Origin of the sequence: Halomonas sp. BDJS001 (assembly GCF_026104355.1) — a bacterium.
Lineage (GTDB): Bacteria > Pseudomonadota > Gammaproteobacteria > Pseudomonadales > Halomonadaceae > Vreelandella.
Genome location: NZ_CP110535.1, coordinates 2,016,391 through 2,939,136, shown reverse-complemented (window position 1 = coordinate 2,939,136; position 922,746 = coordinate 2,016,391). Strand labels below are relative to the sequence as shown.

Below are 922,746 nucleotides of genomic sequence, written 5' to 3'. Positions count from 1 at the left end.
TGGGTCGTTTTATGTTGGCTGAAGCCTCAGTCGCTGTGGGATATGGCTGACCGGGTTCACTGGACAACCCTAGCCGTGTTGACGGGGCTGATGGTGCTTAGCAGGGCGTTAGAGCTGAGTGGCTACTTAGCCTGCTGGGGGCGGCGGTTATTAGCCCACCTGTCTGGCGAGCGTCGCCTTGCGGTGGGGCTGGTCATGTTTTCAGGGCTGCTCTCAGCCGTCGTTACCAACGATGTGGCGCTGTTTATAGTAGTGCCGCTGACGCTTAGCCTGGCGGGCATGGCAACACTACCGATAGGGCGTTTGGTTGTATTCGAAGCGCTGGCGGTGAATGCAGGGTCGTCACTGAGTCCGATAGGTAATCCACAAAACCTCTATTTATGGCAGCGCTCTGGAGCTAGCTTTGGTGAGTTTCTGTTAGCCATGCTGCCACTTGGAGTGGGGTTGATGATACTGCTCTTGCTGCTCGTCCCCTTGGCGTTTCCTAAAGCATTTATACGTTTGGAAACAGTGGCAAAAGTGCCCAGCGAACGATTGCAAAAAACATTATGGGCAGCGCTAATCGGCTACCCACTGTTTTTGTTCTCAGTTGAAATGGGCTGGGCGGCTCAGGCAATGGCAGGTGTTTTGCTGGGCATGTTGTTCGTGGCCCGACGTGCGGTGTTCAGCATTGATTGGCTGCTGCTGGTCGTGTTTGTCCTCATGTTTGTAAATTTAAGCATGATCGGTGAACTGAGCGTCGTGCAGGAGGCGATTGGCGCGATGCAGCAGTGGCCAGGTGGCGATACCAGTGTCGGTGTGCTGCTTTCACAGGTTTTATCCAACGTGCCCGCGACGCTGCTGCTAGCCCAACAGAGTGAGTGGCAACCGCTTGCCTGGGGTGTCAGCGTGGGTGGTTTTGGTTTAGTGGTGGGCTCAATGGCTAACTTAATCGCGCTGCGATTGGCGCGCCAGCCAGGTCTGTTGATGGAGTTTCATCGTTGGTCGATCCCCATGCTGGGGCTTGGCTGGCTGTTTGCCGCAGTGTGGTTAAGTGCCCTGGCTCGGTGAGAGTGCCAGGGCGACTGCCAAAGAGGGTCTATTTTTACACACCGCGATTAGCCGATTAACTCCACGGCCACTGCCGTTGCTTCACCGCCGCCTATGCATAAGCTGGCAATACCGCGCTTGCCGCCTTTAGTGCGCAAGGCATGAATCAGTGTGGCAATAATGCGCGAGCCGGTAGAGCCAATCGGGTGGCCTTGGGCGCAGGCGCCGCCAAACACATTCACCTTGTCGTGGGGCAGGCCTAAATCATCCATAGCCATCAAGGTGACCACCGCAAAGGCTTCGTTAATCTCAAAGAGGTCGACGTCGTTGACGCCCCAATCGAGCTTTTTCATTAGCTTTTTAATCGCACCCACCGGAGCAATGGTGAACTCGCTAGGGTGTTGCGAGTGAGTCGTGTGACCCAGCATACGAGCCAGCGGCTCAATACCGTGCTGATCCGCTGCTTGCTGACTCGCCAGGATAAGTGCCGAAGCGCCGTCGGAAATTGAGCTGGCGTTGGCAGCGGTAATCGTACCGTCTTTGGCAAAAGCGGGGCGCAGCTGACGGATTTTGTCGAGTTTGGCTTGGAAGGGTTGCTCGTCGTGTTCGACCAGGGTTTCGCCCTGACGAGAGGAGACCATTACCGGTGCCATTTCTGCGTTTAGGTGGCCCGCGTTGGTGGCGGCCATGGCGCGCTCAAGGGAGGCAATGGCAAAATCATCCAGACGCTCCCGAGTGTAGCCACGCTGGGTCGCCACATCCTGGGCAAACACACCCATTAGTTTGCCCGTTTCGGCATCTTCCAGCCCATCCAAGAACATATGGTCTTTCAGCTCACCGTGGCCCAACCGGTAGCCGCCGCGTGCCTTGGTAAGCACATGAGGGGCGTTAGACATGGACTCCATGCCACCCGCCAGCAAAATATCGCCACTGCCTGCTTTGATTAAGTCGTGGGCAAGCATCGTGGCCTTCATTCCCGAGCCGCATAGCTTGTTAATCGTAGTGGCGCCATTGTCATCCGGAATGCCGGCTTGGCGCATGGCCTGGCGGGCAGGGCCCTGCTTCACACCGGCGGGCAGTACACAGCCCATAATGCCTTCGGTGATCAGGGCTGGGTCAATTCCTGCTTCTTCAATGGCCGCTTTGATGGCGACCGCGCCAAGCTGCGGGGCTGTCATGCTCGCAAGGCTGCCCATCATGCCGCCCATTGGGGTACGTTTAGCGGCGAGAAATACAACATCGGTTGGGTTGCTCATGGCCAATCTCCTTCAGGATTATTGTGATTATCATGCCAAGTAGTAGTTGATACGTTGACCCGTAGGCAGTGCTGTGGTTCTCTCCAGAGTAACCAAGCAAGCGCTAGTGTAAATGACATGAATGTAATGAATGCATCCCCCCGTCGCAAGGAATTGACGCGCCTCGCTGCTCAGCTATTTGTCCAAGAGGGCTTTGACCGCACGACGGTGCGTATGCTGGCGCAGGAAATGGGTATTAAGTCCGGTAGCTTGTTTCACCATTTTAAAGATAAGCAGGAAATCCTCGCCGCGGTCATTGAAGAGGGCACACAAAATGCGTTGATGATTGCGCGCAAGGCACTGGATCAGTGTGTCGCCGATCCTGAAGTGCGGTTGCGCGCCATGGCACGAGCCCATCTCGAAACCCTGTTTACCGACCGCAATGCCCATGTGGTGGCACTCTTTGAGTGGCGCCGACTCGACCCGGCGGCCAGTGCTCATTTGAGCCATTTGCGCGATGCTTATGAGGCGCTGTGGGTTGCCGTTATTGATGATGCTTTGGAAGCAGGCTTGATTCATGGTGACCGCTTTCTTGTCTCGCGCTTTGTGCTGGGGGCGCTGAACTGGACGGTGCGTTGGTACGATCCCAGCGGCCCCCGATCGCCTGATGAACTCGCTGACGAACTGGTTGCCATGATTATGCCCAATGCTGTCTGACGCCTTGATACTGGCAGCCTCGACCATGGTCTAACGCTACAACTTATATCTATGCTTGCTCTCTGCGTCGTTTACTTTTAGCGTTGCTATTATCTTTTAGCTTACGTTAACGTCAACGGATAAATATAACAACACTGCTTGCGCTTATTCTCACTCCGAGCTCATTTCCAATAACACAAGAGAGCCATTATGACAGCGACGTCACAATCACTGCCTGATTATCACCACTACCTGGATACCTTTTCCGTCGATAGCGTTACTGCCCGCCTGGATGACCACCAGGATGGCCAGCTGAACGCTTTTGAGGCCTGTTGCGGGCGTCATGTGCGCGCCGGGCGTGGCGATGTGCTGGCGCTGGTTCAAGAAGACACCGAAGGTAAAGTGCACACCCTGACCTACGCCGAGCTGGATGAGCAGAGCGCCAAGTTAGCGGGATGGTTTCAGTCCCAAGGGTTGAGTCAAGGTGACCGCATTGCCTGTATGTTGCCGCGGTCACCGCAGTTATTGATTGCAGTGCTCGCCACCTGGCGTATTGGTGCTGTTTATCAGCCGCTGTTTACCGCCTTTGGCCCTGATGCGGTGGACTATCGATTGGGGCGGGCGGATACCAAACTAGTGATTACCGATCATGCTAACCGCTATAAATTTGACGGTCTTAGTCAGTGCCCACCGGTTCTGGCCGTAGGTGGTGCGACCAGCGAACATGTTGACGATCATGATTGGCAAACGGCGTTGACGTATACGTCAATGAGCGGCAAGCCGCCAAGGCTTTCCCCTGGATCGCCGTTTCTGCAAATGTTCACCTCTGGCACCGTGGGCAAGCCGAAAGGCGTTGCCGTGCCGTTGGCGGGGATGACGGCTTTTGCGATCTATATGGAGCTGGCCATTGACCTGCGTGACGATGATCGCTTCTGGAATATGGCCGACCCCGGCTGGGCCTATGGTCTCTACTATGCGATTGCCGGGCCTTTGCTGCTTGGGGTGACGACGCATTTTTGCGAGGCAGGGTTTAGCGCCGAAGGGGCACTGGCGTTTATGAAGCGTCACCGCATTACTAATTTTGCCGCTGCGCCGACCGCTTACCGGCTAATGAAAGCGTCAGGGCTATTTGATGACGCCCATGAAGCGCTAGAGCTACGTGCGGCGAGCTCGGCGGGCGAGCCTCTCAATACTGAAGTAGTGACCTGGGTGGAGAAGTCGCTGGGCTGTCCGGTCATGGATCACTACGGCCAGACCGAAACCGGCATGACCTGTAATAATCACCATGCCCTTGACCATCTCAAGCATGTGGGCGCAATGGGCGTGCCGATGCCGGGTTATCGCCTGGCGATTTTGGACGCGGAGTATAAAGAGCTGCCCGCTGGGGAGCCCGGTGTCCTGGCTGTCGACATCAAGAACTCTCCAGCGCACTTCTTTCAGGGTTACACCTGGCAAGAGAAGCACCCTTTTGTAGAGGGCTATTACCTGACCGGCGACGTGGTTATCCGCAATGAAGACGGCACCTTCCAGTTTGCTGGCCGCGACGACGACATTATTACCACGGCGGGTTATCGCGTGGGGCCAACGGATGTTGAAAACAGCGTGATGACGCACCCTGCGGTTGCTGAGTCGGCGGCGGTCGGGCAGCCCGATGAGATTCGCGGCGAAGTGATTAAGTCGTATATCGTACTGCGCGAAGGCTATGAGGCAAGTGATGAGCTTGCAGATGAAATCAAGCAACGTGTACGTGAGCGACTATCAACCCACGCTTTCCCGCGCATTATTGAGTTTGTCGATGAACTGCCTAAAACCCCTAGCGGCAAGATCCAGCGCTTCAAATTACGTGCCCAGGCGATAGATGATGCCAAGACAGCCAAGTAAACAGAACCGCCATCAATAACAACCACAGGGAATACGGTTATGCAGGTTAAGGAGAGTACGTTTTTAATTACCGGTGCCGCTTCGGGGCTAGGAGCAGCAACCGCTGAATGGTTAGTTGCTGCAGGTGCTCGCGTCGTTTTATGCGACCTAGACGATAGTGTCAAAATCCATGCTCAGCAGTTGGGGGGGCAGGCTCAAGCGTGCCTGGCAGACATCACTTCAGCCGAACAAATGCAGCAGGTAGTTGAGGCAGCGGTAGCGCTGGGGGGAGAGCATGGGCTTTCGGGGGTGGTTCACTGTGCCGGCGTCGTTAGCGTGGCCAAGCTAGTGGATCGTGAAGGGAATCCGGCGGATTTAGACAGCTACACCAAAACGATCAATATCAACCTGGTCGGCACCTTTAACGTTATGCGTCTTGCGGCTGCCGCGATGGTTAAGAACGTGCCAAATGAGAGTGGTGAGCGTGGGGTAATTATTAATACCGCTTCTATCGCTGCTTTTGATGGACAGGTGGGGCAATGTGCTTACAGTGCTTCCAAGGCGGGTGTGGTTGGCATGAGTTTGCCTGCGGCGCGGGAGTTGTCGCGGCATGCTATTCGTGTCATGGCTATCGCCCCTGGCGTTTTTGAAACGCCGATGATGAGCGAAATTCCCGATGAAGCGGCTCAGGCGCTGGCAGCGGCGGTACCTTTTCCTAAGCGGTTGGGTAAGCCGGATGAGTTCGCTCGATTGGCCGAGCAAATTATCACCAACCCAATGCTTAACGGTGAGGTCATTCGCTTGGATGGCGGTATTCGCATGCAGTAATAAATGGCAAGTGGGCGAATGGGAAACGGCGCGACTCGTCGGCTTTTGGCTGGCGAGTTTTTTATTATTGGTGTTAAGGAGTTACGCCGTAGGCGACCAAAGTTCTAGCGTGTTTTAAGGCTAAATTCAAACGCTCGCTTGACTCTGCGGAGTGCTCGCGCTAGTTTTCAAACATGTGTTTGAAAGCCTTCTGTCAAAATCACTTGATTGGCTTCCAGGCCCCTTATTTCAGGAGAAGTGTGATGCCCAGTTATCAGGCCCCCATTCGTGATATGCGTTTCGTCATGGACGAAATGCTCGATTACCCCGCTCACTACGCGCGTCTACCCAGTGGTGAAGATGCATCGCCAGACGTGGTCAGCGCTATTTTGGAAGAGGGCGCACGTTTCGCCCGTGACGTGCTGCTACCGATTAATCAGAGCGGTGATGAAGAGGGCTGTCTGCTGGAAGGGGGTGAGGTCAAGGCGCCTAATGGCTTTAAAGAGGCCTACCAGCAGTACGTAGAAGGCGGCTGGCCGAGCCTGGCTGCTGATCCTGCCCATGGTGGCCAGGGCCTACCGCCTTCATTGGCGATGCTGCTTTCAGAAATGATTTGCTCCACTAACTTGGCATGGGGCATGTATCCCGGGCTCTCTCACGGTGCTGCTGATGCACTGCGCCACCATGGTACCGATGAGCAGAAAGCGACCTACTTAACAAAATTAGTAGAAGGCGTCTGGACGGGTACTATGTGTCTGACCGAACCCCACTGCGGTACTGACCTGGGTTTGATCAAGACCCGGGCAGTGCCTGCTGAAGGCGACGCCTACGCGATTACCGGCACCAAAATCTTTATATCTGCCGGTGAGCATAATCTGGCTGAAAATATCATTCATTTGGTGCTGGCAAAGCTGCCCGGTGCACCTGAAGGTTCCAAAGGTATTTCGCTATTTGTAGTGCCTAAGTTCTTGCCCGACGCTCAAGGTAATGTAGGTGAGCGGAACGGTGTCACCTGTGGTTCGCTCGAACATAAGATGGGCATTCATGGTAATGCCACCTGTGTGATGAACTTCGATGGCGCAACCGGTTACTTGGTAGGGCTGCCCAATAAAGGGCTGGCGTGCATGTTCACCATGATGAACGCTGCGCGTCTTGGGGTAGGTATTCAAGGGCTTGGATTGATTGAGGCCAGCTTCCAGAACTCCTTGAGCTACGCTCGCGATCGTTTACAGATGCGTGGTTTGTCGGGCAAGCAGGCGCCTGAAAAGCCGGCCGATCCGATTATTGTCCACCCCGATGTTCGCCGTATGCTGCTGACACAAAAAGCCTTTGCTGAAGGCGGGCGCATGTTGGTGCTGTACACCGCGCAAATGCTTGATGTGGTTGAACATGGCGAGCCGAGTGAAGAGCGTGATCACGCCGAAACGCTGCTTGGCTTGCTAACGCCTATTGTTAAAGCCTTCTTAACCGAAGTCGGTTTTGAAAGCACCAATGAAGGCGTCCAGATTTATGGCGGTCATGGCTTCATTAAAGAGTGGGGGATGGAGCAATTGGTTCGCGATGCGCGTATTACCCGGTTGTATGAAGGTACGACGGGTATTCAAGCCCTGGATTTACTGGGCCGCAAAGTGTTGATGAGCCAGGGGGAATCGCTAAAAGTATTCACCAAGGAGATCCACAAATTCTGTAAAACAGAAGCTGACAATCCAGCTCTTAAAGAGTTTGTCGAGCCACTGGCGAAGCTGAATGCAGAGTGGGGCGAGCTGACCATGGGCGTGGGTATGAAGGCGATGCAAGACCGCGAAGAAGTAGGGGCGGCGAGTGTTGATTACCTGATGTACTCAGGCTACGTCACCCTGGCGTATCTATTTGCACGCGCTGCCAAGCAGGCGTCAGCCTCTCTAGAAGGTGACGATAAGGCTTTCTACGCTGCTAAATTGAATACCGCTCGCTTCTATTATCAGCGCCTATTGCCGCGTACTAAAGCCCATGCGCAGATGATCCAAGCGGGTGCATCCAGCCTGATGGCGATTTCCAGTGAGGATTTTGGTTTGGGGTTTGAAATATGAAACATCGGCTACTGATGGCGTGAGGTGCTACTTTACGCCAACGAGCACTCTCTGATCAGGCGTTCTGATCGGTGGTTTTCGGCAGAAGGGCAACCTTCTGCCGCTTTTTTCATATGCAAGACTTCTTTTGCTTGCTATCTTGATAGTCAGGCCTTAAAGTACGCATCCGCTGCCGGGGACGCCAAGCGTTACCATCGGTGCATAAGGTGTAAAAGCCTTGGTTTGTCAGGAGGTTAGAGCAAGTTGTATCGCTCGCCTCAGTCGCTAAAAAACAGCGATTGACAACCATCAGGAAATGCGTAGAATACGCTTTCCTCGCTGAGGCAAGCCAGTTCAACGGCGGCCAGATTGCTTTCAAAGTGATCGTGACAGCGAAACAGCTCTTTAACAATTTGATCAGGTAATTCATGTGGGCGCTTGCTGATGTTGGTGACAAATCACCAAATATCAAGGCAAGCGGTCATGACAATGTAAATTGAAATGAATTCGTTTGAACCTTGAGCCAAGTTTGGTTCGCTTCTGTCACTTACGGGTGGCAGGTAAGAACCGCATAGATCTTAAACTGAAGAGTTTGATCATGGCTCAGATTGAACGCTGGCGGCAGGCCTAACACATGCAAGTCGAGCGGTAACAGGGGTAGCTTGCTACCCGCTGACGAGCGGCGGACGGGTGAGTAATGCATAGGAATCTGCCCGGTAGTGGGGGATAACCTGGGAAACCCAGGCTAATACCGCATACGTCCTACGGGAGAAAGGGGGCTCCGGCTCCCGCTATTGGATGAGCCTATGTCGGATTAGCTAGTTGGTAAGGTAATGGCTTACCAAGGCAACGATCCGTAGCTGGTCTGAGAGGATGATCAGCCACATCGGGACTGAGACACGGCCCGAACTCCTACGGGAGGCAGCAGTGGGGAATATTGGACAATGGGGGAACCCTGATCCAGCCATGCCGCGTGTGTGAAGAAGGCCCTCGGGTTGTAAAGCACTTTCAGCGAGGAAGAACGCCTAGTGGTTAATACCCATTAGGAAAGACATCACTCGCAGAAGAAGCACCGGCTAACTCCGTGCCAGCAGCCGCGGTAATACGGAGGGTGCAAGCGTTAATCGGAATTACTGGGCGTAAAGCGCGCGTAGGTGGCTTGATAAGCCGGTTGTGAAAGCCCCGGGCTCAACCTGGGAACGGCATCCGGAACTGTCAGGCTAGAGTGCAGGAGAGGAAGGTAGAATTCCCGGTGTAGCGGTGAAATGCGTAGAGATCGGGAGGAATACCAGTGGCGAAGGCGGCCTTCTGGACTGACACTGACACTGAGGTGCGAAAGCGTGGGTAGCAAACAGGATTAGATACCCTGGTAGTCCACGCCGTAAACGATGTCGACCAGCCGTTGGGTGCCTAGAGCACTTTGTGGCGAAGTTAACGCGATAAGTCGACCGCCTGGGGAGTACGGCCGCAAGGTTAAAACTCAAATGAATTGACGGGGCCCGCACAAGCGGTGGAGCATGTGGTTTAATTCGATGCAACGCGAAGAACCTTACCTACCCTTGACATCTACAGAAGCCGGAAGAGATTCTGGTGTGCCTTCGGGAACTGTAAGACAGGTGCTGCATGGCTGTCGTCAGCTCGTGTTGTGAAATGTTGGGTTAAGTCCCGTAACGAGCGCAACCCTTGTCCTTATTTGCCAGCACGCAATGGTGGGAACTCTAGGAGACTGCCGGTGACAAACCGGAGGAAGGTGGGGACGACGTCAAGTCATCATGGCCCTTACGGGTAGGGCTACACACGTGCTACAATGGCCGGTACAAAGGGCGGCGAGCTCGCGAGAGTCAGCGAATCCCTTAAAGCCGGTCTCAGTCCGGATCGGAGTCTGCAACTCGACTCCGTGAAGTCGGAATCGCTAGTAATCGTGAATCAGAATGTCACGGTGAATACGTTCCCGGGCCTTGTACACACCGCCCGTCACACCATGGGAGTGGACTGCACCAGAAGTGGTTAGCCTAACGCAAGAGGGCGATCACCACGGTGTGGTTCATGACTGGGGTGAAGTCGTAACAAGGTAGCCGTAGGGGAACCTGCGGCTGGATCACCTCCTTAAACGATGCGTCACAGTTAGTAAGCGTCCACAATGAATTACCTGATCAGAATGCTGTTGATACGCAGTGATAAGTGGCTCTGTCTTTTTTAATATGAAAGAACGCTTATCACTGCTTATAGCAGTCGCTCTTTAACAATGTATATCATGCTGACAAGAACACTTCTTAGGAAGTGCTTCTTAAATTGTGATACGTCTCAAGCGTATCCGGCAAAATAGAACGTTATCATTGCGACATCCAGACTCCTTCGGGTTATAGGGTCAAGCAATGAAGCGCACACGGTGGATGCCTAGGCAGCCAGAGGCGATGAAAGACGTGGTAGCCTGCGATAAGGTTCGGTGAGGTGGCAACAACCTGTGACCCGGACATCTCTGAATGGGGAACCCACTCATCATAAGATGAGTATCGTGCCCTGAATACATAGGGGTACGAGGCGAACCAGGGGAACTGAAACATCTAAGTACCCTGAGGAAAAGAAATCAACCGAGATTCCCCAGTAGCGGCGAGCGAACGGGGACCAGCCCTTAAGCATGAGACTGATTAGGCGAACACGCTGGGAAGCGTGGCCGTAGCGGGTGATAGCCCCGTAGTCGAAAATCTGATCATGTGAAATCGAGTAGGTCAGGGCACGAGAAACCTTGACTGAAGACAGGGAGATAATCCTCCAAGGCTAAATACTCCTGGCTGACCGATAGTGAACCAGTACCGTGAGGGAAAGGCGAAAAGAACCCCGGAGAGGGAGTGAAATAGATCCTGAAACCGTGTGCGTACAAGCAGTCGGAGCCCACTTGTTGGGTGACGGCGTACCTTTTGTATAATGGGTCAGCGACTTATATTCAGTGGCGAGGTTAACCGTATAGGGGAGCCGTAGGGAAACCGAGTCTTAACTGGGCGACACAGTCGCTGGATATAGACCCGAAACCGAGCGATCTATCCATGAGCAGGGTGAAGGTTGAGTAACATCAACTGGAGGCCCGAACCAGGATCTGTTGAAAAAGATTTGGATGACTTGTGGATCGGAGTGAAAGGCTAATCAAGCTCGGAGATAGCTGGTTCTCCTCGAAAGCTATTTAGGTAGCGCCTCACGTAGTACCGCCGGGGGTAGAGCACTGTTTCGGCTAGGGGTCATCCCGACTTACCAACCCGAGGCAAACTCCGAATACCGGTGAGTAACGCGTGGGAGACACACGGCGGGTGCTAACGTCCGTCGTGAAAGGGAAACAACCCAGACCGTCAGCTAAGGTCCCGAAATCCTGGTTAAGTGGGAAACGATGTGGGAAGGCTCAGACAGCTAGGAGGTTGGCTTAGAAGCAGCCATCCTTTAAAGAAAGCGTAATAGCTCACTAGTCGAGTCGGCCTGCGCGGAAGATGTAACGGGGCTAAACCAGGTACCGAAGCTACGGGTTCATCTTCGGATGAGCGGTAGAGGAGCGTCGTGTAAGCCGATGAAGGTGGATTGAGAAGTCTGCTGGAGGTATCACGAGTGCGAATGCTGACATGAGTAACGATAAAGGGAGTGAAAAACTCCCTCGCCGGAAGACCAAGGGTTTCTGTTCGACGCTAATCGGAGCAGAGTGAGTCGGCCCCTAAGGCGAGGCCGAAAGGCGTAGTCGATGGGAAACGGGTCAATATTCCCGTACCGGACATGGTTGCGATGGGGGGACGAAGAAGGCTAGGTGAGCCAGGCGTTGGTTGTCCTGGTGAAAGTGAGTAGGCTGAGAGTTTAGGTAAATCCGGACTCTTTTAAGGCCGAGACACGAGACGAACTGACCACGGTCAGGAAGTCACTGATGCCACGCTTCCAGGAAAAGCCTCTAAGCTTCAGATCATGTGCGACCGTACCCCAAACCGACACAGGTGGTCAGGGTGAGAATCCCAAGGCGCTTGAGAGAACTCGGGTGAAGGAACTAGGCAAAATGGTGCCGTAACTTCGGGAGAAGGCACGCTAAGCGTAGGGTGAAGAGACTTGCTCTCCTAGCCCGAACCGGTCGAAGATACCAGGTGGCTGCAACTGTTTATTAAAAACACAGCACTCTGCTAACGCGCAAGCGGACGTATAGGGTGTGACGCCTGCCCGGTGCCGGAAGGTTAAATGATGGTGTTAGCCGCAAGGCGAAGCTCTTGATTGAAGCCCCGGTAAACGGCGGCCGTAACTATAACGATCCTAAGGTAGCGAAATTCCTTGTCGGGTAAGTTCCGACCTGCACGAATGGCGTAATGATGGCCACGCTGTCTCCACCCGAGACTCAGTGAAATTGAAATCGCCGTGAAGATGCGGTGTACCCGCGGCTAGACGGAAAGACCCCGTGAACCTTTACTATAGCTTCACACTGGACGCTGATGTTGCCTGTGTAGGATAGCTGGGAGGCTTAGAAACCCGGACGCCAGTTCGGGCGGAGCCAACCTTGAAATACCAGCCTGGCATCATTGGCGTTCTCACTCACAGTCCGTTATCCGGATCGAGGACAGTGTGTGGTGGGTAGTTTGACTGGGGCGGTCTCCTCCTAAAGAGTAACGGAGGAGCACGAAGGTACCCTCAGCACGGTCGGACATCGTGCAATGAGTGCAAGAGCATAAGGGTGCTTGACTGCGAGACAGACACGTCGAGCAGGTGCGAAAGCAGGTTCTAGTGATCCGGTGGTTCTGTATGGAAGGGCCATCGCTCAACGGATAAAAGGTACTCCGGGGATAACAGGCTGATACCGCCCAAGAGTTCACATCGACGGCGGTGTTTGGCACCTCGATGTCGGCTCATCACATCCTGGGGCTGAAGTCGGTCCCAAGGGTATGGCTGTTCGCCATTTAAAGTGGTACGCGAGCTGGGTTTAGAACGTCGTGAGACAGTTCGATCCCTATCTGCCGTGGGCGTTGGATGTTTGAGAAGGGCTGCTCCTAGTACGAGAGGACCGGAGTGGACGACCCTCTGGTGTTCCGGTTGTCACGCCAGTGGCATTGCCGGGTAGCTATGGTCGGACGGGATAACCGCTGAAAGCATCTAAGCGGGAAGCCCCTTCAAGATGAGACATCCCTGAGGCCTAGAGCCTCCTGAAGGGCCCAGCGAGACCAGCTGGTTGATAGGCACGGTGTGGAAGCGCTGCAAGGCGTTGAGCTAACGTGTACTAATGGCCCGTGAGGCTTGACCCTATAACACCCAAGGGGTCTGGTCGTGATGATGACGTCAATGAAAGCCGGATATGCAGCGTGTGGCCCCAGCGACATAACGCCAGGGCGGCAAGCAATGAGACGAGCACAATTTAGCCCTAGTCAGTATGATATGCATTAACAGTTACGCCTGACGACCATAGCATGCGTGAACCACCTGATCCCTTGCCGAACTCAGAAGTGAAACCGCTTAGCGCCGATGGTAGTGTGGGGTCTCCCCATGCGAGAGTAGGTCATCGTCAGGCACTTATTATGAAAAATCCCCCGGGGCTTGCGCCTTGGGGGATTTTTTTGCCTCACGCCTCACGCCTCACGCCTCAGATGGATAAATGCTATGATACGCCCCAATTAATTAGCCAGCCCCCCCACCGTTTGTGATGGGCGGAATCGAGGTGAAGTGGTGAGTGAAACGGTACCTACGTCATGGTTGGTTTACTGCCGTCCTGGTTTTGAGAATGATGCGTTGGCAGAACTGCTGCATCATGCAGCATTACAGGGTATTGCCTGTGATCCATCTCATGGAGAAGGATGGGTAAGTTTAACGCGTGTCGATGGCGAAGCGGTGAATGATTTACACCGCCAGGCAGCGTTTAAAAAGCTGATTTTCGCGCGCCAGAGCTTAGCGGCATTGCCTGCGCTCACTCTTTCACGTGACGACCGTCTTACCGCTATCCTGGAGCAGGTAAAAGCCAGCCGCTGGAGCTTTGAAGAGATTTGGCATGAAACACCGGATACCAATGATGGCAAAGCGCTGGCCGGACTGATTAAGGTGCTTACCAAGCCGCTGGAAAGTATGCTGAAAAAACGTGGTGCGTTAAGGCGCAGCGCGGGCGCACGACGCCTGCATATTTTCTGGACTGACGGTGATCAAGTGCAGCTGGCGATGAGCTTCCCAGGCAACCGTAGCGATTTGATTAATGGTATTCGTCGGCTGCGCTTTCCCTCCCGTGCGCCTAGCCGCTCAACGCTGAAGTTGGAAGAGGCGTGGCACGAGTTTATTCCTAGGGATGAGTGGGATGTGCGGCTAGCACCGCATATGCAGGCGGCTGACTTAGGGGCCGCCCCAGGAGGTTGGACGTGGCAGTTGGTTCAGCGGGGCATGTACGTATACGCCATCGATAATGGCCCGATGGAATCACAGTTGATGAAGACAGGGCAGATTGATCATCTCAAAGAGGATGGCTTTACCTGGGAGCCACCACAGCGCCTGGACTGGCTGGTCTGCGACATCGTTGATAAACCTGTACGGGTATTAGCCATGGTGGAGCGCTGGTTGATTCGCAAATGGTGCAAAGAGGCGATCTTTAACCTCAAATTGCCCATGAAAAAGCGCTGGGAGGAGGTCACGCGCTGCCTGACAGCCTTGGAAGAGTCGCTTGAAAAAGCAGGTGTGCATGCCACCATATCGTGCCGCCACCTCTTCCATGATCGTGAAGAGGTGACTGTGCATGTGAGGCTTAGGGATTAACGTTGTTGAAACTTTTGGTTTAATAGCCAGCTTCGTAAATTCGGATAGTTTCATCTTCGGTTAACAGCGGTAAAATACGCTGCATGGCCATCGTCCGTGCTTCGCTTGAGTGCCACTCTTTCCAGGCGCGGATATCACGCCATTTGGTAATCATCAGTCGACGATCGGTGTGACCCAGTTCTACCAGTGTTTCACCGCCTATGAAGCCCCTTACGCCAAGGGAAACGCGCATTGCCTCCCGCGCTGCTTGCTCAAACTCTTCTTCAAGACCGGGCATGATTCGCCGTTCGATGATAACTTTAATCATACTTACTGTTTCCTACATCGAGGATATTAATGGCTGATAATACGGGTACGTTACCCAGCTTTGACGCGGTACTGGACACCACAGGACTCTACTGCCCAGAGCCTATTATGCTAATGCATAACAAAGTGCGCGACATGGCCTCAGGCCAAGTGCTCAAAGTGATCGCCACTGACCCAGCCACCACACGAGACGTGCCCAAGTTTTGTCAATTTTTAGGGCACGAACTGCTTAAGCAGGATACCTCCTCTGAGAGTAACTACCTCTACTTTATACGTTTAGCGTAGCCCTTTGTAATAGCCGACCCGCCCCATGCGAGGCTCGCATCACCCCATTGATGTTGGCCTCGCTCAAAAAGCAGCATTAGGCGCTCGGTTAATCACTTGCCACAACCATCATGGCTAGCGCATCAAGCGTTGCTGGATCTTCTTCCAGTATACGGTTGGCAATATGGCGCTGGAAAAAGTAGACGGTTTGATGGCGGGCGTGGGCGCTGTACAAACACGTATCCCCTAACAAAATCGGCGTCATTGCGGCTTTGCTCTCGTCGGCAAGCAATGCGTCCAGACTGCCATCGCTGTAAAGGCGCCAGCCGAAAACGGGTTTCATATGCCAGGGCGAGTTTGGGTGATTCATGCACAGTGCATGGGTGCCCAAAGTGTCGGGGATTTGCTGAATGAGGGTGACTTCGCCAGAAGCCTCATAATCAAAGTATTCAGCCGCCGCGACGAGCTCGTGGTATTTGTGATCCGGCGGTGTGTCAAAAATTTCTTCCGTTTCAGGATCACGATAACCTATGAAGTAGCCATTCTCTTGGCTATTCAAATCTTGGCAGGCTGCCAGGGTTTCCATCCACGGCACCAAGCCGATGACGCTACCGTCCTCTTTTAATCCCCAGGCCAAAATAGGCAAGCCATAGTAGGCATCTGGACTCGCAGCGAGTTGGTACACCATCTCTAAACCATCTAGCTCAGGGGCTAAACGGACTAGGCACTTTTGCGCCTGCTGACGCTGGCGCACAGTTTCCAGGTCGATGACCTGGGCAGAGCGGGGTGACAGGGATGCGCCCATTGTGTCCCTCCTTGTGCTGCGTGGTCATCACGTTGGTGAAGCAGATGTTTGGTGTGCGTCGTTATTCATCTTGCTTCATTATTCACCAATAGCACAAGTTGCTCATAAGGTTAAGGGTTCTACGCTTTTTAATTGTTTGAACAAAGTGAAAACTGTGCTCGTAGCGCTTGGTGCTCCAGAAGTGCTTGCTGGAACTGACGCCAGGGCGCTTGGCTATTTATCAGCGAAAGCCAACGTGCTTGATAGCGTTGAACCGCCTTTGGCTTGTCTACCTGCTGGGCATCGATTAAGCGATTAATCGCTGTTAACCACTGCCTGGCTACGCTTGCTAAACGCTCAAGCGGCTGCGACTCCCAATGAGTCAAGCAGCGATTGGTATCGCTGTGCCGAGCTAACAACGCGCTTGCTTCAGTTAAGCGTTGAGTGGCGAGTAGCAGGGCGCGCAACACTTCGGCGGTTAGGGGGCGCTCTTGCAGGGTTTTTAAATGGTTTTCAAGGGTTGAAGAGTCTTGCACCCAACTGCGGTCAAACTGGTGATCTGTCATTTGCTGTAAATAATCGATGGCGTCAAGCTGCTCCTTAATAGCAGTTTCATCGACGTTAGATAAAGGTTGGCTTGCTCGTGAGAAGCTCTTCACCCACTCGCTGGAATCAAAAATAGCGTTCCAGCTTACCGCCGGCAGTTGGCCTGTTTTAGTCACTGTTAATTGCTCTAGGCGGGTACGATCCTCATCGCTTAACTGATCGGGAACCTCGCTATTCAAACAGGTGCTCAGCCGTTGCCAGAGGGTGCGCTCATATAACCACTGTTGGCTGGGCGGCGCGACTCGGCCTAGCTGGTTATTCCGTGCGGCAACCAGGGAGGTTATTTGGCATTCACGCAAAGCGTATACATTCAGTAGGCTATCCCGAGTCTCAGGGATCGCTATAACCCGATCAGGGCGCTCGGGGAAGTCACCGATATTACCGGGATCCGTTCGTTTGATGTCCGTCACGGCAAGGTCATTGGCAAGCTGTTGATGATAGCTCTGCCATCGCTGCTCAGTGGGATTGTCGCCACAGCCAGCCAGGAGTGCACTTGAGATGATTGCGAGAGAATGGTTTCTCCACCGGCCCATTTTCACCCCCGAATGCTAATACGCTGTAAACGCCAGCCAAGTAGTAGGGCCGCAGTGCTTAGGCCCGCGATCAAGCCAATCCAGTAGCCATGCACCCCAAGTGGAGCAACCATGTCACCCACTCCATGAGAGCCCAGCCAGTGGCCGCCGCCGAGCCCTACGAACCAGTACGAGAGCACCGTAATCACCATCACAATGCGAGTATCTTTATAGCCGCGTAAGGCGCCTGCTAAATTGACCTGTAACGAGTCGGAGAGTTGGAAAATAACGGCCAAGGCAATGATCGAGAGCGCTAACGCCTGTATCTCACTATTGGAGGTGTAAAGTGCAATCACCGGTACGGCACTTACCCATAGCAGGACGCTGTTAATAGCTGCAACGATGACACTAATAACAATACCATTCCAGGCAACTTTACGGGCGTGTGCCAAGCGTTGCTGACCGAGGGTGTTACCGACTCTTACGGTCAGCGCCATACTAAGCGACAGGGGCAGCATAAACAGAATGGAGGTGAAACTTAGCGCTATTTGGTGGGCACCTACCGTGACCTCACCAAAGCTGGCAATGAAGAGTGCAATGAGCGTGAACAGGGTTACTTCAACAAAAATGGCCACGCCAATGGGAACGCCCACCACCACTAATTCACGTATACCTAGCCATTGGGGCGGTGTCAGTTTGTGCCAAATCGCAACGCTTTTATAAGTACTTCCTCTGCGCGTGTAGTAGGCCATCGCCAGCGCCATCGTCCACATGGAGAGTGCCGTCGCAATGCCACAGCCAAAAGCGCCCAAGGCAGGTAACTGTTGCAAACTAGTGGGAACCACGGGGCCAAATAGATCAACCAAGCCATCACCGCCGTAGATCAAGAGGTAGTTGGCAGGAATATTCACGCTTAAACCGACCAAGCTGATCCATAGCGCCGGGCGGGTATGATTCATGCCATCGGAGAACGCTCTAAGCGCCTGAAAGAGGGCGATCCCCGGCATGCCAAAAGCGATGGCTGACAAATAGGCGGCAGATTGGCTGGCGACCGCTGGTGGCACGCTCATCAATTCAAATATCGGCATGATGGCCGACCAAAGCAGCACTGCAGCTACGGCGCCTAGCACTAGCGCGACCCACAGCGCCTGGTGGACGGCCGGGCGGATAGCCGTATTGCGCTGCCCGCCTAGCAAATGAGCCACTATGGGTGTCAGCCCCATCAAAGTGCCGGTCATAAAGAGCATGAGCGGCATCCATAGACTCGAACCCACCGATACGGCGGCAAGGGACGTGGCATTATGTCGGCCGGTCATCATCACATCGACAACGCTCATCCCCGCCTGAGCCAGCTGGGCACCACAAATAGGCAGTGCCAAAAAGATTAAGGCTCGGGTTTCTGGCCAGTACACTGATCTAACGTTTTGAGTAAAACCGCCCACTTGTTGACTCCTAATGGGTAAAATTTGCTATGAAAGGCCGCTATATTAGCAGGAGCGACTGCCTTTGGGGCTAGCCGTTAGCTTGCGTTAACTGTGCAGGTATAATGTCTCAAAACCAATGACAAACGAGGTCAATGTGAGTGATACGCAGGATCGATGGACGCTAACCGATATTACCGCGCTTTTCGACGGGGTTTTTGCTGAGCGCTATCAAACCCGATTGGTTCGAGGCGGGGACGAGCCTCTCTATCGGCCCGCTAACAGTGAAACCCCTTATCATCAAGTTATCTTTGCGCGGGGCTACTATGCCAGTGCGCTGCACGAAATCAGTCATTGGTGTATTGCCGGTGAAAAGCGACGCCAGTTGGAGGATTACGGCTACTGGTATTGCCCAGATGGCCGTAATGCCGAACAGCAGAGGGCATTCGAGCAGGCTGAAATAGCCCCACAGGCGCTGGAGTCTATTTTTACCCGTGCCTGTGGTCGGGTGTTCCATGTCAGCGTGGATAATTTAGGCGGCGATATCGAGGTGGATATAGCGGCTTTTGCGGCGCGAGTAGAGGCCCGCGCCCAACGCTATTTGGAAAAGGGCTTGCCAGCTCGCGCCAACGCCTTTCAGGTGGCGCTTAGAGGTTACTACTCTGACCAGGCGACGTTAGCGGAAGCCGTGGCACAGGCTCATGCCACCTTGGATGAAAGGGATAAAGCGCTGTCGGCTTAATCCTCCTCGGTCAGGCGCTGATGCATCGATAGCATAACTTCAAGCTCATGTTCGGGGCGCATTGGCTCCAGCCCAAGCTCGCTGAACGTTTCGCGCCGTTGGCGGTGCCATTCGCCTGGGGCAAGTGAAGGGTAGAGCACCGACGCTGGGGCTAGCTCAACAAAAGGATCAAGCCCGTAGGTGTCAAAAAGGCGCGCTAGTGCCGCTTCGTCGTCGCCATTGTCGCTGGTATACAGCGTGGCGGAGAAGTGGTCGTTCTCAAGCTCGCGAATTACCTCAAGCGGACTAACCCCTAAGCTCTCCAGCTCTTCCATGCTGTAAGCGCCCATGGCATTGGTATCTTCTTTGATCCAGCTATCGTCCGGCTGAATCAATGTCTGTTTTACACGGCCATCGGGCAGCGACCAGGCAATGGCTAGCGGAAGGCCATCGTCTTCGCCTGTCTCTATGGCTATAAACCCTGGATAATCGACCACGCTAATACTCCTGTTAAGATTCCGTGGGAAGACGGAAAAAACGCTGGGCGGTCTGTGTGGTTGCCGCGCCTAGCTCAGTTTCGCTAATACCTTGCCACTGGGCGATCTCGCGAACAATCCACGGTAGCAACGCCGGTTCGTGCCGGCGACCCTTTAACTTCGCCGGTAGGTTGCGGGGTAACAGATAAGGGCAGTCGGTTTCCACCATTAATCGCTCAAGCGGTATATCGCTTACCAGAGGGCGCAAATGATGACCGCGCCGCTCGTCGCAAATCCAACCGGTCAGGCCTATATGCAAGTCTAGGTCGAGATAACCAAACAGCGTATCGCGGTCAGCGGTAAAACAGTGCACTACCGCGCGGCTGATGTCGTCTCGCCACGCATGCAGGATTTCGCGCATACGCTGGCCCGCATCCCGCTCGTGCAAAAACAGCGGCAAACCGCTTTCTGCTGCCAGTGCCAGCTGTGCTTCAAAGGCCCGCTCCTGCTCCTGGGGCGTTGAGAAGTTGCGATTAAAATCCAAGCCACACTCGCCTACGGCGACGACTTCCGGCATGGCATGCAGGGCCGCCATGGCGCGCTCAAGGTTGTCATCCCAGCGACTGGCGTCGTGAGGATGCACTCCCGCTGTGGCGTAGAGGCCCGGATACTGCTTGGCCAGCGCAACCGCTTGCTCGGCGTGGGTCAGGTCGGTGCCGGTGACGATCATGGTGGTTACCTGCGCCGCCCGGGCACGCTGGATAACCGCCTCAAGATCACGCCCGAAGCTTTCATGGGTCAAGTTAGCGCCGATATCCACCAAAGGGGCGCTAGGGCGAAACTGAAGCGCTTCGGGTAAAAAATCATCGGCATAAGCGGTGGCCAAAGGTGTCTCCCCGTTCAATATGCAAAAGCACCATTGTAACGGTATGCGCAAGCATCGACTAATGGTGTGTTAAAGATGATGGACGCAAGGAAATGGCACGAATTGCAAAAAATCTGGCTTGATAGGTAAACAGCTGGCGCTTATTAGCGCCTAAGATGAACGCAAGCTATGGCGTGCAACGTCGCTGTGCTTGATTCAATAACACCCTTTAATAACAACAAAAGAGAGCCACATAACAATGCAACTATCTTATCGTTCATCTCACCGGCCATCTCACCGTTTTGCTACTTCAACCCTCGCCGCTGCCGTTCTGATGGCCAGCTATGCGTCAGTTACTGTCGCTGCTGAGGGTATCTCTGATAACGAAATCCGTATTGGTTATTTAGCCGATATGTCGGGCGTTTACCGCGACCCCATTGGCCCGTTGGGTGAAGACGCTATCAATATGGCGATTGAAGATATGGGCGGCAGCGTCAACGGAGCCAATATTGTGGTGTTTAGCGCCGATGACCGTAATAGTCCGGATGTAGGCTCAAGCGTCGTCCGTGAGTGGATCGATGAGCGTAACGTCGATATGGTCACCGGGCTAGTGGCATCTTCTGTCACTCTGGCGGCGGTGAGCCTGCTGGAAGAGGCGGATAAACTTGGGTTGGTCAATGGTGCTGTCTCTTCAGCTATTACCAATGAGCACTGTTCGCCCAATCACATTCACTGGGTTTATGACACCTGGGCGATGTCCAACGGTACGGCAAAGGCGATCACCGATGAGGGTCACAAAAATTGGTATCTGTTAAGCGCTGACTACTCCTTTGGCCATGCACTGGAAGCCGACGTCACGAGAGTGGTGACTAAAAATGGCGGGACTATCGTGGGCAGCGCTCGCCACCCTTTCCCCAGCAGTGACTTCTCCTCCTTTATGCTCCAGGCCCAGGCTTCCGGCGCTGATGTCATTGCGCTGAATAACGCGGGTGGCGATACGATCAACGCGGTGCAGACAGCAGGGGAATTCGGCATTACCCAGGCAGGGCAGATTCTGGCGGGCATGGTGCTGTTTAGTACTGATATACGCAGCATTGGCTTGGAGAACGCGCAGGGTCTGCAGTTTACCAAAGCGTGGTACTACGATTTAAACGAAGAAACCCGGGCCTGGGCGGAGCGTTTCCGTGAGCGTACCGGCAGCATGCCTACCATGGTACACGCGGGTCTCTATTCCAGTACTCGCCACTACCTTGAAGCGATTGAAGCTACCGGCACCGATGACACCCAAACCGTCCGTCAGCAAATGGCTGATACCCCCATTAACGACATCTTCGCCACCGGTGGCTACATCCGCGCGGATGGCCGCATGGTTCACGATATGTATTTAGTCGAAGTGAAAACACCCGAAGAGTCGCAGGATGAGGATGATCTCTTTCATGTTATTCGCACCATTCCTGCAGATGAGGCCTTCCGTCCGCTTTCAGAGAGTGTCTGCCCGCTGGTAAACAGTTAAGTCTTTGCCAACTCACTACAACAACTCAGAGGATTTGGCATGCCGGAAACGTCGGTTATTCAGCAAAACAGTATCGGGGCTGCTCTAAACCGCAGCGCGCGAAAATATTCTCACCAGCTGGCGCTGGTATTTGGCGAGCGCCAATGGCGCTATCAAACGCTCAACCAGGCAGCCAACCGCGTAGCCAATGGCCTGCTGGCAGCCGGGCTTACGCCAGGTGATCGGCTGGCTGTGTATGGCAAAAACTCTGATGCCTATGTCATCGCCTGGCTTGCCGCTGCTAAAGCGGGGTTGGTGCATGTGCCGATCAATTTCGCTTTAAGCAGCGATGAGCTGCGCTATATTCTTGACCAGTCGGGAGCAACTGGCCTGCTCAGCGATATCAGCCTCGCCGACAAAGTAAGTGCCGCGACCGAAGGCTTGGATCTAACCATGATGGGCACCCTGCATGCGGATCAGGGGCGGGATGCGAAAAGCTTTGATGTACTCGCTCATGCAGTTTCAGGATCCAGTAGTGAAGCGCCCAATAGTGAAAAGAGTAGCGAAGAGCCCAACGTAACGGTCGACGGCATAAATCTTGCCCAACTGCTCTACACCTCAGGCACCACCGCCGCGCCTAAGGCCGCGATGATGACCCATCAGGCACTGATGGCCGAATATATGGCTTGTATGGTCGAGCTGGATATCAAAGGCAGCGAGGCAATGCTCGCCGCGCTGCCGCTCTACCACTCAGCGCAAATGCACGTCTTTCTCATGCCGGCGCTGTTGCTAGGCGCACCTGTCTATTTGCTAGAGGCGCCGCTTCCCGAGCTGTGCTTGAGCGCCATAGCTGAGCATCAGATTGCGTCATTTTTTGCCCCGCCCACGGTCTGGATCAGCCTGCTGCGCCACGCTGAATTTGATCGCTTTGATTTAAGCGCTCTCAATAAAGCCTATTACGGTGCTTCGATTATGCCGGTGCCGGTACTGGAGGAGCTTCAGCAGCGTATACCGGGCGTAGGGCTATACAACTGTTATGGACAGAGCGAAATTGCCCCCTTGGCTACCGTGTTGCGCCCTGAAGAGCACGCCGAGCGCCCAGCGTCTGCCGGGCGGCCCATTCTGACGGTGGAAACCCGCATCGTCGATCTCGATATGAATGACGTCCCACCCGGCGAGCATGGTGAAATCGTCCACCGCTCGCCGCAATTGATGAAAGGGTACTGGGATAAACCGGCGATGACTGAAGAAGCCTTCCAGGGTGGTTGGTTCCACTCCGGGGATATGGGCTACTTTGATGAAGCGGGCTACTTATACGTTGTTGACCGGATCAAGGACGTGATCAATACCGGCGGCGTGCTGGTGGCTAGCCGTGAAGTAGAGGAGGGGCTATTCAAGCACCCGGCGGTATCCGAAGTGGCGGTGATCGGCCAGCCGGATGAGAAGTGGATCGAAGCCATTACGGCAGTGGTGGTACTGAAAGAGGGCCAAGAGGCAAGCGAGGAGGAGCTGATCCATCATGCAAAAACGCTGATGGCGCCTTATAAAGTACCTAAGCGCATCCTCTTTGCCGATGCGCTACCCAAGAGTACCGCAGGCAAAATTCTCAAGCGCCATCTACGCCAAGAGCTCAAGGGGTGAGCATGGACGCGCAAACGACCGAACTGTTTCACGCCATGATCAAACGCTGCCTCCGTCAGGAGGTCGCCCCTTACTATGATGAGTGGGAGGCCTCAGGCGAAATACCCCGCTCGCTGTGGCATGCGCTGGGTGCTGCGGGCCTGCTCGGTATTGACCTGGACGAACAGCATGGCGGATCGGGCGCTGATATTGCCATCACCCAGCTGGCGCTGGAAGAGTTGTCCCGCCAAGGGTTTGGTGGCCTGGCCAGCGCTTATAATATTCACGCCAATATCGTGATGCCCTACCTACAAAATTTGGGAACAGCTGCTCAGCGGGAGCAGTGGCTGCCTGCCATGGCTCGTGGTGAATATCTTGGCGCCATCGCGATGACCGAACCCCATGCGGGGAGTGATCTTGCGTCAATGAGAACCCGCGCAAAGCGCACTGCCGAGGGCTGGGAGTTAAACGGCAGCAAAATCTTTATCACCAACGGCCAGTTTGCCGACTTAGTCATTGTGTGTGCCAAAACGGATCCCGTCGCCGGTGCCAAAGGGGTCTCGCTGTTTTTGGTCGATACCCACTTATCTGGCTTCTCGCGGGGTAAGCCGATTAAAAGATCGGTCAGCACGCCAGCGACACCGCCGAGCTTGCCTTTGATCGGATGCAGCTACCCCATGATGCGCTGCTGGGTGAAGAGGGTGCTGGGTTTCGCTACTTAATGCAGGAACTGCCCCGTGAGCGCCTGGGAGTCGGAGCTCAGGCGTTGGGCGCTGTAGAAGGAGCGTTGGCGCTGACGTTGGAGTACGTACAGCAGCGTCAAGCGTTTGGACAGCGGGTGGCGGATTTTCAAAATACCCGCTTTACCTTGGCAGAGATCAAAGCCCAGTTGGACGTAGCCCGCGCCTACTTTGAGCACTGCGTCGAAAAGTACCGCCAGGGCACCATGAGCAGCACGGATGCGGCGATTTTAAAACTTCAGCTCAGCGAGCTGCAGTGTCAAGCGGTGGATCGCTGCCTGCAGCTATTCGGCGGTTACGGCTACACCCACGAATATCCCATTTCACGCTTTTATCTGGATGCCCGAGTACAAACGATTTATGCCGGCAGCTCAGAGATCATGAAAGAAGTGGTCGCCCGCTCGCTGCTGGGCAAAGTGGCTTAGCTATGTGATTGAATGAAAAAGCAAGGCGTTTGAACACAGGAGAGAGCCATGCGGTTGGATGATGTAGTGATATTAGGCGGTGCACGAACCGCGATCGGGAGTTTTGGCGGGTCGCTCTCAACCAAGGCGCCGTTTGAACTGGGGGCGATCACCGCCAAAGAGGCGTTGCGCCGGGCAGGCGTTGAGGGCGGCGATATCGATCACTCGGTATACGGCCATATTATTACCACCGGCCCCCAGGATGCCTATCTGGCGCGCCATATTGCCCTCGAAGCTGGCGTGCCGAAAGAGGCCGGGGCGTTCAACATCAATCGGCTGTGTGGTTCAGGCGTACAGGCGGTGGTTTCAGCCGCCCAGCAGATTGCCATGGGGGATAGCCGCTTAGCGCTGGCAGGTGGCGCTGAGTCAATGTCGAGAGGGGCTTACCTGCTGCCGCCACAGGCGCGCAACGGCGTGCGTATGGGGGAGTTGAACGTTGAGGATTTAACCCTGGGCATCTTGAGTGACCCCTTTGGCAGCGGGCATATGGGCTGCACCGCCGAGAACATTGCCAAGCAGTATGGCTTAAGTCGAGAACAACTGGATCAGTTTGCCCTTGAGAGCCATCAAAAAGCGACGCGTGCCATCGCGGAAGGCCGCTTTGATGATCAAATCGTCGCGGTGGAGGTCAGCCGCGGTAAGCAAACAGTACCCTTCTTGCGCGATGAGCATGTACGCGAAGGTGTTGAGTTTAGCGACTTAGCGCGGCTTAAGCCTGCCTTCCAGAAAGATGGCGTGGTTACCGCAGGCAATGCCTCGGGAATTAACGACGGTGCGGCCACGTTGGTGCTGGCCCACGGCGATGAAGCCGCGCAGCGCGGCTTAGTGCCCAGGGCGCATCTACGCGTTGCCACTACTGCAGGCGTTGAGCCCGGGGTGATGGGGCTGGGGCCGATTCCTGCAGTGAAACGCTGCCTGCAGCAGGCGGGGCTAAACATCAACGATATTGATGTGATTGAGTCCAACGAAGCCTTTGCTGCCCAAGCCATGGCGGTGGCGGAAACGCTTGGTTTCCCGTTAGCGAAGCTCAATCCCAACGGCGGCGCGGTGGCCTTGGGGCATCCGGTGGGGGCCACCGGGGCTATTCTGATTCTCAAAGCGCTACACGAGCTGGAGCGTATCAATGGCCGCTACGGCTTGATCACCCTGTGTATTGGTGGGGGGCAGGGTATCGCCCTGCTAATCGAGCGCGGCTGATTTAACTTGATTGCCACAAGAACAAGTTTAAAGGAGTGTTTATGTTTTCGGTTACCCCAAAAATTTTACCCGCCGCGGCCTCTGCGACAAACCCCGCTTTAATGATTGGCGACCTGCTGGAGGCAGGCGTGCGCATGGCGGGCGATAATCAAATTGTCTACCGGGATCAGAGTCGTCACAACTACGAGCGCTTTCGTGAGAGGGTGCACCAACTGGCCCATACGCTGACATCCCAGGGCGTACAAGCCGGTGACGTAGTTGCGGTGCTGGATTGGGATAGCCACCGCTATCTGGAGTGCTTCTTCGCCATTCCAATGATCGGCGCGGTACTCCACACGGTGAACGTGCGCCTGGCTCCGGAGCAAATCCTCTACACCATGGATCACGCCGAAGACGTTTTCGTCATCGTGCATGAAGAGTTTGTGCCGCTGCTTGAGCCGCTGGCCGATAAACTGCCCCAAGTACGTGGCTACCTGCTGTGTCAGGAGGCTCCGCAAACAGTCGAAACCTCGCTGCCACTGGTGGGGGAGTTTGAAGCGCTATTAAGCCAGCAGCCCACCCACTACAATTTTCCCACCTTTGATGAAAACGCCGTTGCTACGCTGTTCTACACCACCGGCACCACGGGTAACCCCAAAGGGGTTTTCTTCACCCACCGCCAGTTGGTGCTGCATACCTTGAATGAGTCTAGCGCTTTCCAGGCGCCCGGTTTTGAGCTGCTCAACCGCGACAAGGTCTATATGCCAATTACCCCCATGTTTCACGTTCACGCCTGGGGAGTGCCGTATACCGCCACGCTGATGGGGGCTACCCAGGTCTACCCTGGCCGCTACGAGCCGGAAATGTTGGTCAAATTGCTGGTTAGCGAGAAGGTCGATTTCTCCCACTGCGTGCCAACGTTGCTCAACATGGTCGTTAGCGCCGAGGCGATTGCCTCAAAACAGGTCGACCTCTCCGGCTGGAAAGTATTGGTCGGCGGCAGTGCGTTAACCGAGTCGCTAGCGAGCAAGGCATGGGCGTTGGGGATCGACACTCGCAGTGCATATGGTATGTCGGAAACCTGCCCGCTACTCACTGCCGATATTCTACCGCAGGATATCGGCGAAGCCGATTTTGAGACCCAGCTACCCTGGCGCTGTAAAGCGGGCCTGCCGATACCATTGGTTAAACTGCAAGTGGTCGATGCGGACGGCGAGCCGCTACCCAGTGATGGTAAAAGCGTTGGCGAAGTCCGTGTTCAAGCGCCCTGGCTGACCCAGGCCTACTATAAAGAGGAGAAGCGCAGTGCGGAGCTATGGCGCAACGGCTGGCTGCATACCGGGGATGTGGGCTCGCTTGATGAGCGGGGCTTTCTGACCATTAGCGACCGCATTAAAGATGTGATTAAAACCGGCGGCGAGTGGCTCTCATCGTTGGAGCTGGAGAGTTATATCAGCCAGTGCCCAGGCATTGCCGAAGTGGCGGTGATCGGGGTGGCGGACGATAAATGGGGGGAGCGGCCGGCCGCATTAGCTGTCCCCGTGGATCTGAACAACCCGCCCACCACCGAAACCGTACAGGCGTTTTTAGAGCAGTTTGTGGCTCAAGGAAAGCTCAACCGCTGGGCGGTTCCCAGCATGATTCGCTTCGTCGATGAGATACCCAAAACCAGCGTGGGCAAGCTGGATAAGAAACGTATCCGCACCGAAATTTAGGCTATTCCCTCGGTAGATTAGCGAACATTCCCCGCCGTGCGTGCTTTGCGATACGCGGCGGGCGAATTCCCTGTCCAGGTTTTAAAGGCACGACTAAAGCAGGCTAGATCCTCAAAGCTCAACGCCTCCGCGATGCTGATCAGCGGCTTCTCACTGCAGGTAAGAGCCTGAATCGCTACATCGCGGCGGTACTCATCCTTGACCGCTTGAAAGTGAGTGCCCTCCCTTTTGAGATGCCGCGCCAGTGTACGTGGGGACATATGCAACGCATCAGCGACGCTATGCACTGTGCCGGAAGTGGTCAGGTGGCGTGCGAGGTGTTCGCGCACCCGGTGGGTGAGCAGGCGATCTGCAAACGACACATAGAACCAGTCTGCCGGGGCGCGCTTTAGAAAAGCGCCCAGGTGTTTCTTGGTCTGTCGAATAGGGTGATCAAGGAAATCGCGGTCTATATAGATCGCGGTTTGTGCCTGCTCAAAGCGCACCGTGCCGGGGTAAAAATAGAGATAATCAGCGCTGTATGGCGGCTGGGGGTAAGCGCACTCCATCAAAATGGGCGGTATTTTACGCGCAATCATCCACGACGCGATGCCGTGGAACAGCTTGAGCATCAGCTCATGAATCAGAGTGCGGCTGCCCAATAAGGGCGCATGCTCTATTAGCGCCATGCAAGCGAAGTCTCCTTCAAGCGTAAACACATAGCCAAAATCGTCGAGAAGAATACGGAAGAACTGCGTATAGCGGTGCAGCGCAACCTGTAAATTGGGCGCATCCAGCATGCTTAAACACAGCAGCTTCAGGGTGCCTCCCCGCAATGGGCGGGAAAAGAAGCCGGGCGTTTCATCGTCCAGTTCGTTCACCAGCCCGCGATACAGTTCGGCAAACTGCTCAACCGTGACGCGGCCATGGGGGGCCGAAAGTAAAAAGGGCGAAATACCCGCCCGTTCCAGGTAGCGTGTGGGCGATGTTGAGCTGCTGGGCAAGCCTTTAAACAGCTCATTTACAAAATGCATCGAGACGGTCACCGTCACTGTCAGCCCGCCTTTAAAAGTCGTTTTTTGATTGAGATATTGTCGTTGCTAGCAAAACCGTATCACGCTGGTGATTTCCGCTCTACGATTCACCTCTATATGGTTCCCCCTCCTGGGCCGCTCATGCGTTACACTGTGCGCCTTATGTTTAAGGAGGACACCGCGTGGCCCTGTTACGACTCGAACAGCTGCAACTCGCTTACGGCACCCATGTACTACTCAATCGCGCCGACCTGACGGTTGAAAAAGGCGAGCGGCTGGCGCTGGTCGGGCGCAATGGCACCGGCAAGTCCACTCTGCTGAAGCTGGTAGCGGGTGATATCCTGCCCGACGATGGCTCCATCTGGCGGGCACCTGGCCTGAAAATAGGCGTATTAGCCCAAGAGTTGCCCGAGTCATCTGGCTTGACCATTTTCGATATGGTCGCCCAAGGCCTGCCGGAAGCCGGGGAGCTACTCTCCGAGTATGACCACCTGATCAATGATCCCGACCCCGATATGGATCGCATGGCGACCCTGCAAACGCGCCTGGAAGCCATTGATGGCTGGTCTTTCCACCAGCGTATCGATACCGTGCTGACCCGATTGGGCCTTCCCCCTGCGGCTGAGATGAGCTCGCTCTCCGGTGGTTGGCGTCGCCGGGTAGCACTGGCTCGCGCGCTGGTGGCCGAGCCGGATCTGCTGCTGCTCGATGAGCCCACCAACCACTTGGACTTAGACACCATTGCCTGGTTGGAAGAGCAGCTGCTGGCCTTTAATGGCGCGGTGCTGCTGATTACCCACGATAGGGCGTTTCTCTCCAAACTAGCGACCAATATTCTGGAGTTAGACCGTGGCCAGCTAGGGCGCTATCCCGGCAAGTACGAAGAGTATCAGGCTCGCAAGCAGCATGAGCTTGAAGTAGAAGCGAGGGAGAACGCCGAGTTCGATAAAAAACTTGCCCAGGAAGAAGCCTGGATTCGTCAGGGCGTTAAAGCCCGGCGTACCCGTAACGAAGGGCGCGTACGAGCACTTGAAGCGATGCGCAACGAGCGCAGCCAGCGCCGTGAGCGTCAAGGTAATGCCAATTTAACGGTGGATCGCGGCGAGCGCACCGGCAAGCGCGTTGTGGAGTTGCAAGGCGTCACCCAGCGGTTTGGTGACGAGGTGATACTGCGCGATATCAACCTTGAAGTACTGCGCGGTGACCGAATCGGCTTCCTGGGGCGCAACGGCGCGGGCAAGACCACCCTGCTGAAAATCCTGCTGGGCGAGCTGGAGCCCACGGAAGGCAAGGTGCAGATGGGCACCAATCTCAAAGTGGCCTATTTCGATCAGCTGCGCGCCGGGTTGGAGCTCGAAAAAACCGTTTACGACAATGTTGCCCAAGGCAGCGACCGGGTCAGCGTGGGTGGTAAAGATCGCCATGTGATGAGCTACCTGCAGGACTTTCTGTTCACCCCCGAGCGAGTGCGCCAGCCGGTGAAAGCGCTCTCCGGTGGTGAGTCCAACCGCCTACTGCTGGCCAAGCTGTTCACCCAGCCAGCCAATGTGCTGGTGCTCGATGAGCCCACCAACGATCTCGATATGGAAACCCTGGAGCTGCTTGAAGAGCTGCTGCTCGATTTCGATGGCACGCTGCTGCTGGTTTCCCACGACCGAACCTTTATGGATAACGTGGTGACCAGCATGCTCGCCTTTGAAGGCGATGGCGTTGTGCGTGAGTACGTGGGTGGCTATACCGACTGGATTCGTCAGGGTGGCAAGCTACCACCTGCGCCTTGGGAAGGGGCGGCGCGTCAGCGTACCGAGCCCACTTCGGAAGCGCCTAAAAAGGTGGTCGAAGCACCCGTCGCAGCGGCCAAGAAGAGCGTCAAACTCTCCTACAATCTACAGCGTGAGTTAGATTCACTGCCCGCTGAAATCGAACGTCTTGAGGGGCAAGTAGAGGCGTTAGAGAGCGAAATTGGTGACCCTGCGTTTTATCAGCAGAATGCCGACGCCGTGACGGCTAAGCTGCAAACCCTTGAAAAGGTGCAGAAGGCATTAGAAGTCGCTATGGAACGCTGGATGGAGCTGGAGGCGATGGCGGCAGGAGAGTAGCTTTAGCAACTATAAAAGGCGCCGTCTGGGCGCCTTTTTTGTCGGACATACAAGCGGCTGTTACTTATTCGTCGCTTTTTTCACCTTTTTTGCCTACGCGAACCGCGAGTACATCGCACTGGGCGCCGTGCAGTACACCGGTAGAGGTGGAGCCGAGCAGCAAAGCAAAACCGTGACGGCCATGGGAACCCACCACAATCAGGTCGACATCGTGCTCTTCAGCAAAACGGTGGATTTCAGTGTCGGGCATGCCCACCACAACGTGCTGGTCAGCCTCGGCAATATGCGGGGTGGCAATTTCGGCTAAGCGTTTTTTGGCGTGCTCATCCAACTGGTCTTGAATGCTGGTCAAGTCCATGGGGATATCGCCACCGTAGGCAAACCCTAGCGGTTCCAGGGTATGCATAATGGAAATTTTAGCTTGATCGTTGCGCTCTGCAATCGCAACGGCACGCTCCAGAATCTTGTGGGAGTCTTTGGTTAAGTCAACGGCAACTAAAATGTGGTGATAGCTCATGGCGTATCTCCTTTGCAGGTAGGTAACAAAGAGGCTCTTTGTTCAATGACCGTTACTTTAGATGGCGTGTCCTGTTTTAACAATAGCAACCGTTTTAACAATGACTTGAGTCAAAACAACGACCTGAATCATGGTTTTTAGAGTAGTGTAATACAGTGTGGCTCATGTGGAGGAAAATGTAGAGATGGAATGGTTAATTATCGTGTTTATTATGCTGTTTGTAATTGCGCCGGTGATGTGGCTAAAGCCTAGCCCGCGTCAAAAGCGCCAGCAGGCGCTGCGCACTCAAATCGCTAAACAGGGCGTCAGCATCAAACTGGAAAAGCCGCCGTTACACCATTTTAGAGGTACCATGCCGGCTTATCGCTGGCACTATCCCCAGGAAGGGCCGGGGCCTGATTTTCTATTGGTGAGGGACAGCAATGCCAGTGAAGCCTTAACGCCATTTCATGCTGGCTGGCGCTGGCGGATAGCCCCCTTGCGGCCTTTACCCGATGCCGCCACAGCAGCGTTAAAAACACTGCTTGAACGCTTACCGCAAGACGCCTTGGTGGTGCAGTCGACCCCTTATGCATTGACGCTTTGGTGGTGGGAGTCGCAAACCGCGGAGCGTTTCGCGACCTACCTACCTGAATTTCAGCAACTGCGGGAGGCGCTGCGTGGTCGTGCCGACCAGCCTTTCAACCAGCCGTTAAAGGGCACTGAGAAATCGTCTTCCAAAGTAAGTGATCAAGATACTGGGCTATCCTGATCCCGTGCTTGTATCGCTAAGCCGTTGGATTCAATCACCGCCAACCATTCGTTGAGTTGTTCGAGGTTCTCTTCGCTTAAGCCAGCGAACATCTCTTTGCGCGCTTGTTGCGCAACGCTGTCGATCTGTTCCAGCAGCGGCATCGCGGCAGGGGTAAGATAAATCCGCTTGCTGCGACGGTCGTTGTCGCAGGCTCGGCGCTCCACTAAGCCTTGTTCTTCGAGCTGGCCCAGAGTGCGCACAAGAGAGGGCGCCTCAACGCCAATCGCACGGGCGAGATCGCACTGTGGATGGCCTTCGCCAAGACGCCACAGGTGATACAGCGTCACCCAGCGTGTTTGGGTTAATCCCAAGGGCGCCAAGCGGCGATCCAAGATGGAGCGCCATAAGTGGGGCAAGCGTGCGATGCGAAATCCAATCGTTGAAGCCATAGGTAACTAGCTGCCAATAAATGTGAGTAGTCGAATTGTCATAAGCTACGCCGCTGAATGCAAGGCGCTTGACCCTTCAATCTTCCGGTCGCGCCTCTTCATCGTTAGGTCGACCCGGCACGAACCGCCGTAAGTTTAATCCACTTAGACCACTGGCGCGTATCTCTCCATCTGCCAGCGTGGCTTGCTGAGCATCGTCTGAGACCTCAAAACGTATTAATCCCAAGCGCTGGCCAGTACCTGTCATGATATCAATGCGCCAATCGCCGGTAGGGTCTTCGGGAAAGTTTTGTTTGTGGCTCCATGCGCGGTAACCCTGCTCGCGTCCGCCATCGATATTAAGCTCTACGACATCCATTGGCACACCATTGTGATGCCAGGCATGGGTAATAGTTTCACTTAATCCACGCGGTGCCCGAATAGCGGTGTAAACATAAAGGCCATTTTCGCTGATGGCTTGCGGCGTTAACGCCATTGAGCCTTGGGGCAGGCGCTGCTCGATATCAAAGCCGGGAGACAGCGCGCTGCTGGTCATCCATAGGCTGGCGGGCGGCACCCAAATGCGTCCAAGCCACGCGCCATAGGCGAGCAGTAGGGTCAACACAAAAAAAGCGCACCAGCGCTTGAGGGAACGCTGCTTCAGCAAGTGCCAAAAACTGGGCAGAGCCACCAGAATGGTGATCCCCAGGGCCAGCAGCAAACTCTGGCCCGTAGTGAGGTGTACCATGATGGGCAGCGTCACCAGTAGAACAAGAAAAACGCACTGGGCGTGGAAGATGAAGTAGACACTCCGCCATCGCTCGGCAACTTTGAAGTAGAGTGGATCGATAATTGACAGAAGCGCCATGCCGCCCACCAGTAGCGCAAATAGCGTTTGCCCGCTATTCCATACGGTAGTGACTAAAATGAACGGCAGCGTGAAGAAAAGCGTCTCCTGGTGAATCATCTGGGCGATAAAGGTGGTCACGCCACGGGGTGGTGTAGGGTGGCCTCGCCGAGAGAGCCAGCGACTGATCAAGCCTTCAGAGAGCAGAAGTGTCCAGGCAAAGAGTAATCCCAGCGCCAGCGCTGCGCCGAGCCACTGCTGGCGATCCACCAGAAAGAAACTACCTAAACCGGCAGCGAACGCCATGGGTGGCCACATCCAGCTCCACGGTTTTAGCCGTTCGACAATGCTTTCAATACGCCGCTGAACGGCTTCAATGCGCGATGGCGTGAGCAGTGTGCCCATAACAAGGTAACCTACAAAATTAAAAGAAGCGTGATCCTAGCAGCATGAACGGATACAGGGGAGTGCTGGTCTCACTAGATGGGTAAATTAGGGTTTATACGAAAAGTCGGCGAGCGAAGACTAGACAAGGCAAAAATCAACGACAAAGCGGAGTTTACGGGTTGTAAATGAGCATTTTGAAGCGATTTTTAACGCCGTATAGTCGAGTGCAGGCAGTTTTCGTACAAACCCTAGCCAAAAGTCTGGGCTTGACGTTATCAGGCAACTCAACCAAGCTAAGGCAATCAAACGACCGTATGAAAGTCGTGTGGAAGCCGTATGAGAAACGTGGCGGGTTCTCTTTTCAGAGCCAGCCCGAAAATGTGGAGAGAGCGCGGATGATCTATCAAGGCAATGCCATCACGGTGACACGTCGTGACACCCCGAGTGGCAACAATATCGCAATGCTCACTTTCGATCTGAAAGATGAGTCCGTCAACAAGCTTTCCAGCGCGGTGGTCGCAGAGCTGAGCGAAGCAGTAAAAGCCATTCAAGCTGAAAATAGCTTAAAAGGTTTACTCATTGCGAGCGGGAAAGATGTGTTTATCGTGGGCGCCGATATCACCGAGTTTCACAGCCTATTTGATAAAGGCGAAGCCTACCTTGAGGAGATGAATCTTAAGGTTCACGCCATTTTTAACGCTATTGAAGATCTGCCGTTCCCTACCGTAACGGCGATCAATGGTCTGGCGCTGGGTGGTGGCTGCGAAGTATTGTTGACCACTGATTTTCGCGTGATGGGTGAAAAAGCCAAAATCGGTCTTCCGGAAACCAAGCTCGGCATCCTGCCCGGTTGGGGCGGCTGCGTGCGCCTGCCGCGCATTATTGGCGCCGATAACGCCATCGAGTGGATTGCCGGTGGTACCGAAAATCGTGCCGATGCCGCGCTAAAAGTAGGCGCCGTTGACGCGGTGGTGGCGGCAGAGCAGTTGGAAGAAGCCGCGTTGGACATTCTTGACCGTGCCAACGCCGGTGAGCTGGATTACCAGGCCCGTCGCGATGAAAAGACCAGCCCGCTGAAGCTTAACCCCATTGAGCAGATGATGGCGTTTGAAACAGCGAAAGGCTATGTCGCCGGTAAAGCGGGCCCCCATTACCCGGCGCCGGTAGAAGCGATTAAAGTGATTCAGAAAGGCGCGGGCGAAGAGCGTGGCCGTGCCCAGGCCATTGAAGCCAAAGCCTTTGCCAAGCTGGCGCTCAGCAGCGTGGCGTTTAACTTGGTGGGTCTGTTCTTGAACGACCAAGTGGTCAAGAAAAAAGCCAGCAAGTATGAGAAGCAGGCGCAGCCCGTTAAGCAAACGGCCGTGCTGGGTGCGGGCATTATGGGCGGCGGTATCGCTTATCAGAGTGCCTCTAAAGGCACGCCGATTCTGATGAAAGATATCAAGGATGACGCCATTGAACTGGGCCTGAAAGAAGCCCGTAAGCTATTTGCCAAACAGGTCGAGCGCAAAAAACTGACCACCGAGCAGATGGCGGAGAAGCTGAGCAATATTCGTCCCACGCTCTCCTACGGTGATTTTGGCAGCGTCGATCTGGTCGTCGAAGCGGTGGTTGAAAACCCCAAAGTCAAAGATGCCGTCCTCACCGAAGTGGAAGGCATGGTGAGCGAAAACACTATCCTCACTTCTAACACATCAACGATTTCCATCAACCGTTTGGCGCAAAACCTAAAGCGGCCTGAAAACTTCTGCGGCATGCACTTTTTTAACCCCGTGCATCGTATGCCGTTGGTGGAAGTCATCCGTGGCGAGAAAACCTCAGACGCCGCGGTTGGCGCTACTGTGGCCTACGCCCGGGCAATGGGTAAAACACCGATTGTGGTCAATGATTGCCCCGGCTTCTTGGTCAACCGCGTGCTCTTCCCTTACTTTGGCGGCTTCAGCTTCTTAATCGAGCAAGGCGCTGACTTCCAGCACGTTGATAAAGTGATGGAGAAGTTCGGCTGGCCCATGGGCCCGGCCTACTTGCTGGATGTGGTCGGCCTGGACACTGCGGTTCACGCCAATGAAGTAATGGCGGAAGGCTTCCCTGATCGTATGGCCCGCGAGGGTAAAACGGCCATTCAGGTCATGTACGACAATGACCGTTTAGGCCAGAAGAACGACAAGGGCTTCTACGCTTACGAAGAGGACAAAAAGGGTAAGCCGAAGAAAGTCACCGACGAAGCCGCTTACGCCTTGGTCAAAGAGGTGGTGAAAGAGCATAAAGAGTTTTCCGACGAGGATATTATCGCCCGCATGATGGTGCCGCTCTGTTTGGAAACCGTGCGCTGTTTGGAAGATGGCATCGTAGCCACGCCCGCCGAAGCCGATATGGCGTTGATCTATGGCATCGGCTTCCCGCCGTTCCGCGGTGGTGCGCTGCGCTACATCGACGCCATGGGCGTTGCAGAGTTCGTCAAGCTGGCAGAAGGCTTGGCCGACGAGCTGGGGCCGCTTTATGCACCCACTGACAAGCTACGTCAGATGGCTCAGAACAACGAGCAGTTCTACTCCAGCGGCAACTCTGCCAGCGCAAGCCAAGACTAACCACCACGCACAGGAGATATATGATGAGTTTGAATCCGAGAGATATTGTGGTGGTAGACGGTGTCCGTACCGCCATGGCGAAAGCTAAAAATGGTGCTTTCCGCAATGTTCGTGCAGAGAATCTCTCTGCGGCGGCAATGCAGGCGCTATTTACCCGCAATCCTAATCTAGACCCTTCTGAAGTGGATGATGTGATCTGGGGCTGCGTGAACCAGACGCTTGAGCAGTCGATGAACATTGCCCGTAACGCGGCGATCATGACCGGTATTCCCCGTTCGGTACCTGCGCAAACCGTTAACCGTTTGTGTGGTTCTTCGATGACGGCGCTACATATCGCTGCTGCCAATATCAAAGCGGGGATGGGCGACTTCTTTATCATCGGTGGCGTTGAGCACATGGAGCACGTACCCATGGCTCACGGCGTTGACGTTAACCCCGCCGCCAGCAAATACGCTGCTAAAGCGGCGATGATGATGGGCCTAACCGCGGAACTGCTGGGCAAAATGCACGGCGTTTCCCGGGAAGAGCAGGACAAATTCGGCGTACGCTCTCACCAGCGCGCCCAGGCGGCCATGGAGAAGGGCTACTTCGATAACGAAATCATCGGTGTTGAAGGCCATGACCAGCGTGGCTTTAGAGTCATGGTTCAGCGCGATGAGGTGATTCGTGCGGATGCCAGCCTGGAGTCCATGGCGAACCTGAAGCCAGTGTTTGATCCGCGCAACGGTACGGTCACGGCGGGTACTTCCTCGGCGCTTTCCGTGGGAGCCTCGGCAATGGCCGTAATGAGCTACGAGCGCGCTCAAGCGCTTGGCCTAGAGCCTATTGCGAAGGTGCTCTCTACCGGTGTCGCGGGTTGTGATGCGTCGATCATGGGCTATGGCCCGGTGCCTGCGTCTAAGAAAGCGCTGAAAATCGCTGGTCTCTCGGCGGCGGATATTCAAACCGTTGAGCTCAACGAAGCCTTCGCTGCTCAGGGTATTCCGGTGCTAAAAGATCTTGGTTTCCTGGATGCCATGGACGATAAGGTTAACCTCAATGGCGGTGCAATCGCTCTGGGGCACCCGCTGGGCTGCTCGGGCTCACGTATCTGCACCACGCTGTTGAACGTTATGCAGCAGCGCGATACTACTCTGGGCTTGGCGACTATGTGTATTGGTATGGGGCAGGGTGTTGCGACGGTCTTTGAACGCTTGAAATAATCATCAAGCTCTAGCGCGTTTTAAATCAGCACTAAAAACGGTACCTTGCGAGGTGCCGTTTTTTTTATTAAAGCCGCTACTCTTCGGGTTGAATAGCTATTCAGATTGAAACGCCGAGCGGTGGAAATCTGCCGCGGCTTGGACTTCCGCAACCCCGCAGGTGTCGGGTACAGGCGCGGTGTTGCCTGCCAGCACGGAGAGTACCGCTCTGGTACCGTTAGCCAGGGACTCTAGGTTGTAGCCCCCTTCTAATACGAATACCAAACGACCATCGCAATGCTGCTCAGCCAGTTGCTGCATGAAGCCGGTTAGCGCGCCAAAGCCGTCATAGGAAACATTGAGGGCTAGATCGTGCCAGTGGGAGTCAAATCCTGCTGAGACTAAAATGATGTCGGGCTTGAACCAGGCTGCGGCCGGGGCAAGAATGTCACGAAATGCCTTGAGGTACGCTTCGTCGCCAGCGCCAGCCGGTAACGGAACATTAATCGTGGTGCCTTCAGCTAAACCGGCGCCCACCTCTTCCAGGTGGCCTGAGCCGGGATAGAAGGGCGCGGCGCGGTGAATATCGAAAAACATTACGTCGGGCTCTGCCCAAAAAATATCCTGGGTGCCATTACCGTGATGGGCGTCCCAATCAACAATCAGTACTCGTTCACAACCCAGTGCGCTGCGCGCATGGGCTGCGGCGACCGCCACATTATTGAATAAACAAAAGCCCCGGGCGCGAACAGGCTCCGCGTGGTGCCCAGGCGGGCGCACAAGGGCAAAAGCACTTTTAGCGCGTTTCTCCATGACCGCTTCTACTGCGGCAATGGCTGTTCCCGCGGCGACTTCGGCGGCATCGACGCTACCCGGTGAGACCGCTGTGGTATCCACATCCAGCCAGGCATTTTTCCCGCGTAGGCTAAAAATATCGCTTAGGTAGGACGTGGTATGCACCCGGGCAAGCTGTTCATGGGTGGCCGCACTGCCCCCTTCAATGTGCAGGCCCGCAATGGGCGCTTTCTCCAGCAGGTGCTGAATGGCTTTCAAGCGGCCGGGGTGTTCGGGGTATTTCCATGGCACAGGAAGCCCTGCAAGCAGATGTCGAATGCGCTTATCGATTCGTTGAGGTAAAAAGTCGGCGTCAATATTGGGCTCGTGAGCGAGCACCCGATCATCATAGAAAGCAATGACTTTATGCATAATGGCTACCTAATGTGCGTGCGATAAGTCACAGCAGTAATTTCACGCAAAATACTGGAGCCTTTAATCGCACAATGGGCACTAAATGCTTATCTACAGTAAGGCAGGCTAGGCGAGGTTATACAATGCCACTCTCAACACTAAATGCTAAGGTCATGCTGAGTTCTTCTACCTGATCTGCAAATGAGGGCTGCCACTCGCCGCGTAAAATGAGCGGTGGCTGTACCCATCGCCAGCGTAAGCCAGTGGTGATGCTCTCTACTGCGCGTTGGGTGCCCGTGCCATCGTGCCCCGCGCGAATATAGAGCGCGCAGGGTAATCCCTGTTTCTTTTCAATGACAGAATAGTAGCTCCGATCAAAAAAATCCTTGAGCGCGCCGCTCATATAGCCCAGGTTTTCCGTGGTGCCGAGCAGAATCGCATCGCAGGCCAGCACATCCTCTGGGCCAGCCTCTAGGGGCGCTTTTACCACGCAGTGAACCTGCTCAAGATCAGGATGACTAGCACCTCGGAAGGCCGCATCACGCAGTAAGCGAGTATTCGCCGATGGGGCATGGGCAACAATCAATAGCTGTTTTTTGAACTCAGATGTCATAGCCGTAGCCTAAGTGAGCAGTAAATATCTAGAAGTTTGCGACCAGTGCTGGAAATGCCACACTGCTTCAGTGACGTTAAGTAGAGAGCCTATATGCCCAACAAGACCCCTATCAATGTCTTTTACGATGCGCAGTGCCCGCTGTGTCGTAAAGAGCGGCGTCGCTATGAGCGCTGGTCGGGGCAGCATGCCACTGATATCACTTGGCTTGATGTGAGTGAACATCGTCAACTGCTCCAGCAAAAGGGCGTCGATCCTGACATGGCGCTGCGCTCTCTACACATCGAAACGGCATCAGGGCAATTAGTAGAAGGTATCGATGCTTATCGTTTACTAATGCAGCGTATTCCCTTATTGGTGCCGGTTGGCTGGGTCATTGGTCTGCCGGGAATTAAATCGGGCTTGCGGTCGATTTATGATGCTTGGGTTAAGCGCCGCCTGAAGAAACAAGGGCGGTGGAGTTGCTAGACTGTGCACTAAAGACACATCGGATTAACCAAGGAGAGAAGCATGGCATTTGCACTTTCATCAATGAAGGTTACCAGCTCGGCGTTTGCTGACCATCAGGCGATCCCTTCTAAGCATACAGGAGAGGGCGAAGATGTTTCGCCAGCGCTTGCTTGGCAGGACGCGCCTGAAGGAACCAAGGGGTTTGCGGTGATCTGTCACGACCCGGACGCGCCGTTGGTCAAAGATGGCAGCTACGGTTTTGTCCACTGGGTACTCTATAACTTACCCGGCGATATTCAGGAATTGACGGAAAAGACGGCGGCGGGCACCGTCGGCGCAAATGACAAAGGCGATACTGGCTATTGTGGGCCGATGCCGCCAGAAGGGCATGGCAAGCACCTTTATTACTTCTGGGTGCTGGCGCTGGATCATCAAACCTCGCTCCCTGAAGGGCTCACGCTGGCAGAACTACTCAAAGAGGTAGAGCCCAATCTGCTGGGTATGAACCGCCTGGTCGGCACCTACCAGCGCGGTTGATCTAGCAAACTGGCTGGACATTTTGCGTAACCCGTGTAGGCTCCATCGCTTTCTTAGCCCTTTACCTAAGCCAAGTGATGGAGCCTTGTGATGAGCGATCTGCCTAACTGTCCTGCCTGTGCCTCTGAGTTTAGTTATGATGATGGCCTTCAATATGTCTGCCCAGAGTGTGGCCACGAGTGGTCAAAGGTAGTAGCAGAAGAAGAGGGTGCCGATGACACGTCAGGCGTACGCGATGCCAATGGCAATATGCTAGCCGACGGTGATAGCGTCACGGTGATCAAGGACTTGAAGGTTAAGGGCAGTTCCCTGGTGGTCAAAGTGGGCACCAAAGTGAAAAGCATCCGCTTGGTGGACGGCGATCACGATATCGACTGCAAAATTGATGGTATCGGTCCAATGAAGCTGAAATCAGAATTTGTCAAAAAAGCCTAAAGCCATTAGTAACAGACAAAAAAATAGCCTCCTGCTGCCAGGGGGCTATTTACTTTTTAACTATCCACGAGAGCTACGCAGTGGTGTTGATTTGCGTACCCACGCTGCCGCTTGTCGCCAACTGTGGCTGCGCAACGCTGTCCATTAGTGCCGTTATCTGCGCTGCCTGCCCGTCTAGAGCTTCTTTGAAAACGCTGAATTGAGCCTGTTGGATAGTTTGTGCCTGCCTCATATCCAGCGTTGCATTTACCATGTTGTTTACTGCTGCATCCATAGTTACCTCCTCCAATGATCGCGATGCCTCCTACAGTTGGGGCATCTAATACCTCTTTGACGCTAGCAGAGGCAGCTAATCAATGTAAAGCCGGGCAGGCCGCAGCGATAGCTTTTTTAAATGATAATGATTGTTGTTTTTGATGCGATTAGCGGCGAACGTGCCGTTATTATGCGTAAATTGCTATCCATTTTGCTCTAGGGCTTCACATCAAATTTATACAGGACTAAAATGGTACTCAATTGACGTGGCGACCATTTGATTTGCTGCGTACTAATGACATTCAGGGAGTCGACATGCTTAAGCTTTCTCGGCTAACAGACTATGCCGCGGTGGTCATGGCACAAATTGCCCGCCATCCCCAGGCATCTCATGCCGCGGCAGAGTTAGCAGAGGCCGTGCAGTTGCCCCATCCGACGGTGAGTAAAACGCTCAAAATGCTGGTAAGGGCCGGGCTGCTGGTTTCCCAGCGTGGTGCCCAAGGGGGCTATCGCCTTGCCCGGCCCGCATCGCAGATTACCGCCGCCGATATCATTGCGGCAATTGAAGGTCCTGTCGCCATGACCGAGTGTAGCCAAGCAGAAGGTGATTGTGAGCTTGTGGCTACCTGCGGTGTGGCAGATAACTGGCAGCGGGTCTCATTGGCCATGCGTACGCTGCTAGAGAGCGTAACGCTGGCGCATCTGGCCGATACAGCGCCGATTAAGCTGCCGGTACAGCTACCTATTCAAACGATCAGCCTGTCGGCGGCGTCGGCCTAACGGCGGCGCGAGTACAGCAGGCCTAACTTATTATTAAAGGCGATGACCTCGCCACCCAACTGCCCGGAGGGTATCACCATGGCAAGCGAAGAAATGGAACAGTTGGTTCGTCGCGAATACAAAGATGGCTTTGTAACCGATATTGAGAGCGACACCCTGCCACCTGGCCTGGATGAAAACACTATCGCCTTTATCTCCAAAAAGAAGGGCGAACCGGAGTGGATGCTGGAGTGGCGTCTGGATGCCTACCGCCAGTGGCTGAAGATGGAAGCTCCTTCCTGGGCGCACCTTGACTATCCGCCGATTGATTACCAATCGATCTCCTACTTTAGTGCGCCGAAGCGCCCGGAAGACCGCCCGCAAAGCCTGGATGAAGTGGATCCCAAGCTGCTGGAAACCTACGAGAAGCTGGGTATTCCGCTGCACGAGCGTGCGGCGTTAGCAGGCGTTGCGGTAGATGCGGTATTTGATTCCGTTTCTGTCGCCACCACCTTCAAAAAACAGCTAGGCGAAGCGGGCGTTATCTTCTGCTCGATCTCAGAAGCTATCCGTGACTACCCGGAGTTGATCAAACAGTATTTGGGCACCGTGGTACCCGTGGCGGACAACTACTTTGCCGCGCTGAACTCAGCGGTGTTTACCGATGGCTCCTTTGTGTTCGTGCCGGAAGGCGTGACTTGCCCCATGGAGCTGTCTACGTACTTCCGCATTAACGCGGCCAACACCGGCCAGTTTGAGCGCACGCTGATTATTTGCGAAAGCCGTGCCCAGGTCTCTTACCTGGAAGGCTGTACGGCTCCAATGCGCGATGAGAACCAGCTTCACGCCGCCGTGGTCGAGCTTGTCGCCCTGGATGATGCCTACATCAAATACTCCACCGTGCAGAACTGGTACCCCGGTGACGAGAATGGCGTCGGTGGTATCTACAACTTCGTGACCAAGCGTGGCGACTGCCGCGGCGACCGTTCACGGATTAGCTGGACCCAGGTTGAGACCGGCTCGGCGATTACCTGGAAATACCCCTCCTGCGTACTGCGCGGCAAAGACAGCATAGGCGAGTTCTACTCTGTCGCGGTCACGAACGGCCGTCAGCAGGCCGATACCGGCACCAAAATGATTCACATTGGTGAAGGCACGCGTTCCTATATCGTGGCTAAAGGTATCTCAGCGGGCAGAAGTGACCAATCCTATCGCGGCCTGGTGAAAATCGGCCCGCGGGCCAAAGGAGCGCGTAACTTCACCCAGTGCGACTCGTTGCTGATTGGTGATAAGTGCGGTGCACACACCTTCCCTTATCAGGAAATTGGCAATAGTACCGCGACCATTGAGCACGAAGCGACCACCTCGAAAATCGGTGAAGACCAGCTGTTCTACTGCCAGAGCCGCGGTATCTCGGAAGAGGATGCGGTCAGCATGATCGTTAATGGTTTCTGTAAGGACGTCTTCCAAGAGCTGCCCATGGAGTTCGCCGTTGAAGCCGAAGCGCTGCTCAATGTGACCCTGGAAGGCGCGGTCGGCTAACCGCTGCCCATTTATTCCACTTAATTATAGTAGTGTCGCCGTAGCGACTCGCCAGAATCAGAAGGTAATCAATATGTTGCAAGTGAATGATTTACACGTCTCCGTCGAAGGCAATGAAATTCTCAAAGGCCTGACCCTGACCATCAAGGCGGGTGAAGTGCACGCCATTATGGGGCCGAACGGCGCGGGTAAATCGACTCTATCCGCGGTGATTGCCGGTAAAGATGGCTACGAAGTCACCCAGGGCACGATTACCTTTGAAGGCAAAGACGTGCTTGAAATGGAGATCGAAGAGCGCGCCCAGGCCGGTTTGCTGCTGGGGTTCCAGTACCCGGTGGAGATTCCAGGGGTTAAAAACATCTACCTGCTGAAGTCGGCGCTTAATGCCCAGCGGGTAGCTCGCGGCGAAGGCGAAATGCCCGCTCCAGAGTTTATGAAGCTGGTTAAAGAGAAGTTGGGCTACATGAAAATGGACGCCAGCTTCCTTCAGCGCGCCGTTAACGAAGGCTTCTCCGGCGGTGAGAAAAAGCGCAACGAGATCCTGCAAATGCTGGTGCTGCAGCCAAAGCTCGCCATGCTGGATGAGATCGATTCGGGCCTCGATATCGACGCTATGAAAATTGTCGCCGACGGCGTTAATAGCCTGCGCGCTGAAGACCGCGCCATTCTGCTGGTCACTCACTACCAGCGCTTGCTGGATTACATCGTGCCAGATCAGGTTCACGTCCTGGTCGATGGCCGCATTGTCAAAACCGGCGACGCCGAGCTGGCTAAACAGCTGGAAGCCAATGGGTACGAAGGTATCGAGGAGTCTGTAGCATGAGCGATACGCAAACCTTTTTAGACACCCTGAAGGCGCGCAGCTCGAACTACACGGCGGAACCGACCTGGATCGCTGCGCGTCGTCAAGCCGGAGCCGCGCGTTTTGAAGCGCTGGGTTTCCCCACTCGCCGTGATGAAGAGTGGAAGTACACCGATGTGCGCTCGATCGCCCAAGGTAACTTTGCGATAGCCGACAACGCCGAGTTCTCACCGGCCACTGCCGCGGCGCTAACGCTGCCGATTGATGCCTACCGGCTGACGTTTGTGGATGGTGTGTTCTCATCGGCGCTCTCGGATGTGGATTCACTGCCGTCGAGTGTACAGGTGTTGCCGCTCTCCAAGGCCCTGGCAGAGAACCATGAAGCCGTGGGTGGCCCGCTGGGGCGCTTAACCGGGGTTGATTTCTCGCCTTTTGCCGCGCTCAACACGGCGTTTATGGAAGAGGGCGCCGTGGTGCGCATTGCACCGGGAACGGTGGTTGAGAAACCCATCCTACTGCAGTTTCTGTCCCGTGCGGGTCAGCCGGTGATGTGCCATCCGCGTGTATTGGTGGAAGCCGGTGGGCGTAGCGAAGCGACGCTGATTGAGCACTATACCGGCGAAAGCGAAGCGACTAACTTTACCAACGTGGTAGGCGAGTTGATGCTTGACCGTGGCGCGATCCTGGCCCACTACAAGCTGCAAGAAGCGCCGTTGGGGGATATGCATGTGGCGAGCATCCACGTGGAGCAGGGACGCGATACGCGCTATACCTCCTACAACCTGAGCCTGGGCGGCGCTCTGGTGCGCAACGACCTGATCAGCGATTTGAATGGCCAGGGTGCGGAAACCAACTTCCTGGGCCTGTTCTTTGGTCAGGGCCGCCAGCACGTCGACAACCACACCAAGGTCAACCACAATGCGCCGCTGACGTTCTCCAACGAGAACTACAAGGGCATTCTGGATGACCGCGCCCATGGGGTGTTTAACGGCAAGGTGTACGTCAAGCGCGATAGCCAGAAGATCGAAGGTTTTCAGAGCAACCAAAACCTGCTGCTATCGGATCGCGCCCACATCGATGCCAAGCCTGAGCTTGAGATCTACGCGGATGACGTCAAGTGCTCCCACGGCACCACCACGGGCCAGTTAGACGAAGAGGCGATCTACGCGCTGCGTACCCGCGGTATCGATGAAGCCACTGCCCGGGGTCTGCTAACGCTCGCTTTTGCTGGCGAAGTGTTGGAAAAAGTGACTCTGGATGAGATTGCCGAGCGTGTCGAATTAGCGGTTGCGGGCAAGCTGCCCGAGCGTTTCAATCTTGCCGGGTTGGTCGAAGCGGCGGTTTCACTTAACGACTAGCGCCATTAAACAATCAGGAGCGTCTGATGCCACATTCCGTTATTGAGCCAACGCTCAGCCCTTTGCAAGCGAGTGCTTTGCAAACAAGCCCAGCGTCAGCGACTTTTGATGTTATGCGCCTGCGCCAGGACTTTCCGGTGCTGGCCCGTGAGGTGCATGGCAAGCCGCTGATCTATTTAGACAACGCGGCCACCAGCCAGACGCCTCAGCAGGTGATTGACGTGTTTAGCGATTACTACTCGCGCTATAACGCCAATATTCACCGCGGGCTGCATACCCTTGCCGATGAGGCGACAGCGGCATTTGAAGACACGCGCCACCGGGTTAAGGCGTTCCTGAATGCGGAAGATGCACGCCAGATCATCTTTACCCGCGGCACCACGGAAGCGATTAACCTGGTTGTGAATAGCTGGGGACGTACAAACCTTGCGCCGGGCGATGAGGTGCTGATTTCGATGTTGGAGCACCACTCCAATATCGTGCCCTGGCAACTGTTGGCCGCCGAGGTAGGCTTCACCATCAAGGTGATACCCGTTGAGGCTACCGGCGCACTGGATATGGCCGCTTACCGTGAGCTATTGAGTGAGCGCACCAAGCTGGTAGCGGTTAACCACGTCTCTAACGCTCTGGGTACCGTTAACCCGGTGCAAGAGATGGCAACCCTGGCCCATCAGCAAGGCGCGCTGATTTTGATTGATGGTGCTCAGGCAACACCCCACCAAGTGGTCGATGTGCAGGCCATTGATGCCGACTTCTATGCCTTCTCAGGCCATAAAGTATACGGGCCGACCGGCGTAGGCGTGCTTTACGGCAAGCAAGCGCTGCTTGAAGCCATGCCACCCTGGCAGGGCGGTGGCGAGATGATCAGCACCGTCTCTTTTGACTCGGGCACCACTTTTGCCGCTATTCCACACAAGTTTGAAGCGGGCACGCCTGCTATTGCGGAGGTGATCGCTCTGGGCCGAGCCCTGGAGTGGATGGAGAGCACTGGTATAGCGGCGATCGGCGCTTGGGAAGGCCAACTGCTGAATCACGCGACCCAGGCGTTGGGTAATATTGATGGCCTGCGTATTCTAGGCACGGCGCCAAATAAAGCGGCAGTGCTCTCTTTTATCGTTGAGGGGGCCCACTCCCAGGATATTGGGCTACTGATTGATCAGCTTGGCGTCGCTATTCGTACCGGTCACCACTGCGCGCAGCCCTTGTTGCACCACTTCGGGGTAGACGCAACGTGCCGTGCTTCTTTTGCGGCGTATAATACCCTCGAAGAAGTGGATCGCTTTGTAGAAGCACTCCAACGTGTCATTGGTATGGTGCGTTAAGGTCGGTTCTTTAAGAATCGTCATAAGGACAGTTATGGATCTTGAGCAAGTTGCAAGTCTAGAGCGTGGCCAACAGTTACCCCTCCAGCGCGATGTAGACGCCATTGCCATTCCATTTGGTAGTACGGAAACACTGGCCGAAGACAGCGTTGTTAGCGTTATGCAGGCGAAAGGCAGTACGGTAAGCGTTGGTTTTGAGGGGCGGCTCTACTTAATCGAAGGGAGCAACCTGGATGCCCTGGGGCTTGAGCCTTTACCGCGTCCTACGCTGCCGGAAACGGCTTCTGAACAGGAGATAGAGCAGTTCGTGTGGGATCAGCTGCGTACCTGCTTTGACCCGGAAATTCCGGTCAATATTGTTGATCTTGGGCTGGTCTATGGTTGCCGAATTGAACGCCTGATCAGCGGCGAGCGGCTTGTTACCATTCGCATGACGCTGACGGCGCCCGGCTGTGGGATGGGCGATGTGATCGCGGCGGATGCGCGCAATAAGATTCTGGGTGCGCCGCAGATCAGCAAAGTGCACACCGAAATAGTCTTCAGCCCACCCTGGAGCCGTGACATGATGAGTGACGAGGCCAAACTTGAACTCGGCATGTTCTAATCCCGGCTGGGGAGCTGGATGCATAACGTTTTGTTAATATGGCTAAAGCGTTTATTAATGTCGCTAGGAGCACTATTGCTGCTGGCGACATTGCTGTTTATAGGTGGTAACTTTTGGGTGCTCGCGACGACTGCGGCTTATATTGAGCGTCAGCCACAGCAGTGTCGCCCGGCTGAGGTGGGGATTGTCTTCGGCACGTCTCACTGGACCCGTAGAGGAGGGCGAAACCCACACTTCCATGCGCGCATGCGAACGGCTGCTACCTTAATTGAGCATTCCCAGGTGGAGCATCTGTTGCTTTCCGGGGATAACCGTACCCAGGCGTATAATGAGCCAAGAGCCATGTGGCGTGAGCTGTATCGGCGGGGCGTGACGTCTGAGCAGTTGACCATGGATTTTGCGGGCTTTAGTACCTATGACACCCTGGCGCGTGCCCGGGATGTGTTTCAACTAGAGAAAGCCCTGCTGATCACCCAGAGCTGGCATCTTCCCCGCGCGGTCTATATTGGGCGTGAGCTAGGTATCGACGTGACTGGCTGCGTGGCAGATGACCCTAACGTAACGGTGGGATGGCGTTTAAAGCTGCGCGAATGGGCAGCGCGTGTGGCCACCCTGGGGGATCTCTATGTATGGGGGAGGAAGCCCTATTTTCTCGGTACGCCCGAGCCCATCGAGTTACCTAGGCGGGCGCCCATCGATCTTATCCTGCCTTCGCTAAACGAGCGCTTTGCAGCCCCTTAACGGTGCGTCTTGCGCTTTTGCAGCGCATACAGCTCGCGGATAAGTTTTCGGCATCCCTGCATGCACTCTTCGACCACCGGTTCGATCGGATCGGGTAACGGATGGGTATATAGCGAGGAGAGCGCCTGCATTAAGACACGCTCTTGCTCCAATAGCTCATTGATGAGTACTTGGCTATCGTTGCCGACAAAGCTTTTTAGCCGACTCCACAGCCATAAAAAATCATCGCGCTCAACGTCCGCATCCCGAGGCAGCATTTTCAAATGCGCACGGGCAAGCTCCTGCAACTTGCGCATCTGCTTAAGCCGCGTAGCGTAATGCGGCTTTAAAGCGTCACGCAGCGAGGGGCGCAGGCGTTCAATATTGTCTTGGAAATAATCAATGCTATCGGCCAGCGCTTCCAATACGCTGTCCATCGCCACTTGGCGATTATCGAGAAACATGAGCGTCTACCTCCTTCGGTGACGCAAATTGTGGGGGTGACAGCGACTATTTGCCACCCCCGAAGCGGATTATTTTAATATTTTACCTTAGCCTTTAGGCTTGGGTGGCGCTTTGCGGGCAGGCATGGCGTTTCTTTCAATGTGTTCAATAATCATTCCGGCAATATCTTTACCGGTTGCGTTCTCAATGCCCTGCAAACCTGGTGAGGAGTTTACCTCCATAATCACCGGGCCGTGATTGGAACGTAGTAAGTCGACACCAGCAACGCGTAGGCCCATGGCTTTGGCTGCACGGATCGCCGTTGAACGCTCTTCAGGGGTGATGCGGATCACGCTGGCGGTACCGCCGCGATGTAGATTCGAGCGAAACTCACCGTCAGCCGCCTGACGCTTCATTGAAGCCACCACTTTATCGCCGATCACGAAGCAGCGAATATCGGCGCCGCGTGCCTCTTTGATGTACTCCTGCACCATGATGTTAGCTTTCATGCCCATGAACGCTTGAATGACGGATTCAGCGGCCTGGTTGGTTTCCGCCAATACCACGCCAATCCCCTGGGTGCCTTCAAGCAGCTTGATGACCAGCGGTGCACCTTTAACCATGGTAATCAGATCGGGGATGTCATCTGGAGAGTGGGCAAAGCCGGTAATCGGCAGCCCCAGCCCTTTGCGTGACAGCAACTGCAGTGAGCGCAGCTTATCCCGTGAGCGGGTAATCGAGACGTTATCGTTGATAACGTAGGTGCCCATCATTTCAAATTGACGCAGCACCGCACAGCCATAAAAAGTCACCGATGAACCAATGCGCGGGATCACCGCATCGAAAGGCTCAATCTCTTGGCCTTTATAGTGAATCGATGGGTGGTGCGAGGTAATGCTCATATAGCAGCGCAGCGTATCCACCACGCGGGCGGTATGTCCTCGCTGCTCTGCGGCTTCAACCAAGCGGCGGGTAGAGTACAAATTGCGATTGCGTGACAGCAGAGCGATATGCATTTAAGAGACTCCGAGCCTAGGTTAAGGCGACTAAATAAGGGGTTAAGGCTCACCGTGCAAAAATGCCGCACCGGGTGCCACCATTAGACGGCGCATGGCGCGGCGTCCTAGTAGCATGGGGTGGCGCATATTGCTGCGGTCAGTAAGGGTCAGTTCAACAGGAAAATTCAAATCGCCCATCTGCATAGGGGTACGTATGACATAACGCCACTCGCTATGACCGTTGGAGCTGGTCACTCGGCGCCGATCATGCAAGTGTAAACTGTAGCGGTGGGCCGGTGTTTCGGGGCCGCCACTGTGGGTAATAAAACTGACCCATAGTTGACCATGTTCATCTTCGTGTGTCTCTATCTCTTCTGCATGCAGAGCAGATGTTCGTGCGCCAGTGTCAGCTTTACAGCATAGGTGAAGCCCAAGCTCAGGTAGCGTCACCATCTCACGGCGGCCAATGACCGCCTTGGCCTGATAGGGTAATTCCTTCACGGCTCACTCCTTGCAATTAAAAGTGACATCGAATCAAGCGTTCCTTTGGGACATCATCAGTGCCAGGCGGCGTTGAACAGAAGTGCCAGTAGGGGCATCCCGCAGCGCCATCATGACCGGTAAGCGTAACCTTGGAATTAACGCAATATCACGTATCACGGCGGCAAAATCGCTACGCTCATCTTCTGCTAAACGTTGCAGAAAAAGCGGCAGACGCTGTGCATCTTCCAAATAGCCCCAGCCACGACCGGCTATCGCCGCCAGAACATCAGGCCCGCAGGCCGCAGTGTCATTGAGTAAGGCCGTATACCAATCGCCCACCGCTGATGCGTCCGTATTACCCACTGCACGCAGACAGGCACACAGGGTTTCAATGTCGCCCGCTTGTGCGGCGGCTTCTCCACATCGTTGCAGGGCAACGACTAACGGCTCCGGCAACGGCTGGTGCTCTAAACAGTAGCACAATGAGTGAATAACGGGGGTGGGCAGTTCAGGCAGTTGCGCTGCTAGCGATTCGGCGTCAGATGTCTCCATCCGCACGACGTAATCGGCAATCCCCTGTAACCCCAGCGCCTGCCAATCAATCGTTTGCTGGCCGCTTAAGTAGGCCTCAACCGGCTCAAAATGTTGGCTGGCCGGCAGTCCCCGCTCGTCTGTTGCACGGGCATTGAGCATGGCTTGGAAAGTGACGCTAGGCGTGAAGGCGAGGGGATTATCCTTCATTAAGTGATCTACGTCCGCTGTTTCTTCACGACCCACGTTAGAAACCGCGCGCCCCAGTGTTTCCAGCAGCCGGTTTAAAAACGCATCGCGCTGGGCGGGGGCTATCATGCCCTGCTCATCCAGCGGCAAGGCTAAGAACCAGATAGCCGGTTCGGGCATATCACCAAGGCGAAACACAATGGCTAAGCGCGCTTGGCCCTGCCATGGTTCTGGCCAGGCTATTTCGCCACTTTCAAAGGCGGCGAGTGACTCCCGCGGGCAGGGGACGACATGGCGCCCCATATGGTAAAGGGAAACCTCGCCACCGCTGCGGATAAAAAACTCATCAAGGGTTTGAATCGGTTGCATGACATCCTTCCACGTTGCAAGCCTGCACTCTACCTTGCTGATGTGGCACTGTCAGCCGCAGTGACTGATAAAACATGGTGTTAATGACAGTGCCTTAAGGCATTAGCATTAATGACAATGCGGTTAAAAATTAATCAACTCTGCGAAAGCCCCATGAGAGCAAGCGTTGCGACACCTTTCCATAGTTTATCCACAGGCTCGTGCAGGTTTTCTGTGAGTCTATGGATAACTTCCCGCGAGCGTTGATAGGTGGCAAGGCGCCCGCTGAGTGGGGATAATGGGCAGACGATATACTTATTCATTTCCCAAGGTAGTGACAAGCGACTTTATGAGTACTTATCAACCGCTGCAGACAGCGCTCTTAGAGCTTGAAGCGTCGATGAAAGCCGCCGATCTATGGCGCATGTCCACACCCGATGCAGAAGCATTTGCCAGCCAGCAGCCGTTTTGCATCGACACCATGTCGCTGCCGCAATGGATACGCTTTGTGTTTATTGCCCGCTTGAACGCCCTGATGGATGCGCGTGCCGCCATGCCCGCTAAATGCGAGGTAGCGCCCGCCGTGGCAGCCTACTTGCAGCAGGAAAAAACACCCGCTCACCACCAGCTGCTGATTGTGCGTGCGGTAGAGAAGGTCGACCAGATCGTCACTGAAAGCACTTAAAACGGCATACCACTAAACGCACAAAGCCCGCCGTGAGGCAGGCTTTGTGGATAACATTCGCTAGCGGTTTTGCAGGCGGCTTAGAAACGGTAGCTGAGTCCCGCCATGACCACGAGAGGGTCGATCTCAACAGTACCTGCCGCCGCACCGTTAACGCTGGCATCGGTATCGATATCGATGTACCAAGCTGCGGCGTTCAGCGCCCAGTGATCATCAATCAGTAGATCAACGCCTACCTGGCCTGCTGCACCCCAGGAGTCATCCAGGTCTAAATCGCCAATCGTCAGCTCTTCATCGGAGAAGTGGGTGTAGTTAATGCCCGCGCCGACATAAGGCTGTACGCGTGACTGAGTGCCGCCCAGCGGGTAGTACTGCAGCGTTAGGGTCGGCGGCAGGTGCTTGGTGGAGGCGATGTTATCGCCGTTCAGATGGATATCGTGCTCGAACGGCAGCGCCGCCAGCAACTCCACGCCAACTTTATCGTGGAAACGATAGCCCAAGGTGAACGCGAAATCGGTTTTATCCTGTACATCCACAGACAACGCACCGTTGGCCAGTGAGCCGTTGTCGCTTTTAGGGGCGACTTTGGCCACACCGACGCGGGTGAAAAAGTCGCCAGCGCCATAGGCAAATGCCTGGCTGCTGGTCATTATTGCCGCAGCGGCAACAGTGGATACAAGTAGGGTAGGCAGGGCGGCTTTACGCATGGGATCACTCCTGGGGTCAATATTAGACGGCCTTTCGATAGCCGCTTAACGATGAAGCCAGTGTAACGAGACCCAGGGAGTGGATTATTGATCCAGGGCAAGAGTTATTCGACAGGCGTTATTGGGGAAGGGGGGCCAGGGAGGTCGAATTGAGCGGGCTGCTGGACATTTGGATAGCTCATGAGCTTGGGCGTATGCTCTATTAACTGTTAAATACCAGTGACCGCAAGATCCAGTGCGGCAATAATGCGATCTCTGAAGTGCGAGAGGGAGCCGACGGGATTCTTTAGGTGTTTTTCTGGCACCGAGGAAATCTGTGGAGTGAGTAAGAGCAACGTATGTTCGTTGAACGTTATCTCTGGCGTGAGGCCCCGCATGGCCTGTTCGTCAAAAGCAGTGCTCCTCGCCAAAGGGATAACGATACGAGTTGCCAAGTCGGTCAGAAGGGCGCTTTGAATATCTATCAGGTAAGGGTAGTGCGCTTTGCTGGTTTTACTTGGGTTAGGGTAAACGTCGAATTGTGCCATCAAAACTCCCGGAATTCGTCGCCAAAGCATCCATGTTGCTCAACGAATTCGTTATAGCTCTTGATCGCACTACGGTTTTCTTCGACCCATTGAGCGGCCTCCCGTTTCGCAAGCTCTTCCTTCAGCGCCCGCTCAAGGGTGGCTGAAAGGTTAATGTTCAGAGCGCGGGTTTTGTTTAGGAGGTCACTGTTCACCGACAGGTTCGCTGCCTTTCTGGGTGCGGCTGTATCGTAAAGTTCTGGCATTTTTCCCTCCACAGAGTTGTGACCAATCTCGTTACAGATTATGCGCACTGGAATGCGCATTCAAGTGAGCATTTAACAAATTGCAGGGTAATCCCCCGTAAATCCCGGCTGCCAGATACAAAAAAGCCACTAACGAGTAGTGGCTAATGATTGATCGCTCAGACAGTGATCAGTGTTTGCTGAGTGCGGGAGGAGGGCGAGCGACATCAATGAGCCGCTCGCCTCTTAAGCACCTACCATTTAGCGCCGACCTATTCAGCCGTTGCCAATAGGCTGGCGTTACCACCCGCGGCGGTGGTGTCGATACATAGATGGCGCTCCACCACGTAGCGATCCGGCGAGATGGTCTGGGTCTCGAGAGGGATGATGGCGCCGTCGCGCTTGGCCAGTGCAATGCGCAGTTCACGTGTCCAGTCGCTGTTGCCAGCGGCGGCGACTGCCGCAATCCCTTTGACCTCTTTCAGTGTCTCGGCTGAAACGCTGCCCTCAAGTCCGGCCACCGGCACGCCGGCATCGATCAATGGCTTCACGGCCTGTTCGGCGCCGGGTGCGACCACAACGGCCGCACAGCCTGTGCCTAGGGCCTGCGCTGCTTGCGCGATGGCGATATCCAGGGTTGGCCCTAGGCATAGCACCACGCCTTTGGGGTACATCGCCAGGCGGTTGCTTTCACCTGTCGGCCCCGGCAATGTCTGCGGCGTCATATCCAAGGCTGCTGTTTCGGCAAGCGCCTTGCGGATTACGCCGCCTTTGCCGGAGAGCGCCTTGCGCAGCACCTCGATTCGATTGGGTCGTACCGCCCAGTTGCGCGCATCCAGTTCATCAAGAGCTGTCTGGAGATCGCTAAGTGATACGGCTTTTTCTTCTGGCGCCTCGACGTGTTCAGCCTCCGCGGTGCGGCGGAAACGATTGACGTAGAGCGGGCCACCGGCCTTGGGCCCGGTGCCTGAAAGCCCTTCGCCACCGAACGGCTGGGAGCCAACGATGGCGCCGATCTGGTTACGGTTAACGTAGACGTTGCCGACATGAATGCGCTCGACGATCTGCTGCACGCGGTCGTCGATACGGGTATGCAGGCCGAAAGTTAGCCCGTAGCCCTTGCCATTGATGTCGTCGACCACCTTGTCGATATCCCGCGCCTTGAAGGTGGCGACGTGCAGCACCGGGCCGAAGATTTCACGGTCGAGATCTTCAATGCCGCCAACATTGATCACCGCAGGGGTCACGAAGGTACCGGTTTCCGGTGCGGGCAGCTTCTTGAGCACTTTGCCGGCTTTCTCTTGTGCTGCCACATAGTCGCTGATTTCGGTCTGGGCATCGGTGTCGATCACCGGTGACACGTCGGTGTCCGTATTCCAGGGATCACCAATGGTGAGCGCGTCCATGGCGCCGTAGAGCATGTTGAGCAGGCGGTCTCGGGCCTCTTCCTGAACATACAGCATGCGCAGCGCGGAACAGCGCTGACCAGCTGACTGGAAGGAAGAGATCAGGATATCGCGCACCGCCTGTTCGGTCAGCGCCGTGGAGTCCACGATCATGGAGTTTAGTCCGCCAGTTTCGGCGATCAGTATTGCATCGGGGCCCGCGTTCTCGGCCAGCGCCTTGTGGATGATTTGGGCTACTGGGGTCGAGCCGGTGAAGCAGACACCGGCGATACGAGGATCGCTGGTGAGCGGGCCACCCACCGTTGGGCCATCGCCAGGCAGTAGCTGTAGCGCCGCTTCCGGTAAGCCAGCCTCACGCATCAGCTCGACGGCGCGGGCGGCGATCAGCGGCGTCTGTTCGGCGGGCTTGGCGATTACCGCGTTACCGGCCACCAGAGCAGCAGCAATCTGCCCGGTGGTGATGGCCAGGGGGAAGTTCCACGGGCTGATGCAGACGAAAATGCCGCGGGCGCTGCCGGGCTCTTCGGCTTCCAACCGCTCGCCTTCGTTGGCGTAGTAGCGCAGGAAATCCACCGCTTCGCGCACTTCGGCGATGCCGTCGAACATCATCTTGCCCGCTTCACGGGTGGTGATCACGGTCAGCTCAGCGATATGTTCTTCGTAGAGGTCGGCGGTGCGGCGCAGTACCGCGGCGCGCTCGGCCGCTGGGCGTGCAGACCACTCTTTAAAACCTTGTTCGGCGGCATCAAGGGCAGTGGCGACCTCTTCCGGGGTGGCCTCATGCACCTTGCCAATTACCCGCGAGCCATCGGCAGGAGAGACGGCATCACGCGCCGGGCCCTTGGGGGCGGGGTTGCCCACCAGCATGGGGCCTGCTGTCCAGGTGGTGTCGGCAAACGCTTCTCGAGCATTGAGCAGTGGCAGGATTGAGGCGGGCTCATTGATCCGGTAGCCCTTGGAGTTTTTGCGCTCAGGCGCAAACAGCTCGCCGGGCTGGCGGATCAACGGGCTTGAAACGTCGTTACCGAGTTGCTTAAACGCTTCAATGGGATCCTTTGAAACGTCGCTTGGTGGAATCGAACTATCTACCACCTGGTTAACGAACGAGGAGTTGGCACCGTTCTCCAGCAGGCGGCGTACCAGATAGGCCAGCAGGTCGCGGTGGGCGCCAACCGGGGCATAAATACGGCAGTGGGTGCCTTCTGTCTCTTTGACGATGTGGTGGAGCGATTCGCCCATGCCGTGCAGGCGTTGGAACTCGTAGCTGTCCTTGTCGTCGCCCGCCATTTCTGCGACGGCGGCGCAAGTGTGGGCATTGTGGGTGGCGAACTGCGGATAGATGCGGTCGCGACGGTCGAGCAGCATCTGCGCGCAGGCCATGTAGCTGACATCGGTGTTGACCTTGCGGGTGAAGACCGGGAAGGTCTTGACGCCCATCTCCTGAGAAAGCTTGATCTCGGTATCCCAGTAAGCGCCTTTCACCAGGCGTACCATGATCTTGCGGTTAAACCGCTCGGCGAGTTCGTAGAGGGTTTCGATCATCGGCGCGGCGCGGCGCCCGTAAGCCTGCACGACGACCCCGAAGCCATCCCAACCGTCCAGACTGGGGTCGGCCATTAGCGCCTCGATCACGTCGAGGGAGAGATCCAAGCGATCCTGCTCTTCGGCGTCGATATTGAAACCGATATTGGCCTTGGCTGCCTGCTGTACCAGCTCTTTGGCCCGGGGTAGTAGCTCGGCCATCACCGTGTCGCGGTGGGTGTATTCATAGCGCGGATGCAGCGCCGAGAGTTTTACCGAAATACCGGGGCTGCCGCGCACATCACCTTTGGCCTGCTCGGCGATGGCGGAGATCGCCTTGGCATAAGCCTTGTGATAGCGGACGGCATCTTCGTCAGTGCGCGCCGCTTCGCCCAACATGTCGTAGGAGTAGGTGTAGCCCTGTTTCTCGAGCTCGCGGGCATTCTTCATGCCCTCTTCGATGGTCTGGCCAAGCACGAACTGGCGGCCGAGAATCTTCATCGATTGGCCAACCGCCTTACGTACCACCGGCTCGCCCATACGGCGAACCAGGCCGCGCAGCGCCCGCGTTGGGCCCTTGGGATCCTCTTCCAGTACTTTGCCGGTCAGTAGCAGTGCCCAGGTCGAAGCATTGACCATGGACGAAGACGACTTGCCCAGGTGGGCGCCCCAGTCGGAGGGCTCGATCTTGTCGTGGATCAGGTCGTCGATGGTTTCTGCATCGGGCACGCGCAGCAGCGCTTCTGCCAGACACATCAGGCCGACGCCCTCGGTGGTCGAGAGCCCGTACTCGGCCAGGAACGCCTCCATCATCGAGGGCGACCTTTCCTTACGCACACGCTCCACGTATTTGGCACCGACTGCAGCGACCTTCTTGCGGTCATCCTCCGACAGCTTGATACGCTCTAAAAGCCCATGCAGCACATCTGCCTCGTTGGCATCATAATGGCTGCGAATGCGTGAGCGTAGATCACTCACGTCGCTATGCAGATGATCGTTCATACAGGGTCTCTCCTTGCTAGCCGACAGTTTGGCGTTGCTGCGTCGGTTAGAATGTAGTCGTTCTCTAACCTGAAGAGGGCTCCCGCGGGAGCCCTCTTGATACGCTAATGTATCTTGAGCGCTTATTTGCGTTCGATATGCTGATATTCACCGGCATCGTCGGTGGCATTGCTGACTACGATGATGGCAATGAAGGAGGCGATAAAGCCAGGGATAATCTCGTAAACGCCCGGGCCACCCATAAAGGAGCCGTTCCAGCCGAGTGCAATCCAGACCATTACGGTGAGCGCGCCTACCACCATGCCTGCGATAGCACCATTGCCGTTGGTGCGTGACCACATCAGCGATAGGATAATCAGCGGACCAAAGGCCGCACCGAAGCCTGCCCAGGCGTTACTGACCAGCCCCAAAACCTGGGAGTTTTCGTCAGAGGCAATAAGCGCTGCGACAATGCCCACCAGTACGACACTGACACGGCCGACGGCCACACACTGCGCCTCCGAGGCTGTCTTGTGCAGGAACAGACGGTAGAAGTCCTCAGTCAGTGATGAAGAGGCTACTAACAGCTGACTGGAAACGGTACTCATGACTGCCGCAAGCAGTGCCGCATAGAGGAAGCCGGTAATCAGCGGATGGAACAGTAGGTTCGCCAGGACGATAAAGATGGTTTCTGGATCTTCGATATCCAGGCCATTACGGATGGCATAAGCGCGGCCAAAGATACCCAGAGACACGGCGCCGATCAGGGAGATCAGCATCCAGCCCATGCCGATGTTACGGGCAATCGGTACATCCTTGAGTGTCCGGATGGCCATGAAGCGCACAATGATGTGCGGCTGACCGAAGTAACCCAACCCCCAGGTGACGGCAGAAAGCCAGCCAATAAAAGTGAGCCCTGAGGTCCAGGAGAGCAGGGTGGGGTCGACCTCATTCAGCGTTTGTGAGGCCTGCGAAAAGCCGCCGCCACCTTCACCAAAGAGTACCACCGCCGGCATGATCACCAGGGCCAGCATCATGATGCAGCCCTGTACGAAGTCGGTCATGCTCACGGCCAGGAAACCACCGACAACGGTGTAAATAAGCACCACGCCCAGGGTGATCATGACGCCCATGGCGTAGTTGCTCATATCCCCGAAGTTGTAAATGCCTGAGAACGCGCTTTCAAACAGCTTGCCGCCAGCCACCAGGCCTGAGGCCGTGTAAACGGCGAAAAATACGACGATGACAATAGCCGACACGGTACGCAGTGACATGGATCGGGTCGGGAATCGGTTTGCCAGGAAGGCTGGGATGGTGATCGCATTGCCATAGTGAACGGTCTGTTCACGTAGGCGCGGAGCGACCAGAATCCAGTTGAATAACGCCCCAACGAGCAAACCAATGCCGATCCAGGCGGAGCCCAAGCCAGAGACAAACATTGCCCCAGGTAAACCCAGCAGCAACCAGCCACTCATATCCGAAGCACCGGCCGACAGAGCCGCTACTTTAGGGCTGAGGGTACGACCACCCAGCATGTAATCTTCAGAGGAAGAGGTGGATTTGCGCATCGCATAAATACCGATGGCGACCATGAGCGCAAAATACGCAATGAGACTGATCCAAACACCTATAGCCATGTAACTTCTCCAGTTCGTCAGGAAGGAACTAGGTCCGACCTATTGGCGCGGTCACCGGGTAGCGTCCGGTAGTTAACCGCGTTGTTTTTATTGCCCCTGTTGTTTATTCACGTCAGAAGGCCATACGAGCATCTGCCCATCATCAAGTCAGAGAGCTTGTTGGTACCTTTGTAAGCAGTGATCCCTATATTATTGTCGACCATAAGTTAGTTTCCTGTTCAGGAGTTCAGGTTAATGATGTTGATGAGTGGCTTACTCATCCCCTAGCGCCAGCAGCGACGCGTTCCCGCCTAATGCAGCGGTGTTATTGGTATTGGTTTTCTCAGTCACGTAACGTTTTAGATACAGAGCAAATGGGTAACAGGGCATGACGCCCAAGCAAATAAGCGAATGTAGAGTGCCGTCATCTCTGGTGTATGTTGATTCCACGGCAAAACGTGTCCATTCCGCGGTAAGATCAGCAATTATACGACTTTAGTAGAGCTTTTATTGGCTTGCTACTGTCCCTAGCGCAGCGTTCGATGGGTTAATGGCTACCGAGGTTGCATCCGCTTGGCGTAATTTGCGTGGCGATAATCCGTAACTGCGACGAAATGCATGGGAGAGTGCGCTTTGGTTGGCAAAGCCGGTTTGAATCGCAATATCAGTGAGGGGCAGACGGCTTTGCAGGATCAGCTGTCGGGCGGCATGCAGGCGTTGGCGTTTTACGTACTGCCAGGGCGAAAGCCCCGTTTGAGCGCGGAAGCAGTCAGAAAAGTGCGCTTCGCTTAGACAGGCAAGCCGGGCTAGATCGGCAACGCGCAGATCCTCAGCGAGGTGCTGGCGAATAAAGCGGTTAATGCGTGTCAAATCCAGGCGCCGCTGAGCACTGCTAGCGGCAGTACCCAAGCGCGCCTTAAGTGAGCCCAGCAGGGTGGCGGCTAAGCGGTCTTGCTGAAAGGAGTTAGTCGACGTATCAAACCCTTGAGCAAGCTCGCTTTGCATAAATTCCAGGTAGTGGCGCAGGGCGTTATCCAGCCCAAAAAAGCGTGGGGCATCGAATAGCGCTACCAGTTCGCGGTTCTCGCCGGTTAGCGCGGGAGCGTCTTCCGGAAGATCGAAAATTAACTGACGGTTATGCCCGTAACCTGAGTAGTAATGCTCGTGGTTTGCGGGAACGATACAGCCCGAAAAGGCATTGACACGGCCGCCTAAGCCTTCAATTTCAAATTCTGAAGAGCCGCAGAGCGTAATCACAATCTGATGAAAATCATGGGTGTGGTGATGGGTAGCGCTAGCTAGCGGTATTTGTCGAATAGTGCTGGGCATGCAGTTCTCCTGAATGGCATTAGGTCAATTGCAGTCGGTCTCATGAACCGCAAAACGCCTTTAAACCGCGTCAGCTACTGCTGGCGAAGAGCAGTGTGGGCGTGTAAGTGGTCGCGAAGGGCCTGCAGTTCTGCCTGACCTTCCTGATTGAGAAGTGGCTTACCTTGGGCAACCATCCACCGCCGTCCATGCTGTTCCATTAAGTGCGCAGCGCGACGTCTAATATTGTCCAAGTACTCGTTGTGTCGAATGGGGTAACCGATTATCGCATTCCACTCGGTTTCGCTCACCTGACTGTTTAACGCCTTATCAAACACCGCCAGTAAATCTTTGGGCTCAGTGCGGTAACGTGGGGTGCTTGATGTCATCAGCACCAGCATTACCGCACCAATTACGAGTAAGCAGACTCCAAACACTAATAAATACAGCGCCATTCGCTCTGCTCCTGGGCGTCATCCGTTAATAAATAGCTACGTTATTATACGCTTGACGCCACTAGGGTCGAAAATTTTACTTTTTTGCGAACTTTTACTTCACAGCGTGTCTGAGTATGTACAGGCAACATCGCGATAGCAGTCGCTAAAGTTGTTGTTCTGGCTCTATTGTTTTGATCCCTTGCTTCCGCTACTCCCTGAGTAGCGGTTTTTTTTTGGCTAAAGTTTTTTCTGTCAAAAGCTTGTCTTGAGCGTTAACAACCCTGCTAATGGCGGCGAATAGCTAATAGCGCTATCAGGATATCACGTCGTGTCACGATTCCTACCAGCCGCTGCTGCTCAACCACCGGGTAGACTTTAGGTTTTGAGCCAAGCATCTCCTGGGCCAAGTCGGTTATGCTTTTATTGGGAGAGACGCTGAGCACTTCGTGGCGCATCATCTCTTTTACCAAGGGTGCTTCGTCATCATGGTAAATACTGTCCAACACACGACCCATGACATCCTGTTCTGAAATAAAGCCAATTAAACGATCGGCATCATCCACGACCGGCGCGCCGGGCAGGCGGTGAAGTGCCAGCCCTTTAGCCAGGGTGGTGACCGAGGCGTTGGGTGAGACACGGTAGCAATCGCGGGACATGATATCGCGGACAATGCTGGGGGTTGCTCTATTCATCATGGACACTCCTTGCTCATCGTAGTAATCGCTATGGCAAGCAGGGCATCGCAAGCAAAGCGATCTGGTCTAAGTGCTAAAGTAGCAGCGACTCTTTCACTGTAGGTGATTTAAAACGCACTGTTCAGCCTGCTAGTCATCTTTATTCAACGCTGTAAGTACTGAATTTTCTAGGACGTTAATTTTCTAAACAGTTAAATGCACCACAAATTAACGCATTGAGGAGCCACCCATGGATGCACGTGAGTACTTAAATCGCAAAGGGGTGGGGCTTGACCGAGACCCTGATCGGCCGAATACCTTGGAAGAGAAAGCCTGGGAGCGCGCACGGGGGGCCGGGCACCAACGGCCAAAATCGGGGACGCCCCACGATTGGGAAGATTGGGAGCGTCACCACGATGATCTTGCTGAAGGGGCTGAAACCCTAGAGCAGAAAATTGATAAAGAGGCCCATCGGCTTGCCCAAGAGCGGGCCGCAAAAGCTTCTACTGAGACCGCTTCCAGCACTGTGGAGCACTTTACTCCGCCACCTAAAGCTGAATCAGCGGCTGTCCAGGTCGAACCACCCAAAGCGGCCCCAGGCCTACAAACAGAGCAAACGGCGCCGGAGCCTGGCGCGTTAAAGCTCGCCTATTATGCGCTGGCGATACTCCTGCCACCGCTGGCGGTGGGTTTAACCCTGGGGGGAGGCAAACGTATTGGCTTAGCCGTGCTGCTCACGTTAGCGGGATGGCTGCCAGGCGTGGTATATGCGGTTTGGTGGTTGCAGCAGCGTTAACTAACGCCTTCTAAAGGCGTTTACTGCTTGGCAGTCCCCTTCAAGTGCGTATAATCCGCGTAAACTAAATAATGAATTGAGGTTTACGATGGGTTATCTGATCGGCGTCACGGCGCTATGGGCGTTCTCCTTTTCGCTGATAGGTGTCTACTTGGCGGGCCAGGTCGACAGCTACTTTGCTGTGCTCCTGCGGGTAACGCTTGCCATGCTGGTGTTCTTGCCATTTCTACGTCCTGGCCTGCTGCGTGGTAAGCAGCGGCTGGCGCTAATGGGATTGGGCGCCATACAGCTGGGGGTAATGTACACCTTCTTCTACCAATCTTTTCTGCTGCTGTCGGTACCTGAAGTTCTGCTATTCACTATTTTTACGCCTATTTATATCGCACTGCTGGATGATCTGCTGTTTGGGCGCTTTACGCCGATCTATCTTGTCACCGCGCTACTCGCGGTAGTTGGGGCAGGGGTTATACGCTACGACGGTGTTGATAGTGGCTTCTGGGCAGGCTTTTTAGTTGTGCAGGGGGCCAACCTCTGTTTCGCGCTTGGCCAGGTAGGCTATCGCCGTTTAGCCGCTGATTTGCCACCTACCTTAGCGTGGCACAACGTGTTTGGCTGGTTCTTTATTGGCGCGATGGTCGTGGCTCTGCCCGCCTATTTGCTGTTTGGCAACAGCGCGGCACTGCCAACCACCTCACTGCAGTGGGGCGTCCTTGCATGGTTGGGGCTGGTCGCGTCTGGCGTCGGCTATTTTGCCTGGAACCAGGGGGCCACCAAAGTGGATGCCGGCACGCTGGCGATTATGAACAATGCCCTGATTCCGGCAGGCTTAATCGTCAATTTAGTGATCTGGAACCGCGATGCGGATATTCCGCGTTTGCTGTTGGGGGCCGTTATTATGGCCGCCTCTCTATGGCTCAACCATTGGTGGTGTAAGCGCCGTCAAGTGGCCGTTAGCTAAGCCTATTTGCCCGATAGCTGAGGTGTCCCCATAATGGCGGCTTACGTTAGCGAGAGTCGGCCCATGAGCAACACTTTATCAGCAGACGCTAAGCCAGGGAGTGTATCCCGCTCCAGCCATCAATCAGGTAGGCCCTTTAAAACGATCGGGCTGATTGGTCGGCTGGGGAGCGACAAAGTGATCGACTCCCTTCAGCGCCTGGTGACCTACCTGACTGCCCATGATTACTCTGTGTTGGTGGAAGACCGCACTGCCACAGCCTTGCCGCATCACGGCCAACCGGAAGCGAGCCGCCGGATGTTGGGTGAGCTGTGCGACTTGGTGATTGTGGTAGGCGGCGATGGCAGCTTGCTGGGTGCCGCACGTGCCCTATGTCGAAGCGGTACGCTAATTCTAGGCGTTAATCGGGGCCGTCTGGGGTTTCTTACCGATATTTCCCCAGATGAGCTGGAAACCCGTGTCAGCGAAGTGCTGGCGGGGGAGTTTGAGGTCGAACAGCGCTTTTTACTCGATACCGTACTCTACCGTCATGGCGTGGCCGTGGGTAATGGCGATGCCTTGAACGAAGTGGTGCTGCACCCTGGCAAAGCGGTGCGCATGATAGAGTTTGAGCTGTTTATTGATGGTCAGTTTGTCTATAGCCAGCGCAGCGATGGCTTGATCGTTGCTACGCCCACCGGCTCTACGGCCTACGCGCTCTCTGGTGGCGGGCCGATCATGCACCCCAAGCTGGATGTGGTGACGCTGGTGCCAATGTTCCCCCATACGTTGTCGAGTCGCCCCATTGTGATCGATGCTGCCAGCGAAATACGCATTCACATTGGCGAAACCAATCAATCCTATCCGCACATCAGCTGCGATGGACAGACCCGCGCGGTGGCCAAACCCAACGATGTGTTGGTGATTACCCGCAAGCCCGAGCGAATCCAACTGGTGCATCCCATCGGCCATAATTTCTACGAAGTGCTGCGCAGCAAATTAGGCTGGAGCAATCGGCTGGGGGATTGAGTATGGAGGGCTACGACCTTATTGGGGATGTCCACGGCTGCGGTGCTACGCTGGCCGCACTACTGGAAAAGCTGGGGTATCACCAGCGCAACGGTGTTTATCGCCACCCCCGGCGCAAAGTGATTTTCCTCGGTGATTTGATTGATCGCGGCCCGAGAATTCGCCTGGCAGTGACCATTGCCCGGCGAATGGTCGAGCAGGGCGAAGCGTATATCGTTATGGGTAATCACGAGTATAACGCTCTGGCGTATACCCATCCTGGGCCTGCAGGTAGCCACAAACGCTGGTTGCGTGAGCACACGCCGCGGCATAATCGGATTATTCAAGACACCCTAGAACAGTACCGCGACTATACCAACGAGTGGGAAGATACGTTGGCGTGGTTTAAAACCATCCCGCTGTGCTTGGAAATCGATGGTATCCGCGTGGTGCATGCCTGCTGGGATGAGGGGCTGATTGAGGAGCTCAAACAGCGCCGACCAGACGGCTGTATGGACACGCAGTTTCTGGTCGAGTCCACCGACTCTTCCACTCAGGCGTTTAGGATCCTGGATCGTCTCACTCGAGGCCCCCATGTCTCACTGCCTGAAGGTATTGCGATACACTCCGGTGATGGCTTTACACGGAAAAGTTTTCGTGCCCATTTTTGGGCCAAGGCGCCCCAGCAGTGGGGCGATGTGGTCTTCCAGCCGGATAATTTACCAGGTGATCTTGAATCCCGTGAATTGACTGACCAAGAGCGCCAGAAGCTTAGCTACTACGGGCCAGAACAGCCGCCGCTGTTTATCGGTCACTACTGGTGCGAGGGGATACCGGCACTGCCGGCCAATAATATCGCCTGTCTGGACTATAGCGCCGTCAAATATGGGCGTTTAGTGGCCTATCGTTGGAGCGGTGAGTCGGTCTTAAATGCCGATCATTTTGTCTGGATTAAAGTGCCAAAAGAGGAGCGGGCGCTACCTAAACCCTGGGAAATCGATTTTGATTAAATGCGCTGATAACAAATGTTTCTTTTTATTACATAAAATTACATATTTTTTTCAAAACAGCTGAACTAACCCTGCTGCTGGCTATCAGAGTAAGTGTTCCCTTGAATGATCCCTTGCTTTTATTCTCCGGCGGTTTACACCGCCGGTTTTTTTGCCTGTTTGTTGGCTGCCGTAGGGTTTGTCTCAGTCGTTATCTTCAATAGCTATCCGCTGCGGTTAGCATGCCGCAAGCGCTTCGATTAGGGGGATGTTATGCATCCAGTGATGCTTCTGCCCGATCATGTGGATACCAGCGAACTGCGTCAGGCGCTATGGCGCCATCGCATTGGTCACCGCATTACCGATGAGGCTGACGGCCAACTGTTATGGATCGCCGACCCGCGCCAAATGGATGCGCTTAAAGTCTTGGTCGAACGCTGGCAGCAGGGGGAGCACTTGGTACTTCAGCAGCCTAGTCAGCAACCACGTAGGATGGCCAACTCCTTGGTAGCGCTAAAACAAGTGCCGGTGACGGCGCTGATGATTTTGATTAGCCTAGTGATATTTGCACTGATTGCTGTTTTTGGCGACCAGTTGATCGTCACGTTAACCATCGTGCCGATAGGTATTTCGGGTGGCGAGCTGGTGTTCGGCAATCTGACCCAAACGCTGACCTCAGGCCAGGTATGGCGCTTGTTATCGCCCGCTTTTCTACACTTTGGCTGGATGCATTTAATCTTCAATTTGATGTGGGTGTGGTATTTCGGCCGCCAGGTCGAGGTTCTCCAGGGTAGCCGAACCATGTTACTGCTGCTTGTTGTGGCGGGCATTGGCGCCAATGTGGCGCAGTACGCAACCGGTACCGTCCTATTTGGTGGCATGTCAGGCGTTGTTTACGCCTTACTGGCGCATGTCTGGTTGATGTCTCGCCGGGTACCCCGGAGTGGTTTCTTCGTCCCCCAAATGCTGGTGGTCTTTATGCTCGGCTGGATGGTGTTCACCATGACCGATATGGCGGGCAGCGTTGGCTTTGGCAATGTCGCTAATGAAGCGCATTTGGGCGGTCTACTCGTGGGGCTTGTCACAGGCTGGTATTATTCATCCCGCCGTTTGAAAAACCGTTAAGAGGCCTGCAATGAGCGAAATGACGTTCGAAAAAATGATCAACCAGATGACCCCGGCGATTTACGAAAGCCTTAAACAGGCGGTATCTCTGCGCAAATGGCCCGACGGTCGCCGCTTGACGCCGGAACAGACCGAGCTCTGCCTGGAAGCTGTCATGCGTTTTGAGGTGGAGAACAACGTGCCAGAAGAGAACCGAGTAGGCTATCTGGAGCAGCGTACCTGTGGGGCGGCAGCGAGTGGTGCCGGGGTGACACCCGAGATGGCCGGCTTGGCACGGGATGCCACGCGTGATTGAAGCAGCAGTACCGGGCTTTTCAGTACAGGGCTGTTTAAGCAAAATGGCGGCGACGTTGCCTGGCTGCCAAGATCAACCGGTGATTTACCACTTGCGCGCGGGTGAACACCGTATCGCGCTTAACGAGCGGATTGGTGAGCCGCTCAGCCTGCGCTGGACGGGAGCAATTGCCTGTACCCACTGCGGGCGAGCAACCAAGAAGAGCTTTGCCCAGGGCCACTGCTACCCCTGCTTCAAGGGCTAGCCCAATGCGATACCTGCATCATGAAGCCGGAAACCTGCCACTATTTCCAAGGTACTTGCCGTGAGCCGGAGTGGGGCGAGCGACACTGCTTCCAGCCCCATATCGTCTATTTGGCTAACTCGTCGGGGCTCAAAGTGGGCATTACCCGCAAAACCCAAATGCCTACCCGTTGGTTGGATCAAGGCGCGATTCAGGCGCTGCCGATTCTTGAAGTGGATACCCGTCAGCAGTCCGGGTTTGTCGAAATGCTGTTTAAACAGCAGGTGGCTGACCGCACCAACTGGCGGGCGATGCTCAAAGGCGACGTCGAGACCATGGATTTAAGCGCCGAGCGCGACCGTTTGCTCAATCAGTTAGCCGATGGCTTGAACCAACTGCGTGGGATCCACGGCAGTGATTCGATTCGCACGCTGGAAGCGCCACCCCAGCATTTCCACTACCCCGTCAGTGTGTTCCCCAAAAAAGTGGTATCGCACAATTTTGACAAGCAGCCGCTGGTGGAAGGCGTGCTGCAAGGCGTCAAAGGGCAGTATTTGATCCTCGATAGCGGTGTGATAAATCTACGCAAATTCACGGGTTACGAGATACAAGTGTGTTAACCGGCTAGCCAGATGAGGGGGTTTTGACTAAGGTTAGGGGGTGATGTGATCCCGCCTTATGCAACGCAAGGAAGCCCCAATGCCCTGGCTAAAACTGCTTCACATTGCCGCGCTAGTGATCTGGTGCGGTTCCCTGCTTTATCTGCCTGCTTTGCTCAGTCAGGCGCTACAGCTGCGCAAAGACGCGGGCTTCGCCCAGGGCACGCCGCCCATGCCGCGTTTTTTTTATAACTCCATTGCTACCCCAGCTGCCCTGGTGGCGATTGCGTCAGGCACGCTGCTGTTTCTTATCCATGGCTTGCTGGGTGGTTGGCTGATCTTAAAGCTGGGCGCCGTGGTCGCCATGGTGGCTGCGCACGGCTGCTTTGGCTGGTTAATCCTGCGTCTTGAGATGGGCCACTATCGCTGGGTTAAACCCGCCAACTGGGCGGCGCTCTGCTTAGCCCTGGCAGGCATTCTCAGCGTGCTGGGGTTTGTGTTAGCAAAACCGCTGGACTGGAGCTAACACTATGACTTTTAACGTATTAGCGTTAATCCTCAACCTCGACACCCACCGCGTGTTCATACACCAGTTGGCCGCCCAGCCAGCCTGCCAGGGCGATCAGCGCGGCGGTGACCAGCGAGACGGCCAACCCCCAGGGCAGAATGGCGCTGGGGTCGTTGAAGCGCAGCAGCCAGTTCAGCGACGCCAACGAGAGCATAACCACCGCGACAATAGCGTGGCTCCAGCCGGTAATCAGACGGCGAATGCGCGGCACGGTAACCAGATCGATAATCCCCGCCGTGCTGGCAATCCAGCCCCCAAATGCGCCGACACCGGCCAGCCACAAGCTGGCGCGCAGCCAGAAGGGATCGCCGCTCAGCAGGAAACCTATATCGCTTGCTACCAGCGCCATCAGAGCCGCGACGGGAAAGTGGATCATCACGGGATGAAGCGGATGGCCGGCGAGGGAGGCGCGGCTTTTAATCGAGCGTTGACGAGGTTTTGCCATGGTCACTTCCTGTGGGCAGAAAAAGTCATTCAAGGGATGAGCCTATGTATTCAACGCTTAACGCTGCAGAGGGTCAAATCGCTTGGCACACCGCTAGCGATGTTAGCCAGCCTATTGCTAGCCGGTTGCGCAGGGGATAAGTCTATTCTAGACCCGGCAGGTCAGGCCGCGCGAGACGTGGCGATGATCTGGTGGGTAATGCTGAGTTTTAGCACCGTGGTTTTAGTGCTGGTCACGGCTTTTTGGCTGTATACCTTCAAGCGCAAAGACGTAACGCGCACCCCTGCGGAGGAGCGAAAAATAGCCCGCCGCTGGATTATTGGCGGGGGCATTGTGCTGCCGGTGGCGAGTATTACCGCGCTACTAGCCTTCGGGGTGCCCACGGGACAGCGACTTTTAGCGTTGCCACTGGGAGAGCCGCCGGAGGTGATTGAAGTGATTGGCCATCAGTGGTGGTGGGAAGTGCGCTACCCAGGCGCGGAAGGAGGCGAGGTGGTGACCGCTAATCAGCTCATTATGCCTGCGGGAGAACCGGTCGATTTTCACGTTACCGGTGCGGACGTTATTCACGCCTTCTGGGTGCCTCGCCTGGGCGGGAAGATCGATATGATTCCTGGGCGGGTTAATAAGATCCGCTTGGAAGCGGATGAACCGGCGGTATTTGGCGCTCAGTGTGCCGAGTTTTGCGGTGCCCAGCATGCCCAAATGCAGCTCTATGTAGAAGCCGTCGAGCGCGACGAGTACGAGGCTTGGCTGGCTGATCGTCAAATTGACGAGCTATCGGCGCTAGCGGAAAACGACCAACAGCATGAACCGGCCAGGGAGGCCTTTATGACCCATTGCGCGAGCTGCCATCGGGTAGCGGGACTCTCCTCGGGTGGGGAGGGGCCGGATCTGTCTGATCTTGGCAGCCGGACAAGTCTGGGGGCGGGGATTATGGCCATGGAGGAGGGGGCGGTAACCCGCTGGCTACAGCACCATCAAGTTTTAAAGCCGGGCAACAAAATGCCGCCCCACGATGATGTTGAGACGGCCACCTTGGAGAGCCTGGGTGCTTGGCTGGAGACGCTCACCCCATGACCACTATCAACCGTGAAGCGACACCCGAAGGTGATAACATCAAAGGCCCCCATCAACTGCACAGTGACTTGCACGAGATATGGGGTAACCCGCGTGGCTTGAAAGCCCTCACCATTGTTAACCACACCACGCTCGGCCTACGGTTTATGGTCACCGGGATGGTGTTCTTCTTGGTTGGTGGCCTGTTGGCCATGCTGGTGCGCACCCAGTTGGCGCTGCCTGATCAAGACTTTATGTCGCCGGATATCTATAGCCAGGTCACCACCATGCATGGCACGGTGATGATGTTCCTGTTCGCCATCCCCATGCTGGAAGGGTTGGCGATTTATATGATCCCCAAGATGATCGGCGCCCGGGATCTGGTCTGCCCCCGGTTAACGTCGCTGGGCTACTGGTGCTATCTGTTTGGCGGCATTATTTTGTCGTTTAGTTTGGTGCTGGAGATGGCGCCGAATAGCGGCTGGTTTATGTATACCCCGCTGAGCGGTAGCGAATACTCACCGGGGTTGGGCTCGGATTTCTGGCTGCTGGGGATTACGTTTGTTGAGATCTCCGCGCTCTCTGCCGGGGTTGAACTGGTGGTTTCAATACTGCGTACCCGCACCCAGGGTATGGCGCTGCACAAAATGCCGCTATTTGCCTGGTATATCCTCGCCATGGCGCTGATGATCGTGGTGGGCTTCCCGCCGCTGATTCTGGGCAGTATTTTGCTGGAGCTTGAGCGCGCGGTGGGGATGCCGTTTTTTGAAGTGACCGGTGGTGGCGACCCAATTCTTTGGCAGCACCTCTTTTGGCTATTTGGCCATCCCGAGGTGTACATCATCTTTCTGCCGCAGCGGGCATAGTCTCCACGCTGATACCGGTGTTTGCTGGCCGTCCGATTGTTGGCTATGGCTGGGTGGTGTTTGCCATTGCCGTGACAGGCTTTATCAGTTTTGGGCTTTGGGTTCACCACATGTTTACTGTGGGCATCCCTCAACTGGCCCAGGCGTTCTTCTCCGCCGCCAGTATGCTGGTGGCGGTGCCCACGGCGATTCAGGTGTTTGTGTGGCTGGCCACGCTATGGCTGGGTAAGCCCAAGATGAAACTGCCGATGCTGTGGATCATGGGCTTTCTGATTATCTTTGTGTGTGGCGGCTTAACCGGGGTGATGCTGGCGCTGGTGCCGTTTAACTGGCAGGTGCACGACACTCACTTTGTCGTAGCGCATATGCACTATGTGTTGGTGGGCGGAATGTTCTTCCCCCTGATTGCCGGGCTCTACTACTGGCTGCCGCTGTTTTCAGGGCGGATGCCGTCTGAAACCCTGGGCAAATGGGGCTTTTGGCTTACCTTTTTGGGCTTTAACGGCACCTTCTTAATCATGCACTGGACAGGCCTGCTGGGTATGCCGCGGCGGGTTTACTCCTATGAAACGGGCATGGGTTGGGATATTTTCAACCTGCTCTCATCCATGAGTAGCTTTATTATGTCGGCGGGGATTGCCATGGTGCTGCTCGATTTTGCGCTGCATTTCCGTTTTGGCAAACCCGCTAAGCATAACCCCTGGAATGCTGACACTCTTGAGTGGGCTAACAGCATGCCGCCTAGCGCCTATAACTTTGTCAGCCTACCCAACGTCGAGACGCGTCATCCGCTCTGGGATAATCCCGACCTGCCCCGCACCATGGCTGAAGGACAGCATAGCCTGGCAGTGGCGACTCACGGCCGCCGGGAAATGTGGGGCAGCGACCCGATAACCGGCAAAGTGCGTGAAATCATTCACCTGCCAGGTAACTCATGGTGGCCGCTGTTTGCTGCCATGGCGCTGGCGGTCGTCTGTATTAGCCTGCTAACGCGCCTTTATCCCTTGGCGGGCATTGCGGTGATTATCGCTGGGCTATTTCTGCTGCGCTGGTCGTGGGAGAACGGGGCGCATCCAAAAGCCGCCCCGGATGCCGAGGTTGCTCCCGGCGATCCACCGCTGCACTCGCGTACCATGGATGGCCCAGGCCTATGGGCGATGTCGATCACGCTACTCGCTAATGGCTCGTTCTTCCTCTCCTATCTCTTTGGATGGTTCTATTTATGGACGGTATCGCCAGAGTGGCAGATGCCCGAGTCTTCACCGCTCTCCTTGCTGGGAATGATCCTTGCCGGGGCAGTGCTAACCGCGGGCACGGGAATTTTCGAAAACTTATTCGCGGTTTGCGCCAGGGTAAGGATGCGGGGCTGGCAGTGGGCATGTATGGCATCAGTGCCCTAGGCTTTGTGCAGGTAGCGATAACGCTGTGGGTGCTGCTGAGTGCAAACCTGGCGGTGACCGAGACCTCCCATGATGCAGTTATTATGGTTGGGTTGGCCTATGCGCTGCTACACGGTGGTTTAGGCGCCGTTCTTACCCTGCTTCAGGGCCTGCGGGTGGGTTATGGCTATGTCGGTGCCCATGCGCCTTTCGAGCCCGCCGTGGTTGCCCAGTGGTGGCGCTATAACCTGGTGACGTTCTGGATACTGGTGGGCGCGCTCGCGGTACTGCCACGCATAATAGGGAGCTAAGCTGATGACGACTGCGAATAACGTAATGCAGCGCCTACATCTCACCCATCCTTTGCATTTCGTTATTGGTTTAACGCTATGGTGTATCTGGTTTGTGGCGGTTTATGGTGGGCATGCGGTCGCCTGTGCTGTCGCGCCGCCTGCTCCCGAGCAAGGGGTTTTTAACCTAGTGAATGCCATGCTGCTTCTAGTCAGTATCCTGGCAGTTGCGTTACTGGCGGCGTTAACAGTGGGCTGTTGCCGGATGGCCAAGCGCCATGTCGGGCGGCTGCGCTTCAATGCTTCGGTGTCCGCTGGGCTGTATCTTTTCTCTACCTTGGGTGTTGTGTTTGCGGCAATGCCGATTATCGGCATTCCGCCTTGTCTGTGAGTGGCATGGCTGGCGCCAACGCGGAAAAGCTCTATACCCTCCACGGTATGTGGTGCACCAGTTGCGCCCTAGCCGTGGAGGGCTCGCTGAAGCGGCTTGAAGGGGTGCATGAGGTTAGCGTGCACTACCCAAGCGCAACGCTTTGCATCAGCGGCACGTCTGCCGCTACCCAGCTCTCGAATCTCGCTGCAAAGGTTAAACGTCTGGGCTACCGACTGACGGAGCTTGAGCCGGTGGCGGACGCCCATGCGCGTTTAGAAGAGGAGAGCCGCTACTTAACGCTTAGACTAATGGTCGGCTCGTTGTTCGGCATGTGGACGATGCTGGCTTCCCTACTGATCTATGCCGGTGCGCTGCCAAGCGAGCAGGTTGAGCAGGTAGTCGCTTGGGTTTCAGGGGCGTTTTCACTGCCCGTTGTGCTGTTTGCTGGCGTGCCGTTTTACCGGGCTGGGTGGCGCACGCTGCACGCCAAGCGCCCCGGTATGGATGTGCTTGTCAGCCTTGGTGTTATTGGCGCGGTGACAGTGTCGGTATGGCTGCTATGGCGCGGCTCTGCAGAGGTCTACTTTGATACGGCGGTAATGCTGATCGTGCTTTTACTCGTTGGGCGGCTGGTGGAAACGCTGTGTCGCCATCGGGGGTTAAAAGCATTGGATGCCCTGACGCTGCCGGACGTGAAGATCACTGCTTGGCAAGAGGAAGCCTGGATATCGCTGCCCGTAGATGACGTGAACACGGGAATGCGCGTTGAGCTAGCGCCCGGTGCGATGGTGGCTCTCGACGGCTCCCTTGAAGAGCCCGGCTGGATCGACACCGCCTCACTGACTGGAGAAAGCGTGCCGCGACATTTTCAAGCAGGGCAGACGATATACGCGGGCTGCCGTTATCTGGGTACCACGCCTATTGTTATGCAGGTCAGTGCAGGGGTAGGCCAGCGGCGGTTGGATCGGCTGTGTGATGAAATGCGCCGCTATCAGGCCAAAAAAGGTAAACTGCAGAAGCTCGCTGATCGTTTTGCCGCTTGGCTAAGCCCGCTAGCACTAGGGCTCGCGTTACTGACACTGCCCACAGCGCTGTTATTCGGGTTGGGTTGGGAGGATGCCTTAGTGCGCGCGCTTTCCGTCTTAGTTATGGCATGCCCCTGCGCCGTCGGGCTTGCAGTACCGCTGGCAAGCCTGGCAGGGAGCGGTCAGGCTATGCAGCAAGGGATTGCACTGCGCGACCCCGCCGCGTTTGAAACCCTGGCATGTATTCGCTCGGTCGCACTGGATAAAACCGGTACCCTGACCACCGGTAGCCACGCAGTGCTTCACTGGCAAGCGCGTGAGGGTGTTGATGAACATATGTTACAACGCAAGTTCAGCGCCGCCGTTGCGGGCAGCGAACACCCCTTAGCACAGGCGCTCGCTCGCTGGGCGAGTCACCCAGGCGATCGGCCACCTGAACAGTTCATAGAGGTCAACGAAGCGCCTGGGAAAGGGCGCCGCGTGCAGTTAAGTAGCGGCGAATGGCTGATGGTAGGCAGTGCCCATTGGTTGGCTAGCCAGGGCATTGAGCTGCCTGATCAAGCGGAGGACACAGCATTGGCCTTTGCTTCTCAAGTGGTGATAGCCGATGGGGCGGGTTGGCTCGCCACGCTCTATCTCACTGATCAACCGGTGGGCGACGCCGAGCCCAGCGTGAAACATCTGTTAGCGTCAGGGTATCTGGTGGCGATGATTAGCGGTGACCGGCAGGGCGCGGTGAGTTGGTTAGGCGAGCGCGTGGGGCTTCCCCGTGAAGCTTGTTATGGCCAGCGCTCGCCGGAAGCCAAAGCGCGTTTATTGCAGGGGCTACCATCGCCAACGCTTTACGTGGGGGATGGCTTAAACGATACCTTGAGCCTGGCCGCAGCAGATGTGGGTATCGCGCCACTGAGTGCCAGCGAGGCCGCCCGGGAGGGGGCTGCTGCCCAGCTTATGGCGCCAGGAATTGGCGGAGTAGTGAAACTGCTTGGCATTGCCCAACGCACCCGGCGCATCATGGCTCAAAACCTGTTCTTTTCGGCGCTCTATAATACTCTGGCGCTCGGTTTGGTGGTCGTGATGGCAATACCCCCGCTAATCGCGGTGCTCGCCATGGCAGCAAGCTCGCTGACGGTTACCCTTAATGCTGCACGGCTGGCCTGGGCAGAGTCAGGCGATGATACTTAAATGGTCGGATTAAATCGCTCTTATTACGAATAGCCTAGCGCCTGCTTTAGCCGTTTGGCGTGTGTGGTCACCCAGCGAGGATCAATCGCGCCCCAATTACGTATCTGGTAGCGGCCAATGTTGTGTCGCTCGCCGTCATCTTTGCTAAAGACACACTCGATATCCAACTCTGCCAGGGAAGCGATCGTATCCTGGGCGGTGCGCCGGGGCATACCGGTGGCCTCAATTAACGCAGGCACGCTGGCGACACCTTGTTCGATCAAATGGGCGACGTATAAACGGCGGTAAAAACTCGATTTCGTTTTGCTAAGCGCGGGCATTTGGCTTCCTTCGCAGCTAATGTATGCATCTGCCGCTTAGCTTAAATGAATAAATCCTGTTGCGCTCGTGGCGGGCGAAAATCCTGGGTATTCAAGCCCTGCTCGGTGCGACCCTGCAACTTCCACTGGCGGCTGGCGCGTGCAAAGCGCTGGGCGATTAAATCGGCAAATACCCCTTCACCGCGAAAGCGTTTACCAAACTTGGCATCGTACGCCTTACCACCCCGGCACTGGCGCATTAGGCTCATCACTTTAGCCGCCCGCTCTGGGTAGTGGGCTTCTAACCAGGCTTCAAATAGCGGCGCCACTTCATAGGGTAAGCGCAGCAGCATCCATGTGGCGGTGCGCGCCCCTGCGCGGCTGGCGGCTTCCAAAAGCTTTTCGATTTCATGATCAGTTAGCCCCGGAATCACCGGTGAAATTAGCGTACCCACGGGAATGCCCGCGGTATTCAGTTCACGAATTGCTCGCAAGCGTGCTTGAGGCGATGCCGCCCGTGGCTCTAATGTGCGTTTCAAGTTGGCATCCAGGCTGGTCAAGCTGACAAATACGCGTACCAGTCGGTGCTCGGCCATTTCCGCCAGGAGTTCTAAATCGCGCAGCACTAAGGTGCTTTTAGTTACCAGCGTTACCGGATGGCGGCACTCCAGCAGCAATTCAAGTAGGCGGCGGGTGGTTTGGTAGGTGGCTTCTAACGGCTGATAGCAGTCGGTGTTGCCGGATAGGTTAATAGGACGGCAGACGTAGTTGGGGTTGCAAAGCTCTTCGGTTAACCGCTCCACTAAACCGCTGCGGGCAATCAACTTGGTTTCAAAATCCAGCCCTGGCGATAAATCCCAGTAGGCGTGAGAGGGACGGGCGTAGCAGTAAACGCAACCGTGCTCACAGCCGCGATAGGGATTCAGCGAGCGGTCAAAAGGTAAATCCGGTGATTTGTTCCAGGAGAGCGCGCTTTTGCTTACCTCTTCGCGTATTTCGGTGGCAATGGATGTTGACGTTTCCTCTCGCCACCAGCCGTCGTCTTCTGCCTCGCTGTGGGTAGGCGAAAAGCGATTGTGCGGGTCGTAGGTTGCCCCGCGACCTTTATAGGTAGCTGACTGAAAAGGCGAGCCAAGAGATGCCATCTGTTCACCTCCTTGGGTGGTTTTATATACAGTAGTTGTGAAAAGGCAAGAAAGCAATAGCCCGTAAATTATGGAAGACGGCAGGTGGCTCCGATGAAGCTACCCAAGTCCCTATGACGGGGTTAATCTGATAAATGGGTTTGTGAACACAGCACCAGCGAGGAGACATCATGACGAAAGTGGTTATCGTGACGGGAGGAAGCCGGGGTATAGGCGCTGCGACTGCAAAACTGCTGGCGACTAAAGGCTATGCAGTGTGCGTCAACTATCTTGCGAACAGGGATCGCGCGAATAGCGTGGTTGATACCATTGTACGTAATGGTGGCCGAGCGTTTGCCCATCAAGCGGATGTTAGCAGTGAAGCTGACGTGATCCGCCTGTTTGATGCAGCAGAGGAGCGCTTTGGCGAGGTGACGCATTTGGTTAATAATGCAGGGATACTGTTTACTCAATCCAAGCTGGTGGACATCGACCTTGAGCGCTTCAACCAAGTGCTTAATAGCAACGTGGTCAGCTGTTTTCTTTGCTCCAGAGAAGCCGCCAGGCGCTTTCCTACAGGTAGTGCCATCGTTAATGTCTCATCGCTTGCCTCACAAACAGGCTCGCCCTTCGAATATGTTGACTACGCTGCATCAAAAGGTGCCATGGACACCTTAACCAAGGGGTTGTCACGTGAAGTGGCGGGTTCGGGGATTCGTGTTAACGCCGTTCGTCCCGGTTTTATCTACACTGATATGCATGCCGATAGTGGAGAACCTGGGCGGGTTGATCGTTTAGCTCCCCAAATTCCTATGCAGCGTGGCGGTAGCGCTGAAGAAGTGGCTAATACCATCGCTTGGCTGCTGTCGGACGAAGCTTCTTATGTAACGGGATCATTTATTGATGTGGCAGGCGGGCGGTAATACTGCTCTTCGCCCAGATTCCAACGTTCTAAATGGATGCTGCTTTTGATAAGGAAAGGTCTTAACGCATGACACTTCAACTACACTTCGAACAGTTGGCCACTTATAACCAGTGGATGAACGCTAAACTCTATGATGCCGCCGGTAAGCTGGGCGCCTCTGAACTGACTGAAGAGCGTGGCGCCTTCTTCGGCTCGATTTTTGGCACACTGAATCACATCGCGGTAGCTGACACTATTTGGCTCAAACGGTTTGCCACACATGCCTCCTCTTCCGCAAGAACACTTGAGGTAATGGTGGCACTACCTGCGCCAAAGCGCCTTGATCAGTCTCTCTTTGATGACTTGGAGGGGTTGAAAGCGCATCGCCAATGGCTAGATACCGTGATTATTAACTGGGTAGCGGCGCTGACAGACGACGATTTGAGTACCACGCTGAGTTATCACAATACAAAAGGAGTGGCCTCAAAACGGCGCTACTCAAGCCTGATCGTTCATTTCTTCAATCACCAAACTCACCACCGGGGGCAGGCATCTACTTTATTCTCCCAAGCCGGTGTAGATATTGGCGTCACCGATCTGCTGGCGCTGATTCCGGAGGAGACTTCAATATGATGTTTAACCACTTTTATGGTAGGAAACGGTAAAGAGAGAAAGCCCAGACGTATTAGATATATGTATACTGAAGAGTCTTGATAGCGGTGACTTACATTGAAAGGTGTCACATTACTTACAATAGCTGCGAACACTAGATGATCAAGCTGGAAAAACTTAATGTATCGGAAATCACCGAGGTGCGCAGTATCGCAGTGCACGATGATCAGGTGAAGTTTGTGGGCACCGCTAAGGAGTTTCTCGCTGATAAAAACGAGGCGACGCACCTGCATGTGATTAAGCACGATGACCAAGTGATTGGATGCTTTAAAATCGATATAGCCTACGCTGAGAGCTATGATTTTTGTACGGCAGGCAGCATAGGCTTACGCACGTTTCTTATTGACGCCAAGCAGCAGGGTAGAGGGTTTGGAACGTTGGCGGTAAAAGCGCTGTTTCCCTACCTAAAAGAAAACTATGCGAATTACCCCCGAATCTACCTGACGGTGAACGCCAAGAACCCAGCGGCATACACCTGTTACCAAAAGGCGGGCTTTCATAAGACAGGTGAGCAGTACCTGGGTGGGGCCGCGGGGCCTCAACACATTATGTGTTGGGACATCCAATGATCTAACCATTCACTTCTAGCGATATACTGACTTAGTTGACTGAATAAGAGACACGGCCCCATGGCAACAGCACATGATAAACAGTGGAACATGAAGCCTAATGTTCGCTTGGCTAGGCAACTGGCGGTGCGGGATGTGCCTGCTTTGGTATACGACGCGGTGAACCTGGAAGGGGTAGCTATGACGCTGCCGGAGGTTCAGACGATCCTGGAGGGTATAACCGTTGGCGGCCATAAAATCAGTGATCAGAATATGGCGATCAACCAGGCAAAAGCTTGGGAGCATATATTCACGCTAGTCGATAAAGGCCAATTTCGCTTTGATAAGCACACCGCCCTAGACATCCATGCCATTGCAGGCAAGGAAGAGGCCTTGGAGTGGGGCAAATTTCGTTCTGGTTATGTAACGATCGCAGGTTCTGACTATGAGCCGCCCGCGCCTGACGAGCTTGATGCTAGATGGCAAGAGGTTCAGCGGCAGGTAGAGAGAGAAGAGGATAGTTACGATCAAGCCATCACTGCTTTTCTTCAGATGGCTAGGGCACAATTCTTTTGGGACGTTAATAAGCGCACCGGCCGATTTATGATGAACGGCATTTTGCTGGCATATGGATTCCCGATTATTAATGTGCCGGCCAAGCGCCAGCAAGAGTTCAATACCTTGATGATGGATTTTTACTCATCGAATGATATGGCGCCTATGAATGCGTTTCTACGCAGCTGCCTAGAGCCGAAAATCATCAAAAATTTTAAGTTCGACTTGCCAATTGGTTAATAAGTGGAATGGTGCACATAATAAAAAGCGCCTTGGTTCTCTCAAACCAAGGCGTTCGTTTTTCTACCGTTTACCGACCTAGCCTAACGCTTCTTCTTGACAGGCTTCTTATCGGCACTCCCTGAGGCGCTCTCTTTCTCGCCGCTGCTGCCATTGGGGAAGTGGGCGCGCACCAGTTCCAGCAGGCCTTGAGTGGAGGCGTCGAAATCGGCGGCGTTGGTGTCGATGCGTTCGCTGATTTCACCGGCGATGCGCTTGCCAAGCTGCACACCCCACTGGTCAAAGGAGTTGATGTTCCAGATGACGCCTTGGACAAACACCTTGTGCTCATAGAGCGCGATTAGTGCCCCCAGATTTTTCGGCGTTAGCTCGTCCAGTAGCAGGGTGCTGGAAGGGCGGTTGCCGGGGCAGCTGTAGGGGTCGTGCTGGCTGAGCTCTTTGCTGTCTCCCTGGCTGCCTTCCATAAAGGCGTTGGCTTGGGCGAGCATATTGGTCAGCAGGGCGAAGTGGTGGTCTTCCACGCCAGGCTCGGGCTTGAGCGAGGCGATAAAGTCGATGGGTACGTAGCGGGTGCCCTGATGCAGCAACTGGAAGAAGGCGTGCTGGCCGTTGGAGCCGGTTTGGCCCCACACAATCGGGCCGGTTTTATAGTTCACCGGGTGGCCGAAAATATCCACCGATTTGCCGTTAGACTCCATATCCAGCTGCTGCAGGAAAGAGGGCAGTTGGTTCAGCGCCTGGTCGTAGGGCACGATGGCTTGAGTTTCGGCACCAATAAAGTTGATGTACCAAATACCAATCAGCGCCATCAGCACCGGCATGTTTTGCGAGAAGGGCGCGTTAATGAAATGGTTATCCATCTCATGAGCGCCTTCCAGCAGCTCGATAAAGCCTTCGAAACCGATCGAAAGCGCAATCGGCAGCCCGATGGACGACCACATGGAGTAGCGCCCGCCCACCCAGGCCCAGAACTCGAAAACGTTTTCTTCACGAATGCCGAACTCCATGGCCGCTTTGCGGTTGGTCGATGCAGCAATAAAGTGTGCGCCCACGTCGGCGTCTTCCCCGGCATTCTCCAGAAACCAGCGCCGCGCAGTTTTAGCGTTGAGCAGCGTCTCTTGGGTAGAGAAGGTCTTAGTGGAAACGATAAACAGCGTAGTGGCAGGGTCTAGGCGCGAAAGCACTTTCTGTATATGGGTGCCGTCCACGTTGGAAACGAAGTGGAAGTGCAGCTCCGGGTGGCGGTATTTTAACAGGGCGCGCACCGCCATGTTGGGGCCAAGATCCGAGCCGCCAATACCGATATTGACCACGTCTTTAATGCGTTTGCCGCTGTAGCCTTTCCATTCACCGCTGCGCACCGCCTCGGAGAACAGCTTGATCTGCTCACGAGTGCGGGTGATCTCTGGCATCACGTCTTCACCATCTACATACACTGGCTCATCGCCTAAGTGACGCAGAGCCGTATGCAGTACCGGGCGGTTTTCCGTAACGTTGATAATATCCCCGGAGAACATCTGTGCCCGGCGCTGTACCAGGGCGGAGTGGTCGGCTAGCTCAATCAGCTTGGTAAGCACTTCATCGGAGACGTGGTGCTTGGAGTAGTCAAGAAACAGACCACCCACCCGTAAACTCATTTTCTCAAAGCGCTGCGGGTCATTGGTGAAATAGTCACGAATGCGGTCGTTGGCGGTTTTGTCGCGCAGGCGGTCAAGCGCCTGCCAGGTAACACTACGGGTGAGCTGAAACATAGGGCGATCCGTTTGTTATAGATGAATTAGGTGATCAAAATCGAAAAAGTAGGCTATGTAAAAATACTACATAAAAAATGACAAAGAGTAGAGGGTATAGGTGCTGTGAACAGAGATTAAATGCGTAAAGCGACGTATTTAAGAGAGCAGGCATGTTCGCCTGCCCTTCACTAATGGCTTAAAGCTTAAGTAGCGACGGCGACTTGTGCCGCGCCGCGCTTGATAAACGCATAGCTTAAACCCGTCACCAACGAGCCAGCTACAATCGCGCCAAGGTAGAGCAGTACCGGGGTAATGGCGTTGGGAATCAGCAGTACGAAGATGCCACCATGGGGCGCCATCAATTTGGCACCCACCAGCATAGAGAGCGCGCCGGTTAGCGCCCCACCAGCGATACAAGCCGGAATGACTCGCAGCGGGTCTTTGGCCGCGAAGGGGATCGCGCCTTCACTGATAAAGCAGAGGCCTAGTACAAAAGATGCTTTGCCTGCTTCGCGTTCCGGCGCAGAGAACTTGTTGCGCGCGACAAAGCTGGCAATCCCCATACCAATGGCAGGCACCATACCCGCGGCCATAATCGCCGCCATAGGGCCGTAGGTTTCAGAGGCCAGCAAGCCCACGCCAAAGGTGTACGCGGCCTTGTTGACCGGGCCGCCCAGGTCAAAGCACATCATCGCGCCCAGCAGAATGCCTAATAGCACCGCGTTGGTAGAGCCCATGGATTCCAGGAAGCTGGTCAGGGCACTAAGCAGTGCCGCAACGGGTTCGCCAATCACGTAGATCATGGTCAAGCCGGTAACCAAGCTAGCGACCAGCGGAATAATCAGAATCGGTTTGAGTGACTCAACGCTAGAGGGCAGTTTGACGTAGCGTGTCACCGCCAGCGCCACGTAGCCCGCCAGGAAACCGGCCAAAATACCGCCGATAAAGCCGGAGCCGATATTGGCTGCCAGCATGCCGCCAATCATACCCGGCGCGATGCCGGGGCGATCGGCGATGGAGTAGGCGATGTAGCCGGCCAGCACGGGAATCATCAGCGCAAAGGCGGTGCCGCCGCCGATCTGCATCAGCGCGGCGGCCAGGGTGCCTTCCTGCTCAAAGGCTTCAATGCCGAACACAAAGGAGAGTGCAATCAGCAGGCCGCCCGCCACCACCATCGGCAGCATAAAGGAAACACCGGTGAGCAGGTGCTTATAAATGCCTTTCTCTTTGACGCTCTTATTAGCGCTGCCCGCACTGCTGCTGCCACTCTCTATGGCGGCCTCGCTGAGCGCAGCTTCAAGGGTGGGGCGCGGCTTTTTCAGCGCGTTGCCCGTCGAGGTGCGGTAGATGCGCTTGCCGGCAAACCGCGTAGGGTCAACGTCGATATCGCAGGCCAGCACGACCACGTCGGCGTCGGCGATCTCGTCTTCGGTCAATTTATCTTGTGCACCCACCGAGCCTTGGGTTTCCACGCGAATGGCATGGCCCATGGCTTTGCCTGCCTCTGCTAGTGCTTCGGCGGCCATAAACGTATGCGCCACGCCGGTGGGGCAGGCGGTGACGGCAACGATTTTCTTGCCACCCGCGCTGCTTGCAGCGGTAGATGTGCTAGAGGCGGCAGGCGCGCTATAAATCGGCGCTTCACGCTTAGCCTGGGCTAGAAAAGCGCTGGGGTCGGGGAGTGCACTGGCAATCGGCGCTTGGAATAGCCGCTTACCTTCAAAGCGCTCTGGGGCAGGCACGTGATCGGCGGCGACCACGATCAAATCGGCATTGGCAATCTGCTCGGCAGTAGCGGCCTGGAGCGGCGCGACTTCGCCGTGCATTTCCACATGTGCCGACCAGCCTTGGCGCTGGGCGGCTTGTTCCAGGCGCTTGGCCGCGAGGAAGGTGGTCGCCATGCCGCTGGGGCAGGCGGTAATCAGAATAATATTCATAGCGTGGCTCCCTCGGTGATGGTGTCGTCAAGACGCCGTATCCGGGTGTGTTGTTGGAGTGAATCGAAATCGGCAGCGTGGGGGGTGCCCACGCCAACGTGGCGCACGGCCTCGGCCGAGAGCGCGGTAGCAAAGCGCAGCGTCTGTTCAGCGTCTTGCTGGTTAAGCAAGCCGTGGAGCATACCCGCAACAAAGGTATCGCCAGCGCAAACGGTATTCGTCGCGGTAACCTTAGGAGGTGTGGCGTGCCAGGCACCTTGAGCGTTAACCCACAAGACCCCTTCGGCACCCGCTGAAATCAGCGCATTGGCGATGCCGCTTTCATGCAAGCGCTTAGCAGCTTTCAAACGTGCATCGGAAGATGCCATGTCTTCGCCCGCCCACTCGGCCAGTTCATTTTCATTGGGCTTCACCCCTGCAGGGTGGGCCGCTATGGCCGCATTGAGTGCCGGGCCGCTGGTGTCCACCCACAAAGGCACGCCGCTGGCGTTTAAGTGGCTTAACAGCGCGCTAAAATCGTCCACGGAAAGCCCTGGGGGCAGGCTGCCCGCGACGACGACGGCTTGCGGTGGCATCGCGCTGGCAAGCTCGCCATCCAACGTGTCGATCAGCGCCTGCAAATGCTTGGCGTCAATGGGCATGCCGGGGCCGTTAATATCGGTAACTCGGCCGCTCTGTTCCGCAATTTTGGCGTTAATGCGGGTTTCCCCCGGTACGCGCACAAAGGCATCGGCTAAGGCATGCTTGGCAAAGGCCAATTGAAAGGGAGCATCGTTATCGCTACCTAAAAAACCGCTAACAGTGACGTCGTGGCCAAGGCCCGCCAATACGCGGGCAACGTTAACGCCTTTGCCCGCCGCTTCTAACTGCGCCCAGGTGGGGCGGTTGACACTGCCCAACACCAGTGCATCGAGGTTAAACGCCAAATCCAGCGCCGGATTCAGAGTAATGCACAGCACGCGGGCCATTAGCGCGCCTCCAGCGCATCGCGCACTTCATTGCTGGTCGCTTGGGAAAGCGCCAACTGAGCGCTGGCCTGGGCATCCGCAAAATCAAATTCGCGCAGGCGGGCCTTGACCAGCGGCACCTGTCGTGCGCTAACAGAAAGTTCGTCCACACCAAGTCCGACCAGCACTGGAATGGCTGCGGCATCCGAGGCCAGCTCGCCGCACACGCCCACCCATTTGCCCTGGGTATGAGCAGCCGCCACGGTCATTTGAATCAAACGCAGCACTGCGGGGTGCAAACCATCGGCTTGGGCAGAGAGTTCCGGGTGGCCACGGTCAATCGCCAGGGTGTACTGCGTCAAATCGTTGGTGCCTACCGAGAAGAAGTCCACCTCGGCAGCTAAGCTGGGCGCCAGCAGCGCGCTTGAGGGTATTTCTATCATTACCCCCAACTGCACATCGGTGGCGCGCTGGGAAGCAGGGATCTCTTGGAGTAGGCGGTCGTAGATGATTTTGACTACGCGGAATTCGGCGATATCTTTGACCATCGGCAGCATGATACGCAGAGGGCTGTCTTTGCCTGCCATCAACAGCGCGCGCAATTGGGTCTCGAGCACTTCGGGTTGTGTCAGCGCTAAGCGAATACCGCGTAGCCCCAGGAAAGGGTTGTCTTCTTGGGGTACCGGCCAGTAGGGCAGTGGCTTATCACCGCCGACATCTAATGTGCGCGCGACCAGCGGGCGGCCATCGAGTGCGTCAATTGCCTGACGATACTCGCCGATCTGAGTGGCTAAATCCGGGGCGCTGGCGTGGGCCATAAACAGGAATTCGGTACGCAGCAGACCAACGGCTTCAGCCCCGCGCTCCACCGCATCAGCGGCGTGGGCAGTGTTGCCCAGGTTGGCGGCGACTTCCACACGGTGGCCGTCGCGGGTTTGGGCAACTTCAAAGCGGCTCTCCCAGGCATCGGCTTCGCGTTGCTGGAGGTCGAGCAACTGCTGCTCGGCGCGCTGCAGGCGCTCCTCTGAAGGCTGCGGTGTGACACGGCCACGCTCGCCATCCAGAATCATCATGCTTCCGTTTTGCAGTGCCATCACCGCTTGCCCGGCGCCCACCACGGCGGGAATGCCCAGGGCGCGGGCCAGAATAGCGCTGTGCGCCGTAGCGCCTCCGCGAACGGTGAGCAGGCCGCGTACCCGGGAAGTGTCCAGACGGGCCACATCGGAAGGGCCGATATCATCCATCACCAAAATATAAGGGTGATCCGGCGGTTCGGGGAGCGTCACATCGCAGAGTACCCCCAGCACCCGCCGACCTACGTCACGCAGGTCGGCGGCGCGTTCGGCGAGCAGGCGATCGGCGAGCATCTCCTGGGCGTGGGCCGCGGTTTCAATCGCTTCCCACCAGCCTGCTTCCGCCGAGCGTCCTTCACGAATGGCATCAACTGCCGCGTGATGGAGCTCCGGGTCGTCAAGCATCTCTTCATGCATGGAGAGAATGTCGGCGACTTCACCACCGGGTGCCTTACGCACCAATGTTTCCAGTTGGGCAGCGCCCTCTTCCAGCGCACTGTTTAAGCGGCTGATTTCGTGTTCAGCGTCATTGGCATGCTCGGGGTAGTCGAACTGCATCGGACGAATAACAAACACCGGCGCAATGGCCAAGCCCGGTGAAGCGGCCACCCCAGCGTGGGGCGTATCGGCTGCCAGGGGCTCGACGCTTTGTTGAGCGCTGGTCGCTTGCTGCGCGCCATTAAAGCCGCCGTCAAAGGGCATGACTTTCTCTCCCAGCCCCGATTCGACGGCATCAGCGACGGCCTCTAGCGCTGCGCTTGCCTGCTCGCCCTCGGCTGAAAGCACCAGCCATTGACCGCGGCGGGCGCCCAGGCCGATCACTTTGGTCAGGCTGGCGGCGGAAACCGGAGTAGCGCTGCCTTCTTCCAATCGTGCCAGGATCGGCATGGCCTGGGCACGGGCAACTTGTACCAGCTGTTTTGCGGGGCGGGCGTGCAGGCCGTGGGGGTTAAGCACCCGAACCCGGCGGGTCTGGGTGCTGGCGGTTTCACCCGCCAGAGTGGCCAGCAGCTGGGCGCTGGTTTTGCCCACTAACCGTTGGCTTTCTCCATTCTCTAACACCGCCATCAGTTGCTCTAGCAGTGGGCGGTGGGCATCGCCATGGGCGGCCAGGCAGAACAGCGCATGCACCGGATGGCCCGAGCTTTCAAGGCTTTGTTCCGCTGGCGTGGCGACCCCAAGCGCGGGTTGGTTAACGCCCTGGGCGCTGCTGGCCAGCCAAATGCCTTTGCCAAGCCAGGTTGGCTGCTCTGCGGCAACGGCGGTAATAAAGCTGTTATCGACACAGCCACTTTGGCGTAACCGAGCAGCCGCCGCCAGGGCGAGTTCTTGTGTGTCGCGGGCGGGAAAGTTGACGCACAGGGTGTCGGCATCCAGGCGCGGCTCCAATGCCGGCTTGGAAAGTAGCCGAGCGACATCAGCCGCAGAGCTGGCGTTAGCCAACTGCCCAGCAACCCCTTCGCGATCCAGCACATGGGTGAGCTGGCGCAGAATATCCAGGTGCTCATCGTTTTGAGCGGCAATGGTCACCAGCACATGCACCTGCTGGCCGTCGTGCCACTCGACCCCGTGGGGAAACTGCAACACGCGCACGCCCGTTTGCTTTACATACTGGCGGCTTTCCGGCGTACCGTGGGGGATTGCAATGGCGTTGCCTAGGAATGTGGATGATTGCGCCTCCCGGGCGTGTAGGCCGTCGCGGTACTCGGCCTCAACCAATCCGGCGTCTACCAGCGCCTCGGCGGCACTGTCCAGCGCGGTTTGCCAGTTGCCAGCGTTGCGGCCTAGCAAGATGTCATCGGGGCCGAGTGTCAACATAGTATTCTCCTGTAAACGCGCACTGTCGGCATACTAATGGGGCAGCGTCGACGCAGCGTCGTGTACATAAAGTGATCGTCGTTAAATGATCATGGTAATGGCGTTGATGCCAATGAGATGAACCGTGCCGTTTCAGTCGGTTTATCCTTGCCATTAAATCTGGGTATGGTGCTTTTAAAGCTGAGCATAGTGCTATGCTGAATCGATTCACTGAATGACACAAGGTTTGGGCTTTTAGACTTTGGTCTGGTAGGCGCTAACTTGCTGATAAACTGCTTGGTTACATTAAGGGAGACCCCAATGACACTTGCCGATATTGCCCGGCTAGCCGGCGTCTCGCGCACGACCGCTAGCTACGTGATTAATGGTCAGGCCGAGCAGCGGCGTATCAGTGCAGCGACGATTGAAAAAGTGATGGCGGTGGTACGTCAACACCGCTATCACATTGACCCCCAGGCCGCGGCGCTACGCCGGGGCGCCAGCCGCCTGCTGGGGCTGATCGTGCCGGATCTGGAGAACATCAGTTATGCCCGGCTCGCCAAGCGTCTGGAGCGGGGCGCACGGGAGCAGGGTTACCAGCTGCTAATCGTAAGCTCGGATGACTGCGCAGAGAGTGAACGAACACTTGCGTTGGCGCTGCGTGCCCAGCGCTGTGAGGTGTTGATCACCGCTAGCTGCCTGCCCAGCGACGACACTTTTTATGCTGATCTGGTAGACGAGGGCTGGTGCGTGGTGGGCATGGATCGTGGCCTTAATCCGGCGCGCTTTGCCAGTGTGGTGAGTAACGATCAGGAGGCGGCGGAGACGTTGACGCGCTCGGTGATCCGCACAGCAACCAAGCGCGTTGCCTGGCTAGAGGCGATGCCAGATCTGTCGGTTAGCTGTGAGCGGCGGGCGGGCTTTCAGGCAGCGCTTAAAGGCACTGCTATAGCGCCGCTCTATCTAACTGGGTCACACTATGAGCGCAGCGAAGGGGCGCGTTTGGCGGTTCAACTGCTGGATGAGCAGGGCGGTGCCGATGCGCTGGTGACTGCGTCTTACACACTGCTTGAAGGCGTTTTTGATGTGTTCTTGGAGCGTGGCGGCCTACCGGACAATATTCGCCTGGCCACTTTTGGCGACCACCGGCTGCTGGATTTTCTTCCTCAGCCGGTGAACTCGGCGCTACAGGATTATGACCGCATTGCCGAGTTAACATTGCGCTGTGCTCTGGCCGCCATGAGCGGCCGCTATGAGAGTGGACTACAGGTGGTAGCGCGCCACCTGCACCGGCGTTAAACCGTGCGTGCCTGGGCCCAGGCGGCTGCATCCGGTATCGACATGTCGTAGCTCTCGCTCAAGTAGGGCGAGGAGAGCAGGAAGTCGGCGCTCGCCGCATTGCAGGCGACCGGTACATTCCAAAGTGCTGCTAAACGCAGCAGCGCTTTGACATCCGGGTCGTGGGGCTGAGGCGAGAAGGGATCCCAAAAGAAGATCAGCACATCCAGCCGCTGCTCCGCAATGCGTGCGCCAATCTGCTGGTCGCCGCCCAGGGGGCCGCTCATTAGACCCTCGACTTCTAACCCTAACGCGGTCGTAAGCCGCTCAGATGTGGTGCCCGTGCCAATCAGTTCGTGCTGGCTCAGCGTATCCTTCCAGCGGGTTGCCCACGCCAGCATCTCAGTTTTTTGCCATCATGGGCAATCAGCGCAATACGCTTGCGCGCTTGCAGCGTACGTATGGCTTGGCGGGGCGGTTGCGCGTCACTCATTTGGTCACTTCCCTCATGGTTCTCATGCCTTACGGCCGTGTGCCGAATGGCTTTTTTTATTAAGCTTGCTACCGAGGTTAGCCGATTACTCGCTTTCCAGGGCAAGGATTTTCATCGTATTGGTGCCCCCATGGGCATTCATATGGTCACCACGTGTCAAAATGACATGTTCGCCTGGGTGAATAAATCCCTGCGCCTGCAAGCATTTCAGCGCCTCTTGATTAAGGTTGCCCGGATCCATATCGGTGGTGTCGAAAGGAATCGAAACCACGCCACGGTAGAGCGCCATGCGCCGCTGGGCGATAGGGCTGTGGGCCAGGCCTACGATAGGCAGGCCGGAACGAATGCGCGACGCAATCAGTGGTGTATAGCCGGTGGAGGTCATACAGGCGATGGCGCTAACGCCGGATAAGTGGTTGGCTGCGTACATTGCCGACAGCGCGATGGTTTCATCGATGCGCTCAAAGCCTTCATGTATACGGTGGCCTGACTCCTGGGCAAGACGCTCGCGCTCGGCACCCAGGCAAACACGGTTCATCGCTTCGATAGTCTCTACTGGGTAATCGCCCGCCGCGGTTTCCGCTGAGAGCATCACCGCATCGGTGGCGTCGAGCACCGCGTTGGCGACGTCGAACACTTCAGCGCGAGTGGGCAGCGGTGACGCGATCATCGACTCCATCATTTGCGTGGCGGTAATCACCGCACGGTTCAATGATCGGGCGTGCTTGATGATGCGCTTTTGAGTGCCGATTAACGCGGCGTCGCCAATTTCAACCCCCAGGTCACCCCTGGCTACCATGACTGCCTCAGAGGCTTCAATGATGCCGTCCAGCGTGGCGTCGTCGGCAACCGCTTCGGCGCGCTCGAGCTTAGCCACCAGGCCAATCTCTTTACCGGCTTCGCCAAGCAGTTCGCGGGCTTCCTGCATATCCGCGGCGCTACGCGGGAAGGAGACGGCCAAGTAGTCAACGCCAATCTCAATAGCGGTTTTTAGGTCGGCCTTATCTTTCTCAGTAAGGGCAGGCGCTGAAAGTCCGCCGCCCTGTTTGTTAATGCCCTTGTTGTTGGAGAGCTTGCCACCCACGTGAACGCGGGTATGTACTTCCTGTCCAATCACTCGTGTGACATCGAGTACCAAACGGCCATCGTCCAGCAGTAGTCGATCGCCTTCTACGACATCATCCGGGAGGGTTTGGTAATCACATCCGACCCGCTCTGCAGTGCCACTGTTGGAATCCAACGCCATGTCCAAAACGAATGGCTGGCCGACATTGAGTTTGACGGCACCTTCAACAAAGCGGGCAATACGAATTTTCGGCCCCTGTAGATCGCCCAGTGCGGCGACGCTGCGGCCCAGGCGCTCGGCAATCTCGCGGACTTCGCCCAAGCGACGACGATGATCTTCCGCCGAGCCGTGGGAGAAGTTTAGCCGCACCACATCCACACCGGCTTTGAGCATCGCTTCCAGTACGCCGGGCCGATCACTGGCGGGTCCAAGGGTGGCGACGATCTTGGTGCGTCTCAAGGGTGTATGAGGGCCTGAGGGCGTATAAGGAAGGGAGGAAGTAGACGTCTGGGCCGTTGTGTTCGAAGTCGCATTCGTCATGGGCGCTCTCCTTGAGTAGAGGTATTGTTGGCAATTTAGTATTGGACTACGATAGCGTTTATATAGTAATTTTACTACATATTGGATATTTACTAGCCTTTTGGGGCGGTTAACACGCTATTTATCGGCCTCATGACGCTTAAATACGTATTTTTAGTAATTTTTTTACTAAAGATGCCACTCATTATTATTGGTTAATTGAGGAGCTATCATGACAATAAGAGTTGCGATTAACGGATTTGGCCGCATTGGCCGCAACGTACTGCGCGCCCTTTACGAAAACAGCTACCGTGACCGCGTACAGGTCGTCGCCATTAACGATCTCGGTGACCCCTCGCTAAACTCCCACCTACTGCGTCACGACACCGTACATGGCCACTTCCCTTTTAAGGTAGAACACGACGCCGAGAGCATCACGGTAGATGGTGATCGTATCGCTATTTCCTCAGAGCGCGACCCAGCGAAACTGCCGTGGGCATCGATGAATATTGATCTGGTGATGGAGTGCACTGGGTTATTCACCAAGCGCGAGGCGGCGGCCAAGCATATCGAAGCGGGTGCCAAGCGCGTGCTGATTTCCGCCCCCAGCCCCGACGCCGATGCAACGATTGTGTATGGCGTGAACGACCAAGTGCTGACCGCAGAGCACACGGTGGTGTCTAACGCTTCCTGCACCACCAACTGCTTAGCGCCGGTGGCCAAAGCGCTGAACGATGCCGTTGGTATCGAAAACGGTTTGATGACCACGGTGCACGCTTACACCAACGATCAGAATCTGTCGGATGTTTACCACTCTGACCCCTACCGGGCGCGTAGCGCGACACACTCAATGATCCCGACCAAAACTGGCGCTGCTGCAGCGGTGGGCTTGGTGCTGCCAGAGCTGGCGGGTAAGTTTGACGGCTTGGCCGTTCGCGTGCCGGTGATCAACGTTTCGCTGGTGGATCTCACTTTCACCGCTGGCCGCGATACCAGCAAAGAAGAGATCAACGCCATCGTTGAAAAGGCCGCGGCTAACTCGCCGGTATTGGCCGTTAACGCTGAGCCACTGGTCTCTATCGACTTTAACCACGACGCCAACTCGTCAACCTTTGATGCCAATCACACCCGCGTGAATGGCCGTCTGGTTAAAATCATGGCCTGGTACGACAACGAGTGGGGCTTCTCTAACCGCATGTTGGATACCGCGCTTGCCATGCAGGCGACTGCCAAGTAAACCCCACCTAAGGGCAGGTATCGCCCAGCAGTAACTCCGTTTGAAGGAGCTGCTGGGCGAGGGGGACGCGGCCAAGAATCATCTGCGCCGCGACCCTCCCTTTGCCCACGCTGTCCTGGCGCACCGTGGTTAAGCGCGGTGCCCGGTACTGCCCCTCGGCAATACCGTCAAAGCCAGTAATGCGCAGCTCTTCCGGTACACGAATACCGCGCTGTTCGGCGAGCGTTAGCGCCGTGAGCGCAATGCGGTCAGACATGCACAGCAGCAGGTCTGGCCGTTGTTCTGTGGGCTGGTCGAGAATCTCGGCAATCACCGGCGAGCAGACCTCAAAGGTATTCTCCTCGATATTCCATAGCGGCACTTGCTCCACATCGATGCCTTGCTCACTCAGCGCGCTATGAAAGCCTTCCAGGCGGGCGCGGCTGATGGTGCTGGTGTTGGGCAGCAGGGTGTGTTCAGACGTCACACGGCCGTTGCAGGCCTCTTTGGTTAAGCGCAGGTTGATAATCGCCGGGCGCTTGGGGGGATGGCTTAACGCATGCTGGGCAATTTTATAGCTGGCGGCGGTATCATCGATATGCACCGTCGGGCAGCCTTCAATATCAAAATCAACGGACACCAAGCTACGCTGGGCAGGCAGTTCATCTAGCAGTTTATTGTTGGGCATTAGCCCATAGACGATAAAGCCATCGGCGATATTGGCCGATCCCGGCGGCTGTGAGGCGTGGCCGCGGCCCGGCAAGAGCAGCAGTGTATGGCCGTGGGCATCGAGAACTTCGGCGACCCCGGAAAGGAACTCACTGGCCACGGCGTCGTTCAAACTGTAGGTCAGGCTTTCGGCAAGAATCACCGCAATGATCCGCGAGCGGCCCGTGCGCAGACTGCGCGCTTTGGCGTCAGGGCCGCTGTACCCGAGCCGTTTGGCCTGCTTAAGTATCCGCTCGCGCAGGGCTGGTGAGAGCTGATCCGGGCGGTTAAAGGCGTTGGAAATCGTCGCAGTGGAGACATTGAGTTCCTGCGCAAGATCCTTGAGTGTCATTCGGCGCTGATCAGTCACGGTACTTCCCTTACAGGCTTTTTTAATAATTGAAGACTTCGCTATTCAAAAGGCGCGCGTAATAAAATCGACCCGCTGGGTGTTGCCATTTCCCATGATAAGCGAAGGGGAGGTTAGGCACACACAGAGGGTCGCTGATCCGATCTCTTGAGCATCCGTGTGATTAAGCCGCTGCCTGCTGTTCAGCTAACGTTAGCGCTGTACCGCTCTCGTCAAACAAGTGCACTTTTTCCCAATCCGCTGCCAGCGACACCTGTTGGCCCTCCTGCCACTGGCTGGGCGCTTCGCTGCGATGGATCAGCAGCGTGTCGCCCTGTTTGGGCTCAAGGTAGACGTAAACCTCGTTGCCCAAATACTCGACATTGACGATATCAAAGCAGTTCTCATTGGTAGGTGCCGCCAAGCATAGATGCTCTGGGCGAATACCGAGCGTCAGCGCTTCACCGCTTTGCCGTTGCTGGGCATCCTGGGGAAGGGCGAGCTCACCAAGTCCTTTGGCCTGCACGCGGCAGCCGTTGGCGTCGCCAGCGAGTAGCTCAGCGGGCATAAAGTTCATGGTGGGTGAGCCAATAAAGCCCGCTACAAATTTCGTTGCCGGACGCTGATAAAGCTCGTGGGGGCTACCGACCTGTTCCACATGGCCGCCATTGAGCACCACGATCTTATCCGCCAGGGTCATGGCTTCGACCTGATCGTGGGTCACGTAGATCATGGTAGAGCCAAGACGGTTGTGCAGTCGGGCGATCTCGTTACGCATCTGCACACGCAGTGAGGCGTCCAGGTTGGAGAGCGGTTCGTCAAACAGCAGAATACGCGGTTCCCGGGCCATGGCACGGCCCATGGCCACCCGCTGGCGCTGGCCGCCGGAAAGTGCTTTGGGCTTGCGGTGCAGAAGCTCTTCAAGCTGCAAAATCTTTGCCGTGCTCATAACCCGCTCGTGAACCGTCTCTTTGGCGGTTTTGGCCAGTTTCAGGCCAAATGCCATATTGTCGTAAACGGTCATATGCGGGTAGAGCGCATAGGATTGAAATACCATGCCCACACCGCGTTCCCGTGGTGGCAAGTCATTGACCACGGTGTCGTCCATACTCAGGTCGCCATCGCTAATCGATTCCAAGCCGGCGATCAGGCGCAAAAGGGTCGACTTGCCGCAGCCGGAGGGGCCAACGAAAACCACAAATTCGCCGTCGCCAATATGTAGATCCACATTGTCAATAATGTGATCGCTGCCAAACACTTTGTTGATTTTGCTAAGCGTAACACTTGCCATGGGTGACTCCTTACCGACCTTTGTGCACTGCTTTTGTTGGGTCGGCTTGTTGTTGTACGGTTTTGGGCGATTAGCTGTTATGAGCGACTTGCATAAAGGCCGCTTGATATCCCGGTAGCGTCAGGCTGTCACCGTCGCGTTGAGAGGCAAAACCGTGGCCCTGCAAATCTCTTTCTATCGCTAACGACAGGTTAACCGTCTGCGTGTCAGCAGTGAGATTGAAAACACACAGCAGCGTCTGATTACCTTTTTGACGGGTAAAACCGAGCAGCGTTTCACCCACATCGACCAGCGTTAAGTCGCCATCGAACAGCGCCGGATGCTGGCGACGGAAGGCCAGCATGGTGCGCAGCGCGTTCAAGGTGGAGTTGGCATCATCCTGTTGGCGGCTGACCGCCAGGTCGCGGTGACTGGCCTCCATGGGAAGCCAGGGCTCAACGCTGGAGAACCCGCCATGTTCGCTGTCGTTCCAGGGCATCGGCGTGCGGCAGCCGTCGCGGCCTTTGAACTCCGGCCAAAGCACTTTGCCGTAGGGGTCTTGGATGCGCTCAAAAGGCACGTCGGCTTCCGGCAGGCCCAGCTCTTCGCCTTGATAAAGGCAAACGCTACCGCGCAGCGAGCAGAGCATGGCCAGCGCCACTTTAGGGTAGGCGGTGGGGTCTTCTCCCGCGCCCCAGCGGGTGGCGCTGCGAACGACATCATGGTTGGACGTTGCCCAGCAAGGCCAGGCGTCGCCCGCCAGGCGCTGAAAGCGTTCCAGCACTTCATGAATGTAGCGCGCCGAGTGGGGCGCATTGAGCAGGTCGAAGGTGTACGCCATATGCAGCTTGTCACCGCCTGCGGTGTACTCAGCCATGCGCTCCAGCGGGTTATCATCACCAATTTCACCCACGGTCGTGGCGCCAGGATACTCGTCCATCAACGCGCGCAGGTCTTTCAAGAAGTCGAGATTCTCCGGGCGGCTAAGGTCAAAAACGTGACGCTGCCAGGTGTAAGGGTTGGTTTCTGGAGCGCCAAGGGTTTTGGCTTCGCCTTTGGGAACCGGCGGATTGTCGCGCAGCTCGGCGTCGTGGAAGTAGAAATTAACCGTATCGAGGCGGAAACCATCGACGCCCAACTCCAGCCAGAAGCGCATATTATCCAACTGCGCCTGTCGCGCTTCCGGGTTATGGAAGTTTACGTCTGGCTGGCTGGTTAGAAAGTTATGCATATAGTACTGCTGGCGGCGTGAATCAAACGTCCACGCCGGGCCGCCGAAAATCGACAGCCAGTTGTTGGGTGGTGTGCCGTCCGGCTTGGGGTCGGCCCAAACAAACCAGTCGGCCTTTGGGTTACTGCGGTTTTGGCGACTCTCCTGGAACCAGGCGTGTTGATCTGAGGTGTGGCTAATCACCTGGTCGATCATCACCTTAAGTCCCAGCGAGTGGGCCTTTTCCAGCAGCGCTTTAAAGTCCTCCAGGGTGCCGAACATGGGATCGACGTCGCGGTAGTCGCTAATGTCGTAGCCAAAATCGAGCATTGGCGAGGTGAAAAACGGCGATAGCCAGATACCGTCCACGTTCAGAGACGCCACGTAATCGAGCTTTTGAGTAATGCCGTTAAGATCGCCAATACCGTCGCCGCGGCTATCCATAAAACTGCGCGGGTAGATCTGGTAGATAACCCCGCCGCGCCACCACAGAGTGTTGTCTTGCATCTTAAAATCCATCGTTGACATAAAAAATCCTTAGCCTTTAACGGCGCCTGCGGTAAGGCCTGACACAATGCGGCGCTGGAAGATAATCACTAATACGACCAGGGGCACCGTGACCACCACGGAAGCAGCCATAATCGGCCCCCAGGGCAGTTCGTAGGCGCTGCCGCCTGACAGCAGCGCAATAGCGACGGGCACCGTGCGCTGGGTATCGGTGAGTGTGAAGGTGAGGGCAAACAGAAACTCGTTCCAAGCGGCGATAAATGCCAACAATCCCGTGGTCGCCATGGCGGGCCACATGAGCGGCAGAAATACCTTGGTAATCGTTACCCAGGGCGTGGCGCCATCCATAATGGCGGCCTCTTCCAACTCCATGGGGAGCTGCTTCATAAAGGTGGTCAACACCCATACGGTGAAGGGCAGGGTGAAGATGGTGTAGCTCAAAATCAGCCCGGCGGGATTGTTGTAAAGGTTGAGCGCGCGGATCACCTCAAACAGCCCCGAAAGCACCGCCACCTGGGGAAACATTGACACCCCAAGAATCACCAGCAGTACCGTGGAGCGGCCCCGAAAGCGCACACGGCCCAGAGCATATGAAGCCGTAATACCCAGTAGCAGAGCAATAAACACCACGCTAAACGCGACGATGATGGAGTTGAAAATAGCGCGCAGAAAGCTGGTTTGGGTGAAGATGCTGATGTAGTTATCGAAGTTCCAGTTCGAAGGCCATAGCTCCACCCGGAATAGGTCGCTCGACGGTTTTAACGAGGTGACTACCGCGTAGTAAAACGGGAAAACGGCGTACACCATGATCAGCACTATCAGTGCCCAAAAACCGATGCGCTTGCCAATTTTGGCCAACTGACGCGTGTTCATTAATCACCTCCCAATTGGATTTGTTTACGCCCAGCGTAGAGGTAAGCCACGGTAGCCAGAGCAATGATTAGGAACAGCAGAGTAGAGGCCGCGCTGCCGTAACCGACATCCTGAAACTCGACCAGTTGTTGGCGGGCGTATACCGACATCGACATGGTGCTGGTGGAATTAGAGGTGAGTACGTAAATCACATCGAAAACCCGCAGTGCATCCAGCAAGCGGAAAATCACTGCCACCATGAGCGCAGGGGTAATCAGCGGTAGCGTGACTTTGAAGAACACCCGCAGTGGGTGAATGCCATCAACTTCAGCGGCCTCGTAGCAATCCTTGGGCAGCATTTGCAGGGCAGCAAGCACCAGTAGCGCTACGAAGGGGATGGTTTTCCACACATCGACCATAATCACCGCCCACATGGAGTAGGTGGCACTGGCCGTCCAGGCGATGGGAGCGTCAATCACGCCCAGGCCCATGAGCATATGGTTGATGATGCCGAACTGGTCGTTGAGCATCCATGCCCACATTTGCGCAGAAACGATGGTGGGGATTGCCCAGGGAATCAGCACCGCAGCGCGCACAATGACGCGACCTTTAAACTCGGCGTTCAAAATCAGCGCCACAATCACCCCGAAAACCACTTCCAGGGAGACCGACACCACCGAGAAGTAGACGGTGTTCCATACCGACTGCCACCACACCGAGTCGGCCAGTACCCCATACCAGCGTCCATCGTCATAAACGAGGTAGTTTTCAAAGCCAATCAGGTTGGCAGCGCCTAGATCTGACAGTGACGCATCGGTGAAGCTGAGAAAAAGTGCGCACCAACGGCCAGCCAGCCACCAGCGTTAGCGCAATCAGCATTGGGGCTAAAAACAGCCAGGCGGCTTTCACTCGCTGACGGCGAACTTTCGTACCCCGCCGCGGCTTGGTGGTGAAAGAACGCGCCCCGGCGGGCGCGTCATCATGCTTGATGGAGGTCGACATGGAAGGGCTCCAGGGTTACCAGTTACGACGCTTCAGGCGAGCCAATTCGTCTTCAAGATCAGCGACCGCTTGAGTGCCATCTTTAGTGCCGGAAAGCACATCGTGGGTGGTGCTGAAGAAGGCATTACTCACCCGGCCATAGGCATCGCCGGTGGGAGCGGAGGGGCGGGCAACAGCGTTAACAAAAGTTTCGTAAAGCGTGCCAAAGAAGGGCACCGCTTCGAGTACCTCGTCGTCCTGGTAGAGAGCGTCGATAGTGGGGTTGTAAGAGGCTTGAATGGCGCGACGCTTCTGCTCCTCTTCACCGGTCAAAAAGGCCACCAGCTCAGCGGCGAGTTCCGGGTGCTCGCTGTAGCGCGATACGGCTAAGTTCCAGCCACCCAGACCCGCGGCGCTTTGGCCATTTTCACCACCCGCGGGCAGTTGGGTAACCCCCACTTTGCCGCGAACGTCACTGTCTTCGCTTTGGGCCAGCGACCAGGCGTAGGGCCAGTTGCGCATAAACACCGCGCCGCCACTCTGGAAGACGCCACGCGCTTCCTCTTCAGTGTAATTGAGTACGCCGTTGGGCGAGATATCGCCAATCCAGGAGGCGGCAAGGTCAAGTGCCTCGGCAGCATGTTCGTTGTTAATACTAATTTCGCCATCAGTTTCCACGACGTTGCCGCCACCAAAGCTGGCTACCCACTCAAGGGCGTTAACGGTCAAACCTTCATAGGCGCGCCCCTGGAAGACATAGCCCTGCATACCGTCTTGGCCCTCGGCACGCTCGGCGTCTTTGATCTCGCGGGCAATTTCGGTGAGTTCTTGCCAGGTTTTTGGCACTTCATGGCCATATTTTTCCAGCAAGTCCTCGCGGTAGTAGAGTACGCCCGCATCGGTGAACCACGGCATGGCGACTAACCGATCATCGATGGTGTTGTTGGTGACGATGGTCTCAAAGTGCCCCGCGGCGGCGTCATCGCCAAGCACCTCACGTAGATCCAGCAGGTGATTGGCGAGCAGGCCGGGCCACACCACGTCGATCTGCATCACATCAATATCGCTGGAGTTGGCCGACAGTATCTGCTGATAAAGCGAAAGACGCTCGGTGGAGGAGTTGGGTGTAGAAACGACGTCGACGCTATGGCCGGTTTTCTCTTCCCAGGCGCGTACGCCTTCTTGGCAAAGCGTTAACTCTGCGCCTACCGCGCCACAGGAAATAGTGAGTTCTTCAGCCTGGGCCTGGCTTGTTGTGCTCAGCGTACTGGCTATGGCGATGGTAGTAGTGATTAAAGTCTTTTTCATAACGGCGTACCTCGACGTTTATTGTTGTGGATGGTGTTGCATGAAAATCAGCGTTGAACAGCTAACTAACCGCTACCTTAATCGTTTCTTAATCGATTAAGATTATGCCGCTCAGTTAGCCGCTTGGACTAGAAAAGTTCAATAGCGACTTTTGTCTAACGGGATTGTTCAGTTTTAACTAAATAAAATCGTTCCTTAGACATTAGTCGCTAATTAGCCACTAGCCGTTGGCAATAAGAGACTTAATCGATTAAGTTTTGGCTATCTTTCCTTAAGCACTATGGCGTTTAATGACCGCTATTACCCCGCTGGGCGAACTGTGCAAGGGAAGTGTTATCGATTTTGACTTAATCGATTTAGACGCAAGCTCTTAAAGATAGCTGCGTAAAAACAGCTGCTTACCAATAACAATAGGGTACTCAAAACAATGCATAAAATAACATTCAAAACGCCGTTAGCGATTGCGATTGCCGCCGCCAGCTTCGGAATGAGCGGTGTTGCTTCTGCACAAATGACCATGGAGCAGCGCTTTGCCGAACTGGAAGCCCGCATTGAAGCGGCGGAACAGCGCGCTGATGCCGCCGAACGCCGTGCCGAGATCGCTGAGCAATCACAATCGACCGCCGTGGCGACAGAGAGTGACGCGGAAATCGAAGAGCGCCTGGCCCGGGTGGAGCGTTACGCCGATGGCGAAGAGGGCTTCTCGTTTAACGTTTATGCGCGTTCAGGCTTGTTGATTGGCGAAGATGGTAAAAGCGAGAATGCTGGCCCTTACCTGACACCCGCGGGTGGAGAGGGCGGCGCCGTGGGCCGTTTAGGTAATGAACCGGACACCTACGCCGAAGCGATTTTCAACTACCGCATGCAGTTTGATAACGGCGCCAAAGCGCTTTACCGCACCATGATTGCCGACGGCACGACCTCCAGCAATGACTGGACCGGCGGCGAGTCCGATCTCAACGTGCGCCAGGTGTTTGCTGAATTCAGCGATCTTCCCAGTTTTACCGGTGTGTTTGAAAATGCCTCGATCTGGGCCGGTAAGCGCTTTGACCGTGATAACTTCGACATTCATTGGCTCGACAGTGACGTGGTTTTCCTGGCCGGTACCGGTGGCGGTATCTACGACATGCAGTTGGCAGAGAACTGGAAGTCCAACCTCTCGATTTATGGCCGTAGTTTTTCTGACTATCCGATCGTTGACCGCGAGAACCCCGGTCTTGAAGGCGACACCGACAACCTGATCCTGACCTCCAACAACTACTTCGGCAACTGGCAGTGGATGGTCAACGGTATGTCCGCTGCAGACAACGACGAGCGCGATATTGATGTCGGCCAAACCGCTGCCGATACCGGTTTCCACACCATGATTGCTTATCATGGCGACAGCTTCTTCGGCATGGGCGAGGGTAGTTTCAAAGCGGCCGTGTTGCATGGTCAGGGGTTAGGCGCCGAGACCAAAAGTATTGGTTCACGGGGTGATCTCACCGATGACGCTACCTCTACGCGCTTAGCGCTCTATGGCACCACTTATATTGCCCCGCAGTGGCGCGTTGCCCCCTCTATTCTGGCTGAAACCAGCGAAGACCGTTATGCCCAGGGCGATAAGTACAACTGGGCCGGGCTTAACGTTCGCTTGGCCAACGAGCTAACCCAAAACTTTGAAATGCAGTACGAAGCTGGCTATCAGTGGATGGATCTCGATCCCCAGGGTTATAGCGGTCGTAACGCCGTGGATGGTGGCTTCAGCAAGTTCACTATTGCCCCCACCTTCAAGCCTGAAGTCGGTGGTTTCTGGCAGCGTCCCGAGATCCGTCTATTCACTACCTTTAGCGATTGGGATGACGACCTCAACAACTACGGTGCCAGCTCACTGGGCAACGAAGGCTTTACCGGCGGCCAGTGGACCTTCGGCGTTCAGACCGAAGTGTGGTTTTAAACGATGCGAATTGCTTGATGTAACTGTTTCTTCTCCAATGCACTTTGCCCGCGATCCGTCGCGGGCTTTTTTGTAGCGCTTTAATCACATTGGTATTAATCGCATTGGTGAACGGCTAGCAGGGCTGCCCAGGGGAGAGCCTATGTCACTTCTACAAGAGAAACTAAAAGCGCCATTACTGCCGCTTAGTGTGGTCGCCCGGCCGCGCTTAAATCATCATTTTGGTTTAAATGAGCATGTGCGCTTACTGATGGTGCAGGCCCCTGCAGGCTATGGCAAAACCACGCTGCTGGCCGAGCGGCTACCGGCGCTGGAGCAGGAATCCGCCTGGCTACGCTTGGATCAGCGAGATAATCAGCCCGCGCGATTTTTAGCCTATTGGCAGGCAGCACTCAATGCGCTGCTGGATGAAAAAGCGCCGCTGTCACCTGTGGCCGAAGAGGCCGATTGCGTTGGGCAGTTAGAGCGCTGGCTTGGCGAGTTGCCCGAGCAGCGAACTCCGTGCCGGTTAGTGGTGGATGAGTTTGAATATCTGACGCATCCCGATATCTTAGCCGGGCTGGCCCACTGGCTGCGCCACCAGCCGCCCTGGCTAACCTTAACTCTGGCGAGTCGCTCGCGTCCCGCCCTTGGGCTAGCCAGCCTACGGTTACGTGGCGAGATTGAAGAGATCGACCTCAGCGCCCTTGCCTTTGATAGCGAAGAGGCGCAAACCCTGTGCGCAGAGCAGCTCAGCTTTCCCCCCACGCGAGTAAGCCTTGAGCGTGCGCTACGCAGAAGCGGCGGTTGGGTCATGGCGCTGAACTGGCTAGTGGAGCGCACCACCACCCGGGCCGGGTTTGATGCCCTGGTTGATCGATTAAGTGGCGCTCACCCTGACTTTGTCGCCTGGTTTGACGAACTGCTCTCCGCTGCCTTGCCTCTGGAGGAGCGTGAGTTAATGTTGCAACTGGGGGTGCTGGAGCGTTTTTCTCCTGAATTAATGGCGCGGCTATTAGAAGGTGAACGTTTAACCCAGCGGCTGGAGGCCTTTGAGCAGGCGGGGCTATTTATTGAACGGCCCGACCCTCACGCCCAGTGGTACCGCTTTCAGCGCTTGTTTGGTGAGTATCTTCGTCACCGTCGTCACGAGCTAAGCCTTGCCACCCAGCGCACCCTCCACCAGCGTGCCAGTCAAGCGTGGCTTGCGCTCAACGATCCGGTGATGGCGCTGCGCCAGGCAATTCTCGCCGAAGCCCCGGATGACGTGGCCAGTCTACTGACCGCAGAAGGGCCAGCCCTATTGGCAAGTGGTGTCTACGCACTGTTGGCCAAGGGCTTTGCTCTGCTTGGTGAACCGCGGCTAACCACCAGCCCAGAGCTTGCACTGCTGTATGGCTGGGTCTCTCATGCTCAGTTTCAGTTTGATATTACTGCCCGGGTGATTGGCTGGATTGAAGCGCAACTAAATACACCAGAGTGGCAACGGCTTAGCGCTGAATTCGCCACCCTGCGCGCGCAACTGGCGATTAACCAGGGCAATGCCGAGCGTGCCGCACCGCTGGCGGAACAGGCGCTGGCCGTGCCCGCCCGCTATTTAGCCTCAACGCCGCTCACCGCCACCGCCATATTGAGCGAGGCGCGATTTGTGCAGGGGTATTTAGATGAGTCGCTGCAGCGAGTTCGCGAGGTAGAGCGCCAGTCCCGCCAGTGTGAAGATCACCAACTGCTGCTGTGGTCGTTTTGTCATCAATCCGAAGTACTGGTTGCCCAAGGGCGCCTCCAGGCTGCCTACGATATTCAGGAGCGCGCCTTTGCCCACTTGGAGCGAGCTGAGCTTGAGCATCTCCCTGTGGCAGAATTTCTTTACCGGATTCGCAGCCAGGTGCTGTGGGAGTGGCACCGGTTGGATGAGGCCGAGCAGGCTGCCCTGAAGGGGATTGCCGTGCTGGATAGTCAGGGCGAGCGCTGGACGCTGCAGTGCCATATCCAGCTGGCAAAGATAGCCCAAAGCCGTGGCGACCAAGCTCAGTGTGCCGACCATATTCGTCGGTTGCGTAAAATTCTTGCCGAAGGGGAGTACCATATCGACTGGGTAGCGAACGCACATGCTACGCTGCTGGCCTGGTGGCACTCGACCCAAGATATGGATGCCGTAGAGCGCTGGCGCCAGGAAGCGCCGGCACCGCTTATCGATAGTGCCACCAACCACTTTTCCCAGTGCAATGTGCGCAACCACGCTCGGGCGCTTACGCTGTTGGGGGAGTACGACACCGCCCGCACGCTGCTGGAAGCCCTTGAAACGCATACCCAGCGCTTGGGGCTGGTGACGGATGCCAACCGCAACCAACTCTGCCTGGCGGCGGTTGCCTGGCATCAAGGTCAGTTTGTGCAAGCCAGCCAGCATATGCAGCAGGCGCTTAGCTTAGCTTCTCGTACCGCATTGGTCGGCAGCTTTTTACGCCTGGGTAAGCCGCTTGGAGAACTGCTGACCAGACTAACCGCCAGCGGCACGCTGGCTCCTTTAGAGCAGGCAAGGGCAGAACGACTGTTAACGCTTGCTGGTCGTCAAAAGGACTTTGGCAGTGCCCGACGCTTAATGCTGGATGAAACGGTAATCGCCGATATCGTCGCAAGGCCTGATGTGCCCGAGCTAATCCGCACTTCGCCACTGACTCGCCGGGAGTGGCAAATCCTGGGACTGATTCACGCTGGGCTTTCCAATGAGCAGATCGCCGAGCAGTTGTCGGTGGCGCCGACGACCATCAAAACACATATTCGCAGCCTCTATCAAAAGCAGAATATTCGACGCCGCGACGAAGCGATTGCCCTGGCGGGGCAGTTGCTGGCGCATATTCAGGGGGAATAAGCAGACAGCCTGGCTACTCCTAACGCCTACGCCCAGAGTTGCCCTGGGGGGAGGATTTTATCTGGTGAACAACCCTGCATCATGCCAACTAATCAGCAGAAACGCTGGCAAGAACAAAACGATAGCAAGGATAAAACCATGATGCAGACTCCCTCTACATCCCACTACGTTGGAAGCCAAGGTGCTGACTGGTGGCGAGGCGCCGTGATTTACCAAATTTATCCGCGTAGCTTTATGGACAGCAACGGCGACGGCATTGGCGACTTAAAAGGCGTGATTGACAAACTTGACTACATCGCCTCGCTTAACGTCGACGCTATTTGGCTGTCGCCGTTCTTCACCTCACCAATGAAAGACTTCGGTTACGATATCAGCAACTACCGCGATGTTGATCCGATGTTTGGCACCCTGGATGATTTCGACCGTTTGGTGGAGGGAGCCCATGCCAGGGGGCTGAAGGTAACGATCGATCAGGTGATGTCCCACACCTCCGACCAGCACGCCTGGTTTGAGGAGAGCCGCCAGAGCCGCAATAACCCCAAGGCCGATTGGTATGTATGGGCCGACCCCAAACCCGACGGCGCGCCGCCCACTAACTGGCAGTCGGTATTTGGTGGCAGCGCCTGGCAGTGGGATACCCGTCGCTGCCAGTATTACCTGCATAACTTCCTGGCTAGCAGCCGGATCTCAATTTCCGCACGCCTGCGGTGGTGGAGGCCATGCTTGAGGAAGTGCGCTTCTGGCTAGAGCGGGGCGTGGATGGCTTCCGGCTGGATGCGGTGAACTTCTGCACCCACGGCGAGCTAAAGGATAACCCGCCACGCCGGGAGATGACCGAAAGCTTTCTAGGCGTTCGTCCCGACAACCCCTACGGCTACCAGCTCCACCAGTACGACAAAACCCAGCCGGAGAACCTTGTATTTCTGGAGCGGCTACGCGCACTGCTGGATGAGTACCCTGGCACCACCAGCGTGGGCGAGGTGGGTGACGACGACGCGCTGGGCGTGATGGCGGAATACTCCCAGGGCGGTAAGCGGCTGCATATGTGTTACTCGTTCAATCTATTGACCGATAAAGCCGACCCCGGCTACCTGCATGATACGCTCACCGAAATGGAGGCGCGGATTGGTGATGGCTGGCCCTGCTGGGCGCTGGGTAATCATGATGTGACGCGGCTGGCGACCCGCTGGCAGGCGGAAGGGCAGCTGGATAAGCTGCGCCTCTATATGGTGTTTCTCCTTACTCAGCGCGGTAGCGTATGCCTTTATCAAGGCGAAGAGTTGGGCCTGCCCGAAGCGGAGCTGATCTTTGAGCAACTGGTTGATCCCGCCGGTATTACCTTCTGGCCAGCCTATAAAGGCCGCGATGGCTGCCGCACCCCGCATCCATGGCAGGCGGATGCTCGCCATGCAGGCTTCAGCAGCGCAACGCCCTGGCTGCCGGTGCCCGTGTCACACGCAAGTCTGGCGGTAGATCAACAAGATCAGGAGGCTGATTCACTGCTCAACGCTTACCGCGAGTTTTTAGCTTTCCGCCGTACCCAACCTGCATTGGTGAAGGGCGATGTGCGCTATCACCCTGTGCGTGACGATGTGCTCTGTCTTGAGCGCATCTACCAGCAAACACGGTTACTGATTGCATTGAATTTTAGCGGCCAAACGGTCATCCGTTCGTTACCTGAAGGCGCTGAAGCCATTGCCGATGCCTCCGCGTGGCTAACCGGTGAGTGGCAGGGCACTCAACTGTCCCTTCCGCAACTATCTCTTCCGCCCTATGGCGTGGCCATTGCCCGTTGTTCGAACACCCAGGAGGACGCGCCATGGGACGTTTAACCCTAAGCGGCATCGGTAAATCCTTTGACGGCGTGGAAATCTCCCGGGATATCGATCTCACCATTGAAGACGGCGAGTTTGTGGTGTTTGTCGGACCCTCCGGCTGCGGTAAGTCCACCCTGTTGCGTATGATTGCGGGTCTGGAGGATATCAGCGAAGGGGATATGCAGCTGGATGGCCAGCGGATCAACGAGATTCCGCCCCAGGAGCGGGACATCGGCATGGTGTTCCAATCTTACGCGCTCTACCCACATATGAGCGTGGCAGAGAACATGGCGTTTGGCCTGAAGCTGGCGCGAACTGACAAGGCAGAGATCCGCCGCCGCGTTCAACACGCCGCCGAGATGCTGCACCTCACCGAGCTCCTGGAGCGAAAGCCCAAAGACCTCTCCGGCGGTCAGCGCCAGCGGGTAGCCATTGGCCGCACCCTGGTCAAAGAGCCGGCGGTGTTTCTATTTGATGAACCGCTCTCCAACCTGGACGCTGCGCTGCGGGTGGATATGCGGGTGCAGATTGCTGCGCTACATAAACGCCTCAACGCCACCATGATCTACGTGACTCACGACCAAGTGGAGGCGATGACCCTGGCCGACCGCATTGTGCTGCTATCCAAGGGCCGTATTGCCCAGGTGGGTGCGCCGCTGTCGCTTTATCACTTTCCCCAAACCTTAGAAGTGGCTGAGTTTATCGGCTCACCGCGGATTAATACACTGCCAGTGGTGGTGATCGACCCCGGTGAGCGCCAAACGGTGGTGCGTCTGCACAGCGGTGAAACGCTGGCGGTGGCAGTCAATGGCCAGCAGCTTCAGGCGGGGGAAAACGCCACGCTAGGGCTGCGGGCCGAAGATTTCGTCGCCCCGGAACAGGCCGATACGACGCTTGACGCGACCCTGATGGTGGCCGAAAAATTAGGCTATGAAACCCTGGCCCACTGGCAGGTGGCGGATATTGCCGCTCCCTTGACCCAGCGCTTGGATGGCCTTACCCGTTTAGAAGAGGGGCAAGTCTCTCGTTTGGGCATCGCGGGCCAGCACTGTCATCTGTTCGACCAACAGGGCAATGCCTGCCCGCGTCAAGTCACGATAGATGGGGTTAGCCGATGAATTTTTAATTTTTAAAAATTTTTTAAAAGAGTGCATCCAAAACGTCTCCTCATGGGTATTCCCTATACAGCCGCTATTTAAGGCAGCTGATAATAAACCTTTAGGAGACTGAAAATGACCATCCACCACCTAACGCGCGCTACCCTGGCCGCCACTCTGATCGCATCCTTCAGCCATGCCGCACTGGCCGAGACGCCTACGGATGTCCAAGTACCGGACGGCAACACCGTTGCGCTCGAAACCGTTGGCGTTGGCGCGATCACTTATATGTGTGAAATGAACGACGAAGACACCATGGCTTGGGTTTTTAAAGGCCCCCACGCTGCGCTTAACGACAGCGAAGGCACACAAGTAGGAAGCTACTACGGCCCGCCTGCCACCTGGGAAGCGTTGGATGGTTCAAAAATTACCGGTACCCAGCTAGCCACAGCGGCCAATGGTAATGGCAATATTCCGCTCCAGCTGGTTGAAGCCAACCCCGCTGAAGGCGAAGGCGCCATGAGCGGTGTTAGCTATATTCAGCGCTTGAACACCCAGGGTGGCGTTGCTCCCGATGTGACCTGTGATGCTGACCACGATGGTGCCACGGCGGTTGTTACCTACCAGGCGGACTACATCTTCTGGACAGCTGAATAAGTCCAGAAAAGCGCTAATTCCGCTGGGGGCTCGTGTGTCGAGCCCCCAGCGGCTATGCTGTCTGTGAAAACGACGACTGGCGTCGGTGCCGTCACCAGGGGGCTAGGGTTTGACTGACGACTCTTCAGAATTTGATCATGCTGCGGCATTAGCCAGCTGTGCCCGTGGCGAGCATGACGCCTTGCATCAGCTCTACGTTCATGAGGGTGCCCGACTGTTAGGTGTTGTGGTAAGAATCGTTAAAGATCGTGGTATGGCCGAAGATATTGTCCACGATGCCTGTCTCAATATTTGGCAGCGCGCCGAAAGTTTTGACCCCGCTAAGGGCTCGGCAAGGGCGTGGATATTTAGTGTGGCCCGTCACTTGGCACTCAATGCTATCCGTTACCGTGATCGGGAAATTACCTTTGATAGTAATGATCCGACCGAATTGGATCATCCAGAACATTTCCAGCACGCGACGGTTGCCGAAGACACCTTCGATTGGCAGACCGGCCAGCGGATGGATAGGTGTTTAGAACAACTTGAACCAGAGCGGCGTAACTGTGTACTTCACGCCTATGTGGATGGTCTAAGTCACGCGGAAATTTCAGCGCATACAGGGGCCCCGCTGGGCACCGTTAAAGCCTGGATAAAACGCAGTTTGCTGCGCCTAAGGGAGTGTATGACATGACTCGCTCCAGTCAGCACGAACCAGAACACGACGATGACCATGCCTTGGCGGGTGAATACGTCCTAGGCACGCTGTCGCTAGCGCAGCGCAAAGCACTGGAAGCGAGGTTACCCAATGAGCCCGAGTTGCAAAAAGCGGTGATGGCCTGGGAAGAGCGTTTCTTGCCCTATACCGCTATCACCGACCCGGTAACGCCCTCCGACTATTTATGGCCGCGTATTGAGCGCAGCCTGGCGTCACGGGAAGCGCTTGGTAAGCGTGCTCGACCTGCCTCTGTCGTGTCGCCAAGACCCCGCCGCATGCTGCATAGCTTGCCGCTTTGGCGTGGCGCTGCCGGGTTTGGTTTAGCGGCGGCGTTAGTGCTTGGGGTGATGCTGGTTAATGAAATCACCGAGCCGACTGTCTCAAATACGCCTGAGTACATGGTGGTACTCCTTGCCCCGCAAACGCAGTCAGCGGGTTGGGTGGTGCAGGCTTCATCGCGGCAGGAAATCGAGTTGATCCCATTGGGTACCTTCGAAGTGCCTGAAGGTAAAGCGCTAGAGTTTTGGACCAAAGCAGATGGGTGGCAGGCCCCGGTATCGCTTGGCTTAGTAGAGCCAGGGCAGCCGATCAGTTTGCGCTTGGATGATCTGCCGCCCCTTGAGGATAACCAACTGTTTGAGTTAACGCTGGAAGACGAAACCGGCTCACCAACCGGCCTGCCCACCGGGCCTATTGAGTTTATTGGCCGTGCGGTAGAAATTTAGGGCCTCAAAAGCGCCTGTTAAACGTGTCTTTAAAAGAACGTTAAACCGACTTGGAACAGGCGCTCCACATCGCGAATGCGGCGCTTGTCGATCACAAACAGAATCACGTGGTCGCCACTCTCTACCATCACATCGCCGTGGGCGATGATGACCTCTTTGCCGCGCACAATCGCACCAATCGTGGTGCCATCGGGCAGGTCGATCTCACGAATAGTGCGGCCCACCACTTTCGATGACTGCTTATCGCCGTGGGCGATGGCTTCAATGGCCTCGGCGGCGCCGCGACGCAGGGAGTGGACGTTGACGATATCGCCCCGGCGCACGTGGGTGAGCAGGCTGCCGATGGTGGCCTGCTGGGGTGAGATGGCAATATCGATCTCGCCGCCCTGCACAAGGTCAACGTAAGCAGCGTTGTTAATCAGCGTCAGCACCTTCTTCGCCCCCAAGCGCTTGGCGAGCAGCGACGACATGATATTGACTTCGTCGTCGTTGGTCAGCGCGCAGAAGATATCGCACTCTTCGATATTCTCCTCTTCCAGTAGACGCTTGCTGGTGGCACTGCCGTGGAGCACCACGGTGCGATCCAAGCGCTCAGAGAGCGTTGTACAGCGCTCCAGGCTGTGTTCGATGATCTTGACCTGGTGACTATGCTCCAAATGCTCCGCCAGCCGCTCGCCGATATTGCCGCCCCCGGCAATCACGACGCGGCGGAAATCCCGCTCGACCCGGCGTAGCTCGCTCATCACTGCGCGGATATCACGACGGGCAGCGAGGAAGAAGACCTCATCGTCGGCTTCGATAACCGTATCGCCGCGGGGAATAATCGCTCGATTACGCCGGTAAATCGCCGCTACGCGGGTATCCACGTTGGGCATATGGCGGCGCAGAAAGGCCAAGTCCTGGCCTACCAGTGGGCCGCCGTAGAAGGCTTTCACCGCCACCAGCTGTACCAGCCCACCGGCAAACTCCAGCACCTGTAGGGCGCCGGGGTGCTCAATCAGGCGGCGTACGTGGTCGGTGACCACCTGCTCGGGGCTGATGAGTACATCAATGGGAATCGCTTCGTGAGCGAAGAGGCCTTTACGGGTTAGGTACGCCGTGGCGCGCACCCGGGCAATCTTGGTGGGGGTGCGAAACAGCGTATGGGCGACCTGACAGGCGATCATATTGATCTCGTCGCTGCTGGTCACGGCGATCAGCATATCGGCGTCTTCGCAGCCTGCCTGACGCAGCACAATAGGGTAGGAGCCCGCCCCGGTGACGGTGCGAATGTCGATTTTGGTGTGCAGCTCACGCAGTTTTTTGGCGTCAGTATCAACGACGGTGATGTCGTTCTCCTCGCGGGCGAGGTGCTCTGCCAGTGTGCCGCCGACCTGGCCGGCACCGAGAATGATGATTTTCATAGGGTCTTGTCCTCACTGTCGGGCTCAAGAAAGAGTCGGTAACCGATGCCGGGTTCAGTTTGTAATAGAGTCGGTGATTGGGGGTCGTCGCCTAGTTTTTGACGCAGCTTGCTCACCACGATGCGTAAATAGTGGGTATCTTCCTGGTGGGTTGGGCCCCATACCTGACGCAATAGCTGCGTTTGCGTGACCACACGCCCAGCGGAGGCTATAAGCTGGGCCAGAACGGCGAACTCTTTAGGCGTCAGATGAATAGCCTCGCCGTGCAAGCTCACTTGGTAAGCGGTCAGGTCGACTATCAAACCACCGTGCTGGAAACGCTGAACGCTTGGGCTGGCGCGCCGCCTTAATAGGGCTCGAATACGCGCCAGCAACTCTTGAATGCCGAAGGGCTTGGTGACGTAGTCGCTTGCACCATTATCCAGAGCACGCACTTTTTCAGTCTCATGACCGCGCACTGAGACAATGATCACGGGGATCTCGCTGTGCTGGCGGATCGCATCCAGCACCTGCTGACCATCCATATCCGGCAAGCCAAGATCCAGCAAAACAATGTCGGCATTGGGCGTAAGGGCTGTCGCATTGAGTTTTTCCAGCCCCTCGTGACCACTGGCCGCCTCAATCACCCGAAAGCCTTGAGAAGTGAGGCTGATACGTAAAAAGTGGCGAATATGTGGCTCGTCATCAATCACTAAGACGCGCGCTGGATCAGTGGTCATCCTCGGCCTCTTTGCTGGGTGCCAATAGTGGCAGCGTCATGGTAATCCTGGTGCCAACACTGTCAGGCCCCGGGCTTGCGTGAATTTGACCCGCGTGGGCGCCAAGCACTCCCCGACAAATCGCCAGCCCCAGGCCGCTGCCGTGCAGGCTGCGATCCCCTTCGTGACCGGTGACGAACATATCGAATACGCGCTCGCGTAATACTTCGGGTATGCCTGGGCCTTGATCGGTAACCGAAAACAGTAAGAAACGTTGATCTCCCGACCTTTTAGCGTCACAACATTGGGCTTCGATAGTGATATGGCCATTAGGGGGCGAGAAGCGCGCCGCATTTTCCAGCACGTTGACCAGCGCTTGTTCAATCAGGGCGGGGTGAACGTAAAGCAGTGGTAGCTCTTTTGGCCAGTGCTGCTCTACTTGGAAGCCTTCAAGGGCGCTGCCTAAGCGCTTTCGCGCGGAAGCGACTAAATCATCAAACGCCACCCAGTCGCGCTCAATTTTCATGTCGCCATGGCCTAATCGGGTCATATCCAACAAGTTCTGTATATAGCGGTTAAGGCGTTCACTTTCGCTCAATACGCCATCTAATAGCGCAAAGCGATCCTGCTGGCTGAGCTGGGCATCCAGGGTGCGCAGTGAGCTGGCCGCGCCAATAATCGACGCTAGTGGAGTACGCAGGTCGTGGGACACCGACGATAGCAGCGCTGAGCGCAATCTCTCCTGCTCTTCAGCCAGGCGAGCGGCGCTAAGCTCCAGCAGGCGTTGGCGGCTATCCCCAGCCAGCTTGCCAACCACTAGCGCCACTAATAGAAAGAACAGCAGGGTCAGCAACTGTTCCTGCTCCTCAACCGCTAACGAAAAGTGCGGAACGGTGAAGCAAAAATTAAATGTCAGAAAGCCCAGTACAGCACTGAGCAGCGCCGCGTAGCTTCCCGCTAACACGGCGCTGACAAGCACCGCGGTGAGAAAAATCAGGGAAAGATTGGCTAACGCTAACCAGGTGTAAAGGCCCCAGGCGATCAACAGCGCAACGAAGGTACTCGCCAGCGCGATCAGAATTTCTGAGAGGCGGGGTAAGCGTAGCCGGATCGCTAACTGCTCAACAGGTTTGAATATCGACTTTCTAAGTGTCATGACACGACTGCCCTTCAATATGATTGGCTAGCGCCGCCAGAACATTGGGGTTAGCAACACCACAACGGTGAGTATTTCTAACCGGCCCATTAGCATGCCAATGCATAACAGCCACTTCGCCGTGTCGGGTAGCGGGGCAAAGTTACCTGCAGGGCCGATGATGTCGCCTAACCCAGGCCCCACATTGGTGACCGCCGTTGCCGCCCCGGAAAGGGCGGTGACTAAGTCCAACCCCAGGGCTGAGAGGCTCAACGCGAGGGCTGCTATGGTGATAAAGAAGAAGAACGAGAAGGCCACTACGCTGCGCGAAATATCGCTGGTGACCGGCTGCTGGTTATAGCGGGTGGTAAACACGCCATTGGCATGGATGAGATAACGCAGTTGGTTAAGCAGCATTAAAGTGGCAATCTGAAACCGGAATATTTTCATCCCGCCACTGGTTGAGCCGCTACAACCGCCCACAAAGGTCAGGTAGAAAAAAGCGACCACGGGTAGCGCCCCCCACTGGGTGTAATCATCAGAGGCATAGCCTGTGGTGGTCACCACAGAAACGATGTTAAAGGTGACGTGGGTAAGCGATTCAAACCAGTTGTCGCCCTGAGTGATGCGCCAGACAGTGAGTAACAAAATCGCTGCCATCAGTAGCTTTAACAGCCCAAGTACCTGCTGATCTTGCCATAGGGCACTGTGCGACCCGCGTAAAAAACGGATATATAGCACAAAGGGCAGCGCGCCGCTGAGCATAAAAAAACTGGCCATCCAGAGTAGCCATGGTTGTTCGCTATAGGCGCCAAAGGAGGCATCAGAATTGGCAAAACCACCGGTAGAAAGCGACGTCATGCCGTGTACGGTGGCGTCCAGCAGCGTCATGCCGCCAAACCAATAGCTCCCAATGGCGACTAGCGTAAGGCTGACATAGATCGTTAGCGTCGCTTTGGCAATACCGCCAGTGCGGGGCATCACTTTATCCGACCAGTCGGATGACTCGGTGTGAAACAGCCGCATACCGCCCACTTTAAGAAAAGGCAAGATGGCAATACCCATCACGATAATGCCGATACCGCCCATCCACTGCATCAGCCCTCGCCATAGCTTCAAGCCATCGGAGAAGTGTTCAATGCCGACCAGAATGGTAGAGCCCGTGGTGGTAATCGCCGATACCGATTCAAACACCGCATTGGTAAACGTTAGCTGGGGCGCACCGAGCACTAGCGGCAAGCTGGCAAAACCGCTGATGGTGACCCAACTGGCGGCGGTAAGAATAAACATCTGCCATGGCTTGAGCTCCAGTGCTGCGCGATAGGTGAATAGCCAAGTCAGCGCCGCGGCACCAAGTATCATCAGAATGGAAGCACCGAAGGCGGGCGCGTCAGGGTCTTGTTCAATCAGCAGCACAATGAAAGGCACCAGCATAAACAGCGCAAGCACAATCCAGAGAATCGAAATGATTCTAAAAACAGGCGCCCAGTGCCGATACACATCTCTGCTGCGATAAAACCATGGTGTGAATGGAGTCATATGCCCAGCTCGCCATTGAGTATTCTTAATATCCGTTATGACACCATGAGCTTGTATAAAAAGTCTGTAAAAAAGCCGATTAAAATAAAAACTCCCAGCGAGTTGCTGGGAGCGGAGGAGCGCCTAGTAAGGCGCTATTAAGGTGAATTTGACTATTGGCAAACTTAACAGCGTTTATCCTTTAACGCCCCCTGCGGTTAAACCACCAATAATCCAGCGTTGGCAGATCAAAAACGCCACGGTAATCGGTAGCCCGGAAAGCACGGCAGCGGCGGCAAAGTTGCCCCAGCGCTGGTTGTGGTCGGCAAGATACTGCTGGGCGCCCACGGCCAGGGTTAGCTTGTGCTCATCCACCAGCAGCACCGAGGCCATGGGGTACTCCATAATGCTCATCACAAACGCCAGAATGAAGACGACCATCAATATCGGGATGGAAAGCGGCAGCAAAATATAGCGAAACGCCTGCCAGGTGCTGGCCCCGTCGACCATGGCAGCCTCTTCCAGCGATCCATCGATTGATTCGAAGTAGCCTTTGATTGTCCAGATATGCAGCGCCACTGCACCAAGCGAGGCGACAATCAGCGCGCCATGAGTATTTATGCCTAACCAGCCAACAAACTGCCCTAGTCGATCAAACAGCGCGTAGAGCGCTACCAGCGAGAGCACGGCTGGAAACATTTGGAAAATCAGCATGCCCTTTAACAGGGGCTCTTTGCCTTTAAAACGCATACGGGCAAAGGCGTAGGCGCTGGTAGTCGCCAGCATTAAAATCAACCCCGACGATACCACTGCCACTTTGATCGAATTCCATAGCCACAGCAGCACTGGGAAGGGCGGCTGGACAATACTGCCGTCCGGGCGTTCCCAGGGGATACCCAGCGCCAGCGACCAGTGCTCTAACGAGAAGCGCTCGGGTATCAAACTGCCCGAGGCAAAGTTGCCCTCGCGAAACGAAATAGAGATTACCAGCAGTAGCGGAAACACGATCAGCGACACAAAGCCGATCAGCGCCAAGTGTGCCCCCAGGCGGCGCGCGCCAATAGAGCGGGGTTGAACCATCGCCATGAGAAACCTCCTAAACCTTAACCTTGGAAAGGCGCAAATTAAGCAGCGACATGCCCGCCACCAGTAAGAAAATAAGCGTGGCGATAGCGGCTGCCAGCCCAAAGTTCTGCCCGGCATCCTGGAAGGCGATGCGGTAGGTGTAGCTCACCAGCAGGTCGGTGGTGCCCGCCGGCGTACTCGCGCCAAGAATATCCGGGTTGCCTCCCGTGAGTAGCGCAATTAGCACAAAATTATTGAAGTTAAACGCAAAGGCAGCAATCAGTAGCGGTGTAAGCGGCTTGATAATCAGTGGCAGGGTAATCTTGAACAGGTTGGTCAGTGGGCCGCCACCGTCCACGGCTGAGGCTTCGTAGAGATCCTGAGGTATTGCCTGAATGAGCCCCATACAGAGCAGCAACATATAGGGGTAGCCCAGCCAGGTGTTCACGATCAGCAGCATGGAACGCGCCAACCAGGGGTCAGTAAACCATTCAGGACGAATGCCAAACAGCGTATCTAAAATCATATTCACTTCGCCGAAGTGCTGATTAAACATGCCCTTGAAAATCAGTATCGAGATAAACGCAGGAACGGCGTAAGGCAGTATCAGCAGCGTCCGGTAAATGGCTTTGCCTTTGAGCTGGTTCCACTGCAGCAGCGACGCCAGCACAAAGCCGACGGCCAAGGTAAAGACCACCGTTAGCGCGGCAAACACAAAGGTCCATACAAAAATCTGCATAAACGGCCCGCGAATATCCGGATCAGTAAAGATCTTTGCGTAGTTGGTAAAGCCCACGTTGACCGGCCAGCCTGGGGTAATCTGCTCACCGTTATCGGCGACAAAGAAACCGGTGGTTTGATCAGGTATCAACACACGGTCGTCGCGGCGGTCATAGAGCGAGCCGTCGTCGCGGGCTTCATAGCGATTCACCATGGGCGCAAACTGGCGCAATCCCGCCATACGCAGCTCAGTACCCTCGGGTGTCAGCAGTCGAAGCCCTTGCAGCGAATCACGTGCCTGAATAATGGCACGCATACCCAGGGGCTGCTGAGTAGGTGGTACATCGACGGATTGAATACCGATTTGGCGGCTTTCCTGATTGGCCAGGTTGAGCGGGGAGGAAACAAAACGTTGAACCTTGTTTTCATGATCGTTTTCTCCACCGCTCTGCAAATAGACTCGTACCAGCTCTCCCTCCTGGTAGAGCGTAAGATCAAACGCCTTGCCTTCCGCCTGATAAGTTTGGCTTAACAGTTGACCGCGGACACGCTCTTCAGAGAGCAGGTTGCTAGAGCTGTAGTTACTAAAGCTAATGCCAATGGTGTAAAGCAGCGGGAAAATAACAAACACCCCAAGCCCCGCGACCGCAGGAAAAATATAGCGATGGCTCATTAACGTGCGTTTGGTAAATACAACGGCTAGCGAGCCGCCTAGTACTAAAAAGAGCAGCGCAAACATCCACTGGCCGTTAAGGTGAAAGGCTATCACCAGCCATAAAAGCGCAATCACCAGAACAGCGATCACGCAACGCAGAGCCCAGCGGGTGTAGCGTTCGGAGAGGTGGCGAGAACGGTGACGGGGAAGGCCGCGAGACGCGTTGGTGGTATACATGATGACTTCCTGAAAGCTGCTCGGCAGCCGGAGCCGCCAAGCAGTAAAGGCACAATAAAAGGGTGGCAAAGATGGCGTTATTGGCGCATACGCCGCGCTGCCGCATCCAGCGCTTCTTGAGGCGATTGCCGCCCGCTGCCGATGTTTTGCAGAGCCGGTTCCATGGCCGCCCAAAAGGCACCCATCTCAGGAATGTTGGGCATTGGCATACCTACTTCCGCATTCTCCAGCGTCGCGGCAATATTGGCATTGTCGGCAAGCTCAGTCTGGTAGTGAATATGGGCGACTGCACCTAGCGAGCCGTCGTTATTAAAGGTGCGCATGCCCGCTTCGCTGAGCAGGTAGTTCTCTAAAAACTCAACGGCGAGGAAGTCGTTCGGCGTGGCGGAGTTGATCATTGCCGTCATCACGCCAAACATCGGTTTGGCCCGTTCATCGCCCACCTTAGGCAGCAGCGCGACGCCGTAATCAATCCCGCTACGCTCCAGATTAGGCCACGCCCAAGGGCCGCTAATCATGGTGGCGACTTCGCCCTGGTTAAAGCGGGTATCCATCAGGTTGTAGTCGGTACCACGGGGCAGTACGTCGCTTTCGATCAATTCAACCAGCAGCTCTGCTCCCTGTAAGGCCCCGGCGTTGTTGACACCAATATCGCTCACGTTATAACCGCTTTCGGTCTGTTTGAACGGATAGCCGCCGTTGGCTGCCAGCAGTGTCCAGCCGTAGTACGGTTCGCTGTAGTCGAACAGGATGGCCTTTTTGCCCTCTTGGGAAAGCGCCTGGTCTAGCTCCATTAGCTCGGCAAAGCTATCCGGTGGCGTGTCCACCAGCGCTTTGTTGTAAATGAGCCCGAGGGATTCGACGGAAATGGGGTAGCCGTAAGTTTCGCCACTCCACAGGGCAGCGTCCCAGGTAAAGTCGTAAAATGCCTCGCGGAAAGTGTCACTAGGCGCTACCTGTTTTATTAGGCCGCTTTGTGCCCACTCGCCCATCCGGTCGTGGGCCCAGATTACGATATCTGGCCCCTGGCCACTGCCTGCCGCTTGCTGAAAACGGTCGGTTAGGTTGTCTGGAAAGACCACCTCAACTTCAATGCCCGTATCTTCAAGAAATTGCTCGGCCACGAGCTGAATGCCTTCCTGGCCTTTGTTATCACCCATCCAGATCGTCAGGCGATCATCTTCAAAGGCGAAGGCGGGCAGGGTGGCGCTGGCAGCCAGCGTGGCGGTAAGCAGGGGGCGTATAAAAGAGCGTAGTGGTGCCATGAAATAGTAACCTCGTTGTTGTTGTGATCATCTATTTATAAACATCGCCAGCGTGGCGAATTTTGCCTCATGCCACCTCATCCTCAAGGGGCGTAGCAGTGGCGTATATGAAGGGCGTAGAGTAAAAGTGGCAATGGGTGTCGTGAGGAGAGGATTAAACGCACCGAAAGAGCAGCGGTTATTGTAGTTTTGTAGTAAAATTACACGAATTATTGCGTACAATACCCGTGTTACGGTAAATTTTAGGTAATCTAACTACATTAGATGCCTAATTATAAATAGGAGTGACGATGAGCCAGTCCACTGCTTCCCAAAGTGCACCGCTGGGCGATCCGAATCACGCTATTGATTTAGCGCTGTTTGGGGCGCTGGGTGATCTTGCCATGCGCAAGCTATTTCCTGCCTTATACCATCTTGATCGCGAAGGCTTGATGCCTGAAAGCACGCGTATTATGGGGCTGGCCCGTCATGAGCACGACGTTGCGTCATTTCGCAAAATGGTCAACGACGCCCTGCAAAAACGGCTGAAGAGCAGCGAGCAGGATAAGCAGAGTATCGAGCGCTTTCTCGCCCGCTTGGATTACTTAAAACTCGATTTTTCAAGCGTTGAGGGTTACGACGCTATTCGTCAGTGGCGCAAAGGCTCACCGCGTCCCATGGTGGTCTATCTCTCCGTTGGTGCGTCTATTTATGGCGATATCTGCCGCCACCTGCAGGCCAGTAAAAGCCTGGACGATGAGGCCCGGGTAGTGGTTGAGAAACCCATCGGCTACGACCTGCACTCATCCATTGAAATTAACGACGCCATCGGTCAAGTATTCCCTGAATCGCGGATTTACCGTATTGACCACTATCTGGGTAAAGAGACCGTACAGAACCTGATCGCGCTGCGTTTTGCCAACCCGCTGTTTGGTACGCAGTGGAACCAGAATCATATCTCCCATGTGGAGATCACCGTTGCTGAAAAAGTGGGCATCGAAGGGCGCTGGGGGTATTTCGATCAAGCGGGTCAACTGCGGGACATGGTGCAAAACCACTTGCTGCAGTTGCTGTGCTTAATCGCCATGGATCCGCCCTCCAATCTGGATGCCGATGCCATTCGCGATGAGAAGGTGAAGGTGCTTAAAGCGCTCAAGCCGTTTGTGGGTGAAGCGCTGGGTCGCGATGTAGTACGCGGTCAATATATCGCCGGTACTAGTGACGGCCAGTCGGTGCCGGGGTATTTAGAAGAAGAGGGCGCCAACACCCAGAGCCAAACCGAAACCTTTGTGGCCATGAAAACCGAAGTGGCTAACTGGCGCTGGGCAGGAGTGCCGTTCTACCTGCGCACCGGTAAACGCATGCCGGAGAAGCTCTCGCAGATCGTCATTCACTTCCGTCAGCAGCCGCACTATATCTTCGACCCGGATCAGCGCGGCATCGCCTCTAATAAGTTGATTATTCGCCTGCAGCCGGAAGAGGGTATTGCCCTACAAGTGTTGACCAAAGATAGCGGCCTGGATAAAGGCATGCGCCTGCGTCCCGGCCCGCTGCATTTGGATTTTAACAGCGCATTTCCCAAGTCGCGGATACCCGATGCCTACGAACGACTGCTGCTTGAAGTCATGAAAGGCCAGCAGTACCTGTTCGTGCGCCGGGATGAAATTGAACACGCCTGGCGCTGGTGCGACCAACTCATAGAGGGCTGGAAAAAACGCGACACCCCGCCGCGTCGTTACCCGGCAGGCTCTTGGGGCCCGGTCGCTTCCATCGCCATGATTACCCAGGATGGCCGCAGCTGGTACGAGGATTATTAATATGAGCCAAGCACGCCAACAGTTGGCCGAGCAGCTTGCCGAAACCGTTTTTCAGGCGCTGCACGACGACCTAAACCATCAAGAGCGCGTCCTGTTGGTGGTTTCAGGCGGTTCCACCCCGGTGCCTTTCTTTAAGGCACTGGCAGCCAAACCGCTACCCTGGGAGCGCATTGACGTAACGCTTGCCGACGAGCGCTGGGTCGATGAGCAGAGCAGTGATAGCAACGCTAAGTTGGTGCGTGAGCATCTCCTTCAGGGCGACGCTGAAGCGGCTACTTTTATACCGTTAACTTGCGGTGCGGCGACCCCCGAAGAGGGCGTAGATGAAGTCGCCAAACAGGTAGAATCGCTGGGGTGGCCCGCCAGCGTGGTGATTTTGGGCATGGGGGGAGACGGCCACACCGCGTCACTGTTTCCCGATAGCCCGGAACTGACCCTGGCGCTTGCCACGGAAGAGCTGTTAGTGGCGGCAAGAACGCCTAGTCAGCCGCAGCCACGGATTACCTTTTCGGCCGACCGTCTGCATCAGGCGCGGCGGCATATTCTGCATATTACCGGTGACGATAAACGCGCCGTATTGGCCAAGGCATTAAGCGGCGACGATGTTCGTCAGTTGCCTATTCGTGCCTTTTTAACCTGCCCATTGGCCATTTATTGGGCGCCTTGATCGTTTGCTGGCTTAGCCAATAATAAGTTGCTTGGAGACTCACTAATGACTATCGACAAACAGTTACCCTCTACCCGTACCGCAGAGCTTGATAGCATCTGCTTAAAAGCCGAAGTGATTCCGGTGATTACCATTGAGCGCTTGGAAGATGCAGTACCGCTAGGACGCGCCCTGGTGGAAGGTGGCTTGACCGTGCTCGAAGTGACCCTGCGTACCGATTGCGCCCTGGACGCCATCAAGCGAATGAAAGCAGCGCTGCCGGGTGCCAGTATTGGTGTGGGTACCGTGCTCACGCCCGCGCAGTATCGCCAAGCCGAGCAGGTCGGCGCTGATTTCGTTGTCACGCCGGGCGCCACTGATGCGCTTTACCGCTATGGCGTGGAAAGCCCGGTGCCGATGCTACCAGGCGTATCGACCATTTCTGAGCTGATGACCGGCTGGCAGTACGGCTACCGTCGGTTTAAGTTCTTCCCCGCTGAATCCAGCGGTGGCGCCAAAGCGATCAAAGCGTTTGGCGCACCAATTCCAGAAGCGCGTTTCTGCCCCACCGGTGGTATTACCGTGGATAACGCAGACGACTACCTGTCACTGCCGAACGTGATGTGTGTCGGCGGCTCCTGGTTGACGCCGAAAGCGATGGTCGATGCTGAAGATTGGGACGGCATTCGCGAACTGGCCCGTCAATCAGCTGAGCGCTTTCATCACTAAGTAGGCATTCATAAGTAACCTGTCGCAGGTTACCTAAATGCTGACCCTAGTTATGGTTTTAACCATCGCTAGGGTTTTTTTATAGCGAAATTATGTCATTCGCGTATCGTAGCCGCCTGCGTACGACCAAAGACGTATAACGGGCTATATTCAGCTCCACTAAAATGGCGAAACGATTTGTCTGACATTTCGCTCTACGCGCATACAGTAACGTGCGTGCCACTTACAATGATCATGAGGTGAGTCAAAATGCACGCTTTGACCCTGGCGTCTTTCCTGTTTTTTACAGGGCTTGTCGCCTTTATCACTTGGCGAATCACCCGCCGAGATGACCACTCAAGCACCAGCGGTTACTTTCTAGCAGGACGTACGCTTACCTTCCCGCTGATCGCTGGCTCTCTATTAATGACCAATCTCTCTACCGAGCAGATGGTAGGATTGAACGGGGCTGCTTTTGCTGATGGTTTAAGTGTGATGGCCTGGGAAGTGGTGGCAGTTATCGCACTGGTGGCGTTGGCACTCTTCTTCCTGCCGCGGTTTTTGAAAAGTGGTATTGCTACGCTGCCACAACTGCTCGAAATACGCTTCGATAAGACCACCCAGCTAATCACCAATATCATCTTCCTGATTGCTTACGCGGTGATCCTGCTACCGATTATTCTCTATTCAGGTGCCATCGGACTGCAGGGAATGCTCGATCTACAGGGTTTAACCGGCATTGAGTCTTCGACGACGCTGCTTTGGCTAACGGTGTGGATCGTCGGTATTATCGGTTCGGTGTATGCCCTGTTTGGTGGCCTGCGTACGGTTGCTGTTTCTGACACGCTCAACGGCGTCGGACTGCTAATCGGCGGTTTCGTGATCGTCTATTTCGGCCTGCAGGCCGTAAGTGACGGCAGCGGCATTATGGAAGGTTGGAACATCCTCAAAGAGAGCGACCCGGATAAACTCAATTCGATCGGCGGCGCTGACCAGCAGGTGCCGTTCTTTACCCTGTTTACCGGCGTTTTCCTGATTAATTTGTTTTATTGGAGCACCAACCAGCAGATTATTCAGCGCACCTTTGCGGCGAAAAACCTGGCTGAAGGCCAGAAGGGTGTTCTGCTGACCGGTCTGTTTAAACTGCTGGGCCCGCTGTATCTGGTGCTGCCGGGGATCATTGCTTACCACCTTTATGCCGATCAGGGCGTGCGTGCTGACGAGGCCTACGGTCACTTGGTGTTTAACGTACTACCGCCGTATCTAACCGGGTTTTTCGCCGCGGTGATGGTCGGTGCGATTCTTTCGTCGTTTAACTCCGCGCTGAACAGTACCACGACGATTTTCAGCCTGGGCATCTATAAAGGTGTGCTGAACAAAGAGGCGACGGAAGAGCAGGTGGTGAAATCGGGTAAGGTCTTCGGCTGGATCATGGCCATCCTTACCATGATTATTGCGCCGCTACTGGCTGGCCAGGAGAGCCTGTTTGGTTACCTGCAGAAGATGAACGCGATCTACTTTATTCCGATTCTTGCCGTAGTGCTGGTCGGGCTGCTAACCAAACGTGTTCCGCCCATGGCGGCCAAAATCGCCCTGGTGGGTGGCTGCTTGCTGATTGCCGCCGGTTACTTTGTGCCACCCTTTACACTGCTGCCGCAGATCATGCACGAGTTCCACTTCGTGGCGCTGGTGTTTGTATTACTGGTGGCGGTGATGCTGATTATCGGCAAGCTGCGCCCGCGCGAAACCGACTGGATTCAGCAGCACAGCGGCGATGTGGATCTAACACCCTGGAAAGGCGCGGTACCCGCCGGTATCGTCCTGGTGGTGTTAGTGATCGTTATGTATATAAGCTTTGCTGGTTGAGTGCCTGCACTAGCCGCTAAGAGATGAAGTCAGAAAAGGCCCCGCTAGTATCCGCTAGCGGGGCCTTTTGCTGTGGGTTCGTAGGGGAGTTATGTCAGACGCAGCGGCAGTTCAGCCAATCCTGTGATGCCGCCGGTTTCGACTCTATACAGCGAGCCCGCGGTGGGCTCTTGGGCTAGCTGCTCCGCGCTAAATCCCTCTTGCGCAGTGGTGATATACAGCGTTTTTAGATCAGGGCCTGCAAACGCCGGGCAGGAGGGTTGGCTGACAGGTAGCTCAACGCGGCCTATTATCTCACCGTCATGATCGAGGCGCACCACTTGCCCTGCTCCCCACAGCGCTAGCCATAGGCAGCCTTCGCTATCCATGACTGCACCGTCGGGGTTGCCCTGGCTTGAGAAAAAGTCCGCCCAGGGCTGCGGCTCGCCCTGCGGCCAGCCGTCGCTATCGAGCGCCCAGCGCATCACTACACCCGTCACGGTATCGGTAAACCACGCGAATTCGCCATCTGCGGAGAAGCAGATGGCATTGGGGATCGTCAGCCCTGAACGCAGCCGCGACAGCTCGCCGCGGTGCAGGCGGTAAAGGCTGCCAGCGTTTCTTTCAGCGCTTTTGCCCATGCTGGAGAGCCACAGGCTGCCGTGGCGATCAACTCGGGCATCATTGCTGCGGGTGATGGGGTTGTCGGCCTCGAAATCACACAGCTTTTCGACCTTGCCGCTGCCTGGGTCGAAGCGGCTTAGGCGGTCTTCGCCAACTAGCAGTAGGCCCCCCTCATCAAGGGGCGCAGCCAGTGACACCCGATGATCAAACTGAAAGTGGCCGCCTTCTCCAGTGGTGGGGGAGAGCCAGTGCAACTGCTTTTCAAGAATATCGCACCAATAAAGGCGCTGATTTTTGGCGTCCCACTGTGGGCCTTCACCCAGGGTGCAGCGGCAATCGACCGCTAACTCGGCCTGCCACGTTGAAACACTCGCATCGGTATTCATTAGTACTTGTTCTCCTTATTATTCTCCTGCTAACCAGGCATCGACAAGGGCTTGAGCCTGTTGCCCTACCTGGGAAGCGCTTTGACCGGATTTGTATAACGCGCTGCCCAGTCCAGCACCATCGACACCTGCTGCGCGCCAAGCGGCGAAGTTATCGACCCCAACGCCGCCCACCGCATACAAAAGAGTGCCTGTAGGTAGTACTGAGCGCACTGCCTGCATACCCTCTAATCCTACCTGCACCGCGGGGAAGAGTTTAAGTCCGGTGGCACCTGCATCGAGTGCATCGAAGGCCTCAGAGGGGGTCACAATCCCCGGCCAGCTCGCCATGCCGAGTCTATGTGTCTCTTCAATGACCGCAGGCCGACAGTTGGGAGAAACGATTAAGCGCCCTCCAGCAGCGTGAACTTCACGCACCTGATCCGGCGTGAGCACCGTACCTGCACCGATGACCGCGCGTTCGCCAAAGGCTTCCACCAAGCGGCGAATACTCTCCAGCGGGTTGGGTGAGTTAAGCGGTACTTCAATCTGGGTGATACCCGCTGCCAGCACCGCTTCTGCGACATCTACGGCCTCATCAGGTGTTACACCGCGTAAAATACCAATCAGGGGCAGCGACATAGCCAATTTCTCCATGCTTAATTTATTTTAACGCGTGATGGGCGAGGCGCAGGCCTGCTAAAACGGCGGTGTCGCCATCCACATGCTGCGTCTGATAGCCGATCGCATTGAGCGCCAGCGTATAACGCTGACTCAGCGCCTGGTTACCAATCAGCATGATCGGCTTATCGGTGGGGCACTCACGGCAGGCGCCAGCAAGCTCAAGGCCAATGGCGAGCCCGGAGAGCCTGGCAGCCAATACGGCGCCACGCGTGTCGCCCGCAGGTAGCCGACCATCGAGTAAATCCTGCGCGCGCAGGCCGAACAGGCGGCTACTAAAGGTTTCGGGCGCCGCGTAGATCTCGCTAACTGCCGAAATAAACGCCTCACGGCAAGCGGGGTCTTGAAGCTCATCGTTGCCGATTGAGTGGCGCAAGACCGATTGGTTGGCCAGTAGCTGGTAAAGCTCGCCGGTTAAGTAGGTCGAAAATCCACTCACCGCACCCGCTTCAAGAGTGGCCCATTTGGCGTGGGTACCCGGCAGGCAGGCGAGCCCCGTAAAGTCAGGTGAGTCAGCGACGAGGCCTGCTAACTGGGTCTCTTCGCCACGCATCACATCAAAGTGGGTTGCAGCACTGCGGGTTTGGCTCAAACCGGGGAGGAGATAAGCCCGTAGCTGGTCGCCTGTAAGCGTTGGTGTTACTGCGCCCTGGCTAAGCTGGTCGAGCTGTGTCGGTACCGGCAAATAGGCGGCTTCCAACCAGCCCTGGCGAGCGCCTGCCATACCGCACACCATCACCTTAGTCGTGCCGGTGGCGGGTAGCCAATCACCCACCAGCCGCTCCAGCTCGGCTTCGTACTCATCGGCCTTTAGCGACAGCATGCCTTTGTCGCTACTGGCTTGGGCAATCACTTGGTCGTTTTGATCCAGCCCCCAGGCACGCAGATTGCTGGAGCCCCAGTCAACGGCAATCCAGGTTAATTGGTCTGCAATGTCGGGTGTTTCACTCATCACGGTTGCTCCCATGGCTTACCACTCCGCAATAGAGCCGTCTTCATGAGTCCAGACCGGGTTACGCCAGCGGTGGCCCACTTTGGCGCGCTCCTCAACGAATTCTTCGTTGATCTCTACACCAAGGCCTGGGCCTTGGGGAATGGCGCAGAAACCGTCGTCAATGGCGAGGGCGGATTTATCGACCAGGTAGTCGAGCACATCGTTACCCTGGTTGTAGTGAATACCCATGCTCTGCTCTTGAATAAAGGCGTTGTGGCTGACTGCATCCAGCTGTAGCGAAGCGGCTAAGGTCAACGGGCCGAGCGGGCAGTGGGGTGCCAGGGCAACATCGTAGGCGGAGGCCAGCGCGGCAATTTTGAGCCCTTCACTGATGCCGCCGCAGTGGGAAATATCCGGCTGGATAATATCGATCATGCCATCTGCCAGCAGGTCGCGGAACTGAAAACGGGTGTGCAAGCGCTCGCCGGTGGCTAAGGGATAGCCAAGCCCACCAGCAATATCTTTCAAGCAGGGCAGATGCTCCGGGGCAACCGGTTCTTCAACGAACATGGGATGGAAAGGTTCTAGCTCGCGCAGCAGTGCTTTGGCCATGGGGCGGTGCACGCGGCCGTGAAAGTCGATGCCGATGCCTACATCTGGCCCAACGGCGTTGCGGGCTTCTGCCACCCGGGCAACGGCTTCATCGACCTTGCGGTGTGAATCGACGATTTGCATTTCGGGGGTGCCGTTCATTTTAAAAGCTGTGAAGCCTTTTTCGACCAGTGCTTTAGCGCCAGCGCCTACGTCGCTTGGGCGGTCGCCACCCGTCCAGGCATACATGCGCATTTTGTCGCGCACCGCACCGCCTAACAGCTGGTGAACGGGCACACCCAGGTCGCGACCTTTTAGATCCCACAGCGCCTGGTCAATACCGGCAATCGCACTCATCAGAATAGGGCCACCACGATAAAAACCGGCGCGATACATGATGTTCCAAAGATGCTCTATGCGGTGCGGATCCTGGCCGATCAGATAGTCGGAAAGCTCGTGCACGGCGGCCTCAACGGTGGCGGCGCGGCCTTCTACCACTGGTTCTCCCCAGCCGTAGCAGCCTTCGTCGGTTTCGATTTTAAGAAACAGCCAGCGCGGAGGAACTTGCCAGGTCTTGAGTTTGGTGATTTTCATTGGATCAGATCCTTATTAATTGACGATGCCAAGATCAATGGCGGTGCGGCGCAGAACTTCTCTCGCGGCGGTTTCTGCGGCGCTGGTATCGTGGCTGCGGATAGCGTCAAGTACCTGGCGGTGGCGCGCGAGACTGTCGTCCAGGGTGTCAGTGTAGTGTTGCGAGCGATGTATCAGTGCCATGATCGAAGGGCGCAATAAATGGCCCATTTGCCGCCAGACTAAATTGTGGCTGGCCCGGTAGGTGGCGTCGTGAAAGGCGACGTCGTGCTCGGCATGCTCAGCACGGGCTTCAACGCTACCTGCACTGCTCTCCATACCGGCAAAGGCACTTTCCAAACGCTCTATGTCTTCAGCCTGGGCTGCCTGGGCAGCGAGCCCTGCGACCACCGGTTCAGCAGAAAAACGAAAGGCGTAAATGGCCCTTACCAACTGCGGGTCAAGGTTGACCAGCCCGGTCATCCACTCGCTCATCAGTGGGTCGAGTAGATGCCAATCGCCCATCTCGCGAACCAGCGTGCCTCGGCCCGCGGTGCGCTCTAATAGTCCTGCAGCAGTTAGGCTGGTGAGTGCGTTACGTACTTGGTTACGGCTAACGGCAAAGTGTTTGCCGATGTCCAACTCACGGGGGAAAACATCGCCTGGCTGCCAATGGCCTGTCAGCAGTGCTTGGGCGAGTAAACGGGCTAACTGTTCAGCGCCACCCTGGTGGGGCGGGAGAGCGTCCAGCGTCATCGACTGTCTCTTATTGTGTGTTCGATGACCGCTAGTCTAGTAAATGTCTGACATTTCTACAAGCGAACTGCTTTAGACAAAAGTCCGAGCTTAATTTGACGTCTAGGCACTCCAAATCAGGAACAAAAAAAGCACGCCTGGTTCAGGCGTGCCTTGTGCTAATAGTTTATAGGGCGACTTATTTAGCCAATATCTGCTCGTGTTGGCAGTGCGGCGTAAGCGCCTGGCCGGGTAACGGCATGGGCGCCGCAGCGGCAGGCGGTATCCACTGCGCGGTGTAAAAAGTCGGCATCGCTCTGCCAGTTTTCATTGATGCCGTGGGCCGAGAGCTCTGCCAACAGCCCGCCAATAAAGGCGTCGCCGCCGGCGGTGGTATCGACTGCTTCCACTTTGGGTGGCGCAATGCGTTGGTCGATGCCGACGCCTTTGAGTACCACATCATTGGGGCCGTCGGTAATCAAGATAACCTTCACCCCAGCCGCCAAGCGTTCAGAAAGCCACGACTCTGCAGGGTGGTCAGCACGCAGGTAGTCGAGCTCTTCCTGGGAGAGCTTGAGCAATTCGGCGCCGTCTAGCAGCTGCGTGACTAAGCTGGCGTCTGCTTCACCGCCCGGCCAAAGATTATGGCGTAGGTTGGCATCGACGCTGACCAGACAGCCTGCGCGCTTGGCCATGGTGGCCATTGCCAGGGTAACGTCGGCGATCTCAGGGTCGGTCAGGCTGTTACTGCACAGGTGCAAAATAGCAGGGTTCTCAAATACGCCCTGGGGTAAATGCTCAAGGCGGTAAAGCAGATCAGCAGCGGGTGGACGATAAAAATCAAAGGTTCGTTCGCCCATGGCATCCCGGGAAACAAACGCTAGCGCCGTACGGGATTGCTGGGTGTACACAATGCCGCTGGTGTCTACACCGTGGCTATTGAGCTCACGCACCAAAAAATGCCCAAAGGTATCGTCGCCCACCATGCCCAGAAACTTGCTGGGCACACCCAGGCGAGCGCAGGCGACCGCCACATTCGCGGGAGCGCCGCCGGCGTAGGGAGTAAAGGTTTCCTGGGCATCAGTGGCGGCACCCAAACGACTGGAGAGCATATCAACCAGTGCTTCCCCAAAGGCGATAACTGGTGTCATCTGTGGCTCCTTATGGTGATTAGTGTATTTGTTTTAAAACGAACCGTGTTTCATCCAGCTGTTTCATGCCACGCAGTGGCCACGAGCAGCTTCAAGCAGCTCATACCACGCTTCCCGGGGCAGCGTGGTGGGGGCATTCAGCATGTCGCTGATTCGTTCAGGTTTAACGCTGCCAATCACCGGAGTCGGCGAGTGAGGCAAGCTGCGCAGCCAAGCTAGCGCTAAGGCGCTAGACGAGCTATCAAGCTTAGTTGCCCACTTATCCAAACAGTCGCCAACGGCGCCCTGCATCAATTGCCCCCCGGCCAGCGGTGACCACGCCATGGGCGAGTGGCCGTCGGCGCATAGGTCATCGAAGCTACCGTCGAACAGCGGCGTGGTATGGGCGATTGAGAGCTCGATCTGATTGGCGCTTAAGCGATGATGCATGGCGCTTTGCAAGCGCCGCCACTGGCTGGGCAGGTGATTGGAAATTCCCGCGGCGCCAATTTTGCCCGCCTCAATGGCGTCGTCCAGCGCGCGGCCGGTCGCTTCAGCGTTCATTAGCAGGTCGGGGCGGTGAATCAAAAAATGGTCAAGACGTTCGACATTTAAACGCCCAAGCGAGGCGTCGATGGCGCTCTTCAGATAATCCGGGCTAGCGTTGTAGTGCTTGACCTTACCCGAACCGGGCGTGGGGTTGTCGTTAGCGATGCTCGCTTTGGTGACGATATGAACCCGCTGAGCCAGGGCAGGGCGTGCGTGTAGCGCGGCGCCAAACAGCGTTTCACCTTGGCCGCTGCCGTAGATGTCGGCATGGTCAAACCAGCTTAGGCCTTGCTCCAAGCGTGCTTCGATCCAGTCGGCTAACTGTTTAGGGTCGTGCATGGCAGGCGCTTCGTGCAAACGCATCATGCCGAGTATAAACGGCACATCAAAGGCGGCGGGCATAGCAGGTTCCGTATGAGTGTTATTAGAAAACTTCTTCGTTATGCAGCGCTTCAGCGGCGCCCAGCAGTCCCGTCCAGGGCGCGGTCACCACCCACACGGGGATGTCAGCGTTATAGGCACCCATGCGGCCTTTATTGGTAAACGCCGTACGCAGCTCGCTTTTCGGTAGCCACTCCAGCAGGCGCGGCAGAATACCGCCACATAGATAAACCCCACCCCTAGCGCCCATGGTTAAGGTGGTGTCGCCACATACATCGCCGAGGATTTTGAGAAAGCGCAGCAGGGCAGCGGTGGCGAGGCTATCGCCCTGGTTGGCCGCGCTGGTCACCTCTGCCGGGCTGGTAAGGCGTGGTTCAACTTCCTCAAGACTGCAGTGGGCCTGGTAAAGCTCCAGTAACCCCTGACCGCACAAAATGCGCTCTACGCTCACCCGCTTGTGACGCTGCAGAAAGACATCCAGCAGCGCTCGTTCGGTACTATCCGTGGGCGCGAAAGTGACGTGGCCGCCTTCGGTGGGTAGCGGTATCCAGGCGTGTTGGCCGGGAAAAACCCCGGCAACGCCCAGCCCGGTACCAGGGCCGATCACCAAGCGGGTCGAGTGTGCTTGGGTGTGGCCGGGCTGGATTTCCACTAAATCATTTTCAGCCACATGAGGCACGCCCAGCGCCTGAGCGGTAAAGTCATTGATGACTTTAAATAGCGATAGGTTGAGCACTTGCTGAACGTCGCTTTTTAAAAAGTCCCAGTGGTTATTGGTCATTTTGACCCGTTCAGCGTGAACGGGGCAGGCGAAGGCTAAACACGCCTCTTGAGGAGCGTTGTCACCGGTGGCGCCCACGCGATTCAAATAGTCCTGAACCGCTTCTACCACGCCGGGGTAGTCGGCGCAGGGTAGATTCAAAATGTCGCGAGGGGTGATTTCACCGGGAGAAACCAACGCCAAGCGTGCGTTGGTGCCCCCGATATCGCCGATGAGTGCCGGTCGCATCAGGCATCCTCTTCTGCGATTTGCCCCTGCTGGCGGGCGAGATCATCGGCTTCAAACCCACCAAACACGCCAGCGCCCTCTTCGCCGCGCATGGCTAGATGGCGGAAGCCGCCAAACAGCTCGCGACCTAAGCCCACATGGTAGTGATCCAGATTACCGATCGCCAAGTCACGTCCTGCCCAGGTGGCGGGGTCAACCTTGGCTTCCAGCGTACCTGCGTTGGCGTCCAGACGGACAATATCGCCATCACGTAGCTTAGCCAGCGGGCCGCCATCCAGGGCTTCAGGGCTCATGTGAATGGAGGCGGGCACTTTACCGGAAGCACCCGACATCCGCCCATCGGTGACCAATGCTACCTTAAAGCCGCGGTCTTGTAGCACGCCCAGAAACGGCGTTAGTTTGTGTAGTTCCGGCATGCCGTTAGCTTTGGGCCCCTGGAAGCGTACGACCACGATGACATCGCGGTCTAAATCGCCAGACTCAAAAGCCGCTTTCATTTCATTTTGATCTTCGAAGATTTTTACCGGCGCTTCAACAATGCGATGCTCTTCGGCGACGGCGGAGATTTTAATCACACCGCGTCCCAGGTTGCCCTTCATCACCGTTAAACCACCCGTTGCCGCGAAAGGGTTAGCGACAGGGCGGAGAACGTCTTCATCAAGGCTTTTTTCGGGGCCTTCATGCCAGACGACTTTGCCATCTTTCAGGAACGGTTCCTGGGTGTAAGCGGTTAGGTCGGTGCCGAAAACAGTCGGGATATCGCCGTGTAGCAAGCCTGCGCCCAGCAGCTCGCGGAACAGGTAGCTCATGCCGCCCGCCGCCTGGAAGTGGTTGATATCCGCCTGGCCGTTAGGGTAAACCTGCATCAGGCTGGGAGTCACCGCCGAAAGGTCGGTGAAGTCATCCCAGTTCAGGGTAATGCCCGCAGCGGCGGCCATGGCGATCAGGTGCATCGTGTGGTTGGTTGAACCACCGGAAGCCAGCAAACCCACCACGGCGTTGACAATCGCGCGCTCATCAATCTGTTTAAAGAACGGGCGATAGTCGCCGCCGGGTTCAGTGTTACGGATGGCCTGCTCGGTGGCGTAGCGGGTCAGTGCTTCGCGCATCTCGGTGCCGGGGTTTACAAACGAGGTGCCGGGCAGGTGTAGCCCCATCACCTCCATCATTAGCTGGTTGGAGTTGGCGGTGCCGTAGAAGGTGCAGGTGCCGGGGCTGTGGTAGGACTCCGACTCGGCTTCTAGCAGTTCAGCGCGGCCCACTTTACCTTCTGCGTAGAGTTGGCGAACGCGCGCCTTCTCTTTGTTAGGCAGGCCGCTGGGCATTGGGCCCGCGGGGACAAACATGGCGGGCAGATGACCAAAGCGTGCGGCAGCGATGAATAGGCCTGGAATTATCTTGTCGCATACACCCAGATAAAGGGCAGCATCAAACATATTGTGCGACAAGCCAACGGCCGCGGACATGGCAATCACATCGCGAGAAAACAGCGAAAGCTCCATCCCCGGCTGGCCTTGCGTCACACCGTCGCACATGGCGGGTACGCCACCGGCAAACTGGGCAGTGGAGCCCATGGCAGTGGCAGCTGCTTTAATCGTTTCAGGAAACGTCTCAAACGGCTGGTGCGCTGAGAGCATATCGTTGTAAGACGATATAATTCCTAAGTTGGCGCTGTTCATCAGCTTGAGTTCGTTCTTATCACGCGGGTTACAGGCCGCGAAACCGTGCGCCAGGTTGCCACAGCTTAGCTCGGCACGGTGTACACCACGTTTGTGCTGATCCGCCATGCGTCGCTCATAGAGGGCGCGACGCTCAGCAGAACGTTCACGGATGCGCTGGGTAACCTCAGCAACGGTGGGATTTAACGTAGCAGGTGTTGAGCTCGGCATAGTGACCTCTGCATGATAGAGACGGTGTGTGATAATTGTAGTTATTTTACATTTTTTGGTATCGATTTAAGAGACTTTACGGCAATAAAAACCATATTTGTAGTTTTATTACCCGAATGTAGGGTGGCTACCAGGCCACGCTCACAGCCTCAAAAAAGCCATAAGCCCCTGACAGGGTGGAAGACCTGTCGAGGAAATAGCAAGTATAGCACCCAGGCTTTTGCTACCATTTTGCGCTTTGCCTTTGAATGTTTGATGACCCCTAGTAAGCCGGAGCCTGCATGCACGCTATTGTTGACCACATTCAGCCCTTTGATCTCAATGCCGGTGAAGCGATGCGACGCTACCTGGATACGCTCACCAAGCCGCCGGGGAGTTTGGGGGCCTTGGAAGCGTTGGCGATACAGCTGAGTGCCATCACCGGTGAGCCCAAGCCCAGCGTAACGCCGCCTGCGGTGGTTGTGTTTGCTGCGGATCACGGCGTTGCCGTCGAAGGGGTATCCGCCTTTCCCCAAGAAGTGACCGCCCAGATGGTGGCTAACTTCGCCAACGGTGGGGCAGCCATTAATGTGTTTGCTCGGCAAATAGGGGCGCTGGTTGAGATAGTCGATGTTGGCGTGGCGGTGACGTTAACAATGGCCGGGGTCACCGCTGCTAAAGTGCGCCATGGCACTGCCAATATGGTGGAAGAAGACGCCATGCAATCGGCTGACGTCATTAAGGCAATTGATGCGGGCGTGGCGGCCGTTGAAAGGGCAAAAAAGGCCGGCGCAAAATGCCTCATTGTCGGTGAAATGGGCATTGCCAATACCACCGCCAGCAGCGCGATATTAGCAGTGCTAACAGGTGAGTCAGTCGCAAGCGTAGTGGGTGCGGGAACCGGCATTAATCCCCAGCAGCAGGCGCACAAAGTGGCGGTGATTGAACGCGCTATCGCTGCGCGCAGCGCTGACCCCCACGCCCCTTTGGCGGTGCTTGCCAAATTGGGTGGCCTGGAAATTGCTGCCATGACCGGCGCGTATTTGGCAGCAGCGGCCAATCGGATGCCAGCCATTGTGGATGGCTTTATTGCCACAGTGGCCGCGCTGACCGCCTGCCGACTCTGCCCCGCGGCGCGCGGCTACCTTGTTTTTGGTCATCGCTCCCAGGAGCCTGGGCATGAAGTCGCATTAAGTGCTTTAGGGGTTAAGCCGCTACTCGATATGGGCATGCGGCTAGGTGAGGGCAGTGGTGCTGCGCTGGCGTATCCGTTACTGAAGGCAGCGACAGCGATGGCGGCGGAGATGGCGACCTTTAACGATGCTGGCGTTAGCGATAAGGATAAGCTATGAGCGCAAGCGCTACAATAACGGGCGTAGCGCTGATCGCTTTAGCGATTATGATTGATTTAATCGTTGGTGACCCACGCTCAATACCGCATCCGGTGGTGCTGATAGGGCGCTTTATTAGCGCCTTTGAGCGGCTGTGGAATCGCGGCACGGCGCAGCAGCGCAGAGTTAGTGGCTTTCTGCTGACCATTATTGTCGTCGGCGGCGTATGGGGGATTAGCTGGCTGGTGCTGGCGCTGTTAGAACGAGTGCACCCTGGGGTAGCACTGATCGCCGAGCTGTGGCTGCTATCGACTACGCTGGCGATTAAAGGCTTGGGCGATGCGGCCCGCGCCGTAATCCAGCCGCTTACTCAAGGCGATTTGCCTGCCGCCCGCAAGGCACTGGGAATGATAGTCGGGCGCGATACGCAACGCTTGGATGAAGCGGAAATTACCCGGGGCACGGTGGAAACCGTGGCGGAAAACACTGTTGATGGCATTACCGCGCCGCTATTTTTTGCCCTGATTGGCGGAGCACCGCTGGCGCTGGCGTACAAGGCGGTGAATACTCTGGATTCGATGGTAGGCTACAAAAACCAACGCTATGCCGATTTTGGTTTTGCCTCCGCAAAGCTGGACGACATGGCCAACTGGATACCCGCACGTTTAACCGCGCTATGCCTGTGGCTCGCTGGCCTGCTACTGGATGTTTCAGGCGTTTTGAAGCTGCGCTGGAAAGGCGCACTGAGCAGTACTTGTCGCGATGCGCCGCGTCATCCAAGCCCCAATGCTGGCTGGCCGGAGGCCATGGTAGCAAGACTACTCGGTGTTCAGTTGGGTGGCACCAATGTCTATCAAGGTGTGGTGTCTCAGCGCGCTACCCTAGGTGAGCCGCTTGAAGTGCTGCAGGTCACGCATATCACGGCCACGGTGCGCTTAATGCACGGCGCCTGGATACTGTTTATGGTGCTGTCAGTGGTGGTCATAGCGAGCATATTATTCATATTTAAGGGGCTACTATGAGTCAACCTATGTGGCCCAGCTCTCCATGGCCCAGGCATGGCGGCCAAGCCGAGGCGCTATTAGCGCACTTTGGTTTGCCCGCCGATCACCGTCTGGAAGATTTTAGCGCCAACCTCAACCCTTTGGGGCCTCCGGCGTGGGTGAGCGATTGGCTGACTAAGCAACTGACAGGTCTTGAACGCTACCCCGCGCCGGACTATTCAACTGCGCGTCAGGCCATCGCCGCCCACCACCAGCTTCAGCCCGAACAAGTGCTGCTGACCAACGGCGGCGCTGAGGCGATTTTCCTGGCTGCCGCACTGCATGCAGGCAAGCGGGCGGCGATTATTACCCCAAGTTTTGGCGAGTATGCCCGCGCCTGTCGTGCCCATCGGCTCTCCGTCACTGAGATCGCACTGCCCGCGCCGCACTTTACGCTGGATATTGCTTCGCTGTTGGCAGGGCTTAACGGTATTGAGGTGCTGTTTTTATGCCGCCCCAATAATCCTACCGCTACGCTAATTGATATGTCCGCAATGGAAACTCTGTTAGATCACAGCGCAGCCATTGGCTGCCATGTGGTCGTCGATGAGGCCTTTATCGACATGGTAGGCGAGGCGCCCCAGCAGGCCTCTATGGCTCCGCTGTTGGCGCGCTATTCGCACCTGACGCTGCTGCACTCCATGACCAAGTTTTATACCCTGCCAGGGCTGCGGCTGGGCTATATGCTGGCGGAGGCGGCAACGATCAAGGCCGCAGAGACTTGCCAGCCAGCCTGGAGTGTTAATCACTTGGCGGCTGAGCTAGTGGCGCCGTTGCTGACGGATGATGCCTTTGCCCGGCGCACCCAGCGGTGGTTGGCCAGCGAACGGCCGCGTGTGGCGCAAGCGCTTACCGAGTTGGGCTTGGACGTTGTGCCCAGCCAGGCGTGTTTTTTTCTGATCCGCCCCAGTGCTACGCAGGAAATCACCACGGATGCGCTATTTGAGCAGCTACTGCGCCAGGGCATTTTAGTGCGTCATAGCCACAATTTTGCCGGGCTTAATGGCGAATGGCTGAGAGTGGCGCTGCGTGACGAACCTGCCAACCGACGGCTAGTTAATGTGCTGAAAAAGGTACTGCATGATTGTCTTCGTTAGCGGCGGCGCACGCTCCGGCAAAAGTGATATTGCCGAACAGCAAGTAGTGGAGGCGGCGGGTAGCTCACCGTGTTATTACTTAGCGACCGCAGCCGTATACGACGCAGAGATGGCTGAGCGAGTGGCACGACACCAGCAAGCTAGGAGCGGTCACGGGCAAGCCGTTCGCTGGGTAACGCTAGAGGCGCCTGTGGATATAGATCAAGCGCTGGCCGAGGTGCCCGATGGCAGCGCGGTGTTGCTGGACTGCTTAACGCTATGGGCCAGCCAAGTGCTGTATGGCAGTGAACTTAGCGACGACGGGGGTATGGAGCTGCTGATAAGGATGTTATCGGATGCTCGCACGCGCAGTATTTATCTAGTGATTGTCTCTAACGATATTAACGAAGCGCTGCCGCCCACTGATACGCAAACCTGGCGCTACCTGGCGTTTCTTCAGCGCGCTCACCGCTCGCTAGCGGCAGAAGCGGACTCGGTGCTAGAAGTGGTCGCAGGCTGCGCCATCGAATGGAAAAACCACGGGAAGCTGCTGTGAAAGAGAGTGCTGTGAAAGAGGGTGCTGTAAAGAATGCTCTGTTCGGTCTCCTGCTGGCGCTGCAGTTTCTGACCCGGATCCCAGTCCCAATAGCCGTTCCCTGGACGCCCGATACCCGCCGCTGGGCGGTGCGCGCCTACCCCTTGGTGGGCCTGTTGATCGGCAGCGTGCTGGTGCTGCTAGCATTTGCGATGCGCAACGTCCCCACGCCGATCACCGCGCTGGTGATATTAAGCGTGTGGGTGGCGCTCTCGGGTGGGCTGCATTTGGATGGCGTGATGGATATCGCCGATGCGCTGGGCAGCAATCAGCCGCTGGCGCGCCGCTGGGAGATTATGAAAGACCCACAAATCGGCAGTTTTGGAATGCTGGCGCTGCTGTTTCTGCTCGCCTGGAAGGGCGTGCTGCTATGGGCATTGCTCACCTATCAAGCGCCGCTCTGGTGGCTGCTGGTGGTGCCCGCGCTTGGGCGTTGGGGGGGCGTTGCCTTGCTGGTTCTGACCCCCTGCGCCCAGTCGAAGGGCCTGGCTTGGAGCTGGCAGCAGTCGCTTAGCGGCCAGGACGTGGCACTGGCGTTGGTTCCGTTGGCAGTTGTCGCGCTGTTAGCCCCGCCAGTCGTATTGATAGGGCTAACGGTCATTGTGTTTGTGGTACTTATGCGCTGGTTTATGTTGCGACTGTTTAACGGCATCAACGGCGATATGGTAGGCGCCACCATTGAAGGAGGGGAGCTTTGGCTATTGATCTTAGTGTGGAGCTGGTGGCAGTTCGCCACGGTATCACCGCTTGGAATTTAGAGCGTCGTTATCAAGGTCAGCAAGATATTCCGCTGCTGTTCCCCGATGCCGAAGCAGGATTGCTGGCACTGCGTGAGGCACTAGCGGATGAGCGTTTTGATGCTATTTACTCCAGCGATCTTAACCGCTGCCAGCAAACGTTGAAGTGGGCGGAAGTCGCCAAACCAGGCGTGCCCCTTACGCTTGAACCACGCCTGCGCGAGCTCGATTTTGGCGAGTACGAAGGCAAGGTTTACGACGAGCTAAAGAATTTACCCCATTATCGCGCCTGGATTGACAGCGTGGGCGAGCTGCAAATCCCTGGTGGAGAATCGGCTGCACAGTTACGCGAGCGCTTGGATGCTTGGCTGCACGATGTTGCGACTAATGCCCAAGCGGGTGACCATAAAAAGGTACTGACAGTGACCCACGGCGGCGTGATTCGCGAGCTGCGCCGTCGTTTTGAAACCATTCATTTCTGGGATGGCACGGTGAGTCAGGCCCAAGGCAGGCGCTGGAAACTCACTTATTACACCGGTGCGAATGGACAAGGAGAATGGCAATGCAGCTCTTCATCGGCGGTGCCTGCGCTGGCAAACGAGACGCTGTAGCCGCACGCTTTCCCACTGCAAACGGATGGCGGCTTGATGCTGCTAAGCCTTTCAGCGATAGCGAGCAAGCGCTTGTAGCCAATACGCCGCTGGTTATCACAGGTGTGCTTGAGTGGCTTAGGGCTGCGCTTGAACGTGACGATACCGATGCCCAGCGCCAGCAGTGGCAGAGCGATATGGCAGCACTCTGCCAGCGCGCCGAAGCGCTAAACGCACAGTTAATCATTATTGCCAACGAAGTTGGCCGTGGAATTGTGCCCATGCAGCCCGAACAGCGTCGCTTACGTGACCTCAATGGCTGGTTCGTTCAGGATGCCACTGCTCAGGCTGAACAGGTGTGGTACGTCCGGCATGGGTTGGTGATGGCAGTTAAATAGCTCGGTCAGTGCTATGCTGGGCGCGCTTTGCGCCGTACTTCAATTGACCTCCTTTGGGCAAGTTGCTAGCTTACGCCCACTCTCAGGTGCTGGCGGTGGATAACGCCGCTAGTGAAACGGGAAGTTGGTGAACGCTTTGCGTGATTCCAACGCTGCCCCCGCAACGGTGATCGAGATAAGAGCGGCCAAGACGCCACTGTGCCCACGCACGGGAAGGTGGTCGTTCGGAAAGGTGCATTGTTAGATGCTGCCTTTCGCTCGTCAGCCCGGAGACCGGCCCGAGAGTAACGGTTCAACCTGAACCGATACATGCCGAGACGCGGTGGGCGTTCCCAGGGCGATGAACGGTGGCGCAATACGATCATTCGGTGCGACCGTGACTCCCTTGTTGTGCCCTGCGCTTGGTCACAAAAACACGTTGTGCGGGTGAGCACGACGCGCAAGGGATCCCACCATGAATCACCGTTTCCACACGACCGCCAAACGGGCGGCGTTGAGCATGGCTGCTTTACCACTCGCCATCTCCTTTTCAGCCCAGGCCCAATACGCCGCCGCGACGACTGATTTAGCCACGCTTGATCCTGTCGTGGTAACCGCTGCGTTAGCGCCGCGCACTGCCAATGAAAGCCTTTCATCGGTTAGCGTGCTGGACACAGCCACTTTTCGCCGCCAAGACCCCACCAGCCTGACCGATCTTCTGCGCGGCCAGCCGGGCGTTGATATCACCAGCAACGGCAGCTTTGGCAAAAACAGCAGCGTTTATCTACGCGGTGCGCCCAGCGATGCCTCCGTGTTGATGATCGATGGTATTCGGCTGAGATCTGCCACGGCGGGCGGCGCCGCTTTTCAGTACCTAGACCCACGCATGTTTGACCGTGCAGAAATCGTGCGCGGCCCCCGCGGTAGCCTTTACGGTGCAGATGCCGTTGGCGGGGTAATACAGCTATTTACTCCTGATGGCGACGAAGAGGGCCCGCAGCCGAGAGTCTCAGTCGGCGGTGGTTCCTTTAATACCCAACGGCTAAGTGCAGGTGTTTCTGGCCGCGAAGGGGGCACGCGCTACAGCTTCGCCGCTAGCCATTTCAATACGGATGGCCAACCCATTCGTCGTGGCGGTGAAGACAAAGGGTATGACAACACCTCAGCGCTTGCCCGCGTTGCACATATTTTTGAGAGTGGTGCTGAGGTGGGGGTGCTGGCACTGCGCGCTCGCGGTAACAACGAATATGACGATGGAGAGAATGACTTCGTCCAGCAGGTGGCAGGTGTTTACGGCGAGGTGCCAGTTACCGATACCTGGCAGAGTCGCCTGACCCTTAGCGAAGCCCGCGATGAGCTGGATACGCTGGATAATTTCGGTGCCTCCGTCATTGATACCCGCACCCAAACTGCCCGCTGGCAGAACACTCTTCAGTTGGGTGCCCATGAGTTGATTGCTGGTGCTGAAATCAGCGAAGACCGCGTTTCAAGCACCAACGACTTTGATGTCACCAGCCGCGATAACACCGCTGTGTTTACCCAAGGGCTGCTCGACTTTTCGCCGTTTGCCATTCAGGCCAGCCTGCGTTACGACGACAACGAAGCCTATGGCGATGAAGTTACCGGCAGTTTGGCGCTGGGTTATCAAGTAGATAACTATCACACGCTGCGCGCCAGCATGGGGACTGCTTTTAAAGCGCCGAGCTTTAATGACCTCTATTGGCCGAATTCGGGGAATCCTGATCTCAATCCAGAAAAGTCTGAAAGCGTTGAGGTGGGCGTGCGCGGCCAATACAACCAGTGGTTCTGGGACTTGGCCGCGTTCCAAAACGACTACGATGACCTGATCGCCTGGGCGCCGACGTCGAGTGGTTTATGGGCGCCGCAGAACATCAACAGCGCGCGTATTCGTGGGGCGGAGTTTGCCAGTGGTGTAGAAGTGAATGATTGGACACTGCAAGCCGCCTTTACCTATCTGGATCCGGAAGACCGAGAGAGCGGTAATCGATTAGCCCGTCGGGCCACTCAAAGTGTGCGTCTGGATGCCGACCGTGAGCTTGGCGATTGGTCGCTGGGGGGCTCGTTAATCGCGCAGAATCACCGCTATGATAACGTCGCCAATACTCAGCGTTTAGGTGGCTATGGGCTGGTTAACCTGCGGGCGGGATGGCAGTTTGCGCCGCTCTGGACGGCCCGTGTTACGCTAGAAAATGCCTTTGATAAAGAGTATTCAACAAGTCGTAACTATATTAACGCTGGCCGAGCAGGATTTTTGAGTGTTCATTTTGGTCAATAAAAGCAGTTACTTAGTACGCGGGGCCTTAGGCCTCGCGCTGCTGCTACTGTCGTCGGTATCCCACGCCCATGACCACTCGCGCTGTGCAGTGGATGATCGTGACCGTGAGGTTTGCCTCTACAACGCTGCTCAGCGTATTGCCACGCTGTCGCCAGGTGCGACCGAATTGACCTTTGCTGCGGGTGCAGGGGATCAAGTGGTCGCCGTCGTTTCCTACAGCGACTACCCGCCGGAAGCCAAACAGGTGGCGTCGGTGGGTAGCCACACCCGAATTGATTTAGAAACGCTGGTGGGGTTGGCACCTGATCTAGTGATTGGCTGGGTAACCGGCAACCCCGCCGAACAGCTTGAAACCCTCGAAGCCTTGGGCATGCCGGTGTTCTATATCGAGCCCCGGGATATAGAGGGTGTAGCCAGCGCCATTGAACGATTGGCACGGCTGGCGGGTACTGAAACCGCCGGCCAGGCAGTGGCCGCCAATTTTCGGCAGACCATGGGTGAAATTGATGCGCGCTACCGTGATCGTGACCCGGTAAGCACATTCTACCAAGTGTGGGATGAGCCGCTAATGAGCGTTAATGACCAGCACCTGATCGGCCAGGTAGTCGAGATGTGCGGGGGCGAGAATGTGTTTGGCGAGCAGGCGCGGCTGGTGCCACGCATCGACGATGAAGCCGTGCTGGCAGCGAATCCTGAGGCGATTGTGGCTGGGGGGATGGGCGAAGAGAACCGCCACTGGCTGACCCACTGGGAGCAGTACCCCAGCCTGACGGCGGTGGCAGAAGATAACCTCTTCTTTGTACCGCCATCGCTGATCCAACGGCCAACGCCGCGGCTGATGGAGGGCACCCAGATCCTCTGTGAGAAGCTCGATATTGCGCGCCAAAAGCGTGGACGCCGTTAATGCTCGCACGCCTGGGGTTGCCGCTTAGCCTGCTATTACTAGCGGCGTTGGCTGCGCTGATTATCTCTCTTGGTGTTGGCAGTGCGCAGATTTCTCCGGCGCAAATTTGGCAAGTGGTGCTGGATAATCTTGGTTATATAGGGCAAGGCGAGAGCGATGCGTTGGCGCGTACTATGGTGATGGAGCTGCGCTTACCCAGGGCGCTCTCGGCGTTTGCCGTGGGCGGTTTGTTGGCGGTAGCCGGGGCGTTAATGCAGGTGCTGCTGCGCAATCCTCTTGCTGACCCTTACGTGCTTGGCCTTTCCGGTGGCGCCTCTATTGGTGCATTGGCAGCCATGCTGGGAGGGCTCGGCGGGCTGGCGATTTCGGGTTCGGCATTTGGCGGTGCGCTATTTTCGACGTTTTTAGTGTTTGGCTTGGCCCACGGCAGCGGCGGCTGGACGCCTTCGCGGTTGCTGTTAACGGGCGTGGTGGTAGCAGCAGGGTGGGGCGCGGTGATTACCCTAATGCTGGCGATGAGCCCCGCCGAACGCCTGCCGGGCATGCTCTACTGGTTGATGGGCGACCTCTCCTACGCGCGTACCCCTTGGCCGCCGCTGCTATTGTTGTTGGCTACCTGCGTGGTACTGATTCCGCTTGGGCGTAGCCTGAATGTGCTGGCCCGTGGCCCTCAGCAGGCCGCCGCGCTGGGCGTGGCGGTCAGGCCGCTTGAGTGGTGTATCTATATTGCCGCCAGCCTACTCACCGCAGCGGCAGTGACCACCGCAGGCAGCATTGGCTTTGTTGGTTTAGTGGTGCCCCACATGCTGCGCCTGCTGTTAGGCAACGACCAGCGGCTGATACTTCCCGCCTGCGCGTTGGCGGGGGGCACGCTGTTAGTGTTGGCCGATACACTAGCCCGCACCATGATCGCCCCGGAACAGCTTCCCGTTGGCGTGATCACTGCGCTGTTGGGCGTGCCCACCTTTCTGTTTCTGCTCTACCGGAGCCGCTGATGAGCGTACTTTCTACTCATGAACTCATCATCGATGTGCCCGGCCGCGAAGGCGATACGCCGCTTAATTTAACCATTGAGCCAGGGCAGGTGTGGGGCGTGTTAGGCCCTAACGGAGCGGGTAAAACCACGCTGCTACATACCTTGGCTGGGTTACAGGCTCCACGTTCAGGCAGCGTTCAACTCAACGACTCGGTGCTTGGTCAACTTCGCCGCCGACATGTCGCTCAGCGGTTGGGAGTGGTGTTTCAGGATCGCCAGGATGGCTTTCCCGCGACCGTGCTGGAAACCGCGCTGATTGGACGTCATCCCTACCTATCCCCATGGCAGATGGAGGGCGCCGATGACTACGCCCGTGCCGAAGCTGCCCTGGAGCGCCTGGATGTAGCGCATCTCCGTGACCGCTTGGTCAGTACACTTTCCGGCGGCGAACGCCAGCGCGTTGCGATTGCCACCGTGCTGACTCAGGCGCCCAATGTGTGGCTGGCCGATGAGCCGACTAATCATCTGGATCTGCACCACCAAAGTGCCGTGATGGTATTGATGGCCGAGCAGGCTGCCCAGGGGCAGGCGGTCATTATGTGCTTACACGACCTAAACCTGGCTGCCCGCTGGTGCGACCATATTTTACTGCTCTATCCCAATGGCGAGGCGTGCTGGGGCACGCGAGATAGCATGCTGGTGCCCTCTGCGTTGGAAAGCCTCTACCGCCAGCGGCTAGCGGTGGTAGAGGTGAATGGTGCGCCGGTGTTTGTACCGATAAATGAGTGATACCTAGTGCTCCAGCTCATCACGCCAGGAGTGGCGCGGCGCGAAGCCGACCAGACGGCGCGCTTTTTCATTACTGTAAAAAGTCTCAAATTCGCCCATCTCGCGCTTGATCGGTACCCCAGCGTAGAAGCGCTCAATGACTTGGGCGTTGGTCAGGCCCACTGATAGATCGTCATTGGCGACGTTGAACACCTGATAACCCAGGCCGTCTGTTTTCAAGCAGCAATCCACCATCTGGCCCAGATCCCGGGCGTCGATGTAGGCGAAAATATTGCGGCGGCGTCGGGCGGGGTCTTCCATATAGGCGGGAAAATTCTGGCGGTATTCGTGGGGCTCGATCACGTTATTGATGCGCAGGCCGTAGATGTCGATGCCCGAGCGTGCATGGAAAGAGCGCGCCGTTACCTCGTTAACTACCTTGCTCATGGCGTAGCTATCTTGAGGCACGGTGGGGTGCTCTTCATCAATGGGGAGGTATTCCGGCTTCTTTTCGCCATCGGCAAAGCAAACGCCATAAGTGGTCTCGCTGGAGGCGAAGATGACCTTGGGAATGCCTAGTTTGGTGGCAGCATCGAGAATATTGTAGGTACTTAGCGCATTGATGCGGTAAGTCTCGTTGTCCGGTCGATGCAGAATGGCGGGTATCGCCGCAAAGTGGACAATCGCATCATAACGCGGCACGCCAGTGCCCGGTTCCAGCTCGTCAAAACCGGCGTAGGCCTGGCAGGCATTAAACACTTGGCCTGCGTCGGTCAGGTCTGTTTTCAGGGTTGTAATGCCGGGTACATCAGAGACTACCCAATCCAGATTAGTGACTCGGTGACCTTGGTCGCGAAGATAAGCCGTCGCATGACGGCCAGCCTTGCCACTGCCGCCGGTGAACAGAATACGCATATTAATATCCCACCAGTTAATAGAATGAACCACTCCACCTTAGCAAAGAAAAATCCTCACCTCCGAAAATGATTTTGTGTTCTACACTAAAAATGATTCGGAATCTAATTGATCCAATCGATCATCGTCTGACCCTAACAATAGTGCATCTACAAAACCGGGAGGTCGTTATGATCCATCATGTTTGGGGGCTTCTCCACCATCCTGAAAGAGAGTGGCATTCGATCCGTGGCGAGCATGAATCTATCAGCCACCTGTATGCCCACCATGTCCTTTTACTCGCTGCTATTCCTGTGATCTGTGCGCTAATAGGCACTACCCAGGTCGGCTGGACCTATGGTGGCCCTGAAACCTATCGAGTCTCTCTTACCAATGGCATTGCATTGGGCGTGGCTTTTTATGCGTTGATCCTAATGGCTGTTGCTGTTGTGGGCACTTTGATCCATTGGTTAGCCCGTCGAATAGACACTCGTCCCAGCCGCCGCGACTGCCTTATTTTGCAGGGTACATTGCCACACCGATGTTCCTTTGTGGCGTTTTTGCCCTCTATCCGGCTTTTTGGTTTTGTATGCTGGGTATGGTGATCGGACTGCTCTACAGCGCCTATCTACTCTATAAGGGAACCCCCAGCTTTTTAGGCATCAGCCATGAGCGCGGGTTTATTCTGTCAACAACGACGTTGGGTGTTGGTGTCTTGGTGCTGGAAGCGCTGCTCGTGGTGATTGTACTGCTGTGGAGTATGGGCACGGATCACAGCGTGGTTTGGCATTTTTTCCGATAAATGGGCGCTATGGTGAACTAGCCCATCCAGCTAAACTGCACTGCGAAAACGCATGATCTGTTTGCCATCCATAGGGTCATCGATCACATGGGTGTACACTCCAAAGGTCTGTTGTAGCCTGCTGGTGGTGAGTACTTCATCAGGGTGGCCGCTGTCGATCAGGCGGCCACCATCCATCACGCCGATGCGGTCACACTCCATGGCTTGGTTAAGGTCGTGTAACGAGATTATCACTGTGATCGGCAACTGCCTGACCAATTCAAGAATCGACAGTTGATGGCGAATATCCAAGTGGTTGGTGGGTTCATCCAGTAGCAGGATTTTAGGCTGCTGAGCCAGCGCGCGGGCAATGTGCACCCGCTGGCGCTCGCCGCCAGAGAGAGTGTGCCACAGCCGATCCGCCATCTTCACCATATCGACATCGACCAGCGCCTGAACCACGATGGCATCATCTTCAGTAGACCAGGGGCGCAACGCGGTAAGAAAGGGCGTCCGGCCCAGCGCCACGACGTCACGCACGCTAATTCTATCGGTGGTATCGGCCTGCTGCTCGACTAAAGCAATAGACTGAGCAATCGCCCGCTGCTTCAGCGCGTGTAGAGGCTGGCTACCCATCAGCACCTGTCCTGCTTTGGGTTTGTTCAAGCCTGCCAACAGGCGAAGTAGCGACGTTTTGCCCGAGCCGTTCGGCCCCACCAGGCCAAAGGTTTGGCCTGGTTCGACGGTAAGGTTAATGTCAATCAGTAGCGGCGTGCCATGCACTGACCAAGCGAGTTTTTGAGCGGTTAACTGCATTACGACCTCTTGCCGCGCACGAGAATGAGCGCAAAGGCAGGTGCGCCAATCAGCGAAGTAATCACCCCAATGGGGAGTACCTGACCGGGCACCAGCACCCGGGAAAGAATATCCGAGCCGATTAAAAATACCGCGCCTGCTAAGGCGGTGGCCGGTACCAGCCGGGTATGACGGCTACCCACAATAAAACGCATAGCATGGGGAATCACCAGCCCTACGAAGCCAATCGCCCCTACAATAGACACCATCACCGCCGTGACCAGCGCCATGGCGATAATCAGCATGCCACGTACCGGGCGCACTGCGATGCCCATGGAGGCGGCGCTGTCGGCACCGAAGGTAAACGCATCCAGGGAGCGCCGGTGCCATAGGCAAACCAGTAGCCCGAAAAGGGCGGCAGGCACCGCCAAGGTCACATCGGCCCAGCGCACGCCAGAAAGATTACCCATCAGCCAAAACATAATGCCCCGGGCCTGCTCGGCGCTTGCCGACTTGGTAATGATAAAAGCGGTCAGCGCATTGAACAGCTGCGAGCCTGCGATGCCGGCCAGAATAATCGCCCCCGCTGCCTGAACGCCGCGCCCACCACCGACGCCGCTGTTGGCCGCATGGGCGAGTATCACCACGATACCAAAGGCGAGAAGGGCGCCCACAAAGGCACCCAGTGAGAGCGATAGCGCCCCCGCGCCAATGCCAGCGACGGCCACGGCAACCGCACCGGTAGAAGCCCCAGCGGAAATGCCCATTAGGTAGGGGTCGGCCAAGGGGTTGCGCAGCAGAGCTTGTAGCACCACCCCAGCCAGCGCCAAGCTAGTACCACAACAGGCAGCAACGACGGCGCGGCTAAGCCGGTAGTTCCAGATAATGCCTGCATCGATCCGGTCAACCGCATAATCCGCGCCCAGTAGCTGATTGGCGAGCACTTTGAGAATGGTATCAACGGGAATCGGTGTCTCGCCGATGGCGGTGCCCGCGATCAGCGCCGCCACGAGCACCAGCGGCGTGATCCATAGCCAGCGCAGTCCAAAATCCGCCGTAGATAGCCGCGTTATCGCGAGGCTCATTCGTCAAATGCCATCGTCGCTAGCGCCTCGGCCAGTGTTTCAAGGCCGTAAATAGTGCGCATGGTAGCGCTCATGGCATGGGCATCCATCTCGACGATGCGATTATTTTTCACCGCGCTCATCTCGCGGGTAACCGGGTCACTGCGCAGAAACTCACGCTTGGCTTCAATGTCGTCGGCGGGAAAGCGGCGGCGATCCATGCTGGCAATAACAAGTACATCGGGGTCAGCCCTGGCGATGCTCTCCCAGCCCACCGTTGGCCACTCCTCATCGGACTCGATCACATTGCGAATACCGAGCTTGTCCATCATATAGCCCGGCGCGCCGAGCTGACCCGCAACGAAGGGGCTAACCCCCAGGTCTGTCGAGGAGAACCAGAATGCCGCTGACAAGTCGTCCGGTAAGTCCAGGCTGCTCGCCAGGGCAATAGCACGCTCTTCGCTGTCGATCAGGTCGGCCACAAGGGTCTCGCCAGCGTCTTGCACATCATAAATTTGGGCTAGTTCGGTGATTCCCTTATAGATCGAATCCGTGGAGAAAGCGGCCGTGCGGGTACCGTCGCCGCCGGTAGAGTTATCCTTGGTATCGCAGTCGGCGGGCATAATATAGGTGTTAATACCCAGCTCATGAAACTGCTCACGGGTGGCGACACTGCCGGTGGGGCCTACGTGCCACTCATACTGTACCGCCACCAGGTCAGGCCGCTTATTGACCACGGCCTCAAAGCTTGGGTCGTCGTTGGCGATCCGCTCGATCGTTTCATTGGCCTCAGTAAACTGGGGAAGAACCGGGTTGAACCAAACCGAGGTGCCATTTACTCGATCAGTGAGCCCCAGCGAATAGAGAATCTCCGTGGCTGACTGGCCTACCGTCACCGTTCGCTCCGGGGGCGACGCCACGCTGATCTCTACGCCGCAGTTGGTTAGCGTAAGCGGGTAGTCGGTGGAGGCGTAAGCCGCCTGGGCAAGGCCAACAGCGCTCGCGGCGATGGCCGTGGTCAATCTCAACATCATGTACACTCCCGTGCATGATGAGCTCCGCATTCGGCCAGAAAATACCGACCGAGCCACTTCGCTCGAGGTAAGTAATATATCGGCAGTTCTCCTGACTGACGGGTCATGGCTAGCTCGCCTTCCCAGACGCTGTGTCCAGTGGCATTAAAGAGCATCGCTCGCCGCCTACAGTTGCGGGGGCAGTTCCGTTTCGCGGCAAGCCGCGGCGGATTCTCTATTAAGTTCCGTAGGGAACACCGACACTGGCCATTCTAGGTGGCAGGGGGAGAGCGAACAACACAAAGCCTTAAGGATCTTATAAGATCCCATAGTTAATGTAATGTTATATCATTTTATTTTGCGTGAGTATAAAAATCCAGCTGCATGCCTAGCGTAAATTTATATAAGTGCCCGTAAGGTGTTCAACGTGCAACAAATTGGCCTCGCCGCTCCCCCTTCCTCTATACTGACCGTTTTCTGCCGCTCATTTCTTTATGAATGGTTTTATCATTATTCAGCTATTTACCATGAACCAGGCTCACGTCCAGCGGACATCTAGCCGGTTAACAAAGGTTAGCGAGTTGGCTCTGCACGGGAGGTGCCGGTGAGTGAGTTTCCCTTTGCGGCGGTGGTCGGTCAGGAGGCGCTGAAAACCGCGCTGCTCCTTAACGCCATTAATCCGCGCATCGGCGGGGTATTGATTAGCGGGCCAAAAGGAAGCGCTAAATCGACCTTAGCCCGGGCGCTGGCCGCCATTCTGCCCAGCGATGGCGAAGGGCAGCGTGCCCCTTTTGTCACTCTGCCATTGGGCGCCAGTGAAGACCGCCTGGTCGGCAGTCTGGATCTGCAAAAGGTATTGGCGGAGCGTGAGGCGACTTTTCATCAAGGCTTACTCGCCAAAGCCCACGGCGGGGTGCTCTATGTAGATGAGGTCAACCTGCTGCCGGATACCCTGGTTGATTTGCTGCTGGACGTGGCCGCTAGCGGCACCAATATCGTTGAGCGCGATGGCATTAGCCACTCCCACCCAGCGCGTTTTAGCCTGATCGGCACCATGAACCCGGATGAAGGCGAGCTGCGCCCTCAGTTGCTCGACCGCTTTGGTCTCTGCCTGGAGCAGGCGGAGGGCGTGAGCATTGATGAGCGCATTGCCATTGTGCAACAGCGGGAAGCCTTTGACCGCGACCCCGCTGGCACCCTCGAGCGCGTTGAGGATGCCCAGGCCGCCCTGACCGAGCGTATTGCTAAAGCGCAGCGCTTACTCAAAGAGATCACCACCGACCCCTGGGTGTATCGGACGATTGCCACCCGCTGCGAAGCTGCCGGGGTTGAAGGCCTACGCGCCGACGTTACTTGGCACCGCGCCGCCCAGGCCCATGCCGCCTGGCGTGGCGTGGGTAGCGTAGAGCAGCAGGATATCGACACCGTTGAGCCCTGGGTGCTGGCGCATCGGCGTACTCAGCCGCCAGAACAGCACCCGCCGTCATCCCCGCCTAATCAAACGCCTTCAAATGGCGAGGGCGGTTCGTCGTCAGCCAATAACGCGCCCAGCGGCGGCTCATCCTATCCTGGTGGTGAGCAGGGCCAGTGGGGCGCCATGCCCCCTATGACGCAAGAGGCGATTAGCCAACCCGCGGTAAAACTGCCCGATAGCGACGGTTTTGCTCAGCGGAATAATCGCTCAGAAACCGCGGCTAGCGCGGGTAAAGGGGAAGAACCAGGGCGTGGCCGTTCCCAAGTAACGACCTCGCGGCTGGACGGGTTCGCGACGCTGATCGCCAATCGCGGCCAGTGGCCCTGGCAGCAGTTAAAAATGCGCAAGGCCCGGGCGGGGCAGACGACGGCGCACTTGGTGCTACTGGACACCTCCGGCTCGACCCTAGGCCAGCGCCTGTTGGGTCAAGCCAAAGGGCTGGTTGAATCGCTGGTAACCCAAGCCTACGCCGCGCGGGAGCAGGTAGCGGTGCTGGGGTTTGGTAATGGCGGGGTGGTGTCGATACTCTCCCGCCGTCGTGCGCCCAAAAATGCTCGGGGCACTCTTGATAACGCCAAGGGCGGCGGTGGAACCCCGCTGCGGGAAGCAATTATTGAAGCCAAGCGGCTTATCCTCCAGTGGCAGCGCCGCGAGCCCGGCCTGAAGGTGCGCACCTATCTGATTACCGATGGCCGCACCCGGGAAACCGTTGACGATCTCGCCCCGCTGGATGACTGCCTGGTGATCGATACCGAACAGTCCAAAGTCAAACGCGGGCAGGGCGCGCGAATCGCCCAGCAGCTGGGCGCACTTTACTGGCCGACCTCGTTTGGCAAACCCTCTATGGCGCATACTGTTTCTGCACATCAACTTGGGAACCTCTCATGAGCGACGCAAGCCATTTAGATCGCATGCAGCGTAAAAAAGACGTGGTCGATGAGCGCATCAGCAAGGCGACGGAAGAGCGTGGCGTGCTGATTCTGCTCAAAGGCAACGGTAAGGGCAAAAGCAGCTCCGCCTTCGGCACCATGGCACGCTCGTTGGGGCACGGCCAGCAGTGCGCGGTGATCCAGTTCATCAAGGGCCGCCGCGAAACCGGCGAGTATCTGTTCTTTCGCGATCATCCCAAGCTTGACTGGCACATCATGGGCCACGGCTTTACCTGGGAAACCCAGAATCGCGAGCGGGATATCGAAGCCGCCGAGGCCGCCTGGGCCGTCGCTAAAGGGCTGCTGGAGAACCCCGCCTATCACATGATCGTGCTGGATGAGATGAGCTATATGTTCAAGTACGGCTATCTCGATCCCGAGCCGGTGGTGGAAGCGCTTAAGCGCCGCCCGGCGCACCAGAACGTCATCATTACCGGGCGCACCATGGCCACGCCGCTGCAGGAAATCGCCGATACCATCAGCGTCGTTCAGGACGAGCGCCACGCCTTTCGCGGCGGCGTTAAAGCCCAGGCGGGGATCGAATATTGATGAGCAAACCGACTGTTAGCTGCCCCGCACTATTTATTGCTGCCCCGGCTTCCGGCCAGGGCAAAACCACCGTCACGGCGGGCCTTGCCCGCCTGCTGCGCAACCAGGGCAAGGTGGTGCGGGTGTTCAAGACCGGCCCGGACTACTTGGATCCGCAGATATTGGCCCAGGCCTCCGGCCAGCCGGTGGATCAGTTGGATCTATGGATGGCAGGCGAGGCCTACTGCCGTCAGCGCTTTTATGACGCCGCCTGTGAAGCGGACTTGATCCTGGTGGAAGGCGCCATGGGGCTGTTCGACGGCGAGCCCTCAAGTGCCGATCTGGCGGCCTTGTTTAATATTCCCATGGCGATCGTCATGGATGTAAAAGGCATGGCCCAGACCGCCGCCGCGCTGGTCTCTGGGCTGGCCAGCTTTCGCGATGACATTAATATCGCCGGGCTTATCGCCAATGCCTGCGGCTCGGCCCGCCACCGCGAGCTGATCGAAGGGGCGCTGCCGCCGACGATTCCTCTGCTGGCCGCCATGCCCCGCGACCCCGCGCTGTCGCTCCCCGAGCGCCACCTGGGCCTTGTGCAGGCCGCAGAAATTCGCGAGGATCTGGAAGCTCGCTTCGAGGCGGGTGCCAAAGCGTTGGAAGCCGCCGGGCTGTTGGACGCTCTCGCGGCGCTTTCACCCGTGACCTTTACCGCCCCCCAGGAACAACTTTCGGCTGTTAAGCCGTTGCTCAAAGGCCATACCATTGGCGTGGCCCAGGACGCCGCCTTTAGCTTTGTCTATCAGGCCAACCTCGATCTGCTGGAGCAGATGGGTGCGAAGCTGCGCTTCTTTTCACCGCTGACTGATAGCCACTTGCCCGAGTGCGACGCCCTCTGGCTGCCCGGTGGCTACCCGGAACTTCACGCCCAAACCTTGGCGGATAACAGCGCCATGCGCGGGGCCATTGAGGCGTTCTTTAACGCCGATAAACCGATCCTAGCCGAGTGCGGTGGGCTGCTCTACTGCCTGGAAACCCTGACCGACTACGACGATATTACCCATACCATGCTGGGCCTGCTGCCCGGGCAGGGAGCCATGCGCGGGCGCCGTGGCTGCCAGGGGATGCAAACCGCCGAGCTGCCGGAAGGCCCGGTTCGGGGTCATGCGCACCACCGCTCCATGGCGGAAGGCACCCCCGAGCCGATTGCTCACGGCCGCCGGCAGCGCCACCCCGCACCGGGAGAGGCGATTTACCGTCAAAAGCGCCTGACGGCGACCTATTTACATCTGTTTTTCCCTAATAATCCTGACGCTGTGGCAAGGCTCTTTTCTGCCAGCCCGGCGTACTGCGAACCGCAACACAGCGAGGCATTTACCCATGCAATTGAATAAGATTCCCGCCACGGTCGTGACCGGTTTTCTCGGCAGCGGTAAAACCACGCTGCTGGCCAACATTCTGCGTCAGGTGACCGGCAAGCGGATCGCCGTGATTGTTAATGAGTTCGGCGAGCAGGATATCGACTCCAGCCTGCTGCGCAGCTGCGCGCTGGGGTGTGAAGAGGGTAGCGAAGTCGGACAGCTAGACGGGGAAGACGGCAGCATCTATGAGCTGGCCAACGGCTGTATCTGCTGCACCGTGGAAGAAGAGTTTCTGCCGGTCATGAAAAAGCTGGTCGCCCGCCGCGACGATATCGACCACATCCTGATCGAAACCAGCGGCCTGGCGCTGCCCAAGCCGCTGGTGCAGGCGTTCAACTGGCCCGACGTGCGTCAGCACTGCACCGTGGATGCGATTATTACCGTGATCGATGGCCCCGCCGTGGCCGCCGGGCGCTATGCCAGCGATGTGGATAAAGTCGAAGCCCAGCGCCTCGCCGACGAGAGCCTGGATCACGACCCCAGCCTGCGCGAGCTGCTCGATGACCAGCTCAGTGCGGCGGATCTGGTGCTGGTCAGCAAGGCCGACCTGCTCAGCCCGGAAGAGCGCACAAAGGTGGAAGCGGTGATTCAGGCGCGGGTGAGTGCCTCGGTGAAAACGCTGTTTATCGATCAAACCCTGACGACCGACACTACCCAACTGGAAGCGCTGATGGGCATTGGCGCAGCAAGCGAAAAAAACATCGATAGCATTACCAATCACCATGACAAGCACCACGCCGAAGGCGCTCACCACGACCACGCCCACGATAACTTTGATTCCTGCGTGATTACCCTGGGCGAAGTCGATGGCGATGTGCTGGCCGACAAGCTCCAGCAGCTGCTGAAAAGCCACGAGATCTACCGCGCCAAAGGCTTTGCGGCGATCCCCGGCAAGCCCATGCGTCGGGTCATCCAGGCGGTGGGCGAGAGACTGGAAGGCTACTTCGACCGGCTATGGGCTCAGGACGAACTCCGCCAAACCCAATTAGTGATTATTGGCAAACACCTGGATAGCGCAGCGCTGCGTGACGCGCTGGCTGAAGCAGAGGTTCAAACGTCTTCTCAAACGGCTAGCTAATGCACTTATTTGCCGCTAAGCCCGGGGGCTTTGTCGATGATGAAGGCATCATCGACCTGCAACAGAGCCCCGCCGAGGTCGTGATACTCTCCGCCGCCGATAGCAACCTGTCGGCGCTGGCCCAGGCGGTCGACCGTCTGGGCGAGGCGTACCCCTCGGTGCGGCTGGCCAACTGGATGAACCTGGTCAAACCGGCTGCCTACGATCTCTACGAAGATCGGGTGCTGGAAAAAGCTCAGTTGGTCATCGTCTCACTGCTGGGCGGCAAGGCCTACTGGCAGTATGGCCACGAACGCCTGCTGGCCTGGGCGGCGGCCAAACCCGAGCGCCAGCTGATCCTGGTACCGGGCTGCGATGCCCCGGATGATGCCCTGCTGGAAGATTCCACCATCCCCTTCGATGACGCGTACCGCGTGTGGCGCTACCTGCGAGAGGGCGGCACTGATAACGCCGAGCAGCTGCTGCGCTTTGTTGCCAGCGAGTATATGAATAAGGCTCTGGGCGACTGGAATGAGCCCAAGGTCATCCCGCCAGCGGTGATTTATGCGTCGCAGGAGCAGCAGGCGTCCAGCCTAAGCGAGTGGCGCGATCGCCAGGTGCCGGGGCGGCCGGTGTGTCTGCTGCTGTTTTATCGCAGTCATTTGCAGGGGGCGAATACCGCCGTACCCGACGGATTGCTGGCGGCGCTGAAAGACCAGGGGCTTGAGCCGTTGGCAGTCGCCGTGGCGTCCCTGAAAGAAGGGCCGTGCATTGATTTTATCAATCACCTGATTGAGCAGACCGGCGCCATGCTGGTAATTAACACCACCAGCTTTGCGGTCAACCGCAACGCCGACGGGCTGGATGCCCTGGGTGAAGAGTTACCTGACAACCTGTTTGTGGGGCGTCCGGTAGTGCTCCAGGCGATTCTTGCCAGCAGCACCTCGGAAGACTGGCAGGGCATGGCCGCCGGGCTGCATAGCCGCGATGTGGCAATGCAAGTGGTACTCCCCGAGATGGACGGTCGCATCATCACCCGGGCGGTGGGCTTTAAAGCCGAAGCCCACTACAACCCGCGCTGCCAACTGGCGGTGACCCACCACGTCATCCACCCGGAACGGGCCGCCTTTGTGGCCGAGCTGGCGCGGCGGGTTTGTTCGCTGCGGCTGACCCCCAACGGGCAGAAGCGTGTTGCGCTGATCATGGCCAACTACCCCAATCGCGATGGCCGGATCGGCAACGGCGTCGGGCTTGATACTCCCGCGTCGACGCTGCAGATTCTAAACGCCCTGAAGGAGGCGGGTTACCCAATCAGCGAGCTGCCGGAAAATGGCGATGAATTGATCCGCCAGCTTCAGGGCGCGGTGACCAACGATCACGGAAGCCTCGACCAGCGCGCCTGCTGGCAGAGCATCAGCGTTGACGACTACCTGGCCTGGTTTCAAACCCTGCCCAGCGAGCTGCAGGAAACCGTATGGACGCGCTGGGGCGCGCCTCACGAAGACCCCAAGTGCCGCCAGGGACGCTTGATGATCGCGGGTGTGCGTTTAGGTGAGACCTTTGTGGGTATCCAGCCGGAGCGGGACTTTATCGATGATCTCACCCAGTCCTACCACGATATGGAGCTGGCGCCGCCGCACAGCTACCTGGCGTTTTATTTTTGGCTGCGCGCGCACTACCAGGTCGATGCGGTCATCCACGTGGGCAAGCACGGCAACCTGGAGTGGCTGCCGGGTAAAAGCATCGCCCTGAGCGCCGACTGCTGGCCGGATATTGCCCTGGGGCCGCTGCCGCATTTTTATCCGTTTATCGTCAACGATCCCGGGGAGGGTGCCCAGGCCAAGCGGCGCAGCCAGGCGGTGATCATCGACCACCTGATGCCGCCGCTGGCCCGGGCTGAACTCTACGGCGCCATGGCCGAGCTGGAAGCGCTCACCGACGAATATTATCAAGCGCTGGATATGGATCCCCGCCGGGAAGCGCTGATACGCAGCCAGATTCTCGCCCACCTGCGTGATACCGGTATCGACCAGGAGCTGGCCCACGGCGTTGATGAAAATAGCGCTGACGATTCAGAACTTCTCAACGAGCTGGATACCTTCCTGTGCGACATCAAGGAATCGCAGATACGTCACGGCCTGCACATACTCGGCACTTTGCCGCCTGAAGAGAAGCGAGCAGGTACCTTAGTGGCACTGTTGCGACTACCCCGTGGCGAAGCGGTGGCAAGCCGCGGCCTACTGCACAACCTGGCCAGCGATTTAGGCTTGGATTTTGATCCGCTAGCCGCGGGCAACGAGCCCTGGCAGGGGCCTGAACCGGCTATTTTAAGCCAGCAGCTCGATACCCCCTGGTGCACCGGGGCGGATGCCCGCGAGCGCCTGGAGCTTCTGGCCGAGCGCTGGGTGGCCGACTACGTATTGGCAAACGGCTGCCTGGATGACCTGGCCCAGGATTACCCCGCTACGGCAGCGCAACTGCGCTACGCCCGGGATCAGCTATGGGTCACCATGCAGCGCGGCGTGAAGATGGAGATTCAGTCGCTGCTCGACGGCCTTGAAGGCATCTTCGTGCCCGCCGGGCCCAGCGGTGCGCCCAGCCGGGGGAGACTGGATACGCTACCCACCGGGCGCAATTTTTTCAGCGTGGATAACCGCTCGATTCCGTCGCCGGCCGCCTGGACGCTGGGCGAAAAATCCGCCCAGGCGTTTGTCGAGCGCTATCTGCAGGATCATGGCGACTACCCGCGGCGGCTGGGGCTCTCCATCTGGGGTACCGCCACCATGCGCACCGGCGGCGATGACATCGCCCAGGCCTTTGCGCTGATGGGGGTGCGGCCCATCTGGTCGCTGGGTTCCCAACGGGTGAGCGACTTTGAGGTGATCCCCTCGATGCTGCTCAATCGCCCACGGGTCGACGTCACGCTGCGGGTGTCCGGGTTCTTCCGCGACGCCTTCCCCAACGTGATTCGCCTGTTTGATGCCGCGGTGCAGGCGGTGGCGAGCTATGCAGAGCCGGGCAACAGCAACACCATCCGCGAGGCGGTGCTTTCCCGCCAGCAGGAACTGGAAGACCAGGGGCTAAGCCCGGAGATGGCCGCCCAGGAGGCGAGCTACCGAATATTTGGCAGCAAGCCCGGCGAATACGGCGCGGGCCTCAACCGGCTGATTGAAAACCGCGCCTGGGACAGCGCCGACGATTTGGCCGAGGCCTACATGGATACAGGCGCCTACGCCTACGGTCAGTTCAAGGCCTCCGGCACCGCCGCGCGGGCGGCGTTCGAGCAGCAGCTCCAGGGGCTGGATGCGGTGATGCAGAACCAGGATAACCGCGAACACGATATCCTCGATTCCAACAGCTATTACGCCTTCCAGGGCGGCATGGCCAACGCCACCCGCTCGCTGAGCGGAACGGCACCGACCATTTATCACTCCGACCACGCCAACCCCGCAATGCCCAAGATCCGTACCTTGAAAGAGGAGCTGGCGAAGGTGATTCGCTCTCGGGTGTTAAACCCCAAGTGGATCAACGCCATGCGCGAGCACGGCTACAAAGGCGCCTTTGAGATGGCCGCCACGGTGGACTATTTGTTTGCCTACGACGCCACCACCGATTTAGTGGCCGACTATCAGTACGCCCAGGTGAGTGACGCCCTGGTGCTCGACGCCGCCAATCAGCAGTTTCTGCGCGAGCACAACCCAGCAGCCCTGGAAGAGATGGCCGAGCGCTTACTCGAAGCCGCCCAGCGGGGCATGTGGCAAGCCCCCGGCGAGCACGGCCAGGCGCTTCAGGATCTGCTGCTGGAAATGGACGAAGCCAAAGAGGCCAATGGTCATGCCGCCCAGCCCGCGCATTAAAGGCTGGTGCCCCGGCGCATGGCGACCTATGGCTACCGGCGATGGCCTGCTGGTGCGCGTGCGCCCACCGCTAGGAGAGCTTTCCCGCGAGCAGATGCTGGCACTATGCGAAGCCGCCGAGACCTTCGGCAGCGGTTTGATCGAGCTGACCAGCCGCGCTAATTTTCAGCTGCGCGGCGTGTCCGATACTAGCTGGCCGCCACTGATGGAGTTTCTGGTCGAGCATCAACTGGTGAGCGACGACCCGGACGCAGAACGCCAGCCACAGATGATGCTGGCGCCCGCCTGGCAAAAGGGCGATGACACCCCTACCATTGCCCGCTTGTTGCAGGCGCGGGGCAGCGAATTAGCCGCCATGCCCAGCAAGGTCGGTATAGCCATTGACGCGGGAAAAGCGCCGGTGCTTGGCAACAGCGCCGCTGATTTTCGAATCGAGCGCTCAATGGAAGGCGGCCTGCTGGTGCGTGCCGACGGTTACGCGCTAGGCATGGCGGTGAGCGATGCTGCGGCCGCCGTCGAGCAGCTGATACGCCTGACCCACTGGTTTGTAGATACCGGCGGCTGGGATGCCGGGCGTATGCGTCGGCATACCGCACCGCTGCCCGATTGGGCGCCCGCTGATACCGCCCCCGCATCCCCAGGCGAGAAGCTGGCGCTGGGCAAACATCGCGAGGGCATAGTGGTTGGCCTGCCTTTTGGCCGGGTAGCGGCTGATACGCTGCGCGAGGCGGTCACTCAAACAAGAATCAGCGTTGTGCAGGTCACCCCCTGGCGGCGCCTGTTGTTGAAGGATTGCGATACACTACCCGCGGTTGATGGCTTGATCCGTCATAATAGTGACCCGCGGCTAGCGATGGACGCCTGCCCGGGCGCGCCCTACTGCGAACAGGCGAGTGTCGCCACCCAGCCGCTTGCCGAGAAGCTAAGCGGTTTAGTGGAAGGAACCGTACATATATCCGGCTGCGCTAAAGGCTGCGCCCGTCGCACCCCAGCCGATGTATGCTTGGTCGGGCAAGCAGGTCGATTTAATGTTGTTGTTAACGGCGGTGCCGATAGCACGCCAGTTAAGACAGGCCTATCGGAGGGTGAGATGGTGGATTTTATGAGAAAGTTCAGCGAAACAGTTAGGTTGATCCTCGGTAGCTGAGTGCCAGGGCAGGTTGTAGCGAGGGTCTTTTCCAGGGATGGAAAAAGTAGCGCCCAGGGACGGGTTCACAGCGCCCTCGCGGAAACCTGCCCTGGCACGGAGGCCTTGCAGACCAGCAACTGCGAATTAGTTTATTTGGAGAGTTTGGGTGCCCTATAAGTACGAAACCAGCGGCCCGGCTATTTACCGGGAGTCGTTTGCGATTATTCGCAGTGAAGCCGAGCTTGGCCGCTTTTCAGTGGAAGAAGAAACCGTGGCGGTACGCATGATTCACGCCGCCGGGCTGGTGAAATTGGCCGCCTATATTCATTTTCAAAACGACGTGGTCAATAAGGCCCGTGCCGCGCTAGAGCAGGGCGCACCGATTCTCTGCGATGCCCGCATGGTCTCGGAAGGCATCACCCGCAAACGGCTGCCCGCTGACAACAAAGTCATCTGCACCCTCAACGATGAGCGCACCCCTGGCCTCGCCCAGGAAATGGCCAATACCCGCTCGGCGGCGGCGCTGGAACTCTGGCGGCCGCACCTGGAAGGCGCCGTGGTCGCCATTGGCAACGCGCCCACCGCGCTGTTTCACCTGCTCAATATGCTCGAAGACCCGGCGTGCCCACGCCCGGCGGCGATTATCGGCTGCCCGGTAGGTTTTGTCGGCGCTGCGGAATCCAAGGAAGCGCTTTTGGCTAATCCGGCGCTGCCCAGCTGTATCGTCCGCGGCCGTTTGGGCGGCAGCGCCGTGACGGTGGCGGCCATCAACGCCATGGCGGATCGCATCGAATGACCCAGGGAACGGTATACGGCGTTGGCCTGGGGCCAGGCAGCCAAGACTTGATGAGCGTGCGCGCCGACCGCCTGATACGCGGGGCGACCCACGTGGCCTATTTTCGTAAAAAGGGCCGCTGTGGCCATGCGCGCACTATCGTGGAGGGCATGATCCCGCCCGGCGCCATCGAGCTGCCCATGGAGTACCCGGTCACCACGGAAATTCCTTTCGACGACCCGCGCTACAATGAGCTGCTGGCGGCTTTCTATGAACGCAGCGTGGCCCAGCTGATCGAGATGGCCGAGGCCGGGTGCGATGTGGTGGTGCTGTGTGAAGGCGACCCGTTTTTCTATGGCTCCTTCATGCACCTCTACACGCGACTGCTGAATCGCGTGCCCATCTCGGTGGTGCCGGGGATTACCGGGATGTCAGCGGCTTGGACTGCTACCGATCAGCCGATTACCTGGGGCGATGACATCCTGACCGTGCTGATGGCCACCCTCCCCGAAGACGCGTTGGCCGAGCGCATCGCCCAAACCGATGCGCTGGTAGTGATGAAGATTGGCCGCAACCTGGCTAAGCTACGCCGCGCCTTGGTTCACGTGGGCCGCGAGGGCGAAGCATGGCTGATTGAGTATGCCGCCATGTCGCAACAAAGAGTGCTGCCATTGAGTGAGGTTGGCGAGAGCGTGCCGTACTTCTCGATTGTGCTGATCCATGGCAACGGGAGGCGGCCATGAGCGGCTGGCTGAAAATCGTCGGTCTGGGGCCGGGCTCAGAGGCCATGGTCACTCCCGAAGTAACGGCCGCACTGCAGGAAGCCACTGACGTGGTGGGCTATGTGCCCTACGTTAACCGGGTCGCGCCGCGTGCTGGATTAGTCCGCCACGGCTCGGACAACCGCGAAGAGATCCGCCGCGCGGAGCAGGCGCTACAGCTGGCGCTTGAGGGCCATAAGGTAGTGGTGGTGTCTTCCGGCGACCCCGGCGTCTTTGCCATGGCCGCTGCGGTGTTCGAGGCCCTGGAAGCGGGCGATGCCCAGTGGCGCGCGCTTGATATTCAGGTGCTGCCGGGCATTTCCGCCATGCTGGCCGCCAGCGCAAGCGTCGGCGCACCGCTGGGGCATGACTTCTGCTGCATTAATTTATCCGACAATTTGAAGCCCTGGGCGCTGATTGAAAAGCGCCTGCGTTTGGCTGCCGAGGCTGACTTCGCCATGGCATTCTACAACCCGCGCTCCAAGGCGCGCCCGGCTGGCTTTGAGCGCACGCTGGACGTACTGCGGGAAGCCTGCGGGCCGGATCGATTGATCATCTTCGCCCGGGCGGTTTCAACCCCGGAAGAGTCAATTCGAGTCACCACCCTAGGGCAAGCGACGCCGGAAATGGCCGATATGCGCACGCTGGTGATTGTCGGTTCTCAGCAGACGCGATTGATTGAGGGGGATGGAGCGCCGCTGGTGTATACGCCGCGTTTCTCCCAGTGAGTATGTACAGGGGCGAGGGCAGGTTGATGCGAGGGTCTTTTCCCATGGATGGGAAAAGTAGCGCCCAAGGACGGGTTTACAGCGCCCTCGCAGCAGCCTGCCCTCGCTACCAAGATGTGCCGCTGACTTCGGTAGCCTTGTAGGGTTAAGTTATCCAGTTGATAACCTCATCAACAGTATGAACTTCAAGACGAGATGGCAGGTGAGGCCGTTCTATCATCACCACGGGCAGGCCGAGCCTACGGGCAGCGGTCAGCTTTGAGGCTGCACCATCGCCGCCAGATTTTTTACACACAATGCGCTGGATACGCTGGTTTTCCAGCAGGGCTAAGTCGCCCTCCAAGGTAAACGGGCCTCTATCGATCACGGCGGTATAATCCGGCAGCGGCAACGGGCTGGTAGGCCGGTCAACCAAACGCAGCACGTAATGGTGCTGGGGCTGGCCGACAAAGGCCGCAAGGTGCATGCGGCCAATGGCGAGCAGCACCCGCTGGGGCGGGCCCGCCAGGGCACTGACGGCTTCATCGATACTTGCCACGCTTTGCCATTGGTCGCCGGTAACGGGTTGCCAGGCAGGTCGGGTAAGGGCAATGGCCTTTACGCCGCACTGGGCCGCGGCGGCTAACACATTCGTGCTCATCTGCGCGGCAAAGGGGTGAGTAGCATCGACGATATGGGTGATGCGCTCCCGGGCCACAAAGGCGGCAAGGCCGCTAACGCCGCCAAAGCCGCCAATACGGGTAGGCAGTGGCTGGGGTTTAGGCGTGGCAACACGTCCCGCATAGCTGAAAATGGCGAAAAGCCCGCGCTTGGCAACAGCGCTGGCCAGGGCGCTGGCCTCCGAGGTTCCCCCGAGAATTAGGATCTTGTTCATGGTTGAGGTTAACAACACTCCCTGGCTGACCCTGTTAGGCTGGGGGGAGGGTGGCACACAGGTGCTAACGGCGGCAAGCCGCGCCGCACTGGAAAGTGCCGAGGTAGTGTTCGGCGCGCGCCGCCACCTACGCCTTTTGCCGCCCCTAAAAGCCGAAGTGATTGAGTGGCCTGTGCCCTTTGCCGATGGCATCCCAGAACTGCTCAGTCAGCGCGGCCGCCGGGTGGTGATGCTGGTTTCAAACGACCCGTTCTGGTTTGGGGCGGGCAGCACCCTGGTGCAGCATCTCAGCGCTGACGAGTGGCTGGCACTGCCAGCGCCTTCCACCTTCAGCCTGGCGGCCGCACGCTTGGGCTGGCCGCTGGAGCGCTGCGCTTGCCTGGGCCTGCACGCCAAACCGCTGACCCGCATTCGACCTTACCTGCATACCGCTAGGCGGTTGCTGGTGCTGGTAAGAGACGGCGAAGCGATGGCCGAACTCGCCTCCCTGGTCAACCGATTCGGCTTTGGGGATTCCCAGCTAACGGTTCTGGAAGCCCTGGGCGGCGAAAAAGAGCGCATTCACCATTGTCGTGTAGATGCCGCCTTACCTAAGGATATCGCCCACCCGGTGGCGGTAGCGCTGGAAGTAGCAGGCAGTGGCCCCGCCTTGCCACTGACGCCCGGCCTACCGGATCATTTTTTTGACCACGACGGCCAAATCACCAAACAGGCCATCCGCGCCATTACACTGGCGGCGCTGGCCCCCATGCCCGGCGAGCGGCTATGGGATATCGGCACCGGTTCAGGCTCTATCGCCATTGAGTGGCTGCTCGCTCACCCGGATAATCAGGCGGTGGGCTTTGAGCAAAACGCAGAACGAGCAGCGCGAGCGTGCAGCAATGCAGGGAACCTGGGCGTTGATTGGCTTGAGGTCAAAGAGGGCCGCGCGCCGGAGGTGCTGAACGATACGCCGCTACCGGATGCGGTGTTTATCGGCGGTGGGTTATCTCAAGCGCTGTTAAACGATTTATGGCAGCGCCTGCCCGAGGGCGTGCGTGTCGTCGCCAATGCCGTAACACTGGAATCCGAAGCGCTGCTGGCGCACTGGCAGCACAAAGTTGGCGGCGAACTGATGCGCCTGGAGCTGGCCAACGCCGCCCCTATCGGCACCCGGCGAGGCTGGAAGGCCAGCTACCCGATCGTCCAGTGGCGGGGCGTTCGATGAAGCAATCGGCGTTGAGAATAGCGGGATTTGGTTTTCGCAGTGAGTCCACGCTCGAATCCCTCGCCCAGGCGCTGGATCAGCTTGTCGAACAGTACGGCGCTATCGATAAGCTGGCGGCTGCTTGCTCCATGCTGCCGTTAGTCGAAGAACTGGGCCGACTGCGCAACATTGAAGTCATCGCCGTAGCGGATGCCGAGCTACCGACGGTGACAACGCTGACTCACTCAACACAAAGTTTGCAGGCCCGCGGCACAGGCAGCGTGGCCGAGGCCGTAGCGCTATTAGCGGCAGGCCCAGGGGCAACGCTGCTAGGGCCAAGAATAATCTCAGCGGATCGCAAGGCCACCGCCGCGCTGGCGTTGGCAGAAGGAAATAGATAATGACCGTACACTTCATTGGCGCCGGCCCCGGCGCGCCGGATCTGCTCACACTACGCGGGCGCGACCTGATCGCCGCCTGCCCGGTGTGCCTGTACGCGGGTTCATTAGTGCCGGAGGAAATCCTCGAACACTGCCCGGCAGGGGCGCGGGTGATCAATACCGCGCCGCTATCGCTGGATGACATCATGCAGGAGATCAGCCGCGCCCATGCCGAAGGTCAGGATGTCGCCCGGCTGCACTCCGGGGATCTATCGGTATGGTCGGCCATGGGCGAGCAGCTGCGCCGCCTGCGCGAGCTGGATATCCCTTACAGCATTACCCCCGGCGTGCCTGCGTTTGCGGCAGCCTCGGCAACCTTGGGTCAGGAGCTGACGCTACCCGGTGTCGCCCAGTCGGTGGTGCTCACCCGCACGCCGGGTCGGGCCAGCGCCATGCCCAGCGACGAGACGCTTGCCAACTTCGCCCGCACCGGCGCCACGCTGGCCATCCATCTCTCCATCCATAACCTTTCCCAGGTTGTCGAGAGCCTGACGCCTTACTACGGCAAGCAGTGCCCGGTGGCGATTGTGTGGCGAGCAAGCTGGCCCGACGAGCGGGTAGTGCGAGGGCGGCTAGCCACCATAGAAACGCTGATCGATGATTCCATGCAGCGCACCGCGCTAATTCTGGTGGGGCCTGTGCTGGAGAGCGACGACTTCCAAGAGAGCAGCCTCTACGCCGTAGGCTACGACCGCCGCTTTCGCCCCCAGTCGGCGGATTCGCCTTTTGCCACGGCAAGCCAAGACCAAGAGAGCGAACCATGATCACGCTGTCGCTAATAGGCATCGGCACTGGCAATCTTGACCATGTCACCCTGGCCGCCGTGCGCGCCCTCAATAACGCCGACCTGATCCTGTTGCCCCGTAAAGGCGAGGCCAAGTCGGATCTTATCGACCTGCGCCGCTTGCTCTGCGAACGGCTGCTGGATGCGCCGGTGTCCGCCAAGATAGTCGAGTTCGACTTCCCCAGCCGGGATGGACGCAATGACTACCTGGGCGCGGTAGACGACTGGCACGCAGCCATCGCCAGCGTCTGGGCGCAGCTAATCGATGAACACCTCCCCAGCGGCGGGCGGGTAGGGATGCTGGTGTGGGGCGACCCCTCGCTTTACGACAGCAGCCTGCGCATTACCCAGCGCCTAAGCGCTGCGGGTCAGCAGGTGGATGTAGAGGTGGTGCCAGGCATCACCAGCCTCCAGGTGCTAACCGCTGAACATAAAATCCCGCTAAATGCGCTCGCAGAACCAGTTCAAATCACCACCGGTCGCCGCCTACGCGAGCGCGGCTGGCCAAGTGATGCCGCCACGGTAGCCGTGATGCTGGATAGCGGCGGGGCGTTTTTCACGCTGCCACAAGATGATACCTACATCTGGTGGGGCGCCTACCTGGGCATGGAGAAACAGTGCCTGATCAAAGGCTGGCTAAGCGACGTCGGCGACCAGATCAACCAGCGTCGGGCGGAGCTACGCGACACCCACGGCTGGATAATGGATATTTATCTGCTGGCCAAACAGCCTCTGCTATAACGCTGGTATTAATATGGAATATTTTTCCATAAAATGGCGCTACTGACCAACTAGTATTTGAGGAATAGCCATGAGCTTTTACGTTTATCTATCCGGCGAGATTCACACCGATTGGCGGGAAGAAATCCAGCGCGGCGCCGAAGCCGCGGGCCTGGATATCGTGTTTACCGCACCAGTCACCGACCACGCCGCCTCTGATGCCGCTGGCGACCACCTCAGCAAGCCGGAAAATGGCTTCTGGCGCGACCATCAGTCATCCAAGGTCAACGCCATCCGCACCCGCACGATGATCGAGCAGGCGGATCTGGTCGTTGTACGCTTCGGCGACCAGTACAAGCAGTGGAACGCCGCCTTCGACGCAGGCTACTGCGCAGCGCTGGCCAAGCCTTACATCACACTGCATAGCGAAGACATCGTCCACCCGCTGAAAGAAGTCGATGCTGGGGCACAAGCTTGGTGTACCACTACTGATCAAGTGGTTGAAACGCTGCGTTACGTCCTCAAAGCCTAAGCCAAAGCGCCTCCCACAAGCCCAACCACAGCATTAGTGCTGTAGCACCGGTGTTGTGGGAGGGCGCTTCAGCGCGCGACGGTTTCGCCACATAAGCAATCTAGCCACCCTGTAGCGTGACGTAACGCTTGTAAGGCACCCGCAGCGGCGGCTCGGCGCGAAGGCAGCGCCAGCTGCCTAAGCCCTTCTCCAGCTCAATTTATCGGCAAAGGCGCGTGACCTAAGCCAATTTTATGAATAGAGTATGACTAGATCAGCAAAGTGATAGCGTACGTGAATGTTGAATATACTACCAAAGTATTATTAATTTAATTCAATGTCATATAGTTAGGGCTATTTCGGCGCGCGTTATAAAAATGCTGAATATCCCAACGTGTTCATTCAATATCAGAAAATGCAGTCTAATCCCTGTTATATGCAACTAATAGAATGGAGAACCCTGCAAATGCTAGTTGAAAATCCAAACGCTCATACAGGGGCACATCAAAACCCAAGCGGAACTTGGGTTTGTGGTGGAGCGCATACTGGAGCGCACCAAAATCCGAATGGCACTTGGGTATGCGGTGGCGCCCATACGGGGGCACACAAAAATCCGAATGGCACTTGGGTTTGCGGTGGGGCGCATACTGGAGCACACAAAAATCCAGACGACACTTGGGTTTGTGGTGGCGCCCATACGGGAGCACACAAAAATCCAGATGGCACCTGGGTGGTTGGTGGAGCGCATACTGGTGCGCACAAAAACCCGGACGGTACTTGGGTGTGTGCATAAAGCACATAACAAGACAATTCCACGCGGACAAAAGCATCGTTCGTGCCTCACAATGCTTTTTTGCCGTCGCTGAATTGCGGCGTTAGGCCCTAGAGAAAGAGCATGTTCTCTCCGAAGATCCAACACTGTCTACGAGTTGCGCCGGAACTCGCCGAGAATCCCGTTCAGGGTGGCCAGGGTCAGAGAATGAATACCCCATGCTAGAGCGTTTTGTCTTCTGCTCCGTTTACCATAATAGCCCCTCGCACATATGCGCCTGCATCGCGCGAGAATGGGGGGCGACGAGTTTTTTTGTAAGGATGTCGCGATGCAAGACCAATCGGTGATGGACTTTCGCAAGTTCAAAATACTCGTTGTCGCTGCCGACCCAGAGGTACAGGGTGCGGATGCGCTTGATCTTGAGGTCGATGATATTAGGGCGGCTTTCCGGCCAGAGGCCTTAGGTCGTTTATCGATCAAGCCAGTTTCGACGCTTGACCCCGACACGCTAGCTGCTGAGATCCGTAAATTTGCGCCGGATGTTGTGCACTTCACCAGTCGTGGTACACCCGGCGGGTTTATTCGGTTGAGTGATCGCAGGGTGATAATTCGTAGCATTGTCGGAACGACGCTTCTGCATATTCTAAGGGCGTCCGACGACATAAGTTGCGTATTCATGAGCGGCTGCCGGATTTTCAGGAACGAACGCGTTTTGGCGGAAAATATTCCGCTTCTGGCCATCGCAGCGCCAGCCGATGCGGCGTGGGATATTTCCGCGATTGCGACCAATATCTTTTATCAAGCGCTTGGAGAGCAGGGTGAGCTCGAACAGGCGGTGCGCCATCTGGTGGACGGCTGGCCAGCGTGGGTGGAGGAAGAGACGGTCGTTCGCGGATACGTTTGCGGTCAGCGCGTCGGGTTGCCACGGCATGGGTTCGCTGGCCCGACTGAGTTCGACGACCTCGCATTCATGAGTAGCCTCGACTTCGGTGACGACCAGGTGGTGAATAGGAGTGTCGCGATTTACGATGGGAATACAACGGAGCCGATAGATGTGTTGTATAACGCTGAACCAGCGGCCACGCCGAAAGCCCGACCTCAGCGTGACGCGGGTCTCTACACAGTTTGGTTCGGTACCAACCGCCAGCTCGCTGACGACGCGGACTTTAGCAAGGGATTCACTGGCATGCGGGGCTCGCGGCTGATCAAAGGAACCTGCGAAGTTGTGATCCCTAAACACCATAAACTTGGCTCGGTCGAAGGCGAGCACTGGTGGCAGCGGCTGCCCATGATCCGTAACAACTACCGGCTCCGGGTGGACGCTATCCGGGTGCTTGAGGACGCGGTATATTGGGCAAAGCTGCGGGAGGCGTTAGAAATCGGCAGCGTCGGGGAAAAGCGGCTGCTGCTGTTCATCCACGGCTATAACACCACATTCGAAGAGGCAGCGATCCGCGCCGCACAACTAGGTGCTGACCTTGGCATCGGCGGCGCTACTGCGTTTTTTAGTTGGCCCTCGAAGGGCAGTTTTCACGGCTACTCGGCTGACGAGGCGTCAGTCGAAGCGAGTGAGGGGGCGCTGGTCGACTACGTGCGTGCACTCACCCATGAGGCGGGCGCCGACAGCATCCACGTAATTGCACACAGCATGGGCAATCGTGGCGTGCTGCGAGCGTTAGAGAAGCTGCTAGTCGACTTGGGCCGGGAGACAGGTGCGCCATTCAAGCAGTTTGTGCTGGCTGCGCCGGATATCGATGTTGACTTGTTCAAGCAATTGGCGAAGACCTACGCGAAGGTTGCGGAACGGACGACACTGTACGTGTCGTCACGCGACAAGGCGGTAATGGCCTCGAGTTTCCTTCACAACTACCCGCGCGTCGGTCTCTGCCCGCCAGTCACTATTGTTGACGGTGTCGATACTGTCGAGGTTTCGAAGATCGACCTCAGCTTCCTTGGACACGGCTATGTTGCTCAGGCGAGAGAGGTACTGAGCGACATGCACGAACTGATCATGCGCGGTGTTCCGCCGGACGAGCGGTTCTCACTGCAGCGAGTAATTATTGACGTCGGGACTTACTGGCGTATCCGCGAATGAGGGTGCTCGGGGCGATTCAGAAATTACAAAAGGTGGTTGAAAAAGTAAATTATGAAATGGGTGAAGCTCGTAAGGCTAGAGCATGACTTTCGCGATATACCTCGAGTTAATGATATTTAACAAACAGCTGCAGTGGATCAGTTTACATTGCGCTCCAATTGTTGCTCGTTGAGCTGGGCGTTAGAAAAAAAGGGAGGATTTAGGCTTGACACCATATGATTTTGGATTAGGAGTTTTAGCTAGCTGGTTAGCAAATAGGCTTGAAGTAGCGTCAATAAAGACGGAAAGTACCAGTGTGGAAGATCTATCATTAAATATTGAAGCAATCGCAGATTTGAAGCTGGAACGGAAAAAGCTTTTCCATTCTTTTGATGTGTTCACCCAGTTGCATGAAGTAAGTGAGGGTTTAGCATCTCCTGTCGCCCATTTGCTTATCGAAGCAGAACCCTCCACTCACTATCACCTGGTTAGCCTAGTACTAGAATCTTCCTTAACGGGTGAATGGTACTATTTTAGGCGTGGGCGTATGGCATTCCAAGGAACGGGTGGCGGGCACCAGCAAGCTGAACGGGTCGTATCAATCTTTAAGAGAGAAGACATTCCAATTTCAGTCTGGGTATTGGAACGAGAGCTTATGGATGATTTTGAATCAGGTTACATGCTATGGCCACAAGTTCGCGCAAAAGCTATTCCTTTCTTGGCTGCCAATTTGGACAGCGAAAAATGGTCTTGGATTAAGGCGCAAGCCTCTGAGATCCTACGAGACTCTTCCATTTTCTAAAAGTGCATCAACGGAACCAATCTTACGCTGGCGTTGAAGCTGAAGAAAACCCCCTTTGCCCTCTAAGCTTTGGTAGGATCGAGGAGGCAGACGCGTAGTGGTCAGCATGCCGCGCTTCAAGGCTTATCACTACGATCGGAACGCCATGGTTGGTAATCAATTACCAATATGAGCTGCAGCCAAGTACCTTTGAACATGCCGTACACTGCCTGATTGAGCACAATCTCGACTTATCCGTTTCCCATGCCAACTACCGCAACGATGCGACAGCTCGGCTGTCTATGATGCAACTATTCTATAAATTCATTACTCTATAAATTCAGGTTATTCAAGGCGATATACCAATATTATGGCGAGAAAAACACTAGGTCTAAAGGCGAAAAGAGAGATAGATGCCACGCCTGCCGAAGAAGTTGAAGATCAATTTCCTAATGATCCCGAAAACGTTTTTTAAATGGCGTCGCTATTCATCCTTCCCCACGCATTTATTTAGAACCCGGTTCTAACCAGCGTACTGTGCGAGCGATGGATTTGATTACGCCCATTGGGATGGGGCAACGTGGGTTGATTGTGGCGCCGCCAGGCTCTGGCAAAACGACGATGTTAAAACATATCTGTCAGGCCGTGGCAGAGGCTCATCCTGACATAAAGCTTTATGCCTTGCTGATTGATGAGCGCCCTGAAGAAGTGACTGATTTTAAGCGCAGTGTGTCGGCAGAAGTACATGCATCGTCTTCAGATGAAAGCTACACACACCATGTGCGTATGGCCGATAAGCTGCTTGAAACGGCGCGTAAGCAAGCAGGCGAAGGTCATAATGTGATGATTGTGATCGATTCTCTTACCAGGCTCTCGCGCGTTCATAACGCCGAGCAGCGAGGCAATGGTCGCACTATGTCGGGTGGGCTGGATTCTCGAGCGATGGAAATACCGCGAAAACTGTTTGGCGCCGCGAGGAAGATCGAAAACGGCGGATCGCTCACCATTCTGGCCACCGTGCTGGTGGATACGGGAAGCCGTATGGATCAGGTGATTTTCGAGGAGTTTAAGGGCACGGGCAATATGGAACTCGTGTTATCCCGGGAAGTGGCCAATCAACGGATTTTCCCTGCGATAGATATTGCCAAAAGTAGTACCCGTCGAGAAGAGCTTTTGATTGATGCAAAAGATATTGAAAAGGTAAGGACATTACGTAGAGGTTTGACAGCGCTGAAGCCAGTAGAAGGCGCGCAGAAGCTGCTTGCGTTATTGGATAAATATCCCACTAATGCCGAACTGTTAGATGCATTTTTACCGGATTCGTGAAATATCGATAATAAAGAAGCCCACCCTTTTAAAAGGTGAGCTTCTTGGGTAAGTTTTAACGATTACTTTATTTTCTGTAATTCAAGTTTGATTCAGGTACTGCTTTTCGAACCGGGAACCCTGCAATCTCTTTGCGCTCAATAATGCTTTTTAAGCGTCTTTCAATAGCGCAAAGATTTTTAAAGTCACTCATGTCGACTAAAGAGATGGCTTCACCTGAGGCGCCCGCGCGGCCAGTTCGACCAATGCGGTGGATGTACTCTTCTGGCTGAAAAGGTAAATCGTAATTCACCACACGACTCAATTCATCAATATCCAAACCACGCGCGGCAACGCCCGTGGCGACCAAGTACTTTAGCTCGCCAGATTTGAACTGAGCCAGAATCTCTTCGCGCATTGCTTGGCTTCTATCGCCATGGATAGAGTCCGCTGTGATGCCGCGTTTTTCTAGTTGAGCAACCAGCTTGGCCGCATTGTGTTTTTTCTCGGTAAAAATGAGCGCCTGATCCCACTGTTGCTCGTTGATCAAGTGGCTCAACAAGGCGGACTTAGTGTCTTTGTCGACGGTGATTAGCCATTGTTTGACATTAGCGGCGGCGCGGACGTTGGGAGAAATGGATATTTCAGCCGCCAGATCGGTCATCTGGCGATCCGAAAAATCGTAGGCGAGGGCGCGAACGTCGTCTGTGATGGTGGCCGAAAACAGTAGGTTCTGACGGTCTTCAGGCAGGCGATCTATGATTTTATGGATATCGTCGACAAAACCCATGTCGACCATTCTGTCCGCTTCGTCTAGCACCATGACTTTAAGTTCATCAAAGTGCAGCGCACGCTGATGAGCCAAATCAAGCAACCTGCCCGGCGTGGCGACCAGAATATCCACTCCTTTGATCAGGCGTTCTTTTTGAGCTTTGGTATCCACACCGCCATACACTGCCATCGAGGTTAGGTGCGTGTGTTTAGCGTATTGAGCCACATTGGCTTCGACCTGAACCGCTAGCTCACGGGTCGGCACGAGAATCAGCGCACGCATCCGCTTGCCACGTAACGTTCCCGCGTTACTGAAGCGCTCTAGTAGAGGAAGAACAAAGGCAGCGGTTTTACCTGTGCCTGTTTGTGCGGTGGCGATTAAGTCGTTACCCGAGAGAATGGCAGGAATCGCTTGTTCCTGAATGGGCGTTGGCGTGTTGTAACCTAGTTCGGTAATCGCTTGAACAAGAGGACTGGATAATCCTAGTTTTGAAAATGGCATTAGGAGCTCTGACCGATGGTCGTAAGGTGTGTCGAAAATGAAAAATGATGCAGTATAGCGTAAAAGCAGCCGCTCGTTGCTCGAACAGGGCAATTAGCTTCATAGTGCTGAACGGCGGCTTTTGTGATGAAATTAAAGGCATTCATTAAATGAATGGTAATGATGCTTTATAGTGCGCTAATATTGGTCAGAATTAGCTTTAAAATTGGAGAGATAACATGGGCGATATAGGATTCATTTTTGGAATTATGGGAATGTCGATGGGCATCTTGGGGTTTGTTTTTGGCATCATTTCATTTTCTAAAGTTGTTAAGCTAGAGAAGAAATTGGCGAAAGTGGAGTCTCAGGGTAATTGAAGTTAAATTGTGAGTGAGCGAAATAAAAAATCAATTAAATTCAATCGTTTAGGTCGTTTAACGTTTATTCCTCGCACCATTTATGGCAAACGTTAATCCATATGCAAATGAACCCTGTCATTCAAGAAGAAATATCTGGCTGTGGCATCGCATCATGTGCGGTACTTGCGGGCATTACCTATGCACAGGCGAAAGAGACAGCCAACGCCTTGGGTATCTATGCCGAAGACACAGCACTTTGGTCAGACACCGAGTACGTCCGTAAGCTCTTGCGTGCTTTGGGTATCACGCCTGCCCCTACGGAGACGCCCTTTGATACCTGGGAGAGCCTTCCAGATAAAGCACTGTTGGCGATCAAATGGCGCATGGAGCAGGGCAGACCTTTCTGGCATTGGGTGGTGTTTGCTAGAAGCGAGCGGGAAACCGTGGTGTTGGATTCCAAGAAAGCCTTGAAAACAAACACCCGTCGTGACTTCGGACGCATCAAACCCAAGTGGTTCATTCGTGTAGATTATGCTTGAGGGTTGCTAATAAGCGCTATGAGCTAGCGCTTGGTTCTTGCTGGGCTCTCGCTTTCTGTTCTGCCTGATCCAACAGCACCGGGCCGCTACCTGATTCAGCCAGCTTGTCGTCAGGGTTATAGAGCGGGCAACTGGTCATGCTCAGGCAGCCACAGCCTATACAGCCTGCCAGGTTACTACGTAGCTTTTGCAGATAAGCAATCCTGCCATCCAGCATCTGCTGCCAGTTTTTTGAAAGCTGTTGCCAGTCCTCAACCGTCGGGGTGCGGTTATTGGGCAGTGATTCAAAGGCCTGCTTAATCTCTTCCAGGCTAACGCCAACTTTCTGCGCGGCTTTGATCACTGAAATCCGCCTGAGCACCTCTGGCTTGTAGCGCCGCTGATTGCCCGCATTACGCCAGCTGTGGATCAGACCTTGCTGCTCGTAAAAGTGCAGGGTACTGACTTTAATGCCGCAACGCTTTGCCACCTTACCAACACTCCAAATTGCCTCTGCCATCACTCACCCCTGAATCTTTTTTGCCATTTTTTCCCAAAACACTTTACCTCAAGTGAAGTTGAGGTTTTATCCTGCTATTTCACTTAACGCAAGGAGACTCTTATGTACTTGGAACACGTGAATCTGGTCGTTGATGATATGGATGCCATGCTGGATTTTTACCGCGCCGTATTCCCTCACTGGCGGGTGCGGGATGAAGGCCATGGCGAGTGGTATGGCAAGCCACGCAAGTGGATACACTTTGGTGATGATGAACATTACTTGGCGTTAAGCGATCACGGCGAAGGGGAGAACCGTGATCTGAAAGGCCATAGCGTTGGGCTGGCCCATTTTGCTTATGTAACCGATAACCTTGACGCCGTTGTGGCCAGGTTAAATCACGCGGGTTTTGCCATTGCCAAACCAGGAGCAACAGAGCCGTTTCGTAAAAATGTCTACTTTGTCGATGCGGCTGGGTTTGAAGTGGAGTTTGTCGAGTATCTGAGTGATATACCGGCTGAACGGAATTTAAACCGCGATGCTCAGAAAACAGCAATGTAGGAGAGGTGGGCAACTGCGGGGTTGGTAATCAAGTCAGCACAGCGTGCTCTTGATAAGCAGGGGTATTTAAGCAATAACGAGCCAGGAAGCCTCTTTTGTAAAACTTAAAATCTGGGGTTTGACAATGAAAATAGATGTCGGCTTTACGCACATTGCGTTATCAGCAAGTAACTTAGATAAGAGTGTTGATTTTTATCAGCGCTACGCCAATATGGCTGTCATTCATGAGCGAACAGATAAGGAAATCGACAAGCGGGTCGTTTGGTTGTCGGATAAATCACGCCCATTTGTATTAGTGCTAGTACAAAACAGTAATCCGGTTCCTATATTAGGGCCTTTTGCCCACCTGGGTGTTGGTTGTAAAAGCAAGCGTGAAGTAGATGATTTATGTGACCAAGCTAGGCGCGAAGGCATATTGTCCCGGGAGGCGACGAATAGCGGCTATCCGGTAGGCTATTGGGCCTTTATAAATGATCCTGATGGCCATGTTTTAGAAATTTCGTATGGGCAGGAAATTGGTTTAACGGTTGAAAAGTCGGACACTTAGGAGCCGCACTGCCCACCTTTGTAGCCGAATCCTCTGTTAGTAGCTAGCACCCAAGTTCACCTGTGCATGGCGCTAAGCGATCATGGCGAAGGTGAGAGCCGTGATCTGAAAGGGCACAGAGTTGGGCTGGCCCCTTTTGCTCATGTGGCCGATAACCTTGACGCCTTTGTCAGCGGTGAACTGTGGTCAAAGCAGCCTTGGGCAAACAAGAGAGCTGGGTACGTAGGCTGGGCTTGCCGCTCATTCGGTAGACTGCTTATTAGATGAATGGGGTAGATTTACTTTTAATTAGAATAATATAATATAAAGCGTTAGCAGTAAAACCTCAGGAGCTTTCAGTGAGAATTGAAACCAAAAAAGGAATCTTGGAAGGCGAGTGGAACTACTTAACCCAATGGAAGGAGCAAGTTTTTCCTGCAAAGGGGCGTGGTAAAGAGTGGTCGCCTGTTTCTTGGCATAGCATCGTCTACTCCGAGGAGAAGAACCCTATTGGCCACATTGGCTTTGACAGCTTTGAAGTCCTCATCGATGCTGTGCCTCGTTTAGTGATTGGTATTGGCGAGGTTGTTGTGAGGCCAGAATATCAAGGGCAAGGCATTCCAGCTTTACTGTTTAACGAAGTTCATCATAAGGCGAGCAACCATTTTGGAACTGGAGTATTTACGCTTTTTTGCCCGTCTCGGCTAGTTTCTTATTACGAAAGACATGGTTACCAGCGGCATTCTGGTGCTGTTTATTTTCTGCAGCAAGGTGAGAAAGTGCTTTCTACCTTCGAGTTTATGCATCGTGGTGACTTGGCCCCAGTTGGAGAGGTAGTTTTACAAAGCGAACCTTGGTGATTCATGGTTTTTCGGAGGGGGATTTTTCAATCCCAAGTGGGTTTCTGATTCACTCCGTACTGTATTGCACAAAAACTTTTTATTAAATTATTGTTAGCAATAGGTTTTGCTGAGGTTGACCAACAGTAAGGAATAAATAGATGATTCGCGAATACCAGAAAGCGGATATGGATCAAATTTTAGATATCTGGCTTTCAGCATCGGTTAAAGCACACGCCTTTATTGAATCAGCGTTTTGGGAATCAAAAGTTAGAGAAATGCGTGATGTCTATCTCCCCGCCTCGGAGACCTTTGTATTTGAGTCTGGGGCTCAAATAGCTGGGTTTTATAGCCTGTATGAAAATACGTTGGCTGCTGTTTTTGTGGCACCAAGCTTGCAGGGTAAGGGCGTGGGCACAGCGCTGATTGATGATGCCAAGAGCAGAAGGGAGTGTTTGCAACTGACGGTCTACCGTGAGAACGATCCAAGTATCCATTTTTATAAGAAGCATGGATTTATTTCATTGGGGGAGCAGATGGATGAACGAACTGGTCATCCAGAGTTGGTTATGGAGTATTACGGTTAACAGCGGCTAATCAGAGGGTTGGGGCTGGCTTGGTATTGTATACCCAGGAGTGTTCGATGAAAGGTGAGTGTCTCTGTGGAGCGGTGGTGTTTGAAATTGAGGGTGAGTTACCCAACCTCTACCAATGTCACTGCTCCTTGTGTCGCAAAGCGACGGGGTCTAACGCTAACGCTGCCACTTTTGTGGAAGGCAAGAGCTTTCGCTGGATTTCAGGTCAGTCGAACATCTGCTCTTTTCAAAAGCCAACCGGCTATCGAAGTGACTTCTGTTCAGGCTGCGGTAGCCCGGTGCCCAACAGGTTGAGAGGCACTGATGTAATATGGGTTCCAGCCGGTTTACTGGAGGAGATGGCGGTTGCTCAAGTGGCTGTGCATCTCCATTTTTCTTCATCCGCCTTATGGGCGCAAGAATCCGATAACTGTATTCGGTTGGCCGGTGGCCCCGATAGTCTGGAGTCGCTTAACCAAGCACTGCAGCGCAAATGCGTTTAGTCTGTAGTGAGGAAGCGACCCGGTAACACTGGTGCATCAACTTCAGGTAATTAGTGGGTGATCGTAGCCATGTTTACGTGGTCGCTATAAGCTGGAATAGGTAAGAGAGATGGTTTTGGGAACAGAAATCTGGCTCTTGTATATCAGCACGATATTTATCTTGATGAACACTCCAGGGACTTCGCTTGACCCTGATCTCGGTGCGTTATAGACATGCTAGTATTGTTTTATTATGCAAGATGTGCCATGAACATGAGTAAAAGCTTTGCAAAAACGAACAGTGAGAGCGCGTGAGGGAGCCTCTGACGCTACCCAGAAAACGCGTAGTCATCTGGCATGGAACGACTTTGAAATTATTCTTGCCATTGCGAACGCAGGCTCTCTTTCTGGGGCATCGCGTGCCCTGGCGGTCAGTCATGCAACTGTTTTCCGGCGGCTGGGAGAGGTTGAGCAACGCTTGGGGGTTACGCTTTTTGAAAGAAGCCGTACTGGATACCAGCCCACGCTGGCAGGGGAGCAACTGGCCGAGACGGCTAAGATTATGGATGAGGCTGCGCTTGCCGCCGAACGTAAAGTTGCCGGACGGGATTTGGAACCGAGTGGGGAAATTTATGCCACCACAACGGACTCGTTGCTGATGGGATTGCTGGCGCCCCTGTTTACGCAATTTCGCGTTGAGTATCCAGCCATCGTGCTGGACGTTGCCGTTTCTAATCAATTGTTCAACCTGACGCGTAGGGAGGCCGACGTTGCTATCCGTCCTTCCAATCTTCCGCCTGAGAACCTGATTGGGCGACGGCTGGCCACGATTGGTCAAGCTATTTACGGGCATCGCAGTCTTGGTTTATCTCCAGAGGCATCCACTGATACCCTTGCAAAGCAGCCTTGGATTGGCGCTGGACCTCGGCTACAGGATTCAGCACTAGACCGGTGGATGGAGACGCATGAACTGAAAGCGGCCTGCGTCTACCGTGTTGATACCTTGGTTAACATATTTAGCGCTGTTCGCTCTCGCATGGGGTTGGCTGTGCTGCCATGTTATTTGGCGGATGAAGATCCGGACATTATCCAACTTAGCGACCCTATCCCTGAGCTGGAATATGGTTTGTGGTTTTTGATGCACCCTGACTTGAGAGGCGTGGTGAAGATTCATGCGCTAAAGGATTTTCTAACAGAAGCGATCCAAGCGCAGAAGCAACGACTGGCCGGGCGGCTATTGCGCCTGCCTGAGTCATAATTTCCTCATCAGGCATTTTACTGCGGACAAAAGCGGAAAAATGACCATCTGAAAGGGCATGATCCTGGGCTATAATGGCATGGTCTTGGTGGAGAAGCTGCTTCAAGCAGACTTCGAGATCTACCTTAAAATCGTATATCGCCAAATAAATAAATGTACTGACTTATTTATTAATGTTTATGGTTTATTTTCAGTAGGAAAAAGGCTGTTATTAATGATTAACACCAAAATATACAAGGCGGTTTACGAACTCGCTGAAAAACTCATGAAGGCTGCCGATAAAGAGGATAGAGAGGCTTTCTATGCGCTCTATGCGCAGTTGGAAGCGATCTGCACCGAGAACGAAAACAGCGATAAAGATCACCCGGAGCAGTGGGAAACCCTGGCTGATTTTACTGAAGAGCTAGATGAGGCGCTGGCTGTCTACGAAAAAGCCTTTGAGAAAGCCGTCGCGATTAATTCCACAGACCATATGTCATCGATAGCGTTCTCTATGGCAAAGCTGCAAGTTGAGCTAGGCCAGACCGACGCGGCGATCAGCAATCTTAAAAATGCCCAAATCACTGCCAACAAGATTGAAGATGGCGAGCTTAAAGAAGAAATTGATGAACTGCTTGAGAAGCTGACGGCAGGCTAGGCTTGCTAGGTTACTGATTTTCCGATTATTCATGATAGACGCAGATGCACATAAAGCCTGATTGTGCTGGGTTTGCCTAAGACTAGGGACACTATTTTGACCAATAACGATATTTTTCGCCGTATACGTTACACCTTTGATTTAAAAGACAGCACCATCGTGGATATCTTCGCCTTGGCAGAGGTCAGCGTGGCTCAAGAGCAGGTAACGGCCTGGCTGAAAAAGGATGATGACGACGCCTTCGTGCCGATGAAGAACCGAGAGTTGGCGGCGTTTTTTGAACGGCTTTATCAGCTTTAAGCGTGGCAAGCGTGAAGGGCCACAGCCCGTGCCAGAGTCGCAGTTGAACAACAATATGGTGTTCCAGAAGCTGCGCATCGCGCTGAACCTAAAAGCTGACGATATTTTGGCAGCGTTTGAACTGGCTGGCTTCAACCTAAGTAACCATGAATTAAGTGCGTTTTTCCGCAAGCCGAGCCATAAAAATTATCGCGAGTGCAAAGATCAGGTGCTGCGCAATTTTTTGCTCGGTATTCAGCTTCAATTGCGGCCAAATCAGGCTGCTTCTAGCTCTGAGTCCTGAGCTTAATCGCCTGAATTCATATAATAGCTGCAGCACTTTGTATCATACGGTATAAGCCAGCTGCGGCTTCGATGTGACGTTTTAACAGCTGTCGAATCGAGCGGTCATTGGCGGTCTAACAGGAGAGTGTAATGTCTATAGATCCAATGGCGGTATGGGCGAATATGACATTGAAAATCTGGCCTGAACGCTACTGGATGCTCGATCTTAGCGACACGTCCGCTCAAGATGTGGCTAACGTGTTCGTGGCAAGCTATGCTCGGTACAGCTGTTTAATTCGCGATCAGGCAGGTGTATCCGCGATAGTCGACGAGGCAGCCGTTGAGCGCTTAAAAACTGAGGTCTCTATAAGAGATAGCTTCGGCCCGTTTCAAGTTATATCAACGGATGGCGAGCTTCCCTTCGATGTAATTGGTTTTCTCGGCCCCGCTCTGCGGGCGCTAAATGAACAAGGCATCAAAGCTGGCCCGCAATGTGGTGCCGTATTCGATCACTTGTTTATTTACGAGCGGGATATCGAGCGAGCGATGGCCCTTCTAGAGGATTTCATTAGCCAGGCTAGGGCGTGTCAATAAGTTGCTTTGATAAGTCACTCTACAGGGCGTTTGATGGCTGTTAGCTACGCCGAAGGAATGACAAGTGAGTAGACTTCCCGATTTCGCTACCCACTATTATTTGCGAGAGACAGGCCCGTTTCGGAGTCTCTCAGAGCTTCCTGCTGGCTCGGAAGATCCTGTATTTCAAGATATCCTAACTCGTCATAAGCGTGATCCCGGTTACCGGCGGCGCTACGGTAGGAATTACATAGGAGTCCGACGTGAGGTTGAGGCTCGGCTGCGTGAACTCTTCGTTGCGCGTGGAGGTAAACCGCGCCGCGATCATCCCTTCTATCTAGTGCTTGGAGAATCCCCTTGGTTTCGTGACCTGAACGCAAACCAAGGTGAGCTTAGAATCCCTCTCTCTGAGCTCGATCCCGAAGTAACGTCTTTGACTTACCCGGATAGCTTTATTGCGCTAACCCGAGACGACAAGCCTTACTACAATCAAGTGTTTCTGCTTAGCGAAGTGAATAAGCTCGTTACACGCTTCGGTATTCCTGCCAATGATCACTTGATCCCTTACGAGCGTTATTGGGAAAATGATTTTGAGCTCTATATCGAGGTGCAGCTTTGGGACACTCCACCCAACTTCAAAGCCTAGAAGACAATTAATTCAATTTTTAGGGGAATGGAGGCAGCAAAATCTTCGTCCCATCAAAGCCTCTGGTCGCTTCGGTGTAAGGTAAGTATATATGATCCATCGCATTCACATATTCGGTGCGTTAGGTTTGGGCACCACGACGCTTGCGACTGAGTACTTACCATGGCCAGAAATATTGAGATCAAAGCACGTATCGACAACATCGAAGCGCTCGAATCCAAGGTGGCTAAGATCGCGGACAATGGGCCTACCGAGATAGTGCAAGACGATACCTTCTTCCAATGTGAGGCTGGTCGGCTGAAGCTTCGGGTGTTTTCAGAAAAGCGCGGCGAACTCATTTTTTACCGACGCGCAAATCAGGCTGGGCCGAAAGAATCGTTTTACGTTCGCTCGCAAACCGATGAGCCTGAGGCGTTGCGAGAGACGCTTTCGCTGGCTTATGGTGAAGTTGGTCGTGTTCGGAAACATCGTACGTTGTACCTTGTTGACAGGACTCGTGTACATCTCGATAGAGTGGAGGATCTTGGGCACTTTCTTGAACTCGAAGTGGTCATGTCCTCCAGTGAGTCATCACAGTCCGGTGTGGAAGTCGCGTACCGCCTATTGGATCGGCTCGGTATCGAGTTATCCCAGCTCATTGAAGGCGCTTATGTCGACTTGCTCAAGGGGAGCTAACCATTGATTCTATAGGCTCTAACCAAGGAGCCGCGAAGGTTTTCGAGTTCAGAAGTTGGGGTAATCAGCTATGGAAATCGAGGCGGATCTGATAGAAAAGGAAAGAGCCTTGCTTAGCTTCGAGGTGCGCAGGTCACCGGTGAAGCTGCGGTCTTTACTGTCCTCGGATTTCCTGGAGATCGGAGCATCAGGCGATTTTGTCGGGTTAGATAGTGTCCTTGATTGTTTGCCACAGGAATCCGCATGGTCGGCTATATCTCAGGACTTTGAGCACCGGAGATTGAGCTCTGATCTTATTCAGCTCTTTTATAGGGTTGCTATCAGTCGGCAAAACGGCTTAGGTACAAGCTATTCTCGGCGAACGTCAATATGGCGGAAAGAGGGAAGTGACTGGAAAATGGTTTACAACCAAGGTACGGCTATCTCTCCTTTTGAGGTTCAGTCTTAGATCGTTGATTCTGCGGGCGTTACACACTTTAATTTTGAAAAGTGAGGGGATATGGGAACGGAAATTTGGCTTCTGTATGTCAGCACCGTATTCATTTTGATGAGTACACCGGGCCCTAGCCAGCTTTTGATGCTTTCCAATAGCGTTAACAATGGTTTCCAACGGTCGCTATTTACCGCTGCTGGCGATTTGTCAGCCAATTTTTTACAAATGATTGTCGCCTCGATAGGTTTGGTGAGTATTGTTCAGCAATCCAGTGATTTCTTTATCGTTGTGAAGTGGGCGGGGGTAGCATATTTATCGTATTTAGGCCTAAGGTTGATCTTCGCAAAGAGTGGGAGCCATGTAGGTGTGGCGAATCAGGGGCGGTCGAAAAAAAGCTTGTTTTGGCAAGGTTTTATCACGTCAGCCGCAAACCCTAAAGCCGTTATTTTTTTCGCTGCTCTTTTTCCACAGTTCATTAATCCATCTGAGCCCCTTCTGCATCAGTTTGTGATACTGAGTGCCACGTATCTCATCATGGATGCGGTTTTCTTGTTTTCCTACGGTAAATCAGCTGAATGGGTTAGTACGAAACTAAAGTCATCAGCGCGCCAGTACTTAGGTAAGGTATCTGGATCGTTTTTGATTGGCGCAGCGGTGCTTCTAGGGCTGAAGGAAGTTGATGCTAATAACTTATAAAACGCCTCGCCAGCGATAGATACGGGAGAAGGCTGTGGTCAAGCAAGTGGGCGGAGTTAACATTCAACCTAGGCACAGGGCTACATGCCACTGCGGCATGGTGGAGCTCGAACTCGATCTGCCTGAGGGGCTTGTTGACCCGAAAAGGTGTAACTGCTCTATTTGCAGGCGCAAAGGCGCTGTTATGGCCTATGTACCATTGAACGGTCTTCGCATTCTCCGTGGCGCTGAGCATCTTAAGCTCTATCAGTTCAATTCAGGTGTCGCTAAGCACTACTTCTGTTCAAACTGCGGCGTTTACACTCACCACCAAACGCGCTCCAATCCCAATGTGTATGGATTCAATGTTGGGTGTTTGGAAGATATTAACCCCTTTGACTTGCACGATTTGCCGGTTAGCGACGGTATCAACCATGAATCTGATCAATAGCAGAGAGCTAGGAAGTGCTAGTGCAGTGTGCCTACCCGGTTGGTTAAATCCAGTTATCGAGGTTGCTTTGATATACCATCCATATTCATCGCCTGAAAGATGATATAAATTAAAGTCTTTTCGTAAGGAAGCAGTGGAACTGCATTGTTGTGGCGACGTAAAGGATCCAAACATGATTACGGACTCCAAAAGGCTAGTTTTGAGGTACTACTGGCCTGACGATATTGCCCCAATCTTTAAAAGCTATACGGGTGATTTAGGCTCAACAAAATACCTTGCACGGCGCCCTCACACTGAAATCGAACAAACCAAAAAAATGCTACAAACTCTTTCTGTTCCTGAGAGTATGGCGTTAACGGGTAAGTGTATTTGGATTGTAGATGCCATTACGGAGGGCATCGGTGCTATCGGAATGGTAACCGTTGTAAAGAGTGGTGAGTCAGAGGTCGTTCACTTTGGTATCGGGAGACCATATAGAGGTCGCGGGTACGCAGCAGAGGCGTTAGTACTTACCGCACAGCACTTGCTCGCAGCAGGTTACGCAACAAGCGTTAGCTCTTTTACTGACGTTGATAATGTTGCTGCTCAAATGGCTTTAGCCAAAGCAGGTTTTAGATTTACGACAAGAACCAAAAAGTTTTATCAAGCCCCTCAATTGAACGGACAGTATCGTGACGTTTTTCACTACGATTTTAAGACATAGTAGTCATTGTATAATGGGGAACTTGAGCACTTAACGAGAGCATCATCAACAAGGAGGAAATGGTGCAAACTTGCGAAACGGAAAGGCTGTTTATACGGACATTATCCCTGGATGATGTGTCTGAGTTGACCACTATCCTCAGCGATCCTGAGGTGATGAAATACTCGATTCGAGGCGTTTGCGATAAAGCGGCGACGCGGCGGTTTATTGAATGGTGCTTGGAGAACTATGCAACTCACCGTATCGGGCCGTGGGCGTTAGTAGAGAAGGGTTCCGGCAAGCTTGTCGGCTTTTGTGGTGTCAGCCCCGAAGAGGTAAATGGTATTGAGGAGATTGGTTTAGGCTACCGGCTGGCCAAACGGTACTGGGGCAAAGGACTTGCGACTGAGGCTGTGCACGCGGTACTCCATGATGCATTTAATCAAAAGCAGCTATCTTCAGTGGTTGCTATTATTGAGCCTGAGAATGTTGCGTCGCTTAAGGTTGCAGCAAAAGCAAGGTTTTCTACGTTCGGCATCCATGATTTCCATGGCCGCCCAGTGAGGTTGTATCGGTTAAATCAGCATCAGTGGGGCGCACTTCATACTAATGGCATGGATGCGACAATTGTGCGATGAGTAGCCCCTAGAGTTGAAGGTCGTCAGCTGACTCGATTATGCCAGTAACCCGGCTTTCTCGAATGATGGGCAAAGGCAACAATGGTGATTGTTTGGTTATTGACCACAGTCACAAGGGAAAAAGGAAACTGTTGAAGGATCAAACGCTTTGCGCCAAGTTTGCTTGACCAAGTACAGGAACTAATGGTGGGTTTGGTGCGCTGAGTTTTATGGTGGCTCGTTCAAAGGTATCGATAAGTTGCTCGCCCAGCCCAGGCGATTCAAGTTCATACCAAGCTGCGGCTTCCATCAGTTCTTCCGCAGCCTCTGGGCTTACCTACACCCTCAAAATTAGTTCCTTATCCGAGCTCGGGCACGTTCAATGGCTTCGCTGACTTCTAACGACTTGGTTTTGCCAGATTCCAGATTATTGATTCTGCGACATATCTCATCGTCCCAGGCTTCCGATACACTGATTTCAGCTATACCGTCCAAGCTTGCGACCAAATCATGAGCGAGTTTGGCCCGTTCCCTCTCCGATAGGGTCATTGCTTCGCTCGTGATAGTTTCAAGTTGCGCTGTATTCATTTATGCACCCAGCGTTGTGAAACGGCAATATCAAAATCATGCAGTAGATTACACCTAATGACAAGTCCATCAAGCGCGCCTATAGACTGCTGCGGCGGCCACATTAGGCAGAGTGAAAACTTCCGCCTGGGGGAAAGTCTCAGCCAATGTTGAAAGGCATTACAGCCAGTCAGCCGCTAGGTAGCTAAAACCCAGCGGCTATATCAACGTGCAGTGTTGAATCAATTAAGCACGCTTCTCACCAGTACTTTTCATGCTTATTACGTAAATAATAAACATGATCAGCGAGCCCATGACAAAGCACCATACGCCTACGGTTGCATAGCTCGCAAAAGCGGGAAGAAATAAAAGACTACCAAAGAAGAAAAATAGGCTTGATAAGAGACCGAGTAGGTTGGGTAGTTGTTGGCGCTGCGTTGTCTCACTGTTCATTTTATTTCCTTATCTGCAATATTAACTTCAATTGCTTCATCGGGCTTAAATAGTGATGTTGGGTGAAAACTGAAAGCCTACCGATATCCGATTCCAGCTGTTGATTTGAACAATGATGGCAGTGAGATCAATCAGCCCCTGCTCGCCAAACGCATCTAGTGCGTTTTGATAGTCGCTGTCACTTACCGCTTGCTGGCTGACATGGGTTAGTGCTTCGGCCCAGGCGAGTGCGGCGCGCTCTTGAGTGCTGAAGCAGGGAGCTTCACGCCAAGCAGGCAATACGTCCAGGCGCACCTGGTGCTCGCCGTCGTCTCTGGCCTCTTGCGAATGCATGTGCTGACAAAAGCAGCAGTGATTAATTTGCGAAACACGCAGGTTAACTAAGTGGATTATCGAGCGATTAACCGTTGAGTCTGGGGCAACGTCGCCTAGTGCAGTCAGGTGCTTAGCTAGGCGGGGGCAAAGGCGATACACAGACTGTTGAGACATACGAGTAGACATGTGGGTGACCTCGGTGAGTAAGTTGAGAGCTCAGCTTAACGTCGAGGTTTTTTTACGCCTTGTAAATTTGCGACAGTTTGCGCTTGCGATAGGCGGCGGGCGTTTCATAGGCGAGGGTTTGGAAGGCATGGGTGAAATGAGCTTGGTCATAGTAGCCGCATTGTAGGGCTATTTCCGTTAGGGGCAGCGCGGTTGCAAGCAACCCATGGCGGGCTCGGTTCAGTCGGGCATAGGCCACTAATTGGCCTGGGGTAACGCCCACTTCACGTTTTAATTTGCGCTCCAGAGTACGTCGAGTAAACCCTAGCGTGGCGCCTAACTGTTGGGGTGGGAGCTGAAGTTCTCCAATGGCTTGAACAATCGTAGTGATACGGCTATTGGCGGGTGGCTGGCGCTCTAGTCGATGTAACAACCATGTTTCCAGCAGGCGTAAGCCCTGTTGCGAGTCCAACTGGTAGAGGCGCTCTACCACAGGTATCAATCCTTGCAATCCTAGTGGTTCAAGCTCGTTATCCAAGCGGTAGTGTGTATCTGTGAATGCTTCAGGTAGCAAGCCTAACAAGCAGTGGGCGCCGGCTGCCTTAAAACGAATGCCCAGACAAGGTGCGGTGGTGTCGAGTGTCTCTATCAACGTGGTTTTGTTGAAACAGAGCGTGATGATGGGGTGGGGGCTGGTGAGCTTAATGCTAAGACTAGCACCGGCATCTGGGTAGAATTTTTCGGTTCTTGATTCAGTGAGATGCCCTGGGCGACCCATTGACCAAAGGCACTGAACCCATGGGGCTAAGCGTTTATCAGGCAGGCGATGCCGAAAATTCAGATAGTTAGCGTTGCTTGGCAAGATGAACTCGGTCATGGCGTCAACCAATGGTATGTTTTTTTAATGATGGCTCACATTAACTCAATCTCACAGAGTCTGGGAGCTGGCCCGGCGCCATACACTAGGCGGCGCTTTTTCCTGGCGAGCCCAGTTGCGCCTTAGCTGCCGCTCATCCCCGAATCCGGATGCTTCGGCGATACGCGCTAGCGTCCAGGTCGTTTCGGTCATTAACGCTTTGGCTCGCTGCAGGCGTAACCCCATAATATAGTCGCCCACCAGCATCCCGGTGAGGCTTTTGAATTGGCGTCGGAAATGGCGCTCGCTCATGGCGGCCTGAGCCGCCAGCGTTTCGATAGACCACTTTTGAGAGGGCGCGGCGCAGATGGCATCTTGAACGCGATGCAGCCGTTCATCCACATGATTGCGGCCCTCAAGCCAGGCGCCCAGCTGAGGCTCCTGACCACTGCGGCGAAGATACAGCACCATCTCCCGCGCTACCGCTAGAGCCAGCGAGTGGCCGCAAGCGCGGGTTAGCCAGTACAGAATGGTATCAATGCCGGTCGAAATTCCCGCGCTGGTTAAATAGCGCCCGTCCTCGGTAAAGATACAATCACGTTGTACCTTTGCTTGTGGGGCTTTGGACTGTAACTGCTCGATTAGCGTGTGGTGGGTGGTGCAGCGTCGCCCCTCTAACAGGCCAGCGTCCGCCAGTAACAGCGTGCCGGAGCAAACGGTCATCAGCGTATCCGCACAGTGGGCATTCGCCTTAAGCCAAGCGACACACTCTTGTTGTGCCATTGGCTCAAGACTATTGCGATACTGCCCCGGAATCAGCAGTAAATCTTGAGGTGAGAGCTGTTCAGGTAGTGGGTCAATGCCGCTAAGGGTTAGCGGCCCTAACCACTGCATGGCCGCTTTGGGGCCGATATAGTGCACCTGAACGTCTATCGAGAGCCTATCGGCGCACTGCAAAACCTGTAGTGGGCCAATCAAATCAAGCGGCACCTGGCCGGGCATCATCAGTACCGCCACCCGCAAAGTGGTGGCTCTTGGGGATGGCGGTTGGCTATGTGGTTGCTCTTCACTCACGCGTGCTTTGCCATTCGTTGACCATGTCTTGTGTATTGATAATACGCGCAAAACGGTTTTCAAGTACCAGTTCGGTGCGCGCCTTAATATCATCCGCTGACCAGGTGACACCTTGGCGCGTCATGGGGAACGTCAGGGTAGCGTCGCTGATAAAGTCGACACTAAACCCCAAATCCGACGCTACTCGGGCGGTGGTTTCACAGCACTGCTCGGTACGAATACCGCTTATCGCCAGCCGTTCAATGCCGCGCTCCCTTAACCAAGCCTCAAGCGAGGTGTCAGTGAAGGCATTATGGACACGTTTATGATAGGTCACCGCTACTTCATCATTAAAGCCATCAAGCGGACGAATCAGGCCATTCTTGGGGTCAAAAGCTCCTTGACTGCCAGGCTCTTCATGCAGAATGCGGATGACCGGAATGTTGTTTGCCTGGGCGGCGTTCAGTATTGCACGCTGCTTGGGACGCCATACCTGAGCCAGCGATTCTACCCAGTAGTCGCGGGCGGGAAAGGAGGCTTGAACGTCAATTAATAGCAAGGCGGTGTTAGGCTGGGTCATGGCTAATCTCATTGTGTTGAAGTGAGGTTTCAGATTAGCTTTTCCACATTCAGCCAACGATGCGTTGGCCGGTCACAAAGAGGGCAATTTCGGCCATGGGTGGCCAATGTATTCGAGCGGACAGCACGGCAGGGTGATTCGCAGATACAAGCAGGGTTTATTTCTTCACACAGACAAAAATAGCGTTCCCTGAGGTGTTCTCCCAAGGGATGATTTTTTCATAGTTGTGCTCAAACACATGAAGCTCGAAGTAGGGCTCTAAAAGTGTCACTAACTCTGCAAAGCTGACCGCCACCATAGGGTGTTCATCGTTCCACATCTGCGTTCCATCAGCGTCCGTCTTTTCAATACTAAGCCTGAGAGACTGCTTTTCACCCTGCCCGCTATAGTGCCATCCGGAGCGGAACGTGAATAATTCACTTCCCTGTTTGGCACTATGTTTAACGAATAGACTGTTATCAATTTTCTCTTTATCGACAGCGTTAAAACAGAAAACACCGCCAGACTTGAGTGCGCGGTGCACACTGGCCATGCACATTTTTAGCTTTTCAATACCAGCGTTGTAGTGGATTGAGTATAAAAAGCAGGTAATTAGGTCGAGGGGCGCGCTCACCTCGAAGCTGCCCATATCTTGCAGGGTGAACTGGGCTTCTGGACAACGTGTGGCGGCGATATCCAGCATCGGTTGGTTGATATCCAGTCCGCTACTGGCATAGCCGAAATCAATGAAATGGCGCACGTGGGGGCCGGTACCACAGGCTAAATCCAAGTGTGCGGTTTCTCCGTTACCGAAAATCTGCTGCAGCCTATGAATGGCGTTGCTTTGCGCTGGGTAGTCAATATCTACACACATTAAATCGTAGTAGCCAGAGAGGTCGGTATAGAGTGCGTTGAAGGACATGTTCGCCTAATGGTGGGAGCTAAAGAGGGTAGGGGCGCATAGTAAACGAAATACCGCTCGTGACCCTAAAGAACCCCTGGCGATGACCGATATATATCTAAGAGCATCGAGATTTCTCTGCTCGATCCTAGATGCCAAGAGTACCCGCTATGCCGAAAATGCTGTCCTTACTATTCGCCCCCTTGCTCCTGATGCTATCCACGCAAGCCCTCTCTCATAAAGATGATGCAGAGGCGGCGGCGTTGGCGTGGCTAGAAGCCATTGATAGTGGGCAGTATGAGCAGGCCTGGGAAGCGTCATCTCCACTACTCAAAAAGCCGCTTTCTCCTCACATGTTGGAGCGCACGATTGGAGCCGCGCGGCGTGATTTTGGCGCTGTTCAGTCGCGCCGACGAGTAAGCGTCGTCCGCGAAACCTCTATGCCAGGGGCGCCAAGAGGCGACTACGCGGTTTTGACGTTTCAAACACAATTTGAAAACAGGCCGCAGATTACCGAAACCATCACCCCTCACTTTGAGGAGGGCGCGTGGAGAGTTAGCGGTTATTATCTGAATTAACCGACTGCTCGAAAATAGTGTAATCATTGCTGGCTTTCAGAATCGCCACCTTGGTTCAGGCCTTTTTTTTGTCGTTAAATCCTGCCATCACGTTGTTCATGACGAAGCTCGATGTGGGTGCTACGTTGAGTAGGTAGCCTTGTGTATGTAGCTATGGTTAGGCGCCATACGGCACGTTAAGGCGTTGAACACGAGGAGCGGGTAATGCCATCCCTTTCTCTCAAATCGCACTGGCTCTGGTTGATAGTTGCCGGTTTGCTAATGGTTACCATGTCGTTGACGTGGCAAGCCATGGCGCAGTCCTCGTCGTCCAGCGTTCTGGTACTCAATATCGAAGGCGCCGTTGGCCCGGCGACCAAGGACTACTTTTCGCGGGGGCTGGATAAGGCTCGCGAGCAGGGCAGTGAAGTGGTAATCGTCGAGCTCGATACCCCTGGCGGGTTGGTCGACACCACCCGCGACATGATCCGCGAGATGCTCAACGCTGACACTCCCGTGGTGATGTACGTTTCCCCCAGCGGTGCGCGAGCGGCAAGCGCGGGCACTTATCTGCTTTATGGCAGCCACGTGGCTGCCATGGCGCCCTCTACACATCTTGGCTCGGCCACGCCGATACAAATGGGCGGCGGGTTGCCCGGCAGCGATGAAGGCGAGGAAGATAATTCGGCTGAGGAGTCGAATGGCGAGGGCAGTGCCATGGAACGCAAGGTGGTGGAAGATGCGGTGAGCTTTATCCGCAGCTTGGCGGAACGCCATAATCGCAATGCCGATTGGGCTGAAGAGGCCGTGCGCAATGCGGCCAACCTCACTGCCAGTGAGGCGCTGGAGCAGGGCGTCATTGATGTGGTGGCACGCGATCTCACCGATCTACTTGAGCAGATGGACGGCATGAGTGTGGTCTTGGAAAGCGGCGAAGCCACCCTCGATACCGCCGGACTCACCATTGAGCGCTTCGATCCTGATTGGCGCACCCAGGTGCTATCGCTGATCACTAATCCCAACATCGCCTTTTTCTTGATGATCATCGGCTTTTACGGACTGGTTTTCGAGCTGGCCAGTCCCGGCAGCCTGTTCCCCGGCACCATTGGCGTGATTTGTTTGCTGCTCGCCCTGTTTGCGTTTCAGGTGCTGCCGATTAACTACGCCGGGCTTGCGCTGATGGTGGTTGGATTGGCTTTGATGGTGGGCGAGGCTTTTATGCCTAGCTTCGGTGTGCTGGGGGTTGGCGGCATCATTGCTTTTGTACTTGGGTCGGTAATGCTGATGGACGCGGAGCATCTTGCCATTTCGCTGCCGCTAATCGGTGGTGTGGCACTGGTGTCTGGGGGGCTAATGCTATGGACGTTAACACGCTTTGCAACGCTGCGCCGTCGTCCGGCACACACTGGCGCGGAGCAGTTAATCGGCGCAGACGCGGTTGCGCTGGAGGATTTTGAGGTCAGCGGCCATGTAAGGCTGCATGGCGAGCGCTGGAACGCAGTGAGCGATGCGCCAGTCAAACGAGGTGAAAAGCTTGTGGTGATGGGTATTGAAGGCTTGACGGTATATGTGAAGGCTCAGTAATGCGCGCCGCCAGTGCTCACTCTCTTACATAACCGACCCACTGCTAAACGAGGTGTCCAATGATTATTTCGTACTTAGTACCTGTCGTGCTGGTGGTGATGTTGATCGCTGCCTCTATCCGCATACTGCCAGAATATAAACGCGGCGTAGTGTTCTTTCTTGGTCGTTACCAGACAGTGAAAGGGCCTGGGCTAGTCATTGTGATTCCCGCCATTCAAAAGATGGAGGTGGTGGATCTACGCGTGATCACCATGGATGTACCGGAACAGGACGTGATCTCTCAGGATAACGTCACCGTTAAAGTTAATGCGGTGCTTTATTTCCGCGTCGTCGATCCAGAAAAGGCGATCATTCAAGTCGAGAATTTTACCCAGGCGACTAGTCAACTGGCCCAGACCACTTTGCGTTCTGTGCTGGGTAAGCATGATTTGGATGAGATGCTTTCCGAGCGGGATAAGCTCAACGACGATATTCAGGAAATTATCGATACTCAAACCGAAGCGTGGGGTATCAAGGTCGCCAATGTTGAAATCAAGCATGTAGACTTGGATGAGAGCATGATCCGCGCCATTGCCCGCCAGGCCGAAGCGGAGCGTGAGCGTCGCGCCAAGGTGATTCACGCAGAAGGGGAGCTTCAGGCTTCCAAAAAGCTGGTTGAGGCCGCGAACGTAATGCAGGAAAACTCGGCTGCACTCCAGCTTCGCTATCTACAAACCATGAGTGATATGAGCAACAAAAACGCTTCGACGATTGTTTTCCCATTGCCGATGGACATCATGGAGGCCTTTAGGGATATGAAGACTAAGCATGTCTCGCCGGTACAAAACGCCGATAAACCTGACGAGTGACACTAACGTAAGCTATTAACCAACCTGGATCTCCAATGCCGCTGATTGCCGACACCCCCGCCCCCCCTTACTACGCGGTTATTTTTACCTCTCTTCGCACAGAGGTCGATGATGGCTATGACGAGATGGCGGCAAAAATGGTTGAGCTTGCAGCCCAGCAGCCGGGTTTTTTGGGCGTGGAGTCCGCCAGGAATGAAGTGGGGGTGACGGTTTCCTACTGGGCAGATTTGGCATCTATTAAAGCCTGGAAAGCCCATGCTGAGCATCAAGAGGCGCAGCGGTTGGGTCACCAACAGTGGTACCAGCACTTCAAAACGCGTATTGCCAAGGTCGAGCGGGATTACGCTATTTAACAATGAGCCCTCGGAGCAGTTGCTTACACTAACAGCCCTGCCAGTGCCTGCAGCCCCAGTGCTACCAACAGTACAGCGACCCCTGCTACCAAACTGGTTATCACTGCATGGCGTTTCCATAACACCAGCACGTCATGACCAAAGCGGTGAACCAACCAACCCAGGCCGAAATAGCGTAAGCCTCGGGCGATGAGCGCCGCCAGGGCGAAAAGCAGTATGGGGTAGCCTGACAGCCCGGCAGTAATCATCGCCACCTGAAAGGGGATAGGCAATATGCCTATGGCCAGAATCGCAGCAAAACCGTACTGGTCGAAGAAGCTCTGGAACGCCTGATAGCTCTGCTCCATCCCCATAAATTCGATAAACCAGGTGCCAACGGATTGGTAAAGCACCATACCCACGCCATAGCCGATGAGTGACGCCACTAAGCAACCCAGCGTGGTAGCCGTAGCAATTGCCCAGATACGCTGCTTGTTAACGGCCATTAGCGGTATCAATACCAGCTCGATGGGAATGGGCAGAATAATGGTCTCAAGAAAAGAGAGGGTTCCCAGTAGCCACAGCATGTTCTTGGAGCCGTTAATGCGCTCGAACCACTGTATAGTTCGCTTTGATGTTAGGGCCATGGTGGTGATTACATTTGGGGATTGATGCGCCGATAAATAGCCGCTAACACGCTGTAAAGGCCGAATGCGAATAGCCCCAAAGCAACAAACGCAAGCAGCCACTGACCGTAGGGCTGGCTTCGCAGGGTGCTAAACACTTCACCCATACCACCTGCTTCATTGGGGTCGATTTGATAAGCGGCGATGATAAAAAAGCTGCCCACGATCACAAACACAACGCCACGAATCACCAAGCCGAAACGACAGATAGGATAGGCCCACTGTTGCGTCTGTGTCGGCATAGAGAAGTGTTTGTCGAATTTGGCCTTATAACCTTTAAATGCGTGGGCGATGCCTACGCCAATCATGATGAGGCCAACCCCGCCTACCAGCCAGCGCCCGAAAGGCTGCTGCATCAGCCAGCTAGCCACTCCTTGCGAGCCGCCACCTGAACCACCAGAAGAGCCGGCATACTGGAAGATGAGCGTAGCGGCAAAAAATGCCAATAGCGTATGGGTAATGGCGCTCGCTAATAAGCCTGCGCGAATCGCTAAACCTTTGGCGCCGTTGCCGTGATGGTCGGCGTCTTTAACTGCTTGGATAGTTCGCCACATAGCGTAGCCCAACAAGCCAACGGCAATGAGGCCTAGCAACACGTTACCAAAGGGGGCCGTGAGCACGCGCTCTAAGGCGCCACGGCTGCCTTCGGTCTGGCCGCCTTGTCCAAACGCGGCCAGCGCCGCGAGGCCGCCCACTAATACATACACAATGCCGCGGGAAGCGTAACCCATGCGAGCATAAAGGGTAATTGCATCACGGTGGTCGGGGTTTTTCATACGACTGGCCATGGCGTCCTCCTGACGAATTTGGCGTTGCATATCCCTATGCAATTTAGTTTATATAGCGTTTATCAGCGGCCCATACTGTGCTTGTGCTGTACTATTGTCCAGCCCAAGCCAAGTGGCAGGAACAATTGCTATTTCCACTATTTTTGAATAACAAGAGCAGAGCATGAGTACAATTTCGTCACCTATCTTCTGGCGGGATGCGCGTATGCCCTATGTGGAGCTGCGCAAGATTAGCGACGCGCGACAAGTTTGCTATGCGCCGCACAGCCATACTCATTGGTCGCTGGGGGCCGTTACCGCAGGTCAAAGCACGTTTTGTTATCGTGATGCGACGCATCAGATTAGCGCGGGTGACATCGTGATGATGAACCCCCACTGGGTGCATGCCTGCAACCCCATCGCAAACCAGCCCTGGGCGTATTTGATGCTCTACGTCGATACCGAGTGGCTGAGTGAGCTGCGCTATCAATTGGGCCTACTCAATGCCCCTGACTGGCAAGATATCGCTACCGCGGTCATTACCCAGCCAGCGCTTTATGCCGGGTACTGCGATATGGCCGCTTGTTTGCTCGATGAACACCGCGAGATTAGCGATAAGCAAACGGCGTTAGTCGAGTACTTGTCTTCCATGCTGCAAGTGCTTGCTCAAGAATCCCCCGCGGCATTGCCCCCAGCGCCCGGTGCGCTAGAACAGGTCGCGGCCTATTTGCGTGCCAACTGTAGCGCTGATATATCGCTAGAACGCCTATGCCAGCAGTCCGGCTATAGCGCTGGGCATTTGATTCGCGCCTTCAAACAGCACTTTGGACTAACGCCCCATGCTTACCTGATTAATCAGCGAATTCAGATGGGGCAGAAAGCGTTAAAACAAGGGCAACCTATTGTTGAGGCGGCTTTGAACGCGGGCTTTAATGACCAGCCGCACTTTCAAAGAACATTCAAACGGCTGGTAGCCGCGACACCCAACCAGTATCGTTATCCGCTACTCAATCAGTAAGACAATAGCGCTAGCTGCCAAGCAGATAGCGAGTGCGCGGTTAATCGTTAGTAAGATGATAGGACGATGAACATAGCGTTTGAGAAAAGCGCCTGCCACCACCCAAGTGGAGAGCGATAGCCAGCAAATAGGTAGATAGAGGGCGGCGAATAGCCATAGCAGGTAAGGCTCATTACCGCTGGTGTAAGCCCCAATGCCAGCGGCAGACGCCAGCCATGCTTTGGGGTTAAGCCACTGCATCATAGCGCCTGTCCAAAATCCCGGTGCGTTATCGGCACCTCGTTCCTGCACCCGACCGTCGTGCTGAAACAGTTGATAGCTAAGGTAGAGTAAAAAAACAATGCCTGCCCAGCGTAAAAACGCTTCCAACAGCGGCGCTACCCTCAGCAGTGAGTAAAGCCCAACGCCGATGGCTAAAAACAGTGCAACAAACCCCAGCGTGGCGCCGGTGACAAAAATAAGCCCTCTAGCGATGGGGTAATGCGTGCCGCTACTCAAGCAAACGATGTTGACCGGCCCCGGCGAAATGGACGCGGCCAGAGCAAATGCAGACATGGGCAGAAGTGTTGGTAGCAGTAGGGTAGCGCTCATTGTCATCCTCCTTGGTAGTGCAAGAAGTTTGCAATGAAGACCGCAGGTGGTATTGAACAAAATTGATGTGGCAACTTAAGCGACGGCCTTTCAATCTTCGCTTTTAATGCCCAAACACCGACCAGCCGGTGCGCTGCACAAACATTTCAAGCGCCTGGGTGCCCAGTAAACTATTGCCGTAGGCGTCCAACCCCGGCGACCAAACGGCAATAGCGCCATGGCCTGGCGCAATCGCCAGAATACCACCACCCACACCGCTTTTGCCGGGCAGTCCGACCCGGAAGGCGAACTCCCCCGAGGCATCGTAGTGCCCGCACATCATCATTAATGAGTTGATCCGGCGGGCTCGCTGGGGCGCTACCACACGAATCCCGCTGGGTTTGTTGATACCATCGGAAGCCAAAAACAGTCCTGCATGGGCAAGTTGCTCGCAGCTCATGGCAATGGCGCACTGGTGGAAGTAGGTGCCCAGCACTTTATCGACATCGTGGCGTAGATGCCCAAAGGCTTTCATAAAGTGTGCCAGTGAAGCGTTGCGGTCGCGGTGGGCCATCTCTGAGGCAGCCACCGCGTGGTCGAAGTAAATGCTGTCATCATCGGCGATATAGCGCACAAAGCTAAGAATCTCGCCCAGTGTCTCTTTGGGCTCATGGCCCATCATGATCGCATCGACCACCGCAATGGCCCCGGCATTAATGAACGGGTTACGCGGCTTGCCGCTTTCATGCTCTAACTGAACGATAGAGTTGAACGGATCACCCGAGGGTTCGCGGCCCACTTTCGACCACAGCGAATCACCCACTTGCCCCAGCGCAATGGTCAGGGTAAATACTTTGGAGATACTCTGGATGGAGAAGGGGGTGGTGGCACAGCCTGCCGAGTACACTTTGCCATCCACGGTGGCCAGCGAAATGGCAAACTGCTGCGGGTCAACGTGTCCAAGCTCGGGGATATAGTCGGCGACCTTGCCACGCTGTTCAGCATTCGCCATGGCTGTTGCAATGTCATTGATCAAGTCTTGCATGGGCGTATCGTGTACCGTCAGTGGAGGCGGGGCATTACCCTAGCGGAAAAGTCGGGAACTGTCTGCTATGCCATTAGCAAGATTCGGGTCGGCAACTCGCTTGTGAGCACTTAGGCTGATGGTTAAATAAGTACCAAGGCACAGAGACTACACAATGAACGACTATGCGCGTATCGAAAAGCCATGGCTTATATGGTGGCCCACGCAGCGGAGCAACCCAACCTGGAAACGGTGGCCGCGCAGGTGCATTTAAGTCCCTTTCATTTCCAGCGGCTTTTTTGTCGTTACGCAGGTATCAGCCCCAAACGCTTTTTGCAGGCGCTGACGTTAGAGCGCAGTAAGCAACTGATTCGGGCATCGACCTCACTGCTGGATATTGCCCATACGCTGGGGCTGAGCGGCGGTTCGCGGCTTTACGATCACTTTGTGCAGCTAGAGGCTTTCACGCCGGGGGAGTATAAGCGCCAGGGTGAAGGCGTGGAGATCGCCTATGGGGTTCATAAAACGCCTCTAGGTAGCATGTTTGTGGCGGTAACCCCCCGGGGTATCTGCCGTATGGGTTTTGTCGATGCGACGAATTCTGAGGAGTTACTGGCACGGCTTGGCAAAGAGTGGCCACTTTCCACGCTTCATCACGACCCTGACGCCACGCGCTTTGCTGTGGAGGCGCTGTTCAACAGGGCAGACGATGCTTCTGCCACTTTGTCGCTGCATGTGACTGGTACCAACTTCCAAATCGCTGTATGGCGGGCGCTGCTGACCATTCCCGAAGGTCAGCTGGCCAGCTATTCGCACATTGCCCAGGCACTGGGCACCCCCAAGTCGTCGCGGGCGGTGGGCAATGCCGTGGGTGCCAACCCCATCGCGCTATGGATCCCCTGCCACCGAGTGATTCAACAAAGTGGCGCACTTGGTGGCTACCGCTGGGGGATAGAGAAAAAGCAGATAGTGCAAGCCTGGGAGCTGGCAAAGGTTGATAACGAATTGCTCTCTCCCATGGCCGCGTCTTAATCAATTAGCCCATTGGCATCATAAAACGGGAACGGGCCGGAGTAGGGGTCGATAAACCCTTGGTGAGTCACCATGCCATTAGCCGCCGACCACTGGTGTAGCAGGTAACCGGGTGGCTCTAGCTGAAAGTGGGCGGGGCCGTCTGGAGTGAGATCCAGGCTGACCTGGTGGGAAACCCCGGGGCAGCTTATCACCAGAGTGTTGGCAAAGCGCGCCTGAATCGAGCGGTGCAGATGCCCGCAGAGCACCCGCTCGATCTGGGGGTGCTTGCCAATGACGTCGGCGAGCGCCTCTGGTCGCTTCAGCGGCTGGCGATCCATATGGTCGATACCACTCACGAACGGGTGGTGATGCACCATGACCAGCGTCGGTTTATCGGGCTGCTCCGTCAGCGTTGTATCCAACCACTCCAGGCTCTCATCGCTTAGCTTCCCATGAGGTTTGTCCGGCACCGATGAGTCGAGACCTATGAGGCGTACCGGGTAGTCATCCACGACCCACTGCAGGTAGTCGCGGTGCTGAAACAGGTAGCGATGCTCCGGGAATGCATGACGCAGATGTTGGCGGTCGTCGTGATTGCCAGGGATCAAGTACACCGGAAGCGTCAGGTCGGCCAGGAGTTGCTTAAAGGTGGCGTACTCGTCGGGGTGGCCAAAATCAACCAAGTCACCGCTAATCAGCACCAGGTCGGGCCGCGGTGCTAGCTGGTTGAGCTTGCTGATCGCTTTGCGTAAAGCACTAGCGGTATCCACTTGGCGGTAGGAGAGCTTGCCGCCCGCCTTGATATGCGGATCGCTAATCTGGGCGATAAGGCATTGCTGGGCATGAGGATCTTTCTGAATATTCAAACCTTGATCAGCCATTGGCCATCTCCTTGGCATTAACAGGGGCAGTGGGCTTATCTGGATGAAAAAGCACGTTAGAAGGGAGGGACAAACCAATGGCGGTACCGTTTGGCAGCGCTGGCGAGAGGGTGCCTCAATCTGGAGTGGCGAAGCGCCGCCCGTATCCACCATCAGGCGTTGGCTCTGACCCAGGAAAATGCTTTGCACTACCGTGCCTGTTACATCGGCTTGGTCAAGTGGCACTACCTGAATATCTTCTGGTCGGCAGTAGACCGTGGGTACGCCCTGCAAGTGAGAGGCAGAGAGCTCACCGCCATGTACCAACAATCTTCCCTCTTTTTGGCTGCCGATAATGTCCAGGCAGTTAACCGCGCCAATAAAATCGGCCACAAAGGCATTGGCGGGCTGGTGATAAATCTCTTGAGGCGTGCCTAACTGGGCAATGCGCCCGGCTTGCATCACCGCGATGCGGTCACCCAGGGCCATGGCCTCGTCCTGGTCGTGGGTGACGTAGACCGCCGTGGTGCCTAGCTCCCGTAGAAGCTGGCCAATCTCGATGCGTAAGCGGTCGCGCAGTTTCGCGTCTAGAGCTGCCAACGGCTCATCAAACAGCAGTACCTTGGGGCGAACAGCAATCGCCCGGGCAAGCGCCACGCGCTGTTTTTGGCCGCCGGAGAGAGCGTCGATTCTCCGCTCACCAAAGCCCTGCAAGTCGACCATATGCATCACTTCGTCAAGCCTTTGGGAAATCTCAGCTCGTGGCAAACGCTGTATTTTTAGCCCGTAGGCAATGTTGTCAGCAACGCTCATATTGGGAAATAGCGCGTAGTTTTGAAACACCATGCCCACGTCGCGCTTCTCAATCGGCAGAGCGGTGACATCACGCTCGCCAAACAGCACCTGCCCGCCTTTGTCGGGGCTTTCCAGACCGCTAATAATGCGCAGGGTGGTGGTTTTACCGCAGCCGGAAGGGCCCAGCAGTACAAGGGTTTCGCCCGCGTTAACCTGTAAATCAAGCGGCTGTAGCGCGGTAGTGCCATCCGCAAAGGTGCGGCTGCACTGGTTTAGGGTAATGCTGACAGATGAACTCATAATGGATTCTCAACTAAAACAGTCAGGTGTCTTTCAGTAGGCGTTTATCGACGTTGCCCGGTGAGGTGGCCTGCCCACTGAATCGCCACCAGCAAGGGCACCACCATCGCCAGAAATATCAGCGTGTATGCCGAGCCCACTTCAAGGCGCATCGAGGCGTAGCTGTCGGCTAAGCCGACGGGCAGCGTTTTGGTCAATGGGGTATGCAGCATCCAGGTGATGTTGAATTCGCCGATGGATAAGGTAACCACCATCAGCGCGCCCGCTAGAATGCCGCTCATGCAGTTGGGAACGACTACGCCGAAAAAGCGCTGGTGGAAGCTGGCGCCCAGGCTGGCGGCGGCCTCTTCTAGCTGGGGAAGCTTGGCGGTTTGCATCACGGAGAGTACCGCGCGCACCATAAAGGGCAGCGTAAACAGCACGTGTCCGACAAGAATAAATAGCCAACTGCCGCGAAATTCACGGTAGCTACCGTAGGCGAGCAGTAGGGCAAGGGCGGTGGCCAGCCCAGGCACGGCAACCGGCAGCAGCAGGAGTTCTTCAATGGCGTTGGCCCAGCGGCGACGGCTGCGCAGCAGGCCATAGGCGGCGGGTACGCCAATCAGGGTCGTGATCAATAAACAGGCGAGCGCTAGTTTAATGGAGAGCCAAATGGTATCGGCGTAGAGCTGCCACACCTCATCCACCCAGCGCAGGGTCAGACCGCTTTCAAGACCCACAAAGTAGTTCTCTGTGAGCCCCGCCATCACCGACATGGCGACGGGCACTATCATAAATAAGCACACCAGCAGGGTGAAGCTGAGTTGCAGAACAAAGCGTAGGCGCGATTTCATACCGAAGCTCCCAGGTTGCCGCCTGCCAGCCTGCGGGCAAGGCTTAACGCCATCCAGGTGATCACACCCAGCACCACCGAAAGCGCAGCCGCCATGGCGAAGTTAGCGTAGTTGGTGAATTCGCCGTAGATATTGAGTGGCAGGATGCTTAGCCGCGTGCCCAGGGTAAACGCCGTTCCAAAGGCGCCCATGCTGGTCGCAAAGCAGATGGCACCGGTTGAGAGCAGCGCGGGTGCAATGCCGGGCACGATAACGTCCTTGGTGACCTGCCAAGTGTTAGCGCCTAACGAGCGAGCGGCCTCTTCAAGGCTTCTATCCAGGTTGTCGCAGGCAGCCATCACCGTGGTGATCACACGAGGAATGGAGAAGTAGAGGTAGCCAATAAAGAGTCCGGCCAGTGAATAGGCGAACATCCAGCGCTCGCCAAATAGCCACAGGCTGGTTTGCGCAAGGGCACCCTGGCGGCCGCCCAGCATAATGACCAGAAAGCCCACCACGACGCCTGGAAAAGCCAGCGGAAAGGTGAGGATGGCTACCAGCACCGCTTTTCCGAAAAAGCGCTGGCGGGCGAGAAAAAAGCCAGCAACACCGGCAATGGCCACCGCTACCAGTGACACTACCAGCGAGAGACCAACGGTGGTTGCTAGACTGATTAAGTACTGCCGATGGGTGAGAATGGTTAAATACGCGCTAATGCCGCTGCTTCGGTCAGCTTCTGCGCCCATCAATATTAGCCGTGAAAAAGGCAGTAACCAAAAGGCGCAGAAAATCACCAGGGCAGGCAGTAAGGTAAACATTACGATAAAGCGTTTACGCCGAGCTGGGCCTACCATCGTCACTGGTCGACGTAGATAAGAAGCAGCCCCGGAGGGCTGCTTGGATGCCGCTGTCATGATTAACGAACCTCCGACAGATACCGCTCAGAGAAGCTACGCTGGGCAGCCGCCATGGCGTTGTAGTCGACGGCTTCGGCGCGGGCATACTCGCTATCGGGCAGAAAGACTTCGCGCGCTTCAGGGGAAATGGCGCTGGCGCGCACGGGGCGCAGGTAAGCATCTGCCCATACCGCCTGGCCTTGATCAGAGAGCACGAAATCAAGCACTTGCTGACCGTTTTCGGGGTTAGGGCCATCTTTTACCAGGCTCATCACATAAGGCACTACTACGCTGCCCTCTGCGGGAATCACAAACTCTACATTGGCACCATCGCTATGGCGTGCGCGGTAAGCGTTGAAGTCGTAATCGAGGAGAATCGGGATCTCACCAGAAAGTACTCGAGCGTAGCTGGTTTGCTTGGGCACAATCGGGTCGTTTTCGGCGAGCTGGTTGAAGTAGTCGATCGCCGGGGTGAAGTCATTAAGATCGCCACCCATGGCTAGGTTGACCGCCACAGCACCAACGTAACCGACAAAGGCGCTGGCGGGGTCAAGGTAGCCCACCATGCCGCGATACTCGGGCTTGAGCAGATCTTCCCAGGAAGTGGGCACCGGCGCGCCATCCAGGGCATCGACGTTAACCATAAAACCGAGCGTGCCGGAGTGAATGGCAAACCAGTTGCCTTCGGGATCTTTCAAGCCTTCGGGGATCTCCTCCCAGTGGGCAGGCTGGTAGGGCGTTACCACACCCTCTTCCATGGCCTGAATGCCGAAGGTCACCCCGTAGTAGACGACATCCGCCACCGGGCTATCCGCTTCGGCGACCAGTTGGGCTAATGACTGGCCGGAGTTTTTGTTGTCTTGGGGCACTCGAATGCCAGTCTCCTGCTCAATCAAACGCAGCTGAGTGCCCCAGTCAGCCCACTCTGGTGGGCAGTTGTAGCAGATCGCGTTGTCGCTTGATTGCGCCAAAACACTTCCCGATGTGCTGATGACTGCCGTGGCCAATACTGCTTGGTAAAGACGCTTAAGGTTCATGCTGTGCTCCTCTCTAACGTACCGAACGTGGACTAGCGGGATGCCGGGGATCCGGCACTTTCGCCCTTACGCAGTGCGTGGGGCAGGGGGGCGGGCGCGCAGCGCTCTCCCCGAATCATGGCTAACAGGGTGTGCACGGCACTGCGCCCGATCTCGGCGCGAGGCTGCTCAATGGTGCATAGAGATGGGTAGAGGTGTTTGCCCAGGGCGATCCCATCGAAGCCCATGACGGAAAGGTCATCAGGCACCCTAAATCCGGCGCGCTGAAGTGCGCCCATCAGGCTGATGGCGAGCAGGTCGTTGGTGCAGATCACTCCCGTGAGAGCATCAGCGCCTTGTAACGCCGACATGAGGCGGGTCAGATCGGCTTGGGTATGGTGGGCCATCTCTATCAGCGAGCGCGGTATCAGCCCCGCTTCGTCCATCGCCTGGCAGTAGCCTTCAAAGCGTTGTTGTGCGCGGTCTGACTGCAGCAGCGGGCCAGCGACCATGCCGATTCGCTTATGGCCCAGGGTGATTAAGTGGCGGGTGGCATCAGCGCTGGCGGCACGGTTATCGACACCCACCGAGGGGAAGCCACTGCTGCCAGGCGGATTGTAGACCAGCAAGCAGGGGGTGCTTTCCAAGCGCAGTTTTTCCAGCACAGCGCTGTTATCTGCCTCTGCGACAGTAAGCACCAAGCCGTCGACGCGCTGGCGCAGCATCTCCTCGACAATGTCACCCTCGCGGCTGGGTGAGTATTTGCTGGTGGTAACGATCAGTGAGTATCCAGCCTCGCGAGCGGCCACTTCCATGGCTTGTAGCTGCTCGGCAAATACCGGGTTGTCGAGGCTGGGTACCATCACGCCAATCATTTGCGTCGCTTGAGAGCGAAGCTGTTGGGCGATTTTATTAGGCCTAAACGCCAACTGCCGGGCTGCGTTAAAGACGCGTTCTCGGGTAGCGGGGCGTACCAAGTCGGGGCTTGAAAAAGCCCGTGCCGCTGTTGCCCGAGAGACGCCAGCAAGTTTGGCCACGCTGAGTAAATCTGCCATGCGGATACCTGTTATCAGTGCAATGAGATCGATCTCATTTGTTAGGTATCAGCCTAGAGAGGGTATGTGACGGCTAAATGGCGGGAATATGTATTTTTAGCGTGATTATGATGACAAGGCGGTTAACACTTGGTTGAGCCCAAAAATATGAAGCCTGTTTGGCGGGAGCACATTGCGCCGATTTCCAGGGGCCGCTACAGTCTCGCTCTTGTTTACCTGGACGAGACCTCCTTATGGCCACACTGATGATTCAGGGCACCACCTCGGATGCGGGCAAAAGCACCGTGGTGGCCGCACTCTGCCGTGCGTTGGCCAGGCGTGGCATATCGGTGGCGCCATTCAAGCCTCAAAACATGGCGCTCAATAGCGCCGTTACCGAAGATGGTGGCGAAATTGGCCGCTCCACCGCGCTGCAGGCCCAGGCCGCTGGCGTTAAGCCACATAGCGATATGAACCCGGTGTTGCTCAAGCCGGAAACCGACCGCGGCGCCCAGGTGATCTTGTGTGGCAAGGTGCATGGCCATATGGACGCCATGGATTACCACGCTTTCAAGCGCACCGCTAAAGAGAGCGTAATGGCCGCGTGGCAGGCGTTAGAAAGCCGCTTTGATGTGATTATCGCCGAAGGTGCGGGCAGCCCGGCTGAAATCAATTTGCGTAAAGGCGATATCGCCAATATGGGATTTGCCGAAGCGGTAGATTGCCCGGTATTACTGGTGGGTGATATTGACCGCGGTGGTGTATTTGCCCAACTGGTAGGTACGCTGGCGCTGTTGAGCGAGAGCGAACAGGCGCGCACCAAGGGTTTTATTATCAACCGCTTTCGGGGTGATATTGCACTGCTCGATCCTGGGCTCGAATGGTTGGAGGAGCGCACTGGAAAACCCGTGTTTGGAACATTGCCTTATCTGCAGGGGCTGGTACTCGATGCAGAAGACAGTATTGGCTTAACCCAAGGCGAAAAAGCCAGCCAGACGCTTAAGGTGATCGTTCCCGCGCTACCGCGCATCAGTAATCACACTGACTTTGACCCCCTGCGGTTACATCCCCAGGTCTCGTTGTCTTTTATCCGGGCCGACCAGCCAATTCCTGCCGCCGATGTGATTATGTTGCCCGGCAGTAAAAGTACCGCTAGTGACCTTGAATGGCTGAAACGTCAGGGCTGGGATAGGGCAATTCAGCGCCATCTCCGCTATGGCGGCAAGGTGCTGGGTATTTGCGGTGGCTTTCAAATGCTGGGTGAATGGGTGGATGATCCTGAGGGCCTGGAGGGAAAGCCTGGAAAAGTGGCAGGATTGGGACTGCTGCCCCTCACCACGCGCATGGTGGCGGGTAAACAGCTGCGCAACGTGAAAGGCTTAACCGTAGCCGAAGGTGCAATCGTTACTGGCTATGAGATCCATAACGGCGTCAGCACTGGCTCAGCACTGAGTGCGCCGCTATTTGATATAGAGGGTCGACCAGAGGGCGCTATCAGTGAAGATGGCCAAATTATCGGCACCTATCTGCACGGCTTATTTGACCACCCAGAGGCGTGCCGAGCGCTGCTTACGCAATTGGGATTAAAGAGCGCCGAGCATATTGATTATCAAGCCCACCGTGAGCGTGAGCTCGATCGTTTAGCCGATATGCTGGAAGCCCATATCGATATCGAGGCGGTTATGGCGCTGATTGATGCTGGCGTGATGAAAGCCGTTAAATAGATTCTTTGACCCAGTGCTCCAGCAGTAAATCAATAAATAGCTGTGCGGTACTTGAGAGACTGTGGGTATTGCTGCGCACAAGACCAATGGAACGCTGAATGCGCGGCTCAGGCAGATCTCTTGAGCACAGTGTGTCGTGATCTGGCCCAGGCATGGTCATGCGCGGCAAAATAGCTACCCCTAAGCCTGACTCCACTAAACCCAAAGAGGTTGATAAGTGCTGAACCTCATAAAAGCTGTTTAAGTGGATACCCTCAGCAGAAAGTGCATTGTCTAACAAAGTGCGGTTTCCACTATCGCGGCTCACGGTGATGAGTCGCACATCTTCTAGATCGCTCCACTCAATCTGCTTTTTGCTGGCGAGCGGATGATCCGAGCGTAGTGCCAATACAAAGGGGTCTCGCAGCAGTGGGGTAAAGCGCACCTCCGAGCTTTGCGCGCTGATCATGTTGATACCGAAGTCTGCCTCGCCATTGATCACTTTTTCCAGCCCTTCGTTAGCGCTGACATCCAGAATTCGGATGCGAATGCCCGGCCAAGCCTCGCTAAACACGCGAATGACACTAGGCAAAAAGTAGAAGGCCGCCGTCGGCAAGCAAGCAATGGTCACGGTTCCTTTTTGGTGCGTGACCAGCTCCCGAATTCCCAAAATAGACGACTCGTACTCCTCAAGCATGCGCCTGGCCCGGGGCAAAAAATCTGCCCCAATAGGCGTCAGTCGAGTACGCCTGGTGGTTCTCTCAAGTAATTCAACTTCAAGAAGTTCTTCGAGTTTTTGTATGCGCCGAGTGAGGGCTGGCTGCGACAAATGCAGGCGCTGTGCCGCTTCATGAAAGGTGCCTAATTCAGCGACTAAGATAAACGCATGAAGGTCAAGAAATTCGAGTCTATGCAGCATGGGATTGTTGCGCAAAAAGGTGGATTAATAACCAAAACACATTAATGCAAAAAACGGATTTATAGCAATCTATATTTGCATTTGAGACATTAAATATTGGCTGACATTCTCCGTGCATACAGTCATCGCGGACTATGGCGGAACGATATGAACAGCATTCCTTGTGTCATTATGCGGGGCGGCACCTCTCGAGGCCCCTTTATTCGCATGAAAGACCTACCCAGTGACCAGGCCCAGCAGGCCGATATCCTGCTTAGCTTGATGGGCTCTGGGCATGCGCTACAGATTGATGGTATCGGGGGCGGCGACCCGCTTACCAGTAAAGTGGCTATTGTCGAGCGTTCATCACACCCTGGCGCCGATGTTGACTATCTATTTGCTCAAGTGGATGTAGTGAATAAGCGTGTCGACTTTAACCCTAACTGCGGCAACATGCTCTCTGCCGTCGGGCCATATGCCATAGAGACGGGGCTGGTAGAACCGCGAGACGGTACCACTGTGGTGAAGGTGCATAACTTAAACACCCAGCGGTTGATCGAATGCCATGTCCCTACACCGGGCAAGCAGGTGCAGTACGAAGGCAGTGTCACCATTAGCGGAGTTCCGGGCAGTGCTGCGGGCATCCAGCTTAGCTTTTTAGACATCATGGGCAGTAAAACAGGTCAGCTGTTACCTACGGGAAACGCATGCGATGAGATAGCAGGGATTGAGGTGAGCTGTATCGATGCGGCTACCCCAATTATGCTGCTGCGCGCTGAGTCGGTCGGATTAACCGGCCATGAATCGCCTGCTGAGCTGGATAATAACGCGACCTTGTTAACCCGCTTAGAAACCCTGCGTCGGGAAGCGGGGCGGCGGATGGGAATGGGCGATGTTAGTCAGAGCGTGCTGCCCAAGGTGGTGCTGATTTCAGCGGCTGAAGCGGCATCGCACACGCTGAATGTTCGCTATTTTGTGCCTCATCGTTGCCATAAATCGATCGCCGTGACAGGGGCGATGGCGGTGGCGGCGGCGATTAACGTGCCCGGCTCAGTGGCCAATCAAATGGCCACGTGCACTCAGAAGCTTTCCGCTGGGCAACTGCTATCACAGATTGTGTTAGAGCATCCTTCTGGTTCTATTGAGCTAACGGCCGAGTATCGCCAACAGAATGCGTTTGACCTGGCGCGTGTATCCCTTATAAGAACGGCTCGCAAAATTATGAGCGGGCAAATTTTCTACGCGAGCCCTTCGAAAGAAGCGGGTCATCACGCCATCGAAACTGTTGATTGAATCACGCTACCACTATTACCAACCGACAATAATCAATAACAGGAGTATCGCCATGACCACCATGAAGCACACATCGCTTAACACGTTTAAAAAAGCGCTAATTGTCGTTGCTTGTTCCACGCTGGGCGCTATCAGTGTGAATGCCCAAGCTAACGATGTGAACGTGCCCGATACTATCCATTGGACCATTCCGTTTGGTGTAGGCGGCGGAACCGATGTATGGGCACGCTTCTTCTCTACCTGGATGAGTGACCATATTAAAGGTAACCCTACGCTAGTTATCGATAACGTGCCCGGCGGTGGCTCTATTAATGGCAGTAATCTGTTCGCTATGCGGGCTGCCGCGGATGGCAGCCAATGGATAGGTACCTCTGCTTCCACCCAATACCCCGCCATGCTGCAAGACCGGCGTGTACGTTATAGCTACAACGATTGGACACCGATTTTAGCGACCCCCACAGGCGGCGTGGTGTATGCCCAACCTAGTCTGGGTGATAGCGCCGAGGAGGTGCTGAACGCGGTGACCAACCAGCGCGTTAAATTTGCCGTGCAAAGCCATACGGGGCTAGAGCTGCCGGTATTGATTGCGCTTGATTTACTGGGTGCTGATGTACAGGCCGTTTCGGGCATGCGCAGCCGTGGAGAAGGGCGGTTAGCCTTTGAGCGCGGCGAGGCGGATATCGACTTTCAAACTACTTCTGCCTATTTCAGCAGCGTAGAACCTCTGGTAGAGAGCGGCCGAGCGGTGCCGCTGTTTTCGCTAGGTGTGCTTAACGACAGCGGTGAGATCGTTCGTGATCCTGCCTTCTCTGACTTGCCGACCTTCAATGAAGTGTACGAAACCTTGCATGGTGAAGCGCCTAGCGGCCCTGCCGCTGAGGCGTATCGCAAGTTCTTTGCCTCCGGGTTCACACTTCAAAAGTTGATCCTGCTACCCAGTGACGCGCCAGATGAACTCATTCAAGAGTATCGCGAAGCGGCACAGCGTTTTGTGGATACAGAAGCGTTTAAAGACGAGGCGGAGGCCCAGCTTGGCCCCTACACGCCGGTGGTGGGTGAGGTCGTCGAGCAGCATCTACAGGAGGCCATGTCACTTGATGATGCCACGCGACAGTGGTTGGTCGAGTGGCTGCTAGAGCAGCACGGTGCCCGTATTTAACACGCCAGTTAACACAAAAAAGCACTGCTTAAGCGGTGCTTTTGGGCTCCCTTACACTAAACAACATAAGAGCCATGACAATGATAGATGTCTTATTTTCCAGTTTGGGGCAGTTGTTTACTGTTCCCCATATGCTGTACATGGTTATCGGTGTCCTGATTGGGCTGATTGTGGGCATCATCCCTGGGCTTGGCGGCATTGCCGGTATGTCGCTTCTGCTGCCTTTCCTCTATGGTATGGAGCCATCCGTCGCCCTGGGTATGCTGATGGGGTTAGTGGCGGTGATCCCCACTGGCGATACGTTTGCCTCTGTACTGCTTGGGATCCCAGGCTCTAGTGCTTCCCAGGCCACCGTGGTGGATGGCTTTGCGTTGGCTAAGAAAGGGCAGGCTGCACGAGCGCTCTCTAGCGCGTTTCTGTCGTCAATGATGGGCGGCCTGATCGGTGCGGTGGTACTCACGGCCTTTATTCTCATCGCCCGGCCTGTTGTGCTGTCATTTTCTTCGTCAGAGCTATTTATGTTGACGCTGCTGGGGCTGTCCATGGTGGCGGTGCTTTCTGGTAAGGATGTTTTTAAAGGCATTGCCGCCTGCGGCGTTGGCTTACTGGTCGGCACCATTGGCATGGCGCCAGCTACCGGCGAGTTCCGGCTGCCGTTTGAAATTGACTACCTCTATGACGGATTGCCGTTAGTGGTGGTGGGGTTAGGTATTTTCGCACTGCCTGAAATCATTGATCTATTGGTGAAGCGCGGCGCGATTGCCGAACAGCCTTGCCAATTGGGAAAAGGTTGGAAAGAGGGCGTAAAGGATGTTGCCAGGCGGCCTGGGTTGGTGGCCCGCTGTGCGGGTATAGGCAGCTTGATGGGTACGATTCCTGGCTTGGCGGGCTCGGTGGTGGATTGGCTCACCTACGGCCACGCGGTGCAGAGCGCCAAAGATAAATCCCAGTTTGGCAAAGGTGATATTCGCGGTGTGATTGCGCCGGAGTCCGCTAACAACGCCTGTGCCTGCGGGGCGATGGTGCCTACTTTACTGTTTGGTATTCCCGGTTCGGGGACGGCGGCGGTGTTTTTAGGTGGTTTGCTGCTGCTTGGCCTTCAGCCCGGTGTCAGTATGTTAGAGACGAACCTCGATCTGACGTACACCATTATTTGGTCGTTAGCGCTGGCGAATATTTTAGGCGCTGCTCTTTGTCTGGGATTAGCCAGGCCCGTGGCCAGCTTAACCCGGGTGCCATTCGTAATTTTAGCGCCGCTAATTACCATCTTGATCCTCTTCGCGGCCTATCAAGCGACGCGTTCACTGGGTGATCTATTTGCACTCGGTATTATTGGCGCGATTGGCGTACTGTTTAAGCAGGCAAACTGGTCTCGCCCCGCCTTTTTGATTGGCTTTGTGTTAGCGCCTGGTGCAGAAGCCTACTTCTATCAAGCCGCTCAGTTTCAAGGTGCAGAAGCCTTTATGCGGCCTGGGGTACTGATCATTGGTGCGCTGATTGCGGCATCACTGATTGTCCCCCCTTTATGCAGCTACCTGCAAAAGCGTCGCCCAACCGAGAACTCTGCTAAACATGCGCTTCAAGAAGAGGTGGCGCCGCTTTCGCTGGGTGTGATTGATGTGGCATTGCTGGGCAGCCTGTTAGCGGTGGCTGGATATATGTGGTGGGCGTTTGCTGACCTTTCCATGCTAGGGGGCATCATGCCGAGGCTGGCGATTGCTATTATCGTGGCGGCGTGCGTACTGGAAATTATCAGAACGGTCATCAAGCCGATGAAGTGGCAAATTCAGACATTAAGCCAACAGTTGCTCTGGGTAGCTGGTTTCTTCGCCTTGATCGCAAGCGTAATGGTGTTTGGCTTCCTATTTACTGCCGCACTATTTTGTCTTGGGTTCTTACTGGTGGTGGCGCGTATGAAGCCCGTGGCTGCCGTGGGGTTAGCGGCCAGTGTGACCCTCTTCTTAATGGGGATGGCGAACCTGTTAACGCTTACCTATCCCACAGGGGTGTTGGCTGGGTTATAAAATTGACTGCCTCCAAACAAACACAAAAAGCCAACTTAATGGCTTTTTGTGTTTAAAGAAATTAATAATTTGTGCGCTTCGCCATCACGGTAATTTCAATACTGCTTCCGCCGCAGAGGCTAGGGGATTCGGTGCAGGTGCGGGCAGGGTAGCGGCCAGGTTCAAAGTACTCAGCGTAAACAGTGTCCATGTCTTGGATAGCGTGTAGATCCGTGAGATGGATATCCACCCGCACTATATCCGCTAAGCTGCCGCCTTCCATTTCAAGCATGCGTGAGAGTGCGCGCATCACAAGGCGAGTCTCCTCTTTAACGTCGCCCCGGGCTGCGTGGCCGTTAGAGAGATCGCCAACGGTCAGTCCTGAAATAAACACGTAGTGATCATCAACTACCATGTGACTACCGGGGAAGCTTGGTGTGGGCATGGTAGGGTCGTTCATAAAGGTGGGCATGCTAGCTCCTTCTAGGTGATGTTCACGCTTACAGTTCATTTCGACAGGTTGTTCACCGTAGTGTTCAGTATCAGTAAAAATGAATAGAGGCGTTGCCAGGCACAAGTCACTGTCCAAAAGGTGATGTTTGCTCTAGGCTTGCGGGTTTTTAGTCGCTGAGGATGAGGCAAATGAAGATCGTACACGTTAACGCAGAGGCCCAGCGCAACGCCTGTCTGGCGCGATTATGCGCTGAGGTTTACGGACAAGAGGCGGGTCTTACGCCGCTGGTCGTGTTCACCGGCACCTGCAGTGTGTTTTTTCCGCAAGAAGCAGCGCGGCTGTTTGCTGCTGTTGATAGACAGGGTAAACCTCAAGCGCTGGCACTGCTAGTGCTGGACGAGGAGGGCGAGGGCATGACGGTGACCCACGCCTGTGCACTTGACCAGGCAGATGCCAAGCAGCGTTTGATCAGCGAACTTACTTTGAAAGCGCCGCTACGTGTCGAAGTGGATAACGCCGAACAAGAAGCGTTCTATCAAAAAAGTGGTATTAAGCGCTGGTTTGGCGGAGCTGATGGCAAACGCATAGGCCTAGGCGCACGCCACCCCGCCAAAAGCGTTGGCGAGCTGGCGCCTACCCTGGTGTTGGATGAAGCACTGATCCTGCGTCGATTTAAACACGATCCGAAAACCTTTGAAGAGGCTAAACAGGCGTTTTTGAAGGGCTTAACCGATTTTCCGCAGTCTATTTAAGTGCCCTAAGAAAACGCAGCGTTGCGGTTTGTGCAACTAAGTTGCACGTTGTTGCCATGTTATTGACGTGTTATCCCGATAAAATAAGCTTCATCACTAGCTTATCAGAAAAAGGGGGAAACCCATGGCACTACCGATAATGGATAATAGCCAACGATACGGTGCAATTAGCCGCTTTTTGCACTGGGGGATGGCGCTACTGTTTGCTTGGCAGTTTACGAGTGCCACGGCGCACTGGCTTTTTCCGGACACACCCTTTGAAGAGTTCTTCTGGGGAACCCATTACCCAGTGGGTGTATTGCTACTGGCCTTAGTCGTACTGAGAGCGATATGGGCGTTAGCCAATGCGTCGCGTCGCCCACCATCGGTGAGCGTTATGGCAAAGCTGGGCCATCTTGCACTCTACGGCTTGATGATCGCAATTCCGACGATTGCACTTATTCGCCAGTACGGTTCGGGCCGTTCGCTTGAGGTGTTTGGCATTAATCTGATGTCAGGTTTTGAGGGCGAGGAGATCACCTGGATGACGGATCTCGGCGGTTTGCTCCACGGTGAGCTGGGCTGGACACTGCTGGCGCTGATCGTAGGGCACATCGTGATGGCCATTTTGCATCGCAAGCTGACTCACCACGACGTGCTAACGCGCATGGCCAGATAATAGCCGGAAATTGGACTACTTCTTTGCTAGCTCGCGCATGGCGGTTTCCAGGCCCTCCATGGTCATGGGGTACATGCGGTCATCAATGATCTCGCGAATCAGTTGGGTCGAGTAAGTGTACTCCCAGGCCCGGGGCGGCATAGGGTTAAGCCACGCCAGGCGAGGAAACGTTTCGCATAATCGCTTAAGCCACACGCCGCCCGCTTCGTCGTTAAAGTGCTCTACGCTGCCGCCGGGGTGGGTCACCTCATAAGGCGACATGGCGGCATCGCCGACAATCACGACTTGGTAATCCGCGCCATAGGTGTGCAGAACATCCATTGTCGGGATCCGCTCGTTCCCCCGGCGCATATTGTTACGCCAAACGCCTTCATAAAGACAGTTGTGAAAGTAGTAGTGCTCCAGGTGCTTGAACTCGGAGCGGGCCGCCGAAAATAGCTCTTCACAGACGCGAATATGGTCATCCATTGAGCCGCCCACATCCAAAAACAGCAACACCTTCACCGCATTATGACGCTCTGGGCGCATCTGTACGTTGAGTAGTCCGGCGTCTTTGGCGGTTTCGCGGATGGTGCTATCCACATCGAACTCGTCAAGCGCCCCCTGGCGGGCAAACTTACGCAGGCGGCGCAGCGCCATTTTAATATTACGCGTGCCCAGCTCCAGCGAGTCGTCGTAGTCACGAAAACGCCGCTCGTCCCATACCTTGGTGGCACGGCGGTGGCGGGAGCCATCCTGGCCGATACGAATACCTTCCGGGTTGTAGCCGTAGGCGCCAAAGGGGCTGGTGCCGCCGGTACCAATCCATTTATTGCCGCCCGCGTGGCGCTCTTTTTGCTCCTCCAGACGTTTTTTAAACGTCTCAATAAGCTCTTCGAGGCCGCCAAGGGATTCGACTTTGGCTTTCTCTTCGTCTGTGAGCTGCTTCTCAAACTCGCGGCGCAGCCAGTCATCAGGTATCAGCGCCTCAATGGCGGCATCCATATCCTCCAGGCCTTTAAACCAAGCGGCAAAGGCACGATCGAAGCGGTCAAAGTGGCGCTCATCCTTGACCATCACCGTGCGCGCTACCTGATAGAAGGCCTCCATGTCGGCGAACACCACACCGCGTTCCAACACGGCGTGAAGATCTAACAGCTCGCGAAGCGATACTGGAACACCCGCTCGCTTTAGTGTTTCGAATAGGCCGATAAACATGGCTTAGCGGCCTGTGCCTTTCTGGCGACGGATCATAAACGCCAGGCGTTCCAGCAGTTGAGTGTCCTGCTCGTTTTTGACCAAGGCACCCGCCATGGGCGGCAGCGCTTTGGCCGGGTCGCGGTTGTAGAGCGCTTCTTGAGCAATATTGTCAGCCATCAGTAGCTTGAGCCAGTCGACTAATTCAGACGTAGACGGTTTTTTCTTCAGGCCTGGCGCTTTACGTAGCTCGAAAAATACCTCTAAGGCCTCGCTGACCAGCCGGGGGGCTATATCCGGGAAGTGGACATCGACAATCGCCTGCATGGTCTCCCGGTCAGGGAACTCGATATAGTGGAAAAAGCAGCGGCGCAGGAAGGCATCCGGTAGCTCTTTTTCGTTGTTCGAGGTGATTACGATGATCGGGCGCTGTTCGGCACGAATGGTTTCGCCGGTTTCGTAAACGTGAAACTCCATACGATCCAGCTCTTGGAGCAGATCGTTGGGAAATTCGATATCGGCCTTGTCGATCTCGTCGATCAGTAGCACCACCCGTTGATTGGCGGTAAACGCTTCCCACAGCTTGCCGGGCTTGATGTAGTTGGCGACGTTTTCCACGCCTTCAACGCCAAGCTGAGAGTCACGCAGACGGCTGACAGCATCGTACTCGTATAAACCCTGGGCCGCCTTGGTGCTGGATTTGATATGCCAGGTAATCAGCTGGGTATCGAGAGACTCGGCTAACTCTTCAGCCAGCAGGGTTTTGCCGGTACCCGGCTCGCCTTTGATCAATAGCGGCCGCTCAAGCACCACGGCAGCATTCACCGCCTGCTTGAGCGCATCGGTTGCGATGTAGGAAGAGGTGGATTCAAACGCCATGGGAGGGCCTCGGCTTGTCGAAAGCGGGTTTATAAAAGGATAAACGGATTCAAACAAGTGTACGTGAGGGTCACCCTCAAGGCCAAGAGGTAGTGATAGCTGGCATTCTGCACAACACTGTGCCGAGTGCAGGTTTCCGCGAGGGCGCTGTTAACCCATCCGTGGGCGCTACTTTCGCCATCCATGGCGAAAGACCCTCGCTTCAACCTGCCCTCGCACCGTGTTCTCAAGATATGTTGCAGTTATTTCCAAATCAACAGCCCTGAAGTAGCTTTTTATCACCCCTGCCAATTCGGCGGCACTATGCCCTGGCGCCGCATTTGCCGGTATATCGTGGGCCTTGAAACCCCGAGAGCGCGAGCCACGGCGCTAACGTTCCAGTGCTGCTCCTTGAGCATTTCCAACAGTGTGTGATCGCTGTCGCTACCAGCGTCTGCAGGCAGGGGAGTTGCCTGCCGCGTGATGCGTTGGCTTAGGCACTGCTCGGGTAAGTCATGAACGGTGATTTCTTCGTTTTCTGAGGTGGCCAGTGCAAAGGCCAGCGCATTCTTTAGCTGACGAATATTACCGGGCCAGGCGTAAGCGAGTAGGGCACTGATGGCATCGGCGCGCAGGCGCGGTGATTGGCTGGCGGCGCGCTCTTTAATGATGTCGTCAAATACGCGGCGGATAACGTAGAGCTTATCGGCGCGGTCGCGTAGCGCGGGCAGGCGCAGTTGGGCCCCGTTAAGGCGGTAATAGAGATCTTCGCGGAACTCACCTTGCTGGATCATCGCATCGATATTGCGATGAGTGGCGGTAATCACCCGGATATCAACCTTTTCAGGCTTATTGGCCCCAAGAGGCATCACTTCTCGTTCCGCCAGCACACGTAGCAGTCGGGTTTGCAGCGCCAGCGGCATATCGCCTATTTCATCCAGAAATAGCGTGCCGCCATGGGCTTGGGGGATTAGACCGCGCATGCCTTTGGCGCGCCCGCCGGTAAAGGCGCCGGGCTCGTAACCAAACAGCTCGCTTTCGATCAGCGCTTCGGGGATAGCGGCGCAGTTCACCGCGATAAAGGGCCCTTTGGAGCGGTGGCCGCTGTCATGTAGTGCTCGGGCAACCACCTCTTTGCCGGTGCCGGTTTCTCCACTAATCAGCACATTAACGCTGGCTTCGTTGCGCAGTCGTTCGGCCAGCTTCTGGACTTTGCGCATGGCGGGGTCGTCGGCGCCTAAACGTGCCAATGGCCCAGGGAGGCTGGAAGGGAGCGAATGCGCTTGCTGAGTAGCTCGAGGGCGGCGCGGCTCCAGCAGGCTAATAAAGTAAATGGTGTTGTCGACTCTGGCGCGAAAAGCACGCAGTTGATCGTCGGTGGCGCTGTTGATGCTAAGCACATCGGCGATATCGCACTCGAATAATTCTCCTAGCATGGGCGTAGGGTCTAGCGACCAGGGTGGCCAGCGTCGCTGGTGCTCGGCGATCAAGTCACGACCCACTGCGTTGGCAGCAATCACTTGTCCGTTCTCCTCAATGGCGATGAGCCCCCGTCCGTTAACGTGCACAAACTCCCGCGAGGTATCCAGGCGCACCATCAGGCAGTCGCGGTAGCGCTGCAGAAAATAAGCATCCTCAATCATGCGCGCGTAGAGCGTTACCAGCGAGAGGCTAAAATTTTGGCTCTCATGCTGAGTAGGTGATTGCAGCGCGGAGATATCCAGCACCGCTATGACATTGCCCTGAGGGTCAGCGATAGGTGCGGCGGTGCAGGTGAGCGAAATATGCGAGGCGTCGAAGTGCTCCTGGCGGTGGCAGATAATCGCCTGGCGATCGTATAGGCAAGTGCCCACGGCACAAGTACCCGCAAAGCGTTCATCCCAATCGGCCCCCAGGTAGAGGCCTGCTCTGCGCAGTTGCTGGTCTTGGTTAGGGTCGCCGCGAAACTCGACGGTAATGCCGCGGTGGTCGGTGAGCAGCAGTACATAGCCTAGTTGGGCGATTTGTTGATAGAGCTGGTCAACCCCTGCGCGTGCTACGTGCAAAAGCTCATCGACAGACTCACGGTGCTCAATCAGGGTCTGCTGCGGTACGACGCGGGCAGGGCGAGGCCGGGTGGGGTCGAGCTGGTACTCGTTTAGGCAGCGCAGCCAGGAGCGCCGGATGGTTGCTTGCGCCGGTAGCTGCGGAACGTCCAAGCCTTCGCCGAGCTGGAAAACATGTTCGATATGTTGACGCTGCACGGATTGCAGCCGTGCAGGTAGAGGCGATTGAGTGGGCATGGCGTGGTTCACCCTGGGGCTTGTTATTGTCCTTCCAGCCTATGCGCTCTGGCGTGGGTGTCAACGACGTGCCATTACGCCGTTAGTCGTGTGTTACACCTGTAACGCCAGAGTGTAAACAGTGTGACAGGTGTACGCTCTACATAACGCTCAATTGCTAACGTTTTTTTGTTTTTTTATTTATATTTATCAATATCTTGAGGTTTTTTTTAAGTGATTGGCATAGCGGGTGCTTAGGGTTGAGTGTCATACGACAGTCAACAATAACAAACCTGCATGGAGTACCCGCTATGTCAGAGACACAAGCCCAACAAACCGCCACAGCTGCTGTTCAAGGCTGGCTGAGTGATTTTGATCAGGCGCTACAGGCCCAGGATATCCAAGGGGTACTCGCCCTGTTTAATGACGAGTGCTACTGGCGCGACTTTCTTACCTTTACCTGGAATTTAAAGACCTGCGAGGGCAAAGACGCGATTCAAGCCATGCTCAATGCCACTTTGGAGAACGCACGCCCCTCTAACTGGCAGTTAGAGGGCGAAGCGACCCAAAATGGCGATGTTGCTGAGGCGTGGTTCACCTTCGAGACCGCGGTCGCCAGCGGCAAAGGCTATTTGCGCCTTAAAGACGGCAAATGCTGGACGCTGCTCACCACGATGCAGTCACTGCATGACTTCCCCGAACCGCGTAATCATCACCGTCCTAAAGGCGCTGAGCACGGCGCCAATAAGCAGCGTGAAACCTGGCTGGAAGCACGGCAGCGCGAAGAAGCGGAGCTTGGTTACGCGCAGCAGCCTTACTGCGTGATTATTGGCGGCGGCCAGGGCGGTATTGGTTTGGGCGCGCGACTAAAGCAGATGGGCGTGCCGACCATTATTATCGAGCGTAACGAGCGTGCAGGGGACTCCTGGCGCAAGCGCTATAAGTCGCTCTGCCTGCATGATCCAGTCTGGTACGACCACCTTCCCTATATTCCTTTCCCAGACAACTGGCCGGTGTTTGCCCCCAAGGACAAGGTGGGCGATTGGCTGGAGATGTACACAAAGGTGATGGAGCTCAATTATTGGAGCGCCACCGAGTGTCAGAATGCTCACTTCGACGAAGCCGCAGGGGAGTGGGTGGTGAACGTCAAGCGTAACGGCGAAGCGATCACTTTACGGCCCAAGCAACTGGTGATGGCCACCGGGATGTCGGGTATGCCCAATGTGCCGCAATTCCCAGGGGCGGAAAGCTTTGCAGGCGAGCAGCAGCACTCCAGCCAGCATCCGGGGCCGGATGCTTATGCTGGCAAGAAGTGTGTGATTGTAGGCTCCAATAACTCTGCGCACGATATTGCCGCGGCGCTCTGGGAGCACGATGCCGATGTGACCATGTTACAGCGCTCGTCGACGCATATTGTGAAGTCTGATTCGTTGATGGAAGAGGTGTTGGGGCCACTCTACTCCGAAGAGGCGGTGGCCAGTGGCTTGACCCATGACAAGGCTGATCTGATTTTTGCTTCGATCCCCTATAAGGTGCTGCCAGACTTCCAACGCCCGGCGTTTGAGACGATCAAACAGCGCGACGCCGAGTTCTATCAGAAACTCGAAGATGCGGGCTTTATGCTCGATTTTGGTGATGACGACTCTGGCCTGTTCTTGAAGTATCTGCGCCGGGGCTCGGGTTACTACATCGATGTGGGCGCCTGCGATCTGGTTGCCAATGGCGATATCAAGCTGCGCAGCGGCGTAGGGATCGAGCGTATCAACCCGCACTCCATCACACTCACCGATGGCAGTGAGCTGGATGCAGATTTGATCGTTTATGCCACTGGCTATGGCTCCATGAACGGCTGGGCGGCGCGGCTTATCTCCCAAGAGGTGGCAGATAAGGTCGGCAAGTGCTGGGGCCTGGGCTCCGACACCACCAAAGACCCCGGCCCTTGGGAGGGCGAGCTGCGCAATATGTGGAAACCCACCCAGCAAGAGGCGCTGTGGTTCCATGGCGGCAACCTTCACCAGTCGCGGCACTACTCACACTATTTGGCGCTGCAGTTGAAAGCACGAATGGAGGGGCTGGAAACGCCTGTCTACGGTCTGCAGCCGGTTCACCACACGTCGTAACAAGGAAGGGCAGCCCATGAATCAGTTAAGCATGCAGGCAGCGGTTTGGTACGCAGCAAGAGATATTCGCGTCGAGCAAGTGTCGGTTCCCACTATCAGCGACCCCCATGAAGTGAAGGTGAAAGTGGCTGCCTGTGGCATTTGCGGCAGTGATCTGCACGAGTATGCCGCCGGGCCTATTTTTATTCCTGTAGGTAAGCCGCACCCGATCAGCGGCGAGCAGGCGCCGATCATTATGGGCCACGAATTTGCCGGGGAGGTGGTCGAGGTCGGCGATAAGGTCACGCGAGTGAAAGTGGGTGACCGTGTGGCGATTGAACCGATTCTCTCGCCCAATAAGGATGGTGCCTACCAAATGGAGCGCTATAACCTAACGCCCTTGCTGGGTTTTCACGGCCTCTCCGGCGGTGGTGGTGGCTTCTCGGCGTTCACCGTGATGGGGGAACACATGGTGCATAAGCTGCCGGATGAGCTGAGCTACGAACAAGGCGCTTTGGTAGAGCCCGCGGCGGTCGCTCTGCATGCGGTGCGTCAAAGCTGCTTGAAAGCCGGTGATAGCGCAGCAGTATTCGGTGCAGGGCCCATTGGGCTGATGACTATTGAAGCGCTTAAGGCCGCCGGGGCTGCTAAAATTTATGCCGTCGAGGTCGCGCCTTCTCGCAAAGCCAAGGCCGAAGCATTGGGAGCCATGGCGGTTGATCCGCAGCAGGAGGACGCGGTGGCAAAGATTCAATCACTGAGCGGTGGCGGCGTGGACGTGGCGTTTGAAGTGACCGGCATTCCTGCTGTACTGAATCAGGCGCTACACAGCACCCACGAAGGCGGCGAAGTGGTGGTGGTGAGTATCTGGGAAGGCGAGGCCAGCTTTCAGCCTAACGACCTCGTCATCAAAGAACGCACCATGAAGGGCATTATCGCCTATCGCCATGTGTACCCAGCGGTGATGGCACTGATGCAGCGGGGCTATTTCCGCGCCGAAGATATGGTCACCCAGCGCATTCCATTGGCAGATATCGTGGAAGAGGGTTTTGAGGCGCTGCTAAGCGACAAAGCCCAGGTGAAAATCATCGTGACACCTAATCACTAATGTGAGGATTTCTAAGCGCTAACGAAGTCACATGATACTTTGTGATGCACAAAGGTTGAAAATTGCGCAATGGTGGTGCAGTTTATTTGCTGCAGTGCGAGAGAGATGAATGTGAATCCAACGATGTTTTATTAAGTTATTGTTTTTTGGTGTTTTTAAAAAAGGTGGCACGCAGATCGCAATATAGATGGCAAAGGGTGATTGAACAGAGAGGCCCAATTCACTATCTAGCTTCTCTTCCTTCGTCATCCACGTTGTTACCCTTGGTAGCAACACACTGAGTGAGCTGGCGTGCTCCACCTGGGTCCCTTCGGGGGACTTTTTTTTTGCCCAAATTTTATGTAAGTACTTTATAAAATAGAAAACTATCAGAGGCCGGTTTCTTATAACAATATTTTACAAGCAATTTGGAAACAGTGTTCGTATACTATGCTCTGTACAGGAAAGTTGGATAGCAAGTACCGCAATCCCCAAGCGCATGGAACTGCGCGCTGCATAGAGGATGACCCTGATGAGTAATATGAAACTGATTTCTGCCGCTGTTATCACCGCTAGCTTTGCTCTGGCAAGCCAGGCCGCTCTCGCCTACAACGCGGGGGACGTATTTGTTCGTGGTGGCGTAGCCCAAACGGATACGGGTTCAGGTAATGGTAATCTGAATGGTGATTCACTAAACGTGCAGAGTGCTCGCGGCTTCACCTTCGGTGCTGGTTACCTGTTTACTGATAAGGTTGGCGTTGAGCTCAACAGCTCTGAGAAATTCGAGCACGATCTGAATACCTCTGCTTTAGGCGATGTGGGCAGTGTAGATCGCCTGCCGATAAACCTTTTGGTGAACTACTACCCGATGGGTGGCTTGGATTCTAAAGTTCAGCCTTACGTGGGCGCTGGCCTTAACTACACACGCTTCTCTGGTGAGCCCAGTGGAGTGAACGTTGATGAAAGCTATGGCGCGATCGGCCAAGTGGGTGTTGATCTGGCCGTGACTGACAATATTATGCTTAACGGTTACGCCAGCTATGCTGACGTGAACGCAGACATCAATGTGGGCGGTGAAGTCGACATCGAACCTGTCACCATTGGCGGTGGTGTTACTTACCGCTTCTAAGCTCGACCTGATTTTTCCTGATAGCCAGACACAATTCAACGCCCGGCCATGTGCCGGGCGTTGTTTTTTTGCGTTTGAAAAAAAGGGCTTTTAGAGGCCCTAGGGCGTGAGATTCGCAAAACCACTTTCCGTCACCGCCACATTATCTTCAACACGAATACCGCCACAGGGCACAAGCTGGTCGACGAGTTGCCAGTTAATGGGTAGGTCAGTATTGCGCAGTGGGGCGAGCAGCATATTGATAAAATACAGCCCAGGCTCAATGGTGACGACCATGCCTGGGCGCAGCGTGCGTGTCAGCCGTAGCGCTGGGTGCTGCTCTGGAGCAGGGGCGGGAGTGCCATCCGGGTGGCGCAATCCGGCCACATCGTGCACTTGAAGGCCCAGCGAGTGACCCAGCCCATGAGGGCAGAATGCCCGCGTAACGCCTTCAGCGACCGCCTCTTCGGGGGTGCCTTTAAACAGATCATTAGCCACCAATATTTCACCCAGGTGGTGATGCATCTGCTCATGCAGTATCAAAAAGTTAACCCCCGGGGCTACGCCTTTGACTAACTCATCCTTCAATCCATGCATGGCGGTGACCAGTTCGCCAAATGCTGCTGGAGCATCGGGGCCTGCATAGGTACGCGTAATATCAGCACAGTAACCCCGAAAGCGGCGACCCGCATCGACTAGCAGGCTATAGCGCTGTTTAGGCGCAGTAAGGGCGTAGTGTTGATAATGCAGCACGCCAGCATGCTCATTTAAACCGATAATATTTTGGTAAGGCACATTTGATTCGCGCTGGCGACTCGCTGCTAAGTACGCCAGTTGAATATCCAACTCACCAGATGCGCCAATAAACGCTGCCTGGGATGCCTGATGTCCCGCTATCGCTAAGCGATTGGCTTCACGGAGACAGGCGATCTCATAGGGCGTCTTAAACATCCGTAATTCGTCAAGGGCATACACTATTCGTTCAGGGTGATGTTCAGCTTTTAGCGCCTTCTGGGTGCTGGTAGGCAGACGCTCTATATCGCCAATGACGGCAGCATTTTCCGTAAGCGGAGGGGAGATTTTCTCGCTACATAAGTGGATATCAAACGCTGCCACCCAGGGCTCTTCGGGCAGATGAGTAGGCAAGTGCCAAAAGTCGGCGGGCGCATACAAGTACAGCTGTGGGCGCTTTTCTGGCTGAATAATCAACCAGCTATGCTGCACATCGGCTAAACCCACCCAGTGCATAAAATGCCCGTAAGTTTGAAAAGGGGGCGCGTGGTCATCAGCAAAGTGTACGCTGGTATGGCCACTGTAAATCGCCAGACTATCAAACCCGTGGTCGGTCAAAATGTCCGAATAAGCACGCTGTAGGTGCGCTATATGATCATGCTGTAGGTTAAATAGGGTGGTTGACATACAAAGCTGTGCCCTCTCTTAAATAAGCTTTCGCAAATACGGATTCATCCACGTGGCGGCGCCAGTTCGCTCCACAGGCTATCCAGCTCCGCGTGGCGATGATTTTGATGACGGTATAGCCGTAGCTCCATAGGCACATCCCAGCGACTGTCGCCCGCTCTTACCAGCGTGCCTTGAGCAAGCTCTGCCGCGACGTTGCGCTCTGGGAGCCAGCTCATGCCGTAGCCAAGTAGCACCAGCTCTTTAATACCCGCCGCGTAGAGGTTTTCACTCTGCGCGGTTAAATAGGTGGTTTGGGGGAGCCTGGCTAGGTGTGCTTTTACTGCAGACCCCAACAACCCACGCTTGGGGTAGGCAAGCCACGGCAGTGGTTGATGGCGCGACCCAGGCAGCAGGGCGTGTGCTTCTCCCTCTGGGTTTAACCCCGTCACGGGAATCAGTCGTTCATGGCCAATCACACGATAATTGCAGGCGCTGGTATCGATTTCCAGATCGCAGCGACCAATCGGCCAGTAACAGATAGCCAGGTCGCACTCGGCCCGGGCCAAGGCTTGAAAGTAGTCATTGGCCACCCAGCCGGTCGCCCGCAAATAGGGCTGTACACGATCTTGCCAACCTGTCGCCGTTAACCATTCCGGTAAAAAGTGTGGTAACAAGCTCTGCGGTGCTGCCACCATGATACGTCGCTGCTGGCCAGCATTAATTTCGCGTACACGGTCACGGGTCAGGCGCACTCGTTCGGTGACCTGCTCGCACAGGGTCAGAAACTCCTCCCCGGCTGGAGTGAGCGAGAGCGGCAGCGTTTGACGATTAATCAGCGTCACGCCCATCTCCTCCTCAAGCAGTTTGATCCGCCGGGAGAAGGTGGGTTGCGTAACGTTTTGATCATCTGCTGCGCGTGAGAAGTGCCGCGTTCTGGCCAGGGCGATAAAATCTTCTAGCCAGCGAATTTCCATGCTCTACCTCTTAGCGCCTGGTTTCGCTGTATCAAACATGACGTCCAGTTCATAGGCGTCCCTCCTCAACAGCGTGGCACGCCACACGGGTTCCGTCATCCTGTGTTTGCAGCACTGGGATCTCTTGCTTACAGCGCGCATTGGCATGGGGGCAGCGGCCATGAAACACGCAGCCACTCGGTAGGTTAACCGGAGTCGGCACTTCGCCGGTGAGACGAATATGTTGGGGCCGGTCATCTTTCAAGCGTGGAATGGCCGAGAGCAACGCCTGGGTATAGGGGTGGCGCGGTTTCTCGAACAGCGTCGCGGTGGTAGCAACTTCACACACCGTGCCTAAGTACATCACCGCCACGCGGGTGCCAAAGTGCTCCACGACGGCGAGGTCGTGGGTAATGAACAGGTAGGTCAGATTGCGTTCTTGCTGAGCTTCCATCAGCAGGTTGAGTACCTGGGCTTGAATCGAGACATCCAGCGCAGAAATAGGCTCATCGGCAACGATAAACTCAGGGTCGACGGCCAAAGCGCGGGCAATGGCGATACGCTGACGCTGACCGCCTGAGAATTCGTGACCAAAGCGCTTGCCCCAGTCCGGGTCGATACCCACCGAGCGCATCACCTCTTCAACTTTTTGGAGAATCTGCGGCCGTTTCCAGTCAGGGTGGTGCAGACGCAGCGGCTCTTCCAGGGTTTGTTGAATGGTCATGCGTGGGTTGAGCGACGCATAGGGGTTCTGGAAGATCATCTGCATGCGTTTGCGATAGGGCAGCAGTTGGCGCGAGCTCAAGTTATCAATGCGGTTGCCGTCGTAGCGAATCTCACCCTCTGTTGGGGTTAGTAGCCCCATGACGGTACGCGCCACGGTGGACTTACCGCAGCCTGACTCGCCGACCACGCACAGTGCTTCACCGCGTTTGATATCCAGATTCACACCATTAATAGCGTGGACGTGCTCTTGGTGGCGAACCAGCTTGCCGCCCTTAAAGCGCAACTGATCGAGGAAGTCTCCAGAGAGCGAGAAGCGCTTTCTCAAGTCGCGAATCTGCAGCAGTGAATCAGCGCTCTCTTCATTCTGTCCTGGAGTCGGGTTATGAATATCCGTTATCGCCTCAGCGTGCGCAGTCATGAGGTTTCCTCCTTCAAACGGCGATCTTCGAGCATTTCAGCTACCATATGACACGCCACACGGCAGTTGCCGGATTCGACAAATTCAGGCACCTGCTGGGTGCAGGCGGGGCGGGGCTTGCCATCGGCACGATTGATAAAATCGCAGCGCGGATGAAACGCGCAGCCGCTGGGCAGGTTAGAGAGTGACGGCATGCTGCCGCGAATCTGATTGAGCTTTTCCCCCGGCGTTGCCATCTGAGGCAGGGCGTTGATTAACCCCTGCGTGTAAGGGTGCTGCGGGTCGTTGATAATCTCCCGGGTTGGCCCTTGCTCAATGACTCGGCCGGCGTACATGACCAGCATGCGCTGGGTGACCTGGCTGACCACACCCAGGTCGTGGGTGATTAGAATAAGCCCCACGTTGTGCTGCTCACAGAGTTCCAGTAGCAGCGCCATTATCTCGGCTTGAATGGTCACATCGAGCGCCGTGGTGGGCTCATCGGCAATGATAATGTCAGGGTCGAGGAGCAGCGCAATGGCGATAATAATGCGCTGGCGCATACCGCCTGAAAGCTCATGGGGGTACTGATCCAGGCGCTTATCAGGTGAGGGGATTTGCACCTGACGTAGTTTGTCCAGGGCAATCGCGCGGGCCTCCCGGGAGGAGATACGCCGGTGCGCTTTTAAACACTCGACCATCTGCTCACCAATGGAGAGCACCGGGTTCAGCGTCATCATTGGGTCTTGAAAGATCATCGAAACGCGGTTGCCGCGTACTTTACGCAGGCCACGCTCAGACATGCGGTTAAGCACCTGACCGTCAAACGTCACCGTGCCGCCGGCGATAAAGCCCGGTTTGGCGATCAAGTTGAGCAGCGAGAATGCCGCGACCGACTTACCTGCGCCGGACTCACCGACAATCCCCAGGCGCTCACCGCGCTCAAGGCTGAAACAGATATCGCGCAGGGCATGTACTTCGCCCTGACGCAGTGCAAAACGGACATCGAGGTTGTTGACTTCAAGTAGTGCCATGGTGTCCTCAGCCTTTGTAGAGTCGTGGGTTCATGACATCACGCAGCCAATCGCCGAGTAGATTGATCGACAGCACCAGCACCACCAGTACGGCACCTGGGATCAAGGTGATCCACCAAGAGCCTGACTGAATATAGTCAAAGCCTGATTTGATCAGTGAGCCAAGCGACGGATGCGTCTCCGGCATGCCCAGTCCCAGAAACGATAGCGCCGCTTCAGAGATAATCGCGTTGGCGATCTGTACGGTGGAAATAACGAAGATCGGTGACATGGTATTGGGCAGCACGTGACGGAACATAATCCGTTTGCTGCGCAGCCCCATCACCCGGGCAGCGTCAACGTACTCTTTGTTTTTCTCTGCCAGCACTGAGGCACGTACGGTGCGGGCATACTGGGGCCATTCAGCCAGGCCGATAATCAGGATCAGCATCATCACCGCGTATTGGCTATAGAAGGCGCTGCCCATGGTCGCTTTGACCAAGGCGCCCACCACGATAGCGACCATTAGCGTAGAGAATGACAGCTGAATATCCGCCAGTCGCATCAGGATCGAGTCAACGCGTCCGCCCAGGTAGCCTGCCATGAGGCCGAAGGTGACCCCTAGCAACGCCTGCAAAATAACTGCGCCGAAACCGATTAGCAGTGAAACACGGGTGCCATACAGTACGATCGACCACAGATCACGCCCCTGTGCGTCGGTGCCCAGGGTGTAACGCTCATCGGCGCCGTTGATCCAGAAGGGTGGTAGCTCAGATGACATAATGTCGATCTGCGAGAGGTCGTAAGGGTTCGTGGGCGCCAGTAGCGGTGAGGCAAAGGCGGCGATGACCATGCAGATAAACACGGCCAAGCAGAGTTGGGCGGTGCGATCACGCTTGAAGCTGTACCACATGTAGGAGTCGCGCAGGCGCTCCCAGCGGCTGGGTGAGGCACTCGCTGGGGAGGAATTGTTGGTGGTGCTCATGCGGGCTTCCCAGTCAGTTTTACGGTGGGGTTCACCATGCCGTAGATCAGATCCACAATCGTATTGGTGACCACAAAAATAACGCCGACAATCATCAGGTAGGTCACTATCAGCGGGATATCGGCGCGGTTGATCGCATCCAAAAACATCAACCCCATGCCGGGCCATTGGAAAACGGTTTCGGTCAAAATGGTGTAAGCCACCATGGTGCCAATCTGCACGCCGCCCACGGTAATTACGGGCAACATGGTGTTCTTGAGGGCATGGACAAAATAAACCCGGCGCATGGAGATACCTTTGGCACGGGCGTACTTGACGTACTCCGACTGCAGGACTTCCATCATTTCAGCACGAATGAGGCGGATAAACAGCGGTAGCATAATCGAGGCCAGAGAGACCGCCGGTAGCACCAAGTGCTTTAAACCATCCCAGGTGGCTAGGTTGGTATCCCAGTTACCCACTACATTGACCAAGTCATTGCCTCGGCCAAAGGAGGGCATATTGCCTTCGGTGGAGAAGAAGTCATTTAGCCAAGCGCCCCAACCGGTACTCTCAGGGAACAGGGTAACGGTAACGCCAATGGCGAAAATTTGAATCAGTACAATGGCGGTCAAGAACACCGGAATCGAAATGCCGATGATCGACACGCCCATAAACAAGCGTGAAATTGGCGAGCGCGGCTTAATGGCGCTATACACCCCAATGGGGACTGAAAAAAGCACAATAATCAGCGTTGCCGCAAATACCAGCTCCAGAGTGGCGGGTAAGTGGCGCGCAATCACTTCTAACGCTGGTTCGCGATAAAAGTACGAGTAGCCAAAATCACCTTGAACGGCGTTTTTAGCAAAACGGACGTACTGCACCAGGAAGGGGTCATTCAGGCCAAAACGCTCGCGAATTTCTGCACGCTCACTCTCCGGCACTGACTGGCCGACCATCTGCTGTATGGGGTCACCCAGGTTATCCTGAATGGCGAAGGCCAGCACGCTGATGACAAACATCACCAAAATCGCGTGCATCAGCCGCTTGATTAAAAAGGCAATCATGGCGTACGCCACCTATGTGAAGGGTTCATCAAAGGAAGTAGGGGCATGTTATGCAGAGTTCTCACAGCCGCGAACCGCCCAACAAAAGGCTTCGCTCCCTAAACGCTTAGGGAGCGAAGTATTCTTGTGGCTAACTCATTTACCGTTAACACTCAGGCGGTTAATGCTGTAGTGACTCTTTTGGTTTAATGCTCAGTCGTCGCTGCGATTAATCACCAGGTCACCCAGGTAAGGGAAGTCAAGGGCGTTGACCACAGGCTCAATCTCAACGCCATCAGCGGCGGCATAGGCAAGGTTCTGCCAGTGCAGCGTGATATAGCCAACGTCTTCGTAGAGCATAGCTTCGGCTTCACGCAGCATTTCGTTGCGTTTTTCCAAATCGGTTTCGCTATCGGCTGCGGTGACCAGCGCATCGATCTCTTCGTTGCAGTAGCCGCCGTAGTTGTACTGGCCCGCACCGGTCTCTTCATCGAAGCAGAAAGAGAGATACTGGAAGAAGTTCGCAGTATCTTCAGTATCCGCGTGCCAGCCGATCATCGCCATATCGGATTGGCGGGTATCGTACTCAGGCCAGTACTGCGCCAAGGGCATGGTACGCAGATCAACGTCAATGTTGATCTGTGCCAGCATGTTGGCCACCGCTTGGGCGATCTGCGCATCGTTCACATAGCGGTTATTGGGGGCGATCATCTCAACGCTGAAGCCCTCTTCATAGCCTGCTTCTGCCATCAGCTCCTTGGCGCGTTCGATATCGTAGCGAGGTGTTAAGTCCGGGTTATGGCCGGAGTAACCTTCAGGTGAGAATTGTCCCGCTGGGTTAGCAAATCCACGCATTAAGCGGTCGGCAATGCCCTCTTGATTGATTGCCAAATCAACCGCCTGGCGAACACGGGCATCCTGGAAGGCTTCAACGCGCTCTTCGTTCATTTGGAAACCAATGATGCGTGTACCGTCAACTTCTACCAGATTGACACCGTCGGCCTCGCGTACGCGATCCAGGTCATTGGGGGGTACGGCATCAATAAAGTCGACACCGCCGGAGAGCAGGGCGGCAACCCGTGAGGCGTTCTCGGCGATGGGTGTCAGCACGATGCTGGAGACATTGCCTTCGCTTTCGGTATCCCAGTAATCTTCGAAGCGCTCAAAATCTACCCGTACACCCTGGCGCCGGTCAGTGACCATGAAGGGGCCAGTGCCAGAAACATTACGTGAAGCAAAGGAGTTGCCTGCTTTAACGATCTCAGCTTTGTCGTTGCCACCCTCGGTTTCGCCGGTATAGAACTCGCTATCCATCGGGAAGATGTAGGTAGCCAGGTTAAGTAGCAGCGGGTAAGGTTCGGTAGTGACGATCTCAACGGTGTAGTCGTCAACGGCTTCGGCGCTGGCAACCGGCTCAAAAATGGCGCGATAGTCAGGGCTCTCTTTTAGACGCTCAATGGTCCATACCACGTCTTTGGCGGTGAATTCGTTACCTGAGTGGAAGGTAACGCCTTCGCGCAAGGTCATGCGCATGGTAGTTTCGTCAACCTGCTCCCACTCGGTGGCTAAGCGCGGCTCAAACTCAAAATCTTTTGTCCAGCGAACCAGTGGGTCGAATGCCATATGAGAAAAACGCAGCACGCCGCCAGATAGCTGCTCGTGGAGATCAAGAGTTTCGGGGTCAGCAGAGTAGCCAATGCGCAGGGTTTCAGCACTTGCGGTCATCGGCAGCAAGGTTGTACCTGCTACCACTGCACCAATTACGGAAGCCAGTAAGGTTTTCTTGAGCGTCATTATCGTTCCCTTAGGTCATTGTTTATTGTTCGTTTTGCCGCCATTTTCGAGGCAGGGAGCACTCCTAAAACCAGAAAGCGCCAGCAAAACAGACACGGTCGGTTCGTATACCTGTTTACAACGCAGGCGTACAACCTAGGCTTACAACATAGAGAGTGCCTATCACGTCATACAATCGAAATAATGACAGGCATCATTCGTCTACTGAATGATGGGGCTAATAGCGGTGCGCTGATGGCTTAATTTAAGACGAAAGTAGTAAGCGAAAAGCGACGCATAACAGGACGGAAAACCTTATGTGGAAAAAAATTGGGGTAGCGTTGATCGCTTCCTGGGTGCCTATCACTGGTTTTGCCACTGAGACGGTGGAGCAGCGTACCTCTGATGAAGGGGCAACCGGGCGCGCAGCGCCAGCAATATCAGGAACGCTAGATGAGGAATTACACGAGTGGTTCATCTTAAGCCATGGCAGTGACTCGAATGCCTCTTTCGTCGAATTAGGCGACGATATCAGCATTGACATCACTGGCTCTGTTGACGAGGAGACGTGGGAAGGCGAGGAGGCGCTCTCTATCAGCCTGACTGTGAACGAAGGGGAGTTGATCAATGCAGTGGCTATTTACTCAATAGGAAGTTCTATTTCCCCGCCGCTATTCACCTCTGAAGGCGGAGACGTGGCAGTAACGCTGACTCATTATGAGCGCTCCAGCCAAACGGTTCATGTGGCAGGGAAAATAGAGGGGGTGCTGCTACTGCAAGTCGAACTAGGTGAGCCGCCAAGCCAGGAAGAGGGCATTGAAATTGACGTGGCGTTCGATGTGGAAGCGCAAAAAGTAGAGTTCTAATATTACAGGCCGACGTTTGCCGACCTGGTGAAAATACCTCAGTGGCTATCCAGATCTATCCAAAGCGCTTAACCGAACTGCTGGTGCAGCCAGGCGTTAATAGTGTCAGATTCGTACATCCACTCCTCACGACCATCGTCATGGGTGATTTTCAAACAGGGCACTTTGACTTTGCCGCCCCCTTCCAAGAGCGCCTGCTTATGGGCAGGATCAAGTTGTGCATCACGTACTTCAATGTTTAAGCCCAGTCGTGCTATCTCTTTGCGCACCTTGATGCAAAAAGGACAGGTGCGGAATTGGTACAGCGCGAGGTTCTGGCATGCTAGATCCACTTTAGCTTGCTCTTCAGGCGTACGCACCACTGACTTAGGTGTAGATAGCTTCTCGGAAATCAGCATGACAGGGGCAAGCACCAAGCGAAGGCCGCGGAAAAAATAGCGAATTAAAATGCGCATTGAAAGGCTCCTTTGCTGATGCTGGCTCACATCAGCGTGACGAGTGGTACGAAAGTGATGATCATCATTAGTAAACAGTGGCCGCATCCTGCAACAACTAGAGGGATTTGTCACTTGAGAGGCGCATTGCCGCCGTTTTTAGCGATGAGGTGATGAGCAAATAGTTTCATCATGCTAGGCTAGTTAGCTATTTTTACGCCATTTTTTGGCTTTTATTGAATGAGTTTACTGGCGATTAACGGGGCGAGAGCCATGCATCTGCATATTATGGGTATCTGTGGCACCTTTATGGGGAGCCTGGCGCTGCTGGCGCGTGAAATGGGACACCAGGTGAGTGGCTCCGATCAGAACGTATACCCACCCATGAGCACCCAATTGGCTGATGCGGGCATCACCTTAATGCAGGGCTACCATGCCGAGCATCTGTCGCCATCGCCGGATCTTGTCGTGGTGGGCAATGCGCTGTCACGGGGCAATAACGAGGTTGAAGCGTTACTCAACAGCGGTTTGCCGTATACCTCGGGTGCGCAGTGGTTGGCGGAACACGTACTGCCTGGTCGTCGGGTGATTGCGGTGGCAGGTACTCATGGCAAAACTACCACCGCGAGCGTATTGGCTTGGCTGTTAGAAAGTGCAGGGCTAGCGCCTGGGTTTTTAATCGGCGGGGTGCCGCGTAATTTTGGCGTCTCGGCGCGTTTGGGTGACCCACAAGCGCCGTTCGTAGTAGAGGCTGATGAGTACGACACCGCCTTCTTCGATAAACGTTCCAAGTTTGTTCACTATCGCCCGGATATCGCGATCCTCAACAATCTTGAGTTTGACCACGCCGACATCTTTCCCGACCTGGCCGCTATCGAGCGCCAGTTCCACCATCTGGTGCGAACGGTGCCAAATCAGGGCCACCTGCTAGTCGCCGATGAGCAGCCCGCGCTTGAACGTGTATTAGAGCAGGGCGTTTGGACGCCGGTAGTCCACTTTGGTGATCAGGACACGTCCGAATGGCAGCTTAAGCTAGAGCGCGCCGACGCCAGTCGCTTCCAGGTCATTTATAGCGGTGATATGCAGGGCCAGGCGGTGAGTAGTCAAGAGCAAGATGGGGTCGTTGAGTGGTCGCTGACTGGCGAGCATAACGCCCGCAATGCCCTGGCAGCACTGGCGGCGGCGCATTTGTGTGGGGTTGATCTAGCCCGTGGCTGTGCGGCGCTGGCGCGTTTTGAAACGCCCAGAAGGCGCCAGGAAGTGCGTGGTGAGATTAATGGTATTCAGGTCATCGATGATTTCGCCCATCATCCCACGGCGATTGCCGCGACGCTTAAAGGGCTACGTGCGGCAACTACTAAAGGGCGTCTGCTGGCGGTGATTGAGCCGCGATCTAACACGATGCGTCTAGGCGCGCTGCGCGAGCGGTTAATTGAAAGCGTGGCTGACGCTGATGGCGTGTTTTGGTTTCAGCCCGCCGGGCTTGACTGGTCGATGGACGAGCTGGTCGCCACCCAGGGCGCGGATGCCCAGCTGTTTAACGATATCGATGCGCTGGTGGCCGCTGTGGTCACTCAAGCATCACCGTTGGATCGGATTGTGGTGATGTCCAACGGCGGCTTTGAGGGGGTGCATGAACGACTGCTCGCCGCATTGGCAGCAGCCAAGGAGGGGGAAGCGTGACAGCTAACGCCGATACCGCGTTCAAGAAACCGGTTACCGTGGCGCTCACCGGTGCGTCGGGGGCGCAATACGGTTTGCGCTTGATCGATGTATTGGTCGCCGCAGGGCATGAAGTGTGGGTCATGATTTCGAAAGCCGCACACATGGTCATTGCCACTGAAACCGATATTGAGCTGCCCGCCCAGCCCCAGCGCTTAGCCGAGGCGCTGAGTGAGCGCAGTGGGGCGCGGCCCGGTCAGATTCGCTGCTTTGGTCGCGAGGACTGGATGGCACCGGTGGCGTCAGGCTCTGGCGCCCCCTCTGCCATGGTGGTGTGCCCATGCTCTACCGGCACGCTTTCTGCCGTGGCAACGGGGGCCAGCAACAACCTGATTGAGCGGGCGGCAGATGTGGCGATTAAAGAGCGCCGAACGCTAGTGCTGGTGCCGCGAGAAAGCCCGTTTTCGCCGATTCACTTGGAGCACATGCTGACATTGAGCCGCTTGGGCGTGGTCATTTTGCCGGCCGCCCCAGGATTTTATCACTGCCCACAAAGCATTGATGATCTGATTGATTTTATTGTCGCGCGTATTCTCAATCAGCTAGGCATTGAGCACTCGCTGGTTCCTCGCTGGGGTGAGGTCGAAAACAAGGATGACTGATCTATGATGTCGTGGGCTACGCTGTCGGTTTTTGTGCCAACGTTTCTGTTTGTTTCGCTAACCCCCGGTATGTGCATGACCCTCGCCATGGTGCTGGGCATGACCCAAGGCGTTAAACGTACGCTGTGGATGATGATCGGTGAGTTACTGGGCGTTGGCTTGGTGGCGGCGGCCGCTGGCGCAGGGGTGGCGGCGTTAATGCTGCGACAGCCAGAGCTGTTTGTGCTGTTTAAGTGGGTGGGCGGCGCCTACCTGGGGTATTTGGGCATTATGATGTGGCGCTCCCGTGGGCGTATGGCGATCCCCAGTGAGCTGGATGCAGGGCCACCCGCAAGTCCTCTGCAGTTAGCCATGCAAGGATTTGTGACGGCAGTGGCAAACCCCAAAGGGTGGGCCTTTTTCATGGTGCTGCTACCCCCCTTTCTGGATAGTAGCCGCCCCTTGCCAGGGCAACTCAGCCTGCTCATTGCGGTCATCTTGACCATCGAGTTTGCCAGCATGTTGGTCTATGCCACAGGTGGTAAAACCTTGCGCAATGTATTGGGTAAAAGCGGCAATGTGCGTTTGCTTAACCGTATCGCCGGAACGCTGATGATTGGCGTTGGTTTATGGTTAGCGCTGGGGTAATAACCATTAAACGGGTGGCAACAACCCTACTCGGGCGCTAATAAGCACTAGCGATGCCGCGCTGAGCAGTAGCCACGGGCAGGGTCGCATAGGCGGGCGTGGCTGCTGCTGCCAGTGGAGCAGCGTGAGCGCGCAGACGACCAGGCCGAGTAAGGCACCGCCCACCAGGTCACTGAACCAGTGTACGCCGACCGCCAGCCTTGATAGCGCCATGGGCAGTGCAAGTGCGAGTGCTACCCAATATACCCAAAAGCGTTTTTGACGAGGTATCTCGGCCGCGACGAAGGCAGCTGCAAGGCCGACGAGCACCACGGTGGTTGACGTATGGGCGCTCGGATAGGAGAAAGAGCCCATCAAGTAGTCCGGCGTCTCTGGGCGAGCACGGCCAAACAGCCCTTTGCCCACTGTGTTTAAAAGGGCGACACCGGCAAACGCGCCACACCAGTGTAGTAAAGCCTCCCATCTCCTACTCAACAGCATCCACGCCGCCCAAGGTAGTATTAAGGCGATAATGCCCAGGGTGTCGCCAATTTGGGCAAATATGTTCCCCGCTAGGTAAGAAAAATCACTCTGCAACATGGCGAACAATTGCTGAACGAGCAGATCCATTTCCAGCGGGCCGTGGTGGGCAATGATCAACAATGTCCAGCCAGACAAGCTGCCCAACGCTATGACCAGCAGTAGTAGCGAGGCCAAGGGCACATCACCGGTTTGGCTCATCGCAAGCCATGGGCGACGCAGCAGCGGTACGCGACGAATGCTTCCGGCAATCGCCCGGTAAAGTCGCCCATGCCTTGTCGCCTGATGTCGGCCCCATGAGAAAATGACAGCAAGTGTGACAACTATGGCCGCAAATATGAGTAGTGCCGTCTCTAAACCCGGCGGTAGATTTAGATGGTGCTGCCAGGTGCGACCCAGCAAATAACCAGGCAGTACATAGGCTGGTGCCCACAGCGCCGCAGAGGTTAGGTTGGCCCAAACGAACGTCCTTGGTGCCATCTGCATCATACCTGCCACCAGTGGAATAATCGGCCTCACCGGGCCGACAAAGCGGCCAATAAACACCGACCAAATGCCATAGCGCTGAAAGAAGCGCGCTCCGCGACCTAACCATTCGGGATGCTGAGACAGTGGCCATCGCTGTGTGACCTGTTCTCGGTGCTTGAAACCTAGCGAAAAACTGATCCCATCGCCTAACACCGCGCCTATAAAGGCGGCGCCGATTAACCAGGCCAGGCCGATATCCTGGTGGCCCGCCAGGGAAGCTGCGGTGGTGATCAACACCACCCCTGGTACCAGCAGCCCCACTAGGGCCAGTGATTCTACTAATGAAATGACCAGCACCAGGCAGATGATAAGCGGCGGTGATGGCGTTAATGATTGGAGCATATCAGCTAGCGGCACAGCGTACTCCAGCGTCAGAAAAGAGAAATTGAAAAAAGCTAGGCGGTTAGACGTTGGCGAGAGCAGCGCCGCGTGCTTCCAGGCGCTTTACATAGTGCTCGAAGTATTCTGTACGACTAGGGAGGCAGGCCGCAATGCGTGCTTCCAATTGGCCGGTTTCTACTAAGACGCGCTGTGAAAGTGCTCTTTGCAAACGTTCGCGCACTAGCAGCGCACCGCTTTCGCTCGTGTCAGGAAGTACGAGCCAAAAAGTGGCACTGTCCGCGCGCCCAAGCACGTCATGATCACGGCAACGACTATTCACTTCACCACACAGCGCCCCCAGTAGTGCCGTTTTTGCCCGATGGCCAAACTGCTCTTCTGCCATATCCAACTGCGGTAAATGCAGCACCAGCACCGCGAGTTGCTGATTGAGCATTGCAGCGCGTTGGAACTCGCTATGTAAGCGCTCTTTTAGCGTATCAATGTGGTAGGCACTGCAATCGCTATCATTGGGGTCTGTTGCCCGCAGAAGCGCCCGACGCCGCGCATGTTCCCAGCGTGGGAGTGCGAGGAGCAGCGTCAAGGCTGCATAGCCAACGATAATGGCCGGGGGAGCCGAGGCGACCGAGGGAAGCAGCCACCACAATGGCCCGACCCCGATATTGACCAGTAATGCGGCCCAGAGTGGTAACAGTAAAAAAGCAGCGGTAATCGGCAGGCCTAGCCAGATAGGCGATACCTGAGGCTGATAATAAAAAGCGCCCAAGACGGCCGAATAGGTGCCGCAAAGTAGAATTATGCGGGGTAGGTAGCTTTTTACCCCATGCCCGATATGCATTAACAGGGCCGACATTAGCAGCAGCGTCATAAAGGTGGGGATCAACAGGTCGCGGTAATCTCCCATGGCGTATAGCCAGAACGCGTAGCCTGCCATGAGTGGGATGCTGGCCGCATAAGCGAGTGTCATCAATCGATTGGGGATATAGTGCTCGCTCATATTGTCTCTCGCACCCGTTCAGCCGGTAGTTTACTGATCTCATGCACCGAAAGCGTTGCCGGTTCGATATCAATTAACTCAAAGTGTTCGCTGGCGATATTGTCGGGTAAGTCGGCGAGCAGTAGGCTGCGTCGTTGCGAGGCTTCTTTAGGTGAGCTGGCGAGAATCACTGTCGCCAGCGTTGTGCTGCTTAAGCGATAAACATTTTCAAAATCGTAGGTTAACTCGCACAGTTTTTGCGCCGTTGGCCAGAGCTGGTGGCGTTTCACATGTAAAATAAACAGCTCTGCATGGACACCTTCCCGTTCACAGCGCGTTTGTTCCCGACTGATATCGCGCACCAACTGCTCACCTGCCCACAGGTTAAGACCTGGGATCAAGCGCAGGCGTTGACGAATCGAGCCATTCATATCGATAAGCTGCTGTGCTCTGGATAAAGCCAGCAGGCCCAGTACCAGCAGGGAGCAAATCAGTAGTATAAAGGCGGGCGCATTCAACAGCGGCGCTACCATTACAGAGCTGATCAGCCCAGCACTGAGATTGAAAGCAGCTACCCAATTATTTTGTGGCAGCATCAGCATTGCCGCCCACGCCCAGATTAAAATGCCGTGCCGCTCTGGGGCCGCCGCAATTAAACCCAGTAGCAGTGCACCAGGCACAATTTGCCACGGTAATCCCCGTGAGCGGCGATGGCTAAAATCAAGCATTAGCGCGGTGATAAATAACCAGCCGACAGATAGCCACAGCACGAGAGCCGCAGCGGGGGGCGTGGCAGGTGTCCATAATGCCAGGGCTACGGCCGCGGCTAGTAAATTGGCCCGTAGTAGGCGGATTTTGTACTTGCTTTGCATGGTGACTTATTATTCGTCCTGAATAACCAGATGTATCTCATCAAGTAAAGTAATTGTAGGATAATAAAGGTACGCGACACATTAGCGCCTTAATCGACCTCAGTATAACGGCGAAATGACGTACCATAAGCAAAACGTAGAAAACTGCTACATTCGGCTAATTAAAAAATTAAAGCACCCTTCGCACGGAGACACTATGAGCGCTTCAACACCGTTCCAAGACGAGGCCCTTCAGCATTTATCTGCCGAAAATGTGCCCGCCTATATGCAGGCCTTGGGGCAGGCGGCGCGGCGTGCCGCTAGTGAACTGCGCAAGGCGGATACGGGGGTAAAAAACCGTGCTCTGTTGGCCATGGCAAAACGCGTGGCTGAAGCGCGAGGCCAAATACTGGACGCCAACGCTGAAGATTTACAGCGTGGCCGCCAGAATGGTTTGGAGAGCGCGCTGTTAGATCGTTTAGCCCTGAACGACGCGCGTATAGATGCCATGATTGAAGGGTTGCAGCAGGTGGCGGGCTTACCTGACCCGGTGGGTGAAATTGGCGATATGCGCTATCGGCCTAGTGGTATCCAGGTGGGCAAAATGCGCGTGCCGCTGGGTGTCATCGGCATTATTTACGAGTCGCGGCCGAATGTGACCCTGGAAGCGGCAAGCCTGTGTTTGAAATCAGGCAATGCCTGTATTTTGCGCGGCGGATCGGAAGCCAGCCAGTCAAATGCTGCCATTAGCGCCTGTATCCAGCAGGGATTGGCGGATACAGGCCTGCCTGCCGGCAGCGTGCAGGTGGTAGCCACCACTGATCGTGCGGCGGTGGGGGAAATGATCAGTATGCCGAAATACGTTGATGTGATTATTCCCGCGGGGCAAGTCGTTGATTGAGCGTATTAGTCGTGATGCCCGCGTACCGGTCATTAAACATCTCGATGGCGTATGCCATGTGTATATCGATACTACTGCCGACCCCGCCAAGGCGTTAGCCATTGCTGTCAATGCAAAAACCCATCGCTACGGCACCTGCAATACCATGGAAACGCTGCTGGTGGATGCCCCGGTTGCGGATCTGCTACTGCCCGAGTTAGCCCGCGCTTATGCCGAGCATGAAGTCGAGCTGCGTGGCTGTGAGCGAACCCAGGCACTGTTGCCCCAGGCTGCAGCAGCCGAAGAGAGCGATTGGTATGCCGAATATTTGCTCCCGTACTGGCCATAAAAGTGGTTGATGGTATCGATGAAGCGATTGCCCATATCGAGCAGTACGGCTCTCACCATACGGATGCCATTGTTACTCAGGATTACTCGCTGGCACGTCGCTTTATGGCGGAAGTCGACTCCAGCTCGGTGATTGTTAACGCCTCGACCCGCTTTGCCGATGGTTTTGAGTACGGGCTGGGTGCCGAGATTGGCATTTCTACCGATAAGCTTCACGCCCGTGGCCCGGTTGGGTTAGAGGGACTAACTACGCAGAAGTACGTAGTATTCGGTGACGGCCAGGTGCGTGAATAGGGTGATGGTATGAATGGTGTTGGTATGGATAGGGAGCCTGCATGAGTCAAACGGCGCTACGTATCGGCATGCTAGGCGGTACCTTTGACCCTATTCATCTGGGGCATTTGCGCAGTGCCGTAGAGTTGTATGAGGCGCTGTCGCTTGATCGGCTGCACATGATACCCGCTCAACAACCGCCGCTTCGCGGGCGGCCCCAAGTCTCTGCGAAACAGAGGCTGGCGTTATTAACCGCAGGTATTGGTGATACCCCAGGGCTCATCGCTGATGACCGCGAACTACGCCGCGACGGTCCTTCATACAGTGCCGTTACCCTGGCCGAGCTGCGTGCTGAAGTGGGTGATCAAGCGCGACTGGTGATGGCGATTGGTTACGATGCCTTCTTACGACTCACCCAGTGGCACCAGCCGGAGCGCCTGTTCGAGCTTGCCCACTTGGTAGTGATTGCCAGGCCGGGTTATGGCGATCCGCTACCGGCACCATTACGGGAACTGGTCGAGCACCGCAGGGTCGATAGCATAGAGACATTGATGCAGCAGCCCTGTGGCGGCTATTTGTCGCTGGAATTGCCATCGCTGATGGCGATCTCTGCAACCTACGTTCGTGAGTGTTTAGAAGCGGGGAAAAGTGTCCGCTATTTGGTGCCAGATCCCGTTGAACGGGCCATTGAGCAGGGCGGTCTGTATCGTCGGCGCGAATAGCGCTGGCAGTCATCAAAGAAGCCGTTACAATGGCCGGCTTTATTGACCGATTAACCACTAAAGGTTGTCTTTAGAAGTCATGCACATCGATACATTGAAAAACCTAGTCGTTGACGCGCTAGAAGAACTGAAAGCACGTGACATCACGCAGTTGGATGTTGCCAAATTAACCGAGGTAACTGACCTCATGCTGATCGCCAGCGGCACTTCAACACGTCATGTGGCGGCGCTGGCACAAAATGTCGTGGAAAAAGCCAAGGCCGCAGGGCTAGGGCCGTTGGGCGTTGAAGGTGGCGATAACGCCGATTGGGTGCTGGTTGACCTGGGCGATGTTGTTGTCCATGTGATGATGCCCGAGGCGCGCACGCTGTATGACCTGGAGCGGCTGTGGGCCGATCTACCCAGCGATTCAGGGGCAATTGGCGAATCGCTTGAGCGCTTTCAAGAGCGAGCCAGCATGTCATGAGGATCCGGCTGTTAGCGGTGGGAAGCAAAATGCCCGGGTGGGTAGAAGAGGGCGTCGACACTTACCGCAAACGGCTGCCGAGAGATTTTAATCTCGAGATAGAAGAAATTGCCCTCGGCCAGCGTGGCAAGAATGCAGATATCGCGAAAGCGCGCGCCCAAGAGGCGCAGCGTATTCGCGATAAGCTGCGTGGCGACGAATACGTGGTAGCCCTGGAAGTCAAAGGTAAGCCATGGACCACCGAGCAGTTGGCACAGGAAGCCGGCACCTGGCGCATGGCCGGGCGCGATATTGTGCTGCTTGTGGGTGGCCCCGATGGCCTTGAGCCTTCGCTCTCGGCGATGGCTGATAAAAAGTGGTCGATCTCCCCGCTGACGCTGCCCCATCCGCTGGTGCGGATAATGCTTGCCGAGCAGCTCTACCGCGCCTGGACATTACTGATAGGTCACCCTTATCACCGTTAACGGTTGATTGAGATGGCCGGCGATCGCTGTTATGCCCTGCTGCGCCTTTTGTTTGATTTGATTGTTTGATTTGAGAGTCATCGTTGCCATGCTCAAGCGCCCCAACACGCTAAAAAACTCCGAGCAAGAACTGCGTATTTTCCGTGTTAGAGCGTTGCTGGCTGTATTAGTGGTATTGACGCTGGCAGGTTTGTTAACGGGGCGCTTAATTTATCTACAGATCGTTCAGCATGATATGTATAGCACGCGCTCCGAAAATAACCGGGTGCGTGTTGAGCCACTACCGCCTAACCGCGGCTTGATCTATGACCGCAATGGCGTGCTGCTGGCTGAAAACCGTCCTACCTACAACCTCACGCTGGTACGCGAGCGGGTCGATAACCTGGACGAAACCCTGGCGCTGCTGGTAGATCTGCTTGAGCTGCCTGAGGAGGAAATTGAGGCATTCAATGTGCGTTCACGCCAACGCCAGCGCCCCTTTCAGCCTGCGCTACTTACCAGTGACCTAAGCGAAGAGCAAATCGCGCGTCTGGCGGTTAACCGACACCGCTTGCCTGGTGTGGAGATAGAGGCCCAGCCACTGCGTTACTATCCCGATGCAGAAGTAATGGCGCATGCCTTGGGCTATGTTGGGCGTATTAACGCGGAAGAGATGGAAACACTGGATACGGGCCGCTACGCGGGTACCCACTTTATTGGTAAAACCGGTATTGAGCGTTTTTACGAAGGAGAACTGCACGGTCAGGCAGGTTTGCGCAAAGTTGAAACGAACGCCCGTGGCCGGGTATTGCGCGAACTTGGCCGCACCGATCCCGTGCCCGGGGCGAATCTAACGCTAACCATAGACAAGTCGATGCAGATGCTGGCTTATGAGCTGCTGGATGGCCGTCGCGGCTCTATTGTGGCCATTGTGCCGGCTACCGGCGAAATTTTGGCAATGGTATCGACCCCAGGGTTTGATAGTAATCAATTTGTCACTGGGATTGACGTTGCCTCTTATCGAGGTTTGCAGGAAGACCTCGACCTGCCGCTATTTAATCGCGCTATTCGTGGCCACTACCCGCCAGGCTCTACGATCAAACCTTTTCTTGCCCTGGCGGGCTTGGTTGAAGGAGTAATCACCCCAGACAGCACTATCAATGACCCCGGTTACTACCAATTGCCTAACGATTCCCGCCGCTATCGCAATTGGCTACGTTGGGGGCATGGTCGTGTCGATATGGAGCGCTCTATCGCCGTATCCAATAACACTTACTACTACACCTTGGCCCATGACTTGGGCATCGATAATTTGAATGAACAAATGAGTAATTTTGGTTTTGGCCAGCGGGTGGCCCATGACGTACAAGGAGAAAGCACCGCTTTGATGCCCTCGCGAGACTGGAAGCGTGCGCGCTTTAATCAGCCCTGGTACCCCGGCGAAACCCTCTCGGTAGGGATCGGGCAAGGCTATTGGCAGATCACTCCTCTCCAGCTCGCCAGTGCCACGGCAACCCTGGCCAATCGTGGCCACTGGGTAAAGCCGAGGCTGGCCCGCCAGATTGGTGATACCCCCGTTCCGCGTGATTTACCCAATACCTTGAATGATATACAGCTAGCCAATGATAGCTGGTGGGATCGCGTATTCAGCGGTATGGAGAAAGTGATGAGTGGCCGTGAAGGCACTGCCCGACGAACCGGTGTCGGCCTTGAGTACCGAATGGGCGGCAAATCTGGCACGGCACAGGTGTTTTCGCTAGGCCAGGATCAGCGCTACAACGCCGATCAGTTGGCCGAGCGGCTACGTGACCATGCGCTGTTTATGGCTTTTGCCCCGCTGGATGATCCTCAGATTGCCGTGTCCGTCATTGTCGAGAATGCCGGCGGCGGTAGTACCCACGCGGCCCACCTGGCGCGGGCCATGACGGATGCATGGTTGCTCAAAGATGATGCCCCCGATGTTGAGGAAGTGCGCGAAGTGCTGGAAGAAGATGATGCCAATGTGGAGGGTAACTAAACCATGCCTTGGCATTATATAGCGCGATCAATGCGTGGCCATCCTGTACGCCCACCCGAAAGTGGCATCGCCAGGCGCAAGAGTATCTGGGAGCGAATCCATCTCGATCCCTGGCTGCTGGGTTTGCTGCTGATTTTAATGGGCAGTGGCTTAATCGTTCTCTACAGCGCTTCAGGGCAATCCCTTGATGCGGTGATTGGTCAAAGCATGCGCTTTGGAATCGCGTTGGTTGGAATGGTGATTATTGCCCAATTTTCGCCGTCGACCTTTTTGCGCTGGGCGCCGCTGGCGTATGGCGTCGGGGTTGCCATGCTGGTGGCTGTGGATGTGGTGGGTGATGTGGGCATGGGGGCTAAGCGCTGGCTAGTGATTCCTGGCGTGATACGTTTTCAGCCATCGGAAATGATGAAGCTGGCGGCCCCGTTAATGGTCGCTGCCTACCTAAATCGTTGCGAGCTACCGCCGCGCCTGCGCGATATTGTGGTATGCGGGGTCATTATTGGCGTTCCTGTGGTGCTCACCGCGATCCAGCCAGATTTAGGCACCTCGCTACTGGTGTCCAGCGCTGCCCTGATCGTCGTGCTGTTGGCGGGTTTATCGTGGCGTTTAATCGGGTTTATTGCCGCCCTGGGGGCTGCGGGTGTGCCGCTACTCTGGATGAATATGCATAACTACCAGCGCCAGCGGGTATTGACGTTTCTCAACCCTGAAAGCGATCCATTGGGGTCAGGTTGGAATATTATTCAGTCGACCACCGCTATTGGCAGTGGCGGACTATGGGGAAAAGGTTGGCTGCAGGGCACCCAGTCCCAGTTAGAGTTTTTGCCTGAACGGCACACCGATTTCATTATTGCTGTCTTGGGTGAAGAGTTTGGTTTGGTCGGAATGCTGGCGCTGCTGCTCATGTACCTATTGATTGTGAGCCGTGGTTTGTGGATGGCAAGCTCAGCACAAGATACCTTTGGCCGCTTGGTGGCGGGGAGTATCATTTTAACATTTTTCATCTATGTGTTTGTCAATATGGGCATGGTAAGCGGCATTTTACCCGTGGTAGGGGTGCCGCTGCCGTTGGTGAGTTATGGCGGCACCTCAAGCGTGACCTTGCTAGCGGGTTTCGGTATTCTCATGTCGATACATGCTCATCGTCGGCTACTGTCACGGTAGGCAACGCTGCCCCACTCAAACAACGCCTTGTTGCTCGTCAATGAAAAGCTTAGGCATGGATGTTTCTGGAATGAATAGCTCAACAGTGGAGAACCAATGAACAAGGTTCAAGGGAAGACGAGCTGCTATGTGTTGGCCGCGCTGATGTGCTGGACAACGACCACGTTTGCCGATCAGCCTTCACAAGGATCTCAATTCGCTGTTCCACAGCATTTTGCACCCCAGCAGAATGCTAATAGCCAAGCGCTGATGGAAGAGCTGGTCGAACAAGGGCTTCCCCAGGCTTGGCTGGAAGAAGCGCTAGGGCAGGCTGAATACACGCAGAGTGTATTGGATGCCATGGAAGGAGCCGCGGAGCGCCGCCTTAAGTGGCATGAGTATCGCGATATTTTTCTGACCCAGCAGCGTATTGAAGAAGGGGTGGCGTTCATTGACGCGCACGCCGATGCCCTCTCGCGAGCCGAAAACACCTATGGCGTGCCTGCAGAGATTATTACTGCCATTATTGGCGTTGAAACCTACTATGGCCGTCATAAAGGCCAGCACCGAGTGCTGGACTCGCTTGCCACGCTGGCGTTTCACCACCCGACAAGGGGGGCTTTTTTTCGCGGTGAGCTAGCGGCTTTTTTACGCATTGCCTACGAGCAGGAAGTCGATCCCACCGAACTACGCGGCTCTTACGCAGGGGCGATGGGTTATCCGCAGTTTATTCCCACCAGTTACCAAGCGTATGCCGTTGATTTCGATGACGACGGGCGGCGGGATCTCTGGGAGAACCCGGTCGATGCGATTGGCAGTGTTGCCAATTACTTTGCTGAGCATAACTGGCAGCCAGGGGGCGATATTTACCACCAGGCCAGGGGCCCTGAGGTACTGCCCGTAGAGCTACTGCAGGAGCTCTCATTTAATCAAACGTCGCCTCCTTCGGTGAGTGTTGCGCAATTGACTGGCCATGGTATTGAGGCTGAAGAGTCTCTTGATGATAATTTGTTAGTCATACCCCTGGCGCTTGAATTCGCCGATGGGGAGACCCGATACCGGTTAGGTGAGTTTAATTTTTACGTCATTACCCGTTACAACCACAGCCACCTCTACGCCATGGCCGTCACCGAGTTGGCGGAAGCGATTGCTGAGCTGCATGAGGATGAGGCATGAAGAGCAAACTGACGATGGCCCGGCGGGCAGGAAGCACGATCGCTTTATTAGCCCTGGTTGCCGGCTGTGCCAGTAATGAAACCCAACGAGTAGACGCGCCTGGCTCCAGTAAACCATCGGCAGCCCCTGCGTCGTCGGCGGCCAGCAACAGCAGCGGTCGCTATGCAATGAGTGGCGATGCCTACCCCCTCGAGCCACCGGATGTTACTAAAGTGCCTGATGCCGAGCCGCGCATCGAACAGCCTTCTCGGTCAGGTAACCGTCCTAGCTATGAAGTATGGGGTAAAACCTACCATGTGCTGCCGGATGCGACGGGCTATGAGAAGCGCGGTACGGCCTCCTGGTACGGTGAAAAATTTCATGGTTATGCCACCTCAAACGGTGAAATCTACGACATGTATAAAATGTCGGCGGCGCACCGGTCGCTGCCTCTCCCCACCTTTGCTCGGGTCACCAGCCTGGATAACGGGCGGTCAGTGATTGTCCGTGTGAATGATCGTGGCCCCTTCCATAGTGACCGCGAGATTGATCTCTCCTATGCGGCAGCTGCCCGTCTAGGCTTCCTCGATAATGGTACCGGTTCCGTGAAAGTGGAAGCGATCAACCCTGAACAGTGGCTAGCTGAGCATGGCAGGGGCGGCAGCAGCGCTTCGCCCCAATCCCGTGTATCTGAGGCGCCGCAAGAGGTTGCTTCTGATGCTGCTTCTATGCCGGTTCAGCCGACAGCATCTGCATCATCGATGACTCCTTCTCCACAGGTGCAAACACCGCAGGCGCCCAGTGAAGGTGAAGCAGACGACGCGGTGTATTTGCAGATCGCGGCGCTGGGTAACCCCGAAGGTGCCCAGCAGTTACAGCAGCGTTTGCAGGGTGAACAGCCCCATGCAGTGCGTATAATGAGTGATGACGACGTCTATCGTGTCCAGGTTGGTCCCATTGCCCAGGGGCAGGAGCTTCAGGCGCGAGAAACTCTGCGCCAAGCAGGGTTCCCCCAGGTCTTTGTTGTGCGATAATTCATCCCCTCTAATTTATTTCTTGTGGCGCGTCTTACGCGCCGCCGTATTTTACAAATAAGCTTTTTCAAGCAAGCTTTCAAGTAAGTGAGACTGACGTTATGAACGTGTTTACATCCATTGGTCGCTCTGCCCGCCTGTGCCTTTTTGCTGTTGTGGTGACCGTTGCCGTACCCGCCGGTGCCCAGTCAACTCCTCAGCCGGTCATCCCACAACCGCAAACCATTATTCCTGCCGCTCCTCAGTTAGCGGCAAGCTCGTGGATACTCATGGATGCGAATAGTGGCCGCATACTGGCAGAGCATAACTCCGATGAACGTCTGCCTCCGGCGAGTTTGACCAAGCTGATGACCGCCTATTTAGTGGAGCGTGAACTCAACCGTGGCACCATTAACCTCACTGATATGGTTAATATTAGCGAGAATGCCTGGCGTACCGGCGGCTCGAAAATGTTTATTGAGGTGGGTGATCAGGTTTCGGTGGATGATCTGCTCCACGGTATTATCATTGTGTCGGGCAACGATGCCAGCGTCGCGATGGCAGAGCATTTAGCGGGTGGCGAAGTGCCCTTTGCCGATCTGATGAATCAGCATGCCACGCGGTTGGGCATGAATAACACCAACTTCCAGAACGCCACTGGCTTGCCCGCCGACAATCACTACTCAACGGCCCATGACTTGGCGCGTTTGTCCCAGCACATTATTAATGATTACCCTGATCATTACGAAATCTACTCCCATCGTACGTTCTCCTATGGTGGTATTGATCAGCCCAACCGCAACCGTTTGCTGTGGCGTGACCCTTCGGTGGATGGCCTGAAAACCGGTTGGACGACAGAAGCCGGCTTCTGTCTGGTATCTTCAGCGAAGCGTGATGACATGCGCTTGATTTCCGTAGTGATGGGCACCAACTCTGATGAAGCGCGTGCTCAGGAAACCCAAAAGCTGCTCAGCTACGGTTTCCGCTTTTTCGAAACCATGAAACTTTATGAACGTGGCGCCGTACTGGCAACGCCACGGGTTTGGGGTGGTGATATCAACGAGCTGCGCGTCGGTGTGGATGAAGAAGTGTTTATGACGTTACCGCGCAACCGTAATGAAGAGTTACGCGCGCGCCTTAACCTCAATCCAGACTTGCAGGCACCGATTGCTATTGGCGATGAGGTCGGCACGCTGGAAGTGCACTTGGGCGACGAAGTGGTCGGCGAGCGTCGCTTGGTAGCGCTGGAAAACATCGAAGAGGGTGGCCTGTTCAAGCGCCTGTTCGATCATGTGCAGCGCTTCTTTAGTAATTTGATTAGTAGCTTTACCGATTAAGCAACTCAACGACCTGTACGCTGAGTGGTTTTATTGTGCATCCGTAATGAACGTTGTCTTTACGAAATAGGCTTGTTATGAAAAAAGATGCTCCCCAGGGGCTGCGTGATTTGCGCCAACCGGCGGCTCAGGAGCCGCCGAAAATCACTTTTCCCTGTGATTACTCGTTAAAAGTGGTTGGTGATGCCGCCGAGGATTTTCCTGCCTGCGTGTGCCAGGTGATTGTGCGTCACGACCCCGACTTCGATGCAACTGCGATGCAGGTGGTCGACAGTCGCAATGGCCGCTTTCAATCGGTGCGAGTGGTGATTAGGGCGACCGGAGAGCAGCATATTAAGGAGCTGTTTGAGGATCTTAAGGCCACCGGCCGTGTGCATATGGTGGTGTGACTGTGGAGAGCCCCGCACCCATTGAGCTGCACGACTTGGGGCACCAAGCCTACCTGCCGGTGTGGGAGGCGATGCGCACGTTAACGGATACTCGGGATGAGCAAACGCCGGATCAGTTCTGGCTGGTTGAGCATGACCCGGTATTTACCCAGGGGCAGGCTGGTAAACCCGAACATCTGCTACTGCCCGGCGATATTCCGGTGGTGCACGTTGATCGAGGGGGGCAGGTCACCTATCACGGCCCAGGTCAGGTCGTGCTCTATCCGCTGCTGGATGTGCGGCGTGGCAAAATTGGTGTGCGGGATCTAGTCACTGCATTGGAAAATGCCGTGATTGATGTTTTAAGCGGCTATGGTGTGAGCGCCCGGGCAAGGCCGGATGCGCCCGGTGTGTATGTGATGACCGAGGCGGGGGAGGCGAAGATTGCTTCACTTGGTTTGCGTATTCGGCGCGGAGCAAGCTTTCACGGCGTGGCGTTAAATGTAGACGGAGACTTGGCGCCTTTTTTACGCATTAATCCCTGTGGCTACGCGGGAATGCCTATGGTGAAGCTGGCTGACTTGGTCGCTTTGCCAAGCGAGCACCGGGTGGGTGAACAATTGGCTAAAGCATTGGCCATAAGGTTAAACCGCGAATTGGTGAGTGTTGAACGTTCGCCGCTTTAAAAAGCGTGCCACCTTACCTCCGTCCAAGGTAGTTAGTCTGGTAGCCTGAAGTGGGGAATACTCAACTTCAGGTGGCAAAGCGCCATCTTGGGAATTCCCTGATGGCGCTAGGTTGAGGCCTACCCTACGTTGAGCGCTGGAATTATATTGGGGTTTGCTTCCTGCTCCTGGCCGGGGATCGCAGCAGGGGAGGCGAGCCCCAGGTTGTTTTTCTCGAACACCCGGTCGGCGCGGTAGCTAGAGCGTACCAGGGGGCCTGAAGGGACTTCCATAAAGCCTTTTTCCAGGCCAATCACACGATAGCGATCAAACTCTTCAGGCGTTACCCAGCGCTCCACCGAGAGGTGATTTTTGGTTGGGCGAAGGTACTGACCGAGAGTGACGATATCCACGCCGATTTCGCGAAGATCGTCAAAGGTTTGCAAAATCTCTTCGTCCGTTTCACCCAAACCCAGCATCAGGCTGGTTTTGGTAATGATATCAGGACGGTAGCGCTTGGCATGGGCAAGTACATCAAGGGTTTTACGGTAACCTGCCCGCCGGTCACGCACGCGAGCTGTCAAACGTTCCACGGTTTCAACATTCTGGGCAAATACCTGCAGACCTGAGTCGACGACGCGTTCGATAGCTTTGAGCTCGCCATCGAAGTCGGGGGTTAAGGCTTCCACGACCACTTCCGGCGTGCGCGCTTTTATCGCACGGATGCAGTTGGCGTAGTGGGCGGCGCCACCATCGTCGAGGTCGTCACGGTCTACTGAGGTCAGTACGATGTAGCGCAGCCCCATTAGCTCTACGGATTTGGCCGTGTTTTCTGGCTCTTCGTGATCCAGCCAGCCCTGGGGGTTGCCGGTATCCACCGCGCAGAACCGGCAGGCGCGGGTGCATACCGAGCCCATTAGCATGATCGTGGCAGTGCCGTTGCTCCAGCACTCGCCCATATTGGGGCAGTGGGATTCGGCACAAACGGTGCTTAAGCGATGGGTGGCGACGTTCTTTTTGACCGCCTCAAAACGCTCGCCCCCTGGGATCTGTGCCCGCAGCCACTTGGGCTTGCGCTCAAGCTCAACAGAAGAAGGCTCTGCCTGCGCTTTGCGTTGCTTCATGCCATCCTTGATCACCGACATGCCATGTTCGTTACGGTATTTTTCACCGCTGGACACGCGCTGCGAGGGGGTATTGCTCATAGGGACAGAGCCTCTCTTCTGTGCGGTAGGCCAAAGGCATAAAAGGGTGTCGCCCCTTCCAAAACCTGCCAATTGTTACCTAATTTATACCAAGTATGCGCGATACTTTATCGCCCTAGTGACCACTAATGTAACATATCTCGTCGTTGACAAGACACCGTAAGCCGTTACTCCTCTTCAGGGTGAATGTATTGGCAAACAGGCTACGCCATGGCTGGGCAGGGGGCTGGAGGGCGCCTGAAAGTGGCGACGGTAATCGGGTAAGTGTTCTCGAACAAAGCTTAAAAAGAGCTCGGCGACAGGTGTGGGTAAGCGCTCCCGGGTATAGACCGTGCACCAAGAGCGGTGGATGGGGAAGTCGGGCAGTCCCAGTTCAAAAAGTAACCCCTGCTCAAGCTCCAGCTGAACCGCTAAGCGTGGCAGCACGGCTACGCCCAAGTGAGCCATGACACCGCCTTTGATTGCCTCGTTGGTGCCCAGCTCAATACAGTGGGGAAGGGCAACTTGCTGACTGGCTGCCATCTGCTCAAAGGCGTTGCGTACGCCAGAGCCGGGTTCGCGCATCAGAACATAGTGGCGAGCGAAGTCCGCTAATGAGGGTTGTGGCATCGAAAGTAGCGGATGGTTCGGCCACACAACGGCGATCAGTTCGTTATCAATAATCGGCATCGCCACTAAGCGTTCGTCTTCAGGAACCATCGCCATGATGACGAGATCATCCTGCTGCTCCGTGAGTCGCTCGAGCGCCTGACGGCGGTTGCACACCTTTAAGCGAACGTGCACCTCCGGGTAGTGAGCACGGAAGCGGGCAAGTAAATAAGGGACTACATATTGGGCTGAAGAGACCGCTGCGATATTAAGTTCTCCGCTAATTTTGCCGTTAATATCCGATAGGTTCATTTCCAGCCGCGAAAGCTGACCAAAAATTTCTCGCGCTGAGTGGGCAAGTGTGTCGGCGGCAGGCAGCGAGTGGAGGGTTTTGCCCGCATAATTGAACAGAGGTTGACCCAATGCCAGCTCTAGTTGGCGTATTTGTGCGCTCACCGCGGGCTGGGTCAATCCCAACTGCTCAGCTGCGCGGGAGTATGAGCGCTGCCGATGCACCGCTTGGAAGACCTGAAGCTGCCGAAATGTCAGGCGATTGAGCAGATTGGGGGATGACATAGCTACCTCGTAGTGGGCACCCTTAAACGTTTAAGAGTAGTATCAACATCAGGCTCAATCGCCAGGGCAGAGCATGCTAACACTGAACCTTTAGCGCTGCCTAAACACGGCTTGATTAGTCGCGTAAGGGGTAATTATCAGGGTTAAAGATCGACGTAGTACACGTAGTGGACTAGACTATATTGCATTGCAGCATTATTGCTTTCGGGTCTGGTGCTTGTGCATCAACCCCACGGGAGACCCTATGAACTTTCTTGCTAATCCTCTGACCACCTCTTTATTCCCAGCTAGCGCTTTTACAAACGCGTGGTCGAAACAGAATAATGATGCCACTACGGTGCCCGCTAGCGAGGCGATCTCAGCTTTTTTCGACCCGTTCGGATTTGGCCGCGCCGCCTTTGGGTACTGGCGCGACAGCATGGAGCGCAGCGTTCTCTATCTGGATGTGATGCGCGAACGCGGTAATCAGTACCTTGAGCATATGGAGCAAACCAAGCCCAATGTGCTGGGGTTTGAGACTGAAGTGCTCATGGATGGCCGGACGCTACCACGGCCAACCAACTACGAGCTGTTGCGCGTGCTGCCTCATGAAGGGACGGAGATTGATCTACAAAAGCGCCCCTTTGTTGTAGTGGATCCCCGTGCAGGTCATGGGCCAGGGATTGGTGGGTTCAAGCCTGATAGTGAGTTGGGCGTGGCGCTTAAAGCAGGGCATCCTTGCTATTTTATTGGCTTTTTGCCGTTTCCCGAGCCGGGCCAAACTGTCGAAGACGTCGTTGAGTCGGAAATTGCCTTTCTTCGCCATGTGGTCGAGCTTCATCCCGAAACTACCGAAAAACCGATGGTGGTAGGCAATTGCCAGGCAGGCTGGCAAATCATGATGGCGGCAGCCTTGGAGCCGCACGTATTCGGCCCTATTCTGATTGCCGGTGCACCGCTCTCTTACTGGGCCGGCGAGCATGGCAAAGCGCCGATGCGTTACACCGGAGGTATGGCGGGTGGCAGCTGGATAACGGAGCTCACCAGCGACATAGGCAATGGTTTGTTCGACGGTGCCTGGCTAGTGCAGAATTTTGAGCGCCTCAATCCAGCCAACACCTATTGGAAAAAGCAGTATCACCTTTACGACAATATCGATACAGAAGCTGGCCGTTACCTCGATTTTGAGCGCTGGTGGGGTGGGCACGTCGTATTGGGCGGTGAAGAGATTCAGTATATTGTCGATAACCTGTTTATCGGCAATCGACTCTCTACCGCCCAACTGGTGACCCGCGATGGGCGTCGAATCGACCTGCGCAATGTGCGCTCGCCCGTGGTCGTGTTCTGCTCACGTGGTGACGATATTACTCCGCCCCCTCAAGCCCTGGGCTGGATTCGTGACTTGTATGAAAACGAAGACGACATCATCGCGAACGAACAAACCATCGTCTATTGCCAGCACGATACCACCGGCCACTTAGGGATTTTTGTGTCGGGTAGTGTATCGCGTAAAGAGCATACCGAATTCACTGCCAATATGGATTACATTGACGTCCTGCCGCCTGGCTTGTATGAAACGTCCATATCACCGGCCGAAAAGGGCGAAGATGCCGAATTGTTTGAGCGTGACTATCTGCTTGAATTTATGCCGCGCAACTTTGAAGAGTTGGATCAGGCGGTAATGCATAAGCCAGAGGATGACCGCCGTTTTGCCACTGTGGCGCGAATATCCGAGATCAACTTGGGCATGTACCGGCTCTTTATGCAGCCCTGGCTAAAAGCAATCATGACGCCGGAAGCAGCCCGCTTTATTCGTCGTATGCACCCGATTCGGTTAGGCTACAAGCTGCTCTCTGACCGTAACCCGCTTTCAGTACCGTTGCCGGTAATGGCGGAAGCCGTGCGCAAGAATCGTCACCCGGTAGCGCAAGACAACCTGTTTAAAGCGCTTGAAACCATGGGGTCTGACCAACTGGTCGCTGGTCTCAATGCTATGCGCGATTTACGCGATAGCAGCACCGAAAAAATGTTTATGGATATCTACGGTCAGCCGCTGCTACAGGCTGCCGTTGGCCTATATGGCGATGCCCATGTGCATCGTCGCCGCCCTGGCGCTGAACCCGAGCATCGCCGCTTCATTGAGCAGCGCCAGGAAGCGCTACGCGAGAAAATTGCCCATGGTGGCGCCCATGAAGCGGTCATGCGCTCGCTTATCTATGTACTCGGTGGCGCCCCAGCCACGGATGAGCGTAACTTTAAGCGGCTGCGTGCCTCCCGGGCAGAGCTAGAGCCAGGTATCAAGCTGAGCGATTTTAAAAACCTGGTGCGCGAGCAGTTCTTTATCTTGAAGCTGGATAGGGAGCAGGCGTTGAATTCGCTGCCTACTCTACTGGCAGGTAGCAGCGACGCCGATATCGATGGCTATATCAGCCACCTTGAGCATGTGTTTGCCGCCAGCGGGGAGCTTTCCGAGCATGCTGCTGAGCGTTTTGCTCAGATTAAAGCGCTGTTTGATAAGGCTAGGCCCCGCAAGTCGGTAGAGAATAAACCGGTCGAGAGCAAGCCAGCAGCGAGCAAGCCAGCAGCGAGCAAGCCAGCAGCGAGTAAGGCTGCAGCGAACAAAACTGCAGCGAGCAAGCCAGCAGCGAGTAAGGCTGCAGCGAGCAAACCGGCAGCGAGCAAGCCCGCAAAGAGTAGGGCGGCTGGGGCAGCCCAGCCTGCTGCTGCACAGAAGCCAACGAGTGCTGATAAGCCACAAGCCACTAAGGCAAAGCCTTCCGCGGCCCCGTCAGCCAAGCCTGCGCCAGCGGCTGTTGAGCAGCCTGTGGTTAACGAGTCAGCGCCTTCAAAGGAGTCTACGCCTGCACCGGCTGCGGCGAGGGATTCGGCAAGTGAGCCAACGGCTAAGCCGGCTAGGCCTGCTGGGCGAAAAAAGACGCCCCCTAAGCGCTAAAACAGTGCCTTAGATTGCCACGCCCCTGCCTATTTGGTGGGGGCGTTTTGTTTGTTTCCGTAGCTTTTGGGTTGCTGTAATGCCGGTGGCAGTCTAGTGTCTAGCTACTCTTTGTCTAAAACGATGTCTTTAGAAGCGCGTTTAAAAGTATGTCGAGAAACTACGTCTTAAAACTCCGGATTCCCCCTGCGGCTTGGTTGCTACTGGCGCTTCACCAAGGGCTGGGGTAGGGTAGGCGCATTTTTTTCATCCGTATCTTGTTTTATGGGCGGTTTCGTCCCGGCGATACGGCACCGAATTCAGAGCACGCGCTAGACAGCCCGTGCATTAGGAAAGTGGAGCACTATGGGCAAGTCACTGGTCATCGTCGAGTCGCCAGCGAAAGCGAAGACGATTAACAAATATCTCGGCAACGATTTCATCGTGAAGTCGAGCGTGGGTCACATTCGTGACCTGCCGACCAGCGGCTCAGGTAAGGCAGCCTCCGACCCCAAGGAGCGCGCACGCCAGGCCGCAGCGACACGCAAGATGTCGGCGGAAGAGAAAGAAGCGTATAAAAAGCGTAAAAACCAGGATCAATTGATTCGGCGTATGGGGATCGACCCTAACAACGGCTGGGAAGCCCGCTATGAGGTGCTGCCCGGAAAAGAGAAAGTCGTTGCCGAACTCAAAAAGCTGGCTGAGAAAGCCGACGCTGTCTATCTCGCAACGGATTTGGATCGCGAAGGGGAAGCCATTGCCTGGCACCTGCGCGAGACCATTGGTGGAGACGATAACCGCTATAAGCGAGTGGTGTTTAACGAAATCACCAAAAACGCTATTCAGGACGCCTTCAAGGCGCCTGGTGCGCTTAATATACCGCGGGTGGAGGCGCAGCAAGCCAGGCGCTTCCTGGATCGTGTGGTGGGCTTTATGCTCTCGCCGCTATTGTGGGCGAAGGTGGCGCGTGGGCTGTCGGCGGGTCGTGTGCAGTCAGTTGCGGTACGACTGATTGTCGAGCGTGAGCGTGAAATTCGCGCCTTTATACCTGAAGAGTTTTGGGACGTTCACGCGGATTTGGCCTCACCCGAGGGTGAACTGGTGCGTTTTGCCCTGGTACGTCAGGATGGCAAACCCTTTAAGCCCACCTCCGAAAAAGACACCCTGGCGCGTATTGAGCAGCTTCGCAAAGCCAAGCTGGCCATTACCTCCCGGGAAGATAAGCCGACTAGTTCAAAACCCACGGCGCCCTTTATTACCTCAACGCTGCAGCAAGCAGCGAGTGGTCGATTAGGCTTTTCAGTTAAAAAGACCATGACTATGGCCCAGCGCCTCTACGAGGCGGGTTACATCACCTATATGCGTACCGACTCCACCAACCTGTCAAAAGATGCGGTTGAGAGTGCGCGCAGCTATATCGGCTCAGAGTTTGGCGAGCGCTACCTGCCAGAAGCGCCTAATCGCTACAGTAGCAAAGAGAGCGCCCAAGAGGCCCACGAAGCGATTCGTCCCTCCAGCGTTGAGCGAAAGGCCTCCGACCTGGCCGGTATGGAGCGCGATGCGGAGCGTCTATACGAATTGATCTGGCGTCAGTTTGTGGCTTGCCAAATGACCCCCGCAGAGTACCTGTCCAGCACCCTGAGTGTGGAGGTCGATGGCTATGAGCTGCGCGCCAAAGGCCGCGTGCTGAAGTTTGATGGTTATACCCGGGTGATGAAGCCCAGTGGAAAAAATGAAGACCAGAGCCTGCCCGACTTGCCTAAGGGCACGCCCATGGCGCTGGAAGCCCTCGATCCTCAGCAGCACTTCACCAAACCCGCGCCACGCTACACCGAAGCAAGCCTGGTCAAGGAGCTTGAGAAGCAGGGCATTGGTCGGCCTTCGACTTATGCCTCGATTATCTCGACGATTCAGGATCGTGGCTATGTGAAGCTCGAAAACCGCCGTTTCTACGCTGAAAAACTAGGCGATATCGTCACCGAGCGGTTGAAAGAATCCTTCCCTGATTTGATGGACTTTTCGTTCACCGCCCGCATGGAGGATAGCCTGGATGAAGTTGCCGAAGGCGAACGTAACTGGCAGGCGCTGCTAGACGCCTTCTACAGTGAGTTTCGGGAAGAGCTTCTGAAGGCCGAGAGCGAAGATGGCATGCGGCCTAATCAGCCGGTGCCCACGGATATCGACTGCCCAAGCTGTGGACGTCATATGCAGATTCGTACAGCGTCTACCGGGGTTTTCCTGGGGTGCAGTGGTTACAATTTACCGCCCAAAGAGCGCTGCAAAACCACCATTGACCTGATTCCAGGTGAAGAGGCGGTGGCTGAAGATGCAGGGGAAGAGGCCGAAACCGATGCGCTGCGTGCCAAGCGACGCTGCCCCAAGTGCGGCACGGCGATGGACAATTACCTGCTCGACGAAACGCGCAAGCTACACATCTGCGGTAACAGCCCCGATTGCGACGGCTATGAAGTGGAGAGCGGAAAATTCAAGATCAAGGGCTACGATGGCCCGATTATCGAATGCGATAAGTGCGGCTCTGAGATGCAGTTGAAATCAGGCCGCTTTGGTAAGTATTTTGGCTGCACCAATAGTGAGTGTAAAAATACTCGTAAACTGTTGAAGAGTGGCGAAGTGGCGCCGCCAAAAATGGATCCTATCCCGATGCCGGAACTGGCCTGTCAAAAAGTTGACGACCACTACGTGCTACGTGACGGAGCAAGCGGACTGTTTCTGGCAGCCAGCAAGTTTCCGAAAAATCGCGAAACGCGGCCACCGCTAGTGAAAGAGCTGAAGGCGCATGCCGAAGAGCTGCCTGAGAAGTATCACTTTATTCTCAAAGCGCCCAGCGAAGATCCCGATGGCCGTCCGGCGCAAATCCGCTACTCGCGGAAGAGTAAAGAGCAGTATGTGATGACGGACGAAGAGGGCAAGGCCACTGGTTGGAAGGCGATGTTTGACGGCGGTAAATGGCATGTGGAGGACAAACGCAAGTGAATGCACGGTCACGCACCAATCAGCTACTTTACCAAGCGGAGCTACTGGTAATGTTGCCTGCGGGGGATGATGAGCATGCCCCCGCACGGCAGATGGCGTTGGAAGAGAGCGCTTTAGCGCTGTTTGAACTGGCGTTAGAGTCGCTATTGCGTGAAGTGACCGAACATGCCCGCCTGCCAGAGCATCGTTGGTCTGTGTTGTTGGCCCCTGAGGGGCCTGCGTTAGCCGAGTTACAGCGTCTGCGCGATTTAGCCGCTCAGCCGGAAAGCTGGCTAAATTGGCTGGAGGAGCAACTTGAGCGCCTACACAGTGATGAAGGTGCCGCGCGGCGCGCTACACACAACCCCGCTATGATTGCGGTGGGGAATCAAATCGGTTTGCGTCAACAGTTACTAGAGAATCTTCAGGCCGCTAAGCGTGAAATAGGTGCGCTGCGTGAAACTAGCCTGGAGTGGTAGTGTTTACTGTTATGTATCGCCCACGTCATCAAGGAAGGAGATCATGATGCGCTATAACCAAGTGAAAGATTTAGTCGAATGGGCCGCAGGTTTTCATGCCCGCATGGCGCGCCAGTATAGCGAAGCTGCTGACGAGGCAGAGAATGAGCGCCTGCAGATGGCATTGAATTACTTGGCCAGCCGCGAGCTGAAAATGAAAACTGGCCTTGAAGATCTCTTCCGCGAGGGCTCTGATCATTCAGAGGTGCTGGAGTTATGGTTCGATGACTCCAGCGATTTCCCCCAGCCGCCTGAGTTGGATCGCCTGGCCGAACAAACAATCACCGGTTCGATAGAGGATGCGATGAGAACTGCCACATCGGCTCACCAGCGTCTGCAAGCACTATACGAACATCGCGCTTCGCGTGCAAAAATTGAGCCTGAAGAGGAGTTTTTCAACGCTCTGGCTCAAGGGCATAATGCTGAAATACGCCATATAATGGCGAGTATGGAAGAGTTGCAGGGCGTTTAATGCGTTTTTATCAGTGGATTATGGGGCATGGCTTTTGGGGTGCGCTAGCTGCGTATATGACGAAATTACTAACGGCAGATGTGGGAATAAGGTATAACAGCCACCAGATGTACCTAGTCGGCCAACCACGGGCTAATTTGTTTCGAGAGCTGTCATGTTTTTAGTTAATCGCCGTCGATTTTTAGTCATGGCGCTGAGCCTCCCAGCCGTTGCCAGCGCTGCTGTCACTGCACCCGTCATTACCGAGCCTGGGCAAGCTGCATCCACTGACCTGGTGCAAACGCTGCTTAGTCGCGCCCATGTGCCGCGCCACAGTAATGAGGTGTGGGTGTTGGTGGACGATAAGGAGGCCTCTCTCAGTGTTTATCGGGGTAATGCGCTGATGGAGCGTTTTGCCCCTGTGTCGCTTGGCCGTGCCGGGGCTAAAACCCAGCGGGTTCGCGGTGATAATGTGACGCCTATGGGTGAGTTTCATATCAACCGTTTTAATTACGAGAGCCAGTGGCGTACTTTCATCGGCATTGATTACCCAACGCCTGTACACGCTAGAATGGCGCTGGAGAAAGGAATTTATTCCCAAGCTGACTATGATAATTACTTCGACTACTATCGACGTTACGGCCGCCCGCCGCAAGATACCGCACTGGGTGGGGCGATTGGGATCCATGGCCTGGGTAGCGCAGACCCAGACATTCATGGTCGCTATCACTGGACCCAGGGGTGTGTCGCCGTTACCAATGAGCAAATTGATCGCTTGGTTGCGCTAGTGGGTGTTGGCACTCGTGTAGTGATCCGTTAAGCTAACGCCGTTGATGGAAGTTCGAGGTTTTAAACAAGTGGCTATAGACAACCGCTGTGGTCTATTATAAAACAGCGTTTGACTTGCGTGCTTCGCAGCACCAGTCACTGAAAAGAACCTGCACCGCAGGTAGACAAATTTAAGCTAAGAACTTATTCTAATTTAAGTGACTAGCCTTATTTTTGTCATACCCTTAACGTAGTACCCAAGGACGACTCAAGGAGAACATTATGACTCTGAAAACTACTCTGAAGATGACTGCTGCTGCCGCTTCTCTGGCAATTCTTGCTGGTTGTGCTTCTACCAGCGCGCTGGAAGAAGTTCGCATGACTGCAGAATCTGCACAGGCTGACGCTGCAGAAGCACGCAGCATGGCTTCACAAGCTATGAACACTGCAAACCAAGCCCAGCGCGATGCGCAGGCCGCTCTGCAGATGTCTGAGCAGAACCGTGAAGAAATGAACCGTATGTTCCAGCGCTCCATGCAGAAGTAATTCTGCTTGGGCTGCTGAGGGAGTCACCAGACTCTCTCAGCAGCTGCTGGATGTAGTTAGTTAAGATATCGAAAGCAGGGCGTCGTAAGTGTAAGCGTCAAACAATTAGATTATTTTACTAGCTGCGCAAAAACCCGCCTTGGCGGGGTTTTTTGTTGCTGCCTGCTTCTGCCGTTAAGCGTCTTTTTCGCCGTCAGTGGCGGCGCTGATCTTGAGCTCGTCAATCAGCTCCACGGGTTCTGGTTCTGGCTCGGGGGCCTGAGGGCCAAAGAGGGCGATAAACTGGCCGTCAGGGGCTTCTACGGCGCGCTGAATCCGCTCGGCATCTATTTCCACGTCACTCTCGGTCAACGCTGTGACGCGCTCAAGGGCATTAAGAAGTGGCTCAAAGCCTTCTACATTCTCTTCCAGCTGCGGGAATGACTGCACAAATAGCGTGCCGTCGGCAGCAAAGCCTGCTTTGAACGGCGCGTCCATCAGGTTGACCTGGGTGCCGCTGGGTAAGCGTTCGTAGAGCGATTTAATGTCTTCCGGATACATGCGAATGCAGCCGCGGCTAACGCGCATGCCCACGCCATCCGGGCGGTTAGTGCCATGAATGAGATAGCTTGGCATCGCCAGCAGGATCGCGTGCTCGCCCAGGGGGTTGTCAGGTCCAGGTGGTACTACGGAAGGCGCTGGCTCGCCACGTTCGGCTGCTTCACGGCGCATGGAGGCCGGTGGGGCCCAAGCGGGATCTTTAACCTTAACCGTGGTACGTGTGATGCCTACAGGGGTGGCGAACTCTTCACGGCCAACGCTCACCGGGTAGGTTTCGACAATGCCGGGTTTATCGGCGGGATAGTAGTAGAGGCGCAGCTCAGAAAGGTTAACGACAACACCTTCCCGCGGCGCAGGCGGCAGAATGTACTGGGCCGGAATCACCACCTCAGTACCTACGCCTGGCACCCAGAGGCTGACACCCGGGTTGGCCATGCGAATCTCTTCATAGCCAATATTGTGGCGTCGGGCGATGTCTATCAGTGTCTGCTTGGGGTCTTCAACGACGACGGTATAGCGCTCCCCTATCACATCGCCTTCCTCAGGGAGGCGGAAGTGACCGCGGGGCAGCTCGTCTTGACTGGCCACTTGGGTAGCACTGTCGGCGGCGTCGAGGCTGACTTGCTGAGCCTGTTCTGGAGTCGCCTCTTCTGACTGTTCTTGCGTCTGCTGTTCTTGCACTTGCTCTTGGGCTGGGCTCTCGGCCTGCTCGTCGTCGGCCGATTGCGCAAAAGCAGGGCTTGCCAGGCTGGCCGCGAGTAGTACGGCCAAACTGGTGGGCCCCAGAGAGTAAAGGTATTGCGAATGTTCATGGTCGTTCCTAATGTGTTAATTCACTGCTGTTGCGCGTTATGGGGCCACAGTTGCTGTTGCTGGTTTATGGCTGCCAGCCAGCGGCTGTTGACCAACCGGGCATGGCTACTGGTAAGTTTGCCCCAAGCGTCACGCCGCCGCTACTTTTTGATTAAGGGTGCTAAGCAGGTTTTCAAGCTGCTGGAAGCGCTTGTCGACACTTTCCATTGGTAATTCAAATCGTAAGGTGTCAGATCCATCTAAACGGTAGTGCTTTGGTGACGTCTGAATCAGGTTCACCAGGGTTAAAGGATCCACCTGGGTACTGCTATCAAACAGCACTCTGCCGCGGCTATCCCCAGCCTCGATCTTGCTGATGCCGAGCTGCTCTGCACGGTGGCGAAGCTTGGTTTGGCGAATCAGGTTTTTCAGCGGGTTGGGTAGTAAGCCAAAGCGATCGATCAGCTCAACCTGTAACTCTTTAAGCTCGCTATCGCTCTGAGTATTGGCGATCCGTTTGTACATCACCAGGCGTTGCTGCACATCGTGAATATAATCACTCGGGATCAGTGCAGGAAGGTTGAGACTAATTTCCACGCCGGTATTGAAGGGCGCATTGATATTGGGCGTTTTGCCCGCTCGAATGGCCTTCACGGCGCGATCCAGCATCTCCATATAGAGCGTGTAGCCGATGGTTTCCATCTGGCCGCTCTGCTCATCCCCCAGCAGTTCCCCTGCGCCACGGATCTCCATATCGTGACTGGCCAGGGTAAAGCCTGCGCCTAGATCATCGGACGCGCTAATCGCTTCCAATCGCTTGATAGCATCACGGGTCATTGCTTTGGGCGGTGGCGTTAACAGGTAAGCGTAAGCCTGGTGATGGCTGCGCCCAACCCGGCCCCGCAGTTGGTGAAGTTGAGCCAGCCCAAACTTGTCAGCGCGTTCGATAATAATGGTGTTGGCGCTGGGCACATCAATGCCGGTTTCAATGATGGTCGAACACACCAGCACGTTAAAGCGCCGGTGATAGAAGTCCGACATGATCCGTTCCAGGCTGCGCTCGGGGAGTTGGCCGTGGGCAACCGCTACTCGCGCTTCGGGAATCAACTCGCGGATTTTTTCGGCGCTGTTCTCAATGGTTTTGACTTCGTTGTGCAGCACATACACCTGCCCCCCACGCAGTATCTCGCGCAGCAGAGCTTCCTTGATGATGCTGGTGTCGTGCTGTTGGACAAAGGTTTTGACTGACAGGCGCCGAGCGGGTGGCGTGGCAATGATCGACAGATCGCGGATACCGCTCATGGCCATATTGAGCGTGCGCGGGATCGGAGTGGCGGTTAGAGTCAAAATATCGACTTCGGCGCGTAGCGTTTTGAGCTTCTCTTTTTGCGCGACACCAAAGCGGTGCTCCTCATCGATAATCAGCAAACCCATTTTGGGTAGCTCAACGCTTTTGGCGAGCAGCTTATGGGTGCCAATGACGATGTCGGTTTGGCCGCTCTTGATGCTTTCCAGCGTCTGAGTGACCTCTTTGCCGCTGGTAAAGCGGGAGATTAGGCCAATATTGACGGCCGTGTCGGCAAAACGGTCACGGAAATTCTCAAAGTGCTGGCGAGCCAACAGGGTGGTGGGAACCAGTACCACTACCTGGCGTCCAGACTGCACGGCCAGAAATGCGGCGCGCATGGCCACTTCGGTTTTGCCGAAGCCAACGTCGCCACACACCACACGATCCATGGGCTGCGGGGAGGTCATATCGCTGATGACCGCTTCAATCGCCGCGTGCTGGTCGGCGGTCTCCTCAAACGGGAAGTTGCTGGCAAAGCGAACATACTCTTCGCCAGGGGCTTCGTAGACCACTCCTTGCTGGGCTTCCCGGCGGGCATAGACATCCAGCAGCTCCGCGGCGGTATCGCGAATCTTCTCAGCCGCTTTACGGCGGGCTTTCTCCCACTGATCCGAGCCGAGTTTATGCAGCGGGGCCAGTTCGTCGCCGGCACCGCTGTAGCGGGAGATCATATGCAGGCTGTCGACGGGTACATAAAGCTTGGCGCCATCGGCATAGGAAAGCGCCAGGAACTCATTCGCCTGGCCACCGGCCTCTAAGGTTTCCAGCCCTAGATAGCGGCCCACGCCGTGGGCCTGGTGAACCACTGGCGCGCCTTCGCGCAGTTCCGACAGGTGGCGTACCGCGAGTTCGTTATCATCCGTGGCTTTTTCGCGCCGACGGCTTTGGCGCACCACGTCACCAAACAGCTCCGTTTCGCTTATCACCGCAACGCTAGGGTTGTTCAGCCATAGGCCGCTGTCCACCAAGCCTTCGGTAATGGCATAGGGGGGCGCGCTGGCGATAAAGTCGTGGAAGCTATCGGCGTGGGGCAGCGAGAGCTTTAGCGGTGCGAGTATTTCTTCTAACGCTTCCCGGCGACCCCGCGACTCCGCTACAAACAGCACCCGGGTTTGGGCGTGGGTTTGCAAAAATGCCGACAGCTCGGCTAAAGGCTGCTTGGCGCGGGCGTTGATAGAGAGAGTAGGCAGCGGCGCAGCGTCAGGCTGCTGCGCGTGGCGCTGCTCACTATCTTCAGTAAGTTCGATGCGTGGGCGGGCTTTAATCGCCGAGAACACGTCGTTGACCGGAAAAAACGCCCGATGCGGAGGCAGCAGTGGTCGTGTGGGGTCAACGCCCAAATTGACATAGCGTGCGTCGATCGACTGCCAGTGCTGCTCAGCCGCCTCAAAAACCCCAGGCAGCAGCGCTACCCGGGTGTCGTCGGTCAGGTGGTCAAACAGCGAAGCGGTCTGCTCGAAAAACAGCGGCAGGTAGTGCTCAAGCCCCGGTGACGGAATGCCTTTTAACGCGTCGTTGTAAAGCGGACATTGGCGCGGGTCGACGTCGAACAGGGTTTCAAACTGCTCGCGAAAGCAGGCAATGGCGCTGCGGCTTAACGAGTATTCGTGAGCGGGGAGCAGCTCAAGCGATTCCAGTTTGTCAGTCGAGCGCTGGCTGCCAGGGTCGAAGTGGCGCAGCGTATCGATCTCATCATCGAATAGATCAATGCGGATCGGTTCGTCCATGCCCATGGCAAACAGGTCAATCAGCGCACCGCGCATGGCGTATTCGCCGGGTTCGTAAACCGTTTCAACGGCACGATAGCCTGCCCGGGAGAGGGACTCACGAAACCCTTCGCGATTTAAACGTTCACCGGTTTTGAGCGTCATCACCCGTCCGGCAATGTACTCAACCGGTGGCAGGCGCTGCATCAACGTGTTGATCGGCACCAGTACAATGCCGCGCACGCCATCTTGCAGTTGGCGCAGGGTGCGTAGCCGGGCCGAGACAATATCCTGATGGGGTGAAAAGCTATCGTAGGGCAGTGTTTCCCAGTCGGGGAAGGGCAGTACCGGTACATCGCTATAAAAATAGAGATCTTGTTCAAGGCGCTGCGCGCTGGCCGTATTGGGAGTGATCACCAATAGCGGGGCTTCAACAGCAACGCGTGAGAGTGCCAGCGCAGTCGCGCTACCCGGCGGCGATGTCCAGTAGAGCGTATCGCGAGTCCCTTGGGGCTGGGGCGGTTCGAGCAGTGAGAATGTCGGCATAAGCAAGATATCGTTTTGCGCTGAAACGGAAAAGAGATCATACACGATCACCGGTTTCAGTCAGAGTGCCGCGGCTTAAGGTAGCGGGTGAATCTGTTCTGAACGGCGTTTTGTAGTGAGATTGGCATTTATGTAATACCCCTACATGTTGTGCGACTATCCTTTCATTGCGGTCCCGAAGCTTGCCCCGGATAATGCACTCTTCGTTCCCACTACCTGATGAGGCCGCACGTGAGTCAGCAAGCGCTCGAAAACGTTTTTCAAGAATGGCAAGGCAACGAAGCCTTGGCGGAGCAGATGATCCCGTTAGTAGGGCAGCTCTATCGTCAGAATAACGTCGTTGCCACCATGTTCGGGCGTTCGCTTATTAAACGGTCGGTCATTCGTATTCTGAAAGACCACCGCTTCGTGCGCAAAATAGAAGGAACCGAGCTCTCTGTTGAGGACACTTACCCTATCGTCAAAGGGATGGTCGCTTTAAATCTTGGCCCTGCCCATGTAGATGTGGGGAAACTGGCGGTAATGTTCAAGAATCTGGGCGGTGGGGATGTCGACGCCTTCCTGCGTAAAGAGCTGCACGAGATTATTGATGGTTACCAGCCGGGCGCTAGCACCGGGGAGCCGCAAGATGTGGTGCTCTACGGTTTTGGACGTATTGGTCGTTTGCTGGCGCGAGTAATGGTGGAGAAAGCTGGGGGCGGTAATCTACTGCGTTTGCGCGCTATTGTGGTGCGAGGCCGTGGCGATGTCGCTAAAGACCTTGAGAAGCGTGCCAGCCTGCTGCGCCGAGACTCTGTGCATGGGCCCTTTGACGGCACTATCATGGTCGATGCAGAGGCTCGCACACTGACGGTCAACGGCAATGTTATTCAGGTGATTTACGCTGATTCGCCCAGTGAGATTGACTACACCAAGTATGATATCGATAACGCGGTGATTGTTGATAATACCGGTATCTGGCGCGATGAAGAGGGCCTGGGCCAGCACCTGAAGTGTAAGGGCGCTGCCAAAGCGCTGCTGACGGCACCAGGTAAAGGCGATATCAAGAATATTGTTTATGGTATTAACCACGAGTCGATCGGCGACGGCGACCTTATTGTCTCCGCCGCGTCCTGTACCACTAATGCGATCGTTCCGGTGCTGAAAGTACTTAACGATGAGTACGGTGTGGTCAATGGTCACGTGGAAACTGTGCATGCTTACACCAATGACCAGAACCTGATCGATAACTACCATAAAGGTGACCGTCGTGGCCGTAGTGCAGCGCTGAACATGGTCTTGACCGAGACAGGTGCTGCCAAGGCGGTATCCAAGGCGCTGCCTGAACTCGAGGGCAAGCTGACCGGCAACGCTATCCGCGTGCCGATTCCCAATGTCTCTATGGCTATTCTCAACCTGACACTGGATAAAACGACTGACTCTGTGGCGCTCAACGATTATCTGCGCCGGATGTCGATTGAGTCGGCCTATCAGAAGCAAATTGACTTTGTTGACTCTGCAGAAGTGGTGTCGTCGGACTTTGTGGGCAACCGCCATGCCGGTATCGTGGATGCTAAAGCTACCATCGCCAACGGTCATCACGCGGTCATTTATGTGTGGTATGACAACGAGTTTGGTTATAGCTGCCAGGTCGTGCGTATCCTCCAGCAGATGTCTAATGTGCGGTTCTTAAAGCTGCCGCGCTAATTAAGAGCGTATTGGAAGCCACGCATAAAGGCCTACCGCTCCAAGCAAACGTTCCACGCCACCTTCGGGTGGCGTTTTCTTTTCCGTTTTCAAGCCTTTTATTAATGTCTATAGCACTTTTGGTGGTCATCAGGGATGTGGTCATTGGACGCGCTTGTCTTTATAATACGAGGGATTTTTCGGGGTGGTTCAAGTGCTGCTTGGGCCGGACTGGTAACAATCTGAGCAGAACATAACAATTCGCTGAGCAGAAAATAAGCATTCGAACCCCATACCTTCGTATATCCGATCCAACAACTGGGCGAGACTATGATCGAAGTCAAAAAAGGCCTGGATCTCCCCATCACGGGAGCGCCCGAGCAGCGTATTGAAGATGCGCGGCCTGTGCGTCACGTGGCAATCCTGGGTACTGACTACGTTGGCATGAAGCCAACCATGGAAGTTCAGGAAGGGGATAAGGTCAAACTGGGCCAATTGCTCTTCACCGATAAGAAAATTGATGGTGTGCGCTATACCGCGCCCGCTGCCGGTGAAGTGCTTGCAATAAACCGTGGCGAAAAACGTCGTTTACTGTCTGTCGTGATCAAAGTCGACGAAACTGAGGAAGCGGTCGAATTCGCTGCTCATGATCGTAATGCCTTAGCGCAACTTGAACGTCAGGTCGTGGTCGACCAACTGGTAGAGTCGGGACTCTGGACTGCTTTACGCACCCGTCCCTTCTCGCGCACACCGGCCATTGATAGCACCCCGGCCGATATTTTTGTAACTGCCGTGGATACTCATCCACTTAGCCCTGATCCTGCACTGATCATCAATGAACAGGCACAGGCATTCGAAGATGGCCTCAAGGTGTTAGCGCGCCTGACCGAGGGCAACGTCTTCTTATGTACGGGCGAAAATGCTTCCATTCCGGGCGGCGATGTTGACGGTGTTAAAGCGGAAAGCTTTGCTGGCCCTCATCCAGCCGGGCTTGTCGGTACCCATATCCATTACCTATCTCCGGTCGCACTGCATAAAAAAGTGTGGCACATCGGCTATCAGGACGTTATCGCGTTCGGTAAGTTTTTTGTAGAAGGGAAACTGGATATGACCCGCGTGGTCGCCATTGGTGGCCCGCGTGCTGAAAATCCGCGTCTGATCCGTACCCGTATTGGCGCTAGTACAGATGAACTCCTGGTCAATGAAATCATCAAACCCGAAGACACCCGGGTAATTTCAGGCTCTGTTTTCTCTGGCTTTGCCGCCGAGGGTAAGTTGACCTACCTTGGCCGCTTCAGCAATCAGCTAAGCTTGCTGGAGGAAGGCAATAAGCGCACCTTTATGGGGTGGCTCTCTCCCGGTGCTAATCGTCACTCTGTATTAGGCATCTACATCTCTAAGATTAAGGGCCTGAGCAACTATGCACCGACCACATCTACCAATGGCTCCGAGCGTGCTATGGTGCCGGTAGGTGCCTATGAGACGGTGATGCCGCTGGATATCATGCCGACTCAGCTACTGCGTTCGCTGATCGTGGGCGACATTGAGGTTGCCATGCAGCTTGGGTGTTTGGAGCTGGACGAAGAGGATCTGGCGCTGTGCACGTATGTTTGCCCTGGCAAATACGAATATGGCCCTATCCTGCGTGACAATCTCACCATGATCGAGAAAGAGGCCTGATGATGGGTATTCAACAGACACTCCAAAATATCGAGCCGCATTTCCACAAAGGCGGAAAGTACGAAAAGTTCTATCCGCTGTTTGAAGCGGTCGATACAATTTTCTACACACCGCCGAGCGTGGCCAAAACCACTGCTCACGTGCGCGATGGTGTCGATCTTAAGCGCATCATGATTACCGTCTGGCTGTGCACCTTCCCAGCGATGCTGTTCGGTATGTGGAACGCCGGCTGGCAGGCTAACACCGCCATCGATGCGGGCTACGCCTCTATGGGAGGCTGGCGCGAAGCGATTATGATGACGCTGTCGTCAGGACATGATGCAAATAGTCTTTGGGCTAATTTTGTTCTCGGCGCCACCTACTTCCTCCCCATCTATCTGGTCACCTTTGTGGTCGGTGGTTTTTGGGAGGTGTTGTTTGCTATCAAGCGTGGACACGAAGTTAACGAAGGCTTCTTCGTTACCTCGGTGCTGTTTGCCTTGATTCTACCGGCGACTATTCCGCTTTGGCAGGTTGCCCTGGGCATCACCTTTGGTGTGGTGATTGGTAAAGAGATCTTCGGTGGCACGGGTAAGAATTTCTTGAACCCCGCGCTAACAGGCCGTGCCTTTCTTTACTTTGCCTACCCAGCGCAAATCTCAGGTGACTCTGTGTGGGTAGCCGCCGATGGCTACACCGGTGCCACGGCACTCTCTATGGCGTTCCAGGACGGTATGTCTGCGCTGACCGATGCCTTCAGCTGGTGGGATGCCTTCCTTGGCTTTATGCCCGGTTCAGTGGGCGAGGTCTCAACGCTGGCGATCTTTATCGGCGCGGCTGTATTGCTGTGGACAGGAATTGCCTCTTGGCGAATCATGCTGGGTGTGTTCCTGGGCATGGTGGTTACCAGTACCCTGTTTAACCTGATCGGCTCTGACACCAACCCGATGTTTGCCATGCCATGGTACTGGCACCTGGTGATCGGCGGTTTCGCCTTCGGTATGGTGTTCATGGCCACCGACCCCGTCTCAGCCTCGATGACCAATCAAGGTCGCCTGCTGTTTGGCGCGCTGATTGGTGTGATGACCGTCCTGATTCGCGTTGTGAACCCGGCTTTCCCGGAAGGCATCATGCTGGCGATCTTATTCGCTAACCTGTTTGCGCCGTTGATTGACCATTTCTTCGTCCAGGCCAACATTAAGCGTCGCGTTAAGCGTACCGGCGTACCGGCTGAGGAGACTGCCTAATGGCACAAGGTAACAACTCCATCAAGAAAGTCCTGATAGTGGCGTTCTCGCTTTGTATTGTGTGCTCCGTCATTGTCTCGACAGCAGCGGTCGCTTTGCGGCCCATGCAGCAGCTTAACCAGGAGCTGGATCGTAAAACGAATATCTTAAACGTTGCCAAGCTTTACGAACCCGGCATGGACGTTGAAAAGGTATTTAGCGAAGAGATCACCGCTCGGGTTGTTGAGCTCGACACGGGTGAGTACTCCGATGAGTATGATCCGGATACTTACGACAGCTTTGAAGCCGCTCGTGACCCGGCTTCGGGGCGCACGCTCTCTGGCGATACCGATATTGCTGGCCTATCGCGGGTCGAAAACTATGCCACGGTTTACCTGATTGGTGATGAAGAGGATCCGGAGCAGATCGTGCTACCGATTCGTGGACAGGGGCTCTGGGGGTTAATGCGTGGTTTCCTGGCCGTAGAGGGTGATGGCAATACCATTGTCAGTATCACCTATTACGAGCACAGTGAAACACCTGGCCTGGGCGCTGAAGTTAACAACCCGCGCTGGCAAGCTCAGTGGGAAGGCAAGAAGATTTACGATGAAGAGGGCGACCTCTCACCGGAAATTCACCTGACCAAAGGCGGCGCCAGTGACGAATACGAAGTCGATGCGCTATCTGGCGCTACGCTAACCAGTAACGGCGTAACGAATATGCTGCAATTCTGGCTGAGCGAAGAAGCATTCGGTCCCTATTTGGCTAAATTCCGCAGCGGCACGGAGCCGGAAGACGCCGAAGAGACCGATACCAACTTCGAAGACGTTGAGGGGGCCTGATCATGGCGGACGTAAATGCAAAAGGCGTTTTAACGGCGCCGATTTTCAAGAACAACCCCATTGCGCTGCAAATTCTGGGGATCTGTTCGGCACTTGCGGTAACCACCAGTATGAGCGTATCGCTCGTTATGGCGTTGGCGGTTATTTTCGTAACGGCATTCTCAAATCTGTTCGTATCGTTGATCAGGAATCATATTCCTTCTTCGATTCGTATCATCGTGCAGATGACGATTATTGCCTCACTGGTTATCGTGGTTGATCAGATTCTCAAAGCGTATGCCTATGAGATGTCCAAGCAGCTCTCGGTCTTTGTGGGTTTGATCATCACTAACTGTATCGTCATGGGTCGCGCTGAAGGCTTTGCGATGTCCAATACGCCGGGTATGTCGTTTCTTGACGGTATCGGCAATGGTCTGGGCTATGGCTTTGTTCTCATGGTGGTAGGTTTCTTCCGTGAACTGCTAGGTGCAGGTAGCGTATTTGGTATCACCATCCTGCAAACCGTACAAAACGGTGGTTGGTACGTTCCCAACGGCTTGCTGTTACTGCCACCTTCGGCGTTCTTTATTATCGGTCTACTGATTTGGGTTCTGCGTTCCGTCAACCCCGAGCAGGTAGAAGATAATGAGTTCAAAATGAAGGAAAACACCAAGCCCAAGGAGGCCGTGTAACATGGAACATTATCTGAGTCTTTTTGTTGCCTCGGTGTTTGTTGAGAACATGGCACTGGCCTTCTTCCTGGGGATGTGTACTTTCTTGGCGGTGTCCAAAAAAGTCTCCTCAGCGATTGGCCTGGGTATCGCTGTTATTGTGGTGCTGACTGTCACCGTACCGGTTAACAACCTCGTCTATACCTTCTTGCTGCAGGAAGGTGCGTTGACCTGGACTGGTATCAGCGGTGCTGAAAATATTGATTTGTCCTTCCTTGGTTTGCTCTCCTATATCGGCGTTATCGCTGCGCTGGTACAAATCATGGAGATGTTCCTTGATAAGTACGTGCCAGCGCTTTACAACGCGCTAGGGGTATTCCTGCCGCTGATTACCGTTAACTGCGCCATTCTTGGTGGTGTGCTGTTTATGGTAGAGCGTAGCTATAACTTCGGTGAAGCCGTGGTCTATGGCTTTGGTGCGGGTACCGGTTGGGCACTGGCCATTGCGGCCCTGGCGGGTATTCGTGAAAAGCTGAAGTACAGCGATGTGCCGGGTGGCCTGCAAGGGCTGGGCATTACTTTCATCACCGTGGGGCTGATGTCGTTGGGCTTTATGTCCTTCTCGGGCATTCAGCTTTAAACGGCGCCGGTTTTTCCCAGCGGTGCGGAACACCGCTGGGTAATAGAAAACCTCCAGCAATAGGAAACCGACATGGTTGATACAACAGTCATCTTGCTCGGTGTTGTCATGTTCACGGTCATCGTTATTAGCTTAACGGCGATCATTCTGGCAGCGCGAAGCAAGCTTGTGAGTAGCGGGGACGTGACCATTGAAGTCAACGGCGACCCCGAACACACTTTGAAGACCCAGGCCGGTGGTAAGCTGCTCAACACGCTTGCCGCTAACGGCATTTTTCTCTCTTCCGCCTGTGGCGGCGGTGGTTCTTGTGCTCAGTGTAAGTGCCGGGTAGAAGAGGGCGGCGGCTCTATTTTGCCGACCGAAGAATCGCACTTCACCATGCGTGAGAAGAAAGAGGGCTGGCGCCTCTCCTGTCAGGTACCTGTAAAACAGGACATGAAGGTAGAAGTGCCTGAAGAAGTCTTCGGGGTGAAGAAGTGGGAATGCGAGGTTATCGCTAACCCCAACGTTGCCACCTTTATCAAAGAGCTGAACCTGAAACTACCTGAAGGCGAAGAAGTTGCCTTCCGCGCCGGTGGCTACGTCCAGCTGGTTGCGCCCCCTTATGATGTCAAATTCTCTGATTTTGATATTGAAGAGGAGTACCGGGGTGACTGGGAAAAATTTGATATGTTCAAAATTTCCCATAAGAACAACGAGGAAGTGATTCGCGCCTACTCCATGGCGAATTACCCGGATGAGAAGGGTATCCTCAAGTTCAATATTCGTATCGCTACGCCGCCTCCCGGCACTGACCACCCCCCCGGCTTGATGTCGACTTACGTCTTCAGCCTTAAAGAGGGCGATAAGGTCACTGTGATGGGGCCGTTCGGCGAGTTCTTTGCCCGTGATACTGATGCTGAGATGATCTTTATCGGTGGTGGTGCGGGTATGGCGCCGATGCGCAGTCACATCTTCGATCAACTGAAGCGCTTGAAGACTGATCGTAAGATTACCTTCTGGTACGGCGCTCGCTCCTGGCGTGAAACCTTCTACAACGAAGAGTATGACCAGTTAGCCGAAGAGTTCCCCAACTTTGAGTGGCACTTAGCACTATCCGATCCCCAGCCGGAAGATAACTGGGAAGGGCCGACAGGCTTTATCCATAACGTGCTGTACGAAAACTATCTGAAGGATCACCCAGCGCCTGAAGATTGTGAATACTACATGTGTGGGCCGCCAATGATGAACGCCTCGGTTATCAAGCTGCTGCTTGATATGGGCGTTGAGCCGGAAAATATCCTGTTGGATGATTTCGGTGGCTAAGCACTTGATGTAAATCGAGCGCAAACGTTAAACGGGGCTGGCCTTTTGGGCTGGCCCTGTTTTTTATACGCATGGGCGAACAAGTGGGTGCTTGACGATAGACAGCGTTAATGACTCATCACTGCGCTGATAAGTAAGGCTCGGCTAAGGTATAATGGTGGTAATGAGGAATGACCGTGAGGCACTTATCACGACAACTGTTGTCGTCAGGTGAGGCCAATAATTTAAAGCTAAGCAATGTGATGCTGGGAGGTTGATATGACGATTTGGCTGCTGGTACTCGGCTTTATGGCGCTGATAATGGGGGCGATGGCCGTGGGCGTCATTATGGGCCGCAAACCGATTGCCGGTTCATGCGGTGGTTTGAATCAAATCGGCATGAAAGATGGCTGCGATATTTGCGGTGGCAAAGACGAGGTTTGTGAAGAAGAGAATCGTAAGCGTGGTGGCGTGCGCCGCCGTAGCGACGAGAGCCGCGGTGCCGATTTGGGCTACGATGCCACACGCCGGTAACGCGTGAGTTGAGATAAAGGCATGCAGGTCTACGTACCCATCCATTTGTAGTGAATCTATGCGTAAATCATGCGTGTGGAAGGGCGTATTTTTTAACGGGGAACAGGGGACGCAGTGAGTATGGCGGTTCACAATTACGATGTTGTGGTGATCGGTACGGGGCCTGCAGGGGAGAGTGCTGCCATCAACGCTGCCAAGCATGGCAAGCGTGTTGCGATTATTGAGAAGCAGGCGCAGGTAGGGGGTAACTGCACTCACTGGGGGACGATCCCGTCCAAAGCGTTGCGCCATCAGGTTAAACAGATCATGGCGTTCAACACCAACCGTATGTTCCGCGATATTGGTGAGCCACGCTGGTTCTCTTTTCCCAAAGTGATGGAGCGCTCGCGGGGTACCATCGATAAGCAGGTAGAGATGCGCACGACTTTTTATGCGCGTAACCGTATTGATCTTTTCCACGGTGTTGCTCGTTTTAAAGATGAGCATACCCTGTTGGTTCGTGACCGTCAGGAAGGTATGGAAGAATTAGTGGCTAAGAAGTTTGTGATTGCCACTGGTTCACGCCCCTATCGTCCAGCGGATATCAACTTCCGCCACCCACGTATTTACTGCTCTGACACCATATTAAGCCTCTTGCATACCCCGCGAACCCTTATCATTTTTGGGGCCGGGGTGATTGGCTGTGAATACGCATCGATCTTTTCGGGCCTGGGTGTCAAAGTTGATCTCATTAATAACCGAGATAGCTTGCTATCGTTTCTGGACGACGAGATTAGTGATGCGCTCTCTTACCATTTGCGCAAGCACGGGGTGTTGGTTCGACATAACGAAGAGTATGAAAGTGTTGAGGGCGATGAGTCAGGCGTCGTTGTGCGTCTCAAGTCGGGCAAGAAAATTCGCGCCGACGCTTTTTTGTGGGCCAATGGGCGAACCGGTAATACCGACAGTTTAGGCCTTGAGAATATTGGCTTAACGGCTAATGGGCGTGGTCAATTAAGCGTTGATGAGCACTACCGTACCGCGGTTTCCCATATCTACGCAGCCGGCGATGTGATTGGCTGGCCGAGTTTGGCGAGCGCGGCTTACGATCAGGGTTTGAATTCGTGCAATGAGTTGCTCGATAAAGAGTATCGCTTTGTGAGTGATGTGCCCACCGGGATTTATACCATCCCCGAGATCAGCTCGTTTGGGCCCAATGAACGGGAGCTTACGGAAGCAAAAGTGCCTTACGAGGTAGGCAAAGCGTTCTTTAAAGATACCGCCAGGGCGCAGATTACGGGTGATACCGTGGGCATGTTGAAAATTCTTTTCCATCAGGACACATTGGAAATACTCGGCATTCACTGTTTTGGCGATCAGGCCTCCGAGATTCTGCATATCGGCCAAGCCATAATGCAGCAAGAGGGCGCTGCCAATACGCTGAAGTATTTTGTAAATACCACCTTTAACTACCCCACGATGGCAGAAGCCTACCGCGTGGCGGCTCAGAACGGTTTAAATCGGGTTTTCTAATGCTTACCGTTTATTCTAATAGTTGCCGTTTAAGAGTCGCTAGATTCGCGGATGAGAATATGAGTGCAAGCTTGTGCCTCGGTATAGGTTGGGGGTTCCCCAGGGGGTAGCAGGCTTTCAACCCTGTTACGCCCCAACGCTTTAGCCTGGTAGAGCGCTTTATCGGCAAACGAGTAAAGCTGTTCAAACGACAGCGAACCGCTTTGGCATGTCGTCACGCCGATACTAACGGTCGGGTGGGCATGTAGGTCGATCCCCCTAAAGGTATTAACTTCAACCTCCCGGCGTAGCCGATCCGCCGCCTGTAGCGCATCATGGGTCGTCGTGCTGGGCATCAATAAACAGAACTCCTCTCCACCGATTCTCGCTAATGTATCCGCAGGGCGGCTAAGCTGACGAAGCAGTTGACTGATCTGGCGAAGCACCTCATCGCCGGTTGGGTGGCCGTAGTTATCATTAATCTGCTTAAAGTGGTCAAGATCTAATAGCAGCAGGCTAAGTGGTACTTGATCGCGCTGTGCCTGGATGAGCGCTGCTGAGGCTACATTAACCAAATGTCGCCGGTTATAGAGCCCCGTCAACTCATCGGTTAGCATTAAACGATGCATAATGTTGCGCTGATGTTGTAGGTAAATGACGGCCAGGCAGAGCGTGATTGCAGCGCTGACCATCAACACCAGTAGCGCACTTACAGCGATCGAGAGTCGCTGCATGACTAAGCGCTGTTGAACGGATATGGCCCGAACCTTTTCCAGCAGTTGGTTATACAGCCAAGACTGAGCGCCGCCGACTTCAATGGCCATGCGCTGTAACGGGTCACGAAGCTCTGGGCGCTGCTGGGCTTCTTGTGCTTGCTGTTTTAGGTTTGAAAGGCGGCTATTAAGCTCGCTGAAATGCGTATTGAGATATTCAACATCCGCGATGAGATATCGATGGCGCTCAATACTGCGCTGTATGTTATTTAAATGCTGCTTGGAGAGTGAAATAAAATAATCGATGTATTGAATATGTTCGCTGTCAGGTAAGCGGCTGCTTTCCTCCAGGGCGGCACGTAACTGAGGTGTGGCTTGCTGGGCCAAGACTATGTCACTCATCAGCGTGGTGTAGTCAGCACTGGCTTTTTGGCACGCACTGTAGAGGTAGCTACCCATCACAGCCGACATCGCGAAGAGGAGGGCAGTAAAAATGGATGCTAAGCGTCCGCCAGGCTGACGAAGAAAGCGACGCATCATCACAGGATAATCAGCAAGCAGCCAGTGATGCCGCCTCTCTCTGCATACTGCTGAGCAGGCGAGAGTACGTTTGATAAAAAAGCGTAGTGACAGTGATCAAAAGAGAGCTTCCGTTGCACAGGGCAGTTCCACATGGCACCTCTCCCGTTAATGGTTAGGTAATCCAATGAACAGCTAACATCATCCTTGTGCAACTTAAGCACTCACTCGCCGTATCGGCTATCCCACAACTTTACTAATCGCAGCATCATAGTTATGCTCGTTATTATTAATATCGAGTTTAGTAATTGATTTTAATTGCTTTTTAAGGAGTCCAGGGCTAAGCGCGCTTTTTCTTGCCAGCTACCCTCAAGAGATGCGGCCTGGGTTAACGCTTCACGGGCCGCGTCTGGGGACTCGCTTTGCAGCAGTACAAGACCCAGATTTAGCCATGCAGCACCCATCGCTTCATCCAGTTCGGTTGCTCGCTCAAACGCTTTGCGGGCGTTGTCGGGTTGCTGGTCAGCATAAAAGGCGTTGCCCAGCGCAAACTGCCCTATTGCGTTAGCCGGGTGACGTGCCACAAACGCTTGCCAGCTTGAGAGCGTTGCACGTGGCCCGTGGGTCTCTTCGTAGGCGCTAATTGCTTCTAAGGCATTACGGGCGCTAATACCCGCCGGTAGCGTACCAGGCTCTGCCACTACAAATCCCCAGCGCTCAGTACGTGCCCAGGTGGCATCGAAACGGCTAAACGACAGTGTATGCCGCTCAATTTCTCCGCTACGCAGAATAAGCGTTTCATTGGGTAGGTCGTAGCCAATGGCGACGGCGTAGTGCCACATTGGGTAAATTGGCAACGACAAATTTTGCATGACCACCACCGGGTCGCCCGCTGCCAAATGGTTTAACAAGGCATCCATGGTGCCGCGAATAGGAAACGCAAGCCGCTCATGGCGCCGCACCGTGGCCAGCATTTCAGGCTGCACACTGCCATCGCGCCCAGGCAGAAATACCTGAGGAATCAGCTCGTCAACGCCAGTGTCGACACCCTGATGGTTGAGCACCATTGCCAGCGTGGCAGGGCCACACTGATATTCCGTTTGGGCATAAAACGGCACGCTGGTGATTTCTGTATGAGGCGGTAGCGCTTGATAGGTGCTTTGCAGTAATACCGGGTTTCGCGCACAGCCGCTGAGCAGTAACAGCATAATAAAAACGCCCGCAAAGCGGGCGTTGGAAAACAGATAGGTCATGAGCGGCCTATATTAGCGAGTAAACGGATAAACGTCGGTTAGGCCGAGAATATCGGTGACCAGCAAAATAATGAAAACAGCGAATAACGCGCCTACAACGCCAGCACCGGCTGGCAACTGTTCAAGCTGTTCCGCCATCTGCTGTGCTTCTGCATCGCTTAGAGCGGCAACACGGGCTTCGACTTCATCTAGATCAACACCCTGTTTTACCAGTTGATCTTGCACATCGGCGCGGGCCAGAATCTCGTTAATCCGTTCGCGATCAGCGCCAGCACGGTCAGCTGACAAAACAGATTGGGTAGAGACCAAATCCATGGATTGAGTTGCAGCGGGGGCAGCAGCAACGGGTAAGCTGGTAATAACGAGCACTGCAATCAGCAGGGTAGAGAGGTAAGCACGCAATGTTTTCATCGTCTTCTTCCTTATAGACTAGTCGGGGTGGTAAGGAATGAGTATAGAAACAAATGGTTTGATTTTTAAGCGTAATATGCAAAGTGCTAATTATTTGCACTAATGCGATAAGTCCAGGCGGACTCTGAGAGCAGTCCGCGGCCCCCGGCCATGGTCATGGCCAGATCGTGTAGACCGGGCCATAACGGTACCGTTGCCGCACCCTTAACGGCTAAATCGAGGCGTTGAGCCATTAAAAGCAATTTATGCAGTCGCTTCATGGGCAGGCGGCCAATGGCTTTCTGGTAAGCGGGGCGGCGCTTATCGAAAATCATTGGCTTTTGGGTTTTGCAGGCGTGCTCAAAGCTCTGGCCTTGATCCAGGTGCTGATGCAGCGACAGCAGCGTGCGTAGCTCACGGCTAAGCGCCCACAGCACTATAGGTGCCTCAACGCCTTCACTGCGCAGTCCATTCACAATGCGCGAAGCGCGGCTGGGTTCGCCTTTCAAGCAGGCATCGGCCAGATTGAAGACATCAAAGCGGGTGCTGTCTTCCACGCCCTGGGCGATGCTCTCGACGTTCAAGCGGGTGCCCTGGGGATGAATCAGCGCCAGTTTTTGCAGCTCCTGATCGGCGGCCAACAAATTGCCTTCGGTGCGCTCACCCAGCAGGCGAGCGGCTTCCAGATCAATTTGTAAACCGTGCAGCGAAGCACGATCCCGCAGCCAATAGCCTAAGCGGGAAGCGTCCACTGGCCATACCGGTACAAACAGGCCGTGCTTATCCAGCGCTTTAAACCAGGCGCTTTTCTGCTGCTTGGCATCCAGCTTGCCCATGCCAATAAGCAAAACGTCATCGCTGTTATCCAGGGTTTCGGCGTACTGCGCTAACGCTTTACTGCCTTCCTGGCCCAACTTGTGATTGCCTAAGCGCAACTCCAGCAGCTTGCTGGTCGCAAACAGCGAGAGATTGCTCGACATCTCCATCAAGCGACCCCAGGCGAAATTGGGCTCCACGTCGAGCACTTCGCGCTCTTCAACGCCTGCTTGACGCGCGGCGGCTCTCACCGCATCGCAGGCGTCGCGATGCTGCAAGGGCTCGTCCCCCGCTACGATCACTACGCGGGGAAGCTTTTTTGCCAACGCAGCGGGCAGCTGATCAGCAAATACCTTCACTGCATACCCTCAACGTAAGCCAGGCGTTCGATAATGCGATCAGCGAGCTGACGTGAAAGCGTTTGCTCAGCTTCCATCATCAGCGTTTCACGGTTGAGCAGGTCGTCATCGCTGACCCGAATACGCGTATCTGTCGACAGGGTCTGGTTATTGATGTGATAGGCATTGGAAGCTCGCTCCTGTACCGAGAGGCGAATGCTGAGCACTAACTCGTGCTCGCGGCTTGCCCGACCATCACCCCCCAAGCGGCGTTCGCTTAAGGCAGGCGTGCCCAGCGTAACCCGCCAGGGCGCATCAGCGGCTACCTGAGTGCCTAACTGTTGAAGCCGCGAAGCGACCTGCTGGGCGACGGCACTATTGTTGTCGCCTTCTAAGGCAAGAGTGGGCAGCGTAGGCAGCGACTCAGTGCCGCGTAGCCGAAACCCACAGCCGCTAAGCAGCATCGCCGCCGAGGCGGCGATGCTAGCGGTTAAAAATGTGCGTCGGTTCATCCACTCACCACGATGTTAACCAGTTTTCCGGGCACCACGATCACTTTACGTACGGTGTTGCCCTCGAGGAAGCGCTGCACGTTTTCGTGTTCCATGGCGAGTTTTTCGATTGATGCTTTATCCGCGCTTGAAGGGGCTTCAATGCGGGCGCGCAGCTTACCGTTAACCTGCACTACCAGCTCGATGCTATCGCGGGTAAGGGCGCTCTCATCAAGAGCTGGCCAAGGTGCTTCAATGGCTGGGCCAGCGTGGCCAAGCGCTTCCCACAGGCTGTGGCACAGGTGTGGGGTAATCGGCGAGAGCAACAATACGCAGGCTTCCAGCGCCTCGCGACTCACCGCCAGACCAAGTTCAGAGCTATCTTCGAACTTGCCGATGGCGTTAGACAACTCCATCACCGCGGCAATGGCTGTATTGAAAGTGGTGCGGCGGCCAATGTCGTCGCTGGCTTTCTTGATAGTCTCGTGGGTTTTCCGGCGCAGCGCCTTTTGATCGTCGTTAAGTGCATTGACGTCCAGCGTGCCGGGCGTGCCCGATGCCAAGTGCTCATTGACTTGACGCCATAGGCGCTTCAAGAAGCGGTGCGCGCCCTCTACACCTGAATCCGACCACTCCAGGGACTGCTCGGGGGGTGCGGCAAACATCATAAACAGGCGTACGGTATCGGCACCAAACTTGTCGATCATCGACTGCGGATCAACGCCGTTGTTTTTCGACTTGGACATCTTCTCGATGCCACCCATTTCCACCGGCTCGCCGTCGCTCATAAGGATAGCGCTCAGCGGGCGGCCTTTCTCATCGCGCTTCACTTCCACGTCAGCGGGGTTAAACCACTGCTTGCCTCCGTTATCAGTGGAGCGGTAGAAGGTTTCCGCAATGACCATGCCCTGGGTCAGAAGCTGCTGGAACGGCTCGTCGGAATCCACCAAGCCAAAGTCACGCATCAGTTTGTGGAAGAAACGCGCATACAGCAGGTGCAGAATGGCGTGCTCGATACCGCCAATGTAGAGATCCACCGGCAGCCAGTAGTTGGCGCGCTCGTCCAGCATTGCTTCGGTGTTATCCGCACAGCAGAAGCGCGCGTAGTACCAAGACGACTCCATAAAGGTGTCGAAGGTGTCGGTTTCGCGCGTCCAGCCATCGCCCAGGTCAGAAAACGCCGGCATCTTTTTCAGCGGCGAGCCCGAGGCATCTACGGTGACTTCCATAGGCAAAGAGACTGGCAGCTCGTCATCGGTGAGCGGCACGGTTTGACCTTCCGGGCCGTATTTAACCGGAATCGGCGCGCCCCAGTAGCGCTGACGGGCAACGCCCCAATCGCGCAGGCGGTAGTTGGTTTTGACTTCGCCACGACCAAGCTCCGCCAGTTTGGCGGCAATGGCGTCAAAGGCTTGTTCAAAATCAAGGCCATCAAATTGACCTGAATTGACCAGCGTGCCGTATTCGGCGTAGGCCGCCTCAGAAACGTCGGCAGGCTGGCCGCTTTCATCGGCGATGACCGGTTTGATGTCAATGCCGTACTTGGTGGCAAACTCCCAGTCGCGCTGGTCGTGGCCGGGTACCGCCATGACGGCACCGGTACCAAACTCCATCAGCACGAAATTAGCCACGTAGACGGGCACTTCATCGCCCGTTAGCGGGTGAACCGCCATATGGCCGGTGAGCATGCCTTTCTTCTCTTTGGTGGCCATCTCGGCTTCGGAAGTTCCGCCCCTGGCGCACTCATCACAGAAAGCTGCAAGCTCACTGTTCTGCTCGGCCGCCTGCTTGGCTAGCGGGTGGCCAGCGGCAACGGCCACATAAGTAACGCCCAGCAGCGTATCCGGGCGAGTGGTATAGACCGCTAGCGCCTCATTGGCTTGGCCATCAGCGCCTTTAACATCGAAGGTCAGCTCGATACCGCGGGACTTACCAATCCAGTTGCGCTGCATGGTTTTGACCTGCTCGGGCCATTCGACTTTATCCAGGTCGGCCAGCAGCTCATCGGCGTAGTCGGTAATCTTCAAGAACCACAGCGGTATCTCTTTACGCTCAACCAGCGCACCGGAGCGCCAGCCGCGGCCTTCGATGACCTGCTCATTGGCGAGGACGGTTTGATCAACCGGATCCCAGTTCACCGTCGACATTTTCTTATATACCAAGCCTTTTTCCACCAGCTTGGTGAAGAACCACTGCTCCCAGCGGTAGTAGCTGGTATCGCAGGTGGCGAACTCGCGGCTCCAGTCGTAGGCAAATCCCAATGCCTTCAACTGATTGCGCATGTAGTCGATATTTTGGTAGGTCCACTTGGCGGGCGGCACCTGGTTCTGAATGGCGGCGTTTTCCGCAGGCATGCCGAAAGCGTCCCAGCCCATGGGCTGCATGACATTTTTACCCTGCATGCGCTGGAAACGGGACACAACGTCGCCGATAGTATAGTTACGCACGTGGCCCATGTGCAGCTTGCCGCTGGGGTAGGGGAACATGGAGAGGCAGTAGAACTTCTCCTTGTTAGCATCCTCTACGGCTTTGAAGCACTGATGTTTGTCCCAGTACTGCTGGGCGTCGCGTTCGATATCACGAGGGCTGTAGTGTGCGTCCATCGGTTTATTAATGCCTTGGCGTATTCGCCCAAAAGGGGCGCAAAGTGAATGTTAGATGACGTGTGTCAGATAAGTGAGGTCGATTGTATCCTATGCGGGTGTATCCTTGAACGGTAAGCCGATGATAGGTAACTGCACGCGTCGACAAAAGGAGAGGCACCATGAGTGAACAGCAGAATGACAATCGCTTACGCGAAGGCTACGAACGCTTGCTAGAGCGGATGCAGGGGGGCGCTAACGAGCTAACCTGGGAAAATCTGCAGAAGGATCTGGACGACGCGGTCGAGTTTGAAGCGGAGCTGGAAGAGTACACCAAAGACGAGCTAGCCCTGCTGCGCGCCTGGGTAGAGCGTGACCTGAAAGATATGCGCTACTACATGGCCGACACTGGCAAGCAGGTGGCCAGCTGGCTGGGTATCGATATTGACGGTCTTTCTCGCCGCGTGGCGGAGTCGCTACTGTCGATTGCCGACCGTAGCGTGGTCGAACGCGAGCGCTTTGAGGAAGATTTAGAGGCCGCCCGCGCCGACTACTGCGAAGGCGAGATGGCCGCGCCCGGCCTAATGGCTTGCACCCATTGCGATGCTCAGGTGATGCTGCCCACCGTGGCGCGCCTGGAACCCTGCCACCAGTGCGGACATCGCTACTTCTACCGCTTCCCTAGCAAAATCGTTGAGACCTGATCGATTAGGTGACCAATAAACTGACGCCTGCAATCGCCCCCAGCGAGAGCAGGCTCATTACCGCTGCGTAGAGGAGGTTATTTTTCATCATGCGGTAACCGCTCACCCCGTAGCGACCCTGCAGTGACAGGTTGATCCCCGAAAGCGGGCCAACGCTGGTGCCCACTGCCCATGACGTTAACGCCACAAACGCAAACACAGTTTGCTCACCGTTCTGCAGACTCAGTATTGAGGCCAACACCGACACCCCAATAATGGGGTGTAAGCCTGCCAGTGCACTCAACGTAATCGCTACAAAGCTAACCATCGCCTGTGGCGCACCAAAGCGGGTGAACAATGTCCAGTCGCTGCCAGCTGCTGCTGTTACCAGTGTCGAAAGGCCAATGGTTAATAACCCCGCTGCTAAAAACAGCGAAATCTCGCCGCGCATGGCGGGTAAGCGCGTAGTGGTGTGCTGACGAATCCGCCGCAGGGTAAATTTGGGCCCATGGGGCAGGTTACTTAGCAGCGCAACGCTAGGTAGCAGAAAGGTGATAATGCTGACGATGGTCAGGGCAGGGGTAAGCACAAAGTGAAACAGCATCACCAACGCCGCCATACCCACCGGCATCAACAGGCTGCGCGGCGCCAGTGAGTAGCCATCCACCTCGCTGAGATCAAACCGTCGCCGCAACTCCAGCGTGGTTAGCAGCCCCGACAGCATCGCCATGGGAAAGCCCACTACGGCAATTTGCGCGTACTCAACGTCGGGTACGAGCGCAATCACCACGCCCATAGAGGCAAAAAAAGGCGACCACAGCGCCGCGCTGCTCAGCCCACGGTTAAGCGCCAACAACTGCGGCGTAGTGAGTGGCCCACGCCGGGCCAGCTTATCGCCCACCATAAACACGGTAGAGAGATTTAAAATTGTCCCCAGGAAGTGAACGCCCAACCAGGTACGCAGCACGCCACCCGCTCCGGTCACTCGACTCCCCGTCGCGCCCTTATTACCTTGCTTGCCAATCAGCGAGATAAAACTAACGCCCACCAGCATCGCCGCCACAAACGAATTGCCCTGCAACATAGCGGGCCAATCCACCTCGGCGCCATAAACAAACCGCGCCACCAGCAGCATGCCCGCTCCCAGTGCTATCAGCACACCCGCCTGTATGCGCGAACGGCGGGGAATATCCCGCCACAGCAACACAACCGCCGCCCATAGCAAATAGCTCACCGCATGGGCAGTGCTGAGCCAGCCGGTAAAACCAATAATCTGTGCGATCAATCCAAGCAAAATCAGCACGCCCGCCAAGCGTTGCCGAGAAGTTGTCTCTTGCATGCCAAACCCTTAATAGTGAATTAGCAGGCTAATCGGATTTGCGGAGGAAGGCCAGCGGTAAGCCGGTAATGATCGAGGGGTTTTCGTAGCGCGTGGTAACGAGCGAAGCGAGGCACCCGCGAAAGTACCGCGCAGCGGTACCAGATCAATGCAACCAACTAATTGTCGGCCCCAAAAGACATTACTTTATTGTATTGGCATGTGACCTAAGCCAAATTTATCAATAAGGTATGGTTAATGAGTCAAACACGGTTGCAACTGGAGCGTTTTACGTAACCTGGTTGTGCCGTGGCGGTAGCGTGGTTTCGTTTTAGCTTTTTAGCCTAAAAGGCTGCGCACACCGGCAAATTCCTTCCTCAGGTCAGGGGATGTCCATCAAATTCATAGGCCCACACACTCAATTTAACATGCGCATGACCTCTTCGTGAGAAAGCACGACAGATAATCGACGCGGGCGTTTAGCTCGTGAAAAGGTGCCAATATCACCCAATGGCATATCAAGGATATGACGATACAGAAATACTAAAGCATTAAGCGCTTGGTTTTGTGTAGCCGCAGCCACATATCGCTCTACGGCAAGGTGCTCAAGAAAAGCTTGGACTTCAGAAGAGCCCATACTGGCTGGGTGTCGCAGCCCATGATAGCGAATGAAGTAACGTATCCAGTAACAGTATGTTTTTTCAGTGCGTGGGCTGTAGCGCTTTACTCGCATATCAGCTTTCACACGATCCATTAGTTTCGGAGACCTGCTTTGCATATCCATTTGGTTGCCTGTCCCCTGGTGGTGGATATGCATACAGTATTATTGGGCTTGGCAAAACGCGCAAGCATGCGAATTCTGCAAGCGTAGCCTAATTAATATTAATTTATTTTAAAATCATGTGGTTATGCACGAAAAGGGAAGCTACATGTATTAAGTAAACATGCTGACGCGTTCATCCAATCATAGGACGCGCCGTCTAATACCTGTTAGAGGTTAAAGTGCCTTTTATAGACTCCCTGCCGGCGAAACGCGAAGTTTTTGAACACTGGCGCCATCGAATTGGTGAACTAGGCTTTTTTATCGATTGGGGAGAGCCTAGCTGTTGGGCGTGCGGATTTCACTATAGTGACAAATACGACATTCGAAAACCTGATGCGAGCTTGGAGGAGATATATAGATGCTGGGATAAGATTCCATTGCAGCGATGCCACATAGTTCCCAAGTCCTTGGGTGGCACAGATGAATGCGATAACCTTTTTCTCATGTGCCGGGAATGCCACGATCTGGCGCCAAATACCAGCATTCCAGAAATATTCTACGAGTGGGCGCGTGCCCAAAGCTCCTATGTTCGTGAGGCTCAAAAGATCAAGACGGCTCTTCGTTCATTTGGCGTCGAAGAGCAAGATCATGATAAATACTGTGCCTTCATGAATGCCGAGAGCTTTCGGGGTTGGTTAGACGGCAAAATGGGATTGCACCGCCCCCAATCTAACTACGCCCCAACATCCGCAAGGCTGACGCCAGCAACAATGGTTGGGCTTCTTATCTATTATGCTCGCAATAATGGAGTTGAACTCTAACAAATCGCTGCAGTTGACCGCCCAAAGCGCTGCCGCGCTTCAGCCGACAACTGAGCTTAGGCGTTATGCGAATAAATTCGATCCTGTCGTAGATTCTATTTATGGTTTCGCACTTACGAGCGGTCAACTAGAAAGGCCAAATCAAAATGGGTAAAAAGCTTTCAGGTAGAGATGGCGCGACACTTGGTTTTGTATCAAGTACAGACTATTACAGAAAGCTCTTGCGGGATGCGGAAGGTCTGCGTGGAAGCTGGGATGCGCATGAAGCTACCGATTTTCTGATAACTTCCTGGCATCTTTTTCAGGATTGGTCGAAGAGTGATCCTAAGACATCGCTAAGTAGATCAAAACGGAACCGTGCAAAGTTGCCCGCGCAGATGAATCTTGTACTGGATATTACTAGAGATCTGGCGAATGGAAGTAAGCACTTTCAGTTGGATCAAAGCTCCGCAGATAAGCGGAAAATTAGCGAAGTACACGATGGACTTGAAGCCAACTGGTTTTCATACTTCTTCCATGAGAATGTTCCGGCTGTCACAGTTGAAGGAGGGTGGTATTTCAGTGTAAGGGTTCTGCACAATATCTTGCTGGCATACTACCATTAGGTGTTTGACGATAATCAGCCACTACAAAATTTCCCGGTAGAAATCCTAGAAACAATCGATTACTGCAATATTCAGACTAGAAAGACAGGAAGTGTCCCACGGATCTGGGCAGAAAATGGGTAGTCTAGTCATTGAGAATCGCATAACCAGGCCAAGCACGGCGATGGTTTTTCCGTTGCGGCTTCGCCTCCACTTCAAAGTCACGCGTGCTGGCAACGTTATGCTCCGAGGAGTGAATGCAATGTATGTGTTTGAGATCATAACTCCTGGAACATGGCTCGAAAGTGAAGATCGGGATTGGTCGTGGAAAATCGGAAATCTGTTGCAATCACTGAAATCACAGTACTTTGAGGCAAATCTTGCACTGAACTTGTTCACGGAAGCCAGATCTGCCCGCCCCTCATTTGCTGACCGTGAAAACTGGGAACGAGACGCCCAACGAAGGAGCGAGATTAGGCAGGAGGTAGAGCAAGAGTATGGTGGGTTTCCTGGGCACGAGCATTGGGACGAGCTCCACTTTGAAACAGAAGTCCGGTTCAAGAGAGAGAAATGGTCGAATGGATTTCAACCACGGGAGTTCGAACACAATTTACCTTTCGTATACGCCCGAGTCTTTCTATACGCTATTGATTCATTTGATAAGTTCTTTGGGGTGCTATCAAGAGAAGAGGGTACGCCGCAAATCCTTGCAGAGCTGCACGCTCAGTTAGGCGAAGCATTTCCCGATCTTCGAGGAGTGAGGAACACCGCTCAGCATTTAGAGGATAGATCTCGTGGTCTCGGTACGGGGAGAAACCCGAAGCCACTGGACCTGAAACCAGTCGAAAACAATATGGTAAGTGCCCCCAACGGAGGTGTGCTCATCCTTAACTCCCTTAATGGGTCGAAATATGGCTCAACAATGGCTGACGGCCATTATGGGGAGGTTGATGTATCACCGGAATCAATGGAGAGACTACAAAAAATCCTGCAACAGACATTGGAAGTATTCGAGTGGCATGGGCCAAAACAGCACGGTCCAAATGCCTGAGCATAACCAATGCGTCAACGGAACCGCTTTGTTCCGCTGCCGCTCCACAAATCGGCCCGTTACGCTGGCGTTATGCAAGGAAGTAAACCATGGAATTAAGTCAGGCGATTATAAGTGGAGCATTCGGTATTGGCGTAGCCATTGTGACATGGCTTTTGGCTGGGCTTCGTGAGCTAGGTGTCAGTAAACGGGAGGCACGAAAGCAAAAGCAGGAAAAACTAGAGTCTCTTTATGCCAAAACGATATCCCAATTGGAGATGCTGATCAGACTGACAGAGTCTCGTGATAGCTACGACCAGATCAAGCGGGAACTGTCAGATAATAACGGTATGCTGAGGCTTCTGGCCAGTGCGGAAGTGAACAGCCAATTGGAAAAGACGTCTGTGCTCATTTATCGCTGGTCAACCCTATACCGGAAGGGCGCACCCAAGAAGACGGGTGGGGGCATGGCGATGATTACGAGCGAGGACTCAAAGTACAGCCAGGAAGCGAAGGATCTTTATCCTGAGGTGAACAAAGCAATAGTCGAGCTTATCGATCTCATGAAAATTCATATTGCTGAGTTCGATAAGGCATAACCATGCCAGTCACGGCGACGTCTACTGCATTGTGGCTTCGCCTCCATTCCGTAGCCGCGCATGCTGGCTGGCGTTATCTGTAAGGGAACCCAAAATTAAAGGGGGGCAGATCGAGTTTATTGTGATCAATGTAAATGAGGCAGGTTGATTTGTTTTTAACCAAGCTGTCTGATCTAAAATCTATCTGACCCCTTTGGGTTCATTGCCTCCCGTTCTCCGCCTAGCCCTTAAACCTGCGCGTAGCCCCCGTCAACGAATACCTCGCTCCCTGTCATAAAGCTGCTATCGTCGGACGCCAGGAACGCCACCGCGCCTGCGGTTTCTTGGGGATCGCCCAGACGCTCAAGGGGTACGCTCCGTTTCATCTCGCTCAGGGCGTCGGATGGGAGCAATTCGATCAACTTGTCTGTTTTGGTCGGGCCAGGAGACATGACGTTCACGCGGATGCCGGTGCCCCTGAGATCATAGGCCCAACTGCGCACCAGATTTCGGACGGCCGCCTTGGAGGCGCTGTAGATACTCATCGCGGGGGTGCCCATGCTGCCGACCGTGGAACCGGTGAGGATGATGGAGCCGCCGTTCGTCATCAGGGGGAGGGCCTTCTGGACGGTGAAGAGGGTGCCTTTGACGTTGATGTCGAAGATGTAGTCGTAGTGCTCCTCAGTGATCTCTCCCAGGCTAGCGAATTCGCCGACGCCCGCGTTGGCCACCAGTACGTCCAGGCGTCCTTTCTCTTTCTGGACTGTATCGAATACGCGTTCGAGATCCTCCGGCTTCGTTACATCCGCCTGGATGCCCCGGGCGTTGGATCCCAATGCCTCAGCTGCGTTGTCGAGGGCCTCCTGGCGCCGTCCGACCATGAAGACGAAGGCGCCTTCGTCGATGAGGCGTTGGGCCGAGGCCAGGCCGATGCCGCTGGCTCCGCCAGTGATTAGTGCAATTTTACCGTTTAGTCGATTCATGGTTGGGTCTCCGTGTGTGTTGACTCGATGCGCTTTCACAATATATAAACCACTTACAAATGTTCAAGTATGCACCTTTTGGTAAGTACCTTTATGGCGAAAGTAAACTCTGAAAACCCACGTTTCATTTGTGGCCTGCATGCGACGCTGCACGTGATCTCCGGCAAGTGGAAGCCATTGATTCTGTTCTTTTTAAGCAAGGGCCCGATGCGTTACGGCGAGCTCAAGCGAAGCGTCCGAGGCGTGAGCGACAAAATGTTGATCCAGCAGTTGAAGGAGCTGGAGTCCGACGGCATCGTCCAGCGCACCGACTATGGCGAGATTCCGCTGCGCGTCGACTACTCGCTGACGCCCTTTGGGGTAAGTCTGGTGCAGGCCATGGAGCCACTTTGCGGCTGGGGAGAAGAGCATGAAAAGGACATTGCCGCGGCGATGGATCGCCGGAAAACCTGCCGGTAGGAAGCGAGCCGACCTAAGACCAATCTGTGAGAGTTACCGTATGGATGCACCGTGAATTTCGAGACGATTCTGATCATCGCCTGTGCCTATCTTGTGGCTGCCTTCGTCAAAGGGGCGACCGGTTTGGGGTTCTCAACATCCGCGCTACCCATCTTAGCGCTTGGGCTGGGCCTCAAATCCGCCATGCCGCTGGTCATCATTCCCTCGCTGGTGAGTAACGCCATCGTGATGATGCAGGCAGGGCACTTTGGAGAGACGGTGCGGCGCTTCTGGCCGATGTTTCTCGCCACCATTCCCGGCCTGCTGATCGGCCTCACCGTACTGGATCTGATCGATAGCCTGGTCGCTGGCGCGATACTGGGCCTGGTGCTTATCGGCTACGGCGCTTTCACGCTGTTTCGCCCTGGCCAACCGATGTCGGAGAGCCTGGGCCGCAAACTTGCGCCGGTTTCCGGCTTTCTTACCGGTGTGGTGAATGGCATGACCGGATCGCAAGTCATGCCGGTCTTGCCTTTCCTGCTGGCGCTTCAACTCGATCCCAAACGGTTTATCCAGGCGATCAACATCTCCTTTACCCTTTCGAGCCTGATCATGGCCGTGGGCCTAGCGAAGTTGGGGCTCATGACGGCCGAAACGATCTGGATCTCGTTGCTGGGGCTGATACCCGTGTACGTCGGCACCAAGGTCGGCGGTATCGTGCGCCAGAGGATGGATGCCGACACCTTCCGCAAGGTAGTGTTGCTGATGCTGATCGCCTTCGGTGTCGTGTTGGTTAGCAAAACTGCTCTGGCGTAGGGCGGGTAGCGCCTTCGTGGCGGCATGGCTGCCTATTCCTGAGCTAGCGCCCACAGCGTCACGGTAGGCTTCCATAATCATGCGCCATCTCGGTAACGGCTCACATAAATGTCCAGGCCAATATCCGCGTGATCTTATTTCCCTGTTTCATCTCTAAAATCGATGGAGAGTTCGCCATAAGCGTTCGGCTTCACGTAGGGGGCTAGCGCTGGGTTGCTCTTTACGAGCGCTGTGAAGTCATAGCCTTGGCTGTGTAGATTCTTTGGGTGCAGACCTTTGCGAACAGGCTTGGCTCGGCTATTTTTAGTTGATGGAGGGTGTTCACAGTAGTTGGCCTGAGGTTTGGCATTCAGTAATAGAGTGGGGTTGGCTTAGCCAGTGATTATAACCTTAATGGCTGTGTTGAGCTTACTCAGCAGTTCGAGGGTGGCGAGAGGAACTCCCTGAAATATGGTAAACCCAGAGATACCAGATGAAGCAACGCAGGCACAGTCAATCATTGAAGATGTGCTTGGTGATTCAATCGTCGGCATTTATCTTTTCGGCTCTGCCGTTGTTGGTGGTTTAAAGCCTAACAGCGATGTAGATATCCTGGTTGCAACCTCTAATCCGCCTACTTTTATGCAAAGGAAGACCTTGGTTGCTCAATTGATGAGCGTATCTGGCGTGATTGGGAATTCACAGGCCAAAAGGCCGATAGAGCTTACGGTGATAACGGTCTCTGATGTTGTCCCTTGGCAGTTTCCTCCGCGGGCTGAGTTTGTATACGGTGAGTGGTTGCGAGAGGAATTCGAGGCCGGAAACGTCCCGGAGCCAGTCCGCGACCCTGATCTTGCGATTGTTCTGAAAAAGGTAATTGATAACAGTCTGCCGCTGTATGGAACTGATGCTGCTAGCCTTTTCGAGCCTGTGCCACTGACTGATATCCGAATGGCAATTCGTGACTCATTACCCAATCTCCTGGTGGAGGCAACTGGTGATGAGCGTAACGTGGTTCTAACCTTGTCCCGTATGTGGCTTACCGCTGCAACTGGTGATATCGCCCCAAAGGATATAGCGGCGCAGTGGGCGGAAAAGCAAGCGCCTCCTGATCACGCAGTGCTGTTACAGTACGCTCGTGAAGGTTACCTCGGCAAGATTGAAGACCAGTGGGAAAAGAGTCGTCAGGACTTCGAAGCGCTTGTCTCGTATATGAAAAAAAGATTGAGGCGTGCCTTGATGCATAGCGGCGGGAGAAGCCCTAACAACCACAGTCACAGGGGAAAACTTTTGCTGCCCTCCTAATGTGGCTTCGACTCCATTACAAGGGCGCTAAACCAGCGTTATACGTATCAATTGGAACGGAGGCATACATGAAGTCCATTACGACCTCGCTAATGTTTGTCGGCGAGCAAGCCGGGAAGGCCGAAGAGGCAATCAGGTTCTATACCTCACTATTTCCTGGTTCAGAGATCCTCGATATTCAGCGCTACCAAGCGGGTGAGAATGAACCAGAGGGTTCCACCAAGATGGCTCGATTTACGATAAACGGTACTGAGTTTCTGGCGCTAGATAGCCACCTTGATCACCAATTTACTTTCACGCCATCGATGTCGTTGTATGTTGAGTGTGAATCAACGAGCGAAATTGAAAAGGCTTTTCATGCCCTAGTTGAGGATGGCGCTGAACTAATGCCTTTGGATAACTACGGTTTCAGTGAACAGTTTGGGTGGTTAAAGGATAGGTATGGCGTTTCCTGGCAGCTCAATCTTTCGAACTAGGGCCGCGATGCATTAATACTTCACCAAGCGCATCGTCATTAATTGCGGCGGTGTTGTCGATTTTGGTCAGTGGCGAACGACTACTCTATGCAAAACGCATTATTCCGGTGCTGCAAGCCGGAGCAACGCTGAATTTACGCGAGGTAGTCCGTCATGAGTCAGATTGAATCACCGAGAGTTGTATCCAAAGAGGAGTGGCTTCAGGCACGCAAAGCCCACCTAAAGAACGAGAAGGCGCTCACGCGTATGCGCGACCTGGTCGCCCGTGAGCGGCGCGATCTGCCATGGGTCAAGATAGAGAAGGAATACGTTTTCGACACGCTGGAAGGGAAGAAGACGCTTGCCGAGCTATTTGGCACAAACAGTCAACTGATTATTCACCATTTCATGTTCGGCCCTGACTGGAATGCGGGCTGTCCGAGCTGCTCGCTGGAGGCGGATCATGCTGAGGGGGCCATCGTCCACCTCGCCAATCACGATGTCAGTTACGTTCGTGTATCCCGCGCGCCGCTGGAAAAGCTGCAAGCCTACCGGAAGCGCATGGGCTGGACAGCCAACTGGGCGTCCTCCCAGGGCTGCGATTTCAATTTTGACTTTCAGGTCTCTTTCGCTCGGGAGGATCTTGAGGCTGGTCGGCTCTACTACAACTACCAAGCTATCGAGGATCCAAAATACTTCAGCGAAGAACTGCCCGGCCTTAGCGTTTTCTACCGGGACGAAAGCGGGGCAGTATTCCACACTTACTCCAGCTACGCCCGTGGCAATGAGGAGGTTATTGGCGCCTTCGTTTATCTCGACATTACGCCGAAGGGCCGCAACGAGAAGGAAATCATGGACTGGGTTCGTCGCCACGATGAGTATGATGCGAGTCCGGCAAGCGTGAGTTGTCACTCATACTGATGATGCAGCCAATTCTGACGACAAGCAGATTAGTCATGACGCCAAGGTCAGCTGAGGATCTGGAAGCATGCTTGGCGATGGATCGAGATCCAGAAGTAACCCGGTACGTATCCGGGCCATGGCATGATCTGGATCAACACAGGGCTTTTGTTCTGGATAGAATGGGCCAGCGATATCCACCGGGCCTTGGCTACTGGTCTGTGCGCAAACATGATGCCAGCGACTTTTTAGGCTGGATACTTTTGATTCCCTATGAGGCCGTACGCGACGAAGTCGAAATCGGATGGCGCTTTACTCGTGCAAGTTGGGGGCAGGGATTCGCTACCGAAGCGGCAGCCGCCGTTGTGGAACACGCCTTTGACAGTGTTTACTTAACGGAGGTCGTCGCGGACATTAATCCCATGAATTTTCCCTCAATTCGAGTAGCAGAGAAAGTTGGCATGCGGTGCGCAGGCAATAGAGTCTTACATGGCACTTCGTTTCGATCGTACCGGCTTAAAAGTTGCGAACGAAGCCCGACTTAACCATTCTTTATACTGAAAATAGTGGCGCATGCCGTCGTCTGGGTCTTCGCTTCATTATGCACCAGCCGTCGTTCTGAACCACTATTCCGATCACTCACACGTTAGAGGCCAAGGGAGATCGAACACTTGATCACTGGAAGCTGTCACTGCAAATCGGTTTGTTTCACCATTGATCGGCCCCGGCTTTCGGTGAGGCGATGCTATTGCGAGACCTGCCGAAAGCTTTCTGGCTCAGACTATTCGTCCGTAGTCCGAGTTGCACGCGATAAGTTCACCATTACATCAGGAGCAAAGCAATTGGTGTCCTATGAGTCACGCCCGGGAAAGCAGCGCTTCTACTGTTCCAATTGCTTCAGTCCTATTTACGTCACTACCAATAATGAAACAGAGTTTCTCCGCGTTAGAACCGGGCTGCTGGATGGATATCCTCAAGTTGAGGTAACGGGTCATATGTGGGTCTGTGAGAAGCCTTCATGGGTAGTAATTGAGGATGATAAACCAATTTACATAGAAAACTATATTGGTTCGCCCGACCCACTCTAGCCAACGGCAGCACGATGACCGTCATTACGTGTTGCTACGTTCTTACGCCTGGTTCGAGCTCTCAAGTTGCCGACAATGCCGAGCTTCATCGTTCGTCGACGGAGCGAGGAACTAAATGGTTTGTGGTCGATTAGCGATCACATGATCACTGTTATACATAGGGAGTAAACGCATGACCTTCGATTTACCTGCTCCAGAACAGCAAGACTCTCAGTCATTGGTTGGCAGTATTGCGGATCGGCGCAGCGTAAGGGAGTACACGAATGCACCGCTACCTATAGGTGTTTTGTCTCAGTTGCTTTGGTCGGCCCAGGTTTAACAGGGCCGAATGAAAAAAGAGCCACGCCATCGGCAGGTGGGTTATATCCACTGCGCCTTAAAATTTTAGTGCAGCGGGTATCGGAACTTGAGCCCGGCCTCTATGAGTATCAGACTCATGGTCATTCGTTAAATTTAATTGGTGATCGTATTTCTGATGGGGCTGTGCAATCGCTAGGAATTGGCGATCAACCATGGTTGAAAGAAGCGGCTCTCGTCATCGCGGTTACCGCGAAACTTGGCGAAGCAGTTCAGCACTTTGAAGCTCAGCCACCCCAGGGAGAGCGCGGCGCTCGATATGTCTATATGGAAACGGGGGCTCTAGCACAAAATGTTCATCTTCAGAGTACGGCTCTCGGAGTGGGTTGTGTTTTAGTGGCAGGGTTCGATGATTCAAGGGTGAAGGAAGTATTGAGATTGCCTTCTGAGTTGGAACCTTCTGCGCTGCTGTGCATCGGGCAGCGGCATTCCCTATAGAGGAGTCGTCATTTATGTTCTCTGCTGAATTCTTGCTTACCTCATTGGTTGTCGTACTGATCCCAGGCACAGGTGTTATCTTTACCGTTTCCATTGGCTTAATGCATGGGCGTCTGGCAAGCCTCTATGCTGCTATCGGTTGCACACTTGGTATTGTGCCTCACCTGTTGGCTACTGTTCTGGGCCTGGCGGCCATCATGCATACGAGCGCGATAGCATTCCAGGTGCTCAAGTATGCGGGTGTCGCATATCTTCTTTACCTTGCCGTCGTTACTTGGCGTGATCGAAGCGCTTTCTCTGTTCATGAGATGAGGCGAAAGGGCGATGCCGTTTCGCTGATGAGTAAGGCGTTTCTGCTGAATATCCTTAACCCCAAGCTGACCATTTTCTTCTTAGCCTTCTTGCCGCAGTTCGTGGCAACTGACGTCCAATCATCACTAGGGCAATTGCTCGGACTGAGCGCCATTTTCATGGCGATGACCTTTGTTGTCTTCGTCATCTACGGGCAGCTTGCCCATGCGTTTAGAGCAGCTGTCATTGACTCACCCAAGATCCAGGGTTGGTTGCGCAAGAGCTTCGCGGCAGCGTTCGCGGGGCTAGGTGTACAGCTCGCGCTGACTGAGCGGTAAGGCCTAACCACTCATTTAAACCCACATCGCAACGCGACGCGACGCGACTTAATTCAGTGCTATGCTTCCTTTCATCAATTTTCACTATCCATCGTCTACCGAGAGCAACCTGGAGGTCCAGGTTCTTGCTGTTGCCCATGAGTGGCGACGCCCATATTACTGGCTGACCAGGCTTTAACAGGGGCGTTATGAGTGAGCATCCACGAGGAAGGAGCCATCTATGTTTGAGGTAAAAGCAACTCAACATGTGCTGGCAGTTAACGACCTCGAGAAGACTGAGAGCTACTTTCTCGACAAACTTGGCTTCTCGCTACGTTTCCGTGTGAATGGTTGGTCGTTCCTTAGCCTTGGTGGTTTCCACGTTATGCTGGGGCACTGCCCGGATGAACTTCCCGCCCGTGATACACACGAACATTCGTACTTCGCATATGTAAACTGCGTGGGCATAGATGAGCTCCACCGTGATTATCAGCAGCGGGGCGCCGAGATTTTTCAGGCAATAGCGGATAAGCCTTGGGGGCTACGTGAGTTTGGTGTAGCAACGCCTGAGGGGCATCGAATCATGTTTGGTCAAGAGCTCTCGCTGGGTGACTGATGCCTGTGGCGCTATGATGTCAGTAACGGTGTTGCAACGTCGACAAACAAGCAGGAGATGTTTATGGGGGCTTCGGAAACACTTTGCTCACAAGATGCAGTAATCGCCGTGGATGTGCAGAACGATTTCTGCCCCGGCGGGGCGCTGGGCATTGAAGGTGGCGGTGCGGTAGTGCCGGTGCTCAACGATTGGCTGGCTAGGGCCGCTCGGCAGGGCGCACTGACCATTGCTTCCCGGGACTGGCACCCGGTGGCACACTGCTCCTTTGAGTCCCAAGGTGGGCCCTGGCCAGAGCACTGCCTTCAGGACACAGAGGGAGCCGCCTTTCATCCAGATCTACAATTGCCGCCGGATACCGTGCGCGTTAGCAAGGGTACCGCGTTTGATCGTGACGCCTACTCCGCTTTTGATGGCACCGGCCTTCAGGGCTTTCTTGAGAGCCGGGGGATCAAGCGGGTTTGGATTGGAGGGCTGGCCTGCGATGTTTGCGTTAAGGCTACCGTGCTAGACGCCTGCAAATTTGGCTTTGAAACCCACTTAATCGCCGATGCCACCCGCGCAGTGAACCCGGCGCAATTGGGCGCCGTGATGGACGAGATGCGTAAAGCTGGGGCGATTATCGAAGACAGCGCATGAACGGTAGGTTGAACGGAAGCACTTTGTTCCGTCTGCACTTTCGATATTTGCCGCTGTAAAAGAAGGTATTCGCCAGCGGGCGTGACACGATGTGGGTAATAGAGGGAGGAGCTTATGAGCGACCACAGCAGAATTCGCGTGCAGTGTGTAGTGGGCGATATTGCCCAACAGTCCGATGTGGATGCAGTGGTTAATGCTGCCAATGCGCAATTGCGAACCGGTGGCGGCGTCGCCGGAGCGCTTCATCGCGCTGCCGGGCCAGGCTTAGCAGAAGAGGGGCGGCCTATGGCGCCCATCGGCCCGGGCCAAGCGGTACTCACCGGCGGCCATAACCTGCCCAATCGCTGGGTGATTCACTGCCTGGGGCCGGTGTATGGCGTCGACAAGCCGGAGGAGAAACTGCTGGCGGACTGCTACCGCAACGCGCTGAAACTTGCCGATGAAAAAGGTATTGAGCGGCTGGCCTTTCCGGCACTCTCTACTGGCGCCTTCGGCTACCCAGCGGAAGAAGCCGCTCAAGTGTGCGCGGCTACCCTTGAAGCCATGCTGCCCAGCTTGAATAAAGTACATCTGATCCGCTTTGTACTGTTCAACGAAGCGGCTCGGCAAACGCTGCAAGAAGCACTGGCTCAACGCTTGACCATTGATCCTGTAGAATCCTAGTTTCGGTATATTTTGGGGCAAGAGTTGCATAACCATCTGCAGCGATTGGTTATTTGTTAGCAAGCGCTTTCTTGCCGTTGGCGAGCCTAGTCGCTAGTGGCCACTTGGAGGTAATCGGATGCCTGTTGAACAATCTTTAGTCGAGTGTTCATGTGGCCAAGTTGCCGTTGAGCTTAAGGGAGCGCCAATCTATTGCACTGTGTGTCATTGTGATGATTGCCAATTTGCGGCTGATGAGCTTGCAAAGCTTTTTCCGCCGGAGCCCATCATGGACTCATTCTTGGGAACCCACTATGTGCTTTATCGTAATGATCGATACGCCGTAGTGCACGGTCAGGGGCTTCTACGTCCTTATACATTTCGTGAGAACTCGCCTACGAGACGCATGGTGGCAACGTGCTGCAATTCGCCTCTTTTTGTTACGTTCGAAAATTCGCAGCACTGGATCTCGTTGTATCGCCAACGGTTTGTAGACGAAGCACCGGCTCTCCAGTCGCGTATCGCCACCAAATTTCTCAAGCATCCCAGCACTCTTCCAACTGATCCGCCTGCCTATAAGTCATTTCCTTTGAAGCTGATCGTACGCCTAGTTGTCAGTAGGCTTCAGATGATTATTGGCCGCTAACGTGAGACGCACCAACAGAGATAGGGCATCTTCGTTGCGGCTGTGCCTTGGCGACAAAGCTAAGCGTGATGTTATCTACTCATATGATTCAAGATACACGCGCCCATAGCGGAAAGTCCTCACAGATTACAGGGGGCCAATATTGAGGGGATAATTTTGAGCTATCTTGGCTTTTGAGGGTTAAACACGAATATCTGAAGGAGACAAATATGGCATCCACCACACAGCTTCATGGAGCCTGTCTTTGCGGAATTGTCAGCGTTACTGTTGCCACCAAAAGCAAGCATGTCGGCGTTTGTCACTGCTCGATGTGTAGAAAATGGGGTGGTGGCCCGATGTTTGCGGTTGAGTTTGCCGGTGATGTGGACTTTAAAGGCGCAGAACATATCTCCACTTTCAGTTCCTCGGAGTGGGCTGAGCGTGGTTTCTGCCAGCAGTGTGGCACCCACCTCTTCTATCGCTTAAAGCAGGATGGGCATTATGCGTTGCCCGTGGGACTTCTTGATGGCGCGGATGATTGGAAAATAACCGAGCAAATATTTATCGATCAAAAGCCGCGCTACTATTCACTAGCAGAAAAAACCAAGCAGTTGACCGGCGAAGAAGTGTTCGCCCAGTTTGGTGAATAGGGGGCAATTCAGGAGACAGCGTAACGACGCCCGGAGGCACGTCCGCCAAACTCCGGCTCCGCTTCGCGCTGCTTTCGCGCCGGGCCGCCGTCGCGGGTGCGCCTGAGGCTTACCCAATGGGATGGACTCCTCCTCACCCTACTCCGGCGTCAGTGCGCCATACTGGTAGGTGGTTGGAAAACTATCAGCTTGAGAGTCAGGAGAAGCCCATATGAACATTAGCCGAGTTGGTGTGGATATCGCAAAGTCTGTCTTTCACGTACATGGCGTTGACCGGCATGAGAAGCCTCAATGGCGGGGTAAATATTCCCGGGCCAAGTGGTTGGAAGCTATCTCGCGCCGTGTGCCCCAAGGGGCTGTCATCGGCATGGAAGCCTGTGCGTCTGCCCACTACTGGGCACGTGAACTTCAAGCGCGTGGTTACCAGGTCAAGCTGATCGCCGCCCAATTCGTGAAGCCTTACGTTAAAACGAATAAAAATGATCGGGCAGATGCTGAAGCGATTTGTGAAGCATTAGGCCGTCCTACGATGCGCTTCGTGGCCGTAAAAACCGTTGATCAACAGGACTGCCAAGCCACCCACCGGATCCGTGAAGAGCTGATTAGCCAGCGCACGGCGAAGGCCAATCAAATCCGTGGCCTCGTCGGTGAGTATGGGTTTACTGCACCCACCGGTATCCAGCAGTTACGGCGGGCGCTGCCTCTTTGGCTGGAGGATGCCACCAATGGGCTCAGTGACCGCTTTCGCTGCCTTCTGGCCGACTTAGCGGATGACCTCCGTTATTTAGACGAGCGCGTTGCGCAATTAACGTCTGCCATTGAAACGCACGCCAACACTGACCCCGTCGCCAAACGCTTAATGACCCTGCGCGGCATTGGCCCCATCACCGCCAGTGCCTTATCGGGTGTGCTGGGTGACGGCGCTATTTACAAGCGAGGACGCGACTTTGCCGCCTCGTTAGGGCTGACCCCGCGTCAACACAGCACGGGCGGACGAGAGCGCCTGTTGGGGATTAGTAAGCGTGGCAACAGTTATCTACGAAAGCTGTTGGTACATGGCGCACGAGCGGTGCTGCGTTTTGCCGTCAGGCAAGAAGACGGGCTTAGTCAGTGGATCAAGCATCTTGCCGTGCGCAAACATCGTAACGTGGCGATTGTGGCGCTAGCCAACAAGACAGCGCGTATGGCGTGGGCCGTCACGCGTTACGAGGTGCCGTATAACCCTGAGTTGGCTGCCGCGGCGTAAGCAGGCGACGTGGTCAGAAACATTTAACCAGTGTTCCCACCACCCCGATTGCAACACCACAAGAGAGATGGCGAACTGGTCGAACCGACGCCGGGCCATACCGTGTAGCGCGTAGAGCATGAAAGCTCGTTTACCCTGCGGGTACCCGGCGTGCGAATAGCCCATTAAGGTCCGATGCCCACACGTTAGGCATCTTTTACGAGACCGGATATACGCTAGCAGTCGACCGTGCCGCTATGACCTTTTGTGCTTGCAAGCGAGGAGGAGTCCATATACGCGCTACGAAAAGCCCCAAAGACAGATGTGTGCACATACCGTAGCGCGTGGTAACGAATCTCGCGAGGCACGAGCGAATGAGGCACCCGCGGGAGGCGGCGGAACGACGCCCAGTGGCAACCAGCCAGCAATGCCCACAATAGCCTAAACCCCGGCACCGCTTCGCGCTGCTCTCGCGGGTGCGCCTTAGGCTTACCACGCGCTACGAAAACCGACAAAGCGGGTGTGCGCATAACACATCGGGCTTATTTTATAGGGCTCTCACCCCGCGCATTTTCCAGCTCTTCAATCATCATTCGTGCCGCATTCGAGAGCGTTCGATTGGTATGCACCAAGTACCCCAGCGGGCGGTAAATAGGAAGGGTGTCTACTTTTAGCTCAACCAGTTCGCTGTCGATCATTTTTTCCGGTAGCAGGCTCCAACCTAACCCCACGCTGCACATCATCTTTAGCGTTTCTAAATAGTTGGTTGCCATGCTCACTGGCAGTTCCAGGCCCGCTTGGCTAAAACGCTGCGCGATCAGGGATCCTGTAAAGGTCTTCGCCCCCGGCATTACGCAGTTGTATTCGCATAAATCGGTCAGTGACAGCACGCTTTGAGAGGTCTGATAGGTAAGAGGGTGATCGATAGCGCAGACAAAACAGAGTCGGTCACGCCATACTTCCACGACCTGTAATTGCTCATGAGGGTGGGGGGCTAGCGTTACCACGGCCATTTCCAGCGTGCCATCCAAAACGCCCTGGTAAGCCTGTTCGGAATCCAGAAAGTGTAGGTCTAGCGTAACCTCCGGGTGGCGCTGGGTGTACTGCTTTAATAGCGGCGGTAGGCGGTGCAGGCCAATATGGTGGCTGGTGGCCAGGGTCAGCTTGCCGCCTACCTGGCCCGTAAGGTTGGCCAGCGCCCGGCGGCTATCTTCCACGCTAAATAGAATGCGCCGCGCTTGGGGTAGCAGCACGCTACCGGCTTCGGTTAGCGCAATGCGCCGGCCAATGCGATCAAATAGCCGTGTGCCTACTTGAGACTCCAGCGTGGCAATACGCTTGCTTACCGCGGGCTGGGTTAGGTGCAGCTGTTCTGCCGCCCGTGAGAAACTTTGCGTATCCGCCACGGCCAAAAAGGCTTGTAGGCTTTGGGTATCCACGGACTGCTCCCTAATTAGCTATTCCAGTTTGGAATCTAAACTATGAATAACATGAATTGCTTTTATGTGCGAGTCGCGTGACACTAACCCCATAAGTAATTCAAGCAGCCCATAGAGGCGGCCATACCGAACTAGCAGGGCACTGCCCAGGAGAGTTACATGTCAGGCCAAACCCTTTACGACAAGCTTTGGAATCAACACTTGGTGAAGCAGCGCGATGACGGCACTGCGTTGATCTACATCGACCGCCAGTTGCTTCATGAAGTGACCTCGCCCCAGGCGTTTGAAGGGCTGCGTTTAGCCAACCGCAAACCGTGGCGTTTGGATGCCAATTTGGCCACGCCTGACCATAACGTGCCAACGACGCTTAAAGAGCGTGCCGAGGGCAACAGCGGTATTAAAGACCCAGTGTCGTTGATTCAGGTTCAAACCCTGGATGACAACTGTCTGGAATACGGTATCGAAGAGTTCAAGATTAACGACCCTCGTCAGGGCATCGTGCACGTAGTCGGCCCTGAGCAGGGCGCAACGCTGCCGGGTATGACCGTGGTCTGCGGCGACTCCCACACCGCGACCCACGGCGCTTTTGGTGCTTTGGCCCACGGTATCGGCACCTCTGAGGTCGAGCACGTGATGGCGACCCAGTGCTTGCTGGCGCAAAAAATGAAAAATATGCAGGTGCGCGTCGAAGGCGAGCTTGGCCTGGGTGTGACGGCGAAAGACGTGGTGTTGGCCATTATCGGCAAGATTGGTACCGCAGGCGGCACTGGCTACGCCATTGAGTTTGCTGGAAGTGCCATTGCCTCGCTCTCTATGGAAGGGCGCATGACCGTGTGCAATATGGCCATTGAAGCGGGCGCACGGGTCGGTTTGATCGCCGTTGACGAGACAACCATTGATTACTTAGCCAAGCGTCCTTTCGCGCCCACGGCAGAGCAGTGGGAAGCCGCCGTGGCGGATTGGCGCAATCTGGTCTCTGATGACGATGCGCAGTTCGATAAAGTGGTTACTTTGCAGGCTGAAGAGATCGAGCCGCAAGTGAGCTGGGGCACCAGCCCGGAAATGGTCACCGGTATTTCCGGTCAAGTGCCTGATCCGCAGGCCGCGCTGGATGAAACCGTGCAGCGTAGCCACACCCGCGCACTGGAGTATATGGGCCTTCAGCCCAACCAGAAAATTACCGACATTAAGCTGGATAAGATTTTTATCGGCTCCTGCACTAACTCACGTATTGAAGACCTGCGCGAAGCCGCCAAAGTAGCCAAGGGCAAAAAAGTTGCTGACTCCATCAAGCTCGCCATGGTGGTGCCGGGCTCCGGCTTGGTGAAGCGCCAAGCGGAAGCGGAAGGCTTGGATAAGATCTTTATTGAAGCAGGTTTTGAGTGGCGCGAGCCGGGCTGCTCCATGTGTTTGGCCATGAACGCGGATAAATTGGGCGCTGGCGAACACTGTGCCTCTACTTCTAACCGCAATTTTGAAGGCCGCCAGGGCTACGGCGGGCGCACGCACTTGGTTAGCCCCGCCATGGCAGCGGCAGCAGCGATTGCCGGTCACTTTGTTGATGTTCGCAGCTTGCCTGCCAACGACGCCACTCACGCTCAGGAGGCCTAAGCCATGAAGAAATTTGAACGTTTTGAAGGCGTGGTTGCGCCCCTTGACCGCGCCAACGTCGATACCGATTTGATTATCCCGAAGCAGTTTTTGAAATCAATCAAGCGCACCGGTTTTGGCGTTAATCTGTTTGATGAACTGCGTTACCTGGATGAAGGCCAACCGGGGCAGGATTGCTCGCAGCGCCCCCTCAATCCTGATTTTGTCTTGAACCAGCCGCGCTTCAAAGGCGCTGAAGTGCTGCTGGCGCGGCGCAACTTTGGCTGCGGTAGCTCCCGCGAGCACGCACCTTGGGCGCTGGAAGATTTTGGCTTTAAGGTGGTGATTGCACCTAGCTTTGCCGATATCTTCTACAACAACTCGTTCAAGAACGGTATTTTGCTGATCACCTTCCCAGAAGACGTGGTCGACCGCCTGTTTGCCGAGGTGGAAGCCAACGAAGGTTATCAGTTGGATGTGGACTTGGAGAGCCAGCGGGTCATTACCCCGAGCGGCGAGATTTTAGAGTTTGAAGTGGATGAGTTCCGCAAGCACTGCTTGCTGGAGGGGTTGGACGATATCGGCCTGACGCTAAAAGATGAAGACGCCATTCGTGCCTTTGAGCAGAAGCATAAAGCGGCTCGTCCCTGGCTGTTCCGTCAGTCTGCCTAAGCCAGTCTCCAATAATTAAATGCTAAGGAAATTGCATGACTCATAAGGTTTTATTGCTGCCGGGTGATGGTATTGGCCCCGAGATTGCCGCCCAGGCGGCACGTTTGTTGAAGGCGTGCCAGGAAGCGGGTTTGGATATTGAAGTAGAAGAAGCGCTGGTAGGCGGTTCCGCCTACGATGTTCACGGCGAGCCGCTGCCTGCGGAAACCCTCGAAAAAGCCAAAGCCGCCAGCGCTATTTTGCTCGGTGCGGTGGGTGGCCCCAAGTGGGACAAAATCGAAGACCTCTCCAAGCGCCCTGAAAAAGGGCTACTGGGCCTGCGTAAGAATCTAGGCCTGTTCGGCAATCTGCGTCCGGCAATGCTCTACCCGCAGTTGGCCAGCGCCTCCAGTCTTAAGCCTGAGCTGGTAGCAGGTTTGGATATTATGATTGTCCGCGAGCTCACTGGCGGTATCTACTTCGGTCAGCCACGGGGTATTGAAGAGCGCAACGGCGAGCGGGTGGGTTTTAATACCTATATCTACTCCGAGAGCGAAATTGAGCGCATTGGCCGCGTTGCCTTTGAAATGGCCCAGAAGCGTGGCAAAAAGCTCTGCTCGGTAGATAAAGCCAACGTACTGGAAGTGACTATTTTGTGGCGGGAAGTGATGGAGCGTTTGGCGCCAGAGTATCCGGACGTTGAGCTTTCCCATATGTACGTGGATAACGCCGCCATGCAACTGGTGCGCGCGCCCAAGCAGTTTGACGTGGTAGTCACTGGCAATATGTTTGGCGATATTCTGTCCGATGCTGCCGCGATGCTCACCGGCTCTATCGGTATGCTGCCCTCTGCTTCACTTAACGAGAGCGGGCAGGGCATGTACGAGCCATGCCACGGCAGCGCGCCGGATATTGCCGGTCAGAACGTAGCTAACCCCCTGGCGATGATGCTGTCGGTGGCCATGATGCTACGCTACTCGCTGAACGAGAATGCCATGGCAGAGCGTATTGAAGCCGCCGTCGGTAGCGTGCTGGATGACGGTCTGCGCACCGCGGATATTGCGTCAGAAGGAATGCAAACCATCGGCACCGACGCTATGGGCGATGCGGTATTAGCGGCGTTTGCTAAGCATTGAGTGAAGCCGTCGGGCTACTCCGGCGATAGGTCTACGAGGGGGCGCTGTGAACCCCTCCCTGGGCGCTACATTTGCCATCCATGGCAAATGACCCCTCTACGACCTATCCCCGGCGCCCTTGTGTGTTCAACCATTATCATTAACCGCTCAGTGCAGCTTCAAAATCACCGTAAAGAAATGTGTATAATACAGACACTCATTCTTTGCAGGAGGACTTCATATGTTGAAAGTCGGTTTCGTGGGATGGCGCGGCATGGTGGGCTCAGTGCTGATGCAGCGCATGCAGGAAGATGGTGATTTCAAGGGCATTGAGCCAGTGTTCTTCACCACCTCCCAGGTTGGCCAGCCCGGCCCCGATATCGGTGTAGACGTGCCTCCGCTGAAAGATGCCTTTGATATCGAAGCGCTCAAAGCGTTGGATGTGGTCGTCACCTGTCAGGGCGGCGATTACACCAAGCCGGTCTATAAGGATCTTCGCAGCGCAGGCTGGAAAGGCTACTGGATCGACGCCGCCAGTACCCTGCGTATGGAAGATGAAGCGACCATCGTGCTGGATCCCGTCAATCGCAAGGTGATTGACGACCAGCTAGCTAAAGGCGCCAAAACCTTTGTGGGCGGCAACTGTACCGTGAGTCTGATGCTGATGGGCTTGGGCGGTCTGTTCGAAGCCGATATGGTCGAGTGGATGACCTCCATGACCTATCAGGCGGCTTCAGGCTCTGGCGCTAAGCATATGCGCGAGCTGCTCAACCAAATGGGCCAACTGCGCGATAGCGTAGGCGAAGAGCTCAAGGATACCTCCAGCGCGATTCTGGATATCGATCGTAAAGTAACCGCGGCCATGCGCAGTGGTGACTTCCCGACCGATAACTTTGCCGCACCGCTGGCGGGTAGTCTGCTACCGTGGATCGATACCAAGTTAGAGAATGGCCAGAGCCGCGAAGAGTGGAAGGGCAGCGTTGAGACCAACAAGATTCTTGGCCTCGACAATAACCCGATACCCATTGATGGCCTATGTGTGCGTATCGGCGCAATGCGCTCGCACAGCCAGGCGTTTACGATCAAGCTGAAGCATGATGTGCCACTGGATGAGATCGAAGACCGTATCGCCAAGCATAACGAGTGGGTCAAGCTGATTCCGAACGATAAAGACGCCACCATCGCTGGCCTAACGCCTGCCGCTGCCACTGGTACGCTGCAAGTGCCGGTTGGTCGTCTGCGTAAGCTGCAAATGGGTGGCGAGTATCTCTCGGCCTTTAGCGTGGGTGACCAGTTACTGTGGGGCGCCGCAGAGCCACTGAAGCGGATGCTGAAGATTCTGCGCGAACAGTAATTTGTTGCTTGTAGTACGTCTTGTAGTCCGCCAGTCGAAAACGGGGAGCTGTTCGCAGCTTCCCGTTTTTTATGAAGCCAGTCTTCACGGTAGTGGGAATAATGCCACTATTTCGTTAAGTTATGATAAAAGCGACGTAATACAATAACCTGCCATCAGTCGTTAAAAGTAAGTAGGTAAGTAGGCGATCAGGGAACATGCATGAAAAAAACAGTGACATGGATGACATGGCTCTCGTTGAGCGCAGTGAGTCCTGTTGCGCTGGCCATTAGCTTGGGGCAGGCGAGTGTCAGCTCGTATTTGAATGCGCCGTTAGATGCCTCAATCCCGCTGCTTGAAAGCAGTGATCACGCCCTCGATGATATTCGTGTCAGCATTGCCGAGCCATCAGCATTTGCCGCCGCTGGGCTTGAGTGGACGCCATTAGCAGCCAGCGTTCGCGTTCAGGTTGAGGAACACCAGGGGCGCCGCCAGGTGCGCTTGAGTTCAGGTCAGTCCATGGAAGAGCCTTGGTTGGAGCTGTTATTCACCCTGGAATATCCTGGTGGTCAACAGACACGGGATGTGACCCTGCTGTTTGATCCCCAGGGGTACTCTCAACAGGAATCTTCTCAACACTATTCGCAGCAGGGTGCTTCAAACCAGAGTCAGTCGCAAACCGCTGCGCCGAGCGTTGTGCCGGTAGCGCTGAAGGCATCTACTGCACAATCAACGACGACTGAAACGTCTGGTACCAACAACCGTGCTCCCCGTAATGCAAATAGCGTTTACGTGGGCAGAGGCGATACCCTATGGAGCGTTGCCGAACGTATTAAGCCCGGCGAAGCCAGCGTTCAGCAGATGATGGTTGCGCTGCGGGAGGCCAACCCTGACGTTTTTCCTTCAGGCAATATAAATGACATGCGTGCAGGTCAAATGCTGCGCATACCGGCTGCTGAGCGTGTTCTGGCGCGCTCCCATGGTGATGCGGATGCTGCGATCAAGGCGATGAATGAAGCCTGGCGGTCACGCCGCGATGGCCCGTTGCAGGCGGTGTCGCTACCAGAGGTTGAACCTGCGCCTGTGGCTGATACTGCAATAGCCGCCGCTCAAACGCTGCACGCTAACGCACTCGCCCACTCTAATAGGGCGCTTGCCGCTGGCGATTCGGAAGCGGTTACCGACGAGTCTGGAGCGCTCTCCCGTAGGGAACTGACCGAGCAACTGCTTCTCAGCCAATCGACACTTCAGCAGGTGCTCGAAGAGCGTGAATTGATGCACGCAGAGCTTAACGAGCTGCGTGGTGAAGTTGCCTCACTAACACAGTCGTTAAGTAGCGCACTCGCTTCCCAAGAACAGCCTGCTCAAGAGCAATCCTCTGAGCCACTTGCTGCCAGCATGGACGACACGGATAGCCCAGATGTGGCTGCTTTAATCGAGCGCTACCAGTGGCCGTTGGCACTGGGTACCATCGTACTGTTAGTTGGGCTGTTGGTATGGCTACGTAAGCGCCGTGAGGAGACCTGGGAAGATATCCCACTTGCAGAGCCAGTAGTGAAACCAACGGTTTCGCCCCACACAGCGCCCAAGGCGCCGCCTATGTCAGAGGCTGCTTCTGTCACAACGCCATCCCATAAAGGTGACGTTGATGAGTCGCTCAATGACAGCGGCCTGTCGGCAGCGTCTCAAAGCGAATCCGAGCCTGAGCCAGAAAGACCCAAACCAGAACAGCCAGGGCCCGAGAAACCAGAGTCCAGCGCTGAGGCTGGTGCTCCAGCTACTAACGCCGTGCCAACAGTAGATACCGATCAATGGCTGGCCGGCAATCAAGGGCCGGAGCCTCCTCAAGAAGAGACGCTTCGCTATGAAAAAAGTCAGGCATCGGGACTGGCTGAGCAGGTGCGCCAGCGACGGATGGGGCTTACAGTCGTTCCCGTGGCGCGCGCTGAAAGCGTTACACTGGCACCGCCGCCAAATTCCGTTCGCCAACAGCTGGCTTCTCTTGAGACCGGTTTGCCTGCGTCTGATCCGCTGACTGATGCCGGCGGGCAAAAAACCGATAAGCCAACTGAATTAACTAAAGATCCAGGTCATCGCTTTATCGATTACCATCGCCGATTTTAAACAGCGCTTCAAGCAGTGAGGAGGGCCAGCGCCCTGAGACTCCCATGCAGCCCACGGTAGAGTTCTCCAGTGAGCCGCAAGGAGCGTCGGTGTCCCCGGCTAAACAGCCTCGACGGCCGATTGAAGAGGAGTGGGATATTGAAGAGGTAGCATTCAAGCCCCTGGGCCTGGATAATAGCGATCCTTCAAAATCTTCAAAATGATGTGGCTTGATGACGCTGTTCTATCACTTCGATGAGAAAATTCCGCTTACCGGCCGCCTGGCAATGGGGGTCGAATACGATGGTACCCGCTACTGCGGTTTTCAGCGCTTAAACCACGCCGCATCGGTTCAGGCATCGTTAGAAGATGCGTTGTCCAAGGTGGCCAATGAGCCCATCCAGGTGAGTGCCAGTGGGCGCACCGATTCGGGTGTGCATGCGACGCGCCAGATCGTGCATTTTGACCCGCCAGTGGGGCGCTCCGAAAAAGCCTGGATCTTCGGCGCTAATACCCAGTTGCCCCGGGATATCGCCGTGCGCTGGGTGAAGCCAGTAGGCGATGACTTTCATTCACGCCTGAGTGCCCTGGGGCGCCGCTACCGCTACGTGCTGCTGAATCAGATAAGCCGCCCGGTACTGGAGCGGGCCAATGTGACCTGGTGCCGTGACCCCTTAGACGCTGATGCCATGCACCGAGCTGCTCAGGCGCTGGTAGGAGAGCACGATTTTTCCAGCTTCCGTGCCGCTGGCTGCCAGTCCAAAACCCCTTGGCGGCATATGCACTTTGTGGACGTGAAGCGCTATGGCCAGCTGGTGATGATCGACATTCAAGGCAACGCTTTCTTACACCACATGATTCGTAATATTGCCGGAGCGCTAGTAAGCGTCGGACGCGGTGCCCAGGATGAAGCTTATATTGGTGAACTCTTAGCGCTTAAAAACCGTCGCAAAGGCGACGTTACCGCACCCGCCTGCGGGCTGCATTTTGTTGATTCGGTTTACGATGAGCGCTTTGATCTGCCCAAAGAGCCGCTGGGGCCGCATCTGCTCTCGTTTACCGGAGAATGGACGGGAGAGCGTGAGCTGCCTGATACGCCAAGGGTAGCTTATCGACGCAACCGATCACTGCGTCATCCGACTGCTCCCCCTGAACAGGAGACGTCATCATGAGCACTGCTCAGCTAACCCGTACCCGAATCAAGTTCTGCGGCTTTACCCGTGAGCAGGATATTGACCGCGCCGTGGCACTGGGCGTGGACGCCTTGGGTTTCGTTATGTGGCCCAAAAGTGCGCGCAGTGTGAGTGTTGAACAACTAGCGGCGCTCTCTGCCCGCGTGCCCGCATTCGTTACCCGCGTGGGGCTGTTTGTCGATCAGCCTGCTGAGCTCATTGAGCAGTGCTTGCCCTATCTTGATATGCTTCAATTTCACGGCAATGAAACACCTGGGGCGTGTCAGCAGTACTCGCTGCCGTGGATGAAAGCGCTGCGTATGCGCGATGAGATAGACCTTGCCCATGAGGCGGCACGCTATCATCATGCCCAGGCGCTGTTGTTGGACGCTTACCGACCAGGAACGCCGGGGGGCACTGGGGAGACCTTCGATTGGTCGAGAATCCCCGCAAATCTTGTAAAACCTGTTATCCTCGCCGGTGGGTTGAGTGCTGATAACATCGCTGACGCTGTGCGTCAGGTAGCACCTTATGCCGTGGATGTATCCGGCGGTATTGAAGCCTCCCACGGCTGTAAAGATGCTGACAAAATGGCTTCTTTCGTCAGCCAGGTGGCGTTGGCCGACACCCGTTAGCGTTCGCCGCACAAGTTTATGTGTGCCCGGTTTGTGTGTAATTTATACGTATTGCTTATGGGTATTTTATCGAGCTACGTATTACGTCGATTCATTTTTTGTTTGCCTGTTCTGGCGATCTTGTGAGGTATCCCTGTGACTGTTTCTGCGACGCCTGCACCCAAAACCAAGTTCAGCGATCTGACCCGAATGCCGGATGCCCGCGGTCATTTTGGCCCTTATGGCGGACGCTTTGTGTCAGAAACCCTGAGCTTTGCGTTGGAAGAGTTAGAGAAAACCTACTCGAGCCTGCGCGATGACCCTGATTTCCAGGCCGAGTTTGACTACGATCTTGCCCACTATGTGGGGCGCCCGTCGCCGCTCTACCACGCCAAGCGCTGGTCAGCGAGTCTAGGCGGCGCGCAAATTTGGTTGAAACGGGAAGACCTGAACCATACCGGCGCCCACAAAGTGAACAACACGATTGGTCAGGCACTGCTGGCCAAAAAAACCGGCAAGCCGCGGATTATTGCTGAAACCGGGGCAGGCCAGCATGGTGTCGCTTCGGCGACCGTCGCCGCTCGTCTTGGGCTTGAGTGCGATGTGTATATGGGGGCTGAAGACGTCCAGCGGCAAAAGCTGAATGTTTATCGCATGCGCCTGTTGGGGGCGCGGGTCATTCCGGTGGAGTCCGGAACCCGCACGCTCAAGGATGCCATGAACGAAGCGCTGCGTGACTGGGTCACCAACGTTGATAACACTTTCTATATCATCGGTACCGTAGCGGGCCCGCACCCTTATCCGCTGCTAGTACGCGATTTCAACGCCGTGGTGGGGCGTGAAGCGCGCCGCCAGTCGCTGGAGCAGATCGGCCGCCTGCCCGATGCGCTGATTGCCTGCGTAGGCGGTGGCTCCAACGCCCTGGGCCTTTTCTACCCGTTTGTGGAAGACGATGGCGTTGCTATGTACGGCGTCGAGGCGGGGGGCGATGGCGTTGAAACCGGCCGCCACGCAGCGCCGTTGGCATCCAATGCGCCGCGCGGTGTGTTGCACGGCAACCGGACTTACTTGATGTCTGATGAAGCCGGACAGGTGTCTGATACCCACTCCATTTCAGCCGGCCTGGATTATCCGGGCGTCGGCCCCGAGCATGCGCTTTGGAAAGATGTAGGCCGGGTCTCCTATGTGGCGGCTAACGATACGGAAGTCCTCGAAGCGTTTCGCGAGTTGACCCGTATGGAAGGTATTATGCCCGCCCTTGAGTCAGCCCATGCGCTGGCCCATGCCAAGGTATTGGCGCCGACCATGCGACCTGACCAGCATATCGTGGTTAACCTTTCCGGGCGTGGCGACAAAGACATCATGACCGTTGCTAAGATTGATGGCATCGAATTTTAAGGCCAGCGTTTTTAAGGGCAAGCATGAACCGTATTGATCAGCGTTTCAGTGAACTTAAGCAGCAGGGTCGCAAGGCCCTGATCCCTTACATCACCGCAGGGGATCCAGCGCCGCAGTACACCGTGGGCTTTATGCATGCCCTGGTGGAAGCGGGGGCCGATGTGATTGAACTAGGCGTGCCTTTTTCCGACCCCATGGCCGATGGCCCGGTGATTCAAAAGGCCTGTGAGCGTGCTTTAAAGCAGGGCACACGGCTAGTTGACCTTATTCAGATGGTCAAAGAGTTCCGCCAAACCGATACTACGACGCCGGTTGTGCTCATGGGGTATTTGAATCCCATTGAGCGGATTGGCTACGAAAATTTTGCCGATCAAGCCGCCAGCGTGGGCGTTGACGGTGTGTTGATTGTGGATATGCCGCCTGAAGAGGCCGAAGAGATCGGGCCACTGCTGAAATCGCGCAATTTAGCCGCGATTTTTCTCGTTGCGCCTACCACTTCACATCAGCGTGCCGCTACAATATGCGCCCATGGTGAAGGCTACCTCTACTATGTTTCGCTGAAAGGCGTGACCGGTGCCGCCACTCTGAACGCAGACGATGTGGCCGAGCACCTGGCGCCGCTGCGGGGAATGACCGATTTGCCGCTATGTGTGGGTTTCGGCATTCGTGATGGCGTGACGGCCGCTGAAGTGGCTAAAGTCGCCGATGGCGTGATTGTAGGTAGCGCTTTGGTTAACCGCATCGCCGAAAGTATTGATGCGCCGGAAACCATAGCGGGCCAGTTGAAAAGTGTATTAGCAGAGATGCGTACGGCGATGGATGCCTAAGGCAACATGCTTTATCGCCTATACTGAATAGATTCACGACACTCATCAAGCCTGGTTTTGCCGGGCGTTGACGTATAACGGAAGCCTTTTTGATATGAGCTGGTTAGACAAGATCGTGCCCTCCATGGGTCGTATCCAGCGTAAAGACCGTCGCGCTAGCGTGCCCGACGGCCTCTGGCGTAAATGTCCCAAGTGCGAAGCGGTTCTCTACCTCCCTGAGCTAGAGAAACATAACAGCGTATGCCCCAAGTGCGATCATCACCTGCGCTTGACGGCACGCAAACGCTTGGACTGGTTCTTGGATAAAGCAGGACGCGAAGAGATTGCGGCCGAAATCGAACCCAATGATCGGTTGAAGTTCCGCGACTCCAAAAAATACAAAGACCGTCTGACCGCGGCGCAGAAAGACACCGGCGAGAAAGATGCGCTGGTCGCCATGCGCGGTGAGTTGGACGGTTTGCCGGTAGTCGCCGTTGCCTTTGAGTTCACCTTTATGGGGGGCTCAATGGGGGCCGTGGTCGGCGAGAAATTTGTCCGTGCTGCGACCCTGGCGCTGGAAGAGAATATCCCGCTGGTGTGCTTTGCTGCCTCTGGGGGCGCGCGCATGCAGGAAGCACTCTTCTCGTTGATGCAGATGGCTAAGACCTCCGCTGCACTTGAAAAACTCAAGCAAGCAGGTGTGCCCTATATTTCAGTGTTGACGGATCCTGTATTTGGCGGTGTGTCAGCCTCGTTGGCCATGCTGGGTGATTTGAATATCGCAGAACCCAATGCGCTGATTGGTTTTGCAGGTCCCAGGGTTATCGAGCAAACGGTGCGTGAAACCTTGCCAGAAGGTTTCCAGCGCAGCGAGTTTCTGCTTGAGCACGGTACCGTTGACATGATTGTTCATCGTCATGAGATGCGCGCCCGCGTGGGCAGCGTGCTGCGTAAGTTAACGCATCACGAAGCAGCGCCAGATAGCTCGATACAGCCTGATGATGCCGACGTTGTTGAACCGATTGTCGAAGAAGCTACCTTAGCGGAGAACGCTAGCGTCACTTCTGATAAGGTCGCTGTGACCAAGCAGGACACCCCTGCCGCTAAGAGTGATGACCATTCACGCAATGCCTGACGCTCAAGAACACTCTCTACAGCCGCATTCTTTACAGCCATATTCTTTAAAACAGTGGCTCCAGCATTTGGAAACGCTGCACCCGGTAGGGATTGATCTGGGTCTGGAACGTGTCTCTGAGGTGGCAAAACGTATGGGGCTGCTTGCAAGCCCCATTGCCCCCTGTGTCATTACGGTGGCAGGTACCAATGGCAAGGGTTCAACCCTTGCCATGATTGATAGCGTTGCCCGCGCCCATGATTGGCGTGTGGGTGCCTACACTTCCCCCCATTTATTACGCTACAACGAGCGCGTTAAAATTGCTGGCCAGGAAGCCGACGATCAACTGCTGGTGCAAGGCTTTGAACAGGTCGAGCGTGCGCGGTTGCAGGGTAGCGAAATCAGCCTGACCTATTTTGAAGCGGGTACGCTTTGCGGCCTGTGGTGCCTGGCGAGTGCGGAGCTTGACCTAGCGGTACTTGAAGTAGGGCTCGGGGGGCGCCTTGATGCGGTCAATATCGTTGATGCGGATGTGGCGATCGTCACCACTATCGCCCAGGATCACGCTAACTTTTTAGGCACTGATTTAGCCCAGATTGGGCGTGAAAAAGCCGGCATTTTTCGGGCCAATCGTCCCGCCGTGTTAGGTAGTCAAACGTTGCCCGCTAGTGTTGCTGAGTGTGCCCAGGTGCTTGCCGCGCCTACTTTTAGTCTGGGCCAGCAATTTACCCATCAGGCGACGGCTGCTGAGCCTACCCAGTGGCGCTGGCAGGGCCAGGATGCGGATGGCCAAAGCATTGTTCTTGACGAGCTCCCGAACCCTGGGCTGCCCATCGATAACGCTGCCACCGCTTTACAGTCTCTTGTGCTAGCCGGGCTTGGGTTAGAGAAATCGCGAGTGCAAGCAGCGCTGGGTTCGGTGCAGTTGGCCGGGCGGTTACAGTGGATTGGGCCTTGGTGTCTGGATGTGGGGCATAATCCCCACGCGGCTGAGTATGTCGCGCGCCATTTGCCTCCACCGCCAGCAGGAGGACGTCAGTGGGGGCTTATCGGTATGTTGAATGATAAGGATATCGACGGTGTCATACAGTCGTTAGCGTCTCGCATTAGTGATTGGGTGTGCGTGTCGCTGAGCGGAGAGCGAGGTTGCCAGGCAAGCGAGTTGTCGCAACGTATTATCGCTCAGGGAGGGCGGGTGCATTTTAGTGCCGATTCGCCGCAAGCAGGCGTCGATTGGCTGGCAAAGGTGTTAACGCCCAATGATCGTGTCTTGGCTACCGGGTCGTTCTTTACAGTAGCGGCGCTGCTGGCTCAGCCACTGCCAACAGGCGCTGCGTCGCTTGATGGAGACGGAAATGAAATACGGTAAAACGGAACGCATTAGCGGTATTGTGATTCTGCTCGCGCTACTGGCGATCTTTGTGCCGTGGCTAATGAGTGACCCCGCGCCTAGAGAAGAGCGTCCCCAGCCGAGCTTTGTGATCGAGCAGCCGGTTGAAGTGGAGCGCCGTGATGTTCCTGCACCGGAAAGACCTTCAACCATTGGTGAACCATCGCTATCGTCGACGCCCCGCGAAGTGGGGAGAGATGGCGATATGCCTATTGACGCTGACCCGCGGCTGCCGGAAACCGATCAAATTACGGCTTCTAATCAAGCGGAATCCAGCGAGTCCGATGAGGCATCGGCAACGCCTAATAGCGATCCTATTGCTGACCTGATTGCCACCAATAGCGACAGCGCCCAAACCAGTGCTGAAAGTGCGTCACAAAGCAGCTCTTCCCAAAACTCATCACAAGGCACCTCTTCTAGCGCATCCAGCCCTTCCGTCAGTGCTCAGGGAGAGTGGGCGGTGCAAGTCGGCAGCTTTGGTGAGTCCGCTAATGCGCAGCGCCTAAGTGAACAGCTGTCCGGTGAAGGTTTCACGGTTTATCAGCGCGAGCGCGATAATAATATGACCACCGTCTTTGTGGGCCCGTATGCCACTTCCGAGGATGGGGAGTCCGCCATGGCCTCGATTAAAGAGCGAGCCAATGTGCAGGGCCTGCTTGTGCGGGTAAGAGACTAAACCATGGCGTTAACATGGATTGATGCGGTGTTCCTGGCTGTGCTGGCGCTGTCGATGCTGGCCGGGTTTGTCAGGGGGTTTGTGCGCGAAGCCTTGGGGTTGGCCGCCTGGGTAGTGGCCTTAATGGTTGCACGAGTGCTCGCCGAGCCAGTGGCCGAACTGATGAGCGGGTTTATCGACAGCTTCGACGCCCGCCTGGTTCTCGCTTTTATACTGGTCATCTTTGCCGTGATTTTGCTTTGCGGCATCGTGATCCGCTTGGTGCATGCGGCGATTGAGTGGGTGGGCATGGGGCTATTGAACCGCGTGGCCGGGGCCGCTTTTGGCCTTGCCCGTGGGGCGGTTATTTTGTTAATCGCCACCGTGCTGATTACCCTCACACCGCTGGCAGACTTACAGGCGTGGCAACAGGCCGAGCTGCGGCCCACCTTTATTCAACTGCGCGATTGGGCGGTGAGTCAGTTAGATCAGTGGGATCGCGAGCTGCCTGAGACGCCATCGTCGCTGCGCGATATTTCTCTGCCAGAACTGCGCATGCCCGGTTCGGCGGAGCGAGAAGTTATCCCGACAGGTGATTGACCTGTTAGTGAAGTTGATTCTATGAACGTTCGGGCTTGCTTAGAGATAGGCAAGCCATGGCATTAAGCGAGGTAACGTGAATGTGCGGTATAGTGGGCCTTCTGGGCAAGCAGGCGGTAAATCAGGGAATCTACGATGCCCTGACCGTACTTCAGCATCGTGGCCAGGACGCTGCCGGCATGATGACGTGGAGCGAGGGACGCTTCCTACTGCGCAAGAGTAACGGCTTGGTTCGTGATGTATTTCATACCCGCCATATGGCCCGCCTAAAAGGCAACCTAGGCATTGGTCACGTGCGTTACCCGACGGCAGGCTCTTCCAGTGAAGCTGAGTCACAGCCGTTCTATGTTAACTCTCCTTACGGTATTGCCCTGGCGCATAACGGCAACCTGACCAACTCTGAGCAGTTGAAGCAGGAGTTGTTCTCTACTGATTTACGCCATATCAATACCAGTTCCGACTCTGAAGTGCTGCTCAATGTCTTTGCTCACGAACTGGGCAAGCAGGGGTTGCACCTGGAAGCGGAAGATATCTTTGATGCCGTACGTCGCGTTCACCGCCGTTGCAAGGGTGGCTATGCGGCCGTGGCGATTATTAATGGCTTCGGTATGGTGGCGTTCCGCGATCCCTTCGGTATTCGCCCCGTGGTGTTTGGTACCCGCGAAGAGGAGAACGGACAGGCGGTAATGATCGCCTCCGAATCCGTTGCCTTGGATGTGGGCGGTTTCGAGCTTGAGCGTGATCTATCGCCGGGCGAAGCCATTTTTGTCGATATTGAGGGCAATATTCATACTCAGGTATGTGCTGACCGCCCTGAGCTGCGTTCATGCATTTTTGAGCACGTTTACCTGGCGCGCCTGATTCCTTGCTTGACGGTGCCTATGTTTACGGCACCCGGATGCAGATGGGCCGCAAACTAGGCGACCGCATTCTTAACGAGTGGCCGGATCACGATATCGACGTGGTTATCCCGATCCCTGATACGTCACGCACCTCCGCCCTTGAAATGGCGCAGCACTTGGGGGTGACCTACCGCGAAGGGTTCATGAAGAACCGCTATATTGGCCGCACCTTTATTATGCCGGGGCAAACCCAGCGTAAAAAGTCGGTACGCCAAAAGCTCAATGCCATCGACGTTGAGTTTAAAGGCAAGAACGTCCTACTAGTGGACGACTCGATTGTGCGCGGCACCACCTGTAAGCAGATTATTCAAATGGCCCGCGATGCCGGTGCACGCAAGGTCTATTTTGCCTCGGCGGCGCCCCCGGTTCGCTTCCCGAATGTGTATGGCATTGATATGCCTGCGGCGTCTGAACTGATTGCTCATGGCCGTAGCGAAGAGGAAGTGGGGGATCTAATCGGCGCCGACCGTATCTTCTATCAAAACCTGGATGATCTAAAAGCGGCCTGCCGCGAAGTCAATCCTGAGATGGAAGAGTTTGATTGTTCGGTATTTGACGGCAACTACGTGACCGGCGATATCGACGACGCCTACCTGGCCGCCTTGGAAGCTAGCCGCAATGACTCTGCCAAGGATCAAAGCGCCGGTGACCACGCCCTGGTCGATATGCACAATCAGGACGACGACCTGGACGATTAGGAGAGCAGCCATATGCATGATGACAATCACCAGGAAGACAGTCACCAGGATGAGTGGTCACTTGAGACGCTGGCGATCCGTGCGGGACATCAGCGAACCTTCGAGCAGGAGCATTCGGAGCCCATATTTCCGACTTCAAGCTTTGTTTACGCAAGCGCTGCCGAAGCGGCGCGTAAATTTGGTGGGCAGGAGCCGGGCAACGTTTACTCGCGCTTTACCAATCCGACTGTACATACCTTTGAGCGCCGCTTAGCGGCCCTTGAGGGTGGCGAGCGCTGTGTCGCCACCAGTTCGGGTATGTCCGCGATTCTTTCCACCGCGCTGGCACTACTTTCAGCGGGGGACGAGATAGTGGCTTCCCGGTCGCTGTTTGGGTCTACGGTTAGCCTGTTCGATAAGTACTTAGGCAAGCTGGGTATTACCACGCGTTATGTGGAGCTTTCCAGCGTTTCAGCCTGGGAGGCGGCGATCGGCCCTAAAACACGGCTACTGTTTGCCGAAACGCCCTCAAACCCGCTGTCAGAAATTGCTGATATTCCGGCCCTGGCAGCGCTGGCAAAGCGTCACAACGCGCTACTGGCGATAGATAACTGCTTTCTTACCCCGGCACTTCAACAGCCCCTGGCGTTGGGCGCTGATTTGGTCATTCACTCGGCGACCAAGTACCTGGACGGCCAAGGCCGCGCAGTGGGTGGCGCTGTGGTCGGTAGTCATGCGCTGCTTGAAGAGGTGTTCGGCGTGGTGCGCACCTGCGGGCCTTGCCTGAGTCCTTTCAACGCGTGGATTTTTACCAAGGGCCTGGAAACCCTCTCGCTGCGTATGAATGCTCACTGTGAGAACGCCTTGACCCTAGCGCGCTGGCTGTATGCTCACCCGGCGGTGACGCAGGTGTTTTATAGTGGACTGGAAGATCACCCTCAGCACGCCCTGGCCAAACGGCAGCAAAAGGGATTTGGCGCCGTATTGGGCTTTGAAGTGAAGGGGGGGCAGGAGGGTGCATGGCAGGTGATTGACGCAACCCGTATGCTCTCTATCACGGGTAACCTGGGTGATGTTAAAACCACCATTACCCATCCAGCGACGACAACCCATGGCCGTTTATCCGATTCGCAGAAAGAGGCGGCAGGTATTACGCCAGGCCTTATTCGCGTGGCGGTAGGCCTGGAGAGCCAGCGGGATATCCAGCGCGACCTTGCCCGCGGACTGGACGTTCTGGCTGACTAACGGTGATTAGGCAAGTCGACACGGTAACGAAAAACCCACCTTTGAAGGTGGGTTTTTTCGCGCTTTTGAAACCTAATGGGTCATATGCTGTGTCAGCAAAGATCCATTACTTTTTAAGAAGCGTTGCGGTGGGGCAGATCTGACAGCGCAATCTGGTCTTCACTGCTGGAAGAGTGATTGATGTGAGAGCTCGGGGCAACAACGGTGTTGCTCTTTGCATCGCCGTTGACCAAGGGCAAATCAGCTGGTGTCAGGTACGCGTTTTCAGTGCTGTGATTCGCTGAAGAGCTAGGGTGAACAATCTGGTTAAGCTCGCCAGAGCCCTGTTCGGCTAGAACAGCAGTAGAAGTCAAAGCCATGGCAATCGCGGTGATAAGGGTAATTTTTTTCATGATTGGCGCTCTCTAATAGAAAAATGTGTGTGCAGCTTTTGAGGCCGCTGCACAATGTCTCTGAGGACATGTGTTAATAGTAAGCGTGCTAATAAGATTATAAAATTGATTAAATTTGCTCAATATATTCGATTTTATAGAATATATTGCCGTGTACCTGTTCTGAAAGGCACTGCGTAAAAATCGTTAGCTGGTTATTCAATGGTTTTTACGAATGAAATATTCTGCTTTTTTCAGAGGTTATCAGTAGCTTCTAGCGGTAAGGTTCTCGGCGTGGGCCAAAAGCGCAATCCACGCTCAGATTAGGGCGTTGGCGAAGCAGACGTCGCCATAGATAAAACGAGGAATAGCACAATGTGGCGGAACAGTCGCAGCGGATGGGGATTGATCAGTATTCTATTTCACTGGCTAAGCGCGCTAACTATTATCGGGCTGTTTGCGTTAGGGTGGTGGATGACCGACCTTGGCTATTATGACCCTTGGTATAATCAGGGGCCTTGGGTGCACCGCTCTATTGGCATCTTGCTTCTGTTTGCTACGCTAGCGCGTTTGGTGTGGCGCTTCGTCCAGCCGACACCCCGTGCAGAGGGTAGCCGTTTAGAAACCATTGCGGCTCATCTCGGCCATATTGTTCTTTATGTGCTTGTATTAGGGGTCATGGTGAGTGGCTACTTGATCTCTACCGCCGATGGTCGTGGTATCAGTGTATTTGGTTGGTTTGAAGTGCCCGCGCTGCTTTATGATCTGCCCAATCAGGCAAGTCTGGCGGGTGATATTCATTGGTACAGCGCTTTGGCGCTAATGATTCTTGCCGGTGGTCATGCGCTCGCCGCGCTCAAGCACCACTGGTTAGATAAGCACGCAACGCTGGTGCGTATGCTTAATCCAGCCTATAGCATGCGCAATGATTCAAAGTAGTAAGGTAGATTCGTTTTGCCGCCGCGAAGGTGATGTCCGCCTGTCACGGTGCTTATTAAGTAACCCCCAAGGAGTTGTTGATTATGCTAAAGAAGACTGCATTTGCCTCTGCGATTGCCGCTGCAGCGCTGGTTCCATTGAGCCAAGCACAGGCAGCTGATTACCAAATTGACACTGAAGGCCAGCACGCCTTTGTTCAGTTTAAAATTTCTCACCTGGGCTTCTCTTACATTCTGGGTAGCTTCGAAGAGTTTGACGGCCAGTTTGCTTACGATCCAGAAGATTTGGATGCTTCTTCTGCCGAAATCGAAGTGCAGGTTAATAGTCTGACCAGCAACCACGCTGAGCGCGATCGTCACATCTTAAGCGATGATTTTCTCAATGCTAGCGAGTTTCCGACGGCCACCTTCACGTCAACTGGCTTTGAATCAACCGGCGATAATGAAGGTGTGCTGACAGGTGACCTAACCCTGCACGGCGAAACCCAGGAAATTGAAATGCCGGTGACGCTGATGGGGGAGGGTGATGACCCTTGGGGCAACTACCGCGCTGGCTTTGAAGGTAGCACCACGCTGACCCTGGGTGATTATGGTATCGACATGAGCGATTTCCCTGAATCCATGCATGAGCTTGAGCTATACGTGACGTTTGAAGGTATTCGTCAGTAAAGCGTCGGTTTAATTAAACGCCACCACCCTGCCAGGGGTGGTGGCGTTTTTTGTGTTTAAGGTGAAAACAGGAGAGTTGATTTGGCAATGGTGATGCAGCAACGCGAGTTGGCAATAACCCTATGGCGTCAAACCTGGCCCATGGCCATCGGGGTGTTGGCACTATTGGGTTTTCAACTTGTTGATAGCGCCTTTATTGCCCGTTTAGGAACTGCTCAGCTCGCCGCTCAGTCGTTCACCTTTCCGCTTTCCTTCCTGATTATCGGTATTCAGGTAGGCATGGGTATTGCCATTGCCGCGCTTATTTCCCGGGCGCTAGGTGCAGGAGAAGGCGAGCGGGCGAGGCGCTTAAGCAGTTTGGTGTTAATGGCTGGCGGTGGAGTGATCGGTCTATTGGCGCTCATATTGTGGCTATTCCATGTGCCCATTTTTCGTCTGCTGGGTGCCGATGCGGCCACGCTCTCGTATATCTATATCTACTGGGGGCCGCAGCTGTTATCCGCGTGGCTGGGGGCGCTGCTCTATTTCAGTTATAGCGTCTTTCGTGCCCATGGGGATACCCGGTTGCCAGGCAAGATGATGGTGCTGAGTAGCCTTGTTAACCTTGCGCTCGACCCTCTGCTGATTTTTGGGGTCGGCAATTGGCAGGGCTGGGGTTTGCCCGGCGCTGCCTGGGCAACCGTCATCGCCTTTACAGTGGGGCTGATGGTGACGACCCGTAAATTGTTCAAACGTCAGTGGTCATCACGGCAGGGGCTGTGGCTAGAGGCAAAGCACTCCTGGCGCCCATTTACAGGCATTGCCGCCCCAGCGATGGTCAGCCAATTAATGCCGCCCTTGGCAGCGATGCTGGCTATCTCAGTGGTGGCTGCGCTGGGTGAAAGTGAAGTGGCGGCTTGGGGCTTGGCGAGCCGTTTGGAAACGCTTTCGCTGATGGCCATTCTGGCCATGACCATGTCGCTACCGCCGTGGTTAGGTCGCTGCTATGGTGCCGGTGATTGGGCGCAGATTCAGCAACTTATGCGTTTGGCGATAAAAGTGGCACTGGTTTGGCAGCTCAGTCTCGGCGTACTGCTGGCCTTGGGAGCCCCCTGGTTGGCCAAGGCCTTAGCGGGTAATCCTGAGGTGCAGAGTGAGTTGACGCTGCTCATCCGCTTTCTGCTGCCCAGCTACGCAGCGCTGGGCGTCTGTATGATCGTGGTTTCGGCGGGGAACGCCCTAGGTTGGCCGTTGCGAGCGATGCTGTTATCCAGCGCACGGCTGTTTATTTGCTATTTGCCCTGTTTGTGGCTGGGCTCGCAGTTGTTCGGCTGGTGGGGGCTTGCGGCAGGCGCCGCTGTGGGTAACCTGCTGGCAGGCTTGATGGCCTGGCAAGTCCTGCGGCGTATTCTCTCCCGCCCGCATCGGCAGGCGGGATTCGTCAATTAACGCCGGTGCCCAGCTTCCTGAAAAGAGAAGTAGGTAAATAGCAGCCCCATACCCAGGTAGCCCATCACGAACTCAGGGGCAGCATTGAATGACAGCTCCGGGGCATGCATTAGCCCGACGAACGAGAAGCCTGCAGCAATGGCGGCGAAGGCGGCCGCACGCCGGAACTGGTGATCAATTACCGACACTGTCATAGCGCCCAAAAGAATGGCCATAAACATCGCTCCCTGGCCCATTACCACAATAGCGCTGGAAATATCGGTGACGACCTCGCCCGCCCCGCGGTTAAAGCGGGTCATCACATAGTTGGCGAAATAGGGCAGCATGGCCAGCGCCACGGCAGGGTAGTAGCGTGTGTCGTTGGCTTGAAACGCGGTGGCAATCATCGACATGCCGACAAACACCAAAATCGGGGCGACCACGGAAACGGGGATGATGGCGGCCAGGGCGGCGATTAAACCGAACATGGTGACCAGCGCGTAGACAGCGCCGTTGAGCAAGCTGTAGCCGCGGCCAGCACCCATCCATTTGGCCCCTACAGTGGCAATATAGACCGTGGTCGGAAACACGCCGCCAAACAGCGCGCCAATCATCGTGCCTGCGCCATCAACCGCCTGGCACTCGCGCACATCGTATTTATCGCCCGCGGCTTCCATCGCCTCCACATTGTTCATGGTCTCAATGGCGTTATAGAGCGTGATCGGCAGCACCACGGTGAGTACCGCGAGCATACTGGTCAGTAGTAACCCCAACCCTTCGAACCAAGCGAGATTAGGAAGCAGCGGATAAAAGCCCAGGTGGGTAAAGGCATCGCTAAAGCGTTCGGTGCCGGCATCGCCAATCAAATAGGCCATGGCGGTACCAACGATGATGGCAAAGAGCGAAGTGGGCAGTTTAAACGGCATACTTACTCGTGCGACCAGACCAACAATAATGATGGCTAACACCAGCAGGCCAATCACCGGCATTTCCAACGTTTTAAACAGCATTTCACCGGCGATAAAGGTCAGGGCGACCCCGGCAACGGCGCCCAGCATGGCGGCGCGCGGCAGGTGATACTGCACCCAGCGGCCAATCACGCTGATGGCGGCTTCGATGGCGCCGCTGATAAAGCAGGCGGCCACCGCCACTTTCCAGGCCATTTCGGCATCGCCGGTGAGCTGTTTTGCAGGGAGTAACACACCGAACAGAAATACAAACATCACCGGGGTTGAGATGCCGTAAGAGAGCGCCGTTACATCGGCACGATTCTCTTTGCGGGCCAGCCTTGCCGCGCTCCACGCATAGTAGAAATTACCCACCATTACCGCTACTGCTGCGCCTGGCAGCACCTGCCCATAGACAATAGAGGAGGGGAATCCCATGCCGAGCATGGTGATAGCGATAATGACAAAGTTGGCAATGTTGTTTTGGAACAGGGCGAAGAACGCGTCAGTGTCTTCTTTTTTATACCAGGGGTAGTGTGTGCTGGCAGCCGCCATGATAGGCCTCTTGATTATGGTGTGTTGTATACAAGGCAATGCTGAGTGTGCCGAAGGGTTGACTGATCGGTCAAGCGCCCGGTACGCAAAAACGTTCAGCACACAAAAACGCCCAGGAAGACCTGGCGTTTTTGTGCGGTAGTACTTGTTAAGCGCTGGGATGCTACCTAGTCGTTGACAGCAGCGATTGCTTTGGCCAGGTAGGGCAGGTTCTCCTGGGAGAAGCCTGCTACGTTGGCGCGGCCTGAGCGCACCATGTAGATGCCAAACTCATCGCGTAGGCGATCCACCTGTTCCGGCGTTAAGCCGGTGTAGGAGAACATGCCCCGCTGCTCTGCTACGCAGGCGTATTTTTCATCCAGCCCGTAGGGCTTCAGGGCTTCAACGAAGTCGCGACGCAGGGTGTTAATACGGTCGCGCATTTCGGTGAGCTCTTCGCGCCATAGCGCAGTCAGCTCTGGGTCATGGAGAATCTCGCTGACGATAGCGCCACCGTGAGCAGGCGGGTTGGAGTAGTTTTCCCGGGCAACGATCGCGACCTGTGAGCGAATGTTATCCATCTGCTCGCTGTCTTTTGCCACCATGATTAAACAACCGGTACGCTCGCAATAAATACCGAAGTTCTTGGAGCAGGAACTGGTGATGATCGCTTCGTCGAGGTTTTCTGCCAGCAGGCGAACGCCGTAAGCGTCCTCATCCAGGCCTTCGCCAAAGCCCTGATAGGCAAAGTCGATCAACGGCAGTAGCTTGCGTTCACGGACAATTTCCAGCACTTCCTGCCACTGGGCGTGGGAAAGGTCAAACCCGGTCGGGTTGTGGCAGCAGGCATGGAGTACCACCACATCGCCTTCTGGAATGCTTTTCAGCGCTGTCCGCATACCGTCAAAATCGAGACGGTTGTCGGGGTCTACATAGGGGTATTTATGCAGTGCAATACCCGCCGCGGTAAAAATACCGTGGTGGTTGGGCCAGGTTGGGTCGCTTACCCAGATACCTTTGCCCGGTAGTTGTGAAGCGATGAAGTCAGCTGCTAAACGCAGGGCACCGGTGCCGCCAGGCGACTGGGTGGCGCTGGCACGGTTGGCTTTTAGTACCGGTGACTCAGCGCCAAACACCATTGGAAGGACTACTTCCCCATAGCTGGGGGCACCGTGAGAACCGATATAGGTTTTCGTCGTTTCATTCTTGAGCAGGCGAGCTTCTGCTTCCTTAACGGCGCGCATTACCGGCGTATTGCCTTGGGTATCGCGGTAAACACCAACACCTAGATCCACTTTTTGCGGATTGGTATCTTTTTTGAAAGCTTCGATCAGCCCGAGAATGGCGTCTCCTGGGACTCGCTCAATATGCTCAAACATTTATTCGGCTACCTCGTCGGTTCTGGCGGCAAGAATGAAGTCATTAAGATGCAGGCCTTTAATAGCATGAGACCACCACGTGACGGTGGCTTTGCCCCACTCAGTCACGATAACGGGGTGATGGCCAGCCTGCTCGGCAATCTCGCCAACGCTTTGGGTAAACGCCAACGCGCTGGCAAAGTCACGGAATTTAAAACTTCGTGACAGCTTCATGATGCCATCGTGCTCGACAATCTGCCACTGGCTGAGGCTTTTTAGCCGCTCTTGGGCTTCATCTTTGCTTAGCGGCTGAGCATCTTTGCTACACGGTTCACAAATAGCGTTGGCTAGCGTGGTCATCGTTTGGCTCCTGTGCTTGGGGATTTCCCTTTAGCGTAGATGGCAAACGCAGTCGCGACCAACGTCTTTGGCGCTATACAGCGCTTGGTCGGCCCGCTCGATCAGGCTCGTTAGGGGTTCGCCGCAGCGATATTCGGCCACCCCAATACTTAGCGTCACCTGGCCTGGCCCCATGCCGAAGTCGCGCACACTGATGGCTTGGCGTAAGCGATCGGCAAGTGCATGGCATTGCTGCAGCGGCGTGAGCGGCAGCACGACCATGAACTCTTCTCCTCCCAGCCGAGCCACCATATCTTCACAGCGCAGTAGTGACTGGGTATGGGTTGCTAACTGTTTAAGCACGTCATCCCCATGCAGGTGGCCCCAGCGGTCGTTCAGACGTTTAAAGTGATCAATATCGATCATCATGATGGACAGCGGTGTACCGTGGCGGGTACTAAGCGAAGCAACATGGGTCAAGTGCATCATCAGTTTGCGCCGATTGGGCAGTTGCGTCAGGGGGTCGGTATCGCATAACTTGCGAAGCCGTTGCTCTTCGCCGACTTGGTCGCTGATGTCCATCATTATGCCGTTCCACTGCACGCCATCGTCAACGGGCGTGGGTTTGGCGCTAACCGCAATCCAGTGGGGTTTTTCTTTTGGAAACGGAAGCCGAAATCGTGTAGTGAGAGGCAGCATCCAGCGCGCTGAGCGCTCTATCGCGGACATTATTTTGGGGTGGTCGTTGCCAGTTAGTTGCTCAACCAACTGGCCCGCATTTTCGGCAAGCAGCTCCCGGTCAATATGTTTTAGAGCCACGCCACCGCCCTCTAAATAGGGAAACCGCATATGACCATTGCGCGCACGGTGAAACTGAAAGATAACGCCGGGTATGTGGGGTACAAGGTGGTCTGCACTGACTTGCTCGGGTGCGTCTATATCATTCACGGGCATGCGTGAATCTCCAAACATGTGCCAATTTAAATTCGATCGTGAAGATTAGCCCTAAATACGTAATCAGGATGTAAGCCATTGCAGACAAAATGAGCTTATCTATATTGTTTTAGAATATAGATGTTCTTTTTTTATATATATTCGATTGTATTCTAAGCAATAGACAAGGCGTTATTGGTATTTAGTGGTAAAATTAATTACTTTTTTGCATATCAAAAATCTTTTTTATTCCTGAGGTGGATTCTTGGAAGCAGGACGAGAGCAAACGTCTCAGCCATACGGCTTGGTAAGTCTAGTGGGCGCGGGTCCTGGCGATCCGGAGTTGTTAACGCTAAAAGCGTATAAACGCCTTCAGTCCGCTGAAGTGGTGCTTTACGACCGCTTGGTTAGCGATGAAATTATCGCCTTTATACCCAGCGAGGCGCAGCGATTTTATGTGGGTAAAGCACGCTCGCTGCACAGCGTCCCCCAAGAGGGCATTAATCAAGCGCTTGTGAAGTGGGCTCATCAGGGTAAGCGCGTCGTGCGCTTGAAAGGCGGTGATCCGTTTATTTTTGGCCGTGGTGGAGAAGAGCTTGAGGCGTTGGTGGCGGCGCAAGTGAGCGTGGAAGTGATTCCAGGGGTGACCGCAGCCTCAGGCTGCGCCGCGTATGCAGGAATTCCCTTAACGCATCGCGATCACGCCCAGTCGGTGCGTTTTGTCACCGGGCATTTGCAGCAGGGTGAGTGTGAACTTGACTGGGATGCGCTAGCGAGGCCCGGGCAAACCTTGGTGTTTTATATGGGCTTAGGCAGCGTGGAGGTGATTAGCCAAGCGCTGATGAAGCACGGTTTAGCGCCAGATACGCCGCTGGCGTTAATTGAGCAGGGGACGACCCGCCAACAGCTTACCCATGTAGGTACGCTGTCTGCACTGCCTGCTACTTTCTTGGCGGGCTACATTAAACCGCCTACGCTGCTAATAGTGGGTAGCGTTGTATCACTGCATACCACACTGGATTGGTTTAATGCGCATAATGGGGGGGCTTCAGGCTTCCATGAGGGAAAGCACCCGCCTTCTACCTAAAGTAATAAACATTATGGCTTGTGGTAACGTTACGGCAACATTTATACACGAATTTGCAAACATACTGGCTAGATACAGCGAGCTGTGTATGCTGAAGGTGGAGATCATCCAAGGTTAGCGCATTAACCACTTACTTGATGACCGTTAGCTTGGACAAACGTTAGCTTAGACCATAGAGGAAAGCATAATGTCGGAAGCAAACCACTCGGATCACCAGTCACCAGTCCACAAGCCAGAGCCGGCTAAAAAGTCGGATATGAAAACCCTATTTCAGGATAACCGGGTAAAAGCCATTGCCGGTATCGCCGCCATTGCGGTTATCTGGGCGATTATGGCCCAGTCCAATGCAAGCTCCCGCCAGGATCGCGTTGATAGTCTTGAAGAGCAGCTCGCCAGTGCTGAGCAAGAAAATAACCAATTGAGCCAGCGCATCAGCGAGATTGAGCAAGCTGAAACCAATTTAACCGCGCTGCAGGAGGAGATGGCATCCCTGGAAACGCAGCAGGAAGAAGCCCGCTCTTCGCTTGAAAGTGCTCAAGGCAACGTCGGCGATGTAGAGTCGCGTTTAGAAGAACTTGAATCCGAACGGGATGCGCTGGAAGAAGAAATTGCCACCCTTAATGAGCAGGTAGCAACCGCTGAAAGTGAGATGAGCGCGCTGCGTGAAGAGCGCGAAGAGATCATGAGCACCCGGGATGAGGCGGAGAGCGCCCTTCAGCAAGTAGAGGAGGCGCGTTCTAGCGCTGAAGAAGCCCGTCAGGAGGCTGAGTCCGCCCGTCAGGAAGCGGAGCAGCAGCGTCAGCAAGCGGTTGAAGAGCTGGGCAACACGGAAGAGGAACTCTCCGCACTCGAGGAGCAGATTAGCCAGTCTAATGAAGAGCTAAGTGGCTTGGAAGAAGAAATTTCGGCTGCCCAGAGCGAGCTTGATGAGCTGAGGAATGAGCGTGACTCACTCACTAGCGAGCGCGATGAGCTGCAAGGTGATGTTGATTCGCTAACGGCGCTACGCGAAGAGGAAGAGCAGAGTCTAAGCCAGGTGCGCGGTGAGTTGGATGACGTAATGGTCGCTCTGGATCTGGGGCGTGAAGAGGTGGCAAGCGTCGAGAGTGATATCGAGCAGCGTGAGAATCAGCTGGAGCGTTTGGAGAGCCAGTTAAGCGAATGGCGCGATGAGCTGTCGACGTTAGACAGCCGCTTGGCCGATGCAGAAGAGTCGGCAGGTGAGGCTACATCATCTTCACAAAGCAGTCCTGCTGAAGAAGGAACTTCAGAGGGAAGCTCTTCAGATAGCTCTTCGGATAGCTCGTCAGAGGAGAGCTCTTCCAGTGAGAGCGCCAATGATAGCGATGGCGGCAGTGAAGAGTCTCAGCAAAACGCTGGTTAATAAGAGGCTAGAAAGTAGGGCGGTTATGCACCTTTCGCGCCAGTAACCTAAGGGCGGATGTCGGAAAACCGGCATCCGCCCTCTTGTTGTAGGTTTATGATTGGGACTGTGAAGCGTATCATTCACTCAACGTTAATTTCAGAAAGTAAATGCCTAAACGAGGAGTGCCATTGAATGGATGGGGTTAAGCATATTATTGCAGTGGCATCGGGTAAGGGGGGCGTGGGAAAATCCACCGTCACCGTGAACCTGGCATTAGCGCTATCAGCACAGGGCTATCGAGTAGGCGTCCTGGATGCGGATATCTACGGGCCCAGTCAGGCACAGATGCTTGGTGTTAAAGAGGGCACGCGCCCCCAGGCGGCCAGTAATGACCGATTCCTGCCGCTCCAGGCCCATGGCATTCAGGCCATGTCGATGGCGTTTATGGTCAATACCCGCGAGCCGATGGTGTGGCGCGGGCCAATGGTGGTGGGCGCCTTCCAGCAGATGCTGACGCAAACCCAGTGGGACAATCTCGATTTTCTGTTGATCGACATGCCCCCAGGTACCGGTGATATCCAGCTGACCCTGGCCCAGAAAGTACCGGTCGCTGGCGCGGTGATTGTGACCACCCCACAGGACATTGCGCTGTTAGATGCCCGTAAAGGGATCGAAATGTTCCGTAAGGTTAATGTGCCGGTGCTTGGCGTGGTGGAGAATATGAGCCTATACCACTGCGAAAATTGCGGTCATGAGGCGGCTATTTTTGGTACCGGCGGAGGCGACAGCATTGCCGAAGAGTACGAGACCCAAGTGCTTGGGCGACTGCCGCTGACGCTCTCCATCCGAGAGTTAACGGATTCGGGACGCCCAAGCGTAGTGTCTGAACCTGAAGGCTCGGTGAGCCAAACCTTTGCGGCTATTGCCCAAAAAGTCGCTGAGGCGGTGAGCGTGAACCAAGGCGACGGCCCAACTATTTCCTTTAGTGAGTGATAACGAAATAAATGAGTATCAAATCTGATAATTGGATTCGTCGCATGGCCAAAAGCGACGCGATGATCGAGCCGTTTGAAGCCGAGCAAGTGCGCTATGTGAATGACCAGCGGGTGATCTCCTACGGCACGTCTAGCTATGGCTATGACGTGCGCTGCTCAGATGAATTCAAAGTCTTCACTAATATTCACTCAGCGATCGTTGATCCCAAGGCGTTCGACGCAAAAAGCTTTGTCGATATTAAAGGCGACGTGTGCATTATTCCGCCCAACTCATTCGCGCTGGCGCGCACGGTGGAGTACTTCCGTATTCCCCGTAACGTGCTTACGATTTGCCTGGGTAAATCCACCTATGCGCGCTGTGGCATTATCGTTAACGTGACGCCGCTGGAGCCCGAATGGGAAGGCCACGTTACCTTGGAATTCTCTAACACTACCAATCTGCCAGCGAAAATCTATGCCCATGAGGGCGTCGCGCAGATGCTGTTCTTAGAGTCTGATGAGGTGTGCGAAACGTCGTATAAAGACCGCGGCGGGAAGTATATGGGGCAGCGTGGTGTGACCTTGCCGCGTACCTAGTTTACGCAATGCACTGCTACGAGAAAGCGCCTTAAGGCAAAACCGTAAGGCGCTTTTTAATGCTTATGGTGATGATACCAGTCTAGCCCTGAGACTCTTCGTCGAGCTTTTCATCAAGGTCTTCATCAAGCTCTTCCGCTGCGTCGGCGTGGGAGAGCCGCATGCCGTGTTCCGGCAGTAGATGGCCATCCATCTTGGCACCTTCGGCGCTGAACTGCAGCCGACCTTCCAAAAACCACTGCACCGCGATCGGATAGATCAGATGTTCCCGGGCGCGAACCTTCTCTTGCAGCGTTTCCGCGGTGTCGTCACTGGTCACCAGCAGTTCCGCTTGCAGTACCACCGGGCCACCGTCCAGCTCTTCGGTCACAAAGTGAACGCTACAACCATGGCTGGCAACCCCGTCTGCCAGCGCACGGGCGTGAGTGTTGAGCCCTTGGTAAGCTGGCAACAGCGAAGGGTGGATATTCAGCATTCGGCCCAGGAAACGCTGCACAAAGCGAGGCGTCAAAATGCGCATAAAGCCTGCCAGTACAATCAGATCCGGCTCGTGGCGCTCAATGACTTTGATCAAGGCGCCATCATAGGCTTCGCGGCTATCGTATTCCCGGTGGGGTAGCGCAACCGCTTCAATGCCTGCTTCATGAGCGCGTTTCAAACCATAAGCGTCAGCGATATTGGAAATCACCGCGACAATCTCACCACCACCTAAACGGTCGTGGGACTGAGCATCAATCAGCGCCTGCAGATTGCTGCCACTGCCTGAGATAAGTACCACAATGCGGCGCGCACCGAGGGGCTCCGGCGTGACGTCTTTAATGGTATCGCTCTGGTAGTCCGTATTGGTCATGCCGAGAGGTTCTCCAGAATAACGGCGTCCCCTTGGCGCACAACGATCTGGCCCAGGCGATAAACGGACTCGCCCTCGGCTTGCAGATGAGCCACCGCCTGCTCTGCCTGATGTTGCGGCACTACAACGACCATGCCAATACCGCAATTGAGCACGCGGTGCATTTCAGTTTCATTCACGTTGCCGTTGGCCTGCAGCCAATCAAACACCGCGGGGCGCTGCCAGCTGGCAATATCGATATGCGCAGCGAGGCTGTCGGGCAGCACGCGGGGAATGTTTTCCAACAAGCCGCCGCCGGTGATGTGCGATAATGCGTGCACGGCAATTTCGCTGCCGCGCATTAAGGAGAGCAGTGATTTAACGTAGATGCGCGTAGGTGCCATCAGCGCATCGCCGAGGGTTTTTCCGTCGATGTTAGTCTCTAACGACGCGTCGCTGACCTCGAGTATTTTACGAATCAGCGAGTAACCGTTTGAGTGCGGCCCGGAGGAAGCAAGCCCCAAGATAACATCGCCTTCGGCCACTTTGCTGCCATCTAAAATGTCCGCTTTCTCGACCACTCCTACGCAAAAACCCGCTAAATCGTAGTCGCTGCCTTCGTACATGCCCGGCATTTCGGCGGTTTCTCCGCCTACCAGGGCACAGCCAGCCAGTTCGCAACCAGCGCCAATGCCGGTGACCACGTCAGCAGCAATATCCACATCGAGCTTACCCGTGGCATAGTAGTCAAGAAACAGTAGCGGCTCCGCGCCGGCCACGATGAGGTCATTGACACACATGGCGACCAAATCAATGCCAATGGTGTCGTGTTTGCCAAGATCCATTGCCAGACGCAGCTTGGTGCCGACGCCATCGGTACCCGAGACAAGCACGGGCTGCCGATAGCCTGCGGGGATCTCGCATAGCGCGCCGAAACCGCCAAGTCCGCCCATGACTTCCGGGCGCGTAGTGCGTTTGGCAACGTGTTTAATGCGGTCAACTAAGGCGTTACCGGCATCAATATCGACGCCTGCGTCCTTGTAGCTGAGGGAAGGAGTAGCCGAAGAAGAGGGGGTCTCGGTCATGACAGATCCTGTGAAGCAAATAGCGGTGCTGGTAGTGCTGGCGGCTTGGCCAGTGCTAGACGATAACTGGAGCGGATTGTAACACTCAGCGGCGCAGGTCGCACCGCTGTCGCGCACGATGAAAAGCATACGAGCGACTTTCGCTCATTTGCGGCATAGTAGTGGCATGGTAAAAACAGTAGCAACGAGTGAACGGATAGTAGTGGTGAGTGAGCGTTAAGTGTGATCAGTAAAATATGTCGCGATAAGTGCAATAGTAACGATAAGTGCAAATAAGCGGATTAAATTCACGTTTGAGAGGGATCTATGCGGAATTCTTGGTGGGGTGTCCTATTTTTGGTGGTAATAGGCGGGTTAATTTATTTGTTAGACGCGGTTCTGATGCCTTTTATTGCTGGGATGATTCTCGCTTACTTAGCTGATCCGCTGGCTAACCGTTTTCAGCGCTGGGGCATGAACCGACCCTTCGCGGTAAGCAGCGTGTTTTTAGTACTGCTGGTCGTCCTCGTGGCGAGTCTGTTGATCTTGATACCGCTGCTCGTTCAACAGCTTAAACAGCTGGGCGAAGCTATCCCGGGTATTTTTAATTGGGTAGAAAACAGACTCGCACCGCAGGTGCAAGAGTGGACCGGTTATGACTTAACCGCGGAATTGACCAATGCCCGGGAGACGCTGGTCGAAAACTGGCGCGATGCGGGCGGCTACTTAGCCCAGATATTAGGACAAATTGGCCGCTCAGGTATGGCGTTTGCGTCATGGATCACCTACGTGGCGCTGATTCCTGTGGTTACTTTCTATTTGCTGTTGGACTGGAATCGCTTATTGGCCAATATTGCCAATCTCGTGCCTCGCCAGTGGGCAGACGATACTTTCCGGTTGGCGCGCCGTTGCGATGAAGTACTGTCTTCGTTTTTACGTGGCCAACTGCTAGTGATGCTCTGTTTGGGGATTATTTATGCGGTGGGCTTAACGTTGATGGGGCTTAATTTTGGCCTACTGATCGGCTTTGTCTCGGGGTTAGTCAGTATTGTACCGTTCCTGGGCTTTATTGTTGGCTTGGTGATCGCCCTGGTTGTCGCCCTATTCCAATACGCCACCTGGTGGGCGGTGCTGGGCGTCATCATCGTGTTTAGTATTGGCCAAATGGCTGAGAGCGTAGTTCTGCAGCCTAAGCTGTTGGGGGATAAAATTGGCCTGCACCCGGTCGCGGTTATATTCGCCGTGCTGGCTGGTGGTAACCTGTTTGGCCTGACCGGCGTGTTGTTGGCGCTGCCTGTTGCTGCGGTAATCCTGGTGTTGCTGAAAGAAGTGAAAGTTCGTTATCAGCATAGCGAACTGTACGATGAAAATAATACCGACAAGCATGCCCCTATCATTGAGGTGAGTTCTGCTGAGTTTGGGCGTGATGCCCCTAGTCGTGATGGAAATAGCCGTAAAGATCAAGGGGAGTCGTCATGAGCCGAATACCGGCACAGCTTCCTTTGGGGATTGGCCTGCGCGATGACGCAACCTTTGATAACTACTATGTGGCGCGTTCGAACACGCCGCTGGTTGAGCACCTGACTCAGCAGCTTACCCCTGAGGGTGAGCAGTTTCTCTATCTGTGGGGGGCGCCAGGGGTAGGGCGCAGCCATCTGCTTCAGGCGGCGTGCCATGCGGCGTCCGATGCAGATAAGCGAGCGCTTTACTTGCCGCTGTATGATTTGGGCCACTTTCCGCCGTTAATGTTGGAAGACATCGAACGCCTGGATATTGTCGCCATTGATGATTTGGAGTGCGTGATTGGCCGCAAGCGCTGGGAAGAGGCGTTGTTTCACGCTTTTAACCGGCTAAGAGATGCGGGCAAGAAATTGGTGATTGCAGCCAGTGCCTCCCCACGACAGCTCAACGTGGTGCTACCGGATCTGGCTTCCCGCCTGACCTGGGGGGTAACGTTTCATGTTCACCCCTTGGAAGATGATGACGAGCGTTTAGCAGCGCTAAAGCTGCGCGCCAGTGTAAGAGGGATGCAACTGCCTGATGATGTTGGGCGCTATATTTTGCATCGTGGCCCTCGGGAGCTAGGCGAACTCTGCCGTGCCGTGGAAACCCTGGATAAGGCATCGTTATCAGCCAAGCGTAAATTGACGATTCCGTTTGTGAAATCCGCCCTCGTTGGTGAATCTGCGGGTCTAAAATGCTAAGGGCAACGACTAAAACGCCCCTGTCAGCGAGAGCCGGCAGGGGCGTTTTATAAAACATGCTTATTCGCTTAGTGCTTCAATAAGCGATTAAGCAGTTTTGCTCAACTTGCTGGCAGCGGTTTGCGCCTGCTTAACGTTGTCTTCGGTAATTTTCTGGCTTTTCTGGATAAAGTCCTGCTGTAGAGAGACGACTTTATCGGTATCGCCCTTAACGCGCTCAGCCAGCTCTTTAGCCACTTTTTGCTGACCTTCCATATAGCTGCGCAGGCCTTCTGCGTCTTTCACGTTCATCATTTGACGCATTTGCGCGATGCCGGTATCAACATAGGCTTTGCTGGCATCCATCTGAGCGTTGATCATTTTTTCGCTGTAATCGATGCTCAGCGCCATGTAGGCGCGTACTGGGGCCATAAACATATTGTCAAACTGCTGAGTCATTTCGTTAGTATTTAATGTACGCATCGTCATACCCTCCTGGGGTTAGTCTTGCACAAGCAGCTATCCAGAGGTTGGCGCTGCTGATGAATGAGTAGCTTTTTAAGCTATCTTGCGTTGCAGCATAGCAACTGTTTTTGTGCAGTGCAACATTTGGTTTTTGGCATCTACTAACCGCGGGGCAAGCGTATGTTTACCCGCATGCTCTAACCAGCTAGCTTGAAGGTAGAGAGCATGGCTTTAGCCTGCGATCGATAGACCGGTTATACGCTCAGATAGGCATCACTGTTAATTTCACTGTTGGGAGTAAGAGCAATGGCAACACGGATAGAACGCGATAGCATGGGCGAATTGGAAGTGCCCTCTGAAGCCCTATATGGCGCCCAAACTCAGCGGGCCATCAATAATTTCCCTGTCTCTCATTCGCCTATGCCGTCAGCCTTTATCCATGCAGTCGCGCGTATCAAGCTAGCGGCAGCCCGAGCTAATCAAACCCTGGGAGGGCTTGATAGCGCGCGTGGGGAGGCGATTCAAAAAGCGGCTCGCGAGGTGTTAACAGGTAAGCATGATCAACACTTTCCCATCGATGTGTTTCAAACCGGTTCAGGCACCTCCACCAATATGAACGTCAACGAAGTGTTGGCGACTTTGGCAAGCCGGGAAGGCGTCGAGGTGACGCCGAACGATCATGTCAATATGGGGCAGTCCAGCAATGACGTGATCCCCACGGCCATCCATCTGTCGGCTGCTATCGCCGTGCATGAATCGCTGCGTCCAGCCCTCGTTCACCTGCGCAGCACTATCGACCAGCGCGCCAGTGAGCTAAGTCATGTGGTAAAAACCGGCCGTACCCATCTCATGGATGCCATGCCGCTGCGTATGGATCAAGAGCTGGGCGCATGGTCGAGCCAGTTAGGTCAGGCCATTGAGCGCATTGATAGCGCCATGAAACGGCTGTGCCGATTAGCTCAAGGCGGAACCGCCGTGGGCACCGGCATTAACGCTCCTATCGGCTTTGCTGAACAGGTCGCCCAAGAGCTGAGCGAACAGACGGGGTTGATGTTCACTCCTAATGACAGCTTCTTTGCCAGCCTCTCTTCCCCGGATGCCGCGGTAGAGCTTTCCGGCCAGTTGAAAGGCTTGGCCTGCGTGATTATGAAAATTGCCAACGATTTGCGCTGGATGAATTCAGGCCCGCTGGCGGGGCTGGGTGAGATCGAGCTGGAGGCGTTACAGCCCGGCAGTTCAATCATGCCGGGGAAGGTTAACCCCGTGATTCCTGAGTCAGCCGCCCAGGCTGCCGCGCAGGTCATCGGTCTGGATAGTGCGATTACCGTCGCAGGGCAGAGCGGTAACTTCCAGCTAAATGTGATGTTGCCGCTGGTGGCTTCCAATTTGCTTACGTCAATCAGCTTGATGAGTAATACCGCACGGCTGCTGGCTGATCGTGCGATTGCCACTTTCAAGGTGCGTGAAGATAACCTGAAAGGGCCATTGGCCAGAAATCCGATCTTGGTGACGGCGTTAAATGGCGTGATTGGCTACAACGCCGCCGCGGCAATTGCCAAAGAGGCTTACCAGGCGGGGCGGCCGATTATTGATGTGGCCGAGGAGAAAACGGATCTTGACCGGGAAACGCTTGAGCGACTGCTGGATCCTGCCGCGTTAACTCAGGGAGGCATCCCTGAGTAACACCTTTAAGCAGCGTTAAGGTTGGCTTTTCGTTCAGGTCTCTTGCCGCTCGGTTTTGCCTTCCTGAATTGTTTCGCTGGCTTCACTGCGCTCCTCCGCATCCGCTTCGGGCGTTTCATGCTCGTCTTGCCGCGAGGGGCGGTAGCAAAAGGTGGCCAGTATCGGAAAGTGGTCGGAGCCGAAGTAGTTAAGTCGCTGCATACCAACCAAGGTGAAGTGCTCGGTCACGAAGATATGATCCAGGGGCCAGCGCAACATGGGATATTTGGCATGGAAGGTGCTGAATAAACCCCGTCCACGGCGTGGGTCGAGCATGCCGCCCACGCGGCAAAAAAGCCGAGTAGTGCGTGACCAAGCCACATCGTTCAGATCCCCGGCGACCAGCGTTGCCCGGGGATCTTTATGGATCTGTTTGCCCACTAACAGCAGCTCAGCATCCCGCCATAAAGATTTTTCACTCTCACTGGGAGCCGGTGGCCGTGGATGGAGTGCGTAAAAACGAATGCTATCGCCGTTAGCAAGCGTTACTCGGGTATGAATAGACGGAATGTCGTCCTGTATTAGCCACTTAACGGAAGTATCGGTAAGTTCCAGGTGCGAGTAGAGGTGCATGCCGTAAAGGTTGTCGAGCGGGATCTTGACGCTGTGTGGCCACTGCTCTGCGAGGGCAGGATCCAGCTGATCCTGCCACCACTGGTCTGACTCCAGGGTCAGTACAATATCCGGCTGGTGCTGTTTGATCATATCGATCAGCGCCTGAGCCTGCCGATTAGGGGTCAGCACGTTGGCGATCAGCAGCGTTATCCGTTTATCTGAATCGTTGCTTTCCGCCGTTTTAACCTGAACCGGCCAGAGTGGCGTCCAGGGCAGAATGTAGTAGAGCTGGAACAGTAGAGTGATGCCCGAGGCGAGCAGAGATACCCATAGCCAAGGGCCGGGCTCAACGAAGATAACGGCTAATAGCCAGGTGGTTAAGGCTAGGAAAGCAATCTGCAGGCGTGGAAATTCAAAACTGCGAATCCACCACCAATGTAAATGTATGCGTGCTATCAGCGTCGCTAATAACAGCACGATCGCTATGCTTCCTAGCAAAATACCCAGCATGGTTTATCTCCCTGTAGATAACACCCAGCGCATTGAAGCACTAAGCCTAGCGTTAGAAGGCTGCAGGTGTCGAATTGAACATCTACTCCTCATGGGTGTAATGCCGGAGGGAGAGGGCGTGTAATGGGAAAGAGCTTGCAATTCAGTGATAAAAGCGTAAGATATGCATCCGTTGGAAGGCGTGTTGCTATCTAAATAGCGCACCCCAAATAGACTAATTGATAGTCTAATAGATCGCACAATAGAACCATAGCTCAGTTGGTTAGAGCGCCACGTTGACATCGTGGAGGTCGGCGGTTCAAATCCGCCTGGTTCTACCAGTCTTTTGCCAACACCCCTTTTCAGGACCATAGCTCAGTTGGTTAGAGCGCCACGTTGACATCGTGGAGGTCGGCGGTTCAAATCCGCCTGGTCCTACCAGCTTTTATCAGAAGCGCCCCAGGCAGCGATGCCTGGGGCGTTTTTGCGTGGGTGTGATAGCGCCTTTGGTTTTTTAGTCGCTAAGGCTTTTAATCGCTAGCGCGCAACTTGCGCTAGATTAAACAAATTGGGGCAGGTCGGTTTGGCGCATAAAAGTGGCGACCAGGGCTTCGACGCCTGCTTGGTCTTGTTGAGTAAAGCGCGTATGCAGTGGGCTATCCAGATCCAATACGCCCCACAGGCGGCCATCCACTACAATGGGAACCACTAGCTCGGAGCGGGAGTTGGCGTCGCAGGCAATGTGGTCGGCAACCGCATGGACGTCGTCTACTCGCTGGGTGGTTTGTTGGCGAGCGGCCGCGCCGCATACCCCTTTGCTAAAGGGAATTGGGTGGCAGGCGGGCTGCCCCTGAAAGGGCCCCAGGGCTAAAACCTCAGGCTGGCGCTGAAGATAAAAGCCTACCCAGTTTAAGTCGCTAAGCTGTTGGTGAATAAACGCACAGGTTTGCGCACTGTTGGTGAGCCAATCGCGGGTATCGAGCAGCGCTTCAAGCTGGCGATTGAGTAGTGGGTAGTCAACGCTGTTTTGCATGTGGGCTCCTATGCTACTAACGCAACAGGCCGACACTTATTCATATGGGCGGCATATGGGTGTCGGCCTGGGTGCTATCTATTTTCTGCTACTTCGGGGTATTACTCGGTCCAGCCAGGAACGGCTGCGCCTTTAAACAGCTCTTCGGCTTTCTCGATCACTTCGTCGCGCTGATAGGCGTCGACCAACTGGCGAATCTCTTCACGCTCTTCATCACCGCTGCGAACCGCGATCAGGTTGACGTAAGGGGACTCGGGGCCTTCTTTGATCAAGGCATCATCCAGGCTTAAACCGGCCGGTTGCGCGAAGGTGTTGTTGATGAACGCCATGTCCACATCGGGCAGCACGCGGGGAAGCTGAGCGGCTTCGATCTCGCGGAAGCGGAAGTCGCGGGGGTTCTCAGCGATATCGATCGGCGTGGATTCGAGAAATTCTGGATCGTTGAGGGTGATCAGGCCTTCGTTGTGCATCAGGATCAGCGCGCGACCTTCATTTGATGGGTCGTTGGGCAGCGCGATTTGAGCGCCGTCTGGCAGGTCATCGATACTGTCGTATTTTTCTGAGTAAGCGCCAATGGGGTAAACGAAGGTGTAGCCAGCGATAGCCAGGTCATAGCCACGGTCGTCGACCATCGACTGCAAGTAGGGCTCATGCTGGTAAGCATTGGCGTCCAGGCTGCTGTCTGCAAGGGCGGCATTCGGGGTAACGTAATCGGTAAACTCGATGATTTCCACATCGAGGTCGTACTCTTCTTTGGCAATGCGCGCTGCCACTTCCATCACTTCGGTCTCAGGGCCAGCAACGGTACCCATTTTAATGCTGCGCGTTTCAGCATTAGCGACGTTAACCGCAAGTGCCAGGGCGGTAAGACTACCAATAATCAGTTTTTGCATGAGGTCTCTCCAGTGATGTTGTGCTTAATAGTACAATGATGCGGCAATAAAAAACCGTTGTCTAATGCATTTTGGTTATAAGGGATGGGTGGTGAGCTTACTGCTATTTGCGATCACTTTTGCGTACCAGGTAGTCGCCCAGGCTCTGGAAGCCCTGCACCATGACGACCAGGATCACCACCGTAATCAGCATGATGGTGGGGTTAAAGCGGTTGTAGCCGTAGCGAATACCTAAGTCGCCAAGGCCACCGCCACCCACTGCACCGGCCATGGCGGAGTAGCTTACCAGTGTGACGACGGTGATGGTTAAGCCGGTCATGATGCCGCCACGAGCTTCCGGAATCAGTACTTTGCGAATAATTTGCCAAGGGGTTGCCCCCATGGCTTGGGCAGCTTCGATTAACCCAGGGGAAATTTCGTTAAGCGCTGCCTCGACCAGCCGAGCGACAAACGGAATAGCGGCAATGGTGAGCGGAACTGATGCGGCATTAATACCAATCGAGGTGCCCACCAGCATGCGCGTGAAAGGAATGATCGCCACCATCAAGATGATAAACGGGATCGAGCGTCCAATGTTGGTAACAATGCTCAGTACTTGATTAAGTACTGGCTTCGCTAATATTTGCCGCGGGCGCGTGACGTAGAGCATCACCCCGAGTGGCAGGCCAACGAGGGTGGAAATAAGTCCGGAAACGGCCACCATATAAAGCGTATCCAGCGTGGCCTGTAAAATTAAATCAATCATTGCGCTGGACATGGCCGAGTACCTCCACTTGTAGTTGATGGGATTCGAGATAGTGCATGGCTTGCTGGGTTTGCGCAGCAGAGCCCAGCAGCTCCGCAATCATCAGACCCAGGGTACGCTCCTGAATCGACTCTACTTTCGCTTGTAAAATGCTCACATCGACCCCGCACTCCCGCGCCAGGCGTGAAATCAGCGGGGTCGAGACCGCATCGCCAGAGAAGGTTAGGCGTACCACGGGGTGGGTGTTTTCCCCGGGGGCGTCAAGGAGTCTCTCGATCAGCTCTTTGGGCGGCGTTAGCTGCAGAAAGTCGTTGAGAAACTCACGACCAGCTGGGTGCGTGGGGCGGTAAAGAAGTCGCCAACTTCCGAGTCCTCCACCAGTTCGCCATTCGAAATCAGGCTCACCCGGTGGCAAATTGATTTGACCACTTCCATCTCGTGGGTGATCAGCAGGATGGTAATGCCCAGTTGATGATTTATATCGCGCAGCAGTTCCAGAATTGAGCTGGTGGTTTGTGGGTCTAGAGCTGAGGTTGCTTCATCGCAGAGGAGTACCTGCGGCTTGCTGGCCAGCGCCCGAGCAATCGCTACCCGCTGCTTTTGTCCTCCGGAAAGCTGGGCAGGGTACTGGTTGGCTTTATCCGCCAGGCCTACCATCTCCAGCAGCGGAATAACGCGATCGCGCACGGTGTGGCGTTTTTGCCCCATTAACTCAAGGGGTAGCGCAACGTTGTCGAATACGGTGCGTGTGGTTAGCAAATTAAAATGTTGAAAGATCATGCCAATACGATGGCGCGCACGGTTGAGTTCGGCGTTACTCAGGCGCGTCATTTCCTGACCATCGACCGTCACGCTGCCGCTGGTGGGGCGCTCTAGCAAGTTGACGCAGCGGATGAGCGTCGATTTACCTGCGCCGGACAGGCCGATGACGCCGTGAATCGTACCCTTGGGCACTGTAAGGGTAGCGTTTTTGAGCGCATGGATGGCGTTTGCACCGCTGCCCCTGTTATTACTGAAATAGGTTTTACTAACGTTGCTAAGTTCAATCATAGCGTTTGCCTTACCGGTAGGCCGAAAACAGTGTGCGGGAGTGTGCAACCCAAGCGATTAAAAACAGTTGGGATAAGCTCTCGGGTCACTAAAAAAAGGGCGGCTAAGGATAGGGCGGGGAATAAAAAAAGGCCACCCTAATGGGGTGGCCATCAACGCTGGACACACCCTTTTAGCTGCACTTCACCGGGTCAATAACCAATACTAAATCAGTGACCAGGTGGACGCCCGCAATCTGGGTACAAATCGGCGTCATTACATTTGAGGCAAAATTTTAGGGTTGGATAGCTGTCTTGTCAATTTTGGCCGTCGTATTTTATGTTTTTACCTTGTGAAGTGGCATTATTTTCTAATATTTATGAATGGTGTGGTTTTAAGTTCTGTTGGTAGTGCTTAAACAGCCTTTCACTGGATGAAAACACCTCCCGCTTAACAGCCACAGGAATGTGAATGGCGTAGAATGGGGCAGTGAAAAACCAACAACGCGGTGCACAAACCTCGGGCAGCAGTAGTAAGCTTGCGCCAATGACTTGGCACTTTGACGGCTCAATGCTTCTTACTGCTCATTCTTGACGACTTTATTTTTACTATACGTTTTTCACTGCATTAGGAGAGAACAGCCTTATGTTTACTGGCATTGTGCAAGGAGTGGCCAGGGTAGTGGCGGTGCGTGAGCTGGATGATTTTCGCGTGCATGTGGTGGAAATGTCCCCTTCAATGCGCAAGGGGCTTGAGATCGGCGCATCCGTCGCCCATAACGGTGTCTGTTTAACGGTGACGGCGATTGAGGGCGATAACGTTAGTTTTGATTTGATGCGTGAAACGCTGCGATTGACTAATCTTGGTGCAATTACTCCAGGGCAATGCGTCAATATTGAGCGCGCTGCGCGCTTTGGAGATGAAATTGGTGGGCATTCCATGTCGGGCCACATTATTTCCATGGCTGAAGTCGTGGCCATTGAAGAGGCGCCTAATAACCGTCGGCTGTGGTTTTCACTGCCGGAAAGACTGGGCCGTTTCGTGTTTGAAAAGGGCTATATCGGGGTGGACGGTATTAGCTTGACCATTGGCGATGTACGCCACGCGGAGAGGGGCGCTGTGGAGTTTAGCGTCAATTTAATTCCTGAGACGCTGTCGCGCACCACGCTTCAGGATAGGGCACCGGGAGATCAGGTCAATATCGAAATTGATCCGCAAACCCAGGTAATCGTTGAAACCGTTGAGCGTGTATTGTCGCAACAGCGGCGGTAATGGTGTTTATTGGTTGTTGGGCTGACCGATCGGTTAGATCATGGCCTGAAGATTGCTTGGTATTCGGCAGCGGAGCGGTTTCCGCCGACATTGGTCGCCATGCTGAGCCGCTCGCATCAAGGCGAGCGTTTCGGTAGTATGTGCGGCTTTTCTCAGCACCAGAACGTATACACGTCATGCGACGTTAGCGCTAAGGACAACAAACTTCATGAAACTTCTGGATAACTATTTCAAGCTCTCCGAGCAAAAAACCAACGTGAAAACAGAAGTTATCGCCGGGATCACCACCTTCCTGACGATGGCCTACATTATTTTTGTCAACCCGAGCATCCTTTCGGAAGCGGGGATGGACTACGGCGCGGTGTTCGTAGCGACTTGCCTGGCGGCGGCGATTGGTTGTTTCGTCATGGGTCTGTGGGCCAATTACCCTATTGCCCAGGCGCCAGGCATGGGTTTGAACGCCTTCTTCACCTATGGCGTCGTGCTGGGGATGGGTTATACCTGGGAGGCTGCGTTGGGGGCAGTCTTCTTCTCCGGTTTAACTTTCTTTTTATTAAGCATTTTTAAAATTCGCGAGTGGATCATTAACTCCATTCCAATGACATTACGCTTGGGGATAGCCGCGGGTATTGGACTTTTCCTGGCGATGATTGCGCTTAAGAATGCCGGTATTGTGGTTGCCAACCCGGCGACCTTTGTTGCCCTGGGCGACCTTGCACAGCCGCCAGCTATTTATGCACTGCTGGGCTTTTTTGTGATTACCGCGCTGGCATACCTCAAGGTTACCGGTGCAGTGATGATTGGTATCTTGGGCGTGACCGTTGCGGCGATGGTACTTGGCCATAACGAGTACGGTGGGCTAATGTCGATGCCGCCCTCCATTGCACCTACCTTTATGGCCATGGATTTGATGGGCGCGTTAGACGTGGCGATGCTAAGCGTGATCTTTGCCTTCCTGTTTGTGGATCTATTCGATACCTCGGGTACGCTGATCGGTGTCGCGCATCGCGGCAAACTGCTAGACAAAGACGGCAAGTTGCCGCGCATTGGCCGCGCCATGATGGCCGATAGCACTGCCTCAATGGCGGGCGCTGCCTTGGGTACTTCCACCACGACGAGCTACATTGAATCGACGGCGGGTATCGTCTCGGGGGGGCGCACTGGTTTAACGGCGGTAGTCGTCGGTGTTTTGTTCCTGATCAGCCTGTTCTTCGCACCACTGGCGGGCTCGATTCCGGCTTACGCTACCGCAGGTGCGCTGCTCTATGTGGCTGTACTGATGGCGGGTAGCTTGGCCCACGCGAATTGGGAAGACCCCACCGATGCTGCGCCGGTGCTGATTGCTGCGCTGGCGATGCCGCTGACGTTCTCGATTGCCGAAGGCATCGCGCTAGGCTTTATTAGCTACGTGGCGATCAAAGCGCTGTCGGGCCGCTTTAGCGATCTGAATCCGGCGGTGATTATTTTAGCGCTGCTGTTTGCGGCGAGATTCCTGTTCCTAGGGTAACTGGCCCTTATCACTTTTTTTATTACTCAATGAGAGACGCGATGAGCATCTACGGCGACTACATTAAGTCCGTTATTCGCACGGTTCCCGATTGGCCTGAGCAGGGCGTGAATTTTCGCGACATCACCCCGTTGCTGCAAAATAGCGCTGCCTTCCGCAAGCTGATCGATAGCTTCGTACACCGCTATCAGGAGATGAACCTGGATGCCATTGCAGCCATCGATGCGCGTGGTTTTATTATTGGCGCACCGCTCGCTTATGAGTTGGGCTGCAGCTTTGTACCGGTGCGCAAGAAGGGTAAGCTGCCCTTCAAAACCATCAGCGAGACCTACACCCTGGAGTACGGTCATTCTGAAGTGGAGCTGCATTCCGATGCCTTCCAAACGGGCGATCGTATTCTGCTGATGGATGACCTGATTGCCACCGGTGGCACCATGCTGGCAGCGGCCAACCTCATTCAGCGTAGCGGTGGCCATGTGGTGGAGACCGCCACCATTATTGATCTGCCCGAACTGGGTGGTTCGCAGAAAATTCGCGATGCTGGTTATAGCGTATTCGCAGTTTGTTCTTTCAACGAAGACGAGTAAATCCCCATGAGCAGCGATCGCTATCACCAACACTTCACTGTCTCCTGGGATCAACTGCACCGTGACGTGCGTACGCTTTGTCACCAGATGATCGAGCGTGACTTTAAAGGCATCGTAGCGATTACCCGCGGCGGGTTAATTCCTGCCGCGTTGATTGCCCGGGAGCTTAATATCCGGCTGATCGATACCGTATGCATTAAAAGCTACGACCACATGGATCAAGGCGGCCTGGATATCATGAAGGGCGTCGATCATGATGGTGAAGGCTGGTTGTTGGTCGATGACTTGGTGGATACCGGAAAAACGGCGCGGGCAGTTCGCAAAATGCTGCCGAAAGCTCACTTTGTGACTATCTACGCCAAGCCGGATGGTCGCCCGCTGGTGGATCAATACCTAACCGAAGTGGCTCAGCAGTGCTGGATCCAGTTCCCATGGGATATGGGCGTTGCCTATGTTGAACCGCTTGTCGATCAGATGAAGAGGTAGTGATGGCTAATCCGCTTCCCGACGACTGGAATCAGTGGCTGGGTAATGAATTTCAGGCTGACTACATGCTGGGGCTAAAAGCGTTCTTGGCTGAGCAAAAAGCGGCCAAAAAAATTATTTATCCCCACTCCTCACACTGGTTTCGCGCCTTTGAGCTGACCCCGTTGAGCGAAGTGAAGGTGGTTATTTTAGGCCAGGATCCCTACCACGGCCCTAATCAGGCTCATGGCTTATGTTTTTCCGTGCAACCCGGCGTCCCGGTGCCGCCGTCGCTAGTCAATATCTATAAAGAGCTGGCCAGCGATGTCGGTTTTACCCCCGTGCGCCATGGCCATCTGGAAGCATGGGCGAGGCAGGGCGTACTGTTGTTAAATACCTCGCTTACCGTGGAGCAGGGCAATGCGGCCTCGCACCGCGGTAAAGGGTGGGAGCCCTTCACTGACCGCGCGATTGAAACCGTCAGCCAGCACGCGCCGCCGTGTGTATTTCTGCTGTGGGGCAGTCATGCGCGCCAGAAGAAGGCGTTAATCGACCAGAGGCGCCATTTAATACTGGAAGCCCCGCATCCATCACCGCTCTCTGCGCATCGGGGCTTTTTTGGTACCCGGCATTTTTCCCAAGCCAATCAATTTCTACAAGCGCAAGGACGAGACCCCATCGAGTGGCAATTGCCTGAAACCCCTTAACCTTGCAAGTGGTTGCGGGTAGAATACGCGCAATTTTGCGCCTAGCTGATGCAGCTCTGGTTGTCATTCTGAATCCCCTGCAGTGAGGAAGTCCCATGAGTGTTTACGCCATTAACCATCCGCTTGTACAACATAAGCTGGGTCTGATGCGCGAAGTTGACCTGAGCACTAAGAGCTTTCGTGAACTGGCAGGTGAAGTTGCCAAGCTGTTGACCTATGAAGCAACCAAGGGTCTGGAGCTCGAAGATCATGAAATCCAGGGATGGAACGGTGAACCGATTGCTACGCGTCGGTTAAAAGGTAAGAAAGTTACCGTTGTGCCGATTCTGCGCGCAGGGCTTGGCATGCTGGAGGGCGTTACAGATCTAATCCCCAGTGCGCGGGTAAGCGTTGTCGGTCTTTATCGCGATGAAGAGACGCTTCAACCGGTGCCTTATTTCGCCAAGTTTGCCAATGATATCGAAGAGCGCATGGCCATCGTTATCGACCCCATGCTGGCTACTGGCGGCTCGATGGTGGCCACGCTGGACATGCTGCGTGAGCGAGGCTGTGAGCATATGAAGGTGATCGTGCTCGTTGCGGCCCCTGAGGGTATCAAACGGGTGCAGGACGCTTACCCCGATATTGAAATCTACACCGCCTCCGTCGATGACCGCCTCGATGAGAATGGCTACATCGTCCCTGGTTTGGGCGACGCTGGCGACAAGATTTTCGGAACGCGCTAAGCATCGTTTCTGAAATTGCCCCTTACGCCTAGCGTCAGGGGCATTTTTTTGCACACCTAAAATCCAATAATCACTAGGAATTCACTTATGCGTGAAGCTGCCAGTCAGGCTGAGTCGTGGCCAAAAGTCATATTAACCGGCGCACAAATGCTATTTGTGGCGTTTGGCGCCTTGGTGTTAGTGCCGCTTTTGACAGGACTCGACCCAAGTGTTGCGCTGTTCACGGCGGGAGTGGGAACCTTGGTATTTCATGGGGTGACCAAGCAGAGCGTGCCGGTGTTTTTGGCCTCATCGTTTGCCTTTATAGCGCCTATTCAAGGCTCTGTGGCGAGCTTTGGGGTTTCGGCGACCATGGGCGGGCTAATGGCGGCGGGGCTGGTCTATGTGGCGATCTCTCAGGCTGTGCGTTTAAAAGGCACCGCCTGGCTGCACCATTTGCTGCCCGCTGTGGTGGTGGGGCCGGTGATTATGGTGATTGGTCTGGCGCTGGCGCCGGTGGCAGTCAGCATGGCGACCGGTGAAACCAGTGAAAACATCGGCTATGGCGCGGCGATTTTCTTATCAATGACCAGCTTGCTGGTAACCCTGGTGCTTGCCGTATTTGGTCGTGGGCTACTTCGCCTTGTACCGATTATGGGCGGCATTGTCACCGGCTATGCCTTGGCGCTATTGATGGGTGTCGTCGACTTTACACCGGTGCGGGAGGCAGCGTGGCTATCGATACCCAGTTTCACTGCTCCGAGTTTTCATTGGGCGGCCATTCTATTTATGATTCCGGTCGCGATAGCCCCAGCGGTAGAACACATTGGTGATATGGTGGCGATTGGTTCGGTGACCCGTAAAAACTACCTGGAAAAGCCTGGCCTACATCGCACCCTGTTAGGTGACGGCTTGGCAACCAGCGTGGCAGCGCTATTTGGTGGGCCGCCGAATACCACTTACTCGGAAGTCACCGGCGCGGTAACCCTCACTCGGGCGTTTAATCCCAAGTACATGGTCGTTGCGGCGATGATTGCCATTGTGCTGGCATTTGTGTCCAAGCTTGGCGCGCTGCTACAGACTATTCCCGGCCCGGTAATGGGCGGTATCATGACGCTTCTGTTTGGCTCTATCGCGGTGGTCGGTATGAACACCTGGTACGCGCCGGTCAGTCGTTGACCGCAGCGCGCAACCTGGTCGTGGTGTCGCTAATACTGGTGTTTGGTATCGGCGGCATGCAGTTTGGCGGTGGCCAGTTTACGCTGCAGGGCGTTAGTCTGGCCGCCTTGGTGGGTATTACGTTGAACTGGCTATTACCCCGCGAGCAAGAGGGCGAGTAAGCTAAGCGCGGGCATTGTAAGCGTCGCGTTGCTTGTAAAGTGCGTTTAGTGATTATCGGGAGTCTCGGCAGTATGGAAAACGAACTAACCGCACCCTTTCCCATTCTAGGGGTTGCTGCCTGGAGCGGCACTGGAAAAACGACCCTGTTAGAGAAGCTGCTGCCACGCTTGGGTGAGTATGGCTTGAAAGTCGCCGTGATCAAGCATGCTCACCACTCATTTGATGTCGACCAGCCCGGCAAAGATAGTTATAAACTGCGCAGCGCAGGTGCGGCACCGGTACTGGTGGCTTCCCGTCAGCGCTTTGCGCTGATGCAGGAAACCCCCGGCCAGGACGAGCCAGATTTAGCTGAGCTAATTGCCATGGTGGTGCCGCACCACCCCGATTTGTTGATTGTCGAAGGGTTCAAAGCGTGGCCAATCCCTAAACTGGTGTTATACCGCGATGGGATTGGTGATCCTGCTATTTTGTCCGACCGATGGGTTGAGGCGGCCGCACTCAGTGCACCACCGCCTATCGACCTGGCGGCTTCGGTGGCCCAGTTAGATCTAGACGATAGTGAAGCAATAGCGCGCTGGATAGTCAGTTGGGTAAGCGCGAAAAACGACGCTATATTTTCAAGTGCTTGGGCTTCAAAAAAGGAACGGTGACAATATGCATCTTACCCACCTCAATACCCGTGGCGAAGCCAATATGGTGGATGTCGGCGATAAGCAGGAAACCCGCCGCGAAGCAGTCGCCTCGGGGCGCATTGTGATGCAGCCGGAAACGCTGAAATTACTTAGCGACGGTGAATTGCCCAAGGGCGATGTGCTGGCCACCGCACGTATCGCCGGTATCCAGGCGGCCAAACGTACCCATGAGCTGATCCCTCTCTGCCACTCACTGGCGCTCTCCAAGGTCTCGGTTGAATTCGATATTGATTTGGCCGAATCCTGCGTTCACGTGACCTCGCTGTGTCGTTTGAATGGCCGCACCGGGGTTGAAATGGAAGCCCTGACCGCCGTCTCGGTCGCTTGTTTGACGCTGTACGATATGTGCAAAGCGGTCGATAAAGGTATGCGTATTGAGGCCATTCAGCTCGACAGTAAGCAGGGTGGTCAGCGGGGTGACTACCAGCGCATGAGCGCCCAAGCACCAATAGTGACAGGCGATGGCGTAGCCGGGGAAGTCAGCTTGGGCGAACGCTGCCCTTCACCCTGCGTGCGGGTCAAGTTTTTAGCCGAACTGCGCGAGCGGGTAGGCGAGAGCGAGGCGGTTGTGAGCCTTGATCAGTTGGCCAGCCGTGACATTAGCGGATTAAAAGCCGCACTGGCGGAGCAGGATAGTCGCTTTAAACAGCTCACCGACCAGCGCACGCTTTGCGCGATTAACCAGGTGATGGCCAATGATGATGCGTTAGTGACCGATGATGACGAAGTGGCGTTTTTCCCGCCGGTGACTGGGGGGTGAGTGTGGATACTAAGCCAAATATTACAGTAGCGGTTCAAGCAGCCCCGTTCTCAATGGCCTACGGCTACGAGGATACCTTGGCGGGGCGCAGCGATATTGGCGCAGTGGTAAGTTTTACCGGACTCGTGCGTGATTTCAATGAAACGCCGGACGTCACAGCGTTAACGCTGGAACACTACCCGGGCATGACCGAGCGCACGCTGAAGGAGATTGGCGAACAGGCCTGGCAACGCTGGTCGCTCCAGGCGGTGCGGATTATTCATCGCGTCGGCTACCTGGAACCGGGCGATCCGATTGTGCGGGTGTTAGTGGCTAGTGCACACCGGCGTGAGGCGTTCGAAGCCTGCGATTTTATTATGGATTTCCTTAAAACCCAGGCGCCTTTCTGGAAGAAAGAGCACTCTACCCAGGGCGAATACTGGGTTAAAGAGCGCCACTCTGATCAACAAGATGCTGCGCGCTGGCGTTGATGCTGCTCTGTGAAATGATGGCTTATTCCACCGCGGAAACCTACCCTTGACCCACTGAGTGAGCAACCCTCCTAACGATTGGCGGCGTTGTCCAGAATGATGGGGTCTGGCATTTCGGCGGCCATAATCTGTAGATGCACATCGGGAAGGTGCTGCATATGCTCCGTGAGCCAGTGAACCAAGCGGGGCTGCAATGCCTGTCGCAAGTCGGCGAGCGTCTCTGCAGCAATCTCTTCAAGCTGATCATCCAGCCAATCGCTAAAGCTATCTTCATCCAGCGGGCTGGCCCCCGAGGCATCCAGCATCAAACGACCAATGCGCGCCCATCCAGTGTCAGTAGCCGTCACCGGCAGTGCCAGGTATAAGCTGCCGCGGCGGGCTTTCTTATTGGCATCGTTCACCTCCAAACCAGGGTGAGGCACTACGCTGTTTTGACTGACAATGCAGGGGGGCTGGGGGTAGCGCGCTTCGCAGTTCAACCCGTGGCTATCGAAACTGATTAGATCGCCGTTTATCGGCGTCAGGGGTGCGCTAATACCCAACCGCTTGGCAATGGCCTGATGTGCCTGCTGATGGCGTGCTTCGCCATGCACCGGCATAAGGTGTTTGGGCCTGACCCACTGATAGAGTTTTATCAGTTCATCCTCGGCAGGATGCCCCGTGGCGTGCAATTCAGGGTGGTTGACCTCGTCATAGAGGTTGACGCCCAACTGTGCCAAACGCTTTTTAAGCTGCTCGATGGGGCGTTCATTACCAGGAATGGCTTTAGCCGAAAATATCACGTTGTCGCCTGGCTGCAGGTCAACATAGGGGTGACGGCCCTGGGCTAGGCGTTGTAGCGCAGCGCGGGGCTCCCCCTGACTGCCGGTAGCGATAATCACCACTTCATCCGGGGGGAGATACCCCAGGTCTTGATTGGGCACCAGTGACGGTAAATCATCCATATAGCCGAGCCCCCGGGCAACGCTGACCATGCGCTCCATTGAGCGACCCATTAAGCTAATGCGACGGCCACATTGATGGGCTGCGCGTCCTATCGCTAAGACACGGGCAAGATTGCTGGCAAAGCAGGAGACCACCACGCGGCCCTGGCAGTGACTCAGTGTTTTTGCCAGCGCCCGAGCCACATCCCCCTCGCTGCCGGAGTGGCCGGGCATGGGGGCGTTAGTAGAGTCGCCCACTACCAGGTCAATCGGCGCAAGCGCCTTGAGGTGGGCCGCATTGATTGGTGTGCCGATGATAGGCTCAGGGTCGAGCTTCCAGTCGCCGGTATGTAAAACACGATAGCCGCCAGCCATCATTACCAGCGCACAGCTTTCGGGAATCGAGTGGGTTAAAAGCAAGTAGCGCAGCGTGAAGGGCCCACTTTCTAGCGCCTCGCCAGGTTCAATGACATGAATAGCCGCGCTGCTAAGCTGGTGTTCCGCAAACTTCAGGCGCAACAGCCCAGCCGCCAGCGGGGTGGCATAAATAGGGCAGTTCCACATTGGCCAGAGCCAGGCTACCGCTCCAATATGATCTTCATGGCCATGGGTGATAAATAGGGCTTTGGGTACGATTCCCAGTGCTTTCGGTGTGTCGAGATTGGGCACTTGTAGCGGCGAGTTGGGAAGATCCTGACGAATCATCATGCCGCAGTCCACGGCTATCCAGTGATCGTCATAACCGTATAGCGTTAGATTCATTCCAATCTCACCACATCCCCCCAGCGGCAAAAGGCGCAGTGGTGGACGACGACGGGGACGAATTTGAACGCGTGATGAATGCATCTGTTATGAAAAACCTAAAAAGTAGTGACTTAACTATACGGGAAGGCAGGGGCGGCTAACAATCATCCTTGGCCTTCCGATACAATATGAGGCCTAAGCCGCTGGTTTGTCATAATTACCTCAGAAATAGGTCAAGAGTAGCTCACATGTCTCATTATTATCGCTTAGTGGTTTCCTGTCCTGATCGCGTGGGCATTGTTGCACGGGTATCGAGCTTTATTGCCCAGCAGGGCGGCTCCATTACCGAAGCCAGCCAGCACTCCGATTTAGAAACCGGCTGCTTTTTTATGCGTTATGAAATTCTGGCGGATTCGGTGGGTATGTCGGTGGAAGCGCTACGCGAGGCGTTTGCGCCAGTAGCCAGCGAATTTAATATGCAGTGGTCACTGGTGGATACCCAGCACCGCCGCCGTGTGGTGCTGATGGTGTCGCGAGAGTCACACTGCCTGGTCGATCTGCTTTACCGCTGGCAAGCGGGTGAGTTGGATTGCGATATTGTCGGCGTTATCTCCAATCATGACGATATGCGTTCCCTGACCGAGTGGTATGGCATTCCCTACCACCATGTCCCTGTCGACCCTGACAATAAGCAAGTGTCATTTGCCAGGGTGCAGGCTGAAATCGACAGTGCTCGCGCTGACTGCGTAGTGTTGGCACGCTATATGCAGATTCTGCCCCCGAACTGTGCGCGCGCTATGCGGGAAGAGTGATCAATATTCACCACAGTTTTTGCCCTCTTTTGCCGGAGCTAAGCCCTACCACCAGGCTTACCAGCGGGGCGTTAAACTGATTGGCGCTACCTGCCACTATGTGACCGAGGAACTCGACGCAGGCCCTATCATCGAACAGGATATCCATCGCGTTAGCCACTGCCACACACCGACAGATTTGGTGCGCTTTGGTCGTGATGTCGAAAAAGCCGTGCTTGCCCGCGGTTTGCGTTGGCATTTAGAGGATCGTGTGCTGGTGCACGGCAATAAGACAGTAGTATTTAGTTAAAGGCTTCCAAACGCCATCGACCTGAGAGGCCGCCATGTCATTCGCGCAAAGTGTTTTAGCGCCGTGGGCGCTGCTGCTCACCTGGCTACTCTCGGTAGCAGTCATCGCATGGGCGCTTTGGGGGCGGCCCTGGCAGGTGTTGATAGCGAATACCGCGCTTCAGCACCGCTGGCTGGGTGCTACCCTGGCGGTGATGTTGATGTGGCAACTGCGTGCCCAGGCGGTTGATTGGCTAACGCTGCACCTTGTCTTTACGGTATTGATGACACTCGTTTTTAAAGCGCCATTAGCGCTCATTAGCAACGTGCTGATCAATATCGCCATGGTGGTGATTGGCCGTAATGAGTGGTTACTGCTGGGGGCAAACGTGCTGGTTACCGGGATCGTTCCGGCGGCTGTCATTGGCACGGTATGGCGGCTGGTAGATCGCCGCCTGCCGGATAACCTGATGGTCTTTCTGTTTGCCTGCGGCTTTTTTGGCGCGGCGCTGGCAACGCTGGGAGGAGGGCTGGCGGCGGTCGTGCTGATTATCGTCGCGGGGACTGACCCGGAGGCGGTCTATCTCGCCCAGGAGTACGCGCGTTTCTTGCCCCTGCTAATGCCTTCAGAGGCGTTTCTTACCGGCATGCTGCTGAGCATCCTACTGGTCTATCACCCGAACTGGGTGGCCACCTTCAATGACCACCGCTATATCGACATGCAGTAGCTTGGTGATTAGCCGAGAGCTTGGCCGTTGCCGCCACGAATCACCCCAACACCGACGCCTTCGATATCGAGGGACTGGGAGCGCAGGTCGATTTCAATGGGCGCAAAGTCAGGGTTCTCTGCAAACAGCGTTACCTGGTGGCCCTGGCGTTTAAAGCGCTTAACCGTTACTTCATCCTCCAGTCGGGCAATCACAATCTGGCCATCGCGAACCCTGTCGGTGCGATGAACCGCCAATAAATCACCTTCCAAAATACCAATATCCTTCATTGAAAGACCGCGTACACGCAGCAGGTAATCGGCTTTGGGGGTAAAGTACTCGGCTGGCAGTGGGCAGTAACGATCAATATGCTCCGCGGCTAAAATCGGACTGCCAGCGGCCACCTCCCCGATGACGGGCAGGCCAGCAGGGGGGGCCTCAATATTGGCAGCAGGTAACGTGGTGACTGCGCTATCCAGAAGATCCTGAGGTTCCTGGTTGGGCAGCCGTATGCCACGTGATGTGTTGCGGATAATGCGAATAACCCCTTTTCGCTCCAGCGCGCGTAAGTGCTCTTCAGCCGCGTTGGGGGAGCGGAAGCCAAGTGCTTGGCAATCTCGGCACGGGTAGGAGGGTAGCCAAATTCGCCCATCGTCTTAACGATAAAATCAAACACGTGCTGTTGGCGAGCGGTTAGCGGACGCGACATACCAGACTCCATAAATAGTGAATAGACAGTAACAAATTAAATGGCAACTTAATCAATAAGTGGTTAAGTATACAGTATGTTCCTCTGTCCAGTATATGCCTTGTGACTACCTAATGCCGAAGTCCATACAATTTTCCTAATCGTTTGAAACTAAGCTTTTGCTTATTTAACCCGTCATATTTTATCAATAAATCAAGCGTTGAGCCCGTCTACGTTATGGCATAGTATTTTGCTATGTTTTAAACACCTGTTTCCCTGGAGAGCGACATGGCTCAATCTGATACGGTGACCCGTATACTCGATACCGCCGAGGTGCTGTTTGCAGAGCGGGGTTTTGCCGAGACTTCGCTGCGCAACATCACCAGCAAAGCGCGGGTTAACTTAGCCGCGGTTAATTACCATTTCGGTTCCAAAAAAGCCCTGATTCAGGCCGTTTTTGCCCGCTATCTGGATCCGTTTAATCAGCGTTTTCATACTGCGCTGGATGAGCTTGAAGGCCAACACGCCGGGCGCGTGATCCCGCTTGAAACACTGCTAGAAACGATGGCTACAACCGTGCTTGCGGTACCCGCCGAGCGCAATAGCTTAAAAGTGTTTATGCGCCTGCTCGGCCTAGCCTACAGCCAGGCCCAGGGCCATCTCAGGCGCTATATTCAACAAGAGTATGGTGATGTGTTTACGCGCTTTACAGAGCTTGTGCGCAAAGCGACGCCGGATCTACCCGATGCGGAGCGCTTTTGGCGGCTACACTTTATGTTAGGAACGGTAATCTTTACCCTGTCTGGCCTCGATGCGCTACGCGATATTGCCGAGAAGGATTACCACGAACAGGTCTCTGTACGTGATTTGGTCAGGCGCTTACTCCCGGTGGTGGTGGCAGCCATGAATGCGCCGTTACCCATGACCCTTGAAGCAGCCCAACCTGAAGAAGGAAAACATGCGAACGCCTACGCTAGCTGAACTACCGCCGACGGAGAATATCTGGCTGGAGATTGACACCGCTCAACAACGGCTACGCTGCTGGCGTGGCCCGAAAGTGCTACACGAGTGTGCCATCTCATCCGGTGCTGCCGGTAATGGAGAGCGCAATGGTAGCGGTAAAACGCCGCATGGTTGGCACTATGTGCGCGCCGCCATTGGTGAAGATATGCCCGAAAATGCGGTGTTTCGAGGCCGTCGCTGGACGGGCGAGACCTTTTCCGCCGCACTCGCCGAAGCGCACCCGGAGCGTGACTGGATTTTGACCCGCATCCTGTGGCTGTGTGGGTTGGAAAAGGGCGTGAATCGTGGTGGGCAGGTGGACTCGCAGCGGCGCTATATTTACCTTCACGGTACACCGCCTGACGAGCCCATGGGGGTTGCTGCCTCTCATGGCTGTATTCGCTTACGCAATAGTGATTTGCTCTACATTTATTCGTTAGCCTTACCGGGTACCCCTGTTTGGTTGCACGGTGGCCGTCAGTCCTTCGATTAGCCAGATTTTGACACCGCTAGACGATCGTCTAGAATCATCGCCCCTTTTAATGGATCAATCACGATGACTCAACCGTTAGGCCCGGTCATGCTTGACCTTGAAGGCCCAAAATTGACGGCTGCAGAGAAACGCTTGCTGCTAGAACCGACGGTCGGGGGTGTTATTCTGTTTGCCCGCAATGTCGAGAATGGCTATCAGGTTCGCCAGCTCTGCAGTGATATTCGCCGTGTTCGTGCTGATTTACTGCTCGCCGTGGATCAGGAGGGCGGCCGTGTTCAGCGCATCAAGGAGGGCTTAACCCGCCTGCCTGCCATGGCGCGCATAGGCGAGTGCTATCGCACTACCCCGGAAGAGGGGCTGCTGTTAGCCAAAGACGCCGGCTGGCTATTGGGGATGGAAATGGCCGCTTGCGGCCTGGATCTGAGCTTCGCGCCGGTATTGGATGTTGAGAGCGGGCTATCCAGCGTTATTGGTGATCGTAGTTTTAGTAGTGACCCTCAGCACGTTGCCCAGCTGGGCAGCGCGTTTATTCAGGGGCTTCACGATGCCGGTATGGCTGCGGTGGGTAAGCATTTCCCTGGCCATGGCGGCGTTGCGGCGGACTCCCACGTTGCATTGCCGGTAGATGACCGCCCGCTGGAGGTGATTAAACAGCATGATCTCGTTCCTTTTACCCAGTTGGCCTCACAGCTGGATGGTGTCATGCCTGCGCACGTTATTTATAGCGCCTTCGATACACGCCCCGCAGGATTTTCTCCCACTTGGTTGGGCATGCTTCGGGAGTCGCTAGGCTTCAAAGGCTGCGTTTTTTCTGATGACCTAAGTATGGCAGGCGCTCACGAAGCTGGTGACCCCAAAGCGCGTGCCCAGGCAGCGCTGGCCGCCGGTTGCGATATGCTACTGGTATGTAACGACCGAGCCGCCGCGCTTGATGTGATGGATGCCTGCCAGGGAATCAATACCAAGCGCCCCGCCAAACTGCGCTATAGCCGTGCTCGGCCAGACCTGGACGCACTGAGTGCACTGGGCCGTTGGCGTCGTACTCACGCTAAGCTGGAAGCACTAGCGGATAAACCCAAGTCCAGCGCGGAAGCAGAGCAAACCAAGCGCTAAATAAATCCCTTTTTTGAATACTTGAAGCCTATAACCCGCCGTGGAGTTGGTAGATGTCAAAGCTGGATAAAGAAGCATTAGAGTCACTGGACTCGATGCGCGAATTGATGGATAACGCAGACTGCCTGATTTCTCAGCAAGAAGTGGAGCGGGCGCTTGATCGTATGGCGGAAGCGATTACGCGAGATTTAGGCGATAAGCTACCGGTTTTTTACTGTGTGATGAACGGTGGCCTGATTACCACAGGGCATCTACTTACTCGTCTTGGCTTTCCACTGGAAGTCGATTATCTGCATGCCACTCGCTACCGCAATGAGCTGCGCGGCGGCGAACTCTTCTGGCGGGTTTCACCTGAGGTGCCAATGGCCGGTCGCCACGTGGTTATTGTTGACGATATTCTGGATGAGGGGGCGACGCTGGCGGCCATTCTGGCTTACTGCGAAGAGGCCCAAGCTGCCAGTGTCACCACGGCAGTGCTAGTCGATAAACAGCACGACCGCAAAGCAGTGCCTGGATTGAAGGCTGACTACTGCAGTCTGGAAGTGGCCGACCGCTATGTGTTTGGCTTTGGCATGGATTACAAAGGCTACTGGCGCAACGCGCCCGGGATTTTTGCCCCCAAGGGTATGTAATCCGATGAGGGCTTGCCGTGGTTGTTGCAGTTTAGCGGGGCGAAAAGCGCCTCGCTAGGCCGGTTTCAGCAATCATCCGCGTTGAGATCTCCTCAACCGAGAAGCGTGTCGCATCAATAAATGGAATGTGCATGGTGCGATAGAGAGACTCTGCCTGCCCTACCTCTTGCAAGCACTGATCCATCGAGCTATAGCGGCTGTTGGGGCGTCGTTCGTTGCGAATTGCCGATAAGCGTCGTGCATCAATGGTCAAGCCAAACAGTTTGTTGCGATGGGGCGCGAGCGCTTTGGGTAGTTTGAGCATACCATCTTCGTCTAAATCATCTTCCGTTAGCGGGTAGTTAGCCGCCCGAATGCCAAACTGTAGTGCCAGATAAAGTGAGGTAGGGGTTTTACCACAGCGCGAAACGCCGACCAGAATGATATCGGCTTTATCGTACTGGTGGGTGCGTGCGCCGTCGTCATTATCCAGCGCGAAATGCACCGAGTGGATACGATCCATGTAGACGTCATCGCTGCCAATCGAGTGAGTGCGCCCAACGCTGTAAGAGGAGTGGGTCTCTAGTTCCTGCTCCAGAGGTTCCAGGAAGGTAGAAAAAATGTCGACTTTGAAGCCGGATGCCTGCCGAATAACATCGCGGATTTGTTGATCCACAATGGTGTCGATAATGATCGGGCGGTGGCCGTCGCGGCTGGCCGTCGACTCAATAATGGCGGCTAACGCCTGAGCTTTTTCCAGCGTATCGATATAGGGTTTGGTCTGCATATCGATCTCAACATCGCTGAACTGGGCCAGCAAACTACGTCCTAAACTTTCCGCTGTGATGCCGGTACCATCTGAAATAAAAAAAGCCGTACGTTTCATGACAAAATCCACTGGTGAGTGATCCGGCTATTGTGAGCCGAGCCGTTTGTCAGCACAACGTATCCTCATCGGTGGGTATTTCAGCGCCCCATGCACCTGACTACATAAATAGCCCAAAAAGCCCTGCTGTTGTAAAAATCCTCCACTCTCTTCGCTATTAGACCAATGGCGAATATATTGGCACGGTGCTAGGGTAGCCCAGTGAATTATCCATGATCCACGGCATTAATGCCCATATCAGTGGTCATGCCGATATCTATGAGTGAGGGGGTTACGTGGAAGAGTACATTCTGTGGTTCGATCAGCTGGGCATGGCGGACGTCGAACGCGTAGGTGGTAAGAACGCCTCGCTGGGTGAAATGATCTCCAACCTGTCCGGTGCCGGTGTAACGGTACCCGGCGGTTTTGCTACTACCGCCCACGCTTACCGTGAATTTCTCTCCCACGAAGGGTTAAATGAGCGCATTAATGCCACCCTGGCTCGCCTGGACGTCGACGACGTTAAAGCGCTGGCCGAGGCGGGCAGCAACATCCGCCAGTGGGTCATCGATACGCCGTTACCCCCAAGCTTTGAAGCGGCCCTGCGCGATGCTTACGGCCAGTTGCAGCAACAGCACCCACAGCTGAAAGTAGCCGTTCGCAGCTCAGCCACCGCGGAAGATCTCCCCGACGCCTCCTTTGCAGGCCAGCAGGAGACCTTCCTGAATATCGAAGGCTTCGACAATATCAAGCGTGCGGTGCATGAGGTGTTTGCCTCGCTGTTTAACGATCGCGCAATCTCTTACCGTGTGCACCGCGGCTACGCCCACGAAAATGTCGCTTTGTCTGCGGGGGTGCAAAAGATGGTGCGCTCCGAGACCGGAGCGGCAGGCGTCATGTTTACCCTCGACACCGAATCCGGCTTTAAAGATGCCGTGTTTGTCACCGGCTCCTGGGGCCTGGGTGAAACCGTCGTGCAGGGCGCCGTCAATCCTGACGAGTTCTACGTGCACAAGCCGACCCTGGCGGCGGGGCGCCCGGCAGTACTGCGCCGTAACTTGGGTTCCAAGTTGATCAAGATGGTCTATGGCAAGGATGCCAGCGCCGGTAAATCAGTTGAAACCGTCGATGTACCCCATAGCGACCGCAGCCGGTTCTGTATCAATGACCAGCAGGTAATGGATCTTGCACGCCAGGCGATGACCATTGAGCAACACTACCAGCGTCCCATGGATATTGAGTGGGCCTTGGATGGCGATGACGGTGAGCTCTATATCGTGCAGGCGCGCCCTGAAACGGTGGTCTCCCAGCAGGAGGGCGGCAAGCTTGAGCGCTTCCAGCTGCGTGAAAAGGGACGCACGCTAATTACGGGGCGGGCGATTGGTCAGCGCATTGGCCGTGGCACCGTCAAAGTGGTGCTTAGCCCTGATGATATGGACAAGATCCATGATGGCGACATCCTGGTCACCGACATGACCGATCCGGATTGGGAGCCGATCATGAAACGCGCTTCCGCGATCGTCACCAACCGCGGCGGGCGTACCTGCCACGCGGCGATCATCGCCCGTGAACTGGGCATACCTGCAGTGGTCGGCTGTGGCGATGCCACTACCCAGTTAAAAGAGGGCATCGACGTCACAGTCTCTTGTGCAGAAGGCGATACCGGCAATGTCTATGAAGGTCTGTTGGAGTTTGACTGCAAAGTCTCCAGTGTCGATGCGATGCCGGAAATCCCCTTCAAAATCATGATGAATGTGGGTAACCCTGACCGCGCCTTTGGCTTTGCCAGTCTGCCTCATGCGGGCGTGGGCTTGGCGCGATTGGAATTTATCATTAACCGCATGATCGGCGTCCATCCTAAAGCGCTGCTGGAGTACGACACCTTACCGGCTGATTTACAGCAGGTGATCGATTTGCGCACCGCGGGCTATACTGACCCGGTCAGTTTCTACGTCGATAAACTGGTTGAAGGTATCTCCACGCTGGCGGCGGCGTTCCACCCTCAGCGCGTCATCGTGCGGCTGTCAGACTTCAAATCAAACGAATACGAAAACCTGATTGGCGGCAAGCTCTATGAGCCGGGTGAAGAGAATCCCATGCTCGGTTTCCGGGGCGCATCGCGCTACATCTCAGAGGCGTTCCGTCCCTGCTTTGAACTTGAGTGCCGGGCGCTGAAGCGGGTGCGTGAAGAGATGGGCTTCGAGAATATCGAAATCATGGTGCCCTTTGTGCGTACCACCGACGAAGCCCGGGAGGTTGTAGAGCTGCTGGCCGCCAATGGCCTTGAGCGTGGTGGCCCCACAGGCTTGAAAGTGATTATGATGTGCGAGCTGCCGGCTAACGCGCTGCTGGCCGATGAGTTCCTGGAGTATTTTGACGGTTTCTCAATCGGTTCAAACGACCTGACCCAACTAACGTTAGGTTTGGATCGTGACTCGGGTATTGTGGCGCATCTGTTTGACGAGCGTAATGGAGCGGTTAAAAAACTCCTGGCCATGGCCATTCAAGCCTGTAAGGCGAAGGGCAAGTATGTCGGCATCTGCGGGCAGGGGCCGTCAGACCATCCAGACCTGGCTAAATGGTTGATGGAGCAGGGTATCGATTCTGTATCACTCAATCCCGACGCGGTATTGGAAACCTGGTTTATGCTCGCAGGGCAAAAAATCGAGTAGTTATATTTATTTTAACTAATTTACGCCCGGCCATTGTGCCGGGCGTCGTTGTTTTTATAGGCTACTCTTCTGGAGTGGTTTGTTAATTTATCGCGGAGAGCGCAGAGATGTCCCCAAAGTCAGTTAAGTTCGCGCTACCTGTTTTGTTGGTGGCACCCTTATATAGCTGGGGGTTTAGCTATGAAACACCTTCCATTTCGCCTGAAAGCGAGTCTGGATATGAAGAGAAACCAGGCTGGGAGGCTGAGTCGTTTGCGGTGGCCGCCGCCAACCCCCTAGCGACTGATGCCGGTTACCAGGTGCTGAAAGCTGGCGGTAACGCCATTGATGCCGCCATCGCGGTGCAAATGGTGCTGAACCTAGTCGAGCCGCAATCCAGTGGTATCGGCGGTGGTGCTTTTTTAATGCACTTCGATGGTGACGAAGTGCGTGCCTATGATGGTCGTGAGACGGCGCCTCAAGACGTTAACGGCGAACTGTTTATGCAGGAGGGTGAACCGCTGGCGTTTAATGAGGCAGTGGTTAGCGGACTCTCGGTAGGCGTGCCGGGTACGCTTAGAATGCTCGAGATGGCCCACGCCGAACAGGGTGAGCTGGCGTGGTCGGAGCTGTTCACCCCGGCCATCACTCTGGCCGAGGAGGGTTTTGCGGTTAGCAGTCGGTTGCATACCAGCTTGGCAAACGATGAGTTTCTGCGCCAAGACCCGCTAGCGAGCCAGTTTTATTATGACGCGGATGGTGAGCCCATTGCCGTGGGTGAAACGCTCACAAATCCGGCTATGGCCGCGATTTTTCGCCAAGTTGCCGAGCAAGGCAGCGCCGCCCTGCATGAAGGCGCCGTGGCGGAAGATATCGTTGAGCGCGTGCAAAACTACCCCGAGCGCCCAGGCAGTTTGACCCTTGAGGATATGAACGGCTACGAAGCACTTGCTCGTGATCCGCTATGCACGCCTTGGCAGCAGTGGGAAGTGTGTGGCTTCCCGCCGCCCTCGTCAGGTCATCTAACCGTGATGCAAATTTTGGGTATGCTCGATCAGCAGCCGCTGCTTGAAGCGCCGCTAGACAATGGTGTTTCAAGCAGCGGATGGCTGCATCAGTTTTTGGAAGCCTCGCGCTTGGCATTTGCTGACCGTGGTCGTTACATTGCCGACCCTGACTTTGTAGAGGCGCCGGGTGGCGATTGGTCGCTGATGCTGGCACCTGAGTACCTGGAGCAGCGCAGTGCGCTTATCGAAGAGATGAGTATGGGCGATAGCGCCGAACCGGGTAACCCAGGCGAGCTTGATGTTAGCTGGGCAAGCCAGCCCGAACAGCCCGAGTACGGTACCAGCCATATCAGCATTGTCGATGAGGAGGGCAACGCGGTCGCCATGACGACCACCATCGAGCAGGCCTTTGGCTCGCGGATTATGTCCGATGGTGGTACTGGAATGGCGGGTGGGTTCTTGCTCAACAATGAGCTGACCGACTTCTCCTTTGTGCCTGAAATAGAGGGCGAGCCAGTAGCTAACCGGGTTGAACCCGGCAAACGTCCACGCTCCAGCATGAGCCCGACCCTGGTGTTTGATCAGGACACGGGTGATTTGGTGGCAAGTCTGGGATCTCCTGGCGGCGCCGCCATAATTCACTATACCGCACGTACGCTAGTGGCGCTTCGCGACTGGGGGCTGAGTGCGCAGGAAGCGCTCGACCTTCCTCATGCGATTACCCTAGGTGGGGACGTCTATGTAGAAGAGGGCCGGTTTCCTGAGGCGACCATCGAATCACTGCGCGAACGTGGCCATACGGTAAGCGAGCGGGAGCTAACCAGCGGCCTCCAGGCCATTATGCGTCTTGAAGATGGTACCCTTTTTGGTGGCGCTGACCCGCGTCGCGAAGGTGTGGTAATGGGCGATTAAGTAAGCGCTTATTGGCGCAGCCAGTTGCGCAGCTTAACTAACATCAGCGCGCCGTCGCTTAATTCACGCCGATCTTGAATGAGCTCGGTTAAACGATCTGGGTAGTCGGTGATGATCGCATCGACACCCAGGTCAATCAGCGTCGACATGCGCGCTCGATCATTGACGGTCCAGGCGTGTATTTCGTAGCCATATAGCCGCGCTAAGCGAACTTCCCCTTCCGTGATGCGGTTATGCCGCAGTCCTAAGGCATCAAAATCGCGACGGTTTAGCGTGCCGGGCAGAATCAGCTGGGCCAGTAAAGTCACGCGAAGTTCCGGCGCTTGGGCTTTAATATGTTTAAGTAATGCAGGCGACATGGTGGCCATGCGCATGTCTAAGAGCGCGTTGGGGAAACCGCAAGCCGCATAGCCATCGAAGGCGCTTTGTTGGGTTGCCCAGCAGCGATAGCGGACGTCACTCTCTGCATTTAAGGCATCAATGACGGCATCGGCTAACGCTTCTTCTTGCCCCGGCAGCGGCTTAATATCAATCATTAGCCCCGCTTTTCCGCGCACGCTGTCGAGTGCTTCGTCCAGGCCGGGAATAGCCTCATTGCGAAAGGCATCGCCAAACCAGCTACCAACATCGTACTGTTTTAACTCCTCCCTGGTCAGCTCACCAAATTCCCGATTATCGCCGGTTAGCCGTGCCAAGCTGCGGTCGTGGTAGAGCATCACCTGCCGGTCACTGCTCAAGCGCACGTCAATTTCGATATAGTCAACGCCATCAATCAGTGATTGTTCTAATGCGGCAAGCGTGTTTTCGGGGGCGACCATAGAGCTGCCCCTGTGGGCAATCACCGCGACGTTGTCTCGTATCTCAAAGCTATTGAGGATCCACCATGCTTGAAGGCCAGCAAAAATAAGCACGCTCAGTTCTACCGCCCAGGCCAGTTTACCCGCATTGGTGCCCTCGGGAGGAGGTGCCGGACGAGCTTCTCGATGAGCCAACTGCATATAGAGACAGGCGGACAGCAGCGCGTTGGCGGCAATACCGATAAAGGTGATGGCCAGGGTAACCAGCACATAGCCGATTAAGTAGGCGAGCATCGCCGGGATAAGCACGGCATTATGCTCAGGTAACCACCAGAGTAGCGGCGTAAACAGCCGATCAAACAACAGTGTAGCGAGTAGCGGTAGGCTGACAATCAGCACCAATAGCAAAAGTACGGCAGCGCCAATGGAGCGACGCCAACCGCGGGTTAAGCTAACGCTGCGTCTAAGCGCCTGCCACGGGCCACTGCTCTCCAGCGCAACGAAGGGTAGCGCCAACAGCCAGCGCAGGTAGAGCCATGACGCTGCCCATATCCAGCCAATAACCAGTGGCAGCGCGCAGGCAATGAAGTACCACAATGCGGGGGGACGCACGCGCTGAAGGTAGTAGGGGTCTATGCCGCTTAGCCACAGGTCGTAAAGCCATGCTAGCCCGGCCATAAAGGGGGCCAACAGCAGCAAGTGAGTGCCTACCTGGAGTATCACAAGACCGGCCAGGGCAGGCAGCCGGCGGGTGCTCAGCCATAGCGCCTCAAGTGCCAAACGATAGTGGTTATCACGAGGTCTGACGGCCACCTGCAGCATGCCTGCCTGCTGCCAGTAAATAACCAGGAAGGCGAACCCCAGCCCCACCAGCATACCTACCAGACCCAGGGGGCTAAACAGTAGCGTGATCAATTCATCGTTGGTGACCACGGTACGGTTGAGTTGGGCCAGTAGCCAGCGTGTTACCCAGGTGATTGCTGGCAGCAGCAGGGCTGAAGCGAGCAGGGTAAAAAACAGGTGGTAGGCGATCAGTGGGCGAAGATGATCACGCAACGTGCGCAATAAGGCTGAGCCAAGATAGGTCAAAGGCTGCATCGTCATTAAACGGTAAGAATGAGTTCCCAGGGTGGCAGCAACCGCCACACCTGGCAAGAGACTCTGTTAAGACAAACCTAATTACTATGCAGGTTGTTGTTATGCAAGTCGTTGCTATGAAAGCGGCAACTCATGCTCGGCAACAATAATGCCGTTGTTATCTGCGTACAGCCACTGGCCGGGCTTTAGGGTGACGCTGGCAAAGGTGACATCAATATCACGCTGTCCTTCACCGCGTTTTTCACTTTTGCGCGGGTGACTGCCCAGCGCCTGAACGCCAATGGGTAGGGCAGCGAGTATATCCACATCGCGTACACAGCCGTACATGACAACGCCCGCCCAGCCGTTGGCAACGGCCTGCTCGGCGAGCATATCACCCAGCATGGCGCAGCGGTGTGAGCCACCCGCATCAACCACCAGCACCGCGCCGTTACCCGGCTCGGCGACAGCTTGCTTCACCATGGAGTTATCTTCAAAGCACTTTATCGTGCGAATAGGGCCATAAAAGGCTTCAAGGCCGCCAAAATTGGCAAACAGCGGATCCAGCACTGCCACCTCCGGGTGTGCATCGCAGAGATCGGGCGTCACTATTTCAATCGCGTTTGTCATCATGTGCTCCGTTTATGAGAGGTTGGTATCAGCATAGGCTGCTAACCGGGCCGTGCAAAAAAACGCCCCGCCCTGTAAAACAGTGGCGGGGCGTTCGGTCATCGACTCAGAAGATGCAATTGATTACATCGTCTGCGATGGTGCGAGCATCGGCGATGGGGCGGTCTGTTTCAAGCGCTTAACAAGCGTTAGGCTTCTTGAGCGACCGGAATCACGTTTGAGGCGATCTTTTGATACTCCTCAATCTCGTGAAAGTTCATATAACGATAAATCTCGCCCGCCATGGCGTCAAACTCTCCCATATAGCGTTGATACTCCTCAACGCTGGGTAGGCGTCCTTCTACTGCGGCAACGGCCGCCAGTTCCGCAGAGGCGAGGTAGACATTGGCGCCATCGCCCAGGCGGTTCGGGAAGTTACGTGTAGACGTAGACACCACGGTGCTCTTAGCGGCAACGCGGGCCTGGTTACCCATACACAGTGAACAGCCCGGCATCTCCATACGGGCACCGGCACGGCCATAAATGCCGTAGTAGCCCTCTTCGGTCAGCTGATGCTGATCCATTTTCGTCGGTGGTGCCAGCCACAGCCGGGTTTTTAAACTGCCAGCAGGCTGCTTCTCAAGCAGTTTGCCCGCAGCCCGGAAGTGGCCGATGTTGGTCATGCAGGAACCGATAAAGACTTCGTCGATTTTCTGGCCAGCGACGTCAGACAGCAGGCGTGCATCGTCCGGGTCGTTGGGCGCACAGAGAACCGGCTCTTTAATTTCAGCCAGATCAATTTCGATGACTTCGGTGTACTCGGCGTCCTGATCGGCGCGCATCAAGCTGGGGTTGGCCAGCCATGCTTCCATGCCTTCAATACGACGGCTGATGGTGCGTTCATCACCGTAACCGTTGCCCATCATCCACTTCAAGAGGGTGATGTTGGACTTCAAGTACTCGGTGACACTCTCTTCAGACAGCGTAATGGTACAGCCCGCAGCGGAGCGCTCGGCAGAGGCATCAGAGAGCTCGAAGGCTTGCTCTACGGTTAGATCTTCTAGACCTTCAATTTCCAACACGCGCCCGGAGAAGGCATTTTTCTTGTTGGATTTATCCACGGTCAGCAAGCCTTGCTTGATGGCGTAGAGCGGAATAGCGTGAACCAGGTCGCGCAGGGTTACGCCAGGCTGGCGCTTGCCTTTAAAGCGAACCAGTACCGACTCCGGCATATCCAGCGGCATGACACCGGTGGCAGCCGCAAACGCTACCAGGCCGGAACCGGCTGGGAATGAGATGCCGAGCGGGAAACGGGTGTGCGAGTCACCGCCGGTGCCCACCGTATCAGGCAGCAGCATGCGGTTGAGCCAGCTGTGGATGATACCGTCACCGGGGCGTAGCGAAACACCGCCACGGTTCATAATGAAGTCGGGCAGGGTGTGGTGAGTATCCACATCCACCGGCTTCGGGTAAGCCGCGGTGTGACAGAACGACTGCATGACCAGGTCGGCTTGGAAGCCAAGGCAGGCAAGGTCTTTCAGCTCATCACGGGTCATCGGGCCGGTGGTGTCTTGTGAGCCAACGGTGGTCATCTTGGGCTCGCAGTACATGCCGGGGCGAACGCCCTCTAGACCGCACGCTTTACCGACCATTTTCTGCGCTAAGGTGAAGCCTTTGCCGGTATCTTTAGGCTGTTCGGAAAGACGGAAAACGTCAGAAGCGGGTAGCCCCAGCGACTCGCGCGCTTGCCAGTCAAGCCACGGCCAATGATCAGGGGAATACGGCCGCCAGCACGTACTTCATCCAGAATCAGCTGCGTTTTAAGCTCAAAAGTGGTGATAACGTCATCGCTATCGTGCTTGCACACTTTGCCTGCATAGGGGTAAACATCAATGACATCACCCATGTTCAGATTGGTGACGTCCATTTCAACCGGCAGGGCGCCTGAGTCTTCCATGGTGTTAAAGAAGATAGGTGCAATTTTGCTACCAAAGCAGAAACCGCCAGCGCGCTTGTTGGGGACGTAGGGGATATCGTCGCCGAAGAACCAGAGTACCGAGTTGGTGGCTGACTTGCGCGATGAGCCTGTGCCGACAACGTCGCCTACGTAGACGACGGGGAAGCCTTTGGCTTTAACGTCTTCAATCTGTTTGAGCGGGCCAGTGGTACCTGGAACCACTGGCTCAATGCCGTCACGTTCGTTTTTGAGCATGGCATTGGCATGGAGCGGAATGTCCGGGCGTGACCAGGCATCCGGCGCAGGAGAGAGGTCATCGGTATTGGTTTCGCCCGGGACTTTAAACACGCTCAGGGTGATTTTTTCAGCCAGTGCGGGCTTAGACAGGAACCACTCGGCGTCGGCCCAGGACTGAAGAACCTCTTTGGCAACGCTGTTGCCGTTCTTGGCACGGCTTTCTACATCGTGGAAGGCGTCGAACATCAGCAGGGTGTGCTTGAGCTGTTCGCCTGCTTCGCGTGCAAGCTCCTCGTTATCGAGTAGCTCCACCAGTGAAACGATGTTGTAGCCACCCTGCATGGTGCCCAGTAGCTTGACGGCGTGAATCTTGTCGATCAGCGGAGAGCTTGCTTCACCTTTAGCAATGGCGGTGAGAAAGCCTGCTTTTACATAGGCGGCTTCGTCAACGCCTGGCGGAACGCGGTTGGTGATTAAATCGAGGATAAACTCTTCTTCACCGGCCGGTGGCGTTTTTAGTAGTTCAACCAGCGACGCTACTTGTTCGGCGGTTAGGGGTTTGGGCGGGACGCCCTCGGCGGCACGTTCCTCGACATGTTGGCGGTAAGCTTCAAGCACGTTGGGGCCCTCTCATTCACGTTTCATTTACTTTATGGTGATGGCCTGCACGATGCACGGTGTTGGCCGCGCAGTTGTTGTGAAGTGGAGCCGATCACATATGACATACGCTTGACAAACAGCGTGTGGTTGGATGGCTGCGATTCTACGGCAAACTGTCGACAATGTTAAGCTGGCAAGTAAAGACGGCTCTTGTACTTTATGTTGATGCCAAGATTTAAACGGATCAAAAGCGCTTTTATTAGTCAATTGGCTCAAAACCAGGAAAGTTTTTTTCCACTTCTAAGCTAACTTCTCGCTGTGCGGGTGTGATTCTCGTTACACCGCGTTACCATACTCCTCACTTTATAACCTTAGAGCCGTTTTACTACTGTGGAGCTTCTGTAAGGGTGTTGGCTGAAAGTGTGTGGAGCATTTTTAAACGCCCAGCTACATTAGTAACAGGCGATTCAGGTATAAAGATTGCAAAGCAACAGGGAACTATAAGCGCCTTATGGGCTTATATGTTGTACAATAGTGAGATATAAGCTTGGTAAGAGTGTTATGTTGATACAACCCAGTATGTCACAGCCTTCTATACAAAAAAGTGCCTTGCAAAAGGCTGACCACTCGGTGAAAGCGGATGATCTACTGCCAGAAAGTTTGCACCAGTTTTTGGCCTGCGCGACGCCTGATGCGTGGTTGCAGTGGGCGCTTGAAAATCCAGAAACACTGCTAATCGACCATGCGCAGTGCGAAAAAAAAGCCGCTTCGACCGCAATGAGCTTGCTCTACCGCTACGTGGATCAGCCGCTTCTGCTGAGCAAAATGTCGCAATTGGCTCGCGAAGAGCTGCTGCATTTCGAGCAGGTGGTTGGCCTTATGGAGGCACGTGGTGTGGCTTACCAGCATTTAACCGCTTCGCGCTACGCGGAAGGCCTAAGGCGGCACGTGCGCAGAAACGACCCCGAGCGGCTCATTGATGTGCTCATTATCGGCGCACTTATCGAAGCGCGTAGCTGTGAACGATTCGCTTGCTTAATTCCTTATTTAGACGAAGAGCTGGCAAAGTTTTATCGTACCCTGGTGAAGTCAGAAGGCCGTCATTTTGAGGATTATCTGTTACTGGCTCGCCAGCAGACATCGGACTCAATTGCTGAGCGGATCGCTTTTTTCGTAGCGCGTGAAGCGGAGCTGATTACTTCGACCGATACGGCTTTTCGTTTTCATAGCGGTGTGCCCGCTTAGTCCGGCAGGATGTTTATCATGCGCGATGCTCGTGAGACAGATCAGTTAACCCTATTTGGCCATTTTTCACTGACGCAGGGTGAAGATGTTTTAACCCACTTCAGCTACGACAAAGTGAAAGCGCTGCTCGTTTATCTGCTGCTGCACCGTCAGCCGGTTAATCGCGCCGCTCTAGCCGAACTGCTGTGGCCGGATCAAGGGCTATCTTCCGGTAGAACCAACCTACGTCACGCGCTCCATTGTTTACGCCAATCGTTAGGCGAGAGCGCCGACCAAGTGTTGAGTGTCTCCCGACAAACGATTGCCTTCCAACTGCCTGGCCATTGGAAAGTTGACCTGCATACGCTTCAGCAGCTCCTTGAAGGCCCGCGCGACCTGGATACCCTGGAAGCGCTGATGACCTGTTACCAAGGCGACCTGATTGAAGAGCTTCAGTTGGCAAGCTGTAGTGAATTTCAGCGCTGGTTAGTCCAAGTCCGTAATGAGTGGCGCCAACGGGTTATTCGTTTTGCTGAACAGGTGCTCGACGCCCATACCGATGTGCCTGATCTGATCTTGGAAACACTGGTGAGCCGCTTTTCAGGCTATGGCCCCTTTCATGAGCGTTTGGTGCGCCAACTGGCTGAACAGAATCAAATGGCCGCCGCTCACGAGCAGTATAATAGCTACTTGCAGTTGTTGGCGCTATCAGGCCAGCAGCCCGAGCCGAGTTTTTTACAGTTGGCCAGCTACTGGTCTGACGGCCATCATGACCCGCGCATGATGAGCCCCCAAGGGGCGTTTTCACGTGCGCTGGCGCCTGACAGCAAACCACTGCGCGAAGATGAAATTGAGCTGCGTCAGCTCTCGGTAATGGCTATCCGGCTACGCCTGAAAGGGGAGTGGCAAGACCGCGCCGCAACGCGCCACTGCCTTACTCTGCAGTTGGAGCTCCTGCGTTGGCTGGAGCAGCAGTGTCATCACTTGGGCGGCTTCTGGCTGCCTGGCGCTACCGGTGGCTTGGGGCTCGCGTGTTTCGGTACCCATGGGCCTGCCCACCAGCTGGCTGAGTTGGTGGCGCTCTATGAGCACTGCCGGCAGGCACTTCCTCAAGAGAGCGCCCGCCACTGGACTGGCGAAGACGACGTACCGCAATTTGAGCTGGCTGCTGGTTTACACAGCGGGCGAGTCGTCTATTTACCCGAGCGGCAATTGGCGGATCCCCTGGGACAAGTCACTCAAACATCACTGGAGTTAATGAGCGCTGCCGAAGGCAGTGAACTGGTCATCTCTCAAGAGGCCAGCCAGCACATGCCGCCTGCGCTCGATCTCCAGCCACGGCTGGTATCACGCTTAGTGGCTAGCGACGGTCGCGTTCGACTGCGGGCTTTAGTGCTGGGCTTAAACGAAGGTGGCCGCGATGCGCTGCCGCCTAGCCTGGTGGGGCGTGAAACCTCGCTGCGCACGCTGCGCGATGCGTTGGCGCGGGCAGGCATAGGTTTGCGTCAAAGCGTGTTGGTTCGCGGTGCCTCTGGCATGGGCAAGTCGGCGCTGATGGTCGGATTTCGTCAGTTAGAGCTCAGTCGTGATGCGGCTATTTGCTGGCAGCCTACCACTCGGCTATCGGTGCTGGATCCCTACGGTGTTGCCCGCACCCTGGTTGGCTGGTATCTCAAGCAACCGTTGACCGTTGAGGCAATTCACGAACTACAGGCGACGCTTGAACTTGACCAGCTTACCCCTGAGCGGCAGCACCTGTTGGAAGAAGCGCTTGGCGTACACGAGGTGCAGGAGATCACTCAGTTGGCCCAAAGCGGCGAAGCGGTCGAACTGGTGGTGATGCTCCTGCACCGCTTAATCGAGCGCCAAGCGACCACTCATACCCTGGTGCTGATGGTTGACGACCTGCAGTGGCTGGATGAGCCTTCCTTTAAAGTGCTCGCCGGGCTGCAGGCTCGTCTGCCGATCAATACTGCCTTTATGCTGGTGGCCAGCCACCATGGCAGAGAACAACTGCCGGTGAAGCTGCATTGGGATCAGCAGATTAGCTTGGGCAATCTGGATACGCAGCAGTCCTCGCGGCTATTGTCACAGCTGTCACGGCGCTATCGTATTCATCTAAGCCCACGGCTACGCAACCAGATTATCGAGCGCTGCGATGGTGTGCCGCTCTATATGCAGGAAATTTGCCGTCGATTGGACATGGATCGCCGCGAGGGGCGCAGTGTTCAGTTCGATGAACTGCCCAAAGGGTTATTAGGCCTACTGGCTAGCCGCATCGATCAGCTTGAGGGTGACCGCGAAATTGCCCATGTGGCGGCAGTGCTGGGTAAGCGTTTCCGGTTGGATTTCCTGCTGGAGTGCAGCGGTTGGGAAAAAGGGCGGCTTAACCAAGCGCTCGAACATATGCGTGTGCTGGAGATTGTTGAGCCGGTCGACAAAGAGAGCGGTGAGCACGAATATCAGTTTAGCCATCAGCTGCTGCAAGAAGCGGCCTACCTCTCCTGCCCCCGGGATGTTCGCGTCAAGCTGCACCAGCAAGTGGTGACTTTGATAGAGGAGCGCTTTCCGGTGTGGATTAGCCGCCATCCCGGGGATTTTGCCACTCATCTGCGCCGCAGCGGCCACTATGCTCGTGGTGCGCGCTATTTCGAACTGGCCGCCCGTGAAGCGCTTAAGGTGAGCGCCAATCGAACCGCGCTGCGTATGGCCGATTTCGGTTTGGCGAGTCTGCGCCATGTCGAGCACGAGATTGAGCGTGAAGTGAGCCTGCTTACCGTGCGCGGTCAGGCGGCGTTCTCGTTAGAAGGCCACGGTTCGCCAACCGCACATGAAAGCTTTGTGCGTGCGCGGGAACTGCTGCGCGAATCGGGTAGCGATAGGTTAGAAGACCCAGAAGATCTAGAGCAGATATTCCTGGTTAAGTGGGGGCTTTGGGTGGGCCGCAGTCAGCGCTATGCCCATGCGGATGCTTTTGCACTGGCGTCGACGCTCGCGGATCTCGCTGCACGTCTTGAAGATCCTCGTTATCGTCGTTTGGCCGATTATGCCCGTGCCAACTGCGAGTATTGGGCTGGTCGCATTCAACAGGCTCATGACCATTTGGATGAAATCGATCCGCTCAATGTGCAGATGATGATCGAATGGTTGCCGTTCTCCGATCATCCGCAAGTATCTGCGGCCTGCTTCCAAGGCTGGGCGCTCTGTCTGCGGGGTGATTATCAGCGTGCCGAGCGCCAAGTGTCGGCGGCGATTCGGCTGGCGGAGAAAATTGCTCACCCCGGTACCTTGGCGCTGGCACTGCTCTTTGCCGCTGCCCTCTATCGCCAGTTAGGACACGTACACTTGGCCGCACGGCATGCGGAGCGGGCAGCAGCAATGACAGGAACGCCCGATCTGCAGCTGTGGCAAATTTCCAGCCAGTGTATTCTCGGTTGGCAGCGTGCCCTGGCAGGCGATGCCACTGGCCTAACCCAGTTGCGCGATAGCCTGAATCAAATGGCGGAGTTGAACGGTCGCGACCGCTACCAGCGGCCAGTGCTATGGTACTCCGATGCCTGCATTGAGCTGGGCGAGTTAAACGCCGCTGAGGATTATCTTGACCAGTGCCTGGTGATTGCCCGTGAGCGTACCACGCTATTCCTGCCTGAATTGGCCACCCAGCTGGCCAAGGTGCGTGATCTACTTGGGCACCCTGCCAATGAAGTCAAAGCACTGGCTGAAATGGCGATTAACCAGTCCCGCGAGCACGGCAATCGCCACCAGGAGTTAGCGGCCCTTGAACTATGGTTGACGCGTATTGAACCCAACGATCAGCAGGCCAAAGATAGCTTTAGGCAGCTGTTGAGCGAAGTCAGCCACAGTGATGCCCCGGTGCTAACACGCTGGATTAGCTTGTTGGATCGCCGTTTGCCGCGGCCGGTAGGCGCTGAAGGCTGATAAGCTAAAGCAGGACACTCTTTAACGGGTATCCTGCTCCAACCAGATCAAAGTGGCGAGCGCCTCTTCCCGGTGCTCGCCACATACACTAGCGTCAAAGTTAAACCGCGCGCAGACCCTGGGGCGGCTTGGGTTCCCGAACAAACGGCACAGATTATGCTCATCTAACTGTACGCAGCGAATGCCCGCTGGCTTGCCCTCAGGCATGCCGGGAATAGCTGAGCTAATTGAAGGCGCGATGCAGCAGGCGCCACACCCTGCACGACACTCTTCACTCATAGCTGACTTGGTGTAGCACTAGGCGTAAACATGCCAATAGCGCCCTTGTTAATGCCCTCGAAGGCCTGAATGCGCGTGGTTACTCCGCTTTGCGTGGCAACCTCTTTCGCCAGCCAAGCAGCGATATTTTCTACCGTGGTAGGGCCGGGAAGGACTGCGCATAGCGACTGTGGCAGCATAATGGAGAAATCGCCTTGGGCGGCCCGATAGCCGCAGGTAAGGAAGTCGTTATCCCGGGAGGTGATATCCGCCTCTTCAAGCAGGTAGCGATTATCCAGCCATGCTGCCCACTGCTGTTCGAGCTTAGGTTGACGCACCCCTTGCTGAAAGATATGTAGCCGCGAACGGTGGCCGTGGGCAATACGCTGGCAGTTGCCCAGGTGGCGTTTCAGGCCGTGGGTGTATCCATAGGCAGCGCCTTCAATGACCTCGTCGCTAAGCGTTAGGGTGACCTGGTGGACATTTTTAGGGCGCTGTTCGGTGAGCTGCTGGCTTAAATGTTCAGCGACCGTGTCGGGCTCAATAGCCTGCCAGGGCAGCAGGCTAAAGGCCTCTTTTGGGCCGCGCACTTCCATCGGGTAGGGGGTAGTTGTACGCACACACAAACCTTCAGGGCACTCTGTTACCGTGATCCCAGGTGCTTGAGTGGGCACCAGCAGGGTGTGGTCGAGACCGCCATCCAGCGTGCGTTTGATCCACGGTTTGACTTCACCAAAATCGAACAGCATGCCATCTTCGCCCAGCTCGCCATCCAGCACTGCGTCTACTTGCCAGCTACAGCCGACTAAGCCGCGCTGGGAACACCAGAGGGAAACATCGATATGGGTCAGTTGTTGAACAAATAGGGACATTAATCAAAACCTGCTAATTTGTGCATTTGTAGCGACAGGCGCCACTGAGGATTAGCCATACAGTAGGCGGTCACTTCAGCGACGGTAGTCTTATCCTGATTGAGAGGGGCAAGATCCATCGGCTGTAAAAAGAAGTGGCGAAACCCTAGGCTTGAAAACTGCTCTGGGGGAGCGTCCTCCTGAGGATAGACGAGCTTTAATTCATCGCCTTGAGTAACGGCCAGCGGATTGTTGCCCTTAGGGCTGACACACAGCCAGTCAATGCCTGGGGGCGGTGCCAGCGTACCGTTGGTCTCGACGGCCACCTCAAACCCATGGCTATGCAGCGTCGCAATCAGCGTGGCGTCAAGCTGTAGCAGTGGTTCGCCGCCGGTAAACACTACATAGGGCGTCGCCTTTGACTGGGCGCTACCGCTTTGGCTGGGCCACAGCGCGGCAATATGCTCAGCAAGGGCAGCGGCTGTGGCAAACTTGCCGCCATTGATACCGTTAGTGCCAATAAAGTCAGTATCGCAAAAAGTACATTTAGCGGTCGCCCGATCAACCTGACGTCCCGACCACAGGTTACAGCCGCTGAAACGACAGAACACGCTCGCTCTGCCCGCTTGGGCGCCTTCCCCTTGCAGGGTATAAAACGCTTCTTTGACCTGATACATCAGCGCTGACCTACTGCGTTGCTTACGCTGTAAGCCAGTGGATCGGCGACTCCATTGACCGCAAAGGCGGCCAACCGTTCGCGACAGCTGCCGCATACGCCACAGGCGAGTTCACGGCCCTCGTAGCACGTCCATGTATGGGCATAATCCAACCCCATGGCGAGGCCTTCGCGCAAGATATCGGCCTTACTTGTGTATAAATAGGGGGCGTGTAGCGTTACCGACTCGAAGTTGGCAATGCCAGCTACATGATTCATCGCTTCGACGAATTCGGGACGACAGTCGGGGTAGAGCACGTGATCGCCACCATGGGCACCATAGTCGACTCGGCCAGCGCCAATATTGACAGCCTTGGCAATCGCCAGAGAGAGCAGAATCATATTGCGGTTGGGCACCACGGTAGCGCGCAGGTTCTCCGCGTCATAGTCAGCCTGGGGCATGGACTGGTCTGGGTTGGTGAGCGCCGAGTTATCAATCAAACCGTGTATCGCGCGAATATCAACCACTTGATGGGGCAGGCCCAGCGAAGCGCACACTTGGCGTGCAGTGTCGAGTTCGCGGGCATGGCGCTGACCATAGTCAAAGGAAAGTGCGTGTACGTTAAGGCCTTCACGTAAGGCGCGGTGAAGCACGGTAAAAGAGTCCATTCCACCGGAATAGATAACGACAGTCGTGGTGGCTGTATTATTCGCCACTGGGGGTGTTGATGACATGAGAGAACACTCTTTGTCGGAGAATTTATTAATCGCAAGCAGCGTTTAGCTGGCGCGGCGTTCCGGGGTCCGGTCCGGAAGAGCGGCAGTGTACGCAATAGCCGTTAATCTGGCCAGTTCTAGCGCCTATTCGGCTGACCCATTATTCGACACCATGCGCTGTACCTAGATGCCATGACGGATCACTAACTGCGATAACTCAGTAGGCGGGCAGCATTAATATCAACATGCTACGCTATCCCTCCATGCTGTTTGAGGCGAACCGATGGCAACCATTGAACATAGTGAAATCATTAATGCTTCACCCGAGCGTGTGTTTGACTTACTGCGCCGCGTCGAGGATTTTGCCGATTACTCGGATCTGATTCGCTCAATAGAGACCTTGGGTGAAAACCGATATCGTTGGCACGTGCGTGCGGTGGGTATGGATTGGGCGTTTGATGTCATGGTGACCGAGATCCAGCCGCCCCATGTGCTTGCCTGGGAGTCGCTGGACGGTGTGAAGAACCAGGGGCGGTACCGTCTTCGCGAGGTGGCAGAAGGTACCGAAGTGGCGTTGACGCTCAGCTATGAAATTCGCAATCGCTTAATGGAGAAGGCCGTAAACAAAGCCGCCAAGCCGCTAGTCGGAAAAGTCAGTCGACAAATTCTTGAACGTGTAGAAGCGCGTTTGAATGATCAGCAGGTTTGAATGAATAACCCGCCAAAGTACCCCTGGCGGTGGGCGTTAGGGTTTACATTTTTTGCCATGCTGGCTTATGTGTGGCTATGGTATTCACCAGATTTGATGGTGGTGAAGCAGTGGGCTTCCCAGGCATCGCATCATCCTATCGTTATTATAGGGGTCATGGTGATTATGGCTGTGACGTTAGCCATTGGACTGCCCGGCAGTATTGGGCTGTGGCTAATTGCACCCTTTTACCCACCGGTGATCGCCACAACGATGCTGACACTCAGCAGTGTGGTAGGCGCTTTGGGTGCGTATCAAATAGCCGCGCGCGCTGGTAGAAACTGGGCTCCTGGCGGTTTGACGTTGAAGGTGATGGAAATGCTGGAGCAGCGTAGCGACTTTATGACCCAGTGTGCCATGCGGCTCTTGCCTGGCTTTCCTCATTCGGTAATCAATTTTGCGGCAGGTCTGCGTGGTATTTCCCTTAAGACTTATTTATTGGCTGCAACGCTTGGTTTAGTGGTCAAGTGGGGAGTCTATAGTAGTGCGATTTATGGCGCTTTGGAGGCAATTGAGGAGGAGAATGCGCTGCAATTTAATGTGCTGCTACCACTGATTGCGTTGGCCCTGTTGCTATTGGCAGGGGCATGGTACAGGCGCCGCATAGAGGCGGCGCGCAACGTTCATTAACTCATCAGGCTTATTGGGCCTTATGCATGGAAGCATCAAGGTGATCGACCACCTCTGCCCAGTCGGCGTCCTCATCCACGGCCTCTTTTAGAAATTCTGCCTGACCCTCGTTCCAACAGGGGGCTTCAGCCAATGGCATCGTTTCCGGGAGCGGAGCATTGCGCTGGATAAAGCGTTCTATCGAATCAGGGTCAGATGCTAGGCCCAGCTGTTCGAACAGCTCGCTGAAGTGATGCACTGGCTTTTCCATAATCTTTTGCTCCTTCAAACGGTTAGATAGATCCTTTCAACATAGCTTGATTCTCAGCCTACGCCAGCATTCAAAGCTTTGCTTGATTAACGTTCACCGACGAGTGGTGTTAAAAAGCGCTGACGCTGATCTTCCAACGTGAGCGGTTGTGCCAGTAAGTGGGCCAGCTTGGTGAACGCTGCCTCTGGGGTCATATCATCGCCTGCGAGTACGCCTGCATCGTTAAGGCCGTGTCCCGCTGCGTAAACGCCCAGGTGGACGCTACCCTGCGGGCACAGGCTAATGGCAGCGAGTAATTTGCCTTCGCCACTGGCTCTGGCGAGTACGTCAAGCAAATGAGGGGTGTTGGGAAGGTTGCCAGCGCCCCAAAGCTGAAGCAACGCACCTTTAACCCGCGAATCACTCAGCCATGCCTCTAGCTGCCACGCGGATATGCCCGGCCAAAGAGCGATGCGAACGATCTCTCCCTGATTGACCAGACGGTAGTCGGGAAGCTCGAAACGCGGTGCACCACGCTGCTGCAGACCCAGCCCGCGGCTGGGGTAATAAATGAAATCATCACCTACCCGTTCGCCGAGCAGCGGGTAGTTGGGGCTGGCGAAAGCGTTGGCGGCTTCGCTGTGCTGCTTGATGGCACGGGCGCCTCGCAGCAGTTGCCCTGAAAAGTAAACAGTGACTTCTTGGAGTGCGGGCTTGGCGGCAAACTGCAGTGCACCGTGTAAATTGTCCATGGCATCGCTGCCCGGAGCTTCCAGTGGAAGCATGGAGCCCGTGACGACCACTGGTCTATCTAATCCCTGAAGTTGGTAGGCAAGGCTAGCGGCGGTCCAGCTGAGTGTATCGGTGCCGTGAATAATCACGAAACCGGCGTAGGCCGTTAATTGGTCGTTAATATCACGGGCGAGCTGTTGCCAAGTGAGCGGGGTGGCCGCACTTGAGTCAATTAGCGTAGCGTAGCTTAAGACCTCATAAGCAGGCAGAGATTGCTGTTGGTCAAGCGGTAGCTGGCTGAGAGCCGCCGCCATGCGAGTAGGAAAGTCGCCACCAGGCGCAAGGCCTTCCGCATGCTGCTGCATACCGATAGTGCCGCCCGTGTAAATAACTAAAATGCGCTCTTGGGAGGGAACGCTGTCGGCTAGAGGTGAGTAGGGGGGCATCGCCATCTCCTGGGGCTTTATGCGAAACCTGCTAATTCAGAAAGTAGGCGTAACACGTTGTACCAAAAGTTCGCCACTATGATCGTCTAAGCGCTGATTGCGGCCCGCAAGCAGCGCAAAGCCACAGCAAACCAGGATCAGGGCAATCAACAGCCAGGCGATATGTGGGGTGTTGGCGCCTGATTGCAGCATAACCCCCACACCAAAAGGGCCGAGTGCGGCCAGCGTATAGCCACCGCCCTGGACAAGCCCAGAAAGCTGACCGGCAAGGCGTGAGTTGGCCGTTCGTAATACTAACAGGCTCAGCGCCATGCTAAAGCTGCCGCCTTGGCCGATACCCAGCAGTGCAGCGCCTGGCCATTTCCATACCAGTGGCGCGATAAGCAGCATCCACAGGCCCATGGCGGTGCTAAGCAGCACAAGCAGCAGCGCAGGACGCTGGTCACGCCCCATGCGGGCAAGCCAGGGGGCGCCCAACGCTGAGGCAAGTTGGCACATAATGGATACCGCCATGGTCCAGCCCGCATCGGCCTCGTTATAACCGCGATCAACCAGCAGTGTAGGCAGCCAGCCAAATACGATGTACGCCATGGATGATTGAATACCCATGAACAGCATAACGTGCCAGGTAAGTGGTTGCTTAAGAAGCCGTAAAATACCGCTTTTCGGCGCTGTTGGCGTGCTTGTCATGGTGGTGCGGGGCATTTGGATGTGCCAAAGCACTAGCGCGAATAGCGCCAGCAGTGACCAGCTCATCAAGCTCGCCTGCCAGCTACCGAGCAGTTGGGTCAGTGGAACGCTGAGCCCGGCACCTAAAGCGCCGCCCAGGCAGAGCGCCATGGTGTATAAGCCAGTGAGGAGGTCGGCACTGTCGGGGAGTTCACGCTTAACCAAGGCCGGTAGCAGGGTGCCACCAATGCCGATCGCGCAGCCTGCCATCGCCGAGCCGATAAAGAGCCCGCCGGGAAGCGGCAAACCACGCAAAATCAATCCAACAGCCAGCAGTGTCAGTGCTGCACTCAGCGCCCGTTCACTGCCTATGCGTTTAGCCAGGGCAGGGGCAAGTGGGGCGGAGAGGCCTAAAAAAAGCACGGGGAGCGTGGTGAGTAGACCCGCCGCGCTAGCGGAAAGCCCGGCGCTTTCTTGCAAGCGGGTAAGTAAAGGGGCAACCGAAGACATGGCGGGGCGTAGATTTAGCCCCACCACAACCATCAGTAAAATAAACGTAATCGAGCGACGCGTTGCCATACGAGTACTTACTTAAGGTGGGGACGCAAGTCTCCGCGAACGGCATCGAGTAGCGTAATAAAGTGGTAATCCTGGGGAGTGTCCAGGCAATCAACTCTAACGTTAGTGCGCATGCCTTTATCCATATTCAACTGGTCGAATATTTCTAACGTTAGCTTACGTGCAGGCTTATCACCTGGCGCCAAGATGCCATCTTCAAGGGTGAAGGTCTCCAGCAGGGTGACGCGTACGCGGGTGCTGTTACCTTCGCTAAGCATGCGGCGCACAAACAGCCAGCCTTCGCAGGGGAGGGCGTGATTGTCATCCCGCTGGCGTAGGAAAATCGTACGATAGCAGGCGCCTTCGATCGAGGCCTTTTCAGCCATGCTGCGATAGGCCTGCACCACTTGGTTTGCTGACGCCCGGGCGTCCTCTAAACGCTGCACGATTCCTTGGTGTTCGCGGCTTAGCTGCTCTTGACGTTGAAACGTCAGCCATTGGCGGTACTCGGCCATCAGTTGAGAAGACGCCATAATCACTCCGTGAAAGGTATTGGCTAAAATAGCTGCGGAAAACAGCGGCTTGAAATATGCAAAGGCGACACCTTCGCATATTCCTGCGCGCTGAGCTAGCGCCGTGCGCGACGTTTACGCTCGCCACCGGTATTGGCACTCTGGCCTTCGGGTTTGCGTTTGGCGCGCGGCTGACGTTGATTGCGTCGGCCATTTTCGATGGGCTCAGGTTTGATACTGGGGTCGGGCTCAAAACCTGGCTCAATGTGCTTAGGCAGCGTCTGTTTGATCAGGCGCTCAATGTTGCCCAGCAGGGCGTCTTCATCGACACATACCAACGAAACGGCTTCGCCATTGCTGCCAGCCCGACCGGTGCGGCCAATGCGGTGGACGTAATCTTCCGCTACGTTGGGCAGGTCGAAATTAACCACGTGGGGCAGCTCATTAATATCCAGACCGCGAGCAGCGATATCGGTGGCCACCAGTACCTGTAGGTCGCCACTCTTGAATGCCGTTAGTGCGCGAGTACGAGCTCCCTGGCTTTTATTACCATGGATTGCCATGGAGGGGATGTCCTGCTTGGAGAGCTGCTCGGCAAGGCGGTTAGCACCATGTTTGGTACGCGTAAATACCAGCACCTGGAACCAGCCATTTTGCTGAATCAAGTGGGCCAGCAGTTCACGCTTCTTCTCGCGATCAACGCGGTAAATGGCCTGCTCAATTTTGTCGGCAGTGGCATTGCGCGGCGCGACTTCAATCATCGCCGGGTTATCCAGCAACTGTTGTGCCAGGGTCTGGATCTCGTTAGAGAATGTCGCCGAAAACAGCAGGTTTTGGCGCTTTTTAGGCACTAGGCGCAGCAAGCGTTTAATATCGTGAATGAAGCCCATATCCAGCATACGGTCAGCTTCATCAAGCACTAAAATCTCGACGCAGGAGAGATCCACATGTCCCTGCTGATGGAGATCCAGCAGGCGTCCAGGGGTGGCAACAAGTACATCCAAACCCGCTTTTAGTGCATCGATTTGAGGCTGTTGGCCGACGCCGCCAAAAATAATATGGGAGCGCAGAGCCAAGTGTTGTCCATAGGTCGATACGCTTTCGCCGACTTGAGCGGCAAGCTCACGGGTGGGGGTTAGTACCAGTGCGCGTACCTGACGTTTCCCAGGCCGCTTGCCAGAGCTTAAGCGTTGCAGCATTGGCAGCGTGAAACCAGCGGTTTTACCCGTGCCGGTTTGGGCGCTGGCCAGCATGTCACGACCCTCTAGTACGACGGGAATAGCCTGTCGTTGTATCGGGGTGGGCTCGGTGTAACCTTGCGCTGTGACAGCGCGTAACAGATCGGCGTGCAGGCCAAGTTCAGAAAAGCTCATGCGTTCTCCGCAGTCACCTAGTGAATTAATACCGGTAAATGGTTGTTATCACTAGGTGTTATGTTCAAAAAGCGAGGTTGATTCACCTTCGCGGCAGCGAAGTGTGCCAGATAATTCAGCGTGCCGCGATGGTCGTTGGTTAGCCGTGGATGACCGTGACAGGAGACGTGAAGGTTATAGCGCCAAGCAGCACTATCATCCTAGTGTGCACGGACACACCAGAAAACTACGTGTCAGTAATAAGCCGGGTAGTGTAACACGGTTATGGGGCCTCAGCTTGTTTCGCTGAATCGTTCCAGTGGCGGTGCCTGGGCATGCAGTGGAATCAACCGCGCTAACGTAGCCGCGGGCAAGTCGAGCTGGGCGACTTCCTTGGGGGGTAATGCAAAAAAGTGCTTGGGGGTGAAAACACCAAGTTGAAACAGTTGGCGGGCCGTAGCTGGCCCTATGCCATCAAGCGCTAATAGTTGTCTTGCAAAGAGGGTGAGAAAACGACTGTTTTGCTGCTCATCAAGATCGTCGCTAGCCGTTTGATAATAGTGCCCCGCTTGCAGGGTAATGAACTGCTCAATGCGCTGAAGCGCGGCTAGCGTTGAGGAGTCACGACTGTGAGCTGTTAACTGGTCACGCAGTTCGTCGTGGCTATTTAAAGCCGTTTCGAGTAGATCTAGCGTCAATTCACCCTCAAGCAGTGCCGTGACGGTATGTATGAGGGTGTTAATGGTATCGCGCAGTTGTTCAACGGGCAGACCTGTGGTCTGGCTTTGTTCAGCTGTCATAGTGACATCCCTGAGAGGGTTAGCATTAAGCGTAGTGCAGCAAGCTCCGTTTAGAAAAGCGCTGATTAATCAAAATAATCGCCCTGTCGTATTTCAGTGGCGATCAGTTCGGCGGCTTGATCCCAACTATCAGTTAATGCGCGCACCAAGGCGGGGTAGCCATCTTCTGCTAGAGGGGTTTCTGCATAGAAGTTTTCCATCACTAACAGCTCTCCAACATCGTTAAGTAATTGCCATTGGCCGCTAGCCACAGCGACACCGTCAAAGCGCCCCTGGAATTGATCCACGTTGAGGCGCAGCGTCAAGGCGTTAGCCTGTTCGCCTTCTGCACGCATAACCCTAATCGTTGGCAGCGCATGCGCCAGATTGGCGCGCAGATTCCGTTCTAACTGCCTGCCTAACCCTTCTGCCCACTGATGCTCGCGAGCGGCGTTCAACGTAATGTCGTCTAGCTGCATCACAATGCCGTCGACATCCAGATAGTGGGCAAGCCGAGGTGAGTTCACTATAAGCGTGCCCTCGGGCTGGCGAGCGGTGCTAGTCAGCGGGTCGCTCGGCAGCATGTAGCGAGAGGGGGGCGTGACGCTGCTGGCACAGGCGGATAACAACAAGCATAGCAGCAGCAAGGAACATCTCATCCATATGAACATCGTTAGCTCCTTAATCCCGTGGCGCGCGCGGGATGGGGTCTTGGGCATCCAGATTGTCAAACAACAGCGCTCTGGGGTTGTCATTGAGCGTACGTGTCAATGGCTGTAGGTCACGCATCAAGCGATCCAGCCGTTCAATGGCCGTAGTAAGCTCTTGATAAGCCGGCGATGAAGGCGATAAGCCCTGGAGCGTGCCACGTAGTTCATCCAGCGTCGCGTTAAGGTTTCCTCCAACGGCCTGGGTTTCAGGATCATTGAGCAACTGGTTCAGAGAGGCGCTCACTTCGCGAACTTCATTCAGCATCTGCTCGGAAGCTTGTAAGTTACGATCCAAGCCGGTTAGCAGCGGTTCAACCTCAAGGGCGTTTAGCTTATCAAGTAAATTGGTCACTTGGGCCTGTATCTGGGCAAAGCCGCCAGGGACGGTGGGGAACACTGGGCGATCCGAGAAGCGCTCGGCAGTATATTCATCGGCCAGGTCTCGCTGAAAGTTTAAGTCGACAAACAGGGCGCCCGTTAGCAGACTGCCATTTTTTAACGATGCGCGTAGACCCAAACCAAACATACGCTGGAACCGCGCCTCCCACTCTTCGAGATCAATATCGCTATTTTCAATACCCAGGCGCTGAGGCTCAATCCTGATGAGTACTGGGATGGCAAAGCGGGCCCGTGAGTCGGGCTGTGGTGCGGTAAAATTCCAGGGCACGGCAGCAACGGTGCCCAGTCTCACACCGCGAAACTCTACCGGCGCTCCTTTTGAGAGTCCGCGCACTGTTTCGTCTACCAACAGGACATACTCTAGATAGCGATTAAAGGTACCTTCTCGGGCGGCGTTTTCATCGGCATAAAGGGTAAAGCGTGTATTGGCTTCAACCGGCTGCCCCATGGGCAGGTCTTCGGGTACGCCGAAGGTAACACCGCCACCCAGCAGTGCTTCCAATGACTCGACGTTAACGCGCACACCGTCGGCGTCCAAGCGAAAATCGATACCGCTAGACGTCCAAAAGCGTGTGCTGTCGGTGACTAAATTGGTGTATGGCTCTTCAATAAACACCTGATGCTGCATGGTGCGTGAGAGAGGCTCAAAATTATTCTCTTCAATACGCCCCACGGTATAACCCTGGTAAGAAACCGGGTCACCTACCCGCAGTGAGTTGCCCAGTTGGCTCGTCAAACTAAGACGCAGCCCCGCTTGGCCGGCGGGCGCAACAGGGGGGATATCGCTGACGGGAAATTCCCGTCGGGGTGCTTCCGCAGTGCCTGGTTCAAGCTGAATATAAGCACCGGAGAGTACAGTGCCTAAACCACTAATACCCTCACGGCCAATGCGTGGCTTAACCACCCAAAAGCGGGTGTCTTCGCGCAGAAGATCCTCAACCTCCGGTTGAATACGAGCAGTCAGTACGGCATGGGAAAGGTCGTCCGACAAACGCACATCCTGCACCCGGCCCACTTCTACATTGCGGCTACGGATCAGTGTATTGCCCGCTTCGATTCCCTCGGCACTCTCCATGGTCAGCGTCACCAGCGTACCGCGACTGGCGTAGTTGTCATAAACCAGCCATAGACCAATGGCAATCGCAACGATAGGCACGACCCAAATAGGGGAGAGCCGGGTTTGGCGTGAGGTTTTGGCCTTATTAAGATCCTGATCATTTGTGGGATTGGTATTAGGCGGTGTTGTTTCATTAGCCATCAACAGGTTCCTTGGTGGCCGCTTTACGGCGAAGAAGGGAGTGACGAGGTGGAAGCGGAGTGTCCCAAATTAAACGCGGATCAAATGTCATCGCCGCTAGCATGGTTAATACAACCACCGAGCCAAAAGCGAGTGCCGCCGGGCCTGGTGTAATTGACATCAAGGAGCCTGCGCGAATCAGTGCCACGAGTATGGCCACCACAAAAACATCGACCATTGACCAGCGTCCAATAAATTCCGTTAGACGATAGAGTCGCGTACGGCTTTGGGCGTTTAATGCGCTGCTACGCCGAACCACTAAGCATAGCCAGATTAACGCTAATAACTTGCCGACGGGAACGATCACGCTGGCAATAAAAATAACCGCCGCAATTGGCCAGGAGCCCATCTGGATTAGTTGAACCACGCCGCCAATGATGGTTGAAGGTGAGGAGTTGCCCAGGCTGGTGGTTGTCATAATGGGATACACATTGGCAGGAATGTACATAATGGCCGAGGCGGCGAGAAGTGCCCAGGTGCGCTGTAAGCTATGCGGCAGTCGCTGATGAAGCTTTTCATTGCAGCGAACGCAGTGACCACGCCCCTGGGGCGATAAGCGGTTGATCAGCCCGCAGGTAGGGCAGCCGGTCAGGCCTTGAGCGCCAGCAGGCAGTCCTGTTTGCGTACCTTCGGGAGCCAGTGGTTCTCCCTCTAACGAGAACCACATCCAGTCGGCATCCAGGGACTGGGTTGTCATCAGTAGCAGTAGTGCAAAAGCACAAAACGCCCAGAAGGAGATGCCTATTGTCACATCGGCCAATCCGGCGATTTTTATCAGGCTTACCAGAGCGCCGATAATAAACACGTCGGCCATCATCCATGGCGTTAAGTGCGCCAGTGAGCGTGCGATGTCACGGCTAAAGGGCAGGGGGCGATCACGGAGTAACCCAAACTGCAGCCAAAGAACCCCGAGTAGATAGACCGCGGGGAGTACCACAATGGTCATGATGACGGCGATAGCGACCACCGGCTGGTGAAAGCCAATCAGTGTGGTGGCGGTCTGGGTTAGTTCAATGCGGTTACTCACCCCACTGACCGTGAAACTGATAAAAGGGAACGAGACCGCGACCATCAGCGCAACAAGAGAGGCGATGGCCAGGGCCATACTGCGCTGTGCCGGGTAGCGATGGCGTTTAACCAAAACATGTGAACAGCGCGGACAGCTGGCTTTCTCACCTGAGTTTAACGGCGGCAGTGCCGATACCCAGTCGCACTCGTGACAGGCACGCAAACGCCTTCGCTGAGTTCGAGCCTCAGGTGGCAAACGGTCAACGAGGGGGGCGTTAACCGGTAATGTGCGGCGCTTAATCAATCGTTGTGGAAGCAAAAAGCAAAACTCTCAGTGCGAACCCTAAGCAAAGCTACTAGGATGTGGCGGATTAGGCTGTCAAATGCGCATTTAGCAAGCCTATGTCGCTGAAACAGTGTTAAAAAACGTAGGCTAGCCGCTTGACCAAAGCGTTAGTTTAGACAACGATGCTGCGGCGCAGTGACGAGCAGTTAAATGCGATCATAATGGCCGCCTACTTTTCTGTCAGGTTGGTCCCTCATTAAAGTGTCGCAGCATAGAGGTCAGGATAGCTAGTAATAGCATCTGACTGCCGTCGCTATGAAGTGGTACTTGGATACAAAATCTGCAAACTGTGACAATCATTATGTCATGAAGGAAATGGAATGTTGCTCCCCACATTAGCGGTTGTGCTTGGATTGGTTTTATTGGTCTGGAGTGCCGAGAAGTTTATCGACGGCGCGGCGGCAACATCGCGCTGGCTTGGCCTGTCCCCATTGCTGATCGGGATGTTGATCATAGGATTTGGAACCTCGGCGCCAGAAATGATGGTGTCCGTTCTGGCGGCTATGGACGGAAACCCTGGCTTGGCTGTCGGTAACGCCTACGGCTCAAATATTGCCAATATCGGTTTGATCCTCGGTTTGGTAGCCCTTGTGGCGCCGCTGTCGGTGCATTCTAGCGTTATCAGTAAAGAGATGCCTATCCTGATGCTGGTCATGCTGGCGACGGGTTTGATGCTGCTGGACGGATTTGTCGCGCGCTGGGAGGCCGTGTGTCTTTTGCTGGCGTTGGTTGTTTTTATCGTTGTGAGTATCGTTCGCTCGCGCAATCAACCCGAAGATGCGCTGGTTGCTGAAGTAGCAGAAACCTTGGATAGCAAACCGATGTCCCGGGGCAAAGCTATTATGTGGACCCTGGTAGGGTTAGTGCTGTTAATCGCCAGTTCGCGGCTACTGGTGTGGGGAGCTGTAGAAATTGCGCTGCGCTTTGGTGTGAGCGACTTGATTATTGGTCTTACCGTGGTCGCTATTGGCACGTCGCTACCTGAGCTAGCCTCCTCTATTACCGCCCTGCGCCGAAATGAGCACGACATGGTGCTGGGGAATGTGGTCGGATCCAACCTCTTTAACAGCCTGGCGGTAGTCGGCCTTGCCGGCGTTATTGCGCCCATTGAAGCTGGGCGCGAAGTGCTGGTGCGCGACTGGAGTGTGATGACCGGAATGACGCTGTTGATGATTCTGTTTGCATTCTCCTGGCGTGGCCGCCCTCGGCGTATAAACCGCTTGGAAGGGGGGGTTCTGCTGGCGCTATTTATCGCCTACACCGGTTATATGGTCAGCGTCGTCATATTGTCGCGATAGCCTTATTGCGTCATTGCGCCTCATGCGGGGGATTGGTGCGTCAATGCGACTCATCTTGGACATGCGGTGGCTGCAGTATAATGACTGTCCAAGAGGGCGCTAGTGATAGAAGCTTAGTTCCGCAACGCAAACGCAAAGCAGCGTTGTACTAAGGAGCCTTGCGTAAAGAAATAAGCTTAGTGCTTATAACTAAAAGTGTCGTGCCATGAAGGCTCAACTAAGCTTGTGTTAACCCATCCATGGGATACCGATTCAGGTCTTAGGAGAGTGAAATGGAACTTGATCCGCTGGTGTTGTCACGATTGCAATTTGCATTTGTCGTGTCGTTTCACGCCATCTTCCCCGTGTTTACGATTGGCCTTGCATCCTACATAGCGCTGCTTCATGGCCTTTTCTTCAAGACGAAGAACCCTGCGTGGGACCGCCTTTCGCTATTCTGGACAAAGGTATTTGCCGTTGTCTTTGGCATGGGGGTGGTATCAGGCATTGTTATGTCATTCCAGTTTGGTACTAACTGGAGTAACTTTTCCCAGGCTTCATCGAACTTCCTTGGCCCCATGCTCAGCTATGAAGTCGTCACGGCGTTCTTTTTAGAGGCAGCCTTTTTGGGCGTGCTGCTGTTTGGTCGCGGTAAGGTGCCTCAAGGGGTTCACTTATTTGCTGCCATTATGGTGGCAGTGGGCACCTTTATCTCCTCCTTCTGGATTCTGTCCGCTAACAGCTGGTTGCATACCCCGGCAGGTGTTGAGTTGGTCGACTTCCGTTTCCACGTGACCTCCTGGAGCGAGGCGATCTTTAACCCCTCGTTTCCCTACCGCTTTATGCATATGGCCGTTGCCTCGTTTCTAACCGGTGGTTTTGTTGTGGCAGGGGTGAGTGCCTGGTTTCTGTTGCGCGATCGGGATCCGGAAGCGAATCGTCGCGCGCTCTCTATGTGCCTTTGGCTACTGCTTTTTTTAGCGCCCACCCAGGCAGTTATCGGCGACTTCCATGGCATTAATACGTTAGAGCACCAGCCGACTAAAGTGGCGGCGATGGAAGGGCATTGGGAAACCTCGGGCAATGTACCGCTGCTGCTGTTTGCGATTCCTGATCAAGAGGCTCAAACCAATCACTTTGAGCTGGGTATTCCGAACCTGGCCAGTATCATCTTGACCCACTCTATTGACGGGGAAGTGCCGGGGATAAGCGAGGCGGCGCCTGAAGAGCAGCCGCCGGTGCTGATCGTTTTCTGGGGCTTCCGTGTCATGGTGGGCATTGGACTGCTGATGATTGCGGTGGCGTTGACGGGGCTAATCTTGCGTCGCAAAGGGCGCATCTACGACAAGCGGCTATTCTTAAAAGGCCTGACGGCGATGATCCCCATGCCGTTTATTGCTGTCTTGGCGGGTTGGATCGTCACTGAGTCAGGCCGTTCGCCTTGGTTGGTGTACGGCATGATGACCCATGCCGAGGGGTTAACGCCTTCGCTGACGGGCCCTATGGCGTTATTCACTTTGATTGGTTACGTCTTGGTCTACGGCGTGGTGTTTTATACGGGTGTGTATTATCTCACCCGGGTCGTGCGTAACGGTATGTTGCCTGAGGAGCAGGACGCTGGGACTCATGATCACTTCAAGCGTCCGATGCGGCCTATGTCGGCTGCTCATACCCCTTATGATGATGACGTTGAACCGGCGAGGAGCTGAACATGGAAATGTTTGATTTAACGTTGATCTGGGCCTTTATCATCGGCTTCGGCATTATGATGTACGTGCTTATGGATGGATTTGATTTGGGGCTGGGTATTCTTTACCCCTTTGCTCCTGATGAAGATTCTCGAGATGTAATGATGAACACGGTGGCCCCGATATGGGACGGTAATGAAACGTGGCTAGTGCTAAGCGGTGCAGGTTTGTTAGGTGCTTTCCCTCTGGTTTATTCAGTGTTTTTACCAGCTTTGTATATTGGCGTTTTCCTGATGTTGGCTGGGTTGATCTTCCGGGGGGTTGCTTTCGAGCTTCGCTTTAAATCGCGGCGTAATCGGCACTGGTGGAATCGTGCTTTTTGCTGGGGGTCGGTGATCGCCGCTTTTGCCCAAGGCGCTGTGGTAGGTGCTTATATTCAAGGTTTTCCGGTGGAAGATTTCGCCTATGTGGGTGGGGCATTTGATTGGCTGACGCCTTTTTCTGTATTAACCGGCCTTGGCTTAATGGCAGGTTACGCGTTACTTGGCGCTACTTGGCTGATACTAAAATCAGAAGGGCATATCCAAGACTGGGCCTATAAAATCACTCCTTTGCTATTGGCGCTTGTGCTAGCGGTATTTGCGATTATTAGTATTTGGACGCCGTTCGTTAACCCGATGGTGTGGGAGCGTTGGTTTGGCAATTTGCAGTTGATCTGGGTATTTCCTGCATTGGCATTGCTATCTGCGTTTATGGTTTATCGCTCTGTGAAGCGTCGTGATGAAGGCATTCCTTTTATCGCTACCATTGGTATTTATCTGTTTACCTATTTAGGTTTGATAGTCAGTAAGTGGCCGATCATCGTACCCCCAAACTACACGTTGTGGGATGCAGCCTCAGCCCCTGAATCCAGCTGTTTTTATTGATTGGCATGCTCTTCGTTATTCCCATCATCCTTGCATATACCGCCTGGACCTATTGGGTGTTCCGCGGTAAGGTGCGTGTAGGTGAGGGATACCACTGATCCATGGTAACTGAAGACACGCTTTCTCTTACGCCGCGAAGTTGGTTGCAAGCGTTGGCTAAGGGAGAGCGTAAGCGCCTGCTTGGTTCAGCGCTTTGTGGCGTGGTGGCAGGTAGTCAAACGATTGTCGTGGTGGTTGGTCTTGCGTGGCTTATTGATCAGCTAGTGGTGCATCATCGACCACCCTTTTCTCTATTGCCGATATTTTCCCTCCTAGTGGGCAGTGTGCTGTTACGCGCTGCTTTTCAGTGGGGGCATGAAACACTAAGCCTGGAAGCGAGCCTGCGAATTCGACAGCGTGCCAGAGCTCAGCTGTTGGATAAACTTTCCGCTCTAGGCCCGGTTTGGTTAACCAGCCAACACAGCGGTTCCCTAGCTAACCAAGTGGTCGAGCACATTGATGCGCTGGAAGGCTATTTCGCGCGTTTTTACCCTCAGCTACGAATTACGCTCTGCTTGCCGCTATTGATACTGGCGGTGGCGGGGTGGCTCGATTATTTGGTGGCTCTGTTTCTGTTGCTTTCTGCGCCGCTAATTCCGCTGTTTATGGCGCTGGTTGGTATGGGGGCGGAGCGCCTTAATCGTGATCAGTTTGTGGCCGTATCGCGATTGTCGGCGCATTTTATTGACCGTGTGCGGGGCATGACCACACTTCAGCTTTTTGGCCGCACGGCAGAAGCGCAGCAGGAGGTTTGGTATGCCACTGACGGTTATCGGCGCCTTAGCATGCGTACTCTTCGCCTGGCCTTCCTCTCATCGGCGGTGCTGGAGTTTTTTTCCTCGGTCGCGATTGCGGTTGTGGCCATGTACGTCGGTTTCGGCCTGCTGGGCTACATCGAGTATGGGCCGTCTCCTGCACTGACGCTTTTTTCGGGCTTGGCGGTGCTGCTGCTTGCACCCGAATTTTTCAGCCTCTGCGCACCCTTTCTCAGCACTACCATGATCGCGCTGCGGCTTTGGGCGCTGCCGAAAGCGTGGTGAATATACTCAACCAGGCAACCTTGGTGAGCAAGCAGCGTTCTCTGATGCCGCTGTCGCATAGATCAGCCATAGAGTTAACGGCGGTTTGTGTTACTTACCCTGGCCGTGGGCAAGTGATAGGCCCAATCAATCTCACTATTCAGCGCGGCGAAGTCGTCGTGCTCAGCGGTGCTTCCGGCAGCGGCAAGTCGACGTTGCTGGCGCTGCTGGCGGGCTTTATCGCCCCCAGTGCTGGGGAGTATAGGCGGCAGGAAGATAGCCACTTTGCCTGGCTGGATCAGCAGCCCTCTCTCTTGCATGGCAGTTTGATCGATAATTTACGCTTAGCGTCCCCTGAAGCTTCCCGTGAAGAAATGCTCACCGCACTAGAGCGAGCGGGTTTTGGGCCCCTGTTAACGCAACTGCCCGATGGGTTGGATACGTTAATAGGCGAGCGCGGGGTAGGATTGTCAGGTGGTCAGGCGCAGCGCCTAGCCCTTGCACGAGTCTATCTCAGCAATGCATCACTGGTGCTGCTAGACGAACCGACGGCGAGTTTAGACCACGAGACTGAGCAGTTGGTGATGGCCGCTTTGCTAGAGCTTGCCCAAGAGGGCCGCACCCTGGTGATAGCGACCCATCACCCGGCAGTTATTGACACGGCCCAACGCCATTTGGCGTTTGAGCAGGGTGAGTTGGTGGAGGTCTCCGAATGAGGGCTATTTACCGCGACTTCTGCCCCTGGCTGCTGCTTCTACTGCGGCGTCGCCGACGTTTCTTGTTGGGCACTCTGTTGGTGTTTGTCACCCTGATGGCTGGGCTGGCGCTTTTGGGTCTATCGGGTTGGTTTATCACTGCTAGTGCCCTGGCCGGTATCGCCCTTGCCATGGGGTTGCCCGCACGGTTAGATGTTTATGTCCCCGGTGGCGGCATTCGTTTTTTGCCTTGGCGCGGACTATAGCGCGCTACATGGAGCGGCTGTATAACCATAATACGGTGTTAACGCTGCTTGCGGATCTGCGTTATCGGGTGTTTGGTTATTTGACGCGCTTTGATGACGCTCGCTTGCGTGGTGAGCGTGCCAGCGACTGGCTGAGCCGTTTAACGGCGGATATCGATACCCTGGATAATTTTTATCTGCGCCTATTGGTGCCGCCGCTAGTGGCGCTGTTTGGCGTGGTGGCTGTTGTCCTTTTTGTAGCTATCTGGTTGCCCGGCGTTGCCGTGCTGATGGCGATGACGCTGGGCTTGCTGTGGCTGGTAGCGACCCTGTTGGTTGCGGCCTGGGGGTTTTCGAATAGCTACCAGCAGGTGGTTGACCAGCAGTTGCTGCGTCGCCTGGTGGTCGATCAAGTCCAGGCCTCGGCCGAGTTGATGAGCTATCAAACGACCCAGTGGCACCGGACGATCATCGCCACGCAGGAGCAGCAGGCATTCAGTAATCAGCGTCGCTTAGGGCGCAAGGCGGCATTAATAAACTGCCTAGTGAGTGTCGTCAGCGGGGTAATGGTCGTGGCGGTGTTGTGGTTAGCGAGCCTGATGCTTACCCAGCAATCGGTGTCGGGGCCTATCTTGGTGATGGCAGTATTGATTGCACTGGGGGTGAACGAGGCGTTTATATTGCTACCGGCAAGCTTTATCAAACTGGGCGCAAGCTATGCAGCGGTGCGGCGCTTAAATGAGCTAACCGGTGTTTCCTCGCCTGCTTTGCCTGTTGTTACATTCCCTGAAGGTACTGGTTTGAACATTCAAGCTAACCAACTCTCTTTACGCTATGCGCAAACGCTAGAGCCCGCGTTAAATGAGATTGATCTTCAAATGCCCGCTGGAAAGCGTGCAGTGATTACCGGTAACTCCGGTGCGGGAAAATCGTCTTTAGCCAGTGTGCTGATGGGGCGCTTAAAAGCGACTGGGGGGGAGGTGCTAGTCGGCGGCGTGCCAGCTTGGCAGCTCACGGCCGAAGACCGTGCCAATCACTTTGCCATGCTCACTCAGCAGGTAGACCTATTTGATGCTTCAATTGCTGAGAACCTGCGTATTGCTGATCCCACTGCGAGTGATGACAAACTCTGGAAGGCATTGAGGGCTGTTACCCTGGATAGCTGGGTTGAGCAGCTGCCAAAAGGGTTGGCGACGGCGGTGGGCGAGAAAGGGCAGCAGCTTTCCGGTGGCCAAGGTCGACGCTTGGCATTAGCACGCCTAATGCTATGTAACCCCAAGGTGGTGATTCTTGACGAGCCGTTTGCAGGGGTTGATGAAACGACGGCAAAACATATCGCCGCTTCCCTGGATAAATGGTTGGTGAATCGAACGGCGATCTTCTTGGTTCATCAGGTGAGTTCGCTCAATCTACTGCCTGGGGTGGAGTACCACTGGCACCTGGATGCCGGTAAACTTAGCCAATTCCCCCTTAACTATCGATAATAAGTTGCATCGATTTATAGATAAGACAGCGAGGAGCCCGTCATGCATGAATTTTTACGCACTCTTCCTAAAGTAGAGCTCCATTTGCATATCGAAGGCTCGCTTGAACCAGAATTAATGTTTGCTTTGGCGCAGCGTAACGGGATTGAGCTGCCCTATGCCACGGTGCAAGACGCGAAAGATGCTTACCACTTCAGCGACCTACAGGGGTTCCTGAATCTCTATTTTCAAGGCATGAGTGTTCTGCGTAATGAGGACGATTTTTACGATCTGGCAATGGACTATTTCAAGCGTGCGCGAGGGGAGGGGGTTGTTCATATCGACATGCACTTCGACCCCCAGGCGCATCTACAGCGTGGCGTACCTTTAGAAGTGGTTATGGATGGATTATTAAAAGCCAAACGGGAAGCTGAAGAAACCCTCGATCTTTCTGTTGGTATGATTATGGCTTTTCTGCGTGATCGCCCCGCAGACGAGGCGTTGCATGTGCTGGAACAGGCCGCTCCCTATTGGAAAATGCTGGATGCCATTGGTTTAGATAGCGCTGAACAAAATAACCCTCCGGTAAAATTTGTTGAGGTATTTGATCGCGCTAAGCAGCTTGGGCTAGTGCGCGTAGCCCATGCAGGGGAGGAGGGGCCTGCTGAGTATATTAAAGAGGCCTTAAATGTACTTGATGTTCAGCGCATTGATCATGGGGTGCGCTGTTTAGAAAGTGACGAGGTAGTTGAGCGTTTGCGCAACGAAAAGATTGTACTCACCGTATGCCCGCTCTCTAATGTCAGCTTGAAAGTGGTAGGGGATCTTCGTGATCATCCACTGCCACGGCTATTGGCTGAGGGGCTTAAAGTCACTATTAGCTCAGATGATCCCGCCTACTTCGGCGGCGGCATGTTAACCAATCATATTGCGTGCGCCGATGCGTTTGGTTGGGACGAAGCGGTATTTCGTCAGTTAACGCGTAATGCTATTGAAGAAGCATTTGTTGTCCCGCAGCGTCGTGAAGAACTGATGGCTCGTTTGGCTGCAGTGTAAAAGATTTACCCCTAGTTTATTTTGGTAGATGTGACGGCTATGAATGCAGTGCTAGGTTTTTACTCATAAATGTTCAAAACGCTGTTGACCCTGGCGGTAAATCGGGTAGTATACGCCACACGTCAACGGGGCACTGCCTCAGCGACCAGCTCTTTAACAATTTGATCAGGTAATTCATGTGGGCGCTTGCTGATGTTGGTGACAAATCACCAAATATCAAGGCAAGCGACTCAAGCAATAAGGTTTTAAAGGATTCGTCCTTTAGGATCTGTTTTGAATGAATTCGTTTGAACCTTGAGCCAAGTTTGGTTCGCTTCTGTCACTTACGGGTGGCAGGTAAGAGCCGCATAGATCTTAAACTGAAGAGTTTGATCATGGCTCAGATTGAACGCTGGCGGCAGGCCTAACACATGCAAGTCGAGCGGTAACAGGGGTAGCTTGCTACCCGCTGACGAGCGGCGGACGGGTGAGTAATGCATAGGAATCTGCCCGGTAGTGGGGGATAACCTGGGGAAACCCAGGCTAATACCGCATACGTCCTACGGGAGAAAGGGGGCTTCGGCTCCCGCTATTGGATGAGCCTATGTCGGATTAGCTAGTTGGTAAGGTAATGGCTTACCAAGGCAACGATCCGTAGCTGGTCTGAGAGGATGATCAGCCACATCGGGACTGAGACACGGCCCGAACTCCTACGGGAGGCAGCAGTGGGGAATATTGGACAATGGGGGGAACCCTGATCCAGCCATGCCGCGTGTGTGAAGAAGGCCCTCGGGTTGTAAAGCACTTTCAGCGAGGAAGAACGCCTAGTGGTTAATACCCATTAGGAAAGACATCACTCGCAGAAGAAGCACCGGCTAACTCCGTGCCAGCAGCCGCGGTAATACGGAGGGTGCAAGCGTTAATCGGAATTACTGGGCGTAAAGCGCGCGTAGGTGGCTTGATAAGCCGGTTGTGAAAGCCCCGGGCTCAACCTGGGAACGGCATCCGGAACTGTCAGGCTAGAGTGCAGGAGAGGAAGGTAGAATTCCCGGTGTAGCGGTGAAATGCGTAGAGATCGGGAGGAATACCAGTGGCGAAGGCGGCCTTCTGGACTGACACTGACACTGAGGTGCGAAAGCGTGGGTAGCAAACAGGATTAGATACCCTGGTAGTCCACGCCGTAAACGATGTCGACCAGCCGTTGGGTGCCTAGAGCACTTTGTGGCGAAGTTAACGCGATAAGTCGACCGCCTGGGGAGTACGGCCGCAAGGTTAAAACTCAAATGAATTGACGGGGGCCCGCACAAGCGGTGGAGCATGTGGTTTAATTCGATGCAACGCGAAGAACCTTACCTACCCTTGACATCTACAGAAGCCGGAAGAGATTCTGGTGTGCCTTCGGGAACTGTAAGACAGGTGCTGCATGGCTGTCGTCAGCTCGTGTTGTGAAATGTTGGGTTAAGTCCCGTAACGAGCGCAACCCTTGTCCTTATTTGCCAGCACGTAATGGTGGGAACTCTAAGGAGACTGCCGGTGACAAACCGGAGGAAGGTGGGGACGACGTCAAGTCATCATGGCCCTTACGGGTAGGGCTACACACGTGCTACAATGGCCGGTACAAAGGGCGGCGAGCTCGCGAGAGTCAGCGAATCCCTTAAAGCCGGTCTCAGTCCGGATCGGAGTCTGCAACTCGACTCCGTGAAGTCGGAATCGCTAGTAATCGTGAATCAGAATGTCACGGTGAATACGTTCCCGGGCCTTGTACACACCGCCCGTCACACCATGGGAGTGGACTGCACCAGAAGTGGTTAGCCTAACGCAAGAGGGCGATCACCACGGTGTGGTTCATGACTGGGGTGAAGTCGTAACAAGGTAGCCGTAGGGGAACCTGCGGCTGGATCACCTCCTTAAACGATGCGTCACAGTTAGTAAGCGTCCACAATGAATTACCTGATCAGATATAGAGCAAACGGTTTAAGCACGATTCCCTCTTGGGTCTGTAGCTCAGTTGGTTAGAGCGCACCCCCTGACCTTAAATGGAAAGCAGGGTGAGGTCAGCTGGTGAGCCTGAGATTCTTGGGGATGGCTGAATTAACCGGGTCTGTAGCTCAGTTGGTTAGAGCGCACCCCTGATAAGGGTGAGGTCGGCAGTTCAAGTCTGCCCAGACCCACCAAATTTGCGTGATACGTCGTTGCTTCACTACTCGCATAGCAGGCTATGCGTCGCACTGAAGCGCCTAGTCTCACACAAATTTCCCGGAAAAATAGCGTATCAATGGGGCCATAGCTCAGCTGGGAGAGCGCCTGCCTTGCACGCAGGAGGTCAGCGGTTCGATCCCGCTTGGCTCCACCATTAAGTTCTTATTTGACATGCCGTTTGTTGATGTTTCGTGACCATTGATAAGTCGTACGCTAAGCGTCGTCTTATCACTGTTCATTGAACAGCTGCTCTTTAACAATGTATATCATGCTGACAAGAACACTTCTTAGGAAGTGCTTCTTAAATTGTGATACGTCTCAAGCGTATCCGGCAAAATGAAACGTGATCATTGCGACATCCAGACTCCTTCGGGTTATAGGGTCAAGCAATGAAGCGCACACGGTGGATGCCTAGGCAGCCAGAGGCGATGAAAGACGTGGTAGCCTGCGATAAGGTTCGGTGAGGTGGCAACAACCTGTGACCCGGACATCTCTGAATGGGGAAACCCACTCATCATAAGATGAGTATCGTGCCCTGAATACATAGGGGTACGAGGCGAACCAGGGGAACTGAAACATCTAAGTACCCTGAGGAAAAGAAATCAACCGAGATTCCCCCAGTAGCGGCGAGCGAACGGGGACCAGCCCTTAAGCATGAGACTGATTAGGCGAACACGCTGGGAAGCGTGGCCGTAGCGGGTGATAGCCCCGTAGTCGAAAATCTGATCATGTGAAATCGAGTAGGTCGGGGCACGAGAAACCTTGACTGAAGACGGGGGGACCATCCTCCAAGGCTAAATACTCCTGGCTGACCGATAGTGAACCAGTACCGTGAGGGAAAGGCGAAAAGAACCCCGGAGAGGGGAGTGAAATAGATCCTGAAACCGTGTGCGTACAAGCAGTCGGAGCCCACTTGTTGGGTGACGGCGTACCTTTTGTATAATGGGTCAGCGACTTATATTCAGTGGCGAGGTTAACCGTATAGGGGAGCCGTAGGGAAACCGAGTCTTAACTGGGCGACACAGTCGCTGGATATAGACCCGAAACCGAGCGATCTATCCATGAGCAGGGTGAAGGTTGAGTAACATCAACTGGAGGCCCGAACCAGGATCTGTTGAAAAAGATTTGGATGACTTGTGGATCGGAGTGAAAGGCTAATCAAGCTCGGAGATAGCTGGTTCTCCTCGAAAGCTATTTAGGTAGCGCCTCACGTAGTACCGCCGGGGGTAGAGCACTGTTTCGGCTAGGGGGTCATCCCGACTTACCAACCCGAGGCAAACTCCGAATACCGGTGAGTAACGCGTGGGAGACACACGGCGGGTGCTAACGTCCGTCGTGAAAAGGGAAACAACCCAGACCGTCAGCTAAGGTCCCGAAATCCTGGTTAAGTGGGAAACGATGTGGGAAGGCTCAGACAGCTAGGAGGTTGGCTTAGAAGCAGCCATCCTTTAAAGAAAGCGTAATAGCTCACTAGTCGAGTCGGCCTGCGCGGAAGATGTAACGGGGCTAAACCAGGTACCGAAGCTACGGGTTCATCTTCGGATGAGCGGTAGAGGAGCGTCGTGTAAGCCGATGAAGGTGGATTGAGAAGTCTGCTGGAGGTATCACGAGTGCGAATGCTGACATGAGTAACGATAAAGGGAGTGAAAAACTCCCTCGCCGGAAGACCAAGGGTTTCTGTTCGACGCTAATCGGAGCAGAGTGAGTCGGCCCCTAAGGCGAGGCCGAAAGGCGTAGTCGATGGGAAACGGGTCAATATTCCCGTACCGGACATGGTTGCGATGGGGGGACGAAGAAGGCTAGGTGAGCCAGGCGTTGGTTGTCCTGGTGAAAGTGAGTAGGCTGAGAGTTTAGGTAAATCCGGACTCTTTTAAGGCCGAGACACGAGACGAACTGACCACGGTCAGGAAGTCACTGATGCCACGCTTCCAGGAAAAGCCTCTAAGCTTCAGATCATGTGCGACCGTACCCCAAACCGACACAGGTGGTCAGGGTGAGAATCCCAAGGCGCTTGAGAGAACTCGGGTGAAGGAACTAGGCAAAATGGTGCCGTAACTTCGGGAGAAGGCACGCCGGCGTAGGGTGAAGAGACTTGCTCTCCTAGCCCGAACCGGTCGAAGATACCAGGTGGCTGCAACTGTTTATTAAAAACACAGCACTCTGCTAACGCGCAAGCGGACGTATAGGGTGTGACGCCTGCCCGGTGCCGGAAGGTTAAATGATGGTGTTAGCCGCAAGGCGAAGCTCTTGATTGAAGCCCCGGTAAACGGCGGCCGTAACTATAACGGTCCTAAGGTAGCGAAATTCCTTGTCGGGTAAGTTCCGACCTGCACGAATGGCGTAATGATGGCCACGCTGTCTCCACCCGAGACTCAGTGAAATTGAAATCGCCGTGAAGATGCGGTGTACCCGCGGCTAGACGGAAAGACCCCGTGAACCTTTACTATAGCTTCACACTGGACGCTGATGTTGCCTGTGTAGGATAGCTGGGAGGCTTAGAAACCCGGACGCCAGTTCGGGCGGAGCCAACCTTGAAATACCAGCCTGGCATCATTGGCGTTCTCACTCAGGTCCGTTATCCGGATCGAGGACAGTGTGTGGTGGGTAGTTTGACTGGGGCGGTCTCCTCCTAAAGAGTAACGGAGGAGCACGAAGGTACCCTCAGCACGGTCGGACATCGTGCAATGAGTGCAAGAGCATAAGGGTGCTTGACTGCGAGACAGACACGTCGAGCAGGTGCGAAAGCAGGTTCTAGTGATCCGGTGGTTCTGTATGGAAGGGCCATCGCTCAACGGATAAAAGGTACTCCGGGGATAACAGGCTGATACCGCCCAAGAGTTCACATCGACGGCGGTGTTTGGCACCTCGATGTCGGCTCATCACATCCTGGGGCTGAAGTCGGTCCCAAGGGTATGGCTGTTCGCCATTTAAAGTGGTACGCGAGCTGGGTTTAGAACGTCGTGAGACAGTTCGGTCCCTATCTGCCGTGGGCGTTGGATGTTTGAGAAGGGCTGCTCCTAGTACGAGAGGACCGGAGTGGACGACCCTCTGGTGTTCCGGTTGTCACGCCAGTGGCATTGCCGGGTAGCTATGGTCGGACGGGATAACCGCTGAAAGCATCTAAGCGGGAAGCCCCCTTCAAGATGAGACATCCCTGAGGTTTGATCCTCCTGAAGGGCCCAGCGAGACCAGCTGGTTGATAGGCACGGTGTGGAAGCGCTGCAAGGCGTTGAGCTAACGTGTACTAATGGCCCGTGAGGCTTGACCCTATAACACCCAAGGGGTCTGGTCGTGATGATGACGTCAATGAAAAAGCCGGATACGCAGCGTGTGGCCCCAGCGACATAACGCCAGGGCGGCAGGCAATGAGACGATCACAATTTAGCCATAGTCAGCATGATGTACATAGCCAGTTACGCCTGACGACCATAGCATGCGTGAACCACCTGATCCCTTGCCGAACTCAGAAGTGAAACCGCTTAGCGCCGATGGTAGTGTGGGGTCTCCCCATGCGAGAGTAGGTCATCGTCAGGCACTTATTATGAAAAATCCCCCGGGGCTTGCGCCTTGGGGGATTTTTTTTGCGCGTGGGGGAGGTTGTGAGGGGAAATGGTGGGCAGTAAAGGGTAAGTCGTGAATTGTGAGTAGGAAACGTTGGTGAATGGCTATCTCCCGAATATCCTGTTCCGCCTCACGCCTCACGCCTCACGCCTCACGCCTCACGCCTCACGCCTCACGCCTCACACCTCACTTTTTATACATCCCTACGGTGCTGGCACTGCCCACCTGCCCAAGTTTCATAAATCGCGCGGTCATCCGCCAGCATCATTAGCGCAAACAGCCGCTCACCAAGTGTCGTGCAATGGCTGATACGTCGAGACAGCAGCGAGGTTGCCTGGGTGTCAATCACCACAAAGTCAGCCTCAAGGGTAGGAGCCAGTTGGCCGATATGGCTATCCAATGAGAGAGCTTTTGCATTACCCAGGGTTAAACCATAAAAGCCTTGCCAGGCAGTAAGAGGCTGACCGCCTAATTGGCCCACTTGATAGGCTGCTTTGAGCGTGCCAAAGCCTGATAAATCGGTGCCTGCACCGATATCGCTGGCAAAGGTAAAGGCCATCCCCATCTGTTTGGCGGCTTCACGGTCAAATAAACCGCTGCCAAGGAAAAGATTGGAGCTGGGGCAAAAAGCGATATTGGCGCCTCGATCCGCCAAACGCTTGCGCATGCCGTTGTCGAGATGAATACCGTGGGCAAAGGTACTGCGGGGGCCAACGAGACCTGCTTCTTCATAAACGGCCAAGTAATCGCGACTACCTGGGAATAGTTCGGCTACCCAGTCCAGTTCGCCGCTATTTTCCGCCAAGTGAGTTTGCAACCAAAGGGTTGGATCATTGCGCAGTAGGGCGCCAGCAGCGTCCATTTGCGTTTTTGTTGATGTCGGTGCAAAGCGCGGGGTGACGCTGTAGCCCAGTCGACCATTGCCGTGCCAATCCTCAATCAGGCGCTCGCTATCGGCAATACCTGAAGCACCGTCCAACAGCGCGTCTGGAGCGTTACGATCCATTAACACCTTACCCACCAACATACGTAATTGGCGCTTTTGGCAGGCAGTGAAAAAGGCGTCTACGGAGCCAGGGTGGCTAGAGCCAAATACCTGGGCAGTCGTAGTGCCCGCACGTAGCATCTCATCCAAAAAGGCGTTAGAGAGCGCTTCCGCATGGGCGTGATTGGCAAAACGACACTCTTCGGGAAAAGTGTAGTCGTTTAACCAGTCAAGTAGCTGACGCCCATAAGAGGCCATGATATCCAACTGCACATAGTGCACGTGGGTATCAATAAACCCTGGCATAATCAGTTTGTCACGGTAATCAATCACTTCCGCACCTTTGGGTAACGAAGGTGAAAGTTCTGCGAAATGGCCAACGGCATGAATTTGCTGGCCCTTCAGCCACAGCAAGCCATCGCCGTAGTGCTCTAAGCTGCCCGGTTCGGGCATATCGCCATCCCCTGGGTCGCGGGCAAAGCTGATCAATTCGGCACGAATAAACGTATTGAGAGAAGAAGTCATATTAACTCGTGGTCGTCGGAGGATCGGTCAATAGCGTTTGCAGTGACTGGGAATCCAGCCCGCGGTTTTCTTGACAAGTGGGTATGTCTGTTAGCCAAAGCAGCTCAGCCACCACCGTTAGCGCAATCGCATAGGGCGTTTTATTAGTCAGCTTCGTTGCGTGGATGCGACCAATGGGGCTTCGCACACGCGCTATTTGTGCGTCAGAGTAACCGTCGCGTTTCAGCCGCCCTTTAAAGCTTACCCATTTGCTGTCTGAACCAATCAGCCCAATGGATGCTACGTCATCGCGCTCAATTAGCGCTTTGATCAGCATGTAGTCTTCGTCATGATTATGCGTCAATACCAGCGCATGTATATCTGCAGGCAAGTCGGCGACGCATTTCCCTGTATCACCAAGCGAATAACAGTGAAGTCGCGGTTGGTGATGCCCGGCAAACACATCACTACGGCTATCGAACCAGTGCAACTGCCAGGGCAGCGGGGCGCCTAACTTAACGATCTCTTGCCCGACATGGCCTGCGCCAAAGATGGCGATGTGGTTCGTCGCGCCGGGAAAGGCTTCCAGGAAGATGTTGACGAAGCCGCCACAACACTGGCCACTTCGTCCACCCAGAGAGAAAGCTTCTAAGCTGAGTCCGTAGCGTTGCTCAGCCAAACAGGCACGCGCGGCGGAAATGGTTTGCCACTCAAAGGTGCCGCCTCCCAGCGTATCGAAGATAGCATCATTAGTGATCACCATACGCGCACCGGGCTCGCGGGGTGTTGAGCCTGCGCTGGTCACCTGGGTGGCTAATACATGGGGGATGCCGTCGCGCTGTAAGCGATGCAGTGCCGCATGCCAGGTTTCCGGTGCTTGATGTTTACTCACAGCGCTCTCTTCCTGATGGCATTGGCCGCCAGCATCACTCGCTCAGGCGTTGCCGGCGTGTCCAAGTCGGGTGATAGGGAGTAATCGGTAAGGCTCGAGAGGGCGTCACGGAGCGCCGACCAGACACTAATACCCAGCATAAAAGGAGGCTCGCCCACTGCTTTTGAGCGGTAGAGGCTGGCCATGGAGTTGGGATGCCCCTCCATTAGCGTGACATTGAAGATAGCCGGTAGATCCCCAAAGGTGGGGATTTTATAAGTTGCCGGGCCATCGCTAACCAGCACGCCTTTATCGTTCCACTTAAGCTCTTCGCTGGTTAGCCAGCCCATTCCCTGGATAAAGCCACCCTCCACCTGGCCAATATCAATGGCAGGGTTTAGTGAGTCGCCTACATCATGCAGAATGTCGACGCGATCCACCTGATACTCTCCGCTCAGGGTATCCACACTCACTTCCGCCACCGCAGCGCCAAAGGCATAGTAGTAGAAGGGCCGGCCCTGACCCACTGAGCGATCGTAGTGAATCAGCGGTGTGGCATAAAAGCCCTTTTCAGACAGTGATATGCGATTGAGATAGGCCGTTTGCACCAACTCTCCCCAGGGGATGCTACGTTCGCTTTCGCCGAACCCGGCCACTAACATGCCGTCTTCCAAACGCATGCCCTCCCGATCCAAGCCCTCTGAATAGTGCTCGGCGGCAAAATCGAATAGGCGTTCACGCAGTTTGCTAGCGGCATCCCGGGCTGCCATACCGTTTAAGTCAGCGCCGCTAGAGGCCGCGGTAGGGGATGTGTTGGGGACTTTATCGGTTCGCGTAGCGGTAATGCGCACCTTATCTAAATCCAGCCCCAGCTCCCTGGCCACTACCTGACAAATCTTGGTGTGTAGCCCCTGGCCCATCTCGGTGCCGCCGTGATTAATCATCACGCTGCCATCGGTGTACACATGTAGCAGGGCGCCGGCCTGATTAAGGTGCTGGGCGGTGAATGAAATGCCAAATTTAACCGGGGTAAGTGCCAGGCCTTTTTTAATAACAGGGCTGGTGGCGTTGAACGCACTGACCGCGTTGCGTCGTGCCCAGTATTCGCTGTCGTTTTCAAGGGTTTCAACCAGGGTATGCAGTAGCTGTCGCTGATCGACCTGTTGGCCATAGTGGGTCACCTCGCGGCCATCACGGTAAAAATTGCGCTTACGAATGGTCAACGGATCCTCGCCAATCTTACGCGCAATATCATCCATGGCTGCTTCAATAATCATCATTCCCTGAGGGCCACCAAAACCCCGGAATGCGGTATTGGAGGCGGTATGGGTTTTGGCACGATGCCCGACTACCTGGGCATCCCCCAGCGAATAGGCGTTATCGGCATGAAACATGGCCCGGTCAACGATGGCGTCGGAGAGATCCGGTGAGTAACCGCAGTCACCTATCACCGTGATCTTGCCACCCTGAATAACGCCCTCAGCATCAATGGCGAGCCGGTAGCGATTATGGAAGGGGTGGCGTTTACCTGTGGCGCGCATATCTTCGCTGCGTGGTAAGCGGAGTCGTACCGTCTTGCTGGTGCGGCGAGCAATTATTGCGGCAATACACGCCCAGGGCGACGCTTGGGTTTCTTTGCCGCCAAAGCCGCCGCCCATACGGCGCACTTCTACGGTTACCGCATGAAAAGGAATATCGAGCACCTCTGCCACCAATTTCTGGGTTTCACTGGGGTGCTGGTTGGAGGTGTGGACGATGACGCCCTCATCTTCGGTGGGGTGAACCACGCAGGCCTGGCCTTCCAGGTAGAAGTGCTCTTGGCCACCGACGAACAATTCGCCTTCAATAATCTGTTCTGCTTGATCAAGCGCCTGCTGCCAATCACCACGGGTCTGGACATGAGTCGGGCGGACAAACTCTTCGCGCTCAGCGGCGGCCACCGGGTCTAAACTGGCGGGCTGCTCATCGATGCTAACGTTGGCTAACTTGACGGCACGGCGAGCCAACTGTAGCGACGTTGCGGCAACGGCAAAGAGGCACTGACCCGCGTAGCTGATTTCCTGATCGACAAAGATGGGGTCGCCCGGAAAGACCGGCCCGATATCGGTATGCCCCGGCACCTCATGAAAGGTAATCACATCGACCACCCCGGGCGCTGCTTTCACCTTGCTGAGATCAAGCTGAGTTAAGGTGCCGTGGGCAACAGGCGATAGGCCTAGCGCCACATGCAGCGCGTCGGCCGGTAAGGTCAAGTCGTCAATATAAGCGGCCTTGCCGGTGACGTGTTTTTCGGCACTTTCGTGAAAGCTGGCACTTCCTGCCTGGCGTTGTCCAGTGCTGTCAACCGTATGGCGTGCCAAGGGGCCAGAGCCTTGAATGTGGTCGTGCAGTTCACGGCGAGCACGGCTGCTATCGCCGTCCAGTTTAGTGAGCGTACGCATGGAGCATCACCTCTTGGTCGGGCGCTGAGAGAGAAAGGTAGAGGCGTTCAATGAGATTTTGGGCAGCTTGCTGGCGATAGTGGTGGCTGCCTCGCACGTCACTCATAGGTTGGAAGTCATCTTCAAGTGCCTGTTGAGCGGCGCGAAATGCCTCGCGATTAATAGTGCTGCCCTCAAGCGCTGCTTCGGCTGCTAGCGCGCGTTTGGGAGTAGCGGCCATGCCGCCAAAGGCGATTCGTACATCACGCATGACACTCTGCTCAACGCGGTAGCTAAAGGCGCCGAGTAGCGCGGAGATATCATCTTCGCGGCGCTTGGAGAGCTTCCAAACGCGTAGTTGGCTGCCCTCAATCGGTTGGGGAATGAAAATTCGTGAAACGACTTCATCAACTGCTAGCGCGGTCTTTTTATAGTCCAAAAAGAATTCCTCAAGCGCTAAGCAGCGCTCGCCACTCACGCTGGCAAGCGCCACCTGAGCCCCCAAGGCCAGTAGCACCGGGGGCGTATCGCCAATAGGTGAGGCATTGGCAATGTTGCCACCCAGGGTGCCCCGGTTGCGAATCTGCTGGGAGCCTAGCCGGTGTAGCAGATGGGCAAACGCAGGAAAGTACTGGTCAAACAGCGGCTCCAGCTGGGTATAGGTAACCCCGGCGCCTATCCACCAGCCACTTTGATGCTCATGTATGGCTTCTTCAACTGTTAATAGCTCGGCCACCCGGGAAACGTCAATCAACTGATCAAGGGTTGCCAAGCGCTGAGTGCTCTCAAGCCAGAGATCTGTGCCGCCTGCTACCAAGCGCGCCTTTGGAGCCGCTTGACGTAGTTGCGTTAGCGCTGCCAGGGATATTGGCTGGGCAAAAAAGGGTGCTGGTTCCGCTGAATCGATGGGCTGAGTGTCGCTTACTGACGCTGGCAGCGACGCGTCGAACCATTGGGGGGGCTGGTAGGCAATAGCGTTCATACCCAACGCTGCATCGCGGATTGGGCGATAGCCGGTGCAGCGGCACAGGTTTCCGCCTAGCGCGGCTTCAAGTCGTTCTGGTGTTAGTGGTGAGGGCCGCTGGGTAAGATCGTGATGCAGGGTGAACAGCGACATAACGATACCCGGCGTGCAAAAACCACACTGGCTACCATGGCATTCGATCATCGCTTCCTGGGCTGGGTGCAAATGCCCCTTTGCTGATAACCCTTCAACGGTAACCAAGTGCCTACCCTGCAGTTGGTGAGCAGGCGTAATGCAGGCGTTAGCGCTGGTAAAATGTTGCCTGTCGGCCGTTAACTCGCCAATCGCCACGGTGCAAGCGCCGCAATCGCCCGAGGCGCAGCCCTCTTTGGTACCCGTTTGGGCCAAATGCTCGCGCAATAGGGTTAAAATACTGGTGTCGGGTGAAACGTTACACCGCTGGGGGGTACCATTGAGCAGGAACGCAATCGTTGCCATGCCGAACTCCATTGTGATTGTATAGACCGAGATCGTGCTGACCGATCGGTCAATATGCGTTGAGCTTGGGACAAAACGCCCTACCTTGCAAGTATTTGCTCGCTGCACAGGAGTGGGGCAAGCTTATGCTAAATGCCATTATTTGGGGCGATTAGCCTACCCACCGACTCTTATCAAGGAACACTGTTAATGACCGTCGTATCTGTCCCTTCTGAAAACCCAAGCCGGGAAAAAATAGAGACAAGTATCCTGATGGCCGCTGAGGAGGTGTTCTCTCAACACGGCTATCGCGGGGCGAGCTTGCAAGTGATCGCTGACCGAGCCGGTCTCCCCAAAGCCAATATTTTGTACTATATGGGCAGTAAGCAAGCGCTTTATGTGCGGCTGCTTAACCGCATGATGCGTCGCTGGAACGAAGTGCTTGAAGATATTACCCCTGATAGCGATCCTGCGACGGTACTCAGCGATTTTATTCGCACTAAAATGGTGCTTGGGCAGCGCTATCCAGAAGGCTCAAAACTCTTTGCGGCGGAAATTTTAGCTGGCGCTCCCTTCTTGACTGAGTATCTGAGGGGAGAATTACGCGATTGGGTGGCTTCTCGTGCCGCAATCATTCGCCATTGGTCTGCCCAGGGAAAAATGGATGCTGTCGACCCGCGTTGGCTTATTTTCCTGATTTGGTCTGCCACCCAGCATTACACTGAATATAGCGCTCAGGTCAGCGGTATTCTAGGCCGCGATGCGTTAACGGAGGAGGATCTTGAATCCATCTCTAGCTTCCTTGAGCACGTTATTCTAAAAGGCTGCGGCGTTACTGCATCCGCGCCCAATTCTGCACCTAAAAGCAGTACAGACGCTCACAGTGTGGAAAAGTGATTATCACATGAGCGCTTTGCCTATTGAGCAGTATCTTGATCCGCTTAAAACCACCTTGACTACCCATAATCGGCTGATGCTGATTGCCCAGCCGGGGGCGGGTAAAACCACCCGCGTGCCGCTCTGCTTGCTTGAAGAGGAGTGGGTTAAAGGGCAAAAGCTGTTGTTACTCGAACCCCGGCGGGTAGCCGCGCGTTTGGCGGCTAGCTTTATGGCCCAGCAGTTGGGCGAAAACGTTGGTCAGACGGTGGGGTATCGTATGCGCGGTGACAGCTGCGTGGGCGCGCAGACCCGTTTGGAGGTAGTGACCCAGGGCGTGCTCACCCGCATGCTGCAAGATGACCCGCTGCTAGAAGGCGTTGCCGGAATTATCTTTGATGAGTTTCACGAGCGCAGTTTAGACGCCGATTTGGGCTTGGCGCTAACGCTGGATGTGCAAACCAGTATTCGCGATGATTTGCGCCTGCTGGTGATGTCGGCAACCCTGCATGTCGAAGCGCTCAAGCGGGTGTTGGGCGAGCAGGTGCCTGTTATTGAGTGCCATGGGCGCCAGTATCCGGTGACAACAGCTTATCGACCTTCAATAAGCGGTGAAGAGAGTGCCCGCCACGCGCTTCGGGTGATCGAAGAGGCGCTGTCACTGCCCGATGCCCAGGACATACTGGTCATCTTGCCCGGTGTCGCTGAGATTAATCGCTTAGTGCAAGTGTTGGAAAAGACATTCCCTGATCTGGTGATTCGACCACTGCACGGCAGAATGAGTATTGCTGAACAGCAGTCTGCCCTGGCGGCGAACACATCCAAGCAGCGAATTATTGTCTCCACCGCGATCACCGAGTCGAGCATTACCGTGGAGAGGGTGAATGTGGTGATTGACGGTGGCCTGGAGCGAGTACCGTTTTTTCATCCGCGCACCGGGTTAACCCGTTTGACCACCCGGCGTATCAATCGCGCTAGCGCTGATCAGCGCCGGGGGCGCGCAGGGCGGCAGCAGGAGGGACGCTGTTTTCGGCTTTGGGCGCAGGAGCAGACATTGGTGCCTTACGGTGAGCCGGAAATTCAGCAGGCGGATCTCTCATCGCTAGTGCTCGAATTGGCGTGCTGGGGCGTCGCATCGCCCCAAACGTTAAGCTGGGTGACGCCACCGCCAGAGGGCGCCTGGCGAAGTGGTCAAGCGCTGCTGACACAGCTGGGTGTATTGGACAAGCATTGCAAGCTGACGCCTTTGGGTAGCCGTTGCGCCCGCTGGCCAGTTGAGCCGAGAATTGCCGTTATGCTGGAGCGGGCTACAGACTTCAATGCCGTGCCACTGGCCTGTGGGGTCGCCGCACTGCTGGATGAGCGCGAAAGCACCGAGCGCTCGCTGCATGATGCGTTAGCGCTGCGTTTGCGTCAGCCCCAACGTTTCCCCATTTGGCAGCGTGAGGCGCTTAGGCTGTCCAAGCGAGCAGGAGTGGCACTGAGTGACGCCAAGCTAGTTCCCCTCGGGCCACTCTTAGCACTGGCCTACCCGGAACGCGTTGGCCAGCTAATAGAGCCGGGTAAATTTCGGCTTGCCAATGGCAAAACGGCTACGCTGCCGTTAAACGATGCGTTGGCGCATCAATCCTATTTGGTGGCCGTGGCGTTAAGTAGTCAGACAGGTGGTGAGGCGCGCATTACCGCAGGTGAGCCGTTGTCACTTGAATCGCTGCTTTCGCTCTACCCCAGTATTCAGCAATGGCAGCCGCGGGCAACGTGGTCGCAGGAAGGGGGGCGTTTAGTCGGGGAAGAGGTGCAGGCACATGGCCGCCTCGCTATTGCCAAACGACCTTTAGCGCATCTGCCGGAAGAGACGATAAAAGAGGCGCTATTGAACGCCTTACGTCAGCAGCCTGAAAAGCTATTTGGCGATAAGCTGCAGCAGTTACGCGGGCGCATGGCGCTGCTGCGTGAATATCAGGGAGAGGCGTGGCCCGACTGGTCGGAGAAGGCGCTCTTAGCCACACTAGAGAGCTGGTTGGCTCCTTACCTGATTGACATCAATCGGCTGAGTCAGGTCGAGAAATTGCCGTTAGAGCGCTATCTGCTCAATTCACTGGCCTGGCAGGCGCAAAGTGAATTCGAGCAGTTAACGCCTTTAACGCTTAAGGTGCCTAGCGGCAAGCAGGTTGGCTTGGACTACCTGCCGTGCCTTTCCCAACGCCCACCTGTTCTAGCGTTGAAACTGCAAGAGGCCTTTGGCTGGCAGGTAACGCCCACCGTTGTTGATGGTGCAGTTGCCGTAATGATTCATCTGCTCTCACCCGCGCGCCGACCGTTGCAAGTCACCCAGGACTTGGTTAGCTTTTGGCAGCAGGGTTATCCTGAAGTACGTAAAGAGATGCGCGGTCGCTATCCAAAGCATCCCTGGCCTGAAGACCCATTGACAGCACCCGCCACCGCGCATACCAAGCGAAAGGGGTGACCGGTTTAGCTGCCGCGACTCCGGTAATTACTCGCTGCGCTTTTCCGGGATTTCATCTGGAATGCGATAGCGCACGCCATCCACGCGCTCTTCCTCATAGCGTTGATTCTCTTCTTCAGGTACCACACCAAAGACGGTTTCTTGAGACCCATCCGGCCAACTGTAAGTCGTACAGCCTGCCAGCAGCAGTGGAAGAATCAAAAACAGTGCGTTGGGTAAGGCGAGGTGGCGCTTGAGCATAAGGCACTCCATTGGGTGGCGCAGTTCCTGAGAATTGGCTGAGTATCTCACATTGAGAAACTATAGGTGGTCATTTACGTGGCTGTAAATGCTTATGTATGTCTATGATAATAGTGGTTAACACGTCACCCTAGAATAAATGTGACAACAATAAAGTTTCGGAGGTGGTATGTGGTCAGTGGTCAAGTCAGTGTTGGCGGCCCTGCTAGGCGTTCAAAGTAATCAAAAGCGGGAAGAAGACTTCAGCAGTGGCAGGCCGGCAGCTTACCTCATCACGGGGGTGGTGATTACGTTGCTGTTTGTTTTGCTGCTTGTTTTTTTGGCCATGTTTGCGGCCCGCTGAAAAGCGTTGATAGCGTTAAATAAGCAAAGCGTGACGAATGGCACATATTTTCTATACTGCTAATATCTCATTTAATCCTGTCCTAATCTAACGATAAGAAATAACAACAATAACTTGGAGGTCTCTATGCGTTCACGGTGGTGGTGGCTAATGGCCATATCCCTTGCTGCAAGCGAGTCGCAAGCTCAGTCCAACGGCTGGAACATGCCCGTCGGCGTTACAGATGTAAGCAGCGATATTTATGGCCTGCACATGACCATTTTTTGGATATGTGTAGTGATTGGCGTGGTGGTTTTTGGGGCAATGTTCTACTCCCTGTTTCGGTATCGCCACTCAAAAGGCGCGAAAGCTGCCCACTTTCACGAACACACCAGCGTGGAAGTGTTATGGACTGCCATCCCCATTCTGATCCTGGTCGGCATGGCAGTGCCCGCCACCGCCACGTTAAAAAATATGTACGACTCATCAGATGCCGAGTTGGATGTCATGATCACCGGCCAGCAGTGGCGTTGGCGTTACGAGTATCTTGGCGAGGATGTCGCCTTTACCTCAAATATGAGTACGCCAAGAACACAAATCAGTGGCGAAGAGGCTCGCGGGGAGCACTATTTATTAGAGGTTGATGAACCACTGGTGTTGCCGATTAACCGTAAAGTTCGCTTTCTAATGACCTCCGACGACGTTATTCACTCGTGGTGGGTGCCGGATCTAGCGGTCAAGCAGGATACGATTCCCGGCTTTATCAATGAGAATTGGGTGAAGATCAACGAACCGGGTATTTACCGGGGACAGTGCGCAGAGCTATGCGGAATCGATCACGGATTTATGCCTGTGGTGGTGCATGCCGTAGAAGAAGAGGAGTTTGAGAGTTGGCTTGCCGAGCGCAAAGAGTCCGCTGAGCAAGAAGCGATGGGCGTTGATCGTGAGTGGGAAATGGCAGAACTAGTAGAGCGCGGTGAATCCGTTTATCAATCGATTTGCTCCTCTTGTCACCAAGCAGAAGGCCAGGGCTCGCCGCCGGCATTCCCGGCACTAGCGAATAACGAGCAGCTCATCAGCGATGTGGATTGGCACCTTGATAAGGTTATCAACGGCGTATCAGGCGCTGCCATGCCCGCTTTTCGTAGCACCCTAAATCCGGTAGAGATAGCGGCTGTGGTTACCTATACACGTAATGCTTGGGGTAATGATACGGGAGATGTGGTGCAGCCTTCCGAAGTGGCTGAAATAATTGCCCAATGATTTCGGTATGCCAACCCATCAGACAACAACAATATTTCGGAGAGTCACATGGCGCCCAAACTACCTCCACAGCCCTCGCTGCAACATAGTACTACGGCCGTCGCCGATGGCCAGAGTCATGGTCATGCTGCGCCGCCCAAAGGTATTTTACGCTGGCTATTGACCACTAATCACAAGGAGATCGGCTCCCTGTATCTGATTTTTTCGCTGACGATGTTTTTTATTGGCGGAATCTTTGCTCTAGTGGTGAGGGCCGAGCTTTTTCAACCCGGCCTGCAGTTGGTTGAACCGGAGTTTTTCAATCAGATGACCACCATGCACGGTTTGATCATGGTGTTCGCTGCGGTAATGCCCGCGTTCACCGGCTTAGCCAACTGGATGATACCGCTGCAGATTGGTGCGCCGGATATGGCGTTACCCCGGTTAAATAACTTCAGTTTTTGGCTGCTTCCGGTTTCATTCACACTATTGCTTTCAACGCTGCTTATGCCCGGTGGAGGGCCAAACTTCGGCTGGACATTCTATGCGCCGCTGTCGACGAATTTTGCCCCTCCCTCGACAACTTTCTTTATTCTCGCCCTGCATATTGCCGGTATTAGTTCTATTCTCGGCGCCATCAACATTATCGCGACCATTTTGAATATGCGTGCACCGGGCATGCGTTTAATGGATATGCCGCTGTTTGTTTGGACTTGGCTGATTACCGCTTTTCTGCTGATTGCCGTGATGCCCGTTTTGGCGGGGGTGATCACCATGATGCTGATGGATATTAACTTTGGCACCAGCTTCTTTGACGCGGCAGGCGGTGGGGATCCGGTGCTGTTTCAGCACCTGTTCTGGTTCTTTGGGCATCCCGAAGTATACATCATGATTCTGCCCGCCTTTGGGATTGTCTCAGCGATCATCCCCACCTTCGCGCGTAAGCCTTTGTTTGGTTACGCTTCCATGGTGTACGCCACGGCTGCCATTGCACTGCTGTCATTTTTAGTCTGGGCTCACCATATGTTTATAGTGGGGCTGCCTCTGGTGGCAGAGTTGTTCTTTATGTACTCCACCATGCTGATCGCCGTGCCTACCGGGGTTAAGGTGTTTAACTGGGTGACAACCCTGTTCCGCGGCTCGATTAGCTTTGAATCGCCGATGCTATTTGCCCTGGCCTTTGTGGTGCTGTTTACCATTGGTGGTTTTTCAGGGCTGATGCTGGCGATTGCCCCGGCAGATTTTCAGTATCACGATACCTACTTTGTGGTGGCTCACTTCCACTATGTGCTGGTACCTGGAGCGATCTTTGCCATTATGGCCGGGGTCTATTACTGGCTGCCAAAATGGACCGGGCATTACCCCAACGAGAAGCTCGCCCAGTGGCACTTCTGGTTCTCGATTATTGGTGTCAATTTAACCTTCTTCCCTATGCATTTTGCGGGCTTAGCGGGTATGCCGCGGCGAATCCCCGACTATGCCCTTCAGTTTGCCGACTTTAATTTGCTCTCCAGTATCGGTGCCTTCTTCTTCGGTGCCTCTCAGCTGCTATTTGTATTGGGCGTCATACTGTGTGTGCGCGGAGGCAAAAAAGCGCCAGCAAAAGCTTGGGAGGGCGCAGAGGATTTAGAGTGGACTGTGCCTAGCCCTGCGCCGCTGCATACGTTTGAAACGCCACCTGTGTTTCATCGTACGTCCCACTAATGACGAAATAGAGCACATGGGTCGCTAGCCCAAGAGGTGTTATGGACGATCAAGAACAGGCAAAAGTGGGGGTGCGCCGTACGGTCATCAGGACAGTTGCCGTGCTGGTCGGCATGTTTGGGTTTGCCTTTGCACTGGTGCCGCTCTATGACGTTTTTTGCCAGGTCACCGGTCTTAACGGCAAAGTGGATGCCACGGCGCAAAGTCTCGTGCATGAAGAGGTGGATGAGTCGCGTTATATCAACGTGCAATTTATCACTCGCGGCAGCCCCGGCTTGCCGTGGCAGATGAGCGTTGAAATGCGCCAGATGAGTGTGCACCCCGGGCAAATGGCGGAAGTCGATTTTACCTTCACCAATAATAGCAGTAGCGAAAGCTGGGGGAGAGCAGTGCCCAGTGTGTCTCCCTCTACTGCCACGACGCATCTACGTAAAATCAGCTGTTTCTGCTTTCAGGAGCAGCAGTTGCAGGGCAATGAGCGGTTAACCATACCGTTGGTATTCCAGTTGGCGCGTGATCTGCCCGACGATATTAATACCATTACGCTGGTGTATACCCTCTACCCGATAGAGCATGTGATTCAAAATGCTGCATTGGATAATACGCTTAAGAGCAGCGCTAACAGCGAGCTTGTAAACGACTCTAAAAACAATCTCAGTAACACGCCTAAAAACAATAAAGCGGCGGGAGAAGCGATATGAGCAGTGGTAGCTATTACGTTCCGGCGAGCAGTCGATGGCCTGTTCTTGGCTCGGTAGCCCTGGGCGCCATGATGGTCGGTACCGGTATTAAGCTTGTCTATGACACCGGCTTGCCGCTGGTGTTAATTGGCGTAGTGGGCGTTATTGCGGTGATGGCACTCTGGTTCCGCGACGTCATTAGCGAGTCCCGGGGAGGGCTTTATGATGCGCAAATGGATCGCTCATTTCGCTGGGGCATGGGCTGGTTTATTTTTTCGGAAGTGATGTTTTTCGCCGCCTTTTTTGGCGCGCTGTTTTACGTACGTATGTTTGCTATCCCATGGCTAGGAGGGGAAGGGGCAAAAGGCGTTTCTGCATTGCTATGGCCTGATTTTGTAGCCACATGGCCGCTGCTGAATCCGCCTGACTCGTCTATCGTTGGGGCCCGGCAAGTGTTTAGTCCGTGGCAGTTACCGCTTGTTAACACGCTGATTTTGATAACTTCCAGTATTACATTAACGATTGCCCATGAGGCGTTAAAGGAGGGCTATCGCAAGACATGTCGCAATTGGCTAGCGGGCACGGTGCTTCTGGGGGTCTGTTTCATATTGATTCAGGGTGTTGAGTACTATGAGGCCTACGCGCATTACGGAATTACTCTAGAAGCCGGGATCTTTGGTGCGACGTTCTTTATTTTGACGGGGTTTCACGGGGTTCACGTCATTATCGGCACGCTGATTCTGGCCACCATGCTGGTGCGTATTATTAAAGGGCACTTCGCTGATGAAAACCATTTTGGTTTTGAAGCCTCTTGCTGGTATTGGCACTTTGTTGATGTGGTCTGGGTGGGGCTGTTTATCTTTGTTTATGTCTTGTAGTCGGATCAACCTAACTGACCCGACCAGTAGCCATAAATAATAAGCGCCATGAGCAGACAGGCTAAGCCAATTCTCCATTTGAGAGAGCGTAATAGTCGGCGTGAAGAGACATGATCACGCAGTAGGAAGCCTGCTCCCATGGCCAAGCTGATAACCATCGCAATGAATACGGCGGCAATGAGTAGTTGTAACCACATGATGAAACCCTCTCGGCAATGGCGTTTTTATAGTTGGTGTCTGTTCTGGAGTTTGCTGGTGGCGTTAGGCGCCTATCTAGGACTATGGCAGTGGGAGAGGGCAGATGACAAGCGGTTAGCTATCGCTCTGCGTGATGCAGCCCCTGCCTTGGTACAACCCACCGAGTCGCCAGCTCAAGGTGCCCAAGTGACGTTACGGGGGCAGTATTTAGCCGAGCAAACGCTCTATTTGGATAACCGTGTGGTAGACGGAAAGGTGGGCGTTGCGGTACTAACGCCGCTACGTGATACCCACGGGCAGCTTTGGCTTGTACAGCGAGGTTTTTTAGCCACCGGGCCGCGTCGTGAAGCACCTCATGTAGCCACACCCGGTGGCGTGGTTGAGTTGACTGGTGAATGGCAAGAGGTGCAGGCGGGCGGGCCGTTATATGGAGAGAATAGAGAAGGTGTGAGGCTGCAACAGCTGAGTCACGACCCCTGGCGCGCTTCATTAGGTTCATTTAGCTACTCCGGCTGGTTGCACGCCAGCGAGGGTGACGGGGTTTTGATTCCTTGGTGGGAGGCCAATGTAATGCCGCCTAGTCGGCATATGGGCTACGCCTTTCAGTGGTGGGGGTTAGCTCTGGCGGCCTTGATGGTCATGTTCATCGGCGGCCGGAAATTGCGTCGCGATAAGGCACAACAAAGCGTTTAGGTAATAAAAATAAACAGGGGTGAAGACCTATGCAGGATGCCAAGCACATTCGCCGCCAGCGGCTAAAATTAATCCTTATTTTTGCAATATTTGCGGCGCCCATGGTAGCTGCTTGGGGGATGGTCGAGTTCCGCATTGGTATCCCAGACCAGCATACAGCCCATGGAAAGGTGGATGTGGAATTACCCGTTCTTGATGAGTGGCCTTTAACAACCGTCGCTGTCAATGACCCAGAGGCGTGGATACTGGCCTTTGACTGTGCTCAGCAGTGTGAACAGCGTAAGGATGAGCTTTGGCGTTTACATCGCGCCTTAGGCCGCGAAGCGCCGCGGTTAACCCGCCTTAGAATTGGAGGTGATCCCGAACCGCTTCCGGGAGAGATGACCAGCGAATGGCAGCAACTACCTCCATGGCGCGAAGATAACTCAGTGTGGCTGCTTGATCCTATGGGGCGCCCGGCATTGGCATTTGATGCCAATGTAGCCACTAAGTACGTGCTCGACGATATCCAGCATTTACTTAAAGTGAATCCTCAATAAAACGGGCTAACTCCCTGTTGTTAAGGAAACGCCATGCACGATTCATGTGAACGCCGCTTACGTTGGTTAGTGCGATTAACGCTGGTAGGTACTCTGTTTACCGCAGTGGTTATGTTAGTAGGCGCCTGGACGCGTTTAGTCGATGCTGGTTTGGGCTGCCCTGACTGGCCAGGTTGCTACGGTAAGCTACTAGTTCCTGATGGTGACTTTGCCACGCTGCGCCACCCAGATGTGCCATTGGAGCCCTTTAAAGCGTGGGTGGAAATGGTTCATCGCTATATCGCGACTCTGCTGGGGCTGGTGGTGCTTAGCGTCGTCGCCTTAGGTTGGTCGCTGCGTCATCGTCGCGATTATCCGTGGCGAATGAGCCTGTTGCTGCTAGTGGTTATTTTGTTCCAGGGTGCCTTTGGTGCCTTCACCGTTACGCTCAAGTTATGGCCTCAAGTTGTTACCCTGCACCTAATGGGCGGGTTGAGCGTATTGCTGCTGTTTTTTGGCTGCATCTTCGCTTACGCGTAGCCGCAACGCCAAAGTCAACAAGTGAGCCTCGGCGGGCTAATGCATGGTGGGGGATTGCGGCATGTTTGCTGGTTGTGCAATTGGCGCTAGGCGGCTGGGTGTCCAGCAATTATGCCGGTATCGCTTGTCAAGGATTTCCCACTTGCAATGGCCAATGGATGCCCGCGATGGATATTAGCGAGGGCTTTCATCTCACCCAGACCGTAGGGCCCAATTACTTACATGGGCAGTTGCATGCCGATGCCCGTACCGCGATTCAAGTGGTTCATCGCCTGGGGGCATTGCTGCTTGGTGTTGGGCTAATAGCGCTCTGGTTGCGTTACCGGCATTGGCAGAGTACGGCAAGACCGCTGGCGACCGTCATCGGTTTGTATGCACTGCAGGCTGCGTTAGGGGTTGCCAATGTGCTTCTTTGGCTGCCGTTATGGCTGGCGCTGCTGCACACCGCGGGCGCCGTTGCGTTGGCTGTCGGATTCGTTTGGGCCTGGTGGCGTTGGCGCTATCAAGAGGCAGATGTCTACGCAATGACCACTCATTCACCCTATAACAATATTATTGCTCATTAAAAGGGAAGCATGCCATGCGAAATATAACAATGACGCTACCCACGGCACTGCCTTCTATGGCGTGGGGCTGGAAAGAACTACTGGGCCTGTGCAAGCTTAAAGTGGTGTTCGTTATGTTGGTATGCGCCGCCGTAGGGATGGCGTTAGCAACCCCAGGCCTACCAGCGTTGACGAGTGTTGCCTTTGGACTAGCCGGTATAGGTCTGGCCTCTTGCGGTGCCGCTGCTTTTAATCATGTCATCGACCGCCACTTGGATGCGGTAATGACGCGAACGTCTCGCCGTCCAGTAGCAAGCAAACGACTACCTGTGGCGATCGCCATAGCTTGGGCGTGTTTGCTGTCTGTGGCGGGTGTTGCGCTATTGGCATGGCAGGTTAACCCCTTAACGGCTGCGTTAACCTTTGCCTCACTTATTGGTTATGCGTTAATTTATACCGCTTTTTTAAAGCGGGCTACACCCCAAAATATCGTTATAGGTGGAGTGGCTGGCGCCGCGCCGCCGCTTTTGGGATGGGTTGCAATCACGGGTCAAATCACCCCTGAGCCGCTACTGCTGATGTTGATTATTTTTGCTTGGACGCCGCCACACTTCTGGGCGCTGGCCATTCATAAGCGCGATGATTATGCTCGGGCAGGCATCCCCATGCTGCCTGTCACTCATGGTATCCCTTTTACGCGACTACAAATTTGGCTGTATGGGTGGTTAACCGTGTTAACCACCTTATTGCCGGTGATGATAGGTATGAGTGGGGCACTCTACCTGTTTATCGTGGTGTGTCTGAATGCACGCTTTATGGTCTGGAATTGGCGAGTGTGGCGAGGGCAGGATTCCGCTGCCCCTATTGGCGCATTTTGGTTCTCGATTCGCTATCTGTTGGGTGTTTTCGGTGCGCTATTACTCGACCACTACGCTGCGGTACTGGTCTGGTAATCCAGCGCATCAAATTGTTCGAGCGTCCGTCTTTCAGCCAGGGGGGAAGAGAAGTCTGGATGCCAGTGGCCTAATAGTGGTATAAGGGTGTACAATTTTCGTCAAGTAATTTATCCGCTTAATGAGGAGTTGCATGAACTCAACGGTAGCGCTGGTACTACTGGTCGTGGCGATTGCAGTGGTTTTAGGGCTATGTCTCTACGCCTGGTCGTTACGTAAAGAGGTCAGTCGCAGAGAAGCTTATCGTCGCGATGAAGACGCTCGTGCTCAACAAAATAGCTTAGAAAACCTCGATTATGTGGCGAGCGCGCTGGTTCAGGAGCAGGTTGATATTACCGAGGGCGCCTGGCGTTGCAAGGTGCTACTAGAGATTATTGACCCTAGTTTAACGGAACGCACTGAATTTCAAGCGTTTGCCGAGCATTACAGCCGTACTCAGCACCTGAAGACCCACTCCGCGCGTCAGCAATTGACTGCCCGAGAACGTATGCAAGAAGACAAAGAGCGTTTGATGGCGGAAAATGATATGCGTGAAGCCGTATTGGAAGCCGCTAGGGCTGTACTAAAATGGCGTGCCCAGGGTAAAAGCGCGCTGCACTGATGAGTGATTTTGAGCGGTTTCGGCCGCGCAAAAGCATAGCAAACTAATTTTTAGTGCCCATCGCGGCAATTTTGCTATGCTGAAGGATGTCGATATTGGCAAGAAGTTGATATCTTGGCATTGTTGCCTTTTAGCGCTTAGGCGTTAATGATAGGCACACCGTTTTGTATTAACTGGGTGCTGAGCATTTAGTACGCAGGTACTTGTAGCTTGTATTGATAGCTTGGTGCAAAAACTGGTGATACAAGACAGGCGAAAAATGGATGCTCTCGCAAATAAGAAGCATTGGATAGATTTGGTCACTTAAGGCCATTTCAGCATTGGATCAAGAAGGAGTCTTGCATGAAAAAATCAACGACTGGCTTGCTAATCGGTTCCGCACTGGTAGTTGGCCTTTCTGGCTGTGCCAGCTCGGCCTCACAGTCTTCCGGCCAAGCAAGCGCTAGCAGTAGTGATCGTAGCTGGTACCAGCATCCTGCGGTATGTGGTCTGGCAGGCGGTTTGATCGGTGGCAGCATTGGCTACGCCACCAGCAGTAGTTCTGATGAAGAGAGCGGTGCTGCTACTGGTGCCGCAGCTGGCGCTGCTATCGGCGGACTGCTATGCGCTGATCGCACGCCTGAGCCGGTTGCACCTCAGTGCCCGAGCTACGGCGAAGTGCCTGCTGGTGTTGCTGTTGACGCCGAAGGCTGCCCACTAGATTCTGACGGTGACGGCGTGCCGGACTACCGTGATCAGTGCCCAGGCACACCTGCTGGCGTTGAAGTTAATGCCAATGGTTGCCCGCTTGACTCCGATAACGACGGCGTGCCGGACTACCGTGATCAGTGTCCGAACACCCCAGCTGGCGTAGAAGTTAACGCATTGGGTTGCCCGGACAGCGTTGTTCTTGAAGACGTTAACTTCGAGTTTGACTCTGCTCAGTTGACTTCTAACGCTCAGAGTGTACTAAACGGCGTTGCAGACCGTCTGGTGAGCAATCCTGATGTTCGCGTAAGCATCGAAGGCCATACTGATTCACGCGGTTCTGACGAGTACAACAAAAACTTGTCACAAGAGCGTGCCCAGTCTGTTGCGTCTTACCTTGCTAGCCGTGGTGTAGAAGCTAACCGTATGCGTGCAGTAGGTTACGGTGAAGAGCGTCCGATCGCCTCTAACGAGACGGAAGAAGGTCGTTTCCAGAACCGTCGCGTTGAGCTGGATGAGTGGAACTAAGTTCACTTATCTTCTGAGGTTTGCGGCTTGACTCGAAAGTGCTAGCCGCTATCCACAGGTAAAGAAACGGGAGGCTTATGCCTCCCGTTTTTATTTTAAGCAGTCTGCAAGTCTGCTAATCTTGCTGCTGTTTTATTTTGGTATGTTTACACCTCTCCCAAGACCATTGATAGCGATATGTGATCCTTGGTATGGATCACCACTGCGCTCAAGGAATCTGAATGCCTATTGTTACTCTGCCTGACGGCAGCCAAAGAACGTTTGAAGCACCGCTAACCATTATGCAGCTGGCAGAATCCATTGGCCCTGGTTTGGCTAAGGCCTGTATCGCTGGAAAGATCGATGGTGTGCTGGTAGATGCCGCTGACCTGATCGAGCAAGATGCGGAAGTGGCTATCGTTACCGCCCGTGACGCTGAAGGGCTGGAGATTATTCGCCACTCCTGCGCTCACCTTATTGGTCATGCGGTTAAGCAGATGTACCCCGAGGCCAAAATGGCTATCGGTCCGGTTATCGAAGATGGTTTCTACTACGATATTGAGTTTGGTCAGTCGGTCACACCAGAAGACCTGGAAGCCATCGAAGCGCGTATGCAGTCACTGATCGAGCGCGAGTACGATGTGGTGCGCGAATATGTTGATCGCGACAAGGCCATGCTAACCTTTTTGCACCGTGATGAGCCTTATAAGCAGGAGATTGTGCGCGATATTCCCGATGATGCGACGATCCGGCTTTATCACCATGAAGAGTATGTCGACATGTGCCGCGGGCCGCACGTGCCGAATACTCGCCACTTAAAAGCCTTCAAACTTACCAAAATGGCAGGTGCCTACTGGCGTGGTGACGCCGCCAATACCATGCTAACGCGTATCTATGGCACTGCATGGGGCGATAAGAAGCAGCTTAAAGCTTACGTTAAGCGTCTTGAAGAGGCAGAGAAGCGCGATCATCGTAAGCTGGCGCGTCGTTTGGATCTCTTCCACATGCAGGAAGAGGCGCCGGGAATGATATTCTGGCACCCAAATGGCTGGGCGCTATGGCAGCAGGTCGAACAATATATGCGAGGCGTCTACAAAGAGGGGGGGTATCAGGAAATACGCTGCCCCCAGATTATGGACGTATCGCTTTGGAAGAAATCAGGGCACTGGGATAACTACGCGGACGGCATGTTCTTTACTGAGTCTGAAAAGCGTGAGTATGCCCTTAAGCCGATGAACTGTCCTGGGCACGTTCAGGTGTTTAATTCCGGCTTGCGCAGCTATCGTGAATTGCCCGTTCGTTTTGGTGAGTTTGGTGGTTGCCACCGTAATGAGCCGTCGGGTGCTTTGCACGGTATCATGCGTGTGCGGGCATTTACCCAAGATGATGGCCATGTGTTTTGTACAGAAGCTCAAGTTGAGCCTGAAGTAACTGCTTTTCATCGTCAAGCGTTGAAGGTTTATGGCGATTTCGGCTTTGATGATATTGCTATTAAGATTGCTCTTCGCCCAGAAAAACGCATTGGCAGTGATGAGGTTTGGGATCGTGCAGAAGATGCACTGCGCAGCGCATTAAAAAGCTGCGGCGTAGAGTGGCAGGAACTTCCTGGCGAAGGTGCGTTCTATGGCCCCAAGATTGAGTACCACATGAAAGATTGCCTGGGGCGCGAATGGCAGGTTGGCACTATGCAGGTCGATTTTATGATGCCAGAGCGACTTGGAGCCCAATATGTCACCGAAGAGGGGCAGCGCAAGTCGCCGGTGATGCTGCATCGTGCTATTGTTGGCTCCATGGAGCGCTTCATTGGCATCTTGATTGAACATTATGCTGGCGCTATGCCATTATGGCTGGCACCTCAGCAGGCGGTTGTCATGACGATCACCGATTCACAGCGTGAATATGCGCTCGAATTAGAGAAACGTCTGCAAAAAAGTGGCTTGCGTGTTAAAGCGGACTTGAGGAACGAGAAGATCGGCTTTAAAATCCGTGAGCATACGTTACAGAAAGTTCCCTATCTCCTTGTGGTGGGAGATAAGGAAGTCGAAGCTGACTCAGTGGCCGTGCGAACACGCAGCGGCGAAAACCTCGGTACAATGACGGTCGATGAATTTATTGAACGCCATACTGCCGAGCGAGCAGCCCTGGCGACATCGTCAATTGCCTAAGGAGACGGAACGATCAAGAGAAGCAACCAGCGCGGGCGTCCAGCAGACAAACGCCCACCAATGAACGAGCGAATTGTCGAAGAAGAAGTGCGTCTAATTGGTAGCGACGGTGAGCAGTTGGGTGTTGTGCCCACTACCGAAGCCCTAGAGCGTGCTGAATCTGAAAGCTTAGATCTCGTACAAATTTCGAATGCCGACCCCATCGTCTGTAAGATTATGGATTACGGCAAGTTCGTTTTTGAGACCAAGAAGCAGAAAGCGGCTCAAAAGAAGAAGCAGAAGCAAATCCAGGTTAAGGAAGTTAAATTCCGTCCTGGCACCGATGAAGGCGATTATCAGGTTAAGCTTAAAAACCTGACGCGCTTTCTGGAAGGTGGTGACAAGGGCAAAGTCACACTGCGCTTCCGTGGTCGTGAAATGGCGCACCAGGATATCGGCCGCAAGCTGATGGAAAGGATCGCGGCAGACCTGGAAGAGATCGGAGTGGTAGAGGCTTTTCCGAAAATGGAAGGCCGCCAAATGATCATGATTATTGCCCCGAAGAAGAAGTGATCCAACGGCGATGTCAACGGGCTACCGTTATACCGGTGGTCGGCCCTGGGTTTTCTAAAAAATATCGAGCGGAGTTTTCCTCATGCCGAAAATCAAAAGCAACAGCGGCGCTGCCAAGCGCTTCAAGAAGACGGCTAATGGCTTTAAGCACAAGCAGTCTTTCCGTAGCCACATCTTGACCAAGAAGTCGACAAAGCGTAAGCGTCAACTGCGTGGAATGAAGCAGATCCACGCGTCTGACAAAGCGCTTATCCAGCGTATGCTGCCGAATCTGTAAGTCGGGATTTCGTTTTTCTGAGTGCACAAATTTTTTGCCTCAGCCTTAAAGTCAGGAGTGTGTTATGACTCGAGTTAAACGTGGCGTAGTAGCGCGTCGTCGCCATAAAAAAGTATTGAAGCTTGCCAAAGGTTACTACGGTGCCCGTTCACGCGTTTTCCGCGTTGCCAAGCAAGCCGTTATTAAAGCCGGTCAGTACGCTTACCGTGACCGTCGCAACCGTAAGCGGCAGTTCCGCGCGCTTTGGATCCAGCGTATTAACGCCGGTGCACGCGTCAACGGTATGTCTTACAGCCGCTTCGTAGGTGGCCTTAAGAAAGCCGGTATCGAAATCGACCGTAAAGTATTGGCCGATTTGGCAGTACACGAGAAGGCTGCATTTGCCGCCATCGTGGAAAAAGCCAAGGCTGCCCAATAAGGTAGTATGCATGGGGCTTTTGCCCGTGTTACGTGCCTGAGGTCATTTCAGAGTGACCCATCCAGGGGAAGAGCAGCCGCTCTTCCCCTGTTTTTTTGTCACCTTCAACTTGCCACGCCATCTTTACCGATGGACACCGCTTAATTCGGAGTGAAACGGATGGATCACCTTCCTACTCTGGTATCTGAGGCGCGCGACGCCATTCAGGCTGCGCAGAGTGTCGCCGCACTAGACGAGTTACGAGTACGCTACTTAGGTAAGAAAGGTGAGGTCACCGCCTTGCTGAAGGGCCTGGGGAAACTCTCAGCCGAAGAGCGCCCGGCGGCGGGCGAGCGTATTAACCAGGCCAAGCAAACGCTGGCCGACGAAATTGATGCTAAGCGCGAGCAACTTGAGAGTGCCGCGCTGAATGCCCGTTTGGCCGCTGAAAGTATCGATGTTACTTTGCCAGGGCGTGGCCAGGCCAGTGGTGGATTGCATCCCGTAACGCGTACCCTCGAGCGTATAGAGGGGCTGTTTACACGTATTGGTTATGACGTGGCGGTAGGGCCTGAAATTGAAGACGATTATCACAATTTTGAAGCCCTCAATATTCCCGCGCACCATCCCGCGCGTGGCATGGCGGATACTTTCTATTTTGATGCCACACGCTTGCTGCGTACTCACACTTCGCCGGTGCAAGTGCGCACCATGAAGAGTAGCGAGCCGCCCATCCGTATCGTCTGCCCAGGGCGTGTCTATCGCAGTGACTCTGATCTGACCCATACGCCGATGTTCCATCAGGTTGAAGGGCTGTTGGTCGATGAGGGGGTTAGCTTTGCTGACCTTAAAGGTACCATCGAAGACTTTCTGCAGGCGTTTTTTGAGCGCGACGATCTTTCGGTGCGTTTCCGCCCCTCTTACTTCCCATTCACTGAGCCCTCCGCCGAAGTGGATATTCAGTGCGTGATGTGTAGCGGGACAGGCTGTCGCGTTTGTTCTCATAGTGGTTGGTTGGAAGTGATGGGGTGTGGGATGGTGCATCCCGAGGTGTTCCGCCACTCGGGCATTGATGCCGAACGCTATACCGGTTTTGCCTTCGGCATGGGGGCTGAGCGTTTGGCAATGCTACGCTACGGCGTGAATGACCTACGCCTGTTCTTTGAAAACGATCTGCGTTTTTTACGTCAATTCGCTTAAGACCGCCGCCGAACACAGGATCAAAGATGAAATTTTCAGAACAGTGGCTGCGTGAGTGGGTGTCGCCGCAGCTTGATACGCAGGCAATGGCCGACCAAATCACCATGGCGGGCTTGGAAGTCGACGCTGTTGAAGCGGTAGCCGCCGCATTCAGCGGTGTAGTGGTGGCTGAGGTGCTGAGTAAAGAGAAGCACCCTGACGCGGACAAACTCAATGTCTGTACCGTTGATGACGGTAGTGGCGAACCGGTGCAGGTTGTCTGTGGGGCGCCCAATGTTGATGTTGGCCAAAAAATTCCGTTTGCCCAGGTAGATGGCGTGCTGCCGGGTGACTTCAAGATCAAAAAAGCCAAGCTACGCGGCGTTGAGTCTCGCGGAATGATCTGTTCGGCGTCGGAGCTGGGGCTTGAAGAAGAGACATCGCCGGGCATTCTGGTGCTGTCGGCTTCAGCACCGGTGGGCGTTGATTTCAGAGAGTTCATGCATCTTAATGACATGACGATTGAGGTCGATCTGACGCCCAATCGAGGGGACTGCCTGAGTATTAAGGGTCTGTCTCGTGAAGTGGGTGTGCTTAATCGATTGCCGGTGAACGAGCCGGCAATAGCCCCGGTGGCCGCCGAAATTGAGGATAGTTTCACGGTGAGCATTGAGGCGCCCGAACAGTGCCCTCGCTATATTGGCCGCGTAATCAAAGGCGTTAATGTTAAGGCTGAAACACCGCTGTGGATGGTCGAGCGTCTTCGCCGCAGCGGCGTGCGCTCAATTGACCCTGTGGTGGATATTACCAATTACGTGATGCTGGAATTGGGCCAGCCAATGCACGCCTTTGATAGTGACAACCTGCAAGAAGGCATAGTGGTTCGCATGGCCAAGCCAGGCGAGAAGCTAACGCTGCTTGATGGTAATGAAGTGGCGCTGCGTCCTGAAACGCTGATCATTGCCGATCATTCCGGCCCGCTAGCTATGGCAGGGGTGATGGGAGGTGAAAACTCTGGCGTTAATGAACATACCCAGACTATTTTCCTTGAATCAGCGTTCTTTACCCCGCTTGCCATTGCTGGCCAAGCCCGCTCCTACGGACTGCATACGGATGCATCGCACCGTTTTGAACGCGGCGTCGATCCACTGCTGACGCCCGTTGCCGTTGAGCGGGCCACACAGCTTTTGATTGAGGTTTGCGGCGGCCAAGCCGGGCCTGTTGTTGAGGCACAAAGTGCTGAACATATGCCCGCAGAGCGCGCGATTCTGTTGCGCAGTGAGCGTTTAGAAAAGGCGCTTTCCAAGGCTCTCGCCAGTGACGATGTGACCGATATCCTACAGCGGCTAGGGCTGGAGGTCAGTGTACAGGATGCTGGATGGGCGGTGATTGCGCCCAGTTGGCGTTTTGACTTGGCCATCGAAGAAGACCTGATCGAAGAAGTGGCGCGTATTCATGGTTACAATAATTTGCCGGTGCGTCGCCCTGCAGCCCGCTTGGCGCTGCGCTCTTCGGATGAAGCAACGCTCACTCAGGCGCGGCTGCGCCGCCAGATGGTGGCGCGCGATTTTCAGGAGGCCATTACCTATAGCTTCGTGGCGCCTGAGCTGCAAGCGACAATGCTGCCTGATGCGGTAAGCCCTGCGCTAGCTAACCCTATTTCGGCTGATCTGTCGGTGATGCGTGCCAGCCTGTTCCCCGGCTTGGTGCGTGCCATGGAGCATAACCTCAACCGTCAGCAAACGCGTGTGCGGTTGTTTGAAACCGGGTTGGTCTTTAACGGCGAGTTGGATGCGTTGTCGCAAGTGCCTATGCTCGGCGCTCTGGTATGTGGAACCCGTGAGGCCGAGGGCTGGAGTGATGCGAAAGATCGGGTAGATTTCTATGACCTGAAAGGTGATCTGGAGAGCCTCCTCGCCCTGGGAGGGAACGCTGACGCATGGCGCTTTGAGCCTGCTGAGCACTCCGCGCTCCATCCTGGGCAAAGCGCCCAATTGATGTACCGCGGTGAGCCTGCTGGCTGGATCGGCACGTTGCACCCGCAAGTGCGTGCTAAGCTGGGTTTAAAGATGGATGCAGTGCTGTTTGAAGTGCGGCTGGATGCGCTTAGCCAAGGCCGAGTACCTGCCTTTGAACCACTATCGCGTTTTCCTGAGGTGCGCCGAGATTTGGCGTTTATACTCAAAGAGGCTACTCCTGTGCAGGCGTTGCTGGATTGTGCCAAGCAGCAAGCGGGGGAGTATCTACAAGATATCAAACTGTTCGATGTCTATGCGGGTAAAGGCGTAGCTGAAGGACACAAGAGTATCGCATTGGGCTTGACCTGGCAGCATCCATCGCGCACGCTAAACGACGAAGAAATCAATCAGTTGGTTGATTCGATTGTGACACAAGTGCGTGTCAAGCTGGATGCGGAGCTGCGCGGCTAAATAAGTAGCTAGAATTAGTACCTGGGCCACGCCACGATGCTTATCACGCTCTTGGCAATGCGTTTGCTACTGTGTATTTGATACAGAGCGTTTGTTGCTATGTTTGCTGCAAGGATAAGGAGAAGCCTTATGGGTGCGTTGACCAAAGCAGAGCTGGCTGAACATTTGCATGCTGAGCTAGCCCTGTCCAAGCGAGAAGCGAAGGCCATGGTCGAAGCTTTTTTTGAAGAGATTCGAGCTTGTCTACGTGAGAACGAGCAGGTGAAACTGTCGGGTTTTGGAAACTTTGATCTGCGTGATAAGCGCGAGCGACCAGGACGTAATCCTAAAACCGGTGAGGAAATCCCCATTTCTGCTCGGCGAGTCGTGACGTTTCGCCCGGGCCAGAAGCTCAAACAGCAGGTTGAGCACTATACAGGTGGTGAGTAGCTTTTTTTTTGGGACTATTGGGGCATCTATTCCCAGGCAGCTTGGCTACGCGCATGGAGTGCAGTTTTGTGATGCCTGCTGAGACTTATGTCTGCTAAAAGCTTATGGCTATTAAAAGGAGTGCCTTCTGGCGCTCCTTTTCTTTTTTTGATCAGAGAGGCTTGTGGGGCTGGTTTCAAGATGTCTCTTAAATGCCACCGCTTTCAATCAGCCAGGTAATGACGACTTTGATGACATATCCCAGCATGCCTGCACCCAATACAACAAACAGCATGATGGTGCCGAATTTGCCTGCGTTCGATTTTTTGGCCAGATCCCAGATGATAAAGCACATGAATATGATGAGGCCGCCAATCATTAACGGGGTGATCCAGGTTTCGAAGGTTTGCTGCATAGCCACTCCTGTGTGCTGCGTGTAAGTCACCCGTGCGAGTGATGTGTCTCATTCTAACCAGCCATGTTAATATTTGAGCAAATTCATCGGGTATTTGTCGACTTGACGGTTGGCACTGTGACACTTTGACAGGGGAGGGACGATGCCGAAGCTGAATATTTTAGTGGGTACCATGTATGGCGGTGCCCTGGATGTGGCAGAGCAGGTGAAGCCCCTTTTTGAGCAGGCCGGTTATGCGGTGGAGATTATTGACCAGCCATCTGTTGAGGACATAGCCAGCGATGCCGCCGCACTGGCACTGTTTTGCGTGTCGACTACGGGCAGTGGGGATTTTCCCGGTAATTTTGTCCCCTTTGTACGTAATCTACGCGATAAAAGCCCAACCCTTACCTCGCTCCGCTACGGTCTCATTGCACTGGGTGATAGCTCCTATGGCGATACATTTTGTGGCGCAGGCCGGGCGCTTGATGAGTTGCTGGCGGATCATGGTGCGATTCGGTTAGGTGAGCGCCTGGAAGTTGACGCCATGGAGACGTTTATGGCCGACGACGCTGCCATTCCCTGGGTGGAAGAGTGGATTGTTACCCAACAGCTAGAGGTGGCCTAAGCGATGCAGCGGGCGCCTATCTCGCCTGAGCGCATTAGCGTCGCGCTGGGCTTATGCATCGTTATGCTGGCAACCCTGCCTCGCTACATGGCGGGCGGACATGAAACCCGCCAGACGCTGATTCTCTTCGCCTTGGTAGTGGTCTCATTGGCGACCGTTGTGCAGTGGCGCCTACTGGCCGTTGAGGCGCGTCGCCGTCTGCCGCAGTTGTGCAAACGGCTAGTCATGATGCTGCTGCTGGGAATGATCGTGATGGGGGGCTGGCATGCGCTATTTACGCAGTGGATTAGCTGGCAGGTGTTGCTCTCCCATGGCGCCACTCTTGGGGTGCTGCTGCATGCGTTAAGCCTATGGTGGTCAGGTGAGCGCCAAGCTGGCTAACGTTTTTTCTGCAGCGACTGAAAAAGTCGCTGCAAAGCGTACAAAGCAGTAGAATGGTAAAAAAGACGCAGCGTGGGGCTGAAAATTAACCCATACACCCCATAAAGCGGTTAATTGCTCGCATATTCCCTTGTTTTTAAAATGACATGCCCCCATGTTGCGAGCATGGCGCTTGCCACTATGCGTTAGGGTTCTTAAAATTACCCTTTTGATCTTTTTAGATGCGATCAGCACAATTACATGCAATCAACACAACGCCCAGCCGTTAGAGGACAATTCATGCAAGTTTCTGTCGAGACGACCTCCCAGATCGAACGCCGCATTACCATTCAAGTGCCGGCTGCCGAAATTGACGGGGCCGTTAGTGCTCGCTTGAAAGATACCGCGAAGAACGTTCGCTTGAATGGTTTTCGCCAGGGCCGGGTGCCAATGGCAGTAGTTCAGCAGCGCTACGGCCAAGACGTTCGTAATGAGGTGGTCAGCGAAGTAATGCGTGAGCGTTATGTGCGCGCTATTACCGAAGAGGGCTTGAACCCGGCTGGCTTCCCGAAAATTGAACCATCGGTCAATGAGTCGGGCAAAGATCTAGAGTTCGTTGCGGTTATGGAAGTCTACCCGCAGGTTGAGCTGACCTCTATCGAAGGTACTGAGATTGAGCGCCCGGTGGTTGCGGTTAGCGATGCGGATGTCGATGAGATGATCGATACGCTGCGTAAGCAAAATGCTGCCTGGGAAGAAGTGGACGCTGCGGCCGCTGACGGTGATCAAGTCACTATCGACTTCCAGGGTTACATCGGTGATGAGCCGTTTGAAGGCGGTAGCGCCGAAGGCCACACATTGGTCATTGGTTCCAATAGCTTTATCCCTGGTTTTGAGGCACAGCTGATTGGCGCCAAAGCCGGTGAAGAGAAGACCCTAAACGTCACTTTCCCTGAGGATTACCAGGCCGAGCATTTGGCCGGTAAAGAAGCCACCTTCAAGGTAACCGTGCACAAGGTCAGCAGTCAGAAACTGCCTGAAGTTGACGCTGAGTTTATCGAGCGTTTTGGCGTCGAAGGTGGCGATCAGGAGAAATTCCGCGCTGAAATCAAGAAGAACATGACCCGTGAAGCGTCGCAAGCTGTCGATAACCGGGTTAAGCAGCAAGTACTTGATGCGCTGAAAAAGGTTAACGAGATTCCTGTGCCCAGTGCGCTGGTTCAGCAAGAGACAGATGGCATGAAGCGTCAGGCGGCTCAGCAATTTGGCCTGGGCGAAGATTTTGATGTCAGTCAGCTCCCCAATGAACTGTTCGAAGAGCAGGCCAAAGGCCGCGTTCAGGTCGGTTTGCTGTTGGCTGAAGTGATCAAGGCTAACGAGCTTGATGCTGACGATGAGGCTATCAAAGCCAAAGTGACTGAGCTGGCTGAGCAGTACCAGGATCCTGATGAAGTGGTTAGCTACTACATGGGTAATGAAGAGCTGAAAACCCAGGTTAAATCTGCCATTCTCGAAGAGAAAGCGGTGGCTAAGCTGCTTGAGCAAACGAACATTAAAGACGTTGAAATGTCTTACCAACAAGCCCTTGCCGCTGCGCAACAGCAGGCAGAGCAAGATGAGGGTGCCGAAGAGGGCGAGCAAGCGAGCGCCTAACACCCTGGAGCGTGGCGCACCTGTATGTCGGTGCGCCTTTCCCTTCCCGGACGCAAGGAATCACCTGAATGAGTGAGTTTGATATTCAAAACGCCGGCGGTCTAGTACCCATGGTGGTTGAGCAGAGCGCCAAAGGGGAAAGAGCCTACGACATTTACTCACGCCTGTTAAAAGAGCGCGTGATCTTTTTGGTAGGCCCTGTAGAAGACTACATGGCTAATCTGGTTGTCGCCCAGCTGCTATTTCTGGAATCAGAAAATCCTGATAAAGATATTCACCTGTATATCAACTCGCCAGGTGGCTCTGTTACCGCGGGTATGTCGATTTACGACACTATGCAGTTTGTGAAGCCAGATGTCTCTACGGTATGTATTGGCCAGGCGGCCAGTATGGGGGCACTGCTATTAACAGCGGGTGCTGCTGGCAAGCGTTACTGCCTACCCAACTCCCGTGTAATGATTCACCAGCCGCTGGGTGGTTACCAAGGCCAAGCGTCTGACATTGAAATTCATACCCGTGAAATTCTCGGTATTCGCGAAAAACTGAACCAAATCCTTGCCCATCACACAGGGCAGGATATTGAAACTGTCTCGCGAGATACTGATCGGGATAATTTCATGAGCGCCAATAAAGCCAAAGAGTATGGTTTGATTGATGCAGTGCTGGATAAGCGGCCTACATCCTGATAGCGTGATAGGATTCTGCTTTTCTAACGAGCTTTTCCGGCGGCGAAAGCCGCCGCAGTGATAGAGGTATACGAATGGCCGACGGCAAAGGCAAGGACGAAGGTGGCAAACTGCTCTACTGCTCGTTTTGCGGTAAAAATCAAAACGAAGTGCGTAAGCTGATTGCGGGCCCATCCGTCTATATCTGCGATGAGTGTGTCGACTTGTGTAATGACATCATTCGCGAGGAAGTTCTCGAAGCCGATGCCGAGAGCGATGAGGAGCGTTTACCTACGCCTCGTGAAATACGTCATACGCTTGATGATTACGTCATCGGACAGGATCGCGCCAAAATGGTGCTTTCTGTAGCGGTGTATAACCACTACAAGCGTCTGAAAACCGACGTGCGTGACGGCGATGTAGAGCTAGGTAAATCAAACATTCTGCTGATTGGCCCCACCGGTAGCGGTAAAACGCTGCTTGCGGAAACCATGGCTCGGCTACTGAATGTACCTTTTACCATTGCGGATGCAACCACGCTGACGGAAGCCGGCTATGTCGGTGAAGATGTCGAAAACATCATCCAAAAGCTGTTGCAGAAATGCGATTACGACGTCGAGAAAGCTGAGCGCGGCATTGTTTATATCGATGAAATCGACAAGATTTCACGCAAATCGGATAACCCTTCGATCACTCGCGATGTGTCGGGTGAAGGCGTTCAGCAGGCATTGCTGAAGCTAATTGAAGGTACGACGGCTTCTGTGCCGCCTCAAGGTGGACGCAAACACCCCCAGCAGGAATTTGTCCAGGTTAACACGGGTAATATCCTGTTTATCGTCGGCGGTGCTTTTGCGGGGCTGGATAAAGTTATCCGTGACCGCGCTGAGAAGGGTGGCATCGGTTTCAATGCAGCGGTGAAAAGCAAGGAGTCCTCCCGCGGGGTGGGTGAGTTGCTGGCTGATGTCGAGCCTGATGATCTGGTTAAATTTGGTTTGATTCCAGAGTTCGTGGGGCGTTTGCCGATCATCGCAACGCTAATGGAGCTCACTGAAGATGCCCTGGTGCAGATCCTGACAGAGCCCAAGAACTCGCTGGTCAAGCAGTACGCTAAATTGTTTGAAATGGAAGATGTAACGCTTGAATTTAGAGATGAAGCGTTACGTGCTGTGGCTGAAAAAGCCATGGAGCGGAAGACAGGTGCTCGTGGACTGCGCTCTATTTTAGAGTCAGTGTTGCTGGATACCATGTATGAAATTCCGTCGCTTGAAGGCGTCAGCAAAGTCGTCATCGATGCTTCGGTGATCGCCGGTGAGAGCGAGCCGCTGTTGATCTACTCTCAGCAGGAAGAAGCGCGTGTCGACGGCACTGATGGTTAGTGGTTAGTCGAGTATCGCGGCCCAGCTTCAACCCGCTTGCGCTATACCAAGGGGTCGCCTAGGCGACCCCTTGCTGTTATAGAGCGCTAGAAAGCCTAATTCGTGAAGTGTTACTGCCTAGCCTATTTCAGTGCTAACGCCTTAAACGATAGCATGTTGAAAAGTGTGCAGTACTTTTCCAAGTACTCTTTTAAGTACTCATCCGATTTGTCGAGGAACGTCTGCGATGCAGCAGAACGCCGAACAGACACAATGTCTACCCCTTTTGCCATTGCGCGATGTGGTTGTTTATCCGCAAATGGTTATCCCTCTCTTTGTAGGTCGTGAAAAGTCTATCCAGGCGCTCGAAGCGGCGATGGAGGCTGATAAGCGTGTGCTACTGGTGGCTCAGCGTGAAGCGTCTCAAGATGAGCCTGACAACGCGGATCTTTACGCGATGGGCACCGTGGCCGATATCATGCAACTGCTTAAGTTGCCCGATGGCACGGTCAAAGTGCTCATTGAGGGTAATTTTCGAGCGGATGTACTGAGTGTCGAAGAGAATGCTGCAGGCTACACCCAGGCGCACTTAACGCCCCGTGAGAGTGAGCCGCTGACCAGCCGTGAGCAGGAAGCGCTGGTTCGCGTGTTGCTCAATCAGTTCGAGCAGTACGTTAAGCTTTCCAAGAAAGTCCCCAACGAAGTGCTTAATTCACTGTCGGGGATAGAGGATCCAAGCCGCTTGGTGGACACTATTTGTGCCCACCTGTCGCTTAAAATTGGCGACAAGCAAGAGCTGCTTGAGATGGATCGGGTGCGTGATCGTATTGAGCACCTGATGGCGCTGATCGAGTCTGAAATCGACCTGCTACAAGTAGAGAAGCGCATCCGCTCTCGAGTCAAAGAGCAGATGGAGAAAACCCAGCGCGAGTACTACCTCAACGAGCAGATGAAAGCCATCCAGAAAGAGATGGGTGAGCTGGATAATGTGCCCAACGAGGCCGAGAAGTACGAGCTGGCGATCCAAGAGTCCGGTATGCCGAAGGAGGCGTCTGAGAAAGCCACCCAAGAGCTCAATAAGCTCAAAATGATGGCCTCGAACTCCGCCGAAGCCACCGTGGTGCGCTCTTATCTGGATTGGTTAATCGCGGTTCCATGGAAAAAACGTACCCGGGTAAAACATGATCTCGTCAAGGCGCAGCAGGTGCTGGATGAGGATCACTACGGGCTGGAAGAGGTTAAAGCGCGCATCCTGGAATATCTTGCCGTACAGAAGCGCGTACGCAAGATGAAAGGCCCTGTGCTATGCCTCGTTGGGCCGCCTGGGGTAGGTAAGACCTCGCTTGGCCAGTCCATTGCCCGCGCGACTAACCGCAAATATGTGCGTTTAGCGCTAGGTGGTGTCCGCGATGAGTCGGAAATTCGCGGCCATCGGCGCACCTATATTGGCTCGTTGCCGGGTAAGTTGATGCAGCGCATGAGCCGGGCCGGGGTTAAAAACCCCCTGTTCCTATTGGATGAGGTCGACAAGCTAGGTATGGATCACCGTGGTGACCCTGCTTCAGCGCTGCTCGAAGTGCTCGATCCTGAGCAGAACAACAGCTTTAGCGATCACTATCTGGAGCTCGACTACGATCTCTCCGAAACGCTGTTCATCTGTACCGCTAACTCGATGAATATTCCCAGTGCACTGCTTGATCGCATGGAGATCATTCGTCTACCGGGTTACACCGAAGACGAGAAGCTGGCGATCGCTAAGCGCTACTTATTGCCCAAACAATTAGCTGCCAACGGATTGAAAGGCGATGAGTTAACGCTGGAAGATAGCGCACTTTTAGAGCTTATTCGTTATTACACGCGAGAAGCAGGTGTGCGTGAGTTAGAGCGGCAGATTGCCAAGGTGTCGCGTAAGGTACTGCGTGAACGGCTTGAGGCAGAGCGTGACCCGAAAGCGAAGCAAGCGGGTCAGAGCTTAACGGCAGAGCAAATCGAGCATTACGCGGGCGTACGTCGCTACAGTTACGGCTTGGCGGAACAAGACGACCAGATCGGCCGAGTGACAGGCCTTGCATGGACATCGGTGGGTGGCGAGCTACTCAACATAGAGTCCGTGGTGACGCCGGGTAAAGGGCGAATTAACAAGACCGGTTCACTGGGCGATGTGATGAAAGAGTCGGTAAGTGCAGCCCATACGGTGGTGCGTGCCAGAGCCGAAGCGTACGGTATTGATCCCGAGCGGTTCGAAAAAGAGGATCTGCATATTCACGTTCCCGAAGGCGCAACGCCGAAAGATGGGCCCAGCGCGGGTATCGCCATGGTGACGGCAATTGTTTCCGCTTATACCCAGCGAGCTGTGCGTTGTGACGTAGCTATGACCGGTGAAGTCAATCTACGTGGTGAAGTATTGCCGATCGGTGGGTTGAAGGAGAAATTGCTGGCAGCCCGCCGCGGTGGTATAAAGACAGTGCTAATTCCTGAAGAAAACCGCCGTGATCTCAAGGAAGTACCTGACAATATCAAAGGTGCATTGGATATTCGTCCGGTACGCTGGATAGATGATGTCTTAGCCGTAGCACTAGCTGATAAGGTAGAGGACGGTGCGCCATTGCAAAGTACCGAAGCATCGTTTAGTAATAACGTCGTAGCTAGTACTCATTAAGCAGTTAAAGTCCTTTCCGGTCTTTAATTATACTTAGTATAAACCCGCTGCTTGTATGGCGGGTATCTCGCGACATGGTTGCTTGACAGATGTTTCAAGGCATTGCTATAAAACGCAGCTATGCTTTGATCGTCGTATCCATCGGTGACCATGCCGTTCAGAGCCATTTTTTTGAAACAGTCAAGGGGTGAAGAGTGAATAAGTCCGAGCTGATTGAAGCCATTGCCGCGTCTGCAGATATTCCTAAAGCAGCGGCAACCCGCGCATTGGATGCCATGGTGGAGTCTGTCACCGATAGCCTTAAGAAGGGCGAAAGCGTATCACTGGTAGGTTTTGGTACCTTCGCGATCAAAGAGCGTGCAGCTCGAACTGGCCGTAACCCACAAACGGGTCAACCAATCCAGATCAGTGCTGCCAAAGTACCCAGCTTCAAAGCAGGTAAAGCGCTGAAAGACGCCGTCAACTAATTTGACCGCGTTTGCTGTAACCTTATGGGCGCATCGCACTGGCGATGCGCCCATGTTATTTTCAGGCCCTCTGTTCATTTGAGTTAAGCGGGCCAATGTATTTGGCTGTGACTATCTGAGGCTAGCATGCTGCAAAGTATTCGAGATGGCTCCAGGAGCTGGGGTGCCAAAATTATTATCGGTGTTATGGTTGCGGCCATGGCCCTTTTCGGGATTGAGTCACTGTTTGGGCTTTTTGGCAGCGATCCGAACGAAGTAGCGAGCGTCAACGGTCAGCCGATAATGCGCCAGCAGGTTGAGCTTGAGGTTCAGCGCGCGCTGCGTTCAGGCCAAGTGCCGCCAGAACAAGAGCGCGCCTTGCGCAACGATATGCTTGACCAACTCATCACTCAGCAGTTGTTATCCCAATACGCTGAAGAGGGTGGCTTTGCCGTTTCTGAACAGCAACTAGATCAATTAATTGTCAGCCTGCCGGAATTTCATGATCAGGATGGGCGCTTCTCTGCGGAGGTGTTCCGTAACCGTCTCGCCGGCGCTGGCTATACTCCGGTCTCTTTTCGTGAAGAGCTACGTATCGACATACAGCGTCAGCATTTACAGCAAGGCTTAGCCTTCAGCGATTTCAGCCTGCCAAACGAGCAAGAGCGCCTGGCCGAATTACAGCGCCAGCAGCGCAGTTTCCGCTACGTGGTGCTGGATGGTGATGATCTGGATGTCGATATCGACGTTAGCGATGATGATCTCCAAGCGTATTACGATGCCCATCAAGAGCGCTATGAACGGCCCGAACAGGTACGCCTTGAGTATGTGCTAATTGACCGCCAAACAATGGCGGAGGAGCGTGACGTAGACGAAGAGGTACTGCGTGACGCATGGCGTGAGCAAAACCGTGATGCTGATCGCCGCGTATCCCACATTATGATTACCTTTGGCAATGAGCGTACCCGCGAGGAAGCGCAGCAGTTGGCTGAGACCGCGCGTGAGGCATTGGAGAGTGGTGAGTCGTTTGCAGATACCGCTTTACGCTACTCAGACGATACTGCCAGTGCTGAAGAGGGCGGCGATCTGGGTGTGATCAGCCGTGGTTTCTTCGGCGACACTTTTGATGACGCGGCCTTTGGTCTCGAAGAGGGGGATGTGTCCCAGCCGGTTGAGATGGATAACGCTTTCCACATCATCCAGGTGACAGATATTCAGGGGCCCACCTTCGAAGAGCAGCGTAACGAGTTGGCACGGGAAGTCGCGCTACGGGAGGTAGATGACGAATTTAATCAGCGGGTTCAGCAGCTGATCGATGAGAGCTTCGCCGCCGAAGACCTGCAAAGTGTTGCCGATGCGCTCAACCTGACCCTGCAGAAGAGTGATTGGCTGGCACGTGATGATGAGGCGGAAGGTGTGCTATCTGAGCCAGGCGTAATGTCTGCAGCCTTTAGTAATGACGTATATGAAGAGGGCTACAACAGCGAAGTGATTGAGCTGGATCAGGATCGTCGCCTGGTACTGCGGATTGCCGAGCAGCGCGATGCGACACTGTTACCGCTTGAGGAAGTGCGCGAGGATGTTGAAATGTCTGTGGCTGCAGAGAAACAGCAGCAAGCACTGCGTGAAGAGGGCGAGGCACTGGTCGCCACTCTGCGAGAGGGGCAGCAAGATGATGTTGACTGGCTCGAAGCCAACGGCATAAGCCGACAGGCGGATACCACTGTACCTCAACTGATTGTTCGGGAAGCCTTCCGCATGGCGCGCCCAGAAGAGGGTGAAAGCGTCTATCGCACGGTTGAACTGCCGCAAGGAGTGGCGGTAGTGGCGTTGGATAGCGTAAGCGTAGGTGAGGTCGATGATCAGTTGGAGGCGTTCGTTGCGCAAATGGCTGAGCAGTTGCGTGCCCAGTCGGTGCTGCAGGGGTTAATTGATGACCTGCGTAGCGATGCCGACATAGAGCGATAGGGTCGCTTCAGCCCGATTTAACAGCAAGAGTAAAAAGCCGATCGTGAGATCGGCTTTTTTATAGCTGTAAACGGCGTTTAGGAATCAGGTGGTTCCGTCAAAGAGAACTGACGTAGTCGAGGTGCCGTATGGTCGGCGCGCTCAATGATAATATCCCAGCCGTGCTGGGCATCCCAATCGCCGAGTACATAGCGTTTGGCCGGGACGTCTTCAACTGTTAAGTCATGCACTTTGGGGCGGTGGGTGTGACCGTGAATCATGGTGGTCAATCCATGGCGCTCCATCAGCGCAATGACTTCATGGGGCGTCACATCCATAATGGCTTCAGCTTTATTCGCATTGGCTTCGCCGGATTGCGTACGCAAGCTCTGGGCAAGTGCTACACGCTGTTCCAAAGGGAGTGCCAGCATCTGTGCCTGCCACTCTGGATCCCGCGACTGCTTGCGAAAAGCCATATAGGCTTCATCCTGGGTACACAAACTATCGCCATGGAGCAGTAAAACGGGCACCCCTTGGATTTCCACCTCCTCAATATCCGGTAGTAGAAATGCCTGGCAGGCGTTTATAAAGCGCTCGCCCAGCAGAAAGTCTCGGTTGCCGTGCATGAGGTACACCGCAGTGCCGTCGCTGCTAAGTTTTCGCAAACGGCGAATCAGGTCATGAGCAACCACGCTAAGCGGATGCGTATTGGCGTCAAGAAGATCATCGCCAATCCAGGCATCGAAAAGATCACCAAGAATATACAGCGCGTCGGCGCCTGGAGCGGTGTGCTCTAAGTAGCGGTAAAACCCCTGATTGATCTCGGGGGTATCGCTACTCAGATGGAGGTCGGCAACAAGCAGTGTGCGCATAAGGCTCCCAGTGTTATTCAGCGTCTTTGACGTACGCACGCTCGATAATGACATCTTCCGCGGGCACGTCGGCATGCATGCCGCGGCGGGTTGTCGCTACGTTTTTAATCTCGTTGACCACATCCATACCCTCGACGACTTCGCCAAACACCGCATAGCCCCAGCCTTGCAGGCTTTTACCGCTGTGATCCAAAAAGCTATTGTCGCCCACATTGATAAAGAACTGGGCAGTCGCCGAGTGCGGATCCTGGGTGCGTGCCATGGCCAGGGTGCCAATGGTGTTTTTCAAGCCGTTATCGGCTTCGTTGTCGATGGGGTCGCGTGTGGGCTTTTGCTCGAAATCTTTATCGAAACCGCCCCCTTGTACCATAAACCCGTCAATTACCCGGTGGAACAGGGTGCCGTCATAAAAGCCGTCGCGCACATACTGCTCAAAATTCGCCGCGCTAATCGGTGCTTTTTCGTGGTTAAGGGCGATGGTGATGTCACCATGGTTCGTCTGTAATACGATCATAGATAAATTCCTGTTCAATAAAGGCGTTCGCCTTGGCGCTGTGCATCGGCGTCACGTTATAATAGCGGTTTTGCCCTGCACCGCGAAGGGCTATAGGGGTATCCTATGTCTTCACGGCTCAGCACGCCATCCACCACGAGGTTATCAACACCATCATGACCAACGAGACCACCCCAGCGCCGAACTTCATTCGCAACCAAGTACGCGACGAACTCGAGGGCGGCCAGGTCACTAAAATCGTGACGCGCTTCCCCCCGGAGCCCAATGGCTTCCTGCATATCGGCCATGCAAAGTCGATCTGTCTCAATTTCGGGCTGGCGGAGCAAATGGGTGGTGAGTGTCATCTACGTTTTGACGACACCAACCCGGCTAAAGAAGAGCAGGCCTATATCGATGCGATCAAAGAGGATGTCAGTTGGTTAGGTTTTGAATGGGCAGGCCCGGTGCGTTTTGCCTCTGACTACTTCGACCAGCTCTACGCCTGGGCGCAGCACTTGATGCGTGAAGGCAAAGCTTATGTCGATGATCTCTCACCGGACGAAATTCGGGAGTATCGCGGCACCCTAACGGCACCGGGTAAACCCAGCCCCTACCGCGAACGCAGCGTCGATGAAAACCTTGATCTGCTTGAGCGTATGAGCAAAGGTGAGTTTGGCGAGAGTGAAAAAGTCGTGCGCGCTAAAATTGATATGGCCTCGCCTAATATCAATCTACGCGACCCGATTATTTATCGCATTCGTCATGCCAGCCACCACCAAACCGGCGATAAGTGGAAAATCTACCCCTCCTACGACTTTACCCACGGTCAGTCGGACGCCATTGAGGGAATTACCCACTCAATCTGCACGCTGGAATTCGAAGATCACCGCCCCTTGTATGAGTGGTTCTTGAATAATTTGCCGGTACCCTCGAAACCACGCCAGATAGAGTTCGCGCGGCTGAATCTCGATTACACCCTGACCTCCAAGCGCAAACTGAAACTGCTGGTTGACGAAAACATTGTCGATGGCTGGGACGATCCGCGTATGCCGACGATTTCCGGCATGCGTCGCCGTGGCTATACGCCAGCGTCAATTCGTAAATTCTGCGAGATGATTGGCGTGACTCGTGCCGACGGTGGCCTGGTGGATATCGCTATGTTGACCCACGCCATTCGCTCAGATCTTGAAGACAATGCCCCGCGCGCCATGTGTGTGTTAAAGCCGCTGAAAGTCGTGCTCACCAACGTGCCGGAAGATCACCAGGAGATCTACGAAGTCCCTGGTCACCCCGCCCGTGAAGATATGGCGGTGCGTCAGGTGCCGTTCAGCCGCGAGCTGTATATCGACCAAGACGACTTTATGGAAGATGCGCCTAAAAAGTTCTTCCGCCTAGCGCCGGGCAAGGAAGTACGCCTGCGCAATAGCTACGTGATTCGCTGTGACGAAGTGATCAAAGACGCCGCCGGTGAGATCAGTGAACTGCACTGCTCGGTCGACTTCGATACGCTGGGTAAAAATCCCGAGGGACGTAAGGTGAAGGGTGTTATTCACTGGGTTAGCGCTGCCCACGGTGTGCCGATGGAAGTGCGTCTTTACGACAACCTATTTACCGTTGAACAGCCTGATCGGGATAAAGATGTCGACTTTCTTGAGCATCTGAACCCGGAGTCTTTGGTCGTTTGCCAGGCCATCGGTGAGCCAAGTCTTGCCGAGGCAGCGCCTGAGTCACGCTACCAGTTCGAACGTGTCGGCTATTTCTGCGCTGACCGCCATGACTCCACACCAGAGCATTTGGTGTTTAACCGTACCGTAGGCTTAAAAGACAGCTGGGCTAAAATCAAGCAGAAGGGCTAATGCCCAGAAACAACATGGATAGCCATATGCATATTTACAATACGCTGACGCGTCGCAAAGAGCCTTTCACTCCGCTGGAAGCGGGCAAAGTGAGCATGTATGTCTGCGGCATGACGGTGTATGACTACTGCCACCTTGGGCATGCTCGGGTCATGGTCGCCTTTGACGTCATCACCCGCTACTTGCGAGAGCGCGGCTACGAAGTTAACTATGTGCGCAACATTACCGATATCGACGACAAGATCCTCAAGCGTGCCGATGAGAACGGCGAAAGCATCTCTGCGCTGACGGAGCGCATGATTGACGCCATGCACGAAGATGAACAGCGCCTGTTTGTTTTACCGCCCAGTCATGAGCCCCGTGCCACGGGGCATATCGACGATATTGTGGCGATGATAGAAACACTGATTGAAAAAGGCTTTGCCTACGCGGCTGATAATGGCGATGTCTACTACCGGGTGCGCAAATTTGCCGATTACGGCAAGCTCAATAATCGTCAGCTTGACGATATGCGTGCAGGCAGCCGGGTAGATGTGGATATTCATAAAGAGGATCCGCTCGACTTTGTGCTTTGGAAAGCCGCCAAACCAGGGGAGGCGCACTGGGCGTCACCCTGGGGCAACGGTCGTCCGGGGTGGCATATTGAGTGCTCGGCAATGTCGACCTGCTGCCTGGGCGACACTTTCGATATTCATGGTGGTGGACCAGATTTGACCTTCCCGCACCATGAAAACGAGATTGCCCAATCCGAGGCGGCTACAGGCAAAACCTACGTCAATACCTGGATGCACGCTGGCGCCGTGCGGGTGAACCAGGAGAAGATGTCCAAATCCCTGGGCAACTTCTTCACCATCCGAGATGTATTGGCCGAGCACGACCCAGAGGTGGTGCGTTTTCTGCTGGTGGCCAGTCACTACCGTAGCCCCATCAATTACTCGGTGGATTCACTGACCGAGGCGCGTAAATCGCTAACGCGCCTGTACACAGCGCTGGAAGGTCTTGAACTGGGCGAAGAAAAGGGTGAGACAAGCGGTGATGCCTCGACTTATCGTCAGCGCTTTACCCAAGTAATGGACGATGACTTCAATACCCCTGAAGCTTTGGCGGTGATGTTTGAGCTGGCCCGGGAGGTCAATCGCGCCAAACAACAGGAGCAGCCTATTGAAGCGGCTAAGCTGGCGTGCGAGTTAAAGCAGCTTGGGTCTATTTTGGGTCTTCTCCAGCAATCGCCCCAAACGTTCTTAAAAGGTACTCAGCAGCAGAGTATGCCGCTAAGTGAGAGCGAGATCGAAACGAAAATCGCTCAGCGTATTGAGGCGAAGGCAAACAAAGATTTCGCCCAGGCGGACGCAATCCGTGATGAACTTGCGAACCTAGGGATTATTCTTAAAGACTCCCGTGAAGGTACGTCCTGGGTGTTTGAGGCTCTCTAAACGTTGAAGGGTCTGATTTGCATATTCTGAAAGCTGATGGCTCTTATGGTGTAAAAGCTGATGGCTCTTATACTGGTTAAGAGCCTCAGTGTGAAAAAGCCTACTTCAAAAGGAACTCCAAGATGCGCTTTTCAGCGAATGCCTTCACCGCTAAGTCCCTGGTCACTGCTTGCGTCCTATCCATTGCGGCATTTTCTCAGGCCAGTGCCAATGATCCCGTCGTGGTCTCATCCAAAATCGACACAGAAGGGTCGGTGCTGGGTGAGTTGATTATTCAAACCTTGGAACGGAACGATATTGCCACTGAAAATCGACTGCAGCTGGGTGGCACCAGCGTCGTACGCACCGCTTTAGAAGCAGGCGAAATTGACCTTTACCCAGAATACACCGGTAATGGGGCTTTCTTTTTCGATATGACCGACAGCCCAGTATGGAATAATGCAGATCAGGCTTATGAAACCGTACGCGAACGTGATGCGCAGCAGGGCCTGATTTGGCTGCAGCCTGCCAGTGCCAATAACACCTGGGCAATGAGCGTCCGCGAAGATCTCGCCGAGGAGAATGAGCTGGTGAGTCTAGAAGATCTCGCCGCCTATTTGGCAGATGGGGGAGAGTTCAAATTCGCCGCCAGCGCTGAGTTTGTCGAGTCTGAGCAAGCACTCCCGGCGTTCCAGGAAGCTTACGGTTTTGAGTTAAGTGATGATCAACTGCTGGTGCTCTCTGGGGGCAATACCGCCGCCACCATGCGTGCTGCTGCCCAACAGACCAGCGGCGTTAATGGCGCCATGACGTATGGCACGGATGGTGGCTTAACGGCGCTGGGGCTGGTGGTATTGGAAGACACCAAGGGCGTGCAGCCCGTGTATCAACCTGCCCCAGTGGTACGTAAAAGCGTACTTGACGCCTATCCAGAAATCGAAGCGCTGCTCAATGACGTTTTCACCACCCTGGATCTGGTCACGCTGCAAACACTCAATGCCGATGTCGCCGTTAACGGGTTGTCCCCCTCTCAAGTGGCCAGTGACTACCTCGATACGCTTAATAATTAATACCTGGTACTCCTATAAATAATGCTAATGCTCGGAATAACTAATTAATGTCTCTAATGGATGCACTGCCCACCCCGCGGCTTCGCTGGGAAGGGCGGCACCCAAACATTGTGCTTATTACGCTTAGCCTTACGATGCTGGCCGCGTTCTGGCTACTTGACGTGGTCAGCATGGCGCCCAATCGCATCGTGGCAGGGACGGATTACGGTGCGCTTGATGCGTTCGGTTGGCCCGGTGCGCTTTTAGTAACGCTACTGCTCTCCTTTATCGGTATTCTCGCGTCTCAGCCAAGTCATCGTCATTACCGGGCGCTGTTAGCAGCGGTGGTCGTGATAATGGCGCTAATGCCGGTGGGATTGATGGCAAGCAGTTATTTGCTCATTGACCCGGAGATGCCTCAAGCACGTTTAGGCATAGGTGCGGCCTATTGGGTCGTGCTTTTTGTTCTCCTGCTGTGCTTGGTGGAACTACGCTTACGGCTAACGCTTACCCGCATGTGGCCCACCCTGCTGCTGTGTGGTGTCGCGCTGATCTGGTGGCTATGCGCGGCTTTTGGGTTAGAGACACTCGCCCTCGTTCAAGAATTTAAAGCCCGTGATCAACAGTTTCTCAGTGCGGTTGTACAGCACATTAAGCTTGTGGGTATCGCTGTCAGTGTCAGTGTCGTTCTTGGGTTAGCGCTCGCTATGCTGATGCGGCGTTATGCCCGCCTGCAGAAGAGTGCCTTTGCAGTACTCAATTTCCTTCAAACCATTCCCAGTTTGGCGTTATTTGGTCTACTGCTAGCACCATTAGCCTGGCTTGCCGCGAATGTACCCGTGTTGAGTCAGCTTGGTGTGAGTGGTATTGGCACAACGCCAGCTTTAATCGCACTGATTGCTTACAGTCTGCTGCCCATTGTGCGCAATACCTATATCGCGCTTGAAGAAGTGAGCGCCGATACGTTAGAGGCCGCCAAGGGGATGGGTATGCGCACCGGACAGCGGTTTTGGCAAGTGCGGTTACCGCTGGCGCTCCCGGTGCTCTTGGAAGGGGTGCGGATTACCACCGTACAGGCCATTGGGCTTACTGCTGTTGCGGCTTTGATTGGTGCGGGGGGGCTGGGTACTTTCATTTTTCAAGGATTGGGCCAAGCTGCCATGGACATGGTGCTACTCGGCGCACTACCGATTTTAATGCTGGCGCTTGCGGTAGATGCGGGCTTAGGTGCCCTGGCAGAAGCGCTACGCCCCGGAGGAACAAGATGATCGAGTTGTCCCACGTATCCAAGCGGTTTGGGGATGAAACCGCTGTGGACGACATTTCTCTTCGGGTACCAAGGGTAAATTCTGCGCCTTAGTGGGAACATCGGGCTGTGGTAAATCGACCACTCTGCGCATGATTAATCGCTTAATTGAGCACAGCGAAGGGGACATTATCCTCGATGGGCAGGCGATAGATGTGTACGATCCGGTGAAGCTACGTCGCAGGATTGGCTACGTGATTCAGCACACCGGGCTATTTCCCCACTGGACGGTGGCGCGCAATGTTGGCCTGGTGCCGCGGTTATTGAAGTGGTCAGCAGCCGATGTCCAGTCACGGGTGGCTGAGTTAATGCACTTACTCGGTTTGCCGGTTGATGAGTTTGGGCATAAATATCCCCATCAACTTTCCGGTGGGCAGGCGCAGCGGGTGGGGGTCGCGCGTGCCCTGGCGGCAGACCCGGATATTCTTTTGATGGACGAACCCTTTGGCGCGCTTGACCCTATTACCCGTGAAAAGCTACAGGATGAGCTGGCCAAGCTGCAGGCACGGCTGCACAAAACCGTACTGTTTGTGACCCACGATATGGATGAAGCCCTTAAGCTGGCGGATCACTTGGTGGTCATGCGTGAAGGTCGAATCGTGCAACAGGGTTCTCCCTTGGCGCTATTACAAAACCCTGCCGACCCTTTTGTTGAGTCGCTGTTGGGTGGGTTGGAAAGGGGGCTTAAACAGGCGGCGCTAACCCGGGTAAAAGATCATATGACCTCCATGGGGCCTACCTTACCCGCGCAGTCGCGTATCCCCGGGACTTTCTCGCTGCGTCAGGCGCTCTCGATGATGCTGCGTGATCATAGCGACCGGTTGACCGTTGTCGACCAGCATGATGTGCCGGTCGGTGAGCTATCGTTGCGGAGAATTATCAAGGAGGCCCAACTGGATAATGGAAACCCGCGTGAGTAACTCGCTAAACGCCGCCCAGCCTCACAAACAAGCCCCGCAATGGTTATGGTCACTGTTATGGGGGGCGCTGCTAATGATTAGCGTTGTTGCTATGTCGGCTGCCGAGCCCCTGTTTCGCTGGCTGGAGCCCGATGCCCGACAAGTGATTTATGACCGAGCTGAGCTATATGTTCTGCTTGGTCGACATCTGTTTGTGGTAGGGATCGCAGCGGTGGTAACCATTATCGTGGGAGTCGCCGCGGGCATCGCCGTTACCCGCCAATGGGGCAGTGACTTTCTACCTCTGGTGGCCCAGTTGGCATCCCTGGGACAAACGTTTCCCCCGGTAGCCGTACTGGCGCTGGCGGTGCCCGTACTGGGGTTTGGTACGTTGCCGATTATTGTCGCTTTAATGCTCTACGGGCTACTGCCTATCGTGCGCAATACCCTCGCGGGTTTACAGGGCGTCGAAGGCGATATTAAAACGGCTGCCCACGCAATGGGCATGAAACCAGCGCAAATTCTGTGGCAAGTCGAGCTACCGCTGGCGGCACCGGTCATCTTGGCGGGCATTCGCACTTCGGTCACCATTAATATTGCCACCGCTGCGCTCGGCGCCACCGTGGGGGCTAGCAACCTGGGTGACCCAATCATCTCCGGCATCGTGAACGGCAATATGGCCTATGTGGTTCAAGGGGCGCTGGCCATCGCCTTGCTGGCGCTAACGGTAGATAGCCTGTTCGAAGTGCTGCAGCGTCAACTGCGTGCGCGCATCTCTGATACCTAATCTTTTTGTTTCAAACAAACTGCTGGGTTTTAACCTCTCTGCGTCTTAAGTAGCATCCCTAAACTCCTTGCGCTGCGTTATTGTCCTGAGTGTTGTGGTCGCCAGATGTTGCGTTGGCCTATGGCAGATAAATCCACTGGCATAAACGGTCAATACCAACAACACTGCCCTCAAAAGGGGTGAAACAAGGACAATAATGATGACACAGTATGTATACCAGCCGGAGTTCATGACCGGCGACGAATTTACGATTCCTACCTTCAGCCTGCTTAACCCGGAAGGTGAGCTGCATAGCGGCGCCGATGAACCCGCGCTTGAGCGTGATCACGCCCGGCGTATCTATCAGGCAATGCTGGCCACGCGGATTCTTGATGAACGCATGATGGCTGCCCAGCGCCAGGGGCGGTTGAGCTTCTATATGCAGTGTACCGGGGAGGAAGCCGCGGTAGTGGGCGCCACTGCTGCGCTCAATGACGCTGATATGATTATGGCGCAGTACCGCGAGCAGGGCGCTTTGATGTATCGCGGCTTCTCCATCGACGAATTCATGAACCAGCTGTTCGGCAACGAGCTGGACTACGGCAAAGGCCGTCAAATGCCGATTCACTATGGGTCGCGTAAGCTGCACTACATGACCATCTCGTCTCCCTTAGCGACTCAGATTCCTCAGGCCACGGGCTACGCTTACGGTCAAAAATTGGCGGGTAACGGGCACTGCACGTTAACGTTTTTTGGTGAAGGCGCCGCCTCCGAGGGAGACTTCCACGCCGCGCTGAATATGGCCTCAGTGCATCAGGTGCCGGTGATTTTCTTCTGCCGAAACAATGGCTATGCCATTTCCACGCCTGCCGTCGAGCAGTTTGCTGCTGACGGTATCGCTCCGCGTGCCTTTGGCTACCACATGCACGTCATTCGGGTCGATGGTAACGATGTCCTGGCGGTCTATGAAGCGACGCGTCAGGCACGCAAGATTGCCGTTGAGCAAAATCAGCCGGTATTGATTGAGGCCATGAGCTACCGCCTTGCCGCGCACTCCTCTTCTGACGACCCCTCTGGCTACCGGTCAAAAGATGAAGAGGAGGTATGGCGTGCCAAAGACCCGCTGCTGCGGCTGCAAAAGTGGCTGTTGAAGAAGCAGTGGTGGAGCGAAGAGGAGGAGACGTCTCAGCAGGAGACCCTGCGTCGTGAAGTATTGGAAACCATGAAGCGCGCAGAGAAGCGCTCATCGCCGCCACTGGAAAGCCTGATCAGCGATGTGTATGCCGATGTTACCCCCGCACTGCAGCGTCAATTTGATCAATTAAAGCGCCATATACGTCGCTACCCGGATGCCTACCCCCGCGGAGCAAAGTCGCTGGACTTGGATGTGGGCACCGAGACTGATACTCAGGGAGAGGCGTAATATGGCTACCATGAACATGCTCCAGGCGATTAATAACGCCCTGGATATCGCCATGGCAGAAGATGAAAAAGTCATCTGCTTTGGTGAAGACGTGGGAATTTTTGGCGGCGTCTTTCGGGCCACCAGCCACCTGCAGGAGAAGTACGGTAAAGCGCGCTGTTTTAATACGCCGCTGGTTGAGCAGGGCATTATCGGCTTTGCCAATGGCTTGGCGGCTCAGGGCTCGGTGCCTGTCGCGGAAATTCAATTCGCCGACTATATTTTTCCCGCCTTTGACCAAATCGTTAATGAAACTGCCAAGTTCCGCTACCGCTCCGGCGATCTGTTTAACGTAGGTGGGCTGACTATTCGTACCCCTTACGGCGGCGGCATCGCGGGCGGTCTCTATCACTCACAATCGCCGGAAGCCTATTTTACCCATACCCCGGGTCTCAAAGTGGTGGTGCCACGCAACCCTTATCAAGCCAAAGGGCTGTTGCTTGCCGCGATTCGCGATCCGGATCCGGTGCTGTTTCTGGAGCCCAAACGTCTCTATCGCGCTGCGGTAGGTGAGGTACCCGAAGAGGATTACCAGCTACCCATTGGTGAAGCCGACATCACCAAAGAGGGTACCGATATTACCGTAGTAGGCTGGGGTGCTCAGATGGAAGTGATTGGCAAAGCGGTTGAGCTAGCCGAAGAGCAGGGCATCGCCTGTGAAGTGATCGACTTGCGCTCACTGCTGCCCTGGGACGCGGATACGGTGGCTGAATCGGTGCTAAAAACCGGCCGGCTCGTGGTCAGCCATGAAGCGCCATTAACCGGCGGCTTTGCCGGTGAAATTGCCGCCACTATTCAAGAGCGTTGTTTTCTCTACCTGGAATCGCCCATTACACGGGTGACCGGGCTCGATACGCCTTTTCCGCTGGTGCTGGAAAAAGAGTATCTGCCTGATCATCTGAAGATTTTTGAAGCGATTCGCGAAAGCGTCAACTTTTAGCGCTGAGGAGAAAAACAATGAGCGATTTTTTACTGCCGGATATTGGCGAAGGCATCGTTGAGTGCGAAGTGGTCGAGTGGCGCGTCGCGGAAGGCGATCAAATTGAAGAAGACCAGCCCATTGTCGAAGTCATGACCGACAAGGCGCTGGTGGAGATTACCGCCCCCGAAGCCGGTATCGTGACCAAACTCTATGTGGCCCAGGGGCAAATTGCCAAGGTGCATGCGCCGCTCTTTGCCTATCAAGTGGAGGGAGGTAGCCAGGCCGGCGACCAAGCCAGTCAACAAAGTAACAGCTATCAGAGTGAGGCCGAGCCAGAAGCTATACAACCGGCCGCCAGTGAAAAGCTGAATGAGACAGCGGCAGAACCGCCCACTGCTAAAGGCACTCCGGGGGCTGGCCCCCTATATAGCAAGGTTCCCGCCAGCCCCGCCGTTAGGCGCCTGGTGCGTGAACACTCTCTACAGCTCACGGAGATCGCGGGCAGCGGCAAGGATGGCCGGGTGCTTAAAGAGGACGTGCTGGCGCATCTTGACCAAGCATCCCAAGCTGCAGCCTCATCTAGCCAGGCCGTTGTAAAAAACCGAACTGCTAACAACCAGCCTGAAACCCAGGCGTCCAGAGTGGAGCCACTGCGTGGCGTACGGGCGGTGATGGCCAAGCGTATGGTCGAGGCAGCCAGCACCATTCCCCATTTTCACTACGGCGAAGAGATCGACGTTACTCCCCTACTGGCGCTTAGAGAGCGATTAAAGCCGTTGGTCGAGGCCCAGGGAGAGCGGCTAACCCTCATGCCGTTCTTTATGAAAGCCATGGCGCTGGCGGTGGCCGAAGAGCCTATCGTTAATGCCCAGCTTAATGCGGCTGGGGATGAGCTGCACTATTACCCTCAGTGCAATATTGGTATGGCAGTGGATAGCAAAGCGGGCCTGATGGTGCCCAATGTGAAAAACGTTGAGCGCTTAACCCTGCTGGAAATTGCCCAGGAAGTCGGTCGGCTAACCACCTCAGCGCGGGAGGGGCGGGTTGATCAGGCTGATTTAAAAGGCGGTACTATTAGTATTTCCAATATCGGTGCGCTGGGAGGTACCTACGCAGCACCGATTATTAACGCCCCGGAAGCTGCGATAGTGGCAATTGGTAAAACCCAATGGTTACCGCGCTTTGATGAGCAGGGTGCGGTGCAGCGTCGGGCGATTATGACCATCACCTGGGCGGGGGATCACCGCTTTATCGATGGCGGTACCATTGCGCGCTTCTGTAATGCCTGGAAGGGCTTTCTGGAAGCCCCGGAAACCATGCTGCTTCACTTGGCGTGAATAAGTAGGGGTTTAAAACAGTGTTGGCATAAGCCCGTGAGCCCGTGTTGTTATAAGCATTTGTTGGTATAAACCAATGTATCAGGCAGCGCTTCAGCAGTTCTATATACCCGAAGAGCAGTCGGTCTATCTGCTGAGCCATCACGATGCCCGCAAGCTTAAAGACTGGGTGGCGCTGTGTCAGGCGCAGCTCACCCAGTTGGGCTACCAAGACATCGAGTTAATTGGTAAGGGCGCCTACGGTTTTGTGTTTGCAGGTCGTACCAGCCACAAGGGCGCAACCGCCCACTACGTGTTTAAGTTTTCACGCATCACCTTGCCCACCCATCTGCAGGAGCGCCTCGAAGAGGAGGCGTTCATGCTGGAGCAGGTCTCCCATCCACGTATTCCAGGTCTCATTGCCTACCAACGCTCTCGGGGGCAGTCGATTCTGGTCATGGAGCGTGCACCCGGCTGGAATTTAGAGCAGGTATCGCTCAAGCAGGGGCGCCTCTCTCCACGCCTGATTGTGCGCATGGCGGCGCAGCTCGCCGATATCCTGATGGCTCTGCGCCGTGAATCTGGTCACCAGGCGCGACCGGTGGTGCATGGCGATATCAAACCCTCCAACTTGGTGTTTGATGCCGAGCATGAATCCATTGCGCTAATCGACTGGGGCTCATCGGTCTTTGCTCAGCTAGACGCCCAGCTGCAGTTTGTGGGTGCCAACGTAATGGAGCTAATGTCCGATAACTTGCAGCAGACCAATGCCCGCTTGGGCGATGTCTACTTTATCGGCGAAGAGCAGTTAAACGGCGCACTCTCATCGCCGCGGTTCGATGAGCAAGGAGCGGCGGGAACCCTGTATGCGCTGGCGTCAGCGCAGTCTTGTCGCTTTGGTCATCGGGCGATTCCCGCCAGCTCGCTGGGCTTGCCCATGGAGTTTGCCCGCACCCTGGATGGGATGCTCGATCCAGACCCTCAGGTGCGGCGCAAAGCGGGCGACTACTTTTTAAATAACATGCCACGCATGGCCAGGGTTGTGATGATCGATCTGCCTGCAGCGCTCAATGTGCCGCTGGTGCCAGTATGGGTGCGTCCTGCGCATCAAGAAATCGATACCGTGGTGTATAGCTCGCGTAAAGCTTTTCTACGCGAAGCAAATGCACAGGAAACTCTCAATGACGTTAACGATGTACAGCTTGACCGCTACTACAAGCAGTTTATGCAGGGGATGGGGGAGACCGAAAAGGCTTTTTTGGCATCGGTGAGCCGACTGGGGAAATATCCTGTGGTAGGAGGCTTGGCGGTTCGCTGGGAGCGGGAAGGGGTGTATATCGATTCGTCGCTAAATTTGCACGACCCGGCGCTCAAGCCTGCCTTTATCGAGGCGGTTAATAATATGGTGCACCTGGCTAGAGCGATTCATCGCCAAGGGGTTTTTAAAAGCTGCCTGTTTAATGCCCGCCAAACACTGCACTTAGAGCGTGCTTCAGCGGATGACGCCTTTGTTAGCGAGCCGAATATGGCAATAAACTATGAGCTGAGCGCGGTGCCGGAGCTTGAAGATCGCACCCGCCAACACAGCTATTTCGAAGATGGGCCCGACCCCGAAGAGCTACTCGTACTGCCTGAATCGATAATGCGCGTGCTGCAGCAGCTCAATGATATTCACCACACCGGTATGATCATTTTTGAAGCGCTGCCGCAGCATCTTAAAATTCATAGCTACTACCGTTTACTTGATCCTGACAAGGAGCATGAATTTCGCACGTTGCTGGCCAGTATTCTTGCATCGGTAAACCAAATTGAAGGCCTGGGGGTCTCCGGCTTTATGAAAATGCCCTATAAGGATACGCGCTATTTCGCCCACCTGGAAAGCCAGCCCGAGCGCTACTATCCCCGTGACCCGCGGGATTTTGTGAAAAAATTAACTAACCAGTAGCGCCATTGATTAACGCTGAGGGCGGTTTATCACTCTGGTCTGCTGCGCTAACCAGTCGGCCAACTGCACAGTAAGCTCGTCGCTAGCGTTGCCAAACGCATCCACCACATCGGTAATATCGACGCTGCGCGCTTGCGCGCTGGTGCTGAAATTCATTGCCGCAAGTGGTGTTCGGTTTTGAGGGCTGACCAGTTGAACATTGAGCTGCACCTTCACCGTGGGTGGATTGGTCACATAGTCGCTCTGAAAATGGCGCAGTTCACTGAGTAGCAGCAGATCGTGGGGCAGACGGTCACTACCCACACCAGCAAACAGCTGGCTCTGCTGTAGCCCTTCAATCAAGCGCGCCTTGATAAGGTCGGGGGTATCTTCATGCCAGCGGGCGCCCTCATATACATTGACAACATTTCCCTCGGGGTAGACCACAATTCGGTTGCTACTGAGTAGGTGCCCCGCTTCGGGATCGGCAATGCCCAGGCGTTGGTTAGTGCTATTGGATGAGGTGGTCGAAGACGGCAAATCGCTCGCAGGCAAACGGTAAAGGGTAGCTGGCTCGCTTTCGGGCAGAATCGAACAGCCGGCACTGAGTAGTGCAACACTGATTAGAAGTATGGCGGGAATACGTAAACTCATGGGCGAAACTCCTCTACCTGGTCACGGCCCAGAAAAAAGTCCGTCGGGCTCTCTTCCAGCTGGCGGGTAATACGATCCAGCGTGCTCAGCGTGGAGCGCAGTGAAGAGAGCGCTGGGGCAATATCCTGGGCACCCTGCAAGCTCCCTTCAACGGCGCCTGCGTTACTCTCCACGAGCTGCTCAATACGCTGGGCGGCGCGGGCCACATCGCGGCTCGCATCGGCAGCGCTCTGCATGACTATGCGGCCATCCTCGCGTAACAGCAGAGTGGCTTCATGGCTGAGTTCATCAATGCTGGTGAGGGTAGTGGTTGCCTGACGCGCAGCATCGCCAAACAGGGCCATATTGTTATCAAGCGCTTCCTGCTGAGTGGCAATCATCTCAGTAATCTGGGCAATGTTGGTCAAGATATTGCCTGCCTGCTCACGGTTATTATCGTCAAACAGTTCGTTAACGTTTTGCAGGATCGAATTGATGTTCTCGATCATCTCTTCACCCTCATCGAATAGCGTGGCGATGGGGGAGGGATCGGCCTGAATAAATGGAACTTCATCGTTGGTTTGATCAACCAGGCGTGGGCTCTCTGGGGTACCGCCGTGAAGCTGAACCGACATGCTGCCAGTAATACTGGCAAAGGCGAGTCGGGCGCGCGTATCTGTTTTAATCGGCGCATCTTCGTATACGCGGATATTGGCAATCACTTGGCGTGGATCATCCGGGTTCAGAATCAGCTCGGTGACATCGCCTACCTCAATACCGTTGTACTGTACCTTGCTTCCTTCGGACAGGCCGCTTACGCTGCGTTCAAAGAGGATACGGTAGGGTTGATAGCTCCGTTCACCTGCTGCATAACTCATCCATAGTGCAAACAGTAACGCGCCAGCGGCAGTGGCCAGCGTGAAAAGGCCGATTAAAACGTGATGCGCCCGTGTTTCCATGTGCAGTCACTCCTGGACGTTAGCGTTAGTTGAAGAGGCGGTATGAGCTTCTTGTGCAGCTCTGCCGCGGGGCCCGTGAAAGTACTCCTGAATCCATTCATCGTCAGTCTCTGATACCTTGTCGATGGTATCGACCACCAGCACGTGTTTCTGCGAGAGTACGGCGACCCGGTCGCAGGCGGCGTAGAGAGTATCCAGATCATGGGTGACCAGAAAAACGCTGAACCCCAGCGCATCGCGTAGGGTCACCAGCAATTGATCGAAGGCCGCCGCGCCAATAGGGTCAAGCCCCGCGGTAGGCTCATCGAGAAACAGAATGTCGGGATCTAGCGCTAAGGCACGGGCCAGGGCGGCGCGCTTAATCATGCCGCCCGATAGGGATTCGGGAAATTGCAGCGCGGCCTGTGGCGGAAGCCCGACCAGCGAAAGCTTGATCCTGGCAAGATGCTCGGCGTCTTCACGCGGCAGTTTGGCATGCTCGATCAACGGCAGCGCGATATTCTCTTGCAGGTTCAACGAGCTAAATAGTGCGCCGCGCTGAAACAGCACCCCAAAGCGGCGCTCTATTTGGCTACGCTGCTCCTCGTTTAGCTCGCTAAGGGGGGTGCCAAGGACTTCAACCGTGCCGCCATTGGGACGTTTTAAACCGACAATACTGCGTAAAAGCACGGATTTTCCGGTGCCGGAACCTCCCACAATGCCAAGAATTTCACCGCGCTCAAGGGTGAGATCTAAATTTTCGTGAACCACATGGGTGCCGAACTGGTTCACTAACCCCCGAACCTTGATTACTGGTCGCTTATTTGACTCTAGCTTATTCGACTCTGCATCCATTACCAGCCCATCTCCATAAAGAACAGCGCGGCAAGGGCATCAATCAGAATCACCATAAAAATCGACTGCACCACACTGGAGGTGGTATGTGCCCCGACGGATTGGGCGCTGCCGCTGACCTTAAAGCCTTCCAGGCAGCCAATAACGGCGATCACAAACGCAAACACCGGCGCTTTGCTAAGTCCTACCAAAAAGTGCGTCACCGACACGTCTTTTTGCAGCGTGTTAATAAACTGGGTGAGGGAAATATCCAGGGAGAGAGCAGCCACCATGGCGCCACCTGCCAAACCACTGAGCATACCCACAAATGCCAGCATGGGCAGGCTAACTAACATCGCCATAACCCGGGGCAGCACCAAAAGCTCAATAGGGTCTAGTCCCTGCGCTTGAAGGGCATCAATCTCTTCATTGGATTTCATGGCGCCAATTTGCGCCGTAAAGGCGCTGGCGGTTCGCCCCGCTAATAGGATAGCGGCAAGCAGAACACCAAATTCCCGCAAGAAAGAGAACGCCACCAGGTCGATGGTATACACCGTGGCGCCGAAATCCTGCAAAACGGTCGCGCCCAGGAACGCCACCACGGCACCTACCATAAATGTCAGTAGGGCAACGATGGGTACCGCATTCAGGCCGCTCTGCTGAACGTGCGCTACCGTGGCGGTTACGCGCCAACGACGTGGCCGGAATATCAGTTGGAATAGGGTGGCAATGACCAGGCCAATAAAGGCCAGCAGTTGGCGCTGCTGAGACCAAAGCCCCACCATGTGTCCACCTACCGTGGCAAGCGCTTGGCTGAGGCGCGAATAAGAGGGAGGCTCGATGTCAAGCGGTGTTTCCATGGCCTCGGCAATACGCACAAGCAGTGCCTGCTGCTCTGTTGGCAGCTCACCCGCCCAGTCGGATACTTTTTGCGCTCTCTCAACGCCAATCAGTTCAATCACCAGCACGGCACCGGCCGTATCGAGGCGGGTGATAGCTTTTAAGGAGACAGACTCAGCCCCAGCCTCGTTTCGCGCTGGGGTTTTGACTGTGTAATGAGAAAGCGCTGATTTGATATCGCGATAATTGGCAAGCGTCCACTCGCCCTGTAGTGCTAACGTTTGATCATGACGCGCAATCCACTCGCTTGGCATCCCCTCTCCTTGGCGCTAATAGTATCGATGCATTATTAATGCGCTTGATTAGAGAGCTATGATGCATTCAAACGAGCGTTAGTTAAAGTCTTCCTAGCGCAAAGCTATCTACCAGAACGATACCTGGGGGCCAATTCCTGCTTTATCTGGTTAGCGACTTCTTTGAGCCTTGGGCCCAGGTTGTTGACCAAACGGTCATGATCCAGGCGTAGGCTGGAGCCACCGCAATTGATTGCCATGACCTCAGCGCCATCTTCCAAAATCAGCGGCATGGCGACCGCGCTAATATCGCGCTGCCAATCCTGCTCAGAGAGGCAAAAACCGTACTGCGCATAGTCTTTGAAGCTCTGTTGTATGCCTGCTTCATAACGCGGCCAGTCGTTGCCATATTCGCTGGCCAACTCTTGAAGCACCTGCTGGCGCCGTTCGTCCGTTAAACCGCATAGCCAGGCACGACCAATCGCAGAAGTAGCAATGGGCAGGCGGGAGCCTGTGTCCAGGCGAATGATTAGCGGGCCATGACCATGGCAGGTTTCCAAATAGACCATATCGCTGCGGTCGGCCCCGCCCAGGCTAACGTTACAGTCGGTGGCATCGGCAAATTTTGCAGATGCGGGCGGGCAATTTCGCGAATGCCCATATTGGCGAGAAAGCGATACCCCAAGGCTAAGACACCTGGACCAAGGCGGTACTTTTCCAGGTGGGTATTGTGCTGGAGATAGCCCAACTGTGTCAGGGTATAGGTTAACCTTGACACCGTAGGGCGAGGGATACTTGTACGGTTGGACAGCTCAGCATTGCCTAAATACTCTTCACCTGCGCCAAAGGCGCGCAGCAACTCTAAACCGCGTGCGAGGGCAGTCACAAAGTTGCGATCTTTTCCGGGCAACTGCGGGTCGTCAGCATCAGTGTCGGTGGGGTGCATTCAATATCCCAACAATAGGTGGCTTATGGCGCCCAGTATCGCATATCTACTTAGACGCAGCGTTCATGCCTATCAACGAAATAGCGGCTGTTTGACACTAAATCAGCCGTCCAGACGCTCGATAATTGTGGCAATGCCCTGACCGACGCCGATGCACATGGTGACCAACGCGTAGCGCCCACCGGTCGCCTCAAGCTGACGGAGAGCCGTAAGCGCCAAACGTGCTCCTGAAGCTCCCAGAGGGTGACCAATGGCGATAGCGCCGCCGTTGGCATTCAAGCGTGGATCATCAACGGAGAGCCCCAACTGCTGTATGCAACCAAGTACCTGAACGGCGAACGCTTCGTTAATTTCAATTACATCCATCTGCTCAAGGGTAAGCCCGGCTCGTGCCAGCGCCTTTTGTGAAGCGGGTACTGGCCCTAACCCCATAACCCTTGGTGCCACACCGGCAACGGCGCTGGCGACAATGCGCGCGCGTGGTGCTAAGCCCACACGCTCACCGGCGGCCTTGGTGCCGACAATCATGGCAGCAGCGCCGTCATTGAGGCCTGAGGCATTTCCGGCGGTGACAACGCCACCCTCGAATAGCGGGCCCAGTTGGGCCAGTTTGTCTTCGGTGCTTTGTGGGCGGGGGTGTTCGTCTTTATCCACCAACAGTGGCGGCTGTTTACGCCCTTGGGGCACCTCAACGCCAAACATTTCGCCGTCGTAAAAACCTGAGGCCAGCGCTTGGGCGTAGCGCGACTGGGAGCGGGCGGCAAAGGCATCGCTGGCGTCGCGGCCAATACTCAGATCGTGGGCAATATTGTCGGCGGTTTCCGGCATGCTGTGGCTGCCGTACTCTTTGGCAAGCCTAGGGTTGGGAAAACGCGAGCCAATCACCGTGTCAAACATTGGCTGATTGCGAGCAAAAGGGGAGTCTGCTTTACCTAATACGTAGGGTGCGCGGGACATCGACTCAACGCCACCGGCTAGGAATAGCTCGCCTTCCCCCAGGCGCGCCGCTCGGGCAGCGTCCATCATTGCCGCTAAGCCGCTGCCACAAAGACGGTTGACGGTTTGTCCGGCGACTTCAATAGGCAGGCCAGCGAGCAGCGCTCCGTGACGGGCCACGTTACGGGAGTCCTCCCCTGCCTGGTTGGTGCAGCCTGCCAGTACCTCTTCATAACTTTCTGGGGCGAAGGGGTTGCGGGCGACCAGTGCTTTAAGGGTTAAACCCAGCAGTTCATCGGGGCGGATAGCCGCTAAGCTGCCGCCGTGGCGACCAAAAGGGGTGCGTAAACCGTCGTAAATGTAGGCGTCTTGCATGATGGTTTTCCTGTTGTTTTTTTAAGCAGTGGTTAGCGACATGTGCAGTGCGGCACGGCGGCGCAGCCACGGACTGGGTCGATAGCGCGGGTCACCGGTGGCCTCAAGCAGATTGGTTAGTATCGTCATAATGCGCGTGGCGCCGTAATGGTCGCCCATGCGCAGCGGGCCGAAGGGGTAGCCCAGGCCAAGCTCAACCGCCCGGTCGATAGTCGCGGGTTCGGCAACCCCTTGTTGAGCAATGTCAGCACCCACGTTAACGATGCAGGCAATTACCCGTTGAAGCACAAAGCCGTTACTGTCCTGAAGCGTGCTCACCGGGGTGCCGTCATGATTGAGCAGGCTTTGCGCGGCTTGAATAAAGGCGTGCTGAGTTATCGGTGTGGTCATCAGGCTGCGGCGTTTATCGAGCCCAGCAAGCATATCCACGGCCACGCACTGCTTGGCATCTAGCCCCTGGCGTAGGGCGCAGTTGGTAGCGTCTTCACCAAAAGGCGTCAGCAGACAGAGCGCTTGTTGACTAGGCTGTGCACCAGTTTCTAATGGCCAGCTCGCCGCGTTTACCAATTCAGCGAGAGCCGAGGCGCTTTCGGAGTCATCCTGGCTGATCCAAACCGGGCGGGCGGGCACGGTTTCAATGGCAGGTTCATCCGGCATTTGCTGCTTGCCTTCCACATAGCGGTAAAAGCCTTCGCCGGTTTTACGCCCCAGCAAGCCCGCAGCCAGGCGTTGCCGGGTCAGAGGTGAAGGGCGAAAACGCGCCTCTTCATAGTACTGGTGATAAACCGACTCCATCACGGCGTGGGAAACATCCAGGCCGGTAAGATCCAACAGGGTAAACGGCCCCATTCTGAACCCGCCTTGATCGACCATAATGCGGTCAATGGTCGCCGGGTCAGTAACGCTTTCGCCTAAAATTCGCAGCGCTTCGGTACCGAAGGCACGCCCGGCATGGTTAACCAGAAACCCAGGGGTATCCGTGGCCTGGGCGGTAAAGTGGCCCATGGCTTGACCGAGAGCACTGACCCGCTGAGTCACCTTATGGTGGGTACGCAGGCCAGGGATGACCTCGGCAATTTTCATCAGCGGCACGGGGTTAAAGAAGTGAAAGCCGATGACCCGCTCGGGATGCTGGCAGGTGGCGGCAATGGCCGTGACAGAGAGCGAAGAGGTATTGGTCGCTAACACCGTCTGCTGGCTGACGATCGCTTCTAAATCGCTGAACAGACCCTGCTTGGCCTCAAGCTTTTCGACAATGGCTTCCACGACGATATCGCATGGCGCCAGCCCGGCAAGTTCACTTGCCTCTATCAATTGTTCACTATACTGCTGCGCCTGCTGTTGAGTAATGCGCTGCTTCTCAGCACTTCTCTCCCATAGGCCATTGATAAACGTTTTGGCTTCTTCTACAGCACCCTCTTTAACATCGAACAGTATGACCTTCAGGCCAGCTTGGGCAGCCAGTTGCGCGATGCCACGACCCATGGCACCCGTACCGACAATACCAAGCGTGGTGAAAGGTGAAGGTGTTGATTCATTAGACATACGCTAAATCCTCTCTGCAAAAGGGAGTTTTTGTACATTTTGTTCTGCATTGCAAAATGGTGTTTCAATTATTGACTCGCCATCCTAGGCTATGCAAAAGTGCCTGACAAGATTAGTGGACAATAGTTTTGCTATGCAAAATTAAAGCGCTTTCCACACCCAGCGCTACTTCGAATGATAACGCTAACTATAAAACCCGTTGCCGCCAGGAGCCGTCATGATTCGCGATCCCGAATTGATTAACCAGCTTGTCGATACCATCGCCCGTTTTGTCCGTGAGCGCTTAATTCCCAATGAGGCGAGACTGGCAGAGGAGGACGCGGTACCCCCGGAAATTCTTGCCGAAATGAAAGAGATGGGGCTGTTCGGGCTCTCAATCCCGGAGGAGTATGGCGGCCTTGAGCTAACCATGGAGGAAGAAGCCCTGGTGGCAATGGAAATCGGCAAAACGTCTCCCGCCTTTCGCTCGGTGTTTGGTACCAACAACGGCATTGGTGCCCAGGGCATTTTGATCGATGGCACCGACGAGCAGAAAGCCAAGTATGTTCCACGGCTAGCGACCGGCGAGATTCTAAGCTCATTCTGTTTGACCGAACCAGATTCAGGCTCCGACGCCGCCAGCTTGCGGACGACCGCAGTGCGTGATGGCGACCACTATATTTTGAACGGCACCAAACGTTATATCACCAATGGCCCCGAGGCGGATCTGTTTACCGTCATGGCGCGCACTGATCCTAACAATAAAGGCGCGGGCGGCATCTCAGCGTTTATTGTTGAAGGCGACACCCCTGGGCTAGTTCGCGGCCCTGCGGATAATAAGATGGGCCAGAAGGGCGCCCACACCTGCGATATTATTTTCGAAAACTGCCGGGTGCCCGCCGAAAACATTATCGGCGGTAAAGAGGGCCAAGGCTTTAAAACCGCCATGAAGGTGCTCGATCGTGGACGGCTGCATATTTCTGCTGTGTGCGTCGGCGTGGCCGAGCGCTTAGTGGAGGAGTCATTGCGTTACACCATGGAACGTAAGCAGTTTGGCGCGGCGCTTGCTGAGCATCAGTTGATCCAAGCCATGCTGGCAGACAGCAAAACCGAGGCCTATGCAGGCAAAACCATGGTAATGGATGCCGCACGGCGCAAAGATGACGGTGAAAACGTCTCGACCCTGGCCTCCTGCTGCAAACTGTTCTGCGCTGAGATGGTGGGGCGTGTCGCAGACCGCGCGGTGCAGGTTCACGGTGGGGCGGGCTACATGTCTGAGTATGCGGTTGAGCGCTTCTATCGTGATGTGCGGTTATTCCGCATTTATGAAGGCACGACGCAAATTCAGCAAATCGTCATCGCCCGAAATATGGTGCGGGAGGCGTCCTAATGGCTTTGTCGGTACCTTACCAAGCTCCGGATGAGAAGATTTTTGGCCGCCTTGCCAGCGAACTGGTGGCGGAGCTTCCCGAGCGGCTCAGCACCCGCGTGCTTGAAAATGCCAAACGTATCGGTGATCAGCCCGCCATTGTGGATGGCAGCGTGCGTTGGAGTTATGCGGAGCTTGGCCAAGAAATACACGCTGCCTGTGAGTGGTTAAGCGCATTGGGCATTCGCCCTGGCGACCGGATTATGACGGTGAGTGAAAACTGCCGCGCTCTGGTTGTGCTGCTGCTGGCAGCCAGCGAGCTGGATGCCTGGGTGGCCATCGTTAATTCCCGCCTCTCGGCTCAGGAAGTGGATCTAATTCAGGGCAACTGCCTGCCCCGGCGCGTGTTCTATACCTGCGATGCGTCACCAGAGGCGTGCCAGCACGCTGAACGCCACGCCGCCGACCGCTACCAGCACCCGCAGTTAGGCGGGCTGGCTATTTCGCCGCTCTACGACAGCGACCCCGAGCCTGTATTCGCCAGCGGTGCCGAACAGGTGGCGGCGATGATTTACACCTCAGGCACTACCGGAACACCCAAAGGGGTAATGCTGACTCACCGTGGCATCCTCTATATCGCTTCGATTTCGGGCGGCATGCGCCATTTAAGCCAGGGGCAGCGGGTCTATGGCGTGCTGCCGATGTCCCATGTGTTTGGGCTCTCCTCGGTCTGTATGGGGTCGCTCTATAATGGCGCCTGCCTGTATACCGTGCCGCGCTTCGAGGCAGCGCTAATGCTTGAGACGTTAAAGCAGGAGCGAATTACCGTGCTCCAGGGCGTGCCTGCGATGTATGCCCGGGCGTTAGAGTATTTAAAACGCGAGCAGCTCAAACTGGAAGCGCCTGAGCTGATTTACATGTCTGCGGGTGGTTCGCCGTTGGATAGCGATACCAAAGTGCGGGTTGAGGCAGCCTTTGGCCTGACGCTCCATAATGGCTACGGATTAACCGAAGCGAGCCCCACCATCAGTCAAACCCGTATTGATGATCGCCATAGCAACAGTACCGTTGGCCGGGTGTTGCCGCTGCTTGAGTACCGCTTGGAGCCGCTTAGCGATAGCGGCACTTCCGAGCAGCCTAGCGATGAGGTGGGTGAGCTATGGGTGCGCGGTCCCAATATTATGAAAGGTTACTTCCGCCAGCCGGAAGCTACCCGCGCCACGCTAACCGAAGAGGGTTGGCTCAACACCGGTGATATCGCCAAACTCGATCACCATGACCAACTCTATATTGTAGGGCGTAGCAAAGAGCTGATTATCCGCTCTGGCTTCAATATCTACCCACCGGATGTGGAAGCGGTGATCAATGAGCATCCCGCGGTCACGCTTACCGCCGTAGTGGGGCGTCAAATCGCCGGGAATGAAGAAGTGGTGGCGTTTGTGCAGTGCGAACCGGGCATTGACGTTGATATGGCGGAGTTAAAAGCATTTATCGCCGAGCGGCTGGCGCCTTACAAACGGCCTACTCAAATTGTATTGATGGATACGCTACCTTCCACCGCCAGCGGCAAAATACTAAAAGGGCGGTTGCGGGATTTAGCTCAGCAGGAGAGCGGCTCATGAGTCATTCACCTCAGCAAGCGTTAATGGGCTACCACGAACTGCTGGGCATGCACGTCGTTGAGTGGGAAGAGGGTCGAGTAGTCGTTGAACTGACCATTGAGGCAAAACATCTTAACCGCAGCGGCAATGTACATGGCGGTGTATTAGCTTCCATGTTGGATAGCGCGCTGAGCCTGGCGGGTTTGCACTGTAGCGTACCGGGCAATATTCGCCGGGGAATGACGCTGTCACTCACCACGACCTTTGTGGGCCCCGCCCGGCAAGGTGTGTTGAAGGCAACCGGCACGGTTCGCGGCGGTGGACAGAAAACCTATATGAGCAGTGGTGAGATAGTCGATGAACAGGGCAGTTTAGTGGCCATGGGAGAAGGCTCATTTCGGCGTCGCAGTGGCAGTGAATCGGCAGAGGGATTTCCAGAAAACAAACCCAGGGAGCCAACTGAGTGAGCCCAGCCCGCCTGCGGGTTTCTCTGTTACTGCTGGTCACCCTGGCAACGCTGTTTCATCTGGTGGTCGGCAGCCTGTTTTGGCAAGCCGTCGGCATTGCCGCGCTGGCGCTCTATCTATTAACGCTTGCTGGCAAGCTAACACGGATGGCCAGAGGGTTACTGCTAGTCGCGGGGATGGTATCGCTGCTAGCGCTCTGGCACTCGTCGAACCCAGGCCAACTGCTGTTTGAAGCCAGTGGGCGTTTTGCGTTTTTTGCGACCTTTGTGGTGGCGTTGAGCATGCTACGTTTGCCTGCCTACCGTTCACGCCTGGTGCGTCGCTGTGGGCAAAGCATGCTGCTCCAACCGCCTAGCCGCCGCTACCCAATTTTATCGCTCGGTTCAGCGCTGTTTGGCATTATTCTCAATATCGGCGTGCTTAACCTATTTGCCGCCATGATTGAGAAGAGTAACACCCTGGGGGCGGCCCAAGGGCGTGCCTGGGTGCGAGAAGCCCGTCAGCGGCGCATGATGCTGGCGCTGCTACGTGGGTTTTCCCTGGCGCCACTTATTTCGCCCATGGGTATCGGTGTTGCCGTCGTACTGTCGAGCCTTTCCCAGGTCACTTGGCTTGAGCTTGCGCCGTATATTTTGGGCGCCGCTGTGCTGATTTTTCTGGCGGGCTGGGCGGTAGATTTTCTCACCGGCCCGCATCCGCCTGCCAATAAAGCCTTGGTAGCTGCTCCTTCGTTACGCCCGCTGGCTCAGTTCAGCGTGTTGCTGCTAGGGATTGTGGCGCTGGTGTTTAGCCTTGCCTGGCTATTAGAGCTGCGCTTACCCATTGCCGCGCTGTTAGGTGCGCCGACTGGGGCTCTGGTTTGGCTTGCCTGGCAGCGGCGCAGGCTTGGCTTCGGTGGGTTGCCTGCCGCGGTTAGCGCGGTGCATCGTCAGTTACCATGGCTGCTTTCGCCTAGTACCAATGAGATCGTAGTGCTAGGGGCGGCGGGCTATTTGGGGCACTTATGCGTTGGGCTGGTTGACACTCAGCAGTTGGCGCCACTATTAACGGTGTTGAACCAGTGGGGCGCCTTCAATGCCGTGCTGGCGATGCTGATGGTGGTGGGGCTGGCCCAGGTAGGCGTTAACCCTATCGTGACGGTAACGCTGTTGGTGGGGCTGTTACCACAGCTAGCCATTGAGGGGCTAACACCTGCGCTGATAGGTGCATCGCTGATGGTAGGCTGGGCGCTGGCGCTAATGTCGTCGCCGATGACCGCATCGATGCTGATTTTATCCCGATTTACCGGTGTACCTGCCACGCGTATTGGCTACCGTTGGAATGGCAGATTTCTGGTCGCCTCGATTCCACTGTTGGCAGCGTGGTTTGTATGGGCCCCCTTTTAAGGGGACAAGAATGCGTAAGCGCTTGACCTTTGTTTGGTATTTTTTTATCTTTCTTTTTATAAAATGAAATAATATTTTGCTATGCGGAATTTAGGCAGCATTACATATTTTAATCGCCAGGAGCACGCCTTATGAAAGTACTCGTCGCGGTGAAACGCGTCATCGACTACAACGTCAAAATCCGCGTTAAGGCGGATCATTCGGACGTCGATCTCACCAACGTCAAAATGGCCATGAACCCCTTCTGCGAAATTGCCGTGGAAGAGGCGGTGCGCCTGAAAGAGAAGGGCGTGGCGACGGAAGTGGTCGCTGTCACGGTAGGCCCCAAGGCCGCCCAAGAGCAGCTGCGTACCGCGCTGGCCCTGGGGGCAGACCGCGCCATCCATATCGAAACCGACGAGCGCGCCGAATCCCTGGCGGTGGCCAAGCTGTTGGCCAAAGTGGTCGAAGAGGAGCAGCCGGGATTAGTGGTGCTGGGCAAGCAGGCCATTGACACCGACAACAACCAGACCGGCCAAATGCTCGCCGCACTGACGGGGCTTGCGCAAGGTACCTTCGCCTCGGAAGTGGCGGTCGACGGCGACAAGGTTCATGTCACCCGTGAAATCGACGGCGGCCTGCAAACCATTGCCCTCACGCTGCCGGCGATTGTCACCACCGACCTGCGTTTGAATGAGCCGCGCTACGCCAAGCTCCCCGACATCATGAAGGCCAAGAAAAAGCCGCTGGATGTCAAAACCCCCGCCGACTACGGCGTCGAGGTTGCCTCCAAGGTCAGTCTGCTCAAAGTAGAGTCACCCGCCGAGCGCAAGGGTGGCGTTAAAGTCGCCTCGGTAGACGAGCTGATCGACAAACTCAAAAACGAAGCCAAAGTTCTTTAAGGTCGGTTAATTACCCCCCGTACTTTACGCATGCGCTTTGAAAGGAGCTGATTTTATGAGCATTTTGGTACTTGCCGACCTACACGAAGGCCAACTGGCCGGCGCCACCGCCCACGTGGTGGCGGCCGCCCAAGCCATCGGTGGCGATATCGATATCCTGGTGGCCGGGGAAGGCGTTCAAGCCGCTGCCGAGGCCGCCGCCAAACTCGACGGCGTGAGCAAAGTCCGCGTCGCCGATAACGCCGTTTACGCCCACCAGCTGGCCGAGCCCATGGGCGCGCTGCTGGTCGAACTGGCGGGTGATTACACCCACGTGCTGGCCAGCGCCTCCACCACCGGCAAAAACGTACTGCCGCGTTTAGCGGCGCTAAAAGACGTCAGCCAGCTGTCGGACGTTATCGCCGTGGACAGCGCCGATACCTTTAAGCGCCCGATCTACGCCGGTAATGCCATTGCCACCGTTAAAAGCGACGACGCGCTGAAAGTGATCACCGTGCGCTCCACCGGCTTTGATGCGGTCGGCACCAGCGGCAGCGCGACGATTGAAACCGTCGATGTGGTGGTGGACAACAGTCAGTCCAGCTTTGTCAAAGAAGAGCTGGCGCAGTCGGATCGTCCTGAACTGGGCGGCGCCAAGGTGGTGATCTCCGGCGGCCGCGGCATGGGCAACGGCGAAAACTTCAAGCTGCTCGACGGCATTGCCGACAAGCTCGGTGCCGCCATCGGTGCTTCCCGTGCCGCGGTCGACGCAGGCTTTGTACCTAACGATATGCAGGTCGGTCAGACTGGCAAGATCGTCGCCCCGGATCTGTATATCGCCGTGGGCATTTCCGGTGCCATCCAGCACCTGGCGGGCATGAAGGACTCCAAGGTGATCGTCGCGATCAACAAAGACGACGAAGCACCGATTTTCCAGGTGGCAGATTACGGCCTGGTGGGGGATCTGTTCGAGATCCTGCCGGAGCTTGAGAGCAAGTTGTAAATGCTTCTGGCATCCACGTATTGCTCGGAACAACCCTACGCGGGGGCGCTGTGAACCCATCCATGGACGCTACTTTCGCCATCTGACCGCCATGGATGGCGGAAATGCCGGAAACGTCGGGAACTTTTTTCCGGCCCTGGCGAAAGACCCCCGCTACGGGTTGTTCCGATCAAGCCATTGCAGTGTGTCATCTTCTTGAAAGGCCCAGAGGGGCCTTTTGCAGTATCACCGCACAATAACAACCAGCGAGTTTCCCATGCTAACGCGCCTAACCGCTTCATTAACCCTGCCGGTGATCGGTTCACCGATGTTTATCGTCTCCGGGCCAGAGCTGGTGATTGCCCAGTGCCAATCGGGCATCATCGGTGCTTTCCCGGCGCTCAACGCTCGACCTGCTGAGGTATTACGTGAGTGGTTACAGCAGATCACTCAAACCCTGGCCGACTATGATGCGCAACACCCCGAGCAACCCTCAGCGCCCTTTGCGGTGAACCAAATCGTGCATCCCACCAATGACCGCTTAGAGCATGATGTCGCGCTATGTGCCGAGTTCAAGGTGCCGCTGGTCATCACCAGCCTGCATGCGCCTAATCAAGTGGTGAAAAAGGTGCACGCCTATGGTGGGCTGGTGTTTCACGATGTGACCACGTTGCGGCATGCTAAGAAAGCGATCGATGCGGGGGTCGATGGTTTGATACTGGTCTGCCACGGAGCGGGTGGCCATGCCGGGCGGTTAAATCCCTTTGCGTTTGTGGCTGAGGTGCGGCGCTTTTACGATGGTCCGCTAGTGCTGGCAGGGGCGATTAGCAAAGGTGAACAGATCGTTGCCGCCCAGGCGCTAGGTGTGGACTTGGTGTATATGGGCACGCGCTTTATCGCCACTCAAGAAGCCAATGCCCAAGCGGACTATAAACAGATGGTGCTGGACTCAGCGGCAGACGACATTGTCTATACCAACCTGTTTACCGGCGTGCACGGTAACTATCTGCGGCAAAGTATCGAGCAGGCGGGATTGGATCCTGATGCGCTGCCTGAAGGTGATAAAACCGCTATGCGCTATGGCTCAGGGGGGAGCAGTAAGGCAAAAGCGTGGCGGGATATCTGGGGTGCGGGGCAGGGCGTCGGTGGCATTGGCTCTATGCACAGCGTGGCCGAAGAAGTGGCCACGCTGTGCCAGGATTACCAGAAAGCGCTGGATCATTTGCGGCGGCTTTGACGAAACGCCGCCGTTCTCAGGCAGCAGTTAACAGATCGCTGACCGTTTCGAGATGATAGTCGCTATCGCCCAGGTAGTGATCGAACATTACCAGATGCTTGGCGTAGTTAGCGACATAGCACTCTTCGGTCATACCCATCGCCCCATGCAGCTGGATCGCCTGTTCGGCAATAAAGCGAGCCGATTCGCCGCAGTAGGCTTTGGCCGCGGCAATTTTGTAATCCCGTTGGCTGGCAGGTAGCGCGAGACTAGTGGCGGCTAAAATCGCCATGGAGCGGGACTGCTCCAGGTGCAGGTGCATATCCACCATACGGTGCTGAAGCGCCTGGAAGGTAGATAGCGGCAGGCCAAACTGCTTGCGCTCTTTTAGATAGGCCAGGGTTTGGTCGCAGGCCTCCTCCATTGCGCCAATGGCTTGGGCACACAGTGCCGCACGGCCAAGGGCGAGTACCTCCGCCAGCGCATTGCTGGCATCTTCACTCAGGCAGTTGGCTGGCGGCAGCGTGACGCTGTCCAGGGTCAGATCGCCGGCGGGCTGGTCATCGATAGTGCGATATAGGTGCGTAGAGGTGCCCGGGGCACCCGCTGGCACAATAAACAGCCCTAGCTTGCCGTTAGCTAATCGAGCGCTGACCAGCGTTGCCGCAGCGGACTCCAGGTTTAGTACCACATCTTTTCTACCGGTTAGCCGCCATTGGCCGCCTAGCTGGGTAGCCTGGGTAGCTACCGTAAAGGCGTCGTAGCGGGCACCAATCTCCTGCCAGGCAAACGCTAACTGATGCTCGCCTTCAAGCAGTGGGGCTAGCCAGCGGGTTTGCTGCTCGCTGTTGGCGGTATGGGCCAGCAGTTGGCCGGGCAGCACCAGGCCAGCCAGATAGGGCTCGGGCACTAAGCCTCGTCCCAATGCCTGCATAATAATCATCAGATCGGTGCCATCGCCGCCTAGCCCGCCCACGTCTTCGCTGAAGGGCATATGCAGCAAACCCAGCTCGGCAAAGGTGCGCCATAGTGCAGAATCACCGTTTGCAGCAGCGGTAAGCATAACGCGGCGCTGCTCGGGGGAAACCTGGTCGGCCACCAAGCGGGTGAGCGTCTCTTCGAGCATGCGCTGCTCGTCGGTTAAAGCAAAATCCATGCTGACCTCACATATTTAGAATGGTTTTGGCGACGATACTTTTTTGTATTTCATTGGCGCCACCATAAATCGACAGCTTGCGACGATTGAAGTACTGAGCGCTGGCGGCAGCGTTTTGGGTGCGTTCGTCATCCAGGCGGCCTTCGCCATACAGGAAGTCGGGGAAGAACGGCAGCGCAGCAGGGCCAAGAGCACGGCGGGTGAGTTCGCTTAGCTCCTGGCGAAGCTCTGAGCCACGTACTTTCAGCAGGGAGCTCTCTGCGCCGGGTACGCCGCCATCCCGGGCCGCGGCAATCACGCGCAGGTTGGTGACTTCCAGCGCCATCAATTCAAGCTCGGCTTTGACGACTCGGTGGCGAAAGCTGGGCAGCTCCAATAGCGGCTTGCCGCGATGCTCAATTCGGCTGGCCAGTGACTTCAAGTGACGCAGCGCCTGCTTGGCGTGGCCAAGTCCGGCAATGCCGGTGCGTTCGTGGGTGAGCAGGAATTTGGCACAGGTCCAGCCTTGGCCCTCTTCCCCGACGCGGTTTTCTACGGGAACGCGAACGTTATCTAAAAAGACTTCATTGATCTCGTGGGCGCCATCCAGGGTGATAATGGGCCGCACGATGATACCGGGGCTCTGCATATCAATGAGTAGAAAACTAATGCCCGCCTGCTTTTTCGCGTCTGGGTCGGTACGTACTAAGCAAAACAGCATGTTGGCGTGCTGGCCCAGGGTGGTCCAGGTTTTCTGACCATTGACGATATAGTGGGCGCCATCACGCACGGCGCGGGTATTTAGGCCCGCTAAATCAGAGCCAGCGCCGGGCTCTGAGTAGCCTTGGCACCACCAGTCCTGATTGCTCAAAATGCGCGGCAGGAAGTGCTGTTGCTGCTCGACACTGCCGAATTTCATGATGACGGGAGCCACCATATTAACGCCGAAGGGGACGACCGTAGGCGCATGGGCCGCGGCGCACTCTTCGTCGAAAATATGCCGCTGTACCGGCCCCCAGCCTGGGCCGCCGAACTCTTTTGGCCAGTTAGACGCTAGCCAGCCCTGTTCGCTGAGGATGTTCTGCCAGCGCAGGTGATCATCGGCACGCAGGTGGCGTCCTTGGCGTACGCGTTCGCTAATATCGCTGGGCAGTGCATCGGCAAGAAAGCGGCGTACCTGTTCGCGAAACGCCTGCTCTTCGGGGCTAAAGGTGAGGTTCATGGGCTATACATCCTTAGCTGCAGTAGAGAGCGTGGCCTGACGGTGCGGCCCACCTAAGTGACGCGGATAGCCAAACGCTTCCACCGCGAGCAAATCGAGGTCACTTTCCCGGTAGCAGAAGCCCTGTTTCGCCATATTGATACTTACCTGTTCAAGCGCTGACTGCCTTTCACTGGCGAGAGATCGCTGAATGGCAGCATGCATCGCGCGAAGCATGCTTTCTTGCTGGCTGACCACGATGTTTAGTCGCAGTGCTTTAAGCGTCAGTGCGGCTCGCTGCTGAGTAAGTGGCTCTGCGCTTACGTTGATTAGCTCTGCGATATGGCCGTTTTCAGCAATGATCAGACTTAGCGCATTATCGCTGGAGCTGGCGCTGCCAATCTCTTCCAGTGCGACAACCGGGTAATTTGCGTGGGAATCCTGAGTACCATCTGGCGCCAGTAGGCAAAGTTCGGTGGCCTCATCGGGTGCGCTGGTTAAGCTAATGCCCGCCTTTTGCGAGGCCTTTTGCAGGCGTTCAAAGAGCGGATGCTCACCAATCAGTGCAACGTGTTTAAAAGCACTGGCTTTCTCAACGTCGGGCACCAGGTGGGGGTTGCGTGCGGCAAAAAACAGATGGATAAGCCCGGCGCGCTGGGGGGAGTCCATACAGGCTAGAAACAGCTCCCGCTCGCGGCGTAACCCAGCCTTAAGTGAGTCGGCATCCACGCAGGCCTGAATCGCTTCGACAATGCGAAACGGCGAGAACAGTTCAGGAGACTGTTGGTTCAGCCGATCCAATGCCGCAGTGATTGCCTGAGGATTCGCCGCCGGGGCAGGAAGTTGGCCGGTAATGCGGGGCGTTTGGGCGCCTGCCAGCACTTCCTGGGCTGCGGCTAAACCCGCTTCAAGGGGCGTTTGAGCGTTGCTGATAGCATCGATAATACCCGCCTCAAGCGCTTCTTCAGCCTCCACAAAACGCCCGCTGGTAATCATCTCTAACGCGCGCTCTACGCCCACCAAACGTGGTAAACGTTGGGTGCCACCGGCGCCAGGCAGTAGGCCAAGCTTTACCTCAGGGAGTCCCACGCGGGTGCCTGCCAGCGCGATTCGGTAGTGGCAACCGAGTGCCACTTCCAAACCGCCACCCAGGGCCGTACCGTGCAGGGCGGCGATCAGCGGTTTCGGGCAGTCTTCCAAGTGGCTAATCACATCGGGCAGCAGCGGCGCTTGAGGCGGCTTACCAAACTCACGGATATCCGCCCCGGCAATAAACGTGCGGCCATCGGCTAACACGACCAGCGCTTTAGCGTCGGCGTCGGCAATACCCTCTTCGAGCGCGTTGACTAAGCCGCTGCGCACTGCGTGCCCCAAGGCATTAACCGGCGGGTTAGCAATTTGGATAACGCCTATATCACCGTGGCGCTGGTAGTGAACGGACATAGTTAGGCTCTCGTATTTTGCATGATAATGAATTGAAAAAATCTTGGCGTTCCATCTGTTAAGCAGCAGAGGCGCTATGCGAGCGACGATGGTGGCGCTGGCTTAAGCGTGCCATCAACACGCCGGGCACCAGCGCCGCAAGCGCGAGACCGATCAGTTCCCACTGGCTAAGCGGTACCATCCCACCGCCAGGCAGTGCCAGGAGCAGGCCCGCGATCAGTACCAGGGCACGAATCACGATCTCCTGCAGTGCGCCATAGCCCAACCGGCCAACGCCCATCAGGTAGCCCTGCATCGCCGAGGCAAACAGAATGATGCCGATGACCGCCTGGATAAACACGGCCACGATCACCAGCGGTGCGCCCTGCATAATCAACGCCGGATTAAGCACAAAGAGGAAGGGGATAAAGTAGATCACGCTACCCAGGCGCATGGCCTGCAGGCCGGTTTCCATGGGCCGGGCACCGGCCACGGTGGCGGCGGCAAAGGCACCCAGTGCCACCGGCGGAGTAATAAAACTCAGCATGCCCCAGTAGAGGATGAACATATGCACCGCCATGGGATCCAGCCCTCCGCCTTGAATCAGCGCGGGGGCTAGGGCAACGGCGAGGAAAATATAGGCGGCGGTAACGGTCATACCTATGCCAAGCACGAAGCTGGTCACGGCCCCCATAATCAGCAGCAGCGGCACGCTGCCGCCGGCAATATTGATAAAGTCGTTGGCGATGGTGCCGGAAAGACCGGTCATCGAAAGCGCACCGACCAGCATACCCACACCGGCCAGAATAGCGATTAGCTCGGCAAATAGCTTGGCGGCAGATGAGAGCGTGTCGGCCACGTCCTTCCAGCCCCAGCGGTTATGCTTGGAAAGCTGGTTTAGCACTAACAGCAGCGCGGTGGCATAAAAAGGCGCTACGGCTTCACGCTGCATAATCAGCAGCATCCAGACTAAGAGGGCGAAGACGAAAATAAAGTACCAACCCTCTTTGAGAGTCTGCCAAAGCGATGGCAGCTCAACGGCGGGCAGGCCTTTAATATCGTGGCGGGCCGCGTAGGCATCAATCTGAATAAACAGCCCCAGGAAATACAGAATTGATGGAATCACGGCAGCCAGCGCCACAGCGGAATAGGGAATGTCGAGAAACATCGCCATCACAAAGGCGGTAGCGCCCATCACCGGAGGCATTAAGACACCGCCGGTTGAAGCGCAGGCTTCTACACCGCCGGCAAAGGAGCGGCTCATGCCGATACGCCGCATGGCGGGAATCGACAGCACGCCGGTGGTGAGTACATTGCTGATCACGCTGCCGCTCATGGAGCCCATCAGGCCGCTGGAAAAAATCGACACCTTAGCGGGGCCGCCACGCACATGGCCCAGCAGCGCAAACGCCAGATTAATAAAAAACTTACCGCCGCCGCTTTTTTGCAGCACCACGCCAAATACCAAAAAGCCAATCACCAGGCCCGCGAATGCCTGAAGTGGCACCCCCATGATGCTCTCGGTACTCATGGTGTGGTACATGGCGGTCTCTTCAAGCGTTGAAGGAAACGCCTGGATAGGGCCAGGGACGATATCGGCCACCAGCGGATAGAGCGAGAATACCCCGGCAATAATCGCAATGGGTAAACCACCCGCCCGGCGTGCCGCTTCAATAATCAGCAGCCAGTAGGCATAGCTGGCATAAATGGCGATTTGAGGCGCAGAAAAAGCCCAGCCGCGCTCCAAAATGGGCACAGCGTTGTAAACAAAATAGCCGCCAACAACTAGCGTTATTGCGCTCAATAGGTAGTCATACCAGGGAATGGGCTGCTCTTGTTGGCGACTGCGCATGGGCCAAAGCAAAAACACCAGCGGTAGCAGCAGCGCCACAACGGCGTAGTAGAACTGCGTCTCCAGACCCGTAACGAACGTCAGTAAGCCAACGTTAAATAGATAATCCAGGGTCATCGCCATCAAAATGACGGTGACCGTGGCGGGTATCCAGCGCAGCGCAGGGGGAAGCGGACGAATTTGGCTGATCTTTTCTTTAACCTGCTGATGATTGGCAGGTGAGGTATCTATGGTCATGGGGGACATCCGTCAATCAGCAGGGGGCGGCAACTGCCGCCCCGTGGTGTATCACTCAAAGATCGGCTCGAAACCAGCATCGCTCAGCGCGGCGGCACGGGCTTCCATCCAGTCGGCAGTAAAGGTCTCATCATCACTTGGGGCGTCTTGCATAAAGTCTTCCCAGGCGGTTAACAGCACGTTCTGGCGTTCAACGAGGTTGTCCTGATGGGCCTGCATTTCATCAGTCCATACATCGATCTCTTTGTAGTACTCCACCACCGCATCGTGGAACGGCACTACCCATTGAAGATCTTGCTGTTCCAAGGCATAGCCAAGCGCCCCTGGGGCGTTATCTTTATAGTCGTCAAAATTCTCCTGCATGGCCTTGATCAGTCCGTAAGCGACGTTGTCGTCCAGATCCTGGTTGGCCACCACAATCGGGTATGGGTAGCTAGCGCTTGGTACGGGGTTGTCGGCGCTAATACCTCCGGCGCCTGTGGTAATTTGATGGGGGCGAAAATAGGGGGCAACTGCGGTTAGGCGCTCCCAGCCTGCTTCATTTTCCGGATCCAAAACTGGCCAACTAATGCCGCGGGGGCTACTGGCCAACTGCTGGGCTGGTGGGGTAACGGTAGTAGTAAATGAGGCGTCTACATCGCCAGCGATGATGCCGTCAAACGAGCGACCATAGCCGGGATAATCAACCCGCTCGACGTCATCCCAGGTTAAACCGCCGAAGGCGAGATACGCCTCTGTGCCTTTATTGAGCGCATCGTCACCACGGATATAGGCGATGCGCTTACCGGCCAGGTCGGCGGGCGTTTCAACGTCCAGGTCGCCCGCCACCGCAAGGGAAAGGCCAAAAGAGGCAGTGGAAGTGGTAATCACGCGTAGCGGCTGGGGGCCCCAGTCACGGTCGGCAAACATCATTACACCTTCTGCACCGTAGTAACTGGCGATCCCGCAGGCGCAAAGGTCTACGCGGCCCTGCTTGAGCGGCGTCATGCGTGATACATCGTTATCCCCCGGCAGGATACGCACCGATGAACCGTATTTGTTCTGCAGCATATTGCCGATGGCGACGGCTTGGGCATAGCCGCTTGAGTTGGTGCCATAGGCCGTCCAGGCCATGGTGCCGGGCAGTTCAATTTCGTTGGCGTGGCTGACTGCGGCGCCGAGTAGCGATAGAGGTAAGGCGGCAAAAAGTAGGCGTTGAGCGAAGGGGCGCATTGGGATACTCCTTTATTGTGGTTGTAGTGACGTTGGTGGTGACGTTCAGTCGCTGGTTATTTGATTCAAGGTGTTTTGCTATGCGGTATTTTATTTTGCTAAATGGTCGAGTGATAGTAGAGAAGCCGCTGGGTGGCTGTCAATGCCGTTGTTAGCAGCGGTGCTCGTTGGTAAACAACAGGCATAAAAAACCAGCAATTGCCTGGTTTTTCAGAGTAGTAGCGAGTGCTGTGCCGTTAAGAAAATTCACGCCAAGCGGCGTAGGTGCTTAGAAATACTCTTCCGGTAAGCGCCTCCAGGAAGTCGCTCTTCTTGAGTTGATCCATCACTGGGCCTTTCACCTCGGATAAATGCAGTTTTACATCGGAGTCTTTTAAGCGAGCGTTGATGGCATCCAGGCTCTCAAGCGCCGAGGCATCGATCAGGTTAACCGCCGAACAGATCAGCACCACATGCTCAAGCTCGGGGTGGCTCGCCACCAGGTTGTATACGGTGTCTTCCAAATAGCGGGCATTGGCAAAATAGAGGCTTTCATCGATACGCAGCAGGGCAACGGTATTGACTGTTTCGACATCGTGGCGGGTGGTGTTTCTAAAGTGTTCGGTACCGGGCACGCGACCCACCAAGGCACTATGGGGGCGGCTGGTGCGGTAAAGAAACAGCGCAATAGAGAGCGTCACTCCGCTGATGATGCCGGCTTCAACACCTTCGCACAGCGTGAGTAGAATCGTCACCGCCATGGCGGCAAAGTCGCTGCGGGAGTAGCGCCAGGTTTGCCGCAGCATGGGGATGTCCACAAGAGTCAAAATCGAAACGGTAATCGTCGCGGCCAGGGTGGCGATAGGCAGATAGTAGAGCCAGCCGGTGAACGACATGGTGACCAGTGCAATGCCTAGTGCTGCAAAGGCACCGGCGGCAGGGGTTTGCGCACCTGCGTCGTAGTTGATAACGGTGCGGGACAACCCACCGGTTACCGGCATCCCGCTTGAAAAACCGGCAGCTAAGTTGCTGGCACCCAGGCCCACTAGCTCCTGATTGGGAGAGATGCGCTGGCGCCGTTTAGCGGCCAACATCTGGCCCATGGAAACCGACTCCACAAAGCCGACCAGGCTAATCAGTAGCGCAGGAATTAGCAGTGCCCGCCACAGCGAGTAGTCCGCCCAGGGAAAGCTAAACGCGGGTAATCCTCCAGGAATTTGACCCACCACGTCGACGCCTCTAACGGCCAACTGCCAGTGCCAGGTCACTAGAGTGGTAATTACGACGGCAAACACCGGCCCCGCTTTAGCGATCAAGTCCGCTAGGGTGCCTGGTAGGCCCATTCTGATCAGGGTGGCTTTACCATAGCGGCGCATAGCGATTAAAAACAGTAGGGTTCCACCGCCGATCAGTAAAGTGGCGACGTTAAAGGTGTCTAAATTGGGTACCAGCGTGATAAAGCGCTCTACCAGGGTAAAACCGCTGCTCTCAACCCCTAGTAAACTGCCCAGTTGGCTAGCGGCGATCAGTATTCCCGACGCCGTTAAGAAACCGGAGATAACCGGATGGCTCAGAAAATTGCTGAAAAAACCCATTTTCAGCAATCCCATTATCACCAGCATGCCCCCAGAAAGCAGCGACAGAATCAGCGCTGCCTGCAAATAGGTCTCTGAGCCCGTGGCAGCCACCGAGGAGAGAGCGGCACCGGTCATCAGCGCGATAATTGCCACCGGCCCAACCGCGAGGGTTTTACTGGTACCAAACAGCGTGTAGACAAGCTGCGGCAGGATGCTGGCATAGAGCCCTACCACCGCGGGCAGCCCGGCTAGCAGCGCATAGGCCAGCGATTGGGGAATGACCATCACGGTGACGATCAAACCCGCCAAAAGGTCGGCCCCCAAAAGGCGTTTATGATAGTGGGGCAGCCAAGTCAGGATCGGCAAATAGCGCTTTAGCATGGATTCCATGTGTTGTAGAGATGGCAGAACAGAGAGAGTAAGGGATATTCCCATTTATTGCAGTGCTTATATTCATTTGCACGGTGTTAAGCCAATGATGACCAAGCGCTTATGCGCTTCCTGCCTTCTCCAAAAGTGCTGCTTTCTTCCCCCAAAGTGCTACTTCTTTCATAAGCGTTACACGCTAAGCTTAGCCGCGAAGGGGAGTTCAGTCCCCAGAAGTAGTATTTTCGATACTCAATAATGTCAATAAAAGAGTACTGCTCATGCGCTTACTGCGATTGTTAGTCCCGGTGCTGTTCGTGGCGCTTTCCATAGGGCTTGCCGCTCAGGGCGGCTACTGGCGTTACCTGGCGCTCCTGTTCGCCGCGATGGGCGGGGGTGCTATGCTGCTTAGTGCGCTAGATGGCGTTTACCGAGCCGATCAACGTCGCCTGGAGCAGCGTCGGCTTGGCTTTAAGCCGCTGTGTGATTACCGGTCGCTGCGTGCCATGGCCTACCGGTTAATGAAGCGCGCTAGTAGCACCGCGATTGCCTCGGCAGAAGTGTCGCATTACGCCGACCTGATGGATCAGCGCTTAACCAAACAAGAGACCATGGCCCGTGAGGCTTCATCGAGTATGACGGCCATTAATGCAGCTATTATGCAGGTGAGTGCCAGCGCCAGCCAAGTGGCGGCGCTGGCAGAGAGCGCCCGGGAAGCCAGTCATCACAACCATGCTGAGCTGGACGATATTATCCAGGACATGAGCGACGTCGCCGACCGCTCCAACCAAGCGCTGGAGATGCTGACCGCGCTGAACGATAAAATAGAGCGCGTTCGCAACGTTACCTCCATGATTGAGGGTATCGCCGAACAGACCCATCTGCTGTCGCTCAATGCGTCAATTGAAGCGGCCCGAGCGGGTGAACACGGGCGAGGGTTTGCCGTCGTTGCCGGGGAAGTGCGCAACCTGGCGCTCAAGACCTCTACCGCGACGCAAAGTGTCGATGAGCTGGTTAAGGATATGCATCAGAGTGGCCAGTCGGTAGTCGACACCATTGGTGACTTAATGGCCCGTATCAGCGAGCGCTCCAAGGGGCTGCAAGTGGTCGGCACCAGTCTGGGTACGATGACTGAGGAATTCGACCAGGTGCAGAGCGAAATCACCCGTGTTGCCGATGCGATGGAAAACACCCGTCAGCATAGTCAAACCGTGGCGGACAGCCTGAGCCAGTTGGAAGATGATGTAGATGAAGGCAACCGAAATATGCACGATTTGGCTGAACAGGCCCGCGCATTGATGGAGGCTGCGGAAGGTGTCGATGGTGAACTTGCCCAGCAGCATTTAGAGGGCCGTCACCAACAGGTGTTCCACGCCGCACGATTAACCGCCGATAAATTGGGTAAGCTGCTGGAGAAAGCGATTGCCAGTGGGGAGCTTTCAGGCACCCACCTCTTTCAGCCCCATTATGAGCAGATTCCGGGTACGCAGCCGCCGCAATATAAAACCGGTTTTGACAGCTTCACCGATCGCTATCTGCCCGAACTGCAGGAGCCTTTACTCACTCAGCTGAATTTAAGTTATGCCATTGCCTGTGACCGTAATGGCTATGTACCGACCCATAACAAAGCGGTGAGCCTCGCGCCAACCGGTGACTATGCCCACGATTTAAAATTCTGTCGCAATAAACGGATTTTCGATGATCCGACCGGCAGCCGCTGTGGTGCTCATGAAAAGCCGCTGCTGCTACAAACCTACAAGCGCGATACCGGGGAGATCATGCATGACCTCTCAGTCCCGGTGTATGTACAGGGTAAGCATTGGGGCGGCTTCCGGGTCGGCTACCAGCCTGAACGGGACAGTGTGTCGTCGCCTATGCCTCAAGCTGCTGCCGATGCCAGTGCATCACCGCCGCTGGCATTAACTGGTCGCAGCATAGCGCGGGCGTGATTGCCACGCCGACCAGGAATAAAGCGCGAGCCCGATCCAAATAAGCACGAACGTTGCCAGCTGTATAACGCCCAGGGGCTCGCCGAACACGGTTAAGGCAATCAGAAACTGAATGCTGGGATTGATATACATCAAAAAGCCCAGGGTCGCCAAACGCAACCGGCGTGCCGCGCCGGCAAAGGCCATTAACGGCAGCGCGGTCAAAACGCCACTGGCGATCAGCAGGCCAGTCGAGGACGAATCCTGTAGAAAGTGCGAGCTACCGTTCCAGCTTAACCATGCCAAGGCGATCAGAGCGAGGGGGAATAGCAACAGGGTTTCTACAAACAGTCCGGATAAACCGTCCAGCGGCACCTGCTTACGAAACAGGCCATAACTGCCGAAGCTGAGCGCCAGCAGCAGACTAAGCCAGGGCAGCTCGCCAAGCATCACAAACTGCGCTGCAATGGCCACACTGGCCAAGCCCAAGGCGACCAGTTGCAGCTTTGCCATCACTTCCCGCAATACCAGCATGCCTAGCGCGACGTTCACTAAAGGCGTTAAGAAGTAGCCTAGACTGGCCTGCAATACCTGCTTTGACTCTACCGCATAAATATAGATGCCCCAGTTAAACCCGATCAGTAGCGCGCAGGCCAACACCCGACCAAGCCGTTTGGGTTCGCCCAATGCAGTGACCACCGGAGGCCAGCGGCGCAGAAGGGTAATCAAACCAACCAGAAATAGGCACGCCCAAATAATGCGGTGAATCAAGATTTCAAAGGCGGGAACACCGTCGAATAGGGCAAAAAATAACGGAAAGCAGCCCCACATGATATAGGCGGTCAGCCCAAACATAACGCCTTTGACGGCAGCAGGATCGCGTGTTGGAGTGGGAAGCATAGCAGCCTCATTATTTAAAGATGCTAATCTAGCATAAACGTTGCCTTGAGACTGACGAATTGGAGGTGTGAAGTGAGTCAACTTAGGAACACGCTAGTGCAGTGTGATCTGCGCTGGGAAGACCCCCAGGCCAACCACGCCCATCTTGAGCAGTTACTGGGCGATCTGGATAGCCGCGATACGGATCTTATTGTATTGCCTGAGATGTTTGCCACAGGCTTTACCATGAACTCCCGCGAAATGGCCCAGCCGATGGCAGAGAGCCAAAGCGTTGCTTGGCTACAGGCCCAGGCGAAGGCGCGCAACTGCGTGATGACCGGCAGCGTGGCGGTCGAAGAGGGCGGCGAGTTTTATAACCGGCTGATTTGGGCGACGCCAGAGGGGGCGTTGACCCACTACGATAAGCGCCATCTGTTCCGCATGGCCGGTGAGCATGAGCGCTACGGCATGGGCAGTGAGCGCAAGGTGGTAGAGCTCAACGGCTTCAAGCTGCTACTGAGCGTTTGTTACGACCTGCGTTTTCCGGTGTGGATGCGCCAGCAGCCAGCAAAAGGGGAGCATTTCGAGTATGATGCGCTGCTGTGTATCGCCAACTGGCCAGCTCCCCGTCGTCACCCTTGGCGTACGCTGCTGCAGGCCCGTGCGGTAGAGAACCTAAGCTATGTCATTGGCGTAAACCGCGTTGGAGAAGATGCCAAAGGGCTTGCCTATAGTGGTGATTCCCTGTTGGTCGACTTCAAAGGCGAACCGCTGATTGATCAACCTGCCCATACCCCGTTCATAGAGACGGGCACGCTGGATAAAACTGCCCTTGATGCTTTTCGTGAAAAATTTCCTGCCTGGCAAGATGCCGACCACTTTCAGTTGCTGCCAGGAGTGGGTTAATGATGCGCCTTGATCGCTTTTTGAGTGAAACCACGCCGTTAACCCGTAGCCTCGCCAAGCGGGCACTCAAAAATGGTGAAGTGACCCTCAACGGTGAGCCGATCAAACAGTCGGCGACCCAGATCGATACCGATAACGATGTGGTTGTGCTCAACGGCGAGCGGTTGGCGCTGGTTGGCTTGCGCTACATTATGCTGCACAAACCCGTCGACGTTGAGTGCAATGCCCGCCGCGGACTCTATCAGCGCGCTATAGACCTGATAGATCTGCCCAAAGCCGATCGGTTACAGCCGGTAGGGCGGTTGGATGTGGATACCACGGGATTGCTGCTGTTAACCGATGATGGCCAATGGTCGCACCGTGTCACCTCGCCGCGCCATCGCTGCGCCAAAGTGTATATCGCTGAACTCGCGGAGCCTGTCGAAGGTGCGGCCGCCGAGTGGGCGATTGGCCAAGCGGCCGAGGGCATTATGCTGGATGGGGAAGAGACGCCGACGCAGCCCGCAACGTTGCGGTTTTTATCGCCCAACCAAGCAGAGTTGACCATTACTGAAGGGCGCTACCATCAGGTAAAGCGGATGTTTGCTGCCTTGGGTAACCATGTCAATTCGCTGCACCGCCGCTCCATTGGGGACTTAGCCTTGGATGCCAACCTGGCGCCCGGTGAGTGGCGAGAATTAACCGCCGATGAAATCGCGCTTTTCTGAGCCAATGGTTTAACGCTTTAGCCGCTTCCTACTATGGCAAGCGGCTCTATTTTTGCTGCTATTTTATACCGTTATCTTACGGGCTGGCTCAACCTATTGCTAAATTTGAGTGCTCAGAAAACAAAAGAGTTACCAGCTGCCTTCCGCTAGAGCAGTTAGCAGCATACGGCTTTTTAAGAGGTTAAGTGCGCAGCGGCAATCAGTGCTTGGGTGTAAGCGTGCTGTGGCGCTGAAAGAACCTCCAGGCAGGGGCCCTGTTCGACCACTTCGCCATCTTTGAGCACGATAATACGGTGGGCCATGGCGCGGACGACGGCCAGGTCATGGCTAATAAACAGATAGCTCAACTGGCGACGCACCTGTAGATCGCGCAACAGAGCGACCAGCTGCTTCTGGACGGTGCGATCTAACGCCGAGGTTGGCTCATCCAGCACCAACAACTCTGGTTCTAATATAATCGCTCTTGCTACAGCAATGCGCTGGCGCTGACCGCCGGAGAACTCATGTGGGTAGCGCGCGGCACAGCTCTCGGGCAAACCTACCTCGTGCAGCGTTTGCTTGACCCGCTGGGCGACTTCTTCAGTGGTGAGATGGGGGTAATGAAAGCGCAAGCCCTCGCTGACGATATCAAACACCGGCATACGGGGTGAAAGGGCGCCATAGGGGTCTTGAAATACCATCTGTAGGCGATGCCGGTGACGGCGTAACGCATCGCCGGTTAGGGCGCTGAGTTTATCACTGCCCAGCATCACATCGCCTTGACTGGTGACCAGCCGCATGACAGCCGACGCTAGCGTGGTTTTACCCGAGCCGGACTCACCCACAATTCCCAGGGTTTCTCCCGGCGCAATGTGGAAATCAGTAGGTTGAAGCGCCACGAAAGCGGGCGGCTGGCGCTTGAACAAGCTGGTTTTAGGCCGCTTGAAACTGACGCTCAACTGACGTGCTGTCAGTAGCGGCGCTTTTTGCTCAATATCCTGGGGCCTCCCTTCCGGTTCTGCAGCTAGCAGCGCCTTCGTGTAATCGCTCTGCGGATGTTGAAAGACCTGCTCCACCGGGCCGATCTCCTGAATGCGGCCCTGGTACATGACGCAGATACGATCCGCATAACGGCGCACCAGGTTTAAGTCGTGACTGATAAACAGCATGCCCATGCCATGGTGATCACGCAGTTCACGCAGTAGAGCCAGAATCTCTTGCTGTACCGTGACGTCCAGTGCGGTGGTGGGCTCATCGGCAATGAGTAGTGAGGGATTGTTGGCGATCGCCATGGCAATCATCACCCGCTGGCGCTGCCCACCCGAGAGCTGGTGAGGCCAGGCATCCAGCAGCTCATCAGGTCGCGGCAGCTTCACCTGCTCCAATAGCGCTTTGCTGCGTTGGCGGGCGGCCTCGCCACGCAGCCCCTGATGAAGGCGAAGCGCCTCGCCGATCTGCTTACCCACGCGATGCAGTGGGTTGAGGGAGGTCATCGGTTCTTGAAAGATAAAACCGACGCGATTACCGCGTATAGCGTTCCACTCACTTCCCGTTAAAGTGGCCAGATTGGTATCACCCAGCCAGCGTTCACCTTTAACGCTGGCATTACTGGGCAGCAAATTCACCACACCCAGCGCCGATACCGATTTACCCGAGCCGGACTCACCGACAATTGCCAGGGTTTCGCCTGCATGGAGGGTGAGTGAGAGTGAGTGAACCACCGGGGTGTTATCAAAGGTGACATCAAGATGTTCAATGCGCAGCAGGGGATTAGGCATGCTGACTCTCCTGGGCTGGGCCTGCTTGGCGCTGTTGTACGTGGCGGGGATCAAAGGCGTCACGCAAGCCCTCACCGATAAATACCAGCAGTGACAGCATGATGGCCAGGGTCATAAACGCCGTGATGCCCAGCCAAGGGGCGTGCAGATTGTTTTTGCCTTGGGCGGCAAGCTCACCCAGCGAGGGAGCACCCGGCGGCAGGCCGAAGCCGAGAAAATCCAGAGCAGTCAAGGTGCCAATAGCGCCGGTAAATAGAAACGGAATAAATGTCAGCGTGGCGACCATGGCATTGGGCAGCACGTGGCGCCACATGATCAAGCGTGACGGCAAGCCCATGGCTTTGGCCGCGCGCACATACTCCAAATTACGCGCCCGCAGGAACTCGGCACGTACGATATCCACCAGACCCAGCCACGAAAAGAGCAGCATAATCCCCAGCAGCCACCAAAACCCCGGTTGAACAAAGCTGGCTAAAATAATCAGCAGGAACAGCACTGGCAAGCCGGACCAGATTTCGGTGAACCGCTGACCGATCAAATCAATTTTGCCGCCAAAGTAGCCCTGCACACCGCCCACCACCACACCGACGACTAACGATCCTGCGGTGAGTACCAGCGCAAAGGCCACCGAGAGTCGAAAGCCATAAATCACCCGTGCGGTCACATCCCGGCCTTGGTCATCGGTGCCCAGCCAGTGGCGGCTATCCGGCGGTGCCGGAGAAGGGCGGGTCATATTCATATCCAGAGTCTGGTATGAAAATGGAATGATGGGCCACAGCGCCCAGCCGTGATCATCAATTTGTTGCTGAACAAAGGGATCCAGATAGTCCGTTCGGGTGGGTAGAAAACCGTCAAACTCGGTTTCTGGGTAGTCCACCAGCATGGGAAAGTACCATTGGCCGTCGTACTGCATGATGATCGGTTTGTCGTTGGCTATTAGCTCGGCAAACAGACTAAGGATAAATAGCGTGGCAAATAGCCAGAGTGATATCCGGGCACGACGATTGGCCTTGAAAGCGGCCAGTCGACGGCGAGTGATCGGTGATAAACGTGACGATAAAGAGGCCATTATCACGACTCCCGTGTCGAAAAATCGATACGCGGGTCGACCCACACGTAAGTCAAATCGGAAATCAGCTTGAGGATTAAGCCAATGACGGTATACAGGAAGAGGGTGCCGAATATCACCGGGTAATCCCGCTGCATGACCGCCTCGAAACCGAGTAGGCCCAGCCCATCCAGGGAAAAAATGACTTCGATGAGCAGTGCGCCGGTGAAGAAAATACCGATCATGGCAGAGGGCAGACCCGCAATAATAATCAGCATGGCGTTGCGAAATACATGGCCATAGAGCACGCGTCGCTCGTCGGCACCTTTGGCGCGGGCGGTAATCACATACTGTTTGTGAATCTCATCAAGAAAGCTGTTTTTGGTCAGCATCGTCAGCGTGGCAAAGCTGCCAATCGAGGCGGCGATCACCGGCAGCGTGATATGCCAGAAGTAGTCTTTGACCTTGCCCCAGGCGGAAAGCTGATCGAAGTCAGGCGAGGTCAAACCGCGTAAAGGGAATAAGTCCCAGTAGGTGCCCCCGGCAAACAGCACAATGAGCAGAATGGCAAACAGGAAGCCCGGAATCGCATAGCCGACAATCACTAACCCTGACGACCAGACATCAAACCGGGAGCCGTGGCGCAGCGCCTTTTTAACCCCTAACGGGATAGAGATTAAATACACCAGCAGGGTCGTCCAGAGCCCCAGAGAAATAGAAACTGGCAGCCGTTCGATCATCAGCTCGATGACCGGGCGGTCACGGAAGAAACTGGTACCAAAATCGAGGGTGAGGTAGTCCGCCATCATGCCGATAAAGCGCTCGTGGGCGGGTTTGTCAAAACCAAACTGCTGCTCTAGCTGCTCGATAAAGCGCGGGTCAATTCCCCGGGCGCCCCGGGAGTCGTCGCTGACCTGAACATCGGCGCCGCCCATATCCAGACGAGTGCTGGCCATGGCGTTGGCGCCTTCAAAACGCGCCAACATTTGATCAATTGGCCCGCCCGGCGCCGCCTGAACAATTATAAAATTGAGAAGCATAATCCCGAAAAGGGTCGGAATCATGAGCAGCAGTCGGCGTAGGGTATAACGGGCCACAGAGCACTCCGAGGTTTATGACGATGAAACCGTTGAGGATAAGCCGTTGCGATTAAGTCGTTGTCATTCAGCCAGCGTTAGCGGCCACGCTGACGGCGCTGCAGTTCTGCTTCACGGTCAGTGTCGACCCACCACGCATCCAGATCCATGGCATACTCTGGGAACGGTTCGGGGTAGCCGAACTTATCCCAAATGGCGATTCGGGTCTCCCCAGAGTGGTAGTGGGGAATGACATAAAATCCCCAGCGTAGCACCCGATCCAGCGCGTGGGTGGCCGTATCCAGCTCTTCGCGGCCACTAGCACTAATGATCTCCTCCACCAGAGCATCGACTGCCGGATGCGCCAGTGACATCCGGTTACGGCTTTGCGGTGCCTCGGCGGCGGCACTGGTCCAGAAGTCACGCTGCTCATTGCCCGGATTGTTCGACTGCGGGAAATGGCTGATCACTATGTCATAGTCGTAATTGCGCTGCCGGTTTAAATATTGATTAATATCAACGATACGCAGCGATGTCTGCACCCCCAGGCGGGCCATGTTGCGAAGCATGGGTTGAACGACCCGTTCAAGGCCTGAGTCATAGAGCAATACTTCGAGGCTTAGCGGCCGTCCAGTCTCCTGATTGACCAGCACGCCGTCCTCTACGCGATAACCTGCCTCACGCAGCAGGTCGAGCGCTTTACGCAGCCTCTCGCGCAAATCAGTGGGCTGCTCAATGGGCAGCGGCTCGGTAAAGAGACGGTCAGAGCCGTGAGAGGCTATTAACGCTTCGCGGAAAGGCTCCAATAGGGCCAGCTCTTCTTCAGAAGGTAAGCCGGTGGCTTCCATTTCAGAGTTTTGGAAAAAGCTCTCGGTGCGCTGGTAAGTGCCGTAAAAAATATTGGTGTTGAGCCACGGAAAATCAAAGGTCAGGCTCAACGCTTCCCGCACTCTGGGATCCTGAAATTTCTCTTTACGCAGGTTGAAAACAAACGCCTGCATCATGGAGGGGTTAACATCAGGCACTGTTAGCCGCTTAACCAAGCCCTCTTCATAGGCTGGAAAATTGTAGCCAATCGCCCAGGTGGCGGCGCGTGCATCGGTACGGAAGTCCGTCAGTCCCGCTTTAAAAGCTTCCCAGGCAATATCGCGGTCACGGTAGTAGTCGTAAACGATGCGATCAATATTGTAACGACCAACGTTGACCGGCAAATCCTTACCCCAGTAATTCTCATCGCGCTGATAAACAATTCGCCGACCAGGGTCTACCTCGCTAATACGGTAGGGCCCGGAGCCTGGGTGTGCTGCCAGCGTCGGCGAGGTGAAATCTCTGGGCTCCCAGTAATGGCGGGGAAGGATGGGCAGTTGGGCAACAATTAACGGCAGTTCCCGTGACTCGGTATCGTTAAAGGTAAAGCGTACCTGATGCTCATTCAGGGCGATGGCTTCTTCTACCCCAGCGTAGTAGCTGGCGTAAAACGGATTACCCTCTTCGCGCAGCAAGTTAAGCGAGAATACCACATCGTAGGCGGTGACCGGTTCGCCATCCTGGAAGCGCGCTTCCGGCCGCAGGTCGAACTCAATCCACTCCCTTTCCGGGTCAAGACGTACACCTTCAGCCAACAGGCCGTAAAGACTAAAGGGCTCATTGGGGTTGCTGGCCATCAGGGTGTCGTAAATTTGTGAAATGCCGGTTACCGGCGTGCCACGAATGATAAACGGATTGGTCGAGTCAAAACTGCTCCCCACGGCGGTATGGGTGATGGTGCCGCCTTTGGGGGCCTGGGGATTTACATGGGGGAAGTAGGGAAAGCCAGCCTCTAGGGCAGGGCTATCGTAGAGCGATAGCCCGTGAACCGTTTCAACCGGTACGCCATTGTTTTCGTCTGTATTTAGATCGCCTACCACGTTGTTAGCGCTAGAGGTGGTGATAGATGAATCACTGCTAGACGTCGACTCTGACGCTATCGTTTCTGAAGCCAGTAACGATGCGTTGAACAGCAGGCCACTGATGAGTAGAAGCGATTTCGCAAAAAACAAACCACGCGGCATTGGAGACATCCCATGTGAACAAAGCCAATTAGGTTAACCCGGTTTAACGCCCTGAAAGTGTCAGCAACTGGCCTGGTTGTAAGGCGCCGGGGCGGTCAATCGCATTCCAGCGGATAAGGTCTTGTTGATTGACATTATACCGGGCAGCAATCGCGGAGAGACTATCGCCTCTTTCAACGCGATGCGTATCGGCAGCGCTATTTTGCGCTACCGCCTGGGTGCTTTCTGATGCCTGATTGCCCCCCTGGGAAAGTTGTGCAAGCATCTGTGTATCCACTTCTTCAGGAACCAGCAGCGTCTGGGCACTACGAGGGTCAATACTGCCATTCAGCAGGCCAGGGTTTAATTCGGCTAACGCGGTTTGGCTGACATCCAGCAGTTGGGAGGCTTCGGAGAGGGTCACCGCATGGGCCAACTTAACTTTCGCGAACGCCGGATCAACATGTATTTCCGGCAAGCTGACGCCGTACTCTTCAGGGGCATTAATGATCGTCGCGATGGCTTTTAGTTTGGGTACGTACTGCATGGTTTCATGGGGCAGTGAGAGATCCCAGTAGTCACCCTTCAGGCCTTGGCTTTGAGCTTGCCGCAAAGCGCGATTAACCGTTCCCGCTCCAGCGTTATAAGCGGCTAATGACAGCATCAGGTCGCCTTCGTACCACTGATCAGCCTGCATTTCCAAGTAGTCCAGCGCTGCCTCGGTGGAGGTTAAAACGTCTAATCGGCCATCGTAGTTACCATTGCGAACCAGGCCCAGTGCATCACCGGTGCCAGGCATAAACTGCCAAAGCCCAGCGGCACCGCGATGACTTCGCGCACCTGGATCAAAGGAACTCTCTACGAAAGGAATGAGTGCGACTTCACCCGGTAGACCACGTTCGCTAACCTGTTGGGTAATCCAGGCAAGCCAGGGCGTGGCGCGTTCGGTGATGGTGGCAATATTGTCGGGGCTGGACAGATAGTACTCAATCCACTCGTCTACCCGTGCTTGGGCCTCGGCTGATAGTGGCTTCTCCTGCCACTGGAAACTCTTACGCAGCGTCGTCCAGGCGTCTTGGGGTTCTAGCTCCAGCGCCTCCCAAAAATGGATTTGAAACGGGGTGGGGTGAGGTTTTGTGGCGTCTACTGATGTACTTGTTGCAGCAGTAGATCCTTCATAAGCTGTAGCAGAGGCTTGAGAGCTTGCCGCAGCGGCTAACATTAGGCCCATAATTACGGTACTGCCAGCGCTCAGCATTAAGCGCTGGCGAATCGTTCGATAGGTCATAGTTGCATTCGTTTGGTTTCGATAGCGTTCTTAAAAACGGTTCTTCCACTCGCGTAGAGTGGTGAACGTTGCGAGGTCGTCATTATTAACACCCTGGGTTCCTGCCGCCTGGCGCACGCTATCAGTGCCCACGCGAAGGTAGGGATTAATTTTCAGCTCGCGTCCTATCGTGCTGGGTAAGGTAGGGCGATCCAATGCCCGCGCCTTTTCACACTCCTGCAAGGCGTGTATGACGTCTTCGTTTTCAGGATCCGCAGCACGGGCAAACGTTAGGTTCGCCTGAGTGTACTCATGAGCTGCAAAGACCAGTGTATCTTCAGGGAGTTCCGCAAATTTTTTCAGCGACGTGTACATTTGCTCAGGCGTACCTTCGAATAAACGACCGCAGCCTGCGCAAAAAAGGGTGTCACCGCAGAACAGCAGTGCAGGGATACCCGCTGTGAAGTAGCTGATATGATCCAGCGTATGGCCGGGGGTCGCTATGACGTCAAACAAACGGCCCATAATGCGCACTTCGTCGCCGTCACCTACGGGTTCATCAATGCCTTCAATCTCAGGATTGGCTGGGCCAATAACATGTGGGGCGTAGCGTTTAATTAATTCCGCTAAACCACCGGTATGATCGTGGTGATGGTGGGTAATCAGAATGCAGCTGAGGGTTAGCGACTCACGCTCGAGAAACTCGATCACCGGGGCAGCTTCACCGGGATCCACCACACAAACACTTTGACTGGTATCTTGTCTTAATAGCCAAATATAGTTGTCGCTAAGGGCGGGGATCGGTGTCACGCTCATCATCGGCGAGATCCTTTAAGTTACGAAAAAACACATCAAACATTGCGCTTATTAGCGCTAAATCGGTGCGTAAAAGGCGTTAAAAAGCCGTTACTGTGGAGGGAAGCGCTGTTCATGTCAAATTCGACGACGGCCACGACACTGGCTAAGCGCTTACAAAGTAGCCAGCCTTATTGGCAATCAGAAGCGGGGCGTTCGCTTTGGGAAACCCAGCGAGCCTGCTTAGGGCCCGTGGTGGAATCACGTGTGGGCGGCCATAGCCTGGAAATGAGCATGGGGCCGGCGCTGATGACCATGTCGGCTGTTGCGCACCCTATACGCTGGTCGCCTACGCTTCAGTTAGCCGAAAACGATAGCACCTTGGTATGCCCACCGGATCAGCTCGCGCTGCCCGATCGCTGCCTGGATGTAATGGTCATTCACCACTGGCTTGAGCACTTAACCGATGCCCACTTCACGCTCCAGGAGGCCGCGCGTGTCACTGCTGACAACGGCATTATGGTGCTGTTTGGGTTTAACCCTATCGGCGTGAGTGGCCTTACCCGGCAGTTGCGAAAGCGCCAACAGACGTTTCCCTGGAGCGGAGCCTGGCGCTCCGCAAGTCGTCTGCGCGATTGGTTGGCGTTTGTCGACTTTGAGGTGGAGCGGGTAGACTATTGCTGCTTTCGAGGGCGAATGAGCGCCAAGTGTGGAGAGTATTGGGAGTCGTTAGGGCGGCGGCATAATTTGCCGCTGGGAGAAAGTTATATGATTCAGGCGCGTCGTCAGCAGCGCCAAGCGCCGGTGCAGCGCTTGAAATTTGGCTTGAAGGCGCCAGCGTCCCCGGCGTCGCTGGGGGTTACCCGTTCTGGCTCATCCGCCCACTATCAATCCCGTCAAGCACCTGCAACGCATCAGGATCAAACAAGGCAAACTGATTTACAGAGATCTGTTGTACAGAAACCTGTTCTACACAAACCAAGGGATCAAGAGATTGACTAAAGAGGCGGCCGGACATCTACCTCGGGTAACGGTGTATACCGATGGGGCTTGTAGAGGCAATCCAGGCCCCGGTGGGTGGGGCGTCGTGCTGGCGAGTGGCGAGCATGAGAAAACCTTGAAAGGCTATGAGGCCGAGACCACTAATAATCGCATGGAGTTAATGGCTGCGATTATGGCGCTTCGCACGCTCAATACCCCTTGCGAAGTGGCGCTCTGGACGGACTCTCAGTATGTTCGCCAGGGCATCACCCAGTGGATTCATAACTGGATCAAGCGCGGCTGGAAAACCGCTGCCAAGCAGCCGGTCAAAAATGCCGAGCTGTGGAAGACCCTCCACGAAGAGACCCAGCGCCACCAAATCGAGTGGCACTGGGTGAAAGGGCATAGCGGTCATCCAGGCAACGAGCGTGCCGATGCGTTAGCCAACGAAGCGATTGATGAACACCAGAAGAGGAGAGCATGATGCGTCAGGTGATCTTGGATACGGAAACCACGGGCATCGACCCAAAAGAGGGACATCGGCTGGTCGAAATTGGTGCTATCGAGATGGTCAATCGCCGCTTCACTGGTCGCACTTATCACCAATACATCAACCCAGAGCGGCATATCGACGCTGAAGTCGTCGAAGTTCACGGGATTGATGACGCCAGAGTTGCTAACGAGCCGGTATTCGCGGCCATTGCCGATGAGTTTTGGGCATTTATCGAAGGTGCAGAGCTTGTGATTCATAACGCCCCTTTTGATGTGGGCTTTATTGATCATGAGCTGAGCATGTTGAACCAGCAGCGAAAATCCCCTGTATTGGGGCCAGTTAGAGATCATTGCGGCGTATTGGATACGCTGACCATGGCGCGCAAGATGCACCCCGGCCAACGCAACAGCCTGGATGCCTTATGCAAGCGCTATGATATCGACAACGGCCACCGGGTATTGCACGGTGCACTGTTAGACTCGGAGATCCTGGCCGAGGTCTACCTGGCGATGACCGGGGGGCAAACCGCGCTGACCTTGGACGCGGCCACCGCAGCGGAGCAGGAGCAGGCGGATACCTCCAATGAGGGGATGTCAATTCAGCGTCTCTCTTTAACGCCCGGCCAGCTGCGCGTGGTGCGCCCAACCGACGCAGAACGCGCCGCCCATAAGGCCAAGTGCGAAGCGCATCAATTGAACTGGTTTGCAGGTGCGGCCAGCGATGCTTAGGCGAGAAATACCCCATCACGAACAAGCCGGTAGGGTTATTCGACTGTCGCGTAGCCTGTTGGCGCCCGCACCCTTAAACGGTAGTGAAGAACTCACCCCGCTGCAGCCCTATCAACCCTGGACAGAGCAGATGCAGCCGCTCTGTTACTGGAATGATGAGCCGGTGGCGCTGCTTGTTGAGCCCCAGGCCGGTAGTGGTTGGATTGATGGTCGCCAATGGATGAGTGAACTTTCCACCGCCTGGTTTAGCTTACTCTCCACGGCGCTGCAGGTGGGGGCTTGGTTAGAGAACCATCGCTTCTGCGGTCGCTGTGGCGCACCGGCTACCAAGCTTACGGCGGAATTCGCTATGCATTGCCACGCCTGCGGGCATCGCAACTATCCGCGTATTTCACCGTGTATTATTACCTTGGTGACCAGTGGGGAAGCCATGCTGCTCGCCCGCAGTCCGCGCTTTCCACCCGGGCGCTACTCCACCTTGGCGGGTTTTATCGAGCCGGGGGAGTCAGCGGAAGAGGCGGTGCATCGCGAGGTATTCGAGGAAGTGGGCGTACATATCGACCAACTGCGCTACCACCAGAGTCAGGCGTGGCCATTCCCGCATTCGTTGATGTTTGGTTATTTCGCTGAGGCCACCACCCGGCGCATTCGCATCGACGGGGTGGAGATTAGCGATGCGGCGTGGTTTTCACCCCGACAATTGCCCTCTCTACCGCCGCCGTACTCCATATCCCGCGAACTGATCGAAACCCACCTGGCACGCTGGCGCGAAGAGTGAATGGCGCCGCGTGCCGAGATAACGGTTATTCGCTAGGGAATAAGCTCGTCAGCTTAGTGGCCAGCATGACATTGCCGGTCGCTTTTAGCTTGCCGGTCATGAAGGCCGTCATACCATTGATCTCGCCGCTCATAATGCCTTTTAGCGTGTCGGTGGTTAGGCTTAAGCTGACAGAGGGATCGTCATGCTCACCCTCTTGTACGTCCAATGTGCCATCCTGGATGTTTAAGTAGTAGCTGCCCGCATCGGTAAAGTGAAACTGGAAAACCTCATTCATGCCCTTTGCCGCTTCCGGATTGAAACGTGCTTTTAGCTTCTCAAGGGTGTTGTTAGACATAACATATCTCTCAGTGAAGTAGATGGAGCTCAAGTAGTTCAGGTTAAGGCTAGCGACCGCTACTCAAATAAACAATCGTTAAGGCAAGCGAGGTTATTTCATACGTGCGTTCCAATCAAGCACTGTAGGCACACCCTGCACAGGTATAGGTCAACGTACTGGTCATAAAGGAATCAATCCTCTAACGGAGAACGTCAATGAGTGAATGGGTAGCAGAAATAGGCACCTTTGTTGTGCAAACCACCATCGTGATGGCGCTGATAGGCATTGGCCTGCTGCTGATGGCGCGAACCAGGCAAGATAAAGAGAGCGAACTGAAGCTCACAGTCGAGCCACTTAACGATCAGCGCCGCCGTCGCGGGCGGCGTTTGCGGCTAGCCGCCACGCTCCCCGGGGCACGTAAAAAACTACTAAAACTATTTCGCAACGAAGATAAAAAGCGCCATAAGGGGCATAAATCTGAGCAAGATGCTGCTCCAGCCTCACGTGTTTGGGTGCTCGATTTTCACGGCGATCTGAAAGCCTCGCAAACCGGGCATTTTGCCCAAGAAGTATCCGCCATTATCGACGTCGCCGCTAAAGATGATGAAGTCGTGGTGCGCCTTGAGTCTGCGGGAGGCTTGGTGCATGCCTATGGGTTGGCAGCAGCACAGTTAGACCGGCTGCGCACCGCAGGACTTACCACCACCGTGTGTGTCGACAAAGTAGCGGCGAGCGGTGGTTACCTGATGGCCTGCACCGCGCAACATATTAAGGCGGCGCCCTTCGCGGTGATTGGCTCCATCGGCGTGGTGGCGCAAGTGCCTAATATTCACCGGCTGCTTAAGCGCCACGATGTTGATGTCGAACTGCTGACCGCCGGTAAATACAAACGTACCTTAACCGTGCTGGGTGAAAATACCGAAGAGGGCAAAGCAAAGTTCTTGGAGGACTTGGAGAATACTCACCGCTTGTTTAAACGCTATGTGGCAGAGCGGCGCCCCTCCATGGATATCGACACCCTGGCCACGGGGGAGATTTGGTACGGCAGTGAAGCACTGTCCCTTCAGTTGGTCGACAGCGTGGGTACCAGCGAAGCCTATTTGGTTGAGCGCATGGCCGAAGCGCAAGTATTAACCGTCAAGCTGGAAGCACCTAAGACCGTTAGTCGTAAGCTGGGATTGGCCATATCGGAAGGCGTCGAGAAAGCCGCGCTGAAAGCGCTGGGGCTAATCGACGCCGCTGGGTGGCAGCGGCGCTGAGCCTAAACCTCACATCGTTATGCAGCGTAATGATGCGCCAAGGTCGCAATGACGGCCTTGGCGCTTTCACTGCTTAAGGAGTAGTAGATCGTTTGTGACTCCCGCCGGGTATCGACGAGTTCATCACGCCGCAAAATAGCCAGATGTTGAGAAAGCGCCGACTGGCTTAACGCAAGCTGTTGATTAATCTGCGTTACTGACAGCTCTTTCTCGGCAAGCAGACAGAGTATTTGCAGCCGTTTCTCGTTGGCTAACGCTTTGAGCAGGTTGGTTCCCGCTTCAATCGCGCGACAGTTATGTTCAAGCAGGCGTGTAGCGGCGCTTGTAGAAGCAGACATAATGATCTCCTTGCCTACACTGTTACATCAGCGTTTTATAAGCATTGTTTTAGAGGCGTTTTTGTACGTTGTCGAGGCATCGTCGCGTCGCGAGGATCAAGTTGTTTAATGATCAGTAATTTAGCGAGTTTTGTCCAAGCCGCTGTTTAACGATTAATCAATGGTAGTTTCTCGCCATCTTGTCGACAATATTTTGTTCTGCCTACCGCTTTGGTCGTTATTTAGCCCATAGTATGAGGGTGGAATGTCGGTTTTGTTTATACAGTGTCAACAATCCTTCTTCATCGCTACTACAAAAAAGATAGGGACACCATGAGCCGCTACCAACACACCTTCCAACGCTCCATCGAAAACCCTGAGTCGTTCTGGGCCGAGCAGGCCAAACGTATTCCCTGGTACACGCCGCCTCAAACCATCCTCAGCTACGACGGGCAGAGCCCTGGGACAGCACATGCCCGTTGGTTTAGCGACGGTGAAATGAACCTTAGCTACGCTGCACTGGATTATCATGTTGAAAATGGGCGCGGTGATCAGGCGGCGATTTTCTGGGACTCGCCCGCGGCGCAGGCCAAAAAAAACATTAGCTACCGCGAAATGCGCGATAAAGTGGCGCATTTCGCAGGGGCGCTGGCGCAGTTGGGTGTTACCAAAGGCGATCGTGTGGTGATCTATATGCCGATGATCCCTGAAGCCCTGGTGGCCATGTACGCCTGCGCCCGGCTTGGCGCCATACACTCGGTGGTATTTGGTGGCTTCGCCCCCCATGAGCTGGCGGCACGGATTGAAGACGCCGAGCCTAAAGTGGTGGTTGCAGCTTCCTGCGGTATCGAGCTGGGCAAGGTATTGCCCTATAAACCAATGGTAGACCAAGCCGTTGAATTAAGCGCTCATAAGCCTTCTGCCTGCGTGGTCTATCAGCGGGAAGCGCACCGGGCTGAATTGGAGGAGGGCGACTACGACTGGGAAGAGTTGGTTGCCAAGGCCCCATTTGCTGAGTGCGTGCCGGTGAAGGGAACCGATCCGCTGTATATCCTCTATACCTCAGGCACCACCGGAAAACCCAAAGGCGTTATGCGCGATACCGGTGGTTATGCGGTGGCGCTGGCCTATTCGATGCAGGCGATCTACGCCATGGAGCCCGGTGAAGTGTTCTTCACCGCCTCGGATGTGGGCTGGGTCGTTGGTCACTCCTACATTGTTTACGCCCCCTTGCTAGTTGGTTGCACCACGGTGGTATACGAGGGCAAGCCGGTAAAAACCCCTGATGCGGGCAGCTTCTGGCGCTTGATCGAGGAGTATCGGGTAAAGAGCTTCTTCACCGCGCCCACGGCGTTTCGCGCGATTAAGAAAGAGGATCCCGATGCCAAACTGCTACAGAACTACGATATCAGCAGCCTAAAACATCTTTACGTGGCCGGTGAACGCCTCGATCCACCCACGTTTCACTGGCTGGATGACCTTTTGGACGTGCCGGTCATTGACCACTGGTGGCAAACTGAAACCGGTTGGCCGATCGCTGCCAACTTGCCCGGCATTGAGGCCGTTCCCACCAAGGCGGGATCCGCAACGTTCCCCGTTCCTGGCTTCAATGTACAGGTGCTCAACCGTGACGGCGAACAGGCAAAACCCATGGAGCAGGGCAGTGTGGTGATCAAACAGCCCATGCCGCCAGGCTGCTTGACCGGCGTGTGGCGCGACGAGAAACGCTTTCATAGCGCCTATATGGCGGCATTTCCCGGCTACTATTTAACCGGTGATGGCGGTTATTTTGATGAGCAGGGCTATCTGTTCATTATGGGCCGCACCGATGACGTCATTAACGTGGCAGGGCACAGACTCTCGACCGGTGAAATGGAAGAGGTGGTGGGTGCCCACCCAGCGGTGGCCGAGTGCGCGGTGATTGGGATTCATGACGACCTTAAAGGACAACTGCCGATTGGTCTGGTGATCCCCAAAGATGGCTTTAATGGCGATGAAGCGACACTTGAGGCCGAACTGATTGCCCGGGTTCGCGAACATATTGGCCCGATTGCCTGCTTCAAGCAGGTATTAGTGGTCGACCGATTACCCAAAACCCGCTCGGGTAAGATTCTGCGCAAGCTGCTGCGTACGATTGCCGACGGTAAAGAGTTTGCTATTCCCTCGACCATCGATGACCCCACCAGCCTGACGGATGTTCACGCCGCCATGCGCGAGCGCTCGGTAGGCGCGGCGGGCAGGGCCACACCGCTGGATTGAAGTTTTGCAGGCTCGAGCCGCCCGAGATTGAGGGCGGCTTTTATTACCCGACTTTTAATAGCTCGTAGAAGCCGTATAATGCGCTCCTCAGCATGGCGTACAGTTTTTTTCACAAGCTGACCGACTGCGCTTACTACCCCGAGGGTTCCCTAACCCCTCTTCGCTATTAAAAAAAGGTCTGCCCGCATGTTTGCATTGAGTGAGACTCAGCGCCGCCGTTGCCTAATGGTGATGGTGGCTTTTCATATTGGCATTATTGCCGCCAGTAACTATCTCGTTCAGCTACCGTTTACGCTGTTTGGTTTTCATACCACCTGGGGCGCGTTTAGCTTTCCGTTTATCTTTTTGGCCACCGATCTAACGGTACGTCTGTTTGGTAAAGGGCCGGCGCGATCGATTATTCTGCGCGTTATGCTCCCCGCGCTGCTGGTCTCCTATATCGTATCGGTGGTGTTTCCCCGCGGCAGCTTTGCCGGGATTGAAGCTCTTTCAGAGTGGAATCTGTTTGTCGCCCGTATCGCCCTCGCCAGCTTCCTGGCCTATGTGATCGGCCAGTTGCTGGACGTTCAGGTGTTTGACCGCTTGCGCCAGTGGGCATGGTGGGTAGCACCCGTTTGCTCAACGGTGCTGGGCAATCTGGCCGACACCTTTGCATTCTTCTCGGCGGCGTTCTATAACAGCCCAGACCCGTTTATGGCCGCCAACTGGGTGGAAATTGCCGCCGTCGACTATGCAATCAAGCTTGCTATCAGCCTACTGTTTTTCCTGCCGCTGTATGGCTTGCTGCTTGCCTGGCTAACGCGCCGCTTGGTGGTTTGGACAGGCCAGGTGGATGCCGAGCCCCGCACGGCGTAATCGCGTAAATACACAGAGTTCGCAAGGCTGAGGAGCTAGCATGACTGACGTTGCCACCGTTGATCTCCACTTTATCGATATGCCCGCCGAAGAAGCCGCGGCGGATGCCACCCCGCTGGTAGTGATTCATGGCTTGCTGGGCAGTGCCGATAATTGGCGTTCGCACTTGAAAGTGTGGCAGCGCAGCCGCCGGGTAATTGCGCTGGATCTGCGCAACCATGGCCGCTCGCCCCACGCAGAGGGAATGCGTTACGCCACCATGGCGGATGACGTGATTGCGCTACTCGATAAGCTCTCGATTGAGCGCGCTCACGTGCTAGGCCACTCCATGGGTGGCAAAGTTGCGATCAGTCTGGCGCGCTTGGCGCCTGAGCGGGTGGCGTCGCTGATTGTGGCGGATATTGCCCCGGTGGCTTATGACCATGGTCACGATGATGTATTTGCAGCGCTTGAAAACGTTCGGAAAGGGCAGCCTAAAAATCGCCGAGAAGCGGACGATCTGTTGGCCGAGCACGTGGACTTCCGGCCCACGCGGCTGTTTTTGGCCACGAACCTCGTTCGTAACGATGATAACGTGATGGCGCTACGGGTAGGCTTAGACCAGATTCAGCGTGGCTATAGCGACATTATCGGCGTGCCGGATGGTGAACAGCCCTACGATGGTGCGACGCTTGTGCTGCGTGGCGGCGATTCCCATTACGTGGCTGACGACATGATCCCCGCGCTGCGTGAAGTGTTGCCCCGCGCCCGGCTGGTAACGCTTAAAAATGCCGGCCACTGGCTACACGCCGACCAGCCAGAAGCCTTTCAGCAGGCGGTCGTGGCGTTCTTAGACGCTTAGTAGCTGCGCTTGCAGTAGGTGAAGAGCAAGTAAGCCGTGCTGTGTTTCAGAGTGGCGTAATCGTCAAGCCGTGCTGCGCCGGGTAGCGCAAGAAGCGGTTCAAAATTCGGTAGCTATCCACATCGAAACTTGCCGGCGTGTCCGCCAGGGTTTGCGCTTTGTTAAGGCTCGACGCACTGCCCAGGTAACACCAATGGCGGACAACGTGCCAGGCGGGAGATGCACTGCCCGTTGGCTGTTCTTCAATTGCGATACTGCCTGGCCAGGGCCAGACATTGACCTGAAGCTGCTTGAGCGCTGCCTTTGCCCGCTGGTTATGTGCTGCTATTGACTCCTGACCATTGCACGCTCCAAGGCACTTGCCCACCTGGTTGGCAAAACAGCGCCCCTTACCTTTTTCAAGCCCCAGCACCCGAGGGCAGAGTTGTTGCTCCTCGGCAATCGCGCGCAGCGCGTTCTTGGCCTCCCGGGCATTGCGAAACAACCCATACAGCGTGCCACCTTGTGGCATGCTCAGCGGCTGGCTGAGGGCGCTCCCACTCAGCATTTCAGGGTGGTCGGCTTCCTCAGCCCAGTGCCAGGTCGTTAACTTACGCTGCTTGCGTAGTTGGCGGTTCATAATCGGCATTAACGTTTTCACCAGTTGCGCTTCACGCAGCTGGGCGCCTAAATCACCAGCGGTCTCTTCCCACTCGATATGCTGCACCTGCTGAGCAAGACGCATCTCTTTGTCGTCCTGATGGTCGCGCTGAAAATGCCCGAGCACCCGGTTACGTAGATTGATGCTTTTGCCCACATAGAGTGGCAGCCGGTTATGGCCGTAAAACAGATAAACGCCGGGGCAGGCGGGTAACCCCTCCAACTGGGCGCTATCCAGGTGGGCGGGCAGCGTGCGGTGGCGGCGTTCATCCCCCAGCAGGCGCTGCCACGCTTCATCGCTGTGCTCTACCTGCCACGCTTGCCAGAGTGACCACAGCGCCTCTACGTCGTCTCCAGCACGGTGTTGGTGGATGGAGGTAATGGCGTAGCGACTCAGCAGTGCTTTCAGGTTGTGCTGGCGCTCTTGAGGCGCTATCCGGCGGGATAAGCGTAGCGTGCATAGCAATGGCGCGCGGTACTCCTGCCCGGCACGCTTAAATTCGTTACGCAGAAAACCATAGTCAAAGCGCGCATTGTGGGCCACTAGCTGCCCGTCACCTAACCACTCCCGAAGTGATTCGGCTATCTGCGCAAAGCGGGGCGCATTAACCAACATGTCGTCACGAATCCCCGTCAGTTGGGTGATCTGCGCGGGCACCTTGCACCCTGGATTTATTAAGCTCGTCCAGCGATCCACTAGCTCGCCGTTGACGACTTTAAGGGCGGCTATTTCAGTAATCCTGTCCCGTGTCGTCCGGGTGCCGGTGGTCTCAACGTCTACAAAAATTAAAGCTGTTTCGCTCATGGGCCGCCATGGTAGTGGATGGAAAGCGATCAATACGTGGTTATAAAGTGTGGGGGTCTACCGCTAAGCGCGTGACGGGTAGTGTCGCGTCTGTAAGGCCCATTTGGTTTAAGAAGGTTTCAAAACCAGCGTAACGGCGGCTATCTAACGCAGCGGGGCTCAGCGCTATGCGACGTAGGATATCCTCCCAGGCATTGGCGTTAATGTCGTTGTCGAGTACAGGGTGCGCGCTAATCAATTGCTCCCAGGCGGCGTCAGGGTTGTCGATAATCCAGTGGCTCGCCTGCTCAAGGGCAAGCACGAATCGGGACCAGGTATCGGCGCGGCGAACAAGCGTATCACTATTGGCCAGCACTACCAGACCATCGCTACGGGGAATGTCCAATTCATTGAAGCGAATGACGTGAGTGTTGATACCTTCAGTCGCCAACTGCTGGGGGAGGTAGTGGTAAAAACCATCGGCGACGGCGTCAATCTGTCCTTCGCGCATTGCACGAATGGGATCAAAATGCAGATTGGCGGGTGGGGTGAAATCATCGGTTTGTCGCACGGAGCGGGGTATTAAACGCGGAATGCTCAGGTCGCGACCTTCACCGGTGGTATAACCGTAATGTAACCCAGCCAGGGTACTCTCTGTTTCCGCCTGCGCTTGACCTGCCACGATGACCGCTGATAACGATGTTTCAATTAGTGTCGCGATGCGTGTGATGGGCGCGCCGTTATGGACATACAGGTGAAGCAGTGGCTGGCGGGTTAACGCCAAATCGACTTCGCCGGCGGTTAATAGTTTGATGGCAATGGAGGGGTCGGCCGGTGATTGAATGTCTACCTCAAGCCCTTGAGCTGCATACAACCCCCGCTCTTTGGCAATCACCAAAGCGGCATGTTGTGGACTCAAGTACCAATCCAGCATAAGCGTGATGTGCTTAACCGGTGGCGGCTCTAGAGGTGGCGCCGGAGTCTGCGCCATGGTGGGCACTTCTTCGACACTTTCGCTGTTAATGGGTCGCCAAAATGCTTCTGGCACCTCGACGTCCGTATCAAGCGTCAGTGGTATGCTTTCTGAAGAGCTTTTCCCATCTTGCAGGGACTCATTTTCCAGAGGGCTTTCTTCTTTTGCGCTCTCTTCGCTCTCTTCATTTGCGTAAATAACTGAATTAGAAAACAGTAAGGTAATGATGATACTCAACAGAATAGGGTGCCAACAGCGTGAGAGGCAACGCAACATAGTCAGTAACTCCAGAGGTCGTAGCGGCGAAGTGTAGCCGCCCAGGAAAGCTTCTGACCAGCCCCTTGAGTATAAGAGGGCGCTGAGAAGAGACAGTAAATTCAACGTTTACATGCAATAATAGCGCTGTATTGATGTAGAGATGGAGAGTCATGGACGCAATTTATACGTTCTTTTTGGTAGGCGGTTCGCTAATGGCCCTCAGTATTCTGGCCAGCCGTTTATCGTCGATGATGGGTGTACCGCTACTGCTGATCTTCCTTGGGCTAGGCATGCTAGCAGGTGAGGAGGGCGTGCTGGGCGTTGAGTTTGATGACTACTCTATGGCCTTTGCCATCGGCCACCTCGCATTGGCCATGATTTTGTTGGATGGTGGCTTACGTACCCGCCTCAAGACCTTCCGGGTGGGGTTTAAGCCCGCGCTCTCGCTTGCGACCTTTGGTGTTTTTATCACCAGTGCCATCGTTGGCATTATCGCCATGTGGATTTTTGACCTAACGATAGTGCAGGGCCTGCTGGTCGGCGCGATCGTAGGTTCAACGGATGCTGCCGCGGTTTTCTCCATGCTTAGCGGTCGCGGCGTTAATCTCAATGAGCGGGTAGGGGCGACGCTGGAGATTGAGTCGGGCACCAACGACCCGATGGCGATTTTCCTCACCCTAATGCTGGTTGAACTGCTTGTCGGTGATATTGGTGGGCCCCTTGAAACCCTCCTGTTCTTTATGTCCCAGTTTGGCATTGGTTTGATCGTCGGCCTGGGAGGCGGTTGGCTGAGTGCCAAGCTGCTGCGCTGGCTCGATTTAGCCCCGGGCCTTTACGCCATGCTGGCGCTGGCGCTAGGGTTCAGCGTGTTCGGTTTAACCAGCGTACTGGGCGGTAGCGGCTTCTTAGCGATTTACCTGGCCGGGTTGATGATTGGTAACCAGCCAGGACGCCACCTAAACTTTATTTTGCCTGTTCACGATGGCTTGGCGTGGCTAAGTCAAATCGGCCTGTTCCTGGTGCTTGGCCTGCTGGTCACCCCCAGTGAACTGTGGGACGTGGCACTGCCTGCGGGTTTAGTGGCGCTGGCGCTTATCTTTATCGCCCGCCCGCTGGCCGTGCTGATCACTATCAAGCCGTTCTTTAAGTTTCGCTGGAGGGAAACCCTCTTTATCGCCTGGGTAGGTTTGAGAGGGGCAGTGCCTATCGTACTGGCTATTTTCCCGGTTATCGGCGGGGTCGAAAACGCCTCGCTCTACTTTAACGTCGCCTTCGCTGTGGTCTTGATGTCGCTGCTGATCCAGGGCGGCTCGCTGACGCTGATGGCCAAGTGGCTGAAGGTGGAGGTGCCGGTGGGTACCGTACCTAACCGACGCGGCCCGTTGGGCATATTGCCGGAAAATGACTTTGAGCTATTTGTCTATGGGGTCGAGAACCAGGATTTAGAGGACGTGCCCATCCGGCTGCTGCGTTTTCCGTCAGGGGCGCTGATCTCGGCGCTGTTCCGCGACCACACCATGCTGCACCCCAAGGGCAGCACACGCTTAAAGCTGGGCGATGTGATTTGTGTGATCGGCCGTTCAGAAGACTTGTACGCCCTTAACAGACTCTTCAATGGCGATGCCAAGCTTAAACAGGAGCGCGCCTTCTTCGGTACCTTTACCCTGGATGGCAGCGCGCAAATGCAGGACATCGCCCAAGCCTATGGTCTAACGCTTAGCCCCGGCGAGCAGAACATGACACTGGCGGAGTTTATTGCCCTGCGCGTGGGTGGCCACCCGGTGGTCGGGGACGACGTAGACTGGCACGGCATCCATTGGGTAGTCAGCGATATGGAAGGCGGAAAGATTACCCGCGTCGGGTTACGTTTGTACTAAAAGACGTTGACTTCCAAGGAAAAGCTGTTAGTATACGCACCCATAAGCCGGAGGGATGGCAGAGCGGTTGAATGCACCGGTCTTGAAAACCGGCATAGGTTAATAGCCTATCCAGGGTTCGAATCCCTGTCCCTCCGCCACCTCGATACTAAAGCCCCTGATTCGTCAGGGGTTTTTTCGTTTCTAGGCTCTGCGTTTTCTGCCTAGCATGCTTTCTATTGAATGCATCGGTCTTTCATTGTGCTGGGCTTGTGTTAGAGGTTCCTGCACAGTCTCCGCTGGTGTACTGCCTAATGTGCGATTTCCTAGCTGGTTCATTGCATCTCTTGCGCGGTGCGGCGCTAGGTGCGCGTACTTCTCTGTCATCTGTACAGTGGAGTGCCCGAGCACTTCTTTCACGTCCAGTAGCGGTACGCCTTAGCTGACCATCCAACTAGCGCACGTGTGGCGCAAGTCGTGTATCCGGAAGTTCGTAATGTGCGCACTGGTGCACGAGCTCTTAAATCCTTCCCGCAGATTTCCAAGTCGTTCACCATCAGCCTTCGCGAACAACCATTCGCTTTCCTTCTTCGTCTGGGGGGCAGCTACCACCTCAGCGGGATTCGGCGTGGCTTTCTATTCCCGTACTTGCAGCCGATTACCTGAGGCAAATCAACCGTCATTCATGGGGTTGAATAATTGCTTGGTAATCTGCCTTGGGCAGTGCCTGCAGGTTCATATACGACACGTGAACGGCCATTTCTGTCAGTGTGAACGTCGCCAGCTCATCCATGAGAGAAAGGGCAAGGTCGTAGCTGGAGAGGCTGGTGGCAATCCCCGGTGTCCAGTGGTGAGCTTTGATGGCGCGGGCTATTAGTACCTCTCGATCGGAGTCGAGGGGGAACGCAGCGCCTCGGTAGGCGTCACGCCAGTGGTCGCAATAACAAGCAACGACAAACTCTCGGAAAGTGTTGACCAGCATTTTGTGCAGTGCTTCGAGGTTTTCGACGCCCGACTCTGGCAGGTTACTGTATTCCCGCTGCATCTGCTCGAGCTGATCCCAACGCTTGTGGTAGGCGGCCTTGTCCAACGCTTTCCCCTTATCCCTAGTTTAGAGGCCACCAATATAGCGATGCTGGGTGACTTTGCTCAATTCTTCTTTGGCGTGAGGCTGGGCTTTCTATTTCAGGGAATTGCTATGAAAAAGGCTCCGCCTATTCACCAATATCACATGGGAAGTAATGCAATGCTCCCCAAGAGATGGAGGGTAATGTTCTTTTTAAATCAATCCCTAAGTGATCAGCTTCAATAAGCGTTCCCACTTGTTGAGAATAACCACTCCTTTTGTGCGCCCGAGCTGCACACAAGTATCGTTAAAAGCAGGCCTACGAAGGCCTTCTATATCGGGGAAATCGATCAAAGCGATCCTGCACGTTTCACATTCGTATTCTTCAAAGCTGTAAGCAGCTTTCTTCATGTAGAGCCTCTGAAAGCGTCTCCTTGCCTTGCGACATTGAGCTGCGTGCTTTTTGGGATCTATTACAAAATCCAGCATGGTACTTACTGCAACAATGACACCACTGGTAGCGGTCAAAAACGTGTGCTCAGTGATCACTCCTGCAAAAGCAGCACTACCACCAAAAAGACTGGTGAACGTGAACACATTGGCCATCCTGCTAAAAAGCCTTTGCTGCAGTTGCATGTACCTCACCATGTAACAGGTGCCATCAATAGCCTCTTCGAACGACATTGGGTCGTGCCTTTCAGAAATGCTGGGAAGGCTTATATCTTTCATGTCATTACATCCCTACCAGGAGCGTATGCAGACTTCGTCTTCAGGAAAGTCTGGGTCATCAGGAAAACGAGGTTCTGGTCTGGGAATCCTTATCGGTGGAATACATGGGATCTGGCCCGGAGGATCCCATTCTCCGGCTTGGCATCTCTTTTGAAATTTCATCGTTTCTCTCCGTTACAGAATGTTAAGGAGGGAGTGGTCATTTTCAGTTTAGGACTGGTTTTAAAAAACCGCCTAATGTTTGTGGCCGGAGGTGCGCCATGACCGAAGAACGCGCATTCCGCGGTGTATGGATACCCGCTGAGATTTGGCTGAATCGAGAGCTCTCACTGCAAGAGAAAGTGATGCTGATTGAGATCGACAGTCTGCAGCACCCGCAAAAAGGCTGTTTCAAGAGCAATAAGAAGCTGGCGGAATTCTTTGGCCTCTCGCCTAACCGTGTTTCCGAAGTAATCAGCTCGTTGAAAAAGAAGGGCTGGATTCGTGTGGATCAGGTACGTGAAGGCAAACAGATTGTTGAGCGCAGGATCTTCATGAAGCACCCCTCGATAAGCCGAATAGGGGTACTCGAAAAACCGTGAAGAGAGGGGGGCAGCAAGGAGAATGGCGCAAGCGAACGTGAAGCCATCCGTGCTTTCGTGGGCGGGCTCGACCTGCTGATAGTGGATGAGGTCGGCGCGCAGCTCGGTACCGAGTGGGAGCGCTTGATGCTCTTCAAAATTATCAATGAGCGCTACAAGCAGATGTTGCCGACGATCCTGATTAGCAACTTGGAAGCCGACAAGCTCGAGGAGTATCTGGGCAAGCGCATCATCGACCGTATGCAGGAAGGTGGTGGTGCCACGCTCAAGCTTGATTGGGGCAGCTACCGAACTCAGCGAGGTGCCGCATGAGTAAACCAGCAACTAAGCCGTTTGTCTCCCGAGCCAGCAGTGTGACCAAAGCGTTAACTGCCATTGGCAAACTGCCCAAGGTGGTCACCGACGCTATCCAGCTGTGGGGTGACGTGGAGATCGTGGTGCGCAAACGCCAGGTCAAGCGCAGCCTCGACCAGAACAAGCTCCAACGTAAATGGATGCTCGAGGCGGAAGCTCAAGGCGACCAGACCGCCGAGGAGTACCGCGGCTACTGCAAGCTGCACTTCGCAGTACCGATCCTGCGCTGGGAACTGCCCGATTTCTGTGAGAAGTACGACCGCATCGTGAAGCCATTGCCGTATGAGCTGAAGCTCGAGCTTATGCAGGAGCCGTTGGACTTCCCCTGCACCCGACTGATGAGCAAAGACCAGAAGACCCGCTGTCTGGATGCGGTGTACCAGCACTTCACCAGCTTGGGCATGCGGCTCACCGATCCCAACCTGCGCGGCTTTCGTCCAGATGAATACAAGGAGGTGGCGTAATGCTCCCCAATGAGTGTTATCTGCCCACCAAGCCGCACCGCTGCCGCCAGTGGCTGAGCAACGTGCATGAGATTGAGAGCTGCGTTTTGTGTGGTGCCTGGGGCATCCAAGCCGCTCATAGCAATCAGCACCGTGGCCGTGGGCAAAAGGCTAGTGATGCACTGACTGCTGCGCTTTGCCCAAGGTGTCACGGCGAAATTGATAACGGCAAAGAGCTAAGCCGGGAGGAGCGCCGTGCACGTATGAACGAAGCCATTGTGTTGACGCTGGACGCGTTAGCCAGACGTCAGCTAGTGAAGGCGGTGAAGTAATGAAATGCCCTACGTCATGGCCAGACGGCCGCAAGCTGGGCGGGGAGAACGGCTATTCGCCTGAGTGGGCTCGGGAGTGCGAGGTGAAGTTCGTCGCTCGACAAATGCTGGCTGTACCTAAAGAGCAACGTAAGGCGGTATTCGACCAGTGGGCAAAAGTGTTTACGCACATCACTCAAGAGAAGGTGAAAAGCGTGTGGGATCAAGTCGTTAACGAAAGAAAACGCAACGGTAAGGGCAACAAAACGCAACAGCTGCGCAACAACGCAACGGTAGGGGGAAGTGATGCGATATATCTCAGCTCGACAGATGATCTTTGACGCGTATCACGAGCAGCGTGGCAGTGTGATGGCATATGCGCAGGAGATTGCGCGAATGGGTGCGCAAGTGCAGACGACCCAGCGCAACAACAACGATTGGCGCATTGTGAATGGGCTGGAAGCGGGGGCTGTGATCAGTGCCGTTGAGAACCAGCCAGCGCACTTGGCAGCGTTGGCCCGTTACTGTTTTGGGCCTTTTACCAAAGATGAGCTAGCAGGGGATAGAGAAATTGTCGAAATAGCCCTGTACCAGCAAATGATTCATGAGTGTGTGAAGCTACCAGGGCAGGGCAAAGGCAAGCCGACTGTTCAGCAGCTTGAGACCCTTCGTTACCTGTGCATGGCAGCTCTGTACCACCATAGCGAGGTGACTTGGCCTTATTCGAGGCAGGGTTTGCACTCGCCTAAGGCGGTAAAAAAGTGGTTTAATGAATACTTAGATGCTGAGATTGATGTGCGCTTCTGGACTCGCAGAGATAGAGCTACTTGGGGGCGAGTTTGGGGACAAGCATCGTTAATGCTCGATCAGTGGGAGCGAATAGCGCTGTTTCCACTATCTAAGCTGGTTAATATTGCAGCTTAATAATTTTTTGATAAGGACTGCATGTGCCTGATAACAATTGGAGAGAAAAGGTATTAAAATCTACTGGAGTTTTTGAAGAGCATGAAACAGATTTAGCTTTAATGAAATTGCTAGTGCTCGACAATAAGCCAGAATATTTTTACCGATATAGGTCAGGGCGCGACTACGATTTGAATGCATTGAAAGATGGATGCGAATATTTGTCATACCCCAATGATTACAATGATCCTTTTGATGCTCATATTTTTATAGATAAAGAGGTCGCTATAATTCCTGCTCTGAATAAAAGAATTAATGAAAAGATGACGCCAGAGTTTAGGCAGGTGGTTAAATATTTAACTGGTCATGACAAGCTCGATATATTTGGTGATCGTGCTGATAGGCAGCTTTTAAAGAAAGCAAGAAAAAAATTGGTTCTAGAGCATCTTCATTACAAAAATCCTGTGATTATTTTTCTAAAAAATGTGAAATTCTAGAAAATAAACTTGAGGAACTTTTAGATAATGATATAAGAGGGTTGGCTTTGATATGCTCTTTTACGACAGAGAAAAATAATTATCTAATGTGGTCGCACTATTCTGATTCTCATAAAGGATATTGCCTTGAATATAACTTTCCTGGCCCTGCAATTGACAGTGGGTTAGTTCTTCCAGTTTCCTATCGTCATAGTCCAGTTGATGTGACGAATCTTGTAAGAAAATCGGGCGCTGGCAATAGAGGAATTTTAGTCCGGGCAGCAATGGGTAGTGCTTTAGTGAAAGGAAACCCGTGGGAATATGAGGATGAGTGGCGTTATGTTTGCTTTGCAGAAAGACATGATCGAGAGTTAAAGGGGCTTAAGCTGAATAGGGTTCTTCTTGGTTGCAACGCTAGTGATGAACTCCAACATAAAGTCATAGAAATATGTCGAGAGAGAGGGGTTGGAGTAGTCAAGCAGAAAAAATCGCCAAGTTCTTTTGACTTGATCGAAGGTGAACGGTTGCTTTAGTTGTTGAAAACTGCATCAATTCGTACTACGATATTATCACTATCCAATTTTGCGCCCTGGCTTTGAGCCAGGGCGTTTTGCTATGAGGCCCTGCGAGTGCCGCCGTTGCTGCCAGAGTACCTAAGCCAGCCTGTTCAGATTGCCGTCCAGACTGTTTCGATCACCGACTGGTGGCCTGTATGGGTTGCTGCGGCGGCAACATTAATAGGAAGTTTTGGGGGAGCTTGGATAGGTGGCCGTGTGGCGTATCGCAGCGCAGTCAAAGCTAACCAAGAATTGCTGAGGCGTCAAAAATTAGAAGAAATTTTAATGATAGTTGGCGACTTAGAAGACAAGTTATTACCTGTTGTCGGTTCAATTATTGTAGATTCAGATAAGTTTACTGACGCTGAAATTCTTAGAATTAAAGAGGCTTCAAAGAAAATAGAATTTAGCTTAACGATGAAGCTTAGAATGCTTCTTAAAGTCTATAGCTCAGATTTGGTTGAACGATCGAACATGCTTCATGTTAGGTTGGTTGTTATAAGGAACAGCTCTAACCAGGCAGATACAATCCCACATCACTCGCGTGAAGAACTGCTAACTAACCCAGGTTTTGATTTTCAAGTTTTATTGGGGCAGATAAGGGATGAACTCATAAATAAATTGCGCTTAAAAATTTGAGACTGTGTAATATTTTAATTCGGCCCTGCCGTTCGGCGGGGCTTTTCTATTTATAGCGGACGAGACAGGCGGCAAGACGTCAGGCCCATAACCAGGAGAGAAGTGGTTCAATTGCACTTTCCGCTATCAATTACTTCTGTCGTGAGACATCAGATAATTACCATGACTACCTTTCTCAAGCAGCGGTTGTCGCCGCGGTCATTAGCAGCCGCTAGGGCTGATACGTTAATCACTCGTCTGGTCATGACCTAATCTGTTAGATATGATTGAGAGGGACTTGTTTTGAAGTCGCGGCTGCTGGATACGCTGGATTGAGTCAATAATCCTTGCTATCTACATTGACTACTGGGCTAATGTCCAACTCTGTTTCGCTTTAGTTGTAAGCTATTTACCTACAACAAGGGTCTCATTGACCCTTGGCTATGCGCTGTTGTTATCTGGTGCTGAGGTAAAACTAAAACTAGAGAAAAGGGAGCAACCGCATGGCTGATCGCAGAGTAACGGCTACAGGCAAAGATAAAGATGGTGATATCACCAAGCTTTGTAAAACTGGTGAGTGGTGGTCGCCCGTTGGGAAGGCAACCGCAATTAACGAGATTGAGCAAGGCACCCATTCTTATTATGTCCAAGATGGTTCCGGCAACAGGGCTGATATTCACGTAGTAGGTTCAGGCACAAGCAAGTACCTGCGCACAAACGCTGATGCTTCTTCGTCTAATAATCTTGATAACTTGCCTGATTGCTAGAGCATCTATCAGGAAAATAGGCGTTAGGTATATGCATGATTTGGGTGGAAATATTGCAGTCCGTGTCTGAAATGGCTAACCTGTCTTAGCTGCCCATCTCATCGCCTCGATTCTATCGGGGCGTTTTAGTATTAGCCAAAAGGAAATCTCCCTTTGAGTACATTCACAGCTCTTCAGGATGTCATTCAGCACCATTTTAACGGTAAGGCTGCCGAGCTGCAGTCATTTGTAAAAACGGGTTACTCTTTCGAGGAGTGGTTCAACTGGGAGCTTTTCTACGCTCTGCAGGTATCCGAAAGCGACCTTAAACCCAAGCCAGCTTATCGCCATGTAACCGACCTGCAAGCCTCTAAGAAAACTGGTGATGTGTATTTCACGAAAGGTGGGCATAGCTACATTGTTGAAGTCGCGCTGGTTCATGACTACACCAGTGATAAGAAGTGGCGTGACAAAGTGCATTGGGATCGTGACCAGCTTTTAACCCTCAAGGGAGCTGATAAGGTCATACCTATTCAGCTGCTTGTGCTTGTATCGAATCACGACGATATGGAAGCGTCGTCTGACTGGATGAACTGGCTCAAATCATTAAGTTTTTGGGGTGATGCCAAAGATATTCAGGTGAAAATTCGGTTACCTCAGAACGGCCAAGCGTGGATCGTAGGTTGGGCAGTTTAAGCCGATTGATTCAGTAGCGGTATCAAAGTTGCAGCCTGTGCCTGAAATAGCTAGTATTTTCCCACTAACCCATTTTGCGCCTCGGCTTTGCCGGGGCGTTTTGGTATTAGACCCTGCGAGTGCCGCTCGACATAAAAATTGGATTAGGTCGTCTTACAGACTATCCTTCAATGAAGTAAATACATTGAGGGATTCAAAATGGATGACTTTGAACTCGGGGACAATGAGCAGGCCATTGAAGAACTTATCGAGTTAGGGTATCTGGACCATGGTTCCAAGGAATATGGTATTACAAGGCAATTTGTGAATGACGGGTATGATTCTCTAAGCACAAAGCAAAAGCATATTTTCAATCAATCAACAGGCCTTCTGATGAAAAATGCTAAGTGCCTCGTTTGCGACAACAGTATCCCTTTCTCAGAACTGCCTGTATTTTTGGAGGAAGGTGATCAGTTATGCAGCTATCACCGGAATTCCTCTTTTAAAAACGACTAATTGGTATCAATTTTATAATTAGCTCCATCGGTTTTCGGTGGGGCTTTTCTGTTTCTACTGTCGTGAGACAGCAGGTGTCCGTATGCCCCGTATTACTCCCCAAGCCGCTGGCGGCAAGAACGTCTGCGCGTTTCTCGATGTGTTGGCGTTTGCCGAGATCGGCAAGCCGATGCTTAAAGACCCACGCACCGATGACGGGTACCGCGTCATTGTGGGCTCTATCCCTAGCAAGCTGATTCTGCTGGATGATTACACCGACCACCCGCGCCAAAGCGTGAAGGTGCGTAAAGGCCTGTACTCAACAGCAGCAGGCCGGTACCAGCAGTTAAGCCGCTTTTGGCCTCATTACCGCGACCATCTTGGTTTGCCCGATTTTGGGCCAATCAGCCAAGACCGTTGCGCCATTCAGCAAATTCGAGAGCAGCGCGCCTTGCCCCTCATTAAAGCGGGCGAGATTGCCGAGGCTATCTATCGGTGCCGGAATATCTGGGCATCGCTACCAGGTGCAGGCTACGGCCAACATGAGCATTCATTAGAGCGCCTGCTGCTGGAGTTTAAGCGCGCCCAAGGTGAGCTGTGTGCTAACGACCAGACCTGGTACGAGCGCGCCAAGTTACGGAGGGCGGCGTAGTGCCCCAGGAGCGCGACGTGAAACCCTTAGTTTTCGAGCGGCATATGCAGACAGGAATCCAAGTGCTGCTGGTGGCACTGATCATTTGGGCGGGTACCGAGCTTGTGAAGCTAGGGCAGCAATCGGTTGTTCTTGAGGAGCGACTGACAACCCAGGGCTTAATGCTCAATGAGCTTCGCCAAGAGCTACGAGAATGGGGTGATACCTACTACCGCACCACGGACGCCAGGCGTGAGCTGGATGAGATAGAAGGGCGTATCGATAACTTGAACAGCCGCGTGTCGGCGCTGGAGACTAGGCAATGAGCATTGCAGCTAAGGCGTTATCGGTGATTACCGGCCCGCTGTTCAGCGTAATCGACAAGGCAGTCACCGACAAAGACGAAGCCGCCCGACTCAAGCACGAGATCCAAACTCAGTTGATCGATGCTGAGGACAGTGCACTCAAAAGCCAAATGCAGGTGGTATTGGCAGAAGCGGCTGGTGAGAGTTGGCTGCAACGTAACTGGCGCCCGATTCTCATGCTCACGATTGTGGCAATCGTCGCCAATAACTACCTAATTGCGCCGTATCTGTCTGCCATGTTTGGCGTAGGCCTGACGCTGCCATTACCCGAAGCGCTCTGGAATCTCATGACGCTAGGTGTTGGTGGCTATATCGCTGGTCAGACTGCCGAGCGTGGTATTTCAAGTTGGCAGAGTGGACAGGTGGCCAAGGAGCAGGCCAAGGCGCAAGGAGTGTATCGAAATATTCAAAGTGGATGACATCCGAGTCTTGGGCTGGGTTGAAGTCAAACAATGGTGGCTATGACTTGATGACCCGGGCTGTTGGAGCAGCCCGGGATTGTTTTACTTCTTCTCCTTGCGAACTCCCTTGAAGGGCGTCTGGTCACTTGTCTTCTGATCCATAAATCGGCCAGTAGACGTGTCACGTTTTACCCAGTTACCCGAAGGAGTTTGTGTCTGAGACCGGCCCTTAACGGCGCCATTACGCTTACCATCTCCTGATGGAGGGTTTGTTGCCATGTTGATCACCTCGCTAGTGAGATCATGTTGATCGAATTAATCTTCGATCATTTATAAGTGTACATCTGTTGGAGTATTTAAATGTCTGTTTCTGAGTTTTCTAGACAAAAGTCTCTGACCCCTCTAGGCGAGGCAGCATCTGAGCGTTTCGAAAACAAGGTCAAGGAGGCGGTTGAAGAGGCTATTGCTGAAGGACTCTGCTGGGGGATGATTGTGGCAGTTCTGCATCAGGCAGTGCACTGGATGCATCGTAGGATAGATGAGGAATAATCGAATCTCGCTGTAGTACAGGAAAATGCGTATTTTGCTAAGTTCTCGCTGTGAAGCGACAAGGCAACGCTGTGAAGCGCCGCCTAAGGCCATGCCGTGAGGCAGTGCCACCCTAGCCGCTCGCTGTGAAGCGTCCGGCACCTTTTGATATGCTCACCTTCATACGACATAAGCTATGAGGGTGAGCATGCACGAGCTACGTGTAGATACGTACCTAACTACCAGAACTGCTAACCTTCTGAAGTCCCATGGTTTCGATGTATCGAAGGAAAACCCAATGCTTCAAACGCTTGTTGATACAAAAGCATGGTGGGACTTAGAAGGCTTCGGTGAGAGAAGCAGGGACGAGCTAAGCCAGGCATTGATGACTGTTCGCAGAGGGTGTAAATGATTCTGTGTAACCGCCCAGGTTATACATAGTCGCTAATTCGGTCTTCGAACTCGATCATAAACCGATTTAGTGCAGCTCTCCAATTCCGAATTGGCATCGTCCATTTCTTCGACGCGTCCATGATGGCGAGGTAGACCACCTTGCGCGCCGAGTCGTCCGTAGGGAAGAGCTTGCGCTTCTTGATCGCTTTACGGATGACACTGTTAAGCGATTCAATGGCGTTGGTCGTATAGATCGCCCTACGGATATCCTCGGGGTAGCGGAACAACGTATTCAGGTTGGGCCAGTGATTGCGCCAGGAACGACTGATGTGGGGGTACTTCTCATCCCAGCGGCCGGAGAACTCGTCCAGTGCCTGCAGCGCCTCTTCCTCGGTGACTGATTGATAAATACGTTTCAGATCGGCAGTGACCGCCTTATAGTCCTTCCACGGCACATACTTCATCGAGTTGCGCATCATATGGACAAGACAGAGCTGGATCTGGGTCTGTGGGAAAGCCGCGCTGACGGCGTCGGGGAAGCCTTTGAGCCCATCCACGCAAGCGATGAGAATGTCTTTTACACCGCGGTTCTGGAGTTCCGTGAGTACGCCTAGCCAAAACTTGGCGCCTTCGTTCTCTGAAAGCCACATACCCAGCAGTTCCTTGTGCCCTTCTAGGTTGACGCCCAGCGCTAGGTAAATGGCTTTGTTGATCACCTGCTTGTCCTGCCGGATTTTTACCACGATGCAGTCCAAATAGACGATGGGGTAGACCGGATCCAGCGGGCGCGATTGCCATTCCACAACCCGCTCGATCACAGCGTCTGTGACTTTCGAAATCAGCGTGGGGGAAATGTCGGCATCGTACATCTCCTTGAAGGTTGCGACGATCTCACGGGTGGTCATCCCCTTGGCATAGAGGCTCAGGATTTTATCGTCCATCGAGGTAAAGCGGGTCTGGCCTTTCTTCACCAGCTGTGGAGTGAAGCTGCCTTCACGGTCGCGAGGCGTATTCAACTGGAATTGCCCGTCCTCGGTCTTCAGAGTCTTGCTCGTGTAACCGTTGCGGCTGTTGGCGTTGTCTGAGGGTTGGTGCCGCTCGTAGCCCAGATGCTCATCCAGTTCGGCATTGAGTGCCGCCTCGACGGTGATCTTGGTCAGCATCTAACTGAACTCGTTGAGGTCTTTTTCAGTCTTGAGGGTTTTGGCTGCCTCGCGTGCGAAGGCTTCCAGTTCTTTCTTGTTCATGTCGCCTATCCTTACCCAGTCGGGTTCAATAATAGGCGGTTTACACAGTTTTATTTACAGGCTCTGTTCGCAAGAAGACGCCAGACTGCATTGCTTCAGCGATTGAGCTGCTTGAGTTGCATGGTTACTCAGTTATGCCGCCCTTAAAGAGGCAGGTCTGAATCTTTTATCTCAAGTATGTTTGCGAGCTTTTGGTTTGCTCTGTAGCGTTTCCCTACTTTGCCTAAAGTTAGAAAGGAATGTAAGGCGACACTGAAAACTACTATTAATGCTATTATGTAACTGTAGGCCATTGTTTTGTTCTCAAATTCAATGCTGTTTGGAAGAATGATTGCCATATAGCTTACAGATGATACTAAAGTGGCGTAATATGTGAACGCCACGAGTGACATAATGATGTCATAAAACTTTTTTCCTCTTATTCTGATTATTTTCTTTGCTGTCGTGCAGTAATAAAATAAATGCCCTGAAATCTGATAAGATTCAAGTGACACTTCTGGATCTGGCCTGTTAATGCAGAGTATGAAAATTTTAGGGCAGGCTGTCTTTTGATCACAGTAATCATATATGTAGTTTTTTAGTGTGCTTTCATGCTTCTCTTCTATGGGGTATTTGTGTTCAATTGTTCTAGAAAGCTCAAGTAGCTTTGTTTTTTTCTCAATGTGGAGCTTTTTACAGGATAATGAATAATTGAATGTAAAATTCAAACCTGTGAAAACTGCGACAACAATAGCACCAAGTGCAGCGATAAATTCATAGGGTGTGACTGATTCCATCGTCATTCCATATTGCAAATTAAGTTTAATCTTTATTAGATAACATTAGGGCGCTGCCAGCAATGGTGGCGTTTTTTTTATGGCTAAAAAAAACGACTGGGAGCTGATCGAGCGGGAATATCGCACCGGTCGTTTCTCGCTCGCACAGCTTGAAGCACGCCACGGCGTGAACCGCTCGAATATTTCTCGCCGTGCCAAGAAGTATGGTTGGCAGAAGGATCTAACTGAGCGCGTGCGGGAACGCACCCAAGAGAAGATTACCCGCGCCACGCTTTCGCCTGAAGCGCAAGCCGCTTACGACCAGGATGATGAGCAGGTGGTTGAACAAGCGGCCAGTGAGAATGCCGCTGTGGTTAAGGGGCACCGTAAAACCTTGGAGCGCTGGCGGGGTATTGCTGAGCGTTATGCCGAGCGGCTGGAAAGCCAGTTGGCTGAAGGCAAGATCAAGGTTGAGCTTCCCACTGGCGTGACTGAGATTGATATTCCCTTGGAGTACGTCGGCAAGTGCATGGGGCACGGTACCCAAGCGCTCGACCGCGTTATCAAGCTAGAACGCCAGAACTATGGCCTTGATGCCAACGATAAAGATGAGGGCGTTAAGACGTTTGAAGAGCTAATGGCAGAGGTTGCGCCCAGTGATTCTGCCGCCGAGTGAGCGGGCGCGCCAGGTCAAGCGCGCAGAGGCTTATCTGCGAGCACATGCAAAGGGTAGGTTAACCGACAAAGCCGATCTTCTGGCAGCGCTGGATCTAAAGTGGTTTCGGCTGAACTCGCTCTACAAGATCAAAGATAAGTCGGGTAAGAAAGTCCGCTTTAAGCCTAACAAGGCGCAGCGAGAGCGCTACCTGAACGGCCATTGCCTTGACCTGATCTTAAAAGCTCGTCAGCTGGTTTTCACCACCTTTGAAATGATCGACGCGTTGGATGATTGTCTGTTCAAGGACAACTTCGCTGCGGGCTGTATCTGTCACAAGCTGGAAGATGCTCGGGACATATTCCGGAACAAGATTACCTTTACCTACGAGAACATCGACGACGCCTGGCATGCACTGCTGAAAATGCTGGGTACCAAGATCCCCACGGCGATCAGCGACAAGAGCGGTAGCGGTGCCTACGTTTTTGATAACGGTTCAAGCATCAAGGTCAATGCCGCTTACCGTCGCAGTCCATCTCGCGATCAAACTGGCATCCACAATGATGTCCTGCTCAGCGATGCGTTTAGCCATCGCTGAACGAGGGGGCACATCAGCTGCTGCTCTCTCGGTGCTATGCATCCTGGATAGGCGAGCTACTCAAATCTTGATGTTGTAGTCGACGTACTTATGCATTAGCTCATCATAGGTGCCGTCTTGCTTGATCTCTCTCAGTGCTTCATTGAACTGCTCCGCCAACGCTTCATTGCGAGGGTGGAAGGCTGCCGCGACTCCGTGTCCGAAATAGCTCTTGGGCTCGCGGATCAGCGGCGAGCTGGTAGCGATTCCGCTGCCTTCAGCATTGACTTGGAGTGACGACAGCGCGAGTGGGTAATATCGTCTATGTGACCGGCTCTAGCATCTACAGCAAGATCTTCGTCCGTTGCATAGCGTCGTACGTCGACAAGATCGCCATAGGTATCGGTAATGTATTCATCGCGGATGGTGCCACGCTGCACACCTACCGAAAGACCTTCAAGAGCTTCATGATCCTCAATATCAATCTCTTGGCCTGTCAGTGTCACCCAAACACTAGGGTTGCTGTAGTAGGGTTCGGAGAACAGTACCTGTTCGCGACGTGCATCGGTGATCGCCATGGAGGACATGATAGCGTCGTATTTGCGTGCCAATAAACCAGGGATGATGCCATCCCAGCCTTGCTCCACCCACTCGCACTCGCGTTCGATGCGTCGACACGCTTCTTCTCCCAGCTCCACCTCGAAGCCAGTCAGAGTGCCATCTGGTAGACGATACTCGAAAGGCTCGAAGGGAACGTCCACGACGGCGAGACGCAGCGGGGTATCAGGGTGGGCTGGAACGGCGAATAGTAGTGATGTAAGTACAGTTGTTATACCTACTGAGAGGTGGGACATATTGCTTTCTTTTTTTCGTTTTTATATCAGGTTTTGGTTAAATTAGCATGCCCCCCGTGGAGGATCTACGGTTTGCTGATTAAACTGCAAGAGCCAATTCTCCGACCGTCAAGGCAACCGACACTTTGGCTTTCTTTTTCGGGTTGTCCGTTGCCGACGCTGCTGCATGGCTAAGGATCTTACCCAGGCGTTCAGCCAATACGCCGCCGTCCAAGTCCTCTAGGAACTTGGTCACATCGGTTGGGTGGGACATTGCGAGTACTCCGTAGAGTGGGTAGTGATGAATAGCAGGCATCAAAAAGGCCACCTCAGTGGGTGGCCTTAAATCAGCGCGTATTAAGCGATGGAGCTGCGTTAGCAGTCTCCTGCAATCCAACGGTTTTCTTGGGTCGTTGTAATTGTTTCGCTACTAATCAGCTCGGTCTTGGAGGTAGTGTGCTCTTCGCTATGCTGCGTAATGGTGATATTAATCTCAACATCTTGATCACCGTATGAATTAGACGCAGAAGCATGAACTGTGTTGCCGCTCTGCGTGAACTCAATATCAGTAAATCCAGCCTCACTGAAGTCACTGCGAAATGCCGCTTCAGGGTCTTTAGCTTCCTCTTCTGTAATACATTGCTGATCGGTCATTTCCTGCGGGGTCTCACCACCAAGAGCATTACTTTCAATGGTCTGTTCCCACAGACCTGGCTTCAATTCAAAAGCCCAAGCAGGCAGCGAAGCTGTTACCAGCAGTGTGGCAATTAGGCTCTTCCGTAGCATCTTTTTCTCCAATTATAAAATAGATGAAGGTTACGAGTGACTGGCTTTTGTTCTCAAATTTATGAGTGTGTATAAAAGTTTAACAGTCTTCTTTAACCCAATGTCCTTCTTGAATTATTGTGAATGGCTCCCCACCTTCAGGACTTACCTCGCTAATGGTTCTAGTGTGTTCATCACTATGTCTAGTCATTGTTACATCCATACTTATACTTGGATTGGATGCTGTAATAGCTGCTGTCACATTCAGAGTGTTTTCACTATGTGTAAATACTAAGTCATGAGCATTCGCTGCCGTCATACTCTCCCGAAAAGTACCTTCAAGATCGTCAACCTCTTCTTGAGTAATACACTCCTCATATGCTAGCTCTTGCGTTAATTCTGGAGGGAGGTTGCCTTGCATATTTCGTGTCATTTTCCAATGACCTGGCTTAATATCAAGACTCCAAGCAGGCATTGAAGCTGCAACCAGCAGCGTAGCAAGCAGGCTTTTCTTCAGCATTCTTTTCTCCTCTCATTTAGAATTTAAGGATGTTAAGAATAACTCAAGTTAGGGCTGAAATGTTAGCGGGGCTATATCAAGCGGCCAGTTGTTCCATGGCATCGCTATAGCCAGACCAGTTATCGACGCCCATGGCTTCCAGGGCGCGCAGCTTGGCTTGATCGGTTAAAAGCTGGCCGTACTCACCTCGGCTGATCGTGACCGTTTCTGGTTTTGGATCCAGTGCGGGTGCAGTTGCTTCTGAGTAAGAGGCAGCGGCGGCTAGTGGTTCTGGCGTTGTTGGGGTGCCAGGGCTGCACTTATTGGTTGAATTCAGGTTTAGGCCTTTCTCCATTGCCTATAGGCTGGTGGTACTATTGATGTACTTATCAAGGTCGAGATAAAACACAAATAACTTTCCTTTCAAGTACTTTCCAGTGCCTTGATGCTGGCGCGGTCTTTTAATATTTTCCGCCACGCTTACGGTGGGCATGATACTCCCCGCCATCATTTCACCGTGTGCTTATGGAACCTATTCCTCTGTTCGCAGTTCAATAGGATTGGGTACGGCAAAAGGAGATCTGCCATGCAGCATTTCGATAAGTGCGAACAGTGCGGTAAGGAATACAACCCCGTCGTTAATGAAGCCTCAAAGGAAATCCCCAAATGCGATGCTTGTGGTGCTGAGTTAAACGTGCGTGTCTCTCGCTCTACGTTTGATGTGGACGCAGAGAACGATGATGAGCATCTCGTTGAAAAGGGCTTGCGAAAGGTGACTGATGGAATCACCGGTAAAAAGACGTAGTTAGCAGTCCGATGACCACCGTCTAGTAAACAAACTCTTAAGTGTGCTTCTTTCATGATGCCCCCCCTTGATCTGATACTGATAGCAATAGGGGGCATTCTGGCTTGCTTCGCTCACTGAAAATGCTCAACGAATAGATCGTCATAGAGGATTATATTTATCAGATGAACGTTTTCGATGCCAAATGCCTGTGCTGTCCGCCTATCTACCATTATTCATGTGGTTGAATAAGTGATTGATACTCCCCCTTGGGAAGTGCCTGCAGGTTCATATACGAAACGTGAACGGCCATTTCCGTCATTTTGAACGTTGCCAGCTCATCAACCAGAGAAAGGGAAAGGTCGTAGTTGGTGAGGCTAGAGGCAATGCCTAGTGTCCAGTGGTGAGCTTTGATGGCACGGACTATTAGCACGTCTCGATCAGCGTCGAGGGGGAGTGCAGCACCTCGGTAGGCATCACGCCAGTGGTCGCAATAACAAGCAATGACAAACTCCCGAAAGGTGTTAATCAGCATTTTGTGCAGTGCTACGATATTTTCGACGCCAGACTCCGGCAGGTTGCTATATTCCCGCTGCATCTGCTCGAGCTGATCCCAACGCTTGTGGTAGGCGGCCTTATCCAACGTTGTCCCCTTATACTTAGTTTAGAAACCAGCAATATAGCGGTGTTATATGGCTTCGTTCAATTCCTCTTTGGCCTGAGTGCTCGGCTTGCCAATACCGTAACTATTCAAATAGGACATATTTTAAGCGCTGGTATCGCTAGCAGACCGTTTGCTTCCTGCGCCTGACCTAACCCCTAAAACTAACACCATGAATTCGGCTAGGTTTCCAGCTAGTCTAGACAGAGATTGATGCCAAATCCGTTACCACGAGGGGAGAACGCTATGCGGCAACGTGACGAATTCGTTGAAGAAATGAAAGCCAGGCTCGACGAGTGGAATGCTGATATCGATAAGTTGTCTGCCAAGGCGCGTCAGGCGAGCGACGAGGCGAGGGTGAAGTACCAAGAGGACATCGAGCGGCTCAAGAAGCGACAGGCGGAAACGCAGCAAAGGCTCGAAGAGCTCCAGCATGCCAGTGGAGCGGCCTGGGAGAGTGTCCGTCAAGGTATGGAAGACTCTTGGGAGCTAATGCGCAAAGCCTTCCGGGACGCCTCTGATCGTTTCAAATAGCTATCATCGTTTCAAATAGCTATCAGCTGCCACAGTCAGCTGGGGTCGCGACCCTCCTGAGGTTGCGACTTGTTACCTTCTTGAAGACGCTCAATGGAGGCATTTCCCTGCTTCGCCAGGGCCGCCATGCGGTTGATTTGCTCGTCCAGACGGGGCAGGGCGTCTTGCCGGTAGCTGGATAGATCGTCAATGGCACCCATTACCTCCCTGAACGCCTCCTCGAGTACTTGCATGTCGAGCATTGCGGAGGAGGCCCGTTTCTGGATATCCACGCCTTGTTGACGTAGCGCTTTGGCGGTGCCGCCAATCATCTGCGCTGTGGTGGTGTTAAGGGCTTCGATGCGATCCAGCACTAAGCGCTGATTCGCCATCGCCATCGCCACAGTGACCGCGACGGTGAGCGCCGAGACGGTGACGTTAATCGCCCTGTCCACACCGCGCATCAACTCTCGGTTGTTGCGGATGATGACCTCCAGCGCCAGCACGCCTTGCTGACTTACAGCCAGTTGCTGCTGTAGGTCGACGATGCGCTGACGCAGGGGAAAGAGCAACTCCTCCTCTAGGAAGTGACGCCGCGGATCATCACTATCGCGAGCGGCGATTTCATCTTGCAGACGGCGATCGATTATGCGGCCCAGGGCAATTTGGCGGTTCAGCTCGCCTAGTATTTTAGTTAACGCCTGCTGGTCATCGTTCAAGGTGAGGTTGTCACGGTGTAGCATGTCGCGGCCGCTTTCCAGATCTTCGATGATCGCGTCAAGCGCTTGTTGGGTATTCTCGAACTTGCGAAAGTAGCGCTGCAGACGACTGTCGAGGCCGGGAATGACCGCCAGAACGCGATCCAGCGTGGTCGGCGCCAAGCGGTGGCGCGCGGGATCGAGCCCTTCCATGCGCCCACGCAAATCGGTCAGTGCCTTGGCAACTGGCCCGCCTTCGTCACCCTGGTGGGCCAGCTTGCGCAGCGGCGTTTGTAGCATGGCACTGCGATGGGCTGCCTGCTGTTGCAACTCAAGCCCCATCTCGTCAACGGCACGGCGCTGGCGAATCGTAGACTCCTCATCACCTTCGGCAAGGATATCCTCGACAAAGCGGTCGGCCATGGCTTCAAGTTCAGGGTCTATTTCAAGATCTATCTCAAGGTCTATGCCATGCGCGTCAGTGGCGGTCGAATCGGCCTGACTAGCTGCGAAGTGTCTGGCTTCCAACTGATCAGCGATCTCGTCCACCGGTGGCAGGGAGAGTCGACGTCCGTCATCAGGTTGCTGAGCCATAGAGTTCTCCCAAGCTATTAAAATGAGCGATTTAAAAAGCGCTATCAAAGTAAACGATTAACGAAAAATATAGAGAAAGCTACGCGGTGGCAATGAAGGTTGGATTACTCCTTGCGTGCATAACGCTCGGCGCCTTCTACAAAGAGGCGCAGATCCTCCAGCGCTTTCTCAGTGGTGACCGACGCCTGGGGACGGGCCGTCTCGATACGGGCCATGGAAACAGCGGTATCGTCGAGGACGGTCAGGGCGGACTCGATGCGGGCGGAGAGTTTATTCAGGCTATGTTCGGTCTCCACGAGCAGATCAAGGCGCCGCACCAGGGCGGCCCGTTCCTCATCGCTTAACCGTTTGCCCTCCCGCTCCAGCCGACTTCTCACGTAGTTGCCATCCACACTCACCACTCCGCGTGCCTGTGACGCCATGGTTGTCAATGTATCAACCGCGCCAAAGCACACTTGAGTGACCAGCCCTTGCGAACGTTCGAAGGCCAGTTCTCCAGTGTGGAACCGCTCACCCAGTACGTCCATCACGTGACGATAGCGGCTGTAGAGCCGATCGGAGAGGATCGCTAGATCGGGGCGCTGGACGTCGAGTAGGCGCTGCTTTACCCGGCACATGGCCAATACCAAATCGTTGGCTCCCTCGGGTGGTCTTGCGGGATCGAGCACCAGGACGCCCGCTTCAAAGGCATTGCGTTCTTCCTGAGCACGGCGACGCTGTGCTTCAGCCTCTCTTTGGGCCTCATGGCGACGCTGGCGACGGCGGGACAGCCAGCCGCGTAGCGTTCGCTCGGCGGGGAGTGCCACAGGAATGGCAACAAGGCCTGTAAGCCAACCAAACAGGCTAGGGCTGAACCCACCCCATAGGGAGGTCAGCCACAGCAGCATGCTGATGGAAGGGACTACCAAGCAATAGCGGGCGATCACCTGGAGGCGACTGGGCGCCATCACTGGAACCGCCAAGCCAGGATTGAACAGGCCGACCAGTAGCCAGGGCAGGCAGGTCATAAACAGGCCATAGGAAAATCCCTGCAGGAATCCCAACATAGATATGGCTATCCTTCAGTCATGGAGCGCAAACAGAAGTGTAGAGTAACCGAGGTTGGGACGCTAAGCACCCGTTGTGCAACGGCAGGGCGCTGACTGTGAACTGCTATTTAATCTTACCGGTATTGGTAGCCAAGGGTTCGTAGGCTGAGCAAGCGTTTAACAGGCCCGCCGCTTGAGGCTTTAGAATGGTTGCCGATCAATAGCGCTTTAGAAAGTATTTCAATCTAACAGTGAGATAACCTCTACAACAATTTCACAAAAACTCTACAGTTTAATTGCCATATGTAACTGGATCGACTAACTTAGTTACACGGGTGCGCTAAAAACTTTCCTAATGCTGGCTTACTCAATAATCGCTCCTGCACACAACTGACCGTGGCTCAGTTCACTTGGTGCGCTCCAATCTCAGCCCAGTCAATTTGGGTCAGCCAGCAAGGAGGACATCGAATGTCGATATCATCAGAAAAGCAAATGCCCGAAGCAGTAGCGGCTTGGCGTGATCCGGAAATGGACTCGGTCAAAGGTACGGAGACTCCCAAAGATCCAAACAAAGGTTATATCGCTCTATTGGGCTGGAGCATCAATGCGATCAAGGCGGCGCAAAAATTTGACCGTCGTTACATCGTTGTGGCGCCCGAGTGGGCAGCAGATTTCTGCACCGCTAATAATATTCCTTTTATTCCATGGGACTTTATTCGTCTGAATGATCGCTCCATGGAAATTGCTGTACGGTTGAAGGAAGAGGGGGTTGATGTTGCCATCCCGCTGTTTGAAGAAACCGTTGAGTGGTCGGGCGCGATCAACTCTGTTCTCCTCGACAGCCCACGCATGTTCGGGCAGTCCATTCTGTTCCGCGACAAGGCATTGATGAAGCGCCGCGCGCAGTTGGGTGGTATACGCGTCGGGATATTCGAAGAGGCGCACGAGAAAGAGGATGTTGTCCGCTTTATGAAGCGCGTCAATCAGACGTTGCTTAAACTGGATGGTGATCCGGATGACCCGATTCACGTCAAAGCGTTCGACAAGGCCGGTTGTCTTGGCCACCGCATGATTCGCACAATAGAAGAGATCGATAACATCCCGGATGAAGAGTATCCGCTGCTGATGGAAAGCCACTTGAGCGGATGGGAGTTTGCCGTTGAAGCCTGGATACACGATGGAAAAATTCAGTTTCTGAACATTTCGGAATATGTAACGTTAGGCTACTCAGTATTTGTACCCGCAACCGCAGAGCTCGAGAGCTGGCGCAATGCGATTACCAAGCAGATCGAGTTGCTGATCAAAACCTTCGATATCCAGTTTGGCTTGATTCATCCCGAGTACTTCGTGACGGCTGACGGTGAAATGTACTTTGGCGAGGTTGCTTACCGCCCCCCCGGTTTTAAAGCGTTTGAGCTGATTGAGAAGGCCTACGGATTTAACGCTTATCAGGCATCGATGCTGGTGTTCGATCCGAAAAGTACCAAAGAGGAGGTGGCTGCCTTCTTCCCCAAAGAAGTGGTCGATGCTAAGGGGTATGCAGGCTGCTTTGGCGTGTATCCACGCCGTCGTGTGGTCAGTAAGCTGGAAATGCCCGAAGAAACGATTAATCACCCATACTTCGAGTCACATGAACTGGTCGCCCCCGCTGAAGAGACAGTGCCTGACCGGTCAGCCTTCGGAACACACTGGGGCCTGATCTTCTTCTTTGGTGACGACCCCATCAAAATGCGCGATCTGCTGAAAGCCCAAGAGGATCTGGACTTTTACGTCTAACCTTGGTTAATGCAGTAAGCTGAACCCTGGGCGCTTTTATTAGTATCAGGCGGTCTCAACACCCTGATGCTGGTAGCAGCGCCTTTTTTGGCTTTTCCATTTAAGTATTTCGCGACTACTCTACCTGTTCCAGCAAGACCGCCATGATATCGTCCATGGTGACAAAACCTAGCAGGTCGTTGTCTTCCAGTACCAAAATGCGCTTTACCCGGTGTTCGGTCATCATTGCTGCTACCTGCCGTACTGACAGGCTTTTGCCGACCGACAGCGCTGGTTTGGCGCAGGCGTCATAGACGTTAAGAAGGTCGATATCGCCTTCCTCAGCCACCACTGTTTTAAGAATATTGGTGTAGGTGATAAGCCCATAGGCATCGTTGGGATGCTGCTTCTCAACAACCAACGATTTTACGTTGTGCTTCTTCATCAAGCTTAGCGCTTCCCGAAGTTTAGCAAAGGGGGAAACGCAAGCTACATCGCTAACCATCACATCCTTGACCAGTTTCATCACTGAAGCTCCTCAAATATTCTCTTTCAAGTGTTGTTCAAATTTATGGAACTGGGATACGTCAATGCCGCCGAGATGCTCTAGCGGAAAGGTAAACACCAGCCCCTGAGAGTCGTTTTCCTGGGGCATCAGTAGCTGTTGGATGGCTTTTAGAATTTGCAGTGACAGGCTTTTTTCGAGCACCATTACCAGAACGCTCTGGCTACCGTCGTAGGTAAGCCCGAAAAAGGTTTTCTTAGCGGTATTGCTTATGCCACGACCTGTCATCACGGTAATGCCCCCGGCGCCAAGATCACGGGCGGAATCGATGCATTCCTGTTCCTGATCTTCCGGAACAATGGCAACGAGAACGGAAAACTTCATGAGTGCACCTCTCTGCGATTTGTCCACCAATGCATCACAATGGCATAGGTCATAACGGTAACAATAGGGAAAATAGACGCGAAAGCAATCAGCCCGAAACCGTCAATCAGGACGCTGCGGCCCTCAATATTGGCGGCTAAACCAATGCCCAGCGCGGTTACCAGCGGCACGGTGACCTCAGAGGTAGTGACTCCTCCCAAGTCGTAAGCCAGGGCAACGATATATTTAGGCGCTAGCGCGGTCAGGATGATCACTAGTGTGTAGCCGCCTATGATGTAGTAATGCATTGAGCCACCGACAATGATGCGGTGCACTCCAATGCTGATGCCAAGGGCCACGCCAAGGGCAACCAGCAGTCGAATAGCGTTGCCGTTAATCCGCCCTGCGGCAGCTTCTTCTGCTTGCTTACCCACCGCCAGCAACGCTGGTTCGGCCATGGTGGTAGCAAACCCAATCATAAAGGCAAATAGATAAATAAAGCCGAAGCGTTCCAGCTCGATGAGTTGTTCGGCCATGCTGGTGCCGATCGGGAAAAGCCCCATTTTGAGGCCCACCACAAAGGCGTAGAGCCCAAAAATGACCAGCACAAAGCCAAACACTATTTTGCGAGGGTTAGAGAGTCCGCGCCGCAGCACAATGTATTGGAAGAATAGGATGGTTAGTATGATGGGCAGCACGTCTCGCAACATCTCAGCCAGTTCCAACAGCATTTTAAGCGCGCCGGAAATTGCGTTACCTTCACTCTTTGGAGCCAACACCTGAACATCGTCTAAGCCCTCGCCGCTGTAGACGATAATGCCGTAGAGCTGCACGGTGATCATCGGCACCATGACGGCCAATGCAACCAATCCAAAACCATCGGTCAACGGGTTTCGGCCGCGGATGGACGCGGCCAGGCCAATCCCCAGGGCAGCAATCAGGGGAACCGTGACAATATTGGTGGTAACACCCCCTGAGTCATAGGCCAGGCCAATGATTTCTTCCGGGGCAAACCAGGTGACAATGACAACCGTGATATAGCCTATGATCATAAACCAGTGCAGAGGGTAGCCGATGATAATACGGAAAACCCCCAGCGCAATGACCATGCCGACGGAGATGGCAACCAGCAAGCGGAGTGTGAGTGCATCAATTTTGCCAGCGCTAATATCCTGGGCTTGCTGAGCGACCGCAATTAGCGCCGGCTCGGCGACCACAGCAGAAAATCCCATCGCAAACCCAAACGCCAGTAGAATCGGCACCGAGCCTCTTTTGGCAAATTGATTGGACAAACTTTTGCCGACCGGAAAGATGCTCAACTCAAGGCCCTGAAGAAACAGCGCAACGCCTACCGCCACGATTAACAAACCGACTGCCATGCTCAGCGTATTTTCAGGCGCTTGTTGAAGTACGACCAATTGGAAAAACACCACGACCGCCACAATCGGCAACAAATTTTTCAAGGCGTGTAACAACGATTGGCCGAAAGCGCGAACGTAGAACACTGAGTACCTCTCTGTTAGCGATGAGCTTGTGTGCCTGTGGTGTATCAGGTAGCTAAACAATAGCATGTTAAAGCCCACTGAAGATGACTTGAGTCAGAGACGATCAGACTCGGTGACTTCCCCTATCTAAGCAACCATCACTTATATTGTGGGCGTTAATCTCGCACGTACGTGCCTATGGTCAAGCGGTGGAGCCTTCGTAGTGAAAAACCAGGTTCGCTGACGCCTTGGCGTTATCGGCCAATGACTCCTATGTTGTTGGAACGACAGGGGAGGAATAATAATGGATGCACTAGCGAGGAAACTGGGTCTCAAGACGGATCCCACTATTTTTTTTACGTCCGCAGGGATCATGATCCTTTTTCTTGTGGTGCTGCTGATTGCGCCGGGCCCCATAGGGGAGGCCTTTGGTGCAGGGCGGGAGTGGATCGTTACCAACCTTGGCTGGTTCTTTATTTTAGGGGTGACGAGCTGGGTGGCCTTTCTGCTGTGGGCTGCGCTTAGCCGTTACGGGGCGATCCGTTTGGGCGGCAATGATGCAAAGCCAGCCTACGACAATATTTCCTGGTTCACCATGCTGTTCGCGGGGGGAATCGGAACGGTGTTGATGTTCTGGGGGGTGGCGGAGCCTATTTCCCACTTTTCTAACCCACCCAGGCCGGATGTTGTGCCTTTCTCTGTGGAAGCCGCCGACGATGCCATGAGTTTTTCGATCTATCATCTGGGGCTGCATACCTGGGCGATTTTCACGATGCCAGGGTTGGCGTTTGCGTACTTCATCTATCGCTACAACTTGCCGATGCGCTTTAGTTCAGTATTTTATCCGCTGCTAGGTGAGCGCATTTACGGGCCGCTGGGCAAATCCCTTGATGTCTTCGCGATACTGGGCACGCTGTTTGGGGTGGCCGTCTCTATCGGCTTGGGTACCCAACAGATCAACGCGGGGCTAACGGAACTGTTTGATATTCCAGATGCCGTTATCACCAAAGTCATCATTATCGCCATACTCACCTCTGTCGCCGTGGGGTCGATTGTCGCGGGGCTCGATTCAGGCGTGAAGCGCCTCTCCAATATCAATATCGCCATGGCCGTTGGCCTGTTGCTGTTTGTGCTCTTTACCGGTTCGACCGTTTTCCTTTTGCGGGCGGTGGTCGAAACCTTCGGCCTCTATATAACGAACCTGCTGCCGATGGCGTTCTGGAATGACACGCTTGCAAGCTACTCCAGAGAGGGCGGTGCCTGGGGGTGGCAGGGTAGCTGGACAGTCTTCTATTGGGCCTGGACGGTAACGTGGTCGCCCTTTATCGGCATCTTTGTAGCGCGCATTTCACGCGGGCGTACGATTCGCGAGTTCGTCCTTGGCGTGCTTTTCGCCCCCTCCATCTTCACGTTGGTTTGGTTTGCGATCTTTGGTTGGTCGGCAATGGAGATTGATGGGATTGGCGCTGATGCCCGAGAAGCACTGGGCGATCAGGCTGGCCTTTTATCCGCCGCCGTAGGTGAAAGCATTCCACTCGCCATGTTCGCGTTCTTTGAGAATTTCCCGGCCGCCACCTTAATTCAGGGGTTGGCCGTTGTGATCGTCGCTATCTTCTTTGCCACCTCATCCGACTCTGCATCCCTGGTTGTAGATATGCTATGCACCGGCAGTGCGGATCCCGGCCCATGGCACCAACGCGTGTTTTGGGGCGTCTCTGAGGGCATGCTGGCCGCGATGCTGATTGTGCTTGCAGGTGATGCCGGGCTTACCGCCTTGCAGGAAGTGATTACGGTAGTTGGCCTGCCAATGTTCATTTTGGTGTTTGCTATGATGTTCGCGTTGTACCGGGGCCTTTCCCATGAGGATCTGAGCGAGGTAAGGGTGGGCAATCCACCCAAGCGGGAGGAGTTAGCGCCGGATGAATAGGCAAGTAGATAGTTAAACAGTAGGTATTAAATAGAAGAGCGGTGGCTGGGCATGTCCCCAGCCACCGCTCTTCAAATGCGCCACTGCGTTTAAGCGATCAGGCCGTCTGTTGATGGCCGCATCGATGTCGTTTCCTACAGTTCACACCAAATACGCTCTTTAAAGTCTTCGCTGAGTTCCGATACCCGGCGTATACGGTTAAATGTTGCTTCTGTCATCTCGCCAGCGATTTGATGGTAGCAGGATGTCATCGATTCCGGTGTCAGCGGCCCGTTGACGCCCAGCATGCAGTGTGTAAGTTTGCTATAAACGGGTGCCATGGCCGCAAGAAAGTCGATTTCATGGCGAAATGCGTCATTAAGTGTTTCCAGCCAAATACAGTGTAGCTTGGCTGCCGAATGAGATGTTTCAACCCAAGGTTGATACCAAAAAACAAGCAAGTCATTGTTATTAAATACGTTGGTATTGGCTGTATTAGGGGAATCTTTTTGAAACGCTGATGTTGTCATTGTCTGTCCTCCTTACGTGATCAGAAAAGTATAGTATTCGTCACTTTTACTGAAAAATTAATTGTTACTACCTTGATCGATATCAATGTTTTTATGCGAAATAATTATTGGCGAGTATCCGTTAAGTATAATGGGTATTTGTTTCAATACGACTTATGCTCCTGCTTTTGATGGATTTTATGTTTCTCCTGGCGGGTGTGCTGACACTGTTCCAAAAAAAAATTACAGCTAATTTAGGCTCAATAATAGAAGGTGAAGATTAGCACTCTTTTAATTTGGGCATGGTAGTGAGCATTATCTAGCTCTTTGCTAAGATCAATGAGTTAACTGATAAAATCATGCTGTTTATGTCATTGAGGTTTGCTAAAAGCGCGCTCTCGCCAAGGCACTTCATATTGTAAATCAACGGTTGCAGCCGCCTACCTTTACGAGCCGGTTAAGCAGATGCCAGGCACTGCAACGCTGGTGCTGCAATCTGTAGCGACAAAACCTTACTGCTTCAGTTTTTGCTTGTTTGGGAGACAGCATGGAAACCCCTACTGCCCACACCGATGCGCTATCAGAAAGCCTGCCAAAAGCAGTGCATGCCAGGCTCGCCGAGGATGTCCTTGCCGACTTGAAGACTTCACCATCGGGGCTGAGCGTAGATGAGGCGGCAAGGCGATTAGAGAAGTATGGACGCAACCAGTTGCCGGCAGTTGCTGGTCGACATCTGCTGCTTCGATTCTTCGCGCATTTTCATAACGCACTGATCTATTTCCTTTTGGCGGCTGCCGTCGCCGCTTCTTTGCTGGGGCATTTTGTGGATGCGTCGGTCATTGTTGCCGTGGTTTTGGTCAACGCCGTGGTCGGTTTTGTGCAGGAAGGTAAGGCAGAGAAAGCACTCAACGCAATCGGCAACCTTATCGCACCACAAGCCCACCTGGTTAGGGAAGGAATACATACTGAAGTGCCCGTTGATGAGATTGTTTTGGGTGACATTGTTTCGTTGGAAGCAGGAGATCGCGTGCCTGCGGATCTGCGCCTGATTCGTGCCAGCTCATTGCAAATCGAGGAAGCTATTTTGACCGGCGAGTCGGTGGCGGCAGAGAAGCGGGTGGCACCAGCACCAAAGGAGGCCGCGTTAGGCGACTGTCACTCCATGGCTTATTCAGGCACGCTGGTAGCCACTGGGCAAGCGACAGGGGTTGTGGTGGCCACCGGGAGTGATACTGAGATCGGTCAAATCAGTACACTGCTGCGCGATGTTCAACCACTCACCACGCCGCTGCTGGAGCAGATAAATCGCTTCGGCAAGCAGTTCACCTGGGTGACGTTGGCTGTCACCGTCGTACTGTTTGCCTTCGCGGTATTGATGCGCGGTCATGTCTGGTCGGAGGCGCTCATAGCGGTGGTGGCCTTGGCCGTCGCAGCGATACCAGAAGGCCTGCCAGCGGTCATTACCATCACCCTGGCTATCGGTGTGCAGCGTATGGCACGACGCAACGCCGCTATCCGCCAGTTGCCCGCAGTTGAAACACTCGGGGCAACGTCAGTCATTTGCTCTGACAAAACCGGTACGCTAACACGTAATGAAATGACCGTGCGTCGACTGGAGGCCCCTAGTGGCCGCATGACGGTGTCGGGGGCGGGCTATGTGCCGGAAGGACAATTAACGGCGGAGAAGGCCACTAAAGATACATGGCCGACGGATATCGATAGCCTGATCCTGTCTGGACTACTGTGCAACGATGCCCAACTGATCCATAGCGATGGAGAGTGGCATGCGATAGGCGATCCTATGGAAGGGGCACTAGTAGTATTGGCCATCAAGGCTGGTCTGGAGCCTGACGCCACCCGGCGAGAGTGGCCCCGCGTTGCCGAGATCCCTTTTGATGCCAAGCACCGCTTTATGGCCACGCTAAACTGCCATGCGACGGAGGGGGCACGGGTATTCGTCAAGGGGGCTCCGGACGAATTGCTGCAACTATGCTCACTTCAGGCGGCTGATGAGGGAAGCGTGCCGCTGGAGAAGGATGCCTGGACGGCACGTATCGCAAAGGCGGCTGCCCAGGGCGAGCGAGTGCTCGGTTTAGCGATTAAGCAGGTTCCACCCAGCACCCATAAACTGTCGTTCGCTGACCTCAATGATGAGTTGGTTTTTGTTGGCTTAATCGGCTTTATCGACCCGCCGCGGGAGGAGGCAATGGCCGCCATTAAAGAGTGCCATTCCGCGGGTATTAAGGTGAAAATGATTACCGGCGATCACGCCGCGACGGCAGCGGCTATTGCACGCCAGTTAGGGCTCGATGATGACCCGCACGTAATAACGGGGCGTGAGCTCGACGACATTGCTGATAGTGATCTACCTGGCATCGTTAGCGAGACCAGTGTTTTTGCCCGTACCAACCCCGAACATAAACTGCGTATTGTTCGAGCGCTGCAAGCGACCGGTGCCATCGTGGCTATGACCGGTGATGGCGTTAATGATGCGCCCTCGTTGAAGCAGGCAAATGTTGGTGTTGGTATGGGACATAAAGGCACCGATGCGGCAAAAGAAGCCTCACAGATGGTTCTGCTCGACGATAACTTCGCCTCTATCGTGGCTGCAGTGCATGAAGGCCGAGTGGTCTACGACAATATTCGCAAGGTAACGGCTTGGACGTTACCGACCAATGGGGGCCAAGTGCTGGCTGTCATTGCCGCGATTGTGTTTAGTTTCGCCATGCCGATGTCAGCCGTCCAGATCCTATGGATCAATCTCATCACGGCGGTCACTCTCGGCTTGTCGCTGGCGTTTGAGAAGGCTGAGCCCAATGTCATGCAGCGTCGGCCAAGGCCTCCAGGGCAGGGGCTATTGACCCCCTTCCTGGTATGGCGCATCGTGTTTGTGTCGTTTTTGTTTTTGATAGCAGCACTAGGGATGTTCTTCTACTCGCTTGGCCGAGGAGATGAGCTGCCCTTGAGTCGCACTTTAGTGGTTAACACCGTCGTGGTGCTTCAAGTGTTCTATCTGTTCAATGTGCGCTACCTGCACATGACGTCGTTTAACTGGCGTGGCGTGTTGGGAACCCCCGCTGTGTTGATAGCGGTGACGGTGGTCTTCATTGCTCAGCTTGCCTTCACGTATCTACCGATAATGCATCACCTGTTTGATAGTCGGCCAGTGAGGATTACCGATGGGGTGTTAATCATCACTATCGGTGTCGCTATGATGATAGTGCTGGAGGTTGAGAAGGTCGTATTGCGGCGGGCAGGTAACCCCCAAGCCAGCAACAACGTCTAAGTTCTACACTGTGTGCGCCTCGGTGAGCAGCTCACTCAGTTGTTGCTGTGAAAGCCGCGTATTGGCCATGTAGTAAATAATGTCCCCATCCTTCAGTGGTCGGTCAGTGGCTGGGTTAAGCATGCTGCCTTCGCTGTCATCGCTGCTGTTGGCAAGGCCTAGCACGGTGGCGTTGCAAACCTTTTTCGCTTGCATGAATAAGTCGCCAAAGGTGGCACCGGCGGGCGGCTGCATTAATCAGGTTTGGTATTGGGTTGCGCCACGATCAGCGGCGAGTAGTTCGTTGACGCCTAGTTTTTTTGGCATGGGCGTTGATTATGTGGTGCTCATGCTCAGTTTCAATCCAAAAACTGACGGGGTTATTAAAAGCCAGCTTTATTCACTTGGGTGCCGCGTATGCAGTCGCCGTAGACCATGGTATCACCAGCTTCCTCTGCGAGTTGGCGGCAGTCTGCCGTTCTAGATGAGGTGGGGCCTGAACTACAGCCTGCCAGCGTAAAGGTAATCAGGCAAAGGGCGATGAGTGTTTTCATTGGTAACTCCTTGTCAGCAAATAACTCTTTTGACATTTAACCTCATAGGTATCGCATGTGTCGATAATAGGTGACGGAACATCATGCCCAGTGTGCAGGTCATATCTTTGGTCATGTCATCAATAGGGCTCTCTTTTTATAGGTAGGATAAGCATATGGATCGTGTATTTGCGTGGGATCACCACCACAGTCAGATCGTTTACCGTATTCCAGGTCATCGGTATGCAGATGGTCGAGAAGATAGCGATCTCTCCCCCGTATGGCTGCCCGCGAAGGAGTCGGACTTACCCGAAGGGGTGACGATTGAAGATTTGCGCAAAGTATCCGTGAAGGATTAAAGGATTAGTCGGTATAGATCCTCGTACTGTCGCACGTCCCCAAACAGGGCATGTTAAGGCACATAAAATAAATTGTGTTTGGCTAGCGATCGGCTAATATGCAGATGCTAGTCCCACTATCTCTGGATATGCCGCCATGTTAAAAGGTTTAATCGTCTGTTTTGCGGTGCTATTTGCGCAACTGGCGGTACTGCATGTAATTGATGCTCGCCTCTATAACTCTTCCCAAAATGTGCGACAAACGGCGGTGACCACCGTTACACCACATAAAGATGAAAAAGAGGGCGAAGAAGAAGCCCAAAGTTAAGCAACGGCTTAATACAGGCTTCAAATACGTTCTGCTGAACTGAGTATTTAGGCACCCTAGCAGTGTTGAACTCTGCTAGGGTTACTTGTATTTAAAGCATTTCAGCCAACCAGGCATTGAAAGCTGTCCAAGAGCGTTCATCAGCGCGTTCATGGTAGGCATCACTGCCAAATACGCTAAAGGCGTGGGGGGCGCCTGAATAGATACCTACCTCATAGGTGACACCTGCGGTTTCTAACTCGTCAGCCAGGGTCGCGACGTCCTCTAAGCTCACCGCACTGTCGGCACCACCGTGGGCAATAAAGATAGGAGCGGTTTCACCTGAGTAAGCTTGTCCATCGGGGGTGGTCAGTCCGCCGTGAAAACTGGAGTACGCCGCTATATTATCCGCTTCACCGGAACGCGCGATTTCTAGTGCTACCGCACCGCCAAAGCAGTACCCCATAATGACCGTTTGCTCAGCAGCGCCTTGCTCTCTAGCCTGGGCTAAACCACCGAGGGTTAGCGAGCGCATTCTTTCTCTATCCTGGTAGAGTCGATTGGTCGCGGCGCGTTTATCCTCGACTGCTTGAGGACGGTTGCCTTCACCAAAAAGATCTACGGCAAATACGTCATAGCCTTCATCGGCCAGCATATCGGCACGCTGGCGTTCATAATCATCCAGCCCATCCCAGTCATGGACGATCAGTATGCTACCCTTGACGTTGTCGTCCGCGGAGACAAAATAGCCTTGAAAATCCTCATCATTCACACGATAGGAGATATCTTCTCCGGCAGGTGAGAAGGCCATGGCAGGTAATGAAAGCGCTAGAATTGGCAGTGTGGTGGTAGAAAGTAGAATTTTTTTCATCGCTTTGGTGTCCAAATAAGTGTCCAACAAGCATAGACAAAGCGTGTTAGGGCGATTCAACGTTGAATAACCATTTGCTAGCCAGGCTTTGCGACATAGACAAAGGCTTGCGTCTGGAACTCGGTAACGGCATTCTTGTCAGTTGTTGGAAATACCATTTAGGGAGCATGAACACATGGCTTACAACGATTTACGTACGGCGCGTCCTCAATCGAGTGGCGTTGCTAACAGTGTCAGCACTAACAAGGTGTTGCGTAATACCTACGCGCTCTTGGCAATGACGCTGCTGTTCTCAGCAGTTACTGCTGGCGCTGCAGTCGCCCTCGGCATCCAACAAATGAACATTTTTGTGTTCTTTATTGGTGCCTACGGCTTAATGTTCTTGGTACATAAAACCGCAAACTCTGCGGCTGGTTTATTAGCCACGTTCGCCTTTACCGGCTTTATGGGCTTTACACTGGGGCCGATTCTATCTGCGTACCTGACCTTGCCTAATGGCGGCGCGTTGATTATGAATGCGCTGGCGATGACAGGTCTGACCTTTGTTGGTCTTTCTGCAATCGCGCTAACGACTAAGAAAGACTTTAGCTTCTTGAGCAATTTCTTGATGGCAGGTGCCATCGTATTGATACTGGCCATGGTGGCCGGAATCTTCTTTCAAATTCCTGCGCTTTCACTGATGGTATCAGCTGGTTTCGTGCTGTTTGCTTCTGCAGCCATTTTGTACCAAACCAGTGAAATTATTCACCGCGCGGGCGAAACGAATTACATCCTCGCCACAGTGACGCTCTATGTATCCATCTACAATCTGTTTGTCAGCCTGTTGTCGATTTTGGGTATCATGAGCAACGATTGATCTAGGCAAGCGATAGACGATATGACAGGCCCTATTGCAGGGCCTGTTTTTTTAGGGTAACCGTTACCAGGTATTATGATCATGCAGTACGGCTTATTGGTGATGGGGGCGCCCTATAGCAGCCCAGCACCTCACTCTGCATTGCGCTTTGCCCATGCCTTACTATCGCGCGGGCATCAAATTACGGGTGTGTTTTTCTATCATGATGGCGTCCATAATGCTTCATCTCTGATGGCTCCACCTCAGGATGAGCTTAATCTGCGAGAAGCCTGGGCTGAACTGAATCAGCAACATGCGATTCAACTGGATGTCTGTATTGCCGCAGCGCTGCGGCGCGGGCTGATGAGCGAGTCAGAAGCGCAACGGCATGGCAAGCAGTCCTACAATGTAGCGCCGCCTTTTGAATTGACCGGCCTGGGACAATTGCTTGAGCTACAGCAGCGCGCTGATCGCCTGATAACCTTTGCTTAAAGGAGTGCCAATGGCGCCACCTGATGCACTTTTAGTGGTAATTCGCCACGCACCCCACGGTTCAAACTGGTTACGTGAAGGGCTGGATGCCGCCTTGGTTGCTGCTGCTTTTGGCCAGCCCGTGCAGTTGCTATTTATGGGGCAGGGCATAATGGCTCTGTTGAAAGAGCAGAGCAGTGGCGCGCCTGGCCAAAAAGCCACGCTACCAACCATCGATATGTTGGAAATGTACGATATTGACAAGCTTTGGGTAGCGGAAGGGGCGCTACAAAGCATGAACCTTTCAGCTGATTCCCTGGTAGAGGGGGTCACTCTTATCGCGGATAAGGAAGTCCCGGGGCTTTTGCACCAACACACCAAGATACTTAACTTTTAGGGACTTGTGAGCACACCATGATCCTACATATCCTCACCAAAGCGCCTGATAGCAGTGCTGCCACACAAATGCAGCAGGCGATAGGGGAGCATGATACTGTGCTGCTGATCGAAGAAGCGGTTACTGCAGCGCTGGATACCTCTTGGGCGGCATGGCAACAGTGTCAGTCGCGCATTTTCCTGCTTTCAGAAGACCTGACCTCCCGTGGACTTGCCTGCACCGCTGCCAACAATGAGCTGCCCACCCTAGAGATGGAGGGCTTTGTAGCACTCACTGAGCAGTATGAAAAGACAGTTACCTGGTACTAAGCATGTCTGAGCCAAAAATATACCGTTATCTTGATTTACAAAAAAATATCCGCTAGATCCGGAAGGATATCTCGTTAATCAATCAGATTGGGAAGAATCTGTTGCTCATTTAATGGCTGAAGAAGAGGGCATAACACTTACCGCGGAACACTGGGAACTCATCGAGGTGGTAAGGGCATTTTATCAGCGTTACGAAATGGCGCCGGCGATGCGAGCGCTTGTGAAAGCCACCAAAAATGCACTGGGCGAAGAGAAAGGGCGTTCTATCTACCTGATGCAGCTTTTCCCGGGCAGCCCGGCAAAGCGAATTGCCCGCCTGGCCGGTTTACCGAAACCTACCAACTGCCTATAACCCGTGTGGATGCCCCGCTGGTTTTCCAACCCTAAGCCACATCACCACGTGTACAGACCGATAAAACAACGGCATCTTCCGGACTGGTGGATACCAGGGCGTGGCCCATATCGCTATCAAAATAGATGCTGTCACCTTCGGCGAGCACTAGCGGGGCGTAAAACTCGGTGTAAAGCATAATATCGCCGTGCAGCACCATCAAAAACTCTTCGCCATCATGGCGTACCCACTGGTGATATTCGTCAAAGCTGCGTGCCCGCACGATAGTTTTGAAGGGAATCATCCGTTTTTGGGCCAATTGATGACCCAATAATTCGTGCTCATAGGTGGGCGTGGGGTGCAATTGCCCTTTCCCTTTGCGGGTAAGATCCCGTCGCCCCATGGTATAACGCTCCCGCTTGGGGGGCGTGAGCAATTGAGGCAGGTCGATGTTGAGCCCGGTGGTGAGTTTCTGTACCACGCTAAAGGTGGGGGAGACTTGATCGTTCTCAATTTTAGACAGCGTTGAGCGGGCAAGGCCTGTACGCTGGCTAACCTCTTCCAGCGTCCACTGATTAGCGAGACGAATTTGCTTGAGCCGCTCGCCTAAACGCAATGGTTCAACAAAGGGTTTGCTTCCCGATGCAATACGCAGCGCGGCATGCTCTTCAGTCGTAGCGGTCATAGGTCGTCACATTGGCTGCGTGGTCTAACGGTGCGTTTCTAAAGGCGCGTGTAAACAGTCATGATATCACAGCACTGAAGAGGCTAAGAACGCCCTACAGACCATTGAGCACCGTCGAATTTAAGGCACCTCAGAAAACGGCAGGCCCAGAAGCGCTTTTATGTGCGCCTCCACGCCACTGGCCAGTGACTTTGGGTTATAGCCACCTTCGAGTACCGATACAATGCGGTTATCAGCGTATAGGGTGGCGATCTCCATGGCGAGATGGGTAATCCAGTAGAAGTCTTCATCCTCTAGACAAATATCGCCCATGGGATCATCACGGTGGGCGTCAAAACCGGCAGAAATTAGTACTAGATCGGGTTTGAATGTGTGCAGGGCAGGCAGCCAGTGGTTTTCGATAATGCGCCGAAACTCAGGACCATCGGTGCCCACTTCCAGCGGGGTATTGACAACGTTTTGCCACTCGCTGCGTAGATAGCGCCAGGGGTAAAACGGATACTGGAAGCTGGTGCAAATAAGCACCTCGGGATCATTTTTAAATATATCAATGGTGCCATTGCACTGGTGCACGTCAAAATCCAGTATGGCGATACGCTTGGCGCCATATTTGGCGCGCGCATGGGCCGCCCCCACGGCGATATTATTGTAAAAACAGAACCCCATGGCATCGCTGGCTTCCGCGTGGTGGCCTGGCGGTCTAACCGCACAAAAGACATTATCCGCCTGACGCTTAAATACCTGATCCACGCCGCGGATAACAGCGCCTGCTGCAACCCGTGCGGCTTGGAGGCTGTTAGGGTTCATCATGGTATCGCTGTCTAACGTAACGATACCTTCGGTGGGCAAACACTTATCCAGGGAGCGCAAGTGGCGTAAGGGGTGTACTCTGGCAAGTGCCTCTTCACAGGCTTCCTTGGCATCTGCCTGCATGGTTTGCTGTAATAACCCAGCAAGCGATAGGCGAGCGCGAATGGCCTCCAGACGTTGGGGACTTTCAGGATGCTCCGGCCCCATATGATGCAATGAGCAGTCTGGGTGGGTAAGGTAGGCGGTAATCATTCCAACGCTCCATTATTATTGATGTCACCTTAATCGCCTTCTGGGCCTGGGCGACAGTGTCAATAAGTCGTACAGCCGCGATTCATGTCAGGGGAGACGCATTGTGAGCACGCGCTTTTTACACCATTTTTTCGAACCTCGCACACTAGCGGTGTTTGGCGCCTCTGAAAAGCCCGCGTCATTGGGCGGTTTAGTGCTGAGAAATATTCAGGAGGGCGGCTTTAAAGGTTCGCTCTGGGCGGTCAACCTTAAAGGCTACTCCGAGGTCTTCGGCGTACCCTGCGTAAGCCGCGTAAGCGAGCTACCGGAAGTGCCCGACTTAGCCGTGGTCTGCTCGCCTATTGAAGGCGTACCTAGTCTAATTAAAAAGCTTGGGCAGTACGGTGTCAAAGCAGCCCTGGTTCTCTCCGGCGGTGCTTACCTGGATCGGGACAAGGGTAATAAGGGCTCCATTCGCGAACGCATGTTGAGTGCGGCCCGTGTCTCCGGCATTCGCGTACTCGGCCCCGAATGCATGGGGCTGATTGTACCGGGTAAGAAATTAAACGCCTCCTACGCTAGTCAGCCGGTGAAAGCCGGCCGCGTCGCCTACCTGGGCCAGTCCGGGATGCTCGCCAATGCGATGATCGATTGGGCCGCCGGGCGTGATGTGGGTTTTTCCCACTTGATTACCGTTGGTGACAGCGTCGACGTACTGCTACCGGATTTGATCGACTACGTTAATCAATTTTCCCCCGCCCAGGCCATTATGCTGCACCTTGAGCGGATCAACGACGCCCAGCACTTTATGACCGCCGTGCGTGATGCCTCCCGTAATCGCCTGGTGCTGGCGATAAAAAGCGGCCGCACCCCAGAGTCGGATATTTCCGGCATGGCGCCCACACCGGGGATTGCCAACCGCGATGTGGTGTTTGATGCCGCTTTTGCACGCGCCGGGGTGGTGCGGGTAAATGACTCCGACGAACTGCTCGATGCGCTGGAAACCCTATCGCGCATGAAACCCCTGAAGGGTGACCGCTTGGCGATCGTTTCTAACGGCCTGGGGCCTGCCATGCTGGCCATCGATAAGCTGATTAGCGCGGGGGGCAAATTGGCTGAGTTCAGCGCCGAAACCCAGGCAGCGCTTCACCGCAGCGAGGTTGATATGAGCAAGCCGGGCGAGAACCCGGTGGATGTGGGGGGCAACGCCTCGCCCGAGCGGTTTGTTCAAGCCCTGGAGATTGTCGCTGCTGACGCCAACGTGGATGCGGTTCTGGTCGTTCACGCGCCCACCCGTATGGCGCCATCGCTGGTGACTGCCCAGGCGCTGATCGATAACCGCAAGAAGTTTCGCCGCAACCTGCTCACCAGTTGGATGGGCTTAAAAGAGGCGCTCAATGCCCGCCATATATGCAATTTAGCCGGAATTCCAACCTATATTTCACCCGAAAAAGCCGTTAAAGCGTTTATGCATATGGTGATTTATCAGCGCGTTCAAGCGCTGCTACAGGAGATTCCGCCAAGCCTGCCGTTTTCCACCAGCCCCGAAATACGCGCCCAGTGCCGTACGCTGATCAAGCAGGCAAAAGAGCAGGGCAGGCAAACCTTAACCCACTCTGAAACGGCCCAAGTGCTTGAGGCCTATGGTATACCCACGGCCCCCAGCGTCTATTTAACCCATCCCGACGAAGCGCTTGCCCGCGCGGCGGAGATTCCTGGCACCAAAGCACTTAAAGTGGTTCATGAAGGCAACTGTCGCCCTTATCGCTACCGTAAGCACCCGCATAAAATTTCAGCAGGCTTGCTACAGGATTTGGACACCCCCGAGCAGGTAGCTGAAGGCGTTCGCCAACTGGGTGAAAAAGTCGCTGAGAAATTTCCTGAATACGCGATCCGCGAGTATTGCCTGCAGCCTATGCAGCGGGGCAAGCACTCGATGCAGATTTGCGCGGGTATTACCCGTGACCCGGTCTTTGGCCCGCTGATCGTCTTTGGTATCGGTGGTTATAAAGTCAACGTGCTGGCTGACCGCCAAGTGGCGCTGCCACCGCTCAATATGAGCCTGGCCGCCGACGTGGTGGGTAGAACCCACGCCGCTTCGTTAATTCGTGAACACTCGGCCGACCCAGAGCGTGATATTCAGCACCTGTGCCAAATGATGGTCAAACTGTCGCAAATGGCGTCCGATCTTAGCGATCTGCGCGGGCTGGAAATAAATCCGCTGTTGCTGAACCGCGATGGCATGGTCGCTGTCGATTTTGCCATGGATCTTGGTTCGCCATCGCGCTTTGCGATCATGCCATACCCTGAAGAGCTGCGTGAATGGGTCACGCTGAAAAACGGTTGGCAAGTGGAGGTAAGGCCCATTCGTGCCGAAGACGCCCACTTGATTACCACCTTCCATCGACAGCTCTCGGAAGAGAGCATTCGTTTCCGCTATTTCCACAATAAATCCAACCTAACCCAGCGTGACCTGTCGATTCTGTCGCATATCAATTACGACCGTCAGATGGCGTTTATTGCCGAGTATTTAGGCGACGATGGCAGCAAAGAGATGCTTGGCGTGGTGCGGGTGTGGAACGATCCGGACAATATTCGTACCGAATTCTCGATCATTATTCGTGATGATTTGCAGGGGCTGGGGATTGGCAGCCTGCTGATGAAGAAAATGATCGATTACTGCACTAACATCGGCACGCTGGAGATGATCGGCAAAATCATGGTCGATAACCATCCAATGCGGGCGCTAATGAAGCACTTAGGCTTTAAGTGTCGCTACAATATGGAGGAGCAGGTAATTGATGCCGTGTTACGCCTCAACGAACCTGAAAGTGAGTGGCAGCGTCACCGCCTTGAGAGCATGCCGGATTAAGCTTTTAACCGCTTTACCTTTTTCGCTTTAATAAACAAGCAAAGGCCTGCGTATACAACGCAGGCCAAATCGTAAACTCGCTTCAGGCGCTAGGGCGCCATGCGGAAACGGCTCCATTCGCCTCCGTCGCGGCGTTCAAAACGCAGCCGGTCATGTAGGCGGCTAGGCTGGCCCTGCCAAAACTCGATCATTTCCGGATTGATTCGATAGCCACCCCAGTGGATTGGGCGGGGGATATCCTGGCCATCATAGGCTTGTTCAAAGCGTTTTTGGCGCTCTTCGATCCAGTTGCGGTCAGGAATGACCACGCTTTGAGTCGCAATCCAGGCGCCTAGCTGACTGCCGCGTGGGCGGCTGGCAAAGTACTCATCAGACTCATCGGCGGACACCTGCTCAACGGGGCCCTCGATACGCACCTGACGGGAGAGGGAAGGCCACCAGAAGGTGATGGCCGCAAAGGGCACATTGCTCAGCTCGCTGCCCTTATGGCTATGGTAGTTGGTGTAAAAAACCATGCCGCGCTCATCAAATCCTTTTAACAGCACCACCCGGGCGTGGGGGCGGCCTTGGCTATCGACGGTGGCTAGTGTCATAGCATTGCCATCAGTACCCTCTTTTTCCAATGCGAGGGTGAACCATTCATCAAACAACACGAATGGATCATCGGGTGCCTGAGACTCTTCTAACTTGCCGCCTTCATAATCACGCCTGATATCGGCTATGTTACGTGTCATCGAATGCTTCTCCCTGGAGTTTCATCCATGTTCGCTGGTATGCCTTTAAAGCTCAAGTGACCGACATCAATGGATGTTAAACGCGTTGCGACTCTATGTTTTATTTTAACCAGTGTTGTGGCTCAGCGTGGTGACTATCGATTGCGGCTAACTGTCTCGCATTCTAGGAGAAAGTCAGAATTAATGCGAAACTCTCTCATTATTTCGGGCTCACTCGCGGCTGGCCCACCAAGATAAACTGATCACTGCTAAGGGAGGATAGGCTATGCGTGAAGGGGTAGTGATTGAGGTATGGGATGGCTGGATTCGCCTATTTCACTGGGGGTTAGTGGGCGCTGTGTTGATCTCATTTTATACTACCAAGACCAGTGGCGCGCCCTTCCTATTCCCCGTTGAAGTGCACGCACAAGCGGGCTATCTGGTAATAGGGCTACTTGTTTTCCGTTGGTTGTGGGGTGCTCTGGGTAGTGTATATGCGAGATTTAGAACGTTTCTATACCCACCCGCAAAAACAGTCGCCTATTCCAAGTCACTTCTCAAGCGCCAACCCAGTGCTTATGCCAGCCATAATCCGCTGGGCGGCTGGATGGTGATGTTGATGCTGCTCTCGCTTAGTTTTCAAGCCGTGAGCGGCCTGTTTTTAAGTGACGATATCTTTTTTCAAGCACCGCTCTATGGCTTACTTGGCGATGGGGTGGGCAGCCGGCTTAGAACCCTGCATCAGCTCAATAGTGATCTGCTCATCGTGCTGATCGGGCTGCACTTAGCGGGTTTGATCGTACATCGGCTGCTGGGTGAACCGCTGGTAACGGCGATGTTGGTAGGTACCAAACGTTTTCGCCAGCAGCCTGTCGATGAACATAATGAGCCATTTAATGCTGCCACGTTGCGTTTACGCGCATTGGGTGCATTACTTATCGCCGCTGGCGTTATCCTATGGCTTTGGTTTTATTGACCTACTGTCTTAGCTGTCGACTGCGAAAGCGCGCATAGCCCATGCAACCGGCAAATAGCACCAGCGCCACAACCGCCTCCAAAATTCCACGCAGCCCTTGTCCGGGAAGGGTAATCAACATCACCCCTTGGGTGAAGTAGAGGAGGCTGACAAAGGCTAGCCAAGCGTGGCCACGTGCGCGTTTGCCTATGATCGAGGGTAAAAACAGCACCAGTGGCAAAACGAACGCAACGACAGGGCGCCAGTTAAAATCGTCGTCTTGGAGTAAAAAGCCCCGATAAATCACCAGTACCAGTAGAATGGCAAAACTGGCTAGCACCACCTGCCGACTTCTCAGGGTCAGTTTATCAAGCCCATGGCGAGCTTCTACCTCTTCCAGCCACTGCCTCATGATGCCTCCTGACGCATAGCGTGAAGTGCCAAGGCGAGTCTCGCCAGTCGTTTACCCTGGGCAGTGCAGAGTTCGCGCTCATGCTCATCGACCGAACGGTCGCTACGTGTTCCTGCCAAGTGGCTGGCACCATAGGGCGTGCCGCCTGTACGTGTCTCTAGCAGGGTGGTTTCGTTGTAGGGAACCCCTGCATAGACCATACCGTGGTGTAGCAGCGGCACCAGCATAGTGAGCAGGGTGCTCTCCTGACCGCCGTGCAGGCTTGAAGTTGAGGTGAATGCACAGGCGGGTTTGTCGATCAGAGCACCGTTCATCCACAGGCTGCTGGTTGAATCGATAAAATACTTAAGCGGTGCTGCCATGTTGCCAAACCGAGTGGGGCTGCCCAGTGCTAACGCGCTGCAGTTACGCAGGTCGTCCAGGTCTGCATATACCGCGCCTTCCGCAGGAATTTCTGGGTCTATGGCTTCACAGGTCGTTGAAACCGGCGCCACTGTTCGCAAACGTGCCTGAATGCCGGGCACGCTTTCTACGCCAGCCGCAATCTGTTGCGCCATAGTAGCTGTGGCACCTGAGCGGGAGTAGTAGAGAACCAGAACGTAGGGTGTCATTTCACTCATCACTATTCCTGAATGGGTTATGGAAGCTGTCGCGATAGTGCGTCATTACATAGGTGCCTATGGTACCAGAGCTATCGGAAGCTCCGTGCACGCTACAAAGGCATTTTGTTGCTCTGGAAGGCGCTTATAGACCCAAGCGCGAGTACCATCGTCAAGGGTTAACGCCACCCGCTCATAGCGGACACCCAGCCGTTCATAGCGATCAAGGCGGGCCAACTCTTTGGCATTCACGCTCAGTACCAGACCTTCAACATGACTGCCCGGCTGGGGCGAAAGATCGAGTCCGTTGCGCTGGTAGCCTTCCAGCACGGCTTCCTTAGGGGCGCCTAGGCTCCCCATCACAACGAACCGGATAGGTGCATAGCGTAGCGTGCCATACACAAACACCTGATGAGTACGTTGTTCGATAGCGGGAAGTTCATCGGGGCGGTCATAAAACCACGGACTGAGCATGGTTAACCAGAGCCATCCCGCTAGGCTGAGCAGCCCCACTGCTCCTAAAGTGACAAGACGTTTTAGCCACACCATACTATGTCTCACTGCAAATGCTAAACAAAGGCTGGTCAGCTTGGCGCGCCAACCAGACGATGACAAGCGCTATGTTATCGACTTATTGAATCTGCTTAAGCAAAGTGCACGGGTTTGCTACTCTTTGTGTAAGATAGGTTTATGCAAGATAGGTGCTTATTAGACCCCACCATAGGAGCCTGCAATGAATCAGCCACTTCGTGATGATCTGGATTTTCGTGCTCTCGTAGGTGATGTTAAACCGCTACCAGCGAGCAATCGTGCTGATCCAGGCGCTAGTCGCAAAAGCCCCTCCGAAGCGCAATTGGCCCGGCGGGAGTGGGCAGAGGAAGAGACTGGTGCGCGCAACTTCCTATCCGACGATTTTGTCGATCTACTGCCTCCTTTTGATCCCATGGAGTATCGCCGCGAGGGCATTCAGCAGGGTGTGGTCGATAAATTAAGGCACGGTGGTTATAGTGTACAGGCGCAGCTCCACTTGCTTAGGCGACCCTTAACGGAGTGCCGGCGCATGCTGTTTCCCTTTATTCAGGAAGCCTACGCCCACGATTTACGCTCGGTTATGATCGTACATGGCCGTGGGCGAGAGATGGATAGTCCCGCGAACGTGCTGCGTTCGTACCTTGCCAAGTGGCTCAGCCAGTTTGAGGAAGTCCAGGCGTACGTATCAGCTCAGCCTTCGGACGGCGGGCTGGGGGCCACCTGGGTAATGCTACGTAAAAGTGATCGCGCCAAAGCCAATAATCGCGAGCGCCAGCAGAAGCGCCGAGGGTAACTGTTTATAAATGAAACGGTTTACAAACTAACAGGGCAGCCGTAGCTGCCCTGTTGGGTTTGCAAACGTCACACACTGCGCTTACTTATCGGCAGCTAAGCGGCGCTCAAACAGTGCCTGTCGCTCTTCCACATCAGGCTGGTAGCGCACGCTGATAAAGCTTAGCGCACGCAGGGCGTCCTCGGGATGCTGGTCATCGCGTAGGGCCATGGCGCTGAAACCACAACGGCGCATGTAGTCCAGTTGGTCAACTAGCACGTCACCCACCGCGCGCACTTCGCCGCTATAGCCATAGCGCTCGCGCAGCAGGCGGGCGATGGTGTAGCCACGGCCATCGGTGAAGGCGGGGAAGTCGATGGCAATGGCCAACGCTTTACTCAGTTCCGCAGCAAGCTCCGGCTTGAGCTCAGTATCACTCATCAGTAGCGGCGCCAGCTCAGCGTCTTCCTGGTTAGACTGCCACAACGAAAGCGGCACGAACGCCGGGCGCTGCTCGGGTAGTGTGTCTTCATCGTAGGAGACACACCAAGCGTTCTCTGCCGCCAGCTCGCCGTTGGAGATCAGGTGATCCACATGAACCGGCGTCTGCTCAACCGCTTCAGCTTGCGTCTCGTCAGGTTTATTAGGCTTAGGCATAGACACGCTCCTTAAAGGGTTTTAAACCAATACGGCGGTAAGTATCCAAGAAGCGTTCGTCCTCATGGCGCTGTGATACATAGACTTCCAATACTTTTTCAACCACATCCGGCACGTCTGAGCGGAAAAAGGACGGGCCTAAAATCTTACCCAGCGAGGCATCGTCGGTGGAATTACCACCAATGGAGATCTGGTAGAACTCTTCGCCTTTTTTATCCACGCCCAGGATGCCGATATGGCCAACGTGGTGGTGGCCACAGGCATTCATGCAGCCGGAAATATTCAGATCCAGCGGGCCAAGGTCATAAAGGAAATCCAAGTCTTCAAACTTCTCCTGTAGCGCCTGGGCGATGGGAATCGATACCGCATTGGCCAAGCTGCAGTAGTCGCCACCAGGGCAGCAGATAATATCGTTAAGCGTGCCCACGGTGGGATTTGCCATCCCTAACGCCTCAAGCTCTTTCCACAGCGCTTCCAGCTCATCCACCGGCACATCAGAAAGCACCAGGTTCTGCTCGTGGGTCACGCGCACTTCACCAAAGCTGTAGCGGTCAGCTAAATCGGCCACAGCTTCCATCTGGTCGGCGGTAACGTCGCCCGGCGCGTGCTCACGGCGTTTCAGCGACAGCGTTACGGCTTTGTAGCCGGGCACCTTATGATCAGTCACATTGTTGGTGACAAAACGCGCAAAGCTACGGTTTTCAGCGCGCAACTTGTCAAACTCTTCCGTTGCGGAAGCGGCTACCGGGCGGCGCTCAGGCTCAGGGAAGTGGACTTTGGCTGCATCAACGGCCGCTTGATTGAGCGTTTGCGGGCCATCTTTCAAGTGCGCCCACTCTTCATCCACGCGGCGACGGAACTCTTCAATACCCAAGGCCTTAACGAGGATCTTAATACGCGCTTTAAACTTGTTATCCCGGCGACCAAACTGGTTGTATACCCGCACGCAGGCTTCAAGATAGGTCAGCAGGTGCTGCCAGGGCAGGTCTTCGCGCACCACGTCGGCAATCATCGGGGTACGGCCAAGGCCACCACCGGCCAACACTTTTACGCGCAGCTCCCCGTCACTGTTGTACCAGAGGCGCAGGCCGATATCGTGCACCTGGATGGCTGCACGATCCTGGGCCGCACCGCTAACCGCGATTTTGAACTTACGCGGCAGGTAGGCAAACTCCGGATGCAGCGTCGACCACTGGCGGATTAACTCACACCAGGGGCGTGGGTCTTCCACCTCGTCGTTGGCGATGCCGGCAAACTGGTCGCTGGTAGTGTTACGAATGCAGTTACCGCTGGTTTGAATCGCGTGCATCTGCACCTTGGCCAGATCGGCCAAAATATCCGGCACATCTTCAAGGGCAGGCCAGTTCAACTGTAGATTTTGCCGCGTAGTGAAGTGGCCGTAGCCACGGTCATAACGGCGAGTAATCTCAGCCAGTGCCCGGAGCTGACTGCCCGCCAGCATGCCGTAAGGGATCGCAATACGCAGCATGGGCGCATGGCGTTGAATATAGAGGCCATTCTGCAACCTGAGGGGGCGAAACTCTTCTTCTCCCAAACGCCCGGCGCGGTAGCGTTCCATCTGGTCACGGAACTGAGCGACACGCTCATCAACCAGGGTTTGGTCGTGAATATCATAACGGTACATGTGGCACGATCCTGCTAAAAAGCGAAATGGTCACGTTGAGACGGACGTTAGTATAGTGTCACCTTAACGCGGTCGTTATATTCTACAAAAGAATATATAATTATCTTTTTATCTCTAAAAGCTATTTAGAAGCCAGCGTATGCGTTTGGCAGCCACTTAGAAGGCTGGGGCCAGCCAGCGGCGACGCTGCCATACCCATAAAAATCCGGCTGAGTTTATCAATCGGTAAAGCAGTTGCATAAGCCAGATACCTAATAAGCCCTGATTCAAACCGATGCCTACCCACCAGGCCATGGGTAAAAAAAGCAGCCACTGCATGCCCAGGGTCAGCAGCATCACCGTGCGCTGAGCGCCCGCGCCCATTAACGCCTGAGCGAGCACGAGAGCCGCCGCATCCAGCACAATCATTACGCCGGTTAGCTGCAACGGGAGTTTACCCAGCGCTACTAGCTCACTGTTGGTAAAAAAGAGGGCGAGTACCTGCTCTGGTAAGACCAACATGGGTAGCGCAAGCACAACGAGTAACAGCCAAGCCACCCGCAGCGCATCCAGCCCCCAGCGGTGGGCTTCATACTGAGCATCCCGGCCTAACGCTTCGCCTACCAGGCTCATCGCCGCAACACCTACTCCCACTCCTGGCAAAATCAGCAGCAGTGACAAATTAATCAACACGTGGCCAACCGCGACGCTGGCCGTGCCCAGTTGGCTCAAGAGGCCAATAAGTAGCGCATAACCCGCTGCGAATAAAAACTGCTGTAAAGAGTGGGGGGCCGCAAGTGCCAGGGTAGTGCGCAGGGTAGCTATGCGTGGCAGCTGTTGCAAAAAATGGCGGAAAGAAAAGCTTTGGGTGCTCACCCAGCCCCACACCACCAAGCCAACAAACAGCGACAGCGTGGTTCCCGCACCCGCACCGCTCGCCCCCATTTGGGGTAGCCCGGCTAAACCGTAGATTAAACCAGCGCTGGCCGCTACGTTGATCAAGTGAACGGCCACGATAATACGCAAATAGAGTTGCGTTTGCTGAAGACCGTTCCAGTAACCCCGAAAGCAGAGCGTTAACGCGATAGCGATCAGTGACACCACTCGCCAGCGAAAATAGTCAACGGCGACGCTTTGAACCTCTTCGGCTTGGCTAATCAAGCCCATCAGCTGCGGCGCTTGCCACCAGGCCCAGAGTGCTAGCGGTAGACTTATCGCAAACGCAATTAACAGCCCCGAGTTAAGCGGGTGGGCGATATGCCTGTGGGCAGCCCCCATCCGCTGAGCCGTTTGTGACTGCACGCTGGAAGATAGGCCAAACACTACCGCGGTCAGCATAAACATGGTGTAACCGCCCACGCCTACCCCCGCAAGCGCTACTTCACCTAAATGCCCCACCAGCGCAGCGTCGATCAAGTTGAGCATGCTCTGTGAAAGCATGCCCAGCATGATGGGTAAGGCAAGGCGCAAGACCTTGCCATGGCGGTTTGCAAACAGCACTAATCAACTCGGGTCGTAGGAGAGCACCGGTGAGAGCCAGCGCTCCATCTCCTCCAGGGGCATCTGCTTACGCGCTGCAATGGCTTCGACCTGATCCCGGGTAATCTTGCCAGTGGAGAAGTATTTCGACTGCGGATGGGCAAAGTACCAGCCGGAAACAGCCGCTGCCGGCCACATGGCGAAGTTTTCCGTCAGCGCTAACCCCGTGTTTTCGGTGGCATCGAGCAGCCGGAACAGCGTGGCCTTTTCGGTGTGATCCGGGCAGGCGGGGTAGCCAGGGGCAGGGCGGATACCCTGGTATTTCTCTGCAATTAAGGCATCGTTGTCCAGCGTTTCTTCTGGCACGTAGCCCCAGAACTCTTTACGCACCCGCTCGTGCATGCGCTCGGCAAAGGCCTCGGCAAGACGATCCGTCAACGCCTGCACCATAATCGCATTATAGTCATCCCCGGCCGCCTCATAGGCCTTGGATAGCTCGTCAACCCCGTGGCCAGTGGTGACCGCAAAACCACCAATCCAGTCAGCTTTGCCGCTCTCTTTGGGGGCAATAAAGTCGGCAAGGCTGTAGCAGATACCGTCGCGGCCTTTGGTGGTCTGCTGACGTATATGGAAGAGGCGTTCAACGACGTCACTGCGCGACTCATCCGCATAGACCTCAATGACGTCGTCATCCACGCTGTTGGCGGGCCACAGGCCGATAACACCGCGGGCCTGAACGCGCTTTTCTTCAACCAGCTTACGCAGCATGACCTTGGCATCTTCAAACAGGTTGCGGGCGGCTTCTCCGACGACCTTGTCGTCGAGAATCTTGGGGTACTTGCCCGCTAGCTGCCAGCTCATAAAGAAGGGCGTCCAGTCGATGCGTTCGATCAGTTCTTCCAAGTCGTAGTCGTCAAAGGTTTTCAGCCCGAGCATATTGGGCTCAGCCGGTGTGTAAGCGCTCCAGTCGGTGCGGAAACGCCGCTTGCGGGCTTGGGTGTAGTCCAGATCCGCCGCTTTGGGGCGGCGCTTGGCGTTACGCTCGCGAACCTTTTCGTACTCTTCGCGAATTTCTGTGACATAGGGTGTTTTTAAAGCCGGCGTAAGCAATTTGCCCGCGACGCCAACGGCCCGGGAGGCATCGGTGACGTAAATCACCGGGTGCTCGTACTGGGGCTCGATTTTCACCGCGGTATGGGCTTTAGAGGTGGTCGCACCGCCAATCAGCAGCGGTAGATCCATGCCACGGCGCTGCATCTCTTTGGCGACGTGCACCATTTCATCCAGCGACGGGGTAATCAGGCCCGAGAGACCGATGATATCGGCGTTATGCTCTTTAGCCGCCTGGAGAATTTTATCGGCGGGCACCATCACGCCCAGGTCAATCACCTCGTAGTTATTACACTGCAAGACCACGCCAACGATATTTTTGCCGATATCGTGAACATCGCCTTTAACCGTGGCCATCACGATCTTGCCTTTGGCTTTGGTCTCTTCGCTCTTCTCGGCCTCGATATAAGGGATCAGGTAGGCCACTGCCTGCTTCATGACCCGGGCTGACTTCACCACCTGCGGCAGGAACATCTTGCCATCGCCAAACAGGTCGCCCACCACGTTCATACCGTCCATCAGCGGGCCTTCGATCACCTCAATGGGCCGCTCAGCCTGGGCGCGGGCCTCTTCGGTATCATCTTCGATATAGACGGTGATGCCTTTTACCAGGGCGTGCTCAATACGTTTGTTGACCGGCCAACTGCGCCACTCGAGATCCTCTTTTTTCGCAGCGCCGCTGCCGTCGCCTTTGTATTTATCGGCGATATCCAGCAGTCGCTCGGTGCCGTCGCTGCGGCGGTTGAGCACCACGTCTTCAACCGCTTCGCGAAGCTCGGCGGGGAGGTCGTCATACACAGCGAGCTGGCCCGCGTTGACGATACCCATGGTGAGGCCCGCACGAATGGCGTGGTAGAGAAACACCGAGTGAATCGCTTCGCGCACCGGGTTGTTGCCGCGGAACGAGAACGAGACGTTAGAGACCCCACCGGAAATCATCGCGTGGGGCAGGTTGTCGCGAATCCACTGGGTCGCTTCGATAAAGTCGACCGCGTAGTTGTTGTGCTCCTCAATACCGGTGGCGATGGCGAATATATTCGGATCGAAGATGATGTCTTCGGCGGGGAAGCCGATCTCATCCACCAGCAGGCGGTAGGCACGCTGACAAATTTCGGTTTTGCGGGCGAAGGTGTCTGCCTGCCCCTCTTCATCAAAGGCCATTACCACGATGGCAGCGCCAAAGCGGCGGCACTTGGTCGCCTGCTCGCGGAAGGCGGCTTCGCCCTCCTTGAGTGAGATAGAGTTCACTACCGCTTTGCCCTGGACACACTTCAGGCCTGCTTCGATGATCTCCCACTTGGAGGAGTCGATCATAATCGGCACCCGGGCAATATCGGGCTCACCGGCGATCAGATTAAGAAAGCGCTCCATGGCTTCCTTGGACTCGAGCATGCCCTCGTCCATATTGATATCGATGACCTGGGCGCCGTTCTCGACCTGCTCCAGAGCCACTTCCAGCGCGGTGGTAAAGTCCTCCTCCACGATCAGCCGCTTAAAGCGTGCCGAGCCGGTGACGTTAGTGCGTTCGCCGACGTTGACGAACAGCGAGTTAGCTTCAATATTAAACGGCTCAAGCCCCGACAAACGGCAGGCGCGGCTGCGTTTTGGGATGGCCCGCGGCGCCATATCGCGCACGGAATCAGCAATCGCCCGGATATGCTCAGGCGTCGAGCCACAGCAGCCACCGATAATATTGACCAGGCCGCTGGCGGCAAACTCACTGACGATCTCCGACATCTCTTCCGGCGTCTGGTCGTACTCACCAAATTCATTGGGAAGTCCTGCATTGGGGTGAGCGGAGACAAAGGTATCGGCTTTGGTAGAGAGCTCTTCCAGATAGGGGCGTAGCTCTTCCGCCCCCAACGCGCAGTTCAAGCCCACCGAGAGTGGCTGAGCGTGGCGCACCGAGTTCCAAAACGCTTCCGTGGTTTGGCCGGAGAGCGTACGGCCCGAGGCATCGGTGATCGTTCCGGAGATCATTACCGGCAAACGCTCGCCGCGAGCATCGAACAGCTCTTCCAAGGCGTAGATAGCCGCTTTGGCATTGAGTGTATCGAAGATGGTCTCGATCATGATTAGATCGGCACCGCCCGCAATCAGCGCCTCAGCGGCTTCATAGTAGTTCTCGCGCAGCTCATCAAAGGTAACGTTACGCTTGGCAGGATCATTCACATCCGGCGATAGCGACGCGGTGCGCGAGGTGGGGCCTAACACACCCGCCACATAGCGGGGCACGCCGGTTTCAGCGGCCACAGCATCGCACACTTCACGGGCCAGGCGCGCTGATTCGCGGTTAAGCTCAACCACCAGCGATTCCATACCGTAATCGGACTGTGACAGCTGGGTGCTATTAAAGGTGTTGGTCTCAATAATGTCCGCCCCGGCTTCAAGGTAGTCGCGGTGAATGCGCGCGACCACATCGGGGCAAGTGAGTGCGAGCAGATCATTATTGCCTTTGAGATCCGAAGGCCAGTCGCTGAACCGCTCGCCGCGGAAATCTTCCTCGCTCAACTGGGCGTTCTGCAGCATGGTACCCATGCCGCCGTCCAGAATCAGGATGCGTTCAGCAAGGCGTTGGGTGAGGGTTGCGATCAAAGCACTATCAGCCATGGCAGGGGGAGTTCTCCAGCGTCACAGTCGTCAAAGGGGATGTTGTTATCGTCGGAAAAAGCAGCATCTGTCGTTTAGAGGCGCATAATGATAACAAAAGGGAGGGCAAAAGGCGCCCCTGGGAAGGCTATCCCCTGCATTAGGAAAGATAATTAAAATAGCCGACTAAAACAGTCGGGATTGTGTCAGCGCGCCGTTTTGCTTACCATAGACACAAATGACATGTGAAGTGGCGCCGCCACTACCACGGGAGGAAGACAGCCCTCATGACCACGACTAGCGACAAAGAAACCCAAGTCGATACCCAAGGTATTGATATTACGGATAGCGCACAAGAGTACCTGTCAGAACTGCTGGAAAAGCAGAACGTTGAGGGTATTGCGGTACGCATCTTTATTACTCAGCCGGGCACGCCCTACGCGGAAACCTGCTTGGCTTATTGCCGTCCCGGCGAGGAAGAGCCGACCGACGTGCTGCTGGAACTCGAGAAAATCAACGTCTTTCTCGATAAAAACAGCCTGGCCTTTTTGGAAGAGGCGGTGGTGGATTTCAACGCCGACCGCATGGGTGGCCAGCTAACCATCAAAGCACCCAACGCCAAGATGCCCAAGGTCAATGCCGACAGCCCCCTGGAAGATCGCGTTAATTACGTGCTCTACAGCGAAATCAATCCAGGCTTGGCGGCCCATGGTGGCGAAATCAAGCTGGTTGAGCTCACCGAGGAGCAGTACGCCATCTTGGCCTTTGGTGGCGGTTGCCAAGGCTGTGCCGCGGTTGATTTAACGCTGAAGGATGGTGTTGAGAAAACCCTAATGGAGCGCATTCCCGAGCTTGCGGGTATTCGCGACGTGACGGATCATACAGATACCACTAACGCCTACTACCGCTAAATAAGCGATGGTCAGACTCAAAAGCCCAGCTTGTAGCGCTGGGCTTTTTTACGTCTCCAGATTGATTACTGGTTTGGCTCACTGTTCTGTTTTGAAAGCGCATCCGGCAGCGCCGTCAGCTGTGTTTGCAGCGCCTCCATGCGGCTCCAGAGCTTCTCTTGCCACGCTTGCTGCAGTGCGGTTTCGCGCTCTGCATGCTGTTGGGCCTGACTGTTTAGCGCTGCTTTTGCCTCATCCAGCTGCTGAGTTAGCGTTTTTTGCTGCTTCTCCAGCGATGTAATTTGCTGAGCCTGCTCACCAAGCTGTTGTTCGCGCTCGCTGGCTTCCATCTGTAGCTCATGCAGGGCCTGCTGCTTAGTCTTGAGCTCCTGGCTCAATGTCTCAATGCGCTGCTCAGAGTGCTGCAGACGTTTTTGGAAATTCTTCTCCTCCTGGGCGCGCGCCTGCTGAGCGCTGTCCAGCATCGCCATCAGCCTTCCTTCGGCTGCCTCATGGCGCTGCTCTTCCTGTGCTAGCCGCTGCTCCCACGCTACCTTCTGCTCGTTGAGGGCGTTGCTATGTGCCTTACGTTGTTCGCCTGCCTGGCTTTCTAACTGCTGCTGTACCTGCTTCAGCTGAGTTACTTCTTCTTGCGCTGCTTCGGCCTGCTGATGCCAGTGATGCTCGCTGGTTTGGCTAGCGGCCAATTCCCGGTTTAACGCTTCCATGCGCTGCTCCACATGGCGCAAGTGCTCGGCGAGGGCGCTTTCGCGCTGTTCGGCGTTAGCTGCCTGCTGTTTAGCCTCCTCTGCGAGCTGCTGAGCGTCGGCCACCTGACGATTGGCATCTTCGCGATAGTGGAGCAGCGCTTGATTCGCTACCTCTTGGGCCTCGCGCCAAAGCTCCCCAGCCATAGTCACCACCACTTCCGGCACACCTTTGGGCGGCGGCACGTCACGGTTCTGCTCCCGCTCGCTGCGCCACTGGCGAAAGTGATCACTAATCGTCGTGAAGCTGCCAGTGCCCAGCACATCGCGAATGCGCTGCACGCTGGGCGTGTCGCCCCGGGCCAACAGGGCATCAATGGCTTGTTGAACATCGCTGTACTGAATGCCGTTGCGGGCCATGTAGTGATCCTTCCTTGAGCGCTTTTGTAACCGCCATTGTCGTGGCTTATCGTTCGAAAGGCAATAATTACGTATTATGTAATACGTAAATTTATTTACAATAATAGCTATAAATTCAAGATTACTCGTATTATCTTGAATTTATGCGGTTGCATGGGCACACTGCAGGCCTGAGTAAGCAGAAAACGACTAATGGGAAGAGAGTAGTGGCGGGTATGGCAAACGTAGTTATTACACCCACTGACCAACTGCAGGCTTTAAAAGCGTCGCCAAGTGGCGGGCGTATTAGCGCCCAAAACGATGCCCAGGCAGTAACCGCTTGGCTTGAGGAGTACGTGGATAGCCCGCAAACCTGGAAAGCGTACCGCCGTGAGGCGGAGCGGCTGCTGCTCTGGCTCACCAGCCAAGGGCACACGTTGGCCGATATCAACCGCGAACACCTGCGCCGCTTTGAAGCCTTTCTTGCCGACCCACAACCAAGCGAGCAGTGGGTAGGGCCCTCCAAGCCCCGCACGCATCCGTTATGGCGGCCATTTCGTGGAGGTTTGTCGCCCGCCAGCCGTCGTCAAAGCCTTGTCATACTGCAAGGAATGTTTGCCTGGCTAGTAGAAGCAGGCTGGGTTAATCACAATCCGTTTCGTTTGATGCGCGACAAATCCCGCCGCCTGAATAATCAAACGCCGCGGATTGAGCGCTACCTGGAGAGTGGCCTTTGGGCATGGCTATGGCAGTGGCTGAATAGACCGTTAGCCATGGAGGAGGGTAGCCGCGCCCATTTCGAGCAGGCGAGGCGGCGCTTTATTTTTGGCTTTGCCTATCTATTGGCACCACGGATCAGCGAGATGGCCGATGCGCGCATGGGGGATTTTCAGCGCAACGAAGGGCGCTGGTGGTGGTATGTGGTGGGTAAGGGCAGCAAGATAGCGCGCATTCCGCTGCCTGACGATATGTTTGACTGCCTGCGTCAGTGGCGTCAAGCGCTGGGCTTGCCTGACACTCCCAGCCAGCTGGAAGCGGAGACGCCGGTGTTGCGTACACTGGATGGCCAACGCGGCCTGGGCCATAATCAGCTTTATCGGCTTATTCGCACTACGTTTCAGCAGGCGGCGCAAGCACTTGAAGCTGACGGCGGCACACCGGAACATATTGCCGCGCTTAACCAGGCAACCCCACACTGGCTTCGACATACCTCAATCACCCATCAGGCTCAATCGGGCATTAGTCTGCGCCATCTAGCCGAAAGCGCTCGTCACGCACGCCTGGATACCACCTCACGCTATCTTCACACCGAAGACAACGAGTGGCATCGCGAGCAGCAGCGCCATCGATTGACAGTTTCAGGACACAACCTCCCTCAAGACTCCTTCGAGCCGTTATAATGGCCCCAATGAGAACCCTATGACTCAAAGTGTCAGTCGCCACTACAAGCCAATTCCAATAGAGAAGGAAATAGCATGAGCACTTCCGGCGCCGAACAGGCCCAGCAAGAGCTGATCGAAGATTTCGAGATATTCGATAACTGGATGGATCGTTACCAGTACATTATCGATATGGGTAAGCAACTGCCTGATTTTCCCGAAGAGTGGAAGATCGAAGAGTTTAAAATCCAGGGCTGTCAGTCAAACGTATGGATGCGCCATGAGGAGGAGGGCGACAAGCTGGTGTTCAAGGCAACCTCTGATGCTGCCATCGTCTCCGGCCTGATTGCTGTATTGCTACGCATATACAGCGAACGTACCGCGGCTGAAATTCGTGCTACCGAGCCGCACTTTTTGACAGACTTGGGATTGGATAAACACCTTTCACCAACGCGTAGCAACGGCTTGCATGCCATGCTGGAGAAAATCTACGCGGTAGCGCAGCAGAAATAGGTAAACAAGCTAGCGAGGGTGATGATCACAGCAAGAGGGCGACGATTCCTTTTCATCATCCTCGCGGCAAAGCTGTTCGCTGCGGCCGCCGGGCACCGGATCCATACCACCGGGGTTGCCTGGGTGGCACTTAACGATCCGCTTAACGGCCATCCAGCCACCCGTTATTGGCCCATGCACCTGAATCGCCTCAATGGTGTAAGACGAACAGCTTGGCCAGAAGCGGCAGCGCGGGCCTAGAAGGGGGCTAAGGGTATATTGATAGGCTCTTACGCAGCCAATCATCACTTTCATCAATAGCCACCGCGGGCCTGAGCGCAGGGCAGCTATGATTCGCGTCTTGGCTGAGTGTGGCATAACGGGAACTAGGCTTTTTTGCCGTACAGTTCGTCGGGGTCGATCAGCGGCGCACTGGTGATCGACGCCTGCTCTTGATCCACGGCAATATAGAAACAGCTGCGCCGACCAGTGTGGCAAGCCGGGCCCGTTTGATCAACCTGCAACAGTAGCGTATCGCCATCGCAATCAAGCGCGGCAGAGACAAGCTGCTGCTGCTGCCCTGAGGACTCCCCCTTACGCCATAACTTCTTGCGCGAGCGCGAATAGTAGCAAACACGCTGGGTGGTTAACGTCTCTTCCAGCGCCTCACGGTTCATCCAGGCCATCATGAGCACTTCCTGCGTATCGTGCTGCTGAGCAATGGCAGGGAGCAGACCCTCGGTATTAAAGCGAACTGCTGCAAGCAGGGTGCTCGCAGCGGGTAGAGAATCTTCGGGGGTGGCGCGCTCTAGCTGCTTAAACAGCAAGTCCGGCGCGATGTGATCAAAACGGGACATACATTTACTCGCTAGCTGTTCGACAATCCTGGCAGAGCCCTTGGAGCTCAATGGTTTGGCGCTCAACATTAAAGCCTCGGCTTTTGGCCAGTGCTGCCAGTTGCTCGCTGATTTCGTCCAAATGCAGCTCTTCCACATAGCCGCAGTGACGGCAAATAAGCAGTTGAAAACCATGTGCATGCTCCGGGCAGGCGCAGGCCACATAGGCGTTCTGCGACTCAATGCGATGCACCAAGCCTTGATCAATCAAGAACTCCAGCGCCCGATATACCGTCGGGGGGCGGGCGGCCGCATGCTCGGTAGAGAGCTTGTCGAGTAAGTCATAGGCTTTTAGCCCACCGCCATTTTCAGCGATCATCTCAAGTACGCGTCGGCGAATAGGAGTGAAACGAACGCCGCGGATATGGCACTGAGACTCCGCCTGCTGTAGTAGTGTACTCGCTTGGGTCATGGGCAACTCGTTGAACGTTGTTAGCCTAGGCACTCGTTAGTAGTCTACGCGCCGGTGGAGGAGGTGTCAGAGTTTTCTACCGATTCGCTGTCCACCAGCTCACTTTGTCGCGCAAAATGGTGCTGGGCAAACGCCACACGCTGTTTGGCGGGCACACCATCGGGTTGGCGCTCAATAAGATCAAGCCGGCGACGTAAACCTTCACCATTGGTCATTTGAATAGCCAAGCCAGGCCTTGCATTGAGTTCAAGCAACATCGGGCCATGCTTGCGATCCAGCACCATATCGGTGCCCAGATAACCGAGCCCGGTCATTTCATAACAGCCTGCGGCCAAGTTAAGCAGCGTTTCCCATTGGGGCACGACCAGGCTTGCCAGATCATGCCCCGTGTCGGGATGGCTAAAACAAGGACGGTCAAACTGCACGGCGCGCAAAGCAGCCCCGGTAGCGATGTTCAAGCCAACGCCTACCGCACCCTGGTGCAGGTTGGCCTTGCCATCGGACGCCGCGGTGGAAAGACGCATCATGGCCATAACAGGGTAACCCTTGAAGACAATAACCCGAATATCGGGAACCCCTTCATAGGTGTAATCCATCAGGCTTTCATCGAAATTAATCAGCGTTTCAATCACCGCCACATCGGGGGAGCCACCCAACGAGTAGAGCCCCGATAGAATATTCGACACGTGCCGCTCGATATCGGTAAGAGAGAGCTGGGCACCGCTGGGCTTGATAAAGACGTTATCTTCGACCTTTTCAATCACCAGAATGCCTTTACCGCCGCTTCCCTTGGCAGGCTTGATAACGAAACCAGCATGGCCTGTTAGCATTTCGCCAATGTGTTTGACGCCGAACTGGGTGGTCACGGTACCAATCAGTTCCGGTGAGGTAATCCCGTACTGTTGGGCCAGCAATTTGGTTTTAAGCTTGTCATCCACCAGAGGGTAAAGCCGACGGCTGTTATATCGCCCAATATAGCGAATATTGCGCCGATTCATGCCGATGATGCCTTTATCCCGCAAGCGCGTGGGCCACGTCCAGTTTTTCAGCCAGCTCATGAGGGCTTCTCATCATCAGTGATGGGCTTGAAACGGCGCAGCTCCAGTAAGCGATAGCCCGTATAGTTGCCCAGCAGCAAAATCAGCGCCATCAATATCAGCTGTACGCCCAGGAAGTTGAACGTAATGTGGCGCACCCAGGGGTTATTCATTGCCAGGTAGGCAAGGATCGCCGTAATCAAACTGCCGCCCCCCTGGATTAACACCTGCTTAGGGCCTTCCTCTTCCCATAGAATCGACATCCGCTCGATGGTCCAGGCCAGGATAATCATCGGGAAGAAGGTGATCGTTAAGCCAGCACTGAGCCCCATGCGGTAAGCCAATACGGTGAAGATCGAGATAATCGCGATCACCGTTATAATCACCGCCGAGACCCTGGCTACCAGTAATAAATTCAAGTATGAGAGGTAGTTACGAATAATCAGACCGATGGCAACGATAAGCAGGAAACCAATCAAGCCCGTGGGCAGACTCGTTTGAATGAAGGCGAGGGCGATCAACACCGGCATAAAGGTACCGGACGTTTTGATGCCCACCAGTACACGCAAAAACACCACCATTAACGCGCCGATCGGAATCAGCAAAATCGTCTGGAACAGCGCTTGCTCTTCCAGTGGCAGGCTATGAATGGAGAAATTCAGCAGCGAATCTTCAGAGTAATGGTTGCGCACCGCCGCAGAAGCCGGCTGATCATGGGTCATCATGGAGAACGTAACCCGGGAATTGGTGCCGCCCTGAACTTCCAGCACGGCTCGCCCACCGGTTTCCCACAGCAATAAATTGTCCGGCTTGCCTTGTTCACCCGTCAGCGGATGGAAAATTGCCCACTCTTCACCAGACTCATCAAACACCTGAATCCAACTGCTCAGGGTTTGGCGTCGGCGTCCATCTTCCAGCAGTAGGCCACTTATTTCCCGGGCTTGAACTCCAGCCTGGTTGAGTAGACGCACCACCAGCGCTGCCGGGTTTTCTTGTGATAGAAGAAGCCGTGCGTTTTCTTCCTGACGTTCACCATTAATATCGCGAATCAGTTCACGAGCGAAGGTGGCATTATTGGCGCTACGTGCCCAAGCCTGATCAATGAGCTGGCTGGCCGCTGTGTCGTAGGGTGTTTCCCATGGCGTGATAGTAACTTCAGGCGGTGTTTGTATCGGCGAGCGGGCATCATCCGACACCAGCATTTGAACCGAGTAGTAGAGTGTCTGGCTACCCGCTGCTTCACGAATAGTCCAGCGAGCGGTGCGACCTAACTCATCCGCTTGGTAAGCAAGCCCATAACCCGACGAAGCTGTGTTCTCTGTCAGTACACGGTAGCCTGCCTGATGAGAAGGCAAGGCCAAGTCAACCTGGACAGGGCCTCCTTGAGCATTGAAATTAATGCTCGCCTCAATCTCCCACACCTGACGCTGCTCTCCGGGCAGCCAGGGGATCTCAAACTGCACGTGGCGTTGTACGCTGGTCGCGATGCCCACGACCATCAGCAGGCCGACAATAATATAGAACATTAACCGTGACATGGAGATTCCTTTCCTCGTGAAGCGCTAGAGCAGTTACTCTTCGCTATCGTCTTCGTCAGCTGCTTCATCTTCAGCAGCTTGCTCAGCTGGTTCGCCACCAGGAAATTCGGGGCGGTCATGCAAATAGGTGTCGGCTACATCAATGACTGCGATATCCATCAAAAAGCGCCGTCCTAACAGCACCGGGTAATCCAGGTGAGAGCGGTCATTGAGGGTGAACTCGACATTTTCACGAATCGGCCCTAAGGTCATTAATAGTGAGATGACCGGACGTGACTCTTCACCCGAGGCTTGAACAATACGTACTCGGCGTACGACAGGTGCTTCGATCCACTCATCGCGCTGAGACTCAACGGCCACGTCATCTTCGTTCAGCGCCAACTTGAAGCGCACCCAGTTTTCACCATCACGTTCGAAACGGGTGATCTCTTCAGCAGACAGGGATGACGTATTGGCGCCAGAGTCGACGCGTGCTTTAAGGTAGGTACCCAGGCTTGGCAAACCTACCCATTCACTGCGACCCACCAAGGTTTTAGTGGTTAAACTCTCGTCAATTTCACACTCTTCGCGAATGATGACAGGCTCTTCACCACGGGCTTCTAACTGCTGTACATCTTGGCGAAGGTAGCGAAGCAAACTGCCCACTTCACGCATATCGGCAGTCAGTGATTGCTGCTGATCAAGCTGGCGTTCCTGCAGCTGAGTGTGAGTATCGCATTGCTGCACCAACTGGCTTTCTAATTCCAAGATACGAGAGTTGAACGAGGCTTCGCTTAAAGGGGGAGGTTGATTCGTTTCCGGCTGGGTTGCTGCACAGCCAGCCATCGAAAGCGACAAGCCAGCTACAAGCCACAAAACACCTGGGCGCATAACGAGAGATATCCTTGGACAATAGGTTGGGGAATGATAAGGAGATGGGAGACTAGTGTCCAACGCCATCACAGCTTTTCGGGCACCTATTTTACAGATGCTTAGCTTACTCTATTTAACATAATATATATTAAGCGAACCCTAGGAGGTCTAGTAGTAGTCACGGCCGTCTTGGTGCTCTATGCTAGCAAAATACTGAACATACATTGTACAAAAATCCATTTTCATATAGGAAATGACTCATGACCCGCTCCCTGCGTATTGGCGCTCTCTTCACACTGCTCTTCATGTTAGCTGGCTGTGCCGGTGTTGATATTGAAGAGTACGCTGATTCTGAACCCCGCCTGGATATTGCCGAATACTTTGCGGGTACCACTCGTGCCTGGGGCATGGTGCAGGATTACTCCGGCGAGGTACAGCGGCGTTTCACCGTGGATATCCAAGGCACCTACGAAGATGGCACCCTGACACTGGATGAGTCTTTCGTATTTTCAGACGGTGAAACCGATCGACGCGTTTGGACTTTTAAGCGAGTCGATGAGCACCGTTGGATTGGCACTGCCAACGACGTTGATGGCCAAGTGGAAGCACGTCAATACGGTCATGCCTTTCACATGCGCTACCCGTTAGAGATTGAGATTAGTGGCCGCATGATCTTATTTAACATGGATGACTGGATGTACCTTCAGCCGGATGGTCGCTTGATCAATCGAACCGCCATGCGCAAATTTGGCGTCACGTTAGGCGAAATCACGCTGGTTTTTGAGCAGCGCTAAGCGACGGTTAAACCGATAAAAAAAGCAGCCTGCTCTATTAGCAGGCTGCCTCTCTGACTCTTCGCTAGCAGGACTATTCTGGCGCTGCGTAGGAGCCATCTTCCTGGTGAACTTCATTACCCGTAATCGGCGGAGTAAAGACGCACGCCACGGTCATGCCCTTCTCCTTGCCGCGAAGCAGGTGTTCATCATGCTGGTCAAGTAGATAGATATCGCCTGCTTTGATCGGCCAGATTTTGCCGTCAGCCAGGGTTTCAACTTCGCCTTCACCTTCATAGCAAAACACTGCTTCGTAGTGATTTTTATAGTGAATATGCGTCTCTGTGCCTGGAAAAATGCGGGTAATATGGAACGAAAAACCAGCATTATCGTTGGCCAGAACAAGGCGCGTACTATCCCAGTTACCATTTTCAGCGGTCACCAGGCGCTCTGTTTTACGCGCTTCTTCAAGATTACGAACGATCATAGGAGTACTCCGTTGCAAAACGACTGGCGACTACCAGCCGTTATATCCCTATCTAAAAAGACATCTAAAAACTGCGCGCGACTACTTCAGCGTAACGCCAAATTATTCGCTAGCAACAGCTTTAACGCACGTTTCGAGAATATCCAAGCCTTCCAGCAGGTCTTCATCGCTAATGGTTAACGGACACAGACATTTCACCACTTCGCCGTCCTGGCCGCTGGTCTCAATCACCAGACCGTGTTCGAAGGCTTTGCTGGTAATTTTATCGGCAATATCACCCGATACGACGTCAATACCACGCATCAAACCACGACCACGCTCACTGGCAGGCATGCCGTGCTCCGTTAAGTGCGCCGCTAGCTTTTGGAAGCGCTCTTCTACAATACGCCCTTTACGCTGAACATCGCGCTCAAAAGTGTCATTCGTCCAATATTTTTTCAACGCTGCGGTGGCGGTCACCATCGCCAAACTGAAACCACGGAAAGTGCCGTTATACTGACCTGGTTTCCATTTATCCAGTTCTGGGCGCATCAGCACATGCGCAAAAGGCAAGCCAAAGCCAGAGAGCGATTTCGAGTTGGTTATAATGTCAGGCGTAATACCCGCATGCTCAAAACTGAAGAATTTACCTGTACGCCCACAGCCAGCCTGAATATCGTCAATAATCAGCAGAATATCGTGGGCACGGCAGATGCCTTCAAGACGCTTCAACCACTCCAGGCCTGCCACGTTAATACCACCCTCGCCTTGCACGGTTTCGATAATGACACCCGCGGGGATATCCAGGCCGCCAGATTTATCGCTGAGCAGTTTTTCAAAATAGTCCAGGGTATCGGTGTGCTCGCCCATGTAGCCATCGTAAGGCAGGAAGCTAGCACCCTGAGTAGGTATGCCCCCGGTGGCTTCACGGAATTTACGGTTACCTGTTGTAGCCAAAGCACCCATGGTGACACCATGAAAACCATTGGTGAAGGTGACAATATTGTGGCGGCCTTTAGCCACCCGAGCCAGTCGGATAGCGGCTTCTACCGCATTGGTACCGGTTGGGCCAGGCAGATGCACTTTGTAGTCGAGTCCGCGTGGCTTGAAAATAACGTTTTCAAGCGTTTCCAGATAATCACGCTTGGCATTGGTCCACATATCCAAGCCGTGAACCACTCCATCAGTCGACAGGTAATCAATCATCGCCTGCTTCATGTGCGGGTTATTGTGGCCGTAGTTAAGCGTGCCCGCGCCGGCGAGGAAATCAATATACTCACGGCCGTTCTCATCCGTTAAGCGCGCATTTTGCGCTTTGGTAAACACCACCGGGAAGGAACGAGAATAAGTACGTACATTGGATTCCATGCGTTCAAGCGTCTGGGTCTGCATTAGCGACCTCCTTGGTTGATCATTTTGACTTAAGGCATTACTTGCCCGAAGCAACATGAGCGGGAAAACAGGTAGTCCTATACGCAATATCTAGCAAAACAGCGTATTAGATGCGGTCTGTTTGGAACGGGCCAATACGAACCAGGTTTTCCGGGTCATGCTCTCCTCCGAGCTGTTCGGTAGAGAAGTATTCGCGGCTGTTGAGTGGCGCATGCCAGCGCGTAGCCAAGCGACGAAACAAGCCCCAAGAGGCAAGATTGTCGGGGGTGATGGTGGTTTCAAGGTGATGCACATCGTCAAGCTCGGGGCGTGACATAATTGCTTCGACCAAGCGCCGGGCCAGGCCGGTGCCTCGCGCTTTTTCACCGACAGCCACTTGCCATAGAAAGTAGGTGTCGGGAGCATTGTCCTTAACATAGCCAGACACAAAACCAACGATCTCACCCTCTTCGTTGGTGGCGACTGCACAGGTATCACGAAACTGAGTCGCCAGCAGCAGGTAGGCATAGGCTGAATTCACATCCAACGGTGGGCAGGCTTTAACCAGCTCGTAAACCCCCCAGCCATCATCCGCATTGGGTTTACGAATAAATAGCGGTGTCTCTACATGACCTACAACAGCATCGGCCACCGTTGGCCTAGCCAAGTCAGCAGAGGGGGTAAAAGGTTGTATCGGCGTACTCATAGTTATGCTTCGCTGTAGCGAATTTGATGATCATTATAACAGCTGATTATGAGCAATTCAAAAACCATATTATTCTTCACCGCGCTTTCCATAATTTTTTGTTATATCTTCCCATTGTAGCCATCCGATAACGCCATGATTACCTTACGGCTATGCTTTAGACTTTTAGAGTAGTACACAGGCCAAAAAAAGGCGCGCCAATCGGCACGCCTTTTTGTATGAACTAACTATTATCTGCGAGTGAGCGTACGCAAGGTAACGAACTCCTCGGCGCCTGTAGGATGGATTCCTACAGTGCGGTCAAAGTCCTGCTTGGTAAGCCCAGCCCTTACTGCAATGGCAATACCCTGAATGATTTCACCCGCATCATCCCCCACCATATGAGCCCCCACCACTACATCAGTGGCATCGTCCACGATCAGCTTCATTAAGGTGCGCTCTTGACTGCCCGATAGCGTGTGCTTCATGGCACGAAAATCGGTGCTATAGACGCGAATATTGGCAAATTTTTCTCGTGCAGCCTCCTCAGACAGCCCCACGGTGCCGATGTTGGGGTGGCAAAAAACGGCGGTAGGAATCGTGGTGTAGTCCAACGGTTTGGGAGCCGTATCGGCAAAGTGGACGTCCACAAGTTGCATGGCCTCTGCCAGCGCGACCGGCGTCAATTCTTGCCCAGCCGTCAGGTCGCCTAGCGCCAATATTGACGGCAGCGCTGTTTCAAACCGTTCGTTAACGGGGATTTTACCCGCGTCATCCAAGCCCAATCCCAACGCTTCAAGCCCTAGGTCGCGGATATTGGCTTTCCGCCCCGTGGCCGCGAGAACGACGTCCACCTCAAGCACATCGCCGTTGGTAAGATGCACATTGTAGGCATCTTGGCCGGGCTCAATACGCTCAATATTAGTGTTGAAGTGAAGATTGACCCCCTTTCTCTCCATTTCAGCGCGGGTGAACTCACGTACCTGTTGGTCAAAGCCTTTCAAAAACAGTTCACCGCGGTAGATAAGGTGCGTCTCGCTGCCCAGTCCATTAAAGATGCTGGAGAACTCCACCGCAATATAGCCACCGCCCAGTGCTAAAAAGCGTTTGGGGAAGGTATCCAGATCAAAAATCTGATTGGAGTCCAGGGCGTATTCACTCCCTGGAAAATCGGGCACCCATGGCCATCCACCGGTCGCGAGGAGAATTTTGCGCGCGCTCACTGACACGTCACCATGCTCGCCACTTAGCGTTACTATGTGTGCATCGGCCAAGCGTGCTCGCGCGTTAAACAGCGTGACCCCAGCCCCCTCCAGCATGCGCTGATAAATTCCATTGAGGCGTTTGATTTCACTAATTTTGTTGTCACGCAATGTAGCCCAATCAAAACGCGCAGGGCCGGGTAGCTGCCAACCAAAGCCTGCCGCATCGTCAAAACTGTCATGAAAATGGGCAGCGTAGGAGTAGAGTTTTTTGGGTACACAACCCACATTGACGCAGGTGCCCCCCAGATAGCGATCTTCGGCAATCGCCACCTTGGCCCCGGTAGCGGCTGCCATGCGCGCAGCACGCACACCACCAGAGCCTGCGCCGATCACCAGAAGGTCATATTCGTATTCTGAAACGTCTGTCATGCTTTGCTCCCGGGGAGTTAGAGTTTGTCACAATCAATAGTCGTAGCGCCCATGGGTCAAGTGCGGTGGTTGACCTGACTGCCAAGGGAGGTTAAAACCTTCTGCGGCTATTTTGAACTAGTTCATATTTTATACAGTCCCTAATTTTATACTGAGTAGGGTTTGATATTCCGCTTGCCTACCAGGGATTCGACACCCTTTAACTTTACTGGAGACGCTATGTCTGACCCTATTGCGACGCTACTCGATAATAACCGCGCCTGGGCTGAGCGCATGTGTGAAGAAGACCCCGACTACTTTAAACGTCTCTCGAATCAGCAAAACCCTGATTATTTATGGATTGGCTGCTCCGACAGCCGAGTGCCCGCGAATCAAATTATCGCTCTCCCGCCTGGCGAGGTTTTCGTCCATCGTAACGTCGCCAATCTACTCCATCACACGGATATGAACGCGCTGTCGGTGGTTCAGTTCGCGGTGGATGTACTCAAGGTCAGCCATGTCATGATTGTCGGCCACTATGGGTGTGGGGGCATTAAGGCCGCCATGACGGGAGGCGAATGCGGCGTAGTGGATTACTGGCTGCATTCGGTTCGTGAACAGTACAACCACCACCGGAGCTCGCTGGAGCATCTCCCGATTGAAGATCAAATCGACCGCATGTGTGAGCTTAACGTTAAAGCCCAGGTAAACAGTTTATGCCGCACCAAGATTCTGCAACGTGCCTGGCAGCGTGGCCAACAAATCTCTGTGCATGGCTGGGTCTATGGGTTAAGCGATGGACGCGTGAAAGATCTTAATTGCACTATAAGTGGATTAGAGCAAGTGGAAACACTTTACCGTATTGATCGCCTCCAGCAAGGCGACTAAGCGCCTTCTCTAGCGCCTACCTTTCAAATAGCGATTTCCAAGGGCTATTTCCAACGGGCTATCTCCACGACCTATCTTCAAGACTTACCGCTACGCTAGTCGTAGCGGTAAGCACGATGGCAACTTTTACAGCTCGCTCCTACCTCTGAAAGCGCGCGTGCGGTATCACGGGGCTCCTGTTGTTCGGCCACCTCTATCAAATTGGCGATTTTATCCTCAAGGTCGGTAAAACCGGCAGCGAACTGATCCCACTCCTCCCATATAGAGGCCCGCGCTTCAGAACCACTGCCGTGTGTGCCCTCAATAAAGGCAGGCAACAGACGTTGCGCACTGGCGCGCTCTTGCAGCTCAAGCAATCGCGGCGTTGCGGCTTCAATATCTTGGTTATTGATGAGATCAAAGCGCAGCTGGCGCACCAGACTCTCAATATCTTTAAGCTCTTCGCGGCGCCAAATCACGGCTTCGCGTTCGCTTGCGAATGGCGTATCGCTGACCGCCTGAGGCATGGCTAAGTCACTTGCCTCATCGCCTGCCCAAGCCAGCGGCATGGATAAGATTAGCGCCAGGAGGCTGGCTGTCGCACTGCGCGGGGAAGCCCACTGTAAGTGATAGCGCTGCTGCATAATGGCTTCCTGTCGATGATGCGTTGGTAAAATGGCTAATGAAGTGCGTTTTATCCTATTGGACACGAGACGCCAGTCCCTTTTAGCCCACAGTAGCCATTAGGATTTTTATCGAGGTACTGCTGATGGTAGGCCTCTGCGTAATAAAAGGTTTCAAGTGGCTTGATCTCGGTGGTGATCACCCCTCTACCCGCCTTATTGAGTGCCTGCTGATACGCAGCCGCACTCTGCTCGGCTGCCGTTTGCTGTGCTTCGCTGGTGGTGAAAATAGCGGAGCGGTACTGGGAACCAATATCGTTGCCCTGGCGATTACCCTGGGTCGGATCATGCTGCTCCCAGAAAACCTGCAGCAATGTTTCCAGATCGATTTGCTTAGGGTCATAAATTACCCGCACCACTTCTGTGTGGCCAGTACGCCCTGTGCACGTCTCCTCATAGGTGGGGTTTGGGGTTTCTCCACCAGCATACCCCGCCGCGGTGACATAAACGCCTGGTAGTTGCCAAAACAGCCGCTCTACGCCCCAGAAACAGCCCATCCCCAGCACTATCTCTTCATGGCCCTCGGGAAATGGCGGATGGAGCGAGTGCCCATTAATAGTATGCACCTGGCTTGTTTCTATGGGCGTATCACGACCAGGCAGTACCCGGCCTGAACCTGAGCTAGCGTTTGAAAATAGTGACATATCGCCCTCACTTATTGCTGCTGAATGATTTCGGGATTACCGGAACGGGTAAAGGTGTAGATTAAATCTACCGCTTGGTTGGTACCCGACACGGCCTGCACATAAAGGTTACGCCACAGCGTGTAGCGCAGTGTTAGTTCGGCAATCGGCGAGAAAATTCCCACACCGTAACTAATTCTAAGATCATCGGTGAGTTGGCCACTGACAGCGACTTGACTGTCGTCACCGGCTCCGGCGGTATCCAGCGTCAAGTCATCAATACCGAAGGCTTCACCAATGGAACCTACCGCCCCGCCGGTACGCCCTAACGACATACCAATCAACGCGGTGGTCAGGGCGCTATCCACCCCGCCCCCCGAAGCATCAGGCGCGCGACCCCGTAATAGGTATGAAAGCGCGCGGGACTCGTCCATTGCGGGTTCAGAAAAGATCAGTACGTTCGGGGCTTCGGCGCTGCCGGTTACCCGCAAGCCCGCAATGACATCATCTTCGGTGACGTCAGGGTTGCGAATGGCTTCGAAGTCGAGTGTTGGCAGCCCCGGCGGCCCGCTAAACAGCAGTTCACCGCGGCGAATAACCAGGTCTTGGCCGAACGCCTGAAAACGACCGTCGACCAAATTAACGTCACCAAACAGCTGCAACGCCCCGCTGCTTTGGCGAATTTCCAGCGCGCCTCCCAATCCGGATTCAAGGCCGTAGGCTGAAATTTGCATATCACGGCCCAGCGTTAAGGTCACCAGCACATCAATCTCCATGCCAGTAGCGGCCAGTTCATCCGCAGCACTGGGGTCTTGCTCATTGGCAGCCGCCCGCTGAGCCTCAATTTCCGCCTGGCGATCATCGCGCTCGGTAATAATCACTTCATCGCCACTTGGAGTGACTGCCGATGAGGGCATATCGCCAATTTCAAGCCGTGCCCAGGGCAAATTCACATCCCCCCTTACTTGCAGCCTTTCCGGCCTGACCCGGATACGGATATCAGGCGCGACTTCAAGACGTCCAAACTGAGGTAGCACGACCAGGATAGGCTCCTGCACAGCATTCAGGTCGACGCCAATCCGCCAATCATCACCGCTTGGCCAATATGCATCACCGGTGATTTCCAAACGCCCGCGCTCAGCGGCCAGATAGCCGTCAATATCCCCCTGCTCACCGTCGAAGGAGACCACCAGTTCGCCCCCCTGAATATCCACAGGAATATCCGGGCCACTTACCCCGATACCGCGTAGGCCGAGCTGACCCTGTAAATCAGGGGCCGCAGTGGTGCCGGTAATTTGGACGCTGCCGGTTAAATCGCCTTCCAATCGATCCATTCCCACCAACATGGGTCGATAAGGCTGCAGAGACACATTGTTTGCACGCAGTTCGCCTGATAATGCGCCGGCCCCTAATGGGTCGTTGACCGACAGGTCTAAGTTGAGGTCACCCGCCTCGGCAAGCGAGAGCAATACATTAGCATCCGCCTGGGCTTGGTTGGCCTCAATCTGGGCGTCTAAACTGATTTCCGGCAGTTGCACAGGCTGGCCATAATCATTAACGGCTGTAATCGCGAGTTCGCTCAGAATTTGCAGATCAGCCTGCCATCGGGCACCGCCCTGGCCCCAGTTGGCGACGAGATCCGCGGTTGTGTCGCCCTCTAGCTGCCACTCTTCCGGCAGGAACGGCTCCAACATTTCCATTGGCACTTCACGTACCGTAAGCACGGCGTTGCCCTGTTGCGCAGAGGCAGTGATCTCCTCTTCAGAACAGACCAGCCCGCCCTGCTCACGGCGCAGACAGAACGTCGACAGTCGTGCCTCACCATTAGCTAGGTTGTAGCGCACGTCCAGAGGGGCTTCAAGGCGAATATCACCTGCCTCAGAATCAATTTCCATCGGTGTCAAGCGAGCTTGATACAGCTGGCCCTGCAGGTCAAAACGGCCATCCAAGGCAAGCTGTGCTCGGCTAAGAGTGCTGTTGTCGGCGCCTTGGGCGCTCAGCTCCAGCCGATGCTCTGAGAGGCGACCAGCCAGATTTGCTTCAATGTTTGTCAGCGACTGCCCCCCGCATTGACGTTTTGTAGCGCCAGTTGTACATCCAGAGTGGGGTCATCAATGCCCTGTACATCGGCATCTAACGCAAACCGCTCAATGCGGTTTTCACCAAAACGTATGCCATTGCCCTGTAAGTTGGCGAGTAATTGAGGCTGATCAAAGCTGCCGCTAGCCTCTAACGTACCCACGATAGTGCCCGCCAGATCTGGCGAGAGGGTTTGCAACTGGCGCAGGGCTATATCCGCATCTAATGACATCGCCTGTTGGCTGACTTGTCCAGCGGCTTCTAGGCGATTATTCCCCTGGGTGAACAGCAGTTCATCAATATCCAGCTCCAGGTTACTGTTAGCGTCAAAAGCTGCTTGAAGGGTAAGCGGATAGTCGCGCAGCTCACCGTCGATCGCTAGGTTGGGTACGCTAATAGCCCACAGATTCTCTTGCTGACGCAGCCTAAGCTCAATGTCGCCGTTTAAATCACCCTCTAGCTGGTCGACGAAGTGGGCAGGATTGAACTGATCCAGACGAATGGTCGTGTTGACCTGTAGCGGTGCTGCCCAGTTGATATTGCCTTCGCTGCGCAAGGAGCTTTCGTCGACCGCGAGGGTGAGAGGTTGCCAGCTAAACTGCTCAAGATCACCCTCTCCGGTGACGTTAATTTGAGTGCGCGGCAGGCTCGGACCCTCGACCGCCAGAGCCAATTGAGCACTATAATCGCTCAGGCTGCCGGTTACCTGTAGATCCAGGTCATCGACTATATAGGCTTGGTTCGTCTCCTCTTCAGCGCTGGCATCGACGCTCTCATTGCTACTCTCATCTGCACTGACAGGCAAAGGCCACTGTAGTTGGTCACTTTGTAGCTGCAGTTGAAACGGCAGCGTTGGGGCCAGCGCGTCGACTTGACCGCTTAGTGAGGCATTGACCGCTCCAGAGGCATCCAACTGCGCTTCAAGCGCATCCAGTGGGCCAGACAGCGTCAAGGTTAAAGATTCACCACTTAACTCTGGGTATATCTCGGGTAAAAAAAGTTGGACTGCTAAACGTGCTTCGAGCGGATAATTGCCGGTTAAGGTGGCATCCGCGGTTAATTCAGCCTCAGCGTCCGGGGTAACAACGGAAAGCTCGGTGACTTCGACGTGATCACCTTCGGTCAGCAACCCAAGCCGTAGCCGCTCGACGCGATACTCGGCGGCCCCTTCCAATCGAAAATCGTTAAGCGTGAATTCAGGTAACTGGATATCAACCGGTAGCGTGATCTCTGGCAGTTCCAGGCGCTCGCGTTCTTCAAGCTGCTGCTCTGGCGATTCCGCTGCCGCCAACGCCTCTTGAGGTGGCTGGTTGAGCAAGATAGCGGCATCGATGGCTTCAGCCTTCAGCGGTGTTTCAACACCCTGGGTTAACAGCACACCCGAGGAGGGTGGCAAATAGACACGTGGCTGCTCCAAATGGGTTGGCGAGAGGCGTACAGTGTTTCCTTCAGCGATAGCTGCCGAGCTTAACGAATGCCACGCTACTTCGGTACCATCGGCAAGCCTGAGGTTAACATCGTCCAGCAGCAGCGAACGTAGTTCGATGGGAAAAGGAAAACGAATAGCCAACGGGCTTTCCTCCTCTTCGAGGGGTGGCGCTTGCTCACTGGATGGGCCTAGCTGGATGTCGGCGCCCACCACACGCAGTGTGTCGAGGCATAAGCGCCCTGACAGCACACAGTCATCTGCCCACTGGAGTTCGAACTCATCCACGCTTATACGGGTTTCGCCCAGCTGTAGCTGGAAATCTTCGAGCTGAAAATGGTCGAGCAAGCCACCTTCATGATGCGCGTAGGAGAAAAAATCACGCTGCTCCCCCTGGGAGAGCAGCACGCCGGTGCCCCAGGGAGATAACGCCACCCCAACCACTAGTGCCACTATGCCAAACAGCCAAATAGGCAACACGATTACAAGACGCACAAGGCTCCAGAACAGTAGCCAAGCGCGGTATTGGGGGGACAATGTACGGCGTGTATCCGATGTAGCTGGTGCAACCTGCGACAAGTCTCTCTCCTAGAATTCCGGCCCGATGGAAAAATGCAAACGCCAATCGTCTTCGTGGTCAAAAGGGTGGGCGATGTCAAAACGAATTGGCCCCACCGGCGAGACCCAGCGCACCCCGGCACCGGCACCGGTTTTCAAATCATTAGGCCCCCAGTTATCAAAGGCGTCGCCGTTATCGACAAAAGTGGCCCCCCACCAATCCCCCGTCACCCGGCGCTGATACTCTAGGGTCGAGGTGAGCATTTGCTGCCCACCGCGCAGTCGGCCCTCATCATTGCGGGGAGATAAGCTCTCATAGGAGTAACCACGCACACTGCGGTCACCACCCGCGAAAAAACGCAGCGATGGCGGTATTTTGGCAAAATCATCGGTTTCAATGGCGCCAACGCTGACGCGCGCCAAGAAGCGGTTATCGTTGCCGACCATACGGATCCACTCCGTATCTCCCGTGATACGAGCAAATGTCGCATCCGAGCCCCAAACGGTGTCCGAATACTCTATCGAGAGCTGCTGGCGGTCACCCCATAATGGGAAGCGCTGGGGACGTGTTCGCGTACGTGACCACTGAATGCCGGGATAGAACAGCCATACTTGATCCGCTTCACCACCCTGTTCGAAATCCTCATAAGTAGTGCGGAAGTAGAGGGTTTGTACCCAGTCATTATCAAACTGCCACCGCCGAGCCAGTTCGACGGTGCCTTCTAGCGACTTGGTGTCGCTGTCATCAACATTACGAACCCCGTACTGAAGCCGATAGCTGTCGCGAAGCGGATCCTCAAGTGGCACGTTATAGACCCCAGTAAAACGTTGCTCTGGGGCCGATAAATAGAGGTCGTGATCAAGGCTATGACCAAAGCGGTTAATCCATGGTTGATCCCAACCAAAGCGCAGTCGTGGCCCTACATCGGTGGCGTAGCCAATACCCACTTCAAATTGATGGCGGTCAGCAGGTTCAACACTGATATCGATAGGCAGTTGGGTATCACTGGGTTTATTAAGACTTAATGCACTGGCCAAGGCGGCACCGGTGACACGCGGGCGCTCCGGCTGGGAGGCGGTGGCCTCACTCCACCAGGGGGCTCCACCGCCAGACGGGGAAATCACCAGTTCCTGCGCAGTCTCAAGACGTGGCCGCACCGAGACAGAGCTAAACCAGCCGGTTTCAGCGAGCGATTGGTTATATTCCGCTAGGGATTGGGCCAAATAGGGGTCGCCCTGCTCGAAGGGTTGCATGCGGCGCAACCTGTCTAGCTCAATATGACTGCCGGTAATAGAGGATTCACCAAATTGGTAGCGGGGGCCACTGTTAAAATCCATATACAGCCGCGCACTTTGTAGATATGGACGCACTTCCATGCGTCGATCAGTAAATCCCCAATCAAAGTAGCCACGCTCAATAGCCAATCCCGAAAATTGGCTGCTTAGTCGATCCCAGGGAGCGTGTCTCAACACATCCCCTTCTTTCAGGGGAAAGTCTTTTATGGCCTCTTGGAAAGGCGGATCTTCACTCGCATCGCCCTCCACATTGATGGACAGAATTTCAATTTCAACCTGGGGGCCCGGCTCAATTTCAAGCCAGACGCGCTCATCTGTAGCGCGCTCAAGGGTTATGTCTGGCTCATAGTAGCCGTAAACACGCATTGCTTCCTGGGTGCGTCGGCGGATTTCGCCCTCTAGACGCACCTCAGTATATTGCGCTGCATCGATGTTTTGTAAATAGGCTTGGATATTGCCTTCGACCTCATTGGAAACGCCCTCGATGGTCGCTTCCAATGCCCATGCGCCATGCGATATACATAATAGCGGTAGTACCGCAAAAAACGTGCGTCCTGTGGCTAATGTCCATTGCCGTTGTCTTCCCATACATTTTAATCCCAACCTAAATCAGCGGCTTCATCGCCTAAGCATTGCCATGCATTGCCATGTCAACGCTTAGGCAGTCGCACTCATACACTCGATGCAATTCGTTAACGCAACATCTCTAGCTGGGCACTGAAAGCAAGCTGTGCTTGTCGTACTTGTCGCACATCGCTTTCCAGCGAATTCAGGCGTTGAGTCCACTGTTGCTCCAGTTCTTCCAGGGCTGCCTGATCTGCCGGGGCTTCGACCGCTGCCACGGACGTTTCCAATTCATCAAAGCGATCCTCAATGGCAGCTCTCTGGGCTGACAACTGCTCTTCCCAAGCAGTGGTCACGCTATTGAGTTGGCTATCCAGTTCCCCGATCCGCTGTTCGGTCAATTGCTCCAGATGGGAGACCTCTGCAACGAGATTTTGACGACCCGATGCCCCCGTTTGTTCCAAGGCGTCAAGCGATTCTCGCACCGCCATCAATTGGCTGTCGCGCAGTTCAGCTTGCTCCCTAAGCTGAGACAACTGCTGCATTAGCGTATTGATCGAGTCGCTTGAGACCGTGTCCTCACTAGTGGTGAGGAAACCGTATAACTCTTCCCGAGTGGCTGCCAACGAGGTGGCAAGCTGCTCCTGCTCTTGGAAGAGTGTCGACATCTGAGCTTGTACAAAGGTTATCGTATCTTGTACATCCGTGTCATCCGAATCCAACCGAGCATGCACGTTGGAGACCTCCCCACTCACCCGGTGAATCTCATCCAGCAGTCGTTCACGTTCGTACCACAGCCCAACTGCCGCCGCGCCCAATAGCGCAATGATCAGCAGCAAACATAGCCATAACGGCCATATTGTCGGCCCTTTTCGATGGCGTAGATGTTGCGCCGTCAAGCTTTGATCCACATCGGGCACAATACGAGAGGATGCGGTAGCGTCTGGCATGACATTTCCTCAAAGAGTCTTCGGGTCGGCACGGCGGCCAATACCTCGGTACATTAATCCACAGCTGGCAACAAACTCAGGATCGTAAATATTGCGCCCATCCAATACGAGTTTAGCGTTTAATAGCGAGCCGAGTCGGTGCCAGTCAGGGTTCCAATACGTTTTCCATTCGGTCACCAGCATCAGGGCATCGGCCCCTCACAGGCCTGATAGGGGTCATGAGTATAAGTCACCAGGTCGTCACGCTCGCCTACCAAAGCGCGCAGAGCAGGCACCGCCGCTGGGTCGTGGAGCTGAACGTTAACCCCCTGCGCCCAAAGCGCCTCAAGCAGCGTTAATACTGGAGCATGATCAATGCGCGCAGTGCCGGGTTTAAACGCGGCGCCCCAAATCGCCACTGTTTTACCCGCCATCTCGCCAGCAAAGTGGGCCCATAACTTGCGGAACAAAGTCTCTTTCTTCTGCTCGTTAATATCCATCACCTGTTCAAGCAGCGCTGAATAGCGGCCGCTTTGTAGCTGAACATCGGCCAGGCGAATCAAATCCCGTGAGAAGTTAGGACCACCAAACCCACATCCGGGGTAAAGGTATTCAAAACCAATACGCGAGTCGGCGCCCATCCCCTGCCGGACATGCTCCACATCCACCCCCAGGGTATCAGCCAAGCCCGCAATTTCATTCATATAACTGATGCGCGTAGCGAGCATCCCATTAATCGCCAGCTTGGTAAGCTCCGCAGCGCGGCGCGGCATACATTGGAAGACCTCACTGCGGCGATTAAAGGCGCGGAGTAGCTCCCTGGTGACCTGTTCGCCGGTGGCATCATCACACCCCAGCAGGCGCCTGGAGGGGCGAGTAAACGAGTCCCACGCCCGGCCCTCTTCCAGCGTGTCAGGGAGTGCCACGCTAGTGTGCTGGGTGCCCATCAACGCATGCAGACGCTCAGTCTCGCCGACGGGGAACGTTGAGTTATTGATAAGCACAATGCCCTGCTGGTCAGCCAGTAGCGGATCTTCAACAAGCGTACTGGCGGAATTGCGCTGTGCGGGCGATAACGCCAACCAAATCACTTCCGGAATGACCGCATCCTTAAGCTGATCAATGACCTGCAGCGTCCCTTCCGCCACCCCCTGCTCAAGGTGCGCCATTAGTTGAGGCTCGCTGCGTAGCCAATCCACCTGAGAAAGCGCTGACCAGGGCGCATCGGAATGAGGTAACCACTGCACCTGATGGCCCACCCAGGCTAACGCAGCGGCTGCCGTCGCTGCGCTTAATTCGCTACCGTAAAGTAACACCCGCATGGGTTACTCTCCTTGGTGGTAACGTGACAGCAAGGCTTTGAAGCCTTCGCCAAACTCAGGATGCCGACGCGCATAAGCAAGCGTGGCTTCAAGATACCCCAGCGGCTGACCGCAATCGTAGGTAGTGCCCTGCATGCGATAGGCCTGGACGCCCGACTGTTCACGTAGCGTTTCAAGCGCATCGGTTAGCTGAATTTCACCACCGGCACCGGGCTTAGTGGCTGCTAAAATAGGGAAAATATGGCCCGGCAGCGCATAACGGCCAATCACCGCTAAATTTGAGGGCGCTGCATCGCGTTTTGGCTTTTCCACCATACCGACTAGATCTGCCGATTGATTAGGCGCGGGCACATCATCGGCAGGCGCCACGATGCCATACTTTTCGACGTGTTCCCAAGCCACCTCTTCCACCATCAGTTGCGCTGTTTGCTGCTGATCATAGGCTGCCAACATGCCCGCCAAGTCGGTCGCTGGGTTGGCACTATTATCGACCAGCACGTCGGGCAGCAGCACGGCAAAAGGTTCATTGTCGCCAATGATCGGGCGAGCGCAGAGCACCGCGTGGCCCAGCCCTAATGGTACCCCCTGGCGAATGCTGATAATGCTGACATTATCTGGCACCAGGTTGCGCAACATCTCCAAAAGTTCGTGTTTACCTTTTGCTTCCAGGCTGGCTTCCAGCTCGGCGTGGGTGTCAAAGTGATTTTCGATCGCGCTCTTATTACTACTGGTGACCAGTACAATTTCGCGAATCCCCGCAGCTATCGCTTCTTCAACGACATACTGAATGACTGGTCTATCGACAATCGTAATCATCTCCTTTGGAATAGCCTTCGAAGCCGGCAAGCAGCGGGTGCCAAACCCAGCGACAGGAAGTACGGCCTTGCGAATCATAGAGAGGTCCTTTTCATGCGTTCCGACACAGGAGTGGTTAGAATGTCCATAATACTGAAGGCGTGGATGGATGCCACCTCGCCAATGGACGATAACCAGTGCAAATAGATTATAACCAGTGATTAAGCGTCAATGATTGCTTAATGCTCAATGACAATGGGAGTCACAACATGCAAGCGACACCACAGGATAGCACTGCTGGTCACTATCAAGGCAACGTCGATGCAGGCGAAGTCGCTAAATTTGAAGCGCTCGCCAGCCGCTGGTGGGATCCGCAAGGGGAATTTAAACCGCTCCACGAAATTAATCCCCTGCGCCTCGACTTTATTGATGCTCGAGCAGGGCTGGCGGGAAAAAAAGTGCTGGATGTAGGTTGTGGCGGTGGCATTTTAAGTGAGTCCATGGCCAACCGCGGGGCTAAAGTGACGGGCATTGATCTGGGTGAAGCGCCATTAGCCGTCGCCAGATTGCATGCGGAAGAGCGCGGCGTTGAGATTGATTACCAACACATCAGCGTAGAGGCTATGGCAGCTCAAAAGCCGGGGTTTTACGATGCAGTGACCTGCATGGAGATGCTTGAGCATGTCCCCAACCCGGCATCCGTCATTCGCGCCTGTAGCACCCTGGTTCGCCCAGGTGGCTTTGTATTTTTCTCTACGCTAAACCGCACCGCCAAATCTTACGCGTTTGCCATTTTGGGCGCTGAGTATGTGCTAAGGCTGCTCCCCCGGGGCACGCATAACTATGCGAAATTTATTCGCCCTTCAGAAATGGCGGCCTGGTCTCGAGAAAGTGGCTTAGAAGTACGTGAGCAGACAGGCCTAACCTACAATCCGCTAACCCGCCACTACCGCCTGGTCAGCCATGATGTTTCGGTCAATTACATGATGTACTGCCGTAAGGTGAGCGACTAAATGCCGATGATGCATGCGCCTCAAGCCATACTCTTTGATCTAGATGGCACCCTGGTCGATACCGCGCCAGATTTAGCCCAAGCAACGAACACGCTACGCATTCACCATGGCTTAGACCCACTCCCCTTTGAAGTGATTCGCCGTCAGGTCTCTAACGGCGGGAGTGCGCTGGTTACATTGGCCCTTGGGTTAGAAGCCGCCTCGGATGGGCATACTCAGGCACGCCAATTTCTGCTCGATGCCTATGAACAGGCTGTCGCTGTACATAGCCGGGTTTTCTCGCCACTCGATGTATGGTTGAAAGAGTGGCATGGTGATCAACGCCCCTGGGGGATTGTGACCAATAAGCCGCGCCGCTACACCCTCCCTCTGCTGGAAGCCTTGGCGCTTCAGCCTGGCGCCCTGCTTTGTGCCGATGATCTGAGTGTAAAAAACCAGCGCCTGAGCCACTTTGGGAGGCTGCCCGGCGGCTAGGCGTTGAGCCTGAACAGTGTTGGTATATCGGCGATCACGCCCGAGACATTGAGGCTGCCGTCGCCGCGGGGATGACGGCCGTGGCCGTTGGCTACGGCTATATCAGCGAAGAGGATGACTACCAGCAGTGGCCTGCTGATTTGTGGTTTGGTGAGTGTGACGCGCTGGTCGATGCCCTGAACGGTTTCAAACGCTAGCGATAACTTCAAGCGCTTGATTACCCAGGGCATCGACTCTGATAAGGCTTAAACTCAAGCGCTATACCCGGGGCGGCTGGGCATCAATTTTGTGGCCGCTGGTGCCTGCACTGTCTGGCCCCATAAGCCACAAGTAGGTCGGCATAATGTCTTCCGGCGTGCGAAGCGTGGAAGGGTCTTCGCCGGGAAACGCGGTACGCCGCATTTGAGTACGCGTCGCCCCCGGATTGAGCGAATTAACCCGGATGTTGGACTGATTATCCAACTCGTCGGCCAGCACCTCTACAAAACCTTCGGTAGCAAACTTGGACACGGAGTAAGCGCCCCAATAGGCGCGACCTTTGCGGCCAACGCTGGAGGAGGTAAAAATAACCGACGCATCATCAGATGCCTGTAGCAGAGGCAGTAGTGCCTGAGTCATCCAGATGGGGCCATTAATATTGACCTGCATAACCTGCTGCCAAAGCTCGGGATTGTACTGCTCAAAGGGTGTGATGCGACCTAATAACCCGGCGTTATGCAGCAAACCATCCAAGCGCCCAAACTCTTTATCCAGCGTCTCCGCCATATCATGGAAATCTTTTAGTGTGGCGCCCTCAAAGTTAAGCGGAAAAATCGCTGGCTGTGGGCCACCGACCGCTTCGATTTCATCATAGACACGCTCTAACTTGGCAATAGTGCGCCCCAACAGAATCACCGTTGCACCGTGCTGGGCATAGCTCAACGCTGCCGCACGGCCAATGCCGTCCCCTGCGCCGGTTACCAACACGATGCGATTTTCCAATAGGTTGGGCGCTGGTTGATAGTCGATCTTGCAGCTCATGCTGATTCCCTGAAGCAAAAATAGATCAAAAAATATTAACTTGCTGATTGGCGTAAGAAATCGTTAGCAAGGCCTGCCGCACTACTTTGCGGATAATCATCGCGCACTTGCTCAAGCAACGCACGGCTGCGTTCTGCTTCGCCTTTACGCGCCTTTACCAAGCCTAACTTATACATCGCATCCGGTACTTTACTGCTGCCGCTATACTCCTCGATCACGCGGCTAAACGCCTGGTCGGCGGCATCCAACTCGCCCTCTGCCGCATATAGCTCACCCAGCCAGTAGTGGCCATTAGCCGTTAGGCTCGTATCAGGATGGTCGCTCACAAAGGCTTCAAAGGCCGCAATCGCTTCGTCAAAACGACGTGCCTGAACATGCGCAAAGGCCGCTTGATAATCGGCTTGGGCGTCTTCACTGACATTGCGGCTAGAAGGTGCATTGACAACTTCCTCGGCGGCTTCAGGCTCTACCGCTGGGGTTGACTGCTCGATCTGAGTTGGGCCGCTGCTCATAAGGCGATCTTCAATGTCGAGATACTGCTGCTGCGATTGGCGACGCAGCTGTTCCAACTGGTGGCGCAACTCTTCAATCTGCCCACGTAGCTGCTGGATCTCCTGCTGGTGCTCCTGCACCTGGTTAAACAGTACAAGATTGCCGCTTGACGCTTCCTGCCGCTGCGTCTGCTGGTAGAAGCTACTGTTGGAAGCGTTAGTGGAAGAGTTAGAGAGATCTTGCACGAGCGGCTGTTGGGCGGTGGCCGTTAGAGACAATACGGACAGCGGGAGCGCAATGGCTCCCGAACCGCACAGCCTCCCAATGTAACGCTTGAGACTGTAATTCATGATGACTCCGGAGACGTAAACGGCGTGCGGTTAACCGCACGCCGGATTCATCAGTGGTTAAACACTCAATAGTTAATGCTTAGTAGTTAAACACAACACGACGGTTCTGAGCGTAGGCACTCTCGTCTTGACCGTTGACGGCCGGACGCTCTTCACCATAGCTAACCACGCTCATTTGTGAAGAAGATACACCCTGAATGTTTAGGAAACGCTGCACGGCGTTAGCACGACGCTCACCAAGTGCCATGTTGTACTCACGGGTACCACGCTCATCCGTATGTCCATGGAGAACCACCTGGGCATTAGGGTTAGCACGTAAGTAGCGTGCATGAGCCATTACCACAGATTCGTACTCACTTTTGATCGTATCGCGATCAAAATCGAAATAGATCGTGCGTACTTCTGGAATGCGTGAATCAGCCTGCTGACCAGCACCGGAACCAGAAGTAGAGCCATACTGACTGCCAGTGCCTGTACCCGAGGTGCTGGAACCGGTCGTGCTGCCATCCTGGCTACCGTACGAGTCACCGTCTTGGGTTCCGCCGGTGCTGGAACAGCCAGCAATTACCACGATAGATAGCGCTGCTGCTAATGAGCGAGCCAACGGTTTAATTTGCATAATCAGACTCCTTGCCTGAAAACTAAAAATTTCGATATTAATCAATTGATTTGATCAATTTAAGAAGGGTGACCAAGCTGGATCACGAACATCGCCTTGTGCTGATGGCAGCCTGAATGAAGAACGGCCATCGGCAGACACAGCACTTAGCACCCCACTATTACCCTGTTGGGTAGCGAAGATTACCATGGTCCCGTTCGGCGCAACACTAGGAGATTCATCTCTTGTTGATTCACTCAACACCACCAAGCGATCACCGTTTAGATCCTGCCTCGCTACTTGGTAACCTCGGCTAGAGCGGTGAATCAAGAATATCTGCTCGCCATCCGGAGAATAGCGTCCGCGGGCATTGTAATTACCGGTAAATGTCAGGCGCTGAGCCTCTCCACCACCCAGCGTGTACTGGTACAGCTGTGGGCCGCCGCTGCGATCCGAAGTAAACAACAGGCTGCGCCCATCCGGCGCCCAAGCGGGTTCCGTGTCAATGCTGTTGTTATTGGTAATGCGCTCAACGGAACGGTTGGCAACATCCATAATGTAAATTTCAGGCTGACCATCTTTAGACAGCGACATGGCAATACGTCGTCCATCCGGTGACCACGCTGGCGCACCATTTATGCCATCGAATGAGGTCGCTTGCACGCGCTGGCCGGTGGCCACATCCTGAATATAGATTGCCGGACGCTCAGTCTCAAAAGAGACATAGGCGAGCTTGGTACCATCAGGTGACCAAGCGGGAGACATGATCGGTTCATCTGAGGTCAACACCTGCTCACTGCGGCGACCATCAGCATCGGCAACGTAAAGACCAAACTGCATATTGTCACCGATACCTTGGGCTGTGACGTAAGCAATTTTGGTGGAGAATGCACCACGGATATCGGTAATCTCTTCAAAGATTTGATCACTGATGTAGTGGGCAGCGCCACGCAGATCATTGCCCCGAACCGTTACGGTCTCACCTATCATCCGGCGCTGTCCGCTAATATCCATCAGTTCGAACTGTAGTTCGAAGCCGCCGTCAGTTTGTGCCGCCCGACCGACCACAAGGTAGCGAACGTCAAGCGAACGCCATGTGCCAAATTGCACATCGTCAGATTGGCTCGGCTGCTCAAACATAGCGCTACGCTCGAGAGGAGCAAAATAGCCACTGCGTTCAAGGTCATCCTGGACAATCTGGGCGACATCTTCAGGCAGGCCGTCTGAGCCAGCGAATGGTACTACCCCTATCGGCAACGCCTGATCACTGCCCCGCGTGATCTCAATGGTTAAGTTAGCGCTAGCCACACTGCTAAAAGTGATCAGCAAGCATAATAACCAAAACTTTTTTAACACTTGAGTTTGCATCAACGGACTCCCCCTGGGGAAAAGTTCAAAGTGATATTGCGTCGGATTTCGCGCTGTTGAGCGTCTGTTAACTGTAGTAGCTCAGAAAACGGTGCCGCTTGCTCGACCGCCTGAATAATGGATTGGTCAAAGGCATTATCGCCACTTGATGATGTTACGTTTACTAATAATACCTCCCCCGACGGCCCCAGACGCACATTAACGGAAGCCCGCATACTATCACTCGATCCGGCGGGAATTATCCAAGCTTGTTCAATAGCTCGTTTCATTATGTTACTGAAATTATTGGCCGCCTGCTCAGCTTGCTGGGCATTGGCTGCCGCTTCGGCCTCACCGGCCAGTTGGCGCTGCATGGCCGCTTCTGCAGCTTCCGCTGCTTCGCGCTGCCGCTCGGCCTCTGCTTCACGACGCTGCTGCTCTTCGGCTTCACGCTGGCGTTGCGCTTCTGCCTCGCGCTCCCGCTGAGCCTCCTCCTGCTCTCGAAGGCGCTGCTCTTCAGCCTCGCGTTGACGCGCGGCCTCCTCTTCTTCACGGCGCTGCTGCTCTGCCGCTTCACGCTGGCGTTCAGCTTCTTCCGCCTCACGGCGCTGCTGCTCTTCGGCTTCGCGCTGACGAGCTGCCTCCTCCTCTTCACGGCGCTGCTGCTCTGCGGCTTCCTGCTGGCGCTGCGCCTCTTCCACTTCACGCTGGCGCTGCGCGGCCGCTTCCGCTTCGGCTTCACGTTCAGCCGCTTCTGCCGCCTGTCGCTCAGCTTGAGCCGCCGCCTCTTCAGCCCGGCGCTGGGCCTCAGCCTCCGCCGCGGCCCGTGCTTCTTCTAACGCTTCTGCTTCAGCTTCCGCCGCTTGCTGGGCTGCTTCTTCTGCCGCTTGCTCCTCGGCGGCAGCCTGCTCTTCACTGGCTGAAGGCTCTTCCGGCGCGTCGGGCTCAGTGGGCGCTTCGGCAGGCGCGTTCATGGCCGCTTGCTCTTCTGTTGTCTGCTGAGCCTGGTCGGTAAAAGTTTCGGTACTGACTAGCGTAGCCTGCACAATCGAAGAGCTGTCAGGCTCTGCGTCCCTACTGGGCAGGCTGATCAAGCTAAATGCAACAATCGCGACGTGCACGCCTATCGCCAGAACAGTAGGCCACTTATAGCCGACATCTTGGGGATCGCGCGGGGATTTCAGTGACATGTGCGCCTTGCCCTTACCCATCTTGCGGCGGCTCAGAAAGCAGCCCCACGTTAGCAACGCCGGCGCCTTGCAGAGTGCTCATCAACACGACGATCTGTCCGTAGGCCACGTTGCGGTCACCACGAACCATGACCGGCGTACCTGGACGCCGCTCAAGAATCGTGGTCACTCTTGACGCCATCTCCTCCAGCGTGACCGAGGTGGAGTCTTCCCCCAGCGTAATGAAATACCCACCGTCGCCATCGACCGAGATAATGATAGGATCATTATCTTCCTGGGTATCAATGGGCTGGGAAGTGACTTGCGGCAACTCAACTTGTACGCCCTGGGTCAGCATGGGCGCGGTGATCATAAAGACCACCAGCAGTACCAACATGATGTCAATGAAGGGGACAACATTAATCTCCGCCATTGGCTTGCTTTTACCGCTACGATTGAATGGTCCTTGCATGGCTCTCTCCCTTAGCTGGCGCTCGGTTTGCCGTCACGACCTTGCAAGTTGCGGTGCAGGATAGCGTGAAATTCTTCAGCAAAGTCTTCATATTTGCCCAGCAGGCGAGAAGATGAGTTGGAAAGACGGTTATAGAAAATTACCGCTGGAATCGCCGCAAATAGGCCCATGGCGGTGGCAATAAGCGCTTCAGCAATCCAGGGGGCCACGGTGGCAAGGGTCGCTTGCTGGGTTAGCGATAGCGCCTGGAATGAGCCCATAATCCCCCACACAGTGCCGAACAGGCCGATATAGGGGCTGGCTGAGGCTACCGTAGCTAGAAACACCAAGTGTTGAGTTAAGCGATCCTCTTCCCGTGACCACGCGACCCGCATGCTGCGCTGAACACCCTCCAGCACGGTATCCGGATCACGGGTTTTAGGCATCAAACGGTTAAACTCGCGAAAACCGGCTTGAAAAATGTGTTCAGCGCCATGGCGCGGGTCATCGGCCGGAATCTCACGGTAGAGCTCGTTTAAGTCGACACCAGACCAAAAAGACTCCTCAAACTGGTTGTACTCTTTTTTAGCACGGCTCAGCGCAATACTGCGCTGAAAAATCACTACCCACGAGAGGATCGACCCCACCAGCAGTAGCAGCATTACCAGTTGCACCACAGTACTGGCATTCATTATCAAATGGGGAATGGACATGGTGTTATCGTTCACAGGTGCCCTCATCAATCTATTAGGGTCGGGATTGCCGACGCAGTGAGTGGCCTCTTGGTTAAGAGGCCCGAATCAAAACTTTAAGCGATGCAGGCCATGGCTTTGGCCGTAAACGCTCGCTGCTCAAGCAAGCTATCTCGACTGTGGCAGAGCAAAGGAGTTCCTCTCCACGCCAAACTTGCTGTTCAAACGTCATCCGACAGCGCCCAACATCAGTCACGCGGGCACTAATTTCCAACGCGTCGTCTAGCGAGGCCGGTTTCGCGTAGTGGCAGGCCAAGCGGTATACCACTAGCTGTGTACCTTCGTCTAGCAACGTTTGCTGATTAAGGCCTAACTGGCGAAGCCATTCGCTGCGGGCACGCTCCATAAACTTCAAGTAGTTAACGTAGTAGACAATACCGCCTGCGTCAGTATCTTCCATATAAACGCGCAGCGGCAGGCGATAGCTTTCGCTTAGGCTGTTGCCACTCACGGACGGCGCTCTCCTTCCATATCGGTTGCTTGCTCGTGGGGCACTCGCTCAAAGTGCAGCCACGCCTGGCGGGTCACTACCCGGCCCCGGGGGGTGCGCATCATTAAGCCCTGTTGAATAAGATAGGGTTCAATGACATCTTCGATGGTGTCACGCTCCTCACTAATGGCAGCGGCAAGTGAGTCAATGCCCACTGGCCCACCGTCAAACTTATCGATCATGGCCAACAGTAGCCGCCGATCCATATGATCCAAGCCGTGGTGATCCACGTTGAGCATATTGAGCGCCGCATCGGCCATGGCGACATCGACCATGCCGTTACCTTTCATTTCGGCGTAATCCCGCACCCGGCGCAGCAATCGATTGGCAATTCGCGGCGTGCCCCTTGAGCGCCTGGCGACTTCAATGGCACCATCATGGCTGGTTTCAACGCCTAATAGGCGCGCCGAACGCGAGACGATTTCCGTCAGCTCTTCAAGATTATAAAACTCCAGCCGTTGAACGATACCAAACCGATCACGCAATGGGGAGGTCAATAGCCCTGCCCGGGTCGTGGCCCCTACCAGCGTAAAGCGTGGGAGATCCAGCTTGATCGAGCGCGCCGCTGGCCCTTCCCCTATCATGATATCGAGCTGGAAATCCTCCATCGCCGGATAGAGCACTTCCTCTACCACCGGCGAGAGGCGATGAATTTCATCGATAAAAAGTACATCGCCAGGCTCTAAGTTGGTCAGCATGGCGGCTAAATCGCCGGCACGTTCAAGCACAGGGCCGGAAGTCGACTTCATCCCGACGCCCATCTCGGTGGCAATAATATGCGCAAGGGTCGTTTTACCTAGCCCTGGGGGGCCAAATACCAGAGTGTGATCCAGGCTCTCTTCACGCAGCCGGGCGGCGCCGATAAAGATTTCCAGTTGTTCACGCACGCGCGGCTGGCCAATATAATCATCCAGCCGCTTGGGGCGAATAGCGTAGTCAATGCGCCCCTCCCCCTGTTCAGGCTCAGCGGCGATCAGCCGATCGTGTTCTAACATAGATGCTCTTCTTTATGGCGGTTCAAAAAGGACTATTCACAAAGGTCTATCCGCTACCCGTAATTTCTTATTTATTCCGCTCGGCTTAGCCACTCATGCGCTGGGTGAGCGCGGCTTTAATCAGCGCTTCGGTAGACTGATTGGGATCGATATCGGCGAGCATTTTCGACGCCTCAGTCAGTTTATACCCCAAGCTGACTAACGCAGCTTCCGCATCGGCAAGATTATTGCGGGCAGAGGCACGACCATTGGTTGATTCGAGGGGAAGTAGCGCGTTGCTGCCATCTTCCCACTCGGGGAAACGGTCACGCATTTCAATTATCAGCCGCTCAGCGGTTTTCTTACCCACCCCTGGCAGCGTTGTCAGCGCTTTGCTGTCGTCATCGCGCACGCAACGCATAAAGGCATCTTCATCCATACCCGACAGTATGGCGAGTGCTAGCTTGGGCCCGACACCATTGACCTTGATCAAGGCACGAAACAGCGCACGCTCGTGCTCCCGGCCAAACCCATACAGTAGGTGGGCATCATCACGAATGGTTAGATGAGTGAATAACGAAACGCTCTCGTTCAGCGCAGGAAGCGCGACCAGCGTATTCATTGAGGTTTCCAGCTCATAACCTACACCGTGAACATCGATCATAATCCAGGGAGGTTGCTTTGCCACTAGCTGGCCACTCAGACGTCCAATCATAAATTTGCTCGCACCGGGGTGAAAAAAGTGAAAAACAGTAGAGTCAAAAACAGAGGGTTACTATAAAGCGACTCTGTACAGGTGACCAGTAGTTCAGCCACCGGTACAGGGGGAATTAAAGCCGCCAGCGTCCGGTTGAGCGGCGGCGGCCCCGAGATGGCGCGGCGGGCAAGCCATGGCTGCTAAACACAGCACCGTTATAAGCATGGGTTAACGCAATGGCTAACGCGTCGGCGGCGTCAGCTTGGGGAGTGGCAGAGAGCTGCAGAATAGCGGTCACCATATGCTGCACCTGCTCTTTATCCGCGCCGCCCTGGCCAGTTACCGCCTGCTTTATCTGCCGCGCAGCGTACTCGGCGAGGCTCAAACCATGGTTAGCCATACACACCAGTGCGACTCCCCTCGCCTGCCCCAGTTTGAGCGCAGAATCGGGATTCTTGGCCATAAATACCCGCTCAATGGCGACTTGAGAGGGACGATGTAAACCGACGACTTCGCTTAGACCGGCGTAGATTTGCGCTAAGCGCTGCTCTAAGGCCCCTTCTGCAGTGCGAATACAGCCACTTGCCACATAGCAAGGTTTAACCCCGACCACATCGATCACCCCATAGCCAGTCACCCGAGAGCCGGGATCAATGCCCAGTATGCGGATTGGCAGGGCCGACGGTGTTGGATCCATAGCCTCAATGCTCATGTCAGCGTTTTATACAAAAACACCGACGCCGTGGCGTCGGTGTTAGGCAGCGAATCAACCGTCTTATTCGGCGGCTGTTTCCGCTTTGACTTTCTGACGAAGACGGATGTTCAAATCTTTCAACTGCTCGGGGCTGACTTCGCCCGGTGCGTTAGTCATCAAACAGGCAGCGCTTTGGGTTTTCGGGAAGGCGATCACTTCACGAATCGTTTTAGCACCGACCATCAGCATGACCAGACGATCCAGGCCAAAGGCCAAGCCACCATGGGGTGGCGCGCCGTACTGCAGCGCGTCAAGCAGGAAGCCAAACTTCTCTTGGGCCTCTTCTTCACCGATGCCCAGGATCTCAAACACCGTGCTCTGCATGGTTTGGTCGTGAATACGAATAGAACCACCGCCTAATTCGGTACCGTTGAGCACCATATCATAAGCACGCGAAAGCGCACTTGCCGGGTCTGCCTTCAGCTCTTCCGGTGTGCAGGAGGGTGCGGTGAAGGGGTGGTGAAGCGGGCTTAGGCGACCATTGTCGTCGGCTTCAAACATCGGGAAGTCGACCACCCATAGCGGCGCCCACTCCTGGGTGTAGAGCTCCAGGTCGGCGCCTAGCTTAACGCGCAGCGCGCCAATGGCTTCGTTGACGATACGTGCTTTATCGGCGCCGAAGAAGATAATGTCACCATCTTCTGCACCCACGCGGTCGAGCAGCTCTTCAACGATGTTTTCCATAAACTTAACGATCGGCGATTGCAGACCCTCAAGCCCTTTAGCACGCTCGTTGACCTTGATCCACGCCAAGCCTTTGGCACCGTAGATGCCGACAAACTTGGTGTACTCGTCGATCTCTTTACGCGACAACTTGGCACCGCCGGGCACTTTCAGCGCTGCGACGCGACCATCATCAGCGCTGGCAGGACCAGAGAAGACCTTGAAGTCGACTTGTTGCATCAGGTCGTCCACGTCGGTCAGTTCCAGCGGGATACGCAAATCCGGCTTATCGGAACCGAAACGATCCATCGCTTCCTGCCAGGTCATGCGCGGAAATTCCGGCAATTCTACTTTAAGCACTTCCTGGAACAGTTGACGAATCATGGCTTCGGTAATACCCATGATGTCGCTCTCTTCCACAAACGACGCCTCGATATCAATCTGAGTGAACTCAGGCTGACGGTCGGCGCGTAGGTCTTCATCGCGGAAGCACTTGGCAATTTGGTAGTAGCGATCAAACCCCGCCACCATCAACAGCTGTTTAAATAGCTGAGGCGACTGGGGCAACGCGAAGAAACTCCCCGCGTGGGTACGGCTAGGCACCAGATAATCGCGGGCACCTTCAGGCGTAGCACGGGTAAGTACAGGCGTTTCGATATCCAGGAAGCCCTGGTTTTCGAGATACGCTCGTACAGTGTGCGAAATACGCGAGCGCAAACGCAGCTTCTCGATCATATCCGGGCGACGCAGGTCGATATAGCGATGCTTTAAGCGCACTTCTTCGCCGACTTTACCATGCTCATCCAACTGGAATGGCGGAGTAACGGCGGTATTGAGCACTTCAACCTCTTTTGCCAATACCTCAATCATGCCCGTTGGCATATTGGGATTTTGGGTGCCCTCTGGACGCAGCCGAACGCGACCGGTGATACGCAGGACAAATTCACTGCGGGCACGGTCGGCATTCGCGAACGCCTCGGCGGTATCAGGGTCGACCACAAACTGCGCGATGCCGTCGCGATCGCGCATATCAAGGAAAATTACCCCACCGTGATCACGGCGGCGATGAACCCATCCGCATACCGTAACCGTTTGATCCACCAAAGTTTCGTTTAGCTGGCCGCAATAATGGCTGCGCATGTCAAATCCTGTTCTGTTTCGTGGCAATGAGTGTGTCGCGGGCGTCCCGACCCTGACTACCGCGGCTATGCCGCGGCGCCCTTGTCTTTGGGAGTAGCGCTCTTAGCGGTAGCGCTGGAATCACTTGATTTACCGGCATCTGCAGAGGCAGTTTTGCCATCAGCGACCAGGTTCTTTTTGCTACCCGTTTTGAAATCGGTTTCGTACCAACCGCCGCCGGCCAAGCGGAAACCCGCTGCCGAGACTAGCCTTTCCAAGCCATCGCTTTGGCATGCGGGGCAATCCTTGAGAGGATCAGCGCTAATTTTCTGCAATTTCTCCATGCGATGGCCGCAGGCCTTGCACTCATATTCATAGATGGGCATCTTAAAGACTCCTAATAAGCTTAACCCTGACAAGCTCAGTGCTGAAATACTCAGTTCTAATGACTCAGTTTTACCAGACCCAGCGCTGAATGACTCAGCTCTACCAGGCCCAGTTCTGAAAAGAAAGAACAGTAGCGAACACAAACGCTGCCAGTCTGCAATATGTGGCCAGTCGGGATAAATTCCAAGGCTGCGGTTGATAAAGCGTCGCCATTATACCCTTTTGTGCCCCCTGACGAGCAAGGTTATACAACCCCCTGCAGTTAATGGAGAGAAGAAAATGCCCAATGCGGTGATACTGGATGCGGAAAGCCTAGGCCCTGAGATCAACTTGACCGCCATTAAAGAGACGGTTTCGAACCTTGAAGTGTTTGAGCAAAGCACGACTCAACAAGCACGGGAACGACTTGCCAACGCAGATATCGCGATCGTCAACAAGGTAGTACTGGACGCTGAGACACTCCAGCAACTGCCTAAACTGCAACTCATATGTGTATTGGCGACAGGCCTTAATAATATCGATCTTGAGGCCGCTAAAGAGCAAAACATTGAGGTTAAGAACGTTGCCGCTTATGGCACAGCCAGCGTTTCTCAACACACCTTGATGCTAATGCTCGCATTAGCCAATCGACTTCCTCTCTATCAACGTGACGTCGCCGCAGGCGAGTGGCAGCGCAGCGCCTTCTTCTGCTTGCAGGACTACCCGACGCTACAGCTCTCCGGCAAACAGCTAGTGATGGTCGGCCAAGGTGAGCTGGGCTCTGAAGTCGCCCGCTTGGCCGAGGCCTTTGGCATGCACGTTACCTTTGCCGCACGCCCCGGCAATGAGGCGAATGATAAGCGCCCTGCTCTGGATGAGCTGCTACCGGAGGCTGATGTTATCAGCCTGCACTGCCCGTTGAGCGAGGCCACTAAGCACTTGATCAACCGAGAGCGCTTAGCGCGCGCCAAAACCTCGCTGCTATTGATCAACTGCGCCCGTGGCGGGGTTATCGATGAAGTGGCCGCGTTAGCGGCGTTGCGCAGTGGCAAGTTGGGGGGATTGGGCGTTGATGTTTTGCCCGCCGAGCCGCCCAAAGACGGCCACCCACTGCTGGATGCACTCAGCGAGCCGCTTAACTTGATTGTGACGCCTCACAATGCCTGGATCACGCCGGAAGCACGACAGAATATTGTTAGCCTAACGGCTAACAATATCCTTGAATGGAAAGGCGCTAATTAGAATGCTGGTCGACTCTAACCAGCGGTTCCTAGCAAGCTTTACTGGGTAGCAAAGTGGCTCGGGGCGCGGCAACTCTCCAGCACCTCGAGCTCCACATGGGTTACCTGTGCACCTTCCGAGCCTTGCCATAGCCATTCACTCAGCTGCTTGACTGCGTCGGAGTGACCGCACATCAATACCTCAACTCGGCCATCGGGCAAATTTTTGGCGTATCCGGTGAGGCTATGTTGAAGCGCTTTCTCTTGGGTCGCACGGCGGTACCAGACACCCTGCACCTTGCCAGTGACAAGAGCACGTACGCAGCAATCGCTCATATACACCTCCCTACTTTTCGCTTGTAAGTGTAGTGTTAAACAAACTCGCGTTTGACAATGACGGCACTATTGCGCGGTATCAACGGGCGGCCACGACGCAGTAGCAGTGAGCGGGTGAACGCCGCCCCAAACAACAGTATTAATGAACTGTAGTAGACCCATAGCAGAATCATAACCACCGACCCGGCGGCGCCATAGGTGGATGCTGTTGCCGTATATGCCAGGTAAATGGCAATCACACTGCGTCCAATGGTAAACAGCACGGCCGTCACCACAGCACCAATCAATACATCCTGCCAGCGCAACACAACATCGGGTAGTACTTTAAAAATGGTGGCAAATAGCAAGGTGACAACCCCCAGCGAAACCAGCGATTCAATCGATGTTGTTAATAAGCTGGCATAAGGCACCAGATTATCGGCGGCCTGAAGCATACCGCGCAATACGACACCCAATACCAGCGACACCAGCAGTATAAAACCGATGGAGAGAACCACCGTTAACGATAGCAACCGATTTTTAATAAACACCAACACACTGTTAGAGGTCGGCTTTGCCGTTATGCCCCAAATGGTATTGAGAGAAAACTGCATCTGGGCAAAAACGGTTGTTGCACCAATTAACAGGGCACCTACGCCCAATAGGGTTGGTAGGATACCCGACTCCTCAATCCTCGACTGAGCGACAGCGTCTTGAATAGCGATAGCGGCGTCAATCCCTAAGGTACCTTGCAGTTGCGCTACGATTTGCCCCTGAGCCGCCTCTTCTCCCATCACAACACCAATAACAGTGACAGCGATAATAATAGTGGGAGCCAAGGAGAAAAGCGTATAAAACGCTAGTGATCCCGCGTAGCTAAAAGCATTTCGCTCCAACCATAGTGACGTGGCGTCTTGCACTACTTTCCACCAGAAGATAGCGGCGCGTTTAATCATATTCACTCCCTGTGTGCTGGTTGCCGTTGCTAGGTATGGGGCGTTTTCTAAACGTTATCAATATCCTACTTTTCTAGCATACCTAACCACAGCGTTTAGCGCAGTTTTCTGGTAGGTTGCATCTCTGAGTTCACCAAACGAAAAAGGAAGCTTGGATGGCCACTGACACTCCGCACCCCGCGACTGCCTGCGACTTCGACTGTTTGGTGTTTATTGGTCGTTTTCAGCCACCGCACCTGGGGCATCTGGCCGTTATTAGGGAAGCGCTTAAGCGTGCGAGGCAGGTCATCGTGCTGGTTGGTTCCTCTTGGCAGGCCCGCTCACTGCGTAATCCCTGGCGATTCGATGAGCGTCAAGCCATGCTGCGGGCAGGGTTTGATGACGCGGATAATCAACGTCTGGAAATTACCCCGTTACTCGATGCTCTCTATAATGACGACGTTTGGGTGCGAGACGTGCAGCGCAAGGTGCGCGACCTGGCTACGCCTGCCAATGCCCGCCTTCCCCGTATTGGCTTGATCGGAGCCAGCCGCGGCCAATCCAGCTACTACCTTTCACTATTTCCCCAGTGGGAGTCAGTCAGCGTGCCGTCGGTGGAGGGTATTTCAGCCAGTCAGATCCGCGAGCGCCTGTTTCGCTCCCCCAGTTCGACGGATGATTACCTGAGCACTGGCGCTTACCACGATTTACCGCCGGGCGTGGTGGAGAGTGTGAAGCACTTTTGTCATGGGCGTGCCTATCAGCAACTGTTGGAAGAGCAACAGTTACTGGATCAGTATCGCCAAGCCTGGGCCCACGCGCCCTACCCGCCTATTTTTGTCACGGTCAATGCGGTGGTCGTACAGTCGGGCCATGTGCTGTTGGTAAGACGCACGGCGGCACCGGGCAAAGGCCTTTATGCCCTGCCGGGGGGATTTATTAACCCCCACGAACGGTTGCTAGATGCTTGCTTGCGTGAACTTCGCGAGCGTATACGTTTAAAGGTTCCTGAGCCCGTGCTCAAAGGCTCACTGCGCGGCCAGCGGCTATTTGATGAACCCCATCGCAGTTGGCGCGGACGTACCCTGGCGGAAGCTTTCTACTTTGCGCTACGCCCTGATCAGCAGTTACCACGCCTAAAACCTGTCAAAGGCGGCGATCATGCGCGCTGGGTAGCGCTTGCCGACCTTGAACCCGACAGCCTGTTCGAAGATCACTTTTTTATTATTCAGAACTTCCTGGGGCTTCCCGCCGATTTTGGCAGTGGATAGATTTCTACAATTCACAATTCACCCATTAGGCCTGAAGGAAATCCCGCGGCAGCTTCATCATCTGCCGCCATAAACGCTCCACGCCGGGCTTATGCACCATGGAGCAGCGGTATAAGCGAATTTCCAGGGGAATATCCCAGCTTGGGTCACCGGCCCTCACCAATCGGCCGCTTTTTAGCTCCTCGCGAATACAGAAATCAGGTATCCACGCCACGCCAACGCCCTGTAATACCATCCCCTTTAGGCCTTCGGCCATGGCCGTTTCATAGACCGTACGCAGCTTCATACGTAATGGATCATTCTTCAGCAGCATGCGCACACTGCGGCCCAAGAAAGCTCCCTGTGTATAGGAGAGATAGGGAATGGAGGTGTCGTGCTGGAGTGAAAACTTAGCTTTCCCATGCTCGTCTGGCAACGAAACGGGCAGCATATTGACCTTACCAATCGAAAAAGAGGGAAACACCTCGGCATCCAGCTGCATCGTTGCAAAGGGGTCGTAATATGCCAGCATCAAATCGCAATTCCCCTCCCGCAGCACATGAATCGCTTCGCCCACATTCATGGCGACCAAGCGGGTCGGCAACTCACCCAAGCCCTGCTGCAGGCGGGAAATCCAAGGCGGATAAAAACTCAGTGCCAGCGAGTGCGCGGCAACAATATCCAGCGCCTCATTGGCGATGGAAAGTCCCCGTAAATGACTAAGCGACTCGTTTAACTGTTCGACCAGATTGCGGGCAGTGACCAAAAAAAGCTGCCCTTCTGGCGTTAACCCAACGGGGGTAGTCGAGCGATCCACCAGGGTGACATCAACGGCCTGCTCCAATGCCCGGATACGGCGACTGAAGGCTGGTTGGGTTACATGTCGCTGGCGTGCTGACGCAGAGAAGCTACGCGTGTTGGCCAGCGCGACAAAATCTTCCAGCCATTTTGTTTCGAGATTCACCCCATGACTCCTTGTCTCACTCTACTTTCACGCATATTTGTTTTCCTTCTAGGCTGACGTATCTATTGAACCGGGGCCATTAAATAGGCCGCACGCGAGACGACTTTCATCCACACCGGACGCTGATTGATTTCATCGATGGTGACACGCCTGCAGTGGGCAAAGTCTTTCTCCAGCATTACCTCAACGCTGGCCGCAAAATCACGGCTAGGAATAAAGGCAGTAATCTCAAAATTTAACCTAAAAGAGCGGTTATCCAAATTGACGGTGCCCACCGTGGCTGCATGGCTATCTACGAGCATGACTTTTTGATGTAAAAACCCAGGAAGATAACGGTATATTTTTACACCTGCTCTCAACATATCGGGTAGGAATGAGAACGCCGAGAGGAAAACTAACAAGTGGTCTGGTCGCTCTGGAATCATTACCCGCACGTCGACACCGCGCATTGCCGCAAGGCGCAGCGCGTCCTGAACTCCCTGGTCGGGAACAAAATAGGGGCTGGTTACCCACAGCCGCTGCTTTGCGCTATGGATTACCTGTTGAACAAGCAGGCTGGCTGTGTCCTGGCGATCAGCGGGCCCCGAGGGCACAATCACCACGTGATGATCAATCGTGGCAGCAACGGTATTTGCTATCCAGTTCAAGCTAATCACTTCATCAGTGGCCCAGTGCCAATCCTCCCAAAAGGCTTCCTGCAAACCCAGCACGCTAGGCCCTTCAAGCTTGAGGTGGGTATCCCGCCATGCTCCATGGCGTGGGTTCTCCCCCAGATACTCGACTCCAACATTGAAGCCCCCTACCCAACCCTCTTTGCCATCGATGACGGTTACTTTGCGATGGTTGCGGAAGTTAAGCTGAAAACGGTGTTTAAGGCCTCGCGATGAGCGAAAGGCACTCACGGCCACTCCATCGCTGATCAAATCATTGAGGTAGCTATCCGCCAGTTTACGGCTACCCACCTCATCGTAGAGAAAATAGACCCGTACACCGCGCTGAGCAGCGCGCTGCAAATGCTGTTTCAGGCGTTGGCCAAGCGTATCGTTGCGGACAATAAAAAACTGTACCAAAACATACTGTTCAGCGTGCTCAATGCCATCAAACAGGCTTTCAAAGGTTGCAGGCCCGTCAATCAGCAGTGTCGCCTGGTTGCCATGGGTAAGCGGCATCATGGCGAGCTGCTCAACCGCCTGAATATCCGCATTTGGAGAGGACGCAACGTAGGGCTGCACATTTTCCCGGTAGCGTACCAACACCCGCCGTAGCACGGTGTCCCGCTGGCCACGGGCGGATACATAGCCATAGAATCGCGGCCGCCCGAAAAACCAGTAAGCGGGCAGCGCAATATAGGGGAACGTCAGCAGCGATATGATCCACGCCACAGCCCCCTGAGAGGTACGGCTGGACATCAGCGCCATAATGGCCGAAACGATGCCCATCACGTGTATCAATAAGATGCCAGTCCCTAGCAACCAGGAGGTCATAGCAGCGTCCTTATAAAGCCCTCATAAAGAACAAGGCCTCGCCGTCAGCGAGGCCCTTATGCGCTTAAAGCCTAATCAACCTTACCACTCCATTACGCCGTCTGGGCAATAATCTCTTTCCACTTCGCAGGCCCGGTTTGATGCACCGAGGTGCCCAGGCTATCAACCGCTACTGTCACCGGCATGTCTTCAACCTCAAATTCGTAGATGGCTTCCATGCCTAAATCTTCGAAGCCCACTACTCGCGATTTTTTAATCGCTTGGGCGACCAGGTAAGCCGAGCCGCCTACCGCCATTAAGTAGACCGCCTCATTGTCACGGATAGCATCGATAGCGGCTTGGCCACGCTCTGCCTTGCCGACCATACCTAACAGGCCAGTCTCTTCCAGCATCGTGCGGGTAAATTTATCCATCCGCGTGGCGGTGGTTGGGCCAGCAGGTCCAACAACTTCATCACCGATGGGATCAACCGGGCCGACGTAGTAGATAAAGCGACCTTTCATATCCACGGGCAGCGGCTCGCCTTTGGCCAGCATGTCTACCATGCGCTTATGGGCAGCATCGCGGCCTGTGAGCAATTTACCGTTCAACAGCAGCGTATCGCCAGGCTGCCAGGTTTTGACTTCAGCAGGTGTTACGGTATCAAGGTTAACGCGTTTGACGTTCTCACCCGCCTCGCGGGTAATTTCCGGCCAATCCTCAAGCTTGGGCGGTTCAAGTACCGCGGGGCCAGAGCCATCCAGCGTGAAATGAGCATGGCGGGTTGCCGCACAGTTGGGAATAATTGCTACGGGCTTGTTGGCCGCATGGGTTGGATAGTCTTTGACTTTAATATCCAGCACAGTGGTTAAGCCGCCTAACCCCTGGGCACCGATACCGCTCTTGTTGACCTTATCAAACAGCTCTAAGCGTAGCTCTTCGGCACGGTTGCTTGGCCCGCGAGCCTGTAGATCCTGAATATCGATGGGATCGAGTAACGCCTCTTTGGCAATTAGCATGGCCTTTTCAGCGGTACCGCCAATACCGATCCCCAGCATACCGGGGGGACACCAGCCAGCGCCCATCTTCGGCAACTGCTCCATCACCCAATCAACCACGCTGTCAGAGGGGTTGAGCATGGCAAACTTGGATTTTGCCTCGCTACCGCCGCCCTTCGCAGCCACGTGAATATCGACACGATCACCGGGCACGATTGAATGGTGAATAATCGCTGGGGTGTTGTCTTTGGTGTTGGCTCGCTTGCCGTCAGGATCCGCCAGCACCGACGCACGCAGAATGTTATCGGGCAGCAGGTAAGCGCGACGAACACCTTCATTGATCATGTCGTCCAGGCTCATGTCCGCTTCCCAGGTAACGTTCATGCCCACGTGAACGAACACGGTAACGATACCGGTATCCTGGCAAATCGGGCGGTGCCCGGTGGCGCACATACGGGAGTTGATCAAAATCTGAGCGATGGCATCTTTGGCGGCGGGGTTCTCTTCGCGCTCGTAGGCGGCGGCCATGGCGTCAATAAAATCTTTTGGATGGTAGTAAGAGATGTACTGCAGAGCATCGGCAACGCTTTGAATAACGTCGTCCTGGCGAATCACGGTCATGGAGTAATAGCTCCTAGGTTATCGTCTAGTCAGCGGCTCTCTTCCGCACCGGCGGAGGTGCCGTCTTAGCGTAACGCCAGTATACCGTATTGATCCTCCTCCGGCAGCACTCCTCAACGGGATGACTGACTAGTTCAAAAAGGCTTGATGTAGCCCATACTTTTAGACAAGATAACGGTATAAAAAGCTACTCACGCTGATTGGCAGTTTGGGCATAGATAGAGCCGTCGCGACCCGACCATTTTGCGCTCGATCACGGATCCGCAACGATGGCACTCCAGACCTGCCCGCTCGAAAACGGCAAAGCGCCACTGTCTGCGTGGTTCACCCGCTGCTTTGGCCTGGGCAATCCAGGCCTCCCGATTGGTAACGCCAGCGGTTTGGTAGGCTTGTCGGGTAACGCTAATGATGCAATCAGCCAGCGTTTTATGCTGTTCGGGACTTAAATCCACCGGGCGGACATTCGGTGGCAGCTGGGCATAAAACAGGATTTCAGAGCGCAAATAATTACCCAACCCTGCCACCAACCCCTGATCGAGCAGCAGTGCGCCCAGGCTGCGTTTATGAAACTGCTTTAAATTGAGCCGCTGCTGCACATCGGATGGCGCCATTTCCTGGCTCAACAGATCCGGGCCCAGGCGGGCTAAGAAAGGGTGCTGAGTGAGATTTTCTGCGTGCCAGAGGGAAATATCGGAGGCACTATAGAGACTTGCGCAGCGCCCTTCTGCACTCAATCGAACCCGCAGCGCTCGCTTGGTGTGTGGTGGGTTATCCTCGCTGTGCAGCTTCCAAATCCCATAGAGCTGATTGTGGGAGTAAAGCACGCGCTGATCGGAGAACCGGATTAGCATCGCTTTGCCTCTGGTATCTACCCGGGAAACCCGCGTACCGATCAATGACGCCGCCTGCTCGGCAAGCTCAGGAAAGGCGAACCAGGCATCGTCGATCATCCGTCCGCCTATCTGCTGCTCAATGCGATCTGCCGCGCGGCGGATTTCTGGGCCTTCCGGCATACCGCTAGCCCAGCGCCAGCTGTTTTTCTTTCATTTGATGGAGCTGATCGCGAAGCCGCGCCGCCTCTTCAAACTCCAGGTTTTGCGCTGCTTCAAACATGGCGTCTTCGAGTTTGCTAATGGCCCCCAGCAGATCTTGCTTGCTCATGGTGGTGACATCGTACTCGGCAGCGCTCTCCGCCACTTTACGCTCGTTGTCACGTCGACGACTGCTCTTCTTACCTGGTGCCTGGGCGGCTTCAAGTATATCGGCCACCGAGCGTGTCACGGTGGTTGGCGTAATGCCATGCTTCTCGTTATGAGCGGTCTGCTTGGCGCGGCGTCGCTCGGTCTCATCAATCGCCCTGCGCATCGAGTCAGTAATCCGATCACCGTAGAGAATCGCCTTACCATGGGCGTTACGGGCCGCGCGGCCAATGGTCTGGATCAGCGAGCGCTCCGCACGCAGAAAGCCCTCTTTGTCCGCATCCAGAATCGCCACCAGCGACACCTCGGGAATATCCAGGCCTTCGCGCAGCAGGTTGATACCTACCAACACATCAAACTTGCCCAGCCGCAGATCACGAATAATCTCCACCCGCTCGACGGTGTCGATATCCGAGTGTAAGTAGCGAACCCGAATGCCGTGCTCATCAAAATATTCGGTCAGGTCTTCCGCCATACGTTTGGTTAGCGTGGTTACCAGCACCCGCTCGCCAACGGCGGTGCGCAAACCAATTTCCGAAAGCAGATCATCAACCTGGGTGCTGGCTGGCCGCACTTCAATTTCGGGATCCAATAGCCCGGTGGGACGTACCACCTGCTCAACGGTCTGGCTGGCATGTTCGTCTTCGTAGCGACCGGGGGTGGCGGAGACAAAGATGGTTTGCGGAGAAATGGCCTCCCACTCTTCAAACTTCATGGGCCGGTTATCCAGCGCAGAGGGCAGCCGGAAGCCATACTCGACCAGGGTCTCTTTACGCGAGCGATCGCCTTTATACATGCCGCCTACCTGGGGCACGCTGACGTGAGACTCGTCGATAAACAGCAACGCGTCATCGGGCAGATAGTCGAAGAACGTCGGCGGCGGCTCTCCGGGGGCCCGCCCAGAGAGGTAGCGGGAGTAGTTTTCGATACCGTTGCAGTAACCCAACTCCAGCATCATCTCAATATCGTAAAGGGTGCGCTGCTCAAGGCGCTGTGCCTCCACCAATCGTTCATGCTTGCGCATCCACTCCAGACGCTCTTTCAGCTCCTCTTTAATCGCATCAATGGCGCCCAAAATCGTTTCCCGCGGGGTCACGTAGTGAGATTTGGGGTAGATGGTCATCCGCGGCACTTCACCGTGAACGGCACCAGTGAGCGGATCAAACAGGCGAATGGTGTCGATTTCGCTGTCGAACAGCTCCACCCGCACCGCCTCCTCGTCAGAGTCGGCGGGGAAGATATCGATCACATCACCACGCACCCGGTAGGTGCCGCGACGAAAATCCATATCATTGCGGGTGTACTGAAGTTCGGCCAAGCGGCGCAGGAAAGCGCGCTGATCAATGAGCTCGCCGCGGGTAAAGTGCAAACGCATTTTCAGGTACTGGTCAGGATCACCCAAGCCATAAATCGCCGACACCGATACCACGATCAACGCGTCGCGGCGCTCCAGCAGTGCCTTGGTGGCGGAGAGGCGCATCTGCTCAATATGGTCGTTTATTGAGGCATCCTTCTCGATAAAGGTATCTGAAGAAGGTACATAGGCTTCTGGTTGATAGTAGTCGTAGTAGGAAACGAAGTACTCTACGGCGTTATCCGGGAAAAACGCTTTGAATTCGCCGTACAGCTGGGCCGCTAATGTTTTGTTTGGCGCCATCACAATGGTGGGACGCTGCTGCTGCTCCACCACGTTGGCCATAGTGAAGGTTTTGCCCGACCCAGTGACCCCCAGCAGGGTTTGATGGGCAAGCCCTGATTCCAGGCCACTGATCAGCCCCTTGATGGCGGCCGGCTGGTCGCCAGCTGGCTGAAATTTTGACTGCAATCGAAAGGCTTTGCTCATCGGTGCTCCTGAAGAGAAGAGAAATCAAACCCAATAAAACCAGACCCAACAAAACTAGCTAAGCCGAGTAGCGATCTCGACCGTTGACTGAGTCATCAATCGCTGAATGGGGCAACGATGACTGATATCTTCCAGCCTGGCGCGCTGCTCGGGGTCATCGATACCGTGCAGCGTCAATACCACGTCCAGCTTGTAGATACCCTTTTTTTCCTGGCTATCATCGCGCTGTACAGTGACGGTAATCCCCTCTAGCGGCCACTCTTTGCGCTTGGCATACATCTGTACGGTGATCGCTTTGCAGGTGCCCAAGGCAATATCAAAATAGTCGTGAGGATCAGGGGCACTGCCCTCGCCACCAACGATAGGAGGCACGTCGCCATAGAGAGACTCCAGGCCATCGACTTCGACACGCTGCCGAAAGAGATGGTTGCGCTCACTAATCACGGTAATGGGAGGGTGCATTAGGATACCTTTACGCCTAATTTGAGTTTTTCAATGGCATTAATCAGCGCCTCGCGCTTTACCCGACCATCGACATCGGCGCCATGCCGACCCACTTCGGCGCTATCAACGCCGTCAAGCATCATCAGCGCCGTGGTAATTTTGTTGACCTGGTCAACCGATTTAACACCTTGAAATGTTAGCGACTGCTGCGCCATGACGTTTCCCTGCCTGTTGAGCTGTGCAAAACTGATACAGAAGAAAGAGTCTAGCACGCTAAGGGTGCCTTGCAATCAGCACCCACCGCCCACACTTTATAGGCACAAAAGATACGCTTTACTCGTTTAGAGTGAATAGATCACTACTGAACGCTTTGCCACTTTTTCAGGAGGTTTTATGGCGACCGTTACCGCTAGCACCCCGGCCCTTGGCAGCGTCCGCCTTAACCACTTGGCCGCGCTGGATGTGAAGGGTGCGGATGCAGAGAAGTTCCTTCAGGGCCAGACCAGCGCTCAGGTAAGCTTGGCCGATGGGCACTTTGCCCCGCTCACCTGCTTTTGTACACCGAAGGGCCGCATGCTGGCCAACGCTCAGTTGATGCGCTTGGGCGAAGAGCATTTCCGGCTGCTGCTAAGCAGCACCCTATTGGATAGCTTAGCCAACCATCTGAAGAAATTCGCCGCTTTTTACAAGGTTGAACTGGTTTCACTGCCCGATCTTACCGTGATTGGCACAAGCGAAGGCGCCTCATCGCTTGCGAACCAGTTGGGTCTGACGCTACCTGACAAGGTGGGCACCCACACCCACAACGCGGAAGCCTGCGTACTTCGCTACCCTGGTGAGACACCGCGTTGGCTATTATGTTTCGAGGATGACGCCAATATTGATATAGCGCCGGCCCAGAATGATCAGGCAGACCGCAATGCCTGGCAGCTTGAAGATATCCGTAGCGGCCTGGCGTGGTTATCCGATGCCCAGCAGGATCATTTCCTGCCCCAGATGCTTAACTGGGAGGCGCTGGGTGGCATTAGCTTTAAAAAGGGCTGCTATACCGGCCAGGAGGTCGTCGCCCGGGCGCATTTCCGTGGTCAGGTGAAAAAGCGTTTGATGCGCCTCAGTGTAGAATCTGCATCGCTGCCAGAAGTGGGTGCCAGCGTGGTTAATGGCGACGATAAAGCGGTCGGCGAAGTGGTAGTCAGTGCGCTTAACCAACAAGGCGGCGTTGAAACGCTGGCGGTCATGAGCACCAAAGTCGCCGAAGAAACGATGCAGCTCTATTTAGCTGGGGCGCCAGCCACCCTTCTGCCACTGCCCTATACAATCGAGCGCGTTGACCCGGAACAGCTGGCGGTTAGCCTTAACGGCTAAGTCTAGCGTAGTTAAGTACAGGAGAAGCCAAATAGCGTCGCGGCGGTATCACTGCTCTGTGCCGCAACCTGCTCCACTGTTTGTCCGCGCAGTTTAGCCACAGCACTGCATACCTCGGCTACTCGCCGCGGCTCGTTCCGCATTCCCTGGTAGCCGCTAAGCGGCATATCAGGGCTGTCGGTTTCCAACACAAAGGCATCGTCAGGCAGCGCCTCAACGGTTCGCCGTAACCGCTTGGCGCGCTCGTAGGTGACAGCGCCGCCCAACCCCAGTTTGAACCCCTGGTCGAGAAACTTGTTCGCTTGCTCAAGGGAGCCTGAGAAGGCGTGAATCAACCCCGCTTCGGGAAGCGCAAGCTGGCGAAGGCGCTTAGCGACCTTGTCATTGGCGTGGACGCAGTGAATCACCACTGGGAGTGCATGCTGTTTGGCCAATCTTAGCTGGGCATCAAAGTAGTGCCACTGCGCTTCAAGGGTGTCGGTAAAACGACCATCAATACCGCACTCACCCACGGCGACAACCTCAGGGTGCTCACCGAGCAGAGAATCAAGCGCGTTAATATCCGAGGCTTGATGCTCATCGACAAAATAAGGGTGTAAACCCAGGCATACCGAAGTATCCGCCCGCTCGCCCAGCGCCAGCACCTGCTGCCAGCGGGCACGGGTAGTGCCCGGCACCACAAAGTGCGCCACACCCACTGCCTTGGCACTCTCAAACACCTCTGCTCGATCCTGATCAAACTGGGTAAAATCGAGATGACAGTGGGCATCAACCAGCATGGGACTACTACCTATACATGTTAGTGCTCGCGGGTCGGCTGGAAGCGAATATCCGGCCAGCGCTCCTGGGTCATCTGCAGGTTAACCCGGGTAGGCGCGATATAGGTGAGGTAACCACCGCCATCGATCGCCAGGTTGGCGCTGGCTTTACGCTTAAACTCTTCCAATTTTTTGGCATCTTCACAGTAGACCCAGCGCGCGGTCTGTACATTAACCCCTTCGTACAAGCAGTCGACCTTGTACTCCTCTTTCAAGCGGTGGGCGACCACATCGAACTGCAGGGTACCTACGGCGCCAAGAATCAGGTCGTTGTTATCCATCGGCATAAAGACCTGGGTAGCGCCCTCTTCGGAAAGCTGCTGCAAGCCTTTTTGTAGCGCCTTCATCTTCAGCGGGTCTTTCAGCCGCACGCGCTTAAAGAGTTCAGGCGCAAAGTGCGGTATGCCGGTAAAGCGCATATCTTCGCCCACGGTAAAGGTATCGCCGATCTGAATCGTGCCGTGATTGTGCAGACCAATAATATCGCCAGGCCAGGCCTCTTCCACCTGGGAGCGGTCAGAGGCCATAAAGGTCAAGGCGTCGGCAATTTTAACGTCCTTACCAATACGCACATGGCGCATCTTCATGTTCTTTTCGTACTTACCCGAGCAGACCCGCAAAAAAGCGATGCGGTCACGGTGATTGGGATCCATATTGGCCTGGATTTTAAACACGAAGCCGGTGAAGCGCTCATCATCAGATGTGACTACCCGCGTATCGGTTTCGTGGGCCTGAGGCGGCGGCGCGTACTCGACAAAACCGTCAAGCATTTCACGCACACCAAAGTTACCCATGGCGGTACCGAAATAGACCGGTGAAAGCTCCCCCCTCCGGTAAGCATCCAGATCAAACTCATGGGAGGCACCGCGCACCAGCTCGACTTCCATGCGCAGCTCTTCGGCCTGCTCTTCTCCAAGCACAGCATCCACTTCGGGACTGTGTAAGCCCTCTATGCGCTTGTCCTCAGGAATACGGCTCCCCTGCCCCTGGGTATACAGATGAATCACGTCGTTATAGAGGTGGTAAACACCTTTGAAGTGGCGACCCATACCGATCGGCCAGGTCATCGGCGCACATTGAATGTTTAAGACGGTCTCGACTTCATCCATCACCTCAATGGGGTCGCGGATATCGCGATCCATTTTGTTGATAAAGGTGAGAATCGGCGTGGTGCGCAGACGACACACTTCCATCAATTTAATGGTGCGATCCTCAACACCTTTGGCGCCGTCGATCACCATCAAGGCAGAATCGACCGCCGTGAGCGTGCGGTAGGTATCTTCAGAGAAGTCTTCGTGGCCGGGGGTATCCAGCAGGTTGACAATGCGTCCACCATAGGGAAACTGCATCACCGAGGTCGTCACCGAAATCCCTCGCTCCTGCTCCATCTTCATCCAGTCTGACGTTGCGTGGCGATCGTTACGTTTGCTCTTCACCGAGCCGGCTAACTGGATAGCATTCCCAAATAGCAGCATCTTTTCAGTAATGGTCGTTTTACCGGCGTCGGGGTGCGAAATAATCGCAAAGGTGCGCCTAAGCCCAGCTTCATGGGCTAGCTGTGTCTCTTTCATTGTGCCTCTTCAACTATAGGGTCTCAGCGCAGCATTCAATCAGCAGCTTTCGCTAATTAGCCACCGCGCAGTGAGCAATGTTCATTGGCGCAATTGTAACGCCTGGAGGCAGCTGTTGTCGCGGGTGGCAGCAAACGTAACGCCCTTGTAAAAGACCAAAAAAAACGCTGAGCAAGTCAGCGTTTTTTCGTACTAACGGTCATAACCGTTGCCAGTCAACCATTAAGGGTACTGGGCTCTAGGCGTAGGTATTAACCTGCGTACCCACATTACCCTCTTTGGCCAAATCCGGTTCAGCGCCTGTGTCCGCTGAAGCCATGATTTCGGTCACTTGCTGCGCCTGAGTATCTAGCGCTTCTTTAAACACCTGCATTTGTGCCTGCTCAGGAGTTTGCGCTTGGTTCATATAAAGCGACGCGCTAACTGAACTGCTGATGCCTACATCCATAGTCCCACCTCATGGTGTGCAAATGTACTTTCAAACTAGCAAAGCATTAGATCACGCGCAAAGATATCGTTCACTATTACTTACCAGCCTCTACTACTATCGGCTTAATTCACCTGAGCATTAATCAATCTAGCATTAGCTAGAACCTGTCCGCACGAAATGGCGCCATATCGATGGTGGTAGGCTGCCCCTCCATCATTTCCGCCAGCAGATAACCGGTTGCCGGCCCTAAGGTAAAGCCCTGATGACCATGACCAAAGGCAAGCCATAGCCCGGGATGCCTGGGCGCAGGCCCAATCACCGGCTTCATATCCGGCAAACAGGGTCTTGCACCTTTCCAAGGCGCTGCATCGCGGCGTTCGCCAAGCGGGAACACGCCACGCGCGACCTTCTCGGCAGCGCCTAATTGATTGACATCAGCGGGTGCATCCAGGCGATCCAACTCCGCGCCGGTGGTCAGACGAATACCTGCGTTCATCGGCGCTAATAAATAGCCAACCTCTGCATCCATGACCCAGAAATTTAGCTTAGCGGGCGCTTGAGGTGCGTAGTGCATGTGGTAGCCACGTTTTACAAAAGTAGGAAAGTGATAGCCTAATTCTTTAAGCCAGCTTCCCGCCCAGGGCCCTAGCGCCACGACGACGTTATCTACTTCTAACGCTTCAGCAGCGGTATTGACCTGCCAGCGGTCACCCACTTGTTGAACCGACTTGATATCCGACTGCAAAATACGCCCGCCGTCTTTACTAAACGCTTGGGCATAAGCCGCGACCAACCCACCTGGGTCAGCAACCGTCCAGGGGTCAAGCCAGTGAATCGCACCGATAATGGTGTCACTTAACGAAGGCTCTTTCTCCTCAAGCGCAGCCCTATCCAGTTGCGCAAACTCTACGCCATAAAGGCGCCGCGCCTCTTCGGCTTCTTTAACCCGCGCGGCCAGTTTTTCCGGAGTGCGGTAAAGCTCAAGCCAACCCTGGCGGCGCACCAAATGATCCGCGCCCGCGGCATCAATCATCGGGCCGTGAGTTTTCAGCGAAAGCTGAATAAGCGAAGCGTATTCCGGCACAATTTTTTGGTAAGCCTTTGGCGCTGAGTTCATCCAGTAGCGCAATAGCGGTGAGGCGGCGTTGACCATGCCCGCCGGACGATAGCGAATATCCACCCGGCGGTTAGGTAAAACGCTGAGTAGCGTCTTCACGTCGCGGGGAAAGAGGTAAGGCCTAACCGCTTCACGTTGAATAATACCCGCATTGCCAAACGAGGTTTCACGGCCAGGCTGAAGGCGATCCACCAGGGTGACCTCATGTCCCCGCTGGCGCAGATGCCAGGCAATGCTGACACCCACCATGCCTGCTCCCAAAACTACGGTTTGACGCGCCATTTTGATGCACTCCATTTCACAGATTTAGCCCCCAATTGAAGATCGATAACTATTTGAAAAATATCACCAATTCATTCGCATTTATATAGTCGTAAACGCTATTTTTATAGCAATAAACAGCAATTAATACTGCTATAAGCGTTAAAAACGATGACTTCACTATTAGCGGCATAACAATTGCTTAGTTTCTATTAGGAAACCTTAATGGCATTCAGCTAGCGCCGCTGTAACGGTTTCTTCTCCTACCGCGCAAAACCCATAAAGCACCAAAAAGAAGCGCATCCGCACCAAAAGTTGCAAAGGAAAACATCATGCCTGCCACGCTAGATTTGCATAGCTCGCTGCTCGACACACTTTGGGTACTGTGGGCCGCTGCTCTGGTATTTGTGATGCAAGCTGGCTTTCTTTGCCTGGAAGCAGGCACTACGCGTACCAAGAACGCCATCAACGTCGCTATGAAAAACGTAGCGGACTTTGCCATTGCCGTCAGTGTTTTCTGGTTCGTCGGTTTTGGCATCATGTTTGGCGACTCTTACCAGAGCTTAGTCGGTTCGACACTGTTTGGCTGGCAGTTGGAAGCGTCCAGCAGTTGGGTGATTACCGTTTTTATTTTCCAAGCCATGTTCTGCGCCACTTCAGCGACCATTGTGTCCGGTGCGGTGGCGGAACGTATGCCTTTTTTAGCCTACACCTGGACGGCCCTCTGGATAGCCTTACTCATCTACCCGGTTTTTGGCCACTGGGCGTGGGGCGGGCTGTTAGGCGGTGCAGAGGGCTGGCTCGGTTCGCTCGGGTTTATCGACTTTGCAGGCTCGACGGTCGTGCATAGCGTGGGTGGCTGGGTGGCGCTGGCTGCCGTACTCTGTATTGGCTCACGCACTGGGCGCTTCACCCACGGCAAACCACCCACCGTTTTTCCCTCTGGCAACCTTCCTCTCGCTATGCTCGGCGCGCTGTTTATGATTTTAGGCTGGTTTGGTTTTAACGGCGGCAGCACCCTGGCGGTTACCGAGCAAATACCCGGCATAATAGCCAATACTGTTTTGGGCGCCGTTGGCGGCATTCTTTCGGGCATGCTAATGGGACTAAGAACGCGACGCTACGCCGACGTGATGTATGCGATTAATGGCGCCATTGCGGGCTTGGTTGCTGTCACTGCCAGCGCTCATGTGATCTCTTTATCGGCGGCATTTGGGCTAGGCGCGGTTGGCGGCGTACTGATGGTGCTGACCAGCGAATGGCTGCTAAGTAAGCATATCGATGATGCGGTCAGCGCCATTCCTTCGCACCTTGTCGCAGGCGTCTGGGGTACGCTCGCTTTGCCCTGGGTGGCCGACCTCTCGCTGCTGGAGAGCGGCTTGTCCCGATCGGCTCAGTTTGGCGTACAGTTGGTCGGCGTTGTGGTGTGTGGTATTTGGAGCTTTGGCAGCGCCTGGCTGCTGTTCCGCGTTACCCGGCGTTTCCTGCCTATACGCGTCTCACCTGAGGCAGAAAAGATGGGCCTCAATCTCGCTGAACATGGCGCCAACAACGAGCTAAACCAACTACTTGAGCATATGCGCCAGCATGAACGTCAGGGCGATATGCGCCAGCGGATCGAGGCCGATCCGTTTACCGAAGTGGGCGAAATAGCCGCAAGCTATAATCGTGTCACCGCCGCCCTGGAGCGCGCCGTGGGGCATACCCGCGTGATGCTGCGCAACCTTCGCGATGGGGTCATCACCTGGCAGGCAGACGGCACTTTAACAAGCCTGAATCCTGGCGCGGAGCAGCTCTTTGAAGTCAACGCCGAACAGCTTATTGGTCAACCTGTCTCAACGCTACTACCCGCCCGCTCCTTAGCGCCTGGCGCACGTCATGAAATTAAGCGACGCAATGCAGATATGCAGGTGCGCTACCTGGAAATACAAGTCAGCGAAGGGGCTAGCGGCTCTGTGTCAGAACGCTCTGGAATGGTACGAGACATCACCGAACGCAAACAGCTCCAAGAGCAGTTAAACCGCGAACGCGACCTTGCCCGCACTACCCTGGCATCCATCGGTGATGGTGTTATTACCTGTGACGCCAGTGGCAACGTCACCTTTATCAATGCGGAAGCCAAACGCCTAACCGGGTGGGCACTTGAGGAGGCCCTGGATAAACCCATTTCCCTGGTGTATCAACTACTCGAGGAAGCTAGCAAAGAGCCGCTAAGCAACCCAGCCCGACAAGTGCTCACTCAGCTAACCCCAGTGCACTCCACCGAACACTGCCTGCTGGTGAACCGTGATCACACCCATACCCCCATCCAGCACAGCGCTTCGCCAATACGTTCGCGTAGCGGCATTACCTTAGGCGCAGTGGTTGTTTTTCAGGATGTGAGCCTAACCCGCCAACTCACCGAACAGCTCAGCTATCAGGTCAGCCACGACAGCCTAACCGATCTGCTCAATCGCCGCGCCTTCGAATCAGCACTGACTGCGCTACTCAATCGCGACGAGGGTTACCATGTGCTGTGCTACCTGGATCTCGATCAGTTCAAAATCGTCAATGATACCTGCGGTCATCTAGCGGGAGATGAGCTGCTGCGCCAAGTGGCGTTAAAGCTCAAAGACCATGTGCGCAGTAGCGATATTGCCGCCCGCCTGGGTGGCGATGAATTCGCCTTGTTGCTACCCGATTGCGGTATAGAGCGAGCATTGTCCATTGCGGAAGCGCTACGTTGTGATATCGAACAGTACCGTTTTGCCTGGCAGGGGCACACCTTTGGTATCGGCGTGAGCATTGGCCTGGTTGAACTGAACACTGCTCAGCCAATGCAGTTGAGCCAGGCACTCCACGCCTCTGACGCGGCCTGCTACGCCGCCAAAGAGGCTGGCCGCAATCGCATCCACTGTTACCAGCCTAACGACCACTCATTACTGGAGAAACATGGTGAACTTCAGTGGGTACAACGCCTGCAAAATGGCTTGGATAACGACACTTTCCGCCTTTACGCTCAACCTATTGTAGCCGTTTGTGCCGATAGCCCTGGCTACCGGGAAATTCTGCTCCGACTTGAGGAGCGGGCAGAGATCATCGCGCCTGGCAGTTTCCTGCCCGCCGCAGAGCGCTATCACTTCATGGTACGCATAGACCGCTGGGTTATTCGTAACACGCTAGCCTGGCTGGGGGATCAAAACCGCTACGCGACTCTACCGCCACACAGCTTGTGGGGAATCAACCTATCTGGAGAGTCGCTATCTGATGCTGACTTCTGCCAGGATCTTATTGCTCAAGTCGCCATGGCAGGCCTACCCCACGGCACGCTCTGTTTTGAAATTACTGAAAGCACCGCCATTGCCCAACTTTCTAGAGTTGGCGAATTAATTGTCACCCTCAAAGAGTACGGCTGCCGCTTTGCACTGGATGACTTTGGCACCGGACTCTCCTCTTTTAGCTACTTGAAGCAGTTACCGGTCGATTATTTAAAAATTGACGGCCACTTTATCCGCAATGTGGATCAGGATCCGATTGACCGAGCGATGGTCGAGGCCATTCATGCTGTCGGCAAGGCGCTTGGCATTGCCACCATTGCTGAATTCGTGGAACAGCAGACCACGCTGGATACGTTGCGGCACATGGGCATTGACTACGCACAAGGTTATTTACTTGGCAGGCCTGAACCGCTCACTCATATGTCAGGCCATCGCATTAAGGTGATGCCACGCTAGCCAGCTATGGAAATTCCTAAATGCCGAAAACGCAAAAAAACCCGGCTAAGGGCAGCATCTTTATCGACAGAGAAGTAACTAAAAAAGTAGTAACTAGAACAGGAAGGAAATGCAATATGCGGGGGTAATGGGGTGGATGATGGGACTTGAACCCACGACCACCGGAGTCACAATCCGGGGCTCTACCACTGAGCTACACCCACCACAACCTAAAACTGGAAACGCAAATATTGTCACTGGGGTGGATGATGGGATTTGAACCCACGACCACCGGAGTCACAATCCGGGGCTCTACCCCTGAGCTACACCCACCAAAGACAATCTTACGTAAAACAAATAGCAAGTGCTTGAAGATAGGATTCTGACAGGTTGTTACCACTGAATTAGGTGGCACGCCCAGCAGGAATCGAACCCGCAACCTACGGCTTAGAAGGCCGTTGCTCTATCCGGTTGAGCTATGGGCGCACATAGAGTATTCATAACAAACGAATACTGATGAGCACTAGACCACAACTGCAGCTTGGAAAAGCAAACTACCACCTTTCATGCTAAGTGAATGGTCGGGATGGAGGGATTCGAACCCCCGACATCCTGCTCCCAAAGCAGGCGCGCTACCAGACTGCGCTACATCCCGATTTTTATCACCTTAGACGCTACCGTGCTGCCCGTCTCAAGCGAGGCATATATTACTATTTTTAATTTTAAAGTCAACCATTAAAGTGATTGTTAGTGAAGGCGCTTTGCCTGGATGCCCCAGCATGCGAAAATTGCCGTCTTTAAAGCGCTGCTGCATGAGCGCTTTACTGCCTAGGCCATTTTTAACATCCACAGGGATTCCATTACATGACCGCCCAACTAATCGATGGCAAAGCCATCGCTGCTAATGTCCGCCAACAGGTTGCCGAAAAGATCGCCCTACGCCGTCAAGCTGGCGGGCGGGCACCAGGACTAGCCGTGGTTGTGGTCGGGGACGATCCCGCTTCCCATGTATATGTCAGTAACAAGCACCGTGCCTGCGAGCAGGCAGGCATTATCTCCTTTCAGCATGCCCTGCCCGCTACAACCTCTCAACATGAGCTGGAAACCCTGGTTGACCAACTCAACAGCGACCCAGCCATTGATGGCATCTTGGTTCAGCTACCGCTGCCCAAGCATCTCGACGCCGGCCCCATTTTAGAGCGCATTCTGCCGGGCAAAGATGTCGATGGTTTCCATCCCTACAACATTGGCCGCTTAGCCCAACGCATGCCTGCTCTGCGCCCCTGCACGCCTAAAGGGATCATGACCCTACTGGCCCAAAACGACATTGCACTTCGCGGCTTGGATGCCACCGTTGTGGGCGCCTCTAACATTGTTGGCCGCCCCATGGCGCTGGAGCTGATGCTGGCGGGTTGCACCACCACCGTCTGTCACCGTTTTACGCAAAACCTTGAAGACCACGTTAGCCGTGCCGATATTCTGGTCGTGGCTGTCGGCAAGCCGGGGATCGTTAAGGGGGAATGGATTAAACCGGGCGCTATTGTCATCGACGTAGGCATCAATCGCCAGGACGATGGCACCCTAATAGGCGATCTTGATTTTGCTGCTGCCGCCGAGCGCGCCAGCTTTATCACCCCGGTGCCAGGGGGCGTTGGGCCAATGACTGTCGCTACGCTGCTGGAAAATACCCTGGAAGCCGCCGAGCAGCACGACTTAGCGACCGATCACGCCTGAGTTAAACATCACCCTTTTTATATAGGAGCATGGCGCAGTGAAGCGTATTGGTATTATTGGCGCAATGGCGCAGGAAGTAAGCACCTTAGTGAGTCAACTGGACACCCCCCAGCGCTACGAGCATGCAGGCTTTGTCTTCCATACCGGAACGCGTTATGGATTAGAGATCGTAGTCCTGCAGTCGGGGATAGGTAAGGTCAACGCCGCAGTGGGCACGGCTATATTGTTAGAGCGCCATCAACCCGATGCCATTATCAATACCGGCTCCGCCGGAGGCTTTGCCACCGATTTAGCCATTGGCGATGTGATCATTTCAGATGAAGTGCGCCATCACGACGTTGACGCCGTGGTGTTCGGCTACGAGATAGGCCAGGTACCGGGGATGCCCGCGGCTTACTTAGCCGACACAACGCTAAGGGAAATCGCGCGCAACGCCATCGCGTCATTAGGTGAAGTCAAGGTGCGTGAAGGCTTGATTGCCACCGGTGACGCCTTTATGAGCGACCCCACCCGGGTAGACGCTACCCGCGCTCAGTTTCCCAGCATGCTGGCAGTAGAGATGGAGGGCGCCGCCATTGCCCAAACGTGCCACCTTTACCAGTGCCCTTTTGTGGTTATCCGTGCGCTCTCTGATATTCCCGGCGGTGGCGACAACCATCTCTCCTTCGATGAGTTTCTGGAAGTGGCCGCCGACCACTCATCGCGCATGGTTGATCAAATGCTTAAGCAACTTGGCAGCGTATAACGGGCTTACTTGGTGTTCGATGCCGCCGACGTTAAAGTCGTCGACGGCATCCGCTACCCGCTAAGACTTAATCGCCCAATTCAGCGTCTCCCCCGCCAGCAGGGGGATGATTTGCTCCCCCTGGGCGTAAGGGTAACTTTCCGGCAGCGTCCAACTCCGCCGCTCAAGCGTGATGGTGTCCGGGTTAGGTGTTAGCCCATAAAAACGCGGCCCATTAAGGCTGGCGAAGGCTTCCAACTTGTCCAAGGCATCCATTTCATCGAAAGCGATGGCATATAGCTCAATGGCCGCGGGGGCAGTATAAGCACCGGCACAGCCGCAGCTTGACTCTTTAGCCCCCTGGGAGTGCGGTGCACTATCGGTACCCAAAAAGAACTTATGGCTGCCGCTGGTAGCTGCTTTTAGTAGCGCCTGGCGATGCTGCTCACGCTTCAGGATCGGCAGGCAGTAGTAGTGAGGACGAATGCCTCCGACCAGCATTTTGTTGCGGTTAAACAGCAGGTGATGGGCGGTAATGGTGGCCGCCACACTGTCCGGCGCTTGTGCAACAAACTCAGCAGCCTGCTGGGTAGTGATATGCTCACACACTACTTTCAGCGTTGGGTGGCGTGCCATCAGTGGCTTCATCACTGTTTCAATGAATACCGCTTCGCGATCAAAAATATCGATCTCTGCATGGGTGACTTCACCGTGCACCAGAAGCGGCATGCCCACCTTAGCCATCATCTCAATCGTTGCGTCACAGCGAGCTAGATCAGTCACCCCTGAATCGGAGTTCGTCGTTGCACCCGCCGGGTAGAGCTTCACCGCTTTAACAATGCCACTTTGCGCCGCACGCTCAATCTCTTCCGGCGGAGTTGTATCAGTGAGGTAAAGCACCATTAAAGGCTCGAAGGTACTGCCCGTGGGCAAAGCATCGAGAATACGCTGACGGTATTCAGCCGCCTTGGCAGTCGTAGTCACTGGCGGGGTGAGATTGGGCATAATAATCGCCCGCCCCATTTGCGCAGCAGTATGGCCGACTACCGCTTTAAGCGCTTCATCGTCGCGCAAGTGAAGGTGCCAATCGTCGGGGCGGGTCAGTGTTACGGTGTCCACGGCAAGTCCTGTTGTGGTGTGAAGACAGATATAATGCAGCGTGTACAGTATACGCAATTGCGCGATGGGATAAATCCACTCCTCAGACGCCCACACCCTCGTCCAAGTGTCGTATCATGTCGCTGCTTTTTAAGACACGGCTATTTTAAGACTCAGCTCGAACAGTTACTTTTACACGCTTTTATAACAGTTGGTTTTTTGACGCTAAGGATTCGGTTGTTTATGCAGAACGTGCGGCGCTATGCGGATATTATTGCCAGCCTGGAAGGGTTGATGTGGCTAAGTCTCGCCTGGTCAATTTCACTCTCCGTTCATATGGGCAGCACGGAACCCACTCTCGCCAGCCTATTGGTGATCGGGGCCCTGGTGGTTATTTGCTGGGCGCATCGGCCGCTACGCTACTTGTTGGGGCGCTACCATATCCGCAAACGGCGCACCGATATGTGGATTCACACCCTGGCGCTACCGCTGCTACTGGCGATGTTTTTCCACATAATGATTGAAGCGTTACTGGGTAGCGCCTGGCTTCCACCTAAAATGCTGCTGTTCAATATCTTGGCTTCTGCAGGCTGGGCAACTTACGTCATGACCCTGCTGATTAAATTTATCATTCATGGCTTTAAAGCCAGAACCAAGTAAGCCCATCATGCCGACTGCCCTTCCCTTCCGCTCTCTACCCCCAACCGAAATCTGGTGCGCCTGACTATTGTCCGTGGCATTACGTGGACCGGTTTTTTACTGGCGATTGTGGTGGGCGTAGAGCTGCTGGCCTTCGATCTACCGGTAACCGCTGTGGTGAGCGTGGTTATTTCCATGGGCGTGCTCAATATCGCCACCTGGTGGCGCCTGGGCCGCCCACGTGCGGTGACGCATCTAGAGTACTTACTGCACTTACTCGCCGATATCACGGGCTTAACACTTCTGTTCTACTTCTCGGGCGGTTCCACCAACCCTTTTATTACTTACTATCTAGTACCGGTTACCATCGCCGCCGCCACACTGCCCTGGCGCCACGCCTGGATCATCGCCGCCTGTTCCATGGCAGGCTATACTTTTTTAATGTTCTCCTACTACCCGATTCCCCAACTGGGCCATATCAATAGCGATAGTCCCTTGAGTCTGCACATATTGGGTATGTGGCTTAACTTTGGCCTTTCAGCGGGCCTGGTGACATTTTTTATCTACAAGATGGCTCATGCGCTGCGGAGCCGTGATCAGGCACTCTCCCGCACGAGGGAAGCCGCGCTGCGTAATGAGCAAGTGCTGGCGGTGGCTACCCAAGCCGCAGGTACCGCCCATGAACTGGGCACCCCTTTGTCTACCATGGCAGTTCTGCTCAAAGAGATGCAGGCCGATGCCCCCGCCGATTCGGCGCTCGACCAAGACATCAATTTACTTCGTCAGCAGGTAGACGTGTGCAAATCACGTCTGCAAAATTTAGTCTCTAACGCTGACCGTCGGCGCATGGCGGAACCCGAAGTGCTGGATGCGCAAGTGTGGTTAGCAGGGGTTGTACAGCGCTGGCTGGTGCTGCGCCCGGATGTGAGCCATCAATTCGATGTGGCGGAGAAGCGCGGAAGGCCTTGGCTGGCCGTCGATGCCACCCTCGACCAAGCATTAACCAATTTGCTCAACAACGCCGCTGATGCGAACCCTGAACACATTGCCATACGCTTGGACTGGCAGAGTGAGAGCGTGGTGATTGATATACGCGACCATGGCCCAGGTGTCGCCATGTCGATTGCCGACCAGCTGGGGGAGACGTTTATTTCGACGAAAGCAAGGGCATGGGCATCGGGCTGTTTTTAACCCATGCCACCATCAATCGCTTTGGTGGCGGCGTAAGCCTGTATAATCACCCGGAAGGGGGCACGCTTACGGAAGTTACGCTGCCTCGCTGTGCGTCGCCAAACTAAACGCGACCGCCCCAAGCACCGCCAGGAATGGATTGAGGACAACATGCAAACGCGAGAGCAACGACTGCTGATCATTGATGACGACGAAATGTTTTGCCATGTGCTGAACCGTGCCCTAACCCGCCGCGGTTACGAGGTCATCGTTGCCCACGACGCAGAGCAGGCCCTGACCATGGCGGCACAGCATGCGCCCACCATGGCGACCCTTGACTTAAAGCTGGAAAACAGCTCAGGCCTGAAACTCCTTCCCGAGCTACTCTCCACCGTCCCACAGTGCCGTATAGTAGTGCTGACCGGCTACTCGAGCATTGCCACTGCCGTTGAGGCAATGAAACTCGGCGCGGTTAATTACTTGTGTAAACCGGTGGATGCTGATGACGTTTTAATCGCTTTTGAGCGCCAAACTGGCGATCCGGATATTGAACTGGCTGACAATCCGCCCTCGATTAACCGCATCACCTGGGAGCATATTCAGAAAGTGCTGCAGGAGCACGACGGCAATATATCCGCCACCGCACGGGCACTAGGCATGCACCGCCGCACCCTGCAGCGCAAACTACAAAAACGCCCGGTACGGCGTTAAATTGACCAATATCAACTGGCTAAATTGCACGCCTGGGTGCTGAAAAGACAGGTTTCCGCGAGGGCGCTACTTACGCCATCTAACCGCCATAAATGCCGGAAATGTAGGGAACATTTTTCGGCCATGGCGTAAGACCCTCGCTCCAACCTGCCTCTCAACCATTCATTAGCCTTGAAACCGCGCACTTAAGAAACGAGAACTTAATGCGCCGTCCAGCCTAAATCGATATTAAAGCTTGAGCCAGTCACGGCACCGGCGGCGTCAGATGCCAGGTAAGCAACTAGCTGCGCCACTTCTTCAGGCTCGATCAAGCGCTTGATCGCGGCCTGTTTGAGCATGACTTTTTCGATCACCTCCTGCTCCTCCATACCGTGCAATTTAGCCTGGTCGGCGATTTGGTTGTCCACCAGCGGGGTCTTGACATAGGCAGGACATACCGCATTCGCCGTGATGCCTTGTTCGCCGCCCTCCAGCGCCGCCGTTTTGGTCAAACCAATCATGCCGTGTTTGGCGCTGATATACGCCGCTTTTCCTGGCGAAGCCACCTGAGCATGTATCGAGGCTACGTTGACGACACGCCCCCAGCCCTTTTCACGCATATGCGGCCAAGCCGCCTGTGTGAGCAAGAAAGGCGCCGTTAGCATCAAATCCATAATCTGACGCCACTTCTCCTCGGGGAAGGTCTCAATCGAGGCAACGTGCTGAATCCCAGCGTTATTGACCAGTATATCCACACCGCCAAAACGCTTGACCGCATCGGCCACCGCCGCCCGGCAGGCATCAGGGTCGGTTAAATCCGCTTCAAAGAAAGCCGCGCCTGCTTGTTCAGCGACCGCCTTACCCGCCGGATTAAAATCGACGGCAAGCACTTGATGGCCCAACTCACAAAAGTGCTTAACCACAGCGGCACCAATCCCGCTGCTGGTACCGGTGACCAGCGCAACTCGCGGCGTTGTAACGGCTTGGGAAGTCATAGGCAATTTCCTTTTCACTACGTGGATGGGAGTTCTATAGAAAGTTCTGTTCGTAGCATGCTTGTCAGTATAGCTATCTAAGCGTTAGAGACTTCAGCGGGTTGCATTAAACGCGCCATCATTTGCTGCGCCAGCCTTGCGGCCTCCTGCATGCTCTCCAGCGCGCTTAAATCACCCAAAATCGCGCGTTTATAGAGTTGGTAGCCGCCAGGTAAAAGCTCACGGGATAGCCGATAAGCCCCTGAGGGCAATGAGAGCGTCAACGTCTCCGCCATGGACTCAGCCCGCAGAGCTGGTTGGGGCACAGCTACCAACCAAAGTTCACAAGGTGTAATCAACGCACCCACCAGGTGCTCAGCGCCGTAATGCTGAAAGCATAGCGCATCAACCCCTAAGCGCGGGTTCCAGTCACTTTTCTGTTTCATTGACGGCAAGTGCGCATCTCGGTACGCCTTTGCCACTTCAGCAAGGAGAGCATATTCGTCAGCGGTAAGCGTTTGCATAGGCTTAATCGTTTTCCCAGATGATAACGGGCATTAATGGTTCATGTAGCGAGCTGCTATTGGCGAAACAAGCTCCGGTCAGCCACAATGGGCGCTAATTTGTCGCTCAGCCAACGGCTATTTACCCTTCAGTGGCTGCCCACTTGGTTACTTATTCTGCTTATCGTAAAGGAGTACCCGCTATGTTTGTGGTTATTTTTGGTCGGATGTCATGCCCTTTCTGTGTGCGCGCTAAACAGCTTGCCGAGCACTTGGAAAAAGTCGGTAAAATTGAGGGCTATCGCTATGTGGATATGCCTTCCGAAGGGGTAACGAAAGAAGATATTGCCAAAACGGCAGGCAAACCCATTCACACCGTTCCTCAGGTGTTTGTCGATCAAGCCCATGTGGGCGGCTTTACTGAATTTGATCAGTTTGTTCGCGACCAGCAGTTGCTTGCCGTTTAACCGCTCGTTAATACGCGTTGAACCCTTGCTTACCTCGCTTGCCTATACTGAGCAGTTACTTAATGGCTCACGCTAGGTGTGCCAATTTAGGCAAGGAGTTCACCATGCAGCGTCAGGAGTTTGTTCAGCAGCTGTGGCTAGACTATGTACATACCCATCCCGATATCGGTGCGCTTAGGCTGTGGCCATTATCAACCGCGGCCGAATATTTAACGCTGGTCACCCTCAATTACGGCCCTTTTACCGCTGCCGCACTTACCGGCAACTTGGCTCATATGGGCTATCGCCGGATGGGCCACTACGCCATGGCCGATAAAGGATTACTTGTGCAACTGCTCGCACCCAGCGATGGCAGCAGTTGGCTGGTGCTAGCGGAGCTGCAAATAGGCACACTCTCCAAGGCGCCACGGGAAGCCATTGAAGGGTTGGTGCAACAATCTCATCCTCAGGACTGCAAGGGCCATAACTTGCTCTGCCGTGGCCGCCCCTGGCCAATGCCAAGTTGGTCGCTTTATCAGCAGTTGCAGCAAGCGCATCCATTAGCGGCCTGGATAGCAGTGATGGGCCCCCGACTACATCATGCTGGCTTTGATTGCGGGCAGCTTGGGGAGCCCTTGGAGGCGCTGGATCAACGCCTCAACGAAGTGGGCATGCCAAGCCTGCAGGGGCAGCAGAACGGCGTTTTTACAGTGTCGTCACTGCTGGATCACCGTTTTTACCCCACCACGCCGCAGAAAACAGTTTTCGCCGATGGCGATGAGCATCGTCTCTGCCTGGGGGGGCTGGCGCTCGTCCAAAAGCACGTTGAAGATAACCATGAGCGAATTGCCGATATCCTGCTTCCCCACCACACGCGCTGTGAGATGGCTTGAGACGCTAGCGGCATAAACACTAGCGTCTACGGGGAGTGGTGGTTATTAGGCGTCAAACGTCATCTCGGGAACATGGTCAGGCACAATTAGCTTGCCCGCCGTTTTCTCGACGATCTCCTCAACGCTTACGCCCGGTGCGCGCTCCTTGAGAATAAAGGCACCATCTTTTATTTCAAGATAGGCGAGATCCGTTAAGACGCGGTTAATGCAGCCTGCGCCGGTTAGCGGCAGTTCGCATTTCTCCAGCAGTTTGGACTCGCCGTGCTTCGAGGCGTGGGTCATGGTGCATATAATGTTTTCAGCACCGGCGACGAGATCCATAGCACCGCCCATGCCTTTGATCAGCTTGCCAGGAATCATCCAGGAAGCGATGTTGCCCTGCTGATCCACTTCAAAAGCCCCCAATACGGTCAGATCAACGTGACCGCCACGAATCATCGCAAACGATTCTGCGGAAGAAAAAATCGCCGCGCCTGGGCGAACCGTCACCGTCTCTTTACCCGCATTGATCATATCTGCATCAAGCTCGTCTTCGGTGGGGTAGCGGCCCATCCCCAGCAGCCCGTTTTCGGATTGCAGCATGACATCGATGCCATCCGGGATGTAGTTGGCAACCAGGGTGGGAATACCAATGCCCAGGTTGACGTAAAAACCATCTTGAAGTTCTTGAGCGACACGTTGAGCCATCTGTTCGCGCGTTAAAGCCATGGTAGTTTCCTCTTGCTGAATCGTTAAATGAGAAGCGAGTGTTACGACGTTTGAAGCCGTGGCGGTTTAACTACGCACCGTGCGTTTCTCTATCCGCTTCTCAAACGTGCCTTGAATAATCCGATCCACATAGATGCCTGGGGTATGGATTTGGCTAGGTTCAAGCTCACCCGGCTCAACGATCTCTTCAACTTCCACCACGGTAATTTTCCCTGCCGTGGCGGCCATGGGGTTAAAATTTTGCGCCGTATGGCGATACATCACGTTGCCATAGCGATCCGCCTTCCAGCCTTTCACAATGGCAAAGTCACCTACGATGGCTTCTTCTAAAATACAGTGTCGCCCATTAAATTCGCGAACCTCTTTACCCTCACCAATCGGAGTGCCATAGCCGGTGGCGGTGTAAAAAGCGGGAATGCCGGCGCCACCTGCACGCATTTTTTCCGCCAAGGTACCTTGAGGCGTTAATACCACTTCAATTTCATCATTGAGCATTTGCTTCTCAAACAGGGCATTTTCACCTACGTAAGAGGCCAGAATCTTACTGATTTGACGATCTTCCAGCAGTATCCCCAAGCCAAAACCATCGACACCGCAGTTATTCGATACCACGGTAAGATCATTAACGCCGCGGCGCTTGATCTCGGCGATCAGGTTTTCAGGGATACCGCAGAGTCCGAAGCCACCGGCGATGACGGTCATGCCGCTCTCGATGCCTTCCATCGCCTCTTCGTAGGAAGCTACACGCTTATCGAATCCTGCCATTGTTGTGCCTCACATTGTTGTTGATGATCACTATTAGCGTAGATGAGCGCTGCCCAAAATACGCGAACTGACGCTAACGATAGTGTCAGTGTTGTGCGAGATGATATATTTGTTAAGTTTGTTTTTCTTATCAATTTATTTTTTAAACTTATAAAAGGTACTTTAATGACCGTCAAACAGCTACGCGCCTTTCTGGCGGTCGCCCAATCCCTCAGCTTTACCCAAGCCTGCGAGCGCCTGCACCTATCCCAACCGGCGTTAAGTCTGGCGATTAAAGGCCTGGAGGAGTCCCTGGGTGGCAAATTGCTGATTCGCAGCACCCGTAGCGTCAGACTAACCCCTGAAGGTGAGTCGCTGCTACCGCTAGCCAAACATCTGCTGGCCCAGTGGGACAATACCGAGGAGCGTTTGCGCCAGCGCTTCACCCTCCAACTGGGGCGTCTCAGTGTGGCGGCAATGCCCGCCTTTGCCGGAAACTTACTCCCGGCGGCGCTGGTTAAATTTCGCCAACAGTACCCCAAAATCAACATTACGGTGCACGATGTCATCAATGAGGAGGTCACCGCCATGGTGCGCTCCCGACAGGTAGAGATGGGGATCGCTTTTTCGCCGGAGGGTACCGGCAGCCTGCTGTTTACGCCGCTGTTTGAAGACCATTTTGTGGCGGTTGTACCGCCTGACTCTCCGTTAACCCACTCTTCCCAGCTCGCCTGGTCAGCACTGCTCGACCACGATTTCATTACGCTTCAGCGCCCCTCAATGGTGCGACGCTTACTGGAACAGGAACTGGGTAAGCAGCATATGGCGCTAACGGTGGCCTTTGAGAGCCACCAGCTCTCCACCGTGGGTAGAATGGTAGCCGACGGCCTGGGCGTCAGCGCGGTGCCTTCCATGTGCATTCGCCAAATGCACGAAGTGGGCGCCCGCTGCATACCGCTAACGGCGCCCGCTATCTCCTGTCGAGTCGGCATCCTGACCCACCAGGAGCTCTCTGTCGCTGCCCATGCACTGCGCACCGTACTGCTTGATACCGTTCAAGCGCCCTCACTCTCTCGTCTAACACCAGACTAAGTTGATGTGATGCACAGGGTTTCTGCTGGGCAGCGTGGCTAGGATCATTTAGCATTCAGTATTACGCTATGAGTTTGATGGTAAGGAAACGCGGTATGCCTATTTTTAAGGGGCTGGTTAGCGCACTGCTGCTAACGCTCAACACGCTGTTCTGGGGCGTACCTCTCATTCTGCTGACACTACTGAAAGTCATCGCCCCAGGGCAACGGCTTAGACAGTTAGTGCTGCGGGGGCTAAATGGGGTCGCGCTAAACTGGATAGGCGTCAATCTCTGGTGGATGCGCCACTGGCTCAAGCCCGTGCTACACGCCAGCGTCCCCGACCATTTGAGCCCGCAGCAGTGGTGGCTGGTCATTTCCAACCACCGCAGCTGGACAGATATCTTTATGCTGCTAATGGCGCTGCACCGGCGTATCCCCATGCCACGCTTTTTCCTAAAACGTCAATTAATCTGGATCCCCATTGTGGGGCTGGCTTTTTGGGCACTGGAATTTCCTTTTATGCGCCGCTTTAGTCGCGAACAGATTGCCAAAAATCCAAAGCTGGCCACCATTGACCGTGCCGCTACCGAGCGGATGTGTCAGCAGGCGCGCCTCTCACCCATTGCCATTTTTAACTTTGTCGAAGGCACCCGCTTCTCGGTTGCCAAACGCGATGCCCAGCAGAGTCCCTACCGCCATTTATTGCGCCCCAAAGCAGGCGGCATTGCCCAGGTACTTAGTCTGCTAGGCAACCAATTGGATGGTATCCTGGATGTGACGATCAGCTACGCCAACCCCTCGCCGACATTTTGGGGCTTTTTATGCGGCAAGGAAGCGCCCGTCACACTGCAGGCACGGCAACTCAGCATTCCTGAGTGGATGTACGCATCAGATAACCACGAAGAAAAGCAGCATAAGGAACGCTTCCACACATGGATCAATGCACTCTGGTTGGAAAAAGATGGCATGCTGGACAGCCGAACCGATCACGACTAGCTGGATGGCTCACCGTTTGGCTGTTAGTGGGGCTACTCACCGGTTGCTCCAGTGCTCCTCCATCATCCCAGCGAGCGGCTGCTCCCAGCGCCAGCCAGATTAGCGGTGACTGGGTGCAAGTGCAGCGTGGCGATACGCTGGGTAAACTGGCGGCCCGAGCTAACGTGCCGCTGGAGCGTTTGGAGCGTTTTAACCCTGGTGTTAATGCTCGTCGCCTGGAAATTGGCCAGCGCCTGCTCATTCCCACTCAACAAGAGCGGGCACCTTCCGGGGGCCCCTACCGCTACCAAATCCGTCCTGGCGATACGTTCTCGAGTATCGCCCGACACTTTGGCACCACCAGTGGCCGCATTCAGAGCGCCAACCCTAGCGCCTCTCCCACTAATTTGAGAATTGGCCAAATAGTCAGTCTACCGCTAAGTGGTTCAGCGACGCGCAGCTCATCGCAAGGCTCGGCAAGCAGTAGTAGTGCATCAAACGCTAACAAGCCTGCCACTGCACCCACCAGTAGCGCGCCCAGTCAGACACTACCCTCTTCAGCCCGGCGCTGGCCCTGGCCGCTGGATGATTATCGCGTGGTTCGTCGCTTCGGGGCGGACAGCCGTGGCACTCTTCAGCCCATGCTGCTGGCTACTCAAGCCGGTGCCCAGGCTAAAGCCGTCGCCCCCGGTGAGGTGCGCTTTGCCGACGGTATGCGTCAGCTAGGTGAAGTGGTGATTGTGCACCATGCCGACAATCTGCAGACCGTGTACGCCCTTTGCGAGCGGATTTTGGTCGAGGTAGGCAAACAGGTGAGCACCGGGGATCCGCTCTGCGAGGTAGGTCAAAGCAGTGCCACCCAGCGCTATGATCTGCTCTTTGATCTGCGCCAAGGTGGCAAGCCCATCGATCCCAAGCAGGTACTGCGCTAAAACAGTTGCTTGGTCATACTGTTCTTAATAAAACAGCGGCCCCCTACATAAGCGGGGGCCGCGGGACAGTGGTAACACCTTTATCCCCGGTAGTAGCCCGGTTTTACAAACGGCATGGGAGTCACCACCATGGGTAGCTGCTTACCGCGTACTACCGCGAACACGACACTTTGCGGCGCTTCCAGCTCGCGACTGACATACCCCATCGCCACCGGCTTACCGACACTTGGGCCAAAGCTACCGGAGGTTACGCTGCCTATTTCGTTGCCCGCCTCATCAACCAGCGGTGCACCCTCGCGCACCGGCGCCCGACCTTCAGCCAATAGCCCAACGCGCTTGCGGGTGTGATCCTTGGCATCGACCTGATGAAGAATCACGTCTGCCCCTGGAAACCGCCAGGCCGATCACCATCACGGCGACGCGGCTTGCCGATTGCCCAAATCAGACCCGCCTCCACCGGCGTGGTCTGCTCATCCATATCGTGCCCGTATAGGCATAAACCCGCTTCCAAACGTAGCGAGTCACGCGCTCCCAGGCCAATCGCTTCGACTTCAGGCTCGGCCAGCAAACGCTCGGCGAACGCTTCACAGGCATCGGCAGCGACAGAAATCTCAAAACCATCTTCGCCGGTATAGCCGCTGCGGCTCACCCATACTTCCTGCCCGGCAATGGTGAAGCGGGCATGCTGCATAAACACCAGCTCACAGGCTTCAGGGCAAAGCCGCTGCATCACCTCCCGCGCCTGGGGGCCCTGCAACGCCAGTAGGCCACGATCCAAAGGTTCAATCGTATGCGTTGAGGCCAAATTAAGCCGCAGGTGCGCCAAATCCTGATCTTTACAAGCGGCGTTCACCACCAAATAGAAGTGATCGCCTGCATTGACCACCATCAGGTCGTCAATAATGCCGCCTTCAGCGTTGGTGAACAGCCCGTAACGTTGCCCCCCCTTCTCAAGGCCCATTAAATCAGCAGGAATCAAGGTTTCCAGAGCTTCGGCCACGCTGTCACCGGAAACGCTGATTTGCCCCATATGGGAGACATCAAACAGCCCGCACTTATGGCGGGTATGCTCATGCTCTTTTTTGACCCCCAACGGATACTGCACCGGCATATCGTAGCCAGCAAAAGGTACCATCTTGGCGCCTAGCTTGAGGTGCAGCGCATGCAGTGGCGTTTGCTTTAATTCAGACATAGGGGCTTTCCTCATTTAAAAGTGTTCGCTCAAAAAAGAGAACGGGAAGCCACCGATCAAGTGTCTTCCCGACTCTCCTGTTATTCACCTTCACCTACAGCGCCAATGAACGCGCTGTGGGCATTATTGATCGTGACCCAGTTCTTCACCCGGCAATACGTCTTTGCCGTCAAAATAGTCCTTGGTTAGCTTAAAGACTACCGGCGAAAGTAGTGCCAAGGCAATTAGGTTCGGGATTGCCATCATAGCGTTGAAGGTATCCGCCATGAGCCAGATAAAGCCCAGTTGAGCGATAGCGCCCAGCGGAATAGCCAGTACGAACAGTACGCGGTAGAGCATAATTGAGCGGGTACCAAAAAGGAACTGGCAGCACTTCTCACCGTAAAATGACCAGCCCAGAATGGTGGTAAAGGCGAAAACCGCCAAGGCAACAGCAACGATCTGATTACCAAAGCCAGGCAGTGCCGCATCAAACGAGAGCGCGGTCAGCGACGCCCCCGCTTCACCTTCTTGCCAAACCGTTGAGGTCAAAATCACCAGCGCGGTAATCGTGCACACAATGATGGTATCGATAAAGGTACCCAGCATCGCGATTAAGCCCTGGCGTACCGGGTTCTTGGTTTTGGCCGCTGCGTGAGCAATAGGCGCACTACCCAAGCCCGCTTCGTTGGAGAAGATACCGCGTGCCACACCAAAACGAATCGCCGCCATGACAGCAGCACCCGCGAAACCGCCTGCAGCCGCCATGGGGTTAAAGGCGTAGTAGAAGATCAACCCAAAGGCTTCACCGATCTGCCCGGCATTGACGATCAATACCAACAAGCCAGCCACTACATAGGCAATGCCCATAACTGGCACCAACTTGCCCGCTACTTTAGCGATACGCTTGATACCGCCCAGTATCACCGCGCCCGCCAGTACCATAATAACCACACCTGTGAGCCAGTGCGGCACACCGAAGGTGGCGTCCATGGCGTCAGCAACGGAGTTGGACTGAACGGTATTGCCGATCCCAAAGGCTGCGACAGCGCCAAAAAACGAGAACAGGCCGCCTAACCATAGCCACTTTTTACCCAGGCCATTCTTGATGTAAAACATCGGCCCGCCCACGTGATAACCGGTACTATCAGTTTCACGATAACGCACGGCCAGCACCGCTTCGGAAAACTTAGTGGCCATGCCCACCAGTGCGGTAATCCACATCCAAAACACCGCGCCGGGCCCACCTAACGCGATGGCCGTGGCGACACCGGCAATATTACCGGTGCCGATGGTCGCAGAGAGTGCGGTCATCAAGGCATCAAAAGGCGATATTTCCCCTTCATCACCCTCTTTGGAAGGGGCTGCTTTACCCACCCCAGGCTTCGCATCACGCCCGGCCCACATTAGCTTGAAACCCATGCCGAGCTTTCTAATCGGCATCAGTTTCAAGCCAAGCTGCAGGTAAATCCCCACACCGAGTAGCAGAATCAACATGACGGGCCCCCAGACCACGCCGTTGATTGCCCCTAAGAGGCTAGTTAATGCTTCCATGTTCATTTCCTCGCTTTGTTGGTATGCAATGGTGGTGTGTATTGTTGATTGGCTACCATATAGTGGTTATTTGCGACGTCGCTATGGCTGGTTAGCATAGGATGTAAACGTTTTACACCATAAACTTAGCAAGCATCTAGGGTGATGTCGCTTGCGCATAGAGGATACCGCTTTTTTCATAATCCGACTTCTGCCCCCAGGCGAAAAAGTAACTGGACAGATAACGCTACCCAGCACGCTATGGAGCAAAGAAGAAATTTGTTTCCGATTGGAAACACGTTAACATGCTGGTTTATTCGCTCGACCCGCCCTAGCCACTATTCGCCAAGGCGAGCGACAAACGCTAGTATGCTCGGGCCCAGTAAACTGTTTCATATAGGAAAACATCATGAGCAATCTTCCTGCCAATCTCCGTTACGCTGAAAGCCACGAGTGGGTGCTTGATAATCAAGACGGCACCGTGACCGTTGGCATTACTGATCACGCCCAGCAGGCGTTAGGTGATGTCGTGTTCGTTGAACTGCCTGAAGTAGGTACCGCGCTGAGCAAAGGCCAAGAGTTTGGCGTTATCGAATCGGTCAAAGCCGCTTCTGATCTCTACTCGCCAGTGGTTGGCGAAGTCATTGAGGTGAATGAAACCCTTGAAGACGCCCCCGAAACGGTCAATGAAGCGCCTTACGAAGGTGGCTGGATTATGAAAGTGCGCTTAGACGGCGACGCCCTTGACGGCCTGCTGGATGCCGACGCCTATCAAGCAACGCTAAGCGCCGACGACTAAGTCATTTAGTCGCATTAAATAGCAGGGCCTGTCGTTAATTTTGGCGGCTCTGCGCTTATCGCCCTGCACGGTTCTCTCTTAACGTCCGGAATCTTCTTCATGTCTCTTGAAACACGCCGTCTGGCCGAGCTGGCCGATCACGATGCTTTTATCAAACGTCATAATGGTCCAAGTCAAGATGACGTGGCCACCATGTTAAAAGCGCTCAACATGCAGCACATGGAAGATCTGATTGAACAGACCGTGCCGAGCGATATCCGTCTTGGCCGTGAGCTAGCGCTTGATGAACCGCGCAGCGAGTCAGAGGCGCTAGAGTACCTAGCCCAGCTAGCGCGGCAAAACCGCGTGACTAAAAGCTATATTGGCCAAGGCTACTACGGCACCCATATGCCCGCAGTGATTCAGCGCAACGTATTGGAAAACCCGGGCTGGTACACCGCCTATACCCCCTACCAGCCAGAGATCTCTCAAGGCCGTCTGGAAGGCCTGCTGAACTTCCAACAAGTAGTGATGGATCTAACCGGTATGGAGCTGGCCAATGCGTCGCTGCTCGACGAAGCCACCGCCGCCGCCGAAGCCATGGCGCTGTGTAAGCGTGGCAACAAGAGAAGCAAATCCAACGCTTTTTTCGTCGCCGATGACGTTTTCCCGCAAACGCTGGACGTGGTCAAAACCCGCGCCGAGTTCTTTGGCTTTGACTTGATCACCGGGCCTGCTGAAGAACTAGCCAACCACGATGTCTTTGGGGCCTTAGTCCAGTACCCCTCCGCCAGTGGTGAAGTGCGCGACCTGGCGCCGCTATTAAGCGCAGCGGCCGAGCGCAACATCATGACCTGCGTGGCCAGCGACCTGTTGAGCCTGGTGCTGCTTAAAGAGCCCGGCCAGTTGGGTGCGGACATTGTGATTGGTAACTCCCAACGCTTTGGCGTTCCCATGGGCTTTGGCGGCCCCCATGCGGCGTTCTTCGCGACTTCCGATAAACTCAAGCGCTCGATCCCTGGGCGGATTATCGGTGTGTCAAAAGATAGCCGCGGCAACACAGCCCTGCGAATGGCAATGCAGACCCGCGAGCAGCATATCCGCCGCGAGAAAGCGACCTCAAACATCTGTACTGCCCAAGCGTTACTGGCCAACATTGCAGGTTTTTACGCCACTTATCACGGCGCTGAAGGGCTGCGCAAAATTGCCGGTCGGGTTCACCGCCTGACAACCCTGCTCGCCGAAGGCCTTAAGCAGGCAGGCATAACGCTCGCGCATGAAAGTTGGTTCGATACGCTGCGTTTGACCGGCATTGACGCTGGCAAGATCCATGGTCGTGCCATGACCCACGACATTAATCTGCACTACTTCGGCAATGGCGATGTAGGCATAAGTCTGGATGAAACCACCACCGCCCGCGACGTAGCAACGCTGTTTGACGTACTGCTGGGTGACGAGCACGGTCTTGCCGTTGCAGTACTCGACGAGCAGGTGGTGGCTAACGGTGCTTCCGGCATTCCCGCGGTCTGCCAGCGCGAAAGCGACTTTTTGAGCCATCCCACCTTTAACCGTTACCGCAGCGAAACCGAAATGCTGCGCTACTTGAAGCGCCTTGAGAATAAGGATCTGTCGCTGGCTCATGCGATGATTCCGCTTGGATCCTGCACCATGAAGCTTAACGCCACCAGCGAAATGATCCCCGTCTCCTGGCCCTCGTTTGCACATCTACACCCCTTCGCGCCCCGCGATCAGGTGGCTGGCTATCATCAAATGATCGACGAACTCTCAGCCTTCTTGGTCGAAGTCACCGGTTACGATCACCTCTCGATGCAACCCAATTCCGGCGCCCAGGGCGAATACGCAGGCCTGGTGGCGATTCGTCGCTATCAGGCAGCCCAGGGTGAGGGACATCGCGATGTCTGCCTGATCCCAAGCTCCGCCCACGGCACCAACCCGGCCTCGGCAGCTATGGTGCAGATGAAAGTAGTGGTGGTCGAGTGCGACCAAAACGGCAATATCGATATGGCAGACCTACGCGCTAAAGCCGAGCAGCATCGCGACCAGCTCTCCGCCATTATGCTGACCTACCCTTCCACACACGGCGTATTTGAAACCAGCGTGCGCGAAGCGTGCAAGATCGTTCACGACAACGGTGGCCAGGTGTATATCGATGGCGCCAATATGAACGCCCAGGTAGGGTTAACCCGCCCCGGTGATTTTGGTGGCGATGTCTCTCACCTTAACCTGCATAAAACGTTCTGTATTCCCCACGGCGGCGGCGGCCCGGGCATGGGCCCTATCGGCGTGAAAGCCCATCTGGCGCCCTACGTTTCCAACCACGTAGTAACGCCGATCAACGGCGTTAACGCGGATAGTGGTGCGGTATCGGCGGCGGCGTTTGGCAGTGCTTCAATTCTCCCTATCTCCTGGGCCTACATTAAGATGATGGGCGCACGCGGGCTGCGGGAAGCCACCGAGCTAGCTATCCTAAACGCCAACTATATTGCCAAGCGTCTGGAAGCGGCATTCCCCATTCTCTACCGCGGGCAGAATGGCACCGTTGCTCACGAATGCATTATCGATATTCGTCCGCTCAAAGCAGCCTCGGGGATTAGCGAAGAGGATATCGCCAAACGCCTGATGGATTACGGCTTCCACGCACCGACCATGTCGTTCCCAGTGCCGGGCACGCTTATGATCGAACCCACCGAGTCTGAGTCGCTGTATGAAATCGACCGCTTCTGCGATGCGATGATTGCCATTCGTGACGAGATTGCGAGAGTGGAGAGCGGCGAGTGGCCGCTGGATAATAATCCGCTGGTCAATGCACCGCATACCCAGGCGGATCTAATGGATAGCGACTGGCAGCGGCCTTACGATCGCCAGTTGGCCGCCTTCCCAACAGCAGCGGTGCAAGCCGCTAAATACTGGCCCGCCGTCAACCGCGTCGATAACGTTTTTGGTGACCGCCAGTTAATCTGCTCCTGCCCCAGCATCGATGAATATCGTGACTAACAACGTAGCTGGCAAGATGTGAATTTATCGCGCTTTAAGTAAGGAGTGCTTTAAGTAACCAGAACGCCCTGGGTGCCTTAACTAGACGGCATCAGGGGCGTTTTTTCTTGCAGGCGCTGAGCATGAAAGCCGTCTAACAGCTTCTCGTAACGCTTAGGCAGCACAGAGTCACGGCGGCGCAGCAAATAGAGGACTTCATTGACCGCATTAGGCAGGTTCAACGCTTTTACCTGGCGCTGCCAGGGCGAAGTTTCCAATACCAATCGCGACACCACGCTAAAGCCCAACCCTCTGGCCACCGCATCCAGCACCATACTGACTTCATTGGTAAAGCCTTGATGGCGAAAATGGGTCATCGAGCGGAACTCATCGGGGTAATTGGCGCGCAGCAGCGCATTGGCGTGGTTGATGCCATCGTAATAGTTGAGAAAGCCGATGCCCATTAAATCGGACAGCGTGCTGCCCGCAAAATCGGCAGGCACCACCAGGCAGAGCGGCTCTTCGTGCCAAATACTGCAATCCAGTTCAGGGTGGCGCATCGCTTCGGTGACTATCCCAATGTCATAACGCCCTTCGAGCAGGTCATTAACGATTTCGTGATTAAACGCAAAGCTATAATTGACCGTTAAATTGGGGTGCATCTGCTGCTGCCCCAATATATACGGATAGAACATCAGGCCAACGCTACCCGGCGAGGCAATACGGCAGTCACCGCTATCCAAAGAGTCATCGTCAAGGCCATGACGAAACTGCTCATGCTCAGCAAACAGCTTTAAGGCGTAGTCGTAAGCACGCCGCCCCGATTCGGTTAGTGTAAAGCTACGCCCTTTACGCTCTAGCAGCGCTTTATTTAAATAGTCCTCTAACTTGCGGACGTGCTGGCTTACGCCCGGCTGGGTCATCTCTAAACGTTGCGCCGTACGGGTAAAACTGCCCGTTTCAACAAGCGTAATAAAGGTACGAAAATAGTGGGCATTGAACATAGTGAAGCGCCATGGTCTTGGGTAACGGTCTTTAGCCGCTCTCTATGAGAACACGCTTTAGGCAATCGCTTAGCCAGTAACTAACGCCAGTAAACAAAAGCGCTATTGCCGCCGTTCTGTAAAATATGCTTCATAATAGCACAGCCGCGCGGGCCAGCTTCTGCGCTGTACCCGCCGCTTGGGCGTGGTAGTATGCCAAGAGACATCAAACGATTAGGGACAGTCCCGCTAATGACCGAAAACGCTCAACCTCGCGCCACCCTTTCCAGCATTATTTCCCCCGAAGGCAGCCTCGAAGTCCTCTCTCAGCATGAAGTCAACCGACTGCATAAAACGTCTCAAAGCGGTCTACACGATCTACTTCGGCGCTGTGCGTTGGCAGTACTCAATTGCGGCAACCCCACCGATGATAGCCTGGCGATTTTAGAAGCCTATAAAGATTTCGATATTGAAGTGCTGCAGCAAGACCGCGGGATTCGCTTAAAGCTCACTAACGCCCCCGCCGAAGCCTTTGTCGATGGCCGCATGATTCGCGGTATCCGTGAGCATCTATCCTCGATCATTCGCGATATTGTTTACGTCTACAACGAGATTCAGCACCACAATCGTTTTGACCTGAGTACGGGAGAAGGAACTACCAATGCGGTCTTCCATATTCTGCGCAAAGCGGGAACACTAAAACCCGGCCGTGACCCTAGCCTGGTGGTGTGCTGGGGTGGGCACTCTATCTCCCGGGAAGAGTATGAATATACCAAAGATGTAGGTTACCACTTAGGCCTGCGCGACTTGGATATTTGTACCGGCTGTGGGCCAGGCGCCATGAAAGGCCCCATGAAAGGCGCCAATGTGGCCCATGCCAAACAGCGGCGTAAAGAGGGCCGCTATTTGGGTATTTCAGAGCCCGGCATTATCGCCGCTGAAGCGCCTAACCCCATTGTCAATGAACTGGTGGTCATGCCAGATATTGAAAAACGCTTGGAAGCCTTTGTACGCTTAGGCCATGGCATTATCGTTTTCCCTGGCGGCGTAGGCACTGCAGAAGAGATTCTCTATCTGCTGGGCATTCTCCTGCACCCCAGTAACAAAGAGATTCCTTTCCCGTTAATCTTCACCGGCCCGGCTAATTCTGCGGCCTACTTTCAGAAAATTGATGAGTTCCTGGTCTATACCCTTGGTGAAGGTATCCGCCGCTACTACACCATCATTACCGGCGACCCGGTATCAGTTGCGCGCACCATGCGTCAGGGTATCGATGAGATCGCTGAATTCCGACGCACCCACCAGGATGCTTTCTACTACAACTGGCGTCTGACCATTGCGCGGGACTTCCAGGCCACTTTTGAACCGACGCACGAAGCAATGCGCTCGCTGGCCCTGCACCGTCAACAACCCACCCATGAGCTCGCCGCCAATCTGCGCCGCGCTTTCTCGGGGATCGTCGCGGGCAATGTCAAAGAGGCTGGCATTCGTGCCATTGAAGCTCACGGCCCCTTTGTACTGACCGCAGAGCCCGAGCTCATGCAGCGTCTTGACGAGCTGCTTACCTCGTTTGTCGCCCAAGGGCGCATGAAACTCGATGGCCAGCACTATGTACCCTGCTATGTGCTGAAATAACAGCTCTTGGGCTCTGTCTGACAACTGGCTGCGCCCGCCGACTTTTCAGACAAAACCTAATCCTGAAGGGAATCAATACGCACAGCTGCCGGTGGAACGGCGGCTGTACGCTAAAAGGGGCCGGGTCGCCTTATGCTGTTTATTGCGTTTATAGCACTACTCGTCGCAGGTATCGTCAAAGGCGCCATCGGTTCAGGCGTTCCGGTTATTGTCGTACCCATTCTCACCATGCTGTACGACGTTCAACTCGCTATCGCCCTACTAGTCGCACCTAACCTGTTTAGTAATGCCTTACAGGTTTGGCAATATCGACGCCACTTATTACCCTTGCGCTTCTTGGCAGCGTTCTCCATTGCTGGCGGGTTAGGCATTGTGCTGGGCACTTGGGGATTAGTCGTGTTATCTCCCGAAATATTGTCCCTGGGTGTCGCGGGAGTGATCGTGCTTTACCTCATCATCAAAGTGATGAAACGGCACATCGCCCTGCCCTTTAACATCGCCGCGCGCTGGTGATTCCCATTGGCCTACTGGCAGGCGTGCTTCAAGGCGCTGCAGGCATGTCGGCGCCAGCGTCGGTTACCTTTCTCAATGCGATGCAGTTAAAACGTAGCGTCTTTATTGGCTCCATCTCGGTTTTCTTCGTCGCCATTACGATTGTCCAAATACCGGCGCTTTTAAACGCGGGCATTTTAACCCTGGAACGTTTTCTGTTTAGCATCCTTGCTCTTGTGGTCATACTCGCCGCCATGCCTCTAGGCGCCCGCCTGGGCAATCGGCTGCCCCACCGCTGGTTCGATAATTTGGTTATGCTGCTGCTGGCAAGTATCGCCGGTAAAATTTTTATCGATACGCTGATGGCTGGCTAGCTCCACGGAGAGCTTTCTCCACGCTTTTTTTCTCACTTCAACTAAACAGTGTTGGGAACCAAGTCAGATAAAAGTGGCCAGAATAGCTACACTGAGTGGGCATTACCTCACTATTGACTTTGAAAGGAACTCAACATGTCGATGATCAACCAGCTAAAAGATGTAAAAACCAAAGATTTCGCCAAGCACTGCTATGAAAGCAGCAGCGTCGATAAACTGCGCGAGGCGTCGGAAGGCAGTGCCGATCAATCAGAAATGGAGCACTGGGGGTTAACCGAAGGGCAGTGGGAAGAGGCGATTGTTGCCGCCCTCGCCGACCATGAAGCCAAAGAGTAAGTATTCCTCCTCAACGCAAAGATTATTGGTAGAGACAGGTGGCGCCCTAGCGGATAACCGCTAGGGCGTTTTGGTTTTCCAGCGTTTACTGTACACAGGGCTCACTCCAAACGGGAGAAGGCAATGCCACCATACTCCTTTTGCAGTCGCTCAAGCCTGGCCAGTTCGTGTTCCGTTAGCTCGGGCGAGTCCCATAATGGCTGTTCATCCAGATCTTTCAGTCCTTCCAAAGTGACCGTCAACTCTGCATCACTGGGTATTTGAGCATTTCCCCAAGGGCCAAAGCGGTTAGGCGCAAGGCTCCACTCCAACGTCTCTCCAGGCTCAATGCCACCAGGAACAACGTAGTAAAACGTTTCATCCACCCAAGGTACTGAGTGGCCAAGGCTAGTCACCACGCCCCTCAACAGTAGCTCAGAAATGGCCTGATCCGTGCCATTGGTCACTTCAAGATCAATCACAGGTTCCGGAGCGCCGTAAGGGCTTGAGCCCATGTAATAGCGCGCACTGTCAATGGTAAACCGCGCTAACTGCTGCTGATCACTGATGGCTTTTGCACGCTTCTCTTCCAGCCGTTTTAAGGTGCGAATAGCCTGTTCGCGTTCGCGTGCCCGACGCTCGCGCAGAATTTGATCGGCACGCTGAATCACCTGATCCCCCGTTAACCCATGCATTTGCACATTGGCAGTTTCAGCAATCTCAGCGGCATTCATGCGGTGGGGGTTGAGAATATCGATACCACTAAACGACGTCGACGTGGCGATAATGATCAAGCCTTGATCAAACTCATCGCGCTTGTAGGTGGGCAAGGAGTTACGCACTTTCTCAACAGAGACAACCGACGCAGGCATGGAGCTAGTATCAATTTTGGGATCTGAGCAACCAGCTATCATGAGTACTGATAGTGATATTGCAGACAGCCTTAGCAGGCTCCACATACACTCACCTCAAAGCAGGCAGATAAAAATTGCAGAGGAGCTTAACGGAAAGCGCTATTAACCACTAGCCCCCGGTGGTTGGGAGGGCGTTTCAAGCACTTTAAAAACGCTTAAAGATTAGTTTAGAACACTGCACGAATCCTATTACCCACCAGTTGCATTCATAAACCTCACTATTTGAACTTCACCATCCGTCGTGAAGTGATGACGCTCAGGTTTTTTCTTCATTGCCGCCACAATGCTCGATTTAAGCCGCTGGGTGTCCCCCGGATAACGTCGCATGACGGCGCGTAAATCTACCGAGTGCTCATTGCCCAGACAAAGCAGTAGCCGCCCTTCAGCCGTTACTCGAACACGGTTACAGGCAGCACAGAAATTATGGCTATGGGGAGAGATGAAGCCAATCCGCGACTGGCTGTCTGCCATACGGTAATAGCGGGATGGCCCTAGGGTGGTCTCGGTGGTCGGTAAGAGTTGATAGTGGTTTTCTATGGTCTCGCGAACCGCATCGGTGGAAAGAAAGGTTTCACCACGGTTATGCTCGCTGATAGCGCCCAGCGGCATCTCCTCAATAAAGCTTATATCGACGTGTTCATCCCGGGCAAAGTTTACCAAGTCGAGAATTTCATCGTCATTGCGCCCCTTGAGTAATACGGCGTTGAGCTTAATCGACTGAAAGCCAGCGCGGCGCGCTGCACGGATACCCGCGATCACCTGATCAAGATCCCCCGTCCGGGTTAATGCTTTAAAGCGTTCGGGCTTTAGCGAGTCGAGGCTAATATTGAGCCGATGTAGCCCGCCTTGCCGCAAAGCCTCGGCATGCTTGACCAACCCTGAACCGTTGGTGGTCATCGCCAGCTCGCGCAGACCTTCCAATGCACCGAGTTTTTGCACTAGCGTGAGTACGCCCTGGCGTACCAGCGGCTCACCGCCAGTTAGACGAATTTTCTCCACGCCCAGCTCGACAAACGCCTGAGAAAGGTCAGCTATCTCCTCAAGGGTCAGCAGCTGGGCGCGTGGCAGAAAGGTCATCTCCTCAGCCATGCAATACACACAGCGGAAGTCACAACGATCAGTCACCGATATACGCAGGTAACGCACTGTACGGCCAAACCCATCAACTAGTGCATTCATTTTACGGGCTCCTCTTGGGTACTGGCATTAACGGGCAGCCGGGCAATGAGTCCTTTTACCTCTGCGGTAACCTTGGTAATTGTTTGCTCATCATAAAACTGACCCCGTCGCTTGCGCAGGCCGTTTTCATATAGCTTGACATGCTCTGTGGGCATCACGTCCGCTTTGGCGAGACAGTGGCTGGCGCAGTGCATCTGGCACCCGTCAATGGCTACGATAGGCCGCCCGGAGCGGGCAATGCGCACGAGGCCGGGCACACCACCGCCCACACCGGCAATGCAGGACATTTCTGCCTCTCCTGCATGGTCAAGACGCAGGGCAACGCTATTGGCAAGTTGTGCCACATCAGAGCAGCCAGAGCAGGCATAAATCAGTGTGCGGGGTTTGTGATGTGAAGACATACCCTCTCCTATAAAAAGCAAACAGCATCAGCAGCCACAGTGAGTATAAAAATTCAAGCGGCGAACTGATTAATGGGGTAGTAGTGGTAGGTGCTCCCTTCTGCTACGTCTGTTTCGGGATTAATCATTAAATAGCCATCGGCTTGGCTAGCCGCACTGAGCATATGCGAGCCCTGCCCACCCGCTAACTGCGCCACGGGAGCCCCTTTTGACCAATCAAGCGCCACTCTTAACAGTTCGCAGCGCCCCCGTGGGCCGCGCTGAGCAAAGCCGGCTTTTACCGGATAACGCTGAAGTGCTGCTACTGTTTTGCCTTGCAGGGCATGAATAAACGCTAGCGCCAGCAGTTGCCAGCCCACTAGCGAAGCCACGGGATTGCCCGGCAGGGCAATTAACGGTGTGGAAGAGGACGGATCAGCACCTAGATAACCAAACGCAAAAGGCTTCCCTGGCTTCATGGCAACCCCATGGAAATGCAACCCACCGCGCTCTTCTATTACCGGTCGAACGTGATCCTCCTCGCCTACCGAAACACCTCCAGTGCACATCACCACATCCGCAGCGGCTTGGGCATGTTCAAAGGCCTGATGCAGTGACTGCGGTGAATCCGCGATGACGCCCAGATCCAGCACATCGCACTGTGCTTGTGCTAGCAGTACGTTAAGCATGGCGCGATTGCTGTCGTATACCTGCCCCGGTGATCGGACAGTACCGGGAGCAATTAGCTCATCACCGGTTGAGAGGAGCGCCACCCGTAGACGCCGTTTGACGGTAACTGTGTTAATTCCATGACTTGCCAGCAGCGCAATCGACGCGGCATCAAGAGCCTCACCTGCAGCAAGTAACGGGGTTCCCACGCGGATCTCCTCGCCCTGGCGACGAATATTAGCGCCTACCACCAGGTTACCCTCGAGGTGTATATACCCGCGCTGATCAAGAGTTACCCGCTCTTGAGGCACCACAATATCTGCCCCCATGGGCACCGGCGCGCCGGTAAAATACGCGCGCAGCCTCCTTCCGGTAGCAGCATGACGCCTGCGCCAGCTGGTACGCGCTGGAGAATGGGTAAGCCCGCGCCGCTAGGAGCCGCTTGGTAATCCGCCAGACACAGCGCATAACCATCCATAGCGCTATTGTCCACCCCCGGCATATCGAGAGGTGCGACCAGCGTTTCTGCCAGCACGCGCCCCGCCGCTTGTTCTAGGGTGATGATTTCTACTGCATTAATGGGCGTGGCAGCGTCGATAAGCCGTTGGCGTGCATCAAACAGATCTAACAAGCCGGGCGTGACTATTTCTGCGCAGTGACAGTTCATAAGGGTTCCAGATCACTGGTAAAACTCGCTGCATGGCGTCCGCTGCAGGGAGTCACTGAAGGGAGTACCATGGCGGCAAAGTTACAGGGGCGAGTGCGGGCGTCCAATTGCAAAGAGATAATTCTGTCCCACGCCAACGCACACGCTTTGGGCGAGCCGGGCATCGCAAACATCATCGTTCGGTTGGCCACCCCTGCCACGGCGCGAGACTGGATCGTCGCTGTGCCAATGGTCTTCAGGGAGTAGTGGCGGAACAGCTCGCCATACCCCTCAATCGCTTTGTCGAACAGTGGTATCAACGCCTCGGGAGTCGTATCCCGAGCGGTAAAGCCAGTGCCGCCATTAACCAGAATCGCGTGGATATCTGTTCTCGCAATCCACTCCGAGACAACGGCGCGAACCTGGTAGGTATCATCGACAACGATACGCCTCTCCAACAGGACATGGCCGCTTTCATTCAGACGTTTAACCAGCAGGTCACCGCTGCCATCTTCATCGAATCCACGCGTATCGGAAACCGTTAGCACCGCGATGCCAAGCGGAGTAAAAAGTGCATCTACAGGAACATGGGACATCAAACCTCTCCTCTTAGCCTTACTGTTGCATCAAGCTATTGCATCAAACTGCCACCCGCATCGTCATCCAGAACAATCCCTTCGACGCCTATTTCGCTCTCTAACGCCAGCAAATAGTGACGTAGCGCGCGACGAGTTGCCTGCTCCCGTAGGCTATGGCGCACCCGGTCAATAACTTGATCGAAAGGTAACGCCCTACCTTCTCTGCGCTCGTCAATACTCACCACATGCCAGCCATAGCGAGACGCCAAGGGGCGCTCGTGCAGACCTTCGGGCAAGTGCTGCAAAGCGCGATCCAACTCTGGAACCGTCTGCCCTGATACCAACCAGCCCAAATCACCATCCAGCTCTTTTGAAGGGCACGCGGAGTGGTGCTGAGCAAATTCGGCAAACCGCTCGGGTATCTGCTTAAGCTGTTCGAGTAGCTTTTCGCCAAGCTGGTAAGCGTCGTCGCGACCCTGGGAGTCATCGGGTGCGGCCGCAAGCAGGATATGCCGAACGCGTAACTGCACCGGTTCGCTGAAGCGCTCGCGGTGGGTCTCAAAAAAGCGCTGGCAATCGGCTTCCCCCGGTTCGGGCACATCAAGCTCCTGTTCGAGCAGGGCAGCAATCGCCGCGTCTTCCTGTGCTTCGCTAACTTCCTGTGTCGATAGTAGGCCCAGGACGCTAGCACGCTGGCGCAGCAGCTCTCTGACCACCAACGCCCGGGCTGCCTGAAGCTGAGCCTCCCCCGCCGTTTCGGCGGGGTGGTACTGCATCTCCAACGCAATCGTTGCTTCATCGATAGGGGTGTCGCCGACGCGTACCGGAGGCGCAGCGACGCCCCCAGGTAACTGTTCGATATCAATCATCTGCATGTTATTTCTCCTCTAGGCCTGGCCGAGCACAAGCAGTTGTTAGCCGCGGCGGCGGACAAGCTGATAACGACGAGTCACATAGCCAAACGGCGCGCTCCACACATGCACCAGCCGCGAAAACGGGAACAGCAGGATGATGGTTAAGCCGATAAAGATATGCAGTTTGTAAATCCACGACACTTCCTGCATGTAGTCCGCCGCACCGCCGCTGAAGAAGACTATCGACTGCGCCCAGCTGGAGAGTGTCAGCATCATTTCGCCGTCCATATGGCCCAGCGAGAAGATGATGGTCACCATACCCAGGCACGCTTGTAAGACGATCAAGCCCAGGATCAAGGTATCCATCATGCTCGACGATGCCTTTACGCGAGGGTTGGCCAGGCGCCGATAGAGCAACATGGCGCCGCCCACCACGCACATGGCACCGGCAATACCGCCCACCACGATAGCCACTAGCTGCTTAGTGCCAGCGTGCAGGAACGGTTCATAGACCCAGTGCGGAGTGAGCATGCCTACCAGATGGCCGAAGAAAATCACGATAATACCGATATGAAACAGGTTGCTGCCCAGGCGCATATTCTTTGAAGAGAGCATCTGGCTAGAACCGGTCTTCCAGGTGTACTGACCATGATCGAAACGGAGCAGGCTACCCAGCAGGAACACCGTGCCAGCGAGATAGGGGTAGTAGCCGTAAATCAGATGGGTTAAGTAATGCGCAATCGCGTCATACATGGTGATTCTCCTATTAACGATCGGCGGAAGGAGCGGAAGGAGCGGAAGAGGCATTTAAAGACGGGGCAGGCATAATGCGCACCGGCTGGCTCTGAACGGTGTGTTTGCGCTCGGCCAAGCGGCGGCCTTCGGCAGACTGCAGCGCGCAGTCTTCGTCAGAGGTTGCCGAGAAGCGCACCGCTTCTTCTTCCCATACGGCGTCCAAGGCTTCGGGGGTGTTATCAGGCACTTCTTTCTTAACCTGGGGCCGATGCTCTTCGACATCGCCCTCGGCGCCGATTAACGCCAACAGTGACAGCGGTACCAGCGCGTGATCCGCTCCCCGTTCCTCCAGCCGCGCGGTCAGCAGCGCCAGAATATGGCGTATTTCGCCCAGCCAGCGGCCGATCTCGGCTTCATCGCACATTGAAAGGTATTCAAGAAATACCGGTAGATGATCGGGCAGTTCACGGGCATCCAGCTCAAAACCGGCCGCGCTGTACTCGGCCATAAGATCTACCATGGCCTGGCCACGGTCACGTGATTCACCGTGAACGTGCTCGAATAGCAGCAGCGACGTAGCTCGCCCCTTATCGAACATGGCGACGTACTCGGCCTGCAGTTCAAGCAGGTCACCCTCTTGGAGACGCTGACACCACTCCATAAGCGACGATTTGAGAGCCGCCCCCAGGCGGCGCTCGGCATTGAGAATTTCGATGAGCTCGCCGCTGGCATCCTGCAGTTCCTGGGTCGGGTAATCGAGCAGGCGGGCCAGTACGCGTAGGCTGCGCATACCCTGTAGCGGCTCGAACGACGGCTCTACCGGGGTCAGCGATTGGGTAGCGGCTTCAGTCATGACGAGACTCCTCAAGTTGTGGCTGCGGGTCGAAGACCTCTACCGGTTTCACCAACACGCTGGTCTGCTTACGGCCATTGAACAGGTTGGGCTGGCTCTCACCGTGGCAACCATCACCAAAGGTAAAGCCGCATCCTCCCCGTTCAGGGAAGGCTTCGGTGGCCATTTCCCGATGGCTGGTGGGGATCACAAACCGATCCTCGTAGTTGGCAATGGCCAGGTAGCGGTACATCTCCTCTACCTGGGCCACGCTCAGCCCCACGGCATCGAGCACTTCGGCGTTGGGGGCGCCCTCCACGTGTTTGCCACGCATGTAGACACGCATCGCCATCAAACGCTTGAGTGCCAACACTACGGGCTCCTCTTCACCGGCTGTCAACAGGTTAGCCAGGTACTTCACCGGGATACGCAGTGATTCGATCTTGGGCAGGATGCCATCGAACTCTACATGCCCCGCCTCAGCGGCGGACTGAATCGGCGACAGCGGCGGCACGTACCACACCATCGGCAGCGTGCGGTATTCCGGGTGCAGCGGCAGCGCCAACCCCCAGTCGATAGCCATCTTGTAGACCGGTGAGGCCTGGGCGGCTTTGATGACGTTATCCTGGATGCCATCCCGCTTGGCCTGGGCAATCACTTCCGGATCGTTAGGATCTAGGAAAATCTCGCACTGGCGGTGGTAGAGGTCACGCTCGTCAGGGGAGCTCGCCACTTCCTCGATACGATCAGCGTCATACAGCAGCACGCCGAGATAGCGAATGCGGCCCACACAGGTCTCGGAGCAGATGGTCGGCTGACCGGCCTCGATACGCGGGTAGCAGAAAATACACTTCTCGGACTTACCGCTTTTCCAGTTGTAGTAGATCTTCTTGTAGGGGCAGCCGGAGATACACATCCGCCAGCCACGGCACTTGTCCTGGTCGATTAGAACGATGCCATCCTCTTCCCGCTTGTAGATCGCACCGCTAGGGCAGGACGCCACACAGGTGGGATTCAAGCAGTGCTCGCAGAGGCGCGGCAGATACATCATGAAGGTGTTTTCGAACTGGCCGTAGATATCTGCCTGCACCTTGTCGAAGTTGGCGTCTTTGCGCCGCTTGGCGAACTCGGTGCCAAGGATCTCTTCCCAGTTGGGGCCCCATTCGATCTTTTTCATTCGCTGACCGGAAATCAGCGAGCGCGGGCGCGCTACCGGCTGGTGCTCGCCGATCTTGGCGGTATGCAGGTGTTGGTAGTCGAAAGTGAACGGCTCATAGTAGTCATCCATTTCAGGCAGGTCGGGGTTGGCGAAGATATTCGCCAGCACCCGCCATTTGCCACCAATACGCGGTTCAATCCGACCGTCGTTACGGCGCATCCATCCGCCCTTCCACTTGGCCTGGTTCTCCCACTCTTTGGGATAGCCGATACCGGGCTTGGTCTCGACATTGTTGAACCAGGCGTACTCCATACCTTCGCGACTGGTCCAGACATTTTTGCAGGTCACCGAACAGGTGTGGCAACCAATACACTTATCAAGGTTGAGAACCATGCCTACCTGGGAACGAATTTTCATTTCACGGCCTCCTGAGCACTGTTCTTCTGAACACTGTCATTGCCTTCACCATCCAGCCAGTCAACGTGTTTCATCTTGCGCACTAACACGAACTCATCGCGGTTTGAGCCGACGGTGCCGTAATAATTAAAACTGTAAGAGAGCTGCGCGTAGCCGCCGATCATATGGGTTGGCTTGGGGCAGACACGGGTGACCGAGTTGTGAATACCGCCCCGCGTGCCGGTGACCTCAGAGCCGGGGACGTTCACGTTGCGCTCCTGGGCGTGGTACATCATCACCATGCCCGCCTTGACCCGCTGGCTGACCACTGCTCGCGCAGCAATCGAGCCGTTGGCGTTGTAGACCTCGATCCAGTCGTTGTCCTCAATATCGATATCTGCCGCGTCCGCCTCGGAGAGCCACACCACCGGGCCGCCTCGGTTAAGCGTCAACATCAGCAGGTTGTCCGAGTAAGTGGAGTGGATGCCCCACTTCTGGTGCGGCGTGAGGAAGTTCAGCGCCTTGCTCTTGAAGCCGTTGTCGGCGGGAAGCTGGAAGCCTTTGGCCGCCTTGGTATCGATGGGAGGACGATAGACCAGCAGGCTTTCACCGAAAGCGCGCATCCAGGCATGATCCTGATAGAACTGCTGACGACCACTCACGGTGCGCCAAGGGATCAGCTCGTGAACGTTGGTGTAACCGGCGTTATAGGAGACATGCTCATCCTCAAGGCCAGACCAGGTCGGGCTTGAGATAATCTTGCGTGGCTGGGCGACGATATCGCGGAAGCGAATTTTCTCATCAAACTTAGGTCTCGCCAGGTGGGTGTGGTCACGCCCGGTAATTTTGGAGAGTGCATCCCACGCTTTTACTGCCACGGCGCCGTTGGTTTCCGGTGCCAGGGTCAGAATCATCTCGGCGGCATCGATGGCGCTGTCGATCAATGGACGCCCCTTATGCGGGCCATCCAGCTTGCGATGATTGAGTTTGCCCAGCAGCTCGACTTCAGCATCGGTATTCCAAGCGATGCCCTTGCCGCCGTTACCGATACTTTCCAGCAGCGGCCCTACGGAGGTGAAGCGCTCATAGGTTTCGGGATAGTTGCGCTTGACCTCAATCAGCGATGGCATGGTCTTGCCGGGAATCGGCGCGCATTCGCCCTTCTTCCAATCCATCACCGCCGGCTGGGCCAATTCTCCTGGCGAGTCGTGCTGCATCGGCAGCGTGACCAGGTCGGTCTCTTCGCCCAGGTGGCCTACACACACCTTGGAGAAAGCCTTGGCAATACCCTTGTAAATATCCCAGTCGCTGCGCGATTCCCAGGCCGGGTCGGTGGCGGCAGTCAAGGGGTGAATAAAGGGGTGCATGTCAGAAGTGTTAAGGTCGTCCTTCTCATACCAGGTCGCCGTAGGCAGCACGATATCCGAGTAGAGGCAGGTGGTGGACATGCGGAAATCCAGCGTCACCAGCAGGTCGAGCTTGCCTTCCGGCGCCTCGTCACGCCATACCACTTCTTCGGGCTTCTGGCCGCCGAAGTCGCCCAGATCTTTACCCTGAATACCGTGGCGAGTACCCAGCAGGTACTTGAGCATGTACTCATGGCCCTTACCGGAACTACCCAGCAGGTTTGAGCGCCAGATGAACATATTGCGCGGGAAGTTCTCTGGTGCATCCGGGTCTTCCGCGGCAAAGCGCAGTTCACCGCTCTTGAGCTGCTGAACGGCATAGTCGGCAGTGGACATACCCGCGGCTTCGGCTTTTTTGGCCAGGCGCAGCGGGTTAGTGTCCAGTTGTGGTGCTGACGGCAGCCAGCCCATGCGCTCAGCACGCACGTTAAAGTCAATCAGGCTACCGGGGTAATCCTCAGCCTTGGCCAACGGCGAAAGAATTTCTTTAATCTCGAGCTTTTCGTAGCGCCACTGGGAGGAGTGACTATAGAAGAAGGAAGTAGAGTTCATATGGCGCGGCGGGCGCTGCCAGTCGAGGCCAAAGGCCAAAGGCGTCCAGCCAGTCTGCGGACGCAGTTTTTCCTGCCCCACATAGTGGGCCCAGCCGCCACCGCTTTGGCCGATACAGCCGCACATGACCAGCATGTTGATCAGGCCGCGGTAGTTCATGTCCATGTGGTACCAGTGGTTCATACCGGCACCGACGATGATCATGCTACGGCCGTTGGTTTTATGGGCGTTGTCGGCAAATTCACGGGCAATGCGGGTGCACTGCTCTGCAGGGACACCGGTGATTTTTTCCTGCCACGCGGGGGTATAGGGGCGAATCTGGTCAAACGAGGTGGCGCCATCATCTTCGCCGTCGCCGACAAAGCCACGATCGATACCGTAGTTGGCACACATAAGATCAAAAACGGTGACCGCCAGCATTTCGCTGCCATCGGCTCTCTTCAAGCGTTTGGCGGGCAAATTGTGGAACAGCAGGTCGTCAGCCGCGCCGACACCCGCCCCTTTAACGTGCTCAAAGTGCTCGTGCTCGATACCGCCGAAGTAAGGGAACGCCACGCGCGCGACGCTATCGTGGTGGTTGGCCAGGCTTAGTAACGGCTTGATTTCAGTGCCTGCGGCGTCCAGCGATTCCAGGTTCCACTTGCCCACTTCGTCGCCAGTTTCGCCCCAGCGGAAACCGATGGAACCGCGTGGTACCACCAGCTGGTCACGGGTTTCGTCCCAGGCGACGGTTTTCCACTCAGGGTTGTTTTCCTGGCCCAGGGCAGCATCAAAATCACTCGCACGCAGTTGGCGACCCGGTGCGAAGCTGCCATCTTCCCGCGCTTCCAGTTCTACCAGGAACGGCATGTCGGTATAGCGGCGCACATAATCAGTAAAGTAAGCACTGGGGTTCTCAAGGTGGAATTCCTTGAGGATGACATGGCCCATGGCCATCGCCAGGGCGGCATCGGTGCCCTGTTTGGCGGAAAGCCACTCGTCGGTAAGTTTGGAGACTTCGGCATAATCCGGGGTGATCGAGACCGTCTTGGTACCCTTGTAACGTACTTCGGTAAAGAAGTGGGCGTCCGGGGTACGCGTCTGGGGCACGTTGGAGCCCCAGGCAATAATGTAGCCGGAGTTGTACCAGTCAGCAGACTCAGGTACGTCGGTCTGCTCGCCCCAGGTCATCGGTGAGGCTGGGGGCAAGTCGCAATACCAGTCGTAGAAGCTCATGCAGACGCCGCCAATCAGCGAGAGGTAGCGACTACCCGCGGCGTAGCTGACCATCGACATGGCAGGAATCGGCGAGAAGCCAATGATCCGGTCAGGGCCATACTGCTTGGCGGTGTAAACGTTAGAGGCAGCGACCAGCTCGTTGAGCTCGTCCCAGTTACCGCGAACGAAGCCGCCCATGCCGCGAGCACGCTTGTACTGTTTGGTTTTGGCGGGGTCTTCGACAATAGATGCCCAGGCATCTACCGGGTCTGGGTTAGCCTTGAGCGCTTCGCGCCATAGCGCCAGCAGCGGCTTGCGCACTAATGGATACTTCAGGCGATTGGCGCTGTACAGATACCAGGAGTAGCTGGCACCGCGGGGGCAGCCACGCGGTTCATGGTTAGGCAGGTCGGGGCGGGTACGGGGGTAGTCAGTCTGCTGGGTTTCCCAGGTAACCAAACCGTTCTTAACGTAGATCTTCCAGCTACAGGAGCCGGTGCAGTTCACCCCGTGGGTACTGCGTACTACCTTGTCGTGTTGCCAGCGGGCACGATAACTATCTTCCCACTGACGGGATTCGCTGCGTAGTTCACCGTGTTCGTTGGCAAAAGGCTCGCGGGACTTGCGGAAGAAATTCAGCCGATCTATGAAGTGACTCATGGTCGATCTCCAGGCTCCTCGGAAATTTGCATACCCGACAGTGCGGGTTCCATGGAGTGGATTCTGCGTGATCGACAAGCGAATTACTGCGTGATTACCTCCATATACACCCTATCTACCCCCAAGGTGATAGAGCGGCCAACGTAAAGGAATAGACGGTTGGCGCTGTTGAAATTACACCGTGCGCGAATAACGGTTTTCCGTTGGTTTCAGGTAGGCGTCGAACGCCATGGCCAGATTGCGGATCATCAATCGCCCTGAAGGCAGCACCTCGATTTCATGGTCGCGCAAAGCAATTAGTCCGTCGTCCGCCATCTCTTCGAGGCTCGCCAAGGCACTCGCGAAGTAGCTGCGAAAATCGATGTTGTGCCGGGCCTCGATAGCGGCAAATTCAAGTCGGCCGTGACACATCAGAGTATTAATGACATCGCGGCGCAGGCGGTCGTCATCGCTAAGGCGATAGCCACGGAAGACCGGTAAACGCCCTTCATCCAAGCGATGCTGATACTGGGCAGTTTCCTTGACGTTTTGGCTATAGGTATCGCCCACCTTGCCAATCGAGGTAATGCCCAGCCCAATCATGTCGCAGTCGGCGTGGGTAGAGTAACCCTGAAAATTGCGCTGCAGAGTGCCATTTTGCCGGGCCAGGCTCAGCTCGTCATTCGGAAGGGCGAAGTGATCCATGCCGATGTAGACATACCCTGCGGCCGTCAGGCGGTTAATCGTAAGCTCCAGCAGCTCCAGCTTGCGCTCGGGTGGCGGCATGTCTTCGGGGCGAATTAGCCGCTGAGCTTTAAACAGTTCGGGCAGATGGGCGTAGCTATAAGCGGCAATGCGATCCGGTTGCAGGTCAATAATCTTGGTTAGCGTCGTATCGAAACTCGCCACTGTCTGCAGTGGTAGACCGTAGATCAGGTCAACGCTGACCGATTCAAACCCCGCCTCGCGGGCAGCCTTGACCAGGGATACCACCTGCTCTTCACTCTGGACGCGATTGACCGCTTGCTGCACGTCGTGATCGAAGTCCTGAACCCCGAAGCTCAACCGATTGAAGCCCAGCGTGTAGAGCTCGTACACCTGTTCGGGGGTCACGGTGCGGGGGTCTACCTCCAGCGAGAATTCGCGCTCTTCAGGTGCAGCGAAGTGAAAAGCTTCGTCTAGCGCCGCCATCAGTTCGCTTAGCTGGGCGTTGCTTAAGTAGGTTGGGGTGCCGCCGCCCAAATGTAATTGGGTCATTTGCCGGGTGGTATCGAACAGCGCTCCCTGAACACGTATCTCCTGTTTTAACCACTGGAGGTATTCGGCGGCTCGCTCGGTATTATGAGTAATGATTTTGTTGCAGGCGCAGTAGTAGCACAGGCTTTTGCAGAACGGGATATGCACATAGACCGAAAGCGGCTTGGGTACTGCGACCCGATTACTGCGCTCGGCGGCGCTACGGTAATCATTCTCGGCAAACGCAGCATGAAACTGGGGCGCAGTGGGATAAGAAGTGTACCGCGGGCCTGGGCGGTCATATTTCTCTACCAGGGGGCGATTGAAGAGCAGTTCATCTTGCATGATAGAAAAAAGTCTCTGAAAAGGGGCTCTAAAAGAGGTCTCTGAAAAAGATCTCTGGAAGTGGGTGCAGCAAGCATTGGTTAATATTCATACAATATACGTTTTAAAAACTGCCTGCATCCAGCTTGCCTACTCTGCAGCGTTATCCTCTTTTGAAAGCCACCCCGATATGACCTGTGTCAAAAGCCGACAAAAAATAGGTGACTAAAATGCTCGGACTTTTCCCGCAAGGAGTCTCGCTATGGAGCTTGTATGTCCCGCTGGCAACCTGCCCGCCCTCAAGCGCGCTGTAGATGAAGGTGCCGACGCTGTCTATTTCGGTTTCCAGAACATCACCAACGCACGGCAATTCGCCGGGCTAAACTTTACCGACAAACGTGCCCGCGAGGGGATCGATTACGCCCACCGACATGGCAAACGCGTTTTTTGCGCCATTAATACCTATCCCCAGCCCGATGGCTGGCAACACTGGACTCGGGCCGTGGATCAGGCCGCCGAACTGGGCGTGGATGCGCTGATTCTCGCCGATATGGGACTGCTCGACTACGCTACTCGCCATCACCCCGAGATCTCGCGGCACCTTTCAGTGCAGGGTTCGGCGACCAGCCATGAAGCGCTTCGCTTTTACCACCAGCATTTCGGCATCAAGCGCGCCGTACTGCCACGGGTACTGTCAATCACTCAGGTACGCGACCTGGCAAAGCAAACACCGGTAGAACTGGAGGTGTTCGCTTTCGGCAGCCTGTGCATCATGGCCGAAGGACGCTGCTATCTCTCCTCCTACCTGACCGGCGAATCGCCCAATACCCGGGGCGTCTGCTCGCCAGCGGCCCATGTCCGTTGGGAAGAAACGCCTGATGGCTTAGAGTCGCGCCTTAACAATGTTCTTATCGACCGCTACGCCGAAGGCGAGCGCGCGGGCTACCCCACCCTATGCAAGGGTCGCTTCGAGGTGGCGGGCGAGACCTATCACGCCATCGAAGAACCCACCAGCCTCAATACCCTGGAGCTATTGCCGGAGCTGCGCGACCTGGGTATTAGCGCCGTCAAAATTGAAGGTCGTCAGCGCAGCCCCGCCTATGTCTCTAAAGTGGCCGGGATCTGGCGTCAGGCGCTCAACCGCTTAGAGGCTCAGCCTGAGCGCTTTGATCCAGACCCCGCCTGGATGGCCGGCCTTGCCGAGCTTTCCGAAGGTGCCATCACTACCCTAGGCGCCTACGAGCGCCGCTGGAAATAGGAGCCTACTATGCCGAACACCATACCTCCCGCATCACCGACCTCATCAACCGGCCCTCTTCAACTCTCCCTCGGGCCGGTGCTTTTTTACTGGACTCGGCAACGCTACGCCGACTTCTACCGCGAGGCAGCCGACTGGCCGGTAGAGATTATTACTCTGGGCGAAACCGTCTGCTCGCGGCGCCGCGATATGAAACTGGACGACTGGCTAGGCATTGGGCGCGAGCTCACCCAGGCGGGCAAGCAGGTAGTACTCGCCAGCCAGACACTGATCGAGTCCGAAGCCGACCTGCGTGACTTGCGCAAGCTGTGTGACAACGGTGATTTTATCGTCGAGGCCAATGACCAAAGCGCCCTGCAACGACTCTCCAGTGCCGGACTGCCTTTTATCGCCGGTGCTGCGCTCAACCTCTACAACCCGGCGACACTGGGCGTCATGGCACGTGCTGGAATGAAGCGCTGGCAAGCGCCGGTGGAAATGTCACAGCAAGACTTAACCAAGCTTATTCACGACTGCCACCAGGCAGGTGTTCCCCACCCATGTGAAGTATTCGCCTACGGGCATCTCCCCTTGGCCTGGTCGTCACGCTGTTTTACCGCCCGGCGCCACCAAACACCCAAAGACCGCTGCAAGTTCGTCTGCCAAAAATACCCCGAAGGCTTGGTGCTACGTTCACAAGAGTCCCGGGATGTTTTTACCCTGAACGGTATTCAAACCCTTTCCAGCGCCTGCCAGGACCTGCGCCATGAACTGACGGTCATGGCGGATATGGGGGTATCAGTGGCACGTCTCAGCCCACGGGCAGAAGGCATGGCCGAAGTGGTCACCGCTTTCGACCAGGCCCGCCTCGGCAGGTTAGCTACGCCCGACCCTTTATCACTGGTGGATGCTGAAATCTGCGACGGTTACTGGTATGGCCGACCGGGTATGGATAACACCCGCACGATGATTGGCTAAAGCCATAGTCTAGGCGCCACCACGCCTTACTATTTTTCCCCACCATTTTTGACCTGGATCATTTATTGCAAAATCCTGAACGCTTACCCTTTGACACCACATATAGTATTTATTTTTATCAAATCTAGCATATATAGGCGAATTGGGTGAAAAGCTCCACAAGCGTTCAGGTAGCAAAGCATCATATTGACGTCGCCTCGACGGTCAATGAGTACCTCCAGCGCGCCGACTGGCGTGTTCACGCCAATGCCAACCAGGGCTATTCATTGGGCGGTTTAATCCTCAACGTCTCGGGCAAGTTGATAGCCAACTACTGGCTCGATGAAATTTACCCCCACGCCGTGGGGGAAGCTCATAGGGAAGGTGATTTGCATATTCACGACCTGGATATGCTGTGCGGCTATTGCGCCGGCTGGTCGCTGCGTACTTTGCTGCTACAGGGATTCAATGGGGTGCCGGGACGAGCCGAAAGCAACCCGCCCCGCCACCTCTCAAGTGCCCTCGGGCAAATGGTTAATTTTCTTGGCACCTTGCAGAACGAGTGGGCCGGGGCACAAGCCTTCAGCTCTTTCGATACCTACCTGGCCCCCTACGTGCGCAAGGACGGCCTCACCTATGCACAGGTCAAGCAGGCGCTTCAGGAATTCATCTACAACCTCAATGTGCCTTCGCGCTGGGGTAGCCAGACGCCCTTCACCAACCTAACCTTCGACTGGGTTTGCCCCGACGACTTGCGCCAACAGGTACCGGTTATCGGTGGAGAGGAGCAGCCGTTCAGTTACGGCGAACTGCAGGTTGAAATGGACTTGATCAACCGGGCATATTTGGAAGTGATGGAGGCCGGTGACCGCCACGGGCGTGTGTTCACCTTCCCGATACCCACTTATAACATCACCCATGATTTCGACTGGGAAAGCGACAACGCCGAGCGGCTCTTCGCACTGACCGCCAAGTACGGCCTGCCCTACTTTCAAAACTTTCTAAATTCGGATCTGGAACCCCACATGGTGCGTTCCATGTGCTGCCGCCTGCAGCTTGATTTAAGTGAACTGCTCAAACGCGGCAACGGCCTGTTCGGCAGCGCGGAGCAAACCGGATCGTTGGGAGTAGTGACGATCAACTGCGCCCGGCTGGGTTACCGCTTTGCCGGCGACCGGGCCGGGCTGTTCAGTGAGCTGGATCGCCTACTGTCGCTCGGGCGCGATAGCCTCGAACTCAAGCGCGAGCGCATTCAGCAACTAATGGATCAGGGGCTCTACCCCTTTACCCAGCGCTACCTGGGCACGTTACGTAATCATTTCTCCACTCTGGGTGTGAATGGGCTTAACGAAATGGTGCGCAACTTTACTGGGGATCGCTGCGATATAGCCGACGCCCAAGGGCTGCAGCTGGCGCTGGATCTTCTTGACCACGTCCGGGAGCGGATGCGCGAATTTCAAGAACAGACCGGCCATATGTATAACCTTGAAGCTACTCCTGCAGAGGGCACCACTCACCGCTTTGCCCGGGAGGATCTGACTCGCTTTCCTGACATTCTTCAGGCCGGTACACCCGAGGCGCCCTACTACACCAATTCCAGCCAATTGCCGGTGGGCCATACCGATGATCCCTTTGAGGCACTGAGCCATCAAGACCCCTTACAGACTCGCTACACCGGTGGCACGGTATTGCATCTCTATATGCGCGAACGGATTACATCGGCCTCCGCCTGTCGCAAGCTGGTAAAAACGGCGCTCTCTCACTTTCGCTTACCCTACCTCACAGTGACACCCACCTTTTCGATCTGCCCGGTGCATGGCTACCTGGCGGGTGAACATGAGTTCTGCCCCAAGTGCGACGAAGCACTGTGGGCAAAAACGGCGAGCGCAATCGACGCCGCCACGGCTTGAGGCATTTGCCTCACTTTTTATCACCTCGTTTAAGGAACACGCTAATGCAAACCTCCCAATATGCTAGCTTGCCCACTGAGCAGCGCCAGCGCTGCGAAGTCTGGACCCGTGTCATGGGTTACCACCGCCCGGTAAGTCAGTTCAATATCGGCAAACGTGCCGAACACCAGGAGCGCCGCCATTTTACTGAAGCCGCCGTCTCTCGGTAGCTAGCCTTCACTTTTCTCTAACGACGGCTGGGGGGTCTGGCGACAGGCGCCCCAGCAGCGGGATCTCACTATGGCTATGCAGACGACACTTGACGACATCACAACTAAATTATCTTCGGCTCGGCTGCCGATTGCCGGCCTTGTGCCCATGACCACCCTGGATTATCCCGATCATCTGGCGTGCGTTGTCTTTCTCCAAGGCTGCCCGCTACGCTGCGGCTACTGCCACAATCCCAACATGATCCCGCCGCGGCGAGGTGAACCCCAGGAGTGGCAAGCGATACTGGAATTCCTGAGCACCCGGCAAGGCCTGCTGGAGGCGGTGGTTTTCAGCGGTGGTGAGCCCACCCTGAATGCCGATTTGTCCGATGCAGTAAAGGAAGTGAAAGCATTGGGCTTTAAGGTGGGACTACATACCGCCGGCCCTTATCCTGACCGCCTCACCCAGCTATTACCGCACCTCGACTGGGTGGGGCTGGATGTAAAAGGACGCGGAAAAGCGTTTGACCGCATCTGCGGCCGTCCCGGCATCTGGCAGTTGCATGCCCGTAGCTTGGAGGCTTTGCTCGACAGCGGACTCAATTTCGAGTGCCGTACCACCATTCACTGGAAAGATTTTCAACTTGCCGATGTGGAACGCCTGGCACTGAGTCTTGCCGACTGTGGGGTACGTCACTATGCGCTGCAGGTGGCCCGCAGCGAGCAATGCTTCGACCCTACCTATTCTCAGCCAGTTGCCAATACTCCATCTACAGCTCAGATGAATGCGCTGGTAAGCCGTTTGAAACCGCACTTTGACCAGCTCGAGCTAAGGCACTAACGCTTTCCTTCTTGACCTAGGCCAGTATTGGTACCCCCATGTTCTGATTGCAACTTACTGAACGTTCATACAACATGTTTCTTTTACAGTTGGATTACTCTCGGAGCAAAGCGCACTCCATGCATCTCACCCGATTCACCGATTATTCAATACGCGTATTGATCTTCCTCGCGGTAAAGGGAGAAGAGCGCTCAACCATCAATGAGATCGCAGAGACCTTTGATATTTCTCGTAATCACTTGATGAAAGTCGTTCAGGAACTGAGTCAGAAGAACTACGTTACCGCTATCCGGGGTAAGAATGGCGGCTTATTGCTTACACGTGACCCTGAGACAATCGTTCTGGGTAAGCTTGTGCGAGAAATGGAACATGGCATGGAGTTAGTAGAGTGTTTTCATAGCGATAACAACTGCATCATCACCCCTTCGTGTCGGCTACAGCCCATTCTAAACGAAGCATTGTCAGCGTTTCTGGAGGTGCTTGACCGCTATACCTTGGCAGATGTGTTGTCCAATCGTTACCCGCAGTTGGCAGGATTAATGCGTATCCCCACCGTCAATGTCTAACGATCACTTGGTTTGATCCCAGACAGGAAAGCCCTAACTAGTTGCACTACAATAGATGCATTAACAATACTTCTTAATGACTTCTACTTTGCCAAATGAGGTTCTGTATGGCTAACGCCCCATCATCCATGCCCTCCGCTTCCCAATCCGAAGCCACATCAACTACGGGCACCTTAAATGGCCTTAAGACAAGCCGCGGGCGAGGCACCGCTATCGTGGTTTATATGCTCTTTCTGGGTAGCGTGTTAGCTGTGGTCACCGCTCCCATTGGAGTGCTCATCGCCCATCTGAAAAAAAACGATGCAGAGGAGTGGGTTGCTTCCCATCTGCAGTTTCAGATTCGGACTTTCTGGTTAGGCGTACTTGGCGGGGTAGCGTTCACGGCTATTTGGCACTTACTGGGGTGGATTGGGTTACCGGCAATAGCCCCCTGGACATTGGGTTACCTCTATTTCACTGCCTGCCTGATTTGGATGGTGGGCCGTTGCGGGGTAGGCATCACTCACCTCACCAACAACCGCCCTTTGGCAAACCCACGCAGCCTTGCCTTTGGTGGTGCGCGGGTCACTCTCGCTGATCGTTAATACGTCAGCCATCCTGCCCGTCGACTCGCGCTTGCATCAGTGGCCATGTGTAGTGCATTAGAAATATGGCGTAGGCCACGCACCAGAAAATGATGCTCAGCGTATAAGTCCAGTGGGTAATCTGGGGAAATAACGCCAAGACGGGTGAACGCACCAAGGCGGCTAGTAGCATTAAGCCCAGCGCCACACCAATACCGGGCAAAGTGCGTATGGGGCGGCCAGTATGACCTAGCGAAACCCTGGCCATCATGGCCAGCATCATGGTGCCCATGCCACCAATCGTCAGGGCATGCACGGCAAGTTCAATACGCATCAGCCCCATGAGTGCCAAGACCCACATGACAAGCCCTAGCGGAATACAGGCGTAGCTGCCGTGCAGCCCCCAAAGTAAAGGTTCACGCCAGCTATGCAACCCACCCCAACGCGCCATGCGAACAGTGTTGGCCAACGCCGCTAAGAGCATCACTCCCCCCATTAATAAAGCAGGAATGGCAACCCCCAACATGGTGACCAGCTGCAGCACGACTACGCCAGCCGTACTCACCAGCGTCACTCCTTCGAGTAAAGCAATAGGTTCAGGTTTGGTGCGGCCCAAGCGATTGGCAGTGAACATGGCAATCACGCGCCCGCCCACTACGGTCATCATCAGTGTGATCAACAGTACGGCCAAGTAAGCGGCTTGGCGGATCAGCTCGGCGTCACCCTGCATCACCCCTAAGTGCATCGCCAGGTTAGCCGTGGCAAATAGCAACAGCACAGGTATAAAGATCAAGTTGCGCCACCGCTTTGCGGTAATGACCAGTCGCGCCATAACAATGGCGACCACGGGAAGAAATGCAAGGTCAACCGCCAGCAGCAGCCATCCTGGCAAATCCATGGGAAAAGCCATCAGCACTCTACCCAATAGCCATAACACCACCAGTCCCAATAGCGGCCCGCCGTTTAAGCTCGGCAATCCTGTCCAGTTTCGTACAGCGGTAAGCAAAAACCCTCCGATCACCGCTGCGGCAAAACCAAACAACATTTCATGCTGATGCCAGAACACCAGGCCGCCATAAGGGCGCAGCAAAATATTGCCATGCCAAAAGCCCAGCCATACCAGTAGAGATAAAATACTGAACAGCGCTGCCAACAGGAAAAAGGGCCGAAAAGCCAGCCGTAACAACGGCAGTTGCTTGAGCTTGGAGGCAGGTTGGGAGGAGGTGATAGTCGACATAGCATAATACCCCACTGAATTACTTGGATTTGCATTGTGCGCCAGGCCAATTACAAAAACCATGACAAGTATCAAAAATGCATCTTATAGACTCAGATAAGCTTCATCGTCGCTCGATACCAAGCGCTTTTGCACTGTATTAAGGCCTTGTTATTCAAATAGCTAGCAGCCCCTCTCCATAACAAGGCGCCTTCCTGGTTGGTATTTATAGTTTTTGACGTTAAGATGCATGTGTAATGAATCTTAACGATTGAGGTATTACCCGTGCTAACACATGAGCAGGAAAAGCTGATCAACGCGACAGCTCCCGTCGTGGCCGAACACCTGAATGCAATTACACAGCGCTTCTATCCGCTGATGTTTACCCGTTACCCAGAGGTAAAGCCCCTCTTTAATGAGGTTCATCAGCAAAGCGGTGGTCAGCCCCGTGCCCTGGCCAACGCCGTGTTGGCCTATGTGCAACTACGCGGTAATCCAGCTCAGGCGCGGGCTACTTTGGATATTGTGGTCAGTAAACACGTCTCGCTAGGCATTCTTCCCGAGCAGTACCCTATTGTCGGTGAATGCCTGCTGGCAGCGATTGGCGAAGTGCTGGGTGATGCTGTCACCCCGGAAATCGCCGATGCGTGGGGCGCCCTATATAACGAGCTTGCCGCCTTGTTAATTGACCTCGAAGACCAGCGCTATCGTGAATTTGAGCAGCGCCCGGGCGGATGGCGCGGCACACGCCGTTTCAAGATTGCCAGTACCCAGCAGGAAAGTGCTTTAATTCGCTCTTTTATCCTTGAGCCAGAGGATGGAGGTCGTGTGGCTGAGCATGAGCCAGGTCAGTATATCGGTGTACGCCTAACCATTAATGGCGAGCTGGTTTATCGGCATTACAGCCTCTCAGACACGCCAAATGGTCAAAGCTATCGAATCTCGATCAAACGCGAAGAACAGGGCCAAGTCAGCCGCCACTTCCACGATGTCTTACAACCCGGCGACACCTTGGAACTGCTACCGCCAGCAGGTGACCTCACGCTGATTGAAGGTGACGAACCACTGCTGCTTGCCAGCGGCGGCGTTGGGCAAACGCCCCTGCTCCCCATGGCAAGACATGCCTTGTCCCTTGGGCGGCAAGTCATCTATCTACATGCGGCTCTGGATGCCGACCACCAGGCCTTTAAAGGCGAATTAGAGGCGCTGAAGAGCGAGTATCCTCAACGTCTTAAGGCTGTCCGCATTCATGAGCGCGGCAACGAAGCCGAACATATTGGTCGTATCGACCGCAGCTTATTAGCTCACTACCTGCCTGATCTTAAGGCGCGCTGCTACTTCGTCGGCCCCCAAGGATTCATGACAGCGATTAATAGTGCGCTGTCTGAACTGGGTGTCGACGAGGATCGTCGCCACTTTGAGCATTTTGGGCCGTCTCGCCCACTCAACGCAGCCTAATAGTGGGCGGCCCCGGCACACTACCGGGGCCGATTGATAACAGCTAAAAGGCTGAGCTTACGAGCAAGTCACTCCCTGCGCGCCAAGCGTTCCAGGCCCACCAGCAACTCCCCCAATCGCCCCTGGGCAAGGCCTTCCTCACAGCCGTCAAGTAGGTTCTTGAGCGTCAACCCCAGTTCCGTATCCCCTTCAATGATTAAGCGACGCTGAAAAAACAGGCTGTCGGGATCTTCGCGACGCGTGGCCAAACAGAGAAATTCACGCCAGCCCCCACGAATAGTTGCCTCGCCCTTCTCGCGGCATAATAGCAAGCGCTGGGATTTAAGCGTCAGGCTGAGTGTCACGCCTAAATCCGCAATGGTGAGACTAATGCGTCGACCTTCCACCGCGTCAAACTCTCCCTCTGCGAGCGGTATAGCGAAGGTACGGTTGAGCAAGGGCTCCACAAGACGTCGCTTGATGGCAAAAGGAACCCGCGGATCAAGCGTACGAATCATTTGATGAGCGGTAACAGGCGGAGAAATGGAAAAAGCGGGCAGGGAAAAAGCCGAGGGCAGCAACAACATAACAAATACTCCGTGGTAAGAGACATCAGCGGTTCACACTTGGCGACTGATGCTAAGCGTTGCTCTGGCGAAGAGTGCTGATATGTATCAAGGAAGACTAAATATTGCGCCGACATTAAGATGCATATAAAATATTTCTTAAATTAACTGTTATTGATGAGCGCACTGGCTAAGAGATGCGCATTTGAGCATCCGCCTGGAATCATAGTGGTGCTGGCGATTTCTCCAGCGCCTTCGACCGTTAGAATGTGAGGAGAACCATGATGAAATCATTGTCTGCTGCCCTTATCGTCGCGGGTGCTGCCCTGGCGTTTTCAGCCGCCGCTCAGGCAGAATCTGATGGCGAGGCGGTTTATAACCAGGCCTGCATGGCCTGCCACATGACAGGGGCTGCTGGCGCGCCTATCAAGGGTGATGCCGAAGCGTGGGAACCGCGTATCGCAAAAGGCATCGAGACGCTTTATGAGCACTCGCTCACGGGGTTCAATGCTATGCCGCCCAAAGGCGGAAGCATGAATCTTAGCGACGAAGAAGTGAAATCGGCCGTTGACTTTATGGTTCAAGCCGTCGAATAAAACCAAGCGCTGTACAGAAAGTGTATGCCAGTATGCTGGGATGCTATTACCCCGGTGTAACACTCAACGCTTGGAGGGGTAATGAGTCGCGATCTGCCCAACCCCGGATGGGGGCCATTATCGGCGTTACCCGGCAATCCCTTGATGTGGGTGCTGATTCTTAGCGAAATGCTGGTTTTCACCGCTTTCTTTGCGCTTTACGCCGCCCAGCGCGCCCTTAACCCCGCCCTTTTCAATGCCTCACAACAACAGCTCGACCCTGTGTTGGGCGGCATCAATACGCTGGTGTTGCTAACCAGCGGGCTATGCGTTGCCTTTGCCGTGGAGGCAATAAGCGCCCAGCAACTTCGGCGCAGCCGACAGTGGCTAGGTGCTGCTATGCTGCTGGGTTTGGTCTTCTGTGCCCTTAAAAGCATTGAGTACGCTGACAAGTTTGCTGCCGGGTTAACGCCGGAAACCAACGTCTTTTTCGGTTTTTACTATGGCTTAACCGCATTCCATTTTGCTCACGTTGTGTTCGGTTTAGCGCTACTAGGCTTAGTGAGCTGGCGCACCTCTACCGAGAACGTAGAAACGGCGGCGGCCTTCTGGCATATGGTGGACTTGATATGGATTTTGCTCTATCCGCTGATTTATCTGCTTAGATAATCCTGAGGTAGCAATGACAGCACTCCCCGGTACGCGACGCTTGCTCATTACCTGGGCCTTATTAATGGCGCTCACCGTGGTATCCATGGTTTCCGCTCGGCTAGATCAGACCACCGACTGGCAGGCGCTTCCTTTATGGTCAGCCGCCCTGGTACTGATAGCGACCGGCTTCAAAGCCCACCGTGTGCTAATGGTCTATTTAAACTTGCGCGCCGCTACCTCAGCCTGGCAGGGGGTTTTTATTGGACTAACGCTGTTAACGCTAGCGCTGATTGCCTCAGGCTATCTGGTCGGTCGCTTTAACATAACAGGATAATCAAAGTGGCTTTCAGCGCAGCGTGGAATCAGAGCCCGAAGCCACCGAAGACCGATGCGCTGTATTGGCCCAGGCCTCCAGCAGACGGCCCAGGCGCATCAGGCCGTAAACGATAAAAGGGACTAGCAGCATTAGCGCCACGCCCCAATCACGGTTATTGATAAGCCACACCAGTGGCACAATGACGCCTAACGCGACCAAAAACCACAGGCTAATTGCCACGACGAAGCGCTGGCGAGACATGGAAAACCTCCTTAGGAAGCAATAATCTGGCGGTAGATACTCGGCAGGGCCAGGGAGAGATGCTCCGGCCGCTGGACAATGGCGTATCCACCTCGCCCGAACAGATGAGGAATATAGCGCCCCGCCTCCCGGTCAATCGTTACCCCGAACACGCGCACTTCTTCCCGTCGCGCTTCAAGTACCGCTTTGCGCGTGTCCTCTATACCATAACGCCCTTCATAATAGTCGGTATCGTTAGGCTTACCGTCGGTCAGCAGTAGCAGTAACCGGTGCCGATTGGGCCGTTTGGCAAGCGCTTTGGAAAGGTGCCGAATAGCGGGCCCCATACGCGTGTAGTGGCCTGGTTTGAGCGCTGCAATCCGCCGTGACACCCGCTCGCCCATTGGCTCATCGAAACTTTTCAGCGTATTGACCCAAACGCGGTGACGGCGGTGAGAGGTAAAGCTGTGAATGGCATAGTCATCGCCGCACCCTGCAAGGCCATGGCCCAAGACCAGCAACGCCTCTTTGGCCACATCCAGCACCCGCCGGTCTTCCAGCCAAGCCTCAGTGGAAAGAGATACATCGACCAGGATCGAAACCGCCAAATCCCTCGCCTGAGTGCGGCTAGCTTGATAGAGACGGTCGCTGGCTTCACCGGTCGCCGCCAGATCACAGCGGGAGCGAATGACGGCGTCCATATCCAGCTCGCTGCCATCCAGCTGGCCACGTAGCGTCTCACGACGCGGCCTAAGTGCTTCAAACTCGCGGCGGACTCGGCGAATGCGCCGTTTTGTCGTTTCATCCGGCTGCCAGTTCTCCCCCTCCTCGCTCTGCACATCGCTGTGTACCACACAGTGGTCAGGCATATAGATTTGCTTGCGATGATTCCATTCCGGATAGGTTTGGCGCCCACGCAGCCTTCCCCCACTCACCTCACCGGGCGCCAGATCAAGATCAAGCTTTAACTTGGAAGCCGCCTTCTTACGGTTAGCACTGAGCACAATTTCATCAATCTGATCGGCCGCCTGTTTGGCCTCATCATCGTCTTCATCCTCTACATGACGATTGAGATTGACCATTTCGGCCCAGGAAAGCATCTTTTCGGATGCATTGAGCATTAAAGAGTCATCGCGGTCGGCCTGATCCTGCTCGCGCCGGTCAGCCTTACGTTTACCGTGATCATCTTGTGGCGAATTCTTCCCTGGAATCGGTGCCTCATCATCTTCCTGCTCGGTTCGTGCTTGTTTATGGGTACCCAGGGCAACGGCTTGCCCCCATAGCGGCACCGGCAGTGGCGGCCGGTATCCACGCGGCGCATGAAACTTGTCCAAAGGCAGGAGCTCATTGAGGATGGCGATATGCATCACTTCGGCCCAGCCAGCCTCGGGCGGTGTTTCTCCCAGCAGGGCACAAAGAACGGATTCAAGCGCTGCTTCCATCGGCGGCAAGCGCTTGCGCTGGGGGCGAATGGCCAGCAATGCCTGACATAACCTGGCGTGACGCTGAGCGAGCCCAGGGAAGTGGGCCAACACTGCCCGAGTCGCCCGGTTTACTTCACGCAGTTGGAGAAGGTCTTGCTGTAGCGGATCGTCGACGACGTGCACATGCCGGGTCATCGCCAGATACGCTACCAGCCAAAGGTAGAGATCCCGGTTCAGGGAAGCCTCGGCGAACAGGGCAATGCGTGGTGGTAACAACAGGCTTTCTTCGTCACGGCGTGCTTGATCGAGCACCTCCTCATCAAGCCCAAGCCTTTGACGTAAGGATAAGCGATGCGACGAACTACGCCCCGCAATAGCAGCAACATCGATACCCGCCTCGCCCCCTCCGGCGCGGAAAAAGACGCCGAGCATAGGTCGCAGCGTTTCAAGGCGCACTGCGGCTTCGGGATGGTCTGGGTAGCTTGCCGCACTGGAAGCCCAACGGTGCCAATGGCGGCCTACAAACTCCTCGACTTCAAGAAAATCAAGCATGCCCTGCCCTCACCCAAAGGTTGCGTGAATGGCTTCCATCAGCCCTTCCTGAACATCTGCGTCATCACTCAGCGGCTCCACTAAAGTAGCCCGGGCAGCTTCCAAAATGGGCACCCCGGCAGCAATCAGGGTAGCGCAGTAAACCAACAGGCGAGTGGAAACACCCTCTTCTAAATCCTGCCCCTTCATGGCCCGCAGACTGGCGGCAAGATTGACCAGCGCGGCGCACTGCTCACCGGACAAACCACTCTCCCGCGCGACAATATCGCGCTCGACTTTGGGTGGTGGAAAATCAAATGACATGGCCAGGAAGCGCTGGCGGGTACTCGGTTTTAGCGACTTGAGAATATGCTGATAGCCGGGGTTATAAGACACCACTAGCATGAAGTCATCCGGCGCTTGGAGCAGCTCCCCGGTACGTTCCAACGGAAGTAGTCGGCGGTCATCGGTGAGCGGGTGAAGCACCACGGTGACATCTTTACGCGCCTCCACCACCTCATCGAGATAGCAGATACCCCCTTCGCGCACTGCTCGAGTAAGCGGGCCATCGACCCAGCGGGTCTCACCGACCTGCAACAGATAGCGGCCTGTAAGGTCGGCTGAAGTCAGGTCGTCGTGACATGAAACAGTGAATAGTGGACGGCCCAGCTTAGCGGCCATATGGCTAACAAAACGTGTTTTACCACACCCGGTGGGGCCTTTAAGTAACAGCGGCAAACGTTGACGAAAGGCGTGCTCAAACATAGCGCATTCGTTGCCGACATTCTCGTAGAAAGGTATTTCACGCTCATCGATAGGATTAGCGACAGAAGAGAGAGGCATGGGAAGACTCCATTGCCGGAAAATAAATAAAAGAAGCAAAAACGACCCCGCAGGGCCGTTAAGTTCAGGCCGAGCCTGCCCCAGCGGTAATTTGTGTGCCGCCGGCGGGCACCTGCTCACGCGCGGGCCCGAAGAAGGAGTAGAGCAACAAGATCGCCCCCACTGCCACGGCCACACCAGCGCCCAGACGCATAAGATAGAACAGGCCTAATTGATCCTGTACTTCCATGTAATTCATACCCAAGACGCGCTGCAAGTGAGTCTGCACGACCCCGGCGAAGGTCAGGGTAAAGGTCATAAAGCACATGGCACTGGTGACGATCCAGAAGCCCCACATGTTCAGCACTTGGTTATAAGGCTGCACACGGCGGATCTGCGGCATGGCGTAGGTAATCACGCCAAGAATCAGCATCACATAGGCACCATAGAAAGCTAGATGGCCATGAGCGGCGGTTACCTGAGTACCATGACTGTAGTAATTCACGAACGAGAGGGTATGCATAAAGCCCCACACACCCGCGCCGAAAAAGGCAATGGTTGGGCAGCCTAGGGCCCATAGCATGGCCGCTTTATTAGGGTGGTTACGGCTGCCCTTCCAGAACATGGTAAAGGCGAAGACCACCATGGCGAAGAACGGCGCCACTTCAAGCGTCGAGAAGATACTGCCGATGGGCTGCCAGTAGCCAGGTGCGCCAATCCAGTAGTAGTGGTGCCCGGTGCCCAGCAGGCCAGAGAATAGCGCCAGCCCAACAATGATATAGAGCCATTTCTCGATCACTTCGCGATCAACGCCGGTCATTTTAATCAGCAGATAACCCAGCAAGGAAGCCATGATCAACTCCCATACGCCTTCCACCCAGAGGTGAACCACCCACCACCAGTAGAGTTTATCTACCGCCAGGTTGGTCGGGTTGTAGAAAGCGAATAACCAAAATACTGCCGCTAGCCAAAGCCCCAGCATTAACACCAGGTTGATAGCGGTCTTGCGGCCCTTCAGCAGCGTCATGCTGGTATTGAAAAGAAACATAAGGAAAGAAATGGTGATGAGTATTTTCACCCAGAAAGGTTGCTCAAGAAATTCTCGACCTTCATGGATTCCGAACTGGTAGCCAACCAGCGCAGCAGCGCCAGCAAAAGCGAAGATCGCCAGCTGGATATACGCCAGATTAGGACTGTGAATTTCCTGTTCGGCTTCCTCTGGCATTAAATAGTAGGTACAGCCCATAAAACCGATCAACAGCCACACAATCAACAGATTGGTATGGCTGACACGCATGATGTGAAAGGGCATCACTTCAGCCATGAAGTTGGGCCAAGCATAGACAGCGGCAGCCAGCAGCCCGAAGACTATTTGTAGCGTAAATAGCGCCATGGCCACCATAAAAAAGGGTAAAGCAACCTTTTGGGTTTCATATTTCATTGTACGGTTCTCCTTGATTCATCCTTCGGCTGCTTGTTTCAGCCAGCAGGATGTGGGGGCCAGTCCTGGTCGTCGATGCTATCGGTCCACTCTAGGAAGTCGATTAACGAGTTCATCTCCTCTTCGCTAAAGTCATAGGAGGGCATCTGACGGCGACCTTCGATCCCCAATGGCTGGGCGCGGATCCAGGCATTAATACCTGCTCGAGCGGCCTCAGGATTTTTGTGGCCGCCATAACGCTCCCAGACGTTACCCAGTTCAGGAGCAAAGTAGGCGCCTTCCCCCATGATGCTATGGCAGTTGATGCACATACTTTTTTCCCACACTTCTTTACCATGTTTCACGGAATCGGTGAGGGTTTCGCTATCCGTGGAAACGTTGACCATGTACCAATGACTATGAGCCGTTAGCGCGGCAAATAGCAGGAAGAAGAACAGCGAACCACCGTAGAAAATATTGCGGGCCGCTGATTTAGTGAGACCATCAGCCATAAGCCATACTCCCTTGCTAGTCAGATCCAACCTTCGGCTGGGAAGCCAAAAGGCATGCGTTTATTAAGATGCATATTATTTACATTTTTAAGATTAGCAGAAGAATCCCTCTAGCAACATTGCCACAGGTCAATTTTTGGCAAGAGCGATACCCTTGGTAAATTTAAGATTACGAATTAATTCGAGCCAGAACGCGGCTGGGTTTCTTAATAGTACCTAACCACTCTGTGCGATTTTCACCAGGACATAGTCGTTCTAGAGGTAGGCTGATGCTATGACTTCTCAGATTTCACACGGGCATGTACCACTGCTGCTGATATGGGTTGCACACTCTTAAAACAGAGGGAATCAAGATTCACACTTGACAAAATACAAACTAGCCTTAATTCTGAATATAATATCACGACATGATATTTTGATCTCACAATGATCACAACTGACTGCGAGGCTAGACAATGAACCCTCTAACCATTATTCAACTGCCCTTTACCCATTTAGCGGGATGGAAAGACCTCCAGCAACGCCATCCTTCAATCGCCACTCTGGCCTGGTGCATCGTGCTGCCCATGTCGTTGTTACCCCCCGTGATGCTCTATTACGCGGGTACACACTACGGGGATATCTTCGCTCCGGGTTTCGCTGACCGGCAGTGGCGCTTCATCACGACCATTCTGTTCCTGGCCGAGCTGCTCACCTTCTTTGTAATGGGCTGGCTAATTCACGCGGTGGTCAATAGCGATCGTGATCTCTCAATTAGCTACCACGACGCTTATCTGTTGGCAGCCCTGGCACCTTTACCACTTTGGTCAGCAGCGACCGCTCTGCTGATTCCCAGCCTGTTGTTCAATGCGCTGGTAGTACTGGTGGCACTGGGCATCTCTTGCAGTTTGGTCTACCACGGGCTGCAGGCTCTGTGTAAACGCTCAGCGAATGACGTAACAACGATGTCTGCTACTTACACCGTTATGGCCGCCGGGGTGCTGGCATGGGGCTTGCTGATGGCTATTGTCTGGGCTTACTAAGGTTGAAGTAGAGAGGGATCGACTAACTAGCTAGGCTTAAAAGGACATTCATTGACTTGCGAGGTAACGATGAATATTGCATTAAAACGTGCCTACGATGCACCTCACAACCAGGATGGTTATCGTGTCCTCGTCGACGGTATCTGGCCGCGCGGGGTGTCCAAGGAGGAAGCCAAAATCGATGAATGGCGCAAGGAGGTCGCCCCAAGCAGCGAACTTCGCAAAGCGTTTCATAATGGCTCACTCGACTGGAGTGGCTTCCGCCGTCGCTATCTCAAAGAGTTAACCTCTTATCGCGAGTCTCTTCGTGATCTTGCACAACGTGCCAGGAAAGAGCGAGTTACTCTGGTATTTGCCTCTAAGGAAGAGCGCCGTAACAATGCCGTAGTCCTGCGCCAGTACTTGAAAATGCTGAAATAATCATTTCCCCAATGGTTCATCATCTTGCGCTAACGTATGGCGTAAGCGCTAAAGGCAATCAACTCTCAGGCCAGCCAGGAAAGCGGGCTGTGACGTATCGCGGCCCCCACCATATAGGCAAAGATAGCCACCGCTACGACGGCGGCCATAGCACGCGCTTTGGGCGTTGGCCCCCGCTTAATTGCAATGGTGCCAATACCGATATAGGCCAGCAGCGCCAGTAGCTTGGCGCCAAGCCAAGGAAGCTGCCAGGGCCATACGGAAAGCAATACCATCAAAGTCACCCCCAGCCCCAGCAGAGCCGTATCAATAAGATGAGGCAGTACCTTGACCCAGCGCGCGTTGAGTCGCGGGCTTTCCTGCACCGACCACCAGGCGCGAACCACGAAAAGTGTAATGCTCAGCGCTGCGGCGGTCATGTGCAGGTGCTTGATGAGAAAATAGTGCTCCATGGATCCCGTCCCTAGCCAACGTTAACCGCATCGCCGTGGTGATCGAAGGCAAGATAGGCGGTGATATTACCCATTTGCAGCGACTCCATCATACGCTGGAGCTGCCGTTCAACCTCGGCGTCATCTTTTGGGTCGTCCATGGCAGCAGTGAAGACTAGATCCCATTCGATCTCGGTACGGCGTGACTCCTCGACCAACGCCGCCATGCTGCTTAGTTCCTCCGTCGACTTATCTACGCATACTACCGGCACCAACACACCCCTTTCCCCCTGTTCGAAGCGACGGCGCTGCTCGGCATCGGGGAAATCGGGCAGCTCTGCGCGAACGAACACAAACAGCAGGCGCTGGGGCTTAGGTTGTTTACGCGCTTCCCGCAGTAAATCGGCAAACGTGGCTATGGTCATAAAATGGGCCTTATCGCTAGTGGTTTAGAATCAGAAGGTGAGAGAGTAGATAAGAATGAACAGCTGAGTCTAATAGATGGCGTTACTCGGGTGACTCTACGAAAAGCCACAGCAGCAGCATTACCATGAATAGAGGTATCAACAGGCTAAGTGGCGCTGCGCGCCAGCCATAGGCTTGTAAGACCAGAGGTGTCATCCGTAAGGAAAACCCTACGCCGGCGCTTAAAGCGAGACAAAGGGCTACAAAAAGAAGTACCCAGCGATCAGGCATCCACCCTTTGGCGTGGGCAATGCCGGTGGCCATCACTGCCCCTCCCAAGCCGAGGCCGACGCCCACCAGCAAAAACTCCCACGGGCGGCTTGCCATCCCAAACCCGCCCAGCGCCAACGCTAGCCCCAGTAATAGCCATTGCATCAAGCGGCAGGTGTCTCCCCGCCTGGCGATATACCAAGCCGGCCAAGCCAACAGCACACCGCTACTCAATGGTATCAGCACATAGTGGGACTGTTTTGCGAGCAGTGCGTAAAGTGTCCAGCTAGCCACCGCCAAGGCACTTGCCAGGGGCATTAGCAGCATGGCTACCAGTAACTGGTAACCATTTACTGGTGGTGTTGATGTCTCCAACGTGGGAGGCGGCACAGATGATGGCATGGCGTTTCCCAGCGAGGGTATAAAGACATCGGAAGACATGCCAGAATTGTCGGTAAATACCGAGTGCAGGTCAAAAAACATCCGAGGTAGACAGGCTACCCCAAAAGGAATAGCCCTCGTATCCACATGCAGACAGTGCCACACTCTCCTACCTCTTCCGCGCTAACGGAACTGCCATGAAATTACTTCAACGCTCCCTGGTTGCTCGCATCATTGCGTCCCTGCTAGCCATTAGCGGTATGGCACTCATCTGCATTACCTTAACCATGGCAATGTCTAATAGCAGCCGTGGCGATGCTGCGGCAATCAATGTCGCAGGTTCCCTACGCATGAATGCTTATCAGATCATGGGAGCCTTGCAGCGCCTAGAGTATGCCCCGGAGGAGATAAGCGCAGCACAACTAGACAGCTTGGTGGCAAGCTTTGATCAGCGTTTAAATGGCACAACCCTACAGCAAACTATTCCGGCTGATGACCGCCACGAGCGCCGTCGTCAGTTGGAAAAGATTCAGACTTACTGGCAATACTCACTTCGTCCGGCACTCAAAACACCGCCCTCCACAACACGGCTTGACTTGAATACGCTGGAAACGATGATCGTGGCGATGGTCAATGATATCGAACAGCTAGTGACCTACCTGGAACAGAGCACTGAAGCTAAGGTTCGGCTGCTGAGCATGATGCAAGTGCTTTTTTTAGTGCTAATTGCGATAGTCGTCGCCATCGCCCTCTACGATGTTCGCTATAACCTGGTAGTGCCTTTACGGCAACTGATGGTGCTTGCCCGCGAGGCGGCGCAGCGTAACTTCAAACCACGTTCTCAGCTCCGCGGTAGCGACGAGTTGGCTTTGTTGGGTCACACTTTTAACAAGATGTCTGCCGAACTGGCAACAAGTTACGCCGCACTGGAAGACAAAGTCTCGCGCAAGAAGCAGGAGCTTGAGCGCAGCAATCAGGCACTGCGGGTGATGCACGATGCCAGTCGCGCACTGTATGGCGGAGGTAACGATCTCTGTTCCAGTGCAGCCCCCATGCTGCGCGAACTGGAAAAACTGCTGAATATCGGGCCGATACGGCTTTCGTTAAAAGACCCTTTCGACCAGCGGACAATGCCAGTATTGGAAACTCACTCGCGCACCCGACCAGAGTACTGCCGTGACCAGGAGTGCCATGCCTGCCTGATCGACCCCCGCCCCTTGGAAATGGTGACCAATAACCAGTCACAGTGCTTGCTGCTACCTATCAGCGTAGGCGATACGCTGCTAGGCACTCTGGAGGTGTGGTACCCCCAGGAGCGTCTCAACGACAGCACCCGTCGGCTGCTCACGATGTTAGCCGACCAGCTCGCCACGGCGGTCTACTTGCAGCGGCGTATCGAAGAGCAGCAGCACGTCACACTGATCAACGAGCGAACCATCATTGCGCGTGAACTGCATGATTCTCTGGCGCAATCACTCTCTTATCTTAAGATGCAGGTTGCCCGACTGGAACGCATGCAGCAAAAAGAGGCAACCCGAGAGGCTCAGTCCGCGGTATTCGATGAACTACGTACCGGATTGAACAGCGCCTATCGACAACTGCGCGAGCTACTTACCACCTTCCGACTCAAGCTTGAGGGGCCGGGGCTGCAATTTGCCCTGCACCAGACCGTTGAGGAGTTCCGTCAGCGTATGGGGGCAACGGTCGAGCTTGACTACGATGTGCCGCCTTATCTACTTAACCCTAATGAAGAAATTCACGTGCTGCAGATCATTCGTGAGGCCCTGGCCAACACCCACAAGCACGCCCAAGCCCACTGGGCTGCCGTGACGGTACGCTTCGCCGAGGCTCAATTGCTGGTTCGCATTGAAGATGACGGTATCGGCCTGGAAGACGATAGCTCGCCGCCCATGCACTACGGTTTGGTAATCATACGCGACAGGGCCAACACTCTGAATGGGGAGCTGAGTATCACTAACCGCCCTTCAGGAGGAGCCAGCATTGAGATAACCTTCACCCCTTTAACTGCTCGCTTAATTCAGCAGCAGCCTGCTTCGGTTGCTCCCAACTCTCACTTAGGTACAGGGACTTCTTAATGACGCTGTCAACTGCCAAAGACACACCTGCCAGCCTGATGATTATAGACGACCATCCTCTCCTACGGCGTGGTGTGATTCAGCTGCTTGAGCTAGAAGATGACCTGGGATTAGTTGGCGAAACGGGCGACCCGGAAGAGGGTATTGCACTGGCCCTCAAACTTGAGCCTGACCTGGTGTTACTTGATTTAAACATGCCGGGTGTCAATGGGTTAGAAGCGTTAAGGCGCCTTCGGGAAGCTAATTACAGCGGCCGTGTAGTGATGTTCACGGTTTCCGACCATGAGGATGACGTTGTCGCGGCACTGCGTACCGGTGCCGACGGTTACCTGCTGAAAGATATGGAGCCTGAAGACATGGTGCGCCAACTGCGTCAGGCTGCTCTGGGTCGCATGGTGATTAGCGAGAGCCTGACCGCCCTACTCGCAGAAGCCTTGCGTAATCAGCGCAATGCCCCCACTACCCCGGATATTCATAGCCTAACGCAGCGTGAACGTGAAATTCTGCAACAGCTTGCTGGTGGACTCTCCAACAAGCTCATCGCGCGCAAGCTGGATATTACCGAAGGCACGGTCAAGGTTCACGTCAAGCACCTGCTCAAAAAGCTCAACTTACGCTCCCGTGTCGAAGCCGCCGTCTGGGCCGTCCAGGAAGGTATCGATCACTAGTCGATTCTGTGTGGTTACCTCCAAAGACTCCCAGAATACTTTTGCTCTGACCCGCCTTTACCCCCTGTCGATTTTTTCTCTTTAAAATCAATGAATCTAGGCTTTTCAGCGACTACCTCTCAAGAGGTATGTCGCTGTTTTTCATGCTATTTCCACCTATTCCCCAACTTCTTCCTCAAGCGTATCTTGCTGTCTAACTGCTAGATGCAGATAGGTTTGATGCCAAGGGGAAATCGCCATGAGTAAGAGAAACGCCGACATTGAGAAGTGGGATGTCGAAGACGCCCAATTCTGGGAACAGGAAGGCAAGCACATCGCCAACCGCAACCTATGGATATCCATTCCCAGTCTGCTGATGGGCTTTGCTGTCTGGATGATGTGGGGAATGATCACCACCCAGATGCAGAACCTGGGTTTTCCATTCACGGTTAACCAGCTATTTTCCCTGACGGCGCTTGCCGGTCTAGCGGGTGCCACGCTGCGCATCCCAGCATCGTTCATGATCCGCATCGCTGGTGGGCGTAACACCATTTTCCTGACCACTGCGCTGCTAATGATTCCCGCCGCCGGCACTGGTATCGCCTTGATGAACCCAAGCACACCGTTCTGGGTATTCCAGGCGTTGGCGCTACTTTCCGGTATCGGCGGCGGTAACTTCGCTTGTTCAATGAGCAACATTTCCACTTTTTATCCCAGCAAACAGCAAGGCTACGCCCTGGGCATGAATGCGGGCCTCGGTAATTTCGGCGTTACTACCATGCAAATTGTCATCCCGCTAGTAATGACCGTCGGGGTCTTTGGCGCTATTGCCGGTTCGCCGATGGAATTGCAAAGCGCTAGCGGTACGTTGATCGGCCGGATCGAAGCTGGTACCGATACCTGGATCCAGAATGCTGGCTTTATCTGGCTTCTATTTCTGATCCCATTAGCGTTCGCCGGTTGGTTTGGTATGAACAATCTTCGCACTATTACGCCCAACCCAGGTTCGCCGCTTGCGGCTTTCAGCAAAATATTAGGCCTCTACGGCGTCGGCATGGTAACTGCCATCGTGGGCATGCTGGCTCTCAGCTGGCTTAATATGTGGGTTGCCCTGCCGCTAACCATTGTCCTGACACTAGTGCTTTTGCGTCTGATTCCTGGCGACATCAAGCCCAATATCCAGAAGCAGTTCGCGATATTTTCCAATAAGCACACTTGGTCAATGACCATCCTCTACATTCTGACCTTCGGCTCCTTTATCGGCTTCTCTGCAGCCCTGCCGCTCTCCATCAACGTCATCTTCGGCAACATGATGGAAGCCACAGCAGACGGTACGCTGATTCGCGTGGCCAACCCAGAGGCGCCTAGCGCTTTAACCTGGGCCTGGATAGGCCCCTTCGTGGGCGCCCTGATCCGTCCGCTGGGCGGATGGATCTCCGACAAAGTGGGTGGCTCCATCGTTACCCAAATAATCTCTGCGGTCATGGTGGTCGCCTCTATCGCCACCGGCTACGTGATGATGCAGGCCTATAACGCCACCGATCCTAATCAATTCTTCTGGCTATTCCTGCTGCTATTCATCGTGTTATTCGCCGCCAGTGGTATCGGCAACGGCTCTACCTTCCGCAGCATCGGGGTTATTTTCGACCAGCAGCAGAAAGGCCCGGTACTTGGCTGGACCTCAGCCGTCGCTGCCTATGGCGCCTTCATCGCCCCGCGGGTAATGGGCGAGCAAATCCAGGCCGGTACACCGGAACTTGCCATGTACGGCTTTGCGGTCTTCTACGCCATCTGTCTGGTCATCAACTGGTGGTTCTACCTACGCAAAGGTGCCTACGTTAAGAACCCCTAAATAGGGCTTGCTTCTTTACGCCCGGAGCCAAGCTCCGGGTCTTCACCCCCTACCCCACTGCGGGAGGACACCATGAAAATCATGATCGCCTATGACGGTTCGCGAAACGCCAAACTGGCTCTCGCTCAGGTCGTCACTATGTTCCGCTGTAACCAACCATTGCTGGTACTGGTCGGCGTGGTGGAGAACCCACTCGACGCTACCGATAACAACGAGGCGCTTTTCCAGCAGGAGCACGATGAGGTTAAACAGCACCTTCAAGAGGGTGTGGCATTCGCCATCGGCGAGGGCTTCCAGGCCGAGCAGCTTCTCGCCGAAGGGGATGCGCGCAAGATGCTGCTGCAGGCCACTCGCAAACTCTCGCCAGACCTACTGGTGATTGCCCGCCATAGCCATCAACCGGACGGCGGCATCATCGCCAAGTCGTTGACTTATTTCGTTGATGAACTCGACTACATGACTTTTGGCAGCGTCAGCTCATTCCTGGCCCGGCGCGCCGAGTGTCCCTTGTTGATCCTACCTAGCCCTTGAGCAGCCCCTACCCCTCCTTTTGGTAAAGACCACCTTTGGGACACAGGACGATACGACCATGAAAGTTTCCGCTGTATTCAAGTTTCGCAGCCCCGAGATTCGGGCCTTGCACCTGACCTGGATTGCCTTTTTTATTACCTTTTACGTGTGGTTCAACATGGCGCCGCTCGCTTCGAGCATGCTCAAGAGCGTCGACTGGCTGACCACGGATGATCTCAAGCTGTTCGCCATCTGCAACGTCGCCTTGACCATTCCCGCCCGCATCATCGTTGGCATGGCATTGGATCGGTTCGGCCCGCGACGGGTGTTCTCGGTGCTCATGGTCACTATGGCGCTACCGGCGTTGGCGTTTGCATTCGGTAACAGCATGACGCAGCTGCTGGTGGCGCGCCTGGTACTGAGTTCGATTGGGGCCAGCTTCGTGGTGGGTATCCACATGACGGCGCTGTGGTTCAAGCCTAAGGACATCGGTTTCGCCGAAGGCTTCTACGCTGGCTGGGGTAACTTCGGCTCCGCCGTGGCGGCCATGTCGCTGCCAACTATCGCCCTGAGCATGTATGGCGGCCCCGATGGCTGGCGCTGGGCAATCGCGCAAAGTGCTATTGTTATGGCCGCTTACGGTGTTTACTACTGGTTCGCGATTACCGATGGTCCGGATGCCCAGGCTCACCGGAAGCCACGCAAATCCGCTGCCATGGAAGTGAGCTCCTGGGGCGATATGATCAAGCTGATTATCTGGACGGTTCCACTAGTCGGTGTACTCGCTATCCTGGTTTGGCGTATTCAGTATATGGGCTATTTATCCGTCACCGGTGCTGTCGTCGCTTACCTGGTCATCGTAGCGATCGTTATTTATCAGATCGTACAGATTCTGCGGGTCAACCTGCCCATCCTGCGCAAGGGAGTACCCGAGGATGATAAATACTCATTTAACAGCGTGGCCGCGCTTAACAGCACTTACTTTGCCAACTTCGGTGCGGAACTGGCTGTGGTATCGATGCTGCCCATGTTCTTTGAGGAGACCTGGGGCCTGAATGCGGCTACAGCCGGTCTGATCGCTGCATCGTTCGCGTTCGTCAATCTGGTGGCGCGCCCCATGGGCGGCATGGTTTCCGACCGCATGGGTAACCGGCGTTTTGTGATGCTGTGCTACATGTTTGGCATTAGCGTTGGGTTCTTGCTGATGGCCATGCTCAATTCGAGTTGGCCACTCATTCTGGCCATTGCGGTGACCATCGGCACCTCGATTTTCGTACAAGGGGCTGAGGGGGCAACCTTTGGTATCATTCCCTCCATCAAGCGCCGTATCACCGGCCAGATATCCGGCATGGCTGGCGCCTACGGTAATGTGGGCGCGGTGGTCTATCTAACCATCTTTACGTTTGTCACACCTTCGCAGTTCTTCTACATCATCGCCACTGGCGCTTTCATTAGCTGGTTGATCTGTTTGGTATGGCTCAAGGAGCCAGAAGGCGCTTTTGACGACGAGTACTATGTTTCTTCAGTCGATAGAGATATCGAAGAGCAGGCACTGCAGAGTGCTAAGCGCTAATCGTTAGAGTTCTCGGAAATTCTAGGCACTGTCCAAGATCCAGACAGTGCCTTTAAAAGCCAAAATAGTGACCTTCAGAGCGCACTTAATTAGGAGTCGTGATGTATATTGGCTATATTCAACTTCTTAAGCTCTGCATTAAGTGGACTTATTCCAACCAGGAAATGGCGTCTCTTCCTGCAAATGACGCAACTCAGGTTGATGAGCTTCAGCGATTTGCGTTACCCGGTTCACGCCCTCTTCCAATAAATGCACTTCTATTTGGCGGCGATCCTCACGCCCTTGCCGCCGCACAACCAATGATAGCTGCTCACAGCGATCAACTAGCGCCACCACCCCATGATGTTTTGATTGAAGCCGTTCCGCTAGCTCCCCCACCGTCGCCCAGTCTCTTCCATGGAAACCACGAAGATGTAGCAATAGTTGATACTGCAAGGGCGTCAGCCCATAGCGGCGACAGATATCTTCACTATGGCGAAGAAAGCAACGCAACCGGTAACGAAATTGCGACAGCCTTTCAAAGTCGCTTTTATCAAGTGTTTGGGGGTTATTCATTTTTCATTTCTCTTAGCCACATATTCAACTATCACGTATTGGCCCATTAAATTAATAGCGCCTTTAAAAAACAATATCACACCATGATACAATATGCCATTGAGCTTATCCCTCTAGGAGGAGGCTGAAATGAGAGCACTCACTTTGCTTAAATTACCCTTCAACCATCGTGAAAGCTGGAAAGAGCTACAGGCTTCCTCCCCCTCCATTCCTTTACTAGCGTGGCTGGTGGTGTTACCCATGTCGCTCTTGCCGCCAGTAATGCTCTATTATGCGGGCACCCATTACGGCGATGCATTTATGGCGGGCTTTGCTGACCGAGAGTGGCGTTTTATCACGACAATTATTTTCCTAGCAGAGATATTGAGTTTTTTCGTTATCGGCTGGGTAATCTACGCTGTAGTCAATGGAACTGAAGAGCTATCTATCAGCTATCAAGATGCCTATTTACTCGCTGTGCTTGTACCACTACCGTTATTCATTTCATCGTTGGCACTTTTGGCACCCAACCTTTTGTTCAACGTAGTGGTGATACTCACTGCGCTGAGCATCTCTTGCAGCTTGATTTATCACGGCTTACAAGCACTGTGTACGTGTACGCATCGAGACTTTGATGTGGCGACTATCTCGGCCACTTACACGATTATGGCAGCCAGTGCTTTAGGTTGGGGGATTCTATTTGCTGTTATCTGGGCTTATTAAGCCAATTCAGCTTAATGATGCGAAATGGGCAATATGTGCGCCAGACAGGGTGAAGAGCACAATTCTCGGTCACTCGCGTCTTCCTCTTCCAGCGCTGATAGCGTCAACCTTTTGATTACGGGAAGGTGTGAATCCTCAATTTGACGCGCTGTCGTTAGTAAAGTAAGCCGCCCCATTCGTGCGCACCTCATTAAAGGCAGCAGCTTATCGGGGCATGCCTTCAGCTCACGACTGTATCGCTCAAGAAACAGCGGCGTACTGATTTCATGCTGTTGATATTGACGATGTAGTTGAGACCCGGGGGCTATCTCCGGGCACCACTCGCTCAACGCTAGCGAGTGGTGCGGCACCCCGTTAGGCCATAGCCGATCAACCAAGACGCGCGCACCGTCGTACTCCTCTATCGGCGCATATATACGCTTAAGCATGATTTCATAGGGCATTGTTTATATACCTCAGCCAGCGAGCTCATGGCTCCAGCGAGTTCATCCATATCGGTATTAACATAGCAGTAAATTTAGCCAGGTTGATAGCTGTAGGCATCCACTCAACTTATTACCGGGCAACGGACATCGTTACGATGACAAGAAACTCACGGGCAAGCACTGGGTTGCAAATAATGAACATACCAAGATTCTTGTGTTCGACGTTCATAACGAACATGCAATACTTGCTGCCGACCATTTAAAATGAACATCAAATGGGAGATCAGTTAGTCAACTGAAGATTTCAACAAATTTCTTTTAATGACGTGACCACCAGATATCGTTTTTGATGTAAAAAATAAAGTCAGCTAGCCACCCCTTGGGCAGCTAGCTTTTTTGCGGTTTTATTTACCGGGCTGCCCTGGAAAAGGGATAAATTCAGCATCGTCTCCCGGAGGAAGGCGAAAGCGGCCATGTTCAAAATCGCCCTCTATCCATGCTTGCTTAGCGGCCTCCAGCTTTTCCTGGGAAGAAGCAACGAAATTCCAGGAGATATACCGTGGGCCATTCAGTGTTTCACCGCCCAGTAGCATCAGCCGAGTGCCGGTTTCACCCGCCACCACCGTGATCGGGTCGCCTGGCCGGAACACCATCATGCGGCCAGCCTCGAAGGTCTCGCCTGCAATGATGACGCTACCGGACATGACATAAATGCCACGATCCTCATGATTATCCGGCAAGGGTAGTTTTGCCCCTGGCTGCAGTATCGCATCCGCATAGAACATTTCAGAGAAGGTCTTTACCGGGGCCCGCTCTCCCCAGGCCGTGCCCAGGATCAAACGCACTTCCTTACCCTCTCCCTCCAACACTGGCAGCGTCTCCTCGGCATGATGTTCGAAGCTGGCAGGCTGGTCTTCGTAAGCTTCGGGAAGCGCTACCCACGTCTGTATCCCCAACACCGAGTGCTTGTTCTGACGAGTGATAGCACTGGTGCGCTCCGAATGGGTGACTCCATTGCCCGCCACCATCCAATTAACCGCGCCAGGATGAATCATTTGGTTGGTGCCCAGGCTATCGCGGTGCTGGAACTCCCCTTGGTATAGATACGTAACAGTGGCAAGCCCAATATGGGGATGTGGGCGAACATCAATGCCTTCATCCTTAAGAAATTCAACGGGCCCCATCTGATCAAAAAAAATGAATGGCCCCACCATCTGCCGCTTCGGGGCAGGCAGTGCACGGCGCACTTCAAAACCACCCAAATCCCGAGCGCGGGGAACAATCAGTGTCTCTATATCATTCAAACTGCCGGCGGATGGGCACTTTGGCTCTAAATCAGGCATCCAACTCATAGGTTTTCTCCAGAAGTGAAAGATAGGAACATGTGGTAAGCAGCTTACAAAAGCACATCGTGCCACTCTGAGTGTCGCGCAAACTGTGCCTTTGCAAATGGACATAACGGCATGATTTTTTTGCCCGAGGAGCGAACGTCTTCCACTGCTTTTGCGACTAACGCAAAACCCACTTTTTGTCCGCGCATAGCATCAGGCACTTCAGTACTATCAATGATAATCATCGAATCACCTGCTTTCGAATAAGTCATCACTGCTTTAGCCCCATTGAGTTCAACCAGATAGCGTCCCTTGGTATCGCTGGTTTCATGCTCAATGGTAAACGAGGCTTTAGATACATCAGACATCGCACTCTCCTTTTTGTATTACCGGGTAAACAGCTCAGCATTTGTCTCTAAAGTACTTAAGAGTATGACTACACGTCGTACTTAGTCTTTTGAAACCCAGTCTTTCGAATAAACTCTTATGCTCGACCTTCATGTGGATGATTGAACGTCAGAAAATGGCGCACGACCGGACCTTCCTCCCCTTGGTGGAAACGCAGTACTTCCTCTTGGATATCGGCGGCTGATTTAGACACGCGCTTATGTTGACGCAGATGCTCGGCCCAGGATTCAACCTGGAACCACTCCAGCATCAAGCTGGGATCGGCGGAATCCTCGGTAATGCCCCACGCATAGGCGCCATCGCGCCGTCTTTCAGCCGAGAGCCTAGCCATTATTTTCAGAAAAGCTGAACGATCTTCGAGGGCTACCCGGTACTCTATCTGGATAAGCACCGGTCTGCGGTCATACTCGACGGGTGTGGCCGTTAGCGGCTCGGGCCAGTGATTTGACGGCATCAAGTCTAATTCGCCTTTGGGCAACTTGATACGGTGTGCAATACATCCGATCGCTGCTAGCCCGACCGCGCCAGATAGTAACGCCAACGGTACGCCAATCCCTTGAGCGACTATCCCCCATGCCAAACTGCCTGCGGCCATGGCGCCATTAAATACAGTCAGGTATACCGCCAAAGAGCGGCCACGTACCCAATTGGGGAGGATTGCCTGGGCGACGCCGTTAAGCGTCGTCAACGCTGTAATCCAAGCGGCACCAAGGATCAATAGAGAGGACACGGCGAGCCATTTGGGCGGCGCCAGGCATAGCAAAGCCATGACGGACGAAGTGACCAATGCCGACGTTAGAAGCAGGCCGTCAGGGCTAAGGTACATACGCAAGCGAGGCATAATAACAGCCCCTGCGATTGCCCCCAGACCAACTGCACCAAGCAATATGCCATAGAAGCTTGGGCCGCCTTCCAGTAACTGACGTGCGACTAGCGGCAGTAGTGCCCAGACTGAGCTGGCCATAGCAAAGAAGAGAAAGGTGCGCAGCAGGACAATATGCAGCTCACGACTGGCGCGGGCGTAACGGAGCCCTGCACGGAAAGCGCCTGGGAAGCGTTCGGATAGTGCATCCCGTTGCGTTGCTGGTCGTTTCCACCACATCAGCGCAGCAATGACAACGACATAGCTCAGAACGTCTACTCCATAGGTAAACGCTGCTCCCATGCTGGCCAGCAACAGCCCACCCAAAGCGGGACCTACGGCACGGGCAATGTTGATCCCCAGCGAGTTGAGTCCCACTGCGTTCTTGAAGTCTTTCTTGTCTACCAGCTCGGGGACGATGGCCTGCCAAGTGGGCCCCATCAGCGCAACGCCTACCCCACCGATAAACGTAAGTACTATCAGTGAAGTAACAGAATGCTGATCAATAATCGATAGAATGACGAGGCAAACGCTAACACTGGCAAGCAGAAGCTGAACGCAAATCAGCAATTTACGTCGGTCGAGCATATCGGAAAGCACACCGGCCGGAATCGCCAAAAGAAAAACCGGCAGAGCAGCGGCAGCCTGCACCATAGCGACGGCCGCTGGCGAAGAGGATAGATCAGTCACCAGCCAGGCACTGGTCACATCACGCACGAAACTGCCAATGCTGCCGATAATGGTTGCCGCCCAGAGCACGGCGAATAAGGTCTGCCGTAACGGAGCAAAAGCACTGTCCGGAGATGCTGGAATAGGAGTGGATTGGGCCTCACTCATGTCTCTAGCTCCTGCATCCCAATGGGTCTTTGCGCCAACGAAACGTACGTATGCATTGGTTTTTCTCCTTTACACGGCCCAGCAGGAGCAGCCGAGAGCCCCGAAGAAACCTTTCAGATCCGACGTCGGCGCGTTGGATGACCAGGCCCGGGCATGATCATGACCATGTAGACCACAGGCGCTAGCACAGCCACAGCTGGCCATCGCTTGGGCGTGCAACGGTGCCAAAGAGTTTTTACCCTCCCCTTCGGGCTCGCCCCAGGCACCGTAGCCTTTGAAGGTACGCGTCGGCGACCAGTCAGGCATGGCAGGCGGCAGTGGGTTGTCGTCCAGGGGCGCAAAATCATTATCACCATACACAACGCGCCCACCCACTACCGTCAGGTCGGAAGTCAGGAAGGAGATCTCATCGTCAGCCACGCTAAAGAAGTCCCTGCTCGGTACGATAAAGTCAGCGAACTGGCCGGCCTCAATGCGCCCCCGCTTGCCCTCCTCGTTGGAGAACCAGGCCACCTTCTCGGTCCACATGCGCAGCGCCGTTTCGCGGTCGAGCAGGTTATCGCGCGGATACAAGCCAAGACCGCCGACCGTTTTGCCGGTGATCATCCACGACAACGACACCCAGGGGTTATACGAGGCGACTCGCGTAGCATCAGTTCCCGCGGAGACGTTAACGCCCTTCTCGAGCATGCGTTTGACAGGCGGTGTCGCCTCGGCAGCGCGGGCGCCATAACGTTCGACAAAATATTCACCCTGGTAGGCCATGCGGTGCTGCACTGCGATGCCGCCACCCAGTGCCGCGATACGGTCAATGGATTTATCGGAGATGGTCTCGGCGTGGTCAAAGAACCAATTGATACCGTCCAGAGGAATGTCCTGGTTAACCTTCTCGAATACATCCAGCGCGCGAGTAATGGTTTCGTCGTAGGTGGCGTGCAACCGCCAGGGCCACTTGTTCTGTGCCAGCACACGCACGACCTCTTCCAGCTCGCCTTCCATTTCGGGTGGCATGTCGGGGCGCTCGACACGGAAATCCTCGAAGTCGGCCGCCGAGTACACCAACATCTCACCGGCGCCGTTGTGGCGGAAATAGTCATCGCCCTGCTTATACGTCACGCTGGACGTCCAGTTTAGAAAGTCTTCCTTTTCCTCCTTCGGTTTCTGAGTAAACAGGTTGTAGGCGATGCGAACGGTAATCTGCCCTTCATCGGAAAGCTTCTGAATGACTTCGTAGTCTTCTGGGTAATTCTGGAAGCCGCCACCCGCATCGATTACGCCGGTCACGCCAAGGCGATTCAGCTCGCGCATAAAGTGGCGAGTGGAGTTGACCTGGTAGTCGAACGGTAGTTTAGGGCCCTTGGCGAGCGTGGAGTAGAGAACCATCGCGTTGGGTGTGGCCAGCAGTAGGCCGGTGGGGTTGCCGTTAGCATCGCGAGTGATCTGCCCCCCAGGCGGTTCGGGTGTATTTCTGGTATAGCCAGCGGCGCGCAAGGCAGCACCATTCAGTAACGCACGGTCATACAGGTGCATCAGGAACACGGGGGTGTCAGGGGCGATCGCGTTAATTTCTGCAAGGGTCGGCAGGCGTTTTTCAATGAACTGGTGCTCGGTAAAACCGCCAATCACGCGCACCCATTGTGGTGCGGGGGTGATGTCGACTTGGCGCTTGAGCATATTCATTGCGTCGGCCAGCGAGCGTACGCCGTCCCAGCGCAGCTCGAGGTTGTAGTTCAAGCCACCGCGCACCACGTGGGTATGGTTGTCGAACAAGCCAGGCAGTACGCTACGCCGCTGGAGATCGATGACCTGGGTATCTGGGCTGGCCAAGGCCAGGATCTCCTGATCCAAGCCGACGGCCAGGAACCTGCCATTTTTGATTGCGACAGCAGTAGCGTTAGGGTTCGCCCTATCAAGCGTTGTGATCTGGCCATTATGAAAGATAAGGTCGGGAGCAGAATCGGACATTGTGGATACTCCTTTGTTAAGGGGTGCTGTAGAGGTGCTAGGCTCTGATCCACTGCACGATTACCAGCAAGAGTGTTATCGCCGTCTTAGCACCACGTGCGTGTTGGCACGATGCGCCCCACCGCTGGGTGCAAACGTCACGTAATATTGGAATTAGGGCGGCCACAGCCGCCCCATAACGACCTAAATCTCAGCGTGAACGGGAGCCAGTGTAGGGCCATGCTCTACTCGTTCGTCGGCCTTGTGCACCATGGTGTAGGCGTAATCAACCCCCATGCCATAAGCACCGGAATGCTCTTTCACCACCGCCATCACCGCGTCATAGGTATCGCGGTTTTTCCAGTCACGCTGCCACTCCAGCAATACTTGTTGCCATGTCACCGGCACCACCCCCGCCTGGATCATCCGCTGCATCGCGAAATCGTGGGCCGCCTGGCTGGTACCGCCGGAAGCGTCAGCTACCATATAGATTTCGTACCCGGCATCGTGCATCGCCGAGAGCGCGAAAGTGGTATTGCAGACTTCCGTCCAAAGACCCGAAACGATGACTTTATTTCGCCCATTGTCCTTGAGTGCATCGCGAACTTTCTGGTCATCCCAGGAGTTCATCGATGTGCGTTCGAGGATGGGCGCATCAGGAAATACTCCCAGCAGTTCGGGATAGGTATGACCCGAAAAGCTTTCGGTTTCGACGGTGGTAATGATCGTTGGGATGCCGAACACTTTCGCGGCCTTGGCCAAACCAACGACATTGTTCTTCAGTGCTTGGCGGTCAATTGATTGCACACCGAACGCCATCTGCGGCTGTTGATCGATAAAGATCAACTGTGAATTGCTGGGCGTGAGGACTTCAAGCTTGGGGTTCTGCATTGGGCTCACCTTTGATAGATGTGATGGATGTCATGAAACGGCCATTCACTATCGCAAGCCACCCTCACTTATTATTGGACAACAATCTTTGCATGGGACAATTGTGTGATCTGCGCTACCCAAACAGCATTCGTACAGCGCGGAATTGTCAACTACAGATAAGCAGCGTGAAGCTGGAATACAAGCCCCCTTCACGAAGCTTGCGAATTCTAGAGTTCGCCACGGATTTTGGCTGACGATAAATAGCGGCAATTTATTTTATTGACATATCGGTAAATTTCGATATCATTGAGTTATGGAATTGATCGAAATATTCAAAGCTCTCTCAAATCGCACGCGTCTTGAAATCCTCAAGGGTTTGAAAGATCCCGTGAAGAGCTTCCCTCCACAGGATGAAGGGGACGTTCATACGGTAGGCGTCTGCGTCAGTAGCATTCAAGAAGGCGTCGGACTGTCCCAGTCAACGGTGTCTAATTATCTTGCAACTCTGCAACGAGCGGGCCTGGTCAAAGTCCAGCGAATCGGGCAGTGGACATACTACAAGCGCAATGAGGAAGCCATCAGTGCTCTTGCTGACATCATCAGGGAAGAGCTGTAATTATTTATTCGTATACATCGATAATTCTAGATATCTATTTTTGAAGAAAAAAGAGAGGATTCGATATGAAATGAGATCACAGGATTAAGATGTGTTTTTTATTTACCACATTAAATCGAGAATTTTCGATATTCCATTATCCAGAAACGAGGATTCACAATGAAAGCGCTGATACTTAAATTATTTGGTGGCCCGGAATCGTTCGAAATTAGCGAGGTGCCCAAGCCAGTACCACAGGCAGAACAAGTGCAGGTGCACGCAACCTCCATCAATTCGCTAGATTACCAGGCGCAACGTGGCGACTATCCCGGCCTAGTACCACTTCAGCCATTACCGGGCATGACGTATTCAGAATGGTCTTTCGGTTCCGCTCATCGCACCCTCATCCAAACCTAAGACAGTCATCCAATAATAAGCGGCGGCGTTCAGGGACAGTGATCAGGTGGGGAGATTTATCGCCGACGCTCGTTAATTGGCAAATAAGACTTACTCATAACAGAGAAATCGATCATGGCTTTCCGTCATGACCTGGTGCCACTTCTCCACCTTGAAGACTCAGCACTCATTCTTGTCGACCAGCAACCCGAACCATCGAAAAATCACGATATTCCATTATGCAAAAACGAGGATCCACAATGAAAGCATTAATACTTAAATCATTTGGCGGCCCGGAAGCGTTCGAGCTTAGTGAGGTACCCAAACCAGTGCCGCAGACAGGACAAGTACTGGTACGAGTTCATGCAACCTCTATCAACCCGCTGGATTACCAGGTGCGTCGTGGCGACTATCCTGATCTGGTGCCACTGCCCGCCATTACCGGACATGACGTGTCCGGCGTTGTCGAAGCAGTCGGGCCGGGGGTGACGAGTTTCCTGCCAGGCGACGAAGTCTGGTACACCCCGCAGATTTTTGATGGCCCTGGCAGCTATGCCGAGTACCACGTTGCAGCCGAGAGTATCATCGGGAAGAAGCCGCCCCTGCTGAGTCATCTCGAAGCAGCCAGCCTAACCCTAGTAGGTGGGACGGTGTGGGAAGCGTTGGTCGTGCGTGCTGGGCTCAGAGTGGGGGAAAGCATCCTTGTGCACGGCGGTGCGGGTGGCGTCGGTCATGTGGCGATTCAGGTGGCAAAAGCCATGGGTGCCAGGGTGTTCACCACCGTGCGCGAAGCTAATTTTGAGTTCGCCCGGAGTTTGGGTGCCGATGTGGTCATCGACTACGGCAAAGAGGATTACGTTGACGCCATCCTGCGGGAAACCGATGGCCACGGTGTCGATGTGGTGTTCGATACCATTGGCGGCAATACATTGTCGCGCAGCCCCGACGCACTCGCGCAACTTGGCCGCGTGGTCTCGATTGTGGACATTGCCCAGCCACAAAACCTCGTGGAGGCCTGGGGTAAGAACGCCAGTTATCACTTCGTTTTCACCCGACAAAACCGCGGCAAACTTGATGAGCTGAGCGCATTGATAGCACGTGGACAGTTGCGGCCCCATGTAGGCGCGGTGTACTCACTTGCTGACATTCCTGCCGCCCATGCCCTACTGGAGACCCCCAACAACGGCCTCCGGGGAAAAATCGCCATTGCCGTCGAGCCATCGCTCGTCTCTTAAGTACGAAGATTTAACCGTTGAAATCAATTTGAGGGAATGTCTCATGGTTTATGAAATCGCTTTGCTGCCCGTTCACAAAGAGCAGATTGAACAGTTCAGGCGTGCCTTTGCCGAGGTCGCACCTTTGCTCACCCGTGCCAAGGGTTATGGCGGCCACATGCTTGCGCAAGGGATAGAAACCCCGCAGGTATTCAACCTGATAGTAAGGTGGGCGTCACTTGAGGATCACACGCCGGGCTTCGAGGCGAGTGAAGACCATCGGATGTTCATGATGGGGTTAGAGGAATATTTTTCGGAAGAACCCAAGGTCTACCATATCGAGGGGCCGCCCGGTGAAAGCTGCTTCTAACATTATCCATGTTCCAGCACGCCGAAATTTTTTAAAACTTCCATCATGAACCTTTTAGGGCATTTCCCCTTATGCAATTTCAACTTAGATGACTTCTATCGGGAGCTCTCGAATGACTGACTTCTCTAACCATCGTGGTTATTCTACGATGTTCAAAGAGGAAAAATTGACCCTCGGGCTTTTCTTCGCTATTGAATCTTATTCGGGCTCCGTCCCCGAGATGAACATCGAACAACAAATCAATACGGCCAAAATGGCAGAGTCATCTGGATTTTCTGCCCTTTTCTTTAGAGACGTTTTCCTGAACGTTCCTTCATTTGGTGATGCTGGCCATATCTATGATCCCTGGGTATTCATGGGTTATGTAATGGCACACACATCCCGTATAGCGCTTGCAACGGGCAGCATTGTCAGCACTCTTCGTCATCCACTGCATATTGCAAAGGCGGCGGCGTCAGCTGATCGTCTATCCGGTCAGCGCTTGATACTAGGTCTAGCAACGGGTGACAGGCCCTCAGAGTTTTCGGCATTTCAGACAGCCATCGATACTCGCAGCGAGCTCTTTCGCGAGACGCTTGCAGTGTCTCGCCAGGTTTGGAAGGAAGACTTCCCTACCATTTCGACTGAGCGCGTAGACATGTCGGGCGGTAATTTATTGCCCAAGCCGATATTGAATGACATACCTGTGTTGGTCACTGGCAATTCGCGACAGTCGGTGGAATGGATCGCGCAAAACGGAGATGGTTGGCTCTATTATCCTCAACATGTAGACCAACAAGCACGGACGATCCGGACATGGCGGTCACTTACCGAGGACTTCAAGCCATTTTCACAATCTTTGTATGTCGATCTTTCTGAAGACCCCGATGAACCCTCAACGCCCATTCACCTCGGCATCCGAACGGGTTACCGCTCCCTGATTGATTACCTCAATGCCCTGCAAGAGATTGGTGTGAACCATGTCGCGCTAAACCTTAAATATGGTAAACGACCTGCACACGAGGTGGTGCAGGAAATTGGTGAATGTGTGGTTCCCCACTTTTCAGCACACTGAACTGTCAAGACACACCAAATCGCTCAGACTCGCAGGCTTGCGGTCTACGGTGCGCTTTTCAACGCCCTGGTACTCAGCATTGCATTGCTGCCCTGGCGAGTTACATCGCCTGCGTAGTACACCTGATCGCCAGGCTTGAACAATGAGAAGCCCTCCCCGGACGCCACAACTTCTCCGACAGCGTCCCACCCCAGCACCTGGCCTGTTTCCACTGCTGCCCGTTGACGCACCCGCCTTAATCAGCCGTCACTGCTGTATAAAGGACAAAGGCAGATTCACCACCCTGTGCAAATCATAATGTACTGCTGAATTGAGCAGTTTGAGCGATTGAAGAATCAGGTAAGGCTGCCTGCAACCGGGCTTTGGGTGCATGCAGTTTTCGCCACTTTTGCGGAGCCAGGCCTGTTTCGCGTTTAAAGACACGGCAAAAATGTGACTGATCGCAAAATCCGTGCCTAAGCGCAATTTCACACAAGGAGCGCCCCGAACACAGCATGTCTTGCCTTGCAGCCTCCACTCGCGTGGCAGCGACGTACGTTAGCGGAGTGACGCCCGTTGTTTGTTTAAACGCATGTGAAAAGTGACTGGCGCTCAAACCTAGCAACGATGCAAGTTCGGTTGTCCTTATACAATGGTCGATATGCTCACTTATGAATGTGTCTACACGTGATACCTGCCAGCGTGCCAGCCCTCCCCTATGCGTATACGTCGAAGGCTCGCTTTGATTATCGACCGCCACCAAGGCAATCGCCTGATTAAGATAAGTCGAAGCAATATCAGGATCACTATGAATGGTCTGCTCTGTTTCCATCAGCAACGTCAACAGTTGTTTCGCCTGCTTTACAAGCTCAGGACGACTGGATGGCGCTTTCTCACCGTCGCCGGGAGTAACGAAAAATTCAGGCCTGCTCATAAAGTTCTCCAGATTATTTAATCTTGCTAGATGAGACCGGCATGCCTTGCGATAACTACCGCTTGCAGAATCGCATAGGCAACCAAGCACATGCCGCTGAGGGTTGGTGTGTACAAAGCGACTGATAACATCTAGGCAACGACTATGCCGCTGGAGCGATCTATATAAAAAAGATATATTTATCAGATAGATATATTTTTTCACTTATGCAAAATAGTTCGAGTCCAGGGGGTCGCTATGGGAGGCTGAATTGATCATATGATAAAGCGATGGAGGAGCATTGCGGATTTGATCAATACCACTGTGGTGCTTTCCCTGTCTTTGGGAAGAGCGCGTCTTGTACTATGGTTTCGTTACTGTCGGTCAGGATGACGCTGCGTTTGATCACATTCACTAATTCGCGGACATTTCCGGCTCAGGTGTAATGGAGACACAGAGTATCGTCACATGAACTTCGCTTTGCGAGTACGACGTCTGAAACAAGCGTTATTACAATAATTCAAGCGGCTTTAAAAGCTTTTATTATCAACACTTATTTCTTTAAAGCAGTTTGTTATTTTCGGCAAAACAACACACGTGATTGAGTCAGTCTAAAGACGGCAAGGCGCCGGACAGGCCTAAGAGTACTAAACCTGCCCGACATCACTGGCTACAACCAATCTATATATCAACATTTTTAAGGGTTTCTATCGGTCAAATCGGACGGTGAAAAGTATTTTTTCTCACTATATTGTTGCGCCGAAGTTGATTCAGGAGAAATAACCTGACCACCTTTCCCCGAACCTCGCTCTGCGAGTGCCATGCCTGAAGCAAGTGTTAATGCGATGATTAAAGCTGCGTTTAACATTTTCATGATTGACTCTTGCTACTTAATAGTTGTTGCTTTATTTTTATAAAGCAACAATGTTTTAATAAGTTCGTGCTTGGAAGGTTGACGGGCAGATCTAAGACCTAGTTCTGCCCGGGATTACAACGCCTTCCCCATGCACCTAGGGTCGTTTAGGAATTGATAGCAAGCAATTCAGACGGTGAAACGTTCCTAACTTCACTGTCGTGTTGCGTAGAAGTTGATTCGGGAGAAATAATCCGGTTATCTTCACCCGAACCTCGCTCCGCGAGTGCTACGCCTGAAGAAAGTGTTAATGCAATGATTAAAGCTGCGTATAACATTTTCATGATAGAAACTCCTTTCGATGAGTAATGGTTGATCCGACAACTAATGTTGTTCGGTGATAAGTATTCTGCCTCCTATGTTAGGACTATTGGTGATCAGTAGTCTTGATAAAATGATCAATAGTATTAATTGATCTCCAGGGTGGCTGCTTTACTAATCTGTAACCAAACACATCCGCTGAGTGTTGTTCTGTAGAAAGCAACTGATAATCTAAGAGCAACAGCTATGCCACTTGAGAAACTTATATTAAAAATATATAGATATCAGCTTGATACACTTACCACTGGTGGGGTCTGGATAACGTCCAGAGCTTTGCTGTGGGAGGCTGGATTGATGATATGGTGAAGCGATAGCAGTGCGTTGCGGCTTTGGTTAATGCGCGGTGGTGCTTATGGCAGACCGGCCACAATTCTCCGGGAGCCGCCTGAAAGGAAGCTGATTGAAATCAGTCAGCCCCCCCGTCGTTGAGGATGCCAATTTTTTCAGACGGTAAGCCAGTGCAGGTCGGCTCAGGCCGAGCATACGAGCGGCTTGAGAAACATTTTGTTGAGCAAGCTCCATCGCGCGTCGCATCAGCTGTTCTTCCACAGCTTCCAGGCTCACGTTCCTTTCGAAGATCTGCTTTACCCAATCGGCGGTGCTTTCCATGTCTGTGGGCTGTACCAGCTCACCGTCGGCGTTGAGACGATCACCGTGCGGATCGCTTGTCTTGGGGAAGACCGCGAAGAGTGCCTCTTGTACTATAGTTTCATTGTTGTTGGTGAGGATGACACCGCGTTCAAGTACATTCTCCAGTTCGCGGATATTTCCGGGCCAGGTGTAATGGAGACACAGTTCCAGCGCCTTATCTGATAAACCTAGCGTACGCTTGTGGTACTGCAGATGAAACTTGCTTAGAAAGTGCTCGACCAGCAGCGGCAGATCCTCAAGCCTTTCGCGCAGGGGAGGAACCTGCACAGGAAACACATTCAAGCGGTAGTAAAGATCCGCGCGAAACCGGCCCGCCTCGACAGCGTCGGCGAGGCTCTCATTGGTGGCAGCAATTACTCGCACATCGATCTTTCGGGTCCGTGAATCTCCCACTCTTTCAAGCTCACTCTCTTGCAATACCCGTAGCAGGGTCGCCTGCGCTCTGGGCGTCAGTTCTACCACTTCATCCAGAAAAATGGTTCCGCCACTGGCACGCTCGAAGCGCCCTGGGCGGGTCTGATTTGCGCCGGTATATGCGCCTTTCTCGACACCAAACAATTCAGCCTCAATTAGCTCCGGCGGAATAGCGGCACAGTTCAACGCGACGAAAGCTTGCTCGGCGCGCTCGCTGCGAAGATGCACGCTCCGTGCGATGACCTCTTTGCCGACGCCGGTTTCTCCCAACAGCAGAACCGACACCTTGCCCTGGGCTGCCTTGTCGATCATCTTGCATACATCCCTATAAGCAGGGGATTGCCCAATACCGTAGAACTGACCTTCTTGCTTCTTCAGGTTCGTGCGCAGTGAGCTGATCTGTGACTGAAGATCATACAGCTCCTCAATGATTGGATCGGCTTGAAAGTAGCGCTTAAAATCTGCGGCGTTCTCCCATTCCTCAGCCGGTTTTCCAATAATGATGCAGCGCTCATCGCCACACCCGCGACAGCTCGTTTCCTGGATGATGATTTCGCGGTTCATGAACGAAGAGCTGTACGCACACGCGTAGCCCACCAGGGACCAGCAAACAGGATCTTCCATCAGGCCCAGCTCGGTCTGGCAGGCCTCGACCTCGAAGGAATCGATCCATTCAAGCTCGCAGTAGAAGTGGCCAGCCTCCTGATCTACCTCTAACTGGATCGGCTTCGCATTGACCATGCCTTTCAAGGAGTGCAGCTGCGGTCCAACTAGAAACATCTCAAATTCCGGACTGTTTGGCCTGAGCTTGCGGGCCATTTCCGCGTCCTTTAGTCCAGATTGGTAGCCAAGGCGCAGGAAAAATCCTTTGGCGCGTTCGATACCGAGACTATTGACGAGCTCACGGCGAAAATTAGCCATCGCCGACACCTGCATCAGCAGCATACGCTGCTCGCCGAACCAGATCTTACCTTCTGTGCTTTGAAAGCGAACCTGCTCGCTCAAATCCTGATAGTCGGGATACTTGAGCTCCGGTTTGTAGCTGATAGCCATGAAAGAGGTCTCAATTATGTTTTTTGGGAAGGTGCCATGCCTGTCTTGCGATGAGATAGGTCATGCAACAACAGCCGTTGATTGACCTTTAACATTTATGATTCACAGTCTGATAACGGGTTCGCTAGGAAACACCGCTTTGAACTTCGGGTCGGTTAACGACCCGCTGACATATTCCCGCCGCCATTGACCCGGCGTTGTACCCACGAACTGCCGGAACAAGCGCGTGAGGTGGGACTGATCACACAGCCCACAATCGAGTGCGATGAGACAAAGGGGGTCATTGGTCATCAGCATCATCTGCTGTGCGTGCTCGACGCGCCGGCGTGCGATATAGACGAACGGAGCTTGGCCGAATGTTGCCTTGAAGGTTCGAAAGAAATGTCCAGGACTCATTCCTGTGAGCGCGATGAGATCAGTACTCCTTATAGGCTTGTCTATATTCTCATCGATATAAGCTATCAGACGTTTCGCCTGCCAACGCGGTATTTTACCGCGGAATGCGCCCTCGGCTTTAGGTCTGACGTCTCGTTCCAGGCTGGCGGCCAATAACGCCGTCGCGCGGGATATACATGCTTGCGCAGCCTGATGATCAAGCTCAACCTTGGATTGCGCCACAGTGAGCAACTCCAACAAAGTCGCTGCCAACGCAACCTCAATCTGCCGGCTCTGTTCACGAGCATCGGTGACCAACCCTGCATTACTGCTCATGGGGTTTCCTCCGCTTGTGATCGTTTGAGGCTTTCGATCCACATGCTGAAGATAATTAAACGAATACGCCCACATGCTAAGTAAGAAGGTGAAAAACTCTGTAAAAGCAGGAAGCTTTATCGCGCAGACAGTTTCGTACAAAGCCTAGCGCCTCTACCCTGAGCTGCGAAAAGATGCATCGAAAGAAGAGGTGCCCGAACGATCTCGCAGAATGATCAATTGCACTATCTTGTCTTCGGAGAGAGTAAAATAGAGCAGAACTTCCAGTGGATCGGGCAACCCACGCTTATCGAAATTTCCGTCGGCGTAGGCCGCGACAACAAAGTGGCCGTAGTGCGGGAGGCAATGAGTTGTGCGAAGTGATAGCTGCTGCCCGATAACATCGCGCTCGGCCCACTCGCTTAGTTCAGCCAGCCCGCGCCATTGTTGTAGCTGATCGTTAACAATCGAGTCCTCCGCGAAGGCTTCAAGAAGGCGGAACAGGTCACCGGCATTCGTTGCTTCGATGAACTGCGCGACTATTGGAGGAAGAATCGAACCGCTTGTGTGAGTGGCCAAGCAAACACCTCCTGCAAGGCGTGAACGCCCTCGAATTATTTTCTTTTATTCTCCGAGGTCACAGGCTGGAGCGCTTGTAAATTGGTGTGAAACCGCGTAACAGACGAATGGTCTGGCTTCTAGGTCAATCACTGGTGCGGCACCCCGATGCCCTCGCGGCCGGACACCAGGCTTCGATCAACTGTTTGGCGGTTCTGAGATCGCGCGTTTCGTGTCCTTCCGTAAAGCGGTCGTAAACCTCCGCCAAGATCGCGTAGGCCTCCTCAGCCCGCTCCTCGTTTGTGAGCAGTGCGCCCAAAGCCATGGCGGAGCGCAACTCCAGACTGAGTGCGCCTTGACTATTTGCAAGCGCCATCGAATGCCGCAACATCTCCTCAGCCGCTTTTGCATCCAGCCGACCGGAAACAGTCCCGATCTGCGCGCGCGTGCGCAATAGCTCGGGCATGTCAAATGATTCATCTCGCGCCTCGGCTTGTTCCAGTGCCGCGGTGATCATTGCTTCCGCTTCCATAATATCCCCGCATTCGAACAACGCTTCGGACAATGATCGGCTCAGCGTCGTCGTGAACATAAAAAGTTTCTCCGCATACAGGTTGTCAAGCGCATCGCAAAGCCTGCCTGCCGCCGTCCGCAGCTCTCCCTTGAGCAAAGCCAGTTCGCCTGAGAGCGCGAGGCCTAAAGCCGCTCTCGGACCAAACGAATAACGACTGAAGTGCTGGTTGAGACGGCTCACCAGCGCTTCCGCTTCCTCTATATCTCCCCTCCACAGAAACACCGGGGAGGCGTATAGCAATACGATGAGCATGCTTACCGGTTGCTCTGTCTGCTCAGCTTCCTCAATTGCTTGATACGCAACTTGGGCGGCGCGATCCGGGGTACCGCTCAACCAGAGCGTACGTGCCAGGACGGTGAGCGCACGGATCTGATGTCCGAAGCCAAGCAGGTCGACCTTTAACGTGCCATGCACCGCAGCTTGCTTGAAGCCCTTTTCGATGTGCTGTAGAGCGCGCGTCTGATTACCGACCAAGTGATACGCTGCCCCAAGCATCCACTCAGACATGACGATACCTGCGGGAAAACCGACCCTGCATGCTAGTTCTATACTGCGCTGACTTACCTCGACCGCCTCACGGAAGTGGCCGATGTGGCACATGAAGATATGCTGTCCTGCGAGCAGTCTGAGTTCGCGTTCGGGGTCGTTCAAGGTTCGCGCAAGGCGCAGCCCTTGCTCGATCGGGATACGGACTTCATCTCCATTGCGGCGAGTGAATAGTGCGGAGATCGCCAGCGCTTCCTGCAGGATGAGGTGTGTCGTCGAGCTTTCACGGGCACCCAGTCGCAATAGCGCGGCTTGACACCAGCGATGGCACTCGTCCAGCAGCGATAATTCCAATAAGTACGGTGCAGCGAGCGCTGCTAAACGAACGCCCAACTCGCCCTCACCTGCCTCGGAGAATGCCCATGAAAGCGCAGTGCGCATGTTGCCGACCTGAATCAGATCACGACCCATGGCCCGCCGCCCATTCTGACGCTCATTATTACGGTTGAATTGGGCAATGAGATACTCGGCAAGCTTGCGTGAGACGTCGTTAACCTCGCCCGATTCCGCAAATTTTGCCGACGCGTAAGTGCGCGTCGTATCCAGGAGGCGCAGATAGCTCGATCCGTTGAGTATCGATGGCGACAGCAGTGACTTATCGCTGAGGCTTGCGATTACTGCTGTCACTTCGGCCTCCGTAAGGACAGTGTCCGCTGCGATCCAATGCGCCGCTTCCATTTGGCATGGACCCACAAACACGGATAACCGATACAGCACGCGGCGCTCACTCTCGGATAGCAGGTTGTAACTCCAATCAAGCATCGCCTGGAGCGTCTTATGTCGGGGAAGCGCGCTGCGCCTGCCCTGCCAGAGAAGGTTGAAGCGGCTGTTGATCAATTCCGCGGTTCCACGCAGGCCATGCGAGCGCACCCGACCAGCTGCCCATTCGATTGCCAGGGCAATGCCATCCGTTTTTCGGCAGATCTCGGCGACGAGCGGAACCATCTCATCCGTCAGCGTCTCCTGCACCCCGCTTGCCGCCACTCGATCCATGAAAAGCTCGACGGCGGGAAACGACATCGCAGTGGAGGCTGTCATCCCCTCAATGACCGGGGGAACATCGAGCGCTGGAAGAATGTGGACGTGTTCACCCTCAACACGCAATAACTCGCGACTGGTCGCAAGCAAGTGGGTTTGAGGCGCGGATGTATAAAGCCATTCCGCGAGAAGCGCAATCTCGTCGATAAGGTGCTCGCAATTGTCCAATACGAGCAACGCTCTTCGGGCGCCAAAAAACGCCAGGATGCTCGGCTTGGGATCTTGCACTTGCACCTTTAGGCCAAGCACGGAAGCAATCGCGCTAGGAACAAGCGAGGCGTCGCTGACCGAGACAAGGTCGACGTAGTACACGGCGCCGTTAAAAGCTTCGAGCATCGTGTGTGCCACGGAGATAGCGACAGTTGTCTTACCCATTCCCCCCGGACCGATGATGCTCACGAATCGATGTTTGGTGAGCATCTCGCCCACTGCGCGGACTGAAGCATCGCGCCCAATGAGCCGTCCGAGACGCTCTGGCAATGAGTGTTCCGAGACCGATACGGGTGGCTGATTGCCGGAGCGAGGGTCGGGAGATCGGATGGTCTCGAATTTCCCGGGCGAAGCCTCGACCCGCGCTCGCGTTAAGGGTGCGACGAAACTGTACCCGCGGCCGGGGAGGTTGACGATGTAGCGTGTGCCTTCCTTGCCCTCACCCAGGCATTTGCGCAGGCTGGCGATATTGACGCGCAGGTTGGCCTCGTCGACTACCAACCCCGCCCAGGCACGCGCCATCAATTCCCGCCGGGAAAGCACTTCTCCAGGCCGCTCAACCAACGCAATCAGCAGGTCGAGCGAGCGACTGCCGATTTTGACGGCCTCCCCCTTCCTCTCCAGCATCCGCCCCGCCACGTGCAGACGAAACGAACCAAATTCGACAATCTCGTCAATCTTCGGCACGCAAGTCCTCGATGGTGGTGATCATCCAGCTTTCCGCTGAACGTCGTCTGTTGCGAAATATTCGCTTTACATCGGCTCCTACGCGGTGGCATCGAACACCTGCTTGACCAACTCGGCGAGCGTTGGGTGGACGTGGATACTGTCGCGCACCCGTTGCGCCTTGGCCCCTGGGGTGTTCATGGCGACCACCACCTCGTGAAGTAAGTCGGCTGCCTGGGGACCGATCATATGGAAGCCCAGGATCCGGTCGCTGCCCTTCTCAACCAGGAGTTTAGCAAAGCCCGGTGGTGAACCGACGATCTTGCCCTTGGCGAAATCGGCGTAATGCTTCTGAACCACGGTGTAATCGAGGCCCTGGTCGCGACAGGCACGCTCGGTCAGTCCGACCGAGCCGATCTGCGGATTGCTGAACACGGCGTGCGGGTTGGCGGTGTAGTCGGCAGCAAGGGAGGCACCGTGCGCGTTACGGTAGGCAAGCTCACCTTCGTAGCTTGAGGTGTGCTTGAACATCCCCTGCCCGATAACGTCGCCATAGGCATAGATGTCGGGGTGCGTGGTCCGCAGCCTGTCGTCGACCACCACGAAGCCGCGATCATTAAGCTCGACCCCCGTCTTCTCCAATGAGAGCCCATCAGTGTTGGGACGCCGACCGGTGGCCAGCAGGAGCCGATCGCCCAGCACGCTACGTTCGCCATCGCCAGTGGTAACGGTCAGGCCGCACTGCCCATCGCGCACCAGCACCTGGCGCACCTCGGCTTGCAGCACGAGCTCCACCCGCTTGGCAAGCTCCTGCGTGAACAGCGCCCGCACGTCGTCGTCTTCGGCCAGCAGGCATTCGGAATGGTCGATCACCGTTACACGGGTGCCCAAAGCGGAGAAAAAATGGGCAAACTCACAGCCGATGTAGCCGCCGCCTAGGATGATCAGGTGTTCGGGCTGCTCAGTGAGGTCGAAGATGACGGACTCGTTGGTGAGGTACCCGCTCTCCGCCAGCCCGGGGATCGGCGGGATCGCAGGGCGCGCACCTGCCGCGATGAAGATCCGCTCGCCGGTCAGCCGCCGCCCGTCCTCCATCTCGATCAGCTTGTCGCCCACAAAACGCGCCCGACCATAGTAGGGGGTGAAGGCGCTCTCCACCCAACGTCGTACGGCAGCGGCGTCATCTTCGCGCCGTCGGCGAACCGTGTCGAGAACGGCCTGAAAGTCGACGCGAACCGACGACTGATCCAGGTGGATACCAAAGTCCGCGGCGTGCCGGATTGTCTGCATCACCTCGGCAGCCTGAATCAGGCCCTTCGTCGGAATGCAGCCGCGGTTCACGCAGGTGCCGCCGAGCTGGTCGGGACGATCATCGACCAGTGCGACCGACTTGCCGTCCTGTTGCCCATAATAGGCGGCAGTCAGGCCAGAACCGCCGCCGATGCAGATCACGTCGTAATGCTCAATCGCAGCCATGGTTCATCCCCACGTTACTGAGCGGCCCCGACACGTCGGACGCCAAAACAACATCTGCCCCGGGCGTAAGGCTTCAGCGAACCTCGCCTCGCCCCTCCAGACACGCCTAGACCTAAAAAATAAAGATAATAAAAAGCAAATAAAAAATAAAGAACATTGGTAGATGAGCGTCGTAGACGCTTTCTCGGTAATGCAGCGCTGTCAGCTGGCGATTTCGCTCATCGCCCGTCGAGGCCACCAATCTGATCATCAACATCGGCCACGATGTCATCGAAAAGCCGTCATTTTTTATGGCCGTGGACGGTACCGAAGTGATAAACATCAACTGTTCTCAATCTCACTCACTGCCGCTGAAGATGCTATTTCGTTCTAGCGACAGCGAATTGAACCTCTAGCTTTTGAGTTTAGACGCAATGGAGGCGACATATTCGCCCTGATGGCGGGCAATATCCAGCTCACGATCATCAGGTTGTCGAGAGCCATCAGCGCCCGCAATGGTCGATGCGCCATAAGGCGTGCCTCCACTCACCTGGGAGATGTCAGCTAGCTTGGGGTTGGTGTAGCCGATAGGCACAATAATCATGCCGTGGTGCGCCAGTGTGATCCAGGTAGAGGTGATGGTCATTTCCTGACCGCCCGTTGTCCCGGTCGAGGTGAACACGCTCGCCACTTTACCTGCCAGGCTTCCCTTGGCCCAAAGGCCGCCGGTCTGATCGAAGAAGGTACGCATTTGCCCTGACATATTGCCGAAGCGGGTTGGCGTGCCGACGATGATAGCATCATAGTCGGCCAGCTCCGCCGGCGTCGCCACTGTTGCTTCCTGGTCGACCTTTCCACCTGCTGCCTTGAAGGCTTCGTTACCCATGGTTTCAGGGACACGTTTCACAGTGACCTCTACGCCATCGACACTACGAGCGCCCTCAGCAACTTTGTTTGCCATGGTTTCGATATGACCAAACATGGAGTAATAGAGAACAAGAACCTTTGTCATTTTCGCTTCCTCTTTAGGTGAAAAGTGTTTTCATTGCTATCAAACACTGGAGTCCAGGCATAGATCATCGGTTTAGTTCAAAACAGGGGTATTGTTCATAGCGACAGTTCCTCGATAATAAAGCGTAGAGACTGGCGACTTTCGCAGTTGCAGTAATCGCAGCGATGTTGGTCGATAAAGATCAACTGTGAATTGCTGGGCGTAAGCACTTCAAGCTTGGGGTTCTGCATTGAATTCACCTTTGAAAAATGTGATGCCCATTCACTATCGCAAGCCTTCCCTGCTTACGATTGGACGACAATCTTTGCTTGGGATGATTGTGTGATTCTGTATATAAATGATCCAGCCATCATCAGAAGAAGCGCCTATACCGTGCCAACAGCATAGCTTTTTGATGGGCAATCACGCTCCTGCTTCGCACAGGAATCTCATGTTCTGTCCTTCGCTGAAACGCTTCATAACCAATTGCCTTATACAAAGAATTGGACACTGCAGTGTCCCAATACCCCAGTGATCCTCCAATCGCATAAGCGTGCAATCCATCGGGCACTTGTCCAAGCCAGCGCGGTTCAATCTGTTTTATCTTGCTTCCAAAGCCTTATACACACCGCTCGATGGGTACCCTGAGAAAGCTCAGCGTACCGTTTATGCGCTGATCGATTCTATTATTTGGCGCGCCTACATCGCTTCTTCTCTTTGCGTAGCCCCCTTTAATCCACGCATTTATTCGGTGACAGGTACTAATGGAAAGTAAACCTATACTGAGTTGGTTTGGCATTTTACCTCTTGCTCCCAGAGATCCCACGGAACCTCACCGGAGAGCAACACCGCTTGAACTGCTATTTGATCTGGTGTCGGTCATTGCAGTCGCCTCTGCGGCGGCAAGTCTTCATCATGCCATTTTAGCTTTCCACATAACTGAGGGGGTGCTGAAGTTCTCAGCCTCTTTCTTTGCCATTTGGTGGGCGTGGATGAACTTCACCTGGTACGCCTCTGCCTACGACAACAATGACAGTCTGCATAGAGTCTTAACAATAGTGGCCATGTCAGGTTCGCTTATTATGGCCGCAGGTATCGATCGATTCTTTCAGACAAATAACATAGACATGATCGTTACAGGTTTTGTCGTGATGCGCCTTGCAATGGTTTGCTTTTGGCTAAGGGCGGCAAGGCACGATCCAGAGCGTCGACTGACGGCCTGCCGGTATGCAGTCGGCATCGCAATTGTTCAGGTTTATTGGGTGGGATTGATGCTCGCCCAACCGATAACATTAAATCTATTGATAGGTTTTTATGCTGTCGGTGCCATATGCGAGTTATTGGTTCCGGCATACGCGGAGAGTAACTGCATCACTCCTTGGCACCGGCTTCATCTAATTGAGCGGTATGGCTTGTTTAATATTATTGTATTGGGAGAAACACTACTGGCTGGCAGCCTGGCCATTCAACGAGTTGCAAGCGACAACGTGGGCCAGGAGTTAATTGGTATTGTCATCTCTTCTTTGGTGCTGATGTTCGCACTTTGGTGGGTTTATTTTTCACAAGAAGAGCACGTTGCCCACCCGCGTTTGTCGCTAGCACTGCTATGGGGGTACGGTCATCTATTGATCTACATGTCTGGGGCTGTCGTTGGTGTGGGTGTCGCAGTACTAATAGATGCGGTCACCGGCCATTCCCATTTATCCAATTCAGTGGGTTTATACACCATAGCTATTGCTATCAGTGGCTATTTGTTCGGGCTTTGGATGATCAGAGAACGATTCGAACTAAAAGGAGCCAGTCGCTACATACTGCTATTAACAGCGGTCATACTTCTTTTCTCTCCTCTAATACTACCCATTGAGGGAATTGCTGCGCTATTGGTCATTGGCGTTGCAGTTCGAAATCACTACGCATGTAAATCCGTCAAGCAGGAAACTCCTCATGCAATTTAAGCCATCAACACTTGCACCCGCCATAGCAGCCTTGAATGGTCTGCATAAATGACATGTCACCAGCCTGAAATTAAATCGGGCTACGCAATTACGGACATAGGAATTGTTGACTCAATGACTGTCGCAACAAGCACGGAGAACGACCATGAATGATAAAACAGCAGCGTCTGCACCCACTGTGCATGACAACCTCGAAAAACTAATCATTATTAGGCATACCGTCCGCCCGGAATTCAGAGAACGATATGAAGCTTGGTTAAAACAAATAATTGCAGCAGCAGCAGAATTTCCAGGTCATGAAGGGGTTTATATACTTCGCCCCCAGCAAGAGAACAACACCTTTGAGATTGCTGTGCGATTTTCCAGCAACGCCGCCGCGGAAGCATGGCTGAGTTCAAACATCCGAAAGGAGTTGTTATCGTCCATCGTGTTCGCGCTCGCTGCTGATGAACAGCTGGAAATCAAAAGTGGAATTGATTTCTGGTTCACGCCCCCGGCCTCAAAATCCAAGCAGCCCACTAGATGGAAACAATGGCTTATAACTACCGCGGTAATATGGCCGCTAACGATAATAATTCCAGTACTGTATCAGCCGTTATTCAACATACTTCCTGCGATCTCCGTCTGGGGTGTTCGCCATGGAATTATCGCCGCGACTATAGTTGCTCTCGTCGTCTACTTAATTATGCCCAGAGTGGTTCGCCTCGTGGCCGGCTGGTTGTTCCGCTAGCACATCAGTATGCAGCTTTCGCCAGGTTTGCGGCGAGAGCCCTGTTTCGCGTCTGAACACGCGGCAAAAGTGAGACTGATCACAAAATCCGTGGCTAAGCGCAATATCGCTCAAGGAGAGTGTTGAACAGACCATGTTTTGCTGCGTTGCCTCCAAACGCTTAGCAGTCACATACGTTAGCGGAGTCATTTCGGTCGTCTGCTTAAACGCATGCGAAAAATGACTAACGCTCAAACCCAACAATGAAGCAAGCTCGGTGGTTCGTATGCAGTGGTCGAGATGTTCGCTGATGAATTCGTCAATTCGCGATATCTGCCAGCGTGCCAACCCTCCCCTATGTTTATGCGGTGAAGGCGAATCCTGACTGCCATCTGCCAGCAAAGCGATCGCCTTATTAAGATAAGTCGACGCGATGTCGGGATCACCGTGAAGGGTTCTCTCCGTTTCCTTCAGCAACGTCAGCAGTTGCTTACCCCGTTTTAAGTGCTCAGCACTACTGAAGGCGTTGTTGTCCAATGAGTAACCTGTGCTAACACTCCCGTTCATAGCTCTCGCTCCTTGGCCAAGGGCAAACTCTGGTAACTTGTTAATTCGTCACCATAAGTGTTACAGGATGGCGTTAGCGCGGAGTATCACACAGCCCCAAACGGAGAGGCATTTAACAACACTAAAGGGGGGGGGTTACGCAAGATCAATAATCCCGCGCTGAATGCTAATAGTCACCGCATGTGTTCGATTGTTGGCTCCAAGTTTGTCCATGATATTCCGAAGATGTCCTTTTACTGTCTCTTCACCTATCGCTAAAGCGACCGCAGCCTCCTTGTTCGACAAGCCACGTGCGACACATTGAAGTACCTCAAGCTCCCTGCCGGTTAGACCTTCCTGATCGATATGGGCCGCCAGCTCTGCCGCGATCTCCGGTGGGAAACGCCGTTTACCGGCTGCCAGAGCTCGTATCGTTTCAATCAGCTCACGGCGCAGCATACTTTTTAAAAGATAGCCGCGTGCCCCCGCCTTGATCGCTTGCAACGCTCTTACATCGCCTCGGTAGGTGGTGAGTACCGCAATGCATGCTTGTGGAAACTCCGACATGATGGCGCTACTGGCACCAATGCCATTGAGCTCAGGCATCTGCACATCCATAAGCGTCACGTCTGGTCGCGTTGTCCGGTATAACCGGATGGCCTCCAGCCCGTTGGAGGCTTCACCCACCACGCTTATGTCTTCATAATTGCCCACCACTGCCGCAATCCCCTCGCGTATCAGAGAGTGATCATCGACTACCAATACGGAGATGGGCTCCTGATGTGCGACCATAAGATTACCCTGCCCTGATTGAACGGTTTTGTTTGTCATCGAGTGCTTTTTCATAAGCAATGGTGCCAGGCAGTGATAACCTGATACGCGTACCGCTCTGGTCGCTGCTCACGATCATCAGTGTGGCCTCAATTCTGTCGGCAAGCTCATATATACCCCTCAAACCGCCGTGCCCAGGTCTGCCGCGCATTCGTTGGTAGAGTGGATCGATGCCCACTCCGTCATCAGCAACGAGCATCTCGAATCTGTCCTTAGCGTAGGTAAAGGTAACGGAAATCTGCGTGGCCTCGGCATGACGCAATGCATTGAAAACCGCTTCTCTTCCCACCTGATAGAAAACGTCGCGAACCTCATTGCGCAGAGGCAATGGCTGCCCCACGTTGCTGACGCGGTAGGCTACAGAAACCGAAGCGTCGGCCTCCTGCTGTAACAATTGGAATGCAACAGACAGATCTTCCGCCGGAGATATTTCGCCGCGCAGCCCCATAATTCGATCCCGGCCCTCGGCCATCACTTGATCGGCGCGATCCAACGCACGCTCCATCGCATGACGAGCACGGGACTCTTTAGGCAGACTGTCGGCGACCGCCTGGAAGCTGAGCATCATGCCCTGCACGCTTTGCAGTAAGGTGTCATGCAGCTCGCGTGCGATGCGCTCACGCTCGTGAAAGCGCTCTTCCAGGCGTGTTCGAAGGACTGCTTTTTCTCGTTGTGTATAAACACGGGATATCCAGAACACCAGCGCCAGCAGCGCCCCTGAGAAGAGCAGTAAAAACCAAGGCCGCAGATAGAAAACCGGTGGAATGTTGAAAATCAAAGCTTCATTAGGCCGATGGAATTGCCCACTCACATCAAGCACACGAACATGGAATTCGTAATTACCGGGGGGTAGCCGTGAGAAAACAGCTTGCCTGGAACGCCCGGCATCAACCCATTGCGCATCATGACCACTGAGAAGGTATTGAAAGCGCATGGTCTCTGGTGTGGCGAGGTTTAACGCAGAATAGTCAATAACCAGCCTTTGCGGTGCTACCGGTAAACGAACAGGTGCGGCGGAGATGTCAATATCGACACCATCGGCTGTAAGCGCCTGAATCGTGATGTCGGGTGGATGTGACATATCGCTTGGTTTATGGGGATCAATACGGACGACGCCTTGGCCGGTGGCGAACCATAGTAAGCCTTCCGGCGTAGAGACTCCGGTGGGCAGTGGCAATACTTTGTGGGGATCCATGGGTAGCCGGCCAATGTGATCGTGAGAGCTGTACAGGAGTGTGTCACCGCCAGCTATCACCCGCTCGATCTCCGCTGCAGGCAGCTTAAAGATGCCACCGCGACTATGAACCCAGATGTCCATCCCGGATTCTCCAGCGTTCTTCTCTGCCGGCGCGGCGACTAAGGCGTAGATATTCTGGAATGATTCGGCAGCCGGCAGATCTAGACGATGAAAGCGTCCATCCTTGAGGTAGGCCAGACCATGCTGACCACCTACCCAGGTGCGTTCGGGGAGATGCAGCATGGCTGTGACATGACCAATGTCCAGCCCTTCCTGGTAGCTCCAGCGCTCGAACGTCTGCTCGGCATAAGACACCAATAGGTTATCTCGGTAGCCGAACCATAGCTTCCCTGATGTATCTCGGGAGGCGCTCACAGGCATCACCTGACGCTCCGAATCACTAAATGGGTCAATATATTGCCATTGCTCATTAGACCAGACGAATAGTCCTTCTCTGTTGACGGAGACCCATATATCGCCATTTTTTTCTACCGCCATTGTCCTAATGGCAGATTCCGGGGTGGATTGGACGGGTAATGCGGCGATACGCACAAGCTCATCGTCCGAAAGTGAAAAAACACCCTGATGCCCGCCAATCAACAAACCGTGTTGCTCACTGTTCACCAATGAGTTGATCGGCATGTCTACTTCTAAGGTGGAATGGCGCGTATTCCGAATGCCCTTCAGTTGGCCGTTGTCGGAGCCGACCCAAAGTAAACCATCATCATCTACTGCCAGTGCAGTACTGCCCACGCCGGTAGATAAAGCGAGGGGAGCCAGGACTTTACGGTTGAGTCGATCCAGGCCTGCATCCGTGCCTACCCACAGAGTGCCATCACGGTCAATGAACTGGGCCAATACATAGTCAGAGCTGAGACCATCACGCGCGGTATAGGAGCTGATTGCATCTCGGCCCTCTATAGGCTCATGTATCTTTCCGTCAGCAAGGTAGTGTAAACCGGATCCACGCGTGCCCAGCCAGGCACCTCCCTGCTCATCCAGTACGATACTGCTCGTATTTGATATCGGTATCTCTTCAAACTCGACGTTAGCAAAGCCTGTTTTTATCAAACGCAGTAATCGCTCACTGGAGCGATCGGTTACCCACACGTCGCCTGAGGGGGATGAAGCTATTGCGCTGATGGATTGACTCCTGATGCCCGTTCCCATGAACGAAGGTGCGCCTGGGGGGAGTATAAAAAGCTCCTCTTCGCTCGCGGCCCAGATATATCCATCTTCATCCACGTGCACTGCTCGGGCATGGCGGCCAGTAAAGCCCATCTCCTCGCCAATCGGGCGCCAACCTGTGCCATCATGGATCGCTAACCCCTCATCCGCCGCGACCCAGACTCGCCCCTGATGATCCTCGGCAAAGGTGTATACCACCCCGTCCGGCAGGCCTGGATCAACCGGTTGCATCACGCCATTTTCACTGATCAAACGGGCTCCACCGATACGAAAACCCACCCACAGCCCTTCCGTCGTACTGGCAAGCGCTGAGACCACGCCCAGCGGCTCGCCGTCAGCAGGCTCGAATTTCTCGAACTCGAAACCATCGAAGCGATACAAGGAGTCATGAGTACCCAGCCAAAGGTACCCATCAACGGTTTGCGCAAGCGCGCCCACTGCAGTCGGGCCCTGGTCACTGGCAGTCCAGCGGCGGTGATCCATGTCGTTCGAGATTCGCGCCACTGCACTTGAGTACGCAAAACAGCCAAGTACGAGGCTCAGCAGCAAAATCACATATGTTCGCAAGGAATACACATACAGCATGTATTAAGTACCAAGGCCATTGCCCAGTTTCAAAACCGGCCCAACTGCTGCTGAAGCCATTCAATAATTCGATCCGCGACATGCTCCCAGCCTGGCTGCACAATAAGCAGATGACCATGCCCAGGAAACGCGATGTAGTCTGTGGGAGCCAAGGATCGTCTCTGATAGAAATAGTTGGCTAAAACCACAGAACTGGCAACCATTCGATCATCACTAGCCGAGATGAGTAAGAGCGGCCCCCGCTCCTGAGTGAAGAGTAGCCTGCCACCCACGCCCAGTGCCGCCGTTATCATCAGGGTTTGCGGGACTCTGCCAACCAACTGCTCATACAGCGGCGCTGCTAAAGGGCGGGATGCCGGATGCGCTACACGGCAGAAAAACTGCGCAGGCGTCATGCGCAAAAAGCGCATGCCTTGCCATCGCTCAGCGCTTGCCGTGAGTATCTGCAGTAACGAGCGACAGCCAGGCGAGACCCGCTGCGGTGGTCGCGAGGCGATGGCGATACCAGCCCCCCCTATACCACGGTCAAGCAGCAGTTGAACGATCAGCCCACCCATCGCATGACCAATCAGAATAGGTGGCGTCGAAAAACCTGCAATCTGCACCGCGTAGAAATCCACAAGGTATTTAAGGGGTGAAAACCTGGCCTCTTTGCCATGCAGAACTTGATACCACCCTTGCTCACCCGGCACGGGTAGCGACAGAACACTGCAGGTGTAACCGCAGGCTTTGAAGTGGCGCTCGAACTTTTCCCATACTTCAGGGATAAGCCAGTCGCCTTGAATAAAGCAGATATGGTGGCCCACGATCGACAATTAGTGGCCCGCTAGATGTATTGAATAATGCTTCATCGTTCTGCGCAGCTTATCGGCCAATAGTCTGCACAGAGAAAGACATCTGCGACTGTTGATCGATAAAGATCCGTTGTGAACAGTTCAGCTTTGAATTGCTGGGCGTAGGAATTTCAAGCCTGGAGTTCTGCATGGGACTCACCTTTGGCAAATTTGATGGATGTCGAAACACGCCAGCACACTGTTGCAAAATACCCTCGCTGACTCTTGGATAACTGCCTGAGATTGGGACAATAGTGTGATGAACGACGCCCGACTAACTGCTCGAGCGTCGTGGAAGTTTCAGCTACGCATAAAGCTCAGCACATCTGTGTTGAACTGGTCGGCATCAATCTGGGCAAGCCCATGCGAACCACCAGGGTAGACTTTCAGGATGCCGTCATTGACGATCTCAGCAGCCAATTCAGCAGAAGCGGCGAGCGGGACGATCTGGTCGTCATCGCCATGGATAAACAATACGGGCTTGTCGATGGCTTTCAGGTCAGCGGTATAATCGACTTCAGAAAACTCGTGAATGCAATCATAGTGAGCCTTGATCCCTCCCTGCATGCCCTGCAGCCAAAACGATTCCTGCAGCCCTTCATTGACGGCAGCCCCTTCCCTGTTGAATCCGTAAAAAGGCACGGTCAGGTCACGGAAAAACTGCGAACGATTCGACGCAGTGCCCGCACGAATACCTTCAAACGCTTCCATTGGCGTGCCATGAGGATTGCTATCGGTTTTCAGCATCAAAGGTGGCACTGCACCAACTAATACGGCTTTAGCCACCCGCGAAGAACCATGGCGTCCGATATAGTGCGCCACTTCGCCGCCACCGGTGGAGTGGCCAATCATGATGATATTGCGAAGATCCAGATGCTCGAAAAGCTCGGCGAGATCGTCCGCATAACGATCCATATTATTGCCATCCCAGGTCTGCTCCGAGCGCCCGTGGCCCCGGCGATCATGGGCAATAACCCGATAACCCTGCTGGCCGAAGAACAGCATCTGGTTATCCCAGGCGTCTGAGGAAAGCGGCCAACCGTGCGAGAAAAAGACTGGCTGACCCGAGCCCCAATCTTTATAGAAAAGTGAGACGTTATCGCTGGTAGTGAACGTAGTCATGGATACTGCTCCTGTTGGTGAGTACCACTGGGACGTTAAAGCGCTAATAACGGAGACGATAGAACAAAGATGTCGCGTTTGGATGGATAGAGGTTCGAAGAAATAGTTTGGTACGCCCCTTGCCAACTATGCCGTTGCCCCGCTTGAGAACGATATGCTCTCTCTGTTTACATCAACGTGTACTGGCTGCGGGTATAGCGGGTTGTTGCAGGAGGGATAACGAGAATCGAAAAGCCATCAGCGCGCACATCGCCGAACAAATCTCGTCATCCCTGCTCAGATTATCCTGCGCTGCCAGGCACTGGCGTATTGAGCAACTGCTGCTCCCACATATACGCGATACTGCTGCCACCGCCATGCTGCCTCATGACCTCGAGTATCTCGGCAAGGTGCTCGGTTCGTGCCCAGTCTCGCTGCCATTCGGACGCCAATGCCATCCAGGTCATCATGTTCACGCCGGCTGCAATCATGCGCTGTATGCCAACTTCGTGAGCCTCCACCGACGTACCGCCAGAGGCATCCGTGATGACAGTCACGTCCCAGCCCTCGCCAGCAGCCTGGATAGCCGGCATGGCAACACAAATTTCGGTCCACAGGCCTGCGATGATCAGTTGCTTGCGGCCCGTCGCCTTGACCGCGTCTACTGTTGGCTTGTCTTCCCAAGTGTTGATAAACGTGCGGTCGATGATCTCCTGGCCAGGAAATACATCAGTAATCTGAGGAAAGATGTCGCCGCCCTGGGCAGCGACCACACTCGTCAGGATGGTAGGAACATTGAAAGCTTTTGCAGCCTTCGCAAGCGCCGCTGAATTGTTAATTACCATCGTTGGTTCGTGACTATTAAGATTTGCGAGCTGGTAGGGTTGGTGGTCAATCATCACCAACACCGAGTCTTCGGGACGAAGAAGAGACGCAAGGCCATTACGAAAAGTCATGAAAATATCCTCTGTCAGTTGTCAACTTTTGCGAGCTTGGTTTCCCGTTAGCAATGCGCCAGCGGCAACATTGCCCGGAATTAGATACTGCTGCACTTATACTCAGCGCAGTAGCCCCCTTTGAAGCTAAGCTGTGTCGCAGAATGGGGAACAATGAAGGGGATATCGAAGGGTCGTACATCCTGTGCTAGATAGGTGCCCAGAGCGGCACCACACTGTTCTGGCGAAAGCACAAGGCATGCCCAAAAAGCGGACACTTATTTGCAGCAGTATCGTCCTATTCGGGTTTTCAGCCGGGTAGTAACATTTTGCAGAAACATTGTTGCTATTCGTGGAACGCTAAAATGGACATTGAAGAATTACAGACATTCGTAGAGGTTGCTCACGCTGGAGGCATATCACCTGCCGCCCTTCGGCTCGGTATAGCCAAGTCGATTGTTAGTCGCCGCCTCGCCCGTCTCGAAGCGGAACTGGGGGTTCAACTTCTTTCGCGAACCACCCGCGGGGCAGCGCTTACCGAAGCTGGTACTACCTTTAGAGACTATGCAGCCAAAATCTGCGTAGAAACCGACGTGGCTAGAGAAGCGATTCTACCCAACGGTGCACTTCGCGGGCGCCTGAGAATCGCAGCTCCACTATCGTTTGGACCAACGCATTTCGCTCCTGTACTGGCAGAAATGGCACGACGACACCCTCAACTACACATACACACCTGCTACAGTGATAGCCGTGTTGATCTGATCACCGATGGTTATGACTGTGCGATACGGCTTGGCTTTCTAGAGGATTCGACCCTGAAAGCACGGCGCGTTGGCCCTATTTTCGGCAACCTCGTTGCGAGCCCATGCTATATCAAGACACATGGGGCGCCGGGGAAGCCAGATGAAATATTGGCCCATGAGGCTCTTATGCAGGGCACAGAAGCCTGGCAATTCATGGACGGAGACAAGATCATAACGGTGCACCCGCAAGGGCGATTCAAGGCCGACAGCGCCACAGCCCTTGCCGCCGCCGCTGTAGCTGGGCTTGGCGTAGCCTGGCTGCCCGACTTCATTACCCAGGAACATAGGGCATCTGGTGCGCTTGTTCCCATTATGACGCGCTATCCTCCCCCTCCAGCCGGTGCCTATGTTATCCGCCCGCCAGGCCAGCATCCTGCACGGAAGATCCGGATCCTTACCGAGATGCTGATCGAGTACTTTGAACACTCTCCGTACCTATGGAGTGGCTCGGCATTGCGCTCAGTTTCTAAGAGCACCAAGGCTTCTTGAGTAGCCCGAGTTAAACAGCGCCACCATAACGGCGGCAACGGCCTATTCACTATGATGTTAGCCGAGCTGGGGATTGGCCAACACTTTAACTGCTGCTTACAGCCTTATATTGAAAGAGGGGAATGGGTACTGGTGCTGACTATATAATCGCTCCGCTGCCATTTCTCATGATGTTCACTGCCCCCGATTGTCCAGCAAAACGCCCCCAATACGTGAGAGCGCACACCCAGTGTTACTGGTGTTCGTTCACCGAAAACCTCAACGGCGATGCCTATTGGTAGCAGTATCGTTCTATTTCCGCTCTTTATATGTCAGTACCATTGTGTGGAAACCCTTGTCGCTGATGGGGAACACTAAAGTGGGCAGTGAAGAGCTACAGACATTCGTGGAAATTGCTTATGTTGGGGAAGTTTCACCGGCTGCTCTCCGGCTTGACGTCACCAAGTCGACCGACAGTCGTCGGATCGCCCGGCTTGAAGCCGAACTTGGCATCCAACTGCTTACAAGATCCACCCGCGAGACCGCCCTCACTACGCTCACTACGACCAGAGACTATGCAGCTAGAGTAGTCTGTGCCGAAACCGACGTAGCCAGAGAAGCGATTCTGTATCATTGCCCTATATAGAACGACTAGACCTTCGAGTTGCTAATGCAGGAACACTCACGCGTTGAATTATTAGATGTCATTGCCTTCATCCGGGTGGTGGAGACTGGGAGCATCGGGAACGCTGCCGCGCGCCTTGGTATTGCGAAATCCATGGTCAGCCGCCGCGTAAGCCGCCTGGAGGCTGTACTCGGCGCTCAATTGCTAACCCGAACGCCCAGAGGTACGACACCGACCGATATCGGTCGCGAGTACCATGCCCGCGCTGGCGCCGGTTTGGCTGAACTTGAGTCAGCGCAGGAAGTCGTCAACAAGTTGACGAGTGAGGTTTCCGGCCACCTTCGTATTCAGGTCCAGACTGCGTTTGGCGAGTTTGTATTTGCGCCACTGCTCGCCGAGTTTGCGCTACTGCATCCGCGCCTTCAGCTCGACATTCGCTTCGAGGATCGTCAGGTGGACATGAGCGCCGAAGCCTATGACCTCTCGATCTGGGTGGGCGCTGTCTCAGACCAGACACTCATCACGCGCAAACTAGCCAGTGTGCAATGGGTCGTCGTCGCTAGTCCGGGCTATCTGGATGCACGTGGACGCCCACAAACCCCAGCAGAAATGACCTCACACGATGCCCTGCTCCATGCTTTGGATACCGGCCATTGGCGCTTCCAGGGCCCGGAGGGCTGGGAGCATGTACGCATGAATTCACGCTTTCGCACCAGTAACGGGCAAATGCTCCTGGCCGCCGCACTTGCGGGTCTGGGTATGGCACTCGTTCCGAGATTCATGGTCGAGGATTCGCTGGCACAAGGCGAGCTCGAAGCGGTGCTGCCTGTCTTTCCACACGAAGGCGCCGACCTGCATATCTACATGCCGGCTGCACGATCCCGTATCGCGAGGATGCGAGCACTTGTAAACTTCCTATACGAAAGGCTTGCTCCGGGGGTATGAGCAAATAGACTGCGCTTCAGACCGGCAGCTTCCAGGCTGCCAGAACCAGCGCACCACCTAGCAATGCGAGGGCAGTAAATACAGTAGCCAAAGCGGTACTGGGGCGAGGCGGTCGCCAACGGCTCCCACGCTCCTGGGCTATGGGCGTGTCTGCCACCCCCGTTTGAGACGTCAGAGTCGCGTCGCGGAGGGTTCGCAGCTCTGCAAGCTTCCGCCGTATCCGCAGGGTGAGCAGTATCGCAAGGTAGATCGTCGTGAACCCGGCGATCACAGCCACCAGGCGCAACGTATCCAAACTTGCGCCAAGCGGGGTTCCACCGACTGCCCGGCTCCAGTCATTGTAGCTTCCTAGCAGCGCCGGACCAGCCAGCCCGCCAAGCGCGTTGACGATCCCGAAAAGAACGATGAAGCTGATCAATTCCCTGCCGCCGTGTTGAAGTGCGCTGGTAATGCCCAGCAATAACGCGGGCCCCAGAAAGAACGTTCCCGCGAAGGCGATCGCGCCCTGAGTCAAGTAAAAGCGTTGCAGATGATGCGAACCATCCGACATGCTGTCGACCAGGGCGGCAAGGCCGATAATCCCGACTGCGAGCATCATTGGCCTGGCAAGCTTCTCGGCATTTACTGTGAGGGCGCTAATCACAACCCCACCGACCGCTCCGCCCAGTATAGCCATCGAGAGCACGGCAAGTTGCTGCGACGTGCCGCCCAATTCACTCACCACGCCGATCGCGATTCCCTGTTCTGCCAATACGATCCGCGCCATGAAGACTGCTACGGCGAAGCGCGCGACGTCTCCGCGCCCGAGCCAACGAAGGTTCAACAGTGGCGTCCGGCGGGACGTCTCAATTGCACCTGCTGCCATCAGTGCCGGTATGGCGATGAAAAGTGACGTGACTATCCACGGCGCCTGAAACCACCCCTCCCATCGGCCCAGACCCAGCACAGCAGCGATTAGAGCCAAACCGCTACCCATGAGAACGAAGGTCAACAAGTCGAGTGGCTGAAAGACGCGGACTCGCTCTGCCGGCGGCAGGCGTAACACCCCCACTGCCGCCAGTGAAAGCAGGGCGAGTCCCGCCTCGAGCAAAAACAAGGAGCGCCATCCTTGGCTGGCAAGTAACGACGGCGAAAGGACGTGGGCCAACGGCACGGCGCACTGCGTCACTCCGATGCCAAGTACCAGCCCCCGAAGACGCCATCTCGCAGGAAAAGCCTGCATCATGTTGAAGAGACACAGTGGTATCAGTGCGACCGCCACGAACCCGCTGACCGCGCGCACCAACAACGCCGTCCCGAGGCCAGGCACGAACACCAGCATCAGCGCCAGGATGGCATGAAGGCCCAGAAAGGCCAGGGCGAAGCGGCGCAGCCCGTATTGCTGTCGCACCTTAATCAGCAGCAGGTTGGCCGAGACAGCGGTCATCACATAACAGGTCGTTAGCCAAGCCACTTGGTGGGCACTCAGGTTCATTATTTGCTGCAAATGGAGGGTGTTGACACTCACCAGTGCGCCGCTCAGACCCGCAGTTGTCCCAACCAGCACTGCGACAAGTACGTAGGCCACTCGAGTAGCCGCCCCATGCGTCGGCGTTGCAGGAGATCCGGGGACGGGAGAGCGCTCATGCACGGGAAATTCCACAACCTCCTCATCAAGAAGGTCGCGAATCGTGGTCATCGAGCGGTGCTGCTCAGGCTGGTGGCTATCGCGGCGAATTGGCATTGACGAAGTATATAAGGCCACTCGCCAATCTGTGGATTGCGCATTGAGCAACGCTAGGTTCTCAAACACGCATCTGGATTCAGGTCACGTAGATCCGGGATGATGGACAGTAATGCCGAGTCGGTATCAATTCCTGACGAGCCGCTCTGAACCATGACCGGAACCACGAAAAGGACTGAACTAATGCTCGAGAGATCGATTGATCGTATTACCAGAATACCTGCGCTGGGCCCGGGTTTTGACGGTGAGAGGCATAAGGCCGCTTTGGTGATAGCACCTGGTGATCTGTCCATGACCGATCCGTTCTTCCTCATGGCCGATGACAACATCACCGAAGCTGGAAGGTTTGGGGATTCGCACCCACACGCCGGACTCGAGACCGTCACCTTCATGCTCAACGGAATGATGGAGGATACCGGGGGACGGCTGGAGGAAGGTGATGTCGAATGGATGACGGCTGGCAGCGGCATCGTCCATGCTGAGAACTCTATGGTCTCCACCGGGATGCGCCTGTTCCAGCTTTGGCTGATTTTGCCCGAAGCGCAGCGCAACATACCGCCACGGGTGCAGATCCTACGTCGCGCGGAGATGCCGGTACACACTGAGCCTGGCGTCCTGGCGACGGTCTACAGCGGCAAGTCAGGCAACGCGGTGGCGCCTACGCTGAACGCAGTCCCGGTAACCTTGATCGACATCCGGTTGGAACCCGGGGCCACTTTCGTGCCACATTTGCCCGGCTCCTACAACGCGTTTGTGGTGGGAATTAATGGAGAGGTGGAGGTCGGCGCCACAGCCGAGATACTTGCTAAAGATACGGTGGGCTGGACAGGCCCCATGGGCGACGGCGACAGTCTGCTTAGGTTGCGGGCGGGTGATGATGGCGCTCGCCTGCTGCTATACGCCGGCCAGCCGCAGAGCATATCGGTGGTTGCCAAAGGGCCCTTCATCGCTGGATCTGACGAGGAAATGGCCGGCTACTATGCCGCTTATCGCCAGGGGAAATTCCCCCACGCTGGCACGATGCGGCCTGCACGCTTCTCCGAGGACACGAAGCGCGGATGACCAGCATGCCAGAGCCGCCTTAGCGCACCGACCCTGCCGAGTCTCCAGCCAGACCAGGATTCAACGCTATGTGCTTGTACTCGATGAAGTCATCAAGTGCAGCATGTCCGTTGAGCCTGCCCAGGCCAGATAGCTTGAACCCGCCCTCTTCTGTGCCGTCATACACCTTTGCCCAATCATTGACGAACACGCTGCCCACCTCCAGCGCCCCAGCAATACGCAGGGCGCGGTTGATATCCTGCGTCCAGACGCTGGCTGACAATCCGTAGTCGCTGTCGTTGGCAAGGTCGATGGCTTCAGCCTCGTTGCCGAAACGCTGGAGGGTGAGAACGGGCCCGAACGTCTCTTCCTGAACGATAGCCAGGCTGTTGTCACTGACCTCGATCATGGCGGGACGAAAGAAGGCGCCTTTGGCGAGCGAACCATCGGTAAACGGCCCGCCTCTGACCACGGCCGTCGCACCAACCTTCAAGGCGTGTCTGACGACCTCGTCGACGCGGGCGACATTCGCCTTGTCGATCAAAGGCCCCATGTCACTTGCTGGATCGGAGGCTGGGCCCACACGCACGGCGCGCAGCCTCTCGGCAAGCTGATCCCGAACCGTATCGTACACCCCGTCCTGAACGAGCAGCCGAGAACCCGTCATGCAGAATTGACCAGCGAAAACCGTTAGAGCCTTCTCGAGCACGGGCAGCATGGGGGGAACGTCAGCGTCATCAAAGACAATCATCGGCGCCTTGCCACCCAGTTCAAGTCCGAAACGCTTAATCCGTCGCGCGCCGACCGCACCGATGGCCGCCCCAGTCTTAGTGCTTCCGGTAAAGCTGATCGTCGGCACATCCGCGCTTTCCACCATGAGAGCTGCGCCCTCTGATCCGCTCTCCGCGAAGATGTTCATGACACCGTTCGGGAGGTCTCTTACCTCGGCGAGGATCTCTGCCAGTACCGCTGCCGTCTGCGCGACCTGGCCAGGCATTTTCATCACTACGGCGCACCCTGCCGCCAGCGCCGGGGCGAACGATCTGGCCCCCAGGATGATCGGCGAGTTCCAGGGCACAATAACACCGGCCACCCCCATCGGTTGGCGCAGGATAACCGACAGGCTGCCCGGTCGCGGCTGCGTGGCGCGCCCCGCTTCCGTACGCGCCATTGCGGCCCAGTAGCGCAATTTACTGGGGGAACCCTCTACTTCCATTGCCGCTTCGCCCCTGACTTTGCCGTTCTCGAGCGAAAGGATGTCAATCAGCCGATCCCGGTTCTTTTCGATCGCCTCAGCCATCTGGTCGAGAACCCTGGCGCGCAGTTCTGTATCGTGCGCCCAGCCAGTGCCGCGAAAAGCGCGAGAGGCAGCGGCGATAGCAGCAGCGGCCGCGGCACCGCCTTCATCGGCGTAGTCTCCGATAGACTCATAGGTCGCTGGATTGACGGAGTTGCCGCGCTGCGACGAAGAGACAAAGCGGCCATCGATCCAATTACTAGCAGAGTAAGTCGTCATCAATATTGCTCCGGATTTAATAGGGTGTGACACAGCTCCATATTGCCCCGACAGTGAGGCGATATCGCTAGCTCACAGTGCCCCCGGCCAGAACGAGGCGAGAGGGGGCAGCATCGGGCTCAGGCTTGGAATGGCGGTGGATTCTCGCCGCGCAACCGGTAGCTGGGATTCGGCCGCTCGATGCGGATCGACTCCATCACGGTATAGGCGTGATACTTGGTCTGCGTGGTCACACCCGCCAGGCGCTCAGACCAGAGCTTGCCATTGCTGGTCTTTTTTTCGAGTACGTACTTGGTCGTGTAGTTGACCATCGAGTTGATCCAGTTTTCGGTACCGACCCAGAAGCGGTCGAGACCTGGCTCCAGAATAATGTCCATCAGCCGGTCGGATCGCGCGTAAATATCGACAGCCGCCTGCGCACCTTCGAGAATGTCAGCGAAATACTCGATGGACTCCTTGACCAGCTCGGGCGTGCCGTACTTCATATGATGACCGGCGACAAGGAAGTCGAAGTCGTACTCCATGATCTGGTGCTGAGCCTCATACCAGGCGGTGATATTCTGCGAGGCATCGCAGTGCATAAAGGTGGCGCTGCCAGGGCTGACGATATCGATGCAGGTCAACACTTTCTGGGCTGGTGCGTAGATGAAGATGTTACCAGGACAGTGGTTCTCGCCCTTGTAGGAGAGCTCCAAGGTCACGCCACCTATTGTCAGCGTATACTCTTTCGCAAAAGTGATCGTCGGCAGCGGCCGGCACGGATCCGGGAAGCGCTCCAGCAGTTCTTTGGTGATATCGTGGGCGACAATCTCCACGTCCGATCCGTAGACCGAAGCGGCACCAATATGATCGGTATGCCAATGGCTGTAGATCACATGCGTTACCGGTTTGTCGGTGACCTCCTCGATCGCGGCGAGCATGTTCTCGCCGAGCGTCGGTGGGGCATCGATCGCGATCACGCCTTCGTCGGTCACCACGAACGCGGCATCATAGCCGCCGCTGGTCACCCAGTAGAAACCACCGCGCAGCTCCTCACAGTGATAGCCGAGCCTTTTGAAGCGCTCGCTCCAGAAATACGCTGGGTAGTATTCAGCTGGGTCGAGGGGATGCTCTCCCGCTTCCGGGAAACCGTAACGGTCGATCCCGAAGAATGCGGGAGTATCTGATGCCGTAATCGGCTTTTGATGGTTGTCACACATGGTTTGTTTCCTTTCTCTGTTAAATGTCGCGTTTAGTGTTGAGCGCTGAGCAATCACTCTGTCAGTGCTCAGAAACGCAGCACTGCCTTGATGACGCGGCCTGCGGCAACGTCGTCGAATGCCTGGTTGATGTCCGAGAAATCGTAAAAGGTGATGAGCCGGTCAAACGGAAACCGGCCGCTGCGATAGAGTCCGATCAGTTGGGGAATCATCAGCGCAGACACGGCGTCGCCTTGAATAATGCCCTGGAGCGTCTGCCCAACAGCCAGCCGCGACGCATCGACCATCGCCCCCGAATCGGCACTGAATGCAACGAAGCCGAAACACCCCAGAGGCGCTAGTGCGCTAATTCCAGCATCCAGGTTCGACGCCCGCCCGCTGGTATCAAGAACGAACTCAACGCCCCGCTGCTCGATCTGCCGAATGGCGGCGGAGACATCCACCCCACCCGCGGCGTTAATGACATGTGTCGCACCAAGCTCCATGGCAAGCGCCAGCCTTTGCTCATTCACATCGATGGCAATGATGGTGGCGGCATCAGCCACCTTGGCGCCCATGATCGCGGCAAGACCGACCGCGCCGACTCCGAATATGGCAACAGTGGCGCCGACCGGTACCTCCATCGCTTTAAGAACTGCACCTGCCCCGGTCTGCAAACCGCAGCCGAGCGGCCCGAGGATTTCCAGTGGAATGTCACATGGCACTTTGACGGTATTACGCTGGTGGGCGAGCGCATAAGTAGCGAACGAGGACTGGCCGAAGAAATGGGCATGGAGATCGCCCGCCTCTTGTGCATTGACACCGATGGAGCCATCCAGTCTGGCGCCAGCAAAGTTGGCCTCCAAAACCTTGTCGCAATAGGCCGGGTGAGAAGACAGACAGGGCTTGCATTGCCCGCAGGAATTGTAGGACAGCACTACGTGGTCGCCGGGTTTCAAGTGCGTCACCGTTGAACCGACGCGCTCAACAATGCCCGCGCCCTCGTGACCCAGAATTGCCGGCAATGGAGTTGGCAACAGCTGCTGCCGGACATGCGCGTCGGTCGCACAAATTCCTGTCGCAACCATCCTCACGAGCACCTCGTCCGGCCGGGGATCTTCAACGCTGACATCGTGCATGACGAAGGGGGCATCCTTACGTTCTATCACTGCTGCGCGAGCTTTAGTGGTCATAAGTAGTCCTGCGGGTCTGGTTGAAAAGTGGAAAGGGCTCGCAGGCGTTGCTGTTCCGCGAGATGATCGCCCGTACCCAATCGGCATTGTGGTCACCTCCATGAAACACAGAGGTTCGTAAAACGCCTTCACTGTCGCAAAGCACCGCCGCTTGTTATTGGATGGCTGCCGGAGGTTTGTATGAGCGTGTGATCACCTGCAAGCGTGTAGATCTGATCATCGTCGCCTATTCGGCGAATACAATTACCAGGCGTTGCACTGAACGTCAGAGTTCTTGCGGGGGGGGCGTGCGGGAGTTTGCCTTGGTGCTCTATACTGCGGCAGCGCATAGAGGTATCAGTAGCGTCCTATTTACCTTCTCAATCGGGGAGTAGCGTTTGGCAAGAACTTTTGGCGCCAGATGAGGAACACTGAAATGGACATTGAAAAGCTACGGACATTCGTGGAAGTTGCTTACACTGGAGGAATTTCGCCTACCACCCTACGCAGGCATATACGGACTCCCCTCACCAGGTCAATGCCCCTGCACGGAAGACTCGGGCCCTGACCGAAATCACGGTAAAGCGTCAAAGGCTGTTCCTTCTTAGGCCGGATTGATGGGGATAGGCTCAGGGGGGGTAGCCCCTGAACCTTAAAAGTCGCCCCAAAGGCGAACCTTAGGGTCGGCGAATCACCAGGTTGCGGATTTCGGACATGTCTTCCATCGCGAAACGCACGCCTTCGCGGCCCAGGCCCGAGTCCTTGACCCCGCCATAGGGCATGTTGTCGACGCGATAGCTGGGCACATCGTTGATCACTACCCCGCCGACATCGAGATGATCCCAGGCATCGAACATCTTGAACAAGTCGCGGGTAAAGACGCCCGCCTGCAGCCCGAATTTAGAGGCGTTAACCTCGGCGAGAGCAGCATTGAAATCAGTGAAGCGTGATAGCACAGCGACCGGGCCGAATGCCTCTTCAGTGACGATCCTGGTGTCGGCAGGCACGGCTTCTAGCAGGGTGGCGGCGAGCATCGCACCCTCACGGTTGCCGCCGCAGAGTAGCGTCCCACCAGCAGCGACGGCCTCCTTGACCCAGGTTTCGAGCCGCGTCGCTTCCTTGATATCAATCATCGGGCCGATGAACGTGTCGCGCTGCTTGGGGTCGCCCGCCACCAGCGTCTTTGTCCTGGCGACCAGCATGTCGCGGAAACGGTCATAGACATCGGCATGGATGATGATGCGCTGCACCCCGATACAGCTCTGCCCCGACTGGTAGAAAGCCCCGAAAATGACACGCTCCAGCGCATCATCGAGATCGGCATCCGCATCGATGATCACCGCGGCATTACCGCCGAGCTCGAGCACCACTTTTTTCTTGCCGCAGCGCGCCTTGAGATCCCAGCCGACATCGGGAGATCCAGTGAACGAGAGTAGCTTGAGTCGTTCATCGGTGGTGAACAGGTCAGCACCGTAGCGGCTGGCGGGCAGGATCGAGAATGCACCTTTGGGCAGGTCGGTCTCGGCAAGCACTTCGCCGATAATGATCGCGCCCAAGGGGGTACGGCTCGCTGGTTTCATCACGAACGGACAGCCCACCGCAAGCGCCGGGGCTATCTTGTGAGCAGCCAGGTTAAGCGGGAAGTTGAACGGCGAGATGAACGAACAGGGCCCGATGGGTACCCGTTTCCAGATACCCTGATAGCCCTTAGCGCGCGGCGAGATGTCGAGTGACTGGACCTCTCCGGTCGTCCGCACCGACTCCTCGGCGGCGATACGAAAGGTATCGATCAGTCGACCGACCTCCCCCTCGCTGTCCTTGATCGGCTTGCCCGCCTCGACGCACAGCGCGTACGCGAGCTCATCGAACCGCTCGGTGAAGCGAGTGACGCAATGGGTGAGCACCGCCTGACGCTCGTAGCTCGCCATCCGCGCCATGGGTTCTGCTGCCTCGACTGCGCCGGCGATCGCCGCATCGATCGTCGCGGCGTCGGCCTGGGCAACGTGGAACGCGACTGCGCCGGTGAACTTGTCGGTCACGGCAAGATCGGTGTTCGGCTGTTGCGCCACGTTGTTGAGATAGAGCGGATAGATGGACTTGAGATTAGTCATTCGAAACTCCCGGGGCGCATCCCGCTTTCCACCGAAGCTGAAGAAAAGGAGTGCAATTCTTTCGACAGCATCTTGATGTCGATGTTGAGGATCTGGTCATTCTCTGAATAGTCGACCGGGCAGTCGATCAGATGAACGCCCGGTGTGTCGCGGGTATGTGCGAGCAATTGCTGGAGGTGCTCAGCACTTTCCACGCGATGCCCGATAGCGCCATAGCTTTCTGCATACTTGACGAAATCGGGGTTGCCATAGGAGAGGCCCCAGTCCTTGAAGCCCATATTCGACTGCTTCCAGCGGATCATGCCATAGCTGTTATCGTTAAGAATCAACACGGTGAGGTTGAGCTTCAAGCGAACGGCGGTTTCCATTTCCTGGCTGTTCATCATAAAGCCGCCATCGCCACAGACCGCCATCACCTTGCGATCAGGGTAGACCATTGCCGATGCCATGGCAGAGGGCAGGCCCGCCCCCATAGTGGCGAGCGCGTTATCGAGTAGCACGGTATTAGGCCGGTAGGCCGGATAGTCGCGTGCAAACCAGATTTTATACACCCCGTTATCGAGGCAGATGATGCTATCTTCGGGCATCGCCCCGCGGATCTGCTCGACCAGGTAAGGCGGGAAGATAGGGAAGCGTGCATCCCCCGAGATCGACGCGGTGTGCGCGACCTGCCCCTTGCGCGCCGTCAGCATGGCGTCGAACGTCCAGCCACCATTGGGAACGATGTCCTGCTTGATCTGCCAGATCGCATTGGCGATATCGCCGACAACCTCGATCTGTGGAAAATAGACCGGATCAACCTCAGCGGTCTTGGACGAAATATGAATCACCGGTGTACCGCCCGGCTGCATGAAGAACGGTGGCTTCTCGATCACGTCATGACCAATATTGACGATCAGGTCGGCGGCCTCGACCGCGCGGTGGACAAAATCGCCCGATGACAGCGCTGCGCAGCCGACAAACTTGGGGTGACGTTCGTCGATCACGCCCTTGCCGAGCTGAGTAGTAATGAACGGAATGCCGGTCTTCTCGATGAACTGCCGCAACATCCGGCAGGTCATGGTGCGGTTGGCACCTGCGCCGACCACCAGGATCGGCGATTTGGCGTTTTCAAGGGCATGCACCGCAGCGCGAATCGACTTCACATCGGCATTGGGTCGCCGCGTATGGCTGCGCTTGAGCGGCATTGATTCAGTCTGCTCGGCGGCGATGTCCTCGGGAAACTCGATATGCGTCGCACCGGGCTTCTCCTCTTCGGCGAGCCGGAACGCTTCACGCACCCGGCTGGGGATGTTGTCGGCGCTGGCGAGCTGATGAGTGAACTTGGTCAGCGACTTCATCATGTCAACCACATCGAGGATCTGGAAGCGGCCTTGCTTCGATTTTTTGATCGGTTTTTGTCCGGTGACCATCAGGATTGGCATACCACCAAGCTGCGCATAGGCGGCGGCGGTGACTAAATTCGTCGCGCCGGGCCCTAGCGTCGCCATGCACACCCCGGCCTTCCCGGTATGCCGGCCATAGGTGGCAGCCATAAAGCCTGCCCCCTGTTCGTGCCGGGTAAGGATCAGCTGAATCGAGGTCGAGCGGCTGAGACTGTCGAGCATATCGAGATTCTCCTCGCCAGGAACCCCGAAAATATACTCTACCCCCTCTTCCTCAAGGCACTGGATGAATAGATCGGACGCTTTGGTCATGGTGGAGTTCTCCTGGAGCAGGCTGTATGGGATAGGGAGGATAACGTTCCTATTCAGTACTGGTGGCGTAAACGAAACCGATGTGTTGAGCGTAGTTAGCGATAATCCGCAATGTGCCAAATACCTCCTAGTAGGCCATGCTTGATCATCGGCGAATAGAAGTGCTGTTCACCCTTGACGGACGCGATAAAATCTGTGAAATGACTTGTCACTATCACAAAGGATCGACGCTTATTATTGGATGCCAGCCCGCAATTTGGATGCGTGTGTTATGCGCGACGCCCAAAGCCCCTTCAGGTACCGCGAGAAATCAGTTACGAAGAACGCAAGAACTCAATAGCCCTGCTCCTTTGGCGTTCCCCTTTTCGCGACAAAGCTAATCAGCGGACGCTACTACCGAATCAAACATGTGAACATGCATAGTACTAGCCAGAGGCAACGGCACCTCTGACGATGTCTAGTAGAAACCGATGGGTTATCGACGACTTCAAAGCCATTAAACAAAACCAACTCTGAAGGGCCGACTACTTGAAACAGACCAGGCTAATACTGACACTGCTAATAGAGACGGAAAGAGTTATTCATCTAAACCCTGACGCCGCTGCGAGGCAGTTGCTTCGGGCAATCTCCTTGCTTACCGCTGACAGTGATAGCAAACCTTCACAGGACAGAGCCCCCGGTAGGTTAGCTCGGTGGCAAGTTGCTCGTATCAATGACTTTATAGATCAGCACCTGGGCCGATGCATCCGGACAAACGAACTCGCATCGCTATTGGGCCTGAGCACCAGCTATTTTTCGCACTTGTTCAAAAAGACCATGGGAATAACGCCGCTGATGTATGTAACTGCAAGACGAGTCGAGGCTGCAGGACAATATATGCTCTGCTCGGAGTGCTCCCTAAGTGATATAGCTCTGAGGTACGGTTTTTGCGACCAATCGCACCTGTGCCGGGTATTTAAACGCGAAACAGGCTTATCGCCGCAAACCTGGCGAAAACTTTATAGTGATGTCACCTCTCGTCGTAGACAGTCTGCATAAGGCTTATCGCATGATGTTTAGTGATTTAGCTCCGCAAAATGCAGGTTATGTTCGAAATATTCGATAAGCAGTTCAGTAAGAACCCGTACTTTTCGGGCGGGATGGTGCCCTGGCGGGCGGATAACATAGGCACCGCCAGGGCGCACGGGATAGCGAGTCATAACCGGAACGAGCGCACCAGAAACTACATAGTCCTTAATAAGCCCACTGGGAAGCATACCGACACCAAGCCCAGCCACGGCAGCTGCGACCAGCGCTATACCATTATCGGCCTTGAAACGCCCTTGCGACCGAACAGTAATGATCTTGTTGCCATCCATGAATTGCCAGGCTTCGGTGCCCTGCAGTAGGGTCTGATGGTCAAGGAGCTCGTCTGGAGTTTCCGGCGCACCGTGGGCTTTAATATAATCTGGACTCGCAACAACCGTTCCATAAATAGTTCCTACCCGCCTTGCTATCAAGCTGGAATCCTCAAGATAGCCAAGCCGTATAGCGCAGTCATAACCTGCTGCGATCAGGTCGACGACATGATCACTATAATAAGTGTGAATGTGAAGGTACGGGTGTCGACGTGCCATTTCTGCTATCACCGGTGCGAAGTGGCTGGCACCAAAAGAGAGCGGCGCAGATACCCGCAACCGACCACGTAGGTCTCCAGCGGGAAGGATCGTTTCCCTGGCCACATCAATTTCGGCGCAAGCTCTGGCTGCATAGTCGCGGAACGTGATTCCGGCTTCGGTGAGAGCAGAGCCGCGAGTGGTGCGTGCTAAAAGTTGAATCCCAAGTTCCGCTTCAAGCCGGAAAAGCCTTCGGCTAACGATCGACTTCGATACGCCGAGCCGGCGTGCAGCCGGCGAAATCCCCCCAGCCTCAGCAACTTCCACAAATGTCTGTAACTCTTCGATATCCACTTCTGCATTACCCACTTCGTGACCCAGCTATACACAAAGGCGTTCTACCGCATCAAAAATAGGAATGGCAGTATTTTCTAAATAAACCTGCTCTGAGCTTTTTTTTCTCGATAGCGCTATCCCTTGGTTCTCGATGCATCCCACACTAGCATCACTTGGGTGATGGCAGCGTCTAGCTCAGAGTGACGAACACCGTCTCGAGCCAGTGTGGAAAGTCCCAATAAAAAAGAATCAAACACCGTGGATAATGCTTGCACATTGGTGTCAGCCCTTAGCTCACCGTTCTCGATACCGCGTTTCACGCAAGCCATGATACCTGCGCGGGTTCTTGCCCGGGAACGTGTTAATGGAGCGATCACTGCGGCATTCGAATCCGAGGGTGTGCTAATGACACTCAACCCCACCATGCAGCCTTTGGGGTGCCCACGCTCACACTGCATCTTAGCGGAACGCCGTAGAGTCACTTCAATGGCGTCGCGGGGATCAAGCTCCGCCTCCCATAAGGATTCTGTAACGAGCGCATAGGTGGACAAATAACGTTGTGCGCACTCCTGAAACAACGCTTCCTTGGAACCAAAGGCTGCGTAGAAACTAGGGGCAGAGATACCGCTGCCGATACCCGCCTTTAATTGGCTTAACGACGTAGATTCATAGCCGTTCTGCCAAAAAATGTGCATCGCCTCTTCCACTGCCTTGTCACGATCAAAGGTTCGCGGTCGCCCCATCGTTGCCATATCGAACTCCCTAAATTATCCACCCAATTAATATACTATTCGGTATATAAATCCTTGACAAGGCACTCCTAACACACCTAGATTTATACCGATCAGTACATATGTAGCAAATTGCTGGGTATCGCAGCACTGAACCGCAGCCCAGAAATTACTTAACCCTTAAAAAGGATCTTTGTTGTGAGCTATTTATCCGCACAGGCAGAATTAGCTGAACCTGATCGACTCCCACTCGCTGGGCTGCTGGCCTTGGCCATGACGGGCTTTATCTGCATTGTCACAGAAACAATGCCAGCGGGCTTATTACCACAAATCAGCCAGGGCTTTGACATTAGCCCATCACTCGCGGGTCAAATGGTGACAGCCTATGCGCTGGGATCCCTGTTAGCCGCCATCCCGCTCACAATTGCCACCCGCGGATGGCGGCGCCGCAACGTATTATTAATAACCATTATTGGTTTTCTTATTTTCAATTCAGCTACAGCGCTCTCCACTAATATCTGGTTAACGCTAGCCGCTCGCTTTTTCGCCGGGGTTGCGGCGGGACTTGCCTGGAGCCTGCTTGCTGGGTACGCAAGACGAATGGTGGCGCCTCATCAGCAGGGTCGTGCCTTGGCAGTGGCAATGGTAGGAACGCCAATTGCTCTCTCCTTGGGCGTCCCTCTTGGAACCTTTATGGGTTCCGTTATTGGCTGGCGCGCGGCGTTCTGGATTATGTCAGCCTTGGCGCTCGTCTTGATTATATGGGTACTCGCCAAAGTACCTGATTACCCCGGTCAGCCCACTCACGAACGTATGCCATTGCTGAAAGTGTTTACGACGCCTGGCGTGAAACCGGTACTGGCGGTTGTTATCGCGTGGATGCTCGCTCACAACATTCTCTATACCTACATTGCACCCTTTGTGGCTCCTGCGGGACTTACCGATCGTATTGATCTTGTTTTGCTGGCGTTTGGTGCGGCGGCCCTCTTCGGTATCTGGCTAACCGGGAAACTGGTGGAACGCTTTCTGCGTGCAACCGTACTGGCAAGCTTGGCAGCATTTGCCCTAACGACGTTGGTGTTCGGTTTGGGCACGTTGAATCCTCTTGTCGTTTACCTGGGCGTCGCTATCTGGGGCATTACCTTCGGTGGTGCGGCAACGCTACTACAAACGGCGCTTGCGGACACTGCCGGTAGCGGCTCTGATGTAGCACTTTCCATGAATGTAGTCGCCTGGAACAGCGCTATCGCTGGCGGTGGATTATTGGGAGGTTTTCTGCTGGAAACATGGGGAGCTGGCTCATTTCCATTTGCTCTTACCTTGTTGCTCTTAGTAGGACTGGCGATCGCATGGTCGGCCAGCACACATGGTTTCCGACCCGGGCAACGCACCACAGCTACCCCTTCTATTGGTCACTAAGCCAATCGTTAAACCTTTTTTACCAACCTAGCAGTAACCCTCGGCTTCTCCGCCGACCCTTCCAACATGCCACTAATTGAGGATTAATCCGTGTCCCAACATCATAGCAATGCTTATCTAAGTACTTCATCGACTTCTCCCGCCGATGAATTCCCGATCCCTGAGGGGTTCACTAGTGGGTATCAGACCATTGATGGCGTTAAACTCCATTACGTTAAAGGCGGATCTGGCCCACTCGTTTATCTGGTGCATGGTTTTGGTCAAACCTGGTTTGAGTGGCACCAACTGATGCCCGTGCTAGCAAAAAGCTTCACCGTTGTTGCGCCAGACCTCCCGGGACTGGGCCAGTCGGCTGTCCCACCCTCCTATAGAGCCACAGATATTGCAGTGCTGCTCTATAAGCTCGCCAAACAGTTCAGTGGTAATCAGAGGTTTGATCTGGTTGCCCATGATATTGGCATCTGGAATACCTACCCTATGCTGGTGAAGCATCAGGACGCTATTCGTCGTGTTATCTACATGGAGGCTCCGATCCCTGGCGACAGCATTTACTCGTTCCCCGCTTTTACCCCCGAAGGTGAATCATTGGTATGGCATTTCAGTTTCTTCGCCGCAGAGCACCAGTTGGCAGAAAAGCTGGTCTCGGGTAAAGAGCGCATCTTCTTTGAACACTTTATCAAAGTTCATGCTACCAATAGGGAGGTATTCACGTCGGAGCTTCTTGACCTGTATGCTCATTCATATGCCAAACCACACAGCCTTAATGCCGCTTTCGAGTACTACCGGGTGCTCAATCAAGGCGTAAAAGATAATAACGAATTGGCCAAAACAAAGGTCACTATTCCTGCACTTGCAATTGGCGGTGGAGATCATGGCGGTATGGGGCAGTATCAGATTGATATGATGCGGCATTACGCCAGCGACGTGACAGGCATCGTTATCCCTGGTGGCGGTCACTGGTTGCCTGAAGAGTGCCCCGAAGCGCTGAATGAAGTAGTGATGGATTTCTTGAATAGAGACTAAGCGAGCCTACACGCTCTTGCGTTTGGGGCTGTGAAAAAACCATCGGGACTTATAAAGTCCCGATGACGGCATAACAAAAACCTGTGCCCCTTAGCAACAGACCTAGCTCATCTGCTGACAATACTGTTAAAACTAGTAGTCACTCATATCTACTCAACATCCCCCCAAGCACCGATTATCGCTAATATATAGAAGAGATCCGACGAAAACGGTAGACCGTCGCAGGAGGAAAATTGGCTAACGTGCGGCCTAGCCGTTCCGCTTTGATTCCAAGATGATGCTGGATCCGCTGTGAAACGGGGCATCGAGCGCCATAGGTGAACTGATAGAACACGCCCTCTGGCCCCATCTTACGAAACGCCCCCGACAGAACCGCGACCACTTTACGTGGCGACATGGAAAGTAACGGCAGGCCGCTAATGACCGCACCGGCAAGCTTCCCATTAAAAAGGTCGACCATCCGAAGACGAGTGGCGTCCATTCTCAGTATCTGGGCCTGCGGATAGAGAATACTGAGTGCAACCGCAAACTCAGGCATCGATTCAATCAGCGTAAGATCCTCTTGTTTAACACCACGTTCAATCAATGCGCGCGTAAATACCCCGGTTCCCGGCCCAAGCTCTATCACGGGCCCCGTTGCGTGCGAGATTTCAGAAGTGATAAGTCCTGCTAGGGCGCTTCCGGAGGGTATAACGGAAGCGACAAGTAGAGGGTTCCGGGCCCATGCCAAGAAAAAACTCAATGATTCATTCGTAGCCGTGCACTGCTTCATAACCGATGCTCCTGAGCGCAAGTTATAGACGGAAACAAGTCGGTTGCATGCGCGCTTTTGGTGCTCCTAATGACACTCCTCCGACCTGATACCCTTCGCATAAGCCAAAACAGGACAATTTCTAAACACAACAGAAAACCGAGTGCCACCAGGATGAGAGCCGTCGTATTTTCAGCAGCTGACCAATAGGAAGCAGAGTAACCGATGCTAATAAATAGGCCGTTCCAAATTACGATGCCAGCAGCCGAGGCCATCAGGAAACTCCCTGAGTGACTGCGTAGAAGAGCCGCAAAGGCAGGAGCGAATAGCCTGATGGTAGGCACGAGTTGAAGTGCAAAGGCCAGTACGGTCTGGTTTCGCCGAAAGATGCAATCCATTGAGTGATGCGATCAGCAGACATGCCGAAGAGGCGCCCTAACCTGCAGAGAAACCTCATAGAGCGTGGTTCACCAAGCCCTCTAAAAACGTAAAAGCAGAGAGTGGCCCCTAAGGTATTACCCGTAACAGTCACAAGGAAGGCAATTGACGGTGACCAAGTTCCTTCCGCTGCGGCAATCCCAACAGTAAGCAGTAATCCATAGGAAGGTATTACCGGCACGAAACGCTCCGCAAACGTGATAGCGAAAAGTGCGATCAAGCCATAGGCACTGAGCCATGCGGTAGCGGTACTAACTGGATCGAAGTTCATAGGCTATGCTCTCCTGTCACAAACTACTGCGAGCCCCTCTTCACACCGCAGAGGTAGATAGAACGTTTCGCGTACGGCGTTCAGCTATCGTTTCAGTAGTGATCAGTGGTAGGGAAGACTTATACTTCGATTATCAGCGACGCTGGAATGCTGAACTTTCTCCAGGGAAAACAGCACTCCCGTCAATCGTTCCGACGCCTCCCATAGCCTGCTTGCAACCTCTATATCCAGTGATTGTGGAGGAAGTTTTGCCGCGGAAGGATAGCCTCTGGTTTCACCCAGTCTATTAGGGCCGTAATAGGCACCACCCTGCGCGTGCGGTGACGTGGCGGAAAAAAGTGTCGGTAACGCTCCCTGCGCTGCTGGCTGAAACAGGAACCAAAGGTAACGACGGACGATACCCACGGCACTTTTTGCACCAGCGCCATTGGGCAACAGGTCGGTGCGTGAAACACCGGGGTGTGCAGCGATACTCTGGATACCCCAACCTGCGGCGTCACTGCGTCGTTGCAATTCGAGAGCAAACATCAGGCAAGCCAGTTTTGACTGACCGTAGGCAACCATTGGTTTATAGCTACGCTCGGACTGCAAATCGTCGAAGTCAATTGTACCGCTACGAGCGGCGACGCTTGAAAGAGTGACGACACGTGGTTGATTTCCCTTGCACAGCAGCGGCAATAGCTGAGCCGTCAAAGCGAAGTGGCCAAGATAGTTCGTGCCAAACTGGAGTTCGAACTGATCGGCCGTCATTTTCCGATCTGGGGGCGCCATAACCCCTGCGTTATTGATAAGGAGATCGATGCTGTCAAATGAGGCGTGTAAATGTTCACCAAATGCTGCAATGGAATCGAGATTAGCGAGATCTAACGCCTCAAACCACACATTCGCGTTGGCAACGTCGTGACGAATCCGATCAATGGCCGTCGCCCCTTTCGATACGTTTCGCCCTGCAAGAATGACGTTTGCGCCAGCGCGAGCAAGCGCCAATGCGGCTTCAAACCCAAGCCCACCTGTACCAGTAACGACCACGGTACGGCCACGTTGAGGGGGAATGTCAGAAGCAGTCCAGTTGGTCATGGGCCGAGCCTCGCATTAAATAGAAGTAAGATCAGTGAAGTGCCTAACTCAGTTCATAGGCAGTGCCGTATGGAGCAGTATTGAATGGCGAGATTAATTTGCGTTTAAGGCTTTCGGCATCAGCGATATGTCGTACTTGGAATGCAGATGCTTCGAATAGAACTGCGTGAGCCGTTCTATGGCTTGATTGACGTAATCGGACTTGTAGTACAAGTCGTAATGACTAGCCCCTTCAACGATAAAAAAATCCTTCTCAGTGGCCGGTGAAAGATCAAACAACGATTTACCATTCTCGTATTGACCAGTGTTGCCGCGGCGTCCTCCAACAATCACTTGAAGCGGCTGCGTTAACAGTTCAGGTACCAAGTTAAAGGCATCAAAGCCGAGCAGGTGGATGTAACTGGTGAAGAGCAAACGATTGCTGGCGTTGGGGTGGCGAAAGCGCGACTCCCGGTAAAATGTGACAGCTTCTAGTAATTCCGGATCCGTAATGCCAACGGCCTCTGCCACTTTCATGCTGTCAGGAATCCAGGGATCAAACCTAAGCTCGGCACCCCGCACCTCCTCTGTACGTTGCGTGCCTACTTCTTCCAGCGTTTTGAAGAGTTCATCCCTTGTCTGCATCTCACGAAACGCCCGGCCTATATCATTAGCCACAACCGTTCCAATCGCTTTGAAGCGCCTGTCGGTAAGTGCAGCGTTAACCGCATACCCACCTCCGGCGCAAATTCCCAGCAGCCCAACGCGTAGCTCGTCTATGAAAGGCAGCGTCATCAGAAAATCCACAGCGCAGCGAATGTCCTCAACGCGAACAGATGGATCCTCAAGATTGCGGGGCTCCCCGCCACTTTCCCCTTGATAAGACGGGTCGAAGGTAAGGGTTACAAACCCTTGATCCGCCATCTTCATTGCGTAGATCGCGCCGACCTGCTCCTTTACACTACTCCCAGGCGTGGCTAGAACGAGTGCAGCATAGCTCTTGGTTGCGTCGAAACCGTTGGGTAAATGGATATTTCCAGCCAGTTCGATGGCTCTGTTTCTAAAAAAAATGCGTTTCATACTGACTCTCCTGCTGACATTACCTAGTGCCGCCGCATGCACAGGAATATTGCCTACGGCGACAAGGAAAAATTGACTGGCAATCGGCAACTCACCCCTGCCATATCACACGCTTCAAACGGTCACCGCTAATCCATTGTTAACCAACAGGATGAAGGGCAGATGGGTATAGCGAGGATGAGTTAACGGTCACGTTATGGATAATATGTGTCAGTCATCTCTTCGGTGATCGCCCATAGGCGGGCAGCGGCCTCAGCATCGTTGGCCGCAGGAGGAACGGTCGCTAGGCCAAGCGGACCGCTAACTTCACGCTCTCCGGTCGGTCCGTAGTATGTGCCCCCTTGCGCTTCGGGAGAGGTAGCAGCATACAGTGTTGGTAACGCCCCCTGTGCCGCCGTCTGGTAGTGTTCACGGTTGGCAGCCCACCGTTGCCCCTGCTCGCTATCCAGTCCGGGGCCGCGGGCAACCAGTTCAGTTACCGCAACGCCGGGATGAGCAGCCATGCTTTGGATACCCCAGCCTGCAGCATCGCTGCGTCGCTGCAGCTCAAAAGAGAACATTAGATCCGCCAGTTTTGACTGGGCATAGGCCGCCATCGGCTCGTAGCCCTGGGTGGACTGCAGGTCATCGAAATTGATACTGCCTAAGTGAGCGGCAATGCTGGACAGGGTGACAACCCGAGGAGAATCGCTCTTGCGTAACAGCGGTAATAGCTCTGCGGTCAAAACGAAGTGCCCAGCATAATTGATGGCGAACTGCAGCTCGAACCCCTCAGCAGATACACCGCGTTCTGGTGGGGCCATAATGGCCGCGTTGTTGATCAGACCATCCAGCCGGGGAAGTGAGGTGCTAAGGCGTTGGCCCAGGGCATGAACCGAGGCGAGATCGGCTAGGTCGAAGGGTTCAAAGGTCACCTGTGCGTCAGGCACCTCCTCTTTTATCTGGTCAATTGCCTCCTGCCCACGCTCGGGATTGCGCGCCGCGATCACCACCTGCGCTCCCGCAGCCGCGAGCGCCTTTGCGTCTTCATACCCCATGCCACTGGTTCCACCGGTAACCAGGAAAATACGCCCCTCCTGGGAGGGCATATCGGCCAGACTCCAATCAGGTTTGGGCTGGGTCTGTGCCAGCGCGCCACCCGCGAAGAATACACAAATCAACAGCACAATAAGGACAGTGAGACGAGTTCGTAACACATTAGACATTCTTATTTCCTCATTTAGATCAGGGGTATACATCGGTAGATAAGTAACGCCTGCTCAACCTCAGCAAGAGGCGCTCTACGCCATTTTGATCATGCTTCAGCAGCGGGCCGTCCCTAATTCGTGCTGATATATTCATTGTGTAATTCTCATAGCCACGGCTTGGCTTGAGTTTGAGCAACACGTGCTCGCGTCTCTGGCACTGAAGAGCTCACGCTCTTCTCTATCGGCTGATCAAGGCCGCTGTACTCGCCTGAAAGCACAGGGGTAGTGGGCGGCAGGGCCACACGACCGGCCTGCGTGCGACCCAGCCAGAAACCCAGTGCGGCCCAAGCCAACGCAAGAGGTACCACCACACTGACCAATCCCCCTATGGCCAGCCCCAGTCGCCCAAGTGCGCCTTCAGTTTGAGCACCAACAACATCGCCAGCACGGTAGATAAAGGTATCCACGAAGGCCTTGGCCTTGTACTTGTCCTCACGATCGACCACGGTAAATAGCGCCTCTCGCGCTGGCCGGGTAACGCCCCGTTGGAGCGCACGCGTAGTGGCCTCAAGTAGGATTAGCACCAAAAACGATCCGTATATCGCCAACCCGATAAAACCCAGCGCGGTGGCTACCGGCAGGATCGCCAGCGCCACACCTAAGCCGTAACGTTGGATGATTTTCCCGGTCAGAGTAAGTTGCAGAACCAGCACCGCTACCTGCGTCCACATATCGATGTTGCCTAGTATTTCCGCACGCACGTCCATGTTGTCTGATACTGCTGCCACCATCTGCAGGCGGGTGAAGTAGATAAATGTTGCGAGCACCGTCATTAGCAGGATGTAACCGGCAATACCGGTCAGATAGCGAGAACGGAAAACTGCACGTAGCCCTGCCCAAGCGCTGCCACCGATACGTTCATATTCGCTAATGAATCCGACGGTGGTTGTGTCAGCGCTGGCTTGATCGGGTGCCACACGCACCAGCAGCCATGCCAAAGTGAGAGCGAGCAGCAAGAAGCCACCGGCAACAAGCAGCAGGCTGGGCGTACCTAATGGCAGAGCTAATTGAGACGTAAGCCATGGGCCAAAAATCGCGCCGAGGGTGCCGCCGACCGAGATCAAAGCGAAGAATCGTTTGCCCTGATCGCTCGTGAAGCGATCCGCGAGCAACGCCCAGAACACCATGGTGACGAACAGATTGAACACACTGAACCAGACAAAAAACACCTGTCCGCTGCGCTGTCCCACAGCGGCGGGCGCAAACATCAGCATTGCCCAGAAGGCCACCAAGCTCAGCACGAAGAATCCGTAGGTCGCCCCAATAAACTGCAGGCGCTTCAAGCGGCTGACCAGCCAGCCGAACAGTGGATTCACCGCCAGTGTTACCACTGCGGTGCCAATAAACAGCCAACGTATGTTCTCGATACCGCGCTCCATTCCCAGCACATCACGTACAGGACGTAACAACATCAATGCGGTCAACACACAAAAGAAGAACAGCGCTGCAATCAGCACAGGAGCAATCTCCTCACGGCGGAGATTGAATAGCGTTTTCAGTAGGTGCGGGCGTCGTGACGCCGTAGGTGTGGTTCTGCTCATTGAGATCGCATCCTGAGTTAAAGCACGCCACATAGGCGTCTTTAGTTCTTGGTCGAAAGTAGCTGTTGTCGTAGCATTTACCGGTGAGATTAATTTGCGTTTAAGGCAATCAAGGCGAAGGTGATCTCTCAGAAAAGACGCTTTCCAGCTGCCGCCGCGCTCCAAACAGGCTTTAAGTAGAAGACTTAATCCGTTATTAATGTCGTTTTAGGAACGTCGCTGGTTGAGCACACATTAGTCGCTGTGCAGCTTGCTCTCGGCCTACTTGGCAGCTTTATCCGATATCGCAAGCTGTCAAAACCTTTTAAGGGTTTCTATTGGTCAGGTCAGACGGAGTCAATTCCCGTGCTTCATGGTCTTGATGCATGGCTATCGCGTCGACATTGGTAACTCTGTTATATTTAGTCGCCCCCCGCTCAGCAAACGCTGCATGAGAGACAAGCATGAATGTAATAACCAGCGTTGCGTTTAACATTTTCATGATTCACTCCTCCTGACTAAAACGTGTTTTAAGCAACAATAATTTTAAGTTAATCCAAACAATTAAAGTGGCCACCGATAATTAAGCGTGCCGCTCCTGCTTGGTATTAATAACTACCTTATATCCGCCCAGAACCATTTAAGGGCTTCAGCTCTGAGGCGAATAAGAGAATGTTATGGGATAGATATACCCGCGATATGCCAATTTTTTCGACGTTTTGTCGCCAAATGTGACATTCAAGCCAAATATAATTAAATAAAGTCTATTTCACCTTTAAATATTTGAGCAAATGCGCGGTTTTAGCGCTGAGACAAACTGATACAAGTACGACACACTATTACAGCTCAGCCATAGTAAAGTGCTCTCATTGCATATCTATAAGGGAATGTCGACTATGTATTTTGAACATGCTCAGGATGTTCTTGGGCAGTGGATCTCTTGGTCTCAGAAAAGCAAAGTGGCTCTTGTTATAGTGACATCGACAGAAGGCGGCTCGGTGCGCATGCCGGGTGCTCTGATGGCCGTGTCCGACACTGGCGAAAGTTGCGGCTATATCTCAGGCGGCTGTATCGATGCAGATGTCGTTAATAATGCGCGAGAAGCGCTTCGCTCTGGCCAAACAGCATGGCTTAGATACGGCAATGGCTCGCCTTTTATGGATTTGCCCCTCCCCTGTGGAGGTGCCATTGAGATTTGCGTCCTTCCAAGTGCAAAGGCCGATATCCTAAGTGCGTGCCATTATCGGCTCGCTTCTCGCCTGAAAGTCACACTCAATCTCACGGAAACTGGAGACCTCCAACTGGGGCAACCGACAGCCGCAAGTGTATTGTCTTTTCCATACACACCCAAGCTACGTCTGCGCATCGCCGGACGAGGTGCCGACAGTTTAGCGCTAGCCCGACTTGCAATGGCAAGTGGTATTCAAACCGAGCTGCAACTCCGTGATGGCACAGACATCCAAGAAGCTCAGCGACAAGGCATCAACGACGTTACCAAGTTGACGGTGCCTTCAACGCTGCCAGAATTGGACGATGATCCCTGGACTGCCTTTCTCCTAGCCTTTCATGATGTCGATTGGGAGGAAAAGCTCCTTGCTCAAGCGCTTGAAGGATCCGCCTTCTATATCGGCGCTATTGGAAGCAAGGCAACTCATGCCCGTCGCTGCGACAGTCTTCGTGTTCACGCTGGTTTTACTGAGAATCAGATCAGTCGAATCCGCGGCCCCGTTGGGTTGATCCCATCAATGCGAGATGCATCCATGCTAGCCGTCTCGATACTCGCCGAGATCGTGGAAGCCTATCAGCATGAAACGCGATTTCTCGATCAATAATCCGTGCAAGCACACAGCTGAACTCACGTAGGAGGTTGTCATGCATGTTTTAAGACGCAAGCTCCTTAAAGATGGAGTGTTTCATGTTTCGCCGCCTTAATATCCTACTGTCCCTTCTCTTGCTGGCCTCTTGTACCGTGCCGCCGAATTCCCCGCAGTTTCAACCGTCAGAAAACCTGCCTCCCTATGAGCAGGAGAGTTTTGATCAATATGTGCGCGAAACCCGTGCGTGGATTGCCGATCATCGCGCTTTTATCGGTGAAAACCACGACCTTGAAATAGAGCTGAATACGCCGTTTGAAATCCGTCCCGCTGAACCGGCGCAGCGCGGTATCTTGTTAGTTCACGGACTGGGCGCAAGCCCGTGGTATTTTATTGATATCGCGACTGCCATGGCGAATGACGGCTGGCTGGTTCGCTCCATCCTGTTGCCTGGGCACGGCACCCGACCTGCCGATTTGATGCTAGCTAACAGTAAGGATTGGGAAAATATCATTGCCCATCACGCCAACCTGCTGGCAGAGGAGGTCGACGAACTTTGGCTCGGCGGTTTCTCAACTGGCGGTAATCTGGTCACTTCCCATGCGTACACAGATGACAATATCGAGGGGATACTGCTGTTTTCTCCGGGGTTTTATCCTGATACCAACTATCTGTTTCTCACCCCAGCCATTTCTTACTTCTGGGACTGGCTTAATATCGATGACGAAGACAATATCGCCACCTACCAGTCCCTGCCCACGCAAGGGGCCTCCCTCTATTATCGCTCGGTCAGCAGAGTACAAAAAAATCTCGACACCGCACGCTTTAACAAACCTGTCCTAATGACGATGAGTCAACATGATAGTGTCCTTGACCCCAATGCGACACTCACTGCCTTTCAAGATCGCTTTCCTCATAACAAATCACGCTTCGTTTGGTACGGTGATACACCGCAAAACCTTGATGATCCCCGAGTCACCGTCCTTGTTAGTCACCTACCCGAACGGCGCATCAGCACTTTCTCCCATATGAATGTGCTGTTTGCTCCTGAAAATGCCTATTACGGTGAAGCAGGGAGCTACATAATGTATGAAAATGGTCAGGATGATATACCCCGCCCCGATAACCCTGAAGATCTCTGGTTCGGGGATGGGGGCAAAGCGCAACGGGCGAATATCATGCTCGCCTGACCTGGAATCCCTATTTTCCAGACCTTCTCGACAACATTCGCGAGGTAACAGCCGACTAAATGGCCGGGTAGGCTAACTCGTTCTTCCTACATCATTAAGTAAATGAATAAGTACGGCCACCTATCAGCTTTTAAATACAGGCCTTAATCCGCTATTAATATCGATGTAGGAATATCGCTGACTCTCCTTATCAATCGAGCTGCCCGCTATGGATGCGATCCTCCTTGTTGAAGACGACCACATGCTGGGTCGTGCGCTGTCATCCGCCCTTGGCCAGGAAGGCTGGCGCGTTGTGCATTGCAAAGACGTTGCATCCGCGCGTACAGCACTGGTCGACCACGCATTCGTCGCAGTTCTACTTGATCTCGGGCTGCCGGGCGGCTCAGGATTGGAGGTGCTGTCCTCGATGCGCAGTCGCTACGACCCGACGCCGGTGCTGATCATTACCGCACGCGATCAGTTGAGCGACCGCGTCCGCGGGCTGGACGTTGGTGCTGACGACTACATCGTCAAGCCGTTTCAGCGCGACGAAATGCTGGCACGGCTACGTGCGGTGCTGCGCCGCAGTCGTGGCGCAGTCACCCCCGTGTTGCGGTGGCGTGATGTCGAGATCGATCCCGCTGCGCGGGTTGTGACCCGTGAAGGTCAGCGTATTAGCCTCAGTGCGCACGAGTTCCGTCTACTGCTGGCACTGTTCGAGTCTCGTGGCCGTGTTCTCAGTCGTGATCAATTGCAGGATCGGCTCTACGGTGACGATACGGAGATCGGCAGCAACACCGTTGCGGTCTTCGTACACCAACTAAGGCGCAAGCTTGGTGATGGCGTAGTGGTAACAGAGCTCGGGTTCGGCTATCGCCTCGGGGATGAACACTAATGCGCGCGCTACGCACACGATTGCTGGTTGCGCTGGCCACAGTGCTGCTCTCTACTTGGGCTATCGGATTCGCCATTCAGTACGTCAACGTGCTGGAGCGCCAGGGTGGCGAGATAGATGGCATGCTGCGCAATATTGCCGAGCAGATACTGCAGTCGCTGCCAGCGGATATCGCCACCGCAGGCCAACAGCAGCAATTTCTGCTCAGCGGTGAGACGCTGCCCGCGGAAGGCAAGTTCGGCGCGCTCGGTTTCCAAGCCTGGGAGCATGGTACGGGGCGACGATTGATGTCGTCGCGTCCGGCACCAGCGTACCCGATGGCGCCGGACTTCGTTGATGGCTTTGCCGATGCCACCGTTGCTGGCGTGCCCTGGCGCGTATTCGCCGTCAGCGACGCCGACCGACGAGTGCAGGTGCAGGTAGGCGTGCCGACATCGGCCATCCGGGCGGAATTGATGCGCTGGCTCGGCCCGACCCTACTCACAGCACTGTTGCTCCTGTTCGGTATCGGTGTCGCGATATGGCTGGTGATCCACTGGTCGCTGAGACCAGTGCTGCGCGTCAGCAAGTCGCTCGCAACCCGTGCCCCTCTTGATCTGGCACCGTTGCCCGAACATGGATTACCAAACGAATTCACGCCGCTGGTGCGTTCGTTCAACCAATTGATGGCTCGATTGGCGCAGGCGCTTCAGCATGAACGCGAGTTTATCGGTGAGGCCGCCCACGAATTACGCACGCCCTTGGCAGCGCTGCTGACCCAGGCACAAGTGCTACAGCACGCTAGCGACCAAGAAGAAGCGGGCGAAGCGCTTGATCATCTCATCGCAGGTATCGAGCGCACCTCGCGACTGGCGCAACAACTGCTTGATACCGCGCGGGTGGAGTCCGGCGGTTCAGCCGCGCGCGCGCAGGATGTGGATCTGGCAATGATTGCGGGGATGGTGGCCGACGAGTTCGAGTTGGTTGCGTTACGCAGTGACCAATCCATCGAAGTCGCAGGAGGTCACGCGCCGGTACATGGTGACATTGATGACCTCGGCATACTGGTTCGCAACCTGCTCGACAATGCCTTACGTCATGGAGGCCCGGGAACGCGTGTACGGCTGGAAACTTGGGTCGAAGATGAAGGACATGCTCGAATGGCGACCTTAAGCGTTGCCGACAATGGCCCCGGCATTCCCGATGGTAATTACGAGCGAGTGTTCGAGCGCTTCTACCGCGCTGAAAATGGTCATCGCACTCAGGGTATTGGCATGGGCCTAGCGCTGGTCGAACGCGTTGTCGCTTCGCATGGCGGACAGTTAAGATGCAACGTCGGGCTTGAGGGTCGTGGTTTTGGCATTAAGATCCAGCTACCTGCAACCAAAGGGTGATAGCCCTACTCTCTCCTTAAAAGCCTATCAACTAGCCGACGATTGCGCTTTGCTAAGGCTTCGTGTGCACTATTGAACGCGCATAAACTCTGCACTGACTCGCCCTCCACCAGGGCGAGTGAACGTTTCGTACATCCGATCGCCTTCCACTCTCAGTTGAAGCTCCCGCGAGCTTCTCTCACTGCCCACCCAGTTAGGGAACGTAGAACCTTCTACGTAATTACCGGTGAAGCGCCCCTGCTCATCGACGGTATAACTACCGAAGAAACCAATACTCGAAGCCATGGCACGGCTATTCTCTTCATCAGTGCCACCGCCACGTGTATTTGACTCAAAACGTTCGGTGTCCCCATTGGTTAATACCTCGACGAAGTGCATGTCAGTAGTGAAAACCAGCATGCCCTGTGGATTCTCACCATAAGGAAGCTCGGTAATCCCATCGTTTTCTAATGTGGCTGATACCATGCGCCACGTTCCGGCAACCTGATTGGGTTCGGAAGCAGGCAGTAAAGGCTCGCTTGCCTGAGTAGCAACAGCGATCGCAAGTAATAAAGTGCCAACTATAATTCCTGGCTTCATAAAGGAGCTCCTGACGGGTTCTGAAGAGATATTTATTCTGTTGTTTTTAACTGTTGGGATAAATACCTATATGCCGCATGACCTAGTGAATAAATATCACCAACAGACGTGCTACCTTTTCCAGCCTCCGCCTATTTCGACTAAAAATAATCGGTTTCCATTAGATCGGTCAGAAGATCTGGCCCAGTAGGGCACCACCCTAGGATGGTGCGCGTCACAGCACTGGATGTAGGCTGATCTATACTCGCAAAGCCCAAAAACCAGCCGAAATGATCGCGTGCCTCATCCATAGTCAACGACACGCAGGGAACGTCGAGGTCAATCGCAATCGCTTCTGCAATCTGTCGGAATGGAATGCCTTGTTCAGCCACCGCGTGATATATCTCATTGCGCGAGCCCCGTTCTACAGCAAGGCAAAAAGCGCGAGCGGCATCGTGTACATGCACCGCAGGCCAAGCATTTTCACCCTTCCCAATATAGGCTGATACGCCCTTCTGCCGGGCGATGTCGATAAGTATCGGAACGAAGCCATGGTCGCCCATCCCATGCACCGAGGGGGGTAGTCGCATAACGCTCGTCAAGACGCCCTGATCAGAGAGAGTCCTTGCGACCGCCTCTGAAGCACGGGGATAGGTGGCTGACGGCGGAAATGCTGGATCATTCTCGACCGTGATGGAGCCCGCGGCTTCAATGAAGGCAACCCCAGCCGTGACGATCAAAGGCTTTTGGGTATTTTCAATAGCCGCACCGAGTGTCTCGATAGCTGCACGGTCTATATCACAGGCTTCTGCAAAACGTGAGAAATCATGGATGAAACCTGTATGGATGACCGCCTCTGACGCCATCGCCCCCTGGCGGAGCGATCTAGGCATTTCAAGATCACCACGAAGTGCTTCAGCTCCTAGCTGCCTGAGTTTATCCGCACTTTGATCGGAGCGGGCCAACCCCAGAACTTGATGGCCATTGACAAGCAGTTCCCTCGTAACGGCTGTGCCGACAAAGCCTGTAGCACCAGTCACAAAAACCTTCATAACGCTTCCCCTTCCTGTCAATGAATGCTTGTCAGGGGAGAGAATATCGATCAATCTTTATCCAGATAAATAGGTGGCTTTATAGGTGTATAATGACTAACACGCTGGCTCCACCTTGCGACTCCAATAGCCTTGGTGCTTTCTTAAAGGATCGGCGACAGCGACTTGATGCGCTAGCGCTTGGTTTCGGAGGGCGCAGAAGAACACCTGGCCTTCGGCGCGAAGAAGTCGCTCAGCGAGCCCATATCAGCACAACATGGTATACGTGGCTCGAACAGGGACGTGGGGGCGCACCATCAGTGCGCGTACTCGAAAGCCTTGCTAAAGCGCTGATGCTGACCGAAGCCGAGCGCGAGCATCTATTCTTGGTCGGCATCGGTCACCCGCCAAAAGCCCACTCCTCTGTGCAAGAGGGTATCTCGGGGCGACTGCAACGCTTTCTCGACGCTATGCCTATGATCCCAGCGACTGTCGCAACCTCAACATGGGACATTGTTGGCTGGAACCGAGCAGCTCAACTAGCGCTCACGGATTACGCGGCACTACCTCCCGATCAACGAAACATATTGAGGCTTATGTTCCTTGATCCGGCGACACGCGCGGCCCAAAACGACTGGGAGGCAGTGGCACGGTTTCTAGTGGCAACCTTTCGCGCAGAAACCGCACGTATGGGCGAGAATCCGCGATCTGCTGAACTCGTGGCGGAAATTTCAAGCAAAAGTACAGATTTCACGCGCATGTGGAGAGAAAATGATGTGCATACCGCCGGGGAAGGATCGAAGACAATTTTCCACGCAGTGGTGGGAGAAATCACCTTCGAGTTTTCATCCTTTGCGATTGACGGACGGCCTGATCTCAAACTGATGATCTACAACCCGGCGGAACGCTCCGACTTGGAAAAAATGGATCGGCTGAGCCACTCCGGATAACCTCTCGGCCGACCCCTTTAAAGATGCTAGTCGGCGTAGTGTGAGTCGATCGCACCATCGAAGACCACGAAGGCGACACAGAACTCTGATAAGCAATTGTCAGAGTGCAACTGGTCTCCAGGCTGATACCAATAGGCGCCCACTGTCTGAATCGACACGTCTGCTTCACGTTGCCCTTCATCCCAGTGCTTCATAGTCCCCTCTATAAGCGACAGGTGGTAAGCCGCGCTATGACTGTGGAAGCGACCTCCATAATTCTGAGGGAACCGAAACAGCGCTGCCGATGAACCAGTCTGAGGATTCCCCCACAGCACCGAGATCTGAGGGCTGTTTGGATTATCAGGGTAAAGCGGCATGAACTGAGCCTCGGCAACTTCGTAAGGAACCACGTACGTTCTTCCTTCGGTGGAAGGGATTTGGTCGACGCCGCTCGAATATGCAGGAATGCAGACCAACGAGCCAAGCAGCGCAGCGGCGCATGCCAACAAAAAAGCAAAGCGAGTCCCTAAGCCAGTGCCGTCCATTCTTCTTAGGGCTTTTAAGCTGAACACTACCATGATGCTTTCTCCATCTAAAGGGTGGCGCAAGCTTGTTGCTTTCCGCCGAGAAAGCAAGACTGTGTGTACCTCACATCCTGGTAAATATGGTTTGTTATACGGGTAAAATCACTAACAGGATGGGCAAACCATTGCGGTACCTGTTCCTTTTACAAGTTTTTGAAAAAGTGCTGGAGGGCCATGATGCTATTTTCATGACTTTCATCGATCTACGCTAGGTTGGCGCCACGACTATACTGTCGCGGCGAAACGCCCATGACCCGTTTGAACGCAGTGCTGAACGCGCTTTCGGATTCGTACCCGAGTGATAGTGAGATAACGGAAACAGGATCCTGAGAGTTCTCCAGTCTCTCTCCCGCCAGTAGCATGCGCCAACGCGTCACGTACTCCATGGGCGAGGCTCCGATTGTTTCCTTAAACTTCTGAGCGAAAGCCGAGCGCGACATGCAGGCACACTCTGCCAGCGACTGCAGCGTCCAGCGGTGCGCAGGGTCGGCGTGGATGGCATTAATGGCCGGCCCCAACTGTTTGTCCGCTACGCCCACAAGCCACCCCCCGTCGTTCATTACGCCTTCCATCATATGTAGCCTTAACGCCTGAACCAGCATCATATGAGCGAGGTGCTGGGCAATCAGGAAGCCACCGGGCTCTGGGTCGTGTAACTCCTTCATCATTCTTTCCACAGACCACCGTAATGCTGCCTGCTCAGTCTCGTTGCGGATGTGAACGATGGGCGGCAACATGTCCATTAGCAGACCGGCATACCCCCCGCTGACGCCGAACCGACTGCCCACGATAAAGAAATCGCCGCCGCCGTTAACCTTTACGACGGCGCCAGGACGTGGTGGGGGGAAATAATTGCTGGAGGGCTCTGGCGGCAGCGACATATCACTCGCCAATCGAAAAGGCCGTCCGCTCGGTAGAACGAAACAGTCGCCCTTCTGCAGATTTACAGCATCAGGAACACCATCCACAGCCAACCAACATTCGCCGGAGACCACGGCATAACACTTGAGTAGCTTATTCTGATGCGGGAATTGGAGTGACCATTCGCCTCCAGCTTCCACACCAGAGGAAACATAGCTACGCGGTTTCAGGAGCGAGAGTACATCTGATAGTGGATCCATGGGGTCTCCTGGACGATTGCAAAGATAACCAGGATAAACGCGCATAGACCATCCTGCACTCCCCCCTTATCTTCACAGAGTATTCGACTCTAGCAGTCACTGCGCGAGTTAGCTAAGCACTAAGTTAGCCAATCCCTTGTCATCCCCGACCAAAATCTGGCTATTGCCATACGGTGCTTAGACCCAAAGAATTTGAGCAGCATTATAGAGGACAACACTCTAATGCCATTAACTGTAAGCCCTCATTACTTTAGCGTCGCATGCTATGAGATTGAATGTATCAATACACCGGCATCCAATAATCCGGGTGATCGGAAAAGCGCAGCGGCGGAATATTTTGGTCAGGCGCTCAATCTATGAGGTGGATTTCGGTTGCCCATCGAAGCGTCTCGATTCTCGCCTTACTGATATTGGCCGCCTGCGATGCGCAGACCCGTCAAACCAGCTCGGATGAACCGGCTTCAGCGATGCATGTTGCTGTGGCACAAGCAGAGCTAGCAACGTTCGGGGAACGCTTCTCTATCTCCGGCACCCTAACGGCTGAGCGCCAAGCTCAGCTATCGCCTCGTGCCGACGGACTTGTTTCTCAAGTACATGTGGATGCTGGTGAGTTTGTCGAGGCAGGAGAGACTCTCCTCGAACTCGACCCTACCGTTGTACATCATGGTCTCTGGCGAATCCGTGCCGAGGCGACCGAGGCGGACGCCGCCGTACGCGAGGCAGAGCGTCTAGTCGTTGAAGCGCAGCGGCTTATTGAGCAACGCGCTATTGCGGCTACGGAGGTCGGAGCACGCACGGCCGCCCTGGATCTCGCAAGAGCAGCCGCTGATTCTGCCCACGCCAGTGTGCGTGAGCAAGAAGAGCTCGTTGCGCGCCATATGCTTCCAGCGCCGTTCTCCGGCGTGATAGCTGAAAAACACACGGAGGTGGGTGAATGGGTAGAGCGTGGTACACCGGTGCTGTCATTGGTGGCGACCGAACGTGTCCGGCTGGATCTGCGCGTGCCACAAGAGCGCTTCATTCAGATCGACGAAGGTGCACAGGTGCGTGTATTACCTGACGCACTTGACGGCACATCGTTGCCTGCCCGCGTCAGTGCGCGGGTTCCTGTTACCGATCCTAGTACCCGAACGTTCTTGTTAAGATTAGAGGTGGATGCTCCCGGTGGCGACCTCTTGCCAGGGACGTCGGCTCGCGCCGAAATTTCTCTCGCCCAAGAGAATACTAATGCCATAGCCATCAGTCGCGACGCAGTACTGCGTCAGCCCGACGGCAACCACAGCGTTTACGTTGTCGAAAACGTCGACGATCAATCGGTGGCGCGCAGGCATACCGTGCGCATTCTCAATGACCTGGACGGCCAGGTCGCTGTCGTTGGGGACGCGGTAACGCAAGGTTCCTGGGTGGTGACTCGCGGCAATGAGAGTCTGACAGACGGCCAGTCTGTGCATGTGGCGGAGCGCTAACCTATGGGATTTGAGCGTATTCTCCGCCACGGCACCCTGATTGCGGTTACTGTTCTTATATTGTGTGTACTGGGAGTCAGCGCTGCACTAAGCGTGCCGGTGCAGATGATTCCCGATCTGGAAGTGCGCACCATCAGTGTAGACACTCGCTGGCCGGGGGCATCACCACGTGACGTGGAGCAGGAAATTCTCATTGAGCAGGAACAGTACTTGCGCTCCTTACCCAATTTGCGCCGTATGGTTTCCACTGCCAGTTCGGGGCAAGCTAATATTGAGTTAGAGTTCCCCTTCGGTGTCGACATCAACGAGGCTTTGATCAGAACCAATAATGCGCTCAACCAAGTCTCAAGCTATCCAGAGAGTGCTGATGCGCCAGCGCTCACCACGACCTCCTCCTCAGATCAACCGTTCATGTACTTCCGCATTGGGCCGAATACGGAGGATGGCGCGAGCCTCGATCTAGCAATGATCCGCCATTTTATGGAAGATCAAGTTCGGCCTCGCCTTGAACGCGTTGAAGGCGTCTTGCTAGTTGAGATTATGGGAGCGGAAGAGCGTCAGGTTCGCATCGAGGTCGATCCATATAAGCTTGCCGAGCGTGGGCTGGACATGACAGACATACGCAATGCCTTGCGCCTGCGCAACCTTGATCGATCTGGCGGTGATCTGGATAACGGCAAGCGCAGTGTGCTGGTACGAACGGTTGGGCGCTTCAGAGAACCCGGTGATATTGGCCAGTTGATCGTTGCCGAGCGCGATGGCGCTTCAATTCGTCTAGCCGATCTCGCGAGCATACGACTCAGCCACCATGAGTTACGTAGTTCAGCTTATTACAATGGAACACCGTCCTTGATACTTGCTGTACGCCGCGAAACGGGCTCGAACGTCGTCCAGACCAAGTACGCCTTACTGCCAGAAGTCGAAGCCGTTAATAATGAGGTGTTGACGCCACTGGGCCTGGAAATGACGCTCGTTAATGAGGATGCCCAATACGTCGAGGCTTCCGTCGCCAATGTATGGAACAACCTGCTACTAGGCACGCTGCTGGCTACGCTGACGATGTATGCTTTCCTGCGCTCAGCGCGCAGCACTTTCGTAGCGGCGGTCGCCATTCCAATCTGCACCATCGCCGCCTTCATAGGTTTACTACTGGCGGGGCGTACACTCAATGTGATTTCGATGGCAGGCGTGGCATTCGCCATCGGCATGACGCTCGACAACACTATCGTGGTGTTGGAAAGCATTGACCAATCGCGCAGACGTGGTCTCAAACCCTTCGATGCAGCCGTGGCGGGAGTAAGCCGAGTCTGGCCTGCGGTATTGGCATGTACCCTGACCACTGTGCTCGTATTCGCACCCACGCTGTTTATTCAGGAGGAAGCTGGGCAGCTCTACTCAGATATCGCTATTGCCATCTGTGCCTCCATTCTGGCATCGATGGCAGTCGCAGTAACGGTGCTCCCGTCCATGGCGGCGTGGCTGCAGCACGAACAGCCACTAGGCACCTCTATCAAAGTAAGTTCGTTCGACCAGATAGGCCGCTGGTTCGGCAAGTTTTATAGCAGTTCATTACGCCGCGCGGTTGTTCTCATCGGGATGTTTGGTGCAGCTGTCTGTACCGTACTGTGGTTGACCCCACCGGCCGAGTACCTGCCAGAAGGCGAAGAGGCGCGCATCTTCTCACGCATGATCGCACCACCGGGCTACAACCTGGCGGAAATGGAGGGTATTGCGCAAGAACTAATTCCGGAGTTGCAACAGCGTCTTGAGGACGATTCGGAGCGCTTCCATCAGGGCGAGACAAATATCCCCGCGATGCGCTTTTTCTCCATGTTCGTGGATCCCCAAGGCATCAGCCTAATCACTGACCCCAGAGATCCTGACGATCTTGAACTCTTAATGGGCGCACTAGAGACACGTTTCACCGCCTGGCCGGGCATGCGCTCGTTTGCTTCGCGCGGATCCATCATTTCCAGCAATGATGGCGGCACGCGCAGCATCAACCTAAACGTTTCTGGCGCTAACCTTGCCGACATTTATCAGGTGGCAGGCCGAGCCTATGCTCGTGCGGAAACGCTCTTCGATAACGCGCAGATTAGCTCCGAACCAAGCTCATTAAGTTTGGATCAATCGCAGTGGGAGATTCGACCACGTTGGGAGCGCCTCGCTGAGGTTGGTCTGGATGCAGATCGATTCGGCTACTCAGTAGCGGCGCTAAGCGATGGCGCATTCGCAGATGAAATGATCCTTGATGACCGCAGGGTCGACATCTATTTATTTAGCAGCGCAGGTAGCGAGCAGCAAGCAGGCCGCCTCAGTACCCTGCCTGTCGCCACACCATCGGGAACAGTGCTGCCACTTTCCGCGCTGGCCGATTTACATGAATCGGCCGATACCGATAGCATCCGCAGGCTGGATGGCCGTCGAACCGTCACGCTGAACATTATCCCGCCACGTTCGGTAGCCCTTGAAACGGGTGTCGAGCGAGTGAGCACCGAGCTAATTGAGGAAATGCGCGCGGCGGGCGAGATACCTCACGGTATATCAGTGGATATCACAGGCGCCAGCGACCAATTGCAGGCGACGCGTGAAGCGGTATCTGGAAATTTTCTGATTGCCGTGCTGTTGTGCTATCTGATGCTAGTAGCGGTCTTCAGTCACTGGGGACGGCCTTTGTTCGTCATGGCCACGATTCCCCTGGGTCTCGCGGGCGGGCTGCTCGGACTGGCGATGCTCAATCGCATCGGCGCTTCTTTTGGCATCCACCAGCCGTTGGACATGATCACACTGCTTGGCTTTCTGGTGCTACTTGGCGCGGTGGTCAATAACCCGATTCTGATCGTGCAAGAAACTTACAAGCGCCTAGAGGAAGGTGCTGAATCGATCACTTCAGCAGTGGAAGATGCGGTACGCATCCGCCTGAGAGCCATACTGATGTCCAGCCTAACGACCATTCTAGGCGTAGCTCCCTTGGTACTTATTCCTGGTGCGGGTACCGAACTTTATCGTGGCCTAGGGGCCATCGTGATGTTTGGCATTGCATTCTCCACCATTGTTACGCTGACCTTCTTACCCAGTCTTATTGTCACCATCATCAGTTGGCAACAGCGCCTGGCCGGATGGGCATCACGGCTGCGAGCCCAACATTCAAGATAATAAAACTCTATAAATTCTGGACGATAAAAAAAGTAATACGGACTTTAAAGCATAGTTCGTACAGAAATAGATATCTATCCTAGAACTTGTTTAGAACACGATACGATTCCACCTTTCAGTCAGAGGAGATGAAACATGGACAACCAACAACACCATAGTGAGCAATTCATGGGAGTAAAGGATATTGATCGTCGGCAATTTCTTGGTGGCCTTGCCTTGGGTGCCGGAACAGGCTTGGCCATGAGCCTTGGATTCTCTCCTCTGGCGAATGCAACCAACCACATAACAGACAGACGAATCGTAGTGACTGCACCGACGGGTAATATTGGTTCGCAAGTACTGGCAAATTTACTAGCCAGTTCCAGTGATGCAAAAATTCGAGTTATCGCGCGCGATCCATCTCGCCTTCCTGCACAAGTACTTGAGCAAGTCGACGTCATTCAGGGTTCACATAGTGATGCGAGCGTCATTGATCAGGCGCTAGAGGGGGCCAGTAGTCTGTTCTGGTTATGCCCTCCGGATCCTCGCGCAGAGAGTGTCATGAGCGCCTATGTAGACTTCACCCGCCCTGCCTGCGAGGCCATCCAGCGGAATGGCGTGGGAAGTGTGGTCAGCATTTCGGCACTAGGCAGGGGCACACCAATGGCGGCAAATGCCGGTCACGTTACCGCCTCTCTTGCAATGGACGATTTGATTGCGAGCACTGGAGTGGGGCTTAGAGCTCTAACCATGCCTTCGTTCATGGATAATATTGCTCGTCAGGTCTCCTCGATCAGCGAACAGGGCAGATTCTTTCTGCCTATTGATGGTGACCTCAAACTACCGTCCGTCGCCACCAGAGATATCGCTTCGGCCGCCACGGAACTACTACTTGATCCAACTTGGCGCAGCCAGGAAGAAGTGCCGGTTCTAGGGCCGGAAGACATCTCTTTCAATGAAATGGCGCGAATCATGTCCGACGTTTTAGACCAATCCGTAATTTATGAGCAGGTTTCTTTCGAAACGTATAAGGCTGGCTTCGTTCAACGAGGAATGTCAGATACCATGGCTCAAGGCCTGACCGACATGGCAAAGGCAAAGAACGAGGGGATCGATAACGGAGTCGATCGCACCCCTGAAAACAGCACGCCGACCACCTTCAGGCAGTGGTGTGAAGAAGAATTAAGACCACTGATTGTCGTATAGCGGAATTCTCATATTTTTACTGCACCAGCATTAAAGCTTAGTAAAGTAGTGAAAAAGATATTTATCTTCAGCCATTTGCATTAGTTATAACTGGCTGTACAACCACTCTATCAATCAGAAGGCCTTGCACCATCAGGCCCCGATTGGTGCAATGAAGCAGTGGCAGACTGAAAGACCCGAATTATTTTGGAAACGCGTAATTAATCATGCGAGCCCCGAGAGGTAACAACCGACCGTTAAGAACGATCAACAAACGCAACCTCCTCACTCACGACACTTACAGACCTATTTAGGTACTTGCCTTGGACAGCTTTTACTGAAATCAGGCTTAATCAAAAATTAATGTCAGTAAGAAAAAATAAAGAAATACGGGCAAATAGTGTAGTCACACGCACATCTTTCACCGCCTGACAGTTAAGTCGCACTCAGTACTATGCAGCGGGAGTTATCAGATCCAAAGATTATTAAGTGCGATTAATCATTAATAATCCTTTCAAACTATCCTGTTGACTTGAGTAGGAGGTTGTAATGCATATTTTAAAACGTAAACCCCTCAATCCATCCAACCTGCCCAATACGTTGATCGAAGGCCATAGTCAGGCCGTCATAGTGCAGGGAGGCTCTCGGGTACTAATGTCCAGCCAGGTTGGGGTCGATTCCGACGGAGAGTTGGCAGGCCCCGAACTGCCTGAGCAAACCGAAGCGGCACTGGACAATATCGGGCGATTACTTTCAACCCTCGGGGGCGACCTGATGCGGGTGGTGATGCTGAGAATCTACTTAGCCGAATCCGCTCGCTACGATCAGCAAGTGGTGATGGAGGCGCTGAAACATCGCTTCCCCATCGCACCACCGGCTGCCACCTGGTTGATTGTGCACGGCCTTGCCGAACCAGAATGGTTAATCGCTATCGAGGCTGAAGCGGTATTGCCAGGGTTCATTTTGAACAGTTAGCTATGGTTAACCTATTAGTCATGTTTCCCATGGTTTGCCAACGAACAGCTCGTCTACCCGCCCCCTCTAAAAACGGGCGGTTACATCAAATAAACCACCAGAAAGAAACGTGTAAGACAACCTTTCTGATGATGGCACTTTCATAAAACGTCAGGAGTAATGTGCAAAGGGCTGATCGCAGCAGGCATCGCTGTTGATGTCGTTGAGCGCATTGATTCGGCATGGGCTGCCGTCCAGCAGATGCACTATCAGGTACTGGTGCTTGGATGGGGATGGGTTACTATTGCTCAGAAAGCTGCGTAACGCGGGGCTTAACGTGCCCTGCCTTGTGTTAACGGCTCGCGATGCGCTGCATGATCGGTTAGAAGGACTCGAAGCGGGTGCCGATGACTACTTACCCAAGCCATTTGCCATGGATGAGATAGTAGCGCGTGTTCGGGCCTTACTGCGCCGTCTTGCTGAGTTCCACTCCATTGACCCCAGTCATGGTGATCTAAGGCTGCATACGGAAAGTGGCGTTCTGTTCAGCAGCGACGAGAGCATTACACTGGCCCCGGCGGAGCTGCACATCATGCAACTACTGTTACACAAACATGAGGAGGTAGTACGCCGCAGCGCACTGGAGGCAGCGGCATGGGGGCTAAGTGAGGCAGTTACCCAGAATGCCCTGGATGTGGCCCTGCATCGCTTACGCCGCAAGCTGCTGGCTATCGGCTCGCACCAGCGACTCGACAACGTTAGAGGGATGGGGTATGGGGTATGCGCTTCGCCAAGAGGATGATCATAAATAGCCTGAAACTTAAGGTGCTGCTGGCCTATATAGCGGGGATGGTACTGAGTATCACACTGCTGGTAATTGCCGCTGCAGTGGTGCTTCAGAGCGATTTACTGGCCCGAATGAACTTGTCAGACGCTGCAGAAGGGCTGGCCGATAATATCGTTTTCGATAACAGAGGCATCCCGATTGGTTTTGACTCGAGCATAGACGACCGCGCCTGGCTCTTCGAAGGCCCACAGCGCGAGACCGCGTATCGAATTCTAGATAACAATAGCAACGCGGTTGTCATTTCCAGCGCCGGAGAAGCGTTCTGGCCGACTAGCGGGAACCTTCTGAGATTAACGCGCGGCAACTTTAGCTTTGAGTATGATGACAGAACCTTCTACGGTGCCACCCAACCCGTGGAACACGGTGGAAGAACCTGGTATTTACAGTTTATTGCCAGCGCAAGATTCGTGGACATCCTCCACCACGTAGCCTTTCCGCTGGTGGTGGCGGGCGTCGCGGTGTTCGGTTTTGTGATGTTCGTCGCCTTCGGTTTATGTGCCTTTATTACCTTGCGTTACACCCTCAAGCCGCTGCGCGATCTATCAGACTACGCAGCGGCTATTTCTCCGCGCTCCATGGATGCCCGACTCAGCACAGAAGCAGTCCCCGTGGAGATTGCGCCGCTGGTGGATAGCTTCAATCACGCCTTGGAACGTCTAGAACGGGGCTATCACTTGCAGCAAGAATTTATGGGCCATGCGGCCCACGAGCTGAAAACCCCATTGGCATTAATCCGTGGACAGATCGAGTTGATAGAGGATGGCAAAAATAACCACGCAGCGCTATTGAGCGATGTCGAGTATATGACACGCCAGGTGCAACAACTGTTACTCCTGGCCGAAGCAAGCGAAGCGCATAACTACCATTTTACCGTGGTAGGGATGCAGGACATCGCCCATGCGGTCGCCACCTACTTGCAGCGAATGGCGGAGTCCGCCGACGTGCATTTAACAGTGCTCGCCGTTGACGATAAGGTGACATGGAAGGCCGATCGTGGGGCATGCTTCACCCTGCTCAAGAACCTGCTGGAAAACGCGATTCAGCATGCTCCCGCGCATACCTCCGTCAGCATGGAGATCCAAGGTAATACCATAACCGTGCGTGACCGCGGGCCTGGTGTCGAGGCGGCACAACTCCCGCTATTATTCGCGCGATTCTGGCGTGGCGCGCATCGGCGCGACCATGGTGCCGGCTTAGGGTTGGCCATCTGCCAGGAGATTGCCATGGCGCACGGCTGGACGTTATCGGCTCACAATGCCCAGCCTGGATTGACACTGAAGCTATCCACACAAACTTAAGCTTGAGTTCAGTTGCCATTTTCCTCTTTCCCCGGATTAAATACTGCCAGAGCAATAGCTGCTCTCTTTAACGCGCTAAAGGTAAGTTGCTAGCCAAAACTAACGGTCTGAGGCAGCCTGTATGACAGAGCGTAACGCGGCAGCATCGTCGCTGGGCGTTTGATTGAATAGGCGACGGTAATCACGATTAAACTGCGAGATGCTCTCATACCCTATACTAAACGCGAGTGATGAAATGCTATCGGTATAAGGCAAGCGGCGGCGCGCCTCTTGAAGCCGCACGCGCTTCTGGAACTGAACCGGGGCCATGGAAGTCACTTGTTTAAAGTGACGATGAAAACTCGGCACGCTCATGTTCACTCGCGCCGCCAGTTCTGCAATCCGTAAAGGCTCATTAAAGTTATCTCTGATCCAGGAGGTCGCCTGCCCTATCCGCGCAGTATGGCCATTGGCAAAAGCCAGTTGCCCAAGCAGCATGCCATGTTCGCCATGAAGCAGTCGCCAAACAATTTCCCGCCGGATCAGAGGCGCGACAACAGCGATATCCCTGGGCCGATTAAGCAGGGATAGCAGCCTCACAAGAGGATCGATCAGTTCAGGATCTAACTGGCATTTTCCAACTGTATTTGCCGTGGTGACACTAGGCAGAAAGTGTGTGTGCTCACGCAGTAAGTCAGCGACGACCTCAGGATTTATTTCCAGATGAATAGCCAAATAGGGCTCGGATTGGCTCGCTTGCGTCACCTGGGAGGTGACGGGGACATCGACAGCAACCAGTAGAGACTCCCCTGGTTGATAATGAAACTGATGCTCGCCAACCATCAACTCTTTTGTACCGCTAACAACCAACCCAAATGAGGGGCGGTAAACAAACCTCATGACCTCCGAAGGACTGTCCACACGTACAACAAGGAAACCGTCGATCTGGGTCTCAAAATCATAACGTGCATGCCGCTCGATGGCCTTTACGAGGTCTGGGAATGTCGACGTCATTATATTATCCAATGTCCTTATACAAGGTTGTCAATCCGCAGCGGAAGGTCTCGCAAACGCCTTCCTGTTGCGTGGTAGACAGCATTAGCCACTGCCGCCGCCATGCCCACCACACTTACCTCACCCACGCCTTTCACCCCAGCGGCGTTCACCAAATGGTCCTCTTCAGGAACCATAATGGCTTGTACATCGATGATATCGGCGTTGACGGGCAACAAATATTCCGCCAGGTTGGCATTAATATAGCTGCCATTGCGCTCATCAAGCTCGGTCTGCTCGTGCAGCGCAGAACTGATTCCCCATATCATGCCGCCGATCAGTTGCCCGTGGGCCATGCGCGGGCTGATGATCCTCCCGGCAGCAAACGCACCCACAGCGCGGGCAACTCGAATTTCATGGGTGCGAGCATGGACTCTTACTTCAACAAACTGAGCCCCAAAGGCAAACTGCACCCGATCAGGAAGGTTTACGCCGCCCATAGGGAAGGCCATTCCACGATAAAGCCCTTTAATACTCTCTGGTGACGCACCTGGCGCGCGTGTCTCAGCGAACTCTTCCACCATCCCTAACCCTGACGCTTCTAGTGCAGCTATCACATCCTCGCCAGGCGCATCATTGATACCCAGGCGCTTACGAATTGCATCACAGGCCGCCATGATCGCAGGCGCGAGACTACCCGCCGATGCCGACCCGCCTGCCACCACCGCAGGGGGTAATTCAGTATCTCCCAAAACGACGGTGACTTGCTCCAAGGGCACACCCAATTGGTCAGCTGCGACCTGCGCCATCATTGTATAAGCACCTTGACCCAACTCATGGCTAGCGCTTGCTACATGGACACGACCATCAGCGGACAATCGAACACGTGCGGCTGTGTTCCCCACTTGAACAGGGTAGAAAGCAGCAGCACACCCCCAGCCAATTAGCCAATCCCCCTCACGCATTGACCTTGGTGCGGGGGTACGCTGCTCCCACCCAAAGCGGGTGCTCGCTTCATCAAAACAGCGCATTAGTGACCGGCTGGTATAAGGCCGCCCACCAATAGGCTCAATATCCGTATCATTAACGCGTCGGAGCTCTATGGGATCCATGTCCAAAGAGTAGGCCAGCTCATCTAACGCACACTCTAGAGCAAACCCATAAGGAACCTCACCAGGTGCCCGCATAAAGCCTGGTGTGGAACGATCGACTCGAACAGCATTGACACGCCCCTCGATATTAGGACAAGCGTAGAGCCTCGTCGTCATACCATTGGCACCGAGAGCGAACATATCTGACCGCGAGGTCACTTCCCAGCCTTCATGCCGGTGGGCAACCAATCGGCCATCTCGATTAGCTGCAAGCTGCACTTGATGGCGCGTTTCTGCCCGATAAGCCGAGACAGAAAAACCGTGTTCTCGGGTCGCAACGAGCTTAACAGGACGCCCTGTTCGACGGGCGGCAATCGCCACTAATGCCGTGCGATGGGTCAGAAATCCTTTCGCGCCAAACGCGCCCCCTACATAAGGATTGATGACTCGAATAAATCTAGCCGGTATTCCAAGCTGCTCCGCCAAACCAAATTTGAGATTGTTAACATACTGGCTTGGCTCATACACCGTTAAGTATTCACCTTCCCATACACATTGGGTTGCAAAAAGCTCCATCGCATTGTGATGCTGCGTAGGTGTTGAGTAGCGCGCACCAATTTTGATAGGAGCCTTTGCATACGCTGTGGCAAAATCGCCAACGCTAACCGTCATGGGCTCCAACGCTACGCTCTCTGCCTCTTTGGCTTCAAAAGTAGACGCTGGTAACTGAGTTTCACTGTAGGAAACAGCGATTTGGTGAGCTGCCTCGCGAGCAGTCTCATAGGTTTCAGCGACCACCAGGGCGATTGGCTGTCCCCAATAGGCGACCTGAGCGGAGCCCAGCGGCCGGAAGGAGTCTGCCATATAGCCACCTTCCAGAATCGCCAGCGTTTGCCGCACTGCATCACCCAGCGTTTCATAGGTCAATATATCAATGACCCCTGGGATTGACCGAGCCACGTTAAGGTCAAACGACTGAATCGTTCCCCGCCCTACTTTGCTGGTTAGTAAGTAGGCGTGTGCAGTATTAGCCAGATTGACGTCACTGGCATATTTCGCGACGCCGGTTACCTTTTCGCGCGCCTCATAGCGAGTGGCTGACTGAGCAAGAATCTCTTGCGAGTATTGACCCGTTGCATTAGCCATTGCTCACCTCCATTGAAGCGACATCCAGCAGCGCACGCACCAGGGTCGACTGACCAAGGGGTACTTTGAAGGCGTTATGTGATTGAGGAACAGCATTAACAAAAGCAATGTGTGCGGCTTCCGCTGCCCTTGCCTCATCTATTGTATGGCCTCGCAACCTATCTTCGGCTTCCCGTGCTCGCCACGGCGCCGTGGCCACACCGCCTAAGGCTATTCGCACATCGCGGACGATGCCGCCCTCCAATTCCATGGCCACAGCAGCAGAAGCAACAGCGAATTCATAGGATTGACGATCACGTATTTTCAAGTACAGCGAGCGACGCGCCCAAGGCAATATCGGCACGATAAATTCAGTGATGATTTCACCAAGCTGAAGATTCGTCTCTGTATGAGGGGTATTGGCTGGCTGGCGGTGCAAGGAAGCAAATGGGATAGCACGTACACCGTTTGGACCAGACAGCACGACGGATGCATCCAGTGCTATTAACGCTTGTCCAAAATCGCCATGGTAGGTCGCAATACAGTGTTCACTTGTGCCTAGGATGGCATGCTGTCGATTGGCCCCCTCTAGTGCTGCGCAGCCGCTCCCTGGGGCTCGTTTGTTGCAAGCCTCCCAGCTAGGATCGCGATAATAAGCACAGCGCGTTTTTTGAAGCACGTTGCCACCAAGTGTCGCCATGTTGCGTAATTGGGCGCTGGCAGCCAGGGACAAGCTCTGGGCAATCACTGGAAAGTTGTTCAAAACATCGCGATGCCCTGCCACATCGGCCATCTTGGCAAATGCACCTAAGCGCAGACTTGAGTCGTCCACACGAATAGCTTCATATGTTGCAGACAGCGCCCTCAAGTCGATGATACGTTGGGGCTGAATAACCTCAAGTTTCATTAAATCGACAAGCGTTGTGCCGCCTGCTAAAAATGCGGCTGACGTCGTATCCGATGAGTTCGCGACACTGCCTTGCCATTGCATTAGCGCATCGCCTAACGATGAAGGGCGGGAGTAATGAAAAGGTTGCACAATTATTCTCCCATCTGCTGGCTGACCTGAGCCACAGCAGCCACGATATTAGTGTAGGCCGCACACCGGCAGATATTGCCGCTCATATACTCCCGGATTTCCTCAGAGCTCCCAGCGTGCCCTTCTCGAACACAGCTCACGGCTGAAAGTATCTGACCAGGGGTGCAATACCCACACTGCAAAGCATCATGGTCGATAAATGCCTGCTGCATGGGATGAAGCCGTCCATCATTTTCGGCAAGCCCCTCAATCGTAACGACCTCACGCCCTTGGGCAGCAACCGATAGCGTTAGGCATGAGAGCTCGCGCCGACCGTCTATCAGCACCGTGCAGGCACCGCACTGCCCATGGTCACACCCTTTTTTGGCCCCTGTAAGGCCAAATTTTTCGCGAAGAGCATCAAGCAGTGTCATACGGCTATCGAGATCAGCTCGGTGACTCATACCGTTGACGTTTAATTCTGTAGGTATCGTTGCACGTATATCCGGCTGAACTTGCTCAGATGTTGATGCAGTGCCCGCCTTCGCCGTTGCCACTCCTCCGCCACCACCTAAAAGAAGTGCTGCGGCACCCGTATGAGCAGACCCTATAAGGAAGCGGCGGCGCCCTTCTGACACGGGCTTGTTCTTAATGCGGTCGTCATCCATTGGAAGCCCCCTATCCTTATAGATATCTACACATCACGACTCAAGCTAGGCACCGCAGCCAACTGAATGCTCAACGGCAGCCTAACTCTTCGAAGAAAACGCTTAAATTGACATATACTTCCCTATTGATACTGTTGATTTCCTGCACGTCAGGCTATGCAATTCCTATCAAGGACAGGTGCATTCCTATCACTTAGCATTTGTGCCGAGAACCAGCTAAGAACGCCATCATCCTCACATTTAGCGGACAATAGCCCCCCCGACAAGTGGACTCCCCAATAAATTGTCATATTTCGGTAGCGGTTAGAGGTCACGTTCCATATCCCTGCACGCATTTGAGCATTCAGAATTATGAACAGCGATATTATAAATAAACTTGAAAATTTAAGACGATCTTATTTATTGAAAAGCAGTTATCTAGTCCTCGGCAGTGCAAGTAATTTTGATATGCCTTAAATATGCACGATGTTGACCAGATTCAAGTAACTAAAACCTGGCCAACTTTCGTCACTGTCTCCACATATCCAACAACATTAAGGATTTCGCTCTGTCAAATCAGAGGGAGAAAAGTGCCGTGTTTCACTGGCGTACTGTGCAGCCGCTGACTCAGGCGAAATAACGCTATTACCTTCCGCCGAACCTCGCTCTGCGAGAGCTACACCTGAAGTAAGGGTTAATGCGATAATGAATGCTGCGTTTAAAATTTTCATGATTGGCTCCTTTCATAGCTACCGCTTATTTACAACTAATAAACAAGGCGTTTGAATAAATTTCGTTGGTAATATTGTTGGGCGGGACTAAAGCATAGACCCACCCGATATTACTAAGCGTCTTCCATGGACTCAGCGTCGTTTAGGAATTGCTAGCAAGTACTTCCGAAGGTGATACGTTTCGAATATCACTGTCATGCTGCGTAGCAGTCGATTCAGGGGAAAGAATCCGGTTATCTTCGCCTGATCCTCGTTCTGCAAGTGCAACGCCAGAAGTAAGGGTTAATGCAATGATTAAAGCTGCATTTAACATTTTCATGATTGAAATTCCTTTTGATTAGCAGTGGTTAATCCGACAATTTATGTTGTTCGGTGATAGGCATTTTGCCTGCCATCACCGTACGATTGGTGATCAATAGTCTCGATAAAATGATCAAGAGTATTAAATGGTCGCTGAATTGGCTCCTTTAAGCTGGACATCTCTAAACCAAGACCCGCCCGGCATTAGAACCATGTACCCAACGTCGTTTAGGAATTGCTCGCAAGTACTTCAGACGGTGGAATATTCCGAATATCACCGTCATGCTGGGTAGAAGTCGATTCAGGTGAAATAATCCGGTTATCTTCACCTGAGCCTCGTTCTGCCAGTGCAGCGCCAGAAGTAAGCGTTAATGCAATAATTAAAGCTGCGTTTAACATTTTCATAATTAACTCCTTGTGCTTAAAAGTGGTTGTTTAACTTCAGCGGCTATATAGCAACAAGCCGGGAGTGACAAACAACATACACATACATGATAGGATCAAAAACCCAGAATCAAAATGCATAATACTGCCAATTTATTGCCTAATCCGATCAAGCGCTCTATTTGTGAGAATTTCCGCTGTCACGATGCAGTGATGGGAACCAGTATTGAGGGCGGCCTTATCACCGCACAGAAAAATAACTACAAATAATTAGCATCATTGATCAAATAGAAATATCTTGAGGGGAGGGAGAATGCCGGGCACTACTTGTTTTATACTGGTCTGATTTAATTTTTCTGTTGGGAGAGGAGTAGTTTTTTCTTACTTAAAGACTCACTCGACAAGCGATACGCTAGAATCAAGCATTACTGCCAAGAATAAAACCGCGTTTAACGTCTGAATGGTTTTCATCTTATGCCTAGTTTGGCAAAAAATAATAATGAGATTTGCTACTCAGCTTGCCACCTTATGAACATATGATAGATGCAATGTAATGAGAGCAATAGGCAAAATCCTCTCCAATCCTTGCCTAATCCGATCGAAACGCCTTTTCGTATAATAAAGATTGCCTGTAGTGGGGTGAGACAGTGGTGGCATGTATCAGCTTTGGAGGTTGAATGATAGCCGCACGAGTGAAAGTAACCTCAGCTCTTTTTGGAGGTATAGCTTATCGTCTAGGTGATATGCATCCTACTTGACGATGTAAAATGATCGTTTTACACTTTACGAATGGATACTAAAACGAAGCTAATCTCTGCTGCAGAACATCTTTTCGACCGCCACGGCTTTACCGCCACAGGTATGGACCGGCTAACCCAGGCCGCCAGTATGTCGAGTCGCACACTCTATAAACACGCTGGGAGCAAAACAGCGCTGATTACTGAAGTCCTGGGAGCAAGGCATCTACGTTTTCAGCAAAGCATCGAAGTAAATAGCGTCGATGCTCTCTTTGGCGCTTTAGAGAAGTGGGTGCAGACGGAAAGCTGCAGAGGTTGCCTTTTCCTGCGCGCTTACGGAGAAACCGGCGGTGATACACCCGAAGTCACAGAAGCCGTCATGGCACACAAATCATGGCTTTATGAAAAGATACAGGAAATCATATTCATAGAGGCCGGCGGCAAACATAATCCTGAACTGGCCGAACAAATTCTTATTCTGTTCGAAGGCGCGACGGCGGCTGCCGTCTATCGCGGTGCTGAATCGATAACATCAGCGCGTAACGCTGCTTCGGTACTTATCCAGCAGGCAAGATCATGAGTCCCAGCTTATATCTGGGTGCAACGGGTTTTGGTCTCATCGCCGTTTGCTACGGCTTTGCTCGTTTCGCCTTTGGGCTGTTTCTGCCGCAAATTGACGCTGACCTTTCCCTATCTCCCACTTTGAGCGGTTTAATATCCGGCGGGTCTTTCCTAGGCTACTGCATAGCCATCGTTCTATCGGCGTTTCTTACCGAACGAATTGGCGCTCGCGCCGTTGCCGTGGGCGCGGCCCTGGTCGCAGCGATAGGCATGATGGGTATCGCAACAGCCCCTTCTCCCCTGCTGCTCGCTAGTGCGGTGATGTTAGCAGGATCAAGTACGGGGCTCGCCTCTCCACCCATGGCGGCGGCAGTGGCCACCGCCGTTCGAGCTGATCGGCAAAGTGCCACTAATACGATAATTAATGCCGGTACCAGTGCAGGGGTGGTGCTCTCAGGGCCGGTAGCATTAATGATGGGGGGACAATGGCGTTTAGCCTTCGCAGGTTTTGCGGTAGCCGCCTTTATAATGGCAATTGCTGCCGCGTACAGCGTACCAAGTAGAAGCAACACAGCCTCGAAAACCGCAGCCGGTTTTCCTCCGCTTACCCGTGCCATTGTCCACTTGATTACTGCATCTTTTCTGATGGGTGCGTCCAGCACCGCGCTCTGGTCATTCGGCGGTCAGCTCGTTACGCTTCAGCTTGGTTGGAGCAGCACTGGCGCAGGGCTGCTTTGGATTGCTATCGGCGCGGCAGGTATCGTGGGAGCAAGCGCGGGAACGTTAGTCGCACGTTTCGGAATCGATCACATTCACTGGCTTTTCCTGGGGGCATTAGCGGCAGGTATTCTGTTGGTTGGCACCAGTGCCACCACTCCGCTACTGGCAATCGTCGGGGGCATGTTGTTTGGCGCGGCTTACATCATGCTCACGGGTGTCTATTTGGTATGGGGCGTTACGGCGCTACCCGACCGGCCTGCAACGGGCCTTATGATCGGTTTTTTGACTATCGCGATAGGCCAGACGGCTGGCGCCCCACTCTTTGGGCTGTTAATGGAGCAATTAACCGCTGACCACGCCGTGATCGCATTTGCATGCCTTACTTTTACCGCAGGGCTGGCGAAAGCTGGAACTGTCTAGCGTCTAATGCTGAACCGCTTCAAGCTCAGCTAAAATCGTCAGCAGCCCCTTCTCCACGTTATATCACTCACTTCCAAACGGCTCATTGAAAGCGATAAAAATAAGTGGCTCTAACGTGCCGAAAGGCGCTAGGAGATGCGGTCAGCTCTTTTTAAACATGCTTGATGCGTTCAAGATAATAACAACATTAGGCTAAGTATCGTCACTTCTTGCCTAATACGATCCATAAAGTTATGTTAGGGAATCTCTGATTATTGAGAGCAAGCAATGAAGGATCTTCTAGAACAAATACGTGATCGAGTGCTGCGCCATGAAAGTGGCGTGCATGCGAATACGGTCTTGCCTCAGGCAGTGCTAGCCGTCGTTCGACGCAATAGTGTCCCCAATCCATTATGTGCGGCGCGGGTATCTGTTTGGTTCTTCAAGGAACCAAACAACTCTTTATTGGCGAAAAGATGCTACGCCACCCAGCAGGCCACTCTTTCGCTTCGCTTGTCGAGCTACCCTCGACTCGATGCGTATTTGAGGTGGAAAACGAACAACCCTACGTTGCCACCGGCCTGAATATTGACCATAACGCTCTTGTCAGACTAATGGCAGACATTCCACCTTCTCCTCAAGCCAGTGAACCTACTCCCTGCTTTAGTGAAGCGCTGGCTGACCGTGAATTACTGGAAGCTTGGGATCGTTATTTAGCGCTACTTGACACCCCTGCTGACATTCCGGCCTTAGCGGCGCCAAGAGAACGGGAACTGTTATATCGCTTATTGCAGAGCCCACATGGCGCTCTCCTTAAGCAACTCGCGCAAGACGAAGGTAAGCTTGTGCAGGTTAAGCGAGCCATTGACTGGATACGCGGTCATTTCGATGAGCCACTATCGATTAATGCGCTTGCTGAGATGTCTGAAATGAGCGTCCCCTCTCTCAATCGACACTTCAGAGCCGCCACTGCAGCAAGCCCTCTTCAGTATCAAAAAACACTTCGCCTTAGGGCGGCTCGGCAACTCTTGGCCAAAAATAACAATGTAACCCATGCCGCATCCGCGGTGGGTTATGAGAGTACATCGCAGTTCAGTCGCGAATACTCTCGCCTCTTTGGTTACTCACCTAAACAGGACGCCCAGGCACTTCGCAGCAACTCTCATGACGTAACCTATGCAGTCGTCTAACTAACGCTAACATTATATTGATGACATCTCCCGCACCGGCTCATTGATGATATTAACCTGGGTACCGACGCGCACCTGATCGAAGAGCGCTTTGATATCGTCAGCGTGCAGGCGAATGCATCCTCGGCTAGCACGCATACCAATACCGTCCGGTCGGTTAGTGCCGTGAATTAAGTAACCAGGAATATCCAACAGGATGGCGTATTTACCGAGCGGGTTATCAGGCCCTGGCGGCACAACGCTGGGCGGTGGATCGCCGCGCTCCGCTGCTTCCCGTCGAACCGATGCGGGTGGGTACCAGGCTGGATCTTCCAGTCGCATCGTGGTTTTGGTAATACCAAAAGGGGTATTAAATCCATCGCGCCCTATACCAATAGGATAAGTCTGAACACTTGACGTTTCACCGTCTCGAGCTTCGGGGTAGTAGTAAAGCCGCAATTCAGCAATATTGATGACGATGCCTTTACGCTCAACATTGGGAAGTATGAACTGCGCCGGGATGTGCACTTGTGTTCCTTTGCCAGGCACCCAAAAGCTTACATCAGGATTGGCCCGACGAATTTCTTCGTAGCCAATACCGTGCGCATGCGCAATATCCAGCAGCGTATCCTCTTCGTTCTCTACCCTAACGGTATAGTTCTCGCCCACGGTATTGCCTGATGCTGGTAGCAGGTAATGACCCTGGCTCACTGAAGTTTCGGCAAATACCTGAGAAGGAACAAGCCATAAGGTTATCACCAGTAAGCCGTATATAAGACGTTGGCAATATCTATCAAATGAATGAGGACTGTAAAAATTCATAGACAATTCAATTCTCTAGTCAGTATTTAAATTAATCAGAAGGAAGGGGCATTAACGGCTAATAAAGTGAGAGTATTGTCAAACAGCTCTCTATGAACACACCGCTATTGCCAAACTGTTAATGCTTTCCTACGTGAAGCTCTTAGCACTACACCACACTTATCCCTTCGCTCACTTTTCTCCTGGTAAATTGTGTATTGATTGGCACACAAACAATAGAAGAGCCTGATATCGCCTGTCAATATTTATATGCCAATCAACACAAAATTGTTGACTCAGCTAAATTCCGTGCTAGCATCCAATTTATGTATCGATTAACACATAAATAGAATGCTAGCGGGATAGGTCGATCTGCTTGCACTCGGGAACTGCTTATCTGACCGCCAATACTTTTAATTGATTGAGGCAAACAAATGGCAAACGCAGTGAATCGCAAGTTTCTTCTTGCGGCGCGACCTAATGGCATGGCTACGCTAAATGACTTCAAGTTAGTACAAGAAGATATTCCATCGACTCAGAACGGCGAGGTTCTATTTCGCAATACCTTGTTCTCAGTCGACCCTTACCAACGCAACCTGATGGGCAACGGCTCGTCGGAGCTGCCACCGATTAACGTTGGCGACCCTATGCAGGGGCCTACCGTCGCGGTGGTAGAAGAGAGTAAACATCGAGATTTCGCCGCCGGAGATCATGTACAGACGTGGACGGGCTGGCAGGACTACGCAGTTTCAGACGGAACAGACATCCGTAAGCTTGATCCGGATTTAGCTCCTCTGTCGACAGCGTTGGGGCCACTTGGTCTAACCGGATTTACTGCTTGGTACGGCACAACGAAACTCCATGAGTTCAAACCCGGCGGCACGTTCGTCGTCACTGGCGCCGCTGGGGCGGTAGGTTCTACGGCCGCTCAGCTAGCCAAGTTGCGCGGTCATCGCGTCGTGGGTATTGCCGGCGGAGCTGCTAAGGTCGCTTACCTAAAAGATGAGCTTGGTCTTGACGACGCTATTGATTACAAAGCCGACGACTTCGAAGAGCAGCTCGAGCGGGCTCTACCCAACGGTATCGACGCCTTCTTCGAGAATGTGGGTGGTGCTATTTTCCCGGTGCTAATGGAGTACTTTAATCCGCACGCTAAAATGGTCATCTGCGGCACAATTGCAGACTACAGCAATACCGAACTTCCAAAGGGGGTGAACTATCTGCCAAGGCTGATCACCCTGATTCACTACCGATTTATCGATATTAAGGCGTTTGCTGTTCCTAATGTGTTGGACACCTTTCCAGAGTTTTTATCCGAGATGGCGCCTTTGATCGAAGGCGGCAAAATCAAGTACGGCGAGGAGTTTATCGACGGGTTTAACCAGCTACCAGAGACGTTCCTATCGCTGTTCGGTGGCCAGCATAGCGGCAAAAAGCTGATTGTCAGAACCGATTGAACTCATAGATAACTCTGTTTGAACAGAGAGGGCTGGGAGGCAACTTCAACAGCCCTCTCTTATGGGTCAACAGTGGGCTGGCTGTTTAAATCGGCCTAGCGACCAACCTCTTAAGTTTCTCCCTTCATGCAGCATCCAAAATTGAATAAGGTCATCTAGTGAGCATTCAGGACAACAAACGTATTGTCGAACGCTTCAGCAGCCATTTTGAGCGTTCTGCTATTGACGAGATACTGAGCATGATGAGCGAAAATGCCATTTGGTGGATCAAGGGAAAACCGCACCTATTTTCTGGAGCGGGAAAAAAACCAAACCCGAAATGGAACAGATCTGGCATGACCTATATGCATCCCTACAAGGCGGCTTGAAGATGGAGGTTCTCGATATGGTTGCGGAAGGCGATCGCGTGGCCGCTGAGATTCGCTCCTTTGCTTTCACCAAAACCGGTAAAGTCTACGAAAATGATTATCACATGCTCTTTACGATTCAAGATGGAAAAATTATTCAGGTAAAGGAGTACACCGACTTGATGCACGCGGCCGAAGTTTTTCTTTGATGCTTTAGTATGTATCAACCGGGCAGAGAAAAGCATTTAGCCTGGTATCAGACGATAAGGTTTTCTCAATTTACTGAGCGACATTAGCGAGCACCATGACAGGTATAGTGGGCAAGTTGACAACCGCATGGACAACCACGGCAGGCCAGATGGATCCGCTGCGCCGAAAGATTTCACCGGCAATGAGACCAACTACCAACGCTGCGGGGAACACCATATTGATGCCATGAAACACAGCGAAGATAGATGCTCCACCCACTACCCCAACAACAGGGCCATAACGTAGCAAGGCCGTGGTGACCACACCTCGGAACAGGAACTCTTCGCCGATCGGCGTTATAACGGCCAGGAAAAACGTAGCCAGCACAACAGTCATTATCCCACCGCTCGCTCCTGTCGCATAGATCTCCTGGGGACTGGTACTCTCCCCTGTCAGCGAGATGTAGACGAGGATCGCAATGCTTTTGATCACAAAGGCAATCACCCCAGCCGCCACCCCGATAAACAGCCAGCGATAGGTAGTGCGCCGAATTCCAAACGCTGCCCACCAACGAATACGCCAGAAGGCTGCAAAAAAACCAGCCAGACTCGCTACGCCGGAAAGAGCGGTAAACATCAAGCCAATAGCCACAGGGTCGATGGCAAGCCGAGAAATGAGTATGCCGCCTCCATAGCCGAGAACGGCCAGAACAGCGAGGCCGAGTGCTACCTCCCGCCAACCTGGATGAGGAATTACTTCTGGTGAAATCGCACTTCCTGGGGGTTGCGATGTAAATGACATAGCACTTAAATCCTTTTGTTGCTTTGCATGACAGAGATGATCTCATTGAGAAACATTAAATACTGATCTGCACAAAAATACAGCCATTACGTTGCCGAGTCATTTCAAGAGGTTTATATTTTTAGTCATGCAAAACTCCGAATCGACGCCGCAAAACAATGCAACACCCCCCACTCGCAGCCGCGGGAGGCCTCGTGCATTCGACCGAATGGCCGCGCTGGATCAAGCGACTCGCCTGTTTTGGTTAAAGGGCTTTGAAGCCACCTCCATGGCAGATCTTACGAAGGCCATGGGGATTGGCTCACCCAGCCTGTATGCGGCATTTGGTTCAAAAGAATCCCTTTACGCCGAAGCAGTCCGCTACTACGGCGAGACGTATGAAGGGCACTTTTGGAACAAATTTTATTCTGCAGCAACGGCCCGGGAAGCGGTCGAGTCGTTATTAACTGAATCCGCGACAGCCCTGACGGGTTGTTTAAACGATACTCCCCGAGGCTGCATGATGGCGCTCTCATCCGTTGGCAGCGAAGGGCATCCAGAACTGGGCGAACTGCTGCGCTCGACGCGAGCCATTGGGCTTGAGCGCCTTATAGAGCGCTTTGAGCTGGCCGTTGATGAGGGGGAGCTTCCCACTGGAACCAACATTCATTCACTCGCCCGCTTCGTACAGACGATTCAGAGCGGAATGTCGATTTTAGCCCGTGACGGGGCAACCCAAGCCGAGCTGGAATCAGTGGCTCAGGTCACCATGATGGGTTGGGATGCCAAAGTTAAAAGCGCCTTTGGTGAGGAGCAGTCTACTTAGCCTTTGCATGTTTATCCGAGTCAGTAATTGCAAAGAAGTAAAGTCCAATTTTATGACGGAGGGAGACATGGATTCGCTTACAAAGCTTGTCGATAATATTGCTCGTCATATTCAAGATGACGGAACCTACCAAACATCAATTCCAGGCGTTAACCTTATTCGCTCTGGCACTCCCACCCTTCCCATGCCAGTAGTATACGAACCGACACTATGTTTAATCGCTCAAGGCCGTAAGCAGGTGATGCTAGGCACTACCATGTATGTGTACGACTCAGCGAGATACCTGATCGCCTCGGTCGACATGCCCGTGATCGGGACGGTGATTGAGGCCAGCGAATCCGCACCTTATCTATGCCTGGTTCTCAATTTGGACATGGCAACACTAAGCGATCTTGCATTAAAAATCCCTGCATCCACACAGCACAATACCTCTGCAAACGGGATTTCGCTTAATGATACGACGCCCGAGTTGCTGGATGCCGCTGTTCGGCTTACCGACTTGCTCGACAAACCGGACGATATTGAGGCATTAGCACCACTGGTTATTCGGGAGATTCTCTACCGTCTTCTGAAGGATCCTGGCAATAGCACCCTACGCCAGATGGCTACAGCGGATAGCCGCTTGAATCAAATTGCCAAGGCTATTGTCTGGCTAAGGGAGCACTACACTGAAGCCTGCCGGATTAATGACATCGCTGATACGCTAGGCATGAGCAGTTCCTCTTTTCATGCTCACTTCAAGGCGATTACGTCCATGACCCCACTTGAATTCCGTGGCCAGTTACGCCTGCAGGAAGCACGCAGGCTGATGGTGGCGGAGGGAATGGATGCATCCAGCGCAGGCTATAGCGTCGGCTACGAGAGCCCCTCTCAGTTCAGCCGCGACTATGCCCGCATGTTCGGCAACCCTCCAGCCAAGGATGCCGGGAGATTACGTAGGGTAGTTTAGGTTAGCGCGCGCACCGATTCGCGCGATAGTGCCATAGACCAAAACCTTACTCTTCCCAGGTCGATAATCCTGTTCTGACGACAATGGCTTCAAACAGCCTGGCTCCATTGAGGTTGGTGAAAAATCTCGTCTTGTTAAGTGTCACTCATATTGGCTACCAGCGTGGCGAGCCGTACCGGGAACTTACGTATCCGCACGCCGCAGGCGTTGTAGATGGCATTCACTACCGCTGCAGAAGATCCGCAGGAGCCAAGCTCGGCAACCCCCTTGACACCAATTGGGTTCGCCTCTAGGTCAGGTTCATCAAGCATGACAATATTGATGTCTGGTATGTCGGCATGCACGGGTACGAGATATTCCGCCAGATCACCGTTCAGTACGTTGCCATAGCGGGCATCGAACTCCGCTCCCTCGTGTAGGACTGCTGACAATCCCCACGTCATCCCACCAAGCAACTGGGAGCGAGCCGTCATAGGATTCAGTATTCTGCCTGCGGCAAATACGCCAAGCATGCGGCGCACCCTAACCTCACCGGTCAATTGATGCACGGCTACTTCGACGAAATGCGCGCCGTAGGTATGGCGCGACTTCTCGTGCCAATCGGCGAGAGAGCCCTGCCCTGCAAGGCTGCCTATAGCAGTCGCACCTTCCGGGTGACGCGCAAGCACCTGGCGAGCGAAATCGGGCCCTACAGCAACTCCAGTGCTGTCGATCAGTGCGTGGCAGGCCTGATGCAGCGCGGTCGAGGTATTTGACGCCCCCCAGGAACCGCCCGAGCCACCGCCCGTCGGTAGGCGAGAGTCAGCCAACAGTACATCTACAGTGTCCGGTTCGACCCCCAGAACCTCGGCCGCAACCTGGGCCAGAATCGTATAGCTACCGGTTCCGATATCGGTCAGATCCGAACGAACCTCGACCCGGCCTTGCGGCGTCACTGCGATCTCTACTTCGGTTGCACCCTGAAAATGGGGTCGGATCGCTGCAGCTACGCCCATGCCGATCAGCCATTGGCCCTCCTTTCGTTCTCGGGGTCGTGGCAGACGGTCTACCCAGCCGAACTGTTCTGCACCGACTTGCAGGCATTCTGAAAGCTTCCGGCCAGTCAGCGGCGAACCGGACTCCGGGTCGGTATCAGTATCGTTGAGTACGCGTAGTTTGATGGGATCCATCTGCAGCGCCTCAGCAAGCTCGTCCATGGCTGCTTCGACGGCCAACAGCCCAGGCAGTTCACCAGGTGCACGTACCGTATCACCACCGGGGCGATCCAGATGAGTCGTGTAATGCCGGGTCATCCGGTTCGCACTGGTATAAAGCGACCGGGTAGCGGTGCCCGTCTGCTCCACAAAAGGATCGTTGTCGTTGGAGTAGATCAGCGCCTCATGGCCGATGGCGGTGAGCCGACCCTCCGCATCGGCACCAAACCGTACTCGTTGATGATGCCAGGGCGCGCCCCACAAAGCGTGAACATTTGCTGGCGTGTGAAACAGACCTTCACGGGTTCGCCGAGCATCCTCGATGCGATTGCGGCCCCCATAAGATCGGCGTGAACTCCCAGCTTTGAACCGAACCCACCGCCAACATAAGGTGCCGAAATCATCAGATTTTCGGGCGTCAACCCCAGCGATGTGCCAAGCGAGATCGTAATATAGTTCAATGTCTGGCAACTGGTAATCAAGTGCAGACGCTCCCCTTCCCAGTGGGCCAGGGTGGAGTGTGGCTCGATCGGCTGGGCGTAGAGCATAGGCGTCTCGTAGGTGAGATCGACCGTTGCATGTGCCCCGGCAAGGCCGGCATTGAAATCGCCGCGATCCGTTGCAGCGGGAAAGCCCGCGTTGGCAAACTCGGGCTCATTCACTGGGCTTCCTTCGCTGTAAACGAAGGCGCCGCGTTCTAGCTGGTATTCGGCCCGAACTGCTAGCGCGGCATCACGCGCCTGTTCAAAGGTCTCGGCGACCACCAGTGCCACCGGCTGGCCGAAATGGAGAATATTGTTGTCGTAAAAGATCGGCCGCCCCCGAACCGTTACGGGGCTTTCACGATCCAGAGGCGCCTGTTCGATCACATTTTCATGGGTGATGACGCGTCGAACGCCCGGCATCGCCTCGGCCGCGCCGGTATCCAGCGAGGTTATCTTCCCCTTTCCGATCGTAGATATCGCGAAAACACCGACAAGCGCTTCTCCGAGTCGTGCGTTCTCATAGGCGTAGGTGGCAGTGCCACTAACCTTAAGTGGCCCATCAATCCGGCGCATGGGCTGACCGACAATCCTCGTGTCGGTATTGAGTGTGTCGAGACGGCTCATGCTGTCTGCTCCATTGCATCGATTAGTGCCGCGTGCAGTGACCGCTCCGCGAGCTTGATCTTATAGGCGTTTTCATGGGTAGGCGTTGCACCCTCAAGGGCAATGTTAGCTGCGTCCCGCGCAACCTCTTTGGGTGTGCCCGTGCCACGTCGCTCTGCCGCCTCCACTCGCCAAGGCTTGGCGGCTAAGCCGCCGAAAGCCAGCCTTTCAATCCCAACGCTTTCCCCATCGACGCGGGCAACCAGCGCAACAGAGACGGTGGCGAAGGCGTAGCTCGCCCGTTCACGCACCTTGCGGTAAACGTGAGTGCCTCCCAAAGGGGCGGGCAACTCAACAGCGGTAATCATCTCGCCAGGCTGCAGTTCTGTTTCTATCTCTGGAGTGTCACCTGGTAGTCGGTGAAAATCAGCGATCGAAATTCGGCGCACTCCTCCAGGCCCCATAACCCGCACCACGGCATCAAGCGCCCGCATCGCTACCGCCATATCTGAGGGGTGAGTAGCGATACAGGCATCGCTAGAGCCAAGAATTGCGAGATTGGCTGACAAACCTTCCAGGGCATCGCAGCGGATCCGGGCGATCGTTTGTTGCAACGCATGGCAGTTCCGTAGAAATAGGGGCAGCGTGTCCGCTGCATGAGGTTTCCAGCGGTGGTTGCCCGGTTGCGCAATTGACCGGATGCCCCGGATACCAAAGCGCGTGTCAGTACACTATAGTCACGTCGCACTGTCGGATTTGCAGCAAGATCGGTGTTGCGCACCAGTGCGCCGATACGCAGGCTACCAGCACCTGACGGCTCAATCTGGTCCAGCCCAACACCATTAACATCAATCAGATGCTCCGGCGTCTCGATCTGCAGTTTCATCAGATCCAGCAGGTTTGTGCCGCCTGCGATGATCCGTGCACTGGGTTGGGCTGCAAGCCGTACGACGGCATCTTCTACAGAGTTAGCTCGTTCGTAGGAGAAAGGTCTCATCCTTGGCTCTCCTCGACATCAGAGATGGCAGCAATAATGTTGGGATATGCGGCACAGCGGCAAAGATTGCCGCTCATTCGCTCACGTAACTCTTCGGGTGTCGCAGTCGATGACGATGTGACATCGACTGTCACCGCACTAGGGATACCAGCCGACAGCTCGTCAAGCGTTGCGATGGCTGCCATGATCTGGCCTGGTGTGCAGTAGCCACACTGATAACCGTCCCGCTCGACGAAGGCTTTCTGCATCGGGTGCAGATCGTTGGCGGATCCGATCCCTTCAACTGTTGTGATCTCGCTCTCTTCGTGCATAACCGCAAGACTCAGGCAAGTGTACATCCTTCGCCCATCGACAATGGCGGTGCAGGCACCGCACTGGCCATGGTCACAGCCTTTCTTGGTACCTGTCAGACCAATATGCTCTCGCAGTGCATCCAGCAGTGTCGTGCGTGGGTCGAGTGTTAAATCATGAGCTTTGCTGTTCACGGTGAGCAAAATCGACATCGGTAGGGCTGGCGCTGTCTGCGCCCAAGCAGGTTTCGCGGCAAAGGCCATCCAGCTCGCCTGAGTGCTTGCGGCGATGGCAAGGCTCACCTGATTAAAACGCCGCCGCGTTATCGGTAACTGGGTTATGCCATTATCCTCGGACATCTCGCCTCCTGTAGGTAAAGTCCTAGGGCGACGCCGGCTGCGCACCCAAGTCAATCACGCGCGGTATAGGACGAACAGACACACAGACATCGTGGCTCAACAATGAGCGACAATTTGAAAAGTGGAGTCTGACGAAGGTTTGAACCGAAAGCGTAATAACAACTTATAGCGCCGGTTTAATATGTAATAGGTAAATACTGCGGCATCTTTGCACGATCCTCTTAAAGCACTTCTCTTTAATAAAAGTGCACACTATTGAAGCGTTATGAAGCCTCGCTTCTCTTTTAAGAAATCAATCAATGCACGCACCTTGGAAGGCATCTGCTCACGCGAGGGCGAATACAAGTAAAAGCCTGGGTGCCTGTGTGTCCAATCAACAAGAACCCTGACAAGGCGACCATCAGCCAAATAATCTTGAATCGCAATATCAAGATGTTGGCTCAGTCCTACGCCCTGAATTGCTGCCCGCGCCATGCCCTCATCATCATTGGTGGTGAGGTTCCCGGTCACTGATTGGGTAAAATGGTGGCCATTGTTTCCCAGCTCCTCGAAATCCCAGTCACGAACAGCTCCACTGCCCGCGTAGCGGTAGTTAATGCAATTGTGCTGCACCAAATCCGCTGGTGTCTTCGGTACGCCGTACTGCTCGAAGTAGGCAGGTGAGGCAACCACGGCCATCGACAGCGTAGGGCTAATGGGGACGGCAACGACGTGCTCTGCAAGACTGCGCCCCAGTCGAATACCCACGTCGCAGCCATCGGCGATGATGTTCGACAGTGAATCGTCCATGATCATTTCGAGCTTTATCTTCGGATAGCGCATGTAGAAATCAGCCAGATGCGGCTCCAGCAGCACCCTCGCCGCCAGGCGTGAGACATTGATTCGGATCAAGCCAGCAGGCGTGCCGCTGGAATCTCCCAGAGTTGAAACCGTCTTTTCAATCTTATTCAGTGTCGGCGTCAAAGTATCGAATAACTGCTGACCCGCCTCCGTCAACGACATATCGCGAGTCGTACGGTATAGCAGCCGCACGCCCAACTGCTTCTCCAACGCTTTGAGATTCTGCGACAGAGCGGCGCGTGATACACCCATTTCATCCGCGGCACGCGTAAAACTGCGGTGCCGAGCAATAAGAGCAAACCAAGCAAGTGATGGAAGCAGTGATGGATTCATAAGCCAATTGTAAACCTCTACTTACCACTAATGTATTTATTACAGCATTAATCATAAACAATATACAGCGTAATATTGCCTCTGTTAGTTAGCAGCCAACTAGAGAGCTAAGCGGATCACTCGGCACTTCAGTACTAATCCGAACCACTTAGTAAACACCAACCACTACTTTTGTGGAGACACACAATGCGTATGTCCACGTTAGGCAATAGCGGTTTGTTCGTATCTGAATTGTGCTTCGGCGCGATGACGTTTGGAGGCACCACCGGCATATGGGGGCAAGTCGGCAAGCTTGGCCAGGATGATGCTGATGCGCTTGTAAAATCGGCTTTCGAGGCAGGCATCAATTTCTTTGACACTGCGAACGTCTACGCCAATGGGCGCAGTGAGACGATGCTTGGTCAGTCGCTTCGCAACCTTGGCCTGCCCAGAGATGAGCTCGTCATCGCAACAAAAGTGGCCTCCGCCATGGGAGAGGGGCCGAACCAGCGCGGCACTTCTCGCCGTCATATTTTAAGCGAGTGCCAAGCAAGTATACAGCGGCTAGGGCTGGACTATATCGATCTTTACCAAATCCATGCATTCGATCCCGCCACGCCGATAGAAGAAACTCTAGATGCACTTGATTCGCTTGTTCGCGCTGGCGATGTCCGCTACATCGGACTTTCGAATTGGGCTGCATGGCAGATCATGAAAGCGCTTGGTATCAGCAGGGCCAGAGGCCTCTCCCCTATCGTCTCTCTGCAGGCTTACTACACGCTGGTAGGCCGAGACGTGGAGCGCGAGATCACCCCCATGCTGACGTCCGAGCAGGTCGGGATGATGGTATGGAGCCCCTTGGCTGGCGGCTACTTGACAGGGAAGTACTCAGGGAAGAGCAGCAACGGCGGCCGACTGAAGGAGCTGGATTTCCCACCGATTGACCGCCAGCGCGGCGAACCACTGATCGAAACGCTAACGGCTATCGCCGCTAAACATGATGCAACGCCAGGTCAGATCGCAATAGCATGGCTCCTTCACCAGCCAGTAGTGACCAGCGTCATTCTCGGCGCAAAGCGTGTCGATCAACTGGAAGAGAATATCAAAGCCACCTCTATCCAGCTGGATCCAGCCGATCTAGACCAACTCGATACAGTTAGCAAGTTGCCTAATGAGTATCCTGGATGGCTTTTGAATCAGTTGGGTGACCGACACTCCTAGACATATCTTTTCAATAACAGCCCTTAGTAATTAAGTGTTTTCACATTAATTGACTCAAAATCAGCCAGGAGTTTAAAAATGACGACTAAACAATTTCGCGTGGGAATCATCGGCGCAGACACCAAAGCGAGCTGGGCGGGAGGTTCCCACGTCCCCGCTATTCAGAAACACCCTTCACTGATCCTAGCGGCAGTGGCCACGCGGAGGGAAGCGAGCGCCAGGGCTGCAGCAGAAGCATTTGGTGCTGAACGCTGGTACGCCGATCCCTATGAACTCATTCATGATGACACTATCGATATCGTTACTATCGCTGTCAACGTACCGGCTCATAAAGCGTTAGTGCTTGCCGCCTCAAAGGCCAAGAAGGCCATATACTGCGAGTCGCCACTTGGCTCAACGTTAGCCGAAACGGAGCAAATGGCCGCGGAAGCAGGAACGCTGCATACCGCTATCGGCTTGCAGGGGCGTCAGAACCCTGCCGTCCGTCGCGCCGCTGAACTTATTGCTCTCGGTAAGCTTGGCACCATCATGTCGGCGAATGTTCGCGCCACCACGTTCGGGTATGGCCCCGAGTCGCCTAGCGTTTATGACTACTTCAACAAGGCCGCTTCTGGTGCAAGTTTTCTGACGATAACCACTGCTCATGTGCTTGATGTCATCGAAGCAGTACTGGGCAACGTCTCGGAAGTCGATGCTAGAACGGAGCTCCTCTGGCCGGAAGTTAAGCTGACCGATACTGGCGAGACATCGGTTCGAGAGATTCCCGATCACGTTGATATTATCGCTAAAACAGCGATTGGAGCTCCCGTTTCCGTGCAGGTGCTGGCTGGCGTTTCTGAAAACGATGCACACTTTGTCTTTGATATTCGGGGTTCAGAAGGCTCTCTGACGCTGACAGGCAACCACTTGGCGGGTGTACAGGTCGGTGACCTGACGCTGTCGGCAAGTGTGGCGTTCGCACCACCCGAAACACCGATTGCACTGGGTGCCATCAATGCGTCTGCCCCCAGTGTGTGGGCCTGTGCCGCTATCAATGTGGGGGAAGTATACGACAGCTTGGCCCGCGATATGGCTGAAGGTACCTTCAATACACCGGGCTTTGGGCATGCAGTTCACAATAGCCAACTGGTGGCAGCGGTCGAACGTGCGGCGCAAACAGGCGAACGGCAGCGCAACCTCAGCTGATGAGGACGGTGACGGCTACCTTGCTCGCAAACAGCGGCCGTCACCAGACGCATCAACCTTATTGCCAGCGTTTGATGCGCAGAGAAAATCTGCCTGGCAGCGTAACTGTCAGAGTATGTGCAATTAAGCTCACAGAGTGGCCGCTTGCGCTTCTCGCCACTGTCTTGGTGACATTCCCGTGTAGGCTTTAAAGGCTCGCGACAAGGCCACTTCGCTTCCATAGCCCACTTCTCCGGCAATAATCTTGATCGGCCGACCGCGCTTTAATGCCTGCTGCGCCATCCTAATACGCCACCCTTGCAAGTATTTACCAGGGGTAGTACCCACAACCTCGTTAAAGCTAGACGCAAACACGCTGCGCGACATACCTGCCCTTTCTGCCAGCGTATCCAGCGTCCACGCTTTTGTCGGCTCTTCATGTATGGCAACAAGGGCGTTGCGCAAGCGTGGATGTGAGAGGCCCGCCAGCATTCCCCCCTTCACATCGTTGTTTTCCATTAGCTGTCGCAGTATTTGAATCATCACCACCTCAAATAGGCGGTTAACCACTGCAACCCGACCGCAGTGCTGAGTAAATGCCTCTTCAAATAGCAGATCCAGAACCTGCGATGCACCGGCAATGGCGTCCAGCGGCAGACACACAACATTCGGCAAACTCGCTGCAATTGGATTCTGCGCGCCGCCCTCAAAACGTAAGCTGGCACAGGCCATGTCGGCACCCTGCTCGAGATCGGTTATGAAACGGTGCGTCATTGGGCGTGCATAGAGCAACAAACTGGGCTGCGTAATGTTCAGAGACCCATCGTGGTGTATCACCTTAACCGTTCCCCGCCGCACCAAATGCATCTGCCCCGATACTCCATCAGTTTCCAAGGTATTGGTACCGCATAGAGCCCCTGCGTGAAATACCTCAGCCGTTACCGAGAAGTGCTCCATCAGTGTCGCTAACCTATCGGCCATATGATACTCCAGATCAATTTATAGAGACTGCAGATCACCAAACGTCCAATTATAGCAGGTAAGATGCCTATCACCGGACAACACTTGTTTTCGGACTAACCACTACTTTGGAGAAACTTGGCAAAACGGACGTAAGCAGCATTCGCCCCTCTAAGGGCTCCCCGCATGCCGGTACGCAATATGCTGCAGAGTTATTTAGTGGCGGCGGCAGGCCCCTGGCAATGGGGTATTTGCGGGGCAGTAATGGTGATTTTCAGTCCCCATTGTGGTTGTTGGTGGCGGTAGGTGGAACTATGCTGTTGGTGACGCCCTTTCTCCAACCCACCCGCTTAAAGCGTTAGCTGATGCGGCCCATTCTGCTTGTCCATAACTATAGTTGCAGAAGAAACGGGTAGTACTCCAGAGGTGATACAAAATGTGATTTTTTTAAAACACAGACTAGACGACCGGTCTATTTAGTACTATATTTCATTTATGAAGACTAAAACTACACTTAAAACAACCGATATTCGTGAGAATATTCTTGCTACAGGCCAGCGAATTATGGCGGGCAAGGGCTTCTCGGCTGTTGGTTTAAACGAAATTTTAGCGACAGCCGGCGTACCTAAGGGTTCCTTCTACCATTATTTTGGTTCGAAGGATGCGTTCGGAGAGGCGCTGCTTGAGCACTATTTCGAGCATTATCTCGCTGAGCTCGACGAGACGCTTCGTCAGCCTAATAAGACGATGGCCGAACGCTTGATGTCGTATTGGCAGAACTGGGAAGAGAATCAATCCTTTTTCGATTGCCAGGGCAAATGCCTTGCGGTCAAGCTAGGAGCAGAAGTAGCCGACTTGTCGGAAACAATGCGTTTAGCACTTAAGCGCGGTACGAGGGGCATCATTGATCGTCTTGCGCAAGCTATAGAGGCTGGTATGGCAGATGGTTCGCTGTCGATTAAGGGATCTGCTCACGACAATGCAGAAAGCCTTTATCAGCTTTGGCTGGGTGCCAGCGTGATGGTAAAAATTGTGCGTACCACGCATCCTTTTGAAACAGCCATGAAAACGACTCGCCAGATTCTTCATCTTTCCGCCTGACCGGGGAGAGATGTGAAAGTACTACTCGAGAGCGTTCTCTCAGGAGTACTTTTTTTACGCCTCATTTCGAGACGACCGGTCTAATAAAAACCACCTACCAATTGGAGAAAGACATGAAAATTCTGATGGTTCTGACATCGCACGACCAGTTGGGCAACACTGGCCGCAAAACCGGTTTTTGGCTCGAAGAGCTGGCCGCACCTTATTACACGTTTAAAGAAGCTGGCGCAGAGATCGTGCTGGCATCGCCTAAGGGCGGTCAACCGCCACTCGATCCGAAAAGCAACGAGCCAGCTTTCCAAACTGATCTGACTCGGCGCTTTGAGGCAGATGCAGAGGCCCAGGCCCAACTTGCCAACACCGTGCGTCTGGATAGCGTTTCTCAAGCTGATTTCGACACCGTGTTTTACCCTGGCGGCCACGGTCCCCTTTGGGATCTCGCCGAAGATAAAAACTCAATCTCTCTGATTGAGTCGTTCCTCGCTGCCGAAAAGCCCGTTGCACTCGTTTGCCATGCGCCTGGCTTGCTTCGTCATGTAAAAGCACCAAGTGGCCGTCCGCTGGTAGAAGGCAAAAAAGTCACTGGATTCGCCAACAGCGAAGAAGCCGCTGTCGGCCTTACCGATATCGTGCCGTTTCTGGTCGAAGACGAACTCAAAGCCAAGGGTGGTATCTTTTCGAAAGGCGACGACTGGGGATCCTACGTCATCTCTGATGGCCTGCTGATCACCGGTCAAAACCCGGCGTCCTCGGCCCCAGCCGCAACCGTTCTGCTAGATAAGCTTGTCGAAAACTCAGCATCATGAGCATTTGAGGCTGACAGTGCTTGCTACTGACAGCCTCAATTCTTAAAAACCTGACACTCAGGCTTCACTCATTTCCCGGCCTATGTCACCGCATGCGAGAGCTCCCCACATGGCATTACGGAGTATCTCATTCTCAAGTACATCAGTCTTGGCGGACTTTGAGCGCCACCAGCGCTATTGAACTGTTAACTATTTTCTTGCAGGAGTCGTCAAAGTGAAGATTTTTATTGTGGGAATCACTGGTAACGTAGGGTTTCGTTTAGCACGCACCCTAAAGGAACGCGGCGACGAGGTCGATGGCCTCTATCGACAGCCAGACCAGGCTGGGATGCTCGCTAGTATTGGTGTAACCGGCACCGTCGGAGACCTAGTGAACATTGATCCGCAGCGACTGGCGGAAGCCATGCGCGGAAGTGACGCCATTGTCTTCACTGCTGGGGCTGGGGGCGCTGGTAGCGAGATGACCGAAGCCATCGACGGTAATGGGGTCACCAAATCAATTGCCGCTGCCAAGTTGGCTGGTATTAAGCGCTTTCTTCTGGTCTCGGTATTCCCCGAGGCATGGCGTGAACGGCACATGGACGAAGGCTTTGAGCACTACATCATGGTGAAGAAGCGTGCAGACATAGAGCTCTCTCAGAGTGGTCTGGACTGGATCATCCTGCGTCCATCCGCATTAAAGGATAACGCGGCGCCGGGACGATCAATCTTGGAGTTGCCCAGATCCACACCGAAGTCAGCCGTGATGATGTGGCGGTAACTCTCGCAACGCTGCTCCACACTCCCGCAGTGAGTAGAAAGATTCTTGAACTAACTGAAGGAAATGTGCCGATACCGGAAGCCGTTAACGCAATGACTAGCATTTGAAACGCATGCATCAAGGGAGCCAGCATGCTGCCCGCGTTGAAGAGCTTCACCCCGTGGATAAGAAACAACTGGCCACAAACTGAGTAGGTTGAGAACCTGCGGTGCAATGGCATCCAATGGCAGTCACACAACGTTTGGAAAACTCGCCACATTCGGATTTTGCTCGCCTCCCTCAAACCGTAAGCTTGCACAGGCCATATCGGCCCCGCGCTCGGGGTCGGTTATAAAACGGTGCATCATTGGCCGGGCATAGAGCAACAAACTGGGCTGCGTAATGCTCAGTGCCACATCGTGGTGTATCACCTTAGCCGTTCCCCGCCGCACCAAATGCATCTGCCCCGACACTCTATCAGTTTCCAAGGTATTGGTACCGCATAGAGCCCCTGCTTGAAATACCTCGGCCGTTACCGAGAAGTGCTCCATCAGTGTCGCTAACCCATCGGCCACATGATACTCCTTATCAAATTATCGAGACTATAGATCACCAATCGTCCAATTATAGCAGGCAAAATACCTATCACCGGACAACACTTGTTTTCGGATCAACCACTACTTTGGAGAAACCAGGATATGACTATCGAAAAGATTCTTTATACGGCTACTGCTTCTGCCACGGGTGGACGCGAAGGCCAAGCCACCTCTTCCGATAACGCTTTGAACGTAAAGCTTTCCACGCCCCGCGAACTTGGCGGTGCGGGTGGCGACGGCACTAACCCTGAGCAGCTTTTCGCCGCTGGCTATTCAGCCTGCTTTCTCGGCGCTCTGAAATTCGTGGCGGGCAAGCAAAAAATCACGCTTCCTGAAAGCACGTCCGTCACCGGTAATGTCGGTATTGGCCAGATACCTACCGGCTTTGGCATTCAAGCTGAGTTAACGATTGCGGCGCCAGGCGTGCCCGCCGACGTTTTACAAACGTTAGTCGATCAGGCCCACATCGTCTGCCCATATTCCAATGCCACGCGCAATAACATCGACGTCACGCTGACCATCAGTCAATAAACACCACCACGACTCAACCGCGAGAACAGGAAACGATGTCATGAAAAAACTTAATCGCACATTGACCGCTACCCTGCTGGCACTGGGTCTTCAAGTTGGCTCAAACGCGTACGCTACAGATGCCACAGAAGCCTTCAGCACCGAACAAACTGCCAGTACCATCATGACCACTGATGGTGTGGAACTGTATTACAAAGACTGGGGGCCTAAAGATGGCCCAGTGGCCACCTTCAGTCATGGCTGGCCGCTGAATTCTGACAGCTGGGAGTCACAAATGATTTTTCTAGCCTCCCAAGGCTATCGCGTGATCGCCCATGACCGCCGCGGCCACGGACGTTCCAGTCAACCTTGGGAAGGCAATGATATGGATCATTATGCCGATGACTTGGCCACGGTCATCAACACCCTTGACCTGAACAATGTCACCCTCGTCGGTTTCTCGACTGGCGGAGGAGAAGTGGCTCGCTACATTGGTCGTCACGGAACAGATCGCGTTGCTAAAGCCGTTTTGGTCTCCGCGGTGCCTCCTCTGATGCTGCAAACGCCTGACAACCCTAATGGGTTGCCTATCGACGTGTTCGATGGCATCCGGGAAGCGTCTCTAAACAATCGCTCCCAGCTATACCTGGATATTGCCTCAGGGCCCTTCTTTGGCTTTAACCGCCCAGGTGCGGAACCCAACCAAGGGCTGATCCAGTCATTCTGGGCGCAAGGAATGCAAAGCGGTCATAAGAATACCTATGACTCCATCGCTGCCTTCTCGGCCACTGATTTCCGTGAAGACTTGGCGGCATTCGATATTCCCACCCTGGTTATCCATGGTGACGACGACCAAATCGTACCTATAGATATCTCGGGGCAAGCGTCTGCGGCATTGGTAGAAGGCGCGGAATTGATCGTGTACGAGGGTGCACCTCACGGTTTAACCGATACGCACAAAGATCGGCTCAACCAGGATCTGCTCAATTTTCTTCAACGCTAATTGCCTTTCACCCTGATCGCTATCCATTGGCCCACTGCCATGCCGTGGGCCAACTTGCACAACTCACGACAAAGTAGCTTATTTCTTGCATAGCAACATATTCACGTTTCATTGAAAAGGAGTGTTAACTATGGTGCTCACTGACTATCTATTATTCGCAATGATTGCTGCGATGCAAGTTGGCTCGCCTGGGCCCTCAACAATTCTTTTGGTTAACAATGCGCTGGTACACGGCCCAAGCCGCGCCATCTTAATACTGACCGGCGATTTAGTGGCTATTGCCGGGCTTGCGGCTTGCTCACTCCTGGGAGTCGGGGCGTTACTGGAGGCAAATCCAACGGTGTTTATGGTCGTCAAAGTTGTCGGTGCTGTTTATCTTTTATGGCTAGGTATGCAGCAATTTCGTATGGCACAAGCGGTTCCTACACCTAGCGGCCAGCCTACAACATTGCAAAGCGTATCCGTCCTTTGGCGACAATCGTTTATGGTTGGGCTCAGCAACCCCAAGGCGATTCTCTTTTTCTCCTCGCTGTTGCCGCAATTTATCAGCTCCCAACAGGATTCGCACATCGCGACACTACTTCCACTCATCCTATTATTTGTGTTTATTAAACTGATCGTTTCAAGCGCTTACGCATTAGCCGCCCAAACAGTGATCACGAAACTGGCGAAACCAGGTGCCGCTGTTTGGGGTAAGCGCGCTGCTGGAGGAGTACTCATGCTGTTTGGCATCTTCATGGCTATCAACGCTTTTTACTAAGTACCCCTGTGTTGGAAAAAAGCTGCTTCCAACACAGATAGCACCAGTCTTCCCGAGTGAGCCGCTGGTCGGACGTTGCACAGTAAAACTTTCTCCTTGGGGGCAGATATGCCCTCCGGGAACGAAGGCAATTATCTTGTCAGATTAGCGCTGAACACTTATGGAGACTTAATAGCCAGTAGAGTAGATAAGCTCGTATGTTACAACTTACCCTCACTAACTACCGAAACTGAGCACATCTGCTGAATAGAGGGGAGCAAGAACTCATTTTGAAATGCTTGAGTTATAAAGCGCTAGGTAGCTTCTACAGGTGCAACTGTTTTCCCAAAATATTCCCAATATTTTACCAACCAACAAAAAACCGCCGATTGGTTTTCCCCAAATCGGCGGTTTTTAATAATTTTTGGTCGGAGCGACAGGATTCGAACCTGCGACCTTTGCAACCCCATTGCAACGCGCTACCAAGCTGCGCCACGCTCCGCTGTCTTTATTGGCCGCTACATCTTTTCCTCAAGACGGTGCGTATACTAGCGGTTTCTTGCATAAATGAAAAGCCCTTATAGCGCTTTCTTTTCAAGTATTTGTCACACACTGCCATAACGCTCATCGCCCTTTATGGCTTGCGTTGGTCTGCCTCAAGCAATAAATAGGCCATGGCATCATATACACCGGGGGCAGTTACGATTAAATGATCAGGGTAAATATCCTCTGGCACCGCTGAAGGCACTGGATATAGGTGCCCTACTCGTGCGCCGGCTTCCCGAGCAATAACCCAGCCTGCAACAAAATCCCAGGGCGAGACACTTTCGTAATAAGCATCCAGGCGGCCGCAGGCGACATCGCACAAATCGAGCGCTGCTGCGCCATTGCGACGAACGTCCTGGCACTCAAATAACACGGCTTCCAACCGCTTCAAAAGCTGCTTACGCTCCTCTTTACGATATGGGAACCCTGTGCCGACCAAGGTGTGCGCCAGTGAATCTGCACTGCTGGGCTGTATGGATTTACCATTACAATAAGCTCCGGTGCCCTCAGCAGCACTAAAGGTCTCACCCAAAAACGGCGCATGCACAACGCCCACCTTGGCGACGCCCGCTTCCATCCAGCCAATGGAGACCGCTACATGGCGAAGCCCTTGAGCGAAATTAACCGTGCCATCGATGGGATCCACCACCCACAGTTTTGGCGCCGTTTCATGCAAAGTGCTCTCGGGGGCGAGCTCTTCACTCAGCCGCGCTTCTCCAGGGAAGTGCTCCTCCAGGCGCTGACTAATCAACTTGTCCACAGCCACATCCACATCGGTGACCAGTTCGTTATCCTTTTTTAAGCGCTGGGCAAAATCCTGCTGCTCCCGCGCCTTGATTATCATCTGCCCCGCTTCTTCAGCAATAGCGATAGTAATTTCAAGACGCGCGGCTAGTGTATGGTCGCTCATTGAATCTCCCTTTAGAACGCGATGATGCTATGAGTCTCTACCATAAGCCGCCGAGATGTAATTTTCGAGTCAAACCGACTTCCAGCGGTAGTGGTTAGCGCAATGCGTCTACCAAAACATCCACAACGATGCGCGTGGCTGCTTCGATTAACACCACATCAGCGCCAACACGCTCCCACTCATAGCCTGGGTAGTTGGGCAACTGAGACGCTAGCTGGCCATCAAAACGCTTGGCGATACCTGGAGGCAAGGGTTTGCCACGCTCAAGATTGCGTTGAATACCTGGCGGTAACGCTTCGGCTCGCGGTGCATCATGTCGGCGCAGTAACTGGCGTAGTTCGCGTTCGTTGATGCGCGGTAAATCAACCCGCTCATCCTGGGAGTGACCATGTCGATTAGATTCATGTTGCTGGGGCTGGCCCTTATCACGGGCACCGTGGGCCGGAGCATGGGCAGGTTGGGCAAAGGCTGCATTATTAAGCAGCAATGCGCCAAGCGCGCTTATAGCAATCAGTTTGATGGGGTTCACTGTAAGCTCCTCGCTTAAGGTCAGAGCTTACAGTGTAAAGAACAAATGCGTAGGGAATGAGGAAATAAAAAAGCCGCTTCGATGAGCGGCTGAAAATAGCATTAAATCATTCAAGTTTATTCACTGGGGGGAGCGTCTTGGCAGCCACGCGGACGGATATTAGTTTTAATAGTGGCGAAACAATCCCAATTTCCATCATTGTCACGAACTACTCGCATTGTATTAGAATCATTTCCTCCAAAACTGCCAAACGTATAAATAATGCTAGGGGTGTTGCCACCGATATTTGCGTAAGAGACTTCATTCCCACCAGATACAGAATCTTGATCAAAACCTACGTATTTCTCAAAGGCATCAGCACCAGTGAATTCCTCAGAAGGGTCAATTCCTGACGCTATTGCTGCATCAAAACCGGTTTGCAGTGATTTTAAAGTGGTGTAGGCAGAGGTTGCTTCAGCTCGCTGAATATAGGACTGGTACTGCGGCACCGCTACAGCCGACAGAACGCCAATAATAGCGATAACAATTAGCAGCTCAATCAGCGTAAAACCGCCTTGCTTGGTGTTCTGTGTATTAGGTTGTGCAGCACTCTGCATAAAGGCATCTCCTGCGGGGGGAAGGGCAAGCCTTTGTAAGGACAGTAATTCCTTAAAAAGAATTAGCAAATATTAAAATTACACTAGCTTACGCGATCTGTTTTTACAACACGCTCTATTAACGTTATCGGCCCAGGCGGCTACCACTTTAGCGGATTGGGATCACCAGCCATTTAATGCCTGTAAACGCTAGTTTATGGTACAAGTAATACGCCTAAAACGATGTAAAACAGGTTTTTGAATGAGCCAGCCCCCTTTTGAGTCGACGTTAAGCCACGCCGCCGCGCGTGGTGGCCTGCGCGGCATCGCCCAGCGCTTGGTTAAGCACGGCTTGTTGACCGATGCCCAAGCCGCCACGGCGGAAACCACCGCGTCGAACCTGGGAATATCGTTACTTCAGCATGTGATCGAAAGTGGCCTGGTCGACCCTAACAAAGCGACACTGGCGGCTGGCTGGGAGTATGGGCTGCCGGTCATAGATCTAGAAGCAGTTCGTCTGTCCGCGCTGCCTCCCGCTTCTGACTACCCTATCAAAGTGCTGCAAAGCCTTAACGTTCTGCCATTAGCCCGTCATGGCCATCGCCTAACGGTTGCGGTTCCCTACCCCGCCACTTTGACGCAACTGGATGAGTTGCAATTTGCGACCGGCCTGAGTGTGGAAGGTATCCTCGCTCCCGTTGATCAAATCACAGTCGCACTCAATAGCTACCTTGCTCAAAACGGGCGTAGCATGCTTGATCAGCTGGATGAGTTAGATGATGCGGTGAATTCACTGAGCGTTGTGCAGAACAACGATGGTGACGAAGTTCCTCTGGAAGAGTCCTCTCAAAATAGTGAAGACGCGCCTATTGTTAAGTTCGTCAACAAAATACTCTTAGACGCGATTCGCCGGGGCGCCTCTGATATCCATTTTGAGCCTTACGAAACCCTCTACCGGGTACGCTTTCGTATTGATGGAATTCTCATAGAAGTCGCGCGACCACCCTTTGCCATGCGCAATCGCATCGCAGCCCGCCTAAAAATTATGGCCCGACTGGATATATCGGAACGTCGCTTACCCCAGGATGGCTCGATAAAGTTAAAGCTTTCACGCACCCGCTCTCTCGATTTCCGGGTTAACTCACTGCCAACAGTCTATGGCGAAAAGTTAGTGCTGCGAATATTAGATCCGGCCGCAGCGCAACTGGGTATTGAGCAACTGGGTTTTACCGACGAACAACGGGGCCATTATGAACATGCGTTAAAACAACCCCAGGGCATGATTTTGGTCACCGGTCCTACCGGCAGTGGTAAAACTGTTTCGTTATATACCGGCATTAATATCCTTAATAAAGTGGAACGTAATATTTGTACCGCTGAAGATCCGGTTGAGATCAAAGTCGCCGGTATCAATCAAGTGAACGTATTACCTAAGATCGGCCTCGATTTTGCCAGTGCACTAAGGGCGTTTTTACGCCAAGACCCGGATGTGGTCATGGTAGGCGAAATTCGTGATCTTGAAACCGCCGAAATTGCCGTTAAAGCAGCCCAGACAGGCCACCTGGTGCTCTCTACGGTGCATACCAACTCGGCAGCCGAAACGCTAACTCGACTGGCGAATATGGGCGTCTCTTCGTTTAACATCGCCAGCGCCGTTAGTTTGATTATTGCCCAGCGGCTGGCCCGCAAACTGTGTCAACACTGCAAAGAGCCCATTGACATTCCCCATGAGGCACTGCGCAAAGAGGGCTTTAGCAGCGAAGAAATCCATCAGGCGACTATCTACAGGTCGGTAGGTTGCAAGCAGTGTACCCACGGCTATAAAGGGCGAATTGGCATTTATGAGGTAGTGCCGATTACCGAAGCGATGCGTCAGTTGATTATGCGCGATGCTAACGCATTAGATATCGATCAGCAGAGGCGCGAGGAGGGCTACCCAAGCCTGCACCGCAGTGGGCTACTGAAAGTCATGCAGGGTATTACCAGCCTGGAAGAGGTTAACCGAGTGAGCAAGGAGTAAGGCATGGCTAAAACGGCACGTCGACGCCAAACGCCCGCCACCAAGCTAGCGCGCTGGAAATGGAGTGGTAAAGGCCCACAGGATAGAGCGCTAAGCGGTGAGATGATTGGCCGCAGTAAAGCCGAAGTAGCCGCTGAACTCACCAAGCAGCATATCGTTATCGGCCGGATTAGTAAAAAAGGCAACCTCGGCGGCAGCGGCCGCATTAATCCCAACGATGTCATGGTCTTTGCACGTCAAATGGCCACCATGATTCGTGCTGGCATCCCGTTGCTGCAAGCGCTTCAAGTAGTGGCAGAGAGCCTCAAGAAACCGGCTATGGTTGCCCTTGTTCAGCATATGATGAGCGATGTATCGTCAGGTGCCAGCTTCTCAGATGCATTGAACCGTCACCCCAAACACTTTGATCGACTGTTTGTTAACCTCGTCAGTGCTGGTGAGCAGTCCGGTGCGTTGGATCAAATGCTCGATCGTATTGCGACCTACAAAGAGAAGGTTGAGTCGCTGAAAGCGCGGGTTAAGAAAGCTCTTTGGTACCCCACCGCCGTTATGACGATTGGCATTGCAGTAACCATGTTGCTGTTAATTAAAGTGGTGCCTGAATTTGAAAGCATGTTCCAAAGCTTTGGCGCTGAACTCCCTGCATTAACCCAACTGACCGTGAACTTATCCGAGCTTGCCCAGCGTTATTGGCTAGCCGCGCTCGGCGCAGTGATAGCTGCCGTGCTTTTGCTTAAAATAAGCATTCAACGCTCGCCAAGCGTTGCTTACCGTATGCACGCACTGCTGCTTCGCTTGCCGGTTCTTGGCGATATTATGCATAAATCTGCAATGGCTCGTTTGTCGCGTACATTAGCGACCACCTTTTCCTCGGGTGTACCACTTGTTGAAGGCTTAGACACCGCAGCCGGTGCCACAGGCAATAAAGTGTACGAACGCGCAGTGGTACAAACGCGCAAGGACGTCGCCACCGGGCAACAGCTACACTTCGCCATGCGTATGACCAACCGTTTCCCCCCTTTAGCGATTCAAATGGTCAGCATTGGTGAAGAGGCAGGGTCGCTTGATGCCATGCTCAATCGCGTGGCTGATTACTATGAAGAGGAAGTCGATAATAAGGTCGATGCCCTCACTTCGCTGATGGAACCGATTATTATCGTGGTACTGGGCGTGCTGGTCGGCGGCGTGGTGGTCTCTATGTACTTGCCCATCTTCGACTTGGGCTCTGCCCTCTAAGCGTCACATGCTTAAACAACGCTAATTTCAAGAAGACTAAGGAGCTCCATGCATCACCTTCCGTTTACGCTGTGGTTAATCGTTTTATTGATGGGACTATGCCTGGGCAGTTTTCTAAATGTGGTGATTACTCGCCTTCCGGTGATGCTGATGCGGGGCTGGCGCAATGAAGCCCGGGAAGCACTTGAGCTTGGCACCGAGCACTCGCCGCGCTTTAACCTGGCCACACCCGCTTCCATGTGCCCACGCTGTGAAGCCCCTATTGCGTGGCACGACAACCTACCGTTAATTGGGTGGATAAAACGCCGTGGGCGCTGTGCCGAGTGCCAAACGCCTATCAGCATTCAGTACCCACTGGTGGAAATAGCAGGGGGCTTGTTGGCCATAGCAGTGCTAGCGCTCCACGGGCTTACTGCAGAGTCGATCTTCGTTTACGGCGCCTGCTTAGTACTGTTAGTGCTCGCCGTCATCGACTTTCGCACCCAGCTACTGCCCGACGTGATTACCCTACCCTTACTTTGGGCAGGGTTACTGTTTCAGCTTCTTTTCCAGCCACCGATGCTGCCGAGTGCCGTTATCGGCGCCATGGCAGGCTATCTTTCCCTGTGGAGTTTTTATTGGCTATTCAAACTGGTCACTGGCAAAGAGGGAATGGGCTATGGCGACTTTAAGCTGCTCGCGGCGCTGGGCGCCTGGTTGGGATGGAGTTTTTTACCGCTGATGTTGATCCTTTCCGCAGGGATTGGCGCCATTGTTGGGCTAGCTGCCCAGGCCTGCTCACCTCGCCTACGCGGCGCACCGCTTCCCTTTGGCCCGTTTCTCGCCCTCGCGGGCTGGGTGGCCCTGTTAGTCGGTGATGAAATAATGGCAATGTATCTCAACCTGCTCATGTAAAACTGAACCATATAAAACTAAACCATGTAAAAATGGGTCATGTGAAATCTGGTTATATACAATTTAGCTATTGAGGCAGCACATGATTATCGGATTAACGGGTGGTATTGGGTCGGGTAAATCGACCGTCGCTCGCGCCTTTGAAACACTCGGCGCCGCCTGGGTCGATGCCGATGATGTCGCCAGAGAAATCGTCTTGCCTGATGAGCCGGCCCTGTTAGCTATTCAACACCGCTTCGGTGATCAGATTATGCATCAGGATGGCACACTTAACCGGGCCGCTCTGCGCGACATCATTTTTAAAGATCCAGAACAACGGCAGTGGCTAGAATCGGTGACACATCCCCGCATAAGGGAGCGACTACTGCAGCACTTAGCGCGACTCAAAGCACAGGGGGCGCCTTATGTGCTGCTTGTGTCACCGTTGCTGTTTGAAGCAGGTCAGCATGCACTCGTTCACCGCACGGTGGTTGTCGATGTGCCACAAGCACTACAATTATCGAGAACCCAGCAGCGTGATGGGGTGAGTGAAAGCCAGGTGCGTGCTATTCTCGCCGCCCAACTTTCCCGCGAACAACGGTTAGCAAAAGCAGACGACGTGATAGATAACAGCGGTGACCACGCCAGCATGATGGAGCAAGTGGCACGGCTTGACGAACGCTACCGTCGGCAGCTTAACTACTGAGATATCGCGCCTGTTATCGCAATTGGAGTTTTTTATGGCTCGCCCTGCAAACGATTCCCCGCTAGAAGTTAATTGCCCGCAATGCGCTAAGCGCGTGCCCTGGCTGCCAGAGAGCACTTATCGCCCCTTCTGCAGCAAACGCTGCCAACTACTGGATTTGGGCGCCTGGGCCGATGAGTCGCACCGCATATCGGGGGAGTCCGCCATGGATGAGGCCGATATAGAAACGCTCCTTGCGCAAGCCGACAAGGATGCGCCACTCACCTGAAGCACCCTATAACTGACTTAGCGAGCCCTTACCCTAGCCATGGCCGAAACAAACGCTCCCCCCTCATCGCCTTCGGCTTATCATGTGCTGCTCCAATTGGAGCAGCAGTTTGATCATCTACTGGAAACCACTGAAGCAGCCGTCTCGCTATACGAGCAGCAGCTACCGGCTACATGGGTCTTTAATCAAGCGACACCGCCTCGTGACTGGCTGCGTAAAGCCCTATTCGATATGTGGCATGAGCAGCATCAAGATGGCCGTGAGACGCGCAACTATATTGCCGTCGTTGCCGCTAATGATGAACTGATAAGGGCGATTGATGCTGTTAATCAAGCCAAAGCCCATTTCAGCAACCTACTGCAACATATTAAACAGGCATTTCCACAGGCACTGAGCGATGCAAAAAGCCGCTTACCGCAACGCCACCCTCACGTTGATGAAGCGTTACGCCGCAATGGGCTTGCTCGCTTACATCTTAAACAGAGCTGGCGGCAGTTACCTATCGCACAAGCGCCTGTCTCACGCGTTCGCTTTGCTTGGTACAGCAGTGGTCGCTCTATTAAACGCCTGTCGGTGCAAGAAGCTGAACATAAGCTTTTACAGCTTGATACCGATGCGCCGCATATTCGTATTCAGCTACGCAAGCTAGCGGGCATCCCCAGCGGGGAAATGCTTGCTCAGGTGCAAACGCAAGCCCCACTGATGCGGGCAAACCTGTTCTTTACCGAACCACTCGATGATGGGCATACACGACGAGCACTGAATGCCGCCATGCCAATTTTTGTTCCTGACCATAATCAACGACTGCCCCACATTAACCTACCTGCACCACAGCCCCCCACCACACGCACACGGGCCAGGCGACGCGATGAGAAACTAGAGCAGGATGTCTTTCTGCCGAGTTTGCGGATTTATCGCTACCGCTAGCATAAGGACACCTGCCAAGCCTGCTGCGATGTTTTGCAGGTGCTAGCTGCCAGGCACCATATCCTGCTGCCATACGCCATAGCCAAGCAGTACTTCGATCAGCTCGGCCAGGTCATTATGATCCATGCCATACTCGCTCAACAGAGCTTCAAAGCGCTGTTTAAAAATACGCTCCCGCTCATGTTGCTGTTCTTTCTGCTGGGCTTCTTCATCTTCTTGTTCCAGTGCCGCAAGCGAGCGTACCGGCGGGCCTGTCGGTATATCAAAATCGCTTTCTGGATCATCTAATTGGCGTAAGGCCTGGGCAAAAGCATCGTCTAATTCACGAAACTTACGCAGCTTCTCACGCTCATCTATCGGCTTTTGAACCTTTTGATATTTCATCGATGTTTCATTTACACCTTGCTTGAAATGGTCGATATGACTGCCAATGTCGCATTTTTTGGCAAAAACTGTGCACAAACGCGTAAAGGTAACGAGCAAACTTGCCTTTGCCACCCAGTTGCCAGCATAAAGGCATCATCATTACGTATATGAGGGTAACCAGCACATTTATCAAACATGGCACAGTCAGCGACAACTCATTAAATCGATGCTTCGCATCAACATTACCTACAAGTAGCCTGAATAGAGACACGACTCTTATCTGTAGGCTGAATTTTTCCTTCAGCTAGGTTACCAACACTAACGCACTGGGAGAGTGCACTACAGGCGAGATAAGCACGACCTGTACGATTCACGCATGAGAGGCCAGATAATGTTCAACGCGATGACACGAGCTGAGATCTGGCTGCAGGATACACTCGATAAGTCACTCGGTATCGAAGACCTTGCTAATCACATAGGGTATTCGTCTTCTCAAGTCCGGCGCCAATTTCGGCAAAGCTTTCACATTTCACCTAGCGCTTATCGTGAAATAAGGCGACTGGAACGCGCGGCAGTGCTGCTTGCGCTTACTCCTCTCAATATAGCGCAAATTGCAATACGTTGCGGGTACCAAAACCACTCGTCTTTCTCACGGGCATTCCAACGTCGTTATCAGTTCAGCCCGCGCAATTTCCGCCTAAAGCTGAAAACCACTTTCCATCGCCATGTGCCACCTCATGGTTTTAACACGCGTATCGAAAAAACCACGGGGCGCCAAATGATCCTAATGCGCCTCTACAAGGCTCCCGAGCATATTAAGGGGCTAGGAGATGAAAGCTATCACGCTATGCAGCTAGCGTGCTTACAGACGCGGCTGCGGCGATCTACGACCATCATCGCACTGCCTGACATACTCGCCGACAGAATCAATGCACTTAATAATGAATCTTTCCACTCTTACCGTACCGACATTGGTCTATACCTATCGGATACGGACAATGCACAAGACATTGCACTGCCTGTTCTTTATCGACGGGTCGACATTCCTACTCATTACTACGCGAGCACCTGTTTTGACAATTTAGCTGGCCTTTATGGAGCCTTAACGCATACCATCATGTATCTGCTCAACAGGCAGGATGTTTGGCACGTTAGCGGCCACCCTCCGCAGGTATTATGGAAAGCAAACCATTTAGAACTTCGCATCCCATTAATAGGTTAGTAATGGGGGTAACGGCACTGGAGTATAGCCAAAAGCGTATGGCAATAGAAAACCGGCATTCCTGTACAGAAATGCCGGTGATGAGATAGCTTAGTCTTCCATGCGCTCCAACCAGGACTCAACGGTTTCATCGCCGTACTGGTCTTTCCAGCTACGCAGTCCTTTATGGTTGCCGCCGCGAGTTTCGATTACTTCCCCTGTTTTAGGGTTTTTGTAAATTTTAAGGCGGCGCTTACGACGGGCATTGCCACTCGCTGTGGTTTTAGCGCTCCGCTGGTCAGCAGTCGGATCTAATAAGGCAATAACATCACCCGGACGCTTGCCGAACTCATTCATTAGCGCTTCAAGTTTAGCCTTAAATTCCAACTCGCCTTTCAGACGCTGATCGCCTTCTAAGCGCTGAAGATCTTCTTGAAGCTGCTTTAGCTGCTGTTCTTTCTGGATATATTCGTTAAGTAAAGACATAGGAGTTCCTTTAATAGCGTATCCAACTGAACGGGGTTCAACTGAATGGGATCTAACTTAGGTGCAAATTGACAACCTTGACACCCGCTAGTTCAGAATGCAGGGACATTATTCCTGTAAAAAGAGTAACTGACAACAGTCTAGTTGATTTTCACCCAATTACTAATCGTTTTTTAAAACTCAATTGCGGCTAAAGAGTTTAAATCTAATAGTCCCTGACGACTATGCGAACCAGCTTGCTGAACAACTATTAGCGCCCTACCACTACAAACAAAAGCGCCGCCCCTAAGGGCGGCGCTTTCACTAACCAATCACTAACTGATCGTTAGTCTTGGCCCATCTGCTGCTTGATCAAGTCACCGATGGTGGTCGGGCCACCTGCTGTTTCCGGCTCTTGCTCACGCATCTTCTTCAGGTTCTGACGCGTATCGTCCTGGTCTTTCGCTTTGACCGACAGATTAATCTGACGGCTCTTACGATCAACGCTCACAATACGAGCTTCTACGCTATCGCCTTCGTTCAGCACATTGCGCGCATCTTCTACGCGGTCAGCACTGATTTCAGAGGCTTTCAGCACCGCAATAACGTCAGTCGCCAATTCAACTTGAGCTTCTTTAGCATCAACTTCAATGACGCGACCGGTTACGATGCTGCCCTTATCGTTGACTGACAGGTACTCAGCAACGGGGTCAGAATCCATCTGCTTGATACCCAGCGAGATGCGCTCACGCTCAGGATCAATAGACAGGATAACGGCTTCAGCTTCGTCGCCTTTCTTGAAGTTGCGTACGGCTTCTTCACCAGTATCGGTCCAAGAAATATCAGACAAGTGAACAAGACCGTCAATACCGCCTTCAAGGCCGATAAAGATACCGAAATCAGTAATTGACTTGATGGTACCTGAAACGCGGTCGCCCTTGTTGTAGTCAGTGTTGAAGGTTTCCCACGGGTTAGCAGTACACTGCTTGATACCCAGGGAAATACGACGACGCTCTTCGTCGATATCCAACACCATGACGTCAACATCATCGCCCACTTGAACGACTTTAGACGGATGGATGTTTTTGTTAGTCCAGTCCATTTCAGAGACGTGAACCAGACCTTCAACACCCTCTTCCAGTTCGGCAAAGCAGCCGTAGTCAGTCAGGTTAGTGACGACCGCGTGCACTTTCATGCCTTCCGGATAACGCTCTTTAATGTTGACCCACGGATCTTCGCCCAACTGCTTGAGACCCAGTGATACGCGGTTACGCTCACGGTCAAACTTCAGAACCTTGACGTTGATCTCGTCGCCAACGGCAACGATTTCGGACGGATGCTTGATACGCTTCCACGCCATGTCTGTAATGTGCAGCAAGCCGTCAACACCGCCCAGGTCTACGAAAGCACCGTAGTCTGTCAGGTTCTTAACGATACCCTTGATCTGCTGGCCTTCTTGCAGAGTCGCCAGCAGCGCTTCGCGCTCGGCACTGTTCTCTGCTTCCAGAACCGCACGACGTGATACTACAACGTTGTTGCGCTTCGGATCGAGCTTGATGACTTTAAAGTCCAGCTCTTTGTTTTCCAGGTGCGCAGTGTCGCGAACAGGACGAACGTCAACCAACGAGCCAGGCAAGAAGGCGCGGATAGAGTCAACTTCGACAGTGAAGCCGCCTTTAACCTTACCGTTAATAACGCCCTTAATGATTTCGTCTTTCTCGAAGGCTGCTTCAAGAATCTTCCAAGCTTCTGCACGCTTGGCTTTTTCACGAGACAGACGCGTTTCACCGAAACCATCTTCTACGGCTTCAAGTGCAACGTGCACGTCGTCACCGATAGCGATGTTCAGATTACCGTGCTCATCGCGGAATTGTGACGCAGGGATCTGACCTTCAGATTTCAGACCAGCGTTGACAGTAACCCAGTCACCGTCAATGTCGACAACCTGAGCCGCGACAATTGCGCCTGGCTCCATGTTGATGTCGTTAAGAGACTGTTCAAACAGCTCAGCAAAGCTTTCGCTCATGGTGTTCCTACGTAATTACGTTGTTGAGGCATAAATGCCTTCTCCGCACCACCAGCAAGTGCGGGCCTAATGTCACTCAGCCTTTGGAGGTGTTAACGCTGGTTAGACCTGACCGGGCTCACCGATGTGAGTTTAGTGCCCTGCCACGTCGTGACACCTATCCAAAAACGCCGCAAGGGAGAATCACACGCCGCTTACCAGCCCTCTTTGGGCGAGCAGTTCGGTCAGTCGATCAACCACTTCCGGTATGCTCAGGCGCGTGGTATCAAGCGTAATGGCATCATCTGCCGGCTTGAGAGGAGCCACACTGCGCTGCGTATCGCGTGCATCGCGTGCCTGAATCTCCTTTAAAAGACTCGAAAGACTAGCATCCACCCCGGCTTCCTGCAACTGCAGATAGCGCCGACGTGCCCGTTCATCGGCACTGGCGGTTAAAAAAATCTTCAGCGGGGCGTCGGGAAACACTACGGTGCCCATATCCCGACCGTCAGCTACCAACCCTGGAGCTTGGCAAAAATCGCGCTGGCGTTGTAAGAGCGCCTGACGAACCGCAGGCAGCGCTGCCACCTGGGAAGCGCGCTCACCGGCCTGCTCCGTACGGATTTGCTGACCAACATCTTCACCTTCAAGAAAGGTACGCGGCTGGCCCTCCTCCACCGGGAAGGCCACATCCAACCGCTCCGCCAGGCGTGCAAGCCCAGCCTCATCGTCGACCGCCACGCTATGCTTCAACGCCGCTTGTGCCGTCAGCCGATAAAGCGCGCCGCTATCCAGCAGGTGCCAGCCCAAGCGCTCGGCCACCAAGCTACTGATAGTGCCTTTACCCGCCCCGCCAGGGCCATCGATGGTGAGCACGGGAACAGCGGCAACGCGATCACTCATAGGCACCCTCCACGCTAACGCCCATACCAATGCGTGTCGCTAACTCGACGAAGTCAGGGAACGAGGTGGCCACATTGGCGCAATCTTCAATAATGATGTCGTCACTGGCGCGCAGCGAGGCAATGGCAAACGCCATGGCAATGCGGTGATCCCCCAGGCTATCGACACGCCCACCGCCGTAACTGGCTTTTTGTGCATCGCCATTGCCAACAATATCGATACCATCTTCTACTGTGGTGTGCTGCACACCTAAAACAGCCAAACCATCGGCCATGGCTTGAAGGCGATCCGACTCTTTAACGCGCAGCTCTTCAGCACCTCGCAGCCGCGTTACGCCTTCGGCATTAGCGGCAGCGATAAACAGGGCAGGAAATTCATCGATGGCGAGCGGCACTTGATCGACAGGAATATCAATCCCTTTGAGGGGTACGTAACGAATACGAATATCGGCCACCGGCTCACCACCCACTTCACGCTGGTTCTCTAGCGCTAAATCCGCCCCCATCAGGGTAAGAATATTAATAACGCCAATCCGGGTGGGGTTAATACCCACGTGCTCAAGGGTGATATCTGAGCCCGGGGTAATAGCAGCGGCCACTAAAAAGAAGGTGGCGGATGAGATATCCGAAGGCACATCAATCGGCCCCGCCGTTAGCTTACCGCCCCCCTGAAGCCAGCAGGTATCGCCCTCACGGGAAACCGTATAACCAAAGCCGTTGAGCATACGCTCGGTATGATCACGGGTCGGCGCAGGCTCGCGCACGCGCGTTTCGCCTTCGGCGTACAGCCCGGCCAACAGCAGGCAGGATTTGACCTGAGCGCTGGCCATCGGCATATCGTAATCAATCCCTTTTAGCTTGGCGCCCCCACGAATTTTCAGCGGCGGACGACCGCCCTCAGCGGTATCAATGGTGGCGCCCATCAGGCGCAGCGGGTCAGCCACACGCCCCATGGGGCGTTTGGTCAGTGACTCGTCGCCGGTTAGCTCGCTGTCAAACGCCTGACCGGCAAGCAGTCCCGAGAAAAGCCGCATGGCAGTACCCGAGTTACCCACATAAAGCGGGCCGGCGGGGGCTTTTAAGCCGTGCATACCGACACCATGAATGGTGACTTTGCCCTGGTGCGGCCCCTCAATCGCCACGCCCATTTCACGAAACGCCTGCAGAGTCGCCAAGCTATCTTCACCTTCCAGAAAGCCTTTGACTTCAGTGACGCCTTCCGCCAACGCACCCAACATAATAGAGCGGTGCGACATGGATTTGTCGCCCGGTACGCGTAAACGCCCCTGGGCTTGACCGCCCGGCTGCACACGGTAGCTGACCTTACCTTGTGGTTGCATATGATATTCCGCCTGATAACTGGTTTTGTTCAATAAAGAGTCGAAATAGTGCCGGGCGTGGCTCGCCCGATCAAAGGTGGCAATCAGCGCATCGCTGTCTCCGGCCTCTACCGCATGACGCAACCGAGAGAGCCCCGCTTCAAATTCATCCAGCGATGCCAGTACCGCCTCTTTGTTGGCAATAAAAATATCTCGCCACATCACCGGGTCGCTTCCCGCAATACGGGTAAAATCGCGAAAGCCACCCGCTGCGTAACGGAAAATATCTAACCGCTCATCCTGACGGGCCAGCGTATCCACCAGTGAAAAAGCCAGCAGGTGGGGCAAATGGCTGGTACGCGCCAACACCTGGTCATGTCGTTCTACGTCCATTTCCAGCACATCGGCGCCACAGGCTTCCCATAAGCAGCGCACGCGCTGCAAAGCGTCACGATCTACGTTCGGCTCAGGTGTCAGAATCACCTTGTGATCCACATAGAGACGCGGATTTGCTGCCGCTACACCACTTTTCTCTGAACCGGCAATGGGGTGACCCAACACCATATTAGTGGGCACCTGACCAAATACACGCTGAGCGCAGGCGCGGATAGTCGCCTTGGTACTACCGACATCGGTAATCACAACGTCAGCCGACGCGTTAGGTAGCGCTTCGGCCAAGCTTGCCATCACGCTCTCCATGGCGAGCACCGGCACCGCCAGTATTACCATGGTGGCGCCATTGACTTGCTCAGCTAGCTGGGCACCGCCTGAGTCGATCAGCCCCATCCCAATACCGCGAGCAATCTCACTGTCATCAGGGTCACAGGCAACAATCTGCCCCTGGAAACCTGAAACGCGAAGTGCTGCCGCTAGCGAACCACCAATTAGCCCCAAGCCAACAATCAATAGACGCGATTCATGACAGCCTGATGTTTTAACACTGTCTTCGACCATTAACGTCACAGCACGCCTATGGGGTAGGAACCCAGCACGCGTAGTTCCGCCGCCCGCAGTTGCACCTCTTCAAGCACTGCCGCGACCTTGGGCTCATCACGATGGCCTTTAAAGTCGATAAAAAAGACGTAGTTCCACACACCGGTACGCGAAGGACGCGTTTCAAGGCGCGTTAAATCAATTTGGTGGCGATGAAACGGCTCCAGCAACGCATGCAGCGTCCCCGGCTGGTTGCGCATGGCAACCACAATAGAGGTTTTATCCTCTCCCGCCATGGGCACATCCTGGTTACCAATAATCAAAAACCGCGTGGAGTTATCCGGGCTGTCTTCAATTTTTTCGGCGATATAGTCAAGGCCATAAAGTTTGGCCGCCATATCGCCGGCAATCGCCGCGCTGTGCCACTCGGTTTTGACTAACTTGGCCGCTTCCGCATTAGAGGAGACCGGCACGCGCTCTGCATGCGGAAAATGCGCATCTAACCATTTGCGGCACTGGGCAAACGACTGCGGGTGCGAATAGATACGCGAGACTTTATCGCGACGCGTCGTTTCACTGACCAATAAATGGTGATGAATACGCAGCACTACCTCTCCACAAATTTTAATCGAGGAGTCCATAAAGGTATCCAGGGTGTGATTGACCACCCCTTCGGTGGAGTTTTCCACCGGCACGACGCCGTAATGCACAGCGCCCGCCTCTACTTCACGAAATACCTCATCAATGGCTGCCATGGGCAAACTGACCGCACTTTCACCGAAGTGTTTGAGCGCCGCCTGCTGCGTAAAGGTGCCTTCAGGGCCTAAATAGGCAACTTTAACCGGCTGTTCAAGCGCCAAACACGCCGACATGATTTCACGGAACAAGCGCGCCATCTCTTCAGAATCGAGCGGCCCCTTATTCAACGCCATTATGCGCCGCAGCACCTGGGCTTCTCGCTCAGGGCGATAAAACACCGCATCTTTATCTTCGGCCAACTTGACGTGGGCCACCTGCTGGGCGCAACTGGCGCGCTCGCTGATCAGATTGAGAATATCGCTATCGAGCTGATCGATACGCTGGCGCAGCTCATCCAGGTTGATCGACGTGTCGGACATGGTGGTTAGCCCCTTGTTTTTTCAAAATCGGCCATAAATGCAATTAAAGCATCTACCGCAGACTCAGGCACCGCGTTGTAAAGGCTGGCACGCATACCACCCACGCTACGGTGGCCTTTTAGATTAAGCAGCCCCGCTGCATCGGCCTGCTGTAAAAACGCTTTATCCAGCGCCGAATCGGCCAGCACAAAGGGCACGTTCATGCGCGAACGGTTGGCGTTAGCAATTGGATTGCTATAAAACTCGCTGGCATCAATCGCTGCGTAAAGTTTATCGGCCTTGCGCTGATTGATAGCATCCATCGCCGCCAATCCGCCGATATCGTCTTTCAGCCACTGGAATACCAGCCCGGCTAAATACCAGGCATACGTGGGGGGCGTATTGACCATCGAACCAGCGTCCGCCAGCATTTGATAATCAAATAGCGAAGGTATATTGGCCTGAGCTTTACCTAGCAGGTCGTCACGCACCACCACCAGCGTTAAACCGGCGGGGCCAATATTTTTCTGAGCCCCTGCGTAGATCACGCCAAATTCGCTAACGTCGATGGGCCCAGACAGGATATTCGACGACATATCGCAGACCAGTGGCACGTGAGCGCCATCGGCCCGCTGAATATGCGGCGTATAATCAAATTCCAAGCCACCAATTGTCTCGTTAGAGGTGTAGTGCAAATAGGCAGCATCTGCGCTCACCCGTAACTCGTCTTGTGCAGGCACCGCCGTATGGCCGTTGGACTCACTACTGGCAACCACATGGCAATCAAAACCCAGGTGCTTGGCCTCATTGAGCGCCTTCTTGCCCCAGATACCGGTCTGAATAAAATTGCCACTACCGCCTTGCCCCAACAGGTTCATCGGCAGCATGGCAAACTGCATGCTGGCGCCGCCCTGTAAAAACAGAACCTTATAGTTACCCGGCACGCCCAACAGTTGACGGAAATCCGCTTCGGCGCGCTCGGCAATAGCGATAAACTCATCGCTGCGGTGACTCATTTCCATTACAGAAAGGCCGCGCCCTTGATAGTCCAAAAGCTCTTCCCGGGCGCGCTCTAACACAGCGACTGGCAGGGCCGCAGGCCCTGCACAGAAATTATAGTGACGTGTCATCAGTCCCTGCTTCCTGTCCGTCATCTGAATGGTTACTCGCCGGCGCATCGTCAAGACTGGTTTCTTCAGCGCCAACTGCTTCGAGACCGTTTAGTTCTTCGCTCTCTTCCGGCTCATCAACGCGTACTGTCTTGACCAGCTTCTCCTCTTTGCCCAAACGAATCAGCATCACGCCCTGGGTATTACGCGACGTGGTAGAGACCTCCTCCACACGAGTACGCACTAGCGTTCCGCGGTCAGTGATCAGCATCATTTCATCACTGTCGTAGACCTGCATCCCCGCCACTAGCGAACCATTGCGCTCGCTGGTCTGCATGGCGATAACGCCCTGTCCACCACGACCACGCAGCGGGAACTCTTCTAAGCGCGTACGCTTGCCGTAACCATTTTCACTGGCGGTCATAATGTAGATCTGACCATCGGTGGTTTCGGCCACAACGCCCTCTTGGGCGCCATCCTGTATTTCCTCTTCGGCATCCGCTTCGGCGTCGATCTGCTGGCTCTTAGGAATGATCAGACTAATGACTTCCGCGTCGCCTGCCAGACGCATACCGCGCACACCGCGGGCAGTACGCCCCATGGCGCGTGCATTACTCTCTTCAAAGCGAATCGCCTTGCCGTTAGAGGAGAGCAGCATAGCGTGATCGTTACCGGTGGTGATTGCCGCGCCCACTAAGCGGTCACCCTCTTCCAGGTCAATCGCAATCAGGCCGCTGTTACGTGGGCGAGAGAACTGCTCAAGACTCGTCCGCTTGACGGTACCTTTAGCGGTGGCGAAGAAAATATAGTGCTCGGGGTTGTAGTCGCGCACCGGCAAGATGGCGTTAACCGCTTCACCCTCTTCCAGCGGCAGCATGTTCACCAGAGGTTTACCCCGCGAGCCACGGCTCGCGTTGGGCATTTCGTACACCTTCAGCCAGTACACTTTGCCGCGGTTAGAGAACAGCAGCACGGTGTCATGAGTAGAGGCCACCAGCAGGTGCTCAATCACATCTTCGTCTTTCATAGCGGTAGCGGACTTACCGCGGCCACCACGGCGCTGAGCCTGATAGTCTGATAACGGCTGCGTCTTGGCATAGCCTGAACGAGACACGGTTACCACCATGTCCTCTTCGGCGATCAAGTCTTCCATCGACAAATCGAGGTGACTCGCCTGAATTTCAGTGCGACGGTCATCGCCAAACTGATCACGCACCGCCCGCAGCTCTTCGCGGATCACTTCCATCAAGCGATCAGCAGAGGCCAGAATCTCGGTTAGCTCGGCAATTTTCTCAAGAATGCTCAGGTACTCATCAAGCAGCTTCTCGGTCTCAAGGCCCGTCAAGCGATGCAGGCGTAGCTCAAGAATTGCCTGCGCCTGGGCAGGCGAAAGCCGATAAGAAGTGGCCGCAGTATTTAAACCGAAACCCTCTTCCAGCTCTTCTGGTTTACACGATGTGGCGCCGGCCCGTTCCAGCATGGCGGTTACCTGGCCGGGCTGCCAAGTCTTGGCGAGCAGCTTTTCACGCGCCTCTGCCGCGTTGGGCGAGGCTTTGATCAGCTCGATCACTTCGTCGATATTCGAGATAGCGACGGCCAAGCCTTCCAACAGATGCCCACGCTCTCGGGCTTTTTTCAGCTCATACAGCGTGCGCCGGGTAACCACTTCGCGGCGGTGGCGAATAAAGGCTTCCAGCATCTCTTTAAGGTTCAGCGTACGTGGTTGGCCATTTTCCAGCGCCACCATGTTAATCCCAAACACGTTTTGCAGCTGCGTTTGAGCAAACAGGTTGTTGACCACGACGTCGCCGGACTCACCGCGCTTGATTTCAATCACCACGCGCAGGCCATCTTTATCCGACTCATCGCGAAGTTCGGCGATGCCTTCAATCTTCTTCTCTTTCACCAGCTCAGCGATCTTTTCGATCAACCGCGCCTTGTTCACCTGATAAGGCAGCTCGGTGATGATGATGTGGTCACGACCGGTTTTGTCGTGGTGCTCAATAGTGTGGCAGGCGCGCACATAAATACGCCCCCGGCCTGTGCGATACGCTGACAAAATGCCCGCGCGGCCATTAATGATAGCGCCGGTGGGGAAGTCGGGGCCGGGGATGTACTCCATCAAGTCATCCACCGACAGCGTGTAGTCATCGATTAACGCCAAGCAGCCGTCAATCACTTCACGCATATTGTGCGGTGGAATATTGGTGGCCATGCCCACTGCGATACCCGACGAGCCGTTGATCAGCAGGTTGGGTACTTTGGTAGGCAGGACGGCGGGGATACGCTCGGTGCCGTCGTAGTTGTCCACCCAATCGACGGTATCTTTTTCAAGGTCGGCGAGCAGCTCGTGGGCGAGGCGCGACATGCGTACCTCGGTATAACGCATGGCAGCCGCGTTGTCCCCATCAATCGAACCGAAGTTACCCTGGCCGTCGACCAGCACATGGCGCATCGAAAAGTGCTGCGCCATACGTACGATGGTGTCATACACGGCGCTATCGCCATGCGGATGGTATTTACCGATGACATCGCCGACGACACGCGCCGACTTCTTGTACGGTTTATTCCAATCATTACCCAGTTCGTGCATGGCAAAAAGCACACGCCGGTGAACCGGTTTAAGGCCATCCCGCACATCGGGAAGTGCGCGGCCAATAATGACGCTCATCGCATAGTCGAGATACGACTGTTTAAGCTCGTCTTCAATATTGACGGGCAAGATTTCTCTGGCGATGTCACCCATGAAAGTCAGATCCTTTGCACTGCATTGGCACTGCGAGAGTTGAAAGCGCTTAAAAACACCGCCCTGAAATTAGCATAGAGCGGCGCGCAAATACTTCGCCATCATACCACCGCAAAAGCAGCAAGGGCAGCCAGGGAGCTCACCAAAGCCGTTTAGTCGCTAAATGCCTCTTTTGGCAAGGTTAACGCGACTAACGCCTCACGCACTTCTGCTTCGATGGCAGCGGCCTTGTTGGCGCGCATATCAAGCAGCACGAAGGTTAAGTCTGCACGGGCAATAACGGTGCCATCTTTACGCACAATACGGTGGTGACAAACGCCACTGCGTTCACCTATCTCAACAATCCCGGTCATAATTTCCAGGTCGTCGCCGTGCACTGCTGCCGCCAAATAATCGATATTCAAATTGACGACGACGAATGCCCGTCCGGCCTGATGGAGTTCTTTGATCATCTCTGGATGCTGGTCAAAGAAATCCCAGCGCCCCTCCTCCATAAACTCAAGATAGCGGGCGTTATTCACATGCCCATAGCCATCCAGGTGATAGCCTCGAACGCGCAGATGAACCCGTGAAAGCGATGTACTCATATCGATTCCTCTATAATGATTGGCACTGGCTCAATCAAACATAAGTTTGAAACACGTGCAACAGAGACGATTGGCGGTAGCCGCTGGTAGGAATGCCCCGCTTTCGCCATAATGTGCCACCTTTTAAACAGGATTGGCTCCATGTGGTTTAAGCACTTGCATTTATACCGCCTGCACGACGCGCCGGAATTATCCAGTGATGCGCTGGCTAGCGCCTTAGACGAGCACTCCGCTAAACCACTCGGCAACGCCGATGCGCGTCGCCTTGGCTGGACAGCACCAGCCGGACGCTTGGGCGCAGGCCAGCTTGTGCACGAAATCCAAGGACACCGGCTGCTTTCCGCCCTGCGCCAAGAGCGCCTACTGCCCGCGTCGGTTGTAAAGGAAGAAGTTGACGAACAGGTGGCGGATATTGAGGCCAGCGAAGGCCGCAAAGTGACCCGCAAAGAGAAGACCGCACTCAAGGAGCAGGTTACCGAGAATTTACTGCCCCGCGCCTTTGTGCGTAGTCAGAAGATTGATCTGTGGTGGGACACCCGCGGCCAGATGATCGGCATCAATGCCAGCTCGCGCACCCGTGCCGAAGACATTCTGGATCTACTGCGTGAAACCCTGGGTAGCTTAAAAGTCACCCCACTGAGTTCACAGACGCTGCCTATTCGCGCCATGACGACCTGGCTGGGCGACGCAGCCAGTCGACCAGCCGATCTTCAGCTGGGTGATCAGGTGGAGCTCAAAGCCAAAGGTGATGACGGCGTGCTGCGTGCTCGCCAGGTCGATCTAGACAGCGATGAAATTCAGCAACTGCTGGAGAGCGGCCGCCAAGCCAGTAAACTCGCCATTAGCCTGGAAGGCCGGTTAAGCTTTGTGTTACACGATGATTTGGCACTGAAATCGTTACGCTTTGGCGATACCTTGATTGAGGAAGCCGATCACTCTGACGACGGTGACGATGCCCTTGCCCGCCTGGAAACAGACTTTATTTTAATGGCGCAGGCGCTATCCACCGATATTCCCCGCTTGATAGAGTGGCTCGGCGGCGAGACGCAGCGGGAACCCGCGGCTCAATAAGTGGTTCTATAGACCTTCGCCTCGATATTATTAATCGATATTTATTATTTACCATCCAACGGTTCGCATGACTCAACACAATAACGCTACCAACGTCTCTACCGAGACAGACCCGTGGGCCGATATTCGGCCCTTTATGGATCATGAAGTGGCCGACGTGCTTGCCAGGCTCTCACGGGACAACGAACTGCTTGATGCGCTAACCCGCTTTCGGCTGCCGCGCATGGCACGTTGGGCGCCGTCACTAGCGCGTCTGTTTGCTAGCCGTGCCGTGCGGCGTGAAGTTAAGGATGTTTCAACGGTTTACGAATTCCAAATGCGCATTGCCCACTACATGGAGCGCATGATTCGCACCACCACGGATGCGTTTGAGGTCACCGGCCTCGACAAACTCGACGCCAATGGCGCTTATCTCTTTATTGGCAATCACCGCGATATCTCCTTAGATCCCGCGTTCGTTAACTATGCGCTGTATCAGGCAAACCGTGACACCGTGCGTATCGCTATCGGTGACAATCTGCTTAAAAAGCCCTATGTCACCGACCTGATGCGACTTAATAAAAGCTTTATTGTGCCACGCAGCGCCCGGGGCAAACGCGCGATGCTGGCGGCGTATCAACAGCTATCTGCCTATATTCGCCATACCATTACCGAAGACCAACACTCTATTTGGATGGCCCAGCGCGAAGGCCGCGCCAAGAACGGCATTGACCACACTGAACCCGCCATCATCAAAATGTTGATCATGGCCAGACGAGCCGCAGAGCGGGACATGGTCTTTGGCGAAGCTATCGCGGAACTGAAATTGGTACCGGTATCGATTAGCTATGAATATGACCCCTGCGATGTACAAAAAGCCCAGGAGCTACACGACATCGATACCCAGGGCAGCTACGCCAAAAGTGAGTTTGAGGATATTCGCTCCATTGTAGCCGGCATTACCGGTTCCAAAGGGCGCGTGCGGCTGCATTTTGGCACGCCGGTAGGTTCTGATATGGCCACGCCCGACGAAGTGGCGGCTGAGATTGATCGCCAGGTGATCGGCGGCTATCGCCTCTTCCCCAGCCACTATTTAGCCCTGGAGGCATTGGGTGAAGCACCCGAACTGGTGGCTCGTAAAGCGATCACTCGACAAGACCGTGAACGCTTTAAGGCTCGGCTTGCCGACGTACCCGAACCTCTGCGCCCCTATTGGCTTGCCCAGTACGCGAACCCTGTTAAACACAAGGCCGGTCGACTGACGCTCTAAGTCAGCGCTTTAAGCTGACCCCATTTAAGCGGTCATTTTAATATCAGGCAACTCATGCCCGTCGGCGGAAAAAATGCTATGGTCAACGCATTGATTGGTTTCGCTTGGCGCTGTCGTCGTTCGCGATCCTAAGGAGACTTCCATGTCCGGTTCAGAAATCCAGAAAACACGTGTCATCAATGAGCTACGCGGTTTTATTCGCAAACTACTGCAAGACCCAAAGATTCTTGAGCAGTCTCTTGTGATTGCCAGAGAGCAGTTGGCCGAAGGCAATAGCCCAGCGGCAATGGCGCGGATTGCCAACGAAATTTCCGACACTACCAGCGTCCATATACCGGAAGATCCGGCCGAGCACTCCGAGGCTGATAAACTCTTTTTAGAACTGCTGCGTGAAGTGGTTCAGGAAGAGCAGGCCTTGTATTAACCGTTGCTAAGGAAAAGCCAGCGGCGAAGCCTTAAGTGACTTCGCCGTGTTTTTTAGTTACCGCCTGACCGGCACCCCTATTCACTCGGAATTAACCTTCACCATGTCTACTACCGCCACGCGCAACATTTTGGTGACTAGCGCGCTCCCCTACGCCAACGGAGCCATTCACCTCGGTCACTTACTTGAGTATATCCAGACTGATATCTGGGTGCGTTTCCAGAAAAGCCGTGGCCAACAGTGCTACTACGTGTGTGCCGATGACGCCCATGGCACCGCCATTATGCTGCGGGCCGAGCAGGAAGGGATTACCTCTGAAGCGCTGATTGAGCGGGTCTCCAACGACCACCAGACAGACTTCGCCCGCTTTGGGGTCGGGTTCGACAACTACCACTCCACTCACTCGATTGAAAACCGCCACTTCAGCGAGATGATTTACAAGCGGTTGCGGGATAAAGGCCATATTGCCACCCGTGATATCGAGCAGATGTTTGACCCCCAGAAAGGCCTATTTCTGGCTGACCGTTTTATCAAAGGCACCTGCCCTAAATGTGGCGCTGAAGACCAGTATGGCGACAACTGTGAAAAGTGCGGCGCTACCTACACCCCCGCCGACTTGATTAACCCTGTTTCGGCCATTTCAGGCGCCACGCCCGAGGTACGCACCTCGACCCACTACTTCTTTAAGCTGCCCGACTTTGCCGACTTCCTGCAGGGCTGGATTGACGACGGTCATGTGCAGCCGCAAATTCGCAATAAGCTAATGGAGTGGTTTGAGTCCGGCTTTAACGAGTGGGATATCTCCCGCGACGCCCCCTACTTTGGCTTCGAAATCCCCGACGCCCCAGGCAAATACTTCTATGTCTGGCTGGACGCACCTATCGGCTACCTGGCCAGCTTTAAGAACCTGTGTGACCGCGAAGGCATCGACTTCGATAGCTTCTGGAACAAAGGCTCCGATGCCGAGGTGTATCACTTTATCGGCAAGGATATCGTCTATTTCCATGCGCTGTTCTGGCCCGCCATGCTGCATGGCGCTGACCTGCGCACCCCCACCGCGGTCAACTGCCACGGTTTCCTGACGGTAGACGGCGCCAAGATGTCGAAATCCCGCGGCACCTTTATTAAAGCCGCCACCTACGCCGATTACCTGAATCCAGAATACTTGCGCTACTACTTTGCGGCTAAGCTTACTTCCAAAGTCGATGACTTGGATCTGAACCTGGAAGATTTTGCTGCACGGGTAAACTCAGACCTGGTCGGCAAAGTGGTCAACATTGCCAGCCGCTGCGCCGGCTTTGTTAAAAAACTCGGCGGTGGGCGCCTCTCAAGCCACTGCGCTGAGCCACAGATGGTCGCCCGCTTTATTGCCGCCGGTGACGATATCGCCGAAGACTTCGAAGCCCGCGAATTTAGCCGGGCCATGCGCAAAATTATGGAGCTGGCGGACGAAGCCAATACTTATATTGCTGACAAAGAGCCCTGGGCACTGGCGAAGCAGGATGGCCGCGACACAGAGGTGCTTGAAATATGCTCCGTAGGCATTAATCTGTTCCGCCAGCTGATGGTCTATCTGGCGCCCGTGGTACCCGCCATGGCAGAGCAAGCGCGTGAGTTTCTTAACGTTGAGTCGCTCGATTGGCACACGCGTCAAAGCGTGCTCACCGATCATTCGATCAACAAATTCAAACCGCTGATGACCCGCGTTGAACGCGACAAAATCGATGCCATGATTGAAGCGTCGAAGGAAGATCTCGTGGAAGAGCAAAAATTGAAGGAAGTCCCCAAAGGCCCACTGGCGGAAGACCCCATTGCTGAAGAGATCGACTTTGCCGCCTTTGCCAAAGTCGACCTGCGCATTGCGCGAATCGCCAAAGCAGAATATGTCGAAGGCGCCGACAAATTGCTGCAATTGACCCTCGACCTCGGTGGCGAAACCCGCAACGTCTTCTCCGGCATTCGCTCCGCCTACGCACCGGAAGCCCTGGAAGGCCGCTTGACGGTGATGGTCGCTAATTTGGCACCGCGCAAAATGCGCTTTGGCGTATCGGAAGGCATGGTGTTAGCCTCTGCCAATGAAGATGGCATCTACCTGCTCTCTCCCGATGCGGGCGCCGAACCGGGACAGCGAGTAACGTAATACTCCAATTATGTGATTAAGGGGGCAGAGGCTAACCGTCTTTGCCCCCTTATTTTTGCAGTTATCACATACCATTATCGCTTTGTTCAGGTTCGCTCTATGGTTCAACGCTTCTCTCGATCTTTGCGCTTTCGCTTCCTTGCAGCTCTCAGTGGGGTTTTACTCCTCGCGCTTATCTCCTTGGTAATATTGAGTAAATGGATAATATTTCCGGCCCTACACAAGGAAGAACGTGCGGTAGTGACAAAAGAGTTAGAGAAAATAGAGGCTGGACTAAATGTTAGCCACGAAACTTTACTGGCCCAAGCGCGAGACTGGGCAATTTGGGACGACACCTACGAGTTTGTTCAGGGTAACTACCCGGGTTACCCCGATACCAACTTTAGCCAACAGATGTTTGAAGAGATGCATTACCAACTCATGGCCTTTTTCAACGCGGAGGGCGAGGTACACTTTTTAGCTGGCATCAATCCGGCTAATGGCCAGTACCACACCTGCCGTAGCGTAGAGAGAGAATGCCGATGGATGGCTGGCTTGGTGCATACTATGCAAGCCTCAATTAAAGAAGACTCTCTGCAAAGAAAAAGTGCCCTGTATGCAGGCACCCCGCCATTAATCGTGGCATCCAATCCCATTTTCCGCACTGACGAAAGTGGACCGCCTCAAGGCTGGCTGTTTAAAGTACGCCCTATGGACGCTGACTGGCTTAGCACAATAGAGCGCTATACGGGGCTTCCAACGATGCTTTCCGTGGTTAATGGCAAAGAGGATAACGATATTGCCATTAACATTATGGGCAATACGATTTTCGCGCAGCGCTTTTTAACTACCTACCCATCCAATCAACAAATAGCACTAGGTACTCAGCTTAAACGCACCAGCTATCTTGCAAGCTTAGAAACGTTTCGCTACGTGCTGCTGTGGACCGCATGCTTAATGCTGTTGGTCATCAGCCTTGTACTGCTTTTGTTAGAGCGCATTATTCTTAAGCCGCTCAAAATCTTAACCAGTTTCACCCAGCAAATCAGCGGCGATATTTATGAGTCGAGCAGTTTATTGAAACGTGGTGATGAAATAGGAATACTTGCCCGCGCTTTTCAAAAGCAATTAAAGCGCCAGCAACAACTCAATTCCGAACTAATCCAGCTTTCTACCCATGACCCCTTGACTGGCTTGCCCAATCGCCGTCTATTCGATCAGCGCCTACAAGAGGTGGTCAATAATGCCCTGACCACTGGGCAGCCCCTCTCGGTCATGATGATTGATATTGACCATTTCAAGCTGTTTAACGATCATTATGGGCACCCTGAAGGGGATATTTGTTTGCGACGGGTCGCGCAAACGATGCATGAGGTCGCCACCGCCCATGGCTTTTTTATAGCGCGCACCGGCGGCGAAGAGTTCAGCGCCATGCTGCCCGCCACTTCTGCCACTCAGGCGCTGGAGAAAAGCCAAGCGCTTAGTCATGCCGTAGACCAATTAAAGCATCCCCATCAGGTGTCGCCTGTGGCTTCATATGTCACCGTTAGCATTGGCATTAGCCAGTTAGATATAGAAGGCGCCATGACGCCCAGTGGATTAATGACGACCGCCGACCAAGCGCTCTACGCAGCAAAAGCAGCCGGGAGGCACAGTGCCAAGGTGTATACGCCCTCGCTAGCCAACTCCACCTTTTCTTCGCACAATACATTGCCATGAGTGAGTTATTTATCATTTTGATCAGCACTGCCCTGGTCAACAACTTCGTACTGGTTCAGTTCCTGGGCCTATGTCCGTTTATGGGCGTCTCCAATAAACTGGAGTCGGCCATGGGCATGTCCCTGGCTACCACCTTTGTGCTGACCCTAGCGTCAGCCGCTAGTTTTGTGGTTTATCACGGTTTGCTTGTACCGCTGGATGTCACTTATCTGCGCACCATCAGCTTTATCGTGGTGATCGCCGCCGTAGTGCAGTTTACTGAAATCATGGTGCGCCAGCTGAGTCCGCTGCTACACCAGGTGCTGGGCATTTTCCTTCCGCTAATCACGACTAACTGTGCGGTATTGGGGGTTGCGCTTTTGTCGCTAAACCGGGAATTAAGCTTTTTTCACACCACCCTGTATGGTTTGGGCGCAGCACTGGGCTTCTCGCTTATTTTGGTGCTGTTTGCCGCCATGCGCGAACGTTTAGCGGGGGCGGATATTCCCAAACCCTTCCAGGGCGCGGCGATAGCGATGGTCACCGCCAGCCTTATGTCATTAGCATTTTTAGGTTTTTCAGGGTTGGTGCAGGGATGAAGGCAACGCGCGATGAATAGCAGCATTGATCTTATTGGCATCCTCAGCGCCGTCGCGGTATTAACCGGCTTGGGTATCGGTTTTGGTGCCCTACTAGGCGTGGTGAGCGAGCGCTTTAAGCGCGAAGATAACCCGCTGGTTGAGCAAATTGATGCGCTACTGCCGCAAACGCAGTGCGGCCAGTGCGGCTACCCGGGCTGTCGTCCTTACGCCGAAGCGATTAACCAGGGCGATGCATTGAACAAATGTCCCCCGGGTGGCGAAGCGACCATTCATGCCCTGGCGGATCTCTTAGGCCGTGAAGCCGAACCCCTCGACGGTGAGGCTCAGAGCGAGGCCAAAGTGGCCTTTATTCGCGAAGAAGAGTGCATTGGCTGCACGAAATGTATTCAGGCCTGCCCGGTCGACGCGATTATCGGTGCCGCTAAACTGATGCACACCGTCATTGAAGACGAGTGCACCGGCTGTGATCTCTGCCTGGATCCCTGCCCAGTGGACTGCATTGATATGCTGCCCCGCTCAGCCCCGCTCAACCAGTGGCAGCCGGTAGTGACACTCTCATCAAGCGCAAGCGTGATTGCTAGCGACCACCAACCCGCGTCGGGGGTGGCTTGATGCCGCGCAGCTATGACTTCCCTGGTGGCATTCACCCACCGGAGCGTAAACAGCGCTCCAACCGATCTCCCCTGAGTGAAGCGCCACTGCCTCCGCGGGTCACTCTCCCCCTGCAGCAACATAGCGGTCAGGCCGCCGCCCCCTGTGTGTCAGCGGGCGAGGCCGTAAAAGTAGGCAGCCTGATTGCCAAGCGGGAAGGAATGATTTCCAGTCATCTGCACGCCAGCATTAGCGGCACGGTAAGCGAGGTTAGCGCTACCCAAATCACCATTGAGGGCGATGGCCAGGATACGTGGCAGCGGCTGCCCAGCCTCGACTGGCGCGTTGCGGATACCGCAGTACTGGTGGAGCGTTTGAATGAGAGCGGGATTGTCGGCTTGGGCGGAGCTGGGTTTCCTACCCATATTAAAGCGCGGGTGGTCGAGCAGCATGCGATTCACACCTTGGTGATTAACGCCGCCGAGTGTGAGCCCTATATTACCGCCGACGATCTCACTCTACGCCTCTACGCTAACGAGGTGCTTCAAGGCGCGCAGATCATCGCCAAACTGTGTGGCGCACAGCAGATCGTTATTGGCATCGAGGATAACAAACCCGATGCCATTACAGCACTGCAGCATGCCCTGCCTGATAGCCAACCCGTGCCGGTTGAGCTATCCGTCATTTCTACCCGCTACCCTAGCGGCGGCGAGCGTCAGCTAATTAAAAAACTATTAGACCTTAACGTACCCAGTGGCGGGCTGCCCGCGGATGTGGGCGTGTTATGCCATAACCCAGGCACGCTACTGGCGATACTACAAGCAGTGCGCGATGGTCAGCCGCTAGTTTCCCGAATTGTCACTCTGACAGGAGAGTCAATCAACCAGCCCGGCAATCGCTGGGTACGCCTGGGCACCTCTATTAGAGAGCTGCTGGAGCAGGTAGGCCTGAATATCGCCGAGTTACATCAAGTGATTCAGGGTGGCCCCATGATGGGCACCCCGCTACCCACGCTGGATACGCCGGTTACCAAGCTGACTAACTGCTTAATCGCGGCAACGCGCGAAGAATTTCCGCCTGCTCCAGCGGAATCGCCCTGCATCCGCTGCGGTGAGTGCGAAAGCGTTTGCCCGGTGGCGCTGCTGCCCCAACAGCTGCACTGGTACGCCCGTGCCGAAGACGACGCCAAAATAGAGCGCTATCACCTGTTTGACTGTATTGAGTGCGGCGCCTGCAGCTATGTGTGTCCCAGCCATATTCCGCTGGTAGTGGATTACCGCGAAGCTAAAAGTCGGATACGCCTGCAGCGAATTGAAGCCACAAAAGCCGAACACGCCAAACACCGCTTCGAACATCGCCAAGCGCGGCTCGCCCGTGAAGAAGCCGAGAAACAGGCACGCAGGCAAGCCCGTCAGGCGCAACAACGCCGCCCTTCCAACACGGCCTCCCCCAGCAGCGAGCAAGTCGACCTGCGTGGCCTACGGATTGCCCATGCTGCGGCTAAAGCATCGGTCAAAAAGGCTGAGAAGACCCTGGCGCGCATCGCCCAGGAAGACCCCAAGCAGCCGCTGGATGATTTGGAAATGCAGCTTGCCACGGCACAAGAGAACTTAAAGGCGGCTGAATTGCAGCTTGCCCAGGCGCGCGAACAGCACTCCAGCGAGAAGTCACCATGAGCATGATGCACGCCTCAGACGTTAACGATACTGCGACGACAGCTGTACCGCCAACGGCGAGCTTAATGCGCTGGGTAATAGTGGCAACACTGCCAGGCATCGCCACCATGAGCTACTTCTTTGGGCTTGGCGTTATCAGCAATGTACTGCTCGCCGCCGCTTTCGGCGTTGCGCTGGAATCCGCCGTACTGCGACTACGCATGCGCCCCATTGGTGTCGCGCTGAATGACTCAAGCGCCCTGCTTACCGGCGTTCTTCTGGGTGCATCACTGCCACCCGCTAGCCCCTGGTGGCTGATCGGTGTGGGTATGTTCGCCGCGATTGTGGTCGCCAAGCAGCTATACGGCGGCTTGGGGCATAACCCCTTTAACCCCGCCATGGTGGGCTATGCACTGCTGTTGGTGTCGTTTCCTGCCTATATGACGCTGTGGGCACCTCCTCAGGAGCTGCTACACAATGGCTTATGGGCGCAAATTGCTGGAACGCTGCCCACCGCCCAATTGGATAGTTGGAGCGGCGCCACTCCCCTTGATGCGTTCAAACACAAAGGCGACACACTACTTGCCAGCGAGTTCTGGGCGACCAATCCACTACCGGATGGAACCCTAAGTGCCTGGCGATGGGTGGCTCTCGCTTGGTTAGCGGGGGGTGTATTACTGCTGGCGAAGAGAATTATTAGCTGGCACATCCCGGTGGCGATGCTGGGCAGCGCACTCCTCCTGGCCACGCTGTTTTACCTCAGCGACCCCAGCCACTTTGCCTCGCCGCTGTTTCACCTACTCACCGGAGCAACGCTATTTGGTGCCTTCTTTATCGCCACCGACCCGGTTTCCGCCGCTACCAGTCGGCGTGGCAAACTCATCTATGGCGCGGGCATTGGCGCTCTGGTGATCATTATCCGCACCTTTGGCGGTTACCCCGACGCAGTGGCGTTTGCGGTACTGTTAATGAACCTCTGCGTGCCATTGTTAGATATATATAGCGTGCCGCGCCCCACGGGACAGCCAAAAGCCGCATCAGGGAAGCCAGGAGAGCGGCCATGACCCTCTTCCAGGCTATGCAGCGTGGTGCCTTTGCGCTGGGCACCTTTGCCCTGGTCACCGCCGGCAGTGTCGCGCTTACCCGGGCGCTAACCGCCGAACGAATAGAAGCGCATAAGTTGGCTTACCAGCACCGCCAGCTTCAAGAAGTGCTTCCCCAGACACTGGCGAATACGCCCGTTACCCAAGTGCTGGAAAGCACCTTTACGATTCCCAATCCCGAAGCACTAGGACTTCAGAGCGATAGCCAAGGCTGGTGGGTAAGCGATCAAAACAGTCACGAGAACAGGGGCGAGAGCAGTGCGGTAATTTTACCGGTGGTCACCCGGCAGGGGTATAACGGTGAAATCCACCTATTGATTGGCATTGACCAGCAGCAGCGTATTAGCGGTGTGCGGGTTACCCAGCACCAGGAAACCCCTGGGCTAGGCGATGACATTGAGCGCAGTCGCAGCGACTGGATCACCCGGTTTAACGGTTTGGGACTTGAGAGTTTACCGCCGAATGGTTGGGCGGTGAGTAAGGATGGCGGTCATTTTGACGCCTTCACCGGCGCGACGATTACCCCACGCGCCGTCGTGAATGCCGTTCATAAAACGCTCCAGTACGCCGCCGACACACCGCTACCTATCACTTTTGAGGAGCCTCAGCGATGAGCCACTGGCGCGAACTGGCCCGCAGCGGCCTTTGGTCGAATAACCCCGCACTGGTTCAATTGCTGGGACTCTGCCCCCTGCTGGCTGTCAGCGGCAGCGTCGTTAATGCGCTGGGGCTGGCTTTGGCCACGCTACTGGTCATGGTGGGCGCCAGCACGGCGATTTCGCTAATTCGCCACCAGGTGCCCAGCGCGGTACGCCTGCCCGCTTTTGTGATGGTGATTGCCGCTTTTGTCACTTGCGCTGAGCTGCTGATGGCGGCCTATGCCTACCCGCTCTATCAGGTATTGGGGATTTTTATTCCACTGATCGTCACCAACTGCGCCATTCTTGGTCGCGCCGATGCCTTTGCCTCCCGCCAGCCGGTACTTCCAGCGGCCATAGACGGCTTTATGATGGGCCTCGGTTTTGGGGCGGTGTTGGTACTACTGGGCGCGCTACGCGAGCTGCTCGGCCAAGGCACGCTATTCAGTGGTATGGCGCTACTGTTTGGGCCTAGCGCGGCCAATTGGCAGTTGACCCTTGCCGACGACTACCAGTTTCTGTTTTTTGTGCTGCCGCCGGGGGCGTTCTTTGTGGCGGGTATGTTAATCGCCCTGAAAAATGTCATCGACCAACGTAGCGCTGCACGTGCTCAACCCGTCGCAGCCGCCCCACGCACGGAACGCCGCGTAAGGGTGACCGGCACAATAAAGTAGCTGCAATATAACGAGGCTATAGGCTTAATCAGACATTATGCGTATAAACAATGGCTCGAATTTATACCCTGTATCAATAACCCGTATTGATTAAGAGATCCGCCATGAATGCCCAAAAGCGTCATGAGATTTTCACTCGCCTGCAGGCGGAGAATCCACACCCCACTACTGAGCTTAATTGGAGCACGCCGTTTGAGCTGCTTGCCGCCGTGCTGCTTTCTGCACAAGCCACCGATGTGGGGGTCAATAAAGCCACGGCGCGACTTTATCCAGTCGCCAACACCCCCCAAGAGATCATTGAGTTAGGTATCGATGAACTAAAAGCGCACATCAAAACCATCGGTTTGTATAACACCAAAGCCGAAAACCTGATGAAAACCTGCCACATCCTGGTCAACCAGCACGGCGGCGAAGTGCCCAATACTCGCGAAGCCTTGGAGGCCCTGCCTGGCGTCGGCCGTAAAACCGCCAATGTGATACTCAACACCGCCTTTGGCCAACCCACCATGGCGGTGGATACCCATATTTTCCGGGTCTCCAACCGCACCGGCATTGCTAAAGGCAAAAATGTCGTTGAGGTGGAGCAAAAACTACTGCGCCATGTGCCAAAAGGATTTCTTCACGATGCTCACCATTGGTTGATTCTTCACGGCCGCTACACCTGCATCGCGCGCAAACCTCGCTGCGGTAGCTGTATTATTGAGGATCTGTGCGAGTTTAAAGACAAAACTGAGATTGCTTAAGGCTAACAAAAGCCCAGCCCATCAAGCTGAATCCATCAGCAATTGCCGATAAACCCTACGCCAGGCGGGCCACTCCCAAGCGGAGGTATCAAGATTTTCTGGACGACTAACAGGATCGATAAGCCAGGCAGTAAGCCGGTCGTAAAGCCCTTCCCGCGTGCCGTCGTAGCAATAGGCGGGCGGGTAAAGAGCGGGGAAGCAGAGCCGATCAGGCACCAGAGGCAGCGCCCCGCGCTGAGCCGCTTCCATGATCGCCAACCCCTGAAATTCATGCCAGGTGGTCGAGACCACAATGCCCGCACTATCCAGCAACGCCCGATACGCCTCCTCCGGCTGCGGGCCCCACGCCACAATATGAGGAGCTAAGCGCTGCTCGGCTTCGGTAAAAATAGCGGGTGTTAGACGGAAACGCTGGCCCAGTACTGCCAGCTCAAAGTCCACCCCGGCATCGCTTAACGCAAACAGCACGGCAAAGAAGTCGTCGGGATTCTTGTCATACTCCCAGCGATGGTTCCAGACAATTCTATGTGGCACTGTTTTGTGAACAGCCGCTTGCGGGCGACGTTCAGCGCTATCAGCAATGGGCACGGGTAAAACCAGCGCCCGCCCACGCAGCGCCTCCAGCGGCTTAGCTACCGGGAGATTTTCCGGCATTTTTTTCAGAAAGGCCCGCGCACCATCAATAAAAGAGTCACGGTTATAGGCACTGTTAAACACCACTGTATCCGCCGCCAGCGCCGTATAGAGATTGACCATCTTGGCCTCTACCTGGGACACCTGATCGCTCGATTCCGGATAGGCAAACTGGTTTTCGTGAAAGTAGACGACCTTTTTTGCCCGGCCAAGATGCGGAAACAGCCCTACCAGGGTTGCCAGATCCACCATCGAGGTCGCTAACACCACATCAAATGACTGGCTGAGAGTGTCATGCTCTTTTAACATCCAGCTCAGTGGGTTACCGCGAATACGCCAAGCAAAATGGCGTGGCGGCAGGCTCAACAGCGTCCACGAAAACTCATCGAGCTGAGCCATCAAACTGTGTGCCCAATAGCGATGGCTCACCGCTTCGTAGGCGGATAACAGGAGTACGCGCATTGACAGCCTTAGCAAGCAGATCAGTGGGAGGCCATCAAACCATGGCAAAGAGGCGAGCAGTGTAGCAAAACGCGTAGGAGAGCTCTTTTGTAATTGCTCCATTCTCTTACCTGCATTCGGCCAAGGTCGTCTTGGCTGAGCTGCTAGATCTATCTAGACTCCAGGCAATGTTAAAACAAATACAAGCTGGAGAGCTCCATGGCTAAAGTGCTCGTTGTCGATGACGAACCCAACATTGTTTTATCGCTGGAATTCCTAATGGAACAAGCGGGGTTTGAGGTCGTCACCGCCGAAGATGGAGAACAGGCCCTGGCAAGTGTGAATGAGAGCCAGCCAGATCTACTGCTGCTTGATATTAGCTTGCCGGGGATGAGCGGTTTTGACGTGTTGGAGCGGCTGCGTAGCGAAGCGGCCACCGCCCAACTGCCAATTATCATGCTGACTGCTCACGGGCGTGATGTAGAGCGGGAAAAAGGCATGGCACTGGGCGCCGATGATTACATCACCAAGCCCTTCTCTACCCAGTCACTGGTGGAAAAAGTCAAAGCACTACTCAGTGAGGAGCAGCCATGACGCGAGGCGGGTTGCCCAAACGTCAGCGCCTGATTGGCCTCTGGCTGCTGCTCAGCGGCATCAGTTTGCTGGGCGGGGCCATTTTTGCCGCCTGGTTGGACGCCCAGCTCGCCCCCACTGGTATAACGCGTCTGGCCCTCTGGCTAGGCAGCTTCTCCGGTGGCGCAACAATTTTTTTAGTCGGTTTGGTGCTTGAGCGCATGCTGTTTACCCCGCTGCGCCATTTACAGGTGCAACTGGCGCGCTTAGTCGCCACCCCCGATGCCCGGGACGAACACCCGCCCGAGGGATGGCTAAAAGGATTGGGGCCCGACCTGCGCCGGGTACGCGAAAGCTGGCGCGAGGATCGCAGCCGTCTCGCCACCGCCCACGCTGACGGTGCGCGCAGCGCGGCGCGTATTCGTCAGGAGCTGGAAACGCTGCTGCAAGTACTCGAAACGCCACTGCTACTGTGTGACCACCACCGCCGTCTTATGCTGTTTAACCAGGCGGCAGAGGATTTTTTTGCAGGTAATACCGGCCTAGGGCTGGGCAAGCGCCTGGAGGCGCTGCTACCGGTGGCGAGCTTACAGCAGGTACTCAGCCAACTGCCCCACGACGGCTCCCCGAGGGAGTTGTTGGCGCCCTGCGATGACCGCTGGCTCAAGGTAATCTTACGCCGCGTACCGGGTAGCGATGGCGAAACACTGCTGACCTTTAGCGACGCCACCGCTTCCTGGTCGAGTGAAATGGGCGTTAGAGCAGAACTGGCGGCCATGCTGACACCCCTGCGTCAGCATACCGCCAGCCTGACCAGCGCCGCCGATGCGCTGATTCAACTGCGCGATCAAAACGATGCCAGCACGTCTGCTTTGCGCCAACGTTTTGAGCGGGTTATCCACGAAGAGGGCATCACCCTCGGCGACAATGTGGCCAAAATCGGCCAACTACTCGACGATATGCAGCACCAGGGCGAGCGCTTAACCCCCATGTGGTCAAACGACTTCTGGCAGGCGTTGGATGAGCGCCTCGATCCAGAGCACCGCTTGATCACCCCGGTGGGTATGCCCGCCTGGTTTAAAGGCGACGCACCGGCGTTGATAGCGCTGTTTGACTCTTTGGTCAAGCACCTCAATGCCCACCTTCCTGACAGCGGCTTTGAGGGTGAGATATGCCTGGGCAACAAGCGTGTCTATCTAGACCTTATTTGGCGCGGCAAAGCGATCCCCGAGTATGAGCTGGCTGAGTGGCGCCAGCAGCCGCTCACCTCGCTGCCGTTGACGCCCAGTGTCGCTGATGTAATGCGCCAACATGCCAGCGATATCTGGAGCCTTGCCGACGAGGATGGCGTTCATTCACGCCTACGACTTCCCCTGCCCGCGATGGAGCGAGTCGGCGCCCCACGGGAGACCGCGCCGCCGCGCCCTGAATTCCATGACTTTGGCATTGCCGACCTACCCCCGCCGGATGAAGCGCTGGCCAGCCGAACGCTGCGCAGCCTGGAAATCGTCGCCTTTGATACCGAAACCACCGGGCTTGAACTGCGCCGGGGCGATACCGTGATTAGCCTTGGCGCCTGCCGCGTGGTCAACGCCCGCTTATTGGCCAGCGAGGTTTTCGATCAAAAAGTGGATCCCAAGCGTCCGATCCCGCCTGCAAGCACTGCGATTCATGGCATTACCGATGCCGATGTGGTCGGTGCGCCGCCGCTGGACATTGTGCTTACCCGCTTTCGTGATTATGTCGGTGAAGCGGTGCTGCTTGCCCATAACGCTGCCTTTGATCTGCTCGCCATCAGCCACAAAGGGGTCGCCTTCGATATCCCCATCATCGACACCCTGCTGATTTCACGAGCACTGGACGAAGCACTCGATGGGCATGACCTGGATAGCCTTGCTCAGCGCTACGATCTGGCTTTTCCGCCGGGCACCCGCCACACTGCATTAGGCGATGCCCGCGTCACTGCCGAGCTATGGCTAGCCCTGCTGCCACGCCTGGAAGCCCGTGGGGTCGATACACTTGAGCAACTGCTGGCGCTGCAAGCCAACGCCTTCGACCGACAGGATGCCAGTGCCTAATGAAAACCTTCGCAATGAAATCCCGCCACACTGAGCGCCTAGTCGCCCTGGTGGCGATTGCCCTGCTACTGTTCTGCCCGCCGTTGATTATCGTGGTCGATCGCCTCCCCACCGTTAGTGTGGGCTGGCTGCCTCTCTATCTATTTGTCGCCTGGGCAGTGGTGATCGGCTTAACCGCTTGGCTGATGGAACAGCGTGCGGGCCGCTAACCATGCGTAGTGAGGCGATCATCCTCGGGGCCGCCTTTGGTTACTTGGCGCTGCTGTTTGTGGTCGCCGCCTGGGGTGACCGACGAGCGGAGCAGGGTCGTTCCATCATTGGCTCGCCGACGGTCTATGCCCTCTCTATTGCGGTTTACTGCACGGCCTGGACCTTCTACGGCAGCGTAGGGCGCGCCGCCGAATACGGCCCCAGCTTTTTACTTATCTACCTGGGGCCGACGCTGGCGATGCTGCTGGCCCCTTTTGTTATCCGCAAGATGGTGCGCATCGCCGCACGGCAGCGGATCACCTCCATTGCCGACTTTATCAGCGCCCGCTACGGCAAGAGCACTAGTTTAGGCGCCCTGGTGGCGCTTATGGCGCTGATTAGCATCACCCCCTACATTGCTCTGCAGTTAAAAGCCATTACCGTTAGCCATGCGGTACTGATCAATTACCCACACGCAGCCGACACAACCTTGGTGGACGAACACTTCTGGATGGATAAATCCCTCTGGGTCGCGCTGGTATTGGCAGTGTTTATTATTCTGTTCGGCACCCGCCATCTGGATGCCAGCGAACGCCATGAAGGGATGGTGGCGGCGATTGCGGTGGAATCGATAGTCAAACTGGTAGCCTTTATGGCCGTTGGGGTCTTTGTCGTATTTGTGATGTTTGAAGGCCCCGCCGCACTGTTTGAACAGGTAGCGGCCACGCCTGCCCTTGTCGATAGCATGCGATTGGATCGCGTGCCTGGTGGTGTCACCGGTTGGGTGGGCATGCTAGTTCTAGCCTTTCTGGCCTTTTTAACCCTACCCCGGCAGTTCCAGGTATTGGTGGTAGAGAATGTCGACGAGCAACATTTAACACGAGCAAGCTGGCTTTTCCCCCTCTACATGCTGCTGATTAATCTGTTCGTTATTCCCATTGCACTGGCAGGCCTGCTGCTAGGCGTAAGCGCGGGCGACCCGGACAGCTTCGTGCTAACACTGCCACTCTCCGCCGGTTTGGAAGGCCTGCCGCTACTGGTCTTTATTGGTGGCCTCTCGGCGGCGACAGGTATGGTGATTGTCGAGACCATCGCGCTCTCCACCATGGTGAGCAATCAACTGGTGATGCCCCTGCTGCTGCGTTCTCGTCGTCTACACCTAAGCACCAAAGGGGAGCTTGCCGGTTGGCTACTGGGTATTCGCCGCATCGCTATCGTGCTGATCCTGCTGCTCGGCTATCTCTACCATGCGCTGATTGGTGACTCCTATAGTTTAGTGACGATTGGGCTGGTCTCCTTTGCCGGGGCGGCCCAGTTCGCCCCATCGCTGTTGATTGGCCTCTATTGGCGCGGCGCAACGCGACAAGGCGCCACCGTTGGTTTAATCGCCGGTTTTTTGATCTGGTGTTATACGCTGCTGCTACCCGGGTTTGCCCAGTCCGGCTGGTTAGACGCATCGCTGCTAACTGAAGGCCTCTGGGGAATTGCCTGGTTGATGCCCTATGGCTTATTCGGCCTGGAGAACTGGGATGTTTATACCCATTCGCTGCTCTGGAGCATGCTGGCCAACGTGGGGCTATTGGTGGGTGTCTCGCTGTTTACCCGACCTACACCCCTTGAGCAGACCCAGGCGGCGCTGTTCACGGAGGCGATGCACCCCAACCTGCAAACCACCTCGCTATCTACCTCACTATGGCGCGGGCAAACCACCCAGGGGGCACTCAAAGAGCTGCTTGTTCGCTATTTGGGTGCCCAGACCACCCGCCGCGTGTTTAGCCATAGCGGTAGCAAAAGTACCTATGCAGCGGATGAGCCCGCCACCGCCGAGCTGATTACCCGCGCCGAACAGGCACTGGCGGGCGCGCTGGGCAGCTCATCAGCACGCGTTCTGATCAATTCGGTGGTACGCGGCGAAGCGCTGGATATTGAGTCGATTCTGAGCATACTGGATACGACCTCACAAACCCTGGAGTACAACCGCCGCTTAGAGCAGAAGTCCCAGGAGCTGGTACACATCGGCGAAGAGTTGCGTAGCGCCAATGAGCGGCTGCGTGAGCTGGATCGCCTGAAAGATGAGTTTGTGGCCATGGTCAGCCACGAACTACGCACGCCGCTCACCTCCATTCGCGCCTTTGCGGAAATTCTGCGCGATAGCGGACAACTACCCGACGAAAAGCGCCAGCACTTTCTGGGCGTTATCGTCCACGAAAGCCAGCGGCTGTCACGTTTAATCGAAGAGATTCTGGATCTCGCCCGTCTGGAGAGTGGTCGCTTAACGCTTAACCCCGTGCCCCTCGACCTTGCCGATCTGGCACGGCATAGCATTGACGCCATTGCGCATCTGCATGAGGAGCGCGGCATTGCGTTAGACGTTAGCCTGGAAGCGGATCCCGCCATGGTGGTGGGCGACCATGATCGCTTGGAGCAGGTGATTATTAACCTGCTTGATAACGCAGGTAAATTTGCTGACCGCGAGCAGCCCAGAGTGCGCCTCACACTCTATCGCCACCGCCGCCATTTCCGGCTAAGTGTGGAGGATAACGGTGCGGGTATTAGCGAAGACGAGCGTGAGCGGGTGTTTGAAAAATTCCATCAAATACAACAGGACGATAATATTCCACGAGGTCGGCCAAGAGGCAGCGGCTTAGGTTTACCGATTAGTCGCGGCATTATCGCCCACCTGGGTGGGCGGCTCTGGGTTGAAGATGCCAAAACCTTAGGCGGCGCCTGTTTAACGCTGGAACTCCCCGCCGCACCAGTAACGTAAAACGTTCATCACATATTGGTTACAACAGCTAGCTTTGCTCACTAAAACTAAGTTATTCTTTACCCTAGAATCTTACTTTAGCCTAAAGCAGTATGTCGTGGATGAGCCGATGAACAATGAGTGTCACCTTTCTCCAGAAGCGAACACCAATGAGTACACTATTGCGATTCAGCCAATAGTTGATGCTCAGCTACGACATGTCGCCGATGAACTTCTTTACCGTGCTAATGAAACAAATCAGACCGCCAATGTTTTTGATAATGTTCAAGCCACTGCCAGAGCGTGTGCTATTGCTGTCTATGAAATTGGTCTTGATAAACTTTGCGGCTCACGCCAGTTGTTTATTAACGCTTCCGCGGAGTGGCTCACCAACCCAGATCTGACTGGACTGCCTAGTCAGCAAATAGTTATTGAGGTTCTCGAAGATACCCCTCCTACTAAAGAAGTTATTGATGCCTTGCACTACATTAAAAACCAAGGCTATAAATTAGCACTAGATGATTTTGTTTTAGATGAACATAACCACGCTTTTCTACCCTTCTGTGACATCGTCAAGTTTGATATCTCCGATAGCATACCCAAAAAACTTATAAAAAAGCTGCATAAAGAAGGGGTTACGCTTTTGGCGGAACGTGTTGAAACGCAGGAGGAGTTTAACCAGTGTAAAGCGCTTGGTTTTACTCTTTTCCAGGGCTATTTTTATGAACGCCCCAAAACCCAACCTACGCAAACGGCTCGTCTCTCAACGTCACGCGCCAACCAAATGCAGTTACTCTCCGCACTGTATAGTGACAACGTACGTCTCTCTGAAATCAGTACGTTAGTGGCTAGGGATCCATACTTACTGAGCGCAATATTCAAGCGCGCTAATTCTGCAGAGAAGGGTTCACGCCGCCCTACGACTAAGCTGATCGATTGTTTACATATTATAGGACTGAGGGAGCTACGTACCCTGGTCACCATAGTAATGCTCGCCAACAACAGCCCTGTTAGCAAACTCAACCTTATCAAGGGATTAACTCGTGCATTTGCATGTGAAATGATGGCTGACCAACGTCGACTTGATGAGCAGGAAAGCTTTATTGCCGGTTTATTCTCGCTCATGCCCACTATTCTCGGTATTAGTTCAGAGCTCATGAATAGTGAAATCAGGCTTGGTAGGCTTATAGAAGATGCCATCAATCAACGCACAGGTTCATTAGGTAAGTTACTCGATGATGTGGAGGCAGCGGAGAGGCAGTTTTCTGCCGTTGATTTTCCGCCCGACATCATGCTTCAAGCAGCCTCTAAAGCTCGCTCACTGGTGTATACCGATGCAAGCTGAGCTATTCACACCCCGCTTTGAGCAGCAGAACTCAAACGCTTGATCTGCTGCAGGTCAAACTTCAATAACAGTCGCTCATCTTCGCGCAGCCGCCGCAGGTCAACCCAGCCATCTGCGGCTTGACCACGGGCTTTGTTATACCGCTGCTGATCCAATAGGCGCTGTTGCAGGCGCTCAAAAGCGGCAACAAGCAGCTCCGATTCAGCCGACGTTAGCGCATTCGTTGAGTGACTGAGCGCGATCAAGCGATCACGAGTGGCTATTTCCTCCCGCCCGTGCCGCAGGCAGAGCAAGCGTGCAGCGCTAATCAAGGGCAACAAAGCTTGCTGCTTAAGATTAATGGCTTGCTCGTGGGGGGCGTTCAGGCTGGGGCTTGAAGCGAGCCGCCCGAAACGATCCAGAGCCACCGGCAGCTCATCCAGTAGCGCCATCATTTCATCCATAAACAGTGACGCTTTGGGAAGTATCGAAGCGATACGCTTACCCAACTGCCCAGCAAGCGCGGGATTACCGGCTACCGGGGCAAAATCAAGCAGAATATTGGTCTGCTGAACGCGTTTAACCTGGCGGTCAGCGCTCCATATCTCAAGCTGTGCTTGCCATTCGCCAAGCCGTTTTCGCCACATCGGCCAACGAGCCATGACATGCCCCTTGCAGAGCGGTATACCCGCCTCATCCAGGCGCTGGGTAAACCGCTCACCCAAGGCTTGGAAATAGCCGTCGATCTCCACGTGGCGGTGGTCAGGGTAATCGTCAATAATCAGCGCGTTATCCTGGTCGGGGCCTAGCAGGCTCTCGAAGCGCGCGGCAGAACCTAGTAGTAGCACGCAGTAGTCGACTGGCGGAGCTCCCCAGCCTTGGGCCTGCATCTCGTCCAGGGACTGTGCTATTGCCTGACGGTAGAGTAATGCATTGTGGTCACTGATGATCTGACTAATACGCCAGGCAGGGAGATCGTAATGCCCCAACGTCTCCACCAGCGGCAGTTGCCACGCATAGGCATCAGCTAACGAGGTTTGCGGCGAGAGGAATGTCGAGAAGAGTTTCGAGAAGAGCTGCTCTAACGGCGCATTAACCGCCGAGGTATTGAGTGTTCCATCCTCATGGAATAGAGAGCGCCAAGGTGAGGCTTGGTGTAATAAGCGCATATGCCTCTCCTTCACTATAATGACGGCGTTGTTGCTACTCGCTCTCGCCTGCCCTACGCGGGTCTGGCGCAAACATCGCCTCACCCACTTCATCAATATAGCGCTGCGCTTTAGTGACCATCATGGCATCACAGGCTTCTCGCCCTGGGAGCATATCGGAACGCTCAAAGCGATGTTCAAGGGTCTCGCCACTGGCGTCGGGCTTACGAATCCAACCGCTAACACGGTACTGACCGCTCTGGTTATCTGGCTGAGAAATAATCTCGTATCCTTTGTACTCCACAGGCTCAGCAGCGTTAGTGGTAACGCCTGAATCAGCTCGACGATCACTGCCAAAGAGACCGGAAAGTATTTTTTTAGCATGCTGGCTCCTTTTTTAAAAACCATGTTTAAAAACCATGGCTCCTTTGCTTGTAGGGCGGCAATGCGATAGCCGCCCTACAAGGTATAGGCTGCTTTTATCAGCGCTTAATTAGCTCTGTTTACGCCCTTTACCGGCGGCAATGCGCAACCGCAGCGCGTTTAGCTTAATAAATCCTTCGGCATCTTTCTGGTCGTAAGCACCCGCATCATCTTCGAAGGTAGCGATTGATTCATCAAACAGCGACTCATCAGACTTACGCCCCACCACGATAGCGTTGCCTTTGTAGAGCTTCATGCGTACGACGCCCGATACATTCTTTTGGGTCTCGTCAATGGCTGCCTGCAACATACGACGCTCGGGGCTCCACCAGTAACCGTTATAGATCACTTCAGCGTATTTCGGCATCAGTTGGTCTTTCAGGTGGGCTTCTTCGCGATCCAGAGTCAGTGACTCAATGGCGCGGTGGGCGCGTAACATGATCGTGCCCCCTGGCGTTTCATAACAGCCACGGGACTTCATGCCCACATAGCGGTTTTCAACAATATCCAAACGGCCGATACCGTTGTCGCCACCCAATTTATTGAGTTTTTCGAGCACTTCATGGGCTTTCAGCGGCTCGCCGTCGATAGCCACGATATCGCCCTTTTCATATGTTAGCTCAACGTAAGTGGGGGTATCGGGCGCGGCTTCCGGAGAGACACTCCAGCGCCACATATCGTCTTCGGCTTCGGCCCAAGGATCTTCCAGAATGCCGCCTTCGTAGGAGATGTGCAGCAGGTTGGCATCCATTGAGTACGGCGATTTTTTCTTTTTATTAGAGAAATCAACCGGAATTTTATGCTCTTCGCAATACGCCATTAGCTTCTCGCGAGAGGTCAAGTCCCACTCGCGCCAAGGGGCGATGACTTTTACACCAGGCTTCAGAGCATAGCCACCAAGTTCAAAGCGCACCTGGTCGTTGCCTTTACCCGTGGCGCCATGGGAAATAGCGTCGGCACCGGTTTCATTGGCAATTTCGATCAACCGCTTGGCAATCAGCGGGCGAGCGATAGAGGTACCCAGCAGGTACTCGCCCTCATAAATAGTGTTGGCGCGGAACATCGGGAAAACATAATCACGCACGAACTCTTCGCGCAGGTCTTCAATGTAAATCTCTTTTACGCCAAGCGCTTGCGCTTTGGTTCGCGCCGGTTCGACTTCTTCGCCCTGACCGATGTCGGCAGTAAAGGTCACTACCTCGCAGTTGTAGGTTTCTTGCAACCACTTAACGATAACGGATGTGTCCAGGCCGCCTGAATACGCCAGCACAACCTTTTTGACATCGGACATTCTTTGCTCCTCGTTGACCATAAAATATTGATTAGTAAACACCACACTGGCCACTATCGCTCGGCGAATGTGATAGCTCTTTGGGCATAGCTCGTCGGCATAGCCCTTGAGACAGACCTTGAGTATAGCGCTCTCAATGCTCAGCGAATACCGTCAACGACGCCTGTGGGCTAAAGCTGCTAGAATCACACCATTCAAAGCGGTGGCTTGCCGCTGAGGTTGACTGATCTCGCTTTACTATTTACTCGCTTGAAGATAAGGAGAGCTGCATGAGCGAGGCAATTGCCCGCGAATTAATGGCCCAACGTTTTCGCAGTTACCTGCCCGTGGTCGTTGATTTAGAAACCGGGGGATTTAATGCCCAAGGCGACGCTGTGCTTGAGATAGCCGCCGTCACGCTGACCATGGATCCGGAGGGCAACCTGCTTCCTGATGCCACCTATGCCTACCACATTCAGCCCTTCGAGGGCGCGAATGTAGAGCAGTCCGCGCTCGATTTTACCGGCATCAACCTGGACGACCCTCTGCGTCGCCAGGTAGCGCTGAGCGAGTCGGAAGCACTGGGAGAAATTTTCCGCCCAATTCGTAAATCGATCAAGGCCCACGACTGCACCCGCGCCATTTTAGTCGGCCATAATGCGGCGTTCGATCAGGGTTTCCTGAACGCAGCGGTCAATCGCTGCGGGATTAAGCGCAACCCATTCCACCCATTTTCAAGCTTTGATACCGCCACCCTGGCCGGCCTGGTCTATGGGCAAACAGTACTTGCCAGGGCGTGCCGTGCTGCGGGCATTGAGTTTGATAACAAGGCCGCCCACTCCGCTCGCTATGACACTGAGCGCACTGCCGAGCTGTTTTGCGCCATGGTCAATCGCTATAAAGACCTGGGCGGCTGGCAGCTTGCCCAGCGCGAGCAAGAAATGGACGGTGCGGATTAACATCTCGTCGTCAACAGCGTAGCCGATGATGCACAGAGCCGTTAACGCAGCGCGCCATTGATGCAGAGAACCAGGCTTTACGCTAAACTTCGCCCCATTACAGCAATCTGGTTTAGCGCCGACAATGCCGGGTAGCGCGTATTTGGCGGTGATAAACATATCGATTCAAACTATCCGTTTTTAGGAGATGAGACGTTTCCATGGCCCAGCATAATGCCTTTTACGCCCAATCAGGTGGCGTCACCGCCGTGATCAACGCCAGCGCCTGCGGCGTTATCGAAGCCTGCCGCCAAGCCCCCGATCAAATTGGCAAGGTTTACGCCGGTCACAACGGCATTATCGGTGCCTTAACGGAAGACCTTATCGACGTTACCCAGGAGAGCGATGAAGCCATTGCCGCCTTGCGCCATACGCCCGGCGGCGCTTTCGGCTCCTGCCGCTATAAGTTAAAAGACATCGATACCCACCGCGCCCAGTACGAGCGCTTGATCGAAGTCTTTAAAGCCCACGATATTCGCTATTTTTTCTACAACGGTGGCGGTGACAGCGCCGACACCTGCTTAAAGGTCTCGCAGCTTTCCGAGAAACTAGGCTATCCGCTGACCGCTATCCACGTACCTAAAACCGTCGATAACGACCTGCCGATTACCGATAACAGCCCGGGCTTTGGCAGTGTGGCTAAGTATATCGCCACTTCGACCCTGGAAGCATCGCTGGATATCGCCTCCATGTGCGCCACCTCTACCAAGGTATTTGTGCTCGAAGTCATGGGCCGCCACGCTGGCTGGATCGCCGCCGCCGGTGGGTTAGCTGGCGAAGCCGAAGGCGAGCCGCCACATATGATTATCTTCCCGGAGATCCCCTTCAACCGTAAAGCGGCGATGGCACGGGTTGAGGAGAGTGTTAAACAGTATGGCTACTGCGTCATCGTGGTCTCTGAGGGCGCTCGCTACGAAGATGGCACCTTCCTGGCCGATGCAGGTAATACCGATGCGTTTGGCCACCGCCAGCTTGGCGGCGTCGCCCCGACGCTCGCCGGCATGATCAAACAGGATTTGGGCTACAAGTACCACTGGGCCGTAGCTGATTACCTCCAACGTGCGGCGCGTCACCTGGCGTCTAAGACCGATGTTGAACAAGCCTATGCGGTGGGTCGCGAAGCAGTTACCTTGGCGCTGGCGGGTAAAAACGCCATGATGCCCGCCATTCGCCGTATCTCTCAGGCGCCCTACCAGTGGGACGTGATCTCTGCCCCACTCTCTCAGGTAGCCAACCAAGAGAAGTTTATGCCCCGTGACTTTATCAGTGAAAACGGCTTTGCCATTACCCAGGCCTGCCGGGACTATCTCTCACCGCTGATTCAGGGCGAGGATTTCCCTCCGTTTGAGAACGGCCTACCCAAAGTCGCCAAACTGAAACTGGCCAAAGCAGAACGCAAGTTGCCTGCTTTTACGCTGTAATACAGCAAGGTTAAGTTAAAAAGAGCAGCAATAAAAAAGCGGGGCGATGAAGTGATTCATCGCCCCGCTTTTTTAGGCGCTTTGCTACCTTAATAGCCAGGAAAGCACGAGCAGCAACAGCAATATACCTGCCACCCCCTGCCAAAACCGCCGCGGCTCCTGGCGGCTCTCTTCCCGGTTGGGCAGCCGCCCCAGCGGCACCCTAAGCGCATGCAAAAACTCGGACATACGCCTAAACCGCAATGCCCGTTGGGGATCCAAGGCGCGGCGTAACGCATCGTCCAGTTCGGGTGATATCTCTGGATTGGTGGTACGCGCGCTGCGGTAGGTCAACTCTTCCAGGTCGGTATGGCTGCGCAGTCGGTTGGGCGTCAACGTATAGGGTAAAGCGCCGGTTAACAGCCAGTAAGTCGTCGAAGCCAGCGAGTACTGATCGCTGCGTCGACCGATGCTATCACCCAAGGCGTACTCAGGTGCGGTGTGTTCGTTAAAGCCAATCTGCCTGAGCAACTCACCTGAGTGGCGGTGCCCTTCCCCATCGCGCATATGGCAAGCACTAAAATCGGTGAGCACTAGCTTGCCGTGGGGGTCGATCAAAATATTATCGGGATTGATCTGCTGATGAATGATTTCCCGATGATGCAACGCCTGCACCGCCTTACCCAACTGATTGGCAATATCCAGACGCTGGGTCAAGCTGGCTTGAGGATGGCGCTCCGCCCATTGCCGCAGCGTTTCGCCTTCGATGTGCTGCATTAAGTAGTAGAGATAGCGTCGCGGCCGGGAAGGCTCCATCACTTTCACCACAAAAGGCGAGTTCACCCGCTCCACTACCCACTGCTGGAGTAGAAAGTGCTCTAGGTAGGCATTACGTAACGAAAGCTCAGGACTGGGTGCTTTCATGACCATTTCCCGCTCGCTATGCACATCGCGGACGCGATAAACCCGCGACTGTGCCGTGCGTGATAGCACGGCGAGAATCTCCAGGCCGTCTAAACGCTCCCCCGGCGCCAGCTCTGGAGGGATGGGCAGATCGCCGTATAGCTGCCCCGGGTGTTCGGTAACCTCTTCGGGTAGTTCGTCGATGCGTACCAGTTGAAAACAGAACTGGTCGCCGCCGTAGCCGCGCTCCTGAGCGCGCTGCTTGGCCTCATTGGCTAGCCGCTCGCAGGCGGCATCCAGGTCGCTGGCATCCTGGCGAATCAGGCGCACATAGTCGGAAGGCAGCAGCGTGCCGCGCACCCCCTGGGTGGTAAACAGGAACAGATCGCCCTGTTTAAGCGCAATATGGGTGTAATCAATATCGACACTGCCATCCATACCCAACGCCCGCGAAGGGTAGCGATAACCGCCGAGATCGGTCACATGGTCACGACTGAGCTGTTCAAACTCCGCACCCCGCAACCGAAACACCAGCGTATCGCCCATGTGGAAAAGGTGGGCTTCACGACCACGAAATACCATGGCCGACATGGAGGATACAAAACTCCCCTCTTTAACATGCTGGCTTTGGCTGTAACACCAGCTGTTAAGCGCACGCAGTACGCGGGTGGCCGAGGTTTTAACATCCCAGTGGTCAGGGGTAGAAAAGTAGTCGGCCAGAAAGCCGCGCACACTTATATCTCCCGCCTGCTTGGCCATGGTATTGCGTGAAATGGAGTCGCTAATCACCGCGCAGCCGCCTTTGGCGCGAAGCAGCGGCGCTTCAGGAAAGCGAACCGACATTGAGCTGCGGTGTAGGCGCCGATCGGGCGCGACAAACGCTTGACCATAACTGATGAGCAACTGGGCGTGCGACAAGTCATCCTCCTAGGCTGCCTACTCGTTCGATGGACATCACTGTCAATAAACGCCGCCTATGATACACGCAGCGGAGCAGAAACGATGCCCACCAAACGTCTCTATCGTATTCGTCCAAATTGAAGGGCATATGAATGATCACCCACGAGCAACCTATGTCGCATTGGTAATTGGGCAGCCATGTTCGTATAATTCTTCGCCATAAAACGACTCTGAAACGATTGCCTAACCACGGCACGACTCTAGCCACAGCACTATCAAGGAATCAATGATGAACTTCGATAATATCCCTGCTGGAAAGGATCTCCCTAACGACGTTTACGTGGTGATCGAAATTCCTGCCAACCACGACCCGATCAAATATGAAATTGATAAGGATATGGGCGCGCTACTCGTGGATCGCTTTATGGCCACGCCCATGTTCTACCCCGCCAATTACGGCTTTATCCCCCACACCCTGGCCGACGATGGCGATGCCCTGGACGCCTTGGTGGTAACTCCGCACCCGGTTCAACCTGGCAGCATTATTCGCGCCCGTCCGGTAGGCATTCTGAACATGACCGACGAAGCCGGTGAAGATGCCAAGTTGATCTGCGTACCCCATGCCAAGCTAAGCTCGCTCTATGACGATGTCCACGAAGTGACCGACCTGCCTGAGCTACTGCGCCAGCAAATTGCGCACTTCTTCGAGAACTACAAAGATCTAGAGAAAGGCAAATGGGTAAAAGTCGAGTCCTGGGAAGGTGCTGACGCTGCGCGCAAAGCAATTGAAAAATCCGTAATTGCTTACCAGAAAGCGTAATAGTAGCGTTTCGGCAATGTTCTTCACCGTCATGTGATAAAGCCGTCTCCGTGAACTGACCCAAGACTTGTCCTTCTGCGTAGCAATTTACTACTGACAGCTTGAACTCTTCATTGTATTTCGCCATAAAAACACCCCAATCGTTGGATTAATGTCAGATTGGGTGCAGTTCACTCTCGGGATCAGTTGCGGCCTCACCTGGCAGATTATCTATAGGCCTAAAACAGTGCTTGCCCTCTCAGAGTACTCAAGGGCAAACACCAATTTGGCTCGGTTGAGGCCCGGCCTAAGGCAAGCCCGTATGATCAGATTACTTCAAACACTGCACGTTCGTGAGAAAGCTCGCGGAATCCATGGACGCTATGATAACGACCTATACCACTAGTGTTGACCCCACCAAACGGTAGATGGCTCTCTGGCCAGTTTCTCGCCCATCCGTTAACTGATACGCCCCCGGATGAGGTATTGCGGAGTACGTCTTCAACAAACTCGTGCCGCTCTGAAAAAATGTTCATACCCAGTGGTTTGCCGCTTTTACGAATGAATGAGTAAACCTCTGAGACATCGCGATAAGTGACAATTGGAAGAACAGGTCCGAATATCTCCTCCTGCATGACCAATGCATCAAGCGGCGTATCAAGCAGTATGGTCGGCTCGATCGTCAGGTTTTCTGCATCGCAGTTTCCGCCAAAAGCCACCCGCGCACCACGTGCAACGGCGTCATCAATATACCCCTTGACGCGCAAGAAATTGCGCGAATTGACCATGCGGGAATTGCGGTTCGCCATGAACGTTTCGCCATCATAAAAATTGTCTCGCCATTGGTTTTCAAGCGCTCTAACGAACTGATCGCGTAGCGCTTCGGGTAATGCTACATAGTCGACGCATAGACAGGTCTGTCCATTATTCGTCATACGCCCCATGCCGATTTCAAAAACGGCAGTGTCGAGATTGACACTGTCATCCAAAATAGCAGGACATTTGCCACCGAGCTCTAATGTCACCGAGGCCAAATGCTTAGCTGCCGCCGTCATGACAATCTTACCGACCGCTGGGCTGCCCGTAAGGAAAATGTGATCGAAAGGTCGGTTCAGCAGGATGTTGGCAACATCGACGCCGCCTTCAAACACCGCGACCTCGTGCTCGTCGAAGGTTTCACGAATGATCTTTGCGGCCACGGCGCTCGATGCGGGGGTGAGTTCATTTGGTTTGGCGATGATGCAGTTGCCTGCGGCTATCATCGGCACCATTGGGGTAAAGAGCAGGCTAATCGGAAAATTCCATGGGCCGAAGACGAGAACGACGCCTCGCGGTTCATAGACCATATACGCTTGACCTCCGGGCGCAGAGGTCTGGACAGGTACGGGCTTCATCCACTCGTCAATATTCTCGATGGCTTCATCGATATCCGCCAGGGTGACGGCCAGCTCGAACGTCACCGGCTCTTCGGCGGGGCGTCCCAAATCAGATGTAAGTGCATCACGGATTTCAGTCTCGTATTTGACCAATACTTCCCTGAAGCGTCGGAGACGATCCTTTCGTTGCTCTGCCGTCGACGTCCTTAGATGCCATTGATGGGCTTGCTGTAATGTGAAAACACGGTCAATTTCGGATTCAATATTCATAACGACTTCCTCCGTTGTTGAGGGCAAGCGTCGAGATTGTTTGCTCGCATATAGGCGACCCCCTTCGAAGCAAGGGGAGACCCGATTCGCTTTTGTGTGTATGTGAAAACGGAGCACCGAGCGGGAGGCAGCGCTCCTCTAATCAAATCTAAAGAAGTCTTTACTATACGTGGCACTCCGATCCTTCCCGATCATTGCTCAATTCTCTTGGCTCCCCACTAAAACTGCTGAACTTTTGGGAAGACAAAGCCAAGAATAGTCGTGCCAGCGATAGCTCCCGCCGCTGATTTAGGCGATCTCGATGACGATCTTGCCAAAAAGATTCGGGGCACTCTGGGCCTGGTAGGCCTGCTTCACGTCGACGAACGGGACGACCCGGTCGATCACCGGCTTGATCTGATGCTTGTCTATAAAGCCGACCATATCCTCCAGGCCGTCGCGCGAGCCGACCGGGATGCCTCGAACACTTACGCCCTTGGCGAGAAACAAACCGGGCTCGATCACGTCACCGAAGTTGAACAGGCCAACCAAGCCAATGTCGCCGCCAAAGGCCAGAGCCTGGACGGACTGGTTCATCGAGCCGAAGCCGGCGGTATTCACCACCTTATCCACGCCGCCGGTAGCCGCGTAGACGGACTGGCCCCAGTTCTCGTCGGTGCGATAGTTGAAGACATCCTCGGCACCGAGCTCTAGCAATCGCGAACGCTTGTCGTCCTGGCTAGTCGTGAGATAGGTCTTCGCCCCCAGTGCTTTCGCGAACGCCATCGCGAACAGCGATACGCTACCGGTGCCCAACGACAGCACCGTCTGACCCGGTCTCACTGGGTAGGCGTTCTGCAATGCCGTCCATGCCGTTAGCGCAGCGCATGGCAAGGTCGACGCTTCCACATCGTTGAGCGTGCTCGGCGCGGGGCTCAGGCGATCCGCCGGCAACACGACGTACTCGGCCAGCACGCCATTCTCATCCAACGACCCCAAGCCCAGACCGATACCCGCATGGGGCGGCCAATGGATGAAGTCGCGCAGGTAGACCGTGACGACCTTGTCGCCCGGAGTCCACTGCTCCACGCCTTCTCCAATCGCATCGATATCGCCGGCGCCATCGGCGACCGGAATCAAGTCGCGATCCATGCGCCAGTTGCCACCGGCATTGCCCAGGATCAGTTGTTCACGGTAGTTCAACGACACAGCCCGAATACGCACACGGACTTCACCGGGCCCGGTTCCGGCTTCACGGCATCTTCAAGGATCAGACCCTCCAGGGTGGTCGCTCCGCTCTTCAGAACCCAACGTTTCATGGCTTTCGCTCCTGATCAGATCATTCGAGATGTGGCTCGGGCTGCTACCTCGGATACGCTGCTCAAATAACTATATGAGCACCTCAATTAATTGATAAGATGCTGTTTAATTGACGAGCTTATGAGTGAGACTCAGCAATGAAACGAGCAGATTTTGCGGATCTGATGGCATTTGCTGTGATCGCCGAGGAACGGAGCTTCACTCGGGCGGGAAATAGGCTGGGCATTTCAAGCTCCGCGCTCAGTCATGCCATTCGCCTGCTGGAGGAGCGCCTTGATGTCAAGTTGCTGAACAGAACCACGCGAAGCGTTGCTCCCACGGCTGCCGGTGAACGCCTCCTCGCACGCCTGCGACCCGCTCTCAAAGACATCGGGAATGGACTCGAAGAACTTGCAGACGAACACGCCGGTCCCAGTGGGATCGTGCGCATCAACACCCACCACAGCGCGGCAGCGCTCTATGTTGTTCCAAAGCTGCAAGCGCTGCGTCAGACCTACCCCGGTATCACCCTGGATATCACGACCAACGAGGGGCTGGTCGATATCGTTTCGGCTGGCTACGATGCAGGCATCCGCAATGGAGAGCAATTAGCCCAGGACATGGTGGCTGTGCGTATCGGCCCCGACTACAGAACAGTCGTCGTCGCCACGCCCGAGTACCTGAAGACAGCACCCGCCATCGCACGTCCCCAGGATCTGGTGCAACACGCCTGTATCGCCTATCGAATGAGCACGTCCGGTACCTTGTTACGATGGCAGTTCCAGCGCGGATCGCGCATGTTCGACGTCGCGATAAAACCTGCCTTCATCACCAACGACATGGATCTTCTGATAGAGGCAACGCTGCAAGGAATTGGCGTGGGCTATTTGCTGCGTGAGCAGGTTGCAGCGCACCTCGCCAGCGAAAAGCTGGTAGAACTCCTGCCGCGATGGTCGGTGCGCCATACCGGCAGTTTTCTGTACTACCCGGGACGTCGCCAGATGCGTCCGGCCATGCGCGCCGTGATCGACCTGCTGCGCTATGATGGGCGAGCCTAGCTATCGACACCAGCCATCAGTGGGAGGCTATGTGCGCCCACTAGCAAAGCTGCTCGCCCTCCTCCACCAAGGTGACGAAAAGCTCAGTTTCTCGTCCTGGCCCTACTAAAGTCAGTAGTCAGATTGACCGCAATGGCGCGACGTCGCGAATAGGTGGGGCACCGAACATCCTTCGGTATTCCCGGTTGAATTGGCTAATGCTCTCGTAGCCAACCCGTATACCCGCCGTTGCGGCATCGATATTTTCCGCGATCAGCAGCCTTCTCGCCTCATAAAGACGTAGGTGTTTCTGGTACTGAAGTGGGCTCATTGAGGTCAATTTACGGAAATGATGGTGAAGCGTAGACACTCCCATGTTGGCCAATTCCGCCAGGGCTTCGATTTTCAGCGGCTGCGTATAGTGTTCACGCAACCAGGCAACGGCCTTGGCGACACGCTGGCTTTGTGTTCCCACCATGACGGTGTCGCGAAAACGCCCGCCGGCAGAACTGGTCAGTACCCGATAAAGAATCTCTCGCTGAACAAGACTACCCAAGTGGAGCATGTCGTGTGGCTGGTCGAGTAGCCGGACCATCCGGCTCGTCGCGTCCATCAAGTCGACGGTCGCGGGGCCGGTCGCCATGGCTTTGTGCTGTGTCTCTGCTTTCGGGCCAAGCGTCTCGACATCCGCAATCAACTGGCGAGCCATCTGTAAATCAATCTTCATCAGTAAAGAGAGATAGGGCCGCTCGGGCGATGCATCTGTGACTTCGGTAATCGTAGGTAGATTCACTGCCGTCAGCAGAAACCGTGACGCATCGTAGATATACGTCGTGTTTCCCAGTACGACGCGCTTCTTTCCGCGAATGATGATGGCGAGGCTTGGCTCATACAAATAGGGCGTTGGGGGCTGTGGCGTCGTCACCTTGCAAAAACTCAGGCCCGGCAAACGGGTTTCACGCTCCATCTGATTGCCGACAAAGCTTGAAATCTGCCCCGCCATCTCATCACGGATGGCTGCCGTTTCCTCTCGCCGTGCCTGGTCGTCTATCCCGAGTTCGATGATCACTGTTCTCTCCTGCCTTATTGAGCATATTCCATTCTAGTTCGATGAACGGCCAGATTTTCGCTTTTCCCCAGGATCAAGAGAAATAGGCAACGAATGGGAAGAATCAGCGTCACGAGTTCCCCCTCTATACCCCTACCCTCTGGATCGTCCCTTGAATTAAATACGCGGACACGTACAGCGGTATTGAGTGTCCGGGATCCATGTAGACTCAAACGGAGGAACTCCATGAAAAACGCCGAGAAGCTCAACGGAACCGTAGCCCTCATCACCGGTGCTTCCAGCGGTATCGGGCAGGCGACGGCCATTCGACTGGCCGACCTGGGAGCCAGCGTTGCGCTGGTGGCCAGACGCCAGGATAGGCTCGAGTCGCTTGCCGACAGGATCACCGCCACTGGCGGCACCGCGTTGGTGATTGCTGCAGACATCACAGACAACCACGAAGCAGAGCGTGTGGTTGATCAGGTAATCGAACACTTCGGTCGTCTGGATACCTTGGTCAACGCGGCGGGGCTGATGCTCAATGGCCCCTCCGTGGAATCGCCGCTTGAAGAGTGGGATCGCATGGTGGACGTCAACCTGCGGGGGTTGATGTACCTCACCAAACAGGCCCTGCCGCATCTTCTGCAGGCTGTGACATCCAGTCCACGCGCTGTGGCAGATGTCGTCAATATCTCCTCGGTTGCCGGGCGCATCGCCGCTCCCCAAGTGGCCATCTACAACGCCACCAAGTTTGCCGTCACGGCCGCCACTGAAGCCTGGCGTCAGGAGTTCACCAAGCAATCGCTACGCTTTTCGGTGATCGAACCCGGTGCGACCGCAACCGAGCTCTTCGAGCAGAAAGATGGACAGTGGGAAGGTTTCACCAGCATGTTCGGCGAGGTGGAGCGCCTGCATGCGGAAGATATCGCCGAGGCCGCTGCCTTCATCGTGACCAACCCCCGGCGAGTGGCGATCAACGAGATCGTCGTCAGGCCCACGGATCAACCTTGATCCATATGCGGAGGCTGGCAAACGCCTCGGGGTGGAGGTCGGCAAACGTGTTTTCGAACAACCCCCTCACCCTCATTGGTGTAGTCCAAGGCTTTTAGGCATAGACGGTGTGGTATGGCTGCAACCAAGCGGCTCTTACACGGACACGTAATGCCTACCGAGAGGCGGGCTATCCTCAAGTGCGGAGGGTATGTCAAATGGAGTTGACGAGCCACCTGATCACGGGAGCCGCGTTTGACAGCATCTCGACCGTCGAGGTGGCGTTGACGACTAAATTGATACGCTTTCAGATGACTCCTTCTTTCTTATTACCTTATAGATGAGAAAGGTCGTACCCGCTTGCTATCTGGGCACAACCACAAAAATATACGGTTAAAAAAAGCCAGTCAGACTTAACTGTCTGGTATAAGCCTATCGAGCGGTTTTTTGTTGGCCGGATTAACGCATTATTAACGGCCGCGTCACGTCACCGCAGCGTATACGCCAGCGGCTTAAGGTTGCGGTATGCTATTAGCCTCTCATTGCGATGCCATTGATTAAGGACGCACCGTGTTATCTCTTAAACGCCTGAGCCTGTTTACATTATTGATTTTCTTTCTTGGCTTGCTACCGCTAAGTGCAAACGCCCAATGGTTTCCATCGTCTAGCAACCAAGACGACTTTTTACCGGTTATGGAAGCCTTTCAGCCGACTACTTGGCACGATGGCGATACGCTCTATATCGGCATGGATATCGCAGATAAGTACTACCTATATCGCCACCAGTTCGCAGTAGTCAGCCAAACGGAGGTTGTCAGTCTCGGCGACCCCATTATCCCCAAAGGCATCTTTACCAACGATGAGTTTATGGGCGATGTGTATGTGTTCCGCGATCAGGTAGTGTTTGAAGTACCGCTGGAAGCTCCCTACTCAGGCCCTTTAAATATTGAGTTAACCTTCCAAGGCTGCGCAGACGCGGGTTTATGCTACCCACCGGAGCGCACGCAGCTTCAGGCAAGCGAAACGGAGCCGCCCAATCAATTTGCAAACTGGCAAGCAGGTGATAACACCGCAAGTGAAACGGCCACCCCACAGCGTGACTTCTCGGGGCCTCAAAGCGAGGACAGCCGCTTTAGCGCTGCGATCAGCGACGCCAGTCTTCCGCTAGCGCTAGGGCTGTTTTTTATTGCTGGCCTGGGCCTCACCTTTACCCCCTGCGTGCTGCCGATGATTCCGATTTTGTCATCGATCGTCGTCGGCCAGAACCCCACACGCCCCCGCGCCTTTGCCCTATCGTTAAGCTATGTACTCGGTATGGCGCTGACCTACGCCCTGGTTGGGGTATTAATGGGGCTGTTTGGCGCCGGGCTTAATCTTCAGGCGCACCTGCAGTCAGCCCCGGTATTAATCACCTTTGCCGTGCTCTTTACGCTCTTTGCCCTGGCCATGTTCGGTGCCTTTAACCTTAACCTGTCGCCCCGCTTAGCCAACCGTATCGACGCTTGGCAGGCCCGGGCACAGCGCAGTGGCCCGGCGGGTTTAGCCCTGGCAGGCGCCCTCTCGGTGCTGGTGGTATCGCCCTGTGTAACGGCGCCTTTGGCCGGAGCGCTGGTGTTTATCTCCTCAACAGGGGATGCTGCGATGGGCGGCGCGGTGCTGTTTGCGCTGGGCATGGGCATGGGCGTACCGCTTCTTTTGGTAGGCACCTTTGGCGCCACCCTGCTGCCCCGCTCCGGTGCTTGGATGAATGGCGTCAAAATCGCTTTTGGGCTGCTGCTACTAGGCGTCGCCATCTGGATGATTGAGCGTTTAGTAGCCGCACCTATTGCGCTGCTGCTTTGGGCAGCCCTGGCTATCGGCACGGCGCTGGCGCTTGAGGCGCTGAGTTTCAACCAGCCCCAGGGGTGGCCGCGGGCACGCCAAACCCTGGGGCTTATGCTGCTAGCGTGGGGGATCGTGCTGGTGATTGGCGCCGCTCAAGGCGGCAGCAACCCCTTACGCCCCCTTGCGGCAGCCTCCAGCACTAGCGGAAATAAGGTAGCAACACTCGAATTCACTCAGGTAAGCAGCCTAACCGAGCTTGAAGCGGCCATCAGCCAAGCGGAAGAGGCTAACCAGCCTGCCTTTGTCCACTTTACCGCCGACTGGTGCATTTCATGCAAGTTATTGGAACGGGATGTTTATCCCGACCCACGAGTTTCTGAGGCGCTCAACGGCTACACCCTGATCGCTGCCGATGTCACTCATACAGATCCCCAAAGCCGTGAATTGCTGAATCAATTCGATCTTTTCGGCCCCCCAAGCCTGCTCTTTTTCAGCCAGGGTGAGGAGATTCGTGCTGCGCGTATCCAAGGCGAAGTGACAGCCGACCAGCTCTACGAACATCTTGAGTCCGTCAATCGCTGGGTAGTGAACGGCTGATTGCTATATCTGTCTACACACACTTCAAGACACTAAAACGGCTTTTTGCTGCGAACATCGTCAAACAGTTGTTTAATTCTGCTCTAGAGGCTGGTTTTGCCATTGGCTTAGGCTGTTGCTGGACATCCTGGCACTTTTTCGGCAAACTCCGCTCCCATATTAGCTAAAAACTTGCTTTTTTAACGCTGAGAACGGGGTAACGTTCGCTAACATGCTGCGTTCTCCTCATTTTTAAATTTGGTTTACTGCGCTACGTACGCGCCATAAAGAGCTCCCTGCACCTATGTGTGAGCGCTTTGTAACTACCTTTTAAGACATTGATGGGGCTATGCCATGGATATCCGCAAAGTTAAGAAACTGATTGAGCTGCTCGAAGAGTCCAATATTAGCGAGATTGAAATTCAGGAAGGCGAAGAGTCAGTACGCATCAGCCGCCATCCTAACGGTGCTTCGTGGCAGCCACAGCCGATGCCGCAATATGCGCAGCATCCTGGCTATGCTCCCGCCGCCCCCGCTGCAGGCGCTCCCGCATCAGCGCCTGCTTCTGAAGCAGAGCCTCAGGGCGCAAGCTACCAGGGCGAAGCCGTTAACTCACCCATGGTAGGCACCTTCTACCGCAGCCCAGCGCCGGGCGCCAAATCCTTTGTTGAAGTCGGCGATAGCGTTAAGCAGGGCGACACCATATGCATCATTGAAGCCATGAAAATGATGAACCAGATTGAAGCTGACCGTGACGGTATCGTGGAAGCCATCCTGGTGGAAGATGGCGAGCCGGTAGAATTCGATCAAGCCATGATCGTTATCGCTTAATCTTTCATTTTCAACACGGGTGGACTCTCCCATGCTGGACAAGGTACTTATCGCCAACCGCGGCGAGATTGCCCTCCGTATCCTGCGGGCCTGTAAAGAACTGGGCATTAAAACCGTAGCGGTGCACTCCAAAGCTGATCGTGAACTCATGCACGTTCGCTTGGCGGATGAAGCCGTGTGTATTGGCCCGGCTTCGTCAGCGCAGTCTTACTTAAATATTCCGGCCCTGATCAGTGCGGCCGAAGTCACTGACTCCTCTGCCATACACCCGGGCTATGGCTTTTTGTCTGAAAACGCCAACTTTGCCGAACAGGTTGAGCGTTCAGGCTTTACCTTTATTGGCCCCCGCGCTGAGACCATTCGCCTGATGGGCGATAAAGTCAGTGCCATCCAGTCAATGAAGGAAGCGGGCGTTCCCACTGTGCCAGGCTCCGACGGCCCACTGGGTGAGGACGACTCCACCAACTTAGCCACTGCACAGCGCATCGGTTACCCGGTCATCATTAAGGCGGCTTCTGGCGGCGGTGGCCGCGGTATGCGCGTGGTACACACTGAAGGCCATCTGCTGTCGGCGATTACCGTTACCCGCACTGAAGCCCACGCTGCCTTTGGTGATGGCACGGTCTACATGGAAAAATACCTTGAGAAGCCGCGCCACGTCGAAGTACAGGTGCTCGCCGACGGCCAGGGTAACGCCATCCACCTTTATGACCGCGACTGTTCGCTTCAACGTCGTCATCAGAAAGTACTCGAAGAAGCCCCAGCGCCAGGCCTGGATCCTGAAGCCCGCGCTCAAGTGCTTGAAGCATGTCGCCAGGCGTGTATCAAGATCAACTACCGTGGCGCCGGTACCTTTGAGTTCTTGTATGAAGACGGCGAGTACTTCTTTATCGAGATGAATACTCGCGTTCAGGTCGAGCACCCGGTCACCGAAATGGTCACCGGCGTAGATATCGTCAAAGAGCAGCTGCGTATCGCTTCCGGCCTGCCACTGTCCATTCGTCAGGAAGATGTTCAGCTCAACGGCCATGCCTTCGAGTGCCGGATTAACGCCGAAGACTCGCGCACGTTTATGCCCTCTCCCGGCAAGGTCACGCTGTTTCACGCTCCCGGTGGTTTAGGCGTCCGTATGGACTCTCATCTCTATACCGGCTACACCGTCCCCCCGCACTATGATTCGCTGATCGGCAAGCTGATCACCTGGGGCGTAGATCGTGAAATAGCCCTGACACGCATGCGCAACGCCCTCGACGAGCTGCTGGTGGAAGGTATTAAAACCAATATCGATCTGCAAAAGGATTTGGTTCGCGACAGCTATTTCCGTCAAGGCGGTGTCAACATTCATTACCTGGAAAAGAAACTCGGCAGCTAGCCGCTAAGCGCTTTCCAGCGCACTGTGTAATCCCCAGCGGGGTGGCCATGTCCACCCCGTCTTTGTCTTTATTGAATGCGTCTTTAAATTGCCTTGCGGAGAACTTCCATGCCCTGGCTGCAACTCAAAGCCCACGTCGCTCCCGAACAGGCCGAGCTCCTCGAAGAGCTGCTGCTTGAGGAAGGTGCGACCGCCATTGGCCTTCAGGATGCCCACGATGATCCGGTGTTTGAGCCCGAGCGGGGCACCACCCCGCTGTGGGAAGATACCATCCTCACCGGTCTCTACGATGACCTGGAGGGCGTCGAGAGCATGCTCGAGCGCATTGAGGCTGCCTGGTCGGAGCAGATGCCCGGTGAGCCCTGCCCGACCATTGAGTATGAGCTGCTCGCCGACCGGGACTGGGAGCGGGAGTGGATGGATGACTTCACCCCTTTGCGCATGGGCCAGCGGCTATGGATCGTGCCCAGTTGGCACGAACCACCCGAGGCAGATGCCGTTAACCTGATTCTCGACCCAGGCCTCGCCTTTGGCACCGGTACGCACCCCACCACAGCCCTGTGCCTGGAGTGGCTGGATGAACTCGCCGTAGCCGGCCACTTAGCCGAGCAAAAGGTGTTGGATGTAGGCTGTGGCTCCGGCATTCTGGCTATCGCCGCGCTCAAGCTGGGTGCCAGCCATGCAGATGCCACCGACATTGACCCCCAGGCGTTGCAGGCCAGTCGCGACAATGCCGAACGCAACGCTATTGCCGAGTCGGCGTTAAACCTCTACTACCCTGAGCAGTTAAGCGATGGCGGCCACTACCCTATCGTGACCGCCAATATTTTAGCCGGCCCGTTGGTTGAACTAGCGCCGATGATTGCCGGGCATGTAGCGCCGGGTGGCCGGGTTGCGCTATCGGGGATTTTGGCCAATCAGGCCGATGACGTTTACGAAGCCTATGCAGCGCAGGGCCTTATCATGGATGAGCCTGTCATCCGCGAAGGATGGGTACGGCTTAGTGGCCTACGTTCGCGTTAAAGCGGCAATGGGCCTTCACCCCATCAGCGAGTAGGCGTATCATACGCCCCCTTGAAACGCCTACTCGTCGCCACCCCAGCGCTCACTGCTCAAAACCCATAAAGTCTGATGCCATGACGTTAAACCCATCACCTGCCAATATTGGATCAGTCGCCATTGGTTCGTTTACATTACCCAACCGGGTTATGCTTGCACCAATGGCTGGCGTCACCGACCGCCCTTTTCGCCAGCTATGCCGGCGGCTTGGCGCTGGATGGGTCGTGGGGGAAATGGTCACGGCAGACCCCAGCCTATGGCATACTCGCAAATCAAAGCTGCGCATGGATCATCGGGGCGAGCCCGACCACGCGTGGTGCAAATCGCCGGGGGCGATGCAGACATGCTTGCCCAGGCGGCGCGCTTGAATGCCGAGCTGGGTGCGCAGATTATTGATATTAATATGGGTTGCCCTGCCAAAAAAGTGTGTAACAAAGCGGCAGGGTCAGCGTTACTTCGCGATGAAGCCTTGGTGGCTGAGATACTCGATGCGGTGGTGGCAGCGGTTGATATACCCGTTACACTCAAAATCCGCACAGGCTGGTGCGCCGAATCAAATAATGCCCTGCGCATTGCCCGGCTTGCCGAGTCAGCCGGTATTCAATCGCTCGCTGTGCATGGCCGTCATCGCCAACAGCGCTATACTGGACAGGCAGAGTACGACACGATTGCCGAGATCAAATCTCACCTATCGATCCCGGTAATTGCCAACGGCGACATAACAAGTCCGGAAAAAGCCGCCGAGGTACTCGCTTATACCGGCGCTGATGCAGTGATGGTCGGCCGTGGTGCTCAGGGTAACCCGTGGATCTTTCAACAGATCAACCACTATCTCCAACATGGAGAGCGGATGGCGCAGCCAAGCCTTTCGGAGCGCCACCAAGTGCTTCACGGACACTTAGAAGCGTTGCACGCGTTTTATGGCAACACTATGGGTGTGCGTATCGCGCGCAAACATGTCGGCTGGTACCTTAGCGATGACCAACGCTTTACGCCGCCACAACAGCGCGCGCTTAAGCAGCAGTTCAATGCGTTAGCGTCACCTGAAACGCAATTTGATTGGATCAATGACGCGATGGCCCCCGGCGCCGCCACGCGTTTGCTAGCCAAAGGAAGCTATGCTGCATGACCGAACGCGATCTTCTATCTAGCGACAATTACTCAAGCGACGCTCTTGCCAGCGACGCATTTTATGAGAGCAACTCCCCTTTAGCGGGCACGCTAGCGGATCCAGCGGCTAACTCACCGCCTCAGCCGCTCCGGGAAGCAGTGGAAACGGCTATGCGCCGCTACTTTGAACATTTGGACGGCAGCCAGACTACCGATCTTTACGCCATGGTGATGGCCGAAGTAGAAGCGCCACTGCTGGCCTGCGTTCTAGAGCACACCGACGGCAACCAGACACGGGCCGCTGATGTGCTCGGACTAAACCGCGGCACGCTGCGCAAAAAACTCAAGCTATACGGACTCATCGAAGGTGACGCCCCATAACCCTGGGGCGTTGTTGTTTTTAATTCTCGACTCTGCACACGAGCACTCTAATGGCTGATACACCTCTCATGGCTGATACCCCCTCCTTGACTGAAAGCAACGCGACCCCCGTCCGCCGCGCCCTGCTGAGCGTTTCTGATAAAACCGGCATTGTGGAATTCGCCCGCGGACTCACTGAGCATGGCGTTGAACTGCTCTCCACGGGCGGCACTTTCCGCCTGCTACAAGAAAATGCGATAGCCGTGAAAGAGGTGTCTGAGCACACCGGCTTCCCCGAAATTATGGATGGCCGGGTTAAAACGCTGCACCCGAAAATTCACGGCGGCATTCTGGCCCGCCGTGGCCAGGATGATGCGGTGATGGCGGAGAACGATATCACCCCTATCGATATGGTAGTGGTCAATCTCTACCCCTTCGCCGCCACCGTCGCCAAGCCTGACTGCACGCTGGAAGATGCCATCGAGAATATCGATATTGGCGGCCCCACCATGGTTCGTGCTTGCGCCAAAAACCATGCTTACACCACCATAGTGGTCAATAGCAGTGATTACGCTCGAGTACTGGGCGAGCTGGCCGCCCAAGATGGCCAGGTCAGCCGCGCCACGCGCTTCGATTTAGCAGTGAAAGCTTTTGAGCATACCGCCGGCTACGATGGTGCGATTGCTGACTACCTAGGCCGTAAGGTCAATGCCACTGATGAAACCTTCCCACGCACCTTCAACCTGCAGCTCGATAAAAAGCAGGATATGCGTTATGGCGAAAACCCGCACCAGCAGGCAGCCTTTTACGTTGACCCCCAGGCAAGCGAACCCAGCGTTGCCACAGCAAAAATGCTCCAGGGCAAGCCGCTTTCGTATAACAACGTTGCCGATACCGACGCCGCCTTTGAGTGCGTAAAGGCCTTCACCGATACCGCCTGCGTTATCGTTAAGCACGCCAACCCCTGTGGCGTTGCCATTGGCGCCACCGCTTTGGCAGCTTACGACAAAGCCTTTGCTACCGACCCCACCAGCGCGTTTGGCGGCATTATCGCCTTCAATACGCCGCTGGATGCGGAAACCGCCCAGGCGATTATTGACCGCCAGTTCGTCGAGGTGATTATTGCCCCGGGCGTCAGCGATGAAGCCGCCGCCATCGTGGCCAATAAGCAGAATGTGCGCTTATTGGACGTCAGTGCCCACTGGCCGGCCGAACAGCAGCCTGCATTAGACTTTAAACGCGTCAATGGTGGCTTGTTGGTTCAGGAGCGCGACGACGGCATGGTCACCCGCGACGAATTGACCGTGGTCAGCCAGCGTGCGCCCAGCGAGCAAGAGCTACGTGACCTTGCCTTTGCCTGGCGAGTGGCCAAATTTGTCAAATCCAATGCGATTGTTTACGCCAAAAATGGCCAAACCGTGGGTGTCGGCGCCGGCCAAATGAGTCGCGTTTATTCGGCTAAAATCGCTGGGATCAAGGCCGCAGATGAAGGCCTTTCGGTGCCCGGCTCAGTGATGGCGTCTGATGCCTTCTTCCCCTTCCGTGACGGCATCGATGCGGCCGCAGCAGCAGGCATTACCGCCGTTATTCAGCCAGGGGGCTCCATGCGTGATCAGGAAGTGATCGATGCCGCCAATGAAGCAGGCATTGCCATGGTATTTACCGGCATGCGCCACTTCCGCCACTAAGCCTTTAACTCACCTGCATTAACAGCAAAAAGCCCCTTAGGCGCTCTTTTGATAGAGCATGCCTAAGGGGCTTTCTTACGATCACCTTTACTATCATCAACAGATGCCAATGGCTCACTGACCATTAACGCCCATCGAGCTTTTAGCCAAGATCAATACATAGATACTTGGTTTCCAAATACTCTTCCAGGCCCTGGTGACCCCCTTCGCGGCCTAGACCCGAGGCTTTTACACCCCCAAAAGGCGCGGCAGCGTTGGAAATAGCGCCAGTGTTAATACCCACCATACCGTACTCAAGCGCTTCGGAAACACGCCATACGCGGGCAAGATCACGGGAGTAGAAATAGGACGCCAAACCATATTGGGTATCATTGGCCATCTCAATAGCCGTCTCCTCATCATCAAACGGGAAGACAGCAGCTAATGGCCCAAAGGTCTCTTCGTGAGCCACTTTCATCTTGTCAGTGGCAAAACTGATCAACGTTGGCGTAAAGAAATTGCCGCCCAGCGGATGCGGATGCCCACCCAACAAGAGTTCAGCGCCATTATCAATGGCATCCTGAACATGCTCGCTAACTTTTTTAACCGCATTATCATCGATTAACGGGCCGATATTAATGTTGGGTTTGGTGCCATCCCCCACATACAGCTCGCTGTTCATGGCCACTGCTAGCTTTTCACAAAAAGCGTTGATCACACTGGACTGAACCAGAAAGCGGTTAGTGCAGATGCAGGTTTGGCCAGCGTTACGGAACTTGGCGGCCATAGCACCTTCTACGGCCGCATCTAAATCGGCATCCTCAAACACGATAAAGGGCGCATTACCACCAAGCTCTAGCGATATCTTCTGGATATGCTCCGCCGCTTGGGCCATCAGCTTGCGCCCAACCTCGGTCGAACCAGTAAAGGTGATCTTGCGCACTTTAGGCGACTCAGTCATCGCCTGGGCAATATCGCTAGCGCTTCCGGGTACGACGTTAAAGACACCGCGTGGGATACCTGCCCGTTCAGCCAGCAGCGCCAAGGCCGTTGCAGAGAAAGGAGTCTGGCTAGCAGGCTTAACCACTATCGTGCAACCAGCGGCCAATGCAGCCCCGGCTTTACGGGTAATCATCGCCGCCGGGAAATTCCAGGGCGTAATCGCCCCCACTACGCCAACAGGTTGTTTGGTGACAACGATACGCTGATTGGCGTTTGCCGCGGGAATGGTTTCGCCGTAAACGCGCCGCGCCTCTTCGGCAAACCAGCGTAAAAAGCTGGCTGCATAAGCGATTTCACCCGCGGCTTCTTTTAGCGGCTTGCCCTGCTCGTAGGTCATCAGCATGGCCAGATCCTGTTGATGCTCAAGCATCAGATCGTGCCACTTCAACAGTAAGTCAGCGCGCTCCTGGGCAGTCAGCGCCCGCCAGGCCGGTAGCGCAGCATCTGCAGCATCAATGGCTCGCTCGGTCTCGGCTTTACCCAGGCGGGGAATATCGCCAATCGCTTCGCCGGTCGCCGGGTTTAATACGGTAATCTGCTCGCCGCTATCTGCCGCGACCCAACTGCCGTCGATATAAGCAAAGGGGCAATACAGCTGTGTTTCTTTAAGCGCTTCCATGACAGGCTCCTGACCAAAAATGTTGGCCTCGTAGGCTCATTAACGTCTTCATGCTAAGACGAAACACCCCTTCAAACCAAATTTACGGCATGATTCACCAGCCACTGGCCACCGGTAAATTCAGCTAATGAGCATTAAAAACTCGTGCCGAGTCGCTTGGTTCTTGCGGAAGCCACCCAGCATTACTGACGAAGTCATGCTGGAGTTTTGTTTCTCCACGCCACGCATCATCATGCAGAGATGCCGCGCTTCAATGACCACGGCAACGCCCTTTGCCTGGGTAACCTCCTGCACGGCCTCGGCGATCTCGCGGGTTAGGTTCTCCTGAATCTGCATACGACGGGCAAACATGTCGACGATACGGGCAAACTTAGAGAGCCCTAACACCTTTCCATCAGGCAAATAAGCAATATGACATTTGCCGATAAATGGCAGCAGGTGATGCTCACACATGGAGTAGAGCTCAATGTCTTTTACCAGCACCATTTCATCCGTTTGCGACTCAAACACCGCGCCATTAATAATGTCGTCCAATGACTGAGTGTAGCCCGCATTGAGAAATTGCATGGCCTTGGCTGCACGCTTAGGCGTATCGCGTAACCCTTCTCGATTGGGGTCTTCGCCAAGTGCTGAGATTATCTGGCGGTAGTGCTCAGCGATATCATCGGACATATTTAGCCTCATCAATAACTATTTCAAAAACCACTTCAAAACTGGCTCAAAAAGCCATGCGCAATCGCGTCCAGGCGGTTCGCAAGAGAAAATCCTTTTTTGCACGAGAAGTAACCCCATTACCAGAGCGGCAATAATCTCCGCCCCTCCTCTACATATATTGTACAGAAGGTATACTTTCAGAAGATCCCGCACAACAAGTATTGAGCAAGTAGAGCATTTTACCGCATCTAGGTTGTCTGTGACTTGTTTACCTGCGACAGAGCGCCGCGTCGTTCACTTTGTCACCTAGGGGCCTGTGATATGATTCATGGGTTCAATTTTTTTGCCTTGATCGCAGGCGCCAACATAGAGAGCTCGCTATGTCATTTAAACCAACGCCTTTTTGGTTAACCGCCCTCGCGGCCCCGGTTTTTGCTATGCCGCTATTGGCTACTGCTGCGGAAGCCACGCTTTCACTGCCCAATGAAGCAACCGTCGGCGTTGAGGTGGTGGAAGAGCTTACGTTTGAATCAAACCAAACGCGCCTTAATGATATTTTGCTACACCCAACCCAAGCCGCCAACGCCTCGCACTCTTTACCTGAATACTGCGTGATTGTGGGCAGTGCGCAATTGGTTGATGAGCGCATTCGCGTTACCACCCAAGAGGCGACCTGTATTGAAACCCACGACGCCGACAGCAATATTTTTACTGGCGAATTTAGCGCCAGCGCTTATGACCAAGATGGCCAATACGCCATCGCCTGCGAGAGCACCCCTTGCACGCTCTCCCCTGGCCAGACGTTCCTCCTAACACTTGACCAAGCCGTTGAGATTGAGGAGCTAGATAACCCTTCAGAGGAGCTTAATCAGCAGCGTCGTCAAGCGGACGGAGAAGGTATCGCCAACCCTGTGCCGCGCGAAGAAGCTGTGCCTGATTGAGCTTAATCTACTATCGTTGCAACACGAGCGTTAACGCTCTCTTACGCCAGCCAGCGAGGGTTCTCTAACTGAAGGCACTGCTGCCCTAATTGGCGGATATGCTGATCCCAATAGCCACTATCCGCCAGCCAAGGAAACGCCCGAGGAAAAGCGGGGTCTTCCCAACGTGACACCAGCCAAGCCGAATGCCTTATCAGCCGATAACTTCTTAGCGACTCAATAAGCGCCATCTGTTCAGTGGGAAATGGGCGCGCCTCTTCATACCCTTCGGCTATTTCACTTAAGTGGGATCGCCACCCTTGAGGATCATCGGTTGGCAGTAGCATCCAGATATCCTGAACAGCGGGCGCCATGGTGCAGTCGTCAAAATCGACCAGGGTAAACTGCTCATCACGCCCAAGCACATTACCCAAATGGCAGTCCCCGTGGCAGCGAATCATGCTACTGGCAGGTACGTTATGTTTTATAAGCTGCTGAAGCACCTTTTCGATTACACGGTCGTAGGCACGGCGCTGATGACTATTCATCCATTGGCTGGCCAGCACGCGCTGCTGAGCATCAACAATACCGCTCGCCATCTCTAAACGTGGGCGGTGCTGAAAGGCTTTTTTGGCCGACACTTGATGCAACCGACCCAGCAGTTCCCCCATGGCAAATAGGTGAGCGGGGTTATCCAGCTCCGGCGCCTGGCCGGGACAGTGGGGAAACAGCGTAAAACGAAACGCCTTGAAATAGTGCAACGACGCCCCCGCCTTATCACGCCAAGGGGCAACGACCGGCACCTGCTGCTCAGCCAGTTCCTGTAGAAAGTCGTGCTCTTCCTGGATCGCCTCATCAGACCAGCGGTCAGGTCGGTAAAACTTCACGATCCAGTTTTTGCCATCATCATCGCGAAACAACAGCACACGGTTTTCATAACTGTTCAGCGCAAAAGGCTCGCCTGCAGGCCAAATATCCAGCGACTCCACTGCAGACATCACCAAGTCAGGCGAAAGAGAGCTAAACGGGTGTGACATAGGCCACTCCTGGGTTGGCGAAAGCGCTAATGAGTATGCGAAAAGGCTATTCTATCAATCCTTGCCTAGCGGTGTCCGCGCTGCCGCCCAAATATCAACGCGCTTTGCGCCAGCATTCAGCGCGGCCCGCGCCAATGCCTGGCCAGTGGAGCCGGTGGTGACCACATCATCAATTATTAGCAAATGCGCCGGGGGCGGTGATTCAAAGACAAAGGCGCCCACCAGATTGGCAATCCGTTGGCGGCGATTCAAGGTGCGCTGGAATGGGGAATCCTTTATTCGTTTAGCAGTCACCACTGGAACGCCCAGTGGGCGGCTGAGCTGTTCGGTCAACCAGCGCGATTGATTAAATCCCCGGGTACGAGCATGCAGAGGCGTCATGGGCACCGGTAAAAAAGCATCGCCGAGAGTAGCCGGTGGAGTTAGCAGCATTAATTCAGCGAGTAGCGTGCCCGCCCGCGGAGAAGCATGGAATTTAAAATCATGCACCAGCTGCTTAATCGGCTCTTGATACAACAGACACGCCTGAGTGGTAGAAAATGCCGGTGGCTCAATTAGGCAGTGCCCACACAAGCTCGTACCATGGGCGACAGGGTCAGCGCATTGACGGCAGGCATACAGGTTCCACGGCAGCTCGCACAAACAGGTTGCGCACCACCCTCGCCCCGCCAATGCAGGTGCCAAGCAAAAGGCGCAGTAGCCAGGCATGACTTGCTTGATCCACTCCCCTCCCCGCTGTAGCCACTGCTGTAATGCCATGTCCGCTCCTTACACTTTGTACATAAACATCAAATCATTGATTGACTTACGCCACAAAGCTGATAATATACGCCTCGTCTTAGCGGATGTGGTGGAATTGGTAGACACGCTAGATTTAGGTTCTAGTGCCGTAAGGTGTGGGAGTTCGAGTCTCCCCATCCGCACCAATTACTTTTTAGTATTCAAGCAGTTAGCATTTCCCTTCTTACTTTTGAAAGTCTTCATATTGCTTGGTTCTGGCGCTTTATAAGCGGCTTTCTTATAAGCACTATGTCAATGTAGCCCTCAAAAACGCCTATTCTTATCTGTTGAAAACAGCAATGGCTCAACGCCATTTTTTTGCATGCCTGGCATTTACTGTATCAAATTTTAGCAGCAGCCGGTTTGGCTGACTTGCCCCTGCTTTTCCGCTAGCCTATACACTCAATAACTTACAAAAGTTCCCTCAATGGCTATCACTCAACGCTATATTGAGGGATGATCGCTAATAAAGATGAGAAGGATCTCACACTATGGAATGGCTCAACGATAATGCTCAAGCAATCTCGGCGGTAGCGAGCATATGCACGCTTTTCGTGTGGGTATTTTATGCCCAGCTTCTCTATAACGGCTATGTGCGGCAGCGTCGCCCTCGTGTGATTATTAATCGCGGCAGAGGAATCGGCGTGGACGCTATCTGCTTAATCAGCAATATGAGCAGTGAAGCCATCTATATTCAGCACCTTGTCGCGGTATTGCATACGCACAAAAGCAGTTACTCCCTGGATGTGGTGGAGTACCAGCAGCGCGGGGGTGAGGAACAAAAAGATGAGCAGCAGTCACAGGAAACCCGCTACCGCACCCATCAAGGCCCGCTAGCTTCTGGGGATTACCTGAACATTCAATCGTTTGGCGATATCGTCAATCAGGTTAAAGATTATTGGGAAATCGATGACAATCAGCTGCAAGAGCAGAATATCCAGCTTGAAATTCGCGTTATCGCTATTTATGGGTCCGAAGACATGCCGACCGGCGCATCGCGAACCTTTAATCTCGACTTGAATGCGTCTCCCAATCATCAGCTTATCCCGGCGAGTGTCGATACGGATCGACTCAATAGCCGTGGCCAACGTAAGCGAGTGCTGGAGTGGGCAAAAGAGATCGAAACCCACAAAGCACGCTGAATCAACGCTATTGCTAAGCGGCGACGCGCCCCATTACCGAGACGACTGACGATGCATAAATTTGTAACCCTCTGCTGGCTTGGCATACTCACTACGGTGTCGACGAATCTGCACGCAGAGGAGGAAGATAGTGATTTACCCGAGTGGGCGGAAGAGCGTATTGAGCCCTTTCGTGAAAGTGTCGGCAACTGGGTAGATAACACGTCGCGCCGCATCGATGGTTTCTTTGGCACTGACGAGCATATGCAGGTCAACAACGAGTCCTACCTGCGTTTCGGTCAAGAGATTGATTGGATGGAGGGCGACGGCACTAGCGGCGATACGACCCTTCGTTACCGTATTGATCTCCCGACCTCAGAGGATCGTCTGCGACTGGTCATCGAGAGCGACCCCGAAGAGTCACAGGGCACCCTGGAAGAGCAAGGCTCTGGACGGCTCGCCAATGACCAGCGTGACCGCCGTAGCTCTACGCTTGGTTTGGATTGGCTGGAAAGCCGCGATAAACGCGAAAACTGGAGCAATCGAGTAGGTGCCGGCGTTCGCCTGCGCCTCCCTCTTGACCCTTACGTGCGTTTCACCAGCGAGCGTCTCTGGCAACTGGGTGAAGGGCCATGGCAGCTTGAGTCGAATAACCGCGTTTCCTGGTTCAACAATGAAGGCTACTCAGCGCGCACACGCTGGGATGTCGGTCGGCCGTTGAGCGCACGCCGCCACTTACGCTTTATCACTACCGTCCAATGGCGCGAGGAGGAGGATAAACTCGAGTACAGTGAAGTTGCCGAAATCAATCACCGCATTAACCGACGTAGTGCACTGCGCTACTCGGCGATAGCCATTGGTGAAAGTGCCTCCAACCCGCGCATGACCAATTACTACCTGCAGACACGCTACCGCCGCGATCTTCATAAAGGCATTTTATTTGCCGATGTAATCCCGGAATTACATTTCCAGCGCGATGTCAGTTACGACCCACGCTGGGCGATGACACTGCGCCTAGAGATGTATTTTCAGCGCAAAATTAACCGCGACTACTTTTAAGCTTTAATACACGAGCCAAACTAGACACGCACTGGGGGCGGCCTTTTTGAGCCGCCCATCAATCGTCGTCTTACCACGGCAAATAACCGCAGCTAACTACAGCCGCAAACCGCCGTCACACTCAATGATGCGCCCAGTGAAGTAGTCGTTCTCCATAATAAAGGCAACACTTTGGGCAATATTATCGGGCTCACCCAAACGCTTTAACGGTACGCTCGACGAGATACGCTCCAACATATCAGGGCGCATCGCAGCGGTCATTTCGGTAGCCACGAAACCCGGCGCTACGGTGCCGGTACGAATACCATAGCGCGCCAACTCCTGGCTCCACGTGACGGTCAATGCATGCACAGCCGCTTTTGCAGCAGCGTAGTTACTTTGTCCCATATTGCCTGCCCGGGAAATACTCGAGATATTGACGATCACACCTTCATGTCCGGCTTCAATCATCTGAGTGGCGGCCTCGCGACCACATAGGAAAACGCCGGTTAAATTGACATTAATAACGTTTTGCCAAGCCTCAAAGGACATGCGTTTTTCCACTTTCCCTTCTTTGGCCTTTACCAACAGCGCATCCTGGGTAATACCCGCGTTATTGATACAACCGCTAATCGGCGCCATGCGCTGGGCAATATCAGCAAACGCCTGAGTCACGGAGGCTTCTTCAGCAACATTGACCACAAACGCCTGGGCATCGATACCTTCAGCGGAAAGTTGCGATACCGCTTGGTCAAGCGCTTCAGCGCTCATATCCAATAGCGCCATGCGCGCGCCCTGCTTGCCTAAACGCAGCGCCATGGCATAACCCAACCCTCGCGCCCCACCCGTGACGGCAATTACTTTATCGGTCAGTACCATTCGTGACTCCTCACAACAGATTAATCCAGCTTCATTGTGCATTGCAGCATAGAAGAATTATGGGCATAAATCGAGCTACATCGCCGCTGAAATACGCCATGCTAGCTGCTTGCTATTTATATTTATGTCACCATATTACGCAATTACGACGGTTATCGAGTCGCTTTTTCTGGAGTTAGCCATGCCTATTCTTATTTTTATATCACTCTTTACGCTACTTGATTTTGTGGTTCTGTTTTCGATTGGCAGCCAGATCGGCCTATTCATGACGCTACTCCTAGTGCTCGGAACCGGTTTTGTCGGGCTACATCTAATACGTAAAGAGGGTGTAACCACCTTTGCCCGGGCTCGCCAGCGGATGCAGGCCGGCGAACTCCCCTCCAGCGAGCTACTAACGGGCGCTGCACTTATCTTCGGCGGTGCCTTATTAATGGCCCCAGGCTTTTTGTCTGATGCGCTAGGCCTGGCGTGCTTGATTCCCAGCGCACGCCAGCTGATGTTCAAGGCACTTACCTGGCTGGGGCTTAAAAAAGTTGCCGGGCAGCAGCAAGGCTCAAGCGCTTCCTCAGCTCGACCTGATGACTATCCAAACAGTCAATCGTCACAACAGGATGGCCCGATTGAAGGGGATTTTATCAGCAGAGATGAGCCCCCTCGCCGTCGTTGAGGTTCACTTCAAAAGAAAATCAGCGGAAAAGCAATTTTTTATTACCTCCCCCCTTGAAAGGTCATCCGCAGCCCCCATTTTTCATTCAGCACACAAATTCGGCAGCGATCTTTACGGGAGCTGCCATTAACAATGAAGACTGTAAAGTCTTCACTTCTCGCGGGTTACTCCCTCGAGAACACTTTTAAGCTAACCGCCCTACCAGGGCTTCAACCATACTCAGGAGAACGTGAATGAATATCCGTCCTTTGCACGATCGTGTCATCGTCCGTCGCGTTGAAGAAGAGCAGAAAACTGCAGGCGGCATCGTGCTTCCGGGCAATGCAGCAGAAAAACCGACACGCGGTGAAATTCTCGCTGTCGGTAATGGTCGCATTCTGGAAAATGGCGATGTCCGTCCGCTAGACGTCAAAGTTGGCGATAACGTGATCTTTAAAGATGGCTACGGCGTTGAGAAGCAAAAAATCGACGGCGAAGAAGTCTTGATCATGAGCGAAGCCGATATTCTTGCCGTTGTTGAAGGCTAACAATCGTTGCTGCTCACCTTTTGTGAGCGCACCGAATCCATTACTTTCACGTTTTTGCATTCAATTTAGGAAGTAGCAGATATGTCAGCTAAACAAGTTAAATTTTCAGATGACGCCCGTAAACGTATGGCTCGCGGTGTTGACGTTCTGGCCAACGCTGTAAAAGTTACCCTCGGCCCGAAAGGCCGTAACGTGGTACTGGAAAAATCTTTCGGTTCTCCCACCGTGACTAAAGACGGTGTTTCTGTCGCCAAGGAGATCGAACTGAAAGACAAGTTCGAAAACATGGGCGCCCAGATGGTGAAAGAAGTTGCTTCACAGACTTCTGACGCCGCGGGTGACGGTACCACTACTGCTACCGTTCTGGCCCAGGCCATTATCGCTGAAGGCCTGAAAGGCGTAACAGCGGGCATGAACCCGATGGATCTCAAGCGCGGCATCGACCAAGCGGTCAACGCTGCGGTTAAAGAGATCAAAGCAATGTCTGTACCTTGCACCGACACCAAGTCGATTGCTCAGGTAGGCACCATCTCTGCTAACGGCGACAAGCGCATCGGCGAAATCATTGCCGAAGCGATGGAAAAAGTCGGCAAAGAAGGCGTCATCACTGTCGATGAAGGCCGTGGCTTTGAAGACGAGCTGGAAGTCGTTGAAGGTATGCAGTTCGATCGCGGCTACCTCTCGCCCTACTTCGTTACCAACCAGGACACCATGACGGTTGAACTGGAAGATCCTTACATCCTGTTAGTGGATAAAAAGATCTCCAACATCCGTGAGCTGCTGCCGGTTCTCGAAGCCGTTGCCAAGCAAGGCAAGCCGCTGGCCATCATCGCTGAAGATATCGAAGGCGAAGCCCTGGCAACGCTGGTTGTTAACAACATGCGCGGTATCGTTAAAGTAGCTGCTGCCAAAGCGCCTGGCTTCGGTGACCGTCGTAAGTCCATGCTGCAGGATATCGCCATCCTGACTAACGGCACGGTTATCTCTGAAGAAGTCGGCCTGACGCTTGAGCAGGCGAACCTGGATCACCTGGGTACCGCTAAGCGCATGACCATGTCGAAAGAGAACACCACCATCATTGATGGCGCTGGTGCAGAAGGGGATATCGAAGCACGCGTTAGCCAGATCCGCGCGCAAATCGAAGACACCTCTTCTGACTACGACAAAGAGAAGCTGCAAGAGCGCGTTGCCAAACTGGCAGGCGGCGTTGCCGTTATCCGCGTCGGTGCTGCCACCGAAGTGGAAATGAAAGAGAAGAAAGCCCGCGTTGAAGACGCCCTGCACTCTACCCGTGCAGCCGTTGAAGAAGGCGTGGTGCCTGGTGGCGGTACTGCACTGGTTCGCGTCATGGCCAAAGTACAAGGCCTGACTGGCGATAACGAAGACCAGAACCACGGTATCAACATGGCGCTACGCGCTATGCAGTCTCCGCTGCGTCAAATCGTTTCGAACGCCGGTGAAGAGCCCGCTGTGGTCATCAACCGCGTGAAAGATGGCGAAGGTAACTTCGGCTACAACGCACAAACCGGTGAGTACGGCGACCTGTTCGAGATGGGCGTTCTGGATCCAGCGAAAGTAACCCGTACCGCACTGCAGTCCGCTGGTTCTGTTGCTGGCCTGATGATCACCACCGAGTGCATGATCGCAGAAGACCCTGAAGAGAAAGACGCTGCACCTGATATGGGCGGCATGGGCGGAATGGGTGGTATGGGCGGCATGATGTAAACTGCCGACCACCCCTAGCATTCTTTTGAAATCAATGTCTTACATAACAATGTAGGCGTAGATGTAGGAAGATTGTAGGAAGGTCTGGCGACAGCTGCGAAGCTACCAGACCTTCTCCTGACGAGCTTCCTGCCCTGCTAAACGAAACCCCCGGTCATGGGAATGTAGGAAGCCTACTCCCAGACACCGGGGGTTTTCTTTTGGTGGGTACTTGTCCAGCTAACCCCGCAATGCACAAAATTTGACTGGCAGTAAAATTACAGCTACTATTGGTTCTAGGCTGGGTGTACCACCCAGGTGCTCTTTAAACGTGTTGATTTACCTCGATTGAGCTTGCAAGCGGGCCAACCTTGTTGGTCACCCAGGGAGTTGTTCACCCAGGGTTCACTTGCCGCACAGCGACCCGGCTGCTTGGTGTCTCAGATACTCGGTGGTCAGGAGTCTTGTACGGCGGGAGGCTCCTTTAACAAGGAGCTGAACGGTGGTTTGCTGGAGCATCTACGCGTTCCTTATCGGCTCAATTGCTTGACGGCGGGGCAATTCCGCCCGATGAGAGAAGAGGTATTTCCGATGAATACTGCACGTTTAACCAAGACTGTCGACCTGCTCAAGCAGGTGCGGTCGGAGATGCATGACGACGTAGATGCTCGCGTTACAGATGGACTGGATGAGGCGATTACGATTCTGGAGGAGGCACTGACTGCCGACCCAAAGCCAGCAACGGCGGCTGCCGCTCTGGCCAAGCTCGGTGAGGCATTGAAGTACCTTCCCGTGATCAAGGCGCTTTTTGAGGACTTCCTGTGACACAGCAAACCACTACTTTAAGATTTTCAATTGGTTGCGAAATATGAATATTGGATACGCAATCAAACTGTGCCGCCAGCAGCGTAAGCTGACTCAAGGTGAGTTGGCCAAACGTGCTGGCGTGTCAGTCTCCTATCTATCGCTCCTTGAGCGGGGTGAAAGGTCAGATCCAGGCCTGTCTTCGCTGGAGAGTATTGCGAGGGGGTTGGAAGTTCCGATGACCCTGCTGCTCTTTCTTGCTGCTGAGGAAGACGATCTGAAAGGCTTTACTCCAGAGCTGAAGGAAAAGCTCTCAGCCGTTGCGCTGAACCTGATGAGAGAGTCGGCTTGATGTTCGTCTCGTCTGAGCTGACGCCGTTTTACCCCCACAACCCGATTGTGGATCCTGAGCACCTCGCGAGATTATTGAACACACCGCTCCCCAAACTGGAAGCTATCGCCGAGAGTGCGTCTTCTTCTTACCGACCTGTTCCTCAGAAGAAGAAGGACGGCAGCCCTCGAATGACCTACGACGCGTACCCTGCACTGAAGCGAGTACAGCATCAGATCGTCCAGAAGACCCTTCACAAAGTGCGCTTTCCCCGTTACCTGCATGGCGGGATAAAGGATACCGAGTTCCCGAGGGATCACGTATCGAATGCGGCCCTGCATACGGGGGCAGCAATTCTTATACTGGATGACATTGCGGACTTCTACCCATCGCTGGATCGCAAACTGGTGTTCTCGGTCTGGCTACGCTTCTTCAGGTTTTCACCTGAAGTTGCAGCACTGCTGACCAAACTGACTACGCGCAAGGGATCCATACCACAGGGAGCCAAGACGAGCAGCTACCTAGCAAATCTCGCTTTCTGGGACCGAGAGGCGCAACTGGTAGAAGATCTGAAGGCGATGGGCCTGACATACTCTCGATTCGTCGATGATGTGACCTATTCATCCCGCTGCCGGATTCCAGACAGCGCCGTTGGCGAGGCCAGGGCCAAGGTATACCGGATGCTGACCTCAAAGGGGTGTCGGCCTAAACGCTCCAAGAGCCAAGTCAGCCGTAAGGGGCGAAAGCTGGAGGTCACAGGGCTGATCACTGCCGGGCGCTCCCCAGCAATCAGCAAGGACGAGCGAAACCGGATCCGCTCTGCAGTCCGCCACCTGGAAAAGGCAGTCAACGAAGAGGGTATGACGCCCGAGAACCGTAAGGCCTGGGACAGCGCCAAGGGACGAGTCGGAAGACTAGTTCGCTTGAAACACGCCGAGGGAAGGCGACTATCCCAGCGTCTGGATGCACTCCTCCAAGCCGCACCCCTAGCGCACCGAGTCGACAACCAATGAAACCAGCTCTTCTCCCTTGGGGGTCAAGCGAGCCAGCTTCCGGCGTCGCTCCGAGGGGTCTTCCTGTGTGTACACCAGATCCAGCCCCGGCTTTCCGAGTCGGTGTTGTGCCGACAGCAGCGCCAAGTTGCGCGAGCAGGATGACTGCGACAGCCCCGTCTTCCGCATCAGCTCACTGACGGTGATGCCGGGCTTTCTGGCAACCTCCAGCAGCAGATGGACGGCCTGGATGCCAATCTCAGGCGCAACCTCACGGATGACAGCGACTGCGCCGATCAGGCGTGTGATGCCGATTCTGGCTGATACTCGCTCTACTGCTTCCCCGTCGATGTCAGGGATTTGGCAAGGGGCACCGAGGCCGTCCATCAGCTCTCCCCCCTTTTGCGCTCAATGCGGTCGACATAGCGACCTGTGGAGTTCCAGGCCACCTCCAGCCTTCCGGGGATCTTCAGGTAGAAGTCCCCCAGGAACAGGCGTAGCTCGAAATATCTGATTGCCACACCGAGACCCCAACGCCCAATCTCCAGCTTCATACCGAACCCTCCGATGCTATATGCGAGAGACCTTATTGGTATAGCATCATCGTGATCAACAATAAAAGCTTTAAAATCAATAACATATAATCAAATATTGCATGTAATGACGCTGCGCATCAGTTGCGGGCGCGATGGGTTGTCTTGCTCACCTGCCAGGGGAAGGGGTTGCTGTAGTAAGATGCATAGCTAATATCAGACAAAGCATGATCAATAAGCATTAGGAGCAGTACGCCTTGGTTAATGGAGACGTGGGGAAGCGCCTATGGGCAGCAGCTGACCAGTTATGGGCCAACACTGGCCTCAAGCCCGCCGAGTTCTCGACCCCCGTGCTGGGGCTCATCTTTCTGAAGTACGCCGACAAGAAGTACTCAGCCGCCGAGGAGAAGCTCGGGCCGGTGGGTTCCGGTGGCCGACGCAAGGTGAGCAAGGACGACTATCTGGCCGAGGGAGTGATCTTCCTCCCTGAGACCGCCCGCTTCTCGCACCTGCTGTCGCTCACCGAGGGCGACAACATCGGCAAGGCCATCAACGATGCTATGAAGGCCATTGAGGACGAGAACCCAGACCTCAAGGGTGCCCTGCCGCGAACCTACACCCGCCTGGACAACTGGGTGCTGCAGGAACTGCTCAAGCAGCTCGCTCCGGTTGACCTTTCTGGGGACGCCTTCGGCAAGGTCTACGAGTACTTCCTCGGCAACTTTGCACTGAAGGAAGGCCAGAAAGGCGGTGTCTTTTACACCCCTGAGTCCATCGTCAAGCTGATCGTCGAGATCATCGAGCCCTACCACGGGCGCATCTTCGACCCGGCTTGTGGCTCAGGCGGTATGTTCGTCCACTCGGCAGACTTCGTGGAGCGCCACCATAAGACGGCCATGGACGAAATCTCGATCTTTGGCACCGAGAAGGATCAGACCACTGTCAACCTCAACAAGATGAACCTCGCGGTGCATGGCCTCTCCGGCGATGTGCGGGTGTCCAACACCTACTACGAGGATCCTCACGGTGCGGTCTACAAGAACGGTGACGGCTTCTTCGACTTCGTGATGGCCAATCCCCCGTTCAATGTCTCGGGAGTGGACAAGGAGCGCCTAGAGGGCGACCCACGTTTCCCCTTCGGTGTGCCCAAGACCGACAACGCCAACTACCTCTGGATCCAGCTCTTCTTCGCCTCGCTCAAGCCGACCGGGCGGGCTGGTTTCGTCATGGCCAACTCGGCGGGAGATGCCCGAGGTAGCGAGCAGGTGATCCGCCAGAAGTTGATCGAGTCAGGTGCCGTCGATGTGATCGTCTCGGTTGGGCCGAACTTCTTCTATACCGTCACGCTGCCCTGCACCCTGTGGTTCTTTGACCGAGCCAAGAGCGGGACTGAACGCGGTGACAAGGTGCTGTTCATCGACGCTCGCCATATCTACCGCCAGATTGACCGGGCGCACCGAGACTGGCTGCCGGAGCAGGTCGAGTTCCTGGCCAACATCGTGCGCCTTTATCGTGGTGAAGCTGTAGAACTCGATCAGGGCAGTGAGCCGCTGCTGGCCGAGAAGGGGCTGAGCGAGGGGTACACTGATGTGCCTGGACTCTGCAAGGTGGCGACTCGGGAAGAGATCGAGGCGCAGGGCTGGTCGCTGAACCCTGGGCGCTATGTCGGGGCGGCAGCGAGAGAAGCTGAGGATGTGGACTTTGCTGAGCGGCTGGAAGAGCTGGCAGAGGAGCTGGAAGTACTGAACTCCGAGGCCAGAGAGTTAGAAGAAACGATATCCGCTAACACCGCCCGGGTTCTGGAAGAAGCGTCATGACACAGCACAACAATACCTGGAAAGAGGTGCAGCTAGGAAACCACGTCGATCTGCTAACTGGGTATCCGTTTAAGAGTAAGCAGTTCACCCAGGATGACAACGATATTCGCTTGCTGCGAGGGGACAATGTGGCTCAGGGTTTCTTGCGCTGGAATGATGCAAAGCGATGGCCGCGTGAAGAATATGAGGCCTACTCAAGCTGTCACCTTCAGAAAGGCGATGTAATACTGGCCATGGATCGCCCCTGGATTTCAGCGGGACTAAAGTATGCATGGATAAAAGAAGGCGACTTGCCATGTTTATTGGTTCAACGAGTTGCGAGACTGCGTGGCACTGACGGTTTGCTCACTGACTATTTGCGATATGTCATCGGAAGCCATGACTTCACGAACCACGTGCTTTCAATCACAACTGGCGTAAACGTTCCACACATCAGCGGTCGCGATATAAAGGCATTCAGGTTCAAACTCCCTCCTGAGCCAGTGCAGGAAAGAGTCGTTTCCATCCTCTCCGCCTACGACGACCTCATCGAGAACAATACGCGCCGCATCGAGATCCTTGAGGAGATGGCCCGGCGGTTGTACGAGGAGTGGTTCGTCCACTTCCGTTTCCCAGGGCATGAGGAGGTGAACTTCAAGGAGAGTGAGCTTGGGGAGATTCCTGAGGGGTGGTGGACAGAGGCGGCCACAGATGCATTTAAGATAAAATACGGGAAAACGTTCCCAAAGAAAAACCTAGATCCAAACGGACAATACCCAGTTTTTGGAGGTGGCGGCGTGATCGGTCGCTGCGACCAGTTCAATATCGACGGGCCAACAACGCTCATTACTTCCCGAGGCAACGGAAGCGGTACCGTTTGGAGAGCACCAGAAGCAGGATTGGTGACGAACAACGCTTTCACTGTGATGCCTAAAGATTCAGAACTGAACACCCATTTCGGATATATTGAGCAAGTTATGCTCAACGCCCCTGTGATGTCTGTTGTCGGGGGAGCTGCGCAGCCTCAGCTTACGTTGGATGGATTATCTGGAGTAAGAGTAATGACGCCTGATCCTAAAGTTGTGGATCAGTTTTCGCTATTGGTTGATCCTCTATACATCTTGGTAAACCGGCTCCAGCGCAAGAACTCCAACCTACGCGCCCAACGCGACCTGCTCCTGCCCAAGCTGGTTTCCGGTGAGATCGACGTATCCGATATCCCCATGCCCGACGACAAGGAGGTCGAAGCCGCATGACGCCCCCGCCATCCCCCACCTATGCCTACTCCGAAGATGCCCTGGTCGAGCAGCCCGCTATCGAGCTGTTCGCTGATCTGGGCTGGGACACTGCCAATCTCTACGGAGAGTGGTTGGGTACGGTATCGAGCGAGGGACGGCAGACACAGCAGGATGTGGTGCTGGTGCCCAGGCTGCGCGTGGCCTTGGAGAAGCTCAACCCCGAGCTGCCCGCCGATGCCCTGGAGAAGGCCATCGTGGAGCTGACCCGAGACCGCTCCAAGTTGCTGGCGGTGAACGCCAATCTGGAGGTCTACCGGCTGCTCAAGGATGGCGTGAAGGTCGAGGTATCCGAGGAGGACGGCGGCACCACTATCGAGACCGTGCGGGTGGTCGACTGGAGCAAGCCCGAGGAGAACGACTTCCTGCTGACCTCGCAGTTCTGGGTGCGGGGTGAGTTGCATACTCGGCGCACCGATCTGGTCGGCTTCGTGAACGGGCTGCCGCTGCTGTTCGTGGAGCTGAAGACCAGCCACAAGACCCTCAAGTCGGCCTATGATGGCAACCTGAGCGACTACCGCTCGGTGATTCCCCAGTTGTTCACCTACAACGCCGTGGTGATGCTCTCCAACGGCTCCGAGACTCTGGTGGGCAGCACCTTCTCCCCCTGGGAGCATCTCTTCGAGTGGAAGCGGATCAACGACGAGGGTGAGAAAGGCGTGGTGTCCCTGGAGACTGCCATCCGAGGCATTGCCGAGCGAACAAGGCTACTGGACATCGTGGAGAACTTTACGGTGTTCGAGGAGGCCCAAGGTGGCACTATCAAGAAGATCGCCAAGAACCACCAGTACCTCGGAGTGAACAAGGCTATCGCCGAACTGCAGCGCATCAAAGATCGCCCTGCCGGTGAGGCGGGTCGACTAGGGGTATTCTGGCACACCCAGGGGTCGGGCAAGTCGCTCTCTATGGTGTTCTTCACCCAGAAGATCCATCGCACGATCACCGGCAACTGGACGTTCGTGATTGTCACCGACCGCAACGAGTTGGACGAGCAGATATATAAGACCTTCGCTGCCACCGGTGCAGTCAACGAGGTGGAGGCCCATGCCGAGAGTGGTGCCCACCTCAAGCAGCTGCTCAGCGAGGATCACCGTTACGTCTTCACGCTGATCCAGAAGTTCGGCACCAAGCAAGGTGAGACGTATCCAAAGCTCTCTGACCGTCAGGACGTCATCGTTATCACCGACGAGGCCCATCGTTCCCAGTACGACACCCTAGCGATGAACATGCGGACGGCGCTTCCCCATGCCGCCTTCCTGGGCTTCACCGGGACGCCTCTGATGGCCGGTGAAGAGAAGACCAAGGAAGTGTTCGGTGACTACATCTCGGTCTACGACTTCGGACAGTCCATCGCCGATGGGGCCACGGTACCGCTCTACTACGAGAACCGTATCCCCGAGCTGCAACTGATCAACGATAACCTCAACGACGATCTGACCCGGCTGCTGGAAGATGCAGAACTGGACGAGGATCAGGAGAAGAAGGTCGAGCGTGTGTTCGCCCGAGAGTACCACCTGATTACCCGCGATGACCGCCTGGAGGCCATTGCCGAAGATCTGGTGCAGCACTTCGTCGGCAGGGGCCACCAAGGCAAGGCGATGATGGTCTGCATCGACAAGGCCACCGCCGTGAAGATGTACAACAAGGTTCAGGCCCACTGGAAAGACTACCTGGCCCGCCTTCGGGCTGATCTGGAATCGGCCCCAAAGGAGCAGCAGGAGGCGCTAAAGCACAAGATCGAGGTGCTGGAGACGACCGATATGGCAGTGGTGGTCTCCCAGGGTCAGAACGAGGTGAAAGAGCTGGCGGACAAGGGGCTCGACATTCTGCCTCACCGCAAGCGCATGGTGGAGGAAGACCTCGACGAGCAGTTCAAGGATCCTGATGGACCGCTGCGGTTGGTGTTCGTCTGTGCCATGTGGATCACCGGCTTCGATGTGCCTTCCTGCTCGACCATCTACCTCGACAAGCCGATGAAGAATCACACCTTGATGCAGACCATTGCCAGGGCCAACCGGAAGTACCCCGGCAAGGAAGCGGGTCTGATCGTGGACTACGCGGGTGTCTTCAGGAAGCTGCAGGAGGCGTTGGCCATCTATGGCGGGGCTTCATCAAAGGTAGCTGAGCCGAGGCCAGGATACGGAGATGAGCCGCCTCAAGATGGTGATACACCGATCCACCAGAAGGCCGAGCTGGTTGAGTACCTCAAGCACCTGCTGGCCAAGGGAATTACCTTCCTGACCGAAAAGCAGATTGACCCCGAGGCGATCAAAACTGCTGGAGGCTTCGATAAAGTTGCCTTGCTGGACGATGCCCGCGAGAAGCTACTGGATAGCGAAGAGACCAAAAAGGCTTTCCTGAACCTCGCCAGGGCCACCTCCCGAGTCTACCGAGCCATCCTCCCTGATCCTTCAGCCAATGATCTGGCCCCCGATGCGGTACTGCTTTCGGTGCTGGCCCAGAAGATCAAGGCGCTGGAGCCCGAAGTGGACATCTCACAGGTGATGAGGGACGTGGACGACCTGCTGGATCAGTCGGTCGCTCCGGTGCCCTACGTTATCGAGGATACTGATGAGGAGAAGCTCTTCGATCTCAGCCAGATCGACTTCGAGAAGCTCAAGGAGAGGTTCAGCAAGGGCAAGAAGCGCACCGAGGCTGAGAAGTTGCGGGCACTGCTGAACCAGAAGTTGGAGAGCATGGTGGCCAAGAACCCCAGCCGCACCGACTTCATGGAGAAGCTCCAGAAGCTGATCGAGAAGTACAACTCGGGCAGCCTGAACATCGAGGCGTTCTTCCAGCAGCTGATGAAGTTCACAGAGGAGCTGCAGGAAGAAGACCAGCGGGCAATCCGTGAGGGGCTGACTGAAGAGGAGCTGGCACTGTTCGACATCATCACCAAGCCAGCACCGGAAATGACCGACAAGGAGGTGGCCCAGGTGAAGGCCATGTGTCGGGAACTGCTGGAGACACTCAAGGAGGAGAAGCTGGTGCTGGACTGGCGGAAGAAGGCCCAGGCCAAGGGCGATGTCCGCCGTACCCTGGAAATCGTCTTCGACCGGGGACTGCCGGATAGCTTCGAGGAAGACATCTACAACGAGAAATGTGATGCGGCTTTCCACCATCTGATGACCAGTTACTACGGTGGTGGGCAGAGTGTTTACTCGAATCCTTCCAGGCAATAAAAATAATTAAATCAATCACATAGACAAAGAAAGAACTAACAAGCAAAAGGTCACCTCGACATCTGGCGGATGCCGAGGCGGTAGCTCAATCACTCACTCTTCCTTGTCTTCGTAGCACACGAATTGCCTTGCTGGTTGCGCTTGATTCCAACTGGCGTGCTCACTGCCAAGCTCCCGTAGACGTTCAGTGAACTGAGCAGCGTTTGCGTCACCAAAAATATCCTCCACCTGGCCAGCCATGACCTGCGCTGCAACTGGGGCTGCATATTTGTGGGCTTCACGAGGATCTACACCAGCGGAAATCATCCCTTCGGTGATAATGGCTGTAGCCTTAACGGAAGTCTGGGCAATGTGGTGGATGCCATCTTTCATCGAACTCATATGAGCTTCTCCTTGTGGTAGGGCATCTTAAAGCATAGACCAAGCAGGAGAGCCAATGCGTATATCTGTTGATTTTTCACAGCGCATTCTTTTGGGTATACCTCAACGAGCACGGTCATAGGCCGGGTCTAGGCGTACCGATATGGCACTCTTGACAACCCAAACGGATACGCTAAAAATCATCACACCCAAACGAGTACAGGGGTTGTGAGAGAGGTAGCGAACGATGTCACCATACATCTTTATCCGTGGGTACTTGAGGGCCTCCACCGAGGATCAGAACGCCGAGCGAGCCCGTGAGACCCTCAGCAGGTTTGCACAGGAGCATGGCGCTCGCGTGGCGGCGTGGTACACCGAGAACGTCAGTGGCACCAAGGCAGAGCGTTCCGAGCTGATGCGGCTGTTGTCCGACTCGGGGCCTGGAGATGTCCTTCTGATCGAACAGGTGGACCGACTCACCCGCTTGACCCGTGATGATTGGGAAACGCTGAAGAGCGCCATTCAGAAGGCTGGTGTAAGAGTGGTGTCCCTGGATCTGCCAACGAGCCATGCCGCCATGCGGGTGACCAGCGGAGACGATTTCACTGCCAGGATGCTGGATGCCGTGAATGCCATGTTGCTGGACATGCTGGCTGCTATCGCTAGGAAAGACTACGAGGATCGTAGAAGGCGTCAGACCCAGGGGATCGAGCAAGCCAAAGCTAAGGGCATCTACAAGGGGCGTCCCACTGATGAGGCGCTTCATGAAAAGATCAGGGAGCTGCGAGCCACAGGCTTCAGTATTCGCAAGACGGCGGAACTGGCTGGGTGTGCTCCAAGTACAGTTCAACGAGCCATCAAAATGGGTGCGGCTACATGAAATGTCTGTCCATCATCCGCGATTGACTTACCTTTGGATGCTGGCGCACAAGTTACCATTATGCACCCGCGCCAGCAGATTCTTTTGGACTCCCCTCCCCCAGCCGGTGTCATTTTCACAGGCCCATGCCCGGGACCAGGGGGGAAGTCTCGTCTCGCAGCGCGTATAATACCGCCTCAGATTTTGCCGCAAAATTCCGGGTCAGCTAACCTGTGTTCTCTTCCGCCGGTATCGCTTGTTTGGCCTGACTTCAGGCAGAATCGGTTTGCTCCGCTTTTCCGTCGCCCTGAAAGAGTATTCAGCAGCCTTTCTCATCATGCGACTTCCCTCCAGTCGAACTGGTAGTCACCGACCTGCCGGTAACCCTTGAAGACCTGTCCGCGAGCAGCAGCTACAGCCATGCTATCGGCTAGTTCATTCTGCGGGTGGCCACTGTGGCCTTTCACCTTGAGCAGCGTTACCTCATGTTGATCCAGCAGTTCATCCAACTGCTTCCAGAGATCAAGGTTCTCAACAGGTTTCTTGTCGGACTTTTTCTTCCAGCCGTTCTTCTTCCAATTGTGTCGCCAAGTGATGCAGCCGTTCCGGGCATAAGCGCTGTCTGTGTAGATGTTGATGACCTTGCCACTGCCTTGGATCGCCTTTAGGCCTTCGATAATAGCCCTCAGCTCCATCCGCTGGTTGGTCGTCGGGCATTCTCGCCCACTGATCCGCAGTTGCTTGCGGTCATTCTCTAACACCGCTGCCCACCCGCCTGGGGCGAACTCCGACCCATTGTTTAGGCAAGAGCCATCGGTGTAGATGATGATGTCTGGTTTCATGGTTGTATCCTTCATCGTCGAAAGCGACTGGCTCCCTTCAGGCAGACAGACCAGTGAGCGGATACAAACCGCCTACCTGACCAATCGCCTTCGAGGATGTCACTGGGTTAACTTAGAGATTGACTTGTAGTCGGCTCAGGGAGTGGCCGACAGTACTGATGGGAGCTGACAGAATGCTTCAGACAACTGATCTTCAGTCATCATCACAATCCATGTCAGAACCGTTGAGGATGGTTTCATCAAGTGATCTTGTGGATGTCACTCACAGGGTTAGCCAACAGAGAGACCACAAGAGAGACTTGATGTAGGGCTTATAGATAGAGACCTGTATAGGTGAATAACTATGATGATTATGAAGTAATGGTTATCTGATAGAAGAACTATAAGACCCACTGAAAGTGGGGCTTCGCCCCCTCTACTACCACCACCTGAACCATGTCAGATGTAGCCGACTTCAACGCAGTGCCCCCTCAAATCATCTGCGCCGGTCTTGTCCGGTTCACGTCTGCCCCAACTGCCACCAGTCTGGTTGTGCCATCTGGTGCGTTCATACAGCTCATGCCGAAAGCTCAAAGGAAGTAGGCCTCTAGGGACGCTGCATGTGCGCCCCTCAGCGAGGTCTTCAAGAAACACAGAGCCGGGAACATGCGTTCCTCTTCTCTAAGACTGTCACTTAATTACCAGTCATCGCCTCTCTGTGTTGTTCTCCATAACTGTCCCCTAATTGAACGTAGCTGTGCTGCTGGCTCTTACCCGAGGCTATCCCCGATCCGACGCAACGTCTCACCGAGGCTAGGGGCTTACATGGCTTCCACTTGTTCCAGCTGAGTGACCGCCTGATCGGATTTCTCGGTGAGCATCTCGTCAATTACTGCGATTGCACGATCCTGCGCTTCCTGAAGCTTTTTGGCATCGTAGCCTTTGCTGTAATACCCGTAGCTCATGGTGAGCCCCTTACGACTGTGGCCGAGGAGGTAGGCAGCTACCAGCTCCGAGACATCGCCCTGTTGCAATGCTGTAGCCATCATTACCCGGAATGAATGGAAGCCTTTGTCCTGGCGCTCGGTTGCGTGCTTTCGCTTAATCTCGCCGAAGCGCTTGGTAGCCAGATAAGCAAGCCGTCCATCCGGTCGAATGCTCACAAGATCATAGAAAAGATATTCCGAGTCCGCATCGGCTGCTCCCGTTCTGAGTTTCTCCACTTGGAGGAGGCACGGCTTCGGCACTGGAATCCACCGGGTTGCTGCCTCTGTCTTGCCGTCCTCGTGCGAGGCGATGCCCATGAGAAGGATGCCATCTTCTTCCTTGAAGTCATGGAGCCTCAGGCTGACCAACTCGCTGATCCTAGCCCCAGTGTACAGCCCCATCCGGGTTAGAAGCTGCATCGAGAAAGGCTGGCGCTCCATGGCTGCCATGAGTTGCCTTAACTCGGTCTCTGTGAACGGCTGTTTCTTTTGACGTCCCTTGGTGGTGTTGATCTTGTGCTTCTCGAAGGGGTTGTCAGCCGATACCCAGGCACGGGCATAAGCGTAGTCCCATAGCGTCTTCAGGCGAGATAAGTGGCCCTGTACGGTTGACCCTGACAGCTTCTCCCTGCAGTGCTCGATGAAATCAAATACTCTGGATCGTTCGATCCTGCTCATCTGGATATCGCTATTGTTGAGGTAGCGTAGGAAAGCGGTAACGGTCTTTTTGAAGCGGCTTCTGGTGCCTTCGGTATGGAGCTGCTCACGCTCACTGTTCCTGATGAAGTAGTCGAGCACCTCCTTCAAGGTCACGCCATATTTCTCACTCTCGGACTTGCCTTGCGAAACGGCCTTGAAGGCTTCCACATACTCAGGGTCGGTCGCACGGCCAACTGACTCGGGGTCCAAGACCTCATCCCAAGTCACGCCTGGGCCAACGAACCGATCCCCGGCCACTTGGCTCAGCTGGTCGACATACTGCAGGAATCGCTGGCGAGGTTGCTCCTGAACTTTCAACAGCCGCTCTCTCTGGCGCAACTGTCCGAGAAGGATGTCTCGCTTCTCTCGCGCCTCCCTGATGTCCCCCGTCTCCAGGGACTGCTCAATGATGTCTCGGTCGGGGTAGAGGGGCTTCAGCGCCTTCGGGACGCGCTTCTGAAAGTACCAGGTGTTGTGGCGTAGCTTGAGATGCTTCCGGTCGTTCATGTCTATAGGCGGCACAAAATGTAGGAAGGAATGTAGGAAGCATTGTAGCCGCAACCCATTGAACGTCAATGGTTTCAGTAAGTTAGGGTGTGATTAAACGGCATGATGTAATGCACCCCTGAGCCCTTCGCTCTATCGACGGCTAGCGTTTAGCTGTCACCAAGAACCCCGCCTTGTGTGGGGTTCTTGCGTTTTGAGGCGTGCACAGGCGCGGGGTTGTCGATAGCGTTTTGTCAGCCATTTCCAGGGCTGAACGTGCTACTATCTGGGCGATTTTTTTAAGCTATATTTCCACTACCGGGCACCAGCGCATGTTGCAGAATATCCGTATCGTACTCGTTCAGACCTTTCACCCCGGCAATATCGGCGCTGCCGCGCGAGCCATGAAAACCATGGGCCTGACCGAGCTGGTGCTGGTTAATCCACGCCTGTTTCCTGATGAAGAAGCGACCCGCCTTGCGGCAGGCGCCACTGATGTACTGGAGAGTGGCCGTGTGGTTAGCTCGCTGGAGGAAGCCGTTAACGATTGCGTCCAGGTCGTTGGTGCCAGTGCACGCTTGCGCAGCCTGCCCCTGCCCCACTTTGACGAACCCGATGAGATGGCGGCAGACGTCATCCAGAATGCGCAAACGGCGCCGGTGGCGCTAGTGTTTGGGCGTGAACGTTCGGGGCTGACTAACGATGAGATTCGCTGCTGCACGCATCAGGTCAGTATTCCCTCCAATCCTGATTACGGTATTCTCAATTTATCCCAGGCGGTACAGATACTGGCTTATGAAGTACATCGCGCCTGGCGTAAAGGTGATGAGAGCGGCTTTACTTATCAGCGCCCGCTGGAGGCAACGCCGCCCAGCCGGGAGCAGTTCTTACACTTTCAAGCGCACCTGAGCCGCTTAATGCAGGCAAGTGGCTTTTTAACCCAGCCCCACGCCCGCACTGAAGAGCAGCTTCAAGCTCTCTTCGCCCGTGCTCAGCCCAGCCGGAAAGAGCTTTCGTTGTTAAGAGGGCTATTAAGCGCGTTTGAAAACCATCTACCTAAATAGTGATAGCGTTAAAGCAACTAAAAAGGGACAACCAAGTTGTCCCTTTTTAGTTTAAAGATAGGATCTTCAGAGCATCATCGCCGCTAGCCAGCCAAAGCCCACTAACGGGATATTGTAGTGCAGAAACGTCGGCACCACGCTGTCCCACATATGATCGTGCTGTCGATCGACGTTAAGCCCAGAGGTTGGCCCCAAGGTTGAATCCGATGCCGGCGAGCCAGCGTCGCCTAGCGCCGCGGCGGTTCCCACCAGCACGACTGTGGCCATGGGAGAGAAGCCAAACTGTACCGCCAAAGGCACAAAAATGGCGGCAATAATCGGAATGGTTGAGAACGACGAGCCGATACCCAGGGTAATAAACAGCCCTACAAGTAACATCACCAGCGCCGCTAAGCCGCGGTTATCGCCAAAGAGTGCAAAGGCCCCCGATACCAACGCATCAATCTCTCCCGTGGTTTTCATGACTTCGGCAAAACCCGCCGCGGAGATCATGATAAAACCGATCAGCGCCATCATGCGCATACCGCTGGTAAACAGGTCGTCCGCTTCGCGCCACTTAAAGATGCCGCCCATTGAAAGCAGGCCAATCCCTACCAAACCGCCCAGTATCATTGAGCCGCTGTAAAGCTGCAGACCGAGGGCGGCGACAATAGCAACCCCCGACATCACAAGCCCCAGGCTATGCGGCTTGGGAGGGGTGTGGCCTTCAGTAATATTGGCGTTAGCCATATCTTGAGCCTGGTACTCTCGCGGGCGGCGATAGCTCCAAAACAGCGCAACGATTAACCCCAACGCCATGCCAGCCACCGGAACCGCCATGGCCATCGGCACCATGCCGCGAGTAATTTCCAACCCTAACGGCTCCCCGGCGCTATTTAAGTTGGCCAGAAGAATGTCATTGAGGAAGATCGCCCCGAACCCAACCGGTAGCAGCATGTAGGGTGCCGTTAAACCAAAGGTAAGCGCACAGGCCACCGCACGACGATCCAGCTTTAAACGGTTCATCACGGTCAACAGCGGCGGAATCAGCACCGGTATAAAGGCGATGTGAACGGGGATAGCGTTCTGAGAAGAGATCGCCACCAACAACACAGCCGTTAGTAACAGCATTTTGACCCGCGCCTGATGCACGGCATTGGTCTCTTTGCCGAGCAGTGTAATTAAACGGTTAGCCAGCATATCCGGTAATCCAGAGCGGGAGATCGCCACCGCAAAGGCCCCCAAGGTGGCGTAGGCCAGGGCTACCTGGGCTCCGCCGCCAACGCCTTGATTAAAGGCGTCCAGTGTTTGCTCTAGCGACAACCCACCCACTAAACCGCCCACTAAAGCGCCGACGACTAACGCAAATACCACTGAGACACGCGCCAGCGATAGCGCCACCATTACGAGCACCGCAAGAATTACTGCATTCATGAAAATTCCTAGAGCTATTGAGAGGTCATTGACAGCAAAGGGGGCGGATTTTAGCAGATTAAATAGGTAAACCTAAGACCGCGCTGCATGCTTAACGTTTTGCTACTTTAGTCGCGACATCATTGCTGCATCGCACCATACTACCTACCATCACTCTTTCGCTTAATTTCAGCGTCCGCTACTTTACTGCTTGCTTAGGAGCTCGCATGAGCATACTTGCGATTGTCATTTCACTGCTGTCATCGGCATTAACCCTGAGCTAATGCACCGTGTGGCAACGCTGGCAGCTGGCGGCATGGACACGCTCCCTCACTCAGGCGCCGTTATCACCCTACTGGCTATCTGCGGCCTGCCCCATCGCCACTCCTACGGCAATGTTGCCATGGTCACCATTGCATTGCCGGTCATTGCGTTAATCAGTGTGATTACCTTAGGAACACTATTTGGCAGCTTCTAAAAGCGCACAACGCATGCGATAGTGAACTAACTGTTAGCCTGCCAATTAAAGAGAACATCATGGCCTTCGTTGTTCGCCACTCACTGCTGCTGATCATATTGGGAAGTCTGGTTATATCCACCGCCATGGGGTTGCGTCATGGCTTCGGGCTCTTTATGGAGCCCCTCAGCAGCGAGCTTGGCTGGGGGCGTGGGGTCTTTGCTTTTGCACTCGCTTTGCAAAACCTGGTTTGGGGCTTATCGCAACCCTTTACCGGGGCACTGGCGGATCGTTTCGGTGCGGCCAGGATTATTGTGGTTGGCGGTTTGTTGTATGGCTTGGGGCTACTGTTTATGAGCCTCTCTACCTCGGTGCTGGGCATGACGGTCAGCGCTGGGTTGTTGATTGGCCTTGGCCTCTCCGGGACAACCTTCTCGGTGATCCTTGGCGCTGTTGGCCGTGCAGTGGCACCTGAAAAACGCAGTATGGCCATGGGCATTGTTAGCGCGGCAGGCTCGTTTGGGCAGTTCGCGATGCTGCCCGGCACACTGGGTTTGCTAGAGTGGCTAGGCTGGGCGGCGGCGCTAATGGCCATGGCCGCCATTGCCACTATTATGATCCCGTTGGGAGCCATGCTGCGTGATAAGCCGTCGGCCAAAACAGCGTCCGATTTGAGCCTAAAAGATGCACTCAATGAAGCAGCAGGCCAAAAGGGCTTCTGGCTACTCTGTTTAGGCTTTTTTGTCTGCGGCTTTCAGGTAGTGTTCATTGCCGTGCACCTTCCCGGCTATTTATTCGATAAAGGCCTAGCGGTGCAAGTGGGGACAACGGTACTGGCGCTAGTGGGGCTGTTTAATATTGTCGGCACTTACACGGCGGGTTGGATGGGCGGCATCTGGTCGAAACCCAAATTGCTCACTTGGCTCTACTTGATTCGCGGCGTAGTGATTACCGCCTTTGTTTATTTGCCGTTAAGTCCGATTAGCGCTTATCTTTTTGGTATTGTCATCGGGCTACTATGGCTCTCAACCGTACCGTTAACCAACGGTATCGTGGCTTCGGTCTTTGGTGTACGCCACCTATCGATGCTGGGCGGCATCGTGTTTCTGTTTCACCAGCTAGGCTCTTTTATGGGCGTCTGGCTGGGTGGCTACTTTTATGACCTGACTGGCAACTACAATACGGTCTGGCAAATTGCTATTGTGCTCTCGATCGTTGCTGCAGCGTTACATTGGTTTATTAGTGAAAAGCCGCTTGAGCGCAAAACACTCACCAAGGTAATGCCATGAACATAGCTAAAACGCTTTCTTGTATGCTCTTGCTGGTCGCCCTGCTTGCCAGTTTGGCATTAGCTTGGTGGGGTTGGCACAGTTTAGACCCGTCGCTACTGCTATTGGGTAGCCGGCTCTGCTAGTCACTACCCCATCCGCCAGCGGCGCCACTGGCGAAGTATCAAACCGTGTTTGGGTGAGAACAGTAAGGCAACAAAGAACCAACTGGTAGCGACCAACACAATGGTGCCGCCCGAGGCGACGTCCAGCGCTACCGAAAGCCACAGCCCAATGACCGCCGAGCTAACCCCAACCCCCACGGAAATCAGCATCATGGTTTTAAAACGGTCGGTCAGCAGGTGTGCTGTCGCACCGGGAGTGATCAGCATCGCCACCACCAGAATAATCCCCACTGTTTCCAAACTCGCCACGATAGTAAGGGTGAGTAGCAGGATCAAGCCGTAGTGAATGACGCTGGTATTAAAGCCCAGCGCTTGGGCCTGCAGGGGGTCAAAGGCATAAAGAAGCAGCGGCCGATAGGCGAGCCACACGACTAACAGGGCAATCACACTGGCGACCAATGTCAGCAACAGCGCCGACTGCTTAACGCCCAGTACGTTGCCAAACAGAATATGCATCAGGTGAGTACTAGAGGCAATTTTGCTAATAATCACTATGCCCAGCGCGAAGGCGCTCGTGAACATCAATCCCATGGCCGCGTCGGACTTAATCCGCGTGTGGCGCTCAATAGCACCAATGCCCACCGAGGTTAAGGCGCCGGTTATAAACGCGCCTACAAAAAAGGGCCAGCCTAACAGGTAGGCAATCGCCACCCCTGGCAGCACTGCGTGGGAGATCGCATCCCCCAACAACGACCAGCGTTTCAGCACCACATAGCAGGATAAAATGCCACAAATAGCGCCCACCAACACCGAGGTTAATAAGGCACGCTGCATAAAGGCGTATTGAAAGGCGTCTGAGATGCCATCGGGTAATAGATTGACAATGAGCATCAGCGCAGCGATAAGCCCACTCACCAGGGTATCGCCAAACAGACTCAATGCCGTCATTAGTTCTGCCACTTTACTTACCCCTGGGCTGCCATAAAGGAAGTTGATTCAGCGACGCGCACATCGTTAGCCGACTGTTCGATAGAGCTCACCGCCAGTTCAGCCAATTTGGCATCACTGAGCATTTCATCAGGCGACCCTACCCCACGGATAAAGCGGTTTATCAGCACCACATGGTCAACATGCCGACGGGCACCGGGCATATCGTGAGTCACCATTATAACCGTACGCCCTGCCTCCCGCTCTCGGGCGAGTACGCCTAAAATCAAACGCTCACTGGGCGGGTCTACGCCCGCCAGAGGCTCATCGAGGAGTAAAATGTTGGCCTGCTGGGCGAGCGTACGGGCCAGTAATACGCGCTTTTTCTGCCCGCCTGAGAGCGCACCAATGGGACGCTCCGCCAGTGCCAGCATATCGACTGCCAGCAACGCCTCACGCACAGCCTCAACATGACGGGAATGGTACCAGCGCGAAGGCAACAAGCGCCGCCACAGCGGATCACTGCGCATATGCCCGTAGCGGCCGCCCATAACGGTCTCCCATACGGAGACAGGAAAATCCCACTCAATCGCTTCCCGCTGAGCCATGTAGGCAATGTGACCCGCTTTCCGGTGAGTCGCAATCGGCTCATTAAACGCCTGCACACTCCCCCGCAGCGCTTTCATGCTACCGGTAAGGACATGAAAAAGCGTCGATTTACCCGCACCATTCGGCCCCACAATGGCCGTCCATTTACCCGCTGGGAACTGCAAATTAATGTCTTCCAAGACGGGCTGGCGCTGATAGGCTGCGTAGAGTCCTTTGATATTAATCGCCACCGGGGTGCCGCCAAAAGTCGTTGCCATGATCGTTTACTCAGTTGCCAATGTTTCGCGCAACAGCTCAACGTTGTGGCGCATCATGGTGAAATAGTCACCCGCTTCACCCTCTGGCTCGCTAAGCGAGTCCACATATAGCGGCCCTGCGATTTTAACGCCGGTATCCCTTGCCAGACTGGTGACGTGGCGGTCGGAAATAGTGCTCTCCCAGAACAGCGCCGCCGGCTGCCGTTCGTTAATCATATCCACCACGCGCATAAGCTGACGGGGTGAACCCTCGGTTTCAGCGTTGGTTCCCCAGATGCCGTCGTGCTCAAAGTGATAAGCGTCTGAGAAATATAGGAAGGCGGCTTCGCTACTGAGTAGCACGCGGCGCTCTTCCGGTATCGCTTCTAAGCGCTCCTGGAGTTCAACATGCAGGGCATGCAGCTCCTCTTTTAGCGCTTCAGCACGCTGCTGGAACTCTTCAGCTCGCTGGGGAAGCAAATGCTCTAGCTCGTTAGCGACGACCTGGACATAGGCTGACACCGCACGCGGATCCATCCAGAGATGAGGATCGACATCGCCTTCCATATCGCCGGTAATAATCGTTTGAGTGGGGTATTCAGAGGCTTCGGCAACTGCCACCAGCGGCGTTCCTTCAATGACCGTTGCTTCAACCTGGGGCATCCACTGCTCTAACTGGTAGCCGTTGTAAAACACCACGTCAGCGGTTTCCAAGGCGGCGAAATTACTAGGAGTTAATTCCCATTCGTGCACCTCAGCGCCAATCGGCGTTAATACCGACACATTGGCGTCCTCCCCTGCCACGCTGGCCACAATATCGCCAAGCACAGAAAAAGTGACGGCCACATTCAGGGGAGACACTGCACTCTCTTGCGCTTCGGCACTGGCTAGTCCAGTACTCAGCCATAGCGGTAGGCTCAAGGCCATACCCAGATTGCGCTTTATCATTGTCTCTCCCTTTTTGTTCATGACCGATAAGTAGACTGTAGCTCAACAAGAAAGCATTGTGCAAATAGTTTAGCCTTGGCTAACAATACTACAAAAAAATACGTTACCATCCCCCGACTATCCAATGATTGTTCCCACTGCTTCCGATATAATTTACCAATGACTGATTCTAATCCGAACGCCTCATTGCCCGCCCCAAGCATTCCTGGAGATGCACTGCCCCCTGTGGAGCAGCATGCCCAGCAGTATGCAACGGTGCGAAATGCCCATGAAACCGAGCTGATTGAAGACTATGTTGAGCTGATTGGCGACCTTCTGGCGCACCGCGGCGAAGCCCGCGCGGCAGACATTGCCAATCGTATGGCGGTAAGCCAGGCGACGGTTTCAAAAATGATTCGGCGTTTAAATGAGCTGGAGTTGGTCACCAGCAAGCCATATCGCTCGCTGTTCCTAACTGAAGCGGGACAGAAAATGGCAGAGACGTCACGCGCCCGTCACGATATCGTGCTGCACTTCTTACGTGCTCTTGGAGTGAGAGATGCGACTGCGCGTATTGACGCTGAAGGCATGGAGCACCACGTTAGCGACGAAACCCTCGCCATCATGCAGCGCTTCACTGAGCAGCAGCAAAAGCGCTAACCTGCTGCGCGTTATCAGTGGGAAAAACGCAGATAATTCACCTGAGTAATGGCACCGTTCCAAATCATCTCCAAATGAGTGGTCTGGATAATGTCGCTCACACAGCGTGGTGTCATCAGCGCCCAGCAGTTCGCATTCAACCGGCGAACTGAGTAGTAGCGGAGCCCAACACTGCATCGGCGTATGTCGGCACCAAAGGGTTGCGAGGCTGAATAATCATCGGCTGCGTAAATGGCATGTTCAAGGGGTAAAGTGAGTGCATCGCAGCAACTACCCTGATCAAAAGTGGCCTTTAATCCGCGAAAGACAAACCTTTCATAGTGTAATCCCGGCACGTTTTGCCAATACACCTGCTGGTGATGCTTTACTTCGGCAATCGCCGTTTCAAGGGTATCGGCAATATAGAGCACCCCAAAACTACCATCGCTAAAGCGCGACCCCTGCGGATTCACATGGGTAAACGGCGCCACCGCATAAGAGCAGCCACGAATTCCGAACGGAATTTGGTCGTGAGGTAGCAACGCTAAATTACCCACCTCATTTTGTAGCCGCGGATTGGTTAACGCCTGCAGTGCATGGAGTGCAGCGAACTCTTCCGCGCTCGCCACATCATCGAACAGGTCAATCGGCGGAAACTTACTATTGACCAAGCGATAACCAGTAACGCTTCCACTGGGTAAGGTCGGCAAGTCAGTGGGCGTTACCACTGGCTTCCCCGCAGGCTATCGATACGCTTAAAGGTTTCATAGAGCGCCGCAAAATCACCGCAACCCATCACTTCAAGCGGCGTGCGACCATTGAAAAAGGGATTGTGGTTCACCAGGTTAACGAACCCATAAAGATTTTCCGGATTATCAAAAATCATCCGCAATGCGGCATGGATGTTGAGTAAGTAGCTGATCCGAGTTAGCTGATCGCTATCCAATTTGATCTCGTCAAGGTTCCCACGCCGGGCACGCGCGTAAGTACTATGCGACACACGTAAAATCGCTTCACCCTGCTCACCGGACGCTCGCCATTTGTCCAGAATGCGCACCGCCGCTTTCAAGCCCGCCGCTGCCGCAGCCCTATTTTGGGAAATGTCGTGTGCCGTTTGCATTGCGGCTCCTTAAGCCAATAGCCATGACTTCCAACCACTCTCTCCAAATACTAAATCAATAAAAAAGTATCTGCAAATAGAGTTACTCAGTAATACAAACGCGATTAACCTCCCAACACTTTTGCGGGCATCCCTAACCGTCCTACACCTGGCAGTTTCAGAGCGGGCCGCATAACGTCGATACCAAAGCTCAAACCGAGGAGATTAAGTTCGAGCCCCTCCTCCAGTGCCAACATAATGCCTGCTACCCCGCCAAAGGAGAGCTGATAACCGGTACCGCTAGGCACCGCCGCAAAAACACCATTGAAAAGGTAGTCTTTACCGATTGCCGTTACCGGGAGCGACACCTCAAAACCGGGTACTTCGCGTATTACCCAGGCAATAAAGCTATTGCTGTTCGGCCCAGGCCACACTCGATAAAGCTCAGCCTGGGGATAGTTAACGGCGGCGATCTCTATCTGAGGTATGAGCTGGGCTGCCGCATCGCCGCGATAATCAGCCAACAGCGTGGGGGGGTTGCCAAACCAAGCTCGATCGGGCGTATCAATGGAAGAGACCACCGTTGGGCGCCGCCAGCTCAACACTTGATGAAGTCGGTAGCTATCGGCATTTTCCGCCTTGGTCGCAATCCAGATATGTTCGCCAAACGCCCCACGCCAGTTATAAGCACGTGCGGAATAGACCTGAACCACGGCTTCTGAATTCTCCGCTGGATCAGGTGCTATACCAGCAGATGACCGATCTAATGATGACCAATGAGCATCAGTCACCACCTGATTACTCGCCAATATCCAAACAGGGCCCGCCAACAGCAGCGCTAATAGCGCCGCAAGGCTAAGTATCCATCGCAGTAGCATTCTCATTGCATTATCCCTCACTGAATGGTTATCGGGTTAGTACCGCTATCGCTCTGCGAAACCTGGAAATGATGAACTTAGTTGAAGCAATGCCTAGCTCAACGAGCCAATCGCCCCCCAACACACTCTTCGGCCTTGCGCCAGCTCATTACTTATCCCACGGCAGCTACAGGCCATTTATTCAAATAGTCATGTTGATAAGGCCATTCATCATGGTGTCAGGATGAGCTATCTAAGGCGTGAGACTGATGAGATTCCTGTTCAAGTTAACGTTTTAGTTCAATATTTACTTAAAGTAACTCCTATACACTGAAAGATACATTTTATTACAAACACACTGTCATAAGCTCCAGGGTGGGAATATCACCATGCAGAATCGTCCTAGCTCTCTACTGCCGATTTGCCTGCTCGCCTGCCTAACCACCAGTGCGGCGCAAGCGCAAACAACGACTGATGCGCAACGCGAAGCACTGGTTATCCAGGCACGCCAGGGGGCATTGGAAACATCCATTGACGGTTTACAGTCACTTTACCACCAAACACGCGATGTGCGTGTTCGGGCTGATCTGGTAGCACTGCTGGTACGTGCCGCTCGCCATCAGGAAGCATTGGACGTGTGTCCCTGGTGCCAAACAGAAAATTACAGTGATTCGGAACTTGCCAACCTTGCTGGGGCCGCGCGCAGTGCAGGCGAATACGACAAGGCGCTGGATATGTTTCAAACACTCACCTATCGAAACCCATCAAATGCGCAGGGGTGGCTTGGCCAAGCGTTGGTTCATACCGACATGGGCAGTTACACACTGGCGGATATATCGTTGCAGCAGTACAACCAAGTCGCCGGCACAACAACGGCAGGGCTAGAGGCAAAGGGCTACCTGGCAGCACAGACAACTAACGCCATGCAAGAGCTGGACGCCCGCCAAGCCCTGGTAGCTCAAGATCCAAGTAATACGGGCGAATTACAAGCCCTTTATCGTCTTGCCGTCGGGCTTGGCGCCAGCTCGGCGGCACGCCGTATCATGCAGTCTAATCCCGATGTCTTCAGCGATAGTGACCGACTGTGGCTTACTTACTATGAAGGGGTAACGGATATACGGCTAGGTATACATACCGACCAGCCGACAAGAACAGCGGGGGGATTGGCGCAATTGGACAGCGTTTTGAACACACCTAACGCCCCTCAAGAACTTATCACCATTGCTGAATACGACAAGGTGGTGGCGCTCGCAGAGCTGAGACGTTTCTCTGAAGCGGAAGCACTAGCCATGCGGCTTGAAAACCAGCACGGCCAGCTACCAAGCTACGTAGCGCGTGCCAGAGCCTATGCACTAAATGGCTTGGGGCGTCCAGATGAAGCCATCGAACTCTACGAAAACCTTATTCGACAATCCCCTGCTCAGGCAACAAATCCTGACGACCCGCTCAACGAAGGACTGTTTTACAGTTACACCGATGCCCAGCGATTCCGCGATGCGGATAGATTATTGGCAGAGTGGCGCGCCAGCGAACCTGAACAACGCCTGGATTTCACGCGCACCGTTCGCATCGAGAACCCCAACTACCAAAAAGTTTTGTTGCTGGAAGTGCTACTTGATGCTTGGCGTGGCCGCACCGACGAGGCCAGCGAGCGTCTTGCTGAATATCAGAATCAAGCACCCGCGGATCCCTACCTTTGGCTTATGAAAGGGGATATTGAACGTGAGAGAGGTTGGCCAAGAAAGTCAGAAGCCGCTTACCAACAAGCTGAGCAACTACTTCCACCTGACCAACAAACGGTCGCTCAGCACGGTGTGCTGCTAGCCCGATTGCAGCGGGGCCAGTGGCAAGGCACCACTGATGAAATTGCGAGAACGACGACTGAAGCAAGGCCTAGCGCCTCAAGGGACGACCTCGCGCGCGAGTGGCGCGAACAACGTGCCCCCCAACTCAGCAGTACGTTCGAGCGCAGCAAGGGGCAAGGTAGCGGTACTCAAGCATCTCGCGAGTGGCGCTATGAAGTACTTCTTGAAGGGCCGCGAAATAGCAACGGCTCCCGCCCTTTCGCACAACGTATTGGCCAATTTGGAGAGTTTGACGATGAGGATCTCTACGCCTCCTACAACATAGCAGGCTACGAATGGAACCTTCATCCCGCTACAGTCACTCTGGCTGCGGGCCACGGCTCACAGCTCAACGATGATTTCCTGGCCCTCGCCGAGCTGCAGTATGCCCCAACGGATCACATTACCACGAGGCTTGGCGTCGAGCTAAACACTACCGACACACCGCTAAGAGCACTAAAAGATGGTATCAACGCAGACCGTTACCGTGCTGAACTGGCTTATCGGCACGACGAGCGCGGAGCTGGCGCCATTGGCGTGATGGCCACCGATTTTGACGATAGCAATCTGCGTCAATCCATCTACGGCTACTGGAATCAAACGCTATATCATCTGGATCGCTGGCAGGTCAACGGCGAGGTGCAGGCATCCGCATCACGTAATGATGAGGTGGATGCCAGCTATTTCAATCCTCGGCGTGATGCAAGCCTGGCCGGTGTATTAACCGTCAACTACGAAACCCCGATTGACTACCGGCAGTCCTTTATACAGTCCATTTCCCTCGGTTCAGGACGCTACTGGCAAGAAGATTTCGACAGCGAGAACACTTGGTCAATTGGATACCAGCACCGCTGGGAGCTGACCCCCACCGTAAATTTTGAATATGGCATTACCCGCGAGCGAGCCGTCTACGACGGCGTTCCTGAATATGACAATGTTATTTCAGCCGGCTTTGTATGGAGATTCCTATGACACTCTGGCGCGTTATTTTAATGAGCGCGGTTCTGCTGGTAGTGGTCAACATTCAGCAGGCCCAGGCCGATCGCTTGCCGGGAGATTATGTAGTGATCAGCTATCACGATATTGTCGACTCCAGCGTCACCCCCGAGCTGGATATCTATTCGCAGACTATTACTCGCAGCCGGCTAATTGAACACTTCAACCTCATCGCGGTTGGTGGATATCAGCCAGTGAGTTTACAACAGATTCTGGATGCCAAAGCGGAGGGCCAACCTCTGCCAGACAAAGCCGTACTGCTGACTTTCGATGATGGCTATCGCAGCTTTTATGACATTGTGTTCCCGCTACTCAAACTCTACAACTTCCCCGCCGTACAGGCTGTTGTAGGCAGTTGGCTGGATGTACCCGCTGGCGGACGTGTGCCCTATGGCAACATCACCCTGCCCCGCGAACGCTTTCTCAGTTGGGAGCAGGTTAGAACGCTGAGCGAATCACCGCTGGTGGAAATCGCCTCCCACTCCTACGACCTTCATTATGGGGTAGTCGGTAATCCCATGGGTAACGAACAAGCAGCCGCGGTCACCAGCATATGGAACGCGCGCAGCGGTTATGAAAGCGAAGCTGCTTACCTTGAGCGAATTCGTAACGATATGGCTCGTACTCAACAACGATTCCAAGAAGAGGTAGGCCAGAGCCCTCGTATCATGGTGTGGCCCTACGGTGCCTACAGCGAGGCGACTCTCGATATCGCCGCCCAATATGGCATGGAGTACACGTTCAGCTTGCTCAGTGCTCCCAACCAACTCAATGACTCAATGCGCAGCATGAACCGCTACCTCATTGACCAGGAGACCACACTGGAAACGATAGAGGAGATACTCTCCAATCGCGTATGGGAGATGGAAGAGTTACGCATTGTGCATGTTGATCTGGATTATGTGTATGACCCGGATCCCATTCAGCAGGAGCAGAACCTCGACCGCTTAATTGAGCGTATTTCCCGTTACGGCGTCAGCACTGTCTACCTGCAAGCTTACGCTGATCCGGATGGTAACGGAGTCGCCGATGCACTCTACTTCCCCAACCGCCATTTGCCCGTTAGGGCTGACCTTTTCAACCGAGTCGCCTGGCAATTAAAGAAACGCGCGAACGTAAAGGTATATGCATGGATGCCAGTACTCTCGTTTGACCTGGGGCCTGGTTATCAGTATGTCACCGATGTAAGAACGGGCAACGAGTCACCCGATCACTACCGTCGTCTCTCCCCTTACGTGGAAGCGAACCGTCGTACCATTCGTGAGATTTACCAAGATCTTGGTCGACTGACCAAGTTCGATGGTTTGCTGTTTCACGACGATGCCTTCTTTACAGACTTTGAGGATGCCTCTCCTAATGCCCTGAGCGCTTATCAGAGCGCGTCATTGCCAAGAGACATCGACGCGATCCGCAGTGACGAAGCCTTGATGACTACCTGGGTGCGTTTCAAGACCGAATACCTAACCGACTTCACTCTCGAACTGGAGCAGGCCGCGAACTACTATCGCCAAGCGGACAATAAGGTATTCACCACCTCACGCAACCTTTACGCCGTCACGGTAATGGAGCCGCGTAGCCAGCGTTGGTTTGCCCAGGATATGCAAAACTTTGCCAGTGGTTATGACTTCGTCGCCGTGATGGCTATGCCCTACATGGAAGAAGCCGAGAATCCCGATGAGTGGCTGAGAAGCCTTGCCCAGCGTTCGCTAGCTCAGGTAAGCGCCGACCAATTGGTATTCGAATTACAAGCACAAAACTGGCATACCCAAACCCCCATTCCCAGCGCTGAGATCGCTCAGTGGGTTCGCATTCTGCGTGAAGAGGGTATCAAGAACATTGGTTACTACCCAGATGACTTTCACCAAAATCATCCAGATATCAATGTGATGCGACCGGTTTTTTCCATCGGACGTCGTTTTAGGGCCACCCCATGAACCTACTTGACCAACTCGCCGTCTTCACACTCGGCTACCCAAGCCTGATGGCAACCATCTGGATATGTGGGGGCATCTACTTCTACGTCCACTGGGAGCGGAAACAGCCTTGGCCTGCCACTTTCACATGGGACGAGACCGCCCCTAAAGTAACGGTTCTACTGCCCTGCTATAACGAAGAGGCAAATGTTGAAGAGACCATCCACCATCTTTTCAAGCAGAACTACCCGCATATGGATGTGATCGCCGTCAATGACGGCAGCAAGGACGACACCGCTAGTCGGCTGGACGCCCTAGCACTCGAGTATCCTGCATTACAGGTATTGCACCAGACCAACCAAGGCAAGGCCAGTGCCCTGAACAATGGATTGAGCCATGCCACAGGCGATATCATCGTGGGCATTGATGGCGATGCGATACTTGACTACGACGCCATCGGCTACATGGTCAGCCACTTTATCAGCAGTCCAAACGTCAGTGGAGTCACCGGCAATCCACGGGTAAGAACCCGTTCGACCGCCATTGGCAAGATTCAGACCGGCGAATTTTCCGCCATCATCGGCTTGATCAAACGCGCCCAGCGTATCTATGGGATGGTATTTACCATTTCGGGGGTTATCTGCGCTTTCCGGCGCAAAGCACTGGAAGAGATCGGTGGCTGGAATACCGACATGATCACCGAGGACATTGATGTCAGTTGGCGCTTACAGCTAAATGGCGGCCAGGTACGCTATGAACCCAGAGCCATGTGCTGGGTGCTGATGCCGGAAACGCTACGCGGACTCTTCAAGCAGCGTTTGCGCTGGGCGCAGGGTGGCGGTGAAGTTTTCCTGCGCTATTTCTCACAAACCATTCGTTGGAAGAACCGCCGCTTCTGGCTACTAATGCTGGAGTACATCGTCAGCGTGGTGTGGTGCTATTCCGTTATCACGTTGATTGTGGCATGGCTAATATCTCAACTGTTAATGCCCATGGCATGGCCTATCACCGCCAAGCTGCTCTCCTATTTCGGCAGCATCCTGATCGCCATCAGCTTCATCCAGTTCAGCGTTAGTTTCTATATCGACAGCCGCTATGACAAAGAGATATTCCGCTGCGTCTACTGGAGTATCTGGTATCCATTCGCCTATTGGATTATCAATATGGCCACCGTCATCATCGCCTTCCCAAAAGCTATGCTGCGCCAAAAAGGGAGGCTTGCCACCTGGACTAGTCCTGACAGAGGGGAGCAATTCAATGAACAATAAACTGATGCCCGTGATCATCGACAACCCCTGCCAGAAAAGCTGGGGCTATCGATCGCGCGATACCTTGATCACACTGGCCACACTAGCACTGTGGGTTTTGGTGATGGCCAGACTGTACATGTTTTTCATCGTGGAGGAAGCGATCCTAGAACAACTCTACGCTTCAATCATGATCAAGATAGTGTTAGTGGGCTTCCTTGTTACCTTTCTGACATTCCACTGTTGGGCAGTTTATAATAAACACCTTTATACTAACTACTTAAAGCGCCAACTGAGCCAGCTTAAACAGCCAACGATTGAAAGAGATAATGACACCGAGAGCCAAATCGACACTGAACAGTCAATCCAAGAGCAGGAGATAGTCCTTATAACCAATCAAACCAATAACTGATACTACAAGCGACACTCTATTGGGCGCGGCCACAAGTCGGTCAGGAGGGAGGCTCACTGGAATCCGCAAGCTTTGCTATTACAAATTGACGGAGGGGCAGTTGTTCAATATCTTCCAACTGCTAATCAGAAATGGAGGCGGCCCCAAAAGCCACATCCCGGCACACGCAGCCACCACTACCGTTGCTCCCTTCCGGGCCTGGCGGGGTTCGCAGTTTAGCGTTGCGGGAGGACCTAAGGGGCCACCATAACGGCACACTCTATTGTTTAAAAACTGTTTCTATTAAAAACAGCCGCGAGTGTGCTAATGCTGATGTGGTGGCTACGCCCTGATTTGAACAGGGGACCCCATCATTATGAGTGATGTGCTCTAACCAGCTGAGCTACGTAGCCTTTCCCTCATCAACGGGTGCAGATTATGCCTACCTTAATGACGAAAGGCAAGCCGGATTCCGGCTTGCCGCTACTATAGAAAGGCGTGGCAAAGCTGCCTTATTGAATGGCTGCACGCACAGCAGGAGCGCCAGGCTCGCCGTCGCGAGTGGTGACACCCTCTAACCACTCATCCAGAATACCTTCATTGGCTTTTAGGTATTCACGGGCCGCATCACGGGGATTTTCGCCATCATCCATGATCGCGCTCATCAGTTGATTCTCCATCTCCAGCGTAAAGGTCATATTGCGCAGTAAGGTTCCCACGTTCGGACACTCATCCACAAACCCCGCACGGGTATTGGTGTGTACTGTCGCGCCACCTAAGTCTGGGCCAAAATAGTCATCGGCATCAGAAAGGTAGGCCATATCAAAGTTAGAGTTCATGGGGTGCGGCTCCCAGCCCAAAAACACCATCCACTCTTCATTGGGCACCCGTGCACGCAGTTCTGCCAGCATGCCAGCTTCGCTGGAATCGATCACCTGCCAATCGCCTAACCCGTATGCATCGTCATCGATCATCTGCTCAATGAGCTCGTTGCCGTCGTTACCTGCTTCGATGCCGTGCACGCTGCTATCAAACTGATCTGCGTGCTCGGCTAAATCGTTAACCGACGTTACGCCCGCATCGTAAACGTATTGGGGAACTGCCAGGGTATACTTCGCCCCTTCCAGATTGGCTACCAAACGCTCCACTTCACCACGCTCGATATAGGGGTCGCTGATAGAGGCCATGGAAGGCATCCAATTGCCTAGGAAGACATCGAAATCGTTGTTGCGCATACCGGCGTAGGCAATCGGCACGGAAACCGTATCAACGCGGGGCTCGTAGCCAAGCCCCTCGAGCACTTCACTGGCGAGCGCAGTGGTGGCGGTGATGTCCGTCCAACCCACTTCGGCAAAGCGCACGCTGCTGCACTCATCTGCATAGGCCGCCATTGGCAAGCCCGCAGCCAGTAATAAAGCCCCTGCATAGCGTGAAGGAGTTCTGTTCATCATCGTTGTCCCCTGAAATTGATAAATATTGTCGACGCCTTTTTATTGATTGAACGTTCAATAAAAAATGCCATCATGGTTAGGTAATCATGTCTACGCCCGGGTTTCAAGCAACGCCCCTGTTAGACATTCAACGAATTAGGAGAACTTCTCTAGGAGAACGTCGTGCCAAAGGTGGGAATGGAACCGATACGCCGCCAGCAGTTAATTACCGCGACCATGGCAGCCATTGATGAAGTCGGCCTGGCCGAAACCACCGTGATGCGTATTGCGCGTCATGCAGGCGTTTCCGCAGGCATTATCAGCCACTACTTTGGCGGCAAGGATGGCCTGCTCGAAGCGACTATGCGGCAGATATTGACCGACCTGACGGATGCCGTTGCAGTTCGCCGCCATGCGCTGGAAGACGACTCTCCCCGCGCCCATATCGGCGCCATTATTGAAGGCAACTTTGACCGCACTCAGGTCACCGGCCCCGCCGCCAAGACCTGGTTAGCGTTCTGGGCCAGCAGCATGCATAAACCTATGCTGCAGCGGCTGCAAAACGTCAACGACCGCCGCCTTTACAGCAATTTATGTCACCAGTTTCGGCGCGTGATGCCCCGCGCAGAGGCCCGCAACGCAGCACGCGGCTTAGCCGCCATGATTGATGGGTTGTGGCTCCGCGGCGCGCTAACGCCTGAAGGTCTTGATGCTGAAGAAGCACGCTTTCTTGCCCACGCCTATCTCGATCAGCTTTTTACTCACTATGGATGCCAACAACCCGCATCCAAGACTTATAGCTAATCTTTATCTTATTTAAGGAGTCCTACATGGCCACTCAAGACGCACAGCCACTCTATATTGATGGTCGCCAGGTAGACGCCACTTCAAGTAATACGTTTACCGTTACCAACCCTTATGATGGCAGCCTGCTGGCCACTATCGGCCAAGCCAGCCAAGCCGATGTCGATTCAGCCGTCGCCGCCGCCCAACGCGGCCAGCGCGTGTGGGCTGCGATGACCGGTATGGAGCGTTCGCGCATCATGCTTCGCGCTGTCGCGCTATTAAGGGAGCGCAATGACGAACTGGCCGAGCTGGAAACCCGCAATACCGGCAAACCCATCAGCGAAACTGCCAGTGTTGATATTGTGACCGGAGCAGACGCACTAGAGTATTACGCAGGCTTGGCACCCGCTATCGAAGGTAGCCAGATTCCCCTGCGCGATAGCTCATTTGTGTACACCCGCCGTGAGCCATTGGGCGTGATCGGCGCGATCGGCGCCTGGAACTACCCGATTCAAATTGCCTGCTGGAAAGCCGCCCCGGCGCTGGCGGCAGGCAACGCGGTGGTGTTTAAGCCCAGCGAAGTCACCCCGCTCACCGTGATGAAACTGGCGGAGATCTTCACCGAGGCAGGTCTGCCCAACGGCGTCTTTAACGTGGTTCAGGGCGACGGCCGCGTGGGCGCCATGCTCACCGGGCACCCCGGCATCGCCAAGGTCTCGTTCACCGGTGAAGCGGGCACCGGCAAAAAAGTCATGGCCGCCGCCGCTAGCTCAACGCTGAAAGACGTCACCATGGAACTGGGCGGCAAATCGCCGCTGCTGGTCTTTGCAGATGCCGACCTTGATCGCGCTGCTGATGCCGCCATGATGGCCAACTTTTACTCCAGCGGCCAAATCTGCACCAACGGTACGCGGGTATTTGTCGAACGCAGCGTTAAAGAGGCCTTTGAAGCCAAGCTGGTAGAGCGTGTTAAGCGCATCAAAGCAGGCGACCCCATGGATCCCAGCGTCAACTTTGGCCCACTGGTGAGCTTTGAACACCAGGAGAAAGTGCTCTCCTATATTGCCCTGGGCAAAGAGCAAGGCGCTCGCCTGCTAGTGGGCGGCGACGAATGGAACACTGGCAGCTTTGCCAATGGCGCCTGGGCTGCCCCCACCGTGTTTACCGACTGCACTGATGAAATGCGTATCGTGCGCGAAGAGATCTTCGGCCCGGTGATGTCGGTACTCGCCTTTGATGACGAAGCGGAAGTCATTCGCCGCGCCAATGACACCACCTATGGCCTGGCTGCCGGTGTCTTCAGCGAAAGCCTCAATCGCGCCCACCGCGTGATCCATCAGTTGGAAGCAGGTATCTGCTGGATTAACACCTGGGGCGAGTCACCCTCTGAGATGCCGGTAGGCGGCTATAAAGAGTCGGGGATCGGTCGCGAGAACGGCATCGAGACGCTCAACCACTATACCCAAACCAAGTCGGTTCAAATCGAGATGGGGCCATTTGAGTCAGTGTTTTAACTCTAAGCACTGAGCGCCGCCGGTAGGCATAACACGAAGACGCTGTGAACCCATCCCTGGGCGCTCGGCTTTTTCATCTGACCGCCAAGGATGGCGGGAATGCTGGAATCGCATGGAGCACTTTCCGGCCCTGAAAAAGACGCTTCGCTTTTATGCCTACCGGCTCACTTCCTCGACTCAGCAAGATTTCTTAAGGAGACTCTATGTCTCAACCTCGCGAATTTGATTACATCATTATCGGCGCAGGCTCGGCGGGCAATGTGCTCGCCACTCGCCTCACCGAAGACAGCAGCGTCAGCGTCTTGCTGTTAGAAGCGGGCGGGCCCGACTATCGCTTTGATTTTCGTACCCAAATGCCCGCTGCCCTTGCCTACCCACTACAGGGCAAGCGCTACAACTGGGCATTTGAAACCGACCCCGAGCCACATATGGACGGTCGCCGTATGGAGTGTGGCCGAGGCAAAGGCCTTGGCGGCTCCTCACTGATTAACGGAATGTGCTATATCCGCGGTAATGCACTCGATTATGACAACTGGGCCAAACAGCCCGGCCTCGAAGAGTGGGACTACCTAAGCTGCCTACCCTACTTCAAAAAGTGCGAAGCCCGCGACATTGGGCCCAACAGCTACCACGGCGGCGACGGCCCGGTCAGCGTGACCACGCCAAAAGCGGATAACAACCCGCTCTACCGCACCTTTATCGAAGCCGGAAAGCAGGCAGGCTACCCGGAAACCGACGACGTTAACGGCTACCAGCAAGAGGGCTTCGGCCCCATGGATCGCTTCGTTACACCCAACGGTCGCCGCGCCTCAACGGCCCGGGGTTACCTGGATATCGCTAAACAGCGCCACAATCTAACCATCGAAACCCATGCCGTTACCGACATCATTGAGTTCGAAGGTAAGCGGGCGGTGGGCGTTCGTTATGAGCAGAAAGGCGAAAAACAGCAGGCCTACGCGCGCCGCGAAGTGCTGCTCTGCGGTGGTGCCATCGCCTCGCCGCAGATTCTTCAGCGCTCCGGCATCGGCAACCCGGAACTGCTCAATGAGCTCGACATCGAGACGGTTCATGCCCTGCCCGGCGTAGGTGAAAACCTCCAGGATCACCTGGAAATGTACATTCAGTACCAGTGCAAAGAGCCGATTTCCCTCTACCCAGCGCTGAAGTGGTACAACCAGCCAAAAATTGGCGCCGAGTGGCTGTTTAAAGGGACTGGCGTGGGCGCCAGCAACCAGTTTGAATCCTGTGGCTTTATCCGCAGCCGCGATGAAGAGGAGTGGCCCAACCTGCAGTACCACTTCCTGCCCATTGCCATTAGCTACAACGGCAAAAGCGCGGTACAGGCTCACGGCTTCCAAGCCCACGTTGGCTCAATGCGCTCAGAGAGCCGCGGACGTATCCGTCTGACGTCAAAGGATCCACACGCGGCGCCCAGCATCCTTTTCAACTACATGGCCAAAGAGAAAGATTGGCAAGAGTTCCGCGATGCGATCCGCCTGACTCGCGACATCATCGCCCAGCCAGCCTTTGATAAGTATCGTGGCCGTGAAATAGCCCCCGGCCCCGACGTGCAGTCGGATGCCGAGCTCGACGCCTTTGTCAAACAGCACGCCGAAACCGCCTACCACCCCTGCGGTAGCTGCCGCATGGGCGAGGATGAAATGGCCGTCACTGACGGCCAGGGTCGCGTCCATGGGATTGAAGGCCTTCGCGTCGTAGATGCTTCACTGTTCCCGGTGATTCCCACCGGGAACCTGAACGCCCCCACCATCATGCTGGCGGAGAAAATCGCCGACCGCATTAAAGGCCTTGAGCCGCTCCCCCGCGCCAGCGTTGACTACTACGTCGCTAACGGCGCGCCGGCCAAACGCCCCTGAACATTTAGTCGGTTTTCTACTCCAAACGCCATGGCCTCTCACCATGGCGTTTTTTTGGTGAGGAGATCGCATTTACAGCGCTAAACATGCCTAAATACTTGCACGAGGCAGGCACCATCTGCCAATATTCAAACAAGTGTTCGACTAATCATTTTAACCAACACTTTACTAACAACAGCTGGCCAGCAATCAAGGCCACCAACTGAGAGAGACACTATGCTCACCCTACTTCTTATCGTGCTCGCCATTGCTGGCCTGCTCGTCGTGATGCGTCGCGAGGCGGGCGCCCCCGCGACAATAGCGGTGCTTGGCGTACTGGGCCTTGTTGGCCTGCTGTTTGACGCCGAAGTGATTGGCGTGCTGCTGTTGATTGGCGCAGCCGCCGTCGCAGTGGCTGGCCTGCCCGCACTGCGTCGCAAGTGGCTCACACCGCGCCTATTTGCCACCTTTAAAAAAGTCGCCCCTAAAGTGTCTGCTACAGAGCGCACGGCCCTGGAAGCAGGCAGCGTCTCCTGGGATGGTGAGCTATTTTCAGGCAAGCCACAGTGGGAAAAGCTGCTCGCCTTTAAAGACGACGGCCTACGCGACGATGAAAAAGCTTTTCTGGCCAATCAGTGCGCCAAAGCTGCTGGCATGTGCAACGCCTGGGATATTGCCCAAGAGCGCGCCGACCTCCCTCAGCAACTGTGGGACTTTCTGAAGAAAGAGGGCTTCTTCGGCATGATCATTCCAAAGGAGTACGGCGGCCTGGGCTTCTCAGCCAAAGCGCAGTCCATGGTGCTGCAGAAGCTCTCCGTCAATGAAACCCTGATGGTGACCGTGGGCGTACCCAACTCTCTCGGCCCTGGTGAACTGCTGCTGAAGTACGGCACCCAAGAGCAGAAAGATCACTACCTGCCGCGCCTCTCCGATGGCCGTGAAATTCCCTGCTTTGGCCTCACCGGCCCCCGTGCGGGTTCTGACGCTACCTCTTTGCCAGACACGGGCGTAGTGTGTAAGCAAACCATTAATGGCAAAGAAGTGCTTGGCCTGCGCCTTAACTTTGAGAAGCGCTGGATCACGCTGGCACCCATCGCCACTGTGGTGGGCTTGGCCTTCCGCCTGTTCGACCCGGAAAAACTGCTCGGTGACGAAGAAGATCGCGGTATTACCCTGGCGTTGATTCCCCGGGATACCGACGGCATGGAAATCGGCCGCCGTCACCACCCCATCGGCAGCCCGTTTATGAACGGCCCGATTATCGGTAAAGATGTCTTCGTACCGCTGGACACCATCATTGGCGGCCCGGACATGATCGGCCAGGGCTGGCGGATGCTGGTGGAGTGCCTGTCTATCGGCCGCTGCATCACGCTGCCGTCAGGCGCCACCGGTACAGCCCGCTACGCCCTGGGCTGGAGCGGCGGTTTCACCCGCGTTCGTCGCCAGTTCAACGTGCCGGTTGCCGAGATGGAAGGCGTGCAGGAGCCCCTCGCCCGCATGGCGGCGCTGGCCTATATCTCCCAGGCCACCGTGTATCAAACCGCCAATATGATCGACCACGGCGAAAAACCCGCCGTGCCCTCGGCCATTCTGAAAAGCCAACTGACCGAGTTCCAGCGCGTGCTGCTTAGTGACGCCATGGATGTTCACGGCGGCAAGGCGGTTACCCTCGGCCCACGCAACTACCTGGGTATCGGCTACAGCGCCAATCCGGTGGCAATCACCGTGGAAGGCGCCAACATCATGACCCGCAACCTGATGATCTTTGGTCAGGGTGCTATCCGCTGCCACCCCTACGTACTTGAAGAACTGGCCGCCAAAGACAACAACGATATGAAGGCGTTCGATAAAGCCTTCTTCGGCCACGCAGGCTTGATCTTTGGTAACGCCGCGCGCGCCTTTACCCTGGGCTTTGGCATCGGTAAAACCAGCGTGCCCTTTGATGGCCCCGCTGCGGCTTATGCCCAGGATATTGCCCGCCTCTCCGCTGGCTTTGGCCTATGTGCCGACGCCGCCATGGCGAGCCTGGGTTCAGCGCTGAAGAAGCGCGAAATGATCTCTGCGCGGCTGGGGGATGTGCTGTCTAACCTTTACCTAGCCTCCATGGTGCTCAAGCAGTGGCAGGCCGGTAGTAAAGTAGAAGGCGAAGAAGCGCTGCTGCACTACAGCTGCCGCTTCCTGCTCCAGCGTGCCGAACAAGCGTTCGTGGAGATTTTCGATAATCTTCCCAACCGCGCCCTGGGCAAAACGCTTAACGCTGTGGTAATGCCCACCGGCCGCCGCTGGAACAAGCCCCACGATGACCTGGCCCGCGATATTGCCCAGCGCGTTTCTACGCACAGCGCACTGCGTACCAAGCTGCTGGAAAACACCTGGGACGCAGATGACGGCGAACAGCGCAACCCGCTGGCCCGCTACAACGCCCTGCTGGTGGATTATGATCGCGCTGAAGCAATCTATCGCACGGTGAACAAGGCGTACGCCAAAGGCGAGCTGCCGCAGACGGCGCTGCACCCTGAAGCCCGCGTTGAAGCTGGCTTGGAAAAAGGCTTGATCAGTGCCGAGGATGCCGAATTTATGCGCACCTTCGAGGCTGAAGTGCTGGAAATGCTCACCGTGGACGATTTCGCCTACGATGCCTTTGCCAAGAACAAGTCCACACTGATCAATCACAATGAAAAATCTGCGTCAGCGTCCAAACAGCCGGAGCCGGAGGAGGAAAACGTTAAATAATCACCCTTTTTCAAAGCGTTACCAGTAAAGCGGCCGCTCCCTGCGCACCAGGGGGCGGCTTTTTTGTGTTCACTTTCTACACCTAAATGCGTAGATCAATGCGCCAAAAACGCGTTGCAAGTTCGCAAACGATCAACTAGCCTTTCGTAAACGAAAACAAACGACACTACTTACCAGCAACATTTCCAACAACATTCCCAATAACAATGACGCTAGCGAGATCGGCATGTCCTTACATTTACAAAATATCGATCACATCGTTAACGGTGTGCCGCATATCAGTGGGATTGACCTAGCCCTTGAGCCAGGCTCCTTCAACGTGCTGCTAGGGCGAACGCTGGCCGGCAAAACCACCCTGATGCGCCTGATGGCAGGGCTAGAACCGCCTACCAAAGGCAAGATCATCATGGATGGCAAAGACGTAACGAATGTTTCGGTGCGCAAACGCAACGTCTCCATGGTGTACCAGCAGTTTATCAACTACCCAAGCCTCACCGTTTACGACAACATTGCCTCGCCACTGAAATTAGCCAAGCAGCCTAAAAGCGAAATTGATAAGCGGGTTGGCGAAATTGCTGAAATGCTGCATATCGAACATCTGCTGAAACGCTATCCCCAAGAGCTTTCAGGAGGCCAGCAGCAGCGTACCGCCATGGGGCGGGCACTGGTCAAAGACGCCGACCTAATCCTGTTTGATGAGCCGCTGGTCAACCTGGACTACAAACTCCGTGAAGAGCTGCGCGATGAGCTTCGCGAACTGTTCAAAGCGCGGAACTGCATTGCGGTATACGCCACTACCGAACCCAATGAAGCACTGGCACTAGGTGGCAATACGGCGGTACTACATGAAGGAAAACTGCTTCAATACGGCCCTACCGAGCAGGTTTATCGCGAGCCCAATGGCCGCTTTAGCGCAGAAATGTTCTCAGAGCCGCCAATTAACATTGTTCCCGGTCGGCTTACCGACAGCGAAATCACCTTCGACCAATCATTACACTTTCCCTGCGATGACAAGCTAAGGCGCCTCGAACCAGGGGATTATGATTTCGGTGTCAGAGCTTCGCACCTCACCCTACAGCCGCAACGAGCCGATGACTTAGCGCTGGATGTGCATGTGGATGTAGCGGAAATTAGCGGTTCTGAAACCTTCCTGCATGTTCATCACGAACGCTTTCCTCTCGTTCTGCACTTAGCGGGCATACACCAGTTTAGTGTTAATCAGCCCCTGACAGTGTACTTCCCTACCCACCAACTTTACGCCTTCGACAAGCAGGGCCACACGGTACATATTCCTGCACGTCAGGGAGGAGCCGCCCATGGCTGAGATTACCTTAAAAGGCCTTGCGCACTCCTACGAGAAAACACCCACGGGCGCGGCGGATTACGCCATCCGACAGATGGATCACGTATGGCATCAGGGCGGCGCCTATGCGCTTTTAGGCCCATCAGGATGCGGCAAGTCGACACTCCTAAACATTATCTCTGGCCTGCTTGAACCCTCAGAAGGTGACGTACTTTTCGACGGGCATCGAGTCAACGAGCTGCCCCCTGAAGAGCGCAATATTGCCCAGGTTTTCCAGTTTCCGGTGATCTACGACACCATGACGGTGTTCGACAATCTCGCCTTCCCCCTGCGCAATATGAATACCCCAGAGTACCGGGTGAAACCCAAGGTGCTCGAAGTCGCCGATATTCTTGAGCTAACCCCGCTGCTGAATCGCAAAGCCAAAAACCTGACCGCAGATGAGAAGCAGAAAGTCTCCATGGGCCGCGGCTTGGTGCGCGATGACGTCACGGCGATTCTGTTTGATGAACCGCTCACCGTGATCGACCCCCAGCTCAAGTGGAAACTACGCCGCAAACTCAAGGAGATTCACGAACGCTTTAACATCACCATGATCTACGTGACCCACGATCAGCTCGAGGCCTCGACCTTCGCGGATAAAATTGCCGTGATGTATGAAGGCCAGGTGGTACAGTTCGGCACGCCGCGAGAGCTGTTCGAGCGTCCTGCGCATACCTTTGTGGGTTACTTTATTGGCAGCCCGGGCATGAATTTTATGGCCGTGGAATATCGCGACGATCAAGTAATGTTCGGCACACAGTCACTGCCGGTTAGCGAGCAGATGAAGCACGCGGTTGCCAACGCCCGTTCTAACAACGTTAAGCTGGGCATTCGCCCCGAGTTCATCGCCATTTCCTCAAGCGAAGTGGCCAATAGCGTGCCGATTCAGGTGACCAGCGTGCAAGATCTGGGCACCTACTCCCTGCTCACATTCAAGCTCAACGAACAAACCTTTAAAGCCCGCCTGCCAGAGGGACACCTGCCGGTGAGTGAGGCGGCGTTCGCGCACTTCGATGCTGCCCACGTGGCGCTCTATATCGATGAATACCTGGCGGAGGCTGGCCATGAATAACAAAGTACCCAATAACAGAGCCTGGCTACTGGTGCTACCCATGCTGGTATTGGTGGCGTTCTCCGCCATCATTCCGCTGATGACCGTGGTCAACTACTCGGTGCAGGACGTGCTCGGCCCCAACGCACGCTTTTTTACCGGCACCGAGTGGTTTCAAAGCATGCTCAACGACGAAGCGCTGCAGGCAGCGTTTCTGCGCCAAATTTCGTTTTCGCTGATTATTCTCGCCATTCAAATACCACTGGGGATTGGCATTGCGCTGATTATGCCCAAGCGGGGCTGGCAGGCCTCGGCGGTGCTGATCCTGATTACCCTGCCCCTGCTGATCCCATGGAACGTGGTGGGCAGTATCTGGCAAATCTTTACCCGTGGCGATATCGGTTTAATGGGTTGGGGGCTGCGCGAACTAGGTATTAACTACAACATTACCCGTAATGCCGGTGATGCCTGGGTAACGATCATCTTAATGGACGTATGGCACTGGACACCGCTGGTGGCCATGCTGTGTTACAGTGGCCTACGCTCGATTCCGGAAGCGTATTATCAGGCAGCGCGCATCGACCGGGCATCGAAATGGGCGGTGTTCCGCTATATCCAGCTGCCCAAGCTCACCAACGTGCTCGTCATCGCGGTACTACTGCGCTTTATGCACTCCTTCATGATCTACGCCGAGCCCTTTGTGCTCACCGGCGGCGGGCCGGGCAGCGCCACCACCTTCCTAAGCCAGTCGCTGGCCACCATGGCCATTGGCCAACAGGATCTGGGCCCTTCTGCTGCCTTCTCGCTTATCTACTTCCTGGTCATTCTGCTGGTGAGTTGGGTGTTCTACACCACCATCATGAATATGCAGAAAGATAAACCGCCGCATGGAGGTGCTTAATATGAGCTATCAACTCGAAAACACCCAGCGCGGTGAAAAGTACAACACCATTTTTAGCAAGGTTTCACCCGCCCAGCGGCGTAATCGCTCCGCCCGCTCTCGCTGGCGCTCGCGCATCTTGCTTGGCCTGTATCTGGTATTGATGATTTTGCCTATTTACTGGCTACTCAATATGTCACTACAAACCAACAGCGAAATACTGGGCTCCATGACGTTGTGGCCACAAAACGTAACGTTTGATAATTACCTCGGCATTTTTACCAACTCAAGCTGGTATATGGGCTACGTCAATTCAATGCTCTATGTAGCAATGAATATGCTAATCACCATCTGCGTGGCACTACCGGCCGCCTACGCCTTTAGCCGTTACACCTTTATTGGCGACAAGCATCTGTTCTTCTGGCTGCTGACCAACCTGATGGCGCCGCCTGCGGTATTCCTGCTGCCCTACTTCCAGCTCTACTACTCGGTAGGCCTGTTCGATACTCACATCGCCGTCGCACTTGCTCACTGTCTGTTCAACATACCGCTGGCCATCTGGATTCTGGAAGGCTTTATGAGCAGCGTGCCCAAGGAGATCGACGAAACCGCCTATATCGACGGCTATAGTTTTCCGCGCTTTTTCGTCAAGATTTTTATCCCCATGATCCGCTCAGGTATCGGCGTCACGCTGTTCTTCCTGTTTATGTTCTCCTGGGTAGAACTACTGCTAGCACGAACTTTGACCGCGACCAGCGCCCAGCCAATCGGCATGATCATGACGCGCACATCAACTGCTTCGGGGATTGACTGGGGCACCCTGGCCGCCGCCGGTGTACTCACCATTATCCCCGGCATTCTGGTGGTTTACTTCGTTCGTAATCATATCGCCAAGGGCTTTGCCCTGGGCCGTACCTGAGGAGATCTTGCTATGTCTTGGATGGTATGGACAGTGCCCACCGCCATATTCTTTTCATCGATTGCCGCCATGCTGGCAGGCATGACGATATGGGAGATATTGTCGCCCACTATTGAGCGCAAAGGGTTTTTACCCATTGCCACCACTCGCGGGGATCGGCTGTTTATCGGCCTGCTCTCTGCAGCCTTTATCCATTTGGGGGTGATCGGGTTCACGTCACTCTCCATTTGGATAGCACTAGCGGTATCAGCCCTATGGCTGCTGGTTTTAATGCGCTGGGGATAGCTTTTAAGCGAGTTTAGGAAAAAGCACGTCAGCGTTTAATCGGTATCAAGGACGGCCAAGCCATCAAGTAAGAACACAACAAAACGAGGTCAACATGCAAAAGCACGACAATAAATCCAAACTGACTAAGTTCAAACTGACCACCCTCGCCGCCAGCTTGCTGCTGGCTTCGGGTACGCTGTCAGCGCAGGAAGAGGATACCCGCGCCATTGCTGAACGGCTGGTCGATGAGCACTTCCAAAACTCGACGCTTAGCCGTGAAGAGCAGATCGAAGAGCTAATGTGGTTTGCCAAAGCCGCTGAGCCTTTTCGTGGCATGGATATTCAAACCGTGGCCGAAGGTCTCACCACTCACGTTTATGAGAGCGAGGTACTTGCAGAGGCCTTTAGCGAACTCACCGGCATCAATATAACCCACAACATCATTGGTGAAGGTGATGTGGTAGACACCATGCAGAACCAGATGCAGTCGGGTAACAGTATCTACGACGGCTTCGTCAACGACACCGACTCCATCGGCACACATATCCGCTACGGCACCACCATCAACCTGACTGAGGCAATGGAGAACGAGTGGGCGGACTACACCCTACCCACTCTTGACCTGGATGATTTCATTGGCTTGCAGTACGGCACCGGGCCAGATGGCAGCCTCTATCAACTGCCTACCCAGCAATTCGCGAACCTTTACTGGTTTCGCTATGACTGGTTCCAGCGTGAAGACCTTCAGGAACAGTTCCGGGAAATTTACGGCTACGACTTAGGCGTACCCACCAACTGGACCGCTTATCAAGACATTGCCGAGTTCTTCACCGAGCACGTGGGTGAAATAGACGGCACCAAGGTGTATGGCCATATGGATTACGGTCGCCGTGATCCGTCCCTGGGCTGGCGTTTCCACGACTCCTGGCTCTCCATGGCGGGCATGGGCAGCCCTGGTGTCCCTTCAGGCAATCCCGTAGATGACTGGGGTATTCGCGTCAATGAAGAGAGCCAGCCGGTAGGCGCAAGCGTTAGCCGCGGCGGTGCTACCAACTCACCAGCTTCGGTATTTGCGATGCAAAAAGCCGTCGATTGGCTACGTGACTATGCCCCCGAAGAAGCCCAGGGCATGACCTTTGGTGAAGCGGGCCCAGTACCCGCGCAGGGACACATCGCTCAACAGATCTTCTGGTATACCGCCTTTACCGCCGACATGACCGACCCTGCGGTTGCGGTGACCGATGATGAAGGCAATCCGCTATGGCGCATGGCGCCTTCACCTACCGGCCCGTACTGGGAAGAGGGCATGAAGGTGGGCTATCAGGATGTGGGCGCGTGGACGTTCTTCGACTCAACGCCAGAAGACCGGCGCACCGCGGCATGGCTGTTCGGCCAGTTCACCGTGTCAAAAACGGTGTCGCTGGAAAAACTCATGCACGGTTTAACGCCGATTCGTGAATCTGACATCTTCTCTGAGCAGATGACCGAGATGGCGCCCAAACTGGGTGGTCTGGTGGAGTTCTACCGCAGCCCCAACGAGTCGAACTGGACGCCTACCGGCACCAATGTGCCTGACTACCCACGCATGGCCCCGCTGTGGTGGCAAAACCTGGCACCCGTCATGAGTGGTGAAGTGACGCCTCAGGAAGGTCTCGACAAACTGGCGGCGGATATGGACAACACGATGAGCCGCCTGGCCCGTGCCAACGTGTTCGACAGCTATGCGCCCGTGCTCAACGAAGAGCAGGATCCGCAATACTGGCTGGATCAGGAAGGCTCACCCAAGCCCAAGCTAGAGAATGAAATGCCCCAGGGCACCACCGTTCCTTATGACGAAATGATGGAAGCCTGGATGGAAGCCGGTACGCGCCAATAATCACCACGCGTAACGCTTGCAGGGCGGGCAACCGCCCGCCCTGCCAAGGGTTTCATTGGCGGCAGGCCATAGCACAAGAGAAAACACCCACGGCAACAGGGCTATTTATTGGTTAATTGGATCCGCTATGAAACTGCGAAATCGAAACATTGAAAAATTACCTACCGAGACCTTTGATGCCCTGATTATCGGGGGCGGTATTAATGGCGCGGCCACTGCGGCGGCGCTGGCAGGTAAAGGTGCCAAAGTCGCGTTGATTGATCGCGGCGACTTCGCTGGCAGCACCAGCATGCACTCCTCCAACTTAGTATGGGGAGGCATTAAGTATATGGAAAGCAAGGATTTTGCACTGGTTCGCAAATTGTGCAAAAGCCGCAATCACTTAATCAAGAGCTACCCCTCCACGGTTCAGGAGATTCGTTTCCTGACCACTATTTCGAAAGGTTTCCGCCACTCACCACGCTACCTGTGGGCGGGCACCTGGCTTTACTGGCTGATGGGCAACGGCTTTACCAAACTGCCGCGCCTGCTCTCGCCGAACAAGATTAAGCAGCAGGAGCCGATTATCGACATTGAGGGCGCCGTTGGCGGATTCGAATACTCCGACGCCTATCTCCACGATAACGACGCACGCTTTGTATTTAACTTTGTACGCCACGCGCTTAACTATGGGGCAATTGCCGCCAACTACGTGGAGTCACTCGGCGCCGAGCGCGAAGGCGACCTGTGGGTGACCAAAGCGCGCAACGTGATGGATGGCACCACCTTCGATATCCGTGCCAAGGTGCTGATCAATGCCGCCGGCCCCTGGGTGGATCAGCACAACGAGCTGACCGGCCAAAAAACCACCCATCATCACCTCTACTCCAAAGGCATTCACCTCATCGTTCCGCAGCTAACCGACTCTCAGCGGGTGTTGGCATTTTTCGCCGACGATGGAAGGCTGTTCTTCGTCATTCCCATGGGCAATCGCACCTGTATCGGCACCACCGATACCCACATGGAGCACCCAGAGGTGGACGTTACCGCCGAAGATATCGCTTTTGTGCTGGAAAATATCAATAAACGCCTCACCTTGGATAAACCGCTCACCCAGGCTGACATTATCTCAACGCGCTGCGGCGTAAGACCGCTCGCTATTAAGGACAACCAGGGCAGTGACCGCGATTTCCTACAACTCTCGCGAAAGCACGTGATCGATACCAATGCCGAAAGCGCTCACATCAGTATTTTTGGCGGTAAGCTTACCGACTGTTTGAACGTGGGCGATGAGATTGCCGAAGCGGTTAGCCATTTGGGCGTTGTCCTGTCAGACCCCAATTTTCAGTGGTATGGGGAACCCCCAAAGCCCGTAAAACAGCAGTTTATGGATCAAGCCAAGCGTATGAACCTGGATGCCATGACGGCCTCTACCTCATCCGAGCTACTCTCCACTCGGCTGTGGCGACGCTACGCCGATCAGGCTATACCGATGCTTGAAAAATTCGACAGGATCCCGCCCAGGGCGAAATCCTGATTGAAGGCACAGAGTACATCCGCTGTGAGATCGAGCATGCCCGGGATCACGAGATGATCACCCAGCTTGAGGATTTCCTACGCCGCCGCGCCAAAGTCTCACTGGTGGTGCCCCATGAACAGTTACGCCAATCCAGCGGTTTAAAGGAGGCGTGCCGGGTGCTATTTGGCGAAGAGGCTGAAGAGCGCTTTAATCAATATTTTCAGCAGAACCGCGATACTGCGCTGCCGCCTACTTCTTCATCTGTGGTTTAACATATTCAGAGATTAAACATAAAAAAGCCCCCTCATCTAAATGAGGGGGCTTTAGCATGGTTAAAACAAAATAGTCATTAAACGTCGGCTACTAATCGTTATCTAGCTAGAACGCACCCGTGAAACGGCGTCCAACCAGCCCTGATAGAGCTCCTCGCGGGTGGTCTCCTCCATCGCGGGCATAAAGCTTTTCTCGCAGCGCCATAGCTGCTCGATCTCTTCCAGCGTTTGATACCAGCCTAGACGCAACCCGGCCAGGTAAGCGGCTCCCAGGGCGGTCGTTTCCAGAATCGTGGGACGATCTACCTGGACACCCAGCATATCGGCCAGGAACTGCATCACCCAGCTGTTTTTCACCATGCCGCCGTCGACGCGTAGAGTGCCCGGTGGGGTTTCCATGTCGTCGTTCATACAGTGCTGCAAATCGCGGGTTTGGTAGCACACCGCTTGCAGGCCAGCGGCGACTATTTCGGCGATGCCCGTATCACGGGTTAACCCAAAAATAGCGCCACGCGCTTTCGGATCCCAGTGGGGAGCGCCCAAACCGGTAAAGGCGGGCACCAGATAAACGCTGTGGCCGCTGCGGGTCTTCTGGGCCAGGGCTTCGGTTTCGGAGGCGTCAGCAAACAGGTTCAAACCGTCACGCAACCACTGCACCGTGGCTCCTGCCACGAAAATGCTGCCCTCCATGGCGTAGGTCGGTTTGCCGTTAAGCCGGTAGCCAATGGTGGTGAGCAGACGATTACGGGACAGCGAGGGTGTTTCACCGGTATTCACAATCATAAAACAGCCGGTGCCGTAGGTGCTTTTGCCCATTCCCGGTTGAAAGCACGCCTGCCCCACCAGCGCCGCCTGCTGATCCCCCGCTACCCCAGCAATGGGCAGCGCGGCGCCCAGCCAGTGCGCGTCGGTGGTGCCAAAATCATCGCTGGAGTCTTTCACTTCGGGCAATAAATTGGCGGGAATATTAAACAGCGTCAGCAGCTCTTCATCCCACTCCTGGGTATGGATATTAAACAGCGCCGTACGCGAAGCATTGGTGGCATCGGTCACGTGCTGCTGACCGCCGGTCAGTCGCCAGATTAAGAAGCTATCTACCGTTCCAAACGCCAGCTCGCCCTGCTCGGCGCGCTCCCGAGCGCCCTCAACGTTATCCAGTACCCAACCAAGCTTGGTGGCTGAAAAGTAGGGGTCAATCAACAGGCCTGTTTTAGCTTGGACAACTTCAGTGTGACCTTTATCGCGCAGCGACTGACACAAATCCGAAGTGCGGCGATCCTGCCAAACGATGGCGTTATAGAGTGGTTTACCCGTTTTACGATCCCACAGAATAGTGGTTTCCCGCTGGTTGGTAATGCCGATGCCAGCTATTTGGTCAGCGGAAACCTTAGCGTTGTGCATGACCTCCCGACAGGTCGCCACCACCGTTTCCCAGATGTCTTCAGGGTTGTGTTCAATCCAGCCATCGTGAGGAAAATGCTGAGTGAATTCCTGTTGGGCGACAGCGGCCACCTGGCCTTGGCGGTCAAACAGAATCGCGCGAGAGCTGGTGGTACCTTGATCAATGGCGAGTATAAAAGAGGACATATCGAGTTCGCTTTGTTGTATTGTCTTTCGATTTTGTATAATTGGAAACCTCTGATTAACGTGATGAGCGCAGGCCAGACAAGGCAAAAATCAACGAAAAAGCGGAGTTTACGAGGTGTAAATGAGCATTTTGAGGCGATTTTTAACGCAGTATGGCCAAGCGCAATGGTTAATCAGAGGTTTCCACGCTTTCGCTTTATTATCATCTAAGGCTACTCCAGCCGCCCAAAATGCTCAAGGCTGAAACTGTCTCATTAAGCAATGTAGAGCGCCACATCGTGCTGAGTCAGCAAACGCTGAATCGATTCCGGGGGGTTGCGGTCAGTAAATAGCGCATCCAGCTGTTCCAGGTTCCCCTGTCGAACGACCGGGTTGCGATGAAATTTCGAGTAGTCCGCCGCCAAATAGATGCGCCGGGAATTGGCAATAATCGCCTGGGCAACGCGCACTTCCTGGTAGTCGAACTCCAGCAGCGAACCATCCTCATCGATACCGCTGATGCCAATAATGCCGTAGTCCACTTTGAATTGATTGATAAAGTCGATAGTGGCTTCACCAATGATGCCGCCGTCCCTAGAGCGCACCTGACCACCGGCGATAATGACGGTGAAATCCTCTTTATGCTGCAGTATGGCGGCAACGTTAAGATTATTGGTGATGATCTCAAGGCCCTGGTGCTCTAACAGCGCTTGAGCAATCACTTCGTTGCTGGTGCCGATATTAATAAACAGTGAGGAGTGGTTAGGAATGTGCTGGGCTAAACAGCGCGCAATGCGCTCCTTCTCTTCAAGGTGCAGCGTTTTGCGCGTGCTGTAGGCAGTATTCACCGTACTCGACTCAATTCCCACGCCACCATGCACCCGCCTCACCCGCCCCTCGTCGGCCAGGGTGTTTAAATCGCGACGAATGGTTTGCGGGGTCACGGCAAAATGGTCGGTGAGCTGCTCGATACTCATATAGCCGTGCTGACGAACCAGCTCGACAATGGCATCCTGACGAAATTGTTGATTCATAAGCCCGGCCTGTTCGATTTTTGTTGGTATATGAACATAATTTAGCAAAATTTTCGAAATCTAATAGTGCTTTTCGAACACGACGACAGCTGCCCCCCACAGTCCCTGCGCCAGCCCTGGCTATTTTTGCTATTAAAGCGGCCACACCAATAGGATCATTGGAATAGCGACCACCAGTACCACCAGCGACAACGGCAGGCCCAATTTCCAATAATCGCCAAAGCGATAGCCGCCAGGCCCAAGCACCAGCGTATTGGATTGGTGCCCGATAGGGGTTAAAAACGCACAGGAAGCGCTGACGGCCACCACCATCAAGAACGGGTCGAGTGAGACATCGAAGCCATTGGCTAAGCTCACCGCAATAGGCGCCATCAGCAGCGCCGCCGCCGCATTGTTGACCACATTCGAGAGCAGCATAGAGAGTAAAAACAGACCCACCATAGTGACGACCACCGGCCAGTCGCTGCCAAAGCTGAGCAGCGCGTTAGCAATCAAATCCGCACCACCGCTGGTTTCTAATGCTTCACCCACGGGTATCATCGCCGCTAGCAGCACGATTACCGGGCCATCAATGGCTTGATACCCTTCCCGGAGTGGTAACACGCCAATCAGTAGCGAAATCAGTGCCGCACTACTCATGGCCACCGCCGCGGGGAGCAGATCAAACAGCATGGCGACGATCGCCAAGGCAAAAATGGCAATCGACATGACGAGCTTGCGCGGTTGCCCCAGATGCAGTTCTCGGCTCGCCAGAGGCAGACACCCCAGTGATGCCAGGCTGTCCGATATTTCGTTCTCGCTGCCCTGGAGCAGTAAAACGTCGCCGTTCTTAAAGCGAATATCCCGCAGCCGCTGTTTCAAGCGTCCCCCATCCCGGGCAACCGCTACCAGGTGCAGCCCAAACTGATGGTTCAAGCGCAACTGGCGAACGCTGCGGTTAATCATCATAGAGTCATTGCGCACCACGGCCTCAATCAGTTGCAGCCCCTCGGTATCCACGCGCTGTTGATCCTGCGCAGCGTCTTTCTTTTTAGCCTTATTTGCATCTTTGTCACTGACTGGATGCTCCGCGTCTTGTACTTCTAGATCGCCTTCTGGATCGTCCTCAGGCTCTTCCTCCAGCTCAGCAATCGCGCTAAGCCCTACTTTATCTTCCAGCATTTGAAGCTCATCAGGCCCTGCTTCCAATAGCAGAATATCGCCCTCTTCCAGGGCGCCGTGGAAGTTATACCCCGCACGGCGATTGTCATCGCGCACCACCGCCAGTATGGGTATAGTTTCGTCCAACTCATCGCGCATCTGTTGCAGCGTTAAACCCTTAGCCTTCGACTCCTCACCCACCTTCAACTCAACCAAATAGTTAGCGGTATCGAACATTTCATCCGTCGAGGCTTGACCGCTACGCTTGGGGGTCAAGCGCCAGCCCACCAAGACAATAAATGCCAACCCTGCCAGCGCTACCGCGATGCCCACAGGCGCAAAGCTGAACATGCTAAACGCCTCATCCGTTACCTCACGGCGGTAGCTGGAAATAATGATATTAGGGGGAGTGCCGATCAAGGTGGTCAAACCGCCGAGCAAAGAGCCAAACGCCAGCGGCATCAGCAGTAGCGAGGGTGACGTGTTGTGCTCCCGGGCAAGCCGCATAGCCACCGGTAGCAGCAGTGCCAGGGCCCCCACGTTATTCATAATACCCGATAGCAGCACAATGGTACCCACCAGCACCAGGAGCTGGAGTAGCAGATTCTCCCCCACCTTAAGCACTTGGTTGGCAATAATATCCACCACGCCCGAGCGCTCGAACCCCCGGCTAAGTACCAGCACAGCGGCCACGGTAATCACCGCCGGATGACCAAAGCCTGTAAACGCGCTTTCGGCTGGCACAAGCCCTAGCATGACTGAACCCAGCAACGCTGCCAGCGCCACTAGGTCATAACGAAAGCGACCCCATATAAACGCGGCAAGCGTAAGCCCCAACACGATAAACACCAGTGTGCTAGGGGTAAGCGTTAACCCGCCAAGATCCAATGCTTCAATACTTACATTCTCAATACCGGAGCCCTCAGCGCTTGAGCCCTCAACACTTATGTCCTCAGCCGACATCCTTTTCTTACTCCCTTGCCGCCATTCATAGGGGCAGCCTACGATTGATGCAGGCCACGGTCACGCTATGGCCATTCCCCTTGCACATTAGACGCTTGCTATACATACGTATAGTCCCTGCAAATGGTCAGCTGTGTAAACGCTTAACCTCTAAAAATAAAACAGCCCGGCAGTGCCGAGCTGTTTAAGGGAGCTTATGGGGAGAAAACATACGTTGAAGTAACTCGCGCCTTGGAGGGCTTCACCGATTCGAAACACTCCTTGCAAACTGGGTACGCATTTTCGCCCAAAGCTCTATCATCAGATAAAACGAACTCTCTACGGCAACAGAACAGTAGAGCCGGTGGTTTTACGGCTTTGTAGGGCGTCTTGGGCGTTGCCGGCTTCTGCCAAGGGGTAGCGATTGGCGATATCTATTTTGACCTTTCCGCTTTTCAGCATGGTAAAGAACTCTGCACACATCATCTCTAATCGCTCGCGGGTATCGGCGTAGCCGTTAAGGCTGGGACGAGTCACATAGAGCGCCCCCTTCTGGTTAAGAATACCAATATTAACGCCATCCACCGGGCCGGAAGCGTTGCCAAAGCTGACCATCAGCCCACGGGGTTTTAGGCAATCCAGTGACATTTCCCAGGTGTCTTTACCCACCGAGTCGTACACCACATCGCACATATCGCCGTTGGTAAGCTCGCGTACGCGCTCCACCACGTTCTCTTCGCTGTAATTAATTGTCGCCCAGGCGCCGTTGGCCATGGCTAGATCTGCTTTTTCCTGTGAACTGACGGTGCCGATCAGCTTAACGCCTAACGACTTCGCCCACTGGCAGGCAATCGAACCCACCCCGCCCGCTGCGGCGTGAAACAGAATGGTCTCGCCACCTTTTAGTTCATAGGTTTGGCGCAGCAGATACTGCACGGTAAGGCCCTTTAGCATACTCGCCGCTGCGGTTTCGAAATCAACGAAGTCGGGGAGTTTGACCACTTTAGCCGCAGGCAGCACATGCAGCTCTGCATAGGCGCCCAACGGGCCCTGGGCATAAGCTACGCGATCGCCCACGCTTAAATGCGTAACACCTTCACCCACCGCATCGACCACACCCGCCCCTTCGGTGCCTAGCCCAGAAGGCAAGGAAGGGGCTGGGTAGAGCCCGGTACGGAAATAGATATCGATAAAATTGAGGCCGACAGCCTTATTGGCAACACGCACTTCACCCTGACCAGGTTCAGCAGGGGTAACGTCGACCAGTTCAAGTACCTCAGAACCACCGGTACGGGCAAATTGAATACGCTGAGACATAGAGGTTTCCTTATTAATTATTGGGGTTGTCAATAGCAAGTATAACAACGGGTGCTGCTATACAAGCGCGTCGCGGCGTTTAAATCAAGCTAGCACGCTAGCGTTTTTTTACTCCCCTATTCGTTAAGGAATGAAAGGCACGAATCGAATGAAATCCCGCTGTCATGCACCCATGCTAGAATTAGCTCTCTTTTATCGTCTAAGGCTTAGAGATTTGTCATGACGCATCCCGCTATTCAACTCCCCGCGCTGATTGCTCACCGAGGTTACTCCGCCGCTGCCCCTGAAAACACCCTGGCTGCGGTGCGCGCCGCTCATGAAGCGGGAGCCACATGGGTAGAGCTGGATGTGCAGCTACTGGGTGATGGCACGCCGGTAATTTGGCACGATGGCGATGTCGCGCGCTGCTCAAACGGGCGTGGAGGGCTCGTCTCCATGGATTGGGCCAAGGCGCAAACCCTTGACGCTGGAGGATGGTTTGACGACCGTTTTGCGGGTGAGAAGATGCCTAGCCTCAGCGAGATGTTGGCACTGCTTAACAAGCTGGAAATGGGCGTCAATATGGAAATCAAGGTCAATAAAGGCCGCGACCCTATCGCGCTGGTGGAACGTGCACTGCCGGAGATGCTCGACACCCTCCCCCCCGAGCGCTTGATTATCTCCTCCTTCAATGCCGCTGCTCTTGGCCACTGCCGTCAATTTGCCAGCAAAGAGCGGCTGGCTCTGGGTGTGCTGTTCGGCAGCGTACCCAAAAGCTGGCGTGAGCAGTGCGAGGCCATAGAGGCGTTTAGCGTGCACCCCCACTGGCCACGTTTGAAGCGCGCTCAAGCTGACGCTATGCAGCGCGATGGCTATCAAATATTGTGCTATACCGCCAATGATCCTAGCGCTTTTCATAGCCGTTGGGCGTGGGGTATCGGCAGTGTCATCACCGATGAACCCGCCGCGTTCAAGCGCTTTTTAGATAGCCATTGATCAGTACAAACGCTGGATAAGTTCACACACAGACAAGGAGTCCGCCATGAAGTATCTAGGAGCCCATGTGAGCGCCGCTGGCGGTGCAGACCAAGCCGTGCACCGGGCTGTAGAAATCGGCGCGGATGCCTTTGCGCTATTCACCAAAAATCAGCGTCAATGGAAAGGTAAACCGCTCACCGATGAGGCCATTCAAGCCTTTCGCGACGCATGCGCCGAGCATAATTTTGCCCCTGAACAGATTTTGCCTCACGACAGCTATCTGATTAATCTGGGTCACCCCGAGCAGGAAGGCCTACGCAAATCCCGGGATGCCTTTCTGGATGAGATGCAGCGCTGCGAGCAGTTGGGGCTGACACTGCTTAATTTTCATCCCGGCAGCCACTTGAATAAAATTAGCGAAGGCGACTGTTTAAAGCGTATCGCTGAATCCGTCAATGAAGCGCTAACGCATACCCAGGGCGTCACGGCAGTGATTGAAAATACCGCCGGGCAAGGCACTAACCTGGGCTGGCGCTTCGAGCATTTGGCCGAAATCATTGCCCATGTGGACGACAAAACCCGCGTGGGGGTGTGTATTGACACCTGCCACGCCTTTGCGGCGGGCTATGATTTGCGCACGGCAGAGGCTACCCAAGCAACGCTCGATGAACTAGGCAGCGTTGTCGGCTTTGAATATCTTCGCGGCATGCATTTAAACGATGCCAAAAGCGACCTTGCCAGCCGCGTGGATCGCCACCACAGCCTTGGCAAAGGCAATATTGGCCTGCCTGCATTTACCGCTATCATGCAGGAACCACGGATTAACGCCATTCCGATGATACTGGAGACCATCGAACCCGAGATATGGGCCGATGAAATAGCTTGGCTACGCGCTCAAGCCTCTTGAACGATGGATACAAAGAGTCGGCCTACGATGCAGCGGTTTTTGCACGCCCGGTAATGCTTGCCTACGCTTAACCTCCTTTACTCAAGCCCCAGCCCACGTAAGGAGTGTGCAATGAGCGATACCGATCTCGGCAGTTTAGATGCCCAGACCCTGGCTCAGTTGTTTGAAAGTCGAGAAGCCTCGCCGCTTGAAGCGACTCGTGCCGCCCTTGAACGAATAGAGCGCTTCAACCCAGAGGTTAACGCCTATGTGTATGTGGATGCTGAAGGCGCGGAATCGGCGGCCAAAGCCGCGGCGCGGCGCTGGGGGCAAGGCAAGCCACTAAGCCCTATCGATGGGATGCCAGTATCGCTTAAAGACCTGACCCAAGTGGCGGGCATGCCCTGCCGGGAAGGCTCACTAACCTCTTCTGAAGCGCTATGCGACACCGATGCGCCACCCGCGCGCATGCTGCGTGAAGCAGGCGCCGTCCTGCTGGGCAAAACCAACACCCCCGAATTTGGCTGGAAAGCAGTGACCGATAACCGTGTCTTTGGCGCCACGGCGAATCCCTGGGATACGCGGTTAACCCCCGGTGGCTCTTCCGGCGGGGCCGCCGCCGCTGCGGCACTCAATATGGGGGTACTGCACCAGGGCGGCGACTCCGGTGGCTCTATACGTATTCCCGCTTCTTTTACCGGAGTATTCGGCTTCAAACCCACATTTGGCTGGACACCCCAATGGCCGCCGGCTAAAGAGCCCAGCCTATCGCACCTGGGGCCGTTAACGCGCACCGTGCGGGATGCTGTCAGCATGCTCAATGTGATAGGCCGCTACGACTACCGTGACCCGTACGCCACCCGCGGGCAGCCCGATTGCTGGGGGATGGATTTGGATAAAGGCTTAACCGGACTGAGGATCGGCTACTCGCCTGATCTTGGCTACGCCAAGGTAGATCCCCAGGTTGCCGAACGCGTGCGAGAAGCCGCCAGCAAACTGGAGGCGTTGGGCGCTGAAATCGTCGAAGTGCATCCCGGCTTTTCGTCACCGCTGGATACCTTCCGCAAGCTGTGGTTTACCGCCTCTTTAGAGCAGTGGTCACAGATGAATGACCACCAGCGCACGCTGCTGGATCCCGGCATGGTAGCCAATGCCCGTGAGGCCGAACCCTGGAAAGCCGTCGAGCTGTTTCGAGCGTTGGCCGATCGTGCGGAATTGACCCAACGCCTGGAGCACTTCAACCAAGAGTACCACCTACTGATGACGCCCTCGGTGGCGATCCCGCCGTTCGAACTAAACCAGGAAGTTCCCCCCGGCAGCGATATGCGGGACTGGGAAGAGTGGGCGCCCTTTAGCTACCCTTTTAACCTGAGCCAGCAACCCGCCGCGTCGGTGCCCTGCGGTTTTACTGATAACGGTCTACCGGTGGGCTTTCAGCTAGCGGGTGGCAAATACGATGATGCTCGCGTTCTGCGCGCCTGTCATGCCTATATGGAAGCACATCCGCCGCGCTTTCCCAGCGTACCCAACCCTGCCCAGTATGCCTAACAGCTGAGCAGCATAAAAAAGCCCAACCAAGCATAACGCTTGGCTGGGCTTTAGCGATCAATAGGAAAGTTACATTGCAGAGAGTTTCTCTTGGTCTAACACGCCAGACATACGCACCATAGCCAATGCTTCATCCAAGCTGTTCATCTCTTCGATCATCACCAACTCGCTCTCTAAACTCACCGGCTGACCGGCTGTTTCAGACAGCAATTTTTCCAGGGAAGCCACATCCATAGCGTCGTCTAAGTGGTGAACATCTACTGAGGCGCTGTTACGGCCCGGCAGATAGATGGTGCCATTAGAGAAATCCACGGCGTAGGCAATCACTCCGGGCACGATAAAAAACAGCAAACCGACCCCATTGGCGACAGCAATAACCGGATCAATATCACCGCTCAATTGCCCCTTACGCTCAGGGTGAAAAAGCGTACCACAACCACTCAATGACACGATGGAAACGCCAACCACGGCGCCAGTCAACCAGCGACGAACTGCTTGGTGCATGAAGGTTCCCTCAAACAAAAAAGTAACGATAGTCGATATAGCGTATTGCGCTTTCATTTTTTGCCGACTATCGCGCCATAAAACGCGACCAGTTTAGCACAACCATCCAAAAGCATAGATCATTTGAACATAAGCACTATTTTGCCGCTTTAACCGCTAGACCGTACAATGTTCCCATTCAACGCTTCCAAGCACTTTTTGCAAGAATCCAGTTTTCAAAAACCCTGTTTAAAAAACCAAGGAATGCTCACGCCCATGCGCGCCAGCCAATTACTGATTGCCACTCTCAAAGAAACCCCGGCTGACGCCGAAGTCATTAGCCACCAGCTAATGCTCCGCGCCGGGATGATTCGCCGCTTAACCTCAGGGCTTTACACCTGGCTGCCCCTTGGCCTGCGCACCCTGCGCAAAGTGGAAGCCATAGTGCGCGAAGAGATGAACCGTGCCGGTGCTCAAGAGCTACTGATGCCCGCAGTGCAGCCCGCTGAGCTTTGGCAGGAGTCTGGCCGCTGGGAACAATACGGCCCTGAGCTATTACGCCTAAAAGATCGCCACGACCGCGACTACTGCGTCGGCCCAACCCACGAAGAAGTGATTACCGATCTGGTGCGTAAAGAGATCGCCAGCTATAAACAGCTGCCGGTCAATTTCTACCAGATTCAGACCAAGTTCCGGGATGAGATCCGCCCACGTTTTGGGGTAATGCGCTCCCGTGAGTTCATCATGAAGGACGCATACTCCTTCCACCTGGATGAAGACTCGCTGAAGCAGACCTACCAGGATATGTACGATGCCTATACGCGCATCTTCACGCGCCTAGGCCTCGACTTCCGCCCGGTCATCGCCGACAACGGCTCCATCGGCGGAACCGGCTCTCACGAATTCCACGTGCTGGCCGAGTCTGGCGAAGACGATATCGTGTTCTCCAACTCTTCCGACTACGCCGCGAACATGGAAAAGGCCGAAGCCTTGCCTGCTCCCCTGGGCAGCAACATACAGCGCGAAGCACCTACCCAAGAGATGCACCTGGTAGATACGCCTAACGCCAAGACCATTGCCGCCCTGGTTGAGCAGTTTGATCTGCCGATCGAGAAAACGGTCAAGACTCTAATCGTACGTGCCGCCGAGGGCGGCCTGATTGCCCTATTGGTGCGCGGCGATCATGAGCTGAACGAGGTAAAAGCCGAGAACCTTCCCCAAGTGGCGGCCCCGCTGACCATGGGCAGCGAAGAGGAAATTCGCGCAGCAGTTGGCGCAGGCTTTGGCTCACTTGGCCCGGTGAACCTTGATATGCCCATTATTGCCGACCGCAGCGTTGCCCTGATGAGCGACTTTGGCGCGGGTGCCAATATTGAAGGCAAACACTATTTCGGCATTAACTGGGAGCGTGATGTGGCCCTGCCCGAGGTAGCCGACCTGCGCAATGTGGTGGAAGGCGACCCCTCCCCCGACGGCCAAGGCACGCTCTCTATCAAGCGCGGCATCGAGGTTGGCCACGTCTTCCAGCTTGGCCAAAAGTACTCCCAGGCCATGAACGCCAACGTGCTGGGCGACAGCGGTAAAACCAGCCATCCTTGGATGGGTTGCTACGGTATCGGCGTGACCCGCGTGGTCGCCGCCGCCATCGAGCAGAACCACGACGAATCGGGCATTATCTGGCCTAACGCTATTGCGCCCTTCCAGGTGGCACTGGTGCCGATGAATGCACACAAATCCCAGCGTGTTCGCGAAGAGTCCGAACGCCTTTACCAAGCGCTCACCGCCGCTGGCATAGACGTCTTGCTGGATGACCGCGACACCCGACCCGGCGTTAAATTTGCCGATTTGGAACTGATGGGTGTTCCGCACCGCCTGGTGATCGGTGACCGCGGCCTGGACAACGGTGAGCTGGAGTATAAAGGTCGCCGTGATAGCGAAGCGACCATGGTGCCTGCGGATCAAATCATCGACTTTTTGCGTGAGAAAGCTAGCTAAGGCAGTAACGCTTAGCGGGGTATTGCTGAGCAGTGCTGGGCTTGTAGCCACAAACCTAGTAGCTGCTCAGCCGTTACCCCAAACCCTGCGTCCCACGCTTGAGTCTGCCAATCAGCAGCATCAGACGCCTCAACAGCAGTGGGCAGCGCGCCAGTGGCGTGAACGTATGGACACGCCGCTGGCTCGTTTTATGGATGATGCCGCACAGCGCCAGACACTGCTCACACGCATCTACCAGGAAGCCAGGCTGGCAGGCTTACCGCCGGAGTTGGTATTAGCGCTAATCCAGGTAGAGAGCGCATTCAAAGCGGATGCTATCTCCTCGGCAGGCGCAGTTGGCTTGATGCAAATCATGCCGTTCTGGGTCAGCGAACTTGGCCTGCCGATTGACGACTTAACCTACCCGCCGCGCAATCTGCGCTATGGCTGTACAATTTTGGCGCACTACCTCGCTATCGAGAACGGCGACTTTACCCGCGCGCTAGCCCGCTACAACGGCAGCTTGGGCGAAACCTGGTACCCGGAGCGGATCATGCACGCCTGGCGGGATACTTGGCGGCAAACAAGCCGTTAACAGGGACACTTAGCGTGGACAAATAACCGGCTCAATTAAACCGACCGCCCAAAACTGGCCAAGTAATAAAGACATATCTTTGAAAACCTGCTCAAGGGAAACCGGCATAAAAAACTCGGCCAATGTTTTACTTAGTTCGTCTATATCCAGTGCTTCATTTTGCAGTAGCAGCCACACGGCGCGGCTAGTGACATTCAGGCGGTGAATCGCACCACCATCTTCGACAATCACAAATAGTTCATCTCCCAAGGGGTATTCATAGGCCGCTTTACATGCCCGCCAACAACGCTGATCACTCCTCTCCAGTGCAGCTGCTTCAGGAATTGGCGCTGCCTGTGAAGGTGATATGTAAGTTGATGGTTGGTCTTGTAGCGCCCGCTTAAGCTCGCGACCTACGAACTCTGCTGCTTGGTAAGCATCTGAGTAGCGCAGTAAAAAACAGGGAATACGCTGAACCAAGGGCAAAAACTTGGTGATCAGTACCTGTTCGGAAAGCGTATCAGCAAAGTTCTGCTTTAGCAGTTGCCATAACCCCTCCCCGTGCTGAAGCGATGATAATTTGGGAGTAGTGACACTATTGTCACGGTCAATTAATATAATTGCGCCTATGGGCCGCTTCACACCATGGTTCGCCAGTAGCCTTTCATCCAGCGCTAAATAACCGTAGCGGTGATCGCTTGGGCCTTGATGTGCGCTGACAAAATCCTGAAATCCGGCATTAATAGCATCGGGGAGTGGCAAACGAAGCCTTGGCGCAATGCCAAGCGACACACCTTCTCCTTCAGGCGTTAATGCCACCACGTCGTCACCGAATACTCGATACCCTGTGGCCGCAAACGCAGACGTCAGCGTACTTTTACCGGCACGGTGCGATTCAGGGAAAATCACTAGCTGACCATTGATCTCAGCAGAGCCACAGTGCAACCCAATATAGTGAGGGTGTTGACGCAAAAAAGCACCCGCTACATCTGCAATAACACTACAGGCTGCCCCTACTGCCGTTTCAAGCCACATGCCGCTGGGCAGTGCACTCGCCTGTTGCCAGTAGCCCCCTTCTTGCTGCCAAACGCAGATATCAGGCTCAACAGCTTGGCGTGGGCACTCCGTTAATGCCCAGCCGGGCATCGCCGCTTGAAGAACGGGCAACAATGGCTGCGCTCCTACCAGTCGGATACAGGGGCCTATACCGGGAAGCGAATAGTCAGTCACTGAGCTCATGGCCATTATCACCAGCGATGCGGAAGTAGCCGGCTAATGCGCAATTCAATCACCCCATCGCGCTCCCAGCGTCGACGTTCACGACGTCCGTAGGGGCGTGAATAATCAGGCCTAGAATAGCTGGGTCTTGAGTAGCGGGGTTTTGAATAGCTGGGTCTTGAATAGCTGGGTCTTGAATAGCCAGGCCTGGAATGACCTCTATGTTGGCCACTATGCCTAGAGCGATGATCATGAGCCTGCGCTTGATTCATCGACAGCAATGTAGGAGCCACATAGAGTGCCGCCGCGCCCAAGCCTAAACTGGTTAACACCTGCCGACGAGAGCGGCGCTGCTTTAATAGGGTTGGCTTTGCATCGTTGTTCATCTCTCTTCTCCGCAGTTAACGAACACCGTTTCTTAATATTCACTTTAACCACGACATCTCAATAGCGCCACTCCGCAGGTGTGCTTTCCCTATTGTTTACTCTTTTTGGCAAGTGTTGGCTTACCGTTAAGCCAAACGCATGACTTTCCTGCACAATCCATCCACTATTAGGCTTAACGCTTTGCTATCTTAATGCGGGATGTCGACCTCAATGCCACAGCCAACACTACAACATCGCCCTTTTAGCGGGTTTATCACCGCATACGCAGCCCCGCTATTGGCACTGCTGGTAATCACCCTGCTTGTCCCTAACGCTAACGCTGCGCAAATAGCCATAAGCAGTGCTGATGGCCAACCGCTTGAGCACGCAGTCGTTGAGGTTTACTACGATTCGGCAGCAGGCAACTCTCCCCAAGAGGAGAACATTTATCAGCGCGATGCTGCCTTTCACCCTAAGGTATTAACCGTTCCTACCGGCAGCCATGTGGCATTTCCCAACCAAGACACCACCCGTCATCACGTCTACTCTTTTTCACCGGCCAAAACCTTCGATTTAAATCTCTACCTGAAAGAAACGCCGCCAGCGGTTCACTTCGACCAACCCGGTATAGTCGTTTTGGGATGCAATATTCACGACCATATGCAGGCTTTTATTGTTGTTAGCGACGCCCCTTACACGGCGACAACGGGCGCTGAAGGCGTACTTATCCTGCCCACGCTGCCAGTTGGAGAGCATCGTGTGCGCGTGTGGCACCCACGACTTGATGACAGCCAGCAAGTTTGGTGGGAAGGCATCATTACCGATAACGACCAGTTGGAAGTCAGTTTAGAACTCAACGCACTACCACCTCCAGCGCCAACGCTCTCGCCCCTTCAACAGCGCTTTAGAGATGCCACTTAAGCCCTTACCCGTGTTCAAGAGATGGCGATCAGCCACTTAGTGAGGTTGCTATGCGCTTTAGAACGCGCTTGATGCTCGTACTGCTGACCGTGGTGATTGTCTCGCAACTCGCCACCGGAGTGGCATTCCTTCGCGCGACTCAAAACGATGTTATTGCCAAAGGATCCCAACATTTAGAAGTGGGTGCCAATGTATTAGCACAGCTGCTGGACGTGCGCGGTGAACAGTTAACCAATAACGTTGCTATTCTCGCCGATGACTTTGGTTTTAAAAGCGCCGTTTCCACCCAGGATACCGAGACGCTTTACTCCGTGCTGGCCAACCATGGTGATCGAGCCAAGGCAGATATCGTGTTACTCAGCGGTCTGGATGGGCACATCCTGGCGAGCAGCCATCATCCACAAAATAGCCCGATGCCTTTCCCGCAGCTCTTTGACCGGGCTCGCCAAGAGGGCCAAGCTGTTAGCGTCGTCATCACCGAGGGTCAGCCTTATGAATTCGCCTTGCTCCCGGTGCGCGCTCCCAACCTGATTGGCTGGGTGGGTATGGGCTTTTTAATTAATGAAGCGGTAACAGAAGAGATTAATGCGCTAACCGGGTTGGACATTAGCGTAGTTAACTATCGCGACAACGGCGAAATCAGCTACCTAGCCAGCTCTCACCCTGGGCAATTGGCTCTGGAGTTAATGAGCGAACGTGGTGACGAGTTAATCGAAGGCGAGTATGCCCTACACAGCCAGATGACGCCGGATGCAGAATATCTAACCTACGCGAGCCAGCTCTATTCAGACGACGCCAACCATACCTATGCGCTGTTACAACTCTCACGCAACGAGCTGCTTGGCGCATACCGCTCATTGCAATGGCAACTGCTTGGCATCATCGCCCTGATTCTGCTGTTTACCGTGCTCATTGCCATGTGGAGCGCGCGCAGCATGAGCAAACCACTAATGGAACTGGCGAAAGCGGCTCAGCGCATTGGGCGCGGTGAGCGTTTCACTGAGTTACCGGTCGGTACTGAGCGGAGCGAAACCGGGCTTCTGGCATCGACGCTAATGGCTATGCAGGAGGGCATCGCTCAGCGTGAGTTCACTCTTCATCATCAGTCCCGTCACGATTTACTCACCGACCTGCCTAATCGCATCAGCGCCCAGGAAGATATCAGCCTTTTGATCAAACGCGGTGAGCCGTTTACCCTTCTGCGCCTGGCAATTAACAACTTTCGCGACATTAACGACACCTTCGGCTATGCACTGGGGGATCACGTGCTGGTCACCCTGGCCAAGCGCTTGCAGCACTTTGATGGCTCGGAGAGCACAGCCTACCGGCTTGACGGTGACGAGCTGCTACTGGTCGTCAAGCAGTCAAGAAGCGACTTTGCCTGGCGTACCCGACTTTTCACGTCGCTGCACCATCCTATCGATCTTGATAAATCCCCCATTACACCCTCCCTTTCTGCAGGCGAAACCAACTACCCCGACCATGGCGACAGCCCACAACTATTGCTGCGGCGATCCGATATAGCACTGGATATGGCGCGACGTCACCGGCACCCTCATCAACGCTATCTGGAGGGGCAGGATGAGCACCATTTGCGCCAGCTCACCCTGATTCGCGATCTACAGTATGCAGTGGGCAACGGTGAACTGTGGATGGCCTACCAGCCCAAAGTAGACACCCGTAACGGCCGTGTCGATCAGTGCGAAGCGTTGATGCGCTGGCGTCACCCGTCGTTAGGATTTGTGCCCCCCGATGAGTTCATTAGCTTGGCCGAGCGCTCGGGAAGCATCGGCATGCTTAGCCACTGGATGTTAGCCAATGTCTGCGCTCAATTGCATGCCTGGCAGCAGCGTGGCTATCACTTATCGGTAGCGGTTAATCTATCCGCCAGTGATGTGGTGGATCGCCAATTGGCGGCTTATTTGGCCAGTTTACTTGAACGCTATCGCCTTTCCCCTGCCCGCCTGAGTATCGAAGTCACTGAAAGTGCCGTTATGCAGGACGTTGATGCAGCCATGTCCACGTTAATGGAGCTCAACCAACTCGGGCTGCGTATCGCGATTGACGATTACGGCACTGGCTACTCTTCCCTCGCGCAAATCAAACGCCTGCCCGTAGATGAACTCAAGATCGATAAGTCTTTCGTGCTGGCGATCGACTCCCAGAAAGATGACTTAACCATCGTCAGTTCGACCATCGAAATGGGCCACAGTTTAGGACTGCGTTTAGTGGCCGAGGGTGTTGAGAATCGCGCCAGCGCCGAGCTGTTAAGCAAGCTGGGCTGTGACTATTTACAAGGGTATTGGGTTGCTAAACCCATGCCAGCGGATGAACTCCCCGCATGGTTGGATAACTTTACCCCACTGTCACTTCCCCACCCGATGTCATCCATACTCAAGACGCTCCAGAGAAAGCCATGAGGGTATTTCAATCTATGTTTTCACTGCCCCATTCAACCTTTCGGCACTCCTTCTCTGGTTGTCTTTCGCCTTGCTTAGCGGTCTGTTTAGCGCTTGCCGCCACACCCTCTTTTGCCGGTAGCCGTATTGTAGGTACGGGTGGGGTAAGTGCTATTGAAGGGGCTGCTGGCGGTGGTTTATCACCTTGGGCCGTGCTTTCCAGCACCGCAAGCGATCAGGAAATAGGCGCCACTGCCGCCGCTACTCGTGCTTGGGTAGACGACTATAGATTGACGGTGACCGGCGCCAGCCTGAATGTTTATGATCGTGTTGAAGTCTCCGTGGCCCGTCAAACCCTTGATTTAGAAACCCTGGGAGGCGAACTAGGCCAGGATATTTATGGCGCGAAAGTACGCTTACTCGGCGATGTGCTCTATCACCCTTGGGGCATTTGGAGCCTTGGGGTGCAACATAAGCGACTGGTTGATGGCACTATTCCCACCGCCCTGGGCGCTGATGAAACAAGCGGCACCGACGTGTATCTTAGCGGCAGCAAGCTGCTATTTAGTGCGATTGCTGGGCGCAATGTGCTGCTCAACGCGACCCTGCGTAATACCGATGCCAACCAGGGCGGTTTACTTGGTTTTGGCGGTGACCAGGAAGGGCGTTCGTGGATGGCCGAGGGGAGCGTGGGCGTCTTTATTACCCCGCAATGGATTGTTGGCGCCGAGTATCGCCAGAAACCCGATAACCTAAGTGTGGCTGAAGAAGATGATTGGCAAAGTCTCTACAGCGCTTACTTCTTCAATAAGCATTTATCGCTCACGGGCGCGTGGTTGGACTTAGGGGACATTGCCGGCCTACCTTCCCAACGCGGCGGCTATCTTTCACTTCAAGCAGCTTTCTAAGCGGGGCGCTATGAGATTTCCACGCAAATACAATCGTACGCGCCGTGATTTAATAGCGGTTATTTTTGCAGCAATCGCACTTACGCTCGCAGGCTGCACTCATCAGACAGCCACTCAATCGGCAACGCTTTACGAGCGCCTTGGCGGGCAGGATACTATCGATACGGTGGTCGAGAATCTTTTATACCGAATTGCGGATGACCCCGAGGTGGTGGTGTTTTTTGCTAACACGAATATCGATCTATTTGCCGCATCCCTGGCCACCCAACTGTGTGACATCAGCGATGGACCCTGCCACTACGAAGGCCCGCCGATGGATCGAGCGCATCAACATATGGGGCTGACAGATGTGCATTTTAATCGTGTCGTTGAATATCTTGATGCCGCAATGCAGGCAGAAGATATTCCCCTGGGCGCACGGAATGAGCTGCTGGGCAGGCTCGCCCCGATGTACACAGACATTATGCGTTTTCAGTAACCTGCCAGCCGTCATGACCCACCGTTTTGACCCGGTAGAGCGCGTTGTCAGCAGTCGCGTAAGCGCAGGAAAAAACGCGGAGCTGAAGTGATGGCTAATCTCTCGACTTAGGTTTAGGTGTTACCACTTCGCCTCTATACTGCGGATCATCCAGATCCAATCGTCAAAATCACGCAGGTTCTCAACATCACGATTATCGTTAGTATAGTCTCGCTCGACGAGCCGAGCTGGGCCGCGTGTGCGGATGGTAAGCGGGTCACCATCCTCCTTCGTAATTAAGTACCAGCGGGGGTCATCCCACCCCTCAAGCGTCACTTCATAGTCATCCCAGGCAGTAAAGTGAAGCGCCGGGGGCACTTCGCCAAACTGTTCAATCAGAAAGGTGCGAAACTCTAGGCCCTGCATCTCCACATCGCGCCCTTGATAGGGATCGTAGAGCGTAAACGTATCGTCAGACATGGCACGCAAATCACTTAGCGCGACCTTTTGAGTGACATCGCCATTGATTATGCTTAATGCCTGGGCGAAGGCAGCCGCGGGAAGGGCAATACCCACGACGATTAATGCACACGCTAACAGATCACGTGCACGACCCCATGGGCCGCGGTGTAAAGCAACTGCGTTCATGGCATGGCTTCCTGGTAAATTCACTCTTATAAAAGAACTTTACCAGAGCACGCCTTGTATTACTCCTCAATGCACGCTAGTGGATACAACTTACCAGTACATTTCAGGCAAAAAAAAGCCAGCCCAAGGTGGGCTGGCAACAGGAGGCTTACTAGGCTGGTAAAACTAAGCTAGCAAACCCCCTCCCCTGACAAGGTTTACATGAACCGGGAAAGCTACTTCTTACGCCCACCTTTGCGTAGATGATCGCGAATCACGAAGCCCACCCAGCCCACCATAAATGCGATTACTAACGCGACGGTGGCTAAGCCGAAGATAATTGTGTCATCCCAATACATGGTGAATCCTCCCGCCGTGATGTATGCGTTCATACTAGTCACTAACGGGCGGAAGAATGCTGACCTGGGTCAAGTTAAGCAAGGCAGGGAGAAGTGGTTAAACAGGAAATTGATACTCGTCAATTTTTGGCCAGCACTACAGCACCTTGCGGTCTTCGACTTTGCTGTGCTCGGTACCCGGTGGTAATGGATGGCCTTTGGCTAACTCTGCACGGGTAGCGTCGCGCACGTCTAAAATAGTCACTTTATAGTTCAGCGTACGTCCGGCCAGGGGGTGGTTGGTATCGACGGTGACGCGATCGCCATCGACTTCCAGCACCGTGACAATTTGCGGCCCGGCTTCGCCCTCCGTTTGAAAACGGCTGCCCGGTTCCAACTCAGCGTTACCAAATGAGCCGCGGCTGACTTCTTGCACCAGACCTTCGTTACGCACACCATAGGCATCCGCAGGCATTAGTTGAACGCTAAGCTCGGCGCCAACAGTTTGCCCTGCTAGCGCCTTCTCCAACCCTGGCACGATATTGTCGTGGCCATGCAGGTACTCTAGCGGCTTATTGCGCGCCAGGGAGTCATCCAATACCTGCTTGCTGCCATCGTTGAGCACGTCGCTAAGAACATAGTGCAAGGTAACTACCTGATGCGCGGTAATCGACATGGAAAACTCCTCTCCGGTAAGCTGTCGGTTTTGTGTTAGAACGTTGTAATAGAACAATGTCTCAGTTTACCACCTGGCCATTGCCAGCGTCTTTCCACCAGGAGTAGCGTTTAATGTTGAGCCCCACCCCCCAGCGCAGTTGGCTTGCTGCGCTGGCGATTTATTGTCGTGCACCCGTTATTACCATGCTGTTTTTGGGGTTTTCCGCAGGCCTGCCTTTTCTGCTGGTGTTTTCAACGCTCTCCGCCTGGTTGCGCAGCGATGGCGTTGAGGTCGCGGCGATTGGTTTTTTTGCCTGGATCGGCATGCTCTACTCAATCAAATTTTTCTGGGCCCCAGTGGTGGATCGGCTGGCACTACCGCTACTAACCCGCGCCTTTGGTCAACGACGCGGCTGGATGCTGTTAGCACAAAGCCTGATTGCGGCTGGGCTGATCGGCCTCGCCGGTTTGAGCCCGGTGGGTAATCTCGGCTGGGTGGCTCTGTTTGCACTGCTAGTAGCGTTTGGCTCAGCGACGCAAGATATTGCAATCGACGCCTACCGTATTGAGTCCGCCGATGACGATGTCCAGGCCGCTATGGCCTCGACCTATATTATTGGCTATCGAGGCGGTTTGTTGGCCGCAGGTGCCGGTGCGCTGTATATCGCGGCGTCGACCTCTTGGGATGTGGCGTATCTGACTATGGCGGCGTTAATGAGCATTGGCGTGATTACCGTACTGCTGCGTCCGGAGCCAAAACGCGCCTCCCTCTCCGTTCAACTTATCCACGAGCCTAAGGTACGGGCGTTTATTCGCGCCAGCCGGGGCAAGCCTAAAATACTGCGCCGCCTGGGTGCCTGGAGTATTGGTGCGCTGGTCTGTCCGTTTACCGACTTTTTTAGCCGCTATGGAGTGAAAGCGCTGTGGATTTTAGTGTTTATTGCGGTATTCAGGATTAGCGATTTGGCCATGGCCTCCATGGCCAACCCGCTGTATATCGACCTGGGCTTTTCGCTGGCCGAGATTGCCAATGTAACCAATATATTTGGCATTGCGATGAGTATTACCGGCGGGATTTTAGGCGGGCTTCTTGTCGCCCGCTACGGCATCGGCCCGCTGCTGATCTTCGGCGCGGGACTGGTGATGATAACGAACCTGCTGTTTGCCCTCCTTGCCCTGGTAGGCAGTCAATTACCCATGCTGGTAATCACGATTATTGGCGATAACCTCGCCAACGGCTTAGCCAGCGCGGTGTTTATCGCCTTTCTCTCCAGCCTCACTTCACGCGCCTACACCGCCACGCAATACGCGCTGTTCTCGTCATTAATGACACTACCGGGAAAATTTCTAAGCGGTTTTGGGGGGCTGGTCGTCACCGCTCAGGGCTACCCGAGCTTTTTTGTCATCGCCACACTGCTAGGCATACCGGCGATTGTATTGGCGATCTGGATCAGCCGAGACAAACAATTAGTGCCCACCCCCAAGCCTGCTTGAACAGGCTTGAAGGATTAGCCGAGTGAAGGTTTAGACTAGCGGTGAGCTTCTAACCACTCCAACGCCCCAGGCGTTGTGCGCCACTGATCGCGCATCAAGGTACGGTACTGCCATGCTTCCGCCCGGGAGCCGGGGTCAACCTGGCCATCCGGGTGGGGCATAGAGGGCCGGGGGCTTTCGGCACAAATCAGCTCTAGCGCGTAGCGGTTATGGCCAAGCACATCAACAAGCGCGGCTTCGGCTGCCTCATGCTGCTCTAAACGATAGAGCGCCAGGGTTTTGCCCATTAGCAGTCCGAGCACTAGCGAGCCATCGTCGTCACTCTCTTCAGCCAGCGCTAACGCCTCTTCATTGCGATCATCGCGCAGTAGCTGGTCGAGCACCAGTTCACGCAGGCCCAAGCTATCCTCCTGGTCGATCAGCAGTAGCTCCTCGGCGAGTTCCCGTGAGTGCTGGCGGGCACCCCGCTCCATACCCACAACCAAGGCTAACCCCGTGCGCAGCAGCATGGCGTTGTCGGCATCGTCCCAGCACAGGTTACCGCCGCCTTCGGCGCGGGCTTGTTCCAGCCAGCGCGAAAGGCGCAGCGCCAGCGGTTCCAGCAGGCTGGGGGCCATCCAGGGCAGGCTGCCAAAACGGCTGGTGAGCGCCAAAGTTACGTCTTGCACTACCTGGGGCGCGTCCAGCCACTCGGGATGCGCGCAGAGTGCCGACATCCACTCAATGGCGTTGCCCCAAGGGTCATCACGAAAGCCCAGCGCTACGTCTTCATCCACCAGCACTTGAAAGTGCTCATGCCAAGCGGCAAATAGCGTTGCCTCCCGGGCACTGGAGTTGTAAAACAAACGCCCACTTTCAGGGTCGGCGCTGACATCGATTTTGGGGGCCGTCGGCAGCGCAGCCAACAATGCCTGAAGCGCCACCAATGGGGTGGCCAGATCCTCTTCCGCACTGAGCAACTGATCGGCAAGCGTCGCGCCGGGGTTATCCGCCAACGCAGCGAGAAAATCCAACTGATCTTCATCCAGCTCGCCCTGGCGCACCAGGCGGCGGTACCAGAAGTTGGCACGCTCTTTAGCCTCCTGCTCGTGACCTTCATGCAGCAATAGCATGGCTTCAATGTAGGCCAATGTGGGCGAATCAGGCAGCGCCTGCTGAGCCTTAACAAAGGCGCCCCGGGCACTGTCCAGATCATCGTTGTCCAGATGCATTAAACACAGTCGCTCAAGCGCCACACCGCGTAAGAACAGCGGCCCGCGCTCCATCACATCGTCCAGCAGGTCGGCGCGTTTCCGGCTAAAGCCGCGCTCTTGATAGATATCCAGCAAAATCTCAAAGGCCGGCTCGGCCTGGTCAGGCAGGCGTGACCAGTCGCTACCATCGAACAGCGATTCAAGGATTTGCATTGCGCGCCCCGTCTGGCCGCTTTCAGCGGCGATCAACCCGGCTTCCAGCAGTGCTTGAGCCGGTGCCCGCTGGCTATCCAATGCGGCTTTCAGGGTCGCACCCTTCCATTCGCGCAGCGAGAGCATCCACATCATCTGGTCGGGTATTTCGGTGGGAAACTCAACCTGGTAGCAGCACTGCTTGAATTTGCGCCCAGAGTCACACCAGCAGGGTTCATTACGCCCCGGCGTGGCGAGGGGCTCGCAGGCGAAATCGAGCCGCTCCAGCGGGGTTTGCGACCATAGCACCGGTGCCAACGCCTGGGCCATGGCCACATCGCCTTCAAAGGCGTCCGCGCCTTGGGCGCGCACCCAGGTCATAAAATCCGGATAGTGTTCTTGTTGCCTGATTGCCGAGAGTGCCCCGGAGGCGAATCCCAGCAGCTGATCGACCCATACCGCCAGCATTGCCGTCTCCACTGTGTTAAAAGCGGCATAGTTTAGCATGTCCCTTAAGGTTCACGCAGAGAGGATTGGCGACGATGTTAAGGGCTGCTAGAGTGCAGCGATTTGAGCAAACCACACAGCGTTCGAGTCAACTGGAGCGATGCAATGAGCGAACTAACCGTTAGCCTCTGCCAAGGTTCGGCGATAGCCCCCCATTTGCCAGCGCTTGCCCGCCTTCGCATTCGAGTATTTCGTGACTTTCCCTACCTTTACGATGGCGAACTCAGCTACGAATCGGATTATTTAGGTCGCTATGCTGAGAACCCGAATAGTTTATTCGTACTGGCCTTCGACAGAGAAGAACTGGTGGGGGCAGCAACCGGACAACCTCTTGAGAATGAGGTCGACGAATTCCGCCAACCGTTTATAACCAACGGCATCGATCCCGAGCGCGTTTTCTACTATGGTGAATCCGTGCTGCTTCCCACCTATCGTGGCAGTGGAACGGGTAAACGCTTTTTGGCCGAACGAGAAGCCCACGCCAAACGACAGAGATTTGATATAGCCGCTTTTTGCGCGGTAGAACGACCCGCAGATCACCCCGCTGAACCTGCCGACTACCGCTCGCTTCAAGGTTTTTGGAACGCCCATGGCTACCAGCGCCATGGAGAGCTTGCCACCACCTTCGCTTGGCGAGATATTGGCGAGCAGGCGGAAAGCCATAAGCCCATGGTGTTTTGGCTGAAACCCCTTGGCTAGGGAGTCACTCGCCTGGATGGTTTACGCCCACTCAAGCAGCGGTCGGGTTCGCTCATGCATATCCAACCGCGCTCCCAAACGTACCAGATTCCAGTAGTGGCCGTTCAGCGCCCGAGAGAGCAGCAGCGTATCGGCGGGGGGCTGCAGACGATCCATCGCCGCCCATACTTTCGGGGTCAGCTCGCGCAGACGGCGGTGTACCCGTACATCGCTAAAATCCTGCTCCCCCGGTTCAAACAGCGGCGCGATACATTCGGCAGATTCACGATAGAGCGCCAGCGGCGCTCCCTGCCCTTGGCGGCCGCCCATTTGCATCAAGGCTTCATCCATCCCCATTGGATCATGTTTTAGCGTGGCATCAAGCAGTTGCATCATTGCTTTCAAGCGCGCATCAGGTACGGCAATCACCGCGCCTAAATCGTAAATCACCAGTCGCCCCTGGGCATCGGCGGCAAAATTGCCAGCGTGAGGGTCGGCGTGGAACTCGCCGTAGGTAAATAGCTCTTGGGTTATCCAGTCTGCCAGCGTTTGGGCGATACCTTGGCGCGTCGTGTCATCTGCATCGGTTAACTCGCGCAGAGGAGTGCCCTCCACGTAGCGCATCGCCAAGACATGGGGGCCGGAAAGCTCAGTCAGCGGCTCGGGAATCACCAGCCGTGGGTCATCCTTATAGCGCTCACGGTAACGGGCCAGCGCAGCGGCTTCTGCGTGATAATCCAGCTCGCCACGCAGGCTTTCGGCAAGCTCTTCAAACAGAGCGTCCAAGCGCGCCTGGGGCACTTTAAACCAGCGGCCTAAACGCACAATGCGCCGCACCTGGATCAAATCGCTCTCCAGCACCTCGGCAAGGCCAGGGTACTGCACCTTGAGCACGACAATTTCGCCCTCATGGGTAGTGGCGCGGTGAACCTGCCCCATGGAGGCGCTGGCAAAGGGCCGCTCCTCGACTTCGCTGAAGTAGTGGTCAATATCGCCATACTGCTGAATCAGCGCTTCATGAATACGCGGCCAAGGCATCGGCTCGGCCTGCCGCTGCAAGCGGGCAAGCTCCTCGGCGAGATCGGGCGGCAGCAGATCATCCCACTGGGACATAATTTGGGCCAGCTTCATGGCCGGGCCTTTCAGCTCTGAAAGCCCCTCAACAGCGCTTCACCCAGGGCGCGCCAGTCCGCTTGGCCACCTAAACGGGTTTTAAGCAACGCCCCGCCGGTACGTGCCCCCAATCCCATTAAACGACGCGTTCTGCCGTGATCACGCATTTGCTGCCTCTCCTGGTTACTCAACTCACCACTTAACTAAGCCGAATTATTTATACACAACTGATACAATAAAAATATTTTGAAAATATCTAGCATCACTATACATCCCCCTACGATACCTTGCTCTATATAGATCAATGTGTCTGCTACCATAGGCGCCATTCAAGGATACGATGAAGGCTTCGCTGCTATGCGCCTGATAATTGCCGAAAAACCCAGCCTCGCCCAAGCCATTGCCGAGGCATTACCGGGCACTAGCAAACGCCAGGAGGGCGCGGTGGTATGTGGCGACACCACGGTCACCTGGTGCCTGGGGCACCTGTTAGAACAAGCGCCGCCGGAAGCCTACGACCCCGCCGACAAACAGTGGCGGCTGGATCGGCTACCCATTGTGCCGCAGCAGTGGAAACTGATGCCGCGATCTAAGGCGCGGGGCCAACTGGCAGTGATTCGCAAGCTGATCAAACAAGCAACGGATGTGGTGCACGCCGGCGACCCTGATCGTGAAGGCCAGTTACTGGTGCAGGAAGTCATCGAGTACATGAAGTATCGCGGCCCGGTACAACGGCTGCTAATCAGTGATTTGAACAAGCCTGCCGTCAGCCGGGCGCTTGCCAAGCTACGCTCCAACGCCGACTACCAGCCGCTGTTTCAGGCGGCCCAGGCCCGCTCCCGTGCCGACTGGCTGTATGGCATTAACCTTACTCGCGCCTGGACGCTCACCGGCCGCCAGGCAGGCCACGACGGAGTGCTGTCTGTGGGACGCGTGCAAACTCCGGTACTGGGATTAATCGTGCGCCGCGATAACGCCATCCGTGATTTTGTGCCCCATCCGTTCTATCCGCTATGGGTCGATCTCAAGGTTACCCAAGGCCAATTGCGCGCCTGGTGGGCGCCCAAAGAGCATCAACCCCTTGACGATCAAGGCCGTTTGATTGACCGCAGGCCCGCCGATGCCTTGGCGGCTCAGTTACCCGGTGCATCAGGGCAACTCACCAAGCTCGACCAGCAGGAAAAACGCCAGGCACCACCGCTGCCCTACTCGCTCTCTGCCCTTCAGGTAGACGCCGCCCGACGTCATGGGCTTTCAGCGCAGATGGTGCTGGATATCTGCCAGCGGCTTTATGAACGCCACAAACTGATCACCTACCCGCGCTCCGATTGCCGCTATCTACCCGAAGAGCACCTTCAACTTGCCCAGCGAAGTCTAAGCAGTGCGTGCCAGAACGATGACGGGCTTCAGCAGTGGCTAAAGGGAGCGGACTTCACCCTGCGCTCCAAGGCGTGGAACGATAAGCAGGTTGGCGCCCACCACGCCATTGCACCGACCGGCAAGCCCGCTGATTTCAGGCAGCTCTCCGCTACCGAAGGCCACGTATTCCGGTTGATCGTGCGCAACGTGATGGCGCAGTTTTACCGCCCGCTGCGCACCTTCGAAGTCAAAGCCGAGTTTACGCTGCTTAATGAAGCTTTCCGCGCCCGCGGGCAAAGTATTCTCGACCCAGGCTGGAAACCGCTGTTTACTACCCGCGATGAAACCCCACCGCTGCCGCCGCTGACCCAAGGTGAAGCATGCCAAGCACTCGGCGCAGGCGTTGAAGAGAAAGAGACCCGTCCGCCGGAGCCCTTCACCGATGCCAGCCTAATCAAGGCGATGATGAACATTGGCCGCTACGTGGACGATCCGGAAGTACGCCGCACCCTACGCGACACCGATGGCCTGGGCACCGAAGCCACCCGCGCAGGCATTATCGAAACCCTGGTGCAGCGCGGCTATTTAGTGCGCCAGCAAAAGGCTCTGCGCGCCACCAAGCTGGGCAGCGCCCTGATCGCCGCCCTGCCCAGCGCGGTAAGCACCCCGGAGCGCACCGCCTTATGGGAGCAGCGCCTACGCGCCATTGCCGAACAGCAGGACGACCCCGACGCCTTTCAGCAGGCGCTGCTGGAGGATCTACGCGGTTTGCTCACCCACAGCGATGCAGGAAAGCTCAGGCAGAGCCTGCAAAGCGCCCAGGGAGAGGCTGGAGGCCCTTTGATGCGCTCGGGTAAGCCGAGAAAGAGCTATGCGAGAAGGAAAAGTACGGGAACCCGCACGGATACGAAAGGCAAGCGTGGCAAAGGGTATTCGAGTAATAATTGAGGGCTATTTTTAGACTTAAAGTCAGTGAGGCACAGCGATATCGACCAGCTGAGTCGGCGGCAATAAATCAAGGCTTGCTTTCATGGTACGCACCTCTTCGGCTGGTGGTCGGCCAAAGAACCGCTTAAATTCGCGACTAAACTGGAAGGGGCTCTCATAGCCGACTCGGCTAGCGGCGGCTGCCGTTACCCCATCACGATTCAATATTATATTTAACCGCCTCTGTCATGCGTGCCGCACCTGGATGAACTCGCCGATTCGGTCACGTCTTAAGAGTAATATACATGCTGGGTGGCTTAACGCGCCGCACGCCATTAACAATCAAATAGGATTAGGCAATGATGCAATAGGATCACCTATACAGATGCCCGCCGCGGTAGCTTAGTCTTCTCAAGGTCAATTACTGAGAGGATGACTCAATGACTACGTTATCAACCCCATCTTCTAAAGTCGTTTTATTAACCGGTGCCAGCAGCGGTATCGGTGAAGCCACTGCCCGTTGGCTGGCAGGCCAAGGGCACCGCTTGATCATTGGTGCACGCCGCACCGACCGACTGGAGGCATTAACCCACTCTCTGCGTGCAGCAGGCGGCACAGTGGATTTTCAGGCATTGGATGTCACCGATCTTGAAGACATGCAAGCGTTTGCGGATTTTGCGATCCATACCCATGGTCGCATTGATGTGATCATCAACAACGCAGGCGTAATGCCGCTCTCGCCTTTAGCGGCGCTCAAGGTGGATGAGTGGAACCGCATGATCGACGTCAATATTCGCGGCGTACTCAATGGTATTGCTGCCGTTCTGCCGACGATGCAAGCCCAGAAGAGCGGTCAGGTGATCAATATCTCTTCCATCGGCGGCCTCACGGTTATGCCCACTGCCGCCGTTTACTGCGCCACCAAATATGCGGTACGCGCTATTTCCGATGGGCTACGTCAGGAAACCGACAATATCCGCGTGACCTGTGTCTACCCAGGCGTGGTGGAATCGGAACTGGCCCACACCATCACCGACGCTGAAACTGCAAAAGCGATCGATCTTTTCCGTCAGATTGCCCTCAAGCCCGAGGCGATCGCTTCCGCCATAGCCCATGCCATCAACCAGCCTGATGACGTCGATACCAGCGATATCGTGGTGCGACCTACCGCCAGCCAATAACACCTCATCCGTCACGCCCGAACTATTCGGGTGTGCACTTGAGCACAGGAGCTTTCAAATGCAAGAAACCAAATCTCCCATTTATTGGACAAGAGCACTGGTGGTCGCGGGCATTATCACTATTTTTCCAGCGGCCAGCTCTGCTGAAACCACACCGAACGAAGGAAATGCCCCTATGACAGACCACCCGTATGTTGGAATGTGGGTCACGAAAGATGGCCGCATTCGTCATCAACTTTTAGCCAACAATCGGTACGACGAGGCCCGCGGTGAGCGTGAAAGCGCTTACCAAGGGCGCTACCAGGTGACGGGTAACTATATCGAATACTGGGACGACACCGGATTTACTGCAGATGGCGAGTTTATAGACGGCGTGCTGTATCACGCCGGTATGGTGCTATATCGCAAAGAGTGATTTTTAATCCGAGTGAGTCGCCATCAATAAACAACAACACTCCTATAGCGCCATCAAACATCGGCACTATCTTCATCATGCCCTGAGTGGGAAGCTTTTTTCTTGCTGATTGAATCAGAAAAGAAAGGCACTACGTAGAGGACTACCCAGGCCAGCAGCGTACACAGAACCGCCGTCTGCTCGCGTCCCAGGCCGACGGCTATGCCAATTGCCGCCGTCAACCAAACCCCTGCCGCCGTGGTAAGCCCGGACGTACCTTTTTCATCTTTACGGGTGATAATGGTGCCGGCACACAGAAAACCGATGCCTGCAATCACGCCCTGGATGACCCGGCTCATTTCCGCGTCAGAGATACCCGTTTGCTGAGGGATAAATATAAAGACAGCAGATCCCATGCAGACCAGCATATGGGTGCGTATTCCAGCGGCCTTGCCCCTCTGCTCTCGCTCAAGCCCCAATAGACCGCCCAGCACAGCTGCCAACAGCAAGCGAATCACCACAATGACGAATTCACTCAGATCATTAAAGTCCGAAAACTCGGATATTACAGTATTAATAACTACTTCCATCGTTTCGTTCCTTGACTGCCAGAGTAACGGTGCTTAAATAGTGAACAACCGCGAAGCTTCGAAGGGTAACCAACAGGGCACCCTGTTAACCAACTCAGCAGGAGAGTAGATTGTTATCAAACCCCACAAGATAACGGTATAAAAATCTACAACTGTCAATTCATCAACGTACACAGCCCTCCCGGTACCGCCAACACCCAATCACGAATAGCCTGTATCGTCGGGTCATGCCGTCGGCTTTCGGGGTAGACCAGGAAGAACGGCTTACCTTCAAATTCCGGGCCGAAAGGTTGCACCAAGCGCCCCTCCTCCAGCTCCTCTTTAATCAACTGGCGGCTCATCAGCGCTACGCCCTGCTCACCCACAGCGGCAGAGATCGCGTGGGTCTCGTCGGAAAACACCAGCCCGGCGCTAACGTCCAGCCCAGGCACCTTTGCGTGTTTCTGCCAGAAGCCCCAATTCAGTGGCGCTGACACTTCTCCCTGAGGGCGGAAGTGAATCAATGGGTGCAAAGGTAGCTGGGCTACCTCACGCAAACCAAGGCGCGGGCTACAGGTCGGGAT

At 54.8% G+C, this 922,746-nt stretch carries 838 protein-coding genes, 12 tRNA genes, 6 rRNA genes, 1 other RNA gene, 41 pseudogenes and 2 riboswitches (2 of these 900 cut by a window edge); of the genes and pseudogenes, 497 read left to right on the top strand and 401 right to left on the bottom strand.

The features are described 5' to 3' along the window. On the top strand, positions 1-1,050 hold the 3' portion of the coding sequence (locus tag OM794_RS13645; RefSeq protein ID WP_226250822.1) for an SLC13 family permease. The gene continues 12 nt to the left of window position 1, outside the view; the window shows 1,050 of its 1,062 coding nt (coding positions 13-1,062); its start codon lies beyond the left edge, outside the window; its stop codon occupies positions 1,048-1,050. A 47-nt stretch (positions 1,051-1,097) separates the two neighbouring features. On the opposite strand, the gene OM794_RS13640 is transcribed toward OM794_RS13645, so the two are convergent. Further along, positions 1,098-2,285 (bottom strand): acetyl-CoA C-acyltransferase, encoded by a 1,188-nt coding sequence (locus tag OM794_RS13640; RefSeq protein ID WP_226250823.1) that lies wholly within the window; start codon positions 2,283-2,285, stop codon positions 1,098-1,100. Positions 2,286-2,411: 126 nt separating this feature from the next. Between OM794_RS13640 and OM794_RS13635 the strand changes: the two genes are divergently transcribed. From OM794_RS13635 to rlmM, 8 genes are all read left to right on the top strand, one after another. After that, positions 2,412-2,981 carry a TetR/AcrR family transcriptional regulator gene (locus OM794_RS13635; protein ID WP_226250824.1) on the top strand — a complete coding sequence of 190 codons (570 nt, stop codon included), beginning with the start codon at positions 2,412-2,414 and terminating at the stop codon, positions 2,979-2,981. A 189-nt stretch (positions 2,982-3,170) separates the two neighbouring features. Next, a complete protein-coding gene (locus OM794_RS13630; protein ID WP_226250825.1) occupies positions 3,171-4,841 on the top strand; it encodes an AMP-binding protein in 1,671 nt (556 codons plus the stop codon). 39 nt (positions 4,842-4,880) lie between these two features. Further along, positions 4,881-5,648: an SDR family NAD(P)-dependent oxidoreductase gene (locus OM794_RS13625; protein WP_226250826.1), complete on the top strand. Its 768-nt coding sequence runs from the start codon at positions 4,881-4,883 to the stop codon at positions 5,646-5,648. 242 nt (positions 5,649-5,890) lie between these two features. Then, a complete protein-coding gene (locus tag OM794_RS13620) occupies positions 5,891-7,696 on the top strand; it encodes an acyl-CoA dehydrogenase C-terminal domain-containing protein (protein ID WP_226250827.1) in 1,806 nt (601 codons plus the stop codon). A 559-nt stretch (positions 7,697-8,255) separates the two neighbouring features. Then, positions 8,256-9,784, top strand: a 16S ribosomal RNA gene (locus OM794_RS13615). Between the two features lie 257 nt (positions 9,785-10,041). Continuing rightward, a 23S ribosomal RNA gene (locus tag OM794_RS13610) occupies positions 10,042-12,927 on the top strand. A 147-nt stretch (positions 12,928-13,074) separates the two neighbouring features. Then, positions 13,075-13,190: ribosomal RNA gene (rrf, locus tag OM794_RS13605) — 5S ribosomal RNA — on the top strand. The 16S, 23S and 5S rRNA genes sit together here, the layout of an rRNA operon. A 152-nt stretch (positions 13,191-13,342) precedes the next feature. Continuing rightward, complete coding sequence (rlmM, locus tag OM794_RS13600; RefSeq protein ID WP_226250934.1) at positions 13,343-14,413, top strand: 23S rRNA (cytidine(2498)-2'-O)-methyltransferase RlmM; 1,071 nt, start codon at positions 13,343-13,345, stop codon at positions 14,411-14,413. Between the two features lie 19 nt (positions 14,414-14,432). On the opposite strand, the gene OM794_RS13595 is transcribed toward rlmM, so the two are convergent. Then, the gene (locus OM794_RS13595) at positions 14,433-14,720 is read right to left on the bottom strand and encodes an antibiotic biosynthesis monooxygenase family protein (protein WP_226250935.1); all 288 of its coding nucleotides are present in this window, start codon (positions 14,718-14,720) and stop codon (positions 14,433-14,435) included. Positions 14,721-14,749: 29 nt separating this feature from the next. Here OM794_RS13595 and tusA point away from each other — a divergent pair, with 29 nt between their 5' ends. Then, positions 14,750-15,004 (top strand): sulfurtransferase TusA, encoded by a 255-nt coding sequence (gene tusA / locus OM794_RS13590; RefSeq protein ID WP_226250936.1) that lies wholly within the window; start codon positions 14,750-14,752, stop codon positions 15,002-15,004. A gap of 88 nt (positions 15,005-15,092) precedes the next feature. Here the strand turns inward: tusA and OM794_RS13585 are convergent, their stop codons facing one another. The 3 genes from OM794_RS13585 to OM794_RS13575 form a co-directional block, all read right to left on the bottom strand. After that, positions 15,093-15,788, bottom strand: a complete 696-nt coding sequence (locus OM794_RS13585) for a hypothetical protein (protein ID WP_226250937.1) — start codon at positions 15,786-15,788, stop codon at positions 15,093-15,095. A gap of 128 nt (positions 15,789-15,916) precedes the next feature. Further along, positions 15,917-16,906, bottom strand: a complete 990-nt coding sequence (locus OM794_RS13580) for a DUF3080 family protein (protein WP_226250938.1) — start codon at positions 16,904-16,906, stop codon at positions 15,917-15,919. 2 nt (positions 16,907-16,908) lie between these two features. After that, on the bottom strand, positions 16,909-18,327 hold the full coding sequence (locus OM794_RS13575) for an MATE family efflux transporter (RefSeq protein ID WP_226250939.1): 1,419 nt from the start codon (positions 18,325-18,327) through the stop codon (positions 16,909-16,911). A 136-nt stretch (positions 18,328-18,463) separates the two neighbouring features. Here OM794_RS13575 and OM794_RS13570 point away from each other — a divergent pair, with 136 nt between their 5' ends. Continuing rightward, positions 18,464-19,048 carry an elongation factor P hydroxylase gene (locus OM794_RS13570; protein ID WP_413229719.1) on the top strand — a complete coding sequence of 195 codons (585 nt, stop codon included), beginning with the start codon at positions 18,464-18,466 and terminating at the stop codon, positions 19,046-19,048. Here the strand turns inward: OM794_RS13570 and OM794_RS13565 are convergent. Next, positions 19,045-19,524 (bottom strand): hypothetical protein, encoded by a 480-nt coding sequence (locus tag OM794_RS13565; protein ID WP_226250941.1) that lies wholly within the window; start codon positions 19,522-19,524, stop codon positions 19,045-19,047. The genes OM794_RS13570 and OM794_RS13565 overlap by 4 nt on opposite strands. A gap of 13 nt (positions 19,525-19,537) precedes the next feature. After that, complete coding sequence (locus OM794_RS13560; protein WP_226250942.1) at positions 19,538-20,389, bottom strand: TatD family hydrolase; 852 nt, start codon at positions 20,387-20,389, stop codon at positions 19,538-19,540. A 238-nt stretch (positions 20,390-20,627) separates the two neighbouring features. On the opposite strand from OM794_RS13560, the gene OM794_RS13555 reads away from it, so the two are divergent. The 5 genes and pseudogenes from OM794_RS13555 to OM794_RS13535 all read left to right on the top strand — a co-directional run bounded on the left by OM794_RS13555 (position 20,628) and on the right by OM794_RS13535 (position 27,575). After that, a complete protein-coding gene (locus tag OM794_RS13555) occupies positions 20,628-21,881 on the top strand; it encodes an ABC transporter substrate-binding protein (protein ID WP_226250943.1) in 1,254 nt (417 codons plus the stop codon). 39 nt (positions 21,882-21,920) lie between these two features. Continuing rightward, positions 21,921-23,501 carry a fatty acyl-CoA synthetase gene (locus tag OM794_RS13550; RefSeq protein WP_226250944.1) on the top strand — a complete coding sequence of 527 codons (1,581 nt, stop codon included), beginning with the start codon at positions 21,921-21,923 and terminating at the stop codon, positions 23,499-23,501. 2 nt (positions 23,502-23,503) lie between these two features. Then, positions 23,504-24,645 (top strand): annotated as a pseudogene (locus tag OM794_RS13545) (acyl-CoA dehydrogenase family protein). 48 nt (positions 24,646-24,693) lie between these two features. Then, positions 24,694-25,881 (top strand): beta-ketothiolase BktB, encoded by a 1,188-nt coding sequence (gene bktB, locus OM794_RS13540; protein ID WP_226250946.1) that lies wholly within the window; start codon positions 24,694-24,696, stop codon positions 25,879-25,881. A gap of 41 nt (positions 25,882-25,922) precedes the next feature. Then, positions 25,923-27,575 carry a fatty acid--CoA ligase gene (locus tag OM794_RS13535; RefSeq protein ID WP_226250947.1) on the top strand — a complete coding sequence of 551 codons (1,653 nt, stop codon included), beginning with the start codon at positions 25,923-25,925 and terminating at the stop codon, positions 27,573-27,575. A gap of 17 nt (positions 27,576-27,592) precedes the next feature. Here the strand turns inward: OM794_RS13535 and OM794_RS13530 are convergent, their stop codons facing one another. Beyond that, the gene (locus OM794_RS13530; RefSeq protein WP_226250948.1) at positions 27,593-28,588 is read right to left on the bottom strand and encodes an AraC family transcriptional regulator; all 996 of its coding nucleotides are present in this window, start codon (positions 28,586-28,588) and stop codon (positions 27,593-27,595) included. Between the two features lie 182 nt (positions 28,589-28,770). Here OM794_RS13530 and OM794_RS13525 point away from each other — a divergent pair, with 182 nt between their 5' ends. After that, positions 28,771-30,687, top strand: coding sequence for an ATP-binding cassette domain-containing protein (locus tag OM794_RS13525; protein WP_226250949.1), 1,917 nt, complete (start codon positions 28,771-28,773; stop codon positions 30,685-30,687). 64 nt (positions 30,688-30,751) lie between these two features. Here the strand turns inward: OM794_RS13525 and OM794_RS13520 are convergent, their stop codons facing one another. Beyond that, entirely contained in the window at positions 30,752-31,204 is a 453-nt protein-coding gene (locus tag OM794_RS13520; protein WP_226250950.1) for a universal stress protein, read from the bottom strand. A 184-nt stretch (positions 31,205-31,388) separates the two neighbouring features. On the opposite strand from OM794_RS13520, the gene OM794_RS13515 reads away from it, so the two are divergent. After that, entirely contained in the window at positions 31,389-31,955 is a 567-nt protein-coding gene (locus OM794_RS13515) for a preprotein translocase subunit YajC (protein ID WP_226250951.1), read from the top strand. Here OM794_RS13515 and slyA read toward each other — a convergent pair. Next, entirely contained in the window at positions 31,934-32,386 is a 453-nt protein-coding gene (gene slyA, locus OM794_RS13510; protein ID WP_022522964.1) for a transcriptional regulator SlyA, read from the bottom strand. The genes OM794_RS13515 and slyA overlap by 22 nt on opposite strands. Positions 32,387-32,462: 76 nt before the next feature. Beyond that, a complete protein-coding gene (locus tag OM794_RS13505; RefSeq protein WP_226250952.1) occupies positions 32,463-33,617 on the bottom strand; it encodes a DUF5924 family protein in 1,155 nt (384 codons plus the stop codon). A 377-nt stretch (positions 33,618-33,994) separates the two neighbouring features. On the opposite strand from OM794_RS13505, the gene fadB reads away from it, so the two are divergent. After that, positions 33,995-36,187, top strand: a complete 2,193-nt coding sequence (gene fadB / locus OM794_RS13500; protein ID WP_226251011.1) for a fatty acid oxidation complex subunit alpha FadB — start codon at positions 33,995-33,997, stop codon at positions 36,185-36,187. Positions 36,188-36,210: 23 nt separating this feature from the next. Continuing rightward, entirely contained in the window at positions 36,211-37,389 is a 1,179-nt protein-coding gene (gene fadA / locus OM794_RS13495; RefSeq protein ID WP_264167982.1) for an acetyl-CoA C-acyltransferase FadA, read from the top strand. Positions 37,390-37,485: 96 nt separating this feature from the next. On the opposite strand, the gene OM794_RS13490 is transcribed toward fadA, so the two are convergent. Continuing rightward, a complete protein-coding gene (locus OM794_RS13490) occupies positions 37,486-38,574 on the bottom strand; it encodes a histone deacetylase (protein ID WP_226250954.1) in 1,089 nt (362 codons plus the stop codon). A 118-nt stretch (positions 38,575-38,692) separates the two neighbouring features. Next, positions 38,693-39,169, bottom strand: a complete 477-nt coding sequence (locus tag OM794_RS13485) for a flavodoxin family protein (RefSeq protein WP_226250955.1) — start codon at positions 39,167-39,169, stop codon at positions 38,693-38,695. A gap of 93 nt (positions 39,170-39,262) precedes the next feature. On the opposite strand from OM794_RS13485, the gene OM794_RS13480 reads away from it, so the two are divergent. The 3 genes from OM794_RS13480 to OM794_RS13470 all read left to right on the top strand — a co-directional run bounded on the left by OM794_RS13480 (position 39,263) and on the right by OM794_RS13470 (position 40,591). Continuing rightward, complete coding sequence (locus tag OM794_RS13480) at positions 39,263-39,637, top strand: thiol-disulfide oxidoreductase DCC family protein (protein WP_226250956.1); 375 nt, start codon at positions 39,263-39,265, stop codon at positions 39,635-39,637. Between the two features lie 42 nt (positions 39,638-39,679). Further along, a complete protein-coding gene (locus OM794_RS13475; RefSeq protein ID WP_226250957.1) occupies positions 39,680-40,156 on the top strand; it encodes a YbhB/YbcL family Raf kinase inhibitor-like protein in 477 nt (158 codons plus the stop codon). A 90-nt stretch (positions 40,157-40,246) separates the two neighbouring features. Further along, positions 40,247-40,591, top strand: a complete 345-nt coding sequence (locus OM794_RS13470; protein WP_226250958.1) for a zinc ribbon domain-containing protein YjdM — start codon at positions 40,247-40,249, stop codon at positions 40,589-40,591. A gap of 73 nt (positions 40,592-40,664) precedes the next feature. Here OM794_RS13470 and OM794_RS13465 read toward each other — a convergent pair whose 3' ends face one another. Continuing rightward, on the bottom strand, positions 40,665-40,865 hold the full coding sequence (locus tag OM794_RS13465) for a putative motility protein (RefSeq protein WP_226250959.1): 201 nt from the start codon (positions 40,863-40,865) through the stop codon (positions 40,665-40,667). A 296-nt stretch (positions 40,866-41,161) separates the two neighbouring features. Between OM794_RS13465 and OM794_RS13460 the strand changes: the two genes are divergently transcribed. The 7 genes from OM794_RS13460 (at position 41,162) to OM794_RS13430 (ending at position 47,974) form a co-directional block, all read left to right on the top strand. After that, positions 41,162-41,626 carry an SUF system Fe-S cluster assembly regulator gene (locus tag OM794_RS13460; RefSeq protein WP_133732677.1) on the top strand — a complete coding sequence of 155 codons (465 nt, stop codon included), beginning with the start codon at positions 41,162-41,164 and terminating at the stop codon, positions 41,624-41,626. Between the two features lie 78 nt (positions 41,627-41,704). Beyond that, positions 41,705-43,147, top strand: a complete 1,443-nt coding sequence (gene sufB, locus OM794_RS13455; protein WP_022522975.1) for a Fe-S cluster assembly protein SufB — start codon at positions 41,705-41,707, stop codon at positions 43,145-43,147. 73 nt (positions 43,148-43,220) lie between these two features. Further along, on the top strand, positions 43,221-43,970 hold the full coding sequence (sufC, locus tag OM794_RS13450; protein WP_226250960.1) for a Fe-S cluster assembly ATPase SufC: 750 nt from the start codon (positions 43,221-43,223) through the stop codon (positions 43,968-43,970). Continuing rightward, complete coding sequence (gene sufD, locus OM794_RS13445; protein WP_226250961.1) at positions 43,967-45,307, top strand: Fe-S cluster assembly protein SufD; 1,341 nt, start codon at positions 43,967-43,969, stop codon at positions 45,305-45,307. The genes sufC and sufD overlap by 4 nt, the downstream gene beginning before the upstream one ends. 26 nt (positions 45,308-45,333) lie before the next feature. Continuing rightward, positions 45,334-46,629: a cysteine desulfurase gene (locus OM794_RS13440; RefSeq protein WP_226250962.1), complete on the top strand. Its 1,296-nt coding sequence runs from the start codon at positions 45,334-45,336 to the stop codon at positions 46,627-46,629. A gap of 34 nt (positions 46,630-46,663) precedes the next feature. Next, positions 46,664-47,233 (top strand): putative Fe-S cluster assembly protein SufT, encoded by a 570-nt coding sequence (gene sufT, locus OM794_RS13435; RefSeq protein ID WP_088700488.1) that lies wholly within the window; start codon positions 46,664-46,666, stop codon positions 47,231-47,233. 18 nt (positions 47,234-47,251) lie between these two features. After that, on the top strand, positions 47,252-47,974 hold the full coding sequence (locus OM794_RS13430; protein WP_226250963.1) for a vancomycin high temperature exclusion protein: 723 nt from the start codon (positions 47,252-47,254) through the stop codon (positions 47,972-47,974). On the opposite strand, the gene OM794_RS13425 is transcribed toward OM794_RS13430, so the two are convergent. The 4 genes from OM794_RS13425 to OM794_RS13410 form a co-directional block, all read right to left on the bottom strand. Next, positions 47,971-48,417 (bottom strand): hypothetical protein, encoded by a 447-nt coding sequence (locus OM794_RS13425; RefSeq protein WP_226250964.1) that lies wholly within the window; start codon positions 48,415-48,417, stop codon positions 47,971-47,973. The two genes, OM794_RS13430 and OM794_RS13425, sit on opposite strands and share 4 nt — an antisense overlap. Positions 48,418-48,504: 87 nt before the next feature. Continuing rightward, positions 48,505-49,413 (bottom strand): 30S ribosomal protein S6--L-glutamate ligase, encoded by a 909-nt coding sequence (gene rimK / locus OM794_RS13420; RefSeq protein WP_088700491.1) that lies wholly within the window; start codon positions 49,411-49,413, stop codon positions 48,505-48,507. Between the two features lie 42 nt (positions 49,414-49,455). Then, complete coding sequence (locus OM794_RS13415; protein ID WP_088700492.1) at positions 49,456-49,896, bottom strand: ATP-dependent zinc protease; 441 nt, start codon at positions 49,894-49,896, stop codon at positions 49,456-49,458. Positions 49,897-49,929: 33 nt separating this feature from the next. Beyond that, entirely contained in the window at positions 49,930-50,967 is a 1,038-nt protein-coding gene (locus OM794_RS13410) for a DUF3549 family protein (RefSeq protein WP_226250965.1), read from the bottom strand. Between the two features lie 328 nt (positions 50,968-51,295). Here OM794_RS13410 and OM794_RS13405 point away from each other — a divergent pair, with 328 nt between their 5' ends. Then, on the top strand, positions 51,296-51,631 hold the full coding sequence (locus OM794_RS13405; protein ID WP_226250966.1) for a YqcC family protein: 336 nt from the start codon (positions 51,296-51,298) through the stop codon (positions 51,629-51,631). 80 nt (positions 51,632-51,711) lie between these two features. On the opposite strand, the gene OM794_RS13400 is transcribed toward OM794_RS13405, so the two are convergent. From OM794_RS13400 to OM794_RS13365, 9 genes and pseudogenes are all read right to left on the bottom strand, one after another. Continuing rightward, entirely contained in the window at positions 51,712-52,338 is a 627-nt protein-coding gene (locus tag OM794_RS13400; RefSeq protein ID WP_226250967.1) for an OmpW/AlkL family protein, read from the bottom strand. A gap of 209 nt (positions 52,339-52,547) precedes the next feature. Beyond that, positions 52,548-52,865 carry a CcdB family protein gene (locus OM794_RS13395; RefSeq protein WP_226250968.1) on the bottom strand — a complete coding sequence of 106 codons (318 nt, stop codon included), beginning with the start codon at positions 52,863-52,865 and terminating at the stop codon, positions 52,548-52,550. Beyond that, on the bottom strand, positions 52,865-53,110 hold the full coding sequence (locus OM794_RS13390) for a type II toxin-antitoxin system CcdA family antitoxin (RefSeq protein ID WP_226250969.1): 246 nt from the start codon (positions 53,108-53,110) through the stop codon (positions 52,865-52,867). Before OM794_RS13390 ends, OM794_RS13395 begins: the two co-directional genes overlap by 1 nt. 251 nt (positions 53,111-53,361) lie before the next feature. Further along, positions 53,362-57,018, bottom strand: coding sequence for a bifunctional proline dehydrogenase/L-glutamate gamma-semialdehyde dehydrogenase PutA (gene putA / locus OM794_RS13385; RefSeq protein WP_226250970.1), 3,657 nt, complete (start codon positions 57,016-57,018; stop codon positions 53,362-53,364). A 122-nt stretch (positions 57,019-57,140) separates the two neighbouring features. Beyond that, positions 57,141-58,634 carry a sodium/proline symporter PutP gene (putP, locus tag OM794_RS13380; protein ID WP_226250971.1) on the bottom strand — a complete coding sequence of 498 codons (1,494 nt, stop codon included), beginning with the start codon at positions 58,632-58,634 and terminating at the stop codon, positions 57,141-57,143. A gap of 252 nt (positions 58,635-58,886) precedes the next feature. Then, positions 58,887-58,979: pseudogene (locus tag OM794_RS23395) on the bottom strand (1-pyrroline-5-carboxylate dehydrogenase); the annotation flags it as partial. Positions 58,980-59,120: 141 nt separating this feature from the next. Next, entirely contained in the window at positions 59,121-59,942 is an 822-nt protein-coding gene (locus tag OM794_RS13375) for an AraC family transcriptional regulator (RefSeq protein WP_226250972.1), read from the bottom strand. 74 nt (positions 59,943-60,016) lie between these two features. Next, entirely contained in the window at positions 60,017-60,376 is a 360-nt protein-coding gene (locus OM794_RS13370) for a hypothetical protein (protein WP_226250973.1), read from the bottom strand. A 266-nt stretch (positions 60,377-60,642) separates the two neighbouring features. Then, positions 60,643-61,050 (bottom strand): CBS domain-containing protein, encoded by a 408-nt coding sequence (locus tag OM794_RS13365; protein WP_226251012.1) that lies wholly within the window; start codon positions 61,048-61,050, stop codon positions 60,643-60,645. A gap of 232 nt (positions 61,051-61,282) precedes the next feature. Here OM794_RS13365 and OM794_RS13360 point away from each other — a divergent pair, with 232 nt between their 5' ends. The 8 genes and pseudogenes from OM794_RS13360 (at position 61,283) to OM794_RS13325 (ending at position 67,530) form a co-directional block, all read left to right on the top strand. Further along, entirely contained in the window at positions 61,283-61,828 is a 546-nt protein-coding gene (locus tag OM794_RS13360; RefSeq protein ID WP_226250974.1) for a YqaE/Pmp3 family membrane protein, read from the top strand. An 88-nt stretch (positions 61,829-61,916) separates the two neighbouring features. After that, entirely contained in the window at positions 61,917-62,786 is an 870-nt protein-coding gene (locus OM794_RS13355) for a carboxylate/amino acid/amine transporter (protein WP_226250975.1), read from the top strand. 63 nt (positions 62,787-62,849) lie between these two features. Then, positions 62,850-63,794: an NAD(+) kinase gene (locus tag OM794_RS13350; protein WP_226250976.1), complete on the top strand. Its 945-nt coding sequence runs from the start codon at positions 62,850-62,852 to the stop codon at positions 63,792-63,794. 2 nt (positions 63,795-63,796) lie between these two features. Then, positions 63,797-64,783, top strand: coding sequence for a metallophosphoesterase (locus OM794_RS13345; RefSeq protein ID WP_226250977.1), 987 nt, complete (start codon positions 63,797-63,799; stop codon positions 64,781-64,783). A 252-nt stretch (positions 64,784-65,035) separates the two neighbouring features. Then, the gene (locus OM794_RS13340) at positions 65,036-65,887 is read left to right on the top strand and encodes a rhomboid family intramembrane serine protease (protein ID WP_226250978.1); all 852 of its coding nucleotides are present in this window, start codon (positions 65,036-65,038) and stop codon (positions 65,885-65,887) included. Between the two features lie 10 nt (positions 65,888-65,897). Next, positions 65,898-66,182, top strand: coding sequence for a YeaC family protein (locus tag OM794_RS13335; RefSeq protein WP_088700504.1), 285 nt, complete (start codon positions 65,898-65,900; stop codon positions 66,180-66,182). After that, positions 66,166-67,025: pseudogene (locus OM794_RS13330) on the top strand (DUF2797 domain-containing protein). Before OM794_RS13335 ends, OM794_RS13330 begins: the two are co-directional and overlap by 17 nt. Positions 67,026-67,104: 79 nt before the next feature. Next, positions 67,105-67,530, top strand: a complete 426-nt coding sequence (locus OM794_RS13325) for a CopD family protein (RefSeq protein ID WP_265153796.1) — start codon at positions 67,105-67,107, stop codon at positions 67,528-67,530. A 25-nt stretch (positions 67,531-67,555) separates the two neighbouring features. Here OM794_RS13325 and OM794_RS13320 read toward each other — a convergent pair whose 3' ends face one another. Beyond that, positions 67,556-68,017, bottom strand: coding sequence for a DUF2231 domain-containing protein (locus tag OM794_RS13320; RefSeq protein ID WP_211596322.1), 462 nt, complete (start codon positions 68,015-68,017; stop codon positions 67,556-67,558). Between the two features lie 36 nt (positions 68,018-68,053). Here OM794_RS13320 and coxB (OM794_RS13315) point away from each other — a divergent pair, with 36 nt between their 5' ends. The 4 genes and pseudogenes from coxB (OM794_RS13315) (at position 68,054) to OM794_RS13300 (ending at position 74,194) form a co-directional block, all read left to right on the top strand. Next, the gene (coxB, locus tag OM794_RS13315) at positions 68,054-69,097 is read left to right on the top strand and encodes a cytochrome c oxidase subunit II (protein WP_226250981.1); all 1,044 of its coding nucleotides are present in this window, start codon (positions 68,054-68,056) and stop codon (positions 69,095-69,097) included. Further along, positions 69,094-71,632 (top strand): annotated as a pseudogene (gene ctaD / locus OM794_RS13310) (cytochrome c oxidase subunit I). The gene coxB (OM794_RS13315) and the pseudogene ctaD (OM794_RS13310) overlap by 4 nt, the downstream one beginning before the upstream one ends. A 4-nt stretch (positions 71,633-71,636) precedes the next feature. Continuing rightward, positions 71,637-72,002, top strand: coding sequence for a hypothetical protein (locus OM794_RS13305; protein WP_226250983.1), 366 nt, complete (start codon positions 71,637-71,639; stop codon positions 72,000-72,002). Between the two features lie 5 nt (positions 72,003-72,007). After that, a complete protein-coding gene (locus OM794_RS13300) occupies positions 72,008-74,194 on the top strand; it encodes a heavy metal translocating P-type ATPase (RefSeq protein ID WP_226250984.1) in 2,187 nt (728 codons plus the stop codon). A 23-nt stretch (positions 74,195-74,217) separates the two neighbouring features. Here the strand turns inward: OM794_RS13300 and OM794_RS13295 are convergent, their stop codons facing one another. After that, positions 74,218-74,514, bottom strand: a complete 297-nt coding sequence (locus OM794_RS13295) for a winged helix-turn-helix domain-containing protein (RefSeq protein ID WP_226250985.1) — start codon at positions 74,512-74,514, stop codon at positions 74,218-74,220. Positions 74,515-74,555: 41 nt separating this feature from the next. Beyond that, complete coding sequence (locus tag OM794_RS13290; protein WP_226250986.1) at positions 74,556-75,638, bottom strand: PA0069 family radical SAM protein; 1,083 nt, start codon at positions 75,636-75,638, stop codon at positions 74,556-74,558. 170 nt (positions 75,639-75,808) lie between these two features. Between OM794_RS13290 and OM794_RS13285 the strand changes: the two genes are divergently transcribed. From OM794_RS13285 to OM794_RS13270, 4 genes are all read left to right on the top strand, one after another. Next, positions 75,809-76,540, top strand: coding sequence for an SDR family oxidoreductase (locus OM794_RS13285; protein ID WP_226250987.1), 732 nt, complete (start codon positions 75,809-75,811; stop codon positions 76,538-76,540). A 68-nt stretch (positions 76,541-76,608) separates the two neighbouring features. After that, positions 76,609-77,154 (top strand): DinB family protein, encoded by a 546-nt coding sequence (locus OM794_RS13280; RefSeq protein ID WP_226250988.1) that lies wholly within the window; start codon positions 76,609-76,611, stop codon positions 77,152-77,154. 137 nt (positions 77,155-77,291) lie between these two features. After that, on the top strand, positions 77,292-77,762 hold the full coding sequence (locus OM794_RS13275; protein WP_226250989.1) for a GNAT family N-acetyltransferase: 471 nt from the start codon (positions 77,292-77,294) through the stop codon (positions 77,760-77,762). 60 nt (positions 77,763-77,822) lie between these two features. After that, a complete protein-coding gene (locus OM794_RS13270) occupies positions 77,823-78,536 on the top strand; it encodes a Fic family protein (RefSeq protein WP_226250990.1) in 714 nt (237 codons plus the stop codon). A gap of 83 nt (positions 78,537-78,619) precedes the next feature. On the opposite strand, the gene pgi is transcribed toward OM794_RS13270, so the two are convergent. The 4 genes from pgi to ptsP all read right to left on the bottom strand — a co-directional run bounded on the left by pgi (position 78,620) and on the right by ptsP (position 86,044). Further along, positions 78,620-80,287 (bottom strand): glucose-6-phosphate isomerase, encoded by a 1,668-nt coding sequence (gene pgi, locus OM794_RS13265; protein WP_226250991.1) that lies wholly within the window; start codon positions 80,285-80,287, stop codon positions 78,620-78,622. A gap of 185 nt (positions 80,288-80,472) precedes the next feature. Then, entirely contained in the window at positions 80,473-82,206 is a 1,734-nt protein-coding gene (locus OM794_RS13260; RefSeq protein ID WP_226250992.1) for a PTS fructose-like transporter subunit IIB, read from the bottom strand. Next, complete coding sequence (gene pfkB / locus OM794_RS13255; protein WP_226250993.1) at positions 82,203-83,174, bottom strand: 1-phosphofructokinase; 972 nt, start codon at positions 83,172-83,174, stop codon at positions 82,203-82,205. The genes OM794_RS13260 and pfkB overlap by 4 nt, the downstream gene beginning before the upstream one ends. Further along, entirely contained in the window at positions 83,174-86,044 is a 2,871-nt protein-coding gene (gene ptsP / locus OM794_RS13250) for a phosphoenolpyruvate--protein phosphotransferase (RefSeq protein ID WP_226250994.1), read from the bottom strand. The genes pfkB and ptsP overlap by 1 nt, the downstream gene beginning before the upstream one ends. 300 nt (positions 86,045-86,344) lie before the next feature. Between ptsP and cra the strand changes: the two genes are divergently transcribed. Next, complete coding sequence (gene cra / locus OM794_RS13245; protein ID WP_226250995.1) at positions 86,345-87,322, top strand: catabolite repressor/activator; 978 nt, start codon at positions 86,345-86,347, stop codon at positions 87,320-87,322. Here the strand turns inward: cra and OM794_RS13240 are convergent. Then, a pseudogene (locus OM794_RS13240) lies at positions 87,319-87,794 on the bottom strand (methylglyoxal synthase). The gene cra and the pseudogene OM794_RS13240 sit on opposite strands and share 4 nt — an antisense overlap. Before the next feature lie 85 nt (positions 87,795-87,879). Beyond that, complete coding sequence (gene pyk, locus OM794_RS13235) at positions 87,880-89,400, bottom strand: pyruvate kinase (RefSeq protein WP_226250997.1); 1,521 nt, start codon at positions 89,398-89,400, stop codon at positions 87,880-87,882. 211 nt (positions 89,401-89,611) lie between these two features. Here pyk and gap point away from each other — a divergent pair, with 211 nt between their 5' ends. Next, positions 89,612-90,616, top strand: coding sequence for a type I glyceraldehyde-3-phosphate dehydrogenase (gene gap, locus OM794_RS13230; RefSeq protein ID WP_226250998.1), 1,005 nt, complete (start codon positions 89,612-89,614; stop codon positions 90,614-90,616). Positions 90,617-90,623: 7 nt separating this feature from the next. On the opposite strand, the gene OM794_RS13225 is transcribed toward gap, so the two are convergent. From OM794_RS13225 to OM794_RS13200, 6 genes and pseudogenes are all read right to left on the bottom strand, one after another. Beyond that, positions 90,624-91,673: a LacI family DNA-binding transcriptional regulator gene (locus OM794_RS13225; protein ID WP_226250999.1), complete on the bottom strand. Its 1,050-nt coding sequence runs from the start codon at positions 91,671-91,673 to the stop codon at positions 90,624-90,626. Between the two features lie 163 nt (positions 91,674-91,836). Then, on the bottom strand, positions 91,837-92,943 hold the full coding sequence (locus OM794_RS13220) for an ABC transporter ATP-binding protein (protein WP_226251000.1): 1,107 nt from the start codon (positions 92,941-92,943) through the stop codon (positions 91,837-91,839). Positions 92,944-93,013: 70 nt separating this feature from the next. Then, positions 93,014-94,639, bottom strand: a complete 1,626-nt coding sequence (locus OM794_RS13215) for an alpha-glucosidase family protein (protein ID WP_226251001.1) — start codon at positions 94,637-94,639, stop codon at positions 93,014-93,016. 30 nt (positions 94,640-94,669) lie between these two features. Beyond that, the gene (locus OM794_RS13210; protein WP_226251002.1) at positions 94,670-95,512 is read right to left on the bottom strand and encodes a carbohydrate ABC transporter permease; all 843 of its coding nucleotides are present in this window, start codon (positions 95,510-95,512) and stop codon (positions 94,670-94,672) included. Then, positions 95,512-96,493, bottom strand: a pseudogene (locus OM794_RS13205) (carbohydrate ABC transporter permease). Before OM794_RS13205 ends, OM794_RS13210 begins: the two are co-directional and overlap by 1 nt. A 15-nt stretch (positions 96,494-96,508) precedes the next feature. Beyond that, a complete protein-coding gene (locus OM794_RS13200; protein ID WP_226251004.1) occupies positions 96,509-97,780 on the bottom strand; it encodes an ABC transporter substrate-binding protein in 1,272 nt (423 codons plus the stop codon). Positions 97,781-98,207: 427 nt separating this feature from the next. Between OM794_RS13200 and OM794_RS13195 the strand changes: the two genes are divergently transcribed. From OM794_RS13195 to OM794_RS13165, 7 genes and pseudogenes are all read left to right on the top strand, one after another. Further along, complete coding sequence (locus OM794_RS13195) at positions 98,208-99,716, top strand: carbohydrate porin (protein ID WP_226251005.1); 1,509 nt, start codon at positions 98,208-98,210, stop codon at positions 99,714-99,716. 142 nt (positions 99,717-99,858) lie between these two features. Continuing rightward, a complete protein-coding gene (gene malT, locus OM794_RS13190; RefSeq protein WP_226251006.1) occupies positions 99,859-102,564 on the top strand; it encodes an HTH-type transcriptional regulator MalT in 2,706 nt (901 codons plus the stop codon). A gap of 138 nt (positions 102,565-102,702) precedes the next feature. Next, positions 102,703-104,396 (top strand): annotated as a pseudogene (locus OM794_RS13185) (alpha-glucosidase). Continuing rightward, a complete protein-coding gene (gene ugpC / locus OM794_RS13180) occupies positions 104,384-105,499 on the top strand; it encodes a sn-glycerol-3-phosphate ABC transporter ATP-binding protein UgpC (protein WP_226251007.1) in 1,116 nt (371 codons plus the stop codon). The pseudogene OM794_RS13185 and the gene ugpC overlap by 13 nt, the downstream one beginning before the upstream one ends. A 114-nt stretch (positions 105,500-105,613) precedes the next feature. Next, positions 105,614-106,135, top strand: coding sequence for a DUF3455 domain-containing protein (locus OM794_RS13175; protein ID WP_226251008.1), 522 nt, complete (start codon positions 105,614-105,616; stop codon positions 106,133-106,135). 109 nt (positions 106,136-106,244) lie between these two features. Beyond that, entirely contained in the window at positions 106,245-106,808 is a 564-nt protein-coding gene (locus OM794_RS13170) for a sigma-70 family RNA polymerase sigma factor (RefSeq protein WP_226251009.1), read from the top strand. Then, positions 106,805-107,557, top strand: a complete 753-nt coding sequence (locus tag OM794_RS13165; protein ID WP_226251010.1) for an anti-sigma factor domain-containing protein — start codon at positions 106,805-106,807, stop codon at positions 107,555-107,557. The genes OM794_RS13170 and OM794_RS13165 overlap by 4 nt, the downstream gene beginning before the upstream one ends. Positions 107,558-107,586: 29 nt before the next feature. Here the strand turns inward: OM794_RS13165 and trkA are convergent, their stop codons facing one another. From trkA to malE, 7 genes are all read right to left on the bottom strand, one after another. Then, positions 107,587-108,960 (bottom strand): Trk system potassium transporter TrkA, encoded by a 1,374-nt coding sequence (trkA, locus tag OM794_RS13160; protein ID WP_265153793.1) that lies wholly within the window; start codon positions 108,958-108,960, stop codon positions 107,587-107,589. Beyond that, positions 108,957-109,679, bottom strand: coding sequence for a response regulator (locus OM794_RS13155; RefSeq protein ID WP_226249361.1), 723 nt, complete (start codon positions 109,677-109,679; stop codon positions 108,957-108,959). The genes trkA and OM794_RS13155 overlap by 4 nt, the downstream gene beginning before the upstream one ends. Next, positions 109,669-110,814: a DUF4118 domain-containing protein gene (locus OM794_RS13150; RefSeq protein ID WP_226249360.1), complete on the bottom strand. Its 1,146-nt coding sequence runs from the start codon at positions 110,812-110,814 to the stop codon at positions 109,669-109,671. Before OM794_RS13150 ends, OM794_RS13155 begins: the two co-directional genes overlap by 11 nt. Positions 110,815-110,841: 27 nt before the next feature. Further along, the gene (locus OM794_RS13145) at positions 110,842-112,332 is read right to left on the bottom strand and encodes a TrkH family potassium uptake protein (protein WP_226249359.1); all 1,491 of its coding nucleotides are present in this window, start codon (positions 112,330-112,332) and stop codon (positions 110,842-110,844) included. 174 nt (positions 112,333-112,506) lie between these two features. Beyond that, entirely contained in the window at positions 112,507-113,397 is an 891-nt protein-coding gene (gene malG / locus OM794_RS13140; RefSeq protein WP_265153792.1) for a maltose ABC transporter permease MalG, read from the bottom strand. 10 nt (positions 113,398-113,407) lie between these two features. After that, on the bottom strand, positions 113,408-114,988 hold the full coding sequence (gene malF, locus OM794_RS13135; RefSeq protein ID WP_226249357.1) for a maltose ABC transporter permease MalF: 1,581 nt from the start codon (positions 114,986-114,988) through the stop codon (positions 113,408-113,410). Between the two features lie 77 nt (positions 114,989-115,065). Continuing rightward, positions 115,066-116,253: a maltose/maltodextrin ABC transporter substrate-binding protein MalE gene (gene malE, locus OM794_RS13130; RefSeq protein ID WP_226249356.1), complete on the bottom strand. Its 1,188-nt coding sequence runs from the start codon at positions 116,251-116,253 to the stop codon at positions 115,066-115,068. Positions 116,254-116,543: 290 nt separating this feature from the next. Here malE and zwf point away from each other — a divergent pair, with 290 nt between their 5' ends. The 4 genes from zwf to OM794_RS13110 all read left to right on the top strand — a co-directional run bounded on the left by zwf (position 116,544) and on the right by OM794_RS13110 (position 121,269). Further along, complete coding sequence (gene zwf / locus OM794_RS13125; RefSeq protein WP_226249355.1) at positions 116,544-118,049, top strand: glucose-6-phosphate dehydrogenase; 1,506 nt, start codon at positions 116,544-116,546, stop codon at positions 118,047-118,049. Between the two features lies 1 nt (position 118,050). Continuing rightward, positions 118,051-118,716 (top strand): 6-phosphogluconolactonase, encoded by a 666-nt coding sequence (pgl, locus tag OM794_RS13120; RefSeq protein ID WP_226249354.1) that lies wholly within the window; start codon positions 118,051-118,053, stop codon positions 118,714-118,716. A gap of 45 nt (positions 118,717-118,761) precedes the next feature. Further along, positions 118,762-119,424 (top strand): bifunctional 4-hydroxy-2-oxoglutarate aldolase/2-dehydro-3-deoxy-phosphogluconate aldolase, encoded by a 663-nt coding sequence (locus tag OM794_RS13115; protein WP_226249353.1) that lies wholly within the window; start codon positions 118,762-118,764, stop codon positions 119,422-119,424. A gap of 249 nt (positions 119,425-119,673) precedes the next feature. Further along, positions 119,674-121,269 (top strand): solute:sodium symporter family transporter, encoded by a 1,596-nt coding sequence (locus OM794_RS13110; RefSeq protein ID WP_226249352.1) that lies wholly within the window; start codon positions 119,674-119,676, stop codon positions 121,267-121,269. Positions 121,270-121,358: 89 nt separating this feature from the next. Here OM794_RS13110 and OM794_RS13105 read toward each other — a convergent pair whose 3' ends face one another. The 9 genes from OM794_RS13105 to edd form a co-directional block, all read right to left on the bottom strand. Beyond that, positions 121,359-122,258, bottom strand: a complete 900-nt coding sequence (locus tag OM794_RS13105; RefSeq protein WP_226249351.1) for an SMP-30/gluconolactonase/LRE family protein — start codon at positions 122,256-122,258, stop codon at positions 121,359-121,361. 18 nt (positions 122,259-122,276) lie between these two features. After that, positions 122,277-122,894, bottom strand: coding sequence for a 2-dehydro-3-deoxy-6-phosphogalactonate aldolase (locus tag OM794_RS13100; protein WP_264167834.1), 618 nt, complete (start codon positions 122,892-122,894; stop codon positions 122,277-122,279). A gap of 7 nt (positions 122,895-122,901) precedes the next feature. Beyond that, positions 122,902-123,870: a 2-dehydro-3-deoxygalactonokinase gene (locus tag OM794_RS13095; protein WP_226249349.1), complete on the bottom strand. Its 969-nt coding sequence runs from the start codon at positions 123,868-123,870 to the stop codon at positions 122,902-122,904. An 18-nt stretch (positions 123,871-123,888) separates the two neighbouring features. Beyond that, positions 123,889-125,037 (bottom strand): galactonate dehydratase, encoded by a 1,149-nt coding sequence (dgoD, locus tag OM794_RS13090; RefSeq protein ID WP_226249348.1) that lies wholly within the window; start codon positions 125,035-125,037, stop codon positions 123,889-123,891. A 15-nt stretch (positions 125,038-125,052) separates the two neighbouring features. Continuing rightward, complete coding sequence (locus OM794_RS13085) at positions 125,053-125,772, bottom strand: FadR/GntR family transcriptional regulator (RefSeq protein ID WP_226249347.1); 720 nt, start codon at positions 125,770-125,772, stop codon at positions 125,053-125,055. Positions 125,773-125,954: 182 nt separating this feature from the next. Beyond that, positions 125,955-126,902: a carbohydrate kinase family protein gene (locus tag OM794_RS13080; protein ID WP_226249346.1), complete on the bottom strand. Its 948-nt coding sequence runs from the start codon at positions 126,900-126,902 to the stop codon at positions 125,955-125,957. 63 nt (positions 126,903-126,965) lie between these two features. Continuing rightward, positions 126,966-127,832, bottom strand: a complete 867-nt coding sequence (locus tag OM794_RS13075; RefSeq protein WP_226249345.1) for an aldo/keto reductase — start codon at positions 127,830-127,832, stop codon at positions 126,966-126,968. A 22-nt stretch (positions 127,833-127,854) separates the two neighbouring features. Continuing rightward, on the bottom strand, positions 127,855-128,820 hold the full coding sequence (gene glk / locus OM794_RS13070) for a glucokinase (protein WP_226249344.1): 966 nt from the start codon (positions 128,818-128,820) through the stop codon (positions 127,855-127,857). Next, complete coding sequence (gene edd / locus OM794_RS13065) at positions 128,820-130,709, bottom strand: phosphogluconate dehydratase (protein ID WP_226249343.1); 1,890 nt, start codon at positions 130,707-130,709, stop codon at positions 128,820-128,822. The genes glk and edd overlap by 1 nt, the downstream gene beginning before the upstream one ends. A gap of 281 nt (positions 130,710-130,990) precedes the next feature. On the opposite strand from edd, the gene cobT reads away from it, so the two are divergent. From cobT to OM794_RS13010, 11 genes are all read left to right on the top strand, one after another. Further along, positions 130,991-132,040 carry a nicotinate-nucleotide--dimethylbenzimidazole phosphoribosyltransferase gene (cobT, locus tag OM794_RS13060; RefSeq protein WP_226249342.1) on the top strand — a complete coding sequence of 350 codons (1,050 nt, stop codon included), beginning with the start codon at positions 130,991-130,993 and terminating at the stop codon, positions 132,038-132,040. After that, a complete protein-coding gene (gene cbiB, locus OM794_RS13055) occupies positions 132,037-133,041 on the top strand; it encodes an adenosylcobinamide-phosphate synthase CbiB (RefSeq protein ID WP_226249341.1) in 1,005 nt (334 codons plus the stop codon). Before cobT ends, cbiB begins: the two co-directional genes overlap by 4 nt. Further along, a complete protein-coding gene (cobD, locus tag OM794_RS13050; protein WP_226249340.1) occupies positions 133,038-134,159 on the top strand; it encodes a threonine-phosphate decarboxylase CobD in 1,122 nt (373 codons plus the stop codon). The genes cbiB and cobD overlap by 4 nt, the downstream gene beginning before the upstream one ends. After that, positions 134,143-134,694 (top strand): bifunctional adenosylcobinamide kinase/adenosylcobinamide-phosphate guanylyltransferase, encoded by a 552-nt coding sequence (locus OM794_RS13045; RefSeq protein ID WP_226249339.1) that lies wholly within the window; start codon positions 134,143-134,145, stop codon positions 134,692-134,694. Before cobD ends, OM794_RS13045 begins: the two co-directional genes overlap by 17 nt. After that, on the top strand, positions 134,691-135,491 hold the full coding sequence (gene cobS / locus OM794_RS13040) for an adenosylcobinamide-GDP ribazoletransferase (protein WP_226249338.1): 801 nt from the start codon (positions 134,691-134,693) through the stop codon (positions 135,489-135,491). Before OM794_RS13045 ends, cobS begins: the two co-directional genes overlap by 4 nt. Beyond that, a complete protein-coding gene (locus OM794_RS13035; RefSeq protein ID WP_226249337.1) occupies positions 135,428-136,081 on the top strand; it encodes a histidine phosphatase family protein in 654 nt (217 codons plus the stop codon). Before cobS ends, OM794_RS13035 begins: the two co-directional genes overlap by 64 nt. Then, the gene (locus OM794_RS13030) at positions 136,033-136,458 is read left to right on the top strand and encodes a bifunctional adenosylcobinamide kinase/adenosylcobinamide-phosphate guanylyltransferase (protein ID WP_226249336.1); all 426 of its coding nucleotides are present in this window, start codon (positions 136,033-136,035) and stop codon (positions 136,456-136,458) included. Before OM794_RS13035 ends, OM794_RS13030 begins: the two co-directional genes overlap by 49 nt. 67 nt (positions 136,459-136,525) lie before the next feature. Further along, a riboswitch (cobalamin riboswitch) is annotated at positions 136,526-136,755 on the top strand. 157 nt (positions 136,756-136,912) lie between these two features. Further along, positions 136,913-138,733: a TonB-dependent receptor domain-containing protein gene (locus OM794_RS13025; protein WP_226249335.1), complete on the top strand. Its 1,821-nt coding sequence runs from the start codon at positions 136,913-136,915 to the stop codon at positions 138,731-138,733. Further along, positions 138,714-139,637: a cobalamin-binding protein gene (locus OM794_RS13020; protein ID WP_226249334.1), complete on the top strand. Its 924-nt coding sequence runs from the start codon at positions 138,714-138,716 to the stop codon at positions 139,635-139,637. Before OM794_RS13025 ends, OM794_RS13020 begins: the two co-directional genes overlap by 20 nt. After that, the gene (locus OM794_RS13015) at positions 139,637-140,632 is read left to right on the top strand and encodes a FecCD family ABC transporter permease (RefSeq protein WP_226249333.1); all 996 of its coding nucleotides are present in this window, start codon (positions 139,637-139,639) and stop codon (positions 140,630-140,632) included. Before OM794_RS13020 ends, OM794_RS13015 begins: the two co-directional genes overlap by 1 nt. Next, positions 140,632-141,402, top strand: a complete 771-nt coding sequence (locus tag OM794_RS13010) for an ABC transporter ATP-binding protein (RefSeq protein WP_226249332.1) — start codon at positions 140,632-140,634, stop codon at positions 141,400-141,402. The genes OM794_RS13015 and OM794_RS13010 overlap by 1 nt, the downstream gene beginning before the upstream one ends. 3 nt (positions 141,403-141,405) lie before the next feature. Here OM794_RS13010 and OM794_RS13005 read toward each other — a convergent pair whose 3' ends face one another. Next, positions 141,406-142,296, bottom strand: coding sequence for an NAD-dependent epimerase/dehydratase family protein (locus tag OM794_RS13005; protein WP_226249331.1), 891 nt, complete (start codon positions 142,294-142,296; stop codon positions 141,406-141,408). Between the two features lie 170 nt (positions 142,297-142,466). Here OM794_RS13005 and OM794_RS13000 point away from each other — a divergent pair, with 170 nt between their 5' ends. Both OM794_RS13000 and OM794_RS12995 read left to right on the top strand, forming a co-directional pair. Beyond that, a complete protein-coding gene (locus OM794_RS13000; RefSeq protein WP_265153783.1) occupies positions 142,467-142,880 on the top strand; it encodes a Yip1 family protein in 414 nt (137 codons plus the stop codon). After that, on the top strand, positions 142,865-143,077 hold the full coding sequence (locus tag OM794_RS12995; RefSeq protein WP_413927721.1) for a hypothetical protein: 213 nt from the start codon (positions 142,865-142,867) through the stop codon (positions 143,075-143,077). The genes OM794_RS13000 and OM794_RS12995 overlap by 16 nt, the downstream gene beginning before the upstream one ends. Before the next feature lie 30 nt (positions 143,078-143,107). Here the strand turns inward: OM794_RS12995 and OM794_RS12990 are convergent, their stop codons facing one another. The 3 genes from OM794_RS12990 to OM794_RS12980 are packed head-to-tail and all read right to left on the bottom strand — an operon-like array spanning position 143,108 to position 145,949. After that, complete coding sequence (locus tag OM794_RS12990) at positions 143,108-143,872, bottom strand: ABC transporter ATP-binding protein (RefSeq protein WP_226249329.1); 765 nt, start codon at positions 143,870-143,872, stop codon at positions 143,108-143,110. After that, positions 143,872-144,936, bottom strand: a complete 1,065-nt coding sequence (locus OM794_RS12985) for a FecCD family ABC transporter permease (protein ID WP_226249328.1) — start codon at positions 144,934-144,936, stop codon at positions 143,872-143,874. Before OM794_RS12985 ends, OM794_RS12990 begins: the two co-directional genes overlap by 1 nt. After that, positions 144,933-145,949 (bottom strand): ABC transporter substrate-binding protein, encoded by a 1,017-nt coding sequence (locus OM794_RS12980; RefSeq protein WP_226249327.1) that lies wholly within the window; start codon positions 145,947-145,949, stop codon positions 144,933-144,935. The genes OM794_RS12985 and OM794_RS12980 overlap by 4 nt, the downstream gene beginning before the upstream one ends. A 63-nt stretch (positions 145,950-146,012) precedes the next feature. Continuing rightward, a riboswitch (cobalamin riboswitch) is annotated at positions 146,013-146,205 on the bottom strand. Between the two features lie 327 nt (positions 146,206-146,532). Between OM794_RS12980 and OM794_RS12975 the strand changes: the two genes are divergently transcribed. From OM794_RS12975 to cobJ, 9 genes are all read left to right on the top strand, one after another. Further along, positions 146,533-148,290 (top strand): AAA family ATPase, encoded by a 1,758-nt coding sequence (locus OM794_RS12975; RefSeq protein WP_265153781.1) that lies wholly within the window; start codon positions 146,533-146,535, stop codon positions 148,288-148,290. After that, positions 148,287-148,880: a cob(I)yrinic acid a,c-diamide adenosyltransferase gene (cobO, locus tag OM794_RS12970; RefSeq protein ID WP_039859160.1), complete on the top strand. Its 594-nt coding sequence runs from the start codon at positions 148,287-148,289 to the stop codon at positions 148,878-148,880. Before OM794_RS12975 ends, cobO begins: the two co-directional genes overlap by 4 nt. Further along, positions 148,880-150,250, top strand: a complete 1,371-nt coding sequence (locus OM794_RS12965) for a cobyrinate a,c-diamide synthase (RefSeq protein ID WP_226249326.1) — start codon at positions 148,880-148,882, stop codon at positions 150,248-150,250. Before cobO ends, OM794_RS12965 begins: the two co-directional genes overlap by 1 nt. Beyond that, a complete protein-coding gene (cobW, locus tag OM794_RS12960) occupies positions 150,237-151,355 on the top strand; it encodes a cobalamin biosynthesis protein CobW (protein ID WP_226249325.1) in 1,119 nt (372 codons plus the stop codon). The genes OM794_RS12965 and cobW overlap by 14 nt, the downstream gene beginning before the upstream one ends. Next, entirely contained in the window at positions 151,355-155,191 is a 3,837-nt protein-coding gene (gene cobN / locus OM794_RS12955) for a cobaltochelatase subunit CobN (RefSeq protein ID WP_226249324.1), read from the top strand. Before cobW ends, cobN begins: the two co-directional genes overlap by 1 nt. Next, on the top strand, positions 155,169-156,338 hold the full coding sequence (locus OM794_RS12950) for a cobalamin biosynthesis protein CobG (RefSeq protein WP_226249323.1): 1,170 nt from the start codon (positions 155,169-155,171) through the stop codon (positions 156,336-156,338). The genes cobN and OM794_RS12950 overlap by 23 nt, the downstream gene beginning before the upstream one ends. A 148-nt stretch (positions 156,339-156,486) precedes the next feature. Further along, positions 156,487-157,116 carry a precorrin-8X methylmutase gene (locus tag OM794_RS12945; protein ID WP_226249322.1) on the top strand — a complete coding sequence of 210 codons (630 nt, stop codon included), beginning with the start codon at positions 156,487-156,489 and terminating at the stop codon, positions 157,114-157,116. Further along, entirely contained in the window at positions 157,113-157,838 is a 726-nt protein-coding gene (cobI, locus tag OM794_RS12940) for a precorrin-2 C(20)-methyltransferase (protein ID WP_226249321.1), read from the top strand. Before OM794_RS12945 ends, cobI begins: the two co-directional genes overlap by 4 nt. After that, on the top strand, positions 157,835-158,584 hold the full coding sequence (gene cobJ, locus OM794_RS12935) for a precorrin-3B C(17)-methyltransferase (RefSeq protein WP_226249320.1): 750 nt from the start codon (positions 157,835-157,837) through the stop codon (positions 158,582-158,584). Before cobI ends, cobJ begins: the two co-directional genes overlap by 4 nt. 145 nt (positions 158,585-158,729) lie before the next feature. Here the strand turns inward: cobJ and OM794_RS12930 are convergent, their stop codons facing one another. Next, on the bottom strand, positions 158,730-159,458 hold the full coding sequence (locus OM794_RS12930; protein WP_226249319.1) for a cobalt-precorrin-6A reductase: 729 nt from the start codon (positions 159,456-159,458) through the stop codon (positions 158,730-158,732). On the opposite strand from OM794_RS12930, the gene cbiE reads away from it, so the two are divergent. The 8 genes and pseudogenes from cbiE (at position 159,457) to rho (ending at position 168,052) form a co-directional block, all read left to right on the top strand. Continuing rightward, positions 159,457-160,665: a precorrin-6y C5,15-methyltransferase (decarboxylating) subunit CbiE gene (gene cbiE / locus OM794_RS12925; RefSeq protein ID WP_226249318.1), complete on the top strand. Its 1,209-nt coding sequence runs from the start codon at positions 159,457-159,459 to the stop codon at positions 160,663-160,665. The two genes, OM794_RS12930 and cbiE, sit on opposite strands and share 2 nt — an antisense overlap. After that, positions 160,662-161,045, top strand: a complete 384-nt coding sequence (locus OM794_RS12920) for a cobalamin biosynthesis protein (RefSeq protein ID WP_226249317.1) — start codon at positions 160,662-160,664, stop codon at positions 161,043-161,045. Before cbiE ends, OM794_RS12920 begins: the two co-directional genes overlap by 4 nt. Continuing rightward, positions 161,045-161,848 (top strand): precorrin-4 C(11)-methyltransferase, encoded by an 804-nt coding sequence (gene cobM, locus OM794_RS12915; RefSeq protein ID WP_226249316.1) that lies wholly within the window; start codon positions 161,045-161,047, stop codon positions 161,846-161,848. Before OM794_RS12920 ends, cobM begins: the two co-directional genes overlap by 1 nt. Then, the gene (gene cobF, locus OM794_RS12910) at positions 161,845-162,609 is read left to right on the top strand and encodes a precorrin-6A synthase (deacetylating) (RefSeq protein ID WP_226249315.1); all 765 of its coding nucleotides are present in this window, start codon (positions 161,845-161,847) and stop codon (positions 162,607-162,609) included. The genes cobM and cobF overlap by 4 nt, the downstream gene beginning before the upstream one ends. A 70-nt stretch (positions 162,610-162,679) precedes the next feature. Next, on the top strand, positions 162,680-163,120 hold the full coding sequence (locus tag OM794_RS12905; protein WP_226249314.1) for a YtoQ family protein: 441 nt from the start codon (positions 162,680-162,682) through the stop codon (positions 163,118-163,120). Positions 163,121-164,199: 1,079 nt separating this feature from the next. Further along, complete coding sequence (locus OM794_RS12900) at positions 164,200-165,966, top strand: alpha/beta hydrolase (RefSeq protein WP_226249313.1); 1,767 nt, start codon at positions 164,200-164,202, stop codon at positions 165,964-165,966. A gap of 205 nt (positions 165,967-166,171) precedes the next feature. Further along, on the top strand, positions 166,172-166,747 hold the full coding sequence (locus tag OM794_RS12895) for a hypothetical protein (protein WP_226249312.1): 576 nt from the start codon (positions 166,172-166,174) through the stop codon (positions 166,745-166,747). 349 nt (positions 166,748-167,096) lie between these two features. Continuing rightward, positions 167,097-168,052, top strand: a pseudogene (gene rho, locus OM794_RS12890) (transcription termination factor Rho). Between the two features lie 67 nt (positions 168,053-168,119). Here rho and OM794_RS12885 read toward each other — a convergent pair. Further along, the gene (locus OM794_RS12885) at positions 168,120-169,304 is read right to left on the bottom strand and encodes a DEAD/DEAH box helicase (RefSeq protein WP_226249310.1); all 1,185 of its coding nucleotides are present in this window, start codon (positions 169,302-169,304) and stop codon (positions 168,120-168,122) included. Between the two features lie 218 nt (positions 169,305-169,522). On the opposite strand from OM794_RS12885, the gene OM794_RS12880 reads away from it, so the two are divergent. Both OM794_RS12880 and OM794_RS12875 read left to right on the top strand, forming a co-directional pair. Continuing rightward, complete coding sequence (locus tag OM794_RS12880) at positions 169,523-169,660, top strand: hypothetical protein (RefSeq protein WP_169331552.1); 138 nt, start codon at positions 169,523-169,525, stop codon at positions 169,658-169,660. 107 nt (positions 169,661-169,767) lie between these two features. Then, positions 169,768-170,181: a hypothetical protein gene (locus tag OM794_RS12875; protein WP_226249373.1), complete on the top strand. Its 414-nt coding sequence runs from the start codon at positions 169,768-169,770 to the stop codon at positions 170,179-170,181. Positions 170,182-170,197: 16 nt separating this feature from the next. Here the strand turns inward: OM794_RS12875 and soxR are convergent, their stop codons facing one another. Beyond that, positions 170,198-170,680 carry a redox-sensitive transcriptional activator SoxR gene (gene soxR, locus OM794_RS12870; RefSeq protein WP_226249309.1) on the bottom strand — a complete coding sequence of 161 codons (483 nt, stop codon included), beginning with the start codon at positions 170,678-170,680 and terminating at the stop codon, positions 170,198-170,200. A 102-nt stretch (positions 170,681-170,782) separates the two neighbouring features. Here soxR and OM794_RS12865 point away from each other — a divergent pair, with 102 nt between their 5' ends. The 16 genes and pseudogenes from OM794_RS12865 (at position 170,783) to OM794_RS12795 (ending at position 180,874) form a co-directional block, all read left to right on the top strand. Further along, positions 170,783-171,220: a VOC family protein gene (locus tag OM794_RS12865; protein ID WP_226249308.1), complete on the top strand. Its 438-nt coding sequence runs from the start codon at positions 170,783-170,785 to the stop codon at positions 171,218-171,220. A gap of 124 nt (positions 171,221-171,344) precedes the next feature. Further along, on the top strand, positions 171,345-171,767 hold the full coding sequence (locus tag OM794_RS12860) for a VOC family protein (protein ID WP_226249307.1): 423 nt from the start codon (positions 171,345-171,347) through the stop codon (positions 171,765-171,767). Positions 171,768-172,105: 338 nt separating this feature from the next. Beyond that, on the top strand, positions 172,106-172,606 hold the full coding sequence (locus OM794_RS12855; protein ID WP_226249306.1) for a GNAT family N-acetyltransferase: 501 nt from the start codon (positions 172,106-172,108) through the stop codon (positions 172,604-172,606). Between the two features lie 140 nt (positions 172,607-172,746). Then, complete coding sequence (locus tag OM794_RS12850) at positions 172,747-173,172, top strand: N-acetyltransferase (RefSeq protein ID WP_226249305.1); 426 nt, start codon at positions 172,747-172,749, stop codon at positions 173,170-173,172. Positions 173,173-173,228: 56 nt separating this feature from the next. After that, positions 173,229-173,663 (top strand): GFA family protein, encoded by a 435-nt coding sequence (locus tag OM794_RS12845; RefSeq protein WP_226249304.1) that lies wholly within the window; start codon positions 173,229-173,231, stop codon positions 173,661-173,663. A 265-nt stretch (positions 173,664-173,928) separates the two neighbouring features. Then, positions 173,929-174,900: a LysR family transcriptional regulator gene (locus OM794_RS12840; protein ID WP_226249303.1), complete on the top strand. Its 972-nt coding sequence runs from the start codon at positions 173,929-173,931 to the stop codon at positions 174,898-174,900. Positions 174,901-175,114: 214 nt separating this feature from the next. Further along, positions 175,115-175,537 (top strand): tetratricopeptide repeat protein, encoded by a 423-nt coding sequence (locus OM794_RS12835; RefSeq protein WP_226249372.1) that lies wholly within the window; start codon positions 175,115-175,117, stop codon positions 175,535-175,537. A 96-nt stretch (positions 175,538-175,633) separates the two neighbouring features. Further along, positions 175,634-176,120: pseudogene (locus tag OM794_RS12830) on the top strand (DUF1456 family protein). 131 nt (positions 176,121-176,251) lie between these two features. Next, positions 176,252-176,695, top strand: a complete 444-nt coding sequence (locus tag OM794_RS12825; RefSeq protein WP_226249301.1) for a hypothetical protein — start codon at positions 176,252-176,254, stop codon at positions 176,693-176,695. A 64-nt stretch (positions 176,696-176,759) separates the two neighbouring features. After that, on the top strand, positions 176,760-177,320 hold the full coding sequence (locus OM794_RS12820; protein ID WP_226249300.1) for a hypothetical protein: 561 nt from the start codon (positions 176,760-176,762) through the stop codon (positions 177,318-177,320). 162 nt (positions 177,321-177,482) lie between these two features. Next, positions 177,483-177,995 (top strand): class IV adenylate cyclase, encoded by a 513-nt coding sequence (locus tag OM794_RS12815; protein ID WP_226249299.1) that lies wholly within the window; start codon positions 177,483-177,485, stop codon positions 177,993-177,995. A 70-nt stretch (positions 177,996-178,065) separates the two neighbouring features. Beyond that, the gene (locus tag OM794_RS23390; RefSeq protein WP_226249298.1) at positions 178,066-178,443 is read left to right on the top strand and encodes a DUF4440 domain-containing protein; all 378 of its coding nucleotides are present in this window, start codon (positions 178,066-178,068) and stop codon (positions 178,441-178,443) included. A gap of 51 nt (positions 178,444-178,494) precedes the next feature. Then, entirely contained in the window at positions 178,495-179,124 is a 630-nt protein-coding gene (locus tag OM794_RS12810) for a LysE family translocator (RefSeq protein ID WP_226249297.1), read from the top strand. Between the two features lie 97 nt (positions 179,125-179,221). Next, complete coding sequence (locus OM794_RS12805) at positions 179,222-179,554, top strand: GFA family protein (RefSeq protein WP_226249296.1); 333 nt, start codon at positions 179,222-179,224, stop codon at positions 179,552-179,554. Between the two features lie 172 nt (positions 179,555-179,726). Continuing rightward, positions 179,727-180,257 carry a GNAT family N-acetyltransferase gene (locus OM794_RS12800; RefSeq protein ID WP_226249295.1) on the top strand — a complete coding sequence of 177 codons (531 nt, stop codon included), beginning with the start codon at positions 179,727-179,729 and terminating at the stop codon, positions 180,255-180,257. A gap of 59 nt (positions 180,258-180,316) precedes the next feature. Then, positions 180,317-180,874, top strand: a complete 558-nt coding sequence (locus OM794_RS12795; protein ID WP_226249294.1) for a GNAT family N-acetyltransferase — start codon at positions 180,317-180,319, stop codon at positions 180,872-180,874. 330 nt (positions 180,875-181,204) lie between these two features. Here OM794_RS12795 and OM794_RS12790 read toward each other — a convergent pair whose 3' ends face one another. The 7 genes from OM794_RS12790 to OM794_RS12760 all read right to left on the bottom strand — a co-directional run bounded on the left by OM794_RS12790 (position 181,205) and on the right by OM794_RS12760 (position 185,743). Next, a complete protein-coding gene (locus OM794_RS12790) occupies positions 181,205-181,402 on the bottom strand; it encodes an addiction module protein (protein ID WP_226249371.1) in 198 nt (65 codons plus the stop codon). Between the two features lie 264 nt (positions 181,403-181,666). After that, positions 181,667-181,873: a YrhK family protein gene (locus tag OM794_RS12785; protein WP_226249293.1), complete on the bottom strand. Its 207-nt coding sequence runs from the start codon at positions 181,871-181,873 to the stop codon at positions 181,667-181,669. Positions 181,874-181,918: 45 nt separating this feature from the next. Then, positions 181,919-182,374, bottom strand: a complete 456-nt coding sequence (locus OM794_RS12780; RefSeq protein ID WP_226249292.1) for a carboxymuconolactone decarboxylase family protein — start codon at positions 182,372-182,374, stop codon at positions 181,919-181,921. Between the two features lie 52 nt (positions 182,375-182,426). Continuing rightward, positions 182,427-183,230 carry a helix-turn-helix transcriptional regulator gene (locus OM794_RS12775; protein ID WP_226249291.1) on the bottom strand — a complete coding sequence of 268 codons (804 nt, stop codon included), beginning with the start codon at positions 183,228-183,230 and terminating at the stop codon, positions 182,427-182,429. A 51-nt stretch (positions 183,231-183,281) separates the two neighbouring features. Continuing rightward, positions 183,282-184,283 (bottom strand): GlxA family transcriptional regulator, encoded by a 1,002-nt coding sequence (locus OM794_RS12770; RefSeq protein ID WP_226249290.1) that lies wholly within the window; start codon positions 184,281-184,283, stop codon positions 183,282-183,284. Beyond that, positions 184,276-184,842: an isochorismatase family protein gene (locus OM794_RS12765; RefSeq protein ID WP_226249289.1), complete on the bottom strand. Its 567-nt coding sequence runs from the start codon at positions 184,840-184,842 to the stop codon at positions 184,276-184,278. Before OM794_RS12765 ends, OM794_RS12770 begins: the two co-directional genes overlap by 8 nt. A gap of 157 nt (positions 184,843-184,999) precedes the next feature. Further along, positions 185,000-185,743 carry a class I SAM-dependent DNA methyltransferase gene (locus OM794_RS12760; protein ID WP_226249288.1) on the bottom strand — a complete coding sequence of 248 codons (744 nt, stop codon included), beginning with the start codon at positions 185,741-185,743 and terminating at the stop codon, positions 185,000-185,002. A 149-nt stretch (positions 185,744-185,892) separates the two neighbouring features. On the opposite strand from OM794_RS12760, the gene OM794_RS12755 reads away from it, so the two are divergent. The 4 genes from OM794_RS12755 (at position 185,893) to OM794_RS12740 (ending at position 189,064) form a co-directional block, all read left to right on the top strand. After that, positions 185,893-186,300 carry a DUF4019 domain-containing protein gene (locus OM794_RS12755; protein WP_226249287.1) on the top strand — a complete coding sequence of 136 codons (408 nt, stop codon included), beginning with the start codon at positions 185,893-185,895 and terminating at the stop codon, positions 186,298-186,300. A gap of 204 nt (positions 186,301-186,504) precedes the next feature. Continuing rightward, positions 186,505-187,863 (top strand): NfeD family protein, encoded by a 1,359-nt coding sequence (locus tag OM794_RS12750; protein WP_226249286.1) that lies wholly within the window; start codon positions 186,505-186,507, stop codon positions 187,861-187,863. A 59-nt stretch (positions 187,864-187,922) separates the two neighbouring features. Continuing rightward, positions 187,923-188,711 (top strand): slipin family protein, encoded by a 789-nt coding sequence (locus OM794_RS12745; RefSeq protein ID WP_226249285.1) that lies wholly within the window; start codon positions 187,923-187,925, stop codon positions 188,709-188,711. A 35-nt stretch (positions 188,712-188,746) separates the two neighbouring features. Then, positions 188,747-189,064: an antibiotic biosynthesis monooxygenase family protein gene (locus tag OM794_RS12740; protein ID WP_226249284.1), complete on the top strand. Its 318-nt coding sequence runs from the start codon at positions 188,747-188,749 to the stop codon at positions 189,062-189,064. Between the two features lie 23 nt (positions 189,065-189,087). Here the strand turns inward: OM794_RS12740 and OM794_RS12735 are convergent, their stop codons facing one another. Together OM794_RS12735 and OM794_RS12730 are read right to left on the bottom strand one after the other, a co-directional pair. Then, entirely contained in the window at positions 189,088-189,690 is a 603-nt protein-coding gene (locus OM794_RS12735; RefSeq protein ID WP_226249283.1) for a YqaA family protein, read from the bottom strand. A gap of 8 nt (positions 189,691-189,698) precedes the next feature. Then, on the bottom strand, positions 189,699-190,517 hold the full coding sequence (locus OM794_RS12730) for a DUF1206 domain-containing protein (protein ID WP_226249282.1): 819 nt from the start codon (positions 190,515-190,517) through the stop codon (positions 189,699-189,701). A 163-nt stretch (positions 190,518-190,680) separates the two neighbouring features. On the opposite strand from OM794_RS12730, the gene OM794_RS12725 reads away from it, so the two are divergent. Further along, on the top strand, positions 190,681-191,514 hold the full coding sequence (locus OM794_RS12725; RefSeq protein WP_226249281.1) for an AraC family transcriptional regulator: 834 nt from the start codon (positions 190,681-190,683) through the stop codon (positions 191,512-191,514). Here OM794_RS12725 and OM794_RS12720 read toward each other — a convergent pair. Both OM794_RS12720 and OM794_RS12715 read right to left on the bottom strand, forming a co-directional pair. Beyond that, complete coding sequence (locus OM794_RS12720; protein ID WP_226249280.1) at positions 191,500-192,105, bottom strand: LysE family translocator; 606 nt, start codon at positions 192,103-192,105, stop codon at positions 191,500-191,502. The genes OM794_RS12725 and OM794_RS12720 overlap by 15 nt on opposite strands. A 103-nt stretch (positions 192,106-192,208) precedes the next feature. After that, positions 192,209-193,129, bottom strand: coding sequence for a glutaminase (locus OM794_RS12715; RefSeq protein ID WP_226249279.1), 921 nt, complete (start codon positions 193,127-193,129; stop codon positions 192,209-192,211). Positions 193,130-193,283: 154 nt separating this feature from the next. On the opposite strand from OM794_RS12715, the pseudogene OM794_RS12710 reads away from it, so the two are divergent. Continuing rightward, positions 193,284-194,140 (top strand): annotated as a pseudogene (locus tag OM794_RS12710) (bifunctional transcriptional activator/DNA repair enzyme AdaA). Here the strand turns inward: OM794_RS12710 and OM794_RS12705 are convergent. Genes OM794_RS12705 through OM794_RS12685 form a run of 5 tightly spaced genes read right to left on the bottom strand, consistent with a single transcriptional unit; the run spans position 194,137 to position 199,856 of the window. Next, entirely contained in the window at positions 194,137-196,077 is a 1,941-nt protein-coding gene (locus OM794_RS12705; RefSeq protein WP_265153776.1) for an ATP-binding cassette domain-containing protein, read from the bottom strand. The pseudogene OM794_RS12710 and the gene OM794_RS12705 sit on opposite strands and share 4 nt — an antisense overlap. A gap of 44 nt (positions 196,078-196,121) precedes the next feature. Then, positions 196,122-196,910, bottom strand: a complete 789-nt coding sequence (locus OM794_RS12700) for an ABC transporter permease (protein ID WP_226249275.1) — start codon at positions 196,908-196,910, stop codon at positions 196,122-196,124. After that, the gene (locus OM794_RS12695) at positions 196,907-197,803 is read right to left on the bottom strand and encodes an ABC transporter permease (protein WP_226249274.1); all 897 of its coding nucleotides are present in this window, start codon (positions 197,801-197,803) and stop codon (positions 196,907-196,909) included. Before OM794_RS12695 ends, OM794_RS12700 begins: the two co-directional genes overlap by 4 nt. Positions 197,804-197,805: 2 nt before the next feature. Continuing rightward, complete coding sequence (locus tag OM794_RS12690; protein ID WP_226249273.1) at positions 197,806-198,822, bottom strand: ABC transporter substrate-binding protein; 1,017 nt, start codon at positions 198,820-198,822, stop codon at positions 197,806-197,808. A gap of 32 nt (positions 198,823-198,854) precedes the next feature. Beyond that, positions 198,855-199,856, bottom strand: a complete 1,002-nt coding sequence (locus tag OM794_RS12685) for a substrate-binding domain-containing protein (RefSeq protein WP_226249272.1) — start codon at positions 199,854-199,856, stop codon at positions 198,855-198,857. A 233-nt stretch (positions 199,857-200,089) separates the two neighbouring features. Between OM794_RS12685 and OM794_RS12680 the strand changes: the two genes are divergently transcribed. After that, positions 200,090-201,559: a cobyric acid synthase gene (locus tag OM794_RS12680; RefSeq protein ID WP_226249271.1), complete on the top strand. Its 1,470-nt coding sequence runs from the start codon at positions 200,090-200,092 to the stop codon at positions 201,557-201,559. Here OM794_RS12680 and OM794_RS12675 read toward each other — a convergent pair. Then, positions 201,552-202,457 (bottom strand): LysR family transcriptional regulator, encoded by a 906-nt coding sequence (locus tag OM794_RS12675; protein ID WP_170938520.1) that lies wholly within the window; start codon positions 202,455-202,457, stop codon positions 201,552-201,554. The genes OM794_RS12680 and OM794_RS12675 overlap by 8 nt on opposite strands. A gap of 147 nt (positions 202,458-202,604) precedes the next feature. Between OM794_RS12675 and OM794_RS12670 the strand changes: the two genes are divergently transcribed. The 3 genes from OM794_RS12670 to OM794_RS12660 all read left to right on the top strand — a co-directional run bounded on the left by OM794_RS12670 (position 202,605) and on the right by OM794_RS12660 (position 206,912). Continuing rightward, on the top strand, positions 202,605-203,729 hold the full coding sequence (locus tag OM794_RS12670) for a 4-oxalomesaconate tautomerase (protein ID WP_226249270.1): 1,125 nt from the start codon (positions 202,605-202,607) through the stop codon (positions 203,727-203,729). Between the two features lie 52 nt (positions 203,730-203,781). Then, positions 203,782-204,888, top strand: a complete 1,107-nt coding sequence (locus tag OM794_RS12665) for a tricarboxylate transporter (RefSeq protein ID WP_226249269.1) — start codon at positions 203,782-203,784, stop codon at positions 204,886-204,888. Between the two features lie 80 nt (positions 204,889-204,968). Further along, on the top strand, positions 204,969-206,912 hold the full coding sequence (locus tag OM794_RS12660; protein WP_226249268.1) for a tripartite tricarboxylate transporter permease: 1,944 nt from the start codon (positions 204,969-204,971) through the stop codon (positions 206,910-206,912). 61 nt (positions 206,913-206,973) lie between these two features. Here the strand turns inward: OM794_RS12660 and OM794_RS12655 are convergent, their stop codons facing one another. Continuing rightward, entirely contained in the window at positions 206,974-207,363 is a 390-nt protein-coding gene (locus tag OM794_RS12655; RefSeq protein WP_226249267.1) for a RidA family protein, read from the bottom strand. Between the two features lie 170 nt (positions 207,364-207,533). On the opposite strand from OM794_RS12655, the gene OM794_RS12650 reads away from it, so the two are divergent. Together OM794_RS12650 and OM794_RS12645 are read left to right on the top strand one after the other, a co-directional pair. Beyond that, the gene (locus OM794_RS12650; RefSeq protein ID WP_226249266.1) at positions 207,534-208,097 is read left to right on the top strand and encodes a hypothetical protein; all 564 of its coding nucleotides are present in this window, start codon (positions 207,534-207,536) and stop codon (positions 208,095-208,097) included. A 124-nt stretch (positions 208,098-208,221) separates the two neighbouring features. Next, positions 208,222-208,755: a cytochrome b gene (locus OM794_RS12645; protein ID WP_226249265.1), complete on the top strand. Its 534-nt coding sequence runs from the start codon at positions 208,222-208,224 to the stop codon at positions 208,753-208,755. A gap of 15 nt (positions 208,756-208,770) precedes the next feature. Here the strand turns inward: OM794_RS12645 and OM794_RS12640 are convergent, their stop codons facing one another. The 3 genes from OM794_RS12640 to OM794_RS12630 form a co-directional block, all read right to left on the bottom strand. Continuing rightward, positions 208,771-209,952 (bottom strand): vWA domain-containing protein, encoded by a 1,182-nt coding sequence (locus OM794_RS12640; protein ID WP_226249264.1) that lies wholly within the window; start codon positions 209,950-209,952, stop codon positions 208,771-208,773. A gap of 3 nt (positions 209,953-209,955) precedes the next feature. After that, positions 209,956-210,810, bottom strand: coding sequence for an AAA family ATPase (locus tag OM794_RS12635; protein WP_226249263.1), 855 nt, complete (start codon positions 210,808-210,810; stop codon positions 209,956-209,958). A gap of 278 nt (positions 210,811-211,088) precedes the next feature. Then, complete coding sequence (locus OM794_RS12630; RefSeq protein WP_226249262.1) at positions 211,089-213,071, bottom strand: sigma-54-dependent Fis family transcriptional regulator; 1,983 nt, start codon at positions 213,069-213,071, stop codon at positions 211,089-211,091. A gap of 290 nt (positions 213,072-213,361) precedes the next feature. Between OM794_RS12630 and OM794_RS12625 the strand changes: the two genes are divergently transcribed. From OM794_RS12625 to OM794_RS12615, 3 genes are all read left to right on the top strand, one after another. Beyond that, positions 213,362-215,170, top strand: a complete 1,809-nt coding sequence (locus tag OM794_RS12625) for an NAD(P)/FAD-dependent oxidoreductase (protein WP_226249261.1) — start codon at positions 213,362-213,364, stop codon at positions 215,168-215,170. A 16-nt stretch (positions 215,171-215,186) separates the two neighbouring features. Then, entirely contained in the window at positions 215,187-216,257 is a 1,071-nt protein-coding gene (locus OM794_RS12620; protein WP_319001070.1) for a 2,3-butanediol dehydrogenase, read from the top strand. A gap of 511 nt (positions 216,258-216,768) precedes the next feature. Beyond that, entirely contained in the window at positions 216,769-217,365 is a 597-nt protein-coding gene (locus tag OM794_RS12615; RefSeq protein ID WP_215093776.1) for an OmpW/AlkL family protein, read from the top strand. A gap of 99 nt (positions 217,366-217,464) precedes the next feature. On the opposite strand, the gene pepQ is transcribed toward OM794_RS12615, so the two are convergent. From pepQ to OM794_RS12580, 7 genes are all read right to left on the bottom strand, one after another. Further along, positions 217,465-218,763 carry a Xaa-Pro dipeptidase gene (pepQ, locus tag OM794_RS12610; protein ID WP_226249260.1) on the bottom strand — a complete coding sequence of 433 codons (1,299 nt, stop codon included), beginning with the start codon at positions 218,761-218,763 and terminating at the stop codon, positions 217,465-217,467. Positions 218,764-218,807: 44 nt separating this feature from the next. Next, positions 218,808-219,719, bottom strand: coding sequence for a LysR family transcriptional regulator (locus tag OM794_RS12605; RefSeq protein WP_226249259.1), 912 nt, complete (start codon positions 219,717-219,719; stop codon positions 218,808-218,810). Between the two features lie 49 nt (positions 219,720-219,768). After that, on the bottom strand, positions 219,769-220,842 hold the full coding sequence (locus OM794_RS12600; protein WP_226249258.1) for an ABC transporter ATP-binding protein: 1,074 nt from the start codon (positions 220,840-220,842) through the stop codon (positions 219,769-219,771). Then, positions 220,839-221,855, bottom strand: a complete 1,017-nt coding sequence (locus tag OM794_RS12595) for an ABC transporter ATP-binding protein (RefSeq protein ID WP_226249257.1) — start codon at positions 221,853-221,855, stop codon at positions 220,839-220,841. The genes OM794_RS12600 and OM794_RS12595 overlap by 4 nt, the downstream gene beginning before the upstream one ends. Positions 221,856-221,862: 7 nt before the next feature. Continuing rightward, positions 221,863-222,819, bottom strand: coding sequence for an ABC transporter permease (locus OM794_RS12590; RefSeq protein WP_226249256.1), 957 nt, complete (start codon positions 222,817-222,819; stop codon positions 221,863-221,865). Continuing rightward, a complete protein-coding gene (locus tag OM794_RS12585) occupies positions 222,816-223,865 on the bottom strand; it encodes an ABC transporter permease (protein ID WP_226249255.1) in 1,050 nt (349 codons plus the stop codon). The genes OM794_RS12590 and OM794_RS12585 overlap by 4 nt, the downstream gene beginning before the upstream one ends. 192 nt (positions 223,866-224,057) lie before the next feature. Beyond that, on the bottom strand, positions 224,058-225,638 hold the full coding sequence (locus OM794_RS12580) for an ABC transporter substrate-binding protein (RefSeq protein ID WP_226249254.1): 1,581 nt from the start codon (positions 225,636-225,638) through the stop codon (positions 224,058-224,060). Positions 225,639-225,934: 296 nt separating this feature from the next. On the opposite strand from OM794_RS12580, the gene OM794_RS12575 reads away from it, so the two are divergent. Further along, a complete protein-coding gene (locus tag OM794_RS12575) occupies positions 225,935-226,483 on the top strand; it encodes a hypothetical protein (protein ID WP_226249253.1) in 549 nt (182 codons plus the stop codon). Positions 226,484-226,551: 68 nt separating this feature from the next. Here the strand turns inward: OM794_RS12575 and OM794_RS12570 are convergent, their stop codons facing one another. Beyond that, positions 226,552-226,938, bottom strand: a complete 387-nt coding sequence (locus tag OM794_RS12570; RefSeq protein ID WP_226249252.1) for a glutaredoxin family protein — start codon at positions 226,936-226,938, stop codon at positions 226,552-226,554. Positions 226,939-227,190: 252 nt separating this feature from the next. On the opposite strand from OM794_RS12570, the gene mpl reads away from it, so the two are divergent. From mpl to OM794_RS12555, 3 genes are read left to right on the top strand one after another with little or no spacing between them, the layout of a single operon-like run. Further along, on the top strand, positions 227,191-228,600 hold the full coding sequence (gene mpl / locus OM794_RS12565; RefSeq protein WP_226249251.1) for a UDP-N-acetylmuramate:L-alanyl-gamma-D-glutamyl-meso-diaminopimelate ligase: 1,410 nt from the start codon (positions 227,191-227,193) through the stop codon (positions 228,598-228,600). Then, a complete protein-coding gene (locus OM794_RS12560) occupies positions 228,597-229,241 on the top strand; it encodes a flavin prenyltransferase UbiX (protein WP_226249250.1) in 645 nt (214 codons plus the stop codon). The genes mpl and OM794_RS12560 overlap by 4 nt, the downstream gene beginning before the upstream one ends. 3 nt (positions 229,242-229,244) lie before the next feature. Then, positions 229,245-229,868, top strand: a complete 624-nt coding sequence (locus tag OM794_RS12555) for a LysE family translocator (protein ID WP_007112944.1) — start codon at positions 229,245-229,247, stop codon at positions 229,866-229,868. A gap of 6 nt (positions 229,869-229,874) precedes the next feature. On the opposite strand, the gene OM794_RS12550 is transcribed toward OM794_RS12555, so the two are convergent. The 3 genes from OM794_RS12550 to OM794_RS12540 are packed head-to-tail and all read right to left on the bottom strand — an operon-like array spanning position 229,875 to position 233,102. Continuing rightward, positions 229,875-231,272: a bifunctional DedA family/phosphatase PAP2 family protein gene (locus OM794_RS12550; RefSeq protein ID WP_226249249.1), complete on the bottom strand. Its 1,398-nt coding sequence runs from the start codon at positions 231,270-231,272 to the stop codon at positions 229,875-229,877. 46 nt (positions 231,273-231,318) lie between these two features. Continuing rightward, positions 231,319-232,251: a diguanylate cyclase domain-containing protein gene (locus OM794_RS12545; protein ID WP_226249248.1), complete on the bottom strand. Its 933-nt coding sequence runs from the start codon at positions 232,249-232,251 to the stop codon at positions 231,319-231,321. Continuing rightward, positions 232,248-233,102, bottom strand: a complete 855-nt coding sequence (locus OM794_RS12540; RefSeq protein WP_226249247.1) for a hypothetical protein — start codon at positions 233,100-233,102, stop codon at positions 232,248-232,250. The genes OM794_RS12545 and OM794_RS12540 overlap by 4 nt, the downstream gene beginning before the upstream one ends. Positions 233,103-233,298: 196 nt before the next feature. Here OM794_RS12540 and OM794_RS12535 point away from each other — a divergent pair. The 11 genes and pseudogenes from OM794_RS12535 (at position 233,299) to lipB (ending at position 243,932) form a co-directional block, all read left to right on the top strand. Beyond that, positions 233,299-234,603: pseudogene (locus OM794_RS12535) on the top strand (glutamate-5-semialdehyde dehydrogenase). 41 nt (positions 234,604-234,644) lie between these two features. Beyond that, positions 234,645-235,304, top strand: a complete 660-nt coding sequence (gene nadD / locus OM794_RS12530) for a nicotinate-nucleotide adenylyltransferase (protein WP_226249245.1) — start codon at positions 234,645-234,647, stop codon at positions 235,302-235,304. 79 nt (positions 235,305-235,383) lie between these two features. Continuing rightward, complete coding sequence (gene rsfS, locus OM794_RS12525; protein WP_088699914.1) at positions 235,384-235,770, top strand: ribosome silencing factor; 387 nt, start codon at positions 235,384-235,386, stop codon at positions 235,768-235,770. Continuing rightward, a complete protein-coding gene (gene rlmH, locus OM794_RS12520) occupies positions 235,767-236,234 on the top strand; it encodes a 23S rRNA (pseudouridine(1915)-N(3))-methyltransferase RlmH (RefSeq protein WP_211595171.1) in 468 nt (155 codons plus the stop codon). The genes rsfS and rlmH overlap by 4 nt, the downstream gene beginning before the upstream one ends. An 88-nt stretch (positions 236,235-236,322) precedes the next feature. Then, positions 236,323-238,230, top strand: a complete 1,908-nt coding sequence (gene mrdA / locus OM794_RS12515) for a penicillin-binding protein 2 (RefSeq protein ID WP_226249244.1) — start codon at positions 236,323-236,325, stop codon at positions 238,228-238,230. A gap of 3 nt (positions 238,231-238,233) precedes the next feature. Next, positions 238,234-239,394, top strand: coding sequence for a rod shape-determining protein RodA (gene rodA / locus OM794_RS12510; protein WP_088699917.1), 1,161 nt, complete (start codon positions 238,234-238,236; stop codon positions 239,392-239,394). 96 nt (positions 239,395-239,490) lie between these two features. After that, complete coding sequence (mltB, locus tag OM794_RS12505) at positions 239,491-240,549, top strand: lytic murein transglycosylase B (RefSeq protein ID WP_211595163.1); 1,059 nt, start codon at positions 239,491-239,493, stop codon at positions 240,547-240,549. Then, entirely contained in the window at positions 240,546-241,562 is a 1,017-nt protein-coding gene (locus OM794_RS12500) for a septal ring lytic transglycosylase RlpA family protein (protein ID WP_211595160.1), read from the top strand. The genes mltB and OM794_RS12500 overlap by 4 nt, the downstream gene beginning before the upstream one ends. Positions 241,563-241,663: 101 nt before the next feature. Then, positions 241,664-242,878, top strand: a complete 1,215-nt coding sequence (locus OM794_RS12495) for a D-alanyl-D-alanine carboxypeptidase family protein (RefSeq protein WP_211595157.1) — start codon at positions 241,664-241,666, stop codon at positions 242,876-242,878. Positions 242,879-242,955: 77 nt separating this feature from the next. Further along, entirely contained in the window at positions 242,956-243,267 is a 312-nt protein-coding gene (locus OM794_RS12490; protein ID WP_088699921.1) for a YbeD family protein, read from the top strand. A 2-nt stretch (positions 243,268-243,269) separates the two neighbouring features. After that, positions 243,270-243,932, top strand: coding sequence for a lipoyl(octanoyl) transferase LipB (lipB, locus tag OM794_RS12485; protein WP_211595154.1), 663 nt, complete (start codon positions 243,270-243,272; stop codon positions 243,930-243,932). A gap of 119 nt (positions 243,933-244,051) precedes the next feature. Here lipB and lipA read toward each other — a convergent pair whose 3' ends face one another. Further along, positions 244,052-245,116, bottom strand: a complete 1,065-nt coding sequence (gene lipA, locus OM794_RS12480; RefSeq protein WP_211595151.1) for a lipoyl synthase — start codon at positions 245,114-245,116, stop codon at positions 244,052-244,054. Between the two features lie 177 nt (positions 245,117-245,293). After that, a complete protein-coding gene (locus OM794_RS12475; protein ID WP_226249243.1) occupies positions 245,294-246,280 on the bottom strand; it encodes a LysR family transcriptional regulator in 987 nt (328 codons plus the stop codon). Positions 246,281-246,524: 244 nt separating this feature from the next. Between OM794_RS12475 and OM794_RS12470 the strand changes: the two genes are divergently transcribed. The 6 genes from OM794_RS12470 to OM794_RS12445 all read left to right on the top strand — a co-directional run bounded on the left by OM794_RS12470 (position 246,525) and on the right by OM794_RS12445 (position 254,447). Continuing rightward, positions 246,525-249,212 (top strand): DUF3141 domain-containing protein, encoded by a 2,688-nt coding sequence (locus OM794_RS12470; protein WP_226249242.1) that lies wholly within the window; start codon positions 246,525-246,527, stop codon positions 249,210-249,212. 345 nt (positions 249,213-249,557) lie between these two features. Next, positions 249,558-252,185, top strand: coding sequence for a type I DNA topoisomerase (gene topA / locus OM794_RS12465; protein WP_265153769.1), 2,628 nt, complete (start codon positions 249,558-249,560; stop codon positions 252,183-252,185). Then, the gene (locus OM794_RS12460; RefSeq protein ID WP_211595138.1) at positions 252,182-252,643 is read left to right on the top strand and encodes a DUF6586 family protein; all 462 of its coding nucleotides are present in this window, start codon (positions 252,182-252,184) and stop codon (positions 252,641-252,643) included. Before topA ends, OM794_RS12460 begins: the two co-directional genes overlap by 4 nt. A gap of 46 nt (positions 252,644-252,689) precedes the next feature. Continuing rightward, the gene (locus tag OM794_RS12455; protein ID WP_211595429.1) at positions 252,690-253,154 is read left to right on the top strand and encodes a 2-hydroxyacyl-CoA dehydratase; all 465 of its coding nucleotides are present in this window, start codon (positions 252,690-252,692) and stop codon (positions 253,152-253,154) included. Between the two features lie 154 nt (positions 253,155-253,308). Beyond that, positions 253,309-253,953, top strand: coding sequence for a L,D-transpeptidase family protein (locus tag OM794_RS12450; RefSeq protein ID WP_211595135.1), 645 nt, complete (start codon positions 253,309-253,311; stop codon positions 253,951-253,953). 230 nt (positions 253,954-254,183) lie between these two features. Further along, positions 254,184-254,447, top strand: a complete 264-nt coding sequence (locus OM794_RS12445; protein ID WP_022523170.1) for an Lpp/OprI family alanine-zipper lipoprotein — start codon at positions 254,184-254,186, stop codon at positions 254,445-254,447. A 174-nt stretch (positions 254,448-254,621) separates the two neighbouring features. On the opposite strand, the pseudogene OM794_RS12440 reads toward OM794_RS12445, so the two are convergent. Both OM794_RS12440 and mfd read right to left on the bottom strand, forming a co-directional pair. Beyond that, positions 254,622-255,799 (bottom strand): annotated as a pseudogene (locus OM794_RS12440) (L,D-transpeptidase family protein). 130 nt (positions 255,800-255,929) lie between these two features. Next, on the bottom strand, positions 255,930-259,379 hold the full coding sequence (mfd, locus tag OM794_RS12435; protein ID WP_226249240.1) for a transcription-repair coupling factor: 3,450 nt from the start codon (positions 259,377-259,379) through the stop codon (positions 255,930-255,932). Between the two features lie 231 nt (positions 259,380-259,610). On the opposite strand from mfd, the gene OM794_RS12430 reads away from it, so the two are divergent. The 9 genes from OM794_RS12430 to sthA all read left to right on the top strand — a co-directional run bounded on the left by OM794_RS12430 (position 259,611) and on the right by sthA (position 269,391). Beyond that, positions 259,611-261,065, top strand: coding sequence for a glyceraldehyde-3-phosphate dehydrogenase (locus OM794_RS12430; RefSeq protein WP_226249239.1), 1,455 nt, complete (start codon positions 259,611-259,613; stop codon positions 261,063-261,065). A gap of 309 nt (positions 261,066-261,374) precedes the next feature. Then, complete coding sequence (locus tag OM794_RS12425) at positions 261,375-262,724, top strand: Na(+)-translocating NADH-quinone reductase subunit A (RefSeq protein ID WP_088699932.1); 1,350 nt, start codon at positions 261,375-261,377, stop codon at positions 262,722-262,724. Further along, positions 262,724-263,950 carry an NADH:ubiquinone reductase (Na(+)-transporting) subunit B gene (locus OM794_RS12420; RefSeq protein ID WP_226249238.1) on the top strand — a complete coding sequence of 409 codons (1,227 nt, stop codon included), beginning with the start codon at positions 262,724-262,726 and terminating at the stop codon, positions 263,948-263,950. The genes OM794_RS12425 and OM794_RS12420 overlap by 1 nt, the downstream gene beginning before the upstream one ends. Further along, positions 263,950-264,771, top strand: coding sequence for a Na(+)-translocating NADH-quinone reductase subunit C (locus OM794_RS12415; protein ID WP_211595120.1), 822 nt, complete (start codon positions 263,950-263,952; stop codon positions 264,769-264,771). The genes OM794_RS12420 and OM794_RS12415 overlap by 1 nt, the downstream gene beginning before the upstream one ends. A 2-nt stretch (positions 264,772-264,773) precedes the next feature. Next, the gene (locus OM794_RS12410; protein ID WP_211595118.1) at positions 264,774-265,442 is read left to right on the top strand and encodes an NADH:ubiquinone reductase (Na(+)-transporting) subunit D; all 669 of its coding nucleotides are present in this window, start codon (positions 264,774-264,776) and stop codon (positions 265,440-265,442) included. Between the two features lies 1 nt (position 265,443). Continuing rightward, positions 265,444-266,061 carry an NADH:ubiquinone reductase (Na(+)-transporting) subunit E gene (gene nqrE / locus OM794_RS12405; RefSeq protein WP_211595115.1) on the top strand — a complete coding sequence of 206 codons (618 nt, stop codon included), beginning with the start codon at positions 265,444-265,446 and terminating at the stop codon, positions 266,059-266,061. Between the two features lie 72 nt (positions 266,062-266,133). Continuing rightward, on the top strand, positions 266,134-267,366 hold the full coding sequence (nqrF, locus tag OM794_RS12400) for an NADH:ubiquinone reductase (Na(+)-transporting) subunit F (RefSeq protein ID WP_211595113.1): 1,233 nt from the start codon (positions 266,134-266,136) through the stop codon (positions 267,364-267,366). Positions 267,367-267,624: 258 nt separating this feature from the next. Beyond that, positions 267,625-267,879 carry a (Na+)-NQR maturation NqrM gene (gene nqrM / locus OM794_RS12395; RefSeq protein ID WP_226249237.1) on the top strand — a complete coding sequence of 85 codons (255 nt, stop codon included), beginning with the start codon at positions 267,625-267,627 and terminating at the stop codon, positions 267,877-267,879. A 120-nt stretch (positions 267,880-267,999) separates the two neighbouring features. After that, entirely contained in the window at positions 268,000-269,391 is a 1,392-nt protein-coding gene (gene sthA / locus OM794_RS12390) for a Si-specific NAD(P)(+) transhydrogenase (RefSeq protein ID WP_226249236.1), read from the top strand. Between the two features lie 29 nt (positions 269,392-269,420). Here the strand turns inward: sthA and OM794_RS12385 are convergent, their stop codons facing one another. The 6 genes from OM794_RS12385 to leuS form a co-directional block, all read right to left on the bottom strand. After that, positions 269,421-270,623, bottom strand: coding sequence for a sensor domain-containing diguanylate cyclase (locus OM794_RS12385; protein ID WP_226249235.1), 1,203 nt, complete (start codon positions 270,621-270,623; stop codon positions 269,421-269,423). A 293-nt stretch (positions 270,624-270,916) separates the two neighbouring features. Next, positions 270,917-271,855, bottom strand: a complete 939-nt coding sequence (locus OM794_RS12380; protein WP_265153766.1) for a PA2778 family cysteine peptidase — start codon at positions 271,853-271,855, stop codon at positions 270,917-270,919. A gap of 12 nt (positions 271,856-271,867) precedes the next feature. Then, a complete protein-coding gene (locus tag OM794_RS12375; protein WP_226249233.1) occupies positions 271,868-272,266 on the bottom strand; it encodes a PA2779 family protein in 399 nt (132 codons plus the stop codon). 86 nt (positions 272,267-272,352) lie between these two features. Beyond that, positions 272,353-273,420: a DNA polymerase III subunit delta gene (holA, locus tag OM794_RS12370; protein ID WP_088699942.1), complete on the bottom strand. Its 1,068-nt coding sequence runs from the start codon at positions 273,418-273,420 to the stop codon at positions 272,353-272,355. Further along, positions 273,417-273,911: a twin-arginine translocation signal domain-containing protein gene (locus OM794_RS12365; RefSeq protein ID WP_088699943.1), complete on the bottom strand. Its 495-nt coding sequence runs from the start codon at positions 273,909-273,911 to the stop codon at positions 273,417-273,419. Before OM794_RS12365 ends, holA begins: the two co-directional genes overlap by 4 nt. After that, positions 273,908-276,493 (bottom strand): leucine--tRNA ligase, encoded by a 2,586-nt coding sequence (leuS, locus tag OM794_RS12360; protein WP_226251461.1) that lies wholly within the window; start codon positions 276,491-276,493, stop codon positions 273,908-273,910. The genes OM794_RS12365 and leuS overlap by 4 nt, the downstream gene beginning before the upstream one ends. 161 nt (positions 276,494-276,654) lie before the next feature. On the opposite strand from leuS, the gene OM794_RS12355 reads away from it, so the two are divergent. Next, positions 276,655-277,176: a zinc ribbon-containing protein gene (locus OM794_RS12355; protein WP_226251462.1), complete on the top strand. Its 522-nt coding sequence runs from the start codon at positions 276,655-276,657 to the stop codon at positions 277,174-277,176. A 4-nt stretch (positions 277,177-277,180) separates the two neighbouring features. On the opposite strand, the gene OM794_RS12350 is transcribed toward OM794_RS12355, so the two are convergent. Continuing rightward, complete coding sequence (locus OM794_RS12350; protein ID WP_226251463.1) at positions 277,181-278,494, bottom strand: hypothetical protein; 1,314 nt, start codon at positions 278,492-278,494, stop codon at positions 277,181-277,183. A 397-nt stretch (positions 278,495-278,891) separates the two neighbouring features. Beyond that, complete coding sequence (locus OM794_RS12345; RefSeq protein WP_226251464.1) at positions 278,892-279,257, bottom strand: phage integrase N-terminal SAM-like domain-containing protein; 366 nt, start codon at positions 279,255-279,257, stop codon at positions 278,892-278,894. Positions 279,258-279,475: 218 nt separating this feature from the next. On the opposite strand from OM794_RS12345, the gene OM794_RS12340 reads away from it, so the two are divergent. From OM794_RS12340 to OM794_RS12325, 4 genes are all read left to right on the top strand, one after another. Next, positions 279,476-280,057: an HNH endonuclease gene (locus OM794_RS12340; RefSeq protein WP_226251465.1), complete on the top strand. Its 582-nt coding sequence runs from the start codon at positions 279,476-279,478 to the stop codon at positions 280,055-280,057. A 146-nt stretch (positions 280,058-280,203) separates the two neighbouring features. Then, complete coding sequence (locus OM794_RS12335; protein WP_226251466.1) at positions 280,204-280,662, top strand: hypothetical protein; 459 nt, start codon at positions 280,204-280,206, stop codon at positions 280,660-280,662. Positions 280,663-280,903: 241 nt separating this feature from the next. Then, positions 280,904-281,692 carry a hypothetical protein gene (locus OM794_RS12330; RefSeq protein WP_226251467.1) on the top strand — a complete coding sequence of 263 codons (789 nt, stop codon included), beginning with the start codon at positions 280,904-280,906 and terminating at the stop codon, positions 281,690-281,692. Between the two features lie 89 nt (positions 281,693-281,781). Further along, positions 281,782-282,270 carry a hypothetical protein gene (locus OM794_RS12325; protein WP_226251468.1) on the top strand — a complete coding sequence of 163 codons (489 nt, stop codon included), beginning with the start codon at positions 281,782-281,784 and terminating at the stop codon, positions 282,268-282,270. Positions 282,271-282,497: 227 nt separating this feature from the next. Here the strand turns inward: OM794_RS12325 and OM794_RS12320 are convergent, their stop codons facing one another. Then, complete coding sequence (locus tag OM794_RS12320; RefSeq protein ID WP_265153764.1) at positions 282,498-283,232, bottom strand: SDR family NAD(P)-dependent oxidoreductase; 735 nt, start codon at positions 283,230-283,232, stop codon at positions 282,498-282,500. Between the two features lie 93 nt (positions 283,233-283,325). Here OM794_RS12320 and OM794_RS12315 point away from each other — a divergent pair, with 93 nt between their 5' ends. Further along, positions 283,326-283,691: a winged helix-turn-helix transcriptional regulator gene (locus OM794_RS12315; protein WP_226251469.1), complete on the top strand. Its 366-nt coding sequence runs from the start codon at positions 283,326-283,328 to the stop codon at positions 283,689-283,691. A 51-nt stretch (positions 283,692-283,742) separates the two neighbouring features. Next, positions 283,743-284,486 carry a sulfite exporter TauE/SafE family protein gene (locus tag OM794_RS12310; protein ID WP_226251470.1) on the top strand — a complete coding sequence of 248 codons (744 nt, stop codon included), beginning with the start codon at positions 283,743-283,745 and terminating at the stop codon, positions 284,484-284,486. A gap of 134 nt (positions 284,487-284,620) precedes the next feature. Here OM794_RS12310 and OM794_RS12305 read toward each other — a convergent pair whose 3' ends face one another. Next, a complete protein-coding gene (locus OM794_RS12305) occupies positions 284,621-284,758 on the bottom strand; it encodes an RlmF-related methyltransferase (RefSeq protein ID WP_264168028.1) in 138 nt (45 codons plus the stop codon). 178 nt (positions 284,759-284,936) lie between these two features. Between OM794_RS12305 and OM794_RS12300 the strand changes: the two genes are divergently transcribed. The 13 genes from OM794_RS12300 to OM794_RS12250 all read left to right on the top strand — a co-directional run bounded on the left by OM794_RS12300 (position 284,937) and on the right by OM794_RS12250 (position 294,031). Further along, on the top strand, positions 284,937-285,770 hold the full coding sequence (locus OM794_RS12300; protein WP_265153763.1) for an aminoglycoside adenylyltransferase family protein: 834 nt from the start codon (positions 284,937-284,939) through the stop codon (positions 285,768-285,770). A 68-nt stretch (positions 285,771-285,838) separates the two neighbouring features. Then, positions 285,839-286,246, top strand: a complete 408-nt coding sequence (locus tag OM794_RS12295) for a VOC family protein (RefSeq protein ID WP_088699960.1) — start codon at positions 285,839-285,841, stop codon at positions 286,244-286,246. A 153-nt stretch (positions 286,247-286,399) separates the two neighbouring features. Further along, on the top strand, positions 286,400-287,146 hold the full coding sequence (locus OM794_RS12290; RefSeq protein WP_226251472.1) for a DUF899 domain-containing protein: 747 nt from the start codon (positions 286,400-286,402) through the stop codon (positions 287,144-287,146). Next, a complete protein-coding gene (locus OM794_RS12285; RefSeq protein WP_320442907.1) occupies positions 287,146-287,670 on the top strand; it encodes a GNAT family N-acetyltransferase in 525 nt (174 codons plus the stop codon). Before OM794_RS12290 ends, OM794_RS12285 begins: the two co-directional genes overlap by 1 nt. Before the next feature lie 189 nt (positions 287,671-287,859). Continuing rightward, positions 287,860-288,213, top strand: a complete 354-nt coding sequence (locus tag OM794_RS23385; RefSeq protein WP_226251482.1) for a GFA family protein — start codon at positions 287,860-287,862, stop codon at positions 288,211-288,213. A 172-nt stretch (positions 288,214-288,385) separates the two neighbouring features. After that, on the top strand, positions 288,386-288,532 hold the full coding sequence (locus tag OM794_RS12280) for a nitroreductase family protein (RefSeq protein ID WP_226251474.1): 147 nt from the start codon (positions 288,386-288,388) through the stop codon (positions 288,530-288,532). Beyond that, complete coding sequence (locus OM794_RS23380; RefSeq protein WP_226251475.1) at positions 288,514-289,008, top strand: SagB/ThcOx family dehydrogenase; 495 nt, start codon at positions 288,514-288,516, stop codon at positions 289,006-289,008. The genes OM794_RS12280 and OM794_RS23380 overlap by 19 nt, the downstream gene beginning before the upstream one ends. A gap of 14 nt (positions 289,009-289,022) precedes the next feature. Further along, positions 289,023-289,637 carry a LysE family translocator gene (locus tag OM794_RS12275; RefSeq protein ID WP_226251476.1) on the top strand — a complete coding sequence of 205 codons (615 nt, stop codon included), beginning with the start codon at positions 289,023-289,025 and terminating at the stop codon, positions 289,635-289,637. 220 nt (positions 289,638-289,857) lie between these two features. Continuing rightward, positions 289,858-290,232, top strand: coding sequence for a VOC family protein (locus OM794_RS12270; RefSeq protein WP_226251477.1), 375 nt, complete (start codon positions 289,858-289,860; stop codon positions 290,230-290,232). Between the two features lie 63 nt (positions 290,233-290,295). Then, positions 290,296-290,868: an isochorismatase family protein gene (locus OM794_RS12265; RefSeq protein WP_226251478.1), complete on the top strand. Its 573-nt coding sequence runs from the start codon at positions 290,296-290,298 to the stop codon at positions 290,866-290,868. Positions 290,869-290,982: 114 nt separating this feature from the next. Next, complete coding sequence (locus OM794_RS12260; RefSeq protein WP_226251479.1) at positions 290,983-291,531, top strand: macro domain-containing protein; 549 nt, start codon at positions 290,983-290,985, stop codon at positions 291,529-291,531. 834 nt (positions 291,532-292,365) lie between these two features. After that, a complete protein-coding gene (locus OM794_RS12255) occupies positions 292,366-292,785 on the top strand; it encodes a GFA family protein (protein ID WP_226251480.1) in 420 nt (139 codons plus the stop codon). Positions 292,786-292,996: 211 nt separating this feature from the next. Beyond that, positions 292,997-294,031, top strand: coding sequence for an IS110 family transposase (locus OM794_RS12250; RefSeq protein ID WP_226251500.1), 1,035 nt, complete (start codon positions 292,997-292,999; stop codon positions 294,029-294,031). Positions 294,032-294,552: 521 nt separating this feature from the next. Here the strand turns inward: OM794_RS12250 and OM794_RS12245 are convergent. After that, positions 294,553-295,449: a LysR family transcriptional regulator gene (locus OM794_RS12245; protein ID WP_226251084.1), complete on the bottom strand. Its 897-nt coding sequence runs from the start codon at positions 295,447-295,449 to the stop codon at positions 294,553-294,555. Between the two features lie 159 nt (positions 295,450-295,608). On the opposite strand from OM794_RS12245, the gene leuC reads away from it, so the two are divergent. From leuC to OM794_RS12165, 16 genes and pseudogenes are all read left to right on the top strand, one after another. Beyond that, positions 295,609-297,060 carry a 3-isopropylmalate dehydratase large subunit gene (gene leuC / locus OM794_RS12240; RefSeq protein WP_226251083.1) on the top strand — a complete coding sequence of 484 codons (1,452 nt, stop codon included), beginning with the start codon at positions 295,609-295,611 and terminating at the stop codon, positions 297,058-297,060. Between the two features lie 3 nt (positions 297,061-297,063). Beyond that, the gene (gene leuD / locus OM794_RS12235; RefSeq protein WP_226251082.1) at positions 297,064-297,711 is read left to right on the top strand and encodes a 3-isopropylmalate dehydratase small subunit; all 648 of its coding nucleotides are present in this window, start codon (positions 297,064-297,066) and stop codon (positions 297,709-297,711) included. Positions 297,712-297,746: 35 nt separating this feature from the next. Then, complete coding sequence (gene leuB, locus OM794_RS12230; protein ID WP_226251081.1) at positions 297,747-298,826, top strand: 3-isopropylmalate dehydrogenase; 1,080 nt, start codon at positions 297,747-297,749, stop codon at positions 298,824-298,826. Positions 298,827-299,046: 220 nt separating this feature from the next. Next, positions 299,047-300,159 carry an aspartate-semialdehyde dehydrogenase gene (gene asd, locus OM794_RS12225; RefSeq protein WP_211595052.1) on the top strand — a complete coding sequence of 371 codons (1,113 nt, stop codon included), beginning with the start codon at positions 299,047-299,049 and terminating at the stop codon, positions 300,157-300,159. A gap of 201 nt (positions 300,160-300,360) precedes the next feature. Then, the gene (locus OM794_RS12220) at positions 300,361-302,262 is read left to right on the top strand and encodes a FimV family protein (protein WP_226251080.1); all 1,902 of its coding nucleotides are present in this window, start codon (positions 300,361-300,363) and stop codon (positions 302,260-302,262) included. A 44-nt stretch (positions 302,263-302,306) separates the two neighbouring features. Further along, entirely contained in the window at positions 302,307-302,465 is a 159-nt protein-coding gene (locus OM794_RS12215) for a hypothetical protein (RefSeq protein WP_226251079.1), read from the top strand. 9 nt (positions 302,466-302,474) lie between these two features. Further along, positions 302,475-303,413, top strand: coding sequence for a tRNA pseudouridine(38-40) synthase TruA (truA, locus tag OM794_RS12210; protein ID WP_226251078.1), 939 nt, complete (start codon positions 302,475-302,477; stop codon positions 303,411-303,413). Then, on the top strand, positions 303,410-304,048 hold the full coding sequence (locus OM794_RS12205; RefSeq protein WP_226251077.1) for a phosphoribosylanthranilate isomerase: 639 nt from the start codon (positions 303,410-303,412) through the stop codon (positions 304,046-304,048). The genes truA and OM794_RS12205 overlap by 4 nt, the downstream gene beginning before the upstream one ends. A gap of 189 nt (positions 304,049-304,237) precedes the next feature. Next, positions 304,238-305,425: a tryptophan synthase subunit beta gene (gene trpB, locus OM794_RS12200; protein ID WP_226251086.1), complete on the top strand. Its 1,188-nt coding sequence runs from the start codon at positions 304,238-304,240 to the stop codon at positions 305,423-305,425. 23 nt (positions 305,426-305,448) lie between these two features. Then, positions 305,449-306,252 carry a tryptophan synthase subunit alpha gene (gene trpA / locus OM794_RS12195; RefSeq protein WP_226251076.1) on the top strand — a complete coding sequence of 268 codons (804 nt, stop codon included), beginning with the start codon at positions 305,449-305,451 and terminating at the stop codon, positions 306,250-306,252. A gap of 94 nt (positions 306,253-306,346) precedes the next feature. After that, complete coding sequence (accD, locus tag OM794_RS12190) at positions 306,347-307,366, top strand: acetyl-CoA carboxylase, carboxyltransferase subunit beta (protein WP_226251075.1); 1,020 nt, start codon at positions 306,347-306,349, stop codon at positions 307,364-307,366. After that, positions 307,359-308,714 (top strand): bifunctional tetrahydrofolate synthase/dihydrofolate synthase, encoded by a 1,356-nt coding sequence (gene folC, locus OM794_RS12185; RefSeq protein ID WP_265154636.1) that lies wholly within the window; start codon positions 307,359-307,361, stop codon positions 308,712-308,714. Before accD ends, folC begins: the two co-directional genes overlap by 8 nt. Further along, positions 308,701-309,411: an SPOR domain-containing protein gene (locus OM794_RS12180; RefSeq protein WP_226251074.1), complete on the top strand. Its 711-nt coding sequence runs from the start codon at positions 308,701-308,703 to the stop codon at positions 309,409-309,411. Before folC ends, OM794_RS12180 begins: the two co-directional genes overlap by 14 nt. Before the next feature lie 3 nt (positions 309,412-309,414). Then, positions 309,415-309,990 (top strand): CvpA family protein, encoded by a 576-nt coding sequence (locus tag OM794_RS12175; protein ID WP_226251073.1) that lies wholly within the window; start codon positions 309,415-309,417, stop codon positions 309,988-309,990. Between the two features lie 80 nt (positions 309,991-310,070). Continuing rightward, a pseudogene (gene purF / locus OM794_RS12170) lies at positions 310,071-311,590 on the top strand (amidophosphoribosyltransferase). Between the two features lie 12 nt (positions 311,591-311,602). After that, positions 311,603-312,814: an O-succinylhomoserine sulfhydrylase gene (locus OM794_RS12165; protein ID WP_226251072.1), complete on the top strand. Its 1,212-nt coding sequence runs from the start codon at positions 311,603-311,605 to the stop codon at positions 312,812-312,814. A 113-nt stretch (positions 312,815-312,927) separates the two neighbouring features. Here OM794_RS12165 and OM794_RS12160 read toward each other — a convergent pair whose 3' ends face one another. Further along, on the bottom strand, positions 312,928-313,206 hold the full coding sequence (locus OM794_RS12160) for a hypothetical protein (protein ID WP_226251071.1): 279 nt from the start codon (positions 313,204-313,206) through the stop codon (positions 312,928-312,930). Positions 313,207-313,560: 354 nt separating this feature from the next. Between OM794_RS12160 and OM794_RS12155 the strand changes: the two genes are divergently transcribed. The 3 genes from OM794_RS12155 to OM794_RS12145 all read left to right on the top strand — a co-directional run bounded on the left by OM794_RS12155 (position 313,561) and on the right by OM794_RS12145 (position 316,220). Further along, a complete protein-coding gene (locus tag OM794_RS12155) occupies positions 313,561-314,124 on the top strand; it encodes a cytochrome b (RefSeq protein WP_226251070.1) in 564 nt (187 codons plus the stop codon). Positions 314,125-314,207: 83 nt separating this feature from the next. After that, complete coding sequence (locus OM794_RS12150; protein ID WP_211595037.1) at positions 314,208-314,792, top strand: YceI family protein; 585 nt, start codon at positions 314,208-314,210, stop codon at positions 314,790-314,792. An 87-nt stretch (positions 314,793-314,879) separates the two neighbouring features. Then, positions 314,880-316,220 carry an MATE family efflux transporter gene (locus tag OM794_RS12145; RefSeq protein WP_413229728.1) on the top strand — a complete coding sequence of 447 codons (1,341 nt, stop codon included), beginning with the start codon at positions 314,880-314,882 and terminating at the stop codon, positions 316,218-316,220. Here OM794_RS12145 and OM794_RS12140 read toward each other — a convergent pair. From OM794_RS12140 to OM794_RS12125, 4 genes are all read right to left on the bottom strand, one after another. Then, positions 316,217-317,701 carry an NCS2 family permease gene (locus OM794_RS12140; protein ID WP_226251068.1) on the bottom strand — a complete coding sequence of 495 codons (1,485 nt, stop codon included), beginning with the start codon at positions 317,699-317,701 and terminating at the stop codon, positions 316,217-316,219. The genes OM794_RS12145 and OM794_RS12140 overlap by 4 nt on opposite strands. 167 nt (positions 317,702-317,868) lie before the next feature. Continuing rightward, complete coding sequence (locus tag OM794_RS12135; RefSeq protein WP_226251067.1) at positions 317,869-319,059, bottom strand: aromatic amino acid transaminase; 1,191 nt, start codon at positions 319,057-319,059, stop codon at positions 317,869-317,871. Further along, entirely contained in the window at positions 319,060-319,398 is a 339-nt protein-coding gene (locus OM794_RS12130) for a 4a-hydroxytetrahydrobiopterin dehydratase (protein WP_226251066.1), read from the bottom strand. It abuts the gene before it with no gap. A 30-nt stretch (positions 319,399-319,428) separates the two neighbouring features. Then, a complete protein-coding gene (locus OM794_RS12125; protein WP_226251065.1) occupies positions 319,429-320,331 on the bottom strand; it encodes a GGDEF domain-containing protein in 903 nt (300 codons plus the stop codon). A gap of 244 nt (positions 320,332-320,575) precedes the next feature. Here OM794_RS12125 and cobA point away from each other — a divergent pair, with 244 nt between their 5' ends. From cobA to dcd, 4 genes are all read left to right on the top strand, one after another. Next, positions 320,576-321,397, top strand: coding sequence for a uroporphyrinogen-III C-methyltransferase (gene cobA, locus OM794_RS12120; RefSeq protein WP_265153761.1), 822 nt, complete (start codon positions 320,576-320,578; stop codon positions 321,395-321,397). A gap of 187 nt (positions 321,398-321,584) precedes the next feature. Next, the gene (locus tag OM794_RS12115; RefSeq protein WP_226251063.1) at positions 321,585-322,781 is read left to right on the top strand and encodes a kinesin; all 1,197 of its coding nucleotides are present in this window, start codon (positions 321,585-321,587) and stop codon (positions 322,779-322,781) included. A gap of 174 nt (positions 322,782-322,955) precedes the next feature. Continuing rightward, a complete protein-coding gene (gene apbC, locus OM794_RS12110; protein ID WP_226251062.1) occupies positions 322,956-323,756 on the top strand; it encodes an iron-sulfur cluster carrier protein ApbC in 801 nt (266 codons plus the stop codon). 11 nt (positions 323,757-323,767) lie between these two features. Beyond that, complete coding sequence (gene dcd / locus OM794_RS12105) at positions 323,768-324,334, top strand: dCTP deaminase (protein ID WP_035579668.1); 567 nt, start codon at positions 323,768-323,770, stop codon at positions 324,332-324,334. An 82-nt stretch (positions 324,335-324,416) separates the two neighbouring features. Here dcd and purN read toward each other — a convergent pair whose 3' ends face one another. Both purN and purM read right to left on the bottom strand, forming a co-directional pair. After that, entirely contained in the window at positions 324,417-325,184 is a 768-nt protein-coding gene (gene purN / locus OM794_RS12100) for a phosphoribosylglycinamide formyltransferase (protein WP_226251061.1), read from the bottom strand. Then, the gene (gene purM, locus OM794_RS12095; protein ID WP_226251060.1) at positions 325,181-326,248 is read right to left on the bottom strand and encodes a phosphoribosylformylglycinamidine cyclo-ligase; all 1,068 of its coding nucleotides are present in this window, start codon (positions 326,246-326,248) and stop codon (positions 325,181-325,183) included. The genes purN and purM overlap by 4 nt, the downstream gene beginning before the upstream one ends. A gap of 306 nt (positions 326,249-326,554) precedes the next feature. Between purM and OM794_RS12090 the strand changes: the two genes are divergently transcribed. Further along, on the top strand, positions 326,555-327,706 hold the full coding sequence (locus OM794_RS12090; RefSeq protein WP_226251059.1) for an AI-2E family transporter: 1,152 nt from the start codon (positions 326,555-326,557) through the stop codon (positions 327,704-327,706). Continuing rightward, a complete protein-coding gene (hda, locus tag OM794_RS12085; protein WP_265153760.1) occupies positions 327,703-328,431 on the top strand; it encodes a DnaA regulatory inactivator Hda in 729 nt (242 codons plus the stop codon). The genes OM794_RS12090 and hda overlap by 4 nt, the downstream gene beginning before the upstream one ends. Before the next feature lie 87 nt (positions 328,432-328,518). On the opposite strand, the gene OM794_RS12080 is transcribed toward hda, so the two are convergent. Then, positions 328,519-328,893 (bottom strand): phasin family protein, encoded by a 375-nt coding sequence (locus OM794_RS12080; protein ID WP_226251057.1) that lies wholly within the window; start codon positions 328,891-328,893, stop codon positions 328,519-328,521. Positions 328,894-329,181: 288 nt separating this feature from the next. Here OM794_RS12080 and OM794_RS12075 point away from each other — a divergent pair, with 288 nt between their 5' ends. Beyond that, positions 329,182-330,558, top strand: coding sequence for a class II fumarate hydratase (locus OM794_RS12075; RefSeq protein WP_226251056.1), 1,377 nt, complete (start codon positions 329,182-329,184; stop codon positions 330,556-330,558). Positions 330,559-330,591: 33 nt separating this feature from the next. Here the strand turns inward: OM794_RS12075 and OM794_RS12070 are convergent, their stop codons facing one another. Then, positions 330,592-331,662 carry an endonuclease/exonuclease/phosphatase family protein gene (locus OM794_RS12070; protein WP_226251055.1) on the bottom strand — a complete coding sequence of 357 codons (1,071 nt, stop codon included), beginning with the start codon at positions 331,660-331,662 and terminating at the stop codon, positions 330,592-330,594. 243 nt (positions 331,663-331,905) lie between these two features. Here OM794_RS12070 and OM794_RS12065 point away from each other — a divergent pair. Both OM794_RS12065 and OM794_RS12060 read left to right on the top strand, forming a co-directional pair. After that, positions 331,906-331,982: transfer RNA gene (locus tag OM794_RS12065), tRNA-Val, on the top strand. Positions 331,983-332,005: 23 nt separating this feature from the next. Then, positions 332,006-332,082 (top strand) — tRNA-Val (locus OM794_RS12060). Between the two features lie 118 nt (positions 332,083-332,200). Here the strand turns inward: OM794_RS12060 and OM794_RS12055 are convergent. From OM794_RS12055 to OM794_RS12040, 4 genes and pseudogenes are all read right to left on the bottom strand, one after another. Beyond that, complete coding sequence (locus tag OM794_RS12055) at positions 332,201-332,674, bottom strand: GAF domain-containing protein (protein WP_226251054.1); 474 nt, start codon at positions 332,672-332,674, stop codon at positions 332,201-332,203. Between the two features lie 101 nt (positions 332,675-332,775). Beyond that, a complete protein-coding gene (locus OM794_RS12050) occupies positions 332,776-333,567 on the bottom strand; it encodes a MetQ/NlpA family ABC transporter substrate-binding protein (protein WP_226251053.1) in 792 nt (263 codons plus the stop codon). A 103-nt stretch (positions 333,568-333,670) separates the two neighbouring features. After that, positions 333,671-334,324 (bottom strand): methionine ABC transporter permease, encoded by a 654-nt coding sequence (locus OM794_RS12045; RefSeq protein WP_088700003.1) that lies wholly within the window; start codon positions 334,322-334,324, stop codon positions 333,671-333,673. Beyond that, positions 334,305-335,362, bottom strand: a pseudogene (locus tag OM794_RS12040) (methionine ABC transporter ATP-binding protein). The gene OM794_RS12045 and the pseudogene OM794_RS12040 overlap by 20 nt, the downstream one beginning before the upstream one ends. Before the next feature lie 624 nt (positions 335,363-335,986). Between OM794_RS12040 and OM794_RS12035 the strand changes: the two are divergent. The 10 genes and pseudogenes from OM794_RS12035 to moaE all read left to right on the top strand — a co-directional run bounded on the left by OM794_RS12035 (position 335,987) and on the right by moaE (position 343,846). Next, positions 335,987-336,613, top strand: a complete 627-nt coding sequence (locus tag OM794_RS12035; protein WP_226251052.1) for a riboflavin synthase subunit alpha — start codon at positions 335,987-335,989, stop codon at positions 336,611-336,613. A gap of 208 nt (positions 336,614-336,821) precedes the next feature. Then, positions 336,822-338,120: an NCS2 family permease gene (locus tag OM794_RS12030; RefSeq protein WP_226251051.1), complete on the top strand. Its 1,299-nt coding sequence runs from the start codon at positions 336,822-336,824 to the stop codon at positions 338,118-338,120. A 41-nt stretch (positions 338,121-338,161) separates the two neighbouring features. After that, on the top strand, positions 338,162-338,707 hold the full coding sequence (locus OM794_RS12025) for an adenine phosphoribosyltransferase (protein ID WP_226251050.1): 546 nt from the start codon (positions 338,162-338,164) through the stop codon (positions 338,705-338,707). Positions 338,708-338,713: 6 nt separating this feature from the next. Then, positions 338,714-339,193 carry a xanthine phosphoribosyltransferase gene (gene gpt, locus OM794_RS12020; RefSeq protein ID WP_009286932.1) on the top strand — a complete coding sequence of 160 codons (480 nt, stop codon included), beginning with the start codon at positions 338,714-338,716 and terminating at the stop codon, positions 339,191-339,193. Between the two features lie 2 nt (positions 339,194-339,195). After that, the gene (gene ung, locus OM794_RS12015; RefSeq protein ID WP_265153759.1) at positions 339,196-339,879 is read left to right on the top strand and encodes a uracil-DNA glycosylase; all 684 of its coding nucleotides are present in this window, start codon (positions 339,196-339,198) and stop codon (positions 339,877-339,879) included. A gap of 95 nt (positions 339,880-339,974) precedes the next feature. Continuing rightward, positions 339,975-340,604, top strand: coding sequence for a uracil phosphoribosyltransferase (upp, locus tag OM794_RS12010; protein WP_113269665.1), 630 nt, complete (start codon positions 339,975-339,977; stop codon positions 340,602-340,604). Between the two features lie 87 nt (positions 340,605-340,691). Then, positions 340,692-341,923, top strand: a pseudogene (locus OM794_RS12005) (uracil-xanthine permease family protein). Between the two features lie 72 nt (positions 341,924-341,995). Next, entirely contained in the window at positions 341,996-342,574 is a 579-nt protein-coding gene (gene mobB, locus OM794_RS12000) for a molybdopterin-guanine dinucleotide biosynthesis protein B (protein ID WP_226251048.1), read from the top strand. Between the two features lie 4 nt (positions 342,575-342,578). Next, positions 342,579-343,376: a cyclic pyranopterin monophosphate synthase MoaC gene (moaC, locus tag OM794_RS11995; protein ID WP_226251047.1), complete on the top strand. Its 798-nt coding sequence runs from the start codon at positions 342,579-342,581 to the stop codon at positions 343,374-343,376. A 2-nt stretch (positions 343,377-343,378) separates the two neighbouring features. Beyond that, positions 343,379-343,846 carry a molybdopterin synthase catalytic subunit MoaE gene (gene moaE / locus OM794_RS11990; RefSeq protein WP_226251046.1) on the top strand — a complete coding sequence of 156 codons (468 nt, stop codon included), beginning with the start codon at positions 343,379-343,381 and terminating at the stop codon, positions 343,844-343,846. 71 nt (positions 343,847-343,917) lie between these two features. Here moaE and OM794_RS11985 read toward each other — a convergent pair whose 3' ends face one another. Next, complete coding sequence (locus OM794_RS11985; protein WP_226251045.1) at positions 343,918-345,531, bottom strand: ribonuclease J; 1,614 nt, start codon at positions 345,529-345,531, stop codon at positions 343,918-343,920. Positions 345,532-345,761: 230 nt separating this feature from the next. Between OM794_RS11985 and purU the strand changes: the two are divergent. Continuing rightward, positions 345,762-346,614, top strand: a pseudogene (gene purU / locus OM794_RS11980) (formyltetrahydrofolate deformylase). 34 nt (positions 346,615-346,648) lie between these two features. Beyond that, positions 346,649-347,320: an energy-coupling factor ABC transporter permease gene (locus OM794_RS11975; protein WP_226251043.1), complete on the top strand. Its 672-nt coding sequence runs from the start codon at positions 346,649-346,651 to the stop codon at positions 347,318-347,320. 8 nt (positions 347,321-347,328) lie between these two features. Here the strand turns inward: OM794_RS11975 and lexA are convergent. Next, positions 347,329-348,008 (bottom strand): annotated as a pseudogene (gene lexA, locus OM794_RS11970) (transcriptional repressor LexA). A 267-nt stretch (positions 348,009-348,275) separates the two neighbouring features. Between lexA and OM794_RS11965 the strand changes: the two are divergent. The 4 genes from OM794_RS11965 to OM794_RS11950 all read left to right on the top strand — a co-directional run bounded on the left by OM794_RS11965 (position 348,276) and on the right by OM794_RS11950 (position 351,227). Next, positions 348,276-348,968 carry a TetR/AcrR family transcriptional regulator gene (locus OM794_RS11965; protein WP_226251042.1) on the top strand — a complete coding sequence of 231 codons (693 nt, stop codon included), beginning with the start codon at positions 348,276-348,278 and terminating at the stop codon, positions 348,966-348,968. Beyond that, positions 348,946-349,482, top strand: coding sequence for a L,D-transpeptidase (locus OM794_RS11960; RefSeq protein WP_088700018.1), 537 nt, complete (start codon positions 348,946-348,948; stop codon positions 349,480-349,482). The genes OM794_RS11965 and OM794_RS11960 overlap by 23 nt, the downstream gene beginning before the upstream one ends. A gap of 63 nt (positions 349,483-349,545) precedes the next feature. After that, positions 349,546-350,595, top strand: coding sequence for a beta-N-acetylhexosaminidase (gene nagZ, locus OM794_RS11955; protein WP_226251041.1), 1,050 nt, complete (start codon positions 349,546-349,548; stop codon positions 350,593-350,595). Positions 350,596-350,648: 53 nt separating this feature from the next. Beyond that, entirely contained in the window at positions 350,649-351,227 is a 579-nt protein-coding gene (locus OM794_RS11950) for a hypoxanthine-guanine phosphoribosyltransferase (protein ID WP_088700020.1), read from the top strand. Positions 351,228-351,258: 31 nt separating this feature from the next. Here OM794_RS11950 and OM794_RS11945 read toward each other — a convergent pair whose 3' ends face one another. Continuing rightward, positions 351,259-352,092, bottom strand: coding sequence for a pyruvate, water dikinase regulatory protein (locus OM794_RS11945; protein ID WP_226251040.1), 834 nt, complete (start codon positions 352,090-352,092; stop codon positions 351,259-351,261). 275 nt (positions 352,093-352,367) lie between these two features. On the opposite strand from OM794_RS11945, the gene ppsA reads away from it, so the two are divergent. Continuing rightward, complete coding sequence (gene ppsA / locus OM794_RS11940) at positions 352,368-354,743, top strand: phosphoenolpyruvate synthase (protein WP_226251039.1); 2,376 nt, start codon at positions 352,368-352,370, stop codon at positions 354,741-354,743. A gap of 107 nt (positions 354,744-354,850) precedes the next feature. After that, entirely contained in the window at positions 354,851-356,641 is a 1,791-nt protein-coding gene (gene ggt, locus OM794_RS11935) for a gamma-glutamyltransferase (RefSeq protein WP_226251038.1), read from the top strand. An 8-nt stretch (positions 356,642-356,649) separates the two neighbouring features. On the opposite strand, the gene OM794_RS11930 is transcribed toward ggt, so the two are convergent. The 3 genes and pseudogenes from OM794_RS11930 to acnB all read right to left on the bottom strand — a co-directional run bounded on the left by OM794_RS11930 (position 356,650) and on the right by acnB (position 361,936). Next, complete coding sequence (locus tag OM794_RS11930; protein WP_413229726.1) at positions 356,650-358,536, bottom strand: glycerophosphodiester phosphodiesterase family protein; 1,887 nt, start codon at positions 358,534-358,536, stop codon at positions 356,650-356,652. Between the two features lie 114 nt (positions 358,537-358,650). After that, positions 358,651-359,148 (bottom strand): ribonuclease E activity regulator RraA, encoded by a 498-nt coding sequence (gene rraA, locus OM794_RS11925; protein WP_226251036.1) that lies wholly within the window; start codon positions 359,146-359,148, stop codon positions 358,651-358,653. A gap of 185 nt (positions 359,149-359,333) precedes the next feature. Further along, a pseudogene (gene acnB, locus OM794_RS11920) lies at positions 359,334-361,936 on the bottom strand (bifunctional aconitate hydratase 2/2-methylisocitrate dehydratase). Between the two features lie 543 nt (positions 361,937-362,479). Here acnB and OM794_RS11915 point away from each other — a divergent pair. Both OM794_RS11915 and OM794_RS11910 read left to right on the top strand, forming a co-directional pair. Then, a complete protein-coding gene (locus tag OM794_RS11915) occupies positions 362,480-363,163 on the top strand; it encodes a tRNA-(ms[2]io[6]A)-hydroxylase (protein ID WP_226251034.1) in 684 nt (227 codons plus the stop codon). Between the two features lie 18 nt (positions 363,164-363,181). Continuing rightward, the gene (locus tag OM794_RS11910; protein WP_226251033.1) at positions 363,182-367,081 is read left to right on the top strand and encodes an AAA family ATPase; all 3,900 of its coding nucleotides are present in this window, start codon (positions 363,182-363,184) and stop codon (positions 367,079-367,081) included. A 21-nt stretch (positions 367,082-367,102) separates the two neighbouring features. Here OM794_RS11910 and OM794_RS11905 read toward each other — a convergent pair whose 3' ends face one another. Genes OM794_RS11905 through queC form a run of 4 tightly spaced genes read right to left on the bottom strand, consistent with a single transcriptional unit; the run spans position 367,103 to position 369,580 of the window. Next, entirely contained in the window at positions 367,103-367,360 is a 258-nt protein-coding gene (locus OM794_RS11905) for a YkgJ family cysteine cluster protein (RefSeq protein ID WP_226251032.1), read from the bottom strand. Then, on the bottom strand, positions 367,357-368,211 hold the full coding sequence (locus OM794_RS11900) for a 6-carboxytetrahydropterin synthase (protein ID WP_226251031.1): 855 nt from the start codon (positions 368,209-368,211) through the stop codon (positions 367,357-367,359). Before OM794_RS11900 ends, OM794_RS11905 begins: the two co-directional genes overlap by 4 nt. After that, positions 368,211-368,867: a 7-carboxy-7-deazaguanine synthase gene (gene queE / locus OM794_RS11895; protein ID WP_226251030.1), complete on the bottom strand. Its 657-nt coding sequence runs from the start codon at positions 368,865-368,867 to the stop codon at positions 368,211-368,213. Before queE ends, OM794_RS11900 begins: the two co-directional genes overlap by 1 nt. After that, a complete protein-coding gene (gene queC, locus OM794_RS11890; RefSeq protein WP_226251029.1) occupies positions 368,867-369,580 on the bottom strand; it encodes a 7-cyano-7-deazaguanine synthase QueC in 714 nt (237 codons plus the stop codon). The genes queE and queC overlap by 1 nt, the downstream gene beginning before the upstream one ends. Positions 369,581-369,845: 265 nt before the next feature. Here queC and OM794_RS11885 point away from each other — a divergent pair, with 265 nt between their 5' ends. Then, a complete protein-coding gene (locus OM794_RS11885) occupies positions 369,846-370,271 on the top strand; it encodes an SRPBCC family protein (RefSeq protein WP_226251028.1) in 426 nt (141 codons plus the stop codon). Further along, the gene (locus OM794_RS11880; RefSeq protein ID WP_226251027.1) at positions 370,272-370,940 is read left to right on the top strand and encodes a TVP38/TMEM64 family protein; all 669 of its coding nucleotides are present in this window, start codon (positions 370,272-370,274) and stop codon (positions 370,938-370,940) included. 10 nt (positions 370,941-370,950) lie between these two features. On the opposite strand, the gene OM794_RS11875 is transcribed toward OM794_RS11880, so the two are convergent. The 9 genes from OM794_RS11875 to OM794_RS11835 all read right to left on the bottom strand — a co-directional run bounded on the left by OM794_RS11875 (position 370,951) and on the right by OM794_RS11835 (position 379,935). Beyond that, complete coding sequence (locus OM794_RS11875) at positions 370,951-371,190, bottom strand: DUF2789 domain-containing protein (RefSeq protein ID WP_088700033.1); 240 nt, start codon at positions 371,188-371,190, stop codon at positions 370,951-370,953. Positions 371,191-371,276: 86 nt separating this feature from the next. After that, positions 371,277-372,353, bottom strand: coding sequence for an asparaginase (locus OM794_RS11870; RefSeq protein WP_226251026.1), 1,077 nt, complete (start codon positions 372,351-372,353; stop codon positions 371,277-371,279). A 30-nt stretch (positions 372,354-372,383) separates the two neighbouring features. Beyond that, positions 372,384-373,595, bottom strand: coding sequence for a CynX/NimT family MFS transporter (locus OM794_RS11865; RefSeq protein WP_226251025.1), 1,212 nt, complete (start codon positions 373,593-373,595; stop codon positions 372,384-372,386). A gap of 8 nt (positions 373,596-373,603) precedes the next feature. After that, entirely contained in the window at positions 373,604-374,107 is a 504-nt protein-coding gene (locus tag OM794_RS11860; RefSeq protein WP_226251024.1) for a hypothetical protein, read from the bottom strand. A 95-nt stretch (positions 374,108-374,202) separates the two neighbouring features. Continuing rightward, a complete protein-coding gene (locus OM794_RS11855) occupies positions 374,203-375,459 on the bottom strand; it encodes a DEAD/DEAH box helicase (protein ID WP_226251023.1) in 1,257 nt (418 codons plus the stop codon). A gap of 272 nt (positions 375,460-375,731) precedes the next feature. Continuing rightward, positions 375,732-376,238, bottom strand: coding sequence for a hypothetical protein (locus tag OM794_RS11850; protein ID WP_226251022.1), 507 nt, complete (start codon positions 376,236-376,238; stop codon positions 375,732-375,734). A 65-nt stretch (positions 376,239-376,303) separates the two neighbouring features. Next, complete coding sequence (locus tag OM794_RS11845; protein WP_226251021.1) at positions 376,304-376,888, bottom strand: membrane integrity-associated transporter subunit PqiC; 585 nt, start codon at positions 376,886-376,888, stop codon at positions 376,304-376,306. Between the two features lie 10 nt (positions 376,889-376,898). Beyond that, complete coding sequence (gene pqiB, locus OM794_RS11840; RefSeq protein WP_226251020.1) at positions 376,899-378,584, bottom strand: intermembrane transport protein PqiB; 1,686 nt, start codon at positions 378,582-378,584, stop codon at positions 376,899-376,901. Continuing rightward, positions 378,577-379,935, bottom strand: a complete 1,359-nt coding sequence (locus OM794_RS11835) for a paraquat-inducible protein A (protein WP_226251085.1) — start codon at positions 379,933-379,935, stop codon at positions 378,577-378,579. The genes pqiB and OM794_RS11835 overlap by 8 nt, the downstream gene beginning before the upstream one ends. 362 nt (positions 379,936-380,297) lie before the next feature. On the opposite strand from OM794_RS11835, the gene OM794_RS11830 reads away from it, so the two are divergent. From OM794_RS11830 to rrf (OM794_RS11775), 12 genes and pseudogenes are all read left to right on the top strand, one after another. Next, on the top strand, positions 380,298-381,275 hold the full coding sequence (locus OM794_RS11830) for a calcium/sodium antiporter (RefSeq protein ID WP_226251019.1): 978 nt from the start codon (positions 380,298-380,300) through the stop codon (positions 381,273-381,275). 272 nt (positions 381,276-381,547) lie between these two features. Further along, the gene (locus tag OM794_RS11825; protein WP_226251018.1) at positions 381,548-382,963 is read left to right on the top strand and encodes a cytochrome ubiquinol oxidase subunit I; all 1,416 of its coding nucleotides are present in this window, start codon (positions 381,548-381,550) and stop codon (positions 382,961-382,963) included. 2 nt (positions 382,964-382,965) lie between these two features. After that, positions 382,966-383,966, top strand: a pseudogene (gene cydB, locus OM794_RS11820) (cytochrome d ubiquinol oxidase subunit II). Between the two features lie 3 nt (positions 383,967-383,969). Then, positions 383,970-385,642, top strand: a pseudogene (gene cydD, locus OM794_RS11815) (thiol reductant ABC exporter subunit CydD). Beyond that, complete coding sequence (locus OM794_RS11810) at positions 385,639-385,887, top strand: hypothetical protein (protein ID WP_265153757.1); 249 nt, start codon at positions 385,639-385,641, stop codon at positions 385,885-385,887. Before cydD ends, OM794_RS11810 begins: the two are co-directional and overlap by 4 nt. Positions 385,888-385,895: 8 nt before the next feature. Then, positions 385,896-387,350: an amino acid ABC transporter ATP-binding/permease protein gene (locus OM794_RS11805; RefSeq protein WP_265153755.1), complete on the top strand. Its 1,455-nt coding sequence runs from the start codon at positions 385,896-385,898 to the stop codon at positions 387,348-387,350. 42 nt (positions 387,351-387,392) lie between these two features. Next, positions 387,393-388,385 (top strand): adenosine deaminase, encoded by a 993-nt coding sequence (locus tag OM794_RS11800; protein ID WP_226251014.1) that lies wholly within the window; start codon positions 387,393-387,395, stop codon positions 388,383-388,385. Between the two features lie 356 nt (positions 388,386-388,741). Continuing rightward, positions 388,742-390,274 (top strand): 16S ribosomal RNA (locus OM794_RS11795). 187 nt (positions 390,275-390,461) lie between these two features. Further along, a tRNA-Ile gene (locus tag OM794_RS11790) sits at positions 390,462-390,538 on the top strand. A 103-nt stretch (positions 390,539-390,641) separates the two neighbouring features. Next, positions 390,642-390,717: transfer RNA gene (locus OM794_RS11785), tRNA-Ala, on the top strand. A gap of 226 nt (positions 390,718-390,943) precedes the next feature. Then, positions 390,944-393,832, top strand: a 23S ribosomal RNA gene (locus OM794_RS11780). Between the two features lie 149 nt (positions 393,833-393,981). Then, a 5S ribosomal RNA gene (gene rrf, locus OM794_RS11775) occupies positions 393,982-394,097 on the top strand. A 220-nt stretch (positions 394,098-394,317) separates the two neighbouring features. Here rrf (OM794_RS11775) and guaD read toward each other — a convergent pair. The 4 genes from guaD to xdhA are packed head-to-tail and all read right to left on the bottom strand — an operon-like array spanning position 394,318 to position 400,366. After that, a complete protein-coding gene (gene guaD, locus OM794_RS11770) occupies positions 394,318-395,634 on the bottom strand; it encodes a guanine deaminase (RefSeq protein ID WP_226251193.1) in 1,317 nt (438 codons plus the stop codon). A 1-nt stretch (position 395,635) separates the two neighbouring features. Next, on the bottom strand, positions 395,636-396,505 hold the full coding sequence (xdhC, locus tag OM794_RS11765) for a xanthine dehydrogenase accessory protein XdhC (RefSeq protein ID WP_226251194.1): 870 nt from the start codon (positions 396,503-396,505) through the stop codon (positions 395,636-395,638). After that, entirely contained in the window at positions 396,502-398,925 is a 2,424-nt protein-coding gene (gene xdhB / locus OM794_RS11760; RefSeq protein ID WP_226251195.1) for a xanthine dehydrogenase molybdopterin binding subunit, read from the bottom strand. The genes xdhC and xdhB overlap by 4 nt, the downstream gene beginning before the upstream one ends. Next, positions 398,909-400,366, bottom strand: coding sequence for a xanthine dehydrogenase small subunit (gene xdhA / locus OM794_RS11755; protein ID WP_226251196.1), 1,458 nt, complete (start codon positions 400,364-400,366; stop codon positions 398,909-398,911). Before xdhA ends, xdhB begins: the two co-directional genes overlap by 17 nt. A 189-nt stretch (positions 400,367-400,555) precedes the next feature. On the opposite strand from xdhA, the gene OM794_RS11750 reads away from it, so the two are divergent. Continuing rightward, complete coding sequence (locus OM794_RS11750) at positions 400,556-401,242, top strand: TetR family transcriptional regulator C-terminal domain-containing protein (protein WP_226251197.1); 687 nt, start codon at positions 400,556-400,558, stop codon at positions 401,240-401,242. Positions 401,243-401,249: 7 nt separating this feature from the next. Next, on the top strand, positions 401,250-403,688 hold the full coding sequence (gene hrpB / locus OM794_RS11745; RefSeq protein WP_226251198.1) for an ATP-dependent helicase HrpB: 2,439 nt from the start codon (positions 401,250-401,252) through the stop codon (positions 403,686-403,688). A 27-nt stretch (positions 403,689-403,715) separates the two neighbouring features. Here hrpB and OM794_RS11740 read toward each other — a convergent pair whose 3' ends face one another. Continuing rightward, positions 403,716-403,928, bottom strand: coding sequence for a hypothetical protein (locus OM794_RS11740; protein WP_226251199.1), 213 nt, complete (start codon positions 403,926-403,928; stop codon positions 403,716-403,718). A gap of 169 nt (positions 403,929-404,097) precedes the next feature. Here OM794_RS11740 and OM794_RS11735 point away from each other — a divergent pair, with 169 nt between their 5' ends. The 5 genes from OM794_RS11735 (at position 404,098) to OM794_RS11715 (ending at position 408,754) form a co-directional block, all read left to right on the top strand. Next, positions 404,098-404,271, top strand: a complete 174-nt coding sequence (locus OM794_RS11735) for a DUF2970 domain-containing protein (protein WP_088700288.1) — start codon at positions 404,098-404,100, stop codon at positions 404,269-404,271. A 126-nt stretch (positions 404,272-404,397) separates the two neighbouring features. After that, positions 404,398-405,513 (top strand): cytochrome c oxidase subunit II, encoded by a 1,116-nt coding sequence (coxB, locus tag OM794_RS11730; RefSeq protein WP_226251200.1) that lies wholly within the window; start codon positions 404,398-404,400, stop codon positions 405,511-405,513. Between the two features lie 48 nt (positions 405,514-405,561). Further along, complete coding sequence (gene ctaD / locus OM794_RS11725) at positions 405,562-407,196, top strand: cytochrome c oxidase subunit I (protein ID WP_088700286.1); 1,635 nt, start codon at positions 405,562-405,564, stop codon at positions 407,194-407,196. Between the two features lie 41 nt (positions 407,197-407,237). Further along, the gene (locus OM794_RS11720) at positions 407,238-407,897 is read left to right on the top strand and encodes a cytochrome c oxidase assembly protein (RefSeq protein WP_226251201.1); all 660 of its coding nucleotides are present in this window, start codon (positions 407,238-407,240) and stop codon (positions 407,895-407,897) included. Continuing rightward, the gene (locus OM794_RS11715) at positions 407,894-408,754 is read left to right on the top strand and encodes a cytochrome c oxidase subunit 3 (protein WP_088700284.1); all 861 of its coding nucleotides are present in this window, start codon (positions 407,894-407,896) and stop codon (positions 408,752-408,754) included. The genes OM794_RS11720 and OM794_RS11715 overlap by 4 nt, the downstream gene beginning before the upstream one ends. 5 nt (positions 408,755-408,759) lie before the next feature. Here OM794_RS11715 and OM794_RS11710 read toward each other — a convergent pair whose 3' ends face one another. Continuing rightward, positions 408,760-408,951, bottom strand: a complete 192-nt coding sequence (locus OM794_RS11710; protein WP_226251202.1) for a DUF2909 domain-containing protein — start codon at positions 408,949-408,951, stop codon at positions 408,760-408,762. Here OM794_RS11710 and OM794_RS11705 point away from each other — a divergent pair. From OM794_RS11705 to OM794_RS11645, 13 genes and pseudogenes are all read left to right on the top strand, one after another. Beyond that, positions 408,950-409,645 (top strand): SURF1 family protein, encoded by a 696-nt coding sequence (locus tag OM794_RS11705; protein WP_226251203.1) that lies wholly within the window; start codon positions 408,950-408,952, stop codon positions 409,643-409,645. The two genes, OM794_RS11710 and OM794_RS11705, sit on opposite strands and share 2 nt — an antisense overlap. A gap of 29 nt (positions 409,646-409,674) precedes the next feature. After that, positions 409,675-410,184, top strand: coding sequence for a hypothetical protein (locus OM794_RS11700; protein WP_138801440.1), 510 nt, complete (start codon positions 409,675-409,677; stop codon positions 410,182-410,184). A 33-nt stretch (positions 410,185-410,217) separates the two neighbouring features. Then, positions 410,218-411,269 (top strand): annotated as a pseudogene (locus OM794_RS11695) (COX15/CtaA family protein). 14 nt (positions 411,270-411,283) lie between these two features. After that, positions 411,284-412,201, top strand: a complete 918-nt coding sequence (gene cyoE / locus OM794_RS11690) for a heme o synthase (RefSeq protein WP_226251205.1) — start codon at positions 411,284-411,286, stop codon at positions 412,199-412,201. A gap of 133 nt (positions 412,202-412,334) precedes the next feature. Beyond that, the gene (locus OM794_RS11685) at positions 412,335-412,802 is read left to right on the top strand and encodes a DUF2489 domain-containing protein (protein ID WP_226251206.1); all 468 of its coding nucleotides are present in this window, start codon (positions 412,335-412,337) and stop codon (positions 412,800-412,802) included. A 342-nt stretch (positions 412,803-413,144) separates the two neighbouring features. Then, the gene (locus tag OM794_RS11680) at positions 413,145-414,017 is read left to right on the top strand and encodes an OmpA family protein (RefSeq protein WP_226251207.1); all 873 of its coding nucleotides are present in this window, start codon (positions 413,145-413,147) and stop codon (positions 414,015-414,017) included. 221 nt (positions 414,018-414,238) lie between these two features. Then, positions 414,239-416,161: a threonine--tRNA ligase gene (thrS, locus tag OM794_RS11675; RefSeq protein ID WP_226251208.1), complete on the top strand. Its 1,923-nt coding sequence runs from the start codon at positions 414,239-414,241 to the stop codon at positions 416,159-416,161. A 60-nt stretch (positions 416,162-416,221) separates the two neighbouring features. Continuing rightward, complete coding sequence (gene infC, locus OM794_RS11670; RefSeq protein WP_009287797.1) at positions 416,222-416,713, top strand: translation initiation factor IF-3; 492 nt, start codon at positions 416,222-416,224, stop codon at positions 416,711-416,713. 82 nt (positions 416,714-416,795) lie between these two features. Further along, positions 416,796-416,990 carry a 50S ribosomal protein L35 gene (rpmI, locus tag OM794_RS11665; protein ID WP_009724291.1) on the top strand — a complete coding sequence of 65 codons (195 nt, stop codon included), beginning with the start codon at positions 416,796-416,798 and terminating at the stop codon, positions 416,988-416,990. Between the two features lie 64 nt (positions 416,991-417,054). Beyond that, positions 417,055-417,408 carry a 50S ribosomal protein L20 gene (rplT, locus tag OM794_RS11660; RefSeq protein WP_007114344.1) on the top strand — a complete coding sequence of 118 codons (354 nt, stop codon included), beginning with the start codon at positions 417,055-417,057 and terminating at the stop codon, positions 417,406-417,408. A 159-nt stretch (positions 417,409-417,567) separates the two neighbouring features. Further along, positions 417,568-418,587, top strand: a complete 1,020-nt coding sequence (gene pheS, locus OM794_RS11655; RefSeq protein ID WP_226251209.1) for a phenylalanine--tRNA ligase subunit alpha — start codon at positions 417,568-417,570, stop codon at positions 418,585-418,587. 26 nt (positions 418,588-418,613) lie between these two features. Then, positions 418,614-420,995, top strand: coding sequence for a phenylalanine--tRNA ligase subunit beta (gene pheT / locus OM794_RS11650; protein ID WP_226251210.1), 2,382 nt, complete (start codon positions 418,614-418,616; stop codon positions 420,993-420,995). Between the two features lie 129 nt (positions 420,996-421,124). Further along, entirely contained in the window at positions 421,125-421,424 is a 300-nt protein-coding gene (locus tag OM794_RS11645; protein ID WP_226251211.1) for an integration host factor subunit alpha, read from the top strand. Positions 421,425-421,611: 187 nt separating this feature from the next. Here the strand turns inward: OM794_RS11645 and OM794_RS11640 are convergent, their stop codons facing one another. After that, positions 421,612-421,818 (bottom strand): DUF2788 domain-containing protein, encoded by a 207-nt coding sequence (locus OM794_RS11640; RefSeq protein ID WP_133732896.1) that lies wholly within the window; start codon positions 421,816-421,818, stop codon positions 421,612-421,614. A gap of 142 nt (positions 421,819-421,960) precedes the next feature. Between OM794_RS11640 and OM794_RS11635 the strand changes: the two genes are divergently transcribed. The 8 genes from OM794_RS11635 to OM794_RS11600 all read left to right on the top strand — a co-directional run bounded on the left by OM794_RS11635 (position 421,961) and on the right by OM794_RS11600 (position 431,531). Continuing rightward, positions 421,961-422,425 (top strand): flavodoxin, encoded by a 465-nt coding sequence (locus tag OM794_RS11635; RefSeq protein WP_226251212.1) that lies wholly within the window; start codon positions 421,961-421,963, stop codon positions 422,423-422,425. A 3-nt stretch (positions 422,426-422,428) separates the two neighbouring features. Further along, a complete protein-coding gene (locus OM794_RS11630) occupies positions 422,429-422,806 on the top strand; it encodes a hypothetical protein (protein WP_226251213.1) in 378 nt (125 codons plus the stop codon). 279 nt (positions 422,807-423,085) lie between these two features. Beyond that, positions 423,086-424,438 carry a trigger factor gene (tig, locus tag OM794_RS11625; RefSeq protein ID WP_088700270.1) on the top strand — a complete coding sequence of 451 codons (1,353 nt, stop codon included), beginning with the start codon at positions 423,086-423,088 and terminating at the stop codon, positions 424,436-424,438. Between the two features lie 68 nt (positions 424,439-424,506). Continuing rightward, complete coding sequence (clpP, locus tag OM794_RS11620; protein ID WP_113270706.1) at positions 424,507-425,124, top strand: ATP-dependent Clp endopeptidase proteolytic subunit ClpP; 618 nt, start codon at positions 424,507-424,509, stop codon at positions 425,122-425,124. A 74-nt stretch (positions 425,125-425,198) separates the two neighbouring features. After that, complete coding sequence (gene clpX, locus OM794_RS11615; RefSeq protein WP_088700268.1) at positions 425,199-426,479, top strand: ATP-dependent Clp protease ATP-binding subunit ClpX; 1,281 nt, start codon at positions 425,199-425,201, stop codon at positions 426,477-426,479. Positions 426,480-426,705: 226 nt separating this feature from the next. Next, on the top strand, positions 426,706-429,117 hold the full coding sequence (gene lon, locus OM794_RS11610) for an endopeptidase La (RefSeq protein WP_226251214.1): 2,412 nt from the start codon (positions 426,706-426,708) through the stop codon (positions 429,115-429,117). A 194-nt stretch (positions 429,118-429,311) separates the two neighbouring features. Further along, positions 429,312-429,584, top strand: coding sequence for an HU family DNA-binding protein (locus OM794_RS11605; RefSeq protein WP_007114333.1), 273 nt, complete (start codon positions 429,312-429,314; stop codon positions 429,582-429,584). Between the two features lie 126 nt (positions 429,585-429,710). Continuing rightward, positions 429,711-431,531 (top strand): SurA N-terminal domain-containing protein, encoded by a 1,821-nt coding sequence (locus OM794_RS11600; RefSeq protein ID WP_226251215.1) that lies wholly within the window; start codon positions 429,711-429,713, stop codon positions 431,529-431,531. 77 nt (positions 431,532-431,608) lie between these two features. On the opposite strand, the gene OM794_RS11595 is transcribed toward OM794_RS11600, so the two are convergent. Then, positions 431,609-432,382, bottom strand: a complete 774-nt coding sequence (locus tag OM794_RS11595) for a UDP-2,3-diacylglucosamine diphosphatase (RefSeq protein ID WP_226251216.1) — start codon at positions 432,380-432,382, stop codon at positions 431,609-431,611. A 13-nt stretch (positions 432,383-432,395) separates the two neighbouring features. Continuing rightward, the gene (locus OM794_RS11590; protein ID WP_226251217.1) at positions 432,396-432,896 is read right to left on the bottom strand and encodes a peptidylprolyl isomerase; all 501 of its coding nucleotides are present in this window, start codon (positions 432,894-432,896) and stop codon (positions 432,396-432,398) included. Positions 432,897-433,051: 155 nt separating this feature from the next. Here OM794_RS11590 and OM794_RS11585 point away from each other — a divergent pair, with 155 nt between their 5' ends. The 10 genes and pseudogenes from OM794_RS11585 to OM794_RS11540 all read left to right on the top strand — a co-directional run bounded on the left by OM794_RS11585 (position 433,052) and on the right by OM794_RS11540 (position 445,808). Beyond that, a complete protein-coding gene (locus OM794_RS11585; protein ID WP_226251218.1) occupies positions 433,052-434,731 on the top strand; it encodes a glutamine--tRNA ligase/YqeY domain fusion protein in 1,680 nt (559 codons plus the stop codon). 26 nt (positions 434,732-434,757) lie between these two features. After that, entirely contained in the window at positions 434,758-436,164 is a 1,407-nt protein-coding gene (gene cysS, locus OM794_RS11580; RefSeq protein WP_226251219.1) for a cysteine--tRNA ligase, read from the top strand. Positions 436,165-436,286: 122 nt separating this feature from the next. Then, positions 436,287-437,213 carry an ABC transporter substrate-binding protein gene (locus OM794_RS11575; protein WP_226251220.1) on the top strand — a complete coding sequence of 309 codons (927 nt, stop codon included), beginning with the start codon at positions 436,287-436,289 and terminating at the stop codon, positions 437,211-437,213. 47 nt (positions 437,214-437,260) lie between these two features. Continuing rightward, a complete protein-coding gene (locus OM794_RS11570) occupies positions 437,261-438,460 on the top strand; it encodes an ABC transporter permease (protein WP_226251221.1) in 1,200 nt (399 codons plus the stop codon). Then, positions 438,457-439,418: pseudogene (locus OM794_RS11565) on the top strand (ABC transporter ATP-binding protein). The gene OM794_RS11570 and the pseudogene OM794_RS11565 overlap by 4 nt, the downstream one beginning before the upstream one ends. Then, positions 439,399-440,184, top strand: coding sequence for an ABC transporter permease (locus tag OM794_RS11560; protein WP_226251223.1), 786 nt, complete (start codon positions 439,399-439,401; stop codon positions 440,182-440,184). The pseudogene OM794_RS11565 and the gene OM794_RS11560 overlap by 20 nt, the downstream one beginning before the upstream one ends. Positions 440,185-440,383: 199 nt before the next feature. Next, positions 440,384-441,586 (top strand): thiamine pyrophosphate-dependent dehydrogenase E1 component subunit alpha, encoded by a 1,203-nt coding sequence (locus OM794_RS11555; protein WP_226251224.1) that lies wholly within the window; start codon positions 440,384-440,386, stop codon positions 441,584-441,586. 1 nt (position 441,587) lies between these two features. Continuing rightward, positions 441,588-442,565, top strand: coding sequence for an alpha-ketoacid dehydrogenase subunit beta (locus OM794_RS11550; RefSeq protein ID WP_226251225.1), 978 nt, complete (start codon positions 441,588-441,590; stop codon positions 442,563-442,565). Between the two features lie 17 nt (positions 442,566-442,582). Beyond that, a complete protein-coding gene (locus OM794_RS11545; protein ID WP_226251226.1) occupies positions 442,583-443,884 on the top strand; it encodes a 2-oxo acid dehydrogenase subunit E2 in 1,302 nt (433 codons plus the stop codon). A gap of 76 nt (positions 443,885-443,960) precedes the next feature. Next, positions 443,961-445,808 carry a protein kinase domain-containing protein gene (locus OM794_RS11540; protein WP_226251227.1) on the top strand — a complete coding sequence of 616 codons (1,848 nt, stop codon included), beginning with the start codon at positions 443,961-443,963 and terminating at the stop codon, positions 445,806-445,808. Positions 445,809-445,817: 9 nt separating this feature from the next. Here the strand turns inward: OM794_RS11540 and OM794_RS11535 are convergent, their stop codons facing one another. The 7 genes and pseudogenes from OM794_RS11535 to OM794_RS11505 form a co-directional block, all read right to left on the bottom strand. Then, complete coding sequence (locus OM794_RS11535) at positions 445,818-446,441, bottom strand: ABC-type transport auxiliary lipoprotein family protein (protein WP_226251228.1); 624 nt, start codon at positions 446,439-446,441, stop codon at positions 445,818-445,820. After that, positions 446,438-447,379, bottom strand: coding sequence for an MlaD family protein (locus OM794_RS11530; protein ID WP_226251229.1), 942 nt, complete (start codon positions 447,377-447,379; stop codon positions 446,438-446,440). The genes OM794_RS11535 and OM794_RS11530 overlap by 4 nt, the downstream gene beginning before the upstream one ends. 6 nt (positions 447,380-447,385) lie before the next feature. Beyond that, positions 447,386-448,213 carry an ABC transporter ATP-binding protein gene (locus OM794_RS11525; protein ID WP_226251230.1) on the bottom strand — a complete coding sequence of 276 codons (828 nt, stop codon included), beginning with the start codon at positions 448,211-448,213 and terminating at the stop codon, positions 447,386-447,388. After that, entirely contained in the window at positions 448,213-449,346 is a 1,134-nt protein-coding gene (locus tag OM794_RS11520; RefSeq protein WP_226251231.1) for an MlaE family ABC transporter permease, read from the bottom strand. Before OM794_RS11520 ends, OM794_RS11525 begins: the two co-directional genes overlap by 1 nt. A 104-nt stretch (positions 449,347-449,450) precedes the next feature. Next, a pseudogene (locus tag OM794_RS11515) lies at positions 449,451-450,271 on the bottom strand (IclR family transcriptional regulator). Between the two features lie 102 nt (positions 450,272-450,373). Continuing rightward, positions 450,374-451,582: a 3-oxoadipyl-CoA thiolase gene (locus OM794_RS11510; RefSeq protein ID WP_226251233.1), complete on the bottom strand. Its 1,209-nt coding sequence runs from the start codon at positions 451,580-451,582 to the stop codon at positions 450,374-450,376. Positions 451,583-451,603: 21 nt separating this feature from the next. Beyond that, a complete protein-coding gene (locus OM794_RS11505) occupies positions 451,604-453,127 on the bottom strand; it encodes a 3-hydroxyacyl-CoA dehydrogenase (RefSeq protein ID WP_226251234.1) in 1,524 nt (507 codons plus the stop codon). A 217-nt stretch (positions 453,128-453,344) separates the two neighbouring features. Between OM794_RS11505 and OM794_RS11500 the strand changes: the two genes are divergently transcribed. The 7 genes from OM794_RS11500 (at position 453,345) to OM794_RS11470 (ending at position 461,007) form a co-directional block, all read left to right on the top strand. Next, complete coding sequence (locus OM794_RS11500; protein WP_226251235.1) at positions 453,345-454,496, top strand: acyl-CoA dehydrogenase family protein; 1,152 nt, start codon at positions 453,345-453,347, stop codon at positions 454,494-454,496. Beyond that, positions 454,496-456,097: a class I adenylate-forming enzyme family protein gene (locus OM794_RS11495; RefSeq protein WP_226251236.1), complete on the top strand. Its 1,602-nt coding sequence runs from the start codon at positions 454,496-454,498 to the stop codon at positions 456,095-456,097. Before OM794_RS11500 ends, OM794_RS11495 begins: the two co-directional genes overlap by 1 nt. Continuing rightward, positions 456,094-456,543, top strand: coding sequence for a PaaI family thioesterase (locus OM794_RS11490; protein WP_226251237.1), 450 nt, complete (start codon positions 456,094-456,096; stop codon positions 456,541-456,543). The genes OM794_RS11495 and OM794_RS11490 overlap by 4 nt, the downstream gene beginning before the upstream one ends. Next, positions 456,540-457,928: a hypothetical protein gene (locus OM794_RS11485; RefSeq protein WP_226251238.1), complete on the top strand. Its 1,389-nt coding sequence runs from the start codon at positions 456,540-456,542 to the stop codon at positions 457,926-457,928. Before OM794_RS11490 ends, OM794_RS11485 begins: the two co-directional genes overlap by 4 nt. A gap of 131 nt (positions 457,929-458,059) precedes the next feature. Next, the gene (locus OM794_RS11480) at positions 458,060-458,809 is read left to right on the top strand and encodes an electron transfer flavoprotein subunit beta/FixA family protein (RefSeq protein ID WP_265154618.1); all 750 of its coding nucleotides are present in this window, start codon (positions 458,060-458,062) and stop codon (positions 458,807-458,809) included. Positions 458,810-458,864: 55 nt separating this feature from the next. Further along, positions 458,865-459,791 carry an electron transfer flavoprotein subunit alpha/FixB family protein gene (locus OM794_RS11475; protein WP_265154500.1) on the top strand — a complete coding sequence of 309 codons (927 nt, stop codon included), beginning with the start codon at positions 458,865-458,867 and terminating at the stop codon, positions 459,789-459,791. Between the two features lie 256 nt (positions 459,792-460,047). Further along, entirely contained in the window at positions 460,048-461,007 is a 960-nt protein-coding gene (locus OM794_RS11470) for an NAD(P)H-dependent flavin oxidoreductase (protein WP_226250037.1), read from the top strand. Between the two features lie 16 nt (positions 461,008-461,023). Here OM794_RS11470 and OM794_RS11465 read toward each other — a convergent pair whose 3' ends face one another. The 6 genes from OM794_RS11465 to OM794_RS11440 all read right to left on the bottom strand — a co-directional run bounded on the left by OM794_RS11465 (position 461,024) and on the right by OM794_RS11440 (position 469,982). After that, complete coding sequence (locus tag OM794_RS11465; protein WP_226250036.1) at positions 461,024-462,142, bottom strand: acyl-CoA dehydrogenase family protein; 1,119 nt, start codon at positions 462,140-462,142, stop codon at positions 461,024-461,026. A gap of 7 nt (positions 462,143-462,149) precedes the next feature. Next, the gene (locus tag OM794_RS11460; protein ID WP_226250035.1) at positions 462,150-463,343 is read right to left on the bottom strand and encodes an acyl-CoA dehydrogenase family protein; all 1,194 of its coding nucleotides are present in this window, start codon (positions 463,341-463,343) and stop codon (positions 462,150-462,152) included. Positions 463,344-463,346: 3 nt separating this feature from the next. Further along, positions 463,347-464,765, bottom strand: coding sequence for an enoyl-CoA hydratase/isomerase family protein (locus OM794_RS11455; protein ID WP_226250034.1), 1,419 nt, complete (start codon positions 464,763-464,765; stop codon positions 463,347-463,349). 58 nt (positions 464,766-464,823) lie between these two features. Next, entirely contained in the window at positions 464,824-466,833 is a 2,010-nt protein-coding gene (locus OM794_RS11450; protein WP_226250033.1) for a TRAP transporter permease, read from the bottom strand. A 51-nt stretch (positions 466,834-466,884) separates the two neighbouring features. Continuing rightward, positions 466,885-468,045 carry a TAXI family TRAP transporter solute-binding subunit gene (locus tag OM794_RS11445; RefSeq protein WP_226250032.1) on the bottom strand — a complete coding sequence of 387 codons (1,161 nt, stop codon included), beginning with the start codon at positions 468,043-468,045 and terminating at the stop codon, positions 466,885-466,887. 236 nt (positions 468,046-468,281) lie between these two features. After that, on the bottom strand, positions 468,282-469,982 hold the full coding sequence (locus OM794_RS11440) for a SulP family inorganic anion transporter (protein WP_226250031.1): 1,701 nt from the start codon (positions 469,980-469,982) through the stop codon (positions 468,282-468,284). Positions 469,983-470,248: 266 nt separating this feature from the next. Between OM794_RS11440 and OM794_RS11435 the strand changes: the two genes are divergently transcribed. Beyond that, a complete protein-coding gene (locus OM794_RS11435; protein WP_226250030.1) occupies positions 470,249-471,916 on the top strand; it encodes a methyl-accepting chemotaxis protein in 1,668 nt (555 codons plus the stop codon). Here OM794_RS11435 and rarD read toward each other — a convergent pair. Next, on the bottom strand, positions 471,887-472,795 hold the full coding sequence (gene rarD, locus OM794_RS11430; RefSeq protein WP_226250029.1) for an EamA family transporter RarD: 909 nt from the start codon (positions 472,793-472,795) through the stop codon (positions 471,887-471,889). The genes OM794_RS11435 and rarD overlap by 30 nt on opposite strands. A gap of 72 nt (positions 472,796-472,867) precedes the next feature. On the opposite strand from rarD, the gene OM794_RS11425 reads away from it, so the two are divergent. Further along, positions 472,868-473,680: an amidohydrolase gene (locus OM794_RS11425; RefSeq protein ID WP_226250028.1), complete on the top strand. Its 813-nt coding sequence runs from the start codon at positions 472,868-472,870 to the stop codon at positions 473,678-473,680. Positions 473,681-473,682: 2 nt separating this feature from the next. Then, positions 473,683-474,387, top strand: a complete 705-nt coding sequence (locus tag OM794_RS11420; RefSeq protein WP_226250045.1) for a pseudouridine synthase — start codon at positions 473,683-473,685, stop codon at positions 474,385-474,387. Positions 474,388-474,560: 173 nt separating this feature from the next. On the opposite strand, the gene OM794_RS11415 is transcribed toward OM794_RS11420, so the two are convergent. The 6 genes from OM794_RS11415 to gloB all read right to left on the bottom strand — a co-directional run bounded on the left by OM794_RS11415 (position 474,561) and on the right by gloB (position 482,384). Further along, entirely contained in the window at positions 474,561-476,144 is a 1,584-nt protein-coding gene (locus tag OM794_RS11415) for an ABC transporter ATP-binding protein (RefSeq protein ID WP_226250027.1), read from the bottom strand. Next, positions 476,137-477,213: an ABC transporter permease gene (locus tag OM794_RS11410; RefSeq protein WP_226250026.1), complete on the bottom strand. Its 1,077-nt coding sequence runs from the start codon at positions 477,211-477,213 to the stop codon at positions 476,137-476,139. The genes OM794_RS11415 and OM794_RS11410 overlap by 8 nt, the downstream gene beginning before the upstream one ends. 2 nt (positions 477,214-477,215) lie before the next feature. Beyond that, entirely contained in the window at positions 477,216-478,289 is a 1,074-nt protein-coding gene (locus OM794_RS11405; RefSeq protein WP_226250025.1) for a microcin C ABC transporter permease YejB, read from the bottom strand. A 77-nt stretch (positions 478,290-478,366) separates the two neighbouring features. Then, positions 478,367-480,319, bottom strand: coding sequence for an extracellular solute-binding protein (locus tag OM794_RS11400; RefSeq protein WP_226250024.1), 1,953 nt, complete (start codon positions 480,317-480,319; stop codon positions 478,367-478,369). Positions 480,320-480,362: 43 nt separating this feature from the next. Continuing rightward, on the bottom strand, positions 480,363-481,586 hold the full coding sequence (locus tag OM794_RS11395) for a transglycosylase SLT domain-containing protein (RefSeq protein WP_226250023.1): 1,224 nt from the start codon (positions 481,584-481,586) through the stop codon (positions 480,363-480,365). 30 nt (positions 481,587-481,616) lie between these two features. After that, positions 481,617-482,384 carry a hydroxyacylglutathione hydrolase gene (gloB, locus tag OM794_RS11390; protein ID WP_226250022.1) on the bottom strand — a complete coding sequence of 256 codons (768 nt, stop codon included), beginning with the start codon at positions 482,382-482,384 and terminating at the stop codon, positions 481,617-481,619. 111 nt (positions 482,385-482,495) lie between these two features. Between gloB and OM794_RS11385 the strand changes: the two genes are divergently transcribed. From OM794_RS11385 to nudC, 4 genes are read left to right on the top strand one after another with little or no spacing between them, the layout of a single operon-like run. Next, a complete protein-coding gene (locus tag OM794_RS11385) occupies positions 482,496-483,362 on the top strand; it encodes a class I SAM-dependent methyltransferase (protein WP_226250021.1) in 867 nt (288 codons plus the stop codon). After that, positions 483,355-483,825, top strand: coding sequence for a ribonuclease HI (rnhA, locus tag OM794_RS11380; protein WP_226250020.1), 471 nt, complete (start codon positions 483,355-483,357; stop codon positions 483,823-483,825). Before OM794_RS11385 ends, rnhA (OM794_RS11380) begins: the two co-directional genes overlap by 8 nt. Next, the gene (gene dnaQ, locus OM794_RS11375; protein ID WP_226250019.1) at positions 483,825-484,562 is read left to right on the top strand and encodes a DNA polymerase III subunit epsilon; all 738 of its coding nucleotides are present in this window, start codon (positions 483,825-483,827) and stop codon (positions 484,560-484,562) included. The genes rnhA (OM794_RS11380) and dnaQ overlap by 1 nt, the downstream gene beginning before the upstream one ends. Then, entirely contained in the window at positions 484,555-485,340 is a 786-nt protein-coding gene (gene nudC, locus OM794_RS11370) for an NAD(+) diphosphatase (RefSeq protein ID WP_088701391.1), read from the top strand. Before dnaQ ends, nudC begins: the two co-directional genes overlap by 8 nt. A 25-nt stretch (positions 485,341-485,365) precedes the next feature. Here the strand turns inward: nudC and OM794_RS11365 are convergent, their stop codons facing one another. After that, positions 485,366-485,677 carry an SCP2 sterol-binding domain-containing protein gene (locus OM794_RS11365; protein WP_226250018.1) on the bottom strand — a complete coding sequence of 104 codons (312 nt, stop codon included), beginning with the start codon at positions 485,675-485,677 and terminating at the stop codon, positions 485,366-485,368. Positions 485,678-485,874: 197 nt separating this feature from the next. Between OM794_RS11365 and sohB the strand changes: the two genes are divergently transcribed. Next, the gene (gene sohB / locus OM794_RS11360) at positions 485,875-486,918 is read left to right on the top strand and encodes a protease SohB (RefSeq protein WP_226250017.1); all 1,044 of its coding nucleotides are present in this window, start codon (positions 485,875-485,877) and stop codon (positions 486,916-486,918) included. Positions 486,919-486,935: 17 nt separating this feature from the next. Here sohB and OM794_RS11355 read toward each other — a convergent pair whose 3' ends face one another. Further along, positions 486,936-487,256: an ArsR/SmtB family transcription factor gene (locus OM794_RS11355; protein WP_008956925.1), complete on the bottom strand. Its 321-nt coding sequence runs from the start codon at positions 487,254-487,256 to the stop codon at positions 486,936-486,938. 264 nt (positions 487,257-487,520) lie between these two features. On the opposite strand from OM794_RS11355, the gene OM794_RS11350 reads away from it, so the two are divergent. The 3 genes from OM794_RS11350 (at position 487,521) to OM794_RS11340 (ending at position 491,190) form a co-directional block, all read left to right on the top strand. Further along, complete coding sequence (locus OM794_RS11350) at positions 487,521-489,494, top strand: propionyl-CoA synthetase (RefSeq protein ID WP_265154609.1); 1,974 nt, start codon at positions 487,521-487,523, stop codon at positions 489,492-489,494. Positions 489,495-489,680: 186 nt separating this feature from the next. Then, positions 489,681-490,349 (top strand): 7-cyano-7-deazaguanine/7-aminomethyl-7-deazaguanine transporter, encoded by a 669-nt coding sequence (locus OM794_RS11345; RefSeq protein WP_226250015.1) that lies wholly within the window; start codon positions 489,681-489,683, stop codon positions 490,347-490,349. Between the two features lie 40 nt (positions 490,350-490,389). Continuing rightward, complete coding sequence (locus tag OM794_RS11340) at positions 490,390-491,190, top strand: alpha/beta fold hydrolase (RefSeq protein ID WP_226250014.1); 801 nt, start codon at positions 490,390-490,392, stop codon at positions 491,188-491,190. A gap of 46 nt (positions 491,191-491,236) precedes the next feature. On the opposite strand, the gene OM794_RS11335 is transcribed toward OM794_RS11340, so the two are convergent. Both OM794_RS11335 and OM794_RS11330 read right to left on the bottom strand, forming a co-directional pair. Continuing rightward, the gene (locus OM794_RS11335; RefSeq protein ID WP_226250013.1) at positions 491,237-492,634 is read right to left on the bottom strand and encodes a 3'-5' exonuclease family protein; all 1,398 of its coding nucleotides are present in this window, start codon (positions 492,632-492,634) and stop codon (positions 491,237-491,239) included. Positions 492,635-492,674: 40 nt separating this feature from the next. Then, positions 492,675-493,862 carry an ABC transporter substrate-binding protein gene (locus tag OM794_RS11330; RefSeq protein WP_226250012.1) on the bottom strand — a complete coding sequence of 396 codons (1,188 nt, stop codon included), beginning with the start codon at positions 493,860-493,862 and terminating at the stop codon, positions 492,675-492,677. 152 nt (positions 493,863-494,014) lie between these two features. Between OM794_RS11330 and OM794_RS11325 the strand changes: the two genes are divergently transcribed. Next, positions 494,015-495,721, top strand: a complete 1,707-nt coding sequence (locus OM794_RS11325) for a potassium/proton antiporter (RefSeq protein WP_226250011.1) — start codon at positions 494,015-494,017, stop codon at positions 495,719-495,721. A 49-nt stretch (positions 495,722-495,770) separates the two neighbouring features. After that, positions 495,771-495,861: transfer RNA gene (locus OM794_RS11320), tRNA-Ser, on the top strand. A 518-nt stretch (positions 495,862-496,379) separates the two neighbouring features. On the opposite strand, the gene OM794_RS11315 is transcribed toward OM794_RS11320, so the two are convergent. Next, complete coding sequence (locus OM794_RS11315; RefSeq protein ID WP_211594369.1) at positions 496,380-496,790, bottom strand: hypothetical protein; 411 nt, start codon at positions 496,788-496,790, stop codon at positions 496,380-496,382. A 201-nt stretch (positions 496,791-496,991) separates the two neighbouring features. Further along, a complete protein-coding gene (locus tag OM794_RS11310; RefSeq protein ID WP_226250010.1) occupies positions 496,992-497,495 on the bottom strand; it encodes a hypothetical protein in 504 nt (167 codons plus the stop codon). Positions 497,496-497,755: 260 nt separating this feature from the next. Between OM794_RS11310 and OM794_RS11305 the strand changes: the two genes are divergently transcribed. From OM794_RS11305 to OM794_RS11230, 16 genes and pseudogenes are all read left to right on the top strand, one after another. Next, positions 497,756-498,076 carry a helix-turn-helix domain-containing protein gene (locus OM794_RS11305; protein WP_226250009.1) on the top strand — a complete coding sequence of 107 codons (321 nt, stop codon included), beginning with the start codon at positions 497,756-497,758 and terminating at the stop codon, positions 498,074-498,076. 33 nt (positions 498,077-498,109) lie between these two features. Next, positions 498,110-498,388: pseudogene (locus OM794_RS11300) on the top strand (hypothetical protein); the annotation flags it as partial. Next, positions 498,385-498,894: a hypothetical protein gene (locus tag OM794_RS11295; RefSeq protein ID WP_226250008.1), complete on the top strand. Its 510-nt coding sequence runs from the start codon at positions 498,385-498,387 to the stop codon at positions 498,892-498,894. The pseudogene OM794_RS11300 and the gene OM794_RS11295, both read left to right, overlap by 4 nt. Continuing rightward, positions 498,894-499,205 carry a hypothetical protein gene (locus OM794_RS11290; RefSeq protein ID WP_226250007.1) on the top strand — a complete coding sequence of 104 codons (312 nt, stop codon included), beginning with the start codon at positions 498,894-498,896 and terminating at the stop codon, positions 499,203-499,205. The genes OM794_RS11295 and OM794_RS11290 overlap by 1 nt, the downstream gene beginning before the upstream one ends. Beyond that, on the top strand, positions 499,205-499,525 hold the full coding sequence (locus OM794_RS11285) for a hypothetical protein (protein WP_226250006.1): 321 nt from the start codon (positions 499,205-499,207) through the stop codon (positions 499,523-499,525). Before OM794_RS11290 ends, OM794_RS11285 begins: the two co-directional genes overlap by 1 nt. A 55-nt stretch (positions 499,526-499,580) precedes the next feature. Next, positions 499,581-500,108: a hypothetical protein gene (locus tag OM794_RS11280; RefSeq protein WP_226250005.1), complete on the top strand. Its 528-nt coding sequence runs from the start codon at positions 499,581-499,583 to the stop codon at positions 500,106-500,108. A 23-nt stretch (positions 500,109-500,131) separates the two neighbouring features. Further along, a complete protein-coding gene (locus OM794_RS11275) occupies positions 500,132-500,584 on the top strand; it encodes a hypothetical protein (protein WP_226250004.1) in 453 nt (150 codons plus the stop codon). Positions 500,585-500,670: 86 nt separating this feature from the next. After that, positions 500,671-501,096, top strand: coding sequence for a DUF2971 domain-containing protein (locus tag OM794_RS11270; protein WP_226250003.1), 426 nt, complete (start codon positions 500,671-500,673; stop codon positions 501,094-501,096). Positions 501,097-501,192: 96 nt separating this feature from the next. Further along, positions 501,193-501,759 (top strand): hypothetical protein, encoded by a 567-nt coding sequence (locus tag OM794_RS11265; RefSeq protein ID WP_226250002.1) that lies wholly within the window; start codon positions 501,193-501,195, stop codon positions 501,757-501,759. 482 nt (positions 501,760-502,241) lie between these two features. Next, positions 502,242-502,505, top strand: a complete 264-nt coding sequence (locus OM794_RS11260; protein ID WP_226250001.1) for a DUF3892 domain-containing protein — start codon at positions 502,242-502,244, stop codon at positions 502,503-502,505. A gap of 153 nt (positions 502,506-502,658) precedes the next feature. Further along, entirely contained in the window at positions 502,659-503,180 is a 522-nt protein-coding gene (locus OM794_RS11255) for a hypothetical protein (RefSeq protein WP_226250000.1), read from the top strand. A gap of 198 nt (positions 503,181-503,378) precedes the next feature. Continuing rightward, positions 503,379-503,675: a hypothetical protein gene (locus tag OM794_RS11250; protein WP_226249999.1), complete on the top strand. Its 297-nt coding sequence runs from the start codon at positions 503,379-503,381 to the stop codon at positions 503,673-503,675. A gap of 82 nt (positions 503,676-503,757) precedes the next feature. After that, a complete protein-coding gene (locus OM794_RS11245; protein ID WP_226249998.1) occupies positions 503,758-504,306 on the top strand; it encodes a glycoside hydrolase family 104 protein in 549 nt (182 codons plus the stop codon). A 17-nt stretch (positions 504,307-504,323) separates the two neighbouring features. Beyond that, complete coding sequence (locus OM794_RS11240) at positions 504,324-504,611, top strand: hypothetical protein (protein WP_226249997.1); 288 nt, start codon at positions 504,324-504,326, stop codon at positions 504,609-504,611. After that, positions 504,608-505,069 carry a 3TM-type holin gene (locus OM794_RS11235; RefSeq protein WP_226249996.1) on the top strand — a complete coding sequence of 154 codons (462 nt, stop codon included), beginning with the start codon at positions 504,608-504,610 and terminating at the stop codon, positions 505,067-505,069. The genes OM794_RS11240 and OM794_RS11235 overlap by 4 nt, the downstream gene beginning before the upstream one ends. Before the next feature lie 342 nt (positions 505,070-505,411). Beyond that, positions 505,412-505,600, top strand: a complete 189-nt coding sequence (locus OM794_RS11230) for a hypothetical protein (protein ID WP_226249995.1) — start codon at positions 505,412-505,414, stop codon at positions 505,598-505,600. A gap of 410 nt (positions 505,601-506,010) precedes the next feature. On the opposite strand, the pseudogene OM794_RS11225 reads toward OM794_RS11230, so the two are convergent. Both OM794_RS11225 and OM794_RS11220 read right to left on the bottom strand, forming a co-directional pair. Beyond that, positions 506,011-507,219 (bottom strand): annotated as a pseudogene (locus tag OM794_RS11225) (IS256 family transposase). A gap of 143 nt (positions 507,220-507,362) precedes the next feature. After that, positions 507,363-507,995 (bottom strand): hypothetical protein, encoded by a 633-nt coding sequence (locus tag OM794_RS11220; RefSeq protein WP_226249994.1) that lies wholly within the window; start codon positions 507,993-507,995, stop codon positions 507,363-507,365. Between the two features lie 79 nt (positions 507,996-508,074). Here OM794_RS11220 and OM794_RS11215 point away from each other — a divergent pair, with 79 nt between their 5' ends. Both OM794_RS11215 and OM794_RS11210 read left to right on the top strand, forming a co-directional pair. Continuing rightward, entirely contained in the window at positions 508,075-508,650 is a 576-nt protein-coding gene (locus tag OM794_RS11215; protein WP_265154603.1) for a hypothetical protein, read from the top strand. Next, positions 508,631-509,227 carry a hypothetical protein gene (locus OM794_RS11210; RefSeq protein WP_226249992.1) on the top strand — a complete coding sequence of 199 codons (597 nt, stop codon included), beginning with the start codon at positions 508,631-508,633 and terminating at the stop codon, positions 509,225-509,227. The genes OM794_RS11215 and OM794_RS11210 overlap by 20 nt, the downstream gene beginning before the upstream one ends. A 60-nt stretch (positions 509,228-509,287) precedes the next feature. Here OM794_RS11210 and OM794_RS23375 read toward each other — a convergent pair whose 3' ends face one another. The 6 genes from OM794_RS23375 to OM794_RS11180 all read right to left on the bottom strand — a co-directional run bounded on the left by OM794_RS23375 (position 509,288) and on the right by OM794_RS11180 (position 511,658). Further along, positions 509,288-509,452, bottom strand: a complete 165-nt coding sequence (locus tag OM794_RS23375; protein ID WP_413229678.1) for a transporter substrate-binding domain-containing protein — start codon at positions 509,450-509,452, stop codon at positions 509,288-509,290. Beyond that, complete coding sequence (locus tag OM794_RS11200) at positions 509,452-510,060, bottom strand: transporter substrate-binding domain-containing protein (protein ID WP_264167901.1); 609 nt, start codon at positions 510,058-510,060, stop codon at positions 509,452-509,454. Before OM794_RS11200 ends, OM794_RS23375 begins: the two co-directional genes overlap by 1 nt. 79 nt (positions 510,061-510,139) lie before the next feature. After that, positions 510,140-510,313, bottom strand: a complete 174-nt coding sequence (locus OM794_RS11195) for a hypothetical protein (protein ID WP_226249991.1) — start codon at positions 510,311-510,313, stop codon at positions 510,140-510,142. Positions 510,314-510,414: 101 nt separating this feature from the next. Beyond that, positions 510,415-510,825: a DUF3617 domain-containing protein gene (locus OM794_RS11190; protein WP_226249990.1), complete on the bottom strand. Its 411-nt coding sequence runs from the start codon at positions 510,823-510,825 to the stop codon at positions 510,415-510,417. A 79-nt stretch (positions 510,826-510,904) separates the two neighbouring features. Continuing rightward, positions 510,905-511,324 (bottom strand): DUF3617 domain-containing protein, encoded by a 420-nt coding sequence (locus tag OM794_RS11185; protein WP_226249989.1) that lies wholly within the window; start codon positions 511,322-511,324, stop codon positions 510,905-510,907. 76 nt (positions 511,325-511,400) lie between these two features. Beyond that, the gene (locus OM794_RS11180; protein ID WP_226249988.1) at positions 511,401-511,658 is read right to left on the bottom strand and encodes a hypothetical protein; all 258 of its coding nucleotides are present in this window, start codon (positions 511,656-511,658) and stop codon (positions 511,401-511,403) included. A gap of 231 nt (positions 511,659-511,889) precedes the next feature. On the opposite strand from OM794_RS11180, the gene OM794_RS11175 reads away from it, so the two are divergent. Beyond that, entirely contained in the window at positions 511,890-512,108 is a 219-nt protein-coding gene (locus OM794_RS11175; protein ID WP_226249987.1) for a hypothetical protein, read from the top strand. Positions 512,109-512,319: 211 nt separating this feature from the next. Here the strand turns inward: OM794_RS11175 and OM794_RS11170 are convergent, their stop codons facing one another. After that, on the bottom strand, positions 512,320-512,730 hold the full coding sequence (locus OM794_RS11170) for a hypothetical protein (RefSeq protein WP_226249986.1): 411 nt from the start codon (positions 512,728-512,730) through the stop codon (positions 512,320-512,322). A 264-nt stretch (positions 512,731-512,994) separates the two neighbouring features. On the opposite strand from OM794_RS11170, the gene OM794_RS11165 reads away from it, so the two are divergent. Further along, positions 512,995-513,282 carry a hypothetical protein gene (locus OM794_RS11165; RefSeq protein ID WP_226249985.1) on the top strand — a complete coding sequence of 96 codons (288 nt, stop codon included), beginning with the start codon at positions 512,995-512,997 and terminating at the stop codon, positions 513,280-513,282. 35 nt (positions 513,283-513,317) lie between these two features. Here the strand turns inward: OM794_RS11165 and OM794_RS11160 are convergent, their stop codons facing one another. Together OM794_RS11160 and OM794_RS11155 are read right to left on the bottom strand one after the other, a co-directional pair. Then, the gene (locus OM794_RS11160; protein ID WP_226249984.1) at positions 513,318-514,553 is read right to left on the bottom strand and encodes a toxic anion resistance protein; all 1,236 of its coding nucleotides are present in this window, start codon (positions 514,551-514,553) and stop codon (positions 513,318-513,320) included. Between the two features lie 104 nt (positions 514,554-514,657). After that, positions 514,658-515,599, bottom strand: a complete 942-nt coding sequence (locus OM794_RS11155; protein WP_226249983.1) for a cobyrinic acid a,c-diamide synthase — start codon at positions 515,597-515,599, stop codon at positions 514,658-514,660. Between the two features lie 510 nt (positions 515,600-516,109). On the opposite strand from OM794_RS11155, the gene OM794_RS11150 reads away from it, so the two are divergent. Next, positions 516,110-517,357, top strand: coding sequence for an ATP-grasp domain-containing protein (locus tag OM794_RS11150; RefSeq protein WP_413229677.1), 1,248 nt, complete (start codon positions 516,110-516,112; stop codon positions 517,355-517,357). A 115-nt stretch (positions 517,358-517,472) separates the two neighbouring features. Here the strand turns inward: OM794_RS11150 and OM794_RS11145 are convergent, their stop codons facing one another. The 3 genes from OM794_RS11145 to OM794_RS23270 are packed head-to-tail and all read right to left on the bottom strand — an operon-like array spanning position 517,473 to position 519,709. Further along, the gene (locus tag OM794_RS11145) at positions 517,473-517,862 is read right to left on the bottom strand and encodes a CBS domain-containing protein (RefSeq protein ID WP_226249981.1); all 390 of its coding nucleotides are present in this window, start codon (positions 517,860-517,862) and stop codon (positions 517,473-517,475) included. A gap of 12 nt (positions 517,863-517,874) precedes the next feature. Beyond that, positions 517,875-518,225: a transcriptional regulator gene (locus OM794_RS11140; RefSeq protein ID WP_226249980.1), complete on the bottom strand. Its 351-nt coding sequence runs from the start codon at positions 518,223-518,225 to the stop codon at positions 517,875-517,877. After that, a complete protein-coding gene (locus OM794_RS23270; RefSeq protein WP_319001087.1) occupies positions 518,222-519,709 on the bottom strand; it encodes a DUF1538 domain-containing protein in 1,488 nt (495 codons plus the stop codon). Before OM794_RS23270 ends, OM794_RS11140 begins: the two co-directional genes overlap by 4 nt. Before the next feature lie 283 nt (positions 519,710-519,992). On the opposite strand from OM794_RS23270, the gene OM794_RS11125 reads away from it, so the two are divergent. Continuing rightward, positions 519,993-521,615, top strand: coding sequence for a BCCT family transporter (locus OM794_RS11125; protein ID WP_226249979.1), 1,623 nt, complete (start codon positions 519,993-519,995; stop codon positions 521,613-521,615). Between the two features lie 134 nt (positions 521,616-521,749). Here the strand turns inward: OM794_RS11125 and OM794_RS11120 are convergent, their stop codons facing one another. Next, positions 521,750-522,124: a hypothetical protein gene (locus OM794_RS11120; RefSeq protein WP_226249978.1), complete on the bottom strand. Its 375-nt coding sequence runs from the start codon at positions 522,122-522,124 to the stop codon at positions 521,750-521,752. Between the two features lie 526 nt (positions 522,125-522,650). On the opposite strand from OM794_RS11120, the gene OM794_RS11115 reads away from it, so the two are divergent. After that, positions 522,651-525,389, top strand: a complete 2,739-nt coding sequence (locus tag OM794_RS11115) for an HAD-IC family P-type ATPase (RefSeq protein ID WP_226249977.1) — start codon at positions 522,651-522,653, stop codon at positions 525,387-525,389. A 3-nt stretch (positions 525,390-525,392) separates the two neighbouring features. Here OM794_RS11115 and OM794_RS11110 read toward each other — a convergent pair whose 3' ends face one another. Further along, positions 525,393-525,584 (bottom strand): hypothetical protein, encoded by a 192-nt coding sequence (locus OM794_RS11110; protein ID WP_226249976.1) that lies wholly within the window; start codon positions 525,582-525,584, stop codon positions 525,393-525,395. A gap of 167 nt (positions 525,585-525,751) precedes the next feature. Next, on the bottom strand, positions 525,752-525,922 hold the full coding sequence (locus OM794_RS11105; protein ID WP_226249975.1) for a hypothetical protein: 171 nt from the start codon (positions 525,920-525,922) through the stop codon (positions 525,752-525,754). 155 nt (positions 525,923-526,077) lie between these two features. Between OM794_RS11105 and OM794_RS11100 the strand changes: the two genes are divergently transcribed. Further along, a complete protein-coding gene (locus OM794_RS11100; protein WP_226249974.1) occupies positions 526,078-526,260 on the top strand; it encodes a hypothetical protein in 183 nt (60 codons plus the stop codon). Between the two features lie 136 nt (positions 526,261-526,396). After that, positions 526,397-526,567, top strand: coding sequence for a hypothetical protein (locus OM794_RS11095; protein ID WP_170938591.1), 171 nt, complete (start codon positions 526,397-526,399; stop codon positions 526,565-526,567). 91 nt (positions 526,568-526,658) lie between these two features. On the opposite strand, the gene OM794_RS11090 is transcribed toward OM794_RS11095, so the two are convergent. Further along, on the bottom strand, positions 526,659-527,417 hold the full coding sequence (locus OM794_RS11090) for a dienelactone hydrolase family protein (RefSeq protein WP_226249973.1): 759 nt from the start codon (positions 527,415-527,417) through the stop codon (positions 526,659-526,661). Between the two features lie 175 nt (positions 527,418-527,592). Between OM794_RS11090 and OM794_RS11085 the strand changes: the two genes are divergently transcribed. The 5 genes and pseudogenes from OM794_RS11085 to OM794_RS11065 all read left to right on the top strand — a co-directional run bounded on the left by OM794_RS11085 (position 527,593) and on the right by OM794_RS11065 (position 529,780). Next, positions 527,593-528,273 (top strand): Bax inhibitor-1/YccA family protein, encoded by a 681-nt coding sequence (locus OM794_RS11085; RefSeq protein ID WP_226249972.1) that lies wholly within the window; start codon positions 527,593-527,595, stop codon positions 528,271-528,273. Between the two features lie 81 nt (positions 528,274-528,354). Continuing rightward, positions 528,355-528,744 carry a sulfurtransferase complex subunit TusD gene (tusD, locus tag OM794_RS11080; protein WP_226249971.1) on the top strand — a complete coding sequence of 130 codons (390 nt, stop codon included), beginning with the start codon at positions 528,355-528,357 and terminating at the stop codon, positions 528,742-528,744. Between the two features lie 10 nt (positions 528,745-528,754). Further along, on the top strand, positions 528,755-529,120 hold the full coding sequence (tusC, locus tag OM794_RS11075) for a sulfurtransferase complex subunit TusC (protein ID WP_226249970.1): 366 nt from the start codon (positions 528,755-528,757) through the stop codon (positions 529,118-529,120). A 17-nt stretch (positions 529,121-529,137) separates the two neighbouring features. After that, entirely contained in the window at positions 529,138-529,428 is a 291-nt protein-coding gene (tusB, locus tag OM794_RS11070) for a sulfurtransferase complex subunit TusB (protein WP_226249969.1), read from the top strand. 2 nt (positions 529,429-529,430) lie between these two features. After that, a pseudogene (locus OM794_RS11065) lies at positions 529,431-529,780 on the top strand (TusE/DsrC/DsvC family sulfur relay protein). A gap of 31 nt (positions 529,781-529,811) precedes the next feature. On the opposite strand, the gene OM794_RS11060 reads toward OM794_RS11065, so the two are convergent. Together OM794_RS11060 and OM794_RS11055 are read right to left on the bottom strand one after the other, a co-directional pair. After that, positions 529,812-530,444 (bottom strand): helix-turn-helix domain-containing protein, encoded by a 633-nt coding sequence (locus tag OM794_RS11060; RefSeq protein ID WP_133732482.1) that lies wholly within the window; start codon positions 530,442-530,444, stop codon positions 529,812-529,814. 120 nt (positions 530,445-530,564) lie between these two features. Next, positions 530,565-531,506 (bottom strand): histone deacetylase family protein, encoded by a 942-nt coding sequence (locus OM794_RS11055; RefSeq protein WP_226249967.1) that lies wholly within the window; start codon positions 531,504-531,506, stop codon positions 530,565-530,567. A gap of 103 nt (positions 531,507-531,609) precedes the next feature. On the opposite strand from OM794_RS11055, the gene OM794_RS11050 reads away from it, so the two are divergent. Then, positions 531,610-534,357 (top strand): bifunctional acetate--CoA ligase family protein/GNAT family N-acetyltransferase, encoded by a 2,748-nt coding sequence (locus tag OM794_RS11050; protein WP_226249966.1) that lies wholly within the window; start codon positions 531,610-531,612, stop codon positions 534,355-534,357. Between the two features lie 89 nt (positions 534,358-534,446). Here the strand turns inward: OM794_RS11050 and pdxH are convergent, their stop codons facing one another. After that, complete coding sequence (pdxH, locus tag OM794_RS11045; protein ID WP_226249965.1) at positions 534,447-535,091, bottom strand: pyridoxamine 5'-phosphate oxidase; 645 nt, start codon at positions 535,089-535,091, stop codon at positions 534,447-534,449. A 265-nt stretch (positions 535,092-535,356) separates the two neighbouring features. On the opposite strand from pdxH, the gene OM794_RS11040 reads away from it, so the two are divergent. After that, the gene (locus OM794_RS11040) at positions 535,357-536,046 is read left to right on the top strand and encodes a cytochrome b/b6 domain-containing protein (protein WP_226249964.1); all 690 of its coding nucleotides are present in this window, start codon (positions 535,357-535,359) and stop codon (positions 536,044-536,046) included. Position 536,047: 1 nt separating this feature from the next. Here OM794_RS11040 and OM794_RS11035 read toward each other — a convergent pair whose 3' ends face one another. From OM794_RS11035 to OM794_RS11025, 3 genes are read right to left on the bottom strand one after another with little or no spacing between them, the layout of a single operon-like run. Continuing rightward, positions 536,048-536,437, bottom strand: coding sequence for a DUF2069 domain-containing protein (locus OM794_RS11035; RefSeq protein WP_226249963.1), 390 nt, complete (start codon positions 536,435-536,437; stop codon positions 536,048-536,050). After that, positions 536,434-537,057 (bottom strand): NAD(P)H:quinone oxidoreductase, encoded by a 624-nt coding sequence (gene wrbA / locus OM794_RS11030; RefSeq protein WP_226249962.1) that lies wholly within the window; start codon positions 537,055-537,057, stop codon positions 536,434-536,436. Before wrbA (OM794_RS11030) ends, OM794_RS11035 begins: the two co-directional genes overlap by 4 nt. 57 nt (positions 537,058-537,114) lie before the next feature. Beyond that, entirely contained in the window at positions 537,115-537,585 is a 471-nt protein-coding gene (locus OM794_RS11025; protein ID WP_226249961.1) for a gamma-glutamylcyclotransferase family protein, read from the bottom strand. A gap of 184 nt (positions 537,586-537,769) precedes the next feature. Between OM794_RS11025 and smrA the strand changes: the two genes are divergently transcribed. Further along, a complete protein-coding gene (smrA, locus tag OM794_RS11020; protein WP_226249960.1) occupies positions 537,770-538,360 on the top strand; it encodes a DNA endonuclease SmrA in 591 nt (196 codons plus the stop codon). 81 nt (positions 538,361-538,441) lie between these two features. Here smrA and OM794_RS11015 read toward each other — a convergent pair whose 3' ends face one another. From OM794_RS11015 to metH, 4 genes are all read right to left on the bottom strand, one after another. Then, on the bottom strand, positions 538,442-538,996 hold the full coding sequence (locus tag OM794_RS11015) for a DUF934 domain-containing protein (RefSeq protein ID WP_226249959.1): 555 nt from the start codon (positions 538,994-538,996) through the stop codon (positions 538,442-538,444). Beyond that, positions 538,989-540,641: a nitrite/sulfite reductase gene (locus OM794_RS11010; protein ID WP_226249958.1), complete on the bottom strand. Its 1,653-nt coding sequence runs from the start codon at positions 540,639-540,641 to the stop codon at positions 538,989-538,991. The genes OM794_RS11015 and OM794_RS11010 overlap by 8 nt, the downstream gene beginning before the upstream one ends. Positions 540,642-540,797: 156 nt before the next feature. Further along, on the bottom strand, positions 540,798-542,069 hold the full coding sequence (locus tag OM794_RS11005) for an MATE family efflux transporter (protein WP_226250042.1): 1,272 nt from the start codon (positions 542,067-542,069) through the stop codon (positions 540,798-540,800). 54 nt (positions 542,070-542,123) lie between these two features. Next, entirely contained in the window at positions 542,124-545,819 is a 3,696-nt protein-coding gene (gene metH, locus OM794_RS11000) for a methionine synthase (protein WP_226249957.1), read from the bottom strand. A gap of 266 nt (positions 545,820-546,085) precedes the next feature. Between metH and nfuA the strand changes: the two genes are divergently transcribed. Beyond that, positions 546,086-546,709 carry a Fe-S biogenesis protein NfuA gene (gene nfuA, locus OM794_RS10995; protein ID WP_226249956.1) on the top strand — a complete coding sequence of 208 codons (624 nt, stop codon included), beginning with the start codon at positions 546,086-546,088 and terminating at the stop codon, positions 546,707-546,709. A 65-nt stretch (positions 546,710-546,774) separates the two neighbouring features. Here the strand turns inward: nfuA and OM794_RS10990 are convergent, their stop codons facing one another. Further along, a complete protein-coding gene (locus OM794_RS10990) occupies positions 546,775-547,815 on the bottom strand; it encodes a DNA-binding protein (RefSeq protein ID WP_226249955.1) in 1,041 nt (346 codons plus the stop codon). A 215-nt stretch (positions 547,816-548,030) separates the two neighbouring features. Here OM794_RS10990 and OM794_RS10985 point away from each other — a divergent pair, with 215 nt between their 5' ends. Both OM794_RS10985 and OM794_RS10980 read left to right on the top strand, forming a co-directional pair. Continuing rightward, positions 548,031-549,194 (top strand): tyrosine-type recombinase/integrase, encoded by a 1,164-nt coding sequence (locus OM794_RS10985; protein ID WP_226249954.1) that lies wholly within the window; start codon positions 548,031-548,033, stop codon positions 549,192-549,194. 75 nt (positions 549,195-549,269) lie between these two features. Continuing rightward, the gene (locus OM794_RS10980) at positions 549,270-549,686 is read left to right on the top strand and encodes a SufE family protein (protein ID WP_088701443.1); all 417 of its coding nucleotides are present in this window, start codon (positions 549,270-549,272) and stop codon (positions 549,684-549,686) included. Between the two features lie 9 nt (positions 549,687-549,695). Here the strand turns inward: OM794_RS10980 and yidD are convergent, their stop codons facing one another. From yidD to OM794_RS10950, 6 genes are all read right to left on the bottom strand, one after another. Further along, a complete protein-coding gene (gene yidD / locus OM794_RS10975; protein WP_226249953.1) occupies positions 549,696-549,980 on the bottom strand; it encodes a membrane protein insertion efficiency factor YidD in 285 nt (94 codons plus the stop codon). 71 nt (positions 549,981-550,051) lie between these two features. Next, positions 550,052-550,522 carry a phosphoribosyl-AMP cyclohydrolase gene (gene hisI / locus OM794_RS10970; RefSeq protein WP_226249952.1) on the bottom strand — a complete coding sequence of 157 codons (471 nt, stop codon included), beginning with the start codon at positions 550,520-550,522 and terminating at the stop codon, positions 550,052-550,054. A 4-nt stretch (positions 550,523-550,526) separates the two neighbouring features. Next, on the bottom strand, positions 550,527-550,973 hold the full coding sequence (locus OM794_RS10965) for a transcriptional repressor (protein WP_226249951.1): 447 nt from the start codon (positions 550,971-550,973) through the stop codon (positions 550,527-550,529). 44 nt (positions 550,974-551,017) lie between these two features. Further along, on the bottom strand, positions 551,018-552,031 hold the full coding sequence (locus OM794_RS10960) for an alpha-L-glutamate ligase-like protein (protein ID WP_211594334.1): 1,014 nt from the start codon (positions 552,029-552,031) through the stop codon (positions 551,018-551,020). Further along, positions 552,028-553,548, bottom strand: coding sequence for an inactive transglutaminase family protein (locus tag OM794_RS10955; protein WP_226249950.1), 1,521 nt, complete (start codon positions 553,546-553,548; stop codon positions 552,028-552,030). Before OM794_RS10955 ends, OM794_RS10960 begins: the two co-directional genes overlap by 4 nt. A 33-nt stretch (positions 553,549-553,581) precedes the next feature. Next, positions 553,582-554,418: an ATP-dependent zinc protease gene (locus OM794_RS10950; protein WP_226249949.1), complete on the bottom strand. Its 837-nt coding sequence runs from the start codon at positions 554,416-554,418 to the stop codon at positions 553,582-553,584. A 242-nt stretch (positions 554,419-554,660) separates the two neighbouring features. On the opposite strand from OM794_RS10950, the gene OM794_RS10945 reads away from it, so the two are divergent. Then, positions 554,661-555,194 (top strand): DUF3833 domain-containing protein, encoded by a 534-nt coding sequence (locus OM794_RS10945; protein WP_226249948.1) that lies wholly within the window; start codon positions 554,661-554,663, stop codon positions 555,192-555,194. A gap of 73 nt (positions 555,195-555,267) precedes the next feature. Here the strand turns inward: OM794_RS10945 and OM794_RS10940 are convergent, their stop codons facing one another. From OM794_RS10940 to gorA, 4 genes are all read right to left on the bottom strand, one after another. Further along, a complete protein-coding gene (locus OM794_RS10940) occupies positions 555,268-555,660 on the bottom strand; it encodes an ectoine synthase (RefSeq protein ID WP_035558199.1) in 393 nt (130 codons plus the stop codon). Between the two features lie 102 nt (positions 555,661-555,762). Beyond that, positions 555,763-557,031 carry a diaminobutyrate--2-oxoglutarate transaminase gene (gene ectB, locus OM794_RS10935; protein WP_226249947.1) on the bottom strand — a complete coding sequence of 423 codons (1,269 nt, stop codon included), beginning with the start codon at positions 557,029-557,031 and terminating at the stop codon, positions 555,763-555,765. 106 nt (positions 557,032-557,137) lie between these two features. After that, positions 557,138-557,716, bottom strand: a complete 579-nt coding sequence (gene ectA, locus OM794_RS10930; protein ID WP_226249946.1) for a diaminobutyrate acetyltransferase — start codon at positions 557,714-557,716, stop codon at positions 557,138-557,140. A 230-nt stretch (positions 557,717-557,946) separates the two neighbouring features. Further along, complete coding sequence (gorA, locus tag OM794_RS10925) at positions 557,947-559,329, bottom strand: glutathione-disulfide reductase (RefSeq protein WP_226249945.1); 1,383 nt, start codon at positions 559,327-559,329, stop codon at positions 557,947-557,949. Positions 559,330-559,548: 219 nt separating this feature from the next. Between gorA and can the strand changes: the two genes are divergently transcribed. Next, positions 559,549-560,196: a carbonate dehydratase gene (gene can, locus OM794_RS10920; RefSeq protein WP_226249944.1), complete on the top strand. Its 648-nt coding sequence runs from the start codon at positions 559,549-559,551 to the stop codon at positions 560,194-560,196. A gap of 95 nt (positions 560,197-560,291) precedes the next feature. Here the strand turns inward: can and OM794_RS10915 are convergent, their stop codons facing one another. From OM794_RS10915 to galU, 7 genes and pseudogenes are all read right to left on the bottom strand, one after another. Further along, positions 560,292-560,819, bottom strand: coding sequence for a c-type cytochrome (locus tag OM794_RS10915; RefSeq protein WP_226249943.1), 528 nt, complete (start codon positions 560,817-560,819; stop codon positions 560,292-560,294). Between the two features lie 50 nt (positions 560,820-560,869). After that, positions 560,870-561,502, bottom strand: coding sequence for a peptide-methionine (S)-S-oxide reductase MsrA (msrA, locus tag OM794_RS10910; protein ID WP_226249942.1), 633 nt, complete (start codon positions 561,500-561,502; stop codon positions 560,870-560,872). Positions 561,503-561,513: 11 nt separating this feature from the next. Further along, positions 561,514-565,565, bottom strand: a pseudogene (locus tag OM794_RS10905) (translocation/assembly module TamB domain-containing protein). A gap of 9 nt (positions 565,566-565,574) precedes the next feature. Beyond that, complete coding sequence (locus OM794_RS10900; RefSeq protein WP_226249940.1) at positions 565,575-567,428, bottom strand: autotransporter assembly complex protein TamA; 1,854 nt, start codon at positions 567,426-567,428, stop codon at positions 565,575-565,577. 104 nt (positions 567,429-567,532) lie between these two features. Further along, a complete protein-coding gene (locus tag OM794_RS10895) occupies positions 567,533-568,354 on the bottom strand; it encodes a hypothetical protein (RefSeq protein ID WP_226249939.1) in 822 nt (273 codons plus the stop codon). 9 nt (positions 568,355-568,363) lie between these two features. Beyond that, a pseudogene (locus OM794_RS10890) lies at positions 568,364-569,655 on the bottom strand (nucleotide sugar dehydrogenase). A gap of 3 nt (positions 569,656-569,658) precedes the next feature. Then, complete coding sequence (gene galU / locus OM794_RS10885; protein ID WP_211594323.1) at positions 569,659-570,549, bottom strand: UTP--glucose-1-phosphate uridylyltransferase GalU; 891 nt, start codon at positions 570,547-570,549, stop codon at positions 569,659-569,661. A gap of 170 nt (positions 570,550-570,719) precedes the next feature. On the opposite strand from galU, the gene ubiG reads away from it, so the two are divergent. Then, a complete protein-coding gene (gene ubiG, locus OM794_RS10880) occupies positions 570,720-571,463 on the top strand; it encodes a bifunctional 2-polyprenyl-6-hydroxyphenol methylase/3-demethylubiquinol 3-O-methyltransferase UbiG (protein ID WP_226249937.1) in 744 nt (247 codons plus the stop codon). A 6-nt stretch (positions 571,464-571,469) separates the two neighbouring features. Further along, positions 571,470-572,134 (top strand): annotated as a pseudogene (locus OM794_RS10875) (HAD-IA family hydrolase). Between the two features lie 61 nt (positions 572,135-572,195). Here OM794_RS10875 and OM794_RS10870 read toward each other — a convergent pair. The 13 genes from OM794_RS10870 to OM794_RS10810 form a co-directional block, all read right to left on the bottom strand. Continuing rightward, entirely contained in the window at positions 572,196-572,957 is a 762-nt protein-coding gene (locus OM794_RS10870) for a YciK family oxidoreductase (protein WP_226249935.1), read from the bottom strand. A 35-nt stretch (positions 572,958-572,992) separates the two neighbouring features. Next, entirely contained in the window at positions 572,993-573,799 is an 807-nt protein-coding gene (ybgF, locus tag OM794_RS10865; RefSeq protein WP_226249934.1) for a tol-pal system protein YbgF, read from the bottom strand. 79 nt (positions 573,800-573,878) lie between these two features. After that, entirely contained in the window at positions 573,879-574,418 is a 540-nt protein-coding gene (gene pal, locus OM794_RS10860; RefSeq protein WP_211594318.1) for a peptidoglycan-associated lipoprotein Pal, read from the bottom strand. A 54-nt stretch (positions 574,419-574,472) separates the two neighbouring features. After that, entirely contained in the window at positions 574,473-575,765 is a 1,293-nt protein-coding gene (tolB, locus tag OM794_RS10855) for a Tol-Pal system beta propeller repeat protein TolB (RefSeq protein ID WP_226249933.1), read from the bottom strand. Then, positions 575,765-576,934, bottom strand: a complete 1,170-nt coding sequence (tolA, locus tag OM794_RS10850) for a cell envelope integrity protein TolA (protein WP_226249932.1) — start codon at positions 576,932-576,934, stop codon at positions 575,765-575,767. Before tolA ends, tolB begins: the two co-directional genes overlap by 1 nt. A gap of 13 nt (positions 576,935-576,947) precedes the next feature. Then, a complete protein-coding gene (tolR, locus tag OM794_RS10845; protein WP_211594316.1) occupies positions 576,948-577,385 on the bottom strand; it encodes a protein TolR in 438 nt (145 codons plus the stop codon). Positions 577,386-577,396: 11 nt separating this feature from the next. Further along, positions 577,397-578,092, bottom strand: coding sequence for a protein TolQ (tolQ, locus tag OM794_RS10840; RefSeq protein ID WP_211594315.1), 696 nt, complete (start codon positions 578,090-578,092; stop codon positions 577,397-577,399). A gap of 58 nt (positions 578,093-578,150) precedes the next feature. Then, positions 578,151-578,567 (bottom strand): tol-pal system-associated acyl-CoA thioesterase, encoded by a 417-nt coding sequence (gene ybgC / locus OM794_RS10835; RefSeq protein ID WP_226249931.1) that lies wholly within the window; start codon positions 578,565-578,567, stop codon positions 578,151-578,153. Further along, complete coding sequence (gene ruvB, locus OM794_RS10830; RefSeq protein ID WP_211594314.1) at positions 578,564-579,601, bottom strand: Holliday junction branch migration DNA helicase RuvB; 1,038 nt, start codon at positions 579,599-579,601, stop codon at positions 578,564-578,566. The genes ybgC and ruvB overlap by 4 nt, the downstream gene beginning before the upstream one ends. Positions 579,602-579,686: 85 nt before the next feature. Next, on the bottom strand, positions 579,687-580,295 hold the full coding sequence (ruvA, locus tag OM794_RS10825; protein ID WP_211594313.1) for a Holliday junction branch migration protein RuvA: 609 nt from the start codon (positions 580,293-580,295) through the stop codon (positions 579,687-579,689). 115 nt (positions 580,296-580,410) lie between these two features. Beyond that, positions 580,411-580,974 carry a crossover junction endodeoxyribonuclease RuvC gene (gene ruvC / locus OM794_RS10820; protein WP_226249930.1) on the bottom strand — a complete coding sequence of 188 codons (564 nt, stop codon included), beginning with the start codon at positions 580,972-580,974 and terminating at the stop codon, positions 580,411-580,413. A gap of 78 nt (positions 580,975-581,052) precedes the next feature. Beyond that, positions 581,053-582,834, bottom strand: coding sequence for an aspartate--tRNA ligase (aspS, locus tag OM794_RS10815; RefSeq protein WP_211594311.1), 1,782 nt, complete (start codon positions 582,832-582,834; stop codon positions 581,053-581,055). Between the two features lie 65 nt (positions 582,835-582,899). Further along, entirely contained in the window at positions 582,900-583,199 is a 300-nt protein-coding gene (locus OM794_RS10810; RefSeq protein WP_088701473.1) for an FmdB family zinc ribbon protein, read from the bottom strand. Positions 583,200-583,479: 280 nt separating this feature from the next. On the opposite strand from OM794_RS10810, the gene OM794_RS10805 reads away from it, so the two are divergent. After that, entirely contained in the window at positions 583,480-584,421 is a 942-nt protein-coding gene (locus tag OM794_RS10805; protein WP_226249929.1) for a D-2-hydroxyacid dehydrogenase, read from the top strand. Positions 584,422-584,459: 38 nt separating this feature from the next. Here the strand turns inward: OM794_RS10805 and OM794_RS10800 are convergent, their stop codons facing one another. Beyond that, on the bottom strand, positions 584,460-584,735 hold the full coding sequence (locus tag OM794_RS10800) for an acylphosphatase (RefSeq protein ID WP_211594309.1): 276 nt from the start codon (positions 584,733-584,735) through the stop codon (positions 584,460-584,462). A 35-nt stretch (positions 584,736-584,770) separates the two neighbouring features. After that, positions 584,771-585,670: a YihY/virulence factor BrkB family protein gene (locus tag OM794_RS10795; RefSeq protein ID WP_211594308.1), complete on the bottom strand. Its 900-nt coding sequence runs from the start codon at positions 585,668-585,670 to the stop codon at positions 584,771-584,773. A 155-nt stretch (positions 585,671-585,825) separates the two neighbouring features. On the opposite strand from OM794_RS10795, the gene OM794_RS10790 reads away from it, so the two are divergent. Next, positions 585,826-586,920, top strand: a complete 1,095-nt coding sequence (locus OM794_RS10790) for a bifunctional nicotinamide-nucleotide adenylyltransferase/Nudix hydroxylase (RefSeq protein WP_211594307.1) — start codon at positions 585,826-585,828, stop codon at positions 586,918-586,920. 25 nt (positions 586,921-586,945) lie between these two features. Here OM794_RS10790 and OM794_RS10785 read toward each other — a convergent pair whose 3' ends face one another. From OM794_RS10785 to OM794_RS10755, 7 genes are all read right to left on the bottom strand, one after another. Then, positions 586,946-587,863, bottom strand: coding sequence for a LysR substrate-binding domain-containing protein (locus tag OM794_RS10785; RefSeq protein WP_009286686.1), 918 nt, complete (start codon positions 587,861-587,863; stop codon positions 586,946-586,948). Positions 587,864-587,925: 62 nt separating this feature from the next. Beyond that, positions 587,926-589,347, bottom strand: a complete 1,422-nt coding sequence (gene cls, locus OM794_RS10780) for a cardiolipin synthase (RefSeq protein ID WP_226249928.1) — start codon at positions 589,345-589,347, stop codon at positions 587,926-587,928. A gap of 92 nt (positions 589,348-589,439) precedes the next feature. Next, positions 589,440-590,945 carry a fumarate hydratase gene (locus tag OM794_RS10775; RefSeq protein WP_088701480.1) on the bottom strand — a complete coding sequence of 502 codons (1,506 nt, stop codon included), beginning with the start codon at positions 590,943-590,945 and terminating at the stop codon, positions 589,440-589,442. 191 nt (positions 590,946-591,136) lie between these two features. Then, entirely contained in the window at positions 591,137-591,958 is an 822-nt protein-coding gene (nei, locus tag OM794_RS10770; protein WP_226249927.1) for an endonuclease VIII, read from the bottom strand. Between the two features lie 4 nt (positions 591,959-591,962). After that, on the bottom strand, positions 591,963-593,987 hold the full coding sequence (uvrB, locus tag OM794_RS10765) for an excinuclease ABC subunit UvrB (protein ID WP_226249926.1): 2,025 nt from the start codon (positions 593,985-593,987) through the stop codon (positions 591,963-591,965). A 54-nt stretch (positions 593,988-594,041) separates the two neighbouring features. Then, the gene (locus OM794_RS10760; RefSeq protein WP_226249925.1) at positions 594,042-594,449 is read right to left on the bottom strand and encodes an OsmC family protein; all 408 of its coding nucleotides are present in this window, start codon (positions 594,447-594,449) and stop codon (positions 594,042-594,044) included. Then, entirely contained in the window at positions 594,449-594,646 is a 198-nt protein-coding gene (locus OM794_RS10755; protein ID WP_226249924.1) for a hypothetical protein, read from the bottom strand. The genes OM794_RS10760 and OM794_RS10755 overlap by 1 nt, the downstream gene beginning before the upstream one ends. A 178-nt stretch (positions 594,647-594,824) precedes the next feature. On the opposite strand from OM794_RS10755, the gene OM794_RS10750 reads away from it, so the two are divergent. After that, positions 594,825-595,796 (top strand): YgfZ/GcvT domain-containing protein, encoded by a 972-nt coding sequence (locus tag OM794_RS10750; protein ID WP_226249923.1) that lies wholly within the window; start codon positions 594,825-594,827, stop codon positions 595,794-595,796. Between the two features lie 11 nt (positions 595,797-595,807). Here OM794_RS10750 and OM794_RS10745 read toward each other — a convergent pair whose 3' ends face one another. The 4 genes from OM794_RS10745 to OM794_RS10730 form a co-directional block, all read right to left on the bottom strand. After that, positions 595,808-596,575, bottom strand: a complete 768-nt coding sequence (locus tag OM794_RS10745; protein ID WP_226249922.1) for a TatD family hydrolase — start codon at positions 596,573-596,575, stop codon at positions 595,808-595,810. 20 nt (positions 596,576-596,595) lie between these two features. Beyond that, on the bottom strand, positions 596,596-598,185 hold the full coding sequence (locus OM794_RS10740; RefSeq protein ID WP_226249921.1) for a peptide chain release factor 3: 1,590 nt from the start codon (positions 598,183-598,185) through the stop codon (positions 596,596-596,598). A gap of 238 nt (positions 598,186-598,423) precedes the next feature. Beyond that, entirely contained in the window at positions 598,424-598,633 is a 210-nt protein-coding gene (locus OM794_RS10735) for a putative motility protein (protein ID WP_226249920.1), read from the bottom strand. Positions 598,634-598,772: 139 nt separating this feature from the next. After that, entirely contained in the window at positions 598,773-600,014 is a 1,242-nt protein-coding gene (locus OM794_RS10730) for an NAD(P)/FAD-dependent oxidoreductase (RefSeq protein WP_226249919.1), read from the bottom strand. Positions 600,015-600,325: 311 nt separating this feature from the next. Between OM794_RS10730 and amt the strand changes: the two genes are divergently transcribed. Continuing rightward, the gene (gene amt, locus OM794_RS10725) at positions 600,326-603,706 is read left to right on the top strand and encodes an ammonium transporter (protein ID WP_226249918.1); all 3,381 of its coding nucleotides are present in this window, start codon (positions 600,326-600,328) and stop codon (positions 603,704-603,706) included. Positions 603,707-603,834: 128 nt separating this feature from the next. Here amt and OM794_RS10720 read toward each other — a convergent pair. From OM794_RS10720 to OM794_RS10700, 5 genes are all read right to left on the bottom strand, one after another. After that, positions 603,835-603,909: transfer RNA gene (locus tag OM794_RS10720), tRNA-His, on the bottom strand. Between the two features lie 34 nt (positions 603,910-603,943). Continuing rightward, positions 603,944-604,018, bottom strand: a tRNA-His gene (locus OM794_RS10715). Positions 604,019-604,094: 76 nt separating this feature from the next. Then, positions 604,095-604,171: transfer RNA gene (locus OM794_RS10710), tRNA-Arg, on the bottom strand. Positions 604,172-604,263: 92 nt separating this feature from the next. Next, positions 604,264-604,340: transfer RNA gene (locus tag OM794_RS10705), tRNA-Pro, on the bottom strand. Between the two features lie 36 nt (positions 604,341-604,376). Next, positions 604,377-604,535: a hypothetical protein gene (locus OM794_RS10700; RefSeq protein WP_211594296.1), complete on the bottom strand. Its 159-nt coding sequence runs from the start codon at positions 604,533-604,535 to the stop codon at positions 604,377-604,379. A 14-nt stretch (positions 604,536-604,549) separates the two neighbouring features. Between OM794_RS10700 and folD the strand changes: the two genes are divergently transcribed. Together folD and mtnN are read left to right on the top strand one after the other, a co-directional pair. Beyond that, a complete protein-coding gene (gene folD / locus OM794_RS10695) occupies positions 604,550-605,419 on the top strand; it encodes a bifunctional methylenetetrahydrofolate dehydrogenase/methenyltetrahydrofolate cyclohydrolase FolD (protein ID WP_211594295.1) in 870 nt (289 codons plus the stop codon). 37 nt (positions 605,420-605,456) lie between these two features. After that, positions 605,457-606,164: a 5'-methylthioadenosine/S-adenosylhomocysteine nucleosidase gene (mtnN, locus tag OM794_RS10690; RefSeq protein WP_226249917.1), complete on the top strand. Its 708-nt coding sequence runs from the start codon at positions 605,457-605,459 to the stop codon at positions 606,162-606,164. Positions 606,165-606,224: 60 nt separating this feature from the next. Here the strand turns inward: mtnN and pyrC are convergent. After that, positions 606,225-607,361, bottom strand: a pseudogene (gene pyrC, locus OM794_RS10685) (dihydroorotase); the annotation flags it as partial. A gap of 123 nt (positions 607,362-607,484) precedes the next feature. On the opposite strand from pyrC, the gene OM794_RS10680 reads away from it, so the two are divergent. From OM794_RS10680 to OM794_RS10670, 3 genes and pseudogenes are all read left to right on the top strand, one after another. Then, the gene (locus OM794_RS10680; RefSeq protein ID WP_088701491.1) at positions 607,485-607,901 is read left to right on the top strand and encodes a hypothetical protein; all 417 of its coding nucleotides are present in this window, start codon (positions 607,485-607,487) and stop codon (positions 607,899-607,901) included. A gap of 7 nt (positions 607,902-607,908) precedes the next feature. Next, positions 607,909-609,178: pseudogene (locus OM794_RS10675) on the top strand (ATP-binding protein). A 43-nt stretch (positions 609,179-609,221) separates the two neighbouring features. After that, complete coding sequence (locus tag OM794_RS10670) at positions 609,222-609,761, top strand: response regulator transcription factor (RefSeq protein ID WP_211594291.1); 540 nt, start codon at positions 609,222-609,224, stop codon at positions 609,759-609,761. 200 nt (positions 609,762-609,961) lie between these two features. Here the strand turns inward: OM794_RS10670 and OM794_RS10665 are convergent, their stop codons facing one another. Both OM794_RS10665 and hybE read right to left on the bottom strand, forming a co-directional pair. Further along, positions 609,962-610,735, bottom strand: a complete 774-nt coding sequence (locus tag OM794_RS10665) for a 3-hydroxybutyrate dehydrogenase (RefSeq protein ID WP_226249914.1) — start codon at positions 610,733-610,735, stop codon at positions 609,962-609,964. A gap of 77 nt (positions 610,736-610,812) precedes the next feature. After that, positions 610,813-611,238, bottom strand: a complete 426-nt coding sequence (gene hybE, locus OM794_RS10660) for a [NiFe]-hydrogenase assembly chaperone HybE (protein ID WP_211594289.1) — start codon at positions 611,236-611,238, stop codon at positions 610,813-610,815. A gap of 182 nt (positions 611,239-611,420) precedes the next feature. Here hybE and OM794_RS10655 point away from each other — a divergent pair, with 182 nt between their 5' ends. Together OM794_RS10655 and OM794_RS10650 are read left to right on the top strand one after the other, a co-directional pair. Further along, positions 611,421-611,684 (top strand): GrxA family glutaredoxin, encoded by a 264-nt coding sequence (locus OM794_RS10655; RefSeq protein ID WP_035579179.1) that lies wholly within the window; start codon positions 611,421-611,423, stop codon positions 611,682-611,684. A 104-nt stretch (positions 611,685-611,788) separates the two neighbouring features. Further along, the gene (locus OM794_RS10650; RefSeq protein WP_226249913.1) at positions 611,789-612,556 is read left to right on the top strand and encodes a DUF1338 family protein; all 768 of its coding nucleotides are present in this window, start codon (positions 611,789-611,791) and stop codon (positions 612,554-612,556) included. Positions 612,557-612,601: 45 nt separating this feature from the next. Here OM794_RS10650 and OM794_RS10645 read toward each other — a convergent pair whose 3' ends face one another. Then, a complete protein-coding gene (locus tag OM794_RS10645) occupies positions 612,602-613,264 on the bottom strand; it encodes a CoA transferase subunit B (protein WP_088701497.1) in 663 nt (220 codons plus the stop codon). A 66-nt stretch (positions 613,265-613,330) separates the two neighbouring features. Further along, the gene (locus OM794_RS10640) at positions 613,331-614,029 is read right to left on the bottom strand and encodes a CoA transferase subunit A (RefSeq protein WP_064232851.1); all 699 of its coding nucleotides are present in this window, start codon (positions 614,027-614,029) and stop codon (positions 613,331-613,333) included. A 165-nt stretch (positions 614,030-614,194) separates the two neighbouring features. Here OM794_RS10640 and OM794_RS10635 point away from each other — a divergent pair, with 165 nt between their 5' ends. The 3 genes from OM794_RS10635 to OM794_RS10625 all read left to right on the top strand — a co-directional run bounded on the left by OM794_RS10635 (position 614,195) and on the right by OM794_RS10625 (position 616,988). Further along, the gene (locus tag OM794_RS10635) at positions 614,195-615,100 is read left to right on the top strand and encodes a LysR family transcriptional regulator (protein ID WP_211594286.1); all 906 of its coding nucleotides are present in this window, start codon (positions 614,195-614,197) and stop codon (positions 615,098-615,100) included. Positions 615,101-615,195: 95 nt separating this feature from the next. Then, a complete protein-coding gene (locus OM794_RS10630; protein WP_211594285.1) occupies positions 615,196-616,077 on the top strand; it encodes an acyltransferase in 882 nt (293 codons plus the stop codon). 113 nt (positions 616,078-616,190) lie between these two features. After that, positions 616,191-616,988, top strand: coding sequence for a LysM peptidoglycan-binding domain-containing protein (locus tag OM794_RS10625; RefSeq protein ID WP_226250041.1), 798 nt, complete (start codon positions 616,191-616,193; stop codon positions 616,986-616,988). A gap of 80 nt (positions 616,989-617,068) precedes the next feature. Here OM794_RS10625 and gcvT read toward each other — a convergent pair. Next, a pseudogene (gene gcvT / locus OM794_RS10620) lies at positions 617,069-618,180 on the bottom strand (glycine cleavage system aminomethyltransferase GcvT). A 123-nt stretch (positions 618,181-618,303) separates the two neighbouring features. Continuing rightward, a complete protein-coding gene (locus OM794_RS10615; RefSeq protein WP_226249912.1) occupies positions 618,304-619,713 on the bottom strand; it encodes an alanine/glycine:cation symporter family protein in 1,410 nt (469 codons plus the stop codon). 388 nt (positions 619,714-620,101) lie between these two features. Between OM794_RS10615 and gcvH the strand changes: the two genes are divergently transcribed. Both gcvH and gcvP read left to right on the top strand, forming a co-directional pair. Next, positions 620,102-620,491 (top strand): glycine cleavage system protein GcvH, encoded by a 390-nt coding sequence (gcvH, locus tag OM794_RS10610; RefSeq protein WP_211594282.1) that lies wholly within the window; start codon positions 620,102-620,104, stop codon positions 620,489-620,491. A gap of 99 nt (positions 620,492-620,590) precedes the next feature. Then, positions 620,591-623,485 carry an aminomethyl-transferring glycine dehydrogenase gene (gene gcvP / locus OM794_RS10605; protein ID WP_226249911.1) on the top strand — a complete coding sequence of 965 codons (2,895 nt, stop codon included), beginning with the start codon at positions 620,591-620,593 and terminating at the stop codon, positions 623,483-623,485. A 77-nt stretch (positions 623,486-623,562) separates the two neighbouring features. Here the strand turns inward: gcvP and OM794_RS10600 are convergent, their stop codons facing one another. Then, entirely contained in the window at positions 623,563-624,468 is a 906-nt protein-coding gene (locus OM794_RS10600) for a LysR family transcriptional regulator (protein ID WP_211594280.1), read from the bottom strand. A gap of 231 nt (positions 624,469-624,699) precedes the next feature. Here OM794_RS10600 and ppnN point away from each other — a divergent pair, with 231 nt between their 5' ends. The 4 genes from ppnN to OM794_RS10580 all read left to right on the top strand — a co-directional run bounded on the left by ppnN (position 624,700) and on the right by OM794_RS10580 (position 627,284). Continuing rightward, positions 624,700-626,082 (top strand): nucleotide 5'-monophosphate nucleosidase PpnN, encoded by a 1,383-nt coding sequence (gene ppnN, locus OM794_RS10595; protein ID WP_211594279.1) that lies wholly within the window; start codon positions 624,700-624,702, stop codon positions 626,080-626,082. Between the two features lie 132 nt (positions 626,083-626,214). Continuing rightward, on the top strand, positions 626,215-626,595 hold the full coding sequence (locus OM794_RS10590) for a sulfite exporter TauE/SafE family protein (RefSeq protein ID WP_265154584.1): 381 nt from the start codon (positions 626,215-626,217) through the stop codon (positions 626,593-626,595). Positions 626,596-626,639: 44 nt separating this feature from the next. After that, positions 626,640-626,948 (top strand): hypothetical protein, encoded by a 309-nt coding sequence (locus tag OM794_RS10585; RefSeq protein ID WP_265154582.1) that lies wholly within the window; start codon positions 626,640-626,642, stop codon positions 626,946-626,948. Positions 626,949-627,083: 135 nt separating this feature from the next. Next, positions 627,084-627,284 (top strand): hypothetical protein, encoded by a 201-nt coding sequence (locus OM794_RS10580; protein WP_088701505.1) that lies wholly within the window; start codon positions 627,084-627,086, stop codon positions 627,282-627,284. Positions 627,285-627,385: 101 nt separating this feature from the next. Here the strand turns inward: OM794_RS10580 and OM794_RS10575 are convergent, their stop codons facing one another. The 12 genes and pseudogenes from OM794_RS10575 to hemN form a co-directional block, all read right to left on the bottom strand. Next, positions 627,386-628,177 carry a DUF6694 family lipoprotein gene (locus OM794_RS10575; RefSeq protein ID WP_413229671.1) on the bottom strand — a complete coding sequence of 264 codons (792 nt, stop codon included), beginning with the start codon at positions 628,175-628,177 and terminating at the stop codon, positions 627,386-627,388. 189 nt (positions 628,178-628,366) lie between these two features. Further along, entirely contained in the window at positions 628,367-629,356 is a 990-nt protein-coding gene (moaA, locus tag OM794_RS10570) for a GTP 3',8-cyclase MoaA (RefSeq protein WP_226249908.1), read from the bottom strand. After that, positions 629,353-629,757, bottom strand: a complete 405-nt coding sequence (locus OM794_RS10565; RefSeq protein WP_226249907.1) for a putative zinc-binding protein — start codon at positions 629,755-629,757, stop codon at positions 629,353-629,355. The genes moaA and OM794_RS10565 overlap by 4 nt, the downstream gene beginning before the upstream one ends. 53 nt (positions 629,758-629,810) lie before the next feature. Beyond that, positions 629,811-629,984 carry a hypothetical protein gene (locus OM794_RS10560; protein WP_265154634.1) on the bottom strand — a complete coding sequence of 58 codons (174 nt, stop codon included), beginning with the start codon at positions 629,982-629,984 and terminating at the stop codon, positions 629,811-629,813. Positions 629,985-630,143: 159 nt separating this feature from the next. Beyond that, positions 630,144-631,072: pseudogene (locus OM794_RS10555) on the bottom strand (molybdopterin molybdotransferase MoeA); the annotation flags it as partial. Beyond that, the gene (moaB, locus tag OM794_RS10550) at positions 631,069-631,647 is read right to left on the bottom strand and encodes a molybdenum cofactor biosynthesis protein B (RefSeq protein WP_226249905.1); all 579 of its coding nucleotides are present in this window, start codon (positions 631,645-631,647) and stop codon (positions 631,069-631,071) included. The pseudogene OM794_RS10555 and the gene moaB, both read right to left, overlap by 4 nt. A gap of 35 nt (positions 631,648-631,682) precedes the next feature. Continuing rightward, the gene (locus OM794_RS10545) at positions 631,683-632,504 is read right to left on the bottom strand and encodes a peptidylprolyl isomerase (protein WP_226249904.1); all 822 of its coding nucleotides are present in this window, start codon (positions 632,502-632,504) and stop codon (positions 631,683-631,685) included. Positions 632,505-632,543: 39 nt separating this feature from the next. Next, positions 632,544-633,236, bottom strand: coding sequence for a respiratory nitrate reductase subunit gamma (gene narI, locus OM794_RS10540; protein ID WP_039858452.1), 693 nt, complete (start codon positions 633,234-633,236; stop codon positions 632,544-632,546). Positions 633,237-633,249: 13 nt separating this feature from the next. Beyond that, entirely contained in the window at positions 633,250-634,071 is an 822-nt protein-coding gene (gene narJ, locus OM794_RS10535; protein WP_226249903.1) for a nitrate reductase molybdenum cofactor assembly chaperone, read from the bottom strand. Next, on the bottom strand, positions 634,064-635,626 hold the full coding sequence (gene narH, locus OM794_RS10530) for a nitrate reductase subunit beta (RefSeq protein WP_226249902.1): 1,563 nt from the start codon (positions 635,624-635,626) through the stop codon (positions 634,064-634,066). Before narH ends, narJ begins: the two co-directional genes overlap by 8 nt. Next, positions 635,623-639,420, bottom strand: coding sequence for a nitrate reductase subunit alpha (locus OM794_RS10525; RefSeq protein WP_226249901.1), 3,798 nt, complete (start codon positions 639,418-639,420; stop codon positions 635,623-635,625). Before OM794_RS10525 ends, narH begins: the two co-directional genes overlap by 4 nt. Positions 639,421-639,594: 174 nt before the next feature. After that, positions 639,595-640,980 (bottom strand): oxygen-independent coproporphyrinogen III oxidase, encoded by a 1,386-nt coding sequence (hemN, locus tag OM794_RS10520; protein ID WP_226249900.1) that lies wholly within the window; start codon positions 640,978-640,980, stop codon positions 639,595-639,597. A gap of 241 nt (positions 640,981-641,221) precedes the next feature. Here hemN and ubiU point away from each other — a divergent pair, with 241 nt between their 5' ends. From ubiU to OM794_RS10485, 7 genes are all read left to right on the top strand, one after another. Beyond that, the gene (gene ubiU / locus OM794_RS10515) at positions 641,222-642,217 is read left to right on the top strand and encodes a ubiquinone anaerobic biosynthesis protein UbiU (protein WP_226249899.1); all 996 of its coding nucleotides are present in this window, start codon (positions 641,222-641,224) and stop codon (positions 642,215-642,217) included. Between the two features lie 9 nt (positions 642,218-642,226). Beyond that, the gene (locus OM794_RS10510) at positions 642,227-643,174 is read left to right on the top strand and encodes a U32 family peptidase (protein WP_226249898.1); all 948 of its coding nucleotides are present in this window, start codon (positions 642,227-642,229) and stop codon (positions 643,172-643,174) included. A 146-nt stretch (positions 643,175-643,320) separates the two neighbouring features. Further along, positions 643,321-645,063 carry a ribonucleoside triphosphate reductase gene (locus OM794_RS10505; RefSeq protein WP_265154576.1) on the top strand — a complete coding sequence of 581 codons (1,743 nt, stop codon included), beginning with the start codon at positions 643,321-643,323 and terminating at the stop codon, positions 645,061-645,063. A gap of 44 nt (positions 645,064-645,107) precedes the next feature. After that, on the top strand, positions 645,108-645,272 hold the full coding sequence (nrdD, locus tag OM794_RS10500) for an anaerobic ribonucleoside-triphosphate reductase (RefSeq protein ID WP_264167897.1): 165 nt from the start codon (positions 645,108-645,110) through the stop codon (positions 645,270-645,272). 70 nt (positions 645,273-645,342) lie between these two features. Continuing rightward, complete coding sequence (locus OM794_RS10495) at positions 645,343-646,092, top strand: anaerobic ribonucleoside-triphosphate reductase activating protein (protein ID WP_226249897.1); 750 nt, start codon at positions 645,343-645,345, stop codon at positions 646,090-646,092. 119 nt (positions 646,093-646,211) lie between these two features. Then, complete coding sequence (locus OM794_RS10490) at positions 646,212-646,658, top strand: Rrf2 family transcriptional regulator (RefSeq protein WP_226249896.1); 447 nt, start codon at positions 646,212-646,214, stop codon at positions 646,656-646,658. Between the two features lie 107 nt (positions 646,659-646,765). Continuing rightward, positions 646,766-647,242: a DUF4870 family protein gene (locus OM794_RS10485; protein ID WP_226249895.1), complete on the top strand. Its 477-nt coding sequence runs from the start codon at positions 646,766-646,768 to the stop codon at positions 647,240-647,242. A 4-nt stretch (positions 647,243-647,246) separates the two neighbouring features. Here OM794_RS10485 and OM794_RS10480 read toward each other — a convergent pair whose 3' ends face one another. Beyond that, on the bottom strand, positions 647,247-648,458 hold the full coding sequence (locus OM794_RS10480; RefSeq protein ID WP_226249894.1) for an NnrS family protein: 1,212 nt from the start codon (positions 648,456-648,458) through the stop codon (positions 647,247-647,249). Between the two features lie 264 nt (positions 648,459-648,722). On the opposite strand from OM794_RS10480, the gene hmpA reads away from it, so the two are divergent. Further along, the gene (gene hmpA, locus OM794_RS10475) at positions 648,723-649,895 is read left to right on the top strand and encodes an NO-inducible flavohemoprotein (protein ID WP_226249893.1); all 1,173 of its coding nucleotides are present in this window, start codon (positions 648,723-648,725) and stop codon (positions 649,893-649,895) included. Between the two features lie 68 nt (positions 649,896-649,963). Here hmpA and ubiT read toward each other — a convergent pair whose 3' ends face one another. Further along, positions 649,964-650,461 (bottom strand): ubiquinone anaerobic biosynthesis accessory factor UbiT, encoded by a 498-nt coding sequence (gene ubiT, locus OM794_RS10470; RefSeq protein WP_226249892.1) that lies wholly within the window; start codon positions 650,459-650,461, stop codon positions 649,964-649,966. Between the two features lie 263 nt (positions 650,462-650,724). Between ubiT and OM794_RS10465 the strand changes: the two genes are divergently transcribed. The 3 genes from OM794_RS10465 to OM794_RS10455 all read left to right on the top strand — a co-directional run bounded on the left by OM794_RS10465 (position 650,725) and on the right by OM794_RS10455 (position 652,000). After that, positions 650,725-651,036 (top strand): c-type cytochrome, encoded by a 312-nt coding sequence (locus OM794_RS10465; RefSeq protein ID WP_226249891.1) that lies wholly within the window; start codon positions 650,725-650,727, stop codon positions 651,034-651,036. 81 nt (positions 651,037-651,117) lie between these two features. Beyond that, positions 651,118-651,684: a cytochrome c oxidase subunit 3 family protein gene (locus tag OM794_RS10460; RefSeq protein WP_226249890.1), complete on the top strand. Its 567-nt coding sequence runs from the start codon at positions 651,118-651,120 to the stop codon at positions 651,682-651,684. A gap of 13 nt (positions 651,685-651,697) precedes the next feature. Continuing rightward, on the top strand, positions 651,698-652,000 hold the full coding sequence (locus tag OM794_RS10455; RefSeq protein ID WP_226249889.1) for a cytochrome C oxidase subunit IV family protein: 303 nt from the start codon (positions 651,698-651,700) through the stop codon (positions 651,998-652,000). Between the two features lie 12 nt (positions 652,001-652,012). Here the strand turns inward: OM794_RS10455 and OM794_RS10450 are convergent, their stop codons facing one another. The 5 genes from OM794_RS10450 to OM794_RS10430 all read right to left on the bottom strand — a co-directional run bounded on the left by OM794_RS10450 (position 652,013) and on the right by OM794_RS10430 (position 656,931). Next, positions 652,013-652,243 (bottom strand): hypothetical protein, encoded by a 231-nt coding sequence (locus OM794_RS10450; RefSeq protein ID WP_226249888.1) that lies wholly within the window; start codon positions 652,241-652,243, stop codon positions 652,013-652,015. 11 nt (positions 652,244-652,254) lie between these two features. Then, entirely contained in the window at positions 652,255-654,198 is a 1,944-nt protein-coding gene (locus OM794_RS10445; protein WP_226249887.1) for a nitric oxide reductase activation protein NorD, read from the bottom strand. Positions 654,199-654,207: 9 nt separating this feature from the next. Then, a complete protein-coding gene (locus OM794_RS10440) occupies positions 654,208-655,020 on the bottom strand; it encodes a CbbQ/NirQ/NorQ/GpvN family protein (RefSeq protein WP_226249886.1) in 813 nt (270 codons plus the stop codon). Between the two features lie 64 nt (positions 655,021-655,084). Then, entirely contained in the window at positions 655,085-656,440 is a 1,356-nt protein-coding gene (locus OM794_RS10435) for a cbb3-type cytochrome c oxidase subunit I (protein ID WP_226249885.1), read from the bottom strand. A gap of 38 nt (positions 656,441-656,478) precedes the next feature. Then, complete coding sequence (locus tag OM794_RS10430) at positions 656,479-656,931, bottom strand: c-type cytochrome (RefSeq protein WP_226249884.1); 453 nt, start codon at positions 656,929-656,931, stop codon at positions 656,479-656,481. Between the two features lie 455 nt (positions 656,932-657,386). On the opposite strand from OM794_RS10430, the gene OM794_RS10425 reads away from it, so the two are divergent. Next, entirely contained in the window at positions 657,387-657,953 is a 567-nt protein-coding gene (locus OM794_RS10425) for a YIP1 family protein (protein ID WP_009286641.1), read from the top strand. 69 nt (positions 657,954-658,022) lie between these two features. Next, positions 658,023-658,373: a DUF488 domain-containing protein gene (locus OM794_RS10420; protein ID WP_226249883.1), complete on the top strand. Its 351-nt coding sequence runs from the start codon at positions 658,023-658,025 to the stop codon at positions 658,371-658,373. Between the two features lie 65 nt (positions 658,374-658,438). Here the strand turns inward: OM794_RS10420 and OM794_RS10415 are convergent, their stop codons facing one another. The 3 genes from OM794_RS10415 to OM794_RS10405 form a co-directional block, all read right to left on the bottom strand. Continuing rightward, positions 658,439-658,825 carry a SirB2 family protein gene (locus OM794_RS10415; protein WP_226249882.1) on the bottom strand — a complete coding sequence of 129 codons (387 nt, stop codon included), beginning with the start codon at positions 658,823-658,825 and terminating at the stop codon, positions 658,439-658,441. Positions 658,826-658,836: 11 nt separating this feature from the next. Beyond that, positions 658,837-659,229 (bottom strand): ribonucleotide reductase subunit alpha, encoded by a 393-nt coding sequence (locus OM794_RS10410; protein WP_226249881.1) that lies wholly within the window; start codon positions 659,227-659,229, stop codon positions 658,837-658,839. A gap of 82 nt (positions 659,230-659,311) precedes the next feature. Continuing rightward, positions 659,312-659,881: a hypothetical protein gene (locus tag OM794_RS10405; protein WP_226249880.1), complete on the bottom strand. Its 570-nt coding sequence runs from the start codon at positions 659,879-659,881 to the stop codon at positions 659,312-659,314. 176 nt (positions 659,882-660,057) lie between these two features. On the opposite strand from OM794_RS10405, the gene OM794_RS10400 reads away from it, so the two are divergent. The 5 genes from OM794_RS10400 to OM794_RS10380 all read left to right on the top strand — a co-directional run bounded on the left by OM794_RS10400 (position 660,058) and on the right by OM794_RS10380 (position 666,538). Beyond that, positions 660,058-661,956 carry a type IV pili methyl-accepting chemotaxis transducer N-terminal domain-containing protein gene (locus OM794_RS10400; protein ID WP_226249879.1) on the top strand — a complete coding sequence of 633 codons (1,899 nt, stop codon included), beginning with the start codon at positions 660,058-660,060 and terminating at the stop codon, positions 661,954-661,956. Continuing rightward, positions 661,956-662,624: a two-component system response regulator NarL gene (narL, locus tag OM794_RS10395; RefSeq protein ID WP_226249878.1), complete on the top strand. Its 669-nt coding sequence runs from the start codon at positions 661,956-661,958 to the stop codon at positions 662,622-662,624. The genes OM794_RS10400 and narL overlap by 1 nt, the downstream gene beginning before the upstream one ends. A 238-nt stretch (positions 662,625-662,862) precedes the next feature. Then, the gene (locus tag OM794_RS10390; RefSeq protein ID WP_226249877.1) at positions 662,863-664,455 is read left to right on the top strand and encodes an antiporter; all 1,593 of its coding nucleotides are present in this window, start codon (positions 662,863-662,865) and stop codon (positions 664,453-664,455) included. Positions 664,456-664,527: 72 nt separating this feature from the next. Continuing rightward, positions 664,528-664,986: a universal stress protein gene (locus OM794_RS10385; protein WP_226249876.1), complete on the top strand. Its 459-nt coding sequence runs from the start codon at positions 664,528-664,530 to the stop codon at positions 664,984-664,986. A 58-nt stretch (positions 664,987-665,044) separates the two neighbouring features. Continuing rightward, positions 665,045-666,538 carry an MFS transporter gene (locus OM794_RS10380; protein WP_088701548.1) on the top strand — a complete coding sequence of 498 codons (1,494 nt, stop codon included), beginning with the start codon at positions 665,045-665,047 and terminating at the stop codon, positions 666,536-666,538. 138 nt (positions 666,539-666,676) lie between these two features. On the opposite strand, the gene OM794_RS10375 is transcribed toward OM794_RS10380, so the two are convergent. After that, complete coding sequence (locus tag OM794_RS10375) at positions 666,677-667,093, bottom strand: MarR family winged helix-turn-helix transcriptional regulator (RefSeq protein WP_088701549.1); 417 nt, start codon at positions 667,091-667,093, stop codon at positions 666,677-666,679. Between the two features lie 129 nt (positions 667,094-667,222). Between OM794_RS10375 and OM794_RS10370 the strand changes: the two genes are divergently transcribed. After that, positions 667,223-667,795, top strand: coding sequence for a YIP1 family protein (locus OM794_RS10370; RefSeq protein WP_226249875.1), 573 nt, complete (start codon positions 667,223-667,225; stop codon positions 667,793-667,795). 11 nt (positions 667,796-667,806) lie between these two features. Here OM794_RS10370 and OM794_RS10365 read toward each other — a convergent pair whose 3' ends face one another. The 6 genes from OM794_RS10365 to OM794_RS10340 form a co-directional block, all read right to left on the bottom strand. After that, complete coding sequence (locus tag OM794_RS10365; protein ID WP_226250040.1) at positions 667,807-668,223, bottom strand: DUF488 domain-containing protein; 417 nt, start codon at positions 668,221-668,223, stop codon at positions 667,807-667,809. 401 nt (positions 668,224-668,624) lie between these two features. Then, positions 668,625-669,572 carry a pirin family protein gene (locus OM794_RS10360; protein WP_226249874.1) on the bottom strand — a complete coding sequence of 316 codons (948 nt, stop codon included), beginning with the start codon at positions 669,570-669,572 and terminating at the stop codon, positions 668,625-668,627. Positions 669,573-669,616: 44 nt separating this feature from the next. Then, positions 669,617-669,919: a GNAT family N-acetyltransferase gene (locus OM794_RS10355; protein ID WP_226249873.1), complete on the bottom strand. Its 303-nt coding sequence runs from the start codon at positions 669,917-669,919 to the stop codon at positions 669,617-669,619. Positions 669,920-670,035: 116 nt separating this feature from the next. Continuing rightward, complete coding sequence (locus tag OM794_RS10350) at positions 670,036-671,658, bottom strand: MFS transporter (protein ID WP_226249872.1); 1,623 nt, start codon at positions 671,656-671,658, stop codon at positions 670,036-670,038. A gap of 69 nt (positions 671,659-671,727) precedes the next feature. Continuing rightward, positions 671,728-673,623: an amidohydrolase gene (locus OM794_RS10345; protein WP_226249871.1), complete on the bottom strand. Its 1,896-nt coding sequence runs from the start codon at positions 673,621-673,623 to the stop codon at positions 671,728-671,730. Between the two features lie 183 nt (positions 673,624-673,806). Next, the gene (locus OM794_RS10340) at positions 673,807-674,493 is read right to left on the bottom strand and encodes a hydrolase (RefSeq protein WP_226249870.1); all 687 of its coding nucleotides are present in this window, start codon (positions 674,491-674,493) and stop codon (positions 673,807-673,809) included. Positions 674,494-674,788: 295 nt separating this feature from the next. Between OM794_RS10340 and OM794_RS10335 the strand changes: the two genes are divergently transcribed. The 5 genes from OM794_RS10335 to OM794_RS10315 all read left to right on the top strand — a co-directional run bounded on the left by OM794_RS10335 (position 674,789) and on the right by OM794_RS10315 (position 678,104). Further along, positions 674,789-675,091, top strand: coding sequence for an ArsR/SmtB family transcription factor (locus OM794_RS10335; RefSeq protein ID WP_226249869.1), 303 nt, complete (start codon positions 674,789-674,791; stop codon positions 675,089-675,091). A gap of 159 nt (positions 675,092-675,250) precedes the next feature. Next, entirely contained in the window at positions 675,251-675,487 is a 237-nt protein-coding gene (locus tag OM794_RS10330; RefSeq protein ID WP_226249868.1) for a hypothetical protein, read from the top strand. 239 nt (positions 675,488-675,726) lie between these two features. Further along, positions 675,727-676,701: a zinc-dependent alcohol dehydrogenase family protein gene (locus OM794_RS10325; protein ID WP_226249867.1), complete on the top strand. Its 975-nt coding sequence runs from the start codon at positions 675,727-675,729 to the stop codon at positions 676,699-676,701. A gap of 43 nt (positions 676,702-676,744) precedes the next feature. Then, the gene (locus OM794_RS10320) at positions 676,745-677,050 is read left to right on the top strand and encodes an antibiotic biosynthesis monooxygenase family protein (protein ID WP_226249866.1); all 306 of its coding nucleotides are present in this window, start codon (positions 676,745-676,747) and stop codon (positions 677,048-677,050) included. A gap of 112 nt (positions 677,051-677,162) precedes the next feature. Further along, entirely contained in the window at positions 677,163-678,104 is a 942-nt protein-coding gene (locus OM794_RS10315; RefSeq protein ID WP_226249865.1) for an LLM class oxidoreductase, read from the top strand. Between the two features lie 44 nt (positions 678,105-678,148). Here OM794_RS10315 and OM794_RS23370 read toward each other — a convergent pair whose 3' ends face one another. The 11 genes from OM794_RS23370 to OM794_RS10265 all read right to left on the bottom strand — a co-directional run bounded on the left by OM794_RS23370 (position 678,149) and on the right by OM794_RS10265 (position 689,327). Further along, positions 678,149-678,271, bottom strand: a complete 123-nt coding sequence (locus OM794_RS23370; RefSeq protein ID WP_413229676.1) for a hypothetical protein — start codon at positions 678,269-678,271, stop codon at positions 678,149-678,151. Positions 678,272-678,396: 125 nt separating this feature from the next. Beyond that, positions 678,397-679,017, bottom strand: a complete 621-nt coding sequence (locus OM794_RS10310) for a helix-turn-helix domain-containing protein (protein WP_226249864.1) — start codon at positions 679,015-679,017, stop codon at positions 678,397-678,399. Positions 679,018-679,693: 676 nt separating this feature from the next. Further along, positions 679,694-679,870 carry a hypothetical protein gene (locus OM794_RS10305; protein ID WP_226249863.1) on the bottom strand — a complete coding sequence of 59 codons (177 nt, stop codon included), beginning with the start codon at positions 679,868-679,870 and terminating at the stop codon, positions 679,694-679,696. A 146-nt stretch (positions 679,871-680,016) separates the two neighbouring features. Next, positions 680,017-680,193: a hypothetical protein gene (locus tag OM794_RS10300; protein WP_226249862.1), complete on the bottom strand. Its 177-nt coding sequence runs from the start codon at positions 680,191-680,193 to the stop codon at positions 680,017-680,019. 370 nt (positions 680,194-680,563) lie between these two features. Then, positions 680,564-682,348 carry a sigma-54-dependent Fis family transcriptional regulator gene (locus tag OM794_RS10295; protein ID WP_265154571.1) on the bottom strand — a complete coding sequence of 595 codons (1,785 nt, stop codon included), beginning with the start codon at positions 682,346-682,348 and terminating at the stop codon, positions 680,564-680,566. A gap of 102 nt (positions 682,349-682,450) precedes the next feature. Continuing rightward, a complete protein-coding gene (locus OM794_RS10290; protein WP_051430432.1) occupies positions 682,451-683,059 on the bottom strand; it encodes a helix-turn-helix domain-containing protein in 609 nt (202 codons plus the stop codon). Positions 683,060-683,212: 153 nt separating this feature from the next. Beyond that, positions 683,213-683,617 carry a nuclear transport factor 2 family protein gene (locus OM794_RS10285; RefSeq protein ID WP_226249860.1) on the bottom strand — a complete coding sequence of 135 codons (405 nt, stop codon included), beginning with the start codon at positions 683,615-683,617 and terminating at the stop codon, positions 683,213-683,215. 124 nt (positions 683,618-683,741) lie between these two features. Then, on the bottom strand, positions 683,742-686,651 hold the full coding sequence (locus OM794_RS10280; protein ID WP_226249859.1) for an ATP-binding protein: 2,910 nt from the start codon (positions 686,649-686,651) through the stop codon (positions 683,742-683,744). A 78-nt stretch (positions 686,652-686,729) separates the two neighbouring features. Further along, positions 686,730-688,106 (bottom strand): dihydrolipoyl dehydrogenase family protein, encoded by a 1,377-nt coding sequence (locus OM794_RS10275; protein WP_226249858.1) that lies wholly within the window; start codon positions 688,104-688,106, stop codon positions 686,730-686,732. 391 nt (positions 688,107-688,497) lie between these two features. Continuing rightward, the gene (gene wrbA / locus OM794_RS10270; protein ID WP_226249857.1) at positions 688,498-689,097 is read right to left on the bottom strand and encodes an NAD(P)H:quinone oxidoreductase; all 600 of its coding nucleotides are present in this window, start codon (positions 689,095-689,097) and stop codon (positions 688,498-688,500) included. 95 nt (positions 689,098-689,192) lie between these two features. After that, positions 689,193-689,327, bottom strand: a complete 135-nt coding sequence (locus OM794_RS10265; protein ID WP_264167895.1) for a hypothetical protein — start codon at positions 689,325-689,327, stop codon at positions 689,193-689,195. A 513-nt stretch (positions 689,328-689,840) separates the two neighbouring features. On the opposite strand from OM794_RS10265, the gene OM794_RS10260 reads away from it, so the two are divergent. Further along, a complete protein-coding gene (locus OM794_RS10260) occupies positions 689,841-691,031 on the top strand; it encodes a low temperature requirement protein A (protein WP_226249856.1) in 1,191 nt (396 codons plus the stop codon). Between the two features lie 145 nt (positions 691,032-691,176). Next, a complete protein-coding gene (locus tag OM794_RS10255; RefSeq protein ID WP_226249855.1) occupies positions 691,177-691,761 on the top strand; it encodes an antibiotic biosynthesis monooxygenase in 585 nt (194 codons plus the stop codon). Here the strand turns inward: OM794_RS10255 and OM794_RS10250 are convergent. The 6 genes from OM794_RS10250 to OM794_RS10225 all read right to left on the bottom strand — a co-directional run bounded on the left by OM794_RS10250 (position 691,711) and on the right by OM794_RS10225 (position 699,017). After that, positions 691,711-692,277 (bottom strand): helix-turn-helix domain-containing protein, encoded by a 567-nt coding sequence (locus OM794_RS10250; protein ID WP_226249854.1) that lies wholly within the window; start codon positions 692,275-692,277, stop codon positions 691,711-691,713. The genes OM794_RS10255 and OM794_RS10250 overlap by 51 nt on opposite strands. A 165-nt stretch (positions 692,278-692,442) precedes the next feature. Continuing rightward, a complete protein-coding gene (locus tag OM794_RS10245; protein WP_226249853.1) occupies positions 692,443-693,078 on the bottom strand; it encodes a response regulator in 636 nt (211 codons plus the stop codon). A 4-nt stretch (positions 693,079-693,082) separates the two neighbouring features. Then, a complete protein-coding gene (locus tag OM794_RS10240; protein WP_226249852.1) occupies positions 693,083-696,025 on the bottom strand; it encodes a sensor histidine kinase in 2,943 nt (980 codons plus the stop codon). A 131-nt stretch (positions 696,026-696,156) separates the two neighbouring features. Then, the gene (locus OM794_RS10235) at positions 696,157-696,933 is read right to left on the bottom strand and encodes an alpha/beta hydrolase (protein ID WP_226250039.1); all 777 of its coding nucleotides are present in this window, start codon (positions 696,931-696,933) and stop codon (positions 696,157-696,159) included. 327 nt (positions 696,934-697,260) lie between these two features. Next, positions 697,261-698,082, bottom strand: coding sequence for an alpha/beta fold hydrolase (locus OM794_RS10230; RefSeq protein WP_226249851.1), 822 nt, complete (start codon positions 698,080-698,082; stop codon positions 697,261-697,263). 281 nt (positions 698,083-698,363) lie between these two features. Next, positions 698,364-699,017, bottom strand: a complete 654-nt coding sequence (locus tag OM794_RS10225) for a hydrolase (protein WP_226249850.1) — start codon at positions 699,015-699,017, stop codon at positions 698,364-698,366. A 344-nt stretch (positions 699,018-699,361) separates the two neighbouring features. Between OM794_RS10225 and OM794_RS10220 the strand changes: the two genes are divergently transcribed. The 3 genes from OM794_RS10220 to OM794_RS10210 all read left to right on the top strand — a co-directional run bounded on the left by OM794_RS10220 (position 699,362) and on the right by OM794_RS10210 (position 701,837). Next, complete coding sequence (locus OM794_RS10220) at positions 699,362-700,288, top strand: LysR family transcriptional regulator (protein ID WP_226249849.1); 927 nt, start codon at positions 699,362-699,364, stop codon at positions 700,286-700,288. Between the two features lie 343 nt (positions 700,289-700,631). Next, positions 700,632-700,913 (top strand): helix-turn-helix domain-containing protein, encoded by a 282-nt coding sequence (locus OM794_RS10215; RefSeq protein WP_226250038.1) that lies wholly within the window; start codon positions 700,632-700,634, stop codon positions 700,911-700,913. 24 nt (positions 700,914-700,937) lie between these two features. After that, positions 700,938-701,837 carry a LysR family transcriptional regulator gene (locus OM794_RS10210; protein WP_226249848.1) on the top strand — a complete coding sequence of 300 codons (900 nt, stop codon included), beginning with the start codon at positions 700,938-700,940 and terminating at the stop codon, positions 701,835-701,837. A 16-nt stretch (positions 701,838-701,853) separates the two neighbouring features. On the opposite strand, the gene OM794_RS10205 is transcribed toward OM794_RS10210, so the two are convergent. Next, a complete protein-coding gene (locus OM794_RS10205; protein WP_226249847.1) occupies positions 701,854-703,515 on the bottom strand; it encodes an MFS transporter in 1,662 nt (553 codons plus the stop codon). A 336-nt stretch (positions 703,516-703,851) separates the two neighbouring features. Between OM794_RS10205 and OM794_RS10200 the strand changes: the two genes are divergently transcribed. Next, positions 703,852-704,622 carry a pirin family protein gene (locus OM794_RS10200; RefSeq protein WP_226249846.1) on the top strand — a complete coding sequence of 257 codons (771 nt, stop codon included), beginning with the start codon at positions 703,852-703,854 and terminating at the stop codon, positions 704,620-704,622. A 19-nt stretch (positions 704,623-704,641) separates the two neighbouring features. Here the strand turns inward: OM794_RS10200 and OM794_RS10195 are convergent, their stop codons facing one another. The 5 genes from OM794_RS10195 to OM794_RS10175 all read right to left on the bottom strand — a co-directional run bounded on the left by OM794_RS10195 (position 704,642) and on the right by OM794_RS10175 (position 712,275). Continuing rightward, positions 704,642-706,117 (bottom strand): aldehyde dehydrogenase family protein, encoded by a 1,476-nt coding sequence (locus OM794_RS10195; protein WP_226249845.1) that lies wholly within the window; start codon positions 706,115-706,117, stop codon positions 704,642-704,644. Positions 706,118-706,236: 119 nt separating this feature from the next. Next, on the bottom strand, positions 706,237-707,316 hold the full coding sequence (locus OM794_RS10190) for an MBL fold metallo-hydrolase (RefSeq protein WP_226249844.1): 1,080 nt from the start codon (positions 707,314-707,316) through the stop codon (positions 706,237-706,239). 68 nt (positions 707,317-707,384) lie between these two features. Next, positions 707,385-708,488: an NAD(P)-dependent alcohol dehydrogenase gene (locus OM794_RS10185; protein ID WP_226249843.1), complete on the bottom strand. Its 1,104-nt coding sequence runs from the start codon at positions 708,486-708,488 to the stop codon at positions 707,385-707,387. 656 nt (positions 708,489-709,144) lie between these two features. After that, positions 709,145-710,578, bottom strand: a complete 1,434-nt coding sequence (locus OM794_RS10180; RefSeq protein ID WP_226249842.1) for an aldehyde dehydrogenase family protein — start codon at positions 710,576-710,578, stop codon at positions 709,145-709,147. After that, positions 710,575-712,275 (bottom strand): acetolactate synthase large subunit, encoded by a 1,701-nt coding sequence (locus tag OM794_RS10175; protein ID WP_226249841.1) that lies wholly within the window; start codon positions 712,273-712,275, stop codon positions 710,575-710,577. Before OM794_RS10175 ends, OM794_RS10180 begins: the two co-directional genes overlap by 4 nt. A gap of 528 nt (positions 712,276-712,803) precedes the next feature. On the opposite strand from OM794_RS10175, the gene OM794_RS23365 reads away from it, so the two are divergent. Then, the gene (locus OM794_RS23365) at positions 712,804-713,313 is read left to right on the top strand and encodes a helix-turn-helix domain-containing protein (RefSeq protein ID WP_413229669.1); all 510 of its coding nucleotides are present in this window, start codon (positions 712,804-712,806) and stop codon (positions 713,311-713,313) included. Positions 713,314-713,330: 17 nt separating this feature from the next. Here the strand turns inward: OM794_RS23365 and OM794_RS10170 are convergent, their stop codons facing one another. Together OM794_RS10170 and OM794_RS10165 are read right to left on the bottom strand one after the other, a co-directional pair. After that, positions 713,331-714,224 carry a LysR family transcriptional regulator gene (locus OM794_RS10170; protein WP_226249839.1) on the bottom strand — a complete coding sequence of 298 codons (894 nt, stop codon included), beginning with the start codon at positions 714,222-714,224 and terminating at the stop codon, positions 713,331-713,333. Positions 714,225-714,340: 116 nt separating this feature from the next. Continuing rightward, complete coding sequence (locus OM794_RS10165) at positions 714,341-714,958, bottom strand: TetR/AcrR family transcriptional regulator (RefSeq protein WP_226249838.1); 618 nt, start codon at positions 714,956-714,958, stop codon at positions 714,341-714,343. 177 nt (positions 714,959-715,135) lie between these two features. Here OM794_RS10165 and OM794_RS10160 point away from each other — a divergent pair, with 177 nt between their 5' ends. Both OM794_RS10160 and OM794_RS10155 read left to right on the top strand, forming a co-directional pair. Further along, entirely contained in the window at positions 715,136-716,356 is a 1,221-nt protein-coding gene (locus OM794_RS10160; protein WP_265154568.1) for an MFS transporter, read from the top strand. A gap of 90 nt (positions 716,357-716,446) precedes the next feature. Beyond that, positions 716,447-717,379 carry an alpha/beta hydrolase gene (locus OM794_RS10155; protein ID WP_319001081.1) on the top strand — a complete coding sequence of 311 codons (933 nt, stop codon included), beginning with the start codon at positions 716,447-716,449 and terminating at the stop codon, positions 717,377-717,379. A 181-nt stretch (positions 717,380-717,560) separates the two neighbouring features. Here OM794_RS10155 and OM794_RS10150 read toward each other — a convergent pair whose 3' ends face one another. The 6 genes from OM794_RS10150 to OM794_RS10125 all read right to left on the bottom strand — a co-directional run bounded on the left by OM794_RS10150 (position 717,561) and on the right by OM794_RS10125 (position 724,244). Next, the gene (locus tag OM794_RS10150) at positions 717,561-718,151 is read right to left on the bottom strand and encodes a class I SAM-dependent methyltransferase (RefSeq protein ID WP_265154567.1); all 591 of its coding nucleotides are present in this window, start codon (positions 718,149-718,151) and stop codon (positions 717,561-717,563) included. Positions 718,152-718,941: 790 nt separating this feature from the next. Then, positions 718,942-719,916, bottom strand: coding sequence for an oxidoreductase (locus OM794_RS10145; RefSeq protein WP_265154565.1), 975 nt, complete (start codon positions 719,914-719,916; stop codon positions 718,942-718,944). Positions 719,917-720,009: 93 nt separating this feature from the next. After that, the gene (locus tag OM794_RS10140; protein ID WP_226249375.1) at positions 720,010-720,975 is read right to left on the bottom strand and encodes an alpha/beta hydrolase; all 966 of its coding nucleotides are present in this window, start codon (positions 720,973-720,975) and stop codon (positions 720,010-720,012) included. A 194-nt stretch (positions 720,976-721,169) separates the two neighbouring features. Continuing rightward, positions 721,170-722,180 carry an SDR family oxidoreductase gene (locus OM794_RS10135; RefSeq protein ID WP_226249376.1) on the bottom strand — a complete coding sequence of 337 codons (1,011 nt, stop codon included), beginning with the start codon at positions 722,178-722,180 and terminating at the stop codon, positions 721,170-721,172. Positions 722,181-722,326: 146 nt separating this feature from the next. Further along, positions 722,327-723,763: an NTP/NDP exchange transporter gene (locus OM794_RS10130; protein ID WP_226249377.1), complete on the bottom strand. Its 1,437-nt coding sequence runs from the start codon at positions 723,761-723,763 to the stop codon at positions 722,327-722,329. 304 nt (positions 723,764-724,067) lie between these two features. After that, on the bottom strand, positions 724,068-724,244 hold the full coding sequence (locus OM794_RS10125) for a hypothetical protein (RefSeq protein WP_226249378.1): 177 nt from the start codon (positions 724,242-724,244) through the stop codon (positions 724,068-724,070). Positions 724,245-724,638: 394 nt separating this feature from the next. On the opposite strand from OM794_RS10125, the gene OM794_RS10120 reads away from it, so the two are divergent. The 4 genes from OM794_RS10120 to OM794_RS10105 all read left to right on the top strand — a co-directional run bounded on the left by OM794_RS10120 (position 724,639) and on the right by OM794_RS10105 (position 728,993). Next, positions 724,639-725,574 (top strand): XdhC family protein, encoded by a 936-nt coding sequence (locus OM794_RS10120; RefSeq protein WP_226249379.1) that lies wholly within the window; start codon positions 724,639-724,641, stop codon positions 725,572-725,574. 83 nt (positions 725,575-725,657) lie between these two features. Beyond that, positions 725,658-726,746 (top strand): alpha/beta hydrolase, encoded by a 1,089-nt coding sequence (locus tag OM794_RS10115; RefSeq protein WP_265154563.1) that lies wholly within the window; start codon positions 725,658-725,660, stop codon positions 726,744-726,746. 208 nt (positions 726,747-726,954) lie between these two features. Continuing rightward, the gene (locus tag OM794_RS10110) at positions 726,955-727,620 is read left to right on the top strand and encodes a response regulator transcription factor (RefSeq protein WP_226249381.1); all 666 of its coding nucleotides are present in this window, start codon (positions 726,955-726,957) and stop codon (positions 727,618-727,620) included. Next, complete coding sequence (locus OM794_RS10105; RefSeq protein WP_226249382.1) at positions 727,620-728,993, top strand: ATP-binding protein; 1,374 nt, start codon at positions 727,620-727,622, stop codon at positions 728,991-728,993. Before OM794_RS10110 ends, OM794_RS10105 begins: the two co-directional genes overlap by 1 nt. Before the next feature lie 69 nt (positions 728,994-729,062). Here OM794_RS10105 and OM794_RS10100 read toward each other — a convergent pair whose 3' ends face one another. Next, entirely contained in the window at positions 729,063-729,572 is a 510-nt protein-coding gene (locus OM794_RS10100) for a lipocalin-like domain-containing protein (protein WP_226249383.1), read from the bottom strand. Positions 729,573-729,712: 140 nt separating this feature from the next. Next, positions 729,713-730,603, bottom strand: coding sequence for an SDR family oxidoreductase (locus tag OM794_RS10095; RefSeq protein WP_226249384.1), 891 nt, complete (start codon positions 730,601-730,603; stop codon positions 729,713-729,715). Between the two features lie 20 nt (positions 730,604-730,623). On the opposite strand from OM794_RS10095, the gene OM794_RS10090 reads away from it, so the two are divergent. Continuing rightward, positions 730,624-731,532: a helix-turn-helix transcriptional regulator gene (locus OM794_RS10090; RefSeq protein ID WP_320442905.1), complete on the top strand. Its 909-nt coding sequence runs from the start codon at positions 730,624-730,626 to the stop codon at positions 731,530-731,532. A 26-nt stretch (positions 731,533-731,558) separates the two neighbouring features. On the opposite strand, the gene OM794_RS10085 is transcribed toward OM794_RS10090, so the two are convergent. Together OM794_RS10085 and OM794_RS10080 are read right to left on the bottom strand one after the other, a co-directional pair. Then, positions 731,559-732,089, bottom strand: a complete 531-nt coding sequence (locus tag OM794_RS10085) for a cupin domain-containing protein (protein ID WP_226249386.1) — start codon at positions 732,087-732,089, stop codon at positions 731,559-731,561. A gap of 209 nt (positions 732,090-732,298) precedes the next feature. Then, complete coding sequence (locus OM794_RS10080) at positions 732,299-733,216, bottom strand: AraC family transcriptional regulator (protein WP_226249387.1); 918 nt, start codon at positions 733,214-733,216, stop codon at positions 732,299-732,301. A gap of 356 nt (positions 733,217-733,572) precedes the next feature. On the opposite strand from OM794_RS10080, the gene OM794_RS10075 reads away from it, so the two are divergent. The 7 genes and pseudogenes from OM794_RS10075 to OM794_RS10045 all read left to right on the top strand — a co-directional run bounded on the left by OM794_RS10075 (position 733,573) and on the right by OM794_RS10045 (position 742,101). Then, on the top strand, positions 733,573-734,682 hold the full coding sequence (locus OM794_RS10075; RefSeq protein ID WP_226249388.1) for an efflux RND transporter periplasmic adaptor subunit: 1,110 nt from the start codon (positions 733,573-733,575) through the stop codon (positions 734,680-734,682). 3 nt (positions 734,683-734,685) lie between these two features. After that, entirely contained in the window at positions 734,686-737,838 is a 3,153-nt protein-coding gene (locus OM794_RS10070) for an efflux RND transporter permease subunit (RefSeq protein ID WP_226249389.1), read from the top strand. A 135-nt stretch (positions 737,839-737,973) separates the two neighbouring features. Next, the gene (locus tag OM794_RS10065; RefSeq protein ID WP_226249390.1) at positions 737,974-739,023 is read left to right on the top strand and encodes an NAD(P)H-binding protein; all 1,050 of its coding nucleotides are present in this window, start codon (positions 737,974-737,976) and stop codon (positions 739,021-739,023) included. 85 nt (positions 739,024-739,108) lie between these two features. Continuing rightward, positions 739,109-739,249: pseudogene (locus OM794_RS10060) on the top strand (IS481 family transposase); the annotation flags it as partial. Positions 739,250-739,551: 302 nt separating this feature from the next. Beyond that, positions 739,552-739,977 carry a Rid family hydrolase gene (locus OM794_RS10055; protein ID WP_226249391.1) on the top strand — a complete coding sequence of 142 codons (426 nt, stop codon included), beginning with the start codon at positions 739,552-739,554 and terminating at the stop codon, positions 739,975-739,977. A gap of 283 nt (positions 739,978-740,260) precedes the next feature. Next, a complete protein-coding gene (locus OM794_RS10050; protein ID WP_264167855.1) occupies positions 740,261-740,758 on the top strand; it encodes a response regulator transcription factor in 498 nt (165 codons plus the stop codon). Continuing rightward, positions 740,737-742,101 carry a sensor histidine kinase gene (locus OM794_RS10045; protein WP_265154560.1) on the top strand — a complete coding sequence of 455 codons (1,365 nt, stop codon included), beginning with the start codon at positions 740,737-740,739 and terminating at the stop codon, positions 742,099-742,101. Before OM794_RS10050 ends, OM794_RS10045 begins: the two co-directional genes overlap by 22 nt. Before the next feature lie 99 nt (positions 742,102-742,200). Here OM794_RS10045 and OM794_RS10040 read toward each other — a convergent pair whose 3' ends face one another. The 7 genes from OM794_RS10040 to OM794_RS10010 form a co-directional block, all read right to left on the bottom strand. Next, entirely contained in the window at positions 742,201-743,094 is an 894-nt protein-coding gene (locus OM794_RS10040) for an AraC family transcriptional regulator (protein WP_226249394.1), read from the bottom strand. Between the two features lie 17 nt (positions 743,095-743,111). Next, positions 743,112-745,310 (bottom strand): xanthine dehydrogenase family protein molybdopterin-binding subunit, encoded by a 2,199-nt coding sequence (locus OM794_RS10035; protein ID WP_226249395.1) that lies wholly within the window; start codon positions 745,308-745,310, stop codon positions 743,112-743,114. Beyond that, the gene (locus OM794_RS10030) at positions 745,303-746,328 is read right to left on the bottom strand and encodes an FAD binding domain-containing protein (protein ID WP_226249396.1); all 1,026 of its coding nucleotides are present in this window, start codon (positions 746,326-746,328) and stop codon (positions 745,303-745,305) included. Before OM794_RS10030 ends, OM794_RS10035 begins: the two co-directional genes overlap by 8 nt. A 2-nt stretch (positions 746,329-746,330) precedes the next feature. Then, positions 746,331-746,975: a (2Fe-2S)-binding protein gene (locus OM794_RS10025; RefSeq protein ID WP_226249397.1), complete on the bottom strand. Its 645-nt coding sequence runs from the start codon at positions 746,973-746,975 to the stop codon at positions 746,331-746,333. 533 nt (positions 746,976-747,508) lie between these two features. Further along, on the bottom strand, positions 747,509-747,685 hold the full coding sequence (locus tag OM794_RS10020) for a hypothetical protein (protein ID WP_226249398.1): 177 nt from the start codon (positions 747,683-747,685) through the stop codon (positions 747,509-747,511). Positions 747,686-747,827: 142 nt separating this feature from the next. Then, a complete protein-coding gene (locus OM794_RS10015) occupies positions 747,828-748,004 on the bottom strand; it encodes a hypothetical protein (RefSeq protein WP_226249399.1) in 177 nt (58 codons plus the stop codon). 209 nt (positions 748,005-748,213) lie between these two features. Then, positions 748,214-748,390 (bottom strand): hypothetical protein, encoded by a 177-nt coding sequence (locus OM794_RS10010; RefSeq protein ID WP_226249400.1) that lies wholly within the window; start codon positions 748,388-748,390, stop codon positions 748,214-748,216. A 768-nt stretch (positions 748,391-749,158) separates the two neighbouring features. On the opposite strand from OM794_RS10010, the gene OM794_RS10005 reads away from it, so the two are divergent. The 3 genes from OM794_RS10005 to OM794_RS09995 all read left to right on the top strand — a co-directional run bounded on the left by OM794_RS10005 (position 749,159) and on the right by OM794_RS09995 (position 751,976). Then, a complete protein-coding gene (locus OM794_RS10005; protein WP_226249401.1) occupies positions 749,159-749,686 on the top strand; it encodes a TetR/AcrR family transcriptional regulator in 528 nt (175 codons plus the stop codon). Beyond that, a complete protein-coding gene (locus OM794_RS10000) occupies positions 749,683-750,807 on the top strand; it encodes an MFS transporter (RefSeq protein ID WP_226249402.1) in 1,125 nt (374 codons plus the stop codon). Before OM794_RS10005 ends, OM794_RS10000 begins: the two co-directional genes overlap by 4 nt. Positions 750,808-751,199: 392 nt before the next feature. After that, entirely contained in the window at positions 751,200-751,976 is a 777-nt protein-coding gene (locus tag OM794_RS09995; RefSeq protein WP_226249403.1) for an AraC family transcriptional regulator, read from the top strand. 30 nt (positions 751,977-752,006) lie between these two features. Here the strand turns inward: OM794_RS09995 and OM794_RS09990 are convergent. After that, positions 752,007-752,777 (bottom strand): annotated as a pseudogene (locus tag OM794_RS09990) (L,D-transpeptidase family protein); the annotation flags it as partial. 413 nt (positions 752,778-753,190) lie between these two features. Here OM794_RS09990 and OM794_RS09985 point away from each other — a divergent pair. From OM794_RS09985 to OM794_RS09975, 3 genes are all read left to right on the top strand, one after another. Continuing rightward, positions 753,191-754,213, top strand: coding sequence for an NADP-dependent oxidoreductase (locus tag OM794_RS09985; RefSeq protein WP_226249404.1), 1,023 nt, complete (start codon positions 753,191-753,193; stop codon positions 754,211-754,213). Positions 754,214-754,371: 158 nt separating this feature from the next. Beyond that, entirely contained in the window at positions 754,372-754,581 is a 210-nt protein-coding gene (locus OM794_RS09980; protein ID WP_265154557.1) for a hypothetical protein, read from the top strand. A gap of 2 nt (positions 754,582-754,583) precedes the next feature. After that, positions 754,584-754,769 (top strand): nuclear transport factor 2 family protein, encoded by a 186-nt coding sequence (locus OM794_RS09975; RefSeq protein ID WP_265154556.1) that lies wholly within the window; start codon positions 754,584-754,586, stop codon positions 754,767-754,769. Positions 754,770-754,839: 70 nt separating this feature from the next. Here OM794_RS09975 and OM794_RS09970 read toward each other — a convergent pair whose 3' ends face one another. Then, positions 754,840-755,550: a CPBP family intramembrane glutamic endopeptidase gene (locus OM794_RS09970; RefSeq protein WP_226249406.1), complete on the bottom strand. Its 711-nt coding sequence runs from the start codon at positions 755,548-755,550 to the stop codon at positions 754,840-754,842. 208 nt (positions 755,551-755,758) lie between these two features. On the opposite strand from OM794_RS09970, the gene OM794_RS09965 reads away from it, so the two are divergent. Together OM794_RS09965 and OM794_RS09960 are read left to right on the top strand one after the other, a co-directional pair. Continuing rightward, the gene (locus tag OM794_RS09965; RefSeq protein WP_265154554.1) at positions 755,759-756,355 is read left to right on the top strand and encodes a TetR/AcrR family transcriptional regulator; all 597 of its coding nucleotides are present in this window, start codon (positions 755,759-755,761) and stop codon (positions 756,353-756,355) included. Positions 756,356-756,422: 67 nt separating this feature from the next. Further along, positions 756,423-757,304 carry an AraC family transcriptional regulator gene (locus tag OM794_RS09960; protein WP_226249408.1) on the top strand — a complete coding sequence of 294 codons (882 nt, stop codon included), beginning with the start codon at positions 756,423-756,425 and terminating at the stop codon, positions 757,302-757,304. Positions 757,305-757,441: 137 nt separating this feature from the next. On the opposite strand, the pseudogene OM794_RS23360 reads toward OM794_RS09960, so the two are convergent. The 5 genes and pseudogenes from OM794_RS23360 to OM794_RS09935 all read right to left on the bottom strand — a co-directional run. Continuing rightward, positions 757,442-759,510, bottom strand: a pseudogene (locus OM794_RS23360) (xanthine dehydrogenase family protein molybdopterin-binding subunit); the annotation flags it as partial. Between the two features lie 92 nt (positions 759,511-759,602). Further along, the gene (locus tag OM794_RS23265; protein WP_320442904.1) at positions 759,603-760,199 is read right to left on the bottom strand and encodes an FAD binding domain-containing protein; all 597 of its coding nucleotides are present in this window, start codon (positions 760,197-760,199) and stop codon (positions 759,603-759,605) included. Continuing rightward, positions 760,082-760,582, bottom strand: coding sequence for an FAD binding domain-containing protein (locus OM794_RS23260; protein ID WP_320442903.1), 501 nt, complete (start codon positions 760,580-760,582; stop codon positions 760,082-760,084). The genes OM794_RS23265 and OM794_RS23260 overlap by 118 nt, the downstream gene beginning before the upstream one ends. Beyond that, positions 760,579-761,232, bottom strand: coding sequence for a 2Fe-2S iron-sulfur cluster-binding protein (locus tag OM794_RS09940; RefSeq protein ID WP_226249411.1), 654 nt, complete (start codon positions 761,230-761,232; stop codon positions 760,579-760,581). Before OM794_RS09940 ends, OM794_RS23260 begins: the two co-directional genes overlap by 4 nt. Positions 761,233-761,484: 252 nt before the next feature. Next, a complete protein-coding gene (locus OM794_RS09935; RefSeq protein ID WP_226249412.1) occupies positions 761,485-762,405 on the bottom strand; it encodes a LysR family transcriptional regulator in 921 nt (306 codons plus the stop codon). Between the two features lie 186 nt (positions 762,406-762,591). Between OM794_RS09935 and OM794_RS09930 the strand changes: the two genes are divergently transcribed. Next, entirely contained in the window at positions 762,592-763,605 is a 1,014-nt protein-coding gene (locus OM794_RS09930; RefSeq protein ID WP_226249413.1) for an aldo/keto reductase, read from the top strand. A 78-nt stretch (positions 763,606-763,683) separates the two neighbouring features. After that, positions 763,684-764,790: a Gfo/Idh/MocA family protein gene (locus tag OM794_RS09925; protein ID WP_226249414.1), complete on the top strand. Its 1,107-nt coding sequence runs from the start codon at positions 763,684-763,686 to the stop codon at positions 764,788-764,790. A 129-nt stretch (positions 764,791-764,919) separates the two neighbouring features. Here the strand turns inward: OM794_RS09925 and OM794_RS09920 are convergent, their stop codons facing one another. Then, positions 764,920-765,750, bottom strand: a complete 831-nt coding sequence (locus OM794_RS09920; protein WP_226249415.1) for an AraC family transcriptional regulator — start codon at positions 765,748-765,750, stop codon at positions 764,920-764,922. A 474-nt stretch (positions 765,751-766,224) separates the two neighbouring features. Here OM794_RS09920 and OM794_RS09915 point away from each other — a divergent pair, with 474 nt between their 5' ends. The 3 genes from OM794_RS09915 to OM794_RS09905 all read left to right on the top strand — a co-directional run bounded on the left by OM794_RS09915 (position 766,225) and on the right by OM794_RS09905 (position 768,396). After that, positions 766,225-766,830 (top strand): TetR/AcrR family transcriptional regulator, encoded by a 606-nt coding sequence (locus tag OM794_RS09915; protein WP_226249416.1) that lies wholly within the window; start codon positions 766,225-766,227, stop codon positions 766,828-766,830. Positions 766,831-766,943: 113 nt separating this feature from the next. Beyond that, entirely contained in the window at positions 766,944-767,636 is a 693-nt protein-coding gene (locus OM794_RS09910) for a type 1 glutamine amidotransferase domain-containing protein (RefSeq protein ID WP_226249417.1), read from the top strand. A 214-nt stretch (positions 767,637-767,850) separates the two neighbouring features. Beyond that, complete coding sequence (locus tag OM794_RS09905; protein WP_265154551.1) at positions 767,851-768,396, top strand: NAD(P)H-binding protein; 546 nt, start codon at positions 767,851-767,853, stop codon at positions 768,394-768,396. Between the two features lie 230 nt (positions 768,397-768,626). On the opposite strand, the gene OM794_RS09900 is transcribed toward OM794_RS09905, so the two are convergent. Beyond that, complete coding sequence (locus OM794_RS09900; protein WP_226249419.1) at positions 768,627-768,950, bottom strand: cupin domain-containing protein; 324 nt, start codon at positions 768,948-768,950, stop codon at positions 768,627-768,629. 123 nt (positions 768,951-769,073) lie between these two features. Between OM794_RS09900 and OM794_RS09895 the strand changes: the two genes are divergently transcribed. The 3 genes from OM794_RS09895 to OM794_RS09885 all read left to right on the top strand — a co-directional run bounded on the left by OM794_RS09895 (position 769,074) and on the right by OM794_RS09885 (position 771,244). Beyond that, the gene (locus OM794_RS09895; protein ID WP_226249420.1) at positions 769,074-769,502 is read left to right on the top strand and encodes an organic hydroperoxide resistance protein; all 429 of its coding nucleotides are present in this window, start codon (positions 769,074-769,076) and stop codon (positions 769,500-769,502) included. Positions 769,503-769,665: 163 nt separating this feature from the next. Further along, entirely contained in the window at positions 769,666-770,484 is an 819-nt protein-coding gene (locus OM794_RS09890) for an alpha/beta fold hydrolase (protein ID WP_226249610.1), read from the top strand. 130 nt (positions 770,485-770,614) lie between these two features. Then, the gene (locus tag OM794_RS09885) at positions 770,615-771,244 is read left to right on the top strand and encodes a LysE family translocator (protein ID WP_226249421.1); all 630 of its coding nucleotides are present in this window, start codon (positions 770,615-770,617) and stop codon (positions 771,242-771,244) included. Between the two features lie 404 nt (positions 771,245-771,648). On the opposite strand, the gene OM794_RS09880 is transcribed toward OM794_RS09885, so the two are convergent. The 4 genes from OM794_RS09880 to OM794_RS09865 form a co-directional block, all read right to left on the bottom strand. Then, positions 771,649-771,725, bottom strand: a tRNA-Pro gene (locus OM794_RS09880). Positions 771,726-771,857: 132 nt separating this feature from the next. After that, on the bottom strand, positions 771,858-772,679 hold the full coding sequence (locus OM794_RS09875; protein WP_226249422.1) for an inositol monophosphatase family protein: 822 nt from the start codon (positions 772,677-772,679) through the stop codon (positions 771,858-771,860). A 94-nt stretch (positions 772,680-772,773) separates the two neighbouring features. Beyond that, positions 772,774-773,208: an anti-virulence regulator CigR family protein gene (locus OM794_RS09870; protein WP_226249423.1), complete on the bottom strand. Its 435-nt coding sequence runs from the start codon at positions 773,206-773,208 to the stop codon at positions 772,774-772,776. 116 nt (positions 773,209-773,324) lie between these two features. Continuing rightward, on the bottom strand, positions 773,325-773,804 hold the full coding sequence (locus tag OM794_RS09865) for a pilin (RefSeq protein WP_319001073.1): 480 nt from the start codon (positions 773,802-773,804) through the stop codon (positions 773,325-773,327). 241 nt (positions 773,805-774,045) lie between these two features. Between OM794_RS09865 and pilB the strand changes: the two genes are divergently transcribed. From pilB to OM794_RS09830, 6 genes are all read left to right on the top strand, one after another. After that, positions 774,046-775,803 (top strand): type IV-A pilus assembly ATPase PilB, encoded by a 1,758-nt coding sequence (pilB, locus tag OM794_RS09855; protein ID WP_226249424.1) that lies wholly within the window; start codon positions 774,046-774,048, stop codon positions 775,801-775,803. A gap of 3 nt (positions 775,804-775,806) precedes the next feature. Beyond that, positions 775,807-777,039: a type II secretion system F family protein gene (locus OM794_RS09850; protein ID WP_226249425.1), complete on the top strand. Its 1,233-nt coding sequence runs from the start codon at positions 775,807-775,809 to the stop codon at positions 777,037-777,039. Between the two features lie 48 nt (positions 777,040-777,087). Next, positions 777,088-777,933, top strand: coding sequence for a prepilin peptidase (locus tag OM794_RS09845; RefSeq protein ID WP_226249426.1), 846 nt, complete (start codon positions 777,088-777,090; stop codon positions 777,931-777,933). A gap of 82 nt (positions 777,934-778,015) precedes the next feature. Then, positions 778,016-778,618, top strand: a complete 603-nt coding sequence (gene coaE, locus OM794_RS09840; RefSeq protein ID WP_226249427.1) for a dephospho-CoA kinase — start codon at positions 778,016-778,018, stop codon at positions 778,616-778,618. A gap of 34 nt (positions 778,619-778,652) precedes the next feature. Next, positions 778,653-778,886: a DNA gyrase inhibitor YacG gene (yacG, locus tag OM794_RS09835; protein ID WP_022523595.1), complete on the top strand. Its 234-nt coding sequence runs from the start codon at positions 778,653-778,655 to the stop codon at positions 778,884-778,886. A gap of 39 nt (positions 778,887-778,925) precedes the next feature. Continuing rightward, on the top strand, positions 778,926-779,813 hold the full coding sequence (locus tag OM794_RS09830; RefSeq protein ID WP_226249428.1) for a DNA replication terminus site-binding protein: 888 nt from the start codon (positions 778,926-778,928) through the stop codon (positions 779,811-779,813). A gap of 42 nt (positions 779,814-779,855) precedes the next feature. Here the strand turns inward: OM794_RS09830 and OM794_RS09825 are convergent, their stop codons facing one another. Then, on the bottom strand, positions 779,856-780,197 hold the full coding sequence (locus OM794_RS09825) for a hypothetical protein (RefSeq protein ID WP_226249429.1): 342 nt from the start codon (positions 780,195-780,197) through the stop codon (positions 779,856-779,858). Between the two features lie 373 nt (positions 780,198-780,570). On the opposite strand from OM794_RS09825, the gene OM794_RS09820 reads away from it, so the two are divergent. Further along, complete coding sequence (locus OM794_RS09820) at positions 780,571-781,401, top strand: helix-turn-helix transcriptional regulator (RefSeq protein WP_226249430.1); 831 nt, start codon at positions 780,571-780,573, stop codon at positions 781,399-781,401. A gap of 90 nt (positions 781,402-781,491) precedes the next feature. Here the strand turns inward: OM794_RS09820 and OM794_RS09815 are convergent, their stop codons facing one another. The 8 genes from OM794_RS09815 to OM794_RS09780 all read right to left on the bottom strand — a co-directional run bounded on the left by OM794_RS09815 (position 781,492) and on the right by OM794_RS09780 (position 792,543). Beyond that, positions 781,492-781,866: a histone-like nucleoid-structuring protein, MvaT/MvaU family gene (locus OM794_RS09815; RefSeq protein WP_088701564.1), complete on the bottom strand. Its 375-nt coding sequence runs from the start codon at positions 781,864-781,866 to the stop codon at positions 781,492-781,494. A gap of 325 nt (positions 781,867-782,191) precedes the next feature. Beyond that, positions 782,192-783,871, bottom strand: a complete 1,680-nt coding sequence (rpsA, locus tag OM794_RS09810) for a 30S ribosomal protein S1 (RefSeq protein ID WP_088701565.1) — start codon at positions 783,869-783,871, stop codon at positions 782,192-782,194. A gap of 183 nt (positions 783,872-784,054) precedes the next feature. Next, positions 784,055-784,753 (bottom strand): (d)CMP kinase, encoded by a 699-nt coding sequence (gene cmk / locus OM794_RS09805; protein ID WP_226249431.1) that lies wholly within the window; start codon positions 784,751-784,753, stop codon positions 784,055-784,057. Continuing rightward, on the bottom strand, positions 784,746-787,025 hold the full coding sequence (locus tag OM794_RS09800) for a bifunctional prephenate dehydrogenase/3-phosphoshikimate 1-carboxyvinyltransferase (RefSeq protein ID WP_226249612.1): 2,280 nt from the start codon (positions 787,023-787,025) through the stop codon (positions 784,746-784,748). Before OM794_RS09800 ends, cmk begins: the two co-directional genes overlap by 8 nt. Positions 787,026-787,030: 5 nt before the next feature. Then, on the bottom strand, positions 787,031-788,122 hold the full coding sequence (gene pheA, locus OM794_RS09795) for a prephenate dehydratase (protein WP_133732404.1): 1,092 nt from the start codon (positions 788,120-788,122) through the stop codon (positions 787,031-787,033). A 5-nt stretch (positions 788,123-788,127) separates the two neighbouring features. Beyond that, positions 788,128-789,231 (bottom strand): 3-phosphoserine/phosphohydroxythreonine transaminase, encoded by a 1,104-nt coding sequence (gene serC / locus OM794_RS09790; protein WP_226249432.1) that lies wholly within the window; start codon positions 789,229-789,231, stop codon positions 788,128-788,130. After that, the gene (gyrA, locus tag OM794_RS09785; RefSeq protein WP_226249433.1) at positions 789,215-791,956 is read right to left on the bottom strand and encodes a DNA gyrase subunit A; all 2,742 of its coding nucleotides are present in this window, start codon (positions 791,954-791,956) and stop codon (positions 789,215-789,217) included. Before gyrA ends, serC begins: the two co-directional genes overlap by 17 nt. 152 nt (positions 791,957-792,108) lie before the next feature. Continuing rightward, positions 792,109-792,543, bottom strand: coding sequence for an acyl-CoA thioesterase (locus tag OM794_RS09780; RefSeq protein ID WP_226249434.1), 435 nt, complete (start codon positions 792,541-792,543; stop codon positions 792,109-792,111). Positions 792,544-792,684: 141 nt separating this feature from the next. Here OM794_RS09780 and OM794_RS09775 point away from each other — a divergent pair, with 141 nt between their 5' ends. From OM794_RS09775 to nth, 12 genes are all read left to right on the top strand, one after another. Further along, complete coding sequence (locus tag OM794_RS09775) at positions 792,685-793,614, top strand: recombination-associated protein RdgC (protein WP_226249435.1); 930 nt, start codon at positions 792,685-792,687, stop codon at positions 793,612-793,614. A 67-nt stretch (positions 793,615-793,681) separates the two neighbouring features. Further along, positions 793,682-794,863, top strand: coding sequence for a 1-acyl-sn-glycerol-3-phosphate acyltransferase (locus OM794_RS09770; protein ID WP_088701573.1), 1,182 nt, complete (start codon positions 793,682-793,684; stop codon positions 794,861-794,863). 142 nt (positions 794,864-795,005) lie between these two features. Next, positions 795,006-795,287 carry a hypothetical protein gene (locus tag OM794_RS09765; protein WP_088701574.1) on the top strand — a complete coding sequence of 94 codons (282 nt, stop codon included), beginning with the start codon at positions 795,006-795,008 and terminating at the stop codon, positions 795,285-795,287. A 103-nt stretch (positions 795,288-795,390) separates the two neighbouring features. Beyond that, positions 795,391-797,427 (top strand): methionine--tRNA ligase, encoded by a 2,037-nt coding sequence (gene metG / locus OM794_RS09760; RefSeq protein ID WP_226249613.1) that lies wholly within the window; start codon positions 795,391-795,393, stop codon positions 797,425-797,427. A 240-nt stretch (positions 797,428-797,667) separates the two neighbouring features. Beyond that, on the top strand, positions 797,668-799,125 hold the full coding sequence (locus tag OM794_RS09755; protein WP_226249436.1) for a diguanylate cyclase domain-containing protein: 1,458 nt from the start codon (positions 797,668-797,670) through the stop codon (positions 799,123-799,125). Continuing rightward, a complete protein-coding gene (gene rsxA, locus OM794_RS09750) occupies positions 799,122-799,703 on the top strand; it encodes an electron transport complex subunit RsxA (protein WP_007114112.1) in 582 nt (193 codons plus the stop codon). Before OM794_RS09755 ends, rsxA begins: the two co-directional genes overlap by 4 nt. A 12-nt stretch (positions 799,704-799,715) precedes the next feature. Beyond that, the gene (rsxB, locus tag OM794_RS09745) at positions 799,716-800,318 is read left to right on the top strand and encodes an electron transport complex subunit RsxB (protein WP_226249437.1); all 603 of its coding nucleotides are present in this window, start codon (positions 799,716-799,718) and stop codon (positions 800,316-800,318) included. Continuing rightward, positions 800,318-801,973 (top strand): electron transport complex subunit RsxC, encoded by a 1,656-nt coding sequence (gene rsxC, locus OM794_RS09740; protein ID WP_226249438.1) that lies wholly within the window; start codon positions 800,318-800,320, stop codon positions 801,971-801,973. The genes rsxB and rsxC overlap by 1 nt, the downstream gene beginning before the upstream one ends. Continuing rightward, positions 801,970-803,016, top strand: coding sequence for an RnfABCDGE type electron transport complex subunit D (locus OM794_RS09735; protein WP_226249439.1), 1,047 nt, complete (start codon positions 801,970-801,972; stop codon positions 803,014-803,016). Before rsxC ends, OM794_RS09735 begins: the two co-directional genes overlap by 4 nt. Continuing rightward, positions 803,013-803,669 carry an electron transport complex subunit RsxG gene (rsxG, locus tag OM794_RS09730; RefSeq protein ID WP_226249440.1) on the top strand — a complete coding sequence of 219 codons (657 nt, stop codon included), beginning with the start codon at positions 803,013-803,015 and terminating at the stop codon, positions 803,667-803,669. Before OM794_RS09735 ends, rsxG begins: the two co-directional genes overlap by 4 nt. Further along, positions 803,666-804,367, top strand: a complete 702-nt coding sequence (locus OM794_RS09725; RefSeq protein WP_226249441.1) for an electron transport complex subunit E — start codon at positions 803,666-803,668, stop codon at positions 804,365-804,367. The genes rsxG and OM794_RS09725 overlap by 4 nt, the downstream gene beginning before the upstream one ends. A 104-nt stretch (positions 804,368-804,471) precedes the next feature. Next, positions 804,472-805,110 (top strand): endonuclease III, encoded by a 639-nt coding sequence (gene nth / locus OM794_RS09720; RefSeq protein ID WP_226249442.1) that lies wholly within the window; start codon positions 804,472-804,474, stop codon positions 805,108-805,110. Between the two features lie 21 nt (positions 805,111-805,131). Here nth and OM794_RS09715 read toward each other — a convergent pair whose 3' ends face one another. Beyond that, positions 805,132-806,205: a DUF3524 domain-containing protein gene (locus OM794_RS09715; RefSeq protein WP_226249443.1), complete on the bottom strand. Its 1,074-nt coding sequence runs from the start codon at positions 806,203-806,205 to the stop codon at positions 805,132-805,134. Between the two features lie 198 nt (positions 806,206-806,403). Here OM794_RS09715 and OM794_RS09710 point away from each other — a divergent pair, with 198 nt between their 5' ends. The 5 genes from OM794_RS09710 to OM794_RS09690 all read left to right on the top strand — a co-directional run bounded on the left by OM794_RS09710 (position 806,404) and on the right by OM794_RS09690 (position 813,115). After that, positions 806,404-806,778, top strand: a complete 375-nt coding sequence (locus tag OM794_RS09710) for a response regulator transcription factor (protein WP_226249444.1) — start codon at positions 806,404-806,406, stop codon at positions 806,776-806,778. Beyond that, a complete protein-coding gene (locus OM794_RS09705; protein WP_226249445.1) occupies positions 806,775-808,835 on the top strand; it encodes a 3'-5' exonuclease in 2,061 nt (686 codons plus the stop codon). The genes OM794_RS09710 and OM794_RS09705 overlap by 4 nt, the downstream gene beginning before the upstream one ends. Continuing rightward, positions 808,835-809,044 carry a hypothetical protein gene (locus tag OM794_RS09700; RefSeq protein WP_226249446.1) on the top strand — a complete coding sequence of 70 codons (210 nt, stop codon included), beginning with the start codon at positions 808,835-808,837 and terminating at the stop codon, positions 809,042-809,044. The genes OM794_RS09705 and OM794_RS09700 overlap by 1 nt, the downstream gene beginning before the upstream one ends. 2 nt (positions 809,045-809,046) lie before the next feature. Continuing rightward, the gene (locus tag OM794_RS09695; protein WP_226249447.1) at positions 809,047-811,791 is read left to right on the top strand and encodes a sensor histidine kinase; all 2,745 of its coding nucleotides are present in this window, start codon (positions 809,047-809,049) and stop codon (positions 811,789-811,791) included. Between the two features lie 97 nt (positions 811,792-811,888). Further along, positions 811,889-813,115 (top strand): EAL and HDOD domain-containing protein, encoded by a 1,227-nt coding sequence (locus OM794_RS09690; protein WP_226249448.1) that lies wholly within the window; start codon positions 811,889-811,891, stop codon positions 813,113-813,115. A gap of 5 nt (positions 813,116-813,120) precedes the next feature. On the opposite strand, the gene OM794_RS09685 is transcribed toward OM794_RS09690, so the two are convergent. From OM794_RS09685 to OM794_RS09675, 3 genes are all read right to left on the bottom strand, one after another. Then, on the bottom strand, positions 813,121-814,263 hold the full coding sequence (locus tag OM794_RS09685; protein ID WP_226249449.1) for a DUF294 nucleotidyltransferase-like domain-containing protein: 1,143 nt from the start codon (positions 814,261-814,263) through the stop codon (positions 813,121-813,123). 34 nt (positions 814,264-814,297) lie between these two features. Then, entirely contained in the window at positions 814,298-814,615 is a 318-nt protein-coding gene (locus OM794_RS09680) for an HlyU family transcriptional regulator (RefSeq protein WP_265154633.1), read from the bottom strand. A gap of 120 nt (positions 814,616-814,735) precedes the next feature. Beyond that, positions 814,736-815,956: an argininosuccinate synthase gene (locus tag OM794_RS09675; RefSeq protein ID WP_088701589.1), complete on the bottom strand. Its 1,221-nt coding sequence runs from the start codon at positions 815,954-815,956 to the stop codon at positions 814,736-814,738. 269 nt (positions 815,957-816,225) lie between these two features. On the opposite strand from OM794_RS09675, the gene rnt reads away from it, so the two are divergent. Then, positions 816,226-816,894: a ribonuclease T gene (gene rnt / locus OM794_RS09670; protein WP_009286574.1), complete on the top strand. Its 669-nt coding sequence runs from the start codon at positions 816,226-816,228 to the stop codon at positions 816,892-816,894. A 200-nt stretch (positions 816,895-817,094) separates the two neighbouring features. Continuing rightward, entirely contained in the window at positions 817,095-818,354 is a 1,260-nt protein-coding gene (locus tag OM794_RS09665) for a 6-phosphofructokinase (RefSeq protein ID WP_226249451.1), read from the top strand. Positions 818,355-818,438: 84 nt separating this feature from the next. Here the strand turns inward: OM794_RS09665 and OM794_RS09660 are convergent, their stop codons facing one another. Then, positions 818,439-820,154 (bottom strand): bifunctional protein-serine/threonine kinase/phosphatase, encoded by a 1,716-nt coding sequence (locus OM794_RS09660; protein ID WP_088701592.1) that lies wholly within the window; start codon positions 820,152-820,154, stop codon positions 818,439-818,441. Between the two features lie 271 nt (positions 820,155-820,425). Between OM794_RS09660 and ppa the strand changes: the two genes are divergently transcribed. Further along, positions 820,426-820,956: an inorganic diphosphatase gene (gene ppa, locus OM794_RS09655; RefSeq protein WP_071693104.1), complete on the top strand. Its 531-nt coding sequence runs from the start codon at positions 820,426-820,428 to the stop codon at positions 820,954-820,956. A 305-nt stretch (positions 820,957-821,261) separates the two neighbouring features. Here ppa and OM794_RS09650 read toward each other — a convergent pair whose 3' ends face one another. The 3 genes and pseudogenes from OM794_RS09650 to OM794_RS23355 all read right to left on the bottom strand — a co-directional run. Further along, positions 821,262-822,581, bottom strand: a complete 1,320-nt coding sequence (locus OM794_RS09650; protein WP_226249452.1) for an aldehyde dehydrogenase family protein — start codon at positions 822,579-822,581, stop codon at positions 821,262-821,264. A gap of 288 nt (positions 822,582-822,869) precedes the next feature. After that, positions 822,870-823,517 carry a zinc-dependent alcohol dehydrogenase family protein gene (locus OM794_RS09645; protein ID WP_413927728.1) on the bottom strand — a complete coding sequence of 216 codons (648 nt, stop codon included), beginning with the start codon at positions 823,515-823,517 and terminating at the stop codon, positions 822,870-822,872. After that, positions 823,497-823,790, bottom strand: a pseudogene (locus tag OM794_RS23355) (alcohol dehydrogenase catalytic domain-containing protein); the annotation flags it as partial. The pseudogene OM794_RS23355 and the gene OM794_RS09645, both read right to left, overlap by 21 nt. A gap of 227 nt (positions 823,791-824,017) precedes the next feature. On the opposite strand from OM794_RS23355, the gene OM794_RS09640 reads away from it, so the two are divergent. Next, entirely contained in the window at positions 824,018-824,917 is a 900-nt protein-coding gene (locus OM794_RS09640; protein WP_226249454.1) for a LysR family transcriptional regulator, read from the top strand. A 118-nt stretch (positions 824,918-825,035) separates the two neighbouring features. Here OM794_RS09640 and OM794_RS09635 read toward each other — a convergent pair whose 3' ends face one another. Then, on the bottom strand, positions 825,036-825,965 hold the full coding sequence (locus OM794_RS09635) for an AraC family transcriptional regulator (protein WP_208797173.1): 930 nt from the start codon (positions 825,963-825,965) through the stop codon (positions 825,036-825,038). A 225-nt stretch (positions 825,966-826,190) separates the two neighbouring features. Between OM794_RS09635 and OM794_RS09630 the strand changes: the two genes are divergently transcribed. The 8 genes and pseudogenes from OM794_RS09630 to purH all read left to right on the top strand — a co-directional run bounded on the left by OM794_RS09630 (position 826,191) and on the right by purH (position 835,754). Then, the gene (locus tag OM794_RS09630; protein WP_226249455.1) at positions 826,191-826,955 is read left to right on the top strand and encodes an SDR family NAD(P)-dependent oxidoreductase; all 765 of its coding nucleotides are present in this window, start codon (positions 826,191-826,193) and stop codon (positions 826,953-826,955) included. Between the two features lie 549 nt (positions 826,956-827,504). After that, positions 827,505-829,355: a protein-disulfide reductase DsbD gene (dsbD, locus tag OM794_RS09625; protein ID WP_226249456.1), complete on the top strand. Its 1,851-nt coding sequence runs from the start codon at positions 827,505-827,507 to the stop codon at positions 829,353-829,355. A 333-nt stretch (positions 829,356-829,688) separates the two neighbouring features. Then, positions 829,689-830,165, top strand: a complete 477-nt coding sequence (accB, locus tag OM794_RS09620; RefSeq protein WP_088701594.1) for an acetyl-CoA carboxylase biotin carboxyl carrier protein — start codon at positions 829,689-829,691, stop codon at positions 830,163-830,165. A gap of 31 nt (positions 830,166-830,196) precedes the next feature. After that, a complete protein-coding gene (accC, locus tag OM794_RS09615) occupies positions 830,197-831,537 on the top strand; it encodes an acetyl-CoA carboxylase biotin carboxylase subunit (RefSeq protein ID WP_226249457.1) in 1,341 nt (446 codons plus the stop codon). A 108-nt stretch (positions 831,538-831,645) separates the two neighbouring features. Beyond that, a complete protein-coding gene (gene prmA, locus OM794_RS09610) occupies positions 831,646-832,560 on the top strand; it encodes a 50S ribosomal protein L11 methyltransferase (RefSeq protein ID WP_226249458.1) in 915 nt (304 codons plus the stop codon). Positions 832,561-832,673: 113 nt separating this feature from the next. Further along, a pseudogene (gene dusB / locus OM794_RS09605) lies at positions 832,674-833,725 on the top strand (tRNA dihydrouridine synthase DusB). Next, positions 833,722-834,087, top strand: a complete 366-nt coding sequence (fis, locus tag OM794_RS09600; RefSeq protein WP_226249459.1) for a DNA-binding transcriptional regulator Fis — start codon at positions 833,722-833,724, stop codon at positions 834,085-834,087. Before dusB ends, fis begins: the two are co-directional and overlap by 4 nt. Positions 834,088-834,137: 50 nt before the next feature. Continuing rightward, entirely contained in the window at positions 834,138-835,754 is a 1,617-nt protein-coding gene (purH, locus tag OM794_RS09595) for a bifunctional phosphoribosylaminoimidazolecarboxamide formyltransferase/IMP cyclohydrolase (protein ID WP_226249460.1), read from the top strand. Between the two features lie 142 nt (positions 835,755-835,896). Here the strand turns inward: purH and OM794_RS09590 are convergent, their stop codons facing one another. Both OM794_RS09590 and folE read right to left on the bottom strand, forming a co-directional pair. Beyond that, a complete protein-coding gene (locus OM794_RS09590; RefSeq protein WP_211594192.1) occupies positions 835,897-837,354 on the bottom strand; it encodes an NAD-dependent succinate-semialdehyde dehydrogenase in 1,458 nt (485 codons plus the stop codon). A gap of 120 nt (positions 837,355-837,474) precedes the next feature. Next, positions 837,475-838,026 (bottom strand): GTP cyclohydrolase I FolE, encoded by a 552-nt coding sequence (folE, locus tag OM794_RS09585; protein ID WP_226249461.1) that lies wholly within the window; start codon positions 838,024-838,026, stop codon positions 837,475-837,477. A 362-nt stretch (positions 838,027-838,388) separates the two neighbouring features. Between folE and OM794_RS09580 the strand changes: the two genes are divergently transcribed. Beyond that, positions 838,389-838,949, top strand: coding sequence for a hypothetical protein (locus OM794_RS09580; RefSeq protein WP_226249462.1), 561 nt, complete (start codon positions 838,389-838,391; stop codon positions 838,947-838,949). A 41-nt stretch (positions 838,950-838,990) separates the two neighbouring features. Here OM794_RS09580 and OM794_RS09575 read toward each other — a convergent pair whose 3' ends face one another. Then, positions 838,991-839,965, bottom strand: coding sequence for a serine/threonine protein kinase (locus OM794_RS09575; protein ID WP_226249463.1), 975 nt, complete (start codon positions 839,963-839,965; stop codon positions 838,991-838,993). 54 nt (positions 839,966-840,019) lie between these two features. Beyond that, positions 840,020-840,724, bottom strand: coding sequence for a ComF family protein (locus OM794_RS09570; protein WP_226249464.1), 705 nt, complete (start codon positions 840,722-840,724; stop codon positions 840,020-840,022). Positions 840,725-840,806: 82 nt separating this feature from the next. Here OM794_RS09570 and OM794_RS09565 point away from each other — a divergent pair. The 3 genes from OM794_RS09565 to OM794_RS09555 all read left to right on the top strand — a co-directional run bounded on the left by OM794_RS09565 (position 840,807) and on the right by OM794_RS09555 (position 842,925). Further along, a tRNA-Leu gene (locus OM794_RS09565) sits at positions 840,807-840,891 on the top strand. A gap of 345 nt (positions 840,892-841,236) precedes the next feature. Beyond that, positions 841,237-841,887 (top strand): hypothetical protein, encoded by a 651-nt coding sequence (locus tag OM794_RS09560; RefSeq protein ID WP_226249465.1) that lies wholly within the window; start codon positions 841,237-841,239, stop codon positions 841,885-841,887. Between the two features lie 51 nt (positions 841,888-841,938). Beyond that, positions 841,939-842,925, top strand: coding sequence for a hypothetical protein (locus OM794_RS09555; RefSeq protein WP_226249466.1), 987 nt, complete (start codon positions 841,939-841,941; stop codon positions 842,923-842,925). 96 nt (positions 842,926-843,021) lie between these two features. Here OM794_RS09555 and OM794_RS09550 read toward each other — a convergent pair whose 3' ends face one another. Then, positions 843,022-843,783, bottom strand: coding sequence for an SDR family NAD(P)-dependent oxidoreductase (locus OM794_RS09550; RefSeq protein ID WP_226249467.1), 762 nt, complete (start codon positions 843,781-843,783; stop codon positions 843,022-843,024). A 181-nt stretch (positions 843,784-843,964) separates the two neighbouring features. On the opposite strand from OM794_RS09550, the gene OM794_RS09545 reads away from it, so the two are divergent. The 6 genes from OM794_RS09545 (at position 843,965) to OM794_RS09520 (ending at position 848,829) form a co-directional block, all read left to right on the top strand. Continuing rightward, a complete protein-coding gene (locus tag OM794_RS09545) occupies positions 843,965-844,450 on the top strand; it encodes an FxsA family protein (RefSeq protein WP_088701605.1) in 486 nt (161 codons plus the stop codon). 233 nt (positions 844,451-844,683) lie between these two features. After that, positions 844,684-844,977 (top strand): co-chaperone GroES, encoded by a 294-nt coding sequence (locus OM794_RS09540; RefSeq protein ID WP_027959273.1) that lies wholly within the window; start codon positions 844,684-844,686, stop codon positions 844,975-844,977. A gap of 81 nt (positions 844,978-845,058) precedes the next feature. Further along, positions 845,059-846,702: a chaperonin GroEL gene (gene groL, locus OM794_RS09535; RefSeq protein ID WP_041158428.1), complete on the top strand. Its 1,644-nt coding sequence runs from the start codon at positions 845,059-845,061 to the stop codon at positions 846,700-846,702. 414 nt (positions 846,703-847,116) lie between these two features. Beyond that, a complete protein-coding gene (locus OM794_RS09530) occupies positions 847,117-847,506 on the top strand; it encodes a hypothetical protein (protein WP_226249468.1) in 390 nt (129 codons plus the stop codon). 43 nt (positions 847,507-847,549) lie between these two features. Then, positions 847,550-847,837 (top strand): helix-turn-helix domain-containing protein, encoded by a 288-nt coding sequence (locus tag OM794_RS09525; RefSeq protein WP_226249469.1) that lies wholly within the window; start codon positions 847,550-847,552, stop codon positions 847,835-847,837. Then, entirely contained in the window at positions 847,837-848,829 is a 993-nt protein-coding gene (locus OM794_RS09520; protein WP_226249470.1) for a reverse transcriptase family protein, read from the top strand. The genes OM794_RS09525 and OM794_RS09520 overlap by 1 nt, the downstream gene beginning before the upstream one ends. On the opposite strand, the gene OM794_RS09515 is transcribed toward OM794_RS09520, so the two are convergent. Then, positions 848,803-849,195, bottom strand: coding sequence for a MarR family winged helix-turn-helix transcriptional regulator (locus OM794_RS09515; RefSeq protein ID WP_226249471.1), 393 nt, complete (start codon positions 849,193-849,195; stop codon positions 848,803-848,805). The genes OM794_RS09520 and OM794_RS09515 overlap by 27 nt on opposite strands. After that, the gene (locus tag OM794_RS09510) at positions 849,195-849,362 is read right to left on the bottom strand and encodes a hypothetical protein (protein ID WP_226249472.1); all 168 of its coding nucleotides are present in this window, start codon (positions 849,360-849,362) and stop codon (positions 849,195-849,197) included. Before OM794_RS09510 ends, OM794_RS09515 begins: the two co-directional genes overlap by 1 nt. Positions 849,363-849,598: 236 nt before the next feature. Between OM794_RS09510 and OM794_RS09505 the strand changes: the two genes are divergently transcribed. From OM794_RS09505 to OM794_RS09495, 3 genes are read left to right on the top strand one after another with little or no spacing between them, the layout of a single operon-like run. Continuing rightward, positions 849,599-851,158, top strand: a complete 1,560-nt coding sequence (locus tag OM794_RS09505) for a type I restriction-modification system subunit M (RefSeq protein ID WP_226249473.1) — start codon at positions 849,599-849,601, stop codon at positions 851,156-851,158. Next, positions 851,155-852,393 (top strand): restriction endonuclease subunit S, encoded by a 1,239-nt coding sequence (locus OM794_RS09500; protein ID WP_226249474.1) that lies wholly within the window; start codon positions 851,155-851,157, stop codon positions 852,391-852,393. The genes OM794_RS09505 and OM794_RS09500 overlap by 4 nt, the downstream gene beginning before the upstream one ends. After that, complete coding sequence (locus OM794_RS09495) at positions 852,390-855,614, top strand: type I restriction endonuclease subunit R (RefSeq protein WP_226249475.1); 3,225 nt, start codon at positions 852,390-852,392, stop codon at positions 855,612-855,614. The genes OM794_RS09500 and OM794_RS09495 overlap by 4 nt, the downstream gene beginning before the upstream one ends. 93 nt (positions 855,615-855,707) lie before the next feature. Here the strand turns inward: OM794_RS09495 and OM794_RS09490 are convergent, their stop codons facing one another. After that, on the bottom strand, positions 855,708-855,995 hold the full coding sequence (locus OM794_RS09490) for a hypothetical protein (RefSeq protein ID WP_226249476.1): 288 nt from the start codon (positions 855,993-855,995) through the stop codon (positions 855,708-855,710). 238 nt (positions 855,996-856,233) lie between these two features. Between OM794_RS09490 and OM794_RS09485 the strand changes: the two genes are divergently transcribed. Further along, entirely contained in the window at positions 856,234-856,854 is a 621-nt protein-coding gene (locus OM794_RS09485) for a recombinase family protein (RefSeq protein WP_319001075.1), read from the top strand. Between the two features lie 314 nt (positions 856,855-857,168). Here OM794_RS09485 and rnhA (OM794_RS09480) read toward each other — a convergent pair whose 3' ends face one another. Then, positions 857,169-857,675, bottom strand: coding sequence for a ribonuclease HI (gene rnhA / locus OM794_RS09480; RefSeq protein WP_226249478.1), 507 nt, complete (start codon positions 857,673-857,675; stop codon positions 857,169-857,171). Between the two features lie 800 nt (positions 857,676-858,475). Then, entirely contained in the window at positions 858,476-859,846 is a 1,371-nt protein-coding gene (locus OM794_RS09475; protein ID WP_226249479.1) for a site-specific integrase, read from the bottom strand. Positions 859,847-860,157: 311 nt separating this feature from the next. On the opposite strand from OM794_RS09475, the gene OM794_RS09470 reads away from it, so the two are divergent. Next, the gene (locus tag OM794_RS09470; protein ID WP_226249480.1) at positions 860,158-860,889 is read left to right on the top strand and encodes an RNA methyltransferase; all 732 of its coding nucleotides are present in this window, start codon (positions 860,158-860,160) and stop codon (positions 860,887-860,889) included. Positions 860,890-860,955: 66 nt separating this feature from the next. On the opposite strand, the gene OM794_RS09465 is transcribed toward OM794_RS09470, so the two are convergent. After that, positions 860,956-862,302, bottom strand: a complete 1,347-nt coding sequence (locus OM794_RS09465) for a Na+/H+ antiporter family protein (protein ID WP_226249481.1) — start codon at positions 862,300-862,302, stop codon at positions 860,956-860,958. 244 nt (positions 862,303-862,546) lie between these two features. Between OM794_RS09465 and OM794_RS09460 the strand changes: the two are divergent. Both OM794_RS09460 and OM794_RS09455 read left to right on the top strand, forming a co-directional pair. Beyond that, positions 862,547-862,759 (top strand): annotated as a pseudogene (locus OM794_RS09460) (GntP family permease); the annotation flags it as partial. A 59-nt stretch (positions 862,760-862,818) separates the two neighbouring features. Next, positions 862,819-864,027 carry an MFS transporter gene (locus tag OM794_RS09455; RefSeq protein WP_226249482.1) on the top strand — a complete coding sequence of 403 codons (1,209 nt, stop codon included), beginning with the start codon at positions 862,819-862,821 and terminating at the stop codon, positions 864,025-864,027. A 128-nt stretch (positions 864,028-864,155) separates the two neighbouring features. Here the strand turns inward: OM794_RS09455 and OM794_RS09450 are convergent, their stop codons facing one another. Genes OM794_RS09450 through OM794_RS09440 form a run of 3 tightly spaced genes read right to left on the bottom strand, consistent with a single transcriptional unit; the run spans position 864,156 to position 866,851 of the window. Beyond that, on the bottom strand, positions 864,156-865,079 hold the full coding sequence (locus OM794_RS09450; protein WP_226249483.1) for a metal ABC transporter permease: 924 nt from the start codon (positions 865,077-865,079) through the stop codon (positions 864,156-864,158). A 17-nt stretch (positions 865,080-865,096) separates the two neighbouring features. After that, positions 865,097-865,924, bottom strand: coding sequence for a metal ABC transporter ATP-binding protein (locus OM794_RS09445; RefSeq protein WP_226249484.1), 828 nt, complete (start codon positions 865,922-865,924; stop codon positions 865,097-865,099). A gap of 6 nt (positions 865,925-865,930) precedes the next feature. Beyond that, entirely contained in the window at positions 865,931-866,851 is a 921-nt protein-coding gene (locus OM794_RS09440; RefSeq protein WP_226249485.1) for a metal ABC transporter solute-binding protein, Zn/Mn family, read from the bottom strand. A gap of 159 nt (positions 866,852-867,010) precedes the next feature. Here OM794_RS09440 and mntR point away from each other — a divergent pair, with 159 nt between their 5' ends. Then, positions 867,011-867,490: a manganese-binding transcriptional regulator MntR gene (gene mntR / locus OM794_RS09435; RefSeq protein WP_226249486.1), complete on the top strand. Its 480-nt coding sequence runs from the start codon at positions 867,011-867,013 to the stop codon at positions 867,488-867,490. Positions 867,491-867,504: 14 nt separating this feature from the next. On the opposite strand, the gene OM794_RS09430 is transcribed toward mntR, so the two are convergent. The 3 genes from OM794_RS09430 to OM794_RS09420 all read right to left on the bottom strand — a co-directional run bounded on the left by OM794_RS09430 (position 867,505) and on the right by OM794_RS09420 (position 869,452). Beyond that, positions 867,505-868,197: an RES family NAD+ phosphorylase gene (locus OM794_RS09430; RefSeq protein WP_226249487.1), complete on the bottom strand. Its 693-nt coding sequence runs from the start codon at positions 868,195-868,197 to the stop codon at positions 867,505-867,507. Then, positions 868,191-868,589 (bottom strand): antitoxin Xre-like helix-turn-helix domain-containing protein, encoded by a 399-nt coding sequence (locus OM794_RS09425; RefSeq protein WP_226249488.1) that lies wholly within the window; start codon positions 868,587-868,589, stop codon positions 868,191-868,193. The genes OM794_RS09430 and OM794_RS09425 overlap by 7 nt, the downstream gene beginning before the upstream one ends. A 104-nt stretch (positions 868,590-868,693) precedes the next feature. Continuing rightward, positions 868,694-869,452: a DUF3750 domain-containing protein gene (locus tag OM794_RS09420; RefSeq protein ID WP_226249489.1), complete on the bottom strand. Its 759-nt coding sequence runs from the start codon at positions 869,450-869,452 to the stop codon at positions 868,694-868,696. Positions 869,453-869,814: 362 nt separating this feature from the next. Between OM794_RS09420 and pgaA the strand changes: the two genes are divergently transcribed. From pgaA to OM794_RS09400, 4 genes are read left to right on the top strand one after another with little or no spacing between them, the layout of a single operon-like run. Further along, entirely contained in the window at positions 869,815-872,241 is a 2,427-nt protein-coding gene (gene pgaA, locus OM794_RS09415; protein ID WP_265154536.1) for a poly-beta-1,6 N-acetyl-D-glucosamine export porin PgaA, read from the top strand. Beyond that, positions 872,238-874,199 (top strand): poly-beta-1,6-N-acetyl-D-glucosamine N-deacetylase PgaB, encoded by a 1,962-nt coding sequence (gene pgaB / locus OM794_RS09410; RefSeq protein ID WP_265154535.1) that lies wholly within the window; start codon positions 872,238-872,240, stop codon positions 874,197-874,199. Before pgaA ends, pgaB begins: the two co-directional genes overlap by 4 nt. Beyond that, complete coding sequence (gene pgaC, locus OM794_RS09405; RefSeq protein ID WP_226249491.1) at positions 874,196-875,446, top strand: poly-beta-1,6-N-acetyl-D-glucosamine synthase; 1,251 nt, start codon at positions 874,196-874,198, stop codon at positions 875,444-875,446. Before pgaB ends, pgaC begins: the two co-directional genes overlap by 4 nt. Next, entirely contained in the window at positions 875,436-875,837 is a 402-nt protein-coding gene (locus tag OM794_RS09400; RefSeq protein ID WP_170938595.1) for a hypothetical protein, read from the top strand. The genes pgaC and OM794_RS09400 overlap by 11 nt, the downstream gene beginning before the upstream one ends. 141 nt (positions 875,838-875,978) lie before the next feature. Here the strand turns inward: OM794_RS09400 and ffs are convergent. The 3 genes from ffs to choX form a co-directional block, all read right to left on the bottom strand. Next, an RNA gene (gene ffs / locus OM794_RS09395) (signal recognition particle sRNA small type) lies at positions 875,979-876,075 on the bottom strand. A 77-nt stretch (positions 876,076-876,152) separates the two neighbouring features. Then, a tRNA-Met gene (locus OM794_RS09390) sits at positions 876,153-876,229 on the bottom strand. A gap of 99 nt (positions 876,230-876,328) precedes the next feature. Beyond that, the gene (choX, locus tag OM794_RS09385) at positions 876,329-877,264 is read right to left on the bottom strand and encodes a choline ABC transporter substrate-binding protein (protein ID WP_413229662.1); all 936 of its coding nucleotides are present in this window, start codon (positions 877,262-877,264) and stop codon (positions 876,329-876,331) included. Positions 877,265-877,429: 165 nt separating this feature from the next. Between choX and betI the strand changes: the two genes are divergently transcribed. The 11 genes and pseudogenes from betI to OM794_RS09330 all read left to right on the top strand — a co-directional run bounded on the left by betI (position 877,430) and on the right by OM794_RS09330 (position 892,243). Beyond that, positions 877,430-878,050: a transcriptional regulator BetI gene (gene betI / locus OM794_RS09380; RefSeq protein ID WP_226249493.1), complete on the top strand. Its 621-nt coding sequence runs from the start codon at positions 877,430-877,432 to the stop codon at positions 878,048-878,050. Positions 878,051-878,076: 26 nt separating this feature from the next. After that, complete coding sequence (gene betB, locus OM794_RS09375; protein WP_226249494.1) at positions 878,077-879,546, top strand: betaine-aldehyde dehydrogenase; 1,470 nt, start codon at positions 878,077-878,079, stop codon at positions 879,544-879,546. Between the two features lie 203 nt (positions 879,547-879,749). Continuing rightward, entirely contained in the window at positions 879,750-881,423 is a 1,674-nt protein-coding gene (gene betA, locus OM794_RS09370) for a choline dehydrogenase (protein ID WP_226249495.1), read from the top strand. Between the two features lie 216 nt (positions 881,424-881,639). Further along, a complete protein-coding gene (locus OM794_RS09365; RefSeq protein ID WP_265154532.1) occupies positions 881,640-884,135 on the top strand; it encodes an acyl-CoA dehydrogenase in 2,496 nt (831 codons plus the stop codon). A gap of 226 nt (positions 884,136-884,361) precedes the next feature. Further along, positions 884,362-885,459, top strand: a complete 1,098-nt coding sequence (locus OM794_RS09360; RefSeq protein WP_226249496.1) for an ABC transporter ATP-binding protein — start codon at positions 884,362-884,364, stop codon at positions 885,457-885,459. Next, positions 885,452-886,552, top strand: a complete 1,101-nt coding sequence (locus OM794_RS09355) for an ABC transporter ATP-binding protein (protein WP_226249497.1) — start codon at positions 885,452-885,454, stop codon at positions 886,550-886,552. The genes OM794_RS09360 and OM794_RS09355 overlap by 8 nt, the downstream gene beginning before the upstream one ends. Then, positions 886,545-887,432, top strand: coding sequence for a carbohydrate ABC transporter permease (locus OM794_RS09350; protein WP_226249498.1), 888 nt, complete (start codon positions 886,545-886,547; stop codon positions 887,430-887,432). The genes OM794_RS09355 and OM794_RS09350 overlap by 8 nt, the downstream gene beginning before the upstream one ends. A gap of 1 nt (position 887,433) precedes the next feature. Continuing rightward, complete coding sequence (locus OM794_RS09345; RefSeq protein ID WP_226249499.1) at positions 887,434-888,330, top strand: carbohydrate ABC transporter permease; 897 nt, start codon at positions 887,434-887,436, stop codon at positions 888,328-888,330. Between the two features lie 12 nt (positions 888,331-888,342). Next, entirely contained in the window at positions 888,343-888,615 is a 273-nt protein-coding gene (locus tag OM794_RS09340; RefSeq protein WP_088701628.1) for a DUF2160 domain-containing protein, read from the top strand. 94 nt (positions 888,616-888,709) lie between these two features. Beyond that, positions 888,710-890,473 (top strand): ABC transporter substrate-binding protein, encoded by a 1,764-nt coding sequence (locus tag OM794_RS09335; protein ID WP_226249500.1) that lies wholly within the window; start codon positions 888,710-888,712, stop codon positions 890,471-890,473. Between the two features lie 127 nt (positions 890,474-890,600). Beyond that, positions 890,601-892,243: pseudogene (locus OM794_RS09330) on the top strand (glycerol-3-phosphate dehydrogenase/oxidase). A gap of 102 nt (positions 892,244-892,345) precedes the next feature. Here the strand turns inward: OM794_RS09330 and glpK are convergent. From glpK to OM794_RS09310, 4 genes are all read right to left on the bottom strand, one after another. Then, a complete protein-coding gene (glpK, locus tag OM794_RS09325) occupies positions 892,346-893,830 on the bottom strand; it encodes a glycerol kinase GlpK (RefSeq protein WP_226249502.1) in 1,485 nt (494 codons plus the stop codon). Between the two features lie 254 nt (positions 893,831-894,084). After that, positions 894,085-894,843: a DeoR/GlpR family transcriptional regulator gene (locus tag OM794_RS09320; protein ID WP_226249503.1), complete on the bottom strand. Its 759-nt coding sequence runs from the start codon at positions 894,841-894,843 to the stop codon at positions 894,085-894,087. A 132-nt stretch (positions 894,844-894,975) separates the two neighbouring features. Then, positions 894,976-896,946: an SLC13 family permease gene (locus OM794_RS09315; RefSeq protein WP_226249504.1), complete on the bottom strand. Its 1,971-nt coding sequence runs from the start codon at positions 896,944-896,946 to the stop codon at positions 894,976-894,978. Between the two features lie 318 nt (positions 896,947-897,264). Continuing rightward, entirely contained in the window at positions 897,265-898,242 is a 978-nt protein-coding gene (locus OM794_RS09310; protein ID WP_226249505.1) for an NADPH:quinone reductase, read from the bottom strand. 219 nt (positions 898,243-898,461) lie between these two features. Between OM794_RS09310 and OM794_RS09305 the strand changes: the two genes are divergently transcribed. The 3 genes from OM794_RS09305 (at position 898,462) to OM794_RS09295 (ending at position 901,633) form a co-directional block, all read left to right on the top strand. Then, positions 898,462-899,217, top strand: a complete 756-nt coding sequence (locus OM794_RS09305) for a glycerophosphodiester phosphodiesterase family protein (protein ID WP_265154527.1) — start codon at positions 898,462-898,464, stop codon at positions 899,215-899,217. Between the two features lie 46 nt (positions 899,218-899,263). Next, a complete protein-coding gene (gene nfo / locus OM794_RS09300) occupies positions 899,264-900,106 on the top strand; it encodes a deoxyribonuclease IV (RefSeq protein WP_226249506.1) in 843 nt (280 codons plus the stop codon). A 111-nt stretch (positions 900,107-900,217) separates the two neighbouring features. Next, positions 900,218-901,633 carry an amidase gene (locus OM794_RS09295; protein ID WP_226249507.1) on the top strand — a complete coding sequence of 472 codons (1,416 nt, stop codon included), beginning with the start codon at positions 900,218-900,220 and terminating at the stop codon, positions 901,631-901,633. Positions 901,634-901,702: 69 nt separating this feature from the next. On the opposite strand, the gene OM794_RS09290 is transcribed toward OM794_RS09295, so the two are convergent. Next, positions 901,703-902,137 carry a hypothetical protein gene (locus tag OM794_RS09290; RefSeq protein ID WP_226249508.1) on the bottom strand — a complete coding sequence of 145 codons (435 nt, stop codon included), beginning with the start codon at positions 902,135-902,137 and terminating at the stop codon, positions 901,703-901,705. A 255-nt stretch (positions 902,138-902,392) separates the two neighbouring features. Here OM794_RS09290 and OM794_RS09285 point away from each other — a divergent pair, with 255 nt between their 5' ends. Together OM794_RS09285 and OM794_RS09280 are read left to right on the top strand one after the other, a co-directional pair. Beyond that, complete coding sequence (locus OM794_RS09285) at positions 902,393-904,111, top strand: proline--tRNA ligase (RefSeq protein WP_226249509.1); 1,719 nt, start codon at positions 902,393-902,395, stop codon at positions 904,109-904,111. After that, positions 904,095-904,685, top strand: a complete 591-nt coding sequence (locus OM794_RS09280; RefSeq protein WP_226249510.1) for a transglycosylase SLT domain-containing protein — start codon at positions 904,095-904,097, stop codon at positions 904,683-904,685. The genes OM794_RS09285 and OM794_RS09280 overlap by 17 nt, the downstream gene beginning before the upstream one ends. Positions 904,686-904,694: 9 nt before the next feature. On the opposite strand, the gene OM794_RS09275 is transcribed toward OM794_RS09280, so the two are convergent. Both OM794_RS09275 and OM794_RS09270 read right to left on the bottom strand, forming a co-directional pair. Further along, on the bottom strand, positions 904,695-905,903 hold the full coding sequence (locus OM794_RS09275) for a PqqD family protein (RefSeq protein ID WP_226249511.1): 1,209 nt from the start codon (positions 905,901-905,903) through the stop codon (positions 904,695-904,697). Positions 905,904-905,952: 49 nt separating this feature from the next. Further along, entirely contained in the window at positions 905,953-906,135 is a 183-nt protein-coding gene (locus OM794_RS09270) for a hypothetical protein (RefSeq protein WP_226249512.1), read from the bottom strand. 344 nt (positions 906,136-906,479) lie between these two features. Here OM794_RS09270 and OM794_RS09265 point away from each other — a divergent pair, with 344 nt between their 5' ends. From OM794_RS09265 to OM794_RS09250, 4 genes are read left to right on the top strand one after another with little or no spacing between them, the layout of a single operon-like run. Further along, positions 906,480-907,169: a Cupredoxin gene (locus OM794_RS09265; protein ID WP_226249513.1), complete on the top strand. Its 690-nt coding sequence runs from the start codon at positions 906,480-906,482 to the stop codon at positions 907,167-907,169. A 50-nt stretch (positions 907,170-907,219) separates the two neighbouring features. Then, the gene (locus OM794_RS09260) at positions 907,220-909,589 is read left to right on the top strand and encodes an EAL domain-containing protein (protein ID WP_226249514.1); all 2,370 of its coding nucleotides are present in this window, start codon (positions 907,220-907,222) and stop codon (positions 909,587-909,589) included. Positions 909,590-909,603: 14 nt separating this feature from the next. Continuing rightward, the gene (locus OM794_RS09255; RefSeq protein WP_226249515.1) at positions 909,604-910,476 is read left to right on the top strand and encodes a DUF3034 family protein; all 873 of its coding nucleotides are present in this window, start codon (positions 909,604-909,606) and stop codon (positions 910,474-910,476) included. 10 nt (positions 910,477-910,486) lie between these two features. After that, complete coding sequence (locus OM794_RS09250) at positions 910,487-910,954, top strand: group I truncated hemoglobin (protein ID WP_226249516.1); 468 nt, start codon at positions 910,487-910,489, stop codon at positions 910,952-910,954. Positions 910,955-911,074: 120 nt separating this feature from the next. Here OM794_RS09250 and OM794_RS09245 read toward each other — a convergent pair whose 3' ends face one another. From OM794_RS09245 to OM794_RS09235, 3 genes are all read right to left on the bottom strand, one after another. Then, complete coding sequence (locus OM794_RS09245; RefSeq protein ID WP_226249517.1) at positions 911,075-911,581, bottom strand: hypothetical protein; 507 nt, start codon at positions 911,579-911,581, stop codon at positions 911,075-911,077. 215 nt (positions 911,582-911,796) lie between these two features. Beyond that, the gene (ccoM, locus tag OM794_RS09240) at positions 911,797-911,952 is read right to left on the bottom strand and encodes a cytochrome c oxidase subunit CcoM (protein WP_226249518.1); all 156 of its coding nucleotides are present in this window, start codon (positions 911,950-911,952) and stop codon (positions 911,797-911,799) included. Between the two features lie 103 nt (positions 911,953-912,055). Further along, a complete protein-coding gene (locus tag OM794_RS09235; RefSeq protein WP_226249519.1) occupies positions 912,056-912,574 on the bottom strand; it encodes an FKBP-type peptidyl-prolyl cis-trans isomerase in 519 nt (172 codons plus the stop codon). 113 nt (positions 912,575-912,687) lie between these two features. Between OM794_RS09235 and OM794_RS09230 the strand changes: the two genes are divergently transcribed. Further along, on the top strand, positions 912,688-914,049 hold the full coding sequence (locus OM794_RS09230; RefSeq protein WP_226249520.1) for an AmpG family muropeptide MFS transporter: 1,362 nt from the start codon (positions 912,688-912,690) through the stop codon (positions 914,047-914,049). A 35-nt stretch (positions 914,050-914,084) separates the two neighbouring features. On the opposite strand, the gene OM794_RS09225 is transcribed toward OM794_RS09230, so the two are convergent. Beyond that, on the bottom strand, positions 914,085-915,902 hold the full coding sequence (locus tag OM794_RS09225) for an SEC-C domain-containing protein (protein ID WP_226249521.1): 1,818 nt from the start codon (positions 915,900-915,902) through the stop codon (positions 914,085-914,087). A 144-nt stretch (positions 915,903-916,046) separates the two neighbouring features. Between OM794_RS09225 and OM794_RS09220 the strand changes: the two genes are divergently transcribed. After that, a complete protein-coding gene (locus OM794_RS09220; RefSeq protein ID WP_226249522.1) occupies positions 916,047-916,640 on the top strand; it encodes a GNAT family N-acetyltransferase in 594 nt (197 codons plus the stop codon). Between the two features lie 21 nt (positions 916,641-916,661). Here the strand turns inward: OM794_RS09220 and OM794_RS09215 are convergent. Next, positions 916,662-917,899 (bottom strand): annotated as a pseudogene (locus tag OM794_RS09215) (ABC1 kinase family protein). Positions 917,900-918,089: 190 nt separating this feature from the next. On the opposite strand from OM794_RS09215, the gene OM794_RS09210 reads away from it, so the two are divergent. Beyond that, positions 918,090-920,039 carry a DNA topoisomerase III gene (locus OM794_RS09210; RefSeq protein WP_226249524.1) on the top strand — a complete coding sequence of 650 codons (1,950 nt, stop codon included), beginning with the start codon at positions 918,090-918,092 and terminating at the stop codon, positions 920,037-920,039. Positions 920,040-920,060: 21 nt separating this feature from the next. On the opposite strand, the gene OM794_RS09205 is transcribed toward OM794_RS09210, so the two are convergent. Further along, a complete protein-coding gene (locus tag OM794_RS09205) occupies positions 920,061-920,243 on the bottom strand; it encodes a hypothetical protein (RefSeq protein WP_319001074.1) in 183 nt (60 codons plus the stop codon). A gap of 215 nt (positions 920,244-920,458) precedes the next feature. Here OM794_RS09205 and OM794_RS09200 point away from each other — a divergent pair, with 215 nt between their 5' ends. After that, positions 920,459-921,199, top strand: coding sequence for an SDR family oxidoreductase (locus tag OM794_RS09200; RefSeq protein WP_226249525.1), 741 nt, complete (start codon positions 920,459-920,461; stop codon positions 921,197-921,199). Positions 921,200-921,257: 58 nt separating this feature from the next. Next, positions 921,258-921,614: an Atu4866 domain-containing protein gene (locus OM794_RS09195; RefSeq protein ID WP_226249526.1), complete on the top strand. Its 357-nt coding sequence runs from the start codon at positions 921,258-921,260 to the stop codon at positions 921,612-921,614. Positions 921,615-921,667: 53 nt separating this feature from the next. Here OM794_RS09195 and OM794_RS09190 read toward each other — a convergent pair whose 3' ends face one another. Both OM794_RS09190 and OM794_RS09185 read right to left on the bottom strand, forming a co-directional pair. Continuing rightward, positions 921,668-922,183, bottom strand: coding sequence for an MgtC/SapB family protein (locus tag OM794_RS09190; protein ID WP_226249527.1), 516 nt, complete (start codon positions 922,181-922,183; stop codon positions 921,668-921,670). Between the two features lie 155 nt (positions 922,184-922,338). Continuing rightward, positions 922,339-922,746: the 3' end of a LysR substrate-binding domain-containing protein gene (locus OM794_RS09185; protein WP_226249528.1), read on the bottom strand. The gene runs 498 nt beyond the window's last position; only the last 408 of its 906 coding nucleotides appear in the window; its start codon lies beyond the right edge, outside the window; it ends in the stop codon at positions 922,339-922,341.

Bases quoted from the DNA above. Each gene is read 5' to 3' on its own strand.
- OM794_RS13640 (WP_226250823.1), bottom strand. From the start codon at position 2,285: ATGAGCAACCCAACCGATGTTGTATTTCTCGCCGCTAAACGTACCCCA.
- OM794_RS13635 (WP_226250824.1), top strand. From the start codon at position 2,412: ATGAATGCATCCCCCCGTCGCAAGGAATTGACGCGCCTCGCTGCTCAG.
- OM794_RS13630 (WP_226250825.1), top strand. From the start codon at position 3,171: ATGACAGCGACGTCACAATCACTGCCTGATTATCACCACTACCTGGAT.
- OM794_RS13625 (WP_226250826.1), top strand. From the start codon at position 4,881: ATGCAGGTTAAGGAGAGTACGTTTTTAATTACCGGTGCCGCTTCGGGG.
- OM794_RS13620 (WP_226250827.1), top strand. From the start codon at position 5,891: ATGCCCAGTTATCAGGCCCCCATTCGTGATATGCGTTTCGTCATGGAC.
- OM794_RS13595 (WP_226250935.1), bottom strand. From the start codon at position 14,720: ATGATTAAAGTTATCATCGAACGGCGAATCATGCCCGGTCTTGAAGAA.
- tusA (WP_226250936.1), top strand. From the start codon at position 14,750: ATGGCTGATAATACGGGTACGTTACCCAGCTTTGACGCGGTACTGGAC.
- OM794_RS13585 (WP_226250937.1), bottom strand. From the start codon at position 15,788: ATGGGCGCATCCCTGTCACCCCGCTCTGCCCAGGTCATCGACCTGGAA.
- OM794_RS13580 (WP_226250938.1), bottom strand. From the start codon at position 16,906: ATGGGCCGGTGGAGAAACCATTCTCTCGCAATCATCTCAAGTGCACTC.
- OM794_RS13555 (WP_226250943.1), top strand. From the start codon at position 20,628: ATGCAACTATCTTATCGTTCATCTCACCGGCCATCTCACCGTTTTGCT.
- OM794_RS13550 (WP_226250944.1), top strand. From the start codon at position 21,921: ATGCCGGAAACGTCGGTTATTCAGCAAAACAGTATCGGGGCTGCTCTA.
- bktB (WP_226250946.1), top strand. From the start codon at position 24,694: ATGCGGTTGGATGATGTAGTGATATTAGGCGGTGCACGAACCGCGATC.
- OM794_RS13535 (WP_226250947.1), top strand. From the start codon at position 25,923: ATGTTTTCGGTTACCCCAAAAATTTTACCCGCCGCGGCCTCTGCGACA.
- OM794_RS13530 (WP_226250948.1), bottom strand. From the start codon at position 28,588: ATGCATTTTGTAAATGAGCTGTTTAAAGGCTTGCCCAGCAGCTCAACA.
- OM794_RS13520 (WP_226250950.1), bottom strand. From the start codon at position 31,204: ATGAGCTATCACCACATTTTAGTTGCCGTTGACTTAACCAAAGACTCC.
- OM794_RS13515 (WP_226250951.1), top strand. From the start codon at position 31,389: ATGGAATGGTTAATTATCGTGTTTATTATGCTGTTTGTAATTGCGCCG.
- slyA (WP_022522964.1), bottom strand. From the start codon at position 32,386: ATGGCTTCAACGATTGGATTTCGCATCGCACGCTTGCCCCACTTATGG.
- OM794_RS13505 (WP_226250952.1), bottom strand. From the start codon at position 33,617: ATGGGCACACTGCTCACGCCATCGCGCATTGAAGCCGTTCAGCGGCGT.
- fadB (WP_226251011.1), top strand. From the start codon at position 33,995: ATGATCTATCAAGGCAATGCCATCACGGTGACACGTCGTGACACCCCG.
- fadA (WP_264167982.1), top strand. From the start codon at position 36,211: ATGAGTTTGAATCCGAGAGATATTGTGGTGGTAGACGGTGTCCGTACC.
- OM794_RS13490 (WP_226250954.1), bottom strand. From the start codon at position 38,574: ATGCATAAAGTCATTGCTTTCTATGATGATCGGGTGCTCGCTCACGAG.
- OM794_RS13485 (WP_226250955.1), bottom strand. From the start codon at position 39,169: ATGACATCTGAGTTCAAAAAACAGCTATTGATTGTTGCCCATGCCCCA.
- OM794_RS13480 (WP_226250956.1), top strand. From the start codon at position 39,263: ATGCCCAACAAGACCCCTATCAATGTCTTTTACGATGCGCAGTGCCCG.
- OM794_RS13475 (WP_226250957.1), top strand. From the start codon at position 39,680: ATGGCATTTGCACTTTCATCAATGAAGGTTACCAGCTCGGCGTTTGCT.
- OM794_RS13470 (WP_226250958.1), top strand. From the start codon at position 40,247: ATGAGCGATCTGCCTAACTGTCCTGCCTGTGCCTCTGAGTTTAGTTAT.
- OM794_RS13465 (WP_226250959.1), bottom strand. From the start codon at position 40,865: ATGGATGCAGCAGTAAACAACATGGTAAATGCAACGCTGGATATGAGG.
- OM794_RS13460 (WP_133732677.1), top strand. From the start codon at position 41,162: ATGCTTAAGCTTTCTCGGCTAACAGACTATGCCGCGGTGGTCATGGCA.
- sufB (WP_022522975.1), top strand. From the start codon at position 41,705: ATGGCAAGCGAAGAAATGGAACAGTTGGTTCGTCGCGAATACAAAGAT.
- sufC (WP_226250960.1), top strand. From the start codon at position 43,221: ATGTTGCAAGTGAATGATTTACACGTCTCCGTCGAAGGCAATGAAATT.
- sufD (WP_226250961.1), top strand. From the start codon at position 43,967: ATGAGCGATACGCAAACCTTTTTAGACACCCTGAAGGCGCGCAGCTCG.
- OM794_RS13440 (WP_226250962.1), top strand. From the start codon at position 45,334: ATGCCACATTCCGTTATTGAGCCAACGCTCAGCCCTTTGCAAGCGAGT.
- sufT (WP_088700488.1), top strand. From the start codon at position 46,664: ATGGATCTTGAGCAAGTTGCAAGTCTAGAGCGTGGCCAACAGTTACCC.
- OM794_RS13430 (WP_226250963.1), top strand. From the start codon at position 47,252: ATGCATAACGTTTTGTTAATATGGCTAAAGCGTTTATTAATGTCGCTA.
- OM794_RS13425 (WP_226250964.1), bottom strand. From the start codon at position 48,417: ATGTTTCTCGATAATCGCCAAGTGGCGATGGACAGCGTATTGGAAGCG.
- rimK (WP_088700491.1), bottom strand. From the start codon at position 49,413: ATGCATATCGCTCTGCTGTCACGCAATCGCAATTTGTACTCTACCCGC.
- OM794_RS13410 (WP_226250965.1), bottom strand. From the start codon at position 50,967: ATGCAACCGATTCAAACCCTTGATGAGTTTTTTATCCGCAGCGGTGGC.
- OM794_RS13405 (WP_226250966.1), top strand. From the start codon at position 51,296: ATGAGTACTTATCAACCGCTGCAGACAGCGCTCTTAGAGCTTGAAGCG.
- OM794_RS13400 (WP_226250967.1), bottom strand. From the start codon at position 52,338: ATGCGTAAAGCCGCCCTGCCTACCCTACTTGTATCCACTGTTGCCGCT.
- OM794_RS13395 (WP_226250968.1), bottom strand. From the start codon at position 52,865: ATGGCACAATTCGACGTTTACCCTAACCCAAGTAAAACCAGCAAAGCG.
- OM794_RS13390 (WP_226250969.1), bottom strand. From the start codon at position 53,110: ATGCCAGAACTTTACGATACAGCCGCACCCAGAAAGGCAGCGAACCTG.
- putA (WP_226250970.1), bottom strand. From the start codon at position 57,018: ATGAACGATCATCTGCATAGCGACGTGAGTGATCTACGCTCACGCATT.
- putP (WP_226250971.1), bottom strand. From the start codon at position 58,634: ATGGCTATAGGTGTTTGGATCAGTCTCATTGCGTATTTTGCGCTCATG.
- OM794_RS13375 (WP_226250972.1), bottom strand. From the start codon at position 59,942: ATGCCCAGCACTATTCGACAAATACCGCTAGCTAGCGCTACCCATCAC.
- OM794_RS13370 (WP_226250973.1), bottom strand. From the start codon at position 60,376: ATGGCGCTGTATTTATTAGTGTTTGGAGTCTGCTTACTCGTAATTGGT.
- OM794_RS13365 (WP_226251012.1), bottom strand. From the start codon at position 61,050: ATGAATAGAGCAACCCCCAGCATTGTCCGCGATATCATGTCCCGCGAT.
- OM794_RS13360 (WP_226250974.1), top strand. From the start codon at position 61,283: ATGGATGCACGTGAGTACTTAAATCGCAAAGGGGTGGGGCTTGACCGA.
- OM794_RS13355 (WP_226250975.1), top strand. From the start codon at position 61,917: ATGGGTTATCTGATCGGCGTCACGGCGCTATGGGCGTTCTCCTTTTCG.
- OM794_RS13350 (WP_226250976.1), top strand. From the start codon at position 62,850: ATGAGCAACACTTTATCAGCAGACGCTAAGCCAGGGAGTGTATCCCGC.
- OM794_RS13345 (WP_226250977.1), top strand. From the start codon at position 63,797: ATGGAGGGCTACGACCTTATTGGGGATGTCCACGGCTGCGGTGCTACG.
- OM794_RS13340 (WP_226250978.1), top strand. From the start codon at position 65,036: ATGCATCCAGTGATGCTTCTGCCCGATCATGTGGATACCAGCGAACTG.
- OM794_RS13335 (WP_088700504.1), top strand. From the start codon at position 65,898: ATGAGCGAAATGACGTTCGAAAAAATGATCAACCAGATGACCCCGGCG.
- OM794_RS13325 (WP_265153796.1), top strand. From the start codon at position 67,105: ATGCCCTGGCTAAAACTGCTTCACATTGCCGCGCTAGTGATCTGGTGC.
- OM794_RS13320 (WP_211596322.1), bottom strand. From the start codon at position 68,017: ATGGCAAAACCTCGTCAACGCTCGATTAAAAGCCGCGCCTCCCTCGCC.
- coxB (WP_226250981.1), top strand. From the start codon at position 68,054: ATGAGCCTATGTATTCAACGCTTAACGCTGCAGAGGGTCAAATCGCTT.
- OM794_RS13305 (WP_226250983.1), top strand. From the start codon at position 71,637: ATGACGACTGCGAATAACGTAATGCAGCGCCTACATCTCACCCATCCT.
- OM794_RS13300 (WP_226250984.1), top strand. From the start codon at position 72,008: ATGGCTGGCGCCAACGCGGAAAAGCTCTATACCCTCCACGGTATGTGG.
- OM794_RS13295 (WP_226250985.1), bottom strand. From the start codon at position 74,514: ATGCCCGCGCTTAGCAAAACGAAATCGAGTTTTTACCGCCGTTTATAC.
- OM794_RS13290 (WP_226250986.1), bottom strand. From the start codon at position 75,638: ATGGCATCTCTTGGCTCGCCTTTTCAGTCAGCTACCTATAAAGGTCGC.
- OM794_RS13285 (WP_226250987.1), top strand. From the start codon at position 75,809: ATGACGAAAGTGGTTATCGTGACGGGAGGAAGCCGGGGTATAGGCGCT.
- OM794_RS13280 (WP_226250988.1), top strand. From the start codon at position 76,609: ATGACACTTCAACTACACTTCGAACAGTTGGCCACTTATAACCAGTGG.
- OM794_RS13275 (WP_226250989.1), top strand. From the start codon at position 77,292: ATGATCAAGCTGGAAAAACTTAATGTATCGGAAATCACCGAGGTGCGC.
- OM794_RS13270 (WP_226250990.1), top strand. From the start codon at position 77,823: ATGGCAACAGCACATGATAAACAGTGGAACATGAAGCCTAATGTTCGC.
- pgi (WP_226250991.1), bottom strand. From the start codon at position 80,287: ATGTTTCAGCTCACCCGTAGTGTTACCTGGCAGGCGCTTGACCGCCTG.
- OM794_RS13260 (WP_226250992.1), bottom strand. From the start codon at position 82,206: ATGAATATTATTCTGATTACCGCCTGCCCCAGCGGCATGGCGACCACC.
- pfkB (WP_226250993.1), bottom strand. From the start codon at position 83,174: ATGGCCCGCGTGCTGTGCATTACTCTGAATCCGGCGCTGGATTTGGCG.
- ptsP (WP_226250994.1), bottom strand. From the start codon at position 86,044: ATGTTGACACTCGGCCCCGATGACATCTTGCTAGGCCGCAACGCTGGC.
- cra (WP_226250995.1), top strand. From the start codon at position 86,345: ATGACACTTGCCGATATTGCCCGGCTAGCCGGCGTCTCGCGCACGACC.
- pyk (WP_226250997.1), bottom strand. From the start codon at position 89,400: ATGACGAATGCGACTTCGAACACAACGGCCCAGACGTCTACTTCCTCC.
- gap (WP_226250998.1), top strand. From the start codon at position 89,612: ATGACAATAAGAGTTGCGATTAACGGATTTGGCCGCATTGGCCGCAAC.
- OM794_RS13220 (WP_226251000.1), bottom strand. From the start codon at position 92,943: ATGGCAAGTGTTACGCTTAGCAAAATCAACAAAGTGTTTGGCAGCGAT.
- OM794_RS13215 (WP_226251001.1), bottom strand. From the start codon at position 94,639: ATGCAAGACAACACTCTGTGGTGGCGCGGCGGGGTTATCTACCAGATC.
- OM794_RS13210 (WP_226251002.1), bottom strand. From the start codon at position 95,512: ATGAACACGCGTCAGTTGGCCAAAATTGGCAAGCGCATCGGTTTTTGG.
- OM794_RS13200 (WP_226251004.1), bottom strand. From the start codon at position 97,780: ATGAAAAAGACTTTAATCACTACTACCATCGCCATAGCCAGTACGCTG.
- OM794_RS13195 (WP_226251005.1), top strand. From the start codon at position 98,208: ATGCATAAAATAACATTCAAAACGCCGTTAGCGATTGCGATTGCCGCC.
- malT (WP_226251006.1), top strand. From the start codon at position 99,859: ATGTCACTTCTACAAGAGAAACTAAAAGCGCCATTACTGCCGCTTAGT.
- ugpC (WP_226251007.1), top strand. From the start codon at position 104,384: ATGGGACGTTTAACCCTAAGCGGCATCGGTAAATCCTTTGACGGCGTG.
- OM794_RS13175 (WP_226251008.1), top strand. From the start codon at position 105,614: ATGACCATCCACCACCTAACGCGCGCTACCCTGGCCGCCACTCTGATC.
- OM794_RS13165 (WP_226251010.1), top strand. From the start codon at position 106,805: ATGACTCGCTCCAGTCAGCACGAACCAGAACACGACGATGACCATGCC.
- trkA (WP_265153793.1), bottom strand. From the start codon at position 108,960: ATGAAAATCATCATTCTCGGTGCCGGCCAGGTCGGCGGCACACTGGCA.
- OM794_RS13155 (WP_226249361.1), bottom strand. From the start codon at position 109,679: ATGACCACTGATCCAGCGCGCGTCTTAGTGATTGATGACGAGCCACAT.
- OM794_RS13150 (WP_226249360.1), bottom strand. From the start codon at position 110,814: ATGACACTTAGAAAGTCGATATTCAAACCTGTTGAGCAGTTAGCGATC.
- OM794_RS13145 (WP_226249359.1), bottom strand. From the start codon at position 112,332: ATGACTCCATTCACACCATGGTTTTATCGCAGCAGAGATGTGTATCGG.
- malG (WP_265153792.1), bottom strand. From the start codon at position 113,397: ATGGCGATGGTTCAACCCCGCTCTATTGGCGCGCGCCGCCTGGGGGCA.
- malF (WP_226249357.1), bottom strand. From the start codon at position 114,988: ATGTATACCACCAACGCGTCTCGCGGCCTTCCCCGTCACCGTTCTCGC.
- malE (WP_226249356.1), bottom strand. From the start codon at position 116,253: ATGGCACCACTACGCTCTTTTATACGCCCCCTGCTTACCGCCACGCTG.
- zwf (WP_226249355.1), top strand. From the start codon at position 116,544: ATGAGCCAGTCCACTGCTTCCCAAAGTGCACCGCTGGGCGATCCGAAT.
- pgl (WP_226249354.1), top strand. From the start codon at position 118,051: ATGAGCCAAGCACGCCAACAGTTGGCCGAGCAGCTTGCCGAAACCGTT.
- OM794_RS13115 (WP_226249353.1), top strand. From the start codon at position 118,762: ATGACTATCGACAAACAGTTACCCTCTACCCGTACCGCAGAGCTTGAT.
- OM794_RS13110 (WP_226249352.1), top strand. From the start codon at position 119,674: ATGCACGCTTTGACCCTGGCGTCTTTCCTGTTTTTTACAGGGCTTGTC.
- OM794_RS13105 (WP_226249351.1), bottom strand. From the start codon at position 122,258: ATGAATACCGATGCGAGTGTTTCAACGTGGCAGGCCGAGTTAGCGGTC.
- OM794_RS13100 (WP_264167834.1), bottom strand. From the start codon at position 122,894: ATGGAGAAATTGGCTATGTCGCTGCCCCTGATTGGTATTTTACGCGGT.
- OM794_RS13095 (WP_226249349.1), bottom strand. From the start codon at position 123,870: ATGAGTGAAACACCCGACATTGCAGACCAATTAACCTGGATTGCCGTT.
- dgoD (WP_226249348.1), bottom strand. From the start codon at position 125,037: ATGAAAATCACCAAACTCAAGACCTGGCAAGTTCCTCCGCGCTGGCTG.
- OM794_RS13085 (WP_226249347.1), bottom strand. From the start codon at position 125,772: ATGACGCTGGACGCTCTCCCGCCCCACCAGGGTGGCGCTGAACAGTTA.
- OM794_RS13080 (WP_226249346.1), bottom strand. From the start codon at position 126,902: ATGACACCAGTTATCGCCTTTGGGGAAGCACTGGTTGATATGCTCTCC.
- OM794_RS13075 (WP_226249345.1), bottom strand. From the start codon at position 127,832: ATGCCCGCCGCCTTTGATGTGCCGTTTATACTCGGCATGATGCGTTTG.
- glk (WP_226249344.1), bottom strand. From the start codon at position 128,820: ATGCGACCGGCACTCATCGGCGATATCGGGGGCACCAACGCACGCTTG.
- edd (WP_226249343.1), bottom strand. From the start codon at position 130,709: ATGCCGAGCTCAACACCTGCTACGTTAAATCCCACCGTTGCTGAGGTT.
- cobT (WP_226249342.1), top strand. From the start codon at position 130,991: ATGCACGCTATTGTTGACCACATTCAGCCCTTTGATCTCAATGCCGGT.
- cbiB (WP_226249341.1), top strand. From the start codon at position 132,037: ATGAGCGCAAGCGCTACAATAACGGGCGTAGCGCTGATCGCTTTAGCG.
- cobD (WP_226249340.1), top strand. From the start codon at position 133,038: ATGAGTCAACCTATGTGGCCCAGCTCTCCATGGCCCAGGCATGGCGGC.
- OM794_RS13045 (WP_226249339.1), top strand. From the start codon at position 134,143: ATGATTGTCTTCGTTAGCGGCGGCGCACGCTCCGGCAAAAGTGATATT.
- OM794_RS13030 (WP_226249336.1), top strand. From the start codon at position 136,033: ATGCAGCTCTTCATCGGCGGTGCCTGCGCTGGCAAACGAGACGCTGTA.
- OM794_RS13025 (WP_226249335.1), top strand. From the start codon at position 136,913: ATGAATCACCGTTTCCACACGACCGCCAAACGGGCGGCGTTGAGCATG.
- OM794_RS13015 (WP_226249333.1), top strand. From the start codon at position 139,637: ATGCTCGCACGCCTGGGGTTGCCGCTTAGCCTGCTATTACTAGCGGCG.
- OM794_RS13010 (WP_226249332.1), top strand. From the start codon at position 140,632: ATGAGCGTACTTTCTACTCATGAACTCATCATCGATGTGCCCGGCCGC.
- OM794_RS13005 (WP_226249331.1), bottom strand. From the start codon at position 142,296: ATGCGTATTCTGTTCACCGGCGGCAGTGGCAAGGCTGGCCGTCATGCG.
- OM794_RS13000 (WP_265153783.1), top strand. From the start codon at position 142,467: ATGATCCATCATGTTTGGGGGCTTCTCCACCATCCTGAAAGAGAGTGG.
- OM794_RS12995 (WP_413927721.1), top strand. From the start codon at position 142,865: ATGCTGGGTATGGTGATCGGACTGCTCTACAGCGCCTATCTACTCTAT.
- OM794_RS12990 (WP_226249329.1), bottom strand. From the start codon at position 143,872: ATGCAGTTAACCGCTCAAAAACTCGCTTGGTCAGTGCATGGCACGCCG.
- OM794_RS12985 (WP_226249328.1), bottom strand. From the start codon at position 144,936: ATGAGCCTCGCGATAACGCGGCTATCTACGGCGGATTTTGGACTGCGC.
- OM794_RS12980 (WP_226249327.1), bottom strand. From the start codon at position 145,949: ATGATGTTGAGATTGACCACGGCCATCGCCGCGAGCGCTGTTGGCCTT.
- cobO (WP_039859160.1), top strand. From the start codon at position 148,287: ATGAGCGACGCAAGCCATTTAGATCGCATGCAGCGTAAAAAAGACGTG.
- OM794_RS12965 (WP_226249326.1), top strand. From the start codon at position 148,880: ATGAGCAAACCGACTGTTAGCTGCCCCGCACTATTTATTGCTGCCCCG.
- cobW (WP_226249325.1), top strand. From the start codon at position 150,237: ATGCAATTGAATAAGATTCCCGCCACGGTCGTGACCGGTTTTCTCGGC.
- cobN (WP_226249324.1), top strand. From the start codon at position 151,355: ATGCACTTATTTGCCGCTAAGCCCGGGGGCTTTGTCGATGATGAAGGC.
- OM794_RS12950 (WP_226249323.1), top strand. From the start codon at position 155,169: ATGCCGCCCAGCCCGCGCATTAAAGGCTGGTGCCCCGGCGCATGGCGA.
- cobI (WP_226249321.1), top strand. From the start codon at position 157,113: ATGACCCAGGGAACGGTATACGGCGTTGGCCTGGGGCCAGGCAGCCAA.
- cobJ (WP_226249320.1), top strand. From the start codon at position 157,835: ATGAGCGGCTGGCTGAAAATCGTCGGTCTGGGGCCGGGCTCAGAGGCC.
- cbiE (WP_226249318.1), top strand. From the start codon at position 159,457: ATGGTTGAGGTTAACAACACTCCCTGGCTGACCCTGTTAGGCTGGGGG.
- OM794_RS12930 (WP_226249319.1), bottom strand. From the start codon at position 159,458: ATGAACAAGATCCTAATTCTCGGGGGAACCTCGGAGGCCAGCGCCCTG.
- OM794_RS12920 (WP_226249317.1), top strand. From the start codon at position 160,662: ATGAAGCAATCGGCGTTGAGAATAGCGGGATTTGGTTTTCGCAGTGAG.
- cobM (WP_226249316.1), top strand. From the start codon at position 161,045: ATGACCGTACACTTCATTGGCGCCGGCCCCGGCGCGCCGGATCTGCTC.
- cobF (WP_226249315.1), top strand. From the start codon at position 161,845: ATGATCACGCTGTCGCTAATAGGCATCGGCACTGGCAATCTTGACCAT.
- OM794_RS12905 (WP_226249314.1), top strand. From the start codon at position 162,680: ATGAGCTTTTACGTTTATCTATCCGGCGAGATTCACACCGATTGGCGG.
- OM794_RS12900 (WP_226249313.1), top strand. From the start codon at position 164,200: ATGCAAGACCAATCGGTGATGGACTTTCGCAAGTTCAAAATACTCGTT.
- OM794_RS12885 (WP_226249310.1), bottom strand. From the start codon at position 169,304: ATGCCATTTTCAAAACTAGGATTATCCAGTCCTCTTGTTCAAGCGATT.
- OM794_RS12880 (WP_169331552.1), top strand. From the start codon at position 169,523: ATGGGCGATATAGGATTCATTTTTGGAATTATGGGAATGTCGATGGGC.
- OM794_RS12875 (WP_226249373.1), top strand. From the start codon at position 169,768: ATGAACCCTGTCATTCAAGAAGAAATATCTGGCTGTGGCATCGCATCA.
- soxR (WP_226249309.1), bottom strand. From the start codon at position 170,680: ATGGCAGAGGCAATTTGGAGTGTTGGTAAGGTGGCAAAGCGTTGCGGC.
- OM794_RS12865 (WP_226249308.1), top strand. From the start codon at position 170,783: ATGTACTTGGAACACGTGAATCTGGTCGTTGATGATATGGATGCCATG.
- OM794_RS12860 (WP_226249307.1), top strand. From the start codon at position 171,345: ATGAAAATAGATGTCGGCTTTACGCACATTGCGTTATCAGCAAGTAAC.
- OM794_RS12850 (WP_226249305.1), top strand. From the start codon at position 172,747: ATGATTCGCGAATACCAGAAAGCGGATATGGATCAAATTTTAGATATC.
- OM794_RS12845 (WP_226249304.1), top strand. From the start codon at position 173,229: ATGAAAGGTGAGTGTCTCTGTGGAGCGGTGGTGTTTGAAATTGAGGGT.
- OM794_RS12835 (WP_226249372.1), top strand. From the start codon at position 175,115: ATGATTAACACCAAAATATACAAGGCGGTTTACGAACTCGCTGAAAAA.
- OM794_RS12825 (WP_226249301.1), top strand. From the start codon at position 176,252: ATGTCTATAGATCCAATGGCGGTATGGGCGAATATGACATTGAAAATC.
- OM794_RS12815 (WP_226249299.1), top strand. From the start codon at position 177,483: ATGGCCAGAAATATTGAGATCAAAGCACGTATCGACAACATCGAAGCG.
- OM794_RS23390 (WP_226249298.1), top strand. From the start codon at position 178,066: ATGGAAATCGAGGCGGATCTGATAGAAAAGGAAAGAGCCTTGCTTAGC.
- OM794_RS12810 (WP_226249297.1), top strand. From the start codon at position 178,495: ATGGGAACGGAAATTTGGCTTCTGTATGTCAGCACCGTATTCATTTTG.
- OM794_RS12805 (WP_226249296.1), top strand. From the start codon at position 179,222: ATGGTGGAGCTCGAACTCGATCTGCCTGAGGGGCTTGTTGACCCGAAA.
- OM794_RS12800 (WP_226249295.1), top strand. From the start codon at position 179,727: ATGATTACGGACTCCAAAAGGCTAGTTTTGAGGTACTACTGGCCTGAC.
- OM794_RS12795 (WP_226249294.1), top strand. From the start codon at position 180,317: ATGGTGCAAACTTGCGAAACGGAAAGGCTGTTTATACGGACATTATCC.
- OM794_RS12790 (WP_226249371.1), bottom strand. From the start codon at position 181,402: ATGACCCTATCGGAGAGGGAACGGGCCAAACTCGCTCATGATTTGGTC.
- OM794_RS12785 (WP_226249293.1), bottom strand. From the start codon at position 181,873: ATGAACAGTGAGACAACGCAGCGCCAACAACTACCCAACCTACTCGGT.
- OM794_RS12780 (WP_226249292.1), bottom strand. From the start codon at position 182,374: ATGTCTACTCGTATGTCTCAACAGTCTGTGTATCGCCTTTGCCCCCGC.
- OM794_RS12775 (WP_226249291.1), bottom strand. From the start codon at position 183,230: ATGACCGAGTTCATCTTGCCAAGCAACGCTAACTATCTGAATTTTCGG.
- OM794_RS12765 (WP_226249289.1), bottom strand. From the start codon at position 184,842: ATGACCCAGCCTAACACCGCCTTGCTATTAATTGACGTTCAAGCCTCC.
- OM794_RS12760 (WP_226249288.1), bottom strand. From the start codon at position 185,743: ATGTCCTTCAACGCACTCTATACCGACCTCTCTGGCTACTACGATTTA.
- OM794_RS12755 (WP_226249287.1), top strand. From the start codon at position 185,893: ATGCCGAAAATGCTGTCCTTACTATTCGCCCCCTTGCTCCTGATGCTA.
- OM794_RS12750 (WP_226249286.1), top strand. From the start codon at position 186,505: ATGCCATCCCTTTCTCTCAAATCGCACTGGCTCTGGTTGATAGTTGCC.
- OM794_RS12745 (WP_226249285.1), top strand. From the start codon at position 187,923: ATGATTATTTCGTACTTAGTACCTGTCGTGCTGGTGGTGATGTTGATC.
- OM794_RS12740 (WP_226249284.1), top strand. From the start codon at position 188,747: ATGCCGCTGATTGCCGACACCCCCGCCCCCCCTTACTACGCGGTTATT.
- OM794_RS12735 (WP_226249283.1), bottom strand. From the start codon at position 189,690: ATGGCCCTAACATCAAAGCGAACTATACAGTGGTTCGAGCGCATTAAC.
- OM794_RS12730 (WP_226249282.1), bottom strand. From the start codon at position 190,517: ATGGCCAGTCGTATGAAAAACCCCGACCACCGTGATGCAATTACCCTT.
- OM794_RS12725 (WP_226249281.1), top strand. From the start codon at position 190,681: ATGAGTACAATTTCGTCACCTATCTTCTGGCGGGATGCGCGTATGCCC.
- OM794_RS12720 (WP_226249280.1), bottom strand. From the start codon at position 192,105: ATGAGCGCTACCCTACTGCTACCAACACTTCTGCCCATGTCTGCATTT.
- OM794_RS12715 (WP_226249279.1), bottom strand. From the start codon at position 193,129: ATGCAAGACTTGATCAATGACATTGCAACAGCCATGGCGAATGCTGAA.
- OM794_RS12705 (WP_265153776.1), bottom strand. From the start codon at position 196,077: ATGAGTTCATCTGTCAGCATTACCCTAAACCAGTGCAGCCGCACCTTT.
- OM794_RS12700 (WP_226249275.1), bottom strand. From the start codon at position 196,910: ATGAAATCGCGCCTACGCTTTGTTCTGCAACTCAGCTTCACCCTGCTG.
- OM794_RS12695 (WP_226249274.1), bottom strand. From the start codon at position 197,803: ATGACAGCGGCATCCAAGCAGCCCTCCGGGGCTGCTTCTTATCTACGT.
- OM794_RS12690 (WP_226249273.1), bottom strand. From the start codon at position 198,822: ATGAACCTTAAGCGTCTTTACCAAGCAGTATTGGCCACGGCAGTCATC.
- OM794_RS12685 (WP_226249272.1), bottom strand. From the start codon at position 199,856: ATGGCAGATTTACTCAGCGTGGCCAAACTTGCTGGCGTCTCTCGGGCA.
- OM794_RS12680 (WP_226249271.1), top strand. From the start codon at position 200,090: ATGGCCACACTGATGATTCAGGGCACCACCTCGGATGCGGGCAAAAGC.
- OM794_RS12675 (WP_170938520.1), bottom strand. From the start codon at position 202,457: ATGCTGCATAGACTCGAATTTCTTGACCTTCATGCGTTTATCTTAGTC.
- OM794_RS12670 (WP_226249270.1), top strand. From the start codon at position 202,605: ATGAACAGCATTCCTTGTGTCATTATGCGGGGCGGCACCTCTCGAGGC.
- OM794_RS12665 (WP_226249269.1), top strand. From the start codon at position 203,782: ATGACCACCATGAAGCACACATCGCTTAACACGTTTAAAAAAGCGCTA.
- OM794_RS12660 (WP_226249268.1), top strand. From the start codon at position 204,969: ATGATAGATGTCTTATTTTCCAGTTTGGGGCAGTTGTTTACTGTTCCC.
- OM794_RS12655 (WP_226249267.1), bottom strand. From the start codon at position 207,363: ATGCCCACCTTTATGAACGACCCTACCATGCCCACACCAAGCTTCCCC.
- OM794_RS12650 (WP_226249266.1), top strand. From the start codon at position 207,534: ATGAAGATCGTACACGTTAACGCAGAGGCCCAGCGCAACGCCTGTCTG.
- OM794_RS12645 (WP_226249265.1), top strand. From the start codon at position 208,222: ATGGCACTACCGATAATGGATAATAGCCAACGATACGGTGCAATTAGC.
- OM794_RS12640 (WP_226249264.1), bottom strand. From the start codon at position 209,952: ATGTTTATCGGCCTATTCGAAACACTAAAGCGAGCGGGTGTTCCAGTA.
- OM794_RS12635 (WP_226249263.1), bottom strand. From the start codon at position 210,810: ATGGCGTTTGAATCCACCTCTTCCTACATCGCAACCGATGCGCTCAAG.
- OM794_RS12630 (WP_226249262.1), bottom strand. From the start codon at position 213,071: ATGCCCACTCAATCGCCTCTACCTGCACGGCTGCAATCCGTGCAGCGT.
- OM794_RS12625 (WP_226249261.1), top strand. From the start codon at position 213,362: ATGTCAGAGACACAAGCCCAACAAACCGCCACAGCTGCTGTTCAAGGC.
- OM794_RS12620 (WP_319001070.1), top strand. From the start codon at position 215,187: ATGAATCAGTTAAGCATGCAGGCAGCGGTTTGGTACGCAGCAAGAGAT.
- OM794_RS12615 (WP_215093776.1), top strand. From the start codon at position 216,769: ATGAGTAATATGAAACTGATTTCTGCCGCTGTTATCACCGCTAGCTTT.
- pepQ (WP_226249260.1), bottom strand. From the start codon at position 218,763: ATGTCAACCACCCTATTTAACCTACAGCATGATCATATAGCGCACCTA.
- OM794_RS12605 (WP_226249259.1), bottom strand. From the start codon at position 219,719: ATGGAAATTCGCTGGCTAGAAGATTTTATCGCCCTGGCCAGAACGCGG.
- OM794_RS12600 (WP_226249258.1), bottom strand. From the start codon at position 220,842: ATGACTGCGCACGCTGAGGCGATAACGGATATTCATAACCCGACTCCA.
- OM794_RS12595 (WP_226249257.1), bottom strand. From the start codon at position 221,855: ATGGCACTACTTGAAGTCAACAACCTCGATGTCCGTTTTGCACTGCGT.
- OM794_RS12590 (WP_226249256.1), bottom strand. From the start codon at position 222,819: ATGAGCACCACCAACAATTCCTCCCCAGCGAGTGCCTCACCCAGCCGC.
- OM794_RS12585 (WP_226249255.1), bottom strand. From the start codon at position 223,865: ATGATTGCCTTTTTAATCAAGCGGCTGATGCACGCGATTTTGGTGATG.
- OM794_RS12580 (WP_226249254.1), bottom strand. From the start codon at position 225,638: ATGACGCTCAAGAAAACCTTACTGGCTTCCGTAATTGGTGCAGTGGTA.
- OM794_RS12575 (WP_226249253.1), top strand. From the start codon at position 225,935: ATGTGGAAAAAAATTGGGGTAGCGTTGATCGCTTCCTGGGTGCCTATC.
- OM794_RS12570 (WP_226249252.1), bottom strand. From the start codon at position 226,938: ATGCGCATTTTAATTCGCTATTTTTTCCGCGGCCTTCGCTTGGTGCTT.
- mpl (WP_226249251.1), top strand. From the start codon at position 227,191: ATGCATCTGCATATTATGGGTATCTGTGGCACCTTTATGGGGAGCCTG.
- OM794_RS12555 (WP_007112944.1), top strand. From the start codon at position 229,245: ATGATGTCGTGGGCTACGCTGTCGGTTTTTGTGCCAACGTTTCTGTTT.
- OM794_RS12545 (WP_226249248.1), bottom strand. From the start codon at position 232,251: ATGAGCGAGCACTATATCCCCAATCGATTGATGACACTCGCTTATGCG.
- OM794_RS12540 (WP_226249247.1), bottom strand. From the start codon at position 233,102: ATGCAAAGCAAGTACAAAATCCGCCTACTACGGGCCAATTTACTAGCC.
- nadD (WP_226249245.1), top strand. From the start codon at position 234,645: ATGAGTCAAACGGCGCTACGTATCGGCATGCTAGGCGGTACCTTTGAC.
- rsfS (WP_088699914.1), top strand. From the start codon at position 235,384: ATGCACATCGATACATTGAAAAACCTAGTCGTTGACGCGCTAGAAGAA.
- rlmH (WP_211595171.1), top strand. From the start codon at position 235,767: ATGAGGATCCGGCTGTTAGCGGTGGGAAGCAAAATGCCCGGGTGGGTA.
- mrdA (WP_226249244.1), top strand. From the start codon at position 236,323: ATGCTCAAGCGCCCCAACACGCTAAAAAACTCCGAGCAAGAACTGCGT.
- rodA (WP_088699917.1), top strand. From the start codon at position 238,234: ATGCCTTGGCATTATATAGCGCGATCAATGCGTGGCCATCCTGTACGC.
- mltB (WP_211595163.1), top strand. From the start codon at position 239,491: ATGAACAAGGTTCAAGGGAAGACGAGCTGCTATGTGTTGGCCGCGCTG.
- OM794_RS12500 (WP_211595160.1), top strand. From the start codon at position 240,546: ATGAAGAGCAAACTGACGATGGCCCGGCGGGCAGGAAGCACGATCGCT.
- OM794_RS12495 (WP_211595157.1), top strand. From the start codon at position 241,664: ATGAACGTGTTTACATCCATTGGTCGCTCTGCCCGCCTGTGCCTTTTT.
- OM794_RS12490 (WP_088699921.1), top strand. From the start codon at position 242,956: ATGAAAAAAGATGCTCCCCAGGGGCTGCGTGATTTGCGCCAACCGGCG.
- lipA (WP_211595151.1), bottom strand. From the start codon at position 245,116: ATGAGCAATACCCCCTCGCAGCGCGTGTCCAGCGGTGAAAAATACCGT.
- OM794_RS12475 (WP_226249243.1), bottom strand. From the start codon at position 246,280: ATGTCATCCCCCAATCTGCTCAATCGCCTGACATTTCGGCAGCTTCAG.
- OM794_RS12470 (WP_226249242.1), top strand. From the start codon at position 246,525: ATGAACTTTCTTGCTAATCCTCTGACCACCTCTTTATTCCCAGCTAGC.
- topA (WP_265153769.1), top strand. From the start codon at position 249,558: ATGGGCAAGTCACTGGTCATCGTCGAGTCGCCAGCGAAAGCGAAGACG.
- OM794_RS12455 (WP_211595429.1), top strand. From the start codon at position 252,690: ATGCGCTATAACCAAGTGAAAGATTTAGTCGAATGGGCCGCAGGTTTT.
- OM794_RS12450 (WP_211595135.1), top strand. From the start codon at position 253,309: ATGTTTTTAGTTAATCGCCGTCGATTTTTAGTCATGGCGCTGAGCCTC.
- OM794_RS12445 (WP_022523170.1), top strand. From the start codon at position 254,184: ATGACTCTGAAAACTACTCTGAAGATGACTGCTGCTGCCGCTTCTCTG.
- mfd (WP_226249240.1), bottom strand. From the start codon at position 259,379: ATGCCGACATTCTCACTGCTCGAACCGCCCCAGCCCCAAGGGACTCGC.
- OM794_RS12425 (WP_088699932.1), top strand. From the start codon at position 261,375: ATGATCGAAGTCAAAAAAGGCCTGGATCTCCCCATCACGGGAGCGCCC.
- OM794_RS12420 (WP_226249238.1), top strand. From the start codon at position 262,724: ATGATGGGTATTCAACAGACACTCCAAAATATCGAGCCGCATTTCCAC.
- OM794_RS12415 (WP_211595120.1), top strand. From the start codon at position 263,950: ATGGCACAAGGTAACAACTCCATCAAGAAAGTCCTGATAGTGGCGTTC.
- OM794_RS12410 (WP_211595118.1), top strand. From the start codon at position 264,774: ATGGCGGACGTAAATGCAAAAGGCGTTTTAACGGCGCCGATTTTCAAG.
- nqrE (WP_211595115.1), top strand. From the start codon at position 265,444: ATGGAACATTATCTGAGTCTTTTTGTTGCCTCGGTGTTTGTTGAGAAC.
- nqrF (WP_211595113.1), top strand. From the start codon at position 266,134: ATGGTTGATACAACAGTCATCTTGCTCGGTGTTGTCATGTTCACGGTC.
- nqrM (WP_226249237.1), top strand. From the start codon at position 267,625: ATGACGATTTGGCTGCTGGTACTCGGCTTTATGGCGCTGATAATGGGG.
- sthA (WP_226249236.1), top strand. From the start codon at position 268,000: ATGGCGGTTCACAATTACGATGTTGTGGTGATCGGTACGGGGCCTGCA.
- OM794_RS12385 (WP_226249235.1), bottom strand. From the start codon at position 270,623: ATGATGCGTCGCTTTCTTCGTCAGCCTGGCGGACGCTTAGCATCCATT.
- OM794_RS12380 (WP_265153766.1), bottom strand. From the start codon at position 271,855: ATGACCTATCTGTTTTCCAACGCCCGCTTTGCGGGCGTTTTTATTATG.
- OM794_RS12375 (WP_226249233.1), bottom strand. From the start codon at position 272,266: ATGAAAACATTGCGTGCTTACCTCTCTACCCTGCTGATTGCAGTGCTC.
- OM794_RS12365 (WP_088699943.1), bottom strand. From the start codon at position 273,911: ATGAACCGACGCACATTTTTAACCGCTAGCATCGCCGCCTCGGCGGCG.
- leuS (WP_226251461.1), bottom strand. From the start codon at position 276,493: ATGGACGCACACTACAGCCCTCGTGATATCGAACGCGACGCCCAGCAG.
- OM794_RS12355 (WP_226251462.1), top strand. From the start codon at position 276,655: ATGAGTGAACAGCAGAATGACAATCGCTTACGCGAAGGCTACGAACGC.
- OM794_RS12350 (WP_226251463.1), bottom strand. From the start codon at position 278,494: ATGCAAGAGACAACTTCTCGGCAACGCTTGGCGGGCGTGCTGATTTTG.
- OM794_RS12345 (WP_226251464.1), bottom strand. From the start codon at position 279,257: ATGGATATGCAAAGCAGGTCTCCGAAACTAATGGATCGTGTGAAAGCT.
- OM794_RS12335 (WP_226251466.1), top strand. From the start codon at position 280,204: ATGGGTAAAAAGCTTTCAGGTAGAGATGGCGCGACACTTGGTTTTGTA.
- OM794_RS12330 (WP_226251467.1), top strand. From the start codon at position 280,904: ATGTATGTGTTTGAGATCATAACTCCTGGAACATGGCTCGAAAGTGAA.
- OM794_RS12325 (WP_226251468.1), top strand. From the start codon at position 281,782: ATGGAATTAAGTCAGGCGATTATAAGTGGAGCATTCGGTATTGGCGTA.
- OM794_RS12320 (WP_265153764.1), bottom strand. From the start codon at position 283,232: ATGAATCGACTAAACGGTAAAATTGCACTAATCACTGGCGGAGCCAGC.
- OM794_RS12315 (WP_226251469.1), top strand. From the start codon at position 283,326: ATGGCGAAAGTAAACTCTGAAAACCCACGTTTCATTTGTGGCCTGCAT.
- OM794_RS12300 (WP_265153763.1), top strand. From the start codon at position 284,937: ATGGTAAACCCAGAGATACCAGATGAAGCAACGCAGGCACAGTCAATC.
- OM794_RS12295 (WP_088699960.1), top strand. From the start codon at position 285,839: ATGAAGTCCATTACGACCTCGCTAATGTTTGTCGGCGAGCAAGCCGGG.
- OM794_RS12290 (WP_226251472.1), top strand. From the start codon at position 286,400: ATGAGTCAGATTGAATCACCGAGAGTTGTATCCAAAGAGGAGTGGCTT.
- OM794_RS12285 (WP_320442907.1), top strand. From the start codon at position 287,146: ATGATGCAGCCAATTCTGACGACAAGCAGATTAGTCATGACGCCAAGG.
- OM794_RS12280 (WP_226251474.1), top strand. From the start codon at position 288,386: ATGACCTTCGATTTACCTGCTCCAGAACAGCAAGACTCTCAGTCATTG.
- OM794_RS12275 (WP_226251476.1), top strand. From the start codon at position 289,023: ATGTTCTCTGCTGAATTCTTGCTTACCTCATTGGTTGTCGTACTGATC.
- OM794_RS12270 (WP_226251477.1), top strand. From the start codon at position 289,858: ATGTTTGAGGTAAAAGCAACTCAACATGTGCTGGCAGTTAACGACCTC.
- OM794_RS12265 (WP_226251478.1), top strand. From the start codon at position 290,296: ATGGGGGCTTCGGAAACACTTTGCTCACAAGATGCAGTAATCGCCGTG.
- OM794_RS12260 (WP_226251479.1), top strand. From the start codon at position 290,983: ATGAGCGACCACAGCAGAATTCGCGTGCAGTGTGTAGTGGGCGATATT.
- OM794_RS12255 (WP_226251480.1), top strand. From the start codon at position 292,366: ATGGCATCCACCACACAGCTTCATGGAGCCTGTCTTTGCGGAATTGTC.
- OM794_RS12250 (WP_226251500.1), top strand. From the start codon at position 292,997: ATGAACATTAGCCGAGTTGGTGTGGATATCGCAAAGTCTGTCTTTCAC.
- leuC (WP_226251083.1), top strand. From the start codon at position 295,609: ATGTCAGGCCAAACCCTTTACGACAAGCTTTGGAATCAACACTTGGTG.
- leuD (WP_226251082.1), top strand. From the start codon at position 297,064: ATGAAGAAATTTGAACGTTTTGAAGGCGTGGTTGCGCCCCTTGACCGC.
- leuB (WP_226251081.1), top strand. From the start codon at position 297,747: ATGACTCATAAGGTTTTATTGCTGCCGGGTGATGGTATTGGCCCCGAG.
- asd (WP_211595052.1), top strand. From the start codon at position 299,047: ATGTTGAAAGTCGGTTTCGTGGGATGGCGCGGCATGGTGGGCTCAGTG.
- OM794_RS12220 (WP_226251080.1), top strand. From the start codon at position 300,361: ATGAAAAAAACAGTGACATGGATGACATGGCTCTCGTTGAGCGCAGTG.
- OM794_RS12215 (WP_226251079.1), top strand. From the start codon at position 302,307: ATGCAGCCCACGGTAGAGTTCTCCAGTGAGCCGCAAGGAGCGTCGGTG.
- truA (WP_226251078.1), top strand. From the start codon at position 302,475: ATGACGCTGTTCTATCACTTCGATGAGAAAATTCCGCTTACCGGCCGC.
- OM794_RS12205 (WP_226251077.1), top strand. From the start codon at position 303,410: ATGAGCACTGCTCAGCTAACCCGTACCCGAATCAAGTTCTGCGGCTTT.
- trpB (WP_226251086.1), top strand. From the start codon at position 304,238: ATGCCGGATGCCCGCGGTCATTTTGGCCCTTATGGCGGACGCTTTGTG.
- trpA (WP_226251076.1), top strand. From the start codon at position 305,449: ATGAACCGTATTGATCAGCGTTTCAGTGAACTTAAGCAGCAGGGTCGC.
- accD (WP_226251075.1), top strand. From the start codon at position 306,347: ATGAGCTGGTTAGACAAGATCGTGCCCTCCATGGGTCGTATCCAGCGT.
- folC (WP_265154636.1), top strand. From the start codon at position 307,359: ATGCCTGACGCTCAAGAACACTCTCTACAGCCGCATTCTTTACAGCCA.
- OM794_RS12180 (WP_226251074.1), top strand. From the start codon at position 308,701: ATGAAATACGGTAAAACGGAACGCATTAGCGGTATTGTGATTCTGCTC.
- OM794_RS12175 (WP_226251073.1), top strand. From the start codon at position 309,415: ATGGCGTTAACATGGATTGATGCGGTGTTCCTGGCTGTGCTGGCGCTG.
- OM794_RS12165 (WP_226251072.1), top strand. From the start codon at position 311,603: ATGCATGATGACAATCACCAGGAAGACAGTCACCAGGATGAGTGGTCA.
- OM794_RS12160 (WP_226251071.1), bottom strand. From the start codon at position 313,206: ATGAAAAAAATTACCCTTATCACCGCGATTGCCATGGCTTTGACTTCT.
- OM794_RS12155 (WP_226251070.1), top strand. From the start codon at position 313,561: ATGTGGCGGAACAGTCGCAGCGGATGGGGATTGATCAGTATTCTATTT.
- OM794_RS12150 (WP_211595037.1), top strand. From the start codon at position 314,208: ATGCTAAAGAAGACTGCATTTGCCTCTGCGATTGCCGCTGCAGCGCTG.
- OM794_RS12145 (WP_413229728.1), top strand. From the start codon at position 314,880: ATGGTGATGCAGCAACGCGAGTTGGCAATAACCCTATGGCGTCAAACC.
- OM794_RS12140 (WP_226251068.1), bottom strand. From the start codon at position 317,701: ATGGCGGCTGCCAGCACACACTACCCCTGGTATAAAAAAGAAGACACT.
- OM794_RS12135 (WP_226251067.1), bottom strand. From the start codon at position 319,059: ATGTTTGAGCATATTGAGCGAGTCCCAGGAGACGCCATTCTCGGGCTG.
- OM794_RS12130 (WP_226251066.1), bottom strand. From the start codon at position 319,398: ATGACCACGCTAGCCAACGCTATTTGTGAACCGTGTAGCAAAGATGCT.
- OM794_RS12125 (WP_226251065.1), bottom strand. From the start codon at position 320,331: ATGCCCGTGAATGATATAGACGCACCCGAGCAAGTCAGTGCAGACCAC.
- OM794_RS12115 (WP_226251063.1), top strand. From the start codon at position 321,585: ATGTCGGAAGCAAACCACTCGGATCACCAGTCACCAGTCCACAAGCCA.
- apbC (WP_226251062.1), top strand. From the start codon at position 322,956: ATGGATGGGGTTAAGCATATTATTGCAGTGGCATCGGGTAAGGGGGGC.
- dcd (WP_035579668.1), top strand. From the start codon at position 323,768: ATGAGTATCAAATCTGATAATTGGATTCGTCGCATGGCCAAAAGCGAC.
- purN (WP_226251061.1), bottom strand. From the start codon at position 325,184: ATGACCAATACGGACTACCAGAGCGATACCATTAAAGACGTCACGCCG.
- purM (WP_226251060.1), bottom strand. From the start codon at position 326,248: ATGACCGAGACCCCCTCTTCTTCGGCTACTCCTTCCCTCAGCTACAAG.
- OM794_RS12090 (WP_226251059.1), top strand. From the start codon at position 326,555: ATGCGGAATTCTTGGTGGGGTGTCCTATTTTTGGTGGTAATAGGCGGG.
- hda (WP_265153760.1), top strand. From the start codon at position 327,703: ATGAGCCGAATACCGGCACAGCTTCCTTTGGGGATTGGCCTGCGCGAT.
- OM794_RS12080 (WP_226251057.1), bottom strand. From the start codon at position 328,893: ATGCGTACATTAAATACTAACGAAATGACTCAGCAGTTTGACAATATG.
- OM794_RS12075 (WP_226251056.1), top strand. From the start codon at position 329,182: ATGGCAACACGGATAGAACGCGATAGCATGGGCGAATTGGAAGTGCCC.
- OM794_RS12070 (WP_226251055.1), bottom strand. From the start codon at position 331,662: ATGCTGGGTATTTTGCTAGGAAGCATAGCGATCGTGCTGTTATTAGCG.
- OM794_RS12055 (WP_226251054.1), bottom strand. From the start codon at position 332,674: ATGCAAAACAGCGTTGACTACCCACTACTCAATCGCCAGCTTGAAGCG.
- OM794_RS12050 (WP_226251053.1), bottom strand. From the start codon at position 333,567: ATGCAAAAACTGATTATTGGTAGTCTTACCGCCCTGGCACTTGCGGTT.
- OM794_RS12045 (WP_088700003.1), bottom strand. From the start codon at position 334,324: ATGTCCAGCGCAATGATTGATTTAATTTTACAGGCCACGCTGGATACG.
- OM794_RS12035 (WP_226251052.1), top strand. From the start codon at position 335,987: ATGTTTACTGGCATTGTGCAAGGAGTGGCCAGGGTAGTGGCGGTGCGT.
- OM794_RS12030 (WP_226251051.1), top strand. From the start codon at position 336,822: ATGAAACTTCTGGATAACTATTTCAAGCTCTCCGAGCAAAAAACCAAC.
- OM794_RS12025 (WP_226251050.1), top strand. From the start codon at position 338,162: ATGAGCATCTACGGCGACTACATTAAGTCCGTTATTCGCACGGTTCCC.
- gpt (WP_009286932.1), top strand. From the start codon at position 338,714: ATGAGCAGCGATCGCTATCACCAACACTTCACTGTCTCCTGGGATCAA.
- ung (WP_265153759.1), top strand. From the start codon at position 339,196: ATGGCTAATCCGCTTCCCGACGACTGGAATCAGTGGCTGGGTAATGAA.
- upp (WP_113269665.1), top strand. From the start codon at position 339,975: ATGAGTGTTTACGCCATTAACCATCCGCTTGTACAACATAAGCTGGGT.
- mobB (WP_226251048.1), top strand. From the start codon at position 341,996: ATGGAAAACGAACTAACCGCACCCTTTCCCATTCTAGGGGTTGCTGCC.
- moaC (WP_226251047.1), top strand. From the start codon at position 342,579: ATGCATCTTACCCACCTCAATACCCGTGGCGAAGCCAATATGGTGGAT.
- OM794_RS11985 (WP_226251045.1), bottom strand. From the start codon at position 345,531: ATGAATCTAACGCTATACGGTTATGACGATCACTGGATAGCCGTGGAC.
- OM794_RS11975 (WP_226251043.1), top strand. From the start codon at position 346,649: ATGTCATTCGCGCAAAGTGTTTTAGCGCCGTGGGCGCTGCTGCTCACC.
- OM794_RS11965 (WP_226251042.1), top strand. From the start codon at position 348,276: ATGGCTCAATCTGATACGGTGACCCGTATACTCGATACCGCCGAGGTG.
- OM794_RS11960 (WP_088700018.1), top strand. From the start codon at position 348,946: ATGCGAACGCCTACGCTAGCTGAACTACCGCCGACGGAGAATATCTGG.
- nagZ (WP_226251041.1), top strand. From the start codon at position 349,546: ATGACTCAACCGTTAGGCCCGGTCATGCTTGACCTTGAAGGCCCAAAA.
- OM794_RS11950 (WP_088700020.1), top strand. From the start codon at position 350,649: ATGTCAAAGCTGGATAAAGAAGCATTAGAGTCACTGGACTCGATGCGC.
- OM794_RS11945 (WP_226251040.1), bottom strand. From the start codon at position 352,092: ATGAAACGTACGGCTTTTTTTATTTCAGATGGTACCGGCATCACAGCG.
- ggt (WP_226251038.1), top strand. From the start codon at position 354,851: ATGTCCCCAAAGTCAGTTAAGTTCGCGCTACCTGTTTTGTTGGTGGCA.
- OM794_RS11930 (WP_413229726.1), bottom strand. From the start codon at position 358,536: ATGCAGCCTTTGACCTATCTTGGCTCAGCCTTATTGCGCACGTTGCGT.
- rraA (WP_226251036.1), bottom strand. From the start codon at position 359,148: ATGATGACAAACGCGATTGAAATAGTGACGCCCGATCTCTGCGATGCA.
- OM794_RS11915 (WP_226251034.1), top strand. From the start codon at position 362,480: ATGTTGATACAACCCAGTATGTCACAGCCTTCTATACAAAAAAGTGCC.
- OM794_RS11910 (WP_226251033.1), top strand. From the start codon at position 363,182: ATGCGCGATGCTCGTGAGACAGATCAGTTAACCCTATTTGGCCATTTT.
- OM794_RS11905 (WP_226251032.1), bottom strand. From the start codon at position 367,360: ATGAGTGAAGAGTGTCGTGCAGGGTGTGGCGCCTGCTGCATCGCGCCT.
- OM794_RS11900 (WP_226251031.1), bottom strand. From the start codon at position 368,211: ATGTCCCTATTTGTTCAACAACTGACCCATATCGATGTTTCCCTCTGG.
- queE (WP_226251030.1), bottom strand. From the start codon at position 368,867: ATGTATCAGGTCAAAGAAGCGTTTTATACCCTGCAAGGGGAAGGCGCC.
- queC (WP_226251029.1), bottom strand. From the start codon at position 369,580: ATGTCATCAACACCCCCAGTGGCGAATAATACAGCCACCACGACTGTC.
- OM794_RS11885 (WP_226251028.1), top strand. From the start codon at position 369,846: ATGGCAACCATTGAACATAGTGAAATCATTAATGCTTCACCCGAGCGT.
- OM794_RS11880 (WP_226251027.1), top strand. From the start codon at position 370,272: ATGAATAACCCGCCAAAGTACCCCTGGCGGTGGGCGTTAGGGTTTACA.
- OM794_RS11875 (WP_088700033.1), bottom strand. From the start codon at position 371,190: ATGGAAAAGCCAGTGCATCACTTCAGCGAGCTGTTCGAACAGCTGGGC.
- OM794_RS11870 (WP_226251026.1), bottom strand. From the start codon at position 372,353: ATGGCGATGCCCCCCTACTCACCTCTAGCCGACAGCGTTCCCTCCCAA.
- OM794_RS11865 (WP_226251025.1), bottom strand. From the start codon at position 373,595: ATGGCAACGCGTCGCTCGATTACGTTTATTTTACTGATGGTTGTGGTG.
- OM794_RS11860 (WP_226251024.1), bottom strand. From the start codon at position 374,107: ATGGCGTCTTCTCAACTGATGGCCGAGTACCGCCAATGGCTGACGTTT.
- OM794_RS11855 (WP_226251023.1), bottom strand. From the start codon at position 375,459: ATGAGCTTTTCTGAACTTGGCCTGCACGCCGATCTGTTACGCGCTGTC.
- OM794_RS11850 (WP_226251022.1), bottom strand. From the start codon at position 376,238: ATGACAGCTGAACAAAGCCAGACCACAGGTCTGCCCGTTGAACAACTG.
- OM794_RS11845 (WP_226251021.1), bottom strand. From the start codon at position 376,888: ATGTTCATATGGATGAGATGTTCCTTGCTGCTGCTATGCTTGTTGTTA.
- pqiB (WP_226251020.1), bottom strand. From the start codon at position 378,584: ATGGCTAATGAAACAACACCGCCTAATACCAATCCCACAAATGATCAG.
- OM794_RS11830 (WP_226251019.1), top strand. From the start codon at position 380,298: ATGTTGCTCCCCACATTAGCGGTTGTGCTTGGATTGGTTTTATTGGTC.
- OM794_RS11825 (WP_226251018.1), top strand. From the start codon at position 381,548: ATGGAACTTGATCCGCTGGTGTTGTCACGATTGCAATTTGCATTTGTC.
- OM794_RS11810 (WP_265153757.1), top strand. From the start codon at position 385,639: ATGAGGGCTATTTACCGCGACTTCTGCCCCTGGCTGCTGCTTCTACTG.
- OM794_RS11805 (WP_265153755.1), top strand. From the start codon at position 385,896: ATGGAGCGGCTGTATAACCATAATACGGTGTTAACGCTGCTTGCGGAT.
- OM794_RS11800 (WP_226251014.1), top strand. From the start codon at position 387,393: ATGCATGAATTTTTACGCACTCTTCCTAAAGTAGAGCTCCATTTGCAT.
- guaD (WP_226251193.1), bottom strand. From the start codon at position 395,634: ATGACTTCTTCTCTCAATACGTTTATTCGTGCCGAATTGATCAGCTTT.
- xdhB (WP_226251195.1), bottom strand. From the start codon at position 398,925: ATGCGTACGCTCACTAAACTGGACGGCGATAGCAGCCGTGCTCGCCGT.
- xdhA (WP_226251196.1), bottom strand. From the start codon at position 400,366: ATGGCAACGATTGCGTTCCTGCTCAATGGTACCCCCCAGCGGTGTAAC.
- OM794_RS11750 (WP_226251197.1), top strand. From the start codon at position 400,556: ATGACCGTCGTATCTGTCCCTTCTGAAAACCCAAGCCGGGAAAAAATA.
- hrpB (WP_226251198.1), top strand. From the start codon at position 401,250: ATGAGCGCTTTGCCTATTGAGCAGTATCTTGATCCGCTTAAAACCACC.
- OM794_RS11740 (WP_226251199.1), bottom strand. From the start codon at position 403,928: ATGCTCAAGCGCCACCTCGCCTTACCCAACGCACTGTTTTTGATTCTT.
- OM794_RS11735 (WP_088700288.1), top strand. From the start codon at position 404,098: ATGTGGTCAGTGGTCAAGTCAGTGTTGGCGGCCCTGCTAGGCGTTCAA.
- coxB (WP_226251200.1), top strand. From the start codon at position 404,398: ATGCGTTCACGGTGGTGGTGGCTAATGGCCATATCCCTTGCTGCAAGC.
- ctaD (WP_088700286.1), top strand. From the start codon at position 405,562: ATGGCGCCCAAACTACCTCCACAGCCCTCGCTGCAACATAGTACTACG.
- OM794_RS11720 (WP_226251201.1), top strand. From the start codon at position 407,238: ATGGACGATCAAGAACAGGCAAAAGTGGGGGTGCGCCGTACGGTCATC.
- OM794_RS11715 (WP_088700284.1), top strand. From the start codon at position 407,894: ATGAGCAGTGGTAGCTATTACGTTCCGGCGAGCAGTCGATGGCCTGTT.
- OM794_RS11705 (WP_226251203.1), top strand. From the start codon at position 408,950: ATGATGAAACCCTCTCGGCAATGGCGTTTTTATAGTTGGTGTCTGTTC.
- OM794_RS11710 (WP_226251202.1), bottom strand. From the start codon at position 408,951: ATGTGGTTACAACTACTCATTGCCGCCGTATTCATTGCGATGGTTATC.
- OM794_RS11700 (WP_138801440.1), top strand. From the start codon at position 409,675: ATGCAGGATGCCAAGCACATTCGCCGCCAGCGGCTAAAATTAATCCTT.
- cyoE (WP_226251205.1), top strand. From the start codon at position 411,284: ATGCGAAATATAACAATGACGCTACCCACGGCACTGCCTTCTATGGCG.
- OM794_RS11685 (WP_226251206.1), top strand. From the start codon at position 412,335: ATGAACTCAACGGTAGCGCTGGTACTACTGGTCGTGGCGATTGCAGTG.
- OM794_RS11680 (WP_226251207.1), top strand. From the start codon at position 413,145: ATGAAAAAATCAACGACTGGCTTGCTAATCGGTTCCGCACTGGTAGTT.
- thrS (WP_226251208.1), top strand. From the start codon at position 414,239: ATGCCTATTGTTACTCTGCCTGACGGCAGCCAAAGAACGTTTGAAGCA.
- infC (WP_009287797.1), top strand. From the start codon at position 416,222: ATGAACGAGCGAATTGTCGAAGAAGAAGTGCGTCTAATTGGTAGCGAC.
- rpmI (WP_009724291.1), top strand. From the start codon at position 416,796: ATGCCGAAAATCAAAAGCAACAGCGGCGCTGCCAAGCGCTTCAAGAAG.
- rplT (WP_007114344.1), top strand. From the start codon at position 417,055: ATGACTCGAGTTAAACGTGGCGTAGTAGCGCGTCGTCGCCATAAAAAA.
- pheS (WP_226251209.1), top strand. From the start codon at position 417,568: ATGGATCACCTTCCTACTCTGGTATCTGAGGCGCGCGACGCCATTCAG.
- pheT (WP_226251210.1), top strand. From the start codon at position 418,614: ATGAAATTTTCAGAACAGTGGCTGCGTGAGTGGGTGTCGCCGCAGCTT.
- OM794_RS11645 (WP_226251211.1), top strand. From the start codon at position 421,125: ATGGGTGCGTTGACCAAAGCAGAGCTGGCTGAACATTTGCATGCTGAG.
- OM794_RS11640 (WP_133732896.1), bottom strand. From the start codon at position 421,818: ATGCAGCAAACCTTCGAAACCTGGATCACCCCGTTAATGATTGGCGGC.
- OM794_RS11635 (WP_226251212.1), top strand. From the start codon at position 421,961: ATGCCGAAGCTGAATATTTTAGTGGGTACCATGTATGGCGGTGCCCTG.
- OM794_RS11630 (WP_226251213.1), top strand. From the start codon at position 422,429: ATGCAGCGGGCGCCTATCTCGCCTGAGCGCATTAGCGTCGCGCTGGGC.
- tig (WP_088700270.1), top strand. From the start codon at position 423,086: ATGCAAGTTTCTGTCGAGACGACCTCCCAGATCGAACGCCGCATTACC.
- clpP (WP_113270706.1), top strand. From the start codon at position 424,507: ATGAGTGAGTTTGATATTCAAAACGCCGGCGGTCTAGTACCCATGGTG.
- clpX (WP_088700268.1), top strand. From the start codon at position 425,199: ATGGCCGACGGCAAAGGCAAGGACGAAGGTGGCAAACTGCTCTACTGC.
- lon (WP_226251214.1), top strand. From the start codon at position 426,706: ATGCAGCAGAACGCCGAACAGACACAATGTCTACCCCTTTTGCCATTG.
- OM794_RS11600 (WP_226251215.1), top strand. From the start codon at position 429,711: ATGCTGCAAAGTATTCGAGATGGCTCCAGGAGCTGGGGTGCCAAAATT.
- OM794_RS11595 (WP_226251216.1), bottom strand. From the start codon at position 432,382: ATGCGCACACTGCTTGTTGCCGACCTCCATCTGAGTAGCGATACCCCC.
- OM794_RS11590 (WP_226251217.1), bottom strand. From the start codon at position 432,896: ATGATCGTATTACAGACGAACCATGGTGACATCACCATCGCCCTTAAC.
- OM794_RS11585 (WP_226251218.1), top strand. From the start codon at position 433,052: ATGACCAACGAGACCACCCCAGCGCCGAACTTCATTCGCAACCAAGTA.
- cysS (WP_226251219.1), top strand. From the start codon at position 434,758: ATGCATATTTACAATACGCTGACGCGTCGCAAAGAGCCTTTCACTCCG.
- OM794_RS11575 (WP_226251220.1), top strand. From the start codon at position 436,287: ATGCGCTTTTCAGCGAATGCCTTCACCGCTAAGTCCCTGGTCACTGCT.
- OM794_RS11570 (WP_226251221.1), top strand. From the start codon at position 437,261: ATGTCTCTAATGGATGCACTGCCCACCCCGCGGCTTCGCTGGGAAGGG.
- OM794_RS11560 (WP_226251223.1), top strand. From the start codon at position 439,399: ATGGAAACCCGCGTGAGTAACTCGCTAAACGCCGCCCAGCCTCACAAA.
- OM794_RS11555 (WP_226251224.1), top strand. From the start codon at position 440,384: ATGACACAGTATGTATACCAGCCGGAGTTCATGACCGGCGACGAATTT.
- OM794_RS11550 (WP_226251225.1), top strand. From the start codon at position 441,588: ATGGCTACCATGAACATGCTCCAGGCGATTAATAACGCCCTGGATATC.
- OM794_RS11545 (WP_226251226.1), top strand. From the start codon at position 442,583: ATGAGCGATTTTTTACTGCCGGATATTGGCGAAGGCATCGTTGAGTGC.
- OM794_RS11540 (WP_226251227.1), top strand. From the start codon at position 443,961: ATGTATCAGGCAGCGCTTCAGCAGTTCTATATACCCGAAGAGCAGTCG.
- OM794_RS11535 (WP_226251228.1), bottom strand. From the start codon at position 446,441: ATGAGTTTACGTATTCCCGCCATACTTCTAATCAGTGTTGCACTACTC.
- OM794_RS11530 (WP_226251229.1), bottom strand. From the start codon at position 447,379: ATGGAAACACGGGCGCATCACGTTTTAATCGGCCTTTTCACGCTGGCC.
- OM794_RS11525 (WP_226251230.1), bottom strand. From the start codon at position 448,213: ATGGATGCAGAGTCGAATAAGCTAGAGTCAAATAAGCGACCAGTAATC.
- OM794_RS11520 (WP_226251231.1), bottom strand. From the start codon at position 449,346: ATGCCAAGCGAGTGGATTGCGCGTCATGATCAAACGTTAGCACTACAG.
- OM794_RS11510 (WP_226251233.1), bottom strand. From the start codon at position 451,582: ATGCAAGACGCCTACATTTACGACGGTTTACGCACCCCTTTTGGTCGC.
- OM794_RS11505 (WP_226251234.1), bottom strand. From the start codon at position 453,127: ATGTCTAATGAATCAACACCTTCACCTTTCACCACGCTTGGTATTGTC.
- OM794_RS11500 (WP_226251235.1), top strand. From the start codon at position 453,345: ATGATTCGCGATCCCGAATTGATTAACCAGCTTGTCGATACCATCGCC.
- OM794_RS11495 (WP_226251236.1), top strand. From the start codon at position 454,496: ATGGCTTTGTCGGTACCTTACCAAGCTCCGGATGAGAAGATTTTTGGC.
- OM794_RS11490 (WP_226251237.1), top strand. From the start codon at position 456,094: ATGAGTCATTCACCTCAGCAAGCGTTAATGGGCTACCACGAACTGCTG.
- OM794_RS11480 (WP_265154618.1), top strand. From the start codon at position 458,060: ATGAAAGTACTCGTCGCGGTGAAACGCGTCATCGACTACAACGTCAAA.
- OM794_RS11475 (WP_265154500.1), top strand. From the start codon at position 458,865: ATGAGCATTTTGGTACTTGCCGACCTACACGAAGGCCAACTGGCCGGC.
- OM794_RS11470 (WP_226250037.1), top strand. From the start codon at position 460,048: ATGCTAACGCGCCTAACCGCTTCATTAACCCTGCCGGTGATCGGTTCA.
- OM794_RS11465 (WP_226250036.1), bottom strand. From the start codon at position 462,142: ATGGATTTTGCTTTAACCGACGAGCAGCGCATGCTCGAAGAGACGCTC.
- OM794_RS11460 (WP_226250035.1), bottom strand. From the start codon at position 463,343: ATGAACCTCACCTTTAGCCCCGAAGAGCAGGCGTTTCGCGAACAGGTA.
- OM794_RS11455 (WP_226250034.1), bottom strand. From the start codon at position 464,765: ATGTCCGTTCACTACCAGCGCCACGGTGATATAGGCGTTATCCAAATT.
- OM794_RS11450 (WP_226250033.1), bottom strand. From the start codon at position 466,833: ATGACCATAGATACCTCACCTGCCAATCATCAGCAGGTTAAAGAAAAG.
- OM794_RS11445 (WP_226250032.1), bottom strand. From the start codon at position 468,045: ATGCGCCCCTTCGCTCAACGCCTACTTTTTGCCGCCTTACCTCTATCG.
- OM794_RS11440 (WP_226250031.1), bottom strand. From the start codon at position 469,982: ATGCTAAAGCGCTATTTGCCGATCCTGACTTGGCTGCCCCACTATCAT.
- OM794_RS11435 (WP_226250030.1), top strand. From the start codon at position 470,249: ATGCGCTTACTGCGATTGTTAGTCCCGGTGCTGTTCGTGGCGCTTTCC.
- rarD (WP_226250029.1), bottom strand. From the start codon at position 472,795: ATGCTTCCCACTCCAACACGCGATCCTGCTGCCGTCAAAGGCGTTATG.
- OM794_RS11420 (WP_226250045.1), top strand. From the start codon at position 473,683: ATGCGCCTTGATCGCTTTTTGAGTGAAACCACGCCGTTAACCCGTAGC.
- OM794_RS11415 (WP_226250027.1), bottom strand. From the start codon at position 476,144: ATGCCTAATCCCCTGCTGCGCATTGAACATCTTGATGTCACCTTTGAT.
- OM794_RS11410 (WP_226250026.1), bottom strand. From the start codon at position 477,213: ATGGCCTCTTTATCGTCACGTTTATCACCGATCACTCGCCGTCGACTG.
- OM794_RS11400 (WP_226250024.1), bottom strand. From the start codon at position 480,319: ATGCCGCGTGGTTTGTTTTTTGCGAAATCGCTTCTACTCATCAGTGGC.
- OM794_RS11395 (WP_226250023.1), bottom strand. From the start codon at position 481,586: ATGACCTATCGAACGATTCGCCAGCGCTTAATGCTGAGCGCTGGCAGT.
- gloB (WP_226250022.1), bottom strand. From the start codon at position 482,384: ATGATGAGCGTGACACCGATCCCCGCCCTTAGCGACAACTATATTTGG.
- OM794_RS11385 (WP_226250021.1), top strand. From the start codon at position 482,496: ATGTCAAATTCGACGACGGCCACGACACTGGCTAAGCGCTTACAAAGT.
- dnaQ (WP_226250019.1), top strand. From the start codon at position 483,825: ATGCGTCAGGTGATCTTGGATACGGAAACCACGGGCATCGACCCAAAA.
- nudC (WP_088701391.1), top strand. From the start codon at position 484,555: ATGCTTAGGCGAGAAATACCCCATCACGAACAAGCCGGTAGGGTTATT.
- OM794_RS11365 (WP_226250018.1), bottom strand. From the start codon at position 485,677: ATGTCTAACAACACCCTTGAGAAGCTAAAAGCACGTTTCAATCCGGAA.
- sohB (WP_226250017.1), top strand. From the start codon at position 485,875: ATGAGTGAATGGGTAGCAGAAATAGGCACCTTTGTTGTGCAAACCACC.
- OM794_RS11355 (WP_008956925.1), bottom strand. From the start codon at position 487,256: ATGTCTGCTTCTACAAGCGCCGCTACACGCCTGCTTGAACATAACTGT.
- OM794_RS11345 (WP_226250015.1), top strand. From the start codon at position 489,681: ATGTTTGCATTGAGTGAGACTCAGCGCCGCCGTTGCCTAATGGTGATG.
- OM794_RS11340 (WP_226250014.1), top strand. From the start codon at position 490,390: ATGACTGACGTTGCCACCGTTGATCTCCACTTTATCGATATGCCCGCC.
- OM794_RS11335 (WP_226250013.1), bottom strand. From the start codon at position 492,634: ATGAGCGAAACAGCTTTAATTTTTGTAGACGTTGAGACCACCGGCACC.
- OM794_RS11330 (WP_226250012.1), bottom strand. From the start codon at position 493,862: ATGTTGCGTTGCCTCTCACGCTGTTGGCACCCTATTCTGTTGAGTATC.
- OM794_RS11325 (WP_226250011.1), top strand. From the start codon at position 494,015: ATGGACGCAATTTATACGTTCTTTTTGGTAGGCGGTTCGCTAATGGCC.
- OM794_RS11310 (WP_226250010.1), bottom strand. From the start codon at position 497,495: ATGAAAGATATAAGCCTTCCCAGCATTTCTGAAAGGCACGACCCAATG.
- OM794_RS11305 (WP_226250009.1), top strand. From the start codon at position 497,756: ATGACCGAAGAACGCGCATTCCGCGGTGTATGGATACCCGCTGAGATT.
- OM794_RS11295 (WP_226250008.1), top strand. From the start codon at position 498,385: ATGAGTAAACCAGCAACTAAGCCGTTTGTCTCCCGAGCCAGCAGTGTG.
- OM794_RS11290 (WP_226250007.1), top strand. From the start codon at position 498,894: ATGCTCCCCAATGAGTGTTATCTGCCCACCAAGCCGCACCGCTGCCGC.
- OM794_RS11285 (WP_226250006.1), top strand. From the start codon at position 499,205: ATGAAATGCCCTACGTCATGGCCAGACGGCCGCAAGCTGGGCGGGGAG.
- OM794_RS11280 (WP_226250005.1), top strand. From the start codon at position 499,581: ATGGGTGCGCAAGTGCAGACGACCCAGCGCAACAACAACGATTGGCGC.
- OM794_RS11270 (WP_226250003.1), top strand. From the start codon at position 500,671: ATGTGGTCGCACTATTCTGATTCTCATAAAGGATATTGCCTTGAATAT.
- OM794_RS11260 (WP_226250001.1), top strand. From the start codon at position 502,242: ATGGCTGATCGCAGAGTAACGGCTACAGGCAAAGATAAAGATGGTGAT.
- OM794_RS11250 (WP_226249999.1), top strand. From the start codon at position 503,379: ATGGATGACTTTGAACTCGGGGACAATGAGCAGGCCATTGAAGAACTT.
- OM794_RS11245 (WP_226249998.1), top strand. From the start codon at position 503,758: ATGCCCCGTATTACTCCCCAAGCCGCTGGCGGCAAGAACGTCTGCGCG.
- OM794_RS11235 (WP_226249996.1), top strand. From the start codon at position 504,608: ATGAGCATTGCAGCTAAGGCGTTATCGGTGATTACCGGCCCGCTGTTC.
- OM794_RS11230 (WP_226249995.1), top strand. From the start codon at position 505,412: ATGTCTGTTTCTGAGTTTTCTAGACAAAAGTCTCTGACCCCTCTAGGC.
- OM794_RS11220 (WP_226249994.1), bottom strand. From the start codon at position 507,995: ATGGAATCAGTCACACCCTATGAATTTATCGCTGCACTTGGTGCTATT.
- OM794_RS11215 (WP_265154603.1), top strand. From the start codon at position 508,075: ATGGCTAAAAAAAACGACTGGGAGCTGATCGAGCGGGAATATCGCACC.
- OM794_RS11200 (WP_264167901.1), bottom strand. From the start codon at position 510,060: ATGTCCCACCTCTCAGTAGGTATAACAACTGTACTTACATCACTACTA.
- OM794_RS11195 (WP_226249991.1), bottom strand. From the start codon at position 510,313: ATGTCCCACCCAACCGATGTGACCAAGTTCCTAGAGGACTTGGACGGC.
- OM794_RS11190 (WP_226249990.1), bottom strand. From the start codon at position 510,825: ATGCTACGGAAGAGCCTAATTGCCACACTGCTGGTAACAGCTTCGCTG.
- OM794_RS11185 (WP_226249989.1), bottom strand. From the start codon at position 511,324: ATGCTGAAGAAAAGCCTGCTTGCTACGCTGCTGGTTGCAGCTTCAATG.
- OM794_RS11180 (WP_226249988.1), bottom strand. From the start codon at position 511,658: ATGGAGAAAGGCCTAAACCTGAATTCAACCAATAAGTGCAGCCCTGGC.
- OM794_RS11175 (WP_226249987.1), top strand. From the start codon at position 511,890: ATGCAGCATTTCGATAAGTGCGAACAGTGCGGTAAGGAATACAACCCC.
- OM794_RS11165 (WP_226249985.1), top strand. From the start codon at position 512,995: ATGCGGCAACGTGACGAATTCGTTGAAGAAATGAAAGCCAGGCTCGAC.
- OM794_RS11160 (WP_226249984.1), bottom strand. From the start codon at position 514,553: ATGGCTCAGCAACCTGATGACGGACGTCGACTCTCCCTGCCACCGGTG.
- OM794_RS11155 (WP_226249983.1), bottom strand. From the start codon at position 515,599: ATGTTGGGATTCCTGCAGGGATTTTCCTATGGCCTGTTTATGACCTGC.
- OM794_RS11150 (WP_413229677.1), top strand. From the start codon at position 516,110: ATGGACTCGGTCAAAGGTACGGAGACTCCCAAAGATCCAAACAAAGGT.
- OM794_RS11145 (WP_226249981.1), bottom strand. From the start codon at position 517,862: ATGAAACTGGTCAAGGATGTGATGGTTAGCGATGTAGCTTGCGTTTCC.
- OM794_RS11140 (WP_226249980.1), bottom strand. From the start codon at position 518,225: ATGAAGTTTTCCGTTCTCGTTGCCATTGTTCCGGAAGATCAGGAACAG.
- OM794_RS11125 (WP_226249979.1), top strand. From the start codon at position 519,993: ATGGATGCACTAGCGAGGAAACTGGGTCTCAAGACGGATCCCACTATT.
- OM794_RS11120 (WP_226249978.1), bottom strand. From the start codon at position 522,124: ATGACAACATCAGCGTTTCAAAAAGATTCCCCTAATACAGCCAATACC.
- OM794_RS11115 (WP_226249977.1), top strand. From the start codon at position 522,651: ATGGAAACCCCTACTGCCCACACCGATGCGCTATCAGAAAGCCTGCCA.
- OM794_RS11110 (WP_226249976.1), bottom strand. From the start codon at position 525,584: ATGCAAGCGAAAAAGGTTTGCAACGCCACCGTGCTAGGCCTTGCCAAC.
- OM794_RS11105 (WP_226249975.1), bottom strand. From the start codon at position 525,922: ATGAAAACACTCATCGCCCTTTGCCTGATTACCTTTACGCTGGCAGGC.
- OM794_RS11100 (WP_226249974.1), top strand. From the start codon at position 526,078: ATGGATCGTGTATTTGCGTGGGATCACCACCACAGTCAGATCGTTTAC.
- OM794_RS11095 (WP_170938591.1), top strand. From the start codon at position 526,397: ATGTTAAAAGGTTTAATCGTCTGTTTTGCGGTGCTATTTGCGCAACTG.
- OM794_RS11090 (WP_226249973.1), bottom strand. From the start codon at position 527,417: ATGAAAAAAATTCTACTTTCTACCACCACACTGCCAATTCTAGCGCTT.
- OM794_RS11085 (WP_226249972.1), top strand. From the start codon at position 527,593: ATGGCTTACAACGATTTACGTACGGCGCGTCCTCAATCGAGTGGCGTT.
- tusD (WP_226249971.1), top strand. From the start codon at position 528,355: ATGCAGTACGGCTTATTGGTGATGGGGGCGCCCTATAGCAGCCCAGCA.
- tusC (WP_226249970.1), top strand. From the start codon at position 528,755: ATGGCGCCACCTGATGCACTTTTAGTGGTAATTCGCCACGCACCCCAC.
- tusB (WP_226249969.1), top strand. From the start codon at position 529,138: ATGATCCTACATATCCTCACCAAAGCGCCTGATAGCAGTGCTGCCACA.
- OM794_RS11060 (WP_133732482.1), bottom strand. From the start codon at position 530,444: ATGACCGCTACGACTGAAGAGCATGCCGCGCTGCGTATTGCATCGGGA.
- OM794_RS11055 (WP_226249967.1), bottom strand. From the start codon at position 531,506: ATGATTACCGCCTACCTTACCCACCCAGACTGCTCATTGCATCATATG.
- pdxH (WP_226249965.1), bottom strand. From the start codon at position 535,091: ATGACACGTAACATAGCCGATATCAGGCGTGATTATGAAGGCGGCAAG.
- OM794_RS11040 (WP_226249964.1), top strand. From the start codon at position 535,357: ATGCGTGAAGGGGTAGTGATTGAGGTATGGGATGGCTGGATTCGCCTA.
- OM794_RS11035 (WP_226249963.1), bottom strand. From the start codon at position 536,437: ATGAGGCAGTGGCTGGAAGAGGTAGAAGCTCGCCATGGGCTTGATAAA.
- wrbA (WP_226249962.1), bottom strand. From the start codon at position 537,057: ATGAGTGAAATGACACCCTACGTTCTGGTTCTCTACTACTCCCGCTCA.
- OM794_RS11025 (WP_226249961.1), bottom strand. From the start codon at position 537,585: ATGGTGTGGCTAAAACGTCTTGTCACTTTAGGAGCAGTGGGGCTGCTC.
- smrA (WP_226249960.1), top strand. From the start codon at position 537,770: ATGAATCAGCCACTTCGTGATGATCTGGATTTTCGTGCTCTCGTAGGT.
- OM794_RS11015 (WP_226249959.1), bottom strand. From the start codon at position 538,996: ATGCCTAAGCCTAATAAACCTGACGAGACGCAAGCTGAAGCGGTTGAG.
- OM794_RS11010 (WP_226249958.1), bottom strand. From the start codon at position 540,641: ATGTACCGTTATGATATTCACGACCAAACCCTGGTTGATGAGCGTGTC.
- OM794_RS11005 (WP_226250042.1), bottom strand. From the start codon at position 542,069: ATGCTGGGCATGCTTTCACAGAGCATGCTCAACTTGATCGACGCTGCG.
- metH (WP_226249957.1), bottom strand. From the start codon at position 545,819: ATGGCTGATAGTGCTTTGATCGCAACCCTCACCCAACGCCTTGCTGAA.
- nfuA (WP_226249956.1), top strand. From the start codon at position 546,086: ATGACCACGACTAGCGACAAAGAAACCCAAGTCGATACCCAAGGTATT.
- OM794_RS10990 (WP_226249955.1), bottom strand. From the start codon at position 547,815: ATGGCCCGCAACGGCATTCAGTACAGCGATGTTCAACAAGCCATTGAT.
- OM794_RS10985 (WP_226249954.1), top strand. From the start codon at position 548,031: ATGGCAAACGTAGTTATTACACCCACTGACCAACTGCAGGCTTTAAAA.
- OM794_RS10980 (WP_088701443.1), top strand. From the start codon at position 549,270: ATGAGCACTTCCGGCGCCGAACAGGCCCAGCAAGAGCTGATCGAAGAT.
- yidD (WP_226249953.1), bottom strand. From the start codon at position 549,980: ATGAAAGTGATGATTGGCTGCGTAAGAGCCTATCAATATACCCTTAGC.
- hisI (WP_226249952.1), bottom strand. From the start codon at position 550,522: ATGTCCCGTTTTGATCACATCGCGCCGGACTTGCTGTTTAAGCAGCTA.
- OM794_RS10965 (WP_226249951.1), bottom strand. From the start codon at position 550,973: ATGACCCAAGCGAGTACACTACTACAGCAGGCGGAGTCTCAGTGCCAT.
- OM794_RS10960 (WP_211594334.1), bottom strand. From the start codon at position 552,031: ATGAGCTGGCTGAAAAACTGGACGTGGCCCACGCGCTTGCGGGATAAA.
- OM794_RS10955 (WP_226249950.1), bottom strand. From the start codon at position 553,548: ATGTCACGGTTAATGTTCTATATTATTGTCGGCCTGCTGATGGTCGTG.
- OM794_RS10950 (WP_226249949.1), bottom strand. From the start codon at position 554,418: ATGCGCCCAGGTGTTTTGTGGCTTGTAGCTGGCTTGTCGCTTTCGATG.
- OM794_RS10945 (WP_226249948.1), top strand. From the start codon at position 554,661: ATGACCCGCTCCCTGCGTATTGGCGCTCTCTTCACACTGCTCTTCATG.
- OM794_RS10940 (WP_035558199.1), bottom strand. From the start codon at position 555,660: ATGATCGTTCGTAATCTTGAAGAAGCGCGTAAAACAGAGCGCCTGGTG.
- ectB (WP_226249947.1), bottom strand. From the start codon at position 557,031: ATGCAGACCCAGACGCTTGAACGCATGGAATCCAATGTACGTACTTAT.
- ectA (WP_226249946.1), bottom strand. From the start codon at position 557,716: ATGAGTACGCCGATACAACCTTTTACCCCCTCTGCTGACTTGGCTAGG.
- gorA (WP_226249945.1), bottom strand. From the start codon at position 559,329: ATGACAGACGTTTCAGAATACGAATATGACCTTCTGGTGATCGGCGCA.
- can (WP_226249944.1), top strand. From the start codon at position 559,549: ATGTCTGACCCTATTGCGACGCTACTCGATAATAACCGCGCCTGGGCT.
- OM794_RS10915 (WP_226249943.1), bottom strand. From the start codon at position 560,819: ATGCAGCAGCGCTATCACTTACAGTGGGCTTCCCCGCGCAGTGCGACA.
- msrA (WP_226249942.1), bottom strand. From the start codon at position 561,502: ATGTCACTATTTTCAAACGCTAGCTCAGGTTCAGGCCGGGTACTGCCT.
- OM794_RS10900 (WP_226249940.1), bottom strand. From the start codon at position 567,428: ATGGGAAGACAACGGCAATGGACATTAGCCACAGGACGCACGTTTTTT.
- OM794_RS10895 (WP_226249939.1), bottom strand. From the start codon at position 568,354: ATGCCAGACGCTACCGCATCCTCTCGTATTGTGCCCGATGTGGATCAA.
- galU (WP_211594323.1), bottom strand. From the start codon at position 570,549: ATGATTCGCAAGGCCGTACTTCCTGTCGCTGGGTTTGGCACCCGCTGC.
- ubiG (WP_226249937.1), top strand. From the start codon at position 570,720: ATGCAAGCGACACCACAGGATAGCACTGCTGGTCACTATCAAGGCAAC.
- OM794_RS10870 (WP_226249935.1), bottom strand. From the start codon at position 572,957: ATGAGCTGCAAGATCGACTATCAACCAGCGCCCAACCTATTGGAAAAT.
- ybgF (WP_226249934.1), bottom strand. From the start codon at position 573,799: ATGAATTACAGTCTCAAGCGTTACATTGGGAGGCTGTGCGGTTCGGGA.
- pal (WP_211594318.1), bottom strand. From the start codon at position 574,418: ATGCAAATTAAACCGTTGGCTCGCTCATTAGCAGCAGCGCTATCTATC.
- tolB (WP_226249933.1), bottom strand. From the start codon at position 575,765: ATGCAAACTCAAGTGTTAAAAAAGTTTTGGTTATTATGCTTGCTGATC.
- tolA (WP_226249932.1), bottom strand. From the start codon at position 576,934: ATGTCACTGAAATCCCCGCGCGATCCCCAAGATGTCGGCTATAAGTGG.
- tolR (WP_211594316.1), bottom strand. From the start codon at position 577,385: ATGCAAGGACCATTCAATCGTAGCGGTAAAAGCAAGCCAATGGCGGAG.
- ruvB (WP_211594314.1), bottom strand. From the start codon at position 579,601: ATGTTAGAACACGATCGGCTGATCGCCGCTGAGCCTGAACAGGGGGAG.
- ruvA (WP_211594313.1), bottom strand. From the start codon at position 580,295: ATGATTGGACGTCTGAGTGGCCAGCTAGTGGCAAAGCAACCTCCCTGG.
- ruvC (WP_226249930.1), bottom strand. From the start codon at position 580,974: ATGGATCCAACACCGTCGGCCCTGCCAATCCGCATACTGGGCATTGAT.
- aspS (WP_211594311.1), bottom strand. From the start codon at position 582,834: ATGCGCAGCCATTATTGCGGCCAGCTAAACGAAACTTTGGTGGATCAA.
- OM794_RS10810 (WP_088701473.1), bottom strand. From the start codon at position 583,199: ATGCCCATCTATGAATATGAGTGCAAGGCCTGCGGCCATCGCATGGAG.
- OM794_RS10805 (WP_226249929.1), top strand. From the start codon at position 583,480: ATGCCCAATGCGGTGATACTGGATGCGGAAAGCCTAGGCCCTGAGATC.
- OM794_RS10800 (WP_211594309.1), bottom strand. From the start codon at position 584,735: ATGAGCGATTGCTGCGTACGTGCTCTTGTCACTGGCAAGGTGCAGGGT.
- OM794_RS10795 (WP_211594308.1), bottom strand. From the start codon at position 585,670: ATGATTAAACGCGCCGCTATCTTCTGGTGGAAAGTAGTGCAAGACGCC.
- OM794_RS10790 (WP_211594307.1), top strand. From the start codon at position 585,826: ATGGCCACTGACACTCCGCACCCCGCGACTGCCTGCGACTTCGACTGT.
- cls (WP_226249928.1), bottom strand. From the start codon at position 589,347: ATGACCTCCTGGTTGCTAGGGACTGGCATCTTATTGATACACGTGATG.
- OM794_RS10775 (WP_088701480.1), bottom strand. From the start codon at position 590,945: ATGACCGTGATTCGCCAGGACGACGTTATTCAAAGCGTTGCCGATGCT.
- nei (WP_226249927.1), bottom strand. From the start codon at position 591,958: ATGCCGGAAGGCCCAGAAATCCGCCGCGCGGCAGATCGCATTGAGCAG.
- uvrB (WP_226249926.1), bottom strand. From the start codon at position 593,987: ATGAGCAAAGCCTTTCGATTGCAGTCAAAATTTCAGCCAGCTGGCGAC.
- OM794_RS10760 (WP_226249925.1), bottom strand. From the start codon at position 594,449: ATGCACCCTCCCATTACCGTGATTAGTGAGCGCAACCATCTCTTTCGG.
- OM794_RS10755 (WP_226249924.1), bottom strand. From the start codon at position 594,646: ATGGCGCAGCAGTCGCTAACATTTCAAGGTGTTAAATCGGTTGACCAG.
- OM794_RS10750 (WP_226249923.1), top strand. From the start codon at position 594,825: ATGGCGACCGTTACCGCTAGCACCCCGGCCCTTGGCAGCGTCCGCCTT.
- OM794_RS10745 (WP_226249922.1), bottom strand. From the start codon at position 596,575: ATGCTGGTTGATGCCCACTGTCATCTCGATTTTACCCAGTTTGATCAG.
- OM794_RS10740 (WP_226249921.1), bottom strand. From the start codon at position 598,185: ATGAAAGAGACACAGCTAGCCCATGAAGCTGGGCTTAGGCGCACCTTT.
- OM794_RS10735 (WP_226249920.1), bottom strand. From the start codon at position 598,633: ATGGATGTAGGCATCAGCAGTTCAGTTAGCGCGTCGCTTTATATGAAC.
- OM794_RS10730 (WP_226249919.1), bottom strand. From the start codon at position 600,014: ATGGCGCGTCAAACCGTAGTTTTGGGAGCAGGCATGGTGGGTGTCAGC.
- amt (WP_226249918.1), top strand. From the start codon at position 600,326: ATGCCTGCCACGCTAGATTTGCATAGCTCGCTGCTCGACACACTTTGG.
- folD (WP_211594295.1), top strand. From the start codon at position 604,550: ATGACCGCCCAACTAATCGATGGCAAAGCCATCGCTGCTAATGTCCGC.
- OM794_RS10680 (WP_088701491.1), top strand. From the start codon at position 607,485: ATGCAGAACGTGCGGCGCTATGCGGATATTATTGCCAGCCTGGAAGGG.
- OM794_RS10670 (WP_211594291.1), top strand. From the start codon at position 609,222: ATGCAAACGCGAGAGCAACGACTGCTGATCATTGATGACGACGAAATG.
- OM794_RS10665 (WP_226249914.1), bottom strand. From the start codon at position 610,735: ATGACTTCCCAAGCCGTTACAACGCCGCGAGTTGCGCTGGTCACCGGT.
- hybE (WP_211594289.1), bottom strand. From the start codon at position 611,238: ATGCAAACGCTTACCGCTGACGAATATGCTCTCCTTGCTGAAGTGGCA.
- OM794_RS10655 (WP_035579179.1), top strand. From the start codon at position 611,421: ATGTTTGTGGTTATTTTTGGTCGGATGTCATGCCCTTTCTGTGTGCGC.
- OM794_RS10650 (WP_226249913.1), top strand. From the start codon at position 611,789: ATGCAGCGTCAGGAGTTTGTTCAGCAGCTGTGGCTAGACTATGTACAT.
- OM794_RS10645 (WP_088701497.1), bottom strand. From the start codon at position 613,264: ATGGCTTTAACGCGCGAACAGATGGCTCAACGTGTCGCTCAAGAACTT.
- OM794_RS10640 (WP_064232851.1), bottom strand. From the start codon at position 614,029: ATGGCAGGATTCGATAAGCGTGTAGCTTCCTACGAAGAGGCGATGGAA.
- OM794_RS10635 (WP_211594286.1), top strand. From the start codon at position 614,195: ATGACCGTCAAACAGCTACGCGCCTTTCTGGCGGTCGCCCAATCCCTC.
- OM794_RS10630 (WP_211594285.1), top strand. From the start codon at position 615,196: ATGCCTATTTTTAAGGGGCTGGTTAGCGCACTGCTGCTAACGCTCAAC.
- OM794_RS10615 (WP_226249912.1), bottom strand. From the start codon at position 619,713: ATGGAAGCATTAACTAGCCTCTTAGGGGCAATCAACGGCGTGGTCTGG.
- gcvH (WP_211594282.1), top strand. From the start codon at position 620,102: ATGAGCAATCTTCCTGCCAATCTCCGTTACGCTGAAAGCCACGAGTGG.
- gcvP (WP_226249911.1), top strand. From the start codon at position 620,591: ATGTCTCTTGAAACACGCCGTCTGGCCGAGCTGGCCGATCACGATGCT.
- OM794_RS10600 (WP_211594280.1), bottom strand. From the start codon at position 624,468: ATGTTCAATGCCCACTATTTTCGTACCTTTATTACGCTTGTTGAAACG.
- ppnN (WP_211594279.1), top strand. From the start codon at position 624,700: ATGACCGAAAACGCTCAACCTCGCGCCACCCTTTCCAGCATTATTTCC.
- OM794_RS10590 (WP_265154584.1), top strand. From the start codon at position 626,215: ATGCTGTTTATTGCGTTTATAGCACTACTCGTCGCAGGTATCGTCAAA.
- OM794_RS10585 (WP_265154582.1), top strand. From the start codon at position 626,640: ATGTCGGCGCCAGCGTCGGTTACCTTTCTCAATGCGATGCAGTTAAAA.
- OM794_RS10580 (WP_088701505.1), top strand. From the start codon at position 627,084: ATGTCGATGATCAACCAGCTAAAAGATGTAAAAACCAAAGATTTCGCC.
- OM794_RS10575 (WP_413229671.1), bottom strand. From the start codon at position 628,177: ATGATAGCTGGTTGCTCAGATCCCAAAATTGATACTAGCTCCATGCCT.
- moaA (WP_226249908.1), bottom strand. From the start codon at position 629,356: ATGAATGCACTAGTTGATGGGTTTGGCCGTACAGTGCGTTACCTGCGT.
- OM794_RS10565 (WP_226249907.1), bottom strand. From the start codon at position 629,757: ATGTCTTCACATCACAAACCCCGCACACTGATTTATGCCTGCTCTGGC.
- moaB (WP_226249905.1), bottom strand. From the start codon at position 631,647: ATGTCCCATGTTCCTGTAGATGCACTTTTTACTCCGCTTGGCATCGCG.
- OM794_RS10545 (WP_226249904.1), bottom strand. From the start codon at position 632,504: ATGCAGATGATTGATATCGAACAGTTACCTGGGGGCGTCGCTGCGCCT.
- narI (WP_039858452.1), bottom strand. From the start codon at position 633,236: ATGTATGACGCGATTGCGCATTACTTAACCCATCTGATTTACGGCTAC.
- narJ (WP_226249903.1), bottom strand. From the start codon at position 634,071: ATGACTGAAGCCGCTACCCAATCGCTGACCCCGGTAGAGCCGTCGTTC.
- narH (WP_226249902.1), bottom strand. From the start codon at position 635,626: ATGAAAATTCGTTCCCAGGTAGGCATGGTTCTCAACCTTGATAAGTGT.
- OM794_RS10525 (WP_226249901.1), bottom strand. From the start codon at position 639,420: ATGAGTCACTTCATAGATCGGCTGAATTTCTTCCGCAAGTCCCGCGAG.
- hemN (WP_226249900.1), bottom strand. From the start codon at position 640,980: ATGCAAGATGAACTGCTCTTCAATCGCCCCCTGGTAGAGAAATATGAC.
- ubiU (WP_226249899.1), top strand. From the start codon at position 641,222: ATGGAGCTTGTATGTCCCGCTGGCAACCTGCCCGCCCTCAAGCGCGCT.
- OM794_RS10510 (WP_226249898.1), top strand. From the start codon at position 642,227: ATGCCGAACACCATACCTCCCGCATCACCGACCTCATCAACCGGCCCT.
- nrdD (WP_264167897.1), top strand. From the start codon at position 645,108: ATGCAAACCTCCCAATATGCTAGCTTGCCCACTGAGCAGCGCCAGCGC.
- OM794_RS10495 (WP_226249897.1), top strand. From the start codon at position 645,343: ATGGCTATGCAGACGACACTTGACGACATCACAACTAAATTATCTTCG.
- OM794_RS10490 (WP_226249896.1), top strand. From the start codon at position 646,212: ATGCATCTCACCCGATTCACCGATTATTCAATACGCGTATTGATCTTC.
- OM794_RS10485 (WP_226249895.1), top strand. From the start codon at position 646,766: ATGGCTAACGCCCCATCATCCATGCCCTCCGCTTCCCAATCCGAAGCC.
- OM794_RS10480 (WP_226249894.1), bottom strand. From the start codon at position 648,458: ATGTCGACTATCACCTCCTCCCAACCTGCCTCCAAGCTCAAGCAACTG.
- ubiT (WP_226249892.1), bottom strand. From the start codon at position 650,461: ATGTTGTTGCTGCCCTCGGCTTTTTCCCTGCCCGCTTTTTCCATTTCT.
- OM794_RS10465 (WP_226249891.1), top strand. From the start codon at position 650,725: ATGAAATCATTGTCTGCTGCCCTTATCGTCGCGGGTGCTGCCCTGGCG.
- OM794_RS10460 (WP_226249890.1), top strand. From the start codon at position 651,118: ATGAGTCGCGATCTGCCCAACCCCGGATGGGGGCCATTATCGGCGTTA.
- OM794_RS10455 (WP_226249889.1), top strand. From the start codon at position 651,698: ATGACAGCACTCCCCGGTACGCGACGCTTGCTCATTACCTGGGCCTTA.
- OM794_RS10450 (WP_226249888.1), bottom strand. From the start codon at position 652,243: ATGTCTCGCCAGCGCTTCGTCGTGGCAATTAGCCTGTGGTTTTTGGTC.
- OM794_RS10445 (WP_226249887.1), bottom strand. From the start codon at position 654,198: ATGCTTGATTTTCTTGAAGTCGAGGAGTTTGTAGGCCGCCATTGGCAC.
- OM794_RS10440 (WP_226249886.1), bottom strand. From the start codon at position 655,020: ATGCCTCTCTCTTCTGTCGCTAATCCTATCGATGAGCGTGAAATACCT.
- OM794_RS10435 (WP_226249885.1), bottom strand. From the start codon at position 656,440: ATGAAATATGAAACCCAAAAGGTTGCTTTACCCTTTTTTATGGTGGCC.
- OM794_RS10430 (WP_226249884.1), bottom strand. From the start codon at position 656,931: ATGGCTGATGGTCTCACTAAATCAGCGGCCCGCAATATTTTCTACGGT.
- OM794_RS10425 (WP_009286641.1), top strand. From the start codon at position 657,387: ATGAACCCTCTAACCATTATTCAACTGCCCTTTACCCATTTAGCGGGA.
- OM794_RS10420 (WP_226249883.1), top strand. From the start codon at position 658,023: ATGAATATTGCATTAAAACGTGCCTACGATGCACCTCACAACCAGGAT.
- OM794_RS10415 (WP_226249882.1), bottom strand. From the start codon at position 658,825: ATGGAGCACTATTTTCTCATCAAGCACCTGCACATGACCGCCGCAGCG.
- OM794_RS10410 (WP_226249881.1), bottom strand. From the start codon at position 659,229: ATGACCATAGCCACGTTTGCCGATTTACTGCGGGAAGCGCGTAAACAA.
- OM794_RS10405 (WP_226249880.1), bottom strand. From the start codon at position 659,881: ATGCCATCATCTGTGCCGCCTCCCACGTTGGAGACATCAACACCACCA.
- OM794_RS10400 (WP_226249879.1), top strand. From the start codon at position 660,058: ATGAAATTACTTCAACGCTCCCTGGTTGCTCGCATCATTGCGTCCCTG.
- narL (WP_226249878.1), top strand. From the start codon at position 661,956: ATGACGCTGTCAACTGCCAAAGACACACCTGCCAGCCTGATGATTATA.
- OM794_RS10390 (WP_226249877.1), top strand. From the start codon at position 662,863: ATGAGTAAGAGAAACGCCGACATTGAGAAGTGGGATGTCGAAGACGCC.
- OM794_RS10385 (WP_226249876.1), top strand. From the start codon at position 664,528: ATGAAAATCATGATCGCCTATGACGGTTCGCGAAACGCCAAACTGGCT.
- OM794_RS10380 (WP_088701548.1), top strand. From the start codon at position 665,045: ATGAAAGTTTCCGCTGTATTCAAGTTTCGCAGCCCCGAGATTCGGGCC.
- OM794_RS10375 (WP_088701549.1), bottom strand. From the start codon at position 667,093: ATGAATAACCCCCAAACACTTGATAAAAGCGACTTTGAAAGGCTGTCG.
- OM794_RS10370 (WP_226249875.1), top strand. From the start codon at position 667,223: ATGAGAGCACTCACTTTGCTTAAATTACCCTTCAACCATCGTGAAAGC.
- OM794_RS10365 (WP_226250040.1), bottom strand. From the start codon at position 668,223: ATGCTTAAGCGTATATATGCGCCGATAGAGGAGTACGACGGTGCGCGC.
- OM794_RS10360 (WP_226249874.1), bottom strand. From the start codon at position 669,572: ATGAGTTGGATGCCTGATTTAGAGCCAAAGTGCCCATCCGCCGGCAGT.
- OM794_RS10355 (WP_226249873.1), bottom strand. From the start codon at position 669,919: ATGTCTGATGTATCTAAAGCCTCGTTTACCATTGAGCATGAAACCAGC.
- OM794_RS10350 (WP_226249872.1), bottom strand. From the start codon at position 671,658: ATGAGTGAGGCCCAATCCACTCCTATTCCAGCATCTCCGGACAGTGCT.
- OM794_RS10345 (WP_226249871.1), bottom strand. From the start codon at position 673,623: ATGTCCGATTCTGCTCCCGACCTTATCTTTCATAATGGCCAGATCACA.
- OM794_RS10340 (WP_226249870.1), bottom strand. From the start codon at position 674,493: ATGCAGAACCCCAAGCTTGAAGTCCTCACGCCCAGCAATTCACAGTTG.
- OM794_RS10335 (WP_226249869.1), top strand. From the start codon at position 674,789: ATGGAATTGATCGAAATATTCAAAGCTCTCTCAAATCGCACGCGTCTT.
- OM794_RS10330 (WP_226249868.1), top strand. From the start codon at position 675,251: ATGAAAGCGCTGATACTTAAATTATTTGGTGGCCCGGAATCGTTCGAA.
- OM794_RS10325 (WP_226249867.1), top strand. From the start codon at position 675,727: ATGAAAGCATTAATACTTAAATCATTTGGCGGCCCGGAAGCGTTCGAG.
- OM794_RS10320 (WP_226249866.1), top strand. From the start codon at position 676,745: ATGGTTTATGAAATCGCTTTGCTGCCCGTTCACAAAGAGCAGATTGAA.
- OM794_RS10315 (WP_226249865.1), top strand. From the start codon at position 677,163: ATGACTGACTTCTCTAACCATCGTGGTTATTCTACGATGTTCAAAGAG.
- OM794_RS10310 (WP_226249864.1), bottom strand. From the start codon at position 679,017: ATGAGCAGGCCTGAATTTTTCGTTACTCCCGGCGACGGTGAGAAAGCG.
- OM794_RS10305 (WP_226249863.1), bottom strand. From the start codon at position 679,870: ATGAAAATGTTAAACGCAGCTTTAATCATCGCATTAACACTTGCTTCA.
- OM794_RS10300 (WP_226249862.1), bottom strand. From the start codon at position 680,193: ATGAAAATGTTATACGCAGCTTTAATCATTGCATTAACACTTTCTTCA.
- OM794_RS10295 (WP_265154571.1), bottom strand. From the start codon at position 682,348: ATGGCTATCAGCTACAAACCGGAGCTCAAGTATCCCGACTATCAGGAT.
- OM794_RS10290 (WP_051430432.1), bottom strand. From the start codon at position 683,059: ATGAGCAGTAATGCAGGGTTGGTCACCGATGCTCGTGAACAGAGCCGG.
- OM794_RS10275 (WP_226249858.1), bottom strand. From the start codon at position 688,106: ATGGCTGCGATTGAGCATTACGACGTGATCTGCATCGGCGGCGGTTCT.
- wrbA (WP_226249857.1), bottom strand. From the start codon at position 689,097: ATGACAAAGGTTCTTGTTCTCTATTACTCCATGTTTGGTCATATCGAA.
- OM794_RS10265 (WP_264167895.1), bottom strand. From the start codon at position 689,327: ATGCAGAACCCCAAGCTTGAAGTGCTTACGCCCAGCAATTCACAGTTG.
- OM794_RS10260 (WP_226249856.1), top strand. From the start codon at position 689,841: ATGGAAAGTAAACCTATACTGAGTTGGTTTGGCATTTTACCTCTTGCT.
- OM794_RS10255 (WP_226249855.1), top strand. From the start codon at position 691,177: ATGAATGATAAAACAGCAGCGTCTGCACCCACTGTGCATGACAACCTC.
- OM794_RS10245 (WP_226249853.1), bottom strand. From the start codon at position 693,078: ATGGTCGCACATCAGGAGCCCATCTCCGTATTGGTAGTCGATGATCAC.
- OM794_RS10240 (WP_226249852.1), bottom strand. From the start codon at position 696,025: ATGGATCACCGCCGCTGGACTGCCAGTGACCAGGGCCCGACTGCAGTG.
- OM794_RS10230 (WP_226249851.1), bottom strand. From the start codon at position 698,082: ATGACTACGTTCACTACCAGCGATAACGTCTCACTTTTCTATAAAGAT.
- OM794_RS10225 (WP_226249850.1), bottom strand. From the start codon at position 699,017: ATGACTTTTCGTAATGGCCTTGCGTCTCTTCTTCGTCCCGAAGACTCG.
- OM794_RS10220 (WP_226249849.1), top strand. From the start codon at position 699,362: ATGGACATTGAAGAATTACAGACATTCGTAGAGGTTGCTCACGCTGGA.
- OM794_RS10215 (WP_226250038.1), top strand. From the start codon at position 700,632: ATGGGGAACACTAAAGTGGGCAGTGAAGAGCTACAGACATTCGTGGAA.
- OM794_RS10210 (WP_226249848.1), top strand. From the start codon at position 700,938: ATGCAGGAACACTCACGCGTTGAATTATTAGATGTCATTGCCTTCATC.
- OM794_RS10205 (WP_226249847.1), bottom strand. From the start codon at position 703,515: ATGACCACGATTCGCGACCTTCTTGATGAGGAGGTTGTGGAATTTCCC.
- OM794_RS10200 (WP_226249846.1), top strand. From the start codon at position 703,852: ATGACCGATCCGTTCTTCCTCATGGCCGATGACAACATCACCGAAGCT.
- OM794_RS10195 (WP_226249845.1), bottom strand. From the start codon at position 706,117: ATGACGACTTACTCTGCTAGTAATTGGATCGATGGCCGCTTTGTCTCT.
- OM794_RS10190 (WP_226249844.1), bottom strand. From the start codon at position 707,316: ATGTGTGACAACCATCAAAAGCCGATTACGGCATCAGATACTCCCGCA.
- OM794_RS10185 (WP_226249843.1), bottom strand. From the start codon at position 708,488: ATGACCACTAAAGCTCGCGCAGCAGTGATAGAACGTAAGGATGCCCCC.
- OM794_RS10180 (WP_226249842.1), bottom strand. From the start codon at position 710,578: ATGACTAATCTCAAGTCCATCTATCCGCTCTATCTCAACAACGTGGCG.
- OM794_RS10175 (WP_226249841.1), bottom strand. From the start codon at position 712,275: ATGACCAAAGCGTCCGATCTATTCATCCAGTGCCTTGAGGAAGAGGGG.
- OM794_RS10165 (WP_226249838.1), bottom strand. From the start codon at position 714,958: ATGGCAACGATGGGGCGACCGCGAACCTTTGATCGTGACAAGGCAGTG.
- OM794_RS10150 (WP_265154567.1), bottom strand. From the start codon at position 718,151: ATGAAGCAGTGCACGGCTACGAATGAATCATTGAGTTTTTTCTTGGCA.
- OM794_RS10145 (WP_265154565.1), bottom strand. From the start codon at position 719,916: ATGACCAACTGGACTGCTTCTGACATTCCCCCTCAACGTGGCCGTACC.
- OM794_RS10140 (WP_226249375.1), bottom strand. From the start codon at position 720,975: ATGAAACGCATTTTTTTTAGAAACAGAGCCATCGAACTGGCTGGAAAT.
- OM794_RS10135 (WP_226249376.1), bottom strand. From the start codon at position 722,180: ATGTCTAATGTGTTACGAACTCGTCTCACTGTCCTTATTGTGCTGTTG.
- OM794_RS10130 (WP_226249377.1), bottom strand. From the start codon at position 723,763: ATGAGCAGAACCACACCTACGGCGTCACGACGCCCGCACCTACTGAAA.
- OM794_RS10125 (WP_226249378.1), bottom strand. From the start codon at position 724,244: ATGAAAATGTTAAACGCAACGCTGGTTATTACATTCATGCTTGTCTCT.
- OM794_RS10120 (WP_226249379.1), top strand. From the start codon at position 724,639: ATGTATTTTGAACATGCTCAGGATGTTCTTGGGCAGTGGATCTCTTGG.
- OM794_RS10115 (WP_265154563.1), top strand. From the start codon at position 725,658: ATGTTTCGCCGCCTTAATATCCTACTGTCCCTTCTCTTGCTGGCCTCT.
- OM794_RS10110 (WP_226249381.1), top strand. From the start codon at position 726,955: ATGGATGCGATCCTCCTTGTTGAAGACGACCACATGCTGGGTCGTGCG.
- OM794_RS10105 (WP_226249382.1), top strand. From the start codon at position 727,620: ATGCGCGCGCTACGCACACGATTGCTGGTTGCGCTGGCCACAGTGCTG.
- OM794_RS10100 (WP_226249383.1), bottom strand. From the start codon at position 729,572: ATGAAGCCAGGAATTATAGTTGGCACTTTATTACTTGCGATCGCTGTT.
- OM794_RS10095 (WP_226249384.1), bottom strand. From the start codon at position 730,603: ATGAAGGTTTTTGTGACTGGTGCTACAGGCTTTGTCGGCACAGCCGTT.
- OM794_RS10090 (WP_320442905.1), top strand. From the start codon at position 730,624: ATGAATGCTTGTCAGGGGAGAGAATATCGATCAATCTTTATCCAGATA.
- OM794_RS10085 (WP_226249386.1), bottom strand. From the start codon at position 732,089: ATGGTAGTGTTCAGCTTAAAAGCCCTAAGAAGAATGGACGGCACTGGC.
- OM794_RS10080 (WP_226249387.1), bottom strand. From the start codon at position 733,216: ATGGATCCACTATCAGATGTACTCTCGCTCCTGAAACCGCGTAGCTAT.
- OM794_RS10075 (WP_226249388.1), top strand. From the start codon at position 733,573: ATGAGGTGGATTTCGGTTGCCCATCGAAGCGTCTCGATTCTCGCCTTA.
- OM794_RS10070 (WP_226249389.1), top strand. From the start codon at position 734,686: ATGGGATTTGAGCGTATTCTCCGCCACGGCACCCTGATTGCGGTTACT.
- OM794_RS10065 (WP_226249390.1), top strand. From the start codon at position 737,974: ATGGACAACCAACAACACCATAGTGAGCAATTCATGGGAGTAAAGGAT.
- OM794_RS10055 (WP_226249391.1), top strand. From the start codon at position 739,552: ATGCATATTTTAAAACGTAAACCCCTCAATCCATCCAACCTGCCCAAT.
- OM794_RS10045 (WP_265154560.1), top strand. From the start codon at position 740,737: ATGCGCTTCGCCAAGAGGATGATCATAAATAGCCTGAAACTTAAGGTG.
- OM794_RS10040 (WP_226249394.1), bottom strand. From the start codon at position 743,094: ATGACGTCGACATTCCCAGACCTCGTAAAGGCCATCGAGCGGCATGCA.
- OM794_RS10035 (WP_226249395.1), bottom strand. From the start codon at position 745,310: ATGGCTAATGCAACGGGTCAATACTCGCAAGAGATTCTTGCTCAGTCA.
- OM794_RS10025 (WP_226249397.1), bottom strand. From the start codon at position 746,975: ATGGATGACGACCGCATTAAGAACAAGCCCGTGTCAGAAGGGCGCCGC.
- OM794_RS10020 (WP_226249398.1), bottom strand. From the start codon at position 747,685: ATGAAAATTTTAAACGCAGCATTCATTATCGCATTAACCCTTACTTCA.
- OM794_RS10015 (WP_226249399.1), bottom strand. From the start codon at position 748,004: ATGAAAATGTTAAATGCAGCTTTAATCATTGCATTAACCCTTACTTCT.
- OM794_RS10010 (WP_226249400.1), bottom strand. From the start codon at position 748,390: ATGAAAATGTTAAACGCAGCTTTAATTATTGCATTAACGCTTACTTCT.
- OM794_RS10005 (WP_226249401.1), top strand. From the start codon at position 749,159: ATGGATACTAAAACGAAGCTAATCTCTGCTGCAGAACATCTTTTCGAC.
- OM794_RS10000 (WP_226249402.1), top strand. From the start codon at position 749,683: ATGAGTCCCAGCTTATATCTGGGTGCAACGGGTTTTGGTCTCATCGCC.
- OM794_RS09995 (WP_226249403.1), top strand. From the start codon at position 751,200: ATGTGCGGCGCGGGTATCTGTTTGGTTCTTCAAGGAACCAAACAACTC.
- OM794_RS09985 (WP_226249404.1), top strand. From the start codon at position 753,191: ATGGCAAACGCAGTGAATCGCAAGTTTCTTCTTGCGGCGCGACCTAAT.
- OM794_RS09975 (WP_265154556.1), top strand. From the start codon at position 754,584: ATGGAGGTTCTCGATATGGTTGCGGAAGGCGATCGCGTGGCCGCTGAG.
- OM794_RS09970 (WP_226249406.1), bottom strand. From the start codon at position 755,550: ATGTCATTTACATCGCAACCCCCAGGAAGTGCGATTTCACCAGAAGTA.
- OM794_RS09965 (WP_265154554.1), top strand. From the start codon at position 755,759: ATGGCCGCGCTGGATCAAGCGACTCGCCTGTTTTGGTTAAAGGGCTTT.
- OM794_RS09960 (WP_226249408.1), top strand. From the start codon at position 756,423: ATGGATTCGCTTACAAAGCTTGTCGATAATATTGCTCGTCATATTCAA.
- OM794_RS23260 (WP_320442903.1), bottom strand. From the start codon at position 760,582: ATGAGACCTTTCTCCTACGAACGAGCTAACTCTGTAGAAGATGCCGTC.
- OM794_RS09940 (WP_226249411.1), bottom strand. From the start codon at position 761,232: ATGTCCGAGGATAATGGCATAACCCAGTTACCGATAACGCGGCGGCGT.
- OM794_RS09935 (WP_226249412.1), bottom strand. From the start codon at position 762,405: ATGAATCCATCACTGCTTCCATCACTTGCTTGGTTTGCTCTTATTGCT.
- OM794_RS09930 (WP_226249413.1), top strand. From the start codon at position 762,592: ATGCGTATGTCCACGTTAGGCAATAGCGGTTTGTTCGTATCTGAATTG.
- OM794_RS09925 (WP_226249414.1), top strand. From the start codon at position 763,684: ATGACGACTAAACAATTTCGCGTGGGAATCATCGGCGCAGACACCAAA.
- OM794_RS09920 (WP_226249415.1), bottom strand. From the start codon at position 765,750: ATGGCCGATAGGTTAGCGACACTGATGGAGCACTTCTCGGTAACGGCT.
- OM794_RS09915 (WP_226249416.1), top strand. From the start codon at position 766,225: ATGAAGACTAAAACTACACTTAAAACAACCGATATTCGTGAGAATATT.
- OM794_RS09910 (WP_226249417.1), top strand. From the start codon at position 766,944: ATGAAAATTCTGATGGTTCTGACATCGCACGACCAGTTGGGCAACACT.
- OM794_RS09895 (WP_226249420.1), top strand. From the start codon at position 769,074: ATGACTATCGAAAAGATTCTTTATACGGCTACTGCTTCTGCCACGGGT.
- OM794_RS09890 (WP_226249610.1), top strand. From the start codon at position 769,666: ATGACCACTGATGGTGTGGAACTGTATTACAAAGACTGGGGGCCTAAA.
- OM794_RS09885 (WP_226249421.1), top strand. From the start codon at position 770,615: ATGGTGCTCACTGACTATCTATTATTCGCAATGATTGCTGCGATGCAA.
- OM794_RS09875 (WP_226249422.1), bottom strand. From the start codon at position 772,679: ATGAGCGACCATACACTAGCCGCGCGTCTTGAAATTACTATCGCTATT.
- OM794_RS09865 (WP_319001073.1), bottom strand. From the start codon at position 773,804: ATGCAGAGTGCTGCACAACCTAATACACAGAACACCAAGCAAGGCGGT.
- pilB (WP_226249424.1), top strand. From the start codon at position 774,046: ATGAGCCAGCCCCCTTTTGAGTCGACGTTAAGCCACGCCGCCGCGCGT.
- OM794_RS09850 (WP_226249425.1), top strand. From the start codon at position 775,807: ATGGCTAAAACGGCACGTCGACGCCAAACGCCCGCCACCAAGCTAGCG.
- OM794_RS09845 (WP_226249426.1), top strand. From the start codon at position 777,088: ATGCATCACCTTCCGTTTACGCTGTGGTTAATCGTTTTATTGATGGGA.
- coaE (WP_226249427.1), top strand. From the start codon at position 778,016: ATGATTATCGGATTAACGGGTGGTATTGGGTCGGGTAAATCGACCGTC.
- yacG (WP_022523595.1), top strand. From the start codon at position 778,653: ATGGCTCGCCCTGCAAACGATTCCCCGCTAGAAGTTAATTGCCCGCAA.
- OM794_RS09830 (WP_226249428.1), top strand. From the start codon at position 778,926: ATGGCCGAAACAAACGCTCCCCCCTCATCGCCTTCGGCTTATCATGTG.
- OM794_RS09825 (WP_226249429.1), bottom strand. From the start codon at position 780,197: ATGAAATATCAAAAGGTTCAAAAGCCGATAGATGAGCGTGAGAAGCTG.
- OM794_RS09820 (WP_226249430.1), top strand. From the start codon at position 780,571: ATGTTCAACGCGATGACACGAGCTGAGATCTGGCTGCAGGATACACTC.
- OM794_RS09815 (WP_088701564.1), bottom strand. From the start codon at position 781,866: ATGTCTTTACTTAACGAATATATCCAGAAAGAACAGCAGCTAAAGCAG.
- rpsA (WP_088701565.1), bottom strand. From the start codon at position 783,871: ATGAGCGAAAGCTTTGCTGAGCTGTTTGAACAGTCTCTTAACGACATC.
- cmk (WP_226249431.1), bottom strand. From the start codon at position 784,753: ATGAGTGATCGCGTTGCCGCTGTTCCCGTGCTCACCATCGATGGCCCT.
- OM794_RS09800 (WP_226249612.1), bottom strand. From the start codon at position 787,025: ATGGTCGAAGACAGTGTTAAAACATCAGGCTGTCATGAATCGCGTCTA.
- pheA (WP_133732404.1), bottom strand. From the start codon at position 788,122: ATGTCCGACACGTCGATCAACCTGGATGAGCTGCGCCAGCGTATCGAT.
- serC (WP_226249432.1), bottom strand. From the start codon at position 789,231: ATGACACGTCACTATAATTTCTGTGCAGGGCCTGCGGCCCTGCCAGTC.
- gyrA (WP_226249433.1), bottom strand. From the start codon at position 791,956: ATGGGTGACATCGCCAGAGAAATCTTGCCCGTCAATATTGAAGACGAG.
- OM794_RS09780 (WP_226249434.1), bottom strand. From the start codon at position 792,543: ATGAGTACATCGCTTTCACGGGTTCATCTGCGCGTTCGAGGCTATCAC.
- OM794_RS09775 (WP_226249435.1), top strand. From the start codon at position 792,685: ATGTGGTTTAAGCACTTGCATTTATACCGCCTGCACGACGCGCCGGAA.
- OM794_RS09770 (WP_088701573.1), top strand. From the start codon at position 793,682: ATGACTCAACACAATAACGCTACCAACGTCTCTACCGAGACAGACCCG.
- OM794_RS09765 (WP_088701574.1), top strand. From the start codon at position 795,006: ATGTCCGGTTCAGAAATCCAGAAAACACGTGTCATCAATGAGCTACGC.
- metG (WP_226249613.1), top strand. From the start codon at position 795,391: ATGTCTACTACCGCCACGCGCAACATTTTGGTGACTAGCGCGCTCCCC.
- rsxA (WP_007114112.1), top strand. From the start codon at position 799,122: ATGAGTGAGTTATTTATCATTTTGATCAGCACTGCCCTGGTCAACAAC.
- rsxB (WP_226249437.1), top strand. From the start codon at position 799,716: ATGAATAGCAGCATTGATCTTATTGGCATCCTCAGCGCCGTCGCGGTA.
- rsxC (WP_226249438.1), top strand. From the start codon at position 800,318: ATGCCGCGCAGCTATGACTTCCCTGGTGGCATTCACCCACCGGAGCGT.
- OM794_RS09735 (WP_226249439.1), top strand. From the start codon at position 801,970: ATGAGCATGATGCACGCCTCAGACGTTAACGATACTGCGACGACAGCT.
- rsxG (WP_226249440.1), top strand. From the start codon at position 803,013: ATGACCCTCTTCCAGGCTATGCAGCGTGGTGCCTTTGCGCTGGGCACC.
- OM794_RS09725 (WP_226249441.1), top strand. From the start codon at position 803,666: ATGAGCCACTGGCGCGAACTGGCCCGCAGCGGCCTTTGGTCGAATAAC.
- nth (WP_226249442.1), top strand. From the start codon at position 804,472: ATGAATGCCCAAAAGCGTCATGAGATTTTCACTCGCCTGCAGGCGGAG.
- OM794_RS09715 (WP_226249443.1), bottom strand. From the start codon at position 806,205: ATGCGCGTACTCCTGTTATCCGCCTACGAAGCGGTGAGCCATCGCTAT.
- OM794_RS09710 (WP_226249444.1), top strand. From the start codon at position 806,404: ATGGCTAAAGTGCTCGTTGTCGATGACGAACCCAACATTGTTTTATCG.
- OM794_RS09705 (WP_226249445.1), top strand. From the start codon at position 806,775: ATGACGCGAGGCGGGTTGCCCAAACGTCAGCGCCTGATTGGCCTCTGG.
- OM794_RS09700 (WP_226249446.1), top strand. From the start codon at position 808,835: ATGAAAACCTTCGCAATGAAATCCCGCCACACTGAGCGCCTAGTCGCC.
- OM794_RS09695 (WP_226249447.1), top strand. From the start codon at position 809,047: ATGCGTAGTGAGGCGATCATCCTCGGGGCCGCCTTTGGTTACTTGGCG.
- OM794_RS09685 (WP_226249449.1), bottom strand. From the start codon at position 814,263: ATGCGCTTATTACACCAAGCCTCACCTTGGCGCTCTCTATTCCATGAG.
- OM794_RS09675 (WP_088701589.1), bottom strand. From the start codon at position 815,956: ATGTCCGATGTCAAAAAGGTTGTGCTGGCGTATTCAGGCGGCCTGGAC.
- rnt (WP_009286574.1), top strand. From the start codon at position 816,226: ATGAGCGAGGCAATTGCCCGCGAATTAATGGCCCAACGTTTTCGCAGT.
- OM794_RS09665 (WP_226249451.1), top strand. From the start codon at position 817,095: ATGGCCCAGCATAATGCCTTTTACGCCCAATCAGGTGGCGTCACCGCC.
- ppa (WP_071693104.1), top strand. From the start codon at position 820,426: ATGAACTTCGATAATATCCCTGCTGGAAAGGATCTCCCTAACGACGTT.
- OM794_RS09650 (WP_226249452.1), bottom strand. From the start codon at position 822,581: ATGAATATTGAATCCGAAATTGACCGTGTTTTCACATTACAGCAAGCC.
- OM794_RS09640 (WP_226249454.1), top strand. From the start codon at position 824,018: ATGAAACGAGCAGATTTTGCGGATCTGATGGCATTTGCTGTGATCGCC.
- OM794_RS09630 (WP_226249455.1), top strand. From the start codon at position 826,191: ATGAAAAACGCCGAGAAGCTCAACGGAACCGTAGCCCTCATCACCGGT.
- accB (WP_088701594.1), top strand. From the start codon at position 829,689: ATGGATATCCGCAAAGTTAAGAAACTGATTGAGCTGCTCGAAGAGTCC.
- accC (WP_226249457.1), top strand. From the start codon at position 830,197: ATGCTGGACAAGGTACTTATCGCCAACCGCGGCGAGATTGCCCTCCGT.
- prmA (WP_226249458.1), top strand. From the start codon at position 831,646: ATGCCCTGGCTGCAACTCAAAGCCCACGTCGCTCCCGAACAGGCCGAG.
- fis (WP_226249459.1), top strand. From the start codon at position 833,722: ATGACCGAACGCGATCTTCTATCTAGCGACAATTACTCAAGCGACGCT.
- purH (WP_226249460.1), top strand. From the start codon at position 834,138: ATGGCTGATACACCTCTCATGGCTGATACCCCCTCCTTGACTGAAAGC.
- OM794_RS09590 (WP_211594192.1), bottom strand. From the start codon at position 837,354: ATGGAAGCGCTTAAAGAAACACAGCTGTATTGCCCCTTTGCTTATATC.
- folE (WP_226249461.1), bottom strand. From the start codon at position 838,026: ATGTCCGATGATATCGCTGAGCACTACCGCCAGATAATCTCAGCACTT.
- OM794_RS09580 (WP_226249462.1), top strand. From the start codon at position 838,389: ATGTCATTTAAACCAACGCCTTTTTGGTTAACCGCCCTCGCGGCCCCG.
- OM794_RS09575 (WP_226249463.1), bottom strand. From the start codon at position 839,965: ATGTCACACCCGTTTAGCTCTCTTTCGCCTGACTTGGTGATGTCTGCA.
- OM794_RS09570 (WP_226249464.1), bottom strand. From the start codon at position 840,724: ATGGCATTACAGCAGTGGCTACAGCGGGGAGGGGAGTGGATCAAGCAA.
- OM794_RS09560 (WP_226249465.1), top strand. From the start codon at position 841,237: ATGGAATGGCTCAACGATAATGCTCAAGCAATCTCGGCGGTAGCGAGC.
- OM794_RS09555 (WP_226249466.1), top strand. From the start codon at position 841,939: ATGCATAAATTTGTAACCCTCTGCTGGCTTGGCATACTCACTACGGTG.
- OM794_RS09550 (WP_226249467.1), bottom strand. From the start codon at position 843,783: ATGGTACTGACCGATAAAGTAATTGCCGTCACGGGTGGGGCGCGAGGG.
- OM794_RS09545 (WP_088701605.1), top strand. From the start codon at position 843,965: ATGCCTATTCTTATTTTTATATCACTCTTTACGCTACTTGATTTTGTG.
- OM794_RS09540 (WP_027959273.1), top strand. From the start codon at position 844,684: ATGAATATCCGTCCTTTGCACGATCGTGTCATCGTCCGTCGCGTTGAA.
- groL (WP_041158428.1), top strand. From the start codon at position 845,059: ATGTCAGCTAAACAAGTTAAATTTTCAGATGACGCCCGTAAACGTATG.
- OM794_RS09525 (WP_226249469.1), top strand. From the start codon at position 847,550: ATGAATATTGGATACGCAATCAAACTGTGCCGCCAGCAGCGTAAGCTG.
- OM794_RS09520 (WP_226249470.1), top strand. From the start codon at position 847,837: ATGTTCGTCTCGTCTGAGCTGACGCCGTTTTACCCCCACAACCCGATT.
- OM794_RS09515 (WP_226249471.1), bottom strand. From the start codon at position 849,195: ATGGACGGCCTCGGTGCCCCTTGCCAAATCCCTGACATCGACGGGGAA.
- OM794_RS09510 (WP_226249472.1), bottom strand. From the start codon at position 849,362: ATGAAGCTGGAGATTGGGCGTTGGGGTCTCGGTGTGGCAATCAGATAT.
- OM794_RS09500 (WP_226249474.1), top strand. From the start codon at position 851,155: ATGACACAGCACAACAATACCTGGAAAGAGGTGCAGCTAGGAAACCAC.
- OM794_RS09495 (WP_226249475.1), top strand. From the start codon at position 852,390: ATGACGCCCCCGCCATCCCCCACCTATGCCTACTCCGAAGATGCCCTG.
- OM794_RS09490 (WP_226249476.1), bottom strand. From the start codon at position 855,995: ATGAGTTCGATGAAAGATGGCATCCACCACATTGCCCAGACTTCCGTT.
- rnhA (WP_226249478.1), bottom strand. From the start codon at position 857,675: ATGAAACCAGACATCATCATCTACACCGATGGCTCTTGCCTAAACAAT.
- OM794_RS09475 (WP_226249479.1), bottom strand. From the start codon at position 859,846: ATGAACGACCGGAAGCATCTCAAGCTACGCCACAACACCTGGTACTTT.
- OM794_RS09470 (WP_226249480.1), top strand. From the start codon at position 860,158: ATGTTGCAGAATATCCGTATCGTACTCGTTCAGACCTTTCACCCCGGC.
- OM794_RS09465 (WP_226249481.1), bottom strand. From the start codon at position 862,302: ATGAATGCAGTAATTCTTGCGGTGCTCGTAATGGTGGCGCTATCGCTG.
- OM794_RS09455 (WP_226249482.1), top strand. From the start codon at position 862,819: ATGGCCTTCGTTGTTCGCCACTCACTGCTGCTGATCATATTGGGAAGT.
- OM794_RS09450 (WP_226249483.1), bottom strand. From the start codon at position 865,079: ATGACGGCATTGAGTCTGTTTGGCGATACCCTGGTGAGTGGGCTTATC.
- OM794_RS09445 (WP_226249484.1), bottom strand. From the start codon at position 865,924: ATGGCAACGACTTTTGGCGGCACCCCGGTGGCGATTAATATCAAAGGA.
- OM794_RS09440 (WP_226249485.1), bottom strand. From the start codon at position 866,851: ATGATAAAGCGCAATCTGGGTATGGCCTTGAGCCTACCGCTATGGCTG.
- mntR (WP_226249486.1), top strand. From the start codon at position 867,011: ATGACTGATTCTAATCCGAACGCCTCATTGCCCGCCCCAAGCATTCCT.
- OM794_RS09425 (WP_226249488.1), bottom strand. From the start codon at position 868,589: ATGCAAACGGCACACGACATTTCCCAAAATAGGGCTGCGGCAGCGGCG.
- OM794_RS09420 (WP_226249489.1), bottom strand. From the start codon at position 869,452: ATGAGAATGCTACTGCGATGGATACTTAGCCTTGCGGCGCTATTAGCG.
- pgaA (WP_265154536.1), top strand. From the start codon at position 869,815: ATGCAGAATCGTCCTAGCTCTCTACTGCCGATTTGCCTGCTCGCCTGC.
- pgaB (WP_265154535.1), top strand. From the start codon at position 872,238: ATGACACTCTGGCGCGTTATTTTAATGAGCGCGGTTCTGCTGGTAGTG.
- pgaC (WP_226249491.1), top strand. From the start codon at position 874,196: ATGAACCTACTTGACCAACTCGCCGTCTTCACACTCGGCTACCCAAGC.
- OM794_RS09400 (WP_170938595.1), top strand. From the start codon at position 875,436: ATGAACAATAAACTGATGCCCGTGATCATCGACAACCCCTGCCAGAAA.
- choX (WP_413229662.1), bottom strand. From the start codon at position 877,264: ATGAACAGAACTCCTTCACGCTATGCAGGGGCTTTATTACTGGCTGCG.
- betB (WP_226249494.1), top strand. From the start codon at position 878,077: ATGGCCACTCAAGACGCACAGCCACTCTATATTGATGGTCGCCAGGTA.
- betA (WP_226249495.1), top strand. From the start codon at position 879,750: ATGTCTCAACCTCGCGAATTTGATTACATCATTATCGGCGCAGGCTCG.
- OM794_RS09365 (WP_265154532.1), top strand. From the start codon at position 881,640: ATGCTCACCCTACTTCTTATCGTGCTCGCCATTGCTGGCCTGCTCGTC.
- OM794_RS09360 (WP_226249496.1), top strand. From the start codon at position 884,362: ATGTCCTTACATTTACAAAATATCGATCACATCGTTAACGGTGTGCCG.
- OM794_RS09355 (WP_226249497.1), top strand. From the start codon at position 885,452: ATGGCTGAGATTACCTTAAAAGGCCTTGCGCACTCCTACGAGAAAACA.
- OM794_RS09350 (WP_226249498.1), top strand. From the start codon at position 886,545: ATGAATAACAAAGTACCCAATAACAGAGCCTGGCTACTGGTGCTACCC.
- OM794_RS09345 (WP_226249499.1), top strand. From the start codon at position 887,434: ATGAGCTATCAACTCGAAAACACCCAGCGCGGTGAAAAGTACAACACC.
- OM794_RS09340 (WP_088701628.1), top strand. From the start codon at position 888,343: ATGTCTTGGATGGTATGGACAGTGCCCACCGCCATATTCTTTTCATCG.
- OM794_RS09335 (WP_226249500.1), top strand. From the start codon at position 888,710: ATGCAAAAGCACGACAATAAATCCAAACTGACTAAGTTCAAACTGACC.
- glpK (WP_226249502.1), bottom strand. From the start codon at position 893,830: ATGTCCTCTTTTATACTCGCCATTGATCAAGGTACCACCAGCTCTCGC.
- OM794_RS09320 (WP_226249503.1), bottom strand. From the start codon at position 894,843: ATGAATCAACAATTTCGTCAGGATGCCATTGTCGAGCTGGTTCGTCAG.
- OM794_RS09315 (WP_226249504.1), bottom strand. From the start codon at position 896,946: ATGTCGGCTGAGGACATAAGTGTTGAGGGCTCAAGCGCTGAGGGCTCC.
- OM794_RS09310 (WP_226249505.1), bottom strand. From the start codon at position 898,242: ATGTCTCAGCGTATTCAATTTGCCCGTACCGGTGGTTCTGAGGTACTT.
- OM794_RS09305 (WP_265154527.1), top strand. From the start codon at position 898,462: ATGACGCATCCCGCTATTCAACTCCCCGCGCTGATTGCTCACCGAGGT.
- nfo (WP_226249506.1), top strand. From the start codon at position 899,264: ATGAAGTATCTAGGAGCCCATGTGAGCGCCGCTGGCGGTGCAGACCAA.
- OM794_RS09295 (WP_226249507.1), top strand. From the start codon at position 900,218: ATGAGCGATACCGATCTCGGCAGTTTAGATGCCCAGACCCTGGCTCAG.
- OM794_RS09290 (WP_226249508.1), bottom strand. From the start codon at position 902,137: ATGCACCAAGCAGTTCGTCGCTGGTTGACTGGCGCCGTGGTTGGCGTT.
- OM794_RS09285 (WP_226249509.1), top strand. From the start codon at position 902,393: ATGCGCGCCAGCCAATTACTGATTGCCACTCTCAAAGAAACCCCGGCT.
- OM794_RS09275 (WP_226249511.1), bottom strand. From the start codon at position 905,903: ATGAGCTCAGTGACTGACTATTCGCTTCCCGGTATAGGCCCCTGTATC.
- OM794_RS09270 (WP_226249512.1), bottom strand. From the start codon at position 906,135: ATGATCATCGCTCTAGGCATAGTGGCCAACATAGAGGTCATTCCAGGC.
- OM794_RS09265 (WP_226249513.1), top strand. From the start codon at position 906,480: ATGCCACAGCCAACACTACAACATCGCCCTTTTAGCGGGTTTATCACC.
- OM794_RS09260 (WP_226249514.1), top strand. From the start codon at position 907,220: ATGCGCTTTAGAACGCGCTTGATGCTCGTACTGCTGACCGTGGTGATT.
- OM794_RS09255 (WP_226249515.1), top strand. From the start codon at position 909,604: ATGTTTTCACTGCCCCATTCAACCTTTCGGCACTCCTTCTCTGGTTGT.
- OM794_RS09250 (WP_226249516.1), top strand. From the start codon at position 910,487: ATGAGATTTCCACGCAAATACAATCGTACGCGCCGTGATTTAATAGCG.
- OM794_RS09245 (WP_226249517.1), bottom strand. From the start codon at position 911,581: ATGAACGCAGTTGCTTTACACCGCGGCCCATGGGGTCGTGCACGTGAT.
- ccoM (WP_226249518.1), bottom strand. From the start codon at position 911,952: ATGAACGCATACATCACGGCGGGAGGATTCACCATGTATTGGGATGAC.
- OM794_RS09235 (WP_226249519.1), bottom strand. From the start codon at position 912,574: ATGTCGATTACCGCGCATCAGGTAGTTACCTTGCACTATGTTCTTAGC.
- OM794_RS09230 (WP_226249520.1), top strand. From the start codon at position 912,688: ATGTTGAGCCCCACCCCCCAGCGCAGTTGGCTTGCTGCGCTGGCGATT.
- OM794_RS09225 (WP_226249521.1), bottom strand. From the start codon at position 915,902: ATGCTGGCGGTATGGGTCGATCAGCTGCTGGGATTCGCCTCCGGGGCA.
- OM794_RS09220 (WP_226249522.1), top strand. From the start codon at position 916,047: ATGAGCGAACTAACCGTTAGCCTCTGCCAAGGTTCGGCGATAGCCCCC.
- OM794_RS09210 (WP_226249524.1), top strand. From the start codon at position 918,090: ATGCGCCTGATAATTGCCGAAAAACCCAGCCTCGCCCAAGCCATTGCC.
- OM794_RS09200 (WP_226249525.1), top strand. From the start codon at position 920,459: ATGACTACGTTATCAACCCCATCTTCTAAAGTCGTTTTATTAACCGGT.
- OM794_RS09195 (WP_226249526.1), top strand. From the start codon at position 921,258: ATGCAAGAAACCAAATCTCCCATTTATTGGACAAGAGCACTGGTGGTC.
- OM794_RS09190 (WP_226249527.1), bottom strand. From the start codon at position 922,183: ATGGAAGTAGTTATTAATACTGTAATATCCGAGTTTTCGGACTTTAAT.